Genomic DNA, 894482 nt, shown 5'->3' with positions numbered 1-894482 from the left:
TGTCGAAGGCCACGAGCCTGCGCAGGATCCCGGTGGTATCCATGATCGTCCTCAGAGCCGGGACGCGCCGGGTTGCCGTGCCGGCGGCCGCCGGGCACCCATCCAGTTCCCGGTCGCGAGGGAAAAGCCGGCGAGGATCAGCGCCATGCCGACGAGGTGAAAGCCGCGCACCGGCTCGCCCAGAACCGCGACCGCGAGCAGGGCCGTGAACAGCGCCACCAGATGGAACGAGACCCCGGTGACGCTGGGTCCGAGCGTCGCCACGCAATGGCCCCAGAGGATGAAGGCGAGCAGCGAGGCGAACACGCCGATATAGAGGACTGCCGCAATCGAGCCCGCATCGGTCGGAATGCGCGCACCATGCATCAGCTCGAAGGCCCAGAACGGTGCGAGCACCAGGAGGCCGGCGGCCATGGTGGCGGCCAGGAAGACCAGCGGACTTATGGCTGCCGGCTTGCGCCGCAGCAGGACGGAATAGATCGCGTAATTCGCAACGGCGATGAGCACGAGGAACTCGCCGCCATCGGCCCGCAGCGCGCCGAGCTGCTGGAGATCGCCGCGTGCGACGATCCAGACCACGCCGGCGAAGGACACCGCGATGCCGGCGAGCGTCCGGCGCGAGACGCGCTCGACCCCGAGCGCGAATGCGGCCAGCGGCACCATCAGCGGCAGGGTCGAGTTGAGGAAGGCGACGCTGGCGGCAGGTGTCGTCCGCAAGGCGAGGTATCCGAGCGCGTTGTAGCCGGCGACGCCGAAGGCACCGCAAGCGACGATCAGGACAAGGTGCTGCCGCAGCAGCGCCCGCTCCCGCCAGGCCTGCCGGCCGATGAAAGGGGCAAGGCAGGCCAGCGCCACGAGCCAGCGCCCGACCGCGAGCGAAACCGGCGGAAAGCTTGCGCCGAGCGCGCGGCCGAGGACGAGATTTCCCGCCCAGAACAGCGGCGGCAGCCACAGCAGCAGGAGCGGCCGTTGCCAGAGCCCCTTCAGGACAGCACGCATGGCCGGCTCAGGCACCTTCGAGGCCGATGCGAAGGCGCCGGTTATGGCGGCCCTTGTTGTCGATCCTCAGGATGCGCAGCGGGCGCGACGCCCCCGTCGCCGCCAGATGCGTGCCGCCGCAGGCCTGTCGGTCGAGGCCGGCGATCTCGACGACCCTGATCCTGCCATCGGCCGTCGGCGGCGGCGTGACCGAGCGCGAGCGGATCAGGCCGGGCTCGTCGAAAGCCTCGTCCTCGGTGACATAGCTTTCGCGAACCGGCAGATCCTGCCTGATCACGTCGTTGATCGCGCCTTCGAGGCCGCGCAAGCGCTCGTTGTCGGCCTCCGGCAGGTCGAAATCGATCCGCGCGGTGCCGTCCTCGTTCATCTGCACGCCGGTCACGAGCGCACCGTCGAAGCCCTGGTAGACGAGCGCATTGACGATGTGCAGATCGGTATGCAGCTCGCGCATGAGCTGCCGAAACGGACGATCGACCTGCGCAACCACAGTGCCCGAGGGCATGACCGGCTCGGCGAGCAGATGCCAGATGCCGTCGGCTTGCGTCTCGAAGCCGGTGAGCGCGACCTCGCCGCCCGACCAGTGCAATCTGCCCCGGTCGGCAAGCTGGCCGCCGCCGCCGGGATAGAACGGCGAGCGATCGAGCAGGACGCGGCCCGGCTCGGCACCCACGACCACGGCTTCGAGGTCGAACACCTCCGGCTCGTCCAGGCAGAAATAGCGCATCACCCGAAGACTCCTTTTCGATGAGGAGTCTGGCGGCCTGGTTCAGTGCGGTATTGGCGGAAATTGATCGATCAGCGGCCTGCGCCGACAGACCCCGCTCTCTGGTATTGCAGCGGCGTGATCCCGAACGAGCGCTTGAAGTGCCGGGTCAGCGCGCTCTGGTCATAGAAGCCGCTGGCCAGGGCCGTTTCCGCAATGGGTGCGCCGGCCTTCAGCTGCCGGATCGCCGTCTTCAAGCGGAGCTGGGTCAGATAAGCGTGAGGCGTCAGCCCGACCGTGCGCTTGAACAGGCCGATGAGCTGGAACGGCGTCATCTCGACCCAGAGCCCCATCTCATTCAGCGTCAGCCCGCTCTCAGCATGCTGGGCGGTCATCCGCTTTGCCACGCGCGAAAGGGCCGTTTCGTCTCGCGGTGCGATCGGGATCGGCCGAGCTTGATCGCCATGGCGGCGGAAGAGCTGGCCGAAGCTCGCGACCAGGAGTTCGCGCTCTTCGAGCGGATCGTGACCATCGTCCAGGCTGCGATGCAGGCGGGAAAAGGCCGCGATCAGATCGGCATCGGCAAGGACATTGCGCGTGAAATAGGCTGGCTGCGCGATCCCGAGATCGGCGGTCACCGCGTCGATCGCGGGTTGCGTCAGATAGATCGAGCGATAGCGCCAGCGCTCGCTCCGGCCCATGCGGCCGGAATGGGGCTCGGCGGGGTTGAAGACCAGCAGCACGCTCTCGCGGGCTTCGTCAGAGCGGCCGCGACTCTTGAACTCGGAGCCGCCGCTCTCCGTCACGGCGACGACGAAGGCGTCGTGCTGATGGGGCGCATAGTCATGCGTCGTGAAGTCGGCGTGAAGGCAGCTGAGGCCATCGATGCCGGGGGCGTTCCAGTAGCGGGTGGTGTTGCGTGGATCGACACGAGGCAACGGCACGTCTCCCTGTCTCGACTGATTCTTGCATTGTTGGCCGAGCGCTTCAAACCCGGGGCAGTGGATCGCCACCGATTCTGCCGTTCTCGCCCCTTGCCTCCGCCAGCTCGCAACAAATCCGGGACCTGAGTTCTCATAAAGAAAAACCGGCCCCTCTCAGGGCCGGCGATCCGCATTCTGCGTGAGTTCGATGCGGGCCGCCGCGGCCCGCGCTGTCATTTTAGTGTAGTGTCGGTGACGGCATGGTGAGCCGCACCCGCTCGATCTCATCCTTCAGCAGCAGCTTCTTTCGCTTGAGCTCGGCCACGCTGAGATCGTTCGACGAGGGACTTGATACCGCCTGGGCGATAGCGTCCTCGAGTTGGCGATGCTTGCGTTCAAGCTCGGCGAGATGTGTCTGCAGCGACATCTGGATCCTCCTGATGAGCGTTCTGGCAGGGTGAAGTCTGACACAGAGCCGGCTTCGCGTCTGCGGGGCAGACGTGCACCGCACCATGAGTTTCTGTGATCCCTTCCGAGACCTTTCCCGAGGCGCGTGAATGCGAGCGAGCCAGTCTGCATTCGCCAGGACAGCGCCCTTGCCGCGCCGCCCGTGCCTGCGCATAGTCGCGCCCGATCGCGGCGATGATGAGACGGCTTCATGGGATTCGAACTGAGCCCGGAGGAGATCGAGGTCCTGGAGGCTGAGTTGGCGCGGCTGCGCGAGGAGCACCGCGATCTCGACAGCGCGATCGACGCGCTCGAACGGCTCGGTCCGGTCAACCAGATCCAGATCCAGCGGCTGAAGAAGCGCAAGCTCTATCTGCGCGACCGCATCTCCTATCTCGAAGATCAGCTGACACCGGACATCATCGCCTAGGCTGCGGGAATTCCGCAGGAATCCCGATTCCGCGCTTGCCTGTGACGCTGCGGCCGGTCTAGATCGCGCGCTTCCTCCCTCCTGCCGGGAAGCGTGCATTTTCATGGCCGAGCCGACCCCTCCCGTCGCCATCATAATGGGCAGCCAGTCCGACTGGGCGACGATGCGCCACGCCGCCGAGACGCTCGGCGAGCTCGGCATCGCCTTCGATGCGCGCATCATGTCGGCCCACCGAACGCCCGACCGGATGTACGCCTTCGCCAAGGGCGCCAGGGCGGAAGGCTTCAAGGTCATCATCGCCGGCGCCGGCGGCGCGGCGCACCTGCCGGGCATGACCGCCTCCCTGACTCCTCTCCCCGTCTTCGGCGTCCCGGTCGAGTCCAAGGCGCTCTCCGGCCAGGACAGCCTGCTCTCGATCGTGCAGATGCCGGGCGGCATCCCGGTCGGCACGCTCGCTATCGGCAAGGCCGGCGCGATCAACGCCGCCCTGCTCGCAGCCGCCGTCCTCGCGCTCTCCGACGCCGATCTCGCCGAGCGGCTCGACGCCTGGCGCGCCAGGCTGAGCAGTGCCGTCGCCGAACGCCCGAAGGACGAGGCATGAGCCAGCCCGATCCGCGAGGGCTCGGCCCCGGCGCCGTGCTCGGCATCCTCGGCGGCGGGCAGCTCGCCCGCATGCTGGCGCTGGCCGCGGCCGATCTCGGCGTGCGCGTGCACATCTTCGCCCCGGACACCGACAGCCCGGCCTATGAGGTCGCCGCCCGCCACACCATCGGCGCCTATGAGGACGAGGCGGCGCTCGCCAGCTTCGCCGATGCCGTCGACGTCGTGACCTACGAATTCGAGAACGTGCCAGCGGCGACGGCAGCCTTCCTCGCCGCCCGCACGCCGCTGCATCCCGGGGCGCGGGCGCTCGCGGTGACGCAGGATCGTCTCAGCGAGAAGCGCTTCGTCGCCGGACTTGACCTTGCTGTCGCGCCGTTCGAGGCCATCGACTCGCTCGCCGATCTCGAGCAGGCTATCGTCAGGCTCGGCCGCCCCGCCGTGCTCAAGACGCGGCGCTTCGGCTATGACGGCAAGGGGCAGGTCAAGATCGCCGATGGCGTCGATCTCACGCAGGCCTGGGACGAGATCGGCCATTTCCCGGCGATCCTCGAGGGCTTCGTGACGTTTTCGCGCGAGGTCTCGGTCGTCGCCGCCCGCGCCGCCGACGGCTCCTTCGCCGCCTTCGACGTCTGCGAGAACGAGCACCGCGACCACATCCTCGCCCTGACGCAGGTGCCGGCGCGTATCGGCTGGGCCGCCGCCGACGGCGCCATCGAGGCGGCGCGACGCATCGGCGAAGCCCTGTCCTATGTCGGGGTCTTCGCTGTCGAGTTCTTCGTGGTCGAGGACAAGACCGGCGAGCATGTCGTCGTCAACGAGATCGCCCCGCGCGTGCACAACTCCGGACACTGGACCAGCGAGGGGGCACAGACCTCGCAATTCCACCAGCATGTCCGCGCCGTCTGCGGCTTTCCGCTCGGCGCGACGGCGCGGCGCGGCCATGTCACCATGCAGAACCTGATCGGCGATCAGGCGAATGACTGGCAGGCCATTCTCGCCGAGCCCGGCGCGCATCTGCACCTCTACGGCAAGCGTGAGGCGAGGCCCGGCCGCAAGATGGGCCACGTCACCCGCATCCTCCCCGAGGCTGGCTGAACGCCTCTAGCCCTCTAAAACCGCGCATTTTGGACGGTTTTGCCGCGGTGCGGCGTGGACAGGTCGCGGGAATTCTGGTATCCGCACCACTTTCGCGGCGATCTTTCCCCGGAGAGGTCGCCGCCCGGATTCCGGGCCACCGACAACGACGGACACTAAGACGTGCAGGTTCTCGTTCGCGACAACAACGTCGATCAGGCGCTGCGGGCGCTGAAGAAGAAGATGCAGCGTGAGGGCATCTTCCGTGAGATGAAACTCCGCGGCCATTACGAGAAGCCGTCCGAGAAGAAAGCACGCGAGAAGGCCGAGGCCGTCCGCCGTGCCCGCAAGCTGATCCGCAAGAAGCTGCAGCGCGAGGGCCTCCTGCCGGCACCGGTCAAGCCGAAGCGTCCCGAGCGCCCCGCTCGGCCGGTCTGACCAGCACCACGAAACTCGGCTGCTGCCACCAAGTGCTCTGGTTTTTGTCTGCGCCTGGAGCTTCTCCGGGCGCAATTGTTTTTGTAGCGTCGTTAACCAAACTTTGTCAGGGCTTGGGCGTTTTGGAGGACGGCGGCGCACCGGGGCGGTCGCGCCGCATGGCAGGCGAGAGCTTGAGTGATGGGTAAGAACATGGTCACAGGCAGGAACTGGCTGATCGCGACGGGCCTCGCGCTCGCGCTCGCAGGCTGCGACACGGTGAGCATGGGCTCCGGTGCCGGCGTTGCCGAACTCCAGACCGAGAACACCGAGGCCGCCAGCGTCAATATCGGCTCGCTCAGCGAGGTGGTCAGCCGCAATCCGAACGACCCGCAGGCCTATAACACCCGCGGCGCAGCCTATGCCCGCGTCGGCCGCTATTCAGATGCGATCTCCGACTTCACCAAGGCGGTGCAGATCGATGCCAATTTCGCGCCAGCCTACACCAACCGTGGCCTGGCCCTGCGCCAGACCGGGCGCAACGACGCCGCGCTGCAGGACTTCAACCGCGCGACCACGGCCAATCCGAACTACGCCCCGGCTTACATCGCCCGTGCCAATCTGCTGCGCGTGCAGGGCAACAGCCAGCAGGCGCTGGCCGACCTCAACAGCGCGATCCGCCTCAACCCGGAAGCCGCCGAGGCGTTCCATGCCCGCGGGCTGGTCTACCAGAAGGAAGGCCAGCACCAGCACGCCGTCACCGATTTCGACTCGGTGATCGACCGCAACCCCTATACCGCCCCGCCCTACATCGCCCGCGGCGAGAGCCTCAACGCGCTGGGCAAATACGACTCGGCGCTCGAGGACTTCACCGCTGCGCTGAACGTCGACAATCGCAATGCCGCGGCCTGGGCCGGCCGCGGCTTCGCCTTCGAGAAGCAGGGCAAGAAGACCGAGGCGAGCGAGGCCTATCAGCGCGCGCTCGGCCTCGACGGCAACAACCAGATCGCTCGCGCCGGCTCGGCCCGTCTCGGCGGCGGTGGCGGAATGTTCCGCTTCTGAGGCACTCGCTTACCGCGTCTCCGCCGTTTTCGTTTCACTGCCCGTCAGGAGGTTCGCGTCGAGATCGGCCAGGAAGCGCCTGATCTCCGGCACGGAGCCGAGCGCCGGCAGGTTCTCGTGATTGCCTTGCGGGAAGCGGACGAAGCGCTTGGGCGGATTGGCGAGGGCGAACAGCGCTTCACCCTGGCTGAACGGGATGGTGCCGTCGCGCTGGCCATGAAGCACGAGCAACGGCGCCCTCACCTGCCCGATGACCCGGTCCGAGCGGAATTGGTCATGCATGACCAGGCCAACCGGGATGAAGGGATAAAGCTGCTGCGCCACAGCGGCGGTTGAGAGATAAGGCGCTTCGAGGATCACAGCCTTGAGCGGGGCCTCCGCGCCGAGCTTCAGCACCACGCCGGTACCGAGCGACTCGCCATACCCCACCAGCCGCTCCGAGCCGAAGCGGGCGACGGCGGCGGCGTAGGCGGCGCGTGCGTCCTGCGCCAGCCCCTCCTCGGTAGGCGTGCCGGTCGAGCCGCCATAGCCGCGATAGTTCACGGCGAAGAGGCCGGTCCCGTCCTGCGTCAGGGCGCGGAAGCGCGTCTGCCGGATCGGGCGGCCGAAATTGCCGGCATTGCCGTGAAAGAACAGCAGTACAGGCTTACCCTCGTGCGGCGGCATCACCCAGGCGACCAGCTTCTCGCCATCGGCCGCGGTCAGGACGGTCTCCTCGACGCCCGGCAGGTTGGCGCTGGCGATCTCGGCCCGGGCCGGATTGCGCGGATACATCATCTCGCGCTGCCGAGCGTAGAGCAGCGCCAAGACCGCGAGGTAGGCACCCAGGCAGGCGAGAACGAGAAGTTTCAGAATCCTGCGCATCAGCGCCTGCCTTCGCCACGAAAAACAAAAGGGCCGGCATCGAGCCGGCCCTTTGCAACGCTCCGATGACGGATGGCCTTGCTCAGTGGGCCATCGCCTTGACGATGTCGTCGGTGACCTTCTTGGCGTCGCCGAACAGCATCATCGTGTTGGGCCGGAAGAACAGCTCGTTCTCGACGCCGGCATAGCCGGCCGCCATGCCGCGCTTGATGAACAGCACGGTCTTGGCCTTCTCGACGTCGAGGATCGGCATGCCGTAGATCGGCGAGGCCTTGTCGGTCTTGGCGGCCGGGTTGGTGACGTCGTTGGCGCCGATGACGAAGGCGACGTCGGCCTGGCCGAACTCGGAGTTGATGTCCTCGAGCTCGAAGACCTCGTCATAGGGCACGTTGGCCTCGGCCAGCAGCACGTTCATGTGGCCGGGCATGCGGCCCGCCACCGGATGGATGGCGTACTTCACCTCGACGCCCTCCTTCTTGAGCAGGTCGGCCATTTCGCGCAGCGCGTGCTGGGCCTGCGCCACCGCCATGCCGTAGCCCGGCACGATCAAGACCTTGCCGGCATTCTTCATGATGTAGGCAGCGTCATCGGCCGAACCCTGCTTGACCGGCCGTGCCTCGGCCGCGCCACCAGCACCGGCCGCAGCGTCATCGCCGCCGAAGCCGCCGAGGATGACGGAGATGAAGCTCCGGTTCATCGCCTTGCACATGATGTAGGACAGGATCGCACCGGACGAGCCGACCAACGCCCCGGTGATGATCAGCGCCATGTTGCCGAGGGTGAAGCCGATGCCCGCCGCTGCCCAGCCGGAATAGGAGTTCAGCATCGAGACGACGACCGGCATGTCCGCGCCGCCGATCGGGATGATCAGCAGCACGCCGAGCGCGAAGGAGACCAGGACGATCAGCCAGAAGACGAGATGGCTCTCCGTCTTCAGGAAGATCAGCAGCATCACCAGAAGCGCGATGCCGAGGCCGATATTGATGCCGTGGCGCTGCGGCAGCATGATCGGCTTGCCGCTCATGCGCCCGTCGAGCTTGAGGAAGGCGATGATCGAGCCGGTGAAGGTGATCGCGCCAATGGCGACACCGAGCGCCATCTCGAACAGGCTGGCGCCCTTGATCTTGCCGACCTGGCCGATGCCGAAGGCTTCCGGCGCATAGAGCGCCGCCGCTGCCACCAGCACCGCGGCGAGGCCGACGAGCGAGTGGAAGAAGGCAACGAGCTGCGGCATCTGCGTCATCTGCACGCGCTTGGCCATATAGGCACCAAAGCCGCCGCCGATGGCGATGCCGAGGATGACGAGTAGCCAGCCGGAGAAGCCGGCGGGCGGATAGAAGATCACCGTGGTCAGCACGGCGATCGCCATGCCGATCATGCCGTAGCGGTTGCCCTGGCGCGAGCTCGTCGGGTGCGACAGCCCGCGCAGGGCCATGATGAAGAGGACGCCGGAGACGACGTAGAGAAGGGCGGCGAGATTGGCGGCCATGCGCGTCAGCCCTTCTTCTTGTACATCGAAAGCATCCGCTCGGTGACGAGGAAGCCGCCGAAGATGTTCACCGAAGCCAGGATCAGCGCGATGAAGCCGAAGACCTTGGCCCAGAGCGGCCCGTCGCCCATCGCGGGCGCGGCCTGGACGCCGACCGCCAGCAGCGCGCCGACGACGATGACCGAGGAGATCGCGTTGGTGACCGACATCAGCGGCGTGTGCAGCGCCGGCGTCACCGACCAGACGACGTAGTAGCCGACGAAAACGGCGAGCACGAAGATGGCGAGGCGATAGACGGTTGGGTCGACCCCTGTCGCGGCGCCGGCCGCTGCCGCCGCCTGCTCGGCGTACTTCTCGGCGAGTTCCGCTGCCTGTTTCGCCAATGCCGCGGCGGAGCGGGCCTGTTCGAGCGCCTGTTCGGGTGCCGGATTAGCCATGACGTGACACTCCCCTCTGCGCTGCTGCTAGGCCTTGGCCACGAAATTCGGATGGATGATCGCGCCGTCCTTGGTCAGGCAGGTCGCCTTGACCAGCTCGTCTTCCCAATTCACCGCGAGCTTCTTCTCGGCCTTGTCGATCAGCGTCTCGACGAAGGCGAAGAGGTTCTTGGCGTAAAGGCTGGACGAGGTTGCCGGCAGGCGGCCAGGCACGTTGAGGTGGCCGACGATCTTGACGCCGTTCGGCGTGGTCACGATCTCGCCCGGCTTGGCGAGCTCGCAATTGCCGCCGCGCTCGACCGCGAGGTCGATGATCACCGAGCCGGGCTTCATGCTCTCAACCATCGCCGCCGAGATCAGCTTCGGCGCCGGGCGGCCCGGGATCAGCGCGGTGGTGATGACGATATCCTGCTTGGCGATATGGCTCGCCGTCAGCTCGGCCTGCTTGGCCTGGTACTCTTTCGACATTTCCTTGGCGTAGCCGCCGGCCGTCTGCGCCTGCTTGAACTCCTCGTCCTCGACGGCGAGGAATTTTGCGCCGAGCGACTCGACCTGCTCCTTGGTGGCCGGGCGCACATCCGTCGCGGTGACGATCGCGCCCATCCGACGCGCCGTCGCGATCGCCTGCAGGCCGGCGACGCCGACGCCCATGATGAAGATCCTCGCTGCCGGCACGGTGCCGGCCGCGGTCATCATCATCGGCAGCGCCCGGCCGTATTCGGCGGCGCCGTCGATCACGGCGCGGTAGCCGGCGAGATTGGCCTGCGAGGACAAAACATCCATCACCTGCGCGCGGGTGATGCGCGGCATGAACTCCATGGCGAAGGCCACGACATTGGCCTTGGCGAGCGCCTCGACCTGCGCCTCGCTGCCATAGGGGTCCATGATGCCGACGACCAGCGCGCCAGCCGGCAGGCCGGCGATCTCGCCCTCGGCCGGGCGGCGCACTTTGAGCACGATGTCGGCGCCCTTGAGCGCGTCCTTGGCGTTCTTGGCGATTGTCGCGCCAGCCGCCTCATAGTCGCTGTCCGTAATCCCGGAGGCGAGGCCCGCCCCTTTCTCCACTGCGATCTCGGCCCCGAGGCCAATGAACTTGCGGACGGTTTCCGGCGTCACGGCGACGCGGGTCTCCGCCCCTTGCGTTTCGGCTGGGACAGCGATGCGCATGGAGGCCAGGCCTTTCGGGCTTAGTAGAGGAGGAGCGCGAGCAGCATCAGAACGAAGGGAACAAGCGTGGCGCGCCAGCCGATCGACGGGGCGGCGATGCCGACGCCAGTACCGATCAAGGTCAGCAACGTGCCGATGATGGCGGTGCCCCAGGCATGCTTGGTGCCGCCGACGGCGAGCGCAGCGACGATTGCGAGGCAGGCCACCGTGCCGACCTCGGCGAAGTGCACGAAGCCCGTATAGGTGCGCTCATGCTCCGGGTAATCCATCTGCGGAGTGTCGGCAGCGTGTCCGTGGTCGGCCATGAAAAAAGTCCCGAGTTCAACCCTATCCTGACGCCCTGTACCGCACCTGCCAAGGGTCGGCAACGGAGCGCCGGAGCGGCAGCGCCCATTTTCTGGGCAGCAGCTGCATGACGCTAAGGAAAAACCCTTCACCTTGTCAATTAAATCGATTTAAATCATCTCGTACCCAGCGCGACTGACGGCAGCCCATTCGAGGGGGGCATGTGCCGCGTCACAACTGTATTGACGATTCTGATCGTCAGGAATTCCCAAGTCCGGCCGCCGACAACGCTACGGCCTGCTCGCTCGCGACCCGCGCGACGCTGAAAGCCTCGATCTCCTGCTCGAACAGGCGGTGGAAGTTGAGCTCGGCATCGAGATGCAGGAAGACGCCCCCTAGCCCGATCGCGGCCCGGTCCATGAAGACGAATTCACGTGGAACCGTCACCGGACCACGCGCTTTCAGGGCGGAATGAACCTGGAAAGCCTGCTTGCGGCCGTACTCCGACGGTTTGACGCCCTCGGCGATGCGGCGCGTGCGATCCTCCAGCAGCGGGCCGTAGATGAATTTCGCCCAGATGTTGAGGGTGTCGATCAGCTCCTTGTTGAGCCCCTTGAAGCCCCAGACCTCATAGGCATGGACGACACGGGCCTCGTCGCCTTCGAGCAGCCCGCGATAGAGATCGACGACGCCGCCGACGAAGCTCGGTGGAAAGATCCGGATGCAGCCGTAGTCCAGGAGGTTGATGCCCCCCGGCTCGCCGCGCTCCTGGAAGACCGTGTAGTTCCCGAGATGCGGGTCGCCATGGATGACGCCGTGATGGCTGAACGGCCGCCACCAGGCTCGGAACATCGCGGTCGAGATTCGGTCGCGGACCTCCTGGCTCGCCTGCTTGTGGTTGAGGATCTTGTCGCCCTCGAGCCAGCCCATGGTCAGCAGCCGCCGCGTCGACAGCTCCGGTACGACATCGGGGACGCGCACCTCGGGCGTCCCAGCCAACATGCTCTGGTAGAGCGCGACATGCTTGGCCTCGCGGCGATAGTCGAGTTCCTCACGAACGCGGGCGCTGATCTCCTTGGCGATCTCGCTGGTGTCGATCACCGCACCCATCCGCCGGTGCAGCCCGAACAGGATCTCGAGCTGTGAAATATCGGCCTCGACCGCCGATTCCATGTCGGGATATTGCAGCTTGCAGGCGAGCGGGGCGCCGTCGAGCGCGGTCGCCCGGTGCACCTGCCCGAGCGAAGCCGCCGCCGCCGGCTTGAGGTCGAACTCGGCGAAGCGCTCCCGCCAATTCGCGCCGAGCTCGGCCTGCATGCGCCGCTTGACGAAGGCCGCCCCCATCGGCGGCGCCTCAGATTGCAGCTTCCGCAGCTCGGCGGCGTATTCCGGCGGCACCACGTCGGGAATGGTGGCGACGAGCTGCGCCACCTTCATCAGCGGCCCCTTCAGCCCGCCCAGCGCCTTGGCCAGCGCCTCGGCATTGGTGGCGTTGCGGCCCTCCAGCCCGAACAGCTTGGTGCCGGCGATCCGCGCCGCCACCCCGCCGACATTGGCGCCGACGCGGGCATAGCGCGCCGCGCGGGCGGAGAAACGATTGGCTTCGCTATCGCGTTCGGACATTGAGGCTCGCGGCGCTGTGACGGCTGCTACCCGATGTAGGCGCTCTGCCGGGGAAAGCCAGCCGGCACGCTGTCTCAGGAGGATCCGGCCTGCGCGATCGCGACCGGAAAGCCGCGGCCGAGCGAGTTGGCGACCATGCAGATCGCCTTGGCCTTTTCGATGACGGCAGCCGCGTCTGAGCCGTCCTGCTTCTCGCACGCGACGCTCATCGTCGCCGCCGTCGTCAGCAGCGGGCTGCCCTCCAGTTCGACCGTGACCGAGACGGTGATCCGCCCGAGCGCGACGCCGAGTTCGTCGGCGGCATAGCGCAGATCGTTACAGAAGCAGCCGCCCAGTGCGAGCGCGAGCAATTGCGCGCCGTTGAAGCCGAGCCCCATCCCGCCGGCCCTGCCCTCCGGTCGATCGACAATGACGGTATGCGCGCCCGCCCAGCCCATCGCGGCCTGCGTGCCCTCGACATTGCGCAATTCGACCGTCACCGACGCCATGGCGTTCCCCTCGCGTATCGGAAACACGAGAGGCTAATCGTTGGCAGCGATCGCCGCCACTGTCCGGGTCAAGCCGCGAGGCTCGCCCTGACCTCCCCTACACTCGCGGGTCGACCGCCTGCGGCCTCGACCTTGCCGACCATGTCGGCGATCAGCTGCGCATTGCTGCGCGTCTCGCCGAAGGGCGCATCCTCCAGTCCGGCGCGGACATGGACGCCGCGTGCGACTGCGGGCGCGACGATCTCCGAGAGATCGACGCCCAGGCCCGCGATCATCGCCGGCGCCTGCGGTGCGCAATCCGCCAGCAGCACAAGATGGGCTTCGAGCGCGTAGGGCTTTGGCGGAAAGCCCCAGGCGAAGGCGTCGGAGAACATCAGCCGGTAGATCGGCGTCGGCATGCCGGGATAGGCCTTGGCCAGCGCAGCTCCCAGCCGGGTGAAGCCGGGCTCGTAGATCGCATAGCTCGGATGGATCCTGTGCTCATGCGCCACCGCCATGCCCTCGCGGATATGCTCGCCGGGGTTCTGGTAGATGAAACCCGGCTCTCCCTTCGGAATGCCGGCGAAGGTCGTCCAGTTGCAGGAGCCCGGATCGAGCACGCCCCATTCGACCAGGCCGCGCTTGGCCAGTTCCTCCAGATGCGTGTAGCGGCCCGAGCCGATCATGTCGCCGGCGTAGCCCGAGCCGAGGATCGGGATCGTCGGGTAGACGATCGCGTCGACCTTCGCCCTGATGCCCTCGATCGCCTTCGCGTAGAGTTCCCAATCGTCGCGCTGACGACCGGTCTCGACGTCGTAGACATGCAGATGGACGATCGCCGCACCGGCCTCGACGGCGGCGATCCCGTCCCCGACGATGTCGGGGATCGCGATCGGGATGCCGGGCTGGCGTTCCTTGCCCCAGGGGCCGTTGATCGCAGCCTCGATCCAGATCGGTGTCGTCATGCGGGCGCATCCTTCGTCGGGCCGATCTCAAGGACGACGACCTCGCAAACCTCATCGACCGCGGTCGGACAACGTTCGACGCCGTGCGGCACGACGATGAACTCCCCTTCCTCGATGACCTCGTCGCGGTCGCGGAACTTCATCAGCAGCCGACCCTTGTGAACGAAGAAGACCTCGTCCTCGCGGCTGTTGAAATGCCAGCCGGCCTCGCCCTCGAATTTCGCGAGCTTGATCTGCAGATTGTTGACGGATGCGGCGAGCCGAGGGGGCCAGCTGTCGGAAAATCGTCCAAAAGCGCTCTCCAGATTCTCCTTGCGGAACGGCGAGATGTGCCGGTTGAGCATCGCGACATCGCGGATGATCGTCTTCAGCTGGCTTGGCACATCCCTGCCATCAGCCGGGTATTTGCCGTCGAGCGCGGCCGTGCCGATGGTGAAACCAGCGGCCCCGGCCTGCTTCAAGGCTTCGATGCGGCCCGGGGTGTCGATCGATCCGGCCACATAGACCGGCTTCGATACCGCCGAGCAGACAGCTTCGATGAGAGCCGGGACGTTCTCATGCGAGCGATAGGCGAGGAGATCAAGGCCGTGCACGCCGTCGCGTGCGGCCATGGCCTGCGCGCTGGCGACGATTTCGTCGATACTGCCCTCCAGCACGCTCGGATGTCCGGAGATCATGCCCGGGAACGGGCAGTACTGGATCGTCGTACCGGCGATGATCGGCAGCACGTCATCGACCCTCGTCCCGCCAAGCAGGATGTCGATGCCGATCTCGACCGCAGCTTTCGCAGACGCGATCTCGCTGTCGCGATCGAGAGAGACGACTTCGAGATAAGACGTCGCGCCGCCGGCCTTGATCGCCGCGTTGAGCGCTTTCAGCGTGTCGAGCGGCAGGCCGATGTCCTTGAAACCGATATGCCGGACCCCCAGAGCCAGAGCCGTCCGAAGCTGCTCCATCGCATCGCCGACGGTCCGGTCGTTGCGGGTGAGCATGAAGATGAAGCGAAGGCCCATCAGGACACCTGTTCCGTTCGGTTCGCCCGGCCTGCGCGGCAACGAACCGCCAGGCGCTGGCAACTATGCTGGCTCAGTCAGCGAGTTCGCAACCGCTGGGCGCTGGGCGGGGCTGCAGCCGGCGCTCTTTCAGCAGATAGAACAGCCGCCCTATCAAGGGGATCCTGATGTCCCTGTCTTGTTTGCCCACGGCCGGTCCTCGATGAATTCCAGCACTTCCCGTGACAGCGATCTCATGGCCTCGGTCGGGATCGGTCAACCTGTGCCGCGCAGGGAGGATGCGATCCTCGTGCAGGGGCACGGGCGGTATACGGACGATCTTAGCGTCGAGCGGCAGCTCTTCGCGGCCTTCGTCCGCAGCCCTCATGCGCATGGCCACATGCGTGGCCTCGATCTGGCAGAGGCCCGAGCGATGAAGGGCGTCGTCGCGATCTACACCGCGGCGGACCTCGACGGCCACGGCTACAACGCGATCGCGACGCCCATCGCTGTGCCAGGTCGCGATAGCGCGCCGATGAGAAGGCCCCAGCGGGCGGCGCTGGCGGCCGGCAAGGTCCGCTTCGTCGGCGATCCCGTCGCGATGGTGGTCGCCCGAACCGCCGATCAGGCCCGCAACGCCGCGGAAGCGATCAGGCTCGACATCGACGTCCTGCCTGCTGTCACCGATGCCGAGCAGGCGCTCGGGGCCGACGCCCCGCAACTTTATGACGATGTCGCCGGCAATCTGATCGTCGATTTCCAGTCCGGCGACGGCGAGAAGGTCGCCGCGGCTTTCGCGAAAGCCGCGCACATCGCCCGGGTGCGGATCGTCAACAACCGCGTCGTGGTCAATCCGATCGAGCCGCGCAGCGCCATTGCGAGTTTCGATGGCAAGTCGAAGCGCTACACGCTGCACGCTCCGAGCCAGGGCGCCTTCGGCATGCGCAACAACCTGGCCGCAGCCATGGGGGTGAAGCCCGCTGGCTTGCGGCTGGTCACAGGCCATGTCGGCGGCTCGTTCGGCATGAAGGCCTCGGTATTTCCCGAATACGTCACTCTCCTCCACGCAGCCCGGATGTTGAAGCGGCCGGTCAAATGGACCGATCAACGGTCGGAGAGCTTTGTCTCGGATCACCATGGGCGCGACATGGTTTTCGAGGCAGAACTGGCCCTCGACGCCCGCGGCCGTTTCCTTGCGACGCGCTTCACCGGCGTCGCCAATATGGGCGCCTATCTCACGCCGGTCGGAGCCATGATGCCGACGGCGAATATCGGGAAGAACTCCGTCGGGATGTACCGGACGCCGCTCGTCGAGGTCCGGACGCGGTGTGCGGTGACGAACACCCCGCCGATCGGGGCCTATCGCGGCGCCGGTCGCCCGGAGGGCAATTATTTCATGGAGCGTCTGATCGACACGGCCGCCCGCGACATGGGCATCGACAGCGCGAGCCTGCGGCGGCGCAATCTGATCCCGCCTGCCAAGCTGCCTTGGGCCACGCCGGTGGGGACGGTCTACGACAGTGGCGATTTCCCGGCACTATTCGAGCGAGCTCTCGAGGCGTCGGACTGGAAGGGCTATGCCGGACGACAGCGGGCGAGCCGAAAGGCGGGCTTGCTGCGCGGGCGCGGTATCGGCTGCTATCTCGAGGTGACCGCGCCACCCACGAACGAAATGGGCGGGATCCATTTCGAACCGGACGGCAGCGTGAGCATCGTCACCGGCACGCTCGATTACGGCCAGGGACATTGGACGCCCTTCGCCCAGCTCCTCACCAGCCAGCTCGGCGTTCCCTTCGAGGCGATCAAGCTCGTCCAGGGCGACAGCGATCAGCTGATTGCCGGCGGCGGCACGGGCGGCTCGAAATCGCTGATGGCGAGCGGCTCGGCGATCATCGAGGCGAGCGAGCTGGTCATCGAAAAGGGCAAGCTGCTCGCCGGTCATTTCCTTGAGACCAATGTCGCTGACATCGAGTTCGCTTCCGGCCGATTCACCGTCATCGGTACCGACCGCTCGATCGCGATCATGAACATTGCGGCCAGGCTGCGTGGTAGCGCCGCGGTCCCGCCCGACCTGCCACAGTCGCTCGACGTCGATCATGTCTTCAAGGCAGCGTCCTCGGCCTATCCCAATGGCTGTCACATCGCCGAGGTCGAGATCGATCCCGAGACCGGACATGTCGAGGTCGTGCGCTATGTCATGGTCAACGACTTCGGAACCGTGGTGAACCCGATGATCGTCGAAGGGCAGCTCCATGGCGGCGTCGTCCAGGGCATCGGCCAGGCGCTGTTCGAGCGGACGGTCTATGACGACAGCGGCCAGCTCCTCACCGGGTCCTACATGGACTATGCATTGCCTCGGGCGGCGGATGTCCCCTTCTTCTCGTTCGCGAGCCGGGGTGTGCCGACCCTCAATAACCGGGTCGGCGCCAAAGGTTGCGGCGAAGCCGGTTGCGCCGGCTCGCTGCCTTCGGTCATGAACGCAGTCGTCGACGCCCTGGCGCCGTATGGCGTCAGGCATCTGGACATGCCTGCGACGCCTCAGGCGGTCTGGCGGGCGGTTCAGTACGGACGAACCGGACCTTTGACTTAAGTCCGTGGGCGGCGGCGGTTTCCTGAAAAGGGAAATCGCATCTTTATTGCGCTCACAGTCAAACGGCCGCTGGGATTTGCGAAGCCTTTTCCCGTGTTCGCTTGATGAACTCCATCATGAGCGAGAGTGCAGGTTCCGCATGCGTTTCGAGCAGGAAATGCCCACCATCGAAAATATGCGCTTCCATGCGCGGCAGATCCTGCATCCATGACAGTGTTTCTGCGATGTCGAAGAATGGGTCGTGACGGCCCCACAGCATGAACGCCGGCGGTTGCCATTGTTTGAGATAGGCGGCGATCGCATCGAAACGCGCGGCGTGGTTCTTGTAGTCGGCGATGAGCGCGCGGTGGGTCTCCATGCGGCCGGGAAGATTCATCACCCTCCAGTCCTCAACCCAGGGTTCGCCTCTGATCGTGGCGGCGACATCCTCCGGCAGGCCGCCCGTGTATTGCTCGCGCGTGAATTCGAAGGTCAGGTGGGCGGTTGCGGCCGCTTCGTTCTCTTTTGTCGGTTCAGACCAGTACTTCAACGTGGCGTCCCACAGGGGCCCGAAGCCGGTCCGATGCGCGTTGGCGTTCTGGACGATAAGGCCCGAAACCAGTTCGGGCACTTGCATGGCGATCTGCAGGCCCATAGGTGCGCCCCAGTCATGCAGGTAGATGAAGCGGCGCCCAATCCCGAGATGGGCCAGCAATTCTGAAATTGTATCGCTGAAGGCTGCAAAGGAGGGTGTTGGCGGAACGTCGGACCGGCCATGACCCGGGAGGTCGGGCGCGATCACATGGGCTGTGCGCGCCAGCCCCTGAAACACGTCGCGGAATGTATGCGCCGAACTCGGAAACCCGTGCAGGAGGAGCAAAGCGGGATTGGATGGATCGCCCGCAGCAAAGTAGGCAAGCTCGGTTCCATTGGAGAGACGCAGTCGGCGTGGGGCGGGCAGGCTCATCCCAGATCTCGTTTTGCCCTCTGGAGATGGAGCTTAACTCAACCGAGCCGCGCGAGTTCCGGATATTGCCGAAGTCGCGACCTCACAGCGATAGCGGTCTTGCGGCCGCAGCGTCACAGCGTTCCGGCGGAAGCGTCCTCATCCGCCTCACGACCATTCAACATGTGATCAGCCAGGCTGTAGCAGTGGCTCGCCTGATAGGCGTTCCGACCCCGGTTCATATGCGTCAGGTTGAATGTCCGGATGGCCTGCAGCGCACGGCGCGCCGCGAGGAATTTACCGATCGAGGAGAGGCCGCGAACCTTGATGCCGAAAATGTCCTCGCCGCGGGGGAAGACATAGCTGACGTCTTCCGGCGTCATCACGCTACGCTCAAGCAAAGCTTCATCAACCTGGCCCTGGTCGAGCGAATGGTCCGTGGTGAAATCGGAAAGATGCACCAGAAAGAGCGCGCAGATGCCCTCGCCGTCCGCATAGAGCGAGAAAAGCTCCATCCAGCTCGCATTGACGCGAACGAGCGCCTTGCCCGGAGTCGAGGGCAGACAGGAAACCGACCAGTAGTGTCGCTCGGTCCGGCGCGGGATCGGGGCGCAGTCGCGGCCATATCGCCCGAGAATGTCCAAGACCTCTTTTGCCTGAGGCCGGCGCAGCAGCTTCCCAAACCGCGCGACGTATTTGAGACGCAGTTCCAGGGACTCCGGGCGCTCATCGGCGTCGCGCAGGATCGTCCTGCCTTGTATCCAATCGCGCTGCTGCTCGAGATCCAGGAATCGGCGCAGGCCGGTGGTGCTTGGGCTGCGAGGCGCGCTCACGTCAGGTATCCTGCCGGGGCGCCATCAGATCGGCCGAGCAACCGCATAGGCCTGAAACACGGCTCCGTAGAAACAGCCGGACGCGACAAGCACGAAGGCGTGCCAGATGGCGTTCTGGAAGGGAAGTGCCTGCCAGACGTGGAAGATCACGCCCAGCGTGTAGAGAAGGCCGCCAGCCAATATCAGCCACAGGGCGAGGCTCGGCAGTTGTGCGATGCTGTCCCATGCCAGGACGCCGCTCCAGCCGATGAGAATATAGAGCGCGATCGAAAGGCGGTCGAACCGGCCGGGTAGAGCAACCTTGAGCAAGACGCCCGCACCCGATGCGATCCAGACGATGACGAGGAGGATATGCGCTACGGCGCTTTCGCCCAATCTCATCAGGAAAGGCGTGTAGGTTCCCGCAATCAGGATGTAGATGGCAGAATGGTCGAAGCGCCTGATCAGCCACTTCACCGGTGAAACCGGCCACATATTGTAGACGGCGGAGACGATGAGGACGGCCATCAGCGCGGAACTGTAGATCGCAACAGGAACCAGATCAGGCAGCGGGGCGACTGCGAGCACCTGCACGATCAACGCCGTGACGGCGCAAAACCCCAGGGCTATGCCGAGCACGTGAACCACGCCGTCTGCCCAAAGCTCGGCACGGCTGAAATCAAAGCGTCCATGGGCTGGTTCGAGCAAATTGCATCCTTTCGCGGTTGTGCCAAGGGTGCTCGAATCCGCCCCGGAATGCAAAGCGCCACCGAGCCCATGAACATCGACGATGAACGCTTCTGATGCGTACATAGCTCAGGCTACGCCGCGTCGGGCAGGCGCTCCAGCAATTTGTCCAGCGTGATCGGGTAGTCTCTCACGCGGATACCTGTGGCATTGTAGATCGCGTTCGCGACGGCGGCGCCGACGCCGCAGATTCCGAGTTCGCCGACGCCCTTTGCCTTCATCGGCGAAGACATCGGGTCGGTCTCGTCGAGAAAGATCACCTCCTGATGCGGAATGTCGGCATGCACCGGCACCTCGTAACTCGCGAGGTCGTGATTGACGAAGAAGCCGCGCCGGGTGTCGACCGCCAACTCCTCCATCAAGGCCGCGCCCGCGCCCATCGTCATCGCACCGATGACCTGGCTGCGCGCCGTCTTGGGGTTGAGTATCCGCCCGGCGGAGCACACTGCCAACATGCGCCTGATGCGCGTCTCGGCGGTCGCGATATCGACCCCGACTTCGACGAAATGCGCGCCGAAGGTCGACTGCTGGTGCGTCTTGTTAAGATCGCCGTATTCGAGGACATCTTCGCCGACCAAGGGGCCGGTTTCGGCCGCCAGGGCGAGAGGCACGCTGCGGTTGCCGGCGCGGACTTCGCCGCCGGCGAATACGGCCTCCGTGGAGTTGATTCCGAGCTTCTGCGCCACCGCCTCGCGCAGCTTGACGCAGGCCGCATAGACGCCGGCGGTCGAGCTGTTGCCGCCCCATTGCCCGCCCGAACCTGCGGAAACCGGAAAGGTCGAGTCGCCGAGGCGCGCGACGACCTTGTCGAGGCCAACCCCGAGCATCTCGGCCGCCGTCTGGGCGATGACCGTATAGCTGCCGGTGCCGATATCGGTCATGTCGGTCTCGACCGTCACGATGCCGTTCGCGTCCAGCCGGACGCGCGCCGCCGATTTCATGACGAGGTTGTTGCGGAAGGCGGCGGCAACGCCGATCCCGACAAGCCAGCGCCCGTCGCGCGACTGGGCCGGCTGCGGGCTGCGACGGCTCCAGCCGAAGCGATCGGCGCCAACCTTGAAGCATTCGTCGAGCCGGCGCAGCGAGAACGGCCGGTTCGGCTTCTCCGGATCGACCTGGGTATCGTTGAGGGCGCGGAAAGCGATCGGGTCCATCCCTAGCTTCTCGGCCATCTCGTCCATGGCGATTTCGAGGGCCATCATGCCCGGCGCCTCGCCCGGCGCGCGCATCGCATTGCCTTCCGGCAGATCCAGCACTGCGAGCCGCATCGCCGTCATCCGGTTTGCGCCGGCATAGAGCAGGCGGGTCTGCTGGACCGCGACTTCGGGGCCGCCGTCCGGCAGGTCGCCGGACCAGCTTTCATGGCCGATGGCCGTGATCTTGCCGTCCTTCGTCGCGCCGATCCGGATGCGCTGGATGGTAGCGGGCCGATGCGTCGCGTTGTTGATCATCAATGGACGCTGCAGAGCGACCTTCACCGGCCGCTTCGCAGCGCGCGCGCCGAGGGCCGCCAGCAGCACATCGGCCCGCAGGAACAGCTTGCCGCCGAACCCGCCGCCGATGAAAGGCGAGACCAGGCGGACGTTCGACTTCGGAATGCCGAGCGTCTGCGCAAGGTCGGTCACGCCCCAGTCGACCATCTGGTTCGAGGTCCAGATTGTGAGCTTGTCGCCCTCCCATGCCGCCAGCGAGGCGTGCGGCTCCATCATCGCGTGGCTTTGGTCCGGCGTCGTATAGGTCTGGTCGAGCGTGACCGGGGCGCTCGCAAACGCGCCGGAGAAATCGCCGACCGATGTGTCGGTGGGGTTGGAGCCCTCGTCCGGCGGCTTGACCGCCCGGCCCTTTGCGGCCTCGAGGTCGAAGCTGCCTTTGCCCGGCGCATACTCGACACGAATGAGGCTCGCGGCAGCGCGGGCCTGCTCGAACGTCTCCGCCACGACCAGCGCAACGGCCTGATGGTAATGGTCGATCTCGGGACCGCCGAGAAGCTTCGCGGTGTTCCTCCTGCCCTTGCCGAGCTTGCCGGCCTCTTTCGCCGTCACGACGGCGAGCACGCCGGCCGCGGCCTTGGCCGCCTTCAGATCGATGGATGCGACGCGCCCTTTGGCGATCGCTGCTCCGAGCACGTAGCCATAGGCTTGGTTCGGCACCGCGTCGTACTGCTCATAGGCATAGCGGGCTGTGCCACTGACCTTGAGCGAGCCATCGACGCGGTCGCGCGGCTGTCCGACCACGATTTGCCGATCGATCGGATTTTGCGTGGCGGGGATGTCGAATTTCATGATCAAGCCCTCGCTTCGGACAGGACCGCGCCAAGCGTGCGCTCGATCAGCGGCAGCTTGAACGCGTTCTCGCGGGTTGGCCTGGCGCCGTCGAGCATCACAGCGGCCGCTGCCTTCGCGCCACGCGGGAGCTCCGCTTCAGCTGCCTCGACCCGCCACGGCTTTGGAGCGACGCCGCCTAGCGCGACGCGGCCCGAGCCGTCGCGTTGAACGATGGCGGCGACCGAAACCAGGGCGAAGGCATAGGAGGCGCGGTCGCGCACCTTGCGATAGATTTGCGCGCCGCCGGCGGGTTTCGGCAAGGTCACGGCCGTGATCAGTTCGCCTGGCCCCAACGTCGTCTCGATATGGGGTGTCGATCCAGGCGCGCGATGGAGTTCGGCAATCGGGATGGTGCGCGTCGTTGCGTCGGGCTTGACCGTTTCGATCGTCGCGTCGAGCGCGCGCATCGCCACGGCCATGTCAGAAGGGTGCGTCGCGATACAGGCGTCGCTCGTACCGATGACGCCCAGTTGCCGGCTGAAGCCGCCCAATGCCGAGCAGCCGCTGCCGGGCTCGCGCTTGTTGCAAGGTTGGGCGGTGTCATAAAAATACGGGCAACGGGTACGCTGCAGCAGATTGCCGGCGGTGGTCGCACGGTTGCGCAATTGGCCCGATGCACCGGCGAGCAGGGCGCGTGACAACACGCCATAATCGCGCCTGACACGCTCATCGGCTGCCAGGGCGGTGTTGCGCACCAGCGCGCCGATCCGCAGGCCGCCCTCCGAGGTCGCCTCAATGGTGTCGAGCTTCAGCCCGTTCACATCAATGACGTGCGAGGGCGTCTCGATCTGGAGCTTCATCAGGTCCAGCAGGTTGGTGCCGCCCGCGATGAACTTCGCGCCGCCGTTCCCAGCTGCGGCCTTTGCCGCTGTCGCTGGGGAGGTCGCGCGCTCATAGGTGAAAGCCCTCATCCCTGCCTCCCCGCAACCTCGGTCATTGCCTCGACGATGTTGGAATAGGCACCGCACCTGCAGATATTGCCGCTCATGCGCTCACGGATCTCGGCCTCGCTCACGGCCGCCGCTGTGGTGAGATCGGCAGTCACATGGCTTGGAATGCCGGCCTTGATCTCGTCGAGCATGGCGACGCCGGAGCAGATCTGACCGGGAGTGCAGTAGCCGCATTGGAAGCCGTCATGCTTGACGAAGGCTGCCTGCATCGGATGCAGATTGTCCGCCGTTCCCAGTCCCTCGATCGTGGTGACGCTCGCGCTCTGATGCATGATGGCGAGGGTCAGACAGGAATTGATCCGCTGGCCATCGACGATCACCGTGCAGGCGCCGCACTGACCATGATCGCAGCCCTTCTTGGTGCCGGTCAGGTGCAGATGCTCGCGCAGCGCATCGAGCAAGGTGGTTCGGGTGTCGATCGCAAGTGCGCGCTGCTGGCCGTTCACGGTGAAGGACACGTCCGCGAGCACCGGGGTGCCGACCGGAGCTGGCTGCGAACGGGCGTTCGCGCCCATCGCGGGCAAGGCCGCGCAGGCTCCGGCGGCAACCATCAGGTCACGCCTGTTCACTTCGATATCGCCGGGACTTGGCATATCCGCCTCCGTGTCTTGGCTGGATTGTCTTGTCGGAGCGTCTGCGTCTGCTTCCACGCAACGCGGCGTTGCGACGACAACCGAAAAAGCGCGTCCCAGTTCACTCCCTTTCTAAAAAGAGAGGTCACTAGGTCGTGAGGCGCATTCTCCCAGTGGGCTGGAGAAGGTCTGGAACGCAGGGTGTCGCATCAGAGCGGCTGCTCTGTGCAATCGATCAGCCGATCGGGCGGCAGCACAAAAAGATGCGCTCCCGGCTCACACCGGCTCGCTTGCGACAGGAGAAGGGCGGCTCCCGCCAGGCAGTTGCCGCGCACACCGCTCAACCGAATGGGGGCAACGAGCGAGTGCCAATCCGATACCACACCGCCAGCCTGCTACCTCCCAACCCCGGCTGCAGGCTTGTCGCCGGGCTTGACCTCCGGCTTGTTGGCCGAACCTGTATCCTTGTCCGCATCCGGATTGATCGACACTTTTTTCAAGGATTGCCCATCCGGAGCGCCTTGAATGGATTTCACTTTCTTCTGCTCTTCGGGCGAGAGCTGATTTCCGCGTCCATCGCGCATCGTAGCCTCCTCGCGTTGCCTTCTGTGGAAACCGCGGGATTGGGCAACGGTTCCTCTCTTCGACGACGCGGAACAATCACATGGCCCGAAGCGTTGCGCGGTCCGTGATGAGCTTGTCCGTGCGCTGGAACGCTTTCTGGAAGGGCGATCGCCCGCGGCCGACTTCGGCTCGAAATCCGGCTTCGATGTTCTGTCCCGGGCGCAACTGCGTCGAGGTGGCGATGGCGGACCGCGTCGCCGTTCTCGTCGACGGAGCCAACTACTTCCGCCATCTCGAAAGCAGCCTGCGCCAGGCACGGCGCTCGATCACCATCATCGGCTGGGATTTCGACGGCCGTATCCGTCTGCGCCCGCAGGCCGATGACCGTGAGTCCCCGCCTCTGGGGCCGCTGCTCCGCGCGCTGGTCGAGGCCAATCCACAACTTGTGATCCAGATTCTGGTCTGGAGCATCTCGGTACTGCACGGCCCGAGCGCGGTCGTGCCCGCATTGTTCGGCAGCGACTGGCAGGATCACCCTCGGATTCAGGTCAAGTTCGACACCCGGCATCCCTTCTACGGATCGAACCATCAGAAGATCGTCTGCATCGACGGCGCCATCGCGTTCGTTGGCGGCATGGACCTCACTGTCGAACGCTGGGATACGTCGGAACACGTGGCCGACGACCCGCGCCGGATCGACTGCGACGGGGAGCGCTATCCCCCGGTTCACGACATCCAGATGGTCTTCGATGGCAGCGCAGCGGCGGCGATGTGCGCGATGGCGGCCGAGCGTTGGCAGCTTGCGGCCGGCGAGCGACCGGGCGAAAGCTCGGGTTTCCCAGCGAGTGCGGCTGTGGGAATAGGCGGGCCCTGGCCCGAAGACCTGCCGCCGGAATTTCAATCTGCCGTCCTGGCCATAGCAAGGACCGAGCCGGCCTATGCCGGGCGCCACGAGATTCGCGAATCGTCAACTCTGGCGCTCGACATGATCGCGGCGGCAAAACACTCGGTCTACATCGAGGCGCAGTACCTGACGGCAAAGCGCATCGGCGCAGCGCTGTCGAAGCAGCTCAAGAAGGCCGGCGGCCCTGACGTCGTCATCGTCATGACCCGCAAATCGCGCGGGCTTCTCGAGCGTCTCGCCATGTCCGAGAATCGCGACAGGCTGATGCGCCGGCTCGTGCGGGCGGATCGCTTCGGCCGGCTTCGCGTCCTCTACCCGGTGGTTCCGGGCGCGACCGAAGAGGTCGAGGTGTTGATCCATTCCAAGCTCATCATCATCGATGACCGGGCGATCCGGATCGGATCCTCCAACCTCAACAATCGTTCCATCGGCCTCGACACCGAATGTGACGTCGCGCTCGAAGCAGCTGACTCGGAGGCCTGCAGGGCCATTGCGGGGATTCGCAACAGGCTTCTCGCAGAACATCTGGATTGCCGGGTCGACGAGGTCGAGACCGCCATCACCGCAGGCGGGCTGGCCGCTGCGGTGGATCGACTGAATTGCAAACCGCGTGGACTCAGATCTTTCGAGGCGAGCAAAACAGGAGGCCCGTTCTGGCCTATCCTGGGGACGCGCTTCCTGGATCCGGAGAGGATATTTCGCTTGCCTTGGCCGTTCCGCTAGGCCGCTTCCGCGTTAGCGAGAACGCCAGCAACACCGCCCCTGGCAGCAAGGGCACGAGGAAATAGACAGCGCGAAAGATGATGAGGCCGGCGATCACGCCGGCACCGGGCAATACCATCGTCACCACGGCCTCGATGACCCCAAGTCCACCAGGAACATGGGCAATGAGCGATGCGATGTTGGCCAGCACATAGCTCGCGGCGACATCGGGATAGGAAACTTCCCCGAGGCTTGCCAACGCCTGATGCAGGCATGCGGCGACTAGGGCAAAATTCAACGGCCCAACGATGAATTGCGCGGCGGCCAGCTGTGGGCGCGGCAATTCAACGTCCCAGGAGCCGATCCGCAATCGGCCGCGAACGCAGGCGCAAAGGATAAAATACACCGCCAGCGCAAGGATCAGGCCGGCGGCCAATGCGAATACGGCGCTGTCCGGCAGACCGGTCAGCTTCACCGCGAGTTCCGGGCGCAGCAGGAGCGCCAGCGCCGCGAGCGAGCCCAGGCCGATGCCGACGGTCGCCCCGCAGAACAGGATCACCTTGGCGACATCTCCGGCGGTGAGGCCCCATCGCGCATAGAAATGATAACGGATCGCGCCGCTGCTCAGCGCCGCCAGGCCGATATTGTGGCCGAGTGACAGGCTGGTGAACGAGGCCAGCGCCGCCTGCCGATAAGGGAGCAGCTTACCGGCGTATCGCAACGCGAGAAAGTCGAACAGGGTCAGGCAAGCATAGCTGCACAGGGCGAAGCCCAGCGCAGCCGCCACCCGGATCGGATTTGCCGAGCGCAGCAAGCCACTGAGCTCTTGATAGCTATGACCGCGCAAGGTCCGGTACAGCAGGTATGCCGCGAGCATGACGGCCGCCAGCGCCAGAGTAGCCCGGAGGATAGCCGGCCATCGCCGACGAGCGGGCTGATCCTCACCAACAAGGGCGGCTTCATGCTCCATCGACGGCGGCAAGGCTGCCCTTGCCCTCCTCGACCGGGATTTTCAGGCGCACCACGAGCGGCAGGTGATCCGACGCCAGGCTGGCAAGCGGCGAGCGCACGACAGCGGCGCTTGCCACGTCGATATCGTCCGACGTGAAGACGTGGTCGATACGCAGCAGCGGCCGACGGGACGGGAAGGTCGGCGCAGCCCTGCCCTGTGCCCCGGCGATATGGGCATCGCGCATGCGTGCCGCGAAGCTGCGATAGACCCGGCCTCCGGGCAATGAATTCAGGTCTCCTGCCACGACAAAGGGCGCAGGACATTGGCCGATCCATCCGGCGCCCAGCAAGGCCGCCGCCTGGTCCCGTCGCTCCCGGCGGCCGAGCCCGAAATGGGTATTGATCACCTGCAGGCGGGCGTCGCCGACCACCGCCTCGATCCAGATGGCGCCGCGTGGCTCCGAGGGCCAGAGATTGCGTGAGCCGGGCAGGAAGCCGAACTTGACCAGGTGGGATCGGCCTCGCGTCAAGATCGCGTCGCCGTACTGCTCCTCTGCGATCTGCAGCGCCGGGTGGAAATGGCTCGAGAAGCCGAGCCTGTCGGCAATGACGCCAGCCTGGTCGACGCCCCCGCTACGCAGCCTGCCGACGTCGATCTCCTGCAGGGCGACGATATCGGCGTTCGCCTCGGCGATCACGTCGGCAACGCGATCCGGTGACAGGCAGCGATCCGTCCCGAGGCAGCGGCGGACATTATAGGTCGCAAGGGTGATCGGAACCCGGGTGGGACGCTGCGCAGTTAAGGTCATCTGCAATAAATGCCGGAGCACGGCCGAAGTTCATCGGGACCGCCTCGACAGCCTACGCGCGTTAGCCCTCGCAAGATGCTTATCGGCATGACACGAGGCGCGAAGCACATCAGATCGGAGGCTTCTTGCGGGAGGAGTTGCGGTCCTTGTGCGCCGCTCGCTGACATTCCGCTCGGCCTCGCTTATGAGAACAGAATCAGAACGCACCTACCGAGCGAGCCAACATTGACGCCATCTTCCGACATTGCGTGGGAACGCCGCCCCGTGCTGCGCTCAGGCGGTAGCAGGTCGAATCAATCATGAACGCGCACGTCTATCTCGACAGCCTCAATCCGGCGCAGCGGCGTGCGGTATCCTTCGGCGACAGCGCCCTGCCTGCGCCGCCGCTGCTGATCATCGCGGGAGCCGGCTCGGGCAAGACCAACACGCTGGCGCACCGCGTCGCTCATCTCCTGGTCGGTGGTGCCGATCCGCGCCGGATCCTGCTGATGACTTTCTCGCGCCGGGCGGCCTCGGAGATGATCCGCCGCGTCGAGCACATCGCCCGCAAGGTGATGGGCGATGGTGCTGGTGTCGTCGTGGATGCACTGAACTGGGCCGGCACCTTCCACGGCGTCGGCGCGCGCCTGCTGCGCGACCTCGCCGAGCAGATCGGGCTCGACCCCGCCTTCACGATCCACGACCGCGAGGACGCCGCCGATCTGATGAACCTGGTCCGGCACGAGCTCGGCTTCTCGAAGACCGAGGCGCGCTTTCCGACCAAGGGCACCTGCCTTGCGATCTACTCGCGCTGCGTCAACGCCGAGCAGCCGATCGAGGACGTGTTGAGGCTGTCCTATCCCTGGTGCATCGCCTGGGCCGCCGAGCTGAAGCAGCTCTTCGCAGCTTATGTGGAGGCCAAGCAGCAACAGAACGTGCTCGATTACGATGATCTGCTGCTCTACTGGGCGCAGGCGATGATGGATCCCGAGCTGGCCGCCGACGTCGGTGCGCGCTTCGATCACGTCATGGTCGACGAGTATCAGGACACCAACCGGCTGCAATCCTCGGTCCTGCTCGCCCTCAAGCCGGATGGCCGGGGGCTGACCGTCGTCGGCGACGATGCGCAGTCGATCTATTCCTTCCGCGCCGCGACAGTCCGCAACATCCTCGACTTTCCACTCGCCTTCTCGCCGCCGGCCGAAATCATCACGCTCGACCAGAACTATCGCTCGACGCAGGCCATTCTCGCCGCCGCCAATGCGGTGATCGACCTCGCAGCCGAACGCTTCACGAAGAACCTCTGGACCGACCGGGCCGCAGGCGCCGCGCCGGAGCTGGTCAATGTCCGCGATGAGGCGGACCAGGCCCGCTTCATCGCTGAGAAGGTGCTGGAGAACCGCGAGGCCGGCGCAGCGCTGAAGCAGCAGGCGGTGCTCTTCCGCGCCTCGCATCACAGCGGGCCGCTCGAGATCGAGCTGACCCGCCGGAACATCCCCTTCGTCAAGTTCGGCGGGCTGAAGTTCCTCGACGCCGCGCATGTCAAGGATCTGCTCGCGCTGCTGCGTTTCGTCGAGAACCCGCGCGACCGGGTCTCGGCGTTCCGGGTGATGCAGCTCCTGCCCGGCGTCGGGCCAACCTCGGCGCAACGCGTCATCGAGCATCTGGCGCAGGCGCCGGATACAGCCAGTGCGCTCAGGGGTGCCCCCGAGCCTGCCAGGGCCGGTTCGGACTGGCTTCAGTTCATCGAGACGATCGAGGAGCTGCGTTCCGGCCGCTCAGGCTGGCCCTCGGAGATCGAGCGGGCCCGGCTCTGGTACGCGCCGCATCTGGAGCGCATCCATGAGGACGCGACGACACGCCAGGCGGATCTCGTCCAGCTCGAGCAGATCGCAGGCGGCTATCCGTCACGCGAGCGCTTCCTGACCGAGCTGACGCTCGATCCGCCGGACGCCACCAGCGACCAGGCCGGCGTGCCGCATCTCGACGAGGATTATCTGATCCTGTCGACGATCCATTCCGCCAAGGGCCAGGAGTGGAAATCGGTCTTCGTCATGAACGTCGTCGACGGCTGCATTCCGATCGATCTCGGCGCCGGCGCAAAGGACGAGATCGAGGAGGAGCGCCGGCTCCTCTACGTGGCCATGACGCGCGCGAAGGACGATTTACACCTGATGGTGCCGCAGCGCTTCTTCACCCACGGCCAGTCATCGACCGGCGACCGGCATGTCTATGCCGCCCGCACCCGCTTCATCCCGGCCAATCTGCTGAAGCATTTCGAGCGACGCGCCTGGCCGTTGGCAGCGCCCTCTGATCAGCCGGCGCCTTCCGGCGGACCCAAGGTCGACGTGCGGGCGAAGATGCGCGGGATGTGGCGGTAGGGCAGCACGTTATCGGTGGAGCCACGAGGTCAGCAAAAGCCGGGGCGTGAGCCCCGGCTTATTCGTCTCGTTGCTTTCGGCAGGCCTCAGATCAGACCCGATCGGCGTGATCGAGCCAGGCGAGCAGATTTTGAAGATGTCTTCGGACGTTGTTGATGTTGTAGGTTGCGATCGCCAATCGCTCCTGACGGCGCCGAGCATTCATGGCGCCGAAACCGCAAGGGGTCGCCGCCGGTTCCACTGGACATGACAGGGAAAGAGATATCTGCGCCGCAAGCGGAACCCGCCAGATCCGGGCCAGACTCCGGCGAGATCGCGGTCAACGTCACGACGGCCGGTTCGGGTGCTCTCGTGGCGTTCCCCTTCGATGTCGCAACGGTCGAGCGCTTCAAGGCGGCGTTTCCGCGGGCCCGTTGGCGCGAGGACGAGACGGCGTGGTTCGTGCCGGGCATAACGGCACAAAAGCGCGTCGTGCGTTGGCTGGAACGGGAACTGGCAGCGCTGACGGCTTTCGAGGATGAGCGCGGCCGCGACGCCTGCAATTTCGAGCCGATCGACAGTCCCTATCTCTCGGTTGCCGATGGGCTGGTGGTGAGAACGCCGTACTCCCAGTCAGTGATCGATGAATTGCGCGCAGTTCCCTTCGCTCGCTGGGATCGAGAACTGCGCGCCTGGATCATCCCGTTCCGCTCCTACGATGCGCTGCGAGCCCGCTGGCCCCGGATCGAAGCTGCTGCGGCTCGGGCCGAACCTGCCGAACGTGCGGAGCGGCGCAGCCGACCACTTTCGGAGGAGCGAGCGAGAGCACTCGAACAGGCCCGCGAGCGCCGTCGGCGGCGCTACCCGATGTCCATGAGCGACGTACCGCCGGAGTGGCCAGTGATGACGGCAATCGGACCGATCGTCGTGACCGGCAGCCATGGCGAACTGGTCGACAGAGCGCAGTTCCTCGCCCTCTATCCTCATCTCACCGAAGACGAGACCTATGTCTGGGTCAGCTGGCGGCCTCCCACGCTTGAGGAACTGGTCCGCACCTGGCCGGCGCGCCATCCCGCCACCAGCGATGAGCTGAAGCGGGGCTGGTGGCAGCCCACTTTGGAGGAATTGCGCCCAGCCCGTCGCAAAGCCCGCTCGATCGAGCGGGCGGCCGCTACCCGCAGGAGCGCACGCGGCTGAGACCGTCCTGACCGCCGTGCCGACGCAGGCCGAGTCAGGGAAAGCTCTCGATCCGCTCATAGACCAAGCCCGAGCCGGGAGCCGGCAGGATCTCCACCTGCATTGCACCCCGCGTGCTTGCGGCCACGGTCCGAGCCGCCTCGAACGTCGCGGCGAAGACGAGCGCGACCGCCTCCTCCAGCATGCCGCCCCGGCCCATGATCGGATGTCCGCCGGCCTCGGGCGCGGTCCTGCCGAGCCTGATCGTCGCGGGTTTTTCGGCCGCGAACCACTCGGCCGCTCGCGCCGCGCTCGCATCGGCTATCCGAAGCATGACCAAGAACCCGCCATGCGGGCAATCGGCGCCGACCAGGGCGCGGCAGGCGAGCCGCAGCGGAGTGCGCAGATGGGGCCGCATCGCCTGCGTGACCGCATCGGGCTGCTCGGCGAGCCGGCGATAGTCAGGCGAAGCGAGCACCGCGATATCGGCAAGATCATAGACCGTGAGATACTCCGGCGAGCCACCGCTCGTCCGATAGCGCGTGGCACGCAGGATGCCCGGCACCGTCAGCCGCTGCGGGACATGATGGCCGCCATGCCAGCTTTCATAGGCCTCGCGCTGCTCGGAAACGACATCATTGGCGAAGACGAGAAAAGCGCTGCTCGCTGAAGCGGTGGAACTCATGGCTGCAGCATCACCTTGATCGCGGCCCGGCTGCGCATCAGCGCAAAACCCTCCAGTGCCTCGCTCAGCGGCAGGCGATGGCTGATCAGCTTGCGAAAGCGTTCCGGCGCCGCGGCGATTGCCGCGACCACCTCGCCCCAGCGCGCCACCGGCGCTCGGTAGGAGCCGACGACGCTCTGCTCCAGCCGCACCATCGCGGTCAGGTCGAAGCTGGCCGGCCGGGCATGGATGCCGCAGATTACCAACACGCCGCCCGGAGCGAGCAGGCGCTGCGCCGCGCTCGCGACCTCCGGAACGCCGGTCGCCTCGAAGATCACATCGAAGCCGGCGGGCGCCAGCGGCTCGTCATCGGCGAGCGCATCCCTGGTGTCGGTGAAGCCGAGCGCGCGGGCGCAGGCCAGCCTCGCCGCATCATCGCGCCCGGCGATCGTCAGCGCAGCCGATCCGGCTCGTTCGGCGAAGAGCGCGACGCCGAGCCCGATCGGCCCCGGCCCGAGCACGAGCACGCGCTTGCCCTCGACAGTACCCGCACGAGCTATGGCCTGCGCCGCGACGGTCAGCGGCTCGGTCAGCGCCGCAAGCTCCGGATCGAGTCCGTCGGGCACGGGCATGCAATTGCGCGCCGGCACGCTCGCGAGGCTGGCGAAGCCGCCATTGCGGCGGATACCGATGCCGGTGCGCGCCGTGCAGCCATCCTCGCCGTGCTGCCGGCAACCTTCGCAGCGCCCGCACGTCACCGAAGGCCTGACCACCACCCGACGCCCGATCCACTCGGGCGGGCCGCGCTCGACCCTGCCAGCGAATTCATGGCCGAGCGTGACGGGCATGGCGCTCGCCATCGCCTCGTAGCCCGCCGTCCAGTCAGCGATGTGCAGATCGGTGCCGCAGATGCCGGCAGCTTCGACCCGGACCAACACCTCGTCGTCGTGAAGGAGAGCTGGCGCCTCGACCTCGCGGCAGACAAGCCCCGGCTCCGGCGCTGCCTTGCGGATGGCAAGCATGACCGCGCCCTACGGATCGACCTTGACGCCGGCTTCCCTGACGACCTTGCTCCAGATCTCGCTTTCGCGCTTGAGGAAGCCGTCGAAGTCGAAGCCCACGGCCGCAGGGATCGAGCCGCTGGCCGCGAGCTTGCGCTGCAATTCGGCGTCGCCCAGCGCCGTCGCCAGCGCGGCGCGCAGCTTCTCCGTCAGCGCCGACGGCGTGCCCTTCGGCGCCATCAGGCCGACCCAGGCCGAGACGTCGAAATCGGCATAGCCCTGCTCGGCGACGGTCGGAACCTTCGGCAGCAGCCCGGCGCGCTCGCTGGTGGTGACGCCGAGCGCCTTCAGCGAGCCGCCCTCGACCTGTCCTGCGACCGCCGCCAGCGTCGCGAAAGTGACGTCGAGCGCCCCGCCCGCGACGTCGGCGAGCGATGGCCCTTCGCCGCGATAGGGCACATGCTGCATCTTGCTGCCGGTGCGCATGGCGAAGAGCTCGCCGGCGAGATGGGCGACGGTCCCGGTGCCGCCCGAGGCGAACAGGACGGGTTCGGGTCGCTTCTTCGCCAGCGCCTCAAGGTCCTTCATCGTGTTCACCGGCGAATCCGGCCGGGTCACCACCACGAAGGGCAGCTTCGCCATCAGCCCAATCGGCATGAGGTCGCTGCGCCAGTCGAACGGCATGCTGGCCCGCAGCGCCGGATTGATCACCATCGTCGTCGGCGCGGCGAGCAGCATGTAGCCGTCGGGGTCGGCCTTGGTCACGGCCTGCGTGCCCGTCATCGTCGCGCCGCCGCCGCGATTGTCGATGATGACGCGCTGGCCGAGGATCTGGCTGAGCGATTCAGCGATCAGGCGCGCGGTCACGTCGACGCCGCCCCCGGCCGCGAAGGTGACGATCAGCGTGACGGGCTTGGCCGGATAGGATTGCGCCAGCGCCGGGCAGGCCATCGTGGCCGCCATGCCGGACAGGACGAACCGCCGGCTCACGGCCGGCTGACGCTTCTGCATGCTGGAATCCTCCCTGGATTTTTCTGCGCGCACTCAAACGGAGCCGGCTGGCCGATTCAAGCGACGTTCTATGCCAGAGCTATAGCTTCAGGACATAGGGTTGGCTCGCAACTCATCCTTCAGGCACTGCTCGAAAGGGTCCGTCAATTCGCGGGGCGCGGCAAGCGGGCGGTGCAGATAGGCCTCGTAGCGCCGGCCCGTCGGCACCGGCAGGCAGCGCAAACGCGACATGTCGGCGGCACGCGCCGAGAACTCGTCGACGATGCAGACACCGACCCCGGCCTCGACCAGCGCGACCGCCGTCTCGGCGAAGCGCACCATATGCGTCCGGGCCGGCCGCAGCCCATGGTCCGACAGGATACCGGCGGCCATATCGCCATGGACGGAGCGCGGCTGGAAGACGATCCAGGCACGATCGGCGAGGCTGGTGAGACTCATCTCGCCGGCGGACGCATCCTCCGTCCCGGCCGGCAACAGCAGCACCGGCCGGCCGCTGCCGACCGGCGTGCTGACCACCTCGTGATGCATGACCGGAAACAGCGTCACCGCCGCATCGGCCGAGCCGTCGAGCAGGTAGGGCAGCACCTGGCTGACGGTCAGGATGTCGAGCTGCAGCGAGACCGCCGGCATGCGCGCGAGCAATCGCGCCAGCGCCGCCGGAACGAGCCCGCGGCCGATACTGGGCGAGGCGCCGCAGCGGAACACGGCGCGTTCCGGCAGGGCTGCCTGCGCCGCCCGCTCCACGGCGGAGCGCATCTGTTCGAAAGCGCGGTCGATCTCGGCGAGGAAGCGCGAGGCTTCCTGTGTCGGCGTCAGCCGGCCGCGGACCCGGTTGAACAGCCTGGCGCCGAGCTGATCCTCCATGCGCAGGATCATCCGCGTCACCGTCGGCTGCGCGATGCGCAATTCGCGTGCGGCGCCGGCGAGGCTGCCGCACTGCATCACCGCCTTGAACACCTCGATCTGGCGGAAGGTCAGCACGCTATCCTCGCTGGCGTCCCGGCGAGGAGGCCGCCGGCATCGACGGCAGCGAAGCCGCCGAGGCCGGCAGGGTCAAGCGATCACTCGCCCTTGTTGACCGAGATCGGCTTCAGCACGTTGCTCGGCTGGACATACTTCGCGACCAGCGCGTCATAGATGCCGTTCGCCTGCAAGCGCTCGAGCGCGCCCTTGACCGCGTCGCGGAGCTGGCCGCCCTCGGCCGTCTTCGGGAACGGAATGCCGGTCAGCGAGCGGGTGAAGGGTGCGCCGAGCGCGATATAGGTGTTCGGTTCGAGCTTCTGGAAGTGGCTCATCGTCTCGCTGCCCTGGACGCCGCCCTGCAGGCGCTGCGTCTTGAGCTGGGTGCGGGCGTCGACCGAGCCTTCCGTGCCGACCACGGTGATCGCCGGCTTGCCCTTGGCGACGCAGTTGGCATCGCTCCACTCGCCGATCTGCTTCGGCCAGTTGGTCGAGCGGCTGGCGCCGACGCTCTTGCCGCAGAGATCCTCGACCGACTTGATCGTCGAGGCGAAGGCGGTGACGGTGTAGAACTGCGCACCCGAGACCATGTAGTCGACGAAATCGACCGTCTCGCGCCGTGCCGGCAGGTCGCTCATTCCGGCCATCACCATGTCGACGCGGCCGGTCGTCAGCGACGGCAGCATCTGGGCGAAGGCAGTGTCCTGCCATTCAGCCTTGACGCCGAGCTCCTTGGCGATCGCCTCGCCGAGCTCGTAGTCGAAGCCGGCCATCGTGTTGGTCGCCGGGTCCTTGTAGACGATCGGCGCATAGTTCGGCTGGGTCGCGATGACGATCTTGCCGGCAGTCTTGATCCGGTCCGGCAGGGCCTGGGCCTGGGCGGCGAGCGCGGTGCCGGCGAGCAGCGCGGCGGCGAGCGAAAGGCGAAGCATGGTAGTCTCCCTCTTGTCTTTGTTTGGATCGACTTGGCTGGATTCACTTGAGGACGGCGGCGATGAAGTCGCGGGTGCGGGTCTGCTGCGGCGAGACCAGCACCTGCTGCGGCGGCCCCTGCTCGACGATCTCGCCCTTGTCCATGAAGACGACGTCGTTCGCGACCTCGCGGGCGAAGCCGAGCTCATGGGTGACGACGATCATCGTCATGCCGGAGGCGGCAAGGTCGCGCATCACGTTCAGCACCTCGCCGACGAGCTCGGGATCGAGCGCCGAGGTCGGCTCGTCGAACAACATCAGCTGCGGCTTCATCGCCAGCGCGCGGGCGATCGCGATGCGCTGCTGCTGGCCGCCGGAGAGCTCGATCGGGTAGGAATCGCGCTTTTCGGCAAGGCCGACGCGCTCGAGCAGTGCCATGCCCTCTGCGATGATCTCGCGCCGCGGCCGCTTCAGCACCGTGAGCGGACCCTCGATGATGTTCTGCAGCACGGTCATGTGGTTGAACAGGTTGAAGCGCTGGAAGACCATGCCTGTCTTCAGGCGCTGTCGCGCGATCTCGACGTCGCTGAGCTCGTGCAACTCGTTGCCGACACGGCGATAGCCGATCAGCTCGCCGGCGACCGTGATCGCGCCGGCATCGATCTTCTCGAGCTGGTTGATGCAGCGCAGCAGCGTCGACTTGCCCGAGCCCGACGGGCCGATGATGCATTGCACCGCGCCCGGCATGACCGAGAGCGAGACATTGTTCAGCGCCTTCAGCCGGCCGAACTGCTTGGTGACGCTGGCGGCGACGACGATCGGGGACAAGGCGGTCACGCGGCAGCCTCCTCGGCGATTTGAGGCTTGGCGCGACGCTCGCCCCTGCCCTTCGAGAAGGCGCGTTCGAGGAAGAACTGGCCGGTCTGCAGCAAGGTGACGACGAGCAGGTACCAGCCCGCCGCGACGATCAGCAATTCGATGACGCGGGCATTGGCGTAATAGACATTCTGCGCATTGCGCAGGATCTCGGAGAACTGGATCACGCTGGCGACCGAGGTCAGCTTGACCATGCTGATCACCTCGTTGCCGACAGGCGGGATGATCACCCGCATCGCCTGCGGCAGCACGATCCGGCGCAACGTCGTCAGCCGGGTCATGCCGATCGCCTTGGCGGCCTCGGTCTGGCCGAGATCGACCGAGAGGATGCCGGAACGGACGACCTCGGCGGTATAGGCGCCCTGGTTCATGCCGAGCCCGAGCAGCGTCGCCATGAACGGGCCGATCACGTCGATGGTGCGCCACTCAATCACGCCGGGAATGCCGATCGTCGGGAAGACCAGCGCCAGGTTGAACCAGAGCAGCAATTGCAGCAGCAGCGGCGTGCCGCGAAAGAACCAGATGTAGAACAGCGCGACGCCGCGCAGCACCGGGTTCGGCGACATGTACATGATCGCGAAGACGACGCCGAGCACGATGCCGAGCCCCATCGCGCAAGCGGTCATGATCAGCGTGTTGACGAGGCCGGCGAGAATGGCCGGCGCGGTGAAGAACTGCGCCACCACCGGCCAGGCGATCTGCCCCTGCGCGAACGCCTTCACGACCCAGGCCAGCACGAACAGGATCGCGGCCGCCGCGATCCAGCGCCCGTAGAAGCGCTTGGGCACGATGGTCAGGCCGGCGATCTCGGCAAGGCCGCGATCCGGCATGGTCCGGCTTGCGTCGCTCATGCCGCGCCCTCCCTGGTCCATTGCGAGAAGCCGGCGAGCCAGTCACGGAAGCGGCCGATCTGCTCGGCGACCCGCGCCGGGGCGGTGCCGCCATGGCCGCTGCGCGCCGCGACCGCCGCATCGAGCGTCAGCACGTTCAGCACGCTCTCTTCGAGGCGCGGATCGATCGCGCGCAATTCCACCGGCTCCAGCCCTTCGAGTTCGCGGCCCATCTCCTCGCAATAGCGCACCAGCGCGCCGCTGATCTCATGCGCCTCGGCGAAGGGCACGCCCTTGCGGGCGAGATGATCGGCGACTTCGGTCGCGAGCGCAAAGCCGGCGCCGGCCTGCGCCCGCATCACCTCGGGCTTGGCTTCCATCGTCGCGACCAGTCCGGCGAAAGCCGGCAGCACTTCGCCGAGCACGTCGACCGCGTCGAAGGCGGCACGCTTGTCCTCGGCGAGGTCGCGGTTATAGGCGAGCGGCAGGCCCTTCAGCGCGCCCAGCATGGCGACGAGATCGCCGGTGAGACGCGCCGCCCGGCCACGCGAGATCTCGGCGATATCCGGATTCTTCTTTTGCGGCATGATCGAGGAGCCCGTCGCGAAGGCATCGTCGAGCACGACCCAGCCGAACTGGCGCGAGGTCCAGAGCGTCACCTCCTCCGCCAGCCGCGACAGGTTCGTCGCCAGCATCGCCGCAACGAACAGGAATTCCGCGACATGGTCGCGCGCGCCGACGGCATCGACCGAGTTCTCGCAGGGGCCGTCATAACCGAGGGCCTTGGCGCTGAGTTCGGGCGTCAGCGCGATCGCCGAGCCGGCGAGCGCGGCGGCGCCGAGCGGCGAGAGCGAGGAGCGCTTCTCCCAGTCCTGCAGGCGAGAGGCGTCGCGCGACAACGCCTGGCCATGCGCCATCAGCCAATGGCCGAAGGTGACCGGCTGGGCGCTCTGCAGATGGGTGAAGCCGGGGCAGACCGAGGCCGCATGCCGCTCGGCCTGGCTCGCGATCGCGTCGAGCAGTTCGGCCAGCATCGCGCCGATGCTCCGCGCCTCAGCGCGCAGATAGAGTTTCAGATTGTTGGCGGCCTGGTCGTTGCGCGAGCGCCCGGCCCTGAGCTTGGCCCCGATCGCACCGATCCGGGCGGTCAGCACGCGCTCGATGAAGGTGTGGACGTCCTCGTCGCTCTCCTCCGGGGCAAGTGTCCCGGCGGCGAGATCGGCGGCAATTGCTTCGAGCGCCGCGACGATGGTCCTGAACTCATCCTGGCTGAGCAGTCCGGCGCGCTCCAGTTCGGCCGCATGTGCCTTGCCGCCGGCAATGTCCTGCGGCGCGAGGCGCGCATGGGCGCCGGCCGCGCTCGACAATTTCATCATGCGTGGATCCGGCGGCTTGCGGAAACGGCCGCCCCAGAGACGCGTGGTCTGGTTCATAATGCTCTCCCCTTGCGAAAAACACTGCCCTCTTGACCGCGCAACCGGCAAACGAAACGATCTCCTCAAGGGTAGTCGCTGAAGGAATATCTGCTTGGCCGGCCGCAACCTCCCGCCATCGACCACGGCGCTCAGGGTTTTCCTCGCCGTCGCCCGCCTCGGTTCGACGGCGAAGGCGGCTGGCGAGGTGCACCTGACCCAGAGCGCCGTCTCCAAGCAGATCCAGGCGCTGGAGGAGCATCTCGGCACGGAGCTGTTCGAGCGCAGCCCCGCCGGTCTCAAACCGACCGAGGCCGGCACGATCTACCGCCCCTATGCCGAGGCGGCGATCGAGCAGATGGAACGCGGCGCCCGCCGCCTCGCCGAACGCGCCGCGATCGGCCGGCCGATCCGCCTGCACATGATCGCCATCGCCGGCGAGCGCTGGCTGATGGAGCGCTTCCCGGAATTCGCCCAGGCTCATCCCGAGATCGACGTCCAGTTCACCAATTTCGTCAGTGAGAGCGAGATCGAGGAGGCCGATCTCGAGATCGTCCACGGCTTCGGCCCCTGGCCGGATCGCGAGTCGCACTACCTCTTCGGCCGCCGGGTCGCGCTCGTCGCGGCGCCCGCGGCGCTCGAACGCCTGGGCGGCTTCGCCCGTGCCGCGGACATCCAGAAGATGACGCTGCTGCAGCATTTCCAGATGCCGGCCTTCTGGGCCGAGTTCACCGAGGCGCACGGCCTGCGCGGCGCCGTGCCGGCCCATACCGTGCGCTACGGCTATTATTCCGTGATCATCCGCGCCGCCGTCGCGGGGCTCGGCGTCGCGCTCGCGCCACGCTGCTATGTCGCCGAGGAACTGGCCTCGGGCGCGCTTGTCAACCCACTCGGCCTCGATTTCGACAGCGCGACTGGCTGCTGGCTGACGGTCAATTCGCAGAGCGAGCGCAGCCCGGCCGTCGACACGCTGATCGCCTGGCTCTGCGAGGAAGCCCGCCGCTTCGAGGCCGCGGGTTGAGCCCACCGGACGCATGCTCTAGACCGACCGCCATGCTTCCGATGGCGAAGGCCCGATGCGCATAGCCGTGACCGGACGGACCGGACAGGTCGTCCAATCCCTCCTCGCCCGCGCCGGGGCGGCCGGCATCACGGTCATCCCGGTCGGCCGGCCCGAGCTCGATCTGGCGCAGCCGGGCAGTGCTCAGCAGGCGCTCGGCGCAGCAAGCCCCGACTGCATCGTCAACGCCGCCGCCTACACCGCCGTCGACAGGGCCGAGACCGAACCGGAGCTCGCCCTGCGGATCAACGGCGCTGGCGCCGGTGCTGTGGCCGCAGCGGCTGCGGCCCTAAGCGTGCCGCTGATCCAGCTCTCCACCGACTATGTCTTCGACGGCATGGCGCCGCGGCCCTGGCGCGAAGACGATCCGACCGCCCCGCTCGGCGCCTATGGCCGCTCGAAGCTGGCCGGCGAGGACGCTGTCTTGGCTTCCGGCGCCGACTGGACGATCCTCCGGACCGCCTGGGTCTACAGCCCCTATGGCGGCAATTTCGTGAAGACCATGCTGCGCCTCGCCGAAACGAGGGACGAGGTCGGCGTCGTCTCCGACCAGCTGGGTTCGCCGACCAGCGCGCTCGACCTCGCCGATGCGATCATCGCAGTGGCGAAGGCCCTGGTCGCCCGCCCCGGCGATGCCTCGCTGCACGGCGTCTTCCATGCTGCCGGCACAGGCGAGGCGAGCTGGGCCGACCTCGCCGAGGCCGTCTTCGCCGCCTCAGCGGCACTGGGCGGACCGAGCACGACCGTCAGGCGCATCGCCACCATTGACTACCCCACTCCCGCCCGCCGGCCGAGCAATTCCAGGCTCGACTGCAGCCTGCTCGCGCAGCGCCACGGCCTGCGCCTGCCGCTCTGGCAGGAATCCGCGCAAATCTGCGTCGCTACGCTGCTCGCGCAATCGCGAAGCTGAAGGAGCTATCGATGAAGGGGATCATCCTCGCCGGCGGCAGCGGCACCCGGCTTCACCCGATGACCATGGTGACGTCGAAGCAGCTTCTGCCGATCTACGACAAGCCGATGATCTATTATCCGCTCTCGACCCTGATGCTCGCCGGCATCAACGAGATCCTGATCATTTCGACGCCTGAGGACGCGCCGCGCTTCGAGGCGCTGTTCGGCAGCGGCGAGCGCTGGGGCCTCAAGCTCTCCTACGCGGTACAGCGCAAGCCGGAAGGGCTGGCTCAGGCCTATCATATCGGCGCCGATTTCGTCGCCGGCGGCCCCTCCGCCCTGATCCTCGGCGACAATCTCTATTACGGCGACGGCCTCACCGAGGTGCTGCACCGTGCTGCCGCCCGCACCAGCGGCGCGACCGTCTTCGCCTACCGCGTCAGCGATCCCGAGCGCTATGGCGTCGTCTCCTTCGATGCCGCCGGCAAGGCGCTCTCGATCGAGGAGAAGCCCAAGCTCCCGCGCTCGCACTGGGCGGTGACCGGCCTCTACTTCTATGACGCCGAGGTGGTCGAGATCGCCCGCAAGCTCAAGCCCTCGGCCCGCGGCGAGCTCGAGATCACCGACGTCAACCTCGCTTATCTCGAACGCGGTGCGCTCAGCGTCGAGCGGCTCGGGCGCGGCTATGCCTGGCTCGACACCGGCACGCCGGATTCCCTCGTCGAGGCCTCGGAGTTCGTGCGCACGCTGGAACGCCGCCAGGGTTTCCGCATCGCCTGCCCCGAGGAGATCGCCTTCGAGAACGGCTGGATCGACCGCGAGCAATTGCGGACGCTCGGCCAGGCCCTGTCGAAGAGCGGCTACGGTCAGTATCTGCTCGGTGTCGCAGGGCGCGACCACTCGGCCTGACGCCGCACTTCCCCTGTCGATGCAGAGCGCTCATGCTGCATCGGCGGTGGCGGAAGACGACGCGCCGGTCGAGATTGCACCCGAGCCGCGCCGAAGACGTGCACGAGGATCGAAGACCATATGAACGCTCCCGCCGCCACCCCCGGCACCTCTCGGCACCCCGCCCTCGACGGCCTTACCGCCTCGCTGCGCGAGCTCCTCGGCCCGCGCTGCTCGACCTCGGACAGCGAGCGCGAGCATCACGGCCATGGCGAATCCTATCATCCGGCCAAGGCGCCTGACGTCGTCTGCTATCCGCAGACCACCGAGGAAGTCAGCCGGATCGTGACGCTTTGTCACCAGGCGAAGGTGCCGGTCATTCCATTCGGCGCCGGCACCTCGCTCGAAGGCCATGTCGTCGCGCTGCATGGCGGCGTCTGCATCGACCTTTCGCGCATGAACGCGATCACCGAAGTCAACGCCGAGGATCTCGACTGCACGGTCGAGGCCGGCGTCACCCGCAAGCAGCTCAACGAGCATTTGCGCGACACCGGCCTGTTCTTCCCGGTCGACCCTGGCGCCGACGCCACGCTCGGCGGCATGACCGCGACGCGGGCGTCGGGCACCAATGCGGTGCGCTATGGCACGATGAAGGACAATGTGCTGGCGCTCACCGTCGTGCTCGCCGACGGCACGATCGTGAAGACCGGCGGCCGGGCCCGCAAATCCTCCGCCGGCTACGACCTCACCCGCCTCTTCGTCGGCTCGGAAGGCACGCTCTGCGTCATCACCGAGATCACATTGAAGCTCTACGGCATCCCGGAGGCGAGCTCGGTCGCGGTCTGCTCCTTCCCGGACGTCGCCAGCGCCGTCGCCTGCGCGATCGAGACGATCCAATGCGGCATCGAGGTCGCTCGCGTCGAATTGCTCGACGAGACCTGCATGCGCGCGATCAACCGCTACAGCAACCTCACCTATCCGGAGAGCGCCGCGCTCTTCCTCGAATTCCACGGCACGGAAGCCGCAGTGGTCTCGCAGGCGCAGATGGTCGAGGCGCTCGCCGAGGGCCATGGCGGCGAAGGCTGGCGGTTTGCCGCCAGCGCCGAGGAGCGCAGCAAGCTCTGGCAGGCCCGGCACAATTTGCACTACGCACTGCTCGCCTTGCGCCCCGGCGCCAGCAGCTGGGGCACCGATGCCTGCGTGCCGATCTCTGAGCTCGCGACCTGCATCACCGAGATCAGGGAGCTCGCCAAGGACGCGCCCTTCCCGGTGCCGGCGCTCGGTCATGTCGGCGACGGCAATTTCCACATGGGCTTCCTGATCAAGATGGATTCGCCGGACGAGATCCGCGAGGCCGAGCGGCTGAATGGCCTCCTGGTCAACCGCGCCATCGACCTCGGCGGCACCTGCACCGGCGAGCACGGCGTCGGCTATGGCAAGGCGAAGTTCCTGCGCAAGGAGCACGGCGACGCTGCCGTAGAGGTCATGCGCACGCTGAAACAGAGCCTCGACCCCGACAACATCATGAACCCCGGCAAGGTCCTGCCGCCGGCGCTCGATCGGGCGTAGAGCCGCGCCCACCGTTGCTTAGAACTCGTCACGAAACTCGCTGCGGCGCGCCAGATGGCGGTGGTTTCGAGAACCGGAGCGCAGCGGACATGGGTCCGTGAGCACAGGAAGCGCAGAAAACGCCGCTAGATGGCCGCCGCAGTAGAGTTTCGTGACGGGTTCTCAGTCGAACCTTGGATGGATGAACGGCCAGGGCGAGGCTTCCGAGCCGCGCTCGACCTCGACGACGATCAGGGTCGGCTCATTCGACGCGATCGCCTCGGACAGCGCCGGGCGCAGCGCCGCCGGTGACGTCACGCTGTGCGCTCTGACGCCAAAGCTCTCCGCCAGCCGGACGAAATCGGGGTTGACCAGCGCCGAGCCGATCTCGCGGCCGCCGAAGCTGTTGGTCTGGTCGCGCAGCACATTGCCGTAGGCGTTGTTGTTGAACAGGATGGTGACGAGGCCGATCTTCTCCTGCACGGCCGTCGCCAGCTCCTGCACCGCGAACATGAAGCCGCCATCACCGGTGACCGAGACCACGGCGCGACTGGGATGGGCGACCTTGACGCCGAGCGCAGTCGGGAAGCCGAAGCCGAGCGTGCCCTGATAGCCCTCGCTGACATAGGTGCGCGGCTCGTAGACCGGGAAGCCGAAATAGGAGGTGAAGCCGACCTGACAAAGCTCGCCGACGAAGAAGCTGTCGCGCGGCAGGACCTCGCGGATCGCATCGAGATAGGAGAGCTGCGGCTGGACCTGCTCGGTCTCCTCCCTGGCCGATGCGCGCAGCTGTTTCAGCTCGATCTTTCGCTCCGGTGCCGAGGCGTTGCCGCCAAGGCGGCGCACGGCCGAAAGCAGCGCCGAAACCGCGGCTTTCGCATCGGCGACGATGTCGATCGTCGGCACCAGGCGATCCATCTCGGCCGGATCGATGTCGATGCGGATGAGCTGGCGCGCCTGGCCGGGGTCCTGGACATAGCTCATCGGATTGGCCCAGCGCATATAGGGCGCTTCCAGGCGCGAACCGATGCCAAGCAGGAGATCGGTCTTGGCCCAGCGCTTTGCTGCAGCATAGGAGGACAGGCTGAAGGGGTGGTCCTCCGGGACGGCACCGCGCCCGCCGCGGAAGGCCGCGACCGGCGTGCCGACGGCTTCGGCCAGCGCGGCGATCTCGGCGCCGGCATCCTGCGCCCCGGTGCCCAGCATGATCAATGGCGAGCGGGCCGCGAGCAGCGCGCGCGCCGCGGCCTCGATCGCAGCCTCATCCGCAACCGGGGCGGCATCTTGCGTCGCGACCGGGAAGCTTTCGGGCGCCTTGCCCGCCCCGGCCATCACGTCCCAGGCCATCTCGACCGCCACCGGTCCGGGCCGCCCGCTCAGCATCTGCCGGAAGGCCTCGGCGAGGATCGCGCCGGTGTCCTCGACCCGCTCGATCCGCTGCGCCCATTTGGTCACCGTGCGCAGCGTCGCCAGTTGGTCCGGCAGCTCGTGCAGATGGCCCCTGCCGCGGCCGATGAAGGCGGTAGGCACCTGGCCGGTGATGCAGAGCACCGGCGCGTTGCAGCCGAGCGCAGTGGAGAGTGCCGCGGTCGTGTTGAGCACGCCGGGCCCCGGTACCACCGAATAGACGCCGGGCCGCCCGGTCGAGCGGGCATAGCCGAAAGCCATGTAGGCGCAGGCCTGCTCATGCCGCGCGCCGAACGTCCGGATCGCGTCGGAGCGTTGCTGCAGCGCATCGAAGAATGCGTACATCTGGGCGCCGGGCAAGCCGAAGACGGTGTCGACCCCGTTGGCGATCAGCGCCTCGACGATCGCGGCACCGCCAGTCATCTGCTGCGGCAGAACAGGTTTCAGCATGATCTCAGGCGTCCCGGCTGGGTTGGAAGGGAGCAGGCGAAGGTCAGGTCCGGGCGAGCACGCCGACGGCGACGAGCGCCTCGACGAAACGCGGCGCATCCTGGCTGCGGAGCCCGGCAAGGTTGATGCGCCCGCTCGGCACGAGATAGACTGCGTGCTCGCTGCGCAGCGCCTCCGCCTGCTCGCGCGTCAATTTGAGCGTCGAAAACAGCCCACGCTGCCTGGCGATGCCGGCGAGCGCCGGGTGCAAGCCGGCAAGCGCTGAGCGAACCGAGTGGATGCGCTCGGCCATGCCGGTGAGCTCGCCGCGCCAGTTGGCGGTCAGTTCTTTGCTTTCGAGGATCGCGCGCACCACGGCCGCGCCGTGATCCGGCGGCATCGACCAGCTCACTCGCGCGGCCGCCGCCATGTTGCTGGCAACCGCTGCCGGCGTGCGCGACTTGACGTAGAGCGCCCCTGTCCGCTCGCGATAGAGGCCGAAATTCTTGTCGCAGGAATAGGAGACCAGCACCTCGGGACAGGCTTCGACAATGCGCCGCGCCCCGGCGGCGTCCATATCCAGCGTCTCGCCGAGGCCCTGATAGGCGAGGTCGACGAAGGGCACGAGGCCGCGCTCCAGGCAGAGCGCCGTGACCGCCTCCCACTGCGTCGCATCGAGGTCGAGCCCGGTCGGGTTGTGGCAGCAGCCGTGCAAGAGCGCGACATCGCCGGCCTGCGCCGACGACAGCGCTGTCATCATCGCGTCAAAGGACAGGCTCTGCGAGGTCAAGTCGGCGAAGGCGTAATCGCGTACCGCCAGCCGGGCGGCCTGGAAGATCGGAGCGTGATTGGGCCAGCTCGGCAGGCCGAGCCAGACCTGCGCCTCAGGCCGCGCTGCGGCGATCAAATCGGCGCCGAGCCGCAGTGCACCACTACCGCCCGGAGTCTGGAAGCCGACGATGTCGTCCTGCGCGATCTTCTGCCCGAAGACGATCGGCCTCAAGAGATCGACGAAGACCGGATCACCCTCGATGCCGAGATAGGACTTGCTCGGCTGCTCATCGAGCAGGATGCGCTCTGCCTGCTTGACCGCGGAGAACACCGGCGTGCGGCCCTGCTCGTCGCGATAGACCCCGACGCCGAGATCGATCTTGCCGGTCCGCTCATCCGCCTTGAACGCGGAAATCAGAGCGAGGATCGCATCTGCCGGCTTCGGCTGCAGGCTCTCGAACATGGTGATCTCCCGATTTCGGTGAACGTAGCGCGCATCGGACGCAATGTCCGCGCTTTCAAGGTGATGAAGCGTGCCGTCGATGCTAGCTTCCGGCACGAATGGAGTATTCCGTGCGCGAAAACCGCACAATGCTCGCCGCCGGGGTATCGCACATGCTCGACGCTTATGACGTGAAACTCCTCTCCGCGCTCCAGCGCAGGGGCGACGCCGCCCATGTCGAGCTCTCCGAGAGCGTCCACCTGTCGCCAAGCCAGTGCGCCCGTCGCATCGAGCGGCTGCGCAAGCAGGGCTATATCGAGAAGGTCGTCTGCCTGCTCAACCCGGCGGCGCTCGGCCTGCAGGTCATGGCGCATTCGCTGCTCAGCCTGCGGGCGCATGATGCCGCGCAGAACGCCTCGCTGCAGCAATTCCTGCTGGAGTCGCCGGAGGTGCTGGAGTGCCATGCGCAGACCGGCGATGCCGACATGATCCTCAAGATCGTGGCGCGCGATCTCGCCCATCTCAGCGACTTCATCGACCGCCTGATCGCCGTCACCGGCGGCCTCGCCTCGTTGCGGACCGGCGTGGTGCTGAAGTCGATCAAGACGACGACGGAACTGCCGCTGCGGGCTATCGTCTAAGCGACAGCTCGTGGTCGACTGGAGGCTCACTGCGCCCTCGGCAACCTCACGCGGCGATGATCGGGGCGGCTTCATAGGCCGGCTGGCGGGCCGGCGTGCCGGCGAAGGGCGTGCCGTGCTCGAACCAGCTGCGCGGCGCGGCCGCGCCCCAGAGCGTCTGGCGCTGCGGGTCGCGCAGGTCCCAGCGGATCGGCTCGTGATCGGGATCGACTGTCAGATAGTCCGAGCAATAGATCTCGATGCGGTGACCGTCCGGGTCGAGCACATAGAGGAAGAAGGCGTTGGAGATGCCATGCCGGCCGGGGCCGCGCTCGATATTCCCGACATAGCCGGTGGTCGCCATCAGATCGAGCAGGTCGATGATGTTGAGTGGCGTCGGCACCCAGAAGGCGACATGGTGCAGGCGCGGGCCGACGCCATGGGTGAAGGCCATGTCATGGACGCCGCCCTTGCGATGCATCCAGGCGGCCCAGAGCCGCGTCCTGTCCTCGTTCTCGGTGTATTCGGTGATGCGGAAACCGAGCGAATTGTAGAACTGCACGGACGCGTCGACATCGTCGGAGAAGCAGTTGAAGTGGTCGATGCGCAGCGGCTTCACGCCGGTGTAGAGGCCGTATTTCTGATGGATCGGCGGAAGCCGCTCCATGCTCGCATAGAACTCGACCGGAATGCCGCGCGGATCGGTGGCGCGCAGCGTGCGCCCCTGGAAGGGCTGTTCGACGAACTCCGCCGCGAGCCCCTGCGCCCTGAAGAACAGGAGGGCGCGGTCGAGGTCCGCTTCGCTCGCGACCTTGAAGCCGAGGACACGCGCTTCGGGCTCCGCGGCTTGTTCGAGGACGATGCTGTGGTGGTTGCGCTCCTCCATGGCGCGCAAATAGATCCGGCTTCCGCTTTCTTCCGTGACCTGCATGCCGAGTGTGTCGCGCCAGAATGCCCGCGACCTGGCGAGGTCAGTGACGGCAAGGACGATATGGCTCAGCCGGACGACATTGAAGGGCGGATCGAAAACGGGGGCTGGGATGGGCATGGACGTTCCTCCTTGCTGTCCTGCTCCGGTCTCCGGGAGACCGGGCGCGACATGCGGTCCTTCTTGTTCAGGCGTTGCCGAGCTTCGGAATCTGATGGGAATCGAACGCCACGGCGACGTTCTTCGTCTCCATGTAGAAGTCGAAGGAATAGTCGCCACCATCCCGCCCGATGCCGGACGACTTCACGCCGCCGAACGGCGTCGGCAGATGGCGGACATTCTCCGAATTGATCCAGATCATCCCGGCGTCGAGGTCGCGCGCGACGCGATGGGCGCGGCCGACATCGCGGGTCCAGATATAGCCCGCCAGCCCGTACTGGACGTCGTTGGCGATCGCGATCGCGTCGGCCTCGTCCTCGAACGGGATCATGGTCAGGACCGGCCCGAAAATCTCCTCCTGCGCGATCCGCATGCCGTTACTGGCGCCTAGATAGAGCGTCGGCTCGACATAGTTGCCGGCGCCGCCCAGCGCCCGCCCGCCGCCGCAGGCCACGCGCGCGCCCTCGCCCTTCGCCAAAGCGGGATAGGACAGGACCTTCTCGGCATGGCGCGGATGGATCAGCGGCCCGATCTCGGTCGCCGGATCGAGTGGATGTCCGACGCGCAGGCGCTTCACCCGCTCGGCGACCTTGGCGGAGAAGACATCATAGATCGAACGCTGGACCAGCGCGCGCGAGGACGAGGTGCAGCGCTCGCCATTGAGCGAGTAGATCATGAACAGCACCGCATCGAGCGCGCGGTCGAAATCGGCATCCTCGAACACGATCACCGGGTTCTTGCCGCCGAGCTCGAAATGGACGCGCTTCAGCGTATCGGCGCCCTGGCGCATGATGTGCTGGCCGGTCGTGGTCTCGCCGACGAAGGCCACCGCCTTGATGTCCGGATGCTCCGTCAGCGCCTTGCCGGCGCTCTCGCCGAGGCCGTGGACGACATTGACCACGCCTGCCGGAAAACCATGCTTGCGGATGGTCTCATCCATGATCTCGCCGAGCAGCGTGGCGGATAGGGGCGACCACTCGGCCGGCTTTTGGACGACCGTGCAGCCGGCAGCGAGCGCCGGCGCGATCTTCCAGGTCGAGAGCATGAACGGCGTGTTCCAAGGCGTGATCACCCCTACCGGGCCGATCGGCTGGCGCAGCGTGTAGTTGATGTGGCCTTCATCCGGCAGCGACAGGCCGTTGCCGGCTTCCGGCGCCCGGTCGGCATAGAAGCGGAAATTCTCGGCCCCGCGCAGCGCCGCCTTCGACATGAAGCGGATCGCCTGGCCGGTATCGCTGCTCTCGACGAGGGCGATCTCCTCAGCCCGCGCCTCGATCGCATCGGCAATCGCGTGCAGCACGGCGCGGCGCTTGGCCCCGGACGCATTCTTCCAGGCCGGAAAGGCCTTGCGCGCCGCCTTGGCCGCCCGGTCGATCTCGGCCTTGTCGCCGGCAGCGATCACTGCCTGGCGCTCGTTCGTGGTCGGGTCGAGTGTATCGAAGGTCGCGCCCGAGGCCGAGAGGACGGCCTCGCCTGCGATCAGATGCGGCACCGTGCCCGCGGTGAAGCGCTCCATCGCCTTGCGCGCCTTGGCGAGGTTCGCGGTCAGCTTGGTATCGGTCGCGGTCATGGCTTCGCCCTCGCTTTCAGGCGCTCGTGCAAATTGTTGGTCTTCAGCGACGCCGTCCCGTCGATCTCGGTCACGTCGACGCTGAGCGCGAGGCCGAGGCGCTGGAAGGTTTCGGCGGTCTCGCGCTCGAGCGTCGCCATCAGCGCTTCGGCGACGCGCCGGCGGGTCGCAGCGTCGCGCCCCTCGCCGATCCGCACGCTCACGGCGATGAAGGCGTTTTCGGGGTCTCCATCGGCGACGAGATAGTGCTTCCGCCGCGCCGCACGGGTTCGCAACCCGGCCAGCGGAAAGACGCCGGTCTCCAGCGCGGCTGCGTGCAATGCCTCGACCAGCCGCATCGGGCGAACATCGTCCTCGAGATTGGCGGAATATTCGATGACGATGTGGGGCACGCTGCTCCTCCGTATTCAAATTAGATAACATGTTAAATTTATTGTCGCAAGCACGTTTGGCTCGAACCGTCGCCTGGGCTAGGGTGGCGCAAATCTCAGATAGGTTTCAAGGTTTGACCGACGATTCGAAGACCATGGGCGCCACGGGTCCGGCCGCGACCAGGCTAAGGCTGCGCCATTTCTCCAAATCGCTGCCGATGTCGCTACTGCGCGCGCGGGAGTCGGTGATGCGGCATTTCCGCAAATCCCTGCGCGAGTTCGGCGTGACCGAGCAGCAATGGCGCGTACTGCGGGCGCTCAGCACCATGCCGCAGATGGAGGTGGCGGAACTCGCGCGGGCGACGTTCCTGCTCGGCCCCAGCCTCTCGCGGATCCTGGCGGATCTCGACCAGCGCGGCCTGATCCTCCGGGAGGCCGACCCTGCCGATCTGCGCCGCTGGATGATCTCGCTCAGCCCCGCCGGCACCGCCCTGATTGACGCCGTCACGCCGGTTTCGGAAGCGATCTATCGCGAGATCAGCCAACGCTTCGGCGCGGACAAGCTGGCCGATCTGCAGAGCCTGCTCGCCGAGCTCGAACAGGCCATGGTCGGCATCGGCAGCGACAGGCCGGACGCGTCTGCCGACTGAGCGAACGGGCGGCTGGTCTCAACCGCGACCGGTGGCCGACGTGCCCGTGAATGCCCCGAGCTTCGCGACATGCTGGCGAACGAGTTCCTCGCCGAAGCTCGTCGGCCGCATGGCGGGCGCACGGTCGTGGATCGCGATGCCAGCCCGCGCCCCGAAGATGCGCTTGCCGTAGCAGATCAGGCTCTCCAGCGACTGCATCATGAACACGATCACCGGCAGGATATCGCGATAGATGCGCTCCGCCTCGGCCTCATTGCCAGCGACGAAGGCCTCATAAGCCTTGGTCGTGAAATCGATGATCTCGGGCGCGAGGATCATGCCGACGCAGCCGGCGCGCAGGTTCTCGATCAGCTCGAGACCGCCGCGGCCATTCATCACCGGCAGCCGGCCCTCAGTCGTCTCGATCAACTGCCGGATCTCGGTCGCCGGTCCCTCGCCCTTCACCAGCCTGATGTTGGGGTGCTGCGCGACGAGGCTGCGGATATCCTCCGCCGACAGGCCGCGGCCCATATAGGCCGGCGCATTCTGGATCGCCACAGGCAGGTATGTGGCATCCGCGACCCGGCCGAAGAAGCGGATGTACTCGCCCGCTGCGAAGCTGCCGACCATGGGCGGCTGCAGGATGACCCAGTCGGCCTTCGCCGTCTGCGCTGCCCTGACCAGTTCGATCTGCTCGCCGACCGAGGTGCCGTAGATCGTGAAGCCGAGCGGCTTGCGCTCGCCGACATCCTCCGACGTCCACTCCATCACCGAGCGGCGCTCAGGCACAGTCAACTTTGAGACTTCCGTCGCAAGGCCGAGTGCCGCGACGCCGTGCGCCCCCTGTTCCAGGCAGATCTCGACCTGCCGGCGCATCGCCCGCCGGTCAAGGCGTTCCTGCTCATCGAACAGCGCATAGAGGATCGCGTGGATGCCGGTGAATGCTATGGCCATGATTTCGCCTCCAATGATCTGATGTTAAACATCAGATGAATGCTTGCGCGCAAGCCCCGGCCATGACAGTTTCCCGCCACGAGAGGGAACAACGGCATGCAGCGTGGCAGCAAGCCAGGAAAGATCGGCGCGATGGTCGCGGCACTCGGGGCCGCAATCGTGCGTGGCGAGATCGCGTCGGGAACCGTCCTGCCGGCCGAGCCTGAGCTCGCCGAGCGCTACGGAGCTGGCCGCAGCGTCGTCCGCGAAGCCGTGAAGACCCTCGTCGCCAAGGGCCTGCTCACCGTGCGGCCGCGCCACGGCACGCAGGTGCGCCCCCAGCACGATTGGACCCTGCTCGACCGTGAGGTGCTCGGCTGGATGCGCAGCGGCGACGGGCTCGACCGCGACCTGCTGCTCGCTCTGGAGGAGACGCGCGAGATCATCGAGCCGGAAGCGGCGGCGCTGGCAGCGATCCGCGCCACACCGGAAGACCTCGCCCGTATCCGCGCGGCGCTGGCCGCCATGGAAGCCGGGCAGGACGACCCGCCGGTCGCCATCGCCGCCGACAAGCGCTTCCACCTTGCGATCCTCGACGCCACCAACAACCCGATCCTGCGCAGCTTCCGCGGCGCGATCGATACGATCCTGAGCGCGATGTTCGATTTCACCGTCGACGTCTTCGCCGGCAACCTCGCCAACCATGCCGCGGTCGTCGATGCGATCGTCGCGGGCGAGGCCGAGCAGGCCCGCCAGGCGATGCGGCAGGTGCTCGGCTACACCCGCGGCCACATGCTTTCCAGCCCCGCTCTCGCGAGCGGAACCAGCTCGACTCAAAAAACCAAACAGGGAGAAACGCCATGAAACTTGCAAAGCTGCTGCTCGCTGCCGCCGTGGCGGCGGTGTCGCTGCCCGCCTTCGCAGCCTGGCCGGAGCGGCCGATCACCCTGGTCGTGCCCTGGGCCGCCGGCGGCGGCACCGACGCCGTCGCCCGCATCCTCGCGGCCGGGTTGGAGAAGGAACTCGGCAAGCCGGTCAACGTCGTCAACCGGACCGGTGGCGGCGGCGTGGTCGGCCACACCGAGATCGTCAACGCCAAGCCGGACGGCTACACGATCGGCCTCGCCACCGCTGAGGTGACGACCTTCTACTGGTCGAACACCGCGCCCTTCACCTATGAGAAGCTCACCCCGATCGCACTGGTGAACTTCGACTCGGCCGCCTTCAACGTCGCGGTGAACTCGCCCTGGGCCGATCTGCGCGCAGCGCTGGACGACATCAAGAAGCAGCCGGCCGGCAAGTACAAGCTCTCCGGCATGGCGGCGGGCGCGGCCTATCACCTCGCTTTTGCTGGCCTGATGCAGCTCGAAGGCATCGACCCCAAGGCGGTCGTCGTCGTACCGAGCCAGGGCGCAGCGCCCGGCTTCCAGGAGCTGGCGTCCGGCGGTGTCCAGATCGTCCCCTCCTCCCTGCCCGAGGGCAAGCCGATGTTCGATGCCGGCCGCGTCAAGTCGCTTGCGGTGATGTCGAAGGAGAAAATCGGTGCCTTCCCGACCGTGCCGACCGTCAAGGACGCGATCGGCAAGGACTATGAGGGCGGCACCTGGCGTGGCCTCGCCGCCCCGGCCGGCCTGCCGGCGGACGTGACGGCCCGCCTCGTCGAGGCGACCGAGAAGGTCGCGAACTCCGAGGCCTACAAGTCGTTCCTAGCCGAGCGCGGCTTCGGCTACGCCTTCGCCAAGGGACCGGCCTTCGGCACCTTCCTCGCCACCCAGCACAAGAACAACGGCGAGATCATGGGCGCGCTCGGCCTGCGCCTGCGCCAGTAATCGATCGCTATTCGCAATGCTCAGGGCGCGGCGTCCTTCACCGCGCCCAACCTTGTCGCCCACACCGAGCTTGTCATGAAGTTCAACAACCTCTTCGGAGGCCTCGTCTTCCTTGCCCTGTCGGGCCTGGTCGCGGCCGCCTCCTGGAACCTGCCGAACCCCTCGCAGCAGCCGCTGGGACCTTCGGCCTTCCCGCTGATCCTGTCGGGACTGCTGGCGCTCTGCGCCGCGATCCTCGCCATCAACGGCGCCCGCGCGACGCAAGGCGGGCCGCTGATCGGCCTCGCCGACTGGGCCCGCAGCGGTGGCGCGCTTGCACGCCTGCTGCTCGTTCCGGCAGTAGTGATCTTCTACATGCTCTTCGCCGAGACGCTCGGCTTCCTGATCTGCGCGACGCTGATCCTCATCGTCCTCTTCCTGGCAGGCGGCACCAGGCCGTTGCAGGCCGTCGGGCTTTCGCTCGCGGCTGCACTCGTCATCCACTCGATCTTCTATCTGGCCCTCGGCGTGCAGTTGCCCTGGGGACCGCTCGAATCTTTGCGCTGGTAAGCCATCATGCTCGACGCCTATGTCACAGCGCTGGGGATGGTGCTCGATCCCTATGTGCTCTTCGTCATCACCGCCTCGGCGATCTACGGCCTCGTCGTCGGCTGCATCCCCGGCCTCTCGGCCACGATGGCCACCGCACTGCTGGTCCCGCTGACCTTCTTCATGCCGCCGGTGCCGGCGATCGCCGCCATCGTGACGACCTCGACCATGGCGATCTTCTCCGGCGATATTCCGGGCTGCCTGCTGCGCATCCCGGGCACGCCGGCCTCGGCCGCTTATGTCGACGATTCCTACCAGATGACGCTGCAGGGCAGGCCCGAGCTCGCGCTCGGCATCGGCCTCTGGTTCTCGGTGCTCGGCGGCTTGTTCGGCACCGCGGTGATGATGGTGGCCTCGCCGGCCATCGCCGATTTCGCGCTCGGCTTCGGCTCGGTCGAGTTCTTCTGGATCGTCATGCTCGGCCTTGGCGGCGCCGTCTTCATCGGCTCCTCGACGCCGCTGAAGGCCTGCATCTCGCTGCTGATAGGCCTGCTGATCGCGATGATCGGCATGAACAACCCGGCCGGCCAGCCGCGCTTCACTTTCGAGTCCACTGAGATGCTGGGCGGCGTTTCGCTGATCCCGATGATGGTCGGCATGTTCGCCTGCTCGGAGGTGATGCGACACATGGTCTCCGACGGCAGCGCCCCGCATGCCGTGGTCCAGAAGATCGGCCCGATCTTCGCCAATATGTGGCGCCTGACCAAGCAGTACCCCTGGCAACTCATCCGCGGCAGCGCGCTCGGCACCATCATCGGCATCCAGCCGGGCAGCGGCGCCGACATGGCGGCCTGGATGTCCTATGCGATGAGCAAGCGCTTCTCGAAGGAGCCGGAGAAGTTCGGCACCGGCCATCCGGAGGGCCTGATCGAGGCCGGCGCCTCCAACAATTCGTCGCTGGCCGGAGCCTGGATTCCCGCTCTGGTCTTCGGCATCCCCGGCGACTCGATCACGGCGATCGCCATTGGCGTGCTGATGATGAAGAACATGGCGCCGGGGCCGACGATCTTCGTGAACAATCCGGAGAACGTCTACGCGGTGTTCCTGGTCTTCGTCATCGCCAACCTTTTGATGCTGCCGCTCGGCTGGGCGATCATCAAGGTCGCCACGCGCGTGCTCTCCGTGCCGCGGCGCGTGCTGATGCCGATTATCCTGCTCTTCGCGATCGTCGGCTCCTACGCGATCAACAATTCGCTGTTCGACGTCGGCGTCATGCTCGCCTTCGGCGTGCTGGCCTTCGTGCTCGAGGAGAACGACTTCCCGGTCGCGCCGGTGATCCTCGGCGTCGTGCTCGGGCCGCTGCTGGAGGAGTACTTCATCAACTCGATGATCAAGTCCGACGGCAGGCTGATCGGCCTGGTCGACCGGCCGATCGCCGCCGTCCTCGCCACGATCACCATCGGCATCATCGGCTGGACTGTCATCGCCTCGCTGAGGAGTGGCAAGCCGAGCAAGCAACCCGCCCAAGGCTGAAGCAACGCGGCGTCAACCTGCGCTGGTGAGGTAGGCCCACATCCGCTCAAGGATGGCGCCGGACCAGGTCGCGCGCTGTGCGGCCTCGGCCTCGCCGAAGACCACCCCGGTCTCAGCGATGCCGGCCGCCCGCGCCTCGAACTCGACGCGCGCCGCATCTTCCAGATACCAGGTCAGCACGACGGCCTCTTCCAGACACCTGCCTGCGGTCACCGCGCCGTTGCCGCGCATGACGATGGCGCGGGACGCGCCCATCTGCTCGGCGAGCGCGGCAGCCTGCGCGTCATTGCGCAGCAATTGCGGATCGTCCCAGAGCGGCGGGCACGGCGCGAAATAGCTGCCGAAGCCATGCCGCGGCTGCGGCGTGATCCGGGCCGTGCCGAGCGTCATCACCCTCTGCGGCATCGAGCGCACGACGCCGCCGATCTCGGGCCGCCTGCGATAGATCTCGCGGTGGATGCGGACCTCGCCGAGCACGCCGTCCGGCAACGGCCCGTCGATCGGGACGACGCTGCAGGCATCCTCGTCCGCGACGAGCCCGAGCGGTTTTGCCGGCGAGACCAGGAAATGGGTCTCGTCGAGGCGCAGGGAGCAATGGCCATAGGCATGGACGAGGCCATGGCGCGCCAGAGCCCGCCCCGCCTGCCGGACCAGCTCTTCCTGGGCGGCGCTCGGCCGCGGCGATGTCGGGTTCACTTGTTGAATTCGGCGATGTTGGGCTTCGCGCCCCATTTGCAGAAGCCCTTCGGCTCGAACATGAACTGGCGCTCGCGCCAGAGCAGCTCGTCGGCGATCTCGCGCACGCCGCTGGAGTACTCGAAGACCATGCCGTCCGGCCCCTCGAAATAGAGAAACTTGGCCGAGGAGGTCGGGTGCCGGCCCGGGCCGAAGACCATGCGCACCTGGCGATCCTTCAGGAACTGGTGCGAGCGCATGATGTCATCGCCGGTCTCGACCTGATGGTTGATGTGCTGGATGCCGGGCTTGGGCGAGGGAAACAGTGCGATGGTGTGGTGGACCTCGTCGATGCGCAGCAGCGGCGCATCGCCGATCCGGTCGCTGACCTGGGCGTTCGTCACCTTGGTCCAGAACGCCTCGTCGCGGGCGAGATCGCTGGAGCAGATCCCGACATGACTGAAACCGGTGATGCCGGCATCGCGGGCGCCGTGATAGCGCCGCCCGCTATAGCCCGGCCGCCAGGCGAGCTCGATCGGATTGCCGGTCGGATCGCGGAAGGCGATGAAGTCGTGGACCTTGCGCAGTGCCGCCTCCGAGGCGGTGCCGCGCCGGACCGGATGGCCGAGCGCTTCGAGCTGCGCCGCGGCTTCGTCGAGGTGGAGTTGCTCCTCGACCTCGAAACACACGACCTGGTCGCCTGGATCGCCCTCGAAATAGCAGAGCGTGTGCTCGCGCTCGTCCGACTTGAAATAGACCGAGCCCTTGGCGCGCTCGGCGACGTCAAGGCCGAGATACTCGGTGGCGAAATGGGTCGCACCCTCTAGATCGCGGGTTCCGAGCCGGACATAGGAGACATCGGCAAGTTTGATCATGGTCGCTCCTTCCTGCCGGTTCAAAACCGGCGAAGACGCTTCAACGATATTCGGGAAGTTGGGTGTCACTGCCCCAGGCGCAGAAGGACTCGCGCTTGCGCGGGAACTGCCTGGCTCGGCGCGGCGCGGCGAGCCGCTCGCCCTCGGCGACATAAGAGAAGTTGACGCCGTCGGGACCAGCGACACTCAGGAACAATTGCTGCGAGGCCGTGCGCCGGCCGGGGCCGTCGACGATGCGGGCCTGGGCGCCGCGCAGATGGTAGGCGTTCTGCATGACGAGATCGACGTCCTCGACGCCGAACTCGACGGAGAGGATGCCCTTCTCCTGCGAGGGATGCACGGCGATGCGGTGATGCGCCTCGTCGAAGCGGATATAGGCGGCCTCGCCGACCCAGTCGCTGACCTTGCCGCCCAAAAGCTTGGTCCAGACCTGCTGGTCGGAGGCGTCGGGCGCACCGCGCAGCGCGATCGCCTCCAGCCCGGTGATGCCGGCGTCGCGCGGACCGTGGTAGCGCCAGCCGGATTCCAGCGGCCTGACGACGAGCTCGATATCGTAGCCGCCGGCCATCCGGAACGAGACGAATTGCCGGACCTTGCGGGCCGCGCAGGCCTCGGCATCGCCACGCGTGACAGCGAAACCTGCTCCCTGCAGCAGCTTTTCGGCATGGGCCAGCGCATCGGGATCGCGGACCTCGAAGCCGATCGCCTGGCCGGCATCGAGCCCGTCGACATAGACCAATGTGTGGTCGCGATAATCGGAGCGGAAATAGGCGGCGGTGTCGGTGCGGTCGACGAGCTGCAGGCCGAGGATGCGCCCGGCGAAATCGGCCGCTCCCTTCAGGTCGGCAGTGCCGAGCCGGACATAGCGCAATTGCTCGATGGTGATCGCGTCGCTCATAGCCCGAGATGCTCTTTCTGGAGGTCCTTGTCGGCCAGCAATGTCGCGGACGGCCCATCGAAGACGACGCGGCCATGGTCGAGGACCAGCGTCCGCTCGGCGAGCTTCAGCGCCATGGCGAGGTTCTGCTCGGCGATCAGCAAAGTGTAGCCCTCGCGGCGCAGGCGCCCGACCGTGCCGATGATGACCTCTTCGATGGCGCGAGGCGAGAGGCCTTCGCTCGGCTCATCGAGCACGATCAGGTCGGCCTGCGTCAGCAGCGCCCGCGCGATCGCGAGCAATTGCCGCTCGCCGCCGCTGAGCGCGCCGCTGGAGAAGGAGCGCCGTTCGGCGAGGCGCGGGAAATCCTCGTAGATGCGCTCCTTGACCCAGCGCCGGTTGGGCTGCTTGCGCGACCACAAGCCCGCCATCGTCAGGTTCTCGTCGACGGTGAGGTTGGCGTAGACGCCGCGGCCCTGCGGCACGAGCGCGACGCCGAGCCGGGCGATGCGGTGGCCCGGCCAGCCGGCGACCTCCCGGCCCTTGATCGCGATCCGGCCGGTGACCTGCGGCTCCAGCCCGAACAGGGCCGAGCAGAGCGTGCTCTTGCCGGCGCCGTTGCGGCCGAGCAGCGCCACCGCCTCGCCCTGCGCCAGCGAAAAATCGACGCCGTGCAGGACGCGCACGCCGTCATAGCCGGCATCGAGCCCGGCGACCTCGAGATAGGTGGCAGCGGCGGGTTGTTGCTGTGCCTGAGCGGATATCATGCGGCCTCCCCGAGCGAAGCGCCGAGATAGGCGGCCTGCGCGCCCTCATGCGCCTTGATCGCCTCCGGCGTATCGCAAGCGATCAGCCGGCCGAGATCGAGCACGGCAACGCGATCGCAGGCGCCGAAGACGATGTCGAGATCATGCGCGATCAGGATGGTAGAGAGATCTTCGCCGAGCGTGCGGACGACCTCGATCAGATGCTCGCCCTCGGCCCGCGACAGGCCGGCGGTCGGCTCGTCGAGCAACAGCACGCGCGGGCACATCGCCAGCGAGACCAGCACGTCGACGATGCGCTGCTCGCCATAGGAAAGGCCTGCGACCGGCAATTCGGCCCGATCGCGCAACTGGGCGCTCGTCAGCAACTCATCGGCGGCCTCGTCCGCTGCCGTGACCGCCTTGCGGCTGCCGAACCAGCCATAGCCTTCGCCGCTCCGTGAGCGCGCCGCCAAAGCAAGGTTCTCGCGCACACTGAGCTCGGGGAAGGCCATGCTCTTCTGGAAGGTGCGCACCAGCCCGGCGCGGACGCGCACGTCCGGCTTTGCCCTGGTGATGTCCTCACCGGCGAAGGCAACGCGGCCCTGATCAGGGATGAGGAAGCCGGTGACGATATTGAACAGGGTCGTCTTGCCGGCGCCGTTGGGGCCGATCAGACCCAGGCATTCGCCCTGACCGAGCGTGACCGAGACGTCGCTGAGCACCTTCAGTCCGCCGAACGATTTGGCGACGCCCTCGATCGCGAGAGCGGGAACGACAGTCGCGCTCATGACCTGCCCTCCCCGTCCTTCCGCTGTCCGAAAGCAGCCTTCAGCCCGGCGACGACGCCCTTCGGCATGATCATCACGGTCAGCACGAAGACGAGCCCGACGACCAGCTGCCAGCGATCGGTATAGGACGAGACATAAGTCTGGATGCCCAGATAGATCGCCGAGCCGATGAAGGCGCCATAGAGCGAGCCGACGCCGCCGATCACCAGCATGATGATCATCATCGCCGACATCGTCCAATGCACGGCGTTGGGGCCGACATACTGGTTGACGAACGGATAGAGGGCGCCCGCAGCGCCGGCGATGCCGCCGGAGGCGACCAGCGCCATCAGGCGTATGCGCGGGATCGAATAGCCGAGCGCGCTCATCCGGAGCTGGCGCTCGCGCGTGCCGAGCAAAGCGCGACCGATCGGTGCTTCGACGAAGGAGCGGGCGGTCAGGAGGGCGGCGAGCGCCAGCACGACCGAGGCGAGATAGAGCGCGACGCCGTTGTTGAGCGGGACCGTGGCGAAACCGGTGTGCAGAGTCAGCACCGGGAAGCCGCGCAAACCGTCGGCGCCGCCGGTGACCTCGCGCCAATGGAACACCACCTCCCAGACGATCTGCCCGACGATCAGGCTGAGAATGAGGAAGAACAGCGCGATGGTTCGCATCACCACGACGCCCATCAGGAGCGCCGCGGCCATGCCCGTTACGATACCCACGGCGAGCATCACGACGATGTCGGCGCCGAGCGCCTGCGAGGCGATCGCCGCGGCATAGGCGGCCCCGCCGAAGAAGACGGCGTGGCCGAGCGAGACCAGCCCGCCGAAGCCGACCAGGAGATCGAGGCTGAGCACGGCCGTGCCGATGATCAGGATCTCGGCCAGGAAGCGCAGCTGATAGTCCCCCGCGAACAGCAGGGGCATGGCGGCGGCGAGCGCGAGCAAGGCGAGCTTCGCGGCAACCGGCAGGCTGCGCCGCTCACTGGCGGGGCGCGCTTCCACCCGGCCGGTCCCGTCGGCGATCGAGCTCATACCTGCCTCACTTTCCTGGCGACCAGCCCCTCGGGCAGTGCCACCAGCAGCGCGGCCATGATGGCGAGGGCGACGACGTTCGAGAATTCCGGCACCCAGACCTTGGAGAAGGTCATGGCGAAGCCGAGCAAGAGCGCGCTCAGCACCGTGCCGCGGAAGGTGCCGAGGCCGCCGGCGACGACGACGATCAGCGCCAGGATCAGCACCTCCTCGTCGAGGCCGGGATAGGCCGAGAGGATGCCGGCGCCGAGCGCACCGGAAATGCCGCCGAGGCCCGCCGAGATCACCAGCACCGCGGTGAAGATCCGGCGGGTGTCGAGCCCGAGCGTCTCGACGAAGCCGCGATCGGTGACGCAGGCCCGCACCACCGCGCCCCAGATGGTGCGGTCGATCACGAACCAGAGCGCGAAGGCAAGCGCCGCGCCGAAGCCGATGATGAAGAGCCGGTAGATCGGGAACGGCATGTCCATGATGAAGACGACGCCGCGCAGCGCTTCCGGGATCTCCGGCGAGAGGATCTGCGCGCCAAAGCTCCAGCGCATCAGGTCGGCACAGATTACCGAGAGGCCGTAGGTCAGCAGCACCTGCATCAGATGGGTGCGCTGATAGAACTGTCGGAACGGGAAACGCTCCAGCAGGAAGCCGGCGAGGCCGGCCGCCACGAAGGCGAGCGGGAAGGCGAGCCACCAGGGCGCGCCCGAGGCCAGCCAGTAGACGCCGACATAGGCGCCGAGCAGGAAGAAGGAACCGTGGGTCAGGTTGACGAAGTTCATCAGGTTGAGCACCACCGACAGGCCGAGCCCGGTCAGCAGCAGCAACATCGAGAACGACAGCGCGTTCAGGCTCTGTACGGCATAGAAGCCCACGGAACCGCTCCCTATCGCGTCAGGCCACCCGGCCGGGATCGCGCACGCCCTTGTAGGTGTGGATCACCTGGTTGACCGGGACGCCGCCGGCGCCTTCCTTGATCTCGTTGACGTAGATGTCGAGGATCGCCTGGTTGTTGCGCGGGTCGAACGGCATCGGCCCGAACACCGTCTCGACCTCCTTGGCGAGCAGCGCCTCCTTGACCTTCTCCTTGTTGGAGAGATCACCCTGGACGCGCTCGACCGCGGCCTTGATCACCTGGCCGGTGACATACCCGGCCGTGCCCATCTCGCCGGGCATGACGTTGCGCGCCGCCTGATAAGCCTTGGTGAAGGCGGCCGAGCTCGGCGCCGTCGGCGACTGGTTGCAGGTGTTGAGCCCACCGAGCGCCGCTTCCTTGACTGCCGAGACCACGTCCTCCTGGTCGAACAGCGCGCCGCCGCCGATCAGCTTGACCTTGCCGGAGAGCCGGTATTCGCGCATCTGGCGCAGGAAGCGCACCGCATCCGAGCCGGCGAAGAAGGAATAGATGAACTCAGGGCGCTCGGCCGCGATCGTCGTCAACAGCGGCCCGAAATCGGTGGTGCCGAGCGGCGCCCAGAGCTGCTTGCCGACCTTGCCGCCCTGCTGCTGATAGGTGGCGACGAAATCGCCGATGTATTCGCGCCCGGCCGCGTAGTCGGCGCCGATCGTCATGCAGCCCGTCTTGCCGAGCTTCTCATAGGCCCAGAGACCGGCGGTGTGGCCGAGCATCCAGTTGGTCTTGGTCGGCCGGAAGACGAAGGGGCTCGCGGCCTTGCGGGCAAGATCATTGGCCGAGCCGGCCGAGATGAAGGTCAGCGCCTTGGCCTCGGTCACCACGTCGCGGACGGCGAGCGCCACCGCCGAGGAGATCACGCCGGAGACGATGTCGACATTGTCCTGCCCGAGCAGCTTGCGGAACTTGCGCACGCCCTCATCCGGCTTGGCCTGATCGTCCTCGACGATCAGCTCGACAGTACGGCCGGCGAGCTTGCCGCCATTCTCGGCCAGGAACATCTGCATGCCGGCGCGCATGCTCTCGCCGAGCGCCGTGAACGGTCCCGACAGCGAGGTCACCATGCCGATCTTCAGCGGCTTGTTGGCGCTCTGAGCCAGGGCGGGCGCACCGATCGCGCCGGTGAGGGCAGCGGCACCGGCAGAAGCGATGAAGTCGCGGCGGGAAAGTGGAAAGCGCTCGGTCATGGGACGTCCTCCAACGGGGCGGTCTTGGCGCCACCCGATCGCCCGGCATCCAACAAGATCGGTGCTGAGGTGTCAATCTTATTTCGATATTTTTTCTGAAAGTGAAACATGCTTTCCTGCAACGATTTCGATCATTTCCTTTGTTTTATGGAAATTCGAGGAAGCGTGTCGCCGATATTGCATTTCACTCAGGATTGTAATTTCGAAATTTGATGGTAGAGAGGGCTACCGACAACAGGAGCTGCGCGCTTCGGAATGTCCTCATCCGACAAGACCCTGGCCGACCGGACCTACCGCCAATTGCGCGGCGATATCGTCAATGGCCGCCTCGCGGCCGGCAGCAAGCTGAAGCTCGAAGGCCTGGCGCAGGACTATGCGGTCGGCATGTCGCCGCTGCGCGAGGCACTCGCCCGGCTGATGGGCGATCTGCTCGTGGTCTCGGAGGGACAGCGCGGCTTCTGGGTGGCGCCGCTCTCGCTCGACGAGCTCGACGATGTCTCGCGCGTCCGTGCTTTGATCGAGACCGAGGCGCTGAATGCCGCGATCCGCAACGGCGACGCGAGCTGGGAGCGCGAGGTCACGGCGGCGTTCGAGGCGCTGGCGGCCGTCGAAGAACATCTGCCTCACACCAGCGAGGCGCTGCCGCCGGAGCAGCTCGAGATCTGGGAGGCGCGCAACCGCGCCTTCCATGCCGCGCTCGTCTCGGCTGCCGGCTCGCCGATGCTGATCAAGCTGCGCGACCTGCTCTACCAGCAATCCGAGCGCTATCGCCGGGTCTCGCTCAACGTCTCGCGCGGCTGGCGCAACGTCCATGACGAGCACCGCGCCATCTACGATGCCACCATGCAGCGCAACGCACTGCGCGCCTGCCGGATGACCGAGCTGCATCTCGCCCGCACGGCGGAAGAGGTGCGCAAGGCGATGGCTGCGCTGGCCCGGGACGATGACCAGATTTTCGGAGGCAAGGCGTGAGCGGCTTCGATCTGACCGGCCAGACCATCCTGGTCACCGGCGCGGCCGGCGGCATCGGCGCGGTGACGGCGCGGGTTCTGGCCGGGCTGGGCGCAAAGCTGGTGCTGACCGACCGCATCTCCTGCGCTGCGACAATCACCGGGCTCGGCGAGCATGCCGACAAGGCCCGCAAGATCATCGTCGACCTGCTCGACGGTGATGCGCCGCGGCACCTGTGCGAGAAGGCAGGCGCAATCGACGCCGCTGTCCTCGGCGCCGGCATCTATCGCCCGGTCGATTGGGACGCCGATGGCTGGGAAGAGGTCGCCGAGACGACTTTGTCGCTCAACCTGATGGCGCCGATGCGGCTGGCGCGCGAGCTCGTGCCCGCCATGGCGGCGCGCGGAGGAGGGCGGGTCGTCCTCGTCGGCTCGATCGTCGCGGCGACCGGCGGCTCCTTTCCCGGCGTCGGCCCGCATTACGCGGCCTCGAAGGGCGGGCTGCATACGCTGGTACGCTGGCTCGCGGCCCGCTTCGGCGGCCAGAGGGTGCTGGTCAACGGCGTCGCGCCGGGGATCACCGACACGGCCATGGTCGGCGTCCACGATCTCTCGGCGGCGCTGGCGCGCCATCCGCTCGGCCGGGCTGCCCGTCCCGACGAGATCGCCTGGCCGATCGCCTTCCTCTGTTCACCGGCGGCGAGCTTCGTCTCGGGCGCCGTCCTCGACGTGAATGGCGGCGCCATGATGCGCCCGTGACGACATAACCAGATCGGGAGTGAGACGATGAACAGCGCTGTTCCGCGCTACCAGGGTGCTGCCGTGGGCGCCGAGACCGCCCGCCTGTCGCATTTCATCGACGGCCGCTTCGTGCCGGCCGGCCGCAGCAGCTTCGAGAACCGCCATCCGGCGACCGGCGAGGTGATCAACCTCGTGCCAGAGGCCGACTCGGCCGCGGTCGACGATGCGGTCAAGGCCGCCAGGCGCGCCCTCAAGGGGCCATGGGGCAAAATGAGCGAGCAGCAGCGCTCGGTCATCCTGCGCAAGGTCGCCGACGGGATCATGGCCCGCTTCGACGATTTCCTCGCCGCCGAGGTGCTCGACACCGGCAAGCCGAAGAGCCTCGCCTCGCATATCGACATTCCGCGCGGCGCCGCGAACTTCAACGTCTTCGCCGACCAGGTGCTGACGCTCTCGACCGAGACCTTCCGCATGGCGACGCCGGACGGTGCCGGCGCGCTGAACTACGCGATCCGGGGGCCGCGTGGCGTCATCGCCGTGGTCTGCCCATGGAACCTGCCGCTCTTGCTGATGACCTGGAAGGTCGCGCCGGCGCTCGCCTGCGGCAACACCGTCGTGGTCAAGCCATCCGAGGAGACGCCGACGACGGCGACCATGCTCGGCGAGATCATGAACGAGGCCGGCGTGCCGCCCGGCGTCTACAATGTCGTGCACGGCTTCGGCGAGGACAGCGCCGGCGAATACCTGACCAGCCACCCTGATGTCGACGGCATCACCTTCACCGGCGAGACACGCACGGGCGAGGCGATCATGCGGGCGGCGTCCAAGGGCGTTCGTCCGGTCTCGCTCGAGCTCGGCGGCAAGAACGCCTCGCTGGTCTTCGCCGATTGCGACATGGACAAGGCGATCGAGGGCGTGACCCGCGCGGTCTTCGCCAATTGCGGCCAGGTCTGCCTTGGCACCGAGCGCGTCTATGTCGAGCGGCCGATCTTCGATCAGTTCACGCAGCGGCTGAAGCAGGCGGCTGAGAAGCTGAAGCCCGGCAATCCCTTCGAGACCGCGACCACGCTTGGCCCGCTGATCAGCCAGGTCCATCGCGACAAGGTGCTGTCCTACTACGCCAAGGCGAAGGCGGAGGGTGCCGAGATCATCACCGGCGGCGGCATTCCCGAACTTCCCGCCCCCTTCTCCGCCGGCTCCTTCGTCGAGCCGACGATCTGGACGGGTCTTCCTGAGGATTCGGCCGTGATGCGCGAGGAGATCTTCGGGCCCTGCTGCAACATCGTGCCCTTCGACGAGGAAGACGCCGTCATCGCCCTTGCGAACGACAGCCCCTACGGCCTCGCCACCTCGATCTGGACGGAAAACCTGACGCGGGCCCATCGCGTCGCGGCACAGGTCGAGGTCGGCATCACCTGGGTGAACTCCTGGTTCCTGCGCGATCTGCGCACGCCTTTCGGCGGCTCGAAGCAGTCCGGCATCGGCCGCGAGGGCGGCGTGCACTCGATGGAGTTCTACACCGAGCTGCGCAACGTCTGCGTCAAGCTTTGAATGTCGGTTTGACCATACCCCAGAGCCCTCATCCTGAGGAGGCCGCGTCAGCGGCCGTCTCGAAGGATGCTCCAGATGATTCCGGAGCCTCCTGGAGCATCCTTCGAGACGCAGCCTTCAGCTGCTCCTCAGGATGAGGGCTGGGGGAAGTCTTAAACATCCTGTCCCTATGGCGGCGTCAGCCGCGAACAAGCTCCAAGGAACACAAACCATGCTGACCGAAGCCCAGCGCGCGCAGGTGGTGCGCTCTTTGCTCGAGAGCCACCGCACCAAGAAGCAGGGCGAGCGCCCCTCGCAGATGTTCCCGGAGATCGAGATCGCGGATTCCTATGCGATCTCCTCGGCGGTGGCGCAGGAGCGGGTCAAGGCCGGCGCCCGCATCATCGGCCACAAGATCGGCCTGACCTCGAAGGCGATGCAGGCCTCCTCGAAGATCGACGAGCCCGATTACGGCTATCTCTTCGACGACCTCATCCTGAACGACGGCGCCAAGGTGAAGTTCGAGAATTTCTGCGTGCCCCGGGTCGAGCCGGAGCTGACCTTCATCCTGAAGGAGCCGCTGAAGGGACCGGGCGTCGGACTGATCGATGTGCTCAGGGCGACCGAATACATCGTCCCTTCGATCGAGATCATCGACGCGCGCGTGACCGAGCCGCGCAAGATCTTCGACACGGTGGCCGATAACGGCGCGGCCGCCGGCATCGTGCTCGGTGGCCGACCGGTCCGGCCTGAGGATGTCGATCTGCGCTGGGTCGGCGCGATCTTCTATCGCAATTCGGAGATCGAGGAGACCGGCCTCGCCGCCGGCGTGCTCGGTCATCCCGCGATGGCGATCGCCTGGCTCGCCAACAAGCTCGCGCCGTTCGACATCACCTTGCAGCCGGGCGACCTCATGCTGTCGGGCTCCTTCACACGGCCCGTCTGGGCGGCTAAGGGCGATACGCTGCACGCCGATTTCGGGCCGCTCGGTAGCGTCTCCGTGCAGTTCGTCTGAGAGGGAACGCCGTGGACCTGCCCCGCAACGCCTTCAAGGCCGCCCTCGCCCGCGGCGAGCTCCAGATCGGGCTGTGGAGCAGCCTGTGCAGCCCGATCGTCGCCGAGATCATCGGCCATAGCGGCTTCGACTGGATCCTGGTCGACACCGAGCATTCGCCGAACGAGCCGCCGGCCGTGCTCGCCCAGCTCCAGGCCATGCAGGCCGGCACCGCGACCCCGATCGTGCGACCGGCCTGGAACGATCCGGTGCTGCTGAAGCGCCTGCTCGACATCGGCACACAGGCGGTGCTCGTGCCCTTCGTCCAGAATGCCGAGGAGGCAGCCAAGGCCGTCGCCGCCTGCCGCTATCCGCCGGCCGGCATCCGCGGCATCACCGTGAGCGGGCGCGGCAGTCGCTATGGCCGCGTGCCGGATTATCTCAAGCGCGCCGATGCCGAGATCTGCGTCCTCGTGCAGGTCGAGACCGGCGAGGCCCTGAGCCAGCTGGAGGCGATCGCCTCGGTCGACGGCGTCGATGGCGTCTTCATCGGCCCGGCCGACCTCTCGGCCTCGCTCGGCCATATCGGCAATCCCGGCCATGCCGAGGTGCAGGCCGCGATCAAGGATGCGGCCACCCGCCTGACCGCCCTCGGCAAGCCGGCCGGCATCCTGACGCCGTCAGAGGCCGATGCCCGCCGCTATATCGAATGGGGCTATCGCTTCGTCGCCGTCGGTTCGGATCTTGGCCTGCTGACGAAACACGCCGACGCGCTGGCAAAAGCGTTCACCCGCTAGAAACGGATTCACCGGCCAGCTTGCGGCGCAAGCTGGCCGGAATGGAGCCTAGCCCGGCTTGATGCCGGCCTCTTCGACCACGCGGTTGGCGCGCTGGGTCTCGGCCTCGATGAACTTCGCGAAGCTCGCAGCGTCCTCGGTCACGGCTTCGGCGCCAAGTGCGGTCAGCTTCTCGACGATCTCGCGATCCTTCGAGGCCGCCTGCACCGTCGCATTGACGCGCTGCACCGTCTCGGCCGGCAGGCCCTTCGGTCCCCACAGGCCGTACCAGAGCGTGAAATCGATATCCGCCAGGCCGAGCTCGCCGGCGGTCGGCACGTTCGGCAGCAGCTTGCTGCGCTGCGCACCCATGATCGCGAAGGCGCGGACTTTCCCGTCGGCGATGAACGACAGGGCCGAGCCGAGCGGCGCGACCATCAGCGGCACTTGGGCAGCGACAACATCGGTGATCGCCGGAGCCGTGCCGCGATAATTGACCAGTTCGGCGCTCGTGCCGGTGCGGCGCTTGAAGCTCTCGGTGGCGAGGTGGCCCATGCTGCCCAGCGCTGAATTGGCGAAGGTGTACTCGGTCGGTTTAGCCTTCATATCGGCGATCAGCGCCGGCATGGTCGCGGGAGTCTTGGTCGAGCCGATCAGCACCATCGGCGAGGTCGCAAAACGCGAGATCGGCGTGAAATCGCTCAGCGGATCGTAGGATACGCTGCGCATCACGTGCTTCGCCATGATGTGGATGTCGGCATTGGTCAGATAGGTCGTGCCGTCGGGCGCGGACCTCGCGACATCGGCCGCGCCGAGCGTATTGCTGGCGCCGGCCTTGTTCTCGACCACCCAGGATTCGTCGAGTGCGGGAGCGATGCGCTGGGCGTAGAGCCGCCCGATCACGTCGATGGCGCCGCCCGCAGCGGCGGGCACGATGAGCCTTACGATCTTGCGTTGAGCCAGGGCGGCACGGGGCGCGAGCGCGCCGGCGGCGAGCCCGGCCAGGGCGGCACGTCTTGTGATGATCACCAGGGTTTCCTCCAGATATGGCCGCCTTGCCGGCGGTTCTCGAGTCACGTCGAAAGGGCCGTCTGCGATCCGGATCTCGTCGCGGAGCGGGCCCACCAACGACTGGCGCTAGCGGCTCCCGCAGGTCACTCCGCGAGATAAGAACGCATACTCATTATCAGTATGCATTGCATCTTGAGCCTGTCAAATCCCGCTACTGGGAGACGCCGGTCTCAACCAGTACGCCGGCCAGAGCGCTGCCGCCCTGGCTCCGATCTCAATGATGGGATGGTCAGGCCGCGTCGGAGGAGCGGACCGCAGCCAACCGCAGCGGCACGCGCGAGGCGTCGTTGTTGAGTTCGACCAACTGCGCCAGCATGCGCATGAAGACCTCCCGATCTTCGAGCACGAGCGGAGCGAGGATGCGCTCCTGGGCCCGCTGCGCCAGCGGCTCGGCCTCCTGCAGGACGCGCTCGCCCTTGGGCGAGAGATGCAGCACCTTGATGCGCTTGTCGTCCTTGCTGCCCGAGCGCAGGATCAGTTCCTTCGCCTCCATCCGCTCCAGGACATTGCCGAGCGTCGACCGGTCGAAGGCGACGAGGGCCGACAGGCGCGTCGCGTCGATGCCGGGATTCTCGCGCACCGTGACCAGCGCCGCATACTGAACCGGCGTGAGATCGACCGGTGCGCATTCCTCGAGGAAGATCGAGACGGCGATCTGCTGCGCACGCCGAATGAGATGGCCGGGCATATGATAGATATCGTCCATCGGAATCGTCGCTTTGCTTTGGTGAAACGGCAGCAGGTCTCGCCGCCGAATGTCAGAACCGCAGATTGTTGGTCAGCCGGCCGAGGCGAACATTGCCCGGCCAGATCAGCGAACTTCCGCTATAGATCGTATGCTTTCATTCCGTAAGCGGTCAAACTGAACCCAGCGCCGCAAGCCGAAGCGACGGCGTATCTCGCCCATCCAACCGAGCCCTCAGCCCTGCCCTGCAGAGCGCTATGACACCCGACCCTCCCGGCGCGGTTGACAGCCAAAAATCTGCGCGTATCCTGTTAATCAGTATACGGACGATCTATCAGAGATCGAGCAGATGGGAGGACGGCCTGGCGATTTCCGCTTCGGGAATTCGCGCTGCCGCAACGCCTTCGTTCCCTCCTCGATCCCTTCTGATTGTCTGCGCCGGCACGGCGGATCGACCGCTGCACCGGCACTGGCTGGCCTGTAGAACGCTTCGATCAAGGCGATTTCGGAGAGACCGACCTATGTGCACCTCGGACCATGGCAATCACCCCATCGCCGTCGACGTGGCCGATACGGCCGCAGCTTCGGCCGCGCCGTCACTGGAGATCGTCGCAGATCTCGTCGCCGCCAATCACATCCTGTTCGATCAGGGCGTCGTCGATGCGTTCGGCCATATCAGCGTGCGCCATGACGGCCGGCCCGATCGCTTCCTGCTCGCCCGCAACATGGCGCCGAGCCGGGTCGAGGCCGAGGACATCGTCGAGTTCACGCTCGACGGCGAGGCGGTGAACGCCAACGGCCGCAAGGTCTATCTCGAACGCTTCATCCACGCCGAGATCTTCCGCAAGCGCCCCGACGTGATGGCTGTCGTCCACAGCCACTCGCATTCCATCGTGCCCCTCAGCGTCGTCAAGGGCACGCGGCTCAGGGCGATGTTCCATATGGCCGGCTTCGTCGGCCAGGGCGCGCCGGTCTTCGAGATCCGCGAGGCCGGAGGCGACGCGACCGATCTCCTGATCAGCAACAATCATCTCGGCCGCGCCCTCGCCGAGCATTTCGACGGGCATGACATCGTCCTGATGCGCGGCCATGGCTCGACCGTGGTCGGCGGCTCGATCAAGCAGGCGGTTTACCGCGCCGTCTATGCCGAGCTCAACGCGCGCTATCAGCTCCAGGCGATGCAGCTCGGCGAGGTCACCTATCTCACCGAGGGCGAAAGCCGCGCCTGCGTCGCGAGCATCGAGGCGCAGGTCCATCGCCCCTGGGAGATGTGGCTCGAGCAGGCCCGCGCCCGCCGGCGCTGACGGCGTTCGGCCAACGCAAACGCCTCGATCATTCCGCCTCGTTGAAGGGGGCCTTCATGCAGTTTCATCTCAACGGCTTTCGGACCGGTGATCCCGCCGTCTCCGAGCCCACCACCGATCTCGCTGCTTCCTCGACCGGCGCCTCCCTGCCGCGGGAGGTCGACGTCCTCATCGTCGGTTGTGGCCCGGCCGGCTTGACACTCGCTGCGCAACTCTCGGCCTTCCCCGAGATCACGACACGGATCGTCGAGCAGAAACCCGGACCGCTGGAACTGGGCCAGGCTGATGGTATCGCCTGTCGGACGATCGAGATGTTCGATGCCTTCGGCTTCTCCGAGCGCGTGCTCAAGGAGAGCTACTGGGTCAACGAGACGGTGTTCTGGAAACCCGACGCAACCCGGCCGGAGGCGATCATCCGCAGCGGTCGCATCCAGGATGTCGAGGATGGGCTCTCGGAATTCCCGCATGTGATCCTGAACCAGGCGCGGGTGCACGACTTCTTCCTCGATGTCATGCGCCGCTCGCCGAGCCGGCTGGAGCCGGATTATTCCCGGCGCCTGCTCGATCTGCAGATCGATACGGCGCGCGCAGCCGACGGCAGCGCCCCGTCGCACCCGGTGACCGTGCAGCTGGAGCGCCTCGATCCCGCGCATGAGGGAGAGATCGAGACCGTCAGGGCCCGCTACGTCGTCGGCTGCGACGGCGCGCGCAGCGCCGTGCGCAAGTCAATCGGCCGCACCCTGCAGGGCGATTCCGCCAACCAGGCCTGGGGCGTCATGGACGTGCTGGCCGTCACTGATTTTCCGGACGTCCGGCTGAAGGCGCTGATCCAGTCCGCCGGCGAGGGCACGATCCTCATCATCCCCCGCGAGGGCGGCTATCTGATCCGAATCTATGTCGAGCTCGACAAGCTCAGCGAGAACGAGCGGGTCGCAAGCCGCAACATCGGCGTGGAGCACCTCATCGCCGCGGCGCAGCGCATCCTGCGTCCCTACACATTCGAGGTGCGCGAGGTCGCCTGGTGGTCGGTCTACGAGATCGGCCAGCGCCTCTGCGACAAGTTCGACGACGTGCCGGCCGACGAGGTCGAGCAGCGCCTGCCAGCCGTCTTCATCGCCGGCGATGCCTGCCATACCCACAGCCCGAAAGCCGGCCAGGGCATGAACGTCTCGATGCAGGACAGCTTCAACCTGGGCTGGAAGCTTGCCGCGGTCCTGCGCGGGCAATGCCCGCCGGAGCTGCTGCACAGCTACTCGGCCGAGCGCCAGGCGATCGCCAAGGAGCTGATCGATTTCGATCGCGAATGGGCGAAGATGCTGAGCGCGCCCCTGAAGACCTCGGAAACCGGAAACGGCGTCGATCCCAAGGAGGTCGAGGCCTATTTCGTCAGGCATGGCCGCTACACCGCGGGAACCGCGACCCGCTACACGCCCTCTATCCTGACCGGCGAGCCAACCCATGCCGCACTGGCGACGGGGTTGCCGATCGGCGCACGCCTCCATTCCGCGCCGGTGATCCGCCTTGGCGACGCCAAGCCCGTCGAGCTCGGTCATGTCGCGCAGGCCGATGGCCGCTGGCGCCTCTACGCCCTCGCGGACAGGATCGATCCCTCCTCAACGACGTCGCGGCTGCGGGCGCTTTGCGATTTCCTGGCGGATGCGCCCTCGTCGCCGCTGCGCCAGCACACGCGGCCGGGCGACGACATCGATGCGGTCATCGACTTTCGCGCGATCCTCCAGCAGGCCCATCGCGACGTCGCCGTGGAGACGCTGCCGAGCCTGCTCCTGCCACGCAAGGGCCGCCTCGGGCTGATCGACTACGAGAAGGTGTTCTGCCCCGACCTCCGTAGCGGTCAGGACATCTTCGATGCACGCGGCATCGATCGCGAGCGCGGTTGCCTGGTGGTCGTGCGGCCCGATCAGTACGTCGCCAATGTGCTGCCGCTGGATGACCACGCCGCCCTGGCCGCCTTCTTCGCCGCTTTCATGGGCCCCCAGGCTTCCCAGTGAACGTTTCTTAAAGAGAACGATATCTGGAAATCACCTTTGGATCCTGCCATTCAGCCGGAAAGGCGGGGGCTCGTCGGCCCCAGAAGATAGATTTTTCTCATCTGTCGCGCTCAAAGCAATAAACGTCCCTCACCGTCCGTTCTTTAAAAAGAACATTCTCGTTGACGCCTGCGTTGTCGAGCCGCAAGTTTCGGCATGGTCGGCGCGGCCTGAAGCACGGGCCGCTGCAGCGTTTTCAGGAGTTCGAGATGGCGATTTGGAACAATCTCTTGTCGCGCCGACAGGCGGCCGCATTGATGGTCGGCACGGCGCTGTCGTTCGGCCTCGCCAGCGCGGCTTCCGCCGCGGAGGGCCAGCTGCGCATCGCCAAGCAGTTCGGCGTCGTCTACCTGCTGCTCGATGTCGCCGCCGAGCAGAAGCTGATCGAGAAGCACGGCAAGGCGGCCGGCGTCGACATCAAGGTCGAGTTCCTGCAGCTCTCCGGCGGCGCGGCGGTGAACGACGCCTTGCTCTCGAACTCCATCGAGATCGCCGGTGCCGGCGTCGGCCCGCTGTTCACGCTGTGGGATCGCACCAAGGGCAAGCAGAACGTCAAGGGCGTCGCCTCGCTCGGCAACTTCCCCTACTACCTCGTTACCAACAATCCGAATGTGAAGGCGATCGCCGACTTCACCGACAAGGACAGGATCGCCCTGCCTGCGGTCGGCGTCTCCGTGCAGTCGCGCATCCTGCAATGGGCCTCGGCCAAGCTCTGGGGCGACAAGGAGTTCGACCGGCTCGACAAGATCAGTGTCGCCCTGCCCCATCCAGAAGCCGCTGCCGCGATCATCAAGGGCGGCACCGAGATCACTGGCCATTTCGGCAACCCGCCCTTCCAGGAGCAGGAGCTGGCCGAGAACCCGAAAGCCCGCATCGTATTGAACTCCTACGAGGTCCAGGGCGGGCCGGCTTCCTCGACTGTGCTCTACGGCACCGAGAAATTCTACAAGGACGCGCCGAAGACCTACCGCGCCTTCCTCGACGCACTCGACGAAGCCGCGAAGTTCATCGCCGCCAATCCCGATGAGGCCGCCGACATCTATCTCAAGGCCAATGGCGGCAAAGGCGACCGCAAGCTCCTGCTCCAGGTCATCAAGAACCCGGAGGTGACCTTCAAGGTCGAGCCGCAGAACACGCTCGGCCTCGGCCAATTCCTCCATCGTGTCGGCGCGATCAAGAACGAGCCCAAGGCACTGTCGGACTATTTCTTCACCGACCCGCGCATCGCCGCGGGCAGCTGAGCACCGGCATGACGCTCGTCGCCGAGAGACGGTCGCAAGACAGCCCGCTGCCTTTGCACCGCGTGCCTACACGGGCCGGGGAAGAGCTGGCCTCGCCTGCCCTACCCGCGCCGCTCCTGCAGGTCGACGGCGTCAGCCTCGAATACCGCACGGCCGAGCATATCGTGCGCGCAACGCACCGGGTCGGCTTCAACGTCTACGAGGCCGACCGCTTCGTGCTGCTCGGCCCGTCCGGATGCGGCAAGTCGACCTTGCTCAAGGCCGTCGCCGGCTTCATCGCCCCGGTCGAGGGTGAGATCAGGCTCGGTGGCCGGCCGGTCAGCGGACCTGGCCCCGACCGCATCGTCGTCTTCCAGGAATTCGACCAGCTCCCGCCCTGGAAGACCGTGCTGCAGAACGTCACCTTCCCGCTCACGGCCTCGCGCGCTCTTGCGCGCCGCGAGGCTGAAGAGCGGGCGCGCCACTATGTCGAGAAGGTCGGGCTCGCCAAGTTCGCCGACAGCTATCCGCACCAGCTCTCCGGCGGCATGAAGCAGCGCGTTGCCATCGCCCGCGCACTCGCTATGCAGCCGAGCATCCTGCTGATGGACGAGCCCTTCGCCGCGCTCGATGCGCTCACGCGGCGCAGGATGCAGGAGGAGTTGCTGGCGCTCTGGGACGAGGTCCGCTTCACCCTGCTCTTCGTCACCCATTCGATCGAGGAAGCACTGATCGTTGGCAACCGCGTTGCGGTGCTCTCAGCCCATCCCGGCCGGCTGCGGGCGGAGTTCAACAGCCACGAATTCGATTTCGCCAGTACTGGCGGGGCGCCGTTCCAGGCGGCCGTACGGCGCCTGCACGAACGGCTGTTCGAGCATGAGCACGCGGGTGCGGGGGAGGCAAAGCGATGAGCCTCGCCCAGCCACCGATCCGGCCGGAATACGACCAGCCGCTGCCGCCCTTCGTCGCGACGGCACTCGAGCGTCCGCGTCCGCTGGTCGAGCGGCTCACCGCGCAGGGCTGGCTGCGCAAGGGCCTGATCCTCGTCATCCTCGCCGTCCTCTGGGAAGCGCTGGCGCGCTGGCAGGACAACGAACTGCTGCTGCCCACCTTCCTCGCCACGGTCCAGGCACTGGTCGAGGGGCTTGCAAGCGGCGAGCTGATCCAGCGCGCCCGGCTCTCGCTGGTCGTGCTGGCGCAGGGCTATGCCGCCGGGCTGGCGCTCGCCTTCCTGCTGACGACGCTCGCCATCTCGACCCAGATCGGGCGCGATCTGCTCTCGACCCTGACCGCGATGTTCAACCCGCTGCCGGCGATCGCGCTCCTGCCTTTGGCTCTGCTCTGGTTCGGCCTCGGCTCGGGCAGCCTGATCTTCGTGCTGATCCATTCGGTGCTCTGGCCGGTCGCGCTCAACACCTTCGCCGGTTTCCAGGGCGTGCCCGACACGCTGCGCATGGCCGGTCGCAATTACGGGCTCACGGGCCTGCGCTATGTCTTCGGCATCCTCGTGCCGGCGGCGCTGCCGGCGATCCTGTCCGGCCTCAAGATCGGCTGGGCCTTCGCCTGGCGCACGCTGATCGCCGCCGAGCTCGTCTTCGGCGCCTCCTCGGGCCGCGGCGGCCTCGGCTGGTACATCTTCCAGAACCGCAACGAGCTCTATACCGACAAGGTCTTCGCCGGCCTGCTTCTGGTGATCCTGATCGGCCTCACCGTCGAGAACCTCGTCTTCGCGGCGATCGAGAGGACGACGATCAGGCGCTGGGGCATGGCGCGCTGATGCCGCTGTCCTCGCTGACCCAGGCCTTCCTGAACGGGTTCCCGACAATGACCGCTGCCCTGCATGCCACGGACGCCCCTCGTTCCGCGCTCTCCGAGGTTTCCGCCGGAGACGACGCACATGCGCTGCTGCTTGCGCGCTATCGCGCCGAGAGCCAGCCGGAACCAACGCACTGGAACGAGGTCATCGGGCAGATCCTGGCGCATCGCTCGGTGCGCTCCTATAGGCCAGATCTGCTGCCCGAAGGCACGATCGAGACCTTGGTCGCGGCAGGGCAATCGGCCGCCAACTCCTCCAACCTGCAGACCTGGAGCGTGGTTGCGGTCTCGGAACCCACCCGCAAGGCGCGCCTCGCCGAGGTCACCGGCAATCAGAAGCACATCCTGCAGGCGCCGACCCTGCTGGTCTTCCTCGCCGATCTCAGCCGGCTGGGCGAGCTCGGCGCGGCACGCGAGCATGCGGTCGAGGCTCTCGACTATCTCGAGACCCTGTTCGTCGGCATCATCGATGCGGCGCTCGCCGCGCAGAACGCCGTTCTGGCGGCCGAGAGCCTCAGCCTTGGCACAGTCTATATCGGCGCGCTGCGCAACGATCCCGAACGGGTCGCCAGGGAGCTCGGCCTGCCGCCGAAGGTCTTCCCCGTGTTCGGCCTCTGCGTCGGTTATCCCGCCCCTGAAGTCGTCACCGGCATCAAGCCGCGGCTTTCGCCCGCGCTCGTCCTCCACCGCGAGCAATACCGCGCCGGTTACGCCCCGGAGCCGGTCGCGGCCTATGACGGCGCGATCCAGGACTTCCAAGGCGAGCAGAAGCTTCCGCAGGTGCCATGGTCGCGCCAGGCGCTCGCCCGCGTCGCCGGCCCACAATCCCTGAGCGGTCGCGACCGCATCCGCGATGCATTGATCGCGCTTGGATTCGCGTTGCGCTGAGGTGCGCTCGCAGCCGCAGCGCTATAGTGGTGCTCGACAGGAATGACGGAGCCCTGCTTCGGCGGGATCGACGATGAGCTGGATTGAAGTCACCTATCATCTGCGCGGCGCGCCCGAGGGTGCCGAGGCGCGCGCCCGGGCGATCGCCGTCGAGCAGAGCATCGAGATGCCGCCCGAGGCGGTCGACGACCCGTATGTGCTCGGCGAGATCCTCGGCCGCGTCGTCGCAGTCGAGCCCAGGGGCAGCGGCCTGCATGCGATCCGCATCCTGCTCTCCGCCGCAACGGTCGGCGACGATGCCGGCCAACTCCTCAACATGCTGTTCGGCAACTCCTCGCTGCACGATGATCTGACGCTCGCCGACTTCGCCTTGGCGCCCGATCTGCGCGCCGCGCTCGGTGACGGTCCTCAGATCGGCCTCGACGGCTTGCGCCAGCGCGTTGGAGCGGGAGCACGGGCCCTGACCTGTTCGGCCCTGAAGCCGCAGGGACTGCCGCTGGAGGAGTTGGCGCGCCTGACGGAAGCCTTCGCGCTCGGCGGCATCGACTACGTCAAGGACGATCACGGGCTGGCGACGCAACGCTACAGCCCGTTCCCGCAGCGTGTCGCTGCCTGCGCCGCCGCTGTGCGTTGCGCCGTCGCGCAGACCGGGCATCCGACCCGCTACGTGCCAAGCCTTTCCGGCAGCCTCGATGCGGCACGCGAGCAGTTGCGCATCGTCTTGGAGGAAGGGCTCGACACCGCGATGGTCGCACCAGCGATCCTCGGCCTCGCCAATGTCCAGCAGCTTCGCCGGGACTATCCCAGCATCGCCTTCTTCGCCCATCCGAGCCTGGCGGGCGCGGCCCGGATCGATCCGGCCTGTCTTGCCAAGCTCTGGCGGATTGCTGGCGTCGATGCGGTGATCTTCCCCAACCATGGCGGCCGCTTCGGCTATTCCATGGATACCTGCCGGCGCATTGCCGAGGCCGCGCTCGCGCCCGAGCCAGGACTAGCGGCGAGCGCTCCTGTTCCGGCTGGCGGCATGAGCGTCGCGCGCGTGCCGGAGATACTCGACTTCTATGGCCGCGACGTCATGCTGCTGATCGGCGGCAACCTGCTTGCCGAAGGCGACCGGCTGAGCGAGGCCACGGCCGAGTTCGTCGCGCAGGTCCACCGCCACTCGCAAGCGCAAGTCCGGGCTGAATCCCATGTCTGACGCCATCAAGGACGAAGCACCCAACCTGCGCCGTCACGATGACCGCTTCGGCTGGCAGGGCGTCGAACGCCTCGCCTACAAGCAGGATGGCGATGCGCCGTTCCGCGACGTCTCCCGCCAGATCCTGTTCTCGCGGCCCGACCTTGCCGGTGAGCTGCGCTATTTCGAGGTCGGTCCCGGCGGCCACACCACGCTGGAGCGTCACGGCCATGTCCATGGCGTCGTCATCGTGCGCGGCCGTGGTCGCTGCCTCGTCGGCTCGCAGGTGAGCGAGATCGGCCCGCTCGACCTCGTCACCATTCCCGGCTGGACCTGGCACCAGTTCCGGGCCGCCCCCGACGAGTCGCTCGGCTTCCTCTGCCTGGTCGACGCCATCCGCGACCGCCCTGCTTTGCCGACGCCGGAGGAACTGGCGACCTTACGAGCCTCGCCGGAGGTAGCCGCCTTCCTTGACGGCTGAGCGCAGCCGCGCAACGCAGCGTCATCACTAAAAGGCGGATGCCAGCGGAGAACACCGTTCTCCAGGCCACTCCTCCGTAACCGGCTTCGCTTTGCAGCCCCCGCAAAATAGATCGATGTACTGTACCTTTATGCGGAGGGATGGGCAGTGCTGACCAACAAGGGCAAATACGGCATCAAGGCGATGATCCACCTCGCCGGGCTCGAGGCAGGCGAAACCGCCCAGATCGCCGAGATCGCCCAGCGCAACAACATCTCGAAGAAATTTCTCGACGCCATCCTGCTCGATCTGCGCAATGCCGGCATGCTTCGCAGCAAGAAGGGCCCGGGCGGCGGCTACGCGCTGGCGAAGCCGGCCCGCACCATCAAGGTCGGAGCTGTCATCCGCGCCCTCGAAGGACCGATCGCGCCGATCGACTGCGCCAGCCAGTCGGCCTTCAGGCCGTGCCAGGATTGCGCTGACATCGAAGCTTGCGTCGTCCGCTCGGTGATGCGCGAGGTGCGCGATGCGATGGCGGCAGTGGTCGACAACACGACCATCGCCGATCTCGTCGGCCGCGCCGCAGCTCACAAGCCGGAGATCGACTTCGCGATCTGAAATCAATTCGTCTCTCGACGGATCATCACAACGCCCCGGCGATCTTCCAGCCGACATATCCAAGCAGTGCGAACCAGCTCAGCATGACGGTGGCGATCGCGGTCCCGAGGATCGCGCTGACGACTTTGTCGCTGGCGGTCGCTTCCCGAGCGGCTTCGACGGCTATATCGGACATTGGCGGGCTCGGCTCGCTCTCGAGCCAGCGTCCAGCGCCATGCCCGACGGCGCGATAATCCGGTGACGGATGAAGCGTTGAGCCCTGCAGGCCCGCATGAGCACCAGCGAGCGAGCCGTTCCATTCCGCTCGCCCGTGGAAGGTCTCCGCAAGCTGTGAAGATGGGACGAGGGCTGCGTCGCGCTTTGACGATATCCAGCGCCCGAGCGCGATCATCGGGCGTTCGACCGTGCGATAGACGAGCCAGGAGACCAACAGGGTCGAACCGGTGCAGACCAGCATGGTGGCGATGTCGCCGAACTCTCCGGTCAAGGGCAGGACGCGATAGACGGCGGCGTTGACCGTGCCGTGGAACAGATACATCGAATAACTGGTCAGTCCGATCCCAGCGAGCGGTGGCGAGCGCGGCCGGTCCAGCCGGATCGCGGCGAGGAAGACCACGAAGGCGAGCATGTAGGCGCTCAGGACGGGCCTCAGCCCTTCCATCACGAAATTATCACCGCGCGCCAGGGAGAACTGCGCGACGGACAGCAGCGCGGCGAGTTGCAATACGGCAACCGGACATCGTAGCCTGCCTCATCATGAAGCCGGTGTGTCTGCGCCCTGGAGGAACGGAGAAGCTCCCCTTCGATTGAGTGAGTCACACCTCGATATACAACTTATGAGTGCAAATCGTAAGTTATGCGTAAACCGAGGGCGAGCGGATGCCGGGCTTCCGCGCCCGGCTTAAAGCTGAGGCGCAGATGCACCGCCCATCAGGCAGCAGCCAGCTCCCGCGTAGCGAAGTCGCCCTTGTCGAGGCCGGCGACGAGCGCTGCGAGCTCGGCCGTCTCGGCTTCGGTCAGATCGGTCAGCGGTGCGCGCACGGGACCGGAATCGCGGCCAATCACCTTCATCCCCGCCTTGATCATCGAGACGGCATAGCCCCGCTTGCGGTTGCGGATCGCGATCAGCGGCAGGATGAAGTCGCGCAGGCCGGCCTGGACCGTCGCCCTGTCGCGCCGCCGCACGGCGGCGTAGAACTTCGTCGAGAATTGCGGGACGAAGTTGAAAACGGCCGAGGAATAGGTGTTCACACCCATTTCCAGATAGGGAAGCGCGAAGGTCTCGGCGGTCGGCAGCCCGCCGACATAGGTCAGCCGATCGCCCATCTTCAGATGGATGCGGGTCATCAGCTCGATATCGCCGACACCGTCCTTGAAGCCGACGAGATTGGGATTGCGCTCGCAGAGCCGCGCCAGCGTCTCCTCGGTCAGAATCGCATTGTCGCGGTTGTAGACGATCACGCCGAGCGTCGTCGCCTTGCAGACGGCGTCGATATGGGCGGCGAGCCCCTCCTGCTCGGAGAAGACGAGATAGGGCGGCAGCAGCAGGATGCCGTCGGCGCCGGCCTGCTCGACGCCCTTCGCAAGCTCACAGGCGAGTTGCGTACCATGGCCGACGCCGGCGAGCACCGGCACCCGCCCCGCCGTCGCAGAGACGGCAGTCGCGACGACCTTGACCACCTCCTGCGGCGAGAGCGAGAAGAACTCGCCCGTGCCACCAGCCGCGAACAGGCCGGCGACCTCGTAGCCGCAGAGCCAGTCGAGATTGGAGCGGTAGCGCGCCTCGTCGAATGTGTTGGCGGCCGTGAACGGCGTGACCGGAAAGGACAGCAGCCCGTCGCCGATCTGCCTTGCCATCTCCTGCGGCGTGAACTTGCTCATGATCCCGTGTCCTTCGCTGGCGATGGCGAAGGAGTAGAGCAAGATCGATGCACATTGAGACCAATCACTGGATCGATCGATCCAATCGTTGAATTGTTCCGCTCGTTTCGGCGATGTCCTTCGCCAGCGCGGCGACGATCGGCACCAGCGGATTGTCGTTGTCGTCGCGACTGACGAAGAAGAGTTCGGCCGGACGGTGGCGCGGCAGGTCGAGCGGTCGCAGGGCGACGCCGCTGAAATGCAGGTTGACCGCCGTTTCCGGCACGAGCGCGACGCCGACCCCGGAATGGACCATAGCGAGCATCGAATGGATCTGCGCCAGATGCTGGACATAGTTCGGCACGAGGCCGGCGCGCGAGAACAGCTCCACGAGCAGATCGTGAAAATAGCGCGCCTCATAGGGCGCGTACATGATGAAGGGCTCGCCGGCGAGATCAGGTAGCAATACGCTCTCGCCGCGCGCCAAAGCGTGGCCGGCGGGAACGGCGGCGATCAGCGGTTCGGCCATAACCCGGAAAACCCCGAGGCCACGGCGCGGGATCGGCGGGCGCAGCAGGCCGATGTCGATCTCGCCCGAGTCGAGCCGCTTGAGCTGGTCGCCGCTGACCATCTCCTTCAGCGAGACCTCGACCTCCGGCAGCTCGCGTCGACAGGCGGCAACGAGCCGCGGCACATAGGAATAGGCCGAGGTCGCGGTGAATCCGATATTGATCGAACCCGCCTTGCCGTTGGCGACGCGCTTGGCGAGCAGGGCCGCGCTCTCCGCCAGCTTGAGCAGCCGGCGTGCCTCGGCGAGGAAGCTCTTGCCCGCGGGGGTGAGCTTCACCGTGCGGTTGCTGCGCTCCAGCAGCACCACGTCCAGAACCCGCTCGAGGATCTGGATCTGCCGGCTGAGCGGCGGCTGGGTCATGTTCAGCCGCACCGCCGCGCGGCCGAAATGCAGCTCCTCCGCAACGGCGACGAAGCAGCGCAACTGGCTCAGCTCGAACATGTCACGCCTCCCGCGCGGCCTCTGCGGTGCAGCCGCAGCGCGGGGCCGGCGTCAGTTCTGGATGGTGATCCCGGCCTTTTCAATGATGTCCTTGAATTTGGCGAGCTCGGCGACCGATTTCGCCTTTGCCTCGGCGCCGGTCGAGGGCGTCGCCGCCGCGCCGAGTTCCTCGAAGCGCGAGACGACGCCGGGGTCCTTCAGGATCGCCTGCATCTCCTTGGTGAGGCTGTCGCAAATCTCCTTCGGCGTGCCCTTCGGCGCGAGGAAACCGTTCCAGGAACTGATGTCGAAACCCGGCAGCGTCTCCGCCAGCGGCGGGATCTCGGGGGCGATCTTGGCCCGATCGACCGTAGTGACGGCAAGGCCGCGCAGCGTCCCGGCCTTGTAGTGCGGATAGGGCGAGGTGAAGTTGTCGAAGGAGAGCTTGACGTTGCCGGCGACGACGTCCTGCACCAGCGCGGCCGACGAGCGGTAGGTAACGTGCTGCATCTTCACCCCGGCGAGCTGCATGAAGAGTTCGCCGCAGAGATGGATCGAGGTGCCGATCCCCGAGGAACCGAAATTCTCCTTGCCGGGATTGGCCTTGAGATAGGCGATCAGCTCCGGGACGGTCTTGGCCGGCAGTGAGGGGTGGATGCAGAGGAAGTTCGGCTGCGACGACGACAGCGACAGGAATTCAAAATCCTCGATCGCCCTGAAGGGCAGCTTGTCCTTGTAGAGATTGGGGTTGATCCCGTGCGTCGAGACCGTCGTCATGCCGATCGTGTAGCCATCGGGCGCGGCATGGGCGAGCGCGGCGACGCCGGTGTTGCCGCCCGCGCCCGCCCGGTTCTCGATGACGAAGGCCTTGCCGAGCCGCTGCTGCAGCTTCTCGCAGATGATCCGGCCAATCACATCGGTCGTGCCGCCTGCGCCGAACGGGATGATCACCGTGACCGGCTTTGCCGGATAGCTTTGCGCGAAGCCCGGCCGCGCGAGGAACGGCGCCGCGAGCGCGCCGCCTGCAAGTCCGAGCGCCCCGCGGCGCGTGATCGATCTGGCCATATTGTTCCTCCCCGAGATGGTCCGCAGCTTTTGCCGTCTGCATCCGAGACTAGGGCGATGACGAGCGCGGGCAAGGCTTTCCGCGCTATCGCACAATCCAAAAACGGTATCGTTCCATTGCCAAACTAATTCATTGCAGCATCGTGCCTGACCTATCCTTCGCCTCACAGGGCAGCATCGAGACTGCCCGCCAGCACGTGCCGGCCAGGCCCCGCCAGGCTGCATCCGGAGGAAAGAGCGACCATGTCAAGATCTTCGTTCCGCCCGTCGTCCGCCCTCGCGAAGGGCCTTGTATTTGCCGCGCTCGCGGGCCTCGGTCTCGCCGCCGCGCCAGCGGCCGCCCAGAACTTCGAACGGCCCGTGCGCATCATCGTCCCCTTCGCGCCGGGCGGAACCTCCGACATCCTCGCCCGCCTGATCGGACCGAAGCTGTCGGCCGCGATCGGCCAACCGGTGGTGATCGAGAACAAGCCCGGCGCGGCCGGCAATCTCGGCGCCGACACGGTCGCGAAGGCGCCCGCCGACGGCCACACCCTCCTGCTCATGGATGTCGGCTCGCTGGCGACCGCGCCGAGCCTGTTCTCCGATCTGACCTATGATCCGAACAAGGATCTCGCGCCGGTCAGCATGGTGATGTTCGGGCCCTATGTGCTCGCCGTGCATGAATCGGTCCCGGTCAAGACCGCCCAGGAGCTCGTCGCCTACGCCAAGGCAAATCCGGGCAAGCTCGCCATGGCCAATTCCGGCGTCGGCGCTGCCAACCACATTACGGCGGTCTCGATGGCCAAGGAACTCGGCATCACCTGGAAGAACGTGCCGTACAAGGGCGGCGCGGCCGCCTCCCGCGCCGTCGTCTCGGGCGAAAGCACCGTGATCATCAACGGCTCCACCGCGACGCTGCCCTTCGTCGCCAACAAGCAGCTCGTCGGGCTCGCCGTCACCGGCGAAGAGCGCATCTCCGGCATGCCGACCTTCAAGGAAGCCGGTTTGCCGGGCGGCGATGCCGGCACCTGGCAAGGCATCCTGACCACGGCCAAGACCCCGCCTGCAGTGATCGCGCGTCTCAATGCCGAGATCGGCAAGGTCCTGCAGGATTCCGAGATCAAGGCCAAGATCGCCGAGCAGGGCGGCGTCGTGAAGCCGGGTGCGCCCGCCGAGTTCGCGAACTGGCTGAAGAGCGCCACCGAGCGCTGGGGCGGCATCATCCGCGAGGCCGGCATCAAGGGCACGAACTGACGGTGGCGCAGCCGATGACGCGGCTCAGGCTCGACTGGCGGGACCTGCTCCTGGGCACCTTCCTCGTCGCGGTGGCGGCGGGAGCGCTCTACGCGACCCGCACGCTATCGGTCGGCCATGCGGCCGACATGGGCCCGGGCTACATGCCGCACGTCGTCTCGCTCGCTTTGCTCGGCTTCGGCCTGTTCTTCCTGGCCCGCAGCGCCAGAGGCGTCGCAGCGACTATCGAGCCCGTGCGCCTGCGGCCGCTGCTCGCCGTGCTGGCTGCGGTCGGGGTCTTCGCATTGACGGCCGAGCGGCTCGGCCTCGCCATCGCCTCGGTCCTCACCGTCCTGCTGGCGGGGCTGGCCACCCGCGAGACGCGCCCGCTGGAAAGCATCGGCTTCGCGGTTCTCCTGTCGGCTCTGGCGGCACTGCTGTTCGTCAAGGTCCTGGCTCTGCCGGTCCCGCTCTGGCCCCGCTGAGCACATCATGGAACTCTTTGACAATCTGCTGATCGGCCTGTCGACGGCCCTGGAACTCAAGAATCTCGGCTTCTGCCTGATCGGCGTGCTGATCGGCACGGCGATTGGGGTCCTGCCCGGGATCGGGCCGATTCCAACGATCGCCCTCTTGCTGCCGTTCACCTTCGGCATGGAGCCGGCGGGCGCGATGATCATGCTCGCCGGCATCTTCTACGGCGCGCAATATGGCGGCTCGACCACCGCGATCCTGGTCAACGTCCCCGGCGAGACCTCCTCGGTCGTGACCTGCCTCGACGGACACCAGATGGCCCGGCAGGGCCGCGCCGGACTGGCGCTGGCGATCGCCGCGCTTTCCTCCTTCTTCGCCGGCACGGTCGCGACCATCGTCATCGCCCTGCTCAGTGTTCCGCTGGCGGCGCTGGCGCTCAAGTTCACCGCGGTCGAGTATTTCAGCCTGCTGGTGCTCGGGCTGATCGCCGCGGTCGTGCTGGCGCATGGCTCGGTCGCGCGCGCGCTGTCGATGGTGCTGCTCGGGCTGCTGCTCGGGCTCGTCGGCATCGATGTCAGCTCGGGCGCGGCGCGCATGACCTTCGGCGTCCCCGCGCTGTCCGACGGGCTCGACTTCGTACCGGTCGCGATGGGCATGTTCGGGCTCGCCGAGATCATCGCCAATCTGGAACGCCCGGCTGAGCGGCACGTCGTCAGCCAGGCGGTGCGCGGCCTCATTCCGAGCTGGGCCGATCTCAAGCAAGCCTTTCCCGCCATGCTGCGCGGTACGGCACTGGGCTCGGCCCTCGGCGTGCTGCCCGGCGGTGGCGCAGCGCTGCCGCCATTCTCCTCCTATGCGCTCGAGAAGAAGCTGGCCAAGGACCCGTCGCGTTTCGGCCACGGCGCGATCGAGGGCGTCGCCGGGCCGGAGGCGGCCAACAATGCTGGCGCGCAGACGAGCTTCATCCCCCTGCTGACCCTCGGCATCCCGGCCAATGCGCTGATGGCGCTGATGATCGGCGCGCTGATGATGCAGGGCATCCAGCCCGGCCCGCAGATCATGCGCGAGCAGCCGCAGCTCGTCTGGGGCGTCATCGCCTCGATGTGGGTCGGCAACCTCATGCTGCTGGTGATCAACCTGCCGCTGATCGGCCTCTGGGTCTCGATGCTGAGGATACCCTACAGATTGCTGTTCCCGGCGATCGTGCTGTTCTGCTGCATCGGCACCTATGGCATCGCCAACAGCCTGTTCAACGTCTGGCTGATGCTGGGCTGCGCCGCGGTCGGGTACTTCTTCATCAAGGTCGGGGTCGAGCCGGCCCCGCTGCTCCTGGGGCTGGTCCTCGGGCCGCAGTTGGAAGAGTACTTCCGCCGTGCGATGCTGCTGGCGGACGGGGATTTCTCGGTCTTCCTGACGCGCCCGATCAGTGCCGGTTTGCTCTGCGTCGTCGCGCTGATGTTCGTCGCCCTGCTTTCGCCAATGGTTGTCAGAGGGCGAAAACAGGCCTTGGCCGAGTAGCGCCGGAACCGCACCACAAGGGCTCGTTGCAGTGGAACTCAGTGCCGAGGTAACAAGGCGGGTCGCGGCGCGATGCATCTTGGAGCGGCGGGCACGTGAACCGATATCCGATGTTCAGTCCGCAGTTGCTGATCAGCTTCGTCGCCGTCTGCGAGACGCTGAGTTTCACGCGCGCGGCCGACCGGGTATCGCTGTCGCAGTCCACTGTCAGCCTGCAGGTCAAACGGCTCGAGGATTTGCTGGGCCAGGCACTTCTGGAGCGCTCCTCGCATCAGGTCGAGCTCACCGAAGAGGGAGAGCGGCTGCTGAGCTATGCGCGGCGGATCATCGCCCTCAACGAGGAGGCGCATGATGCGTTGACGGGCGCCTGGCGGGACGGAGTGCTGCGTCTCGGCATGCCGGAGGATTTCGCGGTGCCGACCGTCGAGCTGCTGGCGGCCTTCAGCCGGCAGCAGCCGCATCTGCGGCTCGATGTCACCAGCGGATTGAGCGCCGATCTCCACGCTGCCTATAAGCGCGAGGAGCTGGACTTGATCCTGGTGAAGCAGCGGCGCGGCCAGCCGCCGCGCGCCGCCCGGCGCGAGCCACTGCTATGGCTCGACAGCCTGGCGTATCCTGCGATCGAGCGCACACCTGTTTCGCTGGCGATGTTCCCGCTCGGCGGGCTTTATCGCGAAGAGCTGTGCGGAGCCCTCGACGCGCTCGGCATCCGCTGGCGCGTCGGCTATTGCAGCGGCAGCCTTGCAGCGCTCGCCGCAGCGTCCGCCGCGGGGCTCGGGGTGACCTTGCTACCCGCCAGTTGCCGGCTGCCCGGGCATAGGACGCTCGGCCCAGCCGAGGGACTGGCCGAGATCACCGATTTCGAGCTGGCCCTCTACTATCGTGACGATGCACCAGCCTTGACCGCCGCATTGGCCGAGCAGATCGCCGCCTTCTGCCGGCTGGAAGCGTGACAGACGACAGCATTGACGTTCTCAATCGCCAGCATTGCCAAGTATCACTGCCAAAATGCCGCCTTCGCCCGTATTTCAGGGGCAACGATCATAGGGAGGTGGCAAACCATGGAACCGGCACAGCATCAGAGCAGGCGTACGTTTCTCGGCCGGACAGGTGGCATCGCCACCGCCTGCGCCATGGCAGGCATGACGGGCAGCGGCGGGGCCAAGGCCGCGCCTGCCTCCGGCAAACCTGCCGCGTCCGAAGCGGGGACAAGCACCCTGACCGACCAGCACTATCTGCTGACGAATGTCCGGCTCGAGGACGGCTTCGTCTATGACGGCGAGATCGTGACGGCCACCCGCACGGCCCAGCATACGCTCGAGATCAAGGCCGGCAGGATCGTGGCGCTTCATGCCGCAGGCGCCGCCTTGCCCGCCGGCGTGCCCAGCTACCAGGCCAATGGCCAGCTTGCTCTGCCGGCGATGCGCGACATGCACATCCACCTCGACAAGACCTTCTATGGCGGCCCGTGGCAGGCGCCGCTGCCGCGGCAGGGCAAGACGATCCTCGACATGATCGCCCGCGAGGAGAAGCTGATTCCGCAATTGCTGCCGACCTCGCAGCAGCGCGCCGAGGCGCTGATCGCTCTGCTCCACTCCAAGGGCACCACGGTCGCCCGCAGCCACTGCAACATCGACCCGGTCAGCGGGCTGAAGAGCCTCGAACATCTGAAGCGCGCGCTGGAGAACCATCGCGACGATTTCACCTGCGAGATCGTGGCCTTCCCGCAGCACGGCCTGCTCCACTCCAAGGTCGACGGGCTGATGCGGGAGGCTATGAGCATGGACGTCGCCTATGTCGGCGGGCTCGACCCGACCAATGTCGACGGCGCCATGGAGAAGTCGCTCGACGCGATGTTCCAGATCGCGCTGGACACCGGCAAGGGTGTCGACATCCACCTCCACGAGACCAGCCCGGCCGGTGCCGCGGCGATCCAGTACATGATCGCGACCGTCGAGAAGAACCCGGCCCTGCGCGGCAAGGTCACGATCAGCCATGGCTTCGCCCTCGCGACGCTCGCGCCGGGCGCGCTCGAGGAAACCGCTGCGCGCATGGCAGCACAGGGGATGACGATCGCCTCGACGGTGCCGCTCGGCGCGATGACGATGCCGCTGCCGCAGTTGAGTGCGAAGGGCGTGTTCGTGATGACGGGCACCGACAGCGTCTATGACCACTGGTCGCCCTTCGGCCGCGCCGACATGCTCGAAAAGGCCAATCTCTACGCGCAGCTCTACCGTGGCAGCGACGAGTTCCGCTTGTCCCGGGCCCTGGCGATCGCGACCGGCGGCGTGCTTCCGCTCGACGACAATGGCAAGCGGGTCTGGCCCAAGGCCGGGGACGCCGCCGACTTCACGCTGGTCCCGGCCAGCTGCTCCGCCGAGGCCGTGGCAAGGCTGCCAGAGCGCAGCGCGACCTTCCATCGCGGCCGCATGGTGTTCGGCAGCGTCGGGGTCGCCTGACGCAATCGGGCGAACCGCAGGAGTGCGTCACCGCGGGACGATCGTCATGCCGCCGTCGGCCATGATGACCGAACCCGTGATGAAGCTCGCTTCATGCGAGGCGAGGAAAGCGATCGCCGCAGCGATCTCTTCGGGCGTGCCCAAACGACCGAGCGCCTGGCGCTCCGCCATCGTGGTCATGCGCTCCTCGCGATCGGCGCCATCGCCGGCAAGGCGGGCGATCCAGGGCGTATCGACAGTGCCGGGACAGAGGCAGTTGACTCGCACCCTGTCCGCGAGCGCGCGGGTCTCCAACTGCACCGAGAGCACAGTCGCCAACTTCCGGGCTTGAGCGGCCGAGCGCGTGTGAAGGCAGGCGACGACACGAGTCCGGTCGAACTGCGTCTGAAGAGCTTTCGGAACCCTGCGGGAAAAATAGAACACACCGCGCTTGGCAAAGGTGTGAATGACCTTTTGGTCTACCACCGGGTCCACCCTAGCAAGAGACAGCGTCAGAAAACGCTTATTTGCCAGAGATTTAGAGGCCGTGCGATGGCGCTCCCATGGGGAATCGAACCCCAGTTTTCGCCGTGAGAGGGCGACGTCCTGACCGCTAGACGATGGGAGCAGCGCGGCAAGGCCGTCCGTATAATCGGGCGTCGCGCCCGCTGCAAGCCCTTCCGTGTCGCCGACGACGAAAAACCTGCGGACAGAACAGCGCTGCCCGCAGGGCCGGTTGACCGCCTTCAGCCCGCGGCGTGCAAGCGCTCGGCCGGCGCGAGTGCCGGGTAATCGGTGTAGCCCGTGGCGTCGCCGCCATAGAAAGTCGCGACATCCGGCGTGTTGAGCGGGGCGTCCAGCCTAAGCCGTTCCGGCAAATCGGGATTGGCGATGAAGAGCCGGCCGAAGGCGATGAGATCGGCCTCGCCCTTCTCAACCACGTCGATAGCGAGTTCGCGGGTGAAGCCGTTATTGGCGATATAGGCGCCGCGGAAGGCCTTGCGCAGGCGCTGGTAGTCGAAGGGCAGATAGTCGCGCGCATCGCGCGTTGCGCCCTCGACGACATGGATGAAAGCGATACCGCGCTTGTCGAGCTCGGCGACGAGATGGTCGAACAGCGCCTGCGGATCGGTATCGCGGGCATCATTGGCCGGGCTCACCGGCGAGATGCGGATGCCGACGCGCTCCTTCGGGAACACCTTGGTGACCGCGTCAACCACCTCCAGCGTCAGCCGCACCCGGTTCTCGATCGGGCCGCCATAGGCGTCCTCGCGCTGGTTGGAGCCGTCGCGCAGGAACTGGTCGAGCAGGTAGCCATGGGCGCCGTGCAATTCGATGCCGTCGAAGCCGGCCGCCCTGGCGTTCTCGGCCGCCCGGACGAAATCGGCGATGATGCCGGGAATCTCCTCGAGCCCGAGCGCACGCGGCTGCGAAACCTCGGCGAAGCCGCTCTCGATATAGGTCTTGGTCTTGGCCAGCACGGCCGAGGGCGCGACCGGTGCCTGATTGCCCGGCTGCAGCGAGGTGTGGCTGACGCGCCCGACATGCCAGAGCTGCGCGAATATCCGCCCGCCCGCCTCGTGCACGACATCTGTCACGGCTTTCCAGCCAGCGACCTGCGCATCGCGATAGATGCCGGGCGTCCAGATATAGCCCTGGCCCTGCTGCGAGATCTGCGTCGCCTCGGTGATGATCAGCCCGGCGCCGGCGCGCTGGCGGTAATACTCGACATTGAGCGCGTTCGGCGCATCATCGTGCTTGTTGGCCCGGTTGCGGGTCAAAGGCGCCATGGCGACGCGGTTCTTCAGTTCGAGATCGCCGAGACGGAACAGCGTGAACAGCTTGGGCGTGGCAGCGGAGGCACCGGCATGACTCATCGTGGCGATCCTTGTCGCGGGGCGGCCATAAGGCCGAGGGAGGCATCCATAGCGCCAGTCACCGTCATGCGGGCAGGAGCCGTCGCAAGGAACATAGGCCACGCGGCAGGAATTGGCAGGGCTCACCCTGCCCCGCTCGCGAGAAAGCGAAGACGCTCTCTTTGCGGACCTCGTCGAGCATGAGCCCTTCCGAAAATCCCGAGGAGACGGAAAAAACACTCTCTTCGCATTGGCTGCGTCGCGGGCGCAGCTGGTTGCGCGCGGGCGCCGCCAGCGCGATCGGCCTCGTCTACCCGCCTTCATGCGTCGGCTGCCGGGCCGCCACGAGCGAGGCGCAGGGGCTGTGCGCCCAGTGCTGGGCCGGGCTCGGCCTGATCGAGCGGCCCTATTGCGAGCGGCTCGGCACGCCCTTCGAGGTCGATCTCGGTCCGGGGCTGATCTCGCCGGCCGCGATCGCCGACCCGCCGGTCTTCGCCCGGGCGCGCGCCGCCTGCCGCTTCGACGGCACGGCGCGCGAACTGGTGCACCGCCTGAAATATGGCGACCGGACCGAGCTTGCCCTGATGCTCGGGCGGATGATGGCGCAGGCCGGCCGCGAGCTGACCGCCGAAGCCGATCTCGTCGTGCCGGTGCCGCTGCATCGCTTCCGCCTGTGGACCCGTCGCTTCAACCAGGCCGCGGCGCTGGCGGAAACGATCGCCCGTCAATCCGGGCGGCCTTGCGCGCCGCAAGCACTCACCCGCGTCAAGCGGACGAAGCAGCAGGTCGGACTGACGCGGGCGCAGCGCGCCGACAATCTCCAGGGCGCCTTCAAGGTCCTGCCCGCCATGCGTCCCCAGGTCGAGGGCCGGCGCATCCTGCTCGTCGACGACGTCCTGACCACCGGCTCGACCGCCAATGCCGCCTCGCGCGCGCTGCTGCGCGGCGGGGCCAGCGCTGTCGACGTGCTGACCTTCGCCCGGGTCGTGACGGAAGCGTGACGCCTCCCTATATTGCAAAGCGAAACGTTCTTTCAGGACAAGCTGATGCCGCAGGTCACGATCTACACCACGGGCTGGTGCCCCTATTGCCATGCCGCCAAGGCGCTGCTGATCAAGAAGGGGGTCGCCTTCGAGGAGATCGGCGTCGATGGCAAACCGGACCTGCGCCAGGAGATGACGGCGAAGGCCGGCGGGCGCACCAGCGTGCCGCAGATCTTCATCGACGGGCGCCATGTCGGCGGCTCCGACGACCTGCACGCGCTCGATGCGCGCGGTGAGCTCGATCCGCTGTTGAAGGCGGCCTGACCGGAGAATACATATGACCGCGCCACGCTTCACCGCAGCCTGCGTCCAGATGCGTTCGACGCGCGATCCGCTGCGCAATCGCGACGACGCGGTGCGCCTGATCCGCGAGGCGGCGGCAGCCGGCGCAAATTTCGTCCAGACGCCGGAGGTCACCAATCTCTGCGAGCGCGATACTAGGCGCCTGCGCGAAATCAGCCAGGGTGAGGACGGGCATGAGGTTCTGGCCGGGCTGCGGGACACCGCTCGCGAGACCGGTATCTGGCTGCAGATCGGCTCGCTCTCGGTCAGGGCCGGCGAGAAGATCGCCAACCGCGCCTATATGATCGACCCCCAAGGCGAGATCGCCGCGCGCTACGACAAGATCCATCTCTTCGACGTCGATCTGCCCAATGGCGAGACCTGGCGCGAATCCAACACCTTCTCCGGCGGCGACAGGGCGACCCTGGTCGAGACGCCCTGGGGCCTGATCGGCATGTCGATCTGCTACGATGTCCGCTTCCCCTATCTCTACCGGGCCGAGGCAGAGGCCGGCGCCTTCATGCTGACCGCACCGGCCTGCTTCACCCGCCAGACCGGCGAGGCGCATTGGCAGGTGTTGCAGCGGGCCCGAGCCATCGAGAACGGCGCCTTCATGATCTCGGCGGCGCAGGGCGGCCTGCATGAGGACGGCCGCGAGAGCTATGGCCACTCGATCATCGTCGATCCCTGGGGCCGCGTGCTGGCCGAGGCCGGCAACGAGCCCGGGCTGATCATGGCCGAGATCGACCTTGCACTGGTCGCGGACGCGCGCCAGCGCATCCCAACCTTGCGCCACACTCGGCTCTTCGCGGTCGAGACCCGCAAGGGCGAGCAGCCCCGACTCGACGCGGCGGAGTGAGCATGGCCCGAAAACTTGTCGCGGAACGGCCGCGCCCCCATCTGCAGCCGTTACCCGGCTTTGAGTTGAAATGATCCGTTACACTCTGATCTGCGACAACGCCCACGAGTTCGAGAGCTGGTTCGCGAGTTCCGGCAGCTTCGAGGAGCAGGCGAAGCGCGGCTTCGTCACCTGCCCGGTCTGCGACAGCGCCAGGGTCGAGCGCGCCGTGATGTCCCCAGCCGTGGCGCGGACCGACCGCGGCCCACGTCCGGCGGAACAGGCGACAGCGCCTGAAGCCACATCTCAGGCTGTGGTCCCTGCCCCTGTTCCTGCTGCTCGGCCCGTCGCGCTGATCGGCGAACGCGAGATGGCGTTTCGCGCCATGCTGACCGCACTGCACGAGCATGTCGCCGCCAACGCCGAGCCTGTCGGCAAGAACTTCGCCGAGGAGGCGCTGAAGATCCATCATGGCGAGAGCGAGAGCCGCGCCATCTATGGCGAGGCTACGCCTGAGGATGCCCAGATGCTGCACGAGGAAGGCGTCGAGTTCATGCCGTTGCCGCGCCTGCCGGAAGGGCGGAACTAACAGCTTATCGCCACTGAAAGCAAAGGCGCGGGGAACCCTTCTCCCGTGTGGGAGAAGGGCAGGGATGAGGGCCTGACCTATCCACAGAAGGCGCTGCGGCGCCGCTGCGCTTAAACGATCAGCGGCGGTCCCTCACCCCTACCCCTCTCCCGTCCTGGAGAGGGGATCCCGGGCTCAACTAAAGCCGCTCGCCCCCTTGCGCTCCTCTCATCGCGGGCATATACCCGCAACTCATGTCGGTTCCCTGCATCTGCACGACGCTGCGCTCGGCCTCGCGCCGGATGATCGCCTTCTATGACGAGGCGATCGCTCCGGTCGGGGTCAACATTGCGCAGTTCAGCCTGATGCGCTCGATCGCGCGGGTCGAGCCGGTGACACTGACCGCACTCGGCCGACGCGTCGAACTCGACCGCTCGACCATAGGCCGCAATGTCCGCGTGCTCGAGAAGATGGGTCTGGTTGCGCTCGGCCGCGGCGAGGACCAGCGCGAAGCCACGGTCACGCTGACCGAAGCCGGACACAAGGTTCTGGAAGACGGCGCCCCCCTCTGGGACGGCGCCCAGAAATCCCTCGACGACCGTCTCGGCGCCGAGTTCATGCGACAGCTTCATGTCGCGCTCGATTCACTCTGATTTTCTCATGCATATGCGGGCATATACCCGCAACAGGAGCCGCTGATGCCGACCGATCTCGCAAAACAGTCCCAACCAGTCGGCCTCGCCGCCGCCCTCGCCCGCCGCGGCATCCATTATGGCTGGGCCGTGGCGGCGGTGACCTTCCTGACCATGCTGGTCACCGCCGGCGCGGTCGGCGCGCCGGGCGTGCTGATCCTGCCGCTGCAGAAGGAGTTCGGCTGGGCGACCTCCGAAATCTCCTCGGCGCTAGCGATCCGGCTCCTGCTGTTCGGGCTGATGGCGCCCTTCGCCGCCGCCTTCATGAACCGCTTCGGCGTCCGGCCCGTCGCCATGGTCGCGCTCGGCCTGATCGCGGCGAGCATCCTCGGCTCCTTCGCCATGACGCAGCTCTGGCAGCTGGTACTGCTCTGGGGCATCGTGCTCGGCTTCGGCACCGGGCTCACCGCCATGGTGCTCGGCGCCACCGTCGCGACCCGCTGGTTCGTGCATCGCCGCGGCCTGGTCGTCGGCCTGCTGACCGCCAGCACCGCGACTGGCCAGCTCGTCTTCCTGCCTTTGCTCGCGGCCTTGACCGAGCAGGTCGGCTGGCGCGCTGCCATGATCTTCGTGCTCGGCATGATCGCGCTCACGGCAATCGGCGTGCTCGCCTTGATGCGCGACCGGCCGGCCGATGTCGGCCTTGCCCCCTATGGCGGAACCCAGATCGTGCCGGCGCCGGCGCAGGCTGCAAGCCTTATGACGATGCTCGCCTCGCCGATCGTCGCGCTGCGCGAGGCGGCGAAGACAAGCACCTTCTGGATCCTGTTCGGCACCTTCTTCATCTGCGGCGCCAGCACCAACGGCCTGGTGCAGACCCATTTCGTCTCGCTCTGCGGCGATTACGGCATGGCGGCGGTGACGGCGGCGAGCGTGCTCGCGGTGATCGGCATCTTCGACTTCCTCGGCACGGTCGGCTCCGGCTGGCTCTCGGACCGCTATGACAGCCGCTGGCTGCTGTTCTGGTATTACGGCCTGCGCGGGCTCTCGCTGCTCTTCCTGCCCTTCACCGACTTCTCCTTCTACGGCCTCTCGATTTTTGCGATCTTCTACGGGCTCGACTGGGTCGCGACCGTGCCGCCGACGATCAAGATCGCCGCTGACCGCTTCGGCGACAAGGCGACGCTCGTCTTCGGCTGGGTCTTCACCGGCCACCAGCTCGGCGCCGCTTTTGCCGCCTATGGCGCCGGCTTCAGCCGCACGGTCTATGACAGCTATCTGCCGGCCTTCTTCATCGCCGGTGCGCTCTGCCTCTTCGCCGCCGGCTTCTGCATCATGATGCGCGGCGGCGAGCCCAAGCCTGTTCCCACCGCCGCCTGAACGGAGACCTCGCGATGACCTCCCTCCCCTATCGCAGCGCCCTTATCGTCGGAGCCGGCTCGGGCATCAGCGCCTCGGTCGCCCGCGCGCTTGCCGCCCAAGGCATCAAGATCGGCCTCGCCGCGCGGAATACCGACAAACTCGCCGCGCTCGCTGCCGAGACGGGCGCCGCGACCTTCACGGTCGACGCCTCCGATCCAGCGGCTGTCGCCGGCCTGTTCGAAGCGGCGGAGGCCAGGATCGGCGAGCCCGACATCGTCGTCTACAACGCCAGCAGCCGGCTGCGCGGGCCGATCGCGGAACTCGATCCGGCAGGGGTCGCGCAGGCGCTCGCGGTCACCGCCTATGGCGCCTTCCTGGTGACGCAGCAGGCGGCGCGGCGGATGCTGCCGCATGGCCGCGGCGCCATCCTGCTCACCGGTGCCACCGCCGGCATCAAGGGTTTTGCGCTGTCGGCGCCCTTCGCGATGGGAAAGTTCGCCCTGCGCGGCCTCGCCCAGAGCGCGGCGCGCGAGCTCGGGCCGAAGGGCATCCATGTCGCGCATTTCGTCATCGACGGCGGCGTGCGCAGTGCAAACCGCCCTGATACTGATGACAATACGCTCGACCCGGACGCCATCGCCCAGAGCTATCTCGACGTGCTCAGGCAGCCGCGCAGCGCCTGGTCGCTGGAGGTCGAGCTCAGACCCTGGGTCGAGAGCTTCTGAGGCCGCTCAGAGACTCTCTTTCTCAGCCCTCATCCTGAGGAGGCCGTAAAACGGCCGTCTCGAAGGATGCTTCATGAGGCTCGGGAACCATCTGGAACATCCTTCGAGACGCAAGCTACGCTTGCTCCTCAGGATGAGGGCTGATGGTGCTTCGGACGAAAACGTCAGGCCTTCTCGATCGGCGGCACCTTGAAGGTCTCCACCGTCGAGGCGCCGCCGGTGAGTAGGATCTCCCATTCGGCCTCAGCCTTTACCCGCGCCAAGCAGGGAGCGAGCTTCGCCTCGACCAGGCCATGCGGCACGAAGACGAGTCCGTCATCGTCACCGACGACGAGGTCATGCGGTTGGACCGCGACGCCGCCGAAGACGACCGGCCCGTTGACCACGCCGCGCTCCATCGAGGACGGGCCGCGCGGCATGATCCAGCGCGAGAAGAAGACGAAGTCCGGCCATTGCGAGACCGGCCCGGCATCGCGCACGGCGCCGTCGACGACGACACCGGCAATGCCCTTGCGCCTTGCCGCGCCGCCAAGCAGGTCGCCGATCATCGCCGCATCCTTGCGCCCATCGGCCGCGACCACCACGACATCGCCGCGCTCGGCGAGGCTGATCGCATGGTGCACCGGCCCGTAATCGGCCGGCTCGCACCAGGCGGTGATCGCCTGGCCGACCAGGCGCTTGCCCGGTGCGAAGGGGCGGGTCGGCCGGATCGCCGGATCGGCATGGCCAGTGCCGCCGAGCAGATCGGCGATCACCGAGCTCGGCACCGCCTGCCAGGCGTCGATCAGCGATTGCGGCAGGCGCGGATGGGCGGGCGTGGCGAGACGGGTCGGCATGGAAACTTCCTCAGCTTTCTCGACGCTTTCATAAATCTCAAGGTCATCCCGGGCGACCGAAGGGAGACCCGGGACCCATTCCGGAACGCTTCAGGAATGGATCCCGGATCGGCGCCGCTGACGCGACTTGTCCGGGATGACACCGTATAGAACTGATTTCACGCCGCCCGACCGTGCCGCTCGGCGAGCAGCCGTCGCACCGCCCGCTCCAGCCGGCGCACGCCCTCGACCAGCACCTCCGGCGGCGAGCGGGTGAAATTGACCCGCATCGCGCTCTTCAGGGCGCCCGTCGGATCGAACACGCTCGACGGTACGAAAGCGACATTCTCGGCCAGGGCATGGGTATAGAGCGCATCGGTGTCGATCGCCCCGTCCCTGGCCCGCATCCAGACGAACATGCCGCCCGGCGGCACCTCCCAGTCGAACCAGTCGGAGAGATGTGTCGCAGCGGCAGCGCACAGGGCGTCGCGGCGCTCGCGATAGGTCGCGACGATCTTCGGGATATGCTGCGCCTCGAAATCGCTCTCGATCATCTCCAGCGCGATTGCCTGCGTCAGCAGGCTGGAGGCGATGTCCGTCGACTGCTTGGCCAGCGCCAGCGTCGAGATCAGCGCGGCATCGGCCACGACCCAGCCGACGCGCAGCCCCGGCACCAGGCTCTTCGACAGCGTACCGAGATAGATCACCGGCCCGGCATAGGCGCCGTTCGGATGGCGCTGCGCATGATGGGCGAGGATGCTCGGCCCGGCTGGCCCGTCGAATTGCAGCGGCAGATAGGGATCGTCCTCGAGCAACCAGGTCCCGGCCGCCTCGACCTTTTCGAGCATGGCGGCGCGCTCATCCTGCGGCACCAGCACGCCGGTCGGGTTGGAATAGTTCGGCACGGCATAGACGAATTTCGCCTGACGCAGAGCCACGTCATGCCCGGGCGCCTGCAAGCTCCAGTCGAGCTTCTCGTAGCGCGGCATGCGCGGGCGCCAGGCATCGAGAGCGCCGAGATAGGTCGGGAACTGCGAGAGGATCAGCTCGCCGGGATCGACCAGCGCCTTGCCGACGAGGTCGAGCCCCTGCATCGCGCCCGTCGTCAGCAGCACGTTCTCCGGCCCGAAGCGGCGTCCAGTCGTCGCGGTGAAGCGCTCGGCGACCGCCGCCCGCAACGCCGGCAAGCCTTCGATCGGCCCGTATTCGAGGATCTGCGTGCCCCAGCGCGTCAGGGCCCGCTCCTGCGCCGCGGCGATCGCCTCGACCGGATAGAGCTCGGCCGCCGGCAAACCGCCAGCGAGGCTGACGACATCGGGCCGCCCGCCGATCGCCATGAACTGCTGGGTGATGCTGTTGCCGGTCGAGAGCCAGCGCGCGAAGGCCGGCCGCGGCGGAGGAGACTGCGTCATCGCTACTCTGCTGAAGACAAGGTTGGACCACGCTATACGCCGGTGTTCAGCTGTGAAACCCGGCCCGGCGCATGGCGGTGCGCATTATCCGAACGTCTGACGCGACCTTTCCCGCCCTCTGGCGTTATCTTCGCTGCAGTGCAACAATCCAGATTGCACGAGCTCAGAGACGGCACGGCAGGGAGCGACCATGAACGCGATCGATCCGCTTCGGAACCAGACCCAGCGCGACAAGCCTCTGCCGCGTGACAAGCCGTGGATCTTCCGGACCTATGCCGGCCATTCCGACGCCACCGAATCGAACAAGCTCTACCGGACCAATCTCGCCAAGGGCCAGACCGGCCTCTCGGTTGCCTTCGACCTGCCGACCCAGACCGGCTACGACCCGGATCACGTGCTCGCGCGCGGTGAGGTCGGCAAGGTCGGCGTGCCCATCACCCATCTCGGCGACATGCGGGCGCTGTTCGACCAGATCCCGCTGGCGCAGATGAACACGTCGATGACGATCAATGCGACGGCGGCCTGGCTGCTCTCGCTCTACATCGCCACCGCCGACGAGCAGGGCGCCGACCGCGCTGCCCTGCAGGGCACGACCCAGAACGATCTCGTCAAGGAATACCTGTCGCGCGGCACCTATGTCTTCCCGCCGCGCCCCTCGATGCGGCTGACCACCGACATCGTCGTCTTCACGGCGCGCGAATTGCCGAAATGGAACCCGACCAACGTCTGCTCCTATCATCTGCAGGAGGCCGGCGCCTCGCCGGTGCAGGAGCTCTCCTTCGCGCTCGCGACCGCGATCGCCCTGCTCGACTCGATCAGGGCCCGGCCGGAGGTCGCGCCCGAGGAGTTCGGCAGCGTCGTCGGCCGCATCTCCTTCTTCGTCAATGCCGGGATGCGCTTCGTCACCGAGCTCTGCAAGATGCGGGCGTTCGTCGATCTCTGGGACGAGATCACGCTGAAGCGCTTCAATGTGCTGGAAGAGCAGCATCGCCGCTTCCGCTATGGCGTGCAGGTCAATTCGCTCGGGCTGACCGAGCCGCAGGCGGAGAACAATGTCTACCGCATCCTGATCGAGATGCTGGCGGTGACGCTGTCGAAGAAAGCCCGCGCCCGCGCGGTGCAACTGCCGGCCTGGAACGAGGCGCTCGGCCTGCCCCGCCCCTTCGACCAGCAATGGTCACTGCGCATGCAGCAAGTGCTGGCCTATGAGACCGACCTGCTCGAATTCGGCGACATCTTCGACGGTTCCAGGGAGGTCGACGCCAAGGTCGAGGAGCTGAAGGCCGCAGCGCTGTCCGAATTGGCGAAGATCGACGCGATGGGCGGCGCGCTCGCTGCCGTCGAGAGCGGCTACATGAAGATGGCGCTGGTCGAGAACGGAGCCCGCCGCATCGAGGCGATCGAGCGCGGCGAGCAGATCGTCGTCGGCGTCAACAAGTTCACCACCAGCGAGCCCTCGCCGCTTTCGGCCGGCGAAGGCAATGTCGTCACCGTGCCGGATTCGGTCGAGATCGAGGCCGTCGGCCGGCTGAAGGCCTGGCGCGCTGCGCGAGAGGGCAATGCGGCGGAAGCCGCGCTCGCTGAGCTCGCCAGCGCTGCCAAGGAAGACCGCAACGTCATGCCGGCCTCGATCGCCTGCGCCAAGGCCGGCGTCACCACCGGCGAATGGGCCCAGACCCTGCGCGAGATCTTCGGCGAGTATCGCGCTCCGACCGGGGTCGACACGACCAAGCTCGGCGACGATGCCGGGCTCGCCACCGTCAAGGCCGCCGTCGCCCGGGCAACCGAGACGCTCGGCCGGGCGCCGCGTTTCCTCGTCGGCAAGCCAGGCCTGGATGGCCATTCGAACGGCGCCGAGCAGATCGCGGTGCGCGCCCGCGACGCCGGCATGACGGTGAGTTATGGCGGCATCCGCCAGACGCCCGAGGAGATCGTCACCCAGGCACAGGAGACGGAGGCCGACATCATCGGTCTTTCGATCCTTTCGGGCTCGCATCTGCCGCTGGTGCGCGATGTCACGGCTCGGCTGCGTGTCGCCGGCATGGACGTGCCGGTCGTGGTCGGCGGCATCATCCCACCCGATGACGAGAACGCGCTGAAGAACATGGGCGTGGCGCGGGTCTATACCCCGAAGGATTTCGCCCTCGACGGCATCATCGCCGACGTCGCCGGGCTGGCGGCGAAGAAGCGCTGAAAGCCGATCGCTTTCCCAGCTTCTCGCCTGTGCGAAAAGCGCTCAGGGTTCCCCAAGCGCGTGCGGACGACTATCGTCCAGATACTGCTCGGTCATGCCCGCTTTCCGCGGCGCCAGTCCGTGCCTGGAGGCGGTCGTCGGCAGGGCCGCGAGGGACCCGCTTGAGGAGAGGAAGAAGCGCATGCCCGCATGGCTGCAGACCAATTTGACCGGAGCCAACATCCGCGCCGCCCTTATCGGTGCCATGGGCCTTGCCCTCGCAGGCCCCGCCGCAGCCCAGACGATGGGCTTCGACCCCAGCGACTTCGGCAAGGTCAGCATGCCCAGGCGGCAGAGCACCGGCGACGCCGCGACCCAGATCGAGAACAACAAGGGCGCCTTCGAGCCGATCGCGGAACTCGATCAGCGCGACCCGCTCGCCAAGATGGCCAAGCCGGTCGGGCGCATCGATATCCTCTTGAAGGACAACAAGACCGGCAAGCAGTCCGGCGCCCACTGCACCGGCGAGCTGCTGCCGGGTGACTATGTCCTCACCAACCATCACTGTCTGCCGCAGAGCGGCGAGATGACGCCGGTGCGCGCCATCATCGTGATGGACTTCCTGACGCAGGACGGCAAAGGCGCGAAAGTCTTCGAGCTCGATCCCAAGCCGGTCGAGTTCAATGCCAATCTCGACTACGCCATCGCCAAGGCGAAGGGCAATCCGACCGCGACCTACGGTTCGGTCAAGCTCGCGGCGGCACCGTCCGGCGGCGCTCCCTCGCTGATGGTCATCCACCATCCGGCTGGCCGGCCAAAAGTGATGAGCCGCTTCCGCTGCATGGCGACGCGCCAGCAGGGCGAGGCGGCCGAGCTGCGCCATCGCTGCGACACGCTCGGCGGTTCTTCCGGCTCGCTTCTCTACAACGCCGGCAATTCGGGCATCGCCCTCCACAAGCAGGGCGGCCTCGCTCCCAACGATCCGAACAGCTACAACACCGCCACCAGCATGACCGCGCTGCTCCAGGCCAGCCCCTTGCTGCGCAAGATGGCCGGTGCGGGCGGGCAGGCGCCGGCCGCGGATGGCGGCTCGGTCGCGTCGGGCGGTGGGCAGGATGACCAGCCGAGCTCGACCGAGCGCAGCACCCTGCGCGGCTCCGACAATCTCGACACCGACGGGATGAATTCGCTGCTGAAGAACTGAGCGGCTTCCGTCATTCCGGGGCTTCGCATAGCGAAGAGCCCGGAACCCATGAACTCGGCAGAGCCGGACGGAACACCGTCATTGCGAGCGCAGCGAAGCAATCCAAGGGCGGCAGTGCGCTACGCCTCCTGGATTGCTTCGTCGCTTCGCTCCTCGCAATGACGATGAAGCAATGTCGTGGCCATGGATTCCGGGCCCAGGCCTACGGCCTGCCCCGGAAAGACGGAAGAATTTCCCGACGCCTTCCGACCTTCAGCCAGCCTCGCCGTGGCTGCGCCCGTAGGGGCTGCGCTGCGGCGAGCGCCAGCCTTCGAGCGTGGCCGGGTCGGCCTCATAGATCTCGACCTTGAGCGGATAGCAGCGCGCGATGTCGCTCGAATGCGTCTGGCCGCAATCGCCGCCCGGGCAGGCCGAGATCGCCCCGAGCAGATCGATCTCGGCGAAGAGCTCGAGGAAGTCGCCGGGCCTGACCGGGCTCGCCTTCATGAAATACTGGTGCGTGTCCTTCGTGAAGCCAGTGCACATGAAGACGTTGAGCACGTCATGGACATGCTGCTCGACCTCGCGCGCCGGCAGCCCCCTCGCCTGTCCCAAGGCGCGGGAGAGGTTGGAATGGCAGCAATGATGGTAGTCGCCGCCATCGCCGAGCAGCCGGTGGGTATAGGGATCGCAGCGCGTGCCGATGACGTCGTGAACGCCGGCGCCGTCCTGATCGAAGCCGTACCAGCCGAGCGTATCATGGGTAATCGTCGCCATCGGCCGCAGATGCGGCAGACTGCTCCAGAGCCGGTCGCCGGTGCCGAGATGGGTCGCGTGCAGGGCACGCGTCTTGCCGCTGAAGAAGCGCTCGTCGAGATCGTCGGCGTTCCACAGATTGAGGTCGCCGACCTGCGGCCCCTCGATGCTGACGATCCGAAAGAAATGGCCCTTCGGCACGCGGAAGCTGCCAGCCTCGCGCGGCGGCACGATGATCTCGTCGCGCTTGGTCAGCGTCTGGCGAGCTCGTCCCAGCATCGCCATGTCGGCGCCGGGCAGGCTGTCATTGGGATAGACCACGACGGGCGGCCTGGCCCGCCGTTCCGCCGCATCGTCGGGGGCGATAACCTGCGAGTCCGTGGTCATGATTTGCTCCGCCGACTGATGTCTGCGGATTCCCTATCGGGACCGAAGGCCTCGGTCCAGACTGCGAAGCGCTAGACCAGCCCGTTCGTCTTCAGCGTCTGGTAGGCCTTGAGGATTTCCTGCAGCCGGCCTTCGCGTGAGCGGTCGCCGCCATTCGCGTCCGGGTGAAAACGCTTCACCAGTTCCTTGTAGCGCGCCTTGATCGCGACGCGATCGGCGGTTTCGTCAAGGTCGAGCGTCTCCAGCGCCTTCTTCGCCAGCACGCCGACGCGCGATTCAGCCCGCTCCTGCTCGCGGCGGGCCCGGCCACGGAACAGGTTGAAGGCATCCTGCACATCCGCTCCATCCTGCTCGCTGGGACCACGCCCGCGCTGCGCCATCCGCGCCGCACTGGCATTGACGCCGAGCTTCCAGGTCGGCCGGTGGCCGATCTCCTCCTGCTTGGCGTAGGCCGCCAGTGCCTCGTCGTTCATGCCGGAGAAGTAGTTGTAAGTGGCGTTGTAGGCCTTCACATGCTCAAGGCAGAACTGGAAGAACTTGCCTTCCTTGCCGCGCCCCATCGGCGCGCGGAACTCACCCGCCTTGGTGCAGCCGGCGTGGTCGCAATGGCGCGCATCGGCCTCGACCACCTCTTCCGCCTCGGAAGGGCCGATCCTGATCCGGTCGAAAAGGCGCGAGTTGAAGTTCATCGTCTCATGGTTATGCGGGCGGAACGCTCCGTCGACAAGCCGGCCGTAGCGCGGATCGCTCTGCGCCTACAGCAAGCAAATCGCCTCGGCGACAGCTTGACCCTGATTGCTTAAGGAACCCGGCCCAGCCGGAACGGCCGAAACCTTCTCCTAGATAGTGTTTCCACGCCCAAAACTCAACGGTCGCAGGCGGTATCGCCCCCGGCCGCAAGCACGGGCCTGGTTCCGCGAGGCACACGATAGATCGGCGCCTCGCCGGAAGCCGACGCGATTTCCAGCACGCCGACGCCGACATGAGAGCCCGGAGAATCCGGCTCCAATGAGGCGGCGCCGTCGAAGTTCGCCCTTGACCGATCAGCTCGGGTTGATGTTCTCGCGTCGAGCCGGGAGAAAGCCACTCCAGACTTTGCTCCCGCAGGAGGAGAACGTATGTCGACCATGGCCGACCGGATCGCCGTCAAGCTCACCGCTGCGCTCGCGCCGGAGCATCTCAAGGTGATCGACGAATCACACCAGCATCATGGCCATGCCGGCTGGCGCGAGGGCGGCGAGACGCATTTCCGCGTCGAGGTCGTCTCGTCCGCCTTTGCGGGCAAGAGCCGCCTCGAGCGCCATCGCCTGGTCAATGCGGCGCTTTCCGAGGAACTCGCCGGCAGCGTGCACGCGCTGGCGATCGTGGCGCGTGCGCCGGGCGACGCTTAGACCTCAGGCCGTCTTTCGCTCCGGCGTCGCCAGATAGATCGCGGTCGAGACGAGTAGCAGCGCCGCAAACACCCAGTGCATGTTGGCGAAGGCCACCGCCGCATCGCGCCCATCGGCGCGCTGGGCCGCGACGAACCAGCCGGAGCCCCACTGGATCAACCCGGCCCCGGCGATGAACAGGAAGTTGAGGCAGGTCATGCCGCGCCCGACCAGATGCTCGGGGAAGAAGATGCGCGCATGCGCCATCAGGATCGCGTAGGTGAAGCCGGTGGCCCCGACGAGCGCAAAGAGCAGGATGGCACCGGCCAGCGACTGCGCGCCGATCAGCGCCAGCAACGCGAAACCCGCGCCGGTCGCCACGGTTCCCCAGGCGACCAGCGCCTTGCTGCGGCCCGCCCGCTTCTGCAAGGCACCATAGACGAAGGCACCGACGACCATCATCGTCGCCATGCCGAGCGCCGCATGGCCGGCGGCGATGCCGTCGAGCCCGTGCACCTGCGTCATGTAAGGCGCGATCCACAAGCCTCGCGCCGTCGCGACGATCGCGTAGCCGACGAGCGTGAGCGGCGCGAGCAGCCAGAGCGGCCCGATCGCGACGATGCTCTTGAGGCCTTGCAGCAGGCCCTCATGCTTGCCCGAAGCGTCGGTGACCTCAGGCGGATCGCGGACCAGCGCAGCTGCGAGCACGGTCGCGAGCAGGAATGCCACGGCGAAGGCGAGCATGGTCGGGCGCCAGCCATAGGCCTGCGCAGCCAGAGCCAGCGGCGCCGCGCCGACGAGATTGCCGAGCGAGCCGAGGCCGATGAAGATCGAGGTCAGCAGGCCGAAACGCGCCGGCGCTTCAGTCCGTGCGAAAAGGTAGAGCGAGGCCATGAAGATCGGCGAGCAGCCGATCCCGACCAGCGCCATCGCCACAGTGGCCGTGTCGGCGTTGCCGGCTTGCGCGAACAGGAAGGCACCGGCGCTGCCGATCGCCATGGTCACCGCCACCGTCCGGCGCGGCCCGATCCGGTCGAGCGCCCAGCCGACCGGGAATTGCGCCAGCGCAAAAGCCATGAACCAGGCGGCGCCGAGCAGGCCGAACTCGGCCGGCCCGATGCGCAGATCGCCCATCACCGGCCCGGCGATCACGCTCAGGAAGGAACGATAGAAGATCGACAGCACATAGGCCGGCAGCAGCGCGAAGAAGATGGTCACGCCGCGTCTCCGGCCCGCGATGTCGACGCGGCTGTTCGGAACCGCACCCAGTCCTCTCCCCCCTTGTGGGGGAGAGTTAGAGAGGGGGGTATGCCACCCTCGACAGACGTCGCGTTGGGAACTGAGAGGCTTGCGGGTGCGATGCCCCCCTCCCAACCCTCCCCCACAAGGAGGGAGGGCTCCCGCGCCTGACCGGCAAGAGCAGAGCGATCGTTCAGCGGATCGTCTCGCCTCACTTCACCCGCTCAAGCACCGAGACGTAGTTCGCCACCGCCGCGCCACCCATGTTGAAGATGCCGCCGAGGCGGGCGTCCTTCACCTGCATGCCCTCCGGCGCCTCGCCGACGAGCTGCATGGCCGAGAGCACGTGCATCGAGACGCCGGTCGCGCCGATCGGATGGCCCTTGGCCTTGAGGCCACCGGAGACGTTGACCGGCAGCTTGCCGTCCTTCTGCGTCCAGCCTTCCTTGATGGCGCGGGCGCCGTCGCCTTCCTTGGTCAGGCCCATCGCCTCGTATTCGAGCAGCTCGGCGATGGTGAAGCAGTCATGCGTCTCGACGAAGGAGAGATCGTCGAGCGCGACGCCGGCGTCGGCCAGCGCCTTCTGCCAGGCGAGCGCGCCGGCCTCGAACTTCAGGATGTCGCGGCGCGACAGCGGCAGGAAGTCCTGGACATGGGCCATGCCGCGGAAGCCGACGGCGCGACGCATCGTCTTGGCGGTCTCTTCATCCGCAAGCACGAGTGCGGCGGCGCCGTCCGAGACCAGCGAGCAGTCGGTGCGCTTCAGCGGGCCGGCGACGTAAGGGTTCTTCTCGCTCTCCTCGCGGCAGAAGGCGTAGCCGAGATCCTTGCGCATCTGGGCGTAGGGGTTGTCGACGCCGTTCTTGTGGTTCTTCGCCGCGATCATGGCGAGCGCGTCCGACTGGTCACCATGGCGCTGGAAATAGGAGCTGGCGATCTTGCCGAAAACGCCGGCGAAGCCGCCCTGAACATCGGCCTCCTGCGCGAGATAGGAGGCCTTGAGCAGGTTCTTGCCGATCTCCGGGCCGGGCGTCGTCGTCATCTGCTCGACGCCGACCACCAGCACCACCTTGGCGGCACCGGCCTTGATCGCACGCACGCCCTGATGCACCGCGGCCGAGCCGGTGGCGCAGGCATTCTCGACGCGCGTCGCCGGCTTGAAGCGCAGCGCAGGATCGGCCTGCAGTACGAGGGAGGCGGTGAAGTCCTGGGCCGAGAAGCCGGCGTTGAAATGCCCGAGCACGATCTCGTCGACCTGGTCGGCAGTGATGCCGGCATCGATCAGCGCATCGGTCGCGACGCGCACGATCAGGCTCTCGACCGTCTCGGTATCCTGCTTGCCGAAGGGGGTATGTGCCCAGCCGACGATTGCAGCGCTCATGACCTTCTCCTGATTAATGTGCAGATACACTGTATCTGCCCCCGCGCGCCTGCGGCTGCAAGCCGGCAAGCGCGCATTCCTCCCGTGCAAGGAAAGGCCAACGGAAGCTGGATCAAGTCAAGCGAGATAGGACGCTGTTCAGGCAAGCGGGGACCGCCCTTGCGATCAGGGCATGGCGGCTGACGCAAAACTCAAGGCTCGGTTGTTCCCAACCCAAGGATAGCGCTAGCGCAGCGTCTTTTCGACCTCCGACAGCGCCTTGTCCTTCCGGCAGGCCGCCAACGGCCTCGCCTTCGCCGAGACGATCTCGAGGACGTTCTTCTCCTCGGCGTCGACCTTCACGGTCATGCAGGCGCAGCCATAGCCGTAGCTGCCGTTCCCGGATTTACGCCACTCGCCCGCCTTGTAGGGCGGTGGCCAGTCGCCCTTCGCCTGGTGCCCGCCCTGCACGGCGATCGTCCATTCGCCGTCCTTGTCGTAGAGCGAGGCGTTGCCCGGGGTCGGATTGTCGAGCCAGCCACAGCGCTGCGCACTGCCCGGCTGCTGCGCCGCGGCAACGCCGGCGCCGAGGGTCAGGATGACCGCAGCAGTTGCGAGCGACCGGCGGCTCATTGGAAGAACCTCGACTGGCTGGTGAACCGCGCGCCCGGCAGCGGCATGCCGGCAAGGCTGGAATCGATCGGCGGCGCGAAGCTGATCGGCCGTTGCGGTCCGGCTGCGAGCAGAACCGCCTCGAACACCTCGGCGATCGCCGCGATGTCCTTGGCATGGTCGGAGCCGTTCACCATGGCGCGCGCGCCGACATAGTTGCGCGACTTGCCGCTGAAATAGGTCGAGAACTTGCGGCCATTGGCAAAGCCATCGCCGGTGAGCATACCATGCGACATCACCGCATAGGCGATGGCAGGCGTCTTCACCAGTTCCGGATCGAGCAGCAGATTGAGCCCCTGGCCGATCGCGGCGCCGGTCGTCGCATAGTTCGACCACCAGGTCAGCTGGACATAGCCGCGGCCGAAATAAGCGAGTTCGGTACCGGTGTCGTCGTTATAGGCCCTGTCGGCGGCACCGCCATCGACCGTGCCCATCTTGGCGCCCTTGGTCAGCTTCGAGATCGCTCCGGCCGCCGTCACCTTGAACTGGTCGCCGTCCTGCTCGGTGATCCGGACGCTGCCATCGGCGAGCTTCGCGACCTTGACCGGCTCGTGATACTTCCGCCCCTTGCCGTGGCCGACCTCGTCGACCGGCGCCATCGTCATCAGCCAGGCCCGGCGCTTGAGCATGACGGCCTTGCCGGCCTTGTCGACCAGCGGCTTGCCCTTCTTGTTCTTGGCCTGAACGAACTGGGTCACCGGGCTCGTCGTCTCCCAGGCGACGGTCGCCAGCATATAGGCGGCCCAGCGGACATCGGTGATGCTGGTGTCCCGGCTGATCAGGCGCAGCAGCACCAAAAGGTCGGGAATCGCGTTGGCGTTGTAGCGCGGCTTCTTGCCGAAACGGTCCCGGAATTCCTGCTCGAAGATGCGCTCGTCATAGGTTCCAACATAGTGATAGTTCGCCGCCATCGCCTGTCTCCCTAGGCCTATTTGCCTAGGGCGTACGGAGCGAGTGCGACAAATGCGTGGCTCGGTTTTTTAAATCGCCAGCAGCAGCAGGGCGCCGACCCCGGCGACGATCAGCGCCATGCCGGTGAGCTCGCGCCAGCTCGTGCCTTCCGAGAAGATCCGGCGCGAGGCGATCTGCGCCAGCGGCACCTCGACCAATCCCAGCGTGCGCACATTGGCCGCCGTCGTCAGCGAAAACCCGATGAACCAGCATTGCGAGGCGGCCGCGCCGAGGAAGCCGGCCGCGAGCGAGCGCCGCCAGTTGCGCAGGCTGAGCATCAGCGCCGCGCGATTGGCGATCAGCATGTAGAGCGTCAGGATCAGCGTCTGCATGGCCAGGCCCAACGCCAGGATCGTGGTCGCCCGCATCAGGAAATGGCCTTCCGGCAAGGCCTGGATCGCGCCGCGAAAGCCGATCGCCGACAGCGCGAAGGCGGCACCGGCGCCGATCCCGAGCGCTGCCGGGCGCAGGCCCGCCGCGCTGAGCTTGTCCCCCGGCCGCCACGACATCAGCACCACGCCGGCGGTGGCGACGACGATCGCCGCGAACTTCGCCCAGCCCAACGCATCGCCGAGCAGCACCGTGCCGAAGAGCGCGACCTGCACCGGCTCGGTCTTGGTGTAGGCGGTCGTCACCGCAAAGGAGCGTTCGCGCATCGCCGCCAGCATCAGCGCCGTCGCCAGGATCTGGGTCAGCGCCCCGAACACGGCGAAGCCGAAGGAACGCAGATCCGGCATCGGCGGCGGGCTGTTGCTGACGAGACAGACGAGGAGAAGGAAAATCAACGCGAAGGGCAACCCGAACAGGAAGCGCACCTGTGTCGCGCCGACGACGCCGATCACCTCGGTCAGCGAGCGCTGGGTCAGGTTCCGCGCCGTCTGCAGCATCGAGGCGGCAAGCGTCACCGGTATCCACAGAAGGCTGAGACTCACGCGCTGGCATCCCGAGGAAAAAGCACCGCGGATGCTTTGGACCGCCACGCCCCGCTAGGCAAATCGCCCGATGAGGGGTAGGTATGCGTCATCAGCGAGGCAGGATTGTCGCCCGCCGTCTCGAAAATGCCTCAAGCGTCGCGTTGAAGCCCTCGACCCCCGCCAAGACAGGTTCAGACCCCAGCCGATGATCTCGTCCCGTCTCGCCGCAGGCGCCACGTTCGCCTCGCTCCTCGCTGTCGCCGCTCCGGCTGAAGCCGGCACGAGCGTAGTGGTCGACGCCTCGAGTGGCGCCGTATTGTCGAGCGAGAGCCCGACCCAGGCCTGGCATCCGGCCTCCACCACCAAGATGATGACGCTCTATCTCGCGCTCAAGGCGGTGCGCGAGGGCAAGCTCGGGCTCGAGACCGCGATCCCCGCCTCGAAGCGCGCCGCCAGTCAGCCGCGCGTCAAGGTCTACATCAAGGCCGGCCAGGAGATTACGCTCGACAACGCCATGCGCATCATGATGGTGAAGTCGGCCAACGACATCGCCTATGTCATCGCCGAGGGCGTCGCCGGCGATGTCGAGACCTTCGTCTCGATGATGAACGCCGAGGCGCAGCGGCTCGGCATGCGCGACAGCCATTTCGTCAATCCGAACGGCTGGCACCATCCCGACCAGCAGACCAGCGCCCGCGACCTCGCCGTGCTTGCCATGGCGCTGATGAACGAGTTCAGCCAGTACTCCGACTACTGGAACACCGGTGCTGTTCAGCTCGGCAAGCAGGTGCTCAACAACACCAATGGTCTCGTCGGCCGCTATTACGGCATCAGCGGCATGAAGACCGGTTTCGTCTGCGCCTCCGGCTTCAACGTCGTCTCGACCGCGACGCGCAACGGCCGCACCCTGATCGCCGTGGTCCTGGGCGCGACCTCAGGCGCGGAGCGCACCGTCAAGGCCGCGCAATTGCTCGATGACGGCTTTGGCAAATGGGGCGGCTTCGGCGGCAGCATCTCCAGCATGTCCTCCGGCAATGGCGGGCGCGCCTACAGCATCTGCGACAGCGTCCGCCGCGGCGGCCACGCGCTCGGCGACGATGCCGAGACGGCCGGACCGATCAGCTTCACCAGCAGCAACTTCAGCCTCGGCGGCAATGCCGAAGGCACCTCGGACCGCTTCGCCGTGGCCGTGCCCCAGGGCGGCGCTTCCGGCTCGGTGCTGGCCCGCTCGCCCTCCGGCCGCATCACGCTCGGTCCGCGCGTCAAGTTCGATCCCGTCCAGGTCTCCTTCGGGCGCTCGCCCGGCTCGGCCTCGGCGCCGCTCGCCGCCAATGCGGTGGGCAGGCCCGACACCCAGGTCGCGCGCGAGACGATCAAGCCCGGCGCGCCGGTCGCGGCCGGGCTCGTCGCCGGCAGCCGCACCTTCTCCGGCAATGGCGCGATCCCGCCCTCCTCCTCCGCTTTTGCGCCGGTCGCGCCGACGCCGGAGGAGCGCCCAGCCGCCGCAGCGCTCGGCTCCGGCCCAATGCGCCTGCAGGGCGCGATCCAGCCCGGCGCAGCCACGCCCGCGAGCCTGCGCCCCGGTGCCGCGGCCGGCATCAAGGCGGCGAACAAGCCTGCCGCCAAGCCGCTGCTGACCAAACCGACTTCGGACAAAGCAGCTCCGGCCAAGGCCAAGCCGAGCCAGGCGCAGGCCAAGCCGCTCGCCAAGCCACCGGTCCGGCCGGGCGCGAAGCCCGCCGCCAAGCCTGACGCCAACAAGCCCGACGCCTGATCCTAGCGCGCAGGTGCAAGAGGGCAGCGCCTCGTCGGCCCAGCATGGCCTTGCGCTGGCGCTCGCCTCCGCCGCCGCCTTCGGCACCAACATCGTCAGCGCCCAGCTCGCCGGCCATGCCGGGCTGAGCGGACCGCTCATCGTCTTCTATCGCGTCTTCCTGATGCTGGCGCTCGTCGTCGGTGCGACATTCGTCTGGCGCGCCAGCCTCGCCGTGCCGCGTCATCGCTGGCCGGCGCTGGCCCTCTTCGGCATCAGCACGGCGCTCACGGCCTGCGCCTATCTTTCCTCGGTCGCCTTTCTGCCGATCACGGTAGCGGCCGTGGTCTTCTACACCTTTCCCATCCTGATCGTGCTCACCGAGCCGCTCTTCACCCCGGCCCGCTTCAGCCTTGACCGGGTTGCGATCGCGCTCGTCGCCTTCCTCGGCGTCGCCATGGTGGTCGGACCCGACTGGCAAGGGCTCGACCCGCGTGGCCTCGCGCTCGCGCTCGCCGCGAGCGTGCTGGCCGCAGTGCAGTTCTTCTCCGCGGCACGCTGCGGCGACACCGGAACCTTGCCGAAGCTGTTCTGGTCGCATCTCGTCATCCTGCCGGTGACACTGGCGATCCTTGTCCTCACCGGCCTGTTCCAGCCGCCCTCGGCGCTGGCGCTCGCGCCGATCGCGGTCGCGATCACGATCGGCGGCTATCTGATCGGCTTCCTGCTCCAGGTGCTGGCGCTGGCGCGCGTCGCGCCCGGCCCTGCCGCCCTCGCCTTCTGCGCCGAGCCGGTCTTCGCCGTCGCGATCGCCGCCGTCTTCCTCGGCGAGCGCGTCGGCTCGCTGCAATATGCCGGCGGCGCCCTTGTCGTCGCCGCGATCATCGCCAATGTAATACTGGAACAAAAGCGAGCCCGCCGGCTGCCGGTGGTGGCTGCGCCAGGAACCTGAAGCGTATGTCCGACCGCCCCACACCGATTCCGTTGACGCTGCTGACCGGGTTCCTCGGCGCCGGCAAGACCACCCTGCTCAACCGTCTGCTCAAGGATCGGGCGCTCGCCGACACCGTGGTGCTGGTCAACGAGTTCGGCGAGATCGGCCTCGACCACCTCTTCGTCGAAGGCATCGAGGACGGCATGATCCTGCTCGCCTCGGGCTGCCTGTGCTGCACCATCCGCGACGACCTGATCGTCACGCTGGAGGATCTGCTGCGCCGGCTCGACAATGGCCGCGTCGCGCCTTTCCGGCGGTTGGTGATCGAGACCACCGGCCTCGCCGACCCGGCCCCGGTCCTCAACGTGCTGATCAACCACCCCTATCTCGCGATGCGTTTCAGGCTCGACGGCGTCGTCACGCTGGTCGACGCGGTCAACGGCATGGCGACCCTCGATGCCCATCCCGAAGCGCTCCGGCAGGTCGTTGCCGCCGACCGGCTGGTGCTGACCAAGGCCGATATCGCGCCCGATCCGCAGGCCGTCGCGGCGCTGCGCCGGCGGCTCGGCGAGCTCAATCCCGGCATTGCCATCCTCTCTCCCGATGCCCCGGCTGAAGCGCTCATTGGTGCCGGCCTCTACGACATAGCCGAGCGCCCGGACGAGTTGCGTCGCTGGCTCGCCGCGGAAGCTCTAGGGGGTCATGATCACGATCACGACCATCACCATGATCATGGCGAGGCCCATGGCCATCACGGCAGCCACAACCACCGCCACGACGTCAATCGCCACGACGCCAGCATCCGCGCCTTCACGCTGACCGCAGAGACGCCGATCCGCGAGGCGACCTTCGACCTGTTCTGGACCCTGCTGCGCTCGACCCATGGCGCCAAGCTGCTGCGCCTGAAGGGACTGGTCGCGCTCGCCGAGCATCCCGAGGGACCGCTATTGGTCCATGCCGTCCAGCAGATCCTGCATCCGCCGGTGCTGCTGCCGGCCTGGCCTGATACCGACCGGCGCTCCCGCCTCGTCCTGATCGTCAAGGATCTGGAGGAGGAGACCGTTGCCCGGCTCTGGTCGGCCTTCCTCGGCCGGCCCGCACCTGCCCAGGCCGAAGCTCACCACCATCACGCCTGACCGGCCTGCCCCGCCCGGCCCGTTTCTTGGTTCGTAGTGCGCAGACCCCTGCGCCGTCCCGCGCCCGCGTGCCGATCCGGCACGAAAGCGCGCCGAAGCGGGGCGAGCCGCGAAAGGGCTGCGCCATGCCGAACCTTGTCGCCCCTGCAATGCCAGTACGTCCGGCGGCGCCCGAGCGCCCCCGCGTTGTCGAACCTGCGGAGGGAAGCGCACTCCGGCTCGAACGCCGCTCGCTCGCCGCCTGCGCCGCCATCGAAACCGAATGGCGCGACCTCGCCGCCCGCGCCATCGAGGCAAATCCTTTCTTCGAGCCCGATTTCGCCCTACCCGCCGCCCAGCATCTCGTCGATTTCCGCGACGCGCCCGTGCTGTTGGTCTGGAGCGGCGCGACCGCATCGCAGCGCCTGCTCGGCTTCGTCCCGGCCCGTCTCCAGCGCCGCCTGCTCGGCCATGACGAGCTGACCGGCTTGAGCAATCCCCGCCTCGGCATCGCTACGCCGCTGATCGACCAGGATCAGGCGGAGCGCGTCATCGCCGCCCTCCTCCACGCCCCCAGTCGCTGGGGACTCGCCAAGACGCAGAACCTCCAGCTGCACCGCCTCGATCTCGATGGCCCGTTCCTGCACAGCGTATTGCAGGTTGCCCAGCACAGCGGCCATGCAGCCTCGCTCGAACCGGCGCCGGAACTGCCGGCCTGCATGGGCGCGCCGGATCTCACCGCCCTGCGCCATGGCCTGTTGCGCCACGGCAAGCTCAGCTTCGCCGAATCCAGTTCGCGCCAGGAGCTGCGCGACATGGTCGAGTTGCATCTGGCGCTCGAAGCTTCGGGCTCGCTGGCGCGCGCCGGCGCCGCCGCGCTTCAGGACGTCCGCGAGAGCGCTTTCCTGCGCGCCATGACCCGCAATCTCGCCGGCTCGCATCGCTGCCGGGTCGGTTTGCTCAACCTCGACGACAAGCCGGTCGCCGGCGCGATCCTGATCGGCAAAGGCCCACGCCTCTGGCTCTATTCCGGCGTCGAGGATGATCGCTTCATCAGCTTCGCACCGCTGGCGCAGCTCGTCGCCTGGCTCGGCCGGCGCGGTCGCCAGCGCGAGATCGTCGGCGATGTTCCCGGCCCGCACGCCGTCACGGCGCCGCTGCGGCTCGGCGACATCCGGCTTTCCGTCACGACGGCAGCGTCCCGCCGCGCACCGATCGTCATCCGGCGTCGCGCAGCAGCCGCCTGATAATCTTGCCGGTGGTGGTCATCGGCAATTCGCTGCGGAATTCGATCTCGCGCGGATACTCGTGGGCCGCCAGCCGCTCGCGCACGAAGCCCTGGATCTCCTTGATGAGCTGCGGCGAGGCCTCATAGCCGGACTTCGGCACGATGAAAGCCTTGACGATCTCGGTGCGCAGCACGTCGGGCTTGCCGACCACGGCCGCCAGAGCCACCGCCGGATGGCGCAGCAGGCAATCCTCGATCTCGCTTGGCCCGATCCGGTAACCGGACGAAGTGATCACGTCGTCGTCGCGACCGACGAAGCGGATGTAGCCGTCTGCGTCCTGCGAGCCCTGATCGCCCGTCGTCATCCAGTCGCCGATGAACTTGGCCTCGGTCGCCTCGGGCCTGCGCCAGTAATGCAGGAACATCACCGGGTCGGGCCGGCGCACCGCGATCTGCCCTTCCTCCTCCGGCTCGCAAAGGCTGCCATCCGGCCGGATCACCGCGACCTCATGGCCCGGCACCGCCTTGCCGATGAAGCCGGGCTTGACCACGCCGATCGCGGCGCAGGAGGCAAGGACGAGATTGCACTCGGTCTGGCCATAGAACTCGTTGATGGTCAGGCCGAGTTTTTCGCGGCCCCAGGCGAGAGTCTCGGCACCGAGCGACTCGCCACCCGAAGCAACCGTGCGCAGTTTGAGATCATAGCGCCCACGCGGGTTCTCCACCGCCCGCAGCATGCGCAGCGCCGTCGGCGGGATGAAACAATTGCGCACCCCGAGATCGGCCATCAGCCGGAACGCCTCGTCGGGGTCGAACTTCGCCGCCGGCCGCGCCACGATCGGGATGCCGTGATGCAGCGCCGGCAGGAGGTTGTTGAGCAGGCCGCCAGCCCAGGCCCAGTCGGCCGGCGTCCAGAGCAGGTCGCCCGGCTGCGGCAGGAATTCATGCGGCATTTCCACGCCGGGCAGATGGCCGAGCATGACCCGATGGCCATGCAGCGCGCCCTTGGCGTTGCCAGTCGTGCCGGAGGTGTAGATCATCAGCGCCGGATCGTCCGGGCCGCTGTCGGCGGGCGAAAACTCCTCGCTTTCGGCTTCCAGTGCGCGAGCAAACCCCTCAGCTCGCCCATCCGCCCCGTCGACCGAAATCACCAGTTCGAGCTCCGGCAGCGGTTCGGCGATCTGGCCGAGCTTAGCGAGCCCGGCGTCGTTGGTGATCAACGCCTTCGCCGCACTGTCCTGGAGCCGATAGGATAGTGCATCGGCGCCGAACAGCGCTGCCAGCGGCACCGCGATGGCACCGAGCTTATAGGCCGCCATATGGGCGACCGGCACATGCCGCCCCTGCGGAAGCAGGATCGCGACGCGGTCGCCCTCCCCGACGCCGCGCCGACGCAGCGCATTGGCCAGCCGGTTCGATTGCGCTCGCAATTCGCCATAGCTGACCGGCACGACCGACCAGTCGGGCTGCATTTCGAGGATCGCGACCTTTCCGGGCTCGGCTACGGCCCAGCGGTCACAGCAATCGACGCCGATATTGTAACGCTCCGGAATCCGCCAGCGGAAGGCAGCGCGGAGGCGCTCATAGTCGCGGATATCGGGAAGCATGCGGCAAGCCCTTGCTCAGAGGCTGTTTGCCCTCCTGAGCCCTCATCCTGAGGAGCGATCGTAGATCGCGTCTCGAAGGATGCTCCAGGAGGCTCCGGAACCAACTGGGGCATCCTTCGAGACGCCGCTGCGCGGCTCCTCAGGATGAGGGCTATGGGAGGTCAAACGTGCTCCGTCTCTAAAGGGCGCGCACGATATGCGAAGAGCCAACGCACTGTCACCTTGGCCTAAAGTAAACCGGCGGCCGTTCAGAACGCCCGTTCGGCCTCGGCCGGCAGGAAGCCTTCGGCGAAGGCATTGCCGGCCTTCGCCTTGTCCTTGAACGGGAAGGTCAGCGCGATCTGATCGAGGCCCTTCTGCCAACGGACCTTGTCGATGCCACCGAAGCCATTCGCCTTGACGGCCGGCGTCATCACATACTGATCGAGCGCCATCTTGAGGCGCTGCGACTCGATCTCGGCGCGCGCGCCCTCGTTGCGCTGGAGCACGGCGGCGATCGCCGCATCGGGCTCTGCAACGACGTCCCTGACGCTGCGCGTGATCGCCCGCAGCAGGCCACGCACCGCCTGCGGCTTCTCCGCCAGCAGCCTCGGCGAGACGATCACCGCGTTGCCGTAGAGCTCGACGCCATGATCGGCCATCAGCAGGGTGACGATGTCATCGGCCGGCACGCCGCGCGCCTTCATGTTGACGACAGAGGTGTGGGCGAAGCCGAAGATCGCATCAACCTCGCCGGAAGCCAGCATCGGCTCGCGGACCGGAAAGCCGATGTTCTCGAGCTTGATCTTGGCATCGTCGATGCCGTTGACCTTCTTGAAGACAGGCCATTGCGCGAAGGCTCCGTCGGCCGCCGGCGCGCCGAGCTTCTTGCCTTCCAGGCTCTTGGGATCGCTCGTGATGCCGCGGCTCTTGCGCCCGACGATCGCGAAGGGTGGGCGGTCATAGACCATCATCACCGCCTTGAGATCGACGGCCGGATTCTCGTCGCGGAAGCGGATCAACGAGTTCACATCGCCGAAGCCGGCGTCGTAGCCACCGGTCACGACCCGCGGAATGGCTTCACGCGAGCCTGTACCAGGCTCGATCGTGACGAAGAGCCCCTCGTCGCCAAAATAGCCCTTCTCCAGCGCGATGAGGAACAGCGCCGCCGGCCCCTCGAAACGCCAGTCGAGCGTGAATTTGAGCTGTGTTGCGGCTGCGGCGGCCTCGGAAAACCCTGCCGACGCAGCCAGCGCGCCTCCGGCGAGAACGCGCCCGAAGCCGCGCCGCGACAACGGCACGTGAAACGGGAGGATCGCAGCGGACATGTCAGGCTCCGGAATAACGGCGGCCGATAAAGCGGGATGCGAAAACGTGGGAACCGGTTTCTCGCGTCGATCCCGCTCTAAACTCTTAGAACCGATCACATTTATGATTTTGGATCGGTTCGATCCAAAATCACGTGATCTAAGGGCGGCAGCAACTCACGGACTCCGTTCCAGCAAACATCGTGCCGGAGAAGCATTCGCCTAGAGGACCCAACTAGCCGGAAGGTCAAGCGGCAACAGGGCGAGAACACGGCGAAATCGCGGAAATGGTTACGTTTTTCTGCGGCAGCGCCAACTCGGTTACAGTGGCAGCGCCCCGTCGGTCTTGACCTCCTCCATCACCGCATAGGTCCGCGTCTCGCGCACCGCCGGCAGCGCCAGCAGCACCTCGCCGAGGAAGCGGCGATAGGCGTTCATGTCGGCGACACGGGTCTTGACCAGATAGTCGAAGCCACCGGCGACCATATGGCATTCCAGCACCTCCGGCGCCCGCTTCACCGCCGCGGCGAAGCGCTCGAAGGCGTCGGGCGTCGTCTTGTCGAGATAGACCTCGACGAAGACCAGGAGATGCAGGCCGAGCTTCACCGGATCGAGCGTGGCGCGGTAGCCGGTGATGAAGCCTTCGCGCGCCAGCCGCTTCAGCCGTTCGCCCGTCGCGGTCGGCGACAGCCCGACCTTTTCCGCCAGCTCGACACCGGCAGCGCGACCATCATTCTGGAGCAAGGCGAGCAGGCGCCGGTCGGTTCGATCGAGAACCGGATTATTCTCTGCCATCTGAATTTCCTGCAGGATTAATTGCGGCATAATTGCTGAAATCTCCATTGATATCCAGCCTGCTTGCGATGATTCTGCAGATCATCCCGCCGCCGAGATCCGGAGCTTTTTCCATGGCCGCCCCCGCCCCGCGACCTGCCGCCAGCACCGCGCCCGTCTTCCATGCTCCCTATGCCGAGGACGATGCCGCGATCGCCGGTCGCCTGCTCTCCGGCGGCCGGCGCGACCCGGCGGCCAAGGCTCGGATCGACGCGCGGGCGACCTCGCTGGTCGACGCGATCCGCACTCGCAAGATCGGCTTGGGCGGCATCGAGGAACTGCTGCGCGAATACTCGCTCTCGACCAAGGAGGGCCTCGCGCTGATGGTGCTGGCCGAGGCGCTGCTGCGCGTGCCCGACGCCGCCACTGCCGACCGGCTGATCGAGGACAAGCTCGGCCAGGGCGACTTCGCCCATCACGAATCCAAATCCGATGCCTTCCTGATTTCGGCCTCGTCCTGGGCGCTCGGCATCACCGCCCGCATCATCCAGCCGGGCGAGACGCCGACCAGCATCATCGGCAGCCTCTCCAAGCGCCTCGGCGTGCCTGCCGTCCGCACCGCGACGCGCCAGGCGATGCGCGTCATGGGCAACCATTTCGTCCTCGGCCAGACGATCGAGGAGGCGCTGAAGCGCGCCCGCTCCGGCTCGGGCAAGCTCTACCGCTACTCCTTCGACATGCTCGGCGAAGGCGCCCGCACCCAAGCCGACGCCGACCGCTATTATGCCTCCTACGCCGACGCGATCGACGCCATCGGCCGCTCGGCCGGCAATGACAGGCTGCCGAACCGGCCCGGCATCTCGGTCAAGCTCTCGGCCCTGCACCCGCGCTATGAGGCAACCAATCGCGAGCGCGTGCTGGCCGAGCTGACGCCGAAGGTGATCGAGCTCGCCCGCCAGGCCAAAAAATACGACCTCAACTTCACCGTCGACGCCGAGGAGGCCGATCGGCTCGAGCTCTCGCTCGACGTCATCGCCGCTGTCATGGCCGACGCTTCGCTCGCCGGCTGGGACGGTTTCGGCCTCGCCATCCAGGCCTATCAAAAGCGCGCCAGCGCAGTGATCGACCACATCGCCGCCCTCGCCGAAACCTACGACCGCCGCCTGATGGTCCGGCTGGTCAAGGGCGCCTATTGGGACACCGAATTGAAGCGCGCCCAGGAGCGCGGCCTGCCCGATTATCCGGTCTTCACCCGCAAGGCGATGACCGACCTGAACTACGAGGCCTGCGCCAAGCAGCTCCTGGCCCTGCGCCCGCGCATCATTCCCCAGTTCGCCACCCATAACGCGCTGACCGTCGCCACCGTCGCCGAGATGGCCGGCGATACCCAGAACTTCGAGTTCCAGCGCCTGCACGGCATGGGCGAGGCGCTCTATGAGCGCCTGCTGCAGGAGGATTCCGGTTTCGCCTGCCGCACCTACGCGCCGGTCGGCGGCCATCAGGACCTGCTCGCCTATCTCGTCCGCCGCCTGCTCGAGAACGGCGCCAACTCCTCCTTCGTCTCGGTCTCCGGCGATCCGGACGTGCCGGTCGCCCAGCTCTTGGTGCCGCCGGCCGACCTGATCGGCTCAGCCAGCGCGGCGCGCCATCGCCGCATCCCGCTGCCGGCCGAGCTCTTCGGACCGTCCCGCCGCAACTCCGCCGGCGTCGAGCTTGGCGATGCGGAAAGCCTTTCGACCCTGCTCGCCGAGGTCCACGCCGCCGCAGCCAAGCCGGTGCCCGACGCCGTGCCGCTGATCGACGGCAAGCCCGGCTCCGGCAGCGCCCGCGACGTGCTCTCGCCGATCGACGGCAAGCCGGTCGGCCGCGTCACCGAAGGCGATGCCGCCAGCGCCGAGAGGGCGATGGCCGCCGCCAGGGCCGGCTTCCATGCCTGGAACGCGACGCCCGCCCGCAACCGCGCCGCTTGCCTGCGCCAGGCCGCCGACCTGATGGAAGCGCGCCGCGGGCCGATCCTCGCTTTGCTCCAGTCCGAGGCCGGCAAGACGCTCGACGACGCCATCGCGGAACTGCGCGAAGCCGTCGACTTCCTGCGCTATTACGCTGCGGAGGCTGAAGGCCGGTTCGCCGTGCCGACCGCCCTTCCCGGCCCGACCGGCGAGGACAACCGGCTGATCCTGCGTGGCCGCGGCCCCTTCGTCTGCATCGCGCCCTGGAACTTCCCGCTCGCGATCTTCGTCGGCCAGGTCGCCGCCGCGCTCGTCGCCGGCAACAGCGTCGTCGCCAAGCCGGCCCCGCAGACCCCGCTGATCGCCGGGCTCGCCGTGCGCCTCCTCCACGAGGCCGGCATCCCCAAGACCGCGCTGCACTTCGCCCCCGGCGACGGCAAGCTCGGCGCGGCGCTCGTCGCGCACAGGCACGTCGCCGGCGTCGCCTTCACCGGCTCGACCGCGACGGCGCGCGCCATCAACCGCGCGCTCGCCAACAAGGACGGCCCGATCGTCCCGCTGATCGCCGAGACCGGCGGCCTCAACGCCATGATCGTCGACGCGACCGCGCTGGCCGAGCAGGTCGCCGACGACGTCGTCCTCTCCGCCTTCCGCTCGGCCGGCCAGCGCTGCTCGGCGCTGCGCCTGCTCGTCGTGCAGGAGGACGTCGCCGACAAGATGGTCGAGATGATCGAGGGCGCCGCCCGCGAGCTCACCCTCGGCGATCCCCGCCAAATCGAGACCCATGTCGGCCCGGTGATCGACGCCGCCGCAAAGGAGCGGCTCGATAACCACATCACCGCGATGCGCGCGGCCGGCCGGGTCACGTTCGCCGGCGAGATCCCGTCGCTGCCCGGCACCTTCGTCGCCCCGCACATCATCCGGCTCGACAAGGTCGCCGACCTCACCGCCGAGCATTTCGGCCCGGTGCTGCATGTCGTGCGCTGGAAGGCGGGCCAGCTCGACAAGATCCTCGCCGAGATCGAGGCGACCGGCTACGGCCTGACCTTCGGCCTGCATTCGCGCATCGAGACGACGGTCGAGCTGGTCATCGACCGGCTCTCGACCGGCAACATCTATGTCAACCGCAACATGATCGGCGCGGTCGTCGGCGTGCAGCCCTTCGGCGGCCACGGCCTGTCGGGCACCGGCCCCAAGGCCGGCGGCCCGAACTATCTTCCCCGCTTCGCCACCGAGCAGACGGTGACGATCAACACCGCGGCGGCCGGCGGCAATGCGAGCCTGATCGCGATGGGGGAGTGAGAGGCAACGCCCTGCTCCAGCCCGGCGCGGGAGCCCTCCCCCCTTGTGGGGGAGGGTTGGGAGGGGGGTGATGCAGCGCTCCGAGCTTCATCGCAGGCCTCATCGCTAAAGCAGGACGTTTCCCCTCACGGCTGACTTACCCCCCTCTCCAGCTCTCCCCCACAAGGGGGGAGAGGGCGCGTCGCGCTCATTCAACTCGCCTTCGCCACCGCCTGCCGCAGCCGCGCGATCGCCTCCTCGGCGCCGGCCTTGACCTGGATGTCCAGCGAGCCGGAATCCTGCTCGATGCGGGCGATCAGCGCCTCGACGCTGAGCACCTCGCCGGCGGCGACGAGTTTCAGCACCGCATTCGACAGCACGTTCGGCCAGAAGGCCGCGCCGCCCTTGGCCAGTCCCTTGGCCTTGCGGCCCTCGAATTCCTTGGCGAGCTGTTCGGGGGTCTTCTTGGCCATGGCAGGGTTTTTCCGTGAATCGCTGTTGGCAACGAGTTTAGCGCAACCAGCTCTGAAAAGTGCGGGGAACCCTCTCCTGTAAGGAGAGGGCAGGGTGAGGTGTGGGGGATCAGACCAATTCCGCGAGCGCTGACCGCGCAGTCGCGTTCAGGCCAACGTTTCCGCTCCGAACACCTCACCCCTGCCCCTCTCCTTACAGGAGAGGGGTTCCTCGCGTCTCGCCCGCCTATCTCTCGCCCCGCATCCCCGGAATCGCCTCGAGCTGCGCCTTGTGCTGTGCGATCCGCCGCTCCGCCTCGTGCCAGGCTGCATCGGCGGAGAGGCCGGCGAGGCGCAGGCCCAGCGCCTCCTTGAAGGTCGCGCGCTCCTCGTTGCTGAAGCAGGTCCGAAGGAAGGTGTGAGCGCAATGCTCGCCACCCGGCCCGATGCAGGCCTGCGCCCGCCGGCATTCCGGCAGGGTGCAGAGATAGCGCCAGCATTCCAGTTTTGTCGCCACGCTACGCAACAGGATCGGCCGCTCGCGCTCATAGCGCTCGAACTCCTCGCGGGTCGCGCCGCGGTGGTCGGGATTGCGGGGCATGGGGGGCTCCTTTCCGATTAGCCTCCTTCTCCCCTCGGGGGAGAAGGTCCGGCAGGGGATGAGGGCGGTTCGACTGGGTGGAGACGCGGCGCTGCCCTCATCCGTCAGCGCTGCGCGCTGCCACCTTCTCCCCCGAGGGGAGAAGGAAGACGCGCCCAAGCATCATCCCCGCCCGCAGGCTGATCCCGCGGGCGTTGTCGCAATGAGGGGCAGCGGAGCGCCGCGAGGCGCGTTTGGTATTCCGCTTCCATTGAGCCAGGAAGCGGCGCGGAAGGATTGAGCCACCCTCCGCACGCCCCGTGGCGCTCCGCCATCGGCGATTTTAAAGCTCCGGGCCGCGCTTCCTTCGGACGCACCACCGATCCCGCCCGCCGCCTTCGCCAGTGTCCCTCATCGGGTCGTCGCGTCGGCGGCCGGGCGGTTGGTCATCGAGGGTAAGTCCAGCTAGCGAGCTCCTCGCGCAGGGGCCGTAGTACCCCCAGGTCGGTTCCCGAAGCCTCCCGGGAGCGAGGCGCAACCCTCACCCGCAGGCGCCGCATCCACCCCGCCAAACGACATGCCTCCGGATGGCCGCCCCTCGGGGATGGGATGCAAGGGAGTATACGGGAGGTTGGGAGGGCGGGGATAAGGTTGCGGTCTATCCCCGCGGAGCGCGGGAACCGCGACCTGAACCCCTCTCCCGGATGGGAGAGGGGCAGGGGTGAGGGACCGCCGCTAATTACTGAAACGCCACGCCGCCGCAGCGCCTTCTGCGGATAAGGCAGGCCCTCATCCCTGCCCTTCTCCCACACGGGAGAAGGGTTCCCCGCGCTCTACCTAAATCCGCAGCGCCGTCCTGATTGCCGCCACCACCGCATCGCGATCGTCGAGCACCTGCCGATTGGCGAAACGCAGCACGGTGAAGCCCTGCCGCTCGATCTCTTGCGTCCGCGCCGCATCGTAATCCTGCTCGTGATCATGCTGGATGCCATCCAGCTCGACGATCAGCCGGCGTTCGATGCAGATGAAGTCGACGGTATAGCCGAGCAGCGGCACCTGCCGCCGGAACCGGAGACCGTCGAGCCGGCGATCGCGCAGCAGCTCCCAAGCGACCTCCTCGGCCGGCGTCGCGCGTCGGCGCAACCTGCGGGCGAAGCTGCGTTGCTCGGTGGTCATCGGGCGAGGATGCATCGGGAAGCGCCGGAATCGCAACGGCCCCCTTCTCCCCGACGAAAAGTAGGCGCGGGGAACCCTTCTCCCGTGTGGGAGAAGGGCAGGGATGAGGGCCTGTCCTCTCCGCAGAAGGCGCAACGGCGCCGTAGCGGTCCAATTATCAGCGACGGGCCCTCACCCCTGCCCTTCTCCCATCCGGGAGAGGGGTTCTGCGTCGCGGCTCCCGAAGCCTCCCGGGAGCGAGGCGCAACCCTCGCCCGCAGGGGCCGGATACATTCGCGCCAACCACGCTCAGTGCCCAGAAAACAGGGCGGCGGCCGCAACGACATATGAAAATGCAATGAGAAGATAGGCAATCTGAAGAAACGTCACCACGACCTCCGTTAAGTTCGCGGCCGTCTATATATCCCATATTCGACGGAAACCTCTGGCAATCGCTGCCAAGATCCTGGCTAAATCAGCCAAGCAGGAATCTGAGACAGCGCTCGCTCGAAAACGCGTCACCGTCGTGGTCGGGCTTGTCCCGACCATCCACGTCTTGCGACGCCGATGCCAAGCGATCGGCTATCGAATGCCGAACACCCCGTCGAACCGCCGCAAAGACGTGGATGGTCGCCACAAGGGCGACCATGACGAGAGAGGCATTAGAACCTCGCCCCCTGCCTTCTCCCGGATGGGAGAAGGTGGCGCGGAGCGCCGGATGAGGGCCTGCCCTTGCCGCAGAAGACGCAACGGCTCCGTTGCGTTCAGATGATCAGCGGCGGGCCCTCACCCCTACCTCTCTCCCATCCGGGAGAGGGGTTCCCGCGCTCTTCGCCGCAGGGGTTCGCCTGGTACAAATGGCATGACGAGATCGAGGCCGCGATCCAGCGCGAGAGGCCATGAGGCGCAAGAACCGCAACGGCCTTCCCTTCTCCCGGATGGGAGAAGGTGGCGCGGAGCGCCGGATGAAGGCCTGCCCTTGCCGCAGAAGGTCGCAACGGCTCCGTTGCGTTCAGATGATCAGCGGCGGTCCCTCACCCCTACCCCTCTCCCATCCGGGAGAGGGGTTCCCCCGCGCTCTTCGCCGCAGGGGTTCGCCTGGTACGAATGGCATGACGAGATCGAGGCCGCGATCCAGCGCGAGAGGCCATGAGGCGCAAGAACCGCAACGGCCTTCCCTTCTCCCGGATGGGAGAAGGTGGCGCGGAGCGCCGGATGAGGGCCTGCCCTTGCCGCAGAAGGCCGCAACGGCTCCGTTGCGTTCAGATGATCAGCGGCGGTCCCTCACCCGTGCCCCTCTCCCATCCGGGAGAGGGGTTCCCCGCGCTCTTCGCCACAGGAGTTCGCCTGGTACGAATGGCATGACGAGATCGAGGCCGCGATCCAGGCCGCTAGGCGCAAGAACCGCAACGGCCTCCCTTCTCCCGGATGGGAGAAGGTGGCGCGGAGCGCCGGATGAGGGCCTGCGCTTGCCGCGGAAGACGCAACGGCTCCGTTGCATTCAGATAATCGGCGGCAGCCCCTCACCCCTGCCCCTCTCCCATCCGGGAGAGGGGTTCCCCGCGCCTCTTCGCTGCAGGGGTTCGCCTGGTACGAATGGCATGACGAGATCGATGAGGCTCTGGAACCTCGACCTTCCCTTCTCCCGGATGGGAGAAGGTGGCGCGGAGCGCCGGATGAGGGCCTGCCCTTCCCGCAGAAGGTCGCAGCGGCGCCGTTGCGTTCAGATAATCAGCGGCGGGCCCTCACCCCTGCCCCTCTCCCATCCGGGAGAGGGGTTCCCGCGCTGTCTCTCCCATCGCGATCAGGTTACCAAGCGGGTGATATTTAGAGCACGAAGCGAGCGCGGGAGTTCCTCATCTCATGTCAAACTCAGTTGTGCCTCTTGGGCCATTCGACCGCGCCACGATGAAGTATTTAGGCTGGGTGCCAAGCTGGTCCTCACTTCGATCACTTGGCCGCTCGCGCATCGTGAGCCTCACGGCCATCGCGCCCTTTCTGGGAAGCCTAATCCTGTTCAATGAGCAAGTTGTTGAACTGGTACGATTGGGAGCCGGCGCTCTCCAACTGCCTGCTGGCGACGCAGACCACTTCACGCTGACGCGATTAAAACTGACCTACCTCGGGCTTGTCGCGCTAGGTATCGGCTCGTTCTCGTTCCTTCTTGTGTGTCCGACCGAGATCAAACACTACGAGAATCTGCCCCAATATATCGAACGCGAACTGCCACTGATCTCAAACGCACGCCATCGCCTGCTTCTTGCTGAGACTGTGGAAACCTACTTTCTGGCTGCTCCACACAGCACGCCAACGGCAGCTTATCCCGAGTCCCTCTATCCGCTATTTCATTCGTTTGTGGACGAGGTAGTCAGAACCATGCGGAGCGAAACGGACACAATATGGGAAGGTCCGGATGCTCAAGAGATCATCACTATGACAGGGAACGTAAACACGGATGCCGCTGCCTACTTGTGGCACGAGGCAACCCCTCCCTATCGAGGATTTTTGACTGCATTTGAGCAAGCCTCAGCTCCCCTTAGGATTGATCTCCTTAGCCTACGATATGGAGCCGCTGATCACTCCCGTCCCTACATGCGAGCACTTGTGACGATTTGCTTTGGCCTCGGCTTCGTTGCCCTAAGCATACCGACAATCCAGACATTCGCGCTCATTGCCGGACCGCCTATAAAAGCACTGTTCACGTGATGCATTTACCTGTTGCCACTTGATCGTTCGCTCGTCGCCAACTCGTCTCCCTTGACTCCCCCCGCCCCGCCATCCTACGCCCATCGACGGGACACGCCGCCCCAACGCGGCGCGCCCATCTGTAAGGATGGAGACATCGATGGCGAATACGATTCCGGCAGCGCGCCCGCGCGTGCCGCATTTCTCGTCCGGCCCCTGCGCCAAGCGCCCCGGCTGGAACCTCAAGGCTCTCGGTGACGCAGCGCTCGGCCGCTCGCACCGCGCCAAGGTCGGCAAGGACAAGCTCAAGCTCGCGATCGACCTGACCCGCGAGGTGCTGCAGGTCCCGGCCGATTACCGTATCGGCATCGTGCCGGCCTCCGACACCGGCGCCGTCGAGATGGCGATGTGGAGCATGTTGGGCGCCCGCGGCGTCGACATGGTCGCCTGGGAGAGCTTCGGTGAGGGCTGGGTCACCGACGTCGCCAAGCAGCTCAAGCTCGCGGATGTGCGCACCTTCACCGCCCCCTATGGCGAGCTGCCGAACCTGAAGAAGGTCGACACCAGGAATCGCGACGTCGTCTTCACCTGGAACGGCACGACCTCGGGCGTGCGCGTCGTCGACGCCAGCTGGATCGCCGATGACCGCGAGGGGCTGACGATCTGCGACGCGACCTCGGCCGCCTTCGCCCAGAAGCTCGACTGGCCAAAGCTCGATGTCGTCACCTTCTCCTGGCAGAAGGTGCTCGGCGGCGAGGCCGCGCATGGCATGATCGTGCTCTCGCCCCGCGCTGTCGAGCGGCTGCTGACCTACAAGCCGTCCTGGCCGCTGCCAAAAATCTTCCGCATGACCTCGGGCGGCAAGCTCTCCGAGGGCATTTTTGCCGGCGAGACGATCAACACGCCGTCCATGCTCGCGGTCGAGGATTATCTCGATGCGCTGAACTGGGCCAAGAAGGTCGGCGGGCTCGACGGCCTGGTGAAGCGCGCCGACGGCAACGCCCGCGTCATCGCCAAGTTCGTGCGCGAGAACGATTGGATCGACTTCCTCGCGGTCAAGCCGAAGACGCGCTCGAACACCTCGGTGTGCCTGAAGTTCACCGATCCCTCGGTGACGGCGCTGCCGGCCGACGCGCAGGCGGCTTTCGCCAAGCAGGTCGTCTCGATCATCGAGAAGGCCGGCGCCGGCTACGATCTCGGCCATTACCGCGACGCGCCTCCCGGCCTGCGCATCTGGTGCGGCGCGACCGTGCAGAGCCGCGACCTCAAGGCGCTGCTGCCCTGGATCACCTACGCCTTCAACGAGGCGAAGGCTGGCCTGGGCAAGAAGGCGGCGTAGAGCCTCGACCTGCTCCCTCTCCCCTCGGGGGAGAGGGTTGGGGTGAGGGCAGCGCGACGCTTGTCGTGAGCTCTCGCCCTGCCGGCCCTCATCCGTCTCGGCTTCGCCGAGCCACCTTCTCCCCCGAGGGGAGAAGGATACGCGCCTTTCCTCATTCTCGCGCCGAAACGCTCCTCGTGTAGCGCGGCGCTGCCGGAGCCATCCCAATGACAAAACCTCGCGTCCTGATTTCCGACGCCCTCTCCCCCGCCGCCGTGCAGATCTTCAAGGATCGCGGCATCGACGTGACCTTCGATCCGGCCCTCGGCAAGGACAAGGACAAGCTCGCCGCCATCATCGGCGACTATGACGGCCTCGCCATCCGCTCGGCCACCAAGGTCACCGCCAAGCTGCTCGAGGCCGCCAAGAACCTGAAGGTGATCGGCCGCGCCGGCATCGGTGTCGACAATGTCGAGATCCCGGCTGCGACCTCGCGCGGCGTGATCGTGATGAACACGCCCTTCGGCAACTCGATCACCACCGCCGAGCACGCCATCGCCATGATGTTCGCGCTCGCCCGGCAGATCCCGTCTGCAGATCTCTCCACCCAAGCGGGAAAATGGGAGAAGAACCGCTTCATGGGCGTCGAGATCACGGCCAAGACGCTCGGCCTGATCGGCTGCGGCAATATCGGCTCGATCGTCGCCGAGCGCGGCATCGGCCTCAGGATGCGCGTCATCGCCTTCGACCCCTATCTCTCGCCGGAGCGGGCGGTGCAGCTCGGCGTCGAGAAGGTCGAGCTGGACGAGCTCCTGAAGCGCGCCGACTTCATCACGCTGCATGTGCCGATGACGGCGATGACCAGGAACATTCTCTCGGCCGAGAACCTGGCGAAGACGAAGAAGGGAGTGCGCATCGTCAACTGCGCCCGCGGCGGGCTGGTCGACGAAGCCGCGCTGGCGGAGCTGATCAAGTCCGGCCATGTCGCGGGAGCTGCCTTCGACGTGTTCTCGCAGGAGCCGGCGGAGCAGAACCCGCTGTTCGGCCTCGACAATGTCGTCTGCACCCCGCATCTCGGCGCCTCGACCAATGAGGCACAGGAGAACGTCGCGCTGCAGGTCGCCGAGCAGATGAGCGATTATCTGCTGAAGGGCGCGATCACCAATGCGGTGAACTTCCCGTCGATCTCGGCCGAGGAAGCGCCGCGGATCAAGCCCTTCGTCGACCTCGCCGAAAAGCTCGGCTCCTTCCTCGGCCAGCTCACCGAGGCGCCGGTCAAGGGCATCCGCATCGAGTACGAGGGTGCGGTCGCGGCGCTCAATCTCAAGGCGATCTCGGCGGCGGCGATCACCGGCGTGCTGCGCCCCTTCCTGCCCGAGATCAACATGGTCAACTCGGCCATGGTGGCGAAGGAGAAGGGCATCGTCGTCGAGGAGCTGACCCGCGAGGTCGCCGGCAATCTCGAAAGCGTCATCCGCATCGTGGTCGAGGCCGAGGACATGCCGCGCCACGCTTCGGGCACGGTCTTCCATGACGGCAAGCCGCGCATCATCGAGATCCGCGACATCCAGGTCGACGCCGAGTTCGCGCCGCACATGCTCTATGTCCGCAATGCCGACAAGCCCGGCTTCATCGGCCAGTTCGGCTCGCTGCTGGGCGCGGCCGGCGTCAATGTCGCGACCTTCAATCTCGGCCGCGACAAGCCGGGCGGCGACGCGATCTGCTATGTCGCCGTCGACGAGGCGATCTCGGACGAGCTGCTGGCGAAGATCCACGAGATCCCGATGGTCAAGCGGGCGAGACGGCTGAAGTTCTGAGGGCCGCCCGCATCGCGCCCAAACGGCGCCGCAATCACCCTCCCCTGTGGCACCCGCCACAGGGGATTTTTCATGCCGACCCGCCTTGCCTGCGCCCTCGCCTTCACCGTCGCCGGCCTTGCCGCCTCGCCCGCCTTCGCCGACTGGGACAAGACGAAACTCGACGCCGGCATCAAGGCGATCGAGCAGAGCACCAAGGGCCGCCTCGGCGTCGGCCTGATCGATCTCAAGGACCGCAAGAGCTGGTCGCAGCGCGGGTCCGAACCCTTCCCGCTGCAGAGCGTGTTCAAGCTGCCGCTCGCGATCGGCGTGCTGCAGGCGGTCGAGGCCGGCAAGCTGAAGCTCGACCAGACCATCACCGTCACCCGCAATGATCTCTCGCTCTATCACAGCCCGCTCGCCAAGGCCTTCAAGGGCGAGCGCAACGAGTATCCGCTGCGCGAGCTCCTGACCCTCTCGACCGGTCAAAGCGACAACACCGCCGCCGACCTCCTGCTGCGCCTGATCGGCGGCCCACAGGCGCTGACCGCGTTGCTCAGGGATGGCGGCGTCAGCGGCATCTCGGTCGACCGCTATGAGCGCGTCTTCCAGCCCGAGATCCTGGGGCTGCCCGGTTATGGCTGGAACGAGACGATCGACACCGCCAAGTTCTACAAGGCGATCCAGGCCATTCCCGTAGCAGAGCGCAAGAAGCGCCTCGCGGCGACGCTGACCGACAAGCGCGATGCGGCCTCGCCCGAGGCCTCGATCGCCTTCCTCGATGGCCTCGCCAAGGGCACCTGGCTGCGCGATCCCGCCCATGCCGCGCTGCTCGACAAGATCATGCTGGACGCCAAGACCGGCCCGAACCGGATCAAGGCCGGCCTGCCGGCGGGCGCCCGCTTCGCCCACAAGACGGGCCTGGGGCCCAGCGCCGACGGGCTCAACCACGCCACCAACGATATCGGCATCGTCACCCTGCCGGACGGGCGCCGATTCGCCATCGCGGTCTATCTCGCCGGTGCGCAGGTCGGCGAGAAGGAGCGCGAGGCGGCCCACGCCGCAGTGGCGCGATTGGCGGTGGAGAGCCTGCGCTAGAGCAGGATGCGAAAAAGTGGGAACCGGTTTTTCGCAGGAATCCTGCTCTTATCATCCGGCTCGAGCGCCATTGAATTGGCCGCAGGTGCAGCAGGTATCGCCCACCCGCCATCGGTGCACGATAAAGTTGCGTTGACAAATGAAGGACAAACCCCCATTTGTAGGGCTCGATCTAGGCCGAACGAATTGGCCCGCGCTTCTGCGCACCGCTGACGACCTTCCTGCTCAAATCGAAAACATGCGCGGCAACCGCTACGCATGAACTACCACTCGCAAGAAGGAATATGATTATGGCCAGTGGCACAGTGAAATGGTTCAACGGGACCAAGGGTTTCGGCTTCATTCAGCCGGATGATGGCGGTCAGGACGTGTTCGTCCACATCAGCGCCGTTGAGCGCGCTGGCATGCGCGACCTCCGCGACGGTCAGAAGATCTCGTACGAGCTCGTCCAGGACAAGCGCTCGGGCAAGATGTCGGCCGACAACCTGCGCGCCGAGTGAGCTGACGCGCTGTCCAGCATAAGAGATCAGGGGCAGGCGACCGCGGATGTACCGGCGCCAGACCCGCTCCGCGCAGGATAGCTGAGGAAGGGTCGGGATCACCCGGCCCTTTTTTGTTTCCAAGAGCCGTTTACCCGAGAAGGGAAGTCCGAATGCAGGTTCTCGTCCGCGACAACAATGTCGAACAGGCGTTGCGCGTCCTGAAGAAGAAGATGCAGCGCGAGGGCGTGTTTCGCGAGATGAAGCGGCGTTCTGCCTATGAGAAGCCGTCTGAGAAGCGGGTCCGCGAGAAGGCCGACGCCATCCGGCGCGCCCGCAAGCTCGCCCGCAAGCAGGCACAGCGTGAGGGCCTGCTCCCCGCGCCGAAGCCGAAGCCGCGTCCGGTCCGGCCGCCGCGCCCGGCAGCAGTCGCCTCCTGATCCAGACCAGAGGAGCCGCAGCCATGGCAACCAAGGGACTCTCCGCCGAGGACGCCAAGCTTCGGGCGGAACGGAACTTCGCCAAGGTCGAGAAGCGGCGGGAAGAAGCAGAGAGCGCGCTCGAAGCCGTGCGCGCCGAGCAGCGGGCCGTCGCCGAGAAGACCGCAAGGCTGCGCGCGCTGCGGCTCGCCAAGGAGGCGGCCGACGCCGCAGCCGCGGCGCTGGCTCCACCCGAACCGGCGAAGAAGCCTCGGGTCCGGCGAGCGAAGTAGAACCTTCCAGTCGACCGCGGCAAGCCGCCAGAACAACGTCTCAGCGCGCCTCGATGCCCGCGAGACAGGCGCGTAGCGCCCGGCTTAATCACCGACGCGCCCGCCCCTTCCGTCAACTCGCGCTTTCGGCAGTCGCCGCCGGCCGGTGTCAGCGCAGCTTGCGCTCGGCGATCCAGATGCCGCCGAGCACCAGCGCCAGCGCCAGCGCGTGATAGGTCGCGAGCTGCTCGCCGAGGATCAGCACCGCGAGCAGCGGCGCGAACACCGGCACGAGATTGACGAAGACGCCGGCGCGGCCGGGGCCGATCAGCTCGATCGCCCGCATGAAGAAGAGCTGCGACAAGATCGACGGCCCGATCACGACATAGAGCAGGATCAGCCAGCCCTTCAGCGTCGGCCAAAAGGCCTTGCCGGTCGCGATCTCGACGCCGAGCAGAGGCAGCGAGACCAGGCAGGCGACGATCGCCATCGCGGTGAAGAAGATCAGCCCCGGCATCGGCGGGCGCGTGCGAATGACAACCGTATAGCCGGCATAAAACACGCAGGCGATGATCATCCAGAGATCGCCCGGCACGAAGCTGAGCTGCGAGAGGATGTGCCAGTCGCCGCGGCTCGCCGTGACCAGCACGCCGAGGATGGTGACGGCGACGCCGAGCGCCTGCAGGCCGCCGATCGGTGTGCGGAAGGCGAGGAAAGCGCTGAGCAGCACGAAGACCGGAATCGAGCCCTGCAGAATGCCGATGTTGATCGCCGTGGTCGAATAGGCGGCGATGTACATCAGCGTGTTGAAGGCGGTGAAGCCGAAGGCGCCGAGCAGCGTCACCTTGAGCCAGTTCGCCTTCAGCACAGGCCAGTGTTTGCGCAGACCCTGGCGGAACATGTACGGCATGACGGCGCAGACGAAGACCCAGCGCAGCGCGGTCAGCGTCATCGGCGCGATCTCGCCGACAGCGAGCCGGCTGGCGACGGCATTGCCGGCCCAGAGCAGGGTCGTCAGCGTCAGCAGGACATAGGCGTTGGCCCAGACGCGCTGCGGAAGGGAGGCGGCAGTCTGCAAGACGCATGATCCTCATGTCTGCGGAGCGCTTGCATAGCCTTGCCGGCCGCGCTTGTCCTATGCATGGTCCGCAAAAGCGGGCACCACTTTTGCGATAGGACCATGCTCAGTGTCTTTGATTTGGCGCGAATTCTTTTCGTTCGACCGATCCCGACCGAACGGAAAGCGCGCTGAGAGGAGGCGCAATGCAGCCCGTCGCCGCACGCAAACGTGCCGAGGAAGCCATGAACATGTTCAGCGCAAAGCCGCTCCGCGTCCTCGTCGTCGACGGCTACAAGCGCGAGCAGCGCGAGGACTATGTCCGCGACTGGGGCGCGACCCCGTCTGAAGCCTATGCCGCCGAGCTGCGCCGGATCGATCCGTCCTTAGTGACGGACATCTGCCTGCCCGCAGACGAGGGCGCCAACCTGCCCGATGGTTCCGGCCTCGCCTCCTATGACGGCATCGCCCTGACCGGCTCCTCGCTCCACATCCACAGCCCCGAGCCGGCGGTGACCCGGCAGATCGAGCTGATGCGGGCGATCTACAAGAGCGGCACGCCCTGCTTCGGCTCGTGCTGGGGCATCCAGATCGGCGCCGTCGCCGCCGGCGGGACTGTCGCGCTCAATCCCAATGGACTCGAGATCGGCTTCGCCCGCCGGATCAGCTTGACCGAAGAAGGCGCCCGGCACCCGCTGCTCGCCGGCCGGCCCGCCGCCTTCGACGCGCCGGCGATCCATTTCGACAGCATCGTCGCCCCGCCCGCCGACGCCACCATCCTCGCCTCGAACGCGATGAGCCCGATCCAGGCCGCCGAGTTCCGCCAGGACGGCGGCAGCTTCTGGGGCGTGCAGTACCACCCGGAATTCTCGCTCAGTCTCGTCGCCACGATCCTGCGGCGGCACAGTGGGATCCTGATCGAGCGCGGCTTCCGCAAGGACGAGGCCGACACAAAGGCCTGGCTCGCCGATCTCGACGCGCTCGATGCCGACCCTTCCCGCCGCGACCTCGCCTGGGCCCATGGCCTCGACGAGGAGGTGCTCGACCCCGTCAAGCGCGTGACCGAGCTCCGGAACTTCCTCGAGATGCGGGTGAAGCCGCAGGCGAGCGTCCGCGGACGGGCGTGAAGGGGGCCAGGGACGGCCTACGCACCCGGCCGCCTTTTCCCCTCCCTCACGACCACCCGGGCCGATGGGCGAGCGGCTTTCCGCTCAGCCCCACTTCATCTCGCCCTTGGCCACCTTCGCGCCGATATCGAGCGCCACACCCATGCCGAGATTGGGGAAACGGGCTTCGATCGCGGCCTTCAGCGCGGCCGCATCGCCGGCCTTGGCCAGTTCCTCTTCGAAGGCGAGCAGATAACGCTTCGTGTGCTCGATGGCCGACACATCTGTCGCCGCCGCCGCGCCGAGATGGCCCGGCACGACCACGGCCGGCTTGCGGGCCGCGATCCTGTCGAGGTTGGCGATCCAGGCGGCCCGCTCCTGCCTGGTCGGCGTGTCGGCGGTCCAGACGTGAACGCCCGAGAAGATCATGACGCCGCCGAACACCGCGTCGAGGGAAGGCACCCAGAGATAGCGGCGGTTGGCGAGGCCCTCGGCCTTGACGATCTCGATGGCCTCGCCGTCGACGCTCAGCGACGGGCCGTCGAAGGCTTCGGGCATAACGATATCCGCGAGGGTCTGCGGGCCGTTCTCCTTGAGCTGCGGTCCCCAGGTGGCGAGCTTCTTCTCGACATTGCCCTTGATCGCGGCCAGCGTCTCCGAGGCCGCGATGACCTTCGCCTCCGGGAAAGCCTCGCGGACCGGCTTCAGGCTGAAATAATAGTCCGGATCGGACTGGCTGACATAGATCGTGGTCAGCCTTTTGCCCGTCGCCTTGATCGCCTCGGCCAGCGCCCGCCCGTCCGGATAGGTGAAGCCGACATCGATGAGCAGGGCTTCGTTCGGTCCCGACAGCAGCACCGGCGCGCGGAAGAAACCGTTGGGGCCGGCCGGGAAATGCTTCCAGCTCAGCTTCGATCCGGCTGCCTGGCCGAAGCTCGCGGGCGCGGACAGGGCTGTCGCGCCCGCCGCCAGAGCAGTCGTCATCGCTCGTCTTCTGGTCAACATCACGATCTCCGTCTTCGGTCATGAGGGCCGGGAGACAGGCTGCGCCAGCTCCCGGATTGAACGGGGACGAGCGCGACGGCTCGTTCCAGCCAGATGGTCAGGCGGCCCGGAGTTGGGCCACCATCGTATCGAAGCTCCCGAACAGGGCGCTGCTATGCAGCATGCGGCGCTGCGCGCCCTCCCCGGCAAGAAGAGTCGGGACGCCCTGCGCCCCGATACGGGCCATGTCCTCGCGCGCCGCCGCGATACGGCTGCGATAAGCACCGAGCAGTTCGTCATCCGGCGCGCGCAGACGCTGCGCCGCGTCCGAGAAGCCGGCTCCGTCCAGGGTCACGGCAACGGCCGCTGGTTCGGCATGATTGCGGCCGCCGACATAACGAGCGTGCTGCAGCACCTTCAGCGCCTCCAGCTGCCGCTGCGGCGAGACGAGCCCGACCGCGACGATGCCGAGCGTGGCGGGCGCCGAGTCGAACATGTCCCCGACAGCGCCGAGCACCTCCTCGCGATAGCTGGCCGAGAAAATCTGCCCGGTCAGCCGGGCGATGCGCTGGTCGTTCTGCCAGGCATAGGCCGCGAAATCCCTGTCCATCGGGCGCGCGCCGTCACCGGAGAACAGGCCGGTCGGCACCGGCTCGATCGTGACCTCGCCCAGCCCGGCGAGCCGCTCCAGCATTGGACCGGCGCCGTAGCACCAGCCGCAGAGCGGGTCGAAGAGATAGGTGATCCGCATGTCCGAAGTCCCGGCGATGATACGGACCGTAAGTAGGTGCAGATAATTCCGTGATAAATGGCACTCAATATGACAAACTGTATGCTTATCAGGAACAATGGCGAGGGCGGCTGGTGGAAGCGATCAACCTCAACCGACTGGCCTATTTCGCTGCGGTGGCGGATCTGGGATCCTTCACCCGGGCGGCCGAGAGGCTCGGCATCACCAAGGCCGTTGTCAGCCAGCAGGTCTCACGGCTCGAAGCGGAACTGAAGACGGACCTGCTCGTGAGGACGACGCGGCGGGTCGAGCCGACGGAGGCCGGCCGCCTGCTCCACGCCCGCTGCGTCATGATCCTGCGCGAGGCGGACGATGCCTTCAACGAGATCGCACGCTCCAACGCCGAGCCGATGGGAGTGCTGCGCATCAGCGCGCCCAACGACTACGGCGCCTCGGCGATCGCGCCGCTAGCGGCCGCCTTCTCGCGGCGTTATCCGGCCTGCACCGTCGAGCTCACCCTGTCGGATGCTAGGATCGATCTCATCGCCAATCAGATCGACCTCTCGATCCGGGTCGGATGGCTGGACGATTCCAGCCTGCAGACGAGGCGGATCGGAAGCTTTCGCCAGTTGCTGGTCGCCGCGCCGGAGCTCGCAGCGCGCCTGGCGGCGGATGAGCCTCAGGACCTTGCGACATGGCCCTTCATCGCCAATGGTGCGCTGAAGGAGCCGCTCGTCTGGCGCTTCAGCAAAGGCGATTTCGAACGCCGCACGGTCCGCATGCGTCAGGTGCTCGCGATCGACGCCACGCCCGCCGTCCTAAGCGCCGCGCTCGCCGGCGGCGGTCTCGCGGTGCTTCCGGATTTTCAGGCAGCGGAGCCGATCGCTGCGGGCCGGCTCATCCACATCCTGCCGGCATGGGAGCTCCCGTCCGGCGGCATCCACGCCGTTTATCCGACCGCACGTTTCCGGCCGCCCAAGGTCACGGCCTTCGTCGCGATGCTGGCCGAAGAGGCCAAACGCCAGGCGCGATCGCTGTAGCTCAGGCGGCCTCGGCGGCCCTGTTCGCTCGCGTGAACACCTTGCCGCCGAGCGCGCGCGCCGTGTCGAGATGTTCCGACATCTCCGGCACCGGCACCAGGAATTCGGAGGTGACGACCGGCGCGCCGCAATAGCCGAAGATGCCGTGGTCGATCTGCGTCTTCATCGCGCCGAAATAGCCATGGCGGGCGAAGGTGCGCATGTCGGCGCCGGCGAGTGCGACGAGATGGACCGGCAGGTGCTCCAGCTTCTTGACCGTCTTCATGTCCGCGAGCTCCTCATAGGCCCAGCCATTGGCGAAGACGCGGTCGATCCAGCCTTTCATCAGTGCCGGCATCGACCACCAGTAGATCGGATAGACCAGCACCAGCGCATCGGCCCGGTCGACCCTGGCCTGCTCGAAGGCGATGTCGGCGGGCTGGGCGATCTCGCGGCGGTGGACGGCAAGATCCTTCAGCGAGAAGCGCGGATCGAACCCCTCCTTGGCGAGATCGGCGATCTCGACACTATGGCCGGCGCCGGAAACGCCGTCGGCCAGCGCCTGCGCCACGGCATGGCTGAGGGAGGCGGAATCGGGATGGGCGACGACGACGAGGGCATGCATGCGATGTCTCCTGGGTTGATTGCGATCGGATGATGATCGTTATATACTTATCGTAAGTTACTTTTGGTACATAAGATATGTCAAGCCTCGATACCGAACGGCCGCGCCGTCAGCGCCTGACGCGCGAAGATCGCCAGCGCCAGCTCATCGCGACCGCCTGGCGGATCGTCGGCGAGGAAAGCACCGACGCCCTGACGCTCGGCCGCCTCGCCAAGCGGGCTGGCGTCACCAAGCCGGTGGTCTACGATCACTTCACCACCCGCAGCGGCCTGCTGATCGCGCTCTATCGCGACTTCGACGCGCGCGAGTACGCGATCATGGAGGCCGCGCTCGATAACAGCGAGGCGAGCCTTGCCGGCAAGGCCGGGGCAATCGCCTCGTCCTATGTCGACTGCGTCCTGACCCAGGGCCGCGAGATTCCAGGTGTCGTCGCCGCTTTGGCGGGCTCGCCCGAGCTCGCCGCGGTCAAGCGCGACTGCGATGTGATCTTTTTGGAGCGCTGCCGGAGCCTGCTCGCGCCCTTCGCTGGCGGCAGGACGATCACGACCGCTGGCCTGCGCGCCATGCTCGGTGCCGCCGAGGCGTTGTCGCATGCCGCCGCGACCGGCGAGGTCGGCGCCGAGGAGGCGAAACGGGAGCTGTTCGAGACGATCACCGCCATAGTCGCGCGCAGCGCGAAGATTTCATAATCGCCGGATTAAACCGTCATTGCGAGCGTAGCGAAGCAATCCAGGGGCGGCAGAGCTCTACGTCCCCCTGGATTGCTTCGTCGCTACGCTCCTCGCAATGACGGTTTCAGCGATCCAAGCTGATCGAAAAGTGCCCGGGCACCGCCTGGGCTTCCACAGGCGCCGCCAGCCCTGTAAGTCCGCGGCAACCTCACATCTCCAGCGTTCCGGACATCATGATTCGCCTCGAAAGCATCGGCAAGCAGAACGGCCAGCAGATCATCTTCATCGAGGCCTCGGCGGCGCTGCAGAAGGGCGAGAAGGTCGGCCTCGTCGGCCCCAACGGCGCCGGCAAGACCACCCTGTTCCGGCTGATCACCGGCGAGGAAGCCCCGGATGAGGGCCAGGTCTCGGTCGATCGCGGCATCACCATCGGCTATTTCAGCCAGGATGTCGGCGATATGGCCGGCCGCAGTGCCGTCTCCGAGGTGATGGATGGCGCCGGCCCGGTCAGCGCCATCGCGGCCGAGCTGAAGGAGCTCGAGACTGCGCTGGGCGATCCCGATCGCGCCGACGAGATGGACGATCTGATCACCCGCTATGGCGAGGTGCAGGGGCGCTTCGAGGAACTCGACGGCTATGCGCTCGACGGCCGCGCCCGCGAGGTGCTTGATGGCCTCGGCTTCAGCCAGGAGATGATGGAGGGTGATGTCGGCGCACTCTCCGGCGGCTGGAAGATGCGCGTCGCCCTCGCCCGCATCCTCCTGATGCGGCCCGACGCCATGCTGCTCGACGAGCCGAGCAACCATCTCGACCTCGAAAGCCTGATCTGGCTTGAAAGCTTCCTCAAGGGCTATGACGGCGCGCTGCTGATGACCTCGCACGACCGCGAGTTCATGAACCGCATCGTCGGCAAGATCGTCGAGATCGATGGCGGCACGCTGACCAGCTATTCCGGCGACTACGAGTTCTACCAACAGCAGCGAGCCCTCGCCGAAAAGCAGCAGCAGGCGCAGTTCGAGCGACAGCAGGCGATGCTCGCCAAGGAGGTCGCCTTCATCGAGCGCTTCAAGGCCCGCGCCTCGCATGCGGCGCAGGTCCAGAGCCGCGTCAAGAAGCTCGACAAGATCGAGCGCGTCGAGCCGCCCAAGCGCCGCCAGACCGTGCAGTTCGAGTTCCAGCCGGCGCCGCGCTCGGGCGAGGATGTCGCGACGCTCAAGAATGTGCATGTCCGCTATGGCAGCCGCACGATCTATGAGGGGCTGGACTTCCAGGTCCGGCGCAAGGAGCGCTGGTGCGTGATGGGGGTGAACGGCGCCGGCAAGTCGACGCTCTTGAAGCTGATCGCCGGCGCCACGCAGCCGAACGAAGGCACGGTCGTTGTCGGCGGCACCGTCAAGATGGGCTATTTCGCCCAGCACGCCATGGAGCTGCTCAACGGCGACGAAACCGTCTTTCAATCGCTCGAAGGCTCGTTCCCGCAGGCCGGGCAAGGCTCGCTGCGCGCGCTCGCCGGCTGCTTCGGCTTCTCCGGCGACGATGTCGAGAAGCGCTGCCGCTTCCTCTCGGGCGGCGAGAAGGCGCGGCTGGTCATGGCCAAGATGCTCTACGACCCGCCGAACTTCCTCGTGCTCGACGAGCCGACCAACCATCTCGACATCGCCACCAAGGAGATGCTGATCACGGCGCTCGCGCAATATGAGGGCACCATGCTGTTCGTCAGCCACGACCGCCATTTCCTGGCGGCGCTCTCCAACCGCGTGCTCGAGCTGACCCCGGACGGCGTCCACAATTACGGCGGCGGCTACACCGAATACGTCGCCAGCACCGGCCAGGAGGCGCCGGGGCTGCGGAGCTGAGCACCTGGCGAGCCGCCACCCCTCTTCTCCCCCTGCGGATTCTCTGCGAAAGGGCCGGTCGCCTGAGCTCCTCCCTTCCCCCTTGTGAGGAAGGGTTGGGGTTGGGGGTGGTGCCGCCTGGTGATCGTCGGCAGGAAACGAGGCTTGGCAGCGGCGGCGGCGCCGTTTGGTTCAGCCAATCGCTCCGGCTTTGCGACCCCCACCCCTGCCCCTCCCCACAAGGGGGAGGGGTTCCAGCGCCTCGTCCGATCTCGCAGAGGAATCTGCAAGGGCGAGGGGATATCGCGCATACGCCACTCCGCCCCTGACGTAGCGAAAACCGCGCTGGCAGCGGCAAGGGCCAGCCATCGTCGCCGGGCGGTGATTGCGCCCTTGCGGCGCCGTTCCACCTTCCGGCCCAATTCCGCCCTCGCCGCGCCGAAATCCACCGGGCAAATCGCGGCTGCTTTGATTTGTCGGGGGACAGCATGATGAAGACCGGACTGGCCGCAGCCTTGATTTTCGCGCCGAGCCTCGCTGGCGCCGCCGAGATCGAGTTCGCCTCGAAGATCGATCGCGTCACCGTCTATCCGGATGGCGCAGTGGTGACGCGTCTCGGCAAGGCTGCGCTGCTGCAGGGCGCCTCGCAGATCGTGCTGCGCGGCCTGCCTGCCAGCGTCGATCCGGCCTCGATCCGCGTCGAGGCGCAAGGCGACGGCGCCTTCGCGATCGGTGCGGTCGATGTCCGCCAAGTCCCGGGCGACGCCCGTCCCGCCCTCGACCAAGTGCTCGAAGGCAAGATCCGGGCACTCCAGGGCGAGAAGGCCAGGCTCGCCGGCGAGATCAGCGCGATCGAGGCCAAGCGCGCCACCATCGAGAATTTCGGCAAGGTCGGTCCGGACAGGCTCGGCGAAGGCGGCAAGGTCCTCCCCGTCAGCGACTGGCCGGCGGTGTTCGACGCGATCGGCACCGCGCTGGTCAAAGTCCAGGGCGAACTGCTCGGCTTACGCAACCGCATTTCCGATCTCGACGCCGAGATCGCCGCGCTGGAGAGGGCAAGGCCGCAGGCACCGCGCGCCAGCCAGCCCAGGCGCGACGTCGCCATCGCCGTCGAGGCGAAGGCGCCGGTCGCGGCCGACATCTCGGTCAGCTACCGGGTCTCCGGCGCGAGCTGGCTGCCGGTCTACGAGGCGCGGCTGACCACCGGCAATGCCAATGACGCCGCCGAGATCGCCTTCACCCGCCGCGCCGACCTGCGCCAGCGCACCGGCGAGGACTGGAACGAGGTCGCCGTCGAACTCTCGACGACGCGTTCGGCCCAGGGCACCCGCGCCCCGGACCTCAACCCGTTGCGCATCGCCTTCTACGAGCCGCCAGTGGTCTATGAGGAGCGGGCGCGGCGCAGCGCCCCGGCGACAGCGCGACCGGCAGCGCCTCTCGGCGCCGCGCCGGACGTCGATGCGGTCGTCGCCCCCGCGCCCAAGGAAGCCGAACAGCAGCGCGCCGAGGTCCAGACCGCGACCGTGACGGCCGGCGCCTATCAGGCGAGCTTCAAGGTGCCGGGCCGGGTCAGCATCCCGCAGGATGGCTCCAGCAAGGCGGTGGTTCTAACGCAAGCCAAGATCAAGCCGGAGCTCTCCGCCCGCGCCACGCCGGAGCTCGAGGAGAAGGCCTATCTCGAGGCGAGCTTCAATCATGAGGACGAGGCGCCGCTGCTTGCCGGCGAGGTCTTTCTCCACCGCGACGGCGCCTATATCGGCAAGGGGCGTCTCGGACAGGTCGCGCCGGGTGACAAGGTCGAGCTCGGCTTCGGCGCCGACGACCGCCTCAAGGTGACGCGCGTGCCGGTGCGCCGGCGCGAGAACGATTCCGGCTGGCTCGGCTCGACGCGGACCGACCAGCGCGAGTTCAGGACGGTGGTGAAGAGCCTGCACGCCCAGCCGGTCAAGCTCACCGTGATCGAGCGCGTGCCGTTCTCGGAGAACAGCGCGATCACGGTCGAGCTCCTGTCGCAGAGCACGCCGCCGACCGAAAAACAGATCGGCGACAAGCGCGGCGTCTCGGCCTGGAGCTTCGAGCTCGCGCCGGGCGCGCAGAAGGAGATCCGCCTCGCCTACCGGATCAAGTATCCGGGTGATCGCGAGGTCGTCTTCGACCAGCCGCGGCGATAGGACGCCGGCCCTTTCGGAATTCCTCTGCGCAAGGTTCGTCGCCCAAGCTCCTCCCTTCCCCCTTGTGGGGAAGGGCTGGAGATGGGGGTGGTGCCGCTTGGTGACCGGCGTCAGAAATAGGAAGCCGGCAGTAGCGACCGCGCCACCAGGTTCTACCGATCGTTCCGGCTTTACGACCCCCACCCCTGCCCCTCCCCACAAGGGGGAGGGGTTCCTCGCACCCGACGACCTACTCCGCCGCGATCGCCTGCCAGCCCTGGCCGAGCTCCTGTTCGACCAGGCCGACCCAGTAGCGCACGCCAGCCGGGATGATCTCGTCGTTGAAGTCGTAGAGCGGGGTGTGCAGCCCCTTGAACGAGCCGTCGGCCTCGACGCCGTTGCCGATGCGCATGAAGGCTCCGGGGCAGACCAGCATCATCTCGGCGAAATCCTCGCCGCCCGTGCCGCGCAGCATCTGACCGTTGACATGCTCCGGCCCGACGGCAGTGGATGCCGCCGCTACCGCGACCTTCACCTGTTCGGCGGCGTTCACCAGCGGGCTGGTGCCGCGGTGATAATGGGCCTGCGCCTCGCAGCCCCAGGCCTGCGCCGTCGCCGCCGCCAGCTCGGCGATGCGCCGCTCGATCAGATCGCGCACCTCCTTGGAATAGGTCCGCGCCGTGCCGCCGATGACGAGTTCGGAGGGGATGACGTTCGAGGCGTTCACGTCGCCGCCATGGATGAAGCCGACGCTGATCACGGCCGTGTCGAGCGGCGCGACATTGCGGCCGACGATGCCCTGCAGCCCGAGCACGAAATGCGCCTGCGCATAGGTGATGTCGGTCGAGCGATGCGGCTGTGAGCCGCCATGGCCGCCGACGCCGTGGAAGGTCACCCGCCAGGAATCCGCCGACGCCAGGAAGGGACCGACGGCCGTGCCGAAGCTCGACGCCGGCTGACCGGGCGTATTGTGCAATCCATAGATGGCATCGCAGGGGAAGCGCTCGAACAGCCCGTCGGCGAGCATGGCGTTGGCACCGCCGCGGCCTTCCTCGGCCGGCTGGAAGATCAGGTTGACGGTGCCGCCGAAATCCCGGTTCTCGGCGAGATAGCGGGCGGCCGCGAGCAGCATGGTGGTGTGGCCGTCATGGCCGCAGGCATGCATGCGGCCGGGGAACTTCGAGGCATGCGGCAGCTCGGTCAGCTCCTCCAGCGCAAGACAGTCCATGTCGGCGCGCAGGCCGATGGCGCGCTGGCCCGGTTGATTGCCGCGGATCACGCCGACGACGCCGGTCTGGCCGACATTCTCGGTGACCTCGACGCCCCATTCGCGCAGCTTGTCGGCGACGAGCTTGGCCGTGCGATGTTCCTCGAGGCCGAGCTCGGGATGGGCGTGGATGTCGCGGCGGATCGCCGTGAACTCGGCGTGGTGCGCGCCGAGCCAGTCGTCGAGCTTCGTCATGATTGTCGTTCCCCAGCCTGCGGCGTTCTTTTGCAAGCACGGCTCATGCCAGTGCCGTTCGCCGCCCCCACCAACCTCATACGGCCGATCGCGGCCAAGTCATTCTGCAAACACGGCAAAACGGCCATGCTCCAGGAGACTGACGGCAGATCGGAGGGGTGACGAGCTGGAGGTTGGGGAAAGCGTTCAGCCCGCCATCGCGACTTCGGCGCCGCGGCCGAGATCGGCCATCCACTGGCGATAGCGCGGCTGCGCCTCGAGCTGATGGGCATAATGCCGGCAAAGCGCCGCGGTGAGCCGGCCGCCACGCTTCAATTGCGTGTCGGCAAAACCGATCATCACCGAGTTCGGCCAGGCCTGCGGGCGGATGGCGCGCAGGCGCGCGAACAGGGCGTCCTCGCTTTCATCGGCATGGACCTGCGCCATCAAGGACAGCATCGCCGCGGTCGAGCGCGAGATGCCCATATGGCAATGGACGAGCAGATGCCCCTCCTGCCGCTTCAATGCCGTCTCGCGCAAGCTGGCGCCGAAGTCGAGGATCTCGGCGACATGAGCTTCCGTCGGATGCACGCGGCCTTCTTGCGGCGTGATGATGTCATGGAAGCGCAGCGTCACCCGCTCATGGGCATTGTAGGCCGCGAAGGACTCGAGCTCCGGCAGATCGGGATCGAGCAGCGACAGCACATGGCTGACCTTGCGCGCGCTCTGCGCCGGCAGTTCCTCGATCCCGCAGACGGTGAGGACGGAAATGGCGATCGGCTGCATCGGCTTCGGTCTCGCAAGGTTGCTGGCGCCGGGTTAATCCTCCCTGCGCCTGCCTGCAACTACGGCGGCCGCAGGGCTGCTCTGCCCGTCAGTGCCTGACCTCGTAGCGCAGCCACTGGATGCCTTCACCCAGGGTCTTTGCCCCGGCCAGCGCAAGATTGCTGCGCGCGCCATCGGCGAAGAGCCGCCCGCCGGCGCCGAGCGCGACCGGATAGACCATCAGGTTGTAGGCATCGACCAGCCCGGCGCGCTGCAGGCCATGGACGAGCTTGAGGCTGCCATAGACCAGGATGTCGCGGCCGGGCTCTTCCTTCAGCGCAGAAATGGCGGCGAGGGCGTCGCCCGCCAGGATCGAAGTTCCCTGCCACTCGGCCTTCGTCAGCGTCGTCGAGGCGAGATGCTTCGGCAGCGCGTTGATCTGGTCGGCGAAAGGGCTGCCGGTCACATGCGGCCAGACCGCGGCGAAGGCCTCGTAGGTCCTGCGCCCGAGCAGAAGCGAGTCGGCGGCATCGAGCTCTTCCTGCTTCAGCCGCTCGCCTTCCGGGCCCCGCGTGAACGGTCCAGTCCAGTCGCCGAGGCCGGAGTTCTCCATGCCGACCGGGTCCTCGATGACCCCGTCGAGCGAGATGTACTGGGTGACGACGAGCTTGCGCATGCTGCTTCTCCTGGGATTCGCCGAGCAGCGCTGCGCTGCCCTTCTGCCCAGGCGTCGAAGCAGAAACGGCTGAATCGACAGCGTCCCGAAAAATTCTTTCTCCGGCTTTGCCGCCGTCAGCCTTGACCTCGCCATGCTCTTGGCCGAAGAGGGCTTGCAAGGACCCACCCGAAACCCCGGCCTTGCGCCGGGGTTTTTGTTCGTGCGGGCGCTTGCGTCAGCGTGGTTTCCGAAATCGACCGATCCCGATCGGGCGATGGGAGTTCGCGCTGGCCCTGTAAGTCAGCGAGAGGGAATCACCACCATGGCGAACGTGGTCGTGGTCGGCGCCCAGTGGGGCGACGAGGGCAAGGGCAAGATCGTCGACTGGCTGTCGAGCCAGGCCGATGTGGTGGTGCGCTTCCAGGGCGGCCACAATGCCGGCCATACCCTCGTCATCGACGGCACCGTCTACAAGCTCTCGCTGCTGCCTTCCGGCATCGTGCGCCCGGGCAAGCTCTCGGTGATCGGCAACGGCGTCGTCGTCGATCCCTGGCACCTGGTCGAGGAGATCGCCCGGTTGCGCGCGCAGGGCGTCGCGATCAGCCCTGAGAACCTGCGCATCGCCGACAATGCGACCCTGATCCTGCCGCTGCACCGCGAGCTCGACCATTTCCGCGAGACCTCGAACTCGGCGCTGAAGATCGGCACCACCAAGCGCGGCATCGGCCCGGCCTATGAGGACAAGGTCGGCCGGCGCGCCATCCGCGTCATCGACCTCAAGGACGAGGCGGTCCTGAAGGCCAAGATCGAGCGCCTGCTCGCCCACCACAACGCATTGCGGCGCGGGCTCGGCATCGCCGAAGTCGACGGCGGCGAACTGCTGAAGCAGCTCATCGCGATCGCCCCCGAGGTCTTGCCCTATGCCGACACCGTCTGGGCCCTGCTCGATGCTGAGCGCCGCGCCGGCAAGCGCATCCTGTTCGAGGGCGCGCAGGGCGCGCTGCTCGACGTCGACCACGGCACCTACCCCTTCGTGACCTCCTCGAACATCGTCGCCGGCCAGGCCGCGACCGGCTCCGGCCTCGGCCCCTCCGCCGTCGGCTATGTCCTGGGCATCGCCAAGGCCTACACCACCCGCGTCGGCGAAGGCCCCTTCCCGACCGAGCTCTTCGACGAGATCGGCGAACTGATCGGCCAGAAGGGCAAGGAGTTCGGCGTCGTCACCGGCCGCAAGCGCCGCTGCGGCTGGTTCGACGCCTGCCTGGTGCGCCAGACGGTCAAGACCTCCGGCATCGACGGCATCGCCCTGACCAAGCTCGACATCCTCGACGGCTTCAAGGAGATCAAGGTCTGCACCGGCTACAGGCTCAATGGCGAGATCATCGAGCATCTGCCGGCCGGCCAGAGCGACCAGGCCCGGGTCGAGCCGATCTACGAGGTGATCGAGGGCTGGGAAGGCTCGACCGCCGGCGCCCGCTCCTGGGCCGAGCTGCCGGCGCAGGCGATCAAATACGTCCGCCGCATCGAGGAACTGATCGGCGCCTCCGTCTCGGTGCTCTCCACCAGCCCGGAGCGCGACGATACGATCCTGGTCCAGAACCCGTTCGAGGGTTGACGGACCCGAACAACGCGGACATGTGAGGCCAATGGCCGATTTCCACCCCATTCTGGCGCGTGCGATCGCCGGACTGACCGACAAGTCGCCGGAAGCGCGCCGCTCCGTCTACGACCGGGCGCGCACGGCGCTGCTCGGGCAATTGCGCAGCCTCGACCCGCCGCTCTCCGAAGCCGACATCACCCGCGAGCGGCTCTCGCTCGATGAAGCGGTGTCGCGCATCGAGGCGGAGATCGCGCTCGCCGAGGCAATCGAGCCGAGCCTGCCGCCCTTGCCGGCGGACGAGCCGGCGCCCATCTCCGCTGCGCCTCCCGCACGTCCCCAGTCCGAGCCGAAGCCGCGCCAGGCTGCGCCGCAGGAGATGCCGCGCTTCGACGAGCGGTCGGCATCGCAAGATGATGCGCAACCGCTCCGACCGCGCGTCGCGCCGCCGCGCAAGCGCAGCGTCGACCCCGGCCATGTCCGCACTGCCATCGTCGGCGGCGGCGTCGCGCTTGCCGTCGCCGTGATCGCCGGCTCGGCCTATTACGTCAACAAGATCGCCCCGCAGGACCAGCCGGTCCGGCAGCGCGTGGAGGCTCAGGCGCCGCCGGCGCAGCAGGACCAGGCCGGCAAGATCAGCGAGCGCGCCGGAGGCGAATCGACACCGACGCCGACCCCGCAAACCGGCCAGCGCCCGAACCAGCAGGCGGGCGCCCAGCCCGGCGGCGACATCGCCGTCGCCCAGCGCGCCATCCTCTACATCGAGGTGCCGGACGCACCACAGCAGCCGCGCACCGTGCAGGGCCGCGTCCTCTGGCGGCTCGACAGCGACATCACGGGGCCCGGCCAGCCGGTCGAAACCATCGTCCGCGGCACCATCGAGATCGCGGATGCCGGGCTCTCGCTCGACTTCACCATCCGGCGCAACACCGATACGGCCTTCCCGGCTTCGCACATCATCGGCATGCGCTTCACCACCACCGGCGAGGCGGCGAACGACGCGATCCGCGAAGTCGGCGTGCCGCAGTTCAAGCTCGAAGAGGGCGAGCGCGGCGCGCCGCTCTCAGCCATCTCCTCGGCACTGGGCGAGAACCTGTTCGTCGCGGCCCTGTCGAACGTCCCGGTCGAGGCCGAGCGCAATCTCGACCTGCTGCGCAACCGCAACTGGATCGACCTCCCGGTGCGCTTCACCTCCGGCCGGCGCGGCATCATCACCTTCGAGAAGGGTGGCGCCGGCAATCGCACCATCGCCGAGGCGCTGAGCCGCTGGCAGGGCTGAGGCTCAGCCCTCGGGAACCGCGGCGACGCCGAGCCGTTCGCCCGCCGCTTGCAGCCGCCTATCGCGGGTCCAGATCGCAGCACCTGCAAGACGTGCGGACGCCAGGAGGTGAGCATCGACATAGCCGATGCCGAGCCCATGCAGACGCTCATGCTCGATCAGGCGCATGACTTCGCCATGTGTCGCGACCGGTGCCTGGGGAAGCGCATCAAGTACAGCTATCACGGTATTGCGCCGTGCGATCGAACCGAGCGCCACCTCGGCCGTCACGAATGGATGGATCAGGACACCCTCTTCCGACAGCGCTGCGACCAGACGCGGTTCGCTGCGCCGCAGATGGTCGATCCACACCGACGTGTCGAGCAGGATCACGCTGCAGGCTGACGCCTGCGCGGCGCCGCAACCGCATTGGGATCGGAGCCGCCCAGCTTGATGGCTCTTCGCGCAGCTTCGCGCTGGACCAACGCAGTCAGCGCCTCGCGCAGCAGCACCGATCGTTCGGTGATGCCTGTATAGAACTGGGCCTTCTCGAGGAGCTCATCGTCCAGCGTTACGGTCGTCCGCATCAGGCGTGCCTCCGGTGCGCATCAAATGTAGCATCAAACGATGCGCATTTCCATGCTGCCCACTGGCCGCTATCCTCAGGCCCCCGCCACCTTCTGATAGTCCTTCACATCGGAGAAGCTGATCTCCGGCGCGCGCTCGGCGTCGTATTTCAGGGTGAACTGCGACGAGGCCATGAAAACCGGATCGCCATCGAGGTCGTCCGCCATCGAAGATGGCTTGGCGCCGACGAATTTCTGCAAGGCCGCCTTGTCGTCGCTCGAGATCCAACGCGCGATCGCGAACTGGCAGGGTTCGAAATCGACCGGGAGGGAATATTCCGCCTCCATCCGCTCCTTGAGCACGTCGAGCTGCAGTGCGCCGACGACGCCGACGATCGCAGGCGCGCCGTCATGCGGCAGGAAGAGCTGGACTACGCCTTCCTCCGCCATCTGCTGCAGCGCCTCGCGCAGCTTCTTCGCCTTCATCGCGTCCTTGAGCTTGACGCGGCGCAGGATTTCCGGCGCGAAACTCGGCACGCCGCGGAAGACGATGTCCTCGCCTTCGGTCAGCGTGTCGCCGATGCGCAGCGTGCCATGGTTCGGCAGGCCGACGATGTCGCCGGCATAGGCCTCTTCGGCGATCGAGCGGTCGCGGGCGAAGAAGAATTGCGGCGCGTTCAGCGGCAGCGGCTTGCCGGTCCGCACCAGCCTGGCCTTCATGCCGCGCGAGAGCTTGCCCGAGCAGACCCGCATGAAGGCGATGCGGTCGCGGTGGTTCGGGTCCATGTTCGCCTGGATCTTGAAGACGAAGCCGGTCATCTTCGGCTCGCCCGCCTCGATCGTCCGCTTGTCCGCCTGCTGCGCGCGCGGGCTCGGTGCCAGCCGCCCGAGCGCGTCGATCAGGTCACGCACGCCATAGTCGCGCAGCGCCGCGCCGAAATAGACCGGCGTCAGATGGCCCTCGCGGAAAGCCTCGAGATCGAAGGGCTTGCAGCCCTCACGCGCCAGGAAGACCTCCTCGCGGAAGGTATCGACGGCGCCGTTGGGCAGGAGCTCGTCGAAGAGCTTGTCGTCCTCGCCGTCAACCCTCTGGCCGGCATCGCTCTCGTCGCCCTTCTGGTTACGGCGCAGCGTGTTGCTGGCGAGGTCGAGCGTGCCGACGAACTCCCGCCCGCGCCCGACCGGCCAGGTCATCGGCGCGACGTCGAGCGCCAGCGTCGTCTCGATCTCGTTGAGCAGGTCGAAGGGATCGCGCGTCTCGCGATCGACCTTGTTGATGAAGGTGACGATCGGGATGTCTCGGAGACGGCAGACCTCGAACAGCTTCTTGGTGCGCGCCTCGATGCCCTTGGCGGCGTCGATCACCATCACGGCCGAGTCGACGGCGGTCAGCGTGCGATAGGTGTCTTCCGAGAAGTCCTCGTGGCCCGGCGTGTCGAGCAGGTTGAAGACGCGCCCGTCATATTCGAAGGTCATCACCGAGGTGACGACCGAGATGCCGCGCTGGCGCTCGATCTTCATCCAGTCGGAGGAGGTCTGGCGCCGACCGGCCTTGGCGCGGACCTCGCCGGCGAGCTGGATGGCGCCGCCGAAATAGAGCAGCTTCTCGGTCAGCGTGGTCTTGCCCGCGTCCGGGTGCGAGATGATGGCGAAGGTACGCCGGCGCGCATGGGGCGCCGCGGCCTCAGCCGGGTTGTCGAGCATGGAGAGATCGGTCATGGCGTGGTGAAGACAGGATGCGCCGCGCAAGTCAATCGGGCGAACCGTCATCCCGGGATCGCCGCCCGCGCATCACGAGCCCTCCAACGCTAATTTAACCAAGCTGCGCGTACATCGCTGCTGGGTTCCCTGCCGCGCACCGTGACAAAGCCGCGGCTCCCGATTCGCGACACAGATGGCCACGCTGCGCACCATCTCGAGCCAGATCCTCGCCGCGATATCGCTTCTCGTCATAGCCGCCGCGATCGCTATCAGCCTCGGGATCTATAGCCTTAGCCGCTATGCCGCGATGACCGACGAGATGCAGTCGGTCACGCACCGCTCCGCCCTCGCCGAGCGGATCAACGGGCTGGTGAACGCCGTCGTGATGGAATCGCGTGGCATCTATATGAGCGAGGGCGCCATCGGAGCAGAGCGCTTCGCGCCGCCGCTGCTGCAGAGCCTCGCCGAGATCGACCTGCTGATGGCCGAATGGCAGCCGCTGGTCGAGGAGCAGGAGCGCGCCGACTTCGAAACCCTCAAAGCCCGCATTCGAGAATTCATCCGCTTCCGGCGCGACATCGTCCGACTCGGGCGGCAGGGCGCTACGGCGGCGGCACGTGTAGCCGGCAATGACGATGCCAATCGCGATAATCGCAAGGCGCTCAACGAGACGCTGAAGCGCATCGCGGGCAGCTATGACGGGCGAAGCGCTGCGCTCGACGCCAGGCTCGAAGCGATGCAGCGCGACAGCGTCAACCTGCAGATCGGCGTCGGCGCCCTCTCGATCCTGACCGGTCTCGGCCTCACCGTCCTGGTCGTGTATCGCCGCGTCTCCCGCCCGCTGCGCAGGCTCGCGACGACAATGCGCAGCCTGGCGGCGGCCGAGCCCGTCACGACCGTTCCGCTCGTGCGCCGCCAGGACGAGATCGGCGACATGGCGCGGGCGGTCGAGGTCTTCCGCGACAACGCCCTCGCTCGTGAGGCCCTAGAAGCCGCCGCCGCGCGCAACGAAGCCGGACGCGCCGCGCGCCAGCAGCGGATCGCCGAAATCGTCGCCGCCTTCGATGCCAGGCTCGCCGATGCTCTCGAAACCGTCGAGACCGGCGCCCACACGCTGGAGGGCACGGCGCGGATCGTGAACGAGATCGCCAGCGCCCGAACCGTGCAGATCGACGGAGCGCAGAACGCCTCCCAGGACGCCTCCGACAAGGTCCAGCAAGTCGCGGTGGCGGCCGAGGAACTGTCGAATTCAATCGCCGAGATCGCCGACCGTGTGATCCGGGCGAGCGCCATGGTCAGCGGCGCCGCGCAAGAGGCACGCGACGTGAGCCAGCGCGTCGATGGTCTCGCCCGCGCCTCGGAGCGCATCGGCAGCGTCATCGACCTGATCCGCGACATCGCCGAGCAGACCAACCTGCTCGCGCTCAATGCGACGATCGAGGCTGCCCGAGCCGGTGAGGCCGGGCGCGGCTTCGCCGTCGTCGCCACCGAGGTCAAGACACTGGCGAGCCGCACCGCGGAGGCGACGAACAGCATCGCCAGCCAGATCGGGGCCTTCCGCGGCGAGGCCACGGGTGCTGTGGAGGCAATCGGCGCGATCGCCGCGACGATCACCGAAGTCTCGCAGCACACCACTGCCATCGCCGCTGCGACCGAGCAGCAGAAGAGCACCACCTCGGAAATCGCCCGCAGTGCCCAGGCGACTGCCGACGGTGCTGCGACTGCGACCCTGGCGCTCGATAGCCTCGCCGCGGCCTCCGGCGAAGCGACCGGCGCGGCGTCCGATACGCTGCGCACCGCCGAGAACCTGGCGCGCGAGGCGGAAGCGCTGCGCGGCGCGGTGGCGACCTTCTTCGGCCAGGTCAAGGCCGCCTGAACCGACCTGCCGGAGCGACCGATCGCAGCCGCGCCTATCGGCCTGCGCTTCGGGAGACGCTCCGTGCCCAATAAGCAGGCAGCTCGCACGACCGTGAAGGATCGCGAGCAGACTCTATCGGAATCCGGTCCGTGACGAGGTGTCGCCTCCCGGCTCTCGTCACATTCCTCGTCGCAACATCCCGGCGACGACCGTCGGAGGACCAATGTCGCGCGAAAATCGATCCGAACCGCAGCCGATCCTCTCCGTGCTCGATGCCGTCACCATCATGGTCGGCATCGTCGTCGGTATCGGGATCTTCAAGACACCGTCGCTCGTCGCGAGCAATGTCGAAAGCAACTCCGCCTTCATCGCGCTATGGGCCTTCGGCGGTTTCGTCACGTTGATCGGCGCGCTCTGCTACGCCGAGCTCGCCGCAGCCCATCCCCATGCCGGGGGAGAATATCATTTCCTGTCGCGAGCCTATGGGCGACCAGTCGCCATGCTGTTCGGCTGGGCGCGCGGCTCGGTGATCCAGACTGGAGCGATAGCGGCGGTCGCCTTCGTACTCGGCGATTACGCCTCGCAACTCCAGCCGCTCGGCCGGCACGGCACCGCGATCTACGCCAGCCTGGCGATCGTGCTGCTCACCGGCCTCAACGTCGTCGGCACGCTGCAGAGCAAGACACTGCAGATCGCTGTCACCGTCGTCGAGGTCGGCGCCATCGCCGCCATCATCCTGTTCGGCCTGTTCGCTGGTGCCGAGCCGCCGATGTCCCAGCCGGAGGCGGCGGCCCCGTCACAGACGGCCGCACTCGGCATGGCGATGATCTTCGTGCTGCTCACCTATGGCGGCTGGAACGAGGCGGCCTATCTCTCGGGCGAATTGCGCGACGCCCCACGCAAGATCGCGCGGGTCCTGGTCATCGGCACGCTCGTCATCACTGCGCTCTATGTTTTCGCCAATCTCGCTTTGCTGCAAATTCTCGGCCTGGACGGGCTACGTCGCTCCGAGGCCGTCGCCGCCGACATGATGCGGCAGGTGGCAGGCGAAGAAGGAGCGCTGCTCGTCAGCGTCGCCATCGTCGCCGCCGCGTTTTCGACGCTCAACGCCACGATCTTCACCGGTGCACGGGTCTACTACGCCATGGCGCGTGACCTGACGCTTCTGCCGCGCGTCGCGGAGTGGGACGCGCGTGGCCGCACGCCGGCCAACGGCCTGATCCTGCAGGCAATCGTGGCGCTGCTGCTCGTCCTGCTCGGCTCGGCGACCCGCGACGGCTTCCAGGCGATGGTCGACTATACCGCGCCGGTGTTCTGGGCCTTCCTGCTGCTCGTCGGTGTCGCCCTGTTCATCCTGCGCTGGCGCGAGCCCGACAGGGTGCTGCCCTTCCGCGTGCCGCTCTACCCGCTGACGCCGATCCTGTTCTGCCTGACCTGCGCGTACATGCTGCACGCGAGCCTCGCCTACACCGGCAAGGGCACTCTCGTCGGCGTCGCGGTCGTCGCCATCGGCGTGCCGATCCTGTTCTTCCAGCGCCGCTCGCCCGATCCGGCCCTGCCCGACCACCGCCCTCGCCAGCTTCGCCCCGCGCCGGCAGCCGATTGATCAACCCGCGAAAGGAACCGACGATGACGATGAAGCCGCTCCGCTCCCTCACCGCCGCGTGCGCGGTATCGCTGCTGTCGCTCGGGCTGGCCCTCGCGCAGACCGCGAGCTCGCCGTCGACCGCCCCGACCACAGCGCCTGCAAGCGAAGCCTACGAGCCGAAATCCGGCCAGGCCGGCAAGGATGTTGTCTGGGTGCCGACGCAGCAGACCCTGGTAGACACGATGCTGAACATGGCCGGTGCGACGCCGGCGGATTACGTTATCGACCTCGGCTCGGGCGACGGACGCACCGTCATCACAGCCGCCAAGCGTGGCATCCGCGCGCTCGGCATCGAATATAACCCCGATATGGTCGCGCTCTCGCAGCGCAATGCCCAGAGGGAGGGCGTGACCGAGCGCGCGACCTTCCGACAGGGTGACATCTTCGAGACCGACTTCTCCGACGCCACCGTCCTGACGCTGTTCCTGCTGCCCGAGCTCAACGTCAAGCTCCGACCCACCATCCTGAACATGAAGCCGGGCACGCGCGTCGTCTCGAACAGCTTCACCATGGACGACTGGGAATCTGACGAGAGCGTCGCATTGGCGGAGAACTGCGCCTCCTTCTGCCGCGCGCACAAATGGGTCGTCCCGGCCAAGGTCGCCGGAACCTGGCGTCTTCCCGATGGCGAACTGCGGCTGACCCAGAAGTATCAGATGCTGACCGGTACGCTGACCAGCGGCGGCAAGCGGGTCCCGATCAGCGAGGCGAAGATGAACGGCGCCGAGATCGTCTTCACCGCCGCTGGCCGCCGCTACACCGGCAAGGTCGAGAACAATCAGATCACCGGCTCGCGTGAGGGAGGCGGCAACTGGACCGCGACGCGCAGCGCAAGCTGATACGCGTCGCCCGGAGCGAGCGGCGTCTCAGTTCTTCAGCCGGTAGCCGGTCTTGAAGATCCAGGCGATCACCGCGATGCAGGCGGCGAGGAAGACCAGCGTCATGGCCAGGCTGACAGCGATGCCGACATCGGCGACGCCGTTGAAGCTCCAGCGGAAGCCGCTGATCAGGTAGACGACCGGGTTCGCCAGCGTCACCGCCCGCCAGAACGGCGGCAGCATGTCGATCGAGTAGAACGAGCCGCCGAGGAAGGTCAGCGGCGTGATGATCAGGAGCGGAATCGCCTGCAGCTTCTCGAACCCGTCTGCCCAGACGCCGATGATGAAGCCGAACAGGCTGAAGGTCGCCGCCGTCAGGATCAGGAAGAGCAGCATCCAGATCGGATGCTCGATCTTCAGCGGCACGAACAGGAAGGCGGTGGCGAGGATGATCAATCCCAGGATCACCGATTTCGTCGCGGCCGCCGCGACATAGGCGAAGACCGCCTCCCACCAGGCGACCGGCGCCGAGAGCAATTCGAAGATCGTGCCGACGAATTTCGGGAAATAGATCGCGAATGAGGCGTTGGCGATGCTCTGCGTCAAGAGCGAGAGCATGATCAGGCCGGGCACGATGAAGGCGCCATAGGGCACGCCATCGATCGCGCCCATATGCGAGCCGATCGCCGCGCCGAAGACGACAAAATAGAGCGAGGTCGAGATCACCGGCGAGAGGATGCTCTGCAGCGGCGTGCGCCAGGTGCGGGCCATCTCGAAGCGGTAGATCGCCTTGATTGCGTGCAGGTTCATGCGTTCGCCCTCAGCAGGCCGACGAAGATGTCCTCGAGCGAGGACTGGCTGGTGCGCAGGTCGCTGAAGCGGATGCCGGCGTCGGCGAGATCCTTCATCAGGGCGGTGATGCCGGTGCGCTCGGCCTTGGTGTCGTAGGTGTAGACGAGTTCCTCGCCCTCGGCCTGGAGTGTCAGGCCGTAGCCGGCCAAGGCCTCGGGCACCGCGTCCAGCCGCGTCTGCAGGTGCAAGGTGAGCTGCTTCTGGCCGAGCTTGCGCATCAGCTCGGCCTTCTCCTCGACCAGGATGATCTCGCCCTTGCTGATCACGCCGACCCGGTCGGCCATCTCCTCGGCCTCCTCGATGTAGTGCGTGGTCAGGATGATGGTGACGCCGCTATCGCGCAGGCGCCGCACCAGCTTCCACATGTCCTGCCGGAGCTCGACGTCGACGCCGGCGGTGGGCTCATCAAGGAACAGGATCTGCGGCTCGTGCGCCAGCGCCTTGGCGATCAGCACGCGCCGCTTCATGCCACCCGACAGCGTCATGATCTTGCTGTCGCGCTTGTCCCAGAGCGAGAGATCGCGCAGCACCTGCTCGACGATGGCCGGGTTCTTCGGCTTGCCGAACAGGCCGCGGCTGAACGACACCGTCGCCCAGACCGTCTCGAAGGCGTCGGTGGTCAGCTCCTGCGGCACGAGGCCGATCTGGCTGCGGGCGGCGCGATAGTCGCCGATGATGTCGTGGCCGTCGGCGAGGACCTTGCCGGTGCTCGGATTGACGATGCCGCAGACGATGCTGATCAGCGTCGTCTTGCCGGCGCCGTTCGGCCCGAGCAGGGCGAAGATCTCGCCGCGCCTGATGTCGAGCGTGACGCTCTTCAAGGCCTGGAAGCCCGAGGCATAGGTCTTCGACAGGTCGGATATCTGGATGATGGGTTGCATGGGCGAAAGCTATACTCGCAGCGCGGCACATGGGTGAAGGCGGGATGGTGCCGTTTCGCCCTGCCGGCACGACATCCCGCGACACAAGAATGGCCGGGCGAGCCCGGCCATAGCAAGTCCTTCTACCAGTTCCTGTCAGCGCATGAAGAACCAGAGCAGGATGATGATCGGGATCGGAACGCCTACCAACCACAGAATGATCGAACGCATCGGCGCTAACCCCTTGATTGTCATCGGATGAAGATGACGGGACAACGTCGTCGGCCGGCCGGCGGTTCCTCGCGCAAAGCGGATCTTATTTGTAGGCGATGCTGTCGATGATGCCCTTCATGGCGGCGTCGTGCGTCTTGTGGCCGTCGAGCGAGGCCCAATAGGTCATCATGATGATCTTGCCGCTCGGGACATTCGGATTGATCGCGACATAGCGGATGAGCGAATCGCCGTCCTTGCTCTTGGCCTTGAGCTCAGTGAACGACCAGGCCTTGCCCTTGACCTCCTGCTTCATCGTCTCGGAGGAGCCGGTGATGGTGACGCCTTCCTTGTCGAAATAGCCGTTGTGCTCCTTCTGCAGCGTCTCGATCTGATCCGGCGCGACCAGCTCGAACCAGAGATAGATCTCGTCGTCCGGCGTCTTGATCTCGACGCCGCGCTTGATCTTCGCAGTCGTCCAGGCGTCCGGCACGGTGACCACGGCGATGGGGTCGTCATCGGCAATCTGAAGCGCCCCGGCCATGGCCGGCAAGCCGCTGAACCCGACCAGCGCGACAGCGAGCGCAAAAACAATCTTCAACATCGAAACTCCCCCGGGATCGGCTCGGCCCGCGAGCCACGAGGCGAGACGTTGCGACGTCGCGCTTCACGCTGACAAGGCGGGCAGATCGCGATTCAGGCCAGTTCCGCGGCCGTAGGGTGCCAGAGCAGTTGATAGCCGTTCACAAGCGCGGCCAGCGATGACGGCGGGGTGACGGCAGTCACCAAACCGGCCGGCCGCTTCCGACTCGCGACATAGCCGGAAGGCGACCAGAGCAGGGCTTTACCCTCGCGCAAGGCGAGGAACTCGCCCTCCGGCGTGGCGATCATCGCGCCATCCGGCAGACTCGCGGCCGGCAGCTTGTGCAAGCGCTTCGTTCGGCCATCGCGCCGTTCGCGATCGAGCCGCTCGTCGATCACCGGAAAGAGCGGCACCTCGGCGAGGCCGAGCCCCGCGACCAGCGCCGCCCGGTAAGCATGCGCCTCGGCGCGCCGGCATTCGACGCAAGGGCGGTGCCCGGCGGCGAGCGCCGTCACCTCGTCGCAGAAGAACAGCTCGGTGTAGTAGCGGCCCCAGACGTTGCGCTGCCGGCCCTTGAACGAGAGCACGCAGCAGATCCATTGCTTGGTCGCAAACAGACGCGTCGGCAGCGCCTGCGTCGCCGGGTCGTGGAACTTGCCGCCGCGATTGCCGAACAGCAGGCCGCGCGCCGGATCGGCGAAGAGCGAACCATCGGGACGGATGCGATTGGGCAGTGGCATGGGCGCAATCTAACCGCACCCCTGCCCAATCTCGTCATCAGTCTTCAGGCGGTTGCCTCCGGCAACCAGTCGAAATCCCGCAACTGCACAAGCGTGTACTCGCAGCTCTCGGGGAATGTCGCGAGCGGCAAGGAGGTTTCCTCTGCGGCTTCCGAGCGCGCCTTGGCATAGCTCCGCGATACGATTTCGCCGGCCTTGGCTGCCAGGGACGGGCTTTCGTCTTCGAGCGTCTCGATCTCCGTTCGCTGGGCTCGAATCGTGACCTGCCACGAAACGCTCCGCTTCTGCGGTTGGTACTGCCACTTCAGCAAGTGCCACATCAGCACGCGGTAAGCCGAGGTGAGAGCGCGTTTGTCGCTGCGGCCCAAGCTCTCGATCTCCTCGATGATGTTCGGCAGGTCGAGTTCGGAAAACCGGCGCTGGCGCAGCAGCTCGGCCTGTTGGTAGCTCCAGAGATAAAAGTCAGTCTCGTAATCCGAAGCCGGGTCGTAAGGTGGCTTCTGCTTGGCGTAGCCCATTATCGTGCTCCCGCTGACATCGACGAGAATAGCGCGGACAAGCGCAGGCACAAAGCGAGCCGGTGATCGTCCGGCGTTCGCGCCCGTTCGGTAGGAGAGTCACGTGCCGCGCCGGATGGCGACTGCCCTTGCGACACCGTGCCGGACTCGTCGCGCTCTTCGCTTTCCGGCAAGCTTCCAGCTGCGCGGACAAGCCGAAGGGCGAGCGCGCAAAGGGGCAGGACGGCATGGACCAGACGACCGAGAGCGTTGCTCAGCCGCTCGTCGCGCACCCGTCGCGCGGCGCGATCCTCGGCGAAATCCATGCCCGCCCCTTCGCGCCGCTGGCGACGCCACAGCGATTGCTGCACTTCGCCTTCATGACCGATCAGGCGCAGGCGGCCGCCGATCGCGAGGCCCTCGCCCGCTTCTGCGCCGAGCGCGGCGTTCCGGGTCCGGCCGAGGGCGCCAAGCATCATCGCGCCCGGCTCAGTGACGTCAGCCTGCGCTGGGAGCAGCACAGCGAGTTCACCACCTACACCTGGGAATTGCCCGCGCCCGGCGCGGCCCCCTTCCTGCCGGCGAGTACCGTTCTGCCGCACGGCATGCACGCTCTGCCGCAGCCGGGGCCGCATCTGGTGGCGGCCGACCTGCATCTGCTGCCCGAGAAGGCTGCGCCCGAACTGGAAACACTCTTCGACGCGGCGAGCCTTGCGGCCTCGGTTGTCGACGGCGAGGCGGCCATCATCGCGACCGACTTCCGCGCCGGAGCCGACGGCTTCGTGCGCATCCTCGTCCTCGACCGCGAACTCACCCCGGCAAGGGCTGGCGCCCTGGCGCAGCGATTGCTCGAGATCGAGACCTATCGCGTGCTCGCGCTGCTCGGCCTGCCGGAGGCGCACCGCCTCGCCCCCTCCGTACGCCGTACCGAGGAGACGCTGGTGCACATCGCCGGCACGATGACGCAGACCGACGGGCTCGACGCCGACAACGCCCTGCTCGACGAGATGACCGCCACCGCCGCGACGATGGAATCGGAAGCCGCCTCGTCGAACTACCGCTTCGGCGCCAGCCGCGCCTATGACAGCATCGTCGGCCAGCGGCTGGAGGCGATCGGCGAGACGCCCCATGGCGGCTGGCCGACCATCGCCGCCTTCCTGTCGCGGCGGATGGCGCCGGCAATGCGCACCTGCCAGATGCTGCAGCAGCGCCAGCTCGATTTGTCGCGCCGGCTCGCCCGCGCCGCCAACCTCTTGCGCACCCGCGTCGACGTCGCGCTCGAACAGCAAAACCGCGATCTGCTCACGGCGATGAACGACCGGACCCGGCTGCAATTGCGCCTGCAGCAGACGGTCGAGGGGCTCTCGGTCGCGGCGATCGGCTATTACGTCGTCAGCCTGTTCGGCTATCTCGCCAAGGGCGCCAAGGATGCCGGCTACCTGCCGGTCGATATCGGCGTCGCGACCGCGCTGTTCGTGCCGGTCGCGCTGATCGGTGTCTGGCTGATGGTCCGGCGCATCCGCCGCGGCCACAGCGACAGCTAGGCGACTTTCGGCCGGGGCGGATCGCACAAACCGTCATTGCGAGGAGCACAGCGACGAAGCAATCCAGGGCGGCAGAGCTCTACGTCCCCCTGGATTGCTTCGCTGCGCTCGCAATGACGGTTCGGCCTGATCGGAAAGCGCCTCAGGTAGTCAGGCGTTTCTCATCGCAGCACGACGACCCTGGTGCCGGGCCTGACGCGATCATAGAGATCCGTCACGTCGCGATTGGTCATCCTGATGCAGCCCGACGAGACCGCAGCCCCGATCGTGTCGGGCTCGTTCGAGCCGTGGATGCGGTAGAGGCTCGACCCCAGATAGATCGCCCGTGCGCCGAGCGGGTTGTCCATGCCGCCGGGCATATAGCGCGGCAGATCGGGCCGGCGCTTCAGCATCGCTGCGGGCGGACGCCAATCCGGCCATTCGCGCTTGCGCGTGACGGTCTTGGTGCCGGACCAGCTGAAGCCCTGCCGGCCGACGCCGACGCCGTAGCGGATGGCCTGCCCCTGTCCGAGCACATAGTAGAGCCGCCGCTGGCTGGTCGAGACCACGACCGTGCCGGGCGCCTGCTTGCCGCTCCAGGCCACGACCTGGCGCGGCACCGGCTGTTCGCTGAAGATGTTGAGGAAGTCCGCGAGCCCGCGGCTGATCGAGTTGGAATAGGCCGACGCAGGCGTAGCGAAAGCGAGAAGCGTGGCAGTCAGAATAATGGCGCGCAGCATGACGATCCCTGCAACGCCCCCCGCCGGGATTTAACCGGAAGAGGCAAAGCGGGGTCAACCCCGGCTCAGCCGCGCCGTCCGGTGGTGGTTGAACCTGCTTGAACGATGAGGTCATCTCTCGGCAACAGGACTGTGTCACCTCGCAGCTGCCCCGCAAGCCGAGGGCCACGAACCACACCGGCTCCAAGGCCGAGCACCGCGCAGAATGGGAACACGGCATGAGCACGGCGAATGACGCCCGTTTCTGGGACCGGTCTTCACGAAACTATGCGAAGTCACCGATCTCGGATCAGGCCGGATATGAGCGCACACTGGAGCGGACGCGCGCCCTGTTGAAGCCGGACGACAGGATCCTGGAGCTGGGCTGCGGTACCGGTACGACCGCACTGCGGCTCGCGGGCGGCGTCACAAGCTATCTCGCGACGGACCTCTCCACCGAAATGATCGCCATCGCCAACGAGAAGCACGCCGCGAACCCCATCCCGACGCTCGCCTTTCGCGCGGAGACGGCGGAGGCGCTCGCCTCCGAGGCGGCAAAGTTCGATGCGGTCCTGGGCTTCAACTATCTCCATCTGGTCCGCGATCTCGCCGGCACGCTGCACAGTATTCATGCCGTGCTCGCGCCAGGCGGCCTGTTCATCTCGAAGACGCCCTGCCTCGGCGACATGAGCCCTCTCATCCGGCTCGCCTTGCCGGTGATGCGCGCGATTGGAAAGGCGCCCTATGCCGGCGTCTTCCGGGCGCAGGAGTTGAGCGATCTCATCGCCGCCACAGGCTTCGAAATCGTGAGCACGGAAAGCCATGCCAGCCGGGGCAAGGACAGCCGTCCCTTTGTCGTGGCCCGCAGGAATTGACCCAGGTGACCGGGCTGCGTGGAGCAATCCGCACTGACCTGCGTTTCGATCCAAGCCGGTCAGGCAGGGGCGCTGCGCTCCTGACAGCTCCTGACATCCATAGCCCCTATCAGCCTCGCCCATCGGTCAGGGAAACGCCAAAAGGGACGCCGCCATGCTGACCTTCTATCATTCGCCGCAATCGCGCTCGTTCTCGATCCTCTGGCTGCTCGAGGAGCTCGGCCAGCCCTACGAGATGAAGCTCGTCGATATCCGCGCCGAGGGTGGTCCGCCGGAAAGCTATCGCGCCATCCAGCCGCACAAGAAGGTGCCTGCGATCATCCATGACGGCACCACCGTCACCGAGCGCGCCGCGATCTGCCTTTATCTCACCGAGCAGTTTCCGGAAGCCGGGCTGGCGCCGGCCGTTGGCGATGCCGACCGCCCAGCCTTCCTGACCTCGCTGGTCTATACCGACGCCGTGCTCGACCCGATCATCGCGACCTCCATTCACAAGTTCAAATACGAGGCGCGCGGCTTCTCCTTCGGCTCGCATGCCGACACGGTCGCCAATCTCGCGAAGAAGCTCGGCGAGCATCCCTATGCAGCCGGCGAGCGCTTCACCGCCGCCGACACCCAGCTCGGCGCCGGCATCCATTTCGGCATGAACATCGTCGGCGTGCTGCCGCGCCTGCCGGTGTTCGAGGCCTATATGGAACGGATGATCGAGCGCCCTGCCCTGCAGCGGACCATGCAGAAGGACGGCACGCTCGAGCCTGGCCAGGTACCCTGAGACAAGCTGCCCTGAGCCTGATCAGTCTTCCTTGAAGCCGTAGTCCGGAATGCCCTGCTCGTTGCCGTAGTATTTGTACGGCAGGAACTTGCCCGACATGGCGATCCTGACCCGGTCGCCCTTGGGGTTCGGCTCGCGCTCGAAGGCGATGTTGAAGTCGATCGCCGACATGATGCCGTCGCCGAACTCCTCCTCGATCAGCGCCTTCCAGGCGGGGCCGTTGACCATCACCATCTCGTAGAAGCGGTAGATCAGCGGATCGGTCGGCGGCATCGGCGTGCCGGTGCCGCGATAAGGCACCTCGTTCAGCATGCGTTTCTCGTTTTCCGAGAGGCTGAACAGCGTCGCCGCCTTCTCGGCGAGCGGCTTCACCAGCTTCATCTGGCCGAGCAGGGCACCGATCACCAGCACCTCCGACATGCCGCCGATCTCGTCGGTGATATGTTTCCAGCTCCAGCCCTTCTCGCGCTTGATGTCGAGAATCTTCTCGGTGAGCTCTTCGCGCTTCATCTCGTCCTCACAGATCGCAGCCGCCAAGAGGGCGATGGTCAGAGAAAGAGCTAGCAAGGCGCGGGCCAGAACCGGCCAGACTGGGTAGTGAAGCGATGGTCTCCGGGTCAGCGCCGGATCAGCGCCGGCCGAACTGCAGCTGTTCCAATGCCGCGATCTGCTGCGCGACGGGAGAGACCTGGGCCGCCAGCGAAATGCCCTCGAAGTGTCGGCGGCCGCGGAAGCGGGCACGCTCGAAATTCGAGCGGCCGTCGAAAGCGGCATTGCTGAACCAGGCGCCGCGGTCGAAGCGCGCGCCGGCGAAGGTCGCCAGTTGCCCGAAACGGGCTTCCTCGAAGCCGGCATTGCCGGCGAATTCGACTTCGCCGAAATCGGCCGCAGCGGCAAACTGGCATTCGCCGAAGCCGGCCTCGCCCCCATGGCGCACGCCGCGGAACTGCGTCACGCCGTCGAAACGCGAGCCGCGGAACCAGGCGTCGCCGGAGAACTCAGCCTCGACGAAGCAGGCCACTCCCTCGCAGCGCATGTCGCGGAACTCGGCGGTGCCGTGGAGGGTCGCCGCGCCGAAATCGGCATCTCCGGCGAAGTGCGCCCGGTCGAAAAAGGCGTCGCTGCGGAAGCTCGCATCGCGGAAGCTGGCCGGGCCGTGGAAATGCGCTTCGGAAAACCAGGCATCGCCGCAGAAGGCGCTGCCGGCGAAACGGGCGGCGGCCGGAAAGATGATGCCGGCGACATTGAAGTCGCCTTCGAAGATCTCGTCGACCAGCTCGACATCGGCAAGCAGGCGCCAGAGGGCAAGGAGCGGCCCGTCGGCGCCGATCCGGCCGCGCAGCCGCGCCATCTCGCCGGCCCAGCCGTTCCAGCTCGCAGCCCCCTCTCCGAGCCGCGCCAGCGTCGCCTCGCGCCTGGCTGCCACGAAGGCGGAAGCCTCCGGCCCGGCCGCGCCATAACGCGCTGCGCGCTGCGCAGCGGCAAAGCCGGCTTGATGCGGCCGTGCCCAGGAATTCACCTGCAGCAGTTCGGCGCGCATATCGGGCACGAGCCGGAACAGACTGGCCATATCGGAGGGCACCCTCGGTTAACGATTCATTAGCCATAAGCGAGCCGCCGACATGGTTCAATCGCCGCGTTGTCCGCCAACACCGCCTTCCGTGCGCCGCCGCGCGCGCATCTCCTGCGGTTTCATCGTTCGGCGCAGCACACTCTTAAGGTTACAGGGCGATAACCTTCTGTAGCGTAAGGCATTTGAAGTAGTTTCTGCGCGATCCAAGGCTGCATCTGCCACCCGGAACTCCAGCGCCGATGAACGCCTACCTGCCGTTGATCCTGTTCACGGTGCTGACCAACGCAGCGGCGCAACTGATGCTGAAGCGCGGCATGGGCGGGGTCGGGGCGCTCGATGTCGGCAATGACGGACTGATTCCCACCATCTTCCGCGTCGTCTTCAACCCCTTCGTCTTCGCTGGGCTATGCACCTTCGTGGTGAGCATGGCCTCGCACCTGATCGTGCTATCGAAGGTACAGATCAGCTACGCGTACCCGTTCTTGAGCCTCGCCTACGTCGTGGTCGCCGTTTACGCCTACTTCGTCTTCCAGGAGGATCTGAGCCCGGCGCGCATCGCCGGCATCGGCTTCATCGTCCTGGGCACCGTTTTCATTGCACAGAGCTGAGGGACGTCATGGACCTGTTCGCCCGCTTCATTCTCCGTCTCGGCACTCTCTTCGCTCCGGCCCAGCCGCAGCTGAAGCCGATCCCGGTCCCGGCACGCCGCCCCGACGCGCGACGCTGACGCTAAACAGCAGCGAAACGAGACATGAAGCACATCATCATCGGCGGCGACGGCTTTGTCGGCTCGCGCCTGGCGGCGGATCTCGCCGCCATGGGCGAGGAGGTTCTCGTCTGCGACATCCAGAAGAGTGCCCATCCGCACTATGGCAAGGTGCCGTTCCAGCGCGCCGACGTGACCGATCCGGCGAGCCTCGAGAGCATCGCGCTGACGCCCGATGATCTCGTCTACAACCTCTCGGCCAAGATGCTGTCGCCGATCGTGACCCGGAAGGAACGCCACAACTTCTTCTGGCCGGTGAATTACCACGGCACACAGAACATCCTGACCTGGATGGAGACAAACGGCGCCAATCGGCTCGTCCACTTCACCACCGACATGATCTACGGCCATTCGGTCACCGTCCCGCAGGACGAGACCCATCCGGCCAAGCCGCTCGGCGAATATGGCGAGAGCAAGCTCGCGACCGAAGCGCTCTGCCAGACCTATCGCGACAAGGGCTTCCGCATCCCGATCTTCCGGCCGCGCCTGATCATCGGGCCGGGCCGCCTGGGCATCCTGGTCAAGCTGTTCAAGCTGATCGACATGAATCTGCCGGTGCCGATGATCGGTTCAGGGAACAACCCCTACCAGTTCATCTCGGTCTTCGACTGCGCCAGCGCCTGCATCGCCGCGTGGAAGGCGGATTTTCCGAACAGCGCCTATAATCTCGGCTCGGACGATCCGCCGCCGGTCAAGAAGCTGCTCGGCGACCTGATCAAGCATGCCGGCTCGAAGTCGATCCTGCTGCCGACGCCGGCCTCGCTGGTCAAGCTGACGCTGAATGGCCTCGATGCGATCAACCTGCCGATCATGGATCCCGAGCAGTACATGATCGCCGACGAGATCTGCATCCTCGACACCTCCAAGGCCAAGCGCGAGCTCGGCTGGGCGCCGCAACATCGCGACGAGGACATGCTGATGGCGGCCTATACCGAATACCGCAAGGCCAGGGACGAACAGAGGAGGAAGGCCGCATGAGCATGCCCGCCTACAAGACGGACGAGGCAGCCCCGCAGCCCTCGCGCCCGCAATTGCTCAGCGTCGAAGCCGCCAAGCAACTCGACGCCCAGCAGGTCAAGGAGCTCTTCACCGCCCATATCAATCCGGGCCAGGTGCATTTCCTCAAGCTGCTCGGCTTCGACAATATCCTCGTCGATCGCGCCGAGGGCATGCACTACATCACCAGGGATGGCCGCAAGATCCTCGATTTCTTCGGCGGCTTCTGCTCGGTCGCCTTCGGCCACAACCATCCGCGCATCGTCGCCGCGCGGAAGAAATTCCAGGACGAGAACCGCCATGAGATCTGCATGGCGTTCATGTCGCAATACGCCTCGGCGCTGGCGAAGAACCTCGCCACCATCTCGCCCGGCGATCTCGACATGGTCTTCCTCGGCTCGACCGGCTCGGAGGCGATGGAAGCCGCGCTGAAGGTCGCCGAGCAGGCGCAGGGACCGGCCAAATCCAAGATCCTGCACGCCGCCAACTCCTTCCACGGCAAGACCAAGGGCGTGCTCTCGGTCACCGACTCGACGCTCTACCAGTCGCAGTTCAAGCTGGTCGAGAACCGGGTGAAGGTGCCCTTCGGCGACATCGAGGCAGTGCGGCGAGCGCTCGAGAGCGATCCCAGCATCGGCATCGTCGTGATGGAGACGATCCAGGGCGGCGGCGGCATCGTCGAGGCACCGGACGGTTTTTGGCGGCAATTGCGCGCGCTCTGCGACAAGCACGGCGTGCTCTGGATCGCCGACGAGGTGCAATGCGGGCTCGGCCGCACCGGCCAGTTCTTCGCCTTCGAGCGTGACGGCGTCGTTCCGGACGTGACCGCGCTCGCCAAGGCACTCGGCGGCTCGAAGGCGGCGATGGGCGCGATGATCGCCCGCCGCGAGCTCTACATGAAGGCCTATGGCAAGCCGAAGACGGCGCTGATCCATGCCCAGGCCACCTTCGGCGGCATGGGCGAAGCCTGCGTCAGCGCCATCGAGGCCCTCAACGTCCTCTATGACGAGGACCTGATGGGCAATGCGAAGCGCCAGGGCGACTACCTGATCGAGCGCCTGAACGAATTGCGCGCCAAGCATCCGACCCTGCTCAAGGAGATTCGCGGCCGCGGCCTGATGATCGGCGTCGAGTTCCAGGACATCAGCGAGGCGATGCCCTTCGGCGTGAAGCACATGGTCGCGCTGCTCGACGACAAGCTGAAGGGCTCGCTCTGCGGCTTCATCGGCGCGCTCCTCCTGAAGGATTACGACGTGCTCGTCGCCTTCACCGAGTACAACCGCAACGTCATCCGGCTCGAACCGCCGCTGATCGTCACCCGCGAGCAGTGCGATCAGTTCATCGATGCACTCGACGACCTGCTCTCGCGCGGCATCACCCGCATCGTCACCGACTATCTGCGCAAGGTCGCGGTGGCGAAGGGCTGAGCCAGGTTGACTACTCCGCTTGTTGAAGGGCCGGCTCACGCCGGCCCTTTTGCTTTGAGCCCGAAGCACCGCCCTACCTTGACAGCAAGGCGCTCGCCCCCAAGTCTATTGGTATGACGACGAAGCCCAATCTCGTGATCCGGATCGCCCCGATCGCGGAATCCTAGCCCCGGACTCGGCCCGAGCGCGCCCCGAGTCCAGGGGCGTCGCCGATGTTGTCCCTTCTCGGTGCAGCATGGGCCCCAAGGCGTCTCTCCCCAAAAAACCCTTTTGAACTTGCCGGTCGCGCTCTGGCGCCGCCGTCGCGCGCGCCATCGCAGGATACAAGGCCCATGACCCAACTGACCCAGAAGACCCATCGCAAGCCGAAGATCATCGTCAGCGAGATCGACCATGAGCGCCTGACCGGCCTCGCCACCACGGCGCTCGAGCGCGTGCCCGAGGTCGCCGAGGAACTGCTCGCCGAGATGGACCGCGCCAAGGTCGTCGCGCCCGGCAAGCTGCCGGCCGATGTCGTGCGCATGGGCTCCTTCGTCACCTTCGATTCGGACAGCGCCCAGCATCGCCGCGTCCAGCTCGTCTATCCCGGCGAGGCCGATATCGAGCAGGGCCGCATCTCGGTGCTGACCCCGATCGGCGCCGCGCTGATCGGCCTCGCCGCCGGCCAGTCGATCGCCTGGACCGCCCGCGATGGCAAGAAGCACCTGCTGACGGTGACGGCGGTCGAGCAGGCGGCAATGACTGCAGCCTGAAGCTCGTCTTCCTCAGCTCTCCTTGATATGGACTATCGAATAGTCCATATTAGGGGATATTGGAGGTCGCTTTGGCATGCGCATATCCGTCACCGACGCAAAGGCCCAACTGACCGAGTTGGTCCGCCGGGCCGAGGCGGGCGAGGCTGTCGTTCTGACCCGGCACGGTCAGGAGGCTGTGCGTCTCGTTCCGGTGCGGCGCGCGATCGGACGAGCTGAGCGCCGCGTGCTGATGGAGCGCGTGCGGCTTTCGGGAGCGGAGAAGACTCTGGCCGGGCCGGACGCGGCGCGCAGTCAGGACTTCCTCTACGACGATGGCGGCATGCCGCGATGATCGTCGTCGACACCTCGGCGCTGATGGCGATCGTGCTCGACGAGCCCGAGGCAGAGCGTTGCATGACCACGCTCGCCGAGGAGCCGAACCTCTCGATCTCGGCGGTGACCGTTGCCGAGGCGCTGATCGTGGCGGAGCGGCGCGGCGTGCAGGCCGAGATGGCGGACTTGCTCGGCGGCCTCGGCTTTGCGGTCGAGACGGCTGACCTTTCGACCGCGCACGGCGTCGCCGAGGCCTATCGCGCCTGGGGCAAGGGCGTCGCTCCGGCCGGGCTCAACTTCGGCGATTGCTTCGCCTATCAGCTGGCGCGGCAGCATGATTGCCCGCTGCTCTTCGTCGGCGACGACTTTAACCGCACGGACATCGTTGCAGCCGGCACGGCCGGACCGGGCTGAGCTAGCCGCCCGTCACCCGCCGCCAGAAGCTCGACGAGAAGCCGGGATCGATATGGCGCGCGAAGTCGCGCCAATGCGGGAAGGAGGCCTCGAAGGTCTCAGCCGACATGCGCGCGTCCTTGTAGGGATTGACCCGTCCGCCAGCCTCGATCGCGATTCGGTCGAGCGCATCGAGCAGCTTCAGGGTGCGCTCGCCGCGATGCGGGAAGTCGAGCGTCAGCGTCGCGCCGGGGATCGGGAAGGACATCATCCCCGGCGAGGGCACGTCGCCGAACAGCTTCAGCACGGTGAGGAACGAGCTCTCGCCCGCCCTCAGCGTCAGGCGCAGCATCTCGTCTACCGCCTCGCGCGCAGTCGCCATCGGCACGGCGCACTGGAACTGGCGCAGACCCTTCGGCCCATAGGCGCGGTTCCAGTCGCGGATGCGGTCGAGCGGGTAGAAGAACGGGCGATAGGCGAGGCGCCGCGGCTCCGGCGTCCGCGGCTGTGCGGCGCGATAGAGCGCGTTGAAGGCGCGCAAGCTCAGCCGATTGATCAGCGCAAAGGGCGGCTTGAGCGGGAACGGCAAGGTCGGCGCGGCCTTCGCCGGCGGAGCGTCGGAGGCCGGCGCATGATTGGCGCGGAAGAACACGCCGCGCCCGAAATGCCGGCCGCCGGCGAGTGAATCGACCCAGGCGACAGTGTAGTCATGCGTCGCGTCGGACGCTGCCGCGATGGCGAAGAAGGCATCGAACCCGTCGAAATGGATCGCTTCCTGCAGTATCTCTGCGGAATCAACTGGCATCAGTTGCAACTCGACCTGCGTAACGAGCCCGGTCAGCCCCATCCCGCCGATCGTCGCGGCGAAGAGCTCGGCATTCTCGATCGGCGAGCAGGTCAGTACTGAGCCGTCCGAGCGGGCGAGCTCGAAGCTGCGCACTTGCCGCCCGAAGGTGCCGGCGCGGTGATGGTTCTTGCCGTGGACGTCGTTGGCGAGTGCCCCGGCGATGGTAACGAGACTGGTGCCGGGCGTCACCGGCGGAAACCAGCCGGCCGGGACGCAGAGCTTCAGCACCTCGTCGAGCAGCACCCCGGCCTCGCAAACCATGATCCCCGTCTCGACGTCAAAGGAGAGGACACGGCCGAGCCGGCGCGCCACGATCAGGCCGCCGCCATCGTTCAGGCAGGAATCGCCATAAGAGCGGCCATTGCCATAGGCCAGCACAGGCGGATTGCTTTGGCGCCCGGCGAGCCAGTCATCCGGCTCAATCAGCGCGGAATCCCTGGCCTCCAGCCCGCCCCAGGAGCGCAGGACAGCGCGCTCATCGCTCACGGCAACACTTTCGCTCCGACCATGATCACGACGACGACCGCGCCCATCAGCTGGCTGCGCCAATCCCGGATCATGAACATCAGCGGATCGTCCGGCATAGTGCCGCGCCGGGCCAGGAACCACATGCGCGCCATCTGGTAGAGGATGATCGGGCAGACCAGCCAGATCATCTCGGGATGGCGATAGAGTTGCTTGACCGCGGCGCTGTCGACATAGAGCGCCATGATCAGCGCGCAGGTGCAGCCCGAGGCCATGCCGAGCTGCGACAGCGCCTCGATATCCTCGGCGTGATAGCCTCGGCCCGCCTTCTTCAGCCCGGACTGATCCTGAGTGATGCGCAGCTCCGCGTAACGCTTCATCAGCGCCAGACTCAGGAACAGGAACATCGAGAAGGCAAGCAGCCAGGACGAGATCGGAACCGCTGCCGCCGCATTGCCGGCGATGATGCGCATCGTGTGCAGGGAGGCGAGGCCGAGCACGTCGACCAGGAGCTTGCGCTTCAGCACGAAGAGATAGGCGAGCGCCAATACGAGATAGGCGCCCCAGGCCATCAGATAGAGGTCCGGCCGCGGCAGCAGCGCCGTCAGCGCGACCGAGACGATCAGCAGGCAAGGCACCATCGCATAGGCCTGGCTCTTGCTGATCTCGCCGGCGGCGAGCGGGCGCCTGCACTTGGTCGGATGACGGCGGTCGGCCTCGATGTCCATGATGTCGTTGAGCAGGTAGATCGACGACGCCATCAGCGAGAACGAGACGAAGGCGACGAGACCGTAGAGCAGCGCCTTCGAGGCGAAAACATCGTGGTTGAGCAGTATCGGCACGAAGACGAGGCCGTTCTTCGCCCAATGATGCGGTCGCATCGCCCGAAGCATCGCCGGTAGCGCCATGGTCCCCGTCGTCGTCACTGCCGAACACATGACGCAGGCTGGGTCCGGGTTGTTCCGAACCGCCCGCGCGCTCATCACGTGCATTGATGCCGCGGGAATCCTAATTCCGCGTGGACCGGCGGACGCAGCACAGCCGCCTTCTCGGATCATCCTTAATTTTAAATGTGCCGATCTCAGCCCGCCGTGACCCGCATGATGCCGGCCTTCGGCTCGGCCCAGCGCAACTCACCCTGCCGCAGCATCGCGTTCACATGCGCGAACACCTCGCTGAAGGCGAAGGAGAGCTGGTGCGGATCGAGCGGCCGGGTGAACATCACCGGCACCAATTCGGCGACCGAATGCGGCCCCTCGGCGACGGCGTCGGCGATCAGCCGGCAGCGTTCGCCATGATGGGCGGCGAGCGCAGCGCAGCGCTCCGCAAGTCCGTAGAACGGCAATTGATGTCCGGGCAGCACCAGCGCCCCCGGCGGGATCGCTCGCGGCAGCTCCTTCAGCGAGCGCAGATAAAGGCCGAGCGGATCGCCCTCGGGGTCGACCGCCCAGACGCTGATATTGGGCGTGATCTTGGCCAGCACCTGGTCCGCCGCCAGGAAGACATTGGCCTCCGGGCAATGGAACATCAGCTGCTCCGGCGCGTGGCCATCGCCCGACAGCACGAAGAAATCACGGCCGCCGATTCTCAGCACGTCGCCCGCGACGATGCGGGTGAAGGTCGGCGGCAACGGCGTGACCTGGCGGAGATAGCCATGGCCGAGCGTCGAGACGACCGAAGTCACCTCGGCGGAGAGGCCGTGGCGCAGATAGAAGTCCTTGTAGACCGGCGCTTCGGAGGCGCCGGGACTGAGCGAGATGTTGAGGCAGCCGAGATAGCTGGTCTGGCTGGTCAGGAGCGGCGTCCCGAAGCGCTCATGCAGCCAGCCGGCGAGGCCGATATGGTCGGGATGGAAATGCGTGACGAACAGCCGGGTCAGGCGCTTGCCGGCGAGCGCACCCGCCATCAGCGCCAGCCAGGCCTGCCTGGTCGCCTCGTCGCCGATGCCGGTGTCGATCACGGCGAAGCCGTCGCCATCCTCGATCAGGTAGATGTTGACGTGGTCGAGCCGGAACGGCAGCGCGATCCTGGCCCAGAAGATGCCGGGCGCGACCTCGATCAGCTGGCCCGGCGCCGGCGGCTCGGGGAAGGGGAAGATCAGGCCGTGGGGATCGGGAGCGTGCAACTTGGTCAGCCCTGAACAAATTTCTTACGGGTTCATAGCAGCCAGAGATCGCTCCGGACAGCGCTTGTTAAGCCTCAAGCTGCATCATCGGGATCGAGTTGACAGACCCAGACCAGTCATCCCGGACAAGCCGCGTCAGCGGCGCCGATCCGGGATCCATTCCTGAACGGTTCCGGAATGGGTCCCGGGTCTCCCTTCGGTCGCCCGGGATGACCGCCGAAATGTGAACTGACGCATGAGCGATTTCGACACCCTCCGGCGCGACTGGCTCGCCCATCTCGGCCATGAGCGCCGGCTCTCGCCGAAGACGCTCGAGGCCTATGGCCGCGACATCGCCCAGTTCGCCACCTTCCTGACCCATCATCTCGATACGACGCCGACGCTGAAGGCCATCGCTGCCCTGAAGCCGGCCGATCTGCGCGCCTTCCTGGGCTATCGCCGCCGCGACGGCGTCGGCAACCGCACCTTGATGCGCCAGCTCGCAGCATTGCGCTCGCTGGCGCGCTTCGGCGAGCGCAGCGGCCGGCTGACCGCCGCCGCCTTCGCCGCGACGCGCGGGCCACGGCTCGGCAAGGGGCTGCCTCGCCCGCTCGACGCCAAGGCCGCCGCGGCGGTGACCAGGGCCGACAGCCGCGCCGGCGAGGAACGGCCCGATTGGGTTCTCGCCCGCGACGCCGCCGTGCTCTCCTTGCTCTATGGCAGTGGGCTGCGCATCTCCGAGGCGCTCGGCCTAAAGCGCTCGCAGGCGCCGGTGAGCACAGCCGACGCGCTGACCGTGCTCGGCAAGGGCGGCAAGACCCGGATGGTACCGGTGCTGCCCATCGTCATCGAGGCCATCGCCACCTATCTCGTGCAATGCCCGTGGCGGCTCGCGCCGGAGGGCCCGCTCTTCGTCGGCGTCAAGGGCGGGCCGCTTTCGCCGCGGATCATCCAGCTCGCGGTCGAGGGTTTGCGCGGCTCGCTCGGCTTGGCCAGCAGCGCGACGCCGCATGCGCTGCGCCATTCCTTCGCCACCCATCTGCTCGGCCGCGGCGGGGATCTGCGCGCCATCCAGGAGCTGCTCGGCCACGCCTCGCTCTCGACGACGCAGATCTACATCCGGATCGATTCCACCCGCCTGCTCGCGGCTTATGATTCCGCCCATCCACGCGCCCGGGGATAGCCAGCCCGTCTCCGTGAAATCGGCTTGATTCCGTCACCCGACCCGGCCATCAGGCAGGGCCTTTCCGGGGGGAATCACGCATGGCTTCAGCCGCACCAGACGTCACCGAAGACAATCAGCCGACCAGCAAGACAAACAAGCGTATCGCCCTACTGATCGGCATTCTCGCGCTCCTGCTCGCCTTCTCCGAGATCGGCGGCAAGAACGCCGAGCAGGACGCGCTGTCCAAGAACATCGAGGCCTCCAATCTCTGGGCCTTCTTCCAGGCCAAGACGATCCGCGGCACAACACTACGCACCGCAGCCGAAGCGATGGAGATCGAGCTCGCCAATGCCACCGAGCCGGCGGCACGCGAGCGCTTGCAGAAGCGCATCGACAGCTGGAAGGCGACGATCGTCCGCTATGAGTCGGAGCCTGAGACCAATGAGGGCCGCAAGGAGCTGATCGCCCGCGCCAAGGCGGCCGAGGCCCGGCGCGACATCTCCAGCGCCCGCGACGACAAATACGACATCGTCTCGGGCCTGCTGCAGATCGCCATCGTCGTCGCCTCAGCGGCGATCATCACCGGCGTTGCCCTACTCGCCTGGACCGGCGTGGGCCTCGGCCTGCTCGGGTTCGCGCTGATGGTGATCGCCGAGGTCGCGCCGACCGCGCTGTTCTGAAGGCAGCTCGGCTCCCTCAGCCCTCATCCTGAGGAGGCCGCGCAAGCGGCCGTCTCGAAGGATGGTCCAGCTGTCTCGGGAGCCTCCTGAAACATCCTTCGAGACGCGCTCCTGCGGAGCGCTCCTCAGGATGAGGGCTATGGGGACTGTCCGGCAGGGCGCGACCGCTCAGTAGTGGATCGCGCCCTTCGAGCCGCCGCCGCAGGCGACGGCGTCGCCATTGATCGCGATGCTGCGCGGCGAGGCCAGGAAGGCGACGATGTCGGCGACCTCGGCCATGTCGACCAGCCGGCCGATCGTGACATTGGCCGCCATGCGGCGCTCGACCTCCTCGGCCGCCATTCCGGACGCCGCCGCCCGCGCCGCGACCACGCCCGGCGTCTTCTCGGTGCGCGTCGTGCCCGGATGCACCACGGTGACGTTGATGCCCTTCGGGCCGAGTTCGTCAGCGAGGTTCTTGGTCAGCGCCGCGACCGCGACATTGCGGATCGAGCCGATGGTCGAGCCGGTCAGGCGCGCCGCGAGCCCGCTGATGTTGATGATCCGGCCCCAGCCATTGGCCTCCATCACCGGCGCGGCTTCGCGGGCCATCCGGAGATAGCCCATCACCTTGACGTTCACGTCGTCGAAGAACAGCGCGTCGGTGATCTCGGCGAGCTTGGGCGGCGTCGCCTGCCCGCCGGGCTTGGCGGCGGCATTGACGAGGATATCGAGTCCGCCCAGCGCCGCCACGGTGCCGGCGATCAGAGCCTTGACCGAGGCATCGTCCTGCGTGTCGACGCTGAGCCCAATGACCTTGCGTCCGGTCTCCTGCGCTAGCTCGGCAGCAGCAGCATCGAGTTCCGCCTGGTTGCGCGCGGCGATGACGACATCCGCGCCCTCAAGCGCCAGCTGCCGCGCAATGGCGCGGCCGATCCCCTTGCTGCCGCCCGTGACCAAAGCGCGCTTGCCGTTCAGCATCAGATCCATGTGAGGTTCCATGAAGGCAGGAGGGGGGCGTGCAGACAGCGACGGTCCCCACGGTTTCATGAGGCATCCTGCGGGAACGGCTCGGTGCAGTCCAGCACCCCGGGCCGCTTCCCCCTCAGAGCGCTCGCTTGAAGAAACGCTCCACCGTTCGTGATGGGTTCAAGCCCTCCCCCCGCTTGCGGTGGGGAGGGTTGGGTGGGGGGCAGCGCCGCTCGGCGCTTCATTGGAAGAGTAGTCGAATCCTGCTTTGCGGCCCCCCATCCCTAACCCTTCCCCACCGCAAGCGGGGGGAAGGGGATGTGTCCGACTTTCGAGCGATCACTTTGCCCCCTGCCCCGCATGGCCCACGAGGGCACTTGACCAATTCATATCTCCGTGGTTATGAATAAACCCATAGCCAACGGGTTATTGATCTCGATGCAGGATGCTCACGATCTGCTCTTCAGGACGCTGGCCGACCCGACGCGGCGCGCCATCTTCGAGCGCCTGTGCCGGGACGGCGAGCAGACGGTCGGGGCGCTGACCGCGCAGGCCGGGGTCTCGCAACCGGCCGTCTCGAAACATCTCGGCGTGCTGAAGCTGGCCGGGCTGGTGCGCGATCGCCATGCCGGCCGCCAGACTCATTACAGCGCCCAGCTCGGCGCGCTCTCCCCGCTGATCGACTGGACCAGCCAGATGGCCGGGTTCTGGGAGGCGCGGTTCGACGACCTCGAAAATTTGCTCACAAGGATGGATCAATGAGCACCGCCACAACGCAAACGCGCTCCGTCACCGTCGAGCGCGAGATCGCCCATCCGCCGGAGAAGCTCTGGCGCGCGCTGACGCAGCCGCATCTGATCGCGGAATGGCTGATGAAGAACGACTTCGCGCCGGTTGTCGGCCATCGCTTCAACCTGCGCGGTGAGTGGGGCGGCGTGCTCGATTGCGAGGTTCTCGACATCGAGCCGAACCGGACGCTGTCCTACACCTGGGACTTCGCCCATGAGGACCCTGCCTTCGACATGAAGAGCGTCGTGACCTTCACGCTCACCCCGACTGCCAAGGGCACGCTGCTGCGCATGGAGCAGGCAGGCTTCCGGCCGGAGCAGAAGCAGGCTTTTGGCGGCGCCAAGGCCGGCTGGCAGGAGTTCTTCGGTAAGCTGGAACAGCTGCTGGCGCGGGCAGAGTGACGATGTCGGGTCTCACATTTGCAAGGAGGTGCTCATGACCTGGAGCAGCGCTATTCGGCAGGGCCATCGCTGGCTCGCCATCATCTTCACGGCGACCGTCATCGCCAATTTCGTCGCCATGGCGCTGGGACCGCCGCCGGCCTGGATCGTCTATTCGCCGCTGCTGCCGCTGTTCCTGCTGATTTTCTCGGGCCTCTACATGTTCGCATTGCCCTATGTCGCCGGCTGGCGGAGCGGGCAGCGGGTTGACGGGTAGGAGTCGGGACATGGCGGGCAAGACCATAAAGGCATCGGCGAAGAAGACGGCGACGAAGACGGCAGGAGAGGCCAGCGCGAGCACGGAACCCGTCCTGCTTTCGGGCGGCAATCCGCAGATCGCCAAGGGTTATGGCGATGCGCCGGTGCAGGCCTACATCGCCGCCATGCCGGGCTGGAAAAGCGAGCTCGGAGCCCGCCTCGATGCTCTGATCACCAGCGCCGTCCCGGAGGTGAGGAAAGCGGTCAAATGGAACTCGCCGCTCTATGGGCTCAAAGACGACTACTGGTTCCTCGGCATCCATGTCTTCGCGAAATACGTGAAGGTCGCCTTCTTCCGCGGCGCCTCGCTCGATCCCGTCCCGCCCGGCACCTCGAAGCAGAAGGAGGTGCGCTATCTCGACATCCACGAGGACGACGGGCTCGACGAGGCCCGGTTCACCGCCTGGGTGAAGCAGGCGGCCGCCTTGCCCGGCGAGAAGATGTAACGACGGTTATGAGGAGATCGGCCCGATGAAGCAGGCAGACGACAAGACCGGCGACACGGCCTCAGCCTCCGAGCAGATCGATGCCCGGATCGCGGAACTGAGCGATTGGCGCGGCGCGGCACTCGCAAAAGTCCGCGCCATCATCCGGCAGGCCGATCCCGAGGTGGTTGAAACCTGGAAATGGCGCGGCGTCCCGGTCTGGGAACATGCCGGCATCATCTGCACCGGCGAGACCTACAAGGCCGCGGTGAAGCTGACCTTCGCCAAGGGCGCCTCACTCCCTGACCCTTCAGGCCTGTTCAATTCGAGCCTCGATGGCAACACCCGGCGCGCCATCGACATCCATGAGGGCGCTGCGATCGACGAGGCGGCGCTGACGGCGCTTGTCCGGGCCGCCGCAGTGCTGAACACGGCTGGGAAGAAGAAGGCTTAAAGGCCCTCTTCCCTTCTCCCCTTGCGGGAGAAGGTGGCCCGAAGGGCCGGATGAGGGGTCGCGCAACGCAGACTCGTCATGGTCGGGCTCGTCCCGACCATCCACGCCTTTACTTCAAACCATGTTCAAGACGTGGATGCTCGCCACAAGGGCGAGCATGACGGAGAGGGCGCGCGACCCCTCACCCTAACCCTCTCCCGCAAGGGGAGAGGGGATATGTCGTGCTCAGCCTACAGCGCTCGAAACCCGCGGCACCCGCGGCCACTCCGGCCCCGCCCCGCGCAGCCTCTCCCACGCCCGCGCCATCTGCAGAACGCCGAGATCGTCGAAGCGTTTTCCGGTGATCTGCAGGCCGATCGGCAGGCCGGATGTGGTCATGCCGGCATGCACTGAGATCGCCGGCTGGTCCGACATGTTGGCCGCTACCGTAAAGACGATGTGCTCGAAGGGTCGCTCGGGATCATGCAGCGGCGAGGCCAACTCGGCGGCAAAGCTCGGCACCGGCGAGACCGGCGAGAGCACATAATCAAAGGGCGCGGCTGCCTTCAACGCCGCATGGCGGATCGCCAGCATCTGGCTCATGCCGCGATGGACCTGCGCGCCGGTGAGCGAGCGGCCACGCTCGGCCCAGGCGTAGATGTAGGGCAGCACCCTCTCCTGTCGCTCCTTCGGCAGCGCGCCGATCTCGGCCCAAGCGCGCTGGCGCCAGAAATCGTCGAGCCCGTCGAGCATGTCCTGCGTCAGGAAGGACGGCATGATCTCAACGATCGCCCCTGCCTTGCGGAAGGCGTCGGCCGCATTGGCGATAGCCGCCCTCACCTCCAGCTCGACCGGCAGGCCGATGCCGGCTTCGAGTTGAAGTCCGATCTTGAGGCCACGCGGCTCGCGTTCGAGAGCGCTCCAGGCGATCTCCTGCGGCGGCAGGCACATCGGATCGCGCTCGTCCGGCTTCGACAATTCGCGCATCATCAGCGCGGCATCGGCGACGGTGCGCGTCATCGGCCCGGCGACGCGGCCGTAATAGGTCGGGTCGATCGGCACGCGGCCGAAGCTCGGCTTGAGGCCGACAAGTCCGCACCAGCCAGCCGGCAGGCGGATCGAGCCGCCGATATCGGTACCGACATGTAAGGGGCCGTAGCCCGCAGCTCCCGCCGCCCCCGCCCCGGCCGAGGAGCCGCCGGGATTCTTCGAGAGGTCGAACGGATTGCGGGCGAGTTCGTGGAAACTCGACAGGCCGGAGGAGAGCATGCCGTAATCGGGCATCGTCGTCTTGGCGAGGATGACGCAGCCGGCCTCGCGCAGGCGCTGCGCCGGCGGCGCATCCGCTGCGGCGGGGGCAAGCTCCATCGCCGCCGTGCCGAGCGGCACCGGCACGCCTCTTGTCGCGATGTTCTCCTTGATCGTGCAGGGCACGCCGTCGAGCGCCAGCGCCTCGCCGTTGCGCCAGCGCGCTTCGCTCGCCTTCGCCGCGGCGCGGGCGCCCCCTGGATCATAGGCGTAGAGCGCCTTCAGCGACGGCTCCCAGATCTCGATGCGCGCGATCACCGCCTCGGTGACCTCGACCGGCGAGAGCTCGCGCGAGCGGAAGGCCCGGAGCATGTCGACAGCACTGAGGTCGGCGAACTCGATCATCGGGAAGTCTCCGCAATCATATTGATAGTCAGTCCCGCGAACGGCGCATGCGCGGATCGACCGCGTCGCGCAAACCGTCACCCAGCAAATTGAAGGCCAGCACCGAGAGCGCGATCGCCGCGCCCGGGAAGATCGCGAGCCAGGGCTGCGCCGCCATGAAGGTCTGCGCCTCGTTGAGCATCCGCCCCCAGGACGGCGCCGGCGGCTGCGTGCCGAGGCCGAGATAGGACAGGCCGGCTTCGGCGAGGATGGCGAGCGCGAACTGGATCGTCGCCTGCACCACCAGGACGCCGGCGATGTTGGGCAGGACGTGCTGGCGCGTGATCGCCATCTCGGTCAGCCCGGCGGCGCGCGCCGCCAGCACATAGTCGAGCGCCCAGCATTGCAACGCCGCCCCCCGAGCAAGTCTTGCGAAATAGGGCAGGCTGAACAGCGCGATCGCAATCACGGCATTCATCATGCCGGGCCCCCAGACCGCGCTGATCATGATCGCCGAGAGCACGGCCGGGAAGGCGTGGCTGAAATCGGCCATGCGCATGATCAAATTGTCGAGCCAGCCGTCGCGCCGGATCGCAGCGATCAGCCCGAGCGCGCTGCCCGCCGTCAGGCCGAGCCCGACCGCACCCAGGCCCACCGCCAGCGAATTGCGCGCGCCGACCATGATCATCGAAAACACGTCGCGGCCGAACTGGTCGGTGCCGAACCAGTGCTCGGCCGAGGGCGGACGCAAGCGCTTCAGGATCGCCATCTGCGTCGGCTCATAGGGCGTCCAGAGATAGGAGATCAGCGCCATCGCGACGACGAGCCCGCCGAGCAGCAGGCCGGCCAGGAAGGACGGCCCGGCCCACCAACGCCGTGGGCGGGAGCGAGGCGCGACCGCGCTCATGACGCCTGCCGCAGGCGCGGATCGATCAGCCCGTAGAGCAGTTCGATCGCGAAGTTGATGAAGACGACCAGGGCGGAGAACAGCATCACCAGATTCTTGACCACGATCAGGTCGTGCTGGGCGATCGACTGGAAGACGAGCCGGCCCAGCCCCGGCAAGGCGAAGACGTTCTCGATGATGATCGCTCCTGCAAGGAGCACGGAAAACTGCAGGCCCAGCACGGTGACGACCGGGATCAGGGCGTTGCGCAGCACATGGCGCAGCATGGTGCGCCGCCGGCTCACCCCCTTGGCGCGGGCGGTGCGGACATAATCCTCCTGCATCGTCTCGAGCATGGCCGAGCGGGTGACGCGGGCGAGGATCGCCGCCTGCGGCAGAGCAAGCGCGATGGCCGGCAGCAGCAGCGATTTCAGCGCTGGCCAGAAGCCGGCCTGCCAGCCCGGAAAGCCGCCGGCCGGCAGCCAGCCGGCGCCGACCGCGAAGACCAGCACGAGCAGCAGGCCGAACCAGAAATTCGGGATGGCGAGCCCGGCCTGGGCGAAGACCATCACCGCAGCATCGCCGGCCCGGTTGTGGTTGGCCGCGGCCAGCGCCCCGAGCGGGATGCCGATGGCGGAGGCAAGCAGGATCGCCATCGAGGCCAATGGCAGCGTCACCACCATGCGCTCGCCGATCAACTGCGTCACCGGCACGCGATAGGTGTAGCTGAGGCCGAGATCGCCGGTGACGAGGCCGCCGATCCAGCTGAAGAATCGCAGCAGCGCCGGCTGGTCGAGCCCCATCTCAGCCCGCAGCGCCGCCAGCGCCTCCGGCGCCGCATTGAGCCCGAGCGTCACCGCCGCCGGATCGCCCGGCAGGATTTCCAGCACGAGGAAGATGACGATCGCCGCGCCGAGCAGCGTCGCGACGAAGGAGAGGAGGCGGCGCAGGAGATAGGCGGTCATTCGCCACTCCGCAGACTGTGGCAGAACGAGGCGACGCGAAACGGATTTGAGAGGCGCGGGGAACCCTTCTCCCGTGTGGATTTCTCTGCGAAACGAGGACGTGGCGCGGGCCCCCCTCCCCCCTGTGGGGAGGGGAAGGGGTGGGGGGCGGAAAGTCGAAACGATCGGCTGCGAGACGGCCCCGATCCGCCCATACAAACAACCTCGAGCCCGGTCGTTCGCCCCCCATCCCCATCCCCATACCCTTCCCCACAAGGGGGAAGGGGGGAGCCCAGGCTCCGCTTTCGCGGAGGAATCCGTGTGGGAAGGGTGTTCCCCGCGGATGTCCCGATCGTCATCGCAAAAACACCTACCGCCAGCGCACCTCCGCCAGCGGCGTCAGCGGCAGCGGCCAGTCGGTCCACATGCCGTCGAGATCGGCCTTGGTCACGGTGATCTTCGGCAGGATGAAGAGGAAGCCGTTGACCGCGTCGCGCGCCAGCATGCGCTGGGCCTCGCCATAGAGCTTGTTGCGCTCGGCCTCGTCGACGGTGCGGTCGATCTTTTCGATCAGCGCCTTGAATTCGGGATTCCTGTACTGGAAATAGTAGTCGTCGCGGGCGTAGTTAGCGATGTCGAGCGGCTCGGTGTGCGAGATGATGGTCAGGTCGAAATCCCGCGCCTTGAACACCCGCTCCAGCCATTGCGGGAATTCCAGCGGCTCGATCTTCGCGGTGATCCCGATTTGCGCCAGCAGCGCCGCGACGATCTCGCCGCCGCGCCTGGCATAGGCCGGCGGCGGCAGCCGCAGCGTACATTCGAAGCCTTTCGGGAAGCCCGCCGCCGCCAGCAGGCTCTTCGCCCTGGCGAGGTCGACCGGATAGGCGCCGGTCAGGTCGACATAGGCCGGGTGCAGCGGCGAGAAATGGCTGCCGATATAGTCAAGGTCGAAGCCGTAAATGCCGAGCGCGATCGTCTTGCGGTCGAGCACATGCGCGATCGCCTGGCGCACCCGGACATCGCTGAACGGCGCCTTGGCGTTGTTGATGGCGAGAATAGTCTCGCCCTCGGTTTTGCCAAGCGTGACCCTGAGCTTCGGGTCGGCCTTGAGCTGCGGGATCGCCTCCGGCGCCGTGAGATTGGTGAAGACATCGATGTCGCCGGCACGCAGCGCCGCGACCTGCGCCTGCGGATCGGAGATGAAGCGGAAGACCGCCTTGGCCAGCGAGGGCTTGGTGCCCCAGTACTCGTCGTTGCGCGTCAGTTCGAGCCGGTCGCCGCGGTTCCAGCGCGCGAACTTGAATGGGCCGGTGCCGACCGGATTGGTCTTGTTGTTCGCAGCGGTAGCCTGCGAGACGATGACCGCGTCGCCCCAGGAGAGACCGTAGACGAAGTTCGCCGTCGGCTGCTTCAGCGTGATCACGACCGTGACCGGATCGGGCGCCTCGATGCCGGAGATCGGCGTGAAGATCCAGCGCTGGGCATTGGTCGAATCGGGCGCGACCGCGCGCTCCAAGGAAAATTTCACGTCGCGCGAGGACAGCGGCGTGCCGTCGTGGAAGCGCGCATTCGGCCGAAGCTTGAAGGTGTAGGTGAGGTTGTCGGGCGCGAGCGTCCAGCTCTCGGCCAGCGCGGGCACGAGCTTGCCGGTGCGGTCCATCGCCACCAGCCCCTCGAAGACGTTCTGCAGCACGACCTCGCGGATCGCCTGCGCCGCCCCTGAGGTCGGATCGAGCGTCGGCGGCTCCAGCGTCATGCCAATCACGACGCTGTCCTTCGCCTGCGCGAAGGCGGAGAGCGGAAGCTGGGTTGCGAGCGTGGCCAAGCCTGCTCCCGCCAGAAGATCGCGCCGCGTCGTCATCGTCCCGCCTCCATATCGTTGCGGCGCAAGATGGCGCGGGAGATGGGAGCGAGGCAAGTCGTCAGGCGCGGGATCCCCTCTCCCGTGTGGGAGAGGGGTAGGGGTGAGGGACCGCCCTCTCAGAATGAAGCTGCAACAGGGCCGGCGCGTTCTTCAGCGCTGGCGGGAAATGGGCTTCCTCCATCTGCAAAGAAGGCAGCGGCACCGTCGTGCTCCAACGATCAGCGGCAGTCCCTCACCCCTACCCCTCTCCCATCCGGGAGAGGGGCTCCCCGCGCTTCAAACTGCAAGGGTCCAAGCAAAAGCTCACACGAAATAATCCGGATAGCTCGCCTTCAGATTCACCAGATCGGGCAGCAGCGTGCCGAGATGCTGGCGCATTGCCCCGACTGCAGCGGTCGCGTCGTGCCGCCTGATCTCGTCGACGATCGCGAGATGCTCGCGGATCACCATCGCCATCCGCCCCGGCACCGGCAGCGTCATCCGCCGGCAGCGATCGATCTGGCTCTTGGCGGCATGGGCGAGCTTCCAGACGCCGGGATAGCCGGCCTCCTCGGCGAGCACCTCGTGGAAAGCCTCATCGGCAAGGTGGAAACGCTCCTGGTCGTTCGCCTCATGCGCCTCGTGCAACTGCGCGATCGTCGCATCGAGCCGGGCGATGTCATCGGCGCTCGCCGCCTGTGCCAGCACCTCGACCGTGGCGCATTCGAGTGCCTGGCGAATGAAAACAGCCTCGGGGATGGCTCCGACCGGAATGCGCGCGACGAAGGTGCCGGCTTGCGGGAAGATCTCGACCAGCCCTTCTTCCTTCAGGCGAATCAGCGCCTCGCGTACCGGCGTGCGGCTCATGCCGAAGCGGCTGGTGAGATCCTTCTCGGACAGCGCCACGCCGGGCCTGAGCACCATGTCGAGGATCTCGCGCCGGAGTTCGTCCTGCACGATGGAAGCGGCCGTGGCGCGGCCTGCGGACGCTGCGGCGAGGCGCTGCGGCTTGCGCTCGCGGCGCAGGGTTCCAACGTCGCCTCCCCCTAGCGCTTCCGACATCGTCCTATCCCGGCCATGATCACTCCCTTATTGGACCGCGATGCGCGCTCCGCGGCCAAGAACGGCGTAACACGGCGGAGCAGCGCATACTAGTATATTAGTATATTGACGCGCCACCGATGCCGGCCCTATGGTCCGGCCCGCCAGAGGAAACGCCAGCAATGCTGCTGCACGACGATCGTCTTTTGCCTGCCGAACCGGTGACCCGCGGAATCGCGCGCCGCCTCTATGCCGGCATTCGCGACCTGCCGATCATCTCGCCGCATGGCCACACCGATCCGCGCTGGTTCGCCGAGGACAAGCCCTTCCCCGATCCGGCGACGCTGTTCGTCAAGCCGGACCACTACATCTTCCGCATGCTCTATTCGCAGGGCATAAGACTCGAGCAGCTCGGCATCGCCCGCAAGGACGGTGGCGAGGTCGAGGGCGATCCGCGCAAGATCTGGCAGTTGTTCGCCAGCAACTGGCATCTGTTCCGGGGCACGCCGACCAGGCTCTGGTTCGAGCACGCCGCCTTCTCGATTTTCGGCATCACCGAGCGCCTCTCGGCCGAGAGCGCCGACCGCATCTATGACCGCATCGCCGAGCAGCTGGAGCAGGACGCGATGCGCCCGCGCGCGCTGTTCGAGCGCTTCAAGATCGAGGCGATCGCCACGACCGAGGGCGCGCTCGATCCGCTGAAATGGCACGACATGATCAGGGAGTCGGGCTGGGGCGGCAAGGTCGTCACCGCCTATCGTCCCGACAGCGTCGTCGATCCCGAATTCGAGGGCTTCAAGGGCAATCTCGAGCAGTTCGGCGAGCTGACCGGCGAGGATGTCGGCAGCTGGAACGGCTATCTCGAAGCCCATCGCAAGCGCCGCGCCTACTTCATCGAGCGCGGGGCGACCTCCTCCGACCACGGCCATGCCACAGCCCGCACCGCCAACCTGACCGCGGCCGAGTGCGAGAAGCTCTTCGGCAAGATCCTGAAGGGCAAATTCTCGGCCGAGGACGCCGACGTCTTCCGCGGCCAGATGCTGACCGAGATGGCGAAGATGAGCCTCGACGACGGGCTCGTCCTGCAGATCCACCCCGGCTCCCACCGCAACCACAACCCTTATCTCTTCGAGCAATTCGGCCGCGACATGGGCGCCGACATCCCGCGCGGCATGGACTATGTCTCGGCGCTGAAGCCTTTGCTCGACGCGGTCGGCAACGAGCCGAACCTCACCGTCATCGCCTTCACCCTCGACGAAACCAGCTATTCGCGCGAGCTCGCCCCGCTCGCCGGCCATTACCCCGCGCTGAAGCTCGGGCCGGGCTGGTGGTTCCTCGATGCGCCCGAGGCGATGCTGCGCTTCCGCGAGCTCACTACCGAGACCGCCGGATTCTACAACACCGTCGGCTTCAACGACGACACCCGCGCCTATCTCTCGATCCCGGCACGCCACGACGTCGCCCGCCGCTGCGATTGCGCCTACCTCGCCAAGCTCGTCGCCGAGCATCGTCTCGACGAGGACGAGGCTGCCGAAGTCGCCCATGATCTCGCCTACCGCCTGGCCAAGGAGGCCTACCGGCTGTGACCAGCGCCAAAACTATCGACGAACGCCAGGCCGCCCATCCCCGCGATGTGCGCGGTTACGACACCGAAACGCTACGCCAGGACTTCCTGATCGAGCGCATCTTCGTGCCCGGCGAGGTCGCGCTGACCTATAGCCACTACGACCGCATGATCGTCGGCGGCGCGATGCCTGCCGCCAAGCCGCTGACGCTCGATCCGTTCCCACCGACCGGCACGCCCTTCTTCCTGGCGCGCCGCGAGCTCGGCGTGATCAATCTCGGCGGCGCCGGCTCGGTCACCGTCGACGGTGAGCGCTTCGACTTGCCGAGCCTCGATGCGCTCTATGTCGGCCTCGGCGCCAAGGAGGTCTCCTTCGCCAGCGCCGACCCGGCCAACCCGGCCAAGCTCTACCTGACCAGCGCGCCGGCGCATCGCGAGGCCAAGCACCAGCTCATCCGCAAGGAAGACGCCAACACCATCCATCTCGGTGCAGCTGAGACCTCGAACAAGCGGACCATCCGGCAATACATCATGCCGAACAGCACCGGCACCAACCAGCTGGTGATGGGCATGACGGCGCTGGAGCCGGGCTCGGTCTGGAACTCCATGCCCTGCCACACCCATACGCGGCGGATGGAGGCCTATCTCTACTTCAATCTCGACCCGGCCCACCGCGTCTTCCATTTCATGGGCGAGCCGCAGCAGACCCGCCATTTGCTCGTCGCCAACGAGCAGGCGGTGATCGCGCCGAACTGGTCGATCCATTGCGGCTGCGGCACCTCGAACTATTCCTTTGTCTGGGCCATGGCCGGCGACAATGTCGAGTTCACCGACATGGACGCCGCCCCGGTGGAGACGCTGCGCTGATGGTGACGCGCTCGCCCTTCTCGCTGGACGGCCGGACGGCGCTGGTCACCGGCGGCAATACCGGCATCGGCCAGGGCATCGCACTGGCGTTGGCGCAGGCTGGCGCCAGGGTCGTCGCGGCGGGGCGCTCGAGCATGGCGGAGACCGAACAGCTGATCGCGGAAGCCGGCGGAACCTGCTTCGCGCTTCAGGCGGACCTGCAGCAGACCGGCATCGCCCAGCGCGTTATCGAGCAGGCCTCAGAGCTCGCTGGCCCGCTCGACATCCTTGTCAACAATGCCGGCATCATCCGCCGCGCCGACGCGCTCGATTTCAGCGAGAGCGATTGGGACGAGGTGATGAACCTCAACCTCAAGGCCAATTTCTTCCTGGCCCAGGCCTTCGCCAAGGCCGCGCTCGCGGCCGGCCGCGGCGGGCGCATCGTCAACATCGCCTCGCTGCTTTCTTTCCAGGGCGGCATCCGCGTCGCCTCTTACACCGCAAGCAAGAGCGGGCTCGCCGGCCTGACACGGCTGCTCGCCTGCGAGTGGGCGGCAAAGGGCATCAACGTCAACGCGATCGCCCCGGGCTATGTCGAGAGCAACAACACCGAAGCATTACGCGCCGATCCCGACCGCAATACCGCGATCCTCGCCCGCATCCCGGCCGGTCGTTGGGGCAAGCCTTCGGATATCGGCGGCGCGGCCGTGTTTCTGGCGAGCGACGCCGCCGCCTACATCCATGGCGCGATCCTTCCCGTCGACGGAGGCTGGCTGGCCCGATGACCTCTTCGACGTGCACATCCGCGATGACGAGCCGCGACCTCCCCCCTCCCCCCGCTTGCGGTGGGGAGGGCCGGGGTGGGGGGCAGTTCCGCTCGGCGCAGGGCTGGGAGAACGGCCGCGTCCTGCGTTGCGGCCCCCCATCCCTAACCCTTCCCCACCGCAAGCGGGGGGAAGGGAACGCGGCAGCGCCAGGAGCTCGGCGATGAGCGAGCGTCTCAACTCCTTCTTCCAGCACGACGCTGACATCGCCTGGGAGCCGACCGAGCCCGGCGTCAAGCGCAAGATCATGGCCTATGGGCCGGATCTGATGGTGGTCCGCGTCGTCTTCGAGAAAGGTGCGATCGGCAAGGCGCACCAGCACCCGCACCGCCAGGCGTCCTATGTCGAGAGCGGCGTCTTCGACGTCACCATCGACGGCAAGACCAGCCGGCTTTCCGCCGGCGATACCTTCTTCGTGCCCGAGAACCTCGTCCACGGCGTCGTCAACATCGAGGCCGGGCAATTGATCGATTCCTTCACACCGATGCGGACGGAATTTTTGTGAGAGCTCGCCGTGCCGGCCGTGCCGGCGCGGCTCCCGTCAGGGGACAACAACGACCGGAATAAGCCGGCAAACATTTTGGGGAGAGGACTGAAACCATGCTCAATCGACGGAGTTTCTCCGCGCTCACCGGCGTCGCGTTCGCCGCGCTGCTCGCGACCTCGGCTCAGGCGCAGAACGTCACCCTGCGCTCGACCGACATCCATCCGACCGACTATCCGACGGTCGAGGCCGTCCGCCACATGAGCAAGCTGCTCGATGAGCGCACGCAAGGGCGGATCAAGATCAACGTCTTCCACTCGGCCCAGCTCGGCCAGGAGAAGGACACGATCGACCAGACGCGCTTCGGTGTCATCGACATCAATCGCATCAACATGGCGCCGTTCAACAACCTGATCCCGGCGACCAATGTGCCGTCCCTGCCCTTCATCTTCCGCTCGGTCGATCATATGCGGAAGGTCATGGACGGCCCGATCGGCGACAATCTGCTGAAGGATTTCGAGAAGCACGACCTGATCGGCCTCGCCTTCTACGATTCCGGTTCGCGCTCGTTCTACAACTCCAAGCGGCCGATCAAGACGCCCGCGGACATGAAGGGCATGAAGATCCGAGTCCAGCAGTCCGACATGTTCGTCAGCCTGGTCTCGGCGCTCGGCGCCAACGCCACGCCGATGCCGTTCGGCGAGGTCTATTCGGCGCTGCAGACCGGCGTCATCGACGGCGCCGAGAACAACTGGCCGTCCTATGAGTCGACCCGGCATTTCGAGGTCTCGAAGTTCTATTCGCAGACCGAGCACTCGCTCTCGCCGGAGGTGCTGGTGATGTCGAAGAAGAGCTTCGACAAGTTCAACGCCGCCGACCAGGCGCTGATCAAGGCTGCCGCCAAGGAATCGATCGCGAAGATGCGCGAGCTCTGGGATGCCCGCGAGAAGGCCTCGGAGGCGAAGGTCAAGGCCGGCGGCGCCCAGGTCAACGCCATCGAGAAGCAGCCCTTCATCGACGCGATGAAGCCGGTCTACGACAAGTTCGTCACCGATCCCAAGCTGAAGGAAATGGTCGCCGCCATCCAGGCGGTGAAGTGACTGCCTGCGCCGGCCTCCCGGCCGGCGCATCTCTTCTGCGTCATTGCGAGGAGCGAAAGCGACGAAGCAATCTAGGGGCCGCTGTGCGAAACCTTCTGGATTGCTTCGCTACGCTCGCAATGACGAAAGAACGGCCTTCGCCCTCGTCATTCTCGGACATCCCATGCACGCCTTTACCGCGCTTCTGACGCGCCTCGGCGCCAAGCTCAGCCTCTACGCCCTGTTCATCGCCGGAACCGGCCTCGTCCTGATGACGGTCATGGTCGCCTGGGGCGTGTTCGGTCGCTATGTGCTGAACGACACGCCGACCTGGGTCGAGGCCGGCTCGCTCTTCCTGATGTCCTGGTTCATCCTGCTCGGCGCCGCCGTCGGCGTGCGCGAGAGCGATCATCTCGGCTTCGAGGTCGGGCTCGCCATGTCGCCGCCGCCTGTGCGGGCCGCGCTCGTTCTCATCGGCGAGGGCCTGGTCTGCTTCTTCGGCCTGGCGATGCTCGGCTATGGCAGCCAGCTCGCCGCCGGGACCTGGAGCGACCGCATGCCGATCATCGGCATCTCGCGCGGCTGGGACTATGTCCCGATCGCCGCCGGCGGCGCGCTGATCGCCCTGTTCGCGCTCGAGAAGATGCTGCTCTTCGTCACCGGCGAGAAGCAGGCCCCGCTCGGCTTCGGCCATTTCGGCTCCGAGCAGGAGGTCTGAGGAATGGAACTCTGGGTTCTCTTCGGCACCTTCTCGCTGCTGCTGCTGATCGGCGTGCCCGTCGCCTTCTGCCTCGGCATCGCCTCGGTCGCGACCGTGGTCTATATGGGCCTGCCGCCGGTCGTCGTCTTTCAGCAGATGAATTCCGGCATGAACGCCTTCGCCATGATGGCGATCCCGTTCTTCATCTATGCCGGCGACCTGATGATCCGCGGCGGCATCGCCGAGCGGCTGATCCAGATGGCGTCGAGCCTGGTCGGCCATCTGCGCGGCGGTCTTGGCCAGGTCAATGTCGTGACCTGCACGCTCTTCGGCGGCATTTCCGGCTCGGCCGTGGCCGATGCCTCCGCCGTCGGCGGCCTGATGATCCCGCAGATGAAGAAGCGTGGCTACGACGCCGACTACGCCGTCAACGTCACGGCGAACGCTGCGATCATCGCGCTTTTGATCCCGCCCTCGCACAACATGATCATCTATTCGCTCTCGGCGGGCGGCAACATCTCGATCGCCGACCTGTTCACCGCCGGCGTCGTCCCCGGCCTGCTGCTCTGCGGCTCGCTGATGGTCGCGGCCTGGGCAGTGGCGGTGAAGCGCGGCTATCCGCGCGAGGCCTTTCCGGGCTTCGCCGCCGTCGGCCGCTATGTCGTCGTCGCCACCCCCGGCATCCTGCTGATCGGCATCATCTTCGGCGGCGTCCGCTCCGGCGTCTTCACCGCGACGGAATCCTCCTGCGTCGCGGTGGTCTACGCCATCCTCGTCACCATCCTGGTCTACCGCCAATTGACCTGGACCGCCTTCGTCGAGGCCACGCTCGGCGCTGTCCGCACCACCGCGATGGTCCTGCTGGTGATCGGCACGGCCGGCTCCTTCGGCTGGCTGATGGCCTTCCTGCAGGTGCCGCAGGCGACGATCCTGGCGATGAAGGCGGTCTCCGACAACCCGCTCGTCATCCTCCTGATGATCAACCTGATCCTGCTGGTCCTTGGCACCTTTATGGACATGGCGCCGATGATCATCATCTGCACGCCGATCTTCCTGCCGGTGGTCAAGGCCTTCGGCGTCGACCCCGTGCATTTCGGCGTGATCCTGATCCTCAATGCCGGCATCGGCCTCAACACCCCGCCGGTCGGCTCGGTGCAGTTCGTCGCCTGCGCCATCGGGCGGATCTCGATCGGTGAATCCATGCGCACGATCTGGCCGTTCTACGGCGCCTCGGTTGCCGTGCTGCTGCTGGTGACCTATGTGCCCGGCATCTCCCTCTGGCTGCCGAGGCTGTTCCATTGACGCGCCTGTCCTCCGCCACGCTCTCCACCCTCCCGGCCGCCGTCAGGCGGCCGGGCTATGACCGGGGCAAGCTCCAGCCCGGCATCGTCCATCTCGGCCTCGGCGCCTTCACCCGCGCCCATCTGTGCGAGTTCACCGACGATGCCCTGGAGACGGAGTTCGGCGCCTGGGGCATCATCGGCGCCAGCCTCCAGCGGCCGGACCAGCGCGACCGGCTCAAACCCCAGGACGGGCTCTATACCTTCCTGAAGCGGGCTCCGGCCGGCCCGGAGCTGCGCGTCATCGGCTCGGTGCTCGACGTGCTTGTCGCGCCCGAGAACCCGCAGGCGCTGGTGGCGAAGCTCGCCGCGCCCGAGACCAGGATCGTCTCGCTCACCGTCACCGAGAAGGGCTACTGCCACGATCCGGCAACGGGCAGGCTCAAGGCCGATCACCCCGACATCGTCCACGACCTCGCCAATCCCGGTGCCCCGCGCTCGGCGGTCGGCCTGATCGTCGCCGGCCTCGCCGCCCGCAAGGCCGCCGGGCTCGGCCCGTTCACCGCGCTCTGCTGCGACAACCTCCCCTCCAACGGCCATGTGCTGGCCGGCCTCGTCCGCGACTTTGCGGCGCTGCGCGACGACACCCTCGCCGCCTGGATCGAGGCCAACGGAGCCTTTCCCTCGACCATGGTCGACCGGATCGTGCCGGCCACGACCGAGGCCGACATCGCCGAGGTCGCAGGACTCCTTGGATTCGACGATGCCGCGCCCGTGATCGGCGAGCCCTTCCGGCAATGGGCGGTGGAGGACGTATTTGCAGCGGGCCGTCCGAGATGGGATCACGTCGGCGCGCAGATGGTCTCGGAGGTCGCCCCCTTCGAATTCATGAAGCTGCGCATGCTCAACGGTGCCCATTCGAGTCTCGCCTATCTCGGCTATCTCGCCGGGCATGAGACGGTCGCGGCGGCGAGCGGCGATCCGGTCTTCGCCCGCTTCCTGCAGGGGCTATGGGCCGAGATCATCCCGGCCGTGCCGGCCCCGCAGGGCGTCGACCTCAAGGCTTACGCCGGCGACCTGCTCGCCCGCTTCCAGAACCCGGCGATCCGCCACCGCACCTGGCAGATCGCCATGGACGGCTCGCAGAAGCTGCCGCAGCGCCTGCTCGGCACCATCCGCGAGCGGCTGAAGGCCGGCGCGCCGATCGACCATCTCGCGCTCGGCGTCGCCACCTGGATGGCCTATGTCGCCGGCATCGACGAGAAGGGCGAGCCGATCGACGTGCGTGATCCGCTTGCCGCCGAATTCGCGCTCCGCGCCAAGGCCCTTGGCCGCGATGCCGTGGCACTGAGCACGGCCCTGTTCGGCATCGTCGCGATCTTCGGCGACGACCTGCCGCGAGAGGAGCGCTTCACACAGGTCGTGGCGGCTCATCTCGACAGCCTGTTCCAGAAGGGCGCGAAGGCGACGGCGGCGGCGCTGGGTTAGGGCTCGACACGCCACGCCAAGCGCGGGGAACCCTCTCCTGTAAGGAAAGGGTAGGATGAGGTGTAGGCCGTTTGACCAGCGCCGCGAACGCTCACCGCGCGGCCAGTTTCAGGCCAGCGTTTTCAGTCCGAACACCTCACCCCTACCCCTCTCCTTCCAGGAGAGGGGATCCCGCGCCTTCATCTGACAGCCGCAGCCTCTTGATCCCCGCCCCACCCTGACGCCAGATGCGGACAATGATCGCCCGCTTCGCCAACGCCCTGGCCACGAGCGCCCTCGCCGCTTTGCTGCTCCTGCACTCAGGTGGAGCGAAAGCCCAGGCGCAGCCGCCCTCCTCCTATGTCGTGCCGAATTACTGGGATCCGAACGTGCGGGTCGAGCGGCCAGATCTCGGCCCGCCGCGGGTGATCCGCTTCCTGACCGACGACGACTTCCCGCCGATGCACTTCGCCACGCCCGAAGGCGGCATCACCGGCTTCTCGGTCGAGCTCGCGCGCGCGGTCTGCGAGAAACTGGCCCTGAGCTGCACCATCCAGGCGCGCCGCTTCGACACTCTGCTGGACTCGCTGGCCGAGGGACGCGGCGACGTGCTCGCCGCCGCCATTCCCGTAACGGCAGAGCTGCGCACGCGCTTTGCCGCGAGCCAGATTTACCACCGTTCACCGGCAAGGCTGCTGACGACGCGCGGCAATGCCCGGCCCGACATCGAGCTGGCGGCATTGCGCGGCACGCGCGTCGCCGTCGTCGCCGGAACCGCACATGAGGCCTTCCTCGAGCGCCTCGCGCCCTTCATCCAGCGCCGCACGGCGCCGGACCTGCAGGCGGCTCTCGCGCTGCTGCGCAGCGGCGATGCCGAATATGTCTTCGGAGACGGGGTCTCGCTTTCGCTGACCATCGCCGGCCGCGGCGGCAGCGAGTTCGCCTTCGCCGGCGGGCCCTATCTCGAGGCGCGCTATTTCGGCGAAGGCGTCGGCTTCCTGCTGCGCAAGGACGATCTCGCTCTCAAGCGGGCGATCGACTACGCGCTGCAAAGCCTCTGGGACGACGGCACCTATGCCAGGCTGTTCATCCGGTTCTTCCCGGTGAGCCCGTTCTGAGCCTCGTCCTTGGACGGCAGGTTCGGCTTGGCCAGGCGCCCCTCTTCGGCCTTGTAGAAGAATTGCGAGGCGACGAGCCAGCCCTTCAGCGGCCGCAGGGGCGGGATGCAGGTGAGCAGGACGAGTGGCAATGTCGTGACCAGGTGGACCCAGGTCGACGGCTGGTAGCTCAGCTCCAGCCAGAGCGGGAAGGCGACAGCCGGCACGCAGACGAACATCATCACGAAGAAGGCCGGCCCATCCGCCGGATCGGCGAAGGAATAGTCGAGCCCGCACGCCTCGCAGCGCGGCTTCAATGTCAGGAAGCCGTCGAAGAGCTGGCCCTCGCCGCAGCGCGGGCAGCGGCCGCGCAGGCCGGTCTTGAGCGGAGACAGCGCCGGCCAATGCTGATGTGCCATGTCGTCCTCCTGACGGTGATGCAACATGATTGACTGCATTTACCGGAGATTGACCGCGACATAGCGCTGATATTGATTGCAGTCAATATTCGCAGACGCGCGACACTGTCGCAGGCCTATCCACCTCTGGGCCGTCATTCCGGACAAGCGGCGAAGCCGCGCAGCTCCGGAATCCATCGAAGGGTACCGGAGCTCTACGATGGATTCCGGCGTTCCGCTTCGCTCCAGCCGGAATGACGGTGTGTTTGGTCGGAGGACCGCCTACAGCGCGCGGCCGCTGACCTCCGGCGCCTGCTCGAGCGCATGGGCCATGAAGGCAAGCACGTCGCCGAGCGCCTTGCGGCCGATCGGTCCGCCGAGACAGATCCGGGCGGCTTCGGGAGGCGGGCCCAGCGCAGCGAAGGCGTCGCTGGCGACAACGCCGATCCCGGTTGCCTGCATCTGTCCGACAAAGGCGGCGCGCGTCCAGGGCGGCGGCAATTCGAGCCAGAGATTGAAGCTCAGCGGATCGACGCGATAGCTGCCTGCCGGCAGTATCTCGGCCGCAAGCTGCTGCCGCGCCGTCATCTCCGCCCGGAGGAAATCGAGCAGTGCATCGGCGCTGCCATTCTCGATCCAGCGCGTCGCCAGCGCCGCGGTCAGCGGCGAGGCCATGATGCTGCTGGCGCGCAAGGCGGCAGCGAAGGGCCAACCCGAGCGGATATCCGGCACGACGACATAGGCGAGGCGCAGACCGGCCCCGAGGCATTTCGACAGGCCGGCGATGTGCCAGGTCAGCTCAGGCGCGATCGCGGCAAACGGCGCAGGTGCCTGCAGGGGAACGAAGCCATAGGCGTCGTCCTCGATGATCGCCACGCCATGACGGCGGGCGATCGCCACGATCTCAAGGCGCCGCCGCTCCGGCATGGTGATCGTCGTCGGATTCTGCAGGATCGGGTTGAGATAGAGCGCCTTCGGCTTCAATCGTGCGCAACCATCGGCGAAAGCTTCGGGATCGAGCCCGTCGCCATCCATCGCCAGGCCGGTCAGGAACAGGCCGAGTTGCGCGCAGATCGAGCGGATACCGGGATAGGTCAGCGCCTCGCACAGCACAGCATCGCCAGGCTTGGTGAGGCTGCTCAAGATCGCCAGCAGGGCTGCATTCGCGCCCGGCACGACGAAGAGCTGTTCGGATGGCAGGGTCAGGCCGCGCCGGCCGAGCCACAGGCTCGCTGCGGCCTTGTCCGCCGGCGCACCGCCGAGCGGCTGGTAACGTAGCAGGCTGACCAGCTTCTCGCTGACCTCCATCATGCCCTGCTGCAGCCGGGCAATCAGCGCCGGATCATCGGGCTCCGGCGGCAGGGTCATGGAGAGATCGACCAGTTCCGGCGAGGGCGCGCGCGGCGCCACAATCCTGGCTGGCGCAGCCTTGACAAAGGTCCCCTGCCCGACCCGCGACTCGACCAGGCCGCGCCGCTGCGCCTCGACATAGCCGCGCGCTACCGTGGTGAAGTCGACCGCAAGCGCCTCGGCCAGCCGCCGCTGCGGCGGCAGCCGATCACCCGCCGATAGCGTCCCTGCGGCAATGTCGGCGGCGATGCGGTCGGCAATGGCGAGATAGCGCGGCTTGTCGCTCTGGGTCAGGTCAGGAAGCCAATCCATCGATGCGGTCCGGGCGAAGCACTGAATGGATTGACTGTATATTGTTGCGAGGCAACTCTGTCACTAGTAGCAGAATGCCCCTCAGCCCACGATCTCGCCGCGGAAGGCCCAGCGCGTCATCCGCCGCTCCACGAGGGCGCAGGCGGCATACATCAAGACGCCCATGATGGCGATGGCGAAGAGCCCAGCGAAGGTGGTGGCGGAGTCGTTGCGGGCGCCCGCTGAGAGCATCAGGAAGCCGATGCCGCGATTGCCGCCGACCGTCTCGGAGATCACCGAGCCGATGAAGGCGAGCGTCACCGCGACCTTCAGGCTGGCGAAGAGATAGGGCATGGCGCGGGGAACGCCGACCTTGGTCAGGATCTCCCATTGGCTGGCGCCGAGCGAGCGCATCACGTCGCGCATCTCCGGCTCAATCGTGGCGAGGCCGGTCGCGACGTTCACCACGATCGGGAAGAAGGAAATGACGAAGGCGGTGATGATCGCCGGCAGCGCCCCAACACCGAGCCAGATCATCAGGATCGGCACGATCGCGACCTTGGGCACGGCATTGAAGGCGATCAGCAGCGGATAGAGGCCGGAATAGACGAAGGGCGAGGCGCCGACGGCGAGGCCGAGCAGGACGCCGAAGCCGATCGCCAGCACGAAGCCGATCGCCGTCGTCCACAGTGTCTCCAGGCAGTATTTCAGCAGGATGTCCCAGCGCAGGACCATCACCTCGAAGATGCGCGTCGGCCTCGGCGCCAGGATCTCCGGCACGTCGAAGACGATGCAGGCGAGCTCCCAAAGGATCAGCAGGCCCGCCATGGCGAGCCAGGGCATGGCGACGAGCAGAAGCCGCCTCTGCGTATCAGTCATTGTCCTGGTCCTGCGGGGGATTGCGTTGGCCCAGGACAACCTGCCAAAGGATTTTTTCACGGCTGTTGGCGCGCGCAAGCCCTCCCCCCGCTTGCGGTGGGGAAGGTTGGGTGGGGGGCAGTGCCGCTTGGTAAAAGCTGGAAAAAGGGTCGAACCCGGCTTTCCGACCCCCCAACCCTAACCCTTCCCCACCGCAAGCGGGGGGAAGGGAATGCGCATCGCCTTCACCTGATTGCCCTCTCATCACGCATGCTCCATATGAATACGCTCGCGCAGGTCGTGGACGATGTCGACGAACTCGGCGGTGAAGGTGGTTTCCAGCGTCCTCGGCCGCGGCAGCTCGATCTTGCTGACCTTGACGATCCGTCCCGGCCGCCGGCTCATCACATAGACAGTGTCGGCGAGATAGACCGCTTCGCGCAGATCGTGCGTCACGAGAACGGCGGTGAAGCGCCGCTCCAGCCACAGCGCCTGCATCACGCCCCAGAGCTCCTCGCGCGTGAAGGCATCGAGAGCGCCGAAGGGCTCGTCGAGCATCATGATCTCGGGCTCGTGTACCAGTGCCCGGCACAGGCTCGAGCGCTGCTGCATGCCGCCCGAGAGCTGCCAGGGGAACTTGTCACCGAAGCCGCCGAGGCCGACCGAGGCGAGCAGTTTCTCGACGCGTTCGATATACTCCGCCTTGTTCCTGCGGAAGCGGCGCTTATGCGGCTCGACCACTTCGAGCGGCAGCAGGATATTGTCGCGCGTCGTGCGCCAGGGCATCAGCGTCGGCGCCTGGAAGGCCATGCCGACACCGCGGATCGGGCCTTTGACCGGCTGGCCATGGACGCGGACCTCGCCACCCGTCGGCGGCAGAAGACCGGTGACGAGCTTCATCAAAGTCGACTTGCCGCAGCCGGAGGGCCCGACCACGGCGATGAACTCGCCCTTGGCGATGTCGAGCGTCGCATCCTCCAGCGCCAGTATGCGCGAGGGGCCGCTGCCATAGGCGAGACTGACCTTGCGCAATTCGACGAGAGGGGTGTCGGAGGAAGCCGGCATGAAGGGCGTCATTCTCGGGCTTGTGCGAAGGCTGTGGAAGCAGCGCGCAACGTGCCGCCGCTCCCTTCTCCCCCTGCGGGAGAAGGTGGCCCGCAGGGCCGGATGAGGGGTCGCGCAGGTCTGGAAAGTTCCGGAAAACGCGGCACTGGGCTTACGATCGGCGTCGCGCGACCCCTCACCCCAACCCTCTCCCGCAGGGGGAGAGGGGGTAGGTCGCGTCCGTTCCTCACGGCGCGACCATGCGCTCCGCCTTGGACGGCAGGAACTTGTTGGTGAACACCTTGTCGGCCGCAGGCGCAGCGGGCAGGCCGAAGGCGTCAGCGACGTCGACGACCGAGCGGGCAAAGCGCGCCGGGTCGACATCGCCCATGCCGTTCTCCTTCACGAAGGGCGTCAGCACGTTCATCTTCAGCGACAGGTCGAGGCGCTCGGTCTCGAGCTTCTCGTCGATCAGCGGGTCGCGCTTCTTCACCGCGGCGAGACCGACGGCCGGGTTGGCGGCGACCTCCTTCCAGGCCTTGGCGGTGGCGCGCAGGAAGCCTTTGACCACCTCAGGCTTCTCGGCGAAAGCCGGCGAGATGATGATGCCGTTGCCGTACACGTCCATCTTGTAGTCGGAGTAGTTGAAGGAGACGATGTCCTCCTGCTTCACGCCGCGCGCCTTCAGGTCGAGCACCGACGAGAAGAAGTGGCCGCTGATGAAGTCGACCGTGCCTTGCACCATCGACTGCTCGCGCAACTGCGGCGTCAGGTTGACGTGATTGACGGTCTTGGCGTCGATGCCGACCTTCTTGGCGAAGGCTGGGAAGAGCCGGAACGAGGCGTCGAACACCGGCGCGCCGAGCTTCTTGCCGGCGAGATCCGCCGGCTTGCTGATCCCGGTCTTCTTCAGCGTGTGCACGCCGAAGGGCGGGAAGTCATAGGCCATGAAGACGCAAAGGATCTCCTTGCCGGCATTCTTGGCGTTGTACTCGATCAGCGAGTTCACGTCGGCGAAGCCGATATCGTAGGCGCCGGTGGCGACGCGCTGGACCGCGCCGGCCGAGCCTTGGCCGGGATCCATGGTGACGTCGAGCCCCTCGGCCTTGTAGTAGCCCTTCTCAAGCGCCACCAGGAAGGGAGAGGTCGGCCCCTGGAACACCCAGTCGAGCGTGAACTTCACCGCGGTCTGCGCCTGCGCCGGAGACATTGCGCCCAAGGCCAGCGCCGCTGCGCCCGCCAATGCGATACGGCGGGTGAATGCCCACGCCAGACCTTCGCCGGCCGGCTGCGAGCCGGACTGCCCCCACTTCACATCACGAACCATCGAAGCCGACCCCTGCTTATGTTGTACGACGACGCTAGCGAGGCTCTATCGGGAGTCAATTGACCGGCCGGGGTTGTCTGCCGCTTTTTCGGGCAGGCGTTTTCCATTCTGGTGTCAACGGGCACAGAGCAAATCGCTTCGAGACATGCGCGCATTTCCCTTCCCCCCGCTTGCGGTGGGGAAGGGTTAGGGATGGGGGGCCGCAAAGCAGGGCTCGGGTCTTCTTTCAGCTCTCACCAAGCGGCACTGCCCCCCACCCAACCCTCCCCACCGCAAGCGGGGGGAGGGCTCCCACGTCGAGGAGATCGCCCCTAGGCCAGTGTGGATGTTGCGCCGCACGTGCATATCTGCGAAACCGCGCGCTTCCCTGCCCTGTCCAGCGAGACCTGAAGCCAAAATGCCCGCTTTCGACCCCGCGCTGATCGAAGCCGCCCGCGTCTCGGCCGCCTGGCCGTTCGAGGAAGCCAAGAAGCTCGTCGCGCGGTTGCAGAAATCGGGCAAGCGGGAGGCGGTGTTCGAGACCGGCTATGGCCCCTCCGGCTTGCCGCATATCGGCACGTTCGGCGAGGTCGCGCGCACCTCGATGGTGCGCCACGCCTTTCAGGTGCTGACCGACGGCGCCATCCCGACCCGGCTGGTCGCCTTCTCGGACGATCTCGACGGGCTGCGCAAGGTGCCGGATAATGTCCCGAACAAGGAGCTGCTGGCGCAGCATCTCGGCAAGCCGCTGACCGAGGTGCCGGACCCGTTCGGCACGCATGACTCGTTCGGCCGGCACAACAATGCCCGCCTCTGCGCCTTCCTCGACCAGTTCGGCTTCGACTACGAGTTCAAGTCCTCGACCGACGCCTATCGCGCCGGCGAGTTCGACGCGACCCTGCTCAAGGTGCTGGCCCGCTTCGACAAGGTCATGTCGATCATGCTGGCGACGCTGCGCGAGGAGCGCGCCGCGACCTATTCGCCCTTCCTGCCGATCCACCCCAAGACCCGGATCGTCATGCAGGTGCCGATCGAGGCGCGCGACGTTACGGCCGGCACCATCACCTGGACCGATCCGGCAACGGGCGAGCGCTTCACCACGCCCGTGACCGGCGGCCATGCCAAGCTGCAATGGAAGCCGGACTGGGCAATGCGCTGGGTCGCGCTCGGCGTCGATTACGAGATGGCCGGCAAGGACCTGATCGACTCGGTCAAGGTCTCCTCGCAGATCGCCCGCGCCATCGACGGCACACCGCCCGAAGGCTTCAACTACGAGCTCTTCCTCGACGAGCAGGGCCAGAAGATCTCGAAGTCGAAGGGCAACGGCCTCACCATCGAGGACTGGCTGAGCTACGGCCCGCCGGAGTCGCTGGCGCTGTTCATGTACTCGCGTCCGCGCGAGGCCAAGAAGCTGCATTTCGACGTGATCCCGCGCGCGGTCGACGATTATCTCACGTCCCTCGGCGGCTATGAGCGCCAGGACTGGAAGAACCGCCTCGGCAATCCGACCTGGCACATCCATGCCGGCGAGCCGCCGCAGCCGGAGGTGATCGCCACCGGCGCGGGCGACAATGCGGTGCGCACGCAGATCACCTTCTCGCTGTTGATGAACCTCGTCGCAGTCGCGAATTCCGAGGACAAGGCCGTGCTCTGGGGCTTCCTTCAGCGCTACGCGCCCGGCATCTCGCCGGCGACGCATCCGCGGCTCGACGCGCTCGTCGGCTACGCGCTCGCCTATTTCCGCGACTTCGTAAAGCCGGCAAAGCATTATCGCCCGGCCGACGAGACCGAGCGCGCGGCCTTCATCGCGCTCGACGCGGCGCTCGCGGCGCTCCCGGCGGATGCAAGCGCCGAAGAGGTCCAGGATGCAGCGCTCGATGTCGCCCGTGCCATCCCGCGCTATCAGAATCTCACCGCCAAGAATGCGACACCTGAGCGGCCCGGTGTCTCGGGCGACTGGTGGAAGGCGATCTATCAGGTGATGTTCGGCGAGGATCAGGGCCCGCGCTTCGGTTCCTTCGCCGCAATCTACGGGCTCGACAACACCCGCAGGCTGATCGCCAAGGCGCTCGACGGCGGCTTGATCCGCGAGCACGAGGGGTTCATCGCGGCGAGAAAAGCCGTTTGAACCCAACTCGTTCTTGAAACATCGAAGAAGCGATACCGGGCCGCTGGCGTCGCGGTAGGATTCCCTCCTCTTGCGACCGGCCATAATCGCTTTGCCGAAGTAAGACGTGCTCCAAAAGAAAAGGCCTCCAGATGGAGATGACCGGTAAATCGACAGCAAGCTGGCAGCGCCCGTTCTATTTCGTGATCGGGTGCCTTTGCCTGGGCTTCGGGGTGGTAGCCTTGGTCGTTCCTCTGATTCCAGGCATCGTCTTCCTCGTACTGGCAGCAGCCTGCTTCTCCCGGTCTTCTCCAAAGATGCAGCTTTGGCTGACGACCCATCCCCGCTTCGGCAAGCTGATCCGGAACTGGCAATCGTCAGGGGCTATTTCCCGCACCACGAAATGGGTGATCATGATCAGCATGATCGCGAGCTTTTCGCTGATCTTCCTCGAAACGAATTCGCGACCGCTTCAGGCTGCCGTCGCGGCGGTCATGATCGGCGTGATGGTTTATGTCTGGCGGCGACCGGAGTATTCGTCCGAACAGGGCTGAGATCACCGAGCTGGCGGGCGCAAGCGGCCGGAGAACGACCATGTATGACGCGGCCCCGATCGAGCGCGCCATCACCGGCCGCCGCGCCGTGCGCGCCTTCCTGCCCGATCCGGTCGAGCCCGAACTGGTGCGCCGCTTGATCGAACTGGCGGCGCAGGCGCCGAGCGGCACCAACATGCAGCCCTGGCGTCTGCGCGTGCTCGGCCCTCGATCGCGCACTCGGCTGGAGAAGGCGCTGGTCGCCGCGCTCGACGATCCCTCCCCGCGCGAGGAGGAATACCGCTACTATCCGGCGACCTTGCGCGAGCCCTATCTCTCGCGCCGCCGCAAGGTCGGCTGGGATCTCTACGGCCTGCTCGGCGTCGCCAAGGGCGACCATGCCGGCATGCGCCGCCAGACCGAGGCGAATCTGCGCTTCTTCGGCGCGCCGGTCGCGCTGATGCTGACCGTCGACCGCGATCTCGAGATCGGCTCCTGGCTCGATCTCGGCGCCTTCGTCCAGACCATGCTGGTCGCTGCGCAGGGCCACGGCCTCGATCCTGCCCGCAGGCGATCTTCGCTCGCTTCCACGGGGTCGTCAGGCGCGAGCTCGCCATCCCCGAGAACGAGGTCGTGGTCTGCGGCATCGCGTTCGGCAAGGCTGATCCGGATGCGCCGGCCAACCGGCTCGTGCCGGAGCGCGAGCCGGTCGAGGGCTTCACCAGCTGGCTGGATTAGCCGCTGCGCGCCTCAGCCCGCGACGGCGGTGTATTCGGTCTCGACCGAGGAATCGTGGAGCTGATGATCGTAGCCGTAGATGTGGATCGAGATCGCATCACCGACGCCACGGTTCTGCATGCGGTGAATGTTCGGGCCTGATGGCAGCATGCAGGCGACGTAAGCAGCCCGGCGCTCCTGCTCCTCGGTCGGCACGGCGCGGTTCGCATCGATGGCGCGATACCAGGTTTCCGTGACCGTGCCCAAGACGACGCCGAAGCAGCACGAGCAGTGATGATCGTGGATACAGGTAGTGGCGCCCTCGCCCCAGACGATCGCCCAGACGCTGACGGCGTCATTGCCGGCGAGCAGGTTGCGGGTGTAGCCGCCCGGCTTGCGTAGCAGCGGCAGGCGCTGGATCAGGTCGGGGACCGCGACGAGCTCATTGAGGACGCTACGCGCCGCGGCGAGATAGTCGCGCGAGCAGGTCCCCTCATGCGTCCGCAACGCATTGAGGACCGCGCCGCGCCGCTCCTCGCCGAGAAAGCCCTGCATGTCCCTCATCTCCGATCACGTCCGATAACGGGAGAATGATAGGCCGGGCGTGGAGGCAATGGTTTGCGATCCTCAGCTCGAAACGAGCCAATCTTGAAAACTGATACCAATCTTCATCGCATTGTGAGAAACAGATTTCCGATGACCGGTTACGAATGATATTCCGTTCCGAGGAGATCGACCACCGTGGTCAAACTCGACGCCTTCGATCTGCGCATCCTCGCCTTGCTGCAAGAGGATGCGAGCAAGCCGCTGGCCGAGATCGCCGAAGCCGTCGGATTGTCGCCGACGCCATGCTGGCGGCGCATCCAGAAGCTCGAGGCGGAAGGCTACATCAGGCGGCGGGTCGCGCTGCTCGATCGTGGCAAGCTGAAGGCCGGTGTCACCGTCTTCATCGCGGTGAAGACGGCGCGCCATACGATGGAATGGCTGGAACGCTTCCACGCCGCCGTGCACGATTTACCCGAGATCGTCGATTTCTATCGGATGAGCGGCGACATCGACTATCTGCTCAAGGCCTATGTCTCGGATATCACCGCCTATGACGCGCTCTACAAGAAGCTGATCGCCCGCATCGAGCTCAGCGACGTCACCTCCATGTTCGCCATGGAGGAGCTGAAGGCGACCACGGCGATCCCGCTCGGCTTCGCAGCCGAGGGCTGATCAGCGGTTGATTTCGAACAGTCCGGCGCAGCCCATGCCGCCGGCGACGCACATGGTGACGACGGCATAGCGCGCCTTGCGGCGGCGGCCTTCCAGCAGCGCATGGCCGACGAGGCGCGCGCCGCTCATGCCGAAGGGGTGGCCGATCGCGATCGCGCCGCCATTGACGTTGACCTTGTCGGGATCGATGCCGAGCCTGTCGCGGCAATAGAGCGACTGCGAGGCGAAGGCCTCGTTGAGCTCCCACAGATCGATGTCGGAGACCGTGAGGCCGTTGCGCTCGAGCAGGCGCGGCACGGCGAAGACCGGCCCGATGCCCATCTCGTCGGGCTCGCAGCCGGCCGAGGCAAAGCCGCGGAAGATCCCGAGCGGTTCAAGGCCGCGGCGCCTGGCCTCCTCTGCCGACATCACCACGCTGGCCGCGGCGCCGTCAGAAAGCTGGCTGGCATTGCCGGCGGTGACGAACTTGTCCTCGCCGCGCACCGGCTTGAGCTTGAGCAGGCCTTCCAGCGTCGTGTCGGGGCGGTTGCCCTCGTCCTTGAAGAGCGTCACCGCTTCCTGGCGGATCTCGCCGGTCGCCTTGTCGGTCACCGCCATCACCGCGCTCATCGGCACGATCTCGTCGTCGAAGAGCTGGCGCTGCTGGGCGGCGGCGGTGCGGCGCTGGCTCTCGACCGAGAATTCGTCCTGCGCCTGCCGCGAGATGCCGTAGCGCTCGGCAACGATGTCGGCGGTCTCGATCATCGTCGTGTAGATGGTCGGCTTGTTGGCCTTCAGCCAGTCGTTCTCGGTCAGGTCGCGCCGCACCACCGGCCCGACCAGCGAGATCGACTCGACGCCGCCGCCGATCGCCACCGGCACGCCATCCATCACCACCCGCCGTGCCGCATGCGCGATCGCCTCCAGCCCCGAGGCGCAGAAGCGGCTGACGGTGACGCCGGCCGATTGCACCGGTATGCCGGCGACCAGCGCGCCATGGCGGGCGACATTGCCGCCGGTCGCGGCCTCGGGATAGCCGCAGCCCAGCACCACCTCCTCGACGCCTTCAGGCTCAAGGCTTGCCCGGGCCATGGCGTGCCTGATCGCATGAGCGGCCATGTCGGCGCCCCGGACCTGGTTGAAGGCGCCGCGATGCGCCTTGCCGATCGGCGTGCGGGCAGTCGAGACGATCACGGCTTCGGTCATGGCGCTTCACATCCTGTCTGGCATTGCGGCTGCGGCCGCCATTCGAACTGTTGGCTCATGCCGGGCCGCCTTCAGGCGGCCGCAGCCTTCACGCTGGAGAATCCCCTGCCCTCGGCCGCGAGGCGGCGCAGCAGCGGCGCCGGTTCGAGTGAGGCGTCGCCGCTCTCCGCCGCCTGGGCCTGGAGCCGCCTGGCGATGACGTCGAGACCGACGGAATCGGCCCAATGCATCGGCCCGCCGCGCCAGGCCGGCCAGTTATAGCCGTTGAGCCAGACGATATCGATGTCGCCCGGCCGCGCCGCGATGCCTTCCTCGAGGATGCGCGCGCCCTCGTTGACCATCGGGTCCATCAGCCGCGCCACGATCTCGTCCGCGGTGAAGCTGCGCCGCGTCACGCCCTTTTCCTGCGAGATCCGCGCGATCAGCGCCTCGACCTCGGGGTCGCGCTCTCCGGTACGGGCGCCCTCCGGATAGAGATAATAGCCCTTGCCGGTCTTCTGGCCGAAGCGCCCGGCTTCGCAGAGCGCGTCCGCCACGGCGGCCGTCTTGCCCAGCGATTTGCGCGTGCGCCAGCCGATATCGTTGCCGGCGAGGTCGGACATCGCGAAGGGGCCCATCTTGAAGCCGAACCCGGTCAGCGCCGCATCGACCTCATGCGGCAGGGCGCCGGCGATCAGCAGCCGCTCGGCGGCGCGGGTGCGCTGTGCCAACATGCGGTTGCCGACGAAGCCGAAGCAGTTGCCGACCACCACCGGCACCTTGCCGAGCTTGCGCCCGAGCCAGAGCGCGGTGGCGACGACATCGGCCGCCGTCCCGGCCGGCCGCACGATCTCGAGCAGCTTCATCACGTTGGCCGGGCTGAAGAAGTGCAGCCCGAGCACATCGGCTGGCCTGCTGGTCACGGCGGCGATCTCGGCGAGGTCGAGATAGGAGGTGTTGCTGGCGAGGATCGCGCCCGGCTTGGCGATTTTGTCGAGCGTCCCGAAAATCTCCTGCTTGACGCCCATCTCCTCGAAGGCCGCCTCAATGACGATGTCGGCATCCGCAGCGCCGTCGAGGCCGACATGCGGCGTGATCAGCGCCATACGCTCGTCGCGCGCGGCCTCGCTCAGCGAGCCGCGCTTCACCGAGAACCCATAGGTTCCCCGCACTCGCTCCAGCCCCTTGTCGACCAGCTCCTGCGTCGTCTCGATCAGCGTCACCGGGATGCCGGCATTGGCGAAGCACATCGCGATGCCGCCGCCCATCGTCCCGGCACCGATCACTGCGGCCCGCGCGATCGGCCTCGGCTTCGCGCTCTCGTCGAGGCCCGGCACCTTGGCCGCCTCGCGCTCGGCGAAGAAGGCATAGCGCAGCGCCTTGGAGCGATCGTCTGCGACGAGCTTCACGAACAGCGCGCGTTCGTTCGCATGGGCCTCCGCCGGCGCCAGCGTGAAAGCGCCGCGCACCGCCTCGATCAGCGCCATCGCGTTCGGCATGTCGCCGGATTTCGCCAGCGCATCCTTCGCCAGCGCCTCGAAAGCCTCGCGATCGCCCGCCGTCAGCTTGTCGGCGCGCTCGCCGGTCTTCGACGGCGCGCCCTTGCCCGCCAACTCCTGCGCCAGCGCGACCGCTGCTCCGACGGCATCGCTCTCGACGAGCTTGTCGGCCAGCCCGAGCGCCAGCGCCTTCTGCGCGGCGATCGGCTCGCCCGAGAGCATCATCGGGAAGGCCTTGGTCGCGCCGATCAGGCGCGGCAGGCGCTGCGTGCCGCCGGCGCCGGGGATCAGGCCGAGCTTGATCTCGGGCAGGCCGAGCTTCGCTGCAGGCGTCGCGACCCTGGCATGACAGGCGAGCGCAACCTCGAGCCCGCCGCCGAGCGCCACGCCCTGGATCGCCGCGACGACCGGCTTGGCCGCGTTCTCGATTGCAGCCAGCAGATCAGGCAGGATCGGCGGCGCCGGCGGCTTGCCGAACTCGCTGATGTCTGCGCCGGCGATGAAGGCTTTGCCTTGGGCCGCAATGACCAGCGCAACCACGTCGCTGTCGGCCAGCGCCAGCGCCAGTGCCTGCAACAGGTCGGCGCGCAGTGCGGCGCTCAAGGCGTTGACCGGCGGGTTGTGCAGCGTCGCGATCGCCACCTGGCCTTGGCGGGTGAGGGTGACGGTCTGCATGCCTACCTCCATTTGGACTGCGCGCCGCAAGGAGCCGAGCGCGAGGGATGCTGTCAAGCCAGACCACCGTTGCCCCCGCCCCTTCCTTGACCGGCCAGCTTGCCTCGCCCATCGTCTGCCGCCCGCTTTTGGCGGCATCGAGATGAGAAGGCTGGCATGACGCAGACGGTTCTGAGCGAGACCCCGGCCGAGGGCATCAGGCAGATCACCATGAACCGCCCCGACCGGCGCAACGCGCTCGACCGCGTCACCTATCAGGGGCTGATCGATGCGCTCGCCGCCGCCGACGCCGACGCCTCGGTGCGCGCCGTCGTCCTCACCGGCGCGGGCGGCTGCTTCACCAGCGGCAACGACATCAAGGATTTCGCCGTGGCGGCCGCGACCGGCGTCGGCGCCGAGATCGCCATCGACTTCCTGACCGCGATCTCGACCGCGAAGAAGCCGATCGTCGCCGCGGTCGAAGGTTTCGCCGTCGGCATCGGCACCACCATGCTGCTGCATTGCGATCTCGCCTTCGCCGGGCGCGGCGCGAGCTTTCGCCTGCCCTTCGTCACGCTCGGCCTCTGCCCCGAAGGCGGGTCGAGCTATCTCCTGCCTCTGGTCGCCGGCAGCAAGCGCGCCGCCGAACTGCTGATGCTGGGCGAGGCCTTCGGCCCCGAGCTGGCGCAGGAGGCCGGGCTGATCAACGGCGTCGCCGACGAGGGTGGCGCCCTCGCGTTGGCAGTGGAAAAAGCCAAGGCGCTGGCGGCTCTGCCGCCGCAATCGGTCGCGCTGACCAAATCGCTGCTCAAGCGCGGCAGCGCCGCCGCCGTGGCCGAAACGATCGCGACCGAGGCGCGCCATTTCGGCGAGCGACTGCAGTCGGCCGAGGCGCAGGCCGCCTTCATGGCGTTCCTCACGAAACGCTGACGACGGGCGCGAAACCTTCGCACGGCTGTCGCGGAAACAGCGGAACATCCTGCTCCCCGTCAGGTCGACGCACGCGCCTCTGACGCGGTCGTGCAAGGAGCAGGTTGTGCAGCTGAAGGTCGTCGCCACTCTCGTCTATCGCTTCGACCATGAAACGCCGGTGATCGTCGCGATCGAACCGGCGCGGTCTCCCGACCAGACCATCCTCTCGGACCGCCTGCTCGTCGATCAGGCGGCCGAGCTGATCCGCGACGAGGATTCCGCCACGGGCATGCGCCGCTTCCGCGCGGTGCTCTCAGGGCAGGTCTCGATCCAGTATCAGGGCGTGATCGACAATGGCGCGCGCCCCTTCCTGCAGGCCGGCGCGCACCAGCATGCCTGGGCCGAACTCCCGGCCAAGGTCCTGCCTTATCTATTGCCGAGCCGCTTCTGCCCCTCCGACAGCCTGATGCGCTTCGCCCAGCGCGAATTCAGCGACATCGAAGCCGGCGGCGCCAAGGTGCTCGCCGTCGTCGACTGGCTGCAGGAGCATGTCGATTATGTCCACGGCGTCAGCAACGCCCAGACCACGGCCGAGCAGACCTTCATCGACCGCGCCGGCGTCTGCCGCGATTTCAGCCATCTCGGCATCGCGCTGTGCCGCGCGCTCAACCTGCCGGCGCGCGCCGTCAGCGTCTACGCCGCCGAGCTGAACCCACCGGATTTCCACGCGGTCTTCGAGGTCTTCCTCGACGGACGCTGGTGGCTGGTCGATCCGACCAGGCTAGCGCCGATCGAGGGCATGGTCCGCATCGCCGCCGGGCGCGACGCCGCCGATATCGCCTTCCTGACCAGCGGCAGCCTGTGCCAGTGCCTCAGCCAATGGGTCGAGGTCACGCCGATCGACGACAACGAGTCCGCCGAGGCGGCCTGAACCGGCGATGAGCCGGCCGCTCAGCCGCGGCGATCAATCATCGTCGTCGTCATCGTCACGACGGCGCCTGTGCCTCCGCCAGCGATAATAATCGTCATCGCGCCAGCGCCGCCGGTAGCCATCATCGTAATAGCGGCGGCGATACCACCGGCGGCGCCGACGATCGTCATCGTCGTCATCATCCTCGGCGCGTACAGTCGTCGCGGTCAGCACTGAGCCGGCGATCGCCATGGGCAGCGCAAAAAGCGCCAGCCGCAGCAGCTTCCGCCGTCCTTCGTCGGTTCCGCTCATCATCGTCTCCTCTATACCGACCATGCCCCATGGCAGCGGGACAACTTGGCGGATTTGGGAAGAACGAGTGGCGATCGGCCTTATTCCGGAGGAGACGATTTTCGCAGTGCGATTCAGGCCGGCCGCACCGCGACCAGCCTTCGCGCCCTGAGGAGGCTGCGTGCCAGCGCCGCCAGGAAGATGACCGCCTGCACCACGACGATGCAGGGTCCGGTCGCGACGTCGAGATGGAAGCTGAGGATCGTACCGAGGACGCTCGACGTGACCGCCGCCGCGATCGCGACCAGCAGCATCAGGTCGAAGCGGCGCGTCGTCAGGTAGCCGATCGCCCCCGGCGCGACAAGCATGGCGACGACGAGGATGATGCCGACCGCCTTCAGCGCGGCGACGATGGTCAGCGCCAGCATGGCGAGCAGGCCGAAATGCAGTGCCCTGACCGACAGGCCGATTGCCCGGGCATGCGCCGGGTCGAAGGCGTACAGCAGGAAATCGCGGCGCTTCGCCAGCATGATGCCGGCGACCGGCAAGGCGATCAGCGCCGTCTCGGTGATGTCGGCCCAGGTCACGCCGAGCATGTTGCCGAACAGGATGTGCAGGAGGTGCTGGTCGCTGTCGACCTTGACGAAGAGCACGAGGCCGAGCGCGAACATGCCGGAGAAGACGATGCCCATCACCGTGTCCTCCTTCACCCGGCTGTTCTCCTTGAGATAGCCGATGCCGAAGGCGCAGCCCAGGCCCGCGGCAAAGGCGCCGAGCGCCAGCGGCAGGCTGACGATATGGGCCAGCACGATGCCGGGCAGCACCGCATGCGAGACCGCATCGCCCATCAGCGACCAGCCCTTCAGCACCAAAAAGCAGGACAGGACGGCGCAGACGAAACCGACCATCACGGCAATGGCGAGCCCGCGCAGCATGAACTCATGCGCGAAGGGGGCGAGCAGCCAGTCCTGAATCAGGTTCATGCCGCGCCTCCCATCGCAAAGCGCTCTCCCTCCCCCCGCTTGCGGTGGGGAGGGTCGGGGTGGGGGGCAGTGCTGCTTGGCGAAACGATGAAGGACTGAGCTCCGGCTTTCCGGCCCCCCATCCCTAACCCTTCCCCACCGCCAGCGGGGGGAAGGGGACAATCCGTGCGAGACAAGCTCATGCCGCGCCTCCAACGCTGGCGGCGCGTCGCGCGCCGAGGCGGCCATGCTTGGGCGCGAACAGGAAGGCGATGAGGAACAGCGCCGTCTGGAAGACGACGATCAGCCCGCCGGTCGAGCCGTCGAGAAAATAGCTCGCATAGGCGCCGACCGCCGAGGTCACGACGCCCATCGTCACCGCGATCACGATCAGCCGGCCGAAACGGTCGGTCAGCAGATAGGCGGTCGCGCCCGGCGTCACCACCATGGCGATCACGAGGCAGGCGCCGACCGTCTGCAGTGCCGCAACGGTACAGGCCGAGAGCAGCACGAAGAACAGGATCTTCAGCCGTGTCGGCGACAGGCCGACGGCGCGTGCCTGGTTCTCGTCGAAGAAGACCAGCATCAAATCCTTCCAGCGCAGCAGCAGGATGGCGAGCGAGATAAAAGCGATGGTCGCGACCTGGATCACGTCCTCGTCGGAGATGCCGAGGATGTTGCCGAGCACGATCGACTGGACGTTGACCGAGGTCGGATTGATCGAGACGATGATCAGGCCGACGGCGAAGAACGTCGTGAAGACGATGCCGATGACGGCATCCTCGCGCAATTGCGTGCGCACCCGGACCAGCGCCATGGCGAGCGCCGCCAGCAGGCCGGAGAAAAAGGCGCCGGCGGCATAGGGCACCTTCAGGAGATAGGCGAGCGCGACGCCGGGCACGATCGCATGCGCAAGCGCGTCGCCCATCAGCGACCAGCCCTTCAGCATGAGGTAGCAGGACAGGAAGGCGCAGACGCCGCCGACCAAGGCCGAGACCCAGATCGCCTTGACCATGTACTGGTAGCCGAACGGCTCGAGCAGGAGTTCGATCACGGCTGCCCGTCCTTCCTGCCGGCGGCAGGCTTCTCATGATCGCGATCGCCGTAGAAGACGAGCGGGCGCTCGTCGTCGGTGATCACGGTGACGCGGCGGTCGTCGGCATCGGCGTGCAGGCTCGCGCCTTCCAGGCGGAAATGCCGGAGCGCGCCACCGAAGGCCCGCTGCAGATTGTCCTGGGTGAAGGTCGTCTCGGTCGGCCCGGCCGCGAGCACGGTCTTGTTGACGATCACGACCTGGTCGCAGAAATCCGGGATCGAGCCGAGATTATGGGTCGAGACCAGCATCAGCCTCCCTTCCGCCCGCAGTTCGCGCATCAGCCCGACGATCTGGTCCTCGGTCTTGACGTCGACGCCGGTGAAGGGCTCGTCGAGCAGGATCACCTGCCCGCCCTGCGCCAAGGCGCGGGCCAGGAAGACGCGCTTGCGCTGGCCGCCGGAGAGCTCGCCGATCTGGCGGCGGCGGAACTCCAGCATGTTGACGCGTTCGAGGGCGTGCTCGGCCGCCTCGCGATCGGCTTTCCGGGGCAGGCGCATGAAGCCCATATGGCCGTAGCGCCCCATCATCACGACGTCGTCGACCAGCACCGGGAAGGTCCAGTCGACCTCCTCGGCCTGCGGCACATAGGCGACGAGGCCGCGCTTCAGCGCCGCGCGAACCTCCATGCCGGCGATGCTGACCAGCCCCTGCGCCGGCTTGAGGAATCCCATCAGCGTCTTGAAGATCGTCGACTTGCCGGAGCCGTTGACGCCGACCAGCGCGCAGATCGTACCGGGGCCGAGCGCGAAGGACGCGTCATTCACCGCGGTCACGCCATTGGCGTAGCGGACGGTGACGCCGCTGACCACGATCGACGGCGTCGGCTCCTGCCCCGCGCGGATCTCGGCGGCCTGCCGGTTCACTGGCCGAACCCCTTCGCGATCGTGTCGACGGTGACCTCCAGCAGCTTGAGATAGGTCGGCACCGCGCCGCGCGCATCCGAGAGCGAGTCGACATAGAGCACGCCGCCATATTTGGCGCCGGTCTCGCGGGCGACCTGTTTGGCGGCCTTGTCCGAGATCGTGCTCTCGCTGAACACCGCCGGGATCTTGTTCTTGCGGACGAGGTCGATCAGCCGGCGCACCTGCTGCGGCGTGCCCTGCTCATCGGCATTGATCGGCCAGAGGTAAGCTTCGCGCCAGCCATAATCGCGGGTGAGATAGCTGAAGGCGCCCTCGCTGGAGACGAGCCAGCGCTTGTCGGCCGGGACCTTGTCGAGCCGGGCGCGCAGAGGACCGTCCATCGCCTTGATCTGCGTGGCATAGTCGGCGGCATTCTTCGCATAGGTCGCAGCATTGGCCGGGTCGGCCTCGGCGAACGCCTTGCGGATGTTCTCGACATAGATCAGCGCGCTCGCCGTCGACATCCAGGCGTGCGGGTTGGGCTTGCCCTCATAGGGCCCCTCCTTGATGCCCATCGGCGCGATGCCGTCGGTCACCACCGCACTCTTCACGTTCTTCACATTGTCGAAGAACCTCTCGAACCAGCGCTCCAGGTTCATGCCGTTCCACAAGACGAGATCGGCCGACTGCGCCTTCACCACGTCGAGCGGCGTCGGCTGGTAGTCGTGGATCTCGGCGCCAGGCTTGGTGATCGATTCGACGATCGCCACCGAGCCGGCGACGTTCTGGGCGATATCCTGGATCACCGTGAAGGTGGTGACGACGCGCAAGGGCTTGCCCGGCGTCACCTGCGCGAAGGCAGAGCCGGCAAGGCCGAAGGCCAGTGTCGTGGCGGCGGCAAGGGCAAGGAAATAGCGGCGCGGCGACATGGTCTCTCCAATAGCGAAACGGGGAATACCTCACGCTATTGCAAACCACTTGCATCTGTCAACGCAGTTGCAAACGAATTGCGACAAGGCATTTTTGCAAATGCCTCTCAGGGTTGCTACCTCTCGCGCATGAAGGGAATCGACCAGCGCGTGGCGGCATTCGAGCTCCAGCTCCGCAAGGCGGGGCTGCGCATGACGCAGCAGCGTCGGCTGATCCTGCGGGTCCTGGCCGAAGCCAACGACCATCCCGATGCCAAGGGCATCTTCACGCGCGCCTTCGTGCACGACCCGACGCTGTCGCTCTCGACCGTCTACCGCACGATGAAGCTGCTGGAGACGCAAGGCGCGATCGAACGCCACGCCTTCGAGGACGGCGTCTCGCGCTACGAGCACGCCGACCAGCAGCACCATGATCATCTGATCGACGTCGAGACCGGCCAGGTCGTCGAGTTCTCCTCGCCCGAGATCGAGGAGCTGCAGGCCAAGATCGCGGCCAAGCTCGGCTACGAGATCGTCCGGCACCGGCTGGAGCTGTATGGACGCAAGGTCAAGCCACAGCGGCGCAAGCCCGGCAAGAAGGACGCCTGACCGCGCTTTCCGTCATGGTCGCCCTTGTGGCGACCATCCACGTCTTCCTCGGTGAGAAGCGGTGTTCAAGACGTCATGCTCGGGACAAGCCCGAGCATGACGTCGAAGCAGCCTTTCAGCCTCACCCCGCCTTGCGCTTGTTCTGGCGGTTGGCGATCAGGTCGTCGACGACGGCCGGGTCGGCCAGCGTCGAGGTGTCGCCGAGCGCGCCGTACTCGTCCTCGGCGATCTTGCGCAGGATGCGGCGCATGATCTTGCCGGAGCGGGTCTTGGGCAGGCCGGGCGCGAACTGGATCAGGTCGGGCGAGGCGATCGGACCGATCTCGTTGCGGACATAGGAGACCAGCTCCTTCTTCAGCTCGGCCGAGGGCTTCTCGCCCGCCATCAGCGTGACATAGGCGTAGATGCCCTGGCCCTTGATGTCGTGCGGATAGCCGACGACCGCAGCCTCCGAGACCTGGGGATGCGCGACCAGCGCCGATTCGACCTCGGCCGTGCCCATCCGGTGACCGGAGACGTTGATCACGTCGTCAACGCGGCCGGTGATCCAGTAATAGCCGTCGGCGTCGCGCCGGCAGCCGTCGCCGGTGAAATACTTGTTCGGATAGGTCGCGAAATAGGTCTCCTCGAAGCGCTTATGGTCGCCATAGACCGTGCGCATCTGGCCGGGCCAGCTCTCGGCGATGACGAGATTGCCCTCGGCCGCGCCCTCCAGCACCTTGCCCTCAGCATCGACCAGCTCGGGCTTGATGCCGAAGAAGGGTCGCGTCGCCGAGCCGGGCTTCAGCTTGGTCGCGCCCGGCAGCGGCGAGATCAGGATGCCGCCGGTCTCGGTCTGCCACCAGGTGTCGACGATCGGGCAGCGGCGCTCGCCGACGACGCGGTGATACCACTCCCAGGCTTCCGGATTGATCGGCTCGCCGACCGAACCAAGCAGGCGCAGCGACTTGCGCCTGGTCTTCTTCACCGGCTCCTCGCCGGCGCCCATCAGCGAGCGGATCGCGGTCGGAGCGGTGTAGAAGATGTTGACCTTGTGCTTGTCGATGACCTCCCAGAAGCGCGAAATCGACGGATAGGTCGGGATGCCCTCGAACATCAGCGTCGTCGCGCCGTTGGCGAGCGGCCCGTATAGGATGTAGCTGTGGCCGGTGACCCAGCCGACGTCGGCGGTGCACCAGTAGATGTCGCCATCATGGTAGTCGAAGACGTATTGATGCGTCATCGCGGTGTAGACGAGGTAGCCGCCGGTGGTGTGCAGGACGCCCTTCGGCTTGCCGGTCGAACCCGAGGTGTAGAGCAGGAACAGCGGATCCTCGGCCTTGACCTCGACCGGCGGGCAATGGCCAGAGACCTTGGCGGCCTCGTCATGGTACCAGACGTCGCGGCCGTCCTTCATGGTGACGTTGCCGCCGGTGCGCTTCACCACGATCACCGTCGCGATGCCGCCCTTCACCTTGTCGTCGGCGGCGTCGACGTTCTTCTTGAGCGGCACTGCGCGGCCGCCGCGCAGGCCCTCATCGGCGGTGATCACGATTTTTGAATCGGAGTCCTCGATGCGGCTTGCGAGCGAATCCGGCGAGAAGCCGCCGAACACCACCGAATGCATCGCGCCGATGCGGGCGCAGGCCAGCATCGCATAGGCCGCTTCGGGGATCATCGGCAGGTAGATCGTGACCCGGTCGCCCTTCTTGACGCCCTTGGCCTTCAGCACGTTCGCGAACTTGCAGACCTCGGTATAGAGCTGGCCATAGCTGATCTTCTTCGACTCGCTGGGATCGTCACCTTCCCAGATGATCGCCGTCTGCTTGGCGCGAGTCGCCAAGTGCCGGTCGATGCAGTTGTAGGCGACGTTGGTGGTGCCATCCTCGAACCATTTGATCGAGACCTTGCCCGGCTTGTAGCTGACGTTGCGGACCTTGCTGTAGGGCTTGAACCAGTCGATCCGCTTGCCCTGCTCGGCCCAGAACTTGTCCGGGTCCTTGATCGAGGCCGCATACATCTTCTTGTACTTGGCGTCGTTCAACCATGCCTTCTTGGCCCAGGAAGCCGGCACATCGTAGATCATCTCGGTCATTTCAGGCGTCTCCCCAGACTTGGGCCGTCGTCGGGGCCGATCAGCGACGGCTGGCGCACAGCGTCAGCCCGACATCCCATCGGCTTCTTGAATTTCGCCGCATCATAGGGCGCGAACCTCAGCCGGCAAGCCGCAGCGGGCTCGCACTTTGGTTGCTGCGACTTTCGGCGAGGATGGAAAAGTTCAGAGCCCACCCATCTTGCAGACCAGCGCCCATTCCTCGTCGGTCACCGGCTGGACCGAGAGGCGGAAGGAGGTCACGAGCGCCATCTTGGCGAGCTTCGGCTCGGCCTTGACCGCGGCGAGCGAGACCGGCTTCGGCAAGGGCTTCACCGCCTTGAAGTCGACCAGCACCCAGGGCGGGCCGGCTTCGGTCCAGGGATAGTGCTCCTTGATGACCTCGACGATGCCGACGACCTCGAGCCCCTCATTGGAGTGATAGAAGAAGACCTGGTCGCCGGTCTTCATCGCCATCAGGTTGAGCTTGGCGGTGTGGTTCTTCACCCCGTCCCAGTGCGTGCCCTTGGCGCCGGCCTTGACCTGGTCGTCCCAGGAAAAGACCGAAGGTTCCGATTTGATCAGCCAGTGCGCCATCAGCCCTCATCCTCTTCCTTCAAAGGCACCGGCGGCCGCGACGCCGCCTCGCCGTTCTCGTTCCAGAACCTGACCATCTCGCGCGTCAGCGCGGCATAATCCTGTGGCGAGAGCTCGATCCGGGTCTCGCCCTCGCCGAAGGGCAGGATCAGCACGAAACGGTGCGTGTCCTCGGCGCGGCGACGGCGCAATTCGATCACCCGCCCGGCGATGCGCCCGGCGAGCGGCACCGGCTGACTCTCGGCCACCAGCTCGGCCCCAGTCGTCTTGCGCACCTCGGCGATGCCGCGCGCGACGCGCTTCGTCAGATCGGACCAGTCATTCGCCATGCAGCCTCTCCGCTCAATTCTCCGCCCGCACCGGCCGCGCCAGCAAGTCGGCGACCGCCTCGCGCACGCCGGCCGTGCCGGCAATGACGCTCGCAACCGCTTCCGCGATCGGCATGTCGATCTCCTGCGCTCGCGCCATCTGCACCAAGATGGAGGCGGTGAAGGCGCCCTCCGCAAGCTTGCCGCCGGCGGCTTCGGTCGGTGATCTGCCCTGCCCCAGCGCCTGGCCATAGGCGAAGTTGCGCGACTGCGCCGTGGCGCAGGAGAGCACGACGTCGCCCAGCCCCGAAAGCCCCATCAGCGTCTCGGCTTGGGCGCCATGGGCTTCGCCGAAGCGGCGCAGTTCCGAAAAGCCGCGCGCCACCAGCGCAGCACGGGCGCTCTCACCGAGACCGAGGCCGATCGCAATGCCAGCGGCGATGGCCAGCACGTTCTTGGCCGCCCCGCCGATCTCGACGCCGCGCGGATCGTTGCTGTGATAGATGCGCAGCGCGGATGAATTCAGCGCCTCGGCCAACCCCTTCGCCAGCGCGGCGTCGGCGCAGGCGAGCGTCAGCGCCGTCGGCAGGCCCCGCGCGATGTCGGCGGCGAAGCTCGGCCCGGACAGTACCGCAGGAACCGCCTGCGGCATTGCCTCGGCGATGATCTGCGTGGTGAAGCGCCCGCTGCCCTGCTCGATGCCCTTGGCGGCCGAGATCACTGGCAGCCCCTCGGGTAACGCCGGAGCGAGCAGCGTCGAGGCCGCACGCAGCGCCTGCGTCGGCACGGCCAGGATCAGCGCTTCAGCCCTTCCCAGCGCCGCGATATCCGAAATCGGCTCGATCGCTTCGGGCAGCCTTGCGCCCGGCAGCCGTGGCGCCTCGCGCCTGTCGCGCAGGCTCGCCACGGTCTCCGCGTCGCGGGCCCAGAGCAGGACGCGCCGCCCAGCTCGCGCCGCGGCGAGCGCCAGTGCCGAGCCGAAGGCACCGGCGCCGGCGACGCCGATCGTCTCGTAGCGAGCCTTGCCGATCACGCCTTGGCCCGCAATTCGTCGAGCGGCCAGCGCGGGCGCGCCAGCGCGCTCATATCGTCGACGAGGCCGAGCCGCAGGCGCTCCAGCCCGGCCCAGGCGATCATCGCGCCATTGTCGCCGCAAAGCGCCATCGGCGGCGCGACCATCGGCAGTCCGGCCTCGGTCGCGAGCCGCACCAGACCGTTGCGGATCTGCTGGTTGGCAGCGACGCCACCGGCCACGACTAATGAAGAGGGCTTGATTCCGGCCTCGCGGCAGGCGCGCAGGCCAGCCCGCGTCCGATCGACCAGCACATCGACGACCGCGGCCTGGAAGGAAGCGCAGAGATCAGCAACGTCGCGGTCCGACAAGGGCGCGATCCGCTCGGCGACCAGCCGCACCGCGGTCTTCAGGCCCGACAGCGAGAAATCGGGATTGGGCCGCCCGCTCATCGGCCGCGGGAATTCGAAGCGCTCGGGATCACCGCTCCGCGCCTCGCGCTCGACCGAGGGACCTCCGGGATAGGGCAGGCCGAGCATCTTGGCGATCTTGTCGAAGGCTTCGCCGACCGCATCGTCGATCGTGGTGCCGAGCCGGAGGTAATCGCCGACGCCGCGGACGGCGAGCAATTGCGTATGCCCGCCCGAGACCAGCAGCAACAGATAGGGAAAAGCGATGTCGTCGGTCAGCCGCGCCGTCAACGCATGGCCTTCGAGATGATTGATCGCGATGAAGGGCTTAGCCGTCACCAGTGCGATCGCCTTGGCCGTAGTAAGGCCGACCATGACGCCGCCGATCAGGCCCGGACCCGCCGCGGCGGCGACGCCGTCGATCTCGGACGGCTTCATGCCGGCGGTCTCGAAGGCGCGCATCACGATCCGGTCGATCGCCTCGACATGGGCGCGCGCCGCGATCTCGGGCACGACGCCGCCATAGGCGGCATGCGCCGCGATCTGGCTGAGGATCTCGTTCGACAGGATCTTCGCTTCGCCGGAGCGTTCGACTGAAACGATCGCGGCGGCCGTCTCGTCGCAAGTCGTCTCTATGCCCAGAACTCGCATGCTCATCGTAACGTTGGGCGGGCATCGGCCCGGATGCCGGAGCGCCGCCAGGGTGCGCGGTTTCGCGCGGGGATTTCCTCCGTATAGTGCTGCATGAAGGCGAAGGCCAATGGCCAGCGCCGGCAGAAGACGTAGAACTTGCGGCGCGAAAGCGGAGACCTCGCAGCGAATGACCGATATGCCGACCCCGCCACGCGAAAGCCGGCTCGCTGGCCGCTTCATCCTCGGCACGCGTGGCAGCCCTCTCGCTCTGGCGCAGGCGCACGAGCTCGCCCGCCGGCTCGGCGCCGCCCATGGCTGGGACAGCGCTGAGCTGCCGCTCGACGTGATCCGCACCACCGGCGACGCGATCCAGAACCGGGCACTCTCGGAGGCCGGCGGCAAGGGGCTCTTCACCAAGGAGATCGACGCCGCACAGCTCGCCGGCACCATCGATTTTGCCGTCCATTCCGCCAAGGATCTGCCGACCGCCCTGCCCGATGGCCTCGTCATCGCCGGCTACCTGCCGCGCGAGGACGTCCGCGACGCGCTGATCGCGCGTGGCATCGCGCGCCTCGCCGATCTGCCGCAGGGCGCCGTCGTCGGCTCGGCTTCGCTCCGGCGCCAGGCGATCCTCAAGCGGGCCCGGCCCGATCTCGAAATCACGCTGCTGCGCGGCAATGTTGGACGGCGGTTGGAAAAGGTCGCGAGCGGCGAGATTGACGCCACCCTCCTTGCTCTCGCCGGGCTGCGCCGCCTCGGCCTCGCCGACAAGGCGAGCGGTATCCTCTCGCTCGAGGAATGTCTGCCGGCGGTCGGCCAGGGCGCCATCGCCGTGGTGATTCGTGCCGGCGACACTGCGGCCGCCGCTGCACTTGCGCCCATCACCTGCCGCGACACCGGTCATGCCCTCGCCGCCGAGCGCGCCTTCTTGACCGAGCTCGACGGCTCCTGCCGCACGCCGATCGCCGGTCACGCCATCGTCCATGGCGAGCGCCTGCATCTGCGGGGTCTGCTGCTTTCACCCGACGGCACGGCGAGCGCCGAGGGCGAACGCCTTGGTTCCGTCACGGAGGCCACGCAACTGGGAGCCGATCTCGGACGCGAATTGCGCGCCCGCGCCCCGGCAGGCATCTACGACCCGGCCTGAGCGAAGCCTATACGAGGAGACGATATGCGCGTTCTGGTGTTCAGACCTCAGCAGGATGCCGAGCGCAGCGCGCAAACCTTGCGCGAGCGCGGCAAGGATCCGGTGGTTGCGCCGCTGTTCCAGATCGTGCCGAGCAACGAGAAACCACCGAAAGGGCCGTTCGAGGCGCTGGTGCTGACCAGCGCCAATGCCGTGCCGGCAGTGGAAATCCTGCCGAAGACCTGGCGCGGCACGCTGCCAGCCTTCTGCGTCGGCACGCGCACGGCAGAGGCCGTGGGCAAGCTCGGCTTCACCGCGCACAGCGCGCAGGGCGGACGCGCCGAATTGCTGACGCTGATCCTCCAACAGTTGCCGCAAGGCCAGAAGCTGCTCTTCGTCGCCGGTCGCGACCGCCATGAGGACCTGCCGCAGCAATTGCGCGATGCCGGCTACGAAGTGACGGTCTGGACGGCCTATGAGGCCAAGGCGGTCGACGTCCTCCCCGCCCCGGCCGCCGAGGCCCTGCGCGACGGTTCTGCCGATGCCGCCCTGCACTATTCGCCGCGCAGCGCCCAGATCTTCCTCGACCTCGCCGGCAAGGCCGGGCTGGCCGAGCAGGCGCAGGCGCTGCCCCAGCTCGCACTCTCCATCGAGATCGCCGCGCCGCTGATCGCAGCTGGCTCCGATACCGTGCTCGTCGCCGAACATCCCGAGGAAGCCGCGCTCTTCGCCGCGCTCGGCCAGCTTCCCGCTCGCACTTTGCTGACCGGCGATGCTAAGGAGCCGGAAGCGGCAAACGACAAAGTGGACGAAGGCGGCATGACGGCAGAGCCGAGCAGCGACCAGGGCCCGGCAAGCAAGCGCCGCAACCGCTCCGGCAGGATGCCGCCGACCATCGAAATTGCGGCCACCAAAACCGTCGAGACGCCACCCGCCGAGGCTACCGCTTCGGCAACAAGCACGGCCGAGGCCGAGCGCGCCGAGACGCAAGCCGAAGCGGTGCTGCCGACCGAAGCGCTCGCCCAGGAATTCACGCCACCGCCGGTACCTGAGCATCAGCGGCGCTACAGCCTGCCGACTGTCGCGCTCGCCGGCCTCGCCGGCGGCGTGATCGGCGCCGGCCTGGTGCTGCTGGGTCTGCGCCTCTCCGGTCCCGATGACGGCGCGCAACTGGCCGAGCTCGCCAAGCGCGTCGAGACCTTGCAGGCGCAGAGCGCCGCCTTGCCCAACCGCGCTGCGCTCGATGCCGTCGACCGCAAGGCCGCGGCAGCGGCCGAGAGCGCCGCCAAGGCGAGCAGCGAGGCGCAGGCTAATGCCGCCCGGCTCGCCGAACTGGCCAAGGCCGCCCCTGTCGCGGGCGCTGCTATCCCCGCCGGGCTGAACGAGAAGCTCGACCGCGCCGACAGCACGGCCGCCGCCGCCCGCGACGCAGCCGCGACGCTGGGCCAGCGCCTCGCTGGCGTCGAGGCGGCCGCCAGGAGCGCTGCCCAGCCAAGTAAACAGGCCGTGGCCGCCGCGCGCGTGGTCCTCGCCGAGCGCATCCGCGACGCGATCGGCTCGGGCCGGCCCTTCCAACCCGATCTGGCCGCCCTCGGCGACATTCCGGCCGAGCAGCGCGCGGCATTGAGCGCCGTCGCCAGCACTGGCGCCACCACACGCGACCAGTTGCTGACGCAGTTCAAGAGCCATCACGCCCTCTTCGTGCGCGAGACTTCGCCGACCGCGAACAGCTGGGAAGACAAGCTGCTCGGGCTGGCGAGCCGCATCGTCACCATCCGCCCGGTCGGCGAATCCGGCTCCAACGACCCTGCGACCCTGCCGATCCGGCTGGAAGCGGCGCTCGCCCAGAACGAGGTCGTGAAGGCGGCTGAACTCTGGACACAATTGCCCGAGCCGGCACGGCGCGGCAGCGAAGCTTTCGGCCTGGCGTTGAGGCTGCGGGCGATCGCGGAATCGACGATCAACCGCATTGCGCAGGATGCGGTCGCGGCGCTGGGTACGGCAGGCTGAGAAGGATAGGTCCCGATGGTTCGCGTACTGGTCTATCTCTTCATCATCGCGCTCGTCGCCGTCGGCGCCGTCTGGCTCGCCGACCGGCCGGGCGAGGTCTCGATCCTCTGGCAGGGCTACCGGATCGAGACCAGCGTCGCGATCGCCGCGATCGGCGTCGTCGTGCTCGCCTTCCTCACTTTGGTCGCCTGGGCGATCATGCGCTTCGTCTTCGGCCTGCCCTCCGCCTTCGGCTTCGCCTCGCGGGCACGGCGCCGGGCCCGCGGCTTCGAGGCGATCTCGCGCGGCATGGTCGCGATCGGCGCGGGCGACCCCATCGCCGCCGGACGCCATGCCGTCGATGCCCGCAAATTCGCAGCCAGCGAGCCGCTGACATTGCTGCTCGAAGCGCAGTCGGCCCAGCTTTCCGGCGATCGCGGCCAGGCCGAGGCCGCCTTCAAGGCGATGCTCGACAAACCGGAAACCCGCGTGCTCGGTCTGCGCGGCCTCTTCGTCGAGGCGCGCAGGCGCGGTGACATGACCGCCGCCCGCGCCTTTGCCGACGATGCGGTGCGCCGCTCGCCCTCGCTCGCCTGGGCCAATGACGCCCTGCTCGACTTCCATACTGCCGCAGGCGACTGGCAGGCGGCCCGCACCGCGGTCGAGCGCCGGGCCGCGCTGCGCCTCGCCGACAAGGGTGAAGCCAAGCGCCAGCGCGCCGTCCTGCTCGCAGCCGAGGCGCTCGACGCCAAGGACCGCGAGCCCGAAAAGGCGCTTGCCGCCGCGCTGGAAGCGGTCAAGCTCGCGCCGGGCCTCACTCCGGCTGCGGCTCTCGCGGGCCGGATGCTGTCCGAGCGCGGCGACATCAAGAAAGCCGCGCGACTGCTCGAAGCGGCCTGGAAGCAGGTCTCGCATCCCGATGTCGCCAGCGCCTATCTCGACGTCCGCCCCGGCGACAGCGCCCGCGATCGCCTCGCGCGGGCGGAGACGCTGACCAAATTGCGCCCGGCCGATCCCGAGGGCGTGCTGGCGCTCGCCGGCGCCGCCATCCACGCCCAGGACTTCGCCCGCGCCCGTTCCACGCTGAAGCCGCTGCTCGCCGGCGGCGCCTCGGTCCGCGCCTGCCTGCTGATGGCCGAGCTGGAAGAGGCCGAGCACGGCGCCACCGGCCGCGTACGCGAATGGTTGGGACGCGCTACCCGCGCTCCGCGCGACGCCGCCTGGGTCGCCGATGGCCTCGTCTCCGATCAGTGGCTGCCGGTCTCGCCGATCTCCGGCCGGCTCGATGCCTTCGTCTGGACCGTGCCGCCGGCGACGCTCGGCAGCCAGGGCGCCCATCTCAACGATGACGTGCTGGCCGATCTCGACGAGCCCTCGACGCCATTGCTGGAAGGCAGGGCCGAGATCGCAGAGGCAGTGACGGTGCCGGCCGCGGCCGGACTTGCTCCACCCGCGACGATCGAGCAGCCGAAGGCCGAGGCGAAGCCGGAGCCCAAGGCTGAGACCAAAGCGGAACCGCCTGTCGCGCCAGCCCCTGCCCCGGCCGAGCCTGTCGTCGAGATCGCGCCGGTGACGACGAAGCCGGCGCCGCAGGCGCCCAAGCCCGCTCCCGTCGTCTTCCCGGTCCCGCACGCCCCCGACGATCCCGGTCCGGAACAGCAGGCGCCGGGCGAGACCAAGGGTCGTTTTCGAATCTTCAGCTGATAAGCACGTCATTCTCGGCCGAAGCGCAGCGGAGAGCCGAGAATCTTGTGACAAGAGGGCGCTAACTGGAGCCTTCTTCGGCCTTAGATGCTCGGGTCAGGCCCGAGCATGACGTGCGAGTCGCGATGTATCTTCGCGTGCGGTTTTCCGTCCGCCCGCCTATAGACGGCGCATGACCACCTCCGAGACCACCACCTCACAGCTCCTTGCAACCGAACTCGTCATCGAGCCCGAGCAAGCTGGCCTGCGCCTCGACAAGGCGCTCACTCTGCTCGGCGGCGAGGTCTCGCGCGCCCGCCTGCAGCAGGTGATCAAGGAGGGCGGCGTCAGCGTCGATGGCGCCGTGGTCGTCGATGGCAGCCGCAAGGTCGCCGTCGGCCAGCGCCTCTCCCTCGTCATGCCCGAGGCCAAGCCCGCCGCGCCGGTCGGCCAGGACATCCCACTCACCGTCGTCTTCGAGGACGAGCACCTGATCGTGATCGACAAGCCAGCCGGGCTCGTCGTCCATCCCGCCGGAGGTCATGAAGACGGCACGCTGGTCAACGCGCTGATCGCCCATTGCGGCGAGAGCCTCTCCGGCATCGGCGGCGTGCGCCGGCCGGGCATCGTCCACCGGCTCGACAAGGATACCAGCGGCCTGCTCGTCGTCGCCAAGAACGACAAGGCCCATCGCGGCCTCGCCAAGCAATTCGCCGACCATGGCCGCACCGGGCCGCTGGAACGGGCCTATCTCGCTCTGGTCTGGGGCTCGCCCCGCCGGCAGACCGGTACGATCGATGCCCCGATCGAGCGCTCCAACCGCAATCGCGAAAAGATGATGGTGGTCGGCGAAGGCCGCGGCCGCGAGGCGATCACCCATATCGAGCTGATCGAACGCTATCCGCCTCTGCTGCGTGGCCATGAGGAGGTCGAGGCGCTGGCGAGCCTGGTCGAGTGCCAGCTCGAGACCGGCCGCACTCATCAGATCCGCGTCCATATGAGCCATATCGGCCACCCGCTGCTCGGCGACCAGCTCTACGGCTCCGGCTTCATGACCAAGGCGAGCCGTTTGCCGGAAAAAGCCCAGGCCGCGCTCGCCGATCTCGGCCGTCAGGCGCTGCACGCACGCCTGCTCGGTTTCGAGCATCCGGTCACCCGCGAGGAATTGCGCTTCGAGTCGGAACCCCCGGCCGACTTTGCACGTTTGCAAGCCGAGCTCTCTATCCTGTGACGGATTTTTGCTGCGCTGCCCACTTTCCGCCACCCTCGCATCGTCTATACTGCGCTGCGAAAGCGGATGGCTAAAGGGGCGCCGCTTAGGGTGCTTATCGCGGGCGACAGGGCGAAGGTCGTCGCCAAGCAAGGCACCGGATGATCCTGCCCGATGGAACATCGGGTGGTTGGCTCGCCGCAGAGCGGGAGCCGGGAAAGGAGTACGAGCATGGCGATTGCGTCGTTGCCCGTCATGTCCGCGGAGGGCGGACTTTCACGTTACCTGGACGAGATCCGTCGGTTCCCGATGCTGGAACCGAACGAGGAATTCATGCTGGCCAAGAGCTGGCGCGAGCATGGCGACCGCGACGCGGCCCATAGGCTCGTGACCTCGCATCTGCGCCTCGTCGCCAAGATCGCCATGGGCTATCGCGGCTATGGGCTGCCGATGGGCGAAGTCGTGTCGGAAGGCAATGTCGGCCTGATGCAGGCGGTCAAGCGCTTCGAGCCCGACAAGGGCTTCAGGCTCGCGACCTATGCGATGTGGTGGATCAAGGCCTCGATCCAGGAGTACATCCTGCGCTCCTGGTCGCTGGTGAAGATGGGCACCACCGCCAACCAGAAGAAGCTGTTCTTCAACCTGCGCAAGGCGAAGAGCAAGATTTCGGCGCTCGGCGAGGGCGATCTCAAGCCGGATCAGGTCAAGAGCATCGCGACCAAGCTCGGCGTCAACGAGCAGGACGTGATCGACATGAACCGCCGCCTTGGCGGCGACGCCTCGCTGAACACGCCGCTGCGCGAGGACGGCGAAGGCGAGTGGCAGGACTGGCTGGTCGACGACAGCGAAAGCCAGGAGCGCCGCCTCGCTGACTCCGAGGAGAGCGACAACCGCCATCTGGCGCTGCGCGAGGCGCTTGGCGTGCTGAACGACCGCGAACGCCGCATCTTCGAGGCGCGCCGCCTCGCCGAGGACCCGATCACCCTGGAGGAGCTCTCCGAGGAGTTCGGCGTCTCGCGTGAGCGTGTCCGCCAGATCGAGGTCCGCGCCTTCGAGAAGGTGCAGGACGCGGTCAAGAAGGCGCTGGTGAAGATCGAGGCGCCGCGGGCCGCCCTGCCCGCAGCCTGATCAGTAAAGCGGCTGCAGGGGCTGCAAGGGCAGCCTGAGCGGCCCGAGGAAGACCCTGCCTTCGCGCAGGACCAGCGGCGGCAGCGGCGAGAGCCCTGCCGCCGCATTGCTTTGGCCGCTATCGCTGCTGCGGCTGCCGAACAAGGCGCCGAGGCCTGCGGTCAGGCCGCCGACCTTGATGCCGGCGATGCGGTCGACGCCGGCGACCGCCGCCGAAACCCTGCCTGCCGGCCGGTGCACCTCGTCGAGACCGACCAGGCCGGTCGCCTCCAGCCGCGTCGGGCCCTTGATCAGGACGAGCTTGGTCACCTCCAGCCCGCCGCCAGAGGTGCGCCAGACTTCGAGCGCATCGGGGTTGAAACCGCGCCTGAAGGCCGGCGCCCGCGACAGGCTGGCCTGCAGGTCGAGATCGGCGAGCTGACCGTTACCGATCAGCGCTTCCAGCGCCGGCAGCACGCCGCCCTTGGCGTTGACGGCGAGATCGACCGTCCCCTCGCTGGCGAAGCGTTGCGGGTTCGGTCGCAGATGCGCTTCGGCAGCACTTGCCCGCCAGGTCTCCGCAGCCTCCTGTCCGGGTTCGGTAACGGTCAGCACCGGCTCGCCCAGCACCAGCGAGAAGCGCTCGAAAGCGAGCCCGCTGAGATGCAGGCTGGCCGCAAGCCCCTTCCAGTCGAGCGCCGCTTTGCGGCCCTGCGGCAGGTTGGCCAGCATCGGCCCGGTCACCTGCAGGATGATGTGTCCGGGGGTCCAGACCTGCGCGACTGCGACCGCCTGGCCGGCATCGATCTTGACCTCGTCGCCCCAGCGCGAGGAGGTCAGCGTCAAGCTGGCGCAGCGCACCTCGATGCGGAAGGGATAGCCACCGACGTTGCGATCCCGGCAGGTCCAGTTGCGTCCGGCGCGGGCCTCGCGGGCGATGCCGGCATCGAGTTCCTGGTCGACCTTGCTGCGCGCGAAGCCCCAGATGCCCGACCAGCCGGCGGCGAGCAGCGCCAGCAGCACGAAGGGCGCGTAAAGCCAGAAGCGGCCATGCCGGCGCACGGGCGTGATATCGGACATGCGCGCAGGCTCCATTGCGAAAATCTCGGCAGATTGATAGCGACCGGGGCCGCAACGCGCCAGCGCGGGCGGAGGTCGCCAGCGGATCGCGAAAGCCCTCTCTGGCGAGGCAAGCAGGCTAAATTGTGAGGGACGAATGACGGCGCTGCTTCCGCCGGAAGATCTCTGGGTATTCGGCTACGGCTCGCTGATCTGGCGCCCGGGCTTCCCCTTCGCCGAGCGCGCCGGCGCGCGCCTGCATGGCTATCATCGCGCGCTCTGCATCTATTCGCATGTCCATCGCGGCACGCCGGACGTGCCGGGGCTGGTGCTCGGTCTCGATCGGGGCGGGATCTGCCGCGGGGTCGCCTTCCGCATTCCCGCCGAACAAGCGGAAGAGACGATCGACTATCTGCGCGCCCGGGAGCAGGCGACGGCGGTCTATCTTGAGCGCAGGCTCGCTTTACGGCTCGACGACGGCCGGCGCCTCAACGCCATCACCTACATCGCCGATCGCGCACATGAGCAATATGCCGGGCGCCTGCCGGAGGCGGCGGTGCTCGCATTGGTGCGCCAGGGCAAGGGTGTCTCGGGCGAGAATCCGGACTATGTCCGGCGCACCCACGAGCATCTGCACGAGATGGGCATCCACGACCCGCTGCTCGCCCACCTCGTGGTCGAGCTCGACAAGACGAGCGGACCGGCGCCGATCTGAACGTTTACACGCCGGAACCAACCCGTCTTTCCGAGGCAGGCCGATAGGCTGAGCCCGGAATCCAGAACCGATGCCATCCCCGAAAGACGCTGCCTGATTGCCGCGTCTCAACGGCAACCGGTATCGGTTCTGGATTCCGGGCCCTTCGCTCCGCGAAGTCCCGGAATGACGGCGCGGCTCCCCTGCGCTCAGGCCTCTGGCATCAGGTCGCAGAGCGCGGCGCGGCGGCTGGCGCCGTCCTCGGCCAGGAGATGGACATGGATCTCGCTGGCGCCGGCCATGGCGACGGCATCGCGCCAGCGTGTCAGCGCCGCATCGATGCCGAAGGGCCCGCTGTCGCGCGCCGCGACGATCTTGCGATCGGGCGAGACCGCCAGCAGCACCACGTCGCTGAAGCCGAGCGCGTGCCCGTCCTGGACAGCGAAGACCGAAGCGACATAGCGCCGGCCCGAGCGGCCGCGCCAGGCGGTGAAACGGCGCTCGGCGAGATGGGCGGTCGCGCGCAGCGGCATCTCCCGCACCTGCCCCGGCAACGCGGCATCATCGCCGAACAGCGGAGCAGCGCGCTCTGCCTTGGCGGGTTGCAGGGCCTCCAGCAAATTGAGCTGGCGCGGCATCTTGTCGATCGACCGGTTGCGATCGAATGGGAACCGGGCTCGGGCGAGAGCAGCCATATCGTTCCTCCTTTGTTCTAGAACAAAATCGGAACAGCGCGATCCATTGTCAAGGCCGATCAGGCGCTGGCCTGCGGCTCCTGCCGTATACTGACAGGAGCGGGCACGCCGAGTTGCTCGAGTTCGTTCAGCCCCTCCTTCAGGAGGCGGTTGCTGGCCGTCTCGATCTGCTCCTGCAGCAGGGCGTGGAATGCGACCTTGCCCATGCCTGGCGGAATCGCCGGCAGGATCTCGACGCGGATCGTGCCCGGTCGCTTGATCAGGCTCCGTCGCGGCCAGAACAGCCCGGCATTGAGCGCGACGGGCACGCAGGGCACGCCGAGCTCGGTATAGAGATGAGTGACGCCGTATTTGTAGGCCGGCTCGGCGCCTGCCGGACGGCGCGTACCCTCCGGAAAGATCATCAGCTGCCGGCCATTCTGGCCGAGCTCGATCTTGGCTCGCCGGGTCACCGCCTGCAGCGCCCGGCTGCGCGCCCCGCGATCGACCGGGATCATCCTCAATTTGATCAGGCACCAGCCGAAGAACGGCAGCCAGGTCAGCTCGCGCTTGAGGATGTAGACGGGGTTGCGGAACACCGTCACCAGCGCGAAGGTTTCCCAGGTCGACTGGTGTTTGGCGGCCATGATGATGCCGCCCGGCGGGATGTTCTCAGTTCCTACGATCTCGCAACGCGTACCGACGATCACCCGCATCAGCCAGATCGAGCTCTGCCCCCAGAGCTGCGCGATCCGCAGCAGGAAGCGCGGCGGCAACACCATCGTCACCATGGCTGCGAGCAGCCAGAATGCGAGGTTCAGATAGAAGGCGACGTTGAACAGGAGCGAGCGGATCAGCAGCATGGTCCGCAAGAACCCCGGCAGTCCGAATCCGTCAAGAGCCGTCTTGCGCCGAGTCAGGCCCCGCGCGCCGGCGACACCGCTCGCGAGCGCTTGTCGTGCTCGGGGCCAATCTGGTCGCCGGGCTTGGGCGACACGGGCTTGCGCCCGCCGATGATCACGGACAGGCGTGAGGTCTCGGGATCCGTCTCGAGCATGCTGCGCACGCCGGCGACGAGATATTTGAGGTATTCCGGCACCAGCAGGCGGATCGCGTGCCAGTCGCGCCACCAGCCGGCGATGTCGACCTGGTCGGTGACCACCGGATGCGGCACGAAGCGCACGCCTGGCATCGCATGCTCGAGCTCGAGCAGCGTGCGCGGCATGTGGTAGTTCGAGGTCACCACCAGCAGCGAGCGGAAATTGTGACGGCGGACCCAGCGCCGCGTCTCGATGGCGTTGCCGATCGTGTTACGGGCGCGATAATCGAGATCGACACAGCAGGCGAGCGCCTCCCGCGCCGTCGGATTGAGCTTCGCCAGTTCGTCGCGGCCAGTTTTCTCGTTGACGCCGCTGATCAGCAGGCGTCGACCGCGTTCGGCATTGAGCAGGCTGACGGCGTCGCCGATCCGCTGCGCCCCGCCGGTGACGACGACGATCGCGTCCGTACGGGGCGGGGTAACCGCTTCGGTCACCGAGAGGCGGGTGGCGAAGCGGATATATCCCGCAGCCAGAACCATCGCCCCGACAAGGCAGGACCAGAGCAGGACGCGGCCGAGCCAGCGCCGCCGTGTCGAAGCGTCGGCCGTCATCGGTCGCAGGGCAGCCAGGCTGTCCTCAACAGGGGAAAGATGACCTTGCCGGGTTCCAAGCAGCACCATCAGGTTGAAAAACTAACCGCCCAATCGGGCACAATGACGGCGCTCTCACAACTCCGCCGCGAAGCGAGTCAGCCCATTGCCCGCAGATAATGCCGCACCGTCAGGCGCGAGACGAGTCCTGCGATCGCTGCGACGACCGCCGCCACCAGAATGACGGCCGCATAGCCAGACCAGCCGATCTCGAAGGCCCCGAACAACGCCTGCAACTGATCGGCCTCCGGTGTCGCGCTCCAGGCCGAGGATAAAAGCCCGAGCAGCGCAATCGCGAGGATCGCCGCGAATCCACCGGCTGCGCCGCCACGCAAGCCGAGCGCAACGAAGCGCGTCTGGAACTCGCGGGCGATGAATTCGTCAGTCGCGCCGACGAAATGCAGCACCTCGACTGAATCGCGGCTGCCCGCCATCGCACCGCGCGTGGCGAAGGCGACGGCGAGCCCGGCCGCCACCAGCACCAGCAGCACCACCGCGACCCCGGCCAGGATGATGGTGCTCGCCATGGTCGAGAGACGGCGCACCCAGAGCCGGTGGTCATCGAGCGTCGCGCTCGGCACCTCGCGCCGCAACGTCTGACTGAAGGCGACGAGATCGTTGGCGACGGTCGAGGACAGCCGCAGCACGATCAGCCGCGGTACCGGCAACTCGACCAGATCGAGCCCGGCCCCCAGCCAAGGCTCCAACAGCTTGTCTGATTCGGCCCGTGGCATCGGCCGCACTTCGGCCACGCTCGGCACCGCCCGGGCGAGCTCGACCGCGCGCGCAATGTCCTGCTCGATGTTCCGGCGCGGGTCGGGCCTGACCTGGATGGTCATCTCGTTGGCAACCGCGCCGCGCCATTGCTCCGAGGCGCGGGCGGCGAGCAAAGCTGCACCTGCGCTCAGAGCCGCGAGGAAGGTCAGGATGGCGATGACGACGACCAGCGCACGCCCCGCAACCGAATCGACCGGCACCAGAGGTTGATCACGGCGCAGACTGGCCGGCAGCCGCGAACCGCCGCGCGGGCGCTCCTCCTCCATCTCATCCATGTCAAGGTGCTCAGGCATCGACATGCAGGTGCCCATCCGCCAGCACGAGGCGCGGCGCGTCGTAGAGTTCCATCAGGGCGATGTCGTGGGTCGCGATCACCACCGCCGTCCCCAGCGACTGCAATTCCATGAACAACCGAAGCAGCCTTCGGCCGAGGCCGGGATCGACATTGCCGGTCGGCTCGTCCGCGAGCAGCAACTGCGGCCGGCTGATCAGGGCGCGCGCGATCGCAGCGCGCTGCTTCTCGCCGCCGGAGAGGACGGCAGGCACGGCATGCATGCGCTCGCCGAGCCCGACCCAGCGCAGCAGCTCGACGACCTCGGCGCGATAGCTCGCCTCCTCCTTGCCGATCACGCGCAGTGGCAGGGCGACGTTCTCGTAGACCGTGAGATGGTCGAGCAGCCGAAAATCCTGGAAGACGACACCCATGCGTCGACGAAAATCGGTGAGCGTGGCGGCTTCGAGGCGCGACACGTCCTGGCCGAACAGGTTGACCAGACCCCGTGTCGGCTTGAGCGCCATCAGAACCAGCCGGATCAGCGTGGTCTTGCCGGCTCCCGACGGCCCGGTCAGGTACTGGAACGAGCGCGGCGCAATGCTGAAGTTGATATCCTTCAGCACCTCCGGGCCCATCCCGTACCGCAAGCCGACATTCTCGAACCGAACCAACGCACTTCCTCTCGCTGATCTTCCGAATCGGACCAGATGGATGCTGAGCCAATGCGATCCTACACCGAGACCGAGCCAGGGCGGGAAGCGCCCGGGAGGTTTTCCTCAGCCCTGACTTGGCTGAGCTTTACGCGACGTTAACCATAAATCGACCCTATGGGACGTGGAGCCGCATGACCGCACCAGCTTGCGCTTGCAAGAGCTGGCGAGAGGATCAGGCTCCAGACTGAAGCCCACCAGATGCAGCGCGGAGCGAGCGCTTTTAAGGCAATGCTGATCGTCTGCCCCAACTGCGCCAGCCGGTACGAGATCGCCGAGGCCAAGATCGGTGCTGGCGGCCGCAAGGTGCGCTGCGCCAGTTGCCAGACGACATGGCTGATCGAGGCACCGCCAACTGTCGAAGCGCGGCCCGCGGGCGAAGTCCTGCAGTCCGATCTCGATGCCGCGATCCCGGACCTCCCCACCCCTCCCAGCCCCGAGCAGACCGCCGCCGAGCTGGAGGATGAACTGCGCCGCGCCGCCGAGATCGACGCCGACATCTCAGCGGTCGCAGCCGAAAGGATCGAGCAGCCCGACACAGCACAGCAGCCCCCTCCACGGAAGAGGTCAAGCTGGGCCGGCGCCCGCAATCCGCTTGCCCGCGTGCCATCGACTGCCGCGAGCGTCCTCGTGGTGGTGGGCATCGCCATCCTCGGACTCGGCGTCTGGCAACGCGAGCGCGTCGTTCGGGCGATACCGCAATTGGCCGACCTTTACGCGAAGCTCGGCCTGCCGGTGAACGTTCGCGGTCTCGCCTTCAGCGCCGTGGAAAGCGAGCTGATCCAGGACCCGCTGGGGCGTTTCCTGGTGGTCACGGGCGATGTCACCAACATCACCAGGGGCACGGCCAAGGTGCCGCCGATCACGGTGACGGTACAGGCCGAGGACGGCAAGGTGCTCTACAGCTGGACGACGGAGCCGCCGCGCTCGTCGCTCGAGCCGGCCGAGCTGATGCATTTCCGCGCCCGCCTCGCCTCGCCACCCGAGAACGGCCGCTCCGTCCAGCTGCGCTTCGGCGCGACTAGCCCCAACGGCCTCGCCGCTCTCTACTGATTTCCCACACCCGGTTTCCCAACTCCCGGGCCCCGGCCGCTTCAATTGTCGGCGCGTGGACGCTATGACTGAGGCCGAAACAGTTTAGCCCGCGATCAAGGGGCTGCGCGGGCACGGGCCTGCGCCGAAAGGAACGGTCGTCGATGTCCCAGCCCCAACGTATCCGCGTTCTCTACGACGAAGCCGCGATCGCCGCCCGCAACGCCGAAATGGCTGCCGAGATCGCGGCCGATTCCGGCGAGGACCTGCTCGTCGTCGCGGTGCTGAAGGGCAGCTTCATGTTCGTCGCCGACCTGATCCGGGCCATGCATCGCATCGGCATGACTCCGCAGGTCGAGTTCGTGCACCTCTCCAGCTATCGCGCCGCCACCATCTCGTCCGGCCAGGTCGAGATCCTGCGCGACGTCCAGAGCGACGTCCGCGGCAGGCAGGTGCTCCTCGTCGACGACATCCTCGAATCCGGGCGCACGCTCGCCTTCGCCAAGGACCTGCTCGCCGCGCGTGGCGCCGCCCGGGTCTCCACCGCCGTCCTGCTCGAGAAGCCGGCCAAGCGCGCCGTCAATATCCAGGCAGACTATGTCGGCTTCGAGTGCCCCGACTATTTCGTCGTCGGCTACGGCATGGACGTCGCCCATTCCTACCGCCAATTGCCCTATGTCGGCGTGATCGAGACCGCCGACCAGGCCGGCCTGCCGGGGATCTGAACCGATGTCGCGCATCCTCGTGGTCGATGACGAAGAAAGCCTGCGTTCGCTGGTCGCGCGTGGCCTCGCCTTGGACGGGCATGACTGCCTGACCGCCGGCGACGGCGCCGAGGCGCTCGATATCCTCCTGGCAGAACAGGGTCGGTTCGACCTGCTGCTTACCGATATCCGCATGCCATTGATGGACGGTATCGCGCTGGCGCTCGCCGCCAAACAGCAATTCCCTGACCTCACCATCATGCTGATGACCGGCTATGCCGAGCAGCGCGAGCGGGCCAAGAGCCTCGAGACGATCGTTGCGGAGGTGATGACCAAGCCCTTCACCATCGCCGAGCTGCGCGAGACGGTGCTGCGCGTGATCGAGCACTCGATCGGGTAGCCGGATCGCCAGCATCGCGCGCATCGCAATCCCGTCCTACCTGCGCCGCGCTTGCGCGGTTCGTATCGCATCGGATAACAAACATCTCTCATAGTAGAAATTTTGGATCAATCATGACCGCGCGCCCACTGCACCCCCGTTCGCTCGCTGCGCAGGCGATGGGCAAGATCGATCCGCTGACCAAGGCGGTGGTGCCGCCGATCCATCTTTCCACGACCTATATCCGCGACGAGGACAACGCCTATTCCTCCGGCTTCATCTATGGCCGGCCGGACAATGAGACGGTGCACGAGGCGCAGGCCGTGCTCGCCATGCTGGAGGAAGCCAAGGCTGGCGCCCTGCTGTTCAGCTCGGGCATGGCTGCGGCGACCGCCGTGTTCCAGGCACTCTCTCCTGGCGATCACGTCGTCGCCTCCAAGGTGATGTACTGGGCGCTGCGTTCCTGGCTGCTGACCGAGGCGACGCGCTGGGGGCTGAAGATCGACTTCGTCGAGAGTGACGACCTCGCCAAGCTGAAGGCCGCTGTGAAGCCCGGCGTCACCAAGCTGGTCTGGATTGAAACGCCGTCCAACCCGCTCTGGACCATCACCGACATCGCCGCCGCCGCCGAGATCGCCCATGCGGCCGGCGCCAGGCTCGCGGTCGACTCGACCTGCGCCTCACCGGTGCACACCCGCCCGCTCACACTCGGCGCCGACATCGTCATGCATGCCGCCACGAAGGTGCTGAACGGCCATTCCGACGTGATCGCCGGCGCGCTCTGTGCCCGACAGGACGATGAGTTCTGGGCGCGCATCAAGACCGTGCGCAAGGGCCAGGGCGGCATCCTCGGTCCATTCGAGGCCTATCTCTTGATGCGCGGCATGCGCACGCTCCATGTCCGGCAGGAGCGCCAGTCGGCCTCGGCCATGGTCCTGGCGCAGAAGCTCGCCGCCCATCCGCTGGTTTCGCGCGTGCTCTATCCCGGCCTGCCGCAGCATCCCGGCCACGACATCGCAGCCCGCCAGATGGAGGGCGGTTTCGGCTTCATGCTCTCGGTCCAGGTCAGCGGCGGCGAGGCGGCGGCGATCAAATCGGCCGCGCATGTCGAGCTCTACAAGCGCGCCACGTCGCTCGGGGGCGTCGAGAGCCTCATCGAGCACCGCGCCTCGATCGAGGGCGCAGGCTCGCCCTGCCCGCCAGACTTGCTGCGTCTTTCGACCGGCATCGAGGACGTCGACGATCTTTACGCCGATCTCGACCAGGCGCTGAAGGCCGGACATCGCTGAGGCTGCTTCCCGTCATTGCGAGGAGCGTCAGCGACGAAGCAATCCAGAGCCGTCGAGCGCTGGCTCTCCTGGATTGCGTCGCTCCGCTCGCAACGACGCCTAGAACCAGATCCCCTTCGCCGTCGTCAGCAATTGCCGGCGGTCGGCCAGGCCATTGGCGCCGCCATTGATCAGCTGGGTGACGCGCGCCGCGTCATCGCGATCAGCTGCGGCGTTGATCTTGCGGTCGCGCCAATAGGCGAAGGCGATCTGGACCGAGACACGCGGATCGAGTGCCAGCTCCGGCCGCCCTTCGAGATCGACGTTCAGCATCCGGCCGATGCGCTTGTAGTTGGCCCGGCCAGTCAGCTGGAAAATGCCGCGCCCGTGATAGCGCTCACCATCGCCGAGCTCGGTATTGCCGAGATCGGCCCGGCCTTCGTAGCGAGCGAACTGCTTCTTCCCGCCCTTCTCCTCCAGCGTACGGAAGCGGTCGCTCTCATGCGCCGCCTGGGCCAGAAAATGGCAGACGCGCAGCGGCGTCGTCAGATCGGCCTCGGCGGCGAGCCGATCGAAATGCAGGGCGATGTTGTTCATGATTTCCGCCTTGCCCATCGGTGCCAGGCGGGCGAGCCGCGCGACCGTTACGGCAAGATCCGGCACCCGCGGAGCCTGCGGCTCTTCGACTGGGGCTTCCTCGGCTGGCGATCCTTGCATCGACATGGCGGCACTCCGGTTGCGCTTTGCGCCAGTATGCATCCGTTTCGCAGCGTGGGGATAAATCCACCTGGCAGGCGTCATGGCCCTGAAACAGGCAGCCGCTAGCGAAGACTACCGCTTCAGGAAAATCCGCCATGACCGACCAAACCGCCCTCAGCCGCCGCACATTGCTCGCAGCCCTCGGTACCGCCGCCCTCGCCGCGCCGGCCCTTGCGCGCTCGCTTCCGACCCTGCCGGCGAGCAGCCTCGGCACCGACAACGGCTATTGGGAGGCGGTGCGGCGCCTCTACAGCGTCACACCAGATATGGTGAACCTCGAGAACGGCTATTGGGGCATCATGGCCGAGCCGGTGAAGGCCGAATACAAGCGTCTGACCGACTTCGTGAACTTCGAGAACACGGTCTACGCCCGCACCAAGATCGGCCAGGACCTCGACGAGGTCCGCACGCCGGTAGCTGGATTCCTCGGCGTGGCGCGCGAGGAGATCGCGCTGACCCGCGGCGCGACCGAGGCGCTGCAGACCCTGATCGCCGGCTACAACAAGCTGAAACCCGGCGACGGCGTGCTCTATGCCGATCTCGACTATGATTCGATGCAGTACGCGATGAACTGGCTCAAGGGCCGGCGTGGCGTCGAGGTCGCGAAGCTCGACATCCCGGAGCCCGCGACAAAGGCCAATGTGCTCGCGGCTTATGAGGCCGCGCTCAAGGCCAATCCGAAGACCAAGCTGCTGCTGCTGACCCATGTCAGCCACCGCACCGGGCTGATGATGCCGGTCAGGGAGCTCGCCGCCATGGCCAAGGCGCGCGGCATCGACGTCATCCTCGATGCCGCCCATAGCTGGGGCCAGGTCGACTTCAAGGCTAGGGATCTCGGTGTCGATTTCATCGGCTTCAACCTGCACAAATGGATCGGCGCGCCGCTCGGCGTCGGCCTGATGTACATCGCCCGCGAGCGGCTGGCCGACATCGACACCCATTACGGCGACGAAGACTTCAAGGCGGACGATGTCCGCTCGCGCATCCATACCGGCACACCAAACTTCGCCGCCCAACTCACTATCCCTGCCGCATTGGCCCTGCACCAGGAAATCGGCCCGCAGGCCAAGGAGGCGCGCTACCGTCACCTGCGCAATTACTGGGTCGCCCGGGCGCGCGAACTCAAGGGCGTCGAAATCCAGACTCCGGACGATCCCGAGATGGTCGCCGGCATCACCTCCTTCGCGCTGACGGGCCAGCGCTCCGCCGCCGACTGCAACGCCGTCGTCGCGGCGCTGCGCGACCAGCACAAGGTGATGACGGTGCGTCGCGGCGGCGTCGCCAAGGGCAACACCATCCGCATCTCGCCGGCGCCCTATCTGACGGAGGCCGATCTCGACCGCTTCATCGAAGCGCTCGCGGTGGTCTCGGGCAACAGGGCAGGCTGACCAAGCTGAGCGTCATTCTCGGGCGAAGCGAAGCGCCATATCCCCTCTCCCCCTGCGGGAGAGGGTTAGGGTGAGGGGTCGCGCGACGCTGATCGTCAGCTCAGCACCACGCCCTCACAAACCTTAAGACCTGAGCGACCCCTCATCCGGCCCTTCGGGCCACCTTCTCCCGCAAGGGGAGAAGGGAAGCGCCGCTCAATTCCGCCGCAGCAGGCGCTCGAGATAATCGAGCTCCTCGGTCGGACGCAGCGGATCGCCAAGGCGTCGGCGCAACTCTTCGAGGATGCGCCGAGCCCGCTGTGTCGCGCTCTCATCGGCGCCGGGTACCCTCACGCGGCCATCGGCCCAGTCGCGCTGGCGCTGCGGCCGGCCGAGCGGATCGTTGTTGTCGCGCTGCTGCGCCGAGGGCCGGCCGGCCGGGCGGCCGTCAGGCTCGCCATAGGCGTTCTCGTTGCCCTCGCCTTCGCCTGGCTCGCCCTGCATCTGCTGGGCGAGGTTCTGGCCACCCTTGCGAAGGGCCTCGAGCGCACGGCCCTGCGCGTCGACAGCCTGCCCGTCCTGGCCCTGGCCGAGCTGGCCTTCGGCCTCGCGCATGGCGTCCTCGGCCTCGCCGAGCTCGCCCGGGTCGGCGCCCATGCCGCGCATGCGCCGCTGCAGGTCCTGCAGGCGCTCGCGCAAGGCCTGCTGGCGCTGCGACAGGCCCTGGCCCTGCCCGCCTTCCGCGTTCTGGCCGTCTTCGCCCTCACCGTCTTCGCCGCTCTCGCCAGGCTGCTGTCCGGGTTGCTGGCCACGCTGCCCGCGCTGGCCCTGCTGCCCTTGCTGGCGCTGGCCCTGCTGGCCGGGACGCGCCTGCTGCTGGCCGGGGCGCTGACCGCGCTGGGCGCGGTTCTGGCGCTGCTGGTCCTGCTGGTAGGTCTCGTCGCGCAATTGCTGCTGCTCGCGCGTCATCCGGTCGAGATCGCCGAGCGCCTGATTCATCTCGCGCTGACGTGGATCCTGCTGGCCGGGGCGCGCCGTCTTGAGATTGTTCAGGAGGTTGTTCAGTTCCTCCATCAGGCGCTGCGCTTCGGCCATGTCGCCGCGCTTCGACAGCTCCTCGATGCGGTTGAGCATGTTCTGCAGGTCACGCGGCGTCACCGTGCGGAAATTCTCGGGCAGCTGCGCCTGGTTCTGCTCGCCATTCTGCTGCTGGCGCTGCATCTGCTGGGCGAGCTCGCGCATGAACCGGTCCATGGCGCGGCGCATTTCTTCGGTGAGCTTCTTGATCTCGTCCTCGGTGGCGCCACGATCAAGCGCCTGCTGCAGGTTCTCCTGCGCGGCCCGCAGCGCCTTTTCGGCATCCGACAGGTCGCCATCCTCGAGCTGCAGCGCCAGCGCCCACATCATCTCGGCGGTCTCGCGCAGCTGGTCGTCGCTGGCGGCCCGGCGCAGCTGCTCGCCGATCATGCGCATGCCGAGATAGACCCCGGTCTCCTTCATGAAGCGATCGGGTTCGATCATCAGCGCGTCGAGCGCAAGCTGGACCTTCTTGCGCGTATCGACATCCATGATCAACTTGCGCCGTTGCTCGACCAGCGCCTTGGCCAGCGGCTTGGTGAAGGTCCGCTGCGGCAACACGACCTCGACGGTCTCACTGCGTCCCTCCTGCCCGGTCTCGTCGCGCGCCAGGAGGTTCATATTGACCTTGGCGCCGGCCCAAGGATGGGCCGAGAAGTCGACCGTGCTCTTCATCTCGTCTTCGCCGGAGCCGGAGGACGGCACTGGCAGGATCTGCTTCGGCGCCTCGACCAGCGAGCGGCCGCCCGCGAGCGGAGCGACGCGCGAGACGATGACCTCGGCCGAAGCGACGCCGTAATCGTCCTTGGCCCGGTAGCTGATGCCGAGCCCGCCCTGTACGCCGCTGACCGGCTTGGGTGGCTCGGCGAAGGCGATCTCCGGCTTCTGGTCTATGATCGCGTGCAGGCTCAGCGTCTGGCCGGGAGCGCCCGAGCCGGTGATGCGCAAGGTACCGTCGCCGGCAAGCAGGTAGCGTTTCTCCGTCACGGCAACGGAATTCGTCGGCGCCGCCTTGGCATCGGCCGGCTTGGCTTCGCCGGGCTTGCCCTCGACCGGCACGGCATCGAGCCGGCCTGTGGTCGCGACATCCATGCCGCTGCGCCCGGCGATGCGCACCACCACCGTCGACTTCTCGGGCACGTTGAAATTGGGGCTCGCCAGTCTGGCAAAGTCGATCAGGATCGGCGGCATCCGCGTATAGGCCGGCGGATCGATCCAGGCATCGATCCGGACCGCGGCGGCGGCGAGCGCCGGCCCGCGCCAGTCGAAGGCCGCAGCGAGCCGCGGCAAGGCCTCGTGTCCCGCGACGAAGAAGCCGGCGACAGCGGCAACCAGAGGCGCTGCACGCAGCGCCCGCTTGTCGCGTCCCGCCATATGGGGCTGCGGCGGCGCGACCTTGAGCGCCGCGACATGGGCGCTCTGGCGCTGCATATGCAGCGTCCACAGCGCCTGCGAGACCGGATCCTTGCCACCGACCGCAAGCGTGTCCTCGAGCGCGGTTGCCGGGCGGTGCGCGCCATCCATGGAGTGGTCGAGCCGGACCAGCGCCTCGCGGCGGCTCGGCCAGCGGCCGGTGACGGCCGGCCAGAAGCTTCCGAGCAGCGCCAAAGCGAAGATGGCGGAGCCGGCGGCCCGGCCCCACCACGGCAGGTGCAGCCAGAGCCCGAACCAGGAAACGGCGAGAAATAGCAGCACGACGCAGAGCGGCGCCCAGAGCTTGGGCCAAAGCCGCTCCCAGGCCAGCGACAGCCGCGACGCCATGGTGAGGCGTTCCAGCCGCTTGCGGATCGTCCCACCTGAGTCAAGCGCCGTACGGCGCGGTGTTTCGCTCATCCGATGCTCCGAGCCGCCCCCCGCGGCGCCTCTCTTGGCTTCATCGATCGAGCGGAGAGGCTAGCACGTGATTGTGGCGTGACCAGCACTCAGGCGCGATACCCCACAGGTGCTCCGCTTATTGTGAAGCGTCGGAGCAGGATGCGAAAAAGTGGGAACCGGTTTTTCGCATGAATCCTGCTCCTACCATTTTGAAGAGACGGATTCAGACAGCTTGTTCGAAACGCAAGCGATTCGAACAAGCTGTCATCCGGCTCTCAGGGCAGCCAGGGCGGTGCACGATCCGTGCCGATCAGCTCCTCATAGGTCTGGCGCGGCCGCGTCACGGCGAATTTATCGCCCTTCACCAGCACTTCGGCGACGAGCGGGCGCTGATTGTAAGTCGAGGACATGCTGGCGCCATAGGCCCCGGCGGTCATGAAGGCGATGAGGTCGCCGGGCTTCAGCTCGGAGAGATCGCGCCCGGTGGTGAAGGTGTCGCCTGATTCGCAGATCGGCCCGACGACGTCATAGGCGATCGTCTTCGCCCCCTCGTCCGGTTCCGCCACCGGCCAGATTTCGTGATAGGCTTCGTACATGGCCGGCCGCAGCAGGTCGTTCATCGCCGCGTCGACGACGAGGAATTGCTTGGTCGGGCGCGGATTGAGATGCAGCACCCTGGTCAAGAGGATGCCGGCATTGCCGACGATCAGCCGACCCGGCTCGAAACCGAGCTCGGCGTCGAGGCCCTCGGTTACCTTGGCAACCATCGCGGCGTAAGCCTCGATCAGACCGGGGCCGTGGTCGAATTCCCTGGGAATGTCATAGGGGATGCCGAGCCCGCCGCCGAGATCGAGGCGATCGACGCGATGGCCTTCCGCCCGCAGCGCCAGCACGAGATCACGCATCTTGGCATAGGCCGCCTCGAAGGCATCGACCTCGCGGATCTGGCTGCCGATATGCACGGCGAGCCCCATGATCCTGACGCCCGCCATATTGGCGGCACGGGCATAGAGCCGGTGCACCTCCTCGAAGGAGACGCCGAACTTGTTGGCCGAGGAGCCGGTCGTGATCTTGGCGTGGCCGCCGGCGCCGATGTCGGGATTGACCCGGAACACCGCTTCCTGGCGCTTGCCCAGCCGCTGCGCCACCTTCGACAGCAGGTCGAGCTCGCCCTCGGTCTCGATATTGACCTGAAAGATGCCGGCCTCGACGGCGAAGGCGAGCTCGCTCTCAGCCTTGCCGACGCCGGAGAAGACGATCTTGTCAGCCGGGAAGCCGGCCGCGAGCGCCTTGCGGATCTCGCCCTCGGAAACCGTGTCGGCGCCGGCACCGAGCGCCGCCAGCGTCTTCAGCACGCCGAGATTGCTGTTCGCCTTCATGGCGTAGAAGACATGCGCCGGCTTGCCCGGCGCAGTCGACTTCATCGCCGCTTCGTAGAGGCGGTAATGCCGCTCGATCGTCGCCGAAGAGTAGACATAGACCGGCGTTCCGACCGTCTCAGCGATCTCGCGCAGGTCGACATCCTCGGCGAAGAGCGCGCCGTCGCGATAGGCAAAATGATGCATTGGAGACTCAGAGCAACGGGTCGAGCACGAAGGGCTTCTCAGGAACCTCGATCGCCTTGTTCGTCTTCGGCGGCTTGCCGAGCGGCGAAGCTTCCGTCGAATTGAAGGTGTTCTCCACTGCGCCGACCTGCTTGTCGGGCAGGGCGATCGCATTCTTGGCGCCCGGTGGCGGCTCCAACGGTCCACGGCGGCCGCAAGCCGCGAGCGCGAGGCCAAGCAGGCCGACCACCAGCACGGTGCGGCCGAGTTTCAGGCGGGATTGCGGCACGAACGATGATCCTTGGGCGAAGCTTCGGGACGAGTGTAGCGAATGGCGTGCAAGCTTGCGAGCCTTTGCGCCGGGATCATGGCTGCGGCTTCGCGTCCTTGGCGAGCAGCTTCAGCCAGCGCCGGGCCTGCCGCTTCACATTGGCGGGAGCGGTGCCGCCATAGCTGGTGCGGCTCTTCACCGAGCGCTCGACGCCGAGCACGGCGAAGATCTCGTCGCCGATCTTGGGCTCGATCTCCTGCATTTCGGCAAGCGAGAGTTTCTCCAGCCCGACACCCTTGGCCGACGCGATGCCGACGAGCCGGCCGGTGACATGGTGCGCGTCGCGGAACGGCATCTTGAGCACGCGCACCAGCCAGTCGGCGAGGTCGGTCGCAGTGGCGTAGCCGAGGCCGGCTGCTTTCTTCATCACCTTGAGGTCGGGCTGCATGTCGCGGACCATGCCCGCGCTCGCAGCGAGGCAGAGCGACAGGGTCTGCACCGCGTCGAAGGTGCCTTCCTTGTCCTCCTGCATGTCCTTCGAATAGGTCAGCGGCAGGCCCTTCATCATCGTCAGCATGCCTTGCAGCGCGCCGAAGACGCGGCCCGCCTTGCCGCGCACCAGCTCGGCCGCATCGGGATTGCGCTTCTGCGGCATGATCGAGGAGCCGGTCGAGAACTTGTCGGAGAGCTTGACGAAGCCGAATTGCGGCGTCGCCCACAGCACGATCTCCTCGGCGAGGCGCGACAGGTGCATGGCACAGATCGAGGCGGCCGAGAGCGTCTCCAGCACGAAATCGCGGTCCGAGACCGAATCGAGCGAATTCGCCGTCGGCCGGGAAAAGCCGAGCGCCTTGGCCGTCATGTAGCGGTCGATCGGGAAGGAGGTGCCGGCGAGCGCCGCCGCACCGAGCGGGCATTCGTTCATGCGCTCGCGGGCGTCACGAAGACGGCTGCGGTCACGCGCCAGCATCTCGACATAGGCAAGCAGGTGATGGCCGAAGGTCACCGGCTGGGCCGACTGCAGATGGGTGAAGCCCGGCATCACCGCACCGGCATAGGTCTCGGCTTTCTCTGCCAGCGCGAGCTGGAGGTCGGCGACCTGCTCGTCGAGCTGGTCGAGCGCGTCGCGCACCCAGAGCCGCATGTCGGTGGCGACCTGGTCATTGCGCGAACGGGCAGTGTGCAGGCGCCCGGCCGCAAGCCCGATCCGCTCCTTGAGATTGCTCTCGATATTCATGTGGATGTCTTCGAGCGCGCGCGAGAACGTGAAGCGCCCGGCCTCGATCTCGGCCTCGATGCCCTTGAGTCCGGCCGAGATCGCGTCCACGTCCTCACGGGTCAGGATGCCGGTCTCGGCCAGCATCGCGGCGTGCGCCAGCGAGCCGCGGATATCCTGGCGCCACAGGCGCTGGTCGAAATCGATGGAGGCGTTGATCTCCTCCATGATGGCGTCGGGACCTGTGGCGAAACGCCCACCCCACATGCGGTTGCTCACGGCGGTCTTTCCTGCTCTTCAAGGACGCACGATGACGTCTCGGTCGAAAATGGTGGCGGCCTGTGGGGCCTTGGCGCTGCTTGCGCTCGGCGGCGCTGCGGCCTTCTACTCCGTGCGGGGCGCGGCCGGCAATTCCACTTGCAGCGCAGCCGCGACGAAGGTGGATGCACTGCGTCCCCTGGCGAAGGGCGAAGTCGCGGCCGTCGAGGTCGCCAAGCAGCCGGCGCTGCTGCCCGATCTCGCTTTCAACGGCCCGGACGGCAAGCCAATGAGCCTCTCGGCCTTTCGCGGCAAGACCGTGCTGGTCAACCTCTGGGCGACCTGGTGCCTGCCCTGCCTGACCGAGATGCCGGCGCTCGACGCGCTCCAGGGCGCGCTCGGCGGCCCCGATTTCGAGGTGATCGCGATCAACATCGACACGCGCCACCCCGACAAGCCGAAGAAGTGGCTGGCCGACAAGAACATCTCTCGTCTCGCCTATTATGCAGACCCGCAGGCCAGGGTCTTCCAGGACATCCGCGCCGTGAAGAAGGTCGAAGGCATGCCGATCAGCCTGCTGGTCGATCCCGCCGGCTGCGAGCTCGCTCTGCTCCAGGGCCCGGCCGAGTGGGCCGGCGCCGACGCCAAGGCGATGATCACCGCCGCGATCGGCCGGCGCTGACCATAACGCTCCATCGATCACGACGCTGACACGCACAAGAGCGACAAGCGGCTCGAGCCTCATCCTTCGATCGTAAGATCGCGGGATGTGAACCCGTACCCGCCGAGCCAGTTACAACATGGCCTGCCGTCGGCGACGCGGGCCCACCGATCGTACAGGAGCGACGCGATGATCCGATTCGACATGAGCATAGTGCGCCATGCCGCCCGAACGACCCTTCGCCTGGCGATGAGCGGCCTTCTCGTCGCCGGGTTGACGGCGAATGTGCGGGCGCAGGAGCGCGCCGCGATTTCCGGAACCACGGTCTCGCTGACGCCGCTCAAGGGCTTCGCGCCATCGGCCAAGTTCGCTGGTCTGGAGAACGTCGAGGCAAAGGCCTCCGTGCTCGTCGTCGAGCTGCCGCCCGAGGCGCATCCGCAATTGTCGGCGCTGTTCACCAATCTCGAGACGGCCAAGACCAACTTCGCCAAGCAGAACATCACCATCGACGACGCCGAGGACATCGAGACCGCCGCCGGCAAGGGCCGCATCCTGACCGGCCAGCAGGCGTTGGGCGCTGCGACCTTCGACAAATGGATCGTGCTGCTCAAGGGCGCCAAGACCGTGATGATCACGGTGCAGGCGCCCGATGATTCCGATCTCGATGGCGACGATGTCGTCGCCATGCTGAAGACCGTGTCGCTGGGGGCGGAACCGACGCTAGACCAGAAGCTCGCGGCCCTGCCCTTCCGTGTCCGCGCCGCCGAACCCTTCCGCGTCGTCGACACCTTCGGCGGCCTTGGCGTGCTGATGACCGTCGGCCCGCTCAACGTCGACCCCAAGGGCTCGCAGCCGATGCTGATCGTCAGCTATCAGATCGGCGGCCAGGTTGCCGCCGGCCAATTGGCCGCTGTCGGTGAAAAGCTGCTGTCGACGACGCGCGGCTTCGAGAAGGCCGAGATCACCAAGCGCGAGACGGCCGCCTTCGTCGGCAGCGACAGCGGCGTGATGCTCTCGGGCAAGACCACGGAAGGCGCCGTCGTCAAGCGCTTCGCACAGTACATGGGTCTTGGCCCTGATGGCCGCTTCGTGCGCATGATCGTCAGCGCCGAGGAGGCGACCTTCCCGACGCTGGAGCCGGCGATCAAAGCGATCGCCGACAGCATCGCTTTCGCGAAGTGAGAAACGCGTGACGCCATCGCCTGACGTCACCGATCCGCAACATTTGCCATGGCCAGCCGGCTGCTTCATATCCTGCCGGCCATGAGCTACACCATCGGCCTCGCCACCACTTTCCACGACCCGGCCATCGCCATCATCGACCCGGCCGGGGAGGTCCTGTTCGCAGAAGCGGCCGAGCGTTACCTGCAGTACAAGCGAGCGCCGAACTGCGAGCCGGACACGGCGGTGCGGATGGAAAGCCTGCTCAAGCGCTACATTCCCAAAGGCGCCGAGATCAGGCTCGCAACCAGCTGGGGCGAGGAGTTCACCGGCTTCCTCGACCAGATGAACCGCGGCGGCGCCTTCAGCCTCGACACGCTGCTCAAGCTCTCACCGGCCTTCAACCGCTCGCTCGTGCCGGAGCGCAGCGAGCGCGCTCTGATCGCCTCGTTGCATCACCAGCAGCAGCGCGCCGGCCTCGGCACCTTGCTCGGGCTCGACCGCGCCTTCGGCGAGGCGAAGATCACCGGGATCAAGCGCTACGGCCATCATCTCAGCCACGCGGCGTATGCCTGCTGGTCCTCGCCCTTCCGCGATGCCGCCTGCCTCGTCGTCGACGGCATGGGTGAGACCGGCGCTTCCGCGATCTTCGCCCTGAAAGATGGCCGCCTTACCGAGCTGAAGCGCCATCGCGGCCGCGAATCGATCGGCTTCTATTTCGGCTTCGTCACCGACCTCGCCGGCTTCGATCAGGCCAAAGGCGAGGAATGGAAGATCATGGGGCTGGCGCCCTATGGCCGAAGCGATCCCGAATTGCTCGCACTGCTGCGCAAACTCTATCGTATCGAGGGCACCAAGCTCACCTTCGCCGACGCCGCGACCGTCCAGCAAGTCGCAGTCGATATCCTCGCCCGCCGCCCGGCCGATGCGCTCGACAAAGGCTGGGCCGATCTTTCGCGCTGCGGCCAGGACGTCTTCGCCGAGATGATGGAGGCGCTGCTCGCCGAGACTGCCGCGCTCTGCCCGTCGGAGAACCTCGTGCTCGCCGGCGGCTGCGCACTGAACTCCTCCTTCAACGGCAAGATCGTCGGCCGCCACGGCTTCCGGCAGGTCTATGTCCCCTCCGCCCCGGCCGATGACGGCAATGCGATCGGCGCCGCCTGGCTCGCCCATGCCGAGGCCAATCCGGACTGGCAGGCGCCGAAGGGGCCAATGACGCCCTATCTCGGCTCGAGCCTCTCGACCGAGCCCTTCGAGCGCATGGCTGTCTGGGAGCCGAGGCTGCAGAAGCTCTCGCCCGACGAGATCGTCGTCGCGACGGCGACGCTCCTGGCCGAGGGCAAGCTTATCGGCTGGGCGCAAGGACGGGCTGAATTCGGGCCGCGCGCGCTCGGAAACCGTTCGATCCTTGCCGATCCGCGCCCGACCGACGCCAAGGACATCCTCAACGCTAAGGTGAAATACCGCGAGGCCTTCCGGCCCTTCGCGCCCTCGATCCTGGCCGAGCATGGTCCCGACTGGTTCGAGAACTATCAGGACTCGCCCTATATGGAGCGCACGCTTGTCTGGAAGCCGGAGGTGCGCTCGCGCGTTCCCGCCGTCGTCCATGAGGATGCGACCGGGCGCCTGCAGAGCGTCACCGCCGAGCGCAATCCGCGCTACCACGCCCTGATATCGGCATTTCACACCCTGACCGGCGTGCCGGTGATCCTCAACACCTCGTTCAACATCATGGGCAAGCCGATCCTGCACTCAAGCGAGGATGCGATCCTGATGTTCTATACGAGCGGGCTGGATGCGCTGGTGGTCGAGGACTGGCTTCTGGTGAAGTGAGGCAGTTCAGTCGGGATCGATAGCGGCGCGGAAAGCGGCGATCTCGCCGTCTATACCTGCGACGAAGCGCGCCGCGGCAGCGACCGTTGCTTTGGCCCGCTCAAAATCGAAATCGTCATAGCTGTGCATGGCAACGTGCCGAAAGCGCATCAGTTCACCGATATCACGGGCGAGGCTCGGGCTGATGATGCCAGGGCGGCCGTTCTCGATCGGGGTGGCGACCCGCCGGACCAGCGCAGCATGCCAGTCCGGACCGATTGGCGGGTCCTCGCCAAGAAGCGCCAGAATGCGTCGCAATCCCATCTCGAAAGACGTATAGCCGGCGAGCATCGCATGCTGCAGCGCCATGGCGGCATCGTAATGGCTGTCGCTGTCGAGATCGAAAGTCGCCTGTTCGCTGATCCGCACGGCGGCGGCAAAATGGCGCTTGGCCGCGGCAATGTCAGCTTTGATATCGCCCCAGCGTTCGGCCATCATCGCTATGCCTGCATCATGCCAGGACCGCGCCCTCTTCCCGAGCGCGCGCCACCACCTTGTCAGAGGTCCACATGACCGGCCGCACATCGGGCTTCAGGCCCAGCGCCCAGCAGGAATCCTCGGCGAAACCGCAAGCGGCCATGACACTTTCATCGGGAAAATCGACCAGTACATCGACATCGCTCTGGTCGCCTGCATCGCCGCGCGCCGCTGAACCGAACAGGATGAAGGCACCGCCATGCGCGCTCGCATAAGCGGCAAGCATCGGCTTCAGTCGCTCGACCGAAATCCGATAGCTTGCAAGCTTGCGCTCATGGCGCTGACGCAAGGTGATGTAGGCGCTCATGCCGCTTCATAGCACAAGCCGGCGGGCAACGCCCGCGAGGCTCAACTCGCCTGCTTGACGGCGATGCCCTTCTCTTCGAGCAGCGCCTGCAGCTCGCCAGCCTGGAACATCTCGCGGGTGATGTCGCAGCCGCCGACGAACTCGCCCTTGACGTAGAGCTGCGGGATCGTCGGCCAGTTGGAATAGGCCTTGATGCCCTCGCGAATCTCCTGGTCCTCGAGCACGTTGACGCCCTTGAACGGCACGCCGACGTAAGAGAGGATCTGCACGACTTGGCCGGAAAAGCCGCACATCGGGAATTGCGGCGTGCCCTTCATGAAGAGCACCACGTCGCTGGACTTCACTTCGGCATCGATGCGGGCGTTGACGTCGCTCATGTCTTTTCTCCTGCGGCGGGTTCAAGGCCCGCTGGATGAACTCGTTCTAATCTTGGGGAACCGTCGTCGTCAGCGCAAGGGCGTGCAGCACGCCGCCCATGTTTCCTTGCAGCGCGGCATAGACCATCTGGTGCTGCTGGACGCGCGACTTGCCCGTGAAGGCGGCCGAGGTCACGGTCGCGGCATAGTGATCACCGTCACCGGCGAGATCCTTGATCTCGACGACGGCGTCGGGGAACGCCGCCTTGATCATGCGCTCGATCTCGCTTGCTTCCATCGCCATGACTGATCTCCCCAAATCCGGACTGTTTCCGTCATTGCGAGGAGCGGAGCGACGAAGCAATCCAGGAGTGGCAGAGCTCTATGTCTCCTGGATTGCTTCGCTCACGCTCGCAATGACGGTGGTGTTCCTTGCAATCTATCAAGCGGCCTTGCCGGCCATATAGTCGGGCAGCCAGCTCTCATGTGTCTCGCGCAGCGCGGCGATCGAGACGGCGGCCTCGCCCGGCAGCACCAGCTCGCTTCCGCCCGTCTTGCCGATAAGCTGCGCCGGAACGCCGACAGCCTTCGCCTCGGCAACGATCGCCTCGGCAGCACCAGCCGGCAGCGAAAGCAGATAGCGGCCCTGGTCCTCGCCGAACAGCACGGCATGGGCCGGCCCGGCCGGCAGCGCATCGATGTTGGCGCCGATACCCTTCGCCATCGCCATCTCGGCGAGCGCGACCGCGAGCCCGCCATCCGAGAGGTCGTGGCAAGTGGTCACTCGGCCAGTCGAGATCAGGGAGCGCACGAACTCGCCATTGCGGCGCTCGATCGCAAGGTCGACCGGCGGCGGCGCGCCCTCCTCACGGCCGCAGACCGTGGCGAGATAGGAGGATTGTCCGAGGCAGCCCTTGGTCTCACCGATCAGGACGATCGCCTCGCCTACGGCCTTGAAACCAACAGTCGCATGCTTCGTCACATCGGCGAGCAGGCCGACGCCGCCGATCGTCGGGGTCGGAAGGATCGAGACGCCGTTGGTCTCGTTGTAGAGCGAGACATTGCCGGAGACGACTGGGAAATCGAGCGCTCGGCAGGCTTCGCCGATGCCCTGGATGCAGCCGACGAGCTGGCCCATCACCTCAGGCCGCTCGGGATTGCCGAAATTGAGGTTGTCGGTGATCGCGAGCGGCGTCGCACCAACCGCGGTCAGGTTGCGCCAGGCCTCGGCGACAGCCTGCTTGCCGCCCTCGAACGGATCGGCCTCGCAATAGCGCGGCGTCACGTCGGCGGTCATGGCGAGGCCCTTGGGCCCGTCCTCGATCCGCACAATGCCGGCATCACCACCCGGCGTCACCGCCGAATTGCCGAGGATCAGCGTGTCGTACTGCTCATAGATCCAGCGCTTCGACGAGAGATCGGGCGAACCGACCAGCGCGAGCAGCGCCTCGGCGTTCGACATCGGCGGTATCACGCTTGCCGCCTCGACCACCGGCCGCTTCGGCGTCTCGACCCAGGGCCGGTCGTATTCGGGAGCTTCGTCGCCGAGCTCCTTGATCGGCAGGTCGGCCATCGTCTCGCCATCGTGCTTGACGACGAAGCGCAGCGTGCCGGTGGTCTTGCCGACGACCGCGAAGTCGAGACCCCATTTGCGGAAGATCGCTTCGGCCGGCTCTTCATGGCCGGGCTTGATCACCATGAGCATGCGCTCCTGGCTCTCCGAGAGCATCATCTCATAGGCGCTCATCTGGTCTTCGCGGCAGGGCACCGCGTTGAGATCGAGCTCGACGCCGAGATCGCCCTTGGCACCCATCTCGACGGCTGAGCAGGTCAGGCCGGCCGCGCCCATGTCCTGGATCGCATCGACATGGCCGGCCGCCATGATCTCGAGGCAGGCTTCGAGCAAGAGCTTCTCGGCGAAGGGATCGCCGACCTGCACGGTTGGGCGTCGCTCCTCACCGCCCTCGCCGAAGGCGGCCGAGGCCATGGTCGCGCCATGGATGCCGTCGCGGCCGGTCTTGGAGCCGAGATAGACGATCGCCTTCCCGACGCCCGAGGCCTTGGCGTAGAAGATCTCGTCGGAGCGCGCGAGGCCGACCGCCATGGCGTTGACGAGGTTGTTGCCGTCATAGCGCCGGTGGAAGCCGGTGGCGCCGCCGACATTGGGCACGCCGAAGGAATTGCCGTAGCCGCCGATACCGGCGACCACGCCGGAGACCAGATGTCGGGTCTTGGGATGGCTGGGATCGCCGAAGCGCAGCGCGTCGAGCACCGCGATCGGCCGCGCGCCCATGGTGAAGACGTCGCGCAGGATGCCGCCGACGCCCGTCGTCGCGCCCTGATAGGGCTCGATGAAGGAGGGGTGGTTGTGGCTCTCCATCTTGAAGACCACGGCGAGGCCGTCGCCGATGTCGATCACGCCGGCATTCTCGCCCGGCCCCTGGATCACCCAGGGCGCCTTGGTCGGCAGCGTCTTCAGATGAATCTTCGACGACTTGTACGAGCAATGCTCGTTCCACATCGCCGAGACGATGCCGAGCTCGGTGATGGTCGGCTCGCGCCCGATCAGGTGCAGGAAGCGCTGATATTCGTCCGGCTTGAGGCCATGCTCGGCGACCAGCTGCGGGGTGATCTTGATGTCGTTGGGAATCACGCGGCCTGTTCCTGACGGAGGGGACGAACCAAAGGCTCGATCTCAAGCGGGGGCAATAGCCTGAAAACGGCAGCGGAGACAATCGCAGCTGGAGCGCGCCGATTGAACGGCGGGCGCATGATGTGTATGTTTTACACATCCCTTACACATCGAGGCTGCCGTGCGCACCAATATCGAGCTCGATGATGACTTGCTCGCCGAAGCGATGAAAGCGACGGGCTTGCCCACCAAGCGTGCGACGGTGGAGGAGGCCTTGCGCAAGCTGGTGCAGCAGCATCGCCAGCGTCAGGCGCTGAAAGAGCTCGACGGACTCGGCTGGGATGGCGATCTCGACGCCATGCGGCGCGATATCGACGATCCGGCCGAAACCGGGTGATCGTCGTCGACAGCTCCGCCTGGATCGGGCTGCTTCGCGGCGATCGCTCACCACCGGTGGACAGGCTGCGCGAGCTGGAGGAAACGCAGAACGTTCTCGTCGGCGACATCGTTCTGCTGGAAATCCTGCGAGGCGCCCGAAGCGATCAGCAAGCTCTCGCCATCGAGACAAGGCTGCGTCGGTTTGCGGTCGCCCGCATGCTCTCTCCCGCTCTCGCGCGAGAGGGAGCCGCGCACGACCGCGACCTGCGGGCCCGTGGCATCACCATCCGCAAGACGCCCGACCTGATCATCGCGACCTACTGCATCGCCAACCGCTATCGCCTCCTGCATCAGGATCGTGATTTCGATCCCTTCGCCGAGCATTGCGGCCTGCTGATCGCGTGATGCGAGGGGTGCCGAAGCGCCTACCCCACCCCGATCTCCGCCATCGCCGCACGCAGCTTCGCCGGGATCGGTACCGGCGTCTGCGGGCCGCGCTCGACATAGACATGAGTGAAGAGGCCCTGCGCCGCTGTCAGCGCGCCGCCCTGTCGGAAAATCCCGATCCGATAGGTCACGGAGGAGCGGCCGAGTCTTTCGACCGCGAGCGCACCCTCAACGACCTCAGGGAAAGCGACGCTCTCGAAATAGTCGCAGCGCGTGCCGACCACGAGACCGACGACCTTGCTTTCCTTCACGTCGAGAAAGCCCTGCTCGATCAGCCAGGCGTTCACCACCGTGTCGAACCAGTTATAGTAGATCACGTTGTTGACGTGGCCGAAGACGTCATTGTCGGCCCAGCGCGTCGGGATCGTGCGGAACAGGCGGAAATCAGCCCGCCCCAGCCTGACCGGTCTCTCGCTCATCGCTCTCCCCCGCCCGCCTTGTCGCCAGTGCCGATCTCGACCGCGCCGAGCGCATCGGCCAACCGCGCCTTGGCCGAGCCGGGTCGCAGCGGCTTCTGCTGGCTCTCATGCGGCGCCCAACCGGAGAGCCAGACGACCTCGAAGGTCGCGCGCAGACGCCCATCGGGATCGGCAAAACGCTCGGCATAGAGTTCGGCCGCCCGCAGCAGCACGCCGCGCCGCAGCGGCTTGCGGCTGCGCTCGGTCAGCGCATTGGCCCAGCCCATGGCGCGCAGATCGCGCAAGAGCCCGAACATGTCGCCATAGCGTACCGTGACGCTCTCGCTGTCGATCACCGGCAGCGCAAAACCTGCGCGCTGGAGCAGGCTACCGAGGTCACGCAGGTCGGCGAAAGGCGCGACGCGTGGGCTCGCGCCGCCGGTCAATTCGACCTCGGCCGCCAGCAGCGACTGCCGCAATTCGGTCAGGCTCTGGCCGGCGAGCAGGCAGGCGATAAAGAGGCCGTCCGGGCGCAGGCTCCGCCTGATCTGCACCAGCGTGCCGGGCAGGTCGTTGACGGTGTGCAACGACAGCAGGGAGGCGATGAGATCGAGCGATTCCGCCGTGAAGGGCAGTACCTCCAGGTCACCAACGAGGCCGGCGCTGGTATCTGGCACTTCCGCTATGCGCAGCAGTTCGCCTGCCCGGGCCCGCAGCGCCGGCGCCGCGAGCGGCAACGGCGTGCCGAGATCGGCCGCCCGCTCAAAGCGGCGCAGCACGGCGGAGAGCCGCTCGTCGAGATCGGCGACGCAGCGCGCGAGCAGGAAATCGGGATAGCCGGCAGCGAGCGCCGCCGAAAGCCGGCGGCGATAGAGCGCGCGGTCGAAGACGAGGTGATCAGCCATGACTGGAGGCCCGCTGGATCGAGAAAGCGCGGGACCCCCCTCCCCCTTGCGGGGAGGGGCAAGGGTGGGGGTCGCAAAGCCTGAGCGATCGGTAGAACCAGAGGGCGCTGGCGGTGCTGCCAGGCCCGGCATCCTGCCGGCGATCGCCAGGCGGCACCACCCCCATCCCCAACCCTTCCCCGCAAGGGGGAAGGGAGGAGCCGGGGCGATCGACCTTCCGCGGAATCCACACGGGAGGAAACTCCTGTGCCAAAAGTCGCGCTATTCCATCCCCTCCAACTCGATGATCAGCCCTTCGATCATCTTGAGCCCGATCTGCCAGAAGGCCGGATCGCGGGCATCGAGGCCGAAGGGCTTCAGAAGCTCGGAATGGTGCTTGGTGCCGCCAGCCGAGAGCAGCGCGAAATAGCGCTCCTGAAAGCCTGAAGCCGAGTTCTGGTAGACGCCGTAGAGCGAGTTCACCAGGCAATCGCCGAAGGCATAGGCGTAGACGTAGAAGGGCGAGTGGATGAAGTGCGGGATATAGGCCCAGAAGGTCTCATAGCCCGGCCCGAGCCGGATCGCGGGGCCGAGGCTCTCCGATTGCACGCTGAGCCAGAGATCGCAGAGATTCTCCGCCGTCAGCTCGCCCTGCCGGCGCGCCTCGTGGACCTTTCGCTCGAAGGAATAGAACGCGATCTGGCGCACGACCGTGTTGATCATGTCCTCGACCTTGGCCGCCAGCATCGCCTTGCGCTGCTTTTGGTCCGTGGTTCCGTCGAGCAGCTTGCGGAAGGTCAGCATCTCCCCGAACACGCTCGCCGTCTCGGCCAGCGTCAGCGGCGTCGGCGCCATCAGCGCCCCATTCGGCCCGGCCAACACCTGGTGCACGCCATGGCCGAGCTCATGCGCCAGCGTCATCACGTCGCGCGGCTTGCCCTGGTAGTTCAGCAGCACATAAGGGTGCGCCGACGGCACGGTCGGATGCGCGAAGGCACCCGGCGCCTTGCCGGGACGGGCCGGCGCATCGATCCAGCTTTCGTCGAAGAAGCGCTGCGCGATCCCCGCCATCTTCGGCGAGAAGGCGCCATAGGCGTCGAGCACCGTGTCGCGCGCTTCCGTCCAGGGGATCGTGCGCTGCTCGACCTTGGGCAGCGGCGCGTTGCGGTCCCAATAGTCGAGCACCTCCTGCCCGAACCAGCGTGCCTTCAGCCTGTAGTAGCGGTGCGACAGGCGCGGATAGGCCTCGCGCACCGCCGCGACCAGCGCATCGACGACCTCGCGCTCGACCCGGTTCGCCAGATGGCGTGAATCAGCGACATCAGCGAACTTGCGCCAGCGGTCGGAGATTTCCTTGTCCTTGGCGAGCGTGTTGGTGATCAGGCCGAAGGTGCGCAGGTGCTGGCGGAACACCGTACCCAGCACCTCGGCGGCCTCCTTGCGCACGGCGCCGTCAGCGTCCTGCAGCCGGTTCAGCGTCAGTTCGAGGGTGAGATCGTCGTCACCGACCTTGAAACGCAGCGAGGCGATCGTCTCGTCGAAGAGCCGGTTCCAGGCACCGTGGCCGGTCACCGACTTCTCGTGGAACAACTCCTCGATCCGGTCCTCGAGCTGATGCGGTTTGTCCTTGGCGAGGTCGTCGAGCCAAGGCTTCCAGTGGCTGAGCGGGGCTTGCGCAGCCGCCTTGGCCAGTAGCGCCTCGTCGATCCGGTTGAGCTCGAGCCCGAAGAACAGCAGCTCGGTCGAGATCGCCGTAACCTTGTCCTGCGTGTCGCCATAGAATTTGGCGCGCTGCGGATCGGTGGTGTCGCCGGAGTAAACGAGGCCCGCATAGGACATGATCTTGCCGACCAGATCTTCCAGCCGCTCATAAGCCTTGACCGCTTCGGTGAGCGCAGCGCTAGCGTCATCGCGCGCCGCCAAGGCGGCGAGCTTGCCACGATAGAGCTCGGCGAAGCGCCGCGCTTCGGCTGCAGCGCGCTCGACATCGGCCGCGAAAGCCGGCGAGTCCATCGCCGGATAAAGATGCGTAAGGTCCCATTCCGGCAGGGCCCCGAGCGCCTCTGCCGCGCCCCCGGCATGAGCGGCGCGTGCGATTGCGGGGCGGTCGAAGGAGCGGGTCATTGCGTATCCAGCCTCGGCCTGTCGGGAAGGGTAGTGGCTCTCTCATATGCGCGGCCAGCGGCCAGCGATCAACGGCGGCGCTGCCACAGGGGCCCGATTTCCTGTCGGCATCGCCGGCTTAAGCGGCGCTTAACCCTTCTCCTCGACAGTGACCCGAAACGGAACAGCCGATTCCGGCTAATTGCCTGGCCTGCCGAGGTTTCATGTCCGCCACTGTCCTCGTCGTCGACGACGATCCCGTGCAGCGCCGGCTGCTCGATGCGATGCTGAAGCGCTTCGGTTACGAGGTCGCGCTCGCGGAAGGCGGCGAACAGGCCCTGGCGGCCCTCGTCGACGAATCGCGCCGTATCGACTGCCTGATCCTCGACCTCGTCATGCCCGGCCTCGACGGCATGGGCGTGCTTGCGGCGCTGCGCGAGCGTGGCAGCGAGGTGCCTGTGATCGTGCAGACCGCGAACGGGTCGATCGAGACCGTGGTCACGGCGATGCGCGCCGGCGCCGTCGATTTCGTGGTCAAGCCGGCCGGCGCGGAGCGCCTGCAGATCTCGCTCAAGAACGCGCTCAAGCTCGGGGCTCTCGAGCACGAGATCCGCTACATGAAGCGGCGCGCCTCCGGCCAGCTCGGCTTTCGCGATCTCGCCAGCAAGAGCCAGGACATGGGCCGCGTCATCCAGCTGGCCGAACGTGCCGCCCGCTCCAACATCCCGATCCTGATCGAGGGCGAATCCGGCGTCGGCAAGGAGGTGCTGGCCCGCGCCATCCAGGGCACCAGCGACCGCAAGGGCAGGCCTTTCGTCACGGTCAATTGCGGCGCGATCCCGCACAATCTCGTCGAATCCATCCTGTTCGGCCACGAGAAGGGCTCGTTCACCGGCGCGACCGAGCGCCATATCGGTAAATTCGTCGAGGCCAGTGGCGGCACGCTCTTCCTCGACGAGGTCGGCGAGCTGCCGCTCGATGCGCAGGTCAAGCTGCTGCGCGCCATCCAGGAGAGCGAGGTCGACCCCGTCGGCGGCAAGAAGTCCGTGCGCGTCGACATCCGCATCATCTCGGCGACCAACAAGAGCCTGCTGGAGCAGGTCAAGCGCGGCGAGTTCCGCGAGGACCTCTATTACCGGCTCAACGTCTTCCCGATCACCCTGCCGCCCTTGCGCCAACGTCGTGAGGACGTGGCCGACCTCGCCCGCGGCTTCCTTGCCCGCTTCGCCGCAGAAGAGGGCCGCAAGCTGCGTGGAATCAGCGCTGAGGCGCTCGGCCTGCTCGCCGACTATGACTGGCCGGGCAATGTCCGCCAGCTCGAAAACGCGATGTTCCGCGCCGTCGTGCTCTCCGATGGCGACGAACTGACCGTCGCCGAATTCCCGCAGATCGCCGCGCAGATGGACGGCTTCGACGTCCGCATCCCGCCGGCACCAGCCTCGATCGCCAACGAGCCGCGCGGCGAGGCACCACCGCGCATCATCCAGGTGCCGGTGCGTGATCCCAATGCGCTCGATCTCGTCGCTGGCTCCGACATGCGCACGCTCGACGAGCTCGAGCGCGAGATCATCCGGTTCGCCCTCGCCCATTATCGCGGCCACATGTCCGAGATCTCGCGCAAGCTCGGCATCGGCCGCTCGACGCTCTACCGCAAGCTCAAGGATTACGGGCTGATCGAAGGCGAGGATGCCTCCGACGGCGCCGACGCGGCTTAAGCCCGTCCAGGCGAAACGCGTTCTGCAACCCACAGGGACAGGCTGCAGAGGGCGAATATCGGCCGCTGTTGCAGGGCGGCATCTTGTCGAAGCGGGTCGAGTCACGCAGTTATCAGCGTGGATCGGCTGGGACCGGGGAAGTTAATCGATGCGCCTTCGCCGCCTGGTGGAAACCGTCTCAGCCACCACTCTGGGCCTCGCGCTCCTGCTCGCTCCGGCGATTGCCCAGGAGACCACCGGCGAGCTCGGCATTCCGCTGCCCGAACAGCCCGCTTTGGTCATCGTGAAGCGCGACGCCGAGCCGCAGACGCTCGACATCCCTGCTCCGGCTGAGGTCACGCTCGACCTGCGCCCGTCCGCCGACCTGCAATCGGCCGAAGCTGCCGAAGCCAAGGAGTTGGTCACCGGCGCACTCTCGACGAAGCTGGATCCCACCCCGGCCGAGCCCGAGCTCGATCTGCCAGAACCGGAGATGCCGCCGGTCGATCCGGCACTGACGAAACCGATCGAGCCGGCGCAACCGCAGCTGGCCAAGCCGGCTGCGCCGCAGATCGACCTGCCGCCTTTGCCCGAAGTCGCGGTCACGCTACCGGCCGGGCTCGAGCTCTCCGGCCGGATCGCGGCCCAGGCTGAGATCGCAGCGGCGCTGCCGCGCCTGTCCGCTCGTGAGCGCGCCGATATCGTCGCCGCCTACGCTGCCAACGAGAACCGGCCGTTCTGGATCGACGGCAAGGATCTCAGCGCCGCCGGCAAACAGATTGCCACTCGCCTCGGCCATGCCGGCGAGGACGGCTTGCGCCCGGGCGACTACCTGCTTCCGGTCTTCGAGGCGAACGACAAGGACAGCCTCGCCGCGGCCGATATCCGGCTGTCGGCGCTGGCCGTGCTCTACGCCCGCGACGCCCGCGGTGGACGCATCGATCCCCGCCGCCTCTCGAAACTGATCACGCCGAAACTCGAGCTGCCGTCGGCGACCGAAGTACTGTCCGAACTTACCGGCGCTACCGACGCCGGCGCGGTGCTTGCCGCCTACAATCCTCAGCATGATGGCTACCAGCGCCTGAAGGCCAAGCTCGCCGAGCTGCGCATTCACAAGCCCGAGACGCCCGTCGCCCGCATCCCGGCCGGCCCCGCCCTCAAGGTCGGCATGCGCGATGCCCGCGTGCCGCTCGTCCGCGCCCGGCTCGGCCTCGGCAGCAGCGAGGAGCCGGTTTACGACCGCTCGACCGCACTGGCGCTGGCCGATTTCCAGAAGCAGGCCGGCTTGCGCGCAGACGGCGTGCTCAGCGACCAGACCGTCGCCGCGCTCGCGATGCCGCCCTCGACGCGATTGGAGAGCGACATCGTCGCCCAGATGGAGCGTTGGCGCTGGCTGCCGACCGACCTCGGCGAGAACCGCATCGTCGTGAACATCCCCGAGTACAGGATGCGCGTCATGCATGGCGACAAGATCGCGCATGAGGCACGCGTGATCGTCGGCAAGCCGGAATCGGCGACACCGGTCTTCTCGCACAAGATGGATCACGTCGTCGTCAATCCGTCCTGGTTCGTGCCGCCCTCGATCCTGAAGAAGGAGTTCCTGCCCGGGCTCGCCAACGATCCGAACTACGGCGCCAGGCGCGGCTACGTCGTGACGCGCGGCAAGAATGGCAACATCTCGGTGCGCCAACCGCCGGGCGAGCGAAATGCGCTCGGCTGGATCAAGTTCATGTTCCCGAACGACCATGCCGTCTATCTGCACGATACGCCAAATCGCAGCCTGTTCGGCGCCGGCAAGCGTGCCTTCAGCCATGGCTGCGTGCGCGTCGAGAATCCCTTCGCCCTCGCCGACCAGGTGCTCGGGCCGGAATGGACCGCCGAGCGGCTGAAGCGGCTGATCGGCTCCGGCGAGCGCACCATCAAGCTGCCGCAGCCTTTGGCGATCCACCTCGTCTACGAGACGTTCATCGTCAACGAGGCCGGTGCGGTCTCCACCTTCGACGATATCTACGGTTTCCACAGGATGGTGCGGAACGCGCTCGAGCAACGTTCCTGACCACCTCGGCCGCGAAAAGTCCCATTCGGCACGGTTTCGCCACGATCTGCCGGTAGCGAGCAATCTTGCTTGCCGAACCCGGCGGGGAGTTGTCTCGCCGGTAACCTCCCGTTAAGCCTTCTCGGCAACTGTTCCTTCACGTTTACCGCTCCGGCTCGCCCCGGCGCTTCGAGACGAGTCTGACAGAGTGAGCAGGTCGAAAGCCGAGATCGCAGCACGGCTCCCGCATTCCTTGCGAGGCAGCACACGCGTCGGCTTGCTCTTGGTCGCCAGCGCGAGCCTCCTCGTCCTCGGAGTCCGCAGCACGCAGAACGCCGTCGCCAATGGCGACACCCGCACCATCACCATCCGGCACATGCACACCAAGGAAGACACGACCGTCACCTTCAAGCGTGACGGGCGCTATGATTCCTCGGCGCTGGAGAAGCTCAATTGGGCGCTGCGCGACTGGCGCACCGACGAGCCGATCCGGATGGATCCGCGCCTGTTCGACATCGCCTGGGAGGTCCATCGCAAGGTCGGCTCCGACCAGCCCTTCCATGTCGTCTCCGCCTATCGCTCGCCTGGCACCAACTCGATGCTGCGCCGGCGCTCGCGCGGCGTCGCCAAGCACAGCCAGCACATGCTCGGCAAGGCGATGGATTTCTACCTGCCCGACACCCCGACTGCGCGCATGCGCGAGACGGCGATGCGGATGCAGCGTGGCGGCGTCGGCTTCTATCCTGGCGCCCACACGCCCTTCGTCCATCTCGACGCCGGCTCTGTCCGGTCCTGGCCGCGCATGACTCGCGACCAGCTCGTGCGCCTCTTCCCCGATGAGAGGACCGTGCACCTGCCGGCCGACGGCAAGCCGCTCAGCGGCTACGAGACCGCCAAGGCCGAGATCCTCTCCGGCGGTGGCTCCGTGATGGGCTACGCCGCCGGAGATTACGACGAAGGCGCGATCATGGCCTCCAGCGGCGGCGGCAAGAGCTTCTGGGCCGCGCTGTTCGGCGGCGACGACGAGGAAGCCGACGCCCGTCCGACCCGCGGCCGCGCCGCAGCCCGCCGCGCGCCGGCACAGCAGCCGACAGTCATGGCCTATGCCGGCGACAGCAACAGCGGCGATGGCGGCCGCTTCTCCGTCTTCGGTGGGCAGCCAGCTCAATCCGAGCCCGCCGGCCGCGCCGTCCTCCGCGAGCGCTCGAACCGCGCGACGACGACTACCGCCCAACCGCCAGCGGAAACCCAGGTCGCGGCGCTCGCTCCCGCCGAAGTGGCCCCGCCCGAGCCGCCGAAGCCAAGCCCGATCGCAACCGCGCTGCCCGTCGCGCGCCCGAGCGGCCTGACGTCGCCGATACCGAATCCGCCAGCCGGCTCGCCGCAGCTCGCCGCCCTCGCCGCCGAGGCCTCGGCATTGCCGCTACCGGCAGCTGAGCAGAAGCTCATCCTCGCCTCGCTGCCGCCGCGCCGGCCCGACGACCTGCCCGGCCCCTCGCTCGAAACCATCGTCACCGGCCGCTCCGTTTCCGCGCCCCTGCCGCCGTCCCGCCCGGTCGCGCTGGCAAGTCTCTCGACCGAGGGCCTGCGGCTGAGCGACGAGGCCGAGGACGCCGTCCCGGCCGGCGCAAAGCTCGTCGCGGTCAGACATCCGCTGCCGCCGATCCGGCCGCGTCCGCCGGGTGCCGAACCGGAGCGTCCCGGCACGACCCAGATCGCGGCACAGCCGCGTGCCACCCCGATCGCCGCCGAATACAATGCCGACCGCGCCGGCCTCGACACGCTCTTCGCTGCAGTTTCGGCGCCGGACACGCCGACCGCGCGTCGGGCAACCGTCGCGACCGCCAAGCCGAAGGCCGGTGCGGATGCTCAGGCCAAGGGCTGGGTTGTCGGCGCCAGTCCGGCCGCCTCTCTCGGCTTCTCCGCCGCCGAGCCGAGCGATGTCGGCACCAGCGGCTTCACCGGGCCTGCCGTCAAGGCTCTGCCGACGACCTTCGTCCAGAACTGACCGTCATTCCGGGGCAAGCGCGCAGCGCTTGAGCCCGGAACCCAGAACTGTTGGACCCTGGTCGAAAGGCGAGCCAGCCTGTGAGCCTTCGCGAGCGCGCGCATCGGTTCTGGGTTCCGGGCTCGGCCCTACGGGCCGCCCCGGAATGACCGCGTGGTTCGTCGCCCACTACTCCTTGTCGATCGGCCAGGCCTTGAACACGTCAAGCGCCTCGCAGGCTGCAGCCTGACGCGCCAGTGCCGGCCAGCGCCCCTCCTCGACGAAATCCGGGATGACGAAGCGGCAGAAGCCCCAAGCGATCGCTGTGGCGATATCACCGGGCTTGAGCTCCGGCCCGGCGCCGACCTCGCCACGCTGGGCAGCCTGGTCCAGCAGGTCGAGGGCGGTGTGGAGCTGCGCCAGGATGCGCTCCTGCCAGTTCTCGTAGCGCTTCTCTTCCGGCCGCTTGCGCTCGTACTCGACCGAGACGGCCTTGTCGGCGGCGACGATGCCGATGCCGGTCAGGCTGAGATCCCGGACCCGCGCCGCCGAATCGATCGGTCTCAGCGAGCGGCCCGCGACATCCTCGAAATGCTGGATGATCAGCAGCGAGTCGGTGATCACCGTGCCGTCGTCCGTGACCAGTGTCGGTGCCTTGATCAGCGGATTGATTTTGCGGAATTCCGGCATGTGCCGGAACACCGAGACGGAACGGTGCTCGAACTTGAGGCCGAGCAAAGTCCCGGTGATAGCGGCGCGCCGCACATAGGGGCTGTCGAGCATTCCAACCAGCAGCATGGCGATCTCCCGTTGTTGTGAGAGGAACACTGACTGCTTGCGCGCCGCTTGCCTCACGAATTCGCGTGAAGCCTGACTTCACGCCATTTGATGTTCGTCGGCGGGGTAGTCCTCGGAGGCCAGTTCCCCGGCCGCGATCTTCGCCTGCAGCGCCGCCTGGCAGGGATCCCAGGAGGGCGTGCTGCCAAAACGCTCGATCATCAGATCGATCAGGACGCGCACCTTGCCGGGCACGTAAAGCCCGGGCGGGCGCACGACATGGAGTGCGCTCTCGCGCATCGGATAGCGCCAGAGAATGTGCTCGAGCGTCCCGGCGCGGATCGCGTCGCTGGCGATGAAGGTCGGCAGGACGGTGATGCCCAGCCCGGCCTCGGCCCAGCGCAGCAGCGTGTCGCCATTGTCGGAGCGCAGGCGGCTGGAGGGGCGCACGGAAACCCAGCGCCGGTTCATGCGAAAGCCCCAGTCGACGACGCTGTTGCCCGAATAGACCAGGCATTCGTGACGGACGAGGTCGAGCGGCGTCTCAGGCCGGCCATGCCGGGCGAAATACTCGGGGCTACCCAGCACCGCCGCCTTCACCGGCGCGATGCGACGCGCGACCAGGCTGGAATCCTTGAGCAAGCCGATCCGGATCGCGGCATCGAAGCGCTCCCCGATCAGGTCGACCTGGCGGTCGCTGGCCTCGACGTCGAGCTCCAGCCGGGGGTGCCGTTGCGCCAGTTCCGCCAGTACGGGCGCAAGATGACGATAGCCGAAGGAGAGCGGCATCGACAGCCGCAGCCGCCCGGCGACGCCCTCGGATTGCTGCGCCACCGCCTCGCGCGCCTCGGCGAGTTCGGACAGGATGCGCTCGCCGCGCACCTTGAATTCCAGCCCGGCCTCGGTGGCGGCGACGCCACGTGTCGTGCGGCTGAGCAGCCTTGTGCCGAGATCGGCCTCCAGCCGGGAGATGCGGCGGCTGACGATCGACTTCGCCAGGCCGAGGCTATGGGCGGCACGGCCGAAGCCGCCGGCGTCGACGACGGCGACAAAGCTCCTGATATTGTCGATCTCGGACATGAAGCGTTCCTGCAAGCGTTCCTGAATGAGCAACAGATTGGTGCCCAATATGGGCATTCCGGTGCGGTATGTGAACCGCTACCTCTCCCTCATCAAATCCCGGTTCCACAGGGAAGGCGCCCTACGAGGCGCTCCGAAAACATCCCCTTCAATACCGACCCAGATGTCTCATCGGTTCGCCGAGACGACACGCGTTCACAGATGAGGAAGCCATGCTCGACAAGCTTAAGAGACGCCGCACGCAATATGCCCTCGGCAAGAATCTGCTGATCTCCGAAACGCAGGTGGATGGTCTGATCCGGGAGGCGATCCGCCTCTCGCCCTCCAGCTTCAACTCGCAAAGCTCGCGCGCCGTCATTCTCTTCGGCAAGGAGAGCGACAAGTTCTGGAGCATCGCCAGGGAAGCGCTTCGCGCGATTGTGCCGGCTGCCGATTTCGACGCGACGGCTAAGAAGATCGACGGCTTCGCCAGCGGCGCCGGGACCGTGCTGTTCTACGAGGATCAGGAGCCGGTCAAGGCCCTCCAGGCCAACTTCCCGCTCTACGCGCACAACTTCCCGATCTGGTCCGAGCATTCGACCGGGATGGCGCAGTTGGCGGTGTGGACCACGCTTGCCGACGTCGGCATCGGCGCGAGCCTCCAGCACTACCATCCGCTCGTCGACGCGGAAGTCGCCAAGACCTGGAACATCCCTGAGTCTTGGACTCTCCGTGCGCAGATGCCTTTCGGCTCCAATGAGGCGGCCTTTGCGGAGAAGACCTTCATCGATGACGAGCTCCGGTTCCGCACGCATCGTTGAGCTCGGCGTCGACGGGCAGAGCTTGAGTTCGTCGCCTGAGCAACACCCTGAAAAGCAAAACGCCGCCCGGGATATCCCGGGCGGCGTTTTGGCGTTCGATGGCTGAAGCTCAGGCGCTCTCGCCGACCGCCTGGAGATAGAGGTCGAGGATCGCCTCCTCTTCCTTGCGCTCGTCGAGATCGCGTTTGCGCAGCGCGACGACCTTGCGCAGCACCTTGACGTCGTAACCATTGGCCTTGGCCTCGGAATAGACCTCCTTGATGTCGTCGGAGATCGTCTTCTTCTCTTCCTCAAGCCGCTCGATGCGCTGCACGATGCTCTTGAGCTGATCGCCTGCAACCGGATCGTCCATTCTCAAAACCCTTCTTCGGAATTCGGCCGCAGGGGTTCGCAAGGATGAGCGGCGAGGTCAAGCAAGAACGACCCTGAGTTCACATCTCTCGTGCCGCAGCCAGCGCTCCCGGCAGCAGCCGCGCCAGCCGGAAGCCCCAGGCGCGCGCCGCATGTGGCTCACCGATCAGGTCCTGCCTGATCTCGATCAGCGCGTCGAGCAAGCCGCGCCGCGTCGCATGGCGGTCGATCGTGTCACCCGGCAGGCCGCCATTATAGGGCTCGTTGTCGCCGACGATCAGGTCACCCTCGGCCTGCAGCGAAGCGATCAGCGACTTTGCCAGCCGGCCTTCGCGATCCCAGAGCACGCCAGCATGCCAGGGCCGCGGCACGCCCTTCCAGAACGGCGTGAAGGAGTGCAGTGAGACGATCGCCGGCGGCTGGCCGGCGGCGATCGCCGTCTCGACCGCAGCATCGATCGCCGCGTCATAGGGCGCGTAATAGCGTGCGATCCGCTCGGCAATGCCGACCTCGTCGATGCGGGCATTGCCGGGCACGATCGCGCCATCCGAAATCCGCATCACCAGGGTAGGGTCGTCGCGGCCGCGATTGGGATCGATCAGCAGGCGCGAGAAATTACTGAGCACGGCCGGCGCACCGAGCGCCTGCGCCATGGCCCGCGTCATCTCGGCGGCGCCGATGTCGTAGGCGATATGGCGTTCGAGCTGCTGCGGCGGCAGGCCGAGCGAGTTCAGTTCGGCCGGGATCGCGTTCGTCGCGTGGTCGCAGAGCAGCAAGACGCCCGTCGCAGGATTGCCGGGGATGATTTCGACATCGCCGGGTTGCCGAACCGGAGCACTGCTCTGCAAGCTCTCGTCCGCACGCATCATGACCTCGAACTACATCATCAAATCGCGGGTGACGCCCGCGCCTGCGCGACATAGAAGTGGCTGAGACGAAAGTCGATTGCCAACAGCAGATTCGCACGAGGAAGCGGCTTGGAGCAGCGGGAAGACGCAATCGCAGAGCGGCGCCGGACCGCACGCCAGATCTTCGACGCTGCCGTGGCTCGTGCCCACCCGCAGAGCTGGCTCGCTGCGCATCTTCCCTCGCCCCCGGCTAACGGCCGCCTGATCCTGCTCGCCGCCGGCAAGGCCGCCGGAAGCATGACCGTGCTGGCGGAAGCCCACTATCTCGACACACTGAAGCTGCCGCCGGAGCGCTTCCTCGGCCATGCCGTCGCTCGCCATGGCTACGAGGCGCAAACCCGTCATATCCCGATGCTCGCAGCCGGCCATCCCGTGCCTGACGAAGGCAGCATCGCCAGTGCGACACGGGCGCTCGAACTCGCGGCCTCCGCCACCGCCGACGACCTCGTCCTGGTGCTGCTCTCCGGCGGCGGCTCGGCCAACTGGGTCGCGCCGGCCGGCTCACTAGCCCTCGCCGAGAAGCAGGCGGTCAACAAGGCGCTGCTGCGCTCGGGCGCGCCGATCGGCGAGATGAACACCGTCCGCAAACGCCTCTCGCACATCAAGGGCGGGCGGCTCGCACTCGCCGCCGCCCCGGCACGACTTCTCACCCTCGCCGTCTCCGATGTCCCGCATGACGATCCGGCGGCGATCGCCTCGGGGCCGACGGTGCCCGATCCCAGCACCATGGCCGATGCCCGCGCCATCGTCGCCCGCTACGGGCTGGCGCTGCCGCCGGCGGCGCAGGCGTTGCTCGCCGACGACGCCAGCGAGACGCCAAAGCCAGGTGCCCCTGCTTTCACCAAGAGCGAATATCGCATCGTCGCCCGCCCGGCCGACGCCATCGCCGCCGCGGTGAAGGCAGCTGCCGAGGCCGGCTACGAGCCGATCGATCTCGGTCCCGATCTCGAAGGCGAGGCGCGCGAGGTTGCCGCTGCTCAGGCGAAGCAGGCGCTCGCGCTCAAAGCCGCCGGCCGGCGCGCCGCACTGATCTCCGGCGGCGAACTGACCGTCACCATCGCCGGCAATGGCCGCGGCGGGCCGAACCAGGAGTTCGCGCTGGCGCTGGCGATCGCGCTCGCCGGCGAGCCCGGCATCGTCGCGCTCTCCGGTGACACCGACGGCACCGATGGCGGTGGTGGCGAGGCGACCGACCCGGCTGGTGCGGTCATCGACGAGACCACGCTGGTGCGCGCCCGCGGCCTTGGCCTCGATCCCGCCCAATCGCTGGTCCAGAACGACTCGACCGGCTTCTTCTCACCCCTCGGCGACCTGTTGCAGACCGGCCCGACCCTGACCAATGTCAACGATTGCCGCGTGATTCTGATCGATCCATGAGCCGAAGTGGACGCCTCCATTTAATCCTGCTTGCAGCGGGGCTACTCATAGCCGGCGCCAGTCCGGCGCTGGCGGATTTGCGCATGTGCAACACCACCGGCAGCCGTATCGGCGTCGCGCTCGGCTACCGCGATGCGCAGGGCTGGGTCACCGAAGGCTGGTGGAATTTGGCGCCGCGCGCCTGCGAGACCCTGCTGCGCGGCACGCTCGCGGCGCGCTTCTACTACGTTCACGCCGTCGACTATGACAAAGGCGGCGAGTGGACCGGAAAATCCGTCATGTGCACGCGCAACAAGGAATTCACCATCCGCGGCATCGAGGACTGCCTGGCGCGCGGCTACGAGCGCTCCGGCTTCTTCGAGGTCGACACCGGCGAGCAAAAGGGCTGGACGATCCAGCTCACCGACACGGCGGGGGCCGCGCCACGTCCATGACGACGGTGCAGCAACCAGCTTGCTCTAATCGTTTGAATCGGCGAGGCCTGCGTTGGGCGGGCACGAAATGACTTTACGAGGGGAAATAACGCGATGAAGCGGGAACGGCGGATCAAGATCATCGCGACGTTGGGCCCAGCCTCGTCCACGCCGGAGATGTGTGCCGCCTTGTTCAAGGCCGGCGTGGATGTCTTCCGCATCAATATGAGCCACACCCAACGCGAGGACCTGCCGGCCAGAGTCGCGATGCTGCGTGGGCTGGAGAAGGAGTTCCGCCGGCCGGTCGGCATCCTCGCCGATCTACAGGGGCCCAAGCTTCGCGTCGGCCAGTTCGGCGGCGATGGCGGCGTGATGCTGGAGAAGGATGCCCGTTTCATCCTCGATTCCGATGCCGCGCCCGGAACCGCCAAGCGCGTGCACCTGCCGCATCCCGAGATTCTCACGGCACTGGAGCCCGGTCATCATCTCATCCTCGACGACGGCAAGATCCGGCTCGTCGTCGAGAAGGCCTCGCCGAAGCAGGCCGTGACCAAGGTCATCGTCGGCGGCCGACTCTCCTCGCGCAAGGGCGTCAGCCTGCCCGACACCACGATCCCTGTCTCGGCCATGACCGAGAAGGACAGCTCCGATGCGGAAGCCGCTGCCGAGGCCGGCGTCGACTGGATCGCGGCCTCCTTCGTGCAGCGGCCGGAGGATATGGCGGACCTCCGGAAGATCGTGCGGGGCCGGGCGCTGGCGCTCGCCAAGATCGAGAAGCCGCAAGCGGTGGCCCGGCTTCAAGAGATAATCGAAGCTTCCGACGCGATCATGGTGGCGCGCGGCGATCTCGGCGTCGAGATGCCTATCGAGAAGGTGCCCGGCACGCAAAAGCGCATCACCCGCATGGCGCGGCGCATGGGTAAGCCCGTCGTCGTCGCGACGCAGATGCTGGAGAGCATGATCACCGCGCCGGTCCCGACCCGCGCCGAGGTCTCCGACGTCGCGACCGCGGTCTTCGAGGGCGCCGACGCGGTCATGCTCTCGGCCGAGAGCGCCGCCGGCCAGTACCCGATCGAGGCGGTGACGATGATGAACCGCATCGCCGAGGAGGTGGAGAGCGAATCGATCTACCGTTCGATCCTCGAATCGCAGAAGGCCGAGCCGGAGGCGACCGGCGCCGACGCCATCGCCAAGGCCGCGCACGAGATCGCCGACGCGCTGCATCTCAAGGCGATCGCCGCCTGGACCTCCTCGGGCTCGACCGCCTTCCGCATCGCCCGCGAGCGGCCGAACTCGACCGTGATCGCGCTGACGCCGAACGCCGCTACAGCACGCCGCCTCACTCTGGTCTGGGGTGTTCACGCCGTCGTCACCAAGGACGCCAGCGACGTCGACGACATGGCTTTCCGCGCCTGCAAGTTTTCGGTGCGCGAGGGTTTCGCCGCGCAGGGCGACCGGCTCATCGTCGTCGCCGGCGTCCCCTTCGGCACGCCGGGCGCGACCAACATGGTCCGCATCGCCTTCGTCGCAAAGGAGCATGTCGAGCAGGCGTGAGCGCCATCTGCTCGACTGCGTGCCGAAACACACCGTCATTCCGGGGCGCCGCTCAGCGGCGAGCCCGGAACCCATGAACACCGCGTGCTTCAAGAAGACGCGGCGTCGGCGGTGCCCGTCACGACGGGCGTCGTGTTCATGGATTCCGGGCTCAGGCCTGCGGCCTGCCCCGGAAAGACAGCGAGGTTCTCGCTCCTCCGCATTCCCCTGCGGCCATGCCTGCTCTACTGCTTGAGCCATCAGCCTCTGCGAGCCAGCGACGCCCATGGCCCTGACCGACATCGCCACAAGGACCTACAATCACAGCTGGCGGCTCGACCCGATCATCCGCAGCCTGCTCGACACCGATTTCTACAAGCTGCTGATGCTGCAGATGATCAGGAGCTTCCATCCGGAGGTGCAGGTCACCTTCGGCCTGATCAATCGCTCGAAACAGATCCGCCTCGCCGATGTCATCGAGGAATCAGAGCTGCGCGCCCAGCTCGACCATGCCCGCGAGCTGCGCTTCACCAAGAAGGAGCTGATCTGGCTCGCCGGCAACAGCTTCTACGGCAAGACCCAGATGTTCACGCCGGACTTCATCGCCTGGCTCGCCGAGTTCCGCCTGCCCGAATACGAACTGCGCAAGGTCGATGGTCAGTACGAACTGACCTTCGCCGGCCCCTGGACCCACTCGATGATGTGGGAGATCCCCGCGCTCGCCATCGTCAACGAATTGCGCTCGCGCCAGGCGCTGAAGGGCTGGGATCGCTTCGCGCTCGACGTCCTCTACGCCCGCGCCAAGTCGAAGCTCTGGGACAAGGTCGAGCGGCTGAAGAAGCTGCCGGATCTGCGCATTTCCGATTTCGGCACGCGTCGCCGCCATGGCCATCTCTGGCAGCGCTGGTGCGTCGAGGCGCTGAAGGAAGGACTGGGGCCGACCTTCACCGGCACCTCCAACGTGCTGCTCGCCATGGAGCACGATCTCGAGGCGATCGGCACCAACGCCCATGAGCTGCCGATGGTGCTGGCTGCCCTCGCCGACAGCGACGAGGAATTGAGGCGCGCGCCCTACCGCGTGCTCGACGAATGGCGCCAGGTCTATGGCGGCAACCTGCTGATCGTGCTGCCGGACGCCTTCGGCACCACCGCGTTTCTCGACGATGCCCCGTCCTGGCTTGCCGACTGGACGGGTTTCCGCCCCGACAGCGCCCCGCCGATCGAAGCCGGCGAGCAGATCATCGCCTGGTGGAAGGCTCAGGGCCGCGATCCAAAAACCAAACTCCTGATCTTCTCCGACGGCATGGACATCGACTCGATCGAGGAAGCCTATCGCCATTTCCACGGTCGGGTCCGCACCGGCTTCGGCTGGGGCACCAATTTGACCAACGACTTCGTCGGCTGCTCGCCGGTAGGCACGCCCGATCTCGACCCGATCTCGCTGGTCTGCAAGGTCGTCAGCGCCAATGGCCGCCCGGCGGTGAAGCTCTCCGACAACCCCAACAAGGCGACTGGCGACCCGGCCGAGATCGCAAGGTATCTCAGGGTGTTCGGCGGGGCTGACCGGAAGGCGAAGGCGGTGAGGGTGTAGCCATCAACTCTTAGTTTGCGAAACCGCATCCGACGCAAGAGCAACCTTACCTCTCGCCACTCCCACCGTCATCCGCGGTAGGGAATCCCCGACCGCGTAACAAACACTGATTGCAGATCATATGCTGCCAGCAGGTCCAGTACCTTGTCCTCGGCATCGGCTGCAGCCGCCGGACCTATGACGATTTCATGGATAGCGCCCGGCTCGCGAGTGTCGAACGCGTGGGCTACATAAGGCACGCTCTCCGATCCCCGCATCCGTACTCTTCTGTAAGGCGAGAGATTGCTCGATTGCCCGAGCAGTAGAAGCCGAATCTCGCATTCGTGCTCATAGCCAACATGCTTCGAGGTAATACAGTTCCAGACTAGCGGCGACGCTATGAGTTCGTTCGCCAGCTCGCGCATAAATGGTAAACCTACGGTCCTGTCAGCCATGAATTGGGGGTATGCTTCGCAGGCAGCAAGGAAGATCGACGCCGCAGTATCAATCGCAGCTTGGTGCCGCATGAATATCGCCTGCCTATCATAGAGCACAGGTCCAACGAATGACATCTCGTCCGGGCGAAGGTTAACTTGGTCAGTCACTCTAAACATCATCGGAGCAAAACCGAGGGCGAATCCCTTCCCATTATCGCCATAGGCCCGCCACTGGCTCAAATCGTCGCGTTGCGTGGTGAAACTCGCCGTGAAGAAATCGAGGTAATTGACGAAATTCTCGGGAACCAGAAGATCGCCAATCATTTGCAGAAACAGAAATACTCGTGGATCGGAGTGTCGCGCAGCCGCAGCGAGTACTTCATGCGCGATCTTTACGCCGTATGAGAGTTCGCTTGGATCGTTCAGATGGCGGTAATCGGTGAACCAGAGGGATTGGCTTTCGATAATGCCAGCTAAGCCATCCCATCCTGTGTACTGGTAGAGCGGCTTTGTAACCGCAAATTTCTCCTGCGCCGACGCCAGTTGTCGAGCGTCCTTGCCTCTATACTCTCTGATCGCAGCGTTAAGCTCCTCAGGAAGTGGGTTGCTGCTAAATCCGTCAATGCTCATCACGGACTTCCTCAATCACTATTCGCGACGCTTGATGCGCATGCTGCTTCCCATCCATAGCTGCCGTCGACAGCAAGCATACCTACCCGATCCGGAACACCTTCCCTGTGCCCGCCTCGCGATAGAGATCGACCCGCTCGCCGTTCCAGTGATAGTCGAGATGTCGGCCCTGGACGGGATTCCCGGCAAGATCGGGCCAGAACAGCCCGGCACACTCCCCGCCCGGTCGCCGCACGCTCGGATAGACGACGCCATCCGACTGGGCCGCCCGCAGCTTCATCCCCAGCGCCTGGCTGGCTGCATAATCGTTCGGCCGCAGCAGCTCGCTCTCCCCTGCCCGCTCGCCGCGCAGATCGGACAGGGCGGCATCCATCGACAGCACGAGCTCGCGGAATTGCGAGGTCCAGCCCGGCGGCTCCTTCGTGCGCGCCATGAAGCGGCCGTGGTGGTGAATGGTCTCGAACAGCGCCGTCTCGAAGCTCTCGGCGACATAGAGCACGCCATAGCTGCCGTCGCTGAACCGGCTCGGCCTATCGCGGCTGATATGGGTGAACGGCGCCATCAGCCAACTTGCGCCCGCTCCGGAGACGCGGCGGGCCGGTGGCACCAGGTCGAGATTGCCGATCGTCTCCATCAATCGCGGATTGGTCTTCATTTCGGCCTGGATCAGCAGCGGCCAGTCGGCCGGATCGGCGATGTCCTCGAACAGGTCGATCGGCGGAAAGGCACTGCGGATGATACGGACAGCGGCGGGCCATTCGACCCGCGCGACCGGAAAACCATCGGGACTCACCAGAGCCCGCGCTCCGCGTCGAGATAGCGGCGCACCCGCATCAGATCGGTGAGCTCGCCGCCGAGCATCACGGCGAGCGCCGACTTACCACTGAAGGCCTCGTTGCCCGCCTTGATCCAGGCATAGCCGCGCTGCGGCTCGCGGAAGATCAGCCGCAGCGCCTTGTGGATGCCCATCAGATTGGAGAGCCGAGCCCTCGTGTCGCGGTCGAGGCGACCGATATCGCCCGCCTTCCAGCGCCGATAGCTGCGCACCGGCTGGTCGAGCAGCACCGCGGCCTCCTCGTCGGTCAGGCCCCAGAGGCGGAAGAGATTCACGGCGGCGCGGAACATCGCCGCCGCCTCTGCTTCCGTGATCGCGGCGGGTGAGAAGGCGTCCGGGGCAGTCGAAACCGGCGAGAGCGAGCTCATCGGGCAATCTCCATTTGGCATAATATAGATAAAATACTGCCAAATGGCAATAGACTGCGCGTAGCGTCATTCTCGGGCGCAGCAAAGCGGAGACCCGAGAATCTCAGGACGAGAAAGGGGCGGTTGGAAGCTTCACTCGGCCAGAGATGCTCGGGTCAAGCCCGAGCATGACGCACTTCCGGCCGCCCGAGCGACCTCACGCGTCGCGGCCGTCGACCTCGAGCTTGAGCGATTCGACGGCGTCCTTCACCGCGTCGAGCTGCGGATAGACCTCGAGCGCGCGCCGGTAGGCAACCATGGCGCGCTTGTCGTCGCCTTGCTGGCGCAGGATCGTTCCGAGCCCCATCATCGCCCCGTAATGGCGCGGCTCGCGCTTCAGCGTCTCGGCGATGTCGAGCATCGAGCGAATCGGATCGCCCGCGACGAAAAGCGCATTGGCCCGCTGGTTCCAGCCTTCGGCCCAGTCGGGTTCGAGCGTGACGACACGGTCGAGCAGCTCGATCGCGAGCGGCAGTTCACGCGCCTTCAGCGCCTCCTGCGCCCGGGTCATCAGCAGATCCGCGGTATCTGAACCGGAGCGGGCCCAGCGCCGCTGGATCAGGCTGGCGATGCCTTTCGCCTCTTCCGGAGTCTTCGCCGAAGCGAGCCGCTCGAACAGCCGGTCCAGCGTGGCAGCGGGGCTCCGCGGCAGCGGCGCTTCCGGCAGGTTCGGCTTGTCGTCGCGATCGGCGTTTGGCACCGCGCCGTCGCGCAATGGTGCTTCCTGCGCGAAGGCTCCCGGCACGGCCGCAAGGAGCAACCCCGGAATCAGCGCAAGATGGGCAAGACGAGAGAGTCTCATGACCCGCAAGGTGGGGCCGATGACGATCCGCGTCAATTCACAGCCCAGCGAGATCGGTAAAGAAGGACGCCAGACACATGCCAAAAAAGCGGGCCGCACATCGTGCAACCCGCTCTTTTCATCTCGACAAGGAAGCTTGCCAGCGCGGCCTGAAGGCCGTGCGAAGCCTCAGCCCTGACGCGCCTTGAAGCGCTTCTGGACCTTGTTGATGATGTAGACGCGGCCCTTGCGGCGCACGAGCTGGTTGTCGCGATGACGCGCGCGCAGCGACTTCAGCGAATTGCGGATCTTCATGGTCCGGACTCCCGTCGATCGGCCTTTCGGCCAGACCGGTCAAAACGAAAGGCGCGACGCGAGCCGGAACCGGCCCTCATCGAACAAACGACATGCGCGCCTGATGCGATGCCGGCTGTATAAGGATTTTGCCGCGATTGGCAAGGCCCCGGCGCATAATTCCGGCGTCTTATACGGCCCGTCATGCTCCCGTCGCAATCGCATGGCCGCCCTAGAGCCGGATCCGATCAGGTTGAAACAACCTGATCGCCGCAAAGCGGGCGGACCGGAACGGGCTCTAGCGTCCCGACCACCGCATACCTAGATTGCAGCCGCGGTCGACCTATCAGGGAGTTTTCTCGATGTTCAACGCCAAGTCCCTCCTCGACGCCCTCGTCAATGCGGGCAGCCAGGCTGGCGCCCAGGGCGGTCAGGCCGGTGGCCTTGGCGGCGTACTCGGCAATCTCGCCCAGCAGGCCCAGCAGCCGGGCGGGCTCGCCGGTATGGCCGGCCAGATTTTTGGCCAGGCCAGCCAGGGCGTGCAGGACGCGGCCCGCAATACCGGCCTGCAGCAGGGCGCGACCGACATCGTCGGCCAGTTCTCCGGCGGCAAGACACCCGAGCAATTGATCGAGCAGGCCAAGGGCATGCTTGGCGGCAATCAGCTCGCCGCCGGCGCAGTGCTCGGCGGGCTCGGTGCGCTGATCTTCGGGACCTCGGCCGGCCGCTCGCTCGCCGGTTCCGCCGCCAAGGTCGGTGGCCTCGCTTTGATCGGCGGCCTCGCCTACAAGGCCTTCCAGAACTACCAGGCGGGCAAGCCCTTGCTCGGCGCCGACCAGCAGGCCGTGCTGCCGCCTCCGTCCGGCTCCGGCTTCGAGCCGGAAGCGGCGAGCAACGCCAGCGCCCTGATCTTCATCCGCGCCATGATCGCCGCTTCGGCCTCCGACGGCCATATCGACGAGACCGAGCGCAACGCCATCCTCGGCGGCCTGCGCGAGGCCGGGCTCGACGCGGAAGCCAATGAATGGCTCACCAAGGAGCTGGCCAACCCGGCGAGCGTCGATGCGCTGGTCGAGGGTGCAGAGACGCCTGAGCTCGCCGCGCAGATCTACACGGCGGCGCGCGTCGCCATCAATCCGGACACCCCGGCCGAGAAGGACTTCCTTGCCGGGCTCGCCGGCTCACTCGGCCTCGATGCCGAGCTGGTCGCGAATATCGACGCGGCGGCGAGTGCTGCGAAGGTCTGATCCCTGACGCAGGCCCGGAGTGCGCCGGGCGCGGATTGACCGTCCGGCGCGTCCAGCCGACGGATAGGGATGCAATCATCGCGCGCTCGCCTCGGGTGCGTTCTCGTTCGGCTTCCTGTTGTGGCCGCGGCCTTATCTCAGCAACGGCGCTGGCTGGCGGCGCCGCGAAAGGTGCGGCTCGTGCCGGGCGAGTCCGGCTTTCCGCTTGACCAGTAAGGTGGCCGGTGATCAGGGCGCGCGCTTGACGCCCTGATCGTCCTCGAACACCGGCCGGAAGAAGCTGCGCTCATAGCTGATGATGAAGCGGTGCTTCTCGTTCTCTGCAACGACGGACAGGCACTCCGCATCCTTGAATGAGGCCTCGCGGTAGGTCTCGTATGCGGCGAAGGACGGGAAGCTGAACATCGCCAGCGCGACGTTGGACGTGCCCTCCGACGGCATGAAATAGCCGTGGTGCTTGCCGTCGAACCGCTCGACCAGGCGGATCCAGGCTTTGCCATAGGCCTCGAAGGCCGGGAGCTGGTAGGGGTCGACGATGTAACGGAGATGGCAGGTAATCGTCATCGTCAGGCCGCTTTCGCATTCTTGAGGAACTCGCCCATCCGCCCTAGCGCCCGCTCGATATTCTCGAGCGAATTGGCATAGGAGAGCCGGATGTAGCCCTCGCCATGGACGCCGAAATCCGGGCCGCCGATCGTAGCGACGCCGGCGTCCTCCAGCAGCGCCGAGGCCAGCTTCTTCGCTTTCCAGCCGGTCTGCGACACGTTCGGGAAGGCGTAGAACGCCCCCTTGGGCACGATACAGGAGACGCCCGGCAGCGCATTGAGCCCGGTGACCACCGCCTTCCGACGCCGGTCGAACTCCGCCAGCATCATCGCGACCGCGTCCTGCGGGCCGGTCAGCGCCGCCAAGCCCGCCCATTGCGCCGGGGCATTGACGCAGGAATGCGAGTTGACGGCGAGCTTGCGGGCATTGTCGTAGAGCGGCTTCGGCCAGACCGAAAAGCCCATGCGCCAGCCGGTCATGGCATAGGTCTTCGACCAGCCGTTGAGCAGAATGAGGCGGTCACGAATCTCCGGATAGCTCAGCAGGCAGACATGCTTCTCGCCGTCATAGAGCATCTGGTCGTAGATCTCGTCCGACATGACAGCGACATCGGGGAAGCGGGCGAGGCCGGCGACGAGCTTGTCGACCTCGGCCTTGGGCGTGACGCCGCCGGTCGGATTCGCCGGCGAATTGACGATCAGGAGCCGCGTCTTCGGCGTGATCAGCGCCAGCGTCTCCTCCGCGGAGAAGGCAAAGCCGTTCTCCTCGCGGATCGGCACCGGGATCGGCGTCGCGCCGGTGTATTCGATCATCGAGCGGTAGATCGGGAAACCGGGATCGGGATAGAGGATCTCGGCGCCGGGCTCGCCGAACATCAGGATCGCCATGAACATGGTGACCTTGCCGCCCGGCACGATCATCACCGCCTCCGGCGAGACCTCGACCTGGAAGCGCTTGTGCAGGTCGGCCGCCACCGCCTCGCGCAAGGGCAGGATGCCGTTCGCCGGCGTGTAGCCGTGATGCCCGTCGCGCAGCGCCTTCACCGCCGCCTCGACGATGTGCTCCGGCGTCGGGAAGTCCGGCTGGCCGATGCCGAGATTGATGATGTCCTTGCCCTGGCGCTGCAATTCGGTCGCGCGGGCGAGCACGGCAAAGGCGTTCTCCTCGCCGATCCGGCCGAAGGAAGGGACCACGTGGAGTGTCATGGCGGTTTCCTCATCAGTCGCGGCCGGTCTTGAGCCGCCGCAGTCTTTCAAACCTGTCTTGGCCGCAAAGCCGGCGGCCGCGCAAGTGCGCCTCTTGCGTCCCGGTCCGGACAGGGACGCATTTGGAACACTTGCAAACTGCGCTGCGGCGACCTTTGCTGGTGTCAGCGTCTTACCAAGCGATTGGCACGGCGCCACAAGCTGCTGTATGCAGAATACAGCAGCTGCGGCAAGCGCCCTTGCCGATTTGCTTGCGGCCGGCATGACCTGTCGGTCAAATCGATTTAAAGACGATGCCGAAGCGGCGCGAAGGCCGCCCGGGCGCGAGAGGGAATAACGGGATGGCCAAGACGCCGAGCAGCAAGACGCCGAACGGCAAGAAGCCGGTGCGGAAGATCAAGCCGGAGCAGCTCCGCTCCAAGGCCTGGTTCGACAACCCGGCCAATGCCGACATGACCGCGCTCTATATCGAGCGGACCATGAACTTCGGCCTGTCGCGCGAGGAACTGCAGTCCGGCCGCCCGATCATCGGCATCGCCCAGACCGGCTCCGACATCGCGCCCTGCAACCGCCATCATCTCGAGCTCGCCCACCGCGTCCGCGACGGCATCCGCGAGATGGGCGGCGTGCCCTTCGAATTCCCGATCCATCCGATCCAGGAAACCTGCAAGCGGCCGACCGCCTCGCTCGACCGCAACCTGCAATATCTCAGCCTGGTCGAGATTCTCTACGGCTACCCGATCGACGGCGTCGTGCTGACGACCGGCTGCGACAAGACCACCCCGGCGCAGATCATGGCGGCCGCGACCGTCGACATCCCGGCGATCGCGTTGCCGGGCGGCCCGATGCTGAACGGCTCCTTCCGCGGCGAGCGCACCGGCTCGGGCACGATCGTCTGGAAAGCCCGCCAGATGATGGCGGCCGGCGAGATCGACTATCGTGGCTTCGTCGATCTTGTTGCGTCGTCCGCGCCATCCGCGGGTCACTGCAACACCATGGGCACGGCCTCGACCATGAACGCGCTCGCCGAGGCGATGGGCATGACTCTGCCCGGTGCTGCCGCGATCCCGGCGCCCTATCGCGACCGCTACGAGATGGCCTATCTCACCGGCCGCCGCATCGTCGAGATGGTCTGGGAGAACCTGATCCCTTCGAAGATCCTGACCCGCGAAGCCTTCGAGAACACGATCGTCATCAACTCGGCGATCGGCGGCTCGACCAATGCGCCGGTCCACGTCAACGCCATTGCCAAGCATATCGGCGTCAAGCTCGACAATGAGGACTGGACCAAGATCGGCTACGACACGCCGTTGCTGGTCAACATGCAGCCGGCCGGTGAGTATCTCGGCGAGGACTATTACCGCGCCGGCGGCCTGCCCGCCGTGATCGCCGAGCTGATCGCCAAGGGCCGGCTGAAGCCGGCGATCACCGCCAACGGCAAGACCCATATCGAGAACTGCGAAGGCGCTTTCACCGGCGATCGCGAGGTCATCAAGGCCTATGACGAGCCGATGAAGAAGGAAGCCGGCTTCCTCAACCTCTCCGGCAACCTGTTCGACTCGGCGATCATGAAGACCTCGGTGATCACGCCGGAGTTCCGCAAGCGCTATCTGGAAAACCCGAAGGACCCGATGGCCTTCGAGGGCAAGGCCGTCGTCTTCGACGGACCCGAGGACTACCACCACCGCATCGACGATCCCGCTCTCGGGATCGACGAGCACACCGTGCTGTTCATCCGCGGCGTCGGCCCGGTCGGCTATCCCGGCGCGGCCGAGGTGGTGAACATGCGGCCGCCGGATTACCTGATCAAGAAGGGCGTTACCGCGCTCGCCTGTGTCGGCGACGGCCGCCAGTCCGGCACCTCGGGCTCGCCCTCGATCCTCAACGCCTCGCCGGAAGCGGCGACCGGCGGCGGGCTCGCGCTGCTCAAGACCGGCGACAAGGTCCGCATCGACCTGAAGAAGCGCACCGCCAACATGCTGATCTCCGACGAGGAGCTCGAGAAGCGTCGCGCCGAGCTCAAGGCGGCCGGCGGCTACAAGTATCCGAAGAGCCAGACGCCCTGGCAGGAGATCCAGCGCAAGATCGTCGACGAGCTCTCCGAGGGCATGGTGCTGAAGCCGGCGGTCAAGTACCAGAAGATCCACAAGAAGTTCGGCATCCCGCGCGACAACCACTGAGACCACCCTTTCGGAAGATCGCGCGGGAACCCCTCTCCCTGATGGGAGAGGGGCAGGGGTGAGGGACCGCCGCTGATCATTCAGGCGATGCGGCACCGTTGCGTCTTTTTTGGTTATGGCAGGCCCTCATCCCTGCCCTTCTCCACTGATCTCGGGCTTGCCCGAGATCAGCACTCAGAGTGATCGAAGTCGGGTAGACCCGACTTCGATGCGGGAGAAGGGTTCCCCGCACCCTCTTAAGTTCGGCGCTTTCCCTGTTTGCCGGACATGAAGCCCGCGCGTTGGCGTCACCCCCGAGATGCGCGCCGACAGGGCTGACAAATCCGTTCAATGCGGACAGTATGACGCCCCTGAGCTCATTTGAAACGATTTAAAATGACTTACAGCTCGCAAGTCGACGCGTTTCGCAAACTCCATGAATCCGGCTGCTTCGTCATGCCGAACCCCTGGGATGAGGGCTCGGCGCGCTGGCTCCGCGGCCAAGGCTTCAAGGCACTGGCCTCGACCAGCGCCGGCTTCGCCTTCACGCAAGGGCGCGCCGACCAGGACGTGCCTCGCGACATGATGCTGGCCCACCTCGCCGAGCTGGTGAAGGCGGTCCCCGATCTGCCGATCAATGCCGATTTCGAGAACGGCTATGCCGACACCCCGGACGGCGTCGCCGCCAACGTCAAGCTCTGCATCGCGACCGGCGTCGCCGGCCTCTCCATCGAGGATGCGACCGGGCGCGCAGGCGAGACGCTCTACCCCTTCGAACTCGCCGTCGAGCGCGTCAAGGCTGCGCGCCGCGCCGTCGACGAGACTGGCTCTGGCGTGCTGCTGACCGCCCGCGCTGAATGCTTCCTCACTGGTCATCCCGAGCCGCTGAAGGAAGCAGTTCGCCGGATCGAGGCCTATGCCGAGGCAGGGGCCGACGTGCTCTACGCCCCCGGCCCCAGGACGATCGCCGACATCGGAGCCATCGTCGCGGCTGCCGGCGGCAAGCCGGTCAACGCGCTGGTGTATGGCGATTTCGGCCTCAGCGTGTCCGACATCGCCGCCACCGGCGCGCGCCGCATCTCGATCGGTGGCGCCCTGGCCCGCGCCGCCTGGGCCGCCTTCATCGAGGCGACCCGCCTGATCAAGGACGAAGGCAGCTTCAAGGGCTTCGCGGGCAACGGCGCCTCGGCGCCGCTCAACCCGTTCTTCCACGACGACCTCAAGGCGCGCTCGTGAGCGGAGAGTTGCTCCTCGCCCCGGAATGGCTCGGAAAGAGCGGGCTCTGGCTGATCGACAGGGGCAGGCGCAAGCCGGTCGATGCCGACGATCTCGGCCTGTCGGACGATCTCGCCGACCGGCTCGAAAGCTGGATGGACGTTTTCGACGCGATCTACGACGAGGCGAACGAAGCGGCCTCCGATTTCGCCAGCGAAGCCGAACGGCTCGCCTGGGAAGCGGAAGGTGCCGCGCTCGCAGAGGCCATCGCTGCCGAGCTCGGCTCAAGCTGGCAGATTACCCATGATTTCGCCGTCTGGCGCAAGAAAGTCGCGACATGACCAAGCTTGACTGGACGCCCCGCCCCTTCCCGCCTGCCAAGGTCCTGCAGGGGCGCTATTGCCGGCTGGAGCCGCTCGACCCGGTCCGCCATCTCGACGATATCTGGCAGGCGATGGTCGGCCATGCATCGGTCTGGGACTGGCTGCCGTCCACGCCGCCGGCAAGCCGCGAGGTCTATGGCGAACTCCTGACGATGATGGCGGGCAAGGCTGGCATCGTGCCCTTCGCCGTTATCGATGAGGCCGACGGAAAGGCCAAGGGCCATCTCTGGATGATGGAGATCAGGCCCGAGCACGGCGTCTTCGAGGTCGGCTTCATCACCTATTCGCCGGCCCTGCAGCGCACACGGATGGCGACAGAGGCGATCTATCTCGTCGGCGATTACGGCTTCTCGCTCGGCTATCGCCGCTATGAGTGGAAGTGCAACAACCTCAATGAGCCCTCGAAGCGCGCCGCGCTGCGCTTCGGCTTCCAGTATGAGGGGCTCTTCCGCCAGCACCAGGTGGTGAAGGGCGCGAACCGCGACACCGCCTGGTTTTCGATCCTCGACAGCGAGTGGCCGCAGGTCGGGCAAGCCTTCCGAAACTGGCTCGCGCCGGAGAATTTCGACGCGCAAGGCCAGCAGAAGACGCCGCTTTCCGGGCTCATGAAGAATTCGGGGGCCGCCTGACATGACCCTGCGCCGTGCCTCGTCAGACGACATCCCGGCGATCGTCGCGCTGACTGAGGCCGCCTATCTGCCGAATGAGAGCATCATCGGCGTCCCCTCGCTGCCGCGCATCGCCGATTATCGTCAGGTGCTGGCAGAGCATGAGGTCTGGCTCGCGGAAAGCGACGGGGCGCTCGACGGCGTCCTGGTGCTCGAGGACGAGCCGGCGAAGTTCACGCTCTGGAGCATCGCGGTCTCGCCGGCGGCCACCGGCAAGAAGATCGGCTCGACGCTGATGAGCTTCACCGAGGAACGGGCCCGGGCGCTCGGCCACGATGCCGTCCATCTCTACACCCACGCCAAGCTCGCCGACCGTATCGGCTGGTACGAGCGGCTCGGCTACCAGGTCACCCACTACAAGGACCTGCCGGATCGCCGGCTGGTCCATATGCGCAAGAATCTTCGGTAACCAGCCTCCGATAATCGGACAGTAAGGGAAGAAACGACATGGCAGGACGTTTGAAGGGCAAGGTCGCGGTGGTGACCGCAGCCGGCCAGGGCATCGGCCGGGCTATCGCCGAAGCCTTCGTTGCCGAGGGCGCGACCGTCTGGGCGACCGACAAGGACGTTGCCCTGCTCGACGGCATCCCGAAGGCGAAGAAGCGCAAGCTCGACGTGCTCTCGACCAAGGCGGTAGAGGCCTTCGCCGAGAAGGTCGGCACCATCGACATCCTGGTCAACGCCGCCGGCTACGTCCATCACGGCACGATCCTGGAGTGCGACGACAAGGCCTGGGAGTTCTCCTTCGACCTCAACGTCAAGTCGATGCACCGCACGATCAAGGCTTTCGTCCCCGGCATGCTCGCCGCCGGCAAGGGCTCGATCGTCAACATCGCCTCCGGCGCCGGCTCTGTCCGCGGCATCCCGAACCGCTATGTCTACGGCGCCACCAAGGCGGCGGTGATCGGCCTGACCAAGGCGGTCGCGGCCGACTACATCAAGAAGGGCATCCGCTCGAACGCGATCTGCCCCGGCACGATCCAGTCACCCTCGCTCGATCAGCGCATCGTCGAGCTCGCCAAGGTGACCAAGACGACCGAGGCGGCCGCCCGCCAGGCCTTCGTCGACCGCCAGCCCATGGGCCGGCTCGGCACCGCCGAGGAGATCGCCTGGCTCGCGGTCTATCTCGGCTCGGACGAGGCGAGCTACACCACCGGCCAGATCCATCTCGCCGATGGCGGCTTCGCGCTCTAAGCGCGGGAGGCACGCCATGCATGTCCTGATCAGCGGTGCCGCCGGCATGATCGGCTCGCGGCTCGCCGCGCGCATTGCCCGCGAGGGCGCATGCGCCGGTAGGCCGCTATCGCGACTGACGCTGACCGACGTCTTCGAGCCGCCACGGCCCGCTGGCTTCGACGGGCCGATCGAGGCCCGCACCGAGGATTCGAGTTCGGCTGCGGTCGCGGCCCAGCTCGCGGCTCTTCGGCCCGACGTCATCTTCCACCTCGCCGCGATCATCTCCGGCGAGGCGGAACGCGATTTCGACAAGGGCTACCGCATCAACCTCGACGGCATGCGGGGCTTGCTGGAAGCGATCCGGCAGGAGGGCACCCGCAACGGCCCCTATGTGCCGAAGTTCGTCTTCTCCTCGTCGAGCGGCATCTTCGGGGCGCCCTTCCCGCCTGCGATCTCCGACGAGTTCCACGTCACGCCACTGACCAGCTACGGCACCCAGAAGGCAATCGGCGAACTCCTGCTCGCCGACTATTCGCGGCGTGGTTTCGTCGAGGGTGTCGGCATCCGCTTTCCCTCGATCGTCATCCGGCCGGGCAAGCCCAACGCCTCGGCCGGCGGCTTCTTCTCCGGCATCATCCGCGAGCCGCTGCAGGGACTGGAAGCACTGCTCCCGGTCGGCGACGACGTGCTCTTCACCCATGCCAGCCCGCGCTCGGCCGTCGGCTTCCTGCTGCACGGCGCCTCGCTCACCCGCGAAGAGCTCGGCCCGCGCATCAACCTCAGCATGCCGGGCGTCTGCGTCACCGTCGGCGAGCAGATCGAGGCGTTGCGCCGCATCGCCGGCGAGAAGGCGGTGAAGCTGATCAGGCGCGCGCCGGACAAGGCCGCCGCCGACATCGTCAAGGGCTGGCCGACCCGCTTCGATGCCCGTCGCGCCCTGTCGCTCGGCTTCAAGGCCGAGCAGGATTTCGACGAGATCATCCGCGTCCATATCGACGACGATCTCGGCGGCCACCTTCCCAACTGACTTGAAGACAATCCGATCGGAAAACGAAAATGCACATCCTGGTTATCGGCGGCGCCGGAATGGTCGGCCGCAAGTTCATCGAACGGCTGGCGCGCGACGGCAGCCTGGGCGGCAAGGCGGTCGACAAGGTGACGGCTCAGGACATCTTCCCGGCCTCGGCACCGGCGAACGCGCCCTTCGCCTTCGAGTCGCTGACCTCCGACCTGTCGCAGCCGGGCGAGGCCGAGAAGCTGATCGCCTCGCGCCCCGAGCTGATCGTCCATCTCGCCGCGATCGTCTCCGGCGAGGCCGAGGCCGATTTCGACAAGGGCTACCGCATCAACCTCGACGGCACGCGCTACCTCTTCGACGCGATCCGTCTTGTCGGCGACGGCTACAAGCCGCGCGTCGTCTTCACCTCCTCGATCGCCGTCTTCGGCGCGCCCTTCCACGACAAGATCGAGGACGAGTTCTTCACCACGCCGCTGACCAGTTACGGCACGCAGAAGGCGATCGGCGAGCTCCTGCTCTGCGACTATAGCCGCCGCGGCTTCTTCGACGGCGTCGGCATCCGCCTGCCGACGATCTGCGTGCGCCCCGGCGCGCCGAACAAGGCCGCCTCCGGCTTCTTCTCCAACATCATCCGCGAGCCGCTCGCCGGCCAGGACGCGGTGCTGCCGGTCTCCGACGAGGTTCGCCACTGGCACGCCTCGCCGCGTTCGGCCGTCGGCTTCCTCGTCCATGCCGCGACGATGGACACTGGTCTGATCGGCCCGCGCCGGGTGCTGACCATGCCGGGCTATTCCGCGACCGTCGCCGAACAGATCGAGGCACTGCGCAAGGTCGCCGGTGAGAACGTGGTGAAGCGGATCAAACGCGTGCCTGATCCGGTGATCGACGCCATCGTCGCCGGCTGGCCGCGCAATTTCGATGCGAAGCGGGCGCCGGCGCTGGGCTTCAAGGCGGAATCGAACTTCGAGGAGATCATCCGCGCCCATATCGACGACGAGCTCGGCGGGACGTTCGTCGCGTAAGGACCAAACACCGAATTCCTCCGCCGTCATGCTCGGCCTTGTGCCGAGCATCCACGTCTTGAACACCGCATTCGCCGAAGGAAGACGTGGATGGTCGGGACAAGCCCGACCATGACGAGAAACAGCGTCAGTCTAAGGCAGCTTCTTCAGCATCAACGACGCGCCGACCGCTGGGTCCTTGCGCCACTGCCCGCCCTCGAAGACGAGCTCGACCTTGTGGCCCTTGCGGGCAATCAGCTCGAGCCGGCCCGCCTCATAGCGCCAGGCGACGGGCGAGAAGATGGTCAGCCCGGTATCGGAGCAGAGCCCGTCAAAGCTAACCACCGAAGCCCCGGCATTGGCGGAGGGCGCGGTCGAGAGCACGAGCTTGCAGACGTCGCGGCCGACCTGGCGCATCACCGCATAACGTCCCGGTAGGCTCGCAGCGGCCGGCGCGTTTGCCGGATCGACCGCCGTCGGGCGGGCGGCCGCCGTCGCCGCGAGTTCCGCGCGGCCTGGCGCCGGGCGCTGCTGGGCCCGCACATAGCCGGTCGGATCAAGCCCGTATTGCGCGCCGTCGCTGCCCTTGCCACGGCGGCCCGGATCAGCCTTCTCGCCGAAGACGATCACAGCCTTGCCATGGCCATCAAGTAGCCTCGGTGCGCCGTCGGACACATCCCAGGCGACGACGCCGACCAGGATCGGCAAGGCGCGGCGACAGGTGGCGGGAAACCGGATCTGCCGGCCCTGCCCGGCGGGCTCGGCGCCGAAGGTCACCGAGCACTCGCGCGAGGCGCCGAGCTTCTCGATGTCCCAGGTGCCGATGAAGGGCTTGAGCGCCTCGGGCGCCTGCTCTGCACCGCGCGGCAGCGGCGCCGTCTGTGCGCCAGCCGGCGAGGCGGCCAGCAACGCCAGAGCGGCGATAATCGCACCTCGCCACATAAGGCGTGTTCCCGTCAGGATCAGGCTTTCGTCCATGGCGTCTCGGCAACCGGTGTCAAAGGACCCTTGCCATCGAACCATGAAACCAGGTTGTCGACCAGAAGCTGGCCCATCTGTTCGCGCGTATGCACCGATGCCGAGCCGACATGCGGCAAGAGCACGATATGATCCATCGCGATCAGCTCGGCCGGCACGCGCGGCTCGTCCTCGAACACGTCGAGACCGGCAGAGAGGATCGTCTTCGACTTCAGCGCCTCGATCAGCGCCTGCTCGTCGATCACCGTGCCGCGGCCGACATTGACGACGATGCCGTTCGGCCCAAGCGCCTTCAGCACCTCGGCATTGATGATGTGATAGGTCGAGTCGCCGCCGGGCGCGACCGAAACCAGCGTGTCGACATCCTGGGCCATCTCGACGAGCGAGGGATAGTAGCGATAGGCGACATCGGCCTGCCGCGAGCGGCCGTGATAGGCGATCGGCACGTCGAAGGCCTCGAGCCGGCGCGCCACGGCCTTGCCGATCCGCCCGAGCCCGACGATGCCGATCTTGCGCTTGCGCAGCGAAGTCGTCAGCGGATAGGCGCCCGAGAGCCACTTGCCGGCGCGCAGATAGCGGTCGACCTGCGGCAATTGCCGAACGGTCGCCAGCAGGAGACCGATGGCGAGATCGGCGACCTCGTCGGTCAGCACGTCCGGCGTGTTGGTGACGAGGATGCCGCGCTTGCCGGCGGCAGTCGCGTCGACATTGTCGTAGCCGACGCCGAAATTCGAGACGATCTCGAGCTTGGGCAGCGCGTCGAACAGCGCATCGTCGATGCGCACATGCGCGCCGCCGCCAGCGACACCGCGCACGCGATCCTTCACGGCAGCCAGCGCTGCCGGGCGATTCTCTTCCTTCCAGAGCTCATGCACGGTGAAGCGTGCCCTGAGCTGGTCGGCGGCATAGGCCATCAACGGCCCGGTCATGACGATCTCGATCTTGTTCTGCGCGGTCATGGTCCTGCTTTCGTGGAAGGCGTGCGTGGCTTGATTTCAAACTTTTAAAACGATTAGATCAGCATAGCCTCCAGAACCACGCCGGGGAATTCCCATAGCGCGCAGGCAAGGGCTGCTTGCAAAGCCGGGTATGACATCCCGGCTCAGCTGTCGATTCAGCCTGATATAGTATGATTTAATCACGCGATTTTGCTCGCATTTGCCTCCACTCGACCAGCGAGCAGACGCAGCGTGCTGTTCAGGCTGTCGATCACCAGCCCGCTCATCCGCGCCGCCGCGAGCTCGCCATCGCGCTGCACGATCGCATCCAGCACACGCTCGTGATCGACCAATGACGCCGTGAAGAAGAAGCGGTCGTCAGGCGCCTTCAGGAACAACGACCATTGGATCGTCGCACAGACGGCGGGCGCGAGGCATTGCAGCGGCGGATTGCGGGTCGCGGCGAAGATCGCCTCGTGAAAGGCGAGGTCGGCATTGACCGTGCGCTCGGCATAGGGCGGGTTCTCGACCATGCCGCGATAGGCCGCTTCGATCCGCTGCAGATCGGCGGGACTGCGCCGCTGCGCCGCGAGACGTGCCGCGCTAGGCTCGACGAAAAGCCTGAGCTCGAACAGATCGCGAATGAACTTCTCGTTCGGATCGGCTTCGAAATGCCAGGCGAGGACATCCGGGTCGAGCAGGTTCCAGACGTCACGTGGCGCCACGCGCGTGCCGCTTTTCGGCTTGGCCTCGACCAGCCCTTTGCCGCTGAGGAATTTGACCGCCTCGCGATAGGCGGTGCGCGAGACCGAAATCTCGCCCTTCAGATCGTCCTCGTTCGGCAGCAGCGCGCCGGCCGGCGACGCCCCGGTGATGATCGCGACCGCAAGCTTGTGGGCCACCTGGCCGAACAGCCGGTCGGGGTTGAGCCTCGTCGGGCGCGCATGGACCTGGAGCCGCATCGAACCTACGTTTTCCTCCGATGATCAGCAGCGTCGGAGAGGTCGTCCCGCTGGCCGCCCGGCGCTTGACACGCCTCTTTCTATCGTATGACTTTATCCGCGAACGAGGTTGACGCAACAGGCGGCTCGCCTGGATTGCGTGGTCTCGTGTCGATCGGTCGTCAGAAACCGATGATCTGCAGCGCCGCCGACGGGGATTGTGTCAGGCACCCCGGGGCAACCTAAAGAGCGGGAGAGAAACCAAAGATGGCATCCGTCCAGATTGCCGACGTGCGCAAGGCCTATGGCTCGACGCAGGTCATTCACGGCGTCGACATCGACATCGACGATGGCGAATTCGTCATCCTCGTCGGCCCCTCGGGCTGCGGAAAATCGACCTTGCTGCGCATGATCGCCGGCCTCGAGAACATCACCGGCGGCGAAATCCGCATCGGCCCGCGCGTCGTCAACGACGTGCCGCCGAAAGAGCGCGACATCGCCATGGTGTTCCAGAACTACGCGCTCTACCCGCATATGACGGTGGCCGACAACATGGCCTTCTCGATGAAACTGCGGAAGGCGCCCAAAGCCGAGATCGACGAGCGCGTCGGCAAGGCCGCCGGCATCCTCGGCCTCGACAAGCTGCTCGACCGCTATCCGCGCCAACTCTCCGGCGGCCAGCGCCAGCGCGTCGCCATGGGCCGCGCCATCGTCCGCGATCCGCAGGTCTTCCTCTTCGACGAGCCGCTGTCCAACCTCGACGCCAAGCTGCGCGTGCAGATGCGCACCGAGATCAAGGAGCTGCACCAGCGCCTCAAGACCACGACGGTCTACGTCACCCACGACCAGATCGAGGCCATGACCATGGCCGACAAGATCGTCGTGATGCATGACGGCATCGTCGAGCAGATGGGCGCCCCGCTCGATCTCTACGACAACCCCACCAACCTCTTCGTCGCCGCCTTCATCGGCTCGCCCTCGATGAACCTGCTGAAGGGCACGATCCGCGCCAACGGCTTCGAGACCGAAGGCGGCGTGATCTGGCCGATCGGCAAGCACCCGGCCGATTCGAATGACCGGGCCGCCGTGTTCGGCATCCGCCCCGAGCATATCCAGCTCGATCCCTCCGGCCTGCCGGCCGAGGTCGTGGTCATCGAGCCGATGGGCTCCGAGACCCAGGTCATCGTGCGTTGCGGCGGCCAGAGTCTGACCTGCATCTTCCGCGAGCGCATCACCGCCAAGCCCGGCGAGAACATTCATATCCGGCCCGATACCTCGGTCACGCATCTCTTCGACGCGGCGACGGGCAAGCGCATCTGATATATTGAGGGCCGCTGCACGGAGAATACTCCGGCGGCGGCACTGTCCCGACAAATCGCGACGAGGCTCCCATGCAGGGCCTCGCGGCCACCAGGAGGAGACAAAGAATGACGATTTCCAGACGCGATGTATTGATCGGTGGCGCGGGCCTCGCAGCCGGCGCCACCTTGCCTGTGCCGTCCATTGCCCAGACGGCCAATATCGAGAAGGGCGCGACGCTGCGCGTGCTGCGTCCGACCAAGTTCGTCGACCCCGACCAGACGATATTCAATGAGAACACCGAAGCCTTCACCAAGGCGACCGGCGTTCAGGTCCGCGTCGACTATGCGAGCTGGGAGGATCTGCGCCCGCAGACCGCCGTGACCGCCAACACCGGCGCCGGGCCCGACATCGTCGTCGGCTGGGCCGACGATCCGCATATCTTCGCCGACAAGCTGCTCGATCTGACGCAGGTCGCCGAGGATCTCGGCAAGAAATATGGCGGCTGGTACCCGGTCGCCGAGAAATACGGCAAGAAGGACAAGACCAACACCTGGATCTCGATCCCGATGGGCGGCTCCGGCGGCCCGGCAGTCTATCGCGAATCCTGGGTCAAGGAAGCGGGCTTCGACACCTTCCCGAAGGACCATGCCGGCTTCCTCGACCTCTGCCGCAAGCTCAAGGCGAAGGGCCACCCCTCCGGCTTCGCGCTCGGCAACGCGGTCGGTGACGGCAACTCCTTCTGCAACTGGCTGGTCTGGTCGCATGGCGGCTACATGGTCGACGAGAACAACAAGGTCGCGATCAACAGCAAGGAGACGATCGAGGCGCTGAAATACGCCAAGGCGCTCTACGAGACCTTCATCCCGGGTACGCTGTCCTGGCTCGACATCAGCAACAACAAGGCGCTGACCTCCGGCGAAATCGGGCTGACCCAGAACGGCGTCTCGCTCTACTTCTCGATCAAGAACTCGAAGGACGAGAAGATCTCGGCGATCGGCAAGGACCTCAACCATGCGCCGATGCCGGTCGGCGCCGGAGTCGGGCGGCCGACCGAAACGGCGCTGGTGATCAACGCCATGGTGTTCAAGCACACCAAGTTCCCGAACGCCGCCAAGGAATATCTCCGCTTCATGATGGAGAACGACCAGTACGACAAGTGGCTGACCGGCTGCTTCGGTTACTGGACACAGCCGCTCAAGGGCTACGCGAAGAGCAAGGTCTGGGAGAGTGATCCCAAGATCCTGGTCTACCGCGACACCTGGGAACGCGCGCTGTGGAGCGGCTACAAGGGCGCGATCACCGAGGCCGCGGGCACGGTCAACGCCGAATACGTCATGGTCCAGATGGTCGCCTCCGTCTGCGCCGGTCAGGCGACGCCTGAGGAAGCCGCCGCCGAGGCCGAGCGCCGCGCCAAGCGCTACTACCGCACCTGATCGCCACGACCGCGCCGCCGGACCTCCGGCGGCGCGGCTGTTTTACGGAAAGGAGCGCCATGACGATCGCCGCGGAAGCCAGGGCCGTCCACCAGATGCCGCAGAACTGGCTGGTCCGGCTGCTCGACAACAAGTCTGTCCTCATCTTCCTCTGCCTCCTGCCGGCGGCGGCCCTGCTGCTGATCTTCCTGACCTATCCGCTCGGGCTGGGCATCTGGCTCGCCTTCACCGACACCAAGATCGGACGTTCCGGCCATTTCATCGGCTTCGAGAACTTCGAATCGCTCTGGCACGACCGTGTCTTCATCACCTCGGTCTGGAACACGCTGCTCTATACCGGCGTCGCAACGGTCGGGAAGTTCGCGCTCGGCCTCTGGCTGGCGCTGCTGCTCAACAACCACCTGCCGTTCAAGTCGCTGCTGCGCGCGCTGATCCTGGTGCCCTGGATCGTGCCGACGGTGCTCTCGGCCATCGCCTTCTGGTGGATCTACGACCCGCAGTTCTCGATCATCTCCTATGTGCTGGTCGACGTGCTCGGCTGGCGCACCAGCTATATCGACTTCCTCGGCGAACCGTGGGCGGCGCGCTGGTCGCTGATCGCCGCCAACACCTGGCGCGGTATCCCCTTCGTCGCGATCAGCCTGCTCGCCGGGCTGCAGACGATCTCGCCGTCGCTCTACGAGGCCGCAATGCTCGACGGCGCCAACGCCTGGCAGCGCTTCCGCCACGTCACCTTCCCGATGCTGATGCCGATCCTCGCGGTGGTGCTGACCTTCTCGGTGCTGTTCACCTTCACCGACTTCCAGCTCGTCTACGCCATCACCCGCGGGGGGCCGATCAACTCGACCCATCTGATGGCGACGCTCGCCTTCCAGCGCGGCATTCCCGGCGGCCAGCTCGGCGAGGGCGCCGCGATCGCGGTGGCGATGATCCCCTTCCTCGTGCTGGCCACCCTGTTCAGCTACTACGCGCTCGCCCGCCGCAAATGGCAGCAGGGAGAAGACAATGACTGATCACGCTGCCGCGGAGCGCCCGCACCTCGTCGAGAAGGAGAACACCGGCGTCATCGACTGGTCGTCGGGTCCGCGCCGCTTCATCACGGTCTACCTGCCGCTGTCGATCTTCGTGATCGTGCTGCTCTTCCCGTTCTACTGGATGGCGATCACGGCGATCAAACCGAACGCCGAGCTCTACGATTACAAGACCTACAACCCGTTCTGGGTGAGTTCGCCGACGCTGGACAACATCAAGCGGCTGCTGTTCCAGACCGATTATCCGCAATGGCTGCTGACGACGATGACGGTCGCGACCGTCGCGACCGTGCTCTCGCTGTTCTCCAGCGTGCTCGCCGCCTACGCGATCCAGCGTCTCAAGTTCAAGGGCTCGCAATATGTCGGCCTGGCGATCTACCTGGCCTATCTGGTACCGCCCTCGATCCTGTTCATCCCGATGGCGACGCTGATCTTCCAGCTCGGTCTGTTCGACTCGCAATGGGCATTGATTCTGACCTACCCGACCTTCCTGATCCCGTTCTGCACCTGGCTCCTGATCGGCTACTTCAAGTCGATCCCCTACGAGCTCGAGGAATGCGCCATGATTGACGGCGCGACCCGCTTGCAGATCCTCTGGCAGATCACCTTGCCGCTGGCCCTGCCCGGGTTGATCTCGGCCGGCATCTTCGCCTTCACCCTGTCCTGGAACGAGTTCATCTACGCGCTCGCCTTCATCCAATCGGCCGAGAAGAAGACCGTGCCGGTCGCGGTGCTGACCCAGCTGGTCGAGGGCGACGTCTACCACTGGGGTTCGCTGATGGCCGGCGCACTGCTCGGCTCCATTCCCGTCGCCCTGCTCTATTCCTTCTTCGTCGACTACTACGTCGCCTCGCTGACGGGCGCGGTGAAGGAGTGATGTTCAAGACGGGCGGCCTTGCGGCGGCCCCTAGAGCAGGATGCGAAAAAGTGGAAACCGGTTTTTCGCATCCTGCTCTAAACTCTTAGAATCGATCACGTTTATGATTTTGGATCGGCTCGATCCAAAATCATCGTGATCTAGCCAAGGCCAGATATCAGTGACTTCCATCGCCTTTATCGGACTCGGCGCCATGGGCGCGCCGATGGCCGAGAACCTCGTCAAACGCCATTTCCGCGTTACCGGTTTCGACATGAGGGAGAGCGCCCGCGCCGCGCTCGTGGCTGCCGGCGGTGACGCTGCCGACAGTGCGGCCGCAGCGACTGAGGGCGCCGACATAATCGTACTGATGGTGGTCAACGCCGCTCAGGCCCGCTCCGTTCTGTTCGAGGCCGGTGCGCTGGTAGCGCTCGCCCCTGGCGCCAGTGTCATCCTGATGGCGACCTGCCCGCCAGGCGAGGTCGAGGCCATCGCCGAGGCGGTGACGAAGACTGGCCGGCACTTCGTCGATGCGCCGGTCTCGGGCGGCGTGAAGGGCGCGCAGGGCGGCACGCTCACCATCATGGTCGGCGCCCCGGCCGAGAGCTTCGCCAGGGCCAAGCCCGTGCTCGACGCCATGGGCGACAAGGTCTTCCATGTCGGCGAGAAGCCAGGCCAGGGCGCGACGGTGAAGACCGTCAACCAGCTGCTCTGCGGCGTCCATATCGCGGTCGCGGCCGAGGCGCTCTCGCTGGCGCAGAAGGCCGGCATCGACGGCAGAGTGCTGTTCGAGATCATAGGTGGCTCGGCCGCCTCGTCCTGGATGCTCAGGGATCGTGGCCCACGCATGCTCGAAGACGAGCCGCCGGTCGCCAGCGCCGTCGACATCTTCGTCAAGGATCTCGGCATCGTCCTCGATGCCGGGCGCGCCGCCAAGACAGCGTTGCCGCTCGCCGCAGCCGCGCACCAGATGTTCCTCGCCGCCTCGGGCCTAGGCCATGGCGGGCGCGACGACTCGCATGTGGTGCGCGCCTACCGGGCGCTGAACCGCAAGCCGAACAACGATGCCTGAACGAGAGCATTTTCGAGCGAAGTGGGCACCGCTTCGCGAGAAGAAAATGCGTCAAAGCAAAAACTTGGAGCATTTCCGCGGTTCGGAGAAACGCGGCAATGCTCTGGCCTCAGCGCCGCGTCTTCGGCGGCGCCGTCGTCCCGCGTACAACCAGTTCCGGCGTCAGCACGACGCGTTGCGGTGGCGCCGACGGATCGGCGATCCGGCGCAGCAGCAGCTCCGCCGATGTCCGCCCCATATCATCCTGGAAATTCTTCAGCGTCGTCAGCGCCGGATACCATTGCGATGCTTCCTGGACATCGTCGCAGCCAATGACCGAGAAGTCCGCGCCGGCCTCCAGGCCGCGATGACGCAAGCCGAGCATCGCGCCGAAGGCGGTGAGGTCGTTGAAGCAGACGGCCGCGGTCGGCGGATTCGCGGCATCGAGCACCTTCTGGACGCCCTTCAGGCCGTTCTCGCGCGTGCCATAGGCCGAATAGACGATCGTCGGATCGAGCGGCAGGCCGTGCTTGGCCAGTGTCTCGCAATAGCCGCGATAGCGGTTGCGCCCGGTCGAGATCAGCGGGCTCTCGCCGAGGAAGGCGATGCGGCGATGGCCAAGCCCGAGCAGATGCTCGACGGCGAGCACGGTGCCGTGGCGGTCGTCCGAGCCGACGAAATCGAGACCGATGCCGGGAATCTCCCGCGAGAGCTGCACCAGCGGCACCTGCGCCGCCATCAGGTGCTGCAGCGTCTCCGCCGTGGTGCCGCCAGCCGGGCAGATGATCATGCCGTCGGGCCGGTACTCCTTGAGCGTGTTGAGGACACGGTCCTGCCGCTGCAGGTTCTCCGCGTAGGTCCCGAGCAGGATCGAGCGGCCATGCGTCGTCGCCGTCTCCTCGATCGCGGCGAGCAGCTCGGCGAAATAGGGATTGGTGATGTCGTGGAAGCCGACGCCGAGGATGTTGGTCCGGTCGGTCCGCAGCGAGGCCGCGCTACGGTTGTAGCTGTAGCCCATCTCGCGCGCGATCTGCTGCACGCGCAGGCGGGTGCTGTCGGCGACCAACGGGCTTTCGCGCAGCGCGAGCGAGACGGTGGCGGTCGAGACCTCGAGTCGATCAGCGATGATCTGCAAGGTAACGCGGCCACGGCCACCGGGTTTGACACCCGACTTCCCCGCCCCCGAAGGGTCGCGCGAGTGTCCGTCGTTAGCCATCAATCGCTTCTCCTGAAGCCTGGAAGCCGCTGCATTCAACCAGTTCTTGGCCAAATCGTTCCGCATTCCCTTGTTCCATCTCATAGATTTCGGAGAAACTGAAGATGAGCGCGACTAAAGAATCGATCGGCTTCATCGGCGTTGGTTACATGGGTCAGGGCATGGCGAGCTGTATTCTCGCCAAGGGCTTCCCTCTCACAGTCATGGGCCATCGCAACCGCAAGCCCGTGGAAGAGCTCAAGGCCGCAGGCGCAACGGAAGCCGCGAGCCCGCGAGAGCTCGCCGGGAAGGCGAGCATCATCTTCCTCTGCGTCACCGGCTCGCCCCAGGTCGAGCAGGTCATCAACGGTGCCGATGGCATCGCCGCTGGCGCAAAGCCCGGCACGATCATCGTCGACTGCTCGACCTCCGATCCCGTCTCCACGATCGCTCTGGCGGAACGGCTCGCTGCCATGGACCTGCACCTCTGTGACGCGCCGCTGGGTGGAACACCCGCCCAGGCGAATCTCGGTCAACTCTCGACGATGATTGGGGCCGACAGCGCGGTTTTCGAGCGCATCCGCCCGGTCTGCGAGACCTGGGCCCAGAAAATCGTGCATCTCGGCCCGGTCGGGGATGGCCACAAGATGAAACTGCTCAACAACTTCCTCTCGCTCGGCTATGGCGCGATCTATGCCGAGGCGCTGACCCTGGCGCAGAAGGTCGGCATCAGCCCGCAGACCTTCAACAGCGTCATCACCGGCGGGCGGATGGAATGCGGCTTCTACCAGACCTTCATGAAATACGTGCTGGAGCGCGACCGCGACGCCCACAAGTTCACCCTGTCGAACGCCCTGAAGGACGTCCGCTATCTCGAAAGTCTTGCCAACGCCGCCGGCGTTCCGAACCCGGTCGGCGGAGCGGTCAAGAACGTCTATGCGGCGGCGGTCGCCAGCGGCATGGGGGAAGAGTATGTGCCGATGCTCTCCGACTTCGTCGCCGGGCAGAGTCGCGTATCGCTCGGCTGAACGCGGCGCTTGCGCCGCAATGGGACCCGCCCGGACCACAACTGTGCCGAGCGGAACCATTTGTAGCCGTTTGCGATGCAGAAACGTCACCATGGTCTCCATTCATGAATGGAGGCTTCAAGGACCGTGCCGGCCTCAATCGAGCCGGGCCGAGCCTTCGGGCACGGCCCGGATGCGCTCGCGATAGAGCAGATAGAGCCCGGAGGCGATGACGACCGCAGCACCGATAAAGGTGAACCGGTCGGGAATCTGGCCGAAGACGAACCAGCCGAGCAGGATCATCCAGACGATCTGCGAGTAGATGAAGGGCGCCAGGATCGTCGCCGGCGCACGCTGATGCGCCAGGATCAGCAACCAGTGGCCGAGCGCCCCGAAGAAGCCGGTTCCGCCCATCAGCAGCCAGCTCTGCCAGGTCGACGGCCAGGACCAGAACAGCGGCAGCAACGGCAGCATAATGACGACACCGCCGATCCCGGAATAGAACATCGTCGTTTGCGGGGAATCGCTCGAGGCCAGCATCCGCGTCGACAGGCTGTAGAAGGCGTAGCAGAAGCAGCCGCAGACACTGAGCAGCGCTGCCGGATGCAGGCCGCCCAGCCCCGGCCGCGTCACCACTAGTACCCCAAGGAAGCCGACGCCGATCGCGATCAGCCGACGCGGCCCGGCCCACTCGCCGAGCAATGGCCCCGCCAGCAAAGCCACCAGCAAGGGCGCCGCGAACATGATCGAGACTGTCTCGGCCAGCTGCAGATATTGCAGCGCCACGAAGTTCAGCGCCGTCGAGCCGAGCAGCAGCAGCGAGCGGAAGCCCTGCAGCCAGGGCCGCTTGGTCCGGGTGATGCCGGGATGGCTCCAGGGATTGAGCAGGAGCGAGACCAGAGCGACGCTGACCAGATAGCGCGCCAGCACGACCTGCATCGGGTGCATCGTCCCGCCCAGCCATTTCGCGCAGGCATCGAGCAGCGAGAAGCAGACGATCGCCCCACTCATCAGCGCGATGGCGGTCAGGCGTGTCCGGCGCGTATCCGGAAGCGGAGCGGGAGCGGCCGACAAGCGCGGAGTCCGTCATGCTCTGGAGGAATGACAGACTACCAATGAACCGATTTAAAGCACGAGGCCAGCCCTAGGACGCATGCGGATCATACCGCTGGAGCCGAGGCTGATCAGGCTGCGTCTTCGGCCTCGTCCTCGGCTTCGTCGACATCGGCTCCGGCTTTCGACAGGCCCTTCGCCGCCTTGCGCAGCAATTTGCGCAGCTGCTTGCGTTCCTTGGCGTCGAGCTTTTCGAGCAGCTCTTCCTCGACCTGGTTCCAGACCGCATCAAGCGCAACCGCGGTCTTTTGCCCATTCTCGGTCAGCGCCACCTGCACCAGCCTGCCGTCGCGGCCGCCGCCCTCGCGAGTCACTAGCCCCTGCAGCGAGAGCCTGCCGATCGTCTTCGAGACGGTCGGCGGCTTGACCCGTAGCAGGGTCGCCAGCTCGCCCATCGTCATCGGCGCCGTCTGTAGCGATTTCAGCGCCTGCTCCTGGCCTGGAAAGAGCCCGAGCGCGTTGAGGCGCTCGCCCATCCGCGCTCTGTGCAGGCGCGCCGTCACCAGGAGGGCACGGCCGACGCTTTTTTCGAGGGACTTGGTCATGAGCCGGCCCTTGGAAAAGGTTGCGGATACTTTTCGCCGGCTGTGCAATCGCGCGCCTTCATGACAAGCTGATGACAACTGTCAGACAGGCTCTTGAATCCGCGCGATTTCCTGCTCGACCTTGACCAGAAAGGCTGCGCGGCTCTCCGGCGTCGAGCGGTTCATGTCGTAATGCGCCAGATAGGAAACCCGCGCCGCCGGATGGCAAACCGCCCGCAATCCCCGCTTGATCTGCCGTCGCGGCGGATCGCCCATCAGCATGGTGCGCCAGCGCGAGCCCCCATAGCTCGTCACCGTCATCAGCCGGCGAATATTCCAGAGATTGGGCCGAATCAAACCATCGACCAGCTTGAACGAGACACCCGGCAGGAAGACGCGATCGAAATAGCCCTTCATAATTGCCGGGTAGCCGTAGTTCCAGACCGGGAAGCAGAGGAACAGTGCTTCCGCCGCCAGCAGGCGCTCAACATAGCCGGCTACGGAATTTCGGTTGCTGGCGAGGTCATGATAGCCGACGCGCTCCTCGCGGCTCAGCACAGGGTCGAAGCCCTCGGCGTAGAGATCACAATCATCGACCTCGTGCCCGGCCCGGCGCAGCGCAGCGACGAGCGTCTCGTGCACGGCCGCCCCGAAGCTCTCGGGATCTGGGTGCGCGTAGAGAACGAGTGCGCGCATCGAGGGCCTCAGGCGCCGACGCCGGCTTCGCCGAGGGCGCGGAACAGGAAGGTCTTGCCCGAGCGGTAATCGTAACTTGGGTCTTCCCAGGCGATCATCTTGCCGGGATTGAGCAGCCCCTGCGGATCGGCCTCGCGCTTGAAGGCGAGCTGGACCTCGTCGGTCTGCTTCATCCCGCCCTCCTCCAGCGTGTAGCGGTGCGGGTTGAAGATCGGCGCGCCCATCTCCTCATGGATCGCCATGATCTCCGCCAGCCGCTCCTCGCTGGTGAAGCGCACCAGCGGCAGGCCGAAGCAGGTGATCCTGCCGTCGAAGCGGACGAATTCGAGATGGCAGGTGACCTCGTCGCCGAAGCGGGCATGGATCTTGTCGACGAGATCGACCTGGTTCGGGAAGGGATAGAGCACCTGCAGATAGGTGATCGATGGATCGACCCGCAACGCCCGCAAGGTGGTGTGGTTCCAGCCGAGCTCGAAGGTCGGCGGCAATCCCTTCGCCTCCTCCGCCGTCAGCTTGTCGGAGCGCATCAGCAATTGCGAGCCGCCGAAGCGGCGGACGAAAGCCAGCATCGATTCCACCGCGAAATCGGCGACCATGATCATGACGCAATGGCTCTCGCGCGGCAGGAACTTACGGTGGCGCAAGAAATAATCGTGCGGCGCGGGCGCGGCGACGACTGCGACGTTCTTCAGCGCCAGCCCGTCCTGCTCGCCGAGCGCGTTGGCGAACTCAGTTGCGGCACGCAAGTCACCAAAGCCGAGGATGACGTCGACCCAGGCGTAGGCGGGGCCGAGCGGCATCTCGACCTCGGTGATGATGCCGTTGGTGCCATAGGCATGGGCGACCTTGTGCAGGTCATCGCCCTGGAGTTCGAGGATGCGCGGCGTGCCTTCCATCGTCACGACGCGCAGCGAAATGATGTTGCCCCAGTCGCGCAGCCCACCCCATTTGATCGAGCCGACGCCGCCGGAGCCGCCGGCGATGAAGCCGCCGACCGAAGCGGTGTGATAGGTCGACGGGTGCAGCCTGATCTCCTGGCGCGAATGGGCGCGTGTCTCCTGGTCGATCTTCGCCAGCACCGCGCCGGGCTCGGCGACATAGCGGCCGGCCTCGATGCTCTTCACCTTGTTGAAGCCGGAAAGGTCGAGCACGATGCCGCCCGAGAGCGGCATCGCCTGGCCGTAATTGCCGGTGCCGGTGCCACGCGGCGTCACGGGTATGCCGAGCGCATGCGCTGCCGAAAGCGTCTCCAGCACTTCAACCTCGCTCACCGGCGAGACGACGATGTCGGCGACGACATGATCGAGCTGGCGCTTGAGCTTGGGCGAGTACCAGAAGAAGTCGCGGCTCTTCTGCTTGACCAGCGCCGGATTGTCCTCGGTGCGGATGCCGTTCAGGCGGCGCTTCAGCGCGTCGATGTCATAGCGTGCGGTCATGCGGAGCGGCTCATCAGGTGATCGAGTTCGCGATAATCAGGCAAGGTGCGGTCGATGGCGCGACCAGCGACCAGTACGGTCCGGTCGGCCTGCGGCCTGGCGAAGAACTCCGTCCAGTCGCGGGCGCGGGTCAGGATCAAGTCGGCGGGACCGCCCGGTGAAAGCCGGCCGGTTCCGGGAAGCCCCATGATCTCGGCCGGCGTCGCGGCGATCGCCTTCGCCCAGTCGCGCTCGGAATGATCGAGCTGGAGGATGCGGGTGCCCTCGCGCAGCGTCTCGACGAGGTCGAGATCGCCATAGGCGTAGAACGGATCGCGGGTGTTGTCGGAGGCGATCATCACCGGCACGCCCGCCGCCTTGAGTTCGTGCAGCGCGGTGACGCCGCGCCAGCGCGGTGTACGGCCCCGCTGGCGATCCTGCAGATACATGTTGCACATCGGCAGCGAGACCACGGCGATGCCGGCCTCTCTGGCCTTGGCGATGATGCGCGCCTCGTCCTGTGGCTGCTGCAGCGAGAGCGAGCAGCAATGCCCAGCCAGGATCCTGCCCGGAAAGCGATGGCGCAGCGCGGCGTCGGCGATGTGCTCGAGCGATCGCGCCGCCGGATCATTGGCCTCGTCGACATGGAAGTCGAGATCGAAGCCGTGCTCGATCGCGGTCCGGAACAGCGTGTCGAGCGCGGCGTCGAGTTCCGGCACCATATAGGTGACGGCACCGAGCAGGCTGTCGCCATAGGCTGTCACGGCACGCGTGATCGCCTGCATATGCGCGGGATCGGCGACAGCGTCGACGCCGAACAGCGGCGACGCCTGCAAGGCGATCCGCCCGGCCCATTCGGTTCGCAATTCGGCATAGACAGGCCAGGAGATCTCGATCTGCTTGCCGAGCGAGTCGAGATGGGTGCGAATCGCCGCCGTGCCATGGGCATAGGCGCAGCGCAGGCCGAATTCCATGCGCGCCCGCACATCCTCGGCTGACCAGTTCGCGTCGCGATCGGCCGCGACCGCATTGAGCGCGCCCATGAAGCTGCCATCCGGATTGGGCTGGCGCGGCCAGATATGGCCCTTGTCGAGATGGGTGTGGACGTCGACCAGCCGCGGCAGCACGATCCCGCCATCGAGATCGAGGGCCGGCGTGGCATCGAGCGCGGGCGTACCCGCCGGCAGGATCGAGGCGATGGCGCCATCCTCGACCGTGATGTCCAGCAAGGCGAGACCGTCGCGGTCGCTCGCCAGGCTGCCGGCTTCGACCAGGCATGCAGGCGCCCTGGCATTGCGCAGCATATAGCTGCCGGAGGCCGGGATTGCCGCAAAGCCGGTGGTCACGTCGCTGTCTCCGGCTTGCAGGCCGCCCTCTGAATCACCAGCCGACCATGCTGGCTCGCCGCGCCGCGATCAAGCGCCGCCGACGACATCCCCACCCGCGAGACATTCAGGGGCAAAGCTGCACTTGTCCGTTCTGTCGCGATGCAGCAAGAGAACGGCGCAGAGCATCAAACTGAAAACTGGAATCCACTTTTCGATCCGATGCCTCAACAAGGAGCTGGCTCGGCGTTTTGCGTCCAACAGGACGGCCGGCGATCTGGCGGCATAGGACGGAGCTGGTCATGACGGCACGCATCATCGATGGCAAGGCGGCGGCGGCGGAGCTCAGGGCCGAGATCGGCCGCGAGGTCGCAACGCTCAAGGCGGCCGGCAAGCCCACCCCCGGCCTGCATGTCGTCCTCGTCGGTGATGATCCGGCGAGCCGGGTCTATGTCGCCTCCAAGGAGAAGCTCGCGACCGAAATCGGCATGAACTCGGTCGCCCACCGCTTGCCGGCCGAGACGACCGAAGCAGCGCTGCTGGCAAAGATCGCCGAGCTGAACGCCGACGACGGCGTCGACGGCATCCTCGTCCAGCTGCCTTTGCCGAAGCATATCGACACCGGTCGCATCATCGACGCGATCGACCCGGCCAAGGATGTCGACGGCCTCCACCCGATCAATGCCGGCCTGCTCGCCGGCGGCAAGAATGGCCTCGTGCCCTGCACGCCGCTCGGCTGCATGCTGCTGCTGAAGCAGGCGCTGCCTTCGCTTTCGGGGCTGGAAGCAATCGTCGTTGGCCGCTCGGAACTGGTCGGGCGTCCCGTCGCGCAATTGCTGCTGCAGGCCGACTGCACGGTGACGATCGCCCATTCGCGCACGCGTGACCTCGCGGCCGTGGTGAAGCGCGCCGACATCGTCGTCGCGGCCGTCGGCCGCCCGCGCATGATCAAGGGCGACTGGATCAAGCCTGGCGCCACGGTGATCGATGTCGGCATCAACCGCATGCCCGACGGCAAGCTCGCCGGCGATGTCGACTATGCCGAAGCGGCCGAGATTGCCGGCGCGATCACGCCGGTCCCCGGCGGCGTCGGCCCGATGACCATCGCCTGCCTGCTGCGCAACACGCTGACCGCCTATCGCGCGCGGCGGGGCTAGACTATTTCGCGTTTAGGTTGATTGATACCCTGCGTTTGCGAGGCATCAATCAACCTAAACGCGAAATGGTCTAGCGACTTCATATCAGCGATAGGCTGTTAGGGGCCAAGACGCCGGAGCAAATCCTCGACCGCGGCACGGAGAGCCGGAAGGTCGTCTACAACGATTGACCAGATCAGCGCTGGATCGACGCGCCAATATTCATGCCGGATCCTGTTCCCGATCGATCGGACGTCATTCCAAGCAATTTCCGGCCGCATTTCAAGCAGTGCGTCCGGAAGATGGCGCACGGCTTCGGAAATGATTTCGAGCGACCGCTCTGTTCCCCGCTGCAGAAACAGAGCCGTCGCGAATGATGCTTGGGTGTGGTCGACAAGCTCCTGTTCAATGAGCGTGATCGCATCGAGAATCTCCTCGAGGACGACATCGCTCCGACGCACCATCAGAAGACTCGGATCGCTTCCCGTTCGATCTGCGCCCGGAGCTTGGGATGCAGGCTCGATCGCGTCGTCAGATCGATCGCGACGCCGAGTTCCTCCGCCAGGTAGCGCTGCATTCCCACGAGATCGAGCAGCGAGAATTTCCGGCCAGGCTCGATATCGATGAAAATATCGATGTCGCTGTCGCCTCTCGCCTCGTTGCGAGCCGTCGAGCCATAGACGAACGCAGCCTGCGCGCCACGATCGCGCAAGGTTTTGGCACGGCAGACCAGTTCGGCGGTGGCTTCGTCACGGGTCATGCCCATGTTTTACACCAAACAGGGTCGGAAGCGAATGACAGCGCCCCCCTCACATGTGGATCTGGCGCTTGTCGACGGCGAGCGCCGCTTCCTTGACCGCCTCGGCCAGCGTCGGATGGGCATGGCAGGTGCGGGCGAGGTCTTCCGCGGAGCCACCGAATTCCATCAGCACCGTCACCTCGGCGATCAGGTCGCCGGCATGCGGGCCGATGATGTGGCAGCCGAGCACGCGGTCGGTGGCCGCATCGGCGAGGAACTTGACGAAGCCGTCGGTGTGCTTGATCGCGCGCGCCCGGCCATTGGCCGTGAACGGGAACTTGCCGACCTTGTAGGCCACGCCTGCGGCCTTGAGCTCTTCCTCGGTCTTGCCGATCGCAGCGACCTCAGGGCCGGTGTAGACGATGCTCGGGATCGCGTCGTAGTTCACATGGCCATGCTTGCCGGCGAGGATCTCGGCTACGGCGACACCCTCATCCTCGGCCTTGTGCGCCAGCATCGGCCCGCGCACCACGTCGCCGATCGCATAGATGCCCGGTACGTTGGTCTGGAAATGGTCGTCGATGACGACGCGGCCGCGCTCGGTCACGACGCCAGCCTTGTCGAGGCCAAGGCCGTCCGTGTTCGGGCGCCGGCCGATCGCGACCAGCACGATATCGGCGTTCAGCGTCCTGGCTTCGCCGCCGGCGGCAGGCTCGACGGTGACGGTAGCGCCGCCCTTCTTGCCGGTCTCGACCTTGGTAACCTTCGAGCCGAGATGGAAGGTGAAGCCCTGCTTCTGCAGCAGGCGCTGGAACTGCTTGGCGATCTCGTCGTCCATGCCGGGCAGGATGCGGTCGAGGAATTCGACCACGGTGACCTTGGCGCCAAGCCGGGCCCAGACCGAGCCGATCTCGAGCCCGATCACGCCGGCGCCGACCACCAGCAGCTCCTTCGGCACGGAGGAAAGCTCAAGTGCGCCGGTCGAGGTCACCACAGTCTTCTCGTCTGTCGTGACGCCCGGCAGCGCCGCCGATTCCGAGCCGGTGGCGATGACGATGTTCTTGGTCTCGAGTTCCTGTGTCTTGCCATCCTCGGCGGTGACGACGACCTTGCCGGCGGCCGGGATCGAGGCCGTGCCGTGGAACGCCTCGATCTTGTTCTTCTTCAGGAGGAAGGCGACGCCGTTGACGTTGGCGTCGACGGTCTCCTGCTTGTGGACCATCATCTGCTTCAGGTCGAGCTTGGGCTTAGCCGTGATAATGCCGAGTCCGGGGAAGGTATGGGAGACCTCGTCGAACATCTCGGAGGCGTGCAGCAATGCCTTGGACGGGATGCAGCCAACGTTCAGGCAGGTGCCGCCATGAGTCCGGCGCTTCTCGACCACCGCGACCTTGAGGCCGAGCTGGGCGGCACGAATGGCGCAGACATAGCCGCCGGGGCCGGTTCCGATGACGACGAGATCGTAGGACATGGTCTCTCTTTCGTTCAGACTTTACGATTGCTGTTGCGCCAGCGGCGCGTTGAAGGCCCAGACATGGCCGAAGGGATCGCGCAGGCGGGCATAGCGGGCGCCCCAGAACACGTCGCTTGCCGGCATGATGACATCGGCACCGGCGGCTTCAGCCTTCGCGATGGCGGTGTCGACATCGGCCGGCGTTGGCAGATTGATGTTGATCGCGATGCTGGCGCCGCCATGCGAGTTCGGCGCCATGATATCGCCGCCGAACTCGGGAAATTCGTCGTGCAGCATCACCTCGCCGCCGAAGAGCGTGAGATTGGCGTGCATCACGCGCTTGCCGTCATCGGCCATGGCCTTGAAGCTGCACTGCGCGCCAAAAGCCTTCTCGTAGAAGGCAATCGCCTCTTCGCCGCCCTTGACGCAGATATGCGCCTGGATCGGGGGCGGGTTGGGTCCGAAAGCCACGGCTACTCCTTCCCGTCTAGAGGATCGTTCGGACGACCATCAGCAATAATCCGCCGGTAGCAGCGCTCCAGGCCAGGCTGCGCCAATAAGGAATGCCAGCGAGGTAGAGCGGCAGGTAGATGATGCGCCCGACGAGCCAGAGCAGCGCTCCGAACAGTCCCAGCCCATCGGCCCGCTCCATCGCCGCCAGGGTCAAGGCCAGGATGCCGAAAGCAGGGAACGTTTCGAGATAGTTGCGCAGCGCCCGCTCGGCGCGCCCCGCGAGAATGCCCTTTGGCCTCAGCTCCTCATCGCGAGGTCCGGCATTCCACGCCGAACCAAACTCGCGCGTCACCGTAATGGCTTGAACGCCGATATGGACCACGAGCAAGATGATGCTCGCGGCGATCGGCAGGGCCATGAAGTGTATGCCCGCCACGGGCCTGTTACCTCACAGGTCGAGCACGAGGCGCGCCGGATCCTCAAGGCCTTCCTTGACACGGACGAGGAAGGTCACGGCTTCCTTGCCGTCGATGATGCGGTGATCGTAGCTCACAGCAAGATACATCATCGGCCGGATCACGATCTGGCCGCCGACCACCATCGGGCGCTCCTGGATCTTGTGCATGCCGAGGATCGCCGATTGCGGCGCGTTCAGGATCGGCGTCGACATCAGCGAGCCGTAAACGCCGCCATTCGAGATCGTGAAGGTGCCGCCCTGCATCTCCTCGATCTTGAGGGCGCCGTCGCGGGCCTTCTTGCCGAATTCGCCGATCTTCTTCTCGACGCCGGCGATGGAGAGCTCGTCGGCATCGCGCACCACCGGCACGACCAGGCCCTTGTCGGTGCCGACCGCGACGCCGATGTGGTAGTAGTTCTTGTAGACGATGTCGGTGCCGTCGATCTCGGCATTGACCGCCGGGATCTCCTTCAGCGCCTGCACACAGGCCTTCACGAAGAAGCCCATGAAGCCGAGCTTCACGCCGTGCTTCTTCTCGAACACGTCCTTGTACTGGTTGCGCAGCGCCATGACGTTGGTCATGTCCACCTCGTTGAAGGTGGTCAGCATGGCAGCGTTGGTCTGGGCTTCCTTAAGCCGGCGCGCGATGGTCTGGCGCAGCTTGGTCATCTTGACCCGCTCTTCGCGCGAGGCATCGTCCGGAGCCGACGGCGCCCGGACCTGGACCGGGGCGGCAGGCGCAGCAGAGACAACAGCAGGGCCGGTCGCGATCGCCGCCAGCATGTCGCCCTTGGTGACGCGGCCATCCTTGCCGGAAGCCCCGACGGTCGAGGGATCGACGCCGCTCTCGGCGGCGAGGCGGGAGACGGCCGGACCGGAATCGGCTGCCTTGGTCACTGGCTTCACAGGCGTGGCCCCGGCGACTTCGCCGGCCTTCTTCTGCGCGTCGGCAGAGGTCTCGGCGCCCGCCTTGCCAGCGGCCTGCGCCACGGCCGTATCGGCCTTCTTCTCGTCCTTGGCCGGAGCCGCCTTGCCGTCGCCGGCAGAGATCATGCCGAGCAGGGCGCTGACGCCGACCGTCTCGCCTTCCTTGGCAACGATCTCGCCGAGCACGCCGGCCGCCGGCGCGTTGACCTCGAGCGTCACCTTGTCGGTCTCGAGCTCGACCAAAGGCTCGTCCGCCTTCACCGCGTCGCCCGGCTTCTTGAACCACTTGCCGATGGTAGCCTCGGAGACGGATTCGCCGAGGGTCGGAACGCGGATTTCGGTCGCCATGTCAGGCCTCTTCTCGTGTCTTTTGTCTGAGCATGATCCCGAAACGTGGAAACCGGTTTTCGGGGTCGCGCTCCGCTGAGTGAATCTGGATCAGACCGCGAAGGTCTCGTCCAGGAAGGCGTTGAGCTGGGCGGTGTGCTTCGACATCAGGCCGGTGGCGGTCGCGGCCGAGGCCGGGCGGCCGACATAGCGCGGCCGCTTCGACTTCGAGCCGGCATGGCCCAGCACCCACTCCAGATAGGGCTCGACGAAGGTCCAGGAGCCCTGGTTCTTCGGTTCTTCCTGGCACCAGACGACGTCGGCGCTCTTGAAGCGCGCCAGCTCCTGCGCCAGCGACTTCAGCGGGAACGGATAGAGCTGCTCGACGCGCATCAGGTAGACATCGTCGATGCCGCGCTTCTCGCGCTCCTCCAGCAGGTCGAAATACACCTTGCCCGAGCAGAGCACGACGCGGCGGATCTTCGAATCCTTGACCAGCTTGGTGGTCGACTTGCCGCGCTCGGCATCGTCGTGCAGCACACGGTGGAAGGTCGAGCCCTCCGCCAGTTCCGACAGGTCGGAGACGCAGCGCTTGTGACGCAGCAGCGACTTCGGCGTCATCAGGATCAGCGGCTTGCGGAAGTCGCGCTTCAGCTGCCGGCGCAGGATGTGGAAATAGCTCGCCGGGGTCGAGCAGTTCGCCACCTGCATATTGTCCTCGGCGCACATCTGCAGGAAGCGCTCGAGGCGGGCCGAGGAGTGCTCCGGACCCTGGCCCTCATAGCCATGCGGCAGCAGGCAGACCAGGCCCGACATGCGCAGCCATTTGCGCTCGCCCGAGGAGATGAACTGGTCGAACACGACCTGCGCGCCATTGGCGAAGTCGCCGAACTGCGCCTCCCACATCGTCAGCGCGTTCGGCTCCGACAGGGTGTAGCCGTATTCGAAGCCGAGCACCGCCTCTTCCGAGAGCATCGAATTGATGACCTCGTAGCGGGACTGGCCTTCGCGGATATTGTTCAGCGAGGTGTGGCGGGCTTCGGTCTCCTGATCGATCAGCACCGAATGGCGCTGCGAAAAGGTACCGCGCTCGCAATCCTGGCCGGAGAGGCGCACCGGATTGCCGTCGAGCAGCAGCGAGCCGAAGGCGAGCGCTTCCGCCGTCGCCCAGTCGATCCCCTGCCCGCTCTCGACCGCCTTGCGGCGGTTGTCGAGGAAGCGCTGGATCGTCTTGTGGACGTTGAAGCCTTCCGGCACCTCGGTGATCTTCTGGGTGATCTCCTTCAGCACCGCTTCCGGCACGCCGGTCGCGCCGCGGCGCGGATCGTCCTCGTCGGCACGGATCGCCTTCATGCCGGCCCAGCGGCCGTCGAGCCAATCGGCCTTGTTCGGCTTGAACGACTGGCCGGCGTCGAACTCGACCTCGAGCTTCGCCTTCCAGGCGGCGCGCATCTGGTCGAGCTCGCCCGGCTGGATCACGCCCTCGGCCTCGAGCTTGGTGCCGTAGAGCTCCAGCGTCGACTTGTGGCCGCGGATCTTGCGGTACATCAGCGGCTGGGTGAAGCCGGGCTCGTCGCCTTCGTTATGGCCGAAGCGGCGATAGCAGAACATGTCGATCACGACCGGCTTGTGGAACTTCTGCCGGAACTCGATCGCGATCTTGGCGGCGAAGACGACTGCTTCGGGATCGTCGCCGTTCACATGGAAGACCGGGGCCTCGACCATCTTCGCCACGTCGGACGGATAGGGCGAGGAGCGCGAATAGCGCGGATAGGTGGTGAAGCCGATCTGGTTGTTGATGATGAAGTGCAGCGAGCCGCCGGTGCGGTGGCCCTTCAGCCCTGACAGGCCGAGGCATTCCGCCACCACGCCCTGACCGGCGAAGGCGGCATCGCCATGGATCAGCAGCGGCAGCACCTTGGAGCGCTCGACGATGTCGCCGAACTGGTCCTGCTTGGCACGGACCTTGCCGAGCACGACCGGGTCGACGATCTCCAGATGGGAGGGGTTGGCGGTCAGCGAGACGTGAACGTTGTTGCCGTCGAACTCGCGGTCCGACGAGGCGCCGAGATGGTATTTGACGTCGCCCGAGCCCTCGACGTCGTCGGGGGCGAACGAGCCGCCCTTGAACTCATGGAACAGCGCCCGGTGCGGCTTGCCCAGCACCTGCGTCAGCACGTTGAGGCGGCCGCGATGGGCCATGCCGAAGACGATGTCGCGCACGCCGAGCGAGCCGCCGCGCTTGATGATCTGCTCCAGTGCCGGAACCAGCGACTCGCCGCCGTCGAGGCCGAAGCGCTTGGTGCCGGTGAACTTCAGATCGAGAAACTTCTCGAAGCCTTCGGTCTCGACCAGCTTGTTCAGGATCGCCTTCTTGCCCTCGCGGGTGAAGGCGATTTCCTTGTCCGGCCCCTCGATCCGCTCCTGCAGCCAGGCCTTCTGTTCGGGATCGGAGATATGCATGAACTCGATGCCGATGGTTTGGCAATAAGTCCGCTGCAGGATCGCCGTCATCTCGCGGATGGTGGCGAACTCCAGGCCGAGCACGTTGTCGATGAAGATCTTGCGGTCGAGATCGGCCTCGGAGAAGCCGAAAGCTGCCGGGGAGAGCTCCTCAGAGTCCTTCTGGCTCTCGATCCCTAGCGGGTCGAGCTGGGCGTGGAGATGGCCGCGCATGCGATAGGCCCGGATCAGCATGATCGCGCGCACCGAGTCGCGCGTCGCCTGCTGGACATCGGCAGCCGACAGCGTCGCGCCGGCGGCCTTGGCCTTGGCGCCGAGCTTCTCGCCGACCGCCTTCTCGACCGCGGCCCAGTTGCCGTCGAGCGCCGAGACAAGCTCGCCGCCGGCCGGGATCGGCCAGTTCGGCCGCTTCCAGGACGCACCCTTGGCGTTGTCGACGACCGCCTGCTTGTCGTCGTTCAGCCCGGCGAAGAAGCCCTGCCACTCCGGATCGACCGACTTCGGATCGGCCTGATAGCGGGCGTAGAGATCTTCGATATAGGCCGCGTTGCCGCCATAGAGGAACCCGGTCTGTGCGAGAGCCTCGTTGATGTCCTGGCGAGCCATGGTGCGTCTGCCTTCTTCCTACCGCATCACAGTCGGCCCCGAGCCGACCATCGTTTACATCGCTGATAGGGAACGAATGGCCGGGTCTGACCCGGCCATGGCGTCCTCATGATCAGCCCTTCAACACCTCGACCAAGGTCTTTCCGAGGCGCGCCGGCGACGGCGAGACCCGGATACCGGCTGCTTCCATCGCCGCGATCTTGTCCTCGGCGCCGCCCTTGCCGCCGGAGATGATCGCACCCGCATGGCCCATGCGGCGGCCGGGAGGCGCCGTGCGGCCGGCGATGAAGCCGACCATCGGCTTCTTGCGGCCGCGCCTGGCCTCGTCCTTGATGAACTGCGCCGCGTCTTCCTCGGCCGAGCCGCCGATCTCGCCGATCATCACGATCGAGGTGGTCTTCTCGTCGGCGAGGAACATCTCCAGCATGTCGATGAACTCGGTGCCCTTGACCGGGTCGCCGCCGATGCCGACAGCCGTGGTCTGGCCGAGGCCTTCGTTCGTGGTCTGGAACACCGCCTCATAGGTCAGCGTGCCGGAGCGCGAGACGATGCCGACCGAGCCGGGCTTGAAGATGTTGGCCGGCATGATGCCGATCTTGCTCTCGCCGGCGGTGACGACACCCGGGCAGTTCGGCCCGATCAGCCGCGACTTCGAGCCGGAGAGCGAGCGCTTGACCCTGACCATGTCGAGCACCGGAATGCCCTCGGTGATGCAGATGATCAGCGGGATCTCGGCGTCGATCGCCTCGCAGATAGCGTCAGCCGCGCCCGGCGGCGGCACGTAGACGACGGAGGCGGTCGCCCCGGTCTTGTCGCGCGCCTCGGCGACGGTGTCGAAGACCGGCAGGCCGAGATGCAGCGCCCCGCCTTTGCCCGGCGAGGTGCCACCGACCATCTGCGTGCCATAGGCGATCGCCTGCTCGGAATGGAAGGTGCCGTTCTTGCCGGTGAAGCCCTGGCAGATGACCTTGGTGTTCTTGTCGATCAGGATGGACATCGGTTTACCTCAAGCCTTCTTGATCGCAGCGACGATCTTCTGAGCCGCGTCGTCGAGATCATCCGCCGGGATGACGTTCAGGCCCGAGGTCCGGATGATCTCCTTGCCTTCCTCGACATTGGTGCCTTCGAGGCGCACCACCAGCGGAACTTCGAGACCGACCGTCTTCACGGCCGCGATCACGCCGCGGGCGATGACGTCGCACTTCATGATGCCGCCGAAGATGTTGACCAGGATGCCCTTCACCTTCGGGTCGGCGGTGATGATCTTGAAGGCCGCGGTGACCTTCTCTTCCGAGGCGCCGCCGCCGACATCGAGGAAGTTCGCGGGCGATTCCCCGTAAAGCTGGATGATGTCGAGCGTCGCCATGGCGAGGCCGGCGCCGTTGACCATGCAGCCGATCGTGCCGTCGAGCGCGATATAGGCGAGGTCGTATTTCGACGCCTCGATCTCCTTGGCGTCTTCTTCCGTCTCGTCACGCAGCTCCATCAGCTCGGGATGGCGGTAGAGCGAGTTCGAATCGAACGAGACCTTGGCGTCCAGGCACTTGACCTGGCCCTGCGTCGTCACGATCAGCGGGTTGATCTCGAGCATCGCCATGTCCTTGCCGACGAAGGCGGCATAGATCTGGCCGAGCACGCTCGCAGCCTGCTTGGCCTGCTCGCCGGCAAGGCCGAGCGCCTTGGCAACGGTGCGGCCATGATGCGGCATGATCCCGGTCGCCGGATCGACCGAAAAGGTCAGGATCTTCTCCGGCGTGTCGTGCGCCACCTTCTCGATGTCCATGCCGCCCTCGGTCGAAACCACGAAGGCAACGCGCGAAGTCTCGCGATCGACCAGCGCCGAGAGGTAGAATTCCTTCGAGATATCCGAGCCGTCCTCGATGTAGAGGCGATTGACCTGCTTGCCGGCCGGGCCGGTCTGCGCCGTCACCAGCGTGTTGCCGAGCATCTCCTTGGCGTGGCTCTCGACCTCATCGATCGACTTGGCGAGCCGCACGCCGCCCTTGGCGTCGGCCGGCAGCTCCTTGAACTTGCCCTTGCCGCGGCCGCCGGCATGGATCTGGCTCTTCACCACATAGAGCGGTCCGGGCAGCTTCTTGGCCGCCTCGACGGCCTCCGCCACCGATAGCGCCGGGAAGCCGGCGGAGACGGGGGCGCCGTACTCCTTGAGAACCGCCTTGCCCTGATATTCGTGGATGTTCATGCCTGATGTCCTGCTGGAAGGGAGCGAATGGCGAATGGCGAATGGCGAGTGACAGGCTACGGCGCTTTATTCGCCGCTCGCCATCTCGCCACTCGCTCCATTTCACGCCAATGACGGATCGACGGTCTTGCAGGCGTCGATCAAGCTCTGGACCGAGGCGACCGACTTGGCGAGCATCTCCTTCTCGGCGCCATTGAGGCGGATCTTGACGACGCGCTCGACGCCCTTGGCGCCGATCACGACCGGCACGCCGACGAACATGTCCTTGACGCCGTATTGGCCCCGGAGCGCGGCAGCCGCCGGCAGCACGCGCTTCTGGTCCTTGAGATAGCTCTCTGCCATGGCGATCGCCGAAGCCGCCGGGGCGTAGAAGGCCGAGCCGGTCTTGAGCAGGTTGACGATCTCGCCGCCGCCCTTGCGGGTCCGCTCGACGATGGCATCGAGTCGCTCCTGCGTCGTCCACTTCATCTTGACGAGGTCGGGCAGCGGGATGCCGGCGACACCGGAATAGCGGACCAGCGGCACCATGTCGTCGCCATGGCCGCCGAGCACGAAGGCCGAGACGTCCTTGACCGAGACCTTGAACTCATCGGCAAGGAAGTGGCGGAAACGGGCGGAGTCGAGCACGCCGGCCATGCCGCAGATCATGTTGGGCTTCAGGCCCGAGAACTTCTGCAGCGCCCAGACCATCGCGTCGAGCGGGTTGGTGATGCAGATCACGAAGGCCTTGGGAGCATAGGTCTTGATGCCCTCGCCGACCGACTTCATCACCTTGAGGTTGATGCCGATCAGGTCGTCGCGGCTCATGCCGGGCTTGCGCGGCACGCCGGCGGTGACGATCACCACATCGGCGCCCTTGATGTCCTCATAGGACTGCGTGCCCTTGTAGCCAGCGTCGAAGCCGTCGACCGGGGCGGACTCGGCGATGTCGAGGCCTTTGCCTTGAGGGATGCCCTCGGCGATGTCGAACAGGACGACGTCGCCCAGTTCCTTAAGGCCGGCGAGGTGGGCGAGCGTGCCGCCGATCTGTCCGGCGCCGATGAGGGCGATCTTCTTGCGGGCCATTGCCGAATCCTTGTTGTTGGATGCGAAAGCAGTTGAAGCCAAAAAAGCCGACGGTTCTTTGACGCAAGCCGCCGCCGGGCTCAACCCTGTGCGAAATCGGACATTGGAACCGCCCCAAACCGCGAATTCAGCCCCGTAGTCACGGAAAATCCAGAAAAACCAAGTCGTTAGAAGCTAACCGCCAAAACCGGATCGTCAACCTGCCTTGCAAACAGGCAGTTACATTTTACAAAATCTGTTATTTTTTAGATGACACCTGTCGCGAGCGTCCGCAAAGCGACTCTGATCAGGGTCGCGAGCCTGGTATCGACCGATGCCTGCGGCACATCCGCCTCGAGCTCCAGCGCCGCAGGATGGATGAAACGGTGGGTCGCATCGATCACGAAGGCGATAGCGCGGTCGCGATCGCGCGGCTCGAAGGCCCCGGTTGCGATGCCGTCGTCGATCACGCGCTCGAACAGGGCGCGCACCCGGGTGCGGTTGCGCCGGCTGATCGCATGGCGCTTGGCCACCGCCTGCGACAGTGCCGCGAACAGATGCGGCTCCTCGTGCAGCAGGTCCCGGTTCGCCTTGGCGAGCGCCAGGATCAGGCGCTCGAGCTTGTCCTCGGCCGGGTCCGGCCCATCAGCGATGTCGGCGAGCGAGCGCTCGGTCGCTTTCAGCCAGACATCGACCACCGCATCGATCAGCGCCGTGCGCGAGGGGAAGTAGCGGTAGACATTGGCATGCGTCATGCCCGCCTCTTCCGCCACCGCGACCACGGTGAAACGGCGCAGGCCGTGCAGGCGCAAGTGCTCGCCGGCGACCGAGAGAATGCGCATCTCGCTCGGCTCGCGCGGCGTGGCCACGGTCAGGTCTCCACCAGCCCGGTCGTATCGCCGCTCGCCGCCGAATCAGCCCGGCCATGCGGCAGTGCGAGGTATTCCTCCGAGCGCATCTCGATCAGGCGCGACACCGTCCGGTCGAACTCGAAGGCCTCGCGGCCCGACTGTGCGAGGTAGAGCCCGGTCGGCTCCGCCGCAGCCGAGGCGACGAGCTTCACATGGCTCTCATAGAGCGTGTCGATCAGGATGATGAAGCGCTTGGCCTCGTTGCGCCTGTCGGTGTCCATGATCGGGATCCCGTCAAGGATCAGCGTATGGAAGCGCTGGGCAAGCGCGAGATAGTCCGAGGCGCCATAGGCCTGGGCGCAGAGATCGGAAAAGCTCGCCCGCGCAACCGCGCCGGCCGCCTGCGGCAGCTTCAGCTCATGGCCCTTGATATCGATCGTTACCGGCGCGCCCTGCGCCACGCCGGTGAGCTGGCTGAAGGCTTTGTCGAGTGCGGCCCGCGCCTTGTCGTCGACGGGAACGTGATAGGTCGGAGCCCCGCCGAGCTTCTCCAGCCGAAAATCGGTGCGCGCCTCCAGCTTGATCACGTCGACCTTGCTGGCGAGCAATTCGATGAAGGGCAGGAAGAGCGCGCGGTTGAGGCCCCCTTCATAAAGCCGCGAGGGCTCGACATTGGAGGTCGCGACCACGACCACGCCGGCCGCGAACAGCGCCGTAAACAGCCGTCCGAGGATCATTGCATCGGCGATGTCGGTGACGGTGAATTCGTCGAAGCAGAGCAGGCTGGCTTCTTCCGCGAGCTCGGCCGCGACCGGGCCGATCGGATCCGGCTCCTTGACCGTTCCGGCCTTGAGCGCCTGGCGATAGGCGTGGATGCGTTCGTGCACATCGGCCATGAAGGCGTGGAAATGCACCCGGCGGCGCGCCGCGACCGGGACCGTCTCGTAGAACAGATCCATCAGCATGGTCTTGCCGCGGCCGACCGAGCCCCAGATGTAGAGACCTTTGACCCCGTCCAGCGCCGACTGTTTGCGACCGAACAGCCAGCCGAGCGCGCTGCTCTTCTTCGCAAGCTTGCGGCTGGCAAGCGTCTCGGACAGCGCCTGCAGCCGCCTGACGACGGCGACCTGCGCCGGATCGCGCTCGATCGCACCGGAGGCGACCAGGGCGTCATAACGTTCGGGAAGCGTGCCGGACATGGCCTTGAGGCAGGATGAGACGTCGTCCCTGGGGGTTACGTCAGGGCGGCCCGGCCCGCAACCCTCGGCGAGGCCGGCAAGCTATGCGGCCTGGCGCGAACGCTGCCAGCCGGCGCGCAGATGACGGGCAAGCTCGTGCGCAGCTTCCGGGGGCTGAGAGCGCGACAGATGCAGCGTGATCGCGAAGGGCGGCAGCTCGGGCAACCCCGCCTCAAGCCCGAGAATGTCGAGATCGGGAGGAACCGTGCAGGCCAGCCAGGCGGTGACGGCAAGGTCGGTCCTGACTGTCGCCGTGGTCGCGTCGATATTGCCGTTCTCGAACACGCTGCGCCAGCCGCGCCCCTGCGCATCCAGCGCCTCGGTCACCGCCGGCCGAAAGGCGCAGCTATCGGCGACCAGCGACAACGGCAAAGGCTGCTTCAGATGGGCGGTGCCGGCCCTGGCGCCGACCCAGACCAGGCGCTCGATGCCGAGGCATTCGCCGCCCGCGGTCGCGAGCGGCTCCTCGACCAGGGCAAGATCGACCTCGCCCTTGCCGAGCGCCTCCAGCAATTGCGGCGAGGAGGCGCAGACCAGCGAGATCTCGACCAGCGGGCTCGCTTCGGCAAAGCCCTTCAGGATCGGCGCCAGACTTGCGCCGACGAGGTCATAGGGCACGCCGAGCCGCACTGTGCCGCCGAAACTGGTCGTCATCTCGGCCCAGATCTCGTCGTTGAGGCCAATGAGCCGGCGTGCCTTGGCGAGCAAGCGCTCGCCCGCCGCCGTCAACTTCAGCCCGCGGCGCTCGCGCAGGAACAGAACCTGCCCGAGCCTTCGCTCGAGCCGCATGATCTGCTGGCTGACGGCGCTCTGCGTCAGATGCAGTGCATTGCCTGCGATGGTCATGCTGCCATGGTCGGCGACGGCGACGAAGGCCCGGATCAGCTCAAGGTCGAGATTGCGCATCCTTGCATTATACATCGTAATGCAAGATCGCTTCAACATTCATTTTCATGATCCAAGCTGAGCACCTATCCAGCAGGCCCCCTCTGGAGCCTGCCCATGGCATTCGAGCATTTCCTGCCACTCATCGCCTTCGCCGCTGTTTCGACCGTAACGCCGGGCGCCACCACCACGCTCGCCACCGCGTCGGGCGCGCATTTCGGCTTTCGCCGCTCCCTGCCCTTCATGATCGGCGTCGCCATTGGCCTCGCAGCGATGGCGGTCGCCGCAGCGGCAGGGCTCGCCGGGCTGCTGCTTGCGATGCCGTCCCTCGAATTCGCGATGAAGCTCGCCGGCTCGGCCTATCTGCTCTGGCTCGCCATCAAAATCGCGCGCAGCGGCCCGCCGCATCTCGATCGCAGCATCGCACGGCCTACCAGCTTCCTGGGGGCGCTCTGGATCCAGCTGCAAAATCCCAAGGGTTGGGCGATGACGCTCGGTGCCGCCGCGTCCTTCGCCGGGCTCGCCCGCAGCGCCACCGAACTCGCCGCCCTGCTTGGCACCGTCTTCGGCATCCTCGCGCTTTTGTCGCTGATGCTCTGGTGCGTCGCTGGCCTGCTGCTGGCACGGTTGCTGCGGCACGCCTGGCAATGGCGCATCCTGAATGTCGCGCTCGCGCTGTCGTTGGCCGCGTCGATCGCCACGATGTGGCGTTAGCGCACAAGCATAACCATTTCCGCCATTTTTACAGGCGTTTAGCCGTAAATTGCCGCAATCGCGCCTCTTGTATTCCCTGATCAGAGGCTCATCTTGCTCTCCGAGTTAGGGAAGATTCGCCTCCTTGGGCAGCGCATCCGCGCTTTCACAGGAGTTGCAATTGAATCGTTCGATCAAGTCTGGCGCCAAGGCCAGGCACGGCGAGGTCAGGCGTCTCTGGCCTGCCGAGCGCGATCTCTTCACTGCCCATCTCCTTCGCCTCGATGCCGCAACGCGGCGCGAGCGCTTCGGGACGGCGGTCACGGATGATTTTCTGAAAAGCTACGCCGAAACCACCTTCGGCGTCGGCGGGCTCGTCTACGCCTATGTCGAGGCGGGCGAGGTCCGCGGCGCCGCTGAACTGCGTGGGCTGGAGGAGATCGTCATCCAGACCGGCGAAGCCGCCTTCAGCGTCGAGCGCGACTGGCGCCGGCGCGGCATCGGCGAAGCGCTGTTCGGCCGCCTGATCACGGCATCGCGCAATCGCAACATCCGCACGCTCTACATGACCTGCCTGCCGGAGAACGCAGCGATGCGGAATCTCGCCCGCAAGTTCGAAGCCGAGATGGTCGGCGGCTATAATGACGTCGAGGGCCGGATCGCCACCGGCGCAGCGACGCCGTTCACCCTGCTCGATGAGGCGATGGACAACGCCCGCAGCTTCGCGACCCTGTCGCTCTCGCTGCAGCGCAAATTCTGGCCCTCGACCCTGTTCGGGCGAGCGGCCTCGCGGCACTGAGCGCTCGCCTGAAGCGCACGCGCTACCCCCTCTCCCCTTGCGGGAGAGGGTTGGGGTGAGGGGTCTCGCGACACTAATGATAAGCGTCGCGAGGCACTCACCGAACCTTCCAGACCTGCGCGACCCCTCATCCGGCCCTTCGGGCCACCTTCTCCCGCAAGGGGGAGAAGGGCAACGCCGCGCTCTATCGATTCAGCGAGAGCCCAGCGCCCGATTTCGTGATGGCTCCGTTCATGGCACCGCCGCTGCCGACGCGCAGGCGCGCCACCACCGCGCCGCCGCGCTGGTAGAGATAGACCTCGCCGTCGCGATAATCCCAGGCGTTGACCTGCTGCAGGTCGCGATTGCTGCAGCCCGTGGCATTGGCGCGGTAGAGGTCGAGCGAAGGCGAGCTCGAGAGCTGCACCCGGCAGGAGCCGCCGGTCGCTTCCTGCGCCGTCCAGTTGCCGATGACGCCGTCGCGTGTGGAAACCGCGCCGCTGCGCGTCGAGCCGCCGCCAGGCGTCGCGCCGGGATTGGCATTTGCGACCTGAGGCGGGGCCGGCTCCACCGGGCGCTGCGCCGGCGGCTGCTGGCCGGGCGGTGCTGCCTGCGGATCGAAGAACGGATCATTCTGAGGAGGCAGGCCGCCCGGCCCCGGCGCGGGACCGCCGGCCGGATAACCGCCTGCTTGTGGCGGCGCGCTCGGGTAGCCCCCCGGCGGCGGCAGCGGCTCGGAGGTGATCGGGGCCGACTGGACCGGCGGCGCCGACTGAATAGGCTCGCCATAGACCGGCGCGCGGGCGACGGCCTGGCCCGAACCCGAGCCGTATCCACCGAAGCGCTGTGATCCAGCGCAAGCGGTCAGCAGCACGAGAGGCAGCAGGCTCGCGGCCCGCAGCAGCGCAGAAGTCCTCAAGCTCATCCCCGTCATTTCGATAGCCCCGACCATCCGGAGCACTGTGAAAGCTGGCGTCTGAACGTGACATGAGCGCGTTCAAGGCTGCAAAAAGGGCACCGGTCAAGTCGCAACATGGTTTTGCAGCTTGCAGCTGGCATGGCAGAACGATGCCCCCGCCATCCGGATCGACCGATGAAGCCGCTCAACCCCTCTTCGATCCGCGCGCCCTTCGCCCGCTACAGCCATGGCGCCGAGCTACCATCCGGCCAGCGGCTGGTCTTCTGCTCCGGCCAGCTCGGCATCGCGGCCGACGGCACGATCCCGGAGAGCGTCAGGGAGCAGGCTGATCTCTGCTTTGCCAACATCGCCGCGATCCTGGGCGAGGCGGGGATGACGCTGAAGGACATCGTCCGCGTCAACGCCTACGTCACCGACCGCGCCCATATGAAGGGCTATATGGAATCGCGCGATGCTCATGTCGGCACCCCGCCGCCGGCCTCGACCCTGATGATCGTCTCCGGTTTCACCCTGCCGGAGTTCAAGATCGAGATCGAGGTCGTCGCAGCCGCCCCCGAAAAGCGGCGCAAGCCGGCGCGCACGGTTACGGCACCCAAATTCTGATCGGACGCCCTCCAGGTCATCCCGGACAAGCCGCGAAGCGGCGCCGATCCGGGATCCATTCCTGAGCCTTTCCGAAATAGGTTCCGGAATGGGTCCCGGGTCTCCCTCCGGTCGCCCGAGACGCCCCGCAGAACTGAATGAAGCTTCAGCGAGTATTCGCCCTCAGCCGGCGTCGGGCGCCCGCCAGGGATAGCTCCAGGTCTCCGTCAGGGTCTTGCTGCCGCTCTTGAGGAAGGCGCGCATCTCGGCGAGCTGGCCGGGCTCGACCACGATGTCGATGAAGGCGCGGAAGCCGTCCGTCTTCGGATTCGGCACCAGGAAGGCCCGGTTGATCCGGCCATAGGCGATCGACGGCACGATCTCGACCTTTTCCGGCTGCTTCAGATAGTAGCCGAGATCGCCGCCGGAGAAATCGACGATGAAACGGCGGGCGTTCTCCGTCACTGGCTCGCCCGAGCCGAGCGCCTTGGGCTTGGCCTGATAAGTGTTGATCGCCCGCCCGCCGGGATGCAGGTCGCTGGAATCGACCATCGCCGTCAGCTTGTAGCCGAAACGGAACTCGCGGCCGGGCTCGAGCGGCGTCTTCGGCGCCCAGAGCGCGACGATGTTGTCGTTGGTCTCGTCGGTGGTCGGCAATTCGATCAGTTCGACGACGCCCTCCCCCCAATCGCCCTGCGGCTCGACCCAGTAGGAGGGCCGCAATTCATAGGCGAGGTCGAGGTCCTGATAGTGCTCGAACGCGCGATCGCGCTGCATCAGGCCGAAGCCGCGGACATTGCGCTCGACGAAGGAGGACGACGCCGCGACGCGCGCATTGCGCAGCGGCCGCCAGATCCACTCGCCAGTGCTGGAATGGATCAGCAGCCCGTCGGAATCGTGCAGTTCGGTGCGGAAGTCGTCATAGAAGCGACGGTCGTTCTCGCCGGTAAAGAACATCGAGGTGAGAGGCGCCAGACCCAGCTTCTCGATCGGCTTGCGCGGGAACAGCACCGCGCCGACATCGACCACGCTGTCGCCGTCCGGATAGATATGGAAGCGATAGGCGCCCGTCACCGAGGGCGAATCGAGCAACGCGTAGACCGTGACGCGGTCGGCATCGGTAGTCGGCGTCTCGACCCAGAACTCGCGGAAGACCGGGAACTCCTCGCCGCCGGGGATGCCGGCGCCGATCGCAAGCCCGCGCGCCGACAGGCCATAGCGCTGCCCGCGCCCGAGCACGCGAAAATAGCTCGCCCCGATGAAGGAGATCAGTTCGTCGAAAACACGCGGGTCGTTCAGCGGGTAGTGCAGGCGGAAACCGGCGAAGCCGAGATTGACCGGCAGCGGCTTGTCGAACTTGGTCCGCCCGTAATCGAAGAGATTGGCGGCATAGGGCACCGGCGTCGGCACGCCGTCGCGGATCACGTTCACCGTCACCGGCCGGGTGAACAGGAAGCCGGGATGAAACATCTGCATGCGGAAGCCGGAATTCGACTGGGCTAGCAAAGCCCGCTCCGGCCGGAAGCGGATCTCGCGCCAGGCATCGAAATCGAGCCGCGTCAGCACCTCCGGCAGCGCAGGCCCGGCCTCATAGGGCACAGCTGCGATCTCGCGGGCCCGGCGCACGACATCCTCGAAGCCGAAGCGCGGCTGCGGCGGCGCCTGCTCTGGCTGCTGCGCCAGCAAAGCCTGCGGCGCGGCGGTGGCGCACAATGCCGCGCTCAGCCCGGCCAAAACCCGGCGGCGATCGGTAACCGTCATGATCGAAACTTGCCCCGACTTGATACAACTCTTGGCTGGAGGCCGATCGATCGCCTCCCGTCGCGCGAAACGCGCTGCGCCAACGACTTAGGGGATGAAATGGGGCTGGTCTAGGGCGCAGCCATGGCCCGCATGGACCAGCGTTAAGAAGGCGTGCGGTCGTTGGACGCTCCAGCCGGCGCGTCCTGTAAAAAATCCGGTCCCGGCCGTCAGAAAAAACTTGAAGCCGGGGTCCCCCCTCCGTATATGGGGCTCACCCAATTCGCACGTGCCTGTGGCCGCGTGCCGGTCGGTGGGCATCCGGACAAGAGGCCGGACAGCCGCCAGGGATGGGAAACGGATGGAGGGGGATGGATATCCCCTCAAATCACGCTCCCGGCTCTCGCAAGAGGGCCGCTCCCGAACAGCGACTGGCAGCCGGAGGCGAAACCGGCGAACCCCGAATCTCCACGGGGGACGCAGCTTAAAGCAACGACGGAGCGGGCTTTTTTGGTCTCGTTGGTCCTCCAAAGGCCAACACCGAAGAGGCTTGTCCTTCATTGCCGGGCGTGCGGGGTTAATCTCCCAATCGACGGTGTTTCGGGTCCGGACGTCTCGTCCGCAATCCCAAGGCGTCTCCATCGCGCCTCGGATCGCGAACGACTCGAACGGCTACACGTCGTATCGGCGCCGCTTGCGCCGAAGAGGAGCAGCGTCTCATGACCGAGCGCATCCGTGAATTTCTGCGTGACCGCCGCGAGGATGGTCCCTGCGTCGTGATCGACCTCGAGGTCGTGCGCGAGAATTATGTCGCCTTCTCCCGGGCGCTGCCGGACACCCGCGTCTTCTACGCGGTCAAGGCGAACCCGGCGCCGGAAGTGCTGCGCCTCTTGGCCAAGCTCGGCTCCTGCTTCGATTGCGCCTCGGTCGTCGAGATCGAGCTCGCGCTCGCGGCTGGCGCCACGGCGGACCGCATCTCCTTCGGCAACACCATCAAGAAGGAGCGCGACGTCGCCCGCGCCATGGAGCTCGGCGTGCGCCTGTTCGCCGTCGACTGCCAGGCCGAGGTCGAGAAGATCGCCCGTGCCGCCCAGGCCACCAAGGCCGAAGGCGCGCGCATCTTCTGCCGCATTCTCTGCGACGGCGCCGGCGCCGACTGGCCGCTCTCGCGCAAGTTCGGCTGCGTGCCCGAAATGGCCGCGGACGTGCTCGAGCATGGCCATCGCCTCGGCCTCCAGGCCTATGGCATCTCGTTCCATGTCGGCTCGCAGCAGGCGAACGTGAACGCCTGGGATTCGGCTCTGGCCTCGGCTTCGGCCGTGTTCAAGGAGTGCGCCACCCGCGGTCTCTCGCTGTCGATGGTCAACCTCGGCGGTGGCTTCCCGGCGCGCTATCTGCGGCCGATCCCGGGCGTCCCGGCCTATGGCGATGCGATCTTCCAGGCGCTGTCGAAGCATTTCGGCAACCGCCTGCCTGAGACCATCATCGAGCCGGGCCGCGGCATGGTCGGCGAAGCCGGCCTGATCGAGGCCGAGGTCGTGCTGATCTCGAAGAAGAGCGAGGACGACCAGGTTCGCTGGGTCTATCTCGACATCGGCAAGTTCAACGGACTGGCCGAGACGATGGACGAGGCGATCCGCTACCCGATCCGCACGGAACGTGACGGCGACGCCACGGTTCCTTGCGTGCTGGCCGGCCCGACCTGCGATTCGGTCGACGTCATGTACGAGAAGACCCCGTACATGCTGCCGTTCAGCCTGGAGATCGGGGACAAGGTCCTGATCGAAGGCACCGGCGCCTATACGACGACCTATTCGGCCGTCGCCTTCAACGGCTTCCCGCCGCTGAAGCAGTACGTCATCTGACGTCGAGGGCGGGAGCTTCCGCCCTCTCACCAATCGGGTTCGGCGAAGCGCCCTGCCACCCTATCGGCAGGCTGCCCGGGAAACCGGGCGGAGCGTCCGCGTCTCCAAGAATGGAGCGCGGGCGTGGCTCCCGCCGAACCCAATCTCCCTCATCCCTGATGTTGTGGCCGCGTCCGCGCGGCGCCGGGAAGGTCCGCGCGATGGCGGGCGCTCCGGCAGGAGGTGCGTCATGATCACGATCCGCGACGAGATCGAGAACGATGTTCCGGCCCGCGAGGCCCTGCTCGACCGCTGCCTCGGCGAGCGCCGCACGTCGAAGTCGAGCGAGCGCCTGCGCGAAGGCCGCCTGCCCGCCGAAGGCCTCGCGCTGACGGCCGAGCGCGATGGCGCCGTCGTTGCGACCGTGCGCCTCTGGCACGTTGAAGCCAATGGCAAGCCGGCGCTGCTGCTCGGTCCGCTTGCGGTCGAGCCGGAACTGCAGGGCGAGGGCCTCGGCAAGACGATGATGCGCGAGGCGATCTGGCGCGCTGCCTGCCGCGGCCATGGCGCGATCCTGCTCGTCGGCGACGCGCCCTATTACGAGCGCTTCGGCTTCTCGGCCGCGCCGATGGCCGGTCTCGCCATGCCGGGCCCGGTCGAGCGCGAGCGCTTCCTCGGCCTCGAGCTGCGCGAAGGCGCGCTCCAGGGTGCGAGCGGCGTGCTCAAGGCCACGGGTGCGCTCGTCCCGGCTGAGGGGGCGGAGGGTCTCCGACGTCGCGCCGCCTGACGTCGCAGCCTCGACACCAAGCACAGCGGGCAGGCCCTAGGGTCTGCCCGTTCTGCGTTCAGGCGCCCGCTATTTCACCGGCTTCGTCGCCGAAGCGTCATCCGATCTTCACCGGACTGTCGTCCAGCACCGCCATCACCCCGCAGCGAAGGCGGGAATGATGGCGGACACGGTTCTGACGAACGGATTGGCAAGGCCACAGGCACTGCGGCTCGCGGCCTGGCGGCCTCGTCGTCAGACGATGCTGGCCTTCGGCCTGCTGGCCCCCTCGCTCATCCTGCTGACGCTGTTCACATACTGGCCCGTGATTCAGGTCGCCTGGCAGGCGCTGCACAACCAGGTCAAGATCGGCGGCCCGCAGGCCTATGTCGGCCTCGCCAATTTCACGGCGCTCTTCGCCGATGCCGCCTTCCGCAAGGCGCTCTCCAATAACCTGCTCTATGCCTTCGGCACCGTGATCCCGAGCCTTGTTCTGGCGCTCGGATTCGCCATGGCGCTCGCCAGGTCGAGCCGCGTCAACGCGCTGTTCCGCTCGCTCTTCTTCCTGCCGGTGCTGATCCCGCTCGTCGCCGCAGCCTCGATCTTCCTGTTCATTTTCCTGCCCAATGCCGGGCTGCTCGACTACCACCTCGGCCTGCTCGCGATCTCGGGGCCGAACTGGCTCGGCGATCCCGACATCGCCCTGTACTCGATCATGGGCCTGACGATCTGGAAGAACGCCGGCTACTACATGCTGTTCTTCCTGGCCGGGCTGCAGGCGGTTCCGGCCGACGCCTATGAGGCGGCGATCCTCGACGGCGCCAATCCCTGGCAGCGCTTGCGCTACGTCACCCTGCCCTATCTCAAGCCGACCATCGGCTTCGTCATGGTGATCGGGCTGATCAACGTCGTCACCCAGGTCGACCACGTCTTCGTCCTGACCAAGGGTGGACCGTCGGACTCGACCAATCTCCTGCTGTTCTACGTCTATCAGCAGGCGGTCGAGAGCTACGATGCCGGTCGCGCCGCCGCCGGCACGCTCGTGATGCTGGCCCTGCTGCTCGTCATCTCCGCAAGCTCGCTGCGCACGCTCGAGCGCTCTTTCGGGGAGCGCGAGCCATGATCGAAGCTTCGAGCGGCGTCGCCAACCGCGAGATCACCCCGAGGCTCGGCTACGCAGCGACCTTGCTGCTCGCCGCCCTCTGGATCACGCCTTTCCTCTGGATGCTGGTCGCCGCCTTCAACCCGCACACCTATGGCGGCTCCAGCATGGCCTCGCTGGTACCGTCCTATCTCCCGACGCTCGGCAACTTCGCCGAAGCCTGGGCCTCGGCCGATTTCCCGCGCTATGGCCTCAACACCGCGATCATCAGCTTCGGCATCCTCGCCGGGCAGATCGTGATGATCACGCTGGCCGGCTATGCCTTCGCCCGGCTGGAGTTCCCCGGCCGAACGCTCTGCTTCTATCTCTTCCTGCTGCAGCTGATGCTGGCGCCGGTCGTGCTGATCGCGCCCAATCTGGCGACGATCGCGAAACTCGGCCTCTATGACAGCCTGCTCGGCGTAATGGCACCCTACTTCGCCTCCGCCTTCGGCACCTTCCTGATGCGCCAGGCCTTCAGGGCGATCCCGCGCGAGCTCGAGGACGCAGCGCTGATCGACGGCGCCAGCGTCTGGCAGCGCATCGGCTTCATCTATCTGCCGCTGGCGAAGCCCTCGCTGATCGCCTTCGGGATCGTCTCCGTCACCAGCCATTGGAACGAGTTCCTCTGGCCCCTGATGGTGATCAACTCGCCGGATCTGCGCCCGCTCACCGTCGGCCTCGCCTCGTTCACCCGCGGCGCCGAGGGCGCGCAGGCCTGGGGCGTCATCGCCGCCGGCACCCTGATGGTCAGCGCGCCGCTGCTGATCGCCTTCGCGCTGTTCCAGCGCGCCTTCGTCAATTCCTTCGTCTCGTCAGGCATCAAGTAAGGGGTCCAGAAGATGACCAGCACCACCCGCAGATCGGTTCTCGCCGGCGCAGCCTTGGCCGCCTCCTTCGCCGTCGCACCCGCCTTCGCCCAGGCACCGACGGAGATCGAGCTGTTCTTCCCGGTCCCGGTCGACGGCCAGCTCGCCCGCGACATGACGGCGCTGATCAAGGAGTTCAACGAGAAGAACCCGGCGATCAAGGCGACCCCGGTCTACACCGGCTCCTATGACGAGACCCTGATCAAGACCCGCGCCGCGATGAAGGCCGGCAAGCCGCCGGCAGCGGTGATCATGTCGGCCAATTTCCTGCTCGATCTCAAGATCGAGGGCGAGATCCAGAAGCTCGACGATCTGATCAAGACCGACGGCAGGACCAACGAGGCCTATATGGGCCAGTTCTTCCGCGCCCTGCACGGCAACGCGGTGCTCGACCGCTCGGTCTACGGCGTGCCCTTCCACAACTCGACGCCGCTGCTCTACGTCAATGCCGAGCACTTCAAGGAAGCCGGTCTCGATCCCGAGAAGCTGCCCTCGAACTGGGAAGAGCTCGCTGCCGCCGCGAAGAAGCTGACCAGGCGCGAAGGCGACCGTGTCACCCGCTGGGGCATCATCGCGCCGTCCAATTACGACTATGGCGGCTGGATCCTGCAGGCCCTGACCCAGTCCAATGGCGGCCAGTGGTTCAACGTCGATTACGGCGGCGAGGTCTATTACGACAGCCCGTCCATGCTCGGCGCCCTGACCTTCTGGTCGGACCTCGTCGCCAAGCACAAGGTTCACCCCGCCGGCGTGCAGGCGGGCGGTGCGGTCTCGACCGCCTTCCTGTCCGGCCAGGCCTCGATGGTGCTGCTCTCGACCGGCTCGCTCACCCATATCCGCACCAACGCGAAGTTCCCCTACAAGGTCGCCTTCGTGCCCAGGAACGTGAAGAACGAGGTGCCGATCGGCGGCGCCTCGCTCGTCATCCCGACCGGCGTCGAGGGCGAGCGCCGCAAGGCCGCCTGGACCCTGATCAACTGGATGACCTCGCCGGAGAAGTCGGGCTGGTGGAGCCGCGCCACCGGCTATTTCGCGCCGAACATGGCCGCCTACGAACTGCCGGAGATGAAGGAATTCATCGCCAGGAATCCGGATGCCGGCATCGCCGTCAGCCAGCTCGCCTACGCCAAGCCCTGGTTCGCGACCTACAAGACCGTTCCGGTCCGCAAGGCGATCGAGGACGAATTGCAGGCCGTGCTCTCGGGCAAGAAGCGGCCAAAGGAGGCGCTGGTCTCGGCGCAGAAGACCGCCGACGAGATCATGAAGCCTTACGTCGAGCAGACCGCGCTCAAGCTGCCGACGCAGTAAGGGACCTCGACGCGAGCCCTCCCCCCTTGTGGGGGAGGGTTGGGAGGGGGGTATCGCACCAGCAGCGCTCTCCGCGCCAAGCTGGGCATATGTCGAGGGTGGCATACCCCCCTCTCTAACTCTCCCCCACAAGGGGGGAGAGGACCTGTCGCGCTATCCGCACTTCCTACCGGATCCTCATCATGCTGATCGCCCATATCACTGACCTGCACATCCGCCCGCTCGGCAAACCGGCCTATCGCATCTCCGAGACCAACGCCCTGACCGAGCGCGCGCTCGATGTTGTCGCCGCCCTGCGCCCGCGCCCGGATGCGCTGGTGATCACCGGCGACCTCACTGATTGCGGTCTCGCCGAGGAATATGAGCTGCTGGCGAACCTGCTCGCGCGCATCGAAGTGCCCGTGCTGCTGCTTCCCGGCAATCACGACCGCCGCGAAACCCTGATGGCCGGCCTCCAGCTCGGGCCGCATGCGGTTCTCGACGACGGCTTCGTCCAGTTCAGCGCCGATATCGGCGACATCAGGCTGATCGGCCTCGACACCTTGCTGCCGGGCCAGAGCGCCGGCGCGCTCTGCGACAAGCGCCTCGCCTTCCTGGAGAACGCACTCGCCGGGGCAAACGGCAAGCCGGCCGTCATCTTCATGCACCACCCGCCCTTCGACTGCGGCATCGTCCATATGGACCGCATCCGCCTGCTCGACGGCGCCGACGGCTTCCGCGCCATTGTTAGCCGGCATCATAACATCGAGCGTATCGTCTGCGGCCACCATCACCGGCCGATCACGACGCGCTTCGCCGGCACGATCGCGCAGATCGCGCCGAGCGTGACGCATCAGGTCACGCTCGACCTCGCGCCCGAGGGGCCGGCAACCTTCCACATGGAGCCGCCGGCCTACTACCTGCACAGCTATCGGTCCGGCACCGGGCTCGTCAGCCACATGGCCTATGTCGAACGCTATCCCGGCCCCTACCCCTTCGTGCTCGACGCCGATTATCCCGGTGCACACGACTGACGAGCATAGGCCCAACGCCAGCGGGATTGACCCCTGGAACGGCAGGCCATACCAGCGTCCGCTTGTTCTGCAAGTAACCAACCCAGGAGTTGAAAAGAATGACGGATTGGCCCGTATACGGCGAGATCACCGGCCCGATCGTGATGATCGGCTTCGGTTCGATCGGCCGCGGGACGCTGCCGCTGATCGAGCGGCATCTCACATTCGACAAGAGCCGTTTCGTGGTGATCGCACCCGACGACGACAACCGCGCCCTTCTGGACGAGCGTGGCATCCGCTTCATCCATGAAGCCGTGACGCTCGAGAACTACAAGACCATGCTGGAGCCGCTACTGACCGCGGGCGGTGGCCAGGGCTTTTGCGTCAACCTCTCCTGCGACACCGGTTCGCGCGACATCATGGAGCTCTGCTCCAGCCTCGGCGCGCTCTATATCGACACGGTCAACGAGCCCTGGCTCGGCTTCTATTTTGACGAGACGAAAGGTCCGGGCGAGCGCTCGAACTACGCGCTGCGCGAGATGACGCTCGCCGCCAAGCGCGCCCGTGCGCCGGGTTCGACGACGGCTGTCTCCTGCTGCGGCGCCAACCCCGGCATGGCCTCCTGGCTGGCCAAGAAGGCTTTGCTGAACATCGCCGCCGACATGCGCCTCAACGTGCCGCAGCCGACCACCCGCGAGGAATGGGCCGGGCTGATGAAGCAGGTCGGTGTCAAGGGCATCCATATCGCCGAGCGCGACACGCAGCGCTCGCGCCACCCCAAGCCGCCGGGCGTCTTCGTCAACACCTGGTCGGTCGAGGGCTTCATCTCCGAGGGCGTGCAGCCGGCCGAATTGGGCTGGGGCACCCATGAGAAGTGGATGCCGGACAACGCCCGCACCCACGAGACCGGCTCGCAGGCAGCGATCTACCTGATGCAGGCTGGTGCCGAGACCAAGGTGCGGAGCTGGTGCCCGACCCCGGGCCCGCAATATGGCTTCCTGGTGACGCATAACGAGTCGATCTCGATCGCCGACTACTTCACCGTGCGCGACGACGCCGGCAAGGCGGTCTACCGGCCGACCTGCCACTACGCCTATCATCCGGCCAACGACGCCGTGCTCTCGCTGCACGAGATGTTCGGCAATGCCGGCCGCCCCCAGGAAGAGCACCACATCCTCGAGGAGAACGAGGTCATCGACGGCATCGATGAGCTCGGCGTGCTGCTCTACGGCCACGACAAGGGCGCCTACTGGTTCGGCTCACAGCTCTCGACGGAGGAAGCGCGCAAGCTCGCTCCGTACCAGACCGCGACCGGCCTGCAGGTCACCTCGGCCGTGCTTGCCGGCATGGTCTGGGCGCTGGAGAACCCCAATGCCGGCATCGTCGAGGTCGAGGAGATGGATCTCGACCGCTGCCTCGCGATCCAGATGCCCTATCTCGGGCCGGTGAAGGGCTACTACACCGACTGGACCCCGCTCGACGGCCGTCCGAGCCTGTTCCCGGAGGATATCGACACCAGCGATCCCTGGCAGTTCCGCAACATCCTGGTGCGCTGACCGTCACAAAGCAAAGGCCCGCCTCACGGCGGGCCTTTTTCGTTTCAAGCCGACTGCTGGCTCAGAAGCGCGGCGTCGAGAAGCTGTTGGCGAAGGGGTTGGCGCCGGAGCCGATGCGCGACGGCAGCGTGCCCTCGCCATAGAGCTCGCCCGAAGCCGAATAGACCGGGCTCGCCACGATGTTCTGGGTCGCATAGCGGTTCATGCTGCCGACGGGCACGACATTGCCGGCGTCGAAATAGCTGCGCTTCTGCACGGTGACGCGCAGCGGGCGGCGCTGCTGCTGGGCCTCGGCCACGGACGCGGCGAAGGTGACGGCTGCGACGGACAAGGCCAGGCCGGCGGCGAGACGGGAAAGCGAACGCATGACGATCTCCTGAGGCGGTTGCCCCCGCCGAAGCTATTGGCGGACCGGCTGTCGTGACGATACAACCCCAGAGTTAATGCTTTTGTTGCGGCCTGCCAGTGCGCCGCCGCCACACGAGCGCGTTACCGCGCCTGCGCCTGCTTGCCGCTGGTCGGTCGCAAGGTCGGCGCCTTGCCATCGGCGTCGAGCCAGGAGCCCTTGCGCCCGGTCGCGGCGAGCCTCGGCACCGAGCAGCCCGGCCTGCGGTTGAGCTCGGTGCGGGCGAAGCTGGCGCGCAGCTCCGGATCATCGCCGGCGCTCAAAAGGTCGATCCGGTCGATCAGGCAGGTCAGCTGCGCCCGATCGGCCGGCTTGGCCTCGCTGCCGCACCACCAGCCCGAAAAGGAGAGATGCGCCGCTGCGTCAAGATGGCGGAAGGCGATGCAGGCCCGTCCGGCCGCGCCGTCGCTCAAGCCGACATCTGCGGTCTCGACGGTTCCGAATTTGGTCTCGATCGTCGTGGTTGCACCACTGCGCCCGACCGAAAGCCCACGTGCCGCGCCCTCGCGCACCAGCGTGATCACGAAGGGCTGCGACAGGCCGGCGAGCGCCTTCATTTGCGCATCGCGATTGACCTGGAACGTCAGCGACAGGAACGACTTGCCATCGTCGAACGCACCGAAAGTCAGCGCGTCTTCGCGCCGCTGCCCATCCTGGCTGCGGCGCGCGCCATAAGCGCTACGCTTGTCGAGCTCCGGCGTTTCCAGGCCGAAGAGCGCGATCGGGCGGCCGATCGTCACCCAACCCTCCTCCCCGGCGGCGAGTGGCAGTGCCTGCAAACGCACATCGCGCACCGCAGGCCCAGTCGACGCTTCCGCTGGCACCGGCAAGCTGGCAAGGGCCGGATCCGAAGAGCCTGACGAGAGGCCGGCGACGAGCATGGCGGTCAGCCCGATGCCGGTGACGGCGGCGAGCCCGCGCCAGACGAGACCACCTGTCAGCCCGATTGCTCCGGAGCGCAGGGCACGCCGCAGCGGCCGCATGATCCGCGCAAGGCCGGTCTCGATCGCGTCGGCGAGATCGACCAGCCGCGCGGCAAGATCGAAGCGTCCCGGCGCAGCGCTCGCCAGGACGTGCAGGCGCGGCTGAAGGCGCTGCCAGATGGCGTTGATCCCGTCCCCGAACACGATAGACCCCGACCCGTTTCGACCGCCTGCACCCCTGCAGGCAGCCTTCGCCCCACTCGCCGCCGAACTTTCGTCGGGGCGGGTGAGCGGGTCGTTACCAGCCGCTTTCCATCGCGAAACAGGGTCAATGACGGGTAAGGAGGCAGGGTTAATGCCGCAGGGCGGCTCTGACGATTGACTTTTTACGGCGGCTTGTGTTTGGGATTGCGCGCCGGATGCTTCTCCTCCGGCTTCGCGATGATGTTCAGCTCTGGTTGGTTCCGTGACGTTCGCTCTGACGACGAAAACCACGACCAAAACGGCGACCGGGAAAACCCGGACGCTGCGCTGACACCTCGCCTCGATTCCGGGTTCTCCCCCCCCGGCCGGGGTCAACCGGCCGAACCCGCAAACGAGATCAGCGGCGACGGCCTCCCGGGGAGGCTGAACCGGTTTCGCCAGAAGGAATTTCCAGCATGAGCTTCAAGGTCGCGATCGTCGGCGCCACGGGCAATGTGGGCCATGAGATGCTCGACATCCTCGCCGAGCGCGCTTTCCCCGTCAGCGAAGTGGTGGCGCTCGCCTCCTCGCGCTCGATCGGCACCGAGGTCTCCTTCGGCGACAAGACGCTGAAGGTGAAGGCGCTCGACCATTACGACTTCTCCGACACCGATATCTGCCTGATGTCGGCGGGCGGCGCTGTCTCGAAGGAATGGTCGCCTAAGATCGGCGCGCAGGGCTGCGTCGTGATCGACAACTCCTCGACCTGGCGCATGCACCCCGACGTGCCGCTGGTCGTGCCGGAGGTGAACGCCGCCGCGGCAGCCGGCTTCACCAAGATGAACATCATCGCCAACCCGAACTGCTCGACCGCCCAGCTCGTCGTGGCGCTGAAGCCGCTGCATGACCGTTTCGGCGTCAAGCGCGTCGTCGTCTCGACCTATCAGTCGGTTTCCGGCGCAGGCAAGGAGGCGATGGACGAGCTCTTCAACCAGACCCGCTCGGTCTTCGCCGCCGGCGAGGTCCAGGTGAAGAAGTTTCCGAAGCGCATCTCTTTCAACGTCATCCCGCACATCGACGTCTTCATGGAGGACGGCTACACCAAGGAAGAGTGGAAGATGATGGCGGAGACGAAGAAGATCCTCGATCCGAAGATCAAGCTGACCGCCACCTGCGTGCGCGTTCCGGTCTTCATCGGCCACTCCGAGAGTGTCAACATCGAGTGCGAGAAGCCGGTCACCGCCGACGAGGCGCGCGAAGTGCTGCGCACCGCCCCCGGCATCCTCGTCATCGACAAGCACGAGCCCGGTGGCTACATCACCCCGCACGAGGCGGCCGGCGAGGACGCGACCTACATCTCGCGCATCCGCGAAGACGCCACGGTCGAGAACGGCCTTTCCTTCTGGTGTGTCTCGGACAATCTGCGCAAGGGCGCAGCGCTGAACGCGGTCCAGATCGCCGAGGTGCTGGTCAACCGCAAGCTGATCCAGCCGCGCAAGAAGGCCGCCTGAGTTCCGACCGCGAGACTTTAAAGAAAATTTCAAGGCGGGCGCGCTGCCCGCCTTTTTCTTGCGCGGATGCATGGCGGCCGTGCCGGATTTGCGCAAGGGCTCGCCGCGCTCATCGGCTAGGGTCGGCCTGCATCGAGATTCGCCGAAACCTTGCCCGACACCCTGACCAGAGTGCCTCTGCCGGTCGATCCAGCCCCGGCCGAGCCGCCGCAGCGCCCGGCGCCGCGACGCGACAACAGCCTGCGTGGCATCGGGCTGATGCTGCTCGGCAGTGTCTTCCTGTCCGCTGCCGATGTCGCCTCGAAATACCTCACAGCAACGACCCCTGCGCTCCAGGTCGTCTGGCTGCGCTATGCTGCCTTCGCGCTGATCATGCTGGCGGTGGCCGCTCCCGGTGGCTTCGCGCAGTTGATGCCAAAGCGCATGGGCATGCAGATTCTGCGCGGCGTCGCCGTCACGGTCTCCTCGATCCTGTTCGTCTCCTCGCTGAAATACCTTCCGATCGCCGATGCGACCGCGACGAGCTTCGTCGCGCCGCTCTTCGTCACCGCGCTATCGATCCCGATTCTTGGCGAGAAGATCGGCTGGCGGCGCTGGACTGCGACAGCCATCGGCCTGATCGGCGTACTGATCGTCGTCCGCCCGGGCGGCAGCGATTTTCAACTCGCCTCGATCCTTCCCGTTCTTTCGGCGGTGACCTGGGCCTTCGCCCTGATCGTCACCCGGATGATGAGCGCGAGCGAGAACCCTATCACCACCCTGGCTTGGTCAGCCGTTGTCGGCTGCCTTGTGCTTTCGGGGCTACAACCGCTGACCTGGCAGCCCCTGACCACCGAGGCGCTGCTGGTCGGCCTGTTCATCGGCGTATTCTCGACCGTTGGGCACTGGTTCGTCATCCAGGCCTTCCGGCACGCCGATGCCTCGCTGCTGGCGCCCTTCTCCTATGTGCAGCTGCTCTGGGCCTCGGTCTTCGGCTTCATTCTGTTTTCCGTGCTGCCCGACGCCTTCACCTGGTTCGGCTCGGCGATCATCATCGCGTCCGGCCTCTATACCGCCCATCGCGAGCGCATCCGGGCGCGCAAGGTCACCGGACGATAGACGGAAGCTGCATCCAGTTTGCCGATTGCGCTCTATCCAGAGCATCGACCTCATTCTAGCCTCGCACCCAATGGCCTCTCCCATCACTCTTGGCCGCCGCGCCCTCCTTACTGCTGGTTCGGCGTTGCTGTCGGCCTGTTCCCCGCTCGGATTGCTCAATGCCTTCACCCCGGCCGATACCGGCGGCCGCCTCGCTGCTGGCGGCATCGCCTACGGCCCGGACGAGCGTCACAGGCTCGACGTCTACGTGCCGGCGCAAAGTGCGGGTCGCGCACCGGTCATGGTTTTCTTCTATGGCGGCGGCTGGAACAGTGGCGAGCGCGCCGACTATGCCTTTGTCGGCCGTGCCTTCGCGGCACAGGGCTTCGTGACGGTCATCCCCGATTACCGGCTGGTGCCGAAGGTCCGCTTTCCCGCCTTCGTCGAGGACGGCGCCCTCGCCCTCCGCTGGGTCCGCGACAACATCGCGACTTACGGCGGAGATGCGACCGGCATTGCATTGAGCGGCCATTCGGCCGGGGCCCATATCGCGATGATGCTGGCGCTCGACGGCCGTTTCCTCGCCCGCGCCGGCCTGCCGCCCGGTTTCGTGCGTAGCATCGCCGGGCTCGCCGGCCCCTACGACTTCCTGCCGTTCGACGATCCGCGCAGCATCGCCGCCTTCGGCGAGTTCCCGCGGCTGACCGACACCCAGCCGATCAGCTTTGCCAGCGCTCGCGCGCCGCGCGCCTTCCTCGCAACCGGCGACGAGGACGAGACGGTCAGGCCACGCAATAGCATTGCACTCGCCGCAAAACTTCGGGCTGCCGGAGTGGCTGTCGAGTTGAAGACCTATCCCGGCATCGGCCACGCCGGCATCCTGCTCGCCTTGAACACCGGCTTCCGGGGCCGCGCACCGGTTCTCGCCGACATCGTGCGCTTCGCAAAAGCTTAGGGCTTACCGGCCGACGCTCCATAGCGTGCCATGAACGTCATTACCGCCTCGCCGACGACGCGCGCGATCTCCTCTTCGCTCGGCGGCGTGCGCACAGCATTGAACAGGCGCGGGCGCATCAGGGTCGACTGGGAGAGGTCGACGAACTGTGCCGCCGCCAATTCGGTATCCTCGATCGCAAGCTCGCCCAGCGCCACGCGGCGGGCCAGGAAGGCAGCCAGCTGCTGCGTACCCTGCATCGGGCCGCGCTCGTAGAACTCACGGCCGAGATCGGGCATACGCTCGGCGACCCCAAGCACGATCCGATGGGCGCTCAGGGCGAACGGCCCGGTCAGCAGGCGCACCAGTCCTGCACCGAAATTCGTCAGCGCCAGATTGAGATCGGGCTCCTCGGCAAGCGCCGCGTACATACCCTGCTTCTGCTTCTCGCGCTCGCGTTCGATCAACGCGACGAAGAGGTGCTCCTTGTCCTCGAAATAGACGTAGAGCGTGCCCTTGGAGACGTTCGCCGCAGCGGCGATGTCGTTCATGCTGGCCGCGTCGAAGCCGCGCGCCGTGAATACGATATGCGCCCCTTCGAGGATCTGGTGACGCTTGTCGGGATCGGTACCGGCAACGCGCCGGTTCCGGGAGATCGCCTTGACGTGTCGCGGCTCCAGCGTCGCGCTCATTGTGTTCCAGCCGTTCCGCGCATGTTCGCGCTTGCAAAAATAATCGAACCGCACGGTTCGATTTCCTCTTGATATGCACCGCACACGGCGCTATTTCAACCAAAATCGAACCGAGCGGTTCGAATTGTGATCGTCAGGGATTCTTACCATGACTATCGAATCCGCCATTGAAAAGCGCTCAGAGGACCGCCGCGACCGGCTCAAGCTGGTCGACCCGGTGCTCGAGCAGACACCAGCCCCCGTCGAAGCCCGCAAGGCCGACGAGGAACGCGCCCCTGCCCCGCAGGCAAGCGACAAGCCTGCGCCCAAGCGCCGGAGCGGCAAGCGCATCGCTCTCATCCTCGTCACCGGCACGGCACTCGCCGCCGGCCTCTGGTTCGGCATCGACTGGTGGCGCAATGGCCGCTTCATCATCTCGACCGACGATGCTTATGTCGGCGCCGAGATGGCGACGATCTCGGCCAAGCTGCCGGCCAACATCGCCACGATCTCGGTGACGCAGAACCAGGAGGTCAAGGCCGGCCAGACGTTGGTCGCGCTCGACGCCGGTGACCAGCGTATCGCGCTGGAAAGTGCACAGGCCAAGAGCGCCACGGCCAAGGCCACCCTCTCTCGCATCGACGCGCAGATCGAGGCTGCCCGCGCCAGCCTGCTCCAGGCGCAGGCGCAGCAGACCTCGGCCGAGGCCGCCGTCACCCGCACCACCGCCGATTTCGACCGCGCCAGCAACCTCGCCGCCAAGTCCTACGGCTCGCAGGCGACGCTCGACGCCGCCACGGCCGCGCGCGATCAGGCCGCCGCCTCGCTCGCCAGTGCCAAGGCCGGTGTCGTCCAGGCTACGGCCAATATCGAGGTGCTGAAAGCGCAGCGCGTCGAGGCCGCCCGCCAGATCGACGAGCTCAAGGTCGCCGAGGACAAGGCCACGCGCGATCTCTCCTTCATGACGATCTCTGCGCCGATCGACGGTCTCGTCGCCAACACCAACATGCAGCTCGGCGATCTCGTCAGCGCCGGCAAGCGCCTGATGTCGATCGTCCCGCTCGACAAGGTCTATGTCGACGCCAACTTCAAGGAGACGCAGGTCGGCCCGCTGAAGATCGGTGACAAGGCGAAGATCACCATCGACGCCCTGCCCGGCCAGAGCTTCTCAGGCACCGTCAGCGGCATCGCTGGCGGCACCGGCTCGGTCTTTACCCTGCTGCCGCCCGACAACGCCACCGGCAACTTCACCAAGATCGTCCAGCGCGTACCGGTCCGTATCGCCCTGTCGCCCGAGTCGGCGGCCAGGCACGTTCTACGTCCCGGCATGTCGGTCGTGGTTTCGATCGATCCGCGTCCCAACGCAGGAAACTAACTAGAGCCCGTTCCGATCAGCTTGCATGGCAAGCTGATCGGTAAAACGGTCTCTAAACTCAAAGTGAGAGACGGATTCACCGATCAGGTTGATTCAACCTGATCGGATCCGGCTCTCGCCGGGCCTCCGACCCGAGGAGCCATTTCCGACCGGGAAATGGCGATGCGCAGCGGCTCATTCGCCCCTTCTGGGCCAAAGCGCACCGCGCCTCACGGCGCTCCTCGGGCCGGGGGCCCGGTTCCACAACCCCGCCGCAAGAACCCGTCGAGGAGGCCGGCATGGCCACCGCTACGACTGCGATCCCCGCCGGCGCCCCACCGGCTGCCGACGCCATCCCAATGCGCCGGATCTTCGCCTTCCTGGCGATGGTCTTCGGCATGTTCATGGCGATCCTCGACATCCAGATCGTCTCGGCCTCGCTTGCCGAAATCCAGGCCGGCCTCTCGGCATCTAGCGACGAGATCGCCTGGGTCCAGACCGCCTATCTGATCGCTGAAGTGATCATGATCCCGCTGTCCGGCTATCTCAGCCGGGCGCTGTCGACCCGCGTCTTCTTCTCGATCGCCGCCGCCGGCTTCACCGTGGCGAGCATCCTTTGCGCCACATCGAGCTCGATCAACGAGATGATCCTGTGGCGCGCCGTCCAGGGCTTCATCGGCGGCGGCATGATCCCCGGCGTGTTCGCTGCGGCCTTCACCATCTTCCCGGCCTCGAAGCGCCCGATCGTCTCGCCGCTGATCGGCCTGATCGCCACGCTCGCGCCGACGATCGGCCCGACGGTGGGCGGCTATCTCAGCCATGCCTTCTCCTGGCACTGGCTCTTCCTGGTCAATGTCGTGCCCGGCATCGGCGTGACGATCGCCGCCTGGACGCTGATCGACTTCGACAAGCCCGATCACAGCCTGCTCAAACGCTTCGACTGGGTCGGCCTCGGCGCCATGGCCGCCTTTCTCGGCAGCATGGAGTATGTGCTCGAGGAGGGCACCCGCCTCGACTGGTTCGAGAGCCACGAGATCGTCCTCTTCACCGGCGTGATGATCATCGGCGCCGTGCTGTTCTTCTGGCGGGCGCTGACGCGCGACGACCCGCTGGTCGATCTCTACGCGTTCAGGAACCGCAACTTCGCCTTCGGCTCGCTGTTCTCCTTCACCATGGGCATCGGCCTCTACGGGCTGACCTATCTCTACCCGGTCTATCTCGGGCGCATCCGCGGCTATGACGCGCTGATGATCGGCGAAACCATGTTCGTCACCGGCCTCGCCATGTTCCTGACCGCCCCGATCGCCGGGCGCCTCTCGGCCAAGCTCGACCCGCGCATCATGATGATGATCGGCTTCGGCGGCTTCGCGCTCGGCACCTGGCTCGCCTCGGCGATCACTGCCGATTGGGACTTTCACGAACTGTTGATTCCGCAGATCCTGCGTGGCTGTTCGCTGATGCTGTGCATGGTGCCGATCAACAACCTCGCGCTCGGCACCCTGCCGCCCCAGCAGTTGAAGAACGCGTCGGGCCTCTACAACCTCACCCGCAATCTCGGCGGAGCGGTCGGCCTCGCGGTGATCAACACCCTGCTCAACGGCCGCACCGATCTGCATATCACGCGCCTGCACGAAGCCGTTGCCGCCGGCCGCCAGATTGCCGAGGAGAATCTGGCGTCGATGACGCAGCGCTTCATCGAGTATGGCGACGTTGCCCAGTCGATGGCGTTGAAACTGCTGACGCAGCGAGCCCACAAACAGGCGCTGGTCATGGCTTTCGGCGACGTCTTTCTCGCCCTGACGGTCATCTTTGCCGCCCTGGTGCTGCTGTCCCTGTTCATGACCAAGCCGCCAGCCGCGCCCCCTGCCGGCGGTGGCGGCGGCCACTAAGGTGGTTGCTAACTCCGCGCCGCGCGCCGTGGACAACCCCCTGATGCGTCTTGCCGCAGGTGCGAAGAGATTGACAGTCGGCTTCGGAAGCGTCAAAAATACGAGTAATATCAGTAGTTTAGATAAATTCTAAACTACATCAAAACTGATCTGCGAGTTGGAAGGCGTTCATGAGCATTCTGTCCCTCAAGGATGGCAGCCCGGTGCGAACCCAGGTGGACCAGATTCCCTGGCCGCAGAAGGCTCCTGCCTCCTGCCCGATCAGCGCCGTCAAGGCGCGCCTGCGTAGCGTTGGTCTGCGGCCGACCCGCCAGCGCATGGCGCTCGGCTGGCTGCTCTTCGCCAAGGGCGACCGCCATGTCAGCGCCGAGATGCTCTACGAGGAAGCGCTGCGTGCCCGCGAGCCGCTCTCGCTCGCGACCGTCTACAACACGCTGCGCCAGTTTTCCGAGGTTGGCCTGCTGCGCCAGGTCTCGGTCTCCGGACCGAAGACCTTCTTCGACACCAACGTGTCGGAACACCACCACTTCTACAACGAGGACGACGAGACCGTCGTCGACATCCCGGGTTCCGAGATCCATGTCTCGGGCCTGCCGGTCGCGCCGGAAGGCATGCTGATCGCCTCCGTCGAGGTGATCGTGCGCCTGCGCCGCGCCGATGACGAGGAGACGGTGACGAAGGTCGCCGGTGGCCGTCGGGCGTGATCGTCTGCTCCTGCAACGTTTTATCCTGCCGGCAGATCAAGGGTACGATCGCGCCGGACGGGAGCGGTCCGCGCACTGCGGGCGAGGCTTACGACTGCCTCGGCTGCAGCCCGGATTGCGGGCGTTGCGCCCGCGAGGTCCGCGCCTTGCTGACAGAGGCCCGGGCCGCCTGTGCCAGCCAGTGCCATAGCTGCGCCAGCCATGACGTCGAATGCGCTGTGCATGTCTCGGTCGGCCTGATGATGGCTGGCCTCGAGGACAACGAAGACCGCGTCGCTGCCTGACCGGCGCATTGCATTTTCTCCTGTAAACTGCACGATCTCCCCTTCCCTTTCGCTCGACCTCGGCCTACATTAGGATCATTCTAATGTAGATTGATTGCGAGGAGAGCGGCCATGAAGGGCGACAAGAAGGTCATCGAATACCTCAACAAGGGCCTGCGCTCCGAGCTCACGGCCATCAACCAGTACTGGCTGCACTACCGGATCCTCGACAATTGGGGTCTGAAGGACATGGCCAAGATCTGGAAGAAGGAATCGATCGAGGAGATGGTCCATGCCGACCGTTTCACCGACCGCATCCTCTTCCTCGAAGGCTTCCCGAACATGCAAACGCTCGATCCCCTGCGGATCGGCGAGAACGTCAAGGAAGTGATCGAATGCGACCTCAAGGCCGAAGTCGAGGCGCGCGCGCTCTATCAGGAAGCCGCCAAATACTGCCGCGAGGTCGGTGACTACCCGTCGGAGCAGCTGTTCAAGGACCTGATGAAGGACGAGGAAGGCCATATCGACTTCCTCGAGACCCAGCTCGACCTGATCGGCCGCATCGGCCTCGAACTCTACACCCAGAAGCATATCGGCGGGCTCGAAGGCGACGAGCACTGATTTGCGCCAGTCTTGAAGGGGCGATCGACCGGGCCTGGTGACAGGCCCGGTTTTTTGTTGCGCCTCACTCGCCAAGCCTGATTCGCCATGCGAAGGACCATCCGTCGGACACGGAGGTCAGACAGATGGGCACGATCGTCGCAGTCGCTCGGGATGACCGGCATCGCTTCAGCAAGCCGACCCTGCCAGTGATTCGCCTGCTCACCAGCCTCGGCGTCGAAGGCGATGCCCATTGCGGAAAGACGGTGAAGCACCGCTCGCGCGTCGCAGTCGATCCGACGCAGCCCAATCTGCGCCAGGTCCATCTGATCCACGCGGAACTGTTCGACGAACTGGCCACCCGCGGCTATTCGCTCCAGCCCGGCGACATGGGCGAGAATGTCACCACCCGTGGGATCGACCTGCTCGGCCTGCCGGTCGGCGCCCGCCTCCGGCTGGGTCCTCAGGCTCTCGTCGAGATCACCGGATTGCGCAACCCATGCGCCCAGATCGAGGCGTTCCAGCCCGGCCTGCTCAAGGCCGTCCTCGGCCGCGATGCCAATGGCGGGCTGATCCGGAAGGCCGGGATCATGGGGATCGTGCTCGAAGGCGGGGACGTCCGGCCCGGCGACCCTATCGGCGTTACCTTGCCGGCGCTGCCGCACCGGGCCCTGGAACGCGTTTGAGGCGGCGCAACCTTTCGGCCCGCCGCCCCATCAACGCATCGAAGCCATATCCGATCAGGCTGTTTCGGCCTGATCGGTTGGACGAGCTTGAGATCAGCCTCTCAGAGGAAGCTGATATTCGCCGCCTCGGGACCCTTCTTGCCGGCGCGGATCGAGAAGCGCACGCGCTGCCCGTCCATCGGCGGCTGCAGGCCGCTGCGGCTCAGCGACGAGACGTGCAGGAACACGTCCGGCCCACCCTTGTCGGGGGCGATGAAGCCGAAGCCGCGCTCGGTGTTGAAGAACTTCACCGCGCCATCGAACGGCCCTTCCAGCGGCGCGCTGGCGCCGCGATCGAAGCCGCCGCGATCGCCGCGGTCGAAGCCGCCACGGTCGTAACCGCCGCCACCGCCATAGCCGCCGCCGAAATCATCACGCGGCGGGCGCGGCGAGAACGGACGGCCACCGCCGCCGCCAGGGCCACCAGCGCCACGCGGCGCAGCGGGGGTTGCGGTCGAAGCATCGATCTCGTGGACGGAGACGACCTGCAGGCCACGCCTGCCTTCGCCGAGATCGCAGATGATGGTCGCACCGGGCTGCAGGTCCTGGGGATCCTGCGGGCCGATGGACGAGATGTGGAGAAACACGTCGCCAGAGCCGTCCGCCGGAGAGGCAAAGCCGAAGCCTTTCTCCGGATCGAACCACTTGACCTTGGCTTCGATATTCTCGTGGGTGACGAAGGGCGCCGGGGCGGCGGGCTTACGACGATCGAACATGCAGCTTCAACGATAGGTGACCGGGAGCGCGCAATCTAGCGCAAGCTTCCGGGTTCGTCATCGGGGCGGCGCAGCAAAAATGCTGGTCCGGCGAAATGCTGCCGGATTGCGAAATTTTTCGCCAGAGACCGCCGTTTCAAGCAGCGGATAATTCAAAATTCACCCGATCGGGAGCTGACGTCAACCACCCTGCCCCGGCTCGGCTTCCGAGCAGCGGATCATCTGGACCTTCTTCGGCATCTCGCCAACCGCCGGGACGAACTGCCCCGACTGCGGATCGAGCAGCATCAGCTCGCCGGTCGCGACCGCGAAATAGGCGCCGTGCAGGTGCAGGCGGCCCTTGCCCTCGAGGATGCTGATGCAGGGGAAGGTGCGCAGATTGGCGAGCGACTGCTGTATCGAGAGCAGGGACAGACGCTCGACATAAGCCTCGAAACTCTCATTGCGGCTGCGCCCGCCCGAGCGGCGCGCCGCCGGCTCGATCAGCGTGATCCACTTGCCGATGAAGTCGCCGGGTGAGAGCGGGCCCTGCGCATCGTCGGCGAAAGCCCTGATGCCGCCGCAGCGGCCATGGCCGAGCACGACGATATGCTCGACCCTCAGCGCCTGCACGGCGTATTCGAGCGCGGCGGAGGTTCCATGCAGTTGATCGTCGGGCGAGAATGGCGGAACGAGATTGGCGACGTTGCGCGCCACGAACATCTCGCCTGGGCTCGCATCGAAGATCACCTCGGGCGAGACACGCGAATCGCAGCAGCCGATCAGCATGATCTTCGGCGTCTGCCCGCTCTCGGCGAGCTCCTCGTAGCGGCTCTTCTCGCGCGTGAAACGATCGTCGATGAAGGCGCGATAGCCCTCCGTCAGGCGCTGCGGGAACGGCTGAGACGTTGGCTGGTCCATGGCGCGCAGTTGGGCCAGAAGGCGACCGCCTTCGTCAAGAGCCGACCCGAATGATTCTGCTGCAACGCAGCATCAAATCTCGCAAATCCGCTTCTGCAATCGTGCTGCCAATGCCTCGCCGTCGCCGCGGACGACGATACGTTTGAGCCGCGCACTCGCGCCGGCCGTCAGCGACACCTGCGAGCGGGACACGGCGAGCATCTCCGCCAGGAGCGCGACCAATGCGGCATTCGCCTCCCCCTCGCTGGGGGCGGCCCGAACCCTGGCTTTCAGGACCTGACGGCCATCGGCCAGCGTTTCGACGCCGTCGACGGCGTCGCGCCCGCCGCGCGGCGTCAGGCGAATGGCGATCGCGAGCCCGTCCGGCGTGACCGACCAGGCGGCCATCACAGCTAGAAGACGTTGGGGTAGATGTAGAGTTGGATGGCGCGCTGAATGAAGATAATGAGCAGCACCAGGATGATCGGCGAGATGTCGATGCCACCGAGATTGGGCAGCATGTTGCGGATCGGCCGCAGTGCCGGCTCGGTGATGCGATAAAGGAAATCCCAGACCGCCGAGACGAACTGGTTGCGTGTGTTGACGACGTTGAAGGCGATCAGCCAGCTCAGCACCGCCGAGGCGATCAGCAGATAAATATAAAGTTGCAACGCCAGCGTCACGACGTCGAGAACGGCACGCATCGAACAGCATCTCCGAGAAGGCCGGGCGCTCCGCTGGAAGCGCCCACAAAACTCCTGCCGCAAGCGATTGACAGGAGCGCGACGCAGGGCCTAGAAGGCCAGCGCCTTGGGGCTGTAGCTCAGATGGGAGAGCGCTGCAATCGCACTGCAGAGGTCAGGGGTTCGAATCCCCTCAGCTCCACCAGCGGCTTCGTCAAGCCGCTGGTGGAGGGACGCCGCATCCCCGGCACGATCCAGCGGAACGGAATTTATTATCTTCAACGCCGCGTTCCGACCGACCAAGCCGTCGATCGTTTGCCCTGCGACGACTCTTGCGTTCGAGGCGGCCTGTGGAAGAGTTCCTTGCCGCCGGTCCGGCCAAAGCCCGCTGTCGCCCGAGGCAGATACCCGGCTGTTTCACGGCGCCGTGACGCTGTGTGAGGAAGGCGCCGAACTTCCGAAGTCACAGCTCTGGGGTTCCAGCGTCTACGGCGGCGAGAAGCAGCGTTCGACAGAGAGTCTGTGAGCCTTTTCGCTGGCAGCGCTCGAAATCGGCGTCCGACAGCAGCTATGCGATGCGCGGCGACGATACTTTCGGCTGATCCCAAGAGAAGCGTCGGCCGAAAGCAGTCAGCGGTTCCTCCACGCAACGGGTCAGGCCGCGTCCGACCACAATGGTAGCGACGGTGGCGACGGCCGTTGCCAGCCACGCCAAAGGCGTCGTGAGCGCAGGGTGGGTGCCGACGATCAGATGGTGGGCGATGCCCGCAACCGGCATGTGAATTAGATAGATCGAATAGGAATTGTCGCCCATGAAGCGCAGCCAGCGAGCTTCCAGCCAGCGCACGGCATCGGGCGAGACGGCGGCGCGGAGGATGAAGGCCGCCGCCCCGATGGCGAACAGGCTGTGAGCGACCGTGGATTGCCAGATATTGCTCGACGCAAGGGCACCGACGGTGACGGCGATGAGAAGGCTAACAAGCGGCGTCGCTTCCAGAATGCGGTCGAAATGCTTCGTACCGGCGAGTTTGAACCACAAGACCCCTGCAATAATGCCAGCCGCCAGGGTATCGGCGCGAGCCAGTAGAAGTGGCAAGAACGCCAAAGGCGATGCTCCCGAAGTCGCCATCAGGACACGGTAGAGAAGCGATGCTGAGAAGACCGCTATCGCGACGGGGATGATGAGCCGCCGCGGCAGAAAGACGAGCACCGCCGGCGCGAAGAGATAGAACTGCTCTTCCACAGCCAACGTCCATGTCGGCGACAGCCATTCAAGACCGGTGGTGTTCTGCCGCGCGAAGAACAGGTTCTGTGTGAAGGTCAGATGGGACCAGCCGGGAACCCCACCAGTGTCGCCCGCCCATTCGGGCAGCAGGGCCGCTAGTGCCAGCGTAATGACAACGACGATCAGATAGGACGGAACGGTCCGCAAGAGACGCCGGATGTAGAACGTTCGGAAAAAATTGGGTGCGGCGCGGCGTGTCAGGATCAGTCGCCCGATCAGGAAGCCCGACAGCACAAAAAAGACATCGACCGCGATGGCCCCGAAGGCGAACGCCCTGATGCCACCCGGGAGCTCGGCCAGATAATGCGAGGCGAGAACGGCGCAGCATGCCAATCCCCTGATCCCATCAAGGGTCAATTGCCTTTCCGATACCATGTCCGCCCTCCCGGCCGGCCATGAAGCTGGATCGCGCCCTTTGATATTTCGTTAAACGCCGCGTGGTCGAGCGACGCTTCTGCTGGTCGAGACGGGGTAGTCAGGAGCGAACGAAGCGGCCAAGCGCATTCCATCCCGGCCATCAAATCTCGAATCGGCGTCACACCACACCAAACGCTGGTGATTGGACATCTCGGCGCGCGGCGCGCTATCTGCGCAACCGCTATTTGATCATCGAGCGAGGGGCGGAACTTCACGCATGGAAGGCTTCGCGCTTCTCGGCCTCCTCTTGTTCGGCTTCCTCTTCATCGCGGTCCCCTGGGCCGCTTTCAGTGCGCTGGCGCGCGGCAACAGAGCGCTTGAGCTCGCCGCCCATCAGCGCGCCGAGATCGAGGCCTTGCGTGCCGACCTGAGTGTCTTGCGAGCACAGATCGCTGCTGGAGCCGTCGCCAACGAGGCATCGCCCGAACGAGCGAACGAGCAGGCCGAAACTGCCCTCGCCGAGGATGCACCAACTCCTGTTGTCGCAGCCGATCTCGATGCACCGACACCCGCGCCTGTCGCGGCAGAAGAACCAGCGCCTGCGCCAGAACCGGCCATCGATTCTGTCGCAGCTCGCACGATCGACGAGCCCGCAGGCGAAGTCTCGGATGAGGAGCTTCGCACGCCTATCGAGACACTCGCCGCAAGCGCCACAGCGCCCGGGTCGGAATTGGACGTCCAACGCAGCGAGCTCCCGCCGGAAACGGAGCCCCTCGCCGCGCCTGCACCGCGGCGCGATTTCGAGGAGGCGATCGGCTCGCGCTGGGCGGTCTGGATCGGCGGCGTCGCGCTCGCGCTCGGCGGCCTCTTCCTGGTCCGCTACTCGATCGAGGCCGGCCTGTTCGGCCCGGGCGTCCGGTTGCTGCTCGGCGCCGCCTTCGCACTCGCCGCGGCCGGTGCGAGCGAATATCTGCGCCGGCGCGATCTGCCGCTCGCGATCGCCTCGGGTACCGGCCCGCTCGCCGGCCTCGGCCATGCCAGCATTCCCGGTGTGCTGGCGGGCGTCGCCGTGCTCAGCGGCTTCGGCGTGGTCTTCGCCGCCCATGCCGTCTACGGCTTCATCGGGCCGGGCACCGCTTTCGCCTTGATGGGTCTGCTCGGCCTGGCGGCGCTCTCCGCTTCGCTTCTGCACGGCCCGGCACTCGGCCTCTTCGGCCTGCTCGGCTCCTATGCGACGCCCTTCCTGGTCGCCAGCACCGCGCCGAACTTCGTCGCGCTCGCGCTCTTCATCACCTTCGTCACGGCGGTCGCCTTCCTGCTGCACCAGCGCCGACCCAGCCGCATCGTCACCCTCGGCGCAGTCGCCGGACATGGCGCCTGGACGCTGCTCATCGCCTTCGCCGGCGGAAATGTGAGCTGGGCCGCCTGGCTCGCCGCCTCCGGCTCGGTTCTCGCGCTCGGCCTGCTCAGGGAGTGGCCGGCCTGGCGTGGGCGGGCCGGGCTCGATGGTGGCTGGCGGATCGCTGGCTTCGAACTGACCAGCCTCATCGCCATCGGCGTGCCGCTCGTCCTCTCCGGCATCCTCTGGACCAGCCATGGCGGGCCGGCGCCGCTGCATGTCGCCATCATCGTCACGGTGGCTGTCGCCGTCGCCGGCGCGGTCCGGTATCGCGACCTCGCCCCGCTGGCGCTGCTCGCCGGCGCGGCAGCCGCTGGCATGGTGCTGCTCTGGCCGACCCGCGAGGGTGCCTTCGGCCTCTCGCCGACGCTGCCGGTCGATCTGATGCGCCTCAGCTTCGCCCCCGACGCCGGCCCGGGCCTGCGCTGGACCGCTGGTCTCTTTGCGCTGCTTCTCGCCCTGCCCCCCTTCTTCGCTCTGTGGATGCGGCGCGGGTCAGGTGCCGGCGGCGTCCTGGTGCGCGGCTGCCTTGCCTTCGCCTCGGCGCTCGCGCCGGTCTGCCTTTTGCTGGCAACGGCCTTGCGCAGCAACGGCTTCGAACGCTCGACCGGCTTTGCCACACTGGCCCTGCTCCTGACGATCGCGCTCTTCGCGGCTTCAGAATTCCTCCTCCCGGTCGAGCGCCGCAACACCAAGGCGCGCGCCAATCCACTCGCCTTCATCGGCTCGGCCGCCTATGCCGCCGCCGGTGCGATCGCGCTCGGGCTCGCCATCGCCTTTGCCCTGCGCGAGACCTGGCTGGTGGTCGGCTTTGCCGTTTCGGCCGCGGGCGTCGCCCTCCTGTCCACCTTCCGTCCGATTCCACTGCTGCGCAGCATGTCGGCGGCGCTCGCCACCGCGGCGCTGGCGCGGCTCGTCTGGAACCCGATCGTCAGCGATGTTGGCTCCTGGCCCATCCTCAACTGGCTGATCCCGGCCTATGCCCTGCCGGCACTCTGCTTCGCCATCGGCGCGCTGGCGCTGCGCGACAGGCAGGATCGCCCGCGCCTGGTCCATGAGGCGCTCGCCGCTTTCTTCTTCGCCGCCTTCGTCTTGCTGGAAGTGCGGCAGGCCTTCGCCGGAGCCAATCTCGTACCGACCGCGGATCTGATCCGCCTGCATTATCTCGGCCCGCGCAACCGCCTGTTCGAGGAGGTCTTCTGCCATGTCCTGGCACTCGGACTGCTCGGCGCAGGCTTCGTCCTGCTCGCCCGCCAGCTGGGCGGGCGGGTCTTCGGCGTCTGCGCCGATATCGCCGCGATCGCGCTGATCCTCATCGGCATCGGCGGGCTTTGCGCCGTGCTCAATCCGGTCTTCGATGGCACGCCGGTGCTCGGCTGGCCGGTGTTCAACCGGCTGCTCTGGTATGTCGTCGTCGGTGGCCTGCTCGGGCTGCTCGGCTACTGGCTCGGGCGCGACGGCCGCTCGCGCCTGGGCGACACGCTCAACGCTTGCGCTGCGGTGCTGGTCTCGCTCGGTGCGATATTGATCGTCCGGCACGCCTTCTCCGGCCCGGTCCTGGCGCCGATGGACGGTAGTGTCGCCGGCTTTGCCGAGGTGGTGACGATCACGCTGCTCTTGCTGGCGCTCACGGCCGCCGCGCGCATCTGGCGCGAACTCTCGCCCGGCCGCGTCACGAGCTTCACGCTGCGCGCGCTCGCCATGATCGCGATCGGCTGGGCGGTGATTGCGCTCGGCATAGCTCGCAATCCGCTGTTCGATCTCAGCGGCGTCGAGGGGCCGGTGATCTTCAACCGCATCCTCTGGGGTTATGGCGCGGCGATCTCAGGCTTCGCCGGTACGGCCTGGTGGCTGCGCGAGGTCGCGCCCGCGATCAGCGTCGCCTTCCGGCGCACGGCCCTGGCCGGATCAGCGCTCTGCGTCTTCCTGCTGCTGCGCCATGGCTTCCACGGACCGTTGCTGGCCTCCGACGTTCCGGTCACCCTCGCCGAAGCAGGCTTCTATGCCGTCTTAGGCTTCATCGCCGCCATCATCGTCATGATCACCGGCTCGGTCCGCCTGCCCGGTCGCTCGGTGCCGGTCCGCCCCGAATGGGCAGCGGTCGGCTCCTGTGGCCTGTTCGCCCTCCTGCCCGGCCTGATCGCCAATCCGCTCGCAACCGAACGACCGCTCGCCGGCCCGCTCCTGCTCGACAACGCCGCCATCGGCTATCTCCTGCCGGCGCTGCTCGCCTTCGCGGCGGCACGCTGGGCAAGAGAATTCCTAACCGGCACCGGGGCGCGGCGCATCTTCGGCGTCACCGCGATCATCGGCGGGCTGCTCTATCTGCTGATCGAAGTCCGGCGCGGCTTCGTCGGCCGCGATCTCCTGGTCGACGCCGGCAGCGCCAGCGAACTCTATGCCTATTCGGCAGCGCTCCTGCTCTATGGCGTGGCTCTGCTCGCGCTCGGCTTCCGGTTGCAGTCGAAGGATCTGCGCCTCGCCTCGCTCGGCGTCGTGACGATCGCGATCTGCAAGGCTTTCCTGATTGACATGTCCGGACTGGAAGGCCTGCTGCGGGCCTTGTCCTTCATCGGCCTCGGCGCCAGCCTCGTCGCCATCGGCCTCGCCTATCAGAAGCTGCTGCTGCGGGAAGCGTCGCGGCCCGGCAAGGCGCATTGAAAAAGCCTCCCGCGCCGATCCGCGGGAGGCTCGATGATCCCTGGCGGAAGAGCCCCCGGCGAACCAGGTGCGCTCCGATTGTCAGCTCAGCCCTTGAGCCTGGTGTTGCACTGGCTCCAGTAGCCGCCACCCTTCTCGATCCACTTCAAGTCACCATTGGCGTTCGCCGCCTTGTTGGCATTGTACTGGTCGACGCAAGTCTTGAGGCGCGCCTTGCCGGCGGTTTCATCCGAGTACTTCGGCGAAACGGCCCGCGGGAACACCGCGGCCTTGGCCTTGCCAGCGGGCTTGGCCGGCGTGGTCGCGGCCGGGGTTGCCGCCGGAGCATCCGTCACAGCTGCCGCGGCATCGTTTTCCGAGGCGTCGTCATCGGCGCAGTTGGCCTTGCGGAAATCGTTCCACTTCTGGCCCTTCAGCGTGTTCGCTTTCTTGGCATCCTGATACTTGGCGCTGCATTCTTTCATGGTCAGGGCCGAGGCCGGCGCAGCGGCAAAGCTCGCAGCCAACAACGCTAAGGCGGTGGAGAACAGAAGCGTCTTCATGAGCAGTCTCCCTGGGGCGATGAGTCGAACTCGCCGAAGCGAGCTTAACCAACGATGCAAATCTCTGCCATCGCCGTGCGGCAACTTCTAGGCTAGTCAGCAGGTTCCATAATCTGACACCACAAAGGACGTCTTGATGAAGATCCCTGCTTACCTCGCCCTGCCCGTTCTGGCCTTCACTCTGGCTGCCTGCACGACGCTGGAGCAACGCGTCAGCGGCGCCGCGGTTGGTGCAGGCACCGGAGCGGTCGTCGCCGGCCCCATCGGGGCGGTAGTCGGCGGGGCAGCCGGCGCGGTCAGCGCTCCGGCGGTGGTTCGCACCACCCGCCGCGCGACGCGGTAATCCGGCTTTCTTGCGCGGCGGCGGAACCACGCCGCCGCTCCATCGTTTCGACCATGAAGCTTTCGAGCCCAGAAGCTTTCAAGCTCATGGAGTTGACGAATGGACAACGACAAGCGCCTGCCACCGGACGTGCCTTCCAGCAAGGATGAGACGCGGGAGGAGATCGACCGCGCGACCGGCGGCGTGGCGGCGCGCGCCGCTGACCTCGCCAATCGCACAGCGGAGACCGTCAAGGACGGTTATGGGCGGACCAAGCAGAAACTCGCCGACCTCGATCCGCGCGACACGTTGCGCGAAGCAGGCCGATACGCCCAGGAGACAGGCGAGGCCGCGGTCGAGACGGTCGAACGTCATCCGCTGGCAGCCTTCGCCATAGGCGCACTCAGCGTCGGCTTGATCGCCTGGGCGGTGACACCCCGCCGTTCGAGCTGGCAGCCGGACACCAGCGGCTGGAGCAGCACGCTGCGCGATTATGGCGATCAGGCGCTCCGCGCCGGACGTGATCTGATCGGCAGCGGCCGCGAGCAGGTCGATCGTAGTCGCAACTACGTTGCGCGCGGGCAGGATTATCTCGATGTCGGCCGCGATTATGCCCGTGAAGGCGGCCGCGCGCTGATGCGCCGCGGCGAACGCGAACCGCTGGCGGCCGTGGTCGGCGTAGGCCTTGCGCTCTACGTGATCAGCTCGCTTTTGAGCAGCAGTAGCGGCCAGACACAGCCTGCCCGCCGCCGAGCCAAGCGGTAAGGTTGATGATTGGGCTCAGCCCGTCCGGCGCGAGGCCTTCTCCGCCTGGCGCGCGGCCTGCTTCTCGGCATCGCCCGCCCGCACCACACTCCGGATCGTAAGCGGCGGCTTGCCCGACCTTTCAGCGATGACGCGATCCTGCTCCTGGATCGCTTCCAGCGCCGGGTCGTCGCCGTCGATCCCGCCCAGCAACTCGGTCGGAACGCGGCGATTGGAGCTGCGCGAGCCATCCTCGTAGAACACGTCGAACAGGACGTAGGCGGCGTCGAGCGGTTTCGATTTCTTGCGAGCCATGATCGATCCTGTCGGTTGGGCGATCCGTCTGGCTTCGACGCACAAGGCGGGCCGAGGGATCGCGGAGCCGCCCAGAGGCGGCAGAATGCTGTGAGCGCGAGGTAACTCCCTCGCGCCGACAAGGCAAGCCGCAACGGCACTCCTCGCTGTCGTAAGGCCTATTTCAGGCTGATCGTTTCGACGATCTCGGAGTCGAGCACGAGGTCATCGTTCGCTCCCATCAGCCAGAGGCGATCCGCGGTGAAGCGCAGGATCGGCCGGTCCCACCAGCGATCGATCAAGGCCGCGAGCGCTGCCGCCTCAGCAACGTCGAGATCATCGTTCAGGTTCCAGATGCCGACGACATAGAGATCGCTGGTCGCCCGCCCGAGTGCCCGTTGCATGAGGTGCAGGGCATTCTGCCCGTCGCGACGCTCCGGATAGAGCCTGAGATAAAGCCGTCCGCGATTGACGTTGCCGGAGAACAGGCCGCGCAGCTCCATCTCGACCGGACCAAGACGCGACAGGGCGTCCCGCGCGGCCGGGTCGATCGCCGGCGGCGTGCCGACCGAGAGCGAGCCACATACCGTCGCATGCAGCTTTGCCTGCCGCCGGGCTACGAGATCCCAGGCGATCGTGCTCGCAAACGGAGCGTCACGCAGCGCCTGTTCGAGTTCCCGGTAGGCGGGCGCCTCCTGCAAGCCGAGCGTCGGCACCACCAGCGAGTAGATCGGCGGGTGCCGGCCGTTCTCGTAGTGCGTTCCGTCTTTCCGCGCGATCGCCTTTGGGTGATGCGGATCGATCAGCGGCAGATGCGCCAGCCGGTAACCGTCGTCGAGCGTCATGCCGGCGCCGGCAACGAACGCCGTCCGGCTGCGGAGATAGGCGAGTTCGCCGTCGCCGATCAGCTCGGCTTGCGTCCTCATGGTCGTCACGCCTTCAGCATCCACTCATGCGCGGGATCGTTACGGAACTTCCAGACCCGCTTCGGCCCGGCCATGACGTTGAGATAATAGAGATCGTAGCCATGCGGCGCGCCGACGGGATGATAGCCCTTCGGCACCAGCACGACGTCGCCATCCTCGAAGGCCATGGTTTCGTCGAGCGAGCGGTCGTCGGTATAGACGCGCTGGAAGCCGAAGCCCTGCGGTGGGCTCAGCCGGTGATAATAGGTCTCCTCCAGCAGCGATTCCGCCGGCAGGCGATCCTGATCGTGCTTGTGCGGCGGATAGCTCGACCAGCAGCCCGAGGGCGTGATCACCTCGACGACGAGAAGGCCATCGGCGGCCTCTGTCTCGGGCAGGATATTGCGGACATGGCGGGTGTTGCTGCCCTCCCCGCGCGTCAGGGCGCCGACATCGGCCGGGCCGATGACGCGCGCCGGCCGCGCGCCCTGCTTACCCGGCGCCGAGCAGATCGCGAGCTCGCACGGCCCCTGCGCCGTGATGTTCCAACTTGAGCCCGCCGGCACATAGAGCGACCAGGGATCGGGCGCGAAAGGCGATGCCCGCCCGCCGATCACGCCGAAATCCTGACCGCCGGCGCTGGCGGCGACCTTGCCCGAGAGCAGGACCAGGCAATGCTCCCTGTCCCCGGTCTCGCGCGACAGGCTCTGCCCGGCCGCCAGCTTGTGCACGGCGAAGCCGACATGCTCCCAGCCGGCCGTTTCAGGCGTGACCTCGTGGACGCGCCCCTCGGCATCGGGCGCCTGCGGCTTGACCAGTAGCTTCGACATGATTTCTGCCCAGGCTCAGGCGAGCCCGGCCTCCTTCAGGCTCTGCTTGAGATGGGCGACACCCTTCTTGGCATAGGTCAGCGGATGAGCCTTCTCGGGGTCCTGCTCGGCCTCGACCACGACCCAGCCGGAATAGCCCGGCAGCGCCTTGAACACCGCGGGATAATCAACCATGCCGTCGCCTGGCACAGTGTAGACGCCGAGTTCGGAGCCCTTGCCGAGGATGGCGTCGAGGAAGCTCCAGTCTTCCCGCCGCGCCTGCTCCATCATCGCCTTGCGTACATCCTTGGCATGGAAGTGGCTGATGCGGGTGCGATAGCGCTCGGCGAGTTTGACCGGGTCGGCCCCGCCCCAGGTCGCATGGCCGGTGTCGAGCAGGAGATGCACGGCCTCACCCGTCGCGGCCATGAAGGCGTCGATATCGGCCTCGCTCTCGACGATCGTGCCCATATGGTGGTGGTAGACCAGCCTGACGCCCTCGGCGAGCGTCTGCTCCGCCACCTGGGTGATGCGCCGGCCGAACTCGGCCCAATCCTCATCAGCCATCACCGGCCGCTGCGACAAGGGTTTGCTGCGGTCACCATGGATCGCGTTCGAAGTCTCGGCGAAGACCAGCACAGTCGAGCCCATCGCCTTGAGCAGGTCGAGATGAGGCCGGAGGCTTCGCAGCTCTGCATCCGCATCGCGCTTCAGCAGTTCGGCCGAATACCAGCCGGAGATGCAGGCCATGCCGAAGGGATCGAGCGCCGCCTTCAACGCCTTGGGCTCGCGCGGGAACTTGTGGCCGAGCTCCATGCCGACGAAGCCGGCTTCGCGGGCTTCGGCCAGGCAGGTTTCGAGCGGCGTCGCTCCGCCGATGTCCTGGAGATCGTCATTCGACCAGCCGATGGGGTTGGCGCCGATACGGATAGGCATGTCATCCTCGTCAGTCAGTTGTCGCGCTTGGCCAGCGCATCGTCATAGCGTTTGCGCGCACCCTTGACCTCATCGCGCACCGAAACCTCGGGAACCGCGACATCCCACCAATGCCCGCCGGCATCGGTCGAGATCAGCGGGTCGGTATCGATGACGATGACGCTGGTGCGATCATGGCTACGCGCCTCGGCGAGCGCAGTCTCCAGCTCGGCCAGACCAGCGACCTTGCGTGCGATCGCCCCCATCGAGCCGGCATGCGCCGCGAAATCGATCTCCGGCAGCGTCTCGTGCCGAGTGTCGCGCAGGAGGTTGTTGAAGGAGGCGCCGCCGGTCGCATTCTGCAGCCGGTTGATGCAGCCGAAGCCGCGATTGTCGAGCACGACGATGGTGAGCTTGACCCCGAGCATCACCGAGGTCGCGATCTCCGAGTTCATCATCAGATAGGAGCCGTCGCCGACCATGACGAAGACCTCGCGAGCGGGATCGGCGAGCTTGGCCCCGAGGCCGCCGGCGATCTCGTAGCCCATGCAGGAATAGCCGTATTCCATATGGTAGCCGCCGGGAGCGCCCGGCTGCCAGAGCTTATGCAACTCGCCTGGCAGGCCGCCGGCGGCGCAAAGCACGACATCGCTCGTCCGGCTCTGGCGCTGCACCGCGCCGACCACCTGCGCATCGCTCGGCAGCGCCTGGTTGCTCGCAGCCGTATAACGCGCAGCAGTGGCGAGCCAGGCGTCGCGGGAGGCCTGCGCCTGCGCCGTCCAGCCGGCCAACGCTTTCCAACCCGCGAGTGCAGCTTCAAGTTCGGCGAGGCCGGCCTTGGCATCTGCGACGAGCGGCTGGGCGCCATGCTTGCCGGCGTCGAAGGCTTGCGTATTGAGCCCAATGATCCGGCAATTCGGATCGGCGAAGAGCGCGCGCGAGCCGGTGGTGAAATCCTGCAGGCGCGTGCCGACCGCGAGCACGACATCGGCATTCTTCGCGGCATCATTGGCGGCACCGGTGCCGGTGACACCGATCGCGCCGAGATTGAGCGGATGGTCGTGCGGCAGAGCACTCTTACCGGCCTGCGTCTCGGCGCTCGGGATGCCGTGCGCCAGGCAGAAACGGGCGAGTTCGCCCTCGGCCTCGCTGTAGAGCGTGCCGCCGCCCGCCACGGCCAGCGGCCGCTTTGCCGCCTTCAGCAGCGCGACCGCCTGCGCCAATTCCTGTTCGTCCGGACGCACCCGGCGCGGCTGCCAGATCCGCTCGGCGAAGAAGCTCTCCGGGTAGTCATGGGCTTCCGTCTGCACATCCTGGCAGAGCGCCAGCGTCACCGGTCCGCAGTCCGACGGATCGGTCAGAACCTGCATCGCCCGCTCGAAGGCAGGGATGAGCTGCTCCGGCCGGGTGATCCGATCGAAATAGCGCGAGACCGGCTTGAAGCAGTCATTGGCGGAGATAGTGCCGTCGCCGAAATCCTCGATCTGCTGCAACACCGGGTCGGGACGGCGGCCGGCGAAGACATCGCCGGGCAGCAGAAGCAATGGCAGGCGATTGACATGAGCGACTGCGGCAGCCGTCACCATATTGGTCGCACCGGGCCCTATCGAGCTCGTCACCGCCATCATCCGGCGTCGGCGCGAAGCCTTGGCGAAGGCGATCGCCGCATGCGCCATCGCCTGCTCGTTATGGGCGCGCAGTGTCGGCAGGATATCGCGCGCGCCGTAGAGCGCCTCGCCGAGGCCGGCGACATTGCCATGGCCGAAGATCGCCCAGACGCCGGCGAAGAGCGGCAGTGTCCGACCGCCGACGACCGTCTTCTGCGCCGCCATCGCCGCCACCAGCGCCTGCGCCATGGTGAGCCTGACCGTACTCATGACTTATCTCCTCAGCGCGCTTGCCAGGCTTCGACCAGCCGGCCGAAGCGCTCGGCCATCATCGCAACCGCGGCCTCGTCGTCGAGCGTGCCGGCGAGCCAGCCGCGCGCGGCCTCGCCGAAGATGCTGCGCCCCACTGCGAAACCCTTCACCGTCTTCGCGGTCTGCGCCAACCTGAAGGCCTGTTCCAGCTCCGGCAGTGGCGCATCGAGCCCGAGCAGCACGACGCCACGGCAATAGGGATCGTTCTCGGCGATCGCGGCATCGACCGCCGCCCAGGCCGCCGTTGTCGGCTGCCCCTCGAGCTTCCACCAGTCCGGCTTGATGCCAATCGCGTAGAGCCGGTGCATCACGCTTGCCATGGTGTCGTCACTGAGCGGCCCGTTCTTCGAGCAGATGATCTCGACCAGGAGCTCGCGGCCCACCTGTCGGCAGGCGAGTGCCACCCGCTTCAGGGTCGCCTCCTGCTCGGCCTTCAGCGCCGCGTCGTCGTCCGGATGATAGAAGGCCAGCACCTTGACGACATGGTCGACCGGCCACTCGTTCAGCACCGCGCCGAGCGAGCCATCGGCATCTGTTTCGAGGCGCAGCGGCCGCGAGCCTGGCACCTCCAGCGGCCGCGCGATCCAGAAGCCGTGATCGCCGGCGCGGAACAGCGCCTCGCGGCCATGGCGCCCGTCGAGCAGCATGCCGAAGCCCTCGGCACCCTTGGCAATCCTCGCCGCGGCGTCGACGGCGAGCCGCTTGAAGACCGCGATGCGTTCGCGCGGCACGCCTGCCTCGTCGGCCATCGCCTCGATCTGGGAGCGATGGTCGATGGCGAGCGCCATCAGCGTCTGCGCTTGCGGCCGGCGCGTCGTCGCCCAATGGACGTGGTTGATCGCGATGTCATGGCGCAGCGCCCGGTGCGGCGAGCCGTTCTTCAGGAAGAACTGCAACTCGGCGAAGGTCGGGCTCTCCGGCGAGCAGAGCAGGCGCGACACCGCGAAGGCGCCGCAGGCATTGGCCCAGCTGCAGCAGGTCTCGATCGGCTCGTCGCGCAGATAGCCGCGCAGGAAGCCGGACATGAAGGCGTCGCCGGCGCCTAAGACATTGTAGACCTCGACCGGAAACCCCGGCCCCTTGATCCCGTCCTCGATCGAGGCCGGAATGACGCCTGGGAAGACGACGCAGCCCATCGGCCCGCGCTTGCAGACGATCGTCGCCTTGCTCAGCGCGCGGATATCGCGGATCGCGGCGAGCGTGTCCTCGGAGCCGCCGGCGGCGTGCAGCTCCTCCTCGGTGCCGACGATCAGGTCGCAGTCCGGCAGGATCGCCTGGAGGTGCTCGGTCACCGTGTCGGAGCGGATGTAACGCTCCTCGCCGGCGGCGTGACCGGCGAGCCCCCAGAGATTGGGACGGTAGTCGACATCGAACACGACCTTGCGGCCATGCCTGCGGGCGATTGCGATCGCCTTGCGCTGCGCCTTGGCGGCATTGGGGATCGCGAAATGCGTGCCGGTGACCACGACCGCCCTGGCGGAGGCGATGAAGGCCTCGTCGATCTCGCTCTCGTCGAGCGCGGCGTCGGCGCAATCGGTGCGGTAGAAGATCAGCGGAAACGTCTTCTCGTCGCGCACGCCGAGGATGACCAGCGAGGTCAGGCGCTTGGGATCGACGACCACGCCTTTCGTCTCGACACCCTCGCGCTGCAACTGCTCCAGGATGAAGCGGCCCATCTGCTCGTCGCCGACGCGGGTGATCACCGCGGATTTGAGGCCGAGCCGGGCCGTGCCGATCGCGATATTGGTGGGGCAGCCGCCGACCGCCTTGGAGAAGGAGGCCATGTCCTCGAGCCGGCCGCCGATCTGCTGGCCGTAGAGGTCGACCGAGGAACGGCCGATCGAGATCAGGTCGAGCACGGGTTCAGGCATCGGGGCGGGCTTTCTCGGCGGTGCCGACGGCGAGCGTCATGGCGAGCACGAAGGTGGCGGACATCGAGCGGAAGGCGCCGTAATCGGCTTCCTCGACCTCGAGACATAAGGAGCAGTGCTGGGCGAGTGGGCTGAGCGCACTGTCAGTGATCGCGATCACCGGAATGCCCTTGTCGTGGGCGGCGGCCGCAATCGCAACGGTTCCCGGCGTATAGGGCGCGCAGCTAACCGAGACGACGACATCGCCCTCTCGCGCGATCGCCGCCTGCTCGGGCCCGAGCGAGGCAATATTGTCGATGAGCACCGCCCTTATGCCGAGCTTGCCGAAGGCATAGGCGAGATAGGACACCACTGGGAACATCCGGCGCGCGCCGACCAGGATGATCGTCTCCGCCCCGGCGAGCAGGTCCGTCGCCCTGTCGACGTCGCGGTGCCGGATCGTGGATTGCAGCCGAGACAGCGAGCTGCGGCTGGCCTCGGCAAAGCCGTCGAGCAGCACCTGAGCCATGTTGGGCCCGGCCGCGCCCTCTTCGCGCAGCGCTACCAACCGCTCGCGATAATCAGGGAATTGCTGGCGCAGCCGCGAGCGGAAGAGCTGCTGCAATTCGCTGAAGCCGGAATAGTCGAGCGCCTGGGCGAAACGCACCAGTGTCGAAGCCTGCACGCCAGCCTGCTGCGCCACTTGCGCGGCGGTGCTCAGCGCCATGTCGTCGGGGTTGGCGAGCGCGTAATCGGCGACCTGCCGCAACCGTTTCGGCAGGCTCGGCCCGCGCTCGCGCAGCAGCGCGACGAAGCCGTCGAAATCGTCCCGTGGCGGGTCCTGCTGCAGTGGCGACGACATGGGAAACAGGGCTCTCGCGGCCTTGACTTGTGCCGGGAGAGAATGGAATGTTTGTTCCATTAGTCAAGCGCAATAAAAATAATGTGCCATTGTGACAGTGACACACCCAGGGAGATCAGAGGTGCCCCAGCCAACCGACTTCCGCCGAGAGCTCGACGGCAAGGTCGCCGTCGTCACCGGCGGCAGCCAGGGCCTGGGCGAGGCCATCGCCCGGGAATTCGCTGCACGCGGCGCTGCCGGCCTTGTCCTCACCGGTCGCAACCGCGAGCGCGGCGAAGCCGTCGCAGCGAGCCTGAAAGCCGACGGTTGCAACGCGATCTTCCACGCTGCCGATCTCGCCGATCTCGATGCCGTCCGCGGAATCGTCCCGGCCGCGGAGCAAGCTTTCGGCCGGCTCGACATCCTCGTCAATGCCGCCGGCGACACCGATCGCGGCACGATCTTCGACACCCGCCCCGAGCTCTACGAGCGCATCATGGCGGTCAACCTGACCGCCCCCTTCTTCCTGATCCAGGATGCGGCCAATCTGATGCGGCGCGAGAAGATCGAAGGCAGCATCGTCAACATCCAGTCGATGTCGGCCCATGGCGGCCAGCCCTTCCTCGCCGCCTACAGCGTCTCGAAGGGCGCGCTGGCGACGCTGACCCGCAATGCCGCCTATGGGCTCCTCGCCGATCGCATCCGCGTCAACGGCCTCAACATCGGCTGGATGGCGACGCCCGGCGAGGACGCGATCATGCGCCTGCGCCATGGCGCGCAGGATGGCTGGCTCGAGGAGGCGCAGGCCGGCAGGCCGTTCGGCCGCCTGATCGATCCGCGCGAGGTCGCCAAGGCCGTCGCCTATCTGGCGTCATCCGAATCGGGGCTGATGACCGGCGCCAACATCGATTTCGACCAGACCATTCTCGGCGCGCACGACTAAAGCGAAAGCACTCTCGAACCGCAGGACTACGGACGTGATGAGATTTGGATTGCTGGGCGCCGGCCGGATCGGGCGCATTCATGGGCTCAATGTCGCGGCGCGCTCCGATGCGCAGCTGGTCGCGCTTTCCGACGCTTCTGCGGACGCCGCTGCCTCGCTCGCCCGGGCTTCCGGCGCCAAGGTCGCGACGACCGACGCAATCCTCGCCGACAGCGGCATCGACGCCGTGGTGATCTGCACCCCGACCGATACCCATGCCGACCTGATCGAGGCTGCCGTCTCCGCTGGCAAGGCGGTGTTCTGCGAGAAGCCGGTCGATCTCGATGCCGGCCGCATCCGCCGCTGCCTCGCAGTGGTCGCGAAGTCCGGCAAGCCATTGATGATCGGCTTCAACCGCCGCTTCGACCCGAACTTCGCCGCGCTGGAGGGCCGCCTGCGCGCGGGCGAGGCCGGCGCCATCGAGATCGTCAGCGTGATCTCGCGCGACCCCGGCCCGCCTCCGGTCGAGTATGTGAAGCGCTCGGGCGGGCTCTTCCGCGACATGATGATCCATGATTTCGACATGGCCCGCTTCCTCCTCGCCGAGGAGCCGGTCGAGGTCTTTGCGCTCGGCTCGGCGCTGGTCGATCCGGCGATCGGCCAGGCCGGCGACGTCGACACCGCCGCCGTGCTGATGCGTACCGCAAGTGGCCGCATCGCCCAGATCTCGAACTCACGCCGCGCCACCTATGGCTATGACCAGCGCATCGAGGTGCACGGCTCCAAGGGCATGCTGCGCGCCGGCAACATCCACGAGACCACGGTCGAGATCGCGACCGGCGCCGGCTTCCGAGCCGATCCGGTGCAGAACTTCTTCCTGGAGCGCTACGCCGCCGCCTATCGCGCCGAGCTCGACGCCTTCATCACCGCCTGCCGCGACAAGCGCGCGCCCTCTCCCTCCGGGTTCGACGGCTTGAAGGCGCAGATCCTGGCCGATGCCGCGACGGAATCGCGCCGGACCGGCAAGCCGGTCTCCGTCTCGCTCGAGGCTCTCTGATGACGCCGGCCGAACTCGAACTGCGCGAATATGCCGTGCTCGGCCTTGTGGCGGAGGCGAGCCATCTCGCGCTCGGTTATTTCGGGCGCAGTGACTCCCTGAACATCACGATGAAGGGGGCCCAGGATTGGCTCACCGCCGCCGACGGCGCCGTGGAGAGTTTTCTGCGTGAACGGCTCAGGCGACTTTTCCCCTCCGACGGAGTGATCGGCGAGGAAGGCGGCGGCGAGGCGGCCGACGCGGTCTGGATCATCGATCCGATCGACGGCACCGCCAATTTCGCCCATGGCGATCGCAACTGGTGCATCTCGATCGGCCTCGTCCTCGCCGGGCGCCCCGAGATCGGCGTCATCGCAGCGCCCGCGCTCGGCGAGGTCTACCGCGCCCGGCGCGGCGGCGGGGCGAGCTTGAACGGCCGACCCATCCGGGTCTCGGGCACGAGGGATATCGGGCACGCCAGTCTTGAATTCGGCTGGTCGAAGCGCAGGCCTCTCGACAGCTATATCGAGATGGTCAAGCGCGGCTTCGAAGCCGGCGCGGCAGTCAAGCGCCCCGGCGCCGGTGCGCTTGGGCTCTGCCATGTCGCCTGCGGGCGGACCGATGCCTATGCGGAGCTGCATATCAATTCCTGGGACGTCGCCGCCGGCCTGGTGATCGCCGCCGAGGCCGGCGCCCACGTCAACGACTTCTTCGAGGGCGATGCGATCGCGGCCGGCAATCCGGTCCTGTGCTGCACGCCGGAGCTGCAAGGTGAGTTGGAGCGCATCACTGGAATAGTAAGCCGGCACACGGATCGTTGATCTTTTCGAGCAAACGGTCACTATTGGCCCAATAAGAACAAGTCAGAACCAGATATCGGGAGGAAGACATGCTGTCATTGAACCGGCTTCGCGCCGGACTACTCGCGGTTGCAGCCACTGGGGCTGCTTTCGCCGCCGCTCCGGCCCAGGCCCAGGGCTCACTCGTCATGTATTGCGGTGTGCAGGAGGAATGGTGCCGCGCCATGAGCGGCGCCTTCGAGAAGGAAACCGGCATCAAGGTCGCGATGACCCGCAAATCGGCCGGCGAGATCTATGCCCAGCTCAAGGCGGAATCGTCGAATCCGCGCGGCGACATCTGGTGGGGCGGTACCGGCGACCCGCATCTTCAGGCGGCCGAGGAAGGTCTGACGCAAGAATACGAGTCGCCGGCCAACAAGGACATGCACGACTGGGCGCTGGCGCAATGGAACGCCGCCAAGAAGCGCTCGATGGGCATTTATGCCGGTGCGCTCGGCTTCGGCTACAACACCCAGCAGATCAAGGCCAAGGGTCTCAACGAGCCGAAATGCTGGGCCGACCTGCTCGATCCCAAGCTGAAGGACGACGTCCAGGTCGCCGACCCGAACTCGTCGGGCACCGCCTACAACCTGCTCGCCACGGTCGTGCAGCTGATGGGCGAGGACAAGGGCTTCGACTATCTGCGCGCCCTGCATAAGAACGTCAGCCAGTACACCAAGTCGGGCGCCGCCCCGGCCAAGGCCGCGAGCCTCGGCGAGACCGCCGTCGGCATCGTCTTCATCCACGACGCCGTGGTCTTCGCGGTGCAGGGCGACCCGATCAAGGCCGTCGCGCCTTGCGAGGGTACCGGCTACGAGATCGGCTCGATGTCGATCGTCAAGGGCGCGCGCAATCTCGACAACGCCAAGAAATTCTACGACTGGGCGCTGACCCCGGCGGCGCAGGCTCTGGCAGCGCCAGCCAAGTCCTATCAGGTGCCGTCGAACAAGAACGCGCCGGTGCCGGCCCAGGCGCCGAAGATGTCCGAGATGAAGCTGATCAACTACGACTTCGTCAAATACGGCTCGTCGGCCGAGCGCGTCCGCCTGCTGACCAAGTGGGACAAGGAGATCAAGGCACTCCCGAAGTGAGCGCACGCTGATCGCAGATAGCTGACACGAAAAGGCGAGAGACGATGCGCTCTGCGACAAGGCTTGCGTTGCTGGCCGGCTGGCTCGGCTATGTGCTCATCCCCTGGTATCTGCCGGAGGGGATGAGCCTCGCCGGCTACCCGTTCGGCAAGGGCGGCACGGCGCTCGCGCTCGTGCTCTCAGGGACGACGCCCTGGCTCGCGCCAATCGGCATCGCCCTCGTTTTCGCCAGCCTGCTCAGCGCCCGCCAGGAGAATGCGGCGACCGGCAAGCTCCTGGCCTGGATCGGCCTCGCAGGTCTCGTCGTCTTCTTCGCCCAGGGCTTTTCCATCACGCTGAAAGACCAGGGCATGCCGGCGCTGGCCGCCCTTCTGGGAGGCGCCGGCGCCGCTCAGCCCGGCATGGGCTTCGGCGCGCTGGTGACGCTGGTCTCGCTGCTGCTGCTGCTCTGCCACGGCCTGGCCTATCGCGGCGTATGCCGTGGCGACCTCTTCACGACGTCCTCGATCGGCATCGTCGTCATGCTGATCGCGCTCTTCATCTTCCTGCCGGTCTCGACGATCCTGCGCAGCGCACTGGTCGATTCCAGCGGCGCGCTCGTGCTGGGCGAGTTCGTCGAGCGCTTCTTCAGCCGGACGATCTGGGGGCTGGGCTGCCTCACTGCTAACACCAATTGCGGCGTCGCCTGGAACACGCTGATCCTGGCGGTGCTGACCGGCGTCATCACCACCCTGCTCGGCCTCGCCTGCGCTCTCCTGATCCTGCGCACCGGCATGCCGGGCAAGCGCGCCATGCGCTTGCTGACGGTGCTGCCGATCATCACGCCGCCCTTCGTCATCGGCCTGGCGCTGATCCTGCTCTTCGGCCGCTCCGGACTGTTCTCGACACTGCTGTTCGACTGGTTCGGCGTACCGCGCTCGCGCTGGATCTACGGCCTGCCGGGCGTGCTGCTCGCCCAGGTGCTGGCCTTCGCGCCGATCGCCTTCCTCGTGCTGATCGGCGTCGTGCAAGGCATCGCGCCGAGCCTGGAGGAAGCCTCGCAGACGCTAGGCGCCAAGCGCTGGACGACCTTCCGGACCGTGACCTGGCCGCTGCTGCGCCCCGGCCTCGCCAATGCCTTCCTACTCGGCTTCGTCGAGAGCATGGCCGATTTCGGCAACCCGCTGGTGCTCGGCGGCAATTTCGAGGTGCTCTCGACCAAGATCTTCTTCGCCGTCGTCGGCGCGGCGCATAATCAGGGTCAGGCGGCGGTGCTCGCCGTCGTCCTGCTCGGCTTCACGCTCGCTGCCTTCTGGGCCCAGCAATACTGGCTCGGCAGCAAGTCCTATACGACCGTCACCGGCAAGGGCGATTCCGGCCTACCGACGCCGCTGCCGCGCCGGATCACCTGGATCTCCGCTCTCGTCATCGGCCCGTGGATCGCACTGACCGCTGTCATCTACGTCGTCATCCTGATGGGCGGCTTCGTCAAGACGATGGGGCGCGACCATACGCCGACGCTGCAGCACTACATCACCGGCTTCTCGATCGATTTCAGCCGCGGCCTCTATTTCGACGGCTCGGCCTGGCCGTCCTTCTTCACCACGCTGAAGCTCGCGGCGATCTCGGCACCGCTGACCGCGACCATCGGCCTGCTCACCGCCTACCTGCTGACGCGCCAGCGCTTCGCCGGGCGCGGCGCGCTCGAATTCGCGACCATGCTGAGCTTCGCCATTCCCGGCACCGTCCTCGGCGTCGCCTATATCCTCGCCTTCAACGTGCCGCCGGTCGAGATCACCGGCACCGGGTTGATCCTGATCATCGCCTTCGTCTTCCGCAACATGCCGGTCGGCGTCCGCTCCGGCATCGCCGGCCTGTCGCAGATCGACAGGAGTCTCGACGAGGCCTCGGCCACGCTCTCGGCCCGCAGCTTCACCACGCTCTGGCGTGTCGTGCTGCCATTGCTGCGCCCCGCTCTCGTCGCCGCGCTGGTCTACAGTTTCGTGCGCAGCATGACGACGGTCAGCGCCGTGATCTTCCTCGTCTCGGCCGAGTACAACCTCGCCACCGCCTATATCGTCGGCCGGGTCGAAGCCGGCGAGTTCGGCCTCGCCATCGCCTATTCCTCGGTGCTGATCGTCGTGATGGCGATCGGCATCAGCCTGATCCAGCTCGGCGTCGGCGAGCGCAAGCTCGGCCGGCGCGGCACCACGCCCGCCCTCGCCTCCTCCGCCGCCGAGCCGATCAAACAAGGATAAGCGCTTCCCATGCCCAAGGCCGGCCCCGCTTCCGTCGAGTTCCGCAATGTCAGCATGCGCTATGGCGCGGTGACAGCGGTCGACAATGTCAGCTTCACGGTCGAGGCCGGCAAGCTGGTGACGCTGCTCGGCCCCTCCGGCTGCGGCAAGACCACGACGCTACGGATGATCGCCGGGCTCGAGATCGCCAGCGAGGGCGAGATCCTGATCGGCGGCAAGAATGTCACGCGGCTGTCCGCCGCCGACCGCGACGTCAGCATGGTCTTCCAGTCCTATGCGCTCTTTCCGCATATGAACGTGCTCGACAACGCCGCCTATGGTCCGACCGTGAAGGGCCTGCCCAAGGCCAGGGCGCAGGAGATGGCACTGGAGAAGCTGGCGCTCGTCGGCCTCAAGGGCTTCGAGAAGCGCTTCCCCTCCGAACTGTCAGGCGGCCAGCAGCAACGCGTCGCGGTCGCCCGCGCCCTCGTGCTGGAGCCGCAGGTCCTGCTCTTCGACGAACCGCTCTCCAATCTCGACGCCAAATTACGCCGGCGCGTGCGCGAGGAGATCCGCGAGCTGCAGCAGACGCTCAACCTCACCGTCGCCTATGTCACGCATGACCAGGAGGAGGCGCTCGCCGTCTCCGACCGCATCATCGTGATGTCGAATTCCCGCATCGCCCAGGAAGGCACGCCGCGCCAGCTCTACGAGGAGCCCGCTGACGCCTTCGTCGCCGACTTCATCGGCGATGCCAACATGGTCGACGTCACCGTGAAATCGGTCGCCGACGGGCGGGCCGTGGTCGCGATCGGGCCGGCGAGCGTCTCGTTGGCGTCGCGCGGCCTGGAGCCAGGGCCAGCCAAGGCGGCGATCCGGCCGCAGAGCCTCCTGGTCTCGCGCCATGAGAGCCAGAGCGCCCTGCCCGGCAATGTCCGCAAATGCGCCTATCTCGGCGACCATCTCGACCTGATGATCGAAACCGCCGTCGGCGAGCTCTTCGTCATCAGCCACGATGTCGACGATATGTTGGCGCCGGGCACGCCAGTCTGGCTCTCCTTCGCCAGTTCGGGCGTGATCCTGGTTCCCTGAGCGCTTGGGCTCGCTCGCCGGCGAGCAAGGTACCAAACCTCCCTGAATGAAGCCGGTCTGCCCCGGTGATGCCTCTGCCGCGCCCACGCGCGGGCGCTTCCGCACGCTGTGGCCGCTCTGCCCGCCATCGCAGCCGTTTGCGCGGCCATGCGCATGATTCGATCTGCGAGCGCCGCCCTTCGCGACACAAACCGTCTTGACTCATTATCGGCTCACAGTATTGTTCCTTTAATTGCAACTTAAGTTCCATTTTTTGGAACTTCTTTTGGAAGCAACCGGATGTCCATCCTGACGGCAGCCGCAGACGTGCTTCGTTGCTTCTCCAGCACGCGTCACGACGTGACCGTGACCGACCTCGTGACCCTGCTCGGCATGCCCAAGAGCAACGCCTCGCGCCTGCTGCGGGCGATGCGCGACGAGGGGCTTCTGGAGACCGTCGGCGACAGCAAGCGCTACCGCCCGTCGCTGCTGCTCGCCCAGGTCGGCCAGCTCTATCGTTTCGCCGCCTCGCTGATCGACCGCGCCGACGCCGTGGTCGGGCGCGTTTCCGATACGATCGGCCATACCGGCTATATCAGCGTACGCCGTGGCACCGAGATCATCGGCGTCACCGCCCATCCCGGCAGGCACGCGCTTCGGGTCGTTACCTCGATCGGCGACCGCATCCCGGCCTTCGCCTCCAGCACCGGCCGCGCCTTGCTCGCAAGGCTGTCCGACGACGAGGTCCGCGCGCTCTATCCGGACGGGTTCACCGCTCCGTCGCAGACCGCGCCGCGCGACATGGACGAGCTACTGTCACGTCTAGCCGAGACTCGCCGCGCCGGCTTCGCCGAATCCCATGACGAGGCGGTGCGCGGCGTGCGCGCCATCTCGGTCGGCCTCGGCGACCCCGCCACCGGCGACGAGGTCGCGCTCTGCATCTCCTTCCCGGCCGCGACGGTCGAGCCGGGCGAACGCCTCGCCATCATCAAGTCCCTGGCTGAGGGCGCCGCCGAGATCGCGGCGCTGACCCGGGACAAGCGCTTCTTCCCCTTGAACCTCTCAAACGCGGAGACTGCTCCATGAGCAATCGCTGGCGCATCGGCTTCGACATCGGCGGCACCTTCACCGACTTCATCCTCTATGACGGTGAGGCGCGCTCGGTCCTCCTGCACAAGCGCCTGACGACGCCGCACGACCCGTCCGAGGCGGCGCTGATCGGCCTCGGCGAACTCGTCGAGATGGCCGGGATCACGCTCGCCGATGTCGGCGACATCGTCCACGGCACGACGCTGGTCACCAATGCCGTGATCGAACGCAAGGGTTCCAAGCTCGGCCTGATCACCACTAGGGGCTTCCGCGACATCCTCGAAATGGGGACCGAGCAGCGCTACGATATCTACGATCTGTTCCTCACCTTCCCCGAGCCGCTGGTCTCGCGCGAACACCGCCTCGAAGTGCCCGAGCGCATGGACCGCGACGGCAAGGTCGTCACCGCGCTCGATGCCGACGCCGTGCGCAAAGCCGCCCGCGAGCTCGCCGCCGCCGGCTGCGAGGCGATCGCGATCTGCTTCCTCAACAGCTACCGCAACCCGGCGCATGAGCAGGAAGCCGGACGTATCGTGCGCGAGGCCTGCCCGGAGCTCACCGTCTCGCTGTCGAGCGAGGTCGTCGCCGAGATCTGGGAATACCAGCGCTTCGTCACCACCGCCGCCAACGCCTATGTCCAGCCGCTGATGCGGCGCTATCTCGAGCGGCTGGAGCGCGAGCTCGCCGCCCGCTCCTTCCGTGGCGCGCTGCGATTGATGCATTCGGCCGGCGGCCTGGTCTCGCCCGAGACGGCGCGCACCTTCCCGATTCGCCTGCTCGAAAGCGGCCCGGCCGGTGGCGGCCTCGCGACCGCCTTGTTCGGCGAGCTCGCCGGCCACAAGGACGTGATCTCCTTCGACATGGGCGGCACCACCGCCAAGGCCTGCATGATCGAGGATGGCCGCGCCGAGATCGCGCCGATGCTGGAGGCTGGCCGCGTCAACCGCTTCGCCAAGGGCTCCGGCCTACCGATCAAGGCGCCGGTGATCGACATGATCGAGATCGGCGCCGGCGGCGGCTCGATCGCGGCGATCGACGAGGTCGGCCTGCTCAAGGTCGGCCCGCATTCGGCCGGCTCCGATCCCGGCCCGGCCTGCTACGGCATGGGCGGCACGAAGCCGACCGTCACCGACGCCAATCTCGTGCTCGGCTACTATGACCCCGGCTTCTTCCTCGGCGGGCGCATGGCGCTCGATCTCGACGCGGCGCGCAAGGCCGTCTCGACCGTCGCCGAGCCGCTCGGCCTCTCCATCGAGGAAGCGGCCTGGGGCATCCACAAGGTCGTGGTCGAGAGCATGGGCGCCGCCGCCCGCGTCCATCTCGTCGAAAAGGGCAAGGACCCCCGCCATTACGCCATGGTCGGCTTCGGCGGCGCCGGCCCGGCCCATGCCGTCGACGTCGCCCGCGTGCTCGGCGTGAAGCAGGTCATCATCCCGCCGGCTTCCGGCGCGGCCTCGGCGCTCGGCTTCCTCGCCGCGCCGCTCTCCTTCGACCAGGTGCGCTCCCTGCCCGTCGAGTTCTCGGAAGGCTTCGACGCCGCTGCCGTCAACCGCGTGCTGACCGAGCTCGAGCAAGAAGGCCGCAAGCATTTGGTCGAGGCCGGCGTGAAGCCCGGCGACGTCACGGTCGAGCGTTCGGCCGATATGCGCCTCGTCGGCCAGATGCACGACATTTCCGTGCCGCTGCCGTCGGGCGCGATTGATGCGTCCAGCCTGGAAGCGATCCGCGCCGCCTTCAGCAAGACCTATTCGGCCCGCTACACCTCGGTCTATGAGGGTGCGCGGCTGGAGGCGATCAACTTCCGCGTCCGCTGCGCAGGCCCGGTGCCGATGCTCTCGCTCTCCGGCGCGGCCGGTGGCGGCGACGCCATGGCCAAGCTCAAGGGCAGCCGCCGCGCCTGGTTCGAGGGCGGCTGGAGCGATGCTTCCGTCTATGACCGCTATGCCCTGCGTTCGGGCGACACGATCAGCGGCCCGGCCATCATCGAGGAGCGCGAGGCGACCACGATCGTCCCGCCGGGCGACAACGTTACCATCGACGATGTTCTGAACCTGATCATCCATGTCGGCCAGGCCAATGCGGTCGAGACCACGATCACGGCCGACATGCCGCTCGCGGAAGCCGCACGGCGGATCGAGGCCGATCCGATCTCGCTCGAGATCATGTGGAGCCGGATGATCAACGTCGTCGAGGAGATGTGGCTGACCGTCTGCCGCACCGCCTTCTCGCTGGTGATCTCGGAGGCGCAGGATTTCGCCTGCGAACTGCTCGATCCCGAAGGCGAGACGCTGGCGCATTCGCCCCGCGCCATGCCGGTCTTCAACCTGACGCTGCCGCGTGCGGTCAAGGCGCTGCTGGAGCGCTACCCAGCGGAGACGCTGAAGCCCGGTGACGTTCTGATCACCAACGATCCCTGGCTCTGCGCCGGTCACCTCTTCGACATCGCGATCGTCACCCCGGTCTTCCTCGGCAATCGCGTCGTCGGCCTGATGGGCACGGTCGGCCATGTCTCCGATATCGGCGGCACCAAGGACAGCCTGCGCGCTCGCGAGATCTACGAGGAAGGTTTCCAGATCCCGCCGATGAAGCTCTACGAAGCCGGCAAGATCAACGAGACGCTGGTCCGCCTGCTCGCCGAGAACGTCCGCAACTCCGAGCAGGTGCTCGGCGACCTGCACTCCTTCGTCGCGGCGAATGCGATCGGCGCCGAGCGGCTGCAGTCCTTCCTCAACGATTACGGCATGCAGGACCTCAGGGCGCTCGCCCATGTCGTGCAAAGCCGCTCCGAGAAGGCGATGCGCGAGGCGATCCGCGCGCTGCCGGACGGCACCTATCACGGCACGGTCTCGAACAATCCGCTCGGCACGCCGATGACCTATCCGCTGGCGCTGACGGTCAAGGGCGACACGATCCATCTCGACTTCGCCGGCACGCCACCGCAGCTGCCGCAGGGCGGGCTGAACTGCACCCTCAACTACACAATGGCGCACGCCACCTACCCGCTGAAGTGCATGCTGACGCCCGGCGTGCGCGGCAATGCCGGCTGCTACCGCGCCTTCTCGATCGACGCGCCCAAGGGCTCGATCCTGAACTGCGACAAGCCGCTCGCGGTCAACCTGCGCACCCGCACAGGCTGGTACCTCGCGCCCAACATCTTCCGCGCCCTGTCGCAGGCGGCGCCTCGCCAAGTCCAGGCCTTCACCGGCCTACCGGTCGCGGCCAGCGTCTATGGCCGCGACCAGGCCGGCGACACCTATTCCGACATGCTTTTCGTCGGCGGCGGCCAGGGCGGCTCGGCCCATGGCGACGGCAAGTCCGGCCTGCTCTACCCGACTTCGGCCGCCAACACCTCGATCGAGACCTTCGAATCGCGCGTGCCGGTGCTGGTGGTTGAGAAGACCTATCTCGCCGACTCCGGCGGCGCCGGCCGCCAGCGCGGCGGCCTCGGCCAACGCGTGCGCCTGCGCAAGCTCTCCGATGACGGTTTGCCGACGCTGGTCTCGCTCTATCCGGAGGGGGTCAACAACCTGATCCCCGGCCTGTTCGGCGGCAAGGCCGGCGGCGGCGCCTCCGGCCGGGTCATCGACGAGCAGGGCCATGTGCTGAAAGACGTCGGCACCGGCGACCTCGTCCAGGTCAAGCAGCCGCATGAGATCGTCGAGCTCGTGCTCGCCGGCGGCGCCGGCTACGGCCCGGCTGCCGAGCGTCCGCGCGAGGCGATCGCCCGCGACATCGCGCTCGGCCTGGTCTCGCCGGAAGCAGCCAGGCGCGACTACGGCATGCATGCCGCCCATGCTTCCCAGGATGTCGGCGAGGCCAAGACCGGCATCCTTGTTGCCTGACTGATCGATCGCAAGACGCCCGCTGGGGCCAATAAGGGGACGTAAGGCATGACCAACCAAACCGAGGGAGTGCCTCGGCGGCACCCGAGCCTGTTCGAGCCGGCGACGCTGGTGCTGATCGCGATCCTCTGCGTCTTCGGCGCGATCATCGGGATGCAGCTTCTGGTGTCGCTCGGCATCACCGCGAACACCTCGCTGATCGGCGCGCTCGCCGCCATGGCGCTGGCGCGCGTGCCGCTCGCGATGTTCGCGCGCTACCGCTCGATCCATGTCCAGAACCTGGCCCAGAGCGCGATCTCCTCGGCAACCTTCGGCGCGGCGAACAGCCTCCTGCTGCCGGTCGGCATCCCCTTCCTGCTCGGCCGCCCCGACCTCGTCCTGCCGATGCTGGCGGGCGCCTTCGCCGCCATGCTGCTCGACGGCTACCTGCTCTACCGGATGTTCGATTCCCGCGTCTTCCCGGCAACCGGCGCCTGGCCGCCGGGCGTTGCCGCTGCCGAGGCGATCAAGGCCGGCGACGAGGGCGGGCGCAAGGCGGCGCTGATGGGCGTCGGCTTCGTCACCGGCATCCTCGCCGGCTTCGTCAAGGTGCCGCTGGCCTGGATCGGCTTCGCCGGCTCGACCGCCGTCTCGGGTATTCCCATGTCTGCCTTCGGCGTCGCCTTCATCGGCAACATCTGGGCGCTGACCATGTTCGGCATCGGCCTGTTGCTGCGCGGCTATTCCGGCCAGATCTTCGGCGGCCCGCTCTTCGAGACCATCATCCCCAAGGGCGACCTGATGGCGGCTTACATCCCGCACGGCTTCATGATCGGCGCCGGCCTCGTCGCGCTGCTGCAAGTCGGTCTGCTGCTCTTCCGCCGCAGCGAGGCGCAGAAGCAGGCCGAGGCCGCCTCGGGCACCTCTGACGCCGAGGTGAAGCGCGCGCTCGGGCTCGGCACGATCGGCTACCTCGTCATCGCCGTCTTTATCGCGCTCGTCGGCGGGCTGATGACCGACATGTCGATCGGCATGCTGATTTTGTTCGTGCTCTACGCCGCCTTCGCGGCCTATGTGCATGAACTGATCGTTGGCCTCGCCGCGATGCATTCCGGCTGGTTCCCAGCCTTCGCGGTGGCGCTGATCACCCTGATCATCGGCATGCTCATCGGCTTTCCGATGCCGGCGCTGGCGCTATTGGTCGGCTTCTCGGCCGCGACCGGCCCCGCCTTCGCCGACATGGGCTACGATCTCAAGGCCGGCTACCTCCTGCGCGGCAACGGCGCCGACCCCGCCTTCGAGCGCGAGGGCCGCCGCCAGCAGCTCTTCGCCGCGATGTTCGCCTTCGTCATCGCCGGCGCGGTCGTGCTGGTTTCCTACCAGTCCTATTTCGACCAGAACCTCGTCGCCCCCGTCGACAAGGTCTATGCTGCGACGATCAAGGCGGGCGTCGCGCCCGGCGTCGCCTGGCAGCTCTTCCTCTGGGCGATCCCCGGCGCGATCCTGCAGCTCGTCGGCGGACCGAAGCGCCAGATCGGCGTGCTCTTCGCCACCGGCCTCCTGATCAACTTCCCGATGGCGGGCTGGGCGGTGCTGGCCGGCATCCTCTGCCGGCTGGTCTGGGAGAAGCTGCGCGGCTCCTCCGGCGAGGGCGACATGGAGGTCTTCGCCGCCGGCATCATCGCCGGCGACGCGATCTTCTCCTTCTTCGATTCCGTCCTGAAGAACTTCAAGCGTTGAAGCTAGAGGCCCGAGCTCCTCAGCGCAGGGCGCCATGGCGGGAGAACCCCTCCCCCTTGTGGGGAGGGGCAGGGGTGGGGGGCGGAAAGTCGGAGCGTTATCTCGGCCAGTTGGCCCGATCCGCTCCTACAATCGACATTGCACCCAGTCGTTCGCCCCCCATCCCCATGCCCTTCCCCACAAGGGGGAAGGGAGGAGCTCGGGCGATCAGCCTCTCGCAAAGGAATCATCCCTGGAAGAAGGGCCATCCATGGGCAAGCTCGGTACCCTCACCATCGGCCAGGCGCCGCGCGGCGACATCACGCCGACCCTCGATGCCGTGCTCGACCCCGCACTGCCGCGTCTGCATGCCGGCGTGCTCGACGGGCTGTCGCAGGATCAGATCACCAACGATTTCGCACCCGAGCCCGGCGGCGCACTCCTGATCACCAAGCTGCTCGACGGGACCTCTGTCGTCATCGATCGCGCTCGCACCGAACTGGCCGCGCAGGCCAAGCTCGCCATGCTCGAAGACGCCGGGTGCACCACGATCCTGATGCTCTGCACCGGGCATTTCGCGAGCCTCGCCACCAAACACGCGCGATTGATCGAGCCGGACCGCATCCTGCCGCCGACGGTCGCGGCGCTGGTCCAGAATGCGCAGCTCGGCATCATCGTGCCGCTCGCCGAGCAGATCGCCTCCGAAGCCGGGAAATGGGCGCCGCTCGCCCGCTCTCCGCTCTATGCCGCCGCCTCGCCCTATGGCAGCGACGGTCCGTCGATTACGGAGGCAGCCGAAGCTCTCGCCGAGGGCGGCGCGCAGATCCTGTTGATGGACTGCATGGGCTTCGTCGAGCGCCATCGCGAGGAGGCAGCCGCAGCCGGCCTCCCGGTCGTCCTGTCGAATGCGCTGATCGCCAAGATCGTCTCGGAAGTGGTCTGAGGGCAATCAACCTGCACCGTCATTCCGGCCGCAGCGCAGCGGAGCGCCGGAATCCATCGTAGAGTTCCGGCGCCCCTCGATGGATTCCGGAGCTGCGCGCCTTCGGCGCTTGTCCGGAATGACGGCTCAATGTGATCGAAACTGGCCCTACCCCTTCGCCACCGGCGGCGTGCCATGCGTGTGAAAACTCTCGATCGTCTTCAGCCCCCAGGCCTGGCCCTTCTTCCGCTCCTCTTCCGTCCAGGTCACCGTCTGCCAGTCCGGATCGAGGATCAGGCGGGCGCCGGCATTGGCGATCTCGACGCGGTTCCCGGCCGGCTCGTAGACATAGAGGAAGAAGGTCTGCTGCACCGCGTGCTTGTGCGGCCCGGTCTCGATGAAGACGCCGTTCTCCAGGAAGAGATCGGCCGCCTCCAGGATGTGCTCGCGCTGGTCGACCGCATAGGTGACGTGGTGGAAGCGCCCGCGCGCCGGCGTGTGGTCGCGGGTATACGCGATGTCGTAGCTCTTGTTGTTGACGGTGAACCAGCAGCCGCCGACCTCGCCTGAATCGAGCACGATCTGTTCGGTGACGCGGCTGCCGAGCGCCTTGGGCATGAAGTCGCGGATCGCCGCCACGTCCTGCGCCAGCAGGTTGAGATGGTCGAGCCGGCGCACGGCGCAGCCACGGCCATGGTTGCGCTGCGCCTGGTTCTTCAGGGCGGGCCGCTCCTTCTCAGGAGCGGCATATTTGTTGGTCTCGAAATAGATCTCGAAGACATGGTCGTCCGGGTCGCGGAAACGATAGGCCCGGCCATGACCGAGATCGCCCTCGGTCCAGCCGATGCCGCAGCCCATCGCCTCGATCGCCGCGACGCGCCGCAGCAGCGCTGCTTCGCTCGTGGCGCGATAGCCGATATGGCCGACACCCGTCGTCTGCGCCGCGGTGAGCTTCAGCGTATGGAACTCGTAATCGTCCCAGGCGCGTAAGTAGACGCTGTCGCCTTCCCGCCCGCTCTCCGTCAGCCCGAAGATATCGACGAAGAAGTCGAGGCTCTCTTGCGGCTTGTCGGTGAAGAGCTCGACATGGCCGAGATGGGCGATGTCGAAGCAGGGCTCCGTGCTCATCCCCAGACTTCCTTTGCGACCTCGAGGATGCGCGAGAGCTTGGCCCACTGTTCGTCCTCGGCCAGGACGTTGCCTTCCTCGGTCGAGGCGAAGCCGCATTGTGGCGAGAGACAAAGCTGCTCCAGCGGCGCGTACTTTGACGCCTCCTCGATCCGGCGCTTGAGATTATCCTTGCTCTCGATCTCGCCGAACTTCGAGGTCACCAGCCCGAGCACGACCTGTTTGTCGCCCTTGGGCAGGAAGCGCAGCGGCTCGAAGCCACCCGAGCGGTCGTCGTCCCACTCCATGAAATAGCCGTCGACATTGATCTCGTTGAAGACCATCTCGGCCACAGGCTCGTAACCGCCGGAGGCGATGAAGGTCGACTTGAAATTGCCGCGGCAGGTGTGGGTGGTGATCTGCATGTCGGCCGGCTTGGCCTTCAACGCCGCGTTGAGCACGTCGCGATAGATGAAGATCAATTGCTCCGGGTCGTCGCCGCGCTCGGCCAGCATCTTGCGCTGCTCGGGATCGCAGAAATAGGACAGGCTGGTGTCGTCGAGCTGGAGATAACGGCAGCCGGCATCGTAGAAGGCCCTGATCGCCTTGGCGTAGGCCTTGCCGAGATCGGCATAGTAATCCTCGACCTTGAGATAGGCGCTGGGATCGATCGCTTTGCGGCCGCCGCGATAATGCAGCATGGACGGGCTCGGGATCGTCATCTTCGGCACACGGTTGGTCGTCGAAGCCAGGAACTTGAAGTGGGCGAGATGCGGGTGGTCGTCCGGGAAGTCGAGCTTGCCGGTGACGCGGACCGCATGGCCCTTGGTGGTGACGCCCTTGAACTGGATGCCTGAATCGGTCTCGAAGCTGGTGACGCCGGTCAAGCCGTCGAGGAAGTCGAAATGCCAGAAGGCGCGGCGGAACTCGCCATCGGTCACCGCCTGCAGGCCGACCTCCTCCTGCTTGCGGACGAGCTTCCTAATCTCCTCATCCTCGATCGCTGTCAGCTCGGCCTGGCCGATCTCACCGGCCGCAAGCTTGGCGCGAGCCTCCTTGACCGGTGCGCTGCGCAGCAGGCTGCCGACCATGTCGCCGCGGAACGGCGGCTTCTGTCTCTGGCTCATGGCGTTTCCTTTCCTGTTTTCAGTCGATGGATCAGGCGGCGGCGAGGCCGAGATGGCGCTCGAGCCGCGAGGGATCGGCGAGGAGTTCGGCACTCCCTGCGGCAAGGACGACGCGGCCGCGCTCGAGCACGATCGCCTCGTCGGTGAGGTCGAGGATCTTGCGGGCGTGCTGCTCGATCACGATCGCCGACAACCCCTCCTCGCGAACCAGAAGCTTCAGGGCGCGCAGCAATTCCTCGACGATGATCGGCGCAAGGCCCTCGGTCGGCTCGTCGAGCAGCAACAGCCTGGGATTGAGCATCAGCGCCCGGCCGATCGCCAGCATCTGCTGCTCGCCGCCCGAGAGCTGGTTGCCGAGATTATTTTTCCGCTCGGCGAGGCGCGGGAACATCGCAAAGACGCGCTCCACCGTCCACGGGCCGGGCCTGGCCACGGCGGTCAGGTTCTCCAGCACGGTCAGCGACTTGAAGATATTGCGCTCTTGCGGCACCCAGCCGATGCCGGCATGGGCGCGCTCCTCCGGGGATGCCGCAGTGATGTCGCGCCCGGCGAACGCGATCCGGCCGCCGCGGCGCCGGGTGACGCCGATGATGCTGTTGACCAGGGTCGTCTTGCCGACGCCGTTGCGGCCGAGCAGCGCCAGAGAGCGCCCCTCGGCGAGCGAAAGGTCGATGTCGAACAGCACCTGGGCCTCGCCATAGCCGGCGCTGAGGTGCTCGACGGTGAGGAGTTCAGCCATGAGCGTGCTCCCCGAGATAAGCGGCGCGGACAGCCTGATCAGCGGCGATCTCGGCCGGCGTGCCGTCGGCAATCAGGCGGCCGTTGACCAGCACAGTGATCCGCGTCGCGAAGCGGAAGACGAGGTCCATGTCGTGCTCGATCAGCAGGACGGAGACATCCTCCGGCAAGCCGGCAACCATCGCCATCAATTCGCGCCGCTCGGCCTCGGGCACCCCCGCCGCCGGCTCGTCGAGCAAGAGCACGCTGGGCTTCGCTGCGAAGGCCGCCGCGATCTCGATCTGGCGCTGCTTGCCATAGGGCAAGGTCGCGATGCGCTCGTCCATGATGTCGTCGAGCTTGAAGCGGGCGAGGATCTCGGCCGTCTCGGCAACGAGCTCGCCATCCTGGTCGAGCGCGCGCAGGGACTGCCGGCCTCTACCGAGCCGCTCGGAGGTCACGAGCGCAATCATCTCGACCGGCGTCATGGTCGCAAAGAGCTGGTTGATCTGGAAGGTGCGCGCCAGCCCGCGCCCGACCCGGGCCTCGCGGGGCAGCGTGGTGATGTCCTCGCCCAGCAGCTCGACACGGCCGGAACTCGGGCGCAGCACGCCGGTCAGGAGATTGACGAAAGTGGTCTTGCCGGCGCCGTTCGGGCCGATCAGTGCGTGGCGGGCGCCCTTCTGGAGCGTGAAGTCGACATGGTCGGTTGCGGTGATGCCGCCGAAGCTCTTGGAGAGATTGAAGGTGCGCAGCGCCGCCGTCATGTCGGCGCCCCCCGGGTAAGGCGCCCGATCCGCAGCGCCACCGCCTTGATTCCGCCATGGATCAATTCGCGCCCGCCGAGCACGAACAGGACCAGGAACAGCCCGATCCAGAACATCCAGTATTGCGGCGTGAAGCTCGCGATCACGTCTTGCAGCAGCTTGAAGGCGACCGCGCCGATCAGCCCGCCATAGAGATAGCCGGCACCACCGATGATCAGGACGAGCATCAGGTCGGCCGAGCGATGGAAGGCGAGCACGTCGAGCGAGACGAATTGCGTGGTCTGGGCCAGCAGCGCCCCCGCCACACCGGCATAGGCTGCAGCCAGCGTGTAGACAGCGACGAGCCGCCAGTGCAGCGGTACGCCCGAGGCCGAGGCGCGCAAGGGATTGTCGCGGATCGCGCGTAATGACAGGCCGAAGGGCGACCCCGTGATGCGCCGCGCCAGCACGAACAGCACGAACAGCACGGCGAGCGAGTAGAGATAGGCGACCCGGCCGAAGATATCGAACTCGAACAGGCCGAGCACCGGGCCCATCACGATCCCCTGCAATCCATCGGCGCCGCCGGTGAGCCAGCCGAGCGAGTTCGCCAGTTCCCCCAGGATCAATGCGACGCCGAGCGTCACCATCAGCCGGGTCAGGTCGCTGCCGCGCAGGATCAGCGGGCTGGTGAGCAGGCCGAGCAGGCCGGCAGCGCCCATCCCGACAGCGAGGCCCGCCAGCGGATCGGCGCTGGCATGCTTGGCGAAGAGCCCGGCCGCATAGGCGCCGAAGCCGAAGAAGGCGGCATGGCCGAGCGAGACGATGCCGGCATAGCCGAGGATCAGGTCGAGCGAGACGGCAAAGAGCCCGAGGATCGCAATCTCGTTCAGGATCAGGAGCTGGCGCGGCAGCAGGAAGAAGGCCGCAACCGCCAGGACCCAGAACGTGATCTCAGCCGGATGCCAGCGGCGCGCGGCATAAAGCGAGCGCTGGACGCGCTTATCGACGCTGCCCTCGCTCATGCCCGGCCCCTCGCGAAGAGACCGTGCGGGCGGGTGATCAGCAGGACCACCATCAGCGCGTAGATGATGAAGGCGCCGAGCTGCGGCACGAGGTACTTGCCGGCGACATCGGCGACGCCCAGCAGCATCGCGGCGAGGAAAGGGCCGGAGATGGTCGAGGTGCCGCCGACGGTCACGACGATCAGGAAGTAGATCATGAACTTCAGCGGGAAGGTCGGATCGAGCCCCATCAGTTCGATGCCGAGCGCTCCGCCGAGACCCGCGAGGCCGGAGCCGAAGGCGAAGGTCAGCGCGAACAGCCGGTTGACGGGTATGCCGAGCCCGCGCGCCACCCTGGCATCGTCGACCGCGGCGCGTAGCCGGCTGCCGAAGCGCGTGCGGGTGAAGCCCCATTGCATCGCGAAGGCCAGGGCGCCGCAGAGCCCGATGATGAAGAGCCGGTAGCGGCCGACGCCGATGCCGGCGAGATCGAAGCGCCCGCTCAGCCAGGCCGGCAGATGCACGAATTGCTGGCTCGATCCCATCAGGTAGTCGGTGCCGGCGACCGCCATGAACACCAGCCCGATCGAGAACATCACCTGGTCGAGATGGCTCTTGGCGTACATCGGCCGGTAGACCAGCCGCTCCAGCACCAGCCCCGCGAGCGCAGCGGCGAGGAAAGCCGCCGGCAGCGCCCACAGGAACGGTAGCCCGAGCCGCTGCATCGCCAGCACGGTGACATAGCCGCCGAGCATGGCGAAGGCGCCATGGGCGAGATTGATGAAGTTCATCAATCCCATGGTCACGGACAGCCCGCAGGCCAGCACGAACAGGATCATGCCGTAGGCGACGCCGTCGAACAGGATGGTGAGCACGCCGGGTCCGCCTCGGCCGGCTTACTTCTTGGCCTTGGTCGGATCCTTGACGTTCGGGATCGTCTCGAACTCCTGATTGTAGAGCTCGCCGTTCACGCGCTCGACCTTGCGGATGTAGACGTTCTGGATGATGTCGCGCGTCTCGGGATCGATCGAAATCGGCCCGCGCGGGCTTACCCAGCTCATCCCCTTCATCGCGGTGACCAGTGCCTCGCCGCCCTCGCCCTTGGTCTTCTTCAGGCCCTCATAGAGCACATGCATGCCGTCATAGCCGCCGACCGCCATGAAGTTCGGGCGCATGCCGGGATTGGCCTTCTTGAAGCCCTCGACGAAGGCCTTGTTCTCCTTGCTGTCATGCGAGGCCGAATAATGCTGGGCGGTGATGACGCCGAGCGCGATGTCGCCCATGCCGTTGAGGATATCGTCATCGGTGAGGTCGCCGGTGCCGATCAGCTTGATGCCGCTCTTGTCGAGACCACGCTCGACGAACTGCTTCATGAACTGGGCGCCGACGCCGGACGGCACGAAGACCAGCAGCGCCTCCGGCTTGCTGTCGGCGACACGCTGCAGGAAGGGCGAGAAGTCCGGATTCTGCAGGGGCACGCGAATGTTCTCGACCTGGCCGCCGCCCGCCTTGAACGCTTCCGAGAACGAGCTCTCGACGTCATGGCCCGGGCCGTAATCGGAGACGATGGTGATGACGCGCTTGGTGCCCTGCTTGGCGATCCAGGTCCCGAATGGCGCGCCGATCTGCGGTACGACCTGGCTGGTGCGCACGACGAAGGGGGAGCGCTCGGTGATGATCGCGGTCGCCGCCGACATCACCACCATCGGCGTCTTCGCCTGCGTCGCCAAAGGCGCGGTGGCGAGCGCCAGCGGCGTCAGGCCGAAGCCGGCGATCGCGGTCACCTTGTCGTTGACGATGAGTTCCTGCGCGATGCGGCGGGTGACGTCGGCGGTGCCGGTATCGTCCTTCAGGATGAGCTCGATCTTCTTGCCGGCGACACTGGCGCCCTTCTCCTGAATGTAGAGATTGGCCGCCGCGGCGATCTGCCGTCCGGTCGAAGCGAACGGGCCCGTCATCGGCAGGATCAGGCCGATCTTGACCGCGTCCTGCGCCAGAGCCGCGCTGCTGACCGAGGCGGCCAGCGCCAGGCCGAGAGCACCTTTGAGAACCGTCCTGCGAATTGTCATGTCGTCGTTCCTCCCGAGAGTTGTGCCTGATCCCCGTTTTTCGGGGTTTTGCTTGGGCTCAGTCGTCTTCGTCGTCGCGATAGGTAAGGCCCGCCTTCGCGAGGCCCTCGCGCATAGCGTACATGTCCAGCCCGAGTTCGCCAGCAGCCAGGCGTCTACGCTTTTCGTCTTCATTGCCCTCGCGCTTGCGGCCGGCGGCGGCGACCGCCTCGGCGTCGCGCCGCGGCACCACCACCACCCCGTCATCGTCGGCGACGATCACGTCGCCGGGATGGATGAGCGCGCCGGCACAGACCACCGGCACATTGACCGAGCCGAGCGTCGCCTTGACCGTGCCCTTGGCCGAGATCGCTCGCGACCAGACCGGGAAACCCATCTCGGTGAGCGTGCGCACATCGCGCACCCCGGCATCGATGACGAGGCCGATGCCGCCGCGCGCCTTGAGCGAAGTCGCGAGCAGGTCGCCGAACATGCCGTCGCTGTTGTCGGCGGTGCAGGCGACGACGAGCACGTCGCCCGGCTGCACCTGCTCGATCGCGACATGGATCATCCAGTTGTCGCCGGGCTGGGCCAGCACGGTCACCGCCCCGCCGGCGATCTGCGCGCCGGCATAGATCGGCCGCATATAGGGCTTCAGCAGTCCGCTCCGGCCCATCGCCTCATGCGTTGTGGAGACGCCGAGCGCGGCGAGATCGGCCATCGCTGCGGCGGGAGCGCGCTTCTTCGTACGGATGACGACCGGGGTCATGCCAGCGTCTCCAGCGCTTCCGGAAAGAGCCGCTGATAGGCCTCGCCATAGGTCATCGCCTTGCCGGAATTCCGGCCGCCCTGCATGCCGCGGTTGAGCGCGACACGGGTGTAGTACTCCCAGAGGTGCTTCTGTGCCGCGAGGATCTCGAACGCCTTGCGCTTCAGCTCCCAGACCTCGTCGATGTTGAGGATGACGTTCGGCTTGAAGTTGCACTGCTCCGGCTGGTGCGGCTCGAACAGGAAAACCGGCGGGGCGGCATAAGCGCGATCCGGATCGGGCTTGTGCCCGGCCGCCTGCGCGATGATGCGCGCCTCCTGCGCAAAGCGCGCCGCCTCGGGATGATCGACATTATAGGGGTCTTCGAGCGCATGGGTCAGCACGAAGCTCGGCCCCAGTTCGTGGAAGATGTCGATGGCGCGCTCCAGCATCGGCTTGGTCGTGCGCAGCGGGTAGTCGCCGGCATCCATGAACTCGATCTCGGCGCCGAGCAGCGTAGCCGCCGCTTCCGCCTCTTCGCGGCGCTGCGCCTTGACCTCCTCCATACTGACCCCGGCCTTCTTCCAGGCGAACTGGCTCTCGCCGCGCTCGCCATAGGACAGGCAGAGGATCTTGACGCGCATGCCGCGTTTAGCGTGCAGCGCGATGGCCCCGCCCGCACGCCAGACGAAATCGCCGGGATGGGCGGTGATCACCAGACCTGTCTTCCGGGCGCTCATCGCAACGCGCTCCTCTCTCACAATCTACCGGCCGGCACTAAGGCCTGCCCTGTCATCAGGATGCGCGCGGTGCGCAACAGCCCTGCCCGCTCGACCACCGGCTGCTCCGCCGATCCGCCGACTGTCAGCGTCACCGTGAACTCGCCGGTCGGATGCTCGACGCAGAGCGAGCGCTCGCGCCCCTGCGGCATCATCACGACAGAGGCGGCCGGCGAGCCCGGCAGCACGGCGGCGGTCGCGACCGTCACCGCGGCGAAGACCCCGATCGAGGCATGGCACTCATGCGGAATGAAGCTGCGCGTTGAGATCGCTCCTCCCGCTTGTGGCGGCGCGACCAGCGCGATCTTCGGCACGACCTTCGTGGCGACGTCGCCGAGATTCATCAGCGGCCCGGCCGCAAGGCGGATGGCCTCGATGCGGGCCTTGAGCTCCATGTCCTCATTGAGCTCGTCGCGCGGCTCGTAACCGGTCCGGCCGACATCGACAGCACGCATCACGATCACCGGCATGCCGTTGTCGATCAGCGTGCAGGGCACGCCCTCGATCACGTCGACGACATTGCCGGTCGGCAGCAGCGTCCCGCAGACCGAGCCTTCGGCATCGAGGAAGCCGATATCGATCGGCGCCGAAGTCCCCGGCACGCCATCGATGCGCGCGTTCCCCTCGGCGCTCGCCTCGCCATCGGGCGTGTCCATGGTGAGATCGGCGATCGTGCCAGTGTTGATCGTCCGGACCCGCACCGTCGTGCGCACACCGCTCGCCTTGATCAGCCCGCGCGCCAGGGCGAACGGCCCGACCCCGGCGAGGATGTTGCCGCAGTTCGGCGTCGTATCGACCGAGGCCGTCTCGATCCCGACCTGCGCGAACAGGAAGTCGATATCGCAGCCCGGCTCGCTCGAAGGCGAGACGATCGCGACCTTGCTGGTCAAAGGATGGGCGCCGCCGAGGCCGTCGACCTGGCGCTTGTCGGGCGAGCCCATCACCGCAAGCAGGAAGGCGTCTCGCGCAGCGACATCCGCCGGCAGATCGTCGGCCAGGAAATAGGCGCCCTTGGAGGTGCCGCCGCGGATCAACATGCAGGGAACGGCGATCTGGCCCATCGTCTCACTCCGCCGCCTTGATGCCGGCATGGGTGATGACGTCGCGCCAGAGCGCCAGTTCCGAGGCGATCAGCCTGCCGAAGCCCTCGGGCGGTTCCGGCCGGGCGATGGCGCCGTCCTTGGCCAGGGTTGCAGCGAAATCGGGTTGGCCGAGCAGCGCGTTGATCTCGCGGTTGAGCCGCTCGACGATCCGTTGCGGCGTGCGCGCCGGCGCCACGAGCCCGTACCATTGCACCGCCTCGAAATCCGGCAGGCCGCTCTCGGACAGCGTCGGCAGATCGGGCGCGAAGCCGACGCGTTCGCGCCCGGCGACGCCGAGCACCCGAAGCTGCCCCCCTTCCGCGAGTGGCAGCACGGCTGGCCCGCCGGTCAGCGTGAACTGGATATTGCCGGCGACGATGTCGTTCACCGAGGGCGCCGTGCCGCGATAGGGCACATGCGTCGCTTCGATGCCGGCGCGGTGGCAGAAATAGGCCGTGGCGATATGGGCGGCGCTGCCCTGCCCGCCGGACGAGTAGTTCAGTTTGCCCGGGTTCGCCTTGGCGTAGGCGATGAATTCCGCGAGGGTTTTGGCCGGCAGCTTCGGGTTGATCGCCAGGATGTTCGGCAGCATGGCGACGAGCGCCACCGGCTGGAAATCCTTGACCGGGTCATAGGGCACATTGGCATAGAGCGAGGGCGCGAAGGCCAGCGTCCCGATATGGCCCATCATCAGCGTATGGCCGTCGGGATCGGCTTTTGCCACCTGCCCCGCCGCATTCATGCCGCCGGCGCCCGGCCGGTTCTCGATGACGAAGCCCTTGCCCGGAATGACCCGTTCGAGCTTGCTGGCGATCACCCGCGCCAGCACGTCGGTGCTGCCGCCGGGCGTGAACGGCACGACGATCCGGATCAGCTGGCTCGGCCAGTCCGATTGCGCCTGCACCGGCCCGAGTCCAGCGAAGCCGGCAAGCCCGAGGCCGGCGAGGACGGAGCGACGATCGAGCGTCATCATGTTCCCACCTTGCGACGGGCGCCGCGCTGCTGGGCATCGGCGATGGCGCCGGCGAGCCCCGGATGGAAGCCGGCCGCCGTCAGCATCTCGGCCGCCTCGCGCATTTCGGCGGCGCGGCGCACGCCATGGGTCGCGACGCGCTCGCGCATGTCGGCGGCAAGCGCATGGAAGTCGATCGATGGGAAGGTCGCGTGCAGGCTGGCGAAGACCGGGTCCTTGACGTCCCAAGCCTCGCAGGCAGCAGCGCAGTCGACCATCAGCGTCTCCAGCCCCTTGATAACGATGGAGCGGCAAAGCTTCATCGCCGAGGCCCGGCCATAGATCTCCGAGACCGGCGTCAGGTTCATGCCGAGTGCGTTCAGTGCATCGGACACGGCCTGCGCCGTCGGGCCACCGGAGAGGATCGCGACCTTGAGGCCCGGCTTCAGCACCGGTGCCATGACGGCGGCCTCGACATAGTCCGCGCCGCTCGCAACGATCGCCTGCGCCGCCCGCTGCTTGGTCGAGGGCGCCGCCGAATTGACGTCGACGAAAATCTGCCCCGGCTTCAGCCAGGTCGCCGCCTCACTCGCCACCGCCTCGGCCCGGTCGGCGGTGACGGCCGAGAAGACGAAAGCCGCGCCTGAGCAAGCCTCCTGCGCCGACGGCGCACAGACGACCCCGAGCTCCTGCGCCGCAGTTTCGAGGCGACTGCCGGCATCGCTGCCGAAGAGGAGGTCATAGGCGCGGATGGCGACGCCCTCATTGGCCAGAAGGCCGCGCGAAAAGCTCTGCCCGACCTCGCCAAAGCCGATAAATGCGATCGCTGCCGAATTGGCGCCTGCCATCGCTGGCCTCTCCTCACGCGTTTCATCCCGCCGCGAGGTTCGGCCAAAGCCATTCTGCCATCAAATGATAAGAATGCAGCGATTGATTACTTTTCTTCATCTCGCCGCAGCACGATGCTGCGCTTCAGGGCCTGGCTCAGGATCGAGATGAGATCGCGTGTCACCGGCCGCAACGGCACCGATTTGCGGGTGATGATGCCGAGCGTCCGGGTCACAGCCGGCGAGCGCAGCGGGATCGCGACCAGATCGCCGGCATCGACGACATCGAGCGCGAGCTGTGGCACCACGGCGTAACCGATGCGCGAGCGCACCAGGCTGACCGCGGTGACGACGCGTTGGACCTCGTAGCGCCAGGTCAGGGTTTCGCGGCGGGCGCCGAGTGCATCGTCGATCAGGATGCGGTTGCCGGTCTCGGCGCTGATCCGCACCAGCGGCTCGTCCTGCAATTGCGCCCAGGTCAGCGACGTCGCCTGCGCCAGCGGCATCGCGCGATGGCTGACCAGCACGAAGGGCTCCTTGACGACCGGCTTCAGCTCGAGATCCCAGCGATTGGCAGCAACGATGGTGACGCCGAATTCGGCTTCGCCGGACTGGACCTTGTCGGCGATCTCGGAGGCCGAATTGTCGTGGATCCTGACGCCGACACCGGGATGGCGCGCCGCGAAGGCGGCAATCACGCCGGGCATGCAATGCGCCGCCACCGTCGGCAGGCAACCGAGCGAGACCTGTTCGTCACCCTCGCGCAGCTCGACCCTGACCTCGTTGATGGCGAAGCCGAGGTCTTCGAAGATGCGCCGCGCCCGCGGCAGCAGCGTCGTGCCGGCCGCGGTCAGCGAGACCTGGCGCGTGGTCCGCAGGAACAACGGCGTACCGAGCGACTCTTCGAGCTTGCGGATGCGGTGGCTGAGCGCGGTCTGCGACAAGTTGAGATGCGAGGCGGCGGCGCGGAAGCTGCCGCGCTCGGCGATGCTGACGAAGGCCTGAAGTCCGAGCACATCCACGCGCATCGGACCACATAGCCTTCAGAACGCGATAAGGCCAACGGCCACAACAGAGCGTTGTCGATCGGGGCGAACGACGACTCAGATTCCCAGATAGGCCGCTCGGATGCGCGGGTCGGCGATCAGCTCGTCGGCGGCACCGCTGAAGACGATGCGGCCGGTTTCCATGACATAGCCGCGATCGGCGATCTGCAGGGCGGCATAGGCGTTCTGCTCGACCAGGAGGACGGTGACGCCGAGCGATTTCAGGGTCTTCACCACGTCGAGAATCTGAGCCACCAGGATCGGCGCGAGCCCCATGCTCGGTTCGTCGAGCAGCAGGCAGGCCGGCCGTGCCATCAGCGCGCGGCCTATCGCCAGCATCTGCTGCTGGCCGCCCGAGAGGCCGCCGGCCGAAAGATTGCGCTTCTCCTTCAGGATCGGGAACATGGCGAAGGCGTCGGCCATGTCGCGCTCGACCCGCTCGTCGGCGAAGAGATAGGCACCGAGCCGCAGGTTTTCCTCCACCGTCAGGTTGGTGAAGATCAGCCGGCCTTCCGGCGAATGCGAGAGACCGAGGCCGACGCGGCGATGGGCCGGAATCGACTTCAGCGCCTCGCCCCTAAAGATGATCGCGCCACCGCTCGCCGGCTGGACGCCGGAGATGCAGCGCAGCAGCGTCGTCTTGCCGGCGCCGTTGGCGCCGACGACCGTGACGATCTCGCCCGAGCCGACCTCGAGGTCGACGCCATGCAGGACCTCGATGCGGCCATAGCGCGAGCGCAGCCCTTCAACCGAGAGCATGGCCGGTCTCCGTGGCCTGCGTTCCGAGATAGGCTTCGATCACCCTGGGATCGCGCGACACCGTCGCCGGCGAGCCTTCGGCGATCTTCTCGCCACGGTCGAGGACGACGATGTGGTTGGAGATGCGCATCACCAGCTTCATGTCGTGCTCGACGAGCAGGACGGCGACGCCGGACCTGGCGACCTCGGCGATCAGATGATCGATCTCCTCGGTCTCGACCGCGTTGCAGCCGGCGGCAGGCTCGTCGAGCAGCAGGATGCGCGGCTCGAGCGCCAGCGCGCGGGCGATCTCGAGGCGCTTGAGCGCGCCGTAGGAGAGTGAGGAGGCTTCGTGCTCGGCGGCGCGCGCCAGGCCGACGCGCTCCAGCAACTCGCTCGCGCGCCCCTTCGTCACGGCACTGCGGAGACGCGAGGAGGGCAGGCAGAGAAGGTCGCTGAGGATCGCGCCCCGCTCCTTCAAATGGCAGCCCGTCATGACGTTCTCCAGCACGCTCATGCGCTGGAAGATCTGCAGGTTCTGGAAGGTGCGCGACAGGCCGCGTTCGGCGAGCCGGTTGGGCACCATGCCGGTGACGTCCCGGCCATCCAGCGTGATCTTGCCGCGCGCCGGCAGGTAGACGCCGGAGATCATGTTGAACAGCGTGGTCTTGCCGGCGCCGTTGGGGCCGATCACCGAAACGATCTCGCCCGGCGCGACCGCAAAGCCGACCTCGTCGACGGCACGAAGGCCGCCGAAATCGATGCCGAGGCCCTCGACCGAAAGGAGCGTCATCAGCCCCTCCCCTTCAGGCGGCGCATGAGCGAGGGCAGGAGCCCGTCGCGCATGAAGATCATCACCAGCATCATGATCAGGCCGAGGATGAGGTTCTCGTATTGCTGCAGCACGGTCAGCGCCTGCGGCAACAGTGTCAGCGTCGCCGCACCGAGTATGGCGCCCGGTACCGAACCGACGCCGCCGAACACCGTCATCGTCACCAGTTCGACCGAATGCAGGAAGCCGGCGACATCAGGCGTGATGAAGCGGTTCATCGATGCCAGCAGAGAGCCTGAGAGCGAAGCGTAGACGGCCGAGATCACGAAGGCCGACAGCTTCAGTCGGGCGACGTCGACGCCGACGGTGCGGGCCGCGATTTCAGAATCGTGCAAGGCGCGCAAGGCCCGGCCGGTCGGGCTGTCATGGAGGTTGAGCGCGATCCAGGCGCCCAACAGCATGGCGAGGCCGGTCGCGGCATACCAGAACTGCGCGTTGCTCAGCCCGATGCCGATGGCAGCCAACGCCCCACGCAGGCCGAGTTCGGCGACCTCGCGCCCGTCCGGCCCGCCGGTGATCTTCGCCTCGTTGGCGAGCACCATCGAGACGAGGATGCCGAAGCCGAGGGTGGCGACGGCAAGGTAATAGCCCTTGAGCCGCAGGATCGGCCGGCCGATCAGCCAGGCGACACCGCCGGACAGCCCGGCACCGAGCAGCATGGCGAGGCCGGGATGCAGGCCGAGATAGCCCGGCGCCAGCGCGCAGGCATAGGCGCCGATCCCGACGAAGCCGGCATGGCCGAGGCTGATCTGGCCGGCAAAGCCGGTCAGCACGACGAGGCCGGTGACCGCGAGCCCGTTCACGAAGATCAGCGCGCCGATGCGGTAATAGAAATTCGACGGGAAGAGCGCCGGCGCCAGCGCGATCAGCAGCGCCAGCACGATGAGGGTCAGGTGCTTGCGGGACAGGCGCATGTCAGACCCGGTCCATCGCCTTGCGGCCGAACAAGCCTTGCGGCATGGCGAACAGGACCGCGAGGATGACCACGAAGGCGACGGCGTCCTTGTAGACGGAGCTGACATAGCCGGCCGTGAACGCCTCGATCAGCCCGAGCAGCAGGCCGCCGGCCAGCGCACCAGCCGGGATGCCCATGCCGCCGAGCATGGCAGCGGCGAAGCCCTTCAGTGCGATCGCCACGCCAAGATCATAGCTCGTCAGGGTGATCGGCGTGACGAGCACGCCGGCCAGCGCGCCGATCGCAGCCGAGACCGCAAAGCTCAGCGTCATCATATGGTTCGGGTTGATGCCGACCAGGCTCGCGGCGATGCGGTTGTTGGCGGTGGCGAGCACGGCCTTGCCGGTCAGCGTATGAGCGAAGAACAGCCACAGGGCGAGGAAGATAGCGACGGCACCGGCGATGACCCAAAGGCTCTGCGGCAGGATCGTCGCGCCGAGGATGCGGATCGGATCGTCGCCGGAAAAGCTCGGAAAGCGGTGCAACTGCTTGTCGAAGACGAGCTGCGCGCCGCCGCGCAGGAAGATCGAGGCGCCAATCGTGATGATGATCAGGCTGGCGACGGGCGCGCCCCGCGCCGGCTCGATCGCCAGCTTGTTGAGCAGCACGCCGACGCTCGCGGTGGCGATGATGGCCAGGATCGCGGCGAGCGGCAGCGGAATACCGGCCTGCCAGGCGAAGAAGCTGATCATGCCACCCAGCATGACGAATTCGCCCTGGGCGAAGTTCACCACGTCGGAGGCGTTGTAGATCAGGGTGAAGCCGAGCGCGACGAGCGCATAGACCGCGCCGACCGTCACGCCCGACAACAGGTACTGGAGAAATTCCGCCACTTGATGCTCCAGGCTTTCCTCTCCCCTTGCGGGAAAAGGTGGCGCGCAGCGCCGGATGAGGGGTCGCGCAGGTTTTGAAAGCTCTGGGAAGGGCACCGCCGGGCTCACGATCAGCGTCGCGCGAGCCCTCACCCTAGCCCTCTCCCGCAAGGGGAGAGGGGATAGCGCGTGCCTTCCGCCTTACTGCACCAGTGCCCAGTCGCCGCGCTTGATCTCAAGCATCCGGAAGGCGGAGAGGTCGAGGCCGAGATGGTCGGTTGCGGCCATGTTGAAGGTGCCGGTCACGCCGACGAAGCCCTTGGTATTCTCGATCGCATCGCGGATCGCTTTCGGGTCGGCCTTGCCGGCGCGCTTGATGGCATCGACCAGCAGCCGCAGGCCGTCATGGGCGTAGCCGCCAAAGGTCGAGGGCGGCTGGTTGAACTTCGCCTCGTAGCTGGTCTTGTAGGCCGAAACGACCGCCTTTTGCGGGTCGCCGGCCGGCAGCAGACCAGCGACGAGAATGGCGGTGCCAGGCAGGCGCACGCCCTCCGAGGCCGGGCCGGCAAGGTCGATGAAGCTCTTCGAGGCGACGCCATGCGATTGGTAGAGCGGGGTCTTGATGCCGAGCTGGCCGTAATTGCGGGTCACGATTGCCGGGCCCTGGCCGAAGCCCGGGTTGAGGATCGCCTGCACCTCCGCCTTGGAGCGGATATTGGTGAGCTGCGGGGTCATGTCGGCGTCGTTCGGGCCGTAGGTCTCCTCGGCCAGCACCGTGATGCCGAACTCGCCGATGACCTGCAGGCACTGCTTGCGCATCGAGGCGCCAAAGCCGTCGGAGCCGGAGATCAGCGCGATCTTGGTGAAGGCCTTGGCCTTCATGTCCTCGAAGATCTTGCGGCAGGCCATGCGGTCGGTGTGCGGCGTCTTGAACACGAAGGGCTTGGGCGGGTCGACGATCTCGACCGCGCCAGCCAGCGAGATGAACGGGACCTTCGCATTCTCGACGACCGAGATGATCGACATGGTCGTGCCGGTGGTCGAACCGCCGACGATGGCGACGACCTCGTCATCCTCGACCAGGCGCGTGGCGAAGGTGCGCGCCTTGTTCGGGTCGCCGCCATCGTCATAGAGGAAAAGCTTGAGCTTCTGGCCGAGCACGCCGCCGGCGGCATTGATCTCGTCGACCAGCAGCTTAAGGGTCTTGGCCTCGGGGTCGCCGAGCGACGAGGCCGGCCCGGTCTCGGAGACCGAGGCGCCGATCTTGATGTCGGCGAAGGCTGGGCCCGTCAGACCAAGCGCCAGCGCGAGCGCGCTGCCGAAAACGTTGAGCTTCATTGTTTCCTCCGAGTGCCACGTATTTTTATGCAGTTCGTCGTCGCGCGGCTGAACCCTCAGAGCGCGGTCGTCGTCGTTCCCCGCACGGCGCGTTGGTTGAGCTTCAGACCAGGTTCACGACCCTTGCCTAAGACCAATTCGCGCCTTCGTTGGATTAATAATTGACCGACCGTTCGGACTATGCAAGGGATTTTTTGAAGCGACGGCCCAAAGCCGCGACTGCATGGGAGGAAAGCGCATGTCCGATACGGTCAAGGTAGCGCTGGCCGACGGCCTGCTCCGGCTGACGCTCAATCGCCCGGACAAGCTCAACTCGTTCAATGACGAGATGCACCTGGCTCTGCGTGCCGGCTTCCAGCGCGCGCATGACGAGAGCGACATCCGCGCGGTCCTGCTGACTGGCGCCGGCCGCGGCTTCTGTGCCGGCCAGGACCTCGGCGACCGCGACCCGCGCAAGGAAACCGCGCCGGATCTTGGCCGCACGATCGAGACCTTCTACAACCCGCTCATCCGGCTGATCCGCAGCCTCGACAAGCCGATCGTCTGCGCGGTCAACGGCGTGGCCGCCGGCGCCGGCGCCAATATCGCGATCGCCTGCGATATCGTTCTGGCGGCCCGCTCGGCGAAGTTCATCCAGGCCTTCTCCAAGATCGGGCTGGTTCCCGATTCGGGCGGCACCTGGAGCCTCGCGCAGCTGCTCGGCGAGGCCCGGGCCAAGGCGCTCGCCCTGACGGCGGAACCACTGACAGCGGAGACCGCCGCGGCCTGGGGCCTGATCTGGCGCGTCGTCGATGATGCCGATCTGGCGGCCGAAGCCGAGGCGCTCGGCAAGAAGCTCGCGGCTGGTCCGACCTTCGGGCTCGGCCTGATCAAGCAGGCCATTCAGGCCTCGGCCGGCAATACGCTCGATCAGCAGCTCGATCTCGAGCGCGACCTGCAGCGGCAGGCCGGGCGCAGCGCCGACTATGCCGAAGGTGTCCTCGCCTTCCTCGATAAGCGCCAGCCCGAGTTCACCGGACGATGAACCCAGACGTTTCCGACCCGGACGCGCTCGCCCGCGCCGTCGCCAAGGCGATGTGGGACAAGGACCTTGCCTCCCGCAGCCTCGGCATGAGCCTCGATGCAGCCGGCCCCGGCGAGGCGACGCTGTCCCTGACGGTCACGGCGGCGATGATCAACGGCCACAAGACCTGTCATGGCGGCTATATCTTCACCCTGGCGGACTCGGCCTTCGCCTTCGCCTGCAACAGCTACAATCAGAACACCGTGGCGCAGCACTGCTCGGTGACCTTCCTGCGCCCGGCCTTCGAGGGCGACCGGCTGACCGCCAGCGCCCGGGAGGTCTCGCGGATCGGCCGCGGCGGCATCTACGACATCACGGTGACGAACCAGAACGGCGAGCATGTCGCGGAGTTCCGCGGCCACTCCCGTACTATCAAGGGCATGCCGATACCCGCGCCAGGCTGAACGCGCCGGCCGACAAAAAAGCGGAGGAAACCTATGGAAGACCTTTCGCCCCGCCGGGGCGATCTCGACCCCATCGAAACCGCCTCGCGCGACGAGATTTCGGCGCTCCAGCTGACGCGATTGAAGACGACGCTCGAGCACGCTTATCGCAACTCGCCGCATTACAGCGCGCAATTCGACAAGGCCGGCGTGCATCCGGGTGACCTGAAGACGCTGTCGGACCTGTCGAAATTCCCGTTCACGGTGAAGCAGGACCTGCGCGACACCTACCCGTTCGGCATGTTCGCGGTGCCCCAGCAGAAAATCGTCCGCATCCATGCCTCCTCCGGCACCACTGGCAAGCCGACGGTCGTCGGCTATACGCAAAACGACATCGAGATGTGGGCGACCTGCGTCGCGCGCTCGATCCGGGCGGCGGGCGGCCGGGCCGGCGACATCTGCCATGTCGCCTATGGCTACGGCCTGTTCACCGGTGGCCTGGGCGCGCATTACGGCGCCGAGAAGCTCGGCTGCACGGTCATCCCGATCTCCGGCGGCATGACCGAGCGCCAGGTGACGCTGATACAGGACTTCAAGCCGCGCATCATCATGGTGACGCCGTCCTACATGCTGTCGATCCTCGACGAGTTCCGCCGTCAGGGCATCGATCCGCGTAGTTCCTCGCTGGCCGTCGGCATCTTCGGCGCCGAGCCCTGGACCAATGCGATGCGCGAAGAGATCCAGCAGGATTTCGACATGCATGCCGTCGACATCTACGGCCTGTCAGAGGTGATCGGCCCAGGCGTCGCCAGTGAATGCGTCGAGACCAAGGACGGTTTGCATATCTGGGAGGACCATTTCTATCCGGAGATCATCGACCCGGAGACCGGCGACGTCCTTCCCGATGGCGAGCTCGGCGAACTCGTCTTCACCTCGCTGACCAAGGAAGCGCTGCCGATCATCCGCTATCGCACCCGCGACCTGACGCGGCTTTTGCCCGGCACGGCGCGGGCGATGCGCCGGATCGAGAAGATCACCGGCCGCTGCGACGACATGATCATCCTGCGCGGCGTCAACATCTTCCCGACGCAGGTCGAGGAGCAGCTGTTGAAATGCGCTGGGCTCGCCCCGCATTTCCAGATCGAGCTCGTGCGCGCCGGCCGCATGGACGACATGGTCGTGCATGTCGAAGCCATGCCGAATGCCAGTGATGCGGCGGCGCGCACCGCATCCGGCAGGGAACTTGCACACCACATCAAAAGCGTGGTGGGAGTCAGCACCAAGGTGGTGGTGGGCGATCCTGATTCGGTCGAGCGTTCGGCTGGAAAGGCGAGGCGCGTCGTCGACAACAGGCCGAAAGGATAGCAGGCGATGGCCCGGACCAGGGCTGCCGACTTCGATGAGAAGCGGCGCAGCATACTCGACAGCGCCGCGGCCGTCTTCGCCAAACTCGGCATGGAGCGCGCCTCGATGGCGCAGATCGCCCAGGAGAACAACGTCTCCAAGGCGCTGCTCTACCACTATTACCCGAGCAAGGACCTGCTGATCTTCGATATCGGCCGCACCCATCTCGTCGAGTTGGAGGCGGCGATCATCGAGGCCGACCGGCCCGATCTCGAGCCCCGGGCAAGGCTGCGCCATCTGATCGGCGGTGTGCTCGAGAATTACCGCACCGCCTCGAACTTCCACCAGGTCCTGCTCAACGGCACCGGCTCACTCACCGAGACGCAGAGGCTGGAGCTGCGCGAGATGGAGCGCCGGATCGTCAAGGCGTTCTCGGACGTGCTGATCGACATCAACCCGGCGCTGGCCACGAACCGCGCCGGCGTGACGCCAGTGACCATGTCGCTCTTCGGCATCCTGAACTGGGTCTACACATGGTTCCGGCCGAGCGGCGCACTCAGCCGCGAAGGCTATGCCGACATGGTCACCGCACTGTTCTTGGACGGGGCCGGCGCGATAAAATAGCAACCGCGCCGATCAGGCAGCTTGCTTGGCATCAGGCATTGATGCCTCCTTCAGCAGCTTCTCCACGATCGCCTTGACCTGCAAGACCGCGGCCTCCTTCACCGGGCCGTAGCCGCGGATATCCATCGGCGCCTTGGCCAACGCCAGCAGCGTTTCCGGCGCTTGCGCGGGCAGCCGTGCCACGATGTCATCGACCAACTCTTCGTACCAACCGATCAGCGCGCGCTCCATCTTTCGCTCGGCCGTGTATCCGAAGATGTCGAAGGCCGTGCCGCGCAAGCCCTTGAGCCTGGCCATCAGCCGCAGCGGCGTCTGGATCCACTGACCAAAACGGCGCTTCAGCGGCCGTCCGCGCGCATCCTTATCGCCGCCGAGGAAAGGTGGGGCGAAATGGTAGTTGACCTTGAAGTCGCCGGCGAAGCTGCGCTTCAGCTCGTCGAGGAAGCCGGTCTGCATATGGAGGCGCGCAACCTCGTATTCGTCCTTGTAGGACATCAGCTTGAACAGCGAGCGGGCGACCGCGTCAGTGAGCGCCTCAGAGTCGAACGGCTTTTCCGCCGCTCGGACCTTGTCGACACCAGCCCGGTAACGCTCCGCCCAGGCCGCATCCTGATAATCCACGAGGAAGCGCTCGCGTCGGGCGATCACCTCGTCCAGGTTTTCCGTCTCGAAGGTGACCGAGGGTGGCGCAAAGGCGGCCGGATCGGCAGCCGCGAGCCGCCCGGCGGCGAAAGCCTGCCGATTGCGCTCGATCGCGACGCCGTTGAGTTCGATGGCGCGGTGCAGGGCCTCCAGCCCGACGGGAACCAACCCCTGCTGCCAGGCGTGACCGAGCATGACGATGTTGGCGAAGACGGCGTCGCCGAACAGGGTCTCGGCCAGCGCATTGGCGTCGATGGCACGAACGTTTTCCGGACCGGCCACCCGCTCGATTTCCTTCAGCCGGCGGCGTGTCGCGAGGTCCGCATCGCGCAGGCGCACGATGTCGCCCGTCGGCATCTCGGCCATGTTGACCAGCGCGCGCATGCCGGCTCGATAGGTCGCGGATGCCTTGGGCGAGGACGACACGACGATGTCGCAGCCGATCAGCGCATCCGCCGAACCGTTGTCGAGGCGAACCTGGTTGATCGCTTCGGGTGTTTCCGCAAGCCGCAGGAAAGACAGCACCGGCCCGAATTTCTGGGCGAAGCCGGTGAAGTCGAGCACTGAACTGCCCTTGCCTTCGAGATGGGCCGCCATGGCGATCAGCGCGCCGACCGTGACGACGCCGGTGCCACCGACGCCGGTGACGAGCAGGTCGTAAGGCCTGTCGAGTAACGGCAAGGCCGGCGCCGGCAGCAGCGCGGCGCGGCCGGCAAAGTCGTCTCCGCTTCCCTGCTTCTTTCTGCGAACGGCCCCCTCCACCGTCACGAAGCTCGGGCAGAAGCCGTCCAGGCAGGAGAAGTCCTTGTTGCAGTTGGAGAGGTTGATCTGCCGCTTGCGGCCGAACGGCGTCTCCTTCGGCTCGACGCTGAGGCAGTTCGACGCCACCGAACAATCGCCGCAGCCCTCACAGACGAGATCGTTGATATAGGCGAAGCGCTGCGGGTCGGCCATCGTGCCGCGCTTGCGCCGGCGGCGCTTCTCGGTGGCGCAGGCCTGCTCATAGATCAGCACCGAGACGCCCTTGATCTCGCGCAGTTCGCGCTGGAGCGCATCGAGCTCGCGGCGGTGGTGGATGGTCACGCCATGCGGCAGGCTGGCGGGCGCGAACTTTTCCGGCTGATCGGAGACCAGCGCAATGCGCAGGGCGCCCTCGGCGCGCACCTCCTGGGCGATGGCGTGCACGCTGATCGGCCCATCGACCGGCTGGCCGCCGGTCATGGCGACGGCGTCGTTGTACAGGATCTTGTAGGTGATGTTCGCTTTGGCGGCGACCGCCTGGCGGATCGCCATCGAGCCGGAATGGTAATAGGTGCCTTCGCCGAGATTCTGGAAGATGTGGCCCCGGCCGGTGAACAGCGAGGACGCCGCCCAGTTCACGCCTTCGCCGCCCATCTGGATCAGCGAGCTGGTCTCGCGGTCCATCCAGCTCGCCATGAAATGGCAGCCAATGCCGGCCAGCGCCTTCGAACCTTCGGGTACCTTGGTGGAGGTGTTGTGCGGGCAGCCGGAGCAGAAATAGGGCGTGCGGGTCGCGCCTGGCACCTGGATGAGGCGCCCGGACTCGGGGTTCAGCAGCGCGGCTCGCTCGGTCAGGCGCAGATCGGGGAACAGCGCGTCCAATCGCTTCGCCACGATCGGCGCGAGCAGGCGCGGCGACAACTCCCCGATCCACGAGATCAGGCGGTTGCCGTCCTCGTCGCGCTTGCCGACCATCGAATGCGGCTTGTCGCCGGGATAGTCGTAGAAATACTCCTTGAGCTGGCTCTCGATGATGCCGCGCTTTTCCTCGACGACGAGAATCTCCGCCTTGCCGCGCACGAACTCCAGCGCGGACCGACGCGCCAGCGGCCAGACCATGCCGACCTTGTAGATGTCGATGCCGTGCTCGCGGCAGGCCCGTTCGTCGAGGCCGAGCAGGCGCAGCGCCTCCATCAGGTCGAGATGCGCCTTGCCGGTGGTGACGATGCCGAAGGATGCGCCTGGAATGTCGTAGATGCGCCGGTCGATCGGGTTCGCCTCGGCGAAAGCGAAGACGGCCATCTTCTTGGCCTCCATGCGCTCCTCGATCTGCGGCCCCGGCAGGTCCGGCCAGCGATAGTGCAGGCCGGTAGCCGGCGGCGTGTAGTCGGGCTCCCTGAACAGCCGCGGCGCCGGCAATTCGACCGACTGGCCGCTCTCGACCGTTTCCGAGATCGCCTTGAAACCGACCCACATGCCGGAATAGCGCGACAGCGCGTAGCCATACTCGCCGAAAGCGAGATATTCGCCGACCGAGGCCGGATTCAGCGTCGGCATGAACCAGGCCATGAAGGCGACGTCGGACTGATGCGGCATAGAGGACGAGACGCAGCCATGGTCGTCGCCGGCGACCACCAGCACCCCGCCATGTGGCGACGAGCCATAGGCGTTGCCGTGCTTGAGCGCATCTCCGGCGCGATCGACGCCCGGGCCCTTGCCGTACCAGAGGCCGAAGACGCCCTGAACCGTCCTGTCCGGATTGGTCTCGACCTGCTGCGAACCGAGCACGGCGGTGGCAGCCAGATCCTCGTTGACAGCCGGCAGGAACTCGATGCCGTGCTGCTTGACCAACTCCGTCGCACGCCACAATTCGAGATCAACGCCACCGAGCGGCGAGCCACGGTAGCCTGAGATGAAACCGGCGGCATCTAGGCCGGCAGCGCGATCGCGCCGAGCCTGATCGAGCGCGATCCTGACCAGCGCCTGGGTGCCGGTCAGGAACACGCGCCCGGAGGTCCTGGTGTAGCGGTCACTCAGCGCATAGTCGGCAAGCTGGCGGGTCGACGCGATGTCGGCCATGGCATGGGCCTCCCGACAGGTTTCATTGAGAAGATTCTAAACTCGGCCGGTTGGAAAGAGTTGCCTGGTTTGCCGCTTGTCGTTGTCATTTCGGTAGATTTGACCGATGATGCGCTTAATTTGGGATAGTCCTTTCAGGGCAAGGCAATGGAGCTCACCGAACAGGACCGCAAGCTGATCACCCTGCTGCAGGCGGACGCCCGCATCTCCAATCAGGAGCTGGCAGAAGGCGCAGGCATGTCAGCTTCCGCCTGCTGGCGGCGGGTGCGGGCCCTGGAGGAAGCCGGCGTGATCGCGAGCTATCGCGCGATCGTCGATCCGGCCAGGGCCGGGCTCGCCTTCAGCGCGATGGTGCATGTCGCGCTGGTGCGCCATGAGGCCGACCACGTGACGACGTTCATCTCGCGCGTGGCGGCGCGGCCCGAGGTGCTGGAATGCTTCGCGACCACCGGCGAGGCCGACTATCACCTGCATGTCGTCTGCCGCGACAAGGACGCCTACAACGATTTCCTGGAGCATTTCCTGTTCAGGCTGCCGGGCATCGCCAATGTCCGCACCAACCTCGTGCTGAGGGAGATCAAGGTGCACGGGCCGGTGCCGGTCTGAGGCGCGAATTCCCTTCTCCCCCTTGCGGGAGAAGGTGGCGCGCAGCGCCGGATGAGTGATCGCGCAGGACTGTCCGTCATTCTCGGGCGAAGCGAAGCGTAGACCCGAGAATCTCATGACGAGAAGGCACAGATCGGAGCTTTTTCCGGCCTGAGATGCCCGGGTCAAGCCCGAGCATGACACGGCTAGCGTTGCGCGACCCCTCATCCGTCAGCGCTTCGCGCTGCCACCTTCTCCCGCAAGGGGAGAAGGGAAGTTGCGCCGTTCGCCAGAGGCGCGATCGGCTTACTGCGGCCAGCGCTTCGCCACCATGGTCAGCACGTCATATTGCGCCACGAGCTGAGCCTCCTGGTTGGTGACCGTGCAGTCCCAGCGCACCTCGCCGTACTCCTCGGTTTCGCGCGGATTGATCTGCTTGCAGGTCAGCGTCACCTGCAAAGTGTCGCCCGGATTGACCGGCGTCAGGAAGCGCAGCGCGTCGACACCGTAATTGGCGAGGACCGGGCCTGGCGCCGGGTCGACGAACAGGCCGGCCGCGAACGACACGATCAGGTAGCCATGCGCGACGCGGCCGTCGAAGAACGGGTTCGCCTTGGCGGCCTCCTCGTCCATATGGGCGTAGAAGGTGTCGCCGGTGAAATGGGCGAAATGCTCGATGTCTTCCAGCGTCACCATGCGCGAAGCCGTGACGAGCTGGTCGCCGATCTCCAGCTCGGCCAGTGACTTGCGGAAGGGGTGGATGCCGTCCTGCCGCGCCTTCGCGCCCTGCATCCAGCGGCCGGTGACCTCCGACAGCAGCCAGGGCGCGCCTTGGACGGCAGTCCGCTGCATGTAGTGCTTGACGGCGCGCATGCCGCCGAGTTCTTCGCCGCCGCCGGCGCGGCCGGGACCACCATGGACCAACACCGGCAAAGGCGAGCCATGGCCGGTCGAAGATTTGGCGCTGACGCGGTTGCCGAGCATGACGCGGCCATGCCAGGGCCCGAGCGCCTGCACGGCTTCGCGCGCGAAGGCGGCGTCGTTGGTGAAGACCGAGGCGACGAGGCTGCCCCTGCCGCGCCGCGCGAGCTCCGCGGCCTCCTCGGCCGTCTCATAGGGGATGATCGTGCTCACCGGCCCGAAGGCCTCGACGTCGTGGATAGCCTTGGCGGCGCCCGGCTTGTCGCAATAGAGCAGCACGGGGCTGAGGAAGGCGCCCGCCTCGGCATCGCCTGAGGTCAGAGTGGCGCGGGCGGGGTCGCCGGCGACGATCTCGGCCTCGCCACGCAGTTCGGCGATGCGGGCGCGGACCTCGTCGCGCTGGGCCAGGCTGGCGAGCGGGCCCATCCGCGTCGCCTCCTCGGCGGGATTGCCGAGCGCGGTCTTGGCCAGGCGGTCACCGAGCGCCTTGATCAGCGGCTCGATGGACGCCCGCGGCGCGATCACGCGGCGGATCGCCGTGCATTTCTGCCCAGCCTTCACCGTCATTTCGCGGGCGACCTCCCTGACGAAGAGATCGAACTCCTCGGTCCCCGCCACCGCGTCAGGCCCGAGGATGGCGGCGTTGAGCGAATCCGCCTCCATGGTGAAGCGCACCGAGTGCTCGATGATCGCCTTGTGCGCCCGGAGCTTGCGGCCGGTGGCGGCCGAGCCGGTGAAGGTCACGACGTCCTGGCAATCGACATGGTCGAGCAGATCGCCGACCGAGCCGCTGATCAATTGCAGCGCGCCCTTCGGCAGGATGCCGGTCGCGATGATCCTGCGCACCATAAGCTCGGTCAGATAGGCGGTCTGGCTCGCCGGCTTGACGATCGCCGGCATGCCGGCGAGCAGCGTCGGCGCCAGCTTTTCCAGCATGCCCCAGCATGGGAAGTTGAAGGCGTTGATATGGATCGCGACGCCTTCCAGCGGCGTCAGGATGTGCTGCCCAGAGAAGCTGTTGTCGCGCGACAGCAGCTCGACATCGCCATCGACGAGGGTGCGCGTGTTCGGCAATTCGCGCCGGCCCTTCGAGGCGAAGGACAGCAAGGTGCCGATGCCGCCCTCGATATCGATCCAGCTATCGGTGCGCGTCGCGCCGGTGGCGGTGGAGATGGCGTAGAACTCCTCCTTCGCCTCCATCAGTGCCTGGCCGAGCGCCTTCAGCATCAGGGCCCGCTCATGGAAGCTGAGCTTGCGCAGCGCCGACCCGCCGGCCTCGCGGCCATGATACAGCGCGCGCTTCATGTCGATGCCGCCGGCATCGATCAGCGCGACCTCCGCACCGGTCGCGGCATCGAGCAACGGCACGGCCTTGCCGGCGCCGCGGACCCATTCTCCGGCGATGTAGGATTCAAGCTGGCGGACGGTCTTCACTGGCGCATTCATCCCTTGAGATCCCTTGTCGATCGCGGTGCGCGGCTTGTCGCCGTCGTCGGTTGGTGCAGGTTAGGCCATGCCGGCGGTGCGAAGCACGTCGTCCACCTGCCGCTGCCAGGCGGCGGCGAGGTCGGCATTGCTGGTCTGGCGCAGGCCGAACTTCTTCTGCGTCTCGAAATGCGCCGAGCTGCCGCGGCCGAAGCTGGCGGCAACGCGCGGACGCCAATAGGCCAGCGCGGCGGCAACCAGCGGCCGATTGCCGGGCTCCTGCAGCAGTTTCCGCAAGCCTTCCTCGCCGAGCTCGGTATGCCGGCGCTCGCGCGGCAGGATGGCGCGGAAGATATCGCCGAGCGGCTGGTAGGAGAGCCGGGCGAACTCGTCGATCTGGATCACCACCGCGTGGCCCATCAGCACATTCATCACGACCGCATCGAGCCAGCCCTGCAGCGGGTAGTGCAGCACGGCGAGCCTCATGTCGGCTCCGTGCCGCGCCGCGCCGAGATCGCTGTCGCGCGCGACACGGTCGGCCCACGGGTGGTGGTTGGCATAGCGTGAGATGTCGGCGCCGAACTCGCCCATCACGGCAAGCACGCGCTCGGCATGGTCGAGCTTCTCCAGCACGATCCGGGACGCGGCGATGCGCTCCTTGATACCCGGGCCCTGATTGATGATGTCGGCGAAGCCGGCAGCACCGGCAAGCTCGCTGTCGACGAAAGTCGCCATCAGCCGGAGCAGCTCGCCGCGATAGCGCGGCGGCGCGTTCTCGGGCGTCGTCAGCTTGCCGCCCTGCGCGAGATAGGCCTCGAGCGGCATGGTGTCCGCCGAATCTGGGGCTGTGCCGGTGGCGTCACTGGTCATAGGTCACCACCACCCGGTCGGAGAGCGGATAGCACTGGCAGCTCAGCACATAGCCCTGGCGGACCTCGTAATCCTCGAGGGCATGGTTGGTCGCCATCTCGACCTCCCCTTCCACAACCATGGCGCGGCAGGTCGAGCAGACGCCCGCCTTGCAGGCATAGGGCGCATCGAGGCTGGCGCCGAGCGCAGCCTCCAGGATGGTCTGCCCAGTCTTGGCCATCTCGATCACCCGCGTCGTGCCGTCGAGCGTGATCGTCGCGGTGCAGGTCGCGGCCTTGCCGGTGTCGGCGGCGCTCTTGACGACGTGCTTGCCACGGCGCGGGGCGGAGGCGAACAGCTCGAACTTGATCTGGTCGTCGCGCAGGCCGTGCTCGCGCAGCGCCGCGGCGATCGCCAGCATCATCGGCTCGGGCCCGCAGATGAAGGCCATGTCGATGGCGGCGATGTTGATCCAGCCCTTGAACAGCTTCGCGCATTTCTCGGCGTCGATGCGGCCGGAGAAGAGCTCGACCTCCTGCGCCTCGCTCTCCAGCACATGGACCACGTTGAAGCGGCCGAGATGGACGTTCTTGATGTCCTCCAGCTCCTCGCGGAACATGATCGAATGGATCGAGCGGTTGCCGTAGACCAGCGTGAACCGTGATTTCGGCTCGCGCGCCAGCGTCGTCTTGATCAGCGAGAGTACGGGCGTGATGCCGCTGCCGCCAGCAAAGGCGAGATAGTGCCGTCCCTCCTCCGGCTTCAGCGGCACGTGGAAGGCGCCCATCGGCGGCATCGCCTCGACAACGTCGCCGGGCTTCAATTCCTCGTTCGCCCAGGTCGAGAAGGCGCCGCCGTCGACGCGCTTGATGCCGACCTTGAGCACGCCTTCGTCCCTGCCCGCACAGATCGAATAGGACCGGCGCAGCTCTTCACCTTCGAAGCTTCGGCGGAAGGTCAGGTACTGCCCTTGCGTGAAGTCGAAGGCGGCACAGTCCTCAGGCCGCGGCGCGAGCGTGACGACCACTGCATCGCGCGTCTCGCGACGGACTTCGGCAACCTCCAAAGGAAAGAAGCGGGCCATCAGATGCTCTTGAAGTAGTCGAAGGGTTCAAGGCACTCGGCGCAGCGGAAATGCGCCTTGCACGGTGTCGAGCCGAACTGGCTGACGCGCTCGGTCCTTGCCGAGCCGCAGCGTGGGCAGGATACCAGAAGCGGCACCAGCGCCCCGGCGCAGGCAGCCGTGCCTTCGACCGGCGGCGCGATGCCGTAGTCGCGCAGCTTGGCGCGGCCCTCGGCGCTGATCCAGGCCGTAGTCCAGGCCGGCGACAATTGCCGCTTGAGGGCGAGCTTCTCGATGCCATGCTCGCGCAGGCCGCGCTCGATCTCGAAATTGATCACGCCGGTCGCCGGGCAGCCGGAGTAGGTCGGCGTCACCGTCACCTCCAGCATGTCGCCCACCCAGGCGACGTCGCGGATGATGCCGAGATCGACCAGCGAGATCACCGGGATCTCCGGGTCCGGAATCTCGCCGAGCCAGGACCAGATCTCGGCGACGGCGGGGTGCGTGGCTAGCCCTCCCCCCGCTTGCGGCGGGGAGGGTTGGGTGGGGGGCAGTTCCGCTTGGTGCAACATGGAAGAAGCCCCTCGCTCTGCTTTCCGCCCCCCCATCCCTAACCCTTCCCCACCGCAAGCGGGGGGAAGGGAACGCGCGTCGCTTTCAAGCGATTGCCTTGGCATGGCGGCGTCCATCAGCGCCTCCTCACCAGCGTGCCCCGGGATAGGCGCGCTGCAGGAACTGCATCTGCGCCAGGATGAAGCCGAGATGCTCGGAATGGACGCCGCGCCGGCCGCCCTTCTGCGCGAAGCTCTTCTCCGGCGCCTTCAAGGTCGCCTCGGCGAAGGTGCGGGTGACATGCTCCTGCCAGGCGCCCTTGAGCAAGCCGGGCTCCGGTGCGAGGCTTGAGGCCGCCAGTTCCTCGTCGAGCGCATCGGCGAGGAACATTTCCCCCGTATAGGGCCAGAGGAAATCCACAACCGCCTGCATGCGGTCATGGCTCTCCTTGGTGCCGTCGCCGAGGCGGATCACCAGATCGGCGCTGCGTTCCAGATGATAGGCGACCTCCTTGGAGGCCTTCTCGGCGATTGCGGCGATGCGCGCATCGGCCGAGCCCATCAGCGCCTGCAGCAGCGGCAGATGCCAGGCGTCGAACAGGTATTGCCGCATCACCGTGCGGCCGAAATCGCCGTTGGGCTGCTCGACCAGGAGGAGATTGCGGTAGCCCGAGACGTCGCGCAGGAAGGCGAGCTCGTCGGACGTCCGGCCCTTGCCCTCGGCCTCGCAGGCGAGCTCCAGCCAGAGCTGGGTCTGGCCGATCAGGTCGAGCGCGGTATTGGCGAGCGCGATATCCTCCTCCAGCGCCGGGGCATGGCCGCACCATTCCGAATTGCGATGGCCGAGAATGAGACAGCTGTCGCCCATGCGCAGCGCGAACTCGGCAATGGCCGGGGAGGCGGGTGCCGCGCTCATCACATGTGCCCCACTTCGTCGGGCACGTCGAAGAAGGTCGGGTGCCGGTAGACTTTGGCATTGGCGGGATCGAACAGTGGGCCCTTTTCCGAGGGCGCGCTGGCGACGATGTCGGAGGAGCGCACCACCCAGATGCTGACGCCCTCGTTGCGGCGCGTGTAGACGTCGCGCGCATTGTGGATCGCCATCTCGGCATCCGGCGCATGCAGGCTGCCGACATGCCGGTGGTTGAGGCCGTGCTGACCGCGGATGAAGACCTCCCACAGGGGCCATTCGCTGGACATCGCTTGCTTCCTGTCGCTTCTGAACGCGCTACTCGGCGGCGATCCTGGCGGCGTCCCGGCGCGCCGCTTGCTTGTTCGCATGGGCGCTCAGCCCGTCGCGGAACCAGGCGCCGTCATCCCAGGCCTTGCGCCGCGCCTCGAGCCGCTCGCGGTTGCATGGGCCCTCGCCGGCGATCACCGCGAAGAACTCGGTCCAATCCGGCTCGCCGAAATCATGGCCGCCCTTCGCCTCGTTCCAGGCGAGCGCCGGATCGGGCACGGTGAGGCCGAGGAACTTCGCCTGCGGCACGGTTTGGTCGACGAACTTCTGGCGCAGTTCGTCATTGGAATCCTGCTTGATGTTCCAGGCCATCGACTGCGCCGAATGCACCGAGGCGTCGTCGGAGGGGCCGAACATCATCAGCGACGGCCACCACCAGCGGTCGAGCGCATCCTGCGCCATCGCCTTCTGCTCGGGCGTGCCCTTGCAGAGCACCGTCATGATGTCGAAGCCCTGGCGCTGGTGGAAGCTCTCTTCCTTGCAGATGCGCACCATGGCGCGCGCATAAGGCCCGTAGGAGCAGCGCTGCAGCGGCACCTGGTTCATGATCGCGGCGCCGTCGACCAGCCAGCCGATCGCGCCGATATCGGCCCAGCTCAGCGTCGGATAGTTGAAGATCGAGGAGTACTTGGCCTTGCCGGAATGGAGCTGCTCGTACATCTGGTCGCGGCTGATGCCGAGCGTCTCCGCCGCGCAGTAGAGATAGAGCCCGTGGCCGGCCTCGTCCTGCACCTTGGCGAGCAGGATCGCCTTGCGCTCCAGGGTCGGCGCGCGGGTGATCCAGTTGCCCTCCGGCAGCTGGCCGACGATCTCGGAATGGGCGTGCTGGCTGATCTGCCGGATCAGCGTCTTGCGGTAGTCCTCCGGCATCCACTCCTTCGGCTCGATCTTCTGGCCGGCATCGATGCGCTCCTGGAAGGCGCGCTCCTGCGGCTCCATCTCATCGAGGCTGCGGACCCGCTTCGCCTCGGTCTTGACCATCTGGGCATACATCGGCTCGCCTCCTGTTCCGCCTCGCGCGTCAGACGCGCTCGAGGATCAATCCCTTGCCCTGCGTTTTTATCAACCGACCGGTCGGTCATTTAATTGCACGAATTCGAGCTAAGATCAACAGGGCCGGAAGTGCCGTTTCGAGCGGGGTTGGCTCCGGTCGTGGTAAAGCTCACGCCGGGCAATCCGATCCGGCTGGCGCTCCCAGATTTCGCAGGAATGGCGCTTCGCGAAGGCCGCATCCGCTTCGATCCTGTCGCCTTCAGGATGCAGGGTCATGGTCTCGCCTTTGGCCAATCGGCGGACGGCACGCTGCTCCTGGAAAAGCGAGCGACATAGCTCAGCATTCGGTCCGACAGAGCCCTCTGCGCCGGCGTCCAGGCAGGGGCGTCCCATGAGCAGTCAGCGGTACCTGAGTGATTTGGAGCGGGCCGCAGAAATCCGACTGTGATCACTCTCTGTGAGTTGGTTCAGGCTCTCGGCGTGACTCACATGGAGCTCGTGCGGGTCGAACCGCCGACAAGTTGAGGATCAGCTCTGGCCTCCAGCCCGCTCACTGTAACCGTTACAAGCTCACCCATCGCTTCAAGCCTGTACCAATCCATCCGAGAATGCAGTCGCAATTCGCGCTGGAAGCGCAACACCCTGGGGCCATCGACGAACAGGTGAACCATGAGGCAAAGGCTGCTTACGCTGTTGCTGATTGTTGGCGCCACCGCGGCCGCTGGCCTTCCAGCGGCTGCTTCGCCGGAGCGCCTGCAGGGCGCCTGGGCGACCAGCGCCGCGACTTGCGACCAGGTCTTTGCCAAGCGCAATGGCCGTCTGGTCTTCAGCAAGCGCTCAGCCGAGGGCTGGTCCGGCTTCATCGCGACGGGCAAGCATGTCCGCGGCGCCCATGCGAGCTGTGATCTGATCTCGTCGAAGCAGAAGGGCGATGTGCTCACCTTCCTGCTCGGCTGCGAGACCGAGATCATCTTCGAGACGGTGAGCGTCTCGGTCCGCTTCAAGCCCGATGGCGACCTCGTGCGCTTCGATCCGGATTTCCCGGAGGTCGAGACGACCTATCACCGCTGCGACAAGTGAGATGCGGACTGCTGCGTGCGAGCAACGCGCCACGTTCCACCTTTACCGCGGTTCGGAAGACTGATCGGCACAGGAGGAGGACATGGCGTCGTTTGGAAGCGCCAAGCCTGCATACCCAAAGCGCTGGCAGGGCTTTTGGGACGTCCGGTCGAACTGACCACCGCTGAAATCAGCATACGGCTGAAGCCGAGCTTACCGGTCACATTTGAGAAAGGAGGCTTCGATGTCGAGACATATTGGCCTGATCCTCGCCATTTCGATCGCGGCAGGAGCCGCGGGCTGCGCCACCTATCCCGAGGTCACAAGCCAGACCGTCATCGTCGCCGGCGTTGGGCCGGTCGAGGTCGAGCGCCTCAATGTCCGTGTGGTGTCGATCGACCGCCCCGCTCGCTCGGTCGTCGTCGAACAGCGTGGCAACACCTGGCGCGTCGAGGTTCCGCCGGTCTTCGGAAACCTCGAGAATCTTCGCGAAGGCGACATGGTCGAGATCAGGCGGGTTGAAGGCGTGCTCGTGGATGTCCGACGGGGCAAGCGCGGCGCAAGGCCTGCAATCACCTACACGGAAGCGGCGAGCGAACCGCAATTCCAGAACCTGCCAGAGAAATACGTGGTCCGTGCCGTCACCGTGACCGCGAGGTTCGAGCGGTTCGACGCGACCAATAATGTCGTGAGCTATGTCGGCCCACTCGGCCCGCGCTCGCTCACGGTGGCCGACCCCACCGTCAAGGCACAGCTGCAGAGGCTGAGACGGGGCGACATGGTCGATCTCAGCCTCGCCGAAGCCTTCCACATCGTTCTCAACTAGTGTTCCCCGTGCTCTGTCTGCCCCGGGGCGCTCCGTCTGCAGCGATCATCTCGGGCCGTGTCGCCGCCCGGCGCAACTGCTCAGAAGAGCCTGCCCGGACTCCATGCTGCGACCTGCAAGGGGACTGACCCGGATTGAGATTTGGCAAGAGGAGGAAGACCCATGAAGCCGATCCGCATCTTTTCTGCCGCGTTGCTTGTTGCCTTGCTCGCACCGCCTCAAGCCTCGGCCGCGATGGTCGTCGCGCCGGCGGTCAAGTTCGCCGCGCCTGACCTCGTTGAGACTGTCCAGTTCCGTCGGGGTGGCATCAGAGGCGGCGCCGCGATGGGACCGAGAGGTGGCGCCATCGCCGGGCGGGGCTACGTCGCGCGCGGGCCGCGCGGAGCCGTTGCCGGCAGGGGCTACGTTGCCCGCGGCCCGAGAGGAAACGTCGTCGCCGGTCGAGGTGCCGTTGTGCGTCCCGGCTATCGGCCGATGCCCGTTCCGGTGCGGCCCTGGGTTCGCCCGGCCTCCTACTGGTGGCATCCCGGACTAGCGATCGCTTCCGGAGCGGCGATCGGCTTCGTGACGGCCGCGGCCGCTTCGGCCTATGCCAATTCGCAACCTCCGGCACCGGGCTACTGCTGGTACTACACCAACGCGCAGCGCACGCAGGGTTTCTGGGACGTTTGCCCCCGTTGAACCGACTTCAATTGGCGAAGAGCGCCTGCCGACACAGCGACGAGGCTTGCAACCGACGATGGGGGTAGATTGCGTACTGCTCGGCTTCAAGCAGCGAACTACTGATTCGCGGCCATCTGCCCAAGGCGCCAGGCTGCGTTCGGACCATGAGAATGGGGAGAGGCTGGATCATGAAGATCAGGGAGATGGCCCGCCGCGCGCTGATCCTGGCCGCGGTCGCCTCGATGTGGGCGAGCTCAGCCCGGGCTGCCGACATGCCGCCGCCCGCGGCGCAGGCGGCGCCGGTTCCAGACACCGAGTTTCGCTTGACGCCGTTCTTCTGGGCAGCTGGCCTGAACGGGACCGTCGGAACCCGTCGAACCTTGCCCACCGTCGATGTCGACATCCAGTTCAAGGACATTCTTCGCAATCTCGACTTCGCAGCGATGCTGGCTGGCGAATATCGCAATGGTAGATGGGGGCTCCTCGCCGACCTGACCTATGTCGCGATCTCGGTCGAGCGCGACCGCGACCTGGCCCTGCGCGCACCGGGCTTCACCAGCGCGACGCTGACGTCGAAGACCTTCACCGCCACCGCGACCGGCTTCTACAGGTTCTACGACAGCGGGAGCTTCACCGCAGACCTGCTGGCGGGCGGACGGGTGTGGTCCATCTCGACTGATCTCGACCTCCTGATCGCCGGCGCTTTGGCGGTCTCGGCCGGCTCGACGCAGAGCTGGATCGATCCGGTCGCTGGCGTGCGGGTGCATGCCAATCTCGGCAACGGTTTCGGCCTAAGCGCCTATGGCGATATCGGTGCCGGCAGCTCGCGCCTGACCTGGCAGTTGCGGGCGACCCTGGACTACGCCTTCAACCAGAACTGGTCGGCCCATATCGGGTACCGCCACCTCGCAGTCGACTATCGTCGTGGTGGCTTCGTCTATGATACCAGCCTGAGCGGGCCAATCGCGGGCGTCTCCTACCGCTTCTAGCGCCGCAGCCCAAGAGCGCCCTCGCGGCCGCAAGCAGCATGTCAGTGCTTGACGACCTTCGGCTCCGGCGGCGGCGCAGGGGCCGGTACATGCCCCAAGGGGAAAGCGACGCTGATCAATGCGATCGTTCCCTGCGGCCGGTTCTCGGCGCTGACCTCGCGCAGGATCTTCAGGCGAGCCGAGACCGGGGTTCCGGCGACGGCGAAACTGTAGCCGATGGTGCCGCCCACTGCGGTGACGCGGCCCTTATAGGGGCCGAGCGAGGCGCCGCTGCCGCCGTCGCCGCTGACCTGCTGGTAGTGCGAGGCGACGACGCCGATCGAGAGTTCCTTGCTCAGATACTGGCTGATCGCGAGATCGGCATGGAAGGCGTTGCCGCTGCGGTAGTCGGTGTCCTTGTTCTTGCCATTGATCTCGAAGCCGACCGCGGCCGAGATATCGAGCCCGATCTTCGGATCGAGCCAGGTCGCCGCGGCGTAGACATCGCCGACCCAGCGGTTCAGGGCGACGTTCGAGAGTTCGCCGTCCTGGTAGGCGCCGGCAGGAATGCTGACCGACGTGCCGACCTGCCAATGGAAATTGCCGGCATGCCAGCCGATGAAGCTCGACACGACGGGATCGCCGATATTGAAGGTCGCGTCGCGCAGGCTCCCGCCGAAAACCCGGCCAAGCCGGGGCGCTGCGATCAGCGCACCGGCACTGATCCGCGGCGTGCCGAACGGAATCGACACCGCAAAAGCCAGGTTGCCGCCGAAGATCTCGAGCGGCGTGACCCAGGTCGGGGTCATGAAGTTGACCCTGGCCTCGACTTTGACGTTCGAGAGGACGGCGCCGCCGAACTGGGTCTGCGTCCGCGCCGAAAGGCGGCCGGAATAGGAATAGAAGTCGTTCTCGAAGTAGAAGCCGGGCGGCGGAACGATGCCGGCCGTCGGGCCGCGAAGTCCCGAAATATAGAGGCTCGCTCCACCTTCGGTCGCGGCAAGCGGCGTATGGATCAAGCTTCCGCAGAGACAGGCCGATGCGCCAACGAGAGCGGCCCCGAGTCGCTTCATGATCCCTCTCCCGCGGCGTGCGGACGAAGCGTCGGATGATTTGGCCGGCGGCGTCAAGCCGAAGAGGTAAACGCCCTGGTCTTCATGCTCCCTGCGAAGCGTAACCGTTACGGCTGCATCCGGCACGGCTTTGCCGCCATATGTTTCCCATGCGCCCCAACCATGCAGGGGACACGCGGCTATGGAACACGCGCAACGACGCGGGCTCGCCCGTCTCATGCTCCGCTGGCCGAGCCGGCGCGCGGAACTGCGCGAAAAATGTGCTCGCGATCCGCGCCTGGTAGAGCTTTGCGAGGCCTATGAGGCCGCCTGCGAGGCCGCTTCATACTGGGCGAAATCCCCGGCACCGCTTGGCCGGCAGCGCACCGAAGAGTACAACGCCCTCGCATCGGCGACAGAACAAGACATTCTGGAGAGGATTTCCTAACCTCATCGCGCCGGCCAGCTGTCGACGCGTGCGGCGCGCCTTGTCACCGCTCTATGGTTGCGCCATTGTTACATTGATCGGCGAAAGATGTTTTTCGGTCCACGCTTTGGAGGCGGAGCAATGGACGGGAGTGTTTCGGCTAGCAGCGGCGAGCCGCCGCCTGGTGAAATATTTGCAGCTCTCCAAACGTTACTTGCGAACAATGCCTTGAAATTGTCCGAGCGTAATCGGCGATTTCTGTCATTCGTGGTGACGCAGACCATGGAAGGCCACTCCGACAGAATCAAAGCCTATGCGATCGGTGTCGATGTGTTCGGGCGCGACGACAGCTTCGACCCGACGATCGACCCGATCGTCCGCATCGAGGCGACGCGCCTACGATCGGCCCTGACGGCGTATTATGATGGCGCTGGCGCTGCCGACCGCATCAGGATCAGCTTGCCACGCGGCAGCTATGTGCCGAATTTCTCGTGGTCGCCTGAGTTGGTCGCGACCATGGGCTTGGCTGACATCGCGCCTGCAGAGAGCTCTGGAGAGGCACCTGCCGCTGCGGTGATCATCCACGATCATTCCGACCACGCTGATCCCGAGGCGCAATTGCGCGGCGAGCTCTTCATCGACTCACTGCTGGTGCTGCTGCGCAAGGCGCGCTTCAAGACCCTCGTCGTCCCGCCAGCCGAGCACAGCGCGGCATCAGTCGCGATCCACGACCTCTTCGCGCATCCCGGCGAAACATACTCGCTCGACATCGCGGTGCGGCCGATGGCCGAGCGCCGCCGCTATTCCTGGCGCTTCAGCGATCTGCGCAATGGCGAGATCCTGGCGTCGGACTTCCGCGATCACGTCGCCAGGGCGGTGCCTTGCTTCGACGTGATCGACGAATTGGCCGAGGCTGCAGCGAAATCGATCGCGACTGTGATCGCCGTCCGCTGACGTCGGCTTGTCGGTGACCCTGATACAGTTACACGCTTAAGCCAGTCAGATCCCCATGCAAACCTCGGCCTTGCGCGCCCAGGTTTGCGGTCTTGAAGACGCGCAACACCCCGGCGGCGATCCGGAACCGGGAGTGTCTCATGCGACGCCATCAATTCCTCGCCGCAGTCGGGCTCGCTGTGGGCCTGGGCCTGTCGGCGATGCCGGCGCAGGCCCAGCCAGCACCGAGCCCCAGCCCTGCAAGGCCGAACATCCTGGTGATCTTCGGCGACGATGTCGGTCAGTCCAACATCAGCGCCTATACGCATGGGCTTGTCGGCTACAAGACGCCGAACATCGACCGGATCGCCCGGGAAGGCATGATGTTCACGGACTACTACGCGGAGAACAGCTGCACCGCCGGGCGCTCCTCCTTCATCACGGGCCAGACACCCAAGCGCACCGGCCTCTCCAAGGTCGGCATCCCCGGCGCTCCGGTCGGCCTGCAGGATCGCGACGTCACCATCGCCCAGGCGCTCAAGGCGCGCGGCTACGCCACCGGCCAGTTCGGCAAGAACCATCTCGGCGATCGCGACGAGTATCTGCCGGTCCGGCACGGCTTCGACGAATTCTTCGGCAACCTCTACCACCTCAACGCCGAGGAAGAGCCCGAGCGGCCCTATTGGCCGAAGCAGGACACGGCCTATGTCAAGGCGAACTCTCCGCGCGGCGTCCTCAAGGCCTCGGCCGACGGCAAGATCGAGGATACCGGGCCGCTGACCAAGAAGCGGATGGAGACGATCGACGATGAGACCGTCGCAGGCGCGATCGACTTCATGCAGCGCCAGGTCCGGGCCAACAAGCCGTTCTTCACCTGGATGAACACGACGCGCATGCATGTGTTCACGCATATCCGCGAGGCCAACAAGGGCAAGAGCGGGATGCCGGGCAACGACTATGCCGACGGCATGCTCGAGCATGACGGCGATGTCGGCAAGCTCTTGAAGACGCTCGACGATCTCGGCATCGCCAACAACACCATCGTGATCTACACGACCGATAACGGCCCGAACCAGTTCTCCTGGCCGGACGCAGCGACGACGCCGTTCCGCAGCGAGAAGGATACAAACTGGGAAGGTGCCTTCCGTGTGCCTGCGATGGTTCGTTGGCCCGGGCGCATCAAGCCGGGCGAAACCTCGAACGAGATTTTCTCCGGCCTGGACTGGTTCCCGACGCTGCTTGCCGCCGCCGGCGACACCGACATCAAGGAGCGGCTGCTCAAGGGTGCCAGCATCGACGGCAAGTCCTTCAAGGTGCATCTGGATGGCTACAACCAGTTGCCCTACCTCACCGGTCAGCAGCCCAAGGGCAACCGCACGCAGTTCGCCTATTTCAACGATGACGGCGAACTGGTCGCATTCCGGAACGAGAACTGGAAGGCGGTCTTCTGCGAGATGCGGCCGGTCGGCGGCTTCCGGGTTTGGTATGAGCCGTTCACCTGCCTTCGCATTCCAAAGCTCTACAATCTGCGCATGGATCCGTTCGAGCGCGCCGATCTGGTCTCCGACCAGTACGACGATTGGCGCATCACCAACGCCTATCTGATGGGCTGGATGACGATGCATGCGGCCAACTTCCTCGAGACCTTCGTGGAATACCCGCCCAGTCAGACGCCCGCGAGCTTCACGATCGACCAGATCGCAAAGGGGGTGGAGGAGAAGATCAAGGCGAACGCAGCCAAGGCGGCGCCGAAATAGCGCTGAAAGCAGAAACGTCGTCATGGGTCCCGGTCGGTGGACACCGATCGGGTCTTCAATCTTCCGGAGAGCGACCATGTCGAAACTTCGTACATTTGCCGCCGTTTTGATCGCCGTTGCACTTTCGGCGTGGAACGCCGCGGCCATCGCTCAGACCGATCCTCTGCCGTCCTGGAATGACGGCAAGAGTAAGCAGGCGATCCTCGACTTCGTCGCGAAGGTGACGCGGGAGGGCGGGCCCGATTTCGTCAAGCCGGCGGAGCGTGTCGCCACCTTCGACAATGACGGCACGCTCTGGGCCGAGCAGCCGGTCTATTTCCAGCTCCTGTTCGCCTTCGACGAGGTGAAGCGGATGGTGGCCGAAAAGCCCGCGCTGAAAAGCAATGAGCCTTATCGTTCAGTGCTCGCACGCGATCTCAAGGCGCTGGCGGCCGGCGGCAACAAGGGCCTGATGCAGGTCATGGCTCTCACCCATTCCGGCATGGCCACGGACGCCTTCAACGCGTCGGTCGATAAATGGCTGACCTCGGCCCGTCATCCGACGAAGCAGCGGCCTTATACCGAAATGGTCTACCAGCCCCAGCTCGAATTGCTGACCTATCTCCGGGCCAACGGCTTCAAGACCTTCATCGTCTCCGGCGGCGGCGTCGAGTTCATGCGCGTCTTCGCCGAGAAGGCTTATGGCATTCCGCCGGAGCAGGTCGTCGGCTCGTCCGGCGTCGTGAAGTTCCGCCTCGATGCCGGCGGCAAGCCGGAGCTCTTCAAGGAGAGCAAGATCGAGTTCGTCGATGACGGGCCGGGCAAGCCGGTCGGGATCAACCGCTTCATCGGCCGGCGTCCGATCCTCGCCTTCGGCAACTCCGACGGCGATCTGCAGATGCTGCAGTACACGACCGGCGGGAGCGGCCCGCGCTTGGCTCTGATCGTGCACCACACGGACGCCGAGCGTGAATGGGCCTATGACCGCACCTCCCATATCGGCAAGCTCGACAAGGCGCTCGACGAGGGCAAGGCGAAGGGCTGGACAATCGTCGACATGAAGGCAGACTGGAAGACTGTCTTTCCCGCGGGACGCTAGGCATGCTGCCGGACGAACTGGTCGAACGCTTCAGGATCTCGGATGGCGACGGTTTCCGGCTGAAGCGCTTCGATCCGGCGGACACCTTCGGGCTCGACATCGACAAGAGCGAGGCGCGCGATCTGCTGCAGACCGGCGTCAAGCGCCTGCGCGACCTGCAGGAGCGGCTCTTTGCCGAGAAGCGCTGGGCCGTGCTCATCGTCCTGCAGGCGATCGACACCGCCGGCAAGGACGGAACGATCGAGCACGTCATGTCGGGCGTCAATCCGCAGGGCTGCGAGGTCACCTCGTTCAAGGCGCCGAGCTCGCTGGAGCTTCGCCACGACTTCCTCTGGCGCACCACCTGCGCGCTGCCGGAGCGTGGCGAGATCGGCATCTTCAACCGCTCCTATTATGAGGAGGTGCTGGTCGTCCGCGTCCATGAGGAGTTGCTGGCGAAGCAGGGGCTGCCGCCTGATCTCATCGGCAAGGACATCTGGCGCAAGCGCTTCGAGAGCATCCGCGATTTCGAGAAGCATCTGGCGCGCAACGGCACCGTGATCCTGAAATTCTTCCTCAACCTGTCGAAGGACGAGCAGCGTCGCCGCTTCCTGGCGCGGATCGACGAGCCCGACAAGAACTGGAAATTCGAGCCGGGCGATCTCGCCGAGCGCAAGCACTGGGACGAGTATCAGCGCTGCTACGAGGATGCGATTGCCAGTACAGCGACCGGTCACGCGCCCTGGCACGTGGTTCCGGCCGACAATAAATGGTTCACGCGCCTCGTCGTCGCGTCCACGATCGTCGACCGTCTCGAGCGGCTCGATCCGCAGTTCCCGGCGGTGAGTGACGAAGCGCGCAAGGCGATGGCCAAAGCACGCAAGGTGCTGCTGGCCGAAGGTGGCAAGCGCAAGGATTGAAGCTCTCGGAGTCCATCATGGTCGATGCTGCACTACGCGAGAGGCCGACCCGGACCGACGGCATGATCCGCGTCGAAGGCGGTACCTTCCGCATGGGCTCCGATCACCACTATCCGGAGGAGGCGCCGAGCCACCGCGTCAGCGTCGACAGTTTCTGGATCGACGAGACGCCGGTGACCAACCGCCAGTTCAGCGCCTTCGTCGAGGCGACCGGGCATGTCACCTTCGCCGAGATCGCCCCTGATCCGAAGGACTATCCCAACGCCCTGCCGCATATGCTGCGTGCCGGCTCGCTGATGTTCAATCCACCGCTACGTCCGGTCGACCTGCGCGACTGGTCGCAATGGTGGACCTTCAAGTTCGGCGCGACCTGGCGCAAACCCTATGGCTCGGGCTCCTCGATCAAGGGCCTGGACGACCATCCAGTCGTCCATGTCGCCTATCGGGACGCAGAGGCCTATGCCGCCTGGGTCGGCAAGTCGCTGCCGACGGAGGCCGAGTGGGAGTTCGCCGCCTGGGGCGGGCGCGAAGATGCCGAGTTCGCCTGGGGCGACGAGCTGATGCCGGATGGCCGCCACATGGCGAACATCTGGCAAGGACATTTTCCGCATGAGAACAGCAAGGAGGACGGCTTCGCCCGTACCTCGCCGGTCAGGGCCTTCCCGCCGAACGGCTACGGTCTCTACGACATGATCGGCAATGTCTGGGAATGGACCACCGACTTCTGGTCGACGCGCCATCAGGCCGATGCGCCGAAGGCCTGCTGCGTGCCGCAAAATCCGCGCGGCGGCCCGGAGACGAACAGCTACGATCCGCGCCAGCCGGAGATACGCATCCCGCGCAGGGTCCTGAAGGGCGGCTCGCATCTCTGTGCGCCAAGCTATTGCCGGCGCTATCGCCCCGCTGCACGCCATGCCGAACCGGTCGACACCTCGACCAGCCATGTCGGCTTCCGCTGCGTCCTCAGGCCGGCATCCTGAGCCGGAGCAGCCGCCTTCAAGACGGGCAATGTAGCCGGTCGTTACCGACCAATCGAGGATGCCGAGCGGACCGGCTGTAACTGTTACCGCGGTGACTCGCCCTTCCCGTCAGTCGAAGCTCCGGCATGGCCGCATCAGGAATGATGCCGGGCCAACCGCCCCGGACCAGCTCAGGGGCATCGAAACGCAACGCGCCAATGGCGCAAAGAGGCTGAGAGACTGACTTTCGATGAGGCGTGTCGGCGCCGTCGCGTCGTCCGCACTCGTCCGGAACTCGCTATCCCGATGATCGACAGGAGGAGAAGGGCGATGACGACGGAGCTCCCACAAGCCGGGAAGCCGGCTGGCCAGGACGGGCCCAGCGTGAACAGACGCAAGATCCTGCTCGGCGGCACGACGCTGGCCGCGGCCTCGGCGCTCGGCGCAGCGACGCCTGTCCAAATCGCGCAGGCGCAGCAGCCCGCGGCCACGGCAGGGAGCAAGCCGCCGAACATCCTCGTGATCTGGGGCGACGATATCGGCACCTGGAACATCAGCCACAACAATCGTGGCATGATGGGCTACCAGACGCCCAATATCGACCGCATCGCGCGCGAAGGGGTCAGCTTCACCGACTATTATGGCCAGCAGAGCTGCACCGCCGGCCGCGCCTCCTTCATGGGCGGCTGCGTGCCGGTGCGCACCGGCATGACCAAGGTCGGCCTGCCTGGTGCCAAGGAAGGCTGGCAGGCCAGCGATCCAACCATCGCGGCCGTGCTCAAGGACAAGGGCTATGCCACCGGTCAGTTCGGGAAGAACCATTTCGGCGATCGCGACGAGCACTTGCCCGTCAGGCACGGGTTCGACGAGTTCCTGGGCAATCTCTACCACCTCAATGCGGAGGAGGAGCCCGAGAACCCGGATTACCCCAAGAGCCCGGAATTCCGGCGGCGGTTCGGCCCGCGCGGTGTGATCAAGGCGAGCGCCGACGGCAAGATCGAGGATACCGGGCCACTCACCAAGAAGCGGATGGAGACGATCGACGAGGAGACCTCGGCAGCCGCCATCGATTTCATCGATCGGCAGGTCAAGGCCAACAAGCCGTTCTTCTGCTGGTGGAATGCCACCCGCATGCATTTCCGCACGCATATCAAGGAGGCCAGCCGCGGCAAGTCCGGTCAGGACGAGTATAGCGACGGTATGGTCGAGCATGACGCCATGGTCGGCACGATCCTGAAAAAGATCGATGATCTCGGCATCGCCAATGACACCATCGTCTTCTACTCGACCGACAACGGCCCGCATTACAACACTTGGCCGGATGCCGGTACCACGCCGTTTCGCAGCGAGAAGAACTCGAACTGGGAAGGTGCTTACCGTGTTCCCGCCTTCGTGCGCTGGCCCGGTAAATTCCCTGCCGGCACGACGCTGAACGGCATCGTCGCCCATGAGGATTGGATGATCACCTTCGCCGCCGCCGCCGGCATGCCGGATGCGAAGGAGCGCCTGATGAAGGGCGACAATTTCGCGGGTCGCAGATACCGTTCCCATCCGGACGGCTACAACATGCTCGACTATTTCAGCGGCAAGACCAAGGAATCGCCGCGCAAGGAGTTCTGGTACGTCAACGATGACGGGCAGGTCGTGGCGGCGCGCTACGAGGACTGGAAGGTCGTGTTCCTGGAGAACCGCGGCGAGGCCTTCGGCGTCTGGCGCGAGCCTTTCACCGAACTGCGCGTGCCCTTGCTGTTCCACCTTCGCCGCGACCCGTTCGAGAAGGCCCAGCACAACGCGACGGTGTACAATGATTGGTTCCTCAGCCGCGCCTTCGTTGTAGTCCCGATCCAGGGGCTCGCGGCGCAGTTCCTCCAGTCGATGAAGGACTATCCGCCCAGTCAAACGCCAGGCTCGTTCAATCTCACCAAGATCGAAGAGCAGCTGAGAACGAGCGCGTCGCGCTGACCTCGCGAGGGCGGTTCCATGCCCAAGCAGCCATGGAACCGCCTTTGAATCTGTCGAGCGCGACCGATATCGGGACAAGGAACAAGAGATGGATCGAACCGGTACGACAGCGCGTGATGCCGTCCGGGAACTCCAGAGCCGGATCAACCGGGACATCATCGGGCAGGAGCGGGTTGTCGAGCGCATCGTCATCGCGCTCCTCGCCAACGGCAATGTCCTGCTCGAAGGGTTGCCCGGCCTCGCCAAGACGCGGGCGATCAAGAGCCTGTCGAAGAACCTCGAATCCGAGTTCGGCCGCATCCAGTTCACGCCCGACCTTCTGCCCTCGGACGTCACCGGTGGCGAGATCCTGCGCGCCGACGGCCAGTTCGAGTTCCGCAAGGGACCGGTCTTCGGCAACCTCATTCTCGCCGACGAGATCAACCGCGCCCCGCCCAAGGTGCAGTCGGCCCTGCTCGAAGCGATGGAGGAGCGCCACGTCACCGTCGCCGGCAAGCGCTACGACCTGCCGCCGCTGTTCATGGTGCTCGCCACCCAGAACCCGATCGAGCAGGAAGGGACCTATCCGCTGCCGGAAGCGCAGATGGACCGTTTCCTGATGCATATTCGCATCGACTACCCGTCTGACGCCGACGAGGTGAAGGTCATGCGATTGGTCCGCTCGGAGAGCGCGGCGGCCTCCGGCAATCCGCAGCCGCCGCCGGCGCAAATCCCGCAGGCAACGGTCTTCGCGGCGCGCGCCGAGATCGACCGGGTGACGCTCAAGGACGTCGTCGAGAGCTATATGGTCGCGCTCATCGCCGCGACCCGGCGGCCGGCCGAGTTCGGCGACAGGCTGAAGAGCTGGATCGCGATCGGCGCCAGCCCGCGCGGCTCGCTCGCGCTGGATCGCTGCGCGCGCACTTTCGCCTGGCTGCAGGGGCGTGATTTCGTCACCCCCGAGGACGTGCAGGCGGTGGCGCATGACTGCCTGCGGCACCGGATTTCGCTGGCCTATGAGGCCGGCGCCGATGGGATGAGCGCCGACGCGGTGCTGGACGAGGTGGTGAAGCAGGTCGCTGTCGCGATCTAGCGGAGAGAGCCCATGGCACTGATGCGGGAGCGGGCGGGGCCAGGCGAGCGCAACAAGGCGGCCGGCGCACGCGCCTTCGTGACCATCGACGAGCTTTTGCGCCTCAAGCATCGGGCGCGCGGCTTCAGCTTCCTGCCGCGCCAGCCCGTGCACAGCCTGCTCGCCGGACGCCATGCCTCGCGATTGCGCGGCCGTGGGCTGAACTTCGAGGAACTGCGCCATTATTTCGAGGGCGATGATACCCGCACGATCGACTGGCTGGCGACGGCGCGGCTCGGCAGCCCCCATGTCCGGGTCTATTCGGAGGAGCGCGATCGGCCCGTCCTGCTGCTGGTCGACCAGCGCAGCACGATGTTCTTCGGCAGCCAGCGGGCGATGAAGTCGGTCGTGGCAGCAGAGGTCGCTGCACTGGCGGCTTGGCGCGTCACCTCGCTCGGAGATCGTGTCGGCGCGGTCGTCTTCGGCGACCGTGACCTTGTCGCGATCAAGCCGCAGGCGCGCGATCAAGGCGTCGTGAGGGTGCTGTCCGAGGTCGCCCGGCAGAACGCCGCGCTGGCGAAGCCGGCGGGGGCCGGCGCCGCGGATCGGCTCAACGAGGCGCTGGCCGCGGCTGCCCGGATGGTCGCCCATGACGGATTGATCTGCCTGATCTCGGATGTCGACGGCGAGAACGACGAGACGGCGCGGCTCGTCACGCGGCTTTCCGCCCACAATGATGTGCTGGCGATCTTCGTCCATGACCCGCTGGAACAGGAGCTGCCCGATATCGGTCAGGCGACCTTCAGTTCCGAGAGCGCCCAGATCGAGATCGACGCCTCGGCTCCGGCGCTCCGGAAAGGCTTTGCCGGTGAGCGCGCGGAGTGGCGCGCCCGGCTGGCGCAGCTCTCACGCAGCCGGGCCATTCCCGTCCTTCCGATCTCGACGGCGCGCGGCGTTGCGGACCAATTGCGGGAGCTGATCGGCAAGCGGCGCGCGCAGCAGGTCGCGGGCGCAAGCGGCCGGAGCGCGCCATGAGCGACCCGGGCGATCTCAACAGGCTCGCCGATCTTGCCTTGCCGCCACCGGTCCCGTTCTGGCCGCCGGCGGCCGGGGTCTGGATCGTCGGTTGTGCCGCTCTGGCCGCGCTCTCCGTGCTGGGCTGGCGGAGTTGGTCGCGCTACCGCGCCGATGCTTATCTGCGCGCCGCGGCGGCCGAGCTCGACGCGCTTGCCGCGGGGCCGGCCGCTGCAGAGGCGATCTCGGCCGTGCTGAAGCGCGCCGCCTTCGTCGCCCATGGCCGCGAGCGCGTGGCCTCGCTGACCGGCCAAGCCTGGGGCGCGTTTCTTGCCGAGACGGCTCCAGGCAGTCTGCGGATCGATGCCCTAACGGCTATGATTGCTGGAGCGCCGGCCGCAACGCCCCCTCCTGAACAGGCGGTCTCGGGCGAGATCATCGCCCAGGCCAAATCCTGGCTCCACGGCCAGCGCGGCCGCCTTCCGGCGGAGGCGTGACGATGCTCGCCTTCGCCTATCCCTGGCTGGCCCTGCTTGCTCCCCTTCCTGTGCTGGCCTGGTTCGGCCTTCCGCCCCATGCCGAGCGCCGCGCCGGCCTGCGCGTGCCCTTCTTCGACCGGCTCGCGCGGCTGAGCGGACAGCAGCCCTTCGACGGCGGGGTGGTCGCGCGACGCGGAAGCGTGCGGTTCGCCGTGCTTACCGTGGTCTGGCTGCTCGCGCTCGCCGCACTGGCGCGGCCGCAATGGATCGATCCACCCTTGCATCGTGACCTCCCGACGCGCGACCTGCTCCTGCTCGCCGACCTGTCCGGTTCGATGGACACCAAGGACTTCACCGATCCCTCCGGCCAGACCGTCGACCGGCTGACTGCGGTGAAGCAGGTGCTCGACGATTTCCTCGCACGCCGGAAGGGCGACCGCGTCGGTGTCGTCGTCTTCGGCGACGCGCCCTTCGCGCTCGTGCCCTTCACGACCGATCTGGAGCTGTGCCGGGCGATGCTGCGCGACACCGACGTCGGCATGGCCGGGCCCCGTACCGCCTTCGGTGACGCGATTGGCCTCGGCATCGGGCTGTTCGCCCGCAGCACGGTCAAGGCGAAGACGATCATCGCGCTGACCGACGGCAACGACACGGTCAGCAAGGTGCCGCCGGTCGAGGCCGCGCGCGTCGCCAAGGACAAGGGCATCGTCATCCACACCGTCGCGGTCGGTGATCCCACGGCGGCGGGCGAGGACAAGCTCGACGAGGCGGCGCTGAAGGAAGTGGCCTCCGCCACCGGCGGCGGCTTCTTTCGCGCGCTCGACCGCGCCCAGCTCGCCGAGATCTACCAGCGGCTCGATGCGATCGAGACCCGTCGAATCGATACGGTCAGCTTCCGGCCGCGGCGCGATATCTACTGGATCCCACTCGCTGCTGGCCTTGCCCTGACGCTGTTGGCGGAGGGCTTGCACTTGGCGCGGCGATATCGCCGCGACCACGCCTCCGGACGCAGACCGGCGACGGCAGGAGCCCGGTCGTGATCGCCGCGCTCGCCCCCTTCCATTTCGAGCGTCCGCTCTGGCTGCTGGCGCTCATCCCGGCTTTGGCGCTCTGGCTCATCGAACGCCGCAGCTCCGACATGCTGTTGAGATGGCAGCGCGTGATCGATCCCGCGTTGTTGCCGCATCTCATCGTCGGCGAAACCCGGCCGGCCATCCTCAGCCCGATCAATGCGCTGATGGTGGGCTGGCTGCTGACGATCATCGCCGTCGCCGGTCCGGCCTGGCAGCGCGAGCCGTCGCCCTTCGCCGCAGCCAAGCCTGCGGTCGCCGTCGTGTTGAAGGTCGCTCCGTCGATGCTGACGGAGGATCTGGCCCCGACGCGGCTCGATCGAGCCCGGCAGAAGCTGGCGGATATCCTGGCTGCGCGCGAGGGCGCCGCGACCAGCCTGATCGCCTATGCCGGCTCGGCCCATCTCGTTCTGCCGCCGACGCCCGACAGCGCCGTCGTGCTCGATCTGGCCAAGGCGCTGTCGCCCGAGATCATGCCGCGCGAGGGCGACGATCTTTCAGGCGCACTCGCTTTGGCCGACAGGGTGATCGCGGGGACCGGCGATGGCGGCTCGATCCTGGTCATGACAGATACCGCCGGACCGCAGGCGACGACCGGCCTCTCGGGCCCGAAGGCCGCAACGACGATGCTCTCGCTGCTGCCGGCGGAGGTCGAGGCGGGAGGCCTGCGCGAGGTGGCCCAGGCGTTGGGTGCGAGCCTCGTCGTAACGACCGCCGACCAGGCCGATGTTGCGGAGGTCGCGCGACGGCTCGATCGCGCCGACCAGGCCGCCAGCGTCGCCGGCGAGGGCAGGCATTGGCGCGAGGCCGGCTACTGGCTCACGCCGCTCATCGCCCTCCTGGCCCTGCTTTGGTTCCGGCGCGGATGGGTGCTGCAATGACGTGGCGGCGCTTTCCGTCCTCACCCTATGCGGTGATCGCAGCTGTCGCAGCTGTGGCGCTGCTGCTGGCCGGCTACCGCCTCGGTTGGCGCGAGCTCTGGCTGACGCCGGACCAACGCGGCCGCTTGCTGATGAACGAAGACCGGCCGGCAGAGGCAGCCAAGTCCTTCCGCAATCCGCTCTGGCGCGGCGTCGCACTGTTCCGGGCGGGCGATTTCAAAGGTGCCGCCCAAGCCTTCGCCGGCCGCGATACCGCTGAAGGCGCGTTCGATCAGGGCAATGCGCTGGTGATGCTCGGCCAGTATGACGACGCGTTGAAGCGCTACGACCGAGCGATCGCCTTGCGTCCCGGCTGGCCGGCGGCGCTGAATAACCGCGAGATCGCCCGCATCCGCGGCGAGCGCCGGAAGACCGAGGGCGGCGAGACCGGCAACACCGACGACAAGCCCGACGAGGTGGTGTTCGACAAGACCAAGAAGGGCGGAGAGGACACTACCGTCGAGGCCGTGAAGCCGATGTCGGACGAGGCGGTGCGCGCGCTCTGGCTCAAGCGGGTGCAGACCAGGCCTGCCGATTTCCTACGCGCCAAGTTCGCCTACCAGCTCCAGGCGCCGCCTCCGGAGGCCGCGCCATGAAACGCTTCGCCATGCTGCTGCTGGTGCTCGCTGTTCCGACCTTCGCCATGGCGCAGCAGCCTGGTAGTGGCCCGCGGGTGCGCACCCTTGCCGATCCGGCCGACGGCATCGTCATCGGCCAGCCCGTGCAGCTTCATGTCGAGGTGTTGTTCCCCGGCGAGATGCCGCATCCGCCGCAGGTTCGGGTGCCGGAAGCGCCTGGCGCCCAGATTCTGCGCTTCGAGACGCAGGCCACGACGATTCGCGACAGCATCGATGGGCGGGACTATGTCGGCCAGCGCTTCGAGTTCGTCGTCTTCCCGCGTCGCGGTGGCGAGATCGCCGTTCCGGCTCCCGAGGTGACGTTGCTCGATCGCAGTGGCGACCCGGCAGGCTCTGCCAAAGGGGAGGCAACGCGGATTATTGTCAGCGTTCCCGCCGGCCTCGACGCTTCCGGCCCCGTGCTCGCGGCCGAGAAGGTGACCGCGAGCGAGAGCTGGGCGCCCGATCCCGGTACGACCAGCTTCAAGGCGGGCGGCGCGATCACCCGAACCATCCGACGGCAGGCTGCGGGCGTGCCGGCGCTGGGCATGGCCGAATTCCGCTTCGCGGCGCCGGACGGCGTGCGCGTCTATGTCGATCCGCCGGTGGTCGAGGACAGAAGCAATCGCGGCATCGTCGATGGCGCAAGGGTCGACAAGGCAACTTATGTCTTCGAACGGGCCGGCAGCTATGTCCTGCCGGAACTGTCGCAGCCCTGGTGGAACCTGGCGGAGAAGCAGGCTCGGGTGGAAACACTGCCTGGCCTCACGGTGGCCGTCGTTGCTGCCGATCGGCGTCCTGCAGAGGTGCCAAGACAATCCCGTCTCTGGTGGCTTGCGGCCCTCGTCGTTGCTGTGGCGCTCCTTTCGACGCTGATCCTGAGCCGCTCGCAGCTCAGCGCAGCCTGGCGAGCATGGCTTCAGCGCCGGCATGCTTCGGAGGCGTTCGCGCGCCGGGTCTTGTTGCGGGAGGCGAAAGTCGGTGAACCGGCCTCGACCTATCGCGCATTCGGGATCTGGCTCGAACGCCTGCCGCCGGCCGGAAGGGCGCGCGTGCGCGCCGATGCTCGCGTGGGCCCGCTCGTCGCGGAATTGGAAGGTTCGCTGTTCGGAAGCAAGAGCAGCTGGGAGCGGCAGAGCGGAGAGGCTTTGGTCCGGGCCCTGGGCGATTTCTCCGGAAGCGCCACGAGCCCGACACCGGCGCCCGCGCCGCTTCCGCCGCTCAATCCCGCTTATCCGCCATAGAACTGGTCCCAGGAGGGCTCCGTGAGTACGCTCGACATCTTCGCCTGGATCGTCCTGCTCGTGCTGGTCGTCAGCACGGTCCTCGTCGTAGTCCTGATGGCGATGCTGCCCGGCATGATCGCCCGCAGCCGCAATCACCCCTGGGCGGAGGCCGTCTCGGTCGGCGGCTGGGTCACGCTCTTCCTCGGCTTCGTGCTCTGGCCGGTGGTGCTGATCTGGGCCTATGTCGACGTTCCGCTGCCGGCTGGCCGGGCAGCCGACAAGGTGGAGGCGGCCCGATGATCGTCGTCCTGCTCAATGTCTATCTCGCGCTGCTCTTCATCCTGGTGAAACTGCGGGTCATTCCCTTCAACCTGTTCTGGAAGGTCTCGCCGGTTCTCGTACTGCTGCTCCTGCTGATCGGACTGTTCATCCCGATGAACTGGGGGGCGCCGCAGGGCTCGGCGCTCGTCGTCAGGAACTCGGTCGCGATCGTTCCGGACGTCGCCGGCGAGGTGATCGAGGTTACGGCCCAGGCCAATCAGCCGCTCAAGGCCGGCGATGTGCTGTTCCGCATCGACCCCGTGCCGTTTCAGTCGCAAGTCGATGCGCTCGCCGCACAGCTCAAATTTCAGGAGACCCGGCTCGCCGAGATGACCCAGCTCCAGAGCCGCGGTACCGGCCGCACTTTCGATGTCGAACAGCGCGAGGCCGAGGTCGAGCAGTTGAAGGCGCAACTGGTCGGCGCGAAATGGAACCTGGAGAAGACGATCGTTCGCGCGCCCGCCGACGGCTACGTCACCAATTTGGCGCTGCGCAAGGGCGCCCGCGTCACCAATCTGCCGCTCGCACCGGTGATGGCCTTCATCGACACGTCGGCGACCATCATCGGCGTCGAGATCAACCAGATCGATGCGCGCTATCTCGCAGCAGGCCAGCCGGTCGAGCTCACCTTCAAGATGACACCGGGTACCGTCCAGACCGGTAAGGTCGAAAGCGTCTTGCAGGCGATCGCCACCGGGCAGGTCCAGACCTCCGGCCTCGCCGTCGCGCCGAAGGCGGTCCAGGCGGCGCCGTTCGCCGTCCGCGTCCGGCTCGACGACCAGGATTTCGCCAGTCGCCTTCCTGCAGGTGCCGCCGGCGACGCCGCGATCTTCACCGACCGCGTCCAGGTCGCGCATGTCATCCGCAAGGTGCTGCTGCGCCAGATCGCCATCACGAATTACGTCAATCCGTTCTAGGGGGGCGAGCCCGAATGTGTTCTGGGCCGAATCTCCGCTTTCCCGGGAACAGCCCAATGTCCGCTGATGGCGTAGATCGCCAGCTTCGGAGCTCTCCGTGCGCAGCCGCTCGTTAGCCTGGCGAGGCCAGATCCGCAGGCTATTCAGTGCTTGCCTGCACCGACGAAGTTGCGCAGCTCGGGCGTCTGCGGCTCGGCGAAGAGTTGCGCCGACCGGCCGCTCTCCCAGATCTTGCCCTGGTGCATGAACACCGTGGTGTTGGCGACGTTACGGGCGAAGTTCATCTCATGGGTGACGAGCAGCATGGTCATGCCGTCGCGCGCGAGCTTCTCCATCACCAGCAGCACTTCGCCGGTCAGCTCCGGATCGAGCGCGGAGGTGACCTCGTCGAAGAGCATGACTTTCGGCTTCATCGCCAGCGAGCGGGCGATCGCGACACGTTGCTGCTGGCCGCCGGAGAGATTGTCCGGATAGCTCTCGAACTTGTCGGAAAGTCCGACCTGGGCGAGCACGTCCTTCGCCAGCGCCAGGGCTTCCGCCTGCGGCACGTTCTTGGTGATGCGCGGCGAGAGCATGATGTTCTGCCCGACCGTCAGATGCGGGAAGAGATTGTAGCTCTGGAAGACGATGCCGACGTCCTTGCGCAGTTCGCGCAGCCGCTTTTGGTCCTGATCGACCGCATGGCCGGCGACTTCGATGCGCCCCGACTGGAAGGCCTCCAGTCCGTTGACGCAGCGCAGCAAGGTCGACTTGCCGGAGCCCGAGCGGCCGATGAGCGCGACGACCTGGCCGGGCTCGACGTCGAGTGAAACGCCTTTCAGGACCTCCAGCGAACCATAGCTCTTGTGGACGTCTTCAATGAGGACGGCTGGCATTCATCACCTTTTCGAGATGGCGGCTGAGCCGGGACAACGGGAAGCAGATGGCGAAGTAGATCGCCGCCACCAGCGTGAAGATCTGGAAGGGCTGGAAGGTCGCGTTGTTGACGAGCTGCCCGGCCCGTGACAGCTCGACGAAGCCGACCACCGAGACGATCGAGGTGTTCTTCACCAGCTGCACCAGGAAGCCGACGGTCGGCGGCAGCGAGATGCGGATCGCCTGGGGCAGGATCACATAGCGGTAGGTCTGCGCTGGCGAATGGGCCAGAGAGGCTGAGGCCTCCCATTGCTGGAACGGCACCGATTCGATCGAGCCGCGCCAGATCTCGGCGAGATAGGCCGAGACATAGATCGCGAGCGAGGCCGAGGCGGCGAAGAAGGGCGGCAGCTCGATGCCGAACAGCGACAGCCCGTAATAGCTCATGAACAACACCATGAGCACCGGGATCGACTGGATCACCAGGATGTAGCCGGCTGCGAAACGGCGCAGCAGCTTGATCCGCGACAGGCGCAGGATGGCAAGTACGCCGCCCATGAGACCGCCGATCAGGAAGGCGATTGCGGTCAGCAGCAGCGTCCAGCCCGCGGCGCGAAAGATGAAGAAGGCCTCGGGCCAACCGAAGGTCACCATCACGCAGCCTCCGCCCTGGCGTCGAGCCGGTCGAGGCTGGAGAGGCGCGGAAAGATCTGCCGGCCGAGCCAGAGGAGCGAGACCTTCAGACTGAGCGCCAGCGCCAGATAGATCAGCGTGACGACGATATAGGTCTCGAAGCTGCGGAAGGTGTTCTGCTCGATGATCGCCGCCGTGCCGGAAAGCTCGGGCACCGAGATGAAGGAACAGATCGAGGACGCCAGCAGCATCAGCACGAACTGGCTCGACAGCGCCGGCCAGACCCGCGCCAGCGCCGGCATCAGCACGACATACTGAAAGACCTGGCGCTTCGTCATGGCGAGCGACAGGCCGGCCTCGATCTGGGAGCGGTGAATCGAGTCGACGCCGGCGCGGATGATTTCGGTCGCGTAGGCGCCGAGGTTCAGCGTCATCGCGAGCAGCGCAGCTTCCGTGCCCGACATGCGGATGCCGATCAGCGGCAGCCCGAAGAACATCATGAAGAGCTGCACCAGGAAGGGTGTGTTGCGCATCAGCTCGACATAGGCGTCGACCAGCATGCCGACCCAGCGGCCGAACAGGCTCTTGGCGGCGACGAGCAGCACGGCGAGAGCAAGGCCCAGGACGATCGCGCCGAAAGACAGCCCGATCGTCAGGAGCACGCCATTGAAGATGCGATCCGCCTCGGCGAAGACCGCTTCGAACTGGAACTGATACTGCATGATCCCTTCCCTGCAGGTCGCACAAAGCCGGCGGAGGAATACTCCGCCGGCAGCTCAGGGACTGGTCAGAAGGTCGGCAGCTGCGGCAGCGGCGAGCCGACCCACTTCTCGGAAATGGCGTTCAACTCACCGCTCTGCTTGATGTAGTAGATCGTGTTGTTGAGCCATTGCTTCAGCTCGTAGGCATCCTTGCGGACGGTCATCGAGTTGGGCTGCATGCCGAAGAAGAACTTCAGCTCCGTCTCGGTCTCGCCACGCGCCTTGATTGCGGCGTTGGCCTGCGCATCGGGGCCGGCGATCGCCTCGACCTGGCCGGAGAACAGCGCCTGCATGGTAGTGGCGTCGTCCTCGAAGCGCAGGATGGTGAGGTTGAGTTCCTTCTCGCGATTGGTGAACTCGCGCTCGACGCTGGAGCCGCGATTGACGCCGACCTTGCGGCCCTTGAGGTCGGCCCAGTCTTTGATCGCCGTGCCCTTCTTGGCGTAGATGCCGGTCTGGAAGGCGCTGTAGGGGATGGTGAACATCACGGCCTTGGCACGCTCGGGCGTCGGCGCCAGTGTCGCGATTAGGAAATCGACCTTGCCCGCCTCGAGCGCCGGAATGCGCGAAGGCGGCGTGAGCGGCACGATCTCGACGGGCACGGCCAGATACTTTCCGACGAGTGCCGTGACATCGGCATCGTAGCCGATCGCGTTGCCCTGCGCGTCGACGGAGCCATAGGGCGGAGCCCCGATGAGGACGCCGATCTTGACCTTGCCGCGCTTGACGATCTCGCTGACCGTCTGGGCCGATCCTTGGCTTGCAGTCAGCATGCCGGCGCCGAGCGCCAGCAGCGTGCCGGCGATCCTGAGATGCTTGAAGAACTTCATTGGACGTTTCCCTGGTTGGCGGCTTGCCCGCCTTCGTTGTTTCCGGCTTCGTGCGGCCGGCTGCTGGAGAGGGTTCAGGCCAGTGCGGCCCTGACGAGATTGACCAGCGGCTCGCCCGCCGCGCTGCGCCGGATGTTGTCGGCCATGGTCTGCTGGCGACGCCGGATCGTGCCGCTGGTCCAGCCGGACATGTGCGGCGTCATCATGATGTTCGGCAGTTCGTGGAACGGCAATTCCGACGGTTGCGGATTGGCGTTCGCCGGGCCTGGATAGCGATACCAGGTGTCGATCACCGCGCCGCCGATGCGGTTCTCCTTCAGTGCTGCATAGAGCGCCGCCTCGTCGATCGTCGGCCCACGCCCGACATTGAAGATCACGGCGTCGCGCCGCATCGCCGAGAGGGCTGTGGCATCGACCAATCCTGTGGTCTCGGCCGTCAACGGCACCGAAACCACGATCGCGTCGCAACTGCCCCAGAAGTCCGCCAGCCGGTCGAGAGTGAAGCTGGCGTCGACCAGCTCGGACGTTTCGACCAGGCTACGGTTGGCGACGTGGACCCGCATCTCGAAGGCCTTGGCGCGTTTGGCGATCGCCTTGCCGATATGGCCGAAGCCGAGCAGGCCGATCGTCTTGCCGGCGATCTCGCCATGGACACGATCGGGCGCGCCGGCCCAATAGGCCCAGTCGCCTTGGCGCAGGCGCCGGTCGGCATCAGCCAGGGGAATCTCCCGTGCGAGCAGCGCGCTCATGACGTATTCCGCGATCGCCTGCTCATGGCCGAAGCAATTGCAGAGATTGGCCGAGGCGGGCAGCAGATCGAGATCGACCGCATCGTAGCCGGCGCCGGGCACGTGGAAGAGCTTCAGCCGCGACGGCTGCGGCAGGTCGGCGCCGAACCTCACGCCGATGATCGCATCGGCCTGTGCATAGGCTTGCCGGTCGGTGTCCGAGGCCAGCGTGTCCGGCAGTATCGCGACGTCCGCGCCCGAACCGACGAGATCGGCGAAGCCCGAGCTGAACGAGGCGGCGTTCTCGCCATGGAAGATGATGCGCATGGGGATATCGATGCTTTCAGGAGCCGTGCCGGGTCCGCCTCACAGCGTCGATCTGCGCACGCTGAGGTCGGAGCGCTCATAGACCGCGGGCAAGAGGTCGATGCCGAGGCCCGGCGCTTCGGTCGGATAGACGTAGCCGCCCTCGATCTTCGGCATCTCGGTGACGAGCTCGAGATACCAGCCGCGATAGAAGGCCCGCACCGACTCCTGGATCAGCGTATTGGGCTGGCTGAACGAGGCATGGATCGCCGCGACGAAGCCGACCGGGCCGATGCAGTCATGCGGCGCGAACGGCCGGTGATAGGTATCGGCCATCGCCGCGATCTTGCGGCCTTCGGTCAGGCCGCCGGTCCAGCAGAGATCGGCCATGACGATGTGCATGGCATCCCGGTCGAGCATGTCCTTGTAAGGGAAGCGCGAGCCCAGCGTCTCGCTGGCGCAGACCGAGACTGTGGTCGAGCGCGCATATTCGGCGAGCGCCTGCGGCGAGTTCATCCGGATCGGATCCTCGTACCAGGTTGGGCTGTAGGGCTCGAGCGCGCGGGCGATCTTGATTGCGGTCGGCAGGTTCCAGAGCGAGTGGAACTCGACCATGATCTCCATCTTGTCGCCGACGGCCTTGCGGATCTTCTCGAAGGGCTCGATCGCCTTCTTCATCTGCGCCGGCGTGATGTGGACGCCCTGGTTCTCGATCGCCGGGGGGTCGAACGGCCAGATCTTCATCGCCGTGATGCCGCTTTCGAGCAGGCTTTCGGCCACGGCGTCGGCACGCGTCATGAAGCCGTCGAGGTCCTCATAGGGGCCCTCATTCTCGTCCAGGCTCCAGTTCGAGACCGGCTTGATATTGCTGGAACGAACATATTTCGTGCCGGCGCAGGTGTTGTAGATGCGCTGCTTGTCGCGACAGAGGCCGCCCAGCATCTGGTGCACCGGCTGGCCGCAGACCTTGCCGAACAGGTCCCAGAGCGCGATGTCGACTGCCGAGGTTGCGCGCGATTCTGCACCGGTCGAGGACTGCGCCATCGGCAGGTTGGTCATTTCCCTGTGCAGGGCCTCGATATGCAGCGGGTTCTTGCCGAGCAGGCGCCCGGCGAGCGTATCGTGCAGATGTGCCTCGACTGCGGCCGCCCCGTAGAAGGTCTCGCCCAGGCCGATGATGCCGGCATCGGTGTGGACGCGCACCCACAGCACGTTGCCGAACTCCTCGGCGCGAAGCGTCTCGATGGCGGTGATCTTCATGTCGGGTGGTCCTGGCTGGCCTCGATGGAGGCGATTGAACTGATCGGCGATCGCTGGAAGGACGCAGCGTGCAACCGGCGGAAAGGTCAGAGAACCGAGATCATGCCGCCGTCGACATAGATGATCTGGCCGCTGACATAGTCGGAGGCCGCCGAGGCGAGGTAGACGCAGGTGCCGGCGAGTTCGTCCGGCCTGCCCCAGCGCCGGGCCGGCGTGCGGCCCTTCACCCAGGCATCGAAGGTCGGGTTGTCGATCAGCGCCTGGTTCATGTCGGTCAACATGTAGCCGGGGCCGATCGCGTTGGCCTGGATGCCGAGCTCGCCCCATTCGGCCGCCATCGCCTTGGTCAGCATCTTGATGCCGCCTTTCGCCACCGTGTAGGGCGCGACGGTGGCGCGGGCGAGTTCGCTGGTCAGAGAGCCGATATTGATGACCTTGCCGCGGCCGCGTCTGGCCATACGCCGGGCGGCCTCGCGACCGGTTACGAAGGCGCTGGTCAGGTTGGTGTCGATCACGCGGCGCCAGTCGGCCGTTTCCAGCTCCAGCATCGGCTTGCGGAACTGAATCCCGGCATTGTTCACGAGGATGTCGACCTCGACGCCTTCGGCATCGAGCGCCTCGAACGCGGCGATGACGGCCGCCTCATCGGTCACGTCGAAGCGCAGGCCGCGCGCGTTGTGCCCGGCTGCCGTCAGCGCAGCGACTGCCTCGTCGAGCCGGCCCTTGTCGGCGCCGTTGAGGATGATCGCAGCTCCCGCGTCGGCGAGCCCTTCGGCCATGGCCCGGCCGAGCCCGCGCGACGAGCCGGTCACGAGCGCGGTGCGCCCGGAAAGATCGAACAGGTGATTCACGTTCAGCGCTCCTGGGTCGCCGTCGCCTGAAGCGCGGGGTGGATCGGCTTCGGCCCGCCTGCGGTGACCTGCGCGGCGTAGCGGCGATAGGATTCGCCGATATGCTTGCGCATCGCCTCCCCTGCCCCTGCCGGATCGCGTGCGCGGATGCGGTCGAGGATTGCGGCGTGATCGGCGCGGCGGATCGCGATGTTCGAGACTTCGCCGCGGTCCTTGGCGCGCATGCTCTGGATCGAGTTGAGCAGCGGGCTCGAGACGAACTGCAGCACGTTCAGGAAGAGCGGATTGTGCGCGGCCGCGGCGATGGCGAGGTGCAGGGCAAGATCGTGCTGAGAGCTCTCTTCGCCGATGTCGTCCGCAGCATTTAGCGCGGCATCGGCCGCCTCCATTCGCGCCAGATCCTCAGGCGCGTGGCGCAGGGAAGCGAGCTGCGCCGCCTCGACCTCGAGCCCGAGGCGGAATTCGAGAAACTGCAGGATTGACTGCTCGGACACTTCGATCTCGGCTCGTCGCAGGCGCAGCGAATCCTGCTGATTGACGAACAAGCCAAGGCCGCGCCGGCTTTCGACGATGCCGTCGGCGCGCAGATAGGCGATCGCCTCGCGCACCACAGGCCGGCTGACGCCGAGCTGGCGCGCCAGCTCGGTCTCGGAAGGCAGGCGTGCGCCCGGCTGCAGCGCCCCGGTCTTGATCGATTTCGCCAGGGCGGCGGCGGCGTCGTTGGCGAGGTTGGGTCTGGATCCGATCGATGACAGCTGCATGGACGTTTCCCGTTCGTCCCTCATGTTGTCATGCTGTCAGTTGTTTGACAACCTGACATGAGCGGCGTTATTGAGAATTTATCGGCGCCCGCCAGCAGAGCGAGGACAGGAGCGCCCAATCAACGGGGAGGTTGCCATGCTCCAGCAAACGCGTCGGACGATGCTTGCCGGTCTCGCTGCCGGAGTGGCGCTGACCGCGATCCATGTCGCGCCGGCCGCGGCCCAGGCGACGAAAACCGCCAAGCTCGGACACTCCTTCGCCGACTCGCACCCGCGCGCCGCAGCCATGCGTCGCTTCGCCGAAGAGGTCGCCAAGACGACTGGTGGCAGCGTCAAGGTCGAGGTCTTCGGCAATGCTGCGCTCGGTTCGGAAGAGAAGATGCTGATCGCCACGCAGGCGGGCACGATCGACTTCTACATGGGTGCGCTCTCGCCGATCGCAGCGCGCAAGAAAGAGCTCCAGATCTTCGATTTCCCCTTCCTGTTCGCGAGCGATGCGGAGGCTGCGGCGGTGCTCGACGGACCGGCCGGCCAACGCCTGCTCGACAGCCTCGCCGACATGAACATCCACGGCCTGGCCTGGTCGGGCGGTGCCTTCCGCAACCTGTCGAACAGCAAGCGTCCGATAAATTCGCTCGCCGACATGAAGGGGCTGAAGGTTCGCGTCATGCAGAGCCCTATGGCGCTGGCGAGCTTCAACGCCATGGGCATGAACGCCGTGCCGATGGCCTTCACCGAGGTCTATACGGCGCTGGAGACCAAGGCGCTCGACGGCTACGAGCACCCCTTCGTCGACATGTATGCCAACAAGATGTTCGAGGTGCAGAAGCACCTGACGGTCACCAACCACGTCTACACGCCGGTCGCGCTGGTCGTGTCGAAGAAGTTCTGGGCCTCGCTGAACCCGCAGCAGCAAGCAGCCGTCCAGGCCGCGGCGGAAACGACGCGCGCCTTCCAGCGTGAGGTCGAGCTTCGCGAGGCTGGCGAGGTACTGAACGAGCTCAAGGCCAAGGGCATGGTGGCGGTCGAGATGCCGCCGGCCGAGCTCGATGCGATCCGCAAGGCGATCCAGCCCGTGATCGAGAAGAACACCGAGGTGATCGGCGCCGCCTTCGTCAGCGACTTCTACGCCGAGATCAAGAAGCAGCGAAAATGAACTCCGCCACCTCGCGGTGGAAAAACCTTGCAGGTCCATTGAACCCGCAGGGGCTCAAATGGCAAACCCCCGCCTAATCGATTAGGAGACGAGAGCCGTGACCCAATTCCGTCCGACACGCTTTGCTTTCATCGCGACCTTGACCGCAGCGCTGCTGGGCTCGGTCAGCGCCATGGCCGAGGTCAAGGCCAAGATCGGCCATGCCATGCCCGACACCCATCCGCAGGCGACGGCGGTCAGCAAGTTCGCCGAGCTTGCCGGCACCTACACCAAGGGCAATGTGAAGGTGCAGGCCTTCCACTCCGCCATGCTCGGCAGCGACGAGAAGCAGCTCCAGGCGGTCCAGGCTGGCACGCAGGAATTCTACATCGGCACGCTGGCGCCGCTCTCGACCCGTGTGAAGGAAGTGCAGGTCTGGGACCTGCCCTTCCTGTTCCAGAACGAGAAGGAGGTCTACGCCGTGCTCGACGGCGCCTCGGTGAAGAAGATCTTCGACAAGATCGAGCCGAGCGGACTGGTGGGCCTGACCTGGACCGGCATGGGCTTCCGCAACCTCTCGAACAGCCGCCGCCCGGTGAAGACGGCTGAAGACGTTTCCGGCCTCAAGCTGCGCGTGATGGCCAATCCGGTCGCACTCGACACCTGGAAGTCGATCGGCGCCAACGCCGTGCCGATGGCGTTCTCCGAGGTGTTCACCGCGCTCGAAGTGAAGGCCCTCGACGGGCAGGAGAACCCCCTGCTGCACATGTGGTCGAACAAGATGCAGGAGGTGCAGAAGTACATCTCCATCACCAACCACGTCTACACGCCGGTCGCGCTGGTCGCCTCGAAGAAGTTCTGGGACACGCTCTCGGCCGATGACAAGGCCGGCATCCAGAAGGCCGCGACCGAGGCCGGCCTGCTCCAGCGCAAGCTGCTCGACGAGGGTGATCGCGACGTCATCGGCAAGTTCAAGGAAGCCGGCGTGTCGGTCAACGAGGTGTCGGCGGACGACCTGCGCAAGGTCCAGGACAAGGTCAAATCGGTCGTCGAGAAGTTCAAGGGACAGATCGGCGACGAGTTCGTGACCGGCTTCGTGGCCGAGATCGAAAAGGCGCGCGCCGCCAAGTAAAGGCACGCGCAGCAGCGGCTGGCCTTGCGCCGGCCGCCCGTCCCGGCCCGGCTTGAGGCCGGAACCCTCACATATTGCCGGCGAGGTGACTGATGAGCAGCCTGCTCAAGACCGCGGTCGACGGGTTCTACCGCATCATCGAGATCATTCTCGTGCTCTGCATGACCGTGATGCTGATCATGGTCTTCGGCAATGTGGTCCTGCGGCTGTTCTTCAACACCGGCATCGACCTGTCGGAGGAAATCCCGCGCTTCGCCTTCGTCTGGATGACCTTCCTCGGCGGCATCATCGGTCTGCATCGGCGCAGCCATCTCGGCGTCGACATGGTCGTCCAGGCGCTGCCGGTGCTCGGCCGCAAGATCTGCTGGGCGATCAGCCAGGTCATCATGCTGATCTGCTCGCTGTTCATCTTCTATGGCACCTGGCTGCAGCACGACATCATCGCCGGCAACGCCTCGCCGGTCGCCCAGATCAGCATGCTCTGGGTCTATGGCGTGAGCTACGTCACCGGGGCCGCGATCGCGCTGATCTGCCTGTCGAACCTCATTCGCCTCGCGCGGGGCGAAGTCGCCGATGACGAGCTGATCGATGTCCACGAGGAGGGGCTGGCGGAAGGCCTCGAGGCCGAGCGCGATATGAAGGCGCACATGGCTGGAGGAGCCAAGCCATGATCGTTTTCGTCTTCATCGCGTCGCTGCTGGGCCTGATGGCGCTCGGCATGCCCGTGGCCTTCGCCCTGATCGGCTGCGGCCTCGCCATGATGCTCTACATGGGCATCTCCGATCCGCAGATCATCATCCAGAACATGTGGGACGGCGCCAACAGCTTCCCGCTGCTCGCCGTGCCCTTCTTCATGCTGGCCGGCGAGTTGATGAATGCCGGCGGCATGACCCGCCGGATCATCACGATGGCGATGGCCTGGATCGGCCATATCCGCGGCGGCCTCGGCTACGTCGCCGTCATCGCTGCGGTGATCATGGCCTCGCTTTCGGGTTCGGCAGTGGCCGACACCGCGGCGCTGGCCTCGGTGCTGATCCCGCTGATGCGGACCGCCGGGTACGACATCAACCGCTCCTGCGGCCTCATTGCCTGCGGTGGCATCATCGCGCCGGTGATCCCGCCCTCGATCGGCATGATCATCTTCGGCGTCACCGGCGGCGTCTCGATCACCAAGCTCTTCATCGCCGGCATCGTGCCGGGCATCATGATGGGCGTGGCGATCATGCTGGCCTGGCGCTGGAGCATCACGCGCGACAACCCGCGCGTCGAGCCCAAGCGCAGCATGCGCGAACGGCTGGCCGAGACCCGCAACGCGCTGTGGGCGCTGGTCCTGCCGGTGGTCATCATCGGCGGCCTCAAATTCGGCCTGTTCACCCCGACCGAGGCCGCGGTCATCGCCGCCGCCTATTCGCTCTTCGTCGGCGTCGTGATCTATCGCGAGATCAAGATCACCGACCTGTTCGGCCTGATGTATCGCGCCGCCGAAACCACGGCCGTCATCATGTTCCTGGTCGCCGCCGCCGGGGTCTCGGCCTGGCTGATCACGACGGCCAACATCCCGCAGCAGCTCGCCGAGATGGTGGAGCCCTTCATGGGCAACAAGATGCTGCTGACGGCCATACTGATGCTGCTGGTCCTCATCGTCGGCACGGCGCTCGATTTCACCCCGACGGTCCTGATCATGACACCTGTCCTGATGCCGGTGATCAAGCAGGCCGGCATCGATCCCGTCTATTTCGGCGTGCTGTTCATCATGAACAATGCGATCGGCCTGGTGACCCCGCCGGTCGGGACCGTGCTCAACGTCGTCTGCGGCGTAGCGAAAGTGCCGATGACCGGCGTGATCAAAGGCGTCCTGCCCTTCATGGTCGCCCAGATCACCGTGCTCGTACTGCTCGTGGTTTTCCCGCAGATCGTGATGTGGCCGCTTCAGATGATGTCGCGCTGAGGTCTCGATCAGCGGATTTGCGATCCGCTTCGGGATACGAGGCCTCCGCCTGCGACCGGCTCGACCTCCGATTAGCCGAGAGTTGCATCGGTTCTCGGCGGGTCAATCAAGAGGGTCCGCTTCCAGGCACCTTCAGCATGGTCGCCAGAATGCTGTCCGGAACCACATCTGTTGGATGGCCAAAAGCGGCTAGGTGACAGCCGGATCGCTGCCTGTCACCTATTTTCAGACAGCTGCTCGATCGCGGCTATAGCGCCTTTCGGCTGACCGCAAACGCCGAGCAAGGTGGCCGAGCGGCACGCCCGGAAACTCTCCGCAAAATGGGAAAGGCCTACACCACCGGCCTTGACAGACTGGCGATCCGGCATTTAGCCTCGACCTAAATCGTGTTAGACAACATTATTAGGGACGGAGATGGCCTTGGTGAAGCGCGTGCTTCCGCTCAAGCGAACCAGCAGCCGCGCCACCAGCGCCGAGGTCGCGAAGCTCGCCGGCGTCTCGCGCACCACTGTCTCGCTCGTTCTCAATGATCGCGGCGGCGAACTCGGCATCTCGGCCGAGACACGGGCGCGTGTCGCCGATGCAGCCGCCCGTCTGAGCTATCAGCCGAGCCATGCCGCGCGCTCGCTGAGGCGTTGGCGCACCAACGTCATCGCGCTGCTGCTCTATACGCTGGACAGCTTCTACAACGCCGAGATCATCGGCGCCGCCCATGCGGCTGCCCTCGAGCGTGGCTACTCGCTGAACATCATGTCGGCGAAGTTCGACGAGGTGCAGCGGCGGGCCTATGCGCTGCTCTCCGGCGGCGTCGCCGATGGCGTGATCGTCGCTGCTCCCCCCGCCGACCTCGCCGCCGACCTGAAGAAGCTCGCCGACAACGGCATGCCGATCGTGGTGATGCAGCACCACAGCCCCGATCCGGCGATCCAGGCGGTGCGCGTCGATCTGGAGCGGGGCGGCTACGTCGCGACCCGGCACCTGCTCGACCTCGGCCATCGCCGCATCGCCCATATCGGCAGCGCCTCGCAGCGCCTGCTGAAGCGCCGCGAGCGCTCGGATGGCTATGCGCAGGCGCTGCAGGAAGCTGGCATCGCCGCCGACCCGCATCTGATCGCGATGGCCGAGCCAAGCCTCGCCGGCGGTTTCTCGGCAATGGAAGAGCTGCTGGCACAGGACGAGCGTCCGAGCGCCGTCTTCGTCTACAGCGACCAGATGGCGGTTGGCGCGCTGCACGCGCTGCGCAAGCACGGCGTGCGGGTGCCTGAGGACATGGCGGTCGTCGGCTTCGACGGCATCGCGCTCGGCGGCTTCGTCACGCCGGAACTGACCACGGTCGACTATTCCCGCGCCGACATCGGCCGGCTCGCCGTCGAGGCGGTGATCGGCCGGCTGGAAGGCGAGGCCGAGCCGGCGCCACGCGAGCAGGTGCTGCCGGTGCGCCTGCTGGTGCGCGAATCCTGCGGCGGCACTCGCGCCGCTATCAGCCGGGAAGGAGCCTGAAAGAGCCCACCGCATTCCAACGATAAAAAAGACCAAAGGGAGATCGAAACCATGACGACCATCACCAAGCGCAATTTCGTCAAAACCGGGCTGTGCGCCGGTATCGGCGCGGGGGCCGGCATGTACTGGGGCGCAGCCAGCGCCCAGAAGGCCGCCTCGCTGAGCATGACCTCCTGGGGCTCCCCTGCCGAGGTCGCCGCCTTCAACGCCCTGATCGAGCGATACAAGACCCGCAATCCCAACGTCGCCATCAAGCTGGAGTTCGTTCCGAGCGGCCAGTATTACCAGCAGCTCGACACCCGCTTCGCCGGCAAGCAGGCGCCGGACATCTTCCGCGCCCAGTATCAGCGGATCGGGCGCTACGGGCAGAGCGGCGCGGCGATCGACCTGTCGCAGTATCTCGATGCCGGGTTCGGCCAGGACTTCCTGCCCTCGGTCTGGCGCGCCTCGACCATCAAGGGCAAGCCTCACGCCCTGCCGCATCACACCGACACCTTCGCGCTGTTCTACAACGCCGAGATCTTCGAGAAGCTCGGCATCGAAGCACCCCGGAGCCTCGACAAGAGCTGGACATGGCAGGAGTTCATCGGCGCCGCGAAGCTGGCGAAGGAGAAGGCCGGGCTGAACTACGCCTTCGCGATGAACTGGCAGAACTCCAACGCCTATCGCTGGCTGATGTATCTCTACCAGCATGGCGGCCAGCTGCTCGACAACGAGCTCAAGGGTCCGCAGATCAATACGAAGGAGGCGGCCGAGACCGTCGCCTGGACCCAGAGCTGGTTCAAGGATGGGCTCGTTCCGCCCAACACCTCGCTGAAGAGCTCCGAGCCGGTACAGAACCTGTTCGCCACCGGCAAGATCGCCATGCTGCTGCACGGCGACTGGCAGATCCCGTTCATCCAGGACCAGGCCAAGTTCAAATGGGGCGTCACCTATCTGCCGCGCGACGTCGCGATGGCGGCCGATCTCGGCGGCAATGCCCTGGCGGTCTCGCGTGACAGCAGGAGCCCAGACGTCGCGGCCGACTTCGTCAAGTTCATGGTCGCGGAGGAGGCGATGCGCGAGTTCGTCACCAAGGCGCAGTTCCTGCCGGTGCGCAAATCGCTGAAGGAGAAGGGCCTCGTCTATGACATCCGCAACGAGGAGATGAAGGTCTTCCTCGAGCAGTCGGCGACCGTCCCGGAGCATCTCGTCAGCACCATCGTCCTGCCGACCTGGGACCGCTTCAACGCCAAGCTGGCCGACGAGCTCGAGCTCGCCTTCACCTCCGGCCAGTCGCCCACCGCGACCGTCGCGAACATCGAGAAGCACGTGCGCTCCACGCTGTTGGTCTGACGGCATGGCAACGATGGCGATCGCAGAAAACCTGAGAGGGCCGGCCGCCGCCCGGCCCTCGGCGGCGGACGCCCGGCGCTATTGGCTGCAAGCCAAGCGCAACCAGCTGACGCCCTACATGTTCATCGCCCCGAACATGGCGCTGTTCTCAGTCTTCGTCTTCTTCCCGCTGCTCTACGCGCTCTACATCAGCCTGCGGGAATGGAGCCTGATCGACACGCCGCGCTATATCGGGTTGGAGAACTACACCCGGCTCGCGAATGACGCGCTGTTCTGGCAGTCGCTGAGCAATACGGCGGTCTACTCTATCGCAACGGTTCCGATGAGCCTTGCTATCGGCCTGCTGTTGGCGGTCGCTCTCAACCGCGACCTTCTCGGCCGCACCATCCTGCGCAGCGTCTTCTTCCTGCCGGTCGTGATCTCCAACGTGGCGACGGCAGTGATCGCGGCCTGGCTCTTCAACGACAATTACGGCGTCATCAACACGCTGTTGCAGCAAGTCGGCCTCGGTCCTGTCGCCTGGCTGTCCTCGCCGCGCTGGGCGCTGTTCTCCCTGATCGTCACCTCGCTCTGGGTCCGGGTCGGTTTTTGCATGGTGGTCTATCTCGCGGCGCTGCAGTCGATCTCGCCGACCTATTACGACGCCGCGCAGATGGACGGTGCCAGCCGCTGGCAGCAGTTCCGCTTCGTCACCTGGCCGCTGCTGCGTCCGGCCACCTTCCTCCTGCTGATCCTGGGCGTGATCCACTCCTTCCAGGTCTTCGACCTGATTTATGTGATGACCGGCGGCGGCCCCGGTTTCTCGACGACGATGATCGTCCAGTACATCTACCAGGCGGCCTTCGTCGGCGCGGAGATGGGCTATGCCAGCGCCATGGGCATCGTGCTCTTCGTCGTGGTCCTGCTCTTCACACTGGTGCAGTGGCGGGTGAACCGACGCGTCGAGGACGTCGCATGAGGGCCCCGACATGATCGCAGGAACCAACCGCAGCGCCCTGAAGGGGCGCCTTGAGACCACGAGCATCTGGCTCCTGCTGGTGGCGGGCGCCGGGATCATGTTCTTCCCGGTCTACTGGATGTTCGCGACTGCGGTGCGGCCGAAGGACGAGGTCTTCAGCGGCGCCGCCGGCCTGATCCCGTCGAGCTTCGTCTGGCAGAATTTCTCCGACGCGATCGGGCGCGTGCCGTTCCTGAGCTGGGCTGCGAACTCGCTGATCATCACCGTGGTCGCGGTCGTGATCACCGTGACGATCAACCTGCTCTGCGGCTACGCCTTCGCCAAATTCCGCTTCGCCGGCCGCGACATCCTCTTCCTCGCGGTGCTGTCGGCGCTGATGATTCCGTTCCAGGTCATCATCGTACCGCTCTTCCTGGTGGTCTCCGAGCTCGGCCTGCTCAGCGACTACTGGGGCGTGATCCTGCCGCGCGCCGCCGAGGCCTTCGGCATCTTCATGGTTCGCCAGTTCATGGTCTCGATCCCCGACGAACTGTTGGAGGCGGCGCGCATCGACGGCGCCAGCGAGCTGAAGATCTTCTTCAAGATCGTCGTGCCGCTGTCGAAGCCGATCATTGCCGTGCTGGTGATCTTCACCTTCATGTGGCGCTGGAACGACTTCGCCCTGCCGCTGGTCGTGATGATGAAGCACGAGATGTACACCGTGCAGCTCGGCCTCAACCTGCTGCGCGGCCAGTTCAACACCGAATGGACGATGATCATGGCGATCGCGCTGCTCTCGCTGGTGCCGATGCTGATCATCTTCACCTTCTTCCAGCGTTATTTCGTCCAGGGCATCTCCGGCTCGGGCCTCAAGTGACCGGGCCGCGCGGGAGCGCGGACCAACCAGTATCGACGTTTCGAAAGGGAAAGACCGGTGGTCAAGATTGCCATGATGGGCGCGGGCAGCGCTGTCTTCGTCAAGAACCTGCTGACCGACATCCTGAACTTCACTGAGCTCGGGCGCGTGGTGATCTCGCTGCACGACATCGATCCCGAGCGACTCGAGACCGGCGGCATGATGGCGCGCTGGACCGCCAAGCAGTTCGGCGCCGATGCGGTGATCGAGGAGCATCTCGACCGCCGGCGCGCGCTCGAGGGCTGCGACTTCGTCATCAACATGGTCCAGATCGGCATGCACGAGGCGACGCTGCTCGACTTCGACATACCCCGGAAATACGGGTTGAAGCAGACGATAGCCGACACCGTCGGCATCGGCGGCATCTTCCGGGGACTGCGCACCATCCCCTTCATGCTCGACCTCGTCGCCGACATGCGCGAGCTCTGCCCGAACGCCGTCCTGCTGAACTACACCAACCCGATGAGCATCCTGACCTGGGCGGTCTACAAGGCCTATCCCGAGCAGCGCGTCGTCGGCCTTTGCCACAATGTCCAGCACACGGCGCGCGACCTTGCGAGCTATCTTGGGGTCGAGCAGTCGCGGCTGAGCTATGACTGCGCCGGCATCAACCACATGACCTGGTTCCTCAAGCTCCAGATCGACGGCAAGGACGCCTATCCGGCGCTCCGCCAGGCGATGGCGGATCCCGAGATCTACGCCAAGGACAAGGTTCGCTTCGAGCTGATGCGGACGCTCGGCTGGTTCGTCAGCGAATCCAGCGAGCACAATGCCGAGTATACTCCGTATTTCCTGCGCCGCGACGACCAGATCGCCGAATACGACGTGCCGGTCGACGAATATGTCCGGCGCAGCGTCCGCAATCTCGGCCGCTATGCCGAGACGCGCCGCAAGCTTCTCGCGGGCGAGGCCTTTCCGCTGGAGCGCAGCGACGAGTACGGCTCGCTGATCATCCGGGCCATGGTCACCGGCGAGCCGACGGTGATCTACGGCAATGTCGAGAACACCAGGCTGATCGACAACCTGCCCGAAGGCTGCTGCGTCGAGGTGCCGGTCATCGTCGATCGCAACGGCCTGCGCCCCTGCCATGCCGGCACATTGCCGCCTGAGCTGGCAGCGCATTGCGCACCTCATGTCTTCGTCCAGGACCTGACGGTGCGCGCCGCGCTCGACGGCGACCGCGAGCGCGTCCACCGGGCCGCGGCGCTCGACCGCCATGCGGCGAGCGTGCTGTCGCTGCAGGAGACGAGGCGCATGGTCGACGAGCTCATCGCCGCTCATGGCGACGCCCTGCCGAAGTGGAAGGACGTGGCCTGAGCTTCGCAGGCTGCGTCCGCAGAAGCATCGAGCTCGTGGCGATCACCAGCTGCAACGCCAGCCTCGACGGCATCTGCTCTGGCCCGTGTCGTCGGCGATGAAACCGGGCGTGCCTATCGGCGCGGTGACGCGCTCGCGCAGCGCCGTGAATTGATGAATGCCTGGGGAGAATTGTTGGAAGGCCGAGCTGGTGAGTAAGGTTTCAAAATCAGTGAAGGTTCACGGGCAGCCCCTCAGAGATCCGCAAACGCGTATCGCGGACTTGCCCTCTCTGGCTCTATCGCATTCCGGATCTTGCTCGCTTGGCGCCTGGAATGAAGTTCTACGTCATACCGAGAGCCAGTGAAGCGACCGGGGCCAAAGTTTCAACCAGCCGCTGCTGCCGATCTCAAAGAGATATTTCCCGGACTGGAACGGCACGTCGATTGCGACTTCTGTGGCGCCAATGCGGGCGCCGTAACGGATGCTCGCACCGAGGAATTCGCGGTTCGCGATGATGCAGGGCAATGAAAGCGCTCCGTCCTGAGGTCCGGCCTGATCAGTGAGGGTCGCATGTTGGGGGCGGAAAACGAGCGCCGCGCCATCGGGAATGCGGTCATCCTCGGGGATTGGAAACCTGGTGCCGCCGTCGATCTCGAAGTAACGCTCCGCTCCACTGCCGACGATGCGGCCTTTCAGGATGTTGGCCGTGCCGAGGAAGCCGGCGACGAAGAGGTTGGCGGGCCGCTCATAGAGCTCCATCGGCGTGCCGACCTGCTGGACGATGCCGTCGTTCATCACGGCGATGCGGTCGCAGATCGTGTTCGCCTCTTCCTGGTCGTGAGTGACGAAGATCGTGGTCAGGCCGAGCCGCTGCTGCAGGTCGCGCAGCTCGCGGCGGACCTGGACGCGCATCTTGGCGTCGAGATTGGAGAGCGGCTCGTCGAGCAGCAGGACCTTGGGCTCGATCGCGACGGTGCGCGCCACCGCGACACGTTGCTGCTGCCCGCCAGAAAGCTGCGAGGGCCGCCGATCGGCGAGATGGGCGAGGCCGACGAGGCCGAGCGCCGTCTCGACGCGCCGCTCGACTTCGGCGCGCTTCACGCCGCGCTCCTCCAGCCCGAAGGCGACGTTGCGGCGCACCGTCATATGCGGCCAGAGCGCATAGGACTGGAAGACCATGCCGACATCGCGCTTCCAGGGCGGCAGATCGGTGATGTCCCTGCCGCCGATCCGGACATGGCCGGTATCGGCCTGGTTGAAGCCGGCGATCAGGCGCAGCAGCGTAGTCTTGCCGCAGCCGGAGGGTCCGAGGAAGGCGAAGAACTCGCCCGGCTCGATCGCGAGATTGACGTCCTTGAGCACATGGTTGGTGCCATAGGACAGGTTGACGCCTGCGATGTCGACGGACACCGCCGGCGTGGTCAGGGATAAGGGTGCGTTCATGGTCAGTGGCCCAGTCCTTTGGCCTTCTGGCTGCGTTCGATGATGAGATGGGAAAGGAAGGTGCAGGCGGCGACGAGGATGACCGCGACGACGCCGAGCGCCGCGCCGGGCCCGCGGCCGGCCGCCGACTGCATGAAGACGTAGAGCCCGTAGGCCAACGGCGCATCGGAGTTCGATTGCACCAGCATCAGCGTCGCCGAGAGCTCGACCGCCGCCGTCGAGAACGAGGTGACGAAGCCGGCGAGGATGCCGCCGGCCATCAAGGGCACGACGATGCGGCGCACGGTGCGCGACTTGGTGGCGCCGAGGTTTTCCGCCGCTTCCTCGAGCGAGACCGAGATCTGCTGGAGCGCCGCATAACAGGCCCGCAGCGCATAGGGCAGGCGCCGGATGGCCAGCGCCAGCACGATGGTGATCCAGAGCGAGGCCAGGGGCGTGCCGTCCGGCAGGGTGACGCCGTAGAAGGTCCTGAGGTACCCGATGCCGAGCACGACGCCGGGGATGGCGAGCGCCGCCGAAGCCATCCAGTCGAGCCATTCGCGGCCGATCAGCTTGGTGCGCAGCACGAGATAGGCGATGGCGACGCCGAGCACGATGTCGATGCCGCCGGCGAGGCTGGCATAGATCAGCGTGTTCTTGATGTAGACCGAGCTCTCGCCGAAGACGCGGCCGTAATGGGCGAGCGTATAGGCGTCGGGCAGCGGCGAGAACGACCAGATCGTGGCGAAGGAGAGCAGCAGCAGGGCGAGATGCGGCGCCAGCACCAGTGCCAGGATCAGGATGACGACGCCATAGCCGAGCACGGCCTCCCATGGCGTCATCACCCGCTTCGCGAGACCGCCGCCGCCGCGCTGGGTGGTGGCATAATCACGCCCCTTCAGGGCTCGCGCCGACAGCCACATGGCGGCGACCGAGGCGACGATCAGCACGACGGAGATGACGTAGCCCATCGGATCGGCGATGCCGATCGAGGTGACGCGCAGATAGGCCTGCGGCGCCAGCATGTCCTTGACGTTGAGCAGCAGCGGCGTTGCGAGATCGTCGAAGACCTTGACGAAGACCAGCGAGGCGCCGGCCAGATAGCCCGGCATGGCGAGCGGGAAGACGATACGCCGAAACAGCCGGAAGCCCGACGAGCCGAGATTCTGCGCCGCCTCCTCCATCGCCCGATCGACATTGCGCAGCGCCGCCGAGAGGTTGATCAGGATGAAGGGGAAATAGTGGATCGACTGGACGAAGATGACGCCGTTCAGCCCCTCCATGAAGTCGATCTTGAAGCCGAACCAGTCGTCGAGCAGCAGGTTGACCGAGCCGTTGCGGCCGAAGAAGAGCTGCATCGCCACCGCGCCGACGAAGGGCGGCATGATCAGCGGCAGGAAGCCGAGCGTCTGGACCAATGCCGCGCCGCGGAAGACGAAGCGCGTGGTCAGGTAGGCCAGCGGCAGGGCGAAGACCGAGGCCCAGACCACTGACATCGCCGAGACGTAGAAGGAGTTCCACAGCGAGCGCATGAACAGCTCGGTGCGGAAGAAATCGTAGAAATTGACCAGCGTGAAGGTCGAGGTGCCCTTCTCGGTGAAGGCGACGTAGATCACCGTCGCCACCGGCAGCACCAGGAACATCAGCAGGAAGGCGGCGATGGCGAGCGCCAGCGCGATCTGGCCGGGCGTGGCCGAAAAAGCCTTACGGCGAGACGGCGCCTTGGCAGGGATGGCGGTCATGATGGTCCTGATCGTCGGCCGAAGGGCGGGGGCGTCATCCCGGCCGCAGCGAAACGGAGCGCCGGGATCCATTGTAGAGCACGGCGCCCTTCGATGGATCCCGGATCGGCGCGACTACGTCGCTTGTCCGGGATGACGAAGAGCGAGGGCTACTTCGCCACCTTCAGCGCTTCTTCCGCCTTGGCCTTGGCCTTGGCGTAGTTGTCGCGGGCGAAGCTCGCCCACTGGCTCTCGATCTCGGCCTGGCGGGCGCCCTTCTCCTTGGCGCCGGTGAAGGCGCCGCGCAGCTCTGGGCTCGCGGCCTGCGCCTCGGTCACCGGCAATGCGGCGACCAGTGCGCGGGCTTCGTCGGCGAGCGCCTTGGCCTGCGGGTTCGGCTTCTTGGCGAGTGCCGCGTCGACCTCGTGCAGGGTCTTGGTCACGCCCTTCAGCGCATCGAGTTGGAAGGAGATCAGCTGGTCGAACAGCGTGTCGACCACGGCGGTGCGGGCTTCGGACTTGTCGACGTCGAAGCCGATCATCTTCTGGAAGCGCGGATCGGTGAAGGGGTTGGGATAGTCGGCTCCGGCCTTGGCATAGACAGCCGGATTGACCGGCAGGCGGCGGATGCCGGGCTCGAGCAGAACCTCCTGGCCGACCGGCGAGAGCAGAAACTCGATGAAGGCCTCGGCGGCGGCCTTGTTCGGCGGGTTGGCGATGATGCCGACATTGGCCGGCACGACGGTGGTCACGGTCGGGTAGACGAACTTGACCGGGAAGCCCGAGGCCTGCGCCGAAAAAGCGAAGAAGTCGATGACGATGCCGACGCCGACCTGGCCGGAATTGACCGCCTCCGGCACGCCGAAGGAGCGATCGGTGATCGACCGGAAATTGCCAGCCATCTCCTTGAGGGTGCGCCAGCCCTTCTCCCAGCCCTCGCCCTGCAGGATGGTCTCGACGGTCAGGTGCGTGGTGCCGGAGCGGGCGGGCGAGGCGATCGAGACATGATCGTAGAACACCGGCCTGGCGAGGTCCTGCCAGTCCTTCGGCTCGGGCAGCTTGTTGGCCTTGGCATAGCGGTCGTTCCACATGATGCCGTAGCCCGAGGCCGCAAAGCCGAAATAGAAGCCCTGCGGGTCGTTGATCGGATAGGATCCGATCTTCTCGGGAATGCCGGTCGCCTTGGGCTTGTACTGCGTCAGCAGCTTCTTGCCCTTCAGCACCTCGAAGGCGTCCGGCGCCGAGGCCCAGAACAGGTCGACCTGGTTGTTGGCCTTGGTCTCCTCGACATATTTGACGCCGGCATTGGTATTGCGGTTCTGGACTTCCAGCGTCACGCCCGGCACGGCCTTCTCGAAGGCCTTCTTGATCGGGTCGGTGACGTCCTTGGAGAACGAGGTGACGACCGTGACCTTGCCCGATGGTGCCTGCGCCTGAGCGGCCGTCGCGGCCAAAGCGAGCCCCAGCACCGAGACGAGCGCGATCCTGCGTGTAAACATTCAGTCCTCCCTTGATCGTTCTTCACCCGCCGACGTCGAGGCCCGCGGAGGGCAAGGCCGGGAATCCGGATTGCCGTCGTCGCAAAACTGTCACAGAAGGCACAAGCGTGTCATCCCCGCTCCTTGCTGCGGACTGACGAGGTTGGTGAGAGGCCGTTCCGATGCTGGGCTGGTTCCAGAAGCTGCTGCCGAAGGAAGACAAGTTCTTCGTGCTGTTCGAGCGTCATGCGCAGACGCTGAAGGCTGGAGCGCTCGCACTCGACGGCGTGCTCAGCGGGGCGAGGCCGATCGAGGCCGGCTGCGCCGAGATCTTCGCCGAGGAGAACCGTGCCGACGCCATCGCCGGCGAGGTCATGCTCGAGGTCGGCCGCACCTTCATCACGCCCTTCGACCGCGGCGACATCGAGGAATTGATCGGCTCGATGGACGACGCCATCGACCAGATGCAGAAGACCGCCAAGGCGATCCGGCTCTTTGAGGTCGAGAGCTTTGCCCCCAGCATGCAGGAGCTCGGCAAGACCATCGTCGCCGCTTCGCTGAAGGTCGGCGAGTTGCTCCCGATGCTGCGCGACATCAAGAAGCATGCGGTCGGCATCGGCGCGCTCGCCAAGGAGATCGGCGCGATCGAGGAGCGCTCGGACGAGCTCTATGATCGCGGCCTGAAGGAGCTGTTCAAGGCGCACCGCGGCACCGATGCGATGGGCTTCATCGTCGGAGCGGAGGTTTACGACCATCTCGAAAAGGTCGTCGACCGCTTCGAGGATGTCGCCAAGCGCGTCAGCCGCATCGTCCTCGAACATCTCTGAAAAGCGCGCAGCGCCGTGGATCTCGCCAGCTTCGCCCCTGCCCTCATCTTCCTGATCGCCGTCGCGCTGCTGTTCGACTTCCTCAACGGCCTGCACGACGCTGCCAACTCGATCGCGACCATCGTCTCGACCCGGGTGCTGGCGCCGCAATGGGCGGTGTTCTGGGCCGCTTTCTTCAACTTCATCGCCTTCCTGTTCTTCGGCCTGCACGTCGCCCAGACGGTCGGCTCCGGCATCATCCAGGCGGCGATCGTCGATGACCGCGTGATCTTCGGGGCGCTCACCGGCGCGATCGTCTGGAATGTCGTGACCTGGATCGCCGGCATCCCGTCGAGCTCGTCACATGCTTTGATCGGCGGACTGGTCGGCGCAGGCCTGTCCAAGGTCGGCCTCTCGTCGATCGTCTGGTGGGGGCTCGGCAAGACCTTCATCGCGATCTTCATGTCCCCGGCGATCGGCTTCGCCCTGGCCCTGCTGCTGGCGCTGATCGTCTCCTGGACCTTCCTGCGGCTCGCACCGATCAAGGTCGATTCGACCTTCCGCCTCCTGCAGTTCGTCTCGGCCTCGCTCTATTCGCTCGGCCATGGCGCCAATGACGCGCAGAAGACGATGGGCATCATCGCCGTGCTCCTGTTCTCGCACGGCATGATGGGCGAGACCTTCTCGGTGCCGTTCTGGGTGGTGATCTCCTGTCAGGCGGCGATGGCGCTCGGCACGCTCTGTGGCGGCTGGCGCATCGTCCACACCATGGGCTCGAAGATCACGCGGCTCTCGCCGCAGCAGGGCTTCTGCGCCGAGACGGGCGGCGCGATCACCCTGTTCATGGCGACCTATCTCGGCGTTCCCGTCTCCACCACGCACACCATCACCGGCGCGATCATCGGCGTCGGCGCGGCAAGGCGGGTCACGGCGGTGCGCTGGGGCGTCGCGCGCGGCATCGTCTTCGCCTGGATCGTCACCATGCCGATGGCGGGCCTGATCTCGGCATTGGCCTATTTTGTCTCCGGCCTGTTCCTGACCGGGCGCTGACCAGCTCTTCAGCCGAGCAGTGGCAGCGCGTAAGCTATCGTTCGGTCCGAACGCGCCGCGAATTCATCGCGAGAGGTCGCTGGTCCAGCGCGGCTAGGGAGTGGCAGACAGCCGCGGGATGCAAGGCCACTATAGTCGTAAAACGATGGCGTCTCGCTTGGCTGGAATATGACGATTTTGTGTCACATACTATAGCCGGCTCATAACGAAGATCGACCGGGAGAGACGCCGCCAATGACCAAGACGCTGACTTGCCTGTCCGCCACGACCTCGCTGCTCCTTAGCCTCGGGCTCGCCGGCGCGGCACAGGCACAGGACGCCTGCCCCAATCGCGGCCAGCTCGACACGATGTATTGCGACGGCAACAAGGACCTCGTCGCCGACGTGCCGACCGAGGCCTCGAGGCAGAAGGACCCGTCAGCGCTGGTCTGGGCCTATACGCCGGTCGAGGACCCCGCCGTCTACGCCAACATCTTCAAGCCGCTGACCGACCATCTCGCCGCCTGCACCGGCAAGCGCATCGTCTATTATCCCGTGCAGTCGAACTCGGCCGAGATCGAGGCGATGCGCTCGGGCCGCCTGCATTTCGCCGGCTTCTCGACCGGCCCGACCGGCTTTGCCGTCAACCTCGCCGGCGCGATCCCCTTCGCAGCCAAGGGCTCGGCCGCCGGCGTGCGGGGCTACAACCTCGTCGCCGTCGTCAAGGCCTCGAGCCCCTATCAGAAGCTCGCCGACCTCAAGGGCAAGAAGGTCGCCCACACCTCGCCCTCGTCCAACTCCGGCAATCTGGCGCCACGCGTGCTCTTCCCCGAGCTCGGGCTCGAAGCCGACAAGGACTACAAGCCGCTGATGTCCGGCGGCCACGACAAGTCGATTCTCGGCGTGGTCTCGGGCGACTACGACATGGGTGCGGTCGCCGGCGACGTCTACGAGCGCATGATCGTGCGCGGCACGATCAAGAAGGAGGATACCCGCGAGATCTATCGCAGCGCGATCTTCCCGACCTCCTCCTTCGCCTATGCCCACGACCTCAAGCCCGAGCTCGCCAGGAAGCTGACCGACTGCTTTTTCTCCTTCCGCTTCACCCCGGAGATGACCAAGGAGTTCAACGGCGACGACCGCTTCCTGCCGATCACCTACCAGAAGGACTGGGCGGTCGTGCGTGATGTCGCCGAGAAATCGGGCACGCCCTACAACAAGTCGGCCTATGACGCCGAGGCCAGACGCGAGGCCGAAGCCGCCGCGAAGAAGGCGCAGCAGCCGGCACCGGCCAAGGCTCCCTGACGCGAAGGCCATAACCAGCTCATGAGCGCGCTTCCCGTCGCAGAGGCGCCCGGCCATGGCCGGGCGCTCGTCATCCGCAACCTCGTCAAGGAGTACCGCAAGGGCCAGCCGGTCCTGCGCGACATTTCGCTGAGCGTCACCGAGCCCGGCATCGTCGCGATCATCGGCCCGTCCGGGACCGGCAAGTCGACGCTGATCCGCTGCATCAACCGGCTGGTCGATCCGACCTCCGGCTCGATCATGCTGGGCGGGACCGATCTGGCGAAGCTGCAGGGCGAGGCACTCAGGGCTGCGCGCCGGCGCCTCGGCATGGTCTTCCAGGAATACAATCTGGTCGAGCGGCTGACGGTGATCGAGAATGTGCTCTGCGGCCGGCTCGGCTATGTCCCGGTCTGGCGCGCCTGGACGCGGCGCTTCCCCGAAGCGGACATCGCCCGCGCCTTCGCGCTGCTCGAATCCGTCGGCCTCGCCGACTTCGCCACCCGCCGCGCCGACCAGCTCTCCGGCGGCCAGCGCCAGCGCGTCGGCATCGCCCGCGCGGTGATGCAGGAGCCCGACCTCATCCTCGCCGACGAGCCGACCTCCTCGCTCGACCCCAAGACCTCGGTCGAGATCATGGAGCTGCTCGCCAAGGTCGGCCGCGAGCGCGACATCCCGGTGCTGGTCAACATCCACAACGTCGCCCTCGCCCGCCGCTATGCGCTGCGCATGATCGGCATGTCCAAAGGCGTCGTCGTCTATGACGGGCCGCCGACCGGGCTGCAGGACAGCCATCTCGCCGAGATCTATGGTGGCGAAGGCTGGATGGAATGAGCGCTCCTCCCGTTAACGCCGGCGGCAGCCTGCGTAATCGCGCCTTTCCGCCGAACTGGTCGCTGCGTATCGGCGCAGCTCTGTTCATCGCCTATGTGATCTATGCCGCCGGCATCGTCGACATCCGCTGGGAGCGTTTCGTCCAAGGGCTCGGCAATGGCGCGCGCTTCCTTGGCCGCATGTTCCCGCCGAACCTGGCGCACGACAAATTGCAGCTGCTCGCGCAGGGCATGCTGGAATCGCTGCAGATCGCCATCATCGCGACCGGCGCCGGCGTCCTGCTCGCCCTGCCCGTCGGCCTCTGCGCCGCCCGCAACCTGATGCCGTTGCCGATGACGGTGCTGGCACGCGGGCTGATCGCACTCTGCCGCACCTTCCACCCGGTCATCGTCGCCATCCTCTTCGTCAAGGCAGTTGGCTTCGGCGCGCTAGCCGGCATCCTGGCGCTGATCGTCGCGACGATCGGCTTCATCGCCAAGCTGATCGCCGAGGCGATCGAGGAAATGTCGATGAAGCCGATCGAGGCGCTGCGCGCCGCCGGCTCGCCCTTCCTCTCGGTGGTGACCATGGGCGTGGTGCCGCAGGTGCTGCCGCGCTTCATCGGCTTTGCCGCCTACCAACTCGATTCGAACCTGCGCAATTCCGCCCTTGTCGGCCTGGTCGGCGGCGGCGGCATCGGCGCCACCCTGTTCACCGCCTTCCAGCGTTTCGACTATGATTTCGTGCTGACCATCATCATCGCGATCATCCTGGCGGTGATGGCGGGCGAGATCCTCTCCGCCTTCATGCGCCGGGTCTATCAGGACGAAGCGCCAAGCGGCGAAGTGAAGATGGGCGCCTCCGGCCCGGTCTGGCACCGCTTCACCACGGCCGAGCGCAGCATGCGCCTCGCCTTCTGGGCCGTCGCGGCGCTGGCGCTCGGCTGGTCTGTCCAGACCATCGAGGTCATCCCGGAATTCCTCTATGACGCCCCGGCGCAGACGGTCGATCTCTTCGCCCGGATGTGGCCGATCGACTGGGCCTACTTCCCCAAGACCGTGCAGCAGGCGCTGATCGAGACGCTGCACACCGCGACGCTCGGCACGATCCTGGCGATCCTGCTGGCGACGCCGGTCGCGCTGATGTGCGCCCGCAACATCACCTCCTCGGCCTGGGTCAACACGCTCGGCCGCTTCATCCTGGTCGCGACGCGCTCGGTGCACACGCTGGTCTGGGCCCTGTTCTTCGTCGCCGTGTTCGGCCCCGGCGCCCTCGCCGGCGTCCTGGCCGTGGCGGTCCATTCGATCGGCTTCACCGGAAAATTCCTGGCCGAGGCGATCGAGGAGGCCAAGCCCGGCCCGATCGAGGCGCTCCGAGCGGCCGGCGCGCCGCGGCGTTCGGTCCTGCTCAAGGGCTTCTGGCCGCAGGTGAAGCCGGCCTTCCTGGCCGTCAGCCTGTTCCGCTGGGACATCAATGTGCGCGAGAGCGCCGTGCTCGGTCTGGTCGGCGCCGGCGGCCTCGGCGTCGCCCTGCAGGCGGCGATGGACAATCTCTACTGGGATCAGGTCGGGCTCGTGCTCGTCGTGATCTTCGCGGTGGTGGTCGTCACTGAGATCGTCACCGCCACATTGCGCGCGAAGGTCATCTAAGCAGGATCGCCGCAATTGGTCGGCGGTCGCAAGCGAGTACTCATTTCGGGCCAGCTAGCCGCGCTCGCCGTCCGGCTGCAAGCCTGACTTCCAGCCACAGGCTGTAGCGGGAGGCGCAGAAGCAGACGATGAAATAGACCATGGCGGCAAAGACATAGGCCTCCCTGTAGAAGCCGAGCCAGTTCGGATCCGTCGCCGACACGCGTGCCGTGTTCAGGAAGTCGAACATGCCGATGATGATCACCAGCGTGGTGTCCTGAAAGATGCCGATCGCCAGATTGACGAGCGGCGGGATCACCGCGCGCAGCGCCTGCGGCAGCACGACGAGGCGTATGGTCCGCCAATAGGACAGGCCCAGCGCCTTCGCCGCCTCGTATTGGCCCACCGGAACAGCTTGCAAACCGCCGCGGACGACCTCGGCGAGATAGGCTGCGACGAACAGCGTCAGCGCCACCTCGGCCCGCAGGAACTTGTCGATCGCCGAGCCGGCCGGAAGCATCAGCGGGAAGAGCAGCGTCGCGGCATAGAGCACCGCGATGAAGGGGACGCCGCGCAGCACCTCGATGAAGACCACGCAGAGAAGCCGCACGCCTCCCATTTTCGAGCGGCGCCCCAGCGCCAGAAGGATCGCCAGAGGAAAGGCGCCCGCAAACGCTCCGATCGCCAGCAGGAAGGTGACCGGCAAGCCGGCCCAGCGCTCGGTCGGCACGACCTCGCCGCCGGGCCAGCCAAGCAGGAGCAGCGGCACGCCGATCAGCGCCGCGCCCCAGACCACAAGCAGGCGCCGGCTCCAGTTTCCCGGCCAGGCCGTGACCGCGAGCAGGGCCAGCATCAGCAGGAGCGCCAGGCCGGCGCGCCAGTGCAGGTGCGGCGGATAGAAGCCGAAGGTGATGAAGCGCAGCTTCTCGGCGATGAAGGCCCAGCATGCGCCTGCACCTGCCACTGCGCAGGCAGCGGCATCGCCGCGCCAGATCGCATCGACAACCGCCCAGCGCAGGAAGAGCGGCGCGAGCCAGAGGACGAGAAGGATGACGCCGAGCGTGATCGCCGCATTGGTGCGCGAGCCGATCAGGTCGGCGCGCAGCTTGCGCCAGCGTTCGCCTCCGTGAGCGAACGCATCCCGCTCCACCATGGCGCTCATGCCGCAGACCGCTCCCGAAGAGCCCAGCGCCGGTTATAGGCGTTCATCGCGGTGGAGACGGCAAGGCTCAGCGTCAGGTAGGCCAGCATCATCACGAGAATGGCTTCCAGCGCCTGGCCGGTGGTGTTGGCGGTGGTGTTGAGGATGTTGACCAGATCGGGGAAGCCGATGGCGACAGCGAGGCTCGAATTCTTGGTCAGGCTGAGATAGCTCGACGTCATCACCGGGACGATGACGCGCAGGGCCTGGGGCAGCACGATCAGGCGCATGATCCGGCCATAGGACAGGCCGAGCGCGCGGCCAGCCTCCCATTGCCCGACCGATACGGACAGGATGCCGGCGCGCACGGTCTCGGCGATGCCGGCCGACGTGTTGACGACGAGCGCGATCAGCAGCGCCATGAATTCGGGCGAGAGCGAGATACCGCCCCGGATGTTGAAGCCGGACAGCCTCGGCAGGTCGATGGCAGGTACAGCACCGAAGAGCGCGGCGACGGCCACCGGCAGCATCGCCGCAGCGAGCACGAATGCCACACTTCGCTTGAGGTTCGAGCGGCCGGTCCGGCGGGGCCGCCATTTCAGCGCGACGCCAACCAGCACGGCAAGCAGGAAGCTGCTCGTCAGGATCGCGGGGGTCGCGCCGTCATCGGCGACGAAGGGGAAGAAAAAGCCGCGATTGCTGAGCAGGACGCCCGGCAGCGGCGACAATGCCTGTCGCGGCCCGGGCAAGGCATGGAAGAGCGCATTCCAGAAGAAGATCTGCAGCAGCAGCGGCGTGTTGCGGACGATCTCGACATAGGTCTGCACGAGGCGCGACAGCAGCGGGTTCGACGAGAGCCTGGCAATGCCGAGCGCGACGCCGAGGATGGTGGCGAGGATGCAGCCGGCCAGCGAGATGCGCACGGTGTTGAGCAGCCCGACAGCGATGGCGCGCAGATAGCTGTCGCCGGCCGAATAGGCGATCAGCCCCTCGCCGATCTCGAAATTGGCGGCATGGCCGAGAAAGCCGAAGCCGGGGGTGAGGCCGACCCGCGCCATATTGTGCATGAGATTGCTGCCGAGCAGCGCGAAGCCAAGACCGACGATCACGAAGACCACCAGCTGCGTGAATGGCTTTTCACCCCACCACTCGGCGAGCGCACGCAAAAGGCCGGGCCCTTTCGGGCCCGGCGCGATCGCCTGCAAGGATGCGGGAGAGTTCATCCCTCGTGGCGACGCTCAGCGGAAAGGCGGCGAGTACAGTAGGCCGCCCTGCGACCAGGGCTGGTTGTAGCCGCGCTCGAAGCCGACCTTGCTCTTCTTGCCGATATTGCGCTCGAAGATCTCGCCGTAATTCCCGACTGCCTTGACGATGTTGTAAGCGAACTTCGGATCGAGTTCGAGCGCCTCGCCGAGCGACTTGTCGACGCCAAGGAAGCGCTTCACGCCGGGATCCTCGCTCTTCAGGAACTCGTCGATATTGGCCTGGGTGATGCCGTATTCCTCGGCCTGGATCGTCGCGTAGACCGTCCAGTTGACGATCTCGAGCCAGCGATCGTCACCCGAGCGGACCGCCGGCGCCAGCGGCTCCTTTGACAGCCGCTCGGGCAGGAGCACGTAATCATCCGGCTTGCCGAGCTGGATGCGGCGCAGGGCGAGATCGGAAGCGTCCTGAGTGAGGGCATCGACACGGCCGGTTTCGAGCGCGTTGACGAACTCCTTGGTCTCTTCGATCACCACCGGCTTGAAGCTCTTCTTCGTCTTGCGGAAGAAGTCGGCGATGTTGAGCTCACCCGTCGTGCCGCTCTGGATACCGATGGTGGCGCCATCGAGCTCGGCCGCCTTGCTGACCCCGAGCGCCTTCTTCACCAGGAGACCCTGACCGTCATAGAAGACGATCGGACCGAAATGGAAGCCGAGCTTGAAGGAGCGCGTCGCGGTCTGGGTGACGCCCGAAAGCAGGATGTCGAACTCGCCGGCCTGCAGCGCCGACAGCCGCTGCTGCGGCGAGGACGAGGTGAAGCTCACCTTCTCGGCGTCGCCGAACACCGTCACCGCGAGCGCCCGGCCGAAATCGACGAAGAAGCCTTGCCATTTGCCGTTGCTGTCCGGGGCGAAGAAGCCAGGTGAAGTGCCGACGCCGACCTTGATCGAGCCGCGCTGCTTGACGGCATCGAGCGTCGGCCCCGCCCAGGCGGCAGTGCCTGCCAGCAGCCCGGCGAAAATGACGGAATACCTCAGCCCACGTCCGAGCCTGTTGGATGTCACGAGCATGATGGTCCTCTTGATAAACGCTCGCGAACGGACGTCGCAGCCAGCGAAATAAGCCACAATATCAATGGACTATTCAAAGGATCGTTCCTTATGCCAACTGGAACGTTCTTTTTAAGAAACGGCAGTGGTGAGAAGAATTTCTCGCGGAACGAGCTCGCAAAGATAACGTTATTCATCGTGCTGCCGGGCAGAGCGATGGCTCACGGCAAAACACAGCCGGACTCGGAACGAGGCGTGTGGTCTCTGGAGTCGAGAGAACAGATTTTCCCTCAAGCCGTATTATATAGTCTATTAATTTAATTGACTAATTGGCGATGCCGCCTAGCCTTTGGGCTGGAGGCAGCCATGACCCGTTCCCGACAGCTTCATCTCAACGTCAATATCCTGCATGGCGGCTTCTACGCCTCGGCCTGGCGTGCGCCGCAGGCCGATCCGCGCGCCAGCATCGATGTCGAGCACTATGTCCGCACCGCGAAGATCGCCGAGCGCGGCAAGCTCGACGCGATGTTCCTCGCCGACCAGCCGGCGCTTGAGGACAGGGCCGAGGAGAAGAGCTTCAACGGACTCGAGCCGAGCATCACATTGGCAGCGGTCGCCGGGGCAACGAGCCATCTCGGGCTGATCGCCACGGTCTCGACCAGCTACAACGAGCCCTACAACATCGCGCGCAGGTTCCAGTCGCTCGACCTGCTCAGCGGCGGCCGGGTCGGCGTCAATCTGGTCACGACAGCGAACGGCGCGGCCTCCGCCAATTTTGGCCAAGGCGTGATGGAGCATGGCCGCCGCTATGCCCGCGGCCAGGAATTCGCCGAGGTGCTGCTCAAGCTCTGGGACAGCTGGGAAGACGGCGCCTTCGTCGGCGACAAGACCAGCAACACCCTGCTCGACAAGCGCCGGATTCATCGGATCGAGCATGAGGGCGAATTCTTCAAGGTCGCCGGTCCCTTGAGCCTGCCACGCTCACAGCAGGGCCACCCGATCATCGTGCAGGCCGGCGGCTCCGAGGATGGCCGCGACTTCGCCGCGCGCTATGCCGACGCCGTCTTCAGCGTCGGCGAGGACGAGGAACTGTCGCTCGCCTATATCGGCGACCTGCGCCGCCGCGCCGTCGCGAATGGCCGTGATCCCCGTTCGATCGTCGCCTTGCCCGGGCTCGGCACGCTGATCGCCTCGACCGAGGCCGAAGTGCGCCGGCGCGAGGAAGAGCTCGGCTCGCTGATCAATCTCGACTATGCGGTGCGCCGTATCGGCGGGACCTTCGGGCAGGACCTGTCGCATCTCGATCTCGATGCGCCCTTCCCTGACCTGCCGATCCCGCCCAATGGCGGCATCACCTTTGCTCGTGCGACGCTCAACTTCGCCCGCAAGGGCAACCTCACCTTCCGCCAGCTGATCTACAAGCTCGGCGGCGGCATCGGCCATCGCGTCGCCGTCGGCACGCCCGAGGCGGTGGCCGACGATCTCGAATCCTGGTTCCGCAGCGGCGCCGCCGACGGCTTCAACCTGATGCCGGACGTGCTGCCTGACGGCCTCGAGATCTTCGTCGATCACGTCGTGCCGATCCTGCAGAAGCGCGGCCTGTTCCGCACCGAGTACCGCGAGACGACGCTGCGCGAGCGCTTCGGCCTGCCGCGTCCGACGAGCCGCTACGCAAAGGCTGAGCTGCGCAGCGCCTGACCTGCCCTTCCCAATCTCCCGGCGCCTCGGTGCCGGCCCCATTCACGGAACGCAACCCATGCCCGAACCCCGCCCCTCGCGCCGCCAGCTCCTCGCGGCCGGCGGCTTGCTTGTCGTCACGCCGACTGGCCTCGTCCCCGAGGCTCTCGCCCAGGCACAGCTCGCTGCGAGCCCGAAGCGCGGTGGCGTGCTGACGGCGCTGATCGATCCGGAGCCGACCGCCCTGCTCTCGGCGGTGAACGTTTCGGGTCCGACCTCCTTCGTCAGCCCCAAGGTGCACGAAGGTTTGCTCGACTATAATTTCGACCTGACGCCGAAGCCGCAGCTCGCCACCCATTGGGAAACCAGCGAGGACGGGCTCTCCTACAGCTTCAAGCTCAGGCAAGGCGTAAAATGGCATGACGGGCGCGATTTCACCGCCGAAGACGTCGCCTTCTCGCTGCTGTTCCTGAAGGCGCATCACGCCCACAACCGCAGCACCTTCGCCAATCTCGCCGAGGTCAGGACGCCTGATCCGCATACCGCGATCGTCGTCTTCTCGAAGCCGACGCCCTATTTCCTAACGGCGCTGATCGCCTCGCAGGCGCCGATCATCCCCAAGCACCTGTTCGAGGGCAAGGACCCGATCACCAACCCCGCTCACAACAACCCGGTCGGAACCGGGCCCTTCGTCTTCAAGGAATGGGTGCGCGGCAGCCATATCCTCTACGAGCGCAATCCGAACTATTGGGACCAGCCGAAGCCCTATGTCGACAGGCTGATCGTTCGGGTCGTCACCGATTCGGCCGCGCGTGCGGTCGCGCTCGAATCCGGCACGGCCGACATCTCCGGCGACAATCCGGTTCCCCTCGCGGAGGTCTCCCGCTTCGCCAAGCTGCCCAATCTGGCGGTCGAGGAGAAGGGCTCCGCCTATTCCGGCGACATCAACCAGCTCGTCTTCAATCTCGACAACCCCTATCTCAAGGAGCGCAAGGTTCGGCAGGCGATCGCCCACGCGATCGACAAGAAGGCCTATCTCGACATCGTCTGGTACGGCTTTGGCGAGATCACAGACGGCCCGATCGTCCCGGCGCTGAAGCAATGGGCCGCCACCGACCTGCCGGTCTACGCCTTCGATCCGAAGCGCGCCGAGACGCTGCTCGACGAGGCCGGCTTCAAGCGCGGCGCCGGCGGCATCCGCTTCAAGCTCACCAACGATTACCTGCCCTATGGCGAAAACTTCAAGCGCGGCTCGGAATTCATCAAGCAGGCGCTGGCGCGCATCGGCATCGAGGTGACGATCCGCGGCCAGGACTTCGCCAGCTATATCCGCCGCGTCTACACCAATCGCGACTTCGATTTCGCCAATGCCTGGCTGAGCAATTATTTCGACCCGACGGTCGGGGTGCAGCGCCTGTTCTGGACGCAGAACATCAAGAAGGGCACGCCGTTCTCGAACGGAGCGAACTACAGCAATCCTGAAGTCGACGCGCTGTTCGAGGCCGCCGCGGTCGAGCCCAATGTCGAGAAGCGCCGGGAGTTGCTGCGCAAGGTCCAGCATCTGCTGGTGCACGACCTGCCGCATTACGACCTGATCGCGCAGAAGAACCTCACCGTCTTCAACAAGCGCGTGAAGAACCACACCGTTTCCGCCAACGGACTGCGCGCGAATTTCGCCGACGTCTATATCGAAAGCTGAGATCGATGGGTGCCTTTCAAAATCCGACCGCGGCGAACCTCCTTTTGCCGGCGCTCGCCCTCCCCGCCGCAGCAAGGCCGGACGAGCTCGCGGCAGTCTTCGCCGAGATCGCGCTGACATCGTCCGAGCGCGACGCCCGGCGCGAGCACCCTTTCGATCTCCTGACCAAGCTGAGAGCCTTGCGCTTCGGCGCACTGCGCCTGCCCGAGAGTGACGGCGGCGCAGGCGCGTCCTGGCGCGAGGTGCTCGGCGCGCTCGTCCGGCTGGGCGAAGCCGATTCCAGCGTCGCCCACATCTTCCGCAACCATTTCTTCGTGACCGAGCGCTTCGTCACCGGCCGCGAGCCCGGTTACAATCCGGCCTGGCGCAAGGTGGTGGCTGCCGGCGCCCTGATCGGCCTCGCCACCACCGAGCTCGACCGCAAGCAGACCGGCGGGCGCGGCGACCTCAAGACCAGGCTGACGCGCGACGGCGACGACTATCGCCTCGACGGCACCAAGTTCTATAGCACCGGCACGCTCTATGCCGACCTGACACTGGTCCGGGCGACTTCCCCGGAGGGCGAGGATGTCTCGCTGATCATCCCGACCGATCGCGAAGGTGTCGAGCGCCTCGACGATTGGGATGGCATCGGCCAGCGCGTGACCGGCACCGGCACGACCAACTTCCACAGCGTGCGAGTCGAAGCCGACGAGTTGCTGACGGATGTGACGTCCTATGTCCAACCCTTCGCCAGCACGATCGCGCAGACGATCGTGACCGCCGTCAACGCGGGCGTATTGCGTGCAGTCCTGCGCGATGCGAAGGCGCTGCTGCTGAGCCGCAAGCGCAATTTCTACTACGCGCTCGCCGAGGTGCCAGCAGAGGATCCGCTCCTGCAGCAGACCATCGGCCGGATCGCCAGTGAGGCCTTCATCGCCGAGCTCGGTATCCTCGCCGTAGGCGATGCGCTCGACGCAGTCGCAGCGCTCAGGGCAAGCGCTCCGGATGATCCCCGCCTGCCCGCGCTCGTCCACGACGCATCGCTCACCGCCGCCAAGACCAAGGTCGTGGTCGACGAATTCGCACTGCGCTCCTCGACCGCGCTGTTTGATGTCGGCGGTGCCTCGGCGGCGACCCTTCGGCAGAATCTCGATCGGCACTGGCGCAATGCCCGCACGCTCTCCTCGCACAACCCCGCGAGTTACAAGGCGCTGGCGCTCGGCGCCTATGAGCTCAAGGGCACTCAGCTGCCGGCGCTCGGCTTCTTCTGAGATCAGCGGGTTCGCGGCCCGCAGCCCCGAACCGGCCTCTGCCCCCACCTGATTGGATCTTCTTCATGACCGACTACCGTCCGCTCGGACGCACGGACCTGCGCGTTTCCGCCATCACGCTCGGCACCATGACCTGGGGCCAGCAGAACACGGAGGCGGAAGGGCACGCCCAGCTCGACCGCGCGCTCGATGCCGGCATCAACTTCATCGACACGGCCGAGAGCTACTCGATCCCGCCGCGTGCCGAAACGCAAGGCTCGACCGAACGCATCATCGGCACCTGGCTGAAGGCGAGCGGCAAACGCGACAAGATCATCCTCGCCTCCAAGGTCGCCGGACCCGGCGACCGCAACTATCTGCGTAAGGACGGCAGCCAGCCCCGCCTCGACAAGAAGAACATCGAGGAAGCCATCGACGCTTCGCTGAAACGCCTGCAGACCGACTATCTCGATCTCTACCAGTTGCACTGGCCGCGCCGGAACGTGCCGCTCTTCGGCGGCGGCTCGCACGCGCCCAATCGCGGCGGCGACGGCTCGGAGGTACCGATCGAGGAGACGCTCGACACACTCGACGGCTTGGTGAAGTCAGGCAAGGTCCGCCATATCGGCCTGTCGAACGAGACCGCCTGGGGCCTGTCGCGGTTCCTGCACCTGTCCGAAACCCATAACTGGCCACGCGTCGCCAGCGTGCAGAACGCCTACAACCTGCTCAACCGCACCTATGAGATCGGGCTCGCCGAATTCCACCAGCGCGAACAGGTCGGCCTGCTGGCCTATTCGCCGCTCGGACAGGGCTTCCTCACCGGCAAGTACCAGCGCGGCGCCCGCCCGGCCGGAGCTCGCACGACCTTGTTCGAGCGCGGCCAGCGCTACCAGAAGCCCAGCACGGAAGCGGCGATCGACAGCTATCTCGCTGTCGCCCGCGATTTCGGCCTCGACCCCGCTCAGCTCGCCATCGCCTATGTCGCAAGCCGGCCCTTCGTGACCTCGGCGATCATCGGCGCAACATCGTTGGAGCAGCTCAACGCCGATCTTGCCGCGCTCGACGTTGAGATCACGCCGGAGATCGAGGCGCGGATCGATGCCGCTCATCAGCTCCATGGCAGCCCGGCGCCCTGAACGTCCGTCACCGAGACCTCTGTCCGCAGCCGACTTACTTGCAGCCCCCGCAAAATAGATCGATATAGTGTACTTCTATGCGGGGGATGGGCAGTGCTGACCAACAAGGGCAAATACGGCATCAAGGCGATGGTCCACCTCGCCAGGCTCGAGGCCGGCGAAACCGCCCAGATCGCCGAGATCGCCCAGCGCAACAACATCTCGAAGAAATTTCTCGACGCCATCCTGCTCGATCTGCGCAATGCCGGCATGCTGCGCAGCAAGAAGGGCCCGGGCGGCGGCTACGCGCTGGCGAAGCCGGCCCGGACCATCAAGGTCGGAGCCGTCATCCGCGCCCTCGAAGGACCGATCGCGCCGATCGACTGCGCCAGCCAGTCGGCCTTCAGGCCGTGCCAGGATTGCGCTGACATCGAAGCTTGCGTCGTCCGCTCGGTGATGCGGGAGGTGCGCGACGCGATGGCGGCAGTGGTCGACAACACCACGATCGCCGATCTCGTCGGCCGCGCCGCAGCCCACAAGCCGGAGATCGATTTCGCGATCTAAAATCTATTTCTTTAGTAGACAAATTATCACGAGAACCTATTTTCAACCGGAGCGGAAACCGCATTCCGGTGAGATCATGAATCAGCAGTTCGCCCCGCCCGGCGCGGCCGATGTCCAATCCGACGCGTTCAAGGCGGTGATGCGCAATGTCGCGGGCGCGGTCAGCATCATCACCGCCTCCCATGCCGGCGAGCGCGCCGGATTGACTGCGACGTCGCTGACCGCCCTCGCTGCCGAACCGCCGACCGTGATCGTCTGCGTCAATCGGGGCGCCTCCGCCTGGCCCAAGATCGAGTCGGCCGGCCATTTCGCGATCAATGTCCTGGCCGCCCGCCATCAGAGCATTGCCGATCGCTTCGCCGGCCGCGGCGGCTTCAAGGGCGAGGCCCGCTTCGCGGATGGCGACTGGGCGCCGCTCGTGACCGGCGCCCCGACGCTGGCCGGAGCCCTCGCCGTGCTGGACTGCGAGACCGACGAGGCGATCGAGCGTCATTCGCATACGATCCTGATCGGCCGCATCAAGGCGATCCGGCAGGCGAAGGACGAGGGCGCGCTTCTGTATTGGCGGGGGGTCTACGGCAAGCTCGACGAGGCGCTGCAACACGGCGCCGGCATCTGAGCCCGCTGGGGCGACTATCCTATCTCTGCCGATGAATGGCAGAGTATCGTTCTATAATCAGGTCCAAATTTGCCAAGTCGTTTTATTGACCGAACGAGCGATTGGCACTGATGATGACACGATGAAAGGAGGTGCCGCATGGCCATCCTCATCGTCCCCGGAACAAGGGTGAAGTCTACGGATTGGCAAGCCCGCTGGGAAAGCCGGCTCGACACCGTCGAGCGCGTGGAGCGACCCGAAACCAGCCGCCCGCGCCTCGATGCCTGGCTCGAAATCTTGCGCGAGCATATCGGGCATCACCCCAACGTCGTGCTCGTCGGCCATGGGCTCGGCTCGACCGTGATCGCACATCTGGCGGCGCGCTATCCCGATCTGCCGATCCGCGGCGCAATGCTGGTCGCCCCGGTCGATCCAGAGGCCGAGACAACCTTGGCGGCCGACCTCGCCTCGTTCGGTCCGCTGCCGTACGATCCATTCCCGTTTCCGGCGTTTGTCGTCGCCAGCCGCACGGATCCCCACATGGATATCCACCGGGCCCGCATCTTCGCCAATATATGGGACGCCGCGTTCATCGATGCCGGCAACGCCGGACATCTCGATGCCGATAGCGGCCTGGGCGACTGGCCCGCTGGCTTGGATCTGCTCGAAAAGCTGGCCACTTTCGGCGCGCCTCCCGGCAAGTCTAACGAACACTCTTCGGCGCGCTCCAGTCTGCACTAGCGGCCGAATGCATGCCTCTCGGTGCGTCAAAATAATCTATAAAATTGGTAGATCGATTGAATGTCGCTTTCCCGTTTATCCGGCGTCCTGCGCAAGACCCTGATCCAGGCAATTCCGACGGTCATCGGCATCGTCATCCTGAATTTCCTCCTGCTGCAGCTCGCGCCGGGTGACGCGGCCGACGTCATGGCCGGAGAGGCCGGGGCCGCGACCGAGGAGACGATGGTGATGCTGCGCAAGCAGTTCGGCCTCGACCTGCCGCTGCTCGACCAACTGCTCGCCTATCTCGGCAATCTCGCCCAAGGCAGCCTCGGCTTCTCGCCGCGCTACAACATGCCCGTCGTTGACCTGATCGCGCAGCGTCTGCCGGGCACGTTGTTGCTGATGGGCCTTTCCCTGTCGCTGGCTCTTCTGCTCGGAATCGCGCTGGGCGCAGTGATGGCCCTCAACGCCGGGCGCTGGCCAGACCGGCTCATCTCCATCGGCTCGCTGATCTTCTATTCGGTGCCGGGGTTCTGGATCGGCCTGATGCTGATCGTGCTGTTCTCGGTCAAGCTCGGCTGGCTGCCGAGCGGCGGCGCGGAGACGATCGGGGCGGGTCTTTCGGGATTGGAGAGCCTGCTCGACAAGGCCCGCCACATGATCCTCCCGGCCGCATCGCTGGCACTCTTCTATGTCGCGATCTACGCTAGGCTGACCCGGGCGACGATGCTCGAGGTCGCTTCGCAGGATTTCATCCGCACCGCGACGGCCAAGGGCCTCACGCCGTTCGATGTCGCGACCCGGCACATCCTGCGCAACGCACTCCTGCCGGTGACCACGCTCGCCGGCATGCATTTCGGCGGCATTCTCGGCGGCGCCGTCGTGGTCGAGACGGTCTACAGCTGGCCCGGCCTCGGGCGCCTCGCCTTCGAAGCGGTGATGCGGCGCGACTTCAACGTCCTTCTCGGCGTGCTGCTGCTCTGCTCGCTGCTCGTCATCATCGTCAACATGGTCGTTGACCTGCTGCAGGCATGGCTCGACCCGCGCATCGAGGTTCGCTGATGGGTGTGATCGAACGGTCCCCGAGCCATTCCGAGGCGATCGTCTGGGCCGGGCCGACATCTGAGCCGCTGGTGCTGCCGAGTCCTGGCTTTGCCTTGCTCGCCGACCGGGAGCGTGACATCGCCAGCTCGTTGGACGCGCAGGCATCCACACCTGCCGTTGCGACCGTCCCCTCGCCCTCCAGCGGTCAGCGGGCGCTCAAGGCGTTCCTGCGAAACCCGTCTGGCCTGGTCGCGCTGGCCTTCCTCCTGCTCGTCGCGGGTATCGCGCTCGCAGCGCCCTTGCTCTATCCCGACGACCCGCTCGCGATGGTCGGCCGGCCCTTCCTCTGGCCCGGGCAGAACCCTGAATTCCCGCTCGGCACGGATTCGCTCGGCCGCGACGTTGCGGCAGGGCTGGTCTGGGGCGCGCGCATCTCGCTGCTGGTCGGCTTTACGGCGATGGCGCTCGGTGTCAGCGCCGGGATCGCGGTCGGTGCGACGGCGGGCTATTTTGGCGGCTGGGTCGACGATGTGCTGGTGCGGCTGACCGAGGTCGTCCAGACGGTGCCGAGCTTCGTGCTGCTCGTCGTGCTCGTCGCCATCGCCCAGCCCTCGATCACCACCGTAACCGGCGCGATCGCGATGGTGACCTGGCCGATGGTCGCTCGCCTCGTGCGCGCCGAGTTCCGGTCGTTGCGCGAAAAGGATTTCGTCACCGCGGCGCGCGCGATCGGTTCCGGGCCAGTGCGCATCATCCTGCGCGAGATCCTGCCCAATGCGCTCTCGCCGATCATCGTCACCGCCTCCGTGCTGGTCGCTTCGGCGATCCTGATGGAGTCGGCCCTGTCCTTCCTCGGCCTAGGCGATCCCAATCTGGTGAGCTGGGGCAGCATGATCGGTGCCGGGCGCGAATTGCTGCGCACGGCCTGGTACCTCACCGCCATTCCCGGCTTCGCCATCGTCCTCACCGTGCTCGCGCTCAACCTCGTCGGCGATGCGCTGAACGACGCGCTGAACCCGCACCTCTCTGCCGGGCGCTGAGACAGCTCTCCCCCACCACAGACAAGGACACCAGACGTGACTGCCATCGATTATCGCCATCTCGGGCGCTCCGCCCTACGCGTCTCGCCGCTGACGCTCGGCACCATGATGTTCGGCCGTGAGACGGACGAGGCGACCTCGCACCGGATCATCGACAAGGCGCGCGACCAGGGCATCAACTCGATCGACACCGCCGACGCCTACAGCAAGGGCGAGTCGGAGAAGATCACCGGGCGCGGCATCGCCAAGCACCGCGATCACTGGGTGCTGGCGACCAAGTTCGCCAACGCGCTCGGCGACGGCCCGAACCAGCGCGGCATCTCGCGCAAATGGATCGTCGAGAATGTCGAGGCCAGCCTGAAGCGGCTCGGCACGGACTATATCGACATCCTCTACTTCCACCGCGCCCCGTTCGATGAACCGCTCGGCGAAGCCGTCCGCGCCATCGCCGACCTGATCCGCCAGGGCAAGCTGCGCTATTTCGGCGTCTCGAATTTTCGCGGCTTCCGGATCTCGGAGGTCGCCCATCTCGCCGACGAGTACGGCATCGACCGTCCCGTCGTCAGCCAGCCGCTCTACAATATCGTCACCCGCACCGCCGAAGCCGAGCAATTGCCGGCGGCGGCCTTCAACGGGCTCGGCGTGATCTCCTACAGCCCGCTCGCCCGCGGCGTGCTCACTGGAAAGTACCAGCCCGGCGCGGAGCCCGCCCCCGACAGCCGCGCCGGCCGCAAGGATCCGCGCATCCTCAACACCGAGTACCGCCCTGAATCGCTCGACATCGCCCAGCGCATCCAGCGCCACGCCGCCACGCGCGGCATCACAGCGCTCGATTTCGCCCTCGCCTGGGTGCTGCACAACCGGCTCGTCACCTCCGCCATCGCCGGGCCGCGGACCGAGGCGCAATGGGACAGCTATCTGCCGGCGCTGAACTACCGCCTCACCGCCGACGACGAGGCCTTCGTCGACAGCCTCGTGCCGGCCGGGCACGCCTCGACCCATGGCTGGAACGATCCGAGCCACCCACCGGAAGGCCGCGTGCCGCGCGAGTTCGCGCAGGCGATTGCAGCAACGGCACAGAAGGCGGCCTGAGGCAGGGCATCTGCCCGGCAAAGGAAAGGCCCCTCAGGCTCGCGCCGGTGGGGTCTTTTCGCGCACGCTCTCCACGTCATTGCGAGCGCAGCGAAGCAATCCAGGGGCGGCAGTGCTCTACGTCTCCCTGGATTGCTTCGTCGCTTCGCTCCTCGCAATGACGGACAAGCCGATCGCCAAACGTCAGAGCCTCAAGCCCCGCTGTTTCAGCAACGGCAGGATGCGCTCCTCGAAATGGTCGAAATCGGCCTTGAAGTCGTAGAAATTGATCTGCAGCCCGTCGATGCCGACCGCATGCAGCGCGGCGATCTTGTCGACCACCTGCTCGGGCGAGCCGATGATCTCGATATTGCCGCCAAGGCCCAGCCCCTGCTTGTGCGCAGCGTCGGCCCGGCCGCGCCAGGCATGGGCGTCGCTGTCATAGCCCTGGTTGCTGCCCTTTCCGTGCGCGGCGAAGGCCGGTCCCGCCAGCACCGTCTTGTTGTCGTGGATCGCCTGCGCATAGGCCTGCGCCTCAGCCTCCGTATCGCGCGAGACGATGATCGGGTTGATCAGCGTCTTCGCCTCGTGGCCGAAGGCGCGCGCCCGATCCTTGATCGCGGCGATATGCGGCGGCAGCGTCGCCAGCGCGCTGTCGATATGCGAACCGCCGGGCGAGGTGATGAAGACCATATCGGAATGCTTGGCGGCAAAGTCGATGCCGGCCGGCGAGCCGGTGGCGTTGACAAGGATCGGGCGGCCATAGAGCGGCTTCGGCGTGATCCAGGCATCGTGCAGGCGCCAGGGATTGAGCCTGCCTTCGTAGGAGTAGTTCTCGTCCTCGCTCCACAGGCGGCCCAGCACATCGAAGAGCTCGTCCGCCATCAGGTAGCGCTTGTCGTGCTCGATGCGCTGCCGGCCGAACATCTCGTGCTCGACGGCGCGGTGGCCGGTGACGATGTTGATGCCCCAGCGCCCCCGGCTGATGTGGTCGAGCGTCGCGCCGAGCTTGCCGAGATGCAGCGGGTGCCACGGCCCGTAGAGGACATGGATCGTCGAGATCAGCAGGATATTCTTCGTGACCGCCGCCATGGCCCCGAGCGCGACGAAGGCGTCGAGCGAGGCGTCGCCGTCATAGCCACCCTTGGGCAGCCATTGCGTGCGGCTGAAGGCGATCTCGAAGCCGAGCGCATCGGCCCGCTTCACCAGCTCGGCATTGTAGTCGAAGGTCCAGGTCGAGCTCGTCGGCAGGTCCGAGAAGCGGATGTCCTGCAGATTGAGGAACAGGCCGAGCAGCAATGGCTGCTTCAGCGCGCGCGACAGTGGGCTGTCGGGGTAGTCGGTCTGCCGGCGCAGTGGCGGGCCGGCCCGGTCTTCGGCGAGCGCGGTCATCAGCAATCTCCGATCGGCATGAGGGATTGGACAGGCAGGTCACTCGCCGAGCCGCAGCACGAGAACCGGCGACCAACGCCCCGCCACGAAGCTATCACGCGGAGAAAAGCGCTTCTTTCCATATGCCGGCATCAAATTAGTCTATTTTTCTAGTGTACTATATTGCCTGCAAAACGCTCACCATCCTAGGTTTGGCCATTCTCCTCGCATCGCAGAGTATGGCCATGTCCGCGCGCCTCCTAGCCACCGCCGTCGCCACCCTGCTGGCGGCCGCCCTGCCCTTCTCCAGCGCTCTGGCTCAGCCCAAGCGTGGCGGCACGCTGAACATGCTGGTCGAGCCCGAACCGCCGGCGCTCTCGACCATCGCCCATACGGCCGGCCCATCGACCAAGGTCAGCGGCAAGGTGCTGGAGGGGTTGCTGACCTACGACCACGACCTGACGCCGAAGCCGCAGCTCGCCACGGACTGGGCGATCAGCGAGGACGGACTGCGCTATTCGTTCAAGTTGCGCGAGGGCGTGCTCTGGCATGACGGCAAGCCCTTTACTTCTGCCGATGTCGCCGCCTCGATCGCCATCCTGAAGCAATATCATCCGCGCGGGCGCGGCACCTTCGCCAATGTCGTCACGGTCGAGACACCTGACCCGCTGACGGCGGTGATCGTGCTGTCCAAGCCGGCGCCCTATCTGATCAGCGCCTTCGCGGCGTCCGAGTCGCCGATCGTGCCGAAGCACCTCTACGAAGGCACGGATCCGTCGACCAATCCGAAGACGAACGCCCCGGTCGGCACCGGCCCCTACATCTTCAAGGAATGGGTGCGCGGCAGCCATGTCGTCTACGAGCGCAACTCGAACTACTGGGACAAGCCCAAGCCCTATATCGACCGGCTGGTGGTGAAGTTCATCCCGGATGCCGCGGCGCGCGCCGTCGCCTTCGAATCCGGGTCGGTCGATCTTGGCGGCGAGACGCCGGTCCCGCTCTCCGAGCTCGACAGGCTCAAGCAGGCCCCTCGCCTCGGCGTCGAGGAGAAGGGTTATTCCTACAGCCCCTCGGTGCAGCGCATCGAGTTCAACTTCGAGAACAAGTACCTCAGGGATGTGCGCGTGCGCCGCGCCATCGCCCATGCGATCGACAAGCGCGTCATCCTGAACACGGTCTGGTACGGCTATGGCGAGCCGACCGCGACGCCGATCAGCGCCCGCCTCACCCGCTTCCACGACCCGTCCGTGAAGCCCTACGCCTTCGATCCGAAGAAGGCCGAGCAGTTGCTCGACGAGGCCGGGTTCAAGCGCGGCGCCGACGGCGTGCGCTTCCGGCTCAACCACGACTTCCTGCCCTATGGCGACGGCTATCGCCGCACCGCCGATTATCTGCGCCAGGCGCTGTCGAAGGTCGGCATCGAGATCACCATCCGCTCGCAGGACTTCGCCACCTATATCCGGCGGGTCTACACCGAGCGCGATTTCGACTTCACCAACAACTCGATGGGCAACACCTTCGACCCGACGGTCGGCGTGCAGCGGCTCTACTGGTCGAAGAACTTCAAGAAGGGCGTGCCGTTCTCGAACGGCTCCGGCATCAACAACCCGGAGATCGACGCTCTGCTCGAGGCCGCGACCGTCGAGCTCGACCCGGCCAGGCGCAAGCAGCAATTCGCCCGTTTCCAGCAGATCGTCGCCGAGGAAGTGCCCTCGATCACGCTGCAGACCCTCGCCAATCTGACGATCTACAACCGCAAGGTGAAGGATCACACGGTCGGCGCCGACGGGCTCAATGGCAACCTCGCAGATGTCTGGATCGAGCAATGACCGACCTGCCTTCTTCCTCCGCCACCGAGGCGCTTCGCCTGCTCGGCCCTTTCCCTGACAATTGGGTCCCGGTGCAGGACGGCATCGATCATGACGTTGTCATCGTCGGCGGCGGCCATACCGGCGCGACCTTCGCCTTCGCCTTGCAGCGCGCCGGCATCCGCCGGATCAGCATCATCGATGCCGCCTCCGACCAGGCCAGCTCCGGCATCTGGCTGACACGGGCGCGGATGAACCTGCTGCGGACGCCGAAGAACCTGGCGGGCCCCGAGCTCGGCGTGCAGGGCCTGAGCTTCCAAGCCTGGTACGAGGCCCGTCACGGCAGGCAGGCTTATGCCGACCTCATCCGCATCCCCCGCCTCGACTGGGCCGAGTATCTCTCCTGGTTCCGGTCGACCCTGGGCCTGCCGATCCGCTACCGCACGCGACTGCTGCGGATCGAGCCCGCCGCCGATCATCTGCGCCTGCATCTCGACGTTGACGGCGAGCGCCGGGTCGAGACCGCGCGCAAGCTCATCCTCGGCAACGGCGTCGCCGGCAGCGGCTACCCCTATCTGCCGCCGGTGCTGGAGGCGCTGCCGCCGCATCTGCGCGCCCATACCTCCGATGTCATCGACATCGCCTCGCTCCGCGGCAAGTCCGTCGCGGTGCTCGGCGCGGCCGCTTCAGCCTTTGACGCGGCTGGCGCCGCGCTGGAAGCAGGCGCGCGCGAGGTCCACCTCTTCGCCCGGCGCGGCCACATCGCCGCGACGCCGGTGTCACGGGTCCGCGGCTATCCCGGCGCCTATGACAATTACCGGCACCTGCCGGACGAGATCCGCTGGCGGCAGGCCTTCCGCTTCCGCGACGCCGGCTCGACGCCGACACTGGACGCGATCGAGCGCACCGTGCGCTTCGCCAACTTCCACATCCATCTGTCTTCGGAGTGGCGGGATGCTCGCGAGCAGGACGACCGCATCGCGGTCGAGTTGGCCGGCGACAAGTTCTATTTCGACTTCGCCATCGCCGGCACCGGATTCCGGGTTGATCTTGCCCGCCGGCCCGAGCTCGCCGATATCGCCGGCGACGTCCTGCTCTGGCGCGACCGCTATGCCCCGCCGGAGGCCGAACGGGACGAGGATCTCGGAGCCCATCCCTATCTCGGTTTCGGGCACGAACTGCTGGAGAAGACACCGGGCAAGGCCCCGCAGCTTCGCAACATCCACGTCTACAATCCCGGCGGCTTCGTCAGCTTCGGCCTGCCGATCGGCGACGTGCCCTCGATCCGCCGAGACGTGCCGGCCGTCGTCTCGGCGATCAGCCGCGACCTGTTCTTCGCCGATGCCGAGCATCATCAGGCCCGCTTCACCGCCGCCATCGCGCCGGAGTTCGGCGAGGAGACCTGGCGTTCCGCGGTCTGGAGCGGAGCTCGGCAGGCTGCCGAATAAGACAACGATCAGGCTCCGGACTTTCCTCGGAAAGCCCGGCGCCTTCGATCAGAACACCCGCCCGGCCTTGAGGAAGGTCGTCTCGTCGTTGATGAAATAGTCGCCGATGGCGCGCGCCTTCTGGCGCAGCGGGTTGTGCGTCGAGAGCGTGCGGATGTTGCGCCAATGGCGGTCGAAATTGTAGCGGCTCGCCGTGGTCGAGCCGCCGCCCGTCTCGAACAGGGCCTCCGCCGCCTTCAAAGCCTGCGGATAGACGGCGATCTGCGTGCGCGACACCGCGAGCGAACCAGCCAGCAGGAGATCGTCGAGCTCGGGCGCATTGCGGACGAAGCCTTCGGCCGAACGGTCGAGTGCGGCGGCAGCAGCCGCGATGGCGGCATCGATGGCGAAGGAGGCGGCGGAGAGCTCGCCAACCACCTGCTGCACGAAGGGATCCTGGCGGCCGGTCTCGGCCGAGCTGTGCAGCGCCGCGCGCGCATCGCGCTGCGCGTAGGTGACGGCATCGCTGACGATGTTGCGGACGATGCCGGCGGCGCAGGAGACCAGGTGCAGCTGGCGCAGCGACGAGGTATGGCGCCCGATCGCCAGTCCGAGCTGGCGATAGGTGACTTCGCCCGGATGCACGACAACATCGTCGAGCGTGACGCTGCCGCTGGCGGTCAGGCGCTGCCCCATCCCGTCCCAGTCGTCATGGACGGTGATGCCTGCCCGGCTCGTCGGCACCAGCACGCCGACGGACCTGTCCTCCTCGTCCTGGGCGCTGAAGACCGCATAGTCGGCGAAGGCGGTGCCGGTCGCGTAGAACTTGCGCCCGACGAGCCTGAAGCCCTCCCCGTCGCGAAGGAGCCGCGTCGTCACCTGTCCTGGCTTGGCAGTACCGAGCTCGGTCGAAGCACCCGCGAAGAGCGCGCCCTCGAGGACGAGCCCTAATAGCTCGCGCGAGCGCGGCGTGTCCTCGCCCAACACATGCGTCTCGGTGAAATTGAAATGCGAGCGCAGCGCGTGCGCCACGTTCGGGTCGGCCGCGGCGAGCGTGACGATCACCTCGAACAGGTCGCGCAGACTTCCGCCAGGGCCGCCAAGATGGACCGGCACGCGCAAGGCACCGAGGCCGGATTCGCGGAAGAGACCGAAGCTCTCATGAGGCAGCTCGCGCCGCTGCTCGCGTTCCGAGGCTCCGATAGCAAGGCGCCGCGCCAGCTCCGGCAAGCGCGACAGCAATTCCTCCCGTCCTGCTCTCACCGGCTTCGCATCACGCTTCAGCGCAGCGCTTCCCGCTCGCGTCATATCGGCAGCTCCATGCTGGCAAACCAACGGCACATTGCCGCTCCCCGCCAGAGCGCATGACGGGTCACGCCATGTCAATAGTCTACTTATTTAGGGATTAAACTGACAAGACTGGTAACTTGGCCGCTGGATAAGCGCTTTTCGGCCAAAACTGATGACACTGAGAAATATTTCATAGCCGGCGACCACGCTCGCAAAATCCTCTTCCTCGCCCGGCATTAAATTAGATTATCTATTTTATAGACTAATATCGCCTCACTGCTAGCCTATTGATATCCGGCCTGCGGATCTGCAGGCCGGCGGCTCCGCCAGCAGCGCGACGAGGCTCATGACGACCCTAGCCGACACCTCCATTCATCTCATTCGCGAGCGGCAGCAACCGCGCGCCCTTGCCTGGTCCGGCTTGAGCGCCGGCTTCGCCTGGGCTGCGGTCGCCGTCAGCGCGGTCGCCTGGCCCGATGTCAGCGACTGGCTCGAGACGCGTCGCTTCGCGCTCGGCGCAGCCATCTTTGCAGCAGGCTTCGTCAGCTTGACCCTCGCCGGCCGCTGGCTGCCGCGGGCCGGCGACTGGATTCGCGAAGCCGGCCCCTGGGCGACGGCGTCCGGCGCCGCGCTGACGCTCTGGCAGCTCGCCTCGGCCAAGTTCGGCTGGCTGCCTTTGCCTTTCTTCCCGCCGCCGCAAGCCCTGATCGAGGTCTACACCGAGGACTATGCGACGCTCGGCGCCAGTGTCCTCGCCTCGATGAAACTGCTCGTCACCGGCTTTGTGGTCGGCGCCGTGCTCGGCTTCCTCACCGGCGTCGCGATCGGCTGGTCGCGCCAGGCCGGTTACTGGGTGCATCCGGTGCTGCGCTTCATCGGGCCGCTGCCGGCCACCGCCTGGCTGCCGATCGCCTTCTTCGCCTTCCCGTCGAGCTGGAGCGCCAGCATCTTCCTGATTGCGCTGGCGACGGGCTTTCCGGTGACGGTGCTGACCTGGTCGGGCATCGCCAGTGTCAACAGCCGCTATTACGACGTCGCCCGCACGCTTGGCGCCGGGCCCGGCTTCCTCATCCTGCGCGTCGCCATTCCGGCCGCGCTGCCGCACGTTTTCGTCGGCCTCTTCATGGCGCTGGGCTCGGCCTTCTCGGTGCTGATGGTGGCCGAGCTCGTCGGGGTGAAGGCCGGCATCGGCTTCTACATGCAATGGGCCCAGGGCTGGGCCTCCTACGCCAATGTCTATGCCGCGCTGGTCGTGCTGGCCCTGCTCTGCTCGGGCTCGATCACCCTGCTGTTCCGCCTGCGCGACCGCGTCCTCTCCTGGCAGAAGGGTCTCGTCCAATGGTAGCGCTCGCCTTGCAGCCCGCCGCCCGGCCCATCGCCGGCGCCTCGCTCGCCATCGACAAAGTCAGCCACGCCTTCGACCTCGACGGCTCGGTCCTGCCCGTGCTCGACCATATCAGCCTCGACGTGAAGCCGGGCGAGTTCGTCGCTCTGCTCGGTCCATCCGGCTGCGGGAAGTCGACGCTGCTGCGCCTCGTCGCCGGGCTGGAGCCGCCGAGCGCGGGATCCTTGCGCGAGGATGGCAAGCCGATCACCGGCCCGCACCCCTCGCGCGTCGTCGTATTCCAGGATCCGACGCTGTTTCCCTGGCTCACGGTCCGCGACAATGTCGCGCTCGGCCCGCGCGCCCAAGGCACGCTGAACAGCCAGTGGCCGCGCGTCGACGAGACGCTGGCGCTGGTCGGTTTGAGCAAGTTCGCCAACGCCTATCCGCATCAGCTCTCGGGCGGCATGGCGCAGCGTGTCGCGCTGGCGCGGGCGCTGGTCAACGACCCCTCGATCATGATCCTCGACGAGCCGCTCGGTAAGCTCGACTCGCTCACCCGCCTGACCATGCAGGCCGAGCTCGTCTCGCTCTGGCAGCGCAAGGGCTTCACCGCGATCCTCGTCACCCATGACGTCGAGGAGGCGCTGTTCCTGGCGACCCGCGTCGTCATCTTCAGCGACCGCCCCGCGAGCGTGAAGGCCGACTTTGCCGTCGACCTGCCCTATCCGCGCCATCGCGGCGATCCGCGCCTCGCCGAACTGCGCCGCGAAAGCCTCAGCCTGCTCGGCCTCGACGCCAGCTGGTAGCTGCCCTTCCTCGTCCCGTTTCCCTTCGTTCCAGGAGATTTCGTCATGTCGGACAACAGCCCGCTCCTCTCCCGCCGCCATGTGCTTGCCGGCGCCTCCGCGCTCGCAGTCGGCGCGCCGATCGCCGCCGGCTTCGGTTCGGCGCCCTCGCTGGCGCAGGGTGCGCCGCACAAGCTCAAGCTCGGCTGGAGCGGCACCGGCATCTGCCTGATCTCGGTGCCGGCTGCGCTGGAGAAGGGCTTCTTCACCAAGCACGGGCTCGATGTCGAGATCGTCAAGTTCGGCTCGAACTTCGACGGCAGCCTGGAAGCCGTCGCTTCCGGCAAGATCGACGCCACCGTCAACTTCATCCTGCGCTTCCTGAAGCCGCTGGAGCAGGGCATCAACATCCGCTTCACCGGCGCGCTGCATGGCGGCTGCATCCGGGTGATCTCGGGCGTGGGCTCGCAGGAGGTCGACTACAAGTCGCTGAAGGGCAAGTCGATCGGCGTCGTCGACATGGCGAGCGCCGGCAAGAACTTCCTTGCGGTCCAGCTCTTCAAGGCCGGCATCAACCCGGCCAACGAGGTCGACTGGCGCGTCTATCCGGTCGACCTGCTCGGCGAAGCCATCAAGAGGGGCGAGATCCAGGCAGCCGTCGACGCCGACCCCGGCATCTTCCTGGTGCTCAAGAACAATGAGGGCAAGCTGCACGAGATCGGCGGCCTGCTCACAACCGACCCTTACAAGGACCTGTCCTGCTGCGGCATCGCGGTGCGCAAGGATTTCGCCGAGAACAACAAGCCCGCGAGCGCTGCGCTGACGCGCGCCCTGCTCGAGGCCGCCGATTGGGTCAAGAACAACCCGGACGAGGCTGCGCAGATCTTCACCGCCTACAGCCCGATCGCCAAGCCGATCCTCGGCGAGATCATCCGCAGCCACACGCACGAGCATCATTTCGGCGCCGGCAAGCGGCTGCGCGATGAGATCGCGCTCTATGCCGACGACCTGCGCTCGGTCGGCGTCATCCGCCCGCGCACCGATCCCAAGGCGCTGGCCGAACGCATCACCGTCGACGTCCTTGGCTGACGTCCCGTTGGCGGGTGCCGGCCGGCATCCGCCTGTCCTCCCCGTCATCAGGATGCCCATACCGTGACTGATCACGCGATCACGGACAGGAACGTTGCGATCGCGCCGGCCGACATCAGCCAGCGCGACCTCACCCTCGTCTTCGCCACGCTCGCCTGGAGCGCCGCCGGCGCAATCACCCTTCTCTGGCCGAACATCCGCGACTTCGCCCTGACCGCCCATCTCGCCGCCGGTCAATGGCTGATCGGCGCGGTCCTGCTGCTCGGCTACGGGCTAGGCGCCCGCCTGCGCGGCGTCGATCGCTGGCTCAGGAAGAACGGCCCCTGGCTTATCGCCCTGCCGGTGCTGCTCTCGATCTGGCAGATCGCCTCGGCCAAGACCGGCTATTGGCCGCTGCCCTATTTCCCGCCGGCACAGGGCCTGCTCGAAGCCTATGCCAGCGACTATCCGCGCCTGCTCGAAGGCATCCGGGCCTCGTTGGTGCTGCTCTCACTGGGCATAGCTTTCGGCGCTGTCGCCGGTTTCCTCACCGGCCTCGCCACCGGCTGGACGCGGCGCGTCGGCTACTGGACGAGCCCGATCCTGCGCTTCATCGGCCCGATCCCGACCACGGCGCTGATCCCGCTGGTGCTGTTCCTGTTCCCGTCGAGCTTCAGCGCCGGCGTCTTCCTCGTCGCGCTCGCGACCTGGTTCCCGGTGACGATCCTGACCTGGTCGGGCGTCGCTGCCGTCGACAAGGCCTATTACGACGTCGCTCGCACGCTCGGCGCCAACCAGCGCTTCCTGTTGCTGCGCGTCGCGATTCCGGCCTCTCTGCCGCATCTCTTCGTCGGCCTGTTTATGGGGCTCGGCCACGGCATCGCCGTGCTCGTCGTCGCCGAGATGATCGGGGTCAAGGCCGGCCTCGGCTACTACATCGACTGGGCGCGCGGCTGGACCGCGTATGGCCACCTCTATGCCGGGCTCCTCGTCATGGCCGTGCTGTTCTCCGGCCTCACCACCCTCCTCTTCCGCATCCGTGACCGGCTTCTCGTCTGGCAGAAAGGCGTCGTGCAATGGTGATCGAATTCCCGACCGGAGAAGCCACCGCTTCCCCCACGCGGCGCGAGGCCGTGATGACACTCGCCCTGCTGGCGATCGTCGGCTCGACGCCCGCACTCGCTCACGCCCATCTCGTCAGCGCCAGCCCGGCGGTGGACAGCACCGTGCGCACCGCGCCGCGCGAGGTCTCGATCAGCTTCACCGAGAAGCTCGAGGAGAAGCTCTCCAGCATCGCCGTGAAGGACGCCGCCGGGCGCCGCGTCGACAGCGGCGCGGCCCGTTTCGCCGACACCAGCGGCAAGAAGCTCCTCGTCGCGCTGAGCGAGCTGGCGCCTGGGCGCTACACCGTCGACTGGGTCGCGGCCTCGGTCGACACCCACCGCACCAATGGCAGCTTCGCCTTCACTGTGAGGCCCTGACTTGACTGGCGCCGCCCTCGACCTCCTGCTGCGCCTGGCGCGCGGCATCGAGCTGATGGCGGCGCTAACCGCGTTCGGGACGCTCGCGATCGCGTTTCTCGTCCCGCGCTCCTCCGGCGACGAGCATCCGTTCGAGCTGGTGCGAACTGGTCTGCGCCGCCTGCTGCGTCACGCGATCGTCGTCGCGCTGATCGCGTCCATCATCTGGCTACCGCTACAGGCCCTGCGCGTGACCGGCGGCGAGATCAGACTGTTGGAGGCGACCCGGCTCATCGCAGTGGAGACGGTCTTCGGCCATGCACTGCTGATCCGGTTCGGACTGCTGGCGCTCATCCTGGAAGCTGCGGGCGACCTGCGCTCGCCCTGGCGCGTGGGCTTCGCCACCCTGCTGGCGGCGGCAGCGGTGACCTTGCAGCCCTGGCTCGGCCATGCCGCCGCGGCGTCGACACCGACCCTTCCCGTCCAGATCGCCCTACATACCAGCGGTGCCGGGCTCTGGATCGGCGCCCTGCCGGCGCTGCTCATCGTCGTCGCGCGGCTTCCGATTGCCTCGGCGGCGATCGCGGTCCGGCGCTTTTCCTGGCTCGGCCTTGCTGCCGTCAGCATGCTCGCTGCAACCGGCGTGCTGCAGTCGCTGCCTCTGATCGGCGATCTCGGCGGCCTGTTCGGCACGCCCTACGGCCTGCTGGTGCTCGGCAAGGCCGTGGCGCTCATGGTGTTGCTAGCGCTCGCCGCCCTGAACCGCTTCGTGCTGACGCCCAAGCTGGCGGCAGGCGCGCGTCGCCCGCTCCTGATCAGCATCGCGATCGAGCTCGCGCTGGGCATTGGCACAATCGCAATGGCGGCCTGGCTGGCCAACCAGCCGCCGGGTGCGCATGAGCAGCCGGCCTGGCCTTTCCCGCTCCAGCCCGAACTGTCGCGGATCGACGAGGCCTATTTCGCCAAGGAGCTCTGGCGCGCCGCCGCGCTCGTCGCCGTCGCTGGCGCAGGCTTGCTGGCGCTGTTCTGGCGCCGGACGCGCCTGGTCGGGCCGCTCGCTGCGGCTGTCGCCATCGCGCTACTGCCCTTCCCCAACCTGCCGCTGCTCGCCAAGCCGGCCTGGCCGACGAGCTTCCAGCGTTCGGAAACCGGCTTCACCGCGGCCTCGATCCTGCGCGGCGAGGCGCTCCTGAAGCAGCATTGCACGCCGGACTGCTTTCGCCCGCGCGACGATCCCTCCGATCCGACACCCTATGGGCTCTGGCAACGTCCCGACGGCGATCTCTATGGCTGGCTGACGGAAACCTTCGACAGGATCGGCCACAGCCCCTTCCCGCATGGCACGATCGCCGCCCTCGGCCCGCGCGAGCGCTGGCAGCTGATCGACTATTTCCGGGCGCGGGTCGCCGGTACCTCGGCGAAGCGCAGCGGGGTCTGGCGCCATCCGGTCCTGACGCCGGACTTCCCGATCCTCTGCCGGGACGGCAGCAGCACGATGCGCGACATCCTTGGCCGCTCCAGCCCGATCGAGATCACGATCGCTGACGAGCTTCGGGGCGGCCCGGAACCCGCTCCGGACGGCATCAAGCTCGCACGCGTGCTGCTGCTTTCCAGGGACAGCCAATCCATTCCTGGCGGCTTCGACTGCCTGTCGAGTTCGCCGGACGCGCTCGCCGCATTCGCGCTGATGACTGGGCTCGACGAGGCGAGACTCAGCGGAGTGCGCCTTCTCGTCGACGCCAATGGCTGGCTGCGGAGCCGCATCCTGCCGGCACATCCCGAGGCGGCCTCGTCCGCCAGCTGGCGGGACGAATTCGCCCGCATCGTCGCCGAGCCGTTCGAGGCCGGCGGCATCGGCACCCACCGCCATTGATCCGCGAAAAGGAACTCGCCGCCATGAACATCGCTGCGCCCAAAGATAGTTTCGAGGCCGTCGCTGCGCCGGTCCGCCCTCGCTCCCCAGAGCTGGCTGCGCTGATCGCCCGCATCGGCGAAGGCGCCTCCGAGCGTGATCGCACCCGCACACATCCTTACGTCGAGATCGACCTCATCCGCGCCGCCCGCTTCGGCGCCTTGCGGGTCCCGCTCGCGCATGGCGGGGCCGGTGGCTCGCTCCGCGACCTGATCGAGGCCATCATCGCGCTCGGTGCCGCCGATCCAAATGTCGCGCATGCATTGCGCAACCATTTCAGCTTCGTCGAGCGCTTCGCCCAGCCGGCGCTCGATCCGCAGAACGGCCGCTGGCTCGCCGAGGTCGTCGCCGGCAAGATCTTCGGCCTGGCGGCAGGTGAGCTGACCGCGCTGCCGGTCGGCGGCAGCCCGCTCGAAACGCGCCTCGAGGTCGATGGCGAGGGCTATCGGCTGAGCGGCGAGAAATACTACAGCACCGGCACGCTCTATGCCGATTATGTCGTGGTCCGTGCGCAGGACGAAGGACGTTTGGCCTCGGTCATCCTGCCGGTCGATCGCGAGGGCATCACCCGCCTGGACGATTGGGACGGCATCGGCCAGCGCCTCACCGGCACCGGCACGACGAAATTCGAGACTGTCCGGGTCGAGCCCGACGAGGTCGTCTGGGACGAGGCCGGCGGCAGCTATGCCCGGCCCTATCATACGACCTTGCCCCATATCTTCGTGACCGCGATCGTGGCCGGCATCATCAAGGCCGTCGCACAGGACGCCATCGCCCTGCTCCACCGCCGCGGCCGCTCCTTCGCCCACGCGCCCGTAGCGACGCCGGCCGACGATCCCTTGCTGCAGCAGGTCGTCGGACAGGTCGAGGCGGCTGCCTTCGCAGCCGAGGCGACCGTGCTCGCAGCGGCCCGGGCGCTCGACCGCGCGACGGCTTCCGCCAGCGACGGCATCATCGACGAGGCTCTCGCCCATGAGGCGGCGCTCGCGGCGGCCAAGGCCAAGATCGTCGTCGACGAGCTCGCGATCCGCGCGAGCTCCCAGCTCTTCGATGTCGGCGGCGCCTCGGCAGCCAAGCGCGAGACCAATCTCGACCGGCACTGGCGCAACGCCCGCACGCTCGCGGCGCACAACCCCGGTTCCTACAAGGCCCAGGCGATCGGCGCCTATGCCGTCAGGGGCGCCGCCCTGCCGAAGACCGGCTTCTTCTGAAGACCGGCCCCATCCCGCTCCCGCCCGCAAGAAGGACCGCCCCATGAGCATCGCCCCTGCCAGGACAGCCAATGTCCTGTGGTTCCTGCCGACGCATGGCGACGGACGTTATCTCGGCACCGCCCAGGGCGGTCGGCAGACCGATTTCGGCTATCTACGCCAGGTCGCGCAAGCGGCGGACCAGCTCGGCTATTATGGCGTGCTGCTCCCGACCGGACGGAGCTGCGAGGATTCCTGGATCGTCGCCTCCGCCGTCGCGCCGACCACGCAGGAGTTGCGCTATCTCGTCGCCGTCAGGCCCGGCCTGCAAACGCCGACGGTCGCCGCGCGCATGACCGCGACGCTCGATCGCGTCACGAATGGCCGGCTGCTGATCAATGTCGTCACCGGCGGCGACCCCGTCGAGAACGCCGGCGACGGCATCTTCTCCGGTCACGACGAACGCTATGCGGTGACGCGCGAGTTCCTCGCGATCTATTCGGCCCTGCTGCGCGGCGAGACGGTGACCCATCGCGGCGAGCATCTCAAGGTCGAGGGCGGCCAGCTTCTCTATCCACCGGCGCAGGAGAACGGCCCGCCGCTCTATTTCGGCGGCTCCTCGCCCGCCGGCATCGCGGTCGCCGCGGAGACGATCGACAAATACCTGACCTGGGGCGAACCGCCCGCCGCCGTCGCGCAGAAGATCAGTGTCGTCGATAAGGCAGCCAGGGCAGCCGGGCGCAAGGTCTCATTCGGCATCCGCCTGCACGTCGTCGTCCGCGAGACGGAAGGAGAGGCCTGGGCCGCGGCGAACAAGCTGATCAGCCATCTCGACGACGAGACCATCGCAAAATCGCAGGCGACGTTTGCCCGCATGGATTCCGAAGGGCAGCGCCGGATGTCGGCGCTACATGGCGGGCAGCGTGACAGACTGGAGATCTCGCCCAATCTCTGGGCCGGGGTCGGGCTCGTGCGTGGCGGTGCCGGCACTGCGCTGGTTGGCAATCCCGAGCAGGTCGCGGCGCGCATCCGCGAGTATCAGGGCCTCGGCATCGACAGCTTCATCCTCTCCGGCTACCCGCATCTGGAAGAAGCGTACCGCTTTGCCGAGCTCGTCTTCCCCCTGCTCGAACTGAACCATGGCAGGCCGCGCTTTTCCGGCGTCGTCAATAACGGCCCCTTCGGCGAGACGATCGCCAATGACGTCAAGCCGGCACAGGCCCGCGCCACCGGCTCCTGACGCACCATCGAGCAGCGCCGGAAAGGCGGCGCCCGCACCATCTCAGTTGCGCAGCAAGGGCAGTAGCTGGTCGCCCTGCCGCCTGATTTCCGGCAGGTAGGGCGTGTCGGACAGGACGAAATGGCTGATGCCGAGATCGCGGTATTTGCGTAACGAACGGGCGACATCCTCGGCCGAGCCCACCAGCCAGGTGGCGCCGGCCCCGCCCCCGCCGAACTTGCCGGGCGTGGTGTAGAGGTTGTCGTCGAGCACCTCGCCCTGTGCGTGCAAATCGAGCAGGCGCTGCTGGCCCACGGCGGTCGCGCGCTGATGGTCGTTCCAGCCGGCGCCCTTGCCCTTCGCCATCTCGGCGACCTTGGCCTCAGCCTCCGTCCAGGCCCGCTCGGTGGTGTCGCGGATGAAGGTCGTGATCCGAAGCCCGAATTCCAGCGGCGGCAGGTCGCGATCGAGGTCGCGGCTCAGCGCCTTCAGCCGCTCGATCCGTTCGCGCACGCCATCGAGCGGCTCGCCCCAGAAGAGCTGGACATCGGCCTCGGTCGCAGCGACCCGCTCCGCCGCTTCCGACGCGCCGCCGAAATAAAGCTTCGGATGCCGGCGCTCACCCCGGACCTCGATACGCGGCACGACGGTCGAGCCATCAACGCTGAAATGGTCGCCGGCGAACGCGACATTCTCTTGCGTCCAGAGCTTGCGGGTGAGCCGCATGAACTCCCTGGTTCGGCCATAGCGATGGGCCTGGTCGCCCTCGCTGTCGCCATAGGCGGCGAGGTTGTCCTTGCCGGAGACGATGTTGATGCGCACCCGACCGCCGGTCAGATGGTCGAGCGTCGCCGCGGCGGAGGCGAAATTCGCCGGCCGCCAATAGCCCGGGCGGATCGCGATCAGCGGCTCGAAGGTCGTGGTGCGGGCGGCGAGCGAGGCAGCAACGGTGAAGGTGTCGGGGCGGCCCCAGCCGGTGCCGATCAGCGCGCCCTTCCAGCCATGCTCTTCCAGCGCCCTTGCCTGGCTGGTCAGCGTCTCCAGGCTGTTGTGGCCCTCGACCGCGGCGTCACCGCGATGGCCGGGCTCGACGACATTGGGAATGTACCAGAGGTATTCGGATTCAAGGCTCATAGCGTCGTTTCACAATCAGATGGTCAGCGGGTTTCCGGCTCGCCGAGGGAAAGCATCAGCCGGTTGGCCCAGTTGAAGAACGAGGCCGCATGGATCAGGTCGGCAATGGAGAGGTCGTCGAGGCCAAGCCGGCGCAGCTTGGCGACATGCGCCGCGCCAAAGGCGATCGGCGTCGCCGTCAGCGCCACGGAGGCTTCGATCACCGCGTTCCAGAGCGGGTCGATATCGACACCGACGCCTTCGTCGAGCAGGCGCTGGACATCGTCGCGGCGCTTCGAATGCGTGGTCGCGAAGCGGGCATGGACCGAGGCGCAATAGATGCAGCCATTGCTGCGCGAGACCGCCGCTGCCGCAAGCTCGCGCTCAGCGCGCGGCAGGCCCGAGCGGGTGTTGTAGAAGATGTCCTTGTCGGCCAGCGTCCGGGCGCGGAGGATGTCCGGATCATGCGCGAGCAGCCGAAAATACGGGCTCTTGGCGCGGGCGATCTCGACCAGCCCCTCCTTCTGGCGTTCGGTCAGGGCCTCTTCGGGAACGGGGTCGAGCCAGGCGTTCCAGCCGAGTTCGTCCTGGGTGAAGACGGTCGGGATCGCGGCCTTCGGATGGTCGAGCGTGGTAGCGGTCATCAGGTCGCTCCGTTGTCGAATGGCATCAGGAACCGAGAACGCGCAGGCCATGCGCGGCGCGGATCTGGAAGGAGAGGAAGGCGACGATCTGCGACAGGGTGACGATCGCGGCGGTGCTCCAGCCGGCCTGCCGCAGGAGCGCGAGATGCGATGCCTGGGCATCCCGCAGATGGAAGACCAGCAGGTGGGCATGTTCGAGGGCAGCTGAGAGCCGCTCGCCCAGCACTGCGCGATCCGACGGCTCAGTGCGGAAGATCGGCCCGGCAAGATTCTCGCGCGAGAGCGGCCCGCTCGGATAGGCGCCGTAAGGACCAGCGGTCGCAGCCCTTTTGGCCTGGCGGCGCAACACTCCGGCCAGGCTGTCACCCTCGGGCCGTTGTTCGAGCAGCTGCAGATAGTGGTTGGCGGCCGACCCGTCGGCATCGTGCAGCAGCGCGACGAAACCTGCGATCGCATAACGTTCGGCCACCGTGATCTGCGCCTCGTCGCCGGTCTCGAAGAGAGCTTCGTAGCTCGCCTGGACGTTGCGGCGCGTCTCCGGCCGCTCGTGCCGGACCACGTCGAGTGCGGAGCCGACGCTGACCCCGGCGAGACGGTCGAGGATATCCGGTGTTGCGTGGTCGGTCATGGCAGGTCTCACGGTTGAAGGGCGGCAGCGTCCGCACGCTGCCGGGACGATTGCGGCTCCGCCTTGCGCGACGGCGAGCGCCAGCCGAGCGCCGGCGCGACCTCCGTTGCGGTGAGCTCGATCGAACGCAGGATCGCCGGATGCGGCGGGTCGACCGAGTGGACCTGGAAGACGATGTCGGTGACACGTGGCAGCACGCTGTCGGCCGCCAGCGAGGCGACGACATCGTCCGGCGCACCGACATGGGTGTCGAGCGTCCTGATCAGCCCCGGCAGGCTGCGGTCGGGAATGACATGGCCACTGGCGAGGAAGCGGTCGAGCACGCGGTTGAGCCCGATTTCGGCGAGCTTCAGCGCCTCGGCGCGGCTGTCGGCGACGAAGAGCGAGCGCGAGGCCATGATCCGTGGTGCGACGCCGGCCGGCAGGTTGGCGAGATAGGCATCGACGATCGGATGCTGGATTTCCGGCAGGCTCGCATCCGGGTTGTCGCGGCTGCGCGGCTGGGTGCGCGAGAGCATGAGCCCGGCGCCGGCCCGGCCGATCCGCTCGGCGCCGGCGACCGAGAAGGTCGCATGCCAGACCCTGTCCGCCAGCGTGCCGGCCTCGGGATAGAGCCGGTTCTTGTCATGGCCGAGGGCGTCGCCCTTCCAGGCCGCGAGCAGCCTGTCGAGATTTCGCGCGAAGATCTCGGTGCGCTCATCCTTGTCGAGACCGAAGGCGAGGAAGGTCTCGGGCGTCGCGCCGGTACCGAGACCGACCTCGAGCCGCCCGCCGGACAAAAGGTCGACCACCACGGTGTCTTCGGCCGCCCGGACCGGATCCTCCATCGGCAGGATGATGATCCCGGTGCCGAGCCTGATCCGGCTCGTCCGTGCGGCGACATAAGCCAGGAAGGGTAAGGGCGAGGGCAAACCGCCCTCGTTGCGGTGGAAATGATGCTGCGCCACCCAGGCGCTGTCGAAGCCATGGCGCTCCGCATGGCCGATCTGCTCGGCAGCCAGCCGGTAGCGTTCGCCAGCGGGAGCGTCGTCGAGCAGACGGGTGAAGAAGCCGAGGCGTTTTGCGCTCATGAGTGCAACCTCTCAGGCCTCGACCCCGGCAAAGGACAGGGCGAAAGGCCCCTCGCCGCGCCGGCGCAGATGCTCCGCGACCGTACCGTGGCCAAGTTGCTCCGGCGCGAGCAGCGTGATCCGCGTCGTCCCGAGGTCGAGGAAAGCCGCGGCCGCATCGAGACCGGGCAAGATCCCGGCGATGGTCGTCTCTGCCCCAGTCAGCGCCTGCCAGCGCAGCGCCGCGGCCGCGAGATCGCCGACGACGATGCTGATGCCGGAGATTCCGGTGGCCCCGTTGGGGTGCTGCGGCGGCGCCGGAACGCGCAGGTCGCGCGGTGTCACGTCGGAGCAGAAGAATGGTAGGTCGGTCGCCTCGGGCCGCGCCGTGCGCCAGACCAGCGTCTCGCCATCGGGCCGTTTGCGGCCGCCATCCTGCGGCGGGCCGTAGCCCAGCCTGGCCGCCCCCGCCCGCGACAGAGCGGCGTCGAGATCCTCAGGCAGCAGCGCGAGGTCGATCGGGCCCGGGCCATCGGCCTGCAGCACCCGCCACCAGAAGAAATCCGGCTGCGGCACGGGAAAGGCGATGATTTCGATGTAGGCGCCGTCGGAAAACGAGATCAGCGCGTTGACGCTGCCGCGCGGATGCGTACCGCCCGGCTCCACGGTGAAGCCGCGGGCGCGCCAGTCGGCGATCGCCCGGTCGAGATCGTCGGTAACGATGACCGCGTGGTCGATTCGGAAATTCTGCTTGCTCATGCTGCCTCCGCGCCGCCGAGATAGGCGTCCCTGATCCTGGCATCGACCAGTAGGTCCGCGGCCCTGCCTTGGAGCGCGATCCGCCCTGTCTGCAGCACATAGCCACGATGGGCGATCTGGAGCGCGAGGCTGGCATTCTGCTCGACCATGAAGATGCTGACGCCCTGGCCGTTGATCTCGCGGATCAGCGCCAGCACCCGGTCGACCCAGAGCGGCGACAGGCCCATGGTCGGCTCGTCCATGATGACGATGCGCGGCCGCCCCATCAGGGCGCGGGCCATCGCGACCATCTGCTGCTCGCCGCCCGACAGCGTGCCAGCCTGCTGGGAGAGCCGCTGCGCAACACGCGGGAACAGCGCCAGCACGCGCTCGAGATCGGCCGCGATCGTCGCCTTGTCGTCGCGGGTGAAGGCGCCCATCAGCAGGTTCTCGCGCACGCTCATCGCGCCGAAGAGGCGCCGCGCCTCCGGCACTGTGCCGACGCCGAGCCGCACGATCTGCGGCGTCTTCAGCTTCAGGGTCGAGACGCCGTCGATCAGCACGTCGCCGGCCGCCGGCTTCACCAGCCCAAGGATGATCTTCATCGTCGTCGACTTGCCGCTGGCATTGCCGCCGAGCAGGCAGACGATCTCACCCTTGCCGACATGGAGCGACAGGCCGAAATGCGCCTGCACCGGCCCGTAGAAGGTGTCGATGGCCCTGAGCTCCAGAACCGGGCACGCAGCTTCGCTCATCGTAACCACCTCACGCGGTCGCCGCGACGGCTGGCGGCGCGGCCTCTGTCGCCGGCCTGTCGCCACCGACGCTGCCATGGCCGAGATAGGCCTCGATCACCGCAGGATCGTTGCGCACGGAAAGCGGCTCGCCCTCGGCGATCTTGCGGCCGTCATCGAGCACGACGATACGATCCGAGAGCTGCATCACCATGTCGAGCTTGTGCTCGATCAAGAGGATCGCCTGCCCACGCGCCTTGAGGCCGGCGATGATCTCCAGCATCTCGGCCGTCTCGGTCGGGTTCATGCCGGCTGTCGGCTCGTCGAGCAGCAGCAACCTCGGCCTTGCAGCGAGCGCACGGGCGATCTCGAGGCGCCGCCGATTGGCATAGGACAGGCTGTAGGCCGGCTGGTCGATCCGCGGTAGCAGCCGGTCGCCGAAGATCGCCAGGATCTCGCGGACCTCGGCACGCAGGGCGGCCTCCTCGGCCTTGACCAATGGCGGGCGGATCAGCGCCAGCGCCAGCTCGGCCAGCGGGCCGATCACCGGCCAGCCGGGACGCACCGCGCGCAGCCGACGATGCGCTCCGACCAGCACATTGTCGGCGACGCTGAGGTTGGCGAAGACGCGGCCATGCTGGAAGGTGCGGGCGAGGCCGGCCTCCGCCACCGCCTCCGGGGGCTTGCCGGTGATGTCGGCGCCGTCGAAGCGGATCGTGCCTTCATCCGGCCGGTCGAGGCCGCTGATCAGATTGAAGGCGGTGGTCTTGCCGGCGCCGTTCGGCCCGATCACGCTGACGAGCTCGCCCTCCGCGATCGAGAGGTCGAAGCCGGCGACGGCGGTCAGGCCGCCAAAGCGGCGCACCAGCCCGCGCACCTCGAGCAGCGGGCGCGCCGGTTCGACCAAAGGCAGAGGAAAGGGAGCAGTCATGGCGAATTCTCCTCAGACCGTGCCGAGCAGGCCCTGCGGCCGGAAGCGGACGAGCAGCAGGAGGGCGATGCCGTAGAGCAGGATGCGGTACTCGGCTGCGACCCGGAACACCTCGGGCAGGCCGATCAGCGCGAGCGAGCCGAGGATCGCGCCGCCGACATTGCCCATGCCGCCGAGGATCGCGATGGTCAGCGCCAGCACCGAGATCTGCGTGTTGAAGGTCTCGTGGTTGATGAACGAGTACATATGCGCGGTGAAGGCGCCGCTGATCCCGGCGAAGAAGCCGCCGAAGGCGAAGGCGAGGCCCTTATAGCGGTTGAGGCCGATGCCGAAGGAGCGCGCCGCAACGTCGTCGTCGCGCACCGCCCGGAGCGTCCGGCCGAGATGGGAGCCGAGCAGCCGGAGCTGCAGCAGCGCGAGGCCCGCCATCAGCGCGAAGGCGAACCAGTAGATCGCATTGGTGTCGTAGAGCGCATGGCCGAAGAGTTCGAGCGGCGGGATGCCGGCGACGCCGATCGGCCCATGCGTCACGCTCTCCCAGTTCAGGATGACGAGGGCGACGATCTCGCCGATGCCGAGCGTCGCGATCGAGACGTAATGGCCGCGCAGCCTGAAGGCGGGCGAGACCAGCAGCGTGCCGAGCCCTGCCGCCGCGAGGCCGCCGCAGAGCAGCGTCAGCCACACTGGCCAGCCGAAATCGGATGCGAGCAGCGCCGAGGTGTAGCCGCCGATGGCGAGCAATGCGGCGTGCCCGAGCGAGACCTGCCCGCTCGTGCCGGCCACAAGCGTGAGACTCAGGCCCAGCAGCGCATAGAGCCAGGCATTGGTCAGCGTCTGGATGAGATAGCCATTGTCGATCAGCAGTGGCAGCGCGATGAAGAAGATGGCGGCTGCAGCGACGAACGGGAGCGGCAGCGCGACCGGCTTGCTCGGCGCCACGAAGGTCCCGGTCATCGGCTCGGGCGGCAGCTGACGGCGGCTGGCGAACAGCCCGTTCGGCCTAAGCACCAGGATGATGATGAGCAGGATGAAGGCGAAGAGGTTGCGGTAGCTGGTGCCGAGCAAGGCGACGCCATAGCTCTCGATCACGCCGAGCAAGAGCGAGCCGACGATCGCGCCAGGCACGTTGCCGACGCCGCCGACGACCTCGGCGACGATACCCTTCAACGTCGCCTCGAAGCCCATCGTCGGGGTGATGACGTTGTAGTACATGCCGACCAGCACGCCGCCGACACCGCCCAATGCCGAGGCGATGGCGAAGACGATCATGTTGACCTTGTCGACATCGACGCCCATGGCACGGGCTGCATCGCGGTCGAGCGCCGTGGCGCGCACCGCCCAGCCCCATTTCGTCAGCTTGAGGAAGGCAAAGAGCGCTGTTGCCGCGCTGATGCCGATGCCGCCGATCAGGAGGTCGAGCACGCCGATCGAGCCGCCGCCGATCTCGATCCGCCAGTTCGGCAGTTGCATCGGCACCGCGCGCGGATCGGGGCTGAACAGGATCTGCACGGTCTGGTCGAGCACGAAGCTGAGGCCAATGGTCGCCAGCAGCGGCGCGATCCGCGGGGCGTCAGCGAGTGGGCGGATCCCGAAGCGCTCGATCACAATGCCGAGCAGGCCGGTTAGCGTGATGACCAGCGCCAGCGTGACCGGAAACGGCGTCTGCAGCACGGAGACTGCGACCCAGCCGACATAGGCGCCGACGACATAGACCGAGCCATGCGCGAAGTTGATCAGCCGGCTGACGCCGAAGATCAGCGCCAGGCCGACCGCCAGCAACGCGTAGATGTTGCCGATGATCAGGCCGTTGATGGTGTGGTCGAACCAGGAGGTCATCGGTCGGTCTGACGCGTCAGTTCGTCTTCACCCCATCCCACAGCGTGAAGCGTCCGTTGCGCACGACGAGCTGGGCGCTCTTGGCGCCCAGGATGCGGCGCGTCTCGGTGTTGAAGGTGGCCTTGCCGTAAACCACGCTCGGCACGTCCTGCACCTTGGCCAGCGTGTCCCGGATCGTGGTGCGATCCAGGTTCGGCGCCTCGCGCAGCACCTGACCGAAGAGAACCACCGTGTCGTAGGCATAGGCGTTGAAGGCGTCGGGCTCCTTGCCGTACTTGGCCTGGAACGCGGCGACGAAGGTCTGAACCTCGGGGCGCGGATCCTCCGGGAAGAAGCGCGCATTGGTGAAGACGCCTTCCGAGGCCTCGGCGCCGAGTTCGATGAATTTCGGCGAATAGATCGAGCTCGACGCCGCGATCGGGACGGTGACGCCGGTCTGGCGGGCCTGGCGGACGATGAGGGCACCATCGGCATAATAGGAAACCAGGAAAAGCCCGTCTGGCTTGGCGTCGCGCACGCGCACCAGCGTCGAGCGGAAGTCCTTCTCGTCGGGCTGGTAGCCTTCGGCGGCGACGACCTCGGCACCAAGCTCTTTGGCCGTGGCAGCGAAATGGTCCTTGCTGGTACGGCCCCAATCGGTGTTCAGGAACAGGATCGCGATTCGCTTCAAGCCGACCTTATTGACGACATAAGTCGCATTCAGCGGCTGCTCGTCGGCCTGGCTGACTGAATTGCTCCAGATGAAGTCGCCCGTCTTGGTGAAGTTTGGATGCGAATTGGTGAAGCCGAACTGGACCAAGCCGGCGCGCTGATAGATCGGCGACGCGGCCATCGAGGCGGGGCTGGCGAAATCACCGAGCTCGGCGACGATGCGCTTGTCGGCGACGAATTTCTGGGCGACCGCGACGGTCTGCTTCGGATCGCTCTGGGTATCCTCGAAGACATAGCGCAGCGGCCGGCCCTTGATGCCGCCGGCCCCATTGATCTGATCGAGCGCCAGATCGAAGCCCTGTTTCCATTGCGCCCCGTATTGCGCGTTCGGCCCGGTCAGCGGTCCGCTCACGCCAAGCAGGATCGGCTCTCCGGTCGGCTCCACGGCGAAGGAAGCGCCGGTCGTGGAAACCAGGATGATGGCGGCGGCCACAGAGCGCGTAAGCGCGCGACGGCTGATCATGTGCTGCTCCGGAAGGTGCCTCGGGCCGCCGGCAGGCGGCGTTCGCTGTCACCTTGAGAGTGCTCTCCAGCCGATGGGGCGGTCAATGAAACGTTCTTTCAAAGGAACGCCACAGACAGAACAGCCATCTCAATAGCGTGAGAAAAGGGGAAGATACTTCCCCACGGCGGGGAATGCGTCTGCAACAGGGAAGAAACCCGCCGAAAACATACAAATTTTGCAGGATTCATTCGTACGTGGCCTTTTCTCGCCGGCCGCCCGTTCGTCTATAAGAACGGCAACTCTGCCAAGGAGGATTGCTCTACCGGCGGCAAGGCTTTGCGGATCATGCCGTGGCAGCCCGCAATCTGATGGACATCCAGCAGACGCTCTGGACGATCAGTGGAGAAGGCGAGGCCGGCCATCCTGTACGCGACGCTCGATCAGTGTCACTGCCAGATCATGCCGGCGAGCTGCCAGGCAGGTTAACCCACACTGCCTATTGGGGGGCAGCCATTCCGGCAACCGAGAGTATATCAACAAAATCAATATCTTAAATCAAGTCAAATGGCGGAGAGTGAGAATGAAAGTTCGAACTCGGAGTCAGGAGCGCGACTGCGCGACCGGCCGGAAGGCCGCCCCATCGGAGCCGTGAGCGAAGCGAACTGGCGTGAGATAAAAGGAGTGGCGGACAGGGAGGGATTTGAACCCCCGATACCCTTGCGGGTATGCCGCATTTCGAGTGCGGTGCATTCAACCACTCTGCCACCTGTCCGCGGTCGCTCTGGTCGAAGCGGGCTGGTTACTACACACTGCGCCCCCTCCGCACAAGCCTTTCCGATGCGCTGCGGCAACGAGCCTGTCACAGCCCTGAAATCCTTCGCAGCCATGCTGCTTTTCCTTGACGGATTGCCCATGCGCGACTAGGAAGCCGCGTCCGGCGTGGGGAAACCCGCGCCTGATCTCTTTTGGCTATCGCCGACGCCGACGCTCCGATGCGCCGACGCAGCAAGCTCTCAAGAGCGAACCCGACCACGCAACCGACTGCCAAAAAGCCGTCCCGCGTGCGCCCTTTTAAGGGCTCATGACAGGGCGGGGCTCAACATGGAGAACACTAAGATGTTCGCAGTCATCAAGACCGGCGGCAAGCAATTCCGCGTTGCCGCCAATGACCGCATCACGATCGCCAAGCTCGAGGGCAACCCGGGCGATACCGTCGCCTTCGGCTCCGTGCTGATGCTGACCGACGGCGAGAAGTCGACGGTCGGCGCGCCGTTCCTCGGCGACATCACCGTCGCCGGCGAGATCGTCGAGCAGACCCGCGGCGAGAAGGTCATCGCCTTCAAGAAGCGCCGCCGCCAGAATTCCAAGCGCAAGCGCGGCTTCCGCGCCGAGCTGACCGTGGTGCGCATCACCGACATCCTCACCGGCGGCAAGAAGCCGGAGATGAAGAAGGGCGAAGCCGCCCCGGTCGCGCTCAAGGCCGGCAGCGAAGCCGTCAAGGGCAAGGCTGCTGCCAAGCCTGCGAAGGCCGCCAAGACGGAAGCCAAGGCCGAGGGCCTCGACGCCTCCAACCTCTCGCTGATCTCGGGCGTCGGCCCGACCATCGAGAAGAAGCTGCGCGCCGCCGGCATCACCTCCTGGAACGACATCGCCGCCTGGACCGAGGCCGATGTCGCCAAGTGGGACGAGGAGCTCAAGCTTCGTGGCCGCGCCACCCGCGAGGAGTGGGTCGAGCAGGCCAAGGAGTTGCTCGCCGGCAAGCCGCCGCGTGCCAAGGCCGACCAGGCCGAGCAGGCGTCCGGCGAAGACTACTGACCGGCGCTGACAGGCTCCGCGCAGCTTCACGCCCGATCGGGGTGGCTTTTGCCGCCGATTCGGGTTACATCGACTGAAGAGTTTTTGAGGTAGGGCGTTATGGCTCATAAAAAGGCAGGCGGCTCGTCGCGCAATGGTCGCGACTCCGAAAGCAAGCGTCTCGGCGTAAAGCGTTTCGGCGACCAGGTGGTCGTGCCCGGCAACATCATTATTCGTCAACGCGGCACCAAATGGCACGCCGGCGTGAACGTCGGCATGGGCAAAGACCATACGCTCTTTGCCACGTCGAACGGTCGCGTCCGATTCACGACGAAGCTCGGCCGAGCTTTCGTGAACGTAGTCCCGGCCCAAGAGGCCGCAGAGTAAACGGCGGATAGGGAATGTTCTCGATCCGCCGGTTCCATCGAACCGGACGGATCAAGGGAATAAGAACCCCAAGCGGGTTTCCCGAAGGTCAAGCGAGGGGGAGATGGGACCAAAGCCCATCTCCCCCTTTCGTTTGCGCCGACGGAGAAACCCGATGTTCCCCGAATTGACGAGAGACGACGTCTTCCGGCTCGAGACCAGGCGGCTGTGGCTGCGCTGGCCGCGGATCGCCGACGCCACCGCCATCCTGCGCCTCGCCGGCGAGAAGGCCGTCGCCGAGATGACGGCCTCGATCCCGCATCCCTATCCGACGCAGGCGGCCGACCCGTTCGTCTTCGCGACGCGCAAGGGCAATGCGCTCGGCGAGCACCTCGTGCTGGCGATCACCCCGCGCGAGAAGCCCAACGAGCTGATCGGCATGATCGGCGCGCACAAGCAGGCGACCGGGCGGCCCTTCATCGGCTACTGGCTCGGCACGCCGTACTGGAACAGGGGCTACGCCACCGAAGCGGTGCAGGCGCTGATCGACACCATGTTCTCGCTGGTCGAGATCGATGCGATCGAGGCCGACACCCGCGTCATCAACCCGGCCTCGCGCCGGGTGCTGGAGAAGAGCGGCTTTCGGCAGGAGGGTTCCTTCCTCAAGTCGCTGCCGGCGCGCGGCGGCCTCTTCCCCTGCGAGCAGTTCCGGCTCGACCGCTCGACCTGGGCGGCCTTGAAGAGCTGGAGCGCCTCCGGCTGGGCGCCGCTGCCGGCGGATGAACAGCAGCAGGCCGAAAGCCGCAGCGAAGAGCCCTGCATGGCGTGACGGAAGGTTCTTTCGCATAAGAACCTCGTCATTCCGGACAAGCGCCGAAGGCGCGCAGCTCCGGAATCCATCATAGAGCGCAACGCCCTACGATGGATTCCGGCGCTCCGCTTCGCTGCGGCCGGAATGACGCGCTTGTTTTTTCAAAAGAGAACGGCTGCGGAATAGGTCCGCACGCCCATCCCGCATTGCCCTGCCCGGCGCATACGACTACCAAGCGTTCATGAAATTCCTCGACCAAGCCAAGATCTATGTGAAGGCCGGTGACGGCGGCGCCGGCTGCGTCTCGTTCCGGCGCGAGAAGTTCATCGAGTTCGGCGGGCCCAATGGCGGCGATGGCGGGCGCGGTGGCGACGTCGTGATCGAATGCGTCCAGGGGCTGAACACCCTGATCGACTTCCGCTTCCAGCAGCACTTCAAGGCCAGGATCGGCGAGCACGGCATGGGCAAGGATCGGCACGGTGCCAATGGCACTCCGATCGTGCTCAAGGTGCCGCCGGGAACGGAGGTGCTCGACGAGGATGGCGAGACGCTGATCGCCGACCTGACCGAGCCCGGCCAGCGCTTCGTCCTGTGCAAGGGCGGCAATGGCGGCTTCGGCAACGCCTATTTCAAGACCGCGACCAACCAGGCGCCGCGCCACGCCAATCCTGGCCTGCCGGGCGAGGAGCGCTGGGTCTGGCTGCGCCTCAAGCTGATCGCCGATGCCGGCCTCGTCGGCCTGCCCAATGCCGGCAAGTCGACCTTCCTCGCCACCGTCACTGCGGCAAAGCCGAAGATCGCCGATTACCCTTTCACCACGCTCCATCCCGGCCTTGGCGTCGTCCGGGTCGACGCGCGCGAGATGGTGCTCGCCGATATTCCCGGGCTGATCGAGGGCGCGCATGAGGGTCATGGCCTCGGCGACCGTTTCCTCGGCCATATCGAGCGCTGCCGCGTGCTGCTGCACCTGGTCGAGGGCACGACCGAGCATGCCGGCAAGGCCTACAAGACCGTGCGCAAGGAACTCGCCGCCTATGGCGCCGATCTCGACGAGAAGCCGGAGATCGTCGCGCTCTCCAAGGTCGATGCGCTGACGCCGGAGCTGCGCAAGGAGCAGCTCGCCCGCCTGAAGCGCGCCGCCGGCCGCACCCCGATCGCGCTCTCGGCTGCCTCGGGCGAGGGCGTCGAGGCGGCCCTGCGCGCCGTCTTCGCGGTGGTCGAGGAAGCGCGTGCGCAAGAGGCCAAGGATGACGCTCCGGCGCAGGAGATCGGCTGGCATCCTTGATGTCCGTTCACAACTCCGGCTTGCGCAATGGCCGGCCATAGTCTTGAACTCGGCTATTGCCGCTTCCGGAATCTTGCCGCCATGCTGAGACGACAGATCGCCCTCGCCCTTGCCGCCGTCCTTCTGACCGGTACGGCGCTTGCCCAGGCACCGGCACAGCGTCCGGGCCAGCAGCGCGCGCCACAAGCCCAGGCAACGCCCGCCCCCGGCGCGGTCTCCCAGCCCGACAACACCACCGCAACCTATGGCGACTGGGTGATGCGCTGCCAGGCGAGCGTCGCGGCCCGTGTCTGCGAGATCGTCCAGACGCTCGAGCAGCAGGGCCAGCGCGGCCCGATCGCGCTCGTTGCCATCGGCCGGCCGGTCAAGGACGAGCCGATCAAGCTCGTTATCCAGGTCCCGCCCAATCTTGCGCTGGGCGACAAGGTGAGCGTGCGCGTCACCGTCGCCGACAAGGACGAGGCGCTCGCCGTCTTCCAGCGCTGCCTGCCCGGCGGTTGTTTCGCCGAAGCCAGTCTGAGCGACGAGGTCTTCAAGCGCTGGCGCGGTTTTGGCGAGGCCGGCCAGATGCGCTACCTCGACGCCGCCAAGCGCGAGGTTGCGCTGCCGCTCTCCTTCCGCGGCTTCCCCGCCGCTGCCGAGGCGCTGCAGCGCGAGCCGTAACTGGCGTCATGCTCGGGCCTGACCCGAGCATCTCAGACCGGAAGAGGCATCGATCAGCGCCTTCTCGTCATGAGATTCTCGGGTCTGCGCTTCGCTTCGCCCGAGAATGACGCCTTGGCTCAATGCGCTCCCGTCGGTCGCGCGTCGCGCAGGGTGGTCAGCGCCACGGCGATGCAGAAGACCATGCCGGCGATCGCGATCAGTGCGACCGCGTGGAAGCCGGTCATGAAGGCTTCGCGAGCCACCTGGAGCAGATGCGCCGACTGGTCGGGTGCGAGTCGCTCCGCCGCCGCCAGCGCCCCGCCCAGGGTCGAGCGCGCCGGCGCCAGCGTCGCGCTATCGACGCCGGCGACCGAAATATCCGCCATGCGTTGACGATAGAGCGCCGTGCCAAGGCTGCCGAAGACGGCTATGCCGAGCGCGCCGCCAAGCTCGGCACTGGTTTCCGACATGGCTGATGCCGCGCCGGCCCGCTCCTGCGGCGCCGAGCCGACCACGATCCCGGTCGTCAGCGCGATCACCGGCGTGAAGCCGATCGAGAACACGATCGACGCCGCGACGATCTGGACGAGGTTCGGCGCAAAGGCGAGCCAGACGAAGCCGAGCGCCGAGAGCACCATGCCGCCGGCCATCAGCGTCGCCGGCTTGAAGCGCATCGTCAGCGGCGTCACGCCGAAGGACGCGAAGGTGAAGGCCAGCGCCGAGGGGAGCGACCATAGACCCGCCTCGAGCGGCGTCAGCCCGGCCACCAGCTGGAAATACTGCGCCAGGAAGATGAAGCTGCCGAACATCACCATGATGCCGGCAAGGTTGATCGCCAGAGCGGCGCGGAAGGCCGGAATCCCGAACAAGGCGAGGTCGACCATCGGATCGGCGAGGCGCTTCTGCCGGCGTACGAAGACGACGCCGAGCACGAGTCCGACGAGGATGAAGGCCGTGGCATAGGCCGAAAGCTCGAACTCGGCCCAGTGCTTCACTCCGTAGATCACCGGCAGGATCACGGCGAGGGAAAGCAATGCGCTGGCGATGTCGAGGCGGCCGGCCTGCGGCGCCTTGTATTCCGGCAGCAGGATCGGGCCGATCACGAGCAGCACCAGCATCGGCGGCACCGCGATCAGGAAGACCGAGCCCCACCAGAAATACTCGATCAGCGCGCCGCCGATCAGCGGGCCGATCACCGCACCGGCCGAGAAGCTGGCGATCCACATCGAGATCGCGAAAGTCCGTTCCTTCTCATCCTCGAACATCACCGCGATCAGCGAAAGGGTCGACGGCGCCAGCGTCGCCCCGGCGATGCCGAGCAGCGCCCGCATCACGATCAGCATCTCGGCACTGTTCGAGAAGGCAGCGACGGTCGAAGCGACACCGAAGGCGGCGGCGCCGATCAGCAGCAGCTTGCGCCGGCCGATTCGGTCGCCGAGCGTGCCCATCGTCATCAGGAAGCCGGCGACCATGAAGCCGTAGATGTCGATGATCCAGAGCAGCTGACCGGCCGATGGTTTGAGTTCACGCGTCAGCGTCGGCACGGCGAGATTCAGGACCGTCAGATCCATCGAATAGATCATGCAGGGCACGGCGATGGCGATCAGGCCGAGCCATTCGCGGCGTGTCGCCTTGCGCACAGGCGCCTCTGCGATCGAAGCAGCAGTCACAATCAATCCCGTCATTTTTTGAGTGGCGACACTGCCAGCCGAATGTGGCGGCTCCTGTCAGCAGCCGCCTGTCGTTTGTGCATGCCCGGTATGCTTGTGCGAGCACCATGGCGCGACCCTGGCGTTATGCCGGCCGCTCGCGCCGAAGCAGCAGCGTATCATGTCCCTGGAAGCCGACGATGCGCTCGTCGCGGAAGCCGGCACCTCGTGCGAGCCGGAGTGAGGGCTCGTTCTCCGGTGCGATCAGGCAGACGCAGCTTTGATGCGCGGTCTGTCCATCGAGCCAGGCGAGCGCGGCCGTCAGCGCTTCCTTCGCGAAACCGCGGCCATGCGCCCAGCTCGCAAGCACCCACCCCGCCTCGGGTATGCCGCGGATCGGCGGCTCGACCGCCCGGTGGAAATCGGCGAAGCCGAGATCGCCGACGAAGCGCCCGCTGGCCTTCTCGGTCAGCGCCCAATAGCCATAGCCCAGCAGCGGCCAGAGCCCGCGATAGCGCAGCAGCCGCATCCACGCCTCCTGGACCGTCGACGGCTGCCCAATGTGATGCACGACCGTCGCATCGCCCCACATCTGGCAAAGCGGCTCGAAATGCTCGACGCCGTGCAAATCGAGGACGAGGCGTTCGGTCTCCAGGCGAATGGCTCTAGCCCTCCGCGAATTGCAGCCGGTAGAGCCGCGCATAGGCGCCGTCGCGGGCGATCAGCCCGTCATGGTCGCCGGTTTCGACCACCCTGCCTTCGTCGAGCACCACGATCTGGTCGGCCTCGCGCACGGTCGAGAGCCGGTGCGCGATGACGAGCGTGGTCCGGCCCTTCATCAGCTCGGCCAGCGCCTGCTGCACCAGCCGCTCCGACTGGGTGTCGAGCGCTGACGTCGCTTCGTCGAGCAGCAGGATCGGTGCGTCCTTGAGGATGGCGCGGGCGATGGCCAAGCGCTGGCGCTCGCCGCCGGAGAGCCGCGAGCCGCGTTCGCCGACACGCGTCTCATAGCCATCGGGCATCGCCATGATGAAGTCGTGCGCCGCCGCGCCCTTGGCCGCCGCGACAATCTCCGCCTCGCTGGCACCGGGGCGGCCGAAGCCGATGTTGGCGCGGACGGTGTCGTCGAACAGCACCACATCCTGGCTGACCACGCCGATCTGGCTGCGCAGGCTGATGAGGGTCACGTCGCGGGTGTCCTGCCCGTCGATCTCGACCTTGCCCTCGCTCGGATCGTAGAGCCGCGGCACCAGCGCCAGCATGGTCGACTTGCCCGAGCCGGAGCGGCCGACCAGCGCCGTGGTCTTGCCGGCCTCGGCCACGAGGTCGATGCCTTCGAGGCCGCGCTGGTCATCGCGATAGCGGAAGCGCAGGTCGCGGAAGGCAACCTCGCCGCCGGTCACCGCCAGGGGCTTGGCATCCGGGCGCTCGGTGATCAGCGACTTCTCGTCGATCAGCGCGTAGTAGCGCTTCAGCGAGGCTCCGGCTTCCTGAACGATGGCGTTGAGGTTGCCGAGCGAGCGCATCGGCTGTGCCGCCAGCAGCAGCGCCGAGACATAGCCGGTGAAGTCGCCGACGGTGGAGCTGCCCGAGGTGATGCGCACGCCGATCGCGGCGAGCACGCCAGCGACCGCGATACCACCGGCGACCTCGAGCAGCGGGTCGAGCCGGCCGCGCGCATTCGCCGCCTTCATCTTCAGCGCCCGGATCGTCTCGAAGGCGGTAGCGGCGCGCTGCTTCAGATAGGGCTCGAGCGAATCGGTCTTGGCGACGCGCGCGCCCTGCAGGCTCTCGGTGACCAGGCTCGCCATGAGGCCGGTCTGCTCCTGCTGCGAGGCCGCCATCCGGCGCAATTTCTTGCCGATCCGGCCGATCGGCCGCGCGACCACCGGCGCGATCAGGAGCACGACGGCGGTCATCTTCCAGTCGATCCAGAGCATGGCGCCGACCAGCGCGATCGCCGTCATCACGTCGCGAATCGCGATGTTGACCAGCCGTGTCAGCGCCTCCTTGACGAAGGTGAAGTCGGTGGTGAAGCGCTGTGTGAGCGAAGCGGGATTCTCACGCTGCAGCTGGGCGAGGTCGGCATCGATCAGATGGTCATAGAGCGCGCTCTGCATATCCGCCTCGATCCGGCTGACGACGCTGTTGGTCATCACCGTCTGGGTCAGCAGCGAGAAGCCCTTGATCGCGGTGACGATCACCACGACGATCGCGACCGCATTGACGACGCCGATCTCGATGCCGAGCGATTTCGAGACCAGTCTTTCGGCGCGGCGCACGAAGCCGGTCGCCTCGGCCCCGATCGGGTCGGCGAAGGCGTCGAAGGCCGCCTTGATCAAGAGCGGATAGAAGCTCGTCGTCGCGGCGATGACCACGACGAGGGCGAGGATGGTGAGCATTTGCGGCAGGTATTGCCGCCCACGCTCGCGCCAGACTCGGGCAAAGAGCGCAAGGGTGTCGTCGGTGACGCGGCCGATCTTCATGGGGCGCGGCCTAACATGGCCGCCATGCGAGCGCCACTGCCCGGCGAGGATGAAGCCCTCCCCCGCTTGCGGTGGGGAGGGTTGGGTGGGGGCAGCGCCGCTCGGCGTCAAATTGAAAGAAAAATCGAACCCTGCTTTGCGGCCCCCCATCCCTAACCCTTCCCACCGCAAGCGGGGGGAAGGGGATGCCGGTCTTGCTCCGGACACGAACCTGACGTCCGATAGCCTCGGAATTGATTCACCAGATTCGAGAGCTCATGCCCCTTACCCCGCCGGCCCGGCCCGGACAGTCCTTCGCCGAGATCGACACGCCCGCCTTGATCATCGATCTCGACGCCTTCGAGCGGAACCTCGTCACCATGGCGGCCTTTGCCGAGGCGACCGGCGTGCGCTTGCGCCCGCACGCCAAGACCCACAAGAGCCCCGAGATCGCGATGCGCCAGATCGCCCATGGCGCGGTCGGGCAGTGCTGCCAGAAAGTTGGGGAAGCCGAGGTCCTGGTCGCCGGCGGCGTCACCGACGTGCTCGTCACCAACGAGATCGCCGGAGCCCACAAGCTCGACCGGCTGGCCAAGCTCGCCCGCGACGCCCGCATCGGGCTCTGCGTCGACCATATCGACGGTGTGCGCGAGGCGGCCGAGGCGGCGGCACGCAACGATGTCGTCCTCGACGTGCTGGTCGAGCTCGATATTGGCGGGCGCCGCTGCGGCGTCGCGCCCGGTGAGGCGGCGGTCCGGCTCGCCGAGGCGGTGGCGCGCAGCAACACGCTGCGCTTTCGCGGTGTGCAGGCCTATCACGGCTCGGCCCAGCACATGCGTTCGATCGACGAGCGCAGCGAGGCGATCGAGCGCGCCGGCCTGCTCACCCGCAATGCGATCGAGCGCCTCGCCCAGGCCGGCCTCGCCTGCGAAACCGTCGGCGGCGCCGGCACCGGCACCTTCGAGCTGGAGAGCCGCTCCGGCATCTGGAACGAGCTGCAATGCGGCTCCTACATCTTCATGGATGCCGACTACGCGCGCAATCGCATGGCCGACGGCACGCCCTTCCATACCTTCCAGCACGCGCTCTTCGTGCTCGCCGGGGTGATGAGCAAACCCGTGCCTGACCGCGCCATCGTCGATGCCGGCCACAAGGCCGCGGCGGTCGATTCCGGCATGCCGGTGCCGTGGCAGCGCGACGGCGTGATCTACACCAAGCCTTCCGACGAGCACGGCATCCTCACCGGCGACCCTGTGGCCGTGCCGCATCGCGGCGACCGTGTCCTGCTCGTGCCCGGCCATTGCGACCCGACCGTCAACCTGCACGACTGGTATGTCTGCGTGCGCGGGCTTTCCGGCCCCGACGCACATGTCGAGGCGGTCTGGCCGGTGGCCGGGCGCGGGGCGCTCAACTAGCTACGATGGAATCATGCTCCTTACCCCTCCACCGTCATTCCGGCCGCAGCGAAGCGGAGCGCCGGAATCCATCGTAGAGTTCCAGCCCCCTTCGATGGATTCCGGAGCTGCGCCGCTAGCGCGGCTTGTCCGGAATGACGGAAAAGATACACGGATAGCCCGACGAAATCGGCTGTCGCCCCCCTGATGCTCGCCGAGCTGGCGCTCCGTACCCTGACGCCCGCAGCGCCGATGGCGCGCCGCTTCGGCCTGCTGCGGGAGGGCGTCGCGCTCTGGTCGCGCGGGCGTCGCCAGCGCAAGGCCTGGGAGCCGCATCACGCCCGCTGCCGCGCCATCATTGCCGAGGTCGCGGCCGCGCTGCCGATGCGACGCAAGGTCGTGGTGCTCGGATCCGGCCCCGCCCGCGACATCCCGCTGGAGGCGCTCTGCGCGAGCTTCGACGAGGTCGTGCTGGTCGACATCGTCCATCTGCCGCTGCTGCGCCTGAAGCTCTGGCGGCAAACCAAGGTCAGCCTCCTCAGCCGCGACCTCACCGGCGCGATGGCCTGGCTCGCCGGCGAGACGGAGGGACGGCAGGACCCGCTCGCCGACCTCGTCGCCGACGACAGCGTCGATCTCGTCGTCTCCGCCAATCTGCTCTCGCAGCTCGCCTGGCCGGTGGCAGACTGGCTCGAGGACAACCCCGCCCGCGCTGCCACCCTCCCCGCGAACCTGTCGGCGCGCTGCATTGCCTGGCATCTCGACGATCTCGCCCGCTTCACGGGCCATGTCTGCCTGATCAGCGATGTCGAGATGGTCGAACGTGACCGCGAAGGCGCGATCCATGAGCGCCTCGACCTGACCTATGGCGTCGCGTTGCCGAAGGAGGACGAAAGCTGGCTCTGGCCGGTCGCGCCCTTCGGCGAAGCAGAGCCAGACCGGGAATATGTGCACAAGGTCCGCGCGTGGCGACGATTCGGCACAGAGAACCCTTCTCCCCTCGGGGGAGAAGGTCCGGCAGGGGATGAGGGCTGCACGACAGGGTGAGACGAGAACAGGCTTAGGCTGTCCTTCCCTCATCCGTCAGCGCTTCGCGCTGCCACCTTCTCCCCCGAAGGGAGAAGGGTTCGCAGTCGACTCCCCTAGAACATGCCTCACCCCACCGCCAGCCGCCGCCTCACGATCTCGGCATGGAAGCGCGCACCGTGGATCAGGCCGGCATCGTCGAAATCGTAGCGCGGATTGTGCAGCGGTGCGCTCTCGCCATTGCCGACGAAGGAGAAGCAGCCCGGCACATGGGCGAGGAAGCGGGCAAAGTCCTCAGAACCGGTGAAGGGCTCTGAGACGACCGAAACGTTCTCGGAGCCGAGCACTGCGCGCGCCGCCTCCAGCGCCGCTTCCGTCTGGGCCTGCTGGTTGAGCAGCGGCACGAATTCGCGCGTATAGCTCACCGATTGCTCGACATTGTAGGCGCGCGCGATGCCCTCGGCGATCACGCGCATCTGCGCTTCGATCTCGGCGCTGACTTCAGGATGAAAACTGCGGGCGTCGCCGAGGATGCGCGCCTGTCCCGGCAGGGCGTTGCGGGTGCCGTCGGTGATCAGCTCCGTCACCGAGACCACGGCGATCTGGGCTGGGCTGAGGCGACGTGAGACGATGGTCTGCAGGCTGGTGACCAGAGCGCAGGCGGCGACCAGCGTCTCATTGCCGACATGCGGGCGGGCGGCGTGGCCGCCGACACCGGTCAGGACGATCTCGAAATTATCCTCCGCCGACATGATCGGCCCGATGCGGGTCTGGAATTTGCCGACCGGCAGCCTCGGCGCATTGTGCAGCCCGTAGATCTCCTCGAACGGAAAGCGCTCCAGCAAGCCGTCATCGAGCATGGCGAGCGCCCCGCGTCCCCATTCCTCGGCCGGCTGGAAGACGAAGCGCACGGTGCCGTCGAAGCCGCCATCCGCGGCCAGGAGCTTCGCCGCCCCAAGCAGCATGGCGGTGTGGCCGTCATGGCCGCAGGCGTGCATGACGCCGGGGTTCTGCGAGCGATGCGGCAGCTCGCCTTGCTCGGGAATGCGCAGGGCGTCCATGTCGGCCCGCAGCGCGATCGCCCGGTTGCCGCTGCCGCGCTTCAGCGTGCCGACCACGCCCGTGCCTCCGACGCCTTCGACCACGTCGTCCAAACCGAACTCGCGCAGCTTCTCGGCAACGAAGGCGCTGGTGCGTGTCTCCTCGAAGCCGAACTCCGGGTGGGCATGCAGGTCGCGCCGCCAGGCGGTCATCTCCTGCACGAGGGTGTCGAGATCGATCGTCACGGGCCGTCCCTGCCTGCTGCAACGGCCGGAAGACTATGTCGATGTGGGCGCAAGAGGCGCTGAAATTGCCCGCCCGATTTGCAAGCTTGTTTCGCGGGCGTCCGGCCTCAGCGGTTCAACCGCACGCTCCCGCTGATCGAGAGGTCGTAGCCACCGAACTCCTTCGCCCGCGCCGCCATGTCGGGACTGCGCATCCAGGCGAGCAGCTTCTGCGTCGCCGGCTCGAAATAGCTCCGTCGGCGCAGCACCAGATCGACGTGTTCCCAGACGAGCGGCAGGAAGGCAAGGCCGAACGCCATGGCGATGGCGCGTGCGGCGATGCCGCAATCGGCGCGGCCGGAGCGGATCGCCAGCGCCAGATCCTGGCCGGTGGCGCAAATGCCGTCGGCGACAACCATGCGGCCGGAGGGAACGCCTGCCCGCTCCAGCAGGCTCAGCAGCAGCAATTGCGCCCCGGCGCCGCGCTGGCGCTGGGCGAAGCGTGCGCCCTTGGCGACCGCCGCTCCGAGCCCGTCGATCCCGAGCGGGTTGTCGGGCGCCACCAGCAGCCCCTGCTCGCGCCGGGCGAAGTTGATCGCCACCGCATCGTGCAACGAGGCCTCCGCCCGGATCGCGGCGAGATTGGCGGCGTCGTCATCCGGCGTCGCATGCAGGTGCAGCGCCGCGATGGCGACCTCGTTGCGGACGAGCCGATCGAGCCCGGCCTGCGAGCCCTCGGCCAGCAGCGCCAGCCCGCAGCCGGATTCGCGGATGGCGAGCTCGAGCAGCGAATCCTGGCTGCCGCCGACGATCGGCGGTGGCGAGGTCGCCTCGAGCCCGGCGGGATTGGCCAGCCCGGCCTCGAGCCAGCGATCGAGCCCGGCGCGCGGGAACAGCCATTTTCCGGAGACCTTGGTGCAGGGCACCGCACCCTGCCCGACCAGCTCGTAGAGCTTGCGGTCCTTGAGGCGCAGATAGGAGGCCGCTTCTTCGGTCGTGAGCCAGATTTGATCCTGCATCAGCCTGCACATGCCTGCGCTGCTTACGGCGTTGGCATTTCGTCGCATTGAACTCTACCAATTGCAAATGCTTGCAATCTCAAGGCGAGCATACGGGAGCAGGCTTTGGACGTCGGCGCGATTTTTCAGGCGGCATTTGCCCTGGTGGTCGGGCTCGATCCCGGCTTCCTCGGCATCGTCTTCCTGTCGCTGCGCGTCACCCTGACCGCCGTGCTGATCGCAGCGCTGATCGGCCTGCCGCTCGGCGCGGCCCTGGCGCTGGCCCGTTTTCCCGGGCGCTCGGCGATCATCGTCTGCCTGAACGCGCTGATGGGTTTGCCGCCGGTCGTCGCCGGCCTTGCCGTCTTCCTGCTGCTGTCGCGCTCCGGCCCGCTCGGGCCGCTCGGCCTGCTGTTCACGCCGACCGCGATGATCATCGCGCAGGTGATCCTCGTCCTGCCGATCGTGATCGCGCTGACCCGGCAGGTGATCGAGGACCTCTGGAGCGAATATCGCGACCATCTGCGCTCGGTCGGCCTCGACGGCATGCGCGCCATTCCGACCCTGCTCTTCGACGGGCGCTTTGCCCTGGCGACGGCGCTGCTCGCCGGCTTCGGCCGGGCCAGCGCCGAGGTCGGCGCCGTCCTGATCGTCGGCGGCAACATCGCCGGCTACACCCGCACCATGACCACGGCGATCACGCTGGAGACCTCGAAGGGCGACCTGCCGCTGGCGCTGGGCCTCGGCCTCGTCCTGCTCTCGCTGACGCTCGCCATCAACGCCATCGCCTTCGGCGCCAGCCGCATCGGCGCGCGCTATGCCGGGTGAGCGAACATGCTGAGCGCAACCTCGATCCTGCCGCTGACCGTCGAGGCTGCCGCCTTCTCCGGCGAGGGCAAGCTCTTGGTCGAACCCAACAGCTTCATCATCCCGGCCGGTGGCCTCACCGTGCTGCTCGGGCCGAACGGCGCCGGCAAGTCGCTGACCTTGCGCCTCTGCCACGGCCTGCTGAAACCGAGCCGCGGCGCCGTGCGCTGGGCTGCCGGGGCCGAGGGAAGAGCCAAGCGCCACGCCATGGTCTTCCAGAAGCCGATCATGCTGCGCCGCTCGGTCGAGGCCAACATCACCCATGCGCTCGCCGCCGCCGGCAGCAATGGCGCCGAGCGCAAGGCGCGCGCGGCCCAGGCGCTGCAGCATTTCGGTCTGAACGAGCGCGCGAGCCAGCCGGCCCGTCTCCTCTCCGGCGGCGAGCAGCAGCGCCTCGCCATCGCCCGCGCCTGGGCGCTGCGGCCCGAGCTGCTCTTCCTGGACGAACCGACCTCGCAGCTCGACCCTGCCGCGACACGCCAGATCGAGGAATTACTGTCGGGTCTCGTCGCCGAGGGCATCACCGTGATGATGTCGACCCATGATCTCGGCCAGGCCCGCCGCCTCGCCGACCGCGTGCTCTTCCTGCATCGCGGCCGCCTGGTCGAGGATGCCCCCGCCAAGGATTTCTTCGCCGAGCCGCAATCGGCCGAGGCACGCGCCTTCCTGGCAGGAGAGCTGCTGTGGTGAAACCTCTCCTTCTGCCTTTCACCCCCTCAGCCCTCATCCTGAGGAGCCGCGCAGCGGCGTCTCGAAGGATGCTCCAGGGCGCACTGGAACCATCCTTCGAGACGCGATCTGCGATCGCTCCTCAGGATGAGGGCTTTGGGAATCCGTCCGACCGAGACCTCAGGGGATAATGCAATGTCTTCGATCCGCCGCCGCTCCCTCCTCGCCGCCGGCCTCTTCCTTGGCCTGAGCGGCATCGCTCACGCCCAGGCTCCGGCTGGAGAGCGCTTCATCACCGTGGCCTCGACCACCTCGACCCAGGATTCCGGCCTGTTCAACCACATCCTGCCGCTGTTCAAGGCCAAGACCGGCATCGAGGTCCGGGTCATCTCGCAGGGCACCGGCCAGGCCCTCGACACCGCCCGCCGGGGCGATGCCGACGTCGTCTTCGTCCACGCCAGGGCGCAGGAGCTGAAATTCGTCGAGGAGGGCTTTTCGACCGAGCGCCGGCCGGTGATGTACAACGACTTCGTCCTGATCGGGCCGAAGAGCGATCCCGCCGGTGTCGCCGGCAGCAAGGACATCGTCGCGGCGCTGAAGACAATCCAGGAGAAGGGCGCGCCCTTCGTCTCGCGCGGCGACAAGTCCGGCACGCATGCCGCCGAGCTCAACCTCTGGAAGGTCGCGGGCATCGACATCGCCGCGCAGAAGGGGCCGTGGTATCGCGAAATCGGCCAGGGCATGGGCGCGGCGCTCAACACCTCCGGCGCCATGGGCGCCTATGTCCTCTCCGACCGCGCCACCTGGATCTCGTTCAAGAACCGCGGCGATCTCATCATCTCCGTCGAGGGCGACAAGCGCCTGTTCAACCAGTACGGCGTGATGTCGGTGGACCCTGCCAAGCACCCGCATGTGAAGTTCAACGACGGCAAGCTCTTCGCCGACTGGCTGACCAGCCCGGAGGGTCAGAAGGCGATCGCCGACTACAAGATCGACGGCCAGCAGCTGTTCTTCCCGAACGCCGGCCAGGCGGGCGCCTGACATGCTGCGCAAGCTCGCTCTCACCGCCCTGATCGGCCTGTGGCCGGCGCTCGCCTCGGCGCAGCAGGCCCAGAAACCGGTCCTTCTGCATGCCGCCGGCAGCCTGAAGAATGCCCTGACCGAGGTCTCCAAGGCTTTCGAGGCCTCCGCGGGTATTCCGGTCAAGACCAGCTTCCGCCCTTCCGGCCTCCTCCGCGAGGCTCTTGCCAAGGGCGAGCCGGCCGAAGTCTTCGCCTCCGCCAACATGGACCATCCGCTCGCGCTGGCGAAGGACGGCAAGGCCGGCCCGGTCGTGCTCTTCGTCCGCAACGAGACCTGCGCCTTCGCGCGTGCGGGGCTCGACGTGACCAGCAACACGCTGCTCGCGCGCATGCTCGATCCCAAGGTCAAGCTCGGCACCTCGACGCCGAAGGCCGACCCATCCGGCGACTATGCCTGGCAGGTCTTCGCCAAGGCCGAGGGGCTGAAGTCCGGTGCCAAGGCGGCGCTGGAAGCCAAGGCGCTGCAGCTCGTCGGTGGCCCGAGCAGCACCCCGACCCCGCCCGACCGCAACGGCACCGGCCATCTGCTCGCGACCGGCGCGGCCGATCTCTTCCTCGGCTATTGCACCAATGCCGACCCGATCGCCCGCGAGCAGCCGGGCATCCGCATGGTCCGGCTGCCGGAGAAACTGCTGGTCGGCGCCGATTATGGGCTGACGGTGATGAACGGCGCCTCGCCGAACGCCTATCGGCTGGCCATGTACATCCTATCGCCGGACGGCCAGCGCATCCTGGCGCGGCACGGTTTCGTCGCGCCCGGCCTGCCGCGCGAGGGGAACTGAGGTCTTGGCTGCGCCCGCCTCGGTGAGACTGCACGCCGCCGGCAGCCTGCGCACGGCGCTGCTCGACATTGCCGCCGCCTTCCAAAGCGAGACCGGAGTCCTCGTCTCCTCGCAATTCGGCGCCTCCGGCCTGCTCAAGGACCGGCTTGCCAGGGGCGAGCCCGGCGAAGTCTTCGCCTCGGCCAATCTGGAGCATCCGCAGGCACTGGCCCGCGCCGGCCTCGCCGGCCCGGCCGTGCTCTTCGCCCGCAACGAGCTCTGCGCCTTCCTGCGGCCTGGGCTGGTTGCCACGGCAGCAACGCTGCTCGATCTGATGCTCGATCCCAAGGTCAGGCTCGGCACCTCGACGCCGCGGGCCGACCCTTCCGGCGATTACGCCTTCGCCGTCTTCGCCCGGGCGGAGTCGGTGAAACCGGGCGCAAAGGCAGCGCTCGAAGCCAAGGCGTTGAATCTCACCGGCGGGCCGGAGTGCACGCCGGCGCCGGACGGGCTCAACGTCTACGGTCACAAGCTGGCGAGCGGCGAGGCCGACATCTTCCTGGCCTATTGCACCAACGCCCAGCCGCTTGCGAAAGAGCAGCCGGGGGTCGCGATGCTGCGCCTACCGGATCAGCTCGCGGTCGGCGCCGATTACGGCCTGACGGTGCTGAACAAGGCCTCGCTGAACGGCTACCGGCTCGCCATGTTCATCCTGTCGCCGCAGGGCCAGACGATCCTGGCAAGGCATGGCTTCGCCGCGCCGGGCCTGCCGCGCAAGGGATAGCGGGAAGGGCAGATCATGGACTGGCAAGCGACCCGGCCGGGCGAGACCGAAGCGCCCCTGCCCGAGCGGAGCGATGCCCGGCTCGTCTTCATCGGCCGCATCCGCACGCCGTTCGCGACGCGCGACGACTGCCCGCGCCAGGGTCGGCAAGACGGGCCGCTATGCCGGGTAGAGATCGACGCGCCCTGGCAGGCGGCGCTCAAAGGCATCGAAGCCTTCAGCGAACTCAATCTGCTCTACTGGATGCACGAAGCCAGGCGCGATCTGCTGACGCAGACCCCGCGCGGCGGCGGAACGCTCGGCACCTTCGCGCTGCGCTCGCCGGTGCGGCCGAACCCAATCGCATTGTCGCGGGTGAAGCTCGAAGGCGTCGAGGACGGCGTCCTGCTGGTGCGCGGGCTCGACTGCCTCGACGGCACGCCACTCCTCGACATCAAGCCGTTTCGCTGCAGCCATTCGCACGGGACAAGGGAGAAGAGCACTCACGGAACGATCGAGCACAACCCGCCCTCTCCCCCCTTGTGGGGGAGAGCTGGAGAGGGGGGTAGCCAGCTGTGAGGTCGATCGAAAGCGATACAACGCTCACCCAGTCACCCCCCTCCCCGACCCTCCCCCACAAGGGGGGAGGGAGTCCGCATCCTGATCGCCGCGCCGTTCTCGCCGGTCTCGGCGCGACGCTGGCCGCCCCACGCCTCGCCCGTGCCGCCACCATCCGCGACGGCGCCAGCCGCGAAGTGCCGGTGCCCGGCAAGGTCGAGCGCATCTTTCCGGCCGGTCCGCCCGCGGCGATCTTGATCTACACGCTCGCGCCCGACCTCTTGATCGGCTGGCCGCGCGCCAATCGGCCGGAGGAACGCGAATTCCTGCTGCCCGGCATCGGCGACCGGCCCGAGGTCGGCCGCATCACCGGTCGCGGCAACAGCGCCAATCTCGAAGCCGTGCTCCAGGCCAAGCCGGATCTCATCATCGATTCCGGCTCGACCGGCCGCACCTATGTCGAGCTCGCCGAGCGCGTCCAGCAGCAGACCGGCATCCCCTATGCCCTGCTCGACGGCCGCTTTGACCAGACCCCGGCGAGCTATCGCATCCTCGGCCAGCTCACCGGCCGCAGCGAGCGCGCCGAGACTCTGGCGCGCTGGTGCGAGGACAGCTTCGCGACGATCCGCGGCCGCGTCGCTTCGATTCCGGCCGAGAAGCGCCCGAGCGTCTACTATGCCCGCGGCCCACGCGGGCTCGAGACCGGGCTCGGCGGCTCGATCAATGTCGAAACGCTTAGCTTCCTCGGCGCCCGCAACGCCGCCGCCGAACAGCAGGGCAGCGGCCTCGCCCAGGTCTCGCTCGAACAGGTACTGGCCTGGAACCCGGACGTCATCGTCACCATCGACCTCGCCTTCGCCGAAAGCGTGCGCAGCGATCCGAACTGGGCCGGGGTCAAGGCGGTGCGCGAGGGCCGCGTCCACCTTTCGCCGAAGCTGCCCTTCGGCTGGGTCGACTTCCCGCCCTCGGTCAACCGCGCGATCGGCCTGTGGTGGCTGGCGCAGCTGCTCTACCCCGCTCAGTTCCCGGAGGATATCCGCAAGCTCGCCCGCGATTTCCACACGCTGTTCTACCAAGTGACGCCGAGCGAGGCGCAGCTCGACCGCGTCCTGGCGGGGCGGGGATGAAGGCTTCCCCACTCAGGTCATCCCGGGCGGAGCGAAGCGGAGACCCGGGATCCATGCCTGAACATCATTCGGCAATGTTCCGGCATGGATCCCGGATCGGCGCGGCTTCGCCGCTTGTCCGGGATGACCGCATTGTGTTTCGGTCATTCTTAGTGAAACACCACTGATCCCATGACCTCCTCCCTGCGCGGCAATCTGATCGCCCTCCTCCTGCTCGCGCTCGCCGTGCTCGCGGCCTTCGCGCTCGGACGCTACCCGGTCACGCCCGGTGATCTCGGCCGCCTCGCCTGGTCGCTCGTCTCGGGCCATCCCTCCGGCCTGCCGGCGCAAATAGAGACCGTGGTCTGGAACATTCGCGGCCCGCGCATCGTCGCTGCGATCCTGTGCGGGGCGGCGCTCGCCATCGCCGGCTGCGCCTTCCAGGGCCTGTTCCGCAACCCGCTGGTCTCGCCCGATATCCTCGGGGCCTCCTCGGGCGCGGCGCTCGGTGCGGTCCTCGGCATCTACCTCTCGCTCGGCCTGTTCGGCGTCCAGCTCGCCGCCTTCGTCGGCGGTCTCATTGCGGTCGGGGCCGTCTATGCCGTCGGCTCGACGATAAGGCGTGGCGACCCCGTGCTCGTGCTGGTGCTGACCGGTGTCGTCGTCGGCTCGCTGCTCGGCGCCGGCATCGGCCTGGTGAAGTATTGGGCCGACCCGTACAACCAGCTCCCGGCCATGACCTTCTGGCTGCTCGGCAGCCTCGCCGGCACGGCCAAGCCCGATCTCGTGCCCCTGCTCGGCCCGGTCCTGATCGGCGCTGCGGTCCTCCTGGCGCTGCGTTGGCGCATGAACGTGATGTCGCTGCCGGAGGAGGAGGCGCGCACGCTCGGCCTTGCCACCGGCCCCTTGCGTATCGCCATCATCGCCGCCGCGACACTGGTTACGGCAGCGAGCGTGGCGGCCGCCGGCATCATCGGCTGGGTCGGCCTCGTCGTGCCGCATCTCGCCCGCTTCCTGGTCGGGCCCGATTTCGGCCGGCTGATGCCGACGGCAGCATTGCTCGGCGGCGGTTACCTCCTCGCCATCGACACGCTGGCGCGTACCGCCGCTCCGGTCGAGACGCCGCTCGGTATCCTCACCGCCGTGATCGGCACGCCCTTCTTCATCTGGCTGCTGGCCTCGGCCCGCGGAGGCTGGTCATGAGCCTCTCCGCCAGCGCCCTCGCCTATGGCTACCGCGAACGCGAGATCGGCCGCGATATCGCGCTTGACCTCGCCGGCGGAGAGGTGCTGGCCCTGCTCGGACCGAACGGCCACGGCAAGACCACGCTGCTCAAGACACTGCTCGGCCTGTTGCCGGCCAAGGGCGGTACGCTCACGCTCGATGGCAGGCCATTGGCGACGCTCTCCATAGGCGAGCGCGCCCGCGCCCTCGCCTATGTGCCGCAGGTCCATGCCGGCACCTTCGCCTTCTCGGTGACCGAGGTCGTGCTGATGGGGCGCACCACCCGCTCCAGCCTGTTCGCCGCGCCCTCGGCGCATGACCGCGAGATGGTGCAGGCGATGCTGCAGCGGCTCGGCATCCAACATCTGGAGCAGCGCCCCTACACCGAGATCTCCGGCGGCGAGCGCCAGCTCGTCATGATCGCTCGGGCGCTCGCCCAGGAGCCGCGCTACGTCATCCTCGACGAGCCGACGGCGAGCCTCGACTTCGGCAACCAGGGCAAGGTGATGAGCCAGATCCGGCGGCTCGCCGGCGAGGGTCTCGGCGTGCTCTTCACCACCCATGATCCCAACCAGGCACTGCGCTACGCCGACCGGGCGCTGCTCCTGCGCGACGGCCGGACGCTGGCGAGCGGCGGCGCGGCCGAATTGCTGACGCCCGAGCGGCTCGCTACGCTCTATGGCAGCGTGATCGAGACGGTCCGCGGCCATGACGGACGGCTCGCCTTCCTGCCCGGCTGAGCGGCATCCAGGCCGGATCACCGATCCCGTCACAATCTCCTGATCCGATTTACCTATAGTCAGAGCTTGGCGTGAGATCGTCGCGCCGCCGGCGGGCGAGCCCGCCTTCGGCCACGTGATCTGTTGGCCTTGTCGGTGCCCGGGGGATGTTGAATGAAGCGCTTTATCGGAGCCGCGCTCCTGGTCGGCATCGCGGCCCTCTCCAGCGTGACGAAAGCGGAGGCACAGCAGCCCACTCAAGCCTCGATCGAAGCGCTGCTGCCTGACTTCGAGAAGCAGGTCGCCGAGGGCATGAAGGCCTTCTCGGTGCCGGGCGTCGCCATCGGCATCGTCCATGACGACAAGCTGATCTACGCCAAGGGCTTCGGCGTCCGCGCGCTCGGCAAGCCAGATCCGGTCACGCCCGAGACGATCTTCCAGGTCGGCTCGACCACCAAGGCCTTCCTCGCCACCACGCTGGCGCAGGCGGTCGATGCCGGCCGGCTCGGCTGGAGCGATCCGGTCATCGACCATGTCCCCGAATTTCAGCTCGCCGACCCCTGGGTCACCCGCGATTTCCGTGTGCTCGACCTCGCGGCCCAGCGCTCCGGTCTGACGGCTTACGTCAACGACGCGCTCACAATGCTCGGCTACGACAAGCAGACGCTGATCCGCTCGCTGCGAGTCGCGCCGCAGCTCGGCCTGTTCCGCTCCGATTTCCGCTATCTCAACATCCCGCATGTCGTCGGCGGCGAGATCGTCGCCAAGGTCAATGGCGCTCCGTCCTGGTTCGACTCGCTGAAGGCGACCCTGCTGACCCCGCTCGGAATGAGCGCAACGACGGCCACGGCCGAGGCGATCACCGCCGCGCCCAATCATGCGCAGGGCCATCGCCTCGCCGACACGCCGGTCGCCGTGCCCTTCCATCCCTCCTTCCCCTATGCGCTGGGCCCGGCCGGGGCGCTCAACTCGAACATTCCCGATATGGCCAAATGGCTGCGCCTGCAGCTCGGCCGCGGCCATTTCGAGGGCAAGGTCCTGGTCTCCGAAGGCAATCTCGACGTCACCTGGACGCCGCGCGTCGCCATGAACGAGCGCACCGGCTATGCCATCGGCTGGGTCGCGAGCGCGACACCGCGCGGCCGGATCATCTGGCATAATGGCGGCACCGCCGGCTTCGGCGCCCATGCCGGCTTCCTGCCCGACGCCAGGACCGGCATCGTCATCCTGACCAATCTCGACAATGGCGGCATGCCCGACGCGCTGGCGATGTGGTTCTACGACCGTGTGCTCGCCAACCCGGCCGTCGACAACATCGCGCTCGCCGCCGCCAGTGCAAAAGGCCGCCGCGAGGCGGCGCAGGCCGAGGCGGCGGGCTTCGTGCCCGGGCCCCTGTCGCCGATCGCCGCCGCCTTCACCGGCAGCTACGCCTCACCGATCCTCGGCGACGCGACCGTCGCGCTCACTGATGGCAAGCTTAACCTCACGCTGGAGAAGACCGAGGCGCAGCTCCTGCTCGAGCCGAACAAGGACGACCCTTACCTGTTCCAGGCGCGACTGGCGCCGACCGGGGCCTTCGTCGCCCCGGCGCAGATGTCCGGCGGCGAGCCTTTCGTCCGGCTGCGCTTCGAGACCGATGCTGCCGGCAAGATCCCGCAGATGCGCTGGCTCAGCCCCGAGCTGCCGCATTCCTTCAGCCGGTCGGCACAGTGACGGGCAGGAGCACCATCATGATCCGTACCGCTATCCTGTCGCTCGCCATCGCCCTTGCCGCCGGCTCCAACGCCTCGGCCGCGCCGGCGCTCGCACCGCTGCCGAAGGTAGCCTCCGCCCTGCCGATCGAGCCCGCCCGCTCGGCGCTGCGCAAGTTCTTCGATGCGCTGGGCGACGACGATGTCCACGGCGACCATTACGACTGGAACGACTATCGCGACGCGACCTCGCGCAAGGACCGCATCCGCGACTACCAGCGCATGCAGATCGATGCGCAGAGGGACTATTGGCGCCAGCAGAAGGATATGCAGAAGCGGGCGATCAAGGCCCAGCGCGGCTGGTAGACCGCCGGCGCGGCGGCCACGTCAGGCTATGGCAGGAAACAGCGAACACCCCCCTTACCTTCCCCGGTCGGGCTGTTGCATAGTCGCGCCAACGCGGCGTAACGCCGACGCAGACTGGGGAACGCAGATGAAGACCTTTGTTCTAGCCGCGGCGCTCTTCGCCGCCGGCACCCTCGCCGCTTCCGCACAACAGCTCGCGCCCAGCCCGACGCTCGACGCCATCAAGGCGCGCGGCCATCTCGAATGCGGCGTCCATCTCGGCCTGCCCGGCTTCTCCTTCGCCAACGACAAGGGCGAGTGGAGCGGGCTCGACGTCGATTACTGCAAGGCGCTCGCCGCCGCCGTGCTCGGCGACGCCACCAAGGTCAAGTTCACGCCGACCTCGGTGCAGCAGCGCTGGCCGATCCTGCAATCGGGCCAGGTCGACCTGCTCTCGCGCAATTCGACCATCACCTTCTCGCGCAACGCCACGCTCGGCCTGAACTTCCAGGGCATCAACTTCTACGAGGGCCAGACCTTCATCGTCCGCAAGAAGGCGAACGTGAAGTCGGCCGAGGAGCTCGACGGCGCCTCGGTCTGCGTCGCCGCCGGCTCGACCGAGGAGAAGAACGCCGCCGACTGGTTCCGCGAGCGCAACCTCAAGGTCACTATCACCAACTTCCAGAAGAACGACGACGCCATCACCGCCTATGACAGCGGCCGCTGCGACGCCTACACGGCCGGCGTCGGTGCCCTCGCCGGCCAGCGCGCCAAGCTCAAGGTCCCGGACGACCACACCATCCTGACCAAGCCGATCTCGAACGACCCCCAGGGGCCGGTGACCCGCTATGGCGACGAGCGCTGGCAGCTGATCGTGCGCTGGGTGCTGAACGGCACCATCGCCGCCGAGATGCTCGGCGTCACCTCCAAGAACGTCGACGAGATGAAGGCGAACTCGAAGAACACCGAGGTCCGTCGCCTGCTCGGCGCCGAGGGCGGCTTCGGCGCGATGATGGGCCTGCCCGACGACTGGATGTACAAGGCGATCAAGCAGGTCGGGAACTATGGCGAGAGCTTCGAGCGCACCGTCGGCATGGCATCGCCGCTGAAGCTCGAGCGCGGTCAGAACCAGCTCTGGACCAAGGGCGGTTTGCTGTTCACGCCGCCGTTCCAGTGAGAGCGGCTCGTCATGGTCGGGCTTGACCCGACCATCTCGGAAACCAGCCTTCGTGTCAGGAGATTCTCGGGTCGCAGCTCCGCTGCGCCCGAGAATGACGCCCTCAGCCGGACGGCCGCCCCTTGAGCAAAGCCCTCGCCTTCATCAACGACAAGCGCGTCCGCGACGTCTTCTACCAGGCGGCGCTGCTGATCGGTCTTGCGGCGCTGCTGGTCTATTTCATCCGCAATGCCTCGCAGAACATGGTCCAGGCGGGCATCGCCTCGGGCTTCAACTTCCTGTGGCGCACCTCCGGTATCGAGGTGCCCTTCGTCCTCACCAGCTACACCCAGTCCGACAACATCCTGTCGCTGTTCTGGGCCGGCGTCGCCAATACGCTGCTGGTCACCGTGATCGCACTGGTCCTCGCGACAGCGCTCGGCTTCCTGATCGGCATCGCCCGGCTCTCCTCGATCTGGCTGGTCCAGGCGATCGCCGGCGCCTATGTCGAGTTCGTCCGCAACATCCCGCTCTTGTTCTTCGTGCTGTTCTGGTATTTCGGCGTGATCGCCGCTTTGCCCGCGCCGCGCGAGAGCCTCTCGGTCTTCGGCGTCGCCTTCCTCAACAATCGCGGCCTGACCATCCCGCTGCCCGACGCCGGCGCCAACTTCAGATACGCCTTCATCGCAATCGCGATCTCCTGCCTGCTGCACTGGCTCTTCCTGCGCTGGGCCAGGCGGCGCAAGGAGGCGACCGGCCGGGACGCGCCGATCCTGCGCGTCGGCCTCGTCCTGCTCCTGCTCATCCCCGTGCTGGCGCTCGCCTGGGCGACGCTGGCGACGCGCTGGGATATCCCGGTGCTGCGCGGCTTCAACTATCGCGGCGGATTCGTCGTCATTCCCGAATTCGTCGCGCTGCTGGCGGCGCTCGTCACCTATACCGCCGGCTTCATCGCCGAGATCGTGCGCGGCGGCATCCAGTCGGTGCCGCATGGCCAGATCGAGGCTTCGGGCGCGCTCGGCCTGCGCCCCGCCCAGACGCTCCGCCTCGTCACCATCCCGCAGGCGCTCAGGGTGATGACGCCGCCGATGACCAACCAGTATCTCAACGTGCTGAAGAACTCGTCCTTCGGCGCGGCCATCGCCTATCCCGACGTGGTCAGCCTGTTCATGGGCTCGGCGCTCAACAATACCGGCCAGGCGATCGAGATCATCGCCATGACGCTTGCTGTCTATCTCGTCATCGGCCTCGCCGTTTCGGCTTTCATGAACTGGTACAATGCCCGCATCGCCCTGGTGACACGATGAGCGCCGCCGCAACCCTCTCGTCCAGCTGGCGCCAGCGCCTGTTCGGCACGCCGGCGACAACGGTGGTGACGCTGCTGCTGGCCGCCGCCATCGCCTGGGTCGCGGTCCCGATCATCCGCTGGGCCCTGATCGACGCGACCTGGAGCGGTCAGACACGCAACGACTGCACGGCAACCGGCGCCTGCTGGGTCTTCATCAAGGCCCGCTTCGGCCAGTTCATGTACGGCTTCTATCCTGTCGAGGAGCGCTGGCGCCCGAACCTCGCCGGATTGCTCTTCCTTGCTGCCGGGGCCGCGATCGTCTTTGCGCCGAAGCAGCTGAAGCTGCGCCTCGGCGTCGCGGCGCTCGTCATCCTGCCGCCCCTCGGCATCTGGCTCCTCGCCGGCGGCTTCGGCCTGCGCGCGATCGAGACGCGCGAATGGGGCGGGCTGATGCTGACCGTCTTCATCTCGATCTATGCCAGCCTGATCGCGATCCCGCTCGGCATCCTGCTCGCGCTCGGGCGGCAATCCGAGCTGAAGGTGGTCAAGCTGATCTCGGTGCTGTTCATCGAGTTCTGGCGCGGCGTGCCGATCATCGCCGTGATCTTCCTGGCTTCGCTGCTGCTGCCGCTGATCATGCCGGCGGGCATCGGTGTCGACCGGCTGGCGCGCGCCGTGATCGGGCTCGGCTTCTGCATCGCCGCCTATATGGCGGAAGCGGTGCGCGGCGGCCTGCAAGCCTTGCCCAAGGGCCAGCGCGAGGCCGCGACTGCGCTCGGCCTGAGCTACTGGAAGGCGACCTGGTTCATCATCCTGCCGCAGGCGCTGCGCATTTCACTGCCGGCGATCACCAACGAGTTCATCGCGCTGGTCAAGAACACCACGCTCGTCCTCGTCGTCTCGATCCTCGATCTGCTCGGCATCGCCCAGGCCTCGCTCGCCGATCCCAATTGGGTCGGCATGAACATGGAGGCCTATGTCTTCTCCGGCGGCCTCTACTGGCTGATCTGCTTTGCGCTGTCGCGCTGGAGCCGGAGTATGGAGACAAAGCGGGGGCGATAGGCCCCGCCGTCATGCTCGGGCTTGACCCGAGCACCTCATAAACATGAGCCTCGTTCTGCCTGAGATTCTCGGGTCTACGCTTCGCTGCGCCCGAGAATGACGACGGGGTTCATTGCGGGCCGCCAAAGCTGTAAAACGCCCTTCATGCAAGAGATCGCCGGCCTCGCTCGCCTTTTCTTCCAGCTCTGGCGCCAGGCTTGGCCCGTCCTGTTGCTGCTCGCGACATTCGGCTCCATCGCCAACGAGCTTTTGCTGCCGCTGGCGGTCAAGCTCGGCTATCTCAACAGCCTCGCCGGCTTTGCCGTGCTCGCGCTTCTGGTGCTCGCCAAGCTCGTCGTCACCGTACTGATGTTCGTGGCCTTGCGGCCCTATCTGCCGGCGGTGGCGGCCCTGCAAGTCGTCGGTACCGGCCCGCAATCCGACGCTCCGCAGCCGGCCGGAGCACGCGCCGTGATCAGCCTGGTCTCGCTCGCCCTCGTGCCGTTCTTCGCCTACTACGCCGCCTGGGGCTTTCTCGGCGACACCGTCCGCGACTATTCGGTCAGAGCCCTCGCCGCCGCCGGTCTTGGCGAGCGTGTCACCGTGCTCGACGTGCCACTGTCGCTCTGGCTCGCGCTCGCCATCGGCCTCGCCTGGCTGGTACGCAGGCTCGCCAAGGCGGCTCAGGGGCGCCGGCCCTCGCCCTTCTGGCAATTCCTGGTGATCGCCTGCGACGCCAACTGGATCTTCGTCGGCCTCTACGCATTGTCGCGCTGGAAGGACACGGCCTGGACCTGGCTGAAAACCGTCGCGCTGCCCAATCTCAGGCTCATGCATGACTGGACGCTCTCGCTGATCGGCAAGGCGCAGGCGGCGATGCCGGAGGCGATCGACCTCGCCGAACCGCCGCTGGGCACCAGCCTGCAGAGCCTCTTCCTCTATGCGCTGCTGCCGCTGGTCTGGCTGCTGATGGCTGCAACGATCTATGGCTACGACGCCAAGGATCCCTCCGCCCTGGCCCGCGACCGGCGCGCCGCCGCGGCGTTGGCGCGCTGGCAGGCGGCGCCCAAATTCGTCCGCGACTTCGCCGAGCACTTCATCAGCGGCTATCGCTCGCGCTATCTGCCGGTCGTCAACAGCGTCCGCCTCGCCTTCGGCGCCAGCCTCTCGGTACTGATCGCGCTTGTGGTCGGCTATCGCCTGATCGGCTTTGCCGCCGCCTGGCTCTGGATCGGCCTCACCCGCCTGATCGGCCCGCTCGATCTCGACAGCTGGCAGTTGATCGCCAACGCCATCGCCTTCCTGCTCGGCGGCCCCAGTGAGATCCGCGGCGGCATCCTGGTCGAGAGCCTGCGCATCTGCCTGCTGGCGGCGGTGATGGAAACCGCCGTCGCCGCGCAGGTGGGAAAGAGCCCTAGCCCGGAACCTGGAAGCGCAGATAACGCGGCCGTCCGGCCGGCAGGCTGAGGACCGGCCTGATCTCTCCGGCCATCCCGGCCGGCAGCACGAAGCCTTCACTGATCCTGAGCGTCGCGCCGGCTGCCGGCTTGCTCGCCAGCGCCTGGGTGCAGGTCGGGATCGTCAGGCCGCGGCGCTCGGGCAACCGGTTGACCTCGCTGGGCGTGAGGAATTGCGGCGACCAGCGTTTGCCATCCTGCGCCTCCAGCACCAGCCGGCAGGGCAGCACGGCGAAGGCTTCGGGATCACGCACCACCGCTTCCATGTCGAGCAGCATCACGGCTCGGCCATCCGAGCGCTCACCGACACGCCGCAGTCCCGTCAGCTTCCATTCGGCGCCGCCGAGACTCTTCGCGGTACCGGACGGAACCTCCAGCGCGAACAATTCGCGCGACCGCCACCATTCCCAGGCATTCTCGTAGGATTGCAGGAAGAGGCCGAGCGCCAGCGCCGCTGGCAGCGCCCACAGGCTGAGGCGACGCATTCGCGCAGCGCCATGGGATACGGCAGCCTCACTCATAGGCGAGCTCGCTCAGGTCGATGAGCGGCGCGGGCGTGCCGAGCGTCGCCGGCAAGGCGATCTCGGCTTGCGTATCCAGCCGCGGCCAGCGCGAGGCGGCGATGAGCAATGTCGCACCTGCGACCGCCTCACGCGGCACTTCGAAGACGAAGACGCCGCGCTGCGGCAGGCCGGGTTCGAGCCGGTCGGTTCCGAGCAGCCGTGGCGCTCCCTGAAAGCGCGGGCTCGCGACGAAACGGGCGCTATGCGCGCTGCGCCAGATTGCGCCGCTTACAGTGGTCGAGGCGGGGTGCGCTTCGAGCCTTGCGATCATTAGCGCGAAGATGCCGCCGGTGTCGCGCTCGACCTCGCGGCCATAGGCCTTGAAGCGCAGTTTCTCGGCGAGCAGCACCTTGTCCACCCGCACCGTGAAGCCGCGGCCGGTCAGCGTCTCGCCAAGATCGCCCTTGAGCGGGATCGGCCCGGTGATCTCGGCGTAGCCCGGCGTAAAGCGCTGCATGCCGGCGAGCAGCACGGCGGCGAGCAGGAGCGCTCCGAGCTTGGCCAGAATGCTGCTCATGGCCGCGCCTCTACCGCGGCGACCGGCAAGGTCGCAGCTGCGATCGGCTTGCGATTGAACCAGCCCGGTGCCGCGAAGAGATTGTCTCGCGGCTTGAAGGTTTCGCCGTTGACGACGAGCCGCAACCGCTCCGGCGCCTTGGCTCCCGGCGCGAGCCGCCAGATCACCCGCACCCGCTCCGGCAGCCCGGGCTGCACCGCGCTCAGTATCGCCTTGTCGCGCATCAGCCAGAAGGTCGGACTGGGCTGCAGGCCCTCGACCGGCGGATCGACGGTGAGGATGCGCGCGAAGGTGTTGTCGGTTTCCGAGCTCCGATTGGCGATGTCTAGGTCGAGCGCCAGGAACTGCGTGCCATCAAGCGAAGGCGGCCCGTCCGGCCGCGACCGCGCCGTCAGCCTGGCTTCGTGCAGCACGATGCGCCAACGGCCAGCATCGAGCGGTGCACCGGCGGCCAGCGCCGGCAGCACCGGCGGCTCCAGCGCCTCGAGCAGGCTCTGGCCGGAGGTGATGGCGAGCGCCAGCAGTCCGCCGATGCCGATGGTGAGCTTCGAGCTCACCGCCTGGCGCAAGCCCGCCAGCCAGGAGACAATCATGCGCCCTGAAATCCCTCGCGCCCCCGGCGCGGCAAGATAATCGGCGCAGCCGCGAGCGCAACCCGCGGTATCAACCCTTCATGTAGTCGTGGATCTTCCGGCCGAAGGGCAGCGTCAGGTCTGCGATGAAATGATGTGCGCCGAGCACCTTGCGTACCGGCAGATCGGCGACCGGCGCATTGACATGTGGGATCAGGTGCAGCCGGCCCGGGCCGATCCAGGAGCCCTTCACCGTGATGTCGGTGAGGTTGAGCGCGACGAGCTGGCAGATCTCCGGTTCGCCGTCGACGCCGGGGATGATCTTCAGGTTGACCTGCGTCTTGGTCAGCATCGCCGTGGTCTTGACGCCGTTGCCGGCGAGGCTCTCATGCTTGTAGCCCATCGTGCCCATCGCGACCTGCTGGCCGGCATATTCGAGCGTGCCGGTCAGCGTGTCCTTGATCACTTCGAGCTTGGGATGGGCGTATTTCTTCGGGAAGCCCCAGATCTCGCGGCCGGCCGAGATCGGCGGCTCGATGTCGAGATACATCTGCGAGACGAAGCTGACCTCCTCCTCGCCGAACAGGCAGGGAATGACGATGCCGGTCTCGGTATAGGTCCCGAAGCCGGAGGAATCCGGCATCTTGATCCATTCGTAATGCACCACCGGCTGCGCGATCGGCATCAGCGGCTCGGGCAAATGATGGCGGATCAACTCCGGATCGGTCTCGTAGCTGATCACCATGTATTCGCGGTCGATGAAGCGATAAGGCCCGGCCGGATAGCTCGGCCCTGCGAGCGGCATCGAGGGCAAATCGAGGATCTGCTGGCGGTTCATTGGGCTACCCTTACTGCGCGGTCCAGCCGCCATCGACCGGCAGGATGACGCCGGTGATCGACTTTGCCGAATCGGAAGCGAGGAAGACAGCGAGCGCCGCCACCTCCTCGCTGGTGACGAACTGCTTGGTCGGCTGGGCATGCAGGAGCACGTCGTTGATCACCTGCTCCTTGGTGAGATTGCGCGCCGCCATGGTCTCGGGGATCTGCTTCTCGACCAGGGGCGTCCAGACATAGCCCGGGCAGATCGCATTGGCGGTGATGCCGAAGGTCGCCGCTTCGAGCGCGACCGTCTTGGTCAGCCCCGCGATGCCGTGCTTGGCCGCGACATAGGCGCTCTTGAACGGCGAGGCGACCAGCGCATGGGCGGAGGCCGTATTGATGATCCGGCCCCATTTGCGCTGCTTCATCCCGGGCAGCGCCGCGCGGATGGCATGGAAGGCAGCCGAGAGGTTGATCGCGATGATCGCGTCCCATTTCTCGACCGGGAACTCCTCGACCGGTGAGACGAACTGGATGCCGGCATTGTTGACCAGGATGTCGACGCTGCCGAACTGCGCCTCCGCCTCGGCGATCATCGTCACGATCGCGCCGCCATGGGCCATGTCGGCTGGCGAATAGCGCGCCTTCACCGCGAAATCGGCCTCAATCCCGACGCGCTCTTTCTCGATCGCATCAGGCTCGCCGAAGCCGTTGATGACGATATTGGCGCCCTCGGCGGCATAGGCGCGGGCGATTGCGAGGCCGATGCCCGAGGTCGAGCCGGTGACGACGGCGGTCTTGCCATTGAGCATGCTCTGATCTCCCAGACGCGAGGGCACGACGCGATGCTGCGTCGCAAACTCCATGCCGCTGAGGTGGAAGAGCAAGCTGACGGGGCGATGAAGCTTGTCTGACAGGCGGATGACACCGATATCCGGTTCTGCCCGCGTCACACGCCTGTTACCGCCCACCCCTCAGACATGGGCGAAATCCAGCTCTCCCCTGAAGACCGAGCGAACGGAATCCGCGCCATGAACGCCCCTTTTGCGCCGTCCCCGTCCTCCTCCGAGCGCCATCTCGGCTGGCGTCCCGAGCGCTGCGACCGCGTTGCGCTCGTGCTCCAGGGCGGCGGCGCGCTCGGCGCCTATCAGGCCGGCGTCTATCAGGCGCTGCACGAAGCCGACATCGCCCCTGACTGGGTCTCAGGCGTCTCGATCGGCGCGATCAATGCGGCGCTGATCGCCGGCAATCCGCGCGAGCGCCGGCTCGAGCGGCTGGAGACATTCTGGAACCGCATCACCGACCGCAAGGTCTGGTGGTTCACGCCAGAGGGCGACATCTTCCGCCAGGCCCGCAACGCGACCTCGTCCTTCATGACCACGGTGCTCGGCCAGCCCGGCTTCTTCGAGCCGCGCCGCACCAGCGCCTGGCTCGCACCAGCCGGCGCCACCGACGCGACCAGCTTCTACGACACCGCGCCCTTGCGCGAGACCCTGCTGGAGCTGGTCGATTTCGACCTGATCAACGAAAAGCGCACGCATTTCTCGGTCGGCGCCGTCAATGCGCTTTCGGGCAACTTCGTCTATTTCGACAACATGCAGGAAGAGATCACGCCCGAGCATGTCATGGCCTCGGGTGCGCTGCCGCCGGCCTTCCCGACCGTGCAGATCGGCACCGAGCATTACTGGGACGGCGGCATCGTCTCGAACACGCCGCTGTCACACCTGCTCAACCAGGACGACACGCTGAACTCGCTGATCTTCCAGGTCGACCTGTTCTCGTCGCGCGGCCCGATGCCGCGCACGATGCAGGACGTGATGGGCCGCCACAAGGACATCATGTATTCCTCGCGCACCCGCATGGTCACCGACCTGTTCCAGACGCTGCAGGGCTGGAAGAAGAAGACCCATGAGGCCCTGACCCACATCCCCGAGGACGCCTTGAGCGAGGAGGATCGCAAGCTCCGCGACGAGCTCGCCTTGATCCCTGAGCACACCATCCTGCAATTGATCTACCAGCAGAAAAGCTATGAGAGCCACGCCAAGGACCACGAGTTCTCGCGGACCTCGATGAGCGAGCACTGGCGTTCCGGCTATGAGGACACCAAGCAGACGCTGACCCGCAAGGACTGGCTGACGATCCCGCCGGACGGTGCGGGAATCGTCACGCACGACGTCCATCGCGACTTCGAGCGCCGCTGAGCCTCAGCGCTTTTGTCAGCGGTTCGCGGGCGGCACGTTGCGCAGCAATTCGGTCCGCTCGCACCGCTGCTCAAGCGTCCATTGCGAATGATGGCGCTCGGTCGAGGCGGGCCGGTTGGCGAGCCCGAGGCCGAGCCCGCCCCAGTCGCCGACGGGCCGGATCGGCCGCTGCACGAAGCCGCCGCCGCAGCTCGGGCAAACGTTCTCGAGCGTCTTCTCGGCGCAATCGGCGCAGTAGGTGCACTCATAGCTGCAGATGCGCGCCTCCAGCGAGTTTGGCGGCAGGTCGCGGTCGCAGAGTTCGCAGTTCGGCCGAAGTTGCAGCATGGCGTCGGTCCTCTCGTGATGGGATATCTCTGGGCAATGCTGCTCGCCAGGCGCTTCGGCAGCGCGCGGACCGGCTAACCCCGCCCGAGCTCCACCGGCACCGAATAGGAGCGCTTCACCCGCCCCAGCGCGAAGCTCGATTCGATCGAGGCGACATTGTCGAGCCTCGTCAGCTTGTCCTTGAGGAAGCGCTCGTAAGCGGCGAGGTCGCTGACGATGATGCGCAGCAGATAGTCGCGTTGCCCGGTCATCAGATAGCAGTCGGCGACCTCCGGCCAGCGCGAGACCGCCGCGGCGAAGCGGTCGAGTTCCTCCTCGCGTTGCCGCTCCAGCTTGATTGAGGCGAAGACCGAGACCGGCAGGCCGAGCTTCTCCTGGTTCACGATGGCGACATAGCCCTCGATGATCCCGGCTTCCTCCAGCAGGCGCACCCGCCTGGCGCAGGGGCTCGGCGAAAGTCCGACCTTGCCGGCCAATTCCTGCACGCTGATGCGGCCGTCCGCCTGCAAGGCCTGGACGATGCGGCGATCGATCTCGTCGAGCTTGAACTCTGGCATTTTCCCTCGCAGGCCACCGCGAACTTAGCGGAAACCACCAAGAGCGGAAGTGGCCGGGCAATGATTGTGACATTCCCGTCACGGTTGCAATTTTGCTGCATTTTCAGCGCTGGCGAGCGCTGGCTCGCGAGCCCGACTCAGGTCTAGTCGGGCTCCCTCTTCTCGGATCCCGACATGCTCAACCGCCTGTTTTCGCTCTGCCTTCTCGCGGCAGCTCTCGCCGGCTGCGCCACCGTCCCCAACCCGCTCACCCCGCAACAGGTCGAGACACTCCGCCTGACGACGGTGGCAGTCGAGATCACCCCGGCGACGACCCTGTGGTGGGGTGATGGCGACCGGGCCTATGCCCGCAGCAAGGGCCTGCCGGAGCAGAACTCGGAGGAGCTGTCGAAGACGCCGGAAGCGCGCGCTTTCATCGCCAAGGCCGCTTCGGACAAGATCTCCTCCGCTCTCGAACACGAACTCAGGCCGGCGCTCGCCGGTCAACGACCGGTCAAGGTCGTGGTGGCGCTGCGCGAACTTCGGCTGACCTCGATCATTCAGCGCATCCTCGTCGGCGGCCCGCACGAGATGACTGCGGGCGTGATGATCATCGACGCCAAAACCGGCGCGCCGATCCTTTCCCACCCCGGACAACGGTCGATCGCGCGCGCCGGCGAAGGCATAGGCGGCACGCTCGTCGATGCAGCCTTCCTTGCACCCCCGATCGATCGATTGACGGGCAATTTTGCCGAGGACTTCAGGAATTGGCTCCTGCCACAGCAGCAGCCTCAATAGGAACTGCCGGCGATCTTGGTGGTTTCCACCAAATCCGGTGGCGTGGGAGCTGATCTTTAGCTGCCTTCACCACGCGAAGCATGCATGATGGCCTGCGCTGGAGGCCATCATGTCCGATCCCCGTCTACCCATCCTCGCCGAGCTGGAGAAGAAGATCCTCTGGCTGGCGTCGTGGACGATCCACAACGCCAATCATCTCCGCGACAATGGCGACGGCATGAAGGTCGGCGGTCACCAGGCCTCCTCGGCCTCGCTGGCGACGATCATGACGGCGCTCTACATGGCGGCGCTGAAGCCGCAGGATCGGGTCGCGGTGAAGCCGCATGCCTCGCCGGTCTTCCACGCCATCAACTACCTGATGGGCCTGCAGACGCAGGAGAAGCTCGAGAATTTCCGCGGCTACAAGGGCGCGCAGAGCTATCCCTCACGCACCAAGGACATCGACGACGTCGATTTCTCGACCGGCTCGGTCGGCCTCGGCGTGGCGCAGACGCTCTTCTCCTCGCTGGTCCAGGACTATGTGAAGGCGCATGGCTGGGCCAAGGACGCGCCGGAAGGCCGCATGGTCGCGCTGATCGGCGATGCCGAGCTCGACGAGGGCAACATCTTCGAAGCCCTGATGGAGGGCTGGAAGCATGGCCTGCGCAACACCTGGTGGGTGATCGACTATAACCGCCAGTCGCTCGACGCCGTCATCCGCGAGGGTCTCTACGACCGCTTCGAGCAGATGTTCAAGAATTTCGGCTGGGATGTCGTCACGCTGAAATACGGCTCGCTGCAGCAGGCCGCTTTCAAGGAGAAGGGCGGCGAGCGGCTGAAGGCCTGGATCGATTCCTGCCCGAACCAGCTCTACTCGGCCCTGACCTTCCAGGGCGGCGCGGCCTGGCGCAAGCGGCTGATGGACGATCTCGGCGATCAGGGCCCGGTGACCAAGCTGATCGAGAAGCGCTCGGACGCCGAACTCTCGGCGCTGATGTGCAATCTCGGCGGCCACGACCTGCCCTCGATCCTTGAAGCCTTCGAGGCGATCGATCATGACCGGCCGGTCTGTTTCCTGGCCTATACGGTCAAGGGCTTCGGTCTGCCGCTGGCCGGGCACAAGGACAACCATTCCGGACTGATGACCAAGGAGCAGATGGAGGGTTTCAAGACCGCCAACAAGGTCCGGCCCGGCCATGAATGGGACTTGTTCGAGGGCCTGACGCTGCCGGAGAAGGAGATCCGCGCTTTCCTCGACAAGGTGCCGTTCTTCGCCAAGGGCCGCCGGCGCCATTCGGCCCCGGCTCTCCCCGTCCCGGCGAAGCTCGAAGCCGGCATCCAGGCGGTGATGTCGACGCAGATGGGCTTCGGCAAGGTCCTGGACGAGCTGGCGAAGCTCGGCGGCCCGCTCGCCGACCGCATCGTCACCACGGCGCCCGACGTCACCGTCTCGACCAATCTCGGCCCCTGGGTCAATCGGCGCGGCCTGTTCGCGCGGGCCTCGATGGCCGACACCTTCAAGGACGAGCGCATTCCCTCGATGCAGAAATGGGAGTTCTCTCCCAAGGGCCAGCATATCGAGCTCGGCATCGCCGAGATGAACCTGTTCATCAACCTCTCGGCGCTCGGCCTGTCGCATTCGATCTTCGGCGAGCGGCTGATCCCCATCGGCACGCTCTATGATCCCTTCATCTCGCGCGGGCTCGATGCGCTGAACTATGCCTGCTACCAGGACGCCCGCTTCATGGTCGTTGCGACGCCCGCCGGCGTCACGCTCGCGCCCGAGGGCGGCGCGCACCAGTCGATCGCGACACCATTGATCGGCATGAGCCAGGACGGGCTTTGCGCCTTCGAGCCGGCCTTCGTCGACGAGCTCGCCGTGATGATGCGCTGGTCGTTCGAATATCTGCAGAAGGATGGCGAGGGCGATCCGGACGAGCGCACCTGGCTGCGCGACGAGACCGGCGGCTCGGTCTATCTTAGGCTCTCGACCCGCCAGGTCGAGCAGCCCAAGCGCGCCATGACGCCGGAGCTGGAGCGCGACATCATCGATGGCGCCTACTGGCTGCGTAGGCCCGGCCCGAACGCCTCAGTCGTGATTGCCTATACCGGTGCCGTCGCACCCGAAGCCATCGAGGCCGTCGGCCTGCTCGCCGAGGACCGGCGCGATGTCGGCCTGCTCGCCATCACCTCGGCCGACCGGCTCAATGCCGGCTGGCAGGCGGCGGAACGGGCGCGCCAGCGCGGCAACCATACCGCCACCAGCCATGTCGAGCGCCTGCTCGGCGAGCTCTCGCGCGATTGCGGCATCGTTTCGGTGCTGGACGGCCATCCGGCGACGCTTGCCTGGCTCGGCAGCGTCCACGGCCACAGGCAAAAAGCGCTCGGCGTCGAGCATTTCGGCCAGACCGGCACGGTGGCCGACCTCTACCGCCATTTCGGCATCGACGCGAACGCGATCGTGCACGCGGCAAACGCCGCCGCCCCGGGCCGGCCGGTCAGGTATCTGAAGGCGCTGCCTTGATACAGGTCGTCATGCTCGGGCTTGACCCGAGCATCTCAGGCCGGATGAGGTTTCAGCCAGTGCCTTCTCGTCATGAGATTCTCGGGTCTACGCTTCGCTCCGCCCGAGAATGACGGTCAAGCTCGCTTCACCTTCACCCCTGCGAGCAGCCAGCCGCCCAGCAGGAAAAACCCGATCAGCACCGCCAGGCCCGCGCGCTGGCTCGCGAAGATCGTCGTCGCCAGCGCGACCAGCGTCGGCCCGAGGAACGAGGTCACTTTCCCCGCCAGCGCGAACAGGCCGAAGAACTCACCGATCCGGGCCGGCGGCGCGATGCGGGCGAGCAGGCTGCGCGAGGAGGCCTGCAAGGGCCCGGCAACGAGACCGAGCAACAAGCCTAAGCCGAGATAGACCTTCTCCGGCAGCGAGGCGAAGAGCCCGTCGCCGGGCGTCGCCGGAGCCGCCTCGATCACGAAGGCGACCTGTCCCGGCCCGAGCGAGAGAATGCCGAGGCAGGCGAAGAGCAGGCAGGCGATGGCGCCGAGGATCACGCACTTGCCGCCGATAGCATCGTCGAGCTTGCCGCCGAGCCAGGCGCCGAAGGTGCCGGTGACGGTGAGCAGGATACCGAACACGCCGAGCTCGATGGTCTGCCAGCCGAACACGCCGGCGCCGTATATACCGCCGAAGGCGAAGAGCGCGACCAGCCCGTCCTGATAGATCATGTTGGCCAGCAGGAAGCGGCCGAGCCCGGGCAGAGACGGCAGTTCCGCGACCGTCGCCTTGAGTCGCGCCAAGCCGCCGGCGGCGGCTTCCTTCAGCGGGATGCCGCTGCGCGGCGTATCCGGCGTCAGCAGGAACATTGGCGCAACGAAGATCACGAACCAGAGCGCGGTGAGCGGCCCCGAGAAGCGATCGCCTTCGCGGGCGGCGGCGTCGAGCCCGAACAAGGGCGACAGGCCCGCCAGGGTCTTGCCGGTTTGCGGATCGGCGGCGAGAAGCCCGAGCGTCAGCGCCAGCGAGATCAGCCCGCCGAGATAGCCGACCGCCCAGCCGGTGCCCGAGAGCCGCCCGAGCTTCTCCGGCGGCACCAGCCGCGTCATCATCGCATTGTTGAAGGTCGTCGCGAACTCGGCACCGATCGTACCGATGACAAAACCGGTGAGTGCGATCGGCACCGCCCAGGGCGAACCGGGCCTGGCGAACCAGAGCATCCCCGAACCGATGACGAGCATGGCGCCGAACACCGCGATCCAGGGCTTGCGCGGCCCGGTCCTGTCGGCAATGCCGCCAAGCAGGGGCGAGAGCAGCGCGATGGCGAGCCCGGCGAGACCCGTCGCATAGCCCCAGAGCGCCTGGCCCTCAGCCGGATCGCTTGCCAGCGCCGATGCAAAGAAGGGCGCGAAGACGAAGGTGGTGACCAAGGTGAAGAAGGGCTGCGCCGACCAGTCGAAGAAGATCCAGGCGACGACCGAGCGCCGTGGCGGATAGACTGCCGGCGCTTCGCCGGAGACAGGCAGGGAAACGACGCTCACTGCAGTGTCGTTTCCGGGTCGGAACCGCCCCGCGCCAATTCGATCTCGGTGATCGCGACCAGCACCTCGGCCCGGCTCTTCAGGCTCGGCGCCTCCAGCAGCGCCTGCTTCTCGGGCGGGCCGAACGGGCACATCATCGAAAGCGCATTGACCAGCGCCTCGTTCGGCGCCTCGTTGACGCCCTTCCAGTCGATCTTCAGCTCGTTCGCCTTGGCGAAGCGGCGCAGCGCCTTGAGTAGAGCGGCACGGTCGACCTCATCCTCGCCGGCGCGCGCCTGGAAATCGACCGTAAAGCCATCATAGGCGATGCGGGCCTGGCGATAGGGCGTGGTGACGGAAAGCTCTTCCTCCAGCCGGAAGCGCGCGACGCCGGTGAGCGTGATGACGTAGCGGTCGTCCCCGGTCTCGGCGAACTGGGTGATGCGCCCGAGGCAGCCGACCTGGAGCAGCGCCGGCACCTGCGACTGGCGCCCGTTCTCCGGTTCGGGCTGGATCATCCCGATGACGCGGTGCGTGCGCAGCGCGTCGTCGATCATGGTAAGATAGCGCGGCTCGAAGATGTTGAGCGGCATCTGGCCGCGCGGCAGCAGCAGCGCACCCGCAAGCGGAAACAGCGGGATCACCGCCGGGCAGTCCTCAGGCCCGGAATAGACCGCGTTCATGCCCATCGGCTCGCGCTCCTCTTCCGCCTCACGAAAACAGCAGGACCGACAGCTTGCGACGACCGGCGACGCTGTGCTCGTCCATCGGCCCCCAGGCTTCGAACAACTGCAGCAGCTGCTTGCGGGCGCCGTCATCGTTCCATTTGCGGTCGGCCTTGATGATCGCGATCAGATGATCGACCGCCTCCTCGCGCTTGTCGCGGGCGTTCAGCGCCAGCGCCAGGTCGAAACGCGCCTGATGATCCTTCGGGTTCGCCGCGAGCCTGGCCTCGAGCTCGGCTGTGTCGCCGAGCGAGGCGGCCTGCTCGGCAAGCTCGACCGCGGCCCTCACCGCCGCGACGGCTGGATCCTGCGCCTTCGCTTCCGGCACCATGGCGAGGAAACCCTTGGCGCCCTCGATGTCGCCGGCGTCGAGATGGAGGCGCGCCAGGCCGGCGATCGCCGCGACGTTCTCCGGTTCGGCCGCCAGGACCTCGGCATAGAGCTCGCTCGCACCGGCTGCATCGCCCGCCTCCAAAGCTTCCGCCGCTGCCGCCAGCACCTCCTCGATCGGCCCCGGGCCCATCGGCCCCACCAGCTTTTCGATGAACGCCTTCACCTGGCTCTCAGGCTGCGCGCCCATGAACCCGTCGACCGGCTGGCCGCGCTGGAAGGCGATCACCGCCGGAATCGACTGGATGCCGAGCTGGCCGGGGATCGTCGGATGCTCGTCGATGTTCAGCTTGACCAGCTTGACCTTGCCGCCGGCCTCGCCCACCACCTTCTCGATCACCGGGGTCAATTGCTTGCAGGGCCCGCACCACGGCGCCCAGAAATCGACCAGCACCGGCTGGTTCATCGATTCGGCGATGACATCCTGGCGGAAGCCTTGCGTCGTCGTGTCCTTGATCATCCCCTTGGCCGGGGCCGCATCGCCATTGACCAGCATGGCTCGTCCTTCGCTTAGCAATCTGTCGACTTGAAATCCGGATGCCCACCGTAGCGGGCCGCCCCATAGATGGGTGGCTTCAGCCGTTCTGTCCATCGTCCGGCGGCACCGGAAGTTCAATGATGCGTGGCTCGTGCCCGGTCGCGCGCAGGAAGGCGAGCATGTCGTCGCGTGCGATGCCGAGCGTCGCCGTGTTGACCAGCGGATGGAAATTCATGCGCTCGCCGCTCATCAGGGCGGCGTCGAGCACCATGGTGACGCGCCCGCCGCGATCGTTGATCACGGCAAAGGCGGTGACCGAGCCCGGCGTCACCCCGAGCGTTTCCATCAGCAACTCAGCCGAGCCGAAGGAGAGCCGCCCGCTGGCGCCCAGCGTCTCGTGCAGCCGCTTCAGATCGATCCGTGTGCTTTCCAGCGCCGAGACCAGGAAGAGCTTCCCCTTCTTGTCCTTGAGGAACAGGTTCTTGGTGTGGTGGCCGGGAACCTTGCCGCGCAATTCCTTCGATTCGGCGACGGTGAAGACCGCGACATGGTCGATGCGCGTGGTCGCGATGCCGAGCGCATCGAGCGTGGCGATCAGATCGGCGGGCGTCGCCGGCTTTGGTACATCGATCGGCAGGGCGAAATTCATCCGGGCAGCTCGGGCTTTCTGGTCAGCGCTCCCCAGCATCGCCGGGGCCGAGCGACCACATGAGCGATTGCGCCAGCGGCGTCCAGAGCCCGATCGGCAGGCCGGCCTTGCGTAAGCCCTCCCCGGTCCAGACATTGCAGCTGCGCAACAGCCAGAAGCGATCGCACCCGCGCAGGAAGGCATCGCCGTTTCCATGGCTGACCCCAGACAGGATCACGGGTCCATCCGTCTCGTCCAGCTGGAGGCTGGCCTCGACATGGCCGACGAGCGCGCGATATCCCGCCTCGCTGATCGTGAAGCTGCGCAGGTCCGTCCCTGTCCGGACCGCCGCGACCGGCTGGACATGCACGACCGAGCGATCGAAGGCGGTGGCCTTCAGGATCAGGCCCAATGACAGATCGGCCAGGGTGCCGAGCTCGGTATAGGCCGTCTCGGCGCCCCAGCCGAAGGCGATCCAGGGCGCGTCGCGATAGGGCTCGGTCAAAGGCGAAGCCGCCAGCAGCGGCCGCCAATCCCGGCCCGCGCTCACCGTCGGCAGCACGATGTCGCTGTGGAAGCCGTTGCTCGCGACATAGATCGTGACGTTTCGCTCGCCGGGCTGCGCCGGCCCGAAACCAAATGGCAGGGCGCCGGCGGCGACCGCCAGCGCGCAGACAAGCGCGAGTGCCGCCAGGCCCAATGCGACATGGCGCAAGCCGCACCCGAATCGCTCGATCCTGCCTCCCGCTGCTGCCTTCGCCATGCCGATCCCGCTTCCTCGCTCGAACCAGAAGATCGGAAAGAGGGGCTGGGAAGTCCAGATTCCAATGGGGGAAATGGCCGCCCGGCAGGTCTGTGTGAAATTCCTGCAACAAGGCGCTTGCGCTTCCCGCCGCTTTGGGGCAATAACCCGGCCGCGCCACCGGCGCGACTGTCTCGGATGCGGGTGTAGCTCAGGGGTAGAGCACAACCTTGCCAAGGTTGGGGTCGAGGGTTCGAATCCCTTCGCCCGCTCCAGACAATCTCAAGGCTTGAGAAGCATGCAAGCGTCGGGTTTCCCGGCGCTTTTTGCTTTTCTGGCCTGGGCGGTTCGGGGTGAATTCTGGACGGCTCCGAAAGCCTGTCTGCGGTTACAAGCACGCCTCGGTGCCGTAGGGGCCGCGCTATCGTGCTCCAGCTAATCCTCGCCATTTGAAGCAATTTTCCCGATGCCACTGCAGGAAATGCGGATGCAGGCGGTCGCGGGCTCGCAATGGCGGTAGTGCTCGACCTGTCTTGCCGATGAAGCTGCGTATCAGGCCGCTCGCACGTTCCAAGGATAGGGCGAGATGCCTTCGAGAACTCCGGTGATCCGCTTGGTGAAGGCAGTTTTGACGAAATACTGGCCGAGCGGGACGGTCGCCACCTCCTGTAGCGCGATCGCGTTGATCTCGACGGCCAGGCGCTTCTGCTCGGCTTCGGTCGGGGCGTAGAGATAGGCCTGGACCTTCTCTTCGACCGCTGCGTTCTTCCACCAGCCAAACCAGCCGGCGTCGCCCTGTCCGCGCACCAATGGCGAGATCGCCGGATCGGCATAGCTGACTGCCGGGCCTGCTGTTGTAAAGATGCTCCAGCCGCCCTTCTCGACCGTTTCGCGCGAGGCACGGCGCTGCACGAGCGTGCCCCAATCGCTGGCAACGAGGTCGACATTCATACCGAGTTGCTTGAGGACGGCGAAGGCAACCTGAGCGAAGGCATTGACGACTGGCAGGTCGCTCGCGGTCAACACCACCGCCTTCTCGCCCTTGTAACCGGAGGCAGCCAGGAGGCGCTTAGCCTCCGCCATGTCGCCACGCATCAGCGTCTTGCCGGCGGCCTCGTCGGCGAGGGGGGTGCCGCACGGAAACAGACTGAGACATTCCTTGAGCATGCTGTTGTCGTCGCCAACATAGCCGCGCAGAAAATCCTCCTGCTTGATCGCCATCAGGACCGCACGCCGTACGGCGGGATTGTCGAATGGTGCCTGCAGGGTGTTCATGCGCAGCATGGCGAGCCGGCCTGCCGGCTGGTCGATTTGCAACTGCATGCCGTCCTGCGCGAGACTGGCATAAAGATCCGGGAGGGGCTGCGCCCACCAGTCGATCTCATTTCTCTTCATTGCGGCGGCAACAGTGGAGGCGTCGCCAATGATATGCCATTCGATGCGCTGGAAGTGTGCGACCTTGCCACCGCTGCCCCATTCCGGCGCCTCCGGGCGCGGCACATAGTTGTCGAACTTGGCATAGGCCAGCCTGCTGCCCTCGACCCAATCCTCCTTCAGGAAGCGATAGGGGCCTGAACCCGTGGTGTCCGTGATCGCCTTGAAGGCATCCGTCCGTGCGACCCGCTCGGGCATGATGAACAGCCCCGAGGTATCGGGCTTGGCGAGCGCGTTCAGCACCAACGGGAATGGCCGCGTCAGCCGAATGACCAACGTGCGGTCGTCGGGTGTCTCGTATTTCTCGACCACCTTGGCCATTAATTGGCCGAAGGGATCGCGCTTTGCCCAGCGCTCTATGCTAGCAGCGCAATCGATGCTGCGGACCGGCGTGTTGTCGTGGAACTTCAGCCCTTCGCGCAGCCGGATGCGCCAGGCGAGACCATCAGCCGTGACCTCGTAGCCTTCCGCCATCTGCGGCTTGATCTGGAAGTTGCGATCGAAGGCAAACAGTGTGTCATAGACGTAGTAGGCATGGTTGGTCGTTACCGTCGCGCCCGTCCAAACCGGATCCAGCGAGACCAGATTGGATTGTGGGACATAGCGCAATGTGCTGACGGGTTGGGCAAGCGCCGGGCGTGCCAGCGCCGGCAGCGCGGCGGTCGCAGCGACGCCCTTCAGAAAGGTGCGACGATGCAATGGACGACGAGGCATGGAAGGACGATCTCCGGTGATGCTCATTGAACCGGCCGGCCGGCGCACTTGCGAATGCCAGGCCGGACATGGCGGAAGGGCAACGTAGATGGATCGACGATCACCGGTCCCGGCGACGCGGCGACGATGATGCGCTCGGCGATCGGCTCGTAATCTGCCCGGAAATGCACCGATGACTTCAGCACGATGATCGGGCACTCGGTGGGCTCGACACCAAGATGGCGCAGGATCGCCTGATCGTAGGCCTGCGTCTTGCGGCTCGCAATCATCACCTTGATGCCCGGCTCAAACGCGACCAGCGCCGTCGCTCCCAGCTTCGCGCGATTGCCGTGGCCCATCGGGCCGGTCAGCGTGAAATTGCCATCGCCGAGCTTGAGCACTCGGGCGAGGCCTGAAAACGGCACGCCATCGGACTTGCCGCCGAGATCGAGCTGCAAGGTCGCGCCCTCTCCGGCAGCGTGACAGGCGCGGGCGGAGTCCGCGTCGTTGATCAGGCAGATCACCGCTCCTTGGGCGCCCTGTCCGACCAGTTCAGCCAGGAGGCCGGTCGTGTCGCAATGGCCGCCACCACCGGGATTGTCCTGCGTATCGGCCAGGATCACCGGGCGATGTGCGCCCTTGGCAGTCTTCAAGGCCTCGGCCACCGCCGCGGCGCCGGGTATGGCGTCAGGGCGGAAATCGTTCTCTCGCGCGTTCAGATAGGCCAGAAAGGCATCCGCCGCCGCGTCGGCCTGCCCCTGGGTGTCGGCGTGGCAGGAGACCGCGGCGCCGCAATCGGCAAAATCGGCGTAGGGGAAGCCAAAGCAGAAGCCAAGTTCGGCGACCTCGAACTGCGCGCTGATCGCCGCGCATTCCGCCATCACGCTGCGCATCGGTTCGGTCATCGTGCATTGGCCGCTCAGCGTGAACCAGTAATCGAGCTGCCGGAACGCCTTGGCGAAAGGTACGCCGCGCGCGACCCGCGCCAGCAGCAGCTTCGCAGCACGGGCGCCGGTCTCGCGCTTGTCGACATGTGGGTAGGTTAAATAGGGCGCGATACCGTCGCTGCAGGCGACCATTTCCGCCGTCAGGTTGGCATGCGGATCGAGGCTGATCACCACCGGCACATCGGGGCCGAGGATGCGCCGCAACCGCAACAGCAACTCACCCTCCGCGTCAGGGATGCTGTCGGTCAGAGCTGCGCCATGCAAGTCGAGATACACACCGTCGAGCGGGCCCGCCAGCAGCGCGTCGGAGACATCGGCGCAGAGCATCGCCGCAATCCGCTCGAAGGCTCCATCCTCGATCGGCCCCGCCGGCATGCCGAGACACCAGAGCAGCGGCACGAGCGTGGCGCCGTCCGCCTCGAAGACGGGAATCGCGCCGGCAAGCGCTGTCGCCGTACCGGCGATCTCCGCCATTAACGCCGCTCCCCGCGTCAGCGGGGGAAAGCCCGCGGGATGCAGGAAATCCGAAAAGACCGTCGCCTTAGGGGCGAAGGAATGGGTTTCATGCTGAAAACCGCCAATGGCAAGACGAAGGGACATAGAATAGGTCTCGGGTTTCGCGATCACTGCGGTAACAGACGCTGTCACGCTTACATTGTTGATCTGCCCCTATCCGTCGTCAGAACAATTGGCGCAGGTCGTAGCGTGGATCAGCGGAACATCGGCCTGTCCGAGGGTTGATGCTATGCGGCGAGCTAGCGGTGCTGCAAGCGTAGGTATTCGCTAGTCTGTTGAGAGCCAGCTCGGGAAAATTGAACCGGTCGGATAAGTGGAGCTTCTGCCTGAACGCGACATGATGGCCGCGACAGGAGAGAGCTGCCCCGGCGAACGCGCCGTTTCGGGGATATCGGCCGGCTTCACGAGACACACCCGGAACTCCCATTGATGGTCGCACAAGTGTAATCGTCGCCGCTTCCGAATTCACAGCATGCCAGGAATGGGGCGCAGCGTAGCGGCATGGCAGCAGCGCCGCGAAGGCCTGCGGAACTCAGCTCGCCGCCTTATCAGGGGCGTCGGGCAGCGGCGCGTACAATGGCACGGACATTGAACGGTCGCTTAGTCTCGTCATTGAGTTGCATCAGAGTGACACAAATCAGTTCCCCATCGGGATACACGCCCGAAGAACGAGCCAGGGAGCTCATCGACGGGTTTACGACGACGCTGCATTCGTCGTCGATTCCGATTGTTCTTGCCAATCGAGACAAGGCCCTGGCTCAGGCCACCTTGGTCATCTCGGCTGCCGAGCACGACGCTATCGCAGCGGTCGCAAAAATGTTCGATCGGCTTGCGAGTTCGGGCGTCATGACGATCTCGACGGAAAAGGCGGCCGAGCTGATACACGAAATGCTCGACGAGCCCGAAACCCCTAACTGATCGTCCAAGAATACCTGCTCCATCCACCATCGCATGCGAAAGTTGCGCAGCGCGCCCAGTACCGCTCGCTTACTGCCGCGCTCCCCGAGTGCGGTCATTTCCCGGTCCATTTCGTCTGCCCGCACCTGCGCTGGCTCGTGCGTAGATATGCTCTTGATCTCGCCCACAAGAACAAACTAAGAACTTCGAATTGGCGGGATGCAAGCAATGACAGCGCGAATTCGGGTTCTGCGGACGTGGCCGGACATCGATCACCTCTTCCATGTCGAAGACGAAGCGGGTGAAAAAATCGCCGTCATCACACACGACAAGTATGCTCCCGACGGCTCGCCGCGATGGCACTGGGCGATGTCAAAGGGCAAACGCCGGTCGGTAGCCGAGTTCGGCCGTTGCCACGACATCGAGCAGGCAAAGCGGAAGATCCGCGTAATCTGCCGGGATGTCAGCTAAGGTGGCTCGGGACGCGGGCTTGAGTTGCGATCATTTCCGCTGGTTTCGCCTCTTCGGGGCGCTCTGGCCCTTCTTGCGACCAAGGCCCAGGCTCTTGGCCATTCGCGAGCGCGCTTCGGCGTAGTTCGGGGCGACCATCGGGTAGTCGGCGGGCAGGTCCCATTTGGCGCGGTATTCGTCGGGCGACATGTCGTAGGCCGAGCGCAGGTGCCGTTTCAGCGACTTGAACGGCTTGCCGTCCTCCAGGCTGTAGATGGCGTCGGGCGTCACGGATTTTCTGATCGGGACCGCCGGTACGGGCTTTTCGGCCGGCGGAGCTGCCGGCTCCTGACCGAGGCGGCCCAGCGCCGCGTGGGTCTGTTCGATGAGACCGGCAAGATCGGCCTGGGGAAGCCGGTTATGGCGAACGAAGGCCGCGACGACCATCGCAGACAATTCGAGCAATTCCGTTGAGTATTTGGACATTATGCTTCCGCCCCTAGAACAGACACCGTCTTTTCTAAGTGCGCGTTGCCACCCGAAGCAACGGCGATCACCATTTATACAGCTTCAAATCCAGGCAACTCACTCGCATTGCGCGAGGATAACTGCCGTATCGATCTGAACGCGCACTCTCACCGCTCCCGGAACGCCTTTGCGATCTGATCCCTGAGTGGTTTGACGATGTATTCGAGCGGGATCCGCACCGATACCGTACAGGAGTTTTCTGTTTGGCCGTTGCTGGCTTTAGGGCCGACTCGCCAGAGTTTAGCGCCTTGATAATAGCACCTCGGGGAGAACCGTATGGATCCCCGCCATTCGCAGACAGTGATGTTACACCCCGAACTGGAGTGCATCGGAGCCTCACCGTTCCTGCGACCAGGCGAGCTCGCTGGTTCCGATCTGGTTGAGCAATGCAAGGTGGTCGGACGGGCCAGCAGCCCCTTGGCCGACGGCCTTTTCGAGGAGCTCGATCAGCTGGTCGAGCGCTCGTGCGGCCACCTCGGCGGACAATGGTTGACCGTCGTAAGCATCGGCGAAGCGGCCGGCCAGATCGGCGAGCAGACGCAGGAGTGCAGCGTGCTCCGGCTCGACAGCGCGCAGGGCCAGGGCTCGATCCTGAAATTCGACATAGGTGCGAAGGCTGCCCTTCTGCTGCAGCAGCCAGTTCAAAAGCTCTTTCATCGTTCCTCTCTGCGGGGTGTCGATCGCGTCCTGCGCGGGCCGGCGATACGGCCCGAAATCACGCGCGCGAGGGGGTTGGCGGCCTGGCGCGCGCGGGTGCCGTCATGGCGTCGATGCGCAGCAATTCGTCGAGCTCGGCGCGCGTCAGCAACCCCTCCTCGAGCACGATCTCGGCAACCTTGCGCTTTTCGGCGAGCGCACGCTTGGCGACGCGCGAGGACGCTTCGTAGCCGAGCGCGGGGACCAAGGCTGTGACCAGCCCGATCGAATCCTCGACCAGGGCCAGACAGCGTTCGCGATCGGCCTCGATGCCGACGACACAGCGCGTCGCCAACGTCGTCACCGCCGCGGTGAGGTGGCGCAGCGACGAGAGCAGGCAATAGCCGATGGTCGGTTCGAAGGCGTTGAGCTGGAGCTGGCCGCCCTCGGCGCAGAGCGTCACCGTGAGGTCGTGACCGATGACCATGAACGCGACCTGGTTGACCACCTCGGGGATGACCGGATTGACCTTGCCCGGCATGATCGAGGACCCCGCCTGGACTGCCGGGAGGCGGATCTCGCTGAAGCCGGCGCGCGGCCCGCTCGACAGCAGCCGCAGGTCGTTGCAGATCTTCGAGAGCTTGACGGCGACGCGCTTGAGCACGCCGGAGAACAGCACGAAGGCGCCCATATCCGAGGTCGCCTCGATCAGGTTGGTGGCCGGCACGAGCGGCAGGCGCGCCGAGCGCGCGAGCTCTTCGATGGCGAGCGCCGCATAGCGCGCATCGGCGGTGATGCCAGTGCCGATTGCGGTCGCGCCGAGATTGACCTCGCGGAACAGCGCGGCAGCCTCGCGCAGGCGCGAGACATCCTCCTTGATCGTCGTGAAATAGGCGTCGAATTCCTGGCCGAGCGTCATCGGCACGGCATCCTGAAGCTGGGTGCGGCCGATCTTGAGCACGTCGGCGAATTCGACCGCCTTCGCCTTGAAGGCGAAGGCGAGTTCGTCGAGCGCCGCGATCAGGGGTTCGGTCGCGAAGATCACCGCGAGGCGCAATGCCGTCGGATAGGCGTCGTTGGTCGATTGCGCCATGTTGACGTCGTCATTGGGATGGAGCGCGGCATAGTCGCCCTTCGGCCGCCCCATCAGCTCCAGCGCGACATTGGCCACGACCTCGTTGGCGTTCATGTTGGTCGACGTGCCGGCGCCGCCCTGGACGGCGTCGACGACGAACTGGTCATGGAAGCGGTTCTCTCCGGCGATCAGATCGCAGGCGCGTTCGATCGCGTCAGCTTTCTCCGCCGGCAGATTGCCGAGGCGCCGGTTGGCGCGGGCCGCGGCCTGCTTGACCAGCACGAGCGAACGCACCAGTTCGGGAAAATGGCCGATCGGCACGCCGGTGATCGGAAAATTCTCGACCGCGCGCAAGGTATGGATGCCCCAATAGGCGTCCGCGGGTACATCGGCCTCGCCGAGCAGGTCATGCTCGCGGCGGATCGAAACCTCAGCCAGCGCAATGGTCTGCGTCTTGGCGACTTGCACTGTATCCGGGCGCGACGCATCGGGCGGCGGAGCAGTCGCAGCATCGTCGGCCATGTCGGATCCCTTTCGCCGTCCAGCCATCACAAGTCATTTCCTGCTTCAGGTCCGGACGACGAGGCTAGCGCGGCCGCCATGACGGGTCGACCAGGCGACGGGATCAGCCAGGAAGCGCTCGATCTCGGCACGATCCTCCGGCGCGAGGCGCTGGCTGGCCTCGGCGCGCAGCACGTCGCCCCATGTCGCCAGGGCGTGGAGCGTCAGACCGGCCTCCTGCAGCCGGGCGCCGGCGCCGGGGAAGACATCATGATAGAAGATCGTCACGACATGCTGGACATCGGCACCCGCCGCCCGCAGGCCACGGGCGAAATTGAGCTTGCTGCCGCCGTCGGTGGTCAGGTCGTCCATCAGCAACACGCGCAGGCCCTCGACCGGCCCGCCCTCGACCTGGGCATTGCGCCCGATGCCGAGCGGGCGCTTGCGGACATAGCGCAGCTTCAGGGCCAGCCGGTCGGCGAGCCAGGCGGCAAAGGGGATGCCGGCCGTCTCGGCACCGGCGATCGCGTCAAAGCTATCAGCCGGAAAGGCCGCGCCGGCATAGCGGGCGGCGAGGTCGGTCACCGCCTGGCGCAGTTGCGGATCGCCGAGCAGCAGGCGGACATCGACATAGACAGGGCTCGCCCAGCCGGCGGCCAGAATGAAGGGCTGCTGGCGGCTGACATGGATCGCGCCGGCCCTGAACAGGAGCTGCGCGACCTCCTGGCCTATCTCGGTCGCCGTCATCGTCTCACCTCTCTGTCGGCGGCCTCGCGTGGCACGATATCGAACAAGGTTGAAATGCTCACCGCACAGCCTCCCTGATGGCATCGCGCATCACCGCGACGCCGGCGAGGAAATCATCGATCGCCATCGCCTCATTGGGATTATGCGAACCGTGCTCGTTGCGCACGAAGATCATCGCACTGGGGATGCCGACATTGGCGAAGACCGCCGCATCATGGCCGGCGCCGCTCGGAATCTCCTCGTCGGGCAGGCCGAGATTGCGCGCGGCAGTTTTGAGCCTGGTGATCCAGCCCGCATCCATCACGGCGGGAGCGGATTCGAGCCGCCGATCGACACGGAACTCGACCCCCCTCTCCTCGCCGACCAAGCCGCACTCCGAGAGGAAGAGGTCGTAGAAGGCCTCCAGCGTCTCGCGGTCCTGGCTGCGCACCTCGAAGGAGAAGCGCACCAAACCGGGAATCCGCGCGATCGCGTGCTCCTGCGGATCGGTGCCGAGCACGCCCGCCGTTATGACGACGTCGCGGCCGCGCTCCAGCAGCGTACGCCAGTGCCGGTCGAGATGGGTGATCAATTCGGCAGTGGCGAAGACCGCATCGCGCCGCAGCCAGCGCGGCACCGCGCCGGAATGGCCGGCCTCGCCGAGGCATTCAACGGTGCGATGCCGGACATTGCCGCGGATGCCGGTGACGATGCCGACCGGCAGGTCGCGCGCCACCAGCACCGGGCCCTGCTCGATATGGAGTTCGATCCAGGCTGCAACATCAGCGGGATCAAGCAGCGGCTCAGCCCTCTCGACGCGGGCCATGTCGACGCCGACGGAGGCCATGCACTCCGCCAGGCTTTGCCCGCTGGCATGGTCGCGCACGGCAAGATCGGCCGCCGAGAGTTTCCCGAACAGGGCGCTGGAGCCCATATAGGCCTTGCCGAAGCGGGCGCTCTCCTCGCCGCGCAGCCCGTAGACCTTGATGGTCCGGCGCGGAACGAAGCCCTCGTCCTTGAAGCGGGCGATGATGGCAAGGCCGGCGATGACACCGGCCGCGCCGTCGAAATTGCCGCCCTGCGGCACGGAATCGAGATGCGAGCCGCAGGCGAGGAAGGGCAGCTCCGGCTCGCGGCCCTCCAGCGTGATAACGAGGTTGGCGCCGGCGTCGCGCTCTGTCGCGAGACCGAGCTCGCGCGCTTTCGCCTCGACGATGTCGAGCGCCAGCGACTCGCGCTCGCTATAGGCTTCGCGAGTGATGCCGACGCCGTCGCCCGTGGCCTCGCGCAGGGCGTCGAAGAGGATCACCGACAGGGCGCGGTCGCGCTCGTCACCGCTGAAGATGTTGCGCATCGCGGCAGGTTGCGCGGTCACGAGACCGGGTCCAGCCAGGCGAGATCGGGCTCGTCAGCCTCCTCGATCACGACGCCGCGGATCAGATCGGTGACACGCGGAATCTCGCGATGCAGGCAGAAGCTTCTGAGCCCGTCGATGATCGTCGTCATCGCCGCCGGCTGCAGGAAGGTCGCCGTGCCGACCTGCACCGCGCTGGCGCCAGCGAGCATGTACTCGATCGCGTCCTCGGCGGTGGAGATGCCGCCGCAACCGATCACCGGGATCTTCACTGCCTTGGCGCATTGGAAGACCTGGCGCAGCACGATCGGCTTGATCGCCGGTCCCGAGAGCCCGCCCATGATGTTGCCGAGGCAGGGCTTGAAGCTCTTCAGGTCGATCGCCATCGACAGGATGGTATTGGCGACCACGACCGCATCAGCGCCCGCGGCCTCGGCAGCGCGCGCCACCTCGGGCACGTCGCCGGTATTGGGCGTGAGCTTGACCCAGAGTGGCAGCTCGGTCGCAGCGCGCAGCAGGCGCGTCACCTTCTCGGTCGATTGCGCCCGCATCGCGAAGGCCTTGCCGTCCTCCTCGATGTTCGGGCAGGAGATGTTGGCCTCGATCGCGGCGACGCCGGGGATCGAGAGCTCCGCCGCAAGGCTGGCGAAGCCTTCCGCCGTCGGCGCCGAGATCGAGACGACCAGCGGCGTGTCGTAGGCCGCGTAATGCGGCATGATCGTCTCGATGAAATAAGGCACGCCCTTCGATGGGATGCCGATGGCGTTGATCAACCCGCCCGGCCGCTCGACTACGCGCGGCAGCGGATTTCCGGCGCGCAGTTCACGGGTGATCGTCTTGGTGACGAAGGCACCGAGCCGGTTGAAGTCCATCACCTTCTCCAGCCCCTCGGCGAAGGTGCCGGACGCCGGCATGACCGGATTGCGCAGGTTAAGCCCGCCGATCGCGACTGAGAGGTCGACATTGGGAGTTATGCTCATGGCAGCGCCTCCATCAGGTCGAAGACCGGGCCGTCCCAGCAGACGCGCCGGTTGACGATCTCGCCATTGACGTTGAAGTCGCGCACGCAGCAGTAGCAAAGGCCGATTCCGCAGGCCATTTGCTGCTCCATCGCGACCTGCCCGGGCAGCCCGAACTCGCGCGCCAGGCGCTGCTGCACCCGCATCAGCCGGCTCGAGCCGCAGGTGAAGAAGGCATCGCAGCGGCCGTCGGCGACAAGGCGGCGCAGGATGCGCTCGACATTGGCAGGCCCGCTGGTCTGCTCGGCATCGGTGACGGCGATGACGTCGGCACCATGGCGATGGAAGAGGTCGACGGAGACGAGGAGGTCGGGCCGCCTTGCGCTGAAGACCGCGGTCACCTGCGTGCCATTGGCCTTCGCCGCCCTGGCGAGCGGGGCGAGCGTCGCCAGCCCCGCCCCGCGTCCGACCGCGACGATGTGGCGCCAGCCCGGATCCAGCGTGAAGCCGACGCCGAGCGGCCCCATGATGTCGAGCCGATCGCCCGGCTTCAGCGTATCGAGCCCGCGCGTGCCGGCGCCCGTCACCTTGTAGAGGAACTCGATCTGACGCTTGTCGGGGTCGGCGCCGTAAAGGCTCATCGGCCGGCGCAGGAAGGGCTGCTCGCCCGCCGGCTGCGGGCAGAGCAGCTGGAAGAACTGTCCCGGCTGCGCTTGCGCGGCCTCTTTACTGCAGTCCACCACGAGGTGCCGGTACTCGGCATTCACAGCCTCGTTCTGCACGACCTCGGCGAGCTCGGCGACGATGCTCGCCTTCCATGGTGCGCCCGAGCAGGCGCTGCCTGCTGCGGTCGCGATGGGCCGCGCGGCCATGTGAGACTGATCGAGCTGGATCGACATGACGATGCCCTTGCCGTCAGGCAAGCTCGGCGCCGCGTCGCTCCGGAATCAGGAACCACATGGCGAGGATGTCGAGCAGATAGAGCGTCGCCAGCAGCGCGATCGCCAGCTCGAAGCTGTAGGCTGCCGCGATCGTCCCGACGACGAGCGGTCCGAAGCCGCCGACGCCGCGCCCGATATTGAACAGCACGTTCTGCGCCGTCGCGCGCGCCGTCGTCGGGAAGAGCTCGCTGATCAGCGCGCCATAGCCGCCGAGCATGCCGTTGACGAAGAAGCCCATGACTGCGCCGGCGACCAGGAGCTGGAACGGATCGGTCAGCCGCGAATAGACGATGACCATCACGGCGGCGCCGAGCATGTAGCCGAAGAAGGCCGGGCGGCGCCCGATGCGATCGGCGATATGGCCGAAGGCGTAGATGCCGACCGCCATGCCGGCGATGGTGACCGAGGTCCAGACGGCAGACTGTGTCAGGGCGAAGCCGAAGCGGGTCGCCAGATAATTCGGCAACCAGATCATCACGCCGTAATAGCCGAAGTTCTGGACCGAGCAGAGCACGACCATGCCGAGGCTCAGCTTGGTGGTGTCCCAGTCCTTGACCAGCAGGCGCAGCGCCGACTCCTTCGGCCGATCCTTGGAACGGGCGACGAAGACCTCGGGCTCGTGCAGCGAGTGGCGAATGAAGTAGGCCGCGACAGCCGGCAGGATGCCGATGGCGAACATGCCGCGCCAGCCGATCGTCGGCAGCAGGATGGGGGTGGCGATCGCTGCCGCCAGCACCCCGACCTGCCAGCCGAGGCCGACATAGGACGACGCCCGCGCCCGCTTCGAGGCCGGCCAGGCCTCGGCGACCAGGGCCATGCCGATGCCGAATTCACCGCCGAGGCCAAGGCCGGCGATGGTGCGGTAGATCAGCAGGTCCCAATAGCCCTGCGCCAGCGCGCACATGCCGGTGAAGACAGCGAAGAGGACGATGGTCCAGGTCAGGACGCGGACGCGGCCGATGCGGTCCGAGAGCATGCCGAAGCCAATGCCGCCAAGCACCGCGCCGATCAGCGTGGCGGTGACGAGCGAGGCGGCCTGGCCCTGGGTGAGCTGCAGATCGGCCGAGATCGTCCGCAGCATGAAACCGAGGATCAGCAGGTCGAAGCCGTCCATGGCATAGCCGATGGCAGCGCCCCACAGGGCCTTGCGGGCCTTGCTGTCGACTTCGGTCGGAGAGGAGATGGCGATGGAGCCGCTCATGGCTGCCTGACTGTCACTCACGGTGAATTCCCCCGTTTTGCTTTTTTCGTTGCGTGCTGAAACGCAAATAGATCGGCGCGCGCCTTCCGCGCGCCGCTTCCGGCCCGTTCAAAATCACTGGAGTTTGGGCGTTCGCCCGTCGTTCTCAGGACGCCTGGATGCGTCTCTTGGCGGCCGAAGGATCAATCTCGGCCGCGGATAATCCCGTCTGCGCCGGGCAGGCCCAACGCCGTTTCTCAGTCACCTATCTCACGATGTAATCTCAATTGCAATACTAATCTCAATTTTGCGACACTCCCGGCGCACTCGGGCGCCGCCGCTGCATCCGGGCATCGGGCAGATATCAGACCAGGTTCGATGACGGCCTTCGGATTGCAGGCCGTGCTATCCCCGAGCGCTCGATCGCGGCCCGCAGCACCGCTCCGGCCTCGCTGCCCTTCAAAGCGCGGCGCCAAAGATCGTTGGCGATCTCCTCGTAGAGACGCACCGGTTCCTCATCCGCGGTCAGCATCGCGATGCCCGACCGGATGTTCGGCAACTCGCCGCCCAGGCGAAACGGGCTCAGTCCAAGCAGCGTCTTTTCCGAGGTGCGGAACAGCTGGAACGTGATGTTCGGCAGCGTCTCCTCGATCAGGCCGATCTGGACCCCCATCGGCTCGCTCTCGATCAGGCCTATCAGGTGCTCGATCTCGGTTCGTGCGGCCAGCCGCCGCCGGGTCAGCTCGCTATCGGGCAGGTTGAACCGGCCGACGACACCGAGCTTGAGCCAGCGTTCGATCTCGAGGACGTTGACGAAATTGACGACACTCAGCCGGCGCCGTTTGCGCGCCCGCTTGCGATCATCGAGGATCGCGATGATCGCGTCGATTTCCCCGATCGCCTGCTCGCGCTCGGTTATGTGAGACGGAAGCGCTTCGATGAGGGTTTGCCGCAAATAGCCGGAGTAGTCGTCCGAGGTCAGCAGATAGGACAGCGGCGGGAAGTGGGCGATGACCTGGTCTGCCTGCTCCTCGATCTGCCGCATCCGCTCGAAATAGCTGATCGGGCTGGAATAATATTCAACGCCGGCCCCGAGCAGCGAGGCGACGGTCGTCTCCAGCAACACCGCCAGCCGTTCCAGGGTTTCGATCTTGACGACGCCGCCGCCTTCGATCCGATAGACCGCCGCCCGCGAGATTCCGAGCCGCTCGGCAACGTCTTCGGCCAAAAGCCCCCGCCCCAGGCGGTAGGCCTTCAGGCGCTCACCGATTTCGTCGAACCGGATCATCAAACCTGCCTGGGGATCTGCCGAATCTCACAATGCCATATCAGATACAGCGCTTTCCGGTCCGGCGCGAACGCCGCTTGACCAGGATGCAGGCGATCAAAGAAAAGGGCCCGCGTCGTCCGCGAGCCCCTTCCGAAGTCGACAATGATCCTTCGGCGCAGCCTGTGAAGCCGCCCCGGCTACGGCTGGGATCAGTAGGCCGCCCAGGCGCCGTTCTTCACCGTGCGCAGTTCGAGTTCGACCGGCAGCTTGGTCTGGCCGTTCTCGTCGAAGCTGGTGTGCCCCAGTGCGCCGTCATGCTGGGTCTCACGGATGGCCTTGGCGATCGCGACCTTGTCCTTGGTGCCGGCCTTCTTGATCGCGGCGATCAGGATGTTCGCCGTGTCGTAGGCGTTCTTGGTGTAGGTCGTCGACGGCTCGGCGAACTTGGCGGCCGCATAGTCGTCCCTGAGCTTCGCGACCTGCGGATTGTCTTTCTCCTTGGCGATGCCGACGACCGTGCCTTCGGCGGCAGCGGCGGCGATCTTGATGAAGGCCGGATCGTGGAAACCGTCGACGCCGATCATCGGCTGCTTCATGCCGAGCTCGACCATCTGCTGGCGCACCAGCCCGGCTTCGGTCACGACGCCGCCGAAATAGATCGCATCGGGGGACGCGGCTTTGATCTTCGTCAGCAGCGCACGGAAATCGGTCGTGCCGACGGGAGCGGCCTCGGTGGCGATGATGCTGCCGCCGGCGGTCTTGTAGAACTTCTCGAAGTTCTGGGTATTGGCCGCGCCGTAATCGCTCGTATCGGAGACGATCGCGATCTTCTTGCCGACCTTCTCCGCCGCCCATTTGGCCAGCGGCTCGTTGGTGTTCACCAGCGTCGTCGCGACGCGCGAGACCATCGGGTTGTTGCGCTCGGTGATCTTCGGCGAGATCGCACCCCAGACGATGAAGGGCACGCCCGCACGCTGGAACACCGGGATCGTCGCCAGCGCGACGCCGCTGTTCCAGTGGCCGGCCGCGGCGACGACCTGCAGATCGTTGGTGAGCTTGATCGCGGCCGCGACGCCGGTCTGCGGGTTGGCGGCGTCATCGAGGATGACCGGCTCGATCTTGAAGGGCAGGCCGGAGGCGTTGGCCTGATCGATCGCAAGCTGGAAGCCGTTGCGGGCCGACAGGCCCTGCTGTGCGTTGCCGCCGCTCAGCGGGCCGATGAAGCCCAGCTTGATGGTTTCTTGCGCCATGGCGGTGGTCGACGCTAAGGCGAGCGCCGTCCCGACGATGGCCGCGCGGATGAACGCGCCCAGGGACTTGTCTCCGGTATTCGGGTTGAAAGGCATGATCCCCTCCTCAAGGAATTGGATGTGTCCGGCACCGTGAGCGTCACCGACGACATCGTGGCTCGACCATCTGCCCTTCAGGAAACCCGAAGCAAATCGGATATTTTGCGCCCAAAGCTTCGGTTTTGCCGAAGCAGGCCGGCTGGAGCCCCACAGGCCGGCAAATGACGGGCGAGCCTGACTTGCCTCAAGACAAGCAAAGCAGGGATTCCGAAATTGCGACTCTTGCCGGCTTCGGTTCTGGTGCACAGCGAAAACCAATTGCGGCACGTCTCGGCTGGGGCGGCGCAAACACGAGGGGACGTGAATGACAGAGCAACTGGTTCAGCAGCTCCTGAACTGGATCACGCTCGGCTCGATCTATGCACTGGTCGCGGTCGGATTCAGCCTGCTTTTCGGCGTCCTCAACATCATCCATTTCTCGCATGGCGACGTGTCGTTGCTGGCGCCGTTCCTGGCGCTCGCGGCCGTACAGACGGTGAGCGCATCCCTCGGCGGCTCGCCTGCGGTAGGCGCCATCGTGCTTTCGGTACTGCTGGCCGTCATCGTCACCGGCCTGCTCGGCGTGGTGCTCTATTATCTCGTGATCAAGCGCTTCCAGAATGCGCCCGCGATGATGGCGCTGGTCGCCACCGTCGCGCTCGGCATCGTCCTGCGCGAGCTGATCCGCCATCTCTACCCGCAGGGGTCGAACCCCCATGCCGTACCCAGGCTCGTGCCCGGCAGCATCGAGATCCTCGGCGTCACCATCCCGGCCTTCAACCTCGTCGCGATCCTGGTCTCGGTTCTCTCGGTCGGCCTGCTGTTCTACATGCTCGAGCGGACGCGGCTGGGCCTGCACATCAAGGCCGTATCGCAGGACAGGGATGCGGCGCGCCTGATCTCGATCTCGCCGGCGCGGATCTTCCAGATCACCTTCTTCATCGCCTCGGCCATCGGCGCGATTGGCGGCCTGTTCTTCGCCGGGTATGCCGGCATCGTCCGCTTCGACTTCAGCGTCGACGTCGGCCTGATCGGCTTTTCGGCCGCGGTGGTTGGCGGGCTGGGCTCCATGCCCGGCGCGATCATCGGCAGCCTGCTCATCGCGGGTCTCGACACGCTGGTGCAGGCCACCGTCCCGAACGGCGCCTCCTATCGGCTGGTCTTCGTGTTCCTGCTCGTCATCTGCGTCCTCGTCTTCCGGCCGGCCGGCCTGCTCGGCCGCACAATCGTGGAAAAGGTCTGAGCCGATGTCCGTGTCCGTGACAGCGACGCGCGGAACCTCCGGCGCCGCCACCGCTCTCTCCATCGTTGCGCTCACCGAGATCGGCAGCGCCGCCTTCCTCAGGCAGTTCCTGCTAGCCGAGGACTGGCGCGTGGTTGTCGGGCTGCTCGGCTTCTTCGCCATCGTGCTGGTCGGGCTGCAACGTCTGCCCACCGTCGAGGCCCGGATCGAAAGCTCCTTCTCGGCCCAGAGCCGCTTTGCGACGCTGCTGGGCATAGCGATCGTGCTGCTGTTCCCCTTCCTGCTGGAGAAGAGCACCTATGCGCTTCACCTGCTGATCATCGCGCAGCTCTATGCCGTGCTGGCGCTGGCGCTGAACTTCCAGCTCGGCAGCGCCAACATTCCGAACTTCGCGACCGGCGCCTCCTACGGCATCGGCGCCTACGCCTCGGCGCTATTGGCCCTGAACTGGGATGTCAGCTTCTGGCTGGCGCTGCCGGCGGCCGCGGTGGTCGCGACGATCTTCGGCTTCGTGCTCGGCGTGCCCTCGATGCGCACGCGCGACAGCTATCTGGCGCTGGTCACCATCGCCTTCGGCGTCGTCGTCCACCAGCTCCTCAACAATCTCGAGTTCACCGGCGGCCCGAACGGGCTGGTCGGCATTCCGGCGCCCGAGCTGTTCGGGCATTCCTTCGCCTCGCCGCTCGTCATCTTCGGTCATTCGCTGCCGTCGCAGGCGAATTTCTATTATCTCTCGGCCGCGCTCGTCGGGGTCTCGATCCTCTTTGCCGCCAGGCTGCATCATTCGCGGATCGGGCTCGCCTGGAATGCGCTGCGGGCGGACGAGCTGGCGGCGCGCTGCCAGGGTATCAACGCGACCTGGTACAAGGTCCTCGCCTTCGTGGTCGACGCCTTCCTCGCGGGCTTCGCCGGCACGATCTACGCCTTCTATGTCGGCTTCATCTCGCCCGACAACTTCACCTTCCTCGTCTCGGTGACGATCATGACGATGGTCATCGCCGGCGGCATGGACAACACGCTCGGCGTCATCGTCGGCGCCTTCCTGCTGACGATGCTGCCGGAGAAGCTCCGTGCCTTTTCCGACTACCGCATCCTGTTCTTCGGCGTGACCGTGATCGCCTTCCTCATGATCCGCCCGCAGGGCATCTTCCCGCAGCGGCTGCGGCGCTACGGAGGCTGAGCTTATGTCCGCTCCCGTCATCCTCGAAGGCTCCGGCCTGACGATGCGCTTCGGCGGCCTCGTCGCCATGGCCGAGGTCGACTTCACCCTGCGCAAGGGCGAGATCCTCGGCATCATCGGCCCCAACGGCGCCGGCAAGTCGACGCTGCTCAACATCATCACCGGCATCTATGTCCCCTCCTCCGGCGAGGTGCGCCTGTCGGGCGAACGGCTCAATGGCCAGCCGGCGCACCGCATCGTCGGCAAGGGCATTGCCCGCACCTTCCAGTCGAGCCGGCTGTTCGGCGACCTGTCGGTGCTCGACAACGTCATCATCGGCCGGCACACCCATATGAAGACCGGGATATTCGACGCGATCCTGCGGCGCTCCAAGGCCGAAGCGGAGCTCGCCGAGGCGGCCGCCATCGCCGAACGGCTGCTCAAGGCCGTCTCGCGCGGGCTCTACGAGCAGCGCCACCGCCCTGCCGCCGAACTGCCGCAGGCCGACCGCCGGCGCCTCGAAATCGCCCGCGCGCTGGCGAGCGAGCCCAAGGTGCTGCTGCTCGACGAGCCGTCCTCCGGCATGGACGATGCCGATACCGATGCGCTGATGGACGATATCCGCGCGCTCTGCGCCGAGCGGCCGGAGCTCGCGATGATGATCATCGAGCATGACATGCGCCTCGTCGCCTCGCTGCCGCACCGCGTGCTGGTGCTCGACTACGGCCAGAAGCTGGCCGAGGGCTCCTATGAGGAGGTGCGTCTCATTCCGCGGGTGCAGGAAGCCTATCTCGGCAGAAAGGCGACGCAGAATGCTCAAGCTTGACAAGGTCGACACCAATTACGGCGTCGTCGCCATGCTGCGCGACGTCTCCTTCCACGTCGGCGAGGGCGAGCTGGTCTGCATCCTCGGCCCCAACGGCGCCGGCAAGACCACGACCTTCCGCGCGATATCGGCGCTCCTTCCCCTCGCAAAGGGGCGCATCGAGATCATGGGCCGGGAGCTTTCGAGCCTGCGCACCGAGGCGCTGAGCGGCTTAGGCATCGGCTTCGTGCCGGAAGGGCGGCGCCTCTTCGCCGACATCACGGTCCGCGACAATATCCGCCTCGGCTACGAGGCACAGGGCCTGAAGGCGGATTTCGCCGACCGGCTGGACGAGATGCTGACGCTCTTCCCCCGCGTGCGTGATCGCATCGGCCAGCGCGCCGGCACGCTCTCCGGCGGCGAGCAGGCGATGGTGGCGCTGGCGCGCGCGCTCGTCGGCAAGCCGAAGCTGGTCATCATGGACGAGCCGTCGCTCGGCCTCTCGCCCAAGCTGATCGACGAGTACTTCGACACGGTCGCCGAGGTGAACCGCCGCGGCACGACGGTCGTCCTGATCGAGCAGAACGCCGAGACGGCGCTGTCGATCGCCAATCGCGGCATCATGCTGGTGAAGGGCCGCGTCGTCGCCTCCGGCACTGCAGCAGAGCTTCTGGGCAGCGACGCCGTTCGCCATCTCTACCTCTGATCCTCGCTGCAATGCAGGCGAAGCTGTCGACATGAACACGCTGACGATCCTCGAAAAGCTGGTGTCCTTCTCGACCGTCAGCAGGGACCCCAACCGCCCGCTGATCGATTTCGTGCGCGCCTTTCTCGCCGGGCACGGCATCGAAAGCGAACTGGTCGAGGCAGAAGGCAGGCGCAAGGCCAATCTCTTCGCGACCATCGGCCCGCGCGACCGGCCGGGCATCATGCTGTCCGGCCACACCGACGTGGTGCCGGTGGAAGGCCAGCCCTGGAGCTCCGACCCGTTCCAGCTCAGGGTCGCCGACGACCGCGCCTTCGGGCGTGGCACGGCGGACATGAAGGGCTTCGTCGCCTCGGCACTGGCGCTGGCCGCCCGCGCCGCATCGCGCAACCTCGAAACGCCGCTGCACCTCGCCCTGAGCCATGACGAAGAGATCGGCTGCGTCGGCGTCCGCTCGCTGATCGACCGCCTTGCCACCCGGGGCTTCGCTGCCAGGCTCGCGGTCATCGGCGAGCCGACGGGAATGCGCATCGCGACCGGGCACAAGGGCAAGCTCGCGGCAAGAGCCACCTGCTGCGGTGTTTCCGGCCATTCCGCACTGGCCCCGAAAGCGCTCAACGCCATCCACCTGGCCTGCGACTTCGTCGGAGCCTTGCGGCGGCGGCAGGATGAGTTGGCAGAGAGCGGCGCGCGCGACGACGACTACGACATTCCCTACACGACGATCCATGCCGGCGTGATCACCGGCGGCACGGCACTGAACATCGTGCCTTCGCTCTGCAGCGTCGATTTCGAGATCCGCAACATTGCCGCCGACGATCCGGCCGCGATCCTCGATGGCCTGATGGACGACGCGGCTGCGCTGGCCGCGGCTCAGCGGGCGGCCCATCCCGAGGCCGCGATCCGGATCGAGCGCCTGAACGATTATCCGGGCCTTGCGACGCCAGCGGAGTCGGAGGCCGTCCGCTTCGTCGCCGCGCTGCTCGACGACGGGGCGACGCACAAGGTCGCCTTCGGAACGGAGGGCGGCTTATTCTCCAGTCGCCTTGGCGTGCCAGCGCTCGTCTGCGGCCCGGGCTCGATGGATCAGGGGCACAAACCCGACGAGTTCATCACGCTCGACCAGCTCGCCGCCTGCGACCGGTTCATGGAGCGGCTGCTCGACAGGATCGCGGCCTGAGGCACAAAACTGCCTGGCTCGGGCAGATGAGCGCGCTTTGCGGCGCGGGCTCCGCGTGCTTAATGCTGCCGCATGCGCTTTTCCCTACGTCAGCTGGAATATTTCATCGCGGCCGGCGAAACGGGCAGCATCACCCTCGCCTCCGAACGGATCCACATTTCCCAACCCTCGATCTCGACGGCGATTTCGCATCTCGAACGCGAGCTGAAGGCCCAGCTCTTCATTCGTCACCATGCCCAGGGGCTGTCGCTGACACCGGTCGGCCGGGCACTCCTCGCCGAGGCCAAGCGCGTCGTCGCGCAGGCCGAGAGCCTCTACACCGTCGCGGACGAGACCAGCGGCCTGGTCCGCGGCACGCTCTCCCTGGGCTGCATGGTGACGCTGGCCCCGATGCTGGTCCCGGAATTGTCGCAGGGCTTCGTCTCCGCCTTTCCCGACACGAAGATCCTGCATATCGAGGGCCATCAGGAGGATTTGCTCAGGGGGCTGCGACGGTCCGAGATCGATCTGGCCCTGACCTATGATCTGCAAATTCCGGAGGACATCGAGTTCTCGCAGCTCGTCAGCCTGCCGCCCTATATCGTCGTCGCCGAGACGCATCCGCTCGCACGCGAGAGCGCCGTGACGCTGGACGAGCTTGCCGATCAGCCGCTGGTGCTGCTCGACCTGCCGTTGAGCCGGGAGTATTTCGTCGCCCTGTTCATGTCCGCCGGCATCACGCCGACGATCGCAGCCCGATCAGCCTATCCCGACGTCGTCCGGGCGATGGTCGCCAACGGCGCCGGCTACGCCCTGTTCAATGTCCGTCCGCGCTCCGACCAGGCACTCGATGGCCGCAAGCTGGTCTCGATCCGGCTGGCGGGGCAGCATCGCCCGATGACGATCGGGGTCGCGACCCTACGTACCCTGGCCAAGTCCAGGCTGATCGCGGCGTTCCAGGCGCACTGCCAGGCACGGATATCGCGCTCCTACATCCCGGGAATGGTCGCCCCCGCCATGACCGAACGCACGAGGATCGAACCGTAGATGGCTGCCCGCCCCTGAGGGCTGCATCGGCCATCGCGGGCCCGCTCGTTCATTCGTCTCCGGGAACGCCGTAGGACGGTGCCGCGCGCGGATCGAGCGCGCGCTGGATATAGGCGTCGAGCTGCGGCTTGTAGACCTCCCAGGCCATCGCGATCGCCTCGATCGGGCAATCTTCCGTCCAGTCGCAGCGCAGGTCGGCGACTGGCCAGCTGACCTTGTCGACGATCTTGAGCCCTGCCGAACGAACCGGCCCCGCCTCGCCGCCGGCAGCAAGGCCGGCGCGCATGGCGGCGATCAGCCGGTCGCCCAGATGGCCGGAGCTTGCAAGGAACCCGTCGACGATCGCCTGGGGCACGCCGTCATTGGCGAGGAGATTGCCGCCCGACGCGACGTTCTCGGCCTCAGCCGATGTCCAGATGCCGAGCGAGTTCGGCCCGGAATGGATCGCCGTCATCCCGTTCCGGTCGACCGCCAGCACCTGCCGGTATTCGATGAACCGGCCGCGCTTCTGGACCTCGGCGATCGCTTCTGCCGCGCTCCGGCCTTCTTCCATCAGGTCGAGCGTCAACGGACCCAGGGTCGGGTCCGTGACGTTCTGCGACGCGACTGCACCGACGCCCGCGCGGGCATACGAGCACCGCGCCGCGACCGCAGGCGAGGAGGACGAGATCGCGATACCGAACATGCCGGTCCGGGCGCAGCGGGCGACAAGGGAGAAGGTCATCGGGTCAATCCGGAATGACGGCCGTGCCGTCGATCTCGACCAGCCATTCCGGCCGGGCCAGCGCCTGCACCACGAGCCCGGTCGAGACCGGGTGCACGCCTTTGAGGTATTCGCCCATGGTGCGGTAGACGGCCTCGCGGTGGCGGACGTCCGTCAGGTAGACGACGACCTTGACCAGATGCGCCATCTCGCCGCCGGCTTCCTCGATCAGCTGCTTGATGTTCTGCATGACCTTGTGGGTCTGCTCGACCGGGTCGTGGCTGTCGAGGTTGACGGCATCGTCGAGGTTCTGCGGGCACTGGCCGCGCAGCCAGACGATCCGGCCGCCCCGGGTCACGACGGCCTGAGCCAGGTCGTTGTCGAGCTTCTGCTCCGGATAGGTGTCCTTGGTGTTGAACTTGCGGATGCGGGTATGCGCCATCTCGGCCTCCTTGGTCAGACCATGCTCGACGCGAACGGCCCCGGGGGCCGCGCGCCGAACTCGAGTTCTTGTTCGACAGTCATGCGCTCTGGAGTTCGCGCCGCATGGCATCGTGATAGGCTGCGTAACTGCGCTGGATCGTGATCTGGTCGGCCAGATATCTGGCGTCGTGCCAGACGCCCCAGATGAAGGTCGAACCGCGCCGCGACTGCCAGGGCAGGCCCAGGAAGTAGATGCCGGGCTCGGACGAGACGCCGCGCTGGTGCTGTGGGCGGCCGTTGGCGTCGAAGGCGTCGACCTTCATCCAGCTGTAGTCGGCGGTGAAACCCGTCGCCCAGATGATCGTGCCGATCCCGGCCTGCACCAGATCGAGCGAGGCGATGGGATTGGCCACGCAATCGGAATCCGCGACGATGGCGCGCGCCTCCGGTTCTTCCGGCAGGTCGAGGCCGTTGCGGGCGACGTAGGCATCGGCCTCATCCAGCAAGGCGTGAAGATTCGCGTCGCCGCGCCGGAGATTCTCGACGAGGTCGGGGGCAAAGCTGACCACGCCGTTCTCGCAAGCCTGCGTCCGCCCGACGAGGAGCAGTCCCCGTGCTGCCAGGCGCCGGAAATCGATCGTGTGGCCGCCATTCGCCCCGCTGACCGCGATCGTGACATGCTCCGTGCCCGGCTCCCGCGCAGCAGCGTCCCACTTGCCGAGGACACCCAGCCACCAGCAGAAGTCGCGGCCACGATAGGCCCGCGGCGGACGATCATGCGGGCCGACGGACAGGTAGACGCGCCGCCCTGAGTCCAGCAATTCTTCGGCGATCTGCGTCCCCGACGAGCCCGATCCGACCACCAGCACGGCGCCCTCGGGCAGCTGGCCGGGATTGCGGTACGCGGTGGAATGCATCTGCAGCACGCCGGTTTCCGCCGGAACCACCGCCGGAACGATCGGGCACTGGAACGGGCCGGTCGCGACCACGATCCGGTTGGCCTCCATCGGGCCTGCCGATGTCTCGACGCGGAACCCCGGCCGGCCGGCAAGCCGCTCGACATGCCGGACTTCGACGCCGCAGCGGATCGGTGCCGCGATCTTCTTGGCATAGGCGACGAAATAGTCGGCAACCGTTTCCTTCGGCGGAAAGTCGTTGGGGCCAACCTCACCATCCACATCGGAAAATTCGAGGCCGGGAAAGCGGTCATGCCAGGCCGGCCCGTTCGCGGCCAGCGAGTCCCAGCGCTCGGAGCGCCAGCGTTCGGCGATGCGGCTTCTCTCGAGGACGACATGAGGCACGCCGGCCCGGCCGAGATGCTCGCTCATCGCGACCCCCGCCTGGCCGCCGCCGACGACGAGCGTGTCGATCTGCTCAACTGACATTGTTCGCCTCTTGCCGAATCCGGCGGAATTCCTCTGCGGGAAATCCCGACCCCGGCTTTGGTCTACCGGCGGCGTCAGCACTGTAAAAATACGAATTCTTGCTGTGGTGATTTGGATTTTCCTAAACCCGGCAGATGCGGCGGGCCAACTGCAGCCGCGATGCGGCGGCAGGCGCTGCGCCTCGTCATTCTCCCGCAGGCGCTGAAGGCCGTCATCCCGGCGCAGGTCAACACCTTCATCATGATCTTCAAGGACACCAGCCTGGTGCTCGTGATCGGCGTCTTCGACCTCTTGGGCACCTTCAAGGCGAGCCTGTCCGACCCGGCCTGGCTCGGCTTCTCGACGGAGGCCTATGTCGCCGGCGCCGTATTCTACTTCGCAGTCTGCTTCGGCATGTCGCTCTACAGCAGGCATCTCGAAACCGCCCTGTCGCGGGAGCATCGAAAATAGAGGGCGCTACGCCGCGAAGGCCAAGATCGATGGCGGCGGTCCTGACTTAGGTCATCGCCTCTTCGGCGAACCTCTGCCCTTCACCGAACTCGCGGCCTGGAATCGAGGCGAGCAGCGCCTTTGTATAGGGGTGCTGCGGCTGGCCGAAGACCGTGCCGATCGGGCCGCTCTCCACCACCTCGCCGCTCTTCATCACTGCCACCAGGTCACAGACCTGCGCCGCGACGCGCAGGTCATGGGTGATGAAGACGATCGACAGGCCGAGGCGCTGGCGCAGCTCCGCCAGCAGCTTCAGCACCTGCGCCTGCACGGACACATCGAGCGCCGAGACCGGCTCGTCGGCGACCAGCACCTCCGGCTCCAGCGCCAGCGCCCGGGCAAGCCCGATGCGCTGGCGCTGGCCGCCCGAAAACTCGTGCGGATAGCGTTCGGTCGATGCCGGATCGAGCCCGACCAGCCCGAACAGCTCCTTGGCACGGACCATGGCCTGAGGCCGCGCCATGCCATGAACGATCAGCCCCTGCGCCACCGCCTCGCCGGCCTTGCGGCGCGGATTCAGCGAGGCGAACGGGTCCTGGAACACCATCTGGATATCGCGCGTCGCCGAACGCATCTCCTCGCGGCTCAGGCTGGCGAGATCGATGCCGTTGAGGCGGATCTCGCCGCTCTCGGGATCGATCAGCCGCACCAGGCAGCGCGCCAGGGTCGACTTGCCCGAGCCGGATTCTCCGACGATGCCGAGCGTGGCGCCCTTGGGCAGCACCAGCGAGACATCCTTGACCGCGTGGGTGACGCGCTGGCCACGCCCGAGGAAACCGCCGGTGCGATAGGTCTTCGAGACATGGCCGATCGTCATGATCGATTCGCCGGAGAGCACCCGCGGCGGCGGCGCCTTGAGCGGCGGCACCGCGGCAATCAGCTGCCTGGTATAGGCGTGCTGCGGGTTGCCGAGCACGGCCTGCGTCGCCCCTTGCTCGACGACATGGCCCTTGCTCATCACCGCGACCCGGTCGGCGATCTCTGCGACCACGCCGAAATCATGGGTGATGAACAGAACGGCCGTGCCCTTGCGGCGCTGCAGGTCGCGGATGAGCTTCAGGATCTGCGCCTGCGTGGTCACATCGAGCGCCGTCGTCGGCTCGTCGGCGATCAGCACCTTCGGATCGAGCGCCAGCGCCATCGCGATCATGGCACGCTGGCGCTGGCCGCCCGAGAGCTCGTGCGGATAGGCCTTGAAGGCGAGCGTGGGATCAGGAATGCGCACCTCGTCGAGCAGCGCGAGCGTGCGGGCCTTGATTTCGGCCGCCGACAGCTCCGTGTGCAACTCGAACATCTCGCCGATCTGGTCGCCGATGCTGCGCAGCGGGTTGAGCGCCGTCATCGGCTCCTGGAAGATCATGGCGATGCCGGCGCCACGCACCTTGCGCATCTCGGCTTCGCTGAGCCCACAGAGATCGCGCCCCTCGAACAGGATGCGGCCGCCATCGATCGTGACGCCGCCCGGAAGGAGCCGCATGATCGCGTTGGCCGTCATCGATTTGCCGGAGCCGGACTCGCCGACGACGCAGAGGATCTCGTTCGCCGCCAGCGCGAGCGAGACCTTTGCCATCGCATGCGAGCGATCGCCGCCGGCCGGCAGCTTCACGCTGACATTGTCAAGGACAAGGATCGGGCTCATCGGCTCTTCAGCCTCGGATTGAGGGCGTCGTTGAGCCCCTGCCCGACCAGCGAAACGGCGAGCACGGTGACCAGGATGGCAATGCCGGGAATGGCCGAAACATACCATTGCACGCGCAGCACGTCACGGCCGGCGCCGATCAGATTGCCCCAGGAGGCGACGTTCGGGTCGGAGAGCTTGAGGAAGGCGAGCGCGCTTTCGAGCAGGATCGCGATCGCCATCACGACGCTGGCATAGACGATCACCGGCGGCAGCGCGTTCGGCAGGATCTCGCCGAAGATCAGCCTGGCGTCCTTGAGGCCGAGCGTTCGGCCCGCCTGCACGAATTCGCGATTGCGTAGCGACAGGAATTCGGCCCGCGTCAGCCGGGCCGAAGCCGGCCATGAGACGATGCCGATCGCGACCGTCACGGTGGTGATGGTCGAGCCGAAGACCGCGACCAGCACCAAGAGCAGGAGGAAGTTCGGCAGGGTCTGGAACGCCTCGGTGACGCGCATCAGCGCGGTATCGACGTAAGCGCCGTAATAGCCGGCGAAGGCGCCGATCGTGATGCCGATCATGACCGAGATCACCGTCGCCACGCCGCCGATCAGCAGCGAGATACGGGCGCCGTGGAAGATCTGGGCGGCGATGTCGCGGCCGGAATTGTCGGTACCGAGCAGAAAGCGCGGATTGCTGAACGGCCAGATCAGCGGCCGCCCGGCGAGCGCCAGCGGATCGCGCGGGTAGAACCAGTCGGCGCTCGCGGCCATGGCGAGCACGAGGATAAGCAGCAAGAGCCCGATGACGGCGGCCGGACTGCGAAAATAGAGCTTCACCAGGTCCATGGCTCAGCTCCCCGCCGTGATGCGCGGGTCGAGCCGGGCATAGAGCAGGTCGACGATGAAATTGACCGCGATCACCAAGAGCGCCGAGACGAAGACGATGCCGAGCAGCGTGTTGAGGTCGCGCTGGATCACCGATTCATAGGCGAGCCGGCCGAGCCCGGGCAGCGAGAACACGCTTTCGACCACGACCGAGCCGCCGAGCATGGTGCCGGCCTGCAGGCCGATCAGCGTCACCATCGGCAGGAGCGCGTTGCGCAGCACATGCCGCACCACGACCCGCGTCTCGTCCATGCCCTTCGAGCGCGCGGTGCGGACGAAATCGAGGTTGAGCACCTCGAGCATCGAGCCGCGCATGATGCGCAGATAAATCGCCATGTAGAACAGGCCGAGCGTCAGCGTCGGCAGGACGAGGTGCAGGGCGATGTCGAGCGTGCGCCGCAGGCCGGTGTAGCTGACCGTGATGTCCTCGAAGCCCCCGGCCGGCAGCCATTGCAGATAGATCGAGAAGACGACGATCGCCATCAGCCCGAACCAGAAGGTCGGCATCGCGTAGAACATCAGGCCGAGGGTGGAGATCAGCGTGTCCGGCCATGTGTTGACGCCGCGCGCCGCAACGACGCCGAGGATCAGCCCGAAGAAGAAGGCGAAGGAGAGCGAGGCGGTCATCAGCAGGATGGTCGCCGGCAGCCGCTCGGCGATCACAGTCGCCACCGGCTTGCCGTAGATCGCGGAGAAGCCGAGATCGAGCCTGACCAGCCGCCAGAGATAATTGCCGAGCTGGGCCCAGACCGAGAGGTCGAGCCCGTAGAATTCGCGCAACTGCTTGGCGGTTGCCGCGTCGCCGCCGCCCATCTGCGCCATCATCGCATCGACGGTGTCGCCGGGCGCGAGCTGCAGCAAAAGGAAGACCCCGATCAGGATCAGGATCAAAGTCGGGATCGAGGCGGCGAGACGCCGCCCCGCGAGAACTAGGACACGCATGGGAACAAAGTGATCATAATTTTACGCGACCCGGTCGCCGAATGGACGCGGCCGGCATGGGACAGCCGCCATTCCCTTCCCCCCGCTTGCGGTGGGGAAGGGTTAGGGATGGGGGGCCGGACAGCAGGGCTCGACCGTCCTTCAACGGCGCGCCGAGCGGGGCTGCCTCCCACCCAACCCTCCCCACCGCAAGCGGGGGGAGTGCTTGAGTCTGCCATCGCTGTCGAGAAACCTTGCAAGATATCGCCTTGGTCGGAGTGGGGAAGCGTCACTCCGCCAACCAAAGATCGTGCCAGGAGGCGGAGCCCCAGCGCGGCGTGTTGGAGTGGTTGCGGGCTTTGGCGCTGATCGCAGTCAGGAAGATCTGTTCGATCGGCGTCCAGATCGGCAGCTCGGTGTTGGCGCGCCGCACGAAGTCGCCATAGAGCGCCTTGCGCTTGGCCGGGTCGATCTCGGTCGCCGCATCGTCGATCAGCTTGTCGATGGTCGGGTCGGTCCAGTCCCATTGATTGGTCCAGGGCGCGCCCTTCGGCTGGCCGGACCGGTACCACACTGTGGTCGAGACGGCCGGATCGTTGCGGTACTGGTGCCAGCCGGTGGCGAGATCGAAGGCGTGGTCGTCATAGACCTGCTTCAGATAGCCGCCGCCATCGTTGCGGACGATGTCGACCTTGATGCCGACATCGGCGAGCGACTGCTGGATGAAGGTGGCAAAGAGCGTGATGTCCTCGCCCCAGGGCGCCGGCAGCAGCCGCAGCGCAAAGCGCGTCCCGCCGGCGCCAGGCTTGAAGCCGGCCTCGTCGAGCAGCTTGGCGGCCAGCTTCTTGTCGAACGGGTACTGCGGGCCGTTGTCGGCCGGATAGAAGTCGGTCGAGACCGAGGGGATCGGCCCGGTGCCGCGCTTGGCGAAGTCGCCGAGGAAGTTCTCGATGAAGAAGGGAATGTCGAGCGCATGCGCGATCGCGCGCCTGACGCGGATGTCGGCGAGCTCCTTGCGGCGGAAATTGAATTCGACCGTGTTGGTGCGGGCGTTGCCCTCATTGCCCTTGGTCGAGACGATGAAGCGCGGGTCCTTGCCGAGCCGGGCCGAGTCCGAGATCGTCAGGCCGGAGAACGGGCTGTAATGGATCTGCCCGGCTTCCATCTGGGCGGCGGCCGCGGCGCGGTCGGTCACCACGCGCCAGACGATCCGGTCGAGATAGGGCGCGTTGGTCCGCCAGTAGTTCGGGTTGCGGTCGGCGATGATGTGCTGGCCGCGCTCGTACTGCACGAACTTGAACGGACCGGTGCCGACCGGCGCCAGATTGACCGGGTTCTGGCGGATGTCGCCCTTGCCTTCGTAGAGATGGCGCGGCGAGACATAGCCGAGATCGGGCAGCGCCCGCAGCAAGAGGTTGAGCGGCATCGGACGCTCATAACGGAACACCGCCGTCAGCGGGTCGGGCGTGTCGACCGCGGTGAGGAAGAGCTGCAGTGTGGTGCCGTAGTTCAGGATCTTCTTCCACATCTCCATCGCCGTGTACTGCACGTCGGCGGAGGTGAAGGGCTTGCCGTCATGCCAGGTCACGCCGGGGCGAAGCTTGAAGGTGATGGTCTTGCCGTCGGGCGCGGCTTCCCAGCTCTCGGCGAGCACGCCAACGGGCTGGCCCTTGGCGTCGAGGTCGACCAGCTGCTCCTGGACCTTGCCGCCGATGATGTAGACGCCGGTCGAGGCTTGAAGGCTCGGGTTCAGCTGGCGCTGCTCGGCGCCGTAATGGACGGTGAAGACACCGCCCTTGCGTGGCGTTTCCTGGCCGAAGGAGCGCATCGGGAACAGCACGTTGGAGGCGATGGCGGCGCTGGTCATCAGCGCGGCGCGGCGGGTCATATCCATTGATGATCTCCTGGGCCGGCGTGCACGCTCGGCACGATGCGGTCGTCACAAGGCCCCGTCAATTCGACGAAGCCGTTCTTGAAAAAGGCAGGGTCGTCCTATTGCGGCAGGAAGCTCACGATCACGCCATTGGCGGAGGCGGCCGGCACGCTGACAGCGCCATCGTGCCCGACCCCGACAGGGCCAAGCGCCTTGGCAGCGCGATCGAGATCATCGCTCGCCAGCACGATCGCCACCGCACCGGCAGGGGCCGTACCGACCCGCACCGTATCCGGGTAGCGCCGGGCGAGGCCGTTGGCGTCATAGAACAGGAAATCGGCGCGCTTGCCGCCCGACGGCACCAGCCAGGCGTCGTCCTGCTGCTTCACCGGCTCGTCGATCAGCCGGCTCAGATGCTCGGCCGCGGCCTTGGGATCGGCCGCCAGCACCTCAACGCGGATGATCCGGCTCGCGCCGTTGGCATGGCTCTGCAGCTCGGGAATCCAGACCGTCTCGCGGGTCAAATGCTGGCAGGCGAAGATGCGCAGGCTGCCGGGATTCTCGTCGAGCGGCCAGCGGAAGACGTTGAACCTTGCCTCGCCGTTGCCGCCATTGGGCAGGTCGACCGGACGGCCGAAATGGACGGGGCCGAGCGGCTCGAGGCCGCGGCTCTTCAGTTCGGCGGCGCCGGCGGCGGCATCGTCCGTGGTGAAGGCGGCCCGCTCGATGCCCTCGCGTTCCCGAAGAAAGTCGCGGGTCGGCTTGTTGTGCTCGGTCTCGGCCAGGATGCCGAGCAGCTCGAGATAGTCATCGCCGAACATGATCGTGTAGTTGCCGCTGCCGAGAATGGGCGAATGCGTTCCACGGGGCGAAACGGTGAAACCGAGGCGCTGCCATTGCCCAGCCGACGCGTCGAGATCGCGAACCGTCACCACGACATGGTCGAGACCGAGAATGTGCTTCAGCGGCATGACGCCCCCTTATGATCAGAACCCAACGGAAGGAGAGTTCATCCGAACGCAGGTTAGGGCGCAACCGCTCAGGGATGACGATTCCAGCGGCCCCCGCTGCGTGGGAGACATAGCGTCGGGAGAATAGTATTTTCAAGAACCCGAGAAACAAAGGCAAAATTTGGTATAATTCATTCGTTTCAGGCGCAAAAAGTAGTAAATTGTTCTCCGGCAGGTGAAGCGCCGGGAACAGCGTACTTGCAGGCCGATGGCCATGGCGGCAAGGATACGGGGTAAGCCCGCGACGCGGGTCCTCGCTCGCCCAATCCCTGCCGAAAGACGCCACTGATGACTGCCCCCTCTTCCGTCGCCTGGCCGCCGTCACTCTGGGCCGCGACGGCCCAGCCCGGCCCTGTGCTCGGGACGCTCGAAGGCGCAGTCGAGAGCGATGTCGTGGTGATCGGCGCCGGCTTCACTGGTCTCTCGACCGCGATCCATCTGCGCGAGAGTGGGGTCGGCGTCACCATCCTGGAAGCGGCCGAACCAGGCTGGGGCGCTTCCGGGCGCAATAACGGCCAGGTCATCCCGACATTGGCCGGCCATGATCCTTCCGCGATGGTTGCCCGGCATGGCGAGGCCGGCGAGCGCTTCAACGCGGTGCTGCGCGACAGCGCGCAATATCTCTTCGACCTCGTGCGCAAATACGAGATCCCGGCCGAAGCCGAGCAGGCAGGCTGGGTCCAGCCCGTGCATTCGCCGGGGCGCTTCAAGCTCGCCGAGAAGCGCGTCAGGGAATGGTCGGCGATCGGCGCGCCGGTCGAACTGCTCGATCGTGCTGCGGCCGCCGAGATGCTCGGCTCGGATGCCTGGTTCGGCGGCTTCTGGAACCGCACCGGCGGTCACATCAACCCGCTCGCCTTGACCCGCGGCCTCGCCGAGGTCGCACTCAGGCTTGGCGCAACCATCCATGCGCGCTCACCCGCCGTGAGCATGACGCATCGGAACGGCCGCTGGGTGGTAACGACGGCCCGCGGATCAGTGACGGCGCGCGCGCTCGTCCTGGCGACCAACGCCTATACCGGCGAGTTCGCGCGCGATCTCGCTCCGGACATCGCCAACGAGGTCATCCCAGTCCTGTCCTGGCAGATGGCGACCAAGCCGGTCAGCGACAATATCGCCAAGACCGTCATCCCCGGCCGGCAGGCGATGTCGGACACGCATCGCGAACTCTATTTCGCCCGCTGGGACGCCCGCAACCGCCTGGTGACCGGCGGCGCTGCGGTCCTGCCCGGAGCGGGCGGCGCCAACCTTCGCCCGGCGGTCGCAGCGCGGCTGAAACGTCTCTGGCCGCAGCTCGGCGAGGTCGAGTTCGACTATGTCTGGTCCGGCTATGTCGGGATGACGCCCGACAATCTGCTGCAGCCGCAGGTGCCGGGCTACCCGCGCATCCACCAGCTCGGGCCGAACGGCTTCGCCTGGGTCGGCTGCAACGGGCGCGCCGTCGCATTGTCGATCTCGCTCGGCCGCGAGCTGGCGAAGGCGACGCAGGGCGCGGCGCTGGAGACGCTGGGCCTGCCGCTCTCGGCGCCGAGGGCGCAGCCTTTCCAGGGCTTGATCCGCCGCATCGCGCCGCTCGTCCTGCCGCTCTACCGCAGGCTGGACGCGCAGGAGATCTAGGATCGCTGCGCGCAACTCGTGGTCCAGCCGGCAAAGGTGGCGCGGCAATCAGCCGAGATCGAACTCGACGAGGATCGGCTGGTGGTCGGAGACCTTGGTCTCGACATCGCAGATGATGGCGCGGGCTCGCGCCGCGAGATCGGGCGTCGCCAGCACATAGTCGAGGCAACCCGGCTGGCCATGGGTCTGGTCGAACAGGTTGGCGGTCGGCGGATGCGGCACCTCGCCCATCACCGAGGCCCAGAGATCGACCAGCGGCGGCTCGCCACCGTCAAACGGCGCCAGCAGCCGCGCCAGCACCGGATCATCCGGCCGCATGTTGAAGTCGCCGGTCAGCACCGCGCTCGCCGAGCTCGGCGTCATCCGGTAGGTGTGCGGCCCGGCCGAGCGCGGCTTGGCGTGGCGGGCGAGCGCCATGCGGTGGGCCTCGCGGATGCCCTCGGCCTGCGCGGCGCGCAGCTTCGAGGACGAGTATTCGAGATGCGTCGTCATCAGCCTGACCGGGCCGAGCGGCGTCAGCGCCATCGCCTCGATCAGCATGCGCGGCATGTTGCGGGTCTCGGCCGCCTCCCAGGGCAGGAGATGGCGCAGCGCCTGCGCGACGGGATAGCGCGTCAGCAGGAGGTTGCCGAAGCGCTGGCGGCCGCCCTTGCCGTCGTCGACATCGACGCCGATGCCCTCGATCGCGGTGAAGCCCGGCAGCAGTTCGGCAAAACGGGCGAACTGGTTGGCCTCGTCGTTGAAGTCGAGCTCGGGGAAATTGTCCGCGACCTCCTGCAGGCAGAGCACGTCGAAATCCGCCATCTGCCGGGCATGAGCGACGACGCGCGCCGGGTCGACGCGATCGTCCATGCCGCGGGCCCATTGGATGTTCCAGGTGATCAGTTTCATCCGAACCGCCATGTCGTCATTCGATTCCCGCACGCATGAAGCTCTGCACGAACTGGCGCTGGAACAGCAGGAAGCCGACCAGCAGCAGCGCCGAGGTCATCAGCGTCGCGGCGCAGATCACCGCCCAGTCGATACCCTGGTCGCTCAACGAAAGCACCCGGAGGCCGACCGTCAGCGGCCACGAATTCACCGAACCGGTCACCAAAAGCGGCCAGAGGAAGTTGTTCCAGTGATAGCCACCGAGACCAGCCCGTAGGCGATATAGGTCGGCTTGGCGAACTGTCGGCGGTGGCTGCCCTGCCATCGTGCAGCTATGATTATTTGCCGGGCACGCGATCACGACACCCCGAACCTTCCATGCCCCTGAAAGTTGACACCGGCGGGCCAGATACGTTGATATCAACTCTCATGGAAGGATGCTGACCGCTTCTGGGGGCCCGGTGACTATCTTGCCCGAGCCTATCGAAGCCTCTCTAGGGAAAAGGAGACGACCATGAAGATCGTGACCAGCTTGAGCTTCCGCGGCCAGTGCCGCGAGGCGTTCGAATTCTATGCCAAGGTCCTCGGCGGGAAGATCACGGCGGCCATGCCTTACGGAGATGCGCCGCCCGGCATGGGCATGCCGGCCGACGACACGTACAAGAGCTGGCTGATGCATTGCTGGCTTGAGGTCGGCGACCAGGCACTGATGGGCGCCGACATGGACATCGCCTGGGCCCCCAACATCGACAAGCCCAAGAACGGCTTCGACGTCACGCTGCATACCAACGACAAGGCGCAGGGCCAGCGCTGGTTCGATCAGCTCGCCGAAGGCGGCAAGGCGGTGATGCCGTTCAGCGAGACCTTCTGGTCGCCCGGCTTCGGCTCGCTGGTCGACAAGTTCGGCATCCCGTGGATGGTCAACACCATCCCGTCCGGCGACTGGAAGCCGCCGCAGGGCTGATCCGCACCACGCGAAAAAAATCCGCAGCGGCATGTCGGCATCGCCGATGCCGCTGCGTCCTTGGGGTATCGGCCGCGCGCGGTGTCTCAAGACAGCTCGGGCGGTGCACGGAGCGCCCCGGAGAATCCCATGAATCAGTCCTATCGCTGGGTGATCGTCGCAGCAGGCGGCCTTTTAGGCTGCGTTGCGATCGGTGCCATGTTCTCGCTACCCGTCTTCCTGCGGCCGATGTCGCAGGATACCGGCTGGTCCGTCACCGGCATCTCGACGGCGATGACGTTCGGCTTCCTCGCCATGGCGGCGGCCAGCATGGTCTGGGGCGGCCTCTCCGACCGCTACGGGCCGCGCCCGGTGGTGCTGACCGGATCGGTCGTGCTCGCCGCCAGCCTGGCGCTCGCCAGCCGCGCCGACTCGCTGATCGAATTCCAGCTCCTCTTCGGCCTTCTGGTCGGTGCTGCGACCGCCGCCGTCTTCGCGCCGATGATGGCCTGCGTCACCGGCTGGTTCGACACGCAGCGCGGCCTCGCCGTCTCGCTCGTCTCGGCCGGCATGGGCATGGCGCCGATGACGATGGCGCCGCTCGCGGCCTGGCTCGTCACCGGCCATGACTGGCGTACCGCCATGCAGATCATCGCCGGCATCGCGGCCGTGCTGATGATTCCCGCGGCGCTCCTCGTGCGCCGGCCGCCAGCCCTGGAGGCTGCAGCGCAGGGCGAGGCGATTGCCGATGAGCCGCAAGCGGGGATGAGCGTCGGCCAGGCGGTGCGCTCGCCGCAGTTCATCACGCTGATGCTGGCGAACTTCTTCTGCTGCGCGACTCATTCCGGCCCGATCTTCCACACGGTGAGCTATGCCGTGACCTGCGGCATCCCAATGCTTGCGGCCGTGTCGATCTACAGCGTCGAGGGGCTGGCCGGCATGTTCGGCCGCATCGGCTTCGGTTTGGCCGGCGATCGGTTCGGCGCGCAGCGCATTCTCGTGATCGGGTTGCTGACGCAGGCCTTCGGCGTGCTCGCCTACGCCTTCGTCGACCAGCTCGGCGGCTTCTATGCCGTGGCGGTGCTGGTCGGCTTCATCTACGCCGGCACGATGCCGCTCTATGCCGTGATCATCCGCGAGAATTTCCCGCTGAAGATGATGGGCACGATCATCGGCGGCACGGCGATGGCCGGCAGCCTGGGCATGTCGACCGGCCCGCTGCTCGGCGGCTTGATCTACGACCGCTTCGGCACCTATGCGCCGATGTATGTCGGCTCCTGGGTCATGGGTCTGGGGGCGATGCTGATCCTGCTGACCTTCCGGCCATTCCCCAAGCGACAGCCGGAACTGGCGATGGCTTAGAGCCACTGCCCTGCTAGCGCTTGGTCATCTCGATGTCCGGGATCGTCGGCCCGGTCGTGCCCCGCTCGCCATCGACCATCGGTGGCGATGGGTTTCGCGAGATCCGCAGCGCGATATAGATCGCGACGGCCACTGACAGCCCGGTGAGATAGACCAGCATGCCTTGCGGGCCCATGAACTGCATCAGCAGGGTCGCGGCCAGCGGCCCGATGGCGGACCCTGTGCCCCAGAGGAACAAGAGCTGCGCCGAGAGCCCGACGGCATGGTCGCGCCCCATGCGGAAATAGGCGTGCGTGACCGCGACCGTATAGAGCGGGATGCCGCAGCCGCCGATCAGCGCGAACAGGCCGAAGAGCCAGAACCGGCCATGGGCCGGATCGGCCTGCAGGAGCATCGCGAGGCCGGCTGCGGTAACCGCGACGATGCTGGTCGCGACGAGCATGATCAGGCGGCTGGCGACGCGGTCCGCGAGCAGGCTCATCGGCCATTGCAGCAGGAGCGCGCCAATCTGGATACCCGCCGTGAGCAGGATGGTGGCGCGCTGGTCGAGCCCGGACAGGATGCCGTAAGCGGGAGTCACGCTCGTCAGCGGACCGCCCACCAGCCCGACATAGAGGCAGCCAACCACTGCGGCCGGTGCTTGCGACCATAGTGTCCGCAGCCCGACCGAGACGATCTCGCTCGACTCCGGTCCCCGCGCACGCGTCAGCGCAACCGGGATCAGCGCCAGGGAGAAGGCCATGCTGGCGAAGAGGAAGATGTCCTGCGACTGGATCGCGACATAGCCCACGCCGATCTGCGAACCGATCAGCGCGACGCGGTTGAGGATCTGGTAGATGCCGAAGATCCGGCCACGCTGGGCCCGGTTGGCCTGCCCGCTGATCCAGCTCTCGATGCAGATGCCGTGACCGGCCGCCGCCAGGCCCATGACCAGCCGTGCCAGACCCCACCATGCTTCCGGCAATAATGGAAAACTCAGCGTCGAGGCCGCCTGAAGCGCGGCGAACACCGCAAAGCCGCGGATATGGCCGACCCGGCGCACGAGCGAGGGATTGACGAAGCAGCCGATCAGGAAGCCGAGCGAATAGGCGGAAGCGACAAGGCCGATCAAGAGCGGCGGCTGGCCTGCGATCGCCATCTGCAGCGGCACGACCGTGTTCACGATCGTCCCGGCGACCTGCAGGATCAAGGCACCTGCAACGATGGCGCCGAGCGCGGCGACAGAACCGCCTGGGGCCTTTGCTGTCACAGCGTGATCACGTCCCGAAAGCCTGTTTCGGCGACGCTAACAGCTCGCCCGGATTCGGAAAAGCCAACTATCGCACTGATTGCACCATCTGTGAGTGAAGCTTCGCCGGCGCGGTCAAGCACCGTCCGGCGAAGCCCCTGTCTCTGCTTACTTGGCGTATTGCTGGATCAGCGCACGCGCATCCGCGATCAGCTTCTTGCCGTCAGCGCCCTTCGCGCCGACCTCCTTGATCCAGTCCTCCTCGACGGAGGCGGTCGCCTCGACCCAGCGCTTGTACTCGTCCTGCGGCAAATCATAGAAGACGCCGCCAAGATCGGCCGCCTGCTTCTTGAAGGGTTCGACCACCGCATCGAAGCCGATCTCGCCCGCCCAGGCCGAGGTCTCCGGGCCGCTATTGGCGTCGATCACCTTCTTCAGATCGGCCGGCAGGCTGTCGTATTTCGCCTGGTTCATCCCAAACAGGAAGATCGTGTTCGAGATGCGCGGCGCTCCCGCCGGCACGTTGAGATGGTATTTGGCGATCTCGGCCAGCTTGATCGACGGCGAGCCCTCCCACGGCACGGCCGCGCCGTCGACGACGCCCTTGGCGAGCGATTCCGGCACGGCCGGCAGCGGCATCTGCACCGGGGTCGCGCCCAGCGCTGCGAGCATGCGCGAATTGGCACGCGTCGCCGCCCGGATCTTCAGGCCCTTCATGTCGACGAGCGTCTTCGGCTGCTTGCTGGTGAAGTGGAAGAGCGCGCCGTCATGCACATGCATGAAGATGCGCTTCACGCCCTTGAACTCGTCCTGCGCATTCTTCTCGACATAATCCCAGAAGGCGTGGCTGCCGGCCTTGGCCGTCACCACCATCCAGGGCAGTTCGAAGACCTCGGACTTGGCGAACCGGCCCGCCGCATAGGTCGGCACGGTCCAGATCGCATCGACGACGCCGTCGCGCACCTGGTCGAAGAGCTGAGCCGGCGTGCCGCCGAGCTGCATCGCCGGATAGATCTGGCATTTGAGCTTGTCGCCCGATTCCTTGGCGATCTTGTCGCACCAGGGCTGGATCAGCTTGACCTGCGCGCTCGAGGTCGAGGGCAGGAAATGATGGACCCGGATGATGACCTGCTGCGCCGAGGCCGGTGTCGCCACCATCAGGCCTGCCAGGCCGCCGACAGCCAACAGGCCGCTGCGGAATCGGTTGAGGATGGATGTCCGTTGCTTGCTCATGCTGCACCTCCCTGTGTGGTTGTTGTCTGCTTCTTGGTGAACTGCCTCACAGCGCCCCGAACGCCTTGACCAGGACGAGCGAGATCGAGGGGAAGGCGACGAGGACGACGATGCGGACGAGGTCGGAGGCGAGGAAGGGCATCACGCCCTTGAAGGTCTCGACCAGCGGCACGTCCTTGGCCAGGCGGTTGATGATGTAGACGTTCATCCCGACCGGCGGATGCACCAGGCCGATCTCGACCACCATCAGGGCGAGAATGCCGAACCAGATCGACTTGTCCTCGACCGACATGCCGTAGAAATCGAGCCCGATGATCATCGGATAGAAGATCGGGATCGTCAGCAGGATCATCGCCAGCGAATCCATGACGCAGCCGAGCAGGATGTAGATCACGAGGATCATCGCCAGCACGAAGAGCGGGGCGAGGCCGCTCTCCTTGACCCAGTTCGCGAGCTCGGCCGGCATCTGCGACAGCGCCAGCGCCGTGTTCAGCATGTCGGCGCCGAGCAGCACCAGCAGGATCATCGCCGTCGCCTGCGCGGTGCCGAGCGCGCTGTCGATCAGGCCGCGCAGCCGCATGCCGCCGCTGACCACCGCAATCGCGCCGCAGGCCGCAGCCCCGATCGCGGCCGCCTCGGTCGGCGTGGCCCAGCCGCCATAGATGCCGACGATGACGATCACGAAGACGAGGATCACCGGAAGCACGCCAGCGAAGACCTTGAGCCGCTCCGGCCAGGGCACGCGCGGGCCCGCCGGCCCCGCTTCCGGGTTGCGGCGCACGACCAGCTGCACCACGAACATGTAGCCGAACATCGCGATCAGCCCGGGCAGGACGGCGGCCATGAACAGCTTGCCGATCGATTCCTGGGTCAGGATCGCGTAGATCACGAGGGGTACCGAAGGCGGGATCATGATGCCGAGCGTGCCGCCGGCCGCGAGCGCGCCGGTGGCGAGGCTCCCCGAATAGCGGTAGCGGCGCAGCTCCGGCAGGGCGACCTGGCCCATCGTCGCCGCGGTCGCGAGCGAGGAGCCGCAGATCGCGCCGAAGCCGGCACAGGCGCCGATCGCCGCCATGGCGACACCGCCGCGACGATGGCCGATGAAGGCGTTCACGCACTTGAAGAGGCTGGCCGAGAGGCCGCCATGGGTGGCGAACTGCCCCATCAGCAGGAACAGCGGGATGACCGTCAGGTCATAATTCGAGAGACGGGCGTAAGGGATGGATTTCAGGATGTTGAGCCAGGGCGCCCAGTTGCCGCCCATCAGGTAGACATAGCCACTCGAGCCCGCGACGAACATCGCGATGCCGATCGGCACCCGGAACGCCATCAGCGTGAGGAGGCCTGCAAAGATCGTGAAGCCGACCGAGATCCCGCTCATCGACGGGGGCCCTCGCGATGCGCGGCTTCCTGGGCATGGCGCGTCGCCATGTAGAAGCCCGCCAGTGCCAGCATCGCAAAGCCCGGCACCATCGCGATCTGCGCCCACCAGACGGGTATATCGAGGATCGCGGAGGTCTCGCCCGATTCCTGGGTGCCGATCGCCCCGACATAGACGCGCCAGGTCAGCACGGCGCCGACGAGCCCGACCAGAAGCGAGCCGAAGGCGTCGAGCGCGTGATTGACCCAGGGCGGGGCCGCGGCCGTGAAGAAGTCGACTTTCACGTCACCATGGTTGAGGTGGCAATAGGCGAAGAAGGCAGCGGACGCGGCGGCCGCGATCATCTGCAGGAGCTCGATATCGCCGGGAACGGGCGCAGACAGGAGCTTGCGGCCGACGATCGAGACGATCGACATGCCGACGAGGCCGACGAACAGCAGCCCTCCTGTGATCGCCAGGACCTTCGAGACGGCCAGCAGCACGCGCCCGGACGCCCCGAAGGCAATCGGATCGTTCGCTGGTGCGCCCGGCACGGGTTCCTGCATCGACTTCCTTCCCCTTTTTTTGTCGGCGCACTTTTTCCGTACGCTCGAAACTCAGGCAGCTTGCTCTGCCATCTTCATCAGCGCGTAGGGGGGTGCAGCTCGCGGCACCCCTCAACGCGCTGTTCCGCCGCACAGTTTAGCGTCTCGATCTCAGCGCGGCGCCTCGCCGATCTCGCGCCCATCTTTGCACCTAGAACGGGTAGTGGCGTGGCGCGGTCTGCAGCGTCAGCCAGCGCAGTTCGGTGAAGGCGTCGATGCCGGCGCGCCCGCCGAAGCGGCCATAGCCACTGTTCTTGACGCCGCCGAACGGCATCTGCGCCTCGTCGTGCACGGTCGGGCCGTTGACATGGCAGATGCCGGTTTCGATCCGTCCGGCTACGCGCCAGCCTCGCGCTGTGTCGCCCGTGAACACGGCCGCCGAAAGCCCATAGGGGTTGTCGTTGGCGCAGGCGATCGCGGCTTCCTCGCCATCGACGCGGACGATCGCCTTGACCGGGCCGAAGCTCTCTTCGCCATAGATCCGCATCGCCGGCGTGACGTGGTCGAGCAGCGTCGCCGGAAACAGCGTCGTATCCGCCTTGCCGCCGCAGACGAGCGTCGCGCCCTTCGCCAGCGCATCGTCGATCAGGCCGTTGCAGCGCTCGACCGCCTTCATGTCGACGACCGAGCCGAGCACCACCGGCCCTTGGCGCGGATCGCCGAGCGGCAGGCTCGTTGCCTTGGCGGCGAGCCGCGCGACGAAGTCGTCGGCGATGCGGTTGTCGACCACGATGCGTTCGGTCGACATGCAGATTTGGCCGGAATTGGCGAAGGCGCCGAAGGCGATGCCGGCGACCGCCACGTCGAGATCGGCATCGTCGAGGACGAGGGCCGGGGCCTTGCCTCCGAGCTCCAGCACCACCGGCTTCAGATGCTCGGCGCAGAGCTTCGCGATGATCCGCCCGACATGGGTCGAGCCGGTGAAATTGACCCGCCTGACAGCGGGATGCGCGACCATCGCCGCGACGACCTCGGCAGCGTCCTCAGGCGCATTGGTGACGAAGTTGACGACGCCATCAGGCAACCCCGCCTCCTGCAGCGCCGCGATGATCAGCCCATGCGTGCGCGGGCAGAGCTCCGAGCCCTTCAGCACGACGGTGTTGCCACAGGCGAGCGGCACGGCGATGGCGCGCGTGCCGAGGATCACGGGCGCATTCCACGGCGCCATGCCGAGCACGACGCCCGCCGGCTGGCGCACTGCCAAAGCGAGGCTGCCCGGCACATTGGAGGGGATGACCTCGCCGCTGATCTGCGTCGTCAGCGCAGCGGCCTCGATCAGCATATCGGCGGCAAGATGGACGTTGAAACCGGCCCAGATGGCAGAGGCCCCGGTCTCGGCCGACATCGCGGCCGTAAAATCGGCGGCACGCGCCTCCAGCGCATGCGCGCCCTTGACCAGCAGTTCACGGCGTTTGGACGGCGGCGTCTGGGACCAGGCGGGGAAGGCGCGAGCGGCTGCGTCGACCGCCGCCCGTGCGTCGTCAACCGTCGCTGCGGCGGCGCGGCTCGCGACCGAGCCGTCGAGCGGATTGCGCCGCTTGAAGACGCGCCCTCCAGTAGCCGCGCCCGCTTTGCCGTCGATCAGGAGGTTGACGATGTCGGCGCTGTCGCTGGCGTTGGTCATCTCGGTCCTCGCAAGATCAGGCAATCACGATGTCGATCAGGTTCGGACCCGAAGCTCCGAAGGCGGCGCGCAGGCGCGGAGCGAGATCCTCGGGTCGCTCGACCCGCTCGCCCGGCACGCCCTGGCCACCCGCCAGCTGCGCGAAGTCGATGCCAGGCAGCTCGGTTCCGGCCGGCTTGTCGTTCGGCGCGTAGCCGAAGACCGGCGCGAACTCCTGCAGCGCTGCGTAGCGGCGATTGTTGAGGATCAGGACGGTGATCGGCAGGTCGAGCTGCGCGGCGCTATAGAGCGCCTGGATCGAGTAGAGGCTCGAGCCGTCGCCGATCAGCGCGATCGTCCGCCCCCGCTGCTTCATGCGCTGGCGCGCCAGCGCGATGCCGACTGCCGCCGGCATGCTGTGCCCGAGCCCACCGCTCGCCATGGTGTAGAAGCTGTCGGCGCCGCTCATCGGCAGATAGGTCTGGATGGTCGCGCGGGTGCTCGGCGCCTCCTCGACCACGACATCGTCGGGATGGCGTTCCCGGTCGATGATCTGCAAAGCATAAGCAGCCGACATCGACACGCCGGGTGAAGGTGTCTGCGGAGCGGGGCGGGACAGCGATGCCTCGCGCCCATGGCTGGGAGCGCTCGCGGCGAGCAGCGCCCGTGCTGCGAGATCGAGGCTGGCGACAACGCTGTCGCCGACCGGCGCCCAGGCCGCCTGCTGCGGGTCGTCGACGATCTGCGCGAGCCCGGCACCCTCCGGGATATGCGGCCCATTGCCCTCGACATGGTAGGTGAAGGCGGGTGCGCCCAGCACCAGGATGAAGTCGTGCGGGGCGAGGCGCTCGACGACCCGCTCGCGCATCGCCGGCAGGAAGCCGCAGAACTGGGCGTGGCGCTCCGGGAAGCCGCAGCGCGCGCTCATCGGCGCGACATAGATCGAGGCCTGGTGGCGCTCGGCCAGCGCGACGAGATCGTCGACGGCCCGGTCGCGTGCGACGCCGGCGCCCACGACGAAGGCCGGCCGCCTGCTGGCGTTCAGGCGCTCGGCGACCGCAGCGAGCGCGTCCGGCGCTGGCGCCAGCGCCTGACTGACCCGGCGCGGCACGACGAACTCGCTCGGCTGGTCCCAGTCATCGGCCGGGATCGAGATGAAGACCGGGCCGCGCGGCGGCTGCATCGCGATGTGATAGGCCCGCGCCAGAGCGAGCGGCAGGTCGGCACCGCGTGCCGGCTCGATCGCCCATTTGACATAGGGCTTGGGCAGCTCGGTCGCTTGCACCGAGGCGAGGAACGGGTCGAAGGGCAGGATCGAGCGTGCCTGCTGGCCGGCGGTGATCAGCAGCGGCGTCTGGTTCTTGAACGCCGTGAAGATATTGCCCATCGCATGGCCGACGCCGGCGGCGGAGTGCAGGTTGACCAGCGCTGCATTGCGCGTCGCCTGGGCATATCCGTCGGCCATGCCGACCACGACCGCTTCCTGCAGGCCGAGTACATAGCGGAAGTCCTCGGGATACTCCCGGAACATCGGCAGCTCGGTCGAGCCCGGATTGCCGAAGACCGTGTCGATCCGAAACTGGCGCAGCAGGTCCAGCACAGCTTCCCGGACGGTCGGGCGGGCGGTCGATGATGTGGTGTCGGCTGGCATGCGCGTCCCTCGGATCGAGGGCACTGTGGCGACACGCCGGCCATTGCTCAATTAGATGAAGCGACTAAGTATTATTCGCATGGCGAATATCGATTCAATCGACCTCAACCTGCTGAGGCTGTTCGACGCGGTCTATCGCACCCGCAATGTCAGCCGTGCGGCCGAGGAACTTGGCCTGTCGCAGCCGGCGACGAGCCAGGCCCTGACACGCCTGCGCCTGCTGCTGCGCGATCCGCTGTTCGAGCGCGTCGCCGGCGGCGTGCGCCCGACCGCCCGCTCCGAGCGCCTGGCGCATTCGGTCCAGGCCGGCCTGGCGCTGCTCGAAGCAGGCCTGAAGGAGGATGAAAGCTTCAATCCGGCGACGACGGACGCCGAGCTGCGCCTGCATCTCAGCGATATCGGCGAGGGGCGCTTCCTGCCGCCGCTGATGACCACCTTCCGCGAGATCGCGCCGAGCCTGCGCATCACCTCGCGTGCCTGGCCACCGGAGGCGATTTCGGAAGCTCTCGATAATGGTCAGCTTCACTTCGCGCTGGGGTTTCTCCCGACCGTCAGCGGCTCCGCCCAGGCCGAGATGCTGACCGATCGCTACCAGATATTCGTCCGCGCCGGGCACCCGGTCACACGCCATGCCGTCGACGGCGCCCTGAGCGCCGACGCCATCGCGCGGCTGGACTTCGTCTCCGTGCGCTCGCACGCCCAGACGCAGCGGATTCTGGAGATGCTGCATCTCGACCCGCGCATCCGCCTAGTCGTCTCAAGCTTCACGGCGCTGCCGCCGATCATCCGGGCCACCGATCTCGCCGTGCTGATGCCACGCCAGATCGGCCTCGGCCTCGAACCGGTCAGCGCCTTCGCGCTGCTCGAGCCGGCCTTGCCCCAGCGCGATTTCAGCGTGGCCCTGCATTGGAGCCGGCGTCACGCGCAGAGCGCCATGCTGCGCTGGGCGCGCGGGGTCATATTGGACCTGTTCCGGGACACCCAGCGATCGGAGCCCACAGGCTCGGCCGACGGCTAAGGTCGCCGGCCGAGCCACCGAGATCGGCCGTCAGATCTGCTGCAGCCCGCGATAGCGCGCGAAGACGTTCTGCCGCCCGGCGGAGAAAACCATGACGTCGTAGGCATCGGGCGCCTGCCCGGGCACTTCCATGCCGGGCGAGCCGACGGGCATGCCGGCTACGGCGAGACCGGTCGCCTTCGACCGCTCGGCAAGCAGGCGCTTGATCGCCTCGGCGGGCACATGGCCCTCCACCACATAGCCGCCGATCTCGGCGGTATGGCAGGAGGAGAGCGCATCGGGCACGCCGAGCTTCAGCTTGAGCGGGGCGACATCCGCGACCTCGATCACCTCGACCGGAAAGCCGGCAGCCTTCACATGCGTGACCCAGTTTCCGCAGCAGCCGCAGTTGGGATCGCGCGTGACGATCATCTTCGGCAGTCTCTCCACCGCACTCGACGGGCGCCTCAAGCCGAACGCAGCGGCCAGTTGCACTGCGCCGATCAGCAGCCCGCGGCGGGATGGGGACAATTCGTTCGTCATGCTCTGCCTCAACCGATTGGTTCCGCACTGGGCGTGTATCCCGCCGCGACCACAGCCGACTTGATCGCAGCGAAGTCGGCGCTCCCCTGCACGTTGACCAGCTTAGAGGCCGGGTCCGCCGTCACTAAGGCGCCCGGAATCCTGCCCTCGATCGCCTGCTTGATCGTGCCGGCGCAATGGCCGCAGGTCATGTCCTCGACGCGGAAGCTGATCGCCCCGTTCGGGGCCAGTGTTGCGACCGAGGTCGCGGTCGAATGCTGCTGGCAGGAGCACATGTCTGCGATGTCCTTCGTTTGACGATAGCGCCAGCCTGCACCTTCCCACCATGGCAAGGTCAAGCGGCTTTTCGATCGTGCTGACCGAAGCCGCCGCCGGCGTCTGCGCCGTCAAGGCAAGCCAGATAAGGCGATCGAGATCACACGCCGTTCTTGACGGCGCGGAACTGGGCGATGAAGGCCTGCGGATCAGGGAGAGAAGCCATTCGGGCAACCTCCCGCTCCTTAGGCGCCTTGGCTGCAAGTCCGCTCACGCTGGTGGGGAAAAACTGGATCGCCGGCGTCCCCTCGATGCCGTAGCGCGCCGCGAACGCCTTCTCGGTCAGCTTGCTCCCGTCGAAATCGGTGACCTCGCGCGCGCCGAGGATATTGAGATGCAGCACCGCGAAATTGTCGCGGATATAGGCTTCGATCGCGGGATCGGCGAGATGGACCTCATGCATGCGCCGGCATGCCGGGCAATTGCGCAGGCCCCAGAGGATCGCGAAGCGCTTGCCGCCCTGACTGGCATTGCCAAGGTCCTCGGCGAGATCGAGGAAGCTCTCAAGGTACCAGTCCTCCTGGTAGAGCCCGTCCTCGCCGAGCCGCGCCTTGGCCAAAGCCGGCGCGAGCCCCGCCGCGACCATCGTGCTCGCCAGCAAGCTGCGTCGTGTGATCATGGCGTCGCCTCCGCACAGAGCCTCGGCGGGCTCTGGTATAAACATATGAATACGACTATGTTCCGCGGATGATTGCAAGCGGGCGATATCGCGCGGGCCTGGCGGCGTTCACGTTGTCGATATGCCTGTCGCTGCCAGCGGCGGCCGCCGAGCTCGTCATGTACACCCGCAATGGCTGCGCGTTCTGCGTCCGCTTCGAGCGCGAGGTCGCGCCGGTCTACGCCAAGACCCCGGAAGGCAAGGCCGCGCCGCTGCGGCGGATCGAGCTTCCGGCCGGCGGTGTCCGCGGCGGCGAATTGCGCGAACCCGTCATCGCCACGCCGACTTTCGTGCTGGTAGACGCTGGCCGCGAGGTCGGCCGCATCACCGGCTATCTCAATGACGACATGTTCTGGGGTTTGCTCGGACGGCTCGTTGCTGTCATTGACACTCCAGACCCGGTTCAACGATCAGTTGCGGAGAAACAATGACCGCGATCGTCTCAAAAGCGCTCGAAACCGAACTGCGCGACGGCGCCGAGTTCTCGCCCGAGCTCGACCAGCTGATGCGCAAGGCCCGCAAGGCCAGCGATTTCCTGAAAGCCCTCTCGCATGAGAACCGGCTGCTGCTGCTCTGCCTGCTCGCCGAGCGGGAACGCACGGTGACCGAACTCGAGAACCTGCTCTCGCTGCGCCAGCCCATGGTCTCGCAGCAGTTGGCGCGCCTGCGCCTCGACCAGCTCGTCACCACCCGCCGCGACGGCAAGGCGATCTATTACAGCCTCGCCAGCGACGATGTCCGGCGCGTCATCGCCGTGATCTACGATATCTTCTGCGGCCCGCCCGGGACCGAAGCCGGGAAGTCGTGAGCCACGGCCGCTTCGATCGGCGCTCGCCGTGATCGAGTTTTCGGCCTGGGGCGCAGCACTGGCGGGCGTAGGCGTTGGCACGGCCTGCGGCTTCACCGTCCGCCGCGCGCGGCTCTGCTCCTTCGGTGCGGTCGAGGATGCCTGGATGGGCGGCGACACCCGCCGGCTGCGGATTTTCGGCCTCGCTCTCGCCATCGCGCTGATCGGCACACAGACGCTGATCGGTCTCCGCCTGCTCGACCCCGCCAATTCGACCTATGTCCAGTCGGCCCTGCCTTGGCTGTCGATCGTGGTCGGCAGCACACTGTTCGGCCTCGGCATGGCGCTGGTCGGCACCTGCGGCTTCGGCTCGCTCGTCCGGCTCGGTTCCGGCGACCTGCGCAGCCTGATCGTGATGATGGTCTTCGGCGCCGTCGCCTATGCGACGCTGCGCGGCATGTTCGCCCCGGTCCGGATCGAGGTGCTGGAAAAGGTCTACTGGCCGCTTCCCGGCGGTCTCAAGGGCGACTTCGCCGGCATCCTGACCTATCTCGGCGCGCCGGCTGCGCGCGCTTTGATCACCGCCATCGGCGCCCTCGTCCTGATCGCCATCGTCGCCGTCGATCCACGCTTGCGGCGCTCGCCACGCCTGTTGCTGGCGGGCGCGACGCTCGGCCTTGCCGTCGTCGCCGGATGGTGGGTGACCGGCGTTGCCGTCGACGCCTTCGAGACCGTGCCGCGGGCGCAGAGCCTGACCTTCGTCTCGCCTGTCGGCCGGGCACTCTATGGCGTACTGAGCGCACCCTCCGCTTTGCTCGAATTCGGCATCGGCACGCTCGCCGGCGTGACGCTCGGCTCGTTCCTGTCGGCGCTCTACGACCGCGAATTCCGCTGGGAGGCCTTCGACGATGACCGCGAGATGCGCCGGCATCTGCTCGGCGCCGTGCTGATGGGCGGTGGCGGCGTGCTCGCCGGTGGCTGCACGATCGGACAGGGCATCTCGGCCGGCTCGATGCTGGCCCTGTCCTGGCCGCTGGCGATCGCCGGCATGATGCTCGGCGCCCGGATCGGTATCGCCTTCCTGATGGAAGGCTCGCTCAGGGGGCTCTGGCAGCGCGGCTGACGGGCTTGTGCCTGTCGAGGGTCAGGACGCTGCGACGAAGCGATAGGCCGCGCCCTGCCGCTCGACGCGTCCGACCGCACCGGGCAGATGGTAGCCGATCACCTGGCTCTTCTCCTGGCTGAGTCGGTCGAGCAGCTTGCGCCGCGTCGCGACGGCGAGATCGGCGTCATGGTCGGACGCCGGCTGCCACTCCGGCCGCGCGAACGAGATCAGCGGATGCGTCAGCGCATCGCCCAGCACCATCACCGGGCCATCGGCCGCCTTGAACGCGAACGAGACATGGCCCGGCGTATGCCCCGGCGTCGCCACGGCCTCGATCCCCGGCAGCCATTCGTGGCCGGGTTCGACCCGCTCCAGCTTGTCGCCCAGCTCCTTGGCGATCCGCTGCGCCCCGGCCGCGAAAGCATGCCGGTCCTCGGGCAGGCGCTCATAGACCTTCGGGTCGCTCCAGAACCCGATCTCGGGCGCGGCCACCAGCCAGCGGGCGTTGGGAAAGAGCGGGCTGTCGAAATCGTCGAGCGCACCCCAGAAATGGTCGGGGTGGAGATGGGTGAACAGCACATGCGTCACCGCATCGGGCTCGATCCCCGCCGTCTTCAGGCTTTCAGCCAGCTTGCCCGAGCCGGCCAGGAAGTTCGCGCCCGAGCCGCAATCGAACAGGACAACGTCCTTGCCGCGCTTCAGGCAGGTGACGTTGAGCACCGAGCGCGCCGGTCCCGTCTGCTTCGCCTCGGCGGCGAGCTCCGCCGGCGCAACGTCGCGCGCCAGCATCGACAACGGCAATTCGAAGCTGCCGTCGCTGAGGATGGTCAACGTCTCCTCGCCGCTGCCGAGCGTCGCGACGACCTGCGCCAGAGCCGGAGAGGCCAGAGCACAGGCGCCGGCAGTGACGAACAGGCGACGCGTCAGCATGAGCTACTCCGATGATCGAGGTCAGACAACAGTGCCTGGGCACTTCTTGCGCTTCTTGCTCAAAGCGCGCCGTCATTCCGGCCGCAGCGAAGCGGAGCGCCGGAATCCATCGTAGAACTCAGCGCCCTTCGATGGATTCCGGAGCTGCGCGGCTTCGCCGCTTGTCCGGAATGACGCTTTATTTGAAGGAGGCGCCAAGACAGGCAGACGCCCTACTTGTTCACCGGCGATTCCGGATCGAACAGATAGGCCATCACGTCCTTGATCTGCTGCTCGTCGAGCACCTTGTTGACGCCGAAGCGCGGCATGTTCGAGCAGGGCACCACCGCCATCGAATTGTAGATCTTGGTGTAGGCGTCCTTGATCGTCTCGGGGTCGTATTTTCGGTCCTTGCCATAGGCAGCGAGGCTCGGCCCGAGCGTGCCGTAGCTGACCTCCTTCGGATCGAGCTGGTGGCAGGCGAAGCAGTTGCCTCCGGCGACCGTGCCGGCCGGGTCGGAGAACTGGCCGCCGCGGCCGTTATTGGCGACCTGATAGCCCTTCTTCCAGTCGCCGAGGAACCTGCCGTCAGCGGGATAGACAACACGCGCGCTCTCGCGCTTCAGCATCTCGTCGGACTGCGCCGAAGACGGGTTGTTCCGCGTCACATTGCAGACCGAAAGCGAGTCGTCCGGCTTGATCCTGGCCTGCCATTCGGCCGAGGCCTTGCCGAAGGTCGACTTCAGGTAGGCGTCGATCACGGCCTGGGCCGGGCGCTCCTGGGCGCTGACCGAACCCGCGACGATCAGCAGGGCGGCCAGGGGAATGAATGTCCTGATCATCACGTTTCCCCTCAGCGCTTGATCGACGGAACTTTGATCTCGCCGCCTTCGGCCTGCTTCTGCAGGAAGACGGTGAGCGCGGTCAGGGCGTCCGAGCCGTATTCCGGCACCGGCCAGCGCTGCTGGCGATAGCAGTCCCAGAGCCGGTGCTGCATCGTCCGGAGCGCGCTCTGCGAGACACGGTAGGTCGGCCAGGAGCCCATCGTCTCCTGCGCGGTCTTGCCCTTGACCGAGAGGTTGGGCAGGCCCTGCAGGCGGATGCGCTTGCCTTCCTCGGCATGGCAGGTGGCGCAGGAGAAATCGTTGACGCCGCCGCGCGTGTAGAACAGCGCCTCGCCGACCGCCGCCATCTCCTTCTCCTTGGGATGGGAGAGCTGCGGCTGGATCGCCATCTCGCTCGACTTGTTGGCGATGAAGGCGACGAGATCCTCCATGTCCGAGGCCCGGGCCGGGCCCGAGAACCGCCGCAGCACGACCTCCTTGGTGTCGAGCCCCTGCAGCTTGTCCATGCACCAGAGCAGGCGCTGCTCGGTGTCCATCACCTTGTCGGCGTCGGCGAAATAGCGCGGCAGCTTGGCGAAGGCGCCCTCTAGCTTGCCCGGCCCCTCGCCGAGGTCGCAGCCCTCCAGCGAGACGTTCTTGGTTCCGCGCTTCTCCGCCCACAGCGCCTCGCCGCGATCAACCGCGAGGAAGCCCGGATTCGAGAACGGATCGGAGAGCATCTGGCGATAGCGCTCGATCTCCTTCTCGCTGTCGTCCTGGGGCGGCGATTGCGCGGTCAACGGCCCGGCCGCCAGTGTCACGACGGCCGCCAGTAGCGCCGCCCCCATGATGGGAAGCTTCATCCCTCGCCCTTTCGTTTCCTCCGGGGCCGCTTATGTTGCGGCCTCGTCGCCGGCCCGCTTGGGGGGCTTTACATTCACAAAAAACAATATCACGATACGTGCAAATGATTGGCGTCCCGCTGTCGCGCCGTCAAGAGTTAAAACAAGACGAATTCCAGGGAGGAGCCCGCATGCAGACTCAACCGTCGACGCTGTCGCGCCGTGATGCGGTGAAGGCCGCCGCCTGGGCTCTCGCCGCCGCCGCGGTCGCGCCGAAGCTCGCCTTCGCCGACGAGAAGACCGTCGCTGCCGAGATCAAGAAGCTCTACGGCGACAAGCCGATGGCCTCCGGCAAGATCAAGCTCGACGTGCCCGAGATCGCCGAGAACGGCCTCGTCGTTCCGATCAATATCGAGATCGAGAGCCCGATGACGGACGCCGACTACGTCAAGGCCGTGCACGTCTTCGCCGAGGGCAATCCCCAGCCCGGCGTCGTCAGCTACCAGTTCACCCCGGCCTGCGGAAAGGCCTCGGCCGCGACGCGCATGCGCCTCGCGCAGACGCAGGACATCATCTGCGTCGCCGAGATGTCGAACGGCGCGCTGCACACGGCCAAGGCCAACATCAAGGTCACGATCGGCGGCTGCGGCGGCTGACGCCGCTCATCGTCATCGACCAGAACAAGGCGAGGAAACCCCCATGACCACCAAGCCCACGCCCCGCGTGCGTGTTCCGGCCAAGGCCACTGCCGGCGAGATGATCGAGATCAAGACGCTGATCTCGCACGAGATGGAATCCGGCCAGCGCAAGGACGCCAAGGGCGAGACCATTCCGCGCAAGATCATCAACAAGTTCTCGGCGAGCTTCAACGGCAAGCCGGTCTTCTCGGCCGACTGGTTCTCGGCGATTTCGGCCAACCCCTATCAGTCCTTCTTCTTCAAGGCGACGGAATCGGGCGAGTTCATCTTCACCTGGAAGGACGACGACGGCTCCGAATATGTCTCGAAGAACAAGCTGACGGTCGGCTGAGTCCTCCCGTCATTGCGAGCATAGCGAAGCAATCCAGTCTCGTAGAGCTCTGCTGCTCCTGGATTGCTTCGTCGCTACGCTCCTCGCAATGACGACTAGAGCTCTGCTGAAGAACCCCTGGATCGCGATGTGCGCGCATCCAAAGGATGAGTCATGATCTCAAGACGCGAATTCCTGCAGGCGACGGCGGTCGCCGCGGCCTTGACTGCTGGCTCCGGCCTCGGCCCGCTCGGGCGCGCCGCCGCCCAGCAGAAACTGTCGCAGGCCGACATCCTGCGCTTCGAGCCGCAGGGCCAGGTCACCATCCTGCATGTGGCGGATATCCACGCCCAGCTGATGCCGCTGCAGTTCCGCGAACCGGCGGTCAATCTCGGCGTCGGCGAGGTCAAGGGCCTGCCGCCGCACCTGACCGACGCCGCCTTCCGCGAGCATTTCAAGATCGCCGCCGGCTCGGCCGACGCCTTCGCGCTGACCTCGGACGACTTCGTCTCGCTCGCCCGCAATTACGGCCGGATGGGCGGGCTCGACCGGATCGCGACGCTGGTCAAGGCGATCAGGGCCGAGCGCGGCAACGACAAGGTGCTGCTGCTCGACGGCGGCGACACCTGGCAGGGCAGCTGGAGCGCGCTCCAGACCAAGGGCCAGGACATGGTCGACGTCATGTCGGCCCTGAAGCTCGACGCGATGACCTCGCATTGGGAGTTCACGCTGGGCGCCGAGCGCGTCAAGGAGATCGTCGAGAAGGCGCCCTTCGCCTTCCTCGCCCAGAACATCCGCGACAAGGAATGGAACGAGCCGGTCTTTCCGCCGCGCAAGGTCTTCGAGAAGGGCGGCGTCAAGGTCGCGGTGATCGGCCAGGCCCTGCCGCGCACGGCGGTCGCCAACCCGCGCTGGATGTTCCCGGACTGGGAGTTCGGCATCCGCGAGGACGAGTTGCAGAAGCAGGTCGAGGAAGCGCGTGCCGAAGGCGCGGCCATCGTCGTGCTGCTCTCGCATGACGGCTTCGACGTCGACCGCAAGCTGGCGAGCCGGGTCAAGGGCATCGACGTCATCCTGACCGCGCATACCCATGACGCCATGCCCGGCCTGATCCGCGTCGGCGAGACCGCGCTGGTCGCCTCCGGCTCGCATGGCAAGTTCGTCTCGCGTCTCGATATCGCGGTGAAGGACGGCAAGGTCGCCGATATCCGCTTCAAGCTGATGCCGGTTTTCGCCGATGCGATCGCGCCCGATCCGGAGATGGCAGCGCTGGTAACCAAGCTGCGCGCGCCCTTCGCCGCCGACCTCGCCAAGGAGATCGGCCGCACCGACTCGCTGCTCTACCGGCGCGGCAACTTCAACGGCAGCTTCGATGACCTGATCTGCGACGCGATGCTCTCGCAGCGCGACGCCGAGATCGCGCTCTCGCCGGGCTTCCGCTGGGGCGGTTCGCTGCTGCCGGGCGAAGCGATCACCTGGGAGGCGATCACCAACGCAACCGCGATCACCTATCCCAACTGCTACCGGATGGAGATGACCGGCGCGCAGCTCAAGGAGATCCTCGAGGACGTCGCCGACAACATCTTCCACCCCGACCCCTATTTCCAGGGCGGTGGCGACATGGTCCGCATTGGCGGCATGGGCTACGCCATCGATGTCGGCAAGCCGATGGGCAGCCGTATCTCCGGCCTCACTCATCTGAAGTCGGGCCAGCCGATCGACGCTTCCCGCAAATACGTCGTCGCCGGCTGGGCCAGCGTCAACGAGGGCACGCAAGGGCCGCCGATCTGGGATGTGGTGCGCGACCACGTCGCCACAGCCAAGACCATCACCATCAAGCCGAACGACGCGGTGAAGGTGAGCGGGGCATGAGAACAGGACGATCGCTTGCCGGATGCGCGCATCCCCTCCCCCCGCTTGCGGTGGGGAGGGCTAGGGTGGGAGGCCGCAAAGCAGGGCTCGAGCTTTCTTCCCGTCCGGCGCCAAGCGGCACTGCCCCCCACCCAACCCTCCCCACCGCAAGCGGGGGGAGGGCTCGCGCCCCCGGCAGCCGCGAGAAAATCCTGCAAGCGATAGCCCTAGGCATGAGCATCTGCACCGCCGCGGCTACCGCCAAACAAGGAGACGAGCAATGAGCTCTCCCGCAAAACCCGATGCGCTGAGCCGCCGCCGCTTCCTCGGCGGGGCGGCGATCGCCGGAGCCGGCCTTGCCGGCGCAGGTTCCGCCCGCGCCGAAACGGGCAAGCCCGATCCGCTGATCACCGATGTCCAGGACTGGAGCCGCTATCTCGGCGAGGGCGTCGACAAGCGGCCTTATGGCACGCCGTCGCGCTTCGAGAAGCATGTGATGCGCCGCGACGTCTCCTGGTTGACGGCGTCCCCGGAATCCTCGGTCAATTTCACGCCGCTGCATGAACTCGACGGCATCATCACGCCATCCGGCCTCTGCTTCGAGCGCCACCATGGCGGCATCGCCGACATCGAGCCCGCCAATCACCGGCTGATGATCCATGGTCTCGTCGACAAGCCGCTGGTCTTCACCATGGAAGACCTCAAGCGGATGCCACGGCAGAACCGCATCCACTTCCTCGAATGCGCGGCGAATTCCGGCATGGAATGGCGTGGCGCGCAGCTCAATGGCTGCCAGTTCACCCACGGCATGGTCCACAACGTCATGTACACCGGCGTGCCGCTGAAGCTGCTGCTGGCCGAGGCGGGGGTGAAGACCACAGCCAAATGGCTGCTGCTGGAAGGCGCCGATTCCTCCGGCATGAACCGCTCGCTGCCGCTCGAAAAGGCGCTCGACGACGTGCTGATCGCCTTCGCCATGAACGGCGAGGCGCTGCGGCCCGAGCAGGGCTATCCGCTGCGCGCCGTCATTCCCGGCTGGGAAGGCAATCTCTGGGTCAAATGGCTCCGGCGTATCGAGGTCGGCGACCAGCCCTGGCAGGCGCGCGAGGAGACCTCGAAATACACCGACCTCCTGGCCGATGGCCGCTCGCGGCGCTTCACCTTCTTCATGGACGCCAAGTCGGTGGTGACCAACCCCTCGCCGCAGGCGCCATTAAAGCAGAAGGGCCGCAACGTCCTGTCCGGGCTCGCCTGGTCCGGGCGAGGCACGATCAAGCGCGTCGATGTCACCCTCGACGGTGGCAAGAACTGGCAGCACGCCAGAATCGACGGGCCGGTGCTCGATAAGTCGCTGACCCGCTTCTATGTCGACTTCGACTGGGCCGGGCAGGACCTCCTGATCCAGTCGCGCGCCATCGATTCGACCGGCTACGTCCAGCCGACCAAGGACGAGTTGCGCAAGGTCCGCGGCTCGAACTCGATCTATCACAACAACGGCATCCAGACCTGGCATGTGAAGGCGAATGGGGAGACCGAGAATGTCGAAATCGGTTAGTCCCCTGCTGTTCGCCGGCCTCGCAGCGGCGATCGTGCTCGCCGCCGCGCCGCTGATCGCGCAGACCAAATCGGCGCCGGCCAGGCAGGCCCAGACGCATCCGCCCGCAAAAGCCGCTCCGGTCCCCGCCCCCGCCGCGAAGCTCGGCCTCGGCCGCGAGGCCCTGCCGGAGGAGATCAAGGCCTGGGACATCGGAGTGCGCCCCGACGGCAAGGGTCTTCCGCCCGGCAAGGGCACCGTCAAGCAAGGCGACGAAATCTTCCAGGCGCAATGCGCCAGCTGCCATGGCGAGTTCGGCCAGGGCAATGGCCGCTGGCCGGTGCTGGCCGGCGGTATGGGCTCGCTCAAATCAGACCGGCCGGAGAAGACGATCGGCTCGTTCTGGCCCGACCTTTCGACGGTGTTCGACTATGTCCGCCGGGCCATGCCCTATGGCAACGCCCAGTCGCTGTCGCCGGACGAGCTCTACGCCGTCACCGCCTATTTGCTCTATCTCAACGACATCGTGAAGGACGAGGACTTCGAACTGTCCGACAAGAACTTTACCAATGTGAAGCTGCCGAACGCGGCCGCCTTCTACGACGACGACCGCGAGACCACGGAGAAGGCGTTCTGGGGCAAGGAGCCGTGCATGAGCAATTGCAAGCCGGAGGTGAAGATCACCGGACGGGCGGCGGTCCTCGACGTGACGCCGGATTCGAAGACCGCACCAAAGGTCGACTGATGCGGCAGGCTGGCTCAGAGCGACAGCTTGAAGCCGATCCGCGACGGCTCTGCCAGGCTCAAGCCCTCCCCCCGCTTGCGGTGGGGAGGGTTGGGTGGGGGGCAGTGCCGCTCGGGGCGACATCGAAGAAGCCTAGAGCTCTGCTTTCCCGCCCCCCATCCCTAGCCCTTCCCCACCGCAAGCGGGGGGAAGGGAATGCGCGCAACGTTCTAGCTGTGGTCCTGGCACTGGCCTGCGCGCCGGCAGAAGCCGCTGGCGACCGGGCGTTGGGGGAATATCTCTCCTCCGAATGCACGAGCTGCCACCAGACCAGCGGCCGGCAGGTCGGCGGCATCCCGGCGATTGTCGGTCATCCGGCCGAGCAGTTCGTCGCGCTGATGAACGCCTATCGGGCGAGGCAGCGCGATAACCAGGTGATGCAGGCGATCGCCGCGCGGCTCTCCAGCGAGGAGATCGCAGCGCTGGCGGCCTATTACGAGAGCCTGAGACCCAATCCATAGCCGGGCATATGGCCCGGGCGGAGGAGGATACGATGTCGGAGGACACTCACCAGGCTTCGCGCCGGGCGCTGATGCTGGCGGCGGCGAGCGGGGTCGTCGCTGCGACTGCCCCGGTCCTTGCCGCGTCTCGGCAGACGGCGCTCGCCGACCTCAAGAAGGACGCCGACATCGCCTGCCTCTACCATTGCGACTTCGGCGAGCCGCAGCGCTTCATCCAGATGCTGCAGAACATCGCCAATCACTACTCCGCCTATGACGCCGACCCGTTCGCGCTCCAGCTCGCCGTCGTCGCGCATGGCCCGGGCGTGAAGTTCTTCCTGGAAAGCCTCGACGGCACGAGCTGGAGCGACGAGGCCCCCACTGTCCCGAAGATCTTCGAGCGCGTCGAGGACGTCGCCAAGAACGGGCTGAAGGTCCATCTCTGCGAGATCACCTTCACCCGGTTGAAGATCGACAAGAGCAGGGCCCGCAAGGCCGAGTTCGTCGGCTTCGTGCCCTCAGGCGTCGCCGCCGTGGCCGCCCTGCAGGCCAAGGGCTTCGCTTATTTGAAGGTCGGATAGGGCCTGGGAGAGGGTCAGCCGTCACGATGGGAAGGAGAGAGGGAACCATGTCGACCAGCCGCCGCACATTCCTGTCGGGCCTCGCCGCCGCAGGGAGCTGCGCAGTCGCAGCGCCCGCCGTGCTCGGCCAGGGCAAGCCGCGCGTCGTCATCATCGGCGGCGGAGCCGGCGGCGCGACCGCCGCGAAATACCTCGCCAGGGATTCAGGTGGCGCCATCGCGGTGACGCTGGTCGAGGAGAACGAGGTCTATCAGACCTGCTTCCACTCCAACCTCTTCATCGGCGGCTTCAAATCCTATGAGGAGATCAGCCATCGCTACGACGCGCTGGCGAAGAACCACGGCATCACGCTCGCTCGCGCCCGCGCCACCCAGATCGACCGCGACAAGAAGGAGGTCGTGCTCTCAACGGGCGACCGCCTGCCCTATGACCGCCTCGTCGTCTCGCCCGGCGTCGACCTGAAATACGATTCCGTCCCCGGCTGGTCGAAGGATGTCGAGGAAGCCATGCCGCATGGCTGGAAGCCCGGCCGACAGACGCAGTTGATCAGGCAGAAGCTCGACGCGGTGCCCAATGGCGGCACGATCCTGATGATCGCCCCGCCCAATCCCTATCGCTGCCCGCCCGGCCCCTATGAGCGCGCCTCGATGTTCGCCCATGTGCTCAAGGCGAGCGGCAGGCGCGACTGCAAGATCCTGATCCTCGACCCGAAGGACAGCTTCTCGAAGCAAGGCGTCTTCCAGGAAGGCTGGGAGAAGCATTACGGCGCGATGATCGAATGGCTCGGGCCGAAGGTGCATGACGGCATCAAATCGGTCGATCCGAAGAGCAACACCGTCGTCACCGGCTTCGAGACCTACAAGGACTGCGCCTTCGTCAACGTCATCCCGGCCCAGATGGCCGGCGAGATCGCCCGCTCGGCCGGACTGGCGCCGGCCGGCGGCTACTGCACCATCGATCCCGCCTCGATGAAGTCGGTCGCCGACCCCAACGTCTTCGTGCTCGGCGACGCCTGCATCGCCGGTGACATGCCGAAATCCGCCTTCGCCGCCAACAGCCATGCCAAGGTCGCGGCGATGGTGATCCGCGGCGAGCTCACCAATGCCCGCACCTTCCCGGCGCGCTACATCAACACCTGCTGGTCGCTGATCGAGACCGACGACACCGTCAAGGTCGGCGGCCGCTACGAGGCCAAGGACGGCAAGATCGCAGCGACCGAGAGCTTCGTGTCGCAGCCGCGCGAAAGCGCCGAACTGCGCAAGGAGAACCAGGCCGAAAATGTCGGCTGGTACGCCGCGATCACCGCGGACATGTTCAGCTAAGCCCCCTCACCGCGCTCTCGCCTCGTGGTGGCGGCGCCAATCCTCCCCTCTCCTCACAGGGTCTGAAACGCATGAAATTGCCTGTAGTCGCCGCTGCCTTCGCCGCCGCCTTCATCACGACCAACGCCTCGGCGCAGGATGTCTCTGCCGGCGAGCGCTCCTGGAACAAGTGCCGCGCCTGCCACCAGATCGGCGAAGGCGCCAAGAACCTGGTCGGCCCGCAGCTCAACGGCCTGTTCGGCCGCCATACCGGCGAGGTCGAGGGCTACAGCTATTCGACCGCCAACAAGGGCGCGGGCATCACCTGGGACGAGGCGGTCTTCGCCGAATACATCAAGGATCCCAAGGCCAAGATCCCCGGCACCAAGATGGTCTTCGCCGGCATCAAGAACGAAAAAGAGATCGCCGACCTCACCGCCTTCCTCAAGCAGTTCGGCAAGGACGGCAAGAAGATGTGACGGGCCGCAACCGGCGCGCCGCGCTCATGACATGATCGGCCGGGAGGCTTGACGGCACGCCATAGCCGACTCCCGAAAGGACCTCGAATGATCACCAGCCGTAACCTTGTCGCGGGCATGGCCCTTTTCGGCACACTCGTCCTTGGTGGATTCGCCGTGGCGCAAAGCCATCAGGGGCATGGCAGCCATGGCGCCGCGGCGCCTGCCGCTGCCGACACCGCCGCGACGCAGGCCTACAAGGCGGCCAATGACAAGATGCACAAGGAGATGGGCGTCGCCTTCACTGGCGATCCCGATGTCGATTTCGTCCGCGGCATGATCCCGCACCATCAGGGAGCGGTCGACATGGCCAAGGTCGTGCTCGCCCATGGCAAGGATCCCGAGCTGCGCAAGCTCGCCGAGGGCGTGATCACCGAGCAGGAGAAGGAGATCGCCTTCATGCGCGAGTGGCTGAAGAAGCGCGGCAAGTGATCGCCTCACCCTGCCGGCTCCGGATCGGCAGATCAGGGGTTGGCCTCATGCCGCCGCTTGCCCTGCAAGGCCGGCGCTGGCAGAGAGGCGGCGCGACTTGCGTCCACGCATACCTGCATGCACAGGCCGCGAAACTCACATAGGCTTCCCTCTCGCCGTTCGGCCGCTCGCGGGTTCTATGAAGAAGTATCTGGACTATCTCTGGCCGCTCATCGGCCTCGTCGCGGTTATCTGGTCGGTCGACCTGCTCTGGGACAAGCTCAAGGCCGAGGCCCTCACCAATGAGGCACTCGCGGCTCAGCTCGAACAGGCCGGCCTCTGGGACTCGGTCAGGATCGTCGCCACCGGCATCGGCCAGAAGATCGCGGTCATTCCGCCCGCCGCCTTTTTCCACGCCGGGCTCGCGACGCTCGTCGCCTATGCCGCGCTCGCCTGGTACGACCGGATCGCGCTGCTGCATCTGCACCGCGAGAAGGGCATTTCCTGGGCCTATATCTCGCTCTGCTCCTTCGTCACCTACGCGCTCTCGCATAATATCGGCGCCTCGGTCTTCTCGGGCGGCATGGTGCGTTACCGCGCCTATCATGCGAAGGGCCTGAGCGGGCCTGAGATCGCGGTGCTGGTCGCGCTCTGCTCCTTCACCTTCGCCTTCGGCACCATCCTGCTGATGGGCCTCGTGCTGGTCGGCGAGCCGCAGATCCTGCGCCCGCTGCATCGTCTCTCCGACTGGTTCGGCATCGGCGACAAGCAGGCACGCCTGATCGGCTTCGGTCTGCTCGCCTTCTGCGCACTCTATACGATCGGCTCCTGGCTGCGCTTCAAGCCGCTGAAGATCGGCTCCTTCGAGCTGGTCTATCCGCGCCTGCCGATCGTCGCCCGGCAATATCTTGCTGCCCCGCTCGAATTGATGGGCGCCGCCGGCATCATCTATTTCGCCCTGCCGGAGCAGGGCAATCCCGGCTTCTTCATCGTGCTCGGCGCCTTCCTGATCTCGTTCTCGGCCGGTTTGCTCAGCCAGGTGCCGGGCGGGGTCGGCGTGATGGAGGCGGTCTTCCTGGCGGTGATGCCGGGCGTGCCGGCTCCCGCCGTCTTTGCAGCATTGCTGGTCTGGCGGATGTTCTACCTGATCATTCCCCTGGTGGTGTCGCTGCCGATCGTGCTCGCCTTCGAGCGGGCGCAGTTGCGCAAGGCCCTGGCGCACGAGACACAGGTGAAGGCGCAGGAGCAGGCGGCAGCCAAGGCCGCCGCCCTGCACATCGACCAGGCGCAGTGACGCCTCAGCGCTTCAACGCAATCGCCGCGGCGCCGAACATCAGGAGGCTGCCGATCGCCTCGGCCGGGCCGAACGGCTCGCCGAGCGCAAGCACGCCGGCCGCGACCGCGACCGCCGGGCTGATGAAGGCATAGAGCCCGGCCCGGAAGGCGCCCCAGTCGCGCACCAGCCGCAGATAGATCGTGAAGCCGATCAGCGAGCCGCCGACCACCAGCACCGCCAGCGCAGGCAATGTCGGCCAGGACAGCAGCGCGCTGAAATGCGCCGGTGTGACGGTCTCCAGCAGACCCGACATCAGGCAGAGCCCGAAGCCGCCGATCAGCGTCTGCCACCCGGCCAGCGTCAGCGTCGGGATGCGGCCCATCACCGGCCGCGACCAGACCGCACCGAAGCAATAGAGCAGCGTCCCGGTTGCGACCGCAGCCAGCCCCCAGAGCTCGAGCGGCCCGCCCTTCGCCGCCGCCAGTCCGCCCAGCGCCCGCGTCGAGAACAGGAAGCCGAGGCCGACCGCGCCAAGCCCGATCGCCGCTAGCTTGCGCCCACCGATCGCATGCCCTTCGATCAGGCGACTGGCGATGATGGTGAAGATCGGGATGGTGGCGAAGTTGACGATCGCAGCGAGCCCGGTCGGCGCCTGCGCCGTGCCCCAGAACAGCAAGGTGTAGTTGCCGGTGTTGAGCAGCAGCGCGGTCATGATCACGCGCGGCCAGGCCTCGCCTGGTACCTGCAGCACGTCCCGGCCGGCCCAGGCCAGCATCAGCGCGCCGGCGATGACGAAGCGCGACGCCGCAAGGAAGACCGGCGGCACATGCTGCGAGCCGACCTTGATCGGCAGCCAGGTCAGGCCCCAGACGAGGCACATCAGCGCGAAGTAGGCGGCGTTGCGGGACATGGGCTGCGCTTAGCGAGGGAGACGCAAGGCGCCAGCATCGCCATCTGGCCAACGCCCTTGCCGCGCTCTATTATAAGAGAATCAAGGGTATGATGATGGACGATCTCGCGTCAAGATTAGCAGAGCGGCTGCGCGGCGAGCGCGAGGCGCGCGGCTGGAGCCTGAACGACCTCGCCGAGCGCTCCGGTGTCTCGCGCGCCATGATCAGCCGGATCGAGCGCGGCGAGGCGAGCCCGACTGCGGTGCTGCTCGGCCGGCTCTCGGGCGCTTTCGGGCTGACCCTGTCGAACCTGCTCGCGCGGATCGAGAATGCCGGCGAGCGCGTCCGCCGCGCCACCGACCAGCCGCTCTGGCGTGACCCCGAGACCGGCTTCGTCCGCCGGGCGATCTCGCCGGCCGGCAATGGCGATCTCGAACTCGTCGCCGGCGAGTTGCCGCCCGGCGCGGCGATCGCCTATCCCGCGAGCTCCTACGCCTTCATCCGCCAGCAGATCTGGATGCAGTCGGGAGAGCTCGATTTCGACGAGGGCGGCATCGTCACGCGGCTCGAGGCCGGCGACTGCATGGAGCTTGGCCCGCCCAGCGACTGCCGCTTCAGCAATCCCGGCACCGAACCGGCGCGCTATCTCGTGGTGGTGTCGCGGCGTTGATCCTCGCTGGATCGCGAGCGGATATTCTATCAGGCACTGCGCCGCCCCCTCCCAACCCTCCCCCGTTCCGGGAGAGGGCTCCCGCGCCCCTTCCTACCGCGACAACGCCGGACCAAGCGCCTCTCTCTCCCGGAACGGGGGAGAGATGGAGAGGGGGCAGCGCCGACATCAGTCCGCTCCCGGCACAATGAACGCGCCGGGTGCCGGTATCAGACGCTCCCCACGGTCCTCAGCTTCGCCCGCGGGTGGATCTCGCTCTGCGAGAGCACCGGCGTCTCGCGGCGGAAGCGCTCGATGATCTGACGCACGAAGGGTCGTGCCATGCCGGAGGTGACCAGCGACGGCATCTCGCCGAGGCGCGCCGCGTCCTCGAACTTCTCGCGGACCTGATGGACGAAGTCCTGCAGGCGCGAGGGCTGCATGGCCAGATGCCGGTCCTCGCCCTGGCCGACGATTGATTCGGCGAAGACACTCTCCCAGGCCGGCGACAGCGTGATGATCGGCAATTGCCCGTGCTGGTTGGAGAACTGCGCGCAGATCTGCCGGGCGAGGCGGACACGGACATGCTCGGCGATGTCGCGCGGGCTCTTGAGGGCGCCCGCAACTTCCGCGATCCCCTCGACGATCGTGCCGAGGTCGCGGATCGAGATGCGCTCGGAGAGCAGCAATTGCAGCACGCGCTGGATGCCGGTGGTCGAGATCTGGTTCGGCACGATCTCCTTGACCAGGTCGGCATGGTCCTTGGGCAGCTCGCGCAGGAGCTTCTGCACCTCGCCATGCGAGAGCAGCTCCGGCATGTGCGATTTCAGCACCTCGGTGAGATGGGTCGAGATCACCGTGGCCGCGTCGACCACGGTGTAGCCGCGCAGTTGCGCCTCGTCCTGCAGCGCGCCGTCGATCCAGGTCGCCGGCAGGCCGAAGGTCGGCTCCAGCACGTTGTGACCGGGCAGCGTCACGCTGCCGCCCATCGGGTCCATCGCCATGTACTGGCCGGGATAGACCATGCCGTGGCCGGCATCGATCTCCTTGATCTTGATGAAGTAGTGGTTGGCCTCAAGCTGGACGTTGTCGACGATGCGTACCGCCGGCATGACGAAGCCGAGTTCGGCGGCGAGCTGGCGTCGGAGCGCCCGGACCTGGTCGGTCAGCCGGTCCGCCCCACCGGGCGCATTCACCAGCGGCAGCAGGCCGTAGCCGATCTCGATCTTGAGCTCGTCGAGCTTGAGCAGGTCGTTCAGCGTCTCTTCCTTCGGCGTGCCGTCGGCGGCGAGCGGAGAGGCCTCCTGCGCCTGTACCGCCGCCTCCGCATCGCGCGCCTTGGCAAGGCGGCCGAAATGGCGCGCAAGCCAGCCCGAGCCGGCGGCGAGAACGAGGAAGGGCAGCATCGGGATGCCCGGCAGGACCGCGATCAGCAGCATCACCGCCGCCGACATGCCGAGTGCCTTGGGGTAGCCCGAGAGCTGCTTGCCGAGCGCCTTGTCGGCGGCGCCGCGCACGCCCGATTTCGAGACGAGCAAGCCCGCCGCGGTCGAGACGATCAGCGCCGGAATCTGGCTGACGAGGCCGTCGCCGACCGTCAGCAACGTGTAGCTGTGCGCCGCCGCGCCAAAGCTCATGCCCTGCTGCGCCACACCGATGATGATGCCGCCGATCACGTTGATGAAGGTGATCAGCAGGCCGGCGATCGCGTCGCCGCGCACGAATTTCGAGGCGCCGTCCATCGAGCCGAAGAAGTTGGCCTCGTCCTCCAGCGCCTTGCGCCTGGCCTTGGCGACGTCCTGGTCGATCAGACCGGCCGAGAGGTCGGCGTCGATCGCCATCTGCTTGCCCGGCAAGGCGTCGAGGGCAAAGCGCGCCGCGACTTCGGCGATACGGCCCGAGCCCTTGGTGATGACGACGAAGTTCACGATGATCAGGATGGTGAAGACGATCACCCCGATCACGAAATTGCCGCTCATCACGAAATTGCCGAAGGCCTCGATGACATGGCCGGCGGCGGCGGTGCCCTCATGGCCATGAGCTAGGATGAGGCGTGTCGAGGCGAGGTTCAGCGCCAGCCGCAGCATCGTCACGATCAGCAGCACGGTCGGGAAGGCCGAGAACTCCAGCGGCTCCTCGATGAACAACGCCGTCATCAGGACGAGCACCGAGAGGATGATCGAGAGCGCCAGCAGCATGTCCAGCAGCATCGCCGGCAGCGGGAAGATCAGCACCACGAGGATGCCCATCACGCCGATGGCGAGGAACAGGTCCGGCCGGTTGAGCAGCGCGCCCATCTGGCCGCGCGTCGGCATCTGCATGCCCCCGCCGCTGCCTGCCGTCACATCGCTCATCGACCAGAGGCTCCCACGCGCCGCCCATCATCGGACGGCAGCCGCACCCGGCAATTCTTGCCGAGCGCATGGTGAACGAGTGGTTAAGACGCCTCAAAAAATCCCGTCTGGAACCTTTCCATGAACGGGCTGTTATCGAATGGCCGCGTTCTGGCCGCATTCGCCCAGCCAACTCGCGCAGGGTCGACGATATCGGTTTCACGCCGAAGCCTTTTGGAGGAAATCTTGAATAGACGTTCGTTCGTGCTGAGCCTTTTCGGCGGTTTCGCCGCCGCCAGCGTCGGTGGCATGGGTATCGCGCAAGCTGCAGTGCCCGCGCCTGCAGCCGAGGATCTCGCCCCGGCGCTCAAGGCGGGGCTCGACAAGGCCGACGCCGACTTCAGCCAGACCGTGGTCCGCCGCACGACTGTCGTTCGCCGGCCGGCCTACCGCCGCCCGGTCGTCGTCCGTCGCACCACGGTCGTCCGCAGGCCGACCCCTTACAGACGGCCGGTCGTCGTGCGCCGGACCACCGTCGTGCGTCGCCCGGCGCCCTATCGCCGCCCCGTCGTGGTTCGCCGCCGGGTGATCTACCGCTGACAACGTAACCTTCTGGCGGTCGGCCTCGTGCCGGCCGCCCTCTTTGAAGCGGCGAAAAGACCGCCCGACGAGGGGAGGCAACCTTGTGAACGAAGCGCCCGCCCACACAGCAGAGATCGTCACCGACATTCCAGCCAGGCTCGACCGCTTGCCGTGGTCACGCTTCCACACGCTCGTCGTCGTCGCACTCGGCGTCACCTGGATTCTCGACGGGCTCGAGGTCACGCTTGCCGGCGCCGTGTCCGGCGCCCTCAAGGAAAGCCCGGTACTGCGCTTCACCAACACCGAGGTCGGGATGGCGGGCGCCGCCTATCTCGCCGGCGCGGTCCTCGGCGCGGTTTTCTTCGGCTGGCTGACCGACCGGCTCGGCCGCAAGAAGCTCTTCACCATCACCGTTCTTGTCTATCTGAGCGCGACTGCCGCGACCGCCTTCTCCTGGAACTTGTGGAGCTTCCTGCTCTTCCGCTTCCTGACCGGGATGGGCATCGGCGGCGAATACACCGCGATCAACTCGGCGATCCAGGAGCTCGTGCCGGCGCGCGTGCGCGGCTGGACCGATCTCGTCATCAACGGCTCCTTCTGGGTCGGCGCCGCGATGGGGGGTGTCGCCGCGATCGTGCTGCTCGATCCCACCTTCGTTTTGCCCGACATGGGCTGGCGGCTCGCCTTCTTCATCGGCGCCGTGCTCGGCCTGATCATCATGATCCTGCGCCAATGGATCCCCGAGAGCCCGCGTTGGCTGATGAGCCATGGCCGCATCGCCGAGGCCGAGCGGGTCGTCGCCCACATCGAATCCTTCTCGCCGCCGCAGCCGGCCGCGACACTGCCGACGCTCACCTTGCGCCCGCGCTCGCGCACGCCGATGGGTGAAGTGGCTCACACGCTCTTCGTCACGCACCGGCCGCGCACGCTGGTGGCGCTGGCGCTGATGACGTCGCAGGCCTTCTTCTACAACGCGATCTTCTTCACCTATGCGCTGATCCTGACCGATTTCTACGCCGTTCCGTCGAGCCTGATCGGCTGGTTCATCCTGCCCTTCGCCGCCGGCAACTTCCTCGGGCCGCTCCTGATCGGGCGTCTGTTCGACACGCTCGGCCGGCGCCCGATGATCGCGGGGACCTATATCCTGTCCGGCGTTCTCCTGGCCGGGACCGGCTTCTTGTTCGCACGCGAGATGGTCAGCGCCAGCCAGCTCACCATCTGCTGGAGCATCGTCTTCTTCTTCGCATCCGCGGCCGCCAGTTCGGCGTATCTGACCGTGAGCGAGACCTATCCGCTGGAGATCAGGGCACTGGCCATCGCAGTCTTCTATTCGCTCGGCACAGGGCTCGGCGGCGTCGCCGGTCCCTGGCTCTTCGGCGCACTGATCGATACCGGCTCGCGCATCAGCGTGCTCGGCGGCTATCTGTTCGGCGCCGTGCTGATGATCGCCGCCGGCCTGATCGCCTGGCGCTTTGCGGTCAAGGCGGAGCGTCGCTCGCTCGAGGACGTCAGCAAGCCGCTCGGAGCGGTCTGAGGATGCAGCGGCAGTCGCCGAGGCAATTGCGCCTCAAACGCTCACAACAAGCTAGCGGCCGGTATCCCGCGCCGTCGGCCCTTTTTGTGAACCATTGTCGCAAAGCGAACGTGACGATTGGTCAGGAAGGGGAATAGAGTGGCCTCGTGGGAACGCGGCGCCTGAATCGAACCAACTGGAGGCATGACATGGATCGACGTTCATTCGTGATGGCGCTGTTCGGCGGGCTCGCCGTGGCCAGCGTCGGCGGCATCGCCGCTTCGGAAGCCGCGCAGCCCAAGCTCGCGCCGCTTCCGGCCAAGAAACCGGAAGAGCTGCCGGAGGAACTGAAGGAAGGCCTCGACAAGACCGATGCCGACTTCAGCCAGTATTATTACTATCGTCGCCCGCGCTATGTCAGGCGATACTATGCCCGCCCGCGCTATTATTATCGTCCGCGGCGCTATTATTATCGCCGCCGCTACTACTACTGAGCGGACGGGATCGGGCCGGGGCACACGCTCCGGCCCGTTTCAATTTCGGACCGTTCAAAGAGAGTTTGTCCGCGCCTGCCCCGGTTCGGCCACCGGAACGCCGTCTGCGACGTATTCGCTGAGCTTGTTGCGCAGCGTCCGGATCGATATGCCCAAGATCTTGGCGGCATGGGTCCGGTTGCCCAGGCAATGGTCCAGCGTGTCGAGGATGAGATCGCGCTCGACATCGGCGACCGTGCGCCCGACGAGACCGCGCGTCACTGCTTCGGCCGTCTGGGCGGCTCGCGTCGCGACATCGCGCCCGCTGGCCGGGCCGAGCGTCTCGCCTTCCGGCGTCAGCATCGCCTCCATCCCGATCTCGACGCCCTGCGCCAGCAGGACGGCACGGTGCACCGTATTCTCGAGCTCGCGGACATTGCCGCGCCAGCCATTACCGAGCAGGAGCTTGCGCGCCTCGGCCGCGATCGGGCGCAGCGGCAGCCCGTTCAGCTCGGCATATTTCTTCGCGAAATGGTCGGCCAGCGCCAGGATGTCGCCTGGACGCTCGCGCAGTGCCGGCAGGCGCAGATGCACCACGTTCAGCCGGTAGAACAGATCCTCGCGGAAGGAGCCCTCGCGCACGGCATCGCCGAGATTGCGATTCGAGGTCGCGATGATGCGCAGGTCGACCTTGACCGGCTGCGTTCCGCCGACCCGGTCGATCATCCGCTCCTGCAGCGCCCGCAGGAGCTTGGCCTGCAGGCGCACATCCATCTCGGATATCTCGTCGAGCAGCAGCGTGCCGCCATTCGCCTCCTCGAACTTGCCGATGCGCCGGGCGATGGCGCCGGTGAAGGCACCCTTCTCATGACCGAACAGTTCAGATTCGAGCAGGTTGTCCGGAATCGCCGCGCAGTTCACCGCGACGAAGGGCTTGTCCTTGCGCAGCGACTTCTGGTGCAGATGCTGCGCGATCATCTCCTTGCCGGTACCGCTCTCGCCGGTGACCAGCACCGGTGCATCCGAGCGCGCGATCTGGTTGGCGAGCTGCACGACCCGCTCCATCGCCGGATCGCGCCAGATCAGGCTCGCCTTGTCGCCCGCGACCGCGGCGAGCACGGCCGCGATCAGCTCCGGATCGGGCGGCAGCGGCACATATTCGCGCGCGCCGGCCTGGATCGCGGCGACGGCGGCGCGGGCATCGGTCGAGGTGCCGCAGGCGACGAGCGGGGTGCGGATGCGCTCGGCCTCGAGCGCCGCGACCAGCTTGGCGATCGGCTGCTCGACATCGACCATCAGGAGGTCGCCGCCCTTGGCGCGCAGCACGGCCAGCGCCTGCTCGATGCTCTCGGCATGGGTGACGGCGGCGCCCTGCGAAACCGCGATCTTCGCAGCGGTGATGAGCTGGCCCTTGAGGCTGCCGACGATGATGAGGCGCATGGCTCAGGCCTTCCTTGAAAGATGCATTCGGTCGGATCGGCCGCTCACCGATCTGTCTTGATGATTTCCGTCATGGTGACGCCGAGGCGCTCCTCGACCACCACGACCTCGCCGCGCGCCACCAGGCGCTCGTTGACGAAGATGTCGATCGCTTCGCCGACGCGCCGGTCGAGTTCCAGCACCGTGCCGGGCGTGACGCGCAGGAGATCGCCGACCGCGATCCGTGACGAGCCCAGCACGGCCGAGACCGTGACCGGCACGTCGAAGACCTGCTCGAGATCCTCCGCCGTCTTCACCGGGACCGGCCCGGACCGCGCCACCGAGTCGCCCCCGGCATTATGGTCGAAGGAAAGGTCGGCCGGATTGAGCGGCGGCAGGTTGAGATCGTTTCCGTTCGGCATCTTGCTTACCCCGCTACCGGCCCGAAGACGGCCCTGACCGCCTTGTCGACCGCTTCGTCGAGCGCTGCGCGCTCGATCGCAATACCGCCATCGGCCCATTCGAGCCGGCCGTCACCGATGGCGATGTCCGGCTCGCCGAGCACGACGATCCGGCCGGCAAAGCCGCTCTCGCGGGCGAGCCCGGAGAGTTTTCCCTCGACGGTCTCGACCAGGCTTTCATGCACCCGGATCGCCAGATGCGGCGCATGCCGGGCGTGGGCCAGGCATTCGCGCGCCGCCGCGAGCAGTTGCACCAGCGGCTTGTCCGCCAAGGCGGCCCCGGCAAGGCTGCGCGCGGTCGCGATCGCAAGCTGCGCCGCCTGGGCCTCGATGTCCGCCAGGCGCTCGTCCTGCTGCGCCAGCAGCCGCTCGCCATGGCGCACCAGCTGCGAGAGCAGGCTTCCCAGCTGCTGCTCCCCCTCGCGCCGCGCCTGGTCGAGGCCGCTGTGGAAGCCTTCCGCCCTGGCTGTCTCGAGCGCCGCCTCGTCGACCGCCTTGCGGCCATTGCCGCGGAAGTCGGTGTCGAACATGAATTTCTTGGCAGCTGCCATGTCAGTACACCAACTCGTCTTCGGAATTGCCCTTGGCGATGACGATCTCGCCCTTCTCGGCGAGGTCCTTGGCCAGGGTCACCATTTTCATCTGCGCCTCGTCGACCTCCTTGAGGCGCAGCGGGCCGAGCCCCTGCATATCGTCCTGCAGGTTCTTGGCGGCACGCTGCGACATCGCGCCGAGGAAGAAGGCGCGCATCTCCTCGTTGGCGCCCTTGAGGGCGCGGGCGAGCATGTCCTTGTCGACCTGGCGCATCAGCGTCTGCAGTCCGGCGGAATCGAGCTTGCCGAGGTCTTCGAAGGTGAACATCAGGGCGCGGATACGCTCGGCCGAGTCCTGGTTGGTCACGTCGAGCGCGGCGAGGAAGCGCATCTCGGTCTGGCGGTCGAAGCCGTTGAAGATCTCGGCCATCATCTCGTGCGGATCACGCCGGCGCGTCTGCGTCAGCGTCGAGACGAACTCGGTGCGCAGCGTGTTCTCGATATGGTCGAGAGCCTCCTTCTGCACCGATTCCATGCGCAGCATCCGGCCGACCACCTCGATCGACAGTTCGTTGGGCAAATGGCGCAGCACATTGGCCGAATGATCCGGCCGAATGCGCGAGAGGATCACGGCGATCGTCTGCGGGTACTCGTTCTTCAGGAAGTTCGCGAGCACGACGGCGTCGATATTGCCGAGCTTCTGCCACATGTTGCGGCCGGCAGGACCGCGGATTTCCTCCATGATCAGTGCGACCTGGTCGGTCGGCAGGATCTTCTCGAGCAGCGAGATCGTGCGGTCGAAGGAGCCGGTGATCGCGCCGGCGCTGGAGAGCCTGCCGACGAAGTCGAGCATCAGCTTCTCGACCTGGTCGGAATCGACCGTGCCGAGCTCCGCCATCGCGCGCGTGATGATGCGGATTTCCTCGTCGTCAAATTCTTCCCAGATCGCCCGTCCGTGCTCCTCGCCGAGCACGAGCAGGATGACAGCGGCCCGCTGCGGCCCGGTCATGCCCTCGAGCGTCATCGGCCCGTCGGCATAGCCCGACCTTTCGCCATCGGAGGCGGAGCTTCCGCTACGGGTTGCGATGGAGCGTGTCGCGGCCATGGTTCAGGCTCCCGTCACGCTGGTGCTTTCTCGTGGATCCAGCCGCGCAGCACCGCGACGGAATCCGCCGGATTCTGCGAGACCATGGCGCCGATCTTCTCGACCGACTGGGCCTTGAGCTGGCCCTTGATCTGCGCGATCGCCAGCATGCGCTCGGAGGGCGCCTCGACACCCAGCTGGCTGGCATCTGCGCCGCCAGCCGAGCCCGCTCCGCCGGAAACGGCGGGGAACGTCGACGGATCGCCGGTGCCCTGGTCGACCACGAGCGTGCCGTTACGCATGAAGCTCGGGAGCGCCCTGACCTCGCGGTCGGGCGCGAGCACCTGCTTGAGCAGTGGACGCACCACCACCATCAGGACGATCAGGATGAGCAGCGCGATCACGCCCATCTCCGCGAAGCGGACGAGGTCCTCCCTGGTGAAGGAGGTGAGCTGCTGCATCAGCGTCTGCTCGGTCAGGTCGCTCGCGGCCTGAGGCGCCTCGGCGAAGCGCAGATTGACGACCTCGACCTGGTCGCCGCGCTGACGGTCGAAGCCGATCGCGGTCCGCACCAGCTGGCCTATCCGCTCCAGCTCCTCCTGCGACCGTGGCTGGTAGTTCGTCTCGTTGCCCTGCCGGCTGTACACGCCATCGACGAGCACGGCGACGGAGAGTTTGCGGACCCGCCCGCCATCCTGCACCTCGGTGCGGGTCGTGCGCGAGATCTCGTAGTTGACGACCTCCTCGTTCTTCGAGCTGGTGTCGCGCTGCTGGCCCTGCTGCTGGCCCTGGTTCTGCTGTGCGCCCGGCAATTCGTTGCCGACGGTGACGCCCTCGCGTTGCTCATTGCTGGCGGAGGCCTCCGTCCGATTCTGGCTCGAGCGGATGACCTTGCTCTCGGGATCGAATGTCTCGGACCGGCTCTCGACCCGGTTCGAATCGAGCGTCGCCGAGACCTGGACGCGGGCGCGGCCCGGCCCGACGATGCTCGCGACGATGTCGTCGAGCTGTGCCTTGATCCGCCGCTCGATCGCGCCCTGGCGCTCGTCCAGCGCCACACCGACCATACCCTGCTCGCCTTGGGCACCGTCGGCGAGGAGCCGGCCGCGCTCGTCGACGATCGAGACCCGTTCCGGCTTCAGCCCGTCGACGGCCGAGGAGACGAGGTGGCGGACCGCCCGAACCTGGGCGGCGTCGAGATCGCCGGCGAGCTTGAGCGCGATCGAGGCACGCGGCGGCTCGCGGTCGCGCTCGAACAGGCGCCGCTCGGGAATGACAAGATGAACGCGCGCCGCCTGGACACGGCTGATCGAACGGATGGTGCGCGAGAGCTCCCCCTCGAGCGCACGCAGATGATTGATGTTCTGGACGAAGCTCGTCGAGGAGAAGGCGTCGCCCTTGTCGAAGATCTCGTAGCCGACGCCGCCGCCGGAAGGGATACCCTTGCCGGCGAGCTCGAGCCGCAGTCGCGGCACGTCGGCGCGCGGCGCCAGGATCGTCTGGCCGTCGCCGCGCAATTCGTATTTCACGCCGCGCGTGTCGAGGTCCTTGACGATGGCGCCGACGTCCTGGCTCGACAGATCGGCGAAGAGCACACCCATCGTCGGCTGCGACATGCGCAGCATCACGAAGGCGAAGAAGCCGATCAGCGCCAGCGTCACCGCCAGCATCGCCGCCAGCCGCGCCGCACCGAATCTCCGGAACTGATCGACTAGCCCGTTCACGCCACGTTTCCGTTGCCCGGTGCCTGCGAAACCAACGCGCAGACGCACCACTAGGCAAGTTTTTCCCAGTGCATGGTTAGCGCCGGGTTAACGACGGTTCGGAAACGGGCAATTCGGCCGGAAAGACACACCAATGCGAACGCGAAAAGGCGCCGGCCTCTCGGCCGACGCCCGATAAATTTGGCAGCTCGCCGGCAGGATTACTGGCGATAATGCTGAATGCGGGTGGTGCGCAGGCCGGCGAGGCCATGCTGGTCGATCGACATCTGCCAGCTCAGGAATTCGTCGACCGTCAGCGTGTAGCGCTGGCAGGCCTCCTCCAGGCTGAGCAGGCCGCCGCGCACGGCAGCGACGACCTCGGCCTTGCGCCGGATCACCCAGCGACGCGTATTCATCGGCGGCAGGTCGGCAATGGTCAGCGGGCTGCCATCAGGCCCGATCACATATTTGACGCGCGGTCGCAGCGGCTCGGTCATGGTAACTCTCACACAACTCAACAGACCTACTGCCCAGGAGCCTAGCCCCGACGGGCTTAAATTTTGCCTAAAGCAATCACACAGGCTTTCGGCATGGGTCATCACCGTGTCCGTCAGCTGGTGGCTTTCACCGATTTGACCCTGTCGAGTGGCACCTTGATCGCGCCGATGAGCAATGTCGGCACCGTGGTCGAGAAGTCGATGCCGTCGACCTTGCCGGTGATCTCGGTCTTGACCGTGATCGCCGCGCCGGAGACGTCGGCGCCGTCCACCGTGATGGTGTACTCGCCGGCGGGCGCATTGGAGCCGGTCGAGGTCTTGCCGTCCCAGCTATAGGTCTGGTCACCGGCGACGAGCGTCTTCGTGCCGCTGAAAACGACCTTCCCGGCCGAATCCTTGATGGTGATCGTACCCGTGCCGCCCTTGGAGGCGTTGAGCTTCCACTCGGCCTTGCCATCCGCGAGCTGCGTCGCCGCTCCGTCTGCGGTGACGGTCTGGCCGACGAAGCCGATCGCACTTGCACCCGTCGTCGCCTTGCTGACGCCGAGCAGCGCCGTCAGCGTCTCGTTTTGCTTGAGCTGCTGCTCGACGCCGGCGAACTGCACCAGCTGCTGGGTGAACTGGTTGGTGTCGAGCGGGTCGAGCGGGTTCTGGTTCTTGAGCTGCGTCGTCAGCAGGGTGAGGAACTGGTCGAAATTATTGGCGATCGACGTGCCGCTGCCGGTCGCGGTGTTGTTCTGCGCGGCCGCGATCTGCGAATTGGAGAGGCTACCCGTATTGGAGACGGTCATCGTCCGTTCCTCCTTCAGATGCTGAGATCGACGCCGCCGAGGCGGCCGGCGGTCCGCGGCAATGTCGCCGCTTCGGTGATGAATGCGCTGTCGTCCGTGGCCTGGACCCAGGCTCGGCGGCCGCGCGGCGTTTCGTCATCCTGCCGTTGCTGACGCGCGCCCGCTTGCTGGTCGCTGGAATCGCGCAGGCTCATGTCGATGCCGCCTTCCGACGGCTTCAGGCCGGCCTGCTCGAAGGCGCGCTCGAGCGTGCGCGCGTCGCGTTGCAGCATATGCAGCGTCTCGACCCGGTCGACCGTCAGCTTGGCGCTGACCTCGCCCTTGTCGGAGATTTCCAGAGTGACATCGATACGGCCGAGCTCGGCCGGATCGAGCCTGATGTCGAAGCGCTTGTTGCCGGCGAGCGCCCGGGCGCCGATCTCGACCGGCACGACGTGCAGCGGCGTCGCCCGGCCCGTCTCGCCCGAGATCATCCGGTGGGTGGCCTCGGCCTGGGCTTGCGCCGTCGCCTGGGCGGCAGCGTCGAGCTCGGTCAAGGGCGCCTGCGGCGTGGCCAGCGTCTGCGGCCCGGCGGCGAGAAGGGCTTGCGGGCTCAGGGGCGCACTGGCCGGCTGCGGGTTGGCAGCCGGTGCGACATTGTCCGCGGTGCTGGCCTGCGCGGGCTGGCCTGTCGCGGTCGCCTCTGCCGGCTTGACCTCAGTGCCAGCAGTGGCTGTCGCCGCCTTGCTGACCTCGGCCGCTTCCTTCGGCACCGCTTGGCTATCGACCGGTTTGGCGTCGCCCTGCTGCGCTTCGCCAGGCTTCATCTCCGCCTTGGTCGCGACGCCGGCTGCTGGAAGCTGCGCCGTCACGCCGGCTTTGACGCCGATGGCCGCGGCTTCGCCACCCGCGCTGGCCTGACCGTCTGTCTTCACCAACGCTGCAGGGACCGGCAAGACAGCGCCGGTCGCAACCTGCTGTCCGGCTGCACCCGCCTCGCCGGTCGCCACGACCGTCTGCCCCTCCGGCTTGCTCTCCGGTGTGGCCGCACCGTCCGGCTTGGCCTGCTCGCCACCCTGGAGCGTCAGCGCCGCCAGCGCCAGGAACTCGGCGGATACACCGGGAACCGGCACAGGTTGCGGCACGACGCCCGCAACGGCCTGCTCCTCGGGCGTGCCTTTGTCGAGCACGGGCGCCCCATCGAGCGCTGCCTTATGCTCTTCGATAGTCTTGCCACCGACCGGCTTGTCGCCAGCGACCGCCTCGGTCTTCTTGCCCTCGGGGGCCGTAGCATCCTTCGTCGATGCCTCGTCCGGTTCGGGCTCCGTCTTCGCCTTGTCGGATCGCTCGGCAGCGCCTGCCGTTTTCCTGTCCTTGCCGGCCTCGTCGGCACGGGCCGGCGATTTGGTCTCGGCTACAGCCGTCCTGCGGGCGCCGTCATCAAATTTCGAGGGCTCGCGTGTCTCCGCGCTGTCGCGCGAGTTGCGGTCGTCCTCAACGCGCGGACGCGGCCGCTCCACCGGCTCCGGTGGCAAGGCAAAGGCCTGCTCGGGCTCGCTCCGCTCCGGGCTGCGGCGGCTCGGAGCTGTAATCTCGGGCAGCGCGGACGAACGCGAGACCGGCGCGGCAGACATGGGATACTCTCCGGAACAGAACCGTGACGACGTGGCCGCCACTCCTTCAGCAAGAGGCGAGCCAACCGAAAAACCACACCGTTTCAGCAACTTGACCGAAAAGCACCCTCCCCTCACCCGGCAGGAATCGCTTCCTTCGATTGCTCGGCCCGGCAGGAATTGCCGGCCTTGCGCTGGCCCGCATCTGTCAAAACCGTTATAGAGCGCCCACATCCTCGGACGCTTCGCGCCCGAACCCGCCCGGAATCTAGATGACCGCTTCGCTCAACTCGCTCGACATCGCCAAGCCGCCAGCGGCGACGCGCGTCGTCGCGGCCATGTCGGGCGGTGTCGATTCCTCGGTGGTGGCGGCGCTGCTGAAGCGCCAGGGCTACGACGTCGTCGGTGTCACGCTGCAGCTCTACGACCATGGCGCGGCAGTGCACCGCGCCGGCGCCTGTTGCGCTGGCCAGGACATCCATGATGCCCGCCGCGTCGCCGAGGCGATCGGCATCCCGCATTACGTCCTCGACTATGAGAGCCGTTTCCGCGACGCGGTGATCGAGCGCTTCGCCGAGAGCTATCTCGCCGGCGAGACGCCGATCCCTTGCGTCGAGTGCAATCGCACCGTGAAGTTCCGCGACCTGCTCGGCCTCGCCCGCGAGCTCGGGGCCGATGCGCTCGCTACCGGCCATTATGTCGCCAGCCGCGACCTCGGCACCGGCCATCGCGGCCTCTTCCGCGCTGCCGATGAGAGCCGCGACCAGAGCTATTTCCTCTACGCGACGACGCAGGAGCAGCTCGATTTGCTGCGCTTCCCGCTCGGCGGCCTCGACAAGGCCCAGACCCGGGCACTCGCCGCCGAATTCGGCCTCGCCATCGCCGACAAGCCCGACAGCCAGGACATCTGCTTCGTTCCCAACGGCCGCTATGCCGAGGTGATCGAGCGGCTGAAGCCCGGCGCCGCCCGCCCTGGCGCCATCGTCCATCTCGATGGCCGCGTGCTCGGCGAGCATGAGGGCGTGCTGCGCTACACGGTCGGCCAGCGCAAGGGCCTCGGCATCAGTGGCGCCGAGCCGCTCTATGTCGTTGCGCTCGATGCCGAGAACGCCCGTGTCATCGTCGGCCCGCGCGAGGCGCTGAGCGTCAGCCGCGTCGACCTGCGCGATCTGAACTGGATCGGCGACATCGCCCTCGCCGAACTGCCGCCCGGTGGCATCGAGGTCGCGGTCCGCGTCCGCTCGACCCGCGCGCCGCGCGAGGCGCGCCTGCTCGTCGACGACAAGGGCGTCCATGTCCTGCTGGCGCAGGGCGAGGAAGGCGTCTCGCCCGGCCAGGCCTGCGTGATCTACGACCATGCCGACAGCGGAGCCCGCGTGCTCGGCGGCGGCGTCATCATGGCCAACCGGGTCCCGCATCCGGCGCCGCAGCCCGAGCCTGCCTACGGCATCACATGACGACGACGAACGGTCTCGACGCGCAAAGGCGCGTCTACGCGGTCTGGGCGAAAGTCTACGACCGGATCTATCAGGGCCTGCTCGCCCGCGCCCAGCGCGAGGCGGTGGCGGCGGCCTGCGCCAGCGGCCGCGACATCCTCGAGATCGGCGTCGGCACCGGGCTGACCCTGCCCTATTTCGAGCGCGACCGGCGCATCGTCGGCGCCGACCTCTCGCTCGACATGCTGCGCGTCGCGCGCGCCAAGGTGCTGAGCCAGGGGCTCGATCATGTCCGCGGACTGATGGTGATGGACGCCTGCCGGCTCGGCTTCGCCGATCGCTCCTTCGACGCGGTCACCGCCCAGTTCGTCATCACGCTTGTGCCCGATCCCGAGCAGGCGCTGGCCGAGATGGACCGGGTGCTGCGCCCGGGCGGCGAGATCGTGATCTCCAGCCGTCTCGTCGGCGATGGCGGCCTCGCCGCGCCGTTCTGGAAGCTGGTCGCGCCACTGGCCAGGGCGATCGGCTGGAGCAGCGACTTCAAGGTCTCGCGCCTGACCGACTGGGCCGCCGCGACCGGCCGCTACGAGACCGTCCATGTCGGCCAGGGCTATTTCAAGGTGGTCAGGCTGCGGAAGCTCAGCTGACCCTCGCCATCAAGGCTTGACGCCGACGCCCGCCGCCCCCTATATCCGCGCCGTCGCGATTGACCGCCGTTCTCAAGGCGCGTCGCCATCGGGGCGGGGTAGCTCAGCTGGTTAGAGCAGCGGAATCATAATCCGCGTGTCGGGGGTTCGAGTCCCTCTCCCGCTACCAAACTCTCTTTCATCGACATTCAGTGGCGATCGTAACCGGCTCCAAATGGGCCGGTTTCTTTTGTTTCTGGTTCATTGGCATTCGTCGGCGGCCGCTGGCAGTAGCGCCGTTTGTTGGCCTTCCTAATGGCCTCAGGTGAAGGCCAGCAGGTCCGAGGCCAGCAATGCGTCTAACCGGTACCGCGATCAGGAATGCCAAGGCGCAGCCGAAGGTAACAAAGCACTCGGACGGCGGTGGTTTGCAGTTATGGGTGACGCCAGCCGGCGCCAAGCTCTGGCGCCTCGCCTATGGCGGCGGGTTTGACGCATCGCCAGGCTGGCGAGCGGTTCGGGATGAGCGCGGCGAGCGTCAGCCGCCGGCGTAAGCTGGAACGCGAGCAGGGCGATACGCGGCCCGGTCCGGTCAATGTCAGCAGGAGGCGCAGACCTACCGGACCTCGTTGACATAGGCGTGTGCGGTAGTCGTCGCGCGGTGCCACCCAATGATGGTCGGAACGCCGGCCTGATCGTAGGCGACCTCGTCGATCGTCAGCACAGCCTGGCGTCCACCTAACTGGAGCAGCGCGATATCCTCGTCGCTGGCGAGCTCGGCGGCGATCTGCTCCCGAACCGCGGAAATCCGGATGCCGTAGCGTTCCAGCAGATGCAGATAGAGCAGGGGCGGCAGCTCGGCGGTGTCGCGCGGCCAGTGCGGTAGCCGCTCTTCCGCCATCACCAGCCTGTCTTGCATCACGGGACGGCCGTCAGCGTGGCGGATGCGGTGGATCTTGATCACGCCGCCCGTCCTGATCTGCAGGGCCGCGATCTGCGCCGGAGTGCCCGGTTCGAATTCGAGGCTAAGAAACTGGCTGGTCGAGCGCACCAGGCTGCCATCGGCCCTGTGCAGGCGGAAATACTGGAAGAAGAAGCGCAGGCTGTGATGCGGCGTCCGGCCGGTCACGACTGTTCCGGTCTTGCGGCGGCGTGTCAGCAGCCCCTCCGCCACCAGATCGCTCATCGCGCGGCGGACCGTGCCGACGGCGATGCCGAAACCCTGGGCAAGGGAGGTCTCGCTGGGAAGAACCATCCCGGGCGGCCATTCGCCGACGAGGATCGCCTCCGACATGTGACGCTTCACGCGTTCATAGAGCGGCGCGGCTTCTCCTGCGCCGAAGTTCGGCAGCACCGGCACCGGGGCTCCGGCCCCGTTGCCCGATCCGCCGGCAGCGGGCGGCGCTTTTTTGGCATTGACAGGGAGCATGCTGCTGAGTCCTATTTCTATATAGTTTATATGAAACAAGGAGGACCGCAAATGGCGCTGCCAGCTGCGGCTTTTCGATGGCTCCATCGCAGATCGCACCGGCGCTGGACAAGCGCGGCGTCGCTGGGCTGAGCGATGGTCGAGCCCGTATCTCTCCGGCGAAGCGAGACGGCGTTGGCCGAGGCCCACGGCTGGATTTCCGCCAATGCCGACGGTGCGCTTGCCGCGCTCGCCCGGATGATCGCGGTCGACACCTCTTTCCCGCCCGGTCTGGGCTATGACGAGTTCGCCGGTCTCATGGAGGGGCTCGTCACCCCGCTCGGCTTCGGAACCGAGCGCGTTGCAGTGCCCGAGAGCCTGTGGAAGGTGCCGAATGGCCCCGCCGCCGGTCCGCGCACGAACCTGATCGCCGGCCGCAGGAGCGGCCGCCCCGTCTGCGGCCTCTATTTCCATGTCGACACCGTACCCGCTGCGGCCGGCTGGGACACCGACCCGCTGCGGATGCAGCGCGACGGCGATCGGCTGATCGGCCTGGGCGCCGCCGACATGAAGGGCTGCATCGCAGCGACCCTGCTGGCGCTGCGCGCGGCTCGTGCCTGTGGGGTCGAGCTCGCCTATGATCCGATGCTGCTGTTCTGCACTGACGAGGAAGGCGGCCTCTATCCCGGCATCCGCCATCTCGCCGAGCAGGGCCGCCTCCCGGAGCACATCCTCAATTTCAACGGCAGTGCCGAGGCGCGAATCTGGGCCGGCTGCTTCGGTATGTTCAATCTGCTCGTTCGCATCCATGGCCAGGCCGTTCATGCCGGCGAAGGCAATCGCAAGGGCTCCGGCCTCAATGCGATCGAGGGCGCGCTGCCGCTGCTCAATGCGCTGATGGCGCTGAAGGCGCAGGTTGCGACCCGCGTCTCGGCCCTGCCACCGCCGCCGGGCAAGCCGCCGCTCGCGGCCCAGCTCAATCTCGCTGCGATCCAGGGCGGCACGGCCGGCGGCCAGGTTCCCGCGCTCGTCGAGCTCACGCTGAACCGGCGCTACACCCCCGAGGAGCGCTTCGAGCAGGCGCTGGCCGAGATCGAGGCGGTGATCCGCCGCAGCGCCGCCACCGTGCCGGGCCTGTCGGTCGAGACGGCACTGGTCGGCCATCTCGCCCCCACCGCCGATCCGGCGGGGCCGCACTGGCCGCGCTGGCAGGCCGCCATGGGCCAAGGCTTCGGCTACGCGCCGGAGGAGTTTCGGAAATGGGGCGCCGCGAGCTGCTCCGATTTCGGCTGGGTCCAGCGCGCGACCGGCCAGCAAGAAGTGCTGCTCGGCGGCCTCGGCCGCCCCGACCGCAACATCCATGCGCCCGGCGAATACACGACCGTGCCGGACATCGTCTCGCTGGCGCAGGCGGTGCTGTCCTATCTCGCCGCCGATTTCAGGCCCGACATCAACCCAGATCTATTCCCCTCCCAGAGCTGAAGGAGCGTTCCATGCCGAGCATCCATCGTCGCGATTTCCTCGCCGCCTCCGCCGCTCTCAGCAGCATCGCCCTGTCCGGCCTGCCGGCCTTCGGGCAGGCGCCGCGCCGGGGCGGCACGCTGCGCGTCAGCGTCGACCAGGCGGTCGCAAAGCTGAACCCGCTCGTCACCCGCGTGAACCCGGAATACCTCGTCGCAGAGCTGCTCTACTCCGGTCTGACGCGGCTCAAGCTCGACATGAGCGCCGAGCCCGACCTTGCCGAGTCGTGGACGAACTCCGCCGACCTGACCGAATGGACCTTTATCCTGCGCAAGGGCTTGAGCTTCCATGACGGCTCGCCCTGCACAGCGGCCGACGTCGTCGCGACCTTCGAGGCCATCCTCGACGCCAAGACAGCCTCGCCGGCACGCCAGAACGTCGGCCCAATCGCCAAGATCGTGGCGAGGGACGAGACGACCGTCGTCTTCACGCTCTCGGCACCCTTCGCCGACCTGCCGGTGACGCTCGCCTATACCAACGCCAAGATCATTCCTGCCACCATCATCAAGGCGGGGCTCGGCAAGCTCGACCGCCAGGCTGTCGGCACCGGCCCGTTCAAGCTCGTCTCCTTCGAGCCGGAGCGACAGATCGTCGTGGCCCGCAACGACGCCTATTACGACAAGGCCCGGCCCTATCTCGACAAGATCGAGGTCGTGGTCTACCCGGATGTCAGCGCCGAGGCCTCCGCGTTGATCTCGGGCGATACCGACCTCATCACCACGACCCCGCCGACCGAGTTCGGCCGCCTGCAGAAGGCGAACGGCGTCAAGGCACTGCGCGTGCCGTCAGGCCAGTTCTGCAACGTCAATTTCGGCTGCGACCAGAAGCCCTTCAACGACGTGCGCGTGCGCCAGGCGCTGGCGCTGACCGTCGATCGCGCCGCCATGGTCGATTTCGTCACCGAGGGTTTCGGCTCCCCCGGCAACGATACGGCGCTCAACCCCGCCTATCGCTTCTATGCCGATCTGCCGGCGAAAAAGGCCGACATCGCCAAGGCCAAGGCGCTGCTCGCCGAGGCCGGCTATCCCAAGGGGCTCGAAGCGACGCTGATCGCCTCGGACCGGCCGGGCCAGCGCACGCAGCTCGCCGTCGCTCTGCGCGAGATGGCTAAGCCCGCCGGCTTCGACATCAAGGTCGAGACCATGCCGCACGCGACCTATCTCGACCAGGTCTGGAAGAAGGGCTCCTTCTATGTCGGCTTCTACAATATGCAGGCGACGGCCGACGCCATCTTCTCGCTGCTCTACACCTCCAACGCTGCCTGGAACGAGACGCGCTGGAACAACGCCGCCTTCGACAAGGTCGTCTTCGAGGCGCGCGCGACCGTCGACGAGGTCAAGCGCCGTGCCCTCTACGCCGAGGCGCAGAAGCTGATGAATGCCGAGGTGCCCTCGATCATCCCGGCCTTCTTCGACCTGCTCGGCGCCCAGCGCGAATGGGTGCAGGGCTATCAGCTGCATCCGCGTGGCGCGGTCTTCCGGCTCGACCACGTCTCGCTCGGTGCCAACGCGCCGAAGCGCAGCTGAGCAAGCGGAGCAGCAGGCGTGTCGCCGGCCTACATCCTCAAGCGGATCCTGTTGATCGGCTACACGCTCCTTGTCGTGTCGTTGATCGTCTTCGCGATCACGCAGGTCCTGCCGGCGGACGCGGCCGTGATGATGCTGGGCGAGAACGCGACGCCGGATGCGCTGGCGGCGCTGCGGGCCAAGATGGGGCTGAATGACCCCATCTGGATGCAGTATCTGCATTGGCTCGGCGGCGTCGTCCGCGGCGATTTCGGCGTCTCGATGCGCACCGGCCAGCCGGTCGCGCCGGCGATGCTGGAAGCGCTCGGCCGCTCGCTCCTGCTCGCCCTGTTCTCGATCCTGCTGATGCTGGCGGTCGCGATCCCGCTCGGCATCATCGCGGCGGTGCGGCGCGGCAGGGCAGCCGATCTCGGCGTCAGCTTCCTGTCCTATGTCGGCGTCTCGGTGCCGGAATTCGTGACGGCGACGCTGGTCGTGCTCGTGCTGGCCGACTGGCTGCAATGGCTGCCGGCAACGGGTTACGTCCCGTTGACCGAGGATCCGCTGCGCGGCTTGAGGCACCTCGTCCTGCCGGTCCTGACGGTCTCGCTGATCCTCATCGCCCATGTCTCCCGCATGGTGCGGTCGGAACTCGTCGACGTGCTGCATTCCGACTATATCCGCGCCGCACGGCTGAAAGGCCTGTCGAAGCGGCAGGTGCTGTTCAAGCACGCGCTGCGCAACGCGCTGCTGCCGACCATCACCATCGTCGCGCTCGATGTCGGCTACCTGCTCGGCGGCGTCATCGTGGTCGAAGAGATCTTCGCCTTGCCGGGGATCGGCCGGCAGCTCATCGTCGCGATCCAGGCGCGCGACCTGCCCTCGATCCAGGCCGGGGCGCTGATCATGGCGACGACCTACGCCATCGCCAATTTCCTCGCCGACATCGCCTATGCCTGGCTCGACCGGAGGATCCAGTATGATTGAGATCCTCAGGCGCATGCTGCGCTCGCCGCAGGGCGCGCTCGGCCTCCTGATCGTCGGGCTGATCCTGCTTGTCGTCCTCGTCGGGCCGTCGTTCGCCCCGAACGACCCTGAGAAGATGGCGCCGCTGATGCGCTACAAGCCGCCGAGCGCGCAGTTCTGGCTCGGCACCGACCAATACGGCCGCGATATCCTGAGCCGGCTTCTGCATGGCGCGCGCGCCACCGTCCTGCTGGCGGTGCTGGCGACGGCGCTCGGCACGCTGGTCGGTGCCGTCGTCGGCACCGTCTCCGCCTTCCTCGGCGGGCGCAGCGACGAGGCGATCATGCGTACGGTCGACGCGATCATGTCGATCCCGAGCCTGCTGCTGGCGCTATTGATCGTGAACCTGCTCGGCAAGAGCAGTCTCAACGCGCTCCTCGCCATCGCGCTCGCCTTCGCGCCGGGCATGGCGCGGGTGACGCGCTCGGTGGCGCTCGCCGTGCGCAAGCAGGACTACGTCAGCGCCGCGGTCGCGCGCGGCGAGAGCGCCGCCTTCATCGTCGGGCGCGAGATGCTGCCGAACGTGGTCGCGCCGATCATCGTCGAGATGACGATCCGCGTCGCCTTCGCGGTGATGCTGTTCGCGACGCTCTCCTTCCTCGGTCTGGGTGCTCAGCCACCGGCGTCCGAATGGGGGCTTATGGTCTCCGAGGCGCGCCGCTTCATGCATCTCAGCGCCTGGATGATCCTGTGGCCGAGCCTCGCCATCGCGCTGGTCGCGATCGGCTTCAACCTGCTCGGCGACGGCCTGCGCGACGCGCTGAACCCGAGGACCTGAGCGATGAGCCCGATCCTCGACATCGCCGGCTATGGTCTCGACTACGCGACGCCGACCGGCTTCACCCGCGCGCTCGACGACGTGACGCTCCAGGTCGCCAAGGGCGAGGTGCTGGGCCTCGTCGGCGAATCCGGCTCCGGCAAGACTTCGCTGGCCTGGGCGATCATGCGCCATCTGCCGCAACGCGCGCGCGAGACGGGCAGCATCCGCCTGACCGGGCAGGATCTGCTGAAGGCCTCGGAAGCCGAGATCGATGCGATCCGCGGCAAGCGCATCGGCATGGTCTTCCAGGATCCGAGCACTTCGCTCAATCCGACCCTGCCACTCGGCGAGCAGCTTTCCGAGGTACTGGTGCGCCATCGCGGCCTGACGCGCCGGCAGGCCTGGGCTGAGGGCGAGGAGCGCCTCGCCCATGTCGGCCTGAAGATTCCGAAGCAGATGATGCGGCGTTACCCGCATGAGGCGTCGGGCGGCGAGAAGCAGCGCGTGGTCATCGCCACGGCCTTCGCCTGCCAGCCGGAATGCATCATCTTCGACGAGCCGACCACGGCGCTCGACGTCATCACTGCGCGCCAGATCCTCGACCTGTTCAAGGCCTTGCAGGAAGAGACCGGCGTCGCCTCGCTCTACATCTCGCACGACCTCGCCCTGGTCTCACAGATCGCAACCCGGGTCGCGGTGATCCATCGCGGCAGGATCGTCGAGCAGGGCGCCGTCGGTGAGGTCTTCGCCCGGCCGCAAGACGCGTATACACGCAAGCTGCTGGCCGCCGTGCCACGGCCGGACCATCGATTGGTCGAGACGAGCCCTCCCGTGGCGGCCAGGCCGCTGGTCGAGGTTGAGAAGGTCAGCGTGCTCTATGGCCGCAAGCCCTTCCTCGGCAGCCTGCTTGGCCGGACGAACACGCAATTCACCGGCAATCGCGAGGTCAGCCTGTCGGTGATGCCGGGCGAAATCCTCGGCATCGTCGGCGAATCCGGCTCGGGCAAGTCGACGCTGGCCAAGGCGATGACAGGCCTGAACCGCTTCGAGGGCGAGATCCGCTTCGCTGGGCGACGCATCAAAGGGCTCGGCGACATGGACCGGGCCTATCGCCGCGATGTCCAGATCATCTTCCAGCACCCGGATTCCTCGCTCAATCCGCGCCAGCGCATCCGCGAGATCCTGTCGCGGCCGCTCGTGCTCTATGGCGAGCCGGGCTCCCGCCGGGATGCGGCTGCGATCGGTGAATTGCTGGAGCAGGTCCGGCTGCCGGCGTCCTATGCCGAGCGCTATCCGCACCAGCTTTCCGGCGGCGAGAAGCAGCGCGTCGCCATCGCGCGCGCCTTCGCATCAAGGCCGAAGCTCGTGATCTGCGACGAGATCACCTCGGCGCTCGACGTCTCCGTGCAGGCTTCGGTGGTCGAGCTTCTCGTCGATCTCCAGAAGCGCTTCGGCACGGCTTATCTCTTCATCACCCACGATCTCAACCTGGTGCGCCAGATCGCCCACCGGATCGCGGTGATGTATCGCGGCGACCTCGTCGATCTCGTCGATGTCGCCGCGCTCTCGACCGGCCCCCTCCATCCCTACACCCAATCCCTGCTCGAAGCCGTGCCCGCCCCGGCCACGGCCGCCTGACATTCGAGGCCATGACGATGAATCCCCGCGACCTGATCCATTCGCTCGACGAGAAGGCCTGCCTCGCGCTGCTCTCGGACTGGGCGAAGCATAAGAGCTATTCGGAGACCGAGGGCGAGAGGGCGCTCGTCCATCATGTCGTCGGCCAGATGAAGGCGATGGGCATTGAGGCGGAAGAGCAGCCCTTCGACGAGGGCCGCCGCGCCAATGCCATCGGCCGCTGGAAGGGCACGGGCGGCGGCAAGAGCCTGCTGTTCAACGGCCATCTCGACACCAACCCGGCGACCGAGGGCTGGACCGTCGATCCCTGGGGCGGGCTGGTTGATGACGAATTCATCTACGGCATCGGCGTCTCCAACATGAAGGCGGGCGACGCTGCCTCCTATTGCGCGGTCAAGACGCTGCTCGATGCCGGCGTGAAGCTGAAGGGCGACGTGATCCTGACCTATGTCGTCGGCGAATTGCAGGGCGGCGTCGGCACGGTCGCGGCGATCCGCAACGGCATCCGCGCCGACTATTTCGTCAACAGCGAGCCGACCGATGTGCAGGCCGTGACCATGCATGCCTGCGCCTTCTCCTTCGTCATCGAACTCGTCGGCAACACCCGCCATCTCTCCAAGCGAGAGCAGGCGGTCGATGCGATCATGGCCGCCTGCGACCTGACCCCGCGCCTCAACGCCATGACGTTCAGCGGCGCGCCCTCGCCCGAGCATGAATCGATCAACCGCGTCCATGTCGGCGTCGTTCACGGCGCACTCGGCAAGGAACTGCATGAATGGCGCGCGCCACAGGTCGCGGATTACTGCAAGCTCAAGGGCTCCGGCCGTTATGCGCCCGGCCAGACGGAGGCGGGAGCGCTCGCCGACATGCAGCGCGAGCTCGCCGCGCTGGAGCAACGCTTCCCGGGGCTGAAGGCCTCGATCCGCATCGAGAAGAAGGAAGGGCACCAGTCGATGCCGGCCTTCGAGGTCGCCAAGGACGCCCGCATTGTGAAGGCCGTCAACGCCGCCTATGAGGCGGTGCGCGGCGAGAAGCAGCCGACCGGCGCGATCAAGCCACCGGGCTTCTTTGGCACCGATGCCGGCCATCTCTATGCCGAGGCCGGCATGGAGGGCATCGTCTGCGGGCCCGGCGGGCGCTACAACACCATGCCGGACGAGCGCGTCGATATCCGCGACTTCCTCGACATGGTCCGGATTTACATGCTGACCATCCTCGATATCTGCGAAGTTGCGTGAGTTCGCTCTTCCCGCGCGAGGAGCTCGCAGGGCGGGTCGCCAGGGCCCGCCTCGCGATGGCCGAGGCGGGTGCCGAACTGCTGCTCGTCGACCATGCCGAGCTCCTGGCCTGGCTGACCGGCTACACGGTCTCGGAAACGCTGTACCGGGCCGCCTTCCTGCCGCGCGAGGGCGAGCCCTGGTTCGTGCTGCGCGAACTCGACGCCGGTCCGTGCCGGGATGCCTGCTGGTTTGGGGACATCGTCGGCTTCGCGGATACATCCGAGCCGCATCAGGTCATGGCAGAGGAGATCCAGCGGCGCGGCTTCGCGCAGGCTCGGATCGGCGCCGACCATGCCTCCTACGGTTTCACTGCAGCGACGCATGAGCGCTTCGCAGCGCTGCTGCCCAATGCGCGCTTCGTCGACCTGCCGCATGTGAGCGACCTTTTGCGGGCTGTGAAGTCGCCGGCCGAGATCGTCCTGATCGCAGAGGCGGCGGCAATCGCCGACAAGGCGATGGCGGCCATTGCCGCAAGGGCGCTGCCGGGCATCTCGCCGCGTGCAGCGGCTGCGGTCGCAGCCGCCTGTTTCCTGGAGAACGGGGCCGATACCGGCGAGACCGGGCCGATCGTGCCGGGCGTCGGGGACCACGAATTTCTCCACGGCGTGATGACGGCCCAGTCGCTGGCCGATGGCGACATCCTGCATGTCGAGCTGATCCCGAAGCGTCGCAACTACAGCGCGCGGCTGATGCGGCCGGTGCTGATCGGGGCGGACCGGCGCGGACTGTCGCCGCTCGCCGAGCGCCTCGTCGCCTTGCAGGATCGGCAGATCGCGGCGATGCGGCCGGGCGCTCTGGCCTGTGAGGTCGATGCGATCCTGCGGGACGCCGTGCTCACCGAGCGCCTGCGCCCGGTCTACGATAACGTCACCGGCTATGCGCTCGGTCTTTATGGCCGCACGCCGCGTACCAGCGACTTCTCCCGCGTCTTCCTGCCGAATGCCCGCTGGCGGCTCGAAGCCGGCATGGTCTTCCACATGTACGTCTCGGCCGGCGGGCTGGGTTTCAGCGAAACCGTTGTCGTCGAAGCTGTCGGCGGGCGACGCCTGACGTCGGCGCCGCGCGCGCTGCTGTCCGCCAGCTCGCGGTAAGTCACGAGGATTACGCACTTGCCGACTTCATGCACTTGGCCGGCGCAGGCAACGCGCTGTGAGGAACGGATGTCCGCTTTCCGGCGATGATCCAGCGTCTGCTCTTGTCGCAGAGTAGGTGGGCGTACGTCGCAGGCGCTGCAAGCCATTATCATGCTTCTGGCTTACTGGCTCCCGCGCTGCCGCTCGGCCTGACCGATCAGGTCCAAGCAGCCGGGGCCGAGCCAGCCATAGGCGGGCGACTCTCGAAGTCTCCGTCAGCCGAAAGCTCCGCGTGACCGCGCCGCGGCAGCATGCTTGCATGCCGTGGCGTCGCTGCGATGTGGAGAGCGTTTGATGGCCTATCGGCATGTCATCGGCCAGACTACCTACCGGTTCGGCGATCTGCGCGAGCTGATGGCCAAGGCGACGCCGCCGCGCTCCGGTGACGAACTCGCCGGGCTTGCCGCCGCCAGCGCCGAGGAGGCGGTCGCGGCGCGCTTTGCCCTCGCCGACCTGCCGCTTGCGACCTTCCTCAGCGAAGTGCTTGTCCCCTACGAGGACGACGAGATCACGCGGCTCATCATCGATGGACATGACCGCGCCGCCTTCGCCCCGGTCGCGAGCCTGACCGTCGGCGCATTCCGCGACTGGCTGCTCTCCGACGCGGCGACGAGCGATGTCCTGGCGCGGCTGGCGCCGGGGATCACGCCGGAGATGGCGGCCGCAGTCTCGAAGATCATGCGCCTTCAGGACCTCATCTCGGTCGCCCGCAAATGCCAGGTCACCACGCGCTTTCGCAACACGATCGGCTTGCCGGGCACGATGGCCGTGCGGCTGCAGCCGAACCATCCGGCCGACGATCCGCGCGGCATCGCCGCCTCCATCCTCGACGGGCTCAGCTATGGCTGCGGCGACGCGACGATCGGCATCAACCCGGTCTCCGACAATCTGTCGGTGCTGAGCGATCTGCTCCATCTCCTCGACGAGGTCATCCAGCGCTTCGCCATACCGACGCAGGGCTGCGTCCTGACCCACGTCACCTCGACCATCGAATTGATCGGACGCGGCGCTCCGGTCGACCTGGTCTTCCAGTCCGTCGCCGGCACGCAAGCGGCCAACCGCTCCTTCGGCGTCGACCTCGCCATTCTGCGCGAAGCCCACCAGGCCGGCCTGTCGCTGAAGCGCGGCACGCTCGGCTCCAATGTCATGTATTTCGAAACGGGCCAGGGCTCGGCCTTGTCGGCAGAGGCGCATCACGCCGTCGATCAGCAGACGCTCGAGGCGCGTGCCTATGCGGTCTGCCGCGCCTTCGATCCGCTGCTGGTCAACACCGTGGTCGGCTTCATCGGCCCGGAATACCTGTACAACGGCAAGCAGATCATCCGCGCCGGGCTGGAGGACCATTTCTGCGGCAAGCTGATGGGTGTCCCGCTCGGCTGCGACGTCTGCTACACCAACCATGCCGAGGCCGATCAGGACGACATGGACGCGCTGCTGACGCTGCTCGCCGCCGCCGGCGTAACCTATGTCATGGGCGTGCCCGGCGCCGACGACGTGATGTTGAACTACCAGTCGACCTCCTTTCACGACCAGCTCTATATCCGCGACCTGCTGGGGCTGAAGCGGGCGCCGGAATTCGAGGCCTGGCTGCAGGATCAGGGCATCACTGGCGGCGACGGCCGGCTGCTGCCGCAGGCGGCCGCGGCCCGCCTGCTCTCCTCCTTCGCCGCACTGGAAGCGCGATGAGCGAGATCGAGAGCTGGAAGCGGCTTGCCGCGCTCACACCGGCGCGCATCGCGCTCGGGCGCGCCGGCTCCGGGCTGCCGACCAGCGAAACCCTGCGTTTCGCGCTCGCGCATGCCCGCGCCAGGGACGCGGTCCATGCCGCTCTCGATACCGACATGCTGGCCCGCGAGGTCGGCAGGATCGGCTTGCAGGTCGTCCGCGTGCAGAGCCGCGCGCCGACCCGGGACTCCTATCTCCTGCGTCCCGATCTCGGCCGCAGGTTGTTGCCGGCGGACCGGGAGGCGGTGGCAGCGGGCGCGACGGATCCGGTCGATCTCTCGATCACCATCGCCGACGGTCTCTCCGCGAGCGCGGTCCAGGCCCATGCGCTTCCTGTCCTGCGCTCGCTTGTCGATCATGTGCGGAGCGCCGGCTGGCGCCTTGGCCCGATCGCCCTGGCCACGCAGGGCAGGGTCGCGCTCGCCGACGAGATCGGCGAATTGCAGCGGGCGCGGCTCGCGCTGATCCTCCTCGGCGAACGTCCCGGGCTGTCGACGCCCGACAGCCTCGGCCTCTATCTGACCTACGCGCCACGCCCCGGACGGCAGGATGGCGAGCGCAATTGCATCTCGAATGTGCATGACGCCGGATTATCGGCTGCCGAGGCTGCGGCGCGCGCCGCCTGGCTGATCCGGGAGGCCTTTGCGCGAAGCCTGACCGGTGTCGCGCTCAAGGATGAGAGCGGCGCCCGTTCCGCCGGGGCGATCGGTGCAGGCTCCGGTTACGGGGATGGCGAGTGGCCGCCCGGCTGATCCGCGGGAGGTCGATCGGCGTGATCGTCCTTGGCCGTGCCCGGCTCGGACCGGCGGCCTGATCGCCTACGGGCGGCCAGTTCAGAGCCGCCATCGGTTCGTCGCCCACCATGCAGCCGCCACGATGGCGACCATGCCGAGCGTGACAAGAAGCGCCTCGCCTATCGAGCCGGTTCCTTCCGTGCGCCCATGAAACTCGCGAACCATGCGCTGTCGACGACTTCCTTGGAGTCGTCGCGCCACTGCGCCGTCACCCGGCACAGCAGCTCGATCTCATCGAAGGAGAGATCGAAGAATGGCAGCAGCATTGGATTGTCGACGATCGAACGAGCGCTCTCGGCCGCAGCTTCGCCGCCCATGAACCAATCCTCCCTTGTGGCCACGCCCGACTCCGCCCCTCTTGAGGTCTGCGCCAGGCAACAGCAATCATATCCCCTCCGCCACACCCAAATGGGGGTCGGGCGGATATTATTGTTCCTTATGGTACCGATTTTGGCGAATTCGCATAGAGCTTTCGGCGCCGGTGCCTCTTGAACGGTGGGGATCACGGCGCCAGATGGCGCGGGCGCCGGCCTTGCGGCGCACCGTACCAGTCCCGGACCCCGCTTATGCCCGCCAATCTCGAACTCGGCCTCGACACGTTCGGCGACGTCACCGCCGGCCCGGACGGCGCCTTGCTTCCGCATGCGCAGGTCATCCGCGACCTCGTCGAGCAGGCCGTGCTCGCCGACGAGCTCGGCATCGACTTCTTCGGCATCGGCGAGCATCACCGCGCTGATTTCGCGGTGTCTTCGCCCGAGACCGTGCTCGCCGGCATCGCCACCCGCACCAGCCGCATCCGCCTCGGCTCGGCGGTCACAGTGCTGAGCTCGGACGATCCGATCCGGGTCTTCCAGCGCTTCTCGACGGTCGATGCGCTCTCCAACGGCCGCGCCGAGGTCATCCTCGGCCGCGGTTCCTTCACCGAATCCTTTCCGCTCTTCGGTTTCGACCTGCGCCAATACGAGGTGCTGTTCGAGGAGAAGCTCGACCTTTTCGCCGAGCTGATCCACAAGAAGAGCATCACCTGGGAGGGAAGCTTACGCCCGCCGCTCAAGGACCAGCAGGTCTTCCCGCCGCTGGAGAAGGGCGAATTGACGACCTGGATCGGCGTCGGCGGCAGCCCGGAATCGGTGGTGCGCGCGGCCCGCTACGACCTGCCGCTGATGCTCGCCATCATCGGCGGCCCGGCGCAGCGCTTTTCCCCTTACGCCCAGCTCTACCGCGACGCGCTTGCGCGGCTCGGGCACGCGGAGCGACCGATCGGCGTGCATTCGCCGGGCTATGTCGCGGCGAACGACACACAGGCGGCGGAGGAATTCTTCCCGGCCTACAAGGCGATGCGCGACCGCATCGGCGCCGAGCGCGGCTGGGGGCCGATGTCGCGCGAGGAGTTCGAGCGCGAGGTTGCTGGCGGCGCGCTCTATCTCGGCTCGCCGCAGACCGTCGCCCGCAAGATCGCGGCGACGGTGAAAGCGCTCGGCCTCCAGCGCTTCCAGCTCAAGATCAGCGCCGGTCCCCTGTCGCAGGACAAGCTGCTGCGTTGCATCGACCTCTATGGCCGCGAGGTCATCCCGATGGTGCGCGAACGGCTCGCTGCGGGGTAGAGGCGGATCCGATCAGCTTGCGGTGCAAGCTTATCGGACCGGGCTCTCAGTCACACCGCGCCGTGCGCCTCGACATAGAGCGAATAGAGCGAGTGCGAGCTCGCCATGTAGAGGCGATTTCCCTTCGGTCCGCCGAAGCAGAGATTGGCGCAGCGCTCGGGCAGGCGGATGAAGGCGAGCGGCTTGCCAGCCGGGCTGAACACCATCACCCCGTCGAGGTCCTCCGACTTGCCGCGCAGGCCAAAGACCTTGCGCCCGCCGGCATCGGCGGGTTCGGCATTGAGCGCGCCATTGCTGCCATAGCCGCACCAGAGATTGCCGTCGCGGTCGACCCTAAAGCCATCGAGCGCGCCGAAATCGGCGGCGTCGATCAGCTTGACCTTGTTCGAGACCTTGCCCTCGCCATCGACGTCGTAGCTCCAGATGCTGCGGTTCGGCGTGCCGCGCCACTCGACGACATAAAGCTTCTTTTCATCGGGCGAGAAGGCGAGCCCGTTGGGATTGACCAGATCGGTGATCACCGCCGTCAGCTTGCCGTCGGGAGCGAGCCGGTAGACGTTGGTCGTCGCCTGTTCCGGCTTGGCGCGTGAGCCCTCCCATTCACCGTTGATGCCGAAGAGCGGATCGGTGAACCAGATCGTGTCGTCCGCCCTGACGACGACATCGTTCGGCGCATTCAGCCGCTTGCCCTCGAACTTGTCGGCGAGAACGGTGATCCGGCCGTTCTTCTCGGTGCGGGTGATGCGCCGCGTCACCGAATGCTCGCAGGTGATCAGCCGGCCCTGCCGGTCGCGGGCATTGCCATTGGCGTAGTTGGCGTTCTCGCGGAACACGGTGAAGCTGTTCTTCACCTCGTCATATTTCATGATCCGGTTGTTCGGGATGTCGCTGACGAGAACGTAGCGGCCTTCCGGGAAATAGACCGGCCCTTCGGCCCAGCGCATGCCGGTGCCGACCTGCTCGACCGTGCTCGAATAGATCCGGTACTTGGCGAAGCTCGGATGGAGGATATCGACCGAAGGGTCCGGATAGCGCTGATTCGGCTTGAACGGGAAGCCCTGCGCCAGCACTGGGCCGGCCAGCACCGAGCTGGCCGCGGCGGCGAGCCCGCCCTTCAGAAGATGACGGCGAGATGTATCGACCATTGTGGTTCCCCCATACTTTTGTTGTCGTTGACGGATTCCCAGCGCCGCTGGCTGGCGACGTCGGTTAGGCGCAGGCTTTCACAAGGCTCGCCCGCGCTTCACCTGCGGGTAAGCGCGAGACTCACTTCCAATCGGGCCGCCATTTCGCGAACTCGGCCTTGGTCTCGGCATTGGCCGGGTAGAGCCCGAAGATGCCGCGCCCTTCCCGAACCTTGGCCTCGACGAAGTCCTCATAGGCCGTCTGCTCATAGGCCTCGGCCGCAACCTCGTTGGCGATATCGGCCGGGATCACGCAGACGCCCTCGCCATCGCCGACGACGATGTCGCCGGGATAGACCGGCACGTCGCCGCAGCCGATCGGCGCGTTGATGTCGAGCGCGTGGTGATGGATCAGGTTGGTCGGCGCGCTCGGCCGGCTGTGATAGGCGGGGAAGCCGAGCGCGGCGATGTCCGGGCTGTCGCGGAAGCCGCCATCGCTGACGATGCCGGCGGCGCCGCGCTGCATCAGGCGCGTCACCAGGATGCAGCCGGCCGAGGCCGCGCGCGCATCCTTGCGGCTGTCGATCACCATGACATGGCCAGGCGGGCAGGTCTCGACCGCGACGCGCTGCGGGTGCTGCGTGCCCTCGAACACGCTGAGATGGTCGAGGTCCTCGCGCGCCGGGATATATCGCAGCGTGAAAGCCTCGCCGACCATGCGCGGCGCGCTCGGCGACAGCGGCCGCACATCCTGGATGAACTGGTTGCGCAGGCCGCGCTTGAACAGCGCCGTGGTCAGGGTCGCGGTCGAGACGCGCTTCAGCTTCTCGCGGTTCTCTTGGGTCAGGGTGGTCATGAACCAATCAGTCCTTGCCTTGGAGTTCTTCGAACACTCGACGTTGTCATCCCGGACAAGCCGCGTCAGCGGCGCCGATCCGGGATCCATTCCTGAAGCGTTCCGGAATGGATCCCGGGTCTCCCTTTGGTCGCCCGGGATGACGGCGCGTTTAAATGCTACCGCGCGGTCGGTCACTCGATCTTCACATTCGCCTTCTGCGCCACTTCAGCCCAGCGCTTGGTCTCGCTGGCGATATGGGCGGTGAATTCGGCCTGGGTCGAGCCGACCGAGTCGACGCCGAGTTTCTTGAGCTGCTCGATCACCGCCGGCTCGCGCATGATCGCCTGCGTCTCGGTGGAGAGCTTGGCGACGATCTCCGGCGGCACTTTCGAGGGGGCGAAGAAGCCGTGCCAGGAGCTGGCGTCGTAGCCCGGGATGAATTCCGACAGCGCCGGCAGATCGGGCGCGACCGCGAGCCGCTTCGGCGTCGCGGTGGCGAGCGCGCGGATCTTGCCGGCTTCGACATGCGGCCAGGCGATGGTGATGTTGTCGAAGGTGATCTGGATTTGGCCGGAAAGCAGGTCCTGCGTCACCTGCCCGCTCGACCGATACGGCACATGGACCATGTCGGTGCCGGTCGAGACCTTGAACAGCTCCGCCGCCATATGGGTCGAGGTGCCGGCGCCGGACGAGCCGAAGGAGTATTTGCCCGGGTTCTTCTTCAAGAGCTCGATCAACTCCGGCACCGTCTTGGCCGGCAGATCGAGATTGACCATCAGGATGTTCGGCACGCTCGCGAGCTGCGAGATCGGCGCGAAATCCTTGATGTGGTCATAAGGCATCTTGGCATAGACACCCGGGTTGATGGCGTGGCTCGAGACCGTGCCCAGGGTCAGGGTGTAGCCATCGGGCTCAGCCCGCGCGACCGCCGCCGAGCCGGTATTGCCGCCGGCTCCGACCCGGTTCTCGACGATGAACTTGCCGCCGAGACGCGCGCCCAGGCGGTCGGCCAGGATGCGGCCGAGCATGTCGGTGGTTCCGCCGGCGGCGAACGGCACCACGATGGTGACGACTTTGCCTCCGGGATAGCCGCTCTGCGCCAAGGCCGGGGTAAAGCCAGGCACGGCCAGCATGGCGCCGGCTCCGGCGAGCAGGCTGCGGCGTGTGATCGATGTCATCCAATCCTCCCTCGTCATGTCAATCCGGCCCTTGCCGTTCCGGCGTCTTGCGGCCTCTTGCTCGACTGCATAGCACGCAATTCCAGATTTGAAATCTGAAATTTCAGACTTGATGTCACTTGCGCTTTGTGATGTCTGGTGAGGCAATGGCGAGGGGCCGGCCGCGAGAAGAATCGCGCGGCAACCGCGCCAGGGGAAACCGGATGTCAGACGCGCTCGCGATCGAACCTGTCTCGCCGCATTTGCTGCGCTCGCTGCGCGAGCATGTGCACGAGCGCCTGCGCCGGGCGATCGTCGCCGGCCGCTTCCGCAATGGCGAGCGACTGAACGAGCGCCAGCTCGCCGACATGCTCGGTGTCTCCACCACGCCGGTGAAGGACGCGATCCGCATGCTCGAGAGCGAGGGCCTGGTGCGCACCGAGGCGCGCCGCGGCGTCTTCGTCGAATTCTCCGCCCGCCAGGCGCTGGAGATGGCGCTCGGCCGCGCCGCGCTCGAAAGCGTCATGACCCATATCGCCGCCAACCGGATCAGCGCGACCGAGATCGCCGAGATGGCCCGCCTGATCGACGAGATGGCGCATGCGACCGAGCACAGTGCTCTGGAAGACCTCGTCCATCTCAACGAGGCTTATCACGGCATGATCCACCGGGTTTCCGGCTGTGCTTATCTCGAGCGCCGGCTCGACGGTCAGCGCATGTACGACCATGCCCAGCGCATCGCCCTGCTGGCCGAGGCCAGCGAGCGCGCCCGGGGCTTCGACGAGCATCGCGGTATCTTCGAAGCGCTGCGCGCACACGAGCCGGCCCGGGCCGAACAGCGCATGCGCAGCCATATCGTGCGCTCCGCCAAGAGCCATGTGCGCCAGGTCTTCGGCGCCGATGCGGAAGGATTGGACTATGATGAGTGACAAGGTTCGCAGCGCGCTGCGCGGCATCTCGGGCGTACACGTCACCGCCTGGAAGGGCGATGGCGAGGCCGACTGGGCGCTGACCGGCGCGATCGTCCGGCGTATCGCCGAGGCCGGCATCCACAACATCGTCTCGGCCGGCAATACCGGCGAGTTCTACCCGATGACGACCGAGGAAGTGGTGCGCAGCCACGCTGTCGCGGCCGAAGCCGCTGGCGGCAAGGCGCTGGTCACCGCCGGCATCGGCCGCTCGTTGCGCGAGGCGATTTCGACCGGCAAGCTCGCCGCCAGGGCTGGCTGCGACGCGGTGATGGTGCACCATCCGCTCGACCCCTTCGCGGCTCCGCAGAGCCAGGCCGACTACATCCTCGCCATCGCCGATGCGCTGACGATCCCGCTCGTCGCCTATATCCGCTCCGATGCGATCGGCGTGAGGGACCTCGCCCGCGTCGCGACCCATGCCAACGTCGCCGGCGTCAAGTTCGCCTCGCCCAATGTGATGCTGCTCGCCGAATGCGTCCGCGCCACGCAAGGCACCAGCGCCAACTGGATCTGCGGCCTCGCCGAAGGTTGGGCCGCGCCTTTCCATGCGCTCGGCGCCCGCGGCTTCACCTCCGGCCTCGTCAATGTCGCACCCGAGCGCTCGCTCGCAATCTGGCGCGCCCTGGAAGGCAATGACTACGGGCTCGCCCGCCAACTGGTCGACGAGATCGCCGGCTTCGAGACGCTACGGACCAAATACGGCAACGGCGCCAACGTCACCGTGGTCAAGGCGGCGCTCGGCCTGCTCGGCACCAATGTCGGCCCCGTGCGCCTGCCCGGCCTGCCCGAGCTGAACGAGGCTGAGCGCGCCGAACTGCGCAAGATCGTCGGAGGCTGGGGCTCGCAGCGGGTAGCGGCGGAGTAACTCCCAGCGTCATTCTCGGGCGAAGCGAAGCGCAGACCCGAGAATCTCAGGACGGGAGAGCACTGGTTTCCGAGATGGTCGGGTCAAGCCCGACCATGACGCCCCCGGCCCGGTTACCTAGTTAGAACACCAAGAATCCAAGGAAACGCCGATGTCCCATCCCCGCAAGACGCCCGACATGCTGCGCTCGAAGCGCTGGTTCGGCGCCAGCGACCTGCGCTCCTTCGGGCATCGCTCGCGGGCGCTGCAGATGGGCCTCAACCATGACGAGTTCATGGGCAAGCCGGTGATCGGCATCCTCAACACCTGGTCCGAGATCAACCCCTGCCACACCCATCTGCGTGACCGCGCCGAGGCGGTGAAGCGCGCGGTCTGGGCCGCCGGCGGCTTCCCGGTCGAGATCCCCGTGATGTCGGCTTCCGAGCAGTACCAGAAGCCGACGACGATGCTCTATCGCAACTTCCTGGCGATGGAGGCGGAGGAATCGATCAGGTCCCATCCGCTGGATGGCGCGGTGTTGCTCGGCGGCTGCGACAAGTCGACCCCGGCGCTGATCATGGGCGCCTGCAGCGCAGGGCTGCCCTTCATCTTCGTCCCGGCCGGGCCGATGCTGCGCGGCAACTGGGCCGGCAAGACGCTCGGCTCCGGCGCCGATGTCTGGAAGTACTGGGCCGAGAAGGAGGCCGGCAACATCTCCGACGCGGACTGGCGCGACATGGAGAGCGGCATCGCCCGCTCGCACGGCACCTGCATGACCATGGGCACGGCCGCGACCATGATGAGCCATGCCGAGGTGCTCGGCCTGACCTTGCCCGGCGCCTCCGCCATCCCGGCTGCCGACGCCGCCCATCCGCGCATGGCCGCGGCCTCAGGCAAGCGCATCGTCGAGATGGTCTGGGAAGACCTGACGCCCGACCGCATCCTGACCCGCGAGAGCTTCGAGAATGCGCTCACCGTCCACATGGCGGTCGCCGGCTCGACCAACGCCATCATCCACCTCGTCGCCATGGCCGGCCGTGCCGGCGTGCCGCTGACCCCCGACGATTTCGACGCCTTCTCGCGCAAGGTGCCGGTGATCGCGAATCTGCGCCCCTCCGGCGATTTCCTGATGGAGGATTTCTTCTATGCCGGCGGCCTGCCGGCCCTGCTGAAGCAACTCGAGAGCAAGCTCCACACCGGCGCGATGACCGTGACCGGCAAACCGCTCTCCGAGACGATCGCGCTCGCCAAGGTCTATGACGACAACGTCATCCGCCCACTCGACAAGCCGGTCTCGACCGCCAATGGCCTCGCCGTGCTGAAGGGCAACCTCGCGCCGGGCGGCTGCGTCATCAAGCCGTCCGCGGCCGAGGAGCGCCTGCTCAAGCATTCCGGCCCGGCCATCGTCTTCGAGGACTATGATGCGATGATGAAGGCGGTGAACGACGAGAATCTCGACGTCACCGCCGACCATGTGATGGTTTTGAAGAATTGCGGCCCGGTCGGCGGCCCCGGCATGCCGGAATGGGGCATGCTGCCGATCCCGAAGAAGCTGCTGAAGCAGGGCGTGCGCGACATGCTGCGGCTCTCCGACGCGCGCATGTCCGGCACCAGCTACGGCGCCTGCGTGCTCCACATCGCGCCCGAGGCCTATATCAAGGGCCCGCTGGCAGCCGTGCAGACCGGCGACATCATCACGGTCGATGTCGAGGCGCGCACGATTTCGGTCGCGCTCAGCGATGCCGAGATCGCGACAAGGCTCGCGGTCTGGTCACCGCCCGACCGCGACTACCCCCGCGGCTGGGGCAAGATGTCCGCCGCCCATATCCTGCAAGCCGACAAGGGCTGCGATTTCGACTACCTCGCCGGCACGGCGAAGGTGGCGGAACCGGAGATCCACTAACTGCGGCAGCTCCGGCTTCACTTGCGGTAGCGACTCTCTACGATCGTATCAGCGGAGTGGCGAGACAGGCGATGGCAGATTCAGAAGCGGAGCGTTTCGATCCTGCGATCGCCTATGAGATGCCGACCAATTCGCAGATCGAGCAGGAACGCTGGGTCTTCGCCATGTGCAATGGCCGCCGTGACGGCCGCTTCGCGGAAATCGGCGCCTTCGACGGCGTCCTGCACAGCAACAGCTACTTCCTCGAAAGCGAGCATGGCTGGAAAGGCGTCTGCGTCGAGCCGAACCCCACCCTCTTCGCCAGGTTGAACGAAAGCCGCAGCGCCATTTGTCTTGAACGGGCCGTCTACGGCGAGTCCGGCCAGGTCCTGTCTTTCATCCCTTCCCAGGAGATCGGAACCCTGGCGGAATTCGCCGCTAGTGACCGCTATGCGCAGGATCGCGCTCAGGCAGCCGCGACGCATGGGCTGATCCAGGTCAAAACCATCAGCTTCGCCGAGATCGCGGCGATGGGCGATTTCGCCGAGACCGGCTTCGACTATGTCTCACTCGACACGGAGGGCTCCGAGCTCGACATCCTGCGCACCATCGATCTCGCGCGTCATCGCATCGCGCTCCTCACCATCGAGCACAACTTCATCGAGCCGAGGCGCGAAGAGATGCGGACCCTGCTGGCGGAAGCCGACTACGACCGGCTCAATGTTGGCTTCGACGACTGGTACTGGCACCCCGCCATTCTCACCGAACGGAACCACGGCGTGGTTGTCGACCACACCGCCATCAACCGGCATTTCAAGAGCATCTTCAAAGATTAGAGCGGGCCGCAGCGCGCGCTGGCAAAACAGCCGGGTGCAGAGCAGGCCTGTGCTGCGGATGTCCCGGCTGATGTTGACCTGGTTTGGCAACTCTGGAAGAAGCACGCCCAAGGCAGGCCAGCGGCCGATCTTGCCGCAATTTCGGGATGCACCGTGACTTCGCCAGCCGCGCAGCGATTCATCGAACGCGCCAACGACCGCTCCATCGTGGTCGGTATCGTCGGCCTCGGCTATGTCGGCATCCCGCTCGCTCTCGCGGCGCTGCGCAAGGGCATCAAGGTCATTGGTTTCGACATCGACCAGAAGCGCGTCGACGATCTCAATGCCGGCCGCAGCGCGATCAAGCACATCCCGCTGGACCTGATCATCGAGGGCGCCAAGACCGGCAGCTTCGTCGCAACCACCGACTTCGACCGCATGGCCGAGCCCGACGCATTGCTGATCGCCGTGCCGACGCCGCTGACGAAACATCGCGAGCCAGACCTCTCCTATGTGGTCAAGACCACGGAGGCGATCAGCACCCGGTTGCGCAAAGGCCAGCTCGTCGTGCTCGAATCGACGACCTATCCAGGCACCACCGACGGGGTGATGCGGCCGATCCTGGAAAGGGCGAGCGGTCTGACGAGCGGCGAGGAGTTCTTCCTCGCCTTCTCGCCGGAGCGCGAGGACCCGGGCAATCCGGACTTCGGGACGTCGACGATCCCGAAGATCGTCGGCGGCGACGGGGCGGATGCGCTCGCCATGGCGCTCGCCCTCTACGGCACGCTCGTCGTCAAGGCCGTACCGGTCTCCTCCACGGCGACGGCCGAAGCGGTAAAACTGACCGAGAACATCTTCCGCGCCGTCAACATCGCGCTCGTGAACGAGCTCAAAACCGTTTACGCGGCGATGGGCATCGACATCTGGGAGGTGATCGACGCCGCCAAGACCAAGCCTTTCGGCTTCATGCCGTTCTATCCGGGCCCGGGCCTCGGCGGCCACTGCATCCCGATCGACCCCTTCTACCTGACCTGGAAGGCGCGCGAATACGACGTCCCCACGCGCTTCATCGAGCTCGCCGGCGAGATCAACACGGCGATGCCGCATTGGGTGATCGACCGCGTCGCCGAGGCGCTGGATCGGCAGCAGGGCCGTGGACTAAGCGGGGCGCGCATTCTTGTGCTCGGTATCGCCTACAAAAAAAATATCGAAGACACGCGCGAAAGCCCTTCGTTGAAGCTCATTGAGCTCTTGGAAAAGCGAGGTGCGCAAGCCGACTATCATGACCCGCATGTTCCGGCGCTACCGCCAACCCGTAAGCACGGCAATCTCGCTGGACGCGCCTCGGTTCCTCTGACAGCCAACGACATAGCGAGTTATGATGCGGTATTGATTGCAACAGATCATGATGCGGTCGACTATCGAGCTCTGGTGGAAAGTGCCAAACTGATCGTCGACACTCGAAACGCCTGCGCCAGGGCAGGTTTGACTGGCAAGGCCATCGTAAAAGCCTGAATCAGAGAGAATTTAGCTGAGTTGTGAGCCTGCCCCTGATGCTGGCCGACCTGCTGGCCGCTTCCAGTGACGTTGCCCCCTGAAGCGCCCTCGGTTTGAATTGGACTCCGTCGGAGGGAGACGGAGATGAAGAAGAGCCGGTTTAGCGAAGAGCAGATCATCGCGGTCCTGAAGGAGCATCAGGCCGGGGTCGCGGTAGCGGATATCTGCCGGAAACACGGAATCAGCGACGCCACCTTGTACAACTGGCGCAATCGCTTTGGCGGGATGGAGGTATCGGACGCCCGTCGGCTGAAGGCGCTCGATGACGAGAACCGGAAGCTCAAGAAGCTGCTGGCGGAGTCGATGCTCGACGTCGCGACGTTGCGCGAGGCGCTTGGAAAAAACTTCTGAAGCCCGGATCGCGGAGAGCGTTTGTGACCTGGGCCATCGAAGAGAAGAGCTACTCGCAGCGTCGGGCGTGCAGCCTGATTGGGCTTGACCCGAAGACCTATCGCTATGCCTCGCGTCGGTCCGACGACGCGACGATCCGGGAGCGCCTGAAGACCCTGGCGGGTCAGCGGCGGCGGTTCGGCTACAGGCGCCTGCACATCCTGCTGCGGCGGGACGGTGTCGCGCTGAACCATAAGAAGCTGTTCCGGCTCTATCGTGAGGAGCGGCTGACGGTGCGCCGGCGTGGTGGGCGCAAGCGCGCGCTGGGAACGCGGGCGCCGATGGCCGTGCCACAGGGGCCGAACCAGCGCTGGAGCCTCGACTTTATCGCGGACCAACTGGTTGATGGCCGGCGCTTCCGCGTGCTGGTCATCGTCGACGACTTTACGCGAGAGTGCCTGGCGCTCGTCGTCGACACCTCGCTCTCCGGCCAGCGGGTCGCCCGCGAACTCGATGTGCTCATCGCCCTGCGCGGCCGGCCGCTCATGGTCGTCAGCGACAACGGCACCGAGCTGACCTCTCGCGCGCGATCCTGCAATGGCAGGAAGACAGCCGGGTCGAGTGGCACTACATCGCACCGGGCAAGCCCATGCAGAACGGCTTCGTCGAGAGCCTGAACGGTCGCTTCCGGGACGAATGCCTGGACGAGCACATGTTCCGCAACCTGCCGAGCGCTCGCCGGCTGATCGGAGAATGGAGAACGGACTACAACGACCGCCGGCCGCATACGAGCCTTGGCGGCCTCACTCCGAATGAGTTTGCAACCCGATCCAGGACGGATCACAGCGAGAACAGAGTCCAGTTATGAACGAGGGCGCTTCAGGGGACAACGTCAGACCCCAATATTGAGCGCCGTTTGACACATAAGCCTCCTAAGGAAATTTATGGTCGTGAGCCTCATTAAACGACGTCTGTGGGTCTATCGATATTTTTTCGAAAAGATATTCGAGAGTTAAATAGATACGATATTGCTATCGTTGGGGGCAAACTTAATGCCTGCGCAATGATGACGTTAAGCTCGAAATATACCAATGCATTCAATATCAAGATATTTGCCAAGAATGATATAATATATGAGATAATAAATAACGGAAATTGCTTCCATCCTTGATTGTCGAAAATGTAATTTCCGACTGTCATGTAATTAAAAATTACACCTACAACTGTAGCTAGTGATATTGAAATATTATGATCTTTTAATATCAGATATGATATCAAAAAAATTGAATATCCAAAAATTGTATTTATAATTCCAATAGCTATTACTCTTAGTAATCGGCTTTCTATGCACGAAAGTCTCTCTAAAAATACCTTCATTTTTGCGATCTTCCAATAGAAAACAACACTATTATTTAAAGTTAATACGCTCTCGCTCAATGACAAGAGGCTTTTTCCGCACTTGATTGTATATCGCAACGATATATTCGCCGATCACACCCAAGAAAAAAAGTTGTACGCCGCCGAAGAAAAAGAGAGAGATTATGATGGTTGGGATTCCGCCACCCGCGGAAACATGTCCCGTCACGGTGAGGGCTGCGATAAGAAGCGCGTAAAGAACGCTCAGCAGAGAAATGCAAAATCCGCATAACAGGGCGATCCGAACTGGCGCGCCGCTGAAGCTTATGATGCCGTTGAGGCCCTGCTCGAACATGTGGGAAAGTTGATTTCGTGATGTTCCGTGCTTGCGGGCTCTCCAATTGTACTCGATGCCCTTTGAGCGAAAGCCGACATCAAACGTCATGAGGCGCATGAACGGCTGCGCGTCATCGATCTGCCTCATCGCCTCAACGACCTTTCTGTCGACGAGTTGGAAATCCCCAACGTCCGGTGGGTAGTCGACATAAGTCAATCTGCTGAGTAAGCGATAATACCCGCGCCGAGCGGCCTTGATGACGATGCCTTCCTCTCGCGTGGCTCGAATACCGTAAACAACTTCGAAGCCCTGCTCCCACCAACTTACGAATTCCGGAATCAGTTCTGGCGGGTCTTGTAGGTCTGCGGGCATGAAGAGGACTACAGCGTCGCCAGTCGAGGCGAGAACGCCGTTATAAGTGTTCTTAAGAATCCCAAAATTACGTGAGTTGACGATGATCTTGATGCTCGGGTCTCTCGCCGCGATTGCCTTAATAATCCCAAGAGTCTGATCGGTCGAGCAGTTGTCGCAGAATATATGCTCAAGGTCGTAATCCGGGAGCTGCTCCCGGAAAATTCTGCCAAGAGTTTCTATGCATTCCACGATACTCGCTTCTTCGTTAAAGAAAGGAGTTATGACACTAAGCGTTTTCCGCCGAGGTACTGGATTCTGCGAGAGTGGTCCAGCTGCCGCTTCCGGGGTCATTTCATTTTGCATGGCGCTATCCATCGTCATTTCGTGATCGAAAGCTCCCGCTGGAGCGTTACGCTGACATCGCAACAGATCACATTGCTCTGGCGCAGCGCTGTGTGCCGCGCTCGATCAGCTCCCACAAGTCGATCGATGCATGCAGCCAATCGGGCGTATCGGCCGGGCCGAAGAAAGTCGCCTTGCACAATTTCATGAGAACATCGGTGCGGCGGTCAAATTCGCCAAGCGCTGGAGAATTCTGGAAGGGATCGCGCAAGGTCCCGATCAAGCTGGCGGAGGAAGTGGGGCTACCCCCATCGAGACGAAAGATGGACTGGTCCGAGTTGCTGTCGACCACGAGGTTGCATCGGGGCAAGCCGGGCCCCGTGATGCTAGCGGACCAGCATTCCGCATCATCGGAGGACGCCCCAGACAGCTTGCTGTGATCAGCAGCCGTATAGCCAAGCTCCGCCAGGAGACCGATGAGGTGGATTCCGAAGAAGCGCAGTGCGCCACCTCCTTGGCTCCGGCGCCGTTTCCAGTTATCGAGCCCTTTAGCGTAGTGATGGGCCCTGAACCTCCATTCGATGCTCAGGGTCGCCTTGGCATCGGCGTGCTGCAGCCATTCAGCCAGGTGCTTGCTCCAATCCGTAAATCTAAAACTATAGCCGACCTCGACCGATTTTCCGCTCTGCATGAGCAGAGCCATCAGTTGTCTGGCCTGAACAGGATCCGGAGCAACTGGCTTTTCGAGCAAGACGCGCTCCAGATTCGTCATGCCTACGATGTACTTGATCGCCTCGGCCTGATCCACGGGCCGACGCGCGATGATCAGCGCTGTCGACTCTCTAAGCATTTGCTCGTCGCTCTCTACCCAGTCAATCCGGGATGCGAGATCACGCACATCCCTGCGTTCAAGCAGAATACTCTGGTAGCGACGCGGTAGAACGACATGCAGTCCCAGGCCGACCGTGAGCGCGGGCAAGTATCCATACAAGCCGAAACCACCGCCCAGGATGCCAATCTTCACGGCGCGTCCTCAAAGTTCGACGGAGCAATGATGTCGATCAGTTCACCCTGATAGCCTCTGCCCGACATGTAGGCGCGAATCTCATCGGCAATGTGCCACGCCAGATTCAAGACCGGACCTTTTTCCACGGCGGGATCGAAGGCGTCGTCCGAGAGAATAGGAATGCGGGTTCCCGGCACGTAGTGACCAATCTTGCCGGATGCGGGCTTCTCGTAGACTGCCGCAAGAATCGATTCATCCAGGCCCAAGAGCTTAACCGGGATGGCGGACCGTCCCGGAAAGGCCTTCGCGGAGAGCTTCCCACCGCGCGCGAAGGCTGCGTTGAGTTCCGCGCGCTTCTTGCGCTTCCATATCTCGATCTCGCGGGCCATATCTTTCAGCTGGGCGCCGAACGACAGCTCCCGCCCGCCGACCTCCCCCGATGCATCATGCCCGTTGCCGGTCGCTTCGGGCTTCAACGTCACGCGAATATTGCCGCCGTAACGCTGCGGGAACACAACCTTTGCAACGCGCCTCTTCAGCGATGTGGCGATGAATGTGAATGATGTATAGCTGTAGGTTCTCGGATGCTCGTGGTAGAATGTATCAAATTGCTTACGGGCGATAATTGATCCCAGATAGTGATTCTCGATGATGATGACGGTCTGATCGTTGGACAAGATCAGGAGCGATCTGATCACAGCTTCCAGATCTTCGATGTGGGCAAAGACGTTTGTGAAGGTGATGATGTCGGGGTGCCCAAATCTCTGAACGAACTCGCGTGCGACGGTTTCTGTCAGGAAATCCTTCATAACGCCATGCCCGCGTTCCGCGGCATCGTCGGCTGCGCCAGTCGGCTCGATTCCAAATGTAGCGCTCGCTCCGGCATCCTTGATGATCGACAGAAGGCTTCCATCGTTGCAGCCGATGTCGAGAACTTTTTTTCCCTCCAGCGGCCCATTGTCGTCGATGCAAGCTTGCACGAGCTGCTTCATCCCGTTGAGCACGTCGACGGTGTGCCGTGAGCGGTAGTGATAAGAGGGGGGAAAAAGCTCGTCCTTCGGTATCTGGAAACGTTGATGCGCGGTCACGCAACGGTGACAGAAGAGAATCTCGATCGGATATTCCTTGCAGCGTCGATCATCCCCAACGGGAACGAGATCATCGCACATCGGATGGGCGCCGAGATCCAGAACCGGTTCGAGTTGGTTATTTCCGCAGACTTCGCAGCGAAAAATTCGGTTCAGCGCCCCAGCCATATCCAGCTTCCCTTTCATTCGGCATTCGAAACCGGATGCCGTCATTCTGTTCGCGATGAGGGTCGGCCGCGACTGCCGGTCCCTCAGTAGTGCGGACGCTTTCGCGTGGTCAATGGCGGCGCGGAGTTCAAGAGGTTGTGGACGTCTGTCGATCGCGACGTCGACAAGGCGGTTTGCGCTTCGCTGCTGATGGCGCAATGCATCCCCGAGGCCGGTTCAGGTTCAGCGGTCGATGAAACGGGTCGGGACGTCGCATCGAATTGTGGCGCCGCCATGGGAAAAGCACCGCGCTTGAATGCCGAACTCCAGCTCGCTCAAGGAGAAATCAAGCGAGACCAGGCCATTGACTGCAGCGATGTCATTGGCGCTGAAGAACTTGACGCTCAACTCACGCCCCTTATCGCCCACCACATCGCAGCGAATGATGATCGCGTCCGGGTTGTCCGCGGCTTCCACTTCGATGCGCCATTCGGCGGTGTACTCGCCCTTCCTCAAAGGCATGTACGGTCCAAATGACATGGGGCCGCTCTGTTCCGGCCCCACCGTCACCACTGAACGTTCGCCGACCTGCGATCGCTCTCCAACGCCGACGACGAAGCGCCGCTGACGTTCCGGCCAAGCGTGAGCGAAGATCTCGTTCACCGCACTAGCGAGTGCCTCGGGTTGGGGCGTACCGGATCGGCGAGCCACGAGCCACCACAGGAACGAGTCATCGGGATGTCTTTCGGCTTCGAGTACGCGCTCGGGCAGCGACCACTCCGGATCGACGGCAAGCGGGTCGAACGGGAGCGCGCGGCCGGAACGTGGATCACGGCACAGCCACATGCCCAGCACGCGGTCGACCTCGAACCCTGCGAGTTCCGCGAGACGACGCGCCTCGGATGGGGTGAATTCGACCATATGCTCTGGGTGGCTCCAACCGAGCGCCGAGGTGATCAGCCGATTGGGACTATCGACGACAAGCCAACCGCCAGGTTCCAGTACCCGTGCGCTCTCCAGGAAAAATCCGATCACCTCCTCCGGCCAGAGATGCTCGAGATTCTGGCCGGAAAAGACCAGCTCACAACTCGCGTCCGCCACGGCGTTCATGTCACCGACAGTGTTCTCGATCCACTCGACGTTTCCCGGCAGATCTGTCGGCTTGGGTGTATAATACTCGAGGCCGATATGGCGTCCGGTAAACCCCGTCTGCTTGGTGATCCAGTCGAAATACCAAATCCCTGCGCATCCGGCGCTGAGCATGGAGCCTGATATCGCGGGAAGGCGACGAAGATGCGCCGATCGCAAATCGTGCAGCAAATGATTGATGTCTTTGATCGGCGCGCTCATCTGGTCTTCTCCCAATACCAGCTATGACTTCTCAGGAGGTCGAACAGCGTGTTCGCGCTTTCGCTCCAGCTCAGACGCCGCATGCCGGAGGACGAGGGACTCAAGCCCTTCGCGCTCTTGGTCTGCCAGTCCGCGATTACGGCAGCAACTTTGTCGGGAGTGTCGATATCGACATACGTCGCGTGATGACCTGCGATCTCGCGAAAGACTGGAATGTCCGAGCAAATGATGGGCAGCCCGTAATGCGCGGCCTCGACGAGCGGCAGGCCAAAACCTTCTCCCTTGCTCAGGAACAGAAGAGCCTGCGCGTTCTGGTATAGGTGCGCAATTCCGGCGTCGCTCGAGCTCTCGCACAGAAAGAGCTTCTTATTGAGTTGCGGATGGTTCCGGAGACGTTCGACCAGATCGTCGACGAGCCATCCCACCTTGCCTGCGATGACGAGCGACAGATCGCAGCCTTCGCGCCACAACTGTTCGAAGGCGGTCAGGGCCAGTGCGTAGTTCTTTCGCGGCTCGATCGTGCCGACCATTAAAGCGTAAGGCTGCCGAATGTCGCGTATCGCGGGCTCGACGGACTGATCGAGCAATCGCGGGAAGGACGATCCGAGGTGCCAATAGCCGACGCGCAGTCCGGGGCGGCCTAGATCATGTGTGGTTATGTGGCGAATCAATTCGTCCGCGGCCGATCGCGAGATGCAGACCAGATTGTCGCTGGCGCCGATCGCATTGTGCAGCCAAGCCTGAAACCATTCCTTTCCGCCCTGCACAACATCGCTCTCAGGGAGGAGCAAAGGCAAAAGGTCATAAACAGCAGTCGTGATCGGTACATTCGCAGTACGGGCGCGTGTGAAAATCTCGCCGAACTGGCCGTATTCCGCCCAGGACGAGTCCAGCATGAGCAGATGATCACCCGGTCTGAAATCCACGGCGACCTGCTGCCCGGCAGACTCGAAGGGCAGCAGCAGTCCACGCGCAGCCAACCACTTGCCGGCCTGTACGAGATCGTTGCCCTGCCGCTCGACCGCTATCGCTTCAAAATTCGGGCGAGTGCTGCAGTATGCGACTTTGACGGTCTCGCGCATGACGCGAGGAATGCCCGTCGCGTGATCGTTCTTTGCGATGTGGCTTGCATCGATGACGAGACGGGCGCGCGAGAAGTGAGGGATGCGGCGCGCATCGACAAACTCCGTCGCGAGTGTCGCGGCGGCGGCCGGGTCGGGGCAGCCCGCCAGGTGCGGGACCAGATTGTCGGCCGCGCCTTGGGCGTGCGCGGCTGCATCGCGCTCGACGAATTCCCGGATAGCGACTGCATATTGTTCGGCGCAGAGCCGCGGGTCATGATGCTCGCGCACATAGCTTAGGCCGCGCTTCCCCTGAGCAGCCAATGCTCCGACGGTCTCCTTCATATCCAACAGTTTTTTTGCAATCTCACTGGCCGTCGGATCTGCTGGAAGCTTGGCGACGACGTCATCGGGATAGTCGCGATAGCTCGCTTCGTCGTTGACAACGACGGGAACGCCGTAGGCGAGACAGTCGAGCACGCCCTTGGGAGTTCCTCCGCGGCTCTTTGTCCGCAACTGCACCGCTATATCGGTCACGCGCAGATATTTCGCGTAATCAGCTTCCGAAAGAAAGCCTGTAATGCTGATCCGGTCTTCCAGTTTCGACTTTTTGATCCGCTCGTTCAGCGCTTTCCCGAAATCGTCCTTTGCGAGCTCACCGGCAAAGACCAGGCGGCAGTTTTTGTCCGCAGCCAACGGCGAATTCAAGAAAGCTTCCAGCAGGCGATCGCCGCATTTGGTCCACGCGATATGGCCGAAGGTGGCGATGAGGAAGTCATCCGCACCCAGACCCAGCTCGGCCCGGCCCTTGTCCCGCCGCTCCGCAGACCATTCCTCCACGCCAGCGACCATCTGAGGGATAATGCGATAAGGCCCGGGCCAGCCTTCCGGATAGAACTGACGGGCCACCTCCAGATTGAAGGAGGAGTGAGAAATCAACCCGATCGCCCGGTTCAGGACGCTCTTGGTGCACGGCAGTTCCACCATTGCGGTACCGTATGCGTCTGGGTGGGCCGCGCACGGAGCCATCAGACTGCGAGCTTGGCCAGCATGAGAGGCTAGCATTTCGCTGACGTAGCGGTTCTCCTCGCCGAGATTGAACTGCAAATACCCGAACAGGCCGCTCAGATAGGCATCGTGCAGTCCGACAATTCCGGGAAACTGCTCGAGCAGGGCCAGCATGTGGGCATGGAACTCTGAGTTCCCGAATTCGTAGAGGATCGCATCATACGATTTCGCGTTGGCCGCAAACCCTGAGGCAGCGTAGATCCTGAAGGCGGCGTTGAGTTCGGCGTCCTCAACCTTGTCTTGGATCACGTAAAGATCGATGTCGAAATGCTCGGCGAGAAACGGCAGAAAACGCGCATTATAATCCGCGATCCCGGATCTCGCGGGCGGCAATGGCGTTAACATCGCGAGACGTGGCCGCTTGAGCCAACCCGAGGACGCGCACCTTGCTCCGTCCGCCCGCTTTCGGGCGAGGGCCTCGTCAAACGCCTCGAGGGCAATTGCTGCCGAGGAGCGCCAGTTAAACTGCTGCGATCGTTCGATGCCGTATTGCCTCAGACCATCCCGGAAATCCGCATTGTCGAGAACCCGCCGCATGGCCTTGGCGATGTCATCAGGCTTGCTCGCGTCAAACATTGCGTCGGGGCGGCTGATGATTTCCCTGATGCTCGAATTGTCGCTACCGATTACCGGTGCGCCGCAAGCCATCGCCTCGATGACGGGCAGTCCCAGCCCTTCGTAGAGCGAGGGAAAGACGAAAGCGTCGCAACTCCCATAGAGCGCGACCAGATCGTCCTCCGGCACGTACCCAACGAAAATGATGTCGTCCGCAGACAAGCCGAGCGTTCTTGCCGCAGCCTCGAAAAAGGTCCTACGATGCGGCTCGAGAGCGCACACCACGATGAGTTGTGTTCGTGATCTGACCCCGGGGGGCAGGCTTGCGTAGCCCTCAATCGCTCCTTGGAGGTTCTTCCGATAATCGTCGCCGCCAGTATAGAGGACGAACTGCTGCCGATTGATCTGGTAGCGGGCCTTCACTTGCGCGCGGGCGGCCTCCCGGTCTGTCGGCGGCATGAAGTGCTCACCGATGCCACCATGGATAGTGACGATCCTCGCGGGATCCAGGCCGAGCAGATTTATGGCGTCCTGGCGGCTCGCCTCGGAGATCGATAGCAGGAGGTCGGCCTGACGTAGCAATTGGACGCGATGGTAGTACCAAGCCTGGAAGCGCCTATCGCGAAAGTAGTGCTCCTTGAAGCGTATCGGAATGAGATCATACAGTGTTGCCGAGAAGACCTGTCCCGCTGGGCGCGTCTTCGCGTTCGGAATCGCGACGCGATCACTGTAACCCTCGAAAATATGGGAGACGTGGATCAGATCGGGCCGCACCGCGGCTGCTGCCGAAGCGTATAGCGCTGCGTCCAGCGAATCCTGCTGGCCGCCCTCAAAGTCGCGCGGCACTCCCCATTCTGGAAGCCGTGGCGGCCGGAGCATGCGCTCCTCGGGTACATTCTCCCAGCGCACCGGGTGCGGGAGGTCGTCTGAGGCAAGACCGAATATGTCGCGGGGTGCCGCCGTCCTCGCCAATTCCATGAATAGCGACTTGGAATAACGCCCCACGCCCCTGCTCGCAGAGCCAGGGGTCTGGCAACCTTGCAGGTCGACGAGAATACGAAGCGAGCGGATATCGGATTCACGCATCGATACGCTTATCCAGTTTCCAACGCCCGACGCCCGACAACATGGCCTGCAAGGTCTCGGGAGTATCCTGTCCGGTGTCGCCGGACGTCAGTGGTCTCGCCGATGTCGCAAGCCTCGAAGATGATTGGCTGTGAAGCGGCTTCCTGAACATTTCGAAGAGGCTGCGCGCCAGCCGGTTCGTGGCCAGGCGATAAAAGAGCCCCGGGAATCTGCGTCTGAAATAACGTGCGGTCCGGTGAACGACGATTGATGGTGTCCGAAGGAGCATCGGCAGGATCGCATGATGCCCGCGGGCGAGCATCCGCAGCGGAGCAGTGACCCGCCACGATGTCGACTTATAAAGGGTTTCGATCTGCCGCTGCCTGGCTTCGACCTGCTGGCGCCACCATTCCGCCTGAGCCTCGTTCTGCGCGTGCAGGCGCCGACGCTCTGCATCGCTTTGCCTAACCGTTTCAGCAATCCGCTTGCGCTCCAGTCTGAGTGTCTCCTCGATTGCCGCCTTCTGCTCCGAAAGCTGCTTCTGCTCGGCAAGGAGTGCCTGATTTTTTTGAGATAGATTGTTCGCGAACGGCGAAGAGGCGTCGCCGCTGAGGCTGAAGCCGTCAAATAGATTCGGTGGTCTGTCGAAATGTTTCAGGAGGTCCTTGCGTCGGTGGCTGACATAAAATTTGTTTACGCCGTCAAAGTACGCAAATTCATATCCCATTGAGAAAATCTTTTCTTCCCACGCATTGCTGTTAACCTCGTGGGTGAGTGGGTCGACGCTTTCGACGACAATGATCCAAGGGCGAACCGTGGATTTTTGCCAAGAGGCGAGAACAGCAGCCTCGCTTCCTTCCGTGTCGATCTTGAGCCAATGGATCTCGCGATCCTTGTGCATATCGAGCAACTCGTCGAGTGTGATGTTGTCGACATCCCTTTTTTCGATCTTGAAGTTGTTGCCGGCGTGCTGCCGTGCGAGTTCGGCGACTGTCGTGCTTAGACCAGTCCCTTCGATCTGATAGATGACCGACTGGTCCGTCGCCGGCCCCACGATCGCCTGCAGGACCGGATCGCCTTCGCGCTCCTCCCTCAGCCGTTGCGCATAGTCGGCTGTCGGCTCGACATGGACACCGCGCCAGCCGAGATCATGGAACGCCTTGCTGACGGAATCGGAAACCGGATCCTGCGCGCCGATATCGATATAGAAGCCGCTCTCCACTCCCTTTAGAGCGCGCCAAAGCATGACGTCTTCGAAATTCTGGGCATACGAAACGAACATGCATCAAGGCTCCGGAAAAAGAGACCGGGCGGCCTCGTTTCGGCTGATCGCCGGAAGGACTAGTCTCGTATCTTGTGGGAAGAAACTGGCCGCAATCAATCCATCGCCGCTGAAGGACTGCTGGATGTCATGCTCGCAGAGCACATGCCCACCCAGCCGCTTGATCGCTGCCAGGCAATCCTGATGGGTCGTCGCCGAGCCGGAAATCGCGCGATGATGCGTCGAGACCATCAAGAATCGGATCCGCCCTTCGGAAGCGGCCTGTTCCATTGATTCGATGAATTGAAGCTCGGCGCCCTGAACGTCGATATGCAGGAACTCGACGGTCCGTCCATTAGCGAGCTCGGCAACAGCAGGCATGTTCAGCATCGGCAGAGCCCGCATTTGCTGCGTGGTCTCGCACATGAACTCAATTTCCGGAAGGGCCTGGCCGCCGGCCCACGCTTCGGTGAACGCGATCCGATCGGAAAAGCCATTCAAGCGTGCGTTGGTTTTCCCGGTCTCGATATGAACCGGATCAGGCTCGACGCAAATGGCGTCGGCGCCTGGGATCTCCTTGAGGTACCACAATGTGTAATAGGCCCAGAAGGCGCCAAGTTCGACGAACAGCGAATTATGCCGTGCATATCGAAGCAAGGCATGGAACACGAGCTCTTCCTGCGGCTCATGGTGCCCCGCAAGACCGCGGATGATGTGGGCCATCCAATCGCCGTGATAGCCGCCTGCAATCATCTTGAGGCCATTGTGCATGATCTGCACTGCGTCGTCTCCGACTTGGACGATATGGCCAGCGTCGGGAACCTTCGGGACGACGTCGCAATCGCGACATTGGATCGTCATAATCGAGCGTGACAGATTGTCCACAGCACTATCCTCGTACAACTTTCAATTGCGTGCCCAGATTATTCGTTCCGATGAACAATGGCTTATCCACATTGATGACATCAAAAACAATCGCGTTGTCTATCCATTCATAGTTCTTGTTGGTGTGCGTGTCGTCTGCGGTAAAAGCAAAAGATAACCCGTATGAGCCGGGTCCGAGATTGCAGGTGAAACGCCACTCGAACGTCAGCTTTTCGCCAGCGAGAATACCTTCCTCTACTTGTCCGGTATGGAATGTGTTCGTTCCCCATACCACATGGCCCGCACGGTCCCTCAGCATGAGCCCGACGACGAAACGGGACACATCGGCGGTCGCAGTTGCTGCTATGCGGACGATCAGATCCTGCCCGACGGTCGCAGTCGAGATGGCGTCGTCGTTGTCGGCATCATTCAGACTTACGGTATCTGCGAGGATTTCTCTCGTTCCGGATCGTGTGCGAAGCCAGCCGCTCTCCTGACGGCTCTGCTCAATCGCCGTCTTTGCGTTTTCCTTCTCCGCGATCAGGGCGTTGTAATAATCGACAACCTCGTCGGAAGGCCCGTCCTTCAGGACAACGCCCTTTTCGAGCAGCATGACGCGGTCACACAGCGTGCGCACGTCAGCCATTCCATGTGTCACGAAGAGAATGGCGCAGCCATCCTCTTTGAACCGGCGAATGCGATCGAAGCTCTTGTGCTGGAAGTAGCTGTCCCCAACGGACAGGATTTCGTCCACGATCAGGATGTCAGGGCGGACTGCCGTGGCTACGGAGAAGGCCAGGCGAGCCTGCATCCCGCTGGAATAGGTTCGTAGCGGTTGCTCGAAGAAGTCCCCTAGCTCAGAGAAATCGAGGATTTCCTGGATCATGGCATCGATCTGGGCAACCGAATAGCCCATCAAACCGCCCGCAAGATAAGTATTCTGGCGCCCTGAAAATTCCGGGTTGAAACCGAGCCCGAGTTCAAGAAGCGCGTTGATGCGTCCATGTGATCCGACAGCTCCCTTGGTCGGGCGAACTGTGCCCGTGATCAACTTGAGCAATGTGCTCTTGCCCGCGCCATTCTGGCCGATGATGGCGACAGCCTCGCCGGCACGTAATTCCAGCGACACGTCGCGAACAGCCCAGAACTCGGCGACGGGCTTCACTGCTGCGTCGAACCAGCTCAGCACCCGTGCCCAGAGCGAAGAATAGGTCGCATAGCGCTTCGAAACGGATTGTACGGATAGGACGATGTCGGATGTCATAGGACGTCGACCAATTCAGGGCTGGCCCGGCGGAACAGGAAAAATGCTCCGGGCAGCAGGACCAGCATAATTGCGAGAGGCAGGAGCAGCGTGGAAAGCTCCGGCCATTGATACTGCAGCAGCGCCCGTTGATAGATTGCGACAAGAGAGACTAGCGGATTCAGGGCCGTGATCCAGCCGAAGCCTTGCGGCAGTGTCCCCGGAGGGTACGCGATCGGCGTAAGCCAGAACCAGATCTGCAGGAGGATGCCGACAATCTGTTGAACGTCTCGAGAGAAGACATTGAAGATGCCGACGATCAGGCCGATGCTGAACGCTAGGCCCGCGATCAGGACCATGCCCAGCGGCAACACCAGCCACGCCCACCCTGGTGGATGCCCCAGGATGGCGAAAATGACCATGCTGGCAAGCAGGACCATGCAGTGGTTCACCAGCGAACTGCCGAGCACGATCAACGGCAGGCACAATCTTGGGAACGCGATCTTCTTCATGACCGAAGCGTTGTCCGTGAAGATGGTCAGGCTCCGGTTCATGATCTCCAGGAAGAAGCCCCACGCCGCCATTCCGGACAGGACGTAGATCGCATAGTCGGCCTTGCTTCCGGTCTGTGAAAGGCGCGCGCCCAACACCTCGGACAGCACCACCGAGAAGATGATCGCCTGCGCGAGGGGTTGGAGGATAAACCAAAAACCTCCGAGATAGGATCTCGCGAAGCGCGATTTCAGTTCTCCATGCACCGAAGCGATGATGAAGAACCGAAACTGCCATAGCGTTTGAAGCATGAGCGAGCCTTCTTCGGAATACGCGTTTGATCGCTGTCAGCCGCGTTTTGACACTGATATGCGCGCAATGGCCAGGATGTCTTTCAGGATTTCATTGAATTCAAAGCGCGGTCGCCCTCCGATGTCCCGCTCGGCGCGTGAAGAACCGTCGATGAAGCATGGCATGTCAGCAGGACGCATCCGAGCCTCATCGCGCTGTGTTGTGATCGCCAGTCGCTCATCGAGACGAGGCTTGCCAGGATATCGGTGAGGTGCCGCGGGTTACCTCGGAGGCGGATGTTGCAGGCTTCAATTCGGCGGCTCGTGAGACCGTCAGGGCGCGGGCGTGGCTGACATCGCGGGCGTCGAGAAAATCGCGCTCGGTATCCGATCGGCCGTACCAATCCGGCCGAAGCGGAAATCTACGACGTCCACCGAAGCGCCGCGACGTATCAAGCCGTGGACTTCGCGGCCTTTCTCGACGAGCCGAACTAACAAATAAGCGCCATCCTGACTCGTCACGTTCATTATCGATGCGCGCTTCATCAACCGTTCTCGGAGTTTCGACGCTCGATTTTATTTAAATGATCTCAATTTCCGGAAGTGGGAAAATTAGCTTTCCGCCCTTGTCCAGATATTGCTGCTCGCGCCGCAGGATGTTTTCCTTGAAGTGCCATGGGAGCACCAGCATGTAATCGGGGTTCATCGCCTTCGCATCGGCCTCTGATACGATCGGAATGTTGGTTCCAGGGGTGAAACGGCCGAATTTTTCGGGATTTACCTCTGCGATGGCGGAGAGTTGCTTTTCGGTGATGCCGCAGAACTGCAGCAGGACGTTGCCTTTCGTCGAGGCACCGTAGCCGACGATCTTCTTGCCATCCGCCACGAGCGCGTCGAGGAGACGGGTCAAATCCTCACGGTGCCGGAACACGCGCTCCTTGAAGTCCTGGTAGGGCTTGATGGTCGTCAGCCCCATGCGGTCTTCTTGCTCGAGCAGCCAGTCGATGACGGGCTTGTTGACCGCGACCGAACTCGCGGCCTTGGCAGCCGTCACCGCAAAGCTGCCGCCGTTGACCGCATTCATCTGCACGTCGACGATCTTCATCCCGGCGGCCTTGACGATCCTGTCGACGCAGAGCATCGAGTAATACTCGATATGTTCGTGGCAGATCGTATCGTACGAGCAGGTTCGCAGCATCGACGGCAGATAGCTCTGCTCGAAATGCCACAGTCCATCTGGCGCGAGAACCTCCTCGATTTGTCTCGCGAACGCAACGGGATCCTCCAGGTCGTAAAACATCGCAATCGATGTCACGACCTTGGCGCGCTCCTTCGTGACGCTATGGTAGTTTGCCGCACTGAAGAAGTCTGGCACGAGGCGGATATCGGAGGTGTAGTAGGACCGGAATTTCTCGGCCGTCGGATCGATGCCGATCTTGTTGAGGCCCGGCGTCTTGTAGGCCTTGAGAGAGGTCGCGTCGTTCGAGCCGATATCCAGAACGGTATCGCCGGGCTTGACGTCAGCACGCTGCTCGAGATGCTGGATTTTCCTTGTCAGATGGTCGACCATGGATTGGTTGAGGCCAGACCTATAGCCATAATTGTCACCATACATTTCGTCGGCGTCGTATGAATGCGCAAGTTGAACAAGGCCGCTATCGGGACACCAAAGTAATTCCAGCGGTCCGTTCGTGATTTTTTCGTCGCGAGAACGCGGAAAGACGCCGGTCAACCGTTGAAATCCGAGGTCCAGTACTGAAACGAGATTCTGGCTCCCACTGATCCGGCAGCGATCTATTTTCCGATATCCGACGTCAGACATTGTCGCTCTCTCAAACTGAATTAGGCTAGGGCCCTAGTCGAAAATGGTCGTCACTTCAAGCCCAAATGGTCAATCCGGGCCTTTGTGGAACGGTATCCCCGAGCCTGTCGGCTCAAGGACTAGTAACCCGCGCGCGCCAATCGGCCAGCACATCTGAGACCATGCTCTCGAAGCTGCGGAGCGGCGACCATCCGAGCTTCTGCCTCACGAGGCCTGCGTCTCCGATGATGCGCGGAAGGTCGCTCGGCCGCATGCGTGCGGGATCGCTTACGACGTCGATCTTCACGCGACTCAATGCCAGAAGGCTCTCGAGCAAGTCACCGATGCGCTTCGGCACGCCCGACGCGATATTGAAGATCGCGCCAGCCTCGAGCGCTGCGACTTGCCGGGCCGCCAGCGCATAGGCGCGGGTCACGTCGCGGACATCCAGGAAATCGCGCTCGGCATCGAGATTGCCGACCTGGAGCACAGGCGGTGCGAGGCCAGCCTCGATCCTGGCGATCTGCATCGCGAAAGCGGGCAGCACGAAGGCTTCGGTCTGTCCCGGGCCGGAATGGTTGAAGGGACGCAGCCGAACGCATTTGAGTCCGTGATGCGCCATGGCGCCGAGCGCCAGGTCGGCGGCGGCCTTGCTCGCCGCATAGCCATCAACCGGCGCCAGCAGCGTGTCTTCGGCGAGCGGCTCGCCTGATTTGGCGCTGTTGCCATAGACCATGCCTGTCCCGACATGGAGCAACCAGCAGTCCGGCGCATGCGCGAGAGTAGCCTCGGCTAGATTGAGCGCGCTGCCCAGATGCGCGTCCCAAGCCAGGCGCGGGTTCGCATTGACGGCCGACGGTGCGGCTATGCCCGCAAGGTGGATGACGTGCGTTGGCGCGTGGCGCTTGATCGCTTGGATGACCGCCGCGCCATCCAGCACATCGAGCGCTTCGATTGCGCCATAGGCGGGGTGCTGCCCTGCGGTTTTGGACGTCGCGATGATCTGGACATCATGGCCGCAAGCGCTTGTCAGCGCTTGCGGCAGGTGAGAGCCGACGAAGCCAGCCGCACCCGTTATCAAGATCCGCATCGTCATCGGAAAGCGCGATGCTACAGGTGCGTGTGCTGCTTCAGGCGCGTCAGGTCCGCCTCGACCATCTCGGCGACGAGCTGCTCGAGGCTGGTCTCGGCGGCCCAACCCAGCGCATTCTTGGCCTTGGTCGGATTGCCGAGCAGCACCTCGACCTCAGCCGGGCGCATGTAGCGCGGGTCGATCACGACATGGTCTTCCATCTTGAGCCCGACATGGCCGAAGGCCAGGGTGCAGAACTCGCGAACCGATACGGTGCGGCCCGTGGCGACGACGTAGTCGTCCGGCTTGTCCTGCTGCAACATCAGCCACATGGCCTTCACGTAGTCGCGGGCGTGACCCCAATCGCGCTTGGCATCGAGATTGCCGAGCGCGATCTCCTTCTGCAGTCCGAGCTTGATGCGCGCGACCCCGTCGGTGATCTTCCGCGTCACGAACTCGATGCCGCGCAGCGGGGATTCGTGGTTGAACAGGATGCCGCTCGAAGCGTGCAGGCCGAAGCTCTCGCGATAGTTCACCGTCATCCAATGTGCGTAGAGCTTGGCCACGGCATAGGGTGAGCGCGGGTAGAACGGCGTTTTCTCCGACTGCACCGGCTCCTGGATGAGGCCGTACATTTCCGACGACGACGCCTGGTAGAACCGCGCTTCCGGGCAAACGAGGCGCGTCGCCTCGAGCATGTTGCCGGCGCCAAGACCCGTGACGGTGCCGGTCAGCAGCGGCTGCTGCCAGGACGACTTGACGAAGGACTGCGCCGCCAGGTTGTAGATTTCAGCCGGGCGCACTTCGGTAAGCGTGCGGACGAGGCCCGACAGATCGGTCAGATTGCCATCGTGCAGAATGACCTTGTCGGCGATGCCGAGCCAGGTCAGGCGGCTGTTCACGACATCGGCCGAGGCGCTGCGGCGCAGCAGGCCATGGACTTCATAGCCCTTCGAAAGCAGGAGCTGGGAGAGGTAGGCGCCATCTTGCCCGGTGACGCCGGTGATAAGCGCTCGTTTTGTTGCCATGTTGCAAATGAGCTCCGCTTGGGCTTGTCCGTATGGAGGTGAGCAGAGCCCCTCTGTCCATGCCTCGCCGCCAATGTCAATGAGCCGATGGCCGCACGGACTTGATCGCGAGTGTAACGCTCGCCAACTTTGAAGGTGGTCACATCGTCCTCGGTGGCTTAGGCAGCTGGCTATTCTAGCATTGCCCGCATTGGCGCGGCAGCTTGAGCACTACCGCCATTGCGAGCCCATGACCGCCCGCATCCGCATTTCCTGCGGTGGCATCGAGAGAATTGCTTCAAACAGCGAGGGTTAGTGGGCGTATGCCGGAGCGAACCTGAGCCACCCGGACCGTTCCTGTAACCGCGGTGTAACCACGGGCTTTCGGAGGCGTTCAGAATTCGACCCCAACCGCCCAGGCCAGAAAAGCAACAAGCGCCGGGAAACCCGACGTTTGTGTGCCTTTCAAGCCTTGAGATTGTCTGGAGCGGGCGAAGGGATTCGAACCCTCTACCCCAACCTTGGCAACCCGATTTGGCCGTTTTCGCCGCAACAAGCGTTTTGACGCAGATCGCGAAAAAGAACTATAAGTCAATAACTTACACTGCCAGCTCAGTTGCTACGGACTCGCTAGAAAAGCCCTTAATTTCCGTCCAACTGCCTCCCCCTGCCTCCCCGCTTATGCTGCACCTGCGTGGGGAAGCAAATCGGCTCGGCTACGCCTTCCGATAGCCTTTCAAGTGGTGGCGACCCCTCGGCCGAGCGCCGCGCGACTCGGGAGGGCATGACCGTGGCACAGGTTTGTGACTGGTATCTGGAAGAGGCGGGAGCCGGACGCCTTCTCGGCCGAAATAGGCGCTCCTTCAAGGCCTCTTCCGTAGCAAGTGATCGCAGTCGCATCGAATAACATATCAAGCCGACTGCACTCCGCACTCGGTTATCTCAGCCCGCAGCAGTTCGAGGATCAACACGCCCGGCTCCCCGGTCAATTGCTCGACGTCACGCTGCCGCCTCAAGGGGCGCACTCCGACGCCCGCAGAGGAGAGGCAATTGCGGTGGCCGGCACCACTCACCGCGCGGGCAGCGGCTGTAGCGGTAAGCCTTGTTGGGCGAGCAACTGCGTCAGGTCCGGTTATAGACGTCCTCGTAGCGGACGATGTCGTCCTCGCCGAGATAGGGGCCGGACTGGACCTCGATCAGCTCGAGCGGGATCTGGCCGGGATTCTCCATGCGGTGCACGGCGCCGAGCGGGATGTAGACCGACTGGTTCTCGCCGATCAGATGCACCTTGTCGTCGACGGTGACACGCGCCGTGCCCGACACGACGACCCAGTGCTCGGCGCGGTGGAAATGGCTCTGCAGCGAGAGCTTGCCGCCCGGCTGCACGGTGATGCGCTTCACCTGATAGCGCGCGCCGCGGTCGATTTGCTCGTAGTCGCCCCAGGGGCGGTAGTTACGCAGGTGCTCGATGGTCTCCTTCCGCCCGGCCGCCGTTAGCTTGGCGACCAGCTTCTTGACGTCCTCCGACTTCGCCTTGTTCACGACGAGCACGGAATCGCGCGTGGTGACGACGACGACGTCGTCCAGGCCCACCACCGCCGTCAGCAGGTGGGGCGAATAGACATAGGAGTTCCGCGAACCCTCGAAGACGGCGTCGCCCTGCGCGGCGTTGCCATCGGCGTCCTTCTCCGCCAGCTCCCAGACGGCCGACCAGGAGCCGATATCCGACCAGGGGAAATCGGAGGGGATCACGGCGGCGAGCTTGGTCCTCTCCATCACCGCATAGTCGACCGAGGTCGCACGCGCCTTGGCGAAGGTGTCCTGGTCGAGCCGCAGGAAATCGAGATCCCGCTTGGCTGCAGCGACCGAGGCGGCGACGTTCTTGTAGAGTTCCGGCTCCAGCCTAGCGAGTTCGTCGAGGAAGAGCCGCGCCGGGAACAGGAAGTTGCCGGAGTTCCAGAGATAGCCCTCGGCCACGTAGCGGGCGGCCGTCTCGGCGTCCGGCTTCTCGACGAAGGCGGCGATCTCATGCGCGCCGGCGTCCCCTTCGAGCCTGGCGCCGGGGCGGATATAGCCATAGCCCGTAGCCGAGCCGGTCGGCCTGACGCCGAAGGTGACGATCCGGCCAGCCGACGCCGCCAGCTGGCCGCGGCGGACATCGGTCATGAAGCGGGTCGTGTCGGGAATGGCATGGTCGGCGGCGAGGACGAGTATGAGCGCGTCCGGATTCTGCGCGGCAACATGGGCTGCAGCCGCCGCGATCGCCGCGCAGCTGTCGCGCCGCATCGGCTCCAGGATGATCTCGCCCTTCGCGCCGAGCGCCCGCATCTGCTCGGCGACGAGGAAGCGATAGTCGTTGCCCGTAACGATCACCGGTGGCGCGAAGCCCGCGCCGGTGACGCGGGCCAGCGTCTCCTGCAGGAGCGAGCGGCCGCCGCCGAAGGCGAAGAGCTGCTTCGGGTAGGTCTCGCGCGATGCGGGCCACAGACGGGATCCGGCGCCGCCGCACAGAACAACCGGGACAATCAGATTAGTCACTCACCAGCCTCGCAAGTTCGCCGACAAATCGTTGCATGGAACGGTCGTTCAGCTGTTTTCCAACTCCAGCGCATAGAACGTCATAGAGTCCAATTTCAAGTGCAATGCGCTCCACGGCGCTCGCCAATGCTTGCGCCGAAGTTTCTGTCGCGACAAGGCCATCGACATTGTGCCTCACCTGCTCGGGAAGGCCTCCAACCGGGGTGGTCACGATCGGAAGACCAGCGCCGAAAGCCGCAGCGATGACGCCGGACTGGCTTGCCTCGACATGCGACACCACCACGAGATCATAGCGGTCGAGCGCCGAGGCAATCTCCTCGTCGGACAGCCAGTGGTTCTCAACCTCCGCACCCAAAGCCGCGAGGCGGGCGGCCTCGGGACCGAGATCCCCCTCTCCGAAGACGCCGGCCTCGACGCTGCAGCCGCGTCCGCGCAGGATTTCCAGCATATCGACGAACAGCGGCAGCCCCTTATAGGGCATGATGCGGCCGAAGAAGAGCAGGCGAAGCGGCTGATCCGCCCGCCGGGGCCTCGGCGGCCGTGGCGGGCGGTAGGAGAGGATGGGGTGGAACAGGCTGACGAGCCGCTGCTCGTCCACCTTATGGGTCGCCCGCAGGCCCTTTGCCACGGATGCGCTGAGCGCGATCACGGTATCGGCCTGGCCGAATGCCAGGTCGGTGATGCCCTTGACCAGCGCGGTCGCATCGCCCGGATGCGCCTCCGCATCATGGGCGATGGCCAGATACCGCGCGCCGGCCTTGCGGACGGAGCGTGCCAGGAGCGACGACCAGACATGCGGCATCAGGTCGATCACCGCCGTCACGCGCCGCTGCGCGATCTCGGCTGCGAGGCGTCGCCCGATCAGCGGGATGCGCCAGGCGGAGAGCAGCGCTCCGGCATGGCCGCTGAAGGTGTCTACTCCGATCAGGGCGGGGCCGAAGTCGGAATAGGATGAGAAATTCTCGTTCTGTTTCGAAATGCAGACGCCGGCCTGCAGGTCCGGCAGCGACAGAGCGGCGCGCATCGCCTCGAAGGTGAAACGGGACATCGCGCCACGCCGCCCCAGATAGAGCAGCAGGAAACGCGCATTCGTCGGCACGGGTGGAAAGGCGCGTAAACCCTGCCGCTTCTCGTTCGCATCCATCTGGCCTGCCCCCGGGGTCCGACTGACTTGCCTGACGTTTCTCATGGTGAAGCGGCCCAGCGGGGGCTGCCTTCGCCGGCCTCTGCCCGGCGATATCGGCGGCTCGATGCCGATGACGCATGCTCGTAGCCGGTTGTTGCCCCGCCGCCAAGCCTCTCCTGTCGGCAGGGCATGGCCTGCAAAGTGATGCCCCTTTGCGATGGGAGGAGGCTCCAACTTATCGATCTGACGCGAAATCGTTCCGTTCGGCCGGAACCGAACGAACGGACTTACGCCTAGGCGGCGTGGACGGATTTGACCAAGTCGAATGCTGCCGCGAGAGCAACGATGGCTGCGAAGTTTCGCCCGATCTTTTCGTCGCGCAGGGCGACCCGCTTGAAGCGTTTGAGCTTGCAGACGGCCTGCTCGATGCGGGCTCGGCCTCGATAGAGGGCTTTTGCGAAGAAGCGGGGCTTGTCCCTTTCGTTCGCCTTGTGCGGAATGACCGGGATGATGCCAAGTGAGTGCGCCGCCTGCCGGTCGGCCTTGCTGGCGTAGCCTTTTGTCGCCAACCGCGGCACGGGGATCGATATCGGGGCCGAGCCCGAGCAGGATCGGGAAATGCGGCGCGTCGCCCTTTCCCCTCCGGTCAGATCGAAGGCGATGGGATGGCCATCGAAATCGGTTTTCAGGTGGATCTTCGTGGAGAAACCGCCGCGGGAACGGCCGAGCGTCTGACCCTTCTGCCCCTTTTGGCGCCAGCCGCCGAGACATGGGCGCGCACGATGGTCGAGTCGAACATCTGCACGAGGTGCGCCGAGGACGACAGCGAGGCGAGGTGATCGAAGAAAGTCTCGAACACGGCCGCCTTGCTCAACCGGTCGAAGCGCTTCCGGACACTGTTCCACTTGCCGAACCGATCCGGCAGCGTCCGCCAAGTGATATTGTGAACTGAAAAATAGTGCAGCGCCTCCGAGAATAGCCGGTCGTCGCGGCCCTTGTCGCCCCGGCGCGGCAGGGACGCACGGAACACCTCCAGCGCCACCGACCAATCCGTCTCCGCCATCTTTGTGGACATCGCCGACCTCCAAATCAGTCGACTTTCCATGAATCAGACAACCCGCGTCAGAGGAATCCTGCCAGACAGACATGCGGCAATCCGTCCACACCGCCTAGGGCCGCGGCTGCTCGCCGTTGAGGACTTGCCTGATCTGCGCGACATGGCGCGCGGGTTCGAAGAAATCCCGAGCCTTCCTGGCTCCGGTAGCGCCTAGGCTCTCGCGCAGCTTCGCGTCCGCCCGCAGCGTCCGCAGCGCCGCGGCCGCCTCTTCGACGTCAGCATCGGCCCAGACGGCGTCGGCCGGGTTCTTCCAATGGATTCCGGCGCCCTCGTAGTTCTTCTGCGGGTCGTCGATCGGAACGAGCTTGAACCGGACCGGCAAGCCGGCATCGGCCGCGAAGAAGTCGGTATTGCCCGACCAATCGGTGGCGATCACCGGCAGTCCGCGCATCATCGCCTCGGCGATTGTGAGGCCGAGCCCTTCCGCCCGGTGAAGCGACATCACGACATCGGCCTGGCGGTAGAGCTCATCGACGCCGGCATCGTCGAGCACCTCGTTGTTCATGACGATGTTGCTCGCGCCCTCGGCGTCGCGTTGCATCAACGCGACGCCTTCCGGCCAGGAGGCTTCGTTGAGATATTTGACGACGAGACGCACGTCCGGGTCATCGCCGAAGGCCAGGCGGAATGCGCGGATCGCCGCGCAGGGATTCTTGCGGGTGAAATTCGAGGCAAAGTTGAAGGCGACGAAGGCCGTGAAGGGGCCCGCATGCTCGTGCCGCGTCGGCCAGATGGTCTCCGGTCCCAGCGGATAGGACACCACATGGACGGGGCGGCTGCCGGCCATGGGCTTGATCGCGTCGGCGACGAAGCGCGTGCTGGCGCAGATGTCGTGCAGGAAGGGTAAGGCGGGCTGCCAACTTTCCGGCAGGGTCGGCAGTTCCCAGAACCAATGCGCCATGATGCGCTTGCCGCGCACGAAGCGCTTGCCGAGAAACGCCATCACCCGCGGAATCACCGGCCCGCTCACATGGATGATGACAGTGCCTTCGCCGAGAAGGTCGCTGCCATCCTCAAAGCTGAAGCCGGTATGATTGGCATCGTGCATCAACAGGCTGGTCACGTCGATGCCGTAGACGCGCAGGCCAGCGGCCTTCAGCGCGTCATGAGATTTGCGCGCGGCGTCCCCGAGGCCGGATGCCTGATGCAGCATGCCGACGATGATGATCGGCTGCTTTGCGTTGGCTCCGGGCGTGATCGACGGTGCCTGCCAGGCTGAGATGCGCGCGAACACGGCCCGCCGCGCGCCCAGCGGCAACCGGCGCCAAATATGTCGATGGAGAAATCGAAAAACAGGATTCTGCACGGGAAGGCTACTCGGACCTATATTTGAATGTAGATGCGCTCAGACATGTTTCCCCGAGTGGTTGCCTGATTACACCGTCAGTGGCCTGCGTGCCAACCGTGACGAAATCGGCACCTGGGTTGCCCCACGCCAACAATTAGTGGACTGGCTCCAACGCTTGGAACCCTCAGTTCCTGGCAGCGATGATGGCTTCGAGGTCGGCCCGCCAGAGGAAGGGCTTGGGCGTCTGGTTGTGCTCGCCGATGAAGCGGTTGATGGCGGCTTGAAGATCGACGACGGAAAGACACCGTCTTGCCGCCGACGACGCGTTAGGATGGCGAAGAAGCCCTCGACGGCGCTCAACCACGAGCTGGAAGTCGGGGCGTAGTTGTCGAGGATCACGAGGACGAGCTTGTCCGCCGGGATGTCGCGCTCGCGAGCATTGAGGAAGCGGATGAACTCCTGATGCCGGAGGCGCTGCATGTTCCGCCCGAACACCTCGCCGGTCAGGACATCGAAGGCTGCGAACAGCGTGGTCGTGCCGTTGTGCTTGTAATCGTGGGTCATGATGGCCCGACGGCCCCTCTTCAGCGCCCCCCCCGGCTGTGTGCGATCGAGGGCCTGGATCTGCGATTTCTCGTCAATGCTCAGGACCATGGCGTGGGCCGGCGGGCTGACGTAGAGCCTGACGACGTCGTGCAGCTTCTCGGCAAAGGCGGGATCGTTGGAAAGCTTGAACTGCCGCCAAAGATACGGGGCCAGACCATGGGCTTTCCACATCTTCTGAACCGTGGAGACCGCAAGCCCTGCGATTTTGGCCATGGCGCGAGCCCTCCAATGCGTCGCCTCGTGGGGTGGCGGCTTCAGCGTCATGGCGACCACGGCCGAGGTCTTATCCTGGGCCACGGACGGCTTGCCCGGCGGGCACGTCTTGTCACGCAGAATCCCTTCGACGCCTTCTGTCATGAAGCGCGCCTACGTTTGGCTGAGACCCTGCGTAGTGGGTCCTCAAGCTGCGCCATAGCCCGACAATTTTTCGAGAACACCCTCGATCTGCTCGATGGAGATCTCGCGCATATTCTTGCCGTTGTTGGAGGCCTCGTGCCACGCAACCGTCAAGCGCAGGGCTTCGTCCAGCGGAAGCAGGGGATGCCAGCCCAACTGTTGCGCGGCCTTGCGGCAATCCAGCTTCAGAAACGCCGCCTCGGCGACGGAAACCGCACCATCATGCTCCCAGCGAGCGGAGCCGCCCCACAAGCTCACCAGTTTGTCGACGACATATCGAACTGGCACTTCGTTGGCCTCAGTAGGGCCGAAATTCCAGCCCTCCGCGAAGGGCTCCCCGTCTTTCACCAGCCGTTCGGCAAGCAGGAGATAGGCCAAGACCGGGTCAAGCACATGCTGCCAAGGACGGATCGCGGCAGGATTTCGAATTCGCAGCAACCTGTCATCGGAAAATGCGCGCATCGCATCGGGCACGAGGCGATCCTGTGACCAATCCCCTCCTCCGACGACATTTCCGGCTCGCGCCGTCGCGATCCGCGCGCTGCTCGCTCCGCGAAAAAAGCTGCAACGATAGGCATCAGTAACGAGTTCAGCGCACCCTTTGCTGTTGCTGTAGGGATCGTGACCGCCGAAGCGATCCGTCTCACTGAAGGACCGCATATCATCGTTGTTGGCGTAACACTTGTCGCTTGTCACGACCACGACCGCTTGCACGCTCGCGACATGGCGCACCGCCTCTAAGACATGAACTGTACCCATGACATTGGCGGCATAGGTCTCGACAGGCTGCGCATAAGACAATCTGACAAGCGCCTGGGCTGCCATGTGAATGACGATATCGGGCTGCGTCTGGGCGATGGCCGCCTGCGTTCCATCGCGGTTACAGATATCGCCAATCTGATGATGGACAAGCTCCCGGACACGGCCTGCCTCGAAGATCCCTCTTGAGTCATCTGGCGGCAAAGCGAAGCCGTGGACCTCGGCGCCGAGACGCGCGAGCACAAGTGACATCCACGCCCCTTTGAAGCCCGTATGACCGGTGATGAGGACGCGTCGACCTCTCCAGAAACCGCGGTCGATCACCATTTCCTCCATTGCGCGCGGCCGCTGGCCCACTCTTCCTCTAGAAATGTGCGATCGCGCAAGGTGTCCATGGGGTGCCAAAAGCCGTTATGCGTGTACGCCCGCATCTGGTCGGTACGCGCAAGCATCTCCATCGGCTCGCGCTCCCAGATCGTGTGGTCACCTTCGATCAGTTCGCCTACCGAGGGCGACAGCAGGAAGAAGCCACCATTGATCCATCCCCCATCATCATGGGGCTTTTCGCGGAAATCGGTAACGCGGTCGCCCTCGACCGTCAGTGCTCCGAAGCGCTTGGCGGGGCGCACCACTGTAACGGTCGCCTTGCGGCCATGCGCCTTGTGGAAAGCAATCTCGGCATCAAGGTCCATATCTGTCACGCCGTCGCCATAGGTCAGCGCAAAAAATGGATCAGAAGCGACATAGGGTATGATCCGCTTGACGCGCCCACCCGTCATCGTATCTTCACCAGTGTCTATAAGCTTAACGGTCCATGGCTCCGCAGCATTTCGATGAACTTCCATTCTATTTTCGGATACATGGAAAGTAACATCTGATGTGTGCAAGAAATAATTCGCAAAAAATTCTTTAATTGCGTAACCTTTATATCCAAGGCATATGATAAAATCATTGAATCCATAATGACTATAGAACTTCATGATGTGCCACAATATCGGGCGCCCACCAATCTCGACCAGCGGCTTGGGACGAACACCTGTTTCCTCAGCAAGGCGAGTCCCCAAACCGCCAGCCAGAATTACAACCTTCATATCGAGCGGTCCTTTTTTGTCGTCGCGCGCGGTTGCGCCGGTCGGTATTGGATCGGAGTGACGCGGGCAAGTGCAAACCCTCACGCCACCGCACCAAGACCGATGGGAGCCAAGACGATGGTCGAAATCCCATCGAAACACAGTGTGGCGCAAGTGGACTTTTGGGCGCACACAAAACTATTCCCGATGCCTCATAGGCACTGGACATAGCGGGAAACACACCTGTAACCAGGACCGCAAGGTCGAAAGCGCGTGACGCCCCGAAACAAGGGCCCGACGCGCGGCCTTCCGCGCACATCGTTATGTTGTCCCACACCTTAACTGTGGGCGGCGAAGGGACAAGGGCTGAACATGAAGGCTGATCCGTATGCGCCTATCGGTTTGGCGCTGATTGGCCTTTTGCTTGCTCTTCTCTGCTGGCGCATCTGGGGCTTTGGAATCGCCCACACCGACGACGCCACCTGGGCACTCGAATCTCATCAGCGACACGCCCATACCGTCATCAGCTGGGCGCGCTCCCAAGGACGCCTATGGGCATTGCCGGTAGGAACCCTGATGCTGCATGCGCTTCACTGGCAGGGCACGCTCTACGGAGAACTTCTCCGTACTGGCAGTTTCGCGATATTCTTTATCGTGTTCAACGTGATGGTCGCGACGTATTGCGACCGAGCAATCGCAGTTCTGACAGCAACCCTCGTTCTTGGGCTGTTTGTCCTTACATTGGACGGAGGCGTTCTGACCACATACCCGCTACTCGTTTGGCCTTCTGCGACGGCCTTCTGTGGCGCGGTTCTACTGGGTCGCCGGTTCATTGCTGGCGGGCACGTCGGATCCCTGGCAGGAGCCGGCATCCTCTTGTTTGCATCATTATTCAACAACGAAGGCATGACTCTTCTGTTTTGCTGTGTCTTCGGCTTGACCATATGCGCCAATGATCGGCAAGTGCTGGGCGGCGCGGCCTCGCGATGGGGCCCTTTCCGACACGCCCGTTCGGTCGCCCTCGTCGCAGCCCTGCTCGGCGTCTCGGCCCTCTATCTTACAGCATCGTGGACATGGAGCCTATTGAACCGCAGCAACTATGACGGCCACGTCCTGGGCGCGTTCTGGCCATCGCAGTTTGGAGCGGTTCTGCTGAGTTTCGCCTCAGCCAGTACGATACTTTCCTGGTTCTTCCGCCCATACGAAGTGATGTTCAGCGACCCAATTGGAGGCTTCGGGGCGCGGATCAGTTACAGCTTGACCGATGCGCTTACCGGAATCGGTACGGCGCCGCTTGCGGTGGTTGTCGGGATTATTGCGGCATCGCTCTTTTTTTGGTCCGCTATGACCATCCATAGCGCAACGCGAGCGCCGAAGAGCAGCGCGTCCAAGCACGGGCCTTACTGGGCCATGGCTCTCGGTCTTGCGATCACGTTCATCCACATCCTCCCCGTCGCCATAACGGCCAAGTATCAATCCTGGCACTTTCAGCAGGGTATACTGGCCTATCCGACCAGTTTGATAGCCCATTTCGGCCTGTGCCTGTTTCTCGCCGGCGCATTTGCCGCTATTTTGCAGTTGCCTTGGCGAGCCGTGGTCACCGGGTTCGCTTTTCTGATCTGCCTTGGCTTTGGGCTCCTCGCAGCCCTCGCCTATCGCGCAAGCGACCAGATCGCAGCCGACATGCGGCCCGAGACCGGGCGGTGGCGTGTCATGGCGATGATGCTGCCCGGGCTCGACCTTCTCGCTCCCGACACCAAGGTCGTGCTTGCTCCGCGATTGGCCGGCGGGTCGTGGTATGTAGCTGTCCCGCATACATATTGGACCGACTATCTCGCCGCACGCTACCAGCGCATTTTGAGGGTCAAAACTGACACCTATACCCAAGACGACCTGCAGCAGGGTGTTGTCACCCTCGACTACGCATTGATGGATGATGAGCGTTCTTTTGCGGTCACGCTCTCGCGCCATCGACGGCCGCTTGCAGGCGATCCGCGCGTCGATTCGGTAGATGCGATTGCCGTTCGGGTCGATCGCGCCACCAGTGCGAGATTGGGGCAGAGCGTGCTCTCGTACAGGAACGGCCGGAATATCGTGAGCCAGGTTCCACTTTCGGATCTCCCTTCGTCCGAGGATGGAGCGTGGCGGATATTGAAGGGGATCGATGCGGAACCGATGTCTGTCCACCTTCAGCGGCGATCCCAGATGAGCCAATCGCGATTGGCCTGCGGCCATAGCCTGCTTGCGAACACGCTCGTCACCTTCGGCTCATCCGTCGTGTCGAGCGGACCATCATGCGCCGGAAGACGATATTTGGGAGCAGGTTGGGGGCTTCCTGAAGCGACCGGTGTATGGACGACAGCCGACAAGGCGCAGATCAAGCTGCCGGCGCGCGGCCTGCCGGCCGGCGAACTGGAGGCGGTCTTGAACGCATCGAGTTTCACCGGTCTGGGCTTTTATCCGGGCGTCCAAAGAGTGACGGTGGAAGTCTCTGGGAAACCCCTAGCCGAATGGTCATTCATGGCCAATCAGCCGAGGGCCACACGTTTTCACATACCTGCCGAAGCAAGGAACCAAGACGGGGACCTAGATGTCACGTTCTCGATCCACGATCCTGTGCAGCCAAGCGCGGCCGGACTTTCGCCCGACCAGCGAAAGCTGGGACTGAATCTGTGCTCCCTCCTCCTCCGCCCCGCAGAGGAGAGTTATGCCCCCCTTCCCCGATCAAGCTGCATCACCGACACGCAATAGCTGTGCTGGAGCGTAGACGGGTCCGCGTCAGGCCTCCTGGATCACCGCGGTGAGCGCCTTCTCCGCCATGCGGCGCGGCTCGAGAAAGCCCGGGAAGTAGCTGCCCTTCCTCAGCTTCGGGATGCGCAGCTCGACCGTGCCGGCGCGCGTCTCCCAGTCCCTGTCGCGATAGCCGTTGCGCTGGGCCAGCCGCTCCGGGCTCTTCTCGCCGAAGCCGGCGCCGGTCAGGCCGCCGACCTCCAGCTCCATCAGCCGCTGCGCGGCAAAGCCGATCATCTCGCGCAGAAAATCCGTGTCGGCGCTCTTCTCCAGCAGCCCGCGCAGGCTCATCATCTCGTCGGTCATCGGGGGTCTCTCGGGTCAGGAGTGGATCTCGCAACCCAAACCTAACCGGCAACCGCCGATGACCACCCAGCTACACCACCATCGCACCGCCCCCAGACCAGCCCTCGCTCGCTCAGAGACTGCCGGACCGACGCTGACAGCCCATAGCCGGCACCGGCCGGCGCGCAGCCGAAGCGCAGAGCTTCAGCCGCCGGCCCGATCAAGCTCTTTGAGCGCATCTCCCACTTGGTCCGATTGCGCTGGCCATGGCGCCGTCGTCAGAGCTCCGCATCGAAGGCGATGCTCTCGAAGGTAGCGAAGACGCGCCCCTGTGCGCTGGCGCGTATCCTCGCATATCCCATCGCCGGCGATGCTGCTGCGATAAGGCGCTCGCCGTTCATGATATTGAGTTCCTGCGTGACCGAGTAGCCCGGCGTCGGTGTAGTCCGCATATGGGTCGGGAACAGCAGGAAACTCGTGAAATAGCAGGCGGCAGCTTGGAAAGTGTCGATCAGCATCGAAACGCCGGGCCGCCAGTGATAGCGCTCGCAGAGCTGGCGCTCTTCCGTCTGGCTGCGCGCCAACCAGGGGCTCGGTGTCAAGCCGAACTCGAGTTTGATCGCACGGAAGCTCACCGCGCCGGCAGCCGGCGCGAGTTGGACGATCAGATTTCCGGTATCGCCCGCGACCGGCGCCAACGTGACGAAACGACGGCCGCTCCCGGCAGTGATCGTTCCGGAAGCGCTGCCGATCGTCACGTCGAGATTGCCGCCACTCAGATTTTCGACCGAGAGGCAGAGCGGCGTCGAAGCGAAGGACGACACGCCCCAGAACGCCGGCTCGACGATCTGCCGGATTGCGCCGGAGGTCAGCGTCAGGTCGAAGCCGCTGCGGCTGAGGCTGGTGCCGCCGGTATGCGCCTTCCAGCGGTCGTAGCCATAGGCTCCGGCAGCCAGCGCCCCACCGGCGAAAGCACGCTGGTTGATCTGGAAATCACCGTTGATCAGCAGGTTTGGCTGCGGCACGTCGCGAGCCCAGGCGCTGGCTGGCAGCGTCACCAGCCCGGTTGCGCGGTCAACCACCAACGCCTCGGTCCAGTTCGCACCATCGGCGCTGACCTTGATCCGGAGCTGGTCGTCGCCGGTAAGACCGATCTCGGCCCGGCCGGACCAGTTGTCCTGGAACAGCAGGCTCGCCGTCCGCGCCGCGCTCGCCTTGTTCAGCTTGAGCCGATGATTTGAGCCGGCATGGTTGAACAGGCTGGCATCGGCTGCGACGGCGAAGCGGTTCGTCGTGTCGGCCGTCGCGTTGACACCCCAGAGCGCGGCGCCAAGGCTGCTCTCCGGCTGCGAGCGGCGCCATTGCGTGCCGGTCCAGACATGGTGCTCGGCCTCGTCGCTCACCCAGGCCTGCCAGCCGGCGCGCGGCGGAAGGAAGCTCCAACCACCATCCTCGAAGATGGCCAGATCGTCCTGGTGACCGGCGAAGACGCCGGAGCCGCCAGCCGAGACGATGAAGGCGGACGTCTCCACCGGCGATGCCGGCGGCACGGTCTGCGTCCGGCTCGCGACGACGAGATGCACCAGCGCGTCGAGCCGCATCAGCGCATCATTGTGGGTGACGTGTTTCTGCGCCTGCCCGGCAGCGAGCAGGGGCAGGCCAAGACGCGGCGTTTCGCTCATGGAACCTCGCAGGATCGAAGCGGCGCGCAGGACGCGCACCGTGCGGGCCGATTATGCGGGCTCCGAAAGCAGCGGGGATTGATTGCCGATCTATCCCCGTCTCAAAGCATGTTCGAGCGAAGCGGACACCGGTTCGCGTGAAGAGAACGCGATCAAGCCATAACTCAATCGAGCTCGAACGCATCCTTGTAGTCGAGCTTGAGCGCGGGATCCTGATCCTCTTTGCGCAGCAGGCAATTGCCGACGACGAGCAGTTCGATCTCCGAGCCCATGAAGCAGCGGAAGGCGTCGACCGGCGTGCAGACGATCGGCTCGCCGCGGACGTTGAACGAGGTATTGACCACGACCGGGCAGCCGGTCAGCGCCTTGAAGCGCGAGATCAGCTGGTGATAGCGCGGATTGGTCTGCGCATGCACCGTCTGGATGCGGGCCGAATAGTCGACATGCGTGACGGCGGGGATGGTCGAGCGCGGCACGTTCAGCTTGTCGATGCCGAACAGCGCCTGCTCCTCGGTCGTCATCTTGCGGCGAAGCCCCTCGCGCACATCGGCGACGAGCAGCATGTAGGGCGAGTCGCCGTCGAGCTCGAACCAGTCGGCGACGTCCTCGCGCAGCACCGAGGGCGCGAAGGGCCGGAAGCTCTCACGGTACTTCACCTTGAGATTGAGCGTCTTCTGCATCGCCGGCGAGCGCGGGTCGCCGAGGATCGAGCGACCGCCGAGCGCGCGGGGCCCGAACTCCATGCGCCCCTGCATCCAGCCGACCGCCTTGCCGTCTGCAAGGCCTTGCGCAGTGGCCTCAACCACGGCGGCCTCGTCCATGATGGCGAACTTCGCCCCCGCGGCCGTCAGCTCGGTCTCGATCTCGGCTTGGCTGAACTCAGGCCCGAGATAGCTGCCGCGCATGGCATCGCTCTTGACGGGCACCTCGCGCGGCTTGCCATGGAAGAGGTGATAGCCGGCGAGCGCCGCGCCGAGCGCCCCGCCGGCATCGCCGGCTGCCGGCTGGATCCAGAGCCCCTCGAAAAGACCTTCGCGCAGGAGCTTGCCATTGGCGACGCAGTTCAGCGCGACGCCGCCGGCGAGACAAAGGTTCTTCTGTCCGGTTTCGGCGCGGATCGAGCGCGCCAGCCGGAGCACGATCTCCTCGGTCACCGCCTGGATCGAGGCGGCCATATCCATATGGAACTGGGTCAGCAATTGCTCCGGGCCACGCACCGGCTCACCGAACAGGGCGGCGAACCTGTCGTTGGTCATCGTCAGGCCGACGCCATAGTTGAAATAGCTCTGGTCGAGCTGGAAGGAGCCGTCCTCCTTCAGGTCGACCAGCTTCTCCAGCATCAGACTGGCGAAACGCGGCTCGCCATAGGGCGCGAGCCCCATGACCTTGTACTCGCCGGAGTTGACCTTGAAGCCGATATAATAGGTCACCGCCGAGTAGAGCAGCCCGAGCGAATGCGGGAAGTGCAGCTCCTTATGGACCTTGAGGTCGCTGCCCTTGCCGATGGCGAGCGTCATCGTCGCCCACTCGCCGACGCCGTCCATGGTCAGCACCGCCGCCTCCTCGAAGGGGGACGGGTAGAAGGCGGACGCCGCATGCGAGAGATGATGCTCGGTGAAGAGCAGCTTCTCGACATCGAAGCTGGCTGAGAACTTCTTCAGCTCCTTGGCGATGATCTGTTTCTGGAACAGCTTGTCGCGCAGCCAGAGCGGCATCGCCATGCGGAACGAGGTGAAGCCGCGCGGCGCGAAGGAGAGATAGGTCTCGAGCAGGCGTTCGAACTTGATGAAGGGCTTGTCGTAGAAGACGACGGCATCGAGCTCGTCGAGCCCGCAGCCAGCGACCGAGAGGCAGTACTCGACCGCATGCTTCGGGAAATCGGCGTCGTGCTTCCGCCGCGTGAAGCGCTCCTCCTGCGCCGCCGCCTCGATCCGCCCGTCGACGACGAGCGCGGCCGCGCTGTCGTGGTAAAGCCCCGATATCCCGAGAATGCGCATCGCGGCCGGGACGCTCAGAACAGCGTGTAGATGAAGGGCGCGATCGCGCTGCCCTGGGTCAGGAACAGCAGGCCGCCGAGCAGCAGGCACATCAAGAGGATCGGCACCAGCCAGAACTTCTTTCGCGCCGCCATGAAGCGGAAGAACTCGCGCAGGAACGACATTGGTCTATCCAGGTCAGAATTGATCTTTCATCGAGACCGGCTCCGGCCCCGGCGGATCGCGGACGATCCAGTAGCTCTTCGCCTCCGGCTGCTTCTTCAGCCTGAGGAAGTCCTTGCCGACCAGCCGGGCGACAAATGCCATCGGCGTGAAGACGAGGAAGAACAGGATGCCGAGTACGACCGGGTTGATGATCATGGCCAGCAGCAGGCCGAACTTCATCCAGAGCTTGTTCAGCGGCGCGAGCACCGCAGGCCGGATCAGCGCGACCGCGAGGAAGCCGGCGGCGACCAGCCCGAGCCAGGGCCAGGCTTTGCCTGAATACCAGGCGCTGTAGAGGCCGATCAGCGCAAAGACGGCCGCGAAGACGAAGCCAAAGGAGCGATCGCTCGATCCTTCATGCGCGTCATGGCCGGCCCTGGCCTGAAATTCGTGATGGACGCCCTTCGACAAGCCGCCGCTCCTGTTCAGGCGGCATCCTCTAGGCGATTAAAGGGGGAAGGTCGAGGGTAGAGGCGCCGCGGGAGCCGCCGGCGCGTCATGCTCGGGCTTGCCCCGAGCATCTCAGCCAAGAAGAGGCTCCAATTCTGCCCTTCCGTCCTGAGATTCTCGGGTCTGCGCTTCGCTTCGCCCGAGAATGACGGCGTCCCCTCAGCTCAGCATCCGTGTATCGCCGCAGACCGAAATCTCCTGCCCGGAGATCGTCTTGGCGAAGGGCGAGGCCAGGAAGACGATCTGCTTGGCGATGTCGTTGGGATCAACGAACTGCTTGATCGAGACGCCGGCGAACAGCCGGTTCGTCATCTCGTCATGCGAGACGTTCATCGAGCGCGCCTTGTTGGCGATCACGCTCTGGATGCGCGGCCCGTCGACCAGGCCCGGGCAGATCGCATTGGCGCGGATGCCGAATTCGCCGAGCTCGGCCGAGAGCGCCTTGGTGAAGCCGATCACCCCCCATTTCGCCGCGGCATAGGGCGAGCGCAGCGGAAAGCCGTGCTTCCCGGCCTGGCTCGAGAGATTGACGATCGAGGCGTTCTGCGACTGCTTCAGGTGCTCGACAGCGAGCCGCGTGCAGTTGAACTGGCCGGTCAGGTCGATCGCGACACAAGAATCCCAGTCCTCGGGCGCGATCTCGTCGACGCGGCCGGTCGGCCCGGCGATGCCGGCATTGTTGACCAGGCAGTCGAGCCCGCCGAGCGCGGCGAGCGCCTCCTCGAACAGGCGCGCCACTGCCTTGCGGTCGGAGACGTCGCAGACCGAACGCGTGATCGCCGGATCGCTCTCAGCCATCTCGGCGAGCGCCTTCTCGTCGACGTCGCAGATATGAACCCTGGCGCCCTCCGCCGCGAAGGCGCGCGCCGTGGCGCGGCCGATGCCGCCCGCGCCCGCCGTCACCAGCACGCGCAGGCCCTTGATCGTCAGATCCATGATTATCGTTCCTCCCTTGCTTCGCTACGCCGTCATTGCGAGCAAAGCGAAGCAATCCAGGGAGGCGTAGAGCGCTGCCGCCCCTAGATTGCTTCGTCGCTGCGCTCCTCGCAATGACGGATGAGGTTTCAACACCTACTCCGCCAGCCGCGCCGTCCGTTCGATATGCTCCGCCGCAGCGCTGATGTCTTCGACCAGCGCCTGCCTCGCCGCCGCCGGATCGCGCCGCTGCAAGGCCTTCAGCAGCGCCGCATGCGCGACGACGGCACTGCCGCCATCGAGCCGGCGCGGCTCGTGCCGCATGTCGAGATTGAGGATCGGCCCGGCCTTGAGCCAGAGCCGGGAGATCATCTCGATCAGCGAGGGCATGCCAGCGGCTTCGTAAAGCGAAAAATGCAGGTCGCGATTGGTCGCGACCGCAGCCGCCGGGTCCGGCGGGTCGGCCCTCGCTGCCGCGAGGAATGCCGCCTCGTGGCGGGCGACCACGGCGATCTGCTCATCGGTGATCGCCTTCGCCGCCTCCTCGGCCGCAAAGCCCTCGACGACCAGCCTGATCCGGGTGAGCTCACGGAACTGCGCCAGCGTCAGCACCGGCACGCGCACCGCCCGCCCTGGCAGCACCTCCAGCGCCTTGTCGGCGGCGAGCCGACTGACCGCCTCGCGCACCGGCATCATCGAGACGCCGAGCGCCTCGGCGACACGGCGCAGCGAGAGCTTCTCGCCCGGCGCCAGCCGCCCGGCGATCAGCAAAGCCCTGAGCTCGCCGGTGACGCGCTCACCCAGCGTTTCATGCAGCAGCGAGCCGACCTCGTCGAGCGCCGACAGCTCCCCGACCTTCCCCGCAGTGGAGGCGGCCGGCCGCGCTTGCGGCACATCTGAGGGCTGGACTCGGGCAACCATGTCTGCCAACCTAACTGTGATCACAGATCACGACAAGCGGTTCCAACACCGCGCAAACGAAATGACGATCGACGCGATCCGACGCCAAAGCGCGCGGGAGAGTTCTGGGAGGAACGGAATGTCAGAGCAGTCAAGGATCAAGGGCCTCTCGCGTCGTCAGACGCTCGTCGGGCTCGGCGGTGTGGCTACCGGCCTCATCGCCAGCCCGGCGGTCATTCTCGCGCAGACACCGGAGGCGATCCGCTTCGGGCACCTGACGCCGCGCACCGGGTTCCTGGGCCCTCTCGGCGAATACGGCGTCATGGCCGCCGATCTCGCCGCCGAGGAGATCAACGCCGCCGGCGGCATCAACGGCCGCAAGCTTGAATTGCTGAAGGAGGATTCGGTCAATCCGCAGACCGCCTCGACCAAGGCCGAGCGCATGATCGAGCGGGACAAGGTCGCCTGCATCATCGGCGAGATCTCGTCCGCCTCCTGCCTGACGATCTCGCAGGTCGCGGCCCGCAACAAGACGCTCTTCCTCAACACCGGCGGCAATTCCGACGCGCTGCGCGGCGAGAGCTGCAACCGCTACATGTTCCATGTCGAGCACCAGAACTCGATGTATGTGAAGAGCTGCGGCCGTTCGCTGCTGGCCCAGGGCCTGGTCAAGGGCAAGAAGTGGTTCTCGCTCACCGCCGACTACGCCTTCGGCCATGACCTCAGCAAGGTCGCCAAGCGCTTCATGGAAGCCAATGGCGGCCAGTTCGCCGCCGACAAGCTGGTGCCGACCGATGCGACCGACTTCTCGGCGCTGCTGCTCGAGATCCGCGCCGCCAAGCCCGATCTCGTGATCTCCAATCTCGCCGGCAACCAGATCACCAATTTCCTCAAGCAATATGCCGAATTCGGCCTCTCCTTCCCGGTTGCCGGCTTCGGCTTCGACACCGCACTCGCCTGGGCCGCCGGCAAGGACAATTTTGGTGGCACCTGGCCCTGCGTCTGGCATCATTTGATCGATACGCCCTCGACCAAGGCCTTCGTCGCCGCCTTCACCAAGAAATACGGCAAGCCGCCGGAGAACCAGGCCTGGGGCGACTATGTCGGCGTCAAGGTCATGGCCCAGTCGATGGCCGAGCTGAAGTCGACCGACACCGCCAAGATCCTCGAGCATCTCGAGAAGGGCGCGAAGTTCGACGTGATGAAGCCGCGCCAGGGCTATTTCCGCGCCTCCGACCACCAGCTGATCAGCGAGATGTACACGATCACGGCGCTGCCAGCGGCGCAGGTCAAGAACCAGTGGGATCTCTTCACCTCCTCGGCCCCGGTCCCCGGCCCGAGCGAGGACATGGAGGTCATCGCCACCCAGGGCGACGAAGCAGTCTGCAAGATGAGCTGAGGCGCCAGAGTCGCGACCTGTCCTCTCCCCCCTTGTGGGGGAGAGCTAGAGAGGGGGGTAGTCAGCCGTGAGGCTGATCGTGAACCGTAACTCGACGCCGCTCACCCGGTCACCCCTCTCCCAAACCCTCCCCCACAAGGGGGGAGGGTTCCCGCGCCCTTCGCCAAACCAGAAGCGTTCCTGACAAAGGCCATCCCTTGCTCACCCTCTTCATCCAGCAGGTGCTGAACGGGCTGCTCGACGGGGTCTATTACCTCCTGATCGCGCTCGGCCTGTCGCTGATCTTCTCGCTAGGCGGCATCGTCAACCTGGCGCACGGCGCCTTCTATGCGATCGGGGCGTACCTCACGATCGTGCTCGCCCCGCATATCGGCTTCGGCGGCGCCATCATCGCTTCGCCGGTGTTGGTTGCGCTGATCGGCATCGTCATCGAGCGCGGGCTCTTTCAACGCTTCTACAGAGCCGATCCAATTCTCTCGCTGCTGCTGACCTTCGGCCTCGCCATGGTCGCCGAGCAGTCGCTGCGCATGATCTTCGGCGCACCGCCGCTCTCCTTTTCGATCCCGCCGGCGCTGCGCGGCCAGATCTTCATCGGCGACTTCATCTATTCGCGCTACCGCGCCTTGCTGATCCTGATTGCCGCGGCCTGCGTGCTCGGCCTCTGGTTCCTGCTGCAGCGCACCGCCTTCGGCCGCGTCGTACGGGCCGGCGTGCAGAACCCCGACATGGTCGGCGCGCTCGGCATCTCGCTGCAGCCCTATATGATGACCGTCGCCGGCATCGGCATCGGCCTTGCCGGCCTCGCCGGCGTGCTGCTCGCGCCGATCTATTCGATCCATCCGGCCATGGGCCAGGAGATCATCACCCCGGCCTTCGTCGTCGTCGTCATCGGCGGCCTCGGCTCGTTCTGGGGCGTCGTCGTCGCCGCCCTGATGGTCGGTCTGGTCAAGGGCATCACCATCGGCCTTGGCCTGACGCAATGGTCGACCGCGGTGATCTACCTGATGATGCTGCTCGTCCTGCTCTTCCGTCCGCGCGGCCTGTTCGGCGAGCGCATCCAGCGCTTCGAGTGAGGCTGAAATGGACACCAAGCCCCAATCATTCGCCATCTCAACGGAAGGAGCGCGCCTCTTCCCTTCTCCCCTTGCGGGAGAAGGTGGCTCGGCGAAGCCGAGACGGATGAGGGGTCGCGCGACGATTGCAACGTCGACGGCTTGGCATCCTCGCCTCTCGGAAAGTCCTGCGCGACCCCTCATCCGGCGCTGCGCGCCACCTTCTCCCGCAAGGGGAGAAGGCAAACCCCCGCGCGCGCCTTCGACCCTCCCCACCGCAAGCGGGGGGAGGGAGAAGGGACAGCCATGACATCTGCCCAGCGCGATTATCTTCCGCTCGTCCTCGCCGCTCTCGGCCTCGCCATCCTGCCCTCGCTGATGCATGCGGTCGGGCTCGGCACCACCTCGGCCACCGAGGTCGTCGTCTTCGCCATCGCCTGCATGGCGCTCAACATCCTCGTCGGCACCACCGGGCTGGTCTCCTTCGGCCATGGCGCCTGGTTCGGCATCGCCGCCTATGCGGCCGGCCTGATCCAGCGCAACTGGCTGCCCGGCCAATTCGCCCTGCCGATCCTGCTTGCGGTCGCGCTCGTCGCGCTGATCGCCTTCGCCTTCGGCGCCCTGATCCTGCGCCGCAAGGGCGTCTATTTCTCACTACTGACGCTGGCGCTCGCCGCGATGATCTATTCGGTCGCCTTCCGCTGGACCTCGGTCACCGGCGGCGAGGATGGCTTGGGTGGCATCAAGCGCCCGCTCTTCGCCGGCATCGATTTCGAGGTCGCCCTGCCCTTCTACATGCTGGTGGCGACGATCGGCTTTGCCGTCGTCTACGGGCTCTGGCGTTTCCATCGCTCGCCGGTCGGCACCGTGCTCGTCGCAATCCGGGAGAACGAGCAGCGCGCCCGCTTCCTCGGCTATGCCACGAACCGCTACAAGCTCGTCGCCTTCACCGTCTCGGCGGCGCTGACCGGCCTCGCCGGCACGCTCCTCCTCTTCAACAACCGCATGACCTCGGCCGAGCCGATCTCGGTCGCCTTCTCCGGCGAATTGCTGGCGATGGTGGTGATCGGCGGCATGCGCTCCTTCCTCGGGCCGGCGCTGGGCGCGCTCTTCTTCGTCGTCTTCCGCGACTATCTCTCCAGCGCCACCGAGAACTGGCTGTTCTGGTTCGGCCTGCTCTTCGTCGCCTTCATCGTCTTCTCGCCGGATGGCCTGGTCGGCGTCGGCCAGCGCCTGCTCAAGCCCTTCCGCAAGCAGGCGGCCGAGGATGCGGCGATGTCGGCCCGCAAGGCCGGCGCGGTCGAACTCCCGGCCTTCATGAAGCCTGGGGATGCCGGCGACGGCACCATCCTGACCGCGACCGGGCTCGCCAAGAGCTTCGGCGGCATCAAGGCGGTCGACAACGTCGATATCACCATGCGCGACCGGCGCCTGCATGCGCTGATCGGCCCGAACGGCGCCGGCAAGACCACCGCCTTCAACCTGATCTCCGGCCTGTTCAAGCCTGATCGCGGGCAGGTCCGCCTGCGCGATCGCGACATCGCCGGCCTCTCGCCCGAGGCGATCACCCGGGCCGGCATCGGCCGCGCCTTCCAGATCACCAACCTGTTCCCGACGCTCTCGGTCGCCGAGAATGTCCGCCTCGCCGTGCAGGCCCGTTCAGCCCAGCGCTTCGGTCTCTGGCGATCCGCCGGCGCCCTCGACCAGGTCAATGACGAGACCCGCCAGGTCATCTCGACCATGGGTCTCTCCGGCATCGAGAGGGCGGAAGCGGGCTCGCTCAGCTATGGCGGCCAACGCCTGCTCGACATGAGCCTCGCGCTGGCCACCAGCCCGCGCATCCTCCTGCTCGACGAGCCGCTCGCTGGTCTCGCCGCGGCCGAGCGCGAGCGCGTCGGCAACCTGATCAAGTCGATCTCGACCGATCTGCCGGTGCTGCTCGTCGAACACGACATCGACCGCGTCTTCGCCATCGCCGACCATGTCACGGTGATGAACGAGGGCTCGGTGCTGGTCGACGGCACGGTCGAGGACGCCCGCTCTTCGCCCAAGGTGCAGGAGGTCTATATCGGCTCCGGCGCCCACGCGCTGGCCGAGAAGCCACGCGAGAGCGCAGCGGGCGAGAAGGTGCTGCTCGGACTATCCGGCGTCGACACCTTCTACGGCAAGAGTCACATCCTGCGGCAGGTCACCTTCGACGTGCACGAGAACGAGATCGTCGCTTTGCTCGGCCGCAATGGCGCCGGCAAATCGACCCTGCTCAAGACCGTGACCGGCATCGCGCCGCCGGCCTCCGGCACGATCAGCCTTGCCGGCAGCGATATCGCCCGCCTGCCGCCGGCTGGGATCGCCCGCGCCGGCATCGCCTATGTGCCGCAGGGCCGCGGCCTCTTCGCCGGCATGAGCGTCAAGGACAACATGGAGCTCGGCCGGCTGCGGCGCCGGACCGGCAACGGCACCCATTGGGAGGACGAGAAGATCTTCGCCTTCTTCCCGCGCATCAAACAGCGCTGGCATTCGCCAGCCGATTACCTCTCCGGCGGCGAACAGCAGATGGTGGCGGTGGCGCGCGCGCTCTCCGGCGACACCCGCGTGCTGCTGCTCGACGAACCGTTCGAGGGATTGGCCCCCGCGGTGGTCGAGGAGCTGTTCGAGGCCTTCGACAAGCTCCGGAAGGAGATCGCCATCGTCATCGTCGACCATCATCTCGACCTCGCGCTGGCGCTCTCCGACCGCACCGTGGTGCTCGAGCGCGGCCAGGTCACCCATATCGGCCCCTCGCGCGCGCTGAGCCAGGACCTGGCGCTGAGGCGGCAGGTGCTGTGGCTGTGATGGGTAGTCCGATGGACGACAGAGGCGCGGGGAACCCTTCTCCCGTGTGGGAGAAGGGCAGAGATGAGGGCCTGCCCTCCCCGCAGAAAGGTGCAACGGTGCCGCCTCGTCCTAATAATCAGCGGCGGTCCCTCACCCCTGCCCCTCTCCCATCCGGGAGAGGGGTTCCCCGCGCCTATCCTATCAATCGAGACTCTCCCGCATGACCAAGATCGCCATCGTCGGCTCGGGCCTGATCGGCCGCGCCTGGGCCACTGTCTTCGCCAGCCATGGCTTCGAGGTCGCGCTGCACGATGTGAAGCCCGACGCCGCCAAGGCCGCCCGCATCCATATCGGCAAGAACCTCAGGGAGCTCGCCGGCCACGGCCTCGTCGATGATCCCAAGGGCTCGCTCGCCCGCATCCGCGTCGCCAGGGATCTTGCCGATGCGCTGAAGGGTGTCGCGCTGGTGCAGGAGAACGGGCCGGAGACGGTCGAGGCCAAGCGCGAGCTCTTCGCGCAGATGGACGCGCTCGCGCCGGCCTCCGCGATCCTGGCCTCCTCGACCTCCTTCATCATGGCCTCGACCTTCTCGGAAGAGCTGAAGGGCAGGGCACGCTGCCTCGTCGCCCATCCGGTCAACCCTCCGCATCTGGTGCCGATCGTCGAGCTCGCCCCGGCGCCGTGGACCGATCCCAAAATCGTCGCCAGGGCCAAGCGCATCTATGAGCAGGCCGGCCAGGTCGCGATCATGCTGCGCAAGGAGAAGCCCGGCTTCGTGCTCAACCGCCTGCAGGCGGTGCTTCTGGCCGAGGCCTTCCGCCTCGTCGGCGAGGGCGTCGCCAGCGCCGAGGATGTCGACAAGACCATCCGCGACGGGCTCGGCCTGCGCTGGTCGTTCATGGGCCCGTTCGAGACGATCGAGCTCAATGCGCCGGGCGGGATCCCCGATTATTGCGCCCGCTACTCGGAGTCGCTCGACCGCATGGTCAAGTCCTCCGAGGGGCTCGGCAACCCGTTCAAGCCCGAGACGGTCGCCGAAGTCATGCGCGAATGGCGCGGCGCGCAGGAGGCCAGCCGCGTCAAGCGCCTCAGCGACTGGCGCGACAGCCGCCTCGCCGCCCTGCAGGCGCATAAGCGGGCTGCGAAGCGCAAGCCGGCGTGAGTTTTTGAACAGGGATCAGCGAAGGACTTAATCGCATGGCCAAGAACCGCAAAGTCATCATCACCTGCGCCGTCACCGGCGCGATCCATACCCCCTCCATGTCGCCCTATCTGCCGGTGACGCCGGAGGAGATCATCGACGCCGCCGTCGGCGCGGCCGAGGCCGGCGCAGCACTGGTCCATGTCCACGCCCGCAACCCCGTGACCGGCCAGCCCGACCAGTCGCCGGAAGCCTTCGAACCCTTCCTCAAGGTGATCAAGCAGCGCTCGAACTGCGTCATCAACATCACGACCGGCGGCGCCCCGACCATGCTGGTCGAGGAGCGGCTGAAACCCTGCGCCCATTTCAAGCCCGAGGTCGCCTCGCTCAACATGGGCTCGATGAATTTCGGGCTCTACCCGATGCTGAACCGCTTCAAGGAGTTCAAGCACGACTGGGAGCGGCCCTATCTCGAGGGCTCGAACGACCGCGTCTTCAAGAACACCTTCAAGGACATCGAGAACATCCTGACGACCTGCGCCGAGAACGGCACGCGCTTCGAGATCGAGTGCTACGACATCGGCCATCTCTACACGCTCGCGCATTTCGTCGACCGCGGGCTGGTGAAGCCGCCCTTCTTCGTCCAGTCGGTCTTCGGCCTGCTCGGCGGCATCGGCCCGCATCCCGAGGACGTCGTCCATATGAAGCGCACTGCCGACCGGCTCTTCGGCGACGACTATCACTGGTCGGTGCTCGGCGCCGGCCGCCACCAGTTGCCGATCGCGGCGATGGCGGTCGCGATGGGCGGAAACCTGCGCGTCGGCCTCGAGGATTCGCTCTGGCTCGGCCCGGGCCAGCTCGCCAAGTCGAACGCCGACCAGGTCCGCGCCGCCCGCCAGATCATCGAAGGCCTCGGCCTCGAGATCGCCACCCCGGACGATGCCCGCGAGCAGCTCCAGCTCAAGGGCGCCGACAAGGTCGCGTTCTGAGATAGCGCTCGCCTGCATCAGGGCAATCGGGTGACGTTGTTTTTCGGGGTTGCCGACGGGCGCAAGCCCTCCCCCCGCTTGCGGTGGGGAGGGTTGGGTGGGGGGCAGTGCCGCCTAGCGAAAGCTGGGAAAGGCGTAGCGCCCTGCTTTCCGTCCCCCCATCCCTAACCCTTCCCCACCGCAAGCGGGGGGAAGGGAATGAGTCCGGCTTTCAAGCAATTACCTTATCAACCGCATCCGGCGAGGTTGGCTTGCCGGATGGCGGTAGGATAAAGCTCGCGCCGACCCCAGAGCGAACCGGGCCGGCAGCGCAGGTATGCACACTTTCACCTTCATCCTGATCCTGGTCATGGCCGTGGTGGCGTCGCAGCCGCTCACCCGGCTGTTCAGGATCGTCCCGCTCCCGATCGTCCAGATCGCGCTCGGCGCGGCTCTGGCCTGGCCGACCGCCGGCTTCCATACCGCGATCGAGCCGGAGCTCTTTCTCCTGCTCTTCATCGCGCCGCTGCTCTTCGCCGACGCCTGGGAGGCGCCGAAGCGCGAATATCGCCGGCTGCTGCGGCCGATCCTGTCGCTGTCTTTCGGCCTGGTCTTCTTCACCACCCTCGGCTGCGGCCTCGCTCTGCACTGGCTGGTGCCCTCCATGCCGCTGCCGGTGGCCTTCGCGCTCGCTGCCGTGCTGTCGCCGACCGATGCGGTCGCGGTCTCCTCAATCGTCGACAAGGAAACGGTGCCCAAAGGCCTGATGCACGTCCTGGAAGGGGAATCGCTGCTCAACGATGCCTCGGGCCTGGTGATCTTCCGTTTCGCCACCGCCGCGGCGCTGACCGGCAGTTTCTCGCTCTGGCAGGCCTCGCTCGCTTTCCTCTTCGCCGTCGCCGGCGGCATCGCCGCAGGCTTGCTCGCGGTCGTCGTGGTCTCCTGGGCGCTGAAGCTGCTGGCGAAGTTCGATCGGATTCCGCCGGAGGCGCAGGTGCTGGTCATCATGTTCCTGCCCTTCGCCGCCTTCCTCGCGGCCGAGGCCGTGCATGCCTCCGGCGTGCTCGCGGCCGTCGTCGCTGGCCTCACGGCCGGGCGCACGCGCACCGCAAGCCGGCTCAGCGTCTCCGCCTACATGCTCGCCCACTCCTTCTGGACGATGCTCGCCTTCCTCCTCAACGGCGCGCTCTTCGTGGTGCTCGGCCTGCAATTGCCCGCGATCATCCGTGCCGTGCCGCCGGCGCTGACCAGCTCGCACTGGCTCTGGCAGCCGCTCGGCGTCGTCGTCGCCCTGACGCTCTGCCTGATCGTGCTGCGCTTTTTCTGGATCACGGTGGCCATCGCGCTGAGCCGCATCATCGTCCGGCGTCTGCGCCTGGAGCAGTTCCACACCACATTGCGGACGCGGCTGGCCGGCTCTATCGCCGGCGTCCGTGGCGCCGTTACGCTCGCCGGCGTGCTGTCATTCCCGGTGCTGGCGCTCGATGGCTCGCCGTTCCCGGGGCGCGACGTCGCGATCTTCCTGGCCGCCGGCGTGATCCTGCTTTGGCTGGTGATCGCCAGCCTCGGCCTGCCGCCGATCGTGCGCGGACTGGCTGCGGGGCATGGCGCCACTCATGCCACCGAGATGCGGCGGGCGCGGATCGCCGCGACGGAAGCCGCGATCGCCCGGCTGGAGGGCGTCGCCCATCGCGGCGGTACCGACGGCGCCGCCACGGTCGACCAGGCGGTGGCGGAGGGCCTGATCGCGACTTACCGGCGCCGCCTCGCCTTGCTCGACGACGGCAAGACGCCGCAGGAGGAAGCGGCGACCCTGCAAAGGGCCGAGAGCAGCTTGCGGCAAACTGCTTTGGCGGCAGAGCGAGGCGCCCTGCGTGGCCTCCTCAAAAGCGGCGAGATTGACGACGTGACCTTCAACGCTCTGGTGCACGAGCTCGCTCTGCACGACGTGCTGGCCGAGGCGAAGGCCCAGTCGCATTAGAGCCCGGCGCTACGTCCGGGCCGCGAGGATGAACAGGCGCGGGAAGCGCAGCAGCACCTTGCCGTCCGGCTCGACCGGATAGGCCCTGGCGATCTTCTCGCGATAGCTGGCGAGGAAGGCCGTGCGCTCCCCGGCCGGCAGCGGGTCGATATAGGGTTTCAGGCCCGTGCTCTTGAACCACTCGACGATCGCATCGTGGCCGGCGAGCGCGTGGACATAGGTCGTCTGCCAGATATCGACTTCGCAGCCGGCCTCCATCAGCCAGCGCCGGTAGTCCGAGAACGAGCCGATCATCGCCTTCGATCCCCGCGCATTGGCGAGGCGGGTCGCCCACGGCCCCTCGGCAGCGGCCTCGCCCATGGCGACATGCGAGGGCTCGCTTAGATTGTTCGGCATCTGCACCGCGAGGGTGCCGCCCGGCGCAAGTGACCGCGCCAGCCGCGCGAACAGCGCGGGATGATCGGGAATCCATTGCAGCGCCGCGTTGGCGAAGATCAGATCGTAGCGGCCATCCGCCGACCAGCTCTCCAGATCGGCCAATGTGAAGGAGAGCTGCGGCAGGCGCTTGCGTGCCTTCTCCAGCATATCCGGCGAGGAATCGAGGCCTTCCACCGTCGCGCCCGGGAAGCGGGCGGCGACCAATTCGGTGCTGTTGCCAGGTCCGCAGCCGAGATCGATGCAGTGCTGCGGGTCGGTAAGGCGGACGCGCTGGATCAGGTCGAGCGGCGGCCGCGTCCGCTCGTCTTCGAAGCGCAGATACTGGTCCGCATTCCAGTCGACCTTGCCCGTCATCGCGCCTGCTCCGCTTGTGCATTCGGAGCGACGGCCTACGCTCCTACAACGAGCGCATCAAGCCGCCATCGACGCGCAGGTTCTGGCCGGTGATGTAGCCGGCGCCATCCGAGGCGAGGAAGGCGATCGTCGCGGCGATCTCCTCGCTGGTGCCGTAGCGCTGCATCGGCACGCCGTCGCGGCGCTCGTCGGTCTGCGGCAACGAGTCGATCCAGCCGGGCAGGACGTTGTTCATCCGCACGTTCTGCGCGGCGTACTGGTCGGCGAAAAGCTTGGTGTAGGCAGCGAGCCCGGCGCGGAAAACGGCCGAAGTCGGGAACATCGCGCTCGGCTCGAAAGCCCAGGCGGTCGAGATGTTGATGATCGCGCCTGATTTCTGCGCCGCCATCACCGGCGCGACCAGCCGGGTCGGCCGGATCACGTTCATCAGGTAGACGTCGAGCCCGGTGTGCCATTGCTCGTCGGTGATCTCGGTGATCGGCGCGCGCGGGCCGTGGCCGGCGCTGTTGACCAGCACGTCGATGCGGCCAAAGCGCTCCAGGGCCGTGTCGATCAGGCGCTTGAGATCCTCGTTCGACTGGTTCGAGCCGGTGACGCCGAGCCCGCCGAGTTCCTTGGCCAGGGCCTCGCCCTTGCCGGAGGAGGACAGGATCGCGACCTTGAAGCCGTCCTGCGCCAACCGCTTCGCTGCCGCAGCGCCCATGCCACTACCACCAGCGGTGACAACAGCGACTTTTTCTCCTGCCATCTGGAGGCTCCATCTGCTCGGTGGGTTCCAAGAGCAATGCAAGCGGCAAAGCTCATTCTAGCCTTTCTCGCATTGCATGCCTAAACTCGCCAGCGAGTTACACGACGCTCTATCAATAGAAAAACTATCGCATGATTGAGACGCAGCAACGCCTGCCGTCGCTCAATGCGCTACGCGCCTTCGAGGCGGCGGCGCGGCATCTCAACTTCCGCGCTGCGGCCGACGAGCTCGGTGTCACGCAAGGCGCGGTCGCGCAGCATATTCGCGGGCTGGAGAGCGATCTCGGCCTGAAGCTGTTCGAGCGTCGGCCGCGCCTGCTCGCCCTGACCAGCGCCGGGCGCAGCTATGCGACCCATGTCGCCCGCGCCTTTGCCCTCCTGGTCGAGGCGACCGACAACCTTCGTCCGCAGCCCTTGCGGCTAACGATCAGCGCCACGCCGAGCATCGCGGCGAAATGGCTGGTTCCGCGGCTGCCCGATTTCACCGCCGCCCATCCGCAGCTGGAGTTGAACATCCTCGCCAGCGATGCGCTGGCGAATTTCCAGTCGGATGGCGTCGACATCGCCATTCGCCAGGGCCGCCCGCCTTTCGGCCCCGGCCTGACCGCCGACCTGTTGTTCGAGCATGAGATCGTCGCGGCCTGTCATCCCGCGATGCGTCCCACCGAGGAAGACCTGGCGCGCCTGCCCTTGCTGCGCGACGGGCACGATCTCTGGCCGGAATTCTTCGAGCGTGCGCTCGGGCGGCCAATGCCGCTGACGATCCGCAGCACGCGCTTCAACCAGACGGCGCTGGCGATCGACGCCGCGATCGCCGGTCAGGGCATCGCGCTCGCCAGCCGTTTCCTGGTCGAGCCCGACCTCGCCGCCGGCCGCCTCGCTCTGGCGACGTCAGCTAGCATGCGCGGCGGCCTCGATTTCTACGTCGTCTGCGCGCGCAAGCCGCGCCATCCCGAGCAGGCCGCGCTGGTCAGGGCGTGGCTGCTCGCCCAACGCGATTGATCCAAAGAGCCGCTTGCAACATACCAACTGAATGGTATGTATATGCCATGCCACGGCCAACCAAACAGTCCCCCGAACGCGGCAATGCCCGCACGCGCCTCCTCGAAGCGGCGCGCGACGTCATCCGTGCCAAGGGCTTCGCCGCCACCAGCGTCGACGACCTCTGTCGCGCCGCCGATGTCACCAAGGGCGCGTTCTTCCATCATTTCGCCAGCAAGGAGGCGCTCGGCGTCGCCGCGGCCGAGTTCTGGACGCAGGAGGTCACCCCCTTCTTCGCCGCCGCCCCCTATCATGAGCCGGCCGACGCGCTCGACCGCGTCCTCGCCTATGTCGCCTTCCGCAAGGCGATCATCACCGGCGATCTCTTCGAATTCACCTGTCTCGTCGGGACAATGGCGCAGGAGGTCCATGCGAGCGCGCCCGACATCCGCGACGCCTGCGGCCGCAGCATCTTCGGCCATGCCGCGACGCTGGAAGCCGATATCGAGCAGGCCCGCCGCGAGCGCGGCATCACGGCCGACTGGACCGCCGAGAGCCTGGCCCGGCACACCCAGGCCGTCCTCCAGGGCGGCTTCGTCCTGGCCAAGGCCGGGAACCAGCCAGAGCTCGCGCGCGAAAGCCTCGACCATCTCGACCGGTACATCCGGCAGCTTTTCCACGTCGCGGAGGATTTGGCAGCATGAGCCGACGCATGACGATCGGTTGCGCCTGCGGGCATACGCGACTTGAAGTCGAGGGTGAACCGATCCTCGTCTCCGAATGCCTGTGCAACAGCTGCCGGGCGGCGGCGACCCGGTTAGCCAAGCTGCCCGGTGCCCGACGCATCCTGACCGAGTACGACGCGACGCCCAGCGCCGACTATCGCAAGGACCGGATCCGGTTCGTCTCCGGCGCGGAGAGCCTGCGCGAGTTCCGGCTGGCTTCCGATGCCGGCTCACGCCGCGTGGTCGCGACCTGCTGCAACACGCCGGTCTTCCTGGAAATGAAGGGCGCGCACTGGCTCAGCCTCTATCTGCATCTCTGGCCCGAGAACGCCCGGCCGAAAGCGACGCTGCGCACCATGACTGGCGACCTGCCCGATGCATCCGCCCTGCCGGCCGACATCCCCAACCTGAAGAGCCATACGATCTCGTTCTACGCGAAGCTCCTGACGTCCTGGATCGCCATGGGCTTCCGCAATCCGAAGATCACCATCGCGGGGACGGTCGATGCCTGACGACAAGATTGACATCGAGAACGTCAACAAGCCCGGCAAGTCCGAGCGGGTCGACCGCGGCAAGTATACGGCGATGCGCAAGGCACTTCTGTCGGTCCTGCCGGAGGAGGCGCCCGGCCTGACCGTACCCGATGCGAAGGAGGCGCTGCTGCCCCTCCTGCCAGACGATCTCTTCCCGCAGGGCAATACCGCCGGCTGGTGGCTGAAGGCCGTCCAGCTCGACCTCGAGGCGAAGGGCGTGATCAAGCGCGCCCCGCGCAAACCGATCCATCTCTACCGGCTCGCGACGGCCTGACCTCAGCCCGCCTCCGCGAACGCCTTCGCCAGCACAGCTGCCGCCTCGTCGAGCTCGGCCGTCTCATGGGCGGCGCTGACCTGCAGCCGCAGCCGCGCCTCCCCCTGCGCCACGATCGGGAACGAGACCGCCGGGGCGAAGACACCGGCACGGGTCAGGCGCGTGGTGATGGCGCGGGCCCTCTCCTCGCCGCCGATCTTGACCGCGGTAATGGCGCTGGCGCTGTCATGGCAGGCGAGCGCGTAGAAGTGCAGCGCCTCGCGCAAATGGGCGACATTGCGCCAGAGCCGCTCGCGCGGGCCGGGATCGTCGCGGCAGATCTTCAGCGCGGTCAGCGCAGTCGCGGCATTCGCCGTCGTCATGCCCATGGTGAAGATCCAGCTGCGCGACTGCGCCTTGAGTTTCTCGATCAGCAGGCGCGGGCCGGCGACAAAGCCGCCGCTGGCCCCGCCGAGCGCCTTTGACAGCGAGCCGGTCAGCAGCATGTCGGGCGCGCCATTGGCGAGCCCGCAAAGCGGCGCGGTGCCGGTGCCACCCCGCCCGACCACGCCGGTCGCATGCGCCTCGTCGATCATCAGCAGCGCGTCGAATTCACGCGCCAGTGCCCGGATCTCGGGGAGCGGCGCAGCCCCGCCCTCCATGCTGAAGATGCCGTCGGTGACGATGAGGCGCCGCTTGGCCCGTCGCGTCCCCTCCAGCGCCCGGCGCAGACCGGCGACATTGCGGTTCTCGTAGGTCTCGACATCGGCACGGCTCAGGCGGCAGCCATCGATGATGCTGGCATGGTTCAGCCGGTCCGAGATGATGACGTCGCCGGCGCCGACCAGCGTCGTCAGCACCCCACCATTGGCGCTGCCGCCGGAGGAGAACAGCGCCACCGCCTCGACGCCGAGGAAGGAGGCGAGGTTCTCGGCCAAGGCCTCGTGCAGCGGCGTCGTCGCGAAGACCGGATAGATGCCGGTCCCCGTCCCATAGAGCCGCATCGCCTCGTTGGTCGCGGCGAGCACGCGCTCATCGGTCGAGAGGCCGAGATAGTCGTTGGCGCCGAGCATGATCGTGTCGACGCCGTCGAGCAGGATGCGCCCGCCACAGCGACGCTCGATCATCCGGCGAGGGGGCACATGCGCGTTCATGGCGCAGACTTCGGCAGCGCGCCCGCGACGAGGTTCTGCCAGTAGCGCAGCACATGCGGGACGATCGCATCGTTGAAGACATAACGGTCGCCGTGCAGCCCTTCGCCGGGACCGACCTCGCCGGCGCCGATCCAGGCATAGCAGCCACTCGCGGCGCGGATCATGAAGGCGAAGTCCTCGCAGCCCAGGCTCGGCTTGAACTCGGCCATGACATTCTGCGGCCCGACAGCCGCAGCTGCCGCCCGCACCGCCAATGCCGCCGCCTCATGGGTGTTGATCACTGGCGGATAGCCGCGCTTGTAGTCGAGCGTCGCGCTCAAGCCATGCGAGGCGGCGACACCCTGCGCGATCTCACCGATGAGCCTCTCGCAAAGATCGGAGAGCGCCGGGTCGAAGAAGCGACATGTCCCCTGCAGCCAGACCTCCTTCGGCACGATGTTGCCGACATTGCCGCCATGGACCTGCGTCAGGCTGACCACGATCGGCGTCTGCGGATCGACCGCGCGCGCGACGATGCGCTGCACGCTCTGGATGAAGGCCCCGGCGGCGAGGATCGGGTCGTCGCCGAGATGCGGCATGGCGACATGGGCGCCGAGCCCAAAGAAGCGCAGTTCGAAATTGTCGACCGCCGCCATCTGCGCCCCCGTGCGGGCAGCGATCGTGCCGAAGGGCACGCCCGGCCAATTATGCACGGCATAGACCGCCTCGACCGGGAAGCGCTCGAACAGCCCGGCCTCGATCATCTTCATGCTGCCGCCCTCGTTCTCCTCGGCCGGCTGGAAGATGAAATGGACGGTGCCGTCGAAATCCGGGTTCTGGCTGAGGAGACTCGCGGCCCCGAGCAGCATGGCGCTGTGGCCGTCATGGCCGCAGGCATGCATCACGCCCTCTTTCGTCGAGGCGTAGGGCAGGCCGGTGCGCTCGATGACCGGCAGCGCATCGAGCTCGGCGCGCAGGCCGATGGCGCGCTTGCCGGAGCCGGCGCGCAGCGTGCCGACCACACCGGTGCCGCCGATGCCCTCCTGCACCTCGAGGCCGAAGGAGCGCAGTTTCTCGGAAACGAAGCGGGCGGTCTCGACTTCCCTGAAGCCGAGCTCGGGATTGGCGTGGATGTGGTGGCGCCAGGCGACGACCTCTGGTGTCAGCGCGGCGATCGGGTCATTGTGCAGCATGGTTCTCTCCTGTCCCGCATGGATTAGGAGAGCGGACCGGGCAGCGTCTTGAACCAGATTGACCCAATCGGATCCGATCCATGAGCGAGCCGCGACAGGAGACGCAGGAATTCTGGCGCCACGCCGCCTTCCGCGAGCTCGGCCTGCTCAAGGCGCGCTTTCGCAAGCATCGCTATGATCGCCACACCCATGACGGCTACGTCATCGCGCTGATCACCGAGGGCTGCGAGCGCGTGCGCGTCGGCCGCCAGGAGGTGCTGGCTCCGGCCGGCTCGGTGCTCGTCGTCAATCCGGAGGAGTGGCATGACGGGCAGGCCGGTGCCGAGCAGGGCTGGGCCTACCGGACTTTCTATCCCTCGGTGGCGCTGCTGTCGGACATCGCGACCGAACTCGGACAGCCCAATGTGCCGCTCTTCCCGCAGGCCCTGCTCGACGATCCCGAATTGGTCCGATTGCTCGCCGCGGCCCATGCGGAATCGACCTCGCCGGAAGCCACCCGTGCGGAAGCCTCCCTGCTGACCGCGCTGCGTCGGCTGATCCTGCAGCATGGCGACAGCGATCGGCAGGTCGAGCCGCTCGACCGCTCCGGCTCGCGGCGCCGCTTCCCACGCTACGAGCAGGTGATCGAGGATGGGCTCGCTGGCGAGATCGACCTGCAAGGGCTCGCCATGGCCGCCGGCGTCACCCGCTTCCAGGTCATCCGCGACTTCAAGAAGCTCACCGGCGCGACGCCGGCCACCTTCATCCGCGACCGCCGCCTGCGCCGCGCCAACCGGCTGATCCGGGAGGGCGCCAGCCTGGCGGACGCCGCCTTCGCCGCCGGCTTCGCCGACCAGAGCCACCTCTCGCGCAGCTTCCGCGCCGTGCACGGCATCACGCCCGGCATGTTCCGCAAGGCGGGCTGAGCGGTCGCCGTCTCGTGAAGGAACCATCGCCTGGCTCCGCGGCTTCCGTTTCGGGAGACGCCTGAACCGGAGAGCCAGCCATGCCGAAAGTCGTCAGCAAGGAGGATTTTCCGGTCGGCCGCGTCCGGCAGTATCTCGAGCCCGGGCCGATCGTGCTGGTCTCCTCGCGCCATCGCGGCAAGGACAACATCATGACCATGGGCTGGCACATGGTGCTGGAGTTCTCGCCCTCGCTCGTCGCCTGCCTGATCTCCAGCGGCAACCACAGCCACCGCATGGTCAGGGACAGCGGCGAATGCGTCATCAACCTGCCGACGACCAAGCTGACCGAGCAGGCGATCGGCATCGGCAATTGCTCGGGCGCCAGCACCGACAAGTTCGAGAAATTCGGGCTGACCGCGCAGCGGGCACACGCCGTCAAGGCGCCGCTGATCGGCGAGTGCCATGCCTGCTTCGAATGCCGCATCCATGACGAGGCGCTGATCGAGCGCTACGACCTCTTCATCCTCGAAGTGGTCAAGGCGCATGTCGCGCCGCGCCCGCTGCATCCGAAGACGCTGCACTATACCGGCAACGGCATCTTCATGACCGCCGGCAAGGTCATCGACGAGAGCGCCAGGTTCGAGCCGTTCATGCTGCGGCCCTGAACGGCTCCGCCGTCAGAACTTGTAGGCGAGGCTGGCCCGCACCGCATGCGCCGACGGCTCGTGCTCGACCGTGCGGCCGAGATAGGCACCCGCCCCGACATGGTCGAACTTGCCAAAGTCGGTGTAGCGATAGTCGAGACCGAGGATGAGGTTGTCGGTCAAAGCGTAGTCGACGCCGCCGCCGACGGTCCAGCCGGTCTTCGAGGCGCTGATCGTCTCGCTCAGCCCCCCAAGCGGCGTGACATAGGCATATTCGAGCTTGCTGAAGGCCGCGCCGGCAGTGGCGTAGACCATGACGCGATCCAGGCTGTAGCCGAGGCGAGCGCGTACCGAACCCTGCCAGTCCTGCCGCACCCGGACCACGCCGCCGGCGTCGCCCTGCCCGGCATGGGCATTCATGCCTTCGATGTCGCCCTCGACGCCGAGCACGACCACCCCGAGCTGATAGTTGAAGCCGAGGCGGGCGCCGCCGATGAAGGAGGATGGGCTGTAATCGAAGGAGCGACCGAGCGGGGCCTGGCCGGCGGTGGAAAATTCGCTCGCCCGGTCGGAGCCCCAGGAATAGCCGACCTGGCCACCGACATAGACACCGCTCCAGTTGTAGAATGTCGGCAGCTCCGGCGCCGGCGGGAGGAGGCCCTTCCTCGGCAGGTCAGCCGCCAAAGCGGCGCCGCCTGCCAACAGGGCGATGGTTGCGACAGCGGCTTTGAGAAGCGTCTTCATCGAATTCTCGGCTCGAGCGACGGCTGTTTCGGGCGGAGAATCCGGCCGTTGCCGCAGTGGCGTCAGGAGCGGCATTATGAAAATGTTAAGGTTAACGAACCTCTAAGCGGCCCCATCGCGACCGCCCGTCCGGAACGAAAAAGCACGCCGGGACGTTGGCAGCGCGACGGGGCAGTCTGGGATTAGCTGCCCCTGGACCGGAGCGCGCATGGCTTATTTCAAGCGACTGACCGGCGCCGCCGGGCTCGCGGCCATGGTCGCCGGCTATGTCCACGGCCTGGTCTCGCGCCGGGTCGGCGAGCCCTTGCGCCAGGCGAGGCGCGGACGCGGCGCCAAGAGCCCGATCACCCTGCCCTGGCGCGGCTGGAAGGATGTGCTGCTGCGCTTCAGCGCCCGCATCCAGGAAGCACGCGTGCTCTCGCTCGCCGGCGCCGTCGCCTTCTTCACCTTGCTCTCGCTGGTGCCGGCCCTGTCGCTGCTGGTGACGCTCTATGGCATGCTGACTGCCCCGGCGACCATCGTCGGCCAGCTCGACGACATCACCATCGTCTTGCCGCTGGCGGCGCGCGAGCTGATCCGCGAGCAGGCGGTCAGACTGGCGGGCCAGGACGCAGCCAATCTCTCGCTGACCTTCTTCATCAGTTTCCTGGTCGCGGTCTGGAGCGCCAATGCGGCGATCAAGGCGAATTTCGACGCGCTCAATATCATCTATGGCGTGAAGGAGCGCCGCGGCTTCATCCGGTTGAACCTGATCTCGCTGGCGACGACGCTGAGCGGGCTCTTCGTCCTGATCCTGGCGCTCGCCCTGATCGCGAGCCTGCCGGTGGTGACCGCGCTCTTTCCCTTCGGTCACGAACTCGAGGTCGTGATCCGTTGGCTGCGCTGGCCCGCCTTCTTCCTTATCGGCGTCGTCGCGATCGGCTGCCTCTATTGGATCGGCCCGGCCCGCAAGCCGCCACGCTTCGCCTGGGTGCTGCCCGGCGCCATCGTCGCAGCGCTGCTCTGGCTCGCCTGTTCGGTCGGCTTCTCCTTTTATGTCAGCACGCTCGGCCGCTACACCGCGACCTATGGCTCATTGGCGACCATCGTCGTGTTCATGACCTGGCTCTGGCTCTCGGCGATCATCGTGCTCGGCGGAGCCGAGCTCAACGCCGAGCTCGAACACCAGAGCCGCTATGGCTCGGCCCCCGCGCCGGTGACGCAACTCACCCGCAGCGCGCCCGGCCGAGGCTAAAGCTGTCGGCTGGAGCACGATGCCACAGCGGCACCCGCTTGACCTGGCCCGCAACCACAGCGTCTGCTCGCCGGCAGGCTCGCCCCGCGCCCGGGGGGGGCCAATGACACGGATCCGCCGATGATCACCGCGACCCGAATCCATCTCACCATCGCCATGCTGATGGGGCTCGCCGGCGTCACGCTGCTCGCGGCCGGGACGCATTCCGGTGGCTCGGACAATGTCCAGATCGCCGGGCAGATGCTGCTCTTCCATGCGCCGACGGTCATCGCCGCCTGCACCGCAAGACGCGCCGAATTGCTGGCGGACTGGCCGGCTCGCCTCGCGATCTCGCTGCTGATCCTCGGCGTCGCGCTCTTTTCCGCCGATCTTTCCATGCGCGGCTTCCATGGCGAGCGGCTGTTCCTCGGCGCGGCGCCGGCAGGCGGTTTCATGATGCTCGCCGGCTGGCTAGGCATGGTCATCGCCGCTTTGTTCGCCAGGCGCGCCTGACAACCCGCCTCGGCGCTTCCGCCGCCTGTCGTCTTCAGTTAGAACGCGGCGCGGCGCAGCTGCCTCCTGCGCCTTCGCGGAGCCTGCCGATGAACGCGCCTCACAATCTCACGCCCTCGCAAGCCGCCGAGCTGCTGGTCCAGGCGCTGCCGCACATGCAGCGCTACGACCAGGAGGTGATCGTGATCAAATATGGCGGCAACGCCATGGGTGACGCCGCCACCGCCGAGGATTTCGCCGAGGACGTGGTGCTACTCGAGCAGTCCGGCCTGAAGCCGGTGGTCTGCCATGGCGGCGGCCCGCAGATTGCCCGCATGCTGGAGAAGCTCGGCATCAAGTCCGAGTTCAAGCAGGGCCTGCGCGTCACCGACGCCGCGACCGTCGACGTGGTCGAGATGGTCCTGGCCGGCTCGGTCAACAAGGAGATCGTCGGCTACATCTCGCGCGAGGGCGGCAAGGCGATCGGGCTCTGCGGCAAGGACGGCAACATGGTCCTGGCCAGGAAGGCGACCCGCACCATCGTCGATCCCGATTCGAAGATCGAGCAGGTGCTCGATCTCGGCTTCGTCGGCGAGCCCGAGACGGTCGACACCACCGTGCTCAAGGCGATCCTCAAGGAGGAGCTTATCCCGGTTCTGGCGCCGGTCTGCGCTGCCGCCGACGGCCAGACCTACAATGTCAACGCCGACACCTTCGCCGGCGCGATCGCAGGTGCGCTCGGCGCCAAACGCCTTCTGCTGCTCACCGATGTGCCGGGCGTGCTCGACAAGGACAAGCAGCTGATCCCGGAGCTCACCATCGAGCAGTGCCGGCGCCTGATCGCCGACGGCACCATCTCCGGCGGCATGATCCCGAAGATCGAGACCTGCATCTACGCGCTGGAAAAGGGCGTCGAGGCCGTCGTCATCCTCGACGGCAAGGTCCCGCATGCGGCGCTGATCGAGCTCTTCACCGACACCGGCTCGGGCACGATCATCAGGAAGTGAAAGAACCTGCGGGATGAGGCGCGGGGAACCCCTCCCCCTTGTGGGGAGGGGCAGGGGTGGGGGTCGTAAAGCAGGAACGACCGGCAGGACGTGAGACCGCCATCGCCGCTGCCGCCCCCTTCCTGCTAGCGATCGCCAAGCGGCACCACCCCCATCCCCTTGCCCTTCCCCACAAGGGGGAAGGGCGGAGACAGGACGACCAGCGTTGCGTGGTCGAAGCCATCCGGGAGAAGGCAGGTGTCGCGGCTCCCTCCTATGGACGACCTCGTCGTCGCAAGGACTTTGCAAGCATCTTGCATGTCATGATGGTGCCCCCCACATCACATGCCCCCATGAACCAGAACACGACCATTCCAGCCACCGCCATTCCGCTCCTGCCGGAGCAGGCGGCGTTCGGCCATGTCGACCACTGGATCTTCGATCTCGACAACACGCTCTATTCGCATGAGGCGCAGGTCTGGCCGCAGGTCAATGAGCGGATCACCCTGTATCTGCTCGAGCTCTTCGGCCTCGACGGCCTCTCCTCGCACGAGCTGCGCCGCTATTATTACGAGCGCTACGGCACGACGCTGAACGGGCTGATGTCGGAGCACGGCGTCGATCCCGGCGACTTCCTCGCCTTCGCCCACGACATCGACCTGTCGCTGCTCGATCCCAATCCCGCTCTCGGCGAGGCGATCGCCGCCCTGCCCGGCCGCAAGCTGATCCTGACCAACGGTTCGCGCGGTCATGCCGAGAACGTCGCCGGCAAGCTCGGCATCCTCCACCATTTCGAGGACATCTTCGACATCGTCGAGGCCGGCTTCCTGCCCAAGCCCGAGCGCGCCACCTACGAGAACTTCCTCGCCAGGCATGCGGTCGATCCCGCCCGGGCGGCGATGTTCGAGGACATCGACAAGAATCTCCTCGTGCCGAGCGCGCTCGGCATGAAGACGGTACTGATCGTGCCGCGCACGCCCGATCCGTTCCGCGAGACCTGGGAGCAGGCCGTGGTCGAGGCCAGCCATGTCGATTTCGTCACCGACGACCTGACCGGCTTCCTGAAGCCGCTGATGCGGCCGGGCGCAACGGTGCCGGTTACCGGCATCCCGGGTGAATAGCACCAGGTTTTCCGTCATTGCGAGGAGCGCGAGCGACGAAGCAATCCAGGGGCGGCAGCGCTCCACGTCCCCTTGGATTGCTTCGCTGCGCTCGCAATGACGTTAGCTGTAGCGCTTCGCCGCAAGCCCGTGCGCACGGCGCAAGCTCGTAACGTCGAGCCCCGGTATCTCGCCGTCGATCACGCGCCAGCGCCCGCCGATCATGACGCGATCGGCGCGATTGGCGCCGCACAGGACCAGCGCCGCGATCGGGTCATGCGCGCCCGAGAAGCGCAATTCGTCGAGCTTGTAGAAGGCGAGATCGCCCTGCAGGCCGATTGCGATCCTGCCTATATCGGCGCGGCCGAGGCAACGGGCCGAGCCCTCCGTCGCCCAGCGGATCGTGTCGCGCGCCGTCACTGCGCTCGCGCTTTTGTAGTGCAGCCGGTTGACCAGCAGCGCGTGGCGCAACTCCTCCATCAGGTTCGAGCCGTCATTGCTGGCCGAGCCGTCGACGCCGAGACCGACCGGCGCACCCGCCGCCTCGAGCTCGCGCGTCTTGCAGAAGCCCGAGGCGAGCACGCCGTTCGAGGTCGGGCAATGGCAGACCCCGACCCCGGCCTTGCCGAGCCGCTCGCATTCCTCGCAGGAGAAATGGATGCCGTGCGCCAGCCAGGTCTTGGGCCGCATCCAGCCGACGTCCTCCAGCAGGTCGAGCGGGCGCTTGCCATAGACCTCCAGGCAATAGGCGTCCTCGTCCTCGGTTTCCGCCAGATGGGTATGCAGCGGCGCGTCGAAGCGGGCCGCGAGCTCGGCCGATCTCGCCATCAGCAGGGGCGTCACCGAGAAGGGCGAGCACGGCGCGAGCGCGATCTGCACCATGCTGCCTGGCTTCGGATCATGGAACAGGCCGAGCACCCGCTCGCAATCGGCGAGGATGGTGTCCTCGTCCTGCACGACCTCGTCCGGCGGCAGGCCGCCATCCTTCTGCGACAGGTTCATCGAGCCGCGCGAGATGGTGACGCGGATGCCGAGCGCCCGCGCCTCCTCGACGGCGATGTCGACCGCATTCTCGAGCCCGTCCGGGTAGAGATAGTGGTGGTCGGCGGCCGTGGTGCAGCCGGAGAGCATGAGCTCGACCAAAGCGGCACGCACCGCGAGGCGCAGGTCTTCCGGCCGCAGACGCGCCCAGAGCGGATAGAGCGCCTTCAGCCAGGGGAAGAGCTCGCGGTCGATTGCGGCGGGATGGGAGCGGGTCAGCGTCTGGTAGAAATGGTGGTGGGTGTTGATCAGCCCCGGCAGCACGACGTGATCTGAAGCGTCGAAGCTCTCGGTCACCGGCAGCGCCGGATAGGCGCCGGGCGCAACCAGCTCGACGATCAGCCCGTCCTCGACCACGATCCCGCCCCCTGCATTCTCGGCGAGGATGGCGAGCGGATTCCTGATCCAGAGGCGCATAGCGGGTCCGGTTGCGAGCGGGTTGTCGAATTCCGGCATAGGCTTAGGCGGGGATGAAGGCCAGCCCCTCGCGCCGGGTCTTCCGGGGGAGAACACGGCGCACTCGTATGATCTCAACCATACTCGCTTGGCGTGCGTATCGGGCGCTGTTCGCGCTCGCCAACTTTCAATAAGTTGTTGGCAAGGCGGCCCACGGGATTTCACCCGCAAGGCTTCCGGTTCAACGGGGAAACCGTTCGCCTTGCGAGGCGAAGCGTGGCTCAAGGAGAGATCCCATGAAGAAATTGATGCTGGCGACGCTGTCGGCCTCGGCGCTGATGGTGGCGCAGCCTTTGGCGGCCAAGACACTGGTCTATTGCTCGGAAGGCAGCCCGGAGAATTTCGCGCCGAGCGTCAACACCACCGGCACGTCGTTCGACGCCAACACCCAAATCTATGACACCATCGTCCAGTTCGAGCGCGGCGGCGTCAAGGTTCAGCCGGCCCTGGCGGAAAAGTGGGAGGTCTCGCCTGATGGCCTGACCTACACGCTCCATCTGCGCAAGAACGTGAAGTGGCACACCAACAAGAACTTCAAGCCGACGCGCGACTTCAACGCCGACGACGTGATGTTCATGTTCGAGCGGCAGTGGAAGGAAGCGCACCCCTACTACAAGGTCACCAGCTCGAACCACTCCTACTTCAACGACATGGGCCTGCCCAAGCTCCTGAAGTCGGTCGAGAAGGTCGATGACTACACGGTCAAGATCACGCTGAACCAGCCGGAAGCGCCGTTCCTCGCCGACCTCGCCATGCAATATGCCGGCGTGCAGTCGAAGGAATACGCCGATGCGATGCTGAAGGCCGGCACGCCCGAGAAGCTCGACCAGGAGCCGGTCGGCACCGGCGCGTTCTATCTGGTGCAATACCAGAAGGACGCGATCATCCGCTACAAGGCCTCCCCCGACTACTGGGCCGGCAAGGCCAAGATCGACGACCTGATCTTCGCGATCACGCCGGACGCCTCGGTGCGCTGGGCCAAGCTGCAGAAGGGCGAATGCCATGTCATGCCCTATCCGAACCCGGCCGATCTCGACGCCATCAAGAAGGACGCCAATGTCCAGATCCTGGAACAGCCGGGCCTGAACATCGGCTATCTCGCCTACAACACCGCCAAGAAGCCCTTCGACGACGTCAAGGTCCGCCGCGCCGTCAACAAGGCGATCAACAAGAAGGCGATCATCGACGCGGTCTATCTCTCCAGCGGCGTCGCGGCGACCAACCCGATCCCGCCGACGATGTGGTCCTATAACGAGGCGATCAAGGACGACCCCTTCGATCCGGAAGCGGCCAAGAAGGAGCTGGCCGATGCCGGCTACCCGAACGGGCTCGAGATCGACCTGTGGGCGATGCCGGTGCAGCGTCCCTACAACCCCAACGCCAAGCGCATCGCCGAGCTGATGCAGGCCGATCTCGCCAAGGTCGGCGTCAAGGCCGAGATCAAGACCTTCGAGTGGGGCGAGTACCGCAAGCGCCTGCAGGCCGGCGAGCACCAGACCGGCATGTTCGGCTGGACCGGCGACAATGGCGATCCGGACAATTTCCTGCACACGCTGCTCGGCTGCGACGCCTCCAAGAACAACGGCGGCAACGTCGCCAAGTTCTGCTACCAGCCCTTCGACGAGCTGGTGACCAAGGCCAAGACGATCACCGACCAGGCCGAGCGCGAGAAGCTCTATCGGCAGGCGCAGGTGATCTTCAAGGAGCAGGCGCCCTGGTTCACCATCGCCCATGCGGTCCAGCTCAAGCCGGTCCGCAAGGAAGTCATCGACTTCAAGCTCTCGCCGTTCAGCCGCCACGTCTTCTACGGCGTCGACATCGGCAAGTGAGGCTCTGCGTCAAATAATCCCGGCGCCGGCGGAGCAATCATTGCTTCGTCGGCGCCGCTTCTGTTCCTATTGTTGCGCTTCCGCGCGCTGATGTTTTCTGGTCTTTCGTCGCAAGCGGCGTTTCACACTGCACCTTACCATCTCGATCCACCGGTTTTGCTGCCGCCTTCTTGATCTTTCCGGCGTTCTGGTGTTTGCGCTGCGCCGGAATTCGAACTTGAATAAGACGACAGAACAGGCCGCCGAGCGACAATGCGCCCGGCCGACAAGACTGGCACAACCATGCTTCGCTTCATCCTGACCAGGGTCAGCCTCGTCATTCCGACCTTCATCGGCATCACGCTGCTGGCCTTCTTCCTGGTCCGGCTCGTGCCGGGCGACCCGATCGAGACCATGGCCGGCGAGCGCGGCATCGACGCCACCCGCCATGCGCAGTTGCTCAAGGAGTACGGTCTCGACCAGCCGCTTTTCGTCCAGTACGGCCGCTATATCGAGCGCGTGGTCCAGGGCGATCTCGGCAAGTCGACCGTGACGCGCGAGAACGTCCTCTCCGAATTCAGCCAGCTCTTCCCGGCCACGATCGAGCTCGCGCTCTGCGCCATCCTGCTCGCGCTGATCATCGGCCTGCCAGCCGGCATCATCGCCGCGGTGAAGCGAAATTCGATCTTCGACCATGGCGTGATGGGCATCTCGCTCACCGGCTATTCGATGCCGATCTTCTGGTGGGGCCTGCTGCTGATCTTGCTGTTCTCGGTGCAGCTCGGCATCACCCCGGTCTCTGGCCGGATCGCGGTGCAGTATTTCATCGAGCCGGTCACCGGCTTCCTCACCATCGACAGCCTGCTTGCCGGCGACATCGACGCCTTCTGGTCGGCGCTGTCGCATCTGGTGCTGCCGGCGATCGTGCTCGGCACCGTGCCGCTCGCCGTCATCGCCCGCATGACCCGCTCGGCGATGCTGGAGGTGCTCGGCGAGGACTATATCCGCACCGCCCGCGCCAAGGGCATGGCCCCCTTGCGGGTCGTCGCCCTGCACGGGCTGCGCAACGCCCTGATCCCGATCGTGACGGTGATCGGCCTGCAGGTCGGCACGCTCTTCACCGGCGCGATCCTGACCGAGACGATCTTCTCCTGGCCCGGCGTCGGCAAATGGCTGATCGAGGCGATCAGCCGGCGCGACTACCCCATCCTCCAGGGCGGCACGCTGCTGCTCGGCATGGTCGTGATGAGCGTCAACCTCCTGGTCGACCTGCTCTACGGCCTGATCAACCCGCGCATCAGGCACGCACGATGATCGCTCTTCAGTCCCTTCGCTCCCGTTGGAGCCTTCGCCCATGAGCGCCGAAACCCTGCAAGTTCCCGCCGTGCCCGCAGGCGCGCCGCCGCACCCCGCCCGCGAGTTCTGGAGCTATTTCAGCGCCAATCGTGGCGCCGTCGCCGGACTCGTCGTCATCGGCATCGTACTGCTCTGCGCGCTGTTTGCGCCGCTGATCGCCCCGCATCATCCCAACCTGACCGACAACGCCGTCTTCCTGAAGCCGCCGTTCTGGCAGGAGGGCGGCTCGCTCTCCTATCCGCTCGGCACCGACGCGATCGGCCGCGACATCCTCTCGCGGCTGATCTACGGCGCGCGGCTCTCGCTCGTCATCGGCATCGCCGTCGTCGCCATCGCAATCGTCGTCGGCATCGTACTCGGCCTGGTCGCCGGCTACTTCAAGGGCCTCGCCGACATCGCCATCATGCGGGTGATGGATATCCTGATGACGATGCCGAGCCTCCTGCTCGCCATCGTCATCGTCGCGATCCTCGGCCCCGGGCTGATGAACGCGATGCTCGCCGTCGCCATCGTCGTGCTGCCGCACTATGTCCGCATCACCCGCGCCGCCGTCATCGCCGAGACCTCGAAGGACTATGTCGTCGCCGCGAAGGTCAGCGGCGCGCAGACCACGCGATTGATGTTCTCGGAGATCCTGCCGAACTGCGCTGCGCCGCTGATCGTGCAGGCGACGCTCGGTGTCTCGACCGCGATCCTCGATGCCGCGGCGCTCGGCTTCCTCGGCCTCGGCGCCCAGCCGCCGACCCCGGAATGGGGCACCATGCTCGCCGACGCCCGCGAATTCGTGCTGCGCGCCTGGTGGGTCGTCACCTTCCCGGGCCTCGCCATCCTGATCACCGTGCTCGCCTTCAACCTGCTCGGCGACGGCCTGCGCGACGCCCTCGATCCCAAATTGAAGCGCTGATCCCATGCCCCTGCTCGAGATCGAAAACCTCAGCGTCGAATTCCCCACATCCCAGGGGCTGCTGCGCGCGGTCGACCGCATCGACCTCACCCTCGACGAGGGCGAGGTGCTCGGCGTCGTCGGCGAATCCGGCTCCGGCAAGAGCGTCACCATGCTCGCCCTGATGGGCCTCGTCGGCTATCCCGGCCGCGTCCGCGCCGACAAATTGCGCTTCGACGGCCGCGACCTCCTGACCATGTCCGCGCGCGAGCGCCGCCAGCTCACCGGCAAGGACGTGGCGATGATCTTCCAGGAGCCGAGCACCAGCCTGAACCCCTGCTTCACCATCGGCTTCCAGCTCGCCGAGACGCTGAGGAAGCACGAGGGCATGGACCGCAAGGCGGCCAGGCGCCGGGCGATCGAATTGCTCGAACAGGTCGGGATCCCCGCCCCGGAAAGCCGCCTCAAGGCTTATCCCCACCAGCTTTCCGGCGGCATGAACCAGCGCGTCATGATCGCCATGGCGATCGCCTGCAATCCGCGCCTCTTGATCGCCGACGAGCCGACGACCGCGCTCGACGTCACCATCCAGGCGCAGATCCTCGACCTCCTGATGTCGCTGCAGCGCGAGCGCGGCATGGCGCTCGTCCTGATCACTCACAACATGGGCGTCGTCGCCGAGACGGCGCAGCGCATCATGGTGATGTATGCCGGGCAGATCATGGAGGAGCGCAAGGTCGACGCGCTGTTCTCCGCGCCGCAGCATCCCTATTCGGCCGCGCTGCTCGCAGCCCTGCCGGAACGCAGCGAGGGCGAAAGCCGGCTCGCCACCATCCCCGGCATGGTCCCCGGCCTCAACGACCGGCCGAAAGGCTGCCTGTTCAGCCCGCGCTGCGCCTATGCGACCCAGCATTCGCGCACCGTCCAGCCGGAACTTCGGCCCTGGGCGGACGGGCATGTGCGTTGCCACTACCCGCTCGGCGATTCCCAGCGCGAGGCGGAGCGCGCCCGCGACGAAGCCGGTCTGGCGACGGAGGCGGTGCGATGAGCAACCCCGTCATCGAAGCCCGCGACCTCGTCCAGACCTATCAGGTCAGGCAGGGGCTGTTCCGCCCGCCGGCGCAGTTGCAGGCGGTGAACAAGGTCTCCTTCGCGGTCGAGGCCGGGCGCACTCTTGCCGTGGTCGGCGAATCCGGTTGCGGGAAATCGACGCTGGCCCGCATGGCGACGCTGATCGAGAAGCCGACATCCGGCTCCCTGACGCTCGACGGGCTCGACGCCGTCTCGCCGCCGGCAGCTGAGCGCAAGCGGCTGCGCCGCACCGTCCAGTTCGTCTTCCAGAACCCCTATGGCTCGCTCAATCCGCGCAAGAAGATCGGCACGATCCTCGAGGAGCCGCTGCTGATCAACACCGACCTCTCCAAGACGGAGCGGACCGAGAAGGCCCGCGCCATGATGGCCAAGGTCGGCTTGCGGCCGGAGCATTACGCTCGCTACCCGCACATGTTCTCAGGGGGCCAGCGCCAGCGCATCGCGATCGCCCGCGCGCTCATTCTTTCGCCCAAGGTGGTGGTTGCCGACGAGCCGGTCTCGGCGCTGGACATCTCGATCCAGGCGCAGGTCCTCAACCTGCTGGCCGATCTGCAGGACGAGCTGAAGCTCGCCTACCTCTTCATCTCGCACGATCTCAGCGTCGTCCGTCACATCGCCCATGACGTGATGGTGATGTATCTCGGCAATGCCATCGAGCATGGCCCGAAGGAGCGCATCTACGCCCGGCCGCTCCATCCCTATACGCAGGCGCTGCTCGCCTCGACGCCGCGTGTCGGCGGCGACAAGCGCGAGCGCATCGTGCTGCGCGGCGAACTGCCCTCGCCGCTCAACCCACCGACGGGCTGCGTCTTCTCGACCCGCTGTCCCTTCGTCACCGAGCGCTGCCGCACCGAGCGCCCGCTAAAGCGCGAGATCGACGGCCGGCAGGTCGCCTGCCACTACGCCGAGACCTTCCTGGCCAAGGCAGCGGCGTAAGGTTCGCACGGAAGCGCGCTGTCATTCCGGGGCTTCGCGCAGCGAAGAGCCCGGAACCCAGAACCAATGCCGATCATTGTGATGGCCCCGCAGCCGACGCGGCTCTCCCCCGACCGCAGCGATTCTGGATTCCGGGCTCAGGCCTTCGGCCTGCCCCGGAAAGACGGCGCGGTTCCGCCGAGGTCTGCTGCGCTTATGGGGGAGCTTAGGCTCACGCCACCTTGGCGATCAGCGGCTTGGTCTCCCATTCCTCGCCCCAGATCATCACGGCGTGGCCGGGTGAGGCCTCGCGATACTGGCGCACCGGCGGGACGTAGTCGGCCGGGCGGATCGGGCTCTTGATCTCGTCGTTCGAGACCGGGCGCTTTTCCAGGCGCCTTGCCGGATCGGCGATCGGCACCGCCGCCAGCAGCCGCTTGGTGTAGGGGTGCTGCGGGTTGCCGAAGATCGCCTCGCGCGGGCCGATCTCGACGATCTCGCCGAGATACATCACCGCGACGCGGTGGCTGACGCGCTCGACCACCGCCATGTCGTGCGAGATGAAGAGATAGCCCAGCCCCATGCGCGCCTGCAGATCGAGCATCAGGTTGACCACCTGCGCCTTGACCGAGACGTCGAGCGCCGAGACGGCCTCGTCGGCCACGATCAGACGCGGCTCGACCGCGAGTGCGCGGGCGATGCAGATGCGCTGGCGCTGGCCGCCCGAGAACTCGTGCGGGAAGCGGCTCGCCATGTCGGGCAAGAGGCCGACGCGCTTCAGGAGGTCGGCGACCTTGTCGCGCGCTTCGGAGCGGGTGGCGAGATTGTTGATCAGCAGCGGCTCGGCCACGGCCGCGCCGATGTTCATGCGCGGATTGAGCGACGCGAACGGGTCCTGGAAGATCATCTGCATGCGCTTGCGCTGCTCGCGCAGATCGCCCTGGCTGAGCTTGAGCACATCGACGCCGTCGAGCAGCACCGAGCCGGAGAGCGGCTCGACCAGGCGCAGCACCGAGCGGCCGGTCGTCGACTTGCCGCAGCCGGATTCGCCGACCAGCGCCAGCGTCTCGCCCGCCTTCAGGCTGAAGGAAACGTTCTCGACCGCGTGCACCCGGCCCTTGACCGAGGAGAGCAGGCCCGAGCGGATCTCGAAGCGGGTGGTCAGCCCCGCCACCTCGAGCACCGGGCGCTCGGCTGCCTGGACCGTATCGGGCACCTCGGTGGGCACGTCCGACAGGCCGGTCGCACGGTCGACCACCGGGAAGCGCATCGGCCGCCTGCGCCCTTCCATCGAGCCCAGCCGCGGCACGGCCGAGAGCAGCGACTTGGTATAGGGCTTCTGCGGATTGGCGAAGATGTCCTCGGTCGCGCCGGTCTCGATCTCGTCGCCATTGTACATGACGACGGTGCGGTCGGCGATCTCGGCAACGACGCCCATGTCGTGGGTGATGAAGAGGACGGACATGCCCTCCTCCTCCTGCAGCGACTTGATCAGCTCGAGGATCTGCGCCTGGATGGTGACGTCGAGCGCGGTCGTCGGCTCGTCGGCAATCAGCAGCTTCGGCTTGCAGGCCAGCGCCATCGCGATCATCACGCGCTGGCGCATGCCGCCGGAGAAGCGATGCGGATATTCGTGGAAGCGCGACTTCGCCGCCGGGATCTTGACCTTCTCCAGCAGGCGTACCGTTTCGGCCTCCGCCTCGCTGCGCGACATGTTGCGATGCAGGATCAGCGCCTCGGCGATCTGGAAGCCGATGGTCAGCACCGGGTTCAGCGAGGTCATCGGCTCCTGGAAGATCATCGCGATGTCGTTGCCGCGGATCTCGCGCATCTGCGCGTCCGGCAGGGTCAGGAGCTCCTTGCCGTTGAGCTTGATCGAGCCCTCGATCTTGCTCGAGCTCGGCGGGGTCAGCCGCATGATCGACAGAGCGGTCACGCTCTTGCCCGAGCCGGACTCGCCCACCACCGCAAGCGTCTCCTGCGGCCTGATCTCGAAGGAGATGTTGCGCACGACCGGCTTCCAGAGTCCCTCGACCCGGAATGAGGTCGTCAGGTTCGAGACCGAGAGGATCGGAGAGGTCATGCCAGGTCCTTCATTGCGATCTGATCAGAGGCTGCGGGCCGGGCACAAACGCCCACCCCGCAGCCGGTGGGCCGCGTTCAAAGCCGGATCAGAATAACCAGAGTGCGGCGGATGTCAGCAGGCTGTGTGATAAAATATTGAGCGCTCCTGCCGTTTGCACACGCCATAACCACAGAGAATACCTCATCCCGGATTTCGACTTGGACAGACTGGGACGGCGATCCCCACTATCGCGCCAAGAATGATCGAGGGGATCACACCATGAAAACGCACGTCGCCGGGCTTGCGGGCCTGATGCTGTTTGCGGGTCTCCAGGAGCAGGCTCTCGCCGAAGAGACGGTCCTCAGGGTCAGCTCCGGCGGCTGCGGGTGGCGGACCGCTTGACGCCGGTCTCGAGCTATTGCGGATTGCGGAAGTGTCCGCAAACGACCGACAGGCACGTCCCTTCGCTCGGCCGAGCTGTTCGGATAGTTTTACGATTGGAGACCCGTCGAATCCCATGCAAGCCGATACAGCGCAGGCGCCAGCGACCAATCGAAGCCCGGCTATCGGCGCGGATCTGATCGCCGTCGTCGTTGCCGTGAACCATGGCGAGCCGCGTGTCCTGACGATCGAACAGGCCGGGTCCTTGCCGTCCGGCCCATTCGAGCTGGGACATCGCTCCCTGCAGTCGGGCCTGAGGGCGTGGGTGGAGCGGCAGACCGGTTTCTCGCTCGGCTATGTCGAGCAGCTCTACACCTTTGCCGACCGCGACCGGATCGGCCCCGACCGCGTCCAGATCTCGATCAGCTATCTCGGCTTGACCCTGGAAGAGCCGGCCAGGAGCTCGCCCACCCATGGCTGGCAAGGCTGGTACGATTATTTTCCATGGGAGGACCATCGCGCGGGCCTGCCTTCGATCCTCACCGATGTCCTCGTGCCCCGGCTTCTGGCCTGGGCTGACAGGGGCGAAGGTTCGAACACACGTGCGGAACGCCGGTGGCGCGTGGCACTCAACTTCGGCCTGGACGACCATGACTGGAACGAAGAGCTCGTTCTGCAGCGATATGAACTGCTCTATGAGGCTGGCCTGGTGGCTGAGGCGGTGCGCGAGCAAGCCACTTGCGGCGCGCAATCCATTCCTGGCCGGCCGATGATTGCCGATCACCGCCGCATTCTCGCGACGGGCATCGCCAGACTTCGCACCAAGATCAAATACCGGCCCGTCGTGTTCGAGCTGATGCCGCGGACCTTCACGCTGCTGCAATTGCAGCGCGCCGTTGAAGCGCTCGCCGGCCGGCTCGTGCACAAGCAGAATTTCCGACGGCTCATCGAACAGCAGGATCTGGTCGAGGAGACCGGCGAGACGACGTCCGATACCGGCGGGCGCCCGGCCAAGCGCTTCCGTTTCCGGCAGTCGGTTCTGGAGGAGCGCACGGTCGTCGGCACAAGGCTGCCTCTTTCACGCGCTTGACATCTCTTATGCTCAGAGTAAGCATATCCCTATTATACTCTCTTTGAGCATAATAGGAGCCCGCCCATGCTCGACATGTCCACGCAGACGGCCGCGCTCTATCAGCGCGTGAAAGACATTGTTCCGCCGGCGGAATGGCTGAGCTTCGCCGACGACATCGAGGCCATTCTCGCTTTGAAGCGGCAGCGGAATGCGGTCATCCTGGCGCATAACTATCAGACGCCGGAGATCTTCCACGGCGTCGCCGACATCGTCGGCGACAGCCTCGCGCTCGCTCGCAAGGCGATGTCGACAAAAGCCGACGTGATCGTGCTGGCCGGCGTGCATTTCATGGCCGAGACCGCAAAGCTGCTCAATCCGCGGAAGACGGTCTTGATCCCTGATCTCAGAGCCGGCTGCTCGCTGGCGGATTCCATCACGGCGGCGGACATCCGCTTGCTGCGGCAGCGCTATCCGGGCGTCCCCGTCGTCACCTATGTCAACACCTCTGCCGAGGTGAAGGCCGAATCCGATATCTGCTGCACCTCGGGCAATGCGAAGGCGGTCGTCGAGTCTCTCGGCGTCCCCCGAGTGCTCATGCTGCCGGACGAGTACCTGGCTCAGAACATCGCGGCGCAAACCGATGTGCAGATCATCGCCTGGAAGGGACACTGCGAGGTGCATGAGCGCTTCACGCCAGCCGACATCCGGGCGCTGCGGGAAAGCCACCCCGGGGTGACGGTGCTCGCCCATCCCGAATGTCCGCCGGAGGTAGTGGCTGAAGCCGATTTCTCCGGGTCGACCGCTGCCATGTCCGACTATGTCGAACGGCAAAAGCCGCCCCGCGTCGTGCTGATGACCGAGTGCTCGATGAGCGACAATGTCGCGCTCCAGCATCCCGATATCGAGTTCATCCGGCCCTGCAACCTGTGCCCGCACATGAAGCGGATCACGCTGGCGAACATCCGCGCCGCGCTGGAACAGAACCGTCATGTCGTGACCGTCGAACCCGAGATCGCCGAGCGCGCGCGGCTCGCCGTCGAGCGGATGCTTGCCGTATGAGCACCGGCGTCCAGGCGCGTGACGGCCGGCCCGTCATCATCGGCGGCGGTATCGCGGGGTTGCTGATCGCGCTTCACCTCGCACCGCGGCCGGTATTCCTCCTGTCGCGGTCGCCGCTGGGAACCGAAGCTTCGAGCGCCTGGGCGCAGGGCGGTCTCGCCGCCAGCCTCGGAGACGATGACGACCCGGCTCTGCATCTGGCCGATACGCTCGCGGCTGGTGATGGCCTCTGCGATCGGGATATAGCCAGGCGCATCCTCGAGGCGGCGCCCGCCGCGATCGAAGCGCTGGCGGGCTTCGGTGTCCGCTTCGACCGCAACTCGCATGGACGATTGCGGCTCGGGCTGGAGGCTGCGCACAGCCGGCGACGCATCGTGCATGCCGATGGTGACGGCAGCGGGCGCGAGGTGATGCGAGCCTTGGTTGCGGCGGTGCGCTCCACGCCCTCGATCGAGGTTGTGGAGGGGGTCGAAGCGCGCCGGCTGGCGGTGGCAGAGAACGCCGTCCACGGCGTTTGGGCAAATGGCGCGGGAGGTTCCCTGTTCTGCGGCTCACGACAGGTCGTCCTTGCCAGCGGTGGGATCGGCGGGCTGTTCCGCGACAGCACCAATCCCCTGGGCAGCTGGGGGCAGGGCCTGGCGCTGGCAGCTCGCGCGGGGGCTGTCCTGGCCGATCTGGAGTTCATCCAGTTTCACCCGACGGCGCTCGATGGATCGGGCAGCCCGATGGCGCTGATCAGCGAGGCCGTTCGTGGCGAAGGAGCGCTCCTGGTCGATGAAACCGGTCGGCGCTTTCTCGAGGGTGTGCCTGGTGCCGAGCTGGCTCCGCGCGACGTTCTCGCGCGCGCCGTTCGGAACCATCTCGCAAGGGGTCACCGCGTCTTTCTCGACGCCCGGGACAAGCCCGGTCCCGCATTCGCGCGGCAGTTCCCCAGCATCGCCCTGGCTTGCGGCAAGATCGGCATCGATCCGGCGCAGGACCTCATTCCCGTCCGCCCCGCCCAGCATTACCACATGGGTGGCATCGCCGTGGACGGCTCTGGCCGGACCTCGGTCACGGGCCTCTGGGCTTGCGGCGAAGTCGCATCGACCGGGCTGCACGGCGCCAACCGGCTCGCCAGCAATTCGCTGACCGAGGCCGTCGTCTGTTCGCGCTGGGTGGCGGAGAGCCTGGCGGGAACCATTGTGCGCCCGGTACCGCAGCCGATGATGGGCGACGCCGCTGCGTTCGATCCCGCACCGCTGCGCACCCTTCTATCGCGCGCACTCGGCGTGGTGCGCGACGGTGAAGGCCTGAGTGCGGCTGTACAAGCCTTGTTGCCGCTCGCCGAGCGCAAGGACGCGGTCTCGGACCCGGCCGCCATCGGGCTGATGATCGCGATCGCCGCGCTGCGGCGCCGGGAGAGCCGTGGCGCTCATTGCCGGGCGGATTTTCCGCATCATGCGGCCGTGGCCGCGCGCTCCGAAATCACGCTTCCCGCCGCTCTGGCGGCGGCGCGGGAGCTCACTCGCGCACCAGCTTTGGACAGTCTCACCGCTTGCTGTTTCGGTTGAAGGGCCGGCCCGCGCCAGAAGCCGACATCGGGCCACCGCCGCCGGACCTGCCGCACATCTCGCCGGCTGATCCAGCCGCGCGCTGGACGGCTGCCCATGGCGGGCAGGCCTTCTTCGCCTGTGCGATCAACGATCTGATCGATCTGAAGCACGCCGTCATCATGGATGTCGAGGCGACGGGAATCGACGGCAGAGCTTTCAGGCCATGGTCTCGGCGGCGAACACCTTCTGGACGATCTGCCAGCGCCCGTTGAGGTAAAAGCACGACAGCAGGTCGGTCACCTCGCGGGGCGGAATCCGCAGGCGGAGCTTGAGCAGCGCCATGTCACGGGTCATGGCGATGGAGAGGATCTGGTCGGCGCGCACGCCGCCGGCGTCTTGCGGCGAGGTCAGGCTCCGGACCACATCGAGCCAGGCGGCGACAGGGGTAACCACCACGCTGTTGTCGTCGCCGCGCCGGGTGACCAGGGCGGCGGGATCGAAGATGGTCGCAAACCTGTCGGCGTCCATCGCGTAGGCGGCGTCGAAGTAGGTTTTCGCCAAGGCGACCAATCCATCTATGGTTCCCGTCGAGGGCGTGTCCTGCGGCGTCATGTGATTCCCTTCAAGTCCAGCGTCCAGCAGAGTATAAAGCTGAGACAGCAATGTTTAATACACGCACGCTAATCAGCCTTGTAAGCTGAGCTAAGCAATCGAAGGCGATCATGGACCCTTCCCTTCTGTCTGCCGGAGACTTCAACCAGCTCCGCGCCTTCGTCGCCGTCGCCGGTTCGCTGAACTTCAGCCGGGCGGCCGAGAATCTCGGTGTGTCATCCTCGGCGCTCAGCCAGATGGTCCGGGCGCTCGAGGAGCGGGTCGGGGTCAGCCTGTTCAACCGCACCACCCGCAGCGTCTCCCTGACCGAGGCGGGGGCCAGGCTGTTCGAACGGGTCAAGCCCGCCGTCGAGGAACTGGCGGAGGCGCTGGGCGAGACCCGCGAGCGCCGCGCCCATCCCGCCGGGACCGTCCGCGTGCACTGCTTCCGGGCGGCGGCGGACCTCTATTTGATGCCGATCCTCCGGGACTTCAGCGACGCCTATCCGCAGGTCGTGCTCGACGTCACCCTCGACGACGCCGTCGTGAACATCGTGGCCGAGGGCTATGACGTCGCCATCCGCCTCGGGGAGGTGATCGACAAGGACCTCATTGCGGTGAAACTCGGCCCGGACCTGCGCCAGACCGTGGTCGCCTCGCCCGACTATCTCGCCCGGCACGGGACGCCGGCCCATCCGCGCGACCTTCTCGACCATCGCTGCATCGGCTGGCGCTGGCCGGGGCAGAAGACGCCGTACAAATGGGAGTTCATGGAAAACGGCAGGTGGTTCGAGGTCGCCATCGCCGGCCCCCTGATCTCCAACATGAAGGACTTCGGGGTGCAGGCGGCGGTCGACGGGGTCGGCGTCGCATTCGCCAGCCAGCAGCTGATCGCGCCCCACATCGCCGCGGGCCGCCTCGTCGCGCTGCTCGAGACCTGGTCCGCCCCCTTCCCCGGCTACTACCTCTGCTATCCGGCCCAGCGGCAGATGGCGCCGCCGCTCCGCGCCGTGATCGACACCATCCGCGGCGGCCCGCGCAAGAGTAACGGCGTCGAGACGGCGGCGGCGGCGATCGGCGCGGTTGTTCCGCGAGGTCTACGTCCACACCGGTAACGCGGAGCGCCCGTCGCCAAGCGCCTCAACAAGAGGCGACCTCGCCGGGACTGATTGCTTTTCCCGGCAGCGTGACCGGCGGGAGCTTGTCACGTCGCTGACGGGTGGAGCGCCTTGGGCGTCCGAGAAGGCTTGCAGTGACAAACCGCTACGTCTGCAATGGGTGGAAAGCGGTCGCTCGGTTCTATCAGAAAAATCTGAGAGGCCATCGATTAATAGGCCGGCGCGACTTCCCCCGTGCCGCCCCTCGATCCGTGTTTGGTCGGCCGATTGACAACGCGCCCATCACACATGTGCCTGCCTCAAGTTTTGCATGAAGCTATGATGCATCTAGGGTTGACGCCAGTAAATTGCCAGTCCAGCCTGCGCACTTGAAACTACGAAAGCTCAATTTGTGCGAATAAATCTGCTAGTTGCTGCCGTGCCTGCACTGGCTCCTCTTGTTTTAACGACCAATGCACTAGGTACGGAAGGAGGCGCGGGCCTCTACGTGCCGGGCCTGCGTGGCCCGACGCCGGGCGTCGTGCCGCCGCCCGGCTTCTACTTCGAGAACGACTTCTACAGCTACTCCGGCCGGCTCTCGTCGGCGACGCGCACCCAGCTGGCGGGGCCGTGCTGTCCAACGTGAAGGTCGAAGCGCGGGTTAACTTCCTCATCTCCGGCGATCTAAATGGGTTCGCCGGCTCTAGGAGTAGAGAGACCATGAAAATCACAACCTTGCTCTCAAGTGCAGCGTTGACTTTCGCCATGATCGGCGGCGCCCTCGGCCAGTCGGCAACGACGCCAATCCCTGTCAATCCCGACAATTTCGTGCGGGCCGAAACGGACATGTACTTCGGCAACCTGCTTAAGGACGGTACCCTCGGTAAATTCAACCATACGCGCGAGCCGGCCTCGATCGACCGCCAGTCGGTGATCAGGATGAACCGCGACACGCTTTACTCGTTTGCTGTCTTCGATCTCGATGCGGGTCCCGTCACGGTCATGCTCCCGGATGCGGGCAAGCGCTTCCGTTCGGTTCAGGTCGTCGATCAGGATCAGTTCACGCCCCGGGTGATCTACAAGGCCGGCACCTACACCTTCACCAGAAAGGAGATGGGCACGCGCTACATGGCGCTGCTGATGCGCGTCCTGGTCGACCCCACCGACCCGGAGGACCTGAAGAAGGTTCACGCGGTCCAGGATGGCGTCCGCGTGAAGCAGGCCGGCGCCGGCAAGTTCGAGGTGCCGAACTACGATGCCGGTGGCCATAAAAAGGTGCGCGACGCGCTCCTCTCCCTGGCGTCTACGATGAAGGACTTCAGAGGCGCCTTCGGTCCCAGGGGCAAGGTCGACCCGGTCCACCGCCTCATCGGCACGGCGGCCGGCTGGGGTGGCAACCCGGACAAGGACGCCGTCTATGTCGGCCATACGCCGGAGAAGAACGACGGCAAGACCATCTACAAACTGAAGGTCAAGGACGTTCCCGTCGACGCCTTCTGGTCGATAAGCGTCTACAACGGGCAGGGCTACTTCGAAAAGAACCCGGAGAACGCCTACACGGTCAACGACATCACGGCCAAGCGCGAGTCCGACGGGTCGGTCAACGTCCAGTTCGGCGGCTGCGACGGCAAGACGGTGAACTGCATTCCGACGACCAACGGCTGGAACTATCTGGTGAGGCTCTATCGTCCTCGCGCCGAGGTCCTCAGCGGTAAGTGGAAGTTCCCCGAAGCGCAAGCCGTCCAGTGAGTTGATCCATGTCCGGTCTCGACATCTTCGCCTGGGTCGTCTTGGTCGTGCTGGTCGTCAGCACGGCCATCGTCGTCGCGTTCATGGGCGCTCTGCCCGGCGCGGTTGCCCGCAAACGGAACCACCCTTGGGCGGAGGCGGTCGCGGTCGGCGGCTGGGTGACCCTGTTCCTTGGCTTCGTGCTCTGGCCGGTCGTCCTGATCTGGGCCTATGTCGACGTGCCGGCCAAGACCTCAGCCATCGCGACGCGAGAGGCCCCGCCGCTATGATCGTTGTTCTCCTCAACGTCTACCTGGCGCTGCTCTTCGTCCTGGTGAAGCTGCGTGTCGTGCCGTTCAACACCTTCTGGAAGGTGTCACCCCTCCTGGTCTTCTTGCTACTGATGATCGGCCTATTCATCCCGATGAACTGGGGTGCGCCGCAGGGTCCGGCACTGGTGATCCGGCATTCGGTTGCCATCGTGCCCGACGTCGCCGGAGAGGTGATCGACGTGCCAGTGCAGGCGAACCAGCCGCTAAAGGCGGGCGACGTGCTGTTCAAGATCGACTCGGTTCCATTTCAGTCCCAGGTTGACGCGCTCGCCGCCCAATTGAAGTTCCAGGAGACGCGGCTCGCCGAGATGAGTCAGCTCCAGAGCCGGGGCACGGGGCGCGCCTTCGACGTCGAGCAACGTGAGGCCGAGGTCGCCCAGCTCAGAGCGCAGCTTACCGGTGCCCAGTGGAATTTGGAGAAGACCACCGTCCGAGCCCCGGCCGACGGCTTCGTTACCAACATCGCCCTCCGCAAGGGAGCGAGGGTCACCAACCTGCCGCTTGCGCCCGTGATGGCCTTCATCGACACCTCGGACACCGTTGTCGGCGTCGAGATCAACCAGAACGACGCGCGGTTCATAGCGCCCGGCCAGCCCGTCGAGCTAACCTTCAAGATGATGCCCGGAACTGTGCAGACCGGTAAGGTCGAAAGCGTGCTCCAGGCCGTCGCCACTGGACAGGTCCAGACGTCTGGCTCAGCGGTGGCGCCGAGGGCAATCCAGGCCGCCCCCTTCGCGGTGCGCGTCAAGCTGGACGATGAGGCCTTTGCGCGTGGCCTTCCAGCGGGCAGCATGGGTGACGCTGCGATCTTCACGGACAAGGTCGCTGCGGCGCACGTCATCCGGAAGGTCCTGCTCCGGCAGATCGCCATCACGAACTACGTCAACCCGTTCTGACAGCGCGGACGCTCGGCGGCTCTTTTTGAACGGAGCGGGGTTCGTGCGATCACAGCGCACTCTGGCACTTGCCTGGAACCGGACGTTCCCAACTTCTGCGTCGGGTCGGGAGCCGACATTCGCGAAAGCGCTGTTCCCAACCAAAGATGCAAAAGATCGCGCCGGGCTACAGCTACACGGCGAGCGTGGCTGGGGCGGGAGGATTCGAACCTCCGAATGGCGGTACCAAAAACCGCTGCCTTACCGCTTGGCGACGCCCCAATCTGCGCTGCCTTCTAGAGCGCGTCGCGAGCGCGTGCAACATCGGATCGCGCACGCACCGTCTCGATCAAGAGGGCAGCGGCATCGATCCGGCGCCCTTGCCGAAAAGATTGCACATACCCCTAGCCTTGGCTGTTGCGCTGCGGCGACCGGCTGGCTATAAGCCGGCCACCAGTTGATCGGAGTGTGGCTCAGCCTGGTAGAGCACCTCGTTCGGGACGAGGGGGTCGCAGGTTCAAATCCTGCCACTCCGACCAAAATTTCCCGCATTGTCCAAGGTATCGCGAGAACAGCCCTTCGGGGCGCCCTGTTTGCTTGGCAGCCCTACCGGCGGTTCGGCGTCCGCCTCGGCTCGTGGTGGGCGCCTCGCTCCGGCCAGGTGGCCCTGTCAGGCGGCCCGGATCCGCCCCAGGAAGTCGGCGACTTCGGTGTCGAGATCGACCGATTGGCTCGAGAGCACGTCGGCGGAATCCGCGACATGATTCGCAGCCTCGCCGGTTTCCTCGGCGACGCGGCTGACGATGTCGATATGCCCGCCGGCGGTGACCGTCTCGTTCGCCGCGCGCCTGACGTTCTCGGCGATCCCGGCCGTCGCCACGTTCTGCTTCTCGACCACAGCCGCGACCGCGCCCGAGATCTGGTTGAGCGTGTCGATCGTCACCGTCATCGCATCGATCGCCTTGATTGCATCGGCGCCCGAGAGGCTGATCGCGTCGATCTGGCTCTGGATCTGCTCGGTCGCCCGCCAGGTCTCGTCGGCGAGCCCCTTGATCTCGTGCGCGACGACGGCGAAGCCCCCGCCCATATTGCCGATCCGCGCAGCCTCGATCGAGGCGTTGAGCGCCAGCAGGTTGGTATGCCGGGCGATGGTCGAGATCACCTGGGTGACGTCGCCGATCTCATCGACCTTGCGCGAGAGGTCGCCGACCCTGTCGAGCACCGTGAGCGCCTGCCGCGTCGTGTCGCCGACGAGACGTGCCGCCTCGTTCACCTGGCGATCGACCTCGGTGAAGGAGCTGGCGAGCTCCGACGTCGCCTCGGTGATGGCGATGACGTTCGAGGACGACTGCCGCGACGCATCCAATGCGGCACTCGAGCGCTGCGAGACCTCGGCGGCGCCGCTGCGCATCTGCTCGGACGCAGCCCGCAGGGACGCGATCGATGCGATGACGGCGCGTGCGATGCCTGCGATCTTACGTTCGAACTCGTTGGCGAGGTCATGCAGGATGCGCCGCCGTTCGCCGGCCGCCCGTACCGTCGTCGTCACCACATCCTGGCGTGCCTCATCTGCGATCGCCCTAGCCGCGTCCGCCGCCGCGCGCTCGCGCTCGGACGCCTCGACCGCCAGCCGGAGCGACCAGACGATCCAGCTCAGCGCCCCAGCCTGGACCGCGACGATGGCACCGTGCAGGAAGGCGCGCCGGATGTCGTTGCCGCCGGGAAACACACCGGCCGAATAGACAAGGCTCAGCGTGAGGTGATGGGCGCTGATCGCAAGCGTCGCCGGCAGGAAGATGCGCCAGTCGAGCCAGCCGACCAGCACCGCCAGCATGGCGAAGAAGTACATATGCAGGTCGGCCTGATAGGGGTGGCCGGCAAAGCCATAGACCAGCAGCATGACCTGGCCGACCAGAGTCATGCTGGTGATCTGCCGTGTGACCCAACCGATGCGGTCGAGCCGCCAGGCGAGCGTCCCCAGGATCGCGAGCGCAGCCCCGGCCGCCGAGATCGTCGTCGCATGTGGCGCCCCGTCGGACGGGATGCCGATCAGGAGCAAGGCCGCATTCGCCCACAGGATCGCGATCAGGAGCCTGGCGAAGCGTATGCGGAGCCGTTCGACCTCACCCACGAGCAAGACTCCTCAGCTGACGGATGCATGATTGAGCGAGGGAGCCGTCCACCACGAGCCAGGCCCCCGAGCGATAGAGAGAGATCGCATAGTCGCCGCCATCGCCGATGCTGATCGCGACCGCGGCGGCATCGTCGAGCTGCAGGAGGCTCCCTCCGGCTTGCGAGACCGCACGCGCCATCTCGGACGACGAGGTTCCCGCAGGAAAGAAGGCCGCGATGGGCTGCCCTGGAACCGGCCAGGCGGCGATGGAAAAGGCGCCCAGCGCCATGACCAGGCTGGCGATCAGGCCGAAGCCGATTTCACGCATCGCGTGCCCCCCGACAACCGATCCGCAGTTCAATCAACGACAGAGAGTGCGGCTGACTGGCTTTACAACTGGTAAACGCGGGCGATTACTGTTTCCAGTCTTTCGAAACGAGAAATTTATTGCAACGCCTGTTATGCATGCATAGGTAAAAAATTGCGGCAGCGCCTTCGCGCCGAGGCGTGACCACAATGCTGTTCTGATCCCCCCGGCGTTTCACCATAGCGTGGCGCTCCGGTGGCGCGGCGCCGGCCGCTTCGCTATGCTCGCGCTGCAATCTGGAGCCGCGTTCGCATGAAATCCGTTTTTCGCCTCATCGCCGTCCTCGGCCTCACGACGCTGCTCGCCGGCTGCGACCGCTGTGGCAACATGATGGAGCTCGACATGTTCCTGCAGCCGGTGAAGAAGGCCTGCACCGACCAGAAGCCGCAGGGCTGAGCCCCTCCGGACAACACGGCAGGCAACAAAAAAGCCGGGGCATTGCCCCGGCTTCTTGATTCTGTAGCTGCCGTTCGGCTCAGCCGCGGCGCTTCAGCACCGACCAGCCGGCTCCGACCAGGCTCGCCGCCAGCGCCGCCTTGATCAGGTCGCCGAGCAGGAAGGGCTGCACGCCGAAAGCCCAGGCCTTGGCGAAGCCGATGCCGGTCGCCCCGCTCGCCATCTGCGCGCCAAGCGCCAGCCAGGCGAAGCCCAATGCCATCAGCACGATCTCGGCGAGCACCACGCCGCCGGCGAGACGCCAGAGCGAGGCACCGCGCGAGCCGGCCCAGCCGGCGATCGCGGCCGCGGCGACAAAGCCGATCAGGAAGCCGCCGGTCGGCCCGAGCAGGTAGAGCGGCCCGGCCGCGACCGGCGGGGTGTTGGTGAAGACCGGCAGGCCGAACAGGCCGTAGGCGATGTAGAGCGCGACGGTCGCGGCGCCGAGGCGGGCGCCATAGGCAGCGCCGAGGCCGAGCACGGCCAGCGTCTGCAGCGTCATCGGCACCGGCCAGAACGGCACCTTGACCTTGGCGGCGGCGATGATCAGCAGGCTGCCGACGACGGCGAGCGCGACATTGCGCAGGACGCGCGTACGCGAATCGGACAGGGCCGGCAGGGCCGCGTTGACCATGGAGGTGGCGGGCAGTGGCAGCGTCTCGGCCATCGGATCTCGTCCTTCTTCTTCGGGCCGTCGACGCCCGGCTCGTTCGTCTATAGGAAATGGCCCGCCGGCCGACAAGCCGGAGATCATGCCCCACCCCGGATGCGCAGATGACCAGCCCCCGCCAGGACGCCGCCGACGAGCAGCTCGACTTCGACCGCGACCCCGGTGCGGCCTCGGGCGAACTGGTACAGCTCTCGCCACTGGTGCGTCGCCTGATCGCCGGCAATGGCGGGCCGATGACCTTTACCGGCACCTGCAGCTACATCGTCGGCCGCGGCCGCATCGCGATCATCGATCCCGGCCCGGACGATCCCGCCCATATCGAGCGCCTGCTCGCTGCGGTCGCCGGCGAGACCGTCACCGATATCGTCATCACCCATACCCATCGCGACCATTCCCCGGCCTCGCGCGCCCTGAAGGCGGCGACCGGCGCGCGCATTGTCGGCTGCGGCCTGCACCGGCCGGCGCGCGATCTTGTCCTCGGCGAGATCAACCCGCTCGACGCTTCCGCCGACAAGGACTACGCGCCCGATCTCATCATGGCCGAGGGTAACGCCGTCTCCGGCCCGGGCTGGACACTCCAGGCATTGGAGACGCCGGGCCACACCGCGAACCATCTCGCCTTTGCTTTGCCTGAAGAGAACACCCTCTTCTCCGGCGACCATGTCATGGCCTGGTCGACCTCGATCGTCGCCCCGCCCGACGGCTCGATGGTCTCCTACATGGCCTCGATCGAGAAGCTGCGGGCGCGCGAGGATCGGCTCTACTGGCCCGGCCATGGCGGCCCGGTGCGCGAGCCGCAGCGTTTCCTGCGCGGGCTGGTGCAGCATCGCCGCCTGCGCGAGGCGGCGATCCTCAGCCGCTTGCAGGCCGGCGACGAGACGATTCCCGAGATGGTGCCGCCGATCTACCAGGAATTGCCGGCGGCCCTGCGCGGCGCCGCCTCGCTCTCGGTGCTGGCCCAGCTCGAGGACCTGGTCGCACGCGGCGTCGTGCTCTGCGACGACGAGGCGCCCGTGCTGACGAGCCGCTATCGGCTGGCTTGACGCCTCTTCCGTCATTGCGAGCAAAGCGAAGCAATCCAGGAGCGGCAGTGCTCTACGTCTCCCTGGATTGCTTCGTCGCTGCGCTCCTCGCAATGACGGGAAGGGCAAGGCGGTCTCTCAGCGAAGCTCGACCAAAAGCTTCACCTCCTCCTCGAACGCCGCGATGCGCCTGGCATTGGCGCCGAAGTCGAAGCCGCCCAGCCGCGACGCCGAGCGGATGTCGATGCGGCTGCCATCGGCGCGCGGCCGGATGCGGATGGTGATGTCGTCGACGAGGCGCAGCACGCGCGAGCGCGCCACCGCATCGAGCCGTCCCGCCCCGCTGCGCCCGCCGGGCGCCGCGCCTTCCAGCACCCGCCAGCCGAGATTGACTGAAGCCTTGCGGGCAATGTCGTAGGCGACCTCGGCCGGCAGTTCGAGCACGATCGGCAACGCCTTCGGATAGCCCTGGCGCTGCGCTCTGCGCCGCTCGGCCGGGACATCGGGCGGCACGCGCCCCTCGCGCGCCGCCAGAGCAATGCGCGAACGGCTGAAGGCCGGCGGCTCGTCGATATCGGTCGAGACGTCGGCGATCAGCGGCAGCGTCGCGAGCTGGAAGCCGGCATAGGCGACCGGCGCCAGCAGCAGCAGGCAGAGCACGAAGGCCTGCACGGCGATGCCCATGCCGCGATGACCGTCCTGCCAGATCCTGACGAAGGCGGCGAGCGCCAGCAGGAAGGCCAGTCCGACGAAGAGATAGGCGCCGGCGATCGGCGCCAGTCGCTCGAGCGAAGGCTGGCCGAAGCGGAAGATCAGTACGGCGAGCGCGACGACCGTCAGCCCGAACAGCGCCAGCCGCCGGCTCCAGATCGCCGCGCGCGAAATCGGCTCTTCGAAGACGAGGCGCCGGTGCATGTCTCTTAGGTGCTTGAGCCTTAGGAAGAAAACAAGGGACGTCGGATACCCGAGTTATCCCATTCGGAACAAACCGTCGTCATTCCGGACAAGCCGCGCAGCGGCGCAGCTCTGGAATCCATCGTAGAGCGCTGAGCCCTACGATGGATTCCGGCACTCCGCTTCGCTACGGCCGGAATGACGAGCGTTGGCCGGTCATGTACTCTCAGCGCACGACGATCGGCGCCGTCGCCTCGACCACGCCCGGCACGGCCCGCAGCTTCTCGATCAGGTCGAGCACCTCGTCGGGCTGCAGCGTCGTCGCATCCTCTGTTGCGCTCGGTGCCGCCTTGAGCCAGCGCTCGCGCAGCACCGCCGGCAGCTCGGCATCAGCTCCGAAGCAGGCGAACAGGTTCTCGAAAGCAGCGTCGAGCACGATGTCGTTCAGCCCGAAATCGTAAGGATAGGACTGGCCGCCAGCGCGCAGCACGCTCCGGCCCTCCTCGCCCCGTACCGGCAGCACCACCGAGGCAGTGCCGTCCGGCGCCAGCACCCAGCAGGCGAGCCTGATCCCCGGTCTGCCCTCGATCCGGACATCGAGCCGCCTCCCTTTGGCGAAGGGCGAGGCCGCCGGCAGCAAGGCGAGCCTTGCCCGGTCCGAGCCGGCAGTGGCGGCGACGTGTTCGAGGAAGGGGCGCACTGCCGGATCGCAACCCAGCCCCTCGACCGGGATGCGGTTGCGTCCGGTCGGCGCCAGCACGGCGTCGCCGCGACGGAATTCGAGCTCCATCCAGCTCTGGCCGTCGCGATCCCCGCCGAAACGGCCGCGCGTCGTCACCTCGGCGCCAGCAGCGGCGCACTGGCCGGGTGCTGCCTTGCGGATCTCCAGCGGCCGCGAACGCAGGACGCGGTCATCGGAGCGGGACTCGGCATCGAGCGCGAGCAGCAATCGCTCGCCGAGCGCGGCACTGCAGGCGCTGTAGCCGCTCGCCGCGGCGAAGGGGCAGATGTCGACCCGCTTTAATTCGGGCGCAGCGCGTGCGAGGTTCTCGACCGCCCTGCGCATCACCTGGTCGATATCGACCACGCCCGGCCTGGTCCGGATCGCGATCTCGACCGGCTCGCTCGTCGCCTTGCAGTCGCCCGCTTTGGCGATCGCCTGCAGGCGGAAGCTCGCCTTGTCGTCCTGCCTTGCCGGCTCGGTGAAGAACACGCTGGCGTCGCCATCGAACGCCCGGCGAATCTGCGCCTCGGCATCGCCCGGCTTCTGCAGGTTGAGGCTGTCCCGCAACGCCTTGATGCGCACGACATCGCCGCTCGCCGCAAGCCGGATTCGCCCCTCGCTCTGCAGCCGGCTCTCGACCGCGAGCCTGGCCTCGTCGGCCTGCGTGCGCGACAGCACCTGCTGGCCGGCGTCGAAGCCGACGACCGCGAGCGACAGGTCGCGCTTGCCGGCACAGGCTGCGACGCTGTCGAGCCAGGCCGATAGTGCATCGGCGCGGGCCGAACTGGAGACGGCGAAGAACACGCCAGCGACGAGCACCCGACAGATGAAGCGCATTGCGCGCGACCTTTCGCCGTCATTCCGGGGCAGGCCGCAGGCCTGAGCCCGGAACCCATGAACACGGCGGCTGCGGATTTCCCCCGTCATTGCGAGCGAAGCGAAGCAATCCAGGAGGGCGTAGGGCTCTGCCGCCCCTGGATTGCTTCGTCGCTACGCTCCTCGCAATGACGCTGGAGACCCGTGATGGTCATGGGTTCCGGGCTCGCCGCTGCGCGCCGCCCCGGAAAGACGGACGAGGTTCCGTGCCCGATCTCCATGCCTAACGCTCCTGTTCCAGCGACCGAGCATAGGAATCGAGCGCGCGGACGAAGACGGGGTTGAAGCGGCCGTCGATCGCGCCGCTGTAATGATCCGCCTTCTGTGCCGCGCGCTGCAAGGCCCGTACCGTGTCCGGCTTCAGCTTCTGGTCGGAGACGTCGCTGGAGGAGATCGCCGCCGCGCCCGCTTCGCCCTTTTCCAGCGCCTTCATCAGCATCTGCAACGCGTTCGTGCCGGGGAAATACGAACCGAAGCCGTTGTCGATCAGCGTCGCCATCGAGACCATCGCGATCGGATCGCCCTTGTCGGCCGCCTGGCGGAACAGGTCGAAACCCTTCTGCGGGTTCTTCGGGAAGCCCGGCCGTCCTTCGAGATAGGCCGGCACCAGCTTGGCGATCGAGAAGGCGTCGCCCGCCTCCGCCGCCTTCTGGTACCAGCGCAGCGATGCATTCTCGTCGCGCGGCCGGCCACGGCCATATTGCAGCATGCGCCCGACATTGCTCATCGCAATGGCGTTGCCGGTGCCGGCCGCTCGCTCATAGAGCACGAACGCCTTCTGCAGCTCGACCTTGCCGCCCTGGCCGTTCTCGTGGAGCGTGCCGAGATTGTTCATCGCCGCGGCGCTGCCGGCATCGGCTGCCTTGTCATAGGCGGCGAGCGCCTCCTTGTAGCGTTCGGCTTTGTCATAGGCGCGGCCGAGCTGATAGGAGAGCCGCCTCACCTGCGGCTGCGCTTCCGCCGCCTGCTTGCAGGCCGCGATCGCGGCGCGCGTATCGAGCCGCCCGTACTTCACGCCCTTGACGCCCGCGCGCTTGTCGGGATCGTTCGGATCGCCGGCGAGCTCGTCGCACTCCTGCACACGCGGATCGCGCGAAGCGTCGGTGCGCCCAAGATAGCCCTCCGCCAGCGAGCGATAGGCGCAGACCGTGCCGCAGCCCCTGAGATAATCCTCGTATTTGCCGGAGCCGCTGAGCCTCACCCAGTTCTGCTCGTCGGTGGCGGCTTCGCCGCTGCGGCGCTTGTCGAGCAGCAGCGCCAGCGCCGCCTCGCGATACCCGCAGGTCTCGCCGCAGCGCGCGACATAGGCCTCGAGCGCGCTGCGCTCGCCGGCCGCCTTGGCGCGTTGCCAGTTGGCCTCGTCCCGCGCCAGCGCGACGGCGCGCGCCACCGCTGGCACCGGCTGCGCCACCGGCAGCGCGATCGAGGCCAGGTCGATCTCCGGCGCCTGTTCGCGCCCGCTGTCGCGCCGTGCGGCGGCCTCGACCGTCTCCTTGAGGTAACGCTGCAGATCGGCCCAGGCGAGCGGCCCGGTTTCGGGCGCGCCGGCCGGCCGCGCCAGCCCGGCGGCGCCCATCAGAAAGCGGCTGGTGAACAGGCCGAGCTTCTGGCTCTCGTCCCAGTTCGCCGGAGTCGTGCCCGACGTCGCGACCAGCTTGACGATGCCGCCGCCGGTGCGCGGCTTGGCGGGGGTGAAGCCCGGCGCCGACACCGCGAGCAGGCTCTCGCCCTTGCGCCCGGTCTCGCCGGTAAAGCAGGCGTCGATCATCACGATCAGCTGCCGCTGCGGCCCGATCTTCTGCCGGACCAGCTCCAGGTTCCGGTAGAGCGTCTGCAGGGCATAGCCGCTCTCGCTCGCATTCGGATTGCCATCCTGCGGCAGCAGGAAGGGCTGGCGCGTCGCAAGGTCGGGCACGCCGTGGCCGGAATAATAGACGAAGACGTTGGAGCGGCCCTCGACCGCGCTGCGCCAAAGCCGCCCGCCCTGCGGATTGGCCTCGCTGCCAAAGACCTGGCTGAGCTCGCCGAGCGTCGCATCCTTCAAGAGGAAGACGTTCTGCTCGCGGAAGCCGAGCGTGCCGGTGAGCCAGGCCTTGATCGCTTCGGCATCGTTATGGGCGAAGTCGACCGTGCTGGTCTGCTTGTAGCTCTTGTTGCCGACCACGACCGCGATCGACTCGGCATTGTCCGAAAGCGTTGCCGGCGGCGCCTGCGCGATCGAGCTGGAGGCGAGCCCGAGCCAGAGCAGGATCGCGATCAGGAATGCCGGCAAGATCGCCTCCGAAATCAGGGCGCGCCAGCGGGGTGCCGCACTGGCGCGTCGTGTGTCGATATGGCTTTTGTCCGGACGATCCGTGGCGAAGATGTGACGTTGGGCAATCCTACCCGCCGAAGCGAGCGCTGTGCCCATCCGTCGTCGCAAGCCAGATGCCGATCCCGACGACGACGATCCCGATCGCGAGGTTCCAGCCGATCGGTTCGTTCAGCAGGATAGCGGCCACCAGCGAGGCCGTGACCGGATTGACGGTGACTGTGACTGCGACGCTGGTCGGCGAAGCGCGCCCGAGCGCGAAGGCCCAGAGATAGAAGGTCAGGGCGGCGCCGATCACACCGAGATAGAGCGCCGCCGACCATTGCGGGACGGCAAATTGCGCCACCGCATCGAAGCTGCCGCGCACGACCGAGATCAGGACCAGCGCTACAGCGCCGACGGCCATCGCGACCGTCGTGAACGGGATCGGCCCGCAGCGGCGGATAATGGGCTTCGACCAGATGCCGTAAAGCGCCATGCACAACGCCGCCGCGATCATCAGGAGGTCGCCGCGCCAGGCCTGCGGCGGCGCGTGGCTGAGACCTGCGAGAAGCGCGAAGCCGACGCCCGCCATCGCGGTCAGCACGCCGGCCGTCTTTCGCGCCGTCAGCCGCTCCTGGCCGAGCGCCGCGCCGACCACCAGCGACAGCAGCGGCAGGGTGGAGAGCGCCAGCGCGCCGCGCGCGCTGCTCGTGTAGATCAGGGAGGCGTTGAACAGGATCGGGAAGATCGCGAAGAACAGCAGCCCGAGCCCGGCTGTCCGGAGCCAGTCCTTGCGCTCAGGCCAGCGCTGGCCGCCGAGCAAGGCGACCGGCGCCAGCAGCAGGCAGCCGATGCCGAAGCGGAAGGAGCCGATCGCCAGCGGATCGAGATGGCCGACGAGATAGCGGGTCGCGGCGATGGAGGTTCCTCCAAGCGCGCTCGACGCCGCGGCGGCCACCACACCCCAGAGCTCGCTCATGCCGGGGGCTCCGCTGGCTCAGCTGTCGGCTCAATCGATCGCCCGCACCGCCCCCTTGGCCGCGCTGGTCGCCAGCGCCGCATAGGCTTTCAGCGCCGTCGTGACCTTGCGCTTGCGCGGCGCCGCCGGCTTCCAGGCATCCTTGCCCTTCGCCTCCATCGCCGCACGCCGGCGCGCCATCTCCTCATCGGAGACCTTGAGGCTGATGCCGCGGTTCGGGATGTCGATCTCGATCACGTCGCCGCTTTCGACCAGACCGATCGCGCCGCCCTCGGCCGCCTCGGGTGAGACATGGCCGATCGAGAGGCCGGACGAGCCGCCCGAGAAGCGCCCGTCGGTGATCAGCGCGCAGGCCTTTCCGAGCCCCTTGGATTTCAGATAGCTCGTCGGATAGAGCATCTCCTGCATGCCCGGCCCGCCGCGCGGCCCCTCATAGCGGATCAGCACGATCTCGCCGGCCTTGACCTTGTTGTTGAGGATGCCCTCGACCGCCGCGTCCTGGCTCTCGAAGATCACCGCCTTGCCGGAGAAGGTCAGGATCGAGGTGTCGACGCCCGCCGTCTTCACGATGCAGCCGTCCTGCGCGATGTTGCCGTAGAGTACGGCGAGGCCGCCATCCTGCGAATGCGCATGCGCCTTCTCGCGGATGACACCGGCCTGCCGATCGAGGTCGAGCTCCTCGTAGCGCCGGTCCTGGCTGAAGGCGACCTGTGTCGGCACGCCGCCCGGCGCGGCGCTGTAGAACGAGCGCACCGCCTCGCTCTGGGTCTGCCTGATGTCCCAGCGCTCCAGCGCTTCGGCCATCGTGGCGCTGTGGACCGTCGGCAGCGAGGTGTCGAGCAGCCCGGCCCGGTCGAGCTCGCCAAGGATCGCCATGATGCCGCCGGCGCGGTGGACGTCCTCCATATGCACATTGGCGACGGCCGGCGCGACCTTGCACAGCACCGGCACGTTCCGTGACAGGCGGTCGATATCGGCCATGGTGAAGTCGATCTCGGCCTCGTGCGCCGCCGCCAGCAGATGCAGCACCGTGTTGGTCGAGCCGCCCATCGAGATGTCGAGCGTCATCGCGTTCTCGAACGCCTTGAAGCTCGCGACATTGCGCGGCAGCACCGAGGCGTCGTCCTGCTCGTACCAGCGCTTGGCGATGTCGACGATGAGATGGCCGGCCTCGACGAACAGGCGCTTGCGATCGGCATGGGTCGCCAGCGTCGAGCCGTTGCCGGGCAGCGCCAGGCCAAGCGCCTCGGTCAGGCAGTTCATCGAATTGGCCGTGAACATGCCCGAGCAGGAGCCGCAGGTCGGGCAGGCCGAGCGCTCGATCACCTCGACGTCGCTGTCGGAATACTTGCTGTCGGCGGCCGCGACCATGGCGTCGACGAGGTCGACCTTCTTCAGCACGCCCTCGGCGATGTACTTGCCCGCTTCCATCGGCCCGCCGGAGACGAACACGACCGGGATGTTCAGGCGCATCGCCGCCATCAGCATGCCGGGCGTGATCTTGTCGCAATTGGAGATGCAGACTATCGCGTCGGCGCAATGGGCGTTGACCATGTATTCGACGCTGTCGGCGATCAATTCGCGCGAGGGCAACGAATAGAGCATGCCGTCATGGCCCATGGCGATGCCGTCATCGACCGCGATGGTGTTGAACTCCTTGGCGACGCCGCCAGCCTTCTCGATCTCGCGCGCCACCAATTGCCCGAGGTCTTTCAGATGGACATGGCCCGGCACGAACTGGGTGAAGGAATTCACCACCGCGATGATCGGCTTGCCGAAATCGGAATCCTTCATGCCGGTGGCGCGCCAGAGGCCGCGGGCGCCGGCCATGTTGCGGCCATGGGTGGTGGTGGCGGATCTCAGCCTCGGCATGCTTGACCTCGTCAACAGGGCGTCCGAACAGAAGGGTTCGCCCTATAGCTAGCGGCGGCGCACGAACAGCCAAAATTGAATTATTCGATTTTGATGATCGACGCCGTCCATGCTGCGGGCGCGAGAAGGAGCCATATCACTTTCATGCGAGTCATCCCGGACAAGCCGCGAAGCGGCGCCGATCCGGGATCCATGCCTGAACCGTTCCGGCATGGATCCCGGCTCTTCGCTTCGCTACGGCCGGGATGACAAGGGTGGAACCGAGGCGACGGAGTGGGACGTGACGGCATTGCGCAATATCGACATCGACCTGCTGCGCTCCTTCGTCACCATCGCCGAGCTGCGCTCCTTCACCCGCGCCGCGGCGGCCTTGAACCGCACCCAGTCGACGATCTCGACGCAGGTGCGAAAGCTCGAGGAGATCGCCGGCCAGACCTTGCTGCAGCGCTCGCCGCAGGAGGTGCTTTTGACCCGCGCCGGCGAGGATTTCCTGTCTTACGCCCGCCGCATCGTCGCGCTGCATGACGAGGCACTCGACGTCGTCCGCGCCCGAAACGTCTCCGGCCGGGTCCGGCTCGCGGTGATGGACGATTACGCCACCATCATCCTGCCCGAGACGCTCGCCCGCTTCGCCCGCTCGCACCCGGAGGTCGAGCTCGAAGTCACCACCGGCTTCACCCGCGACCTGCTCGCCAGTCTCGGCGAGGCCTTCGACCTCGTCCTGGCGACGCAGAAGGCCGGCGATGGTAGCGGCGAAGTCCTGCGCACCGAGCGCACCGCCTGGGCCTGGTCCGACCGGCACGATCTTCCACCGGCCGGCCCGCTGCCGCTCGCTTTGCTCAAGGCGCCGAACATGTATCGCGAATGGGCGCTCGCCGCCCTGAACGAAGCCGGCCAGCCCTGGCGCATCCTGTTCTCCTCGTCCAGCATCGGCGCGGTCGAGGCGGTCGCCGCCGCCGGCGCAGCGCTGACCGTGGTCAAGGCCGGCACCGCGCGCGAGGGGCTGCGCCTGCTCGGCGCGGCGGAAGGATTGCCTGCTTTGCCGGCCTCCGAGATCGCGCTGCATCTCGCACCGGGTCGCCCGACACCTGCGGTGCGGGCGCTGGCCGGGTTTCTGGCCGAGGCACTGAAGGCGAAGGGATAGCTGCCGCCCGTCATTCCCACCGCGTTCGCTGGAAAGACGATGGACCCGCGACGCAGAACCCCTCTCCTGTAAGGAGAGGGGCAGGGGTGAGGTGTAGGCCGTTGGACCAGTGGCGCGAACGCTGACCGCGCAGGTTGGTGCAAGCCAACGTTTCCACTCCGAACACCTCACCCTGCCCTCTCCTTCCAGGAGAGGGTTCCCCGCGCCTTTCCCGTCATGGTCGGGCTTGTCCCGACCATCCACGTCTTTGTCGATGCAATACGGTGACCAAGACGTGGGTGCTCGCCACAAGGGCGAGCATGACGGTCGAGGCAACCCGTCTCCACGGGGATAACTCACCAATCAATCCCCGCCCTCGAAACCTGGCGTATTCTCACCCCTGTCCCGCCCGACCAAGGGGGCTGTCGCGAGGCATCGTGCGGCCGGGCAGGAGAGCGGTGTCCGCTTTGAACAGCCGTTGCGGGCTGGAATGGCGGAGGAGCCTCGTCCGGGCGAAGCCGGGTCTGCCCGACCCGATGGCTCGGCGAGGCACCATACGAAAACCGCGCGCGGGGTTCGGGAGCGGCAACTCCAAGCCGCTTCGACATTTCGACATCGACATTCGACACAGCGGCGGAAAGCGGCCGCACCCGGACCCCGCGCTCCCCTTGGGCTTGCGCTTGCCTTCAGACCCTCGCGGCGGGAGCCGGCGGGGTTGGAGGTGCGTGTTCGATGGTAGCTCGCGACCCGTTGCGGACGTTGGCAAGGTTTGCTTGCGGGCGAAGCATACTTCGGCGAACAGGCCGCGCACGTTCAGGCTCTGGAAGTCGGTGCCGCCAGGTCATGCGGATCGGCGACGATCTGCGGATCTCGACCCCGGTTAGCGCGGCTTGCGCGTCGGCTCACCGGCCTTGATAGGTGCCCGAAGGCTGTCGCGAACACGAGGCTCGAGAAGCGGGAGCATCGCCTTGACCTTGCGGGACAAATTTTTTCGATCTGCGTGCGCAAGGTAGACGGGCTGCGGAGCCGTCGACCACTCCGGCAGCACATGGACCAATCGGCCCGCTGAGACATCATCGCGCACGACCGTCGCGGGCATGAGGGCAACGCCTTCGGCGATCGAAGCGAGATGTTTGATTGCGCTGAGAGAGTTGGAGGAGACGCGGGCCTGGATCTCTATCTTGGCCTTTTGGCCGTCCACGGACATCAAGTCCCAAATGGCCGCGCCGGTGGCATCCTTCTCGGTCGAGACCGACAGGCAGTTGTGATGGGCCAGATCGCGCGGATGACGGATCTTAGGGGACCTGCCGATGTAGTCCGGGCTCGCAATCAAGATGAACCCGCTGGTCCCGAGGCTTATAGTCGATAGGCTTGATGGCTTTGCCTGTCCCACCCGGATGGCGATATCAAAACCCTCGCCGATCAGGTCGACCACTCTCTCGGTCAGAAGAAATTGCATTCTGACCTGCGGGAATTTTTGAAGATAGTCCGTCACTGCGGCGGACATGGACGACAGATCAAATTCGACCGGCGCTGTTATTCTCAGAACGCCGGTTGGCTGGCTTTGCGATGATGACGCTTCTTCTCCCGCCTCCATCAAGGCGGCTACGGCGAGCTCGGCTTTCTGCAAAAATCTCGATCCCGCATCCGTGAGGTGAAGCTTCCGGGTCGTGCGCACGAGCAGGCGCACGCCGAGGGTCTTTTCGAGATCCGAAATTCTGTCGCTCACCGACGAGTTGGGCAGGCGCAGCGCCCGGGCCGCTTTTGTGAAGCTCCCGAGCTGTGCGACTCGAACAAAAATCAACGCGCCGTTCAGGTCCATCGATTATCCGCCTATGCGCAAAGTCTATTCGGAATATGCGCCCTAATCAAACAATCGCGCGCCCCTATCTCTTGTCGGAAAGCCGATGAGCAACTCATGGCTCTGATAGAGTTGGAAGACATGCAAAACGAACAAAGCCGGACGGAACAGGACCGCATTAAACAGGTCATCGAAAACTATATTGAAGCAATGCGGCGCTCGCAGGCCGATGTGTTGGCGTCTCTATTCACAGATGATGGGATTTTGATGGCTGTGGATGCGCCGACGGTCCGCGGCACTGAAAAGATCAACGCCTTCTTCGCTCATGGCTTCGGCGCGATAAATATCGACGCGAAAATAGCTTTCGACGAAATTACCGTGAGCGGCGACTATGCGTTCGTTCTGACGCACTCTGAAGTACAGGTTACGATAAAGCAGGTGAACGCTGTCAGCAACGAGAAGAATCGCGAACTGTTTGTGCTCAAAAATGGCGACGGCGCGTGGAAGATTGCGCGATACATGTTCAACAAGGTGCCTGCGTGAAGTAGGAGCGGGTGGGACGCGGGCCACTATCCGCGTCCCACCCGATCCGGGCAGCTTGAATGGCGGCTATATGCAAAGCCGAGAACGGCCGTTTTCGCCCCATAGCGGACGCTCCGCTGGTGTCACGACAACGCTGAAAGCAGTCGTTTGGCGGCGACGGGGCGATAGAATTCCAGAAATCTTTGCGTATTCCAGTAGCAACTGGATCCTTCAATGGCGGTAGCATGCCAAATTTCTCGACTCTTGTGCCCCGTGTATAGCGCGGTGTGAAGCGAAATAACGTAGTCATCACTTGAGCTAAAGGTAGCTCGTCCGCAGTTAACCTCCATACCGTGGCCGTCCTTCAAACGTTCAGCAAAGATAACGTCACCGTTGTTCAAACGCTCGAAATCGAACTGCTGATCTGCATCGATAACGAAGATGCCTGTTTGGTTGTATATCTCAGGGCACAACACACGATCCGGCTCAAGAAATTCTCCCCTCATTGAGAAAAGATACAGTTGAACCGCTCGGCGGCAGTTGCCCTCGTCCCATTCGCCTGCAAGCTCGTCGGCAGAACCAAGTGGGCCCGCATCAAACCGATAGTCAAACTCCTTCATCATCGACTCCCGACCTCCATTACGCTCAGATCGTGATCGGAGGTTTCAGGCGAAGCAATCCCTGTCGAAGCGCTTGCAGTCGATAAGAGGACGTCCGGTCCTCAGCCACCGGCATCTGAAAGCTGCCAGTCCGCAACCTGCCCAAAGCGCCCCTCACCCCGGCAACCGATACTCCCGGAACATCTCCCTGAGCGCCGTCTTCTGGATCTTGCCGGTCGCGGTGTGCGGGATCGCCTCGACCAGCACGACGTCGTCCGGTAGCCACCATTTCGCGACCTTGCCGGTCATGAAGGCGAGCATCTCCTCGCGGCTGGGCGACCGCCCGGGCTTGGGCACGATCACCAGGAGCGGCCGCTCGTCCCATTTCGGATGGGCGACGCCGATCACCGCCGCTTCGGCGACATCGGGATGGCCGATGGCGAGGTTTTCCAGCTCGATCGACGAGATCCACTCGCCGCCGGACTTGATCACGTCTTTGGAGCGGTCGGTGACCTGCATGTAGCCATGCGGATCGATGGTCGCGACGTCGCCGGTGTCGAAGAAGCCGTGCTCGTCGAGGATCGGCTGGTCGTGGCGGTAATAGGCGCCGGCGACGGCCGGCCCGCGTACCTTCAGGCGCCCGAAGGTCTTGCCGTCCCAGGGCAGATCCTTGCCGTCATCGTCGGTCAGGCGGAACTCGACGGTGAACTGCGGATGGCCCTGCTTGACCTTGAGATCGTAGAGCGCCTCGCCCGTGAGATCGGCATAGATCGGCTTGATCGAGCAGAACGAGCCGATCGGGCTCATCTCGGTCATGCCCCAGGCATGGTCGACGGTGACGCCGTATTTTGTCTCGAACGCCTCGGTCATCGCCCGCGGGCAGGCCGAGCCGCCGATCACCACCCGCTTCAACGTGTCGAGCTTGCCGCCCGATGCCTCGAGATGCTGGAGCAAACCGAGCCAGACCGTCGGCACCGCCGCGGTCAGTGTCACGCCTTCGCCGTTGAGCAATTCGAGCAATGATGCGCCGTCGAGCTTGGCGCCGGGCATGACCAGCTTCGCCCCGGTCATCGGCGCCGAGAAGGCCAGCGACCAGCTATTGGCGTGGAAGAGCGGCACCACCGGCATCACCACGGTGCGCGCCGACAGGCCCATATAGTCGGGCTGAGCGCAGGCCATGGCGTGCAGCACGTTGGAGCGGTGCGAATAGAGCACGCCCTTGGGACCGCCGGTCGTGCCCGAGGTGTAGCACAGCCCGGCTGCGGTGTTCTCGTCGAGTTCGGCCCAGGCGAAATCGGCGTCGGCATCGGCGAGCCAGTCCTCATAGGCGACCGCGTTCCTGAGCGAGGTCTCCGGCATATGCGCGGCGTCGGTCAGGATCACATAGCGCTCGACCGTCGCCAGCTTGTCCTGCAGCCCCTCGACCAGGGACACGAAGCTCAGATCGAGGAACAGCAGCCGGTCCTCGGCATGACCGATCAGCTGGGCGATCTGCTCGGGGAAGAGCCGCGGATTGACGGTGTGGGTAATCGCGCCGATGCCGCTGATGCCATACCAGAGCGCCAAATGCCGGTCGGTATTCCAGGCCAGGGTCGCGACGCGGTCGCCGAGGCGGATGCCCTCGCGCGTCAGCCGCTTGGCGATCGTCAGCGCCGTCTGCCGCATCTCGGCATAGGTGGTGCGGCGGATCGGCCCTTCGACGCTGCGGGAGACGACCTCGCGGGTGCCGTGCTGGATCGCCGCGTGGTCGATGATCCGGTGGATCAGCAGCGGCCAATTCTGCATCAGCCCGAACATGCGTTTCTCCCTGTCGTCTTGCGTCGGTTTTTGGCAGCATAGCGAGCGGGCGACGCGAGGGGGAAGTCCGCTAGATTCCCTTCCCCCCGCTTGCGGTGGGGAAGGGTTGGGGATGGGGGGCCGCAAAGCAGGGCATGGTCTTTCGCCCAGCTTACCGCCCATCGGCACTGCCCCCCACCCTAGCCCTCCCCACCCGCAAGCGGGGGGAGGGAAAAGCGAAAGCCCTCGCGTCCGCTCGGGAGATGAGTTAGTTTATAACTAAACGATCTAGGGATGAACGCCTTGTCAGTGCCGCGCCCAGCCCCCGCCCCGGAGCCCATCGAGCCGGACCGTGTCTGGTTCCGCTTCATGCGCCTGCATCAGCGCATGCTCGGCCAGATGACGGCGCGCATCCGCGAGCTCGGCCTCTCCATCCCGCAATTCGACCTGCTCTCGACGCTGACCGAGCGCGAGGGCATCAGCCAGAGCGAGCTTGCCGAGCGGCTCTACGTCACCAAGGGCAATGTCTCGGGCCTGGTCGACCGGCTGGTCCAGGCCGGACTGGTCGAGCGCCGCGCCATCGTCGGCGACCGGCGCTCCTACGCCATGCATCTGACGCCCGAAGGCCGCCGCCTCGCCGAAGCGGGCATGGCGACGCAGCGCGACTATGTCGCGCAGACGCTTGGAAAACTCCCCCTGGAAGATCTCGCCGAGCTCGACCGGCTGGTCCTGTCCTGGCGCGAGCGCGCCCGCGCCCTCGATACGGACCAGGGCTGATGTTCACAGGCTTGGCCTATGCCGGCGGCGGCAACCGCTGCTATTGGCAAGGCGGCTTCTACGAGACGGTGGCGCCCCGCATCGGCCTTGCGCCGCGCCGCATCGTCGGCGCCAGCGCCGGGGCCGGCGCGATGCTCTACAACGCGCTCGGCCTCGGCCCGACGGTGCGCGCCATGCTGCGCGACGCCTGCGCCGGCCGCACCTCCGAGGTCGACTGGGCCGCGTTCCGCCGCGGCGGCAGGCTGTTCCCGGTCGCCGAGATGTATCGCGAGATGCTGACAGCGCTGTTCACGCCGGAGCGGCTGGCAGCTCTGAAGACCCGAGCCGATTTCCTGATCGCGATCTCGCGACCGCCGCGCTTCTGGCCGCTGCCTGTCATTACCGCGCTCGGCATTGGCGCCTACCAGCTCGAAAAGCGCCTGCGTCGCCCCGTGCACCCGACTGCCGGGCGCAGGCTCGGCTTCCGGCCCGACCTGATCCGCATCGCCGACTGCGCCGATCCGGAGGAGTTGGTCGCAGCATTGATGGCGAGCGCCGCCGTGCCGCCCTTCATGCCGGCCGGCCATATCGGCGCCCGCGCCGCGCTCGATGGCGGCCTCGTCGACAGCGCCCCGGCCTGGGCGCTCGCCGAGCTGGAAGCCGCCGGCGAGCAGACGCTGGTGGTGCTGACACGCCCCTTCGCCGAGGTGCCGCAGGTCGAAAACCGCACCTATGTCCGGCCCTCGCAAGTGATCCCGGTCAGCCAGTTCACCATCCGCAACTGGGACGGCATCCGCTTCGCCTACGAGCTCGGCGTCAGGGACGGTGAGGATTTCTTGCGAGTGGTGGATCGGAAGCGTCTGGCGAGCTGAGCGGATCAGGATTCGATAGGCACTGCCGGCGAACAAGGGCGCGGGGAACCCTTCTCCCGTGTGGGAGAAGGGCAGGGATGAGGGCCTGCCCCATCCGCAGAAGGCGGAACGGCATCCACATCGCCCCAGTAATCAGCGGCGGTCCCTCACCCCTACCCCTCTCCCATTCGGGAGAGGGGTTCCCGCGCTTTACTGTTCTCCGGTGAGACCCTGGTCTACGACTTGCTCCTCCTCCCGCCGGATTCCCCGATGGCCTCGATCGATCTCACCGCCTCAGCCACCAGCCTGCGCGCCAACCTGCTGGCGCGCCGTTTCAGCGCCGGGGAGCTGCTCGAAGCCACCTTCGCCCGCATCGACGCGCTGAACCCTTCCCTCAATGCCATCGTCGCACAGGACCGAGAGGCGGCGCGGGCGTTTGCCGCGGAGTCGGACCGGCGCATCGCAGCGGGCGAAGCCCGGCCGCTCGAAGGTCTGCCGATCACGATCAAGGACGCTTTCGACGTCGCCGGTCTGCCCTCCTCCGGCGGCCTGCCGGCCTATAAGGAGCGCGTCCCGGCGGAAGATGCTGCCGCCGTCGCCCGCCTGCGCGCGGCCGGCGCGGTCATCCTCGGCAAGACCATGGTTCCGGTCTTCTCCGGCGACTTCCAGAGCTACAACCCCGCCCATGGCGTCACCAACAATCCCTGGAACCCCGACTACTCGCCCGGCGGCTCCTCGGGCGGCGCGGCGGTCGCGGTTGCGACCGGGATGAGCGCCTTCGAGCTCGGCTCCGATCTCGGCTCGTCGATCCGCTGGCCGGCGCAGGCCTGCGGCGTCTTCGGGCTGAAGACCAGCTGGGGGCTGGTCTCGACCTGGGGGCTGATCCCACCGCCGCCGGAGCGGCGCACCTTGCGCAATGCCGATCTCGTCGTCGCCGGCCCGATCGCCCGCGCCACCGAAGACCTCGATCTGATCCTGCCGGTGCTGACCGGCCCGCGCGATCCGAATGTCGCCGGCGCCGCCCTAGCCGCCCCGCGTAAGACGGAGGCGAGGGGCTTGCGCGTCGCAATCTGGGCGCAGGAACCGTTCGCGCCGGTCACCGGCGAGGTCTCGGAGGCCGTGCGCGAAGCCGGACGTCGCCTTGCCGAAGCGGGCGCACTCGTCGACGAGACCGCGCGCCCGGGCTTCCGTTTCACCGAGGCCTATGAGGTCTATGCGCTGCTGAATCACGCCGTCGTCGCCTACGGCCTGCCGCCAAAGGTGCGCGCCCGCATCCAGGCGCAAGCGGCGAAGTTCGCGCCCGGCGACCTCTCGCACCAGGCGCTGCAGGCCCGCGGCGCCCGGATGACGCCCGGCCTCTATCAGCAGATCCACCAACGCCGCCTCGCGCTGAAACGGCAATGGGCCCGCTTCTTCCAGAACTACGACGTGCTGCTCTGCCCGCCGGCGCCGGTCGCGGCGCAAAAGCACGATCATCTGCCCGATTTCCATGCCCGCCGGCTCGACATCGACGGCGTGGAGCGCCCCTATCTCGACTTCCTGTGCTGGGCGAGCCTCGCCACTGGCGCCGACCTGCCGGCGCTCTCGGCGCCGGTCGGACTATCGCAGGCGGGATTGCCGACAGGCGTCCAGATCATTGCGCCCTTCGGTGAAGACCGCACCGCGATCGCTGTCGGGGCGATGCTGGAGAGGGCGGGCGGCAGATTCAGGATACCAGCGAGCCTGGGAACTCACTTGGCTAGCAAGCCCCGATAATAAAATGCAACGTTCTCCGCCGCTCCAAGCTTGATCCGGTTCAAGGCGCGTCCGATTGGCCAGAAAACTGTTCCGGATTTTGCCTTCACGGCAGGGAAGCTGCCGCCATTGAGTGTCATCACGCCCCATTCGGCGCCGTGATGGCGGCGATACACCTCGCCGACATAGCTGCCATAGGCCTTGGCGATCGTAGAAATTTCATCCTCCGACGGGCGAGGATTGGAGTTCGCGTACGCCGCATTCATTTGAGCGAGGATCTTCTCGACGTCGTTGATGCTTCGCTCGGACCAATCCAGGCCGACCCCGAAATGAGCTTTGGCATGATCGACTGCGTCGAGCGAATAGGCCTCGGTCATGGCTCGGACTTTCGAATCTACAGAAAAGGCCTGCTCGGCAGCATTTTGAGCCATCGCCATTCCTGCAAAGAAAAGGGCCGCCAGGACGAGCGTCGAAACGAAGCGGGCGTTCATTGCTCTCGATTCCGATCACCGGACGGTACGACTCAGACTAATAGCACCTCAACTTTCGCGTGCAATCCGCACCACTTCGCTCCGACCACCCTTCACAAACACCCCGCCAGCGACGGCCGGCGATTGCCATCCCGCCCCACCGTCTCCGGCGTGGCGAGCATGGCGTTCAGCACCGCCTCCTGCGTCGCCTCGGCTGCGGCCCGGAAGGCTAAGTCGATCCGGTTCTCGTTGAGCACGGTGAGCGGGACGAGATCGGGCTCGTCGTGATGGGCGATCCGGTTCGCGGTCGAAAAGGCGATGGCGATGTCGCCGCTGCCATTGCCCCAGAAGGCGCCGAGCCGCGCCAGGCCCGCGCCGCAGCGCCGGGCGATGCGCGTCAGCTGCCGGCTTTCCAGCGGCAGGTCGGTCGCCAGCACGATGATGATCGAGCCGCGCTCCGGCGGCTGGGACGGGCTCGCGGCCGGCGGCTCCGGGCGACGCCCATCCGGCAGGACGAGGTCGCCGGCATTGCCGAAATTCGCCTGCACCAGCACGCCGAGGGTGAAGCTGCGGCCGTCGAGCTCGATCAGGCGCGAGGCCGTGCCGATGCCGCCCTTGAAGCCGAAGGCGCTCATGCCGGTACCGGCGCCGACCGCGCCCTCCTCGACCGGCCCGCCACTGGCGGTATCTAGCGCCGCCTCCGCATCGGCGACCGTCAGGCGCCGGGCGCGGATGTCGGAGAGGAAGCCGTCATTGCATTCGAGCACGAGCGAATTCACCGTGCCGGTGCTGCGGCCGATCTCCGGGTTGTTGGCGAGCGCCCGCCCGACCAGCGCCTCGATGCCGGTCGCGACCGAGAAGGTGTTGCCGAGCAGCAGCGGCGTCTCGATCTGGCCGAGCTCGGCGAGTTGCATCAGCCCGGCGCTCTTGCCGAAGCCGTTGATCACCTCGACGCCGGCCCGAACCTTCTCGCGGAAGAGGTCACCTTGATGCGGCAGTACCGCCGTGAACCCGGTCAGGACATCGCCCTCGCGCACGGTGCGATGGCCCACGGTGACACCGGCCACGTCGGTGATCGCGTTGAGCGGACCCGACGGTAGCGAACCGCAGATCAGGCCGTAGTCGCGCGCCCGCTTGCTCAAGGCAGTCTCCAATTCCGATCAGATCGCCGCGTTGAACACGGCCTCGATGTGATGGCCATCGGGATCGACGACGAAGGCCGCGTAATAATGCGGGCCGTAATGCGCCCGCAGGCCCGGCGCGCCATTGTCACGCCCGCCATGCTGGAGCGCGGCGCGGTGGAACAGGTCGACAGCCTGCCGGTCGGGCGCCGCGAAGGCGACATGGAACCCAGGTCCCGGCGGTCGCTGCCCGTCCGGCCGATGCTTCAGCGCCAATGCATCGCCGCCGCCCGGGATGCCGTAACCGACGGCCTGATTGGTCTCGCCGGGTCTGAGGTCGCTCCAGACGCGGACGTAGCCGAGCGGCGCGAGCACCGCATCGTAAAACACGACGGCGCGCTCGATATCGGCGATCCCAAGCGAGAGATGGTGAAGCATCGGCCGGTCCGCCTCGCTCACGCCGCCGCCTTGACCTTGGCCACCGTCATGCGCGACCGGCCGCCGGCCAACTCCTCCTTCAGCACCAGGCGCTCGTCCGCTGCGACCACCCCGAGCGGCACGTCACGGTCCGGCAAGACGGCGGTCGCCGACTTGTTGAGGAAGACGACGACCGGGCGGTTGCCGGCCGCAGCCCACCGGCGCAATTGCGTCAGATAGGGCTCCTTGCGCCAGGCCTGCGGCGCGCCGGGATCGAGCTGCACCAACAGCCAGCTCGTCGCCGGATCCATGGTCAGCACGAAGCGGGCTTTGTCGGGCTTCCACTCTGGACCGAGGAAACCCTGCGTCATCCACAGGCAGAAGAAATCGCGGCACTGCTGCGGCCGGGTCGGGTAGATGTTGCAGCAACGCCCCGGCTGGCAATGCTGGCACCAGCTCCCGGCGACGCTGCCGACATCGGGATTGTCGTAGACCTTGCAGCACAGCGTGCAGCTGCCGCAGTCGCGGCCGGGCGCCGGCTGGTTCGCCATGCGGGCGGGATCGATCATGCAGCTCCCCACGAAAAGGCGCGGCACCATGCGCATCGGACGCGCGGCTGGCAAGCCGTGATTGGAATCGTTCCAGGCGCAATATGCTTCATCGACCCTCATCCTGAGGAGCCGCGAAGCGGCGTCTCGAAGGATGGTTCAGAAGGCTCGGGAACCAGCTGGAGCATCCTTCGAGACGCGATCCTGCGGATCGCTCCTCAGGATGAGGGCTGTGGTTTGACGCCGCCTCAAGATTCCGACGAACCCTGCCCGTCCCGCGCCAGACTCTGCCCCGATCTGCAGGAAAATCGCTCAGCGCTTGCGCGGATCGCGGTCTATGCTCGCATAAACAACGCGTAAAAGCTGGAGCCGGGACATGCTGACCAACCTCGCCGTCCGTGACATCGAGACGCTCGTCCACCCCTATACAAACCTGGCGACGCATCGCGAGGTCGGCCCGCTGATCCTGGAGCGCGGCAAGGGCGTGTTCGTCTACGACGTTTCCGGCAAGGACTATATCGAGGGCATGGCCGGGCTCTGGTGCACCTCGCTCGGCTATTCCAACCAGGAGCTGGCCGAGGTCGCCTATGAGCAGCTGAAGAAGCTGCCTTTCACCCATCTCTTCTCCGGCCGCAGCCACGATCCGGCGATCGAATTGGCCGAGAAGCTGAAGGAGATCGCCCCCGTGCCGATCTCCAAGGTGTTCTATGGCGCCTCCGGCTCGGACGCCAACGACACCCAGGTCAAGCTGGTCTGGTACATGAACAATGCGCTCGGCCGTCCCAAGAAGAAGAAGATCATCTCGCGGCTGAAGGCCTATCACGGCGTCACCGTCGCCTCGGCCTCGCTGACCGGCCTACCGGCCAACCACACCGATTTCGACCTGCCGATCCCGAACGTCCTGCACACCTCCTGCCCGCACCATTATCGCTTCGCGCAACCCGGCGAGAGCGAGCTCGACTTCTCCGCCAGGCTGGCCGCCGAGCTCGACGAGATGATCCAGCGCGAGGGGCCGGACACGGTCGCGGCCTTCATCGCCGAGCCGGTGATGGGCGCCGGCGGTGCGGTGACCCCGCCGGAGGGCTATTTCGAGGCGATCAACGCCGTCCTCGCCAAATACGACGTCCTGTTCATCGCCGACGAGGTCATCACCGGCTTCGGCCGCACCGGCGAGATGTTCGGCACCACGACCTACAAGATGAAGGCCGACACGCTGTCCTGCGCCAAGGCGCTGACCTCGGCCTATTTCCCGCTCAGCGCCGTGCTGATCAACGAACCGGTCTACGAAGTCCTCGTCGACCAGAGCAAGAAGATCGGTACCTTCGGCCACGGCAACACCTATGCCGGCCACCCCGTGGGCTGCGCGGTCGCGGTCAAGACGCTGGAGATCTACCAGCGCGACAGGATCATCGAGCATGTCCGCAAGGTCGAGCCGAAGTTCCTGCAGCGCCTGACCAGGCTCGCCGAGCACCCGCTGATCGGCGAAGCCCGCGGCGTCGGCCTGATCGGCGGCATCGAGTTCGTCAAGGACAAGGCGAGCAAGGCGCAGTTCGAGGCCAAGAAGGGCGTCGCCCTGAAGTCGACCAGCTTCGCCCAGGAGGAAGGCCTGATCCTGCGCGCGCTCGGCGGCGATCGCGTCGCCTTCTGCCCGCCGCTGGTGATCACCGAGGCCGAGATCGACGAGATGTTCGACCGCTACGAGCGGGCGCTCGCCAGGACCCTCGACTGGGTCAAGGCGGAAGGCCTGCTCGCGGACTGAGGGAAAACAATTGAGCGCGGGATCCCCTCTCCCGCATCGAAGTCGGGTCTACCCGACTTCGATCACTCTGAGCGCTGATCTCGGGCAAGCCCGAGATCAGTTGAGAGGGGTAGGGGTGAGGGACCGCCGCTGATTGTCAGGGCGACGCGGAGCCGCTGCGACCTCTTACGGATAGGGCGGGCCCTCATCCCTGCCCTTCTCCCACACGGGAGAAGGGTTCCCCGTGCTCTTCATCATCGGTCGAGCCCCCTGCCCCTGCGAAACTGTGCCAAAGCTGACCAAAGCCTCGGTGTGACGATGAAAACGTCATGAGAATTCCTTGATGCCGCCGCCGGCCCGACCCGATCGGCAGCGACATTGCAGGTGCTGGCGGCCAGGAACCGCCGGCCCGATGAACTGGAAACCGAGGATCATGTCGACGCATAAGCCGCGCCACCCCGCGCACCGTTCCGCCAGCTTCCATGATGCCAGCGCACGTGAGGCCTATGCATCGCGCTTCCGCCCGATCGCGATTCCTGCCATCCTGGCGGGAACCCGCTGGGCCCCAGCCGCGTTGACCTCGCAGCACAGGGACGTTCCGGCGCTCCTGTGCAATGGTTTCGAAGATTGATACGACGACCTCCTACTGAGACCCTCCATGCTTGACCGGCGCAGAGTTCTTCAAACTCTCGCCGGTCTTTTTCTGTCCAGTGTCGGGCTCGGCAGCTATGCCTATGCTTGGGAGCCGACGTATCAGGGCGTGACCCGCTACAAGCTCAGGCCGGCCGGCTGGCCGGAGGGCAAGCGGCTGCGGCTCGCCGTTCTCAGCGATATCCATGTCGGCAGCGGGTATATGCCGGTCTCGCGTGTCGGCGAGATCGTCGATCAGACCAATCTGCTGAAACCGGACCTCATCCTCCTGCTCGGCGATTTCGTCGCCAGCCGCGACTGGCGTCCCGGCGATCCGCGGCCGGCGGAATGGGCGGCGGAGCTTGCCCGCTTGCAGGCGCCGAACGGCTGCTTTGCCGTGCTCGGCAATCACGATTGGTGGCATGACGAGCGCGCCCAGCGCGCACGCAACGGCCCGACGCTGGCTGGAGCGGCGCTGCAAGCGGTCGGCATTCCAGTACTGGAGAACGAGGCGCTCAAGCTCGACACCGTGGCCGGGCCGATCTGGCTTGCCGGCCTTGGCGATCAGTGGGCGTTCCCGCGCTGGCTGCAGCCTCCCGGAAGGCGTGGCCCGCATCGCGGCATCGACGATCTCGCAAGCACGCTCGCCATGGTCACGGATGACGCGCCGCTGATCCTGATGGCCCACGAGCCGGATATCTTTGCTCGCGCTCCAGCGCGCATCGCCCTGACGCTATCGGGACACACCCATGGCGGCCAGGTCAGGCTGTTCGGCTGGTCGCCGGTGGTGCCGTCCCGCTACGGCAACCGCTACGCCTACGGCCATATCGTCGAGGAAGGTCGCAACCTGATCGTCACAGCCGGGCTCGGCGTCAGCAGCAAGATGCCGATCCGGCTGGGCGCGCCGCCGGAAATCGTCCTGATCGAACTGGGCTGAGGGCCTCTCCCGTCATTGCGAGGAGCAAAGCGACGAAGCAATCCAGGGAGGCGTAGAGTGCTGCCGCCCCTGGATTGCTTCGCTTCGCTCGCAATGACGATGAAGCGGGCGCGTCGCGCTAGCGGACGATGACCTTCCCGCCGACCGCGGCGCGGTTGTAGAGGTCGATCGCGTCGATATTGCGCATCCGGATGCAGCCGGACGAGGCCGAGCGGCCGATCGTCTCCGGCTCGTTGGTGCCGTGGATGCGGTAGAGCGTGTCCTTGCCGTTCTGGTAGAGATAGAGGGCGCGAGCGCCGAGCGGGTTCTCCGGCCCGCCCTCCATGCCGCCGGCGCGCGGCGCCAGATGCGGCCAGCGCGCGATCATCTCGGCGGGCGGCGTCCAGCGCGGCCACTCGGCCTTGCGCTGCATCACCGCCGTGCCAGTCCAGCCGAAGGCCTCGTCGCCGGTCGCGACGCCATAGCGGATCGCCTTCTTGCCCGGCAGGACGAAGTAGAGGAACTTCTCGGTGGTATCGACGATGATCGTGCCAGGCTCTTCGCCGGTCGGATCATTGATCTCGTAAGGCAGATGCGTGATCTGCGTCTCGAAATTCGGCACCAATGCCATGTATTCGGCGTCACGCGCCGACAGTGACGGCGCATGGACCGTCTTGTACTGGCAGGCGCCGAGAAGCACCGACAGGCCGAGCACCGCAACGAAAGTCTGCTTCATGGTTTCCACCGCCGATGCCGAAACGACGCTCGTTATGATGAATGCTTCGTTAAAAAACGGTGACCCGACAAGGCACGGCCCGGATCGAACGCAGACCGGTCTTACGGCTCAAATGAATCGGAGGCAATGAAGTTCCAGCCTTGCTCTGGCGTCTTGCTGCATTGCAGTGACAATATGGTCACGCTTGGGGCCTAGAGCCCGTTCCGATCCGCCTACCGACTTCGGAGACTTTGGTGTGACCACGCTTCTGATCAGCCACCCCTCCAGTCTTCGCCACGCCACGCCGCCCGGCCATCCCGAGCGCGCCGATCGGATTCGCGCCGTCGAACAGGTTCTGGAAGAGGAACGATTCGCGCTTCTGCAGCGTGCCGAGGCACCGGAGGGCACGCTCGCGCAGGTCTTGCTCTGCCACCCCGCCGCCTATGCCGATGCGATCATTGCGGCCGCTCCGCAGGACGGGCTGGTGCAGATCGACGCCGACACGATCATGTCGCCGGGCACGCTTCCTGCGGTCCTGCACGGCGTCGGCGCCGCCGTGCATGCCGTCGACGAGGTGATGACCGGACGCGCGACCAACGCCTTCAGCGCCATGCGCCCGCCCGGCCACCATGCCGAAAGCGACAGGGCGATGGGCTTCTGCTTCTTCAACAACGCCGCCATCGCCGCGCGCCATGCGCAGCGGGCCCATGGCGCCGAGCGCGTCGCCATCGTCGACTGGGACGTCCATCACGGCAACGGCACGCAGGAGATATTCTGGGACGACGCCAGCGTGCTCTATGCCTCGACCCATGAGATGCCGCTCTATCCCGGCACCGGCGCCCCCTCCGAACGCGGCCAGCACGGCACCATCGTCAACGCGCCGCTCAGGTCCGGCGATGGGACCGATGCCTTCCGCGATGCCTTCGAGAGCGCGATCCTGCCGCGGCTCGAGGCCTTCCAGCCCGATCTCGTCATCATCTCGGCTGGTTTCGACGCGCATTGGCGCGACCCGCTCGCCAACCTCAATCTGAAGGAAGCGGACTTCACCTGGGCGACGCAGAAGCTGATGGAGCTCGCCGACCGCCATGCCGGCGGCCGCCTCGTCTCGATCCTGGAGGGCGGCTACGATCTCGAGGGCCTGTCGAAATCGGCCGCGGCTCATGTCACCGCATTGATGCGGGGCTGAACCCGATCTTCCGGCTCGCAAGGAACTGCGCCGTCTTTCCGGGGCTTCGCGCAGCGAAGAGCCCGGAACCCAGAACCGATGCGGCCTTCAGAGAAGCGGGGACATCGCCGCCCTACGATAAAGGACATCGGCTCTGGGTTCCGGGCTCGGGCCTGCGGCCCGCCCCGGAAAGACGGTGGTGCTTTTGCTGCCGATTCGTGCGGCGCTCACTCCAGTGGCGCGGTCTCGGCGATCTCGATGCCGAAGCCGGAAAGACCGACGAAGGCGCGGGTCGAGGATGCCAGGTTGATGATCGAGGCGACGCCGAGGTCGCGCAGGATCTGGGCGCCGAGGCCGACCTCGCGCCATTGCTGTGAGCGCAGCGCGTCCGAGCCCTCCTCGCCCTCGACGCTCTTGATCGGCACCCCGGCCGAACCGTCGCGCAGATAGACCAGCACGCCCTTGCCCTCCTGCTGAAAGCGGCGCAGCGCGCACTGGATCGAGGACGCGCCGCCGAGCACGTCGGCCACGACATTGGCGCGATGCAGCCGGGCCGGCACCTTCTCGCCATCGCCGAGCTTGCCCATGACGAAGGCGAAATGCTGGGTGTCGTCGAAGGGCGTGATGTAGACATGGCCGGTCATCTCGCCGAACGCGGTCTTGACCGGGAAGGAGTGGACCCGCTCGACCAGCTTCTCGCGCGCCTGGCGATAGGCGATCAGGTCGGCGACGGTGATCTGCTTGAGCCCGTGCTTCTGGGCGAAGGCGGTGATCTGCGCGCCCTTCATCACCGTGCCGTCGTCATTGGCGAGTTCGCAGATCACGCCGACCGGCGGCAGGCTGGCGAGCTTGCAGAGGTCGACGGCGGCCTCGGTATGGCCGGAGCGCATCAGCACGCCGCCATCCTTGGCGATCAGCGGGAAGACATGGCCCGGCCGCACGAAGTCGGCGGCGCCCATATTGCCGTTGGCGAGCGCCCGCACCGTGTTGGTGCGCTGCTCGGCCGAGATGCCGGTGGTCAGTCCATGCTTGACGTCGACGGTGATGGTGAAGGCGGTGCCGAGCGGGGCATCATTCGACGAGACCATCGGGTCGAGCCGCAGGCGGCGGGCCTCGCCCGCGGTCAACGGCGCGCAGACGATACCGCAGGTATTGCGGATGATGAAGGCCATCTTCTCCACCGTGCAGAGCGAGGCGGCGACGATGAGATCGCCCTCGTTCTCGCGGTCGTCGTCATCGGTGACGATGACGATCTCGCCGCGCGCGAAGGCTTCGACGGTCTCGGCGACATTGCTGGCGATCATGGCGGCCTCGCGTGGGCTCTGCAGGCCCAGAAAGTCGTTCGGGGTGACGGCGCCGCCGGTCGCGGCGGCGATGCGCTCGGCGCTCTCGCGTGAAATCCAGGCGGACGGATCGTTGCAGAGCGCGGTGACGCTCGCCGGCGACAGGTCGACCTGCCGCGCAAAGGCGCTGCGGCCGGTCTTGGTTTGCTGGAGCCAAGCGTCGAGCTTCATGAGGCGAAGCTAATACGCCCTCGCTTCATTCGCAATGAAGGTGATAAAATTTTTCAGTGATACTAAAATCAAACGCTCGAGACCCTACCCGTCATGGTCGGGCTCGTCCCGACCATCCACGTCTTCTTTCACCAAGTACGGTGGTCAAGACGTGGATGCTCGCCACAAGGGCGAGCATGACGGTGGAGTATCCAGACACCCCTTACTGCCCGAACGGCCAACGCGGCTCGACGACGCCGACCTGGGCGCGATGGCGCAGATACTGGTCGGCCAGCACGCAGGCGACCATCGCTTCGCCGACCGGCACGGCCCGGATGCCGACACAGGGGTCGTGCCGGCCCTTGGTGAACATCTCGGCCTCGCCGCCGGTGCGGGTCACCGTGGCGCGTGGCGAGAGGATCGACGAGGTCGGCTTCACGGCGAAGCGCGCGACGATCGGCTGGCCGGTCGAGATGCCGCCGAGGATGCCGCCGGCATGGTTGGAGAGGAAGAGCGGCTTGCCGTCATTGCCGGCGCGCATCTCGTCAGCGTTCTCCTCGCCGGAGAGCTCGGCGGCGGCGAAGCCCTCGCCGATCTCGACCCCCTTGACCGCGTTGATGCTCATCAGCGCCGCGGCGATCTCGGCGTCGAGCTTGCCGTAGATCGGCGCGCCCAGGCCCGCCGGCACGCCCTCGGCGACGATCTCCAGCACCGCACCGATCGAGGAGCCGGATTTGCGGATGCCGTCGAGATAATCGGCGAAGCGCTCGGCCGCCTTTGCATCTGGGCAGAAGAACGGGTTGCGGCCGATCTCCTCCCAGTCCCAGTTGCCGCGATCGACCTTGTGCGGCCCCATCTGGACCAGGGCGCCACGCACCACCATCCCCGGCACGACCTTGCGGGCGATCGCGCCGGCCGCGACCCGCATCGCCGTCTCGCGAGCCGAGGAGCGGCCGCCGCCGCGATAATCGCGGATTCCGTATTTCACGTCATAGGTGAAATCGGCATGGCCCGGCCGGTACTTGTCCTTGATCTCGGAATAATCCTTTGAGCGCTGGTCGACATTGTCGATCATCAGCCCGATCGAGGTGCCGGTGGTGACCAGCTCGCCGCTGGTCTCATCGGCAAAGACGCCGGAGACGATGCGGACTGCGTCCGGCTCCTGGCGCTGCGTCGTGTAGCGCGACTGGCCCGGCCGGCGCCGGTCGAGCTCGCGCTGGATCTCGGCCTCGCTCAGCGGGATCAGCGGCGGGCAGCCGTCGACGACGCAGCCGATCGCAGGCCCATGGCTCTCGCCGAAGGTGGTGACGCGGAAGAGGTGGCCGAAGGTGTTGTGCGACATGAGGACCCGGTAAGGCTAGAGCGCTCGCTTCTTATCCGGTTTCAGGCAGCGGTGGCAGCCCCTGAAACGGATCAAGCGCCGCGACGTCCAGAGGCGAGAAATGCCGCAGATTTCTGGTCAGCACGGTCAGGCCGTGTACATCCGCCGTTGCCGCAATGGCGATGTCTTCAAAACCGGGGCTATGCGCCCTTGCCTGATCGAGCAGGCGGCCAGCACGATGTGCGCAACGCAGATCGAATGGCAGCACCTTCGCTCCGTAGAAATGCTCGACCGCCTGCCACCACTCGGCCAGCGCGCGCGCCTTGGTGCCCGCGCCCTCTCGCTCGGCCTTTACGACCCCGGCCGCCACCTCCGCTGCCGTGATGACCGAGAGGAACAGATAAGGGCTCGCCCGATCGAGCCAGGCGGCGAGCTCTCCCGCAGCAGCTCGCTTCGAGGGGGCCAACGCCGAGATCACGTTGGTATCGAGGAGGAACATCAGAGATCGACGGGTCGGCTCGGCCCTCTGTGGCGCTCGGGAATATCTTCCGGCTCGCCCGGAAAGGCCGCCAGCAGGCGTCCGAAGCTCGGCGCGCGCGCCAGCCGCTCATAATCCTCGAACGACAGGATGACCGCATCCTTGCGGCCATGGCGCGTGATGATCGAGGGCGTTCCACCTACCGCCTGATCCACCACCGCGGAAAGCGTCGCCTTGGCGTCTTTGAGTTGGATCTCCCGCATCACCACCTCCGATATGACTACTATGGTCATATATTGCCGAAGTGGGCTGAGAGCAAGTCGATCCGCGTAATGGAACGGCTCGTCGCTCGCTCGACCTCAGTGCCCAGCCGCCGGCACCGCCGGCGCGCCTTCCCAGCGCGTGTTCGCCGGGATGTTCTCGCCCTTCATGATCACGGTGAGCAGGCCGATCTGGGCGTAGTCGCCAACATGGGTGTCGTAGAGCACCGTTGCGCCGGCGCCAACGCAGACGCCCTTGCCGAGATGGACGCGGCCGACCTTCATCACCCGGTCCTCGTAGAGATGGGTCTGCAGCGCCGAATGGGCGTTGACGGTGCAGAAATCGCCGACCTTGATGCAGTCGAACTCGGTGATATCGGTCGAATCCAGCCAGACGCCCTGGCCGTATTGCGCACCGAACAGGCGCAGGAACCAAGGCAGGAACGGCGTGCCGCGCAGATAGTCGAGCAGCACCTTGCCGCCGAGGCCCCAGTAGAGCACCGAGACCGCCTCGGTGCGCATCGCCCAGAACGACCACATCGGCTTCATCACCGGCTTGTAGACGCCCATCAGCAGCCATTTCATCAGCGCGCAGATCAGCGCCTGGACGACCGCGATGACGACGGCGCAGCCCATGAACGCAAGAGCCAGGCCGGTCCAGTCGCGGTCGAATATCTTCTGCTGCAGCACGAGATCGACGGCGATGGTGCCGAAGGTGATGAACAGCATCGCCGGGAAGGAGGTGTGCAGCGCCTCGAAGCCGGCGCGCGCCAGTTGCTTGCCGAGCGAGGGCTTGTAGGTCCAGTCGGCGCCGAGATCGACCTTCTGGCGCGTCGGCAGCTTGATCGGCGGCGAGCCGAACCAGGTGTCACCGGGCGACATCAGCTCGTTGGCCGGCGGCTTCGACTTGATGCCGATCAGCACCTTGTCGGGGATGACGGAGCCGGGCGGCACCACCGCGTCATTGCCGACGAAGACCTGCTCGCCGGTCGTGGTCATGGCGAGGCGCATATAGCCGCGGCGCATGTCCTCGTCGCCGAAGATCACCTCGTCGGCGATGAAATTGCCGGCGCCGATGCCGGTCAGGTCGTAGCGGCCCGACAGGTTGGTCGAGATCTCGGCGCCCTTGCCGATGCCGGCGCCCATCATCCGGTACCAGAAGCGCATGTAGATCGTCGCGAACAGCGAGGACAGCGTCTCCAGCGTCACCTCGGTCGCCAGTGCCACCGTCCATTTGCGGGCGTAGAAGCCGGAATGGATCGAGTATGAGCCGGAGGAGACGCGCGGCAGGATCGCCCAGCGCAGCGCGGCGATCAGGAAGACGGTGATGGAGATGAGGCCGATCGCCGTCGGCCAGGTCAGGATCGGCAGGTACCAGAGATAGCTGATGTCGGACCAGGTCGAGACCCAGTCATCGATCCTGTCGAACAGCCAAAAGGCCGGGAAGATCGGCAACAGGCTGATCGGCGGCAGGACGATCAGCATGACCACGTAGAACAGCGTCATCGCCGCCCGGCGCCGCCCGCTCGCCTCGGCTTGCGGCGGCAAGGCCTCGAGATCGACCATGCCGGTCTTGCGCGCCGGCGAGCCATCCCAGATCTCGGCCGCGCCGATCTGAGCCCCCGGCGCGATCGCGGTCAGGTCGCCGATCTCGGCATGGTCGCCGACTTGGCAGCCATGGCCGAACACCACCGAGGAGCCGGCATAGACATCCTTGCCGATGCTGATGCGGCCGATGATCAGGTTGGCGCCGATCGCCTCGGCATTGGCGAAGGTGGTCTTCGAGCCGAGTGTCGTGCCGTCGCCCAATTCGACGAGGTCGACGGCGCCGGCCTCGTAATCGGAAATGATGACGTCGCGCCCAATCTTCGCGCCGAGCAGGCGCCAATAGAAGCGCATCACCGGCGTGCCCTGCAGCCATTTGATGTGCACGAGCCCGGCGACGCGGGAGGCGAACCACCAGCGGAAATAGTAGACCCCCCAGAGCGGGTAGATTCCGGGCGTGGTGCGGCCGAGCACCAGCCATTTCAGGCCGATCGCGATGAAGCCGGTGATGATGGTGATCGCGACATAGATGCCGAGCAGCGCGAAGACCTGCGCCATCGCCGACAATTCCTCGCCGGAGAGCAGCATGTAGCTAACGAAGATGCCGAGCCACTGCGCCGTCGACAGGCTGATGATGATCGGCAGCGCCACAGCCTGCGCCAGCCCGCAGAGGAAGCGGCGCAGCAGCGGCGGCGGCGTGAAGGAGAGATCCTCCTCGGCCCGCACGCCGCGCGAAGCGAGCAGCTCCGCCATCGCCCGCAAGGTGCGCGCGCCATAGACATCCTGCAGGGTAATGCCGGCATAGGCCGGCGTCTCGCGCACGATCGAGATGAAGCGCGCCGCCAGCAGCGAATGGCCGCCGAGATCGACGAAGAAGTCCGCTTCCAGCGGCAGGGCCTGTGCCCCCAGAACGCGCTTGGCCGCGTCGAGCAAAGCGGCCTCGGTCTCGTTGCGCGGCGGCTCCTGCTCGCCGCTAGCGGCCGGCGCCGTCAGGGGCGCCGCCTTCAGCATCTTGCGGTCGATCTTGCCGGAGACCATGCGCGGCAACGAGCCGATCGGCTCGAAATGCGCTGGAATCATGTAGGGCGGCAGCTTCTCGCGCAGCGAGGCGCGCAGCACCGTTCCCTCGATCTGCACGCCGGGCTCGCCGACGAGGAAGGCGACGAGCCGCTCGATGCCGTCATCGGTCCGCAGCACCACCGCCGCCTGGCTGATGCCGGCCTCGTCCGAGAGCGCCGTCTCGATCTCGCCGAGCTCGACGCGGAAGCCGCGGATCTTGACCTGGTCGTCGATACGACCGTGGAAGACGATGTTGCCGTTCTCATCGAGGCTGACGGCATCGCCGGAACGGTAAAGGATCGGATCGCCGCCGCTGCCGCCGAACGGATTGGCGATGAACTTCTCGGCCGTCAGCTCCGGCCGCAGATGGTAGCCCTTGGCGACGCCCGGGCCGCCGATCAGCAATTCGCCCTGCTGGCCGACGCCGGTCAGCATCATCTCCTCGTCGACGATATAGGCGGTGTAGTTCGGGATCGGTCTGCCGATTGTCACCGTATCGCCCGGCTCGACCGGGGCGGCGGTCGCCACCACCGTCGCCTCGGTCGGCCCATAGGTGTTGAAGATGCGCCGGCCCGGCTTCGACCATTTCTGCACGATCGAGGGCGGCAGCGCCTCGCCGCCAAGCAGGATCAGCGTCAGCGAAGGCACGTCGGCTGGCAGGATGCCGAGCAGGGTCGGCACCGTGTCGATCACGGTGACGCCGGCCTCGGTCAGGACCGCAGGCAGCTTCTCGACGTCGCCCATCATCTGCGGCGTCGCGACGAACAGGGTCGCGCCGACGAGATAGGGCGTCCAGATCTCTTCCATCGACAGGTCGAAGGCGACCGAGGCGCCTTGGAAGACCACGTCCTCCGGACCCATGCCGTAGAGCGCGTTCCCGGAGCGCAGGAAATGACAGATGTTGCGCTGGCTGATGACGATCGCCTTGGGCGTGCCCGTCGAGCCCGAGGTGTAGATCAGGTAGGCGGGGTGGTCCTGGGTCAGCCCCGGCGCCCGCGCCGGCAGTGCCTGGCCGTCGTTCGCCTCGGCAAGCTGCTGCGGGCACCAGACCACGCGTTCCGTCGCCGCGGCACGCGCTTTCCAATCGGTCTGTGTCACCAGACCCTTGGCATCGGCATCGTTGAGGCAGATGGCGATGCGCTCGACCGGCGCTTCCGCATCGAAGGGCAGCCAGGCGGCGCCGGAGAGCGTGATCGCGATCTGCGCCACGAGCAGGTCGATGCCGCGCGGCATCCACAGACCGACCATGTCGCCCGGCCCGACGCCCGCGAGCGCAAGGCCGCGGGCCTGCGCCTGCGCCTCCACCCAGACCTGCGCATAACTCAGCCGGCGCTCGCCGGAGATCATCGCGATATGATCGGGGCGCGCCGACACGCTCGCCGCGAAGATCTCGGCAAGCACCTCGTCGCGCAGCAACTCCGGCCGCTTCTCGCCCGCCAGCATCGCGAGCGCGGTTGCGCCTGAATCGGCGGTGCCCGCCGATGTCGTGATGTCGTTCATCCTGCCCCGCCGCAGGTCCCGGCGTTGCGCCTGGACTGCACTTCACGCCGAACGCCCGCCTCCCCGCGACGACGCGTCCGTAAATCCCAGGCCGGACACCCGCAGCCGCGCGGAAGCTCGCCTGCCGACCGTACATGAGCAGACTTGGCTTAACCGCTGCTGAACGGCAAGCGTGAAGACGTGGGTGCGGTCAAGTGTCCGCCCGCCGCCTGCGCCCGACTGTCACATCCACGTCGCCTTGCCGCCCTCGACCACCAGGATCTTGCCCTGCCAGATCTCGACGCGTGCGGCATCGACCGTGCCGACCGCGCCGATCAGGGCCAGCACCGCCCGCGCGACGCCGCCATGGCTGACCATCACCGTATCGGGCGCCAGCCCTTCGAGGACCGGCCGGATGCGTTCGGCCAGCATGCGGTAGCTCTCGCCGCCCGGCGGCACGAAGCCCCATTTGTCGCGCTCGCGGGCCTGGGCGAGCTCGCGCTCGCTCTTGCGGATCTCGCGCCAGGTGAAGCCTTCCCAGTCGCCGAAGGTCAGCTCGCGCAGACGCTCGTCGATGCGGAACTCCTGCTGCGGCAGGTCGAGCTCGCGGCGCAGGATCGTCATGGTCTCGCGCGCCCGCTCCATCGGCGAAGAGAGATAGTCCACGGTGGCGTAATCGGGCGTCAGCGCCTTGAGCCGGCGCGCCGCCTCTTCGGCCTGCATGCGACCGAGCCCATTGAGCGGGATGTCCTTTCCGCCTTGCAATCGGCCCTCGCGATTCCAGTCGGTCTCGCCGTGGCGAACGAGGAAGAGGCGACCGGGAATCGTCAAGACAGTCATGCCCCGCCTCATGCACGCTGAGGCCCAGCGCGTCAAAGCGACGAAAGCGCCGCAGGGCTAGCCTCGCGGCCTCGTGAGCTTTGTGGTGGCCGCGCATCGAAGCCCTGTGTAAGAGGCAGGTTCTCGCATCGCTCGATCGCCGCATGAACGCCACGCTCATACTGCCGGACGGCCGCAGGCTTAGCCTCGGCGCCAGGCCCCTGCTGATGGGCGTGGTCAACGTCACCCCGGATTCCTTTTCCGATGGCGGCCTCTTCGCCGACCCTGCGGTTGCGGTCGCACACGGGCTGAAGCTGGCGCAGCAAGGCGCTGACATCGTCGATGTCGGTGGTGAATCAACCCGGCCCGACCACGTCCGCCTCGATGCGGACAGCGAGCTCGCCCGGGTCATGCCGGTGATCACGGGCATCGTCGCCCAAAGCGACATTCCGATCTCGATCGACACCTACAAGGCCGAAGTCGCCGAAGCGGCATTGAAGGCCGGCGCCTCGATCGTCAATGATGTCTGGGGCGCCCAGCGCGATCCCGCCATTGCCGGCGTCGCCGCCCGCCATGGTGCGCCGATCATCCTGATGCACAACCGCGAGGAGGTCGATCCCGGCCTCGACATCCTCGCCGACGTCATGCGCTTCCTCGAACGCTCGATCGCGATCGCCACCGAGGCCGGCGTGCCGCGCAGCCAGATCGTCGTCGATCCTGGCATCGGCCGCTTCGGCAAGACCGCCGAGCAATCGCTGCTGCTGATGAAGGAGCTCGGTCGCCTCGCCGAACTCGGCTGCCCGGTCCTGCTCGGCGCTTCGCGCAAATCGGTGCTCGGCCATGTCACCGGCAAGGCGGTTCCGGCGCAGCGCGTCGCCGCCAGCATCGCCGCGCATCTCTACGGCGTCACGCAAGGCGCCGCCATCATCCGCGCCCATGACGTCGACGAGCATGTCGATGCGCTGAAGATCTGGGCAGCGATTGGAGAAGCACGATGAGCGCGACCGGGCAGATCTTCATCGAGGCGCTCGACCTCTACGCCTATCACGGCCATTTCGCCGAGGAGGGCCGGCTCGGCCAGCGCTTCTCGATGGACCTCGTCCTCGATTGCGACCTGCGCGCGTCCTCGCTCAGCGACGCTCTCGCCGACACGGTCGACTATGGCGAGGTCGTCGGCCTGGTCACGCGCACCTTCTCCGGCAAGCGCTTCAAGCTGCTGGAAGCAGCCGCGCGGGCGCTGGCCGAGGCGATCCTGGCGGAATATCCGGCAGTGACCAAGGTCGCGGTCACGCTGCGCAAGCCGGCTCCACCCATTCCCGGCCGGATGGAATCGGTCGGCATCAAGCTGGATTTCACGCGTGAGCGTTGAGGCGACGCTCGGCCTCGGCGGCAATCTCGGCGATCCGGTCGCGGCCTTCGCGGCAGCGCTGGCACGGCTGTGCGATCACACCGCCGTCGAGCTGAAGCGCACCTCCTCGGTCTGGCGCACGGCGCCCTGGGGCAAGCTCGACCAGCCGGAATTCCGCAATATGGCGGTGCTGATCGAGACCTCGCTATCGGCCGACAACCTGCTCGCGCTCTGCCTCGCGATCGAGCGCGAGAGTGGCCGCGAGCGCCGCGAGCGCTGGGGTCCGCGCACGCTCGACATCGACATCCTGACCTATGGCGAAGAGACGATCGACCAGCCCGGCCTGCAGGTTCCGCATCCACGCATCGCCGAGCGGGCCTTCGTGCTGGCGCCGCTCGCCGAGATCGCGCCGGAACTCGTCATCGGTGGATGCAGTGTGGCTGGACTCCGCGACGGCCTGGCCGACCAGACGGTACGGCACGACGACGAGGCGACGGAGCGTCTGCGGCTCCTGCAAGCCGATTAACTGTCCCCCCAACGTTTCTGCGACGAGCGATTGCGCCACTACGGCAATCGGCGCACGAGGGGCTGGCGCAGGATAAAAATCGAGAACCTGGCTCAGGGGATGCTGACAGATGACAATTGCTCGCCCATTCGCCGTGGCCATGGCCGCGTTGCTCATGATCGCGCCCGCTTTGGCGAAGAACTTCGCGGTCCCGACCAAGAACCCGGCCATCACCATCACCGTGCCCGACAACTGGAAGACCCAGGAAATCGAGTTCGGCTATTCGGCTCGCCCGCAGGATGAGTCGGTCTTCTTCTCTGTCGAGTTCGCCAGTGCCCGCAACATCGACAAGATGATGGCGACCAACGACGCCTGGATGAAGGAAAACAAGATCAAGAAGGTCGAGCCGATCAAGGCTGAAGCACCGCTCAACGGTATCTCGGCGACCATCTTCCAGTATCGCACCACTGACGAGAACGGCCCGACCATGGTCGATTTCATCCTGCTGCCGGCCGGTGAAAGTCGCGTCATCATGCTGACGGTCTGGGGCTCGGACGAAGAGCGCGAAGGCCATGGCAAGGAACTCGACGCCATCTTCGGAAGCATCAAGTCGATCAACTGACGACACTTGAACCCGTCATCCAGGGCACGCAGAAGCGGCGTCGCCCCTGGATGGCGGTGGCGCCGGAACGCTCGCGGCGATTTTTTCAGGCTGCCCGGCCGTCCTCGAGAATCCGCGGGCCGGCCGAAACGCTGCTCTTTCGAAAGTTGACCAAGCGCGACGCGCCTGATCTCACTCGCCCTTGTCGAGCGAGATGTCCGGCGCGGTCGGAACCTTCATGCCGACGACATGGTAGCCGGCGTCGACATGCATGATTTCGCCAGTGATGCCGCGCGACATGTCGGAGACCAGGAAGACCGCGGTCTCGCCGACCTCCTCGATGGTGACGGTGCGGCGCAGCGGCGAGTTGTACTCGTTCCACTTCAGGATGTAGCGGAAATCGCCGATGCCCGAGGCCGCCAGTGTCTTGATCGGCCCGGCCGAGATCGCGTTGACGCGGATCTTCTGGGGGCCGAGATCGGCAGCGAGGTACTGCACGCTCGATTCCAGCGCCGCCTTGGCGACACCCATGACGTTGTAATGCGGCATCCACTTCTCGGCGCCGTAATAGGTCAGCGTCAGCAGCGAGCCGCCATCCGGCATCAGCTTCTCGGCGCGCTGCGTGATCGCCGTGAAGGAATAGCAGGAGATCAGCAGCGACTTCGAGAAGTTCGCCTCGGTCGTGTCGACATAGCGGCCGGTGAGCTCGTCCTTGTCGGAGAAGGCGATGCAGTGGACGACGAAGTCGAGCTTGCCCCAGAGCTTCTCGACCTCGGCGAAGACCGCGTCGATCGTCGCGCCGTCAGTGACGTCGCAATGGCCGACGACATGCCCGCCGAGCTGCTTCGCCAGCGGCTCGACCCGCTTCTTCAGCGCATCACCCTGATAGGTGAAGGCAAGCTCGGCGCCGGCATCCGCGGCCGCCTTGGCGATGCCCCAGGCGATCGAGCGGTTATTGGCGACACCCATGACGAGACCGCGCTTGCCCCGGAGAAGGTTGGCGGTCGGGGCGGCGCTGCTGGATTCAGGCATCTGAGACCTTCGAACTGGACGAACCGGCAAAAGAGAACCGGACGGTCTCATAACTGAGGCGGCGAAGCTGTGAAAGCTTCGTCTGCCGAAATCCTGTTCAGCCCGCCCGCGCCTTCATCAGCGCAGTCAGCTCGGCGTCTTCGGCCGGCATCTCGATATCGATCGAGACGAACAGGTCGCCACGCTCGCCTTTCTTCTCGCCCGGCAGCCCCTTGCCACGCAGGCGGAACTGGCGCGCCGTGCCGGTCAGCGGCGGCACATTCATCTCGACGGCGCCGCCGAGCGTCGGGACATGGATCGGCCCGCCCAGCACCGCGGTGACGAGCGGCACTGCGACACGCGTGCGCAGGTTGGCGCCATCGACGGTGAAGCGCGGATCGGGCCGGACCTTGATCGTCATCAGCACATCGCCGGTCTCGCCGGTGAGTGGGTGCGTCTGGCCGAGGCCACGCAGGCGCATGACCTTGCCGTCGGCGACACCTTCGGGGATCGTCACCTCGACCTCGCGCCCGCCCGGCAGCTTCACCCGGCGCATCGCGCCATTGACCGCTTCGGCCAGGTTGACCTCGAGCGTGAAGCTCTGTTCCGGCGGCTTCTGCGGCTGGCTCGCCCGGCCGCGTCCACCGCGCCTGGCCGCGTCGCCGAAGAGCGAGCCGAAGATGTCGGCCGGGTCGAAACCCGGATCGGCGCCACCGCGGCCGAAGGGCGCTCCGCCCCCGTCGAAGTTGAACTCGAAGCCGCCATGATGGGCGCCCCGGCGCCCGGCGCCCATGCCTTCGAACCCGGCGAAGCGCGGCTTGCCCTCGGCGTCGATCTCGCCGCGGTCGAACTGCTTGCGCTTGTCCGTGTCGCCGAGGACTTCGTAGGCGGTGTTCAGCTCGGAGAAACGCTCCTGCGCCTTGGGATCGCCCTGGTTGCGGTCGGGATGCAGGTCCTTGGCGCGGCGGCGATACGCCTTCTTGATCTCGGCCTCATCGGCCGATTTCGCCACGCCCAGAACCTGATACGGATCACGCATTCAAAAACACCCCCGGAGGATTCGTATTCCGGCGTAGCGGAACCGCCTCCTAGATGGGAAGACTGTGGCGTCTTGGCAACAGGAATCCTAAGCAGAGTCCAGCTGGAAACTCGCTATGGCACGCCAGGTGGCGGTGTTTTTGAGAACCGGAGCGCAGCGGACATTGGTCCGTGAGCACCGGAAGCGCAGAAAACGCCGTCAGATGGCTGCCGAAGTAGAGTTTCCAGGTGGGCTCTCAGGCCGCGCCTTTCCACGGTTTTGCATCCTTGACCACCCATTCACCGCCGGAGGGACGGCAGGCGGTCCCCTGCAGCTTCACCGGACCGGTCTGCAGGCTCATCGAGGCCAGGAAAGCGCGGCAGATCTCGTCCGATTTCAGGAACGGGCCGCCGACCGGCGTGAACATCCCCTTCATGCCGCTTTGGGCATTGTCCCAGGAGACCGGCGCGCCATTGCCCTGCGGATCGAGCGCCAGCGCCAGCGCGCCTTCGGCCCGGCGCCAGTCCTCGGGACCGAGATCGGGAGCCAGATTGGCGAGTGGGCTCCTGCCCTCGACGGCACGGGCCGGCAGTACCGAGGCCGTCGTCATCGCGACCTCGTCCTCGGCCTTGCTCGACAGGCCCATGATCGGGAACGAGATCGAGCAGCCAGCCGCCGCGAGTCCAACTAGCAGCGCACCGGTGAGCGATGCCCCGCGCGCAAGGGGACTGCGCTCACGCGGCCTCTGGCCCCCTCGCCCGCGCGCTCTATATATGACTGCCAACTCAAATCGCATTACGGATCGCGCTCGCCCAACGCTTCCTGAACCTATCGAGGACTAAGCACGTGAATGCGTTAATGAGCGGTGACTTCACCGAGGCGAACGAGCCTTTCGCCCTGTTCGAGAGCTGGCTGGAGGAGGCCAAGGCCTCCGAGCCGAACGACCCCAACGGCATGGCGCTCTCGACGGTCGACGCCGACGGCCTGCCCAATGTCCGCATGGTCCTGCTCAACGGCCGCGGCCCCGACGGCTTCGTCTTCTACACCAACACGCAAAGCCAGAAGGGCGAGGAGCTCGACCGCCAGCCCAAGGCGGCTGCGCTGTTCCACTGGAAGAGCCTGCGCCGGCAGATCCGTATCCGCGGCCCGGTCAGCCGCGTCAGCGACGCCGAGGCGGACGCCTATTTCCAGTCGCGTCCGCGCGACAGCCGCATCGGCGCCTGGGCCTCGCAGCAATCCCGCCCGCTCGAGAGCAGGTTCGCGCTTGAAAAGGCGGTGGCGAGCTATGCGCTGAAATTCGGCATCGGCGAGATTCCGCGTCCGCCACACTGGACCGGTTTTCGCATCGCCCCGGTGTATATCGAATTCTGGCGCGACGGCGCCTTCCGTCTGCACGATCGCATCGTCTTCCGCCGCTCCGCCCCGGGCGAAGCCTGGACGAAGGCGCGGCTCTACCCCTGATGCCTGGCAACGAGTTCAGTGATTACATCGTCTATGTCGACGAAAGCGGTGATCACAGCCTGACTGCGATCAACCCGCAGAATCCTGTTTTCGTGCTCGCGTTCTGTATCATTGAAAAGGCGGCCTACTACGACACCATCGTCCCGCGCATGCAGAAGCTGAAGTTTGACTTCTGGGGCCACGATTGCGTCATCATGCATAGCCATGACATTCGCAAAGCGAAGGGCGACTTCAATATCCTGCTGAATGCGCGAACACGCGCTGCGTTCGTCGAGCGGATGAACGCGACGATGGAGGATTTGCCGTTCACAGTGATCGCGGCAGTTATCGACAAGCCGCGTCACCGAGCACGCTATGCGAACCCCAGAAACCCCTATGAGATCGCTCTCGCCTTTTGTATCGAGCGCCTTCAGCATTGGCTGCGCGAGCGTAATCAATCCGAACCGTTGACCTATATCGTGGTCGAGCGGCGTGGGGCTGCTGAAGATGCCAAGCTCGAATTGGAGTTCAGGAGGATCGCCGACGGTCAAAATGCATTGGGTCGAATCGACAATCTGGCCATCCGATTCATGGACAAGCGCAACAATTCAACCGGCTTGCAGCTCGCCGATCTGGTCGCGCATCCGATAGGTCGGCACGTTATTGATCCGGCCCAGGCCAACCGTGCTTTCGAGCTGATCGAACCCAAGCTACGCCGTGGCCCAAATGGTCGCGTACCTGGTTATGGTCTCAAAATATTCCCTTGAAAGCGAAGGGCCCCGAGGAGTTCCCCGAGGCCCAGCGCCGAACGAGCATTCCCGTTCCATTTACATGATAGCTAGTGAATTGATCATAAAAAGTCAAGTAAAAATTCCTATGTCAGCCAACGCAGAATCGGTAAATCGGAGCAAATAGCCCAAATGGCCATGCCGAAATTCGACTTTCCGAAAACGGAACCGGGCAAGCGCCCGGTGATGCTGCTGACCGGCGCCAGCCGCGGCATCGGCCACGCCACGGTCATGCAGTTCGCCATGGCCGGCTGGCGCATCCTGTCCTGCTCGCGCCAGACCTTCTCCGACAAATGCCCCTGGCCGTCGGGTGCCGACGACCATGTCCAGATCGATCTCGGCGACCCCGAGGACACCATGCGCGGCATCGCCGAGATCAAGAAGCGGCTCGCGGCCGAGGGCGGCAAGCTCAATGCGCTGGTCAACAATGCCGGCATCTCGCCCAAGGGGCCGAAGGGCGGGCGGCTCGGCGCTGCGACGACCTCATTCAACGACTGGCACCAGGTCTTCCAGGTCAATTTCTTCGCGCCGATCATGCTGGCGCGCGGCTTGCTCGACGAGCTGACCGCGGCGAAGGGCGCGATCGTCAACGTCACCTCGATCGCCGGTTCGCGCGTCCACCCCTTCGCCGGCGCCGCCTATGCGACCTCGAAGGCGGCGCTCGCCAGCCTGACCCGCGAGATGGCGGCCGATTTCGGGCCGCTCGGCATCCGGGTGAACTCGATCTCGCCCGGCGAGATCGACACCGCCATCCTCTCGCCCGGCACCGAGAAGATCGTCGCGACCCTGCCGCTCGGGCGGCTCGGCAAGACCGAGGAGGTCGCCAAGGCGATCCATTTCCTCTGCACGGACGCCTCGAGCTACGTCACCGGCGCCGAGCTGCACATCAATGGCGGGCAGCACGTGTGAGTGACGAGAGCGGCGGGCAAGACGGCGGGCAGGTCATCCGCTTCCCCAACCCCGCTCGCGCGGCAGCACGCCCGGTGCTCGCCGCCTCGATCGCCGTCTTCCGTGACGGCAAGGTCCTGCTGGCGACACGGACCAAACCGCCAGCCGATCAGCTCTGGTCACTGCCTGGCGGCAAGGTCGAGGCCGGCGAGAGCCTGGAAGCGGCGGCATTGCGCGAGCTCGAGGAGGAGGTCGGCGTCAGCGCCCGCATCCTCGGCTTCAACCGTCATGTCGAGATCGTCGGCCGCGATCCGAAGGGCGTCGTCACCCACCATTTCGTCATCGCGTCCTATGTCGGGGAATGGCTCTCCGGCGAGCCTAAGCCCGGCCCCGAGGCCGGTGCGGTGATGTGGGCCGATCCGCTGAAGCTCGGAGGCCTGCCGACGACGCGCGAGCTCGCAAACGTGCTGCGCCGCGCCGCCGCCATCGTCACGCGCGGCACTGGTGCATGACGAGGCGAGCGCTCGCAGCCCTGCTTCTGGCCGTGCTTGCCGCGAACCCAGAGGCGTTGCTGGCGCAGGCACGGCGGCCGGCGCAGCCGCAGCAGCGGCCCGCCGAGCCGCCGCCGGCAGAGCCCGAATCACCGCCGCCGCCCTATGAACCACAACTGCTGAAGCTCGCCGAGATCATCGGTTCGCTCGCCTATCTGCGCACGCTCTGCGAGACCCGCGAGGCACAGGACTGGCGCGAACGGATGGCCGCGCTGCTCGAATCGGAAGGCCGCAGCCCGCAAAGGCGCGAGCGGCTGGCGAGCGCCTATAATCGCGGCTATCGCGCCTATTCGGCGACGCATCGCACCTGCAGCGACGGCAGCCAGGAGGCCTCGGCCCGCCTCGCCGTAGAGGGTGAAAAGCTGGCCAAGGCGCTCGCCAGCCGCTTCGGTGGCTAGAGCCGGATCCGTCTCTGACTTTAGTTTAGAGCCTCGGACCGAAAAATGGATGCCACTTTTCGGAGCAATCCGATGCTCCGGCAAAGGATGGATCGCCATTTTGCGTTCGACAGGACGCACGGCGATCCAGTTTCGGCACGAGGCTGCGCCATTCTTAGGCAGAATTGTCCCCCGTGAATTAACCTTTCTTAAAGACCGTGATGGCGCCCGCCGGCTGTGCCTCGTATCCTTGGTATGCAAATCACTGGAATGGTCACGGCTTGCGCCAGGCCCGTTCCGTCCGACAGGTCTCTTTCGACGCCGGGTTCTGCTGCCTTCATGTCCGCTCTCTCCGACGACCTGCCGCTCGACCCGACCCTCGCCGAGGACGTCAAGGACGCCCGGCACGTCGCCTATAGCTATGTCGAGGACGCCTTCGCCGAGGCGCGCCAGGACGGGCTCGATTCCGATGCGCTCGCCCATGCCGCCCTGTTCGCGGCGATGCGCACGCTGGTCGAGACTTATGGCGAGGAAGCGACCGCTGTCTTCGCCGAGGCCCTGCCCGAGAAGATCCGCAACGGCAGCTTCACCATCGGCACGCGCCACTAAGCGTCCTGCTCGGGCTTGCCCCGAGGCTGCCCGCTTCCATTCGGACGATGTTCCAAAAGCTCTCAAGCAGGCGGTAAGAAGACTCTCACACGCGGGGAACCCTCTCCTGGAAGGAGAGGGCAGGGTGAGGTGTAGGCCGTTCGACCAGTTCCGCGAGCGCTGACCGCGCGACCGGGTTCCAGCCAACGTTTCCAGTCCGAACACCTCACCCCTGCCCCCTCTCCTTCCAGGAGAGGGGTTCCCCCGCTTACCCCATCTGCCGGCGCGCCGTCTGCGCCCGGCTGAGCAGCAAGTCACGCTCGCGCCGATTCCGGGTCATCTCGGCGGCGCGCGTGAACTCGGCCTCCGCCTCGTCGTAACGGCAGAGCTTGAACAGGAAGTCGGCGCGCACGCTCGGCAGCAGATGGTAGTTCTTCAGCGCAGGAGCGCCGGCGAGCGCATCGACCAGCGCCAGCCCCGCCGCCGGCCCATCCGCCATCGAGACCGCGACGGCGCGGTTGAGCTCGATCACCGGCGAGGGTGTCAGCGCGCCGAGTGCGCCATAGAGCGACGCGATCCTGCGCCAATCGGTCTCCTCGGCGGTGTGGGCACGGGCATGGCAGGCGGCAAGCTCGGCCTGCAGGACGTAAGAGCTGGGCGCAGTGGAAAGCCTCCGCGCCGTATCGAGCGCCTTGAGGCCATGGTTGATCAGCAGGCGATCCCAGCGGGCCCGGTTCTGGTCGAGCAGCAACACCGGCTCACCCTCGGAACCGATCCGGGCCCGCAGGCGCGAGGCCTGCAGCTCCATCAACGCGACGAGGCCGTGCACCTCGGGTTCCTGCGGCGCGAGACCAGCAAGAATGCGCCCGAGCCGCATCGCTTCCTGACACAAGGCCGGGCGCACCCAGTCCTCGCCGCCGGTCGCGGCATAGCCCTCGTTGAAGATCAGGTAGACCACCTCCAGCACCGAGGCGAGGCGGTTCGCCAGCTCGGGCCCATGCGGCACCTCATAGGGCACCTTGGCCTCGGCCAGCGCCTTCTTCGCCCGGACCAGGCGCTGGGCCATGGTCGGCTCCGGCACCAGGAAGGCCCGGGCGATCTCCTCGGTGGTGAGGCCGCCGATCAGGCGCAAGGTGAGCGCGAGCCGCGCCTCGACCGCGAGCACCGGATGGCAGGCGGTGAAGATCAATCGCAGCAGGTCGTCGCCGAGCTCGTCGTCGAGCGCCTCCTCGATCCCGGCGGTCGGGTCGGCCTCCTCGTCGAGATCGCGGCCGATCTCGTCATGCTTGCGCTGCAGCATCTTGGCGCGCCTGAGGCCGTCGAGCGCGCGGTGCTTGGCGGCCTGCATCAGCCAGGCGCCGGGATTGCGCGGCACGCCCTCGCCCGGCCATTGCTGGAGCGCGGCGACGAGCGCGTCCTGCGCCAATTCCTCGGCCCGGCCGACATCGCGGGTGACCCTGGCGAGGCCCGCAATCAGCCTGGGGGCCTCGATCCTGAAGACCGTCTCGATCGCGCGGTGTGCATCGCTTGCCGTCATCGGCTGCGATACACACCATCAGCGATCGTCTCTGGCAAGCAGCTCAGATTCCCTTCCCCCCGCTTGCGGTGGGGAAGGGTTAGGGATGGGGGGCCGCAAAGCAGGGCTCGGGACGTCTTCCAGCGCGCACCAAGCGGCACTGCCCCCCACCCAACCCTCCCACCGCAAGCGGGGGGAGGGCTATCGCTCTCAGCACGCCGTGTCCTGTCCGAAGCGAACACTCAGCCGTTGTCGCCGACCTCGCTCTTCAGGCGCTTCCAGGCCGCATCGGCCTCGGGCGAGACCGCGTCCCCGAAATCGGCCAGGTCGATGACCGGGCGGATCTCGATCTCGGACGGCCCAGGCATCGGGTTGGGGCAGCGCTTGACCCAGGCGATCGCCTCTTCGAGCGACTTGCACTCCCAGATCCAGTAGCCCGCGACGAGCTCCTTGGTCTCGGCGAAGGGCCCGTCGACGACGGCGCGCTTCTCGCCGTCGAACTGCACACGCGCGCCCTTCGCGCTCGGCTGCAGGCCGTCGCCGCCCTTCATGATGCCGGCTTTCACCAGCTCTTCATTATAGGCCATCATCGCATCGACCAGTTCCCGGGTCGGCGGGGCACCGGCTTCGCTGTCCTTGGTCGCCTTGACCAGCACCATGAAACGCATCGGTCTTCTCCGTTTAGCTGGAGTGGTGCGGGCCTCGCCTCGCACCCTCCGGATTGAATGGAAGTCTGAACCTTCGGCCGGTCAGCCGGCGAGTTTTGCCGCCTCGGCTCGCACACGCTCTTCCTGCTCGCGCAGCTCGGGCGTCAGCGCCTCGCCGAAATCCTCCATCTCGAAGATCGGGCGCAGCTCGATCTCGGTGCCGCCGTCGAAGGGCGCGCGCTTCAGCCACTCGACCGCCTCGTCGAAGGAGCGGACCTGCCAGATCCAGAAGCCGGCGAGCAGCTCCTTGGTCTCGGCGAAGGGGCCGTCGATGATCGTCCGCTGCGAGCCCTGGAAGCGCATGCGCAGCCCCTTCGAGCTCGGATGCAGCCCGTCCATCGCCAGCATCACGCCGGCCTTCACCAGCTCCTCATTATAGGCGCCCATCTTGGTGAGCATGTCTTCGCTCGGCATCACGCCGGCTTCGCTGTCCTTGCTGGCCTTGACCAGAATCATCACGCGCATCGGTCTTCTCCTTGAAGCAGAAGGGCGGAGGCGATGCCTTGCGCCTCCGTTTCGGTTCGATTTGCCTGGATCGGAGCGTCAGCCGCCGAGCTTGGCCGCCTCGGCACGCACACGTTCTTCCTGCTCGCGCAGCTCCGGCGTCAGCGCCTCGCCGAAATCCTCCATCTCGAAGATCGGGCGCATCTCGATCTCAGTGTCGCCGTCGAAGGGGGCGCGCTTCAGCCATTCGACCGCCTCGTCGAAGGAGCGGACCTGCCAGATCCAGAAGCCGGCGAGCAGTTCCTTGGTCTCGGCGAAGGGACCGTCGATGATCACCCGCTGCGAGCCCGAGAAGCGCATGCGCAGCCCCTTCGAGCTCGAATGCAAACCCTCGCCCGCCAGCATCACGCCCGCCTTCACCAGCTCCTCGTTATAGGCGCCCATCTGGGCGAGGATCTCCTCGCTCGGCATCACGCCGGCTTCGGTGTCCTTGTCGGCCTTGACCAGAACCATCACGCGCATCGGTCTTCTCCTGTCTGTCGGGTTGGTTTTGCTTCGCTATCGGGCGGGAGAAATCCCGCCTCTGTCTTCACGTCGAACGAGGAACGCCCCGATCGACAGGCTCTGAAGAAAATTCAGCCCCTGGCCGCATATTTTTCGCGGCGGGCGATTTCGGCGGCGCTCGGCTCGGCGAACTCGAATGATCCCGTGGTGACCTCGCCCTCGCGGCGATAGGTCGCCATCAGCACGCCGGTGCTCGAGGCGCTGCTCTCGACGAGCTTGAACGCGGCGGGCATGGCGCCCGAGCCGAACAGGCGCTTGCCCTTGCCGAGCACGACCGGGAAGGTCAGCAGCGTGATCTCGTCGACCAGGTCCTTCGCCAGCAGCGCCTGGATCAATTCGCTCGAGCCCTGCAGCAGGAGCTTCGGCCCATCCTGCCGCTTCAGTGCCGCGACTTCTGCGGCGGGATCGCCACGCAGCGCGACGGTGTTCTGCCAGGTCAGCGTCTGCGGCTCGGAGGTCGCGACATATTTGGTGATGGCGTTGAACTTGACCGCGATCGGATCGTCGCCGGCATAGGGCCAGTGCGCCGCGAAGATGTCGTAGGTCCGGCGGCCGAGCAGCAGGTCGAACTTGTCGGTCAGGACCTTGTCCATGACCTTGCCCATCGCATCGTCCCAGTGGTGGAAGGTCCAGCCGCCATGGCTGAAGCCGCCCTGCGGATCCTCCTGCGGGCCGCCCGGCGCCTGCATGATGCCGTCGAGGGACACGAAGGTGGCGGCAACGACTTGTCTCATCTGATGTCTCCCGAACTTGCGGAAGCTCGTCCCGCATCACTTCTCCGAAGCTCGGGCGGAGGCGCAATGACCTGCGACCTCCGCTGCTTCTTGCTGACACGTCGAACGGCACATCGCCGGATCGACAGCGTCCCGAAAAAAATTCTGCGATCGGCTCCTGGCGAAGGACGGCACCCGAATCCTGGCTCGGCTGCCGCAGCGGTTGAGCCCCGGGGCGAAGCACCCTAACTATCGGGGCGAACGGCGCCCGCGCCGAAACAGCGATCGCTGAAAGAGCCCTGCCATGCCGGCAACCAGACTGGTCGACCGCGGCGTCATCCGCGTCAGCGGCGACGAAGCCCGCGATTTCCTCGAGAACATCGTCACCAACGCGATGGAGACCGTCACGCTCGAACGTGCCGGGTACGGCGGGCTGCTGACACCGCAAGGCAAGATCATCGGCGATTTCTTCGTCGTCGCGGTCCCGGGCGCCGAGGGCGGCGGCTTCCTGCTCGACACGCCCTTGGTCCAGACCGCCGACCTGATGAAGAAGCTGAAGCTCTACAAGCTGCGCGCCAAAGTGACGCTCGATGATCTCAGCGAGACCACTGCCGTGATCGCCGCGACCGATGGCGGCACGCTGCCGGCCGATGCCGGGCTGGTCTATGCTGATCCACGCCTGCCAGAGCTTGGCGAGCGCGCTATCGTCGACCTGGATGGCGCCGACGAGCTCGTGGATGCCAGCCTGGACGCGTACCACGCCCACCGCATCGAGCTCGGCATTCCCGATGGCGGCCGCGACTTCATCTATGGCGACGCCTTCCCGCACGAGGCGCTGTTCGATCAGCTCGGCGGCGTCTCCTTCAGGAAGGGCTGCTATATCGGCCAGGAGGTCGTCTCGCGCATGCAGCACCGCGGCACCGCTCGCTCCCGCGTCGTGCCTGTTGTCTTCAGCGAGGGCTTGAATCCGGAGGACGGCGTCGAGGCCAGCGCCGGCGGCAAGCTGCTCGGCCGCGTCGGCTCCTGTGCCGGCGGCCGCGGCCTTGCCTTGCTCCGGCTCGACCGCGTGGCGGATGCGCTCGCCGCCGGCCACGAGCTCGACGCGGGCGGCCTCGCCTTCACGCTGGCGAGCAAGCCGGCCTTCATCCGTTTCCCCTATCCCGGCGAGCCGGAATTCGGAGCGGCAGCATGAGCGGGCGCGAGGCGGTCGAGGGCCCCGACGGCAAGTATCGCTGCATCTGGCCGGGGAGCGATCCGCTCTATCTTGCCTATCACGACACCGAATGGGGCGTGCCGGAATATGATTCCCGCACGCTCTGGGAAAAGCTGATGCTCGACGGCTTCCAGGCCGGCCTGTCCTGGATCACCATCCTGAGGAAGCGCGACGCCTTCCGCGCCGGCTTTTCCGGCTTCGAGCCTGAGACGGTCGCCCGCTTCGGCGAGGCCGATGTCCAGCGCCTACTGACCGATGCCGGCATCGTCCGCCATCGCGGCAAGATCGAGGGCACGATCCGCAACGCGCAGGCCTATCTCAGGCTCAGCGAGAAGGGGCCGTTCACCGATTTCCTCTGGAAGCATCTCGACGGGCGGGTGATCCAGAACGCCTTCCGGACCCATGAGGACGTGCCGGCGGAGACCACCGTGTCCAAGGCGATCTCCAGGGAGCTCAAGGCCGCCGGCTTCACCTTCTGCGGCCCGACCATCGTCTATGCGGTGATGCAAGCCTGCGGCATGGTCAACGACCACCTCACCGGCTGCTTCCGCTGGCAGGAATGCGCGGCACTGGCCCGCGACACGCGCCCCGCTGCCTGAGATGTCGGCAACGCGATTTCACCGTCATTCCGGGCAAGCGAAGCGCAGTCCCGGAATCCATCGTAGAGCGCAACGCCCTCCGATGGATTCCGGAGCTGCGTCGCTGACGCGACTTGTCCGGAATGACGGGCGGGGGCGTCGGGTGGAAACGCCGTGACCCGTCCCTCGCCCCCGCCGCGCGCCTGGCAGCGCATGCTCTCGGGCCGTCGGCTCGACCTGCTCGATCCCTCGCCACTCGATGTCGAGATCGAGGACATCGCCCATGGCCTCGCCCGCGTCGCCCGCTGGAACGGCCAGACGCGTGGCGCGCATTCCTTCTCGGTGGCGCAGCATAGCCTGCTGGTCGAGGCGATCGCCGGGCATCTCAACCCGGACTGGCCGCGCGAGTGGCGGCTGATGGCGTTGCTGCACGATGCGCCCGAATACGTCATCGGCGACATGATCTCGCCGTTCAAGGCGGTGATGGGCGATGCCTACAAGGGCGTCGAGCTGCGCCTGCTGGCGGCGATCCATCTGCGCTTTTCCCTGCCTGCGGCGACGCCGGCCGTGCTGAAGCGCAAGGTCAAGGATGCCGACAAGATCTCGGCCTTCCTCGAGGCGACCGAGCTCGCCGGCTTCGAGCGCGAGGAAGCGCTACGCTTCTTCGGCCGCCCGCAGGCCCTGCCGCGGGAGGTGCTGGCGTTGATCGAGCCGCAAGCGACGGAGCAGGCGCAGGCGGCGTTCCTGAAACGTTTTGCGGAGTTGACAGGATAAGGCGCGGGGAACCCCTCTCCTGGATGGATTCCTCTGCGAAAGGGTTGCGGACGGAACCCCTCCCCCTTGTGGGGAGGGGCAGGGGTGGGGGTCGCAAAGCCGGAGTGATCGGCTGAACCAGACCATACCGTCGCCGCTGCCAAGCCTCGTTCCTGCTGGCGATCACCAGGCGGCACCACCCCCATCCCCAACCCTTCCCCACAAGGGGGAAGGGAGGAGCTCAGCGATCGGCCCTTTCGCAGAGGAATCCGGATGGGAGAGGGGTAGGGGTTAGGGACCGCCGCTGAATAATTGAAACGAGGCAGTGCCGCTGCGCCTTCTATAGTTAGGGCAGGCCCCTCACCCTGCCCTCTCCCAGACGGGAGAAGGGTTCCCCGCGGCTTTATCTGCAGCCGGCCGGCACCGGCCTCAATAGCAAGAGACAAATTCCCGATAGACCCAGCCCACCACATGGTTGCGGCCGCGCGGGCTGATCAGCGCCCAGGGCCGGCCGCGCTCGTCGAACGAGGTGTTCATCACCCTGATGCCGGCGCCGTTCGTGACGCGGCCGATGATCTCGCCGTTCGGCGTCTCGCGGATGTTGAGCGGCGTGCCCGTCGGATCGGTGACGGCGCAGCGGCTCTGGGCGAAGGCCGGCGCGACCGCCAGGCAAGTGGCGAGCGCGGCGGTGATGAGGCCGAGGCGGATGGCGGTCATGAACTAATCCCCTGATCGTCAAGCGGCACGCCCCGCGCCGTGACACGCCTGTGCAATGGCGCATTCAGGGCTGCTTTCGCCTCAGAAAGCGATTGTTTCTGTTTTGGATCAGATCATCTGACATTCTCTGCTGTTCCCGATAAAATCGGAAAGCGGCATACTGCGTTCACCTGATGTAGGTGAGAGAGACAAAAGCCATGACCGCCCCGACCAGCCTCACCCTTCCTGCCGGCGTCGTCGTCAAGGGCGCGCTCGCCGAGCGTTATGACGAGGTCCTGAGCCATGACGCGCTCGCCTTCGTCGCCGGGCTGCAGCGCCGCTTCAACGAGACCCGCAAGCGCCTGCTCGCCGTGCGCAAGGAGCGCCAGAAGCGCTTCGACGCCGGCGAGACCCCGGATTTCCTGGCAGAGACCCGCCATATCCGCGAGGGCGACTGGAAGGTCGCAGCCATCCCGGCCGATCTGCAGGACCGCCGCGTCGAGATCACCGGCCCGGTCGACCGCAAGATGATCGTCAACGCGTTGAATTCCGGCGCCAAGGTCTTCATGGCCGATTTCGAGGACGCCTCCTCGCCGGTCTGGGCCAACATGGTCGAAGGCCAGATCAACCTGAAAGACCGCTGGGCCGGCAGGATCGACTTCACCGAGCCGAGCACCGGCAAGGCCTACAAGCTCAAGGACAAGCCGGCCGTCCTGATCATCCGCCCGCGCGGCTGGCATCTGCCGGAACGGCATATAGAGATCGACGGCGAGATCGCCTCGGGCGCGCTGGTCGATTTCGGCCTTTACATGTTCCATTGCGCCAAGGCGGCGCTGGCGCAGGGCTCGGGCCCGTATTTCTACCTGCCCAAGCTCGAGAGCCATCTCGAGGCCAGGCTCTGGAACGATGTCTTCGTCGCGGCGCAGACCGCGCTCGGTCTCAAGGCCGGCACGATCAAGGCGACCGTGCTGATCGAGACCCTGCCGGCCGCCTTCGAGATGGACGAGATCCTCTACGAACTGCGCGAGCACATGGCCGGCCTCAATTGCGGCCGCTGGGACTACATCTTCTCCTTCATCAAGAAGCTCGCCCGCAACAAGGCCTTCGTCCTGCCCGACCGCTCGCAGGTGGTGATGACCAAGGCCTTCCTGCGCGCCTATTCGCTGCTGCTGATCAAGACCTGCCATCGCCGCGGCGCCTTCGCCATGGGCGGCATGGCGGCGCAGATCCCGGTCAAGAACAACCCCGAGGCCAATGCCGCCGCCTTCGCCAAGGTCAAGGCCGACAAGGAGCGCGAGGCCGGCGACGGCCATGACGGCACCTGGGTCGCCCATCCCGACCTCGTCCCGGTGGCGATGGAGGTCTTCGACCGGCTGATGCCGCAGCAAAACCAGCTCGACAAGCTGCGCGAGGATGTCGAGGTCAGCCGCGAGCAGCTGCTGGAGGTCCACGAGGGCAGCCGCACCGAGGCCGGCTTCCGCGAGAACATCCGCGTCGGCGTGCAGTATCTCGAAGCCTGGCTGCGCGGCCGCGGCGCGGTGCCGATCTACAACATGATGGAGGATGCGGCGACCGCCGAGATCAGCCGCGCCCAGATCTGGCAGTTCGTCCAGTACGGCGTTGCCCTCGAAGGCGGCACCAGGGTCGACGCCGAGCTGTTCAAGCGCTGCCTGGCCGAGGAAATGGGCCGGGTGAAAAGCGAGCTCGGCGCGCAGGCCTACGACAAGGGCCGCTTCCCCGAGGCGATCGACCTGTTCTCGAAGCTCTCGCTGGCGCCCGAGTTCGAGGAGTTCCTGACCGTGCCGGCTTACGCAAAGCTGGGCTGAGATCACGGCCGGCGCTGCACGCGGCGCCGGCCGTTTACCAAACGTAAAACATGCGCTGAACGCAACCCCCCGATGCGGTCGAACCGGCAGGTCTTAATATTCCCTTAGCGGCCCGACTCTAGCCATAGTTGCATGCCGCCCGAAAGGCGGCACTGGCTATGCATGGGATGAGCAGATGACCGCCGGACCGCGACGTTCCTCTGCCCATGGGGCTTTGCTCCGTAGCGTCAGCATCACCACGCTGACGCTGGCTTGCTGGGCAGCTTCGCCTGCCTCGGCCGCGACTTACACAGCGAGCAGCCAGGCGGAGATGGTCACCGCTGTCCAGGCCGCGAACGCCGATCCTGATCCAACCGCGACGATCAGGATTACCGGCAATTTTATCATGTCGACGACCAGCTTTGTTCCGCCCACCAAGCCGATCACAATCGACACGCAAGGCTTCACCATTTTCGGCACTGACGGTGCCGGTGGAACCCCAGGCGGCTACATTCACATTGTAGAAGACATAGGTGGCGGCCCCGGGTCGTTCACGATTGTGGGCAACTTCGTGGGCGGAAACGCCATATCAGCGGACGCAGGCGCGGGCGCACAGATTCGGCGCAGTGCAACAGTGACCAACAACGGCGTCATTCAGGGCGGAAACAGCACGGGCGCAGGCGGCGGAGCGGGCGTCGACCTGTTCACGCCGGGCGCCGATGCATTCGTCAACAACGGCATCGTCCGCGGCGGAACCGGCCCGACCAACGGCACAGCGGGGGATGGCGCAGGCATCTGGGTTCGTACTGCACCCATAAACCCGATCATCAACACCGGCACAGTCGAGGGCGGCGCCGGAGCCGCTGCTATCGTCTTGAATGCAGCCGGCACGATCCTGGACCTCGTTAACAGCGGCACGATCCGCGCCGGTGCGGGCCACGCCAATGCGATCCAGTGGTCGAGCGGCGTTGCCCCAACAACGGGCAGGATCAACCTCGAGCTGCAGGCCGGCTCGCAGATCATTGGCAATGTCGTTGCGAACCCGACCGGGCTTCTCGACACCCTGCGCCTTGGCGGCAGCGCCGACGCCAGCTTCAACGTCTCGGCCATCGGCCCGGCGGCGCAGTACCAGAACTTCGACGCCTTCATCAAGACCGGCACCAGCACCTGGACGCTGACCGGGACGGCCACCACCGCGATCCCCCTGTCGGTCGAGCAGGGCACGCTGCTGGTCAACGGCTCGTCGCTCGGCAACGTGGGCGTGCTCGTCGGTGCGACGCTCGGCGGCACCGGAACCATCAACGGCAACGTCACGATCGACAGCAACGGCACGCTGGCGCCGGGCGCAGCCGGGGTGACGCCGGGGACGCTGACGATCAATGGCGACCTGACCCTGAACAGCGGCGCGCTGCTCAACTATAATCTCGGCCAGGCCGGCGTTCCCGGCGGCCCGCTCAACGACCTCACCAACGTCAACGGCAACCTCACCGTCGCTGGCCTGCTGAACGTCACGACCGCACCGGGCGGCAGCTTCGATCCCGGCATCTACCGCATCTTCAACTATACCGGCACGCTGACCGATAACGGCCTGACGGTCGGCTCGGCGCCGACCCCCGACTTCTTCGTGCAGACCGGCGTTGCCGGGCAGGTCAACCTGGTCAACACCGCCGGGCTGACGTTGCGCTTCTGGGACGGCGCGACGGACGGGCGAAACAACAGCGTCATCGGCGGCGGCAACGGCACCTGGCTGGCCGCCTCCGGCAACAACAACTGGACGAACGAGCTCGGCGTCCCCAACGGTGGCTTCGCTGCCGGCTCCTTCGCCGTCTTCGCGGGTACGCCCGGCACGGTCACGGTCAACACCGGCCTCGGCCCGGTCATTGCCTCCGGCATGCAGTTCGTCACGAACGCCTACGTCATCCAGGGCGGCGACATCACCCTGACCGGCACGCAGGCGGTCATCCGCGTCGGCGACGGCACCGCGAGCGGCGCCTTCACCCAGGCCACGATCGCGTCCAACCTCATCGGCAGCGCCCAGCTGGTGAAGTCCGATCTTGGTACTCTCGCCCTCACCGGGACGAACACCTATAGCGGCGGCACGCTGATCTCGGCCGGCACTCTGACGCTCGGCGATGGCACCACGAACGGCTCGATCGTCGGCGATGTCGTCAACAACGGCAACCTGTTGTTCAACCGCTCGGACGCCGTCAGCTTCGGCGGCGCGATCTCGGGCACAGGCATCGTCACTCATAGCGGCACGGGCTCGACGACGCTCACCGGCGTCAACACCTATGCGGGCGGCACCGAGATCGCCGCCGGCACGCTGATCGGCCAGGCCACGAGCTTCGGCAGCGGCCGGATCAGCAACCTTGGCGCGCTGATCATCGATCAGCCGACCGACGCGACCTTCGCCAACCGGATCACCGGCAGCGGTTCCTTCACCAAGCGCGGCGCCGGCAGCCTGACCCTTACCGGCTCCAACATCCTCTCCGGCCCGACGACGGTCGAGGCCGGTAAGCTCTCGGTCAACGGCACGCTTCTGCTTTCGCCCCTCACCGTGCTCAGCGGCGCGACGCTGGCCGGTTCCGGCGCGGTCGGCTCCACCACGATCCAGGCCGGCGCGACCATCGCGCCGGGCAACTCGATCGGCACCTTGAACGTCGCCGGCAACCTCGTGCTGGCGCCGGGTTCGCTCTATGAAGTCGAGATCGGCGGCAATGGCACGTCCGACCGGATCGCCGCGACCGGGATCGCTACCGTCACCGGCAGCCAGGTCGGCGTCACCGCGCTCGACCCGCAGACCAGCTACATCAGCGGCCAGCGCTACACGATCATCACCGCCGCCGGCGGGGTCAGCGGCACCGTCGCCGGGGCGGTCTCGCGCTCGGCCTTCCTCGACCTTACGGTCGATCACCGGCCCAACCAGGTCGACCTCGTCATCGCGGTCAAGGGCTCGCCGCCTGTGACCCCTCCCGATCCGGGCACGCCACCGGTGACACCACCCGGGCCGGGCACTCCTCCCGTCACGACGCCGACTGCCCCGCCGGCGATCTTCGGGACCGTGGCGCAGACGCGCAACCAGTTCGCCACCGCAGGCGGGCTCGACACACTGCCGCAGACAGGCGGGACGCTGGCGCTCTACAACACCCTCCTGATGCTCGACGCGCCCTCCGCCCGCCAGGCCTTCGACGCGCTCTCGGGCGAGATCCACGCCTCCGCCAAGAGCGCGCTGGTCGACGAGAGCTGGCTCTTGCGCGCGGCGGTCAACGACCGGCTGCGCTCGGCCTTCGGCGCAGTCGGCGCCAGCCCGATGGCGACGCTGAACTACGGCTTTTCCGCCGACCTCGCCCCGAGCGCGACCGGGCCGATGCCCAGGCTCAGGAGCGACCGCTTCGCCGTCTGGGGCCAGGGCTACGGCTCCTGGGGACGGACCGACAGCGACCGCAACGCCGCCAAGCTGACGCGTTCGACCGGCGGCTTCCTGATCGGCGCGGATGTCGCGGTGGTCGACAGCATGCGCCTGGGCGTCGTCGCCGGCTACAGCCGCAGCGAGTTCGACGTGAATGCGCGGCTCTCCTCGGGCGAGAGCGACAACTACCATCTCGGTCTCTATGGCGGCGGCCAATGGGGCGCGCTCGGGCTGCGCCTTGGGGCGAGCTACACCTGGCACGCCATTGAGACCCGCCGTACCGTCGCCTTCACCGGCTTCGGCGACGGCCTGAAAGCCGGTTACGACGCCGGCACGGCGCAGGTCTTCGGCGAGCTCGGCTACCGGATCGAGCTCGGCAAGGTGGCGCTCGAGCCCTTCGCCGGGCTGGCCTATGTCAACCTGCACACGGACGGGTTCAGCGAGACCGGCGGAGTGGCGGCGCTGACGGCCCGCAGCGACGACACCAGCCTCGGCTACTCCACGCTGGGCCTGCGCGCCTCGACCAATCTCGGCCTGCAGGGCATGGACCTGACCCTGCGCGGCGGGCTGGCCTGGCGCCATGCCTTCGGCGACGTCACGCCGACCGCAGCGCTCGCCTTCGCCGGGGCCAGCTCATTCACCGTCGCCGGCCTGCCAATCGCACGGGACGCTGCCGTCGTCGAAGCCGGGCTCGACCTCGCGATCAGCAAAAGCGCCGCGCTCGGCCTGGCCTATACCGGCCAGCTCGCCAAGGACGCCCAGGACCACGCCTTCAAGGCCAACCTCGCGGTCAGGTTCTGAAAGAGGGCTTGCGAGGGGCGACGGCGCGCATGGCTACTTGCCGAGGCCGAGCAGCTTACCTTCCTCTTCGGAAGACAACGGCTCGGCGCCGCGTGCGCTGAGGAAGGCCTCGGCGCTCGCATCGCCGCTCGCCGGCGCATAACCGGTCGCCGGCGGGGCCTTGGCGGCGAGAAATTCCGTGCGCCAATTGCCACCATCACGGCAATCGACCGCGTCCCAGCCCGGCCCGGCGGCATGCGTCAGCGTGTACTCCCGGCAAAGCCGCCCGTCTCCGAGCTTGTAGGACGCGATCACGCGCAGCTTGCCGTCCGCAAGGCTGACTTCTCCGCCGCTGGCCGCTTGCGACAGGGCCGCATCGATACCGCCGCGGGAGAACCCCGCCAGCGCGATGCCTGCATCGGGCCGCCCGGCGCTGCCCGCGAGATAACCCGCCAGTCCACCAGCCATGACCAGGAAGCTGGCGGCAAGCGGCAAAGCAAGGCGCGGCCAGCGGCGTGCCGAAGGCGCCTCGAAAACCGCCGGCTTTCCGCCTGCGATCACCGAGAGGCGCGGTGCGGCCGGCGGGCTGCCCGCCGCGACGATGGCCGCCACGAGATGATCCGGCACCGCTTGCGGCTCCGCCCTCTCCCCCTCCAGCAGGAAGCGGGTTTCCGCCAGGATCGCGAAACGCTCTGCGAGATCCGGGTCGGCGACGATGCGCGCATGCAGGCGCTCGGCCGCATCCGGGGCGAGTTCGCCATCCGCCAGTGCGACCAGGTCCTCGTCGCTCACAGCGAGGTTCGTCATGTCGGCTCCATTCCCAGTCTTTTGGCCAGGCCGAGGCGCGCGCGCGACAAGCGGCTCATCACCGTCCCGATCGGGATCGAGAGCCGGTCGGACGCGTCGCGGTAACTCAGGCCATCGACGCAGACCAGCAGCAGCAGGTCACGCTGCTCGGACGGCATCTCCTCCAGCGCCTGCTGGACCGAACCGGCCGTCAGGGCCGTCTCGGTGACCTGCCTGCCATCCTCGCCCTGCAGCTCCGGATGCAGATCCAGCGTCTCGCTGGCGCCCTCCCGCCGCCGCTTGCGCAGCTGGTCGATCCAGAGGTTGCGGGCGATGCTGAAGAGCCAGGCGTCGAGCCGCGTGCCCTCCTGCCATTGCGCCTGCGCCCGCAGCGCCCGCTCGCAAGCGGCCTGCGCCAGATCCTCCGCCTCGCTCGTCGAGCGCGTCAGCGTCATCGCGTAGCGCCGCAGGCGCGGCAGCAGCGCAATCAGCTCGGTCGCAAAGGGCGACAGCGCCGCCCCTGGCGAAGGTGCCGGATATCCCCGCTGATTGATGCCGGTCTCGTGCATTGCCCTGGCCCGCCTCCGTCACGGACTGCAGGAGAGGCGGCCCCAGCCGAAGACCGGGTCGTGCCCGGGTTCGCCGAGGTCCCGCGCCGCCACCGACAGGGCAGCGAGCAGGGTCTCAGGCCTGGCCGCGTCGTCTCGCACCATCCGCTGCGCAAAGGCGAGGGTGACCAACGGCGCCGCGTAGGAGGTGCCCGAGCGCGGCGCAGTCGGGCGCATCGCCTTGTCGGCCATCTGGATGCGCACGCCCGGTGCAGCGAAGGCGATATGGCTGCCGCGATTGGCACGGGCATAGATGCGCTCGTCGCGATCGATCGCGGTCACCGCGACCGCCCAGGAATAGGCGGCGGGATAGCGCGCCTCGGCGCCCGGCCCGTCATTGCCGGCGGCTGCGACGAGCACGGCGCCGCGCTCATGCATCGTTCGGCCGATCTGCTCGACCAGCACGTTGGCCGGCCCGGCGAGGCTGAGATTGACGACACGGACATTGCGCTGTGCCAGCAGGTCGAGCGCGCCGACGAGATCGAAACTGTCGGCATTGTCGCCGCCGCCGCGCCGATGGAACGCATCGACCGCGACGACACGCGCCTGACTATCGGCCTCGGCGCCGCGCGTGAGCAGGATGGCGACATCGGTGCCGTGCTGCTTCAGGGCGGCGCGATGATCCGGGCCGCGGATCATCTGCGTCTCGACCGCCCTGCCTGAAAGAGCCGGGTGATCAATGTCGACGCCGGTGTCGACCATGCCGATGGTGCCGCGCGCGGAGCAGGTGCCGTCGATCCGCGCATCCTGCGCCACCAGCGAGAAGCACTGGTCGTCGGAGCAAGGGCGGGCGGCGCCGCGATAGAGATGATTGAGGTCGACCAGCGCCGACGGCGCGAGCGTGCGGACACGCTCGACGGCGCGTTGCATGGACAGCCGGGCGGGCGCCCGCAGCCGCACTGTCAGGTTGGCGAAGAGGCCGAGATTGCGCTGCGCGACGACGCGGAAGCCCTCTGCCTGCAAGGTGTCGAGTTCGGCCTGCGTCAGCCCGGCGGCGACGATCTCGCGTGGCACGGCGGTCGCTGCCGGTCGTGGCGCGCTGCGCTGCGCGCGGCGCGGCTGGCTCGTCTCGATCCCGAAGAAACGCAGCAGGCGCCCCGGGTTGATCCGTTGCTCCCCGCCGGTGCGGAAGCGGCTCGTGCTGCCGCCGCCACCGCCGGGACCACCGCCCCCGCTCCCTCCTCCTCCGCCACCGCCACCGTCGTCGCCATCATTGTCGTCCGCCAACGCCGGAAGGATGCGGCCCGCGCCATCCGGCAGCCCCAGGAAGGGCGCGCCGGCGAGCGCAAGGCCGAGCAGCGAGGCTCGCAGGGCGGAGCGAAGGCGGCCGCGGTTCATGCCGCAACCTTCTCGCGCCGAAGCCGGATGCCGACGCCGATCATCCTGATCGCGTCCTCGGCAGCCCGGCGCAGCAGCTTCTCCGATTCCGCGATCGCCTCCTCCAGCGTGCAGGGCCGCTTGAGGATGCTGGCGAAGGCGTCGATCCCATGCTCGAAATTGATCCGGACCTTGCCGCGCCCGATCGTGCCGGCCAGTGCAATCACGGGGATGCCGCGAGCCCGCGCCTGGCGCGCGACCTCGGCCGGGATCTTGCCGAAGGGCGTCTGTTCGTCGAGGCAACCCTCGGCGGTGATGACGAGATCGGCGCGGCGCAGCATACTTTCGAAGGAGAGATAACGCATGACGATGTCATAGCGTGGGTGGAGCGTCGCGCCCAATAGCGCATGCAGTCCGGCGCCGAGCCCGCCCGAGGCGCCGCAGCCGGGAGCTGTCGAAACATCCCGGCCGGTCGCCTCCCGCAGCCTACCGGCATAGGTTTCGAGCGCCGCTTCCAGAATCTCGACCTGCTCGGGGCTGGCGCCCTTCTGCGGGGCGAAGACCCGAGCCACGCCGCGCGGGCCGAGCAGCACATTGTGCCAGTTGACCGCCGCGTCGATCCTGACGGTGTCGAGACGCAGATCGCGGCCGGCCAGATCGATGCGGGCGAGTTTACGCAGCGCTGCGCCACCCCGGCCGATCGGCGCGCCTTGCGCGTCGAGCAGGCGGATGCCCAGGGCTTCGGCCATGCCGGCACCGCCATCGTTGATGCCGCTGTCGCCGCAGCCGAGCAGGATGCGCTCGGCCCCGGCGTCGAGCGCGGCCACGATCAGCTCGCCGACGCCATAGCTGGTCGTCAGTGTCGGATCGCGCCGGTCGCGCGGAACCAGCGCCAGGCCGGCCGCAGCCGCCATCTCGATCACCGCCGTCTTCGGCCCAGCCCCGCCAAGAAAGCCGAAATGCGCCGTCACGGGATCGCCGACCGGTCCCGTCACGGTGCGCTCGTGCAGAGCGCCACCGGTCACGGCACAGAGCGCCCGGGTGAAGCCCTCGCCGCCATCGACCAGCGGCGCCAGCATCGTCCTCGCCTGCGGCATGGCAGTCTTGACACCCTGGGCAATCGCCCGGGCCACATCGCTGGCGTCCAGGCATTCCTTGAAGCCGGAGGGGGCGATCAGAATATTGAGGGTCATTGCAAATCCTCTCGAAATCCCGAGGCCGTCAAACGCCTCTGCAGCTAAAAACGACGGCTCGCGCGCCTTATTCCGTTGCCGGCTCAAATAATTCCGCGGGAGCGAGATCAGCGCAGGGAAAGACCGGCCAGCGGCCAGATCCAGAGCGAGAAGACCAGCAGCAGCGCGCCCATCATCGGAAGCAGCAGCAGCGAGAGCCGCACGAGATCAGCAGGCCGATAGGTCTCGTGCTCGAGATCGGCATAGAGCGCGACAGGCTTGGCGCTGACCGGCAGCGTCTGGCAGAAGCCGGTCCCCATCACGATCAGGATGGCGATGGCGCCGAAGTCGTAGCCGAGTGTAACCAGGGGCGGCGCCAGCAACGGGATCAGCACCGTGGCCCGGGCACTGCGCGAGGTGATCAGCAGGTGCGACAGCAGGGCGACGACGGTCACCAGCGCTGCGACCGCCGCAGGGTGCGCCAGGACATCCGATGGCAATGCGGCGAGCAAAGGCTGCAGCAGGCCGCTCGCCGCGCCGGTCTCGATCAGCGCCTGCCCCATCAGCGTGGTCGCGGCGAGGAAGAGGATGAGTTGCCATTCGACGGACTTCACCGCCTGCTTCATCGAGATCGGCGCGAAGGGCTTCAGGGTCAGCCCGATCGCGCCGCACAGCGTCACCAGAGCGGCGTCGACGCCATGCAGCGGCTGCGTGCACCAGCCGGCGACGACAAGAGCCACGAGCGCTCCGACATAACGTTGCCGGCCGGAGAGCGGCTCTGCCGTGGCCGCCGGCAGCCTGATCACCTGTGCGCGCTCTGCCGGGCGCAGGAAGGCGAACAAGATGATGAAGGCGGCTCCGAAGCTCGCCAGGATGGCGAGCGGCATCCCGAGCAGCAGCCAGCCGAGATAGCCCTGGCCGGGGCCGCCACTGCGCTGGATCATCTCGATCGCGATCAGATGGGCGCCGGCGCCGATCAGGGTTCCCCCCGCCGAGAGCAGGATCACGGTCGGGAACAGCAGCGCGAGCGCCCGCCTGATGCGCCCATCCTCGATGGCGGCGGCCAAGGCGAGGTAGACCGGGAGCAGCAGCGCCGCACGCCCCGAGGTCGAGGGCACGAAGAGGGCGGTCGCGACGATCACGCCGGTCGTGGCGAGAAACAATGCGCGCACGGACCGGGCGCGGTTGAGCACCGCCGAAGCCAGGCGCTCGGTGAGACCGGAGGCGCGCAGCACGGCCGCGATGATGAAGGCGCCTATCAGCAGCCAGGTCAGTTCGTTGCCCAGTGCCGCATGCAGATTGCGGGCGGGCGTCAACCCGCACAACACCAGAGCAGCGGCGGCCGCCAGGGCGATCAGCGTGTCGTCGATATCGGTGAGGCACCAGCCGACGATCGCGAGTGCGAAGACGATCAAGGCCATCCTCGCCCGGACATCGAGCGGCAGGCCGAACCAGATGGCGGCGCCGAGGCCGGCGGCGATCAGGATCGGCAAGCCCAGCCGGAGCGCTGCCCGGGCCATGCGCCAATGATCGGAACGGAGGTCGCCGGCCATGGTGAGCTCGGCGGATGAGGAGGGAGAGAGCATCGTCATGGCAACGGAAACGTCGCGCAGGCGCACTTATTCCCAAGTGAGGATCGAGAATCTCTTCGCCAAATTCAGCGATTGGCGCATCGCAAGGCGTTGCAGCCGCTGCACTCCACACGGTCGCCTCGATCGTTTCGTCCCCGCCATCGCCTTCGGGCACGACAAAGGAGGCGCTTTGGCACCCCAGAATTGCTTCGATCACGGGTTTATTTTTGAAATAAATAGCTCGCTTCAAAACAATATAATTGTCGCTTTAAGAACAATAAATCGGCCAGCATCATATTACCCAAGCTACTTCGGTTGATCTGAATGCGATTACTCTTCCGGCTTCGATCGAGAGGAGCGGGTTCATGGCCGAGATCGTGGGAACGGCTGGACGCGATACGTTGCGCGGGACGAGCGAGGCGGATCGCATCTGGGGGCTGGCCGGGGACGACGATATCGACGGTGGCGCTGGTGACGACCTCATCGACGCTGGCGCCGGAAACGACGTCGTCAGAAGTGCAAGCGGTTATGACCAGCTCTATGGCGGCGACGGCTTCGACCGATTGATCCTGGTCGGGACGGGCGGCGCGGTCGATGGTGGCGCCGGTTACGATGCGCTCTTTGTCGATGCCTCCTCGGCCACGGACGACGTGAGTTTCGACGGCGCGAGCGGCCAGGGCATGATCGGCAGCGACCCTGCGACCGCTCAGCCCATCGCCTTTCAGGATGTCGAGTGGGCCGCCGTCACCACCGGCGGTGGCAACGATACCGTGATTGCCGGCGATCTCGATCGCCTCATCGCCAGTACCGGCGACGGCGACGATCGCATCGAGGGCGGCGACGGTGCCGACGAGTTGTCCGGCGGTGCAGGCGACGACGAGCTGCATGGCGGGGATGGCGTCGACACCCTGAGCGGCGGAGCCGGCAATGACTGGATCGCCGGCGGAGCCAGCTATGACGATTTGTCGGGCGATGACGGCGACGATGTACTGTTCGGCGGCGATGGCCTCGATTCCCTCCACGGCGGCGCCGGCAACGATTATCTGAATGGCGGCGCCGATAACGACACGATGGATGGTGGCGCCGGCGACGACATCCTCAAGGGCGGGGCCGGCGACGACAGCATCGCAAGCTGGGAAGGCAGCGACGTCATCGACGGCGGCGAGGGCAATGACCGGATCACGCATCTCTCGCCGCGCGGCACCGAGCCCGAGGCCGCGACGATCAATGGCGGCGCCGGAGACGACTGGATCCGCGCGGATGCCAACGACACCGTCAATGGCGGGGACGGCAATGACCGCCTCCTGTTCGGCCTCGGCGACCGGCCCGGTCCGCTCCACTTCGACGCGACGCTGGGCTGGATTCCCGGCGGACCGATCTATGCCAGCATCGAGAATTTCGGGCTGGAAAGCGGGGCTTATGACGACACGCTGCGCGGCGCCGATGGCAGCGACCGCTTCTCCGCCAACGGTGGCAACGATCTCCTGGAAGGACGAGGCGGCGATGACGAGCTGATCGGCGGCTTTGGCGACGATCGCCTGATCGGCGGCGCGGGCAATGATCGGCTGGTCGGTCAGCCGGGCACCGACGAGCTGAGCGGCGGCGACGGCGCCGACGTGTTTCACTGGAGCGTCAGCTACGATACCCCGGGCAGCATCGATCGTGTCGTCGATTTCAACGCTGCGGAGGGCGACATTCTCAGCTTCCTCATCGACGCCAACGGCGATCTCGCCTCGATCCGCGACTACGAGGATTTCCTTGTAGCCTCGCGCGACACGGAGGCGGGCGTGATGGTTACGCTCGACGGGTTCGAGGATGCGGCCATCCTGATCGAGGGCGTCTCCCTCGCCGAGATTTCCGCCGCCAACCTGTCCTTCACAGCCATCGACTTCTGAACCACGCGGTGCGCCCATCTCCGATCCTGCGCTGCCGAGATGGGCCAGGAAACTTAAGCGTGCACCACAGAAGCCGGCCGCGTCCGGTCGACCGCGACCGACACCACGCGAACTTGCGGTGCCGATCCACAACATGATGGAGGACGCCGTGACCGCCGAGATCAGCCGCGCCCAGATCTGGCAGTTCGTCCAGTACGGCGTCGCGCTCGAAGGCGGCACCAGGGTCGATGCCGAGCTGTTCAAGCGCTGCCTGACCGAGGAAATGGCGCGGGTGAAAAGCGAGCTCGGCGCCGAGACCTACGATAAGGGCCGCTTCCCCGAGGCGATCGATCTGTTCTCGAAGCTCTCGCTAGCGCCGGAATTCGAGGAATTCCTGACCGTGCCGGCTTACGCGAAGCTGGGGTGATCCAGCGGCCCGCACCGCTCGGACGGGTGGCGCGGGTTTACGCTTGGATGCTCGGTAATGGATTTCGGCCTTTGCCCGTTTTTAGATAGATTGCTGAAGGTCGTGGGGCGCCTCTCAGGTGTCGCAATCGCGCCACCTGCGGACATTGGTCCATTGCCCGAAAGCAGACATTGCCAAGTGGTGGCCTGACTTCTGTTCCCGACCGTTTCCTGACATCTGTCCCTATTGTACAAAGGGCCAGAATCGCCGCTGGAACGCCATGGCCACCCCTTACGCCTCCCGTCCCCGGCCGATTTTCGTGTAAATGAAGCAGGCACTAGGGTCTAAACTCAACGGGCGTATTGTGATTCAGTGGTCTCATGGTGGAGGTTAGTTCCATGAGCCGCTTGTTCTGGTTGAATGACAAGCAGTGGTCGAAGATCGAGCCGTTGTTGCCGCATTACGGCAGCCCGCCTCGGGCCGACGACCGGCGCATCCTGAGCGGGATCGTCCATGTTCTTCGGTGCGGCTGCCGCTGGTGCGACTGCCCGGCGGAGTACGGCCCTTACACGACCGTTTACAACCGCTTCAATCGCTGGTCGCGAAAGGGCATCTGGCAGAGCATCTACGCGGCTTTGACTGGAGATGAGCGCACCTCTCGGCAGCTCCTGGTCGACAGCACCCACATCAAGGCGCACCGCTCGGCGGCCGGTGCCGAAAAAGGGGGGAGCAATGTCAGGCGATTGGTCGCTCCCGCGGCGGTCGAACAACTAAGATCCATGCCCTGAGCGACGGCAAGGGCCGGCCTCTCGTCCTGGCGCTCACGCCCGGACAGGCCGCCGACATCAGGATGCTGCCCGTCATGCTCGACGCCGCCCCGCCGGCAAACGAGCTTCTGGCCGACAAGGCCTATGACAGCGACAGTGTCCGCGAAGACCTCCTCGGCAGAGGAATGCGCCCGGTCATCCCGAACAAGGATGACCGCAAGTTCCTCCACCCCTTCGATCGCAAACGCTATCGCGGCCGCAACGCCATCGAGCGCATGTTCTGTCGTCTCAAGGACTTCAGGCGCATCGCCACCCGCTACGACAAGCTCGCCAGGAACTATCTGGCCTCCCTGTGCCTCGCAGCTCTCGTCTCTTGCTGGCTCCGTTGAGTCTCGACCCTAGGGCGTTGGTCTTTGCAACGCGACTTGCCCGGCAGCAACCTTCCAATCGCTGGCCTGCTTCGCGATAACGAAAAGACTCACGCCTCGGACGGGTGGGGCCTGCTGGCCGTCACGGCTCGTGATTCCGGTGATTTCCCAGTTGAAATGGACTGTCACGGCGTCGGTGCCGAGGGGACGGACCGCAACGCTGCTTGTATTCATGGTTGTCGTCTTGGCCCAGCCACTCTGCTCCTTGTCGAGAAATCCCTGAATTTCGCTGCGTCCTTTTAACCGAGCCGCTGCAACCGTGACCCAATCAGCATCATCGGATAGAGCCTCCCCAAACGACTTCATGTCGTGTGCATTCCAGGCTCGCGCGAACACATTGACCAATTCGTCGGGACTGCGCGTCTGGGCACCGCCGGTCGAGGCGAATGCGAGCAGCGCCAAAAGACTCAAGGAAACAACCCTCAAGATGGAACGCATAGAACAATCCTTTTTTGTGAGGTGTTACGGCTTCGCTTTGCTAGGCTTGGCCTTGCCGTCATTGTTTCACAGTGAATCTGATCGAACCGCCTACCTAGTCCGGCACGTTGTCGGCCAGCCGCGTGTTCTGGAAGGAAAGGATCTTCCACTCCCCGTCGCGCTTGGTGAGGATCAGGGTGTTGCGGCTGCGCACGACCTTGTCGGGCTGCCGCGTGTCTCCCGTCAGCGTGCTCCAGAGATGAACGAGGGCGACGTCGGGAGCGAGGAAGTGGATGCTGTCGATGCGCTTGCGCTGAGCGCTGTCGCGAAAAACGGTCTTGTGAACCTCTGCATGTCCCTTTTCGACCATGTCGCGGCTGAGCCATTTGGCACCGGTCCAAGCGATGAAGATGCAGTCCTCGTGGTATAAGTTGGCGAAGGCTTTCATATCATGAGTGTTCCACGCGGATTCCCAGGCGATGAACAACTCCGCGATCGCGACTCGGTCCGCCGCTTCAGAGGGGCGGGCCAGATCCGACGCCGGCACCATCTGGGCGCGCGCCGCCTGCGTCGAGGCCATAGCGAGCTCCAGGACGGCGATGATCAGGACCGCAAGCCCTCTTAAGGTGTGGCGCCACGGTGCCCTGCCGCGGTTGTCGGCGCGGATGGAACCGAGAGGATGGAAATTCCGTGCCATTCCGTGTCTCCGAAACTGGTTGCGGGTGGGCGCGCCTGCGGCTCTCAGCCAAAGAATGGATCTGATGCGGCCCCTGGTAACGAGAACGGCCTGAAAGTCGGACGAAATCGGACGAAACCCTGGCGATGGCGGCCGAAACCGGACGATGCTGGAGCGGCGGCTGACCTTGCGGTAGATTGATGCCGGGGAGCCCCGAGGGCTTCGCCTAAGGGGGAGCCTCCGATGGACAGCCCGGCTGTGACGTCGCTTCGCTTGAATGGTCGCGTCATCGACCTTCAACTCGGATCGGTCACGGATGGGGCGGGCCGGACGGCCACGCTGCGGCCGCAGGCGGCGGCGGTTCTGAAGCTGCTCGCGGCACGGCCGGGCAAGCTCGTGAGCAAGGACGAGCTGAGCCAAGCGATCTGGGCCGGCATCGCGGTGACCGACGACAGCCTGGTCCAATGCATCAAGGACATTCGCAGAACGCTCGGCGACGAGAAGCACAGGATCATCCGGACGGTCCTCAAGCGCGGCTATGTGTTGGAGACGGGCGCGCAGCCTTCGAGGCTTCGGCGCCATGGGCTGCTCGCGGCGGCCGTCGCGCTGCTCGCCGTCGTGTCGGCCGCGGTCTGGCTCGGCAGGTCGGCACCGGTGGCGGAGGCTCGGCCGTCGATCGCGGTCCTCGCCTTCGACAATCTCTCCGACGACGCCAAGGACGTCTTCCTCTCCGAGGGCTTCGCCGAGGACATCATCACCGAGCTCGCTCGGCACCGGGAAATCCCGGTCCTTGCCCGCAGCAGCTCCATGAGCCTGCGTGGGGCGGACAAGGCACCTCAGAACGCCGCCCGGATTCTGGGCGTGCGCTATATCCTCGACGGCTCGGTGCGGCGCGTCGGCGATGCGCTGCGACTGACGGTCCGGCTCGTCGAGGGGCCTACGGGCACCACGCTGTGGAGCGGGCGCTACGACATCACAGCCGCTGGTATCGTGTCGACGCAGGACGAGATCGTCGACCGCATCGCCGGCATTCTGTTCTCGGAGGTCCGCGAGGCAGAGAAATCGCAAAGCCTGCGCCGGCCCCCGCGGGATCTGGAAGTCTACGCGCTGGCGATGCGGGGGCTGGCGCTCAAGCATCGCTTCACGGCCGAATCGTATCGAGAAGGCCGCGCCGCGCTGCAACGCGCGATCGAACTCGATCCGCTCTACGCTCCGGCTTATGCCTATCTCGGCTATCTCGACGTCACCGATATCGCGGGACGCTATACCGGCGAGCGGCAGCGCGAAGATATCGGTGCCGCCTACGATCTCATCCGCAAGGCGATAGCTGTCGATCCGACATTCGACTACGCCTATCAGGCGCTGGGCAACGCCCATTTGCTCAACGGGCGGTACGAAGAAGGGCTGCAGGCTCTCGACAAGGCCGTAGCTCTGGCCCCGAACGCCGCCGAGAACCAATTGCTCCGGGGCCGCGCACTGGCAGCGAACGGTCGGTTCGAGGAAGCAGTCGCCGCCGGCGAGCGGGCGTTTGCGCTCAATCCCCTAGCTCCGACATTCTATCATGGACTGCATGGCCTTTCGCTGTTCGCCGCCGGCCGGTACGCGGATGCCGTGGCCATCACCCAAACCTGCGTCGACCGCCAGAGCTATTTTCGCGTTTGCTGGGTGGCGCGGATTGCGGCGTTGCAGTCGCTCGGGCGCAGTAACGAAGCCAAGGCTGCGGCGGACGACTTTCTGGCCCATGCACCCGGCTACACGCTCCAGAACGCCAGGATGGTGCTCGGTTTCCGCGACGACGTCTCGATCGATGACGACGCCCTGGCGGCGCTGCGCACCAGCGGCGTGCCGGAGAAGTGACCGCATGCCGAAGATCACTGCCTTCCTCCTCGATAAGCTACCCATTTTCCTGGAGGGCGCCGAATGAAGGACCACAGGGCAGACGGCAGTTTAGTCGTCACCAGACACCGATGGAAGAATGTCTCAGACGGGTCGGAACCAGCCATTCCACACACGCTCGCGGGATCGGTTATGACTTTATCCCCGCCCTCCCAACCTCCCGTATACTCGCTCGCATCCCATCCCCGAGGGGCGGCCATCCGGAGGCATGTCGTTTGGCGGGGTGGGTGCGGCGCCTGCGGCCGGGTTTGCACCCCGGACTCGGGAGGCTTCGGGAACCGACCTGGGGGTACTACGGCCCCTGCGCGAGGAGCTCGCTAGCTGGACGGCCCGCCGATGACCAGCCGTCCGGCCGCCGACGCGACGACCCGATGAGGGGCACTGGCGAAGGCGGCGGGCGGGATCGGCGGAGCGTCCGAATGAAGCGCGGCCCGGGGTTTTAAATCGCCGATGGCGGAGCGCCACGGGGCGTGCGGGGGGTGGCTCAACCCCTTCGCGCCGCTTCCTGGCTCAATGGAAGCGGATACCAAACCGCGCCTCGCGGCGCTCCGCTGCCCCTCATATTCAAACGCCCGCAGGATGAGCCTGCGGGCGGGGATGGCGCGTGCTCGAAGCAAGAGCGCGGGATCCCCTCTCCTGGAAGGAGAGGGGTAGGGGTGAGGTGTTCGGGAGCGGAATCGCTGGCCACAACGTCGCCGCTGTGAGCCCTCGCGGAACTGGTCCAACGGCCTACACCTCACCCTGCCCTCTCCTTACAGGAGAGGGTTTTGCGTCGGGGTTCCCCGCTCATCCCACAGGAAGAGTGTCGCTCCTGCAACAAACCGTCCTTGCCCGGCGCAAGAATTGGCACCCTGGCCTTTGAAACTTGCCGCCGGCGCGCCTATCTCGCCTCTTTTCACCGGAGCAAGACCATGCGGCTTGCCACCCTGCCCGTCCTTTGTGCCCTCGCCTTGCTCACCACCGACCCCGCCCGCGCCGAGCCGCTGAAGCCGGAGCGCCGGATCGAGGCCACCTCCGATTTTGCCGGCAAGAAGGGCAAGGCCGCCAACGACATCAGCGGCATCGCCTGCCGCCCACCCGCCGGCGGGGAATGGCGCTGCCTCGTCGTCAACGACGAGAGCAAGGCGGCCCAGTTCGCGACGTTGACGCAGACGACGATCCGGCCCGAGCGTCCCCTGCCGCTCATCGGCGACGCCACCCCCGCCGCAAGCGGACCCCAGCCTGCGATCGGCTGTCCCAAGCAGGGCTCTTTCGGCGAGTTCGACGGCGAGGGCGTCGCCTATGCCGATCGCACTTTCTATATGGTCGCCTCGCATGGCTGCTCGCGCCATGGCGGCGAGTACCGCCCCTCCTCCTTCCTCCTCGCACGCATCTCACCGGGCAACGGCCAATCCGGCCCGCCCGAGCTGAGCTGGCGTGTCTCCGACCTTCTCGGCGCGGCCAGCGAGGTCGCGCCCTATCTCGGCAAGCCGCTCGGCGCCGAAGCGAATGGGCTCAATATCGAGGGCCTCGCCGTCGTCGGCGATCGGCTCTGGCTCGGCCTGCGCGCGCCCTCGCTCGATGGCCGTGCCTTCGTCGTGGGCGGCAATCTCGCCGAACTGTTCAAACCGGGCAGCGAACCGGCGGCGACCAAGCCGCAGCTCCTTGCCTTTGCAGCCGGAGCGCAGCGCGGCGTCCGCGATCTCGCCCCGCTCGCCGACGGACGCCTCCTCGTGCTGGTCGGCCCGGCGCAGGACCAGGAGGTGCCCTACGCGATCCTGCTGCTCGACCCGGCCGATCCATCGGCTACCCGCGAACTCGGCGAGCTGCGCCAGCGCAAGAATGCCAAGGCTGAGGCGCTCACCGTGCTCGCCGAGGAACGCGACGAATTGCGCGTCCTCGTCGGCTATGACGGGGTCAAGAACGGCGAGTTCGAGGAGTACCGGCTGAAGCTGCGCTGAGGCGCAGGCGAGTGGCCTTCCCTGCCGTTGCCGGACATGCGATGCGCAAGGCCATGAGCTTTCTCGCGCACCTCGATTCCGTCGTCTCCCGCTATCTCGCCGAGATCGCCGGCCCGCGCGAACGGCTGGCGCTGCTGCGCTGGCAAATGGCCGAGCAGCACGCGCTCGACCGGCGCGAGACCATGCCGGGCCATGTCACCACCAGCGCCTTCGTGCTCTCGCCCGACCATGCGCAGATCCTCTTGATCGACCATGTCGTGATCGGCCGCTGGCTCCAGCCCGGCGGCCACTACGAACCGGCCGCGTCCTTCCATGAGTCCGCCCTGCGCGAGGCGGTCGAGGAGACCGGCGTCGCCAGCCCGGCGCTGCATGCCTGGCATCGCGGCGGCGATCTGCCCTTCGCCATCGACAGCCACGAGGTGCCGGGCAATCCGCGCCGGAGCGAGCCGCCGCATATCCATCACGACCTGCAATATCTCTTCATAGCCGATCCCGCGCTGCCGCTGACGGCCCAGGAAGAAGAGGTCCATGCCGCCGCCTGGAAGCCGATCGCCACGCTGGCCGAGATCGCGCCGGTGGCGTTCACGCGCCTGCATGTCCTGAGCTCTCGGGGTTGAGCCGGCTCGCTGTTACTCATTTGCAACATTGTAACGTCATGATCCCGCGGTCGCTCATTCAATATTGCAACTGATTTGCATTTGCGTAGAGTCGATTCGTCAACAGGATCGCCAGCCATGCTCAAGCCCGCCGCCTTCGCTCTTGCCGTTTCCAGCCTACTCTCGCCGGCGCTCGCTGCCGATCTGCCCTCGCGCAAGGGCGCGCCCGCCGCGCCGCCGGTGCTTTCGGCCTGCACAGAGAGCGAGGGCATCCCGACCGACGCCTTCGGCTTCACCACCGGCTCGGACGTCGCCGAGGTCGGCTCCTTCGGCGCAAGCCTGACCTATGGCGGCGGCTTCGGTGTCCGCGACGGCCGCCAGGCGGCACACGGCCTCCAGCTGCAGGGCTCCTACGGCCTCTTCCCCTGCTTCGAGATCGGCCCCTATCTGCTCGGCGGCTATGCCGATGCCACCATTGCCGGCACAGATGCCGACAACCGCAGCTTCGGCGCCGGCGTCGAGATGAAATACCGTCTGCTCGGGCGCGATCTGCACGGCATCGGCCTCACCGTCGTCGTCGATCCGAGCTTCAACCGCACCGACCCGAGCGGCGCCGGCAACTTCACCACCTACAATACCGGCATCCGCCTGTTCGCCGACAAGACGCTGGTCCCAGGCAAACTATACGCCGCGCTCAACCTCTCGCACGACCTGACCTGGACGGGCCCGAGTCCCTATCTGCGCTCCTCGACCTTTACGGTCGGCGGCTCGCTCGCCTGGCAGTTGATCGACGGGCTCTATCTCAGCGGCGAAGTCCGCCATCAGCGCCGCCAGAACGAGCTCGGCTTCGGCAACAACGCCGGCTACGCCACCTTCGCCGGCCCCGGCGTCTTCTGGCAGGCGACCAAGCAATTCGCGATCTCGGCGGCCTACAATGTCCAGATCGCCGGCAAGGCCAAGGATGTACAAGGCGATCTCGACATCACCAATTTCAGCCAGCATCTGGTCAAGGTGAAAGCGGCCTACAGCTTCTGAGTGACGCCGCGCGGCGTCACTCCGGAACCCGCTGACCGACCGCCGCACCCGCTTCGGAGTCTTTCTCCGCTTGCTGTTCCGAGCTGCGGTCGGCCTGCTTCCGGCTGATCGTCTCGACCGCATCGGCGGCCAGTTTCTCCAGCAGCACGCGCTCGCGCTCATCGAGCGTGCGGGCCTCGGCGTCGAGGATGCACAACGCTCCCAGGACGAAGCCATCGGACGAACGCAGCGGCGCGCCGGCATAAAAGCGCAGCCCCCAGGTCTTGGCGACGGGATTGTCGGTGAAACGCGCGTCGCGCTCGGTGTCGGCGACGACCAGCGTCTCGCCACCCGCCACGACATGGTCGCAGATTGCCGCCTGGCGCGGCAGGATCGGCCGGCCGGCCTCGTCCCGGCCGAAGCCTGAGAGCTCCTTGCTACGACCGATGACGATCTCCTGATCGGCGTCGATCGCCGAGATCATCGCCACATCGACATCGAACGCGTCGGCCGCGCGCTTGGCGATCGCATCGAGATCGTCGCGCAGGCTCTCAGCGAGGAAATCTGTCGCGTGGAGCGCCGCCACGCGCTCGGCATCATTGGCCGGCGCCTCCGCCGTAGCCGGCTCGCCGGCAACCTCGGGCAGCATGCGCTGGACTCGGCCAATGACTTCCGCGACCGAGGTCGCGATCTCGTCGGCACCGATCTTCTTGCGCGCGTCGCTCGCCAGCGCTTCGGGCGGAACCGTCCAGAGCACAAGAACGATCTGGAGCTCCGGCCAGCGCTGCCGCAGCCGCCGACAGAACTGACGGGCGGCGCTGTCTGGCTCACTGCTGAAATAGTTGATGCAGACGACCGGCACGCCATCGAGGTCGAGCCTGGCGACCGAACTCGCCGTGACATGGACGACCCGGCGGGTTTGCGCGGCGATCCCTTCCAAGGCGAGCGCATGCGCAAGCATCTCCGCTGCGATCGCATCGATCTCCCATTTACCGCCGATGCACGCGACTTGTGGCCCGGGTGCCATCGACGCCGCAGCCGGATGTTCGTCGCGCAGTTCCTCCAGCAGCGCATCCATTCCCTCGGCGACACGCAGCCGGTGGGCCGCGGTGGCCTGGCGGCCGTAGTCATCGCTGGCGAGACGCAGCACCGCTATGCCGACCGTATCGTAGAACGGCACCACTGAAAGCGCCTCGATCTCGCCCTCGGCGATCTCGATCGCTTCTTCGACGTCATTGGCGAGCAGGCGCTGGTAGATGCGTGTCGCCGGGCTGAGGGCCGGAACCGACCCGAGCAAGGTGTCGAGGAATTGCAGCTGCGGCAGGGTCTTGCCGAGGACGAGCAGGCAGACCGTCAGCGGTGTCGACAGGATCAGGCCGACGGGGCCCCAGAGCGCGGTCCAGAAGGTCGCGGCCGCGATCAGCGAGATCGCCGAGAGCCCGGTGGTGCCGTAGAGCATCGGCTCGACGATGTTGTTGCTGACGAGCTCGAGCCCCGCGATCAGTGCGAGCGTCCACAGCACCATGTGCCAGCCCGGATCGACCGCGAAGGCCAATATCAGGGGAAAGACGGCGGAGATCAGCGCACCGACGTAAGGGACGAAGCGCAACACGGCCGCAACGACGCCCCAGAGCGGTGCTCCCGGTACGCCGATCAGCCATAGCCCCAGCGTCAACGGTATGGCGAAGGTGATGTTCACGACGAGCTGCATCAGGAGGTACCGGCTGATCCTGCGGCCGGCATCCTCGATCGCGTCGGTCGAGCGGTGCAGATTGCCGCCGAGTGTGCGCAACAGCCGGTCGCGCAGATCGGCGCGGTCGAGCAGCGCCAGCACGACGAAGACCAGGACGATGCCCGCCGTCGCAAGCGGTTCGAGCGCGCGTCCGAACCAGACCAGGGCGACCTGCAGCTGAGTGCCCGGCGCCGGCACGACCTCGACACGTTGCGCCGTCGCGCCTTGCACAGCCTCCACTTCCTTCTGAAGGGACGCGATCGCGTTCAGCGCACTGTCGAAGATTCCCGGCGCCCTGAGCTGCGCCTTGAGGTCATTGAACTTGCTGTTGATGGTCGATTGATAAGTCGGCAGCTGCTCGCCGAGCGAGCGCAGCTGCGTGCCCAGAACCACAAAAAGCCCAGCCAGCAGGACCAGTACCACCGTCATCACCGCCACGATCGCGATCACTTTCGGCACGCCGCGCCGGCGCAACCACATCACCGGAGGATTGAGCGCGAAGCCGATCAGGAAGGCGAAGGCGAGCGGGATCAGGACGTCCTGACCGTAATAAAGCCCCGCGATGATGACGGCGGCACTGACGAGCGTTGCGGCTACCGTAACGACGTCGCCGCCGCCCGTAACGCCCGCGCCGACGCCGCCCATCTCCGGCTGGACCACTCTTTGGCCAGGAGGCGGTGTCGTCGTCATGCGCGAGCCCCCCGGCCTTTATGGATCGTGTTGAGAACGTGAGAGAGACTGTCCTGTTCCGTGTTCAACCAGCCGGCGTCCACGCCACATTGCGAACTGCGCATCGCAGACGCCAGAACGTGTTTGATTTTGCACGAATTCTGATCGTTCAGCCGATTCCGGCTGAACAGAAAGCGCGCTAAGACGGGACGATCTTCAACCAAGGGTGTCGGCTATGACGCGCGACGAGGCAGGAAGCGGCGCATCGGACAAGGCCGGAACGATCTGCCGGGCTCTGCGCCGCGCCATCATCGAGCGAGCGCTCGAGCCTGGCGCGGCATTGCCGGAGGATGCGCTCGGCGAACGCTTCGGCGTCAGCCGCACCATCGCGCGCCATGCGCTCGGCCAGCTCGCGGCCGAAGGATTGGTCGAGCTGCGCCGCAACCGCACCGCCGTCGTGGCGACGCCGAGCTGGCAGGAGGCGCGCGACACCTTCGACATCCGCATCGAGCTGGAACGCCTCGTGGTGCGCCAGCTCGCCGGCCGGCTGAGCAAGGCGCAGCTTGCGACCCTGCGCGGCCATGTCGATGCCGAGGATGCGGCACGGGGCGAATCCGATGCGGTCTCGATCCGACTCGCGACCGAGTTCCACATCCTGCTTGCGCAGATGACGGAAAGCCCGATCCTCACCCGTTATGTCAGCGAGCTCGCCTATCGCTGCTGCCTGATCCTGTCGCTGTACAGCCGGCCGCATTCGTCGGAATGCGCCATCAACGAACATAGCCTGCTGATCGACGCGCTCGAAAGCGGCGACGCCGAGACCGTGATGAAGCTGATGCACCACCATCTCGATTCGGTGGCGGAACGGGCGCTGGTGGCGCAAGCCAAGCCGCGCGAGCGCGACATCATGGCGATCCTCGCGCCTTATGCGGAGGCGCCGCAACCAGCCGCCAAGGCGCGCGGGAAGCGCTCGCTCAAGGCGGCCGGATAAGCCGGCTGCAAACGCGGCCGGCGAATTGATCTGGCCGCATTGCCGCCGCCCTAGGCGTGAACACGACGGTTCCCTCACGGGATCAAAAGGGAACGCAGTGCGGGTGGCTTAGCCACCTCTGCTGCGGCTGCCCCCGCAACTGTAAGCGGCGAGCCTTTCACCACATGCCACTGGGGCCTCGGACCTGGGAAGGCGGTGAAAGGTGGTGACCCGCGAGCCAGGAGACCTGCCGTCAGCCGTGGTCACACGCGAACACATCGGCCGGGGGTCCGCTGATGGGTGATAGGCCTTTACGCGCCCGTTTTCGGGAGCGGAACGGATTATCTCGTTCGCGGTGACGTGCCACTGACGTTACCGCCAAGGTTTCCCGTGATCCGCTTGCCCAACCCCGCCAAGCGGGCAGGCTCTCCGTCACCGGGCTTGTCGCGCTGGCTCGAAGCCTTCGACCGGCAGGAGCCGGCGAGCGAGAACGGCGCCGACGCCTATGGCCATGCCTAGCCGGCAAGGGCACCGGCCCTTCTGGCCGATCGTCTTTCGAACTTGTCGAGGCTAGAAGGAGGGAGCCTCGTTCGGACAGGTGTCGGATATGACGTTGCGACTGAGCCGCTTCACTACCCTGATTGTCTGCATTCTGGTTGCACTCGTCACGATCCCGCTGGCCTTCCGCTACAACTGGTTCTGGTTGCCGGGCCTGCTGGCGACGATGCTGGCCTTGCTCGGCCTCTGGGACCTCGTCCAGAGCGAGCATGCGATCCGGCGCAACTATCCGGTGATCGGCCATATCCGCTGGTTCGCCGAGCTGGTCCGCCCGGAGCTGCGCCAATATCTGTTCGAGGCTGACGAGGAGGCGGCGCCGTTTTCCCGCTCGCAGCGCTCGCTGGTCTATCGCCGGGCCAAGAACCTCGCCGGCGATCACCCGTTCGGCACGCTGCTCGACGTCTATCGCGATGGCTACGAGTTCATCGGCCATTCGACCCGGCCGGCGCCGGTCTCCGATCCCGAGAGCTTCCGCATCACCATCGGCAACGACCAGTGCCGGCAGCCCTATTCGGCTTCCGTCTTCAACATCTCGGCGATGAGCTTCGGCTCGCTCTCCGCCAATGCGATCAGGGCGCTCAACACCGGCGCGCGCCTCGGCCGCTTCAGCCACGACACCGGCGAAGGCAGCATCAGCCCCTATCATCGCGAAGGCGGTGGCGACATCGTCTGGGAGGTCGCCAGCGGCTATTTCGGCTGCCGCGACGATGAGGGCCGCTTCGATCCCGAGCGCTTCGCCAAGCAGGCAGTCGACCCCCTGGTCAAGATGATCGAGATCAAGCTGAGCCAGGGCGCCAAGCCCGGCCATGGCGGCATTCTGCCGGCGCCGAAGGTGACGCCCGAGATCGCGATGACGCGCGGCGTGCCGGTCGGGCGCGACTGCGTCTCGCCTCCCAGCCACAGCGCCTTCTCGACGCCGCTCGAGATGATGGCTTTCATCGCGCAATTGCGCGAGCTCTCGGGCGGCAAGCCGGTCGGCTTCAAGCTCTGCCTCGGCCATCCCTGGGAATTCATGGGCATGGTCAAGGCGATGCTGGCGAGCGGCGTCGTGCCCGACTTCATCGTCGTCGACGGTGCCGAGGGTGGCACCGGCGCCGCCCCGGTCGAGTTCAGCGACCATATCGGCCTGCCGATGCGCGAGGGCCTGCTCTTCGTCCACAATGTGCTGGTTGGCGCAGGGCTACGCGACAGGATCAAGATCGGCGTCGCCGGCCGGATCGTCAGCGCCTTCGACATCGCCAGCGTGCTCGCGATCGGCGCCGACTGGGCCAATGCCGCCCGCGGCTTCATGTTCGCGCTTGGCTGTGTCCAGTCCCTGTCCTGCAACACCAATCGCTGCCCGACCGGCGTCGCCACGCAGGACGCGGTCCGCCAGCGGGCGCTGGTGGTGCCGGACAAGGCGCAGCGCGTCCATCGCTTCCATGCCAACACGCTGGCGGCGCTCGCTGACATGCTGGCGGCCGCCGGCCTGACCCATCCCGAGGAGCTCGGCCCGCACCACCTCGTCCGCCGCGTCAGTGTCACCGAGATCCGCCTGTTCTCCGACCTCCACGTCTTCCTCGAGCCCGCCGAGCTGGTGAGCGGACTATGTGAGCACAGCTTCTATCGCCGTAACTGGGACCTCGCCCGCGCCGACAGCTTTGACCGGGCGTCGTGAACGCGTTCGCATGGCGACGAGAACGGCTTGCCGGCGCGTCGCCATCCCGGCGAAGGATGACTGCATAATGCGAGACAGTCATCGGGGGCCGTAACAAGACCGTAGCGTTCCCGGCAGAATATGCTCAGTATCGACGCGGGATAGAATTGCGCGCTGCAGTTGGCGACCGCGGCAGTGCGTTGGCGGCGAAGAGGAGTGGCCTATGTCTAAGCGTTCACGGATAGCGCGCGTGAAGCGGATCTCTTCGGCCTTGCATCTCCCCGTCCTGGTGCTTGCGGCCACTTTCGCCTTCGGACCCGCAACAATCCTCCTCGCCCAGCAGCCTGCGCCCGCGGCCGTTCCGGTCGGCACCGTCACCGCCGAGAAGCGCGCCATCACGCAATCAGCGGATTTCGTCGGGCGCATCGAGGCCGTCAACCGCGTCGATGTCCGTGCCCGCGTCACCGGCTATCTCGAGAACGTTCTGTTCAAGGATGGCGCAACCGTCAACGAAGGCACGCCGCTCTTCCGCATCGAGCGCGCGCCGTTCGAAGCTGCCGTCGAACAGGCGCAAGGCGCGCTGGAGCGGGCCCAGGGTACCCTGCAGAACGCCAGCCTGCAGCGCCAGCGCGCCGAGGACCTGCTGCGCACCAATGCCGGCTCGGTCGCGGTGCGCGACCAGCGCGTCGCCGAGGAAAAGGGCGCGCAGGGCGACGAGACGACCGCCGCCGCCAATCTGAAGACGGCGCAGATCAACCTCGGCTATACCGAGATCAAGGCGCCGATCGCCGGCCGGATCGGCCGCACCAAGGTGACCAAGGGCAATGTCGTCGGCCCCGATAGCGGCGTGCTGGCGCAGATCGTCAGCGACGACCCGATGTACGTCACCTTCCCGGTCAGCCAGCGCGAATTCCTGGCGCTGAAAACGAATCGGTTGCCGGCCGACGGCGCAGCGCCGCTCGTCAGCCTCAAATTCTCCGACGGCTCGACCTATGACCAGAAGGGCCGCGTCGACTTCGTCGACGTCTCGGTCGAGCGCTCAACCGATACCGTGCTGGTGCGCGCCACGCTGCCCAACGCGGCGGGCAAGCTCCTCGACGGCACGCTCGTTCGCGTCGCCGTCGCAGCCGACCAGAGCGAGGAAAAGGTATTGGTTCCGCAATCGGCGCTGATCGCCGACCAGCAGGGCGCCTATGTCTTCGCCGTCGAAGACGGCAAGGCCGTGGCGAAGCGCGTCAAGGTCGGCGCCGAGGCCGGCGCCTATGTCGTGATCGATCAGGGGCTCGCCGGCAACGAGCAGATCATCATCCAGGGCCTGCAGAACCTCCGGCCCGGCGTGCCGGTGCTGGCTTCGCCCGTGACCCCGCCGGTCGGCCGGAGCTGAATCGATGCTGAGCTCCGTCTTCGTCGACCGGCCCCGGCTGGCGATCGTCATCGCGCTCGTCACCACGATCGCCGGTCTTTTGTCGCTCTTCGCGATCCCGGTGGCGCAATATCCCGATATCGTGCCGCCGCAGATCTCGGTGAGAGCCTCCTATCCGGGCGCCTCGGCCGCCGTGGTCGAGCAGACGGTCGCCCAGCCGATCGAGGCCCAGATCGTCGGCACCGACAAGATGCTCTACATGAAGAGCGTCAGCGGCAATGACGGCAGCTATTCCCTGCAGGTCTCGTTCGAGCTCGGCACCAATGCCGACATCAACAACGTCAACGTCAACAACCGCGTGCAGCTCGCCTTGTCGAAGCTGCCGCAGGAGGTCCAGCGCAGCGGCGTCGTTGTCAAGAAGCAGTCCTCGGCTTTGCTCGGCGTCATCGCCGTCTACGCGCCGAAGGGCAATTACGACACCTTGTTCGTCTCGAACTACGTCACGATCAACCTGCTCGACGCTATCAAATCCACGACTGGCGTCGGCGACGCCTCGCTGTTTGGCGCACAGGACTACGCCATTCGGGCCTGGGTCCGCACCGACAGCCTGACCGGCCTCAACCTCACCACCGGCGACATCATCGCCGCCATCCAGGGCCAGAACGCGCAGGCCGCCGTCGGGCGCATCGGCGCGCGCCCGATCTCCGACGACCAGCAGCTGCAGCTCAACATCCAGACCAAGGGCCGCCTGACTTCGCCGGAGGAGTTCGGCAAAATCGTGCTGCGCACCAATGCCGACGGCTCGGTGCTGCGGCTCTCGGATGTGGCGCGCCTCGAGCTCGGCGCCGCCAATCTCGATCGCGACACCAGGCTGAACGGCGGCGCGGCCGTGCTGATCGGCGTCTACCAGGCGCCGGGCGCCAATGCCCTCACCGCCCTCGATTCCGTCAAGAAGACGATCGGTGACCTCGAGAAATCCTTCCCCGATGGCCTCGCCTGGAAGGTCACCTACGACCCGACCGCCTTCGTCACCGCCACGATCCACGAGGTGCAGAAGACGCTGATCGAGGCCTTCGTCCTCGTCGTGCTCGTCGTCTATCTGTTCCTCGGCAATCTCAGGGCGACGCTGATCCCGACCATCGCCGTGCCGGTGAGCCTGGTCGGCGCCTTCATCGTGCTCAACGCCATCGGCTATTCCGCCAACACCGTCTCGCTGCTCGCCGTCGTCCTCGCCATCGGCATCGTCGTCGACGACGCGATCGTCGTCATCGAGAATGTCGAGCGCGTGATGGAGGAGCATCCCGAGCTGACGCCGGCCGAGGCGACCAAGCGCGCCATGGGCGAGATCGTCGCCCCGATCGTCGCGATCACGCTGGTGCTGCTTTCGGTCTTCGTGCCGGTCGCCTTCATCCCTGGCATTTCCGGCGAGCTCTTCCGGCAATTCGCCGTCACCGTCGCCGTCGCGATGGTGCTCTCGGCGATCAACGCCCTGACCTTGTCGCCGGCGCTCTGCGCCATCCTGCTGAAGCCGCATCACGGGCCACGGCGCGGGCCGATCGGCTATGTCATGCGTGGTATCGACTGGACGCGCGACCGCTATGGTGCTGGCGTGGCGCGCCTCGTGCGCGTCTCGCTCGTCAGCCTCGCGCTGACCGCCGCCTTCGGCGTCGGCATCTATGCGATGGGGCGGATCACGCCGACCGGCTTCCTGCCGGAAGACGACCAGGGCGCCTTCTTCGTCGTCGCCCAGTTGCCCGACGGCGCCTCGATCGGGCGGACATCGACGCTCGCCGCCGAGGTGGAGGGCATCCTGAAGACGGAGAAGGCGATCGCGGACTATTCCACGGTCATCGGCCTCAACTTCATCGACAACTACTCCCAGCCCAATGCCGGCTTCTTCGTGGTGACGCTGAAGCCGTTCGACGAACGCAAAGGCCCGGAGGACTCGGCTTCGGCGGTCATCGCCCGGCTCGCCCAGAAGTTCCGCAGCGTGCGCGACGGCAACGTCGTCCCGGTCGCACCGCCGCCGATCATCGGCCTCGGCAGCGGCGGCGGCTTCAGCTACGTGCTGATGGACATGGGATCCTCCGATCCCAAGGCGCTCGGCCAGGCCCTGCGCGGCCTCACCGTCGCCGCCAACCAAGATCCGCAATTGCGGCGGGTGTTCTCGACCTTCTCGGATTCGGCGCCCTCGATCTATCTCGACATCGACCGCGACAAGATCCAGATCCTCGGCGTCGCGCTTAGCGACGTCTTCCAGGCGCTGCAGGCTTCGCTCGGTGGCTACTACGTCAACGATATGAACCTGTTCGGCCGCACCTGGCAGGTTCAGGTCCAGGCCGAGGGCACCGACCGCGCCTCGGTCAACGACATCTACCGTATCAATGTCCGCAGCCGCTCGGGCGACATGATCCCGCTGCGCTCTTTCGTCGAGGCCAAGGTCGTGGTCGGCCCGCAGGCCCTGATCCGCTACAACAACCGTCTTGCGGTGACGCTCCAGGGCTCCCCCGCGCCGGGCGTCTCCTCGGGCCAGGCTCTGAAGGCAATGGAAGCGGTTTCCGCCAAGACGCTGTCGCAGGGCTATCGCGGCGAATGGACCGACGTCTCCTTCCAGGAGAAGCGGGCCGAGGGGCAGACGACGATCATCCTCGCCTTCGCGCTGCTCTTCGCCTACCTCTTCCTGGTCGCGCTCTACGAGAGCTGGACCATCCCCGTGCCGGTGCTGCTCTCGGTGGCGGTCGGCGTGCTCGGCGCCTTCATCGCCATCGTCATCGCCAAGCTGACGCTCGACCTCTACGCCCAGATCGGCATCGTCGTCCTGATCGGCCTTGCCGCGAAGAACGGCATCCTGATCGTCGAGTTCGCCAAGGAACTGCGCGAGAAGGGGCACCCGCTCCTGCACGCAGCCACCGAGGGCGCGCGCCTGCGCTTCCGTCCGGTGATGATGACGTCCTTCGCCTTCATCCTCGGCCTTTTGCCTCTCGTGATCGCCGAGGGGCCGTCAAAGCTCGCTCGGCGCGACGTCGGCACGCCGGTCTTCGGCGGCATGCTGGCGGCGTCCTTCATCGGCATCTTCGTGATCCCGGCGCTCTATGTCATCTTCCAGTCGCTGCGCGAGCGCCTGCGGCCATCGACCCGGCCCAAGGAGGAGCAGGTCTAGAAGCGGACTGCGGGAGATCAGAGTCGCCCCGCAAATTCCCTCGTTGCCGAAGCGGCTGGGATCAGCTATCCAGCCTCCACGGATTGCGCCCGTAGCTCAGCTGGATAGAGCGTTGCCCTCCGAAGGCAAAGGTCACACGTTCGAATCGTGTCGGGCGCGCCAATTTTCCTATGTGTTTCAATGAATTAGATGCAACCTGGGCGAGTTGCGTTTGCGCGAGGCAAGGCGCCCGTAAGCAGTGGGGCTCGCTTTGCCACTAGGCCGTGTGGACGAATTGCCGCAATGATCTGTTTGAGGATTCCAGCGGGGAATCGGATGTGATTCATGGGTTTCCGACGGATTTGGAGGTCGGAAGCGATGTCGACTCGGATGGATGAAGACGACTGGGCGATCACGTTGACGGTGTTCCGGGCCTGACTGCCGCGCCGGGGGCGCAAGGCGGCGGACGACCGGCTGTTTCTCGAAGCGCTGCATTTCTTCACGGTGGAGAACGTGCGCTGGCGAGCGCTGCCCGAGCGGTTCGGGAACTGGAACACGGTGTGGAGAAGCGCTTCGACCGGCTTGGCAAGGCGGGCGTCTTCGAGGCCTTCTTCGATGGGCTGGCGGGCCTGAGGCTCTTCGTCGTCAGCCGCCGCACCCGTGCGTCCGAGCCGTGCTCATCCACCAGTTTATCGAAGACCGACCAGGGAACATGCTTCAGAAGCCCGTGGAAAACGCTATTCTGATGCCGCATGGCGTCGATCCCGTCTCGTGTCCAAAACACCGGCAAGTGCTTGGAAACCAGTAGAATCAACGCCATGCACAACGTCTAGAAATTTAAACCGGACAGCCGTGCGCATTGAGCGGGAATTGGCCGACGAGAGAGCGGCAACAATATATCGCTTCGACGCACGGTGGCGAGTTAGGCCGGCAACCCGTTCTGCTTTCGCAAGCTCTTGTCGAACGCGGATGCGGGGACGAAGCGGCGCAGCAAACTGACCTGGCGAGCCATTTTTCCCGCCGCATAGCGCCTTTTCGGAGCAGAAGCGGTCGCAGCTTCGAGGATCGTCTTCGCTACGACTTCCGGCGCATCGCCTGCCTCGATCGCTGTCCGCATGATCGTGTTCATGCCGTCCCGCGCGGCGTCATAGACGTCCAGCGACCGGTCCGGCCTGATTTGGTTTTCCTCGAATGCGGTCCGGGTATAGGCCGGCTCGACCAGGACGACGCGGATGCCAAGCGAGCGCAACTCGTGGTCGAGCGATTCAGAATAGCCTTCGATGGCGTGCTTGGTGGCGGCATAGAGCGCCGAATAGGGAGCCGGGATCAGCCCCAGCACAGAGCTCAGATTGACGATCCTACCCTGCCGTTGAAGGCGCATCACCGGCAGAACCGCGTTGGTCACACGCAAAACGCCGAAGACGTTGACATCGAACAGCGCCTGGGCCTGCTCGATCGAGGACTCCTCTGCACCGCCGAGCAGCCCGATACCGGCATTGTTGACGAGCAGGTCGATGCGGCCGGTCCTGGCCACCACGTCATTGACAAGCTTCGCCACGGATTCATCATCGGTCACGTCGCAAGCCAGCATGGTGATGCCTTCGACGCTCTCCGAAGCGGCCCGGCGGCTGGTCCCGAAGACGCGATACCCCGCGTCCTGCAGCGCTTTGGCCGTCACGCGGCCGATGCCGGAGGATGCGCCGGTGACCAGGGCCACGCCAGGATTCTTCGTGTTCATGACATTCATCTCTTTGTTTCGGTTGGATTAGTGACGAAGCGCTGCGAGCCTGCGCGGGTTGCGTGCGTCAAGGGTTGCCTTCGCCAGTCGCCGCTGCGTCCGACCAGCGCCGGAACAGCACGCTGGCATTCACGCCGCCAAAGCCGAAGCCATTGGCGATGGCGTAGTCCGTCACGATCGGTCGGGCCTCGTTCGCGACGAAGTCGATCCCGTCACCGGCCGGATCGGGAGCTGTCAGGTTGAGCGTCGGCGGAGCGACCTGATGCCGGAGCGCAAGGATCGCGAAGATGGCTCCAAGCCCGCCGGCTGCGCCCAGAAGATGGCCCGTCGCCGACTTCGTCGCGCTGACGGCAATAGTGCGATCCGAGCCGAACAGGGTCCTGATGGCAGCCAGTTCGCCGAGGTCGCCAACCGGCGTCGACGTCGCATGCGCATTGAGGTGGCCAATCTCGCCCGGGGCAATGCCCGCCTGGGCGATCGCGATCTCCATGGCGCGGCGCGCGCCGCTGCCATCCTCGGGGCCCGAGGTGACGTGGTGCGCATCCGCGGTCGTGCCGTAGCCGACGAGTTCGGCGAGCGGTGTGGCGCCGCGCGCCAGCGCGTGACCCAGTTCCTCGATCACCAGCACCCCGGCGCCTTCGCCCATCACGAAACCGTCCCTTGCCGTGTCGAACGGGCGTGAAGCCTCGGCAGGCCGGTCGTTGAAGCCGGTGGACAGTGAACGTGCGGCGGCAAATCCGCCGAGGCTGACGATGTTCATGCAGGCTTCGGAGCCGCCGCACAGCGCGATATCGGCTTCGCCCGAGCGGATAAGGCGGGCGGCATCCCCGATCGCCTGGATACCCGCGGCGCACGCTGTCACCGGCGCCCCGAGCGGGCCCTTGAACCCGTGGCGGATCGAAACCTGCCCGGCGGCAAGGTTGACCAGGAAGGAGGGCACCGTGAACGGTGATAGGCGGCGCACGCCTCGCGTGTCCACGGTGCGCACGGCCTCGGTTATGGCAGGGAACCCGCCGATGCCCGAGGCGATGATGGTGGCCGTGCGGCGTTGCTCAAAATCCGAGCCAGGCTTCCAGTTTGCCTGCGCCAGCGCCTCGTCTGCCGCCGCCAGCGCGAGGATGATGAACCTGTCGACCTTGCGCTGATCCTTTGGAGCCAGGACGGCATCGGGATCGAAGCCCGCCTCCGGGTCCTCGACGAGGGAGGGAACGACCCCTCCGACTTTTGCCGGCAAATCGCCGACAACCTCGTCGGGGAGCCTGCGCAGGCCCGAGCGACCCTTCAGCAGGCGCGCCCAGCTCGGCGTGACGCCGGCGGCCAGCGGCGTCACCGCGCCCAGGCCTGTGACAACAATCCGTCTCATCTTTAGCCTCCAGTCGATTCCGGCGCGCCGGCAAAGCCGCTGGGCGCCCTCCGGCTCCGGCGCAGGAAGACGGGAAGGAAGGCCGCGATCGCCAGGACCGCAGCCGCGGTCAGGACGACCGCGAGAGAAGCAGGCGGCGACAGCGGTAAGACGCTGGCGAAGGATGCGCCAATGGCGGCACAGCCCATCTGCAGGAAGCCGAGCAGCGAGGAGGCCGACCCGGCCTGCCGTCCGAAGTGATGAAGCGCGATCGCCGTGCCCAGCGGATTGATCAACCCCATGCCGAACAGATAGAGGGCGATCGCCATGGTGAAGGTCGCGAAGTTCGGCGATGCGGCGAAGCCGAACATGGCAAGGCCGCCAGCGAGCGCGATGACGAGGCCCGCCAGGCCGACCGCGCGATCGCCATGGCGCCGTGCCAGGCGCGGCGCGAGAAACCCCGCGGCGAAGACGATCAGAACCGTCGCCGCGAAAGACAGGCCGAGCTGGATGGCGCTCAGACCCAGAGCATTCATCAGCACGCCCGGCGCGGCCGCGAAGAAACTGTAAAGCCCGCCGATGACCAGGCTTACCGCGAGGGCCGGCAGCAGGAATCGCCGATCGGCGGCAAGATTCCGGTATGTGGATACCACCGATGAGAACGCCAGTGGCGTCCGACGCTCGACAGGGTGGGTCTCGCCGACGCGGCCGACATAGTGCCAGGCGAGCGCGACGCCGAAGATCGCGACAACGATGAAACTGACCCGCCAGCCGAACAGGCCGGACAGAATGCTGCCGAGCAATGGCGAAAATCCAGGCGCAGCCGCGCCGGCGATCATGGTCAGTGCCAGAGCCCGGCCCAACGCCTCGCCCTCGAACAGGTCGCGGGCGATGGCGCGTGCGAGGACCGACGCGGCGCAAGCCCCGAGCGCCTGAACGATCCGGCCCAGCACCAGCGCGGATAGATCGCCCGCAAGGGCGCAAACGGCGCTGCCTGCGGCGAACACGACCAGACCGCCGAGTACAAGCGGCTTGCGGCCGAAGCGGTCCGCAAGCGGCCCCACGAAAAGCTGTCCGAGCGCAAACGCGATGAAGAAGCTGCTCAGCAGGAGGCCGAGTTCCGGCGAGGAGATCGCAAGGTCGGCACCAATCTGCGAGAAGGCCGGTAGGATGATGTTCGTGGCGAGTGCGCCGAGCGCGGCGAGGCCCGCGAGCAGGAACAGAATTCCTCCCGTCACGCGGCGCCCTGCAGGCGCGCTCTTTGCGGCTTCCTGCTCGGGCTCAGCGATTGCAACAATTGCGCTGGGCGCCGCGGCCGATGACATCGTCATCGGCGCCGTCCCGGCTGTAGGTCGCCCGCAGGCGACTGTGACAGCACGCTTTCGGCAGCCGCCTGCAGGAACTCCTTTGCCATCTGCTCATCATTGACGACGCGCGAGATGAGCAAGGCACCGACCATGGTCGAGAGAAGCGCCATGGCCTTGCTATCCGGCTCGTTGCCCTCGGCCTTGCCGACCCAGCCACCCATCATTTCAAGATATTGTTCGATTCCGGCTTCGAATGACGCCTTCACGTCAGGACCTTGCCTGGCCGCATCCGACCCGAGCGCAACGACCGGGCAGCCATCCATCGTCTCGGCGCGGTGACCCATGCTGAGATAGAAGTCGATCACCGCCGACAAAGGATTTTGAGGGTTGGACGCGGCAGCGGCCGACCATTGGCTCAAGCCGCTCTCGAGAGCCCGCCGGGACGCCTGCACCGCCAGGTCGTCTTTGGAGGCGAACTGTTTGTAGAATGCGCCCTGCGTCAGCCCGGCGCCGGCCATCAGATCCTTCAGCCCGATGCCGTCATAGCCATGCTCCCTGAAAAGCCGGCTTGCCACATCGATGACCGTCTGCCGATTTTCCTCAGCCTTCTGGCGGGTGACGCGCATGGGAACCTCCTAAATTAGAGTTCATTCAACATCTATATTGGCGGCCGAATGCAAAAACCAAGGCCTGCGGCTCACGAAACCGCCGGCCTCGTTTCTCCACCATCGACGCCAAGCCATCGTGCCCGGCTTCAGCTGCGCTCTTCGCGCCGCAACCTACTCCGCCGCATGAGCCGTTCTCAGGGTGAATTCGGCCTGCTTCTGCGGCTCGGGAGCTTCATCCGCAGTGGGCTTGATCCGGAACCACGTGGCATAAAGCGCCGGCAGAAAGAGCAGGATGAGAACGGTACCCGCCGCCGTGCCGCCGATCAGCGTGTAGGCCATCGATCCCCAGAACACCGAATGGGTGAGGGGAATGAAGGCCAGGACTGCTGCCAACGCGGTCAGGATGACTGGCCGCGTCCGCTGCACCGTCGCCTCGATCACGGCGTGATAATCGTCGAGCCCGGCCGCCTGGTTTTCCTGGATCTGCTCGGTCAGGATCAGCGTGTTGCGCATCAGGATGCCCGCCAGTCCGATCAGGCCGAGAATGGCGTTGAAGCCGAACGGCTGATCGAAAGCGATCAGCATCGGAACCACCCCGGCAAGCCCGAGCGGTGCCGTCAACATGACCATGGTCATCGTCGAGAGGCTGCGTACCTGGAGGATGATGACGATCAGCATGGCGGCGATCATCACCGGGAAGATCTTGGCGAGCGCTTCGTTGGCCTTGATCGATTCCTCGATATTCCCGGCCATTTCGATGCGATAGCCGACCGGGAGCGACGCGATCAGCGGTTGCAGGGCTTTCATGACCTGCTTCGAGACTTCCGGGGGTTGCGTCGCTTCGTTGATGTCGGAGCGGATCGTGATGATGGGCGTGCGATCGCGACGTTTGAGAATCGGTTCCTCGAACCGGATCTCGGAGCGGCCGATCTGATCGAGCGGCACCTGGCGGCCATCGCGGCTCATCAGCGAGAAATCGGCCAGCCGCGCGGGATCCAGACGGTTCTCGCCAGCACTGCGTGCGACGACCGGCACGTTGCGAATGTTTTCGCGAACCTGCGTCACCGGGATACCGCTGACCAGCATCTGCATCTGCTGGCCCGCCTCCGCCGGTGACAGACCGATCAGATTGAGCCTGTCCTGATCGGGAATGTAACGCAGCACGGGCGAACGATTGCCCCAGTCCCGGTTGGCCTGCCGGACATCGGCGACGCTTTTCATCAGGCCGAGGGCTTTCTCGGAGATTTGGTACAATTGCTCCGGATCGGGTCCCATGATGCGGAACTCGACGGGGAAGGGCGTGTAGGGCCCGAACACGAGCTGCGTGACGCGGATGAAGGCCTCGGGCGCGAGGCCCTCCGATATGGCATCGCGCAGCCGATGCTTCAGCGTCTCGCGCGCTTCGGCATTCGCGGTCAGCACGACGATCTTGGCAAAGGCCGGGTCCGGCAGTTCCGGCGCCATGGCGAAGAAGAAGCGAGGGGCGCCCTGGCCGATATAGCTCGTGACGATCTTCGCCTCGGCCTGATCCTTCATCCAACGTTCGACTTTTGCGACGGCGGCCGTCGTCGTTTCAATGCTGGTGCCTTCCGGCATGCGGACCTCGCCCAGCACCTCCGGACGATCGGATGTCGGGAAGAACTGCTGCTTCACAGCGCCCATGCCGAGGCCGGAAAGACCCATTGCGATGACGACCACCGCGCAGGTGACGAATTTGTGGCGCACGGTGAACTTGATGACGCGCCTCAGGCGCCGATAGTTCGGCGTGTTGTAAATGGCGTGATGGCCACCCTCGACCGGCTTGATCTCCGGCAGCATCTTGACGCCGAGATAGGGGGTGAAGACCACCGCGACGATCCACGAGACGATCAGCGCGAAACCGACGACCCAGAAGATGTTGCCTGCATATTCGCCGGCGCTCGAACTCGCGAAGCCGACCGGCATCAGGCCGATGATCGTCACCAACGTGCCCGAAAACATCGGCGCCGCCGTGTGGCTCCAGGCGTAGGCAGCCGCCTTGATCCGGTCCATGCCTTCTTCCATCTTCACCACCATCACCTCGATGGCGATGATGGCGTCATCGACCAGCAGGCCCAGCGCCAGGATCAGCGCGCCGAGCGTGATGCGGTCGAAGAAGCGGCCGGTTTCCAGCATGATGAGGAAGACGACGGCAAGGGTGAGCGGCACCGCGAGCGCGACGACGATGCCGACACGCCAGCCCAGGGCGACCAAGCTCACGAACAGCACCACGCCGAGCGCCATCGCGAATTTCAGCATGAACTCGCTGACCGCGGCTTCGATGTTGACGGCCTGGTCGCTGACCTTGGCGAGCGTCATGCCAAGCGGAAGTCTCTCGGCGATCGCGCTCGATCGCGCTTCGAGGGCTTTGCCGAGCTCGAGCCCATTCCAGCCCTGCTGCATCACCGCGCCGAGCATGATGGCGGGTTCGCCGTCATGGCGGATGATGTAGGTCTCCGGGTCCTGATAGCCGCGGCGGACATCCGCGACATCGGACAGTTTCAGCGTGCGTCCGCCTGCGACGATCGGCGTGTCGGCGATCGCCTGGATGCTATCATAGGCGCCGTCAAACCGGATGAAGACCTGCGGACCGCGCGTGTCGATGGAGCCCGCCGGGGTGACGGCATTCTGGCGTTGCAGCGCGCTGGCGATGTCGCGTGCGGACACGCCGAGGGTCGCGAGCTTGGCATAGGAGAACTCGACGAAGATCTGTTCAGGCCGCTCGCCGAGAATGTTGATCTTCTTGACGCCGGACACATGCAGAAGGTCCTGACGGATGACCTCGGCCTGACGCGCCAGTTCGCGCATCGGCATGCCCTTGGCCTTGAGCGCATAGAGTCCGAAGCTCACATCGGAGAATTCGTCGTTGACGAAGGGACCGAGCACGCCTGGAGGCAAGTTGCGGGCCTCGTCCCCCAATTTCTTGCGGGCCTGGTAGAACTCCTGTTCGACGGCCGACGGAGGCGTGCTGTCCTTCAACGTGATTGTGAGGAAGGCGAAGCCGGGACGCGCGATGGTCTCGACGCGATCGTAATATGTCAGTTCCTGGATGCGCTTCTCGAGTGGTTCGGAGACAAGGTCCTGCATCTCGCGGGCGGTCGCGCCGGGCCATGCGACGGTGACCGTCAGGCTCTTGATCGTGAAGGACGGATCCTCCGCCCGTCCCAGCTTGACGAACGCGTAGAGGCCCGCGGCCGCCAGCAGAATGATGAAGAACAGGGTGACGGCTCGCTCGCGAACCGCGATCGCAGAAAGATTGAAGTTCATCGGTTCGCCGCCTGCGTCTGAACTGCCGTGCGGATGGTGGCGCCATCCGTCAGAAGATGAGCTCCCAGAGCCACGATCTCCTGACCGATCTCGACGCCGCTGACGAAGGCGGTCTCTCCGCCGAGGCGCCTGATCTGGATGGGAATGAAGCGAACGGTCGAAGAGCTGCGATCGACGGCCCAGATCCCGGTCCGACTGCCATCATCCAGCACCGCGCCGATCGGCACGACGACTTCCGAAGGCCTGTCGCCGTTGGTGATCCTGATCGTCACCGTCGAGCCGAGCGGCGCAGAAGCGGCGTCACCATCGAGCACGTAACGCGCCTCATAGGTGCGCGTCTGGGCATCGGCGGCATCGGAGATCTGCCGCAGGCGGGCCGTGCCGCGCAGCTGGCGGCTTCCGTAGACGCTTGCCTCGGCCTGCGATCCAAGAGCAGGACGGATTGTTTCGGGAAAGCCGACCACGGCCTCGCGAGGCCCTGCATGCGCCAGTTGAACCACCGTCTGCCCTGCCGAGACGACCTGGCCAGGCTCGCCCATGGCTGCGACCACCGTGCCGTCTGCGCCGGCTGTCAGCGTCGAATACGTCGCTTCGTTCTCGGCAACGTCCGCTTGCGCTTGCGCGGAGGCCAGCTGCGCTTCCACCGTATCCAGCGTCGCCTTTGCCTGTTCGTAGCGTTGTGGGGTCGCCGCCAGACCGTTCTTGACCAAAGTGGCATAGCGCTTCTCGTCGGCGCTGGCCTGGACGACGACGGCGCGGGCAGCGGCCACGGCATTGCGCCTGGCGGTGAGGGCCAAGCGCAAATCCGTATCGTCGATGCGCATCAGCGGCTGTCCCGCCTTGACTTGCTGGCCGACATCGACCAGCCGCTCGACGATCTTGCCCGGCACGCGGAAGCCGACATTGCTTTGGATCCGCGCGGCGATCGTGCCGGTGAAGGACCTCTCGATGCCTTCAACGCTCGAGGCGAGCGCGACCTTGACCAGTTGCGGGGCCGTGCGGGAATCCGCGGCGGCCGAGGCAGTGCCCTTGTGGCCTAGCGAAACGAATGCGAACGCTGCGATGCCGGAAGCCGACAGCACAGCCGCGCCAATGAGTAGAATCCGTCTGCGCCCCATGACCGATGATCCTCGAAGGAAAGCGCGGTGCCGCGCCAATTAGATTTCGTTCGAACTCTATAAGCGATTTAAAAGTCGAACGCAATCTAATTCTGATTTCGATTTGAGGGGCGGCTGGTGAGGCTGGCGCTGGCCGGGCGGCGCAGGGCATTCGCCTGGAGATCTCGGCGAACCGCAGCGCCACCTCACTCGTGGCGCCCCTGGCTCAGTCCGGCAAAGCCGATGCTGCGGAAGCCGGCATTCATCTTGATGGCGATGGCTGCACAGCAGGGCGCGCTGCATCGGGTAGGCAGGCCGGCGGGCAGGTCTGTGCCGCGGCCGCGATACGGCCCGGACGCCAAAAAAGTCGTTGCCTTGGATAGATATACTATGAAATCTATCCCGGTTCGCGCCGAACGGACTTGGCGCATTGACAGGCAAAAATTCGATCCGGAATTGTTCACCGGGCATTGTTTCAATAGGGGGTCATGATGAAGCGGATTAAGCGTTTCCTGAGACAAGCATTTTTTGGATTTTCCGTTCTCGCGCTTGCAAGCACGGCGGCTTCATCACAGACGAAACCTACGGTTCTAAGCACGGGAATCGAGAAGCCGGAATCGATCATCTATCTTGGGAATAGTTTCTTTTATTTCAACAATGGCATAAGCGGGATGGTTTCCCGTATTCTTGCCTCGGCCGATCCGAAATACAAACTGCGCACGGCGCTGGTGACGATCAGCGGTTCCGGCTTTGATTGGCACGATGTTGGATCCCACTTCCGCCCTGATGCGGTTGGTCGCTACACGATCGACGCCAACAATGTCGTGACATTCAATAAACCGAGCCGCCTGTTCGACCTGGCGATCATGATGGATTGCAGCCAATGCCCCGTGCATTCGGACTTGAAGGGCATATTCTATGAATACGCAAAGAAACACGCAGAAACGGTCAGGAAAAATGGCGCTGAGCCAGTTTTCTTCATGTCCTGGGGTTACCTGGACAAGCCGGAGATGACGGAGCAGCTCTCCGAAGCCTACACCCGCATTGGAAATGAAAACAAAGCTCTTGTTATTCCTGCGGGGTTGGCATTCGCCAGGGCCGTCAAAGAGCGCCCCGATATCCGTCTGTACACTGCTGACAAGCGGCACCCGACCATGGCGGGAACCTATCTGGCCGCCCTGACTACCTATGCGGCAATATTCAAGAAAAACCCGGTCGGTCTCAGTTATACAGCCGATTTCGACGGAGAAGTTGCCAAATATCTGCAGACGGTTGCTTGGGAGACCGTCAACGACTATTTGGCGCCTTGATCATCAATCTCAGGTTGCTTCTTGGATCGTGATGTAACCCCTACCTCGCCGCATCCGGCTCACTTGAACGCGAGATCGTCGGGATCAGTGAGCAAAATATACGCGGAAGCAACGGGCCGAAAGTCTCGGCCATGAAGCCGACCTAGGTCTTTCAGCCGATAACCGCGGCGCCCGGAAGCAGACGTTCCTGAGGTCAGCAATGGGCCGATTGTGTTGAAAAAGTCCGCCGCAATACTTGGGGCGGGCTCGGCTGGTCCGAACGCAGAAATTCCATCCCTCGTGATGGAAACTTCCGGTCGCCAAGGACCACTTTTTGATAATTGAAAGAATGATCTTCTCCGCCAGCCGCTATCGCAACTGCAGCCTTGGGCGAGCCGGACTTTTTCAACACAGTCGACCAAGAGCAGCCGCCGCATGATGTCTGACACGCGCCATTAAATGGCCATTAGGCAAGTTGTGTTTGCGCGAGGCGAGGCGTCCGTAAGCAGTGGACCCCGCCTTGCCACGAACTGAGTGACGCCAATTGGCGCAACTTCGCCTTGGATTCACTCGTTTTCTGCAGATGCGATCGCCAGACGATCCGATGGCACGTTTGAGCGTTGCCGCGAAGGGCAGCGCTCAGCCGGTTCGGTTCATCCCGATTTTGGACCGGTGTGCGCCTCTACCGGACATTCGACGGTCGCCTGACTGCAGACGTCAATGCGCTCGCTGATCAGTGTTGCCGGCGTCGGCGGCATCCCGGAGCTTTTCGACCAGGAGACTGGCAGGAAGCGACAATCCCCTGTTCCTTACCGAGATGACGAATTGGCGGCGGGCCCAAGCATCGGTCAGCGGGACCACCGTCAGACCCAGCGCCTGCTGAACGGCGCGCGCTTCCTCGCCAGGGACGATGGCGACAGCCAATCCAGCGGCAACGATCCGGTAGGCGGCATCCACCGTCGACACCTGGATCCGGTGGATCAGCTGCTTTCCGGCTGCTCCTGCAGCACTCCGTTGTCTCTGCTGCAAGATGCTGCGAGCCAGGATATCGACGTGCTCGTAGTTCAGAGTCTCGATGAAGGCGACCGAGTCGCGGCTGGCAAGCGGGTGCCCCTCGGGAACGACGACGGCGAGGTGATCCCGGTGATAGGGAAAGAGGGTCAGATCCCGGAAGTCCACCGCATCCCAGCAAACGCCGATATCGGCTCGTCCCTCTTCGACACCCCTTACAACCTCCCAGATTTCCCGCTCTTCCATGCTCACTCGGACGTCGCGATACATCTTGGCGAAGCGACCGATATCATTGGGCAGAAACTGGGCGAGCGCCGACTTGCTGCCGAAAACGCGAACCTGGCCCTGCACGCCCTGCGCAAAGGCGCCGAGATCCGATTTGATCCGGTCGAGCATCTGCAGCGACTCGCGCGCATAGCGCCAGAGCGCCTCGCCCGCGGCGGTGACCGTCACGCCTCGACGACCGCGCTCAAACAATCTGACGCCGGCTTCGCTTTCCATCTGGGCGAGGCGCTTGCTGACGGCCGAGGGCACGATCGCTTCTCTCTGGGCGGCGGCCGCGATGTTGCCCTCCTCGCAGACGGCGACGAACAGGCGCAAGGATACCGGGTCGAAGCTGCGCATGAAACCTCCGGCAGAGCTTTACAGCCATCTCCAAATGGAATGGCTTGGATGAAAAATGACCACGCCAGAGGTGGCTGATATTCCCTTCGGCTCGCTCTATCGTCCCGTCAACCAAAAAACGGGGAGGCAACGATGGCGAAACTGGCTCTTGGCATTTTGCTGGCGGCGGCGATCGCGACGCCGGCTGCGGCGCAGAATTATCCTTCACGGCCGATCACGATGATCGTTCCCTTTGCCGCCGGCGGGCCGACCGACACGGTCGCTCGTGTGACCGCGGAAACGATGGGCCGCATTCTCGGCCAGAACATCATCGTCGAGAATGTGGCCGGCGCTGGCGGCACGACCGGCAGTCATCGAGCCGTTCGCTCCGATCCCGACGGGCACACCATCCTGCTCAACCATCTCGGACTGGCGACGGCCGTCACGCTCTATCGCAAGCTGCCTTTCGATCCGACGGCCGACCTCAAGCCCGTCGGCGTCGTTTCGGATGCCAGCATGGCGATCATCGCCCGGCCGGGATATCAGCCTGAATCGCTCGCGGATCTGATCAAGGACGTCAAAGCCCGCGGGCAGGATGTGACTTTTGCCCATTCAGGCCTGGGCGCCTCCTCGCAACTCTGCGGATTGCTGTTCATGGCGGCCGTGGACAAGAAGCTCACTCAGGTGCCTTTCCGGGGCGGCGGGCCGGTACTGCAGGCGCTGCTGGCGAACCAGGTAGACCTTGGCTGCGAGCAGGCCACCACTGCCGCGCCCCAGCTGCAGTCGAAGAGCATCAAGGGCTATGCCGTCACGAGCACGCAGCGAATCCCTGCGCTTCCCGATGTGCCCACAGCTGGCGAAGGCGGCCTTTCCAATATGGAAATCAGCGTATGGCACGGCCTTTTCGTGCCGGCGAAGACCCCTGACTCCGTGGTTCAGACGCTGTCGGCAGCGTTGGCGAAGGCTCTGCAGGACCCCACGCTCGCCAGCCGCTTCATTGACATCAGCACGGTACCGACGCCGGAAAAAGCCACGCCGCACGCCCTGGCGCAGACCCTGAAAAGCGACATCGTTCGCTGGCGTCCGCTGATCCAGGCCGCCGGTCAGTTCGCCGACTGAACCCAGCCGATCTCCTCCCATCAGGAAGCCCTTTAAATGCGTATCGTCGACATCCGGGAGCGCACCGCTCCGATCGCCTCGCCCATCGCCAATGCCTTCATCGACTTCTCGAAGATGACGCTGAGCCTGGTTGCCGTCGTCACCGACGTCATCCGCGACGGCAAGCCGGTGATCGGCTACGGCTTCAATTCGAATGGGCGCTATGGCCAGGGCGGGCTGATCCGCGAGCGCTTCGCCCCGCGCATCCTCGAGGCGGTGCCCGAGAGCCTGCTCGATGCTGAAAAAGGCAACCTCGACCCGGGCAAGGTCTGGGCAGCGATGTTCACCAATGAGAAGCCAGGCGGCCATGGCGAGCGCTCCGTCGCGATGGGCACGATCGACATGGCGGTCTGGGACGCCGTCGCCAAGATCGCCGGCAAGCCGCTGTTCCGCCTGCTGGCCGAGCGCCACGGCACGCAGGCCGATCCGAAGGTCTTCGTCTATGCCGCCGGCGGCTACTATTATCCCGGCAAGGGGCTGGAGGGGCTGGTCGCCGAGATGCAGGGCTATCTCGACCGCGGCTACACCGTCGTGAAGATGAAGATCGGCGGCGCGCCGCTGGCCGACGACTGCAAGCGCATCGAGGCCGTGCTGAAGATGCTGCCAACCGGCTGCAAGCTCGCGGTCGATGCCAATGGTCGCTTCGACCTGGAGACCGCGATCGCCTATGCCAAGGCGCTGCGCCAATACGACCTGTTCTGGTACGAGGAGGCGGGCGATCCGCTCGACTACGACCTCCAGGCCAGGCTCGCCGAGCATTATCCCGGCCCGATGGCGACCGGCGAGAACCTGTTCTCGATGCAGGATGCGCGCAACCTGATCCGCTATGGCGGCATGCGCCCGGACCGCGACTGGCTGCAGTTCGACTGCGCGCTGAGCTACGGCCTCGTCGAATATCTGCGCACGCTGGAGATGCTGAAGCAGAACGGCTGGTCCTGGCGCCGCTGCATCCCCCATGGCGGCCACCAGATGTCGCTGAACATCGCAGCGGGGCTAGGGCTCGGCGGCAACGAATCCTACCCCGACCTGTTCCAGCCCTATGGCGGTTTCCCCGACGGCGTGCGCGTCGAGGCCGGCCACATCGTCATGCCGGACCTGCCGGGCATCGGCTTCGAGGGCAAGGCGGACCTGATCAGCGAGATGCGCAGCCTAGCGTCGTGACCGCCACGACACGATCAAACAACGACCCATCGCCCCAAGATCTCAATCAGGTCTGGCTCAGCCGACAGATGCGCCGGCACTGACGCGGCGCCGATGCCGTGGGGCTCGGCCTCGCACCTGACCCGCTTAAAGATATCGCGGACAGGTGAGGCCGAGTTCTCAAGCACCAAGCGGTAGAGCCGCGTCAACAGTTCGACGCGGCATAGAGCGTGACGCAGATCTGACGATCAAGGCGCAATGGCTTGTCGCGCATTCCCGTCATATCCGCTTCCGCACCGACCTCAATTCGTCGTGATGGTGATGGCCACGTCGATACTGCCCTTCACCGCGTTCGAATAGGGGCACGTCGCATGCGCCGCCTGCACGATCTCCTCGGCGGTCGCCTGATCGAACCCGGTGATCGCGACATCTAGCGCCACCGAAAGCACGAAACCACCGCTGCCATTCGGCGACAAGGCGACTTCGGCCACCACCACGATGTCACTATCCTTCACCTTGGCGATCTTGTTGCGAGTGACGTGGATCACTGCATTTTCGAAGCAGGCCGCATAGCCGGCTGCAAACAACTGCTCCGGATTGGTCGCGCCGCCCTTGCCGCCCATCGCCGTGGGAAGCGCCAGCGAAAGATCGAGAAGGCCGTCCTCGCTGCGGATGGTGCCGCTGCGGCCGCCGATCGCGGTGACCCGGGTGCTGTAGAGTGTGTCCATGGTCTCGTTCCGATCAGATCATGCCCGACATGCCGAGTGCGCGGAGCATGTCGTTCTGGATAGAGGAGACGCCCTCGTTCAGCCGTTCCACCCCGAGATCCATGCCGTCGGGCATGACGACCGTCCGCAACGGACGCCGTTCCGTGGCTTCGACCAGCCGCGCGATGGCATCGGCGACCAGCTGGGGGCGTGGCGGATTGGCAGCATCATGCGATTGGGCGGAGTTCTCTTTGATTTGTCCCGGGAACTCCGCGACCGCTCCATAGGATGTCAGCACGCCTTCGTCCGACGGCGCCGGACTGGATGGCAGCAGGTTGCTGGGAAATGGCCCCGGTTCGACGATCACAGAGTCGACGCCGAAGCTTGACAGTTCGTAGCGATAGGATTCGGCGAGCGCCTCGAGTGCAAACTTGCTCGCGGAATAGACACCGAAGAAAGGAAAGATCAGCCGGCCCATCAACGACGTGACATGGACGAGAAGTCCGCGGCCGGCGGCGCGCATATGCGGCAGAACGGCGCGGTCGGCTCGCGCGGCGCCAAAGAAATTGACCGCGAATTGCCGTTCGATATCCGCAATGGTGTAGGCTTCTGTAACCCCGATGAACATCGTTCCTGCATTGTTGATCAATGCATCGATTTTTCCATGTTGCTTGACGACATGGTCGATCGCCGAATTGACCGACGCCTCGTCGGCGACATCCATTTCAAGAACCTGCAGCACGTTGCCTTCCGCTTTCGCGGTTTCGATCAACTCGCTCCGGACCTGACTATTCCTCCCGTCGACATCGCGCATGGTCGCGATCACGGTGTGTCCTCGTCTCGCGAGCTCCAACACGGTCAGTCTTCCGAAGCCACTGCTCGCGCCGGTCACGACAACAATCTTCTTGTCCATCATAGGTCCTTTCATATCGATCTGGAGGGCATCGCTACTCACTAGACAGACTTGTATGTCCATTGCAATCGAAAAATAGACAGATTAGTCTGTCTATGTGCCGATTGGGTCAGATGAGAGATGAAAATGCAGGACGTGCCGGAGTTCGGGGATCTGGAGGCGCAGCCGCTTCACGCCCTCGCCCCGCGCGAACGGATACTGAAGGCGGCGTCGGATCTGTTCTATCGGTTCAGTATCCACACCGTCGGAGTGGACCGCATCATCGCCGAAAGCGGCGTGGCCAAGATGACGTTCTACAAGCACTTCCCGTCCAAGGCCGACCTGATCGCTACTTATCTGCGGCTCAAAAGCGCCGTCTGGTTCCAGATGCTCGCAACCGCGACGGAGAAACCAGGGCTGTCGCCGCTGGAACGCGTCCTGGCTATTTTCGACGCGCTGGGCGAGTCATTTCGAGCCCCGTCCTTCCGCGGCTGTCCGTTCGTAAAAGGGCTGGCCGAGTTCGGACCCGACGCCAATTCTCCCGAAGTGCAGGCAATCATCGCCACTTATTTCAAGGGCTTGCATGAATTCGTGGCGTCGCTCATCGAGCCTTTGGCATTGAACAGGCCTGAAAAAGCCGTGCTCCAGATCCTGTCGCTCATCCAAGGCTCGATCGTGATCGCGCAATCGACGCGCGACCCAGCCATAGCGGACGCAAACCGCGATGCAGCCAGATTGTTGCTTGAAGATGGGTCGATTGGCCTGCCGCGGGTTCGTTGAAATCGATTGGGCCGGCCTCGCGCCTGAAGGGCTCGATGTCGATTTCGGCTCGGCCCGCTGGGTGAGAATGCGCCGACCGGGTGGCAGATGACGACGCAGGCCTTCGACGAGGCCGATGGCCGCGGTCCGCGCATCCACTGCTGCCGAACCTCAGGGCGACGCTCGCACTTGAAAGCTGCAAGTCCGGTGGGTGCTCTCGCTCACGGCCTCGGCATAGCGCCTGTATGGCCAACGCCACGAAGACAGAATGCCACGATGGACCTCGCGTGAGCCTCGCGTTCGGCATCGGTTCGATGACCATCGAGCGCAAGCGGACCGACGAGGCCCTCGAAAAGCGAGCCGACGATGCAAGCCGCCGAGGCTTGTGCGTCCTGTGACGGAAACTCCCCGTCGCGGATGCCTTGGTCGATCACCGTCTCGAAGACACGCGCGAGCTTGCGACGGTAGATCAGGCGCGCGGTCTCGATTTCGGGTTCGACGGGCTCGGCGACGAGGGCATGCGCGAGCCGGCGACCGCGTAATGCTCGGCTGGCGAAGATCCAGGCCGAAGCCCAGAGACGGTCCGCCGATGATCCTTCACTGACTGCCATTCCCGCCGCCGCGTCGACCTCGCGCTGGGACACGATGCCGACGATCTCGACCATGAGTTCGGCTTTCGACGAGAAGTTCCGATAGAGCGTTGCGAGCGCGACACCGGCTTCCTCGGCAACGGCATTCATCTGTGCCTCCCGGAATCCGACCCTCGTCACCAGGTCGCGGGCGGCGTGCAATATCGCGAGGCGCTTCTCATTCGCGACCTGCGCGCTCCGACCTTTTCGTCCGGTCTGCGAAATACTCATCTGTGGCGGCCTGTCGGTCGGTTCGGCGTCAAAGCTCCACGTCCACGAAGAGCCCAGCTTGGTCCCCGTTTCTATCGGCTCTTTCCTACAGAATCCAAGCTCCCGAAGAGCCCCCATCCGACGAGGTCCGATCACCTCGTGAGAATCGCCGGAATCGAGGTCCGTGGTCGCTTGACATAAGTAGAATTATAATTCTACATATGCTTCAGAAACTAAAAAGAAGACCGCACAAAAGCGGCATTGCTGCCTCTAATGGCGGAGTAGGGAGAGAATTTTGATTATGCTTTCAGCCCGATTGCGCCATGTTCGCGACTCCCCTTGCGTTGGAGCGCGCCCCTGACTTGAGGCGCCGGGCCCACGCGGCCGGTGGATGTATCAAAAAAAGATCACAGCACTGGGAGTGGCCGAGATGGCAGTCGAATACGCGTCAGCGCTCGTGCGCGTGAAGCAGCTCGTGGACCTGTACAGCGCTCCCGACCTGAGTGTTGCTGCACAGCTTTGCGATAACCGGCCGGCGGATGCGCTCGCCTACAAGGTCGTCTCCGGCGATCTGACCTCGTTCGATTTGACCTATGGCGATCTGCGGCAGCGTTCGGAGCAATTCGCAGCGTCGCTCTACGACCTCGGTGTCCGGCCGGGCGACCGCGTTGCGACGCTGATGGGAAAGAGCGTCGAATACCTGGTCACTCTGATGGGCATCTGGCGGCTCGGCGCCGTCCATGTCCCGATCTTCACCGCATTCGCGCCGCCGGCCATCGCGTTCAGGCTGAAGGGAAGCGAAGCGAAGATCGTGGTCTGCGACGAGGCGCAGCAGGCGAAGCTGGCGCCAGGTGACGATATTCCCTTCGACGCACCATGGCGGGTGATCAGCACAGCTCCGACGGAGAAATTGCCGCTTGGCGCGTTCCAGTTCAACGCGGTTCTCGCCGCCTCGCGGCCGGGCTTCAAGGCGGCGGCTCTGGGCGGTGACGCGCCGATCATCCAGATCTTCACCTCGGGCACGACAGGCACGCCGAAGGGCGTCGTGGTGCCCGCCAAGGCGCTGGCCGGCTTTCAGGTCTACGCCGAATACGGGCTCGGGCTCACGAACGACGACCTTTATTGGTGCGCGGCCGATCCGGGCTGGGCCTATGGGCTGTATTTCGGCATCCTAGGATCGTTCACGACCGGCGTGCCCAGCCTTCTGTTGCAGGCGAATTTCGATCCGGCCACGACCTTCGGGACCCTCGCAAAGTTCGGTGTCACCAACTTCACCGCGGCTCCGACCATTTATCGATCGCTCCGCGCCTTCACCGGCACCATTCCTGCGATCACCAAGCTGCGTTGTGCTTCCAGCGCCGGTGAGCCGCTGACCCCGGAAGTCAACGAATGGGCCAGCGGCGTCCTGGGCGTCTCCGTCCATGACCACTTCGGTCAGACCGAGGCGGGCATGCTGCTCAACAACCATCACCATCCCGATCTCGCATGCGGCCTAAAGCCGGGATCGATGGGCATCCCGTTGCCGGGTTGGTCGGCCTTGGTCCTGAAGGAGCGCGATGACGAGCCGGCCGAGATCGGCGAACTCGGACGTGTGGCGATCGAGCTGAAGGACAGCCCGCTGGCTTGGTTCGACGGATACCTGAACGATCCGAAGAAGAGCGCCGAGAAGTTCGCTGGAAACGGACGTTGGTACCTGACCGGCGATGCCGGGCGGAGGGACGAGGACGGCTACTACTTCTTCTCGTCGCGTGATGACGACGTCATCATCATGGCCGGCTACCGGATCGGACCGTTCGAGATCGAGTCGGTCATCGTGACGCATCCGGCGGTGAACGAGTGCGCCGTGATTGCGGTACCCGACTTGACCCGCGGCGAGGTCCTGGAAGCCTATATTGTCCTGAAGAGCGGCGAAACGCCTTCCCCGGAGCAAACCAAGGACATCCAGAACTGGGTCAAGGTGCGGTACGCGGCGCACGCTTATCCTCGCGCCATTCATTATGTCGATGCACTGCCGAAGACGGCGAGCGGAAAGATCCAGCGCTTCCTCCTGCGGCAGGAGCGCCGCGCGCAATTGTCCGCCGCTGCCGCGGAGTGACCGGGCATGTCGGATAAGCGACTGGCCGTTCACCCCGTGGCTGCCGCGGAAGCCCGCGCACAGCGAAAGGTGAGCGAGACCGGGCTCTCGGTCCTTGATGCGGTCGAGAACCGGCGATCCATTCGCCGGTTTCTCCCCGATCCGGTTCCCAGCGACATCATCCGAAAAATTCTGACTGCGGCTGCCCGGGCTCCGTCGGGGACCAACTTCCAGCCCTGGAACGTGCATGTGGTCGTCGGAGAGACACGTGATCGCCTGGCACGGGCGGTGACTGCCGCCGCGGAAGCCGGCGAGCGGTCGGACGAGTATGCCTACGCGCCGACGCCGATACCGGAACCTTATCTGTCGCGTCGTCGGCAGGTCGGATACGCGCTGTACAGTCTCTACGGCATCGAGCGTACCGACTATGAGAGCCGCAAGCGGGCGATGCTGCGGAACTTCGAGTTCTTCGGCGCGCCGATGGGCCTGTTCTTCACCATGGAGAACAGCCTGCTCCATGGGTCGTGGCTCGACTGCGGCATGTTCATGCAGAACGTCATGATCCTGGCCCGGGCGTTCGGTCTGGAGACGTGCCCACAGCAGGCTTGGTGCGAGTACGGCCGGGTTGTTCACGAGCAACTCAATATTCCCGACACGCATGTCGTTCTGTCCGGCATGGCGATCGGCAAATCCGATCCGAGCGCTCCCGAGAACTCGCTGATCAGTGGGCGGATCGAAGTCTCTCAATTCACGCAGTTCCACGAGTGAATGTCGTCAAATCCTCCACGAAAGCGGGTTCGATGTCCAAAGATCCGATCGTCATCGTCGGTGCCGCCAGGACGCCGATGGGCGCCTTCCAGGGCAGCCTGAGCAAGCTCACCGCGGCGGAACTGGGGGCCCACACCATTTCGGCGGCAATCGCACGATCTGGCCTCGCCCCCGAGAGTGTCGAGGAAACGGTCTTCGGCTGCGTTCTGACGGCGGGACAGGGGCAGGCGCCGGCGCGCCAGGCTGCCATCAAGGCGAACATCCCCGTCCGGTCGGGAGCGACGACCGTGAGCAAGATGTGCGGCTCCGGCATGAAGGCGGCCATGCTGGCGAACGATCTGCTCGTCGCGGGCAGCGTGAATGTCGCCGTGGCGGGCGGCATGGAAAGCATGAGCAATGCGCCCTACCTGCTCGACCGTGCGCGGTCCGGCTATCGCATGGGCCACGGTCGGACCATCGATCACATGTTCATGGACGGCCTCGAGGACGCCTACGAGAAGGGCATCCCGATGGGTGTCTTCGCCGAACAGTGCGCCGAGGAATTTCAGTTCAGCCGCGAACTTCAGGACGAGTACGCGATCCGGTCTTTATTACGGGCTCAGGCGGCGATCGCCGAAGGCCGTTTTGCTGCGGAGATCGCGCCGATCACGCTGCCGGAAGACAAGACCGCTTCGCAGGTGATCTCGATCGATGAGCAGCCCGGGAAGGCGCGGGTTGAGAAGATTCCGACGTTGCGCCCTGCATTTCGCGCCGGAGGAACGGTCACCGCCGCCAACTCATCGTCGATTTCGGACGGAGCCGCCGCATTGGTTCTCATGCGCCGATCCGAGGCCGAGAGACGTGGGCTGACGCCGCTGGCCGCCATCATGGGGCACGCGACCCATGGCGAAGCTCCCGATCGCTTCCCCATGGCTCCCGTTCAAGCCATTCGCGACCTTCTCGGGAAGGTCGATTGGCGGGTCGGCGATGTCGACCTCTTCGAGATCAACGAGGCCTTCGCAGTCGTTCCGATGGCCGCGATGCGCGCACTGGGACTGCAAGCAGAGCGCGTGAACGTCAACGGCGGCGCCTGTGCCCTTGGGCATCCGATCGGCGCTTCCGGCGCCCGGATCATGGTGACCCTTCTATCCGCCCTTCAAGAAGCGAAGTTGAGCCGCGGCATTGCTTCTGTCTGCATCGGTGGAGGTGAGGCCACCGCTGTTGCCATCGAGATTTGCCAGTAAAGGCCGCGCGGTCCCGCTCGAATATCAGAGAAAAATCTCGACCCTAAAGAACGTCACTAAAAATTTGACGTCGGGGATATCTCAAAACTGTGGGAGGAACGCATGACTACTTTAGAAGCTATGACAGCAAAGCAAAGAATATCGGCAAGAGATAAGCAGGTCATCGTCGCCGCGTCTCTTGGGACGGTCTTCGAGTTTTACGACTTCTTCCTGATCGGCCTGTTGGCGTCCGAGATCGCGAAAGCCTTCTTCTCAGGCGTCAACCCAACGGCCGGATTCATTTTCACGCTGCTGGGTTTCGCTGCGGGCTTCATGCTGCGCCCGTTCGGAGCGCTTGTGTTCGGTCGTCTCGGTGACCTGGTGGGTCGCAAGTATACGTTTCTCATCACGATACTGCTGATGGGCCTTTCGACCTTCATCATCGGTCTTTTGCCTGCCTACGCGACGATTGGCATGGCAGCGCCGATCCTGTTCATCTCGATGCGAATGTTGCAGGGGCTGGCGCTCGGCGGCGAATTCGGCGGCGCCATGATCTACGTGGCCGAGCACGCACCCATGGGGAAACGTGCAACCTGGACCGCCTACGTCATCCTGACGGCGGCGTTGGGCTTCCTGCTTGCGGTTGCCGTTATCATCCCGCTCCGGCTTTCGATCGGCGCGGATGCCTTCACCAACTGGGGCTGGCGCGTTCCGTTCCTAGTCTCGATCGCGCTGCTTGGCGTGTCCCTGTGGATTCGGCTGAAGCTCGACGAGTCACCCGAGTTCAAGCGCATGAAGGCCGAGGGCAAGGCTTCCAAGGCTCCTTTGGCGGAGGCCTTCGGCAACTGGAAGAACGTCCGGTACATCATCATCGGTGCCCTCTGCATTCTGCCTGCGCAGGCGGTGATTTGGTACACGGGCCAGTTCTATTCGCTGTTTTTTCTGACCAAGGTCCTGCGGATCGAGGCGCTGACCGCGAACACCCTGCTGATCCTCGCCACCGTCCTGACCGTTCCGCTATACGTCGTGTTCGGAAGCCTGTCGGATCGCATCGGGCGAAAGCCGGTCTATCTCGCGGGTTACCTGTCGGCGGCGCTGCTCACGATTCCGATCTTTCAAGGTCTTACGCATTACGGCAATCCGGCTCTGGAGCGGGCGCAACGGAACCACCCGATCTCGATTTCGGCAAGCAGCAACGACTGCTCGCTTCAGTTCAATCCCCTCGGAACGTCGAAGTTTACCTCGTCCTGCGACGTCGTCAGCGACTCCCTGGCCAAGCTCGGATTGAACTACTCGACCGTCAAATCGAGCGATGCTGGTGTTGCCCAAGTCAAGGTCGGGGACCGCGCCATCATCGGTTATATCGGCAATGCTCCGGACGCCGCGGCCCAGAAGGCGCGCTTCGACAAGGAACTGACGGCGGCGCTGACCGAGAAACTGTATCCACTCGGCAATGCAGCCGCCGCGGACGTCAACGCGCCCGTCATCGTGCTGCTGCTTTCGCTCTTGTTGACCTTCGGTGCGATGACGTTCGCGCCGACGACGACCTCGCTGATGGAGATGTTCCCCTCGCGGATCCGCTATACCGCGATGTCGTTCCCCTATCACATGAGCGCGGCGTGGTTCGGAGGGTTTCTGCCGGCGACCGCGTTCACGATCGTCGCGGCCACGGGCAACATCTACTCCGGTCTCTACTACCCGGTCGGGATCGCCGCCGCGTGCCTCGTGCTGAGCCTGATCTTCGCCCGGGAGACGTACAGGGTCGACTTGTCGAAGGCGTAAGGCGCCTGTTGAGCAGCTCGCGCGGGCATGTGGTTGATCACTGGTCAAACGTATGCCCGTGCCGTTCAAGCGGTAGACCATGTCTCGACGACTGCGGGCCGAACCTTCCGGAAATCCAACTGGTAGGCATGCGCGGCCGAACCGCCAGAGAGTTATGGAGTTCGCGCACTTGGCAGGGGAACGATATGGCGCTCGATGCGCCCGAGATCGGTGGAGATCGTCATGGGCTTTTTGGCCGTCCGCTTTTTTCCGAGGACAAGCCCATTGTTGAGCTCGGCGGCGTTTCCACCTCTCGCGCTGGCCGAGCAGGATTCGCCTCGGGCCAAGCTCCGTGCAAGCCGATCATGTAGCGACGCGAGCGGCCTGCAGCGCATACTGCACGACATAGCTTCGCTTTAGCGCGTGAGGAACTCCAAAGCCTTCCTCACGAAAGCCTCGTGATACTGGAAGATGCCGCCGTGCCCGGCATCCTCGTAGAGAACGAGTTCGGCATTCGGCAGGCGGCGCGCCAAGTCGATCGAGTTGCTGCTGGGGACCATTTTATCCTGATCGCCATTCGCCACGAGAACAGGCTTCAAAATGGCGCTAAGGTCCTGCCGCGCCTGCATGCCCCAGGCCTTGATCGCCTTGAGCTGCCTCAGGAACGCGGCCATCGTGATCGGCTTGTCGCGCCCCGCCTTGCGCTCCTTCAAGCGTTCCAGGAAGGCTTTCGCGGCGCGGCGGCCATTCGCGGTCGAGGTGAAGAAGAGGTAGAATTTCGGGTCCCGGAAGGTCAGCATCCCTCTGATGATGAGCGGCCAGGAGACCGGACCTACTCTCGAGATTCCTTCGCCCCCGGCCGGACCGGTACCGGTCAGGATGACCTTGCGGACAAGACCCGGTTCTTTCAGCACGATCTCCTGCGCCACGAAACCGCCAAGCGAGAAGCCGAGCAGATCGACTTGCCTGAGGCCCAGCGCGCGGATGAAGGCGATCGCGTCCTCGGCCATCTCCGCCACCGTGAGCGGTGCCTTGCCGCCCGATGCGCCGACACCACGATAGTTGACGGCGATCACGGGCCTGCTCGCGGCAAGGCCGTCGACAATGCGCGGATCAAAGTTGTCCAGGGTGGCGCCCCAGTGATTCAGCATGATCACCGGGACATCGGCCACGGTCCCGAGCTGCCGATAGACGAACCTCGTCCCTGCAGCATCGATGCTCCTGGTCGGCACATCTTTCCACGTCATGGAGCTGGTTTCTGGTGGACGCGACATGTTCACGATCGTTTCCTTGGATGCGCGACAGGCGCACGCTATCGGCGCCGTCTTGGCCTGTAGGCAAAGACGACCACCCTCACCTCAGCTTGACGACGACCTTGCCCTTTGACCGTCCCGTCTCGATGTAGGCCAAGGCCTCGTTGGTCGCTTCGAACGGGAAGACCCGATCCATGACGGGGCGAATGATCCCTGCCTCGATCAACGATGTGATCTGGCTCAACTGCTCGCCGCTCGCGCGCATGAAGAGGAACGAATAGCTGATCCGCCGAGCCTTGGCTTTCCTGCGGATGCCGAAGCTCAGAAGACGCATGACCTGCTTCAGGACCCAGTTCAGTCCTTGTTCCCTGGCGAATTCGGGGTCCGGCGGACCGGAGATCGAGATCAGCTTGCCGCCGGGTTTCAGAACCTTCAGGGATTTCTGAAGCGTGTCGCTGTCCAGGCTGTTCAACACCACGTCGTAGCCGGACAGGACCTTCTCGAAGTCCTGCTTCTTGTAATCGATGACGACATCGGCGCCGAGGCTCCTCACCAGCTCGACATTCGCCGTGCCCGTCGTCGTCGCGACGGTCGCGCCGAGATGCTTCGCCAGTTGGATGGCGAAGGTGCCCACGCCGCCGGAGCCGGCGTGGATGAGGACCTTCTGCCCCTTTCGCAGACCGGCTCGCTCGACCAGCACCTGCCAGGCCGTCAGCCCCACAAGCGGGATGGAAGCCGCCTCCTCCATGGTGAGGTTCTCGGGCTTCAGCGCCAGGTCGGCTTCGTTCACGGCGATGAACTCCGCGAACGTCCCGACCCGGCCATCGCGCGGCCGGGCATAGACCTCGTCACCCGGCTTGAAGCGCCGGACATTCGATCCGACGCGGACCACCGTGCCCGCCACGTCGTGTCCCAGGATGAAGGGCGCGCGGTAGGGCAAGATGAGCTTGAACTCGCCGTCGCGAACTTTCGAATCCAGAAGGTTGAGCCCGGCTGCGTGGACCGCGACCAGGACATCGTCATCCCGCACCGGCGGCTCCGGTATGTCGCCGAAGCGCAACGCGCCGTTCTTCTTGTATCGATCGACGATGAAGGCTCTCATGATAACTTCTTTCTACGGGTTCGCTCTGGATCGAGCAGTTTTCCCGTCGGTCTCCGCCGCCTATTCTTGGCGCTGCCAAATCTGCGAACGACCGAGCATCGATATACCGACGAAACCGCGCACGTTGAGCCTCTTGCCACCGTCGGTCAGGTAGATCTTGCTGCTATAAGTCTTGCCATTATCCGGATCGAGGATCCGGCCGCCGGTAAATTCGGCGCCGTCCTTCTTCAGGCCGGACAGGATCACCAGTCCGATGACCGGCGCATTCTTCAACGCGCCTTCGCACTTCGTGCAGGTTGGGCTTTCGTTCGCGGCGAGGAAGACTTTCTCGATCTTGCCCTGCAGAGCGCCATTCGCTTCCGAAATGCGGATCAGGGCCCTAGGCTTGCCGCTGACGTCGTCGACGTTCCTCCACAGGCCGACTGGCGAGGCATTATCCGCCCACGCAGCCGAGGATGCGAGTGCCGCGACCACCGTGAGCGCGAAAGCGGCAGATTGTTTCAGAAGACTCATGGCGGTGATCTCCGAAGAATGAGGCACTGCTGTCGAGTGGATGGTTGCCGCGCATGGCTCATGGGCGGCTTGCGGCCGCGATGGCGGGATAGTCGGTGTAGCCCGCGGCGCCTCCGCCATAGATCGTAGCCGGGTCGACAGCCGCCAGCGGTGCGCGGGTCTCCAGCCTCTCCACCAGGTCGGGATTGGCGATGAAGGGGCGGCCGAAGGCGAACAGATCGGCCTTGTCCTCGTCCAGCCGCGACGTCGCGAGGTCGAGATCATAGCCGTTATTGGCAACATAGGCATTCTTGAAGCGGCGGCGGAGCGAGCCGAAGTCGAACGGCGTGACATCGCGCGGTCCACCCGTGGCGCCCTCGACGACATGGATGTAGACGATGCCCAAGGCATCGAGTTGATCGACGATGTAGTCGAACTGGGCCTGGGGGCCGCTGCTCGAGACACCGTTGGCCGGTGAGACCGGCGAAATCCGGATGCCGGTGCGCCCGGCGCCGATCTCGTCGACCACCGCAGCTGTGACCTCCAGCATCAGCCGGGCCCGGTTCTCGACCGATCCGCCATAGGCGTCCGTCCGGACATTGACGCCGTCCCTGGCAAACTGGTCGAGCAGATAGCCGTTGGCGCCATGGATCTCAACGCCATCGAAGCCGGCCGCGATGGCGTTCGCGGCCGCTTGCCGGAAGTCGCTCACGATCCCCGGCAACTCGTCGAGGGCCAAGGCGCGCGGCTCCGAGACCTCGAAGAAGCCGTTATTGACGAAGGTCTTGGTTGCGGCCCGGATCGCCGACGGCGCGACCGGCGCCGCCCCGTTCTCCTGGAGATCGACGTGGCTGACGCGGCCGACATGCCAGAGCTGCAGGAATATCCGCCCGCCCCTGGCGTGCACGGCGGTCGTGACCTTGCGCCAGCCGTCGATCTGCGCCTGTGAGTAGATGCCGGGCGTGTCCTGGTAACCCTGTCCCTGCCGCGAGATTTGCGTGGCCTCGGAAATCAGCAGGCCGGCCGACGCGCGCTGACCATAATATTCAGCGGCGAGGTCGCTCGGCACGAAACCCGGGCCGGCACGGTTGCGCGTCAGGGGCGCCATCACGATCCGATTGGAGAGGATCAGCGAGCCGAGAGTATAGGGCTCAAACAGGGTCTTGCTCGTCATAACTCACCTTTGCTTGTTCCCGCGGTAGCGGGGCCGTTTGTCGAGATTGCTTGGTTGGTGCTCAGACGACCGTGCGGTACCGCTCGGCGGGATGTTCGTTGCGATAGTTCGGAAGCATGGCCTGGCGCGCGGCCTGAAGCGCGTCCCACTGCCCGGCATCGGGAAGCGGCGGGATGGTGACCGGCTCGCGGCGGTCGAAGCCGACCAGCGCCGCATCGACCAGATCGCCCACCTCCATCACATTGGACAGCGTGTTGACGTCGGCGCCGACATGCCCCCAGATCTCGGTTCGCGTCGTAGCGGGAAGCACGGCCTGGACGTAGACACCCTTCGGTCCGAGCTCGAGGCTGAGCCCCTGCGACAGGAACAGCACGAAGGCTTTGGTTGCGCCGTAGACCGTCATGCCGAACTCCGGCGCCAGGCCGACCACGGAGCCGATATTGACGATCGCTCCCTCGCCGGCCTTGGCAAGACGCGGGGCGATGGCGCTGGCAAGCCGCAGAAGCGCAGTCGTGTTGAGCGCAACCAGCCGCGCGACATCGTCGGTGCTCTGCTCGACGAAGCTTCCGCCGATGGCCGTTCCGGCATTGTTGACGAGGATCCCGATGCGGGCGTCATCGCGCAGCCGCGTCTCGACCGCTGCAAGCTCGTCGGCCTTGGTGAGATCAGCCTGGATGATGTCGATCGCCACGCGATTGTCCTGACGCAGGCGAGCCGCCAGAGCCTCCATGCGCGCCCTGTCACGGGCAACCAGAACGAGGTCGTGTCCGCGGCGCGCGAAGCGCTCGGCATAGGCGGCTCCGATGCCGGTGGAGGCGCCCGTGATGAGGACTGACGGAATGGCGGTCATGGCATTGCTCTTTTCTGTGCTGAAACCTATATTCATGATGTTCATCATGATTGTGGTTTAATATGATGCTCATCATGTAAATGTCAACGGAGCCTGCGGAGAATTTTGAAATGAGGGTCAGTCGAGACCAGATGGCGGAGAACCGTCGCCGGATTCTGGAGGTTGCCAGCCGGCTGTTTCGCGACAAGGGGTTCGACGCGGTCAGCGTGGCGGAGGTGATGAAAGCCGCCGGGCTCACCCATGGCGGCTTCTATGGCCATTTCAGTTCGAAGGACGACCTGATCGCGCAGACCCTTGCCCATGTCCTCGCCGCGGACGCAGGCGAAGGGGGCGATCTTCGCACCTATCTCGACGACTATCTTTCACCCCGACATCGCGACAACTGCGCCGGTGGTTGCCCGACGGCGAGCCTTGCGGCCGCCGTGCGCCTGCAGACCCCGGCGGCACGCTCAGCCATGACCGAAGGCCTTCGCTCGCAGATCGACCGCGTCGGCAAGGCGCTCCCGGAGTTGGCTGCGGCAGACAGACGCCGCGTGGCGATCGGAAGCTTTGCGGCGATGGTGGGAGCCGTGATCCTCGCCCGGGCGGTAGACGACCCAGCGCTTTCGGATGAGGTGCTGGAACAGACGCGTTCCTGGATTGATGCTGGCATCAATCCGCAACCTGCCAGCGCCAGATAAACCCGTTACCTGGTCCGGTGCAGGCAAACGAGGTCCCTCCCCTTCGCGAAGCTCGGCACCGATCGCGAGGCAGTCATGCTGCCGCACCGGCGCGGCAAGCGCGCGGGCGGCGTTGGCACCCGCGGTGAGGATGCGACCCGAGAGTTCAGCATTATCGACGGCCCGAGCCAGCTGCAGCGCACCGATCAGGGTCGCGAAGATGGAAATGGCAGTGCCTTCCCGATCCGCCAGATGCGGATCGAGCTGAGCGGCCAGCTGCCGCGCCAGGGTTAGGACATGCCCGGTGTAGAGTTCGCGCGTGTCCGATGGTTCGCGGCCCAGGTCAGGCAGCAGCGCGGTAGATGCGCATCCCAGTCCTGGATGGTCGCGGTGCATTAGCAACCGCGTCGGCGATTGGCCGAAACGACGTGCTGCGCTCTCCCGCTGGCCTGCGAGCGCTGGGCCGAGACAATAGGCGCGTCACGAATGGCTCTTCGGGTTCCGCCAAGCTGCGTCGCGAGCCTTGTGCGGGTGCTCTATCGAGAAAGCAGCGCGACCTTGTTTCTGATCGTCCTGACGAGACTGAGCGCCGCCATCTCCGACGATTTCGGATTTCCGGCAAGCGCCCTGTTCTCGATCACGACGTCCAGGCGGCCGAAGGCGCCGGACGCGCTCAGGCGGTGGCAATTCGCGGCGATACCGGGATCGGCGACGAGCTCGATGCGGGTTCGATCCAGCCCGATGCCGGCAAGCGCCGAGATCACCGCGACATTGGCGTTCTGAGGAAACCGAACCGCCGCTTCGCGCGCCGAACCGGTGAAGAAAGTGACCGGCGCGCGAAGCGCGTCGAGCCTGACCATCTCTTCAGCCGGGGTGCCGCGCCAGGCCGCTGGAGGCTTGACGATGCTGTGGACGACCTCGTCGAGCGGCAGCGCCGATGCAGCCGCGACGCCGTCGACTCCGGCGAGCGCTCCGGGGGGAAGAATGAGTTGGCTGCCGCTGGCCTCGGCCGTCGCCAGCAGGTGCTCGAGCAGCGCGGCATCGGTCAGCGCGCTGGCCGATGCGATCGCGAAGGCAGGCGCGGAGCGCAGAGCAGCCTCACCCCAGATCGCGACCGCCTCGCGGCCGGCGGCTTCCATCACGAGGTCGAGGTCAAGCCCGGCAAGCTGCCCGGGGTCGGTCACGAGCTCCGCGCCGGCGGGGATGTCGTCGGCGCGCGCAATCGATCGGACGCCGATAGCGACGATGGCTAGTCCCCGAGCGTCCTGCGCGCCCGACAGCAACTCGACGACGCGCCGGTTGATCGCGCCCCAGCCAATGAGCGCGATGCGGAGCGGCTTGCGCAGGCGGCTCGTCATTGGCGGGCCGCCATCCGCAACGCCAGATCGAGCAGCGCGCCGCCATTCAGCCCGTCGAGCATGCTGAAATGATGCCCGGGGCAGATCAATGGCTCCGGTATGCGCCAGGTCTCGGCCAGCGCGATCGACTGGGCCTTGAACGCCTCGCTCTCGCCTTCGCCAACCGCCAAGGCGATGTTCTGCACAAGCGGTCGCGGCTGGGAAAGCGGGCTCAGCCGCATCGCGCGAGCGGGGTCGGCAAGGCCGAGCAGGCGGCCGATCGGCAGATGCCCGAGCGGCTCGAGATGATAGAGCCCGGAAAGCAGCAGGGCAGAGCCGACCGGCGGACAGCCCGGCGAGGCCAGCGCCATGGCGGCGAGGTGAGCGCCGGCAGAATGGCCACACAGATGCAGCCGGGCAGGATCGAGACCAAGCGCCTCGGCTTCTTGGACGAGAAAGCTCAGCGCCGCGACGGTCTGGACGATGCTCGCTTCGAGGGCTGTCTCCGGCGCCAGCCCGTAATTCGGCATGGCGACCGCGAAACCGGCGTCGAGCAGGCCCTGCGCGAATTGAGCGTGCTGGATTTTGTCGGAGGCCTGCCAGTAGCCGCCATGGACGAAGACGAAGATCGGAGGGAGCTGCGCGCCGGCTGGGCGATAGAGATCGAGCGTCTCGAAGCGACCCGGGCCATAGGCGAGATCGAGCCCGGCATGACTGGCGCGAAAACCCGCGCCATCTCTGCTCCATTGCCGGAACAGCGCTTTCATGTCGGCCTGCAGGCGCGGGCTGTACTGCCGGGCAAGTTCGCGCAGCGGATAACCGTCGACCTCGACATCCGGCAGCGGCCCCGGTTCGGCAAGGCGGGCGTGCACCGTCAGGCCGGGGCCGTCCTTCGGCAACAGCCGGATCGGCGGCCGGAAGCCGATAAGGACCTCGCGATAGGCCAGCTCGATCTCGTGACGGGAGAGATGAAAGGCCGCAGGCTGCTCCGAGGCCCAGCTCATCTCGAGCAGATGATGCGGTCCGCGGCCGGCGGCGATCATGCCGTCGAGAAGGGCGCTCAGCGCCTCGCGCAGGGCCTCAATGGGATCGGCCTCGGCGCTCTCCGCCGCGAGTTCCAGCACATTGGTCTCAGACGCCGACATAGCGATGCACCATCTCCGCCTGGGCCGCGAGTTCGGCGCTGGAGCCGGACCAGACCGTGCGCCCCTTCTCGATGATGTAGTGGCGATCGGCGAGGCGCTTGAGCACGGCAATGTTCTTGTCGATCAGCAGGATCGACTGCCCCTGCGCCTTGAGCGCCTCGAGGCAGCGCCAGATCTCGGCCCGGATTACCGGCGCCAGCCCCTCGGTCGCCTCGTCGAGGATCAGCAGCTTCGGATTGGTCATCAGCGCTCGGCCGACAGCGAGCATCTGCTGCTCGCCGCCCGACAGCGTGCGGGCGGACTGGCCGGCGCGCTCCTCAAGGCGCGGGAACAGCGCGTAGACCCTCTCCAGCGTCCAGGGCGAAGCGCGTCCGAGCCGGTTGGCGGCGGTGGCGACGAGGTTCTCCCGCACGCTCAGGGTCGGGAAGACCTGCCTGCCTTCCGGCACGAGGCCGACGCCACAGCGGGCAATGATTTCAGGCGCGCGACCCTGGAGCGCGCGGCCGTCGAAGCTGATCTCGCCGCCTTTCGGCGCCAACAGCCCCATGATCGAGCGCACCGTCGTGGTCTTGCCCATGCCGTTGCGGCCGAGCAGGGTCACCACCTCGCCATCGCCGATGTCGAGGCCGACATCGAACAGCACCTGGCTCGCACCATAGGCCGATTGCAGGTTGCGCACACTCAGCATCAGGCGTCTCCCTCACCGAGATAGGCGGTGCGGACGTCGCTGTTGTCGCGAATTTCCTCCGCCGTCCCGGTCGCGATGATCCGGCCATAGACCAGCACCGAGATCCGGTCGGCGAGCGCAAAAACCGCGTCCATGTCGTGCTCGACGAGCAGCATGGTGACGCGCCCCTTCAGCCCTGAGAGCATCGCGACCATCTGCTCGCTCTCGGCATGGCCGAGACCCGCCATCGGCTCGTCGAGCAGCAGCAGGCGCGGCTCACAGGCGAGCGCGATGGCAAATTCGAGCTGCTTCTGCTCGCCATGCGAGAGGTCGGCGACCATGACCTCGGCGCGATGGGCGAGGCCGGCGGCGGTCAGATGCTCGCGGGCGCGCGGGCGCAGGCCCTTGTCGCAACGGGCATCGGCGAAGAAGCGGAAGCTGTGCCCCTGCCACGCCTGCACCGCGAGCGCGACATTGTCGAGCATGGTGAAGTCCGGCAGGAGCTGATTGATCTGGAAGGTGCGGGCGAGGCCGCGGCGCACGCGCTGTGGCGTCGCCAGCGCGTCGATCGCCTCGCCATCCAGCCTGATCTCGCCGGCATCATGGCTGAGCTCGCCGAAGAGCTGGGTCAGCAATGTGGTCTTGCCGGCGCCATTCGGACCGATCAGCGCATGGATCTCACCCTCGACCACGTCGAGATCGACGCTGTCGGTGGCGATGAGGCCGCCGAAGCGCTTGCGCAGGCCGCGGACGGAAAGGAGCGGCTCACTCATCGCTCGCTCCTGCCGATACTGAGCCGGTTGAACAGCCCGTTGAGCCCGCCCTGCGTGAACAGGACCACCAGCAGCAGGATCGGCCCGAGGATGAGCTGCCAATGCTCGGTCCAGGAGGTCAGCACCGTCTCGAGGATGACGAGCGCTGCGGCGCCGAAGAGCGGGCCGAGCAAGGTGCCGACGCCGCCGAGGATGACCATGATCATCAGCTCGCCCGACTTGGTCCAGTGCAGCATGTCGGGGCTGACGAAGCGCAGATAATTCGCCATCAGCGCCCCGGCGAGGCCGGTGCCCATGCCGGAGATCACGAAGGCGGCGAGCTTGTAGCGATAAGGCGCGATGCCGATCGCCGCCATGCGTCGCTCGTTCTGGCGGATGCCGGCCAGCACCATGCCGAAACGCGAGCCGATGATGCGCCAGAGAACCAGAAAGACCAGCGCCGCGACCGCAAGGCAGATGAAATAGAAGGTGATGTCGTCGCGGGTGTTGAGGCCGAACAATTCGTTGCGGCGGCGGATCGTCATGCCGTCATCGCCGCCATAGGCCTTGAGCGAGACGAACAGGAAGAACAGCATCTGCGCGAAGGCGAGCGTTATCATGATGAACTGCACGCCGCTGGTGCGCAGCGACAGCGCGCCGATCAGCAGGGCCAGCAAGCCGCCGACCAGGATCGCGGCGGGCAGCGTGATCAGCAGCTGGCTCGTCCCCGGAATCAGGCCGAGGAAGAGGCCGTCGTCGACGTAAGTCCGGTAGAGGATGCCGACGACATAGCCGCCGACCCCGAAGAAGGCGGCGTGTCCGAACGAAACCATGCCGCCGAAGCCGAGCGCCAGATTGAGGCTGGCGGCAGCGATCGCATAGATCAGCGCGCGGGTCGCCAGCGGCACCAGCGCGGGCTGGCCAAGCGCCTGGACGAGAAAGGGCAGCGCTACGAGTCCGAGGACCAGCGCGAGCAGCGCCAAGGCACGGCCTGCATTCGGCGCAGTTGGACCAGCGTGAGTGATGGCGTCCTCAGACATTGGCGGGGAAAAGTCCCTTGGGCCGCACCAGCAGCACCACGGCCATCAGCATGTAGATGCCCATCGAGGCGAGGCCCGCACCGAGCGCGTCGGCTTCCGAGCCGGTCATGACCTGGCGCAGCAGGCCGGGCAGGAAGGCGCGCAGGGATGTATCGACGAGGCCGACGAGCAGGGCCCCGAAGAAGGCACCGCGGATCGAGCCGACGCCGCCGATCACCACGACGACGAAGGTCATGATCAGGATCTGCTCGCCCATGCCGACCTGCACGGCCAGGATCGGCCCGGCCATCAGTCCGGCAAGGCCAGCGAGCAGGGCCCCCAATCCGAAGACGGCGGTATAGAGCAGGCGAATGTCGACGCCGAGCGCCCGGACCATCTCGCGGTGGGTGGCGCCGGCCCTGACCAGCATGCCGATGCGGGTGCGGTTGATCAGGAGGTAGAGCCCGAGCGCGACGGCGAGACCGACGGCGATGATGATGAGCCGGTAGACCGGATAGGTGAGGCCGGGCAGCAGCTCGACCGAGCCGTTGAGCGCCGGCGGCACCGAGACGAAGAGCGGCTGGCGCCCGAACAGGATCGTCACGCTCTGGTTGAAGATCAGGATCAGCGCGAAGGTCGCCAGCACCTGGTCGAGATGGTCACGGGCATAGAGCCGGCGCAGCACGAAGAGCTCCATCGCCATGCCGGCCAGGGCGGCGGCCGCAAGGCCCGCCAGGATGGCGAGCAGGACCGAGCCCGTCTGCGCCGCGGCGAAGGCGGCGGCATAGGCGCCGACCATGTAGAGCGAGCCATGGGCGAGGTTGATCACGCCCATGATGCCGAAGATCAGCGTCAGCCCGGCCGCGAGCAGGAACAGCATCACGCCGAACTGCAGGCCGTTGAGCAATTGTTCGAGAACGAGGGTCATCGCTGCGGAAGCCGGACAGCCCCGACAAGGGCGCGGGGAACCCTCTCCTGTAAGGAGAGGGCAGGGTGAGGTGTAGGCCGTTGGACCAGTGATGCGAGCGGTGTGGCTGGGTTCAGGCTCATGATTTCTCTCCCGAACACCTCACCCCTGCCCCTCTCCTTACAGGAGAGGGGTTCCCCACGCCCTAATCGTCGTGGTCAGTACGCAAGACGCGCTGACTCAGAGCTTGCAGTCCTTGGCATAGGCGTCGCCATGATTGCTCAGCACCTTGCCCGAGGTCTTCAGCACCGGCGTTCCATCCGCGCCCTTCTCGACCTTGAGCGCATACCAGTCCTGGACCGGGTGCTGGTTGGTGCCGAATTTGAAGGCGCCGCGCACCGACTGGAAATCGGCCTTGGCAAGCGCCTTGCGCAAAGCCGGCACATCGGCCTTGCCACCGGCCGCCTTCAGCGCCGAGGCGATGGCGAGCGCGGTGTCGTAGCCCTGGCTGGCGTAATAGGTCGGCACGCGGTTGTAGGCCTTGGTGAAGGCCTCGACGAAGGCCTTGTTCGAGGCGTTGTCGAAGTCGGTGTTCCAATGCGCGGTCACGCTGAGCCCGAGCGCAGCCTCGCCGACGGCCTTGAGCGTGGTCGCGTCGAGCGAGGGCTCGGCCAGCACCATCGGGGTTTTGCCGAGGAGGCCGGCCTGCTGGTACTGGCGCAGGAAGGCGATGCCGAGCCCGCCCGGATGGAACTGGAAGACCACGTCCGGATTGGCCGAGCGGATCTGCGCCATCTCCGGCGCGAAATCGGTCTGGTCGAGGCGCGTATAGACCTCGCCGGCGATCTCGCCCTTGAACAGGCGCTTGAAGCCGGAGAGCGCATCCTTGCCGGCCTGGTAGTTCGGGGCGAGGATGAAGGCCTTCTTGTAGCCGAGATTGGTGGCGTGCTGGCCGGCGCTCTCATGCAGGCTGTCGTTCTGCCAGGAGACGACGAAATAGTTCTCGTTGCACTCCTTGCCGGCGAAGTTCGACGGCGCCGCATTGGGGCTGACATAGAGCGCCCCGGCATCGACGATATCGGGCACGGTCGCGCCGGCGACGTTCGAGAAGACGATGCCGGTCATGATCTTGATGCCGTCGGTCTTCAGCATCTTCTCGGCGATCTGCTTGCCCTGGCCGGGCTTCAGCGCGTCGTCCTCGACAACGAGCTCGACCGGCGCGCCGCCGAGCTTGCCGCCGCCCATCTCGATCGCGAGCCTGAAGGCATCGCGAATATCCTGGCCGAGATAGCCGCCCGGTCCGGACAGCGTCGTGACCATGCCGATCTTGACCGGCGCTTGCTGAGCGAGCGCCGGCAAGGCGACGGCGGCTGCCAGCATCAATCCCAGGCATACTGATTTACGGTGCTGCATGGTTCCCCTCGTCCGATCATTTGTGCGTCGGATTGTTCGAAATTATTTTAAGCTTAAAGCAATTTTGGATCGGTGCGCAAGCGCGTCGGGGCGCCGTACGAGCCGGCGCCTCCGCCCTCGCTCAGAGCGCGACCCAACCGGCCGGCGGCTTCCTGCCGGGATGGAGGGCGCCACACTGCTTGCAGGTCCGCGCCTTTTCGTCGGCGAAGAAGGCTTCGTAGAGCGGCGGCAGGTCCTTGACGAGATCCCCGACCTTGAGCTCGATGCGATGCACCAGGCCATTGCACTCGAAGCAGTACCATTCGAAGCCGTCGACCTGGTCGGCATGGCGCGCCGGCTCGACCACGAGCCCGATCGAGCCCTCCTGCGGGCGCTGCGGCGAGTGGCGCACATGCGGCGGCAGCAGGAAGACGTCGCCCTCGCGGATCGTCACGTCGTAATGCTTCCCGTTGTCGACGAGCTTCAGCATCATGTCGCCCTTGAGTTGGTAGAAGAACTCCTCCACCGGGTCGTCATGGAAATCGGCGCGCTGGTTCGGACCGCCGACCACCATCACGGTCATCTGGCCGTCGGAGAACACCTTCTTGTTGCCGACCGGCGGCTTCAGCAGGTGCTCGTTCTCTTCGATCCATTTCTTGAAGTTGAAGGCCTTGAGCCGTTCTTCGGTCGCCATCGCTTCACCTCTCCCGTTTTGTGCTGTCCTACCCGAATTTCAGCCGGCCTTCGCCAACGGCCGGCCCGCCGCGAGCTTGAGCCCGCAGCTCTCGAAGGCGGCGCGCGTCGCCGCCTGCTCGGTTTCCGTCAGCTCGAGCAAGGGCGCGCGCACGCGCCCGCCGACCTGCCCCAGCAGTTCCTGCCAGTATTTCTGATGCGCATGCGGCTTCTCGGCCGGCCGCGTGACGCGCAGCGCCTCGCGCACGGGGTGGAGGCTGTCGCGCACGGCCTGCGACTTCTCGACCTCGCCGGCAAAGGCGAGATCAGTGTATTCGCGCATGCGCAGATCGTTCGCGCTCTGGATCAGATAGGGCGGCGAGGAGCAGAGATAGAGCTGCCAGCTGAGCTCGACGATGTTGTCGAGCCATTCCTCTTCCGAGGCGGTGCTGACCAGGATGCGGTCGCCGGCGAGCCGGGTGAGCTCGGCATACATGGCGCGCGGCACGCTGTACTTGATCGCGACGACGTTCTCGATGTCGGCGAGGCGGTTGCAGAGCTGCGGGCTCATCAGATAGCCGCTGTCCGGATGGCTCCAGAGCGCAATGCCGATATCGACCTTTTCGGCGATCGTCCGGTAGTACTCGTAGAGCGTCTCGTCCTGCGCCTTGAAGAAGTGCAGCAGCGGCGCGTGCACGACGATGTAGTCGGCGCCGACCATCTGCGCGTGCTTCGCGAGGTCGATGACGACATCCATGTTCTGGTCGGAGCAGGACATGATCGTCTGCCCACGGCCGGCCGTGGCCTCGACCGCGAGTTCGAAGCTGCGCTTGCGCTCCTCGACCGACATCGAGAAGAACTCGCCCTGCTTGCCGGCGATGAACAGGCCGTCGATCTTCAGGTCCTCAGTCCAGTGCCTGATGTTCTCGCGGAAGCCATCCTCGTCGATGCCGAGCGACCGGGTGAAAGGCGTCAGCGCCGCCGCCCAGATGCCCTTCATATTGGCGCGGGCGTAAGCCTTGGCGTCCTTCCTGGCGTAGTTCATGCGACTGCCTCCTTCTCGTTAGCCGGCTAGATCACCATGCGGTGCGAGACGTTCTTGATGACCGTGTAGTGCGCGAGCCCCTCGGCGCCGCCCTCGCGGCCATAGCCGCTATCCTTGACGCCGCCGAAGGGCGTCTCGGCCACCGAGGCCTCGAGCGTGTTGATCGAGACGTTGCCGGCCTCGATCCCGTCCGCGAGGCGGTCGGCATTGCTGGCGGAATGGGTGAAGGCGTAGGCGGCGAGGCCGAAGGGCAGTGAATTCGCTTTCTCAATCGCCTCGTCGAGCGACGAGACCGGGCTGATCAAGGCGAGCGGCCCGAACGGCTCCTCGCGCATGGCGCGGGCCTCGTCCGGCACGTCGGCGAGGACCGTCACCGGGAAGAAATAGCCGCGATTGCCGATGCGCTCGCCGCCGGCCAGCACCTGCGCGCCCTTGGCCCTGGCGTCGGCGACCAGCATCTCCATCGCCTCGATGCGGCGATGATTGGCGAGCGGACCCATCTGCGTCGCGCTGTCGAGACCGTTGCCGACCACCACCGAGCGCGCCTTCTCGGCGAAAGTCCGGGCGAAGGCCTCGTAGATCGGCTTCTGCACGAAGAAGCGCGTCGGCGAGGTGCAGACCTGGCCGGTGTTGCGCGACTTGCGGATCGCCGAGGCTGTTGCCGCCGCCACCGGGTCGACATCGTCGCAGACGATCACCGGAGCATGGCCGCCGAGCTCCATCAGCACTGGCTTCATATGGTCGGCGGCGATCCGGGTCAGGTGCTTGCCGACCGCCGTCGAGCCGGTGAAGGCGATCAGCCGGGTCTGCTCCTGCGGGATCAGGTATTGCGAGATCTCGGCCGGAATACCGAAGACCAGGTTGAACACGCCGGGCGGCAAGCCGGCATCGTGCAGGGCCCGGGCGATGTGGAGCGCGCCGGCCGGCGTCTCCTCCGCCGCCTTCAGGATGATCGAGCAGCCCGCTGCCAGCGCACCGGCGATCTTGCGCGCCGGCTGGCTCATCGGGAAATTCCACGGCGAGAAGGCTGCGACCATACCGATCGGCTGGTGCATCACGACATACTTGATGCCGGGCTCGCTCGGGATCACCCGGCCATAGGTGCGCTGGCCCTCGGCGGCATCCCATTCGAAGAACTCGCAGCCGCGGATCACTTCGAGCTGCGCCTGGGCGAAGGGCTTGCCGTGCTCGAGCGTGATCGCATGGGCGATCTCGTCGATACGGGCGCGCATCAGCGCCGCTGCCTTGAGCATGACCTCGCCACGAACCCGCGGCGCCGTCCGGCTCCAGACCCTGAAGCCGTCCCTGGCTGCCGCCAGCGCGTCATCGAGGTCGGCACGACCAGCGACGGGGACAGCGCCGATCACATTCTCATCGGCCGGGTTGAGCACCGGCAGGCTGTCGGAGGTCTTGCGCCAGGCTCCGCCGATATAGAGCTTGAGGTCTGGGTAGGCGGTCATGAAAAGCCTCGATCGGAGCGGCGCTCGGCGTGATGTCGGGCATGATGGCCATGATTCCGACCATATGGAATTCAGCTTATTTGTCTTAATTCAGATGATTTGCTTATAAATTGGCGATGGCGGTTACGCTGCGACAGATTCAGGCCTTCCTCGCCGTTGCCGAGCTGGGCACCTTCACCAAGGCGGCGGAGCGGTTGCACATGGCGCAACCGGCCTTGTCGCAACTGGTGCGTGAGCTGGAGCACGCCCTCGGGGTTCGTCTCTTCGACCGCACGACGCGCCGGGTCGAGCTGACCGAAGGCGGCCGGGAGTTCCAGGGCGCCTCGGCCAAGATCGTCCACGACCTCGAACTCGCCATCCAGAACGCCAACGACCTCGCCGAACGCAGGCGCGGCCGGATCACCGTGGCCGCCCCGCCGCTGCTCGCCGCTGCGATCCTGCCCGAGGCGATCGCGGAGATGCGCGAGCGCTACCCTGGTATCCAGATTGTCCTGATAGACGCACGCACGGACACGATCGTCGAAGCCGTCCGGATCGGCCGGGCCGATTGCGGCCTCGGAACCTTCGCAGCCGTGGAGGACGGCATCGAGCGCATCCCGATGGCGCGCGACAGCCTGATGTTGTTCTGCAGCCCCAGCAGCCGCTTCGCCACGGCGACGGTCGACTGGCGCGAGCTGCAAGGCGAACCGCTGATCACATTGACGCGCGACAGCGGCATCCGCCTCCTGGTCGAAGTCGCCTATGAGACGGTCGGAATGCCGCTGACGCCGGCCTATGAGGTCTCGCAGATCACCACGGCTCTGGCATTGGTCGAGGCACGCCTCGGCGTCGCCGTGCTGCCGACCTATGCACGCGCCGCGGCGCCGCATCGCAGGGTCATCGCCCGGCCGCTGTCCAATCCGACGATCGCGCGCGACATCGTCATGATCCGGCCCAGCGGCCGCTCGGTGACGCCTGCGCTCGCGACATTCGAGGCGCTGCTGCGGCGCTACGTCCAGCGCCTCACGCCAGCCGATGTCGATTGAGCCGGACTGGCGGCAACCCCTGCCCTAGCGGAGCCCAGTTCCCGCTACCGAAGGGCCGGCGCTCGACGCGTGCCCGACTGGAACTGCCCCTGCTGCAGCGGTGATCAGCTGCGCCGCCTTCTCGGCGATCATGACCGCCGGGGCATGGGTATTGCCGGAAACGATCGTCGGCATGATCGAGCAGTCGACGACGCGCAAGCCTTCGAGACCGTGTACGCGCAACTCGGGATCGACCACCGCCATCGCATCGGTGCCCATCTTGGCCGTGCCGACCGGGTGGAAGATCGTCGTCGCGATATCTCCTGCCGCCCGCGCCAGTTCCGCCGGCTCCTGGATCGCCACGCCGGGCTTCAGCTCCTCCGGCCGGTACGCGCGCAGCCGCTCCGTATGCATCAGCCGGCGTGCCGCAACGATGGAGGCTGCAGCGACCTCCCGGTCGCTTTCGGTCGAGAGATAGTTGGGCGCAATGCTGGGATGTTCCGACGGATCGGCCGAGGCGATCCGGACATGACCGCGCGAATCCGGCCTGAGATTGCAGACCGAGACCGTGATCGCCGGAAAGGCGTCGAGCGGCTGGCCGAAGCGCTCCAGCGATAGCGGCTGGACGTGGAACTCGATATTGGGCGTGGCGAAGCGTTCGTCGGAGCGCATGAAGATGCCGAGCTGGCTCGGCGCCATCGCCATCGGCCCGGAGCGACGCAGCGCATATTCGAGCGCGATGCCCATCTTGCCGCGCAGCGTCGCCTGCCGCTCGTTCAGCGTCGCCGCACCCGTGATCTTGAAGACCGTGCGGATCTGGAGATGGTCCTGCAGGTTCTCGCCGACCCCGGGCAATTCGTGGCGGACGGCGATGCCATGCTGCGACAGAAGTTCGCCGGAACCGACGCCGGAAAGCTGCAGCAACTGAGGGGTGCCGATCGCGCCGGCCGACAGGATCAATTCGCCGACGGCGTCGACCTCTACGGGCTCGCCATTGAGGCGCAGTTCGAGCCCGGTCGCGCGTTTGCCAGTGAAGAGGATGCGCTCGGCCTGCGCCTTGGTCAGCACGGTCAGGTTGCTGCGGCCGCGCACCGGGCTGAGGAAGGCCCGCACCGCATTGAAGCGGAAACCGGCCTTCTGGTTGACCTCGAAATAGGACGAGCCGAAATTGTCGCCGGCATTGAAGTCGTCGATCTTCGGCACGCCGATCTCCTCGGCCGCCTCGCGCACGGCATCGAGGATCGGCCAGGACAGGCGCTGGCGCTCGACATGCAGTTCGCCATCCCGGCCATGGAACGGCCCGTCGAGATTGTGGTGCCGCTCGGACTTGCGGAACAGCGGCAGCACCTCGTCCCAGCCCCAGCCGGGATTGCCGAGCTGGCGCCAGCCATCATAGTCGGCGGCCTGGCCGCGCATGTAGATCATGCCGTTGATCGAGGAGCAGCCGCCGAGCACCTTGCCGCGCGGATAGGCGAGCGAACGCCCGTTGAGACCCGGCTCCTGTGCCGTCTTGTAGCCCCAGTCGGTCCGGGGATTGCCCATGCAGTAGAGGTATCCGACGGGGATGTGGATCCAGTGATAATTGTCGGAACCGCCGGCCTCGAGCAGCAGCACGCGCTTGGTGGGATCGGCGCTGAGGCGATTGGCGAGCACGCAGCCCGCCGACCCGGCGCCAACGATGACATAGTCAAAAGACCCGAGATGGCGACGGACGCTCACGCGACCTCCGATCGATAACGCTGCCACTGTGCTGTCAGAGTCGTAGCAAGATCGGCGTAGAGTCGGTAGCGCGCATCGCTCAAGGTCCGATCTTGGCAGATCGGCACGAAGCTGCGCCTGGCCCTGACCATCTGCGCGACGCCGGCCTCGATATCCCTGAACAGGCCGGCCGCGACGCCGGCGGCGATGGCGGCGCCGAGCGCGCCGGTCTCCTCGCATTCGGCGACCGTGACCGGGACGCCGATGCCATCGGCGAACATCTGGCACCAGACCGTGCTACGCGAGCCGCCGCCGGAGAGGACCGCCCGCTCGAAGCTCACCCCGGCGGCACGCAGGCGGTCGACATGCCGGCGGTGCTCGAAGATCACGCCCTCATAGAGCGCGTGCAGCATCTCGGCCCGGCCATGCCAGCCAGCGAGCCCCAGGAAAGCGGCACGCGCCATGGGCTCAGGCCCGGAGCCGTAGAGGAAGGGGTGGAACAGCGGGCTGTCGGCGCTCGGCCTCACCGAGGCAACGAGCTCGTTGCAGCGCGCGAAGGCCCCCTCGCCGTGATCGCCGAGGATCTCGTGCACGAACCATTCGAGATTGACCGCCGAAGTCGCGCTGGATTCGACTGCGACATAGCGGTCCGGGCGCCAGGTGCAGGCGTGCAGGATGTGCTCGTCGACCAGCGGCGCATCGAGGATGATCTGGTTGATCCCCCAGGTCCCGACCACGATCGCCGCCTGCCCCGGCTGCGCCGCCCCGGCGCCGACAGCGCTGGCGATGATGTCGAAGAAGCCAGCGGCCACCGGCGTGCCGGCAGCGAGCCCGGTGCGCCGCGCTGCCGCCTCCGTGACGGTTCCGGCGATCGCGTCGGACTGCACCAGCGGCGGCAGCAGCTCTTTCGCGTCTGCAAGCCCGTAGCGCTCAAGCAGCTCGGCATCGTAGTCGCGTTCGGGCAGGCGCATCAGCCCGCAGCCGCTCATGTCGGAATAGTCGCTCACCAGCTTGCCGGTGAGCATGAGGGTCAGCGCGTCCTTGCACAAGAAGGCGGTGCCGACCTTGGTGTAGATCTCCGGCCGGTTGCGCTTGACCCAGGCGAGCAGCGTCGCCGTCTGCGAGGGCCAGGGCTTTTGCAGACAGAGCGGATAAAGCGCATCGCCTGTGCCATCCTCTCGCCACGCGGCCGCGAGTTCGGCGGCCCGGGTATCGAGCGACTGGATGCCCAGCAGCGGCCCGCTCTGCTTGTCGAGTAGATAAAGGCCATTGCCATGGCCGGCCGTGCCGACAGCTGCGACATCAGCGCCCTTCGCGCCGGCATCGCGCAGGCAGGCGGCGATCACCTCACCGGCATTGTCCCAGAGCTCGCCGATATCGCGCTCGACATGGCCCGGCTCCGGCTTGCTCGAGCGGCCATCGCGCGCTGCCTTGCCGACCACCTTGCCACTTCGATCGAACAGCACCGCCTTGACGACGGTGTTGCCGGCATCGAGGCCGAGAAGCAGCTCGGTCATTCGCCGCCCTCGTAGACCCGCCAGGCGGCCTCGTCGTCGATGCCGTCATGGATCATCGCCATCAGCGCCCTGACCACCCGGCTCGGCGATGCATGCTGATAGATGTTGCGGCCATAGACCATGCCATGCGCGCCCTGCCGCATCAGCGCGTACGAGTTGGCGAAGACCTGCCTGAGATCGGCCTTGCCGCCGCCGCGGACCAGCACCGGGCAGCGCGCCGCCTCGACGACGCGGCCGAAATCGGCCGGGTCGGTGGTCGGGTCGGCCTTGATGATGTCGGCGCCCATTTCGCGGGCGAGCCGCACCAGCGTGACGATCTTCTCGGCATCGCCATCGACAAGATAGCCGCCGCGCCCGCTATTGGGCTGCATCACCAAGGGTTCGATCATCAGCGGCATGCCGTAGCGCTCACAATCCTGTCGGACGCGGGCGATGTTCTCGACGCATTGCCGGAACAGCGCCGGCTCGTCCGGCAGCATGAACAGGTTGACCACCACGCAGGCGGCGTCGAGCTTCAAGGCCGGCACCACCGGGTCATGCGCATTCTGCAGCACCGCCCACATCTCGCGATGGCGCAGCGCATTATAGGGATTGCCCATGTCGATGCGCATCACCAGCGCCGGCTTGTCCTTGCCAGACCGTCCCTGCAGCAGGTCGGCCTGGCCGTAATTCATCTGGATCGCATCCGGCCCCGCCTGCGCCAGCACATCGACGATCCCGCCCATGTCCTCGAGCCCGCCGAGAAAGGACGGCTCGTTGCAGACGCCGTGGTCGATCGCGACGTCAAGACACCTGCCGTTGTGGAACAGCCGGTTCATGCGGACCTTCTTCGAATCGTACATCGCTACCCTTCCGATCTGCGTCGCGCCGGCGCAGCATTGCTTCGCTGACGCCGTGATTGTTGTTGAGTTCGGCGAACAGGGCAGCGCATTCGGCCGCCCGCCGGCGCTCATCCCAGCCCCGCGCCGCCGCCATGATCCCAGACAGTTCGATCACCGCGGCATGCGAAAGTTCGCCGGTGAAGGCGATGGTCAGACGGCGCAGAACGAGATCGGGCAGCGTCTCCGCCCGTTCCTCGTCAAGGATCCAGGCGATCTCGCCACGACCATGGGCCGGCAGCGAGATCAGGGCTTCGTCGCCGCGTCCGGCGAGCCTGTAGCCGAGTTCGTCGACCCGGGTGCCATAGCGCGCCAGCAGCCGCTCGGCCGCCTCGCGAGCCAATCCCGCCGCGCTCGCGACACGCGCGATCCAGGCCTGCCGGCGCTCGCCCGTGGGATAGTCGCGGCCGCCACCGATCGCGCTGTGCTCGGTCGCCACGCGGCGTGGGAGGCCCAGCCTGTTCAGAATCATGTCCGCGGCAGCAGCGCCGAAAGCGCGAAAGGTCGTCCATTTGCCACCGACCAGATTGAGCACCGGCCGGGCCGCGCCGGCGCCCGGATCGAGCCATTCGCAGCTATGGTCGCGCGAGATGCTGGCATTGAGATTGTGATCGCTGCGCGGCAATGGCCGCACGCCGGAGAAGCGGTAGATCACCTCGTCCTGCACAATCGGGATGTCCGGGAAGACTTCGGCGATCGAGGCGAGGATATAGGCGGCTTCGTCAGGCTCGCAGCGCACTCCGTCCGGCGTCTCGACGCTGATGTCGGTCGAACCCGCCAGCACCTGGCCGAGATGCCGGAACAGGATGCAGACGCGGCCCTCGCGATTGGCGAAGTAGATCATCGTCTCGCCGAGCGCCTCATAGAGTCGCCGGTTGGCGATGACGAGATGCGAACCCTTGGTGCCGCCGATCAGGCGCGGTGCTTTCCCGGCAAGCTCTTGATTAGTCAGGTCGATCCAGGCGCCGGTCGCGTTGACGACGATGCCGGCGTCGAGGGTGAAGCGCTCGCCGGTCAGGCCATCCTCGAGCTCGGCGCCGCCCGGCTCCAGCCCGACAAAGCCGAGATGGTTGAGCGCCAGCGCCTCGGGCGCGGCCTGCTCGCTGTCGAGGATGAGCTCGATGCCGAGCCGCTCGGGATGGCTGATCCTCGCATCGTAATAAAGCGCGCTGCCGACGATGTCGGAGCGCAGCGCCGGCCAGCGCCGCCGCGTCTCCCGGCCGCCGAAGAAACTGTGACGCGGGACGAAGCTGCCGCGGCCGGCGTAGAGATCGTAGAGGCAGAGCCCGAGCTTGATGATGAGGGCGCCACGCGCGCCGGCCGTTTCCTTTCCGCCGAGGAAGCGGCGCACGGCTCCGACCACGCCGGAGAAGCGGTCGACCACCGGGATCAGCGTCGGTAGCGAGCTGACGAGGTGGGGGGCGTTGGCCAGGAGCAGATTGCGCTCGCGCAGCGATTCCCTGACCAGCGCGAACTCGCCGTTCTCCATATAGCGCAGGCCGCCATGGATCATCCGCGACGGGGCGGAACTCGCCCCGCTCATGAAGTCACCGCGCTCGACCAGCACGACGTCAACGCCGTTCAGCGCCAGCTCGCGGAAGGTACCGATGCCATTGATGCCGCCGCCGATGACGAGCACCTGCACGCGCCCCTTGCGACGCAAGGCGCTGATCCGCTCTGCACGATCCTGGGCCATGATGGTCTCTGCGTTCGCTCAGCCCGCTGCCTTGCTGAGATGCCGCGCGATCGCCTCGCCGATGCGGCGCAATTCTTCGCTGGCGAGCGTGATCCTGCCGGCGCCGGCGTTCTCGACGGCCTGCGTCCGGTCGCGGGCACCGCAGAGCGCGTAGGTGATGCCGGGCTGGGCGATGGTCCAGGCGATCACCAGCTGCGCGATTGTGGCGTCATTGGCTTCGGCGATCGGACGGATCTCTGCGAGGAAGGCGGCGATGCGCGTCAGGCTTTCCGGCGAGAAGCGCGGATCGTCCTTGCGCAGGTCGTCGCCGGAGAAGACCCGCTCAGGACCGATCTTGCCGGAGAGCAGGCCGAGTGCCAGCGAGGAATAGCTCAGCGTCGCGACGTCATGCGCCCGGCAGATCGGCAGCAGCGTCGTCTCGATCTCGCGATCGAGCATGTTGTAGCGCTCCTGGATGGCGTCGACCGGGCCAATGGCGAGATAGGCCTTGAGCTCGTCGGAGCTGACATTGCTCACCCCGATCGCCCGGATCTTGCCCTGCTGCTTCAGCTCCAGCAGCGTGACCATGGTCTCGGCGACGGGCGTCGTCGGGTCCTGCCAATGGGTGATGTAGAGGTCGATATAGTCGGTGCGCAGGCGGCGAAGGCTCTGCTCGAGCTCATGCAGGATCGAGTCGCGCCCGAGATGGCGGTGGACCCGCTTGCCGTGCTCATCGAAGAAGTGGTTGCCCTTGTCGGTGTGCCAGACGAGGCCGCATTTCGTCGCCAGCACCACCTCGGATCGGCGGCCGGCGATGGCCTCACCGACGATCTCCTCGGATTTGCCGAGGCCATAGGCGGGGGCTGTGTCGATCAGGCTGACGCCGGCATCGAGCGAAGCGCGGATCGCCTCGACCGCCTTGGCCTCGTCGGTGCCGCCCCACATCCAGCCGCCCATGGCCCAGGTGCCGAGGCCAACGGCGCTCGCGCTCACCGCGCTTGTGCCCATCGGGCGCAGTTGCTGGCTAATTCCCATGGGATTTATCCTTCAGCACATCGAGGATCGCGTTGCCGGTGGCCTCGTCGGTCGCCAGCACGTCGAGGAAGCCGCCGCGCAGGGCACTCGCCGCCGGCACCGCCTTGCGGGCCCCCGCGCAGACACCGATCGCCAGCGGGATCGCCTTGAGCTCGTCCAGCGTCAGGCCGATCACGCGCTCGTTCAGCTTGTAGTCGCAGAGCCGTCCGCGGCGATCGAGCAGATGCGCGACGAGCTCGCCGGCCGCGCCGAGCCGCGACAATTCGCTCTCGGTGCCGGGGCTCGCCGCCCGCAGGCTGAGATAGGTCGAGCGATCGGCCAGGACCGAGCCGATGCCGGTCACAGCGATCGCGGCATCGCGCGCCCGGGCAAGCACCTCGCGCACCGACTGCAGCGAGAGCAATACATCTCGCTCCTCGCGCGAGGCCGCGAAGACCGGGGCATGGATCTGGAAGGCCTTGCCCTGCAGCTTGTGGGCGAGCTGCGCCGCCAGATGGTTCACATCGGTGAAGTATTCGCCCTGGATGCCGCCGGTCGCCGGGACGACGGTGACGTCATAGGCCCGGTTCGGCGCCAGCGCCTGGATCATTGCATCGACGCCGCGCCCGCCGGAGACGCAGATCGTGTCGCCATCCCGAAGGTTCGACAGCAGGTGTTCGGCCGCCGCCCGCCCCACCGTGGTCAGATTGACCTCTTCCTGGTCCGAGACCGTGGGCGTGACGATCGCCTCCTTCAGCCCGCCAGCCGCCGCGAGCGCCTCTTCGAGCGAGAACAGCGATTGCAGCGGCGAGCGCACGGAGATCTGCACATAGCCGCGCTCATGCCCCTCCTTGACCAGCCGGTTGACGGTCGGGTGCGAGAGGCCGGTGCGCTTGGCGATCTCGGCCTGGCTCAGGCCCTCGACGTAATGCATCACCAGCACGCGGTGGATCTTCCGCAGCCGCTCGAAATCGTCGTTGGAATGGGAGGCCATGACGAGCTCGTTCAGCGGGCGCGGACGGCGCCGACGGCGCGCTTGCGGGTGTGGAGGAGGTGGTCGATCGTGACCGCCGCGAGCAGGATCATTCCGCGGATCACGTCCTGCCAGACCGGCGGCACATCGAGCAGGGTCAGCGAGCTCGAGACCACCGAGAGCAGGGCGATGCCGAGGATCGCGCCCAGGATGGTGCCGGAACCGCCCTTGAGGCTGGCGCCGCCGATCACCGCCGCGGCGATGATGTTGAGCTCCATGCCGACGCCGAAGGTCGGCGGCGCAGCGCCGAAGCGCGCCATGTAGAGGACGCCGGCGACGCCGGAGAGGCTGGAGCACAGCACGATGCAGAAGAACTTCACCCGGTTGGTGCGGATGCCGGAATACTGCGCCGCCTTCTCGTTGCTGCCGGTATAGAACACCTTCCGGAACACGGTCGCCTTGCGCAGCAGGAGGTCGAAGACCACGACGACCGCCAGGAAGATCAGGATGACGACCGGCACGTCGTAGACCTGGGCGAAGCCGAGGAAGCGCAGGTCCAGCGGCACTGTGCCCTGGCCGATGAACTTGAAGCTCGGCGGCAGCGAGAACAGTGAAAGAGGCCTGCCGTCGGTGATCGCGAGGCAGAGGCCGCGCACGATCACCATGAAGGCGAGCGAGACGATGAAGGAGTGCAGGCCGATCAGCGTCACGAAGGAGGCCATCGCGACGCCAATGAAGGCGCTGGCGGCGATGCCGGCGAGGCTTGCCATCCAGGGATCGATGCCGGCAAGGAAGGCGGTACCGGCGACCACCATGGCGAAGCAGACGACCGAGCCGACCGAGAGGTCGATCGCACCGACGATCAGCAGGACCGTCATCCCGACCACGACGATGCCCTCGATCGAGAAGGACATCAGCATGGCGCGGAAGTTGCCCCAGCTCAGGAAATAGGGCGAGGCGAAGCTCATCGCGACGCAGAGCGCCAGGATGATCAGCACCAGCCCGAATTCGCGCATGCTGGCGATGTTGCGCCAGCTCCCGCCGGCAGCATCACGCGCCGCGACCGGTCGCAGCTCCTCGCCCGTTCCACTGGCCACGCTCATCTCTCGTCTCGCAGGGCAAATGCTTGAAAGCGTTCATCGCCGTTGCCGGCAGGCTCTAGCCCTCCCCCCTTGTGGGGGAGGGTTGGGAGGGGGGTGACTGGGTGAGCGGCGTCGCTTGCCTGCTCACGATCAGCCTCACAGCTGACTACCCCCCTCTCTAACTCTCCCCCACAAGGGGGGAGAGGACAGGTCGCGATCTTAAGCCCGGAGGCGAGCCGCATGATCGTTTCTTCGCTGAGACCATCGCCCGAAACCTCGCCGGCGATGCGGCCCTCGTGCACGACGAGAACCCGGTCGCACAGGCCGATCAGCTCCGGCAGCTCCGAGGAGATCGCGATGATGCCGGTGCCGCCCGTGGCGAGCTCGCGCAGGATGCGGTGGATCTCGGCCTTGGCGCCGACATCGACGCCGCGCGTCGGCTCGTCCAGGATGATCGCCTTTGGACAGACCGACAGGAGCTTGGCGAGCGCGACCTTCTGCTGGTTGCCACCGGACAGGGTCGACGTGGCATCGTCGAGCGAGCCGCGCTTCAGGCGCAGCTGGTCGGCGAGGCTCTTCGCCTGCGCCTGTTCCTTGGCCCGACTGACGAAGCCGGCGGCCGAGACGCGGTCGATGTCCAGCGCCGAGACGTTCATCGCGATCGGCAGATCGACGAAGACGCCGGCGCCCTTGCGATCCTCGGAGAGGTAGACGATGCCGTTGACGATGCTCTGCGCATAATTGCGCGGCGTGACCTCTCTGCCCTCGAACACGATCTTGCCCGAGGTCAGCCGGCTGAGGCCGCAGATGCCGAGCGCGATCTCAGTTCGGCCGGCGCCGATCAGGCCGGCGATGCCCAGTACCTCGCCGCGGCGCAGTTCAAAGGAAACGTCGCGGACACGGCCGCCGTCGCTGAGACCGTCGACCAACATCAGCACCGGCGCCGTGGCGCTGCCGGGATTCTTCGGCGGGAAGATGTCGTCGAGATGCCGGCCGACCATGCGCCGGACGATCTCCTCCTGCGTGGTTGCCGCGACCTCCTCGGTGCAGATATAGCGCCCGTCGCGCAGCACGCTGATGCGATCGCAATGGGCGAAGACCTCGGCCATGCGGTGGCTGATATAGATGATGCTGATGCCGCGCGCCTTGAGCTGCGCGATGATCTCGAACAGTTTGCCGGCTTCGCGCTCGGTTAGCGCCGCGGTCGGCTCGTCCAGGATCAGGATCGAGCAGTCGAGCGCCAGAGCCTTGGCGATCTCGACGATCTGCTGCTCGGAGATCGAGAGCTCGCCGACCAGCGCCTGCGGATCGATCTCGGCGAGCGAAGCGAGGATCTTCCCGGCGCGATCACGCAGCGCGCGGTAATCCATCAGCAGGGCACGCCGGTCGTTGGTCGCCGCCATCGAGATGTTCTCAGCGACCGAGATGTCCGGGCAGAGCGCGATCTCCTGATGCACCAGCCCGATGCCGAGCTCGTGCGCCTTCTGCGGCGAAGCGATCTCGACGGGCCGGCCACCGACCAGGATCTCGCCGCCATCGGGCCTGAGGATGCCGTCGATGATGTTCATCAGCGTCGACTTGCCGGCGCCGTTCTCACCCATCAGCGCATGCACCTCGCCCTTGCGCAGGCAAAAGCTGACGCCGTCGAGCGCACGCACCGGGCCGAAATTCTTGCTGACGCTGCGGACTTCGAGAGCGAGAGGCTGCATGGCACGGCTCGTCTGAGGGAGGATCGGCGGAGCATGGTAACGCTCCGCCGCGAGACGATTCAGGACTATTCCTTGATGCCCTTGGTGCCGCGGCGCTTCAGATAAGCGTCCCAATAGAAGTCGTCGGCATTCTCCTTGGTGACCACGGCGAAGCCGTTGTCGACGAAGGGCACTCCCATCGGATTGTAACCCGAGCGCTTGTTGTCGTTCATCGGGTCGATCAGCTCGGGATGGGCCGCCATGAACAGCAGCATGAAGCCCATATAGCCCTGCATGCCCTGGTTCGGGTTGATCGCGCCGAAAACCTGACCGCCCTTGATCATGTCGAGGATCTTGCCGTTCACGTCGGCGTTCATCACCTTGATCTTGCCGCCGAGCTCCTGCGCCGCCTGCGCCGCGCCGAGGGCGGAATTCGCCTCCGGCATGAACAGTGCGCCAAGATTGGGATTGGCCTGCGCCATGCTCAGCGCGGCATTGTAGGCCTTGGTCGGGTCCTGGTTCGAGGCGGCGCGCGCGACCAGCTTTATGCCCGGATGCTTCTCGCCCATCCGCTTGACGAAGGCGGCGACGCGCCGGTCGTGATTGTCCTGGCCGGGGTTTTCGAGAACGCCGTATTCGCCCTTGCCGCCCATCGCCTTGGCGATCACGTCCGCGGCATAGGAACCCTCGCGATCATTGTCGGAGGTGACGTAGGAGACGCGCTTGCTGTTCGGCGAGTCGGCCGCGAAGGTCACCACCGGCACGCCCGAGGCGACCGCCCGGTTGATCGGCTCGATGAACGGGTCCGAGTTCATCGGATGGACGAGGATGCCGGCCGGCTTCTTGGCCAGGATCTGGTCGAAGCTCGCGATCTGCTTGGTGACGTCGTATTCCGGCGTGCCGGTATAGGCGGTCTTGCAGCCGAGCGACTGCGCCGCCTGCTTGAACATCTCGTAGACGGGGAACCAGTATTCCACGCCCGAGACCATCACGTTCATGTAGTAGGTTTCGCCGTCCTTGCAGCGGAATTGCGCCGGGGTCTGCGCTGCCGCGCCATGTCCCAGAGCGAGCGACAGGCCGAGGCCCGTGGCGACCGTCGGCGTCAGAGTCCTGGCCAGTTCCTTGATGCGCATGTTTCCCCTCCAGAGGCTCGACGCCGGACCGATCTCCGGCGTCGTTGTGACCAGCTTGAAATTTATTTCATATACTGGTATCTATTTCTAATAGGGGTATGACGATGCCCGCGCAGTGTCAAGCACCGCGTCGCGACGAGGTTTCTGTGCGGGTCGAAGTCCTGGAATGGGCTCACGGCGGTCCGCCGATATCGCCGGATCACGCAGCAGGATCGGCCGCGACTACCCCCGGCGGCGAGCGCCCTCGCCTACTTCACCACGAAGCCGTGCGCGAACGGGTCGCGATCGTCGATGAAGATGGTGTTGTAGCCGGTCATGCGGGCCCAGCCGGCGATCGATGGGATGATCGCCTCGCGGTTCGCCACCGTCGTCGCAGCCTCGACCCGCCCCTTGAACAGCGAGCCGATGATCGATTCATGCACGAACTCGTCGCCGACCTTGAGCTTGCCCCTGGCGGCGAGCTGCGCCATCCGCGCCGAGGTGCCGGTGCCGCAGGGCGAGCGGTCGATCGCCTTATCCCCGTAGAACACGGCGTTGCGGGCATGGGCACCATCCTGCGTCGCCTTGCCGGTCCACTGGATGTGGGACAGGCCCTGGATCTCCGGATGCTCCGGATGGACGAACTCGTATTTGGCGTTCAGCGCCGCCCGCAGCTTCGGCGACCAGCCGATGAGCTCGCCGGCGGTATGATCGGCCATGTCCCGAAAATTCTTCTGCGGCTCGACGATCGCATAGAAATTGCCGCCATAGGCGACATCGACGACGATCTCGCCGAGGCCTTCGACCTCAGCTGTCAGGCCCTCGGCATGGAGGAAGCCCGGCACATTGGTGAGGCGGACCTCCTCGACGAAACGACCCTCCTGGCGATAGCTGATGTCGACCTTGCCGGCCGGCGCATCGATCGAGAGCCTGCCCGGTTCGCGCGGCGTGATCAGCCCGTTCTCGATGCCCATGGTAATGGTGCCGATCGTGCCGTGGCCGCACATCGGCAGGCAGCCTGAGGTCTCGATGAACAGCACGGCGACGTCGCAATCCGGCCGCGTCGGCGGGTAGAGGATCGAGCCCGACATCATGTCGTGGCCGCGCGGCTCGAACATCAGCCCGGTCCGGATCCAGTCGAACTCACGCAGGAAATGGGCGCGCTTCTCCAGCATGGTCGCGCCTTCGAGGCGCGGGCCGCCACCGGAGACCAGGCGAACCGGATTTCCGCAGGTATGACCGTCGATGCAGGAGAAGGTGTGGCTGGCCATGAATCAGAACCTTCCTGAGGCACTAGAGCATTTTCGAGCGAAGTGGACACCGGTTCGCGTGAAGAAAATGCGATCAAAACAAAGAGATAGAGCGTCTCCGCGATTCGAAGAAACGCGGAAGCGCTCTAAGCTTGCTTGAAATCCTGTCGGCTTTTTGAATACAGCATGTATGCAGATTTGCAACGAGCGAACAGGCGCCGTCATGAACGACACGACGATCCTCAGCATGGAGGCGCTGACGCGCCGGATCGAGGCGGTCTTCCGCAAGGGCGGATTGTCGCCGCAGCATGCGACCGCCCTCGCCCGCGTGATCGCAGCCGGCGAGCGTGACGGCTGCAAGTCACATGGAGTCTTCCGGGTCGAGGGCTGCCTGCGCACCATCAAGGCCGGCAAGGTCTCGACTGACGCCGAGCCCGCCTTGCATGATGACGGCTCGGCCGTGCTGCGCGTTTCGGCAGGCGGAGCCTTTTCCTGCGCCGGCTTCGAGCTGGGGGCGCCGGCGCTGGCCGAGCGAGCAAAACAACTCGGCCTCGCGGCGCTGGTAATCAACGACTGCACCCATTTCTCGGCGCTCTGGCCTGAGGTGGAGGCGCTCGCGGACATGGGCGTCGCCTCGCTGGCGATGTGCCCGAGCTACGCGACTGTCGCGCCTGCAGGCGGAACGAGCGCCCTGCTCGGCACCAATCCGCTCGCCTTCGGCTGGCCGCGCAAGCAGAGCCACCCTTACGTCTTCGATTTCGCCACCAGCGTCGCGGCCCGCGGCGAGATCGAATTGCATCGCCGCGCCGGCAAGCCCCTGCCCGCAGGCTGGGCTCTCGACTCCCAGGGCGAGCCGACCACCGATCCCACCGCCGCGCTCGCCGGGGCGATGCTGTCCTTCGGCGGGCACAAGGGCTCGGCGATCTCGACCATGATCGAATTGCTGGCCGGCGTGATGATCGGCGACCTGACCAGCCACGGCGCGCTCGATTTCCTGGGCACCACGACGCTGGCGCCGCAGCATGGCGAACTGATCCTGGCGTTCTCGCCCGAGCGCTTCGCCGCCGGCCGTCCCGGCGATCCGTTCGACCGGGCCGAGACGCTGTTCGAGGCGATCTCCGGCCAGGGCGCACGCCTGCCCTCGCAGCGCCGCTTCAAGGCCCGCGAGCACTCGCTGGCGGAGGGAATCGCCCTGAGCGCCGCCGAGATCGAGCAGTTGGACCGGCTGGAGGCGCTGGGGCTCGACGCGGTCGCCTGAGCAGCAACGATTGCGCCGCTCTTTCCCTTCTCCCCTTGCGGGAGAAGGTGGCCCGAAGGGCCGGATGAGGGGTCGCACAGGTCTGAAGAGTTTTGAGATGACACGCGCAAACGATCAGCGTCGCGCGACCCCTCACCCTAACCCTCTCCCGCAAGGGGAGAGGGGATAGCAGCCATCGTTAGGCGGCGCGCTTCTGCACGACGCCAGCCTGTTTCGACCATTGCGCATACCAGGCGTCGAACAGCTTGAGCTGCGCTTCGACATAGCCGCGCTGGCTCTCGCTCAGCGCATCGGTCGGGTTGAAGTGCAGCGCGTACTCGGCATCCCCCTTCAGCACCATCATGTGCTTGAAATAGAGGACGAGGTCCGGCCCCTCGTCGAAGGAGGAGAGCACGGCGAGCGCCGCCTCGAGCTCAAGCGCCAGCCGGCGCGCCTCGACATCGCCCTTCGCCGCCGCCTGGCTCAGGCTCACGAGGTGCAGCACCTCCTTCGGCAGCACGCAGCCGATACCGGTGATCGCACCGGTCGCGCCGCAGTTGACGAAGCCGTGGAAGACGCAGGTGTCGACGCCGATCATCAGCGAGACGTCATCGTCGCGGCTGGTGATGGTCTCGGCCGCATAGCGCATGTCGGCAGCGCCTCCGAACTCCTTGAAGCCGACTAGGTTGGGATGCTCGGCCCGCAGCGCGAAGAACAGGTCGGCGCGGGTTGAAAAGCCGTAGTAGGGACTGTTGTAGATCACCGCCGGCAGGTCGGGCGCGGCGGCGAGGATCGCCTTGAAATGGTGGCGCTGCGCCTCGACCACCGAGCCGCGCGAGAGCACCCGCGGGATCACCATCAGCCCCTTGGCGCCGACCTTCTGGGCATGGGCGGCATGGGCGACGGCTGAGGCCGTGTTGACCGCGCCGGTGCCGACGATCACCGGCACGCCGGCCTTCACCAGGGCCTCGACACCTTCCATGCGCAGCGCGTCGGTCAGCAGCGGCCAGTCACCCATCGAGCCGCAATAGACCACCGCCGACATGCCGGCCGCGATCAGCTCCTTGCCCTTGCGCACCAGCGCCTCGAAATCGGGGCTGCGGTCGTCCTTGGAGGGGGTCATCAGCGCCGGCATGCAGCCGGCAAAGATCTGGGCCTTCATCGCGCTCTCCTCAGACTGCGGTTCCGCGGCGGGGTGCCTCGCCGCGTTGCTTCACATTATAATACTCTTTGTATTTTATTTGTCGACAAAAAAATCGGACAGCTTGAAGCGTCCGGTACGCCGGGTGCTCACCCGCCCTTTCCAAGCACCGTCATTCCGGCCGCAGCGAAGTGGAGCGCCGGAATCCATCATAGAGCTCGGCGCCCTTCGATGGATTCCGGAGCTGCGCGGCTTCGCCGCTTGTCCGGAATGACGGGTAATTGAAGCTGAAAACGCGCTCGTTAAAGCGCCAGCGTCTGGCGCCGGTCGCGGGCGATCAATTGCTGGATCTGCTGGACGATCTGGTCGGCATGGGCCTTGGCCAACCGGTCCGCACCCTCGACATCGCGAGCCGCGATCGCCGCGATCATCTCCTCATGCTCGGCGACATAGCGCTGCGGCAGGCGATCCTCGAAGGAGGAGTAGTAGAGCCGCAGGATGCGCCTGCCCTCGTCGAGCAGGCGGCAGAACAGCCCGGTATAGTAGGGATTGCGGCCGGCTTCGGCGATCGCGGCATGGAAATCGCGGTTGGTCGCGATCATGGCGAGCGCATCCTGCGCCTCGACGGCACCCGCGAACGCTGCCTGCCGGGCGCGGATGCTGTCGAGATCACCCGGCACATGGAACTCGGCAGCCAGCCGGGTGGTGACGCGATACATCAGCGTGATCGCGTCGAAGAAAGTATGCAGGTTGAGGAAGTCGATGTTCGACACCACCGTCGAGCGATTGGGCAGCGTCGTCACCAGCCCTTCGCTCGCCAGGCGCACCAGCGCCTCGCGGATCGGCGTGCGCGACATCGACAGCCGCTCGGCGAGCTGGATCTCGTCGATCGGGCTGCCCGGAGGCAGCACCAGGTCGATGATGTCGTCGCGCAGGATGTCGTAGACGAGCTTGACGCCCTCGCCCCGCTTGCGCTCGGCCGGAGCCGTCGTGGTCCTGTCGGTCATGTCGCCATCCATTGTCGACATGACAAATACAGATTGCACGTAATGGCAGCAACAGCACCGGCTCATTGCCGGCGCTGTCGAGTGGGCTCAGCCGCCGATCTGCCGGATCGCGATCTTGTTGAAGCGCGGCTTGCCCTCGCCCTGCTGCTCGATCGCGACCTCGCCAGTGCGGACATGGAAGCGGATCAGCGTCGCGCCGGCGCCGCGCCAGTCGGCGGTCTCGCCATCGTCCTCGTAGAGTTCCCCAAAGGCGCCCTCGACCGCCCCGCAGACCAGGACCTCACGCTCGTCGCCGATCCCCGCGGGATTGCCGAGCGGGATCAGCGCCCCCGCACGCACGAACAGCGGCAGCCGGCCGAGCGGGGCTGGAACCGTGACGGTGACGCCGCCGGAATAATGCTTGCCGTCATGCCAGTCGTACCAGCCACCCTCATGCTGCGGCAGGTAGACGCTGCGCTCGCGCGCGCCCTCCTCCAGCACCGGCGCGACCAGCACGTCCGAGCCGAGCATGAAGACATCGTCGACTGGAACGGCCGCCGCGTCCTGCGGGAAGTCGTAGAGCAGCGGGCGCACCGCCGGGATGCCGTCGCGGCTGGCCCGCCACATCTGGGTGTAGAGATAGGGCATCAGCCGGTAGCGCAGCTGGATCGCCTCGCGTACCTGCGGGATCACCTCGGGATGCATCCAGGGCAGGTTGACGACGCCGTCATCGTTCCAGGAGTTCATCACCATGCGCGGCCAGAGCGCGCAGAACTCGTTGAAGCGAACGAACAGCTCCGGCCCCGGCGTCGGGCCATGGAAGCCGCCGACATCGTGGCCGATGCTGAACATCCCGGACAGGCTCATATTGAGCCCCTGGGTCAGGTTGTAGCGCAGGGTCTTCCAGGCGGTCTCGTTGTCGCCCGACCAGGTCTGGGCATAGCGCGAAACGCCGGCGCAGCCGCCGCGCGTGATCGCATACTGGCGCTTGCCCGGCGCGCGTTCTGCCTGGGCCTCATAGGACAGCTTGGTCATCAGCAGCGGCTGCGCCGGCCGTGCCAGCGCCTGCCGGAAGGGCCGATCATCGCCGTCGCAGACCGCGTCCTCATCCCAGATCTCGTATTCGTTATTGTCGTTCCAGACCGTGGTGAAGCCGTGGTCGAGCAAGGCCGTCTCGATGCCGGCGCGCCACCAGGCCCGGCCCTTCGGGTTGGTGAAGTCGATATGGAAGCCGAGACCGTCCCAGAACTGCGCCACGGCCGGCTCGCCGGTCCTGGAATCCTTGACCAGAAAGTCCTGGTCGAGCGCCTCCTGAAGGCGCGGATGGTCGTCGAGCAGGCAGGGCTTCAGGTTCGCGACGGTATGCATGCCGGCCTTGTTCAGCCGCTTCATCGTCGCCAGCGGCTCCGGGAACTTGTCGCGGTTCCAGTTGAAGGCGTAGCGGCGCTGGCCGATCTGGGTGTAGCCCGAGCCGAAGTGGAAGCTGTCGCAGGGGATGGCGTGCTTGCGGCATTTGGCGATGAAGTCGCTGATCCGGGCGTCGGCGTCGGGCGCGTCGGCGATCGCCATCGAGGTGACGCCGAAGCCGAATGACCAGCGCGGCGCAAAGGCCTGCCCGCCGGTCAGCCAGGAGAAGCGCTTGACGACATCAGGCACGGTCGGGCCGGCCATGACGTAATAGTCGAGATCGCCATCGTCGCCTTTCCAGGAGCGGAACAGGCCGTGGTAATTGTCGAGCGTGCAGCCGAGATCGACGCTGCCGGTCGAGAGATTGTCGTAGAACACGCCATGGGCGCCTGCCTTCCCGTCGACGATGAAGAAGGGCAGCATCTTGTAGAGCGGGTCGGAGAGTTCGGCGTCGAAGCCGCACGGGTCGACCGCATCGATGGCGAAGCGCCGCCCGGTGCGGTCGAGCGGGCCGGCCTTGTCGCCGAGCCCGTAATGCCGCTCGGCATAGTCGCGCGCCATGAAATGGGCCACCGCGCCGGTGCGTGGCGAGATCAGATAGGCCTGCGTCGTGCGGTCCTGCAGGAAAGGCTCGGCCTCGCCCTCGCGGCGCCAGGCGATGCCGAAAGGAGCGAGCGTAACCTCGGCACTGAGGCCGTCGGCTGACAATATGACCTTGCCGTCGCCTTTGCTGACGCTCGCCTGCGGGCAGGCGAAGCCGGAATGGTCGTCGCGCAAGCGTCCTTCATAAGCGGGCTCGAGCCCGCCGGGCGCGATCGACCAGCCGCGGTCGAGCCGGTAGCCGTCCTGCGGCTTTAGCGTCACCCGGCCGATATCGCCTTCGAGGATGCGGACGGCGATCGTCGCGCCGAGGCCGACATCGAACAAGGCGGCTTCGCCGTCGCGGCCGAGATAGCGGCCTTGCGTCAGGGCTTTCATGAACTGGTCTCCAAACGTCTCAATCTCAACCGCGCCGTCGTCCCGGGCGACCGCAGGGAGACCCAGGACCCATGCCAGAACCTCTTTCGGAAAAGCTCAGGCATGGATCCCGGCTCTGCGCTTCGCTTCGGCCGGGATGACAATGCGAACAATCAAACCCTGACCGCTTTGCCGGCGTCGTCGAACAGGTGCAGGTGCTGCTGCGGGAAGCCGAGCGCGACGCTGGCGCCGCGCTGGTGCTCGCTCTGGCCGTCGAGCCTGAGCGTGATCTGCGGCAACCCCGATGAGGCGCCGTAGAGATAACTCTCGCCGCCGAGGCGCTCGACCAGCTCGATGGCGAGCGGCACGCCGGCACCCGGCGCGGCGAGCGAGAGATGCTCGGGCCGGATGCCGAGCGTGACGGCAGCGCCGGTGGCGAGGCTGCCGGTCGAGCAGGCGACCTCGTGGCCGGCCTCGCCGATCGCGACAGCACCCGGCCTCACCACCTTGCCCGGCAGCAGGTTCATGCGCGGCGAGCCGATGAAGCCGGCGACGAAGAGATTGTTGGGCCGATTATAGAGTTCGAGCGGCGTGCCGACCTGCTCGATCCGCCCGCCATGGAGCACGACGATGCGGTGCGCCAGCGTCATCGCCTCGACCTGGTCGTGGGTGACATAGATCATCGTGCCGCCGATCTCGGCATGGAGCGCGGCGAGCTCCTTGCGGGTAGCGACGCGCAATTCGGCGTCGAGGTTCGAGAGCGGCTCGTCGAACAGGAAGATCTTGGGATCGCGCACGATGGCGCGGCCGATGGCGACGCGCTGGCGCTGGCCGCCGGAGAGCGCCTTGGGCTTGCGCTCGAGATAGTCGGTCAGGCGCAGCATCGCGGCGGCGCGCCTGACCCGGCGGTCGATCTCGTCGCGCTTGAAGCCCATGTTTTCCAGCGCGAAGGCCATGTTCGCGTAGACGCTCATATGTGGGTAGAGCGCATAGGACTGGAACACCATGGCTAGCCCGCGCTCAGAAGCCGGCAGCCCGGTGACATCCGCGCCGTCGATCGCGATCGACCCGCCGGTGATGCTCTCCAGCCCGGCAATCGAGCGCAGCAGCGTCGACTTCCCGCAGCCGGACGGGCCGACGAAGACGACGAACTCGCCATCGGCGACGTCGAGGTCGATGCCATGCAGCACCGTCGTCGCGCCATAGCTCTTGCGGACGCCCGATAGGCTCAGTCCCGCCATTATTTCATTCCCGTATTGGCTATACCGGTGGTGATGAAGCGCTGCAGGAAGACGAAGACGAGCGCGACCGGAAGCAGCGTCACCACCGTCATCGCGAGCAGGTAATGCCACTGCGTCTGCAATTCGCCCTGGAAGGCGTTGAGGCCGATCTGCAGCGTGTAGGCTTCCGTCTTGGTCAGCACAGCGAGCGGCCAGAGGAACTCGTTCCAGCGCCACATGATCGAGAAGATCGCGAGCACCGCCAGCGCCGGCATGGCGAGCGGCATGACGATGCGCCAGTAGATCTGCCACTCCGAGGCCTTGTCCATGCGCGCCGCCTCGATCAGGTCGCGCGGCAGGGTCAGCATGTACTGGCGCAAGAGGAAGACGCCGGTCGGCGTCGCCGCGCCCGGCAGGATCACCGCCCAGAGCGAGTTGACCAGGCCGAGCTCGGTAATGACGAGATAGACTGGCACGAGGATGATCGTGATCGGGATCATCAGCGTGCCGATTACCATCAGCATCACCGCCGTCTTGCCGCGGAACTCGTAGATCGAGAGCGCATAGGCCGCCATCGAGTTGATCACCAGGGTGATCAGCGTCGCGACCACGGTGACGAAGACCGAGTTCCACAGGAAGCGCATGAAGGCGAAGCGCTCCAGCGGCTCGGTGTAGTTCTCGGTGGCAAGCTTGAACTCGCGCACGGGGTTACGCTTGTCGATCGGCACCCGGATCGACTGGCCGGGATTGGCGGGATCGACCATCTGCGCCTGGATGCCGATGCGGCGAACCTGCGCCAGAACCCGCTTCGAGCCGTCCTCCAGCGTGACCTCGAACAGCGGCAGCGGCTGGGCATGGCCCTCGACCCGGACCTCCTTCTGCGACATCGGCAGCAACGAGGGCGGGAATTCGAGCAGGCCGGCCTGTGTCTTGAACGAGGAGAGCCCGAGCCAGAGCACCGGCCCGAACATCAGCACGACGCCGAGCGCGAGATAGGCGTAAGCCGCGATGTCGGTCCAGTGCCAGCGGCCGGGATTGCGGCGGGCCACCGCCATGCGGGCGAGCCTGTTCATGCCGCCCCCTTGCGGCGGCTCGCCGCGAGCTGGGCCAGCGTCAGCGCGAACAGCACGACGCCGAGCACGACGGAGGCGGCCGCCGCCAGGCCGAAATTCTGGACCTGGTTGGCGAAGGCGGTCTCGTAGATGTAGTGCACCACCATCAGCGTCGCGGTGCCCGGGCCGCCGCCGGTCAGGACGAAGACCTCGTCGAAGGTCTGCACGCCGCGGATCAGCGCCAGCACGATCACCACGATCATGTTCGGCCAGAGCAGCGGCAAGGTGATGCGCCAGAACACGCGCCAGCGCGGCGTCGCGTCCATCTCGGCAGCTTCGTAGAGATCGGCGGGGATCGCCTGCAGGCCAGCGAGCAGGATCAGCGTGTAGAACCCCATATGGGCCCAGATCGAGACGAAGACGATCCAGAACATCGCCCAGCTCGGATCGACCAGGAACAGGATGCGCTCGCCGCCGAGCGAGGTGATCGCGGCGTTGAGCAGGCCGTCGCGCTGCAGGATCCATTTCCAGGTCAGCGCCACCACGACCGGCGAGAGCAGCACCGGGAAGAAATAGACGGCGCGGAAGAAGCCGCGCGCCCTGATCTTCATGTTCAGCACCACCGCCGTCAGCAGCGAGAACAGCACCATCGCCGTGACCTGGAAGACGGTGAAACGCGCCGTATTGGAAACGCTACGCCAGAAATGGTCCTCGCGGCAGGAAGACGGATCGAGGAAGGAGCCGCAATCGAAGAGATAGGCGTATTGCTGCGCCCCGACATAGGGCCGCTCGGACGGGAACAGCCCGGCACCGCCCGTCACCGAGAAGACGAAGTTGATGATGAGCGGCAGGAAGACGAAGAGCGAGAAGAAGACGAGATTGGGCAGGAGGAAGACATAGGCCATCCGCCGCTCGCCGATCAGCCGCTGCAGAACCTGCATCGGCCAGTCGATCAGCCGCATCAGGACCGCGAGCGGCGCGGCGAACAGGCTCGCTGCGCCGGCGCGTTCCGATGGCGCCGCCGGGACGGGAGCGTCGGAGGCCATCCGGCTTACTTCTTGCGCTCGGCGATTTGCTGGGCGATGTCGGATTCGATCCGCTTATAGGCCTCGTCGAGGTTGCCCTCGCCCGAGATCGCCTGGCCGAGCCGGCTGATCACCGCGTTGAAGATGACGCGGTTGCTCGTATAGCCCTGCAATTGATAGGCGACCGGCGAGAGCTGCGCGACCTGGCCCGAGAAGACCTTGAGCGCGGCCTTGGCCGGGACGCTGGCGCCCTGATAGTCGAGCCCCTTGGCAGCGATGCCGAGATGGCCGGGCACGAACAGCGAGCGGGCATAGAACTCGCTCAGCACCGGCTCGCTCGACAGATACTCCATCACCTTGGCGACGGCTTCCGGGCTCTTGGTCGTCTTGATCGCGACGAGGCCGGCTCCGCCCGGCATGCCCGAGCAGCCGCCGGCGCCGCAGGGAGCGGGAACCGCGATCCAGTCGAAGGCATCGCCGACCGTCTTGTCGAACTGGGCGATCTGCCAGGAGCCCGACTGGTACATCACGACCTGGGCGTTCTTGAACTCGTCATTGGCGCCGCGATAGGCCGTGCCGGAGACCGAGCCCCAGAGCTCCTTCTTCATCACGCCAGTGTTGTGCCAGTCATAGACCAGCTTGGCGCCGCGCTTGAAGCCGTCGTCGATCACCGCCGGCTCGCCCTTGGCGTCGAAGACCTTTGCGCCCTCGGAGACCGCGACCGAGAAGAAGCGATGGCCCGAGCGGTCCATGGCCAGCGGGAACGGCGCCTGGACCTTGGCCGCGACGTCCTTGGCTGCCTTGCCCCACTCCTCCCAGGTCGCTTTCGCACCCGGCAGGGCGATGCCGGCCTGCTCGAATAGCGTCTTGTTGACGAAGGGGCCGGTGACGGTGAGCTGCGTCATGAAGCCGGTAATCGCCTTGGTGTCGCCCTCAGGGCGCATCCAGGGCAGGAACGGGCCGAAATTCTTTTCCCAATAGGCCGCGTCCTTGAGGTGCGGCCGCAGGTCGAGCGCGTAGCGGGCGATGCCGCCGAGATCGACGACGCGGGCGATGTCCGGCCCCTGGCCGGAGGCGAGCTGGACGGGCAGGTTCTCGGTGATGGCCTTGTAGGGCACCTGGTCGAGCACGACCTTGATGTCCTTGTTCTGGGCCTCGAAGCGCTTGAGCAGGTCGGTGATGACCTCGCCCTCGTTGCCGTCGGAATACCAGGCGATGCGGACCGTAGTCTGGGCCTGCGCGAGACCGCCGATGACGATGCCGGCCGTCAAGGCGAGCGCCGAAATCCAATGCTTGCTGTGCATGAGCGTTCCATCCCCGCTTGAACCGGCGCCTCGATGAGCACCTTGACAATCATTTAGGCAAACGTTTGCCTCACTTGTCAATCCCGAAGTCAGCCTGCATCTCTGGCAGGCTGACTCGCCGGGCGCCGCCAAGCGAGAAGCAGGGATGGAGCGCGATGAAGACCAGGGCCGCAAAGGTACAGCAGGGTTCGGTCTCGCTCACCACCGTCGCGCACGACACCGGCGTCTCGATCTCGACCGTCTCGCGCATCGTCAACGGCGAGAGCGGGCGGGCCTCACCCGAGACGGTGGCACGCGTCGAAGAAGCGATCGCGCGGCTGGGCTATCGGCCGAACCCGGTCGGGCGGGCATTGCGCCAGCGCGCCAGCCGCGTCGTGGCGATGCTCTCACCCAATCTCGACAACCCCGCCATGGCGGCGATCGCGGTCTCGACCGAGGCAGCACTGCGCGCCGCCGGCTATGTCATGATCCTCTGTGACACGCACGATCGCGCCGAGCTTCAGGACGACTACCTGCAGGCGATGCGCGAGCAGTTCGTAGCCGGCTATGTCATGGTCAGCGCCGTGCGCAGCCGCGGGCTCGAGGAAACGCTGCGGCGTGGCGACCCGATGGTCTTCGTCGCGCGCCACAACCCGCTCGGCGGCGGCGCCTATGTCGGCATCGACAACCGCGCCGCCGGAGCCGATGCCGCCGATTTCATGCTCGCGCGGGGGATCAAGCGCCCGGCCGTGCTGATGGCGGCGCAAAACATCTCTAGCACCCAGGAGCGCGCCTCCGGCTTCATCGATCGCCTCGTCGCGCATGGCGTGCCTGCCGATGCGATCAGGCGCGCCAGCGGCCCCGGGCTCTCGCATATCGAGATCGGCTACGCCGCTGCCCGAGCGCTCGTGCAGGACGGCGGCTGGCCGGAAGGGGCGCTTTGCGTCAGCGACATGATCGCCTATGGCGCCTATCGGCTGGCGGTCGAGAACGATGTGCCGATCCCGCAACGCTGCACCCTGGTCGGGGTCGACGGCAACGCGATCAACCACTGGATCGCGCCCTGGCTGACCTCGATCCGTATCCCCTATGAAAGCTTCGGCGGGCATGTCGTCAGCCAGCTGGAGTCACTTTGGAGCGGCGCGCCGACGTCGGAGGTCCGCGTCCCGCACGAGCCACCGATGACCGGGCTCGCACAGAAGGTGAGCGCATGACCCTGCTCGATCACGAGACCCAGCCGCTTGAGCAATGGCGCGAGGGCGTGATGACGCAGATGCGGGTCTCCGCACTCGTGCAGTCGGCTCAGCTCTGCATCTTCGAGCAGTTCTGCGACCCCGGCCTCGGCGCTCCGATCCATCTCCACGCCGTCGAGGAAGTCCTCGAAGTGATGGCGGGCGAGGCGGAGGTCACGCTGCGCGGCGAAAGCCTGATCCTGCGCACCAACCAGTCACTTGTGATCCCGGCAGGCGCGAAACATGGCTTCAGGAATGTCGGGACCGGCATCCTCAAGGTCCGCGCCACGCTCGCCGCCCCGATCTTCGAGGCGAGCTATGATGATCGCGCCGAGCAGTCGCGGCGCTGGGTTCCCTGAAGCGCGCGCGTGCTGACCGGACCAGCTACAGCCCCGCCCCCCCAACCGTGCTACAAAGTCGCGACTGGCCGGATCGAGGGATTGCGATGAGCGAACCGCATCATGTCGTGGTGATCGGCGGCGGTTTCGCCGGGCTCGAGACCGTGCACCGCCTGGCAGGCGCTGATGTGCGCATCACCATCGTCGACCGCCGCAACCACCATCTCTTCCAGCCCCTGCTCTACCAGGTCGCGACGGCCTCGCTCGCGACCTCGGAGATCGCCTGGCCGATCCGGCATTTGTTCCGGCGCCGCAGCGACGTGACGACCCTGCTGGCCGAGGTGACCGGCATCGACACGGCCCTGCGCGAGGTGACGCTCTCGACCGGCGAGACGCTGCATTATGATACGCTCGTCGTCGCCACCGGCGCGACCCATGCCTATTTCGGCCATGACGACTGGGAGCCCTTTGCGCCGGGCCTGAAGACGCTGGAGGATGCGACGACGATCCGCCGCCGCATCCTTGTCGCTTTCGAGCGCGCCGAGGCGGAGGCCGATCCCGAACGCCGCGCGGCGCTCCTGACCTTCGTCGTCATCGGCGCCGGCCCGACCGGCGTCGAGCTTGCAGGCACGATCGCGGAACTGGCGCGCGCGACGCTGCCCGAGGATTTCCGCCGGATCGATACCCGCTCAAGTCGTGTCGTGCTGGTCGAAGCCGGCGAGCGCATCCTCCCCGGCTTCGCCGAGGATCTGTCGCGCTATGCCCATGAGGCACTGCAGCGCATCGGCGTCGAGGTCCGCACCGGCGCGCCCGTCACCGCCTGCACCAGCGCCGGCGTCTCCATCGGGCAAGAAGGGCTGCCGGCAGCGACGGTGATCTGGGCGGCGGGCGTACGGGCCTCACCGGCGGGCACTTGGCTCGGTGCCCTCGTCGATCGCGCTGGCCGTGTCCAGGTCGAGCCTGACCTCACCGTGCCCGGCCGGCCGAACGTGTTCGTGATCGGCGACACAGCGAGCGTGACGGACCAGGACGGCAAGCCGGTTCCCGGCATCGCACCGGCCGCCAAGCAGCAGGGTCGTCATGTCGCGGCGACGATCAAGCGCCGGCTCGCTGGCGACAAGGCGCCGCGCCCCTTCGCCTACAGTCACGCCGGTAGCCTCGCCACCATCGGCAAGCGCGCCGCGATCATCGATTTCGGTCGCGTCAAGCTGAAAGGCTGGCTGGCGTGGTGGCTCTGGGGCCTGGCGCACATCTACTTCCTGATCGGCGTGCGCAACCGCCTGACCGTGGCACTGAGCTGGCTCTGGATCCATGCCAGGGACCAGCGCAGCGCCCGGCTGATCACCCAGCGCGATGTGAAGCAGCCGGGCGGCGGGAACTGACAGACGTCATGCTCGGGCTTGACCCGAGCATCTCAGGCCGGATGAGTCTCCGGTCGTTGCCTTCTCGTCACGAGATTCCCGGGTCTGCGCTTCGCTCCGCCCGAGAATGACGCCAACGCCTATCGCCCCGTCAGATAGCGCGCCAGCCCTGCCGTCGAGGAATCATGCGCCTCGACCGGTGCCTTACCCTCGATCACCGGCAGCAGCGCCGTCGCCAGTTCCTTGCCGAGCTCGACGCCCCATTGGTCGAAGGCGTTGATGTCGAACACCGCCGCCTCGACGAAGACCCGGTGCTCGTAGAGCGCGATGAGCCGCCCCAGCGTGAACGGGTCTAGCTTGCGATAGGCGATGGTCACGCTCGGCCGGTTGCCGGGAAAGACCTTATGCGGCGCAAGCTGTTCGACCGCCTCCGCCGACAGCCCCTGCTTCATCAATTGCGCCCTCGCCTCCTCGAACGTGCGCCCCTTCATCATCGCCTCGCTCTGGGCGAGGCAGTTGGCGAGCAGCAGGCAATGCTGATGGGCGAGGTCCAGCTCGTGCCCTTCCGCAGCGACCAGGAATTCGCAGGGAATGATGTCGGTACCCTGGTGCAGCAGCTGGAAGAAAGCGTGCTGACCATTGGTGCCGGGCTCGCCCCAGACCAGCGGCCCGGTCGGCCGGGTCACAGCCCCGCCCGCCTTGTGCACGCGCTTGCCGTTCGACTCCATGTCGAGCTGCTGCAGATAGGCCGGCAGTCGTGCAAGGCGCTGATCATAAGGAAGAACCGCGCGAGCCGGATAGCCGCAGCTCTCGCGATGCCAGAGCCCGATCAGCGCGAACAGCACCGGCAGGTTCCTGTCGAGCGGCGCGGTGCGGAAGTGCTCGTCCATCGCATAGGCGCCGGCGAGGAAGGCACGGAAGTCCTCGGGTCCGATCGCAATCATCACCGGCAGGCCGATCGCCGACCAGACCGAATAACGTCCGCCGACCCAGTCCCAGAAACCGAAGATCCGGTCCGGCGCGATGCCGAAGGCGGCGACCTTGTCGAGCGCGGTCGAGACGGCAGCGAAGTGCTGGCCAACGGCTCCCTCACCGAGCGCATTGGCGATCCAGCGCCGCGCCGTCGCGGCATTGGTCATGGTCTCGATCGTGGTGAAGGTCTTCGACGCGACGATCACCAGCGTCCGCGCCGGATCGAGCTTCGCCAGGGTGTCGGCGATATGGGCGCCGTCGACATTGGAGACGTAGTGCAGGCGCGGCCCGTCATGATAGGGCGCCAGCGCCAGCGTCGCCATCACCGGCCCGAGATCCGAGCCGCCGATGCCGATATTGACGACATCGCTGAAGCGCCCGCCATCGGCCGCCGCGATCTTGCCGCTGCGGATGCCACCCGAGAAGCGGGCCATCCGCTCCAGTGTCGCGGTCACCTCAGGCATGACGTCGACGCCGTCGGCCAGCACGGGGCGCCCGGACTGGTTGCGCAGCGCCGTATGCAGCACGGCGCGGCCTTCCGTCGTGTTGATCGGCTCGCCGGCGAACATGGCGTCACGCTTGGCCTGAACATCGGCCGCCTCGGCGAGCGCCAGCAGCAGGGCCATTGTCTCCTCCGTTACCGCCGTCTTGGAATAGTCGAGCAGGAGGTCGTCGAGCCGCGCCGAGAAGCTGGAAAAACGCTGCGGGTCGGCAGCGAAGAGCTCGCGCAGATGCTGCGAAACGGTTCGGGTGCGATGCGCGGCAAGATCCGCCCAGGCCTTCTCCAGCACGATCATCCTCCGTGGCAATTGCAAGCGACCGCCGCAGCGGCAAACCGGGGTAGCATATCGATGGCGGCAAGGTCACGGCAGCAGCCGGGCAGAGCGGATATGCAGACGGAGGATCGTCAGCCCAAACGGACGAGCTCCGTCTCGACCTCTACCGCTTTTGGCAGATCGGCGCCGCGGCGGCCGAGCGTGATGGAAGTAGCGATTGCGGCATAGGTCAGCACTTCGCCCAATGTCGCTTGATCGAACGTCGCGATGCCTTCGAGACTTAGCCGGCCCTTTTGCGAGAGCCGCGCCAGTAGAGCGGCATGGAAGTTGTCGCGCGCTGGAACAAGATGATCGAACGCTGAGCCTCCTTCCAGCTATCGACACCGCCGCACTGTCACGCGGCGGTGCACCTTGCGATTACCGCGGTTGGCGCGGCTCACACCGAGCTGCGCCCAGCCCGGCTTCGATCGCATCCGTTTCCCCGGTTTGACAGAACGCATAGCGCCGCTAAATTCCTGCAATCGATTACATTGTCGCTTTGGCGATGGATCGGAGCTCCGGCAAGGAGCCTTGCTGTCGGGAGGTCGCCATGAAAACGATGAAGGGCCCGGGACTCTTCCTCGCCCAGTTCGCCGGCGACGCGGCGCCGTTCAACTCGCTCGACGCGATCGGCCGCTGGGCCGCCTCGCTTGGCTATAAGGGCGTACAGATCCCGAGCTGGGATGCCCGGCTGTTCGACCTGAAAAAGGCAGCGGAATCCGATAGCTATTGCGATGAGGTCAAGGGCATGCTCGCCCAGTACGGCCTGACGATCACCGAGCTTTCGACCCATCTCCAGGGCCAGCTCGTTGCCGTCCATCCCGCCTTCGACGAAGCCTTCGATGGCTTCGCGGTGCCCGAAGTCCGCGGCAATCCGAAGGCCCGGCAGGAATGGGCGGTCGAGCAGATGAAGCTCGCGGCCAAGGCCTCGCGCCGGCTCGGGCTTACCGCCAATGTCAGCTTCACCGGCGCGCTCGCCTGGCCCTTCATCTACCCCTGGCCGCAGCGCCCTGCCGGGCTGGTCGAGACCGCCTTCGCCGAGCTCGGCAAGCGCTGGCGCCCGATCCTCGACGCCTTCGACGAGGCCGGCGTCGATGTCTGCTACGAGATCCACCCCAGCGAGGACGTCCATGACGGGGCGACCTTCGAGCGCTTCGTCGATGCGGTCGGCGGCCATGCCCGCGCCTGCATCAATTACGACCCCAGCCATTTCCTGCTGCAGCAGCTCGACTATCTCGCCTTCATCGATATCTACCACGAGCGCATCAAGGCCTTCCATGTGAAGGACGCCGAGTTCAACCCGAACGGCCGCGTCGGCGTCTATGGCGGCTACGAGCCCTGGATCGATCGCGCCGGCCGCTTCCGCTCGCTCGGCGACGGGCAGGTCGATTTCGGCGGCATCTTCTCGAAGCTGGCGCAGTACGATTACGACTCCTGGGCCGTGCTCGAATGGGAATGCGCCCTGAAACATCCCGAGGACGGCGCGCGCGAGGGCGCGGAATTCATCGCCGCCCATATCATCCGCGTCACAGAGAGGGCCTTCGACGACTTTGCGGCGGGAGGCACCGATGAAGCCGCCAACCGGCGCATGCTTGGACTTACCACCTGACTTGGTCATCCCGGACAAGCCGCGAAGCGGCACCGATCCGGGATCCATTCCTGAAGCGTTCCGGAATGGGTCCCGGGTCTCCGCTTCGCTCCGCCCGGGACGACCAGGACGGGAAAGTGGTTAGATTTTGAGGAGCCGTCTATGCCGATCGAGAGTACCACGGCACCAAAGCTCAACCGCCGCCTGCGCCTCGGCATGGTCGGCGGCGGGCGCGGCGCCTTCATCGGCGCGGTTCACCGCATCGCCGCCCGGCTCGATGATCGCTGGCAGCTGACTGCCGGCGCGCTGTCTTCCGATCCGGAGCGCGGGCGCCTGTCGGGCGAGGACCTGCTGCTCGATCCCGCTCGCATCTATGCCGATGCCGCCGAGATGGCGAAGCGCGAGAAGCGCCGCAAGGACGGCGTCGACGCGGTCGCGATCGTCACGCCGAACCACGCCCATGCGCCGGCGGCAAAAGCCTTCCTCAAGGCCGGCATCCATGTAATCTGCGACAAGCCGCTGACCACCAGCCTGCGCGAGGCGGAAAGCCTGGCGAAGCTGGCCAAGGAGAGCGGCCTGATCTTCGCGGTCACGCACAACTACACCGGCTATCCGCTGGTCCGGCAGGCACGCGCCATGGTCGCCGAGGGTACGCTCGGGAAACTGCGTGTCGTCCAGGTCGAGTATGCGCAGGACTGGCTCGCGACGCGGCTCGAGGACAGCGGCCAGAAGCAGGCGCAGTGGCGTACCGACCCGGCGAGGTCCGGTCCGGCGGGCGCGATCGGCGACATCGGCAGCCACGCCTTCAACCTCGCCGAATTCATCGCCGGCGACGAGGTCGAGGCGCTCGCGGCTGAGGCGCATATCTTCGTCGAAGGCCGCCGGCTCGACGACAACGCCCATATGCTGCTGCGCTTCAAAAATGGAGCGCGCGGCATGCTCTGGTGCAGCCAGGTCGCCGCGGGTCAGGAGAACGGCTTGCGCATCCGCCTCTACGGCGAGAAGGGCGGGCTCGAATGGCATCAGGAGAATCCTAACCTGCTGATCCATTCGCCGCTCGGTGAGCCGCCGCGCCTGATCCGGCGCAATGGCGCAGGAGCCTATCCGGTCGCTAATGCCGCCTCGCGCGTGCCGGCCGGTCACCCGGAGGGTTATCTCGAAGGCTTTGCTCAACTTTACGTCGACATCGCCGAGCAGATCACAGCCCGGATCGAGGGGCGCGAGCCCGCTCCCTTCTCGACACTGGTGCCGACCGTCACTGAGGGCGTGCGCGGTGTCCGCTTCATCGAGGCGGCGGTGCGGTCTTCGGCCAAGGGCGCGCACTGGCTGGTGCTCTGACACCGGGCATACGAAAGCGCGGCCCTGAAGGCCGCGCTTCCAGAATTCGCACCGGTGCCGATCAGTCGATGATCTGCACGACCCTGCGTGTCTTCGGCTCCACGATCACCGTACGGTCGTTCACCACCGTATAGCGATGGCCTCTCGCCCCGTACTCGCGCGGAACCTCGCGATAGGTGACGCCACGTGCCGGCAGGACCGTACCGACCTCAAGCGGCTCCTCATAGGTGTAGGACGGTACGCGATGCTGAACCACATACTGGCGGAAGCGCGGCTCGGTGTTGTCACCGATGATCGCACCGGCGACCGCGCCGCCGACACCGCCGACCACCGCGCCGGGCGGGCCGCCCACGACAGCTCCGCCGACCGCACCGGCCGCTGCGCCACCGGCCGCACCGCCGCGAGCGCCTGAGGGATTCTGCTGCGCCATAGCAGCCGTGGAGAACGCGACAATGGCCGTCGCGAGGGCAAGTTTCTTCATCATCTGAGTTCCTCCTTCCGATGAAAGAACCTCTCCGGCAAACCGCACTTGTCCCGCAAGGTTCCGTAGAAAATGCGTTGTCATGAGGATGCCGCGACTTCGCCGGAAAATTGCCGGCGGGTTGTCTCCGTGCCGCCACGCGGCGCATAAGACGAAAGCTCGAACGGCAGGGAGACATCATGGAATTCCGCCCTGATATCGGCCAGCTCTCGCCGACCGTGCGCGAGCATCTGGCGCCGGCCAACCTGCTGCGCGCCGGCATCAACCTCTCGAACTTCCTCTTGGTCTCCAGCCGCGGTTCGCAGGGCGAGCCGCAGGGCGTCTCGCCCGACATGGCCCGGGCGCTGGCCGACCTCCTCGGCACCGGCCTGCGCTATGTAACTTACGAGAATCCCGGGCAGCTCGCCGACGCCGCGCCTTGCGATGAATGGGATGTCGGGCTGATCGGCGCCGAGCCGCAACGGGCCGAGGCGATCAGCTTCACGCCTCCTTATGCCGAGATCGAGGCGACCTATCTCGTCCGCGAGGCCTCGCCTCTGAAGGAGATCGCCGATGTCGACGCGCCGGGCGTCCGCATCGCGGTCAGCGGCCGCGCCGCCTACGGCCTCTGGCTCGACCGCAACATCCGCAAGGCCGAGCTCGTCCGCTCCGGCACGCTCGACGACTCGGCTGATGATTTCGTCGCCAAGGAACTGGACGCGCTGGCCGGGTTGCGACCACGTCTGTTGAAGGATGTCGTCGCCATCCCCGGCACACGCATCCTCGACGGGTATTTCATGACCGTGCAGCAGGCGATCGGCGTGCCGAAGGCCAAGGCCGAAGCTGCGGATTACCTCACCAAGTTCATCACCGCGGCGAAGGAGTCGGGCTTCGTCGCAGCACTCATCGAAAAGCACGGCGTGCAGGGGCTGAGCGTCGCGCGGTAAAGCAAGCCGTCATTCTCGGGCGGAGCGAAGCGCAGACCCGAGAATCTCTAGACGAGAAGGCGCTGATCGGACAAGCGCGGGAACCCCTCTCCTGTAAGGAGAGGGGCAGGGGTGAGGTGTTCGGACTGGAAACGTCGGCTTGAACCTGACCGCGCGGTCAGCGCTCGCGGAACTGGTCACAGGGCCTACACCTCACCCTGCCCTCTCCTTCCAGGAGAGGGTTCCCCGCGCCTCCATCGTGTCTGATCAATCGAACCGGGCAGCTATGGGTCAAGTTCGAGCATGACGACGATGTCACGTCCCGTCCGTCCCGGCGCCGCAGACCAGCGCACAGACCTTGCTGCCGGGCGCCGGCGCGAAACGCTTTGCCTGCAAGGCCGCCACCGCAGCCGCGCCCGAGAGGTCGGCGGCGATGCCGAACTCGAACCAGAGCGATTGGGCCGCCTGCTCCATCTCCTCATCGCTGACCAGCACGATCTCGTCGACATTGCGTGCGACAGCCTCGTAGATCGCCTGGTCGGTGCGCCGGCACGACATGGTCGCGACCCGCGTCTCCAGCTTATCGAGCGTGACCAGCTTGCCGGCGTTGAGACAGGCATGCAGCGTCGGCGAGCCATAGGGCTCGATGCCGATGATGCGCGTCTGCGGCCTGAGCGCCTTCACGGCCGTCGACAGCCCGGTGATCAACCCGCCGCCGCCGATCGCGACGAGGATGACGTCGACCTCGGGCATCTCATCGAGCATGTCGAGGCCGAGCGTGCCCTGGCCGGCGACGACCACGGGATCGCTGAACGGATGGGCGTAGGTTGCGCCGGTCTTCCTGGCATAGGTCAGCGCGGCGGCATTGGCGTCGTCCCAGATCGCACCGACGATCTCGACATCGGCGCCCCATTTCTTCAGCTTGGCGACCTTGTCGGCGACGACATTCGACGGCAGGAAGATCTTGGCCCTGGTGCCAAGCACATAGGCCGAGCGGGCGATGGCCAGCCCATGATTGCCGCCCGAGGCCGTGACGACGCCGCGGGCCAGTTCCTCCGCTGAGAGCGTCAGCAACCGGTTCATCGCGCCGCGCGCCTTGAACGAGCCGGCCGCCTGCAGCAATTCGAGCTTCAGCGTCACCGTACCGCCGAACTCGTCACGCGAGCTGAGCTGGGCATAGGGCAGGATCGGCGTCTTGCGGATGTGCGGCGCGATCCGCCAGCGCGCCGCGCGGATATCGTCGAGGCCGATCATGACAGGACTCCGCGATAGGGCGCCGCGACGATCAGGCAGCAATTGCCCGGCCTGACACGGCCCGGCTGGCGCCGACCGTAGAGGATGCCGTCGGCAGCGTAATGCAGCGTTTCGGGCAAGCGGGTCGGATCCCAGGTACAATGGATGCGCCCAGCCGGCTGCCCGGCGCTGACCTTTTCGCCATTGGCGTGGAACGGCTCGAAGACGCCGTCCGCCGTGGCATAGACGTAAGCGGCAGTTCCCGGCAGTTCGAGCACCTGCCCGCCGCCGCTGCGCGGCTCCGGCTTGTCGCGCACGACGATACCGAGATGGTCGAGCACATTGGCGACGCCACGGCGGCAGACCTTGAGCGCGTCAAGGGAGACCGTGCCGGCCCCCGCCATCTCGGTGCCGACCGTGACGAGCCCCTGCCGGCAGGCGGTTGCGGTTGCGGTGCGCGGTTCGCCGAGATTGGAGATCACCACGGTCATTGGCGCGTCAAAGGCCTGAACCGCCGCGACATTGCGCTTGTGCAGCTCGGGATCGTCGGTCGGCTCGACGATGGCGCTCGGGATGATATCGAGCGAGGAGCCGCCGGAATGCAGGTCGAGGAAGGCGTCGCCGAGCGGCAGAATATGGTCGCTGACGAAGGCCGAGATCTGCTGGGTGATGGTACCGCGCGGATCGCCCGGGAAGGTGCGGTTGAAGTTGAGCCCGTCAACCGTCGAGGTGCGCTGGCCGGCAATGACGGCATGGACGTTGTTCGCCGGCATCAGAATGAGCCGCCCTTGCACCCTGCCGGGATCGAGGTCGCGGATCATGTCGCAGATCGTGATCGGCCCCTCGTATTCGTCGCCATGATTGCCGCCTTCGAGGACGGCGGTCGGGCCCGTCCCGTTCTTGATGATCGCGACCGGAATCCGCGTCGCGCCCCAGGCGTCGTCATGCGGCGAATGCGGGATCATCAGGAAGCCGACCTGCTTGCCGTCCTTCTCAGGGTCGACGGTGAGGAAGGCGGAAGACGGGCGCGGCGTCGGCTTCTGGCGGGGGCTGGTCATGGCGGGGCTCGATGGGACGTGGCATGGGAAGCCCTCCCACGAAGGGGAAGGTCGAGGCAGACCGTCATGCTTGGGCTTGACCCGAGCATCTCAGGCAGGATGAGGCTCCACCCAGCGTCGTCTGGTCAGGAGATTCTCGGGTCTGCGCTACGCTTCGCCCGAGAATGACGGCAGTGGACCGCTCACAGCGTCGGCAGCGGGTCCATCGGCATGTCCAGGTACTTCTTGTGCAGCCGGTCGAGCTCGCCGTTCATCGAGTTGAAGAAGATGAATCCGTCGAGCCAGCGCACCAGATTGTGCTGGTCCATCTGGACGCCCATATGCGCCGGGCTGCGGCGGATGACGAATTTGCGCTCGAACTCCTTGCTCGGGTTCTGCTTGGCGAGCGCCTGGGCGACGATCGAGTTGGTCGCGATGAGGTCGGCCTGCCCGGTGATGTAGGCCGCGGCCGCGGTCGCATCGTCCTCGGTGCGCATGATGCTGGCCTTCGGCGCCGTCGCGGTGATCGCGAGTTCCTGCGTCGTGCCCTTGGCGGCGGCAACGCGGTTCGAGCCGATCGTCTCCGGGCTCGTGACATTGGCCGACTTCGCGCCGTAGACGGCGAGGAAGGTGTTGGCATAGGGCGCGGTGAACTGGATCTGCCGGGCACGTTCCGGAGTCAGCCCCATCACCGAGATGACGATGTCGACCTTGTCGGTGAGCAGGAAGGGGATGCGGTTGGCGCCGGTGATCTGCTGCATCTCCAGCTTCACACCGAGCCCCTTGGCGACCATCTCGGCGAACTCGATGTCGAAGCCGACCGCGTTGCGGTTGGCGTCCTGTGAGCCGAAAGGCGGCGCATCGAGCGGCACGCCGATGCGCACCACGCCCTTGGACAGGATGTCCTGGAGCTTGTCGGCCTTGGCCTCGACGGTTCCGAACGCGGCGATCGCCATCGCCGCAAGTCCTGCCAGGAATGAACGGCCTGCAAACAGTTTACGCATCTTTCTCTCCCCTCGTTGACCGGTACCGAAACTGATCTTCCCTGCCTCAGTGCAGAACCGCGCTGAGGAAGGTCTTGAGCTCGGGCGTCTTCGGCCCGGCGAGCACCGCCGCGGCCTGGCCTTCTTCGTGGATGCGGCCTTCGTGCATGAAGACGACACGCGAGCCGAACCTGCGGGCAAAGCCCATCTCGTGGGTGACGAGGATCATGGTCATGCCCTCCTGCGCCACGGATTCGAGCACTTTCAGCACCTCGCCGGTGAGCTCCGGATCGAGCGCCGAGGTGACCTCGTCGAACAGCATCAGCTTCGGCCGCATGGCGAGCGACCGCGCGATCGCGACGCGCTGCTGCTGGCCGCCCGAGAGCTGCGAGGGATAGGCATCGAGCTTGTCCTCGAGCCCGACGCGGGCCAGCACCTCGCGGGCGACTGCGCGCGCCTCGTCCGGCCGCTGCTTCTTCACGACGCGCGGGGCGAGCGTGATGTTGTCGGCGACCGAGAGATGCGGGAACAGGTTGAACTGCTGGAAGACGATGCCGACCTCCTGCCGGAGCTTGCGCAGGTCGGTCGCGGGGTCGTTGACCTTGACGCCGTCGACGCTGATCCTGCCAGCCTGCACCGGCTCCAGCCCATTGACGCAGCGCAGCAGCGTGCTTTTCCCCGAGCCCGAGCGGCCGATCACGGCGACGACCTCGCCTTTCTCCACGTTCAGCGAAACGCCCTTCAGCACCTGGTTGGTGCCGTAGCTCTTGCTGACGTCCCGGATTTCAACGAGCGACATCGAGCTTCCGCTCGAGCGAGCGGCTCCATTGCGTGAGGGGAAAACACATCGCGAAATAGATGCAGGCGACGGTGATGTAGACGGCGAAGGGCTTGTAGGTGCCGGCCGCGGTGAGCTGGCCCTCGCGGGTGAGCTCGACGAAGCCGATCACCGCCGCGAGCGAGGTGTTCTTGATCAATTGCACCAGGAAACCGACCGTCGGCGGGATCGCGATCCTGATCGACTGCGGGATGATGACATAGCGCAGCTGCTCGCCGAGCGAGAGCCCGAGCGAGGCGCCAGCCTCCCATTGTGTTTTCGCGATCGAGGTCAGCGCTCCCCGCCAGATCTCGCCGAGGAAGGCCGAGCCGTAGACCGAGAAGGCGACGGCCGCGGCAATCCAGGGATTGACCGAGACCCCGGCGAGCGGCAGGCCGAAGAAGATCAGGAACAGCCAGACCAGGAGCGGCGTGCCCTGGACCAATTGGATATAGGTCGCCGCGAACCAGCGCAGCGGCGCGACCGGCAGGATGCGCATGATCGCGAGCGCAAGTCCCAGCACCGCCGAACCGGCGAAGGCGACGGCGGTCAGCGCGATCGTCCAGCGCGCCGCCGCGATCAGGTACATCACATCGATGAGGCCGAATTCGCGGATCATCGCACGAACACCATACGGTAGATCAGGGCGAAGAGACCGCGGAAGCCGATGGCGAGCGCGAGGTAAAGCACGCCGATCACCGTATAGACCTCGAAATCGCGGAAGGTGCGCGACTGGACGATCGACGCTGCATGGAACAGGTCCTGCACCGAAATCTGCGAGGCGACGCTGGTCGCCAGCATCAGGAGCACGAACTGGCTGGCGAGCGCCGGGAACATCGCCTTCAGCGCCGGGAAAACGACGATGTAGCGGAAGACCTGCAGGCCGGAGAGCCCGAGCGAATGGCCGGCCTCGATCTGAGCCTTCGGCACCGCCTCGAGCCCAGCGCGGACGATCTCGGTGGTATAAGCCCCGAGATTGATGACGAGCGCGATCATCGCGGCCGTCAGCCCGTCGAGCCTGAGCCCGAAGCTCGGCAGCCCGAAGAAGATCAGGAAGAGCTGCACCAGCAGCGGCGTGTTGCGGATGATCTCGACATAGGCGCCGATGATGCGGCGCAGCCAGGTGGGGCCGTAGGTCCGCCCGGCCGCGCAGAGGACGCCGATGACGAGCCCGCCGAGCATCGCCGCCACCGAAAGCAGCAGCGTGATCCAGACGCCGTCGAGAATGGACTCCCAGGCCGCAAAGACGTCGCGAAACTGGAGCCCGTACTTCATCGCGTCAGCCTCTCAAAGGCTGCGGGGCCACAGGCCCATCGTCCGGATAGGCTGGACGGATGCTGCGGCGATGCGGTCATTGCTCCCCCTCTTTACCCGGAGGCTAGTTTGGCTTCTTATTTGATGTCAAGCTTCACATATGAAACAGGCGCAGCATGAGCGTTTTCCCTGAAGCCGAGAATGACGAGAAGGCGGCCTATGCCGCGCCGGCCCTGGAGAAGGGCCTCGACATCCTCGAACTGCTCGCCGACACCGGCGAGCCGCTCTCGACCCGCGTCATCGCCGAGCGGCTGCAGCGCTCGAAGAGCGAGATCTTCCGCATGGTCTTCGTGCTGCAGCAGCGCGGTTATCTCGAGCGCGAGGCGGGCACCGACCGGCTCGGCCTGTCGCGCCGCCTGTTCGACCTTGGCATCAGGACGCCGGGCGGCAAGCAGCTCACCTCAGTCGTGCTGCCATTGATGGAGCGCTTCAGCGAAGAGAGCGGCCAGGCCGCCCATCTCGTCGTACTGAGCCGGGCGCAGACCGTGGTGCTGGCGACCACCGCCGGCCATCTCGACGCCAGCGTCATCGTCCGCCCCGGCTATGGCCGGCCGGCGCTCGACGCCAATTCCGGCCTGCTCATCCTCGCCTTCCAGTCGGAGGCGCGCCGGCGCGGACTGATGCGCGAGGCGCCGGCTGAGACCAGGCAGCGTCTCGACCAACCGGAAACGCTGGCCGCGCTCGCCGAGATCCGCACGCTCGGCCACCGGATCGCGCCGAGCCGCGACATTCTCGCCGTCACCGACATCGCCTGCCCGGTGATCGGCCCGGCCGGCCAGGCCGAAGCGGCTATCCTGGTGCCTTGCCTGCAGCGCCACGGCGTCGAGACCGACGAGAATGCCATCCTGCTGGCACTGAAAGCCTGCGCCGCCGAGGCGGGCCTGCGCCTGCCCTACGGCTAGGGCTCATCCGGAAAAACCACCGTCTAACCCGGAAAACCCGCGCAATTGCCGCAGCGCCACCCGAAGCCGGCCATATACTCTCCAAGATTGCTCGCGAATTTGCGTCTAACCGCCGCAACCGCCACGGAGGAGGACGATATGGCCGAGACCGCGACGAACACGCAGAGCATCGTGATGACCGATCCGGAATGGATCGCGCTGGAGAGCATCAGCGAGGAGACGCGCCGCTTCATCTTCGGCGAGGCGATGCTGCGCCTGCTCCAGGGTCGCGGCCTGGCCGAGCCCGGTGACGAGGTCTGGCAGGTCACTCCGGAAGGCCAGCAGGCGCTCGAAGCCCGCAGTCACTGATCCTCAAAACCCAGTTTCACTTCATACGCGTCGTCCCGGGTCTCCTCACGGTCGCCCGGGACGATCTCGTTCAAGGTCGTGTCCATAGACTGTTGCAAGCGCGCACAACGCCGCCCATCTCAGCGGTAGGCCGACCACCTCGCGCTTCCGGGATTGACGCATGAAACGCCCCGTCACCATCACGATCTCGCATTCGCTTGGCCGTGACGCGGCCCGCCAGCGGCTGCAGGGCGGCGTCGGCAAGGTCCGCGACAAGCTCGGCAGCTTCGGCATGCAGCTCGTCGAGGAGAACTGGCAGGACGACACGCTGCATTTCGGCGTCGCCGCCCTCGGCCAGACCGTCCACGGCAAGATCGAGGTCGAGGAGGGGCTGGTGCGCGTCGAGGTGATGCTGCCCTTGCTGCTCGCGATCTTCGCCGAGAAGCTCAAGCTCGGCGTCGAGAAGCAGGGCCAGATCCTGCTCGAGCACAAGCCGACCAAGGCCTGACCTCGCGCCTTGCGCGCCATGTCGCAGCCGCCTCGCGACTTTTGTCTGCCATCGAAGGTTGAAATCGTCCGCGGCGATCCGCAAAGTCGCGACATCCCTTCTTGCCTGCCCGCCGGAGACCCATGCATCACGGTCCATTGATCGCCATCATCGTCATGGGCCTCGGCCTCGCCTTCGTCTTCGGGGCGCTGGCGCAGAAGTTGAGGGTTTCCCCGCTGGTCGGCTATCTCCTCGCCGGCGTCGCGGTCGGTCCCTTCACCCCCGGTTTCGTCGCCGATCAAGGCCTCGCCAACGACCTCGCCGAAATCGGCGTCATCCTGCTGATGTTCGGCGTCGGCCTGCATTTCTCGCTGAAGGACCTGCTCTCGGTCCGCGCCATCGCCGTACCGGGCGCGCTGGTGCAGATCGCTGTCGCGACATTGCTCGGCCTCGGCCTCGCGCTGCTGCTCGGCTGGACCGTGATCGCCGGCCTCGTCTTCGGCCTGGCGCTCTCGGTCGCCAGTACCGTCGTGCTGCTGCGCGCCCTGCAGGAGCGCCGCATCGTCCAGACCGAGAAGGGCAAGATCGCCGTGGGCTGGCTGATCGTCGAGGACCTCGCCATGGTCCTGGCGCTGGTCATGATCCCGGCAGTCGCCGATGCGCTCAATGGCGGCTCCGCCACCGCTTCGGGAAGCGGACCGCTGGCGACGCGCTTCGATCTCGGGCTCTGGGGCGTGCTCGGCCTGACGCTCGCCAAGGTCGCCGCCTTCGTCGCCTTCATGCTGATCGTCGGACGCCGGCTGATTCCCTGGATCCTGCACTGGGTCGCCCATACCGGCTCGCGCGAGCTCTTCCGCCTCGCCGTGCTCGCGATCGCGCTCGGCGTCGCCTATCTCGCCGCCAGCCTGTTCGGCGTCTCCTTCGCGCTCGGCGCCTTCTTCGCCGGCATGATCCTGAGCGAATCGCCGCTCAGCCATCGCGCCGCCGAGGAATCGCTGCCGCTGCGCGACGCCTTCGCGGTGCTGTTCTTCGTCTCGGTCGGCATGTTGTTCGATCCGGCTATCCTGCTGCGCTCGCCATTCCCGCTGATCGCCACCATCGCGATCATCCTGTTCGGCAAGACCCTGGCGGCCTGGCTGATCGTGCGCGCCTTCGGCAAGCCCGATCAGGTCGCGCTGACGATCTCGGCGAGCCTGGCGCAGATCGGCGAGTTCTCCTTCATCCTCGCCGGGCTCGGCGTCTCGTTGAAGCTCCTGCCCGAGCAGGGCCGCGACCTGATTCTCGCCGGCGCGATCTTCTCGATCGTGCTCAACCCGCTGCTGTTCAAGCTGGTCGACCGGCTCGCGCCGCCCGATCCGGCTCCGGCCAAGCCCAAGCCGGCCGAGCCAGCGCCTGCGCCACCGCCTGAGGCCCCCGCGACGGCACCGGAGCCCGAGCCTGCACCGGCGCTCGAGCGCGATATCGCGCCGACCGCGCTCTCCGACCATATCGTCGTCGTCGGCTATGGCCGCGTCGGCTCGCTGCTCGGCGCCGGCCTTTCGGCCATGGGCGAGAAGCTGCTGGTGATCGAGGACCAGGACGACGGCGTCGCCGCCGCCCGCCGCGACGGCGCCGAGGTGCTCGTCGGCAACGCCGCCGATCCGGAAGTGCTCGCCGCTGCTGGTCTCGCGCGGGCACAACGCCTCTTCGTCGCCATTCCCGGCAGCTTCGAGGCCGGCCAGGTCTGCGAGCAGGCCCGCAAGCAGAATCCGGGCCTCCCAATCATCGCCCGGGCCCATTCTGTCGCCGAGGTCGAGCATCTCAAGGAATGTGGCGCCAGCCGCACCATCATGGGCGAGGCCGAGATCGCCCGCGCCATGCTGGCGCTCTGCGGCAGGAAGGGCGAGGAGCCGGCGCCTAACGCGGCCTGAGCCCGGGTTACCCGTCCTCGTCCATCAGCGGATGCAGGTCGCGCACCATGCTCTTCAGCCGCTCGTCGAGGATGTGGGTGTAAATCTGCGTCGTCGCGATGTCGGCATGCCCCAGCAGTTCCTGCACGACGCGCAGGTCCGCGCCGTTCTGCAGGAGATGGCTGGCGAAGGCATGGCGCAGCACATGCGGCGAGACCTTGGCCGGCGACAGGCCGGCCGCTGCCGCCAGTGATTTGAGGTCTCGGCCGAAAGCCTGGCGGGTCAGGTGCCCGCTCTCGCCGTCGGAGGGAAAGAGCCAGCGTCCGTCGGCCGCGCCCTGCTCGCGCAATAAGGCGAGATGCACCGAGGCTGCGACGCGCGCCGCCTCGTTCAGCGGCACCAGCCGGTCCTTGTCGCCCTTGCCGCGCACAACAAGGAAGCGCTCGCGCGTGGTTGCGGCCGAGAGCGGCAGCGCGATCAATTCGGAGACGCGCAGGCCGGTGGCGTAGAGCATCTCGATCAGGCAGCGCATCCGCACGGCGCGCGCCCGCGCCGCTGGCGATTGCTCCGCCTGCTTCGCCATCTGCTGGGCCGTGCCGATCAGCCGGTCGACCTCGGCGACACTAAGCACCTTCGGCAGCGGCCGGCCGAGCCGAGGGCCCTCGATCGCGGCGGTCGGATCGCCTCCCGCCAACCCTTCCGTGTAGAGGAAGCGGTGGAATTGCCGGACCGCCGAGAGCCGCCGCGCCGCCGACGAGGCTTTCAACCCACGCTCCGACAGGTCGACGAGGTAGGCGCGGACATCGTCCGCCGTGATCGCGGCCGGCCCACCCTGGCTCGCAGCGAAGCCGAGATAATCCTCGAGATCGCGCTCATAGGCTTCGAGCGTGTTCTTGGCGGCGCCGCGTTCGGCCGCCAGCATGTCGAGGAAGCCGTTCAGCCAGGAACGCGCCTGCTTGCTCATTTCTGCAGCTTCGAGGGCGGCACGACCTCGACCATCTCGCGCGGCTCCGGCTGCACGAAGGTGACCAGCGCGATCATGCCGCCATAGATCAACCCCGCGATCACCGCGAGGAACGTCAGGAACTTGAACAGCGTCGGCACGGCCGGCGATTCCCCATGCACCCCACCCGGTTATTCCTGATCGGTGGGGCGGGACGCAAGCGAAGAACCCGCGAGCCGCGCGATCTGCAATCCGCGCAGGCTATTGCCGACGAACCAGCGCACGGCGTGGTTCAGGTCTTCAAGACGTAAAGGTACCTCGCGGGCCGCACCGGTTGCGATGAGTTCGCGGCGCAGCACCCCGGGCAAAAGGCCATGCTCCAGCGGCGGCGTCAGCAACGCGCCATCGCGCTCGACGAAGATGTTGCTGCGGCTGGTCTCTGTGACGAAACCCTGCCGGTTCAAAAGAAGCGCATCGTCGCAGTCTTGGGCCGCCGCTTCGGCGAAGGCCCGCTCATAGAGCGCCCGGCGCGTGGTCTTGTGGCGCAGGAACGGATCGCCAGCATCGACCCGTTGTCCGGCCAGCGCGATGCGGACCGGGCCATCCGCCGCGGCCGGCATCGCTGCCGTGCTGACCTGGAGCGCGCCGTCGCGGTGCAATTCACAGCGCACCCGCCGCTCTTCTCCGGCAGGGAATGATGCTTCAATCTCGCTCAGCTGCCCGAGCGCCCGCTCCCGATCGAACCGGAAGCCGAGCGCCGTCGCCGACGCGGCGAGACGCTCGAGATGCAAGGGCAGCCAGATATAGCCGCCCGACCAGCGCAACGTCTCGATCAGCCCGTAATCCCCAGCGAGGTCGGTCAGCACCTTCGCCTTCAGCCGGCACTCGGCATATTCCTCCGCGGGCGTGGAATCGACGACGATGCCTCCGCCGACGCCGTAGACGCCCTCGCCGCCCGGCAGCAACGTCGCGGTCCGGATCGCGACGTTGAAACTGAGGTCGCCATTCGGCGCGATCATGCCGATCGAGCCGGTATAGAGGTCGCGCGGCGCGGCTTCGAGCTCGCGAATGATCTCCATCGCCCGCAGCTTCGGCGCACCGGTGACCGAGCCGCAGGGGAACAGCGCCCGCATCTGCTCGAGCAGCGACAGGCCCGGCCGCAGCTGGCTCGTCACCGTCGAGGTCAGCGTGTGGAAGCCCGGATAGGTCTCGACGCTGAACAAGGCCGGCACCGCAACGGAGCCGGTTTCGCTGACCCGGCCGAGGTCGTTGCGCAGGAGGTCGACGATCATCAGGTTTTCGGCCTGCTGCTTCGGATCGGCACGCAAAGCCGCCTTCGCCGCCTCATCCGCCTCGGCATCGGCCCCGCGCGCCGCCGTCCCCTTCATCGGCCGGGTGATGGCGCGCCCGCCCGATGTCTCGATGAACAGCTCGGGCGAGACCGAGAGGATGCTCGCTTCGCCCGTCTCGACCATGCCGCCATGCGCGACCGGCTGGCTCGCCCTCAGCGCGCCATAGAGCGCCAGCGGATCGCCGCGATAGCGGAAGCGGATCGGGAAGGTCAGGTTGACCTGATAGGCGTCGCCGGCATGGAGATAGTCGAGCACGCGCTGCACGGCTTCGGCATGGCCGGCTTCGCCCAGGCCGAACGCCAGCGCCTCCAGCGGCGGCGGGCACAGCTCCGCGAAACCCTGATCGAGCGCTGCCGGCGCGATACTGCGCGGCGCCTCGAACAGGCCGAACCAGAGCAAGGGCAGCTGCCGTTCCGTCAGCAATAGCGCGATGAGACGCGGCTCGAAGGCATAGCCCAGCTCATAGGAGAGGAACCCGGCCGCGTGCAGCCCTCGCGCCAACCCCACCTCGATACGGGCGAAAGCACCGGCGATTTCAGAAGGCTCGCGAGCCTCCACGACTTCCATGGGATCGGCGAAGAGCAGCGCCTGCTTTGCCCCGCCGCGATCCTCCAGCAGCACGCAGGGCGGCCGCAACGCAGCGATCCCGCTATCCTCTCCTGCCGTCGGCATCATGCGCCCCACCACCCCGTCGCGGCGCTACAAGCCCGGCTTGGGAGCCCCGGTCAACCGCAGTGCGCAGGACGTGGCGGCGCTGCGATCCTCATGCTAGAGCGGGCGAGAGGAAATCTTTCGATGACGATGGCGGAAACGATCGAACAGGTGGACCGGATCGCCCTGCGCGCTGCGCTTGGGGCGCGGGCGGTGGTACTGGTAGGCATGATGGGCTCAGGCAAGAGCTCGGTCGGCAAGCGCCTCGGCGCCCGCCTCGGCCTGCCCTTTGTCGATGCCGACACCGAGATCGAGACCGCCGCCGGCATGACGATTCCCGAGATCTTCGCCCAGCGCGGCGAGAGCGAGTTCCGCGACGGCGAGCGCCGGGTCATCTCCCGCATCCTGGCGACGCGCGCGCCGCTCGTGCTGGCGACCGGCGGTGGCGCCTTCATGAACGCCGACACCCGTGCCCGCATCGCCGAGCTCGGCCTCTCGATCTGGCTGAAGGCCGAGTTCGACGTGCTGATGCGCCGCGTTCGCAAGCGCAGCAACCGTCCTTTGCTCCAGACAACCGATCCGGAGGCAACGATGCACCGGATGCTGGCCGAGCGCGAGCCGGTCTATGCGCTTGCCGACATCACGCTGATCTCGCGCGACGACCCGCACGAAGTCGTCGTCGAGGATGCGATGGCAGCGCTCGACCGGCGGCTGCGCGAGGAGGGCACGCGATGAGCGCCCAGACGGCCTCTGAGGCCGCTGCTGCGGCGCGCATCGTCGTGCCGGTCGCGCTGGCCGAACGCTCCTACGACATCCTGATCGGCCGCCATCAGCTCTGCGAGGCCGCCGGGATGATCGCCGCCTTGAGCCCTGGTGCTCGCGCCGCCATCGTCACCGACGAGAACCTCGCCGCCCTGCATGCGCCGGCGCTCGAGACCTGCCTGCATCAGGCTGGCGTCGCCACGACGCGTCTGATCATTCCGCCGGGCGAGGCCTCCAAATCCTATGCCCGCTTCATCGAGCTCTGCGACGGGCTTCTCGCCGCCAAGATCGAGCGCAACGATCTCGTCATCGCGCTCGGTGGCGGCGTCGTCGGCGATCTCTCCGGCTTTGCCGCCTCGGTACTGCGCCGCGGCGTGCGCCTCGTGCAGATCCCGACCAGCCTGCTCGCCCAGGTCGATTCGTCCGTCGGCGGCAAGACCGGGATCAACTCCAGCCATGGCAAGAACCTGATCGGCGCCTTCCACCAGCCTGCGCTGGTGATCTGCGACACCGCTTTGCTCGACACGCTGAGCGAGCGCGAGTTCAAGGCCGGCTACGCCGAGGTCGTGAAATACGGCCTGATCGACGATCCCGCCTTCTTCGACTGGTGCGAGGTCAACTGGCGCCGCGTCATGGCCGGCGGCCCCGAGCGCGACCATGCCGTCGCGACCGCCTGCCGGGCCAAGGCCGCGGTCGTGGCGCGTGACGAGCGCGAGGATGGCGACCGTGCCCTGCTCAATCTCGGCCACACCTTCGCCCATGCGCTGGAGCGCCTGACCCGCTACGATTCCACCCGGCTCGTCCATGGCGAAGCTGTCGCGATCGGGCTTTGCCTCGCCTTCCGCTTCTCGCAGCGCCTCGGCCTCTGCCCCGGGCAGGATGCCGGGCGGGTCGCCGCTCATCTGACTGCCGTGGGTCTGCCCACCAAACTGCAGGACGTCCCCGGCGGCACCGGCACGGCCGCCGAGATCGTCGAGGCGATGACGCAGGACAAGAAGGTCAAGCGCGGCGCGCTGACCTTCATCCTGGCGCATGGCATCGGCAGGAGCTTCATCGCGCCCGGCGTCACCGCCGAGGCTGCGCACGACTTCATCGAGAGCGAAATCGCGGGGACCTGAGCGCTACCGCCATGGTCGCCATTCCGCATCTCGACCCCTGGCTCGCCCTCGCCGTCGTCGCGCTCGGCGTGCTGCTGACCGGCTTCCTGGCCGCAGCCGATGCGGCGCTTCACGCGCTCTCCCGTGCCAGGCTCGCTGCCCAGGAGAAGGCGGGCAGCCGCCGTGCCGCGATCGCCCTTCGCGTGCTGGACGATCGCGAGCGCCTGAGCGGCGTGTTCCTGCTGGCGCGCACTTTGGTGAAGACCGCAACGGCAAGCTTTGCCGCCTATGCGGCGCTGGCCTCCTTCGGCGCCAGCGGCGCGGCCGGCCTCGCGATCGCGGTTGCGCTGATCATCGTCGTGCTCGGGGAACTGGCGCCGCGCATGGCGGCTGTCGCCGACCCTGAACGCATGGCGCTCAAGCTGGTGCGCCCGGTGGCCCGCCTGCTCGCAGTATTTGGCCCACCGGTACGGCTGATGCAATGGTTCGCTCGCCGCGTGCTCGGTCTGTTCGGCCTGCGGATCGATTCGCAGCGTCCCGTGCTGGCGATCGACGAGATCCTGCGCGACCAGGTCGAGCTGATGCGTCAGGGCGGCACGGTCGAGAAGGCCGATGGCGACATGGTCAGCGGGCTGCTCGACCTGAAGCAGCTCGCAGTCGAGGACGTGATGATCCACCGCACCAAGATGCGGACGATCAATCTCGATCTCGGCCCGGAGACGATCGTCCGCGAGGTGCTCGCCTCGCCTTACACCCGCATGCCGCTGTGGCGCGACAAGCCGGAGAACATCGTCGGCATCCTGCACGCCAAGGACCTGCTGCGCGCGCTCGACGCAGCCGGCGGCGACGCCGGCAAGCTCGATGTCGCGACGATCGCCTTCGCGCCCTGGTTCGTGCCGGTCAACACGCCCCTGCCCGAGCAGCTCAAGGGCTTCCTCGCCCGCAAGACGCATTTCGCGCTGGTGGTCGACGAGTACGGCGAGGTGATGGGGCTGGTGACGCTCGAGGACATCCTCGAGGAGATCGTCGGCGACATCCGCGACGAGCACGACGTCGCCCTGCCCGGCCTGCGCCAGCAGCCGGACGGCGCGGTCATTGTCGACGGTGGCGTGCCGATCCGCGACCTCAACCGGGCGATGGACTGGCACCTGCCGGATGCGGAGGCGACGACCATCGCCGGCCTCGTCATCCACGAAGCGCGCGCCATCCCCGATGCCGGCCAGGCCTTCACCTTCCACGGTTTCCGCTTCGAGGTGATGCGCAAGAGCCGCAACCGGGTCACGGCGCTGCGGATCGCACCGGTCGGCAACGGCGTCCAAGCCGAGCCGGAAGCAGCTCGCCCAGCCTCTGTCAGGGGCTGAAGACCAGCACCAGGAAGACGAAGAACACCGAGAGGTGAACCGCGCCCTCCAGCATGGTGGTGCGCGTGCCGGTGAAGGTCAGCGTCGAGAGCAGGAGCGTCATCGCCAGGATCACCATGTTGGTGCCGGACAGGCCGAGCACCACCGGCTGGCCGGTGATCAGGCCGATCACGAGGACCGCCGGCACCGTCAGGCCGAGCGTCGAGGCAGCGGCGCCAAGACAGAGATTGATCGCCCGCTGCAGCTGGTTGGTGGTGATCGCGCGCAGCGCCGCGATGCATTCCGGCGTGAACACCACCATGGCGATCAGGATACCGCCGAGCGCGACCGGGGCGCCGAGGCGCGCGATCCCGAAATCCAGCACGGTCGCCAGACTCTTCGCCAGGATCACGATCGGCAGGATGTTCAGGAGCAGAAGGACGACATGGAACTGGATCGAGCCTCCCGATGTCGCATGAGGCGGCTCCTCCTCCACCGGCTCGGGAGCGGGAGCGGGCCCCGATGTCGCGTCGAGCTCCGGCTGCATCCTGGCCCGGGCATAGGCGGCCCCGTAGGGCATATTGGATTCGCCTGCCGGCTCCTGGAAGAAGACGCTGTGCCGGCCGGTCTGCAAGATCAGGAAGGCGCCATAGAGCAACAGGGTGAAGAGCGAGAACGCGATCGACTGGAAGGTTGTCAGCGTGCCATCGGCGGTCGACGTGGTGAAGTTCGGCAGCACCAGCGGGATCAGGGTGAGCGGGATGATCACCGCCAGATAGGCCGAGGCGCCCTTGAGATTGTAGCCTTGCGAGAAATGCCTGAGGCCGCCGATCAGGAGGCCGATACCGACCACGCCGTTGAGCACGATCATCAGAACCGCGAACATCGTATCACGGCCGAGTGTCGGCGCTCCCTTGGCGCCGAGCATGACCGCCGAGATCAGCGCCACCTCGATGATGACGATCGAGAGCGTCAGGATCAGCGTGCCATAGGGCTCGCCGAGCCGATGCGCCAACTCCTCGGCCTCGTGCACCACGCCGAAGGCCGCCCAGACGATCACACCGAGCAGCCAGGCGAAGACGAGCAGGGACGGAACGGGGGTTCCGAGCTGACCCAGCAGCGCACTGCCAAAGAGCTGAAAGGCCAAGACCGAAGCCCAGGCGCAGGCAAGGCGGGCAATCATCATGTCTGGCAATGGGTCCGTCGGTGAAAGGATATCGGCGAGTACACGCCGAAAATGATCTCACAACGGCACGGCAGTGACACGCGATTGTTGGCCTCCTCCCCGTCGCGGCCGGTGGACGCTGCTTACTCAGCCGAGCTTCGCCAGGAAATCGGTCGCCTTGTAACCCTCGGGGACGCCCTCGACGATGAACGCGGCGCTGCGCGAATTCCGCGTCCTGAGCGGCAGGATCGCCTGGTAGGCGGGCGAAGCGTACCAGCCATGAGCAGCTGCGAGGTCCGGGAAGGCGATGACGACGAGATCGCCCTCCCAGGGCCCCTCCATCACCTCCGGTGTCACGCCATGGATCAGGAAGCGACCGCCAAAGGGCGTGAGAGTCTCGTCGATCAGGCGGATGTAGTCGATGATCTCGGCGTTCACGTCGACGTCGCGAAGATGGGCGATGGCGTAGGCGGTCATGGTGTTCTCCTCGATCGCGGCGCGGCCGATGCAGCCGGTGTCGCGAAGGACCATGCCCGCCGAGGCGCCGCGGGTCGATTACGCGGCAGGTAATCGAAACCGAGCGCCGCAGGCTCCGCAGAGCCGCCACAAAGCAGCACGAAGCCCCGACGATGATCATGCTCGGCTTGGGTTCCACCCTCCCTGCACCGCTCGCCGTCGCCGCGGCTGACCATGGTCAAGGCAGGCACAGGCCTGACTTATCTCGGCCTGTGCCGGGCGCCGGACCTACAGGTGCTTTGCGTCACCTATGACGATAACGGGCGCAAAGCCGGCGAGGGCGTCGTCGTCAGCGGCAGCTGGGAGCAGGTCGGGCCAGACCATGTCAAACTCGATCCCTGCCTGCACCGCCCTCTGGACTGGGAGCGTGGCGACCGCATCTCAGCGTTTCGCGAAGGCGTCGAGGATGGCTGCCCCCTCCGGGCCGGCCTTGATACGCCACTCATCGACGGCCGCTTTTCCCGCCACCGCGAGCCGCTGCCTCAGGTCGGCTGGCAGATCGGCATGGATGGTCACGCCGTTGGCGCGCATGCGGGCATAATTCTCGTCGAGCCGCGTCCTGATCGCGCTCCACTGCCGCCGCTCGGTCTCGGCCGCCGCCTCGTCGACAACCTGCCTCAGATCGGCCGGCAGGGCCTCGTAGGCGGCGAGGCCGACCGTCGCCAGCGAGATCGGCAGGGCATAGTTCACCTCGCTGAAATGCGGCAGGAACTGCCAGAGATTGCGCCCCGCGCCACCATCTCCCGACGACAACACCGCCGTGACCGAGCCGTCCTTCACCTTCGGCATCGCGTCGGCAAAGGACAGGTTGACCGCCTTTGCGCCAGCATTGGTCATCACCGTTGTCGAAGTCGCGTCATAGGTGCGGATCGACAGGCCGGCGAGATCCTTCGCCGAGGTCACCACCTCTTTCGACCAGATGCCGGAGGCCGGCCAGGGCGTGGTGTAGAGAATGCGCTGTCCATAGCCTGCAAAAACCTTGGCGTAGGTCGGCTTCGCGAGATCCGTCAGGCGCTTGGCATCATCGATCGAGGTTGCAAGAAAGGGCAGCGAAGACAGTCCGAAGAGCGAGTGCACGCTCCCGAGCGCGCCGGCGAAGGCGTCGCCGGCGGCGACCTTCCCCTCCTGGACCGCAGCAATCATGCCCGCCGACTTGATCCCCTTCGCCGCGTCGAAGCTCGGAGTGATCGTGAGCCGCCCGCCCGCGCGCTCGTTCACCAGCCGCGCGAAAGACGCGACGCCTTCGCCTGGGATGGCGGTGGCGGGATATTCGGTAGGCATCTCCCAGACCGTCTGGGCGAAGGCGGGCGCGAACGACAGGCTCAGGGTCAATGCGGCAGCGGGCATAAGGCGGCGCATGCACAGGTCTCCTATTGATCGAACGGCGGCAACGTTTGCCCCGGACAAGCAAGATCGAAGCAGGCATGGGCTGCTCCGCTGTCAAGCACCAGGCAGCTTCTGTGCCAGCGGGCTGGCCTCGCTGTCCGCCAGCATCTGGGCCGGCTTGTCGGTCACCAGGTACTGCGCCCGGGCCAGCGCCGCGAAGCGCCCGCCCTTGGCGACGAGCTCCTCGAACGAGCCCATCTCGATCACCTGCCCCTGCTCGAACACGAGGATACGGTCGGCATTGCGGATGGTGGCGAGGCGGTGGGCGATGACGAAGGTGGTACGGCCCTTCATCACCTCGTCGAGCGCCTTCTGCAGCTTGACCTCGGTCGCTGCATCGAGGGCCGAAGTCGCTTCGTCGAGGATCAGGATTGGCGGGTTCTTCAGCAGCGCGCGGGCGATCGACAGGCGCTGGCGCTCGCCGCCGGAGAGCGTGCGGCCACGCTCGCCGACGATGGTGTCGAGCCCATCGCTCTGGCGCGCCATCACCTCGGTCGCCTGGGCCCGGTCGAGCGCTTCCATCATCTCGGCGTCGGTCGCATCCGGCTTGCCGACCGTGAGGTTCTCGCGGATCGAGCGGGCGAACAGCATCGGCTCCTGGAAGACGACGCCGATATTGCGCCGGAGCGAGAGCAGCGAGATCTCGCGGATGTCTCTGCCATCCGCGAGAATGCGGCCGGACTGCGGGTCGAAGGCGCGGTGCAGCAGGCCGAGCGTGGTCGACTTGCCCGAGCCGGTCGAGCCGACGATCGCGATGGTCTCGCCGGGCTTGACCTCGAAGGAGACGTCGGCGACGGCAGCGCGCTTGCCATCATAGGAGAAGGAGACGTCGTCGAAGGCGATGCGCCCCTCCAGCCGGCCGGCATCAGGCGCGCCGGGCAGATCGCGGACCGCCGGCAGCGTATCGATCACCTCGAAGAACTCGCGCATCTTCGGCGCCTGCATGAAGATGAAGTTGACAAAGGAGACGATCTGCTCGAGCCGGCCGACCAGCATGGTGGCGAAACCCATGAAGGTGACGATCTCGCCGACCGTGGTCAGCCCCTGCATCAAGAGCCAGGTGCCGACGACGAAGATCGAGAGCACGGTCAGCGTCGCCGAGGCGCGGGTCGCGACAGTGGCAACCGCCCACCAAGTCAGCACCGGGATCTGCGCTTCGAGCAGGCTGGTGATGGTCGAGCGCAGGCCGCGCACCTCGGCCTCGATCCGCGTGAAGCTCTGGATCACCGGGACGTTGCCGAGCGCGTCCGAAGCCCGCTCTGCGAGGCTCGAATGATAGGCCTCGACATTGCTCTGCAGCTTGTCGGTCTTGCGCAGCACGAAGGCGGTGAGCGTACCGAACAGCACGACAAGGAAGATCAGCACCAGGCCGAGCTGCCAGTTCTTCCACAGCGTGAACGGCAGCAGGATGAAGAGCGCGACGAAGCTGGCGCAGTGCTCGCGGAAAAAGGAGAGCCAGAGCGCCCACATGCCGCTGGTGCCCTCCAGCATCACCTTGAGCACGCGGCCGGAATGGGTCTGCGTGTGATAGGCGAGCGGCAGCGTCAGCGCGTGCTCGAAATAATTGGCCATCACCGCGAGGCGGCGACGATGCGCCAGCCGGTCGGCGAAGAGCGCGACGAAGACGCCGGCGGCGATATTGAACAGTCCGAAGCCGACCCAGGCGGCGAGCAATACGCTGATATCGGCCCAGGTTGGGCGGATGCCGGTGATCTGGAGGCTGGTCAATCTGTCGATCAGCGCGCCGAACAGCATCGGCTCGGCAAAGGCAGCGGCCGCCAACGCGACGTTGGCGAGCGCGAGAATGAGCCCTAGGCGCCGTTCCGGGCCGAGCTCGCCGAGGACGCGGGCGTAGATCGCAAGCAGAGACATCGTGCAGCAGCTTTAGACGACGACGCGGCGTGAGCAAGTCCTCAACCTTAACGCTTCCTTCAACCGCCGCTCCTTATGGTTTCCGCGACAGCGAAAGCGTGGCGTTGGCGTTGCGGCTGCGCAGGCCGGTTTGGGGTGGCTCATGGATATCGCGACCGGCGCAGGCATCATCGGCGGCATCGCGACGATCGTCGCGCTGATCATGATCGATGGTGGCAATTTCGCCGCCTACTATGACAAGCACGCCGTCATCATCATCTTCGGCGGCGCCTCGGCCGCGACCATGCTGCGCTTTCCTTTCTCGGTGATCGCGCACGGCCTGCCGATGGGCCTCCGCTTCGCCTTCACCATGCGCTCGATCCATCCGCGCGAGCTGATCGACGAGATCACCCGGGTCGCCGAGATCAACCGCAAGAGCGGCCCGGTGGCGCTGGAAAACGTCGAGGTCTCCGATCCGTTCCTGGCGCAGGGCCTGCGCTACATCGCCGACGGCTACGACAAGGACTTCATCCGCGACACGATGGAGCGCGACCGCGACAACTTCCTGCAGCGGCTCGACGAGGGTTCCAAGGTCTACCGCGCGATCGGCGACTGCGCCCCGGCCTGGGGCATGATCGGCACGATTCTCGGCATGGTGACGATGTTCGCCAACATGTCCGACCCGTCCAAGCTCGGCCCGGCCATGGCGACAGCGCTGCTGGCGACGCTCTACGGCGCCATGGTCGCCAACATGCTGACCCTCCCGATCGCCGACAAGCTGCACATCAAGCTCGAGGAAGAGGAGATCTCGCGGACGCTGATCATCGACGGCATCCTGCAGATGCGCGACGCCAAGAGCCCAACCCTGGTGCGCGAAATGCTCCTCGCCTATCTGCCGGACCATCACCGGGCCGAGATGGCCGAAGCCACCTGAGCGGACCCTAGCAAATGGCCAAGAAGAAGCGAGGCGGGCATGGCGGTCACGGCTGGTTCGTGACCTTCGCCGACCTCATGGCCCTGCTGATGGCGTTCTTCGTCATGGTCGCCGCCTATTCAAGCCAGGACAAGCAGAAGCTGCAGATCGTCGCCGGCTCGATGCGCGAGGCCTTCGGCACGCAGCGCGAATTCAAGCTCGCCGGCATCGTCGAGGTCGACGGCGTCCCGACCAAGACACACATCAAGAACGCCTATGTCCGTCCGATCGAGGACGCCTCCGACAACACTGCGCCGAACCAAAATCAGCAGAAGGAGGAGGGGCTGGTCTCCGCCACCCATGACCGCGGTTTCGCGCTCGCCGCCGCCTCGCTGCGCCAGGCGTTGCGCGAGATGCCCGAGATCGGCGAGCTCTCGCGCAACATCCTGATCGAAGTGTCCGAGCAGGGTATCGATATCCAGCTCGTCGACCAGGACGGCCGCGCCATGTTCGCCGAGGGTTCGACTCAGCCGAACGAGCGCATGCGCAAGCTGCTCGCCGCGATCGCGCCGACGCTGCGCCGCATGCCCAACAAGATCGCCATCACCGGCCACACCGCCGCGCAGCGCCCGGGCACGACCGCCGCCGGTAACCTCTGGGCCCTCTCCGTCGGCCGCGCCTCGGCGGTGCGCGAGCTTCTCGGCAATGCCGGCGTCCCCGACGAGCGCTTCAGCTCGGTCACCGGCAAGGCCGACACCGACCCGCTGGTCAAGGACAACCCCTATCTCGCCTTCAACCGCCGGGTCGGTATCGTCCTGAAGGCAGACGCGCCGCCGCTGCCGGTCGGCGCCAAGCCCTGAGCCGTGGCATGCCGCGTGGGATTGCCCCCTGCGTCGGACTGGCCGCCTCCCTGCTCGTATCGGGCTTGAGCCCGGCCAAAGCCGAGCCGCTGCCGACCGGCTTCGTGCGACTGCGCGAGCTCGCACCGGCGATCGCGCAGGACATTCGCTACGCGACGCCGTTCAATTTCACCGGCACGGTCGTGCCTGGCTACGACCACGCCGGATGCGTCCTGACGCGCGCAGCGGCAGAAGCCCTGATCCGTGCCGAAAAGCGGCTCGCCCGGCAAGGTTACGGGCTGAAGCTGTTCGACTGCTACCGTCCGGTGCGCGCCGTCGCCGCCTTCAACGACTGGGTCAAGCGCCCCGGCGGACAGGACCTCGGCCGCATCTTCCATCCCGGCATCGCCAGGGGCGATCTCGTTGCCAAAGGCTACATCGCTGCGAATTCGAGCCACTCGCGCGGCTCGACCATCGATGTCGGCCTCCTCCGCGCCGGCGAAGCCGCGTTGCCGACGCCGACGGAAGCAGGCCCTTGCGACGGCTCGGTTTCAACGCGGCCGCGCGAATCCAACCTCGATCTCGGCACGAGTTTCGACTGCTTCTCGGAACGAAGCGCGCTCGGCCATCCGGGAATCACGGCCGAGGCTCGCCGCAACCGCGCCATCCTCGCCGCCGCGATGAGCGCCGAGGGCTTCCGCGGCTACAGCAAGGAGTGGTGGCACTTCACGCTCGCGAAGGAACCATTCCCGAAGACGTCCTTCGATTTCGTGATCGAATGATCTTCTCGGCAGCGCCTCCTCAGGGCGCGACCACCAGCGCCCAATAGACCTGATACTTCGAGCCGGCCGCATAGGCCGAGGCGATGCCCATCCGCGTCGCGTTCGGCGCTTTCATCACCCGGTCGTGCTGCGGCGAGTCACGCCAGCCGGAAAAGGCCTCGGCCAGGCGGCGATAGCCCGCCGAGAGATTGGCCTCGGCGCCCGGCTGCCCGGCCCGCGCGAGCCTGGCCTTCACCGCCTCGGCCTGGGCTGGCTTGTCGGCGGCGGCCATGGCAGTGGCTTCCTGCTCGGCCGCCTGCATCAGCTCCGGATCGAGCTTCAGCGCACCAAGGCCGGCATTCAGCCGATAGGCCGAGATGGTCGCGCGCGCCGCCTCCGCATCAACCCGTGCCGAGGGCGAGCCGAGATCGCGATAGAAGGCGGGCTGCGTCCGCACGGGCTCTGTGCAGCCGGCGAGATTGAGCAACGAGAGCGCGGCAGCGAGAGCTGCGGGACAGCTCATCGCACGCAGCCGCTGTGGGCGCGTGGGAAACACGGGGGAAAGGCGCATCGCATCAGTCCTTGGTCTCGTCCTTGCCGCCCGTCGCGGCTGGTTCAGGCTTGGCGGGCGGCGGGGCTGGGGCCTCCTCCGGTTCTTGCTCGGTCTCGGGCGGCAGGCCCGAACGTTTCACGGTGACACGTCCGCTCGCCGGCTTGGCGCGACGGCCGATTTCCTTCGACACGGCAGCGGCGATCTCTCCGAGCGAATGCTCGACGCCCTCCAGGCCCCTGACCGTGAGCTCGGTCGCGACCGGAGTCTCCAGCTCGGTGAGGCGCCTGTGGATGACGTAGTTGAGATCGCTGGTGACGCGCCCGACGATATCGACCTCGCCAACGACGCAGATCAGGTCGAAATCCATCGTCGCCGTGCCGAGCTTCTTGAACAGCACGTTCGGCGCCGGTTTCTTCAGCACATCGCCATGCGCCTCGGCTCCTTCGAGCAGCATGGCGCGGACCTCCGTCGGGTTGAGCCGGCGCGGCACGCTGATCGAGATCAGCACCCGGCCGGTTCGGTCGGAGCGGACGCGGTTTCTCACCACGCCCGAGACCAGATTCGAGTTCGGCACGATCACCGAGGAGCGATCGAAGGTCTCGATCTCGGTCGAACGGACATTGATGCGCTTGACGATGCCCTCGGCGTCGCCGACCACCACCTGGTCGCCGACCCGGATCGGGCGCTCCCAGAGCAGGATCAGCCCCGAGACGAAGTTCGACACCACCGATTGCAGGCCAAAACCGATACCGACCGAGAGCGCCGAGGCAACGAGTGTCAGTCGCTCCAGGCTGAGACCCAGCGAGGAGAAGGCGATCGCCACCGCAGCGACATAGCCGACATAGCCCGCCGCCGTGGTGATCGAATTGCGCAGGCCGGTGTCGAGCGTGGTCGTCGGCAGGAACTTGCCTTCGAGCCAGCCCTGCAGCGAGCGCGTCGCTGCAAGCCCGAGCGCGAAGAGCAGGATCGCGACGACGATCGAGGAGAGCGAGACCGTGACCCCGCCGACCTGGAAGCCGAAGAAGGCGGCGCGGAGCGAACTCAGGAAATCCGTCGATTCCAGCCCCCATGGCGCCAACGCCAGCATGAGCGTGACGACGATCAGCACGATCTTGAGCGCGCCGGACAGCACGACGGCGATCTTCTGCAGCGTCGCTGCGCGGAGGCCGATCCCGGCGCGCAGCGTCAGCGCAAAGCGCCCCTCGCCGGTGAGCTGGCTGGTGATGCCGAGCTCGATCAATTGCATCAGCAGCACGAAGACGGCTGCGAGAATGCCGAGCCAGATCACCTGCTCGGTCAGGAAGGTCGCCAGCACGACATAGCCGAGCAGGACCGACAGGATGACGGCGACGCCGACGATCCAGCCGAGAATCCGCACCGGCCCCAGGCTCGCGCCATCGACCGGCACATAGGGGCCGAGACAAGCCTCTTCCTCGATCTCCTGATTGTCACGCAGGCGATAGAGGCCTGCGATCAGGATGAGCGCGAAGACGATGGCGACGATGCCGCGCACGATGATCGACAAGGTGAGGCCCGCGGCGATCGCCTGCAGCCAGGCCTCCAGCACCTTGCCGATTGCCATGACGATGGCGAGCGAGCCGGCGAGCCAGGCCACCGTCCGCGCGGTCGATTCCATCACGCTGGCTAGGCGCCGCTGCGGCTCGCCGGGGGCGAACAACGCATCGGCCAGCGCCTGGACGAAGGCGAAGAGCGCGAGCCCGAAGACGATCGCGAGGATGACCGGCTGAATCCGCGGCGGCAGCAGGCCGGCGGTATTCAACCCCGCATAGATCAGCCAGCTCGCCAGAGCCGGCGGCGCCGTCCGTGCGACAATGCGGATAAGCGCCCCGTAAAGGATATGGCGATCGCTCGAATCCACGCTTGCCGCCAGCCGTGCCGTCAGCCGCGGCATGTAGCGGGCGCGCGCGACATAGAGCGCGATCGCGCCGAGGAAAGCGAGCGCAACGATAACGCCGCGTGCGCTGAACAATGCCGTGGTGACGACCGAGAGCCAGTCGCCGAAGATCAGTTGCGAGGCACGCAGATCGGACGGGAAGGCCGTCAGCGTCGTCGACCACACTTCGGGATTGAGGATCGAGGGACCGGCTGCGAACAACGCCTTGGCGAAACGATCGCGCCTGAGATCGGCGATCGAGCCTTGCAGCTGCTCCCCTTGCAGCAGGGTCGCGCGCCCGATCTTGAGCGTCTCGTCGGCTTCCGCGAAGGTCTTGGTACGGGTCTCGCGCTCCCGCGCCACGTCCGGGGTCTCGGGCGGCGCATTTGCGTCCGGCTTCGGCCCGAGCTGATCGAGCCTGAGCTTGGCCTGCTCTGTACGCGGCGCCTGTTCTTCGGTCAGGACACGCAGCTGGTCGAGCAAGGGCTGCAGCCGCAGTCGCTGGCGCAGCAACTCGTCGTCCGAGACGTTCGGATTGGTGAGCGACGCCTCGATCTGGGTGAGTTCGCCCCGGATCGAGTCGAGCCTGGCGCGCCCACTCGCGGGATCGGCCGGCTGCGCCAGCGCCGCCAGAGGCAGGAACAGCAGGGCCAGCGCGAACAGCACGGCGCCGCCGGACTGGCGGAACGCACGATGAAGGCAGGGAATCATCGACATCTTTGTCCCGCCGGGCTGATTCGCATCGTCGCGCAGCCTCGCCATTGCAGCGGGGCGAAAGCAAGCATGTCTGACGAGACGGCGGTGCGGCCGGTTTCGCGGCTCGGCCGCGCCGACGGGCGAAGATCGTGCAAGAGCATCACATTCCTGTGAGAGCGCGCCGCCACCGACGCACCTGACGCTGCGTGTCTTCGGCAAAAAACCGGACAGCATCATGGCGGCGCAGGCGAAAGCCGCCCGGATCGGAGACAGCGTGCCCTGAAAACAGCCCAACGGGACCGTGATCGCCGGTGAGCGTACAACCTCTGGCGGCAATCACGCTTCTGGGTTTGAATTCCTCCAAGGAACATCTCTGGCCGCGGACTGGCCAGCCTGATCGAACGGCGAGGCGCGCTGGCTCTCTCGCCGACCTTGGAATCGAAACCGGGAGGTTGCGGTGGCTAAGCTGACCATCAATGGCAAGACGATCGACGTTGCCGTCGAGGACGACACACCGCTGCTCTGGGTGATCCGCGAGCAGATTGGCCTGACGGGGACGAAATACGGTTGCGGCGTCGCCCAATGCGGCGCCTGCACGGTGCATATCGACGGCGTCGCCACCCGCTCCTGCACCATGCCGGTGAGCGCCATTACCGCCGAGCAGAAGATCGTCACCATCGAGGGCCTCTCGCCCGACGGCAATCACCCGATCCAGAAGGCCTGGATCGAGCACGACGTGCCGCAATGCGGCTTCTGCCAGAGCGGCATGATCATGGCCGCGGCCGCCCTGCTCCAGGCCAACCCCAAGCCGAGCGATGCCGACATCGCCGCCGAGATGACCAATATCTGCCGCTGCGGCACCTATAACCGCGTCAAGGCCGCGATCAAGGACGTCGCCGCCGGCGGCCAGCTCGGCCGCGGCTGATCTGATTTTCCCTTCATCCCCGCGCACGGCTCGAGCGCCACAGCCTCGCCGCAGCGCCATCCGCATCAGGAGAACGCCATGAGTCTAGCCTCTGTGACCGATACGAAGCTCTCACGCCGCAGCATGCTGAAAGGCTCGGCCGCAGCGGCCGGCGCCTTCAGCTTCGGCTTTTCCGTTCCCTTCGATCAGGCGCATGCGCAAGGCGCGGTGCCGGAGATCAACGCCTGGGTCGTGGTCCACCCCGACGACAAGGTGGTGATCCGCATCGCCCGCTCGGAAATGGGTCAGGGCACGCTGACCGGCCTCGCCCAGCTCGTCGCCGAGGAGCTCGACTGCGACTGGGCCAAGGTCACCACCGAGTACCCGACGCCCGGCCAGAGCCTCGCCCGCAACCGCGTCTGGGGCAATTTCTCGACCGGCGGCAGCCGCGGTGTGCGCGAGTCGCACGAATATGTCCGTAAAGGGGGTGCCGCGGCGCGAATGATGCTGGTCCAGGCCGCGGCGGATGGCTGGAAGGTGCCGGCAGCCGAATGCAGCGCCGCCAAGGGCGTGATCACCCACAAGGGCTCCAGCCGCTCGATCCGCTACGGCGAGGTCGCGGCCGCAGCGGCCAAGCTCCAGCCTCCGGCCAATGTCCCGCTCAAGGACCCGAAGGACTGGATCATCGCCGGCAAGCCGCTGAAGCGGCTCGACACTGCCGACAAGACCACCGGCAAGAAGGTCTACGGCATGGACTTCACGCTGCCGGGGATGCTGAACGCCGCGATCAAGGACTGCCCGGTCTTCGGCGGCAAGGTGAAGAGCTTCGACGCCGCCAAGATCAAGGACATGCCGGGCGTGAAGCACGTCCTGCCGGTCGGCGACAGCGCGGTGGCCGTCGTCGCCGACAGCTGGTGGCGAGCCAAGACCGCGCTCGACGCAATGCCGATCACCTGGGACGAGGGCGAGCACGCCAAGGTCTCGAGTGAGAGCATCGCCGCCTGGCTGAAGGAGGGGCTCGATGCGCCGCAAGCCGCGGTCGGCAATCAGAACGGCGACGTCAAGGGCGCTATCGCCAACGCCGCCCGCGTGGTTGAGCAAGTCTATTCCTACCCGTTCCAGAACCATGCCTGCATGGAAGTGATGAACGCGACCGCGCTCTACACCCCCGAACGCTGCGAGGTCTGGACTCCGACGCAGAACGGCGAAGCCGCACTCGCCGCAACCGCCGAAGCGTCCGGTCTGCCACTGGCGAAATGCGAGGCCTACAAGATCGATCTCGGCGGTGGTTTCGGCCGGCGCGGCGCCGTCCACGACTGGGTGCGCCAGGTCGTCGCCATCGCCAAGCAGATCCCGGGAACGCCGGTCAAGCTGATCTGGTCGCGCGAGGAGGACATGCTGCACGGGCGCTTCCACCCGGTGACGCAGTGCAAGCTTACTGGCGCGCTCGACAAGGACGGCAACCTGACCGGCCTGCACCTGCGCATTTCCGGCCAGTCGATCGTCGCCGGCATCTTCCCGCAGAACATCCAGAACGGGCGCGACCCGGCCGTGTTCCAGGGTCTCAACCCGCCGGGGCCGGAGGCCTCGATCGGCTACACCATCCCGAACCTGCTGGTCGACCACGCCATGCGCAATCCGCATGTGCCGCCGGGCTTCTGGCGCGGGGTCAACCTCAACCAGAACACCATCTACCTCGAATGCTTCATGGACGAACTCGCCCATGCGGCGGGCAAGGACCCGCTCGAATTCCGCCGGGCGCTGATGAAGAACCATCCCAAGCACCTCGCGGTGCTGAACGCCGTCGCCGAGAAGGCCGGCTGGGGCACCAAGGCGCCGGAGGGGGTCTATCGCGGCATCTGCCAGACCATGGGCTTCGGCTCCTATGTCGCGGCCGTCGCCGAGGTCTCGGTCGATGCCACAGGCAAGCTCAAGATCCACAAGATCACCGCCGCGACCGACCCTGGCCACGCCGTCAACCCGGCCCAGATCGAGCGCCAGGTCGAGGGCTCCTTCGTCTATGGCCTCTCGGCCGCTCTTTACGGCGAGTGTACGGTCAAGGACGGGCGCATGGTCGAGGAGAACTTCGACAGCTATCAGGTCATGCGTATGGAGGACATGCCGGCGGTCGAGACGGTGATCGTGCCCTCCGGCGGCTTCTGGGGCGGCGTCGGCGAGCCGACCATCGCGGTCGCAGCGCCAGCCGTGCTGAACGCGATCTTCGCCGCCACCGGCAAGCGCGTGCGCAACCTGCCGCTCAAGAATACGGATCTGCGCAAGGCGTGAGGTTCCGCGCCGAGGAAGGGAAGAGCCGAAACGGTGTGAAAATAGGAGACGTCATTCCGGACCAGCGGCGCAGCCGCGCAGCTCCGGAATCCATCGAAGGGAACTGTGCTCTACGATGGATTCCGGCACTCCGCTTCGCTGCGGCCGGAATGACGGTGATAGTTGGCCTGCTGCTCGCGAGCGCGCCGGCAAGCGCGCTCGAAGCCTACAAGGTCGTCGGCGACGCAATTCCAGCGCCGCTCGGCGGCCGGATCGGCGATGCCACACGCGGGCGGGCGCTCGTGCTCGACCGCACGCAGGGCAATTGCCTGATCTGCCACCATGTGCCGGAGCCGAACGAGCCCTTCCAGGGTACGATTGGTCCGGATCTCGCCGGGGTCGGCGTCCGACTCGATGCCGGGCAGCTGCGCCTGCGCCTCATCGATGCCGGCGTGCTCAACCCGCAGAGCGTGATGCCGCCCTATTTTCGTACCGAAGGATTGCGAGACGTTGCCCCGGCCTTTCGCGATCGGCCGGCGCTAACCGCCCAGGAGATCGAGGATGTCGTCGCCTATCTCGCCAGCCTGCGCATACCTTGAGCCGGCGCTGTCGCGCCGCGAGATCATGGCGGTCGGCGCCGCCGGCCTTGCGCTCGCAACCTTGCCCGCGCCCGCTCGCGCAGCCGCGCCATCGGCGCTCAGCGAGTTGATCGCGCGCATCACCGAAGGCGCAGTGCCTGAGCGTAGCCGGATCACCTTCGACATCCCTCAGCTGGTCGAGAACGGCAATTCGGTCGATGTCGCGATCCAGGTCGAGAGCCCGATGACCGAGGCCGAGCATGTCCGCTGGATCCATGTCATCGCCGAGAAGAACCCGTTTCCCGACGTGGCGCGCTTCCATCTTTCCCCGCGCAGCGGCCGGGCCAATATCCGCGCCACCTTGCGCCTTGCCACCTCGCAGAAGGTCGCGGCCATCGCGGCGCTGAGCAGCGGCGGCTACGTCATCGCCGATGCCGACATCGTGGTGACGCTGAGCGCCTGCATCGACGGAGGCTAAAGCCATGGCATCGTTCAACGCCCGCATCACCATGCCGGCCGAGGCCAAGGCCGGCGAGATCGTCGAGATCCGCGTCCTCGTCCGCCATCCGATGGATCGCGGCGGCCAGGTCGACGCCGAAGGCCAGGTCGTGCCGCGCAAGATCCTCAATCGGCTGACGGTGACCTATGCTGGCGAGCCGGTCTTCCGCTACGACATGCACACCGGCGTTTCGGCCAACCCCTTCGTCAGCTTCACCACCCGCGCCATTGAGACTGGCGACCTCTCCTTCGAATGGCGCGAGGATGGCGGAGCGACCTATACCCGCACCGCCCGTCTCGTCGTGACATGACGATGCAGCCTCAATGATACCCACAACCCTCATCCTGAGGAGCCGCGGCAGCGGCGTCTCGAAGGATGCTCCAGAGCGCGCTGGATCATCCTTCGAGACGCGATCTGCGATCGCTCCTCAGGATGAGGGCTACAGTTCCAGGCAGTCTTTTCGATCTGTGAGCCTACTTATTGGCCTGCTGCTCGCGGCCGTCCCGGTCGGCGCCGACGAGATCAAACCGGGCAGCGCCTTCCTCTCGCCGGAGATGCAGCGGCAGCAGCAGGACCAGGGCCGCAACCCCGGCTATCTCTGGGTCGAGCAGGGCGAGGAACTCTTCAGCCGCCGCGAGGGTGGCGCGCCGACCTGCACCTCCTGCCATGCCGACCCCAAACAGAGCCTGCGCGGGGCGGCAGCCCGCTACCCGCAGGTCGACGCCGCCAGCGGCAAGCTGATCAACCTCGAAGGGCGTATCGAGCAGTGCCGGGTCGATCGCCAGAAGCAGCCGGCATTCGGCTATGAAAGCCAGGACTTGCTCAGCCTCGCCGCCTATGTCGCCTCGCTCTCGCGTGGCCTGCCGCTGTCGGTCTCGGCCGAGGGCGCAGCCAAGCCCTATTACGACGCCGGCAAAGCCTTCTACGAACGCCGGCAGGGCCAGCTCAATCTCGCCTGCAAGCAGTGCCATGACGATCTCGTTGGCCAAAAACTGCGCGGCGACACCGTCAGCCATGGCGTCGGCACCGGTTATCCCGCCTACCGACTCGAATGGAATGGGCTGGGCTCGCTGCACCGCCGCCTGCGCGCCTGCTCGCTCGGAGTCAGGGCAACCCAGTTCGACTACGGCTCCGACGACTATCTCGCGCTCGAACTCTATCTCGCCGTGCGCGCCAAGGATTTGCCCATGGAGGCGCCGGGCCTGCGGCGTTAGTGCTCCTCCCCTTCAAGTCGTCCCGGACAAGCCGCGTGAGCGGCGCCGATCCGGGACCCATGCCTGAGCCTCTATCGGAAAGGCTCAGGCATGGGTTCCGGGTCTCCCTGCGGTCGCCCGGGACGACTCGCTGATATCGAAGACTCCTCTATTGGCTGCGATCGTCGGAGCCGTCACGATCCCGGCACAGTCCTGTCGGAGATGGCTTGGATGCTTCGCCTGCCTGCCCTCATCGCCGCGCTCCTGATCGCCACCGCCGCCATCGCCCAGCCCGATGCCGAGCCGCCGGCCTCCGCTGCAGGCGTCGCGGCGCCGCCACCCTTCGTATTGAAAGGCACCGAGGTCAGGACGATCCGGGCCAAGGCGCTGCAGCGCGACTACGAGATTTTCGTCAGCCTGCCGGATTCCTACCAGGCGCAGCCGCGGCGGCGCTTCCCGGTGCTGTTCGTCACCGATGCCGACTACGCCTTCCCGCTGGTACGCAGCATCGCGCGGCGGGTCGGCAACCGGGCGCAGGGGCTCGAGGAATTCATCCTCATCGGTCTGTCCTATGCGGTCGGCGATACGCCCGAATTCAGCCGCCGGCGCGACTACACGCCGACGCCGAACGGCGAGAAGACGAAGGATCCCTCCGGCCGCCCGCCGGTTTTCGGCGAGGCGGAGGGCTATCGCCGCTTCCTCGCCGAGGAGCTGATGCCCTTCGTTGCCGCGACCTACCGCACCGACACCACCCGCAGCATCTATGCCGGCCATTCCTATGGCGGGCTGTTCGGCCTCCATGTCCTGCTGACTGAGCCGAAGCTGTTCTCACACTACATCATCGGCAGCCCCTCGCTCTGGTTCGACCAGAAGGTGATGCTCCAGCGCGAGCGTGATTATGCGCAAGCCAACAAGGAGCTGAAGGCCAATGTGCTGATGGCGATCGCCTCCTATGAGACGATCGACAAGGCCTCGGATGATCCGCGTTACAACCGCAAGACCGACATGATCGCCGATCTCAGGGAGTTCGAGCAGGCGCTGCGCTCGCGGGGCTATCCCGGCCTCAAGCTCTCGACCGAGATCATCCCCGGCGAGGACCACCTCACCGTTTTCCCGACGATCGTAACGCGCGGCCTCCTCTGGGCGCTGCCGGCCAGGCGGGACTGAGCAGAACAATCCCCGTCATTCCGGACAAGCGCCGAAGGCGCGCAGCTCCGGAATCCATCGTAGAGCGCCGGAGCCCTACGATGGATTCCGGCGCTCCGCTTCGCTGCGGCCGGAATGACGGCGGGTGGGACTGAGCCTCAATCCTTCTTGTCCTTACTGTTCTTCGACTTCCCCTTGTCCTTCGGCTTCACCCGGTTCTCGAAGCTCGCATTGCCGAGCCCGGTGCCGATCGTCAGCACCGCCCAGTGCTCGACATCCTGCATGAACGGCAGTTCGCTCAGGCCTTGGACGACGGCGTCGTTGTGCATGGCGACGACGGTAGCATGCTCCCCGATTTCCGGCGCCATCTCGCGGATGTTCTCGACCAGGTTGAAGCGGCTGCTCGACCAGTTGCCCGGCAGGTTCTGAGCGCCGCGGTCGATCGCGCCATCCGCTTCGATCAGGCCGGGGCAGCCGACGCCGATGAAGGGCGCGACCCGCAGGCCTCCCTTCTCGGCATGCTTGATCTGCTCGCGCAGCATCTTGCCGAGGCGCTTCACCGCCTCCTCGCGGCTCGGCTCCTCGTCGGCATGGCGCCAGAGCTCCGTCTCCCAGACGCGTGCCTTGCTCAGATCGGGCGCCTTGTCCTGGCGCAGTTCGACGATGCCGGCGCGGATGTTGGAGCCGCCGATATCGACCGCGACCAGGCTGTCATAGGCTTCGAATATCCATTTCGGCGCGAGATGGGCGCTGCCGACCAGCCCGGCCTCGTCCGAGTGATGGCGCACCGGCATGAGCTCGACCGCGAAACCTTCCGTCTGCAGGATGATGCCGGCGCGCGCGATCGCCAGCTCGCCGATCCGGCTCTGCCGGAAGCCGCCGCCGACAACGATACGCTCGACCGGACTCCAAGCCTTCTGGCGCAGGAA

General features: G+C 66.3%; 844 protein-coding genes, 8 tRNA genes, 8 pseudogenes and 1 riboswitch (2 of these 861 only partly in view). Of the genes and pseudogenes, 418 read left to right on the top strand and 442 right to left on the bottom strand.

Translation table 11 applies throughout. The annotated features are described in order from the left end of the window. From argE (ACSQ24_RS05075) to ACSQ24_RS05055, 5 genes are all read right to left on the bottom strand, one after another. Positions 1 to 43: the beginning of an acetylornithine deacetylase gene (gene argE, locus ACSQ24_RS05075; protein WP_436093636.1), read on the bottom strand. It extends 1052 nt beyond the left edge of the window; only the first 43 of its 1095 coding nucleotides appear in the window; the start codon lies at positions 41 to 43; the stop codon falls past the left edge of the window. A gap of 8 nt (positions 44 to 51) precedes the next feature. Next, positions 52 to 999: a DMT family transporter gene (locus tag ACSQ24_RS05070; protein ID WP_436093635.1), complete on the bottom strand. Its 948-nt coding sequence runs from the start codon at positions 997 to 999 to the stop codon at positions 52 to 54. Between the two features lie 7 nt (positions 1000 to 1006). Beyond that, positions 1007 to 1723: an alanyl-tRNA editing protein gene (locus ACSQ24_RS05065; protein WP_436093634.1), complete on the bottom strand. Its 717-nt coding sequence runs from the start codon at positions 1721 to 1723 to the stop codon at positions 1007 to 1009. 71 nt (positions 1724 to 1794) lie between these two features. Then, the gene (locus ACSQ24_RS05060) at positions 1795 to 2646 is read right to left on the bottom strand and encodes an AraC family transcriptional regulator (protein ID WP_436093633.1); all 852 of its coding nucleotides are present in this window, start codon (positions 2644 to 2646) and stop codon (positions 1795 to 1797) included. Between the two features lie 217 nt (positions 2647 to 2863). Beyond that, positions 2864 to 3052 (bottom strand): YdcH family protein, encoded by a 189-nt coding sequence (locus ACSQ24_RS05055; RefSeq protein ID WP_057190633.1) that lies wholly within the window; start codon positions 3050 to 3052, stop codon positions 2864 to 2866. Positions 3053 to 3283: 231 nt separating this feature from the next. Here ACSQ24_RS05055 and ACSQ24_RS05050 point away from each other — a divergent pair, with 231 nt between their 5' ends. The 5 genes from ACSQ24_RS05050 (at position 3284) to ACSQ24_RS05030 (ending at position 6658) form a co-directional block, all read left to right on the top strand. Beyond that, positions 3284 to 3502: a YdcH family protein gene (locus tag ACSQ24_RS05050; RefSeq protein WP_110488657.1), complete on the top strand. Its 219-nt coding sequence runs from the start codon at positions 3284 to 3286 to the stop codon at positions 3500 to 3502. Between the two features lie 103 nt (positions 3503 to 3605). Next, positions 3606 to 4103: a 5-(carboxyamino)imidazole ribonucleotide mutase gene (purE, locus tag ACSQ24_RS05045; RefSeq protein ID WP_436093632.1), complete on the top strand. Its 498-nt coding sequence runs from the start codon at positions 3606 to 3608 to the stop codon at positions 4101 to 4103. Then, entirely contained in the window at positions 4100 to 5200 is a 1101-nt protein-coding gene (locus tag ACSQ24_RS05040) for a 5-(carboxyamino)imidazole ribonucleotide synthase (RefSeq protein WP_436093631.1), read from the top strand. Before purE ends, ACSQ24_RS05040 begins: the two co-directional genes overlap by 4 nt. Before the next feature lie 162 nt (positions 5201 to 5362). Continuing rightward, complete coding sequence (gene rpsU / locus ACSQ24_RS05035; protein ID WP_436093630.1) at positions 5363 to 5617, top strand: 30S ribosomal protein S21; 255 nt, start codon at positions 5363 to 5365, stop codon at positions 5615 to 5617. A 180-nt stretch (positions 5618 to 5797) separates the two neighbouring features. After that, positions 5798 to 6658, top strand: a complete 861-nt coding sequence (locus ACSQ24_RS05030; protein ID WP_436093629.1) for a tetratricopeptide repeat protein — start codon at positions 5798 to 5800, stop codon at positions 6656 to 6658. A 9-nt stretch (positions 6659 to 6667) separates the two neighbouring features. Here the strand turns inward: ACSQ24_RS05030 and ACSQ24_RS05025 are convergent, their stop codons facing one another. From ACSQ24_RS05025 to ACSQ24_RS04985, 9 genes are all read right to left on the bottom strand, one after another. After that, the gene (locus ACSQ24_RS05025; protein WP_436093628.1) at positions 6668 to 7522 is read right to left on the bottom strand and encodes an alpha/beta hydrolase; all 855 of its coding nucleotides are present in this window, start codon (positions 7520 to 7522) and stop codon (positions 6668 to 6670) included. Positions 7523 to 7604: 82 nt separating this feature from the next. Then, positions 7605 to 9011: an NAD(P)(+) transhydrogenase (Re/Si-specific) subunit beta gene (locus ACSQ24_RS05020; RefSeq protein ID WP_436093627.1), complete on the bottom strand. Its 1407-nt coding sequence runs from the start codon at positions 9009 to 9011 to the stop codon at positions 7605 to 7607. A 5-nt stretch (positions 9012 to 9016) separates the two neighbouring features. After that, a complete protein-coding gene (locus ACSQ24_RS05015; RefSeq protein ID WP_110488650.1) occupies positions 9017 to 9448 on the bottom strand; it encodes an NAD(P) transhydrogenase subunit alpha in 432 nt (143 codons plus the stop codon). Positions 9449 to 9475: 27 nt separating this feature from the next. Continuing rightward, entirely contained in the window at positions 9476 to 10615 is a 1140-nt protein-coding gene (locus ACSQ24_RS05010) for a Re/Si-specific NAD(P)(+) transhydrogenase subunit alpha (RefSeq protein ID WP_436093626.1), read from the bottom strand. Between the two features lie 20 nt (positions 10616 to 10635). Continuing rightward, the gene (locus ACSQ24_RS05005; RefSeq protein WP_436093625.1) at positions 10636 to 10920 is read right to left on the bottom strand and encodes an aa3-type cytochrome c oxidase subunit IV; all 285 of its coding nucleotides are present in this window, start codon (positions 10918 to 10920) and stop codon (positions 10636 to 10638) included. Positions 10921 to 11158: 238 nt separating this feature from the next. After that, complete coding sequence (locus tag ACSQ24_RS05000) at positions 11159 to 12523, bottom strand: ABC1 kinase family protein (RefSeq protein ID WP_436093624.1); 1365 nt, start codon at positions 12521 to 12523, stop codon at positions 11159 to 11161. 74 nt (positions 12524 to 12597) lie between these two features. Next, entirely contained in the window at positions 12598 to 13011 is a 414-nt protein-coding gene (locus ACSQ24_RS04995; protein WP_436093623.1) for an OsmC family protein, read from the bottom strand. 68 nt (positions 13012 to 13079) lie between these two features. Further along, the gene (locus ACSQ24_RS04990) at positions 13080 to 13955 is read right to left on the bottom strand and encodes a 3-keto-5-aminohexanoate cleavage protein (protein ID WP_436093622.1); all 876 of its coding nucleotides are present in this window, start codon (positions 13953 to 13955) and stop codon (positions 13080 to 13082) included. After that, a complete protein-coding gene (locus tag ACSQ24_RS04985; protein ID WP_436093621.1) occupies positions 13952 to 14968 on the bottom strand; it encodes a cupin domain-containing protein in 1017 nt (338 codons plus the stop codon). The genes ACSQ24_RS04990 and ACSQ24_RS04985 overlap by 4 nt, the downstream gene beginning before the upstream one ends. A 202-nt stretch (positions 14969 to 15170) precedes the next feature. Here ACSQ24_RS04985 and ACSQ24_RS04980 point away from each other — a divergent pair, with 202 nt between their 5' ends. After that, complete coding sequence (locus ACSQ24_RS04980) at positions 15171 to 17537, top strand: xanthine dehydrogenase family protein molybdopterin-binding subunit (RefSeq protein WP_436093620.1); 2367 nt, start codon at positions 15171 to 15173, stop codon at positions 17535 to 17537. Between the two features lie 58 nt (positions 17538 to 17595). On the opposite strand, the gene ACSQ24_RS04975 is transcribed toward ACSQ24_RS04980, so the two are convergent. From ACSQ24_RS04975 to ACSQ24_RS04945, 7 genes are all read right to left on the bottom strand, one after another. Then, entirely contained in the window at positions 17596 to 18483 is an 888-nt protein-coding gene (locus ACSQ24_RS04975; protein WP_436093619.1) for an alpha/beta fold hydrolase, read from the bottom strand. 113 nt (positions 18484 to 18596) lie between these two features. Continuing rightward, positions 18597 to 19295 carry a hypothetical protein gene (locus tag ACSQ24_RS04970; RefSeq protein WP_436093618.1) on the bottom strand — a complete coding sequence of 233 codons (699 nt, stop codon included), beginning with the start codon at positions 19293 to 19295 and terminating at the stop codon, positions 18597 to 18599. A 24-nt stretch (positions 19296 to 19319) separates the two neighbouring features. Continuing rightward, complete coding sequence (gene trhA / locus ACSQ24_RS04965) at positions 19320 to 19982, bottom strand: PAQR family membrane homeostasis protein TrhA (protein ID WP_436093617.1); 663 nt, start codon at positions 19980 to 19982, stop codon at positions 19320 to 19322. Between the two features lie 113 nt (positions 19983 to 20095). Then, positions 20096 to 22303, bottom strand: coding sequence for an aldehyde oxidoreductase molybdenum-binding subunit PaoC (gene paoC / locus ACSQ24_RS04960; protein WP_436093616.1), 2208 nt, complete (start codon positions 22301 to 22303; stop codon positions 20096 to 20098). A 2-nt stretch (positions 22304 to 22305) separates the two neighbouring features. Beyond that, positions 22306 to 23256 (bottom strand): FAD binding domain-containing protein, encoded by a 951-nt coding sequence (locus ACSQ24_RS04955; protein WP_436093615.1) that lies wholly within the window; start codon positions 23254 to 23256, stop codon positions 22306 to 22308. Continuing rightward, a complete protein-coding gene (gene paoA, locus ACSQ24_RS04950; protein WP_436093614.1) occupies positions 23253 to 23888 on the bottom strand; it encodes an aldehyde dehydrogenase iron-sulfur subunit PaoA in 636 nt (211 codons plus the stop codon). Before paoA ends, ACSQ24_RS04955 begins: the two co-directional genes overlap by 4 nt. A 374-nt stretch (positions 23889 to 24262) precedes the next feature. Further along, entirely contained in the window at positions 24263 to 24451 is a 189-nt protein-coding gene (locus ACSQ24_RS04945) for a hypothetical protein (protein ID WP_436093613.1), read from the bottom strand. A gap of 107 nt (positions 24452 to 24558) precedes the next feature. On the opposite strand from ACSQ24_RS04945, the gene ACSQ24_RS04940 reads away from it, so the two are divergent. After that, complete coding sequence (locus tag ACSQ24_RS04940) at positions 24559 to 26058, top strand: phospholipase D-like domain-containing protein (RefSeq protein WP_436093612.1); 1500 nt, start codon at positions 24559 to 24561, stop codon at positions 26056 to 26058. On the opposite strand, the gene ACSQ24_RS04935 is transcribed toward ACSQ24_RS04940, so the two are convergent. Together ACSQ24_RS04935 and ACSQ24_RS04930 are read right to left on the bottom strand one after the other, a co-directional pair. Continuing rightward, a complete protein-coding gene (locus ACSQ24_RS04935) occupies positions 25994 to 26914 on the bottom strand; it encodes a UPF0104 family protein (RefSeq protein ID WP_436093611.1) in 921 nt (306 codons plus the stop codon). The two genes, ACSQ24_RS04940 and ACSQ24_RS04935, sit on opposite strands and share 65 nt — an antisense overlap. 82 nt (positions 26915 to 26996) lie before the next feature. Beyond that, entirely contained in the window at positions 26997 to 27797 is an 801-nt protein-coding gene (locus ACSQ24_RS04930; RefSeq protein ID WP_436093610.1) for an endonuclease/exonuclease/phosphatase family protein, read from the bottom strand. A gap of 299 nt (positions 27798 to 28096) precedes the next feature. On the opposite strand from ACSQ24_RS04930, the gene ACSQ24_RS04925 reads away from it, so the two are divergent. Both ACSQ24_RS04925 and ACSQ24_RS04920 read left to right on the top strand, forming a co-directional pair. Next, entirely contained in the window at positions 28097 to 30157 is a 2061-nt protein-coding gene (locus tag ACSQ24_RS04925; RefSeq protein ID WP_436093609.1) for an ATP-dependent helicase, read from the top strand. A 165-nt stretch (positions 30158 to 30322) separates the two neighbouring features. After that, positions 30323 to 31333, top strand: coding sequence for a hypothetical protein (locus ACSQ24_RS04920; RefSeq protein ID WP_436093608.1), 1011 nt, complete (start codon positions 30323 to 30325; stop codon positions 31331 to 31333). Between the two features lie 34 nt (positions 31334 to 31367). Here the strand turns inward: ACSQ24_RS04920 and ACSQ24_RS04915 are convergent, their stop codons facing one another. From ACSQ24_RS04915 to argH (ACSQ24_RS04880), 8 genes are all read right to left on the bottom strand, one after another. Then, positions 31368 to 31997 carry a hypothetical protein gene (locus ACSQ24_RS04915; RefSeq protein WP_436093607.1) on the bottom strand — a complete coding sequence of 210 codons (630 nt, stop codon included), beginning with the start codon at positions 31995 to 31997 and terminating at the stop codon, positions 31368 to 31370. Further along, positions 31994 to 32998 (bottom strand): zinc-dependent alcohol dehydrogenase, encoded by a 1005-nt coding sequence (locus tag ACSQ24_RS04910; RefSeq protein ID WP_436093606.1) that lies wholly within the window; start codon positions 32996 to 32998, stop codon positions 31994 to 31996. The genes ACSQ24_RS04915 and ACSQ24_RS04910 overlap by 4 nt, the downstream gene beginning before the upstream one ends. A 9-nt stretch (positions 32999 to 33007) precedes the next feature. Then, positions 33008 to 33988 (bottom strand): Bug family tripartite tricarboxylate transporter substrate binding protein, encoded by a 981-nt coding sequence (locus tag ACSQ24_RS04905; protein ID WP_436093605.1) that lies wholly within the window; start codon positions 33986 to 33988, stop codon positions 33008 to 33010. 87 nt (positions 33989 to 34075) lie between these two features. Beyond that, complete coding sequence (locus ACSQ24_RS04900) at positions 34076 to 34969, bottom strand: LysR family transcriptional regulator (RefSeq protein WP_436093604.1); 894 nt, start codon at positions 34967 to 34969, stop codon at positions 34076 to 34078. An 80-nt stretch (positions 34970 to 35049) separates the two neighbouring features. Beyond that, entirely contained in the window at positions 35050 to 35880 is an 831-nt protein-coding gene (locus ACSQ24_RS04895; protein WP_436093603.1) for an ABC transporter substrate-binding protein, read from the bottom strand. 43 nt (positions 35881 to 35923) lie between these two features. Further along, positions 35924 to 36688 carry an amino acid ABC transporter ATP-binding protein gene (locus ACSQ24_RS04890; protein ID WP_436097823.1) on the bottom strand — a complete coding sequence of 255 codons (765 nt, stop codon included), beginning with the start codon at positions 36686 to 36688 and terminating at the stop codon, positions 35924 to 35926. Positions 36689 to 36693: 5 nt separating this feature from the next. Next, on the bottom strand, positions 36694 to 37587 hold the full coding sequence (locus ACSQ24_RS04885; RefSeq protein ID WP_436093602.1) for an amino acid ABC transporter permease: 894 nt from the start codon (positions 37585 to 37587) through the stop codon (positions 36694 to 36696). After that, positions 37584 to 38999: an argininosuccinate lyase gene (gene argH, locus ACSQ24_RS04880; RefSeq protein WP_436093601.1), complete on the bottom strand. Its 1416-nt coding sequence runs from the start codon at positions 38997 to 38999 to the stop codon at positions 37584 to 37586. Before argH (ACSQ24_RS04880) ends, ACSQ24_RS04885 begins: the two co-directional genes overlap by 4 nt. 94 nt (positions 39000 to 39093) lie before the next feature. Between argH (ACSQ24_RS04880) and ACSQ24_RS04875 the strand changes: the two genes are divergently transcribed. The 4 genes from ACSQ24_RS04875 (at position 39094) to ACSQ24_RS04860 (ending at position 43386) form a co-directional block, all read left to right on the top strand. Beyond that, the gene (locus tag ACSQ24_RS04875; RefSeq protein ID WP_436093600.1) at positions 39094 to 39999 is read left to right on the top strand and encodes a LysR family transcriptional regulator; all 906 of its coding nucleotides are present in this window, start codon (positions 39094 to 39096) and stop codon (positions 39997 to 39999) included. A 55-nt stretch (positions 40000 to 40054) separates the two neighbouring features. Then, complete coding sequence (gene rfbD, locus ACSQ24_RS04870; RefSeq protein WP_436093599.1) at positions 40055 to 40948, top strand: dTDP-4-dehydrorhamnose reductase; 894 nt, start codon at positions 40055 to 40057, stop codon at positions 40946 to 40948. An 11-nt stretch (positions 40949 to 40959) separates the two neighbouring features. Beyond that, the gene (gene rfbA, locus ACSQ24_RS04865; protein WP_436093598.1) at positions 40960 to 41838 is read left to right on the top strand and encodes a glucose-1-phosphate thymidylyltransferase RfbA; all 879 of its coding nucleotides are present in this window, start codon (positions 40960 to 40962) and stop codon (positions 41836 to 41838) included. Positions 41839 to 41958: 120 nt separating this feature from the next. Continuing rightward, positions 41959 to 43386: an FAD-binding oxidoreductase gene (locus ACSQ24_RS04860; protein ID WP_436093597.1), complete on the top strand. Its 1428-nt coding sequence runs from the start codon at positions 41959 to 41961 to the stop codon at positions 43384 to 43386. A 162-nt stretch (positions 43387 to 43548) separates the two neighbouring features. Here ACSQ24_RS04860 and ACSQ24_RS04855 read toward each other — a convergent pair whose 3' ends face one another. After that, entirely contained in the window at positions 43549 to 45222 is a 1674-nt protein-coding gene (locus ACSQ24_RS04855) for a thiamine pyrophosphate-dependent enzyme (protein ID WP_436093596.1), read from the bottom strand. A 43-nt stretch (positions 45223 to 45265) separates the two neighbouring features. Then, positions 45266 to 46435 (bottom strand): amino acid aminotransferase, encoded by a 1170-nt coding sequence (locus ACSQ24_RS04850; protein WP_436093595.1) that lies wholly within the window; start codon positions 46433 to 46435, stop codon positions 45266 to 45268. 110 nt (positions 46436 to 46545) lie between these two features. On the opposite strand from ACSQ24_RS04850, the gene ACSQ24_RS04845 reads away from it, so the two are divergent. Then, positions 46546 to 47055: an Lrp/AsnC family transcriptional regulator gene (locus ACSQ24_RS04845; RefSeq protein WP_436093594.1), complete on the top strand. Its 510-nt coding sequence runs from the start codon at positions 46546 to 46548 to the stop codon at positions 47053 to 47055. A gap of 46 nt (positions 47056 to 47101) precedes the next feature. Here ACSQ24_RS04845 and hpaD read toward each other — a convergent pair whose 3' ends face one another. From hpaD to ACSQ24_RS04830, 3 genes are all read right to left on the bottom strand, one after another. Continuing rightward, positions 47102 to 48082 carry a 3,4-dihydroxyphenylacetate 2,3-dioxygenase gene (gene hpaD, locus ACSQ24_RS04840; RefSeq protein ID WP_436093593.1) on the bottom strand — a complete coding sequence of 327 codons (981 nt, stop codon included), beginning with the start codon at positions 48080 to 48082 and terminating at the stop codon, positions 47102 to 47104. A 67-nt stretch (positions 48083 to 48149) separates the two neighbouring features. Next, the gene (gene hpaE / locus ACSQ24_RS04835; RefSeq protein ID WP_436093592.1) at positions 48150 to 49691 is read right to left on the bottom strand and encodes a 5-carboxymethyl-2-hydroxymuconate semialdehyde dehydrogenase; all 1542 of its coding nucleotides are present in this window, start codon (positions 49689 to 49691) and stop codon (positions 48150 to 48152) included. Then, positions 49688 to 50083, bottom strand: a complete 396-nt coding sequence (locus tag ACSQ24_RS04830) for a 5-carboxymethyl-2-hydroxymuconate Delta-isomerase (RefSeq protein ID WP_436093591.1) — start codon at positions 50081 to 50083, stop codon at positions 49688 to 49690. Before ACSQ24_RS04830 ends, hpaE begins: the two co-directional genes overlap by 4 nt. A 134-nt stretch (positions 50084 to 50217) precedes the next feature. Between ACSQ24_RS04830 and hpaR the strand changes: the two genes are divergently transcribed. After that, entirely contained in the window at positions 50218 to 50712 is a 495-nt protein-coding gene (gene hpaR / locus ACSQ24_RS04825) for a homoprotocatechuate degradation operon regulator HpaR (RefSeq protein WP_436097822.1), read from the top strand. An 18-nt stretch (positions 50713 to 50730) separates the two neighbouring features. On the opposite strand, the gene ACSQ24_RS04820 is transcribed toward hpaR, so the two are convergent. Next, positions 50731 to 51645: a dihydrodipicolinate synthase family protein gene (locus ACSQ24_RS04820; protein ID WP_436093590.1), complete on the bottom strand. Its 915-nt coding sequence runs from the start codon at positions 51643 to 51645 to the stop codon at positions 50731 to 50733. A gap of 96 nt (positions 51646 to 51741) precedes the next feature. Here ACSQ24_RS04820 and ACSQ24_RS04815 point away from each other — a divergent pair, with 96 nt between their 5' ends. The 4 genes from ACSQ24_RS04815 (at position 51742) to ACSQ24_RS04800 (ending at position 55514) form a co-directional block, all read left to right on the top strand. After that, positions 51742 to 52488: a FadR/GntR family transcriptional regulator gene (locus tag ACSQ24_RS04815; RefSeq protein WP_436093589.1), complete on the top strand. Its 747-nt coding sequence runs from the start codon at positions 51742 to 51744 to the stop codon at positions 52486 to 52488. After that, the gene (locus ACSQ24_RS04810; RefSeq protein ID WP_436093588.1) at positions 52485 to 53453 is read left to right on the top strand and encodes a tripartite tricarboxylate transporter substrate binding protein; all 969 of its coding nucleotides are present in this window, start codon (positions 52485 to 52487) and stop codon (positions 53451 to 53453) included. Before ACSQ24_RS04815 ends, ACSQ24_RS04810 begins: the two co-directional genes overlap by 4 nt. 75 nt (positions 53454 to 53528) lie before the next feature. Beyond that, positions 53529 to 54002, top strand: a complete 474-nt coding sequence (locus tag ACSQ24_RS04805) for a tripartite tricarboxylate transporter TctB family protein (protein ID WP_436093587.1) — start codon at positions 53529 to 53531, stop codon at positions 54000 to 54002. Between the two features lie 6 nt (positions 54003 to 54008). Then, entirely contained in the window at positions 54009 to 55514 is a 1506-nt protein-coding gene (locus tag ACSQ24_RS04800) for a tripartite tricarboxylate transporter permease (protein ID WP_436093586.1), read from the top strand. 12 nt (positions 55515 to 55526) lie between these two features. On the opposite strand, the gene ACSQ24_RS04795 is transcribed toward ACSQ24_RS04800, so the two are convergent. From ACSQ24_RS04795 to ACSQ24_RS04760, 8 genes are read right to left on the bottom strand one after another with little or no spacing between them, the layout of a single operon-like run. Then, positions 55527 to 56210: a class II aldolase/adducin family protein gene (locus ACSQ24_RS04795; RefSeq protein WP_436093585.1), complete on the bottom strand. Its 684-nt coding sequence runs from the start codon at positions 56208 to 56210 to the stop codon at positions 55527 to 55529. Next, complete coding sequence (locus ACSQ24_RS04790) at positions 56207 to 57064, bottom strand: VOC family protein (protein WP_436093584.1); 858 nt, start codon at positions 57062 to 57064, stop codon at positions 56207 to 56209. Before ACSQ24_RS04790 ends, ACSQ24_RS04795 begins: the two co-directional genes overlap by 4 nt. A gap of 40 nt (positions 57065 to 57104) precedes the next feature. Further along, positions 57105 to 57962: a VOC family protein gene (locus tag ACSQ24_RS04785; RefSeq protein WP_436093583.1), complete on the bottom strand. Its 858-nt coding sequence runs from the start codon at positions 57960 to 57962 to the stop codon at positions 57105 to 57107. Next, entirely contained in the window at positions 57959 to 58708 is a 750-nt protein-coding gene (locus tag ACSQ24_RS04780; RefSeq protein ID WP_436093582.1) for an ABC transporter ATP-binding protein, read from the bottom strand. The genes ACSQ24_RS04785 and ACSQ24_RS04780 overlap by 4 nt, the downstream gene beginning before the upstream one ends. Further along, positions 58705 to 59475: an ABC transporter ATP-binding protein gene (locus ACSQ24_RS04775; RefSeq protein ID WP_436093581.1), complete on the bottom strand. Its 771-nt coding sequence runs from the start codon at positions 59473 to 59475 to the stop codon at positions 58705 to 58707. The genes ACSQ24_RS04780 and ACSQ24_RS04775 overlap by 4 nt, the downstream gene beginning before the upstream one ends. After that, a complete protein-coding gene (locus tag ACSQ24_RS04770; protein ID WP_436093580.1) occupies positions 59472 to 60491 on the bottom strand; it encodes a branched-chain amino acid ABC transporter permease in 1020 nt (339 codons plus the stop codon). Before ACSQ24_RS04770 ends, ACSQ24_RS04775 begins: the two co-directional genes overlap by 4 nt. Continuing rightward, positions 60488 to 61357, bottom strand: a complete 870-nt coding sequence (locus ACSQ24_RS04765) for a branched-chain amino acid ABC transporter permease (protein WP_436093579.1) — start codon at positions 61355 to 61357, stop codon at positions 60488 to 60490. The genes ACSQ24_RS04770 and ACSQ24_RS04765 overlap by 4 nt, the downstream gene beginning before the upstream one ends. A 19-nt stretch (positions 61358 to 61376) precedes the next feature. Further along, the gene (locus ACSQ24_RS04760) at positions 61377 to 62582 is read right to left on the bottom strand and encodes an ABC transporter substrate-binding protein (RefSeq protein WP_436093578.1); all 1206 of its coding nucleotides are present in this window, start codon (positions 62580 to 62582) and stop codon (positions 61377 to 61379) included. A gap of 255 nt (positions 62583 to 62837) precedes the next feature. Between ACSQ24_RS04760 and ACSQ24_RS04755 the strand changes: the two genes are divergently transcribed. The 5 genes from ACSQ24_RS04755 to ACSQ24_RS04735 all read left to right on the top strand — a co-directional run bounded on the left by ACSQ24_RS04755 (position 62838) and on the right by ACSQ24_RS04735 (position 67594). Further along, entirely contained in the window at positions 62838 to 63554 is a 717-nt protein-coding gene (locus tag ACSQ24_RS04755) for a GntR family transcriptional regulator (RefSeq protein ID WP_436093577.1), read from the top strand. Next, positions 63551 to 64291, top strand: coding sequence for an SDR family NAD(P)-dependent oxidoreductase (locus ACSQ24_RS04750; protein ID WP_436093576.1), 741 nt, complete (start codon positions 63551 to 63553; stop codon positions 64289 to 64291). The genes ACSQ24_RS04755 and ACSQ24_RS04750 overlap by 4 nt, the downstream gene beginning before the upstream one ends. Positions 64292 to 64318: 27 nt before the next feature. Further along, the gene (locus tag ACSQ24_RS04745; RefSeq protein ID WP_436093575.1) at positions 64319 to 65824 is read left to right on the top strand and encodes a 2-hydroxymuconic semialdehyde dehydrogenase; all 1506 of its coding nucleotides are present in this window, start codon (positions 64319 to 64321) and stop codon (positions 65822 to 65824) included. 211 nt (positions 65825 to 66035) lie between these two features. Continuing rightward, the gene (gene hpaH, locus ACSQ24_RS04740) at positions 66036 to 66818 is read left to right on the top strand and encodes a 2-oxo-hept-4-ene-1,7-dioate hydratase (RefSeq protein ID WP_436093574.1); all 783 of its coding nucleotides are present in this window, start codon (positions 66036 to 66038) and stop codon (positions 66816 to 66818) included. An 11-nt stretch (positions 66819 to 66829) separates the two neighbouring features. After that, a complete protein-coding gene (locus tag ACSQ24_RS04735) occupies positions 66830 to 67594 on the top strand; it encodes an HpcH/HpaI aldolase family protein (RefSeq protein ID WP_436093573.1) in 765 nt (254 codons plus the stop codon). A gap of 48 nt (positions 67595 to 67642) precedes the next feature. On the opposite strand, the gene ACSQ24_RS04730 is transcribed toward ACSQ24_RS04735, so the two are convergent. Further along, positions 67643 to 68602 (bottom strand): Bug family tripartite tricarboxylate transporter substrate binding protein, encoded by a 960-nt coding sequence (locus tag ACSQ24_RS04730; protein ID WP_436093572.1) that lies wholly within the window; start codon positions 68600 to 68602, stop codon positions 67643 to 67645. A gap of 271 nt (positions 68603 to 68873) precedes the next feature. Further along, a complete protein-coding gene (locus tag ACSQ24_RS04725; protein WP_436093571.1) occupies positions 68874 to 69350 on the bottom strand; it encodes a MarR family winged helix-turn-helix transcriptional regulator in 477 nt (158 codons plus the stop codon). A gap of 500 nt (positions 69351 to 69850) precedes the next feature. Here ACSQ24_RS04725 and ACSQ24_RS04720 point away from each other — a divergent pair, with 500 nt between their 5' ends. The 9 genes from ACSQ24_RS04720 to ACSQ24_RS04680 all read left to right on the top strand — a co-directional run bounded on the left by ACSQ24_RS04720 (position 69851) and on the right by ACSQ24_RS04680 (position 78859). Continuing rightward, positions 69851 to 70633, top strand: coding sequence for a class II aldolase/adducin family protein (locus ACSQ24_RS04720; protein ID WP_436093570.1), 783 nt, complete (start codon positions 69851 to 69853; stop codon positions 70631 to 70633). Between the two features lie 56 nt (positions 70634 to 70689). Beyond that, positions 70690 to 72642 (top strand): FAD-binding monooxygenase, encoded by a 1953-nt coding sequence (locus ACSQ24_RS04715; RefSeq protein ID WP_436093569.1) that lies wholly within the window; start codon positions 70690 to 70692, stop codon positions 72640 to 72642. A gap of 248 nt (positions 72643 to 72890) precedes the next feature. Then, entirely contained in the window at positions 72891 to 73922 is a 1032-nt protein-coding gene (locus tag ACSQ24_RS04710; RefSeq protein ID WP_436093568.1) for an ABC transporter substrate-binding protein, read from the top strand. 8 nt (positions 73923 to 73930) lie between these two features. Continuing rightward, the gene (locus ACSQ24_RS04705; protein ID WP_436093567.1) at positions 73931 to 74812 is read left to right on the top strand and encodes an ABC transporter ATP-binding protein; all 882 of its coding nucleotides are present in this window, start codon (positions 73931 to 73933) and stop codon (positions 74810 to 74812) included. Continuing rightward, positions 74809 to 75678, top strand: coding sequence for an ABC transporter permease (locus ACSQ24_RS04700; protein ID WP_436093566.1), 870 nt, complete (start codon positions 74809 to 74811; stop codon positions 75676 to 75678). Before ACSQ24_RS04705 ends, ACSQ24_RS04700 begins: the two co-directional genes overlap by 4 nt. Before the next feature lie 47 nt (positions 75679 to 75725). Beyond that, positions 75726 to 76604 carry an NADPH-dependent oxidoreductase gene (locus ACSQ24_RS04695; RefSeq protein WP_436097821.1) on the top strand — a complete coding sequence of 293 codons (879 nt, stop codon included), beginning with the start codon at positions 75726 to 75728 and terminating at the stop codon, positions 76602 to 76604. 73 nt (positions 76605 to 76677) lie between these two features. Then, positions 76678 to 77802, top strand: a complete 1125-nt coding sequence (locus tag ACSQ24_RS04690; RefSeq protein ID WP_436093565.1) for a RuBisCO large subunit C-terminal-like domain-containing protein — start codon at positions 76678 to 76680, stop codon at positions 77800 to 77802. Next, complete coding sequence (locus tag ACSQ24_RS04685; protein ID WP_436093564.1) at positions 77795 to 78262, top strand: cupin domain-containing protein; 468 nt, start codon at positions 77795 to 77797, stop codon at positions 78260 to 78262. Before ACSQ24_RS04690 ends, ACSQ24_RS04685 begins: the two co-directional genes overlap by 8 nt. A 147-nt stretch (positions 78263 to 78409) precedes the next feature. Beyond that, complete coding sequence (locus ACSQ24_RS04680) at positions 78410 to 78859, top strand: RrF2 family transcriptional regulator (protein ID WP_436093563.1); 450 nt, start codon at positions 78410 to 78412, stop codon at positions 78857 to 78859. Between the two features lie 25 nt (positions 78860 to 78884). Here ACSQ24_RS04680 and ACSQ24_RS04675 read toward each other — a convergent pair whose 3' ends face one another. From ACSQ24_RS04675 to ACSQ24_RS04660, 4 genes are all read right to left on the bottom strand, one after another. Next, the gene (locus ACSQ24_RS04675; protein WP_436093562.1) at positions 78885 to 79583 is read right to left on the bottom strand and encodes an acyltransferase family protein; all 699 of its coding nucleotides are present in this window, start codon (positions 79581 to 79583) and stop codon (positions 78885 to 78887) included. A 206-nt stretch (positions 79584 to 79789) separates the two neighbouring features. Next, the gene (gene kdgD, locus ACSQ24_RS04670) at positions 79790 to 80740 is read right to left on the bottom strand and encodes a 5-dehydro-4-deoxyglucarate dehydratase (protein WP_436093561.1); all 951 of its coding nucleotides are present in this window, start codon (positions 80738 to 80740) and stop codon (positions 79790 to 79792) included. A 64-nt stretch (positions 80741 to 80804) separates the two neighbouring features. Further along, positions 80805 to 81731: a LysR substrate-binding domain-containing protein gene (locus ACSQ24_RS04665; protein ID WP_436093560.1), complete on the bottom strand. Its 927-nt coding sequence runs from the start codon at positions 81729 to 81731 to the stop codon at positions 80805 to 80807. Between the two features lie 51 nt (positions 81732 to 81782). Beyond that, positions 81783 to 82775, bottom strand: a complete 993-nt coding sequence (locus ACSQ24_RS04660; RefSeq protein WP_436093559.1) for a Bug family tripartite tricarboxylate transporter substrate binding protein — start codon at positions 82773 to 82775, stop codon at positions 81783 to 81785. 243 nt (positions 82776 to 83018) lie between these two features. Between ACSQ24_RS04660 and ACSQ24_RS04655 the strand changes: the two genes are divergently transcribed. From ACSQ24_RS04655 to ACSQ24_RS04635, 5 genes are all read left to right on the top strand, one after another. After that, positions 83019 to 84011, top strand: coding sequence for a Bug family tripartite tricarboxylate transporter substrate binding protein (locus ACSQ24_RS04655; RefSeq protein ID WP_436093558.1), 993 nt, complete (start codon positions 83019 to 83021; stop codon positions 84009 to 84011). A 2-nt stretch (positions 84012 to 84013) separates the two neighbouring features. After that, complete coding sequence (locus ACSQ24_RS04650; protein WP_436093557.1) at positions 84014 to 84475, top strand: tripartite tricarboxylate transporter TctB family protein; 462 nt, start codon at positions 84014 to 84016, stop codon at positions 84473 to 84475. 7 nt (positions 84476 to 84482) lie between these two features. Then, the gene (locus tag ACSQ24_RS04645; RefSeq protein WP_436093556.1) at positions 84483 to 85982 is read left to right on the top strand and encodes a tripartite tricarboxylate transporter permease; all 1500 of its coding nucleotides are present in this window, start codon (positions 84483 to 84485) and stop codon (positions 85980 to 85982) included. Between the two features lie 110 nt (positions 85983 to 86092). Further along, positions 86093 to 86935, top strand: coding sequence for a LysR family transcriptional regulator (locus ACSQ24_RS04640; protein WP_436093555.1), 843 nt, complete (start codon positions 86093 to 86095; stop codon positions 86933 to 86935). Positions 86936 to 87043: 108 nt separating this feature from the next. Next, positions 87044 to 88441, top strand: a complete 1398-nt coding sequence (locus tag ACSQ24_RS04635) for an amidohydrolase (RefSeq protein WP_436093554.1) — start codon at positions 87044 to 87046, stop codon at positions 88439 to 88441. A gap of 27 nt (positions 88442 to 88468) precedes the next feature. On the opposite strand, the gene ACSQ24_RS04630 is transcribed toward ACSQ24_RS04635, so the two are convergent. The 3 genes from ACSQ24_RS04630 to ACSQ24_RS04620 all read right to left on the bottom strand — a co-directional run bounded on the left by ACSQ24_RS04630 (position 88469) and on the right by ACSQ24_RS04620 (position 90297). Beyond that, the gene (locus tag ACSQ24_RS04630) at positions 88469 to 88906 is read right to left on the bottom strand and encodes an SDR family oxidoreductase (RefSeq protein ID WP_436093553.1); all 438 of its coding nucleotides are present in this window, start codon (positions 88904 to 88906) and stop codon (positions 88469 to 88471) included. Positions 88907 to 88973: 67 nt separating this feature from the next. Further along, positions 88974 to 89048: transfer RNA gene (locus ACSQ24_RS04625), tRNA-Glu, on the bottom strand. A 118-nt stretch (positions 89049 to 89166) separates the two neighbouring features. Next, on the bottom strand, positions 89167 to 90297 hold the full coding sequence (locus tag ACSQ24_RS04620; protein WP_436093552.1) for an alkene reductase: 1131 nt from the start codon (positions 90295 to 90297) through the stop codon (positions 89167 to 89169). Between the two features lie 179 nt (positions 90298 to 90476). Between ACSQ24_RS04620 and ACSQ24_RS04615 the strand changes: the two genes are divergently transcribed. From ACSQ24_RS04615 to ACSQ24_RS04585, 7 genes are all read left to right on the top strand, one after another. Continuing rightward, complete coding sequence (locus tag ACSQ24_RS04615; RefSeq protein ID WP_436093551.1) at positions 90477 to 91277, top strand: ComF family protein; 801 nt, start codon at positions 90477 to 90479, stop codon at positions 91275 to 91277. A 45-nt stretch (positions 91278 to 91322) separates the two neighbouring features. After that, on the top strand, positions 91323 to 91583 hold the full coding sequence (gene grxC, locus ACSQ24_RS04610) for a glutaredoxin 3 (RefSeq protein ID WP_436093550.1): 261 nt from the start codon (positions 91323 to 91325) through the stop codon (positions 91581 to 91583). 13 nt (positions 91584 to 91596) lie between these two features. After that, entirely contained in the window at positions 91597 to 92460 is an 864-nt protein-coding gene (locus tag ACSQ24_RS04605) for a carbon-nitrogen hydrolase family protein (RefSeq protein WP_436093549.1), read from the top strand. Positions 92461 to 92530: 70 nt separating this feature from the next. Beyond that, a complete protein-coding gene (locus ACSQ24_RS04600; protein WP_436093548.1) occupies positions 92531 to 93028 on the top strand; it encodes a DUF1178 family protein in 498 nt (165 codons plus the stop codon). A 233-nt stretch (positions 93029 to 93261) separates the two neighbouring features. Beyond that, the gene (locus tag ACSQ24_RS04595) at positions 93262 to 93660 is read left to right on the top strand and encodes a MarR family winged helix-turn-helix transcriptional regulator (protein WP_436093547.1); all 399 of its coding nucleotides are present in this window, start codon (positions 93262 to 93264) and stop codon (positions 93658 to 93660) included. Positions 93661 to 93705: 45 nt separating this feature from the next. Further along, on the top strand, positions 93706 to 95019 hold the full coding sequence (locus ACSQ24_RS04590) for an MFS transporter (protein WP_436093546.1): 1314 nt from the start codon (positions 93706 to 93708) through the stop codon (positions 95017 to 95019). A gap of 14 nt (positions 95020 to 95033) precedes the next feature. Continuing rightward, entirely contained in the window at positions 95034 to 95726 is a 693-nt protein-coding gene (locus tag ACSQ24_RS04585; RefSeq protein WP_436093545.1) for an SDR family NAD(P)-dependent oxidoreductase, read from the top strand. Between the two features lie 164 nt (positions 95727 to 95890). Here the strand turns inward: ACSQ24_RS04585 and ACSQ24_RS04580 are convergent, their stop codons facing one another. Then, a complete protein-coding gene (locus ACSQ24_RS04580; protein WP_436093544.1) occupies positions 95891 to 96562 on the bottom strand; it encodes an RraA family protein in 672 nt (223 codons plus the stop codon). 158 nt (positions 96563 to 96720) lie between these two features. Continuing rightward, positions 96721 to 97953, bottom strand: coding sequence for a PLP-dependent aminotransferase family protein (locus ACSQ24_RS04575; protein WP_436093543.1), 1233 nt, complete (start codon positions 97951 to 97953; stop codon positions 96721 to 96723). A 190-nt stretch (positions 97954 to 98143) separates the two neighbouring features. Between ACSQ24_RS04575 and ACSQ24_RS04570 the strand changes: the two genes are divergently transcribed. Further along, positions 98144 to 100147: a methylmalonyl-CoA mutase family protein gene (locus ACSQ24_RS04570; RefSeq protein WP_436093542.1), complete on the top strand. Its 2004-nt coding sequence runs from the start codon at positions 98144 to 98146 to the stop codon at positions 100145 to 100147. A gap of 181 nt (positions 100148 to 100328) precedes the next feature. Further along, complete coding sequence (locus tag ACSQ24_RS04565; protein ID WP_436093541.1) at positions 100329 to 101330, top strand: trypsin-like serine peptidase; 1002 nt, start codon at positions 100329 to 100331, stop codon at positions 101328 to 101330. 252 nt (positions 101331 to 101582) lie between these two features. On the opposite strand, the gene ACSQ24_RS04560 is transcribed toward ACSQ24_RS04565, so the two are convergent. Together ACSQ24_RS04560 and ACSQ24_RS04555 are read right to left on the bottom strand one after the other, a co-directional pair. Then, positions 101583 to 102452, bottom strand: coding sequence for an urea carboxylase-associated family protein (locus ACSQ24_RS04560; RefSeq protein WP_436093540.1), 870 nt, complete (start codon positions 102450 to 102452; stop codon positions 101583 to 101585). Between the two features lie 71 nt (positions 102453 to 102523). Continuing rightward, a complete protein-coding gene (locus ACSQ24_RS04555) occupies positions 102524 to 103141 on the bottom strand; it encodes a J domain-containing protein (protein WP_436093539.1) in 618 nt (205 codons plus the stop codon). Positions 103142 to 103570: 429 nt separating this feature from the next. Between ACSQ24_RS04555 and ACSQ24_RS04550 the strand changes: the two genes are divergently transcribed. Next, positions 103571 to 103843: a BolA family protein gene (locus ACSQ24_RS04550; protein ID WP_436093538.1), complete on the top strand. Its 273-nt coding sequence runs from the start codon at positions 103571 to 103573 to the stop codon at positions 103841 to 103843. Positions 103844 to 103846: 3 nt separating this feature from the next. Here the strand turns inward: ACSQ24_RS04550 and ACSQ24_RS04545 are convergent, their stop codons facing one another. The 5 genes from ACSQ24_RS04545 to ACSQ24_RS04525 form a co-directional block, all read right to left on the bottom strand. After that, entirely contained in the window at positions 103847 to 105040 is a 1194-nt protein-coding gene (locus ACSQ24_RS04545) for an MFS transporter (protein WP_436093537.1), read from the bottom strand. Positions 105041 to 105272: 232 nt separating this feature from the next. After that, on the bottom strand, positions 105273 to 106442 hold the full coding sequence (locus tag ACSQ24_RS04540) for an acetyl-CoA acetyltransferase (protein WP_436093536.1): 1170 nt from the start codon (positions 106440 to 106442) through the stop codon (positions 105273 to 105275). Between the two features lie 225 nt (positions 106443 to 106667). Next, entirely contained in the window at positions 106668 to 107054 is a 387-nt protein-coding gene (locus ACSQ24_RS04535; protein WP_436093535.1) for a DUF4087 domain-containing protein, read from the bottom strand. Beyond that, positions 107051 to 108004 carry a glycoside hydrolase family 19 protein gene (locus tag ACSQ24_RS04530; protein WP_436093534.1) on the bottom strand — a complete coding sequence of 318 codons (954 nt, stop codon included), beginning with the start codon at positions 108002 to 108004 and terminating at the stop codon, positions 107051 to 107053. Before ACSQ24_RS04530 ends, ACSQ24_RS04535 begins: the two co-directional genes overlap by 4 nt. A 69-nt stretch (positions 108005 to 108073) precedes the next feature. After that, positions 108074 to 108976, bottom strand: coding sequence for an EamA family transporter (locus tag ACSQ24_RS04525; RefSeq protein WP_436093533.1), 903 nt, complete (start codon positions 108974 to 108976; stop codon positions 108074 to 108076). A 187-nt stretch (positions 108977 to 109163) separates the two neighbouring features. Between ACSQ24_RS04525 and ACSQ24_RS04520 the strand changes: the two genes are divergently transcribed. From ACSQ24_RS04520 to ACSQ24_RS04505, 4 genes are all read left to right on the top strand, one after another. Next, entirely contained in the window at positions 109164 to 110732 is a 1569-nt protein-coding gene (locus tag ACSQ24_RS04520; RefSeq protein ID WP_436093532.1) for a serine hydrolase, read from the top strand. A gap of 13 nt (positions 110733 to 110745) precedes the next feature. Further along, a complete protein-coding gene (locus ACSQ24_RS04515) occupies positions 110746 to 111663 on the top strand; it encodes a DMT family transporter (RefSeq protein ID WP_436093531.1) in 918 nt (305 codons plus the stop codon). Positions 111664 to 111668: 5 nt separating this feature from the next. Continuing rightward, on the top strand, positions 111669 to 112781 hold the full coding sequence (locus ACSQ24_RS04510) for a CobW family GTP-binding protein (protein WP_436093530.1): 1113 nt from the start codon (positions 111669 to 111671) through the stop codon (positions 112779 to 112781). A 125-nt stretch (positions 112782 to 112906) separates the two neighbouring features. Further along, positions 112907 to 114007, top strand: coding sequence for a GNAT family N-acetyltransferase (locus ACSQ24_RS04505; protein ID WP_436093529.1), 1101 nt, complete (start codon positions 112907 to 112909; stop codon positions 114005 to 114007). Here ACSQ24_RS04505 and ACSQ24_RS04500 read toward each other — a convergent pair. The 3 genes from ACSQ24_RS04500 to ACSQ24_RS04490 form a co-directional block, all read right to left on the bottom strand. After that, positions 113979 to 115595 carry an acyl-CoA synthetase gene (locus ACSQ24_RS04500; RefSeq protein WP_436093528.1) on the bottom strand — a complete coding sequence of 539 codons (1617 nt, stop codon included), beginning with the start codon at positions 115593 to 115595 and terminating at the stop codon, positions 113979 to 113981. The two genes, ACSQ24_RS04505 and ACSQ24_RS04500, sit on opposite strands and share 29 nt — an antisense overlap. Positions 115596 to 115843: 248 nt before the next feature. Continuing rightward, positions 115844 to 116902, bottom strand: a complete 1059-nt coding sequence (locus tag ACSQ24_RS04495; RefSeq protein WP_436093527.1) for an ABC transporter substrate-binding protein — start codon at positions 116900 to 116902, stop codon at positions 115844 to 115846. Between the two features lie 300 nt (positions 116903 to 117202). Continuing rightward, positions 117203 to 117676 carry an Lrp/AsnC ligand binding domain-containing protein gene (locus ACSQ24_RS04490; RefSeq protein ID WP_152012054.1) on the bottom strand — a complete coding sequence of 158 codons (474 nt, stop codon included), beginning with the start codon at positions 117674 to 117676 and terminating at the stop codon, positions 117203 to 117205. A gap of 113 nt (positions 117677 to 117789) precedes the next feature. Here ACSQ24_RS04490 and putA point away from each other — a divergent pair, with 113 nt between their 5' ends. Further along, positions 117790 to 120906 carry a bifunctional proline dehydrogenase/L-glutamate gamma-semialdehyde dehydrogenase PutA gene (gene putA / locus ACSQ24_RS04485; RefSeq protein WP_436093526.1) on the top strand — a complete coding sequence of 1039 codons (3117 nt, stop codon included), beginning with the start codon at positions 117790 to 117792 and terminating at the stop codon, positions 120904 to 120906. Between the two features lie 191 nt (positions 120907 to 121097). Here putA and ACSQ24_RS04480 read toward each other — a convergent pair whose 3' ends face one another. The 3 genes from ACSQ24_RS04480 to ACSQ24_RS04470 form a co-directional block, all read right to left on the bottom strand. Continuing rightward, complete coding sequence (locus tag ACSQ24_RS04480) at positions 121098 to 121358, bottom strand: hypothetical protein (protein ID WP_436093525.1); 261 nt, start codon at positions 121356 to 121358, stop codon at positions 121098 to 121100. 226 nt (positions 121359 to 121584) lie between these two features. Next, positions 121585 to 121938, bottom strand: a complete 354-nt coding sequence (locus ACSQ24_RS04475) for a hypothetical protein (RefSeq protein ID WP_436093524.1) — start codon at positions 121936 to 121938, stop codon at positions 121585 to 121587. Positions 121939 to 122754: 816 nt separating this feature from the next. Beyond that, the gene (locus tag ACSQ24_RS04470; RefSeq protein ID WP_436093523.1) at positions 122755 to 123093 is read right to left on the bottom strand and encodes a DUF559 domain-containing protein; all 339 of its coding nucleotides are present in this window, start codon (positions 123091 to 123093) and stop codon (positions 122755 to 122757) included. Positions 123094 to 124935: 1842 nt separating this feature from the next. Between ACSQ24_RS04470 and ACSQ24_RS04465 the strand changes: the two genes are divergently transcribed. From ACSQ24_RS04465 to ACSQ24_RS04435, 7 genes are all read left to right on the top strand, one after another. Beyond that, on the top strand, positions 124936 to 125778 hold the full coding sequence (locus tag ACSQ24_RS04465) for a hypothetical protein (RefSeq protein WP_436093522.1): 843 nt from the start codon (positions 124936 to 124938) through the stop codon (positions 125776 to 125778). A 139-nt stretch (positions 125779 to 125917) separates the two neighbouring features. After that, a complete protein-coding gene (locus ACSQ24_RS04460) occupies positions 125918 to 127096 on the top strand; it encodes a phosphoserine transaminase (RefSeq protein WP_436093521.1) in 1179 nt (392 codons plus the stop codon). A gap of 206 nt (positions 127097 to 127302) precedes the next feature. After that, a complete protein-coding gene (gene serA / locus ACSQ24_RS04455; RefSeq protein WP_436093520.1) occupies positions 127303 to 128892 on the top strand; it encodes a phosphoglycerate dehydrogenase in 1590 nt (529 codons plus the stop codon). 72 nt (positions 128893 to 128964) lie between these two features. After that, positions 128965 to 129969, top strand: a complete 1005-nt coding sequence (gene bla / locus ACSQ24_RS04450; RefSeq protein WP_436093519.1) for a class A beta-lactamase — start codon at positions 128965 to 128967, stop codon at positions 129967 to 129969. Between the two features lie 290 nt (positions 129970 to 130259). Continuing rightward, a complete protein-coding gene (locus tag ACSQ24_RS04445) occupies positions 130260 to 130469 on the top strand; it encodes a cold-shock protein (protein ID WP_057191831.1) in 210 nt (69 codons plus the stop codon). A 152-nt stretch (positions 130470 to 130621) separates the two neighbouring features. After that, positions 130622 to 130888 carry a 30S ribosomal protein S21 gene (gene rpsU, locus ACSQ24_RS04440; RefSeq protein ID WP_436093518.1) on the top strand — a complete coding sequence of 89 codons (267 nt, stop codon included), beginning with the start codon at positions 130622 to 130624 and terminating at the stop codon, positions 130886 to 130888. A gap of 23 nt (positions 130889 to 130911) precedes the next feature. Further along, positions 130912 to 131160 (top strand): hypothetical protein, encoded by a 249-nt coding sequence (locus ACSQ24_RS04435; protein ID WP_436093517.1) that lies wholly within the window; start codon positions 130912 to 130914, stop codon positions 131158 to 131160. A gap of 148 nt (positions 131161 to 131308) precedes the next feature. Here the strand turns inward: ACSQ24_RS04435 and ACSQ24_RS04430 are convergent, their stop codons facing one another. Beyond that, the gene (locus ACSQ24_RS04430) at positions 131309 to 132217 is read right to left on the bottom strand and encodes a DMT family transporter (RefSeq protein ID WP_436093516.1); all 909 of its coding nucleotides are present in this window, start codon (positions 132215 to 132217) and stop codon (positions 131309 to 131311) included. A gap of 185 nt (positions 132218 to 132402) precedes the next feature. On the opposite strand from ACSQ24_RS04430, the gene ACSQ24_RS04425 reads away from it, so the two are divergent. Further along, positions 132403 to 133323 (top strand): type 1 glutamine amidotransferase, encoded by a 921-nt coding sequence (locus ACSQ24_RS04425; protein ID WP_436093515.1) that lies wholly within the window; start codon positions 132403 to 132405, stop codon positions 133321 to 133323. 84 nt (positions 133324 to 133407) lie between these two features. Here ACSQ24_RS04425 and ACSQ24_RS04420 read toward each other — a convergent pair whose 3' ends face one another. Beyond that, on the bottom strand, positions 133408 to 134307 hold the full coding sequence (locus tag ACSQ24_RS04420; RefSeq protein WP_436093514.1) for an MBL fold metallo-hydrolase: 900 nt from the start codon (positions 134305 to 134307) through the stop codon (positions 133408 to 133410). Positions 134308 to 134404: 97 nt separating this feature from the next. Then, on the bottom strand, positions 134405 to 135037 hold the full coding sequence (locus ACSQ24_RS04415; RefSeq protein WP_436093513.1) for a DsbA family protein: 633 nt from the start codon (positions 135035 to 135037) through the stop codon (positions 134405 to 134407). Positions 135038 to 135150: 113 nt separating this feature from the next. Here ACSQ24_RS04415 and ACSQ24_RS04410 point away from each other — a divergent pair, with 113 nt between their 5' ends. Beyond that, positions 135151 to 136056, top strand: coding sequence for a LysR family transcriptional regulator (locus tag ACSQ24_RS04410; RefSeq protein ID WP_436093512.1), 906 nt, complete (start codon positions 135151 to 135153; stop codon positions 136054 to 136056). Position 136057: 1 nt separating this feature from the next. On the opposite strand, the gene ACSQ24_RS04405 is transcribed toward ACSQ24_RS04410, so the two are convergent. Beyond that, positions 136058 to 136660: an NAD(P)H-dependent oxidoreductase gene (locus tag ACSQ24_RS04405; protein ID WP_436093511.1), complete on the bottom strand. Its 603-nt coding sequence runs from the start codon at positions 136658 to 136660 to the stop codon at positions 136058 to 136060. Between the two features lie 77 nt (positions 136661 to 136737). On the opposite strand from ACSQ24_RS04405, the gene ACSQ24_RS04400 reads away from it, so the two are divergent. The 3 genes from ACSQ24_RS04400 to ACSQ24_RS04390 all read left to right on the top strand — a co-directional run bounded on the left by ACSQ24_RS04400 (position 136738) and on the right by ACSQ24_RS04390 (position 141337). Further along, entirely contained in the window at positions 136738 to 137349 is a 612-nt protein-coding gene (locus ACSQ24_RS04400) for a TetR/AcrR family transcriptional regulator (RefSeq protein ID WP_436093510.1), read from the top strand. A gap of 215 nt (positions 137350 to 137564) precedes the next feature. Further along, positions 137565 to 139187, top strand: a complete 1623-nt coding sequence (locus ACSQ24_RS04395; protein ID WP_436093509.1) for an ABC-F family ATP-binding cassette domain-containing protein — start codon at positions 137565 to 137567, stop codon at positions 139185 to 139187. Between the two features lie 470 nt (positions 139188 to 139657). Then, entirely contained in the window at positions 139658 to 141337 is a 1680-nt protein-coding gene (locus tag ACSQ24_RS04390) for a mucoidy inhibitor MuiA family protein (RefSeq protein WP_436093508.1), read from the top strand. Positions 141338 to 141566: 229 nt separating this feature from the next. On the opposite strand, the gene ACSQ24_RS04385 is transcribed toward ACSQ24_RS04390, so the two are convergent. From ACSQ24_RS04385 to ACSQ24_RS04375, 3 genes are all read right to left on the bottom strand, one after another. Then, complete coding sequence (locus ACSQ24_RS04385; protein WP_436093507.1) at positions 141567 to 142778, bottom strand: M20 aminoacylase family protein; 1212 nt, start codon at positions 142776 to 142778, stop codon at positions 141567 to 141569. 186 nt (positions 142779 to 142964) lie between these two features. Then, positions 142965 to 143543, bottom strand: a complete 579-nt coding sequence (locus tag ACSQ24_RS04380; protein WP_436093506.1) for a tyrosine phosphatase family protein — start codon at positions 143541 to 143543, stop codon at positions 142965 to 142967. 88 nt (positions 143544 to 143631) lie between these two features. Beyond that, positions 143632 to 144198, bottom strand: coding sequence for a dihydrofolate reductase family protein (locus ACSQ24_RS04375; RefSeq protein ID WP_436093505.1), 567 nt, complete (start codon positions 144196 to 144198; stop codon positions 143632 to 143634). Positions 144199 to 144502: 304 nt separating this feature from the next. On the opposite strand from ACSQ24_RS04375, the gene ACSQ24_RS04370 reads away from it, so the two are divergent. Next, positions 144503 to 145795: an adenylosuccinate synthase gene (locus ACSQ24_RS04370; protein ID WP_436093504.1), complete on the top strand. Its 1293-nt coding sequence runs from the start codon at positions 144503 to 144505 to the stop codon at positions 145793 to 145795. Positions 145796 to 145826: 31 nt separating this feature from the next. Next, a complete protein-coding gene (locus tag ACSQ24_RS04365; RefSeq protein ID WP_436093503.1) occupies positions 145827 to 147056 on the top strand; it encodes a histidine kinase in 1230 nt (409 codons plus the stop codon). Positions 147057 to 147059: 3 nt separating this feature from the next. Here the strand turns inward: ACSQ24_RS04365 and ACSQ24_RS04360 are convergent, their stop codons facing one another. From ACSQ24_RS04360 to ACSQ24_RS04350, 3 genes are all read right to left on the bottom strand, one after another. Continuing rightward, complete coding sequence (locus ACSQ24_RS04360; RefSeq protein ID WP_436093502.1) at positions 147060 to 147428, bottom strand: type II toxin-antitoxin system VapC family toxin; 369 nt, start codon at positions 147426 to 147428, stop codon at positions 147060 to 147062. After that, on the bottom strand, positions 147425 to 147622 hold the full coding sequence (locus ACSQ24_RS04355) for a type II toxin-antitoxin system VapB family antitoxin (RefSeq protein ID WP_436093501.1): 198 nt from the start codon (positions 147620 to 147622) through the stop codon (positions 147425 to 147427). Before ACSQ24_RS04355 ends, ACSQ24_RS04360 begins: the two co-directional genes overlap by 4 nt. A gap of 75 nt (positions 147623 to 147697) precedes the next feature. Then, positions 147698 to 149320, bottom strand: a complete 1623-nt coding sequence (locus ACSQ24_RS04350; protein WP_436093500.1) for a peptide chain release factor 3 — start codon at positions 149318 to 149320, stop codon at positions 147698 to 147700. A 175-nt stretch (positions 149321 to 149495) separates the two neighbouring features. Between ACSQ24_RS04350 and ACSQ24_RS04345 the strand changes: the two genes are divergently transcribed. The 3 genes from ACSQ24_RS04345 (at position 149496) to ACSQ24_RS04335 (ending at position 153647) form a co-directional block, all read left to right on the top strand. Then, positions 149496 to 151178, top strand: a complete 1683-nt coding sequence (locus tag ACSQ24_RS04345) for a methyl-accepting chemotaxis protein (RefSeq protein ID WP_436093499.1) — start codon at positions 149496 to 149498, stop codon at positions 151176 to 151178. Between the two features lie 205 nt (positions 151179 to 151383). Next, entirely contained in the window at positions 151384 to 152766 is a 1383-nt protein-coding gene (locus ACSQ24_RS04340) for an APC family permease (protein WP_436093498.1), read from the top strand. A 23-nt stretch (positions 152767 to 152789) separates the two neighbouring features. Beyond that, on the top strand, positions 152790 to 153647 hold the full coding sequence (locus ACSQ24_RS04335; protein ID WP_436093497.1) for a class I SAM-dependent methyltransferase: 858 nt from the start codon (positions 152790 to 152792) through the stop codon (positions 153645 to 153647). Between the two features lie 27 nt (positions 153648 to 153674). Here the strand turns inward: ACSQ24_RS04335 and ACSQ24_RS04330 are convergent, their stop codons facing one another. The 5 genes from ACSQ24_RS04330 to ACSQ24_RS04310 all read right to left on the bottom strand — a co-directional run bounded on the left by ACSQ24_RS04330 (position 153675) and on the right by ACSQ24_RS04310 (position 157389). Beyond that, positions 153675 to 154436, bottom strand: a complete 762-nt coding sequence (locus ACSQ24_RS04330; RefSeq protein WP_436093496.1) for an ABC transporter permease — start codon at positions 154434 to 154436, stop codon at positions 153675 to 153677. Next, positions 154433 to 155359 carry an ABC transporter ATP-binding protein gene (locus ACSQ24_RS04325; protein ID WP_436093495.1) on the bottom strand — a complete coding sequence of 309 codons (927 nt, stop codon included), beginning with the start codon at positions 155357 to 155359 and terminating at the stop codon, positions 154433 to 154435. Before ACSQ24_RS04325 ends, ACSQ24_RS04330 begins: the two co-directional genes overlap by 4 nt. Positions 155360 to 155654: 295 nt before the next feature. Then, positions 155655 to 156152 carry a hypothetical protein gene (locus ACSQ24_RS04320; protein ID WP_436093494.1) on the bottom strand — a complete coding sequence of 166 codons (498 nt, stop codon included), beginning with the start codon at positions 156150 to 156152 and terminating at the stop codon, positions 155655 to 155657. Between the two features lie 92 nt (positions 156153 to 156244). Continuing rightward, positions 156245 to 156871, bottom strand: a complete 627-nt coding sequence (locus ACSQ24_RS04315) for a hypothetical protein (protein WP_436093493.1) — start codon at positions 156869 to 156871, stop codon at positions 156245 to 156247. Positions 156872 to 156915: 44 nt separating this feature from the next. Beyond that, complete coding sequence (locus tag ACSQ24_RS04310; protein ID WP_436093492.1) at positions 156916 to 157389, bottom strand: DUF29 domain-containing protein; 474 nt, start codon at positions 157387 to 157389, stop codon at positions 156916 to 156918. A 227-nt stretch (positions 157390 to 157616) separates the two neighbouring features. Between ACSQ24_RS04310 and ACSQ24_RS04305 the strand changes: the two genes are divergently transcribed. Next, complete coding sequence (locus ACSQ24_RS04305; RefSeq protein WP_436093491.1) at positions 157617 to 158912, top strand: DUF3422 family protein; 1296 nt, start codon at positions 157617 to 157619, stop codon at positions 158910 to 158912. A 161-nt stretch (positions 158913 to 159073) separates the two neighbouring features. Here the strand turns inward: ACSQ24_RS04305 and ACSQ24_RS04300 are convergent, their stop codons facing one another. Then, positions 159074 to 159631 (bottom strand): L,D-transpeptidase, encoded by a 558-nt coding sequence (locus ACSQ24_RS04300; RefSeq protein WP_436093490.1) that lies wholly within the window; start codon positions 159629 to 159631, stop codon positions 159074 to 159076. A 218-nt stretch (positions 159632 to 159849) separates the two neighbouring features. On the opposite strand from ACSQ24_RS04300, the gene ACSQ24_RS04295 reads away from it, so the two are divergent. Continuing rightward, entirely contained in the window at positions 159850 to 160485 is a 636-nt protein-coding gene (locus ACSQ24_RS04295) for a class I SAM-dependent methyltransferase (protein WP_436097820.1), read from the top strand. A 154-nt stretch (positions 160486 to 160639) separates the two neighbouring features. Further along, positions 160640 to 161257 (top strand): glutathione S-transferase family protein, encoded by a 618-nt coding sequence (locus tag ACSQ24_RS04290; RefSeq protein ID WP_436093489.1) that lies wholly within the window; start codon positions 160640 to 160642, stop codon positions 161255 to 161257. A gap of 21 nt (positions 161258 to 161278) precedes the next feature. On the opposite strand, the gene cynS is transcribed toward ACSQ24_RS04290, so the two are convergent. Both cynS and ACSQ24_RS04280 read right to left on the bottom strand, forming a co-directional pair. After that, on the bottom strand, positions 161279 to 161767 hold the full coding sequence (gene cynS, locus ACSQ24_RS04285) for a cyanase (protein WP_436093488.1): 489 nt from the start codon (positions 161765 to 161767) through the stop codon (positions 161279 to 161281). 118 nt (positions 161768 to 161885) lie between these two features. Next, entirely contained in the window at positions 161886 to 162827 is a 942-nt protein-coding gene (locus ACSQ24_RS04280; RefSeq protein WP_436093487.1) for a pentapeptide repeat-containing protein, read from the bottom strand. Positions 162828 to 163069: 242 nt separating this feature from the next. Between ACSQ24_RS04280 and ACSQ24_RS04275 the strand changes: the two genes are divergently transcribed. The 6 genes from ACSQ24_RS04275 to ACSQ24_RS04250 all read left to right on the top strand — a co-directional run bounded on the left by ACSQ24_RS04275 (position 163070) and on the right by ACSQ24_RS04250 (position 167500). Next, positions 163070 to 163438, top strand: coding sequence for a transporter (locus ACSQ24_RS04275; RefSeq protein WP_436093486.1), 369 nt, complete (start codon positions 163070 to 163072; stop codon positions 163436 to 163438). Positions 163439 to 163581: 143 nt separating this feature from the next. Beyond that, a complete protein-coding gene (locus tag ACSQ24_RS04270) occupies positions 163582 to 164574 on the top strand; it encodes an NAD-dependent epimerase/dehydratase family protein (RefSeq protein ID WP_436093485.1) in 993 nt (330 codons plus the stop codon). Continuing rightward, the gene (locus tag ACSQ24_RS04265) at positions 164571 to 166019 is read left to right on the top strand and encodes an aspartate aminotransferase family protein (RefSeq protein ID WP_436093484.1); all 1449 of its coding nucleotides are present in this window, start codon (positions 164571 to 164573) and stop codon (positions 166017 to 166019) included. Before ACSQ24_RS04270 ends, ACSQ24_RS04265 begins: the two co-directional genes overlap by 4 nt. A gap of 332 nt (positions 166020 to 166351) precedes the next feature. Further along, a complete protein-coding gene (gene rnk / locus ACSQ24_RS04260) occupies positions 166352 to 166771 on the top strand; it encodes a nucleoside diphosphate kinase regulator (RefSeq protein WP_436093483.1) in 420 nt (139 codons plus the stop codon). A gap of 76 nt (positions 166772 to 166847) precedes the next feature. Beyond that, on the top strand, positions 166848 to 167105 hold the full coding sequence (locus tag ACSQ24_RS04255; RefSeq protein ID WP_436093482.1) for a type II toxin-antitoxin system Phd/YefM family antitoxin: 258 nt from the start codon (positions 166848 to 166850) through the stop codon (positions 167103 to 167105). Continuing rightward, positions 167102 to 167500, top strand: coding sequence for a type II toxin-antitoxin system VapC family toxin (locus ACSQ24_RS04250; protein ID WP_436093481.1), 399 nt, complete (start codon positions 167102 to 167104; stop codon positions 167498 to 167500). Before ACSQ24_RS04255 ends, ACSQ24_RS04250 begins: the two co-directional genes overlap by 4 nt. Position 167501: 1 nt before the next feature. Here the strand turns inward: ACSQ24_RS04250 and ACSQ24_RS04245 are convergent, their stop codons facing one another. The 3 genes from ACSQ24_RS04245 to ACSQ24_RS04235 form a co-directional block, all read right to left on the bottom strand. After that, positions 167502 to 168812 carry an FAD-binding oxidoreductase gene (locus tag ACSQ24_RS04245; protein WP_436093480.1) on the bottom strand — a complete coding sequence of 437 codons (1311 nt, stop codon included), beginning with the start codon at positions 168810 to 168812 and terminating at the stop codon, positions 167502 to 167504. Beyond that, on the bottom strand, positions 168809 to 169729 hold the full coding sequence (locus ACSQ24_RS04240; RefSeq protein WP_436093479.1) for a UbiA family prenyltransferase: 921 nt from the start codon (positions 169727 to 169729) through the stop codon (positions 168809 to 168811). Before ACSQ24_RS04240 ends, ACSQ24_RS04245 begins: the two co-directional genes overlap by 4 nt. Before the next feature lie 143 nt (positions 169730 to 169872). Then, positions 169873 to 170916 carry an MBL fold metallo-hydrolase gene (locus ACSQ24_RS04235; protein ID WP_436093478.1) on the bottom strand — a complete coding sequence of 348 codons (1044 nt, stop codon included), beginning with the start codon at positions 170914 to 170916 and terminating at the stop codon, positions 169873 to 169875. Positions 170917 to 171151: 235 nt separating this feature from the next. Here ACSQ24_RS04235 and ACSQ24_RS04230 point away from each other — a divergent pair, with 235 nt between their 5' ends. After that, complete coding sequence (locus ACSQ24_RS04230) at positions 171152 to 172078, top strand: tyrosine recombinase XerC (RefSeq protein WP_436093477.1); 927 nt, start codon at positions 171152 to 171154, stop codon at positions 172076 to 172078. Positions 172079 to 172158: 80 nt separating this feature from the next. Continuing rightward, positions 172159 to 172740 carry a DUF4337 domain-containing protein gene (locus ACSQ24_RS04225; RefSeq protein WP_436093476.1) on the top strand — a complete coding sequence of 194 codons (582 nt, stop codon included), beginning with the start codon at positions 172159 to 172161 and terminating at the stop codon, positions 172738 to 172740. Positions 172741 to 172908: 168 nt separating this feature from the next. Here ACSQ24_RS04225 and ACSQ24_RS04220 read toward each other — a convergent pair whose 3' ends face one another. Beyond that, positions 172909 to 173709 (bottom strand): SDR family NAD(P)-dependent oxidoreductase, encoded by an 801-nt coding sequence (locus tag ACSQ24_RS04220; RefSeq protein ID WP_436093475.1) that lies wholly within the window; start codon positions 173707 to 173709, stop codon positions 172909 to 172911. A gap of 417 nt (positions 173710 to 174126) precedes the next feature. Here ACSQ24_RS04220 and ACSQ24_RS04215 point away from each other — a divergent pair, with 417 nt between their 5' ends. Genes ACSQ24_RS04215 through ACSQ24_RS04195 form a run of 5 tightly spaced genes read left to right on the top strand, consistent with a single transcriptional unit; the run spans position 174127 to position 176054 of the window. Further along, the gene (locus ACSQ24_RS04215) at positions 174127 to 174450 is read left to right on the top strand and encodes an ArsR/SmtB family transcription factor (RefSeq protein ID WP_436093474.1); all 324 of its coding nucleotides are present in this window, start codon (positions 174127 to 174129) and stop codon (positions 174448 to 174450) included. Further along, positions 174447 to 174878: an SRPBCC family protein gene (locus ACSQ24_RS04210; protein ID WP_436093473.1), complete on the top strand. Its 432-nt coding sequence runs from the start codon at positions 174447 to 174449 to the stop codon at positions 174876 to 174878. Before ACSQ24_RS04215 ends, ACSQ24_RS04210 begins: the two co-directional genes overlap by 4 nt. Before the next feature lie 34 nt (positions 174879 to 174912). Beyond that, entirely contained in the window at positions 174913 to 175134 is a 222-nt protein-coding gene (locus ACSQ24_RS04205) for a hypothetical protein (protein ID WP_436093472.1), read from the top strand. Between the two features lie 10 nt (positions 175135 to 175144). After that, positions 175145 to 175621, top strand: coding sequence for a DUF1801 domain-containing protein (locus ACSQ24_RS04200; RefSeq protein WP_436093471.1), 477 nt, complete (start codon positions 175145 to 175147; stop codon positions 175619 to 175621). Between the two features lie 25 nt (positions 175622 to 175646). After that, on the top strand, positions 175647 to 176054 hold the full coding sequence (locus ACSQ24_RS04195; protein WP_436093470.1) for a DUF1801 domain-containing protein: 408 nt from the start codon (positions 175647 to 175649) through the stop codon (positions 176052 to 176054). Positions 176055 to 176279: 225 nt separating this feature from the next. On the opposite strand, the gene ACSQ24_RS04190 is transcribed toward ACSQ24_RS04195, so the two are convergent. From ACSQ24_RS04190 to ACSQ24_RS04170, 5 genes are all read right to left on the bottom strand, one after another. Further along, positions 176280 to 177686 carry an amidase gene (locus ACSQ24_RS04190; RefSeq protein ID WP_436093469.1) on the bottom strand — a complete coding sequence of 469 codons (1407 nt, stop codon included), beginning with the start codon at positions 177684 to 177686 and terminating at the stop codon, positions 176280 to 176282. Positions 177687 to 177714: 28 nt separating this feature from the next. Further along, positions 177715 to 178572 (bottom strand): ABC transporter permease, encoded by an 858-nt coding sequence (locus tag ACSQ24_RS04185; protein WP_436093468.1) that lies wholly within the window; start codon positions 178570 to 178572, stop codon positions 177715 to 177717. Then, positions 178569 to 179516: an ABC transporter permease gene (locus tag ACSQ24_RS04180; protein ID WP_436093467.1), complete on the bottom strand. Its 948-nt coding sequence runs from the start codon at positions 179514 to 179516 to the stop codon at positions 178569 to 178571. The genes ACSQ24_RS04185 and ACSQ24_RS04180 overlap by 4 nt, the downstream gene beginning before the upstream one ends. 349 nt (positions 179517 to 179865) lie before the next feature. After that, positions 179866 to 181356 carry an ABC transporter substrate-binding protein gene (locus ACSQ24_RS04175; protein WP_436093466.1) on the bottom strand — a complete coding sequence of 497 codons (1491 nt, stop codon included), beginning with the start codon at positions 181354 to 181356 and terminating at the stop codon, positions 179866 to 179868. A 306-nt stretch (positions 181357 to 181662) separates the two neighbouring features. After that, positions 181663 to 182400, bottom strand: coding sequence for a GntR family transcriptional regulator (locus tag ACSQ24_RS04170; protein WP_436093465.1), 738 nt, complete (start codon positions 182398 to 182400; stop codon positions 181663 to 181665). Between the two features lie 161 nt (positions 182401 to 182561). Here ACSQ24_RS04170 and uxaC point away from each other — a divergent pair, with 161 nt between their 5' ends. The 9 genes from uxaC (at position 182562) to ACSQ24_RS04125 (ending at position 191741) form a co-directional block, all read left to right on the top strand. Continuing rightward, entirely contained in the window at positions 182562 to 183965 is a 1404-nt protein-coding gene (gene uxaC, locus ACSQ24_RS04165) for a glucuronate isomerase (protein ID WP_436093464.1), read from the top strand. Beyond that, positions 183962 to 184810 carry a 5-dehydro-4-deoxy-D-glucuronate isomerase gene (gene kduI / locus ACSQ24_RS04160; RefSeq protein ID WP_436093463.1) on the top strand — a complete coding sequence of 283 codons (849 nt, stop codon included), beginning with the start codon at positions 183962 to 183964 and terminating at the stop codon, positions 184808 to 184810. Before uxaC ends, kduI begins: the two co-directional genes overlap by 4 nt. Beyond that, positions 184810 to 185574, top strand: a complete 765-nt coding sequence (gene kduD, locus ACSQ24_RS04155; protein ID WP_436093462.1) for a 2-dehydro-3-deoxy-D-gluconate 5-dehydrogenase KduD — start codon at positions 184810 to 184812, stop codon at positions 185572 to 185574. Before kduI ends, kduD begins: the two co-directional genes overlap by 1 nt. Before the next feature lie 202 nt (positions 185575 to 185776). Continuing rightward, positions 185777 to 186118, top strand: a complete 342-nt coding sequence (locus ACSQ24_RS04150; protein ID WP_436093461.1) for a cupin domain-containing protein — start codon at positions 185777 to 185779, stop codon at positions 186116 to 186118. A gap of 95 nt (positions 186119 to 186213) precedes the next feature. Further along, a complete protein-coding gene (locus tag ACSQ24_RS04145; RefSeq protein ID WP_436093460.1) occupies positions 186214 to 187197 on the top strand; it encodes a TRAP transporter substrate-binding protein in 984 nt (327 codons plus the stop codon). A gap of 163 nt (positions 187198 to 187360) precedes the next feature. Continuing rightward, entirely contained in the window at positions 187361 to 187894 is a 534-nt protein-coding gene (locus ACSQ24_RS04140; protein ID WP_436093459.1) for a TRAP transporter small permease, read from the top strand. 3 nt (positions 187895 to 187897) lie between these two features. Continuing rightward, complete coding sequence (locus ACSQ24_RS04135; protein WP_436093458.1) at positions 187898 to 189178, top strand: TRAP transporter large permease; 1281 nt, start codon at positions 187898 to 187900, stop codon at positions 189176 to 189178. Next, positions 189175 to 190644, top strand: coding sequence for a mannitol dehydrogenase family protein (locus ACSQ24_RS04130; RefSeq protein WP_436093457.1), 1470 nt, complete (start codon positions 189175 to 189177; stop codon positions 190642 to 190644). The genes ACSQ24_RS04135 and ACSQ24_RS04130 overlap by 4 nt, the downstream gene beginning before the upstream one ends. A gap of 236 nt (positions 190645 to 190880) precedes the next feature. After that, complete coding sequence (locus tag ACSQ24_RS04125) at positions 190881 to 191741, top strand: transporter substrate-binding domain-containing protein (RefSeq protein ID WP_436093456.1); 861 nt, start codon at positions 190881 to 190883, stop codon at positions 191739 to 191741. Here the strand turns inward: ACSQ24_RS04125 and ACSQ24_RS04120 are convergent. The 5 genes from ACSQ24_RS04120 to ACSQ24_RS04100 all read right to left on the bottom strand — a co-directional run bounded on the left by ACSQ24_RS04120 (position 191696) and on the right by ACSQ24_RS04100 (position 196988). Next, entirely contained in the window at positions 191696 to 192139 is a 444-nt protein-coding gene (locus ACSQ24_RS04120) for a DUF983 domain-containing protein (RefSeq protein WP_436093455.1), read from the bottom strand. The two genes, ACSQ24_RS04125 and ACSQ24_RS04120, sit on opposite strands and share 46 nt — an antisense overlap. 261 nt (positions 192140 to 192400) lie before the next feature. Continuing rightward, positions 192401 to 193780 (bottom strand): PLP-dependent aminotransferase family protein, encoded by a 1380-nt coding sequence (locus ACSQ24_RS04115; protein WP_436093454.1) that lies wholly within the window; start codon positions 193778 to 193780, stop codon positions 192401 to 192403. A gap of 81 nt (positions 193781 to 193861) precedes the next feature. Beyond that, complete coding sequence (locus ACSQ24_RS04110; protein ID WP_436093453.1) at positions 193862 to 194638, bottom strand: ABC transporter permease; 777 nt, start codon at positions 194636 to 194638, stop codon at positions 193862 to 193864. A gap of 243 nt (positions 194639 to 194881) precedes the next feature. Further along, entirely contained in the window at positions 194882 to 195682 is an 801-nt protein-coding gene (locus ACSQ24_RS04105; RefSeq protein WP_436093452.1) for an ABC transporter ATP-binding protein, read from the bottom strand. 226 nt (positions 195683 to 195908) lie between these two features. Next, entirely contained in the window at positions 195909 to 196988 is a 1080-nt protein-coding gene (locus ACSQ24_RS04100; protein ID WP_436093451.1) for an ABC transporter substrate-binding protein, read from the bottom strand. Positions 196989 to 197385: 397 nt separating this feature from the next. On the opposite strand from ACSQ24_RS04100, the gene ACSQ24_RS04095 reads away from it, so the two are divergent. From ACSQ24_RS04095 to ACSQ24_RS04085, 3 genes are all read left to right on the top strand, one after another. Then, positions 197386 to 199095: a lysine--tRNA ligase gene (locus ACSQ24_RS04095; RefSeq protein WP_436093450.1), complete on the top strand. Its 1710-nt coding sequence runs from the start codon at positions 197386 to 197388 to the stop codon at positions 199093 to 199095. 131 nt (positions 199096 to 199226) lie between these two features. Then, on the top strand, positions 199227 to 199628 hold the full coding sequence (locus ACSQ24_RS04090) for a YbaN family protein (RefSeq protein ID WP_436093449.1): 402 nt from the start codon (positions 199227 to 199229) through the stop codon (positions 199626 to 199628). 40 nt (positions 199629 to 199668) lie between these two features. Next, complete coding sequence (locus ACSQ24_RS04085) at positions 199669 to 200409, top strand: nitroreductase family protein (RefSeq protein ID WP_436093448.1); 741 nt, start codon at positions 199669 to 199671, stop codon at positions 200407 to 200409. Here the strand turns inward: ACSQ24_RS04085 and ACSQ24_RS04080 are convergent. Next, positions 200358 to 200879 carry a cysteine dioxygenase gene (locus ACSQ24_RS04080; RefSeq protein WP_436093447.1) on the bottom strand — a complete coding sequence of 174 codons (522 nt, stop codon included), beginning with the start codon at positions 200877 to 200879 and terminating at the stop codon, positions 200358 to 200360. The two genes, ACSQ24_RS04085 and ACSQ24_RS04080, sit on opposite strands and share 52 nt — an antisense overlap. A gap of 186 nt (positions 200880 to 201065) precedes the next feature. On the opposite strand from ACSQ24_RS04080, the gene ACSQ24_RS04075 reads away from it, so the two are divergent. Beyond that, entirely contained in the window at positions 201066 to 201542 is a 477-nt protein-coding gene (locus ACSQ24_RS04075; protein WP_436093446.1) for an Lrp/AsnC family transcriptional regulator, read from the top strand. Here the strand turns inward: ACSQ24_RS04075 and ACSQ24_RS04070 are convergent, their stop codons facing one another. Together ACSQ24_RS04070 and ACSQ24_RS04065 are read right to left on the bottom strand one after the other, a co-directional pair. Beyond that, positions 201543 to 202727, bottom strand: a complete 1185-nt coding sequence (locus ACSQ24_RS04070) for an acetyl-CoA C-acyltransferase (protein WP_436093445.1) — start codon at positions 202725 to 202727, stop codon at positions 201543 to 201545. A gap of 71 nt (positions 202728 to 202798) precedes the next feature. Continuing rightward, positions 202799 to 204880, bottom strand: coding sequence for a 3-hydroxyacyl-CoA dehydrogenase NAD-binding domain-containing protein (locus ACSQ24_RS04065; RefSeq protein ID WP_436093444.1), 2082 nt, complete (start codon positions 204878 to 204880; stop codon positions 202799 to 202801). A gap of 156 nt (positions 204881 to 205036) precedes the next feature. Between ACSQ24_RS04065 and ACSQ24_RS04060 the strand changes: the two genes are divergently transcribed. Both ACSQ24_RS04060 and ACSQ24_RS04055 read left to right on the top strand, forming a co-directional pair. Further along, a complete protein-coding gene (locus tag ACSQ24_RS04060; protein WP_436093443.1) occupies positions 205037 to 205789 on the top strand; it encodes an enoyl-CoA hydratase-related protein in 753 nt (250 codons plus the stop codon). Between the two features lie 106 nt (positions 205790 to 205895). Continuing rightward, positions 205896 to 206702 carry a transglutaminase-like domain-containing protein gene (locus tag ACSQ24_RS04055; RefSeq protein WP_436093442.1) on the top strand — a complete coding sequence of 269 codons (807 nt, stop codon included), beginning with the start codon at positions 205896 to 205898 and terminating at the stop codon, positions 206700 to 206702. Positions 206703 to 206735: 33 nt separating this feature from the next. Here ACSQ24_RS04055 and ACSQ24_RS04050 read toward each other — a convergent pair whose 3' ends face one another. The 5 genes from ACSQ24_RS04050 to ACSQ24_RS04030 all read right to left on the bottom strand — a co-directional run bounded on the left by ACSQ24_RS04050 (position 206736) and on the right by ACSQ24_RS04030 (position 210801). After that, the gene (locus tag ACSQ24_RS04050) at positions 206736 to 206993 is read right to left on the bottom strand and encodes a hypothetical protein (RefSeq protein WP_436093441.1); all 258 of its coding nucleotides are present in this window, start codon (positions 206991 to 206993) and stop codon (positions 206736 to 206738) included. Positions 206994 to 207106: 113 nt separating this feature from the next. Beyond that, complete coding sequence (locus tag ACSQ24_RS04045; protein ID WP_436093440.1) at positions 207107 to 207955, bottom strand: metal ABC transporter permease; 849 nt, start codon at positions 207953 to 207955, stop codon at positions 207107 to 207109. Between the two features lie 178 nt (positions 207956 to 208133). Next, positions 208134 to 208988, bottom strand: coding sequence for a metal ABC transporter permease (locus tag ACSQ24_RS04040; protein ID WP_436093439.1), 855 nt, complete (start codon positions 208986 to 208988; stop codon positions 208134 to 208136). After that, positions 208985 to 209893 (bottom strand): manganese/iron ABC transporter ATP-binding protein, encoded by a 909-nt coding sequence (locus ACSQ24_RS04035; RefSeq protein WP_436093438.1) that lies wholly within the window; start codon positions 209891 to 209893, stop codon positions 208985 to 208987. Before ACSQ24_RS04035 ends, ACSQ24_RS04040 begins: the two co-directional genes overlap by 4 nt. Beyond that, positions 209890 to 210801, bottom strand: coding sequence for a metal ABC transporter substrate-binding protein (locus tag ACSQ24_RS04030; protein WP_436093437.1), 912 nt, complete (start codon positions 210799 to 210801; stop codon positions 209890 to 209892). The genes ACSQ24_RS04035 and ACSQ24_RS04030 overlap by 4 nt, the downstream gene beginning before the upstream one ends. Before the next feature lie 129 nt (positions 210802 to 210930). On the opposite strand from ACSQ24_RS04030, the gene ACSQ24_RS04025 reads away from it, so the two are divergent. Next, the gene (locus tag ACSQ24_RS04025) at positions 210931 to 211389 is read left to right on the top strand and encodes a Fur family transcriptional regulator (protein ID WP_436093436.1); all 459 of its coding nucleotides are present in this window, start codon (positions 210931 to 210933) and stop codon (positions 211387 to 211389) included. Between the two features lie 121 nt (positions 211390 to 211510). Here the strand turns inward: ACSQ24_RS04025 and acs are convergent, their stop codons facing one another. The 5 genes from acs to tsaD all read right to left on the bottom strand — a co-directional run bounded on the left by acs (position 211511) and on the right by tsaD (position 216438). After that, positions 211511 to 213463 carry an acetate--CoA ligase gene (gene acs / locus ACSQ24_RS04020; protein WP_436093435.1) on the bottom strand — a complete coding sequence of 651 codons (1953 nt, stop codon included), beginning with the start codon at positions 213461 to 213463 and terminating at the stop codon, positions 211511 to 211513. A 183-nt stretch (positions 213464 to 213646) separates the two neighbouring features. Further along, positions 213647 to 214057 (bottom strand): EVE domain-containing protein, encoded by a 411-nt coding sequence (locus ACSQ24_RS04015; protein ID WP_436093434.1) that lies wholly within the window; start codon positions 214055 to 214057, stop codon positions 213647 to 213649. Continuing rightward, positions 214057 to 214386 carry a hypothetical protein gene (locus ACSQ24_RS04010; protein ID WP_436093433.1) on the bottom strand — a complete coding sequence of 110 codons (330 nt, stop codon included), beginning with the start codon at positions 214384 to 214386 and terminating at the stop codon, positions 214057 to 214059. Before ACSQ24_RS04010 ends, ACSQ24_RS04015 begins: the two co-directional genes overlap by 1 nt. A 13-nt stretch (positions 214387 to 214399) precedes the next feature. Next, positions 214400 to 215395, bottom strand: coding sequence for an NAD(P)H-dependent glycerol-3-phosphate dehydrogenase (locus ACSQ24_RS04005; protein WP_436097819.1), 996 nt, complete (start codon positions 215393 to 215395; stop codon positions 214400 to 214402). Continuing rightward, positions 215395 to 216438 (bottom strand): tRNA (adenosine(37)-N6)-threonylcarbamoyltransferase complex transferase subunit TsaD, encoded by a 1044-nt coding sequence (gene tsaD / locus ACSQ24_RS04000; RefSeq protein ID WP_436097818.1) that lies wholly within the window; start codon positions 216436 to 216438, stop codon positions 215395 to 215397. The genes ACSQ24_RS04005 and tsaD overlap by 1 nt, the downstream gene beginning before the upstream one ends. A gap of 169 nt (positions 216439 to 216607) precedes the next feature. Between tsaD and hemC the strand changes: the two genes are divergently transcribed. The 5 genes from hemC (at position 216608) to rpoH (ending at position 223556) form a co-directional block, all read left to right on the top strand. Further along, positions 216608 to 217567 (top strand): hydroxymethylbilane synthase, encoded by a 960-nt coding sequence (gene hemC / locus ACSQ24_RS03995; protein ID WP_436093432.1) that lies wholly within the window; start codon positions 216608 to 216610, stop codon positions 217565 to 217567. A 24-nt stretch (positions 217568 to 217591) separates the two neighbouring features. Beyond that, on the top strand, positions 217592 to 219556 hold the full coding sequence (locus ACSQ24_RS03990) for a uroporphyrinogen-III synthase (protein WP_436093431.1): 1965 nt from the start codon (positions 217592 to 217594) through the stop codon (positions 219554 to 219556). A 15-nt stretch (positions 219557 to 219571) separates the two neighbouring features. Continuing rightward, entirely contained in the window at positions 219572 to 221239 is a 1668-nt protein-coding gene (locus tag ACSQ24_RS03985; protein ID WP_436093430.1) for a heme biosynthesis protein HemY, read from the top strand. A 172-nt stretch (positions 221240 to 221411) separates the two neighbouring features. Continuing rightward, positions 221412 to 222449, top strand: a complete 1038-nt coding sequence (locus tag ACSQ24_RS03980) for an RluA family pseudouridine synthase (protein ID WP_436093429.1) — start codon at positions 221412 to 221414, stop codon at positions 222447 to 222449. Positions 222450 to 222659: 210 nt separating this feature from the next. Beyond that, complete coding sequence (gene rpoH / locus ACSQ24_RS03975; protein ID WP_110491463.1) at positions 222660 to 223556, top strand: RNA polymerase sigma factor RpoH; 897 nt, start codon at positions 222660 to 222662, stop codon at positions 223554 to 223556. On the opposite strand, the gene ACSQ24_RS03970 is transcribed toward rpoH, so the two are convergent. Further along, positions 223557 to 224615, bottom strand: coding sequence for a DUF2125 domain-containing protein (locus tag ACSQ24_RS03970; RefSeq protein ID WP_436093428.1), 1059 nt, complete (start codon positions 224613 to 224615; stop codon positions 223557 to 223559). Positions 224616 to 224751: 136 nt separating this feature from the next. Here ACSQ24_RS03970 and ACSQ24_RS03965 point away from each other — a divergent pair, with 136 nt between their 5' ends. Beyond that, entirely contained in the window at positions 224752 to 225309 is a 558-nt protein-coding gene (locus ACSQ24_RS03965) for a gamma-glutamylcyclotransferase (RefSeq protein WP_436093427.1), read from the top strand. 188 nt (positions 225310 to 225497) lie between these two features. On the opposite strand, the gene ACSQ24_RS03960 is transcribed toward ACSQ24_RS03965, so the two are convergent. The 5 genes from ACSQ24_RS03960 to ftsE all read right to left on the bottom strand — a co-directional run bounded on the left by ACSQ24_RS03960 (position 225498) and on the right by ftsE (position 229374). Then, complete coding sequence (locus tag ACSQ24_RS03960) at positions 225498 to 225983, bottom strand: hypothetical protein (protein WP_436093426.1); 486 nt, start codon at positions 225981 to 225983, stop codon at positions 225498 to 225500. Positions 225984 to 226042: 59 nt separating this feature from the next. After that, a complete protein-coding gene (locus tag ACSQ24_RS03955; RefSeq protein WP_436093425.1) occupies positions 226043 to 226825 on the bottom strand; it encodes a lysophospholipid acyltransferase family protein in 783 nt (260 codons plus the stop codon). A gap of 53 nt (positions 226826 to 226878) precedes the next feature. After that, the gene (locus ACSQ24_RS03950; protein ID WP_436093424.1) at positions 226879 to 227613 is read right to left on the bottom strand and encodes a YdcF family protein; all 735 of its coding nucleotides are present in this window, start codon (positions 227611 to 227613) and stop codon (positions 226879 to 226881) included. Between the two features lie 137 nt (positions 227614 to 227750). Beyond that, positions 227751 to 228704 (bottom strand): cell division protein FtsX, encoded by a 954-nt coding sequence (locus ACSQ24_RS03945; protein WP_436093423.1) that lies wholly within the window; start codon positions 228702 to 228704, stop codon positions 227751 to 227753. Between the two features lie 10 nt (positions 228705 to 228714). After that, positions 228715 to 229374 (bottom strand): cell division ATP-binding protein FtsE, encoded by a 660-nt coding sequence (gene ftsE / locus ACSQ24_RS03940; RefSeq protein WP_110491469.1) that lies wholly within the window; start codon positions 229372 to 229374, stop codon positions 228715 to 228717. Positions 229375 to 229644: 270 nt separating this feature from the next. Here ftsE and ACSQ24_RS03935 point away from each other — a divergent pair, with 270 nt between their 5' ends. From ACSQ24_RS03935 to ACSQ24_RS03920, 4 genes are all read left to right on the top strand, one after another. Continuing rightward, a complete protein-coding gene (locus ACSQ24_RS03935) occupies positions 229645 to 230466 on the top strand; it encodes a zinc-ribbon domain-containing protein (protein ID WP_436093422.1) in 822 nt (273 codons plus the stop codon). A 143-nt stretch (positions 230467 to 230609) separates the two neighbouring features. Next, positions 230610 to 231170, top strand: a complete 561-nt coding sequence (gene hpt / locus ACSQ24_RS03930; protein ID WP_436093421.1) for a hypoxanthine phosphoribosyltransferase — start codon at positions 230610 to 230612, stop codon at positions 231168 to 231170. Positions 231171 to 231174: 4 nt separating this feature from the next. Beyond that, a complete protein-coding gene (locus ACSQ24_RS03925; protein ID WP_436093420.1) occupies positions 231175 to 231549 on the top strand; it encodes a response regulator in 375 nt (124 codons plus the stop codon). Positions 231550 to 231662: 113 nt separating this feature from the next. Then, positions 231663 to 232817, top strand: coding sequence for a trans-sulfuration enzyme family protein (locus tag ACSQ24_RS03920; protein ID WP_436093419.1), 1155 nt, complete (start codon positions 231663 to 231665; stop codon positions 232815 to 232817). Between the two features lie 99 nt (positions 232818 to 232916). On the opposite strand, the gene ACSQ24_RS03915 is transcribed toward ACSQ24_RS03920, so the two are convergent. Next, the gene (locus ACSQ24_RS03915; RefSeq protein ID WP_436093418.1) at positions 232917 to 233519 is read right to left on the bottom strand and encodes a glycoside hydrolase family 19 protein; all 603 of its coding nucleotides are present in this window, start codon (positions 233517 to 233519) and stop codon (positions 232917 to 232919) included. A gap of 131 nt (positions 233520 to 233650) precedes the next feature. On the opposite strand from ACSQ24_RS03915, the gene ACSQ24_RS03910 reads away from it, so the two are divergent. Next, the gene (locus ACSQ24_RS03910; RefSeq protein WP_436093417.1) at positions 233651 to 234943 is read left to right on the top strand and encodes an aminotransferase class V-fold PLP-dependent enzyme; all 1293 of its coding nucleotides are present in this window, start codon (positions 233651 to 233653) and stop codon (positions 234941 to 234943) included. 195 nt (positions 234944 to 235138) lie between these two features. Here ACSQ24_RS03910 and ACSQ24_RS03905 read toward each other — a convergent pair whose 3' ends face one another. The 4 genes from ACSQ24_RS03905 to argH (ACSQ24_RS03890) all read right to left on the bottom strand — a co-directional run bounded on the left by ACSQ24_RS03905 (position 235139) and on the right by argH (ACSQ24_RS03890) (position 241124). Then, a complete protein-coding gene (locus tag ACSQ24_RS03905; RefSeq protein WP_436093416.1) occupies positions 235139 to 237832 on the bottom strand; it encodes a TIGR02302 family protein in 2694 nt (897 codons plus the stop codon). Positions 237833 to 238089: 257 nt separating this feature from the next. Then, positions 238090 to 239379, bottom strand: a complete 1290-nt coding sequence (gene lysA / locus ACSQ24_RS03900) for a diaminopimelate decarboxylase (RefSeq protein WP_436093415.1) — start codon at positions 239377 to 239379, stop codon at positions 238090 to 238092. Between the two features lie 7 nt (positions 239380 to 239386). Beyond that, positions 239387 to 239647, bottom strand: a complete 261-nt coding sequence (lptM, locus tag ACSQ24_RS03895) for an LPS translocon maturation chaperone LptM (protein ID WP_436093414.1) — start codon at positions 239645 to 239647, stop codon at positions 239387 to 239389. 76 nt (positions 239648 to 239723) lie between these two features. Next, positions 239724 to 241124 carry an argininosuccinate lyase gene (gene argH, locus ACSQ24_RS03890; RefSeq protein WP_436093413.1) on the bottom strand — a complete coding sequence of 467 codons (1401 nt, stop codon included), beginning with the start codon at positions 241122 to 241124 and terminating at the stop codon, positions 239724 to 239726. A gap of 31 nt (positions 241125 to 241155) precedes the next feature. On the opposite strand from argH (ACSQ24_RS03890), the gene tlpA reads away from it, so the two are divergent. The 3 genes from tlpA to ACSQ24_RS03875 all read left to right on the top strand — a co-directional run bounded on the left by tlpA (position 241156) and on the right by ACSQ24_RS03875 (position 244758). Beyond that, complete coding sequence (gene tlpA / locus ACSQ24_RS03885; protein ID WP_436093412.1) at positions 241156 to 241785, top strand: thiol:disulfide interchange protein TlpA; 630 nt, start codon at positions 241156 to 241158, stop codon at positions 241783 to 241785. 168 nt (positions 241786 to 241953) lie between these two features. After that, positions 241954 to 242946, top strand: a complete 993-nt coding sequence (locus ACSQ24_RS03880) for a hypothetical protein (RefSeq protein WP_436093411.1) — start codon at positions 241954 to 241956, stop codon at positions 242944 to 242946. A gap of 81 nt (positions 242947 to 243027) precedes the next feature. Continuing rightward, complete coding sequence (locus ACSQ24_RS03875) at positions 243028 to 244758, top strand: carbamoyltransferase family protein (RefSeq protein ID WP_436097817.1); 1731 nt, start codon at positions 243028 to 243030, stop codon at positions 244756 to 244758. Between the two features lie 6 nt (positions 244759 to 244764). On the opposite strand, the gene ACSQ24_RS03870 is transcribed toward ACSQ24_RS03875, so the two are convergent. From ACSQ24_RS03870 to purL, 5 genes are all read right to left on the bottom strand, one after another. Continuing rightward, positions 244765 to 245235 (bottom strand): hypothetical protein, encoded by a 471-nt coding sequence (locus tag ACSQ24_RS03870; RefSeq protein WP_436093410.1) that lies wholly within the window; start codon positions 245233 to 245235, stop codon positions 244765 to 244767. 13 nt (positions 245236 to 245248) lie between these two features. Next, positions 245249 to 245581 (bottom strand): nucleotidyltransferase family protein, encoded by a 333-nt coding sequence (locus ACSQ24_RS03865; RefSeq protein WP_436093409.1) that lies wholly within the window; start codon positions 245579 to 245581, stop codon positions 245249 to 245251. Positions 245582 to 245622: 41 nt separating this feature from the next. Continuing rightward, positions 245623 to 245958 (bottom strand): Grx4 family monothiol glutaredoxin, encoded by a 336-nt coding sequence (grxD, locus tag ACSQ24_RS03860; protein WP_091836387.1) that lies wholly within the window; start codon positions 245956 to 245958, stop codon positions 245623 to 245625. Between the two features lie 46 nt (positions 245959 to 246004). After that, complete coding sequence (locus ACSQ24_RS03855; RefSeq protein ID WP_126115695.1) at positions 246005 to 246241, bottom strand: BolA/IbaG family iron-sulfur metabolism protein; 237 nt, start codon at positions 246239 to 246241, stop codon at positions 246005 to 246007. Positions 246242 to 246379: 138 nt separating this feature from the next. After that, entirely contained in the window at positions 246380 to 248590 is a 2211-nt protein-coding gene (purL, locus tag ACSQ24_RS03850; protein WP_436093408.1) for a phosphoribosylformylglycinamidine synthase subunit PurL, read from the bottom strand. A 160-nt stretch (positions 248591 to 248750) separates the two neighbouring features. Between purL and ACSQ24_RS03845 the strand changes: the two genes are divergently transcribed. Next, positions 248751 to 248966: a type II toxin-antitoxin system VapB family antitoxin gene (locus ACSQ24_RS03845; protein ID WP_436093407.1), complete on the top strand. Its 216-nt coding sequence runs from the start codon at positions 248751 to 248753 to the stop codon at positions 248964 to 248966. Beyond that, complete coding sequence (gene vapC, locus ACSQ24_RS03840) at positions 248963 to 249352, top strand: type II toxin-antitoxin system VapC family toxin (RefSeq protein ID WP_436093406.1); 390 nt, start codon at positions 248963 to 248965, stop codon at positions 249350 to 249352. The genes ACSQ24_RS03845 and vapC overlap by 4 nt, the downstream gene beginning before the upstream one ends. A gap of 20 nt (positions 249353 to 249372) precedes the next feature. On the opposite strand, the gene ACSQ24_RS03835 is transcribed toward vapC, so the two are convergent. The 3 genes from ACSQ24_RS03835 to ACSQ24_RS03825 form a co-directional block, all read right to left on the bottom strand. Next, on the bottom strand, positions 249373 to 249813 hold the full coding sequence (locus ACSQ24_RS03835) for an acyl-CoA thioesterase (protein WP_436093405.1): 441 nt from the start codon (positions 249811 to 249813) through the stop codon (positions 249373 to 249375). Beyond that, complete coding sequence (locus tag ACSQ24_RS03830; RefSeq protein WP_436093404.1) at positions 249810 to 250697, bottom strand: methyltransferase domain-containing protein; 888 nt, start codon at positions 250695 to 250697, stop codon at positions 249810 to 249812. The genes ACSQ24_RS03835 and ACSQ24_RS03830 overlap by 4 nt, the downstream gene beginning before the upstream one ends. Before the next feature lie 261 nt (positions 250698 to 250958). After that, positions 250959 to 252800, bottom strand: a complete 1842-nt coding sequence (locus ACSQ24_RS03825; RefSeq protein ID WP_436093403.1) for a M3 family oligoendopeptidase — start codon at positions 252798 to 252800, stop codon at positions 250959 to 250961. A gap of 203 nt (positions 252801 to 253003) precedes the next feature. On the opposite strand from ACSQ24_RS03825, the gene ACSQ24_RS03820 reads away from it, so the two are divergent. The 3 genes from ACSQ24_RS03820 to ACSQ24_RS03810 all read left to right on the top strand — a co-directional run bounded on the left by ACSQ24_RS03820 (position 253004) and on the right by ACSQ24_RS03810 (position 258516). After that, positions 253004 to 254494 carry a sigma-54-dependent transcriptional regulator gene (locus ACSQ24_RS03820; RefSeq protein ID WP_436093402.1) on the top strand — a complete coding sequence of 497 codons (1491 nt, stop codon included), beginning with the start codon at positions 253004 to 253006 and terminating at the stop codon, positions 254492 to 254494. A 148-nt stretch (positions 254495 to 254642) separates the two neighbouring features. Beyond that, a complete protein-coding gene (locus ACSQ24_RS03815; RefSeq protein WP_436093401.1) occupies positions 254643 to 256529 on the top strand; it encodes a L,D-transpeptidase family protein in 1887 nt (628 codons plus the stop codon). Positions 256530 to 256716: 187 nt separating this feature from the next. Next, the gene (locus tag ACSQ24_RS03810) at positions 256717 to 258516 is read left to right on the top strand and encodes a DUF882 domain-containing protein (protein ID WP_436093400.1); all 1800 of its coding nucleotides are present in this window, start codon (positions 256717 to 256719) and stop codon (positions 258514 to 258516) included. 168 nt (positions 258517 to 258684) lie between these two features. On the opposite strand, the gene ACSQ24_RS03805 is transcribed toward ACSQ24_RS03810, so the two are convergent. Together ACSQ24_RS03805 and ACSQ24_RS03800 are read right to left on the bottom strand one after the other, a co-directional pair. Next, complete coding sequence (locus ACSQ24_RS03805) at positions 258685 to 259293, bottom strand: glutathione S-transferase family protein (protein WP_436093399.1); 609 nt, start codon at positions 259291 to 259293, stop codon at positions 258685 to 258687. Between the two features lie 78 nt (positions 259294 to 259371). After that, on the bottom strand, positions 259372 to 260352 hold the full coding sequence (locus tag ACSQ24_RS03800) for a LysR family transcriptional regulator (protein ID WP_436093398.1): 981 nt from the start codon (positions 260350 to 260352) through the stop codon (positions 259372 to 259374). 212 nt (positions 260353 to 260564) lie between these two features. Here ACSQ24_RS03800 and ACSQ24_RS03795 point away from each other — a divergent pair, with 212 nt between their 5' ends. Continuing rightward, positions 260565 to 261152 (top strand): nitroreductase family protein, encoded by a 588-nt coding sequence (locus ACSQ24_RS03795; protein ID WP_436093397.1) that lies wholly within the window; start codon positions 260565 to 260567, stop codon positions 261150 to 261152. Between the two features lie 109 nt (positions 261153 to 261261). Here ACSQ24_RS03795 and ACSQ24_RS03790 read toward each other — a convergent pair whose 3' ends face one another. Then, a complete protein-coding gene (locus tag ACSQ24_RS03790) occupies positions 261262 to 261504 on the bottom strand; it encodes a DUF2312 domain-containing protein (protein WP_057191700.1) in 243 nt (80 codons plus the stop codon). A gap of 79 nt (positions 261505 to 261583) precedes the next feature. Continuing rightward, positions 261584 to 262369, bottom strand: coding sequence for an N-formylglutamate amidohydrolase (locus tag ACSQ24_RS03785; protein ID WP_436093396.1), 786 nt, complete (start codon positions 262367 to 262369; stop codon positions 261584 to 261586). 111 nt (positions 262370 to 262480) lie between these two features. On the opposite strand from ACSQ24_RS03785, the gene ACSQ24_RS03780 reads away from it, so the two are divergent. The 4 genes from ACSQ24_RS03780 to pncB all read left to right on the top strand — a co-directional run bounded on the left by ACSQ24_RS03780 (position 262481) and on the right by pncB (position 267325). Continuing rightward, positions 262481 to 263788 (top strand): glycerate kinase type-2 family protein, encoded by a 1308-nt coding sequence (locus ACSQ24_RS03780; RefSeq protein ID WP_436093395.1) that lies wholly within the window; start codon positions 262481 to 262483, stop codon positions 263786 to 263788. Next, positions 263785 to 264222 carry a DUF1036 domain-containing protein gene (locus tag ACSQ24_RS03775; RefSeq protein ID WP_129159675.1) on the top strand — a complete coding sequence of 146 codons (438 nt, stop codon included), beginning with the start codon at positions 263785 to 263787 and terminating at the stop codon, positions 264220 to 264222. The genes ACSQ24_RS03780 and ACSQ24_RS03775 overlap by 4 nt, the downstream gene beginning before the upstream one ends. A 93-nt stretch (positions 264223 to 264315) precedes the next feature. Further along, positions 264316 to 265755, top strand: a complete 1440-nt coding sequence (gene pyk, locus ACSQ24_RS03770; protein ID WP_436093394.1) for a pyruvate kinase — start codon at positions 264316 to 264318, stop codon at positions 265753 to 265755. Between the two features lie 265 nt (positions 265756 to 266020). Continuing rightward, positions 266021 to 267325 (top strand): nicotinate phosphoribosyltransferase, encoded by a 1305-nt coding sequence (pncB, locus tag ACSQ24_RS03765; RefSeq protein ID WP_436093393.1) that lies wholly within the window; start codon positions 266021 to 266023, stop codon positions 267323 to 267325. A 68-nt stretch (positions 267326 to 267393) separates the two neighbouring features. Here pncB and ACSQ24_RS03760 read toward each other — a convergent pair whose 3' ends face one another. From ACSQ24_RS03760 to ykgO, 5 genes are all read right to left on the bottom strand, one after another. Then, a complete protein-coding gene (locus ACSQ24_RS03760; RefSeq protein WP_436093392.1) occupies positions 267394 to 268371 on the bottom strand; it encodes a DUF2971 domain-containing protein in 978 nt (325 codons plus the stop codon). An 82-nt stretch (positions 268372 to 268453) separates the two neighbouring features. Next, a complete protein-coding gene (locus tag ACSQ24_RS03755) occupies positions 268454 to 269167 on the bottom strand; it encodes an RES family NAD+ phosphorylase (RefSeq protein WP_436097816.1) in 714 nt (237 codons plus the stop codon). Then, the gene (locus ACSQ24_RS03750; protein ID WP_436093391.1) at positions 269161 to 269574 is read right to left on the bottom strand and encodes an MbcA/ParS/Xre antitoxin family protein; all 414 of its coding nucleotides are present in this window, start codon (positions 269572 to 269574) and stop codon (positions 269161 to 269163) included. Before ACSQ24_RS03750 ends, ACSQ24_RS03755 begins: the two co-directional genes overlap by 7 nt. A gap of 196 nt (positions 269575 to 269770) precedes the next feature. After that, positions 269771 to 270415 (bottom strand): tetratricopeptide repeat protein, encoded by a 645-nt coding sequence (locus ACSQ24_RS03745; protein WP_436093390.1) that lies wholly within the window; start codon positions 270413 to 270415, stop codon positions 269771 to 269773. 168 nt (positions 270416 to 270583) lie between these two features. After that, complete coding sequence (ykgO, locus tag ACSQ24_RS03740) at positions 270584 to 270709, bottom strand: type B 50S ribosomal protein L36 (protein ID WP_038363015.1); 126 nt, start codon at positions 270707 to 270709, stop codon at positions 270584 to 270586. Positions 270710 to 271050: 341 nt separating this feature from the next. Here ykgO and ACSQ24_RS03735 point away from each other — a divergent pair, with 341 nt between their 5' ends. Further along, on the top strand, positions 271051 to 271935 hold the full coding sequence (locus ACSQ24_RS03735; protein ID WP_436093389.1) for a tellurite resistance TerB family protein: 885 nt from the start codon (positions 271051 to 271053) through the stop codon (positions 271933 to 271935). 228 nt (positions 271936 to 272163) lie between these two features. On the opposite strand, the gene ACSQ24_RS03730 is transcribed toward ACSQ24_RS03735, so the two are convergent. Together ACSQ24_RS03730 and ACSQ24_RS03725 are read right to left on the bottom strand one after the other, a co-directional pair. Beyond that, on the bottom strand, positions 272164 to 272499 hold the full coding sequence (locus tag ACSQ24_RS03730; protein WP_436093388.1) for an NIPSNAP family protein: 336 nt from the start codon (positions 272497 to 272499) through the stop codon (positions 272164 to 272166). A gap of 2 nt (positions 272500 to 272501) precedes the next feature. After that, positions 272502 to 273686 carry a pyridoxal phosphate-dependent aminotransferase gene (locus ACSQ24_RS03725; RefSeq protein ID WP_436093387.1) on the bottom strand — a complete coding sequence of 395 codons (1185 nt, stop codon included), beginning with the start codon at positions 273684 to 273686 and terminating at the stop codon, positions 272502 to 272504. A 341-nt stretch (positions 273687 to 274027) separates the two neighbouring features. Here ACSQ24_RS03725 and ACSQ24_RS03720 point away from each other — a divergent pair, with 341 nt between their 5' ends. From ACSQ24_RS03720 to denD (ACSQ24_RS03685), 8 genes are all read left to right on the top strand, one after another. Continuing rightward, the gene (locus ACSQ24_RS03720; RefSeq protein ID WP_436093386.1) at positions 274028 to 275866 is read left to right on the top strand and encodes an IlvD/Edd family dehydratase; all 1839 of its coding nucleotides are present in this window, start codon (positions 274028 to 274030) and stop codon (positions 275864 to 275866) included. Between the two features lie 375 nt (positions 275867 to 276241). Then, entirely contained in the window at positions 276242 to 277081 is an 840-nt protein-coding gene (locus ACSQ24_RS03715) for an isocitrate lyase/PEP mutase family protein (RefSeq protein ID WP_436093385.1), read from the top strand. Beyond that, positions 277078 to 277401, top strand: a complete 324-nt coding sequence (locus ACSQ24_RS03710; RefSeq protein WP_436093384.1) for a hypothetical protein — start codon at positions 277078 to 277080, stop codon at positions 277399 to 277401. The genes ACSQ24_RS03715 and ACSQ24_RS03710 overlap by 4 nt, the downstream gene beginning before the upstream one ends. Continuing rightward, entirely contained in the window at positions 277398 to 278072 is a 675-nt protein-coding gene (locus ACSQ24_RS03705; protein ID WP_436093383.1) for a GNAT family N-acetyltransferase, read from the top strand. The genes ACSQ24_RS03710 and ACSQ24_RS03705 overlap by 4 nt, the downstream gene beginning before the upstream one ends. A gap of 1 nt (position 278073) precedes the next feature. Beyond that, positions 278074 to 278520 carry a GNAT family N-acetyltransferase gene (locus ACSQ24_RS03700; protein WP_436093382.1) on the top strand — a complete coding sequence of 149 codons (447 nt, stop codon included), beginning with the start codon at positions 278074 to 278076 and terminating at the stop codon, positions 278518 to 278520. 38 nt (positions 278521 to 278558) lie between these two features. Beyond that, complete coding sequence (locus ACSQ24_RS03695; protein ID WP_436093381.1) at positions 278559 to 279305, top strand: SDR family oxidoreductase; 747 nt, start codon at positions 278559 to 278561, stop codon at positions 279303 to 279305. Between the two features lie 16 nt (positions 279306 to 279321). Continuing rightward, positions 279322 to 280314: a D-erythronate dehydrogenase gene (gene denD / locus ACSQ24_RS03690; RefSeq protein WP_436093380.1), complete on the top strand. Its 993-nt coding sequence runs from the start codon at positions 279322 to 279324 to the stop codon at positions 280312 to 280314. Positions 280315 to 280343: 29 nt separating this feature from the next. Beyond that, positions 280344 to 281327 (top strand): D-erythronate dehydrogenase, encoded by a 984-nt coding sequence (denD, locus tag ACSQ24_RS03685; RefSeq protein WP_436093379.1) that lies wholly within the window; start codon positions 280344 to 280346, stop codon positions 281325 to 281327. A 132-nt stretch (positions 281328 to 281459) separates the two neighbouring features. Here denD (ACSQ24_RS03685) and ACSQ24_RS03680 read toward each other — a convergent pair whose 3' ends face one another. The 3 genes from ACSQ24_RS03680 to ACSQ24_RS03670 form a co-directional block, all read right to left on the bottom strand. After that, positions 281460 to 282284: an AprI/Inh family metalloprotease inhibitor gene (locus tag ACSQ24_RS03680; RefSeq protein ID WP_436093378.1), complete on the bottom strand. Its 825-nt coding sequence runs from the start codon at positions 282282 to 282284 to the stop codon at positions 281460 to 281462. Then, positions 282269 to 283243, bottom strand: a complete 975-nt coding sequence (locus ACSQ24_RS03675; RefSeq protein ID WP_436093377.1) for a 2-hydroxyacid dehydrogenase — start codon at positions 283241 to 283243, stop codon at positions 282269 to 282271. The genes ACSQ24_RS03680 and ACSQ24_RS03675 overlap by 16 nt, the downstream gene beginning before the upstream one ends. Before the next feature lie 179 nt (positions 283244 to 283422). Further along, a complete protein-coding gene (locus tag ACSQ24_RS03670; RefSeq protein WP_436093376.1) occupies positions 283423 to 284184 on the bottom strand; it encodes a FadR/GntR family transcriptional regulator in 762 nt (253 codons plus the stop codon). Between the two features lie 246 nt (positions 284185 to 284430). Here ACSQ24_RS03670 and ACSQ24_RS03665 point away from each other — a divergent pair, with 246 nt between their 5' ends. The 5 genes from ACSQ24_RS03665 (at position 284431) to ACSQ24_RS03645 (ending at position 289857) form a co-directional block, all read left to right on the top strand. Beyond that, entirely contained in the window at positions 284431 to 285483 is a 1053-nt protein-coding gene (locus ACSQ24_RS03665) for an ABC transporter ATP-binding protein (RefSeq protein ID WP_436093375.1), read from the top strand. A 107-nt stretch (positions 285484 to 285590) separates the two neighbouring features. Beyond that, positions 285591 to 286898: an ABC transporter substrate-binding protein gene (locus ACSQ24_RS03660; RefSeq protein ID WP_436093374.1), complete on the top strand. Its 1308-nt coding sequence runs from the start codon at positions 285591 to 285593 to the stop codon at positions 286896 to 286898. Between the two features lie 95 nt (positions 286899 to 286993). After that, positions 286994 to 287911 (top strand): carbohydrate ABC transporter permease, encoded by a 918-nt coding sequence (locus tag ACSQ24_RS03655; protein WP_436097815.1) that lies wholly within the window; start codon positions 286994 to 286996, stop codon positions 287909 to 287911. Then, entirely contained in the window at positions 287904 to 288806 is a 903-nt protein-coding gene (locus tag ACSQ24_RS03650; RefSeq protein WP_436093373.1) for a carbohydrate ABC transporter permease, read from the top strand. Before ACSQ24_RS03655 ends, ACSQ24_RS03650 begins: the two co-directional genes overlap by 8 nt. Before the next feature lie 154 nt (positions 288807 to 288960). Continuing rightward, positions 288961 to 289857: an NAD(P)-dependent oxidoreductase gene (locus tag ACSQ24_RS03645; protein ID WP_436097814.1), complete on the top strand. Its 897-nt coding sequence runs from the start codon at positions 288961 to 288963 to the stop codon at positions 289855 to 289857. 109 nt (positions 289858 to 289966) lie between these two features. Here the strand turns inward: ACSQ24_RS03645 and ACSQ24_RS03640 are convergent, their stop codons facing one another. Continuing rightward, the gene (locus ACSQ24_RS03640; RefSeq protein WP_436093372.1) at positions 289967 to 291052 is read right to left on the bottom strand and encodes a LacI family DNA-binding transcriptional regulator; all 1086 of its coding nucleotides are present in this window, start codon (positions 291050 to 291052) and stop codon (positions 289967 to 289969) included. A gap of 104 nt (positions 291053 to 291156) precedes the next feature. On the opposite strand from ACSQ24_RS03640, the gene ACSQ24_RS03635 reads away from it, so the two are divergent. Further along, the gene (locus tag ACSQ24_RS03635; protein ID WP_436093371.1) at positions 291157 to 292059 is read left to right on the top strand and encodes an NAD(P)-dependent oxidoreductase; all 903 of its coding nucleotides are present in this window, start codon (positions 291157 to 291159) and stop codon (positions 292057 to 292059) included. Positions 292060 to 292194: 135 nt separating this feature from the next. On the opposite strand, the gene ACSQ24_RS03630 is transcribed toward ACSQ24_RS03635, so the two are convergent. From ACSQ24_RS03630 to ACSQ24_RS03610, 5 genes are all read right to left on the bottom strand, one after another. After that, complete coding sequence (locus ACSQ24_RS03630; RefSeq protein WP_436093370.1) at positions 292195 to 293112, bottom strand: DMT family transporter; 918 nt, start codon at positions 293110 to 293112, stop codon at positions 292195 to 292197. Positions 293113 to 293222: 110 nt separating this feature from the next. Beyond that, complete coding sequence (locus ACSQ24_RS03625; protein ID WP_436093369.1) at positions 293223 to 293696, bottom strand: MarR family winged helix-turn-helix transcriptional regulator; 474 nt, start codon at positions 293694 to 293696, stop codon at positions 293223 to 293225. An 81-nt stretch (positions 293697 to 293777) separates the two neighbouring features. Further along, complete coding sequence (locus tag ACSQ24_RS03620; RefSeq protein WP_436093368.1) at positions 293778 to 294371, bottom strand: NAD(P)H-dependent oxidoreductase; 594 nt, start codon at positions 294369 to 294371, stop codon at positions 293778 to 293780. Between the two features lie 8 nt (positions 294372 to 294379). Continuing rightward, positions 294380 to 295807 carry an FAD-binding oxidoreductase gene (locus tag ACSQ24_RS03615; RefSeq protein WP_436093367.1) on the bottom strand — a complete coding sequence of 476 codons (1428 nt, stop codon included), beginning with the start codon at positions 295805 to 295807 and terminating at the stop codon, positions 294380 to 294382. After that, positions 295804 to 297132, bottom strand: coding sequence for a cytosine deaminase (locus ACSQ24_RS03610; RefSeq protein WP_436093366.1), 1329 nt, complete (start codon positions 297130 to 297132; stop codon positions 295804 to 295806). The genes ACSQ24_RS03615 and ACSQ24_RS03610 overlap by 4 nt, the downstream gene beginning before the upstream one ends. 281 nt (positions 297133 to 297413) lie before the next feature. On the opposite strand from ACSQ24_RS03610, the gene folD reads away from it, so the two are divergent. Then, positions 297414 to 298268 (top strand): bifunctional methylenetetrahydrofolate dehydrogenase/methenyltetrahydrofolate cyclohydrolase FolD, encoded by an 855-nt coding sequence (folD, locus tag ACSQ24_RS03605; protein ID WP_436093365.1) that lies wholly within the window; start codon positions 297414 to 297416, stop codon positions 298266 to 298268. 98 nt (positions 298269 to 298366) lie between these two features. Here folD and ACSQ24_RS03600 read toward each other — a convergent pair whose 3' ends face one another. The 13 genes from ACSQ24_RS03600 to ACSQ24_RS03540 all read right to left on the bottom strand — a co-directional run bounded on the left by ACSQ24_RS03600 (position 298367) and on the right by ACSQ24_RS03540 (position 311914). Continuing rightward, positions 298367 to 298711 carry a HepT-like ribonuclease domain-containing protein gene (locus tag ACSQ24_RS03600; protein ID WP_436093364.1) on the bottom strand — a complete coding sequence of 115 codons (345 nt, stop codon included), beginning with the start codon at positions 298709 to 298711 and terminating at the stop codon, positions 298367 to 298369. Next, a complete protein-coding gene (locus tag ACSQ24_RS03595; protein WP_436093363.1) occupies positions 298711 to 299007 on the bottom strand; it encodes a nucleotidyltransferase family protein in 297 nt (98 codons plus the stop codon). Before ACSQ24_RS03595 ends, ACSQ24_RS03600 begins: the two co-directional genes overlap by 1 nt. A 49-nt stretch (positions 299008 to 299056) precedes the next feature. After that, positions 299057 to 300457 (bottom strand): dihydrolipoyl dehydrogenase, encoded by a 1401-nt coding sequence (gene lpdA / locus ACSQ24_RS03590; protein ID WP_436093362.1) that lies wholly within the window; start codon positions 300455 to 300457, stop codon positions 299057 to 299059. A gap of 21 nt (positions 300458 to 300478) precedes the next feature. Then, complete coding sequence (locus tag ACSQ24_RS03585) at positions 300479 to 300910, bottom strand: VOC family protein (protein WP_436093361.1); 432 nt, start codon at positions 300908 to 300910, stop codon at positions 300479 to 300481. A 16-nt stretch (positions 300911 to 300926) separates the two neighbouring features. Then, positions 300927 to 301310 (bottom strand): MAPEG family protein, encoded by a 384-nt coding sequence (locus ACSQ24_RS03580; RefSeq protein ID WP_436093360.1) that lies wholly within the window; start codon positions 301308 to 301310, stop codon positions 300927 to 300929. A 30-nt stretch (positions 301311 to 301340) separates the two neighbouring features. Next, entirely contained in the window at positions 301341 to 302624 is a 1284-nt protein-coding gene (odhB, locus tag ACSQ24_RS03575) for a 2-oxoglutarate dehydrogenase complex dihydrolipoyllysine-residue succinyltransferase (RefSeq protein WP_436093359.1), read from the bottom strand. 90 nt (positions 302625 to 302714) lie between these two features. Further along, positions 302715 to 305672 (bottom strand): 2-oxoglutarate dehydrogenase E1 component, encoded by a 2958-nt coding sequence (locus tag ACSQ24_RS03570; protein WP_436093358.1) that lies wholly within the window; start codon positions 305670 to 305672, stop codon positions 302715 to 302717. Positions 305673 to 305784: 112 nt separating this feature from the next. Further along, positions 305785 to 306669, bottom strand: a complete 885-nt coding sequence (gene sucD / locus ACSQ24_RS03565) for a succinate--CoA ligase subunit alpha (protein WP_436093357.1) — start codon at positions 306667 to 306669, stop codon at positions 305785 to 305787. Positions 306670 to 306678: 9 nt separating this feature from the next. After that, positions 306679 to 307875 (bottom strand): ADP-forming succinate--CoA ligase subunit beta, encoded by a 1197-nt coding sequence (sucC, locus tag ACSQ24_RS03560; RefSeq protein WP_436093356.1) that lies wholly within the window; start codon positions 307873 to 307875, stop codon positions 306679 to 306681. 102 nt (positions 307876 to 307977) lie between these two features. Then, positions 307978 to 308940, bottom strand: a complete 963-nt coding sequence (gene mdh, locus ACSQ24_RS03555; protein WP_436093355.1) for a malate dehydrogenase — start codon at positions 308938 to 308940, stop codon at positions 307978 to 307980. A gap of 245 nt (positions 308941 to 309185) precedes the next feature. Beyond that, positions 309186 to 309788 (bottom strand): TetR/AcrR family transcriptional regulator, encoded by a 603-nt coding sequence (locus tag ACSQ24_RS03550; protein ID WP_436093354.1) that lies wholly within the window; start codon positions 309786 to 309788, stop codon positions 309186 to 309188. 2 nt (positions 309789 to 309790) lie between these two features. Next, positions 309791 to 310969 (bottom strand): cell division protein ZapE, encoded by a 1179-nt coding sequence (gene zapE, locus ACSQ24_RS03545; RefSeq protein WP_436093353.1) that lies wholly within the window; start codon positions 310967 to 310969, stop codon positions 309791 to 309793. A gap of 81 nt (positions 310970 to 311050) precedes the next feature. Continuing rightward, a complete protein-coding gene (locus ACSQ24_RS03540; RefSeq protein WP_436093352.1) occupies positions 311051 to 311914 on the bottom strand; it encodes a LysR family transcriptional regulator in 864 nt (287 codons plus the stop codon). Between the two features lie 96 nt (positions 311915 to 312010). On the opposite strand from ACSQ24_RS03540, the gene ACSQ24_RS03535 reads away from it, so the two are divergent. After that, positions 312011 to 312607: a LysE family translocator gene (locus ACSQ24_RS03535; RefSeq protein ID WP_436093351.1), complete on the top strand. Its 597-nt coding sequence runs from the start codon at positions 312011 to 312013 to the stop codon at positions 312605 to 312607. A gap of 160 nt (positions 312608 to 312767) precedes the next feature. Next, positions 312768 to 313385: an N-acetyltransferase family protein gene (locus tag ACSQ24_RS03530; protein ID WP_436093350.1), complete on the top strand. Its 618-nt coding sequence runs from the start codon at positions 312768 to 312770 to the stop codon at positions 313383 to 313385. A 184-nt stretch (positions 313386 to 313569) separates the two neighbouring features. Here ACSQ24_RS03530 and ACSQ24_RS03525 read toward each other — a convergent pair whose 3' ends face one another. After that, on the bottom strand, positions 313570 to 314289 hold the full coding sequence (locus ACSQ24_RS03525) for an AprI/Inh family metalloprotease inhibitor (RefSeq protein ID WP_436093349.1): 720 nt from the start codon (positions 314287 to 314289) through the stop codon (positions 313570 to 313572). 168 nt (positions 314290 to 314457) lie between these two features. Here ACSQ24_RS03525 and ACSQ24_RS03520 point away from each other — a divergent pair, with 168 nt between their 5' ends. Further along, a complete protein-coding gene (locus ACSQ24_RS03520; RefSeq protein WP_436093348.1) occupies positions 314458 to 314886 on the top strand; it encodes a RidA family protein in 429 nt (142 codons plus the stop codon). A 162-nt stretch (positions 314887 to 315048) separates the two neighbouring features. On the opposite strand, the gene ACSQ24_RS03515 is transcribed toward ACSQ24_RS03520, so the two are convergent. Next, a complete protein-coding gene (locus ACSQ24_RS03515; protein WP_436093347.1) occupies positions 315049 to 316626 on the bottom strand; it encodes a glucan biosynthesis protein in 1578 nt (525 codons plus the stop codon). Between the two features lie 698 nt (positions 316627 to 317324). Between ACSQ24_RS03515 and ACSQ24_RS03510 the strand changes: the two genes are divergently transcribed. From ACSQ24_RS03510 to ACSQ24_RS03480, 7 genes are all read left to right on the top strand, one after another. Then, positions 317325 to 318470, top strand: a complete 1146-nt coding sequence (locus tag ACSQ24_RS03510; protein ID WP_436093346.1) for a type III PLP-dependent enzyme — start codon at positions 317325 to 317327, stop codon at positions 318468 to 318470. Between the two features lie 229 nt (positions 318471 to 318699). Beyond that, positions 318700 to 319236, top strand: coding sequence for a GNAT family N-acetyltransferase (locus ACSQ24_RS03505; RefSeq protein WP_436093345.1), 537 nt, complete (start codon positions 318700 to 318702; stop codon positions 319234 to 319236). A gap of 160 nt (positions 319237 to 319396) precedes the next feature. Beyond that, positions 319397 to 320338 (top strand): carbohydrate ABC transporter permease, encoded by a 942-nt coding sequence (locus ACSQ24_RS03500; RefSeq protein WP_436093344.1) that lies wholly within the window; start codon positions 319397 to 319399, stop codon positions 320336 to 320338. Continuing rightward, positions 320335 to 321186: a carbohydrate ABC transporter permease gene (locus ACSQ24_RS03495; RefSeq protein WP_436093343.1), complete on the top strand. Its 852-nt coding sequence runs from the start codon at positions 320335 to 320337 to the stop codon at positions 321184 to 321186. Before ACSQ24_RS03500 ends, ACSQ24_RS03495 begins: the two co-directional genes overlap by 4 nt. A gap of 12 nt (positions 321187 to 321198) precedes the next feature. Next, positions 321199 to 322533, top strand: a complete 1335-nt coding sequence (locus ACSQ24_RS03490) for an ABC transporter substrate-binding protein (RefSeq protein WP_436093342.1) — start codon at positions 321199 to 321201, stop codon at positions 322531 to 322533. 182 nt (positions 322534 to 322715) lie between these two features. Continuing rightward, positions 322716 to 323546, top strand: coding sequence for a phosphodiesterase (locus ACSQ24_RS03485; RefSeq protein WP_436093341.1), 831 nt, complete (start codon positions 322716 to 322718; stop codon positions 323544 to 323546). Between the two features lie 98 nt (positions 323547 to 323644). Next, positions 323645 to 325081, top strand: a complete 1437-nt coding sequence (locus tag ACSQ24_RS03480) for a homospermidine synthase (RefSeq protein WP_436093340.1) — start codon at positions 323645 to 323647, stop codon at positions 325079 to 325081. Positions 325082 to 325142: 61 nt separating this feature from the next. Here ACSQ24_RS03480 and ACSQ24_RS03475 read toward each other — a convergent pair whose 3' ends face one another. Together ACSQ24_RS03475 and ACSQ24_RS03470 are read right to left on the bottom strand one after the other, a co-directional pair. Continuing rightward, entirely contained in the window at positions 325143 to 325448 is a 306-nt protein-coding gene (locus ACSQ24_RS03475) for a hypothetical protein (RefSeq protein WP_436093339.1), read from the bottom strand. 122 nt (positions 325449 to 325570) lie between these two features. Then, entirely contained in the window at positions 325571 to 326614 is a 1044-nt protein-coding gene (locus tag ACSQ24_RS03470) for a hypothetical protein (RefSeq protein WP_436093338.1), read from the bottom strand. A 455-nt stretch (positions 326615 to 327069) separates the two neighbouring features. Between ACSQ24_RS03470 and ACSQ24_RS03465 the strand changes: the two genes are divergently transcribed. The 3 genes from ACSQ24_RS03465 (at position 327070) to ACSQ24_RS03455 (ending at position 330136) form a co-directional block, all read left to right on the top strand. Then, on the top strand, positions 327070 to 328104 hold the full coding sequence (locus ACSQ24_RS03465; RefSeq protein ID WP_436093337.1) for an aspartate-semialdehyde dehydrogenase: 1035 nt from the start codon (positions 327070 to 327072) through the stop codon (positions 328102 to 328104). A 150-nt stretch (positions 328105 to 328254) separates the two neighbouring features. Beyond that, entirely contained in the window at positions 328255 to 329202 is a 948-nt protein-coding gene (locus ACSQ24_RS03460; RefSeq protein ID WP_436093336.1) for a DMT family transporter, read from the top strand. A gap of 70 nt (positions 329203 to 329272) precedes the next feature. Then, on the top strand, positions 329273 to 330136 hold the full coding sequence (locus ACSQ24_RS03455; protein ID WP_436093335.1) for an alpha/beta hydrolase: 864 nt from the start codon (positions 329273 to 329275) through the stop codon (positions 330134 to 330136). Here ACSQ24_RS03455 and ACSQ24_RS03450 read toward each other — a convergent pair. Continuing rightward, positions 330133 to 330807, bottom strand: coding sequence for a TetR/AcrR family transcriptional regulator (locus ACSQ24_RS03450; RefSeq protein WP_436093334.1), 675 nt, complete (start codon positions 330805 to 330807; stop codon positions 330133 to 330135). The genes ACSQ24_RS03455 and ACSQ24_RS03450 overlap by 4 nt on opposite strands. A gap of 148 nt (positions 330808 to 330955) precedes the next feature. Between ACSQ24_RS03450 and ACSQ24_RS03445 the strand changes: the two genes are divergently transcribed. The 6 genes from ACSQ24_RS03445 to ACSQ24_RS03420 all read left to right on the top strand — a co-directional run bounded on the left by ACSQ24_RS03445 (position 330956) and on the right by ACSQ24_RS03420 (position 336282). Next, entirely contained in the window at positions 330956 to 332161 is a 1206-nt protein-coding gene (locus ACSQ24_RS03445; RefSeq protein WP_436093333.1) for an HlyD family secretion protein, read from the top strand. Between the two features lie 278 nt (positions 332162 to 332439). Beyond that, positions 332440 to 334029 carry a DHA2 family efflux MFS transporter permease subunit gene (locus ACSQ24_RS03440; RefSeq protein ID WP_436093332.1) on the top strand — a complete coding sequence of 530 codons (1590 nt, stop codon included), beginning with the start codon at positions 332440 to 332442 and terminating at the stop codon, positions 334027 to 334029. A gap of 170 nt (positions 334030 to 334199) precedes the next feature. Beyond that, positions 334200 to 334733, top strand: a complete 534-nt coding sequence (irrA, locus tag ACSQ24_RS03435; RefSeq protein WP_436093331.1) for an iron response transcriptional regulator IrrA — start codon at positions 334200 to 334202, stop codon at positions 334731 to 334733. Continuing rightward, positions 334730 to 335017, top strand: a complete 288-nt coding sequence (locus ACSQ24_RS03430) for a (2Fe-2S)-binding protein (protein WP_436093330.1) — start codon at positions 334730 to 334732, stop codon at positions 335015 to 335017. The genes irrA and ACSQ24_RS03430 overlap by 4 nt, the downstream gene beginning before the upstream one ends. A gap of 111 nt (positions 335018 to 335128) precedes the next feature. Then, on the top strand, positions 335129 to 335617 hold the full coding sequence (gene bfr, locus ACSQ24_RS03425) for a bacterioferritin (RefSeq protein ID WP_436093329.1): 489 nt from the start codon (positions 335129 to 335131) through the stop codon (positions 335615 to 335617). A 125-nt stretch (positions 335618 to 335742) separates the two neighbouring features. Further along, a complete protein-coding gene (locus tag ACSQ24_RS03420; protein ID WP_436093328.1) occupies positions 335743 to 336282 on the top strand; it encodes an MOSC domain-containing protein in 540 nt (179 codons plus the stop codon). A 101-nt stretch (positions 336283 to 336383) separates the two neighbouring features. On the opposite strand, the gene ACSQ24_RS03415 is transcribed toward ACSQ24_RS03420, so the two are convergent. The 4 genes from ACSQ24_RS03415 to ACSQ24_RS03400 form a co-directional block, all read right to left on the bottom strand. After that, entirely contained in the window at positions 336384 to 337037 is a 654-nt protein-coding gene (locus ACSQ24_RS03415) for a cold-shock protein (protein ID WP_436093327.1), read from the bottom strand. A gap of 180 nt (positions 337038 to 337217) precedes the next feature. Further along, a complete protein-coding gene (locus tag ACSQ24_RS03410; protein ID WP_436093326.1) occupies positions 337218 to 337937 on the bottom strand; it encodes a carbonic anhydrase in 720 nt (239 codons plus the stop codon). A 72-nt stretch (positions 337938 to 338009) separates the two neighbouring features. Continuing rightward, entirely contained in the window at positions 338010 to 338324 is a 315-nt protein-coding gene (locus tag ACSQ24_RS03405; RefSeq protein ID WP_436093325.1) for a DUF167 family protein, read from the bottom strand. Between the two features lie 5 nt (positions 338325 to 338329). Further along, positions 338330 to 338620: a YggT family protein gene (locus tag ACSQ24_RS03400; RefSeq protein WP_436093324.1), complete on the bottom strand. Its 291-nt coding sequence runs from the start codon at positions 338618 to 338620 to the stop codon at positions 338330 to 338332. 108 nt (positions 338621 to 338728) lie between these two features. Between ACSQ24_RS03400 and ACSQ24_RS03395 the strand changes: the two genes are divergently transcribed. After that, positions 338729 to 338804: transfer RNA gene (locus ACSQ24_RS03395), tRNA-Ala, on the top strand. 363 nt (positions 338805 to 339167) lie between these two features. Here ACSQ24_RS03395 and ACSQ24_RS03390 read toward each other — a convergent pair. Further along, a complete protein-coding gene (locus tag ACSQ24_RS03390; protein ID WP_436093323.1) occupies positions 339168 to 340259 on the bottom strand; it encodes an acyltransferase family protein in 1092 nt (363 codons plus the stop codon). A 259-nt stretch (positions 340260 to 340518) separates the two neighbouring features. On the opposite strand from ACSQ24_RS03390, the gene ACSQ24_RS03385 reads away from it, so the two are divergent. Next, on the top strand, positions 340519 to 344301 hold the full coding sequence (locus ACSQ24_RS03385; RefSeq protein ID WP_436093322.1) for a DUF2339 domain-containing protein: 3783 nt from the start codon (positions 340519 to 340521) through the stop codon (positions 344299 to 344301). An 86-nt stretch (positions 344302 to 344387) separates the two neighbouring features. Here the strand turns inward: ACSQ24_RS03385 and ACSQ24_RS03380 are convergent, their stop codons facing one another. Continuing rightward, positions 344388 to 344843: a hypothetical protein gene (locus ACSQ24_RS03380; RefSeq protein WP_436093321.1), complete on the bottom strand. Its 456-nt coding sequence runs from the start codon at positions 344841 to 344843 to the stop codon at positions 344388 to 344390. A 136-nt stretch (positions 344844 to 344979) separates the two neighbouring features. On the opposite strand from ACSQ24_RS03380, the gene ACSQ24_RS03375 reads away from it, so the two are divergent. Together ACSQ24_RS03375 and ACSQ24_RS03370 are read left to right on the top strand one after the other, a co-directional pair. Then, the gene (locus tag ACSQ24_RS03375; protein ID WP_436093320.1) at positions 344980 to 345186 is read left to right on the top strand and encodes a hypothetical protein; all 207 of its coding nucleotides are present in this window, start codon (positions 344980 to 344982) and stop codon (positions 345184 to 345186) included. A 99-nt stretch (positions 345187 to 345285) separates the two neighbouring features. Next, on the top strand, positions 345286 to 345930 hold the full coding sequence (locus tag ACSQ24_RS03370; protein WP_436093319.1) for a hypothetical protein: 645 nt from the start codon (positions 345286 to 345288) through the stop codon (positions 345928 to 345930). Positions 345931 to 345945: 15 nt separating this feature from the next. On the opposite strand, the gene ACSQ24_RS03365 is transcribed toward ACSQ24_RS03370, so the two are convergent. The 7 genes from ACSQ24_RS03365 to ACSQ24_RS03335 all read right to left on the bottom strand — a co-directional run bounded on the left by ACSQ24_RS03365 (position 345946) and on the right by ACSQ24_RS03335 (position 353463). Beyond that, complete coding sequence (locus tag ACSQ24_RS03365; RefSeq protein ID WP_436093318.1) at positions 345946 to 346224, bottom strand: hypothetical protein; 279 nt, start codon at positions 346222 to 346224, stop codon at positions 345946 to 345948. A gap of 158 nt (positions 346225 to 346382) precedes the next feature. Continuing rightward, positions 346383 to 347129, bottom strand: a complete 747-nt coding sequence (locus ACSQ24_RS03360) for a hypothetical protein (protein WP_436097813.1) — start codon at positions 347127 to 347129, stop codon at positions 346383 to 346385. 5 nt (positions 347130 to 347134) lie between these two features. Continuing rightward, the gene (gene iolB, locus ACSQ24_RS03355; protein ID WP_436093317.1) at positions 347135 to 347938 is read right to left on the bottom strand and encodes a 5-deoxy-glucuronate isomerase; all 804 of its coding nucleotides are present in this window, start codon (positions 347936 to 347938) and stop codon (positions 347135 to 347137) included. Between the two features lie 15 nt (positions 347939 to 347953). Then, positions 347954 to 348853 carry a myo-inosose-2 dehydratase gene (iolE, locus tag ACSQ24_RS03350; RefSeq protein ID WP_436093316.1) on the bottom strand — a complete coding sequence of 300 codons (900 nt, stop codon included), beginning with the start codon at positions 348851 to 348853 and terminating at the stop codon, positions 347954 to 347956. A 14-nt stretch (positions 348854 to 348867) separates the two neighbouring features. Then, a complete protein-coding gene (gene iolD, locus ACSQ24_RS03345) occupies positions 348868 to 350709 on the bottom strand; it encodes a 3D-(3,5/4)-trihydroxycyclohexane-1,2-dione acylhydrolase (decyclizing) (RefSeq protein WP_436093315.1) in 1842 nt (613 codons plus the stop codon). A gap of 11 nt (positions 350710 to 350720) precedes the next feature. Further along, entirely contained in the window at positions 350721 to 352622 is a 1902-nt protein-coding gene (locus ACSQ24_RS03340; RefSeq protein ID WP_436093314.1) for a bifunctional 5-dehydro-2-deoxygluconokinase/5-dehydro-2-deoxyphosphogluconate aldolase, read from the bottom strand. After that, a complete protein-coding gene (locus tag ACSQ24_RS03335) occupies positions 352615 to 353463 on the bottom strand; it encodes a MurR/RpiR family transcriptional regulator (RefSeq protein WP_436093313.1) in 849 nt (282 codons plus the stop codon). The genes ACSQ24_RS03340 and ACSQ24_RS03335 overlap by 8 nt, the downstream gene beginning before the upstream one ends. A 121-nt stretch (positions 353464 to 353584) precedes the next feature. Here ACSQ24_RS03335 and ACSQ24_RS03330 point away from each other — a divergent pair, with 121 nt between their 5' ends. The 10 genes from ACSQ24_RS03330 to ACSQ24_RS03285 all read left to right on the top strand — a co-directional run bounded on the left by ACSQ24_RS03330 (position 353585) and on the right by ACSQ24_RS03285 (position 368189). Further along, the gene (locus ACSQ24_RS03330) at positions 353585 to 354385 is read left to right on the top strand and encodes an SDR family oxidoreductase (protein ID WP_436093312.1); all 801 of its coding nucleotides are present in this window, start codon (positions 353585 to 353587) and stop codon (positions 354383 to 354385) included. A gap of 34 nt (positions 354386 to 354419) precedes the next feature. Then, positions 354420 to 355421, top strand: a complete 1002-nt coding sequence (iolG, locus tag ACSQ24_RS03325) for an inositol 2-dehydrogenase (RefSeq protein ID WP_436093311.1) — start codon at positions 354420 to 354422, stop codon at positions 355419 to 355421. Then, entirely contained in the window at positions 355421 to 356221 is an 801-nt protein-coding gene (locus ACSQ24_RS03320; RefSeq protein ID WP_436093310.1) for an inositol monophosphatase family protein, read from the top strand. Before iolG ends, ACSQ24_RS03320 begins: the two co-directional genes overlap by 1 nt. A gap of 68 nt (positions 356222 to 356289) precedes the next feature. Further along, complete coding sequence (locus ACSQ24_RS03315) at positions 356290 to 357330, top strand: ABC transporter substrate-binding protein (protein WP_436093309.1); 1041 nt, start codon at positions 356290 to 356292, stop codon at positions 357328 to 357330. A gap of 44 nt (positions 357331 to 357374) precedes the next feature. Beyond that, positions 357375 to 359567, top strand: a complete 2193-nt coding sequence (locus tag ACSQ24_RS03310; protein ID WP_436093308.1) for an ABC transporter permease — start codon at positions 357375 to 357377, stop codon at positions 359565 to 359567. A gap of 9 nt (positions 359568 to 359576) precedes the next feature. Continuing rightward, positions 359577 to 360638: an ABC transporter ATP-binding protein gene (locus ACSQ24_RS03305; protein ID WP_436093307.1), complete on the top strand. Its 1062-nt coding sequence runs from the start codon at positions 359577 to 359579 to the stop codon at positions 360636 to 360638. A gap of 279 nt (positions 360639 to 360917) precedes the next feature. Further along, positions 360918 to 361703: an IclR family transcriptional regulator gene (locus tag ACSQ24_RS03300; RefSeq protein WP_436093306.1), complete on the top strand. Its 786-nt coding sequence runs from the start codon at positions 360918 to 360920 to the stop codon at positions 361701 to 361703. After that, on the top strand, positions 361700 to 365548 hold the full coding sequence (locus ACSQ24_RS03295) for a hydantoinase B/oxoprolinase family protein (protein WP_436093305.1): 3849 nt from the start codon (positions 361700 to 361702) through the stop codon (positions 365546 to 365548). The genes ACSQ24_RS03300 and ACSQ24_RS03295 overlap by 4 nt, the downstream gene beginning before the upstream one ends. A gap of 48 nt (positions 365549 to 365596) precedes the next feature. Next, entirely contained in the window at positions 365597 to 367267 is a 1671-nt protein-coding gene (locus ACSQ24_RS03290; RefSeq protein ID WP_436093304.1) for an OPT/YSL family transporter, read from the top strand. A gap of 250 nt (positions 367268 to 367517) precedes the next feature. Then, on the top strand, positions 367518 to 368189 hold the full coding sequence (locus ACSQ24_RS03285) for an AroM family protein (RefSeq protein WP_436093303.1): 672 nt from the start codon (positions 367518 to 367520) through the stop codon (positions 368187 to 368189). A 147-nt stretch (positions 368190 to 368336) separates the two neighbouring features. Here the strand turns inward: ACSQ24_RS03285 and ACSQ24_RS03280 are convergent, their stop codons facing one another. The 18 genes from ACSQ24_RS03280 to ACSQ24_RS03195 all read right to left on the bottom strand — a co-directional run bounded on the left by ACSQ24_RS03280 (position 368337) and on the right by ACSQ24_RS03195 (position 385026). Continuing rightward, positions 368337 to 369296, bottom strand: coding sequence for a catechol 2,3-dioxygenase (locus ACSQ24_RS03280; protein ID WP_436093302.1), 960 nt, complete (start codon positions 369294 to 369296; stop codon positions 368337 to 368339). Continuing rightward, entirely contained in the window at positions 369293 to 370402 is a 1110-nt protein-coding gene (locus ACSQ24_RS03275) for a 5-methyltetrahydropteroyltriglutamate--homocysteine S-methyltransferase (protein WP_436093301.1), read from the bottom strand. Before ACSQ24_RS03275 ends, ACSQ24_RS03280 begins: the two co-directional genes overlap by 4 nt. Positions 370403 to 370433: 31 nt before the next feature. Further along, positions 370434 to 371141, bottom strand: a complete 708-nt coding sequence (locus ACSQ24_RS03270; protein ID WP_436093300.1) for an ABC transporter ATP-binding protein — start codon at positions 371139 to 371141, stop codon at positions 370434 to 370436. Beyond that, positions 371134 to 371886 (bottom strand): ABC transporter ATP-binding protein, encoded by a 753-nt coding sequence (locus ACSQ24_RS03265; RefSeq protein ID WP_436093299.1) that lies wholly within the window; start codon positions 371884 to 371886, stop codon positions 371134 to 371136. Before ACSQ24_RS03265 ends, ACSQ24_RS03270 begins: the two co-directional genes overlap by 8 nt. Continuing rightward, a complete protein-coding gene (locus ACSQ24_RS03260; protein ID WP_436093298.1) occupies positions 371883 to 372890 on the bottom strand; it encodes a branched-chain amino acid ABC transporter permease in 1008 nt (335 codons plus the stop codon). Before ACSQ24_RS03260 ends, ACSQ24_RS03265 begins: the two co-directional genes overlap by 4 nt. Next, on the bottom strand, positions 372887 to 373744 hold the full coding sequence (locus ACSQ24_RS03255; RefSeq protein WP_436093297.1) for a branched-chain amino acid ABC transporter permease: 858 nt from the start codon (positions 373742 to 373744) through the stop codon (positions 372887 to 372889). The genes ACSQ24_RS03260 and ACSQ24_RS03255 overlap by 4 nt, the downstream gene beginning before the upstream one ends. 21 nt (positions 373745 to 373765) lie before the next feature. Next, positions 373766 to 374938 carry an ABC transporter substrate-binding protein gene (locus ACSQ24_RS03250; protein WP_436093296.1) on the bottom strand — a complete coding sequence of 391 codons (1173 nt, stop codon included), beginning with the start codon at positions 374936 to 374938 and terminating at the stop codon, positions 373766 to 373768. Positions 374939 to 374996: 58 nt separating this feature from the next. Then, complete coding sequence (locus ACSQ24_RS03245) at positions 374997 to 375686, bottom strand: 4-carboxy-4-hydroxy-2-oxoadipate aldolase/oxaloacetate decarboxylase (RefSeq protein WP_436093295.1); 690 nt, start codon at positions 375684 to 375686, stop codon at positions 374997 to 374999. After that, positions 375683 to 376405, bottom strand: a complete 723-nt coding sequence (locus ACSQ24_RS03240; RefSeq protein WP_436093294.1) for a PIG-L deacetylase family protein — start codon at positions 376403 to 376405, stop codon at positions 375683 to 375685. Before ACSQ24_RS03240 ends, ACSQ24_RS03245 begins: the two co-directional genes overlap by 4 nt. Before the next feature lie 17 nt (positions 376406 to 376422). Beyond that, complete coding sequence (locus ACSQ24_RS03235) at positions 376423 to 377505, bottom strand: 4-oxalomesaconate tautomerase (RefSeq protein ID WP_436093293.1); 1083 nt, start codon at positions 377503 to 377505, stop codon at positions 376423 to 376425. 4 nt (positions 377506 to 377509) lie between these two features. After that, positions 377510 to 378496 (bottom strand): Bug family tripartite tricarboxylate transporter substrate binding protein, encoded by a 987-nt coding sequence (locus ACSQ24_RS03230; RefSeq protein ID WP_436093292.1) that lies wholly within the window; start codon positions 378494 to 378496, stop codon positions 377510 to 377512. Continuing rightward, positions 378496 to 379326: a DUF1932 domain-containing protein gene (locus ACSQ24_RS03225; protein WP_436093291.1), complete on the bottom strand. Its 831-nt coding sequence runs from the start codon at positions 379324 to 379326 to the stop codon at positions 378496 to 378498. The genes ACSQ24_RS03230 and ACSQ24_RS03225 overlap by 1 nt, the downstream gene beginning before the upstream one ends. A gap of 86 nt (positions 379327 to 379412) precedes the next feature. Further along, positions 379413 to 380333 carry a LysR family transcriptional regulator gene (locus ACSQ24_RS03220; RefSeq protein ID WP_436093290.1) on the bottom strand — a complete coding sequence of 307 codons (921 nt, stop codon included), beginning with the start codon at positions 380331 to 380333 and terminating at the stop codon, positions 379413 to 379415. A 75-nt stretch (positions 380334 to 380408) separates the two neighbouring features. After that, positions 380409 to 381110, bottom strand: a complete 702-nt coding sequence (locus ACSQ24_RS03215; protein ID WP_436093289.1) for an ABC transporter ATP-binding protein — start codon at positions 381108 to 381110, stop codon at positions 380409 to 380411. After that, positions 381097 to 381882, bottom strand: a complete 786-nt coding sequence (locus tag ACSQ24_RS03210; protein ID WP_436093288.1) for an ABC transporter ATP-binding protein — start codon at positions 381880 to 381882, stop codon at positions 381097 to 381099. Before ACSQ24_RS03210 ends, ACSQ24_RS03215 begins: the two co-directional genes overlap by 14 nt. Continuing rightward, entirely contained in the window at positions 381882 to 382835 is a 954-nt protein-coding gene (locus tag ACSQ24_RS03205; protein WP_436093287.1) for a branched-chain amino acid ABC transporter permease, read from the bottom strand. The genes ACSQ24_RS03210 and ACSQ24_RS03205 overlap by 1 nt, the downstream gene beginning before the upstream one ends. 1 nt (position 382836) lies before the next feature. Next, positions 382837 to 383709 carry a branched-chain amino acid ABC transporter permease gene (locus tag ACSQ24_RS03200; RefSeq protein WP_436093286.1) on the bottom strand — a complete coding sequence of 291 codons (873 nt, stop codon included), beginning with the start codon at positions 383707 to 383709 and terminating at the stop codon, positions 382837 to 382839. 180 nt (positions 383710 to 383889) lie between these two features. After that, a complete protein-coding gene (locus ACSQ24_RS03195) occupies positions 383890 to 385026 on the bottom strand; it encodes an ABC transporter substrate-binding protein (RefSeq protein WP_436093285.1) in 1137 nt (378 codons plus the stop codon). Positions 385027 to 385264: 238 nt separating this feature from the next. Between ACSQ24_RS03195 and paaG the strand changes: the two genes are divergently transcribed. From paaG to ACSQ24_RS03175, 4 genes are read left to right on the top strand one after another with little or no spacing between them, the layout of a single operon-like run. Continuing rightward, positions 385265 to 386050, top strand: a complete 786-nt coding sequence (gene paaG, locus ACSQ24_RS03190; protein WP_436093284.1) for a 2-(1,2-epoxy-1,2-dihydrophenyl)acetyl-CoA isomerase PaaG — start codon at positions 385265 to 385267, stop codon at positions 386048 to 386050. Continuing rightward, a complete protein-coding gene (paaI, locus tag ACSQ24_RS03185) occupies positions 386047 to 386493 on the top strand; it encodes a hydroxyphenylacetyl-CoA thioesterase PaaI (protein ID WP_436093283.1) in 447 nt (148 codons plus the stop codon). Before paaG ends, paaI begins: the two co-directional genes overlap by 4 nt. Positions 386494 to 386526: 33 nt before the next feature. Next, entirely contained in the window at positions 386527 to 387837 is a 1311-nt protein-coding gene (gene paaK / locus ACSQ24_RS03180) for a phenylacetate--CoA ligase PaaK (protein ID WP_436093282.1), read from the top strand. 6 nt (positions 387838 to 387843) lie between these two features. Then, positions 387844 to 388440 carry a TetR/AcrR family transcriptional regulator gene (locus ACSQ24_RS03175; protein WP_436093281.1) on the top strand — a complete coding sequence of 199 codons (597 nt, stop codon included), beginning with the start codon at positions 387844 to 387846 and terminating at the stop codon, positions 388438 to 388440. A gap of 12 nt (positions 388441 to 388452) precedes the next feature. On the opposite strand, the gene ACSQ24_RS03170 is transcribed toward ACSQ24_RS03175, so the two are convergent. After that, positions 388453 to 391902 (bottom strand): indolepyruvate ferredoxin oxidoreductase family protein, encoded by a 3450-nt coding sequence (locus ACSQ24_RS03170; protein WP_436093280.1) that lies wholly within the window; start codon positions 391900 to 391902, stop codon positions 388453 to 388455. 147 nt (positions 391903 to 392049) lie between these two features. On the opposite strand from ACSQ24_RS03170, the gene ACSQ24_RS03165 reads away from it, so the two are divergent. Beyond that, positions 392050 to 392508 (top strand): Lrp/AsnC family transcriptional regulator, encoded by a 459-nt coding sequence (locus tag ACSQ24_RS03165; RefSeq protein ID WP_436093279.1) that lies wholly within the window; start codon positions 392050 to 392052, stop codon positions 392506 to 392508. Between the two features lie 285 nt (positions 392509 to 392793). Here ACSQ24_RS03165 and paaZ read toward each other — a convergent pair whose 3' ends face one another. The 7 genes from paaZ to paaA all read right to left on the bottom strand — a co-directional run bounded on the left by paaZ (position 392794) and on the right by paaA (position 399529). Beyond that, complete coding sequence (gene paaZ / locus ACSQ24_RS03160) at positions 392794 to 394854, bottom strand: phenylacetic acid degradation bifunctional protein PaaZ (protein ID WP_436093278.1); 2061 nt, start codon at positions 394852 to 394854, stop codon at positions 392794 to 392796. A 60-nt stretch (positions 394855 to 394914) separates the two neighbouring features. Further along, complete coding sequence (locus ACSQ24_RS03155; protein WP_436093277.1) at positions 394915 to 395703, bottom strand: Phenylacetic acid catabolic protein; 789 nt, start codon at positions 395701 to 395703, stop codon at positions 394915 to 394917. Beyond that, on the bottom strand, positions 395693 to 396766 hold the full coding sequence (gene paaE, locus ACSQ24_RS03150) for a 1,2-phenylacetyl-CoA epoxidase subunit PaaE (RefSeq protein WP_436093276.1): 1074 nt from the start codon (positions 396764 to 396766) through the stop codon (positions 395693 to 395695). The genes ACSQ24_RS03155 and paaE overlap by 11 nt, the downstream gene beginning before the upstream one ends. After that, complete coding sequence (paaD, locus tag ACSQ24_RS03145; RefSeq protein WP_436093275.1) at positions 396766 to 397317, bottom strand: 1,2-phenylacetyl-CoA epoxidase subunit PaaD; 552 nt, start codon at positions 397315 to 397317, stop codon at positions 396766 to 396768. The genes paaE and paaD overlap by 1 nt, the downstream gene beginning before the upstream one ends. Positions 397318 to 397444: 127 nt before the next feature. Then, entirely contained in the window at positions 397445 to 398212 is a 768-nt protein-coding gene (gene paaC, locus ACSQ24_RS03140) for a 1,2-phenylacetyl-CoA epoxidase subunit PaaC (RefSeq protein ID WP_436093274.1), read from the bottom strand. Further along, complete coding sequence (paaB, locus tag ACSQ24_RS03135; RefSeq protein WP_129156722.1) at positions 398212 to 398496, bottom strand: 1,2-phenylacetyl-CoA epoxidase subunit PaaB; 285 nt, start codon at positions 398494 to 398496, stop codon at positions 398212 to 398214. The genes paaC and paaB overlap by 1 nt, the downstream gene beginning before the upstream one ends. Before the next feature lie 28 nt (positions 398497 to 398524). Beyond that, positions 398525 to 399529, bottom strand: a complete 1005-nt coding sequence (paaA, locus tag ACSQ24_RS03130) for a 1,2-phenylacetyl-CoA epoxidase subunit PaaA (protein WP_436093273.1) — start codon at positions 399527 to 399529, stop codon at positions 398525 to 398527. A 93-nt stretch (positions 399530 to 399622) separates the two neighbouring features. On the opposite strand from paaA, the gene ACSQ24_RS03125 reads away from it, so the two are divergent. The 6 genes and pseudogenes from ACSQ24_RS03125 to ACSQ24_RS03100 all read left to right on the top strand — a co-directional run bounded on the left by ACSQ24_RS03125 (position 399623) and on the right by ACSQ24_RS03100 (position 403066). Further along, positions 399623 to 399865 carry a hypothetical protein gene (locus ACSQ24_RS03125; protein ID WP_436093272.1) on the top strand — a complete coding sequence of 81 codons (243 nt, stop codon included), beginning with the start codon at positions 399623 to 399625 and terminating at the stop codon, positions 399863 to 399865. Positions 399866 to 399920: 55 nt separating this feature from the next. Next, positions 399921 to 400054 (top strand): annotated as a pseudogene (locus ACSQ24_RS03120) (helix-turn-helix domain-containing protein); the annotation flags it as partial. A 144-nt stretch (positions 400055 to 400198) separates the two neighbouring features. Next, a complete protein-coding gene (locus ACSQ24_RS03115) occupies positions 400199 to 400609 on the top strand; it encodes a hypothetical protein (protein ID WP_436093271.1) in 411 nt (136 codons plus the stop codon). 223 nt (positions 400610 to 400832) lie between these two features. Beyond that, positions 400833 to 401414, top strand: a complete 582-nt coding sequence (locus tag ACSQ24_RS03110) for a hypothetical protein (protein ID WP_436093270.1) — start codon at positions 400833 to 400835, stop codon at positions 401412 to 401414. A gap of 162 nt (positions 401415 to 401576) precedes the next feature. After that, positions 401577 to 402095, top strand: a complete 519-nt coding sequence (locus tag ACSQ24_RS03105) for a hypothetical protein (RefSeq protein WP_436093269.1) — start codon at positions 401577 to 401579, stop codon at positions 402093 to 402095. A 170-nt stretch (positions 402096 to 402265) separates the two neighbouring features. Next, positions 402266 to 403066, top strand: a complete 801-nt coding sequence (locus tag ACSQ24_RS03100) for an outer membrane protein (protein WP_436093268.1) — start codon at positions 402266 to 402268, stop codon at positions 403064 to 403066. A gap of 41 nt (positions 403067 to 403107) precedes the next feature. On the opposite strand, the gene ACSQ24_RS03095 is transcribed toward ACSQ24_RS03100, so the two are convergent. Then, on the bottom strand, positions 403108 to 404118 hold the full coding sequence (locus tag ACSQ24_RS03095; protein WP_436093267.1) for a SphA family protein: 1011 nt from the start codon (positions 404116 to 404118) through the stop codon (positions 403108 to 403110). A 673-nt stretch (positions 404119 to 404791) separates the two neighbouring features. On the opposite strand from ACSQ24_RS03095, the gene ACSQ24_RS03090 reads away from it, so the two are divergent. The 15 genes from ACSQ24_RS03090 to ACSQ24_RS03020 all read left to right on the top strand — a co-directional run bounded on the left by ACSQ24_RS03090 (position 404792) and on the right by ACSQ24_RS03020 (position 419727). Next, positions 404792 to 405478 (top strand): hypothetical protein, encoded by a 687-nt coding sequence (locus tag ACSQ24_RS03090; protein ID WP_436093266.1) that lies wholly within the window; start codon positions 404792 to 404794, stop codon positions 405476 to 405478. A 140-nt stretch (positions 405479 to 405618) separates the two neighbouring features. After that, positions 405619 to 407214 carry an arylsulfatase gene (locus ACSQ24_RS03085; RefSeq protein ID WP_436093265.1) on the top strand — a complete coding sequence of 532 codons (1596 nt, stop codon included), beginning with the start codon at positions 405619 to 405621 and terminating at the stop codon, positions 407212 to 407214. Between the two features lie 76 nt (positions 407215 to 407290). Then, positions 407291 to 408292 (top strand): HAD family hydrolase, encoded by a 1002-nt coding sequence (locus tag ACSQ24_RS03080; protein ID WP_436093264.1) that lies wholly within the window; start codon positions 407291 to 407293, stop codon positions 408290 to 408292. Positions 408293 to 408294: 2 nt separating this feature from the next. After that, positions 408295 to 409191 (top strand): polyphosphate kinase 2 family protein, encoded by an 897-nt coding sequence (locus ACSQ24_RS03075; protein WP_436093263.1) that lies wholly within the window; start codon positions 408295 to 408297, stop codon positions 409189 to 409191. Positions 409192 to 409208: 17 nt separating this feature from the next. Next, entirely contained in the window at positions 409209 to 410171 is a 963-nt protein-coding gene (locus ACSQ24_RS03070) for a formylglycine-generating enzyme family protein (RefSeq protein ID WP_436093262.1), read from the top strand. Between the two features lie 309 nt (positions 410172 to 410480). Then, on the top strand, positions 410481 to 412112 hold the full coding sequence (locus ACSQ24_RS03065; RefSeq protein ID WP_436093261.1) for an arylsulfatase: 1632 nt from the start codon (positions 410481 to 410483) through the stop codon (positions 412110 to 412112). An 88-nt stretch (positions 412113 to 412200) separates the two neighbouring features. Further along, positions 412201 to 413184, top strand: coding sequence for an AAA family ATPase (locus ACSQ24_RS03060; RefSeq protein WP_436093260.1), 984 nt, complete (start codon positions 412201 to 412203; stop codon positions 413182 to 413184). A 12-nt stretch (positions 413185 to 413196) separates the two neighbouring features. Continuing rightward, positions 413197 to 414198 (top strand): DUF58 domain-containing protein, encoded by a 1002-nt coding sequence (locus ACSQ24_RS03055; protein WP_436093259.1) that lies wholly within the window; start codon positions 413197 to 413199, stop codon positions 414196 to 414198. Continuing rightward, positions 414195 to 414674 (top strand): DUF4381 domain-containing protein, encoded by a 480-nt coding sequence (locus tag ACSQ24_RS03050; RefSeq protein ID WP_436093258.1) that lies wholly within the window; start codon positions 414195 to 414197, stop codon positions 414672 to 414674. Before ACSQ24_RS03055 ends, ACSQ24_RS03050 begins: the two co-directional genes overlap by 4 nt. 2 nt (positions 414675 to 414676) lie before the next feature. Then, positions 414677 to 415696 (top strand): VWA domain-containing protein, encoded by a 1020-nt coding sequence (locus tag ACSQ24_RS03045; protein ID WP_436093257.1) that lies wholly within the window; start codon positions 414677 to 414679, stop codon positions 415694 to 415696. After that, complete coding sequence (locus ACSQ24_RS03040) at positions 415693 to 416607, top strand: VWA domain-containing protein (RefSeq protein WP_436093256.1); 915 nt, start codon at positions 415693 to 415695, stop codon at positions 416605 to 416607. The genes ACSQ24_RS03045 and ACSQ24_RS03040 overlap by 4 nt, the downstream gene beginning before the upstream one ends. Next, positions 416604 to 417242 (top strand): tetratricopeptide repeat protein, encoded by a 639-nt coding sequence (locus ACSQ24_RS03035; protein ID WP_436093255.1) that lies wholly within the window; start codon positions 416604 to 416606, stop codon positions 417240 to 417242. The genes ACSQ24_RS03040 and ACSQ24_RS03035 overlap by 4 nt, the downstream gene beginning before the upstream one ends. Further along, positions 417239 to 418507 (top strand): hypothetical protein, encoded by a 1269-nt coding sequence (locus ACSQ24_RS03030; protein WP_436093254.1) that lies wholly within the window; start codon positions 417239 to 417241, stop codon positions 418505 to 418507. The genes ACSQ24_RS03035 and ACSQ24_RS03030 overlap by 4 nt, the downstream gene beginning before the upstream one ends. Before the next feature lie 21 nt (positions 418508 to 418528). Then, entirely contained in the window at positions 418529 to 418789 is a 261-nt protein-coding gene (locus tag ACSQ24_RS03025; protein WP_436093253.1) for a DUF3302 domain-containing protein, read from the top strand. After that, a complete protein-coding gene (locus ACSQ24_RS03020) occupies positions 418786 to 419727 on the top strand; it encodes an HlyD family secretion protein (protein WP_436093252.1) in 942 nt (313 codons plus the stop codon). The genes ACSQ24_RS03025 and ACSQ24_RS03020 overlap by 4 nt, the downstream gene beginning before the upstream one ends. A 143-nt stretch (positions 419728 to 419870) precedes the next feature. On the opposite strand, the gene ACSQ24_RS03015 is transcribed toward ACSQ24_RS03020, so the two are convergent. The 8 genes from ACSQ24_RS03015 to ACSQ24_RS02980 form a co-directional block, all read right to left on the bottom strand. Then, positions 419871 to 420602, bottom strand: coding sequence for an amino acid ABC transporter ATP-binding protein (locus tag ACSQ24_RS03015; protein ID WP_436093251.1), 732 nt, complete (start codon positions 420600 to 420602; stop codon positions 419871 to 419873). Beyond that, positions 420583 to 421236 carry an amino acid ABC transporter permease gene (locus ACSQ24_RS03010; protein ID WP_129156556.1) on the bottom strand — a complete coding sequence of 218 codons (654 nt, stop codon included), beginning with the start codon at positions 421234 to 421236 and terminating at the stop codon, positions 420583 to 420585. The genes ACSQ24_RS03015 and ACSQ24_RS03010 overlap by 20 nt, the downstream gene beginning before the upstream one ends. Further along, the gene (locus ACSQ24_RS03005; protein WP_436093250.1) at positions 421236 to 421937 is read right to left on the bottom strand and encodes an amino acid ABC transporter permease; all 702 of its coding nucleotides are present in this window, start codon (positions 421935 to 421937) and stop codon (positions 421236 to 421238) included. The genes ACSQ24_RS03010 and ACSQ24_RS03005 overlap by 1 nt, the downstream gene beginning before the upstream one ends. Before the next feature lie 65 nt (positions 421938 to 422002). Further along, entirely contained in the window at positions 422003 to 422806 is an 804-nt protein-coding gene (locus ACSQ24_RS03000; protein WP_436093249.1) for a transporter substrate-binding domain-containing protein, read from the bottom strand. Positions 422807 to 422880: 74 nt separating this feature from the next. Then, positions 422881 to 423861, bottom strand: coding sequence for a 2-hydroxyacid dehydrogenase (locus ACSQ24_RS02995; RefSeq protein ID WP_436093248.1), 981 nt, complete (start codon positions 423859 to 423861; stop codon positions 422881 to 422883). A gap of 39 nt (positions 423862 to 423900) precedes the next feature. Beyond that, positions 423901 to 425100: a mandelate racemase/muconate lactonizing enzyme family protein gene (locus ACSQ24_RS02990; protein ID WP_436093247.1), complete on the bottom strand. Its 1200-nt coding sequence runs from the start codon at positions 425098 to 425100 to the stop codon at positions 423901 to 423903. An 86-nt stretch (positions 425101 to 425186) separates the two neighbouring features. Next, positions 425187 to 425951 carry an SDR family oxidoreductase gene (locus ACSQ24_RS02985; RefSeq protein ID WP_436093246.1) on the bottom strand — a complete coding sequence of 255 codons (765 nt, stop codon included), beginning with the start codon at positions 425949 to 425951 and terminating at the stop codon, positions 425187 to 425189. A gap of 2 nt (positions 425952 to 425953) precedes the next feature. Beyond that, positions 425954 to 426712, bottom strand: coding sequence for a FadR/GntR family transcriptional regulator (locus ACSQ24_RS02980; protein WP_436093245.1), 759 nt, complete (start codon positions 426710 to 426712; stop codon positions 425954 to 425956). A 136-nt stretch (positions 426713 to 426848) separates the two neighbouring features. Here ACSQ24_RS02980 and ACSQ24_RS02975 point away from each other — a divergent pair, with 136 nt between their 5' ends. The 9 genes from ACSQ24_RS02975 to ACSQ24_RS02935 all read left to right on the top strand — a co-directional run bounded on the left by ACSQ24_RS02975 (position 426849) and on the right by ACSQ24_RS02935 (position 436932). Further along, a complete protein-coding gene (locus tag ACSQ24_RS02975) occupies positions 426849 to 427868 on the top strand; it encodes a DctP family TRAP transporter solute-binding subunit (protein ID WP_436093244.1) in 1020 nt (339 codons plus the stop codon). 97 nt (positions 427869 to 427965) lie between these two features. Then, positions 427966 to 428979 carry a TRAP transporter substrate-binding protein gene (locus ACSQ24_RS02970; RefSeq protein WP_436093243.1) on the top strand — a complete coding sequence of 338 codons (1014 nt, stop codon included), beginning with the start codon at positions 427966 to 427968 and terminating at the stop codon, positions 428977 to 428979. Positions 428980 to 429071: 92 nt separating this feature from the next. Continuing rightward, entirely contained in the window at positions 429072 to 429650 is a 579-nt protein-coding gene (locus ACSQ24_RS02965) for a TRAP transporter small permease (RefSeq protein WP_436093242.1), read from the top strand. Continuing rightward, on the top strand, positions 429647 to 430927 hold the full coding sequence (locus ACSQ24_RS02960) for a TRAP transporter large permease (RefSeq protein WP_436093241.1): 1281 nt from the start codon (positions 429647 to 429649) through the stop codon (positions 430925 to 430927). Before ACSQ24_RS02965 ends, ACSQ24_RS02960 begins: the two co-directional genes overlap by 4 nt. Positions 430928 to 431350: 423 nt before the next feature. Continuing rightward, entirely contained in the window at positions 431351 to 432427 is a 1077-nt protein-coding gene (locus tag ACSQ24_RS02955; protein ID WP_436093240.1) for a LacI family DNA-binding transcriptional regulator, read from the top strand. Between the two features lie 51 nt (positions 432428 to 432478). Next, entirely contained in the window at positions 432479 to 433762 is a 1284-nt protein-coding gene (locus ACSQ24_RS02950) for an ABC transporter substrate-binding protein (RefSeq protein ID WP_436093239.1), read from the top strand. Positions 433763 to 433775: 13 nt separating this feature from the next. Beyond that, positions 433776 to 434720 carry a carbohydrate ABC transporter permease gene (locus tag ACSQ24_RS02945; protein WP_436093238.1) on the top strand — a complete coding sequence of 315 codons (945 nt, stop codon included), beginning with the start codon at positions 433776 to 433778 and terminating at the stop codon, positions 434718 to 434720. A gap of 10 nt (positions 434721 to 434730) precedes the next feature. After that, positions 434731 to 435576 carry a carbohydrate ABC transporter permease gene (locus ACSQ24_RS02940; protein ID WP_436093237.1) on the top strand — a complete coding sequence of 282 codons (846 nt, stop codon included), beginning with the start codon at positions 434731 to 434733 and terminating at the stop codon, positions 435574 to 435576. 57 nt (positions 435577 to 435633) lie between these two features. Then, entirely contained in the window at positions 435634 to 436932 is a 1299-nt protein-coding gene (locus ACSQ24_RS02935; RefSeq protein WP_436093236.1) for an alpha-glucosidase/alpha-galactosidase, read from the top strand. Between the two features lie 327 nt (positions 436933 to 437259). Here ACSQ24_RS02935 and ACSQ24_RS02930 read toward each other — a convergent pair whose 3' ends face one another. From ACSQ24_RS02930 to ACSQ24_RS02920, 3 genes are all read right to left on the bottom strand, one after another. Continuing rightward, a complete protein-coding gene (locus ACSQ24_RS02930; protein ID WP_436093235.1) occupies positions 437260 to 438357 on the bottom strand; it encodes an ABC transporter ATP-binding protein in 1098 nt (365 codons plus the stop codon). Between the two features lie 2 nt (positions 438358 to 438359). Next, entirely contained in the window at positions 438360 to 440078 is a 1719-nt protein-coding gene (locus ACSQ24_RS02925; RefSeq protein WP_436093234.1) for an ABC transporter permease, read from the bottom strand. A gap of 149 nt (positions 440079 to 440227) precedes the next feature. After that, complete coding sequence (locus tag ACSQ24_RS02920; protein ID WP_436093233.1) at positions 440228 to 441556, bottom strand: ABC transporter substrate-binding protein; 1329 nt, start codon at positions 441554 to 441556, stop codon at positions 440228 to 440230. Between the two features lie 161 nt (positions 441557 to 441717). Here ACSQ24_RS02920 and ACSQ24_RS02915 point away from each other — a divergent pair, with 161 nt between their 5' ends. The 5 genes from ACSQ24_RS02915 to phnE all read left to right on the top strand — a co-directional run bounded on the left by ACSQ24_RS02915 (position 441718) and on the right by phnE (position 447116). Further along, complete coding sequence (locus ACSQ24_RS02915; protein WP_436093232.1) at positions 441718 to 442362, top strand: DUF47 domain-containing protein; 645 nt, start codon at positions 441718 to 441720, stop codon at positions 442360 to 442362. Between the two features lie 15 nt (positions 442363 to 442377). Next, positions 442378 to 443391 carry an anion permease gene (locus tag ACSQ24_RS02910; protein WP_436093231.1) on the top strand — a complete coding sequence of 338 codons (1014 nt, stop codon included), beginning with the start codon at positions 442378 to 442380 and terminating at the stop codon, positions 443389 to 443391. A gap of 234 nt (positions 443392 to 443625) precedes the next feature. Then, complete coding sequence (gene phnD / locus ACSQ24_RS02905) at positions 443626 to 444675, top strand: phosphate/phosphite/phosphonate ABC transporter substrate-binding protein (protein WP_436093230.1); 1050 nt, start codon at positions 443626 to 443628, stop codon at positions 444673 to 444675. Between the two features lie 21 nt (positions 444676 to 444696). Continuing rightward, on the top strand, positions 444697 to 445488 hold the full coding sequence (gene phnC / locus ACSQ24_RS02900; protein WP_436093229.1) for a phosphonate ABC transporter ATP-binding protein: 792 nt from the start codon (positions 444697 to 444699) through the stop codon (positions 445486 to 445488). Continuing rightward, a complete protein-coding gene (phnE, locus tag ACSQ24_RS02895) occupies positions 445485 to 447116 on the top strand; it encodes a phosphonate ABC transporter, permease protein PhnE (RefSeq protein ID WP_436093228.1) in 1632 nt (543 codons plus the stop codon). Before phnC ends, phnE begins: the two co-directional genes overlap by 4 nt. A 40-nt stretch (positions 447117 to 447156) precedes the next feature. Here the strand turns inward: phnE and ACSQ24_RS02890 are convergent, their stop codons facing one another. From ACSQ24_RS02890 to ACSQ24_RS02880, 3 genes are read right to left on the bottom strand one after another with little or no spacing between them, the layout of a single operon-like run. Beyond that, on the bottom strand, positions 447157 to 448257 hold the full coding sequence (locus ACSQ24_RS02890) for an amino acid ABC transporter permease (RefSeq protein WP_436093227.1): 1101 nt from the start codon (positions 448255 to 448257) through the stop codon (positions 447157 to 447159). Further along, on the bottom strand, positions 448254 to 449459 hold the full coding sequence (locus tag ACSQ24_RS02885; RefSeq protein WP_436093226.1) for an amino acid ABC transporter permease: 1206 nt from the start codon (positions 449457 to 449459) through the stop codon (positions 448254 to 448256). The genes ACSQ24_RS02890 and ACSQ24_RS02885 overlap by 4 nt, the downstream gene beginning before the upstream one ends. Before the next feature lie 15 nt (positions 449460 to 449474). Beyond that, positions 449475 to 450509: an amino acid ABC transporter substrate-binding protein gene (locus tag ACSQ24_RS02880; RefSeq protein WP_436093225.1), complete on the bottom strand. Its 1035-nt coding sequence runs from the start codon at positions 450507 to 450509 to the stop codon at positions 449475 to 449477. Positions 450510 to 450854: 345 nt separating this feature from the next. On the opposite strand from ACSQ24_RS02880, the gene ACSQ24_RS02875 reads away from it, so the two are divergent. The 10 genes from ACSQ24_RS02875 to ACSQ24_RS02830 all read left to right on the top strand — a co-directional run bounded on the left by ACSQ24_RS02875 (position 450855) and on the right by ACSQ24_RS02830 (position 461275). Further along, on the top strand, positions 450855 to 452186 hold the full coding sequence (locus ACSQ24_RS02875) for an LLM class flavin-dependent oxidoreductase (protein WP_436093224.1): 1332 nt from the start codon (positions 450855 to 450857) through the stop codon (positions 452184 to 452186). A gap of 58 nt (positions 452187 to 452244) precedes the next feature. Beyond that, entirely contained in the window at positions 452245 to 453864 is a 1620-nt protein-coding gene (locus tag ACSQ24_RS02870; protein ID WP_436093223.1) for an ABC transporter substrate-binding protein, read from the top strand. A gap of 5 nt (positions 453865 to 453869) precedes the next feature. Next, positions 453870 to 455117, top strand: coding sequence for an acyl-CoA dehydrogenase (locus ACSQ24_RS02865; RefSeq protein ID WP_436093222.1), 1248 nt, complete (start codon positions 453870 to 453872; stop codon positions 455115 to 455117). 65 nt (positions 455118 to 455182) lie between these two features. Continuing rightward, on the top strand, positions 455183 to 456235 hold the full coding sequence (locus ACSQ24_RS02860) for an NADP(H)-dependent aldo-keto reductase (RefSeq protein ID WP_436093221.1): 1053 nt from the start codon (positions 455183 to 455185) through the stop codon (positions 456233 to 456235). A gap of 93 nt (positions 456236 to 456328) precedes the next feature. After that, positions 456329 to 456778, top strand: a complete 450-nt coding sequence (locus ACSQ24_RS02855) for an RrF2 family transcriptional regulator (RefSeq protein WP_436093220.1) — start codon at positions 456329 to 456331, stop codon at positions 456776 to 456778. Between the two features lie 76 nt (positions 456779 to 456854). Next, complete coding sequence (locus ACSQ24_RS02850; protein ID WP_436093219.1) at positions 456855 to 457397, top strand: flavin reductase family protein; 543 nt, start codon at positions 456855 to 456857, stop codon at positions 457395 to 457397. Between the two features lie 138 nt (positions 457398 to 457535). Continuing rightward, complete coding sequence (locus tag ACSQ24_RS02845) at positions 457536 to 458117, top strand: RBBP9/YdeN family alpha/beta hydrolase (RefSeq protein ID WP_436093218.1); 582 nt, start codon at positions 457536 to 457538, stop codon at positions 458115 to 458117. A gap of 60 nt (positions 458118 to 458177) precedes the next feature. After that, positions 458178 to 459161 carry an ABC transporter permease gene (locus ACSQ24_RS02840; RefSeq protein WP_436093217.1) on the top strand — a complete coding sequence of 328 codons (984 nt, stop codon included), beginning with the start codon at positions 458178 to 458180 and terminating at the stop codon, positions 459159 to 459161. Continuing rightward, on the top strand, positions 459161 to 460183 hold the full coding sequence (locus ACSQ24_RS02835) for an ABC transporter permease (protein ID WP_436093216.1): 1023 nt from the start codon (positions 459161 to 459163) through the stop codon (positions 460181 to 460183). The genes ACSQ24_RS02840 and ACSQ24_RS02835 overlap by 1 nt, the downstream gene beginning before the upstream one ends. A gap of 45 nt (positions 460184 to 460228) precedes the next feature. Beyond that, entirely contained in the window at positions 460229 to 461275 is a 1047-nt protein-coding gene (locus tag ACSQ24_RS02830) for an aldo/keto reductase (RefSeq protein ID WP_436097812.1), read from the top strand. Positions 461276 to 461458: 183 nt separating this feature from the next. Here the strand turns inward: ACSQ24_RS02830 and ACSQ24_RS02825 are convergent, their stop codons facing one another. Next, the gene (locus tag ACSQ24_RS02825; RefSeq protein ID WP_436093215.1) at positions 461459 to 462646 is read right to left on the bottom strand and encodes an LLM class flavin-dependent oxidoreductase; all 1188 of its coding nucleotides are present in this window, start codon (positions 462644 to 462646) and stop codon (positions 461459 to 461461) included. A gap of 218 nt (positions 462647 to 462864) precedes the next feature. Here ACSQ24_RS02825 and ACSQ24_RS02820 point away from each other — a divergent pair, with 218 nt between their 5' ends. Beyond that, positions 462865 to 464454, top strand: coding sequence for an ABC transporter substrate-binding protein (locus ACSQ24_RS02820; RefSeq protein ID WP_436093214.1), 1590 nt, complete (start codon positions 462865 to 462867; stop codon positions 464452 to 464454). Next, positions 464451 to 465881, top strand: coding sequence for an NAD(P)-binding domain-containing protein (locus tag ACSQ24_RS02815; protein WP_436093213.1), 1431 nt, complete (start codon positions 464451 to 464453; stop codon positions 465879 to 465881). The genes ACSQ24_RS02820 and ACSQ24_RS02815 overlap by 4 nt, the downstream gene beginning before the upstream one ends. 48 nt (positions 465882 to 465929) lie before the next feature. On the opposite strand, the gene ACSQ24_RS02810 is transcribed toward ACSQ24_RS02815, so the two are convergent. Beyond that, positions 465930 to 467168, bottom strand: a complete 1239-nt coding sequence (locus ACSQ24_RS02810; RefSeq protein WP_436093212.1) for an acyl-CoA dehydrogenase family protein — start codon at positions 467166 to 467168, stop codon at positions 465930 to 465932. A 328-nt stretch (positions 467169 to 467496) separates the two neighbouring features. On the opposite strand from ACSQ24_RS02810, the gene ACSQ24_RS02805 reads away from it, so the two are divergent. From ACSQ24_RS02805 to ssuD, 8 genes are all read left to right on the top strand, one after another. After that, entirely contained in the window at positions 467497 to 468495 is a 999-nt protein-coding gene (locus ACSQ24_RS02805) for an ABC transporter permease (RefSeq protein WP_436093211.1), read from the top strand. Further along, positions 468489 to 469283 carry an ABC transporter ATP-binding protein gene (locus ACSQ24_RS02800; RefSeq protein ID WP_436093210.1) on the top strand — a complete coding sequence of 265 codons (795 nt, stop codon included), beginning with the start codon at positions 468489 to 468491 and terminating at the stop codon, positions 469281 to 469283. Before ACSQ24_RS02805 ends, ACSQ24_RS02800 begins: the two co-directional genes overlap by 7 nt. Before the next feature lie 45 nt (positions 469284 to 469328). Next, complete coding sequence (locus ACSQ24_RS02795) at positions 469329 to 470351, top strand: ABC transporter substrate-binding protein (RefSeq protein WP_436093209.1); 1023 nt, start codon at positions 469329 to 469331, stop codon at positions 470349 to 470351. 63 nt (positions 470352 to 470414) lie between these two features. Next, on the top strand, positions 470415 to 471413 hold the full coding sequence (locus tag ACSQ24_RS02790) for an ABC transporter permease (RefSeq protein ID WP_436093208.1): 999 nt from the start codon (positions 470415 to 470417) through the stop codon (positions 471411 to 471413). Continuing rightward, a complete protein-coding gene (gene copC, locus ACSQ24_RS02785) occupies positions 471407 to 471811 on the top strand; it encodes a copper homeostasis periplasmic binding protein CopC (RefSeq protein WP_436093207.1) in 405 nt (134 codons plus the stop codon). The genes ACSQ24_RS02790 and copC overlap by 7 nt, the downstream gene beginning before the upstream one ends. 1 nt (position 471812) lies before the next feature. Then, a complete protein-coding gene (locus ACSQ24_RS02780) occupies positions 471813 to 473663 on the top strand; it encodes a copper resistance D family protein (protein ID WP_436093206.1) in 1851 nt (616 codons plus the stop codon). Positions 473664 to 473686: 23 nt separating this feature from the next. Continuing rightward, positions 473687 to 474913: an acyl-CoA dehydrogenase family protein gene (locus ACSQ24_RS02775; RefSeq protein WP_436093205.1), complete on the top strand. Its 1227-nt coding sequence runs from the start codon at positions 473687 to 473689 to the stop codon at positions 474911 to 474913. 43 nt (positions 474914 to 474956) lie between these two features. Continuing rightward, positions 474957 to 476132, top strand: a complete 1176-nt coding sequence (gene ssuD / locus ACSQ24_RS02770) for an FMNH2-dependent alkanesulfonate monooxygenase (RefSeq protein ID WP_436093204.1) — start codon at positions 474957 to 474959, stop codon at positions 476130 to 476132. A 42-nt stretch (positions 476133 to 476174) separates the two neighbouring features. Here ssuD and ACSQ24_RS02765 read toward each other — a convergent pair whose 3' ends face one another. The 10 genes from ACSQ24_RS02765 to ACSQ24_RS02720 form a co-directional block, all read right to left on the bottom strand. Further along, positions 476175 to 477245 carry an LLM class flavin-dependent oxidoreductase gene (locus ACSQ24_RS02765; RefSeq protein WP_436093203.1) on the bottom strand — a complete coding sequence of 357 codons (1071 nt, stop codon included), beginning with the start codon at positions 477243 to 477245 and terminating at the stop codon, positions 476175 to 476177. Between the two features lie 23 nt (positions 477246 to 477268). Continuing rightward, positions 477269 to 477868 (bottom strand): alkylhydroperoxidase domain protein, encoded by a 600-nt coding sequence (locus ACSQ24_RS02760; RefSeq protein ID WP_436093202.1) that lies wholly within the window; start codon positions 477866 to 477868, stop codon positions 477269 to 477271. 25 nt (positions 477869 to 477893) lie between these two features. Continuing rightward, positions 477894 to 478496 (bottom strand): CMD domain protein, encoded by a 603-nt coding sequence (locus ACSQ24_RS02755; RefSeq protein ID WP_436093201.1) that lies wholly within the window; start codon positions 478494 to 478496, stop codon positions 477894 to 477896. Between the two features lie 8 nt (positions 478497 to 478504). Continuing rightward, the gene (locus tag ACSQ24_RS02750) at positions 478505 to 479566 is read right to left on the bottom strand and encodes a putative FMN-dependent luciferase-like monooxygenase (RefSeq protein WP_436093200.1); all 1062 of its coding nucleotides are present in this window, start codon (positions 479564 to 479566) and stop codon (positions 478505 to 478507) included. Between the two features lie 12 nt (positions 479567 to 479578). Next, positions 479579 to 480304 (bottom strand): VOC family protein, encoded by a 726-nt coding sequence (locus ACSQ24_RS02745; protein ID WP_436093199.1) that lies wholly within the window; start codon positions 480302 to 480304, stop codon positions 479579 to 479581. Then, the gene (locus ACSQ24_RS02740) at positions 480301 to 481038 is read right to left on the bottom strand and encodes an ABC transporter ATP-binding protein (RefSeq protein WP_436093198.1); all 738 of its coding nucleotides are present in this window, start codon (positions 481036 to 481038) and stop codon (positions 480301 to 480303) included. The genes ACSQ24_RS02745 and ACSQ24_RS02740 overlap by 4 nt, the downstream gene beginning before the upstream one ends. 10 nt (positions 481039 to 481048) lie before the next feature. Next, positions 481049 to 481948, bottom strand: coding sequence for an ABC transporter ATP-binding protein (locus ACSQ24_RS02735; protein WP_436093197.1), 900 nt, complete (start codon positions 481946 to 481948; stop codon positions 481049 to 481051). A 12-nt stretch (positions 481949 to 481960) separates the two neighbouring features. Next, entirely contained in the window at positions 481961 to 483784 is a 1824-nt protein-coding gene (locus ACSQ24_RS02730; RefSeq protein WP_436093196.1) for an ABC transporter permease, read from the bottom strand. Between the two features lie 16 nt (positions 483785 to 483800). Next, positions 483801 to 484958 carry an ABC transporter substrate-binding protein gene (locus ACSQ24_RS02725; RefSeq protein ID WP_436093195.1) on the bottom strand — a complete coding sequence of 386 codons (1158 nt, stop codon included), beginning with the start codon at positions 484956 to 484958 and terminating at the stop codon, positions 483801 to 483803. A gap of 664 nt (positions 484959 to 485622) precedes the next feature. Continuing rightward, positions 485623 to 485712: transfer RNA gene (locus ACSQ24_RS02720), tRNA-Ser, on the bottom strand. A 344-nt stretch (positions 485713 to 486056) separates the two neighbouring features. Here ACSQ24_RS02720 and ACSQ24_RS02715 point away from each other — a divergent pair. The 5 genes from ACSQ24_RS02715 (at position 486057) to ACSQ24_RS02695 (ending at position 489859) form a co-directional block, all read left to right on the top strand. Beyond that, positions 486057 to 486755: a 50S ribosomal protein L21 gene (locus ACSQ24_RS02715; RefSeq protein ID WP_436093194.1), complete on the top strand. Its 699-nt coding sequence runs from the start codon at positions 486057 to 486059 to the stop codon at positions 486753 to 486755. Between the two features lie 99 nt (positions 486756 to 486854). Then, positions 486855 to 487121: a 50S ribosomal protein L27 gene (rpmA, locus tag ACSQ24_RS02710; RefSeq protein ID WP_129156727.1), complete on the top strand. Its 267-nt coding sequence runs from the start codon at positions 486855 to 486857 to the stop codon at positions 487119 to 487121. Positions 487122 to 487275: 154 nt separating this feature from the next. After that, on the top strand, positions 487276 to 487929 hold the full coding sequence (locus tag ACSQ24_RS02705) for a GNAT family N-acetyltransferase (RefSeq protein WP_436093193.1): 654 nt from the start codon (positions 487276 to 487278) through the stop codon (positions 487927 to 487929). 223 nt (positions 487930 to 488152) lie between these two features. Then, on the top strand, positions 488153 to 489196 hold the full coding sequence (gene obgE / locus ACSQ24_RS02700) for a GTPase ObgE (protein ID WP_436093192.1): 1044 nt from the start codon (positions 488153 to 488155) through the stop codon (positions 489194 to 489196). An 81-nt stretch (positions 489197 to 489277) separates the two neighbouring features. Beyond that, positions 489278 to 489859, top strand: a complete 582-nt coding sequence (locus ACSQ24_RS02695) for an invasion associated locus B family protein (protein ID WP_436093191.1) — start codon at positions 489278 to 489280, stop codon at positions 489857 to 489859. Between the two features lie 119 nt (positions 489860 to 489978). On the opposite strand, the gene ACSQ24_RS02690 is transcribed toward ACSQ24_RS02695, so the two are convergent. From ACSQ24_RS02690 to ACSQ24_RS02680, 3 genes are all read right to left on the bottom strand, one after another. Continuing rightward, complete coding sequence (locus tag ACSQ24_RS02690; protein WP_436093190.1) at positions 489979 to 491526, bottom strand: MFS transporter; 1548 nt, start codon at positions 491524 to 491526, stop codon at positions 489979 to 489981. A gap of 109 nt (positions 491527 to 491635) precedes the next feature. Then, entirely contained in the window at positions 491636 to 492193 is a 558-nt protein-coding gene (locus ACSQ24_RS02685; RefSeq protein ID WP_436093189.1) for a GNAT family N-acetyltransferase, read from the bottom strand. Beyond that, positions 492156 to 493976 (bottom strand): ABC transporter ATP-binding protein, encoded by a 1821-nt coding sequence (locus ACSQ24_RS02680; protein WP_436093188.1) that lies wholly within the window; start codon positions 493974 to 493976, stop codon positions 492156 to 492158. Before ACSQ24_RS02680 ends, ACSQ24_RS02685 begins: the two co-directional genes overlap by 38 nt. Before the next feature lie 257 nt (positions 493977 to 494233). On the opposite strand from ACSQ24_RS02680, the gene ACSQ24_RS02675 reads away from it, so the two are divergent. Together ACSQ24_RS02675 and ACSQ24_RS02670 are read left to right on the top strand one after the other, a co-directional pair. Then, positions 494234 to 495370, top strand: a complete 1137-nt coding sequence (locus ACSQ24_RS02675) for a DSD1 family PLP-dependent enzyme (protein WP_436093187.1) — start codon at positions 494234 to 494236, stop codon at positions 495368 to 495370. 186 nt (positions 495371 to 495556) lie between these two features. Next, positions 495557 to 496396: a hypothetical protein gene (locus ACSQ24_RS02670; RefSeq protein WP_436093186.1), complete on the top strand. Its 840-nt coding sequence runs from the start codon at positions 495557 to 495559 to the stop codon at positions 496394 to 496396. A gap of 107 nt (positions 496397 to 496503) precedes the next feature. Here ACSQ24_RS02670 and ACSQ24_RS02665 read toward each other — a convergent pair whose 3' ends face one another. Beyond that, the gene (locus tag ACSQ24_RS02665) at positions 496504 to 497628 is read right to left on the bottom strand and encodes an amidohydrolase (RefSeq protein ID WP_436097811.1); all 1125 of its coding nucleotides are present in this window, start codon (positions 497626 to 497628) and stop codon (positions 496504 to 496506) included. Positions 497629 to 497768: 140 nt separating this feature from the next. Beyond that, entirely contained in the window at positions 497769 to 498659 is an 891-nt protein-coding gene (locus ACSQ24_RS02660) for a substrate-binding domain-containing protein (protein WP_436093185.1), read from the bottom strand. Between the two features lie 105 nt (positions 498660 to 498764). Between ACSQ24_RS02660 and ACSQ24_RS02655 the strand changes: the two genes are divergently transcribed. From ACSQ24_RS02655 to ACSQ24_RS02585, 15 genes are all read left to right on the top strand, one after another. Continuing rightward, complete coding sequence (locus ACSQ24_RS02655) at positions 498765 to 499466, top strand: ABC transporter permease (RefSeq protein ID WP_436093184.1); 702 nt, start codon at positions 498765 to 498767, stop codon at positions 499464 to 499466. Positions 499467 to 499472: 6 nt separating this feature from the next. Then, the gene (locus ACSQ24_RS02650) at positions 499473 to 500195 is read left to right on the top strand and encodes an ATP-binding cassette domain-containing protein (RefSeq protein ID WP_436093183.1); all 723 of its coding nucleotides are present in this window, start codon (positions 499473 to 499475) and stop codon (positions 500193 to 500195) included. A 174-nt stretch (positions 500196 to 500369) separates the two neighbouring features. Further along, entirely contained in the window at positions 500370 to 501215 is an 846-nt protein-coding gene (locus tag ACSQ24_RS02645; protein WP_436093182.1) for an extracellular solute-binding protein, read from the top strand. A gap of 1 nt (position 501216) precedes the next feature. After that, positions 501217 to 502038: a molybdate ABC transporter substrate-binding protein gene (locus ACSQ24_RS02640; protein ID WP_436093181.1), complete on the top strand. Its 822-nt coding sequence runs from the start codon at positions 501217 to 501219 to the stop codon at positions 502036 to 502038. Positions 502039 to 502042: 4 nt separating this feature from the next. Continuing rightward, positions 502043 to 502801, top strand: a complete 759-nt coding sequence (locus ACSQ24_RS02635) for a molybdate ABC transporter substrate-binding protein (RefSeq protein ID WP_436093180.1) — start codon at positions 502043 to 502045, stop codon at positions 502799 to 502801. Positions 502802 to 502816: 15 nt separating this feature from the next. Further along, entirely contained in the window at positions 502817 to 503359 is a 543-nt protein-coding gene (tsaA, locus tag ACSQ24_RS02630; RefSeq protein ID WP_436093179.1) for a tRNA (N6-threonylcarbamoyladenosine(37)-N6)-methyltransferase TrmO, read from the top strand. A gap of 119 nt (positions 503360 to 503478) precedes the next feature. After that, entirely contained in the window at positions 503479 to 504465 is a 987-nt protein-coding gene (locus ACSQ24_RS02625; protein WP_436097810.1) for an iron ABC transporter substrate-binding protein, read from the top strand. A gap of 171 nt (positions 504466 to 504636) precedes the next feature. Then, the gene (locus ACSQ24_RS02620) at positions 504637 to 505647 is read left to right on the top strand and encodes a FecCD family ABC transporter permease (RefSeq protein ID WP_436093178.1); all 1011 of its coding nucleotides are present in this window, start codon (positions 504637 to 504639) and stop codon (positions 505645 to 505647) included. Then, entirely contained in the window at positions 505644 to 506408 is a 765-nt protein-coding gene (locus tag ACSQ24_RS02615; protein ID WP_436093177.1) for an ABC transporter ATP-binding protein, read from the top strand. The genes ACSQ24_RS02620 and ACSQ24_RS02615 overlap by 4 nt, the downstream gene beginning before the upstream one ends. A gap of 153 nt (positions 506409 to 506561) precedes the next feature. Next, a complete protein-coding gene (locus ACSQ24_RS02610; RefSeq protein ID WP_436093176.1) occupies positions 506562 to 508100 on the top strand; it encodes a serine hydrolase in 1539 nt (512 codons plus the stop codon). A 17-nt stretch (positions 508101 to 508117) separates the two neighbouring features. Then, positions 508118 to 508444: a hypothetical protein gene (locus ACSQ24_RS02605; RefSeq protein WP_436093175.1), complete on the top strand. Its 327-nt coding sequence runs from the start codon at positions 508118 to 508120 to the stop codon at positions 508442 to 508444. A gap of 127 nt (positions 508445 to 508571) precedes the next feature. Next, the gene (locus tag ACSQ24_RS02600; protein ID WP_436093174.1) at positions 508572 to 509600 is read left to right on the top strand and encodes an amino acid ABC transporter substrate-binding protein; all 1029 of its coding nucleotides are present in this window, start codon (positions 508572 to 508574) and stop codon (positions 509598 to 509600) included. A 122-nt stretch (positions 509601 to 509722) separates the two neighbouring features. Beyond that, positions 509723 to 510886, top strand: a complete 1164-nt coding sequence (locus ACSQ24_RS02595) for an amino acid ABC transporter permease (protein WP_436093173.1) — start codon at positions 509723 to 509725, stop codon at positions 510884 to 510886. After that, entirely contained in the window at positions 510883 to 511929 is a 1047-nt protein-coding gene (locus ACSQ24_RS02590) for an amino acid ABC transporter permease (protein ID WP_436093172.1), read from the top strand. Before ACSQ24_RS02595 ends, ACSQ24_RS02590 begins: the two co-directional genes overlap by 4 nt. A gap of 144 nt (positions 511930 to 512073) precedes the next feature. Further along, positions 512074 to 513375, top strand: a complete 1302-nt coding sequence (locus ACSQ24_RS02585) for a hypothetical protein (RefSeq protein ID WP_436093171.1) — start codon at positions 512074 to 512076, stop codon at positions 513373 to 513375. Here ACSQ24_RS02585 and ACSQ24_RS02580 read toward each other — a convergent pair. The 5 genes from ACSQ24_RS02580 to ACSQ24_RS02560 form a co-directional block, all read right to left on the bottom strand. Next, positions 513323 to 513850 (bottom strand): hypothetical protein, encoded by a 528-nt coding sequence (locus ACSQ24_RS02580; RefSeq protein WP_436093170.1) that lies wholly within the window; start codon positions 513848 to 513850, stop codon positions 513323 to 513325. The genes ACSQ24_RS02585 and ACSQ24_RS02580 overlap by 53 nt on opposite strands. A 28-nt stretch (positions 513851 to 513878) precedes the next feature. Continuing rightward, on the bottom strand, positions 513879 to 514445 hold the full coding sequence (locus ACSQ24_RS02575) for a hypothetical protein (protein ID WP_436093169.1): 567 nt from the start codon (positions 514443 to 514445) through the stop codon (positions 513879 to 513881). Continuing rightward, a complete protein-coding gene (locus ACSQ24_RS02570; protein WP_436093168.1) occupies positions 514442 to 515038 on the bottom strand; it encodes a hypothetical protein in 597 nt (198 codons plus the stop codon). The genes ACSQ24_RS02575 and ACSQ24_RS02570 overlap by 4 nt, the downstream gene beginning before the upstream one ends. A gap of 70 nt (positions 515039 to 515108) precedes the next feature. After that, positions 515109 to 515855 carry an acetoacetate decarboxylase gene (locus tag ACSQ24_RS02565; RefSeq protein ID WP_436093167.1) on the bottom strand — a complete coding sequence of 249 codons (747 nt, stop codon included), beginning with the start codon at positions 515853 to 515855 and terminating at the stop codon, positions 515109 to 515111. A gap of 10 nt (positions 515856 to 515865) precedes the next feature. Beyond that, complete coding sequence (locus ACSQ24_RS02560) at positions 515866 to 516648, bottom strand: 3-hydroxybutyrate dehydrogenase (RefSeq protein ID WP_436093166.1); 783 nt, start codon at positions 516646 to 516648, stop codon at positions 515866 to 515868. Positions 516649 to 516867: 219 nt separating this feature from the next. Here ACSQ24_RS02560 and ACSQ24_RS02555 point away from each other — a divergent pair, with 219 nt between their 5' ends. Then, positions 516868 to 518037, top strand: coding sequence for a patatin-like phospholipase family protein (locus tag ACSQ24_RS02555; protein WP_436093165.1), 1170 nt, complete (start codon positions 516868 to 516870; stop codon positions 518035 to 518037). 15 nt (positions 518038 to 518052) lie between these two features. On the opposite strand, the gene ACSQ24_RS02550 is transcribed toward ACSQ24_RS02555, so the two are convergent. Together ACSQ24_RS02550 and ACSQ24_RS02545 are read right to left on the bottom strand one after the other, a co-directional pair. Then, positions 518053 to 518364: a DUF1272 domain-containing protein gene (locus ACSQ24_RS02550; protein ID WP_436093164.1), complete on the bottom strand. Its 312-nt coding sequence runs from the start codon at positions 518362 to 518364 to the stop codon at positions 518053 to 518055. A gap of 74 nt (positions 518365 to 518438) precedes the next feature. Next, positions 518439 to 518921 carry an Lrp/AsnC family transcriptional regulator gene (locus ACSQ24_RS02545; protein ID WP_110491760.1) on the bottom strand — a complete coding sequence of 161 codons (483 nt, stop codon included), beginning with the start codon at positions 518919 to 518921 and terminating at the stop codon, positions 518439 to 518441. Between the two features lie 174 nt (positions 518922 to 519095). On the opposite strand from ACSQ24_RS02545, the gene ACSQ24_RS02540 reads away from it, so the two are divergent. Beyond that, on the top strand, positions 519096 to 519698 hold the full coding sequence (locus ACSQ24_RS02540; RefSeq protein WP_436093163.1) for a hypothetical protein: 603 nt from the start codon (positions 519096 to 519098) through the stop codon (positions 519696 to 519698). 109 nt (positions 519699 to 519807) lie between these two features. Next, positions 519808 to 522201 (top strand): transketolase-like TK C-terminal-containing protein, encoded by a 2394-nt coding sequence (locus tag ACSQ24_RS02535; protein WP_436093162.1) that lies wholly within the window; start codon positions 519808 to 519810, stop codon positions 522199 to 522201. 116 nt (positions 522202 to 522317) lie between these two features. Here ACSQ24_RS02535 and ACSQ24_RS02530 read toward each other — a convergent pair whose 3' ends face one another. From ACSQ24_RS02530 to ACSQ24_RS02510, 5 genes are all read right to left on the bottom strand, one after another. Beyond that, positions 522318 to 523715, bottom strand: coding sequence for an MFS transporter (locus ACSQ24_RS02530; protein WP_436093161.1), 1398 nt, complete (start codon positions 523713 to 523715; stop codon positions 522318 to 522320). Continuing rightward, positions 523712 to 524383 (bottom strand): LON peptidase substrate-binding domain-containing protein, encoded by a 672-nt coding sequence (locus tag ACSQ24_RS02525; RefSeq protein ID WP_436093160.1) that lies wholly within the window; start codon positions 524381 to 524383, stop codon positions 523712 to 523714. The genes ACSQ24_RS02530 and ACSQ24_RS02525 overlap by 4 nt, the downstream gene beginning before the upstream one ends. Before the next feature lie 22 nt (positions 524384 to 524405). After that, positions 524406 to 525305, bottom strand: coding sequence for a thioredoxin (trxA, locus tag ACSQ24_RS02520; protein ID WP_436093159.1), 900 nt, complete (start codon positions 525303 to 525305; stop codon positions 524406 to 524408). 79 nt (positions 525306 to 525384) lie between these two features. Beyond that, the gene (locus ACSQ24_RS02515; RefSeq protein WP_436093158.1) at positions 525385 to 525936 is read right to left on the bottom strand and encodes a prolyl-tRNA synthetase associated domain-containing protein; all 552 of its coding nucleotides are present in this window, start codon (positions 525934 to 525936) and stop codon (positions 525385 to 525387) included. Between the two features lie 22 nt (positions 525937 to 525958). Then, positions 525959 to 526678 (bottom strand): TIGR02117 family protein, encoded by a 720-nt coding sequence (locus ACSQ24_RS02510; RefSeq protein ID WP_436093157.1) that lies wholly within the window; start codon positions 526676 to 526678, stop codon positions 525959 to 525961. 179 nt (positions 526679 to 526857) lie between these two features. Between ACSQ24_RS02510 and ACSQ24_RS02505 the strand changes: the two genes are divergently transcribed. Then, positions 526858 to 526932: transfer RNA gene (locus ACSQ24_RS02505), tRNA-Gly, on the top strand. Between the two features lie 277 nt (positions 526933 to 527209). Here ACSQ24_RS02505 and ACSQ24_RS02500 read toward each other — a convergent pair. Together ACSQ24_RS02500 and ACSQ24_RS02495 are read right to left on the bottom strand one after the other, a co-directional pair. Next, a complete protein-coding gene (locus ACSQ24_RS02500; RefSeq protein WP_436093156.1) occupies positions 527210 to 528853 on the bottom strand; it encodes an ABC transporter substrate-binding protein in 1644 nt (547 codons plus the stop codon). Continuing rightward, the gene (locus ACSQ24_RS02495; RefSeq protein WP_436093155.1) at positions 528829 to 530331 is read right to left on the bottom strand and encodes a M81 family metallopeptidase; all 1503 of its coding nucleotides are present in this window, start codon (positions 530329 to 530331) and stop codon (positions 528829 to 528831) included. The genes ACSQ24_RS02500 and ACSQ24_RS02495 overlap by 25 nt, the downstream gene beginning before the upstream one ends. Before the next feature lie 543 nt (positions 530332 to 530874). On the opposite strand from ACSQ24_RS02495, the gene ACSQ24_RS02490 reads away from it, so the two are divergent. Both ACSQ24_RS02490 and ACSQ24_RS02485 read left to right on the top strand, forming a co-directional pair. Next, complete coding sequence (locus tag ACSQ24_RS02490) at positions 530875 to 531165, top strand: hypothetical protein (RefSeq protein ID WP_436093154.1); 291 nt, start codon at positions 530875 to 530877, stop codon at positions 531163 to 531165. Positions 531166 to 531372: 207 nt separating this feature from the next. After that, on the top strand, positions 531373 to 531615 hold the full coding sequence (locus ACSQ24_RS02485; protein ID WP_436093153.1) for a hypothetical protein: 243 nt from the start codon (positions 531373 to 531375) through the stop codon (positions 531613 to 531615). Between the two features lie 30 nt (positions 531616 to 531645). On the opposite strand, the gene ACSQ24_RS02480 is transcribed toward ACSQ24_RS02485, so the two are convergent. From ACSQ24_RS02480 to ACSQ24_RS02435, 10 genes are all read right to left on the bottom strand, one after another. Beyond that, a complete protein-coding gene (locus ACSQ24_RS02480; protein WP_436093152.1) occupies positions 531646 to 532080 on the bottom strand; it encodes a MucR family transcriptional regulator in 435 nt (144 codons plus the stop codon). A 378-nt stretch (positions 532081 to 532458) separates the two neighbouring features. Next, a complete protein-coding gene (locus ACSQ24_RS02475) occupies positions 532459 to 532779 on the bottom strand; it encodes a hypothetical protein (protein ID WP_436093151.1) in 321 nt (106 codons plus the stop codon). 58 nt (positions 532780 to 532837) lie between these two features. Next, positions 532838 to 534355 (bottom strand): aspartate ammonia-lyase, encoded by a 1518-nt coding sequence (locus ACSQ24_RS02470; protein WP_436093150.1) that lies wholly within the window; start codon positions 534353 to 534355, stop codon positions 532838 to 532840. Positions 534356 to 534400: 45 nt separating this feature from the next. Continuing rightward, entirely contained in the window at positions 534401 to 535081 is a 681-nt protein-coding gene (locus tag ACSQ24_RS02465) for an orotate phosphoribosyltransferase (RefSeq protein WP_436093149.1), read from the bottom strand. 58 nt (positions 535082 to 535139) lie between these two features. Beyond that, positions 535140 to 536435: a Zn-dependent hydrolase gene (locus ACSQ24_RS02460; protein WP_436093148.1), complete on the bottom strand. Its 1296-nt coding sequence runs from the start codon at positions 536433 to 536435 to the stop codon at positions 535140 to 535142. Beyond that, complete coding sequence (locus ACSQ24_RS02455) at positions 536432 to 537394, bottom strand: dihydroorotate dehydrogenase (protein WP_436093147.1); 963 nt, start codon at positions 537392 to 537394, stop codon at positions 536432 to 536434. The genes ACSQ24_RS02460 and ACSQ24_RS02455 overlap by 4 nt, the downstream gene beginning before the upstream one ends. After that, positions 537391 to 538296: a dihydroorotate dehydrogenase electron transfer subunit gene (locus ACSQ24_RS02450; RefSeq protein WP_436093146.1), complete on the bottom strand. Its 906-nt coding sequence runs from the start codon at positions 538294 to 538296 to the stop codon at positions 537391 to 537393. The genes ACSQ24_RS02455 and ACSQ24_RS02450 overlap by 4 nt, the downstream gene beginning before the upstream one ends. After that, positions 538289 to 539515 (bottom strand): MFS transporter, encoded by a 1227-nt coding sequence (locus ACSQ24_RS02445; RefSeq protein ID WP_436093145.1) that lies wholly within the window; start codon positions 539513 to 539515, stop codon positions 538289 to 538291. Before ACSQ24_RS02445 ends, ACSQ24_RS02450 begins: the two co-directional genes overlap by 8 nt. 343 nt (positions 539516 to 539858) lie before the next feature. Next, positions 539859 to 540782 carry a helix-turn-helix domain-containing protein gene (locus tag ACSQ24_RS02440; RefSeq protein WP_436093144.1) on the bottom strand — a complete coding sequence of 308 codons (924 nt, stop codon included), beginning with the start codon at positions 540780 to 540782 and terminating at the stop codon, positions 539859 to 539861. Positions 540783 to 540973: 191 nt separating this feature from the next. Beyond that, entirely contained in the window at positions 540974 to 542110 is a 1137-nt protein-coding gene (locus tag ACSQ24_RS02435; protein ID WP_436093143.1) for a branched-chain amino acid ABC transporter substrate-binding protein, read from the bottom strand. Between the two features lie 307 nt (positions 542111 to 542417). Here ACSQ24_RS02435 and ACSQ24_RS02430 point away from each other — a divergent pair, with 307 nt between their 5' ends. The 6 genes from ACSQ24_RS02430 (at position 542418) to ACSQ24_RS02405 (ending at position 548211) form a co-directional block, all read left to right on the top strand. Then, positions 542418 to 543335, top strand: coding sequence for a branched-chain amino acid ABC transporter permease (locus ACSQ24_RS02430; protein WP_436093142.1), 918 nt, complete (start codon positions 542418 to 542420; stop codon positions 543333 to 543335). 4 nt (positions 543336 to 543339) lie between these two features. Beyond that, on the top strand, positions 543340 to 544515 hold the full coding sequence (locus ACSQ24_RS02425; protein ID WP_436093141.1) for a branched-chain amino acid ABC transporter permease: 1176 nt from the start codon (positions 543340 to 543342) through the stop codon (positions 544513 to 544515). 4 nt (positions 544516 to 544519) lie between these two features. Then, entirely contained in the window at positions 544520 to 545320 is an 801-nt protein-coding gene (locus tag ACSQ24_RS02420; RefSeq protein WP_436093140.1) for an ABC transporter ATP-binding protein, read from the top strand. After that, positions 545307 to 546005 carry an ABC transporter ATP-binding protein gene (locus ACSQ24_RS02415; protein WP_284171972.1) on the top strand — a complete coding sequence of 233 codons (699 nt, stop codon included), beginning with the start codon at positions 545307 to 545309 and terminating at the stop codon, positions 546003 to 546005. Before ACSQ24_RS02420 ends, ACSQ24_RS02415 begins: the two co-directional genes overlap by 14 nt. Positions 546006 to 546036: 31 nt before the next feature. Further along, positions 546037 to 547185, top strand: a complete 1149-nt coding sequence (argE, locus tag ACSQ24_RS02410) for an acetylornithine deacetylase (protein WP_436093139.1) — start codon at positions 546037 to 546039, stop codon at positions 547183 to 547185. Positions 547186 to 547257: 72 nt separating this feature from the next. Continuing rightward, on the top strand, positions 547258 to 548211 hold the full coding sequence (locus ACSQ24_RS02405) for a LysR family transcriptional regulator (RefSeq protein ID WP_436093138.1): 954 nt from the start codon (positions 547258 to 547260) through the stop codon (positions 548209 to 548211). 49 nt (positions 548212 to 548260) lie between these two features. Here ACSQ24_RS02405 and ACSQ24_RS02400 read toward each other — a convergent pair whose 3' ends face one another. The 3 genes from ACSQ24_RS02400 to ACSQ24_RS02390 form a co-directional block, all read right to left on the bottom strand. Continuing rightward, complete coding sequence (locus ACSQ24_RS02400; RefSeq protein ID WP_436093137.1) at positions 548261 to 548935, bottom strand: DUF1028 domain-containing protein; 675 nt, start codon at positions 548933 to 548935, stop codon at positions 548261 to 548263. Between the two features lie 4 nt (positions 548936 to 548939). Further along, on the bottom strand, positions 548940 to 549356 hold the full coding sequence (locus ACSQ24_RS02395) for a RidA family protein (protein ID WP_110490447.1): 417 nt from the start codon (positions 549354 to 549356) through the stop codon (positions 548940 to 548942). Positions 549357 to 549435: 79 nt separating this feature from the next. Next, on the bottom strand, positions 549436 to 550722 hold the full coding sequence (locus ACSQ24_RS02390) for a flavin-containing monooxygenase (protein ID WP_436093136.1): 1287 nt from the start codon (positions 550720 to 550722) through the stop codon (positions 549436 to 549438). Positions 550723 to 550881: 159 nt separating this feature from the next. Between ACSQ24_RS02390 and ACSQ24_RS02385 the strand changes: the two genes are divergently transcribed. Next, positions 550882 to 551172: an ABC transporter permease subunit gene (locus ACSQ24_RS02385; RefSeq protein WP_436093135.1), complete on the top strand. Its 291-nt coding sequence runs from the start codon at positions 550882 to 550884 to the stop codon at positions 551170 to 551172. Between the two features lie 46 nt (positions 551173 to 551218). Here ACSQ24_RS02385 and ACSQ24_RS02380 read toward each other — a convergent pair whose 3' ends face one another. From ACSQ24_RS02380 to ACSQ24_RS02360, 5 genes are all read right to left on the bottom strand, one after another. Then, positions 551219 to 552850 carry an ABC transporter ATP-binding protein gene (locus ACSQ24_RS02380; RefSeq protein ID WP_436093134.1) on the bottom strand — a complete coding sequence of 544 codons (1632 nt, stop codon included), beginning with the start codon at positions 552848 to 552850 and terminating at the stop codon, positions 551219 to 551221. Continuing rightward, positions 552847 to 553677, bottom strand: coding sequence for an ABC transporter permease (locus tag ACSQ24_RS02375; RefSeq protein WP_436093133.1), 831 nt, complete (start codon positions 553675 to 553677; stop codon positions 552847 to 552849). Before ACSQ24_RS02375 ends, ACSQ24_RS02380 begins: the two co-directional genes overlap by 4 nt. 3 nt (positions 553678 to 553680) lie before the next feature. Continuing rightward, the gene (locus ACSQ24_RS02370; RefSeq protein ID WP_436093132.1) at positions 553681 to 554658 is read right to left on the bottom strand and encodes an ABC transporter permease; all 978 of its coding nucleotides are present in this window, start codon (positions 554656 to 554658) and stop codon (positions 553681 to 553683) included. 268 nt (positions 554659 to 554926) lie between these two features. Next, positions 554927 to 556531, bottom strand: a complete 1605-nt coding sequence (locus tag ACSQ24_RS02365; protein ID WP_436093131.1) for an ABC transporter substrate-binding protein — start codon at positions 556529 to 556531, stop codon at positions 554927 to 554929. A gap of 98 nt (positions 556532 to 556629) precedes the next feature. Next, positions 556630 to 557481, bottom strand: coding sequence for a VOC family protein (locus tag ACSQ24_RS02360; RefSeq protein ID WP_436093130.1), 852 nt, complete (start codon positions 557479 to 557481; stop codon positions 556630 to 556632). A gap of 327 nt (positions 557482 to 557808) precedes the next feature. Between ACSQ24_RS02360 and ACSQ24_RS02355 the strand changes: the two genes are divergently transcribed. Continuing rightward, positions 557809 to 559137, top strand: a complete 1329-nt coding sequence (locus ACSQ24_RS02355) for an NAD(P)/FAD-dependent oxidoreductase (protein ID WP_436093129.1) — start codon at positions 557809 to 557811, stop codon at positions 559135 to 559137. Positions 559138 to 559185: 48 nt separating this feature from the next. Here ACSQ24_RS02355 and ACSQ24_RS02350 read toward each other — a convergent pair whose 3' ends face one another. Both ACSQ24_RS02350 and ACSQ24_RS02345 read right to left on the bottom strand, forming a co-directional pair. Further along, positions 559186 to 560028, bottom strand: coding sequence for an endonuclease/exonuclease/phosphatase family protein (locus ACSQ24_RS02350; protein WP_436093128.1), 843 nt, complete (start codon positions 560026 to 560028; stop codon positions 559186 to 559188). Between the two features lie 16 nt (positions 560029 to 560044). Continuing rightward, a pseudogene (locus ACSQ24_RS02345) lies at positions 560045 to 560304 on the bottom strand (carbohydrate ABC transporter permease); the annotation flags it as partial. 217 nt (positions 560305 to 560521) lie between these two features. Between ACSQ24_RS02345 and ACSQ24_RS02340 the strand changes: the two are divergent. Both ACSQ24_RS02340 and ACSQ24_RS02335 read left to right on the top strand, forming a co-directional pair. Beyond that, entirely contained in the window at positions 560522 to 560971 is a 450-nt protein-coding gene (locus ACSQ24_RS02340) for a VOC family protein (RefSeq protein WP_436093127.1), read from the top strand. Positions 560972 to 561100: 129 nt separating this feature from the next. After that, positions 561101 to 562312, top strand: a complete 1212-nt coding sequence (locus ACSQ24_RS02335; RefSeq protein ID WP_436093126.1) for an MFS transporter — start codon at positions 561101 to 561103, stop codon at positions 562310 to 562312. A gap of 13 nt (positions 562313 to 562325) precedes the next feature. Here ACSQ24_RS02335 and ACSQ24_RS02330 read toward each other — a convergent pair whose 3' ends face one another. From ACSQ24_RS02330 to mdlC, 6 genes are all read right to left on the bottom strand, one after another. Next, entirely contained in the window at positions 562326 to 563561 is a 1236-nt protein-coding gene (locus ACSQ24_RS02330) for an MFS transporter (RefSeq protein ID WP_436093125.1), read from the bottom strand. Between the two features lie 147 nt (positions 563562 to 563708). Further along, positions 563709 to 564773: a TRAP transporter substrate-binding protein gene (locus ACSQ24_RS02325; RefSeq protein WP_436093124.1), complete on the bottom strand. Its 1065-nt coding sequence runs from the start codon at positions 564771 to 564773 to the stop codon at positions 563709 to 563711. Between the two features lie 46 nt (positions 564774 to 564819). Further along, positions 564820 to 566154, bottom strand: a complete 1335-nt coding sequence (locus tag ACSQ24_RS02320; protein ID WP_436093123.1) for a TRAP transporter large permease — start codon at positions 566152 to 566154, stop codon at positions 564820 to 564822. Continuing rightward, complete coding sequence (locus ACSQ24_RS02315; RefSeq protein WP_436093122.1) at positions 566151 to 566699, bottom strand: TRAP transporter small permease; 549 nt, start codon at positions 566697 to 566699, stop codon at positions 566151 to 566153. The genes ACSQ24_RS02320 and ACSQ24_RS02315 overlap by 4 nt, the downstream gene beginning before the upstream one ends. Positions 566700 to 566889: 190 nt before the next feature. Beyond that, positions 566890 to 568362 carry an aldehyde dehydrogenase gene (locus ACSQ24_RS02310; protein ID WP_436093121.1) on the bottom strand — a complete coding sequence of 491 codons (1473 nt, stop codon included), beginning with the start codon at positions 568360 to 568362 and terminating at the stop codon, positions 566890 to 566892. A gap of 16 nt (positions 568363 to 568378) precedes the next feature. Further along, positions 568379 to 569992 (bottom strand): benzoylformate decarboxylase, encoded by a 1614-nt coding sequence (gene mdlC / locus ACSQ24_RS02305; protein ID WP_436093120.1) that lies wholly within the window; start codon positions 569990 to 569992, stop codon positions 568379 to 568381. A gap of 79 nt (positions 569993 to 570071) precedes the next feature. On the opposite strand from mdlC, the gene ACSQ24_RS02300 reads away from it, so the two are divergent. After that, positions 570072 to 571010, top strand: coding sequence for a LysR family transcriptional regulator (locus ACSQ24_RS02300; RefSeq protein ID WP_436093119.1), 939 nt, complete (start codon positions 570072 to 570074; stop codon positions 571008 to 571010). Positions 571011 to 571040: 30 nt separating this feature from the next. Here ACSQ24_RS02300 and ACSQ24_RS02295 read toward each other — a convergent pair whose 3' ends face one another. The 3 genes from ACSQ24_RS02295 to ACSQ24_RS02285 form a co-directional block, all read right to left on the bottom strand. Beyond that, complete coding sequence (locus ACSQ24_RS02295) at positions 571041 to 571532, bottom strand: DUF411 domain-containing protein (protein WP_436093118.1); 492 nt, start codon at positions 571530 to 571532, stop codon at positions 571041 to 571043. An 8-nt stretch (positions 571533 to 571540) separates the two neighbouring features. Continuing rightward, on the bottom strand, positions 571541 to 571807 hold the full coding sequence (locus tag ACSQ24_RS02290; protein WP_436093117.1) for a heavy-metal-associated domain-containing protein: 267 nt from the start codon (positions 571805 to 571807) through the stop codon (positions 571541 to 571543). 140 nt (positions 571808 to 571947) lie between these two features. Beyond that, positions 571948 to 572466 (bottom strand): thioredoxin family protein, encoded by a 519-nt coding sequence (locus ACSQ24_RS02285; protein WP_436093116.1) that lies wholly within the window; start codon positions 572464 to 572466, stop codon positions 571948 to 571950. 68 nt (positions 572467 to 572534) lie between these two features. Here ACSQ24_RS02285 and ACSQ24_RS02280 point away from each other — a divergent pair, with 68 nt between their 5' ends. Genes ACSQ24_RS02280 through ACSQ24_RS02270 form a run of 3 tightly spaced genes read left to right on the top strand, consistent with a single transcriptional unit; the run spans position 572535 to position 574415 of the window. Beyond that, the gene (locus ACSQ24_RS02280; RefSeq protein WP_436093115.1) at positions 572535 to 572936 is read left to right on the top strand and encodes a hypothetical protein; all 402 of its coding nucleotides are present in this window, start codon (positions 572535 to 572537) and stop codon (positions 572934 to 572936) included. Beyond that, positions 572933 to 573313, top strand: coding sequence for an ArsR/SmtB family transcription factor (locus ACSQ24_RS02275; protein WP_057191327.1), 381 nt, complete (start codon positions 572933 to 572935; stop codon positions 573311 to 573313). The genes ACSQ24_RS02280 and ACSQ24_RS02275 overlap by 4 nt, the downstream gene beginning before the upstream one ends. Positions 573314 to 573341: 28 nt before the next feature. Then, positions 573342 to 574415, top strand: coding sequence for a YeeE/YedE family protein (locus tag ACSQ24_RS02270; RefSeq protein WP_436093114.1), 1074 nt, complete (start codon positions 573342 to 573344; stop codon positions 574413 to 574415). Between the two features lie 21 nt (positions 574416 to 574436). On the opposite strand, the gene ACSQ24_RS02265 is transcribed toward ACSQ24_RS02270, so the two are convergent. From ACSQ24_RS02265 to soxA (ACSQ24_RS02255), 3 genes are all read right to left on the bottom strand, one after another. Further along, positions 574437 to 575327 carry an MBL fold metallo-hydrolase gene (locus ACSQ24_RS02265; RefSeq protein WP_436093113.1) on the bottom strand — a complete coding sequence of 297 codons (891 nt, stop codon included), beginning with the start codon at positions 575325 to 575327 and terminating at the stop codon, positions 574437 to 574439. 212 nt (positions 575328 to 575539) lie between these two features. Then, a complete protein-coding gene (gene soxX, locus ACSQ24_RS02260) occupies positions 575540 to 576148 on the bottom strand; it encodes a sulfur oxidation c-type cytochrome SoxX (RefSeq protein ID WP_436093112.1) in 609 nt (202 codons plus the stop codon). Positions 576149 to 576159: 11 nt separating this feature from the next. Then, on the bottom strand, positions 576160 to 576993 hold the full coding sequence (soxA, locus tag ACSQ24_RS02255) for a sulfur oxidation c-type cytochrome SoxA (RefSeq protein WP_436093111.1): 834 nt from the start codon (positions 576991 to 576993) through the stop codon (positions 576160 to 576162). 170 nt (positions 576994 to 577163) lie between these two features. Here soxA (ACSQ24_RS02255) and soxY point away from each other — a divergent pair, with 170 nt between their 5' ends. From soxY to ACSQ24_RS02200, 11 genes are all read left to right on the top strand, one after another. After that, entirely contained in the window at positions 577164 to 577628 is a 465-nt protein-coding gene (gene soxY / locus ACSQ24_RS02250; protein ID WP_436093110.1) for a thiosulfate oxidation carrier protein SoxY, read from the top strand. Positions 577629 to 577671: 43 nt separating this feature from the next. Beyond that, positions 577672 to 578001, top strand: coding sequence for a thiosulfate oxidation carrier complex protein SoxZ (soxZ, locus tag ACSQ24_RS02245; RefSeq protein ID WP_436093109.1), 330 nt, complete (start codon positions 577672 to 577674; stop codon positions 577999 to 578001). Positions 578002 to 578154: 153 nt separating this feature from the next. Further along, positions 578155 to 579852, top strand: a complete 1698-nt coding sequence (soxB, locus tag ACSQ24_RS02240; RefSeq protein ID WP_436093108.1) for a thiosulfohydrolase SoxB — start codon at positions 578155 to 578157, stop codon at positions 579850 to 579852. Positions 579853 to 580111: 259 nt separating this feature from the next. Beyond that, the gene (gene soxC, locus ACSQ24_RS02235) at positions 580112 to 581386 is read left to right on the top strand and encodes a sulfite dehydrogenase (RefSeq protein ID WP_436093107.1); all 1275 of its coding nucleotides are present in this window, start codon (positions 580112 to 580114) and stop codon (positions 581384 to 581386) included. Next, positions 581370 to 582110: a c-type cytochrome gene (locus ACSQ24_RS02230; protein ID WP_436093106.1), complete on the top strand. Its 741-nt coding sequence runs from the start codon at positions 581370 to 581372 to the stop codon at positions 582108 to 582110. Before soxC ends, ACSQ24_RS02230 begins: the two co-directional genes overlap by 17 nt. 215 nt (positions 582111 to 582325) lie before the next feature. Next, positions 582326 to 582610 (top strand): c-type cytochrome, encoded by a 285-nt coding sequence (locus ACSQ24_RS02225; protein ID WP_436093105.1) that lies wholly within the window; start codon positions 582326 to 582328, stop codon positions 582608 to 582610. 32 nt (positions 582611 to 582642) lie between these two features. After that, a complete protein-coding gene (locus ACSQ24_RS02220) occupies positions 582643 to 583170 on the top strand; it encodes a DsrE family protein (protein WP_436093104.1) in 528 nt (175 codons plus the stop codon). A gap of 47 nt (positions 583171 to 583217) precedes the next feature. Beyond that, positions 583218 to 584492 (top strand): FCSD flavin-binding domain-containing protein, encoded by a 1275-nt coding sequence (locus ACSQ24_RS02215; RefSeq protein ID WP_436093103.1) that lies wholly within the window; start codon positions 583218 to 583220, stop codon positions 584490 to 584492. 71 nt (positions 584493 to 584563) lie between these two features. Beyond that, the gene (locus ACSQ24_RS02210) at positions 584564 to 584950 is read left to right on the top strand and encodes a c-type cytochrome (RefSeq protein ID WP_436093102.1); all 387 of its coding nucleotides are present in this window, start codon (positions 584564 to 584566) and stop codon (positions 584948 to 584950) included. 87 nt (positions 584951 to 585037) lie between these two features. Continuing rightward, a complete protein-coding gene (gene copM / locus ACSQ24_RS02205; protein ID WP_436093101.1) occupies positions 585038 to 585421 on the top strand; it encodes a CopM family metallochaperone in 384 nt (127 codons plus the stop codon). A gap of 178 nt (positions 585422 to 585599) precedes the next feature. Further along, positions 585600 to 586694, top strand: a complete 1095-nt coding sequence (locus ACSQ24_RS02200) for a lysylphosphatidylglycerol synthase transmembrane domain-containing protein (RefSeq protein WP_436093100.1) — start codon at positions 585600 to 585602, stop codon at positions 586692 to 586694. Between the two features lie 4 nt (positions 586695 to 586698). On the opposite strand, the gene ACSQ24_RS02195 is transcribed toward ACSQ24_RS02200, so the two are convergent. Further along, the gene (locus ACSQ24_RS02195) at positions 586699 to 587586 is read right to left on the bottom strand and encodes a DMT family transporter (protein WP_436093099.1); all 888 of its coding nucleotides are present in this window, start codon (positions 587584 to 587586) and stop codon (positions 586699 to 586701) included. Between the two features lie 95 nt (positions 587587 to 587681). On the opposite strand from ACSQ24_RS02195, the gene ACSQ24_RS02190 reads away from it, so the two are divergent. After that, a complete protein-coding gene (locus tag ACSQ24_RS02190) occupies positions 587682 to 588236 on the top strand; it encodes a helix-turn-helix domain-containing protein (protein WP_436093098.1) in 555 nt (184 codons plus the stop codon). A gap of 209 nt (positions 588237 to 588445) precedes the next feature. Here ACSQ24_RS02190 and flhA read toward each other — a convergent pair whose 3' ends face one another. Beyond that, the gene (gene flhA / locus ACSQ24_RS02185; protein WP_436093097.1) at positions 588446 to 590569 is read right to left on the bottom strand and encodes a flagellar biosynthesis protein FlhA; all 2124 of its coding nucleotides are present in this window, start codon (positions 590567 to 590569) and stop codon (positions 588446 to 588448) included. Positions 590570 to 590794: 225 nt separating this feature from the next. Between flhA and ACSQ24_RS02180 the strand changes: the two genes are divergently transcribed. From ACSQ24_RS02180 to ACSQ24_RS02170, 3 genes are all read left to right on the top strand, one after another. Beyond that, the gene (locus ACSQ24_RS02180; RefSeq protein WP_436093096.1) at positions 590795 to 591148 is read left to right on the top strand and encodes a hypothetical protein; all 354 of its coding nucleotides are present in this window, start codon (positions 590795 to 590797) and stop codon (positions 591146 to 591148) included. A gap of 85 nt (positions 591149 to 591233) precedes the next feature. Continuing rightward, positions 591234 to 592664, top strand: coding sequence for an MFS transporter (locus ACSQ24_RS02175; protein WP_436093095.1), 1431 nt, complete (start codon positions 591234 to 591236; stop codon positions 592662 to 592664). Positions 592665 to 592852: 188 nt separating this feature from the next. After that, the gene (locus ACSQ24_RS02170) at positions 592853 to 593137 is read left to right on the top strand and encodes a hypothetical protein (protein ID WP_436093094.1); all 285 of its coding nucleotides are present in this window, start codon (positions 592853 to 592855) and stop codon (positions 593135 to 593137) included. 54 nt (positions 593138 to 593191) lie between these two features. On the opposite strand, the gene flbD is transcribed toward ACSQ24_RS02170, so the two are convergent. The 8 genes from flbD to ACSQ24_RS02130 all read right to left on the bottom strand — a co-directional run bounded on the left by flbD (position 593192) and on the right by ACSQ24_RS02130 (position 601217). Next, the gene (gene flbD, locus ACSQ24_RS02165) at positions 593192 to 594556 is read right to left on the bottom strand and encodes a sigma-54-dependent transcriptional regulator FlbD (protein WP_436093093.1); all 1365 of its coding nucleotides are present in this window, start codon (positions 594554 to 594556) and stop codon (positions 593192 to 593194) included. 44 nt (positions 594557 to 594600) lie between these two features. Further along, positions 594601 to 594957 (bottom strand): flagellar motor switch protein FliN, encoded by a 357-nt coding sequence (fliN, locus tag ACSQ24_RS02160; RefSeq protein ID WP_436093092.1) that lies wholly within the window; start codon positions 594955 to 594957, stop codon positions 594601 to 594603. A gap of 5 nt (positions 594958 to 594962) precedes the next feature. Further along, positions 594963 to 595547 carry a FliH/SctL family protein gene (locus ACSQ24_RS02155; RefSeq protein WP_436093091.1) on the bottom strand — a complete coding sequence of 195 codons (585 nt, stop codon included), beginning with the start codon at positions 595545 to 595547 and terminating at the stop codon, positions 594963 to 594965. A 1-nt stretch (position 595548) separates the two neighbouring features. Next, positions 595549 to 596553: a flagellar motor switch protein FliG gene (gene fliG, locus ACSQ24_RS02150; RefSeq protein ID WP_436097809.1), complete on the bottom strand. Its 1005-nt coding sequence runs from the start codon at positions 596551 to 596553 to the stop codon at positions 595549 to 595551. Positions 596554 to 596648: 95 nt separating this feature from the next. Continuing rightward, entirely contained in the window at positions 596649 to 598337 is a 1689-nt protein-coding gene (gene fliF, locus ACSQ24_RS02145) for a flagellar basal-body MS-ring/collar protein FliF (protein WP_436093090.1), read from the bottom strand. Between the two features lie 200 nt (positions 598338 to 598537). Beyond that, a complete protein-coding gene (gene sciP, locus ACSQ24_RS02140; protein WP_038359348.1) occupies positions 598538 to 598813 on the bottom strand; it encodes a CtrA inhibitor SciP in 276 nt (91 codons plus the stop codon). Positions 598814 to 598926: 113 nt separating this feature from the next. Then, positions 598927 to 599604, bottom strand: coding sequence for a flagellar hook assembly protein FlgD (locus ACSQ24_RS02135; RefSeq protein ID WP_436093089.1), 678 nt, complete (start codon positions 599602 to 599604; stop codon positions 598927 to 598929). Positions 599605 to 599618: 14 nt separating this feature from the next. Next, on the bottom strand, positions 599619 to 601217 hold the full coding sequence (locus ACSQ24_RS02130; RefSeq protein ID WP_436093088.1) for a flagellar hook-length control protein FliK: 1599 nt from the start codon (positions 601215 to 601217) through the stop codon (positions 599619 to 599621). A 251-nt stretch (positions 601218 to 601468) separates the two neighbouring features. On the opposite strand from ACSQ24_RS02130, the gene mnmA reads away from it, so the two are divergent. The 5 genes and pseudogenes from mnmA to ACSQ24_RS02105 all read left to right on the top strand — a co-directional run. Continuing rightward, positions 601469 to 602653 carry a tRNA 2-thiouridine(34) synthase MnmA gene (gene mnmA, locus ACSQ24_RS02125; protein WP_436093087.1) on the top strand — a complete coding sequence of 395 codons (1185 nt, stop codon included), beginning with the start codon at positions 601469 to 601471 and terminating at the stop codon, positions 602651 to 602653. Continuing rightward, a complete protein-coding gene (locus ACSQ24_RS02120) occupies positions 602650 to 603279 on the top strand; it encodes a class I SAM-dependent methyltransferase (RefSeq protein ID WP_436093086.1) in 630 nt (209 codons plus the stop codon). Before mnmA ends, ACSQ24_RS02120 begins: the two co-directional genes overlap by 4 nt. 92 nt (positions 603280 to 603371) lie before the next feature. Next, a tRNA-Met gene (locus ACSQ24_RS02115) sits at positions 603372 to 603448 on the top strand. A gap of 163 nt (positions 603449 to 603611) precedes the next feature. Beyond that, positions 603612 to 603728: pseudogene (locus ACSQ24_RS02110) on the top strand (Arm DNA-binding domain-containing protein); the annotation flags it as partial. 7 nt (positions 603729 to 603735) lie between these two features. After that, positions 603736 to 603867 (top strand): annotated as a pseudogene (locus tag ACSQ24_RS02105) (IS630 family transposase); the annotation flags it as partial. A 7-nt stretch (positions 603868 to 603874) separates the two neighbouring features. On the opposite strand, the gene ACSQ24_RS02100 reads toward ACSQ24_RS02105, so the two are convergent. After that, the gene (locus ACSQ24_RS02100) at positions 603875 to 604618 is read right to left on the bottom strand and encodes a GntR family transcriptional regulator (protein WP_436093085.1); all 744 of its coding nucleotides are present in this window, start codon (positions 604616 to 604618) and stop codon (positions 603875 to 603877) included. A 204-nt stretch (positions 604619 to 604822) separates the two neighbouring features. Between ACSQ24_RS02100 and ACSQ24_RS02095 the strand changes: the two genes are divergently transcribed. From ACSQ24_RS02095 to eutC, 9 genes are all read left to right on the top strand, one after another. Next, positions 604823 to 606148 carry a M20 family metallopeptidase gene (locus ACSQ24_RS02095; RefSeq protein ID WP_436093084.1) on the top strand — a complete coding sequence of 442 codons (1326 nt, stop codon included), beginning with the start codon at positions 604823 to 604825 and terminating at the stop codon, positions 606146 to 606148. Positions 606149 to 606159: 11 nt separating this feature from the next. Then, a complete protein-coding gene (locus ACSQ24_RS02090) occupies positions 606160 to 607713 on the top strand; it encodes an ABC transporter substrate-binding protein (RefSeq protein ID WP_436093083.1) in 1554 nt (517 codons plus the stop codon). An 18-nt stretch (positions 607714 to 607731) separates the two neighbouring features. Further along, complete coding sequence (locus ACSQ24_RS02085) at positions 607732 to 608679, top strand: ABC transporter permease (RefSeq protein ID WP_436093082.1); 948 nt, start codon at positions 607732 to 607734, stop codon at positions 608677 to 608679. After that, positions 608672 to 609496, top strand: a complete 825-nt coding sequence (locus ACSQ24_RS02080; RefSeq protein ID WP_436093081.1) for an ABC transporter permease — start codon at positions 608672 to 608674, stop codon at positions 609494 to 609496. Before ACSQ24_RS02085 ends, ACSQ24_RS02080 begins: the two co-directional genes overlap by 8 nt. 3 nt (positions 609497 to 609499) lie before the next feature. Further along, the gene (locus ACSQ24_RS02075) at positions 609500 to 611116 is read left to right on the top strand and encodes a dipeptide ABC transporter ATP-binding protein (RefSeq protein WP_436093080.1); all 1617 of its coding nucleotides are present in this window, start codon (positions 609500 to 609502) and stop codon (positions 611114 to 611116) included. Positions 611117 to 611133: 17 nt separating this feature from the next. Beyond that, a complete protein-coding gene (locus tag ACSQ24_RS02070; RefSeq protein WP_436097808.1) occupies positions 611134 to 612354 on the top strand; it encodes a M20 family metallopeptidase in 1221 nt (406 codons plus the stop codon). Then, entirely contained in the window at positions 612351 to 613487 is a 1137-nt protein-coding gene (locus ACSQ24_RS02065; protein ID WP_436093079.1) for a M24 family metallopeptidase, read from the top strand. Before ACSQ24_RS02070 ends, ACSQ24_RS02065 begins: the two co-directional genes overlap by 4 nt. Before the next feature lie 336 nt (positions 613488 to 613823). Continuing rightward, positions 613824 to 615215, top strand: a complete 1392-nt coding sequence (locus ACSQ24_RS02060; protein WP_436093078.1) for an ethanolamine ammonia-lyase subunit EutB — start codon at positions 613824 to 613826, stop codon at positions 615213 to 615215. Next, positions 615212 to 616006, top strand: coding sequence for an ethanolamine ammonia-lyase subunit EutC (gene eutC, locus ACSQ24_RS02055; protein ID WP_436093077.1), 795 nt, complete (start codon positions 615212 to 615214; stop codon positions 616004 to 616006). Before ACSQ24_RS02060 ends, eutC begins: the two co-directional genes overlap by 4 nt. A gap of 161 nt (positions 616007 to 616167) precedes the next feature. Here the strand turns inward: eutC and ACSQ24_RS02050 are convergent, their stop codons facing one another. Continuing rightward, positions 616168 to 616365, bottom strand: a complete 198-nt coding sequence (locus ACSQ24_RS02050; RefSeq protein ID WP_436093076.1) for a hypothetical protein — start codon at positions 616363 to 616365, stop codon at positions 616168 to 616170. A gap of 249 nt (positions 616366 to 616614) precedes the next feature. Here ACSQ24_RS02050 and ACSQ24_RS02045 point away from each other — a divergent pair, with 249 nt between their 5' ends. Continuing rightward, positions 616615 to 617652, top strand: a complete 1038-nt coding sequence (locus tag ACSQ24_RS02045; protein ID WP_436093075.1) for an LLM class flavin-dependent oxidoreductase — start codon at positions 616615 to 616617, stop codon at positions 617650 to 617652. A gap of 50 nt (positions 617653 to 617702) precedes the next feature. On the opposite strand, the gene ACSQ24_RS02040 is transcribed toward ACSQ24_RS02045, so the two are convergent. From ACSQ24_RS02040 to ACSQ24_RS02030, 3 genes are all read right to left on the bottom strand, one after another. Further along, positions 617703 to 618797: an SMP-30/gluconolactonase/LRE family protein gene (locus ACSQ24_RS02040; RefSeq protein WP_436093074.1), complete on the bottom strand. Its 1095-nt coding sequence runs from the start codon at positions 618795 to 618797 to the stop codon at positions 617703 to 617705. Positions 618798 to 618918: 121 nt separating this feature from the next. Then, the gene (locus tag ACSQ24_RS02035) at positions 618919 to 619632 is read right to left on the bottom strand and encodes a ribonuclease activity regulator RraA (protein WP_436093073.1); all 714 of its coding nucleotides are present in this window, start codon (positions 619630 to 619632) and stop codon (positions 618919 to 618921) included. Positions 619633 to 619805: 173 nt separating this feature from the next. Beyond that, positions 619806 to 620792 carry a Bug family tripartite tricarboxylate transporter substrate binding protein gene (locus tag ACSQ24_RS02030; RefSeq protein ID WP_436093072.1) on the bottom strand — a complete coding sequence of 329 codons (987 nt, stop codon included), beginning with the start codon at positions 620790 to 620792 and terminating at the stop codon, positions 619806 to 619808. Between the two features lie 203 nt (positions 620793 to 620995). Here ACSQ24_RS02030 and ACSQ24_RS02025 point away from each other — a divergent pair, with 203 nt between their 5' ends. The 6 genes and pseudogenes from ACSQ24_RS02025 to ACSQ24_RS02000 all read left to right on the top strand — a co-directional run bounded on the left by ACSQ24_RS02025 (position 620996) and on the right by ACSQ24_RS02000 (position 628038). Beyond that, positions 620996 to 621700, top strand: coding sequence for a GntR family transcriptional regulator (locus tag ACSQ24_RS02025; protein ID WP_436093071.1), 705 nt, complete (start codon positions 620996 to 620998; stop codon positions 621698 to 621700). Further along, on the top strand, positions 621693 to 622607 hold the full coding sequence (locus ACSQ24_RS02020; RefSeq protein WP_436093070.1) for a dihydrodipicolinate synthase family protein: 915 nt from the start codon (positions 621693 to 621695) through the stop codon (positions 622605 to 622607). Before ACSQ24_RS02025 ends, ACSQ24_RS02020 begins: the two co-directional genes overlap by 8 nt. Before the next feature lie 151 nt (positions 622608 to 622758). Continuing rightward, entirely contained in the window at positions 622759 to 624489 is a 1731-nt protein-coding gene (araD, locus tag ACSQ24_RS02015) for an L-arabinonate dehydratase (protein ID WP_436093069.1), read from the top strand. Positions 624490 to 624560: 71 nt separating this feature from the next. Next, a complete protein-coding gene (locus ACSQ24_RS02010) occupies positions 624561 to 625304 on the top strand; it encodes an FkbM family methyltransferase (RefSeq protein WP_436093068.1) in 744 nt (247 codons plus the stop codon). A gap of 153 nt (positions 625305 to 625457) precedes the next feature. Next, positions 625458 to 626798 carry a nucleotide sugar dehydrogenase gene (locus ACSQ24_RS02005; RefSeq protein WP_436093067.1) on the top strand — a complete coding sequence of 447 codons (1341 nt, stop codon included), beginning with the start codon at positions 625458 to 625460 and terminating at the stop codon, positions 626796 to 626798. 126 nt (positions 626799 to 626924) lie between these two features. Continuing rightward, positions 626925 to 628038: pseudogene (locus tag ACSQ24_RS02000) on the top strand (IS3 family transposase). Positions 628039 to 628130: 92 nt separating this feature from the next. On the opposite strand, the gene ACSQ24_RS01995 reads toward ACSQ24_RS02000, so the two are convergent. From ACSQ24_RS01995 to rfbF, 22 genes and pseudogenes are all read right to left on the bottom strand, one after another. Beyond that, a complete protein-coding gene (locus tag ACSQ24_RS01995; protein ID WP_436093066.1) occupies positions 628131 to 628547 on the bottom strand; it encodes a GtrA family protein in 417 nt (138 codons plus the stop codon). Between the two features lie 31 nt (positions 628548 to 628578). Then, a complete protein-coding gene (locus tag ACSQ24_RS01990) occupies positions 628579 to 629592 on the bottom strand; it encodes a glycosyltransferase family 2 protein (protein WP_436093065.1) in 1014 nt (337 codons plus the stop codon). Between the two features lie 55 nt (positions 629593 to 629647). Next, a complete protein-coding gene (locus tag ACSQ24_RS01985; RefSeq protein ID WP_436093064.1) occupies positions 629648 to 630583 on the bottom strand; it encodes a hypothetical protein in 936 nt (311 codons plus the stop codon). After that, entirely contained in the window at positions 630580 to 632019 is a 1440-nt protein-coding gene (locus ACSQ24_RS01980) for a class I SAM-dependent methyltransferase (protein WP_436093063.1), read from the bottom strand. The genes ACSQ24_RS01985 and ACSQ24_RS01980 overlap by 4 nt, the downstream gene beginning before the upstream one ends. Positions 632020 to 632043: 24 nt before the next feature. Next, a complete protein-coding gene (locus ACSQ24_RS01975; protein ID WP_436093062.1) occupies positions 632044 to 633150 on the bottom strand; it encodes a methyltransferase domain-containing protein in 1107 nt (368 codons plus the stop codon). Continuing rightward, positions 633147 to 636920 carry a glycosyltransferase gene (locus tag ACSQ24_RS01970; protein ID WP_436093061.1) on the bottom strand — a complete coding sequence of 1258 codons (3774 nt, stop codon included), beginning with the start codon at positions 636918 to 636920 and terminating at the stop codon, positions 633147 to 633149. Before ACSQ24_RS01970 ends, ACSQ24_RS01975 begins: the two co-directional genes overlap by 4 nt. After that, positions 636913 to 638181 (bottom strand): FkbM family methyltransferase, encoded by a 1269-nt coding sequence (locus tag ACSQ24_RS01965; protein ID WP_436093060.1) that lies wholly within the window; start codon positions 638179 to 638181, stop codon positions 636913 to 636915. Before ACSQ24_RS01965 ends, ACSQ24_RS01970 begins: the two co-directional genes overlap by 8 nt. A 3-nt stretch (positions 638182 to 638184) precedes the next feature. Next, a complete protein-coding gene (locus tag ACSQ24_RS01960) occupies positions 638185 to 639045 on the bottom strand; it encodes an FkbM family methyltransferase (RefSeq protein ID WP_436093059.1) in 861 nt (286 codons plus the stop codon). 4 nt (positions 639046 to 639049) lie between these two features. Continuing rightward, the gene (locus ACSQ24_RS01955) at positions 639050 to 640288 is read right to left on the bottom strand and encodes an ABC transporter ATP-binding protein (RefSeq protein WP_436093058.1); all 1239 of its coding nucleotides are present in this window, start codon (positions 640286 to 640288) and stop codon (positions 639050 to 639052) included. Beyond that, positions 640285 to 641070 (bottom strand): ABC transporter permease, encoded by a 786-nt coding sequence (locus ACSQ24_RS01950; RefSeq protein WP_436093057.1) that lies wholly within the window; start codon positions 641068 to 641070, stop codon positions 640285 to 640287. The genes ACSQ24_RS01955 and ACSQ24_RS01950 overlap by 4 nt, the downstream gene beginning before the upstream one ends. 312 nt (positions 641071 to 641382) lie before the next feature. After that, entirely contained in the window at positions 641383 to 641595 is a 213-nt protein-coding gene (locus ACSQ24_RS01945) for a hypothetical protein (protein WP_436093056.1), read from the bottom strand. 34 nt (positions 641596 to 641629) lie between these two features. Further along, entirely contained in the window at positions 641630 to 642871 is a 1242-nt protein-coding gene (locus ACSQ24_RS01940) for a class I SAM-dependent methyltransferase (protein ID WP_436093055.1), read from the bottom strand. A 112-nt stretch (positions 642872 to 642983) separates the two neighbouring features. Beyond that, complete coding sequence (locus ACSQ24_RS01935; protein WP_436093054.1) at positions 642984 to 644048, bottom strand: GDP-mannose 4,6-dehydratase; 1065 nt, start codon at positions 644046 to 644048, stop codon at positions 642984 to 642986. Continuing rightward, on the bottom strand, positions 643961 to 644950 hold the full coding sequence (gene gmd, locus ACSQ24_RS01930) for a GDP-mannose 4,6-dehydratase (protein ID WP_436093053.1): 990 nt from the start codon (positions 644948 to 644950) through the stop codon (positions 643961 to 643963). Before gmd ends, ACSQ24_RS01935 begins: the two co-directional genes overlap by 88 nt. A 1101-nt stretch (positions 644951 to 646051) precedes the next feature. Further along, positions 646052 to 647467: a mannose-1-phosphate guanylyltransferase/mannose-6-phosphate isomerase gene (locus ACSQ24_RS01925; protein WP_436093052.1), complete on the bottom strand. Its 1416-nt coding sequence runs from the start codon at positions 647465 to 647467 to the stop codon at positions 646052 to 646054. After that, a complete protein-coding gene (locus tag ACSQ24_RS01920; protein WP_436093051.1) occupies positions 647460 to 648611 on the bottom strand; it encodes a glycosyltransferase family 4 protein in 1152 nt (383 codons plus the stop codon). The genes ACSQ24_RS01925 and ACSQ24_RS01920 overlap by 8 nt, the downstream gene beginning before the upstream one ends. Positions 648612 to 648886: 275 nt before the next feature. Then, positions 648887 to 649288 (bottom strand): transposase, encoded by a 402-nt coding sequence (locus ACSQ24_RS01915; protein WP_436097807.1) that lies wholly within the window; start codon positions 649286 to 649288, stop codon positions 648887 to 648889. Then, complete coding sequence (locus ACSQ24_RS01910; protein ID WP_436093050.1) at positions 649279 to 649668, bottom strand: transposase; 390 nt, start codon at positions 649666 to 649668, stop codon at positions 649279 to 649281. The genes ACSQ24_RS01915 and ACSQ24_RS01910 overlap by 10 nt, the downstream gene beginning before the upstream one ends. A gap of 94 nt (positions 649669 to 649762) precedes the next feature. Further along, complete coding sequence (locus ACSQ24_RS01905; RefSeq protein ID WP_436093049.1) at positions 649763 to 650944, bottom strand: glycosyltransferase family 4 protein; 1182 nt, start codon at positions 650942 to 650944, stop codon at positions 649763 to 649765. A gap of 238 nt (positions 650945 to 651182) precedes the next feature. Further along, positions 651183 to 651967, bottom strand: a pseudogene (locus ACSQ24_RS01900) (IS630 family transposase); the annotation flags it as partial. Between the two features lie 36 nt (positions 651968 to 652003). Next, positions 652004 to 653086, bottom strand: coding sequence for a CDP-glucose 4,6-dehydratase (gene rfbG / locus ACSQ24_RS01895; RefSeq protein WP_436093048.1), 1083 nt, complete (start codon positions 653084 to 653086; stop codon positions 652004 to 652006). Then, positions 653080 to 653850 (bottom strand): glucose-1-phosphate cytidylyltransferase, encoded by a 771-nt coding sequence (gene rfbF, locus ACSQ24_RS01890; protein ID WP_436093047.1) that lies wholly within the window; start codon positions 653848 to 653850, stop codon positions 653080 to 653082. The genes rfbG and rfbF overlap by 7 nt, the downstream gene beginning before the upstream one ends. A 351-nt stretch (positions 653851 to 654201) precedes the next feature. Between rfbF and ACSQ24_RS01885 the strand changes: the two genes are divergently transcribed. After that, positions 654202 to 656580: a hypothetical protein gene (locus ACSQ24_RS01885; protein WP_436093046.1), complete on the top strand. Its 2379-nt coding sequence runs from the start codon at positions 654202 to 654204 to the stop codon at positions 656578 to 656580. 30 nt (positions 656581 to 656610) lie between these two features. Here the strand turns inward: ACSQ24_RS01885 and ACSQ24_RS01880 are convergent. The 7 genes and pseudogenes from ACSQ24_RS01880 to ACSQ24_RS01850 form a co-directional block, all read right to left on the bottom strand. After that, positions 656611 to 656925, bottom strand: a pseudogene (locus ACSQ24_RS01880) (transposase); the annotation flags it as partial. A 257-nt stretch (positions 656926 to 657182) separates the two neighbouring features. Continuing rightward, complete coding sequence (locus ACSQ24_RS01875; protein WP_436093045.1) at positions 657183 to 658586, bottom strand: DUF2793 domain-containing protein; 1404 nt, start codon at positions 658584 to 658586, stop codon at positions 657183 to 657185. Between the two features lie 164 nt (positions 658587 to 658750). After that, positions 658751 to 660583: a carbamoyltransferase family protein gene (locus ACSQ24_RS01870; RefSeq protein WP_436093044.1), complete on the bottom strand. Its 1833-nt coding sequence runs from the start codon at positions 660581 to 660583 to the stop codon at positions 658751 to 658753. A gap of 14 nt (positions 660584 to 660597) precedes the next feature. Beyond that, positions 660598 to 660747 (bottom strand): DUF5989 family protein, encoded by a 150-nt coding sequence (locus ACSQ24_RS01865; protein WP_436093043.1) that lies wholly within the window; start codon positions 660745 to 660747, stop codon positions 660598 to 660600. Between the two features lie 13 nt (positions 660748 to 660760). After that, positions 660761 to 661198, bottom strand: a complete 438-nt coding sequence (locus ACSQ24_RS01860; RefSeq protein WP_436093042.1) for an SxtJ family membrane protein — start codon at positions 661196 to 661198, stop codon at positions 660761 to 660763. A 198-nt stretch (positions 661199 to 661396) separates the two neighbouring features. Beyond that, positions 661397 to 662173, bottom strand: coding sequence for an SDR family oxidoreductase (locus ACSQ24_RS01855; protein ID WP_436093041.1), 777 nt, complete (start codon positions 662171 to 662173; stop codon positions 661397 to 661399). A 135-nt stretch (positions 662174 to 662308) separates the two neighbouring features. Next, positions 662309 to 663073, bottom strand: a complete 765-nt coding sequence (locus tag ACSQ24_RS01850; protein ID WP_436093040.1) for a GntR family transcriptional regulator — start codon at positions 663071 to 663073, stop codon at positions 662309 to 662311. Between the two features lie 118 nt (positions 663074 to 663191). On the opposite strand from ACSQ24_RS01850, the gene ACSQ24_RS01845 reads away from it, so the two are divergent. From ACSQ24_RS01845 to ACSQ24_RS01820, 6 genes are all read left to right on the top strand, one after another. Continuing rightward, positions 663192 to 664451: an ABC transporter substrate-binding protein gene (locus tag ACSQ24_RS01845; protein WP_436093039.1), complete on the top strand. Its 1260-nt coding sequence runs from the start codon at positions 663192 to 663194 to the stop codon at positions 664449 to 664451. 197 nt (positions 664452 to 664648) lie between these two features. Beyond that, a complete protein-coding gene (locus ACSQ24_RS01840) occupies positions 664649 to 665524 on the top strand; it encodes a branched-chain amino acid ABC transporter permease (protein ID WP_436093038.1) in 876 nt (291 codons plus the stop codon). Positions 665525 to 665809: 285 nt separating this feature from the next. Further along, positions 665810 to 668335, top strand: a complete 2526-nt coding sequence (locus tag ACSQ24_RS01835; RefSeq protein WP_436093037.1) for a branched-chain amino acid ABC transporter ATP-binding protein/permease — start codon at positions 665810 to 665812, stop codon at positions 668333 to 668335. A 202-nt stretch (positions 668336 to 668537) separates the two neighbouring features. Then, entirely contained in the window at positions 668538 to 669479 is a 942-nt protein-coding gene (locus ACSQ24_RS01830; protein ID WP_436093036.1) for a 3-hydroxyacyl-CoA dehydrogenase, read from the top strand. A gap of 35 nt (positions 669480 to 669514) precedes the next feature. Continuing rightward, positions 669515 to 670447 (top strand): 3-keto-5-aminohexanoate cleavage protein, encoded by a 933-nt coding sequence (locus ACSQ24_RS01825; RefSeq protein ID WP_436093035.1) that lies wholly within the window; start codon positions 669515 to 669517, stop codon positions 670445 to 670447. A gap of 316 nt (positions 670448 to 670763) precedes the next feature. Beyond that, a complete protein-coding gene (locus tag ACSQ24_RS01820) occupies positions 670764 to 672407 on the top strand; it encodes a Na+/H+ antiporter (RefSeq protein ID WP_436093034.1) in 1644 nt (547 codons plus the stop codon). A 9-nt stretch (positions 672408 to 672416) separates the two neighbouring features. Here ACSQ24_RS01820 and tam read toward each other — a convergent pair whose 3' ends face one another. Together tam and ACSQ24_RS01810 are read right to left on the bottom strand one after the other, a co-directional pair. After that, positions 672417 to 673199, bottom strand: a complete 783-nt coding sequence (gene tam, locus ACSQ24_RS01815; RefSeq protein ID WP_436093033.1) for a trans-aconitate 2-methyltransferase — start codon at positions 673197 to 673199, stop codon at positions 672417 to 672419. 43 nt (positions 673200 to 673242) lie between these two features. Then, positions 673243 to 673947, bottom strand: coding sequence for an SDR family oxidoreductase (locus ACSQ24_RS01810; RefSeq protein ID WP_436093032.1), 705 nt, complete (start codon positions 673945 to 673947; stop codon positions 673243 to 673245). A 131-nt stretch (positions 673948 to 674078) separates the two neighbouring features. Between ACSQ24_RS01810 and ACSQ24_RS01805 the strand changes: the two genes are divergently transcribed. From ACSQ24_RS01805 to ACSQ24_RS01790, 4 genes are read left to right on the top strand one after another with little or no spacing between them, the layout of a single operon-like run. After that, positions 674079 to 674948: a LysR substrate-binding domain-containing protein gene (locus ACSQ24_RS01805; protein ID WP_436093031.1), complete on the top strand. Its 870-nt coding sequence runs from the start codon at positions 674079 to 674081 to the stop codon at positions 674946 to 674948. A gap of 47 nt (positions 674949 to 674995) precedes the next feature. After that, positions 674996 to 675631: a TetR/AcrR family transcriptional regulator gene (locus ACSQ24_RS01800; protein ID WP_436093030.1), complete on the top strand. Its 636-nt coding sequence runs from the start codon at positions 674996 to 674998 to the stop codon at positions 675629 to 675631. Beyond that, on the top strand, positions 675628 to 676164 hold the full coding sequence (locus tag ACSQ24_RS01795; protein ID WP_436093029.1) for a GFA family protein: 537 nt from the start codon (positions 675628 to 675630) through the stop codon (positions 676162 to 676164). Before ACSQ24_RS01800 ends, ACSQ24_RS01795 begins: the two co-directional genes overlap by 4 nt. Further along, on the top strand, positions 676157 to 676459 hold the full coding sequence (locus ACSQ24_RS01790; protein WP_436093028.1) for a DUF6958 family protein: 303 nt from the start codon (positions 676157 to 676159) through the stop codon (positions 676457 to 676459). The genes ACSQ24_RS01795 and ACSQ24_RS01790 overlap by 8 nt, the downstream gene beginning before the upstream one ends. Before the next feature lie 2 nt (positions 676460 to 676461). On the opposite strand, the gene ACSQ24_RS01785 is transcribed toward ACSQ24_RS01790, so the two are convergent. Together ACSQ24_RS01785 and ACSQ24_RS01780 are read right to left on the bottom strand one after the other, a co-directional pair. Next, the gene (locus tag ACSQ24_RS01785) at positions 676462 to 677592 is read right to left on the bottom strand and encodes an aminotransferase class I/II-fold pyridoxal phosphate-dependent enzyme (RefSeq protein WP_436093027.1); all 1131 of its coding nucleotides are present in this window, start codon (positions 677590 to 677592) and stop codon (positions 676462 to 676464) included. Next, on the bottom strand, positions 677589 to 678764 hold the full coding sequence (locus ACSQ24_RS01780) for an amidohydrolase (protein WP_436093026.1): 1176 nt from the start codon (positions 678762 to 678764) through the stop codon (positions 677589 to 677591). The genes ACSQ24_RS01785 and ACSQ24_RS01780 overlap by 4 nt, the downstream gene beginning before the upstream one ends. An 80-nt stretch (positions 678765 to 678844) precedes the next feature. On the opposite strand from ACSQ24_RS01780, the gene ACSQ24_RS01775 reads away from it, so the two are divergent. Further along, positions 678845 to 679669: an AraC family ligand binding domain-containing protein gene (locus ACSQ24_RS01775; protein ID WP_436093025.1), complete on the top strand. Its 825-nt coding sequence runs from the start codon at positions 678845 to 678847 to the stop codon at positions 679667 to 679669. 80 nt (positions 679670 to 679749) lie between these two features. Then, positions 679750 to 680316 (top strand): flavin reductase family protein, encoded by a 567-nt coding sequence (locus ACSQ24_RS01770; RefSeq protein ID WP_436093024.1) that lies wholly within the window; start codon positions 679750 to 679752, stop codon positions 680314 to 680316. Positions 680317 to 680328: 12 nt separating this feature from the next. Here ACSQ24_RS01770 and ACSQ24_RS01765 read toward each other — a convergent pair whose 3' ends face one another. Then, a complete protein-coding gene (locus ACSQ24_RS01765; RefSeq protein ID WP_436093023.1) occupies positions 680329 to 681039 on the bottom strand; it encodes an outer membrane protein in 711 nt (236 codons plus the stop codon). Positions 681040 to 681247: 208 nt separating this feature from the next. On the opposite strand from ACSQ24_RS01765, the gene ACSQ24_RS01760 reads away from it, so the two are divergent. The 4 genes from ACSQ24_RS01760 to ACSQ24_RS01745 all read left to right on the top strand — a co-directional run bounded on the left by ACSQ24_RS01760 (position 681248) and on the right by ACSQ24_RS01745 (position 684851). After that, the gene (locus ACSQ24_RS01760) at positions 681248 to 682273 is read left to right on the top strand and encodes a YihY/virulence factor BrkB family protein (protein ID WP_436093022.1); all 1026 of its coding nucleotides are present in this window, start codon (positions 681248 to 681250) and stop codon (positions 682271 to 682273) included. 120 nt (positions 682274 to 682393) lie between these two features. Continuing rightward, on the top strand, positions 682394 to 682765 hold the full coding sequence (locus ACSQ24_RS01755) for a DUF423 domain-containing protein (RefSeq protein ID WP_436093021.1): 372 nt from the start codon (positions 682394 to 682396) through the stop codon (positions 682763 to 682765). An 89-nt stretch (positions 682766 to 682854) separates the two neighbouring features. Beyond that, positions 682855 to 683751 carry an acetylglutamate kinase gene (gene argB, locus ACSQ24_RS01750; RefSeq protein WP_284172122.1) on the top strand — a complete coding sequence of 299 codons (897 nt, stop codon included), beginning with the start codon at positions 682855 to 682857 and terminating at the stop codon, positions 683749 to 683751. Positions 683752 to 684083: 332 nt separating this feature from the next. Beyond that, complete coding sequence (locus ACSQ24_RS01745) at positions 684084 to 684851, top strand: pyrimidine 5'-nucleotidase (protein ID WP_436093020.1); 768 nt, start codon at positions 684084 to 684086, stop codon at positions 684849 to 684851. Between the two features lie 102 nt (positions 684852 to 684953). Here ACSQ24_RS01745 and ACSQ24_RS01740 read toward each other — a convergent pair whose 3' ends face one another. After that, positions 684954 to 686288, bottom strand: coding sequence for an 8-oxoguanine deaminase (locus ACSQ24_RS01740; protein ID WP_436093019.1), 1335 nt, complete (start codon positions 686286 to 686288; stop codon positions 684954 to 684956). Between the two features lie 275 nt (positions 686289 to 686563). Between ACSQ24_RS01740 and ACSQ24_RS01735 the strand changes: the two genes are divergently transcribed. From ACSQ24_RS01735 to ACSQ24_RS01715, 5 genes are all read left to right on the top strand, one after another. Then, the gene (locus ACSQ24_RS01735; RefSeq protein WP_436093018.1) at positions 686564 to 688156 is read left to right on the top strand and encodes an ABC transporter substrate-binding protein; all 1593 of its coding nucleotides are present in this window, start codon (positions 686564 to 686566) and stop codon (positions 688154 to 688156) included. Positions 688157 to 688438: 282 nt separating this feature from the next. After that, positions 688439 to 689449, top strand: a complete 1011-nt coding sequence (locus tag ACSQ24_RS01730) for an ABC transporter permease subunit (RefSeq protein WP_436093017.1) — start codon at positions 688439 to 688441, stop codon at positions 689447 to 689449. Between the two features lie 40 nt (positions 689450 to 689489). Next, positions 689490 to 690395, top strand: coding sequence for an ABC transporter permease subunit (locus ACSQ24_RS01725; RefSeq protein WP_436093016.1), 906 nt, complete (start codon positions 689490 to 689492; stop codon positions 690393 to 690395). A gap of 4 nt (positions 690396 to 690399) precedes the next feature. Next, positions 690400 to 691422, top strand: coding sequence for an ABC transporter ATP-binding protein (locus ACSQ24_RS01720; RefSeq protein WP_436093015.1), 1023 nt, complete (start codon positions 690400 to 690402; stop codon positions 691420 to 691422). Next, entirely contained in the window at positions 691419 to 692402 is a 984-nt protein-coding gene (locus ACSQ24_RS01715) for a peptide ABC transporter ATP-binding protein (RefSeq protein ID WP_436093014.1), read from the top strand. The genes ACSQ24_RS01720 and ACSQ24_RS01715 overlap by 4 nt, the downstream gene beginning before the upstream one ends. A 211-nt stretch (positions 692403 to 692613) precedes the next feature. Here the strand turns inward: ACSQ24_RS01715 and ACSQ24_RS01710 are convergent, their stop codons facing one another. Then, positions 692614 to 694464: an ABC transporter ATP-binding protein gene (locus ACSQ24_RS01710; protein ID WP_436093013.1), complete on the bottom strand. Its 1851-nt coding sequence runs from the start codon at positions 694462 to 694464 to the stop codon at positions 692614 to 692616. A 499-nt stretch (positions 694465 to 694963) separates the two neighbouring features. On the opposite strand from ACSQ24_RS01710, the gene ACSQ24_RS01705 reads away from it, so the two are divergent. The 3 genes from ACSQ24_RS01705 to ACSQ24_RS01695 all read left to right on the top strand — a co-directional run bounded on the left by ACSQ24_RS01705 (position 694964) and on the right by ACSQ24_RS01695 (position 698511). After that, positions 694964 to 695917 carry an NUDIX hydrolase gene (locus ACSQ24_RS01705; protein WP_436093012.1) on the top strand — a complete coding sequence of 318 codons (954 nt, stop codon included), beginning with the start codon at positions 694964 to 694966 and terminating at the stop codon, positions 695915 to 695917. Positions 695918 to 695983: 66 nt separating this feature from the next. After that, entirely contained in the window at positions 695984 to 696958 is a 975-nt protein-coding gene (nadA, locus tag ACSQ24_RS01700) for a quinolinate synthase NadA (RefSeq protein ID WP_436093011.1), read from the top strand. Next, positions 696955 to 698511, top strand: a complete 1557-nt coding sequence (locus tag ACSQ24_RS01695; protein WP_436093010.1) for an L-aspartate oxidase — start codon at positions 696955 to 696957, stop codon at positions 698509 to 698511. Before nadA ends, ACSQ24_RS01695 begins: the two co-directional genes overlap by 4 nt. Positions 698512 to 698709: 198 nt before the next feature. On the opposite strand, the gene ACSQ24_RS01690 is transcribed toward ACSQ24_RS01695, so the two are convergent. After that, positions 698710 to 699105 (bottom strand): nuclear transport factor 2 family protein, encoded by a 396-nt coding sequence (locus tag ACSQ24_RS01690; protein WP_436093009.1) that lies wholly within the window; start codon positions 699103 to 699105, stop codon positions 698710 to 698712. Between the two features lie 110 nt (positions 699106 to 699215). On the opposite strand from ACSQ24_RS01690, the gene ACSQ24_RS01685 reads away from it, so the two are divergent. The 5 genes from ACSQ24_RS01685 to ACSQ24_RS01665 all read left to right on the top strand — a co-directional run bounded on the left by ACSQ24_RS01685 (position 699216) and on the right by ACSQ24_RS01665 (position 703137). Then, positions 699216 to 700199 carry a LysR family transcriptional regulator gene (locus ACSQ24_RS01685; RefSeq protein WP_436093008.1) on the top strand — a complete coding sequence of 328 codons (984 nt, stop codon included), beginning with the start codon at positions 699216 to 699218 and terminating at the stop codon, positions 700197 to 700199. 490 nt (positions 700200 to 700689) lie between these two features. Beyond that, positions 700690 to 700827 (top strand): hypothetical protein, encoded by a 138-nt coding sequence (locus tag ACSQ24_RS01680; protein ID WP_436093007.1) that lies wholly within the window; start codon positions 700690 to 700692, stop codon positions 700825 to 700827. Continuing rightward, complete coding sequence (locus ACSQ24_RS01675; protein ID WP_436093006.1) at positions 700812 to 701930, top strand: DUF1254 domain-containing protein; 1119 nt, start codon at positions 700812 to 700814, stop codon at positions 701928 to 701930. The genes ACSQ24_RS01680 and ACSQ24_RS01675 overlap by 16 nt, the downstream gene beginning before the upstream one ends. An 8-nt stretch (positions 701931 to 701938) precedes the next feature. Beyond that, positions 701939 to 702199 carry a DUF3302 domain-containing protein gene (locus ACSQ24_RS01670; RefSeq protein WP_436093005.1) on the top strand — a complete coding sequence of 87 codons (261 nt, stop codon included), beginning with the start codon at positions 701939 to 701941 and terminating at the stop codon, positions 702197 to 702199. Next, positions 702196 to 703137 (top strand): HlyD family secretion protein, encoded by a 942-nt coding sequence (locus tag ACSQ24_RS01665; protein WP_436093004.1) that lies wholly within the window; start codon positions 702196 to 702198, stop codon positions 703135 to 703137. The genes ACSQ24_RS01670 and ACSQ24_RS01665 overlap by 4 nt, the downstream gene beginning before the upstream one ends. 186 nt (positions 703138 to 703323) lie before the next feature. On the opposite strand, the gene ACSQ24_RS01660 is transcribed toward ACSQ24_RS01665, so the two are convergent. Next, positions 703324 to 703398, bottom strand: a tRNA-Gln gene (locus ACSQ24_RS01660). Positions 703399 to 703578: 180 nt separating this feature from the next. Between ACSQ24_RS01660 and ACSQ24_RS01655 the strand changes: the two genes are divergently transcribed. Then, positions 703579 to 703655, top strand: a tRNA-Pro gene (locus ACSQ24_RS01655). Between the two features lie 131 nt (positions 703656 to 703786). On the opposite strand, the gene ACSQ24_RS01650 is transcribed toward ACSQ24_RS01655, so the two are convergent. Beyond that, positions 703787 to 705247, bottom strand: coding sequence for a methyl-accepting chemotaxis protein (locus tag ACSQ24_RS01650; protein WP_436093003.1), 1461 nt, complete (start codon positions 705245 to 705247; stop codon positions 703787 to 703789). Next, on the bottom strand, positions 705240 to 705557 hold the full coding sequence (locus ACSQ24_RS01645; protein WP_436093002.1) for a hypothetical protein: 318 nt from the start codon (positions 705555 to 705557) through the stop codon (positions 705240 to 705242). Before ACSQ24_RS01645 ends, ACSQ24_RS01650 begins: the two co-directional genes overlap by 8 nt. A 291-nt stretch (positions 705558 to 705848) precedes the next feature. Here ACSQ24_RS01645 and ACSQ24_RS01640 point away from each other — a divergent pair, with 291 nt between their 5' ends. Then, on the top strand, positions 705849 to 705992 hold the full coding sequence (locus tag ACSQ24_RS01640; RefSeq protein WP_181430569.1) for a hypothetical protein: 144 nt from the start codon (positions 705849 to 705851) through the stop codon (positions 705990 to 705992). A gap of 79 nt (positions 705993 to 706071) precedes the next feature. On the opposite strand, the gene ACSQ24_RS01635 is transcribed toward ACSQ24_RS01640, so the two are convergent. Next, a complete protein-coding gene (locus ACSQ24_RS01635) occupies positions 706072 to 706698 on the bottom strand; it encodes a biotin transporter BioY (protein ID WP_436093001.1) in 627 nt (208 codons plus the stop codon). A gap of 107 nt (positions 706699 to 706805) precedes the next feature. On the opposite strand from ACSQ24_RS01635, the gene ACSQ24_RS01630 reads away from it, so the two are divergent. Continuing rightward, on the top strand, positions 706806 to 707744 hold the full coding sequence (locus tag ACSQ24_RS01630) for an MBL fold metallo-hydrolase (RefSeq protein ID WP_436093000.1): 939 nt from the start codon (positions 706806 to 706808) through the stop codon (positions 707742 to 707744). Between the two features lie 117 nt (positions 707745 to 707861). Here the strand turns inward: ACSQ24_RS01630 and ACSQ24_RS01625 are convergent, their stop codons facing one another. The 5 genes from ACSQ24_RS01625 to ilvD form a co-directional block, all read right to left on the bottom strand. After that, a complete protein-coding gene (locus ACSQ24_RS01625; protein ID WP_436092999.1) occupies positions 707862 to 708638 on the bottom strand; it encodes a DUF1499 domain-containing protein in 777 nt (258 codons plus the stop codon). A gap of 205 nt (positions 708639 to 708843) precedes the next feature. Further along, positions 708844 to 710178, bottom strand: a complete 1335-nt coding sequence (locus ACSQ24_RS01620; protein ID WP_436092998.1) for a hypothetical protein — start codon at positions 710176 to 710178, stop codon at positions 708844 to 708846. Positions 710179 to 710440: 262 nt separating this feature from the next. Beyond that, positions 710441 to 712489: a caspase family protein gene (locus ACSQ24_RS01615; RefSeq protein WP_436092997.1), complete on the bottom strand. Its 2049-nt coding sequence runs from the start codon at positions 712487 to 712489 to the stop codon at positions 710441 to 710443. A 109-nt stretch (positions 712490 to 712598) separates the two neighbouring features. After that, on the bottom strand, positions 712599 to 713489 hold the full coding sequence (locus tag ACSQ24_RS01610; RefSeq protein ID WP_436092996.1) for a DMT family transporter: 891 nt from the start codon (positions 713487 to 713489) through the stop codon (positions 712599 to 712601). 30 nt (positions 713490 to 713519) lie between these two features. Next, a complete protein-coding gene (ilvD, locus tag ACSQ24_RS01605) occupies positions 713520 to 715361 on the bottom strand; it encodes a dihydroxy-acid dehydratase (protein ID WP_436092995.1) in 1842 nt (613 codons plus the stop codon). Between the two features lie 280 nt (positions 715362 to 715641). Here ilvD and ACSQ24_RS01600 point away from each other — a divergent pair, with 280 nt between their 5' ends. Then, positions 715642 to 716505, top strand: coding sequence for a LysR substrate-binding domain-containing protein (locus ACSQ24_RS01600; RefSeq protein WP_436092994.1), 864 nt, complete (start codon positions 715642 to 715644; stop codon positions 716503 to 716505). A gap of 859 nt (positions 716506 to 717364) precedes the next feature. Here the strand turns inward: ACSQ24_RS01600 and ACSQ24_RS01595 are convergent. Then, positions 717365 to 718306, bottom strand: coding sequence for a LysR family transcriptional regulator (locus ACSQ24_RS01595; protein WP_436092993.1), 942 nt, complete (start codon positions 718304 to 718306; stop codon positions 717365 to 717367). 96 nt (positions 718307 to 718402) lie between these two features. On the opposite strand from ACSQ24_RS01595, the gene ACSQ24_RS01590 reads away from it, so the two are divergent. Then, complete coding sequence (locus ACSQ24_RS01590) at positions 718403 to 718828, top strand: YybH family protein (protein WP_436092992.1); 426 nt, start codon at positions 718403 to 718405, stop codon at positions 718826 to 718828. Between the two features lie 122 nt (positions 718829 to 718950). Here ACSQ24_RS01590 and ACSQ24_RS01585 read toward each other — a convergent pair whose 3' ends face one another. Beyond that, on the bottom strand, positions 718951 to 719427 hold the full coding sequence (locus ACSQ24_RS01585) for a hypothetical protein (RefSeq protein WP_436092991.1): 477 nt from the start codon (positions 719425 to 719427) through the stop codon (positions 718951 to 718953). Between the two features lie 153 nt (positions 719428 to 719580). Continuing rightward, positions 719581 to 721203, bottom strand: a complete 1623-nt coding sequence (locus tag ACSQ24_RS01580; protein ID WP_436092990.1) for a long-chain-fatty-acid--CoA ligase — start codon at positions 721201 to 721203, stop codon at positions 719581 to 719583. Positions 721204 to 721476: 273 nt separating this feature from the next. Between ACSQ24_RS01580 and ACSQ24_RS01575 the strand changes: the two genes are divergently transcribed. The 3 genes from ACSQ24_RS01575 (at position 721477) to ACSQ24_RS01565 (ending at position 724544) form a co-directional block, all read left to right on the top strand. Next, positions 721477 to 721959 (top strand): MarR family winged helix-turn-helix transcriptional regulator, encoded by a 483-nt coding sequence (locus ACSQ24_RS01575; protein WP_436092989.1) that lies wholly within the window; start codon positions 721477 to 721479, stop codon positions 721957 to 721959. Next, positions 721959 to 722810 (top strand): patatin-like phospholipase family protein, encoded by an 852-nt coding sequence (locus ACSQ24_RS01570; RefSeq protein ID WP_436092988.1) that lies wholly within the window; start codon positions 721959 to 721961, stop codon positions 722808 to 722810. The genes ACSQ24_RS01575 and ACSQ24_RS01570 overlap by 1 nt, the downstream gene beginning before the upstream one ends. A 249-nt stretch (positions 722811 to 723059) precedes the next feature. Further along, positions 723060 to 724544 (top strand): amidase family protein, encoded by a 1485-nt coding sequence (locus tag ACSQ24_RS01565; protein WP_436092987.1) that lies wholly within the window; start codon positions 723060 to 723062, stop codon positions 724542 to 724544. Here ACSQ24_RS01565 and ACSQ24_RS01560 read toward each other — a convergent pair. From ACSQ24_RS01560 to ACSQ24_RS01545, 4 genes are all read right to left on the bottom strand, one after another. Beyond that, positions 724520 to 725014, bottom strand: a complete 495-nt coding sequence (locus ACSQ24_RS01560) for a hypothetical protein (protein ID WP_436092986.1) — start codon at positions 725012 to 725014, stop codon at positions 724520 to 724522. The two genes, ACSQ24_RS01565 and ACSQ24_RS01560, sit on opposite strands and share 25 nt — an antisense overlap. Before the next feature lie 92 nt (positions 725015 to 725106). Further along, complete coding sequence (locus ACSQ24_RS01555) at positions 725107 to 726135, bottom strand: P1 family peptidase (RefSeq protein WP_436092985.1); 1029 nt, start codon at positions 726133 to 726135, stop codon at positions 725107 to 725109. A gap of 18 nt (positions 726136 to 726153) precedes the next feature. Then, positions 726154 to 726552 (bottom strand): VOC family protein, encoded by a 399-nt coding sequence (locus tag ACSQ24_RS01550; RefSeq protein ID WP_436097806.1) that lies wholly within the window; start codon positions 726550 to 726552, stop codon positions 726154 to 726156. 17 nt (positions 726553 to 726569) lie between these two features. After that, positions 726570 to 727100 (bottom strand): YkgJ family cysteine cluster protein, encoded by a 531-nt coding sequence (locus ACSQ24_RS01545; protein WP_436092984.1) that lies wholly within the window; start codon positions 727098 to 727100, stop codon positions 726570 to 726572. Positions 727101 to 727455: 355 nt separating this feature from the next. Between ACSQ24_RS01545 and ACSQ24_RS01540 the strand changes: the two genes are divergently transcribed. Together ACSQ24_RS01540 and ACSQ24_RS01535 are read left to right on the top strand one after the other, a co-directional pair. Continuing rightward, positions 727456 to 728838: an aspartate aminotransferase family protein gene (locus tag ACSQ24_RS01540; RefSeq protein WP_436092983.1), complete on the top strand. Its 1383-nt coding sequence runs from the start codon at positions 727456 to 727458 to the stop codon at positions 728836 to 728838. Positions 728839 to 729577: 739 nt separating this feature from the next. Further along, a complete protein-coding gene (locus ACSQ24_RS01535; RefSeq protein WP_436092982.1) occupies positions 729578 to 730384 on the top strand; it encodes a metallophosphoesterase in 807 nt (268 codons plus the stop codon). A gap of 118 nt (positions 730385 to 730502) precedes the next feature. Here the strand turns inward: ACSQ24_RS01535 and ACSQ24_RS01530 are convergent, their stop codons facing one another. Further along, a complete protein-coding gene (locus ACSQ24_RS01530; protein WP_436092981.1) occupies positions 730503 to 731099 on the bottom strand; it encodes a L,D-transpeptidase in 597 nt (198 codons plus the stop codon). A 235-nt stretch (positions 731100 to 731334) separates the two neighbouring features. On the opposite strand from ACSQ24_RS01530, the gene ACSQ24_RS01525 reads away from it, so the two are divergent. Next, positions 731335 to 732264, top strand: a complete 930-nt coding sequence (locus tag ACSQ24_RS01525) for a histone deacetylase family protein (RefSeq protein ID WP_436092980.1) — start codon at positions 731335 to 731337, stop codon at positions 732262 to 732264. A gap of 206 nt (positions 732265 to 732470) precedes the next feature. Here ACSQ24_RS01525 and ribB read toward each other — a convergent pair whose 3' ends face one another. The 6 genes from ribB to ACSQ24_RS01495 form a co-directional block, all read right to left on the bottom strand. Next, positions 732471 to 733757, bottom strand: a complete 1287-nt coding sequence (gene ribB, locus ACSQ24_RS01520) for a 3,4-dihydroxy-2-butanone-4-phosphate synthase (protein ID WP_436092979.1) — start codon at positions 733755 to 733757, stop codon at positions 732471 to 732473. A gap of 202 nt (positions 733758 to 733959) precedes the next feature. Then, positions 733960 to 735078 (bottom strand): chorismate synthase, encoded by a 1119-nt coding sequence (aroC, locus tag ACSQ24_RS01515; protein WP_436092978.1) that lies wholly within the window; start codon positions 735076 to 735078, stop codon positions 733960 to 733962. A gap of 31 nt (positions 735079 to 735109) precedes the next feature. Then, on the bottom strand, positions 735110 to 735556 hold the full coding sequence (locus ACSQ24_RS01510) for a type II toxin-antitoxin system VapC family toxin (RefSeq protein WP_436092977.1): 447 nt from the start codon (positions 735554 to 735556) through the stop codon (positions 735110 to 735112). Continuing rightward, positions 735556 to 735798 carry a type II toxin-antitoxin system Phd/YefM family antitoxin gene (locus tag ACSQ24_RS01505; protein ID WP_436092976.1) on the bottom strand — a complete coding sequence of 81 codons (243 nt, stop codon included), beginning with the start codon at positions 735796 to 735798 and terminating at the stop codon, positions 735556 to 735558. Before ACSQ24_RS01505 ends, ACSQ24_RS01510 begins: the two co-directional genes overlap by 1 nt. 96 nt (positions 735799 to 735894) lie before the next feature. Continuing rightward, positions 735895 to 739899: a Pls/PosA family non-ribosomal peptide synthetase gene (locus tag ACSQ24_RS01500; RefSeq protein WP_436092975.1), complete on the bottom strand. Its 4005-nt coding sequence runs from the start codon at positions 739897 to 739899 to the stop codon at positions 735895 to 735897. Positions 739900 to 740121: 222 nt separating this feature from the next. After that, positions 740122 to 740718, bottom strand: coding sequence for a histidine phosphatase family protein (locus ACSQ24_RS01495; protein WP_436092974.1), 597 nt, complete (start codon positions 740716 to 740718; stop codon positions 740122 to 740124). A 143-nt stretch (positions 740719 to 740861) separates the two neighbouring features. Here ACSQ24_RS01495 and folP point away from each other — a divergent pair, with 143 nt between their 5' ends. The 4 genes from folP (at position 740862) to ACSQ24_RS01475 (ending at position 743172) form a co-directional block, all read left to right on the top strand. Continuing rightward, a complete protein-coding gene (folP, locus tag ACSQ24_RS01490) occupies positions 740862 to 741695 on the top strand; it encodes a dihydropteroate synthase (RefSeq protein WP_436092973.1) in 834 nt (277 codons plus the stop codon). Then, positions 741692 to 742066 (top strand): dihydroneopterin aldolase, encoded by a 375-nt coding sequence (gene folB, locus ACSQ24_RS01485; RefSeq protein ID WP_436092972.1) that lies wholly within the window; start codon positions 741692 to 741694, stop codon positions 742064 to 742066. The genes folP and folB overlap by 4 nt, the downstream gene beginning before the upstream one ends. Next, positions 742056 to 742571, top strand: coding sequence for a 2-amino-4-hydroxy-6-hydroxymethyldihydropteridine diphosphokinase (folK, locus tag ACSQ24_RS01480; protein WP_436092971.1), 516 nt, complete (start codon positions 742056 to 742058; stop codon positions 742569 to 742571). The genes folB and folK overlap by 11 nt, the downstream gene beginning before the upstream one ends. 109 nt (positions 742572 to 742680) lie before the next feature. Next, a complete protein-coding gene (locus ACSQ24_RS01475; protein WP_436092970.1) occupies positions 742681 to 743172 on the top strand; it encodes a hypothetical protein in 492 nt (163 codons plus the stop codon). 171 nt (positions 743173 to 743343) lie between these two features. On the opposite strand, the gene fabI is transcribed toward ACSQ24_RS01475, so the two are convergent. From fabI to ACSQ24_RS01460, 3 genes are all read right to left on the bottom strand, one after another. Beyond that, positions 743344 to 744183, bottom strand: coding sequence for an enoyl-ACP reductase FabI (gene fabI / locus ACSQ24_RS01470; RefSeq protein ID WP_436092969.1), 840 nt, complete (start codon positions 744181 to 744183; stop codon positions 743344 to 743346). Between the two features lie 97 nt (positions 744184 to 744280). Continuing rightward, entirely contained in the window at positions 744281 to 745201 is a 921-nt protein-coding gene (locus ACSQ24_RS01465) for a DnaJ C-terminal domain-containing protein (RefSeq protein WP_436092968.1), read from the bottom strand. Positions 745202 to 745436: 235 nt separating this feature from the next. After that, a complete protein-coding gene (locus ACSQ24_RS01460) occupies positions 745437 to 745826 on the bottom strand; it encodes an RT0821/Lpp0805 family surface protein (RefSeq protein WP_436092967.1) in 390 nt (129 codons plus the stop codon). 212 nt (positions 745827 to 746038) lie between these two features. Here ACSQ24_RS01460 and pdxH point away from each other — a divergent pair, with 212 nt between their 5' ends. From pdxH to ACSQ24_RS01430, 6 genes are all read left to right on the top strand, one after another. Continuing rightward, complete coding sequence (gene pdxH / locus ACSQ24_RS01455) at positions 746039 to 746641, top strand: pyridoxamine 5'-phosphate oxidase (RefSeq protein WP_436092966.1); 603 nt, start codon at positions 746039 to 746041, stop codon at positions 746639 to 746641. After that, positions 746641 to 747387, top strand: coding sequence for a DUF3800 domain-containing protein (locus ACSQ24_RS01450; protein ID WP_436092965.1), 747 nt, complete (start codon positions 746641 to 746643; stop codon positions 747385 to 747387). The genes pdxH and ACSQ24_RS01450 overlap by 1 nt, the downstream gene beginning before the upstream one ends. A 207-nt stretch (positions 747388 to 747594) precedes the next feature. Then, positions 747595 to 748317 (top strand): SDR family NAD(P)-dependent oxidoreductase, encoded by a 723-nt coding sequence (locus ACSQ24_RS01445; protein WP_436097805.1) that lies wholly within the window; start codon positions 747595 to 747597, stop codon positions 748315 to 748317. Then, on the top strand, positions 748314 to 748808 hold the full coding sequence (locus ACSQ24_RS01440) for an NUDIX hydrolase (RefSeq protein WP_436092964.1): 495 nt from the start codon (positions 748314 to 748316) through the stop codon (positions 748806 to 748808). Before ACSQ24_RS01445 ends, ACSQ24_RS01440 begins: the two co-directional genes overlap by 4 nt. Further along, positions 748805 to 749245 (top strand): TIGR02301 family protein, encoded by a 441-nt coding sequence (locus ACSQ24_RS01435; RefSeq protein ID WP_436092963.1) that lies wholly within the window; start codon positions 748805 to 748807, stop codon positions 749243 to 749245. Before ACSQ24_RS01440 ends, ACSQ24_RS01435 begins: the two co-directional genes overlap by 4 nt. A gap of 318 nt (positions 749246 to 749563) precedes the next feature. Then, positions 749564 to 749833 carry a hypothetical protein gene (locus ACSQ24_RS01430; protein WP_110492788.1) on the top strand — a complete coding sequence of 90 codons (270 nt, stop codon included), beginning with the start codon at positions 749564 to 749566 and terminating at the stop codon, positions 749831 to 749833. A 247-nt stretch (positions 749834 to 750080) separates the two neighbouring features. Here the strand turns inward: ACSQ24_RS01430 and ACSQ24_RS01425 are convergent, their stop codons facing one another. The 5 genes from ACSQ24_RS01425 to ACSQ24_RS01405 form a co-directional block, all read right to left on the bottom strand. Next, positions 750081 to 751349, bottom strand: a complete 1269-nt coding sequence (locus ACSQ24_RS01425; RefSeq protein ID WP_436092962.1) for an RNA polymerase sigma factor — start codon at positions 751347 to 751349, stop codon at positions 750081 to 750083. Between the two features lie 221 nt (positions 751350 to 751570). Next, positions 751571 to 751996 carry a YciI family protein gene (locus tag ACSQ24_RS01420; RefSeq protein ID WP_436092961.1) on the bottom strand — a complete coding sequence of 142 codons (426 nt, stop codon included), beginning with the start codon at positions 751994 to 751996 and terminating at the stop codon, positions 751571 to 751573. A gap of 81 nt (positions 751997 to 752077) precedes the next feature. Beyond that, the gene (locus ACSQ24_RS01415) at positions 752078 to 752500 is read right to left on the bottom strand and encodes a YciI family protein (RefSeq protein ID WP_436092960.1); all 423 of its coding nucleotides are present in this window, start codon (positions 752498 to 752500) and stop codon (positions 752078 to 752080) included. 78 nt (positions 752501 to 752578) lie between these two features. Continuing rightward, positions 752579 to 753001, bottom strand: a complete 423-nt coding sequence (locus tag ACSQ24_RS01410; RefSeq protein WP_436092959.1) for a YciI family protein — start codon at positions 752999 to 753001, stop codon at positions 752579 to 752581. A 113-nt stretch (positions 753002 to 753114) separates the two neighbouring features. Next, complete coding sequence (locus ACSQ24_RS01405) at positions 753115 to 753777, bottom strand: dihydrofolate reductase family protein (protein ID WP_436092958.1); 663 nt, start codon at positions 753775 to 753777, stop codon at positions 753115 to 753117. Between the two features lie 283 nt (positions 753778 to 754060). On the opposite strand from ACSQ24_RS01405, the gene ygfZ reads away from it, so the two are divergent. The 3 genes from ygfZ (at position 754061) to ACSQ24_RS01390 (ending at position 756321) form a co-directional block, all read left to right on the top strand. Continuing rightward, positions 754061 to 754948, top strand: a complete 888-nt coding sequence (gene ygfZ, locus ACSQ24_RS01400) for a CAF17-like 4Fe-4S cluster assembly/insertion protein YgfZ (RefSeq protein WP_436092957.1) — start codon at positions 754061 to 754063, stop codon at positions 754946 to 754948. After that, positions 754945 to 755568, top strand: coding sequence for a DNA-3-methyladenine glycosylase I (locus ACSQ24_RS01395; protein ID WP_436092956.1), 624 nt, complete (start codon positions 754945 to 754947; stop codon positions 755566 to 755568). The genes ygfZ and ACSQ24_RS01395 overlap by 4 nt, the downstream gene beginning before the upstream one ends. Positions 755569 to 755760: 192 nt before the next feature. Then, the gene (locus ACSQ24_RS01390) at positions 755761 to 756321 is read left to right on the top strand and encodes a YfbR-like 5'-deoxynucleotidase (RefSeq protein WP_436097804.1); all 561 of its coding nucleotides are present in this window, start codon (positions 755761 to 755763) and stop codon (positions 756319 to 756321) included. Positions 756322 to 756729: 408 nt separating this feature from the next. Here the strand turns inward: ACSQ24_RS01390 and ACSQ24_RS01385 are convergent, their stop codons facing one another. Next, on the bottom strand, positions 756730 to 757017 hold the full coding sequence (locus tag ACSQ24_RS01385; protein ID WP_436092955.1) for a peptide-binding protein: 288 nt from the start codon (positions 757015 to 757017) through the stop codon (positions 756730 to 756732). Positions 757018 to 757214: 197 nt separating this feature from the next. Between ACSQ24_RS01385 and aceB the strand changes: the two genes are divergently transcribed. Continuing rightward, a complete protein-coding gene (aceB, locus tag ACSQ24_RS01380) occupies positions 757215 to 758822 on the top strand; it encodes a malate synthase A (protein WP_436092954.1) in 1608 nt (535 codons plus the stop codon). Positions 758823 to 759107: 285 nt separating this feature from the next. On the opposite strand, the gene ACSQ24_RS01375 is transcribed toward aceB, so the two are convergent. Further along, the gene (locus tag ACSQ24_RS01375) at positions 759108 to 759257 is read right to left on the bottom strand and encodes a hypothetical protein (protein ID WP_436092953.1); all 150 of its coding nucleotides are present in this window, start codon (positions 759255 to 759257) and stop codon (positions 759108 to 759110) included. 178 nt (positions 759258 to 759435) lie between these two features. Between ACSQ24_RS01375 and ACSQ24_RS01370 the strand changes: the two genes are divergently transcribed. Beyond that, entirely contained in the window at positions 759436 to 763011 is a 3576-nt protein-coding gene (locus tag ACSQ24_RS01370; protein ID WP_436092952.1) for an autotransporter domain-containing protein, read from the top strand. A gap of 33 nt (positions 763012 to 763044) precedes the next feature. On the opposite strand, the gene ACSQ24_RS01365 is transcribed toward ACSQ24_RS01370, so the two are convergent. From ACSQ24_RS01365 to ACSQ24_RS01345, 5 genes are all read right to left on the bottom strand, one after another. Next, entirely contained in the window at positions 763045 to 763797 is a 753-nt protein-coding gene (locus ACSQ24_RS01365; protein WP_436092951.1) for an anti-sigma factor family protein, read from the bottom strand. Then, positions 763794 to 764345, bottom strand: a complete 552-nt coding sequence (locus ACSQ24_RS01360) for an RNA polymerase sigma factor (protein ID WP_436092950.1) — start codon at positions 764343 to 764345, stop codon at positions 763794 to 763796. Before ACSQ24_RS01360 ends, ACSQ24_RS01365 begins: the two co-directional genes overlap by 4 nt. Before the next feature lie 18 nt (positions 764346 to 764363). Further along, positions 764364 to 765722, bottom strand: a complete 1359-nt coding sequence (locus ACSQ24_RS01355; protein ID WP_436092949.1) for a S8 family serine peptidase — start codon at positions 765720 to 765722, stop codon at positions 764364 to 764366. Further along, positions 765719 to 766894 (bottom strand): glycerate kinase family protein, encoded by a 1176-nt coding sequence (locus ACSQ24_RS01350; RefSeq protein ID WP_436092948.1) that lies wholly within the window; start codon positions 766892 to 766894, stop codon positions 765719 to 765721. The genes ACSQ24_RS01355 and ACSQ24_RS01350 overlap by 4 nt, the downstream gene beginning before the upstream one ends. A 107-nt stretch (positions 766895 to 767001) precedes the next feature. Continuing rightward, positions 767002 to 768426: an SLC13 family permease gene (locus ACSQ24_RS01345; protein WP_436092947.1), complete on the bottom strand. Its 1425-nt coding sequence runs from the start codon at positions 768424 to 768426 to the stop codon at positions 767002 to 767004. 383 nt (positions 768427 to 768809) lie between these two features. Between ACSQ24_RS01345 and ACSQ24_RS01340 the strand changes: the two genes are divergently transcribed. From ACSQ24_RS01340 to ACSQ24_RS01330, 3 genes are all read left to right on the top strand, one after another. Further along, complete coding sequence (locus ACSQ24_RS01340; RefSeq protein WP_436092946.1) at positions 768810 to 770339, top strand: calcium-binding protein; 1530 nt, start codon at positions 768810 to 768812, stop codon at positions 770337 to 770339. A gap of 118 nt (positions 770340 to 770457) precedes the next feature. Beyond that, positions 770458 to 770745 carry a hypothetical protein gene (locus ACSQ24_RS01335; RefSeq protein WP_436092945.1) on the top strand — a complete coding sequence of 96 codons (288 nt, stop codon included), beginning with the start codon at positions 770458 to 770460 and terminating at the stop codon, positions 770743 to 770745. A gap of 377 nt (positions 770746 to 771122) precedes the next feature. Continuing rightward, positions 771123 to 771880, top strand: a protein-coding gene (locus tag ACSQ24_RS01330; RefSeq protein WP_436092944.1) for an IS5 family transposase whose coding sequence is annotated in 2 segments (ribosomal slippage) — positions 771123 to 771440 and positions 771443 to 771880 — 756 coding nt in all. Because the reading frame shifts where the segments join, the coding sequence is not laid out codon by codon here. 9 nt (positions 771881 to 771889) lie between these two features. Here ACSQ24_RS01330 and ACSQ24_RS01325 read toward each other — a convergent pair. Together ACSQ24_RS01325 and ACSQ24_RS01320 are read right to left on the bottom strand one after the other, a co-directional pair. Next, the gene (locus tag ACSQ24_RS01325) at positions 771890 to 772357 is read right to left on the bottom strand and encodes a YybH family protein (protein WP_436092943.1); all 468 of its coding nucleotides are present in this window, start codon (positions 772355 to 772357) and stop codon (positions 771890 to 771892) included. A gap of 94 nt (positions 772358 to 772451) precedes the next feature. Next, on the bottom strand, positions 772452 to 773033 hold the full coding sequence (locus ACSQ24_RS01320; RefSeq protein ID WP_436092942.1) for an SgcJ/EcaC family oxidoreductase: 582 nt from the start codon (positions 773031 to 773033) through the stop codon (positions 772452 to 772454). Positions 773034 to 773255: 222 nt separating this feature from the next. On the opposite strand from ACSQ24_RS01320, the gene ACSQ24_RS01315 reads away from it, so the two are divergent. From ACSQ24_RS01315 to ACSQ24_RS01300, 4 genes are all read left to right on the top strand, one after another. Next, the gene (locus tag ACSQ24_RS01315) at positions 773256 to 774869 is read left to right on the top strand and encodes a winged helix-turn-helix domain-containing tetratricopeptide repeat protein (protein WP_436092941.1); all 1614 of its coding nucleotides are present in this window, start codon (positions 773256 to 773258) and stop codon (positions 774867 to 774869) included. Between the two features lie 950 nt (positions 774870 to 775819). Continuing rightward, positions 775820 to 776848 (top strand): DUF3616 domain-containing protein, encoded by a 1029-nt coding sequence (locus ACSQ24_RS01310; RefSeq protein WP_436092940.1) that lies wholly within the window; start codon positions 775820 to 775822, stop codon positions 776846 to 776848. A 53-nt stretch (positions 776849 to 776901) separates the two neighbouring features. Then, the gene (locus ACSQ24_RS01305; RefSeq protein ID WP_436092939.1) at positions 776902 to 777465 is read left to right on the top strand and encodes an NUDIX hydrolase; all 564 of its coding nucleotides are present in this window, start codon (positions 776902 to 776904) and stop codon (positions 777463 to 777465) included. Between the two features lie 117 nt (positions 777466 to 777582). Next, complete coding sequence (locus ACSQ24_RS01300) at positions 777583 to 778479, top strand: hypothetical protein (protein ID WP_436092938.1); 897 nt, start codon at positions 777583 to 777585, stop codon at positions 778477 to 778479. 16 nt (positions 778480 to 778495) lie between these two features. On the opposite strand, the gene ACSQ24_RS01295 is transcribed toward ACSQ24_RS01300, so the two are convergent. Next, entirely contained in the window at positions 778496 to 780880 is a 2385-nt protein-coding gene (locus ACSQ24_RS01295; RefSeq protein WP_436092937.1) for an AI-2E family transporter, read from the bottom strand. 214 nt (positions 780881 to 781094) lie between these two features. Between ACSQ24_RS01295 and ACSQ24_RS01290 the strand changes: the two genes are divergently transcribed. The 7 genes from ACSQ24_RS01290 to ACSQ24_RS01260 all read left to right on the top strand — a co-directional run bounded on the left by ACSQ24_RS01290 (position 781095) and on the right by ACSQ24_RS01260 (position 789158). Continuing rightward, complete coding sequence (locus ACSQ24_RS01290; protein ID WP_436092936.1) at positions 781095 to 781850, top strand: GntR family transcriptional regulator; 756 nt, start codon at positions 781095 to 781097, stop codon at positions 781848 to 781850. 49 nt (positions 781851 to 781899) lie between these two features. Further along, positions 781900 to 782098: riboswitch (cobalamin riboswitch) on the top strand. 121 nt (positions 782099 to 782219) lie between these two features. Beyond that, positions 782220 to 782348, top strand: coding sequence for a hypothetical protein (locus ACSQ24_RS01285; protein WP_436092935.1), 129 nt, complete (start codon positions 782220 to 782222; stop codon positions 782346 to 782348). An 88-nt stretch (positions 782349 to 782436) separates the two neighbouring features. After that, positions 782437 to 784044 carry an FMN-binding glutamate synthase family protein gene (locus ACSQ24_RS01280; protein ID WP_436092934.1) on the top strand — a complete coding sequence of 536 codons (1608 nt, stop codon included), beginning with the start codon at positions 782437 to 782439 and terminating at the stop codon, positions 784042 to 784044. 229 nt (positions 784045 to 784273) lie between these two features. Continuing rightward, positions 784274 to 785407: an efflux RND transporter periplasmic adaptor subunit gene (locus ACSQ24_RS01275; RefSeq protein WP_436092933.1), complete on the top strand. Its 1134-nt coding sequence runs from the start codon at positions 784274 to 784276 to the stop codon at positions 785405 to 785407. A gap of 4 nt (positions 785408 to 785411) precedes the next feature. Then, on the top strand, positions 785412 to 788546 hold the full coding sequence (locus ACSQ24_RS01270) for an efflux RND transporter permease subunit (protein WP_436092932.1): 3135 nt from the start codon (positions 785412 to 785414) through the stop codon (positions 788544 to 788546). Between the two features lie 85 nt (positions 788547 to 788631). Beyond that, positions 788632 to 788708: transfer RNA gene (locus ACSQ24_RS01265), tRNA-Arg, on the top strand. A gap of 321 nt (positions 788709 to 789029) precedes the next feature. Continuing rightward, positions 789030 to 789158, top strand: coding sequence for a hypothetical protein (locus tag ACSQ24_RS01260; protein WP_436097803.1), 129 nt, complete (start codon positions 789030 to 789032; stop codon positions 789156 to 789158). 55 nt (positions 789159 to 789213) lie between these two features. Here ACSQ24_RS01260 and ACSQ24_RS01255 read toward each other — a convergent pair. From ACSQ24_RS01255 to ACSQ24_RS01225, 7 genes and pseudogenes are all read right to left on the bottom strand, one after another. Further along, positions 789214 to 789279 (bottom strand): annotated as a pseudogene (locus tag ACSQ24_RS01255) (hypothetical protein); the annotation flags it as partial. A 168-nt stretch (positions 789280 to 789447) separates the two neighbouring features. Beyond that, a complete protein-coding gene (locus ACSQ24_RS01250) occupies positions 789448 to 790263 on the bottom strand; it encodes an oxidoreductase (protein WP_436092931.1) in 816 nt (271 codons plus the stop codon). Between the two features lie 67 nt (positions 790264 to 790330). Continuing rightward, complete coding sequence (gene fabF, locus ACSQ24_RS01245) at positions 790331 to 791626, bottom strand: beta-ketoacyl-ACP synthase II (protein WP_436092930.1); 1296 nt, start codon at positions 791624 to 791626, stop codon at positions 790331 to 790333. Positions 791627 to 791628: 2 nt separating this feature from the next. Beyond that, positions 791629 to 792843, bottom strand: coding sequence for a multidrug effflux MFS transporter (locus ACSQ24_RS01240; RefSeq protein ID WP_436092929.1), 1215 nt, complete (start codon positions 792841 to 792843; stop codon positions 791629 to 791631). An 89-nt stretch (positions 792844 to 792932) separates the two neighbouring features. Further along, positions 792933 to 793538, bottom strand: coding sequence for a TetR/AcrR family transcriptional regulator (locus ACSQ24_RS01235; protein WP_436092928.1), 606 nt, complete (start codon positions 793536 to 793538; stop codon positions 792933 to 792935). 153 nt (positions 793539 to 793691) lie between these two features. After that, on the bottom strand, positions 793692 to 796805 hold the full coding sequence (locus ACSQ24_RS01230; protein ID WP_436092927.1) for an efflux RND transporter permease subunit: 3114 nt from the start codon (positions 796803 to 796805) through the stop codon (positions 793692 to 793694). Then, positions 796802 to 797923, bottom strand: coding sequence for an efflux RND transporter periplasmic adaptor subunit (locus ACSQ24_RS01225; protein WP_436097802.1), 1122 nt, complete (start codon positions 797921 to 797923; stop codon positions 796802 to 796804). Before ACSQ24_RS01225 ends, ACSQ24_RS01230 begins: the two co-directional genes overlap by 4 nt. 470 nt (positions 797924 to 798393) lie before the next feature. Here ACSQ24_RS01225 and ACSQ24_RS01220 point away from each other — a divergent pair, with 470 nt between their 5' ends. Then, a complete protein-coding gene (locus ACSQ24_RS01220; RefSeq protein ID WP_436092926.1) occupies positions 798394 to 799212 on the top strand; it encodes a DUF4886 domain-containing protein in 819 nt (272 codons plus the stop codon). A gap of 696 nt (positions 799213 to 799908) precedes the next feature. On the opposite strand, the gene ACSQ24_RS01215 is transcribed toward ACSQ24_RS01220, so the two are convergent. Further along, the gene (locus ACSQ24_RS01215; RefSeq protein ID WP_436092925.1) at positions 799909 to 800826 is read right to left on the bottom strand and encodes a LysR family transcriptional regulator; all 918 of its coding nucleotides are present in this window, start codon (positions 800824 to 800826) and stop codon (positions 799909 to 799911) included. Positions 800827 to 800958: 132 nt separating this feature from the next. Between ACSQ24_RS01215 and ACSQ24_RS01210 the strand changes: the two genes are divergently transcribed. Together ACSQ24_RS01210 and ACSQ24_RS01205 are read left to right on the top strand one after the other, a co-directional pair. Continuing rightward, on the top strand, positions 800959 to 801924 hold the full coding sequence (locus ACSQ24_RS01210; RefSeq protein WP_436092924.1) for a tripartite tricarboxylate transporter substrate-binding protein: 966 nt from the start codon (positions 800959 to 800961) through the stop codon (positions 801922 to 801924). A gap of 36 nt (positions 801925 to 801960) precedes the next feature. Then, a complete protein-coding gene (locus ACSQ24_RS01205; protein ID WP_436092923.1) occupies positions 801961 to 803124 on the top strand; it encodes a mandelate racemase/muconate lactonizing enzyme family protein in 1164 nt (387 codons plus the stop codon). A gap of 281 nt (positions 803125 to 803405) precedes the next feature. Here the strand turns inward: ACSQ24_RS01205 and ACSQ24_RS01200 are convergent, their stop codons facing one another. Both ACSQ24_RS01200 and ACSQ24_RS01195 read right to left on the bottom strand, forming a co-directional pair. After that, positions 803406 to 803831, bottom strand: a complete 426-nt coding sequence (locus ACSQ24_RS01200) for an organic hydroperoxide resistance protein (RefSeq protein ID WP_436092922.1) — start codon at positions 803829 to 803831, stop codon at positions 803406 to 803408. Between the two features lie 13 nt (positions 803832 to 803844). After that, positions 803845 to 804723 (bottom strand): SDR family oxidoreductase, encoded by an 879-nt coding sequence (locus ACSQ24_RS01195; RefSeq protein WP_436092921.1) that lies wholly within the window; start codon positions 804721 to 804723, stop codon positions 803845 to 803847. A 126-nt stretch (positions 804724 to 804849) separates the two neighbouring features. Here ACSQ24_RS01195 and ACSQ24_RS01190 point away from each other — a divergent pair, with 126 nt between their 5' ends. Beyond that, positions 804850 to 805482: a TetR/AcrR family transcriptional regulator gene (locus ACSQ24_RS01190; RefSeq protein WP_436092920.1), complete on the top strand. Its 633-nt coding sequence runs from the start codon at positions 804850 to 804852 to the stop codon at positions 805480 to 805482. Positions 805483 to 805682: 200 nt separating this feature from the next. Here ACSQ24_RS01190 and ACSQ24_RS01185 read toward each other — a convergent pair whose 3' ends face one another. Further along, positions 805683 to 806321, bottom strand: a complete 639-nt coding sequence (locus ACSQ24_RS01185; protein ID WP_436092919.1) for a TetR/AcrR family transcriptional regulator — start codon at positions 806319 to 806321, stop codon at positions 805683 to 805685. Positions 806322 to 806730: 409 nt separating this feature from the next. On the opposite strand from ACSQ24_RS01185, the gene ACSQ24_RS01180 reads away from it, so the two are divergent. The 4 genes from ACSQ24_RS01180 (at position 806731) to ACSQ24_RS01165 (ending at position 812126) form a co-directional block, all read left to right on the top strand. Further along, on the top strand, positions 806731 to 808395 hold the full coding sequence (locus ACSQ24_RS01180; protein WP_436092918.1) for an AMP-binding protein: 1665 nt from the start codon (positions 806731 to 806733) through the stop codon (positions 808393 to 808395). Between the two features lie 6 nt (positions 808396 to 808401). Continuing rightward, positions 808402 to 809142: a nitroreductase gene (locus ACSQ24_RS01175; protein WP_436092917.1), complete on the top strand. Its 741-nt coding sequence runs from the start codon at positions 808402 to 808404 to the stop codon at positions 809140 to 809142. Positions 809143 to 809174: 32 nt separating this feature from the next. Next, positions 809175 to 810365, top strand: a complete 1191-nt coding sequence (locus ACSQ24_RS01170) for an acetyl-CoA C-acyltransferase (protein WP_436092916.1) — start codon at positions 809175 to 809177, stop codon at positions 810363 to 810365. A gap of 102 nt (positions 810366 to 810467) precedes the next feature. Next, complete coding sequence (locus ACSQ24_RS01165) at positions 810468 to 812126, top strand: MFS transporter (RefSeq protein ID WP_436092915.1); 1659 nt, start codon at positions 810468 to 810470, stop codon at positions 812124 to 812126. 395 nt (positions 812127 to 812521) lie between these two features. Here ACSQ24_RS01165 and ACSQ24_RS01160 read toward each other — a convergent pair whose 3' ends face one another. From ACSQ24_RS01160 to ACSQ24_RS01140, 5 genes are all read right to left on the bottom strand, one after another. After that, entirely contained in the window at positions 812522 to 813352 is an 831-nt protein-coding gene (locus ACSQ24_RS01160; protein ID WP_436097801.1) for an alpha/beta fold hydrolase, read from the bottom strand. A gap of 106 nt (positions 813353 to 813458) precedes the next feature. Continuing rightward, a complete protein-coding gene (locus tag ACSQ24_RS01155; protein WP_436092914.1) occupies positions 813459 to 814460 on the bottom strand; it encodes an NADP-dependent oxidoreductase in 1002 nt (333 codons plus the stop codon). A 60-nt stretch (positions 814461 to 814520) separates the two neighbouring features. Next, positions 814521 to 814973 carry a DUF2147 domain-containing protein gene (locus ACSQ24_RS01150; protein WP_436092913.1) on the bottom strand — a complete coding sequence of 151 codons (453 nt, stop codon included), beginning with the start codon at positions 814971 to 814973 and terminating at the stop codon, positions 814521 to 814523. A gap of 58 nt (positions 814974 to 815031) precedes the next feature. After that, positions 815032 to 816126 carry an alkene reductase gene (locus ACSQ24_RS01145; RefSeq protein WP_436092912.1) on the bottom strand — a complete coding sequence of 365 codons (1095 nt, stop codon included), beginning with the start codon at positions 816124 to 816126 and terminating at the stop codon, positions 815032 to 815034. A 61-nt stretch (positions 816127 to 816187) separates the two neighbouring features. Beyond that, positions 816188 to 816976: an SDR family NAD(P)-dependent oxidoreductase gene (locus tag ACSQ24_RS01140; protein ID WP_436092911.1), complete on the bottom strand. Its 789-nt coding sequence runs from the start codon at positions 816974 to 816976 to the stop codon at positions 816188 to 816190. Between the two features lie 110 nt (positions 816977 to 817086). Here ACSQ24_RS01140 and ACSQ24_RS01135 point away from each other — a divergent pair, with 110 nt between their 5' ends. After that, positions 817087 to 817656, top strand: a complete 570-nt coding sequence (locus ACSQ24_RS01135) for a TetR/AcrR family transcriptional regulator (RefSeq protein ID WP_436097800.1) — start codon at positions 817087 to 817089, stop codon at positions 817654 to 817656. A 75-nt stretch (positions 817657 to 817731) separates the two neighbouring features. After that, positions 817732 to 817929, top strand: coding sequence for a hypothetical protein (locus ACSQ24_RS01130; RefSeq protein ID WP_436092910.1), 198 nt, complete (start codon positions 817732 to 817734; stop codon positions 817927 to 817929). Between the two features lie 242 nt (positions 817930 to 818171). On the opposite strand, the gene ACSQ24_RS01125 is transcribed toward ACSQ24_RS01130, so the two are convergent. The 10 genes from ACSQ24_RS01125 to ACSQ24_RS01080 all read right to left on the bottom strand — a co-directional run bounded on the left by ACSQ24_RS01125 (position 818172) and on the right by ACSQ24_RS01080 (position 828031). Continuing rightward, entirely contained in the window at positions 818172 to 818993 is an 822-nt protein-coding gene (locus tag ACSQ24_RS01125; protein ID WP_436092909.1) for an aspartate dehydrogenase, read from the bottom strand. Then, positions 818990 to 820117 (bottom strand): alpha/beta hydrolase, encoded by a 1128-nt coding sequence (locus ACSQ24_RS01120; RefSeq protein ID WP_436092908.1) that lies wholly within the window; start codon positions 820115 to 820117, stop codon positions 818990 to 818992. Before ACSQ24_RS01120 ends, ACSQ24_RS01125 begins: the two co-directional genes overlap by 4 nt. Beyond that, the gene (locus tag ACSQ24_RS01115; protein ID WP_436092907.1) at positions 820104 to 820805 is read right to left on the bottom strand and encodes an ABC transporter ATP-binding protein; all 702 of its coding nucleotides are present in this window, start codon (positions 820803 to 820805) and stop codon (positions 820104 to 820106) included. Before ACSQ24_RS01115 ends, ACSQ24_RS01120 begins: the two co-directional genes overlap by 14 nt. Further along, positions 820805 to 821557, bottom strand: coding sequence for an ABC transporter ATP-binding protein (locus ACSQ24_RS01110; RefSeq protein ID WP_436092906.1), 753 nt, complete (start codon positions 821555 to 821557; stop codon positions 820805 to 820807). The genes ACSQ24_RS01115 and ACSQ24_RS01110 overlap by 1 nt, the downstream gene beginning before the upstream one ends. Then, positions 821554 to 822576, bottom strand: a complete 1023-nt coding sequence (locus tag ACSQ24_RS01105; RefSeq protein WP_436092905.1) for a branched-chain amino acid ABC transporter permease — start codon at positions 822574 to 822576, stop codon at positions 821554 to 821556. Before ACSQ24_RS01105 ends, ACSQ24_RS01110 begins: the two co-directional genes overlap by 4 nt. Further along, a complete protein-coding gene (locus ACSQ24_RS01100; RefSeq protein WP_436092904.1) occupies positions 822569 to 823483 on the bottom strand; it encodes a branched-chain amino acid ABC transporter permease in 915 nt (304 codons plus the stop codon). Before ACSQ24_RS01100 ends, ACSQ24_RS01105 begins: the two co-directional genes overlap by 8 nt. 219 nt (positions 823484 to 823702) lie before the next feature. Further along, on the bottom strand, positions 823703 to 824875 hold the full coding sequence (locus ACSQ24_RS01095) for an ABC transporter substrate-binding protein (RefSeq protein ID WP_436092903.1): 1173 nt from the start codon (positions 824873 to 824875) through the stop codon (positions 823703 to 823705). A 121-nt stretch (positions 824876 to 824996) separates the two neighbouring features. Beyond that, positions 824997 to 825548: a 3-hydroxyanthranilate 3,4-dioxygenase gene (locus ACSQ24_RS01090; RefSeq protein ID WP_436092902.1), complete on the bottom strand. Its 552-nt coding sequence runs from the start codon at positions 825546 to 825548 to the stop codon at positions 824997 to 824999. A gap of 39 nt (positions 825549 to 825587) precedes the next feature. Next, entirely contained in the window at positions 825588 to 826571 is a 984-nt protein-coding gene (locus ACSQ24_RS01085; protein WP_436092901.1) for a dihydrodipicolinate synthase family protein, read from the bottom strand. 26 nt (positions 826572 to 826597) lie between these two features. Next, positions 826598 to 828031, bottom strand: coding sequence for an NAD-dependent succinate-semialdehyde dehydrogenase (locus tag ACSQ24_RS01080; protein ID WP_436092900.1), 1434 nt, complete (start codon positions 828029 to 828031; stop codon positions 826598 to 826600). A 116-nt stretch (positions 828032 to 828147) separates the two neighbouring features. Here ACSQ24_RS01080 and ACSQ24_RS01075 point away from each other — a divergent pair, with 116 nt between their 5' ends. Next, on the top strand, positions 828148 to 829056 hold the full coding sequence (locus ACSQ24_RS01075) for a LysR family transcriptional regulator (protein ID WP_436092899.1): 909 nt from the start codon (positions 828148 to 828150) through the stop codon (positions 829054 to 829056). Positions 829057 to 829080: 24 nt separating this feature from the next. On the opposite strand, the gene ACSQ24_RS01070 is transcribed toward ACSQ24_RS01075, so the two are convergent. The 10 genes from ACSQ24_RS01070 to ACSQ24_RS01025 form a co-directional block, all read right to left on the bottom strand. Further along, positions 829081 to 830754: a GMC family oxidoreductase gene (locus ACSQ24_RS01070; protein ID WP_436092898.1), complete on the bottom strand. Its 1674-nt coding sequence runs from the start codon at positions 830752 to 830754 to the stop codon at positions 829081 to 829083. Then, complete coding sequence (locus ACSQ24_RS01065) at positions 830751 to 832250, bottom strand: FGGY-family carbohydrate kinase (protein WP_436092897.1); 1500 nt, start codon at positions 832248 to 832250, stop codon at positions 830751 to 830753. The genes ACSQ24_RS01070 and ACSQ24_RS01065 overlap by 4 nt, the downstream gene beginning before the upstream one ends. Next, positions 832247 to 833092: a class I fructose-bisphosphate aldolase gene (locus ACSQ24_RS01060; RefSeq protein WP_436092896.1), complete on the bottom strand. Its 846-nt coding sequence runs from the start codon at positions 833090 to 833092 to the stop codon at positions 832247 to 832249. Before ACSQ24_RS01060 ends, ACSQ24_RS01065 begins: the two co-directional genes overlap by 4 nt. Continuing rightward, complete coding sequence (locus ACSQ24_RS01055; protein ID WP_436092895.1) at positions 833034 to 834824, bottom strand: glycerol-3-phosphate dehydrogenase/oxidase; 1791 nt, start codon at positions 834822 to 834824, stop codon at positions 833034 to 833036. The genes ACSQ24_RS01060 and ACSQ24_RS01055 overlap by 59 nt, the downstream gene beginning before the upstream one ends. 18 nt (positions 834825 to 834842) lie before the next feature. Continuing rightward, complete coding sequence (locus ACSQ24_RS01050) at positions 834843 to 835838, bottom strand: aldo/keto reductase (protein WP_436092894.1); 996 nt, start codon at positions 835836 to 835838, stop codon at positions 834843 to 834845. Further along, positions 835828 to 836811 (bottom strand): sugar-binding transcriptional regulator, encoded by a 984-nt coding sequence (locus ACSQ24_RS01045; protein ID WP_436092893.1) that lies wholly within the window; start codon positions 836809 to 836811, stop codon positions 835828 to 835830. The genes ACSQ24_RS01050 and ACSQ24_RS01045 overlap by 11 nt, the downstream gene beginning before the upstream one ends. 11 nt (positions 836812 to 836822) lie before the next feature. Then, positions 836823 to 837806 carry an ABC transporter permease gene (locus tag ACSQ24_RS01040; protein ID WP_436097799.1) on the bottom strand — a complete coding sequence of 328 codons (984 nt, stop codon included), beginning with the start codon at positions 837804 to 837806 and terminating at the stop codon, positions 836823 to 836825. Positions 837807 to 837889: 83 nt separating this feature from the next. Next, the gene (locus tag ACSQ24_RS01035; RefSeq protein WP_436092892.1) at positions 837890 to 839581 is read right to left on the bottom strand and encodes a sugar ABC transporter ATP-binding protein; all 1692 of its coding nucleotides are present in this window, start codon (positions 839579 to 839581) and stop codon (positions 837890 to 837892) included. Positions 839582 to 839646: 65 nt separating this feature from the next. Continuing rightward, a complete protein-coding gene (locus tag ACSQ24_RS01030; protein WP_436097798.1) occupies positions 839647 to 840558 on the bottom strand; it encodes a substrate-binding domain-containing protein in 912 nt (303 codons plus the stop codon). A 383-nt stretch (positions 840559 to 840941) separates the two neighbouring features. Next, on the bottom strand, positions 840942 to 841943 hold the full coding sequence (locus tag ACSQ24_RS01025) for a 4-hydroxyproline epimerase (protein WP_436092891.1): 1002 nt from the start codon (positions 841941 to 841943) through the stop codon (positions 840942 to 840944). A gap of 202 nt (positions 841944 to 842145) precedes the next feature. Here ACSQ24_RS01025 and ACSQ24_RS01020 point away from each other — a divergent pair, with 202 nt between their 5' ends. Further along, complete coding sequence (locus ACSQ24_RS01020; protein WP_436092890.1) at positions 842146 to 843180, top strand: Ldh family oxidoreductase; 1035 nt, start codon at positions 842146 to 842148, stop codon at positions 843178 to 843180. A gap of 178 nt (positions 843181 to 843358) precedes the next feature. Here the strand turns inward: ACSQ24_RS01020 and ACSQ24_RS01015 are convergent, their stop codons facing one another. From ACSQ24_RS01015 to ACSQ24_RS00985, 7 genes are all read right to left on the bottom strand, one after another. Beyond that, entirely contained in the window at positions 843359 to 844321 is a 963-nt protein-coding gene (locus tag ACSQ24_RS01015; RefSeq protein WP_436092889.1) for a dihydrodipicolinate synthase family protein, read from the bottom strand. Positions 844322 to 844602: 281 nt separating this feature from the next. Next, positions 844603 to 845307: a GntR family transcriptional regulator gene (locus ACSQ24_RS01010; protein ID WP_436092888.1), complete on the bottom strand. Its 705-nt coding sequence runs from the start codon at positions 845305 to 845307 to the stop codon at positions 844603 to 844605. Positions 845308 to 845394: 87 nt separating this feature from the next. Further along, positions 845395 to 847671, bottom strand: coding sequence for a TIM-barrel domain-containing protein (locus tag ACSQ24_RS01005; protein ID WP_436092887.1), 2277 nt, complete (start codon positions 847669 to 847671; stop codon positions 845395 to 845397). A 152-nt stretch (positions 847672 to 847823) separates the two neighbouring features. Further along, entirely contained in the window at positions 847824 to 848894 is a 1071-nt protein-coding gene (locus ACSQ24_RS01000; RefSeq protein ID WP_436097797.1) for an ABC transporter ATP-binding protein, read from the bottom strand. After that, the gene (locus tag ACSQ24_RS00995; RefSeq protein ID WP_436092886.1) at positions 848891 to 849943 is read right to left on the bottom strand and encodes a carbohydrate ABC transporter permease; all 1053 of its coding nucleotides are present in this window, start codon (positions 849941 to 849943) and stop codon (positions 848891 to 848893) included. The genes ACSQ24_RS01000 and ACSQ24_RS00995 overlap by 4 nt, the downstream gene beginning before the upstream one ends. Further along, on the bottom strand, positions 849940 to 850968 hold the full coding sequence (locus ACSQ24_RS00990) for a carbohydrate ABC transporter permease (protein WP_436092885.1): 1029 nt from the start codon (positions 850966 to 850968) through the stop codon (positions 849940 to 849942). Before ACSQ24_RS00990 ends, ACSQ24_RS00995 begins: the two co-directional genes overlap by 4 nt. 5 nt (positions 850969 to 850973) lie before the next feature. Then, complete coding sequence (locus ACSQ24_RS00985) at positions 850974 to 852251, bottom strand: ABC transporter substrate-binding protein (RefSeq protein WP_436092884.1); 1278 nt, start codon at positions 852249 to 852251, stop codon at positions 850974 to 850976. A 155-nt stretch (positions 852252 to 852406) separates the two neighbouring features. Here ACSQ24_RS00985 and ACSQ24_RS00980 point away from each other — a divergent pair, with 155 nt between their 5' ends. The 3 genes from ACSQ24_RS00980 (at position 852407) to ACSQ24_RS00970 (ending at position 855182) form a co-directional block, all read left to right on the top strand. After that, the gene (locus tag ACSQ24_RS00980) at positions 852407 to 853444 is read left to right on the top strand and encodes a LacI family DNA-binding transcriptional regulator (protein WP_436092883.1); all 1038 of its coding nucleotides are present in this window, start codon (positions 852407 to 852409) and stop codon (positions 853442 to 853444) included. After that, positions 853441 to 853821, top strand: a complete 381-nt coding sequence (locus ACSQ24_RS00975) for a cupin domain-containing protein (protein WP_436092882.1) — start codon at positions 853441 to 853443, stop codon at positions 853819 to 853821. The genes ACSQ24_RS00980 and ACSQ24_RS00975 overlap by 4 nt, the downstream gene beginning before the upstream one ends. An 86-nt stretch (positions 853822 to 853907) precedes the next feature. Further along, the gene (locus ACSQ24_RS00970) at positions 853908 to 855182 is read left to right on the top strand and encodes an NAD(P)/FAD-dependent oxidoreductase (protein ID WP_436092881.1); all 1275 of its coding nucleotides are present in this window, start codon (positions 853908 to 853910) and stop codon (positions 855180 to 855182) included. Between the two features lie 119 nt (positions 855183 to 855301). Here ACSQ24_RS00970 and pgi read toward each other — a convergent pair whose 3' ends face one another. Next, on the bottom strand, positions 855302 to 856930 hold the full coding sequence (gene pgi, locus ACSQ24_RS00965; protein ID WP_436097796.1) for a glucose-6-phosphate isomerase: 1629 nt from the start codon (positions 856928 to 856930) through the stop codon (positions 855302 to 855304). A gap of 568 nt (positions 856931 to 857498) precedes the next feature. Here pgi and ACSQ24_RS00960 point away from each other — a divergent pair. Both ACSQ24_RS00960 and ACSQ24_RS00955 read left to right on the top strand, forming a co-directional pair. Beyond that, complete coding sequence (locus tag ACSQ24_RS00960; RefSeq protein ID WP_436092880.1) at positions 857499 to 858557, top strand: sugar phosphate isomerase/epimerase family protein; 1059 nt, start codon at positions 857499 to 857501, stop codon at positions 858555 to 858557. A gap of 141 nt (positions 858558 to 858698) precedes the next feature. Further along, the gene (locus ACSQ24_RS00955) at positions 858699 to 859874 is read left to right on the top strand and encodes a Gfo/Idh/MocA family protein (protein ID WP_436092879.1); all 1176 of its coding nucleotides are present in this window, start codon (positions 858699 to 858701) and stop codon (positions 859872 to 859874) included. Between the two features lie 61 nt (positions 859875 to 859935). On the opposite strand, the gene ACSQ24_RS00950 is transcribed toward ACSQ24_RS00955, so the two are convergent. After that, positions 859936 to 860355 (bottom strand): DUF1236 domain-containing protein, encoded by a 420-nt coding sequence (locus ACSQ24_RS00950; protein ID WP_436092878.1) that lies wholly within the window; start codon positions 860353 to 860355, stop codon positions 859936 to 859938. Between the two features lie 179 nt (positions 860356 to 860534). On the opposite strand from ACSQ24_RS00950, the gene ACSQ24_RS00945 reads away from it, so the two are divergent. Next, entirely contained in the window at positions 860535 to 861281 is a 747-nt protein-coding gene (locus ACSQ24_RS00945; protein ID WP_436092877.1) for a transporter substrate-binding domain-containing protein, read from the top strand. A gap of 294 nt (positions 861282 to 861575) precedes the next feature. Here the strand turns inward: ACSQ24_RS00945 and ACSQ24_RS00940 are convergent, their stop codons facing one another. From ACSQ24_RS00940 to ACSQ24_RS00915, 6 genes are all read right to left on the bottom strand, one after another. Continuing rightward, on the bottom strand, positions 861576 to 862514 hold the full coding sequence (locus ACSQ24_RS00940) for a threonine ammonia-lyase (protein WP_436092876.1): 939 nt from the start codon (positions 862512 to 862514) through the stop codon (positions 861576 to 861578). Beyond that, on the bottom strand, positions 862511 to 863551 hold the full coding sequence (locus tag ACSQ24_RS00935) for a succinylglutamate desuccinylase/aspartoacylase family protein (protein WP_436092875.1): 1041 nt from the start codon (positions 863549 to 863551) through the stop codon (positions 862511 to 862513). Before ACSQ24_RS00935 ends, ACSQ24_RS00940 begins: the two co-directional genes overlap by 4 nt. Before the next feature lie 182 nt (positions 863552 to 863733). Next, the gene (locus ACSQ24_RS00930) at positions 863734 to 864534 is read right to left on the bottom strand and encodes a transporter substrate-binding domain-containing protein (RefSeq protein WP_436092874.1); all 801 of its coding nucleotides are present in this window, start codon (positions 864532 to 864534) and stop codon (positions 863734 to 863736) included. Between the two features lie 46 nt (positions 864535 to 864580). Further along, on the bottom strand, positions 864581 to 865312 hold the full coding sequence (locus tag ACSQ24_RS00925) for an amino acid ABC transporter ATP-binding protein (RefSeq protein WP_436092873.1): 732 nt from the start codon (positions 865310 to 865312) through the stop codon (positions 864581 to 864583). Further along, positions 865299 to 865949 carry an amino acid ABC transporter permease gene (locus ACSQ24_RS00920; protein ID WP_436092872.1) on the bottom strand — a complete coding sequence of 217 codons (651 nt, stop codon included), beginning with the start codon at positions 865947 to 865949 and terminating at the stop codon, positions 865299 to 865301. The genes ACSQ24_RS00925 and ACSQ24_RS00920 overlap by 14 nt, the downstream gene beginning before the upstream one ends. After that, on the bottom strand, positions 865946 to 866605 hold the full coding sequence (locus ACSQ24_RS00915; RefSeq protein WP_436092871.1) for an amino acid ABC transporter permease: 660 nt from the start codon (positions 866603 to 866605) through the stop codon (positions 865946 to 865948). Before ACSQ24_RS00915 ends, ACSQ24_RS00920 begins: the two co-directional genes overlap by 4 nt. Before the next feature lie 155 nt (positions 866606 to 866760). On the opposite strand from ACSQ24_RS00915, the gene ACSQ24_RS00910 reads away from it, so the two are divergent. The 4 genes from ACSQ24_RS00910 (at position 866761) to ACSQ24_RS00895 (ending at position 870270) form a co-directional block, all read left to right on the top strand. After that, the gene (locus ACSQ24_RS00910; RefSeq protein ID WP_436092870.1) at positions 866761 to 867546 is read left to right on the top strand and encodes an IclR family transcriptional regulator; all 786 of its coding nucleotides are present in this window, start codon (positions 866761 to 866763) and stop codon (positions 867544 to 867546) included. A gap of 138 nt (positions 867547 to 867684) precedes the next feature. Then, positions 867685 to 867894, top strand: coding sequence for a hypothetical protein (locus tag ACSQ24_RS00905; protein WP_436092869.1), 210 nt, complete (start codon positions 867685 to 867687; stop codon positions 867892 to 867894). 160 nt (positions 867895 to 868054) lie between these two features. Continuing rightward, on the top strand, positions 868055 to 868381 hold the full coding sequence (locus ACSQ24_RS00900; RefSeq protein ID WP_436092868.1) for a polyhydroxyalkanoic acid system family protein: 327 nt from the start codon (positions 868055 to 868057) through the stop codon (positions 868379 to 868381). A 122-nt stretch (positions 868382 to 868503) separates the two neighbouring features. Beyond that, on the top strand, positions 868504 to 870270 hold the full coding sequence (locus ACSQ24_RS00895; protein ID WP_436092867.1) for a cation:proton antiporter domain-containing protein: 1767 nt from the start codon (positions 868504 to 868506) through the stop codon (positions 870268 to 870270). A 7-nt stretch (positions 870271 to 870277) separates the two neighbouring features. Here the strand turns inward: ACSQ24_RS00895 and ACSQ24_RS00890 are convergent, their stop codons facing one another. From ACSQ24_RS00890 to ACSQ24_RS00880, 3 genes are read right to left on the bottom strand one after another with little or no spacing between them, the layout of a single operon-like run. Continuing rightward, a complete protein-coding gene (locus tag ACSQ24_RS00890; protein ID WP_436092866.1) occupies positions 870278 to 871213 on the bottom strand; it encodes a site-specific tyrosine recombinase XerD in 936 nt (311 codons plus the stop codon). After that, a complete protein-coding gene (locus ACSQ24_RS00885; RefSeq protein ID WP_126115143.1) occupies positions 871210 to 871353 on the bottom strand; it encodes a histidine kinase in 144 nt (47 codons plus the stop codon). The genes ACSQ24_RS00890 and ACSQ24_RS00885 overlap by 4 nt, the downstream gene beginning before the upstream one ends. A 30-nt stretch (positions 871354 to 871383) precedes the next feature. Then, positions 871384 to 873216 carry an aminodeoxychorismate synthase component I gene (locus ACSQ24_RS00880; RefSeq protein WP_436092865.1) on the bottom strand — a complete coding sequence of 611 codons (1833 nt, stop codon included), beginning with the start codon at positions 873214 to 873216 and terminating at the stop codon, positions 871384 to 871386. A gap of 123 nt (positions 873217 to 873339) precedes the next feature. Here ACSQ24_RS00880 and ACSQ24_RS00875 point away from each other — a divergent pair, with 123 nt between their 5' ends. The 3 genes from ACSQ24_RS00875 to ACSQ24_RS00865 are packed head-to-tail and all read left to right on the top strand — an operon-like array spanning position 873340 to position 876415. Beyond that, positions 873340 to 873930, top strand: a complete 591-nt coding sequence (locus ACSQ24_RS00875) for a shikimate kinase (RefSeq protein WP_436092864.1) — start codon at positions 873340 to 873342, stop codon at positions 873928 to 873930. After that, entirely contained in the window at positions 873927 to 875075 is a 1149-nt protein-coding gene (aroB, locus tag ACSQ24_RS00870) for a 3-dehydroquinate synthase (RefSeq protein ID WP_436092863.1), read from the top strand. Before ACSQ24_RS00875 ends, aroB begins: the two co-directional genes overlap by 4 nt. A gap of 11 nt (positions 875076 to 875086) precedes the next feature. Then, a complete protein-coding gene (locus ACSQ24_RS00865; protein WP_436092862.1) occupies positions 875087 to 876415 on the top strand; it encodes an HlyC/CorC family transporter in 1329 nt (442 codons plus the stop codon). On the opposite strand, the gene ACSQ24_RS00860 is transcribed toward ACSQ24_RS00865, so the two are convergent. The 4 genes from ACSQ24_RS00860 to ACSQ24_RS00845 form a co-directional block, all read right to left on the bottom strand. Then, the gene (locus ACSQ24_RS00860; protein ID WP_436092861.1) at positions 876405 to 877580 is read right to left on the bottom strand and encodes a calcium:proton antiporter; all 1176 of its coding nucleotides are present in this window, start codon (positions 877578 to 877580) and stop codon (positions 876405 to 876407) included. The two genes, ACSQ24_RS00865 and ACSQ24_RS00860, sit on opposite strands and share 11 nt — an antisense overlap. Before the next feature lie 126 nt (positions 877581 to 877706). Beyond that, on the bottom strand, positions 877707 to 878090 hold the full coding sequence (locus ACSQ24_RS00855; protein WP_436092860.1) for a DUF1330 domain-containing protein: 384 nt from the start codon (positions 878088 to 878090) through the stop codon (positions 877707 to 877709). A gap of 366 nt (positions 878091 to 878456) precedes the next feature. Beyond that, positions 878457 to 879434: a TRAP transporter substrate-binding protein gene (locus ACSQ24_RS00850; protein WP_436092859.1), complete on the bottom strand. Its 978-nt coding sequence runs from the start codon at positions 879432 to 879434 to the stop codon at positions 878457 to 878459. A gap of 81 nt (positions 879435 to 879515) precedes the next feature. Continuing rightward, on the bottom strand, positions 879516 to 881333 hold the full coding sequence (locus ACSQ24_RS00845; protein ID WP_436092858.1) for a glucan ABC transporter ATP-binding protein/ permease: 1818 nt from the start codon (positions 881331 to 881333) through the stop codon (positions 879516 to 879518). 142 nt (positions 881334 to 881475) lie between these two features. Between ACSQ24_RS00845 and ACSQ24_RS00840 the strand changes: the two genes are divergently transcribed. From ACSQ24_RS00840 to ACSQ24_RS00830, 3 genes are read left to right on the top strand one after another with little or no spacing between them, the layout of a single operon-like run. Beyond that, positions 881476 to 882246, top strand: coding sequence for a motility protein A (locus ACSQ24_RS00840; RefSeq protein ID WP_126115135.1), 771 nt, complete (start codon positions 881476 to 881478; stop codon positions 882244 to 882246). A gap of 14 nt (positions 882247 to 882260) precedes the next feature. After that, positions 882261 to 883085, top strand: coding sequence for an OmpA/MotB family protein (locus ACSQ24_RS00835; RefSeq protein WP_436092857.1), 825 nt, complete (start codon positions 882261 to 882263; stop codon positions 883083 to 883085). 8 nt (positions 883086 to 883093) lie between these two features. Beyond that, positions 883094 to 883846 carry a M15 family metallopeptidase gene (locus ACSQ24_RS00830; protein WP_436092856.1) on the top strand — a complete coding sequence of 251 codons (753 nt, stop codon included), beginning with the start codon at positions 883094 to 883096 and terminating at the stop codon, positions 883844 to 883846. 19 nt (positions 883847 to 883865) lie between these two features. Here ACSQ24_RS00830 and ACSQ24_RS00825 read toward each other — a convergent pair whose 3' ends face one another. Then, positions 883866 to 884348, bottom strand: a complete 483-nt coding sequence (locus tag ACSQ24_RS00825) for a CAP domain-containing protein (protein WP_436092855.1) — start codon at positions 884346 to 884348, stop codon at positions 883866 to 883868. A gap of 52 nt (positions 884349 to 884400) precedes the next feature. Next, a complete protein-coding gene (locus tag ACSQ24_RS00820; protein WP_436092854.1) occupies positions 884401 to 886989 on the bottom strand; it encodes a DUF3772 domain-containing protein in 2589 nt (862 codons plus the stop codon). A 436-nt stretch (positions 886990 to 887425) separates the two neighbouring features. Here ACSQ24_RS00820 and ACSQ24_RS00815 point away from each other — a divergent pair, with 436 nt between their 5' ends. The 7 genes from ACSQ24_RS00815 (at position 887426) to ACSQ24_RS00785 (ending at position 893574) form a co-directional block, all read left to right on the top strand. After that, a complete protein-coding gene (locus ACSQ24_RS00815; RefSeq protein WP_284172412.1) occupies positions 887426 to 887893 on the top strand; it encodes a (2Fe-2S)-binding protein in 468 nt (155 codons plus the stop codon). A gap of 78 nt (positions 887894 to 887971) precedes the next feature. After that, the gene (locus ACSQ24_RS00810; protein ID WP_436092853.1) at positions 887972 to 890158 is read left to right on the top strand and encodes a molybdopterin cofactor-binding domain-containing protein; all 2187 of its coding nucleotides are present in this window, start codon (positions 887972 to 887974) and stop codon (positions 890156 to 890158) included. Between the two features lie 149 nt (positions 890159 to 890307). Further along, entirely contained in the window at positions 890308 to 890736 is a 429-nt protein-coding gene (gene soxX, locus ACSQ24_RS00805) for a sulfur oxidation c-type cytochrome SoxX (protein WP_436092852.1), read from the top strand. After that, positions 890699 to 891193, top strand: coding sequence for a thiosulfate oxidation carrier protein SoxY (locus ACSQ24_RS00800; RefSeq protein ID WP_436092851.1), 495 nt, complete (start codon positions 890699 to 890701; stop codon positions 891191 to 891193). The genes soxX (ACSQ24_RS00805) and ACSQ24_RS00800 overlap by 38 nt, the downstream gene beginning before the upstream one ends. A gap of 4 nt (positions 891194 to 891197) precedes the next feature. After that, positions 891198 to 891524: a thiosulfate oxidation carrier complex protein SoxZ gene (gene soxZ / locus ACSQ24_RS00795; RefSeq protein WP_436092850.1), complete on the top strand. Its 327-nt coding sequence runs from the start codon at positions 891198 to 891200 to the stop codon at positions 891522 to 891524. 157 nt (positions 891525 to 891681) lie between these two features. Next, a complete protein-coding gene (gene soxA, locus ACSQ24_RS00790) occupies positions 891682 to 892428 on the top strand; it encodes a sulfur oxidation c-type cytochrome SoxA (protein WP_436092849.1) in 747 nt (248 codons plus the stop codon). 210 nt (positions 892429 to 892638) lie between these two features. Beyond that, positions 892639 to 893574, top strand: coding sequence for an alpha/beta hydrolase (locus ACSQ24_RS00785; protein ID WP_436092848.1), 936 nt, complete (start codon positions 892639 to 892641; stop codon positions 893572 to 893574). Between the two features lie 137 nt (positions 893575 to 893711). Here the strand turns inward: ACSQ24_RS00785 and ACSQ24_RS00780 are convergent, their stop codons facing one another. Next, positions 893712 to 894482 carry the 3' portion of an ROK family protein gene (locus ACSQ24_RS00780; protein ID WP_436092847.1) on the bottom strand. Its footprint extends 333 nt past the window's final position, so only the last 771 of its 1104 coding nucleotides appear in the window; the start codon falls outside the window, past its right edge; its stop codon occupies positions 893712 to 893714.

Origin of the sequence: Allobosea sp. LjRoot237 (assembly GCF_964253285.1) — a bacterium.
Taxonomy (GTDB): domain Bacteria; phylum Pseudomonadota; class Alphaproteobacteria; order Rhizobiales; family Beijerinckiaceae; genus Allobosea.
This window is presented reverse-complemented; position numbering and strand designations above follow the sequence as displayed.

What these genes read in the sequence shown, in the direction of transcription:
- soxZ (WP_436092850.1), top strand. Translation starts at nt 891,198, where the DNA reads ATGGCATCGTTCAACGCCCGCATCACCATGCCGGCCGAGGCCAAGGCC.
- ACSQ24_RS04760 (WP_436093578.1), bottom strand. Translation starts at nt 62,582, where the DNA reads ATGACCGAGCGCTTTCCACTTTCCCGCCGCGACTTCATCGCTTCTGCC.
- ACSQ24_RS02950 (WP_436093239.1), top strand. Translation starts at nt 432,479, where the DNA reads ATGACGACCATCACCAAGCGCAATTTCGTCAAAACCGGGCTGTGCGCC.
- ACSQ24_RS03320 (WP_436093310.1), top strand. Translation starts at nt 355,421, where the DNA reads ATGACGCCGGCCGAACTCGAACTGCGCGAATATGCCGTGCTCGGCCTT.
- fabF (WP_436092930.1), bottom strand. Translation starts at nt 791,626, where the DNA reads ATGAGACGGATTGTTGTCACAGGCCTGGGCGCGGTGACGCCGCTGGCC.
- ACSQ24_RS04170 (WP_436093465.1), bottom strand. Translation starts at nt 182,400, where the DNA reads ATGTCGGAAGCGCTAGGGGGAGGCGACGTTGGAACCCTGCGCCGCGAG.
- ACSQ24_RS01800 (WP_436093030.1), top strand. Translation starts at nt 674,996, where the DNA reads ATGCCACGGCCAACCAAACAGTCCCCCGAACGCGGCAATGCCCGCACG.
- paaG (WP_436093284.1), top strand. Translation starts at nt 385,265, where the DNA reads ATGTCCGATACGGTCAAGGTAGCGCTGGCCGACGGCCTGCTCCGGCTG.
- ACSQ24_RS04565 (WP_436093541.1), top strand. Translation starts at nt 100,329, where the DNA reads ATGCCCGCATGGCTGCAGACCAATTTGACCGGAGCCAACATCCGCGCC.
- ACSQ24_RS01320 (WP_436092942.1), bottom strand. Translation starts at nt 773,033, where the DNA reads ATGGCACGGAATTTCCATCCTCTCGGTTCCATCCGCGCCGACAACCGC.
- ACSQ24_RS03970 (WP_436093428.1), bottom strand. Translation starts at nt 224,615, where the DNA reads ATGTCCGATATCACGCCCGTGCGCCGGCATGGCCGCTTCTGGCTTTAC.
- ACSQ24_RS03985 (WP_436093430.1), top strand. Translation starts at nt 219,572, where the DNA reads ATGGTTCGCGTACTGGTCTATCTCTTCATCATCGCGCTCGTCGCCGTC.
- ACSQ24_RS04490 (WP_152012054.1), bottom strand. Translation starts at nt 117,676, where the DNA reads ATGGCAGAGAATAATCCGGTTCTCGATCGAACCGACCGGCGCCTGCTC.
- ACSQ24_RS02010 (WP_436093068.1), top strand. Translation starts at nt 624,561, where the DNA reads ATGGCAGATTCAGAAGCGGAGCGTTTCGATCCTGCGATCGCCTATGAG.
- ACSQ24_RS03050 (WP_436093258.1), top strand. Translation starts at nt 414,195, where the DNA reads ATGAGCGACCCGGGCGATCTCAACAGGCTCGCCGATCTTGCCTTGCCG.
- ACSQ24_RS01665 (WP_436093004.1), top strand. Translation starts at nt 702,196, where the DNA reads ATGATCGTTGTTCTCCTCAACGTCTACCTGGCGCTGCTCTTCGTCCTG.
- ACSQ24_RS00810 (WP_436092853.1), top strand. Translation starts at nt 887,972, where the DNA reads ATGAGTCTAGCCTCTGTGACCGATACGAAGCTCTCACGCCGCAGCATG.
- ACSQ24_RS01795 (WP_436093029.1), top strand. Translation starts at nt 675,628, where the DNA reads ATGAGCCGACGCATGACGATCGGTTGCGCCTGCGGGCATACGCGACTT.
- ACSQ24_RS01830 (WP_436093036.1), top strand. Translation starts at nt 668,538, where the DNA reads ATGACCAAGATCGCCATCGTCGGCTCGGGCCTGATCGGCCGCGCCTGG.
- ACSQ24_RS02930 (WP_436093235.1), bottom strand. Translation starts at nt 438,357, where the DNA reads ATGAACGCACCCTTATCCCTGACCACGCCGGCGGTGTCCGTCGACATC.
- ACSQ24_RS03670 (WP_436093376.1), bottom strand. Translation starts at nt 284,184, where the DNA reads ATGCGGCTCCAGGTCCATGCGCGCCCGACGAGGCTCAACCCCGACCGG.
- ACSQ24_RS02275 (WP_057191327.1), top strand. Translation starts at nt 572,933, where the DNA reads ATGACCGCGATCGTCTCAAAAGCGCTCGAAACCGAACTGCGCGACGGC.
- copM (WP_436093101.1), top strand. Translation starts at nt 585,038, where the DNA reads ATGATCACCAGCCGTAACCTTGTCGCGGGCATGGCCCTTTTCGGCACA.
- ACSQ24_RS01060 (WP_436092896.1), bottom strand. Translation starts at nt 833,092, where the DNA reads ATGTACGATTCGAAGAAGGTCCGCATGAACCGGCTGTTCCACAACGGC.
- ACSQ24_RS02605 (WP_436093175.1), top strand. Translation starts at nt 508,118, where the DNA reads ATGATCCGTACCGCTATCCTGTCGCTCGCCATCGCCCTTGCCGCCGGC.
- ACSQ24_RS00915 (WP_436092871.1), bottom strand. Translation starts at nt 866,605, where the DNA reads ATGAAGTACGGGCTCCAGTTTCGCGACGTCTTTGCGGCCTGGGAGTCC.
- ACSQ24_RS01585 (WP_436092991.1), bottom strand. Translation starts at nt 719,427, where the DNA reads ATGAAGGAGTTTGACTATCGGTTTGATGCGGGCCCACTTGGTTCTGCC.
- ACSQ24_RS04150 (WP_436093461.1), top strand. Translation starts at nt 185,777, where the DNA reads ATGAGCGAGCGTCTCAACTCCTTCTTCCAGCACGACGCTGACATCGCC.
- ACSQ24_RS01910 (WP_436093050.1), bottom strand. Translation starts at nt 649,668, where the DNA reads ATGTCCACAAAGATGGCGGAGACGGATTGGTCGGTGGCGCTGGAGGTG.
- ACSQ24_RS02420 (WP_436093140.1), top strand. Translation starts at nt 544,520, where the DNA reads ATGTCCGCTCCCGTCATCCTCGAAGGCTCCGGCCTGACGATGCGCTTC.
- ACSQ24_RS04125 (WP_436093456.1), top strand. Translation starts at nt 190,881, where the DNA reads ATGATCGCCCGCTTCGCCAACGCCCTGGCCACGAGCGCCCTCGCCGCT.
- ACSQ24_RS01300 (WP_436092938.1), top strand. Translation starts at nt 777,583, where the DNA reads ATGCTCAAGCCCGCCGCCTTCGCTCTTGCCGTTTCCAGCCTACTCTCG.
- ACSQ24_RS04325 (WP_436093495.1), bottom strand. Translation starts at nt 155,359, where the DNA reads ATGCAACCCATCATCCAGATATCCGACCTGTCGAAGACCTATGCCTCG.
- ACSQ24_RS02870 (WP_436093223.1), top strand. Translation starts at nt 452,245, where the DNA reads ATGCCCGAACCCCGCCCCTCGCGCCGCCAGCTCCTCGCGGCCGGCGGC.
- ACSQ24_RS03950 (WP_436093424.1), bottom strand. Translation starts at nt 227,613, where the DNA reads ATGACGGCCGACGCTTCGACACGGCGGCGCTGGCTCGGCCGCGTCCTG.
- ACSQ24_RS04415 (WP_436093513.1), bottom strand. Translation starts at nt 135,037, where the DNA reads ATGCGGATCACCTATCTCTTCGACCCGCTCTGCGGCTGGTGCTACGGC.
- ACSQ24_RS04370 (WP_436093504.1), top strand. Translation starts at nt 144,503, where the DNA reads ATGGCGAACGTGGTCGTGGTCGGCGCCCAGTGGGGCGACGAGGGCAAG.
- ACSQ24_RS01505 (WP_436092976.1), bottom strand. Translation starts at nt 735,798, where the DNA reads ATGCGGGAGATCCAACTCAAAGACGCCAAGGCGACGCTTTCCGCGGTG.
- ACSQ24_RS02750 (WP_436093200.1), bottom strand. Translation starts at nt 479,566, where the DNA reads ATGAGCGCAAAACGCCTCGGCTTCTTCACCCGTCTGCTCGACGACGCT.
- ACSQ24_RS01995 (WP_436093066.1), bottom strand. Translation starts at nt 628,547, where the DNA reads ATGAAGGTATTTTTAGAGAGACTTTCGTGCATAGAAAGCCGATTACTA.
- ACSQ24_RS01715 (WP_436093014.1), top strand. Translation starts at nt 691,419, where the DNA reads ATGAGCAACCCCGTCATCGAAGCCCGCGACCTCGTCCAGACCTATCAG.
- ACSQ24_RS01825 (WP_436093035.1), top strand. Translation starts at nt 669,515, where the DNA reads ATGGCCAAGAACCGCAAAGTCATCATCACCTGCGCCGTCACCGGCGCG.
- ACSQ24_RS02885 (WP_436093226.1), bottom strand. Translation starts at nt 449,459, where the DNA reads ATGAACTCTCCCGCATCCTTGCAGGCGATCGCGCCGGGCCCGAAAGGG.
- ACSQ24_RS03700 (WP_436093382.1), top strand. Translation starts at nt 278,074, where the DNA reads ATGACCCTGCGCCGTGCCTCGTCAGACGACATCCCGGCGATCGTCGCG.
- obgE (WP_436093192.1), top strand. Translation starts at nt 488,153, where the DNA reads ATGAAATTCCTCGACCAAGCCAAGATCTATGTGAAGGCCGGTGACGGC.
- ACSQ24_RS01295 (WP_436092937.1), bottom strand. Translation starts at nt 780,880, where the DNA reads ATGACGACGACACCGCCTCCTGGCCAAAGAGTGGTCCAGCCGGAGATG.
- ACSQ24_RS04995 (WP_436093623.1), bottom strand. Translation starts at nt 13,011, where the DNA reads ATGGCGTCGGTGACGGTCGAATTGCGCAATGTCGAGGGCACGCAGGCC.
- ACSQ24_RS03100 (WP_436093268.1), top strand. Translation starts at nt 402,266, where the DNA reads ATGAAGATCAGGGAGATGGCCCGCCGCGCGCTGATCCTGGCCGCGGTC.
- ACSQ24_RS02355 (WP_436093129.1), top strand. Translation starts at nt 557,809, where the DNA reads ATGACTGCCCCCTCTTCCGTCGCCTGGCCGCCGTCACTCTGGGCCGCG.
- ACSQ24_RS03580 (WP_436093360.1), bottom strand. Translation starts at nt 301,310, where the DNA reads ATGGCCCTGCCGATCGCCGCGAGCATCATCTTGCTCGTGGTCCATATC.
- ACSQ24_RS04895 (WP_436093603.1), bottom strand. Translation starts at nt 35,880, where the DNA reads ATGCTTCGCCTTTCGCTCGCCGCCGCGCTGCTCGCCGGCACCGCGCTC.
- ACSQ24_RS03415 (WP_436093327.1), bottom strand. Translation starts at nt 337,037, where the DNA reads ATGTTCGATCGTCGTAAGCCCGCCGCCCCGGCGCCCTTCGTCACCCAC.
- tsaA (WP_436093179.1), top strand. Translation starts at nt 502,817, where the DNA reads ATGGACTGGCAAGCGACCCGGCCGGGCGAGACCGAAGCGCCCCTGCCC.
- ACSQ24_RS04135 (WP_436093458.1), top strand. Translation starts at nt 187,898, where the DNA reads ATGGAACTCTGGGTTCTCTTCGGCACCTTCTCGCTGCTGCTGCTGATC.
- ACSQ24_RS03105 (WP_436093269.1), top strand. Translation starts at nt 401,577, where the DNA reads ATGAAGCCGATCCGCATCTTTTCTGCCGCGTTGCTTGTTGCCTTGCTC.
- ACSQ24_RS01810 (WP_436093032.1), bottom strand. Translation starts at nt 673,947, where the DNA reads ATGGCAGGAGAAAAAGTCGCTGTTGTCACCGCTGGTGGTAGTGGCATG.
- ACSQ24_RS03045 (WP_436093257.1), top strand. Translation starts at nt 414,677, where the DNA reads ATGCTCGCCTTCGCCTATCCCTGGCTGGCCCTGCTTGCTCCCCTTCCT.
- ACSQ24_RS02390 (WP_436093136.1), bottom strand. Translation starts at nt 550,722, where the DNA reads ATGTCAGTTGAGCAGATCGACACGCTCGTCGTCGGCGGCGGCCAGGCG.
- ACSQ24_RS01025 (WP_436092891.1), bottom strand. Translation starts at nt 841,943, where the DNA reads ATGGCCAGCCACACCTTCTCCTGCATCGACGGTCATACCTGCGGAAAT.
- ACSQ24_RS01955 (WP_436093058.1), bottom strand. Translation starts at nt 640,288, where the DNA reads ATGACATCCGACATCGTCCTATCCGTACAATCCGTTTCGAAGCGCTAT.
- ACSQ24_RS01150 (WP_436092913.1), bottom strand. Translation starts at nt 814,973, where the DNA reads ATGAGTCTTCTGAAACAATCTGCCGCTTTCGCGCTCACGGTGGTCGCG.
- ACSQ24_RS02220 (WP_436093104.1), top strand. Translation starts at nt 582,643, where the DNA reads ATGTCGGAGGACACTCACCAGGCTTCGCGCCGGGCGCTGATGCTGGCG.
- ACSQ24_RS03380 (WP_436093321.1), bottom strand. Translation starts at nt 344,843, where the DNA reads ATGAAGACGCTTCTGTTCTCCACCGCCTTAGCGTTGTTGGCTGCGAGC.
- ACSQ24_RS04560 (WP_436093540.1), bottom strand. Translation starts at nt 102,452, where the DNA reads ATGACCACGGACTCGCAGGTTATCGCCCCCGACGATGCGGCGGAACGG.
- ACSQ24_RS03335 (WP_436093313.1), bottom strand. Translation starts at nt 353,463, where the DNA reads ATGTCGTCGCCACTGCAGCAGGACCCGCCACGGGACGATTTCGACGGC.
- ACSQ24_RS03165 (WP_436093279.1), top strand. Translation starts at nt 392,050, where the DNA reads ATGGAGCTCACCGAACAGGACCGCAAGCTGATCACCCTGCTGCAGGCG.
- ACSQ24_RS01620 (WP_436092998.1), bottom strand. Translation starts at nt 710,178, where the DNA reads ATGCGCTTCATCTGTCGGGTGCTCGTCGCTGGCGTGTTCTTCGCCGTC.
- ACSQ24_RS02815 (WP_436093213.1), top strand. Translation starts at nt 464,451, where the DNA reads ATGACCGACCTGCCTTCTTCCTCCGCCACCGAGGCGCTTCGCCTGCTC.
- ACSQ24_RS04140 (WP_436093459.1), top strand. Translation starts at nt 187,361, where the DNA reads ATGCACGCCTTTACCGCGCTTCTGACGCGCCTCGGCGCCAAGCTCAGC.
- ACSQ24_RS01975 (WP_436093062.1), bottom strand. Translation starts at nt 633,150, where the DNA reads ATGAGCGCGCCGATCAAAGACATCAATCATTTGCTGCACGATTTGCGA.
- iolD (WP_436093315.1), bottom strand. Translation starts at nt 350,709, where the DNA reads ATGAGTACGGTCAGGCTCACCATGGCGCAGGCGCTGGTGGCGGCGATG.
- pgi (WP_436097796.1), bottom strand. Translation starts at nt 856,930, where the DNA reads ATGATCGTGCTGGAGAAGGCCTGGGCGGATCTTGCCGCGCATCGCACC.
- ACSQ24_RS00850 (WP_436092859.1), bottom strand. Translation starts at nt 879,434, where the DNA reads ATGCGCCGCCTTATGCCCGCTGCCGCATTGACCCTGAGCCTGTCGTTC.
- ACSQ24_RS03340 (WP_436093314.1), bottom strand. Translation starts at nt 352,622, where the DNA reads ATGCCTGAACCCGTGCTCGACCTGATCTCGATCGGCCGTTCCTCGGTC.
- denD (WP_436093380.1), top strand. Translation starts at nt 279,322, where the DNA reads ATGCATGTCCTGATCAGCGGTGCCGCCGGCATGATCGGCTCGCGGCTC.
- ACSQ24_RS01250 (WP_436092931.1), bottom strand. Translation starts at nt 790,263, where the DNA reads ATGAACACGAAGAATCCTGGCGTGGCCCTGGTCACCGGCGCATCCTCC.
- ACSQ24_RS03655 (WP_436097815.1), top strand. Translation starts at nt 286,994, where the DNA reads ATGCCGCAGAACTGGCTGGTCCGGCTGCTCGACAACAAGTCTGTCCTC.
- ACSQ24_RS02035 (WP_436093073.1), bottom strand. Translation starts at nt 619,632, where the DNA reads ATGACCACCCTGACCCAAGAGAACCGCGAGAAGCTGAAGCGCGTCTCG.
- ACSQ24_RS02945 (WP_436093238.1), top strand. Translation starts at nt 433,776, where the DNA reads ATGGCGATCGCAGAAAACCTGAGAGGGCCGGCCGCCGCCCGGCCCTCG.
- ACSQ24_RS03220 (WP_436093290.1), bottom strand. Translation starts at nt 380,333, where the DNA reads ATGCGCGTGGATGTGCTCGGACTTCAGGCCTTCGTCAGCATCGCCGAG.
- ACSQ24_RS03230 (WP_436093292.1), bottom strand. Translation starts at nt 378,496, where the DNA reads ATGACGCTCGATCGTCGCTCCGTCCTCGCCGGCCTCGGGCTTGCCGGC.
- ACSQ24_RS04605 (WP_436093549.1), top strand. Translation starts at nt 91,597, where the DNA reads ATGACCGCGCCACGCTTCACCGCAGCCTGCGTCCAGATGCGTTCGACG.
- ACSQ24_RS01920 (WP_436093051.1), bottom strand. Translation starts at nt 648,611, where the DNA reads ATGGATGCGAACGAGAAGCGGCAGGGTTTACGCGCCTTTCCACCCGTG.
- ACSQ24_RS02155 (WP_436093091.1), bottom strand. Translation starts at nt 595,547, where the DNA reads ATGGCAGCTGCCAAGAAATTCATGTTCGACACCGACTTCCGCGGCAAT.
- ACSQ24_RS01015 (WP_436092889.1), bottom strand. Translation starts at nt 844,321, where the DNA reads ATGAAGGCCCAGATCTTTGCCGGCTGCATGCCGGCGCTGATGACCCCC.
- soxC (WP_436093107.1), top strand. Translation starts at nt 580,112, where the DNA reads ATGAGCTCTCCCGCAAAACCCGATGCGCTGAGCCGCCGCCGCTTCCTC.
- pdxH (WP_436092966.1), top strand. Translation starts at nt 746,039, where the DNA reads ATGAGCGGTGACTTCACCGAGGCGAACGAGCCTTTCGCCCTGTTCGAG.
- ACSQ24_RS02665 (WP_436097811.1), bottom strand. Translation starts at nt 497,628, where the DNA reads ATGACCGCCTGGCGGCGCGACCTGCATGCCCACCCGGAGTTCGGCTTC.
- ACSQ24_RS02740 (WP_436093198.1), bottom strand. Translation starts at nt 481,038, where the DNA reads ATGAGCGAAGCTGCGTGCCCGGTTCTGGAGCTCAGGGCCATCGACACC.
- ACSQ24_RS02755 (WP_436093201.1), bottom strand. Translation starts at nt 478,496, where the DNA reads ATGACCGACCACGCAACACCGGATATCCTCGACCGTCTCGCCGGGGTC.
- ACSQ24_RS02435 (WP_436093143.1), bottom strand. Translation starts at nt 542,110, where the DNA reads ATGCCTTTCAACCCGAATACCGGAGACAAGTCCCTGGGCGCGTTCATC.
- ACSQ24_RS04085 (WP_436093448.1), top strand. Translation starts at nt 199,669, where the DNA reads ATGTATGACGCGGCCCCGATCGAGCGCGCCATCACCGGCCGCCGCGCC.
- ACSQ24_RS01390 (WP_436097804.1), top strand. Translation starts at nt 755,761, where the DNA reads ATGCTCTCGGGCCGTCGGCTCGACCTGCTCGATCCCTCGCCACTCGAT.
- ACSQ24_RS02575 (WP_436093169.1), bottom strand. Translation starts at nt 514,445, where the DNA reads ATGAGCAGCATTCTGGCCAAGCTCGGAGCGCTCCTGCTCGCCGCCGTG.
- ACSQ24_RS02360 (WP_436093130.1), bottom strand. Translation starts at nt 557,481, where the DNA reads ATGCCGCTGAAGCACATTCTCGGTCTCGACCATGTCGTGGTGACGGTT.
- ACSQ24_RS01120 (WP_436092908.1), bottom strand. Translation starts at nt 820,117, where the DNA reads ATGTCGGCGTCTGAGACCAATGTGCTGGAACTCGCGGCGGAGAGCGCC.
- ACSQ24_RS04145 (WP_436093460.1), top strand. Translation starts at nt 186,214, where the DNA reads ATGCTCAATCGACGGAGTTTCTCCGCGCTCACCGGCGTCGCGTTCGCC.
- ACSQ24_RS03750 (WP_436093391.1), bottom strand. Translation starts at nt 269,574, where the DNA reads ATGAGCTCGCTCTCGCCGGTTTCGACTGCCCCGGACGCCTTCTCACCC.
- ACSQ24_RS01035 (WP_436092892.1), bottom strand. Translation starts at nt 839,581, where the DNA reads ATGCAGCCTCTCGCTCTCGAAGTCCGCAGCGTCAGCAAGAATTTCGGC.
- hemC (WP_436093432.1), top strand. Translation starts at nt 216,608, where the DNA reads ATGACCGATATGCCGACCCCGCCACGCGAAAGCCGGCTCGCTGGCCGC.
- ACSQ24_RS04700 (WP_436093566.1), top strand. Translation starts at nt 74,809, where the DNA reads ATGAGCCTCGCCCAGCCACCGATCCGGCCGGAATACGACCAGCCGCTG.
- ACSQ24_RS03515 (WP_436093347.1), bottom strand. Translation starts at nt 316,626, where the DNA reads ATGACGGTTACCGATCGCCGCCGGGTTTTGGCCGGGCTGAGCGCGGCA.
- sucD (WP_436093357.1), bottom strand. Translation starts at nt 306,669, where the DNA reads ATGTCCATCCTGATCGACAAGAACACCAAGGTCATCTGCCAGGGCTTC.
- ACSQ24_RS03910 (WP_436093417.1), top strand. Translation starts at nt 233,651, where the DNA reads ATGACCGACCAAACCGCCCTCAGCCGCCGCACATTGCTCGCAGCCCTC.
- ACSQ24_RS02135 (WP_436093089.1), bottom strand. Translation starts at nt 599,604, where the DNA reads ATGACCGTCTCCAATACGGGTAGCCTCTCCAATTCGCAGATCGCGGCC.
- ACSQ24_RS01180 (WP_436092918.1), top strand. Translation starts at nt 806,731, where the DNA reads ATGGCAGTCGAATACGCGTCAGCGCTCGTGCGCGTGAAGCAGCTCGTG.
- paaK (WP_436093282.1), top strand. Translation starts at nt 386,527, where the DNA reads ATGGAAGACCTTTCGCCCCGCCGGGGCGATCTCGACCCCATCGAAACC.
- soxX (WP_436093112.1), bottom strand. Translation starts at nt 576,148, where the DNA reads ATGATCAGGACATTCATTCCCCTGGCCGCCCTGCTGATCGTCGCGGGT.
- mnmA (WP_436093087.1), top strand. Translation starts at nt 601,469, where the DNA reads ATGACCGCTTCGCTCAACTCGCTCGACATCGCCAAGCCGCCAGCGGCG.
- ACSQ24_RS02775 (WP_436093205.1), top strand. Translation starts at nt 473,687, where the DNA reads ATGAACATCGCTGCGCCCAAAGATAGTTTCGAGGCCGTCGCTGCGCCG.
- grxC (WP_436093550.1), top strand. Translation starts at nt 91,323, where the DNA reads ATGCCGCAGGTCACGATCTACACCACGGGCTGGTGCCCCTATTGCCAT.
- ACSQ24_RS04935 (WP_436093611.1), bottom strand. Translation starts at nt 26,914, where the DNA reads ATGCTCGCGGCATACCTGCTGTACCGGACCTTGCGCGGTCATAGCTAT.
- ACSQ24_RS02335 (WP_436093126.1), top strand. Translation starts at nt 561,101, where the DNA reads ATGAATCAGTCCTATCGCTGGGTGATCGTCGCAGCAGGCGGCCTTTTA.
- ACSQ24_RS04665 (WP_436093560.1), bottom strand. Translation starts at nt 81,731, where the DNA reads ATGTTCGAGCTGAGCCAGTTGCGCTGCTTCGTCGCCGTTGCGGAGGAG.
- ACSQ24_RS00955 (WP_436092879.1), top strand. Translation starts at nt 858,699, where the DNA reads ATGCCGATCGAGAGTACCACGGCACCAAAGCTCAACCGCCGCCTGCGC.
- flbD (WP_436093093.1), bottom strand. Translation starts at nt 594,556, where the DNA reads ATGCGCCTCATCATCGTCGGCAGCCTCAAGGGCCAGCTCATCACCGCT.
- ACSQ24_RS03915 (WP_436093418.1), bottom strand. Translation starts at nt 233,519, where the DNA reads ATGTCGATGCAAGGATCGCCAGCCGAGGAAGCCCCAGTCGAAGAGCCG.
- ACSQ24_RS04405 (WP_436093511.1), bottom strand. Translation starts at nt 136,660, where the DNA reads ATGCATGCCCTCGTCGTCGTCGCCCATCCCGATTCCGCCTCCCTCAGC.
- ACSQ24_RS02640 (WP_436093181.1), top strand. Translation starts at nt 501,217, where the DNA reads ATGCTGCGCAAGCTCGCTCTCACCGCCCTGATCGGCCTGTGGCCGGCG.
- ACSQ24_RS04720 (WP_436093570.1), top strand. Translation starts at nt 69,851, where the DNA reads ATGTGCACCTCGGACCATGGCAATCACCCCATCGCCGTCGACGTGGCC.
- ACSQ24_RS01635 (WP_436093001.1), bottom strand. Translation starts at nt 706,698, where the DNA reads ATGGCCGAGACGCTGCCACTGCCCGCCACCTCCATGGTCAACGCGGCC.
- ACSQ24_RS04590 (WP_436093546.1), top strand. Translation starts at nt 93,706, where the DNA reads ATGCCGACCGATCTCGCAAAACAGTCCCAACCAGTCGGCCTCGCCGCC.
- ACSQ24_RS03965 (WP_436093427.1), top strand. Translation starts at nt 224,752, where the DNA reads ATGACGGCGCTGCTTCCGCCGGAAGATCTCTGGGTATTCGGCTACGGC.
- ACSQ24_RS04030 (WP_436093437.1), bottom strand. Translation starts at nt 210,801, where the DNA reads ATGTCGCCGCGCCGCTATTTCCTTGCCCTTGCCGCCGCCACGACACTG.
- ACSQ24_RS04820 (WP_436093590.1), bottom strand. Translation starts at nt 51,645, where the DNA reads ATGGCCATAGCATTCACCGGCATCCACGCGATCCTCTATGCGCTGTTC.
- ACSQ24_RS05005 (WP_436093625.1), bottom strand. Translation starts at nt 10,920, where the DNA reads ATGGCCGACCACGGACACGCTGCCGACACTCCGCAGATGGATTACCCG.
- ACSQ24_RS02070 (WP_436097808.1), top strand. Translation starts at nt 611,134, where the DNA reads ATGAATCCCCGCGACCTGATCCATTCGCTCGACGAGAAGGCCTGCCTC.
- ACSQ24_RS03275 (WP_436093301.1), bottom strand. Translation starts at nt 370,402, where the DNA reads ATGAGCCAGAGACAGAAGCCGCCGTTCCGCGGCGACATGGTCGGCAGC.
- ACSQ24_RS03820 (WP_436093402.1), top strand. Translation starts at nt 253,004, where the DNA reads ATGTCCGCCACTGTCCTCGTCGTCGACGACGATCCCGTGCAGCGCCGG.
- ACSQ24_RS02485 (WP_436093153.1), top strand. Translation starts at nt 531,373, where the DNA reads ATGACAGCGCGAATTCGGGTTCTGCGGACGTGGCCGGACATCGATCAC.
- ACSQ24_RS02800 (WP_436093210.1), top strand. Translation starts at nt 468,489, where the DNA reads ATGGTAGCGCTCGCCTTGCAGCCCGCCGCCCGGCCCATCGCCGGCGCC.
- ACSQ24_RS02660 (WP_436093185.1), bottom strand. Translation starts at nt 498,659, where the DNA reads ATGCAGGATCAAATCTGGCTCACGACCGAAGAAGCGGCCTCCTATCTG.
- ACSQ24_RS01310 (WP_436092940.1), top strand. Translation starts at nt 775,820, where the DNA reads ATGCGGCTTGCCACCCTGCCCGTCCTTTGTGCCCTCGCCTTGCTCACC.
- iolE (WP_436093316.1), bottom strand. Translation starts at nt 348,853, where the DNA reads ATGCCTATCCGTATCGGCGCCAACCCCATCGGCTGGTCGAATGACGAT.
- ACSQ24_RS03260 (WP_436093298.1), bottom strand. Translation starts at nt 372,890, where the DNA reads ATGAGCGAGGGCAGCGTCGATAAGCGCGTCCAGCGCTCGCTTTATGCC.
- ACSQ24_RS02730 (WP_436093196.1), bottom strand. Translation starts at nt 483,784, where the DNA reads ATGACCTCCTGGTTCGACCACACCATCAACGGCCTGATCATCGGCAAC.
- ACSQ24_RS04925 (WP_436093609.1), top strand. Translation starts at nt 28,097, where the DNA reads ATGAACGCGCACGTCTATCTCGACAGCCTCAATCCGGCGCAGCGGCGT.
- ACSQ24_RS04200 (WP_436093471.1), top strand. Translation starts at nt 175,145, where the DNA reads ATGGCGGGCAAGACCATAAAGGCATCGGCGAAGAAGACGGCGACGAAG.
- ACSQ24_RS02425 (WP_436093141.1), top strand. Translation starts at nt 543,340, where the DNA reads ATGTCCGTGTCCGTGACAGCGACGCGCGGAACCTCCGGCGCCGCCACC.
- soxB (WP_436093108.1), top strand. Translation starts at nt 578,155, where the DNA reads ATGATCTCAAGACGCGAATTCCTGCAGGCGACGGCGGTCGCCGCGGCC.
- ACSQ24_RS02925 (WP_436093234.1), bottom strand. Translation starts at nt 440,078, where the DNA reads ATGACCGCCATCCCTGCCAAGGCGCCGTCTCGCCGTAAGGCTTTTTCG.
- tlpA (WP_436093412.1), top strand. Translation starts at nt 241,156, where the DNA reads ATGACGTCTCGGTCGAAAATGGTGGCGGCCTGTGGGGCCTTGGCGCTG.
- ACSQ24_RS03205 (WP_436093287.1), bottom strand. Translation starts at nt 382,835, where the DNA reads ATGCGCCTGTCCCGCAAGCACCTGACCCTCATCGTGCTGGCGCTGCTG.
- ACSQ24_RS04015 (WP_436093434.1), bottom strand. Translation starts at nt 214,057, where the DNA reads ATGGCGCACTGGCTGATCAAATCGGAACCTTCGGTCTTTTCCTGGGAC.
- ACSQ24_RS02735 (WP_436093197.1), bottom strand. Translation starts at nt 481,948, where the DNA reads ATGACTGCTCCCTTTCCTCTGCCTTTGGTCGAACCGGCGCGCCCGCTG.
- ACSQ24_RS04025 (WP_436093436.1), top strand. Translation starts at nt 210,931, where the DNA reads ATGAAGGGAATCGACCAGCGCGTGGCGGCATTCGAGCTCCAGCTCCGC.
- ACSQ24_RS01350 (WP_436092948.1), bottom strand. Translation starts at nt 766,894, where the DNA reads ATGACCCTCAATATTCTGATCGCCCCCTCCGGCTTCAAGGAATGCCTG.
- ACSQ24_RS02430 (WP_436093142.1), top strand. Translation starts at nt 542,418, where the DNA reads ATGACAGAGCAACTGGTTCAGCAGCTCCTGAACTGGATCACGCTCGGC.
- ACSQ24_RS04660 (WP_436093559.1), bottom strand. Translation starts at nt 82,775, where the DNA reads ATGGCCAGATCGATCACGCGCCGCGGGGCGCTCGGACTTGCAGGCGGC.
- rfbF (WP_436093047.1), bottom strand. Translation starts at nt 653,850, where the DNA reads ATGAAGGTTGTAATTCTGGCTGGCGGTTTGGGGACTCGCCTTGCTGAG.
- ACSQ24_RS02685 (WP_436093189.1), bottom strand. Translation starts at nt 492,193, where the DNA reads ATGCGCGGCTCTACCGGCTGCAATTCGCGGAGGGCTAGAGCCATTCGC.
- ACSQ24_RS03020 (WP_436093252.1), top strand. Translation starts at nt 418,786, where the DNA reads ATGATCGTCGTCCTGCTCAATGTCTATCTCGCGCTGCTCTTCATCCTG.
- ACSQ24_RS02090 (WP_436093083.1), top strand. Translation starts at nt 606,160, where the DNA reads ATGCCGAGCATCCATCGTCGCGATTTCCTCGCCGCCTCCGCCGCTCTC.
- ACSQ24_RS02825 (WP_436093215.1), bottom strand. Translation starts at nt 462,646, where the DNA reads ATGACCGCGCTCGCCGAAGACCGGGCCGGCCCGCCACTGCGCCGGCAG.
- ACSQ24_RS02810 (WP_436093212.1), bottom strand. Translation starts at nt 467,168, where the DNA reads ATGACGCGAGCGGGAAGCGCTGCGCTGAAGCGTGATGCGAAGCCGGTG.
- ACSQ24_RS04340 (WP_436093498.1), top strand. Translation starts at nt 151,384, where the DNA reads ATGTCGCGCGAAAATCGATCCGAACCGCAGCCGATCCTCTCCGTGCTC.
- nadA (WP_436093011.1), top strand. Translation starts at nt 695,984, where the DNA reads ATGCTCGACATGTCCACGCAGACGGCCGCGCTCTATCAGCGCGTGAAA.
- ilvD (WP_436092995.1), bottom strand. Translation starts at nt 715,361, where the DNA reads ATGCCGAGGCTGAGATCCGCCACCACCACCCATGGCCGCAACATGGCC.
- ACSQ24_RS03080 (WP_436093264.1), top strand. Translation starts at nt 407,291, where the DNA reads ATGTCGAAACTTCGTACATTTGCCGCCGTTTTGATCGCCGTTGCACTT.
- ACSQ24_RS03730 (WP_436093388.1), bottom strand. Translation starts at nt 272,499, where the DNA reads ATGACGATTACCTGCCATCTCCGTTACATCGTCGACCCCTACCAGCTC.
- folB (WP_436092972.1), top strand. Translation starts at nt 741,692, where the DNA reads ATGAGCGCGACCGGGCAGATCTTCATCGAGGCGCTCGACCTCTACGCC.
- ACSQ24_RS03290 (WP_436093304.1), top strand. Translation starts at nt 365,597, where the DNA reads ATGACCAACCAAACCGAGGGAGTGCCTCGGCGGCACCCGAGCCTGTTC.
- ACSQ24_RS01030 (WP_436097798.1), bottom strand. Translation starts at nt 840,558, where the DNA reads ATGAACGTGATGGTCTCGGGCGTGGAATACTGGTTCCCCGTCTACGAG.
- ACSQ24_RS01110 (WP_436092906.1), bottom strand. Translation starts at nt 821,557, where the DNA reads ATGAGTGAGCCGCTCCTTTCCGTCCGCGGCCTGCGCAAGCGCTTCGGC.
- ACSQ24_RS02765 (WP_436093203.1), bottom strand. Translation starts at nt 477,245, where the DNA reads ATGAGCCTTGAATCCGAATACCTCTGGTACATTCCCAATGTCGTCGAG.
- ACSQ24_RS03400 (WP_436093324.1), bottom strand. Translation starts at nt 338,620, where the DNA reads ATGCGTGCCGTTCTCGACGTCGTGACGCTGGCGTTGCAACTTTATATT.
- ACSQ24_RS03865 (WP_436093409.1), bottom strand. Translation starts at nt 245,581, where the DNA reads ATGAGCGCCTACATCACCTTGCGTCAGCGCCATGAGCGCAAGCTTGCA.
- ACSQ24_RS00835 (WP_436092857.1), top strand. Translation starts at nt 882,261, where the DNA reads ATGGCCAAGAAGAAGCGAGGCGGGCATGGCGGTCACGGCTGGTTCGTG.
- ACSQ24_RS01360 (WP_436092950.1), bottom strand. Translation starts at nt 764,345, where the DNA reads ATGCACGAGACCGGCATCAATCAGCGGGGATATCCGGCACCTTCGCCA.
- trxA (WP_436093159.1), bottom strand. Translation starts at nt 525,305, where the DNA reads ATGCTGGTCAATGGCGATGCGGCCCCGGCCAAGGGGATGATCAAGGAC.
- ACSQ24_RS01870 (WP_436093044.1), bottom strand. Translation starts at nt 660,583, where the DNA reads ATGCGCATTCTCGGGATATCGGGGCTTTACCACGACAGCGCGGCCGCG.
- ACSQ24_RS04725 (WP_436093571.1), bottom strand. Translation starts at nt 69,350, where the DNA reads ATGGACGATATCTATCATATGCCCGGCCATCTCATTCGGCGTGCGCAG.
- ACSQ24_RS03390 (WP_436093323.1), bottom strand. Translation starts at nt 340,259, where the DNA reads ATGGTATCGGAAAGGCAATTGACCCTTGATGGGATCAGGGGATTGGCA.
- ACSQ24_RS02835 (WP_436093216.1), top strand. Translation starts at nt 459,161, where the DNA reads ATGGGTGTGATCGAACGGTCCCCGAGCCATTCCGAGGCGATCGTCTGG.
- ACSQ24_RS04555 (WP_436093539.1), bottom strand. Translation starts at nt 103,141, where the DNA reads ATGAACTTCAACTCGCGCCTTTTCGACCGGATCAGGATCGGCCCTTCC.
- ACSQ24_RS04250 (WP_436093481.1), top strand. Translation starts at nt 167,102, where the DNA reads ATGATCGTCGTCGACACCTCGGCGCTGATGGCGATCGTGCTCGACGAG.
- rpsU (WP_436093518.1), top strand. Translation starts at nt 130,622, where the DNA reads ATGCAGGTTCTCGTCCGCGACAACAATGTCGAACAGGCGTTGCGCGTC.
- ACSQ24_RS00960 (WP_436092880.1), top strand. Translation starts at nt 857,499, where the DNA reads ATGAAAACGATGAAGGGCCCGGGACTCTTCCTCGCCCAGTTCGCCGGC.
- paoC (WP_436093616.1), bottom strand. Translation starts at nt 22,303, where the DNA reads ATGAAATTCGACATCCCCGCCACGCAAAATCCGATCGATCGGCAAATC.
- ACSQ24_RS02965 (WP_436093242.1), top strand. Translation starts at nt 429,072, where the DNA reads ATGAGCAGCCTGCTCAAGACCGCGGTCGACGGGTTCTACCGCATCATC.
- ACSQ24_RS03695 (WP_436093381.1), top strand. Translation starts at nt 278,559, where the DNA reads ATGGCAGGACGTTTGAAGGGCAAGGTCGCGGTGGTGACCGCAGCCGGC.
- ACSQ24_RS02230 (WP_436093106.1), top strand. Translation starts at nt 581,370, where the DNA reads ATGTCGAAATCGGTTAGTCCCCTGCTGTTCGCCGGCCTCGCAGCGGCG.
- ACSQ24_RS01745 (WP_436093020.1), top strand. Translation starts at nt 684,084, where the DNA reads ATGAACCAGAACACGACCATTCCAGCCACCGCCATTCCGCTCCTGCCG.
- ACSQ24_RS02675 (WP_436093187.1), top strand. Translation starts at nt 494,234, where the DNA reads ATGCCCCTTACCCCGCCGGCCCGGCCCGGACAGTCCTTCGCCGAGATC.
- ACSQ24_RS04910 (WP_436093606.1), bottom strand. Translation starts at nt 32,998, where the DNA reads ATGCTTGCCATCCGCAAGGCAGCGCCGGAGCCGGGGCTTGTCTGCCGC.
- ACSQ24_RS01065 (WP_436092897.1), bottom strand. Translation starts at nt 832,250, where the DNA reads ATGACCGAGCTGCTTCTCGGCCTCGATGCCGGCAACACCGTCGTCAAG.
- phnD (WP_436093230.1), top strand. Translation starts at nt 443,626, where the DNA reads ATGACCAAGACGCTGACTTGCCTGTCCGCCACGACCTCGCTGCTCCTT.
- folD (WP_436093365.1), top strand. Translation starts at nt 297,414, where the DNA reads ATGACGGCACGCATCATCGATGGCAAGGCGGCGGCGGCGGAGCTCAGG.
- ACSQ24_RS01835 (WP_436093037.1), top strand. Translation starts at nt 665,810, where the DNA reads ATGACATCTGCCCAGCGCGATTATCTTCCGCTCGTCCTCGCCGCTCTC.
- ACSQ24_RS00985 (WP_436092884.1), bottom strand. Translation starts at nt 852,251, where the DNA reads ATGCACAGCAAGCATTGGATTTCGGCGCTCGCCTTGACGGCCGGCATC.
- ACSQ24_RS04425 (WP_436093515.1), top strand. Translation starts at nt 132,403, where the DNA reads ATGCAGCCCGTCGCCGCACGCAAACGTGCCGAGGAAGCCATGAACATG.
- ACSQ24_RS00830 (WP_436092856.1), top strand. Translation starts at nt 883,094, where the DNA reads ATGCCGCGTGGGATTGCCCCCTGCGTCGGACTGGCCGCCTCCCTGCTC.
- ACSQ24_RS03450 (WP_436093334.1), bottom strand. Translation starts at nt 330,807, where the DNA reads ATGAGCGCGACGCTGGAGCCGCGACACGTCAAGGCGATCTCCCGGAAC.
- ACSQ24_RS03015 (WP_436093251.1), bottom strand. Translation starts at nt 420,602, where the DNA reads ATGCCAGCCGTCCTCATTGAAGACGTCCACAAGAGCTATGGTTCGCTG.
- kdgD (WP_436093561.1), bottom strand. Translation starts at nt 80,740, where the DNA reads ATGAGCAAGTTCACGCCGCAGGAGATGGCAAGGCAGATCGGCGACGGG.
- tam (WP_436093033.1), bottom strand. Translation starts at nt 673,199, where the DNA reads ATGACGGGCAAGGTCGACTGGAATGCGGACCAGTATCTGCGCTTCGAA.
- argE (WP_436093139.1), top strand. Translation starts at nt 546,037, where the DNA reads ATGAACACGCTGACGATCCTCGAAAAGCTGGTGTCCTTCTCGACCGTC.
- ACSQ24_RS01225 (WP_436097802.1), bottom strand. Translation starts at nt 797,923, where the DNA reads ATGGGGCGCAGACGGATTCTACTCATTGGCGCGGCTGTGCTGTCGGCT.
- ACSQ24_RS00995 (WP_436092886.1), bottom strand. Translation starts at nt 849,943, where the DNA reads ATGAACAGGCTCGCCCGCATGGCGGTGGCCCGCCGCAATCCCGGCCGC.
- grxD (WP_091836387.1), bottom strand. Translation starts at nt 245,958, where the DNA reads ATGAGCGACGTCAACGCCCGCATCGATGCCGAAGTGAAGTCCAGCGAC.
- ACSQ24_RS05025 (WP_436093628.1), bottom strand. Translation starts at nt 7,522, where the DNA reads ATGCGCAGGATTCTGAAACTTCTCGTTCTCGCCTGCCTGGGTGCCTAC.
- ACSQ24_RS01865 (WP_436093043.1), bottom strand. Translation starts at nt 660,747, where the DNA reads ATGTCGTTCCTGCGCGAGTTCTTCCGCTTCATGGCGGCGCGAAAGAAG.
- ACSQ24_RS03270 (WP_436093300.1), bottom strand. Translation starts at nt 371,141, where the DNA reads ATGGCTGAACTCCTCACCGTCGAGCACCTCAGCGCCGGCTATGGCGAG.
- ACSQ24_RS02315 (WP_436093122.1), bottom strand. Translation starts at nt 566,699, where the DNA reads ATGCAGGAACCCGTGCCGGGCGCACCAGCGAACGATCCGATTGCCTTC.
- ACSQ24_RS03210 (WP_436093288.1), bottom strand. Translation starts at nt 381,882, where the DNA reads ATGACGCTCCTTTCGGTCGAGGGCCTCGGCATCGATTTCGGCGGCCTT.
- serA (WP_436093520.1), top strand. Translation starts at nt 127,303, where the DNA reads ATGACAAAACCTCGCGTCCTGATTTCCGACGCCCTCTCCCCCGCCGCC.
- ACSQ24_RS03830 (WP_436093404.1), bottom strand. Translation starts at nt 250,697, where the DNA reads ATGGCTGATCACCTCGTCTTCGACCGCGCGCTCTATCGCCGCCGGCTT.
- ACSQ24_RS02405 (WP_436093138.1), top strand. Translation starts at nt 547,258, where the DNA reads ATGCGCTTTTCCCTACGTCAGCTGGAATATTTCATCGCGGCCGGCGAA.
- ACSQ24_RS01510 (WP_436092977.1), bottom strand. Translation starts at nt 735,556, where the DNA reads ATGTTCCTCCTCGATACCAACGTGATCTCGGCGTTGGCCCCCTCGAAG.
- ACSQ24_RS04885 (WP_436093602.1), bottom strand. Translation starts at nt 37,587, where the DNA reads ATGAGCGACGCAAGCCGGACCATGCCGGATCGCGGCCTTGCCGAGATC.
- ACSQ24_RS02200 (WP_436093100.1), top strand. Translation starts at nt 585,600, where the DNA reads ATGAAGAAGTATCTGGACTATCTCTGGCCGCTCATCGGCCTCGTCGCG.
- ACSQ24_RS04595 (WP_436093547.1), top strand. Translation starts at nt 93,262, where the DNA reads ATGTCGGTTCCCTGCATCTGCACGACGCTGCGCTCGGCCTCGCGCCGG.
- ACSQ24_RS04110 (WP_436093453.1), bottom strand. Translation starts at nt 194,638, where the DNA reads ATGACTGATACGCAGAGGCGGCTTCTGCTCGTCGCCATGCCCTGGCTC.
- ACSQ24_RS04550 (WP_436093538.1), top strand. Translation starts at nt 103,571, where the DNA reads ATGTCGACCATGGCCGACCGGATCGCCGTCAAGCTCACCGCTGCGCTC.
- ACSQ24_RS02385 (WP_436093135.1), top strand. Translation starts at nt 550,882, where the DNA reads ATGCGGCGGCAGGCGCTGCGCCTCGTCATTCTCCCGCAGGCGCTGAAG.
- ACSQ24_RS01460 (WP_436092967.1), bottom strand. Translation starts at nt 745,826, where the DNA reads ATGGGCCTGTCGAGCAAGGCCGAGGACGAGGTCGCGATGACGACGGCC.
- ACSQ24_RS02475 (WP_436093151.1), bottom strand. Translation starts at nt 532,779, where the DNA reads ATGAAAGAGCTTTTGAACTGGCTGCTGCAGCAGAAGGGCAGCCTTCGC.
- paaA (WP_436093273.1), bottom strand. Translation starts at nt 399,529, where the DNA reads ATGTATGCCCAGATGGTCAAGACCGAGGCGAAGCGGGTCCGCAGCCTC.
- ACSQ24_RS02310 (WP_436093121.1), bottom strand. Translation starts at nt 568,362, where the DNA reads ATGACCAACGCCAGCGACAGCGCCGACATCGTCAACCTCCTGATCGAC.
- ACSQ24_RS01770 (WP_436093024.1), top strand. Translation starts at nt 679,750, where the DNA reads ATGCCGAAAGTCGTCAGCAAGGAGGATTTTCCGGTCGGCCGCGTCCGG.
- ACSQ24_RS04645 (WP_436093556.1), top strand. Translation starts at nt 84,483, where the DNA reads ATGGAACTCTTTGACAATCTGCTGATCGGCCTGTCGACGGCCCTGGAA.
- ACSQ24_RS02650 (WP_436093183.1), top strand. Translation starts at nt 499,473, where the DNA reads ATGCTGAGCGCAACCTCGATCCTGCCGCTGACCGTCGAGGCTGCCGCC.
- ACSQ24_RS03010 (WP_129156556.1), bottom strand. Translation starts at nt 421,236, where the DNA reads ATGGTGACCTTCGGTTGGCCCGAGGCCTTCTTCATCTTTCGCGCCGCG.
- rpmA (WP_129156727.1), top strand. Translation starts at nt 486,855, where the DNA reads ATGGCTCATAAAAAGGCAGGCGGCTCGTCGCGCAATGGTCGCGACTCC.
- ACSQ24_RS04975 (WP_436093619.1), bottom strand. Translation starts at nt 18,483, where the DNA reads ATGAGCCTGCCCGCCCCACGCCGACTGCGTCTCTCCAATGGAACCGAG.
- ACSQ24_RS01090 (WP_436092902.1), bottom strand. Translation starts at nt 825,548, where the DNA reads ATGGCGACCGAAGAACGGCTCAAGGCCTTCAACTTCAAGAAATGGATC.
- ACSQ24_RS04540 (WP_436093536.1), bottom strand. Translation starts at nt 106,442, where the DNA reads ATGAGCGCTGCAATCGTCGGCTGGGCACATACCCCCTTCGGCAAGCAG.
- ACSQ24_RS00975 (WP_436092882.1), top strand. Translation starts at nt 853,441, where the DNA reads ATGACCCTGCTCGATCACGAGACCCAGCCGCTTGAGCAATGGCGCGAG.
- ACSQ24_RS01970 (WP_436093061.1), bottom strand. Translation starts at nt 636,920, where the DNA reads ATGCGTGAATCCGATATCCGCTCGCTTCGTATTCTCGTCGACCTGCAA.
- rfbG (WP_436093048.1), bottom strand. Translation starts at nt 653,086, where the DNA reads ATGGTGATCGACCGCGGTTTCTGGAGAGGTCGACGCGTCCTCATCACC.
- ACSQ24_RS03620 (WP_436093368.1), bottom strand. Translation starts at nt 294,371, where the DNA reads ATGCGCGCACTCGTTCTCTACGCGCACCCAGATCCCGAGAGCTTCGGG.
- ACSQ24_RS05030 (WP_436093629.1), top strand. Translation starts at nt 5,798, where the DNA reads ATGGGTAAGAACATGGTCACAGGCAGGAACTGGCTGATCGCGACGGGC.
- ACSQ24_RS01500 (WP_436092975.1), bottom strand. Translation starts at nt 739,899, where the DNA reads ATGAACGACATCACGACATCGGCGGGCACCGCCGATTCAGGCGCAACC.
- ACSQ24_RS01475 (WP_436092970.1), top strand. Translation starts at nt 742,681, where the DNA reads ATGACAATTGCTCGCCCATTCGCCGTGGCCATGGCCGCGTTGCTCATG.
- ACSQ24_RS04860 (WP_436093597.1), top strand. Translation starts at nt 41,959, where the DNA reads ATGAACGCTCCCGCCGCCACCCCCGGCACCTCTCGGCACCCCGCCCTC.
- ACSQ24_RS03035 (WP_436093255.1), top strand. Translation starts at nt 416,604, where the DNA reads ATGACGTGGCGGCGCTTTCCGTCCTCACCCTATGCGGTGATCGCAGCT.
- ACSQ24_RS02550 (WP_436093164.1), bottom strand. Translation starts at nt 518,364, where the DNA reads ATGCTGCAACTTCGGCCGAACTGCGAACTCTGCGACCGCGACCTGCCG.
- ACSQ24_RS02975 (WP_436093244.1), top strand. Translation starts at nt 426,849, where the DNA reads ATGCTCCAGCAAACGCGTCGGACGATGCTTGCCGGTCTCGCTGCCGGA.
- ACSQ24_RS00855 (WP_436092860.1), bottom strand. Translation starts at nt 878,090, where the DNA reads ATGGTCCTTCGCGACACCGGCTGCATCGGCCGCGCCGCGATCGAGGAG.
- ACSQ24_RS01210 (WP_436092924.1), top strand. Translation starts at nt 800,959, where the DNA reads ATGGCGAAACTGGCTCTTGGCATTTTGCTGGCGGCGGCGATCGCGACG.
- ACSQ24_RS01560 (WP_436092986.1), bottom strand. Translation starts at nt 725,014, where the DNA reads ATGAACGCCCGCTTCGTTTCGACGCTCGTCCTGGCGGCCCTTTTCTTT.
- ACSQ24_RS02590 (WP_436093172.1), top strand. Translation starts at nt 510,883, where the DNA reads ATGAGCGCCGCCGCAACCCTCTCGTCCAGCTGGCGCCAGCGCCTGTTC.
- ACSQ24_RS00840 (WP_126115135.1), top strand. Translation starts at nt 881,476, where the DNA reads ATGGATATCGCGACCGGCGCAGGCATCATCGGCGGCATCGCGACGATC.
- ACSQ24_RS01730 (WP_436093017.1), top strand. Translation starts at nt 688,439, where the DNA reads ATGCTTCGCTTCATCCTGACCAGGGTCAGCCTCGTCATTCCGACCTTC.
- argB (WP_284172122.1), top strand. Translation starts at nt 682,855, where the DNA reads ATGAACGCGCCTCACAATCTCACGCCCTCGCAAGCCGCCGAGCTGCTG.
- mdlC (WP_436093120.1), bottom strand. Translation starts at nt 569,992, where the DNA reads ATGCCAGCCGACACCACATCATCGACCGCCCGCCCGACCGTCCGGGAA.
- ACSQ24_RS02515 (WP_436093158.1), bottom strand. Translation starts at nt 525,936, where the DNA reads ATGAATTTCGCCCTGCCGATCGATGTACCAAAGCCGGCGACGCCCGCC.
- irrA (WP_436093331.1), top strand. Translation starts at nt 334,200, where the DNA reads ATGAGCATTCTGTCCCTCAAGGATGGCAGCCCGGTGCGAACCCAGGTG.
- ACSQ24_RS01085 (WP_436092901.1), bottom strand. Translation starts at nt 826,571, where the DNA reads ATGAACTACGCCAGGAAGGACGCCAAGGCTTACGCCCGCGCCAATATG.
- rpoH (WP_110491463.1), top strand. Translation starts at nt 222,660, where the DNA reads ATGGCGATTGCGTCGTTGCCCGTCATGTCCGCGGAGGGCGGACTTTCA.
- ACSQ24_RS03825 (WP_436093403.1), bottom strand. Translation starts at nt 252,800, where the DNA reads ATGACCCGCTCCTTCGACCGCCCCGCAATCGCACGCGCCGCTCATGCC.
- bla (WP_436093519.1), top strand. Translation starts at nt 128,965, where the DNA reads ATGCCGACCCGCCTTGCCTGCGCCCTCGCCTTCACCGTCGCCGGCCTT.
- ACSQ24_RS01145 (WP_436092912.1), bottom strand. Translation starts at nt 816,126, where the DNA reads ATGACGAGCAAGACCCTGTTTGAGCCCTATACTCTCGGCTCGCTGATC.
- ACSQ24_RS02875 (WP_436093224.1), top strand. Translation starts at nt 450,855, where the DNA reads ATGACCCGTTCCCGACAGCTTCATCTCAACGTCAATATCCTGCATGGC.
- ACSQ24_RS02615 (WP_436093177.1), top strand. Translation starts at nt 505,644, where the DNA reads ATGAGCCTCTCCGCCAGCGCCCTCGCCTATGGCTACCGCGAACGCGAG.
- ACSQ24_RS02045 (WP_436093075.1), top strand. Translation starts at nt 616,615, where the DNA reads ATGCCCGCCAATCTCGAACTCGGCCTCGACACGTTCGGCGACGTCACC.
- gmd (WP_436093053.1), bottom strand. Translation starts at nt 644,950, where the DNA reads ATGGCAACAAAACGAGCGCTTATCACCGGCGTCACCGGGCAAGATGGC.
- ACSQ24_RS02300 (WP_436093119.1), top strand. Translation starts at nt 570,072, where the DNA reads ATGGCGAATATCGATTCAATCGACCTCAACCTGCTGAGGCTGTTCGAC.
- ACSQ24_RS03510 (WP_436093346.1), top strand. Translation starts at nt 317,325, where the DNA reads ATGACCGAGCGCATCCGTGAATTTCTGCGTGACCGCCGCGAGGATGGT.
- ACSQ24_RS01215 (WP_436092925.1), bottom strand. Translation starts at nt 800,826, where the DNA reads ATGCGCAGCTTCGACCCGGTATCCTTGCGCCTGTTCGTCGCCGTCTGC.
- ACSQ24_RS03300 (WP_436093306.1), top strand. Translation starts at nt 360,918, where the DNA reads ATGTCCATCCTGACGGCAGCCGCAGACGTGCTTCGTTGCTTCTCCAGC.
- ACSQ24_RS03225 (WP_436093291.1), bottom strand. Translation starts at nt 379,326, where the DNA reads ATGGCAGGCGCCAATTCGGCAGCGATCGCATTTATCGGCTTTGGCGAG.
- ACSQ24_RS01670 (WP_436093005.1), top strand. Translation starts at nt 701,939, where the DNA reads ATGTCCGGTCTCGACATCTTCGCCTGGGTCGTCTTGGTCGTGCTGGTC.
- araD (WP_436093069.1), top strand. Translation starts at nt 622,759, where the DNA reads ATGTCCCATCCCCGCAAGACGCCCGACATGCTGCGCTCGAAGCGCTGG.
- ACSQ24_RS01105 (WP_436092905.1), bottom strand. Translation starts at nt 822,576, where the DNA reads ATGTCTGAGGACGCCATCACTCACGCTGGTCCAACTGCGCCGAATGCA.
- ACSQ24_RS01010 (WP_436092888.1), bottom strand. Translation starts at nt 845,307, where the DNA reads ATGACCGACAGGACCACGACGGCTCCGGCCGAGCGCAAGCGGGGCGAG.
- ACSQ24_RS03500 (WP_436093344.1), top strand. Translation starts at nt 319,397, where the DNA reads ATGGCGGACACGGTTCTGACGAACGGATTGGCAAGGCCACAGGCACTG.
- ACSQ24_RS01580 (WP_436092990.1), bottom strand. Translation starts at nt 721,203, where the DNA reads ATGTTCGGGCTGATGCAGAATTGGCCGCTGCTGATCCACCGGATCATC.
- ACSQ24_RS03680 (WP_436093378.1), bottom strand. Translation starts at nt 282,284, where the DNA reads ATGGACGAAAGCCTGATCCTGACGGGAACACGCCTTATGTGGCGAGGT.
- paaZ (WP_436093278.1), bottom strand. Translation starts at nt 394,854, where the DNA reads ATGAATGCGCCAGTGAAGACCGTCCGCCAGCTTGAATCCTACATCGCC.
- ACSQ24_RS02040 (WP_436093074.1), bottom strand. Translation starts at nt 618,797, where the DNA reads ATGGTCGATACATCTCGCCGTCATCTTCTGAAGGGCGGGCTCGCCGCC.
- ACSQ24_RS04980 (WP_436093620.1), top strand. Translation starts at nt 15,171, where the DNA reads ATGAATTCCAGCACTTCCCGTGACAGCGATCTCATGGCCTCGGTCGGG.
- ACSQ24_RS04990 (WP_436093622.1), bottom strand. Translation starts at nt 13,955, where the DNA reads ATGACGACACCGATCTGGATCGAGGCTGCGATCAACGGCCCCTGGGGC.
- acs (WP_436093435.1), bottom strand. Translation starts at nt 213,463, where the DNA reads ATGACCGAGATGATCTACGATGTGCCGGCTTCCTGGGCCAAGAAGGCA.
- ACSQ24_RS03440 (WP_436093332.1), top strand. Translation starts at nt 332,440, where the DNA reads ATGGCCACCGCTACGACTGCGATCCCCGCCGGCGCCCCACCGGCTGCC.
- ACSQ24_RS01545 (WP_436092984.1), bottom strand. Translation starts at nt 727,100, where the DNA reads ATGATCGATCCCGCCCGCATGGCGAACCAGCCGGCGCCCGGCCGCGAC.
- ACSQ24_RS01395 (WP_436092956.1), top strand. Translation starts at nt 754,945, where the DNA reads ATGAGCGGGCGCGAGGCGGTCGAGGGCCCCGACGGCAAGTATCGCTGC.
- ACSQ24_RS03525 (WP_436093349.1), bottom strand. Translation starts at nt 314,289, where the DNA reads ATGAGCTTGAGGACTTCTGCGCTGCTGCGGGCCGCGAGCCTGCTGCCT.
- ACSQ24_RS04400 (WP_436093510.1), top strand. Translation starts at nt 136,738, where the DNA reads ATGTCAAGCCTCGATACCGAACGGCCGCGCCGTCAGCGCCTGACGCGC.
- ACSQ24_RS03775 (WP_129159675.1), top strand. Translation starts at nt 263,785, where the DNA reads ATGAGCCGAAGTGGACGCCTCCATTTAATCCTGCTTGCAGCGGGGCTA.
- ACSQ24_RS04495 (WP_436093527.1), bottom strand. Translation starts at nt 116,902, where the DNA reads ATGTCCGCTGCGATCCTCCCGTTTCACGTGCCGTTGTCGCGGCGCGGC.
- ACSQ24_RS02850 (WP_436093219.1), top strand. Translation starts at nt 456,855, where the DNA reads ATGAATCAGCAGTTCGCCCCGCCCGGCGCGGCCGATGTCCAATCCGAC.
- ACSQ24_RS01155 (WP_436092914.1), bottom strand. Translation starts at nt 814,460, where the DNA reads ATGAGAGCCTTCATCGTCGATCGATACAAGAAGAACGGCGCGTTGCGC.
- ACSQ24_RS02480 (WP_436093152.1), bottom strand. Translation starts at nt 532,080, where the DNA reads ATGTCCAAATACTCAACGGAATTGCTCGAATTGTCTGCGATGGTCGTC.
- ACSQ24_RS01415 (WP_436092960.1), bottom strand. Translation starts at nt 752,500, where the DNA reads ATGCGCGTGATGATTCTGGTCAAGGCCAGCAAGGACAGCGAAGCCGGC.
- ACSQ24_RS03595 (WP_436093363.1), bottom strand. Translation starts at nt 299,007, where the DNA reads ATGACCCGTGACGAAGCCACCGCCGAACTGGTCTGCCGTGCCAAAACC.
- ACSQ24_RS03115 (WP_436093271.1), top strand. Translation starts at nt 400,199, where the DNA reads ATGAGGCAAAGGCTGCTTACGCTGTTGCTGATTGTTGGCGCCACCGCG.
- ACSQ24_RS01080 (WP_436092900.1), bottom strand. Translation starts at nt 828,031, where the DNA reads ATGACCGCCTACCCAGACCTCAAGCTCTATATCGGCGGAGCCTGGCGC.
- ACSQ24_RS01760 (WP_436093022.1), top strand. Translation starts at nt 681,248, where the DNA reads ATGGCTTATTTCAAGCGACTGACCGGCGCCGCCGGGCTCGCGGCCATG.
- ACSQ24_RS02795 (WP_436093209.1), top strand. Translation starts at nt 469,329, where the DNA reads ATGTCGGACAACAGCCCGCTCCTCTCCCGCCGCCATGTGCTTGCCGGC.
- ACSQ24_RS01175 (WP_436092917.1), top strand. Translation starts at nt 808,402, where the DNA reads ATGTCGGATAAGCGACTGGCCGTTCACCCCGTGGCTGCCGCGGAAGCC.
- ACSQ24_RS03085 (WP_436093265.1), top strand. Translation starts at nt 405,619, where the DNA reads ATGCGACGCCATCAATTCCTCGCCGCAGTCGGGCTCGCTGTGGGCCTG.
- ACSQ24_RS03000 (WP_436093249.1), bottom strand. Translation starts at nt 422,806, where the DNA reads ATGAAGTTCTTCAAGCATCTCAGGATCGCCGGCACGCTGCTGGCGCTC.
- ACSQ24_RS02050 (WP_436093076.1), bottom strand. Translation starts at nt 616,365, where the DNA reads ATGGGCGGCGAAGCTGCGGCCGAGAGCGCTCGTTCGATCGTCGACAAT.
- ACSQ24_RS02120 (WP_436093086.1), top strand. Translation starts at nt 602,650, where the DNA reads ATGACGACGACGAACGGTCTCGACGCGCAAAGGCGCGTCTACGCGGTC.
- ACSQ24_RS01050 (WP_436092894.1), bottom strand. Translation starts at nt 835,838, where the DNA reads ATGGGAATTAGCCAGCAACTGCGCCCGATGGGCACAAGCGCGGTGAGC.
- ACSQ24_RS01100 (WP_436092904.1), bottom strand. Translation starts at nt 823,483, where the DNA reads ATGACCCTCGTTCTCGAACAATTGCTCAACGGCCTGCAGTTCGGCGTG.
- ACSQ24_RS01435 (WP_436092963.1), top strand. Translation starts at nt 748,805, where the DNA reads ATGACGAGGCGAGCGCTCGCAGCCCTGCTTCTGGCCGTGCTTGCCGCG.
- ACSQ24_RS01095 (WP_436092903.1), bottom strand. Translation starts at nt 824,875, where the DNA reads ATGCAGCACCGTAAATCAGTATGCCTGGGATTGATGCTGGCAGCCGCC.
- ACSQ24_RS02690 (WP_436093190.1), bottom strand. Translation starts at nt 491,526, where the DNA reads ATGACGGGATTGATTGTGACTGCTGCTTCGATCGCAGAGGCGCCTGTG.
- ACSQ24_RS00800 (WP_436092851.1), top strand. Translation starts at nt 890,699, where the DNA reads ATGTCGTCGCCTATCTCGCCAGCCTGCGCATACCTTGAGCCGGCGCTG.
- paaE (WP_436093276.1), bottom strand. Translation starts at nt 396,766, where the DNA reads ATGGCCCGCTTCTTTCCTTTGGAGGTTGCCGAAGTCCGTCGCGAGACG.
- ACSQ24_RS03945 (WP_436093423.1), bottom strand. Translation starts at nt 228,704, where the DNA reads ATGGATGAGATGGAGGAGGAGCGCCCGCGCGGCGGTTCGCGGCTGCCG.
- ACSQ24_RS02670 (WP_436093186.1), top strand. Translation starts at nt 495,557, where the DNA reads ATGCTCGCCGAGCTGGCGCTCCGTACCCTGACGCCCGCAGCGCCGATG.
- ACSQ24_RS03675 (WP_436093377.1), bottom strand. Translation starts at nt 283,243, where the DNA reads ATGACCGCGCAGAACAAGATCGAGATCGTCATGACCGGGCCGTTGATG.
- ACSQ24_RS04945 (WP_436093613.1), bottom strand. Translation starts at nt 24,451, where the DNA reads ATGCGCGATGGACGCGGAAATCAGCTCTCGCCCGAAGAGCAGAAGAAA.
- bfr (WP_436093329.1), top strand. Translation starts at nt 335,129, where the DNA reads ATGAAGGGCGACAAGAAGGTCATCGAATACCTCAACAAGGGCCTGCGC.
- ACSQ24_RS04770 (WP_436093580.1), bottom strand. Translation starts at nt 60,491, where the DNA reads ATGAGCTCGATCGCCGACGGGACCGGCCGGGTGGAAGCGCGCCCCGCC.
- ACSQ24_RS03030 (WP_436093254.1), top strand. Translation starts at nt 417,239, where the DNA reads ATGAAACGCTTCGCCATGCTGCTGCTGGTGCTCGCTGTTCCGACCTTC.
- ACSQ24_RS04710 (WP_436093568.1), top strand. Translation starts at nt 72,891, where the DNA reads ATGGCGATTTGGAACAATCTCTTGTCGCGCCGACAGGCGGCCGCATTG.
- ACSQ24_RS01165 (WP_436092915.1), top strand. Translation starts at nt 810,468, where the DNA reads ATGACTACTTTAGAAGCTATGACAGCAAAGCAAAGAATATCGGCAAGA.
- ACSQ24_RS04195 (WP_436093470.1), top strand. Translation starts at nt 175,647, where the DNA reads ATGAAGCAGGCAGACGACAAGACCGGCGACACGGCCTCAGCCTCCGAG.
- ACSQ24_RS04180 (WP_436093467.1), bottom strand. Translation starts at nt 179,516, where the DNA reads ATGACCGCCTATCTCCTGCGCCGCCTCCTCTCCTTCGTCGCGACGCTG.
- ACSQ24_RS01430 (WP_110492788.1), top strand. Translation starts at nt 749,564, where the DNA reads ATGTCCGCTCTCTCCGACGACCTGCCGCTCGACCCGACCCTCGCCGAG.
- ACSQ24_RS04305 (WP_436093491.1), top strand. Translation starts at nt 157,617, where the DNA reads ATGGACCAGACGACCGAGAGCGTTGCTCAGCCGCTCGTCGCGCACCCG.
- ACSQ24_RS02990 (WP_436093247.1), bottom strand. Translation starts at nt 425,100, where the DNA reads ATGAAGATCACCGCCATCGAGACGCTTCGCGCCGAGGAGTTCGGCAAC.
- ACSQ24_RS04685 (WP_436093564.1), top strand. Translation starts at nt 77,795, where the DNA reads ATGTCTGACGCCATCAAGGACGAAGCACCCAACCTGCGCCGTCACGAT.
- ACSQ24_RS01610 (WP_436092996.1), bottom strand. Translation starts at nt 713,489, where the DNA reads ATGAGCGAGCTCTGGGGTGTGGTGGCCGCCGCGGCGTCGAGCGCGCTT.
- ACSQ24_RS02095 (WP_436093084.1), top strand. Translation starts at nt 604,823, where the DNA reads ATGGTCGAGCCCGTATCTCTCCGGCGAAGCGAGACGGCGTTGGCCGAG.
- ACSQ24_RS04095 (WP_436093450.1), top strand. Translation starts at nt 197,386, where the DNA reads ATGCCCGCTTTCGACCCCGCGCTGATCGAAGCCGCCCGCGTCTCGGCC.
- ACSQ24_RS03815 (WP_436093401.1), top strand. Translation starts at nt 254,643, where the DNA reads ATGCGCCTTCGCCGCCTGGTGGAAACCGTCTCAGCCACCACTCTGGGC.
- ribB (WP_436092979.1), bottom strand. Translation starts at nt 733,757, where the DNA reads ATGAAGCTCGACGCTTGGCTCCAGCAAACCAAGACCGGCCGCAGCGCC.
- soxX (WP_436092852.1), top strand. Translation starts at nt 890,308, where the DNA reads ATGACGGTGATAGTTGGCCTGCTGCTCGCGAGCGCGCCGGCAAGCGCG.
- ACSQ24_RS04620 (WP_436093552.1), bottom strand. Translation starts at nt 90,297, where the DNA reads ATGAGTCATGCCGGTGCCTCCGCTGCCACGCCCAAGCTGTTCACGCTG.
- ACSQ24_RS02695 (WP_436093191.1), top strand. Translation starts at nt 489,278, where the DNA reads ATGCTGAGACGACAGATCGCCCTCGCCCTTGCCGCCGTCCTTCTGACC.
- ACSQ24_RS01645 (WP_436093002.1), bottom strand. Translation starts at nt 705,557, where the DNA reads ATGCGTGAAATCGGCTTCGGCCTGATCGCCAGCCTGGTCATGGCGCTG.
- ACSQ24_RS02210 (WP_436093102.1), top strand. Translation starts at nt 584,564, where the DNA reads ATGAAATTGCCTGTAGTCGCCGCTGCCTTCGCCGCCGCCTTCATCACG.
- fliN (WP_436093092.1), bottom strand. Translation starts at nt 594,957, where the DNA reads ATGCCGAACGGAAACGATCTCAACCTGCCGCCGCTCAATCCGGCCGAC.
- ACSQ24_RS04460 (WP_436093521.1), top strand. Translation starts at nt 125,918, where the DNA reads ATGGCGAATACGATTCCGGCAGCGCGCCCGCGCGTGCCGCATTTCTCG.
- ACSQ24_RS02725 (WP_436093195.1), bottom strand. Translation starts at nt 484,958, where the DNA reads ATGATCAGCCGTCGCGCGCTTACGCGCTCTGTGGCCGCCGCCATCATC.
- ACSQ24_RS03175 (WP_436093281.1), top strand. Translation starts at nt 387,844, where the DNA reads ATGGCCCGGACCAGGGCTGCCGACTTCGATGAGAAGCGGCGCAGCATA.
- ACSQ24_RS04955 (WP_436093615.1), bottom strand. Translation starts at nt 23,256, where the DNA reads ATGAGGGCTTTCACCTATGAGCGCGCGACCTCCCCAGCGACAGCGGCA.
- ACSQ24_RS04655 (WP_436093558.1), top strand. Translation starts at nt 83,019, where the DNA reads ATGTCAAGATCTTCGTTCCGCCCGTCGTCCGCCCTCGCGAAGGGCCTT.
- ACSQ24_RS04775 (WP_436093581.1), bottom strand. Translation starts at nt 59,475, where the DNA reads ATGAGCGCGACTGTCGTTCCCGCTCTCGCGATCGAGGGCGTCGCCAAA.
- ACSQ24_RS03795 (WP_436093397.1), top strand. Translation starts at nt 260,565, where the DNA reads ATGCTCGACAAGCTTAAGAGACGCCGCACGCAATATGCCCTCGGCAAG.
- ACSQ24_RS00785 (WP_436092848.1), top strand. Translation starts at nt 892,639, where the DNA reads ATGCTTCGCCTGCCTGCCCTCATCGCCGCGCTCCTGATCGCCACCGCC.
- ACSQ24_RS00905 (WP_436092869.1), top strand. Translation starts at nt 867,685, where the DNA reads ATGGCCGAGACCGCGACGAACACGCAGAGCATCGTGATGACCGATCCG.
- ACSQ24_RS04470 (WP_436093523.1), bottom strand. Translation starts at nt 123,093, where the DNA reads ATGACCACCGAGCAACGCAGCTTCGCCCGCAGGTTGCGCCGACGCGCG.
- ACSQ24_RS02375 (WP_436093133.1), bottom strand. Translation starts at nt 553,677, where the DNA reads ATGGACCTGGTGAAGCTCTATTTTCGCAGTCCGGCCGCCGTCATCGGG.
- ACSQ24_RS01845 (WP_436093039.1), top strand. Translation starts at nt 663,192, where the DNA reads ATGTCAGAGCAGTCAAGGATCAAGGGCCTCTCGCGTCGTCAGACGCTC.
- ACSQ24_RS00845 (WP_436092858.1), bottom strand. Translation starts at nt 881,333, where the DNA reads ATGTCTCTGCTTGCGATCTACGCCCGCGTCCTCGGCGAGCTCGGCCCG.
- ACSQ24_RS02445 (WP_436093145.1), bottom strand. Translation starts at nt 539,515, where the DNA reads ATGAGCGGCTCCATCGCCATCTCCTCTCCGACCGAAGTCGACAGCAAG.
- fliG (WP_436097809.1), bottom strand. Translation starts at nt 596,553, where the DNA reads ATGACGCTCGAGGGCATGACCGGGCCGCAGCGGGCCGCTGTCATCCTG.
- ACSQ24_RS02280 (WP_436093115.1), top strand. Translation starts at nt 572,535, where the DNA reads ATGATTGCAAGCGGGCGATATCGCGCGGGCCTGGCGGCGTTCACGTTG.
- ACSQ24_RS03055 (WP_436093259.1), top strand. Translation starts at nt 413,197, where the DNA reads ATGGCACTGATGCGGGAGCGGGCGGGGCCAGGCGAGCGCAACAAGGCG.
- ACSQ24_RS01590 (WP_436092992.1), top strand. Translation starts at nt 718,403, where the DNA reads ATGGCTCTGATAGAGTTGGAAGACATGCAAAACGAACAAAGCCGGACG.
- ACSQ24_RS00950 (WP_436092878.1), bottom strand. Translation starts at nt 860,355, where the DNA reads ATGAAGAAACTTGCCCTCGCGACGGCCATTGTCGCGTTCTCCACGGCT.
- ACSQ24_RS02840 (WP_436093217.1), top strand. Translation starts at nt 458,178, where the DNA reads ATGTCGCTTTCCCGTTTATCCGGCGTCCTGCGCAAGACCCTGATCCAG.
- ACSQ24_RS01850 (WP_436093040.1), bottom strand. Translation starts at nt 663,073, where the DNA reads ATGGTTGCCCGAGTCCAGCCCTCAGATGTGCCGCAAGCGCGGCCGGCC.
- ACSQ24_RS00900 (WP_436092868.1), top strand. Translation starts at nt 868,055, where the DNA reads ATGAAACGCCCCGTCACCATCACGATCTCGCATTCGCTTGGCCGTGAC.
- ACSQ24_RS04940 (WP_436093612.1), top strand. Translation starts at nt 24,559, where the DNA reads ATGAGCTTGTCCGTGCGCTGGAACGCTTTCTGGAAGGGCGATCGCCCG.
- rfbD (WP_436093599.1), top strand. Translation starts at nt 40,055, where the DNA reads ATGCGCATAGCCGTGACCGGACGGACCGGACAGGTCGTCCAATCCCTC.
- ACSQ24_RS03495 (WP_436093343.1), top strand. Translation starts at nt 320,335, where the DNA reads ATGATCGAAGCTTCGAGCGGCGTCGCCAACCGCGAGATCACCCCGAGG.
- ACSQ24_RS03705 (WP_436093383.1), top strand. Translation starts at nt 277,398, where the DNA reads ATGACCAAGCTTGACTGGACGCCCCGCCCCTTCCCGCCTGCCAAGGTC.
- odhB (WP_436093359.1), bottom strand. Translation starts at nt 302,624, where the DNA reads ATGGCGACCGAAATCCGCGTTCCGACCCTCGGCGAATCCGTCTCCGAG.
- ACSQ24_RS02525 (WP_436093160.1), bottom strand. Translation starts at nt 524,383, where the DNA reads ATGGGCATGAACGCGGTCTATTCCGGGCCTGAGGACTGCCCGGCGGTG.
- ACSQ24_RS04785 (WP_436093583.1), bottom strand. Translation starts at nt 57,962, where the DNA reads ATGAGCGACGCGATCACCATCGAGCAATTGCGCTATGTCCGGCTCGGC.
- ACSQ24_RS01445 (WP_436097805.1), top strand. Translation starts at nt 747,595, where the DNA reads ATGCTGCTGACCGGCGCCAGCCGCGGCATCGGCCACGCCACGGTCATG.
- ACSQ24_RS01990 (WP_436093065.1), bottom strand. Translation starts at nt 629,592, where the DNA reads ATGGATAGCGCCATGCAAAATGAAATGACCCCGGAAGCGGCAGCTGGA.
- ACSQ24_RS01820 (WP_436093034.1), top strand. Translation starts at nt 670,764, where the DNA reads ATGCACACTTTCACCTTCATCCTGATCCTGGTCATGGCCGTGGTGGCG.
- ACSQ24_RS02440 (WP_436093144.1), bottom strand. Translation starts at nt 540,782, where the DNA reads ATGATCCGGTTCGACGAAATCGGTGAGCGCCTGAAGGCCTACCGCCTG.
- ACSQ24_RS02570 (WP_436093168.1), bottom strand. Translation starts at nt 515,038, where the DNA reads ATGATTGTCTCCTGGCTGGCGGGCTTGCGCCAGGCGGTGAGCTCGAAG.
- ACSQ24_RS03615 (WP_436093367.1), bottom strand. Translation starts at nt 295,807, where the DNA reads ATGACCGCACGCTATGACATCGACGCGCTGAAGCGCCGCCTGAACGGC.
- ACSQ24_RS02560 (WP_436093166.1), bottom strand. Translation starts at nt 516,648, where the DNA reads ATGCTCAATGGCAAGACCGCCGTCGTCACCGGCTCGACCTCGGGCATC.
- ACSQ24_RS03265 (WP_436093299.1), bottom strand. Translation starts at nt 371,886, where the DNA reads ATGACGGCGGCGCTGCGCACCTTCAATCTCTCCAAGAGCTTCGGCGGC.
- paaI (WP_436093283.1), top strand. Translation starts at nt 386,047, where the DNA reads ATGAACCCAGACGTTTCCGACCCGGACGCGCTCGCCCGCGCCGTCGCC.
- ACSQ24_RS03285 (WP_436093303.1), top strand. Translation starts at nt 367,518, where the DNA reads ATGGGCAAGCTCGGTACCCTCACCATCGGCCAGGCGCCGCGCGGCGAC.
- ACSQ24_RS03375 (WP_436093320.1), top strand. Translation starts at nt 344,980, where the DNA reads ATGAAGATCCCTGCTTACCTCGCCCTGCCCGTTCTGGCCTTCACTCTG.
- ACSQ24_RS02320 (WP_436093123.1), bottom strand. Translation starts at nt 566,154, where the DNA reads ATGAGCGGGATCTCGGTCGGCTTCACGATCTTTGCAGGCCTCCTCACG.
- ACSQ24_RS01790 (WP_436093028.1), top strand. Translation starts at nt 676,157, where the DNA reads ATGCCTGACGACAAGATTGACATCGAGAACGTCAACAAGCCCGGCAAG.
- ACSQ24_RS02395 (WP_110490447.1), bottom strand. Translation starts at nt 549,356, where the DNA reads ATGGCGCATACCCGCATCCGCAAGTTCAACACCAAGGACACCTATCCG.
- pncB (WP_436093393.1), top strand. Translation starts at nt 266,021, where the DNA reads ATGGCCCTGACCGACATCGCCACAAGGACCTACAATCACAGCTGGCGG.
- ACSQ24_RS03280 (WP_436093302.1), bottom strand. Translation starts at nt 369,296, where the DNA reads ATGAGCACGGAGCCCTGCTTCGACATCGCCCATCTCGGCCATGTCGAG.
- ACSQ24_RS03305 (WP_436093307.1), top strand. Translation starts at nt 359,577, where the DNA reads ATGCCCAAGGCCGGCCCCGCTTCCGTCGAGTTCCGCAATGTCAGCATG.
- ACSQ24_RS02915 (WP_436093232.1), top strand. Translation starts at nt 441,718, where the DNA reads ATGCTGGGCTGGTTCCAGAAGCTGCTGCCGAAGGAAGACAAGTTCTTC.
- ACSQ24_RS01005 (WP_436092887.1), bottom strand. Translation starts at nt 847,671, where the DNA reads ATGAAAGCCCTGACGCAAGGCCGCTATCTCGGCCGCGACGGCGAAGCC.
- ACSQ24_RS01855 (WP_436093041.1), bottom strand. Translation starts at nt 662,173, where the DNA reads ATGGATCTGACGATCAAGGGCCTGCGCGTGCTGGTGACGGCGGGCGCG.
- ssuD (WP_436093204.1), top strand. Translation starts at nt 474,957, where the DNA reads ATGAGCATCGCCCCTGCCAGGACAGCCAATGTCCTGTGGTTCCTGCCG.
- ACSQ24_RS01420 (WP_436092961.1), bottom strand. Translation starts at nt 751,996, where the DNA reads ATGCGTTTCATGGTGCTGGTCAAGGCGACCAAGGACAGCGAAGCCGGT.
- ACSQ24_RS03065 (WP_436093261.1), top strand. Translation starts at nt 410,481, where the DNA reads ATGACGACGGAGCTCCCACAAGCCGGGAAGCCGGCTGGCCAGGACGGG.
- ACSQ24_RS04815 (WP_436093589.1), top strand. Translation starts at nt 51,742, where the DNA reads ATGCAGCGTGGCAGCAAGCCAGGAAAGATCGGCGCGATGGTCGCGGCA.
- ACSQ24_RS04045 (WP_436093440.1), bottom strand. Translation starts at nt 207,955, where the DNA reads ATGAACCTGATTCAGGACTGGCTGCTCGCCCCCTTCGCGCATGAGTTC.
- ACSQ24_RS04510 (WP_436093530.1), top strand. Translation starts at nt 111,669, where the DNA reads ATGTCCGACCGCCCCACACCGATTCCGTTGACGCTGCTGACCGGGTTC.
- ACSQ24_RS04505 (WP_436093529.1), top strand. Translation starts at nt 112,907, where the DNA reads ATGCCGAACCTTGTCGCCCCTGCAATGCCAGTACGTCCGGCGGCGCCC.
- ACSQ24_RS02025 (WP_436093071.1), top strand. Translation starts at nt 620,996, where the DNA reads ATGTCAGACGCGCTCGCGATCGAACCTGTCTCGCCGCATTTGCTGCGC.
- ACSQ24_RS02350 (WP_436093128.1), bottom strand. Translation starts at nt 560,028, where the DNA reads ATGAAACTGATCACCTGGAACATCCAATGGGCCCGCGGCATGGACGAT.
- ACSQ24_RS04915 (WP_436093607.1), bottom strand. Translation starts at nt 31,997, where the DNA reads ATGAGTTCCACCGCTTCAGCGAGCAGCGCTTTTCTCGTCTTCGCCAAT.
- ACSQ24_RS01340 (WP_436092946.1), top strand. Translation starts at nt 768,810, where the DNA reads ATGGCCGAGATCGTGGGAACGGCTGGACGCGATACGTTGCGCGGGACG.
- ACSQ24_RS04120 (WP_436093455.1), bottom strand. Translation starts at nt 192,139, where the DNA reads ATGGCACATCAGCATTGGCCGGCGCTGTCTCCGCTCAAGACCGGCCTG.
- ACSQ24_RS02340 (WP_436093127.1), top strand. Translation starts at nt 560,522, where the DNA reads ATGAAGATCGTGACCAGCTTGAGCTTCCGCGGCCAGTGCCGCGAGGCG.
- ACSQ24_RS03725 (WP_436093387.1), bottom strand. Translation starts at nt 273,686, where the DNA reads ATGACACTCCACGTGGTCCCTTCCTTCGGCCGGATCGGCGAGGAGAAC.
- ACSQ24_RS00935 (WP_436092875.1), bottom strand. Translation starts at nt 863,551, where the DNA reads ATGACCAGCCCCCGCCAGAAGCCGACGCCGCGCCCGTCTTCCGCCTTC.
- fabI (WP_436092969.1), bottom strand. Translation starts at nt 744,183, where the DNA reads ATGCCTGAATCCAGCAGCGCCGCCCCGACCGCCAACCTTCTCCGGGGC.
- hpaD (WP_436093593.1), bottom strand. Translation starts at nt 48,082, where the DNA reads ATGCCCATCCCAGCCCCCGTTTTCGATCCGCCCTTCAATGTCGTCCGG.
- ACSQ24_RS01550 (WP_436097806.1), bottom strand. Translation starts at nt 726,552, where the DNA reads ATGCTTCACCATCTCTCGCTTGGGATCGCCGATATCGAGCGCGCCGTC.
- rnk (WP_436093483.1), top strand. Translation starts at nt 166,352, where the DNA reads ATGACCCAACTGACCCAGAAGACCCATCGCAAGCCGAAGATCATCGTC.
- ACSQ24_RS02940 (WP_436093237.1), top strand. Translation starts at nt 434,731, where the DNA reads ATGATCGCAGGAACCAACCGCAGCGCCCTGAAGGGGCGCCTTGAGACC.
- lysA (WP_436093415.1), bottom strand. Translation starts at nt 239,379, where the DNA reads ATGCATCATTTTGCCTATCGCGACGGCGCGCTCTTCGCCGAGGATGTC.
- ACSQ24_RS04585 (WP_436093545.1), top strand. Translation starts at nt 95,034, where the DNA reads ATGACCTCCCTCCCCTATCGCAGCGCCCTTATCGTCGGAGCCGGCTCG.
- ACSQ24_RS03570 (WP_436093358.1), bottom strand. Translation starts at nt 305,672, where the DNA reads ATGGCTCGCCAGGACATCAACGAGGCTCTCGCACAGACCGGGTTCCTC.
- ACSQ24_RS01045 (WP_436092893.1), bottom strand. Translation starts at nt 836,811, where the DNA reads ATGGCCTCCCATTCCAACGACGATTTCGAGCGGCTGCGGAAGATCCAC.
- ACSQ24_RS04390 (WP_436093508.1), top strand. Translation starts at nt 139,658, where the DNA reads ATGAAGACCGGACTGGCCGCAGCCTTGATTTTCGCGCCGAGCCTCGCT.
- ACSQ24_RS00895 (WP_436092867.1), top strand. Translation starts at nt 868,504, where the DNA reads ATGCATCACGGTCCATTGATCGCCATCATCGTCATGGGCCTCGGCCTC.
- ACSQ24_RS03920 (WP_436093419.1), top strand. Translation starts at nt 231,663, where the DNA reads ATGACCGCGCGCCCACTGCACCCCCGTTCGCTCGCTGCGCAGGCGATG.
- ACSQ24_RS04930 (WP_436093610.1), bottom strand. Translation starts at nt 27,797, where the DNA reads ATGACCTTAACTGCGCAGCGTCCCACCCGGGTTCCGATCACCCTTGCG.
- ACSQ24_RS01160 (WP_436097801.1), bottom strand. Translation starts at nt 813,352, where the DNA reads ATGACGTGGAAAGATGTGCCGACCAGGAGCATCGATGCTGCAGGGACG.
- ACSQ24_RS01495 (WP_436092974.1), bottom strand. Translation starts at nt 740,718, where the DNA reads ATGACTGTCTTGACGATTCCCGGTCGCCTCTTCCTCGTTCGCCACGGC.
- kduD (WP_436093462.1), top strand. Translation starts at nt 184,810, where the DNA reads ATGGTGACGCGCTCGCCCTTCTCGCTGGACGGCCGGACGGCGCTGGTC.
- ACSQ24_RS02380 (WP_436093134.1), bottom strand. Translation starts at nt 552,850, where the DNA reads ATGAGCCCGATCCTTGTCCTTGACAATGTCAGCGTGAAGCTGCCGGCC.
- ACSQ24_RS02890 (WP_436093227.1), bottom strand. Translation starts at nt 448,257, where the DNA reads ATGAGCGCCATGGTGGAGCGGGATGCGTTCGCTCACGGAGGCGAACGC.
- ACSQ24_RS04060 (WP_436093443.1), top strand. Translation starts at nt 205,037, where the DNA reads ATGACGCAGACGGTTCTGAGCGAGACCCCGGCCGAGGGCATCAGGCAG.
- ACSQ24_RS03060 (WP_436093260.1), top strand. Translation starts at nt 412,201, where the DNA reads ATGGATCGAACCGGTACGACAGCGCGTGATGCCGTCCGGGAACTCCAG.
- ACSQ24_RS03405 (WP_436093325.1), bottom strand. Translation starts at nt 338,324, where the DNA reads ATGGCCGCCTGGTCGGTCACGCCGGACGGGCTCGCGATCGCCATTCGC.
- putA (WP_436093526.1), top strand. Translation starts at nt 117,790, where the DNA reads ATGGCCGCCCCCGCCCCGCGACCTGCCGCCAGCACCGCGCCCGTCTTC.
- ACSQ24_RS02495 (WP_436093155.1), bottom strand. Translation starts at nt 530,331, where the DNA reads ATGTCCCTTCGTCTTGCCATTGGCGGTTTTCAGCATGAAACCCATTCC.
- ACSQ24_RS04225 (WP_436093476.1), top strand. Translation starts at nt 172,159, where the DNA reads ATGGCTTCAGCCGCACCAGACGTCACCGAAGACAATCAGCCGACCAGC.
- ACSQ24_RS03315 (WP_436093309.1), top strand. Translation starts at nt 356,290, where the DNA reads ATGCTGTCATTGAACCGGCTTCGCGCCGGACTACTCGCGGTTGCAGCC.
- ACSQ24_RS05065 (WP_436093634.1), bottom strand. Translation starts at nt 1,723, where the DNA reads ATGCGCTATTTCTGCCTGGACGAGCCGGAGGTGTTCGACCTCGAAGCC.
- ACSQ24_RS01725 (WP_436093016.1), top strand. Translation starts at nt 689,490, where the DNA reads ATGAGCGCCGAAACCCTGCAAGTTCCCGCCGTGCCCGCAGGCGCGCCG.
- ACSQ24_RS04275 (WP_436093486.1), top strand. Translation starts at nt 163,070, where the DNA reads ATGAACGCCTACCTGCCGTTGATCCTGTTCACGGTGCTGACCAACGCA.
- ACSQ24_RS03715 (WP_436093385.1), top strand. Translation starts at nt 276,242, where the DNA reads ATGACTTACAGCTCGCAAGTCGACGCGTTTCGCAAACTCCATGAATCC.
- ACSQ24_RS04240 (WP_436093479.1), bottom strand. Translation starts at nt 169,729, where the DNA reads ATGTGTTCGGCAGTGACGACGACGGGGACCATGGCGCTACCGGCGATG.
- sucC (WP_436093356.1), bottom strand. Translation starts at nt 307,875, where the DNA reads ATGAACATCCACGAATATCAGGGCAAGGCGGTTCTCAAGGAGTACGGC.
- ACSQ24_RS01195 (WP_436092921.1), bottom strand. Translation starts at nt 804,723, where the DNA reads ATGGACAAGAAGATTGTTGTCGTGACCGGCGCGAGCAGTGGCTTCGGA.
- ACSQ24_RS03445 (WP_436093333.1), top strand. Translation starts at nt 330,956, where the DNA reads ATGACTATCGAATCCGCCATTGAAAAGCGCTCAGAGGACCGCCGCGAC.
- ACSQ24_RS04500 (WP_436093528.1), bottom strand. Translation starts at nt 115,595, where the DNA reads ATGCTTCCCGATATCCGCGACTATGAGCGCCTCCGCGCTGCCTTCCGC.
- ACSQ24_RS01570 (WP_436092988.1), top strand. Translation starts at nt 721,959, where the DNA reads ATGTTCACAGGCTTGGCCTATGCCGGCGGCGGCAACCGCTGCTATTGG.
- ACSQ24_RS02610 (WP_436093176.1), top strand. Translation starts at nt 506,562, where the DNA reads ATGAAGCGCTTTATCGGAGCCGCGCTCCTGGTCGGCATCGCGGCCCTC.
- ACSQ24_RS04315 (WP_436093493.1), bottom strand. Translation starts at nt 156,871, where the DNA reads ATGCCACTGCCCAATCGCATCCGTCCCGATGGTTCGCTCTTCGCCGAT.
- ACSQ24_RS02680 (WP_436093188.1), bottom strand. Translation starts at nt 493,976, where the DNA reads ATGAAGATCGGCCGCGTCACCGACGACACCCTTGCGCTCTTTGCCCGA.
- ACSQ24_RS04185 (WP_436093468.1), bottom strand. Translation starts at nt 178,572, where the DNA reads ATGAGCGCGGTCGCGCCTCGCTCCCGCCCACGGCGTTGGTGGGCCGGG.
- ACSQ24_RS02415 (WP_284171972.1), top strand. Translation starts at nt 545,307, where the DNA reads ATGCTCAAGCTTGACAAGGTCGACACCAATTACGGCGTCGTCGCCATG.
- ACSQ24_RS04715 (WP_436093569.1), top strand. Translation starts at nt 70,690, where the DNA reads ATGCAGTTTCATCTCAACGGCTTTCGGACCGGTGATCCCGCCGTCTCC.
- ACSQ24_RS03745 (WP_436093390.1), bottom strand. Translation starts at nt 270,415, where the DNA reads ATGAGACTCTCTCGTCTTGCCCATCTTGCGCTGATTCCGGGGTTGCTC.
- ACSQ24_RS01405 (WP_436092958.1), bottom strand. Translation starts at nt 753,777, where the DNA reads ATGAGACAAGTCGTTGCCGCCACCTTCGTGTCCCTCGACGGCATCATG.
- ACSQ24_RS04010 (WP_436093433.1), bottom strand. Translation starts at nt 214,386, where the DNA reads ATGGCGAATGACTGGTCCGATCTGACGAAGCGCGTCGCGCGCGGCATC.
- ACSQ24_RS03295 (WP_436093305.1), top strand. Translation starts at nt 361,700, where the DNA reads ATGAGCAATCGCTGGCGCATCGGCTTCGACATCGGCGGCACCTTCACC.
- ACSQ24_RS01625 (WP_436092999.1), bottom strand. Translation starts at nt 708,638, where the DNA reads ATGCACCGGCGCCTCGTCTTCGAAGAGCCGATTTCGCGCGCGGCGATC.
- ACSQ24_RS04255 (WP_436093482.1), top strand. Translation starts at nt 166,848, where the DNA reads ATGCGCATATCCGTCACCGACGCAAAGGCCCAACTGACCGAGTTGGTC.
- ACSQ24_RS03660 (WP_436093374.1), top strand. Translation starts at nt 285,591, where the DNA reads ATGACGATTTCCAGACGCGATGTATTGATCGGTGGCGCGGGCCTCGCA.
- ACSQ24_RS04445 (WP_057191831.1), top strand. Translation starts at nt 130,260, where the DNA reads ATGGCCAGTGGCACAGTGAAATGGTTCAACGGGACCAAGGGTTTCGGC.
- ACSQ24_RS04350 (WP_436093500.1), bottom strand. Translation starts at nt 149,320, where the DNA reads ATGACCGATCTCTCCATGCTCGACAACCCGGCTGAGGCCGCGGCGCCC.
- ACSQ24_RS03245 (WP_436093295.1), bottom strand. Translation starts at nt 375,686, where the DNA reads ATGACCCCGGTCGTCATCCGTACGAAGAAGCGCGCTCCCGCCGCAGCG.
- ACSQ24_RS02130 (WP_436093088.1), bottom strand. Translation starts at nt 601,217, where the DNA reads ATGTCTGCCGCGCCGGTCTCGCGTTCGTCCGCGCTGCCCGAGATTACA.
- ACSQ24_RS03990 (WP_436093431.1), top strand. Translation starts at nt 217,592, where the DNA reads ATGCGCGTTCTGGTGTTCAGACCTCAGCAGGATGCCGAGCGCAGCGCG.
- ACSQ24_RS02510 (WP_436093157.1), bottom strand. Translation starts at nt 526,678, where the DNA reads ATGGCGAAGGCAGCAGCGGGAGGCAGGATCGAGCGATTCGGGTGCGGC.
- copC (WP_436093207.1), top strand. Translation starts at nt 471,407, where the DNA reads ATGGTGATCGAATTCCCGACCGGAGAAGCCACCGCTTCCCCCACGCGG.
- ACSQ24_RS02920 (WP_436093233.1), bottom strand. Translation starts at nt 441,556, where the DNA reads ATGTTTACACGCAGGATCGCGCTCGTCTCGGTGCTGGGGCTCGCTTTG.
- uxaC (WP_436093464.1), top strand. Translation starts at nt 182,562, where the DNA reads ATGCTGCTGCACGACGATCGTCTTTTGCCTGCCGAACCGGTGACCCGC.
- ACSQ24_RS01170 (WP_436092916.1), top strand. Translation starts at nt 809,175, where the DNA reads ATGTCCAAAGATCCGATCGTCATCGTCGGTGCCGCCAGGACGCCGATG.
- ACSQ24_RS03095 (WP_436093267.1), bottom strand. Translation starts at nt 404,118, where the DNA reads ATGAAGCGACTCGGGGCCGCTCTCGTTGGCGCATCGGCCTGTCTCTGC.
- ACSQ24_RS01705 (WP_436093012.1), top strand. Translation starts at nt 694,964, where the DNA reads ATGCAAGCCGATACAGCGCAGGCGCCAGCGACCAATCGAAGCCCGGCT.
- ACSQ24_RS01720 (WP_436093015.1), top strand. Translation starts at nt 690,400, where the DNA reads ATGCCCCTGCTCGAGATCGAAAACCTCAGCGTCGAATTCCCCACATCC.
- ACSQ24_RS01710 (WP_436093013.1), bottom strand. Translation starts at nt 694,464, where the DNA reads ATGACCTCTCCGATCCTCTCGGTCTCGAACCTGACGACCTCATTCCGG.
- ACSQ24_RS03735 (WP_436093389.1), top strand. Translation starts at nt 271,051, where the DNA reads ATGTTCAACGCCAAGTCCCTCCTCGACGCCCTCGTCAATGCGGGCAGC.
- ACSQ24_RS01630 (WP_436093000.1), top strand. Translation starts at nt 706,806, where the DNA reads ATGACCAGCCCCCGCCAGGACGCCGCCGACGAGCAGCTCGACTTCGAC.
- ACSQ24_RS02535 (WP_436093162.1), top strand. Translation starts at nt 519,808, where the DNA reads ATGTCCGATCCCCGTCTACCCATCCTCGCCGAGCTGGAGAAGAAGATC.
- ACSQ24_RS00825 (WP_436092855.1), bottom strand. Translation starts at nt 884,348, where the DNA reads ATGAGCTGTCCCGCAGCTCTCGCTGCCGCGCTCTCGTTGCTCAATCTC.
- ACSQ24_RS05050 (WP_110488657.1), top strand. Translation starts at nt 3,284, where the DNA reads ATGGGATTCGAACTGAGCCCGGAGGAGATCGAGGTCCTGGAGGCTGAG.
- ACSQ24_RS05040 (WP_436093631.1), top strand. Translation starts at nt 4,100, where the DNA reads ATGAGCCAGCCCGATCCGCGAGGGCTCGGCCCCGGCGCCGTGCTCGGC.
- ACSQ24_RS01055 (WP_436092895.1), bottom strand. Translation starts at nt 834,824, where the DNA reads ATGGCCCAGGATCGTGCAGAGCGGATCAGCGCCTTGCGTCGCAAGGGG.
- ACSQ24_RS04755 (WP_436093577.1), top strand. Translation starts at nt 62,838, where the DNA reads ATGTCCTCATCCGACAAGACCCTGGCCGACCGGACCTACCGCCAATTG.
- ACSQ24_RS04780 (WP_436093582.1), bottom strand. Translation starts at nt 58,708, where the DNA reads ATGATATCCGCTCAGGCACAGCAACAACCCGCCGCTGCCACCTATCTC.
- ACSQ24_RS05070 (WP_436093635.1), bottom strand. Translation starts at nt 999, where the DNA reads ATGCGTGCTGTCCTGAAGGGGCTCTGGCAACGGCCGCTCCTGCTGCTG.
- ACSQ24_RS04080 (WP_436093447.1), bottom strand. Translation starts at nt 200,879, where the DNA reads ATGCAGGGCTTTCTCGGCGAGGAGCGGCGCGGCGCGGTCCTCAATGCG.
- ACSQ24_RS02465 (WP_436093149.1), bottom strand. Translation starts at nt 535,081, where the DNA reads ATGACGGCGACCGAGATAGGCCAGGAGGTCGCGCAGCTCCTGTTCAGG.
- ACSQ24_RS01075 (WP_436092899.1), top strand. Translation starts at nt 828,148, where the DNA reads ATGGCGGTTACGCTGCGACAGATTCAGGCCTTCCTCGCCGTTGCCGAG.
- ACSQ24_RS02715 (WP_436093194.1), top strand. Translation starts at nt 486,057, where the DNA reads ATGTTCGCAGTCATCAAGACCGGCGGCAAGCAATTCCGCGTTGCCGCC.
- ACSQ24_RS03625 (WP_436093369.1), bottom strand. Translation starts at nt 293,696, where the DNA reads ATGACCAAGTCCCTCGAAAAAAGCGTCGGCCGTGCCCTCCTGGTGACG.
- ACSQ24_RS02880 (WP_436093225.1), bottom strand. Translation starts at nt 450,509, where the DNA reads ATGCTCGTGACATCCAACAGGCTCGGACGTGGGCTGAGGTATTCCGTC.
- folP (WP_436092973.1), top strand. Translation starts at nt 740,862, where the DNA reads ATGAACGCCACGCTCATACTGCCGGACGGCCGCAGGCTTAGCCTCGGC.
- ACSQ24_RS01205 (WP_436092923.1), top strand. Translation starts at nt 801,961, where the DNA reads ATGCGTATCGTCGACATCCGGGAGCGCACCGCTCCGATCGCCTCGCCC.
- ACSQ24_RS00920 (WP_436092872.1), bottom strand. Translation starts at nt 865,949, where the DNA reads ATGATCCGCGAATTCGGCCTCATCGATGTGATGTACCTGATCGCGGCG.
- ACSQ24_RS01690 (WP_436093009.1), bottom strand. Translation starts at nt 699,105, where the DNA reads ATGACGCCGCAGGACACGCCCTCGACGGGAACCATAGATGGATTGGTC.
- ACSQ24_RS03505 (WP_436093345.1), top strand. Translation starts at nt 318,700, where the DNA reads ATGATCACGATCCGCGACGAGATCGAGAACGATGTTCCGGCCCGCGAG.
- ACSQ24_RS01965 (WP_436093060.1), bottom strand. Translation starts at nt 638,181, where the DNA reads ATGTTCGTTTCGTATGCCCAGAATTTCGAAGACGTCATGCTTTGGCGC.
- ACSQ24_RS04220 (WP_436093475.1), bottom strand. Translation starts at nt 173,709, where the DNA reads ATGGATCTGATGCTGAACGGCAAGCGCGCTTTGGTCACGGGCGGCAGC.
- ACSQ24_RS04310 (WP_436093492.1), bottom strand. Translation starts at nt 157,389, where the DNA reads ATGGGCTACGCCAAGCAGAAGCCACCTTACGACCCGGCTTCGGATTAC.
- ACSQ24_RS01755 (WP_436093021.1), top strand. Translation starts at nt 682,394, where the DNA reads ATGATCACCGCGACCCGAATCCATCTCACCATCGCCATGCTGATGGGG.
- ACSQ24_RS01425 (WP_436092962.1), bottom strand. Translation starts at nt 751,349, where the DNA reads ATGACGGCAAGCGATGCACACCGCGCGATCGAGACGGTCTTCAGGATC.
- ACSQ24_RS02290 (WP_436093117.1), bottom strand. Translation starts at nt 571,807, where the DNA reads ATGTGCTCCTGCCAGCAGCATTCGACCGCGACCTCGGTCGCAACACTG.
- ACSQ24_RS01640 (WP_181430569.1), top strand. Translation starts at nt 705,849, where the DNA reads ATGAAATCCGTTTTTCGCCTCATCGCCGTCCTCGGCCTCACGACGCTG.
- ACSQ24_RS04615 (WP_436093551.1), top strand. Translation starts at nt 90,477, where the DNA reads ATGAGCCCTTCCGAAAATCCCGAGGAGACGGAAAAAACACTCTCTTCG.
- phnE (WP_436093228.1), top strand. Translation starts at nt 445,485, where the DNA reads ATGAGCGCTCCTCCCGTTAACGCCGGCGGCAGCCTGCGTAATCGCGCC.
- aceB (WP_436092954.1), top strand. Translation starts at nt 757,215, where the DNA reads ATGACCGCCCCGACCAGCCTCACCCTTCCTGCCGGCGTCGTCGTCAAG.
- hpaR (WP_436097822.1), top strand. Translation starts at nt 50,218, where the DNA reads ATGGGCGCCACGGGTCCGGCCGCGACCAGGCTAAGGCTGCGCCATTTC.
- ACSQ24_RS04985 (WP_436093621.1), bottom strand. Translation starts at nt 14,968, where the DNA reads ATGGGCCTTCGCTTCATCTTCATGCTCACCCGCAACGACCGGACCGTC.
- ACSQ24_RS01740 (WP_436093019.1), bottom strand. Translation starts at nt 686,288, where the DNA reads ATGCGCCTCTGGATCAGGAATCCGCTCGCCATCCTCGCCGAGAATGCA.
- ACSQ24_RS04175 (WP_436093466.1), bottom strand. Translation starts at nt 181,356, where the DNA reads ATGACGACGCGGCGCGATCTTCTGGCGGGAGCAGGCTTGGCCACGCTC.
- ygfZ (WP_436092957.1), top strand. Translation starts at nt 754,061, where the DNA reads ATGCCGGCAACCAGACTGGTCGACCGCGGCGTCATCCGCGTCAGCGGC.
- ACSQ24_RS01385 (WP_436092955.1), bottom strand. Translation starts at nt 757,017, where the DNA reads ATGACCGCCATCCGCCTCGGCCTCATCACCGCCGCGCTCGCCACTTGC.
- ACSQ24_RS03075 (WP_436093263.1), top strand. Translation starts at nt 408,295, where the DNA reads ATGCTGCCGGACGAACTGGTCGAACGCTTCAGGATCTCGGATGGCGAC.
- ACSQ24_RS02620 (WP_436093178.1), top strand. Translation starts at nt 504,637, where the DNA reads ATGACCTCCTCCCTGCGCGGCAATCTGATCGCCCTCCTCCTGCTCGCG.
- ACSQ24_RS01785 (WP_436093027.1), bottom strand. Translation starts at nt 677,592, where the DNA reads ATGAACGCGCATGTGCCCCCTCGCCGGATGATCGAGCGTCGCTGTGGC.
- ACSQ24_RS01200 (WP_436092922.1), bottom strand. Translation starts at nt 803,831, where the DNA reads ATGGACACACTCTACAGCACCCGGGTCACCGCGATCGGCGGCCGCAGC.
- ACSQ24_RS04600 (WP_436093548.1), top strand. Translation starts at nt 92,531, where the DNA reads ATGATCCGTTACACTCTGATCTGCGACAACGCCCACGAGTTCGAGAGC.
- ACSQ24_RS03310 (WP_436093308.1), top strand. Translation starts at nt 357,375, where the DNA reads ATGCGCTCTGCGACAAGGCTTGCGTTGCTGGCCGGCTGGCTCGGCTAT.
- ACSQ24_RS04850 (WP_436093595.1), bottom strand. Translation starts at nt 46,435, where the DNA reads ATGTTCGAGAGCCTGCAGCCGAAGCCGGCAGATGCGATCCTCGCTCTG.
- ACSQ24_RS01540 (WP_436092983.1), top strand. Translation starts at nt 727,456, where the DNA reads ATGCTGACCAACCTCGCCGTCCGTGACATCGAGACGCTCGTCCACCCC.
- ACSQ24_RS04580 (WP_436093544.1), bottom strand. Translation starts at nt 96,562, where the DNA reads ATGCCGACCCGTCTCGCCACGCCCGCCCATCCGCGCCTGCCGCAATCG.
- ACSQ24_RS03170 (WP_436093280.1), bottom strand. Translation starts at nt 391,902, where the DNA reads ATGGCCGACATCGCGTCGACCCGCCAGCTTGCCGACTATGCGCTGAGT.
- ACSQ24_RS03520 (WP_436093348.1), top strand. Translation starts at nt 314,458, where the DNA reads ATGAAGCCGCTCAACCCCTCTTCGATCCGCGCGCCCTTCGCCCGCTAC.
- ACSQ24_RS03800 (WP_436093398.1), bottom strand. Translation starts at nt 260,352, where the DNA reads ATGTCCGAGATCGACAATATCAGGAGCTTTGTCGCCGTCGTCGACGCC.
- ACSQ24_RS02960 (WP_436093241.1), top strand. Translation starts at nt 429,647, where the DNA reads ATGATCGTTTTCGTCTTCATCGCGTCGCTGCTGGGCCTGATGGCGCTC.
- ACSQ24_RS02075 (WP_436093080.1), top strand. Translation starts at nt 609,500, where the DNA reads ATGAGCCCGATCCTCGACATCGCCGGCTATGGTCTCGACTACGCGACG.
- ACSQ24_RS04345 (WP_436093499.1), top strand. Translation starts at nt 149,496, where the DNA reads ATGGCCACGCTGCGCACCATCTCGAGCCAGATCCTCGCCGCGATATCG.
- ACSQ24_RS03870 (WP_436093410.1), bottom strand. Translation starts at nt 245,235, where the DNA reads ATGATGGCCGAACGCTGGGGCGATATCAAAGCTGACATTGCCGCGGCC.
- ACSQ24_RS02980 (WP_436093245.1), bottom strand. Translation starts at nt 426,712, where the DNA reads ATGCAGCTGTCATCGATCGGATCCAGACCCAACCTCGCCAACGACGCC.
- ACSQ24_RS04855 (WP_436093596.1), bottom strand. Translation starts at nt 45,222, where the DNA reads ATGCTGAAACCTGTTCTGCCGCAGCAGATGACTGGCGGTGCCGCGATC.
- ACSQ24_RS04635 (WP_436093554.1), top strand. Translation starts at nt 87,044, where the DNA reads ATGGAACCGGCACAGCATCAGAGCAGGCGTACGTTTCTCGGCCGGACA.
- ACSQ24_RS04745 (WP_436093575.1), top strand. Translation starts at nt 64,319, where the DNA reads ATGAACAGCGCTGTTCCGCGCTACCAGGGTGCTGCCGTGGGCGCCGAG.
- ACSQ24_RS00980 (WP_436092883.1), top strand. Translation starts at nt 852,407, where the DNA reads ATGAAGACCAGGGCCGCAAAGGTACAGCAGGGTTCGGTCTCGCTCACC.
- ykgO (WP_038363015.1), bottom strand. Translation starts at nt 270,709, where the DNA reads ATGAAGATCCGCAATTCGCTGAAGTCGCTGCGCGCGCGTCATCGCGAC.
- ACSQ24_RS01450 (WP_436092965.1), top strand. Translation starts at nt 746,641, where the DNA reads ATGCCTGGCAACGAGTTCAGTGATTACATCGTCTATGTCGACGAAAGC.
- denD (WP_436093379.1), top strand. Translation starts at nt 280,344, where the DNA reads ATGCACATCCTGGTTATCGGCGGCGCCGGAATGGTCGGCCGCAAGTTC.
- ACSQ24_RS01345 (WP_436092947.1), bottom strand. Translation starts at nt 768,426, where the DNA reads ATGGCCGGCGACCTCCGTTCCGATCATTGGCGCATGGCCCGGGCAGCG.
- ACSQ24_RS04270 (WP_436093485.1), top strand. Translation starts at nt 163,582, where the DNA reads ATGAAGCACATCATCATCGGCGGCGACGGCTTTGTCGGCTCGCGCCTG.
- argH (WP_436093601.1), bottom strand. Translation starts at nt 38,999, where the DNA reads ATGAACCAGACCACGCGTCTCTGGGGCGGCCGTTTCCGCAAGCCGCCG.
- ACSQ24_RS02470 (WP_436093150.1), bottom strand. Translation starts at nt 534,355, where the DNA reads ATGGCCGACGATGCTGCGACTGCTCCGCCGCCCGATGCGTCGCGCCCG.
- ACSQ24_RS02170 (WP_436093094.1), top strand. Translation starts at nt 592,853, where the DNA reads ATGGATCGACGTTCATTCGTGATGGCGCTGTTCGGCGGGCTCGCCGTG.
- ACSQ24_RS03835 (WP_436093405.1), bottom strand. Translation starts at nt 249,813, where the DNA reads ATGAGCGAGAGACCGGTCAGGCTGGGGCGGGCTGATTTCCGCCTGTTC.
- ACSQ24_RS04805 (WP_436093587.1), top strand. Translation starts at nt 53,529, where the DNA reads ATGAAGTTCAACAACCTCTTCGGAGGCCTCGTCTTCCTTGCCCTGTCG.
- ACSQ24_RS04300 (WP_436093490.1), bottom strand. Translation starts at nt 159,631, where the DNA reads ATGCTGCGCGCCATTATTCTGACTGCCACGCTTCTCGCTTTCGCTACG.
- ACSQ24_RS04065 (WP_436093444.1), bottom strand. Translation starts at nt 204,880, where the DNA reads ATGCAGACCGTCACCCTCACCCGCCAAGGCCAGGTGGCGATCGCGACG.
- ACSQ24_RS04420 (WP_436093514.1), bottom strand. Translation starts at nt 134,307, where the DNA reads ATGTTGACCAGAAGACGAGCGATGACGACTGCTCTGGCGGCGGGCGCG.
- ACSQ24_RS02860 (WP_436093221.1), top strand. Translation starts at nt 455,183, where the DNA reads ATGACCGACTACCGTCCGCTCGGACGCACGGACCTGCGCGTTTCCGCC.
- ACSQ24_RS00930 (WP_436092874.1), bottom strand. Translation starts at nt 864,534, where the DNA reads ATGCGTAAACTGTTTGCAGGCCGTTCATTCCTGGCAGGACTTGCGGCG.
- ACSQ24_RS03455 (WP_436093335.1), top strand. Translation starts at nt 329,273, where the DNA reads ATGGCCTCTCCCATCACTCTTGGCCGCCGCGCCCTCCTTACTGCTGGT.
- ACSQ24_RS04365 (WP_436093503.1), top strand. Translation starts at nt 145,827, where the DNA reads ATGGCCGATTTCCACCCCATTCTGGCGCGTGCGATCGCCGGACTGACC.
- ACSQ24_RS03720 (WP_436093386.1), top strand. Translation starts at nt 274,028, where the DNA reads ATGGCCAAGACGCCGAGCAGCAAGACGCCGAACGGCAAGAAGCCGGTG.
- ACSQ24_RS03370 (WP_436093319.1), top strand. Translation starts at nt 345,286, where the DNA reads ATGGACAACGACAAGCGCCTGCCACCGGACGTGCCTTCCAGCAAGGAT.
- hpaE (WP_436093592.1), bottom strand. Translation starts at nt 49,691, where the DNA reads ATGACCGCGACCGATACCAAGCTGACCGCGAACCTCGCCAAGGCGCGC.
- ACSQ24_RS04355 (WP_436093501.1), bottom strand. Translation starts at nt 147,622, where the DNA reads ATGCGGACGACCGTAACGCTGGACGATGAGCTCCTCGAGAAGGCCCAG.
- ACSQ24_RS01410 (WP_436092959.1), bottom strand. Translation starts at nt 753,001, where the DNA reads ATGCGCGTGATGGTTCTGGTCAAGGCCGACAAGGACACCGAAGCCGGC.
- ACSQ24_RS01885 (WP_436093046.1), top strand. Translation starts at nt 654,202, where the DNA reads ATGAAGGCTGATCCGTATGCGCCTATCGGTTTGGCGCTGATTGGCCTT.
- ACSQ24_RS02820 (WP_436093214.1), top strand. Translation starts at nt 462,865, where the DNA reads ATGGCCATGTCCGCGCGCCTCCTAGCCACCGCCGTCGCCACCCTGCTG.
- ACSQ24_RS01280 (WP_436092934.1), top strand. Translation starts at nt 782,437, where the DNA reads ATGACGTTGCGACTGAGCCGCTTCACTACCCTGATTGTCTGCATTCTG.
- ACSQ24_RS02705 (WP_436093193.1), top strand. Translation starts at nt 487,276, where the DNA reads ATGTTCCCCGAATTGACGAGAGACGACGTCTTCCGGCTCGAGACCAGG.
- ACSQ24_RS01220 (WP_436092926.1), top strand. Translation starts at nt 798,394, where the DNA reads ATGAAGCGGATTAAGCGTTTCCTGAGACAAGCATTTTTTGGATTTTCC.
- hpaH (WP_436093574.1), top strand. Translation starts at nt 66,036, where the DNA reads ATGCTGACCGAAGCCCAGCGCGCGCAGGTGGTGCGCTCTTTGCTCGAG.
- sciP (WP_038359348.1), bottom strand. Translation starts at nt 598,813, where the DNA reads ATGACCGAGCCGCTGCGACCGCGCGTCAAATATGTGATCGGGCCTGAT.
- ACSQ24_RS03215 (WP_436093289.1), bottom strand. Translation starts at nt 381,110, where the DNA reads ATGCTCTCGGTTGAAGGGCTGCGCTCGCGCTATGGCCGCATCGAGGTC.
- eutC (WP_436093077.1), top strand. Translation starts at nt 615,212, where the DNA reads ATGAGCGAGATCGAGAGCTGGAAGCGGCTTGCCGCGCTCACACCGGCG.
- ACSQ24_RS04385 (WP_436093507.1), bottom strand. Translation starts at nt 142,778, where the DNA reads ATGACGAAGCTCGACGACTGGCTCGGCGCGCACCACGCCGAGTTCACG.
- ACSQ24_RS02805 (WP_436093211.1), top strand. Translation starts at nt 467,497, where the DNA reads ATGACGACCCTAGCCGACACCTCCATTCATCTCATTCGCGAGCGGCAG.
- ACSQ24_RS04395 (WP_436093509.1), top strand. Translation starts at nt 137,565, where the DNA reads ATGATTCGCCTCGAAAGCATCGGCAAGCAGAACGGCCAGCAGATCATC.
- ACSQ24_RS00860 (WP_436092861.1), bottom strand. Translation starts at nt 877,580, where the DNA reads ATGATGATTGCCCGCCTTGCCTGCGCCTGGGCTTCGGTCTTGGCCTTT.
- ACSQ24_RS03960 (WP_436093426.1), bottom strand. Translation starts at nt 225,983, where the DNA reads ATGGCTGCTCTCGCCCGAGCCCGGTTCCCATTCGATCGCAACCGGTCG.
- ACSQ24_RS01270 (WP_436092932.1), top strand. Translation starts at nt 785,412, where the DNA reads ATGCTGAGCTCCGTCTTCGTCGACCGGCCCCGGCTGGCGATCGTCATC.
- rfbA (WP_436093598.1), top strand. Translation starts at nt 40,960, where the DNA reads ATGAAGGGGATCATCCTCGCCGGCGGCAGCGGCACCCGGCTTCACCCG.
- ACSQ24_RS05020 (WP_436093627.1), bottom strand. Translation starts at nt 9,011, where the DNA reads ATGGCCGCCAATCTCGCCGCCCTTCTCTACGTCGTCTCCGGCGTCCTC.
- paaB (WP_129156722.1), bottom strand. Translation starts at nt 398,496, where the DNA reads ATGTCCAGCGAATGGCCCCTGTGGGAGGTCTTCATCCGCGGTCAGCAC.
- ACSQ24_RS03640 (WP_436093372.1), bottom strand. Translation starts at nt 291,052, where the DNA reads ATGGCTAACGACGGACACTCGCGCGACCCTTCGGGGGCGGGGAAGTCG.
- ACSQ24_RS03875 (WP_436097817.1), top strand. Translation starts at nt 243,028, where the DNA reads ATGAGCTACACCATCGGCCTCGCCACCACTTTCCACGACCCGGCCATC.
- ACSQ24_RS04690 (WP_436093565.1), top strand. Translation starts at nt 76,678, where the DNA reads ATGAGCTGGATTGAAGTCACCTATCATCTGCGCGGCGCGCCCGAGGGT.
- ACSQ24_RS01765 (WP_436093023.1), bottom strand. Translation starts at nt 681,039, where the DNA reads ATGAAGACGCTTCTCAAAGCCGCTGTCGCAACCATCGCCCTGTTGGCA.
- ACSQ24_RS01775 (WP_436093025.1), top strand. Translation starts at nt 678,845, where the DNA reads ATGAGCGAGCCGCGACAGGAGACGCAGGAATTCTGGCGCCACGCCGCC.
- ACSQ24_RS01945 (WP_436093056.1), bottom strand. Translation starts at nt 641,595, where the DNA reads ATGAAGCGCGCATCGATAATGAACGTGACGAGTCAGGATGGCGCTTAT.
- iolB (WP_436093317.1), bottom strand. Translation starts at nt 347,938, where the DNA reads ATGTCGAAGCTACTGGTCAAGCCGCAGGCGCCCGATGCCGAGGGGCGC.
- ACSQ24_RS04705 (WP_436093567.1), top strand. Translation starts at nt 73,931, where the DNA reads ATGACGCTCGTCGCCGAGAGACGGTCGCAAGACAGCCCGCTGCCTTTG.
- ACSQ24_RS03465 (WP_436093337.1), top strand. Translation starts at nt 327,070, where the DNA reads ATGAGCTTCAAGGTCGCGATCGTCGGCGCCACGGGCAATGTGGGCCAT.
- phnC (WP_436093229.1), top strand. Translation starts at nt 444,697, where the DNA reads ATGAGCGCGCTTCCCGTCGCAGAGGCGCCCGGCCATGGCCGGGCGCTC.
- ACSQ24_RS02080 (WP_436093081.1), top strand. Translation starts at nt 608,672, where the DNA reads ATGATTGAGATCCTCAGGCGCATGCTGCGCTCGCCGCAGGGCGCGCTC.
- ACSQ24_RS01685 (WP_436093008.1), top strand. Translation starts at nt 699,216, where the DNA reads ATGGACCCTTCCCTTCTGTCTGCCGGAGACTTCAACCAGCTCCGCGCC.
- ACSQ24_RS01325 (WP_436092943.1), bottom strand. Translation starts at nt 772,357, where the DNA reads ATGCGTTCCATCTTGAGGGTTGTTTCCTTGAGTCTTTTGGCGCTGCTC.
- ACSQ24_RS04290 (WP_436093489.1), top strand. Translation starts at nt 160,640, where the DNA reads ATGCTGACCTTCTATCATTCGCCGCAATCGCGCTCGTTCTCGATCCTC.
- ACSQ24_RS03665 (WP_436093375.1), top strand. Translation starts at nt 284,431, where the DNA reads ATGGCATCCGTCCAGATTGCCGACGTGCGCAAGGCCTATGGCTCGACG.
- ACSQ24_RS04475 (WP_436093524.1), bottom strand. Translation starts at nt 121,938, where the DNA reads ATGCCCCGCAATCCCGACCACCGCGGCGCGACCCGCGAGGAGTTCGAG.
- ACSQ24_RS01780 (WP_436093026.1), bottom strand. Translation starts at nt 678,764, where the DNA reads ATGCTGCACAATGACCCGATCGCCGCGCTGACACCAGAGGTCGTCGCC.
- ACSQ24_RS02845 (WP_436093218.1), top strand. Translation starts at nt 457,536, where the DNA reads ATGGCCATCCTCATCGTCCCCGGAACAAGGGTGAAGTCTACGGATTGG.
- ACSQ24_RS05010 (WP_436093626.1), bottom strand. Translation starts at nt 10,615, where the DNA reads ATGCGCATCGCTGTCCCAGCCGAAACGCAAGGGGCGGAGACCCGCGTC.
- ACSQ24_RS03925 (WP_436093420.1), top strand. Translation starts at nt 231,175, where the DNA reads ATGTCGCGCATCCTCGTGGTCGATGACGAAGAAAGCCTGCGTTCGCTG.
- ACSQ24_RS02585 (WP_436093171.1), top strand. Translation starts at nt 512,074, where the DNA reads ATGCAAGAGATCGCCGGCCTCGCTCGCCTTTTCTTCCAGCTCTGGCGC.
- ACSQ24_RS02580 (WP_436093170.1), bottom strand. Translation starts at nt 513,850, where the DNA reads ATGCGTCGCCTCAGCCTGTGGGCGCTGCCAGCGGCGCTGGCGCTCGGC.
- ACSQ24_RS04695 (WP_436097821.1), top strand. Translation starts at nt 75,726, where the DNA reads ATGACCGCTGCCCTGCATGCCACGGACGCCCCTCGTTCCGCGCTCTCC.
- ACSQ24_RS01290 (WP_436092936.1), top strand. Translation starts at nt 781,095, where the DNA reads ATGACGCGCGACGAGGCAGGAAGCGGCGCATCGGACAAGGCCGGAACG.
- ACSQ24_RS03155 (WP_436093277.1), bottom strand. Translation starts at nt 395,703, where the DNA reads ATGACCAGTGACGCCACCGGCACAGCCCCAGATTCGGCGGACACCATG.
- ACSQ24_RS03935 (WP_436093422.1), top strand. Translation starts at nt 229,645, where the DNA reads ATGCTGATCGTCTGCCCCAACTGCGCCAGCCGGTACGAGATCGCCGAG.
- ACSQ24_RS00820 (WP_436092854.1), bottom strand. Translation starts at nt 886,989, where the DNA reads ATGTCGATGATTCCCTGCCTTCATCGTGCGTTCCGCCAGTCCGGCGGC.
- ACSQ24_RS02265 (WP_436093113.1), bottom strand. Translation starts at nt 575,327, where the DNA reads ATGCTGACGCGTCGCCTGTTCGTCACTGCCGGCGCCTGTGCTCTGGCC.
- soxZ (WP_436093109.1), top strand. Translation starts at nt 577,672, where the DNA reads ATGACCACCAAGCCCACGCCCCGCGTGCGTGTTCCGGCCAAGGCCACT.
- ACSQ24_RS04575 (WP_436093543.1), bottom strand. Translation starts at nt 97,953, where the DNA reads ATGACGCAGTCTCCTCCGCCGCGGCCGGCCTTCGCGCGCTGGCTCTCG.
- aroB (WP_436092863.1), top strand. Translation starts at nt 873,927, where the DNA reads ATGAGCGCCCAGACGGCCTCTGAGGCCGCTGCTGCGGCGCGCATCGTC.
- ACSQ24_RS01940 (WP_436093055.1), bottom strand. Translation starts at nt 642,871, where the DNA reads ATGTCTGACGTCGGATATCGGAAAATAGATCGCTGCCGGATCAGTGGG.
- ACSQ24_RS03475 (WP_436093339.1), bottom strand. Translation starts at nt 325,448, where the DNA reads ATGCGTTCGCTTTCCCGTCTCGCCGCCGGCCTGGCCTTGTCCGTCGCA.
- ACSQ24_RS02020 (WP_436093070.1), top strand. Translation starts at nt 621,693, where the DNA reads ATGAGTGACAAGGTTCGCAGCGCGCTGCGCGGCATCTCGGGCGTACAC.
- ACSQ24_RS01735 (WP_436093018.1), top strand. Translation starts at nt 686,564, where the DNA reads ATGAAGAAATTGATGCTGGCGACGCTGTCGGCCTCGGCGCTGATGGTG.
- ACSQ24_RS04480 (WP_436093525.1), bottom strand. Translation starts at nt 121,358, where the DNA reads ATGGCCAAGAAGACCCCCGAACAGCTCGCCAAGGAATTCGAGGGCCGC.
- ACSQ24_RS02455 (WP_436093147.1), bottom strand. Translation starts at nt 537,394, where the DNA reads ATGAGCATAACTCCCAATGTCGACCTCTCAGTCGCGATCGGCGGGCTT.
- ACSQ24_RS00990 (WP_436092885.1), bottom strand. Translation starts at nt 850,968, where the DNA reads ATGGCCTCCGACGCTCCCGTCCCGGCGGCGCCATCGGAACGCGCCGGC.
- ACSQ24_RS03760 (WP_436093392.1), bottom strand. Translation starts at nt 268,371, where the DNA reads ATGAGCATTGACGGATTTAGCAGCAACCCACTTCCTGAGGAGCTTAAC.
- ACSQ24_RS03070 (WP_436093262.1), top strand. Translation starts at nt 409,209, where the DNA reads ATGGTCGATGCTGCACTACGCGAGAGGCCGACCCGGACCGACGGCATG.
- ACSQ24_RS05000 (WP_436093624.1), bottom strand. Translation starts at nt 12,523, where the DNA reads ATGTCCGAACGCGATAGCGAAGCCAATCGTTTCTCCGCCCGCGCGGCG.
- ACSQ24_RS00925 (WP_436092873.1), bottom strand. Translation starts at nt 865,312, where the DNA reads ATGTCGCTCGTTGAAATCCGGGACGTCAGCAAGAGCTACGGCACCAAC.
- ACSQ24_RS02600 (WP_436093174.1), top strand. Translation starts at nt 508,572, where the DNA reads ATGAAGACCTTTGTTCTAGCCGCGGCGCTCTTCGCCGCCGGCACCCTC.
- ACSQ24_RS02215 (WP_436093103.1), top strand. Translation starts at nt 583,218, where the DNA reads ATGTCGACCAGCCGCCGCACATTCCTGTCGGGCCTCGCCGCCGCAGGG.
- ACSQ24_RS03410 (WP_436093326.1), bottom strand. Translation starts at nt 337,937, where the DNA reads ATGGACCAGCCAACGTCTCAGCCGTTCCCGCAGCGCCTGACGGAGGGC.
- ACSQ24_RS01565 (WP_436092987.1), top strand. Translation starts at nt 723,060, where the DNA reads ATGGCCTCGATCGATCTCACCGCCTCAGCCACCAGCCTGCGCGCCAAC.
- soxY (WP_436093110.1), top strand. Translation starts at nt 577,164, where the DNA reads ATGCAGACTCAACCGTCGACGCTGTCGCGCCGTGATGCGGTGAAGGCC.
- ACSQ24_RS02565 (WP_436093167.1), bottom strand. Translation starts at nt 515,855, where the DNA reads ATGAACCGCCAGCAGATCCTCGATTTGCCCTCGATGCCGCTCGCAGGG.
- tsaD (WP_436097818.1), bottom strand. Translation starts at nt 216,438, where the DNA reads ATGCGAGTTCTGGGCATAGAGACGACTTGCGACGAGACGGCCGCCGCG.
- ACSQ24_RS04380 (WP_436093506.1), bottom strand. Translation starts at nt 143,543, where the DNA reads ATGCAGCCGATCGCCATTTCCGTCCTCACCGTCTGCGGGATCGAGGAA.
- ACSQ24_RS02190 (WP_436093098.1), top strand. Translation starts at nt 587,682, where the DNA reads ATGGACGATCTCGCGTCAAGATTAGCAGAGCGGCTGCGCGGCGAGCGC.
- ACSQ24_RS02555 (WP_436093165.1), top strand. Translation starts at nt 516,868, where the DNA reads ATGAACGCCCCTTTTGCGCCGTCCCCGTCCTCCTCCGAGCGCCATCTC.
- ACSQ24_RS01595 (WP_436092993.1), bottom strand. Translation starts at nt 718,306, where the DNA reads ATGGACCTGAACGGCGCGTTGATTTTTGTTCGAGTCGCACAGCTCGGG.
- ACSQ24_RS03805 (WP_436093399.1), bottom strand. Translation starts at nt 259,293, where the DNA reads ATGCTGCTGGTTGGAATGCTCGACAGCCCCTATGTGCGGCGCGCCGCT.
- soxA (WP_436093111.1), bottom strand. Translation starts at nt 576,993, where the DNA reads ATGAAGCTTCCCATCATGGGGGCGGCGCTACTGGCGGCCGTCGTGACA.
- ACSQ24_RS01185 (WP_436092919.1), bottom strand. Translation starts at nt 806,321, where the DNA reads ATGAGTATTTCGCAGACCGGACGAAAAGGTCGGAGCGCGCAGGTCGCG.
- ACSQ24_RS02325 (WP_436093124.1), bottom strand. Translation starts at nt 564,773, where the DNA reads ATGAGCAAGCAACGGACATCCATCCTCAACCGATTCCGCAGCGGCCTG.
- ACSQ24_RS03250 (WP_436093296.1), bottom strand. Translation starts at nt 374,938, where the DNA reads ATGACAATTCGCAGGACGGTTCTCAAAGGTGCTCTCGGCCTGGCGCTG.
- ACSQ24_RS01950 (WP_436093057.1), bottom strand. Translation starts at nt 641,070, where the DNA reads ATGCTTCAAACGCTATGGCAGTTTCGGTTCTTCATCATCGCTTCGGTG.
- ACSQ24_RS03110 (WP_436093270.1), top strand. Translation starts at nt 400,833, where the DNA reads ATGTCGAGACATATTGGCCTGATCCTCGCCATTTCGATCGCGGCAGGA.
- ACSQ24_RS00875 (WP_436092864.1), top strand. Translation starts at nt 873,340, where the DNA reads ATGACGATGGCGGAAACGATCGAACAGGTGGACCGGATCGCCCTGCGC.
- ACSQ24_RS03195 (WP_436093285.1), bottom strand. Translation starts at nt 385,026, where the DNA reads ATGAAGCTCAACGTTTTCGGCAGCGCGCTCGCGCTGGCGCTTGGTCTG.
- ACSQ24_RS01805 (WP_436093031.1), top strand. Translation starts at nt 674,079, where the DNA reads ATGATTGAGACGCAGCAACGCCTGCCGTCGCTCAATGCGCTACGCGCC.
- purE (WP_436093632.1), top strand. Translation starts at nt 3,606, where the DNA reads ATGGCCGAGCCGACCCCTCCCGTCGCCATCATAATGGGCAGCCAGTCC.
- ACSQ24_RS00940 (WP_436092876.1), bottom strand. Translation starts at nt 862,514, where the DNA reads ATGATCGGCCTCGACGATATCCGCGCGGCGCGCTGGCGGATCGCGCCG.
- lpdA (WP_436093362.1), bottom strand. Translation starts at nt 300,457, where the DNA reads ATGTCCTACGATCTCGTCGTCATCGGAACCGGCCCCGGCGGCTATGTC.
- ACSQ24_RS01040 (WP_436097799.1), bottom strand. Translation starts at nt 837,806, where the DNA reads ATGCGCGAATTCGGGCTGGTGCTGATCATCCTGGCGCTCTGCGTCGCG.
- ACSQ24_RS00865 (WP_436092862.1), top strand. Translation starts at nt 875,087, where the DNA reads ATGGTCGCCATTCCGCATCTCGACCCCTGGCTCGCCCTCGCCGTCGTC.
- ACSQ24_RS01235 (WP_436092928.1), bottom strand. Translation starts at nt 793,538, where the DNA reads ATGCGCGTCACCCGCCAGAAGGCTGAGGAAAATCGGCAGACGGTCATC.
- ACSQ24_RS04465 (WP_436093522.1), top strand. Translation starts at nt 124,936, where the DNA reads ATGTCAAACTCAGTTGTGCCTCTTGGGCCATTCGACCGCGCCACGATG.
- ACSQ24_RS04375 (WP_436093505.1), bottom strand. Translation starts at nt 144,198, where the DNA reads ATGCGCAAGCTCGTCGTCACCCAGTACATCTCGCTCGACGGGGTCATC.
- ACSQ24_RS01130 (WP_436092910.1), top strand. Translation starts at nt 817,732, where the DNA reads ATGCTGCCGCACCGGCGCGGCAAGCGCGCGGGCGGCGTTGGCACCCGC.
- ACSQ24_RS04905 (WP_436093605.1), bottom strand. Translation starts at nt 33,988, where the DNA reads ATGCAGAAGCGTCAGCCGGCCGTGAGCCGGCGGTTCGTCCTGTCCGGC.
- ACSQ24_RS01125 (WP_436092909.1), bottom strand. Translation starts at nt 818,993, where the DNA reads ATGACGAGCCGCCTGCGCAAGCCGCTCCGCATCGCGCTCATTGGCTGG.
- ACSQ24_RS01230 (WP_436092927.1), bottom strand. Translation starts at nt 796,805, where the DNA reads ATGAACTTCAATCTTTCTGCGATCGCGGTTCGCGAGCGAGCCGTCACC.
- ACSQ24_RS02865 (WP_436093222.1), top strand. Translation starts at nt 453,870, where the DNA reads ATGGGTGCCTTTCAAAATCCGACCGCGGCGAACCTCCTTTTGCCGGCG.
- zapE (WP_436093353.1), bottom strand. Translation starts at nt 310,969, where the DNA reads ATGTCCGGCACGCTTCCCGAACGTTATGACGCCCTGGTCGCCTCCGGT.
- ACSQ24_RS03240 (WP_436093294.1), bottom strand. Translation starts at nt 376,405, where the DNA reads ATGAGCGCCCGGAAGACAGGTCTGGTGATCACCGCCCATCCCGGCGAT.
- ACSQ24_RS01530 (WP_436092981.1), bottom strand. Translation starts at nt 731,099, where the DNA reads ATGAAGCAGACTTTCGTTGCGGTGCTCGGCCTGTCGGTGCTTCTCGGC.
- ACSQ24_RS01365 (WP_436092951.1), bottom strand. Translation starts at nt 763,797, where the DNA reads ATGACGAACCTCGCTGTGAGCGACGAGGACCTGGTCGCACTGGCGGAT.
- ACSQ24_RS03785 (WP_436093396.1), bottom strand. Translation starts at nt 262,369, where the DNA reads ATGCGTGCGGACGAGAGCTTGCAGAGCAGTGCTCCGGTTCGGCAACCC.
- ACSQ24_RS03005 (WP_436093250.1), bottom strand. Translation starts at nt 421,937, where the DNA reads ATGCAGTATCAGTTCCAGTTCGAAGCGGTCTTCGCCGAGGCGGATCGC.
- ACSQ24_RS04230 (WP_436093477.1), top strand. Translation starts at nt 171,152, where the DNA reads ATGAGCGATTTCGACACCCTCCGGCGCGACTGGCTCGCCCATCTCGGC.
- ACSQ24_RS04050 (WP_436093441.1), bottom strand. Translation starts at nt 206,993, where the DNA reads ATGAGCGGAACCGACGAAGGACGGCGGAAGCTGCTGCGGCTGGCGCTT.
- ACSQ24_RS04320 (WP_436093494.1), bottom strand. Translation starts at nt 156,152, where the DNA reads ATGTTGAAGATTGTTTTTGCGCTCGCTGTCGCGCTGGTCGGGTTCAGC.
- ACSQ24_RS02995 (WP_436093248.1), bottom strand. Translation starts at nt 423,861, where the DNA reads ATGCGCATCATCTTCCATGGCGAGAACGCCGCCTCGTTCAGCTCGGGC.
- ACSQ24_RS04640 (WP_436093555.1), top strand. Translation starts at nt 86,093, where the DNA reads ATGTTCAGTCCGCAGTTGCTGATCAGCTTCGTCGCCGTCTGCGAGACG.
- ACSQ24_RS00945 (WP_436092877.1), top strand. Translation starts at nt 860,535, where the DNA reads ATGGAATTCCGCCCTGATATCGGCCAGCTCTCGCCGACCGTGCGCGAG.
- ACSQ24_RS02745 (WP_436093199.1), bottom strand. Translation starts at nt 480,304, where the DNA reads ATGAGCAAGCAGAATTTCCGAATCGACCACGCGGTCATCGTTACCGAC.
- ACSQ24_RS04215 (WP_436093474.1), top strand. Translation starts at nt 174,127, where the DNA reads ATGCAGGATGCTCACGATCTGCTCTTCAGGACGCTGGCCGACCCGACG.
- ACSQ24_RS03480 (WP_436093340.1), top strand. Translation starts at nt 323,645, where the DNA reads ATGACGGATTGGCCCGTATACGGCGAGATCACCGGCCCGATCGTGATG.
- ACSQ24_RS01140 (WP_436092911.1), bottom strand. Translation starts at nt 816,976, where the DNA reads ATGACCGCCATTCCGTCAGTCCTCATCACGGGCGCCTCCACCGGCATC.
- ACSQ24_RS04205 (WP_436093472.1), top strand. Translation starts at nt 174,913, where the DNA reads ATGACCTGGAGCAGCGCTATTCGGCAGGGCCATCGCTGGCTCGCCATC.
- ACSQ24_RS01695 (WP_436093010.1), top strand. Translation starts at nt 696,955, where the DNA reads ATGAGCACCGGCGTCCAGGCGCGTGACGGCCGGCCCGTCATCATCGGC.
- cynS (WP_436093488.1), bottom strand. Translation starts at nt 161,767, where the DNA reads ATGAAGCGCGAAGAGCTCACCGAGAAGATTCTCGACATCAAGCGCGAG.
- ACSQ24_RS04100 (WP_436093451.1), bottom strand. Translation starts at nt 196,988, where the DNA reads ATGGTTCGTGATGTGAAGTGGGGGCAGTCCGGCTCGCAGCCGGCCGGC.
- ACSQ24_RS01465 (WP_436092968.1), bottom strand. Translation starts at nt 745,201, where the DNA reads ATGCGTGATCCGTATCAGGTTCTGGGCGTGGCGAAATCGGCCGATGAG.
- ACSQ24_RS04070 (WP_436093445.1), bottom strand. Translation starts at nt 202,727, where the DNA reads ATGACCGAAGCCGTGATCGTCTCGACTGCCCGCACGCCGATCGGCAAG.
- ACSQ24_RS04790 (WP_436093584.1), bottom strand. Translation starts at nt 57,064, where the DNA reads ATGATCAAACTTGCCGATGTCTCCTATGTCCGGCTCGGAACCCGCGAT.
- ACSQ24_RS03600 (WP_436093364.1), bottom strand. Translation starts at nt 298,711, where the DNA reads ATGGTGCGTCGGAGCGATGTCGTCCTCGAGGAGATTCTCGATGCGATC.
- pyk (WP_436093394.1), top strand. Translation starts at nt 264,316, where the DNA reads ATGAAGCGGGAACGGCGGATCAAGATCATCGCGACGTTGGGCCCAGCC.
- ACSQ24_RS05055 (WP_057190633.1), bottom strand. Translation starts at nt 3,052, where the DNA reads ATGTCGCTGCAGACACATCTCGCCGAGCTTGAACGCAAGCATCGCCAA.
- ACSQ24_RS03905 (WP_436093416.1), bottom strand. Translation starts at nt 237,832, where the DNA reads ATGAGCGAAACACCGCGCCGTACGGCGCTTGACTCAGGTGGGACGATC.
- ACSQ24_RS01315 (WP_436092941.1), top strand. Translation starts at nt 773,256, where the DNA reads ATGGACAGCCCGGCTGTGACGTCGCTTCGCTTGAATGGTCGCGTCATC.
- ACSQ24_RS04330 (WP_436093496.1), bottom strand. Translation starts at nt 154,436, where the DNA reads ATGAACCTGCACGCAATCAAGGCGATCTACCGCTTCGAGATGGCCCGC.
- ACSQ24_RS02645 (WP_436093182.1), top strand. Translation starts at nt 500,370, where the DNA reads ATGTCTTCGATCCGCCGCCGCTCCCTCCTCGCCGCCGGCCTCTTCCTT.
- ACSQ24_RS04265 (WP_436093484.1), top strand. Translation starts at nt 164,571, where the DNA reads ATGAGCATGCCCGCCTACAAGACGGACGAGGCAGCCCCGCAGCCCTCG.
- paaD (WP_436093275.1), bottom strand. Translation starts at nt 397,317, where the DNA reads ATGTTGCACCAAGCGGAACTGCCCCCCACCCAACCCTCCCCGCCGCAA.
- ACSQ24_RS04810 (WP_436093588.1), top strand. Translation starts at nt 52,485, where the DNA reads ATGAAACTTGCAAAGCTGCTGCTCGCTGCCGCCGTGGCGGCGGTGTCG.
- ACSQ24_RS02400 (WP_436093137.1), bottom strand. Translation starts at nt 548,935, where the DNA reads ATGACCTTCTCCCTTGTCGCCCGCTGCGCCCGGACCGGCATGTTCGGT.
- ACSQ24_RS04435 (WP_436093517.1), top strand. Translation starts at nt 130,912, where the DNA reads ATGGCAACCAAGGGACTCTCCGCCGAGGACGCCAAGCTTCGGGCGGAA.
- ACSQ24_RS04335 (WP_436093497.1), top strand. Translation starts at nt 152,790, where the DNA reads ATGACGATGAAGCCGCTCCGCTCCCTCACCGCCGCGTGCGCGGTATCG.
- ACSQ24_RS01355 (WP_436092949.1), bottom strand. Translation starts at nt 765,722, where the DNA reads ATGAACCGCGGCCGCCTTCGCTCCGCCCTGCGAGCCTCGCTGCTCGGC.
- ACSQ24_RS03385 (WP_436093322.1), top strand. Translation starts at nt 340,519, where the DNA reads ATGGAAGGCTTCGCGCTTCTCGGCCTCCTCTTGTTCGGCTTCCTCTTC.
- ACSQ24_RS01020 (WP_436092890.1), top strand. Translation starts at nt 842,146, where the DNA reads ATGAACGACACGACGATCCTCAGCATGGAGGCGCTGACGCGCCGGATC.
- ACSQ24_RS02195 (WP_436093099.1), bottom strand. Translation starts at nt 587,586, where the DNA reads ATGTCCCGCAACGCCGCCTACTTCGCGCTGATGTGCCTCGTCTGGGGC.
- paoA (WP_436093614.1), bottom strand. Translation starts at nt 23,888, where the DNA reads ATGCCAAGTCCCGGCGATATCGAAGTGAACAGGCGTGACCTGATGGTT.
- ACSQ24_RS02030 (WP_436093072.1), bottom strand. Translation starts at nt 620,792, where the DNA reads ATGACATCGATCACACGCCGCAGCCTGCTCGCCGGAGCCGGCGCCATG.
- ACSQ24_RS04105 (WP_436093452.1), bottom strand. Translation starts at nt 195,682, where the DNA reads ATGCCGGCTTCCTCCGACACCCCTCTCGTCGAATTGCGCAAGGTCAGT.
- ACSQ24_RS02060 (WP_436093078.1), top strand. Translation starts at nt 613,824, where the DNA reads ATGGCCTATCGGCATGTCATCGGCCAGACTACCTACCGGTTCGGCGAT.
- ACSQ24_RS03635 (WP_436093371.1), top strand. Translation starts at nt 291,157, where the DNA reads ATGAGCGCGACTAAAGAATCGATCGGCTTCATCGGCGTTGGTTACATG.
- ACSQ24_RS03535 (WP_436093351.1), top strand. Translation starts at nt 312,011, where the DNA reads ATGGCATTCGAGCATTTCCTGCCACTCATCGCCTTCGCCGCTGTTTCG.
- ACSQ24_RS04090 (WP_436093449.1), top strand. Translation starts at nt 199,227, where the DNA reads ATGGAGATGACCGGTAAATCGACAGCAAGCTGGCAGCGCCCGTTCTAT.
- ACSQ24_RS03365 (WP_436093318.1), bottom strand. Translation starts at nt 346,224, where the DNA reads ATGGCTCGCAAGAAATCGAAACCGCTCGACGCCGCCTACGTCCTGTTC.
- aroC (WP_436092978.1), bottom strand. Translation starts at nt 735,078, where the DNA reads ATGTCGCACAACACCTTCGGCCACCTCTTCCGCGTCACCACCTTCGGC.
- ACSQ24_RS04535 (WP_436093535.1), bottom strand. Translation starts at nt 107,054, where the DNA reads ATGAGCCGCCGGTCGCTCGCAACTGCTGCGGTCATCCTGACCCTCGGC.
- ACSQ24_RS04280 (WP_436093487.1), bottom strand. Translation starts at nt 162,827, where the DNA reads ATGGCCAGTCTGTTCCGGCTCGTGCCCGATATGCGCGCCGAACTGCTG.
- ACSQ24_RS03855 (WP_126115695.1), bottom strand. Translation starts at nt 246,241, where the DNA reads ATGGCGATGGAAGCAAGCGAGATCGAGCGCATGATCAAGGCGGCGTTC.
- flhA (WP_436093097.1), bottom strand. Translation starts at nt 590,569, where the DNA reads ATGAGCGATGTGACGGCAGGCAGCGGCGGGGGCATGCAGATGCCGACG.
- ACSQ24_RS03485 (WP_436093341.1), top strand. Translation starts at nt 322,716, where the DNA reads ATGCTGATCGCCCATATCACTGACCTGCACATCCGCCCGCTCGGCAAA.
- ACSQ24_RS03790 (WP_057191700.1), bottom strand. Translation starts at nt 261,504, where the DNA reads ATGGACGATCCGGTTGCAGGCGATCAGCTCAAGAGCATCGTGCAGCGC.
- ACSQ24_RS01575 (WP_436092989.1), top strand. Translation starts at nt 721,477, where the DNA reads ATGAACGCCTTGTCAGTGCCGCGCCCAGCCCCCGCCCCGGAGCCCATC.
- ACSQ24_RS01875 (WP_436093045.1), bottom strand. Translation starts at nt 658,586, where the DNA reads ATGAGCGAAACGCCGCGTCTTGGCCTGCCCCTGCTCGCTGCCGGGCAG.
- ACSQ24_RS03955 (WP_436093425.1), bottom strand. Translation starts at nt 226,825, where the DNA reads ATGCTGCTGATCCGCTCGCTCCTGTTCAACGTCGCCTTCTATCTGAAC.
- ACSQ24_RS01190 (WP_436092920.1), top strand. Translation starts at nt 804,850, where the DNA reads ATGCAGGACGTGCCGGAGTTCGGGGATCTGGAGGCGCAGCCGCTTCAC.
- ACSQ24_RS01305 (WP_436092939.1), top strand. Translation starts at nt 776,902, where the DNA reads ATGAGCTTTCTCGCGCACCTCGATTCCGTCGTCTCCCGCTATCTCGCC.
- ACSQ24_RS01135 (WP_436097800.1), top strand. Translation starts at nt 817,087, where the DNA reads ATGAGGGTCAGTCGAGACCAGATGGCGGAGAACCGTCGCCGGATTCTG.
- ACSQ24_RS03880 (WP_436093411.1), top strand. Translation starts at nt 241,954, where the DNA reads ATGATCCGATTCGACATGAGCATAGTGCGCCATGCCGCCCGAACGACC.
- ACSQ24_RS03650 (WP_436093373.1), top strand. Translation starts at nt 287,904, where the DNA reads ATGACTGATCACGCTGCCGCGGAGCGCCCGCACCTCGTCGAGAAGGAG.
- ACSQ24_RS03360 (WP_436097813.1), bottom strand. Translation starts at nt 347,129, where the DNA reads ATGAGGACGCAAGCCGAGCTGATCGGCGACGGCGAACTCGCCTATCTC.
- ACSQ24_RS02285 (WP_436093116.1), bottom strand. Translation starts at nt 572,466, where the DNA reads ATGATCACACGACGCAGCTTGCTGGCGAGCACGATGGTCGCGGCGGGG.
- ACSQ24_RS01115 (WP_436092907.1), bottom strand. Translation starts at nt 820,805, where the DNA reads ATGCTGAGTGTGCGCAACCTGCAATCGGCCTATGGTGCGAGCCAGGTG.
- ACSQ24_RS02760 (WP_436093202.1), bottom strand. Translation starts at nt 477,868, where the DNA reads ATGACCGCTACCACGCTCGACCATCCGAAGGCCGCGATCCCGACCGTC.
- ACSQ24_RS03490 (WP_436093342.1), top strand. Translation starts at nt 321,199, where the DNA reads ATGACCAGCACCACCCGCAGATCGGTTCTCGCCGGCGCAGCCTTGGCC.
- ACSQ24_RS04115 (WP_436093454.1), bottom strand. Translation starts at nt 193,780, where the DNA reads ATGGATTGGCTTCCTGACCTGACCCAGAGCGACAAGCCGCGCTATCTC.
- ACSQ24_RS02365 (WP_436093131.1), bottom strand. Translation starts at nt 556,531, where the DNA reads ATGGATATGACCCGCCGCGCCGCGCTGATGACCAGCGCCGCCATCGCC.
- ACSQ24_RS05015 (WP_110488650.1), bottom strand. Translation starts at nt 9,448, where the DNA reads ATGGCTAATCCGGCACCCGAACAGGCGCTCGAACAGGCCCGCTCCGCC.
- ACSQ24_RS04190 (WP_436093469.1), bottom strand. Translation starts at nt 177,686, where the DNA reads ATGATCGAGTTCGCCGACCTCAGTGCTGTCGACATGCTCCGGGCCTTC.
- ACSQ24_RS04570 (WP_436093542.1), top strand. Translation starts at nt 98,144, where the DNA reads ATGAACGCGATCGATCCGCTTCGGAACCAGACCCAGCGCGACAAGCCT.
- mdh (WP_436093355.1), bottom strand. Translation starts at nt 308,940, where the DNA reads ATGGCCCGCAAGAAGATCGCCCTCATCGGCGCCGGACAGATCGGCGGC.
- ACSQ24_RS03540 (WP_436093352.1), bottom strand. Translation starts at nt 311,914, where the DNA reads ATGCGCAATCTCGACCTTGAGCTGATCCGGGCCTTCGTCGCCGTCGCC.
- ACSQ24_RS02540 (WP_436093163.1), top strand. Translation starts at nt 519,096, where the DNA reads ATGCTCAACCGCCTGTTTTCGCTCTGCCTTCTCGCGGCAGCTCTCGCC.
- hpt (WP_436093421.1), top strand. Translation starts at nt 230,610, where the DNA reads ATGTCCCAGCCCCAACGTATCCGCGTTCTCTACGACGAAGCCGCGATC.
- ACSQ24_RS04210 (WP_436093473.1), top strand. Translation starts at nt 174,447, where the DNA reads ATGAGCACCGCCACAACGCAAACGCGCTCCGTCACCGTCGAGCGCGAG.
- ACSQ24_RS04530 (WP_436093534.1), bottom strand. Translation starts at nt 108,004, where the DNA reads ATGGCGGCGAACTATCACTATGTTGGAACCTATGACGAGCGCATCTTC.
- ACSQ24_RS03235 (WP_436093293.1), bottom strand. Translation starts at nt 377,505, where the DNA reads ATGGGCCAGATCGCCGTTCCCTGCATGTTGATCCGCGGCGGCACCTCC.
- ACSQ24_RS02370 (WP_436093132.1), bottom strand. Translation starts at nt 554,658, where the DNA reads ATGCGTGTCCTAGTTCTCGCGGGGCGGCGTCTCGCCGCCTCGATCCCG.
- ACSQ24_RS04295 (WP_436097820.1), top strand. Translation starts at nt 159,850, where the DNA reads ATGAGCACGGCGAATGACGCCCGTTTCTGGGACCGGTCTTCACGAAAC.
- ACSQ24_RS00880 (WP_436092865.1), bottom strand. Translation starts at nt 873,216, where the DNA reads ATGCCGACGGCAGGAGAGGATAGCGGGATCGCTGCGTTGCGGCCGCCC.
- ACSQ24_RS00910 (WP_436092870.1), top strand. Translation starts at nt 866,761, where the DNA reads ATGAGCGTTTTCCCTGAAGCCGAGAATGACGAGAAGGCGGCCTATGCC.
- ACSQ24_RS03420 (WP_436093328.1), top strand. Translation starts at nt 335,743, where the DNA reads ATGGGCACGATCGTCGCAGTCGCTCGGGATGACCGGCATCGCTTCAGC.
- ACSQ24_RS04800 (WP_436093586.1), top strand. Translation starts at nt 54,009, where the DNA reads ATGCTCGACGCCTATGTCACAGCGCTGGGGATGGTGCTCGATCCCTAT.
- ACSQ24_RS00970 (WP_436092881.1), top strand. Translation starts at nt 853,908, where the DNA reads ATGAGCGAACCGCATCATGTCGTGGTGATCGGCGGCGGTTTCGCCGGG.
- ACSQ24_RS00890 (WP_436092866.1), bottom strand. Translation starts at nt 871,213, where the DNA reads ATGAGCAAGCAGGCGCGTTCCTGGCTGAACGGCTTCCTCGACATGCTG.
- ACSQ24_RS02545 (WP_110491760.1), bottom strand. Translation starts at nt 518,921, where the DNA reads ATGCCAGAGTTCAAGCTCGACGAGATCGATCGCCGCATCGTCCAGGCC.
- ACSQ24_RS02295 (WP_436093118.1), bottom strand. Translation starts at nt 571,532, where the DNA reads ATGACGAACGAATTGTCCCCATCCCGCCGCGGGCTGCTGATCGGCGCA.
- paaC (WP_436093274.1), bottom strand. Translation starts at nt 398,212, where the DNA reads ATGAGCGCGGCACCCGCCTCCCCGGCCATTGCCGAGTTCGCGCTGCGC.
- ACSQ24_RS03980 (WP_436093429.1), top strand. Translation starts at nt 221,412, where the DNA reads ATGACCACCTCCGAGACCACCACCTCACAGCTCCTTGCAACCGAACTC.
- ACSQ24_RS04520 (WP_436093532.1), top strand. Translation starts at nt 109,164, where the DNA reads ATGATCTCGTCCCGTCTCGCCGCAGGCGCCACGTTCGCCTCGCTCCTC.